The 907,918-nt window shown below is 71.0% G+C and carries 799 protein-coding genes, 5 tRNA genes, 3 pseudogenes and 1 riboswitch (1 of these 808 cut by a window edge); of the genes and pseudogenes, 330 read left to right on the forward strand and 477 right to left on the reverse strand.

Features of this window, described 5'->3' with window-relative positions; all coding sequences use genetic code 11:
• Positions 1-369 precede the first annotated feature (369 nt).
• Positions 370-939: a transcriptional regulator gene (locus tag ACIBI4_RS00005; RefSeq protein WP_399201176.1), complete on the reverse strand. Its 570-nt coding sequence runs from the start codon at positions 937-939 to the stop codon at positions 370-372.
• Between the two features lie 462 nt (positions 940-1,401).
• Here ACIBI4_RS00005 and ACIBI4_RS00010 point away from each other — a divergent pair, with 462 nt between their 5' ends.
• The gene (locus tag ACIBI4_RS00010; RefSeq protein ID WP_399201177.1) at positions 1,402-1,809 is read left to right on the forward strand and encodes an SMI1/KNR4 family protein; all 408 of its coding nucleotides are present in this window, start codon (positions 1,402-1,404) and stop codon (positions 1,807-1,809) included.
• A gap of 87 nt (positions 1,810-1,896) precedes the next feature.
• On the opposite strand, the gene ACIBI4_RS00015 is transcribed toward ACIBI4_RS00010, so the two are convergent.
• The gene (locus tag ACIBI4_RS00015) at positions 1,897-2,460 is read right to left on the reverse strand and encodes a hypothetical protein (RefSeq protein ID WP_399201178.1); all 564 of its coding nucleotides are present in this window, start codon (positions 2,458-2,460) and stop codon (positions 1,897-1,899) included.
• A gap of 417 nt (positions 2,461-2,877) precedes the next feature.
• Here ACIBI4_RS00015 and ACIBI4_RS00020 point away from each other — a divergent pair, with 417 nt between their 5' ends.
• The 3 genes and pseudogenes from ACIBI4_RS00020 to ACIBI4_RS00030 all read left to right on the forward strand — a co-directional run bounded on the left by ACIBI4_RS00020 (position 2,878) and on the right by ACIBI4_RS00030 (position 4,863).
• The gene (locus ACIBI4_RS00020; protein WP_399201179.1) at positions 2,878-3,225 is read left to right on the forward strand and encodes a YciI family protein; all 348 of its coding nucleotides are present in this window, start codon (positions 2,878-2,880) and stop codon (positions 3,223-3,225) included.
• A gap of 2 nt (positions 3,226-3,227) precedes the next feature.
• Positions 3,228-4,501: pseudogene (locus ACIBI4_RS00025) on the forward strand (RNA polymerase sigma factor).
• Between the two features lie 149 nt (positions 4,502-4,650).
• Positions 4,651-4,863, forward strand: coding sequence for a hypothetical protein (locus tag ACIBI4_RS00030; protein WP_399201180.1), 213 nt, complete (start codon positions 4,651-4,653; stop codon positions 4,861-4,863).
• Between the two features lie 542 nt (positions 4,864-5,405).
• Here the strand turns inward: ACIBI4_RS00030 and ACIBI4_RS00035 are convergent.
• Together ACIBI4_RS00035 and ACIBI4_RS00040 are read right to left on the reverse strand one after the other, a co-directional pair.
• A complete protein-coding gene (locus ACIBI4_RS00035; RefSeq protein WP_399201181.1) occupies positions 5,406-6,620 on the reverse strand; it encodes an ATP-binding cassette domain-containing protein in 1,215 nt (404 codons plus the stop codon).
• Between the two features lie 59 nt (positions 6,621-6,679).
• Complete coding sequence (locus ACIBI4_RS00040; RefSeq protein ID WP_399201182.1) at positions 6,680-7,387, reverse strand: DUF6193 family natural product biosynthesis protein; 708 nt, start codon at positions 7,385-7,387, stop codon at positions 6,680-6,682.
• Between the two features lie 257 nt (positions 7,388-7,644).
• On the opposite strand from ACIBI4_RS00040, the gene ACIBI4_RS00045 reads away from it, so the two are divergent.
• On the forward strand, positions 7,645-8,241 hold the full coding sequence (locus tag ACIBI4_RS00045; RefSeq protein ID WP_399201183.1) for a hypothetical protein: 597 nt from the start codon (positions 7,645-7,647) through the stop codon (positions 8,239-8,241).
• Between the two features lie 104 nt (positions 8,242-8,345).
• Here the strand turns inward: ACIBI4_RS00045 and ACIBI4_RS00050 are convergent, their stop codons facing one another.
• The 14 genes from ACIBI4_RS00050 to ACIBI4_RS00115 all read right to left on the reverse strand — a co-directional run bounded on the left by ACIBI4_RS00050 (position 8,346) and on the right by ACIBI4_RS00115 (position 24,157).
• The gene (locus ACIBI4_RS00050; protein WP_399201184.1) at positions 8,346-8,669 is read right to left on the reverse strand and encodes a hypothetical protein; all 324 of its coding nucleotides are present in this window, start codon (positions 8,667-8,669) and stop codon (positions 8,346-8,348) included.
• A 122-nt stretch (positions 8,670-8,791) separates the two neighbouring features.
• On the reverse strand, positions 8,792-9,778 hold the full coding sequence (locus ACIBI4_RS00055) for a hypothetical protein (RefSeq protein ID WP_399201185.1): 987 nt from the start codon (positions 9,776-9,778) through the stop codon (positions 8,792-8,794).
• 506 nt (positions 9,779-10,284) lie between these two features.
• Positions 10,285-11,454: an agmatine/peptidylarginine deiminase gene (locus ACIBI4_RS00060; protein WP_399201186.1), complete on the reverse strand. Its 1,170-nt coding sequence runs from the start codon at positions 11,452-11,454 to the stop codon at positions 10,285-10,287.
• A gap of 46 nt (positions 11,455-11,500) precedes the next feature.
• The gene (locus ACIBI4_RS00065; RefSeq protein WP_399201187.1) at positions 11,501-12,952 is read right to left on the reverse strand and encodes a purine-cytosine permease family protein; all 1,452 of its coding nucleotides are present in this window, start codon (positions 12,950-12,952) and stop codon (positions 11,501-11,503) included.
• Between the two features lie 149 nt (positions 12,953-13,101).
• The gene (locus ACIBI4_RS00070; protein ID WP_399201188.1) at positions 13,102-14,250 is read right to left on the reverse strand and encodes an agmatine/peptidylarginine deiminase; all 1,149 of its coding nucleotides are present in this window, start codon (positions 14,248-14,250) and stop codon (positions 13,102-13,104) included.
• 150 nt (positions 14,251-14,400) lie between these two features.
• On the reverse strand, positions 14,401-15,198 hold the full coding sequence (locus ACIBI4_RS00075; protein WP_399201189.1) for an ABC transporter ATP-binding protein: 798 nt from the start codon (positions 15,196-15,198) through the stop codon (positions 14,401-14,403).
• Positions 15,191-16,192 (reverse strand): ABC transporter ATP-binding protein, encoded by a 1,002-nt coding sequence (locus tag ACIBI4_RS00080; RefSeq protein ID WP_399201190.1) that lies wholly within the window; start codon positions 16,190-16,192, stop codon positions 15,191-15,193. The genes ACIBI4_RS00075 and ACIBI4_RS00080 overlap by 8 nt, the downstream gene beginning before the upstream one ends.
• The gene (locus tag ACIBI4_RS00085) at positions 16,189-17,043 is read right to left on the reverse strand and encodes an ABC transporter permease (RefSeq protein ID WP_399201191.1); all 855 of its coding nucleotides are present in this window, start codon (positions 17,041-17,043) and stop codon (positions 16,189-16,191) included. The genes ACIBI4_RS00080 and ACIBI4_RS00085 overlap by 4 nt, the downstream gene beginning before the upstream one ends.
• Entirely contained in the window at positions 17,040-17,999 is a 960-nt protein-coding gene (locus tag ACIBI4_RS00090) for an ABC transporter permease (protein ID WP_399201192.1), read from the reverse strand. Before ACIBI4_RS00090 ends, ACIBI4_RS00085 begins: the two co-directional genes overlap by 4 nt.
• Positions 17,996-19,597 (reverse strand): ABC transporter substrate-binding protein, encoded by a 1,602-nt coding sequence (locus tag ACIBI4_RS00095; RefSeq protein WP_399201193.1) that lies wholly within the window; start codon positions 19,595-19,597, stop codon positions 17,996-17,998. The genes ACIBI4_RS00090 and ACIBI4_RS00095 overlap by 4 nt, the downstream gene beginning before the upstream one ends.
• 144 nt (positions 19,598-19,741) lie before the next feature.
• The gene (locus tag ACIBI4_RS00100) at positions 19,742-20,755 is read right to left on the reverse strand and encodes an agmatine/peptidylarginine deiminase (RefSeq protein ID WP_399201194.1); all 1,014 of its coding nucleotides are present in this window, start codon (positions 20,753-20,755) and stop codon (positions 19,742-19,744) included.
• A 161-nt stretch (positions 20,756-20,916) separates the two neighbouring features.
• The gene (locus tag ACIBI4_RS00105) at positions 20,917-22,668 is read right to left on the reverse strand and encodes an urease subunit alpha (protein ID WP_399201195.1); all 1,752 of its coding nucleotides are present in this window, start codon (positions 22,666-22,668) and stop codon (positions 20,917-20,919) included.
• Positions 22,665-23,360 carry an urease subunit gamma gene (ureA, locus tag ACIBI4_RS00110; protein ID WP_399201196.1) on the reverse strand — a complete coding sequence of 232 codons (696 nt, stop codon included), beginning with the start codon at positions 23,358-23,360 and terminating at the stop codon, positions 22,665-22,667. Before ureA ends, ACIBI4_RS00105 begins: the two co-directional genes overlap by 4 nt.
• 218 nt (positions 23,361-23,578) lie before the next feature.
• The gene (locus ACIBI4_RS00115) at positions 23,579-24,157 is read right to left on the reverse strand and encodes a TetR/AcrR family transcriptional regulator (protein ID WP_399201197.1); all 579 of its coding nucleotides are present in this window, start codon (positions 24,155-24,157) and stop codon (positions 23,579-23,581) included.
• Between the two features lie 113 nt (positions 24,158-24,270).
• Between ACIBI4_RS00115 and ACIBI4_RS00120 the strand changes: the two genes are divergently transcribed.
• The 3 genes from ACIBI4_RS00120 (at position 24,271) to ACIBI4_RS00130 (ending at position 27,085) form a co-directional block, all read left to right on the forward strand.
• Positions 24,271-24,921 carry a TetR/AcrR family transcriptional regulator gene (locus tag ACIBI4_RS00120; protein ID WP_399201198.1) on the forward strand — a complete coding sequence of 217 codons (651 nt, stop codon included), beginning with the start codon at positions 24,271-24,273 and terminating at the stop codon, positions 24,919-24,921.
• Between the two features lie 123 nt (positions 24,922-25,044).
• Positions 25,045-26,208, forward strand: coding sequence for an agmatine deiminase family protein (locus ACIBI4_RS00125; RefSeq protein ID WP_399201199.1), 1,164 nt, complete (start codon positions 25,045-25,047; stop codon positions 26,206-26,208).
• A gap of 19 nt (positions 26,209-26,227) precedes the next feature.
• Entirely contained in the window at positions 26,228-27,085 is an 858-nt protein-coding gene (locus ACIBI4_RS00130) for a DUF4436 domain-containing protein (RefSeq protein ID WP_399201200.1), read from the forward strand.
• A gap of 128 nt (positions 27,086-27,213) precedes the next feature.
• On the opposite strand, the gene ACIBI4_RS00135 is transcribed toward ACIBI4_RS00130, so the two are convergent.
• On the reverse strand, positions 27,214-28,845 hold the full coding sequence (locus ACIBI4_RS00135) for a serine/threonine-protein kinase (RefSeq protein WP_399201201.1): 1,632 nt from the start codon (positions 28,843-28,845) through the stop codon (positions 27,214-27,216).
• A gap of 314 nt (positions 28,846-29,159) precedes the next feature.
• On the opposite strand from ACIBI4_RS00135, the gene ACIBI4_RS00140 reads away from it, so the two are divergent.
• Positions 29,160-30,308, forward strand: coding sequence for an agmatine/peptidylarginine deiminase (locus ACIBI4_RS00140; RefSeq protein ID WP_399201202.1), 1,149 nt, complete (start codon positions 29,160-29,162; stop codon positions 30,306-30,308).
• A gap of 134 nt (positions 30,309-30,442) precedes the next feature.
• Here the strand turns inward: ACIBI4_RS00140 and ACIBI4_RS00145 are convergent, their stop codons facing one another.
• Together ACIBI4_RS00145 and ACIBI4_RS00150 are read right to left on the reverse strand one after the other, a co-directional pair.
• Complete coding sequence (locus ACIBI4_RS00145) at positions 30,443-31,093, reverse strand: GNAT family N-acetyltransferase (RefSeq protein ID WP_399201203.1); 651 nt, start codon at positions 31,091-31,093, stop codon at positions 30,443-30,445.
• Between the two features lie 176 nt (positions 31,094-31,269).
• Complete coding sequence (locus ACIBI4_RS00150; protein WP_399201204.1) at positions 31,270-32,565, reverse strand: CehA/McbA family metallohydrolase; 1,296 nt, start codon at positions 32,563-32,565, stop codon at positions 31,270-31,272.
• Between the two features lie 113 nt (positions 32,566-32,678).
• Here ACIBI4_RS00150 and ACIBI4_RS00155 point away from each other — a divergent pair, with 113 nt between their 5' ends.
• The 3 genes from ACIBI4_RS00155 to ACIBI4_RS00165 all read left to right on the forward strand — a co-directional run bounded on the left by ACIBI4_RS00155 (position 32,679) and on the right by ACIBI4_RS00165 (position 34,855).
• Complete coding sequence (locus tag ACIBI4_RS00155) at positions 32,679-33,290, forward strand: TetR family transcriptional regulator (protein WP_399201205.1); 612 nt, start codon at positions 32,679-32,681, stop codon at positions 33,288-33,290.
• Between the two features lie 192 nt (positions 33,291-33,482).
• Positions 33,483-34,688: an alkane 1-monooxygenase gene (locus ACIBI4_RS00160; protein ID WP_399201206.1), complete on the forward strand. Its 1,206-nt coding sequence runs from the start codon at positions 33,483-33,485 to the stop codon at positions 34,686-34,688.
• A complete protein-coding gene (locus ACIBI4_RS00165) occupies positions 34,685-34,855 on the forward strand; it encodes a rubredoxin (RefSeq protein WP_399201207.1) in 171 nt (56 codons plus the stop codon). The genes ACIBI4_RS00160 and ACIBI4_RS00165 overlap by 4 nt, the downstream gene beginning before the upstream one ends.
• 12 nt (positions 34,856-34,867) lie before the next feature.
• Here the strand turns inward: ACIBI4_RS00165 and ACIBI4_RS00170 are convergent, their stop codons facing one another.
• The 7 genes from ACIBI4_RS00170 to ACIBI4_RS00200 form a co-directional block, all read right to left on the reverse strand.
• Positions 34,868-35,296 (reverse strand): OsmC family protein, encoded by a 429-nt coding sequence (locus tag ACIBI4_RS00170; protein ID WP_399201208.1) that lies wholly within the window; start codon positions 35,294-35,296, stop codon positions 34,868-34,870.
• Positions 35,297-35,375: 79 nt separating this feature from the next.
• The gene (locus tag ACIBI4_RS00175; protein ID WP_399201209.1) at positions 35,376-36,482 is read right to left on the reverse strand and encodes a glycoside hydrolase family 172 protein; all 1,107 of its coding nucleotides are present in this window, start codon (positions 36,480-36,482) and stop codon (positions 35,376-35,378) included.
• A gap of 37 nt (positions 36,483-36,519) precedes the next feature.
• Complete coding sequence (locus ACIBI4_RS00180) at positions 36,520-39,021, reverse strand: GH116 family glycosyl-hydrolase (protein ID WP_399201210.1); 2,502 nt, start codon at positions 39,019-39,021, stop codon at positions 36,520-36,522.
• Positions 39,018-39,839 (reverse strand): carbohydrate ABC transporter permease, encoded by an 822-nt coding sequence (locus ACIBI4_RS00185; RefSeq protein ID WP_399201211.1) that lies wholly within the window; start codon positions 39,837-39,839, stop codon positions 39,018-39,020. Before ACIBI4_RS00185 ends, ACIBI4_RS00180 begins: the two co-directional genes overlap by 4 nt.
• 35 nt (positions 39,840-39,874) lie before the next feature.
• Positions 39,875-40,843 carry a carbohydrate ABC transporter permease gene (locus ACIBI4_RS00190; RefSeq protein ID WP_399201212.1) on the reverse strand — a complete coding sequence of 323 codons (969 nt, stop codon included), beginning with the start codon at positions 40,841-40,843 and terminating at the stop codon, positions 39,875-39,877.
• A gap of 59 nt (positions 40,844-40,902) precedes the next feature.
• Positions 40,903-42,237, reverse strand: a complete 1,335-nt coding sequence (locus ACIBI4_RS00195; RefSeq protein ID WP_399201213.1) for an extracellular solute-binding protein — start codon at positions 42,235-42,237, stop codon at positions 40,903-40,905.
• Positions 42,238-42,262: 25 nt separating this feature from the next.
• Positions 42,263-43,903 carry a fucose isomerase gene (locus ACIBI4_RS00200; RefSeq protein ID WP_399201214.1) on the reverse strand — a complete coding sequence of 547 codons (1,641 nt, stop codon included), beginning with the start codon at positions 43,901-43,903 and terminating at the stop codon, positions 42,263-42,265.
• A 412-nt stretch (positions 43,904-44,315) separates the two neighbouring features.
• On the opposite strand from ACIBI4_RS00200, the gene ACIBI4_RS00205 reads away from it, so the two are divergent.
• Positions 44,316-45,389, forward strand: a complete 1,074-nt coding sequence (locus tag ACIBI4_RS00205) for a DUF4185 domain-containing protein (protein WP_399201215.1) — start codon at positions 44,316-44,318, stop codon at positions 45,387-45,389.
• A gap of 23 nt (positions 45,390-45,412) precedes the next feature.
• Here the strand turns inward: ACIBI4_RS00205 and ACIBI4_RS00210 are convergent, their stop codons facing one another.
• Positions 45,413-46,039: a TetR/AcrR family transcriptional regulator gene (locus tag ACIBI4_RS00210; protein WP_399201216.1), complete on the reverse strand. Its 627-nt coding sequence runs from the start codon at positions 46,037-46,039 to the stop codon at positions 45,413-45,415.
• 186 nt (positions 46,040-46,225) lie between these two features.
• Here ACIBI4_RS00210 and ACIBI4_RS00215 point away from each other — a divergent pair, with 186 nt between their 5' ends.
• Both ACIBI4_RS00215 and ACIBI4_RS00220 read left to right on the forward strand, forming a co-directional pair.
• Positions 46,226-47,134 carry an SDR family oxidoreductase gene (locus ACIBI4_RS00215; protein WP_399201217.1) on the forward strand — a complete coding sequence of 303 codons (909 nt, stop codon included), beginning with the start codon at positions 46,226-46,228 and terminating at the stop codon, positions 47,132-47,134.
• On the forward strand, positions 47,131-47,673 hold the full coding sequence (locus tag ACIBI4_RS00220; RefSeq protein ID WP_399201218.1) for a carboxymuconolactone decarboxylase family protein: 543 nt from the start codon (positions 47,131-47,133) through the stop codon (positions 47,671-47,673). The genes ACIBI4_RS00215 and ACIBI4_RS00220 overlap by 4 nt, the downstream gene beginning before the upstream one ends.
• Positions 47,674-47,711: 38 nt before the next feature.
• Here the strand turns inward: ACIBI4_RS00220 and ACIBI4_RS00225 are convergent, their stop codons facing one another.
• Entirely contained in the window at positions 47,712-48,698 is a 987-nt protein-coding gene (locus tag ACIBI4_RS00225; RefSeq protein WP_399201219.1) for an alpha/beta hydrolase, read from the reverse strand.
• Between the two features lie 281 nt (positions 48,699-48,979).
• Here ACIBI4_RS00225 and bla point away from each other — a divergent pair, with 281 nt between their 5' ends.
• On the forward strand, positions 48,980-49,912 hold the full coding sequence (gene bla / locus ACIBI4_RS00230; RefSeq protein WP_399201220.1) for a class A beta-lactamase: 933 nt from the start codon (positions 48,980-48,982) through the stop codon (positions 49,910-49,912).
• Positions 49,913-50,289: 377 nt separating this feature from the next.
• Positions 50,290-50,598: a hypothetical protein gene (locus tag ACIBI4_RS00235; RefSeq protein ID WP_399201221.1), complete on the forward strand. Its 309-nt coding sequence runs from the start codon at positions 50,290-50,292 to the stop codon at positions 50,596-50,598.
• A gap of 218 nt (positions 50,599-50,816) precedes the next feature.
• Here the strand turns inward: ACIBI4_RS00235 and ACIBI4_RS00240 are convergent, their stop codons facing one another.
• Positions 50,817-52,091: an ROK family protein gene (locus tag ACIBI4_RS00240; protein ID WP_399201222.1), complete on the reverse strand. Its 1,275-nt coding sequence runs from the start codon at positions 52,089-52,091 to the stop codon at positions 50,817-50,819.
• 151 nt (positions 52,092-52,242) lie between these two features.
• Here ACIBI4_RS00240 and ACIBI4_RS00245 point away from each other — a divergent pair, with 151 nt between their 5' ends.
• Positions 52,243-54,309, forward strand: a complete 2,067-nt coding sequence (locus ACIBI4_RS00245; protein WP_399201223.1) for a hypothetical protein — start codon at positions 52,243-52,245, stop codon at positions 54,307-54,309.
• 47 nt (positions 54,310-54,356) lie between these two features.
• Positions 54,357-56,135, forward strand: a complete 1,779-nt coding sequence (locus tag ACIBI4_RS00250) for an RICIN domain-containing protein (RefSeq protein ID WP_399201225.1) — start codon at positions 54,357-54,359, stop codon at positions 56,133-56,135.
• Between the two features lie 27 nt (positions 56,136-56,162).
• Here ACIBI4_RS00250 and ACIBI4_RS00255 read toward each other — a convergent pair whose 3' ends face one another.
• Genes ACIBI4_RS00255 through ACIBI4_RS00275 form a run of 5 tightly spaced genes read right to left on the reverse strand, consistent with a single transcriptional unit; the run spans position 56,163 to position 61,795 of the window.
• Complete coding sequence (locus ACIBI4_RS00255; RefSeq protein ID WP_399201226.1) at positions 56,163-57,116, reverse strand: ABC transporter ATP-binding protein; 954 nt, start codon at positions 57,114-57,116, stop codon at positions 56,163-56,165.
• Complete coding sequence (locus ACIBI4_RS00260) at positions 57,113-58,132, reverse strand: ABC transporter ATP-binding protein (protein WP_399201227.1); 1,020 nt, start codon at positions 58,130-58,132, stop codon at positions 57,113-57,115. The genes ACIBI4_RS00255 and ACIBI4_RS00260 overlap by 4 nt, the downstream gene beginning before the upstream one ends.
• Positions 58,132-59,118, reverse strand: a complete 987-nt coding sequence (locus ACIBI4_RS00265) for an ABC transporter permease (RefSeq protein WP_399201228.1) — start codon at positions 59,116-59,118, stop codon at positions 58,132-58,134. The genes ACIBI4_RS00260 and ACIBI4_RS00265 overlap by 1 nt, the downstream gene beginning before the upstream one ends.
• Entirely contained in the window at positions 59,115-60,047 is a 933-nt protein-coding gene (locus ACIBI4_RS00270) for an ABC transporter permease (RefSeq protein WP_399201979.1), read from the reverse strand. Before ACIBI4_RS00270 ends, ACIBI4_RS00265 begins: the two co-directional genes overlap by 4 nt.
• A gap of 8 nt (positions 60,048-60,055) precedes the next feature.
• Positions 60,056-61,795, reverse strand: a complete 1,740-nt coding sequence (locus ACIBI4_RS00275; RefSeq protein ID WP_399201229.1) for an ABC transporter substrate-binding protein — start codon at positions 61,793-61,795, stop codon at positions 60,056-60,058.
• A gap of 195 nt (positions 61,796-61,990) precedes the next feature.
• On the opposite strand from ACIBI4_RS00275, the gene ACIBI4_RS00280 reads away from it, so the two are divergent.
• From ACIBI4_RS00280 to ACIBI4_RS00315, 8 genes are all read left to right on the forward strand, one after another.
• Positions 61,991-63,364, forward strand: coding sequence for an aminopeptidase P family protein (locus ACIBI4_RS00280; RefSeq protein WP_399201230.1), 1,374 nt, complete (start codon positions 61,991-61,993; stop codon positions 63,362-63,364).
• Positions 63,365-63,479: 115 nt separating this feature from the next.
• Entirely contained in the window at positions 63,480-64,793 is a 1,314-nt protein-coding gene (locus ACIBI4_RS00285) for an NAD(P)/FAD-dependent oxidoreductase (protein ID WP_399201231.1), read from the forward strand.
• Between the two features lie 35 nt (positions 64,794-64,828).
• On the forward strand, positions 64,829-65,137 hold the full coding sequence (locus ACIBI4_RS00290; RefSeq protein WP_399201232.1) for a (2Fe-2S)-binding protein: 309 nt from the start codon (positions 64,829-64,831) through the stop codon (positions 65,135-65,137).
• On the forward strand, positions 65,121-66,602 hold the full coding sequence (locus ACIBI4_RS00295) for an NAD(P)/FAD-dependent oxidoreductase (RefSeq protein WP_399201233.1): 1,482 nt from the start codon (positions 65,121-65,123) through the stop codon (positions 66,600-66,602). Before ACIBI4_RS00290 ends, ACIBI4_RS00295 begins: the two co-directional genes overlap by 17 nt.
• A gap of 31 nt (positions 66,603-66,633) precedes the next feature.
• Complete coding sequence (locus ACIBI4_RS00300; RefSeq protein WP_399201234.1) at positions 66,634-67,545, forward strand: dihydrodipicolinate synthase family protein; 912 nt, start codon at positions 66,634-66,636, stop codon at positions 67,543-67,545.
• 49 nt (positions 67,546-67,594) lie between these two features.
• Positions 67,595-68,599 (forward strand): proline racemase family protein, encoded by a 1,005-nt coding sequence (locus ACIBI4_RS00305; protein ID WP_399201235.1) that lies wholly within the window; start codon positions 67,595-67,597, stop codon positions 68,597-68,599.
• Positions 68,600-68,781: 182 nt separating this feature from the next.
• Positions 68,782-69,486 (forward strand): GntR family transcriptional regulator, encoded by a 705-nt coding sequence (locus ACIBI4_RS00310; protein ID WP_399201236.1) that lies wholly within the window; start codon positions 68,782-68,784, stop codon positions 69,484-69,486.
• 257 nt (positions 69,487-69,743) lie between these two features.
• Positions 69,744-71,990: a M9 family metallopeptidase gene (locus ACIBI4_RS00315; RefSeq protein ID WP_399201237.1), complete on the forward strand. Its 2,247-nt coding sequence runs from the start codon at positions 69,744-69,746 to the stop codon at positions 71,988-71,990.
• 199 nt (positions 71,991-72,189) lie between these two features.
• On the opposite strand, the gene ACIBI4_RS00320 is transcribed toward ACIBI4_RS00315, so the two are convergent.
• Positions 72,190-72,696, reverse strand: coding sequence for a DinB family protein (locus ACIBI4_RS00320; RefSeq protein WP_399201238.1), 507 nt, complete (start codon positions 72,694-72,696; stop codon positions 72,190-72,192).
• Between the two features lie 224 nt (positions 72,697-72,920).
• Here ACIBI4_RS00320 and ACIBI4_RS00325 point away from each other — a divergent pair.
• Both ACIBI4_RS00325 and ACIBI4_RS00330 read left to right on the forward strand, forming a co-directional pair.
• Positions 72,921-73,037: pseudogene (locus ACIBI4_RS00325) on the forward strand (transposase); the annotation flags it as partial.
• Positions 73,038-73,150: 113 nt separating this feature from the next.
• On the forward strand, positions 73,151-73,951 hold the full coding sequence (locus ACIBI4_RS00330; protein ID WP_399201239.1) for a tRNA(His) guanylyltransferase Thg1 family protein: 801 nt from the start codon (positions 73,151-73,153) through the stop codon (positions 73,949-73,951).
• 72 nt (positions 73,952-74,023) lie between these two features.
• Here ACIBI4_RS00330 and ACIBI4_RS00335 read toward each other — a convergent pair whose 3' ends face one another.
• The 4 genes from ACIBI4_RS00335 to ACIBI4_RS00350 form a co-directional block, all read right to left on the reverse strand.
• Positions 74,024-76,381, reverse strand: a complete 2,358-nt coding sequence (locus tag ACIBI4_RS00335; RefSeq protein ID WP_399201980.1) for a beta-N-acetylglucosaminidase domain-containing protein — start codon at positions 76,379-76,381, stop codon at positions 74,024-74,026.
• Positions 76,382-76,832: 451 nt separating this feature from the next.
• Entirely contained in the window at positions 76,833-77,477 is a 645-nt protein-coding gene (locus tag ACIBI4_RS00340) for a response regulator (RefSeq protein ID WP_399201240.1), read from the reverse strand.
• A gap of 4 nt (positions 77,478-77,481) precedes the next feature.
• Positions 77,482-78,804 (reverse strand): sensor histidine kinase, encoded by a 1,323-nt coding sequence (locus tag ACIBI4_RS00345; protein ID WP_399201241.1) that lies wholly within the window; start codon positions 78,802-78,804, stop codon positions 77,482-77,484.
• 134 nt (positions 78,805-78,938) lie between these two features.
• Positions 78,939-80,162, reverse strand: a complete 1,224-nt coding sequence (locus ACIBI4_RS00350) for a Clp protease N-terminal domain-containing protein (protein WP_399201242.1) — start codon at positions 80,160-80,162, stop codon at positions 78,939-78,941.
• A gap of 277 nt (positions 80,163-80,439) precedes the next feature.
• Here ACIBI4_RS00350 and ACIBI4_RS00355 point away from each other — a divergent pair, with 277 nt between their 5' ends.
• A complete protein-coding gene (locus ACIBI4_RS00355) occupies positions 80,440-81,027 on the forward strand; it encodes a hypothetical protein (RefSeq protein WP_399201243.1) in 588 nt (195 codons plus the stop codon).
• 29 nt (positions 81,028-81,056) lie between these two features.
• Here ACIBI4_RS00355 and ACIBI4_RS00360 read toward each other — a convergent pair whose 3' ends face one another.
• Entirely contained in the window at positions 81,057-82,109 is a 1,053-nt protein-coding gene (locus ACIBI4_RS00360) for a DUF4190 domain-containing protein (RefSeq protein ID WP_399201244.1), read from the reverse strand.
• A 311-nt stretch (positions 82,110-82,420) separates the two neighbouring features.
• Between ACIBI4_RS00360 and ACIBI4_RS00365 the strand changes: the two genes are divergently transcribed.
• Together ACIBI4_RS00365 and ACIBI4_RS00370 are read left to right on the forward strand one after the other, a co-directional pair.
• On the forward strand, positions 82,421-83,560 hold the full coding sequence (locus ACIBI4_RS00365; protein ID WP_399201245.1) for a hypothetical protein: 1,140 nt from the start codon (positions 82,421-82,423) through the stop codon (positions 83,558-83,560).
• A 95-nt stretch (positions 83,561-83,655) separates the two neighbouring features.
• On the forward strand, positions 83,656-84,735 hold the full coding sequence (locus tag ACIBI4_RS00370) for a hypothetical protein (RefSeq protein ID WP_399201246.1): 1,080 nt from the start codon (positions 83,656-83,658) through the stop codon (positions 84,733-84,735).
• Between the two features lie 21 nt (positions 84,736-84,756).
• Here the strand turns inward: ACIBI4_RS00370 and ACIBI4_RS00375 are convergent, their stop codons facing one another.
• From ACIBI4_RS00375 to ACIBI4_RS00390, 4 genes are all read right to left on the reverse strand, one after another.
• On the reverse strand, positions 84,757-84,927 hold the full coding sequence (locus ACIBI4_RS00375) for a hypothetical protein (RefSeq protein ID WP_399201247.1): 171 nt from the start codon (positions 84,925-84,927) through the stop codon (positions 84,757-84,759).
• A gap of 39 nt (positions 84,928-84,966) precedes the next feature.
• Positions 84,967-85,920: a sigma-70 family RNA polymerase sigma factor gene (locus ACIBI4_RS00380; RefSeq protein WP_399201248.1), complete on the reverse strand. Its 954-nt coding sequence runs from the start codon at positions 85,918-85,920 to the stop codon at positions 84,967-84,969.
• Positions 85,921-85,930: 10 nt separating this feature from the next.
• Positions 85,931-87,148 carry an NAD(P)/FAD-dependent oxidoreductase gene (locus ACIBI4_RS00385; protein WP_399201249.1) on the reverse strand — a complete coding sequence of 406 codons (1,218 nt, stop codon included), beginning with the start codon at positions 87,146-87,148 and terminating at the stop codon, positions 85,931-85,933.
• A gap of 86 nt (positions 87,149-87,234) precedes the next feature.
• A complete protein-coding gene (locus tag ACIBI4_RS00390) occupies positions 87,235-87,966 on the reverse strand; it encodes a DUF2470 domain-containing protein (RefSeq protein WP_399201250.1) in 732 nt (243 codons plus the stop codon).
• Between the two features lie 253 nt (positions 87,967-88,219).
• Between ACIBI4_RS00390 and ACIBI4_RS00395 the strand changes: the two genes are divergently transcribed.
• Positions 88,220-89,461: a preprotein translocase subunit SecY gene (locus ACIBI4_RS00395; RefSeq protein ID WP_399201251.1), complete on the forward strand. Its 1,242-nt coding sequence runs from the start codon at positions 88,220-88,222 to the stop codon at positions 89,459-89,461.
• A gap of 34 nt (positions 89,462-89,495) precedes the next feature.
• Here ACIBI4_RS00395 and ACIBI4_RS00400 read toward each other — a convergent pair whose 3' ends face one another.
• Entirely contained in the window at positions 89,496-90,269 is a 774-nt protein-coding gene (locus tag ACIBI4_RS00400) for a hypothetical protein (RefSeq protein WP_399201252.1), read from the reverse strand.
• Between the two features lie 405 nt (positions 90,270-90,674).
• Between ACIBI4_RS00400 and ACIBI4_RS00405 the strand changes: the two genes are divergently transcribed.
• Together ACIBI4_RS00405 and ACIBI4_RS00410 are read left to right on the forward strand one after the other, a co-directional pair.
• On the forward strand, positions 90,675-91,199 hold the full coding sequence (locus ACIBI4_RS00405) for an SMI1/KNR4 family protein (protein ID WP_399201253.1): 525 nt from the start codon (positions 90,675-90,677) through the stop codon (positions 91,197-91,199).
• Positions 91,200-91,337: 138 nt separating this feature from the next.
• The gene (locus tag ACIBI4_RS00410; protein ID WP_399201254.1) at positions 91,338-92,516 is read left to right on the forward strand and encodes a serine hydrolase domain-containing protein; all 1,179 of its coding nucleotides are present in this window, start codon (positions 91,338-91,340) and stop codon (positions 92,514-92,516) included.
• Positions 92,517-92,580: 64 nt separating this feature from the next.
• Here ACIBI4_RS00410 and ACIBI4_RS00415 read toward each other — a convergent pair whose 3' ends face one another.
• Entirely contained in the window at positions 92,581-93,192 is a 612-nt protein-coding gene (locus tag ACIBI4_RS00415; RefSeq protein ID WP_399201255.1) for a TetR/AcrR family transcriptional regulator, read from the reverse strand.
• A gap of 46 nt (positions 93,193-93,238) precedes the next feature.
• Between ACIBI4_RS00415 and ACIBI4_RS00420 the strand changes: the two genes are divergently transcribed.
• Positions 93,239-94,165, forward strand: a complete 927-nt coding sequence (locus ACIBI4_RS00420) for an SRPBCC family protein (protein WP_399201256.1) — start codon at positions 93,239-93,241, stop codon at positions 94,163-94,165.
• A gap of 3 nt (positions 94,166-94,168) precedes the next feature.
• Here the strand turns inward: ACIBI4_RS00420 and ACIBI4_RS00425 are convergent, their stop codons facing one another.
• Positions 94,169-96,229 carry a serine/threonine-protein kinase gene (locus ACIBI4_RS00425; protein WP_399201257.1) on the reverse strand — a complete coding sequence of 687 codons (2,061 nt, stop codon included), beginning with the start codon at positions 96,227-96,229 and terminating at the stop codon, positions 94,169-94,171.
• 178 nt (positions 96,230-96,407) lie between these two features.
• On the reverse strand, positions 96,408-97,616 hold the full coding sequence (locus tag ACIBI4_RS00430; protein ID WP_399201259.1) for an alginate lyase family protein: 1,209 nt from the start codon (positions 97,614-97,616) through the stop codon (positions 96,408-96,410).
• A gap of 177 nt (positions 97,617-97,793) precedes the next feature.
• Between ACIBI4_RS00430 and ACIBI4_RS00435 the strand changes: the two genes are divergently transcribed.
• Complete coding sequence (locus ACIBI4_RS00435) at positions 97,794-98,306, forward strand: hypothetical protein (RefSeq protein WP_399201260.1); 513 nt, start codon at positions 97,794-97,796, stop codon at positions 98,304-98,306.
• Positions 98,307-98,361: 55 nt separating this feature from the next.
• Here the strand turns inward: ACIBI4_RS00435 and ACIBI4_RS00440 are convergent, their stop codons facing one another.
• Together ACIBI4_RS00440 and ACIBI4_RS00445 are read right to left on the reverse strand one after the other, a co-directional pair.
• The gene (locus ACIBI4_RS00440; RefSeq protein ID WP_399201261.1) at positions 98,362-98,709 is read right to left on the reverse strand and encodes a YciI family protein; all 348 of its coding nucleotides are present in this window, start codon (positions 98,707-98,709) and stop codon (positions 98,362-98,364) included.
• 55 nt (positions 98,710-98,764) lie between these two features.
• Positions 98,765-98,911, reverse strand: coding sequence for a hypothetical protein (locus ACIBI4_RS00445; protein ID WP_399201262.1), 147 nt, complete (start codon positions 98,909-98,911; stop codon positions 98,765-98,767).
• Between the two features lie 223 nt (positions 98,912-99,134).
• Here ACIBI4_RS00445 and ACIBI4_RS00450 point away from each other — a divergent pair, with 223 nt between their 5' ends.
• Positions 99,135-100,076 (forward strand): LysR family transcriptional regulator, encoded by a 942-nt coding sequence (locus tag ACIBI4_RS00450; RefSeq protein WP_399201263.1) that lies wholly within the window; start codon positions 99,135-99,137, stop codon positions 100,074-100,076.
• On the opposite strand, the gene ACIBI4_RS00455 is transcribed toward ACIBI4_RS00450, so the two are convergent.
• Entirely contained in the window at positions 100,057-100,542 is a 486-nt protein-coding gene (locus tag ACIBI4_RS00455; RefSeq protein WP_399201264.1) for a hypothetical protein, read from the reverse strand. The two genes, ACIBI4_RS00450 and ACIBI4_RS00455, sit on opposite strands and share 20 nt — an antisense overlap.
• Before the next feature lie 104 nt (positions 100,543-100,646).
• Positions 100,647-102,008, reverse strand: coding sequence for a hypothetical protein (locus tag ACIBI4_RS00460; protein ID WP_399201265.1), 1,362 nt, complete (start codon positions 102,006-102,008; stop codon positions 100,647-100,649).
• A 160-nt stretch (positions 102,009-102,168) separates the two neighbouring features.
• Between ACIBI4_RS00460 and ACIBI4_RS00465 the strand changes: the two genes are divergently transcribed.
• Complete coding sequence (locus ACIBI4_RS00465; RefSeq protein WP_399201266.1) at positions 102,169-102,771, forward strand: hypothetical protein; 603 nt, start codon at positions 102,169-102,171, stop codon at positions 102,769-102,771.
• A 7-nt stretch (positions 102,772-102,778) separates the two neighbouring features.
• Here ACIBI4_RS00465 and ACIBI4_RS00470 read toward each other — a convergent pair whose 3' ends face one another.
• Positions 102,779-103,045 (reverse strand): hypothetical protein, encoded by a 267-nt coding sequence (locus ACIBI4_RS00470; protein ID WP_399201267.1) that lies wholly within the window; start codon positions 103,043-103,045, stop codon positions 102,779-102,781.
• Between the two features lie 364 nt (positions 103,046-103,409).
• A complete protein-coding gene (locus tag ACIBI4_RS00475) occupies positions 103,410-103,991 on the reverse strand; it encodes a DinB family protein (protein WP_399201982.1) in 582 nt (193 codons plus the stop codon).
• 163 nt (positions 103,992-104,154) lie between these two features.
• On the opposite strand from ACIBI4_RS00475, the gene ACIBI4_RS00480 reads away from it, so the two are divergent.
• Positions 104,155-104,733, forward strand: coding sequence for a dihydrofolate reductase family protein (locus ACIBI4_RS00480; RefSeq protein WP_399201268.1), 579 nt, complete (start codon positions 104,155-104,157; stop codon positions 104,731-104,733).
• 48 nt (positions 104,734-104,781) lie between these two features.
• On the opposite strand, the gene ACIBI4_RS00485 is transcribed toward ACIBI4_RS00480, so the two are convergent.
• Positions 104,782-105,168: a VOC family protein gene (locus tag ACIBI4_RS00485; RefSeq protein WP_399201269.1), complete on the reverse strand. Its 387-nt coding sequence runs from the start codon at positions 105,166-105,168 to the stop codon at positions 104,782-104,784.
• Positions 105,169-105,217: 49 nt separating this feature from the next.
• A complete protein-coding gene (locus ACIBI4_RS00490; RefSeq protein WP_399201270.1) occupies positions 105,218-105,703 on the reverse strand; it encodes an HPP family protein in 486 nt (161 codons plus the stop codon).
• 205 nt (positions 105,704-105,908) lie between these two features.
• Between ACIBI4_RS00490 and ACIBI4_RS00495 the strand changes: the two genes are divergently transcribed.
• The 5 genes from ACIBI4_RS00495 to ACIBI4_RS00515 all read left to right on the forward strand — a co-directional run bounded on the left by ACIBI4_RS00495 (position 105,909) and on the right by ACIBI4_RS00515 (position 110,527).
• Complete coding sequence (locus tag ACIBI4_RS00495) at positions 105,909-106,259, forward strand: hypothetical protein (protein WP_399201271.1); 351 nt, start codon at positions 105,909-105,911, stop codon at positions 106,257-106,259.
• A 29-nt stretch (positions 106,260-106,288) separates the two neighbouring features.
• Positions 106,289-106,927 (forward strand): SMI1/KNR4 family protein, encoded by a 639-nt coding sequence (locus tag ACIBI4_RS00500; protein WP_399201272.1) that lies wholly within the window; start codon positions 106,289-106,291, stop codon positions 106,925-106,927.
• An 84-nt stretch (positions 106,928-107,011) separates the two neighbouring features.
• The gene (locus tag ACIBI4_RS00505; RefSeq protein WP_399201273.1) at positions 107,012-107,383 is read left to right on the forward strand and encodes a PadR family transcriptional regulator; all 372 of its coding nucleotides are present in this window, start codon (positions 107,012-107,014) and stop codon (positions 107,381-107,383) included.
• On the forward strand, positions 107,380-107,976 hold the full coding sequence (locus tag ACIBI4_RS00510; protein ID WP_399201274.1) for an HAAS signaling domain-containing protein: 597 nt from the start codon (positions 107,380-107,382) through the stop codon (positions 107,974-107,976). The genes ACIBI4_RS00505 and ACIBI4_RS00510 overlap by 4 nt, the downstream gene beginning before the upstream one ends.
• A 238-nt stretch (positions 107,977-108,214) precedes the next feature.
• Entirely contained in the window at positions 108,215-110,527 is a 2,313-nt protein-coding gene (locus ACIBI4_RS00515) for an FdhF/YdeP family oxidoreductase (protein WP_399201275.1), read from the forward strand.
• Positions 110,528-110,570: 43 nt separating this feature from the next.
• Here ACIBI4_RS00515 and ACIBI4_RS00520 read toward each other — a convergent pair whose 3' ends face one another.
• Positions 110,571-111,035, reverse strand: coding sequence for a peroxiredoxin (locus ACIBI4_RS00520; protein ID WP_399201276.1), 465 nt, complete (start codon positions 111,033-111,035; stop codon positions 110,571-110,573).
• A gap of 25 nt (positions 111,036-111,060) precedes the next feature.
• Positions 111,061-112,212, reverse strand: coding sequence for a hypothetical protein (locus ACIBI4_RS00525; protein WP_399201277.1), 1,152 nt, complete (start codon positions 112,210-112,212; stop codon positions 111,061-111,063).
• Positions 112,213-112,408: 196 nt separating this feature from the next.
• Between ACIBI4_RS00525 and ACIBI4_RS00530 the strand changes: the two genes are divergently transcribed.
• The gene (locus ACIBI4_RS00530; protein WP_399201983.1) at positions 112,409-113,557 is read left to right on the forward strand and encodes an MFS transporter; all 1,149 of its coding nucleotides are present in this window, start codon (positions 112,409-112,411) and stop codon (positions 113,555-113,557) included.
• Positions 113,558-113,576: 19 nt separating this feature from the next.
• Here the strand turns inward: ACIBI4_RS00530 and ACIBI4_RS00535 are convergent, their stop codons facing one another.
• Both ACIBI4_RS00535 and ACIBI4_RS00540 read right to left on the reverse strand, forming a co-directional pair.
• Positions 113,577-115,538, reverse strand: coding sequence for a GMC family oxidoreductase (locus ACIBI4_RS00535; protein WP_399201278.1), 1,962 nt, complete (start codon positions 115,536-115,538; stop codon positions 113,577-113,579).
• A 61-nt stretch (positions 115,539-115,599) separates the two neighbouring features.
• On the reverse strand, positions 115,600-117,189 hold the full coding sequence (locus ACIBI4_RS00540; protein WP_399201279.1) for a long-chain-fatty-acid--CoA ligase: 1,590 nt from the start codon (positions 117,187-117,189) through the stop codon (positions 115,600-115,602).
• A gap of 230 nt (positions 117,190-117,419) precedes the next feature.
• On the opposite strand from ACIBI4_RS00540, the gene ACIBI4_RS00545 reads away from it, so the two are divergent.
• Positions 117,420-118,583, forward strand: a complete 1,164-nt coding sequence (locus ACIBI4_RS00545) for a TetR/AcrR family transcriptional regulator (RefSeq protein WP_399201280.1) — start codon at positions 117,420-117,422, stop codon at positions 118,581-118,583.
• Positions 118,584-118,644: 61 nt separating this feature from the next.
• On the opposite strand, the gene ACIBI4_RS00550 is transcribed toward ACIBI4_RS00545, so the two are convergent.
• Positions 118,645-119,853, reverse strand: a complete 1,209-nt coding sequence (locus ACIBI4_RS00550; protein WP_399201281.1) for an oxygenase MpaB family protein — start codon at positions 119,851-119,853, stop codon at positions 118,645-118,647.
• A gap of 201 nt (positions 119,854-120,054) precedes the next feature.
• Here ACIBI4_RS00550 and ACIBI4_RS00555 point away from each other — a divergent pair, with 201 nt between their 5' ends.
• Positions 120,055-121,218, forward strand: a complete 1,164-nt coding sequence (locus ACIBI4_RS00555; RefSeq protein WP_399201282.1) for an acyl-CoA dehydrogenase family protein — start codon at positions 120,055-120,057, stop codon at positions 121,216-121,218.
• 66 nt (positions 121,219-121,284) lie between these two features.
• Entirely contained in the window at positions 121,285-122,580 is a 1,296-nt protein-coding gene (locus tag ACIBI4_RS00560) for a M48 family metallopeptidase (RefSeq protein ID WP_399201283.1), read from the forward strand.
• Positions 122,581-122,607: 27 nt separating this feature from the next.
• Here ACIBI4_RS00560 and ACIBI4_RS00565 read toward each other — a convergent pair whose 3' ends face one another.
• On the reverse strand, positions 122,608-122,850 hold the full coding sequence (locus ACIBI4_RS00565) for a hypothetical protein (RefSeq protein WP_399201284.1): 243 nt from the start codon (positions 122,848-122,850) through the stop codon (positions 122,608-122,610).
• Between the two features lie 263 nt (positions 122,851-123,113).
• Here ACIBI4_RS00565 and ACIBI4_RS00570 point away from each other — a divergent pair, with 263 nt between their 5' ends.
• Positions 123,114-123,935, forward strand: a complete 822-nt coding sequence (locus ACIBI4_RS00570) for an MBL fold metallo-hydrolase (RefSeq protein WP_399201285.1) — start codon at positions 123,114-123,116, stop codon at positions 123,933-123,935.
• A gap of 710 nt (positions 123,936-124,645) precedes the next feature.
• Here the strand turns inward: ACIBI4_RS00570 and ACIBI4_RS00575 are convergent.
• Positions 124,646-125,827: a hypothetical protein gene (locus ACIBI4_RS00575; protein WP_399201286.1), complete on the reverse strand. Its 1,182-nt coding sequence runs from the start codon at positions 125,825-125,827 to the stop codon at positions 124,646-124,648.
• 92 nt (positions 125,828-125,919) lie between these two features.
• Positions 125,920-126,768 (reverse strand): arylamine N-acetyltransferase, encoded by an 849-nt coding sequence (locus tag ACIBI4_RS00580; RefSeq protein WP_399201287.1) that lies wholly within the window; start codon positions 126,766-126,768, stop codon positions 125,920-125,922.
• Positions 126,769-126,943: 175 nt separating this feature from the next.
• Between ACIBI4_RS00580 and ACIBI4_RS00585 the strand changes: the two genes are divergently transcribed.
• Positions 126,944-127,633, forward strand: coding sequence for a TetR/AcrR family transcriptional regulator (locus tag ACIBI4_RS00585; protein WP_399201288.1), 690 nt, complete (start codon positions 126,944-126,946; stop codon positions 127,631-127,633).
• Positions 127,634-127,651: 18 nt separating this feature from the next.
• On the opposite strand, the gene ACIBI4_RS00590 is transcribed toward ACIBI4_RS00585, so the two are convergent.
• The 3 genes from ACIBI4_RS00590 to ACIBI4_RS00600 all read right to left on the reverse strand — a co-directional run bounded on the left by ACIBI4_RS00590 (position 127,652) and on the right by ACIBI4_RS00600 (position 131,932).
• Positions 127,652-129,271: an FAD-dependent oxidoreductase gene (locus ACIBI4_RS00590; RefSeq protein ID WP_399201289.1), complete on the reverse strand. Its 1,620-nt coding sequence runs from the start codon at positions 129,269-129,271 to the stop codon at positions 127,652-127,654.
• 83 nt (positions 129,272-129,354) lie between these two features.
• Positions 129,355-130,329, reverse strand: coding sequence for a diiron oxygenase (locus ACIBI4_RS00595; protein WP_399201290.1), 975 nt, complete (start codon positions 130,327-130,329; stop codon positions 129,355-129,357).
• Between the two features lie 70 nt (positions 130,330-130,399).
• The gene (locus ACIBI4_RS00600; protein WP_399201291.1) at positions 130,400-131,932 is read right to left on the reverse strand and encodes a flavin-containing monooxygenase; all 1,533 of its coding nucleotides are present in this window, start codon (positions 131,930-131,932) and stop codon (positions 130,400-130,402) included.
• A 257-nt stretch (positions 131,933-132,189) separates the two neighbouring features.
• On the opposite strand from ACIBI4_RS00600, the gene ACIBI4_RS00605 reads away from it, so the two are divergent.
• Positions 132,190-132,765: a fasciclin domain-containing protein gene (locus tag ACIBI4_RS00605; RefSeq protein WP_399201292.1), complete on the forward strand. Its 576-nt coding sequence runs from the start codon at positions 132,190-132,192 to the stop codon at positions 132,763-132,765.
• A 66-nt stretch (positions 132,766-132,831) separates the two neighbouring features.
• Here the strand turns inward: ACIBI4_RS00605 and ACIBI4_RS00610 are convergent, their stop codons facing one another.
• From ACIBI4_RS00610 to ACIBI4_RS00620, 3 genes are all read right to left on the reverse strand, one after another.
• Positions 132,832-134,319 (reverse strand): PHB depolymerase family esterase, encoded by a 1,488-nt coding sequence (locus tag ACIBI4_RS00610; protein ID WP_399201293.1) that lies wholly within the window; start codon positions 134,317-134,319, stop codon positions 132,832-132,834.
• A 311-nt stretch (positions 134,320-134,630) separates the two neighbouring features.
• Positions 134,631-135,317: an ABC transporter ATP-binding protein gene (locus ACIBI4_RS00615; RefSeq protein ID WP_399201295.1), complete on the reverse strand. Its 687-nt coding sequence runs from the start codon at positions 135,315-135,317 to the stop codon at positions 134,631-134,633.
• Entirely contained in the window at positions 135,314-136,402 is a 1,089-nt protein-coding gene (locus tag ACIBI4_RS00620) for an ABC transporter permease (protein ID WP_399201296.1), read from the reverse strand. The genes ACIBI4_RS00615 and ACIBI4_RS00620 overlap by 4 nt, the downstream gene beginning before the upstream one ends.
• Positions 136,403-136,593: 191 nt before the next feature.
• Between ACIBI4_RS00620 and ACIBI4_RS00625 the strand changes: the two genes are divergently transcribed.
• From ACIBI4_RS00625 to ACIBI4_RS00635, 3 genes are all read left to right on the forward strand, one after another.
• Positions 136,594-137,916: a sensor histidine kinase gene (locus ACIBI4_RS00625; RefSeq protein ID WP_399201298.1), complete on the forward strand. Its 1,323-nt coding sequence runs from the start codon at positions 136,594-136,596 to the stop codon at positions 137,914-137,916.
• Complete coding sequence (locus ACIBI4_RS00630; RefSeq protein ID WP_399201299.1) at positions 137,913-138,548, forward strand: response regulator; 636 nt, start codon at positions 137,913-137,915, stop codon at positions 138,546-138,548. Before ACIBI4_RS00625 ends, ACIBI4_RS00630 begins: the two co-directional genes overlap by 4 nt.
• Positions 138,549-138,694: 146 nt before the next feature.
• Positions 138,695-139,108, forward strand: a complete 414-nt coding sequence (locus ACIBI4_RS00635; RefSeq protein ID WP_399201300.1) for a VOC family protein — start codon at positions 138,695-138,697, stop codon at positions 139,106-139,108.
• Between the two features lie 66 nt (positions 139,109-139,174).
• Here the strand turns inward: ACIBI4_RS00635 and ACIBI4_RS00640 are convergent, their stop codons facing one another.
• The 5 genes from ACIBI4_RS00640 to ACIBI4_RS00660 all read right to left on the reverse strand — a co-directional run bounded on the left by ACIBI4_RS00640 (position 139,175) and on the right by ACIBI4_RS00660 (position 143,015).
• Positions 139,175-139,822: an isochorismatase family protein gene (locus ACIBI4_RS00640; protein WP_399201301.1), complete on the reverse strand. Its 648-nt coding sequence runs from the start codon at positions 139,820-139,822 to the stop codon at positions 139,175-139,177.
• Between the two features lie 118 nt (positions 139,823-139,940).
• The gene (locus ACIBI4_RS00645) at positions 139,941-140,945 is read right to left on the reverse strand and encodes a GlxA family transcriptional regulator (protein ID WP_399201302.1); all 1,005 of its coding nucleotides are present in this window, start codon (positions 140,943-140,945) and stop codon (positions 139,941-139,943) included.
• 117 nt (positions 140,946-141,062) lie between these two features.
• Positions 141,063-141,812 carry a class I SAM-dependent DNA methyltransferase gene (locus tag ACIBI4_RS00650; RefSeq protein WP_399201303.1) on the reverse strand — a complete coding sequence of 250 codons (750 nt, stop codon included), beginning with the start codon at positions 141,810-141,812 and terminating at the stop codon, positions 141,063-141,065.
• A gap of 55 nt (positions 141,813-141,867) precedes the next feature.
• Positions 141,868-142,488 carry an L-threonylcarbamoyladenylate synthase gene (locus ACIBI4_RS00655; RefSeq protein ID WP_399201304.1) on the reverse strand — a complete coding sequence of 207 codons (621 nt, stop codon included), beginning with the start codon at positions 142,486-142,488 and terminating at the stop codon, positions 141,868-141,870.
• A 35-nt stretch (positions 142,489-142,523) separates the two neighbouring features.
• On the reverse strand, positions 142,524-143,015 hold the full coding sequence (locus ACIBI4_RS00660; protein WP_399201305.1) for an FBP domain-containing protein: 492 nt from the start codon (positions 143,013-143,015) through the stop codon (positions 142,524-142,526).
• 89 nt (positions 143,016-143,104) lie between these two features.
• Between ACIBI4_RS00660 and ACIBI4_RS00665 the strand changes: the two genes are divergently transcribed.
• Positions 143,105-143,698: a TetR/AcrR family transcriptional regulator gene (locus ACIBI4_RS00665; protein ID WP_399201306.1), complete on the forward strand. Its 594-nt coding sequence runs from the start codon at positions 143,105-143,107 to the stop codon at positions 143,696-143,698.
• A 62-nt stretch (positions 143,699-143,760) separates the two neighbouring features.
• The gene (locus tag ACIBI4_RS00670; protein WP_399201307.1) at positions 143,761-144,411 is read left to right on the forward strand and encodes a gamma carbonic anhydrase family protein; all 651 of its coding nucleotides are present in this window, start codon (positions 143,761-143,763) and stop codon (positions 144,409-144,411) included.
• A 13-nt stretch (positions 144,412-144,424) separates the two neighbouring features.
• Here ACIBI4_RS00670 and ACIBI4_RS00675 read toward each other — a convergent pair whose 3' ends face one another.
• Both ACIBI4_RS00675 and ACIBI4_RS00680 read right to left on the reverse strand, forming a co-directional pair.
• Positions 144,425-145,951, reverse strand: a complete 1,527-nt coding sequence (locus ACIBI4_RS00675) for a helix-turn-helix domain-containing protein (protein ID WP_399201308.1) — start codon at positions 145,949-145,951, stop codon at positions 144,425-144,427.
• A 113-nt stretch (positions 145,952-146,064) separates the two neighbouring features.
• The gene (locus ACIBI4_RS00680) at positions 146,065-147,321 is read right to left on the reverse strand and encodes an RNA polymerase sigma factor (protein WP_399201309.1); all 1,257 of its coding nucleotides are present in this window, start codon (positions 147,319-147,321) and stop codon (positions 146,065-146,067) included.
• A 199-nt stretch (positions 147,322-147,520) separates the two neighbouring features.
• On the opposite strand from ACIBI4_RS00680, the gene ACIBI4_RS00685 reads away from it, so the two are divergent.
• Positions 147,521-148,879 (forward strand): MFS transporter, encoded by a 1,359-nt coding sequence (locus ACIBI4_RS00685; protein WP_399201310.1) that lies wholly within the window; start codon positions 147,521-147,523, stop codon positions 148,877-148,879.
• A 61-nt stretch (positions 148,880-148,940) separates the two neighbouring features.
• On the opposite strand, the gene ACIBI4_RS00690 is transcribed toward ACIBI4_RS00685, so the two are convergent.
• Entirely contained in the window at positions 148,941-150,107 is a 1,167-nt protein-coding gene (locus tag ACIBI4_RS00690) for a 4-hydroxybenzoate 3-monooxygenase (protein WP_399201311.1), read from the reverse strand.
• Between the two features lie 168 nt (positions 150,108-150,275).
• Here ACIBI4_RS00690 and ACIBI4_RS00695 point away from each other — a divergent pair, with 168 nt between their 5' ends.
• Positions 150,276-151,928, forward strand: coding sequence for an IclR family transcriptional regulator C-terminal domain-containing protein (locus ACIBI4_RS00695; RefSeq protein WP_399201312.1), 1,653 nt, complete (start codon positions 150,276-150,278; stop codon positions 151,926-151,928).
• Between the two features lie 55 nt (positions 151,929-151,983).
• On the opposite strand, the gene ACIBI4_RS00700 is transcribed toward ACIBI4_RS00695, so the two are convergent.
• Positions 151,984-152,718 (reverse strand): lysostaphin resistance A-like protein, encoded by a 735-nt coding sequence (locus ACIBI4_RS00700; RefSeq protein WP_399201314.1) that lies wholly within the window; start codon positions 152,716-152,718, stop codon positions 151,984-151,986.
• Between the two features lie 129 nt (positions 152,719-152,847).
• Here ACIBI4_RS00700 and ACIBI4_RS00705 point away from each other — a divergent pair, with 129 nt between their 5' ends.
• A complete protein-coding gene (locus ACIBI4_RS00705; protein ID WP_399201315.1) occupies positions 152,848-154,596 on the forward strand; it encodes an alpha/beta hydrolase in 1,749 nt (582 codons plus the stop codon).
• A gap of 11 nt (positions 154,597-154,607) precedes the next feature.
• On the opposite strand, the gene ACIBI4_RS00710 is transcribed toward ACIBI4_RS00705, so the two are convergent.
• Both ACIBI4_RS00710 and ACIBI4_RS00715 read right to left on the reverse strand, forming a co-directional pair.
• The gene (locus ACIBI4_RS00710; protein ID WP_399201316.1) at positions 154,608-155,033 is read right to left on the reverse strand and encodes a hypothetical protein; all 426 of its coding nucleotides are present in this window, start codon (positions 155,031-155,033) and stop codon (positions 154,608-154,610) included.
• A gap of 111 nt (positions 155,034-155,144) precedes the next feature.
• Positions 155,145-155,600 carry a MarR family winged helix-turn-helix transcriptional regulator gene (locus tag ACIBI4_RS00715; protein WP_399201317.1) on the reverse strand — a complete coding sequence of 152 codons (456 nt, stop codon included), beginning with the start codon at positions 155,598-155,600 and terminating at the stop codon, positions 155,145-155,147.
• A gap of 158 nt (positions 155,601-155,758) precedes the next feature.
• Between ACIBI4_RS00715 and ACIBI4_RS00720 the strand changes: the two genes are divergently transcribed.
• From ACIBI4_RS00720 to ACIBI4_RS00755, 8 genes are all read left to right on the forward strand, one after another.
• Positions 155,759-156,538 carry a CoA transferase subunit A gene (locus ACIBI4_RS00720; protein WP_399201318.1) on the forward strand — a complete coding sequence of 260 codons (780 nt, stop codon included), beginning with the start codon at positions 155,759-155,761 and terminating at the stop codon, positions 156,536-156,538.
• Entirely contained in the window at positions 156,535-157,188 is a 654-nt protein-coding gene (locus ACIBI4_RS00725) for a CoA transferase subunit B (protein ID WP_399201319.1), read from the forward strand. The genes ACIBI4_RS00720 and ACIBI4_RS00725 overlap by 4 nt, the downstream gene beginning before the upstream one ends.
• Positions 157,185-158,393: a thiolase family protein gene (locus tag ACIBI4_RS00730; RefSeq protein WP_399201320.1), complete on the forward strand. Its 1,209-nt coding sequence runs from the start codon at positions 157,185-157,187 to the stop codon at positions 158,391-158,393. Before ACIBI4_RS00725 ends, ACIBI4_RS00730 begins: the two co-directional genes overlap by 4 nt.
• A gap of 67 nt (positions 158,394-158,460) precedes the next feature.
• A complete protein-coding gene (gene pcaH, locus ACIBI4_RS00735) occupies positions 158,461-159,270 on the forward strand; it encodes a protocatechuate 3,4-dioxygenase subunit beta (protein WP_399201321.1) in 810 nt (269 codons plus the stop codon).
• The gene (pcaG, locus tag ACIBI4_RS00740) at positions 159,270-159,821 is read left to right on the forward strand and encodes a protocatechuate 3,4-dioxygenase subunit alpha (RefSeq protein ID WP_399201322.1); all 552 of its coding nucleotides are present in this window, start codon (positions 159,270-159,272) and stop codon (positions 159,819-159,821) included. The genes pcaH and pcaG overlap by 1 nt, the downstream gene beginning before the upstream one ends.
• On the forward strand, positions 159,818-161,134 hold the full coding sequence (pcaB, locus tag ACIBI4_RS00745) for a 3-carboxy-cis,cis-muconate cycloisomerase (RefSeq protein ID WP_399201323.1): 1,317 nt from the start codon (positions 159,818-159,820) through the stop codon (positions 161,132-161,134). The genes pcaG and pcaB overlap by 4 nt, the downstream gene beginning before the upstream one ends.
• The gene (locus ACIBI4_RS00750) at positions 161,131-162,237 is read left to right on the forward strand and encodes an alpha/beta fold hydrolase (RefSeq protein WP_399201324.1); all 1,107 of its coding nucleotides are present in this window, start codon (positions 161,131-161,133) and stop codon (positions 162,235-162,237) included. The genes pcaB and ACIBI4_RS00750 overlap by 4 nt, the downstream gene beginning before the upstream one ends.
• Before the next feature lie 65 nt (positions 162,238-162,302).
• On the forward strand, positions 162,303-162,686 hold the full coding sequence (locus ACIBI4_RS00755) for a barstar family protein (protein WP_399201325.1): 384 nt from the start codon (positions 162,303-162,305) through the stop codon (positions 162,684-162,686).
• 88 nt (positions 162,687-162,774) lie between these two features.
• Here the strand turns inward: ACIBI4_RS00755 and ACIBI4_RS00760 are convergent, their stop codons facing one another.
• The 4 genes from ACIBI4_RS00760 to ACIBI4_RS00775 all read right to left on the reverse strand — a co-directional run bounded on the left by ACIBI4_RS00760 (position 162,775) and on the right by ACIBI4_RS00775 (position 167,852).
• Positions 162,775-164,667, reverse strand: coding sequence for a helix-turn-helix domain-containing protein (locus tag ACIBI4_RS00760; RefSeq protein WP_399201326.1), 1,893 nt, complete (start codon positions 164,665-164,667; stop codon positions 162,775-162,777).
• 143 nt (positions 164,668-164,810) lie between these two features.
• Positions 164,811-166,190 (reverse strand): MFS transporter, encoded by a 1,380-nt coding sequence (locus tag ACIBI4_RS00765; protein WP_399201327.1) that lies wholly within the window; start codon positions 166,188-166,190, stop codon positions 164,811-164,813.
• A 91-nt stretch (positions 166,191-166,281) separates the two neighbouring features.
• On the reverse strand, positions 166,282-167,073 hold the full coding sequence (locus ACIBI4_RS00770; RefSeq protein ID WP_399201328.1) for a 3-hydroxybutyrate dehydrogenase: 792 nt from the start codon (positions 167,071-167,073) through the stop codon (positions 166,282-166,284).
• Positions 167,074-167,246: 173 nt separating this feature from the next.
• Positions 167,247-167,852 (reverse strand): Type-2Aa cytolytic delta-endotoxin, encoded by a 606-nt coding sequence (locus ACIBI4_RS00775; protein WP_399201329.1) that lies wholly within the window; start codon positions 167,850-167,852, stop codon positions 167,247-167,249.
• A 226-nt stretch (positions 167,853-168,078) separates the two neighbouring features.
• Here ACIBI4_RS00775 and ACIBI4_RS00780 point away from each other — a divergent pair, with 226 nt between their 5' ends.
• Both ACIBI4_RS00780 and ACIBI4_RS00785 read left to right on the forward strand, forming a co-directional pair.
• A complete protein-coding gene (locus ACIBI4_RS00780) occupies positions 168,079-168,309 on the forward strand; it encodes a hypothetical protein (protein ID WP_399201330.1) in 231 nt (76 codons plus the stop codon).
• Positions 168,310-168,473: 164 nt separating this feature from the next.
• Positions 168,474-169,211: a D-Ala-D-Ala carboxypeptidase family metallohydrolase gene (locus tag ACIBI4_RS00785; protein WP_399201331.1), complete on the forward strand. Its 738-nt coding sequence runs from the start codon at positions 168,474-168,476 to the stop codon at positions 169,209-169,211.
• 85 nt (positions 169,212-169,296) lie between these two features.
• Here the strand turns inward: ACIBI4_RS00785 and ACIBI4_RS00790 are convergent, their stop codons facing one another.
• Genes ACIBI4_RS00790 through ACIBI4_RS00800 form a run of 3 tightly spaced genes read right to left on the reverse strand, consistent with a single transcriptional unit; the run spans position 169,297 to position 172,558 of the window.
• Entirely contained in the window at positions 169,297-170,157 is an 861-nt protein-coding gene (locus tag ACIBI4_RS00790) for an SDR family NAD(P)-dependent oxidoreductase (RefSeq protein WP_399201332.1), read from the reverse strand.
• Entirely contained in the window at positions 170,154-171,107 is a 954-nt protein-coding gene (locus tag ACIBI4_RS00795) for an alpha/beta fold hydrolase (RefSeq protein WP_399201333.1), read from the reverse strand. Before ACIBI4_RS00795 ends, ACIBI4_RS00790 begins: the two co-directional genes overlap by 4 nt.
• Positions 171,104-172,558, reverse strand: coding sequence for a flavin-containing monooxygenase (locus ACIBI4_RS00800; RefSeq protein ID WP_399201985.1), 1,455 nt, complete (start codon positions 172,556-172,558; stop codon positions 171,104-171,106). The genes ACIBI4_RS00795 and ACIBI4_RS00800 overlap by 4 nt, the downstream gene beginning before the upstream one ends.
• 232 nt (positions 172,559-172,790) lie before the next feature.
• Between ACIBI4_RS00800 and ACIBI4_RS00805 the strand changes: the two genes are divergently transcribed.
• The 5 genes from ACIBI4_RS00805 (at position 172,791) to ACIBI4_RS00825 (ending at position 176,982) form a co-directional block, all read left to right on the forward strand.
• Positions 172,791-174,008: a PucR family transcriptional regulator gene (locus ACIBI4_RS00805; protein WP_399201334.1), complete on the forward strand. Its 1,218-nt coding sequence runs from the start codon at positions 172,791-172,793 to the stop codon at positions 174,006-174,008.
• A gap of 199 nt (positions 174,009-174,207) precedes the next feature.
• Complete coding sequence (gene dhaK, locus ACIBI4_RS00810) at positions 174,208-175,200, forward strand: dihydroxyacetone kinase subunit DhaK (RefSeq protein WP_399201335.1); 993 nt, start codon at positions 174,208-174,210, stop codon at positions 175,198-175,200.
• Positions 175,201-175,260: 60 nt separating this feature from the next.
• Complete coding sequence (dhaL, locus tag ACIBI4_RS00815; protein ID WP_399201336.1) at positions 175,261-175,875, forward strand: dihydroxyacetone kinase subunit DhaL; 615 nt, start codon at positions 175,261-175,263, stop codon at positions 175,873-175,875.
• On the forward strand, positions 175,875-176,285 hold the full coding sequence (locus ACIBI4_RS00820; protein ID WP_399201337.1) for a PTS-dependent dihydroxyacetone kinase phosphotransferase subunit DhaM: 411 nt from the start codon (positions 175,875-175,877) through the stop codon (positions 176,283-176,285). Before dhaL ends, ACIBI4_RS00820 begins: the two co-directional genes overlap by 1 nt.
• Before the next feature lie 136 nt (positions 176,286-176,421).
• Positions 176,422-176,982 carry a MarR family winged helix-turn-helix transcriptional regulator gene (locus tag ACIBI4_RS00825; protein ID WP_399201338.1) on the forward strand — a complete coding sequence of 187 codons (561 nt, stop codon included), beginning with the start codon at positions 176,422-176,424 and terminating at the stop codon, positions 176,980-176,982.
• Here ACIBI4_RS00825 and ACIBI4_RS00830 read toward each other — a convergent pair.
• The 11 genes from ACIBI4_RS00830 to ACIBI4_RS00880 form a co-directional block, all read right to left on the reverse strand.
• Positions 176,968-177,993 (reverse strand): Rieske 2Fe-2S domain-containing protein, encoded by a 1,026-nt coding sequence (locus ACIBI4_RS00830; RefSeq protein ID WP_399201339.1) that lies wholly within the window; start codon positions 177,991-177,993, stop codon positions 176,968-176,970. The two genes, ACIBI4_RS00825 and ACIBI4_RS00830, sit on opposite strands and share 15 nt — an antisense overlap.
• A gap of 41 nt (positions 177,994-178,034) precedes the next feature.
• Complete coding sequence (locus ACIBI4_RS00835; protein ID WP_399201340.1) at positions 178,035-178,274, reverse strand: recombinase-like helix-turn-helix domain-containing protein; 240 nt, start codon at positions 178,272-178,274, stop codon at positions 178,035-178,037.
• 46 nt (positions 178,275-178,320) lie between these two features.
• Complete coding sequence (locus tag ACIBI4_RS00840) at positions 178,321-179,268, reverse strand: PDR/VanB family oxidoreductase (RefSeq protein ID WP_399201341.1); 948 nt, start codon at positions 179,266-179,268, stop codon at positions 178,321-178,323.
• A gap of 14 nt (positions 179,269-179,282) precedes the next feature.
• A complete protein-coding gene (locus ACIBI4_RS00845; RefSeq protein ID WP_399201342.1) occupies positions 179,283-180,908 on the reverse strand; it encodes a thiamine pyrophosphate-binding protein in 1,626 nt (541 codons plus the stop codon).
• A gap of 11 nt (positions 180,909-180,919) precedes the next feature.
• The gene (locus ACIBI4_RS00850) at positions 180,920-181,705 is read right to left on the reverse strand and encodes an SDR family oxidoreductase (RefSeq protein WP_399201344.1); all 786 of its coding nucleotides are present in this window, start codon (positions 181,703-181,705) and stop codon (positions 180,920-180,922) included.
• 46 nt (positions 181,706-181,751) lie between these two features.
• Entirely contained in the window at positions 181,752-182,501 is a 750-nt protein-coding gene (locus ACIBI4_RS00855; protein ID WP_399201345.1) for an SDR family oxidoreductase, read from the reverse strand.
• Positions 182,494-183,015, reverse strand: coding sequence for a cupin domain-containing protein (locus tag ACIBI4_RS00860; RefSeq protein ID WP_399201346.1), 522 nt, complete (start codon positions 183,013-183,015; stop codon positions 182,494-182,496). Before ACIBI4_RS00860 ends, ACIBI4_RS00855 begins: the two co-directional genes overlap by 8 nt.
• Positions 183,016-183,021: 6 nt before the next feature.
• The gene (locus ACIBI4_RS00865; protein WP_399201347.1) at positions 183,022-183,837 is read right to left on the reverse strand and encodes an alpha/beta fold hydrolase; all 816 of its coding nucleotides are present in this window, start codon (positions 183,835-183,837) and stop codon (positions 183,022-183,024) included.
• The gene (locus ACIBI4_RS00870; protein WP_399201348.1) at positions 183,834-184,637 is read right to left on the reverse strand and encodes an aspartate dehydrogenase domain-containing protein; all 804 of its coding nucleotides are present in this window, start codon (positions 184,635-184,637) and stop codon (positions 183,834-183,836) included. Before ACIBI4_RS00870 ends, ACIBI4_RS00865 begins: the two co-directional genes overlap by 4 nt.
• Positions 184,634-185,572 (reverse strand): VOC family protein, encoded by a 939-nt coding sequence (locus tag ACIBI4_RS00875; RefSeq protein ID WP_399201349.1) that lies wholly within the window; start codon positions 185,570-185,572, stop codon positions 184,634-184,636. The genes ACIBI4_RS00870 and ACIBI4_RS00875 overlap by 4 nt, the downstream gene beginning before the upstream one ends.
• Positions 185,573-185,644: 72 nt before the next feature.
• Positions 185,645-187,132 (reverse strand): aldehyde dehydrogenase family protein, encoded by a 1,488-nt coding sequence (locus tag ACIBI4_RS00880; protein WP_399201350.1) that lies wholly within the window; start codon positions 187,130-187,132, stop codon positions 185,645-185,647.
• A gap of 330 nt (positions 187,133-187,462) precedes the next feature.
• Here ACIBI4_RS00880 and ACIBI4_RS00885 point away from each other — a divergent pair, with 330 nt between their 5' ends.
• On the forward strand, positions 187,463-188,878 hold the full coding sequence (locus ACIBI4_RS00885) for an MFS transporter (protein ID WP_399201351.1): 1,416 nt from the start codon (positions 187,463-187,465) through the stop codon (positions 188,876-188,878).
• Positions 188,879-188,952: 74 nt separating this feature from the next.
• On the opposite strand, the gene ACIBI4_RS00890 is transcribed toward ACIBI4_RS00885, so the two are convergent.
• From ACIBI4_RS00890 to ACIBI4_RS00910, 5 genes are all read right to left on the reverse strand, one after another.
• On the reverse strand, positions 188,953-189,663 hold the full coding sequence (locus tag ACIBI4_RS00890) for a GNAT family N-acetyltransferase (RefSeq protein WP_399201352.1): 711 nt from the start codon (positions 189,661-189,663) through the stop codon (positions 188,953-188,955).
• Between the two features lie 148 nt (positions 189,664-189,811).
• Positions 189,812-190,285 (reverse strand): NUDIX hydrolase, encoded by a 474-nt coding sequence (locus tag ACIBI4_RS00895; protein ID WP_399201354.1) that lies wholly within the window; start codon positions 190,283-190,285, stop codon positions 189,812-189,814.
• Between the two features lie 51 nt (positions 190,286-190,336).
• Positions 190,337-191,950 carry an apolipoprotein N-acyltransferase gene (gene lnt / locus ACIBI4_RS00900; protein ID WP_399201355.1) on the reverse strand — a complete coding sequence of 538 codons (1,614 nt, stop codon included), beginning with the start codon at positions 191,948-191,950 and terminating at the stop codon, positions 190,337-190,339.
• Between the two features lie 61 nt (positions 191,951-192,011).
• Positions 192,012-192,566 (reverse strand): hypothetical protein, encoded by a 555-nt coding sequence (locus ACIBI4_RS00905; RefSeq protein ID WP_399201356.1) that lies wholly within the window; start codon positions 192,564-192,566, stop codon positions 192,012-192,014.
• 127 nt (positions 192,567-192,693) lie between these two features.
• On the reverse strand, positions 192,694-193,479 hold the full coding sequence (locus ACIBI4_RS00910) for a glutamate racemase (protein ID WP_399201357.1): 786 nt from the start codon (positions 193,477-193,479) through the stop codon (positions 192,694-192,696).
• Between the two features lie 58 nt (positions 193,480-193,537).
• Here ACIBI4_RS00910 and ACIBI4_RS00915 point away from each other — a divergent pair, with 58 nt between their 5' ends.
• Complete coding sequence (locus tag ACIBI4_RS00915) at positions 193,538-194,728, forward strand: glycosyltransferase (protein ID WP_399201358.1); 1,191 nt, start codon at positions 193,538-193,540, stop codon at positions 194,726-194,728.
• Between the two features lie 75 nt (positions 194,729-194,803).
• Here ACIBI4_RS00915 and ACIBI4_RS00920 read toward each other — a convergent pair whose 3' ends face one another.
• Positions 194,804-196,087 carry a TerD family protein gene (locus ACIBI4_RS00920; protein ID WP_399201986.1) on the reverse strand — a complete coding sequence of 428 codons (1,284 nt, stop codon included), beginning with the start codon at positions 196,085-196,087 and terminating at the stop codon, positions 194,804-194,806.
• A gap of 360 nt (positions 196,088-196,447) precedes the next feature.
• On the opposite strand from ACIBI4_RS00920, the gene ACIBI4_RS00925 reads away from it, so the two are divergent.
• The 5 genes from ACIBI4_RS00925 (at position 196,448) to ACIBI4_RS00945 (ending at position 202,611) form a co-directional block, all read left to right on the forward strand.
• The gene (locus ACIBI4_RS00925; protein ID WP_399201359.1) at positions 196,448-197,488 is read left to right on the forward strand and encodes a hypothetical protein; all 1,041 of its coding nucleotides are present in this window, start codon (positions 196,448-196,450) and stop codon (positions 197,486-197,488) included.
• Positions 197,489-197,918: 430 nt separating this feature from the next.
• The gene (locus tag ACIBI4_RS00930; RefSeq protein ID WP_399201360.1) at positions 197,919-198,368 is read left to right on the forward strand and encodes a DUF6643 family protein; all 450 of its coding nucleotides are present in this window, start codon (positions 197,919-197,921) and stop codon (positions 198,366-198,368) included.
• A 98-nt stretch (positions 198,369-198,466) separates the two neighbouring features.
• Positions 198,467-199,288, forward strand: a complete 822-nt coding sequence (locus ACIBI4_RS00935; RefSeq protein WP_399201361.1) for an MOSC domain-containing protein — start codon at positions 198,467-198,469, stop codon at positions 199,286-199,288.
• A 162-nt stretch (positions 199,289-199,450) separates the two neighbouring features.
• The gene (locus ACIBI4_RS00940; RefSeq protein WP_399201362.1) at positions 199,451-200,056 is read left to right on the forward strand and encodes a hypothetical protein; all 606 of its coding nucleotides are present in this window, start codon (positions 199,451-199,453) and stop codon (positions 200,054-200,056) included.
• A gap of 161 nt (positions 200,057-200,217) precedes the next feature.
• A complete protein-coding gene (locus tag ACIBI4_RS00945; RefSeq protein ID WP_399201363.1) occupies positions 200,218-202,611 on the forward strand; it encodes a right-handed parallel beta-helix repeat-containing protein in 2,394 nt (797 codons plus the stop codon).
• Positions 202,612-202,627: 16 nt separating this feature from the next.
• Here ACIBI4_RS00945 and ACIBI4_RS00950 read toward each other — a convergent pair whose 3' ends face one another.
• Entirely contained in the window at positions 202,628-204,988 is a 2,361-nt protein-coding gene (locus ACIBI4_RS00950; protein WP_399201364.1) for a hypothetical protein, read from the reverse strand.
• 246 nt (positions 204,989-205,234) lie between these two features.
• Here ACIBI4_RS00950 and ACIBI4_RS00955 point away from each other — a divergent pair, with 246 nt between their 5' ends.
• From ACIBI4_RS00955 to ACIBI4_RS00970, 4 genes are all read left to right on the forward strand, one after another.
• Positions 205,235-206,074: a DeoR/GlpR family DNA-binding transcription regulator gene (locus ACIBI4_RS00955; protein ID WP_399201366.1), complete on the forward strand. Its 840-nt coding sequence runs from the start codon at positions 205,235-205,237 to the stop codon at positions 206,072-206,074.
• Positions 206,075-206,189: 115 nt separating this feature from the next.
• Entirely contained in the window at positions 206,190-206,963 is a 774-nt protein-coding gene (locus ACIBI4_RS00960) for a MerR family transcriptional regulator (RefSeq protein WP_399201367.1), read from the forward strand.
• A gap of 294 nt (positions 206,964-207,257) precedes the next feature.
• Positions 207,258-207,740 (forward strand): SRPBCC family protein, encoded by a 483-nt coding sequence (locus ACIBI4_RS00965; RefSeq protein ID WP_399201368.1) that lies wholly within the window; start codon positions 207,258-207,260, stop codon positions 207,738-207,740.
• Positions 207,741-208,292: a YciI family protein gene (locus ACIBI4_RS00970; RefSeq protein WP_399201369.1), complete on the forward strand. Its 552-nt coding sequence runs from the start codon at positions 207,741-207,743 to the stop codon at positions 208,290-208,292.
• A gap of 54 nt (positions 208,293-208,346) precedes the next feature.
• On the opposite strand, the gene ACIBI4_RS00975 is transcribed toward ACIBI4_RS00970, so the two are convergent.
• The gene (locus ACIBI4_RS00975; RefSeq protein ID WP_399201987.1) at positions 208,347-209,444 is read right to left on the reverse strand and encodes a PLP-dependent cysteine synthase family protein; all 1,098 of its coding nucleotides are present in this window, start codon (positions 209,442-209,444) and stop codon (positions 208,347-208,349) included.
• Between the two features lie 293 nt (positions 209,445-209,737).
• Here ACIBI4_RS00975 and ACIBI4_RS00980 point away from each other — a divergent pair, with 293 nt between their 5' ends.
• The gene (locus ACIBI4_RS00980; RefSeq protein WP_399201370.1) at positions 209,738-210,067 is read left to right on the forward strand and encodes a hypothetical protein; all 330 of its coding nucleotides are present in this window, start codon (positions 209,738-209,740) and stop codon (positions 210,065-210,067) included.
• Between the two features lie 228 nt (positions 210,068-210,295).
• Positions 210,296-210,829, forward strand: coding sequence for an ATP-binding protein (locus tag ACIBI4_RS00985; protein ID WP_399201371.1), 534 nt, complete (start codon positions 210,296-210,298; stop codon positions 210,827-210,829).
• 65 nt (positions 210,830-210,894) lie between these two features.
• Here the strand turns inward: ACIBI4_RS00985 and ACIBI4_RS00990 are convergent, their stop codons facing one another.
• From ACIBI4_RS00990 to ACIBI4_RS01050, 13 genes are all read right to left on the reverse strand, one after another.
• A complete protein-coding gene (locus ACIBI4_RS00990; protein ID WP_399201373.1) occupies positions 210,895-213,459 on the reverse strand; it encodes an ABC transporter permease in 2,565 nt (854 codons plus the stop codon).
• Positions 213,456-214,247, reverse strand: coding sequence for an ABC transporter ATP-binding protein (locus ACIBI4_RS00995; RefSeq protein ID WP_399201374.1), 792 nt, complete (start codon positions 214,245-214,247; stop codon positions 213,456-213,458). Before ACIBI4_RS00995 ends, ACIBI4_RS00990 begins: the two co-directional genes overlap by 4 nt.
• Complete coding sequence (locus ACIBI4_RS01000) at positions 214,244-214,537, reverse strand: SHOCT domain-containing protein (protein WP_399201375.1); 294 nt, start codon at positions 214,535-214,537, stop codon at positions 214,244-214,246. Before ACIBI4_RS01000 ends, ACIBI4_RS00995 begins: the two co-directional genes overlap by 4 nt.
• 215 nt (positions 214,538-214,752) lie before the next feature.
• The gene (locus ACIBI4_RS01005) at positions 214,753-215,280 is read right to left on the reverse strand and encodes an SMI1/KNR4 family protein (RefSeq protein ID WP_399201377.1); all 528 of its coding nucleotides are present in this window, start codon (positions 215,278-215,280) and stop codon (positions 214,753-214,755) included.
• 9 nt (positions 215,281-215,289) lie between these two features.
• Positions 215,290-215,712 (reverse strand): signal peptidase I, encoded by a 423-nt coding sequence (locus tag ACIBI4_RS01010; RefSeq protein ID WP_399201378.1) that lies wholly within the window; start codon positions 215,710-215,712, stop codon positions 215,290-215,292.
• A 23-nt stretch (positions 215,713-215,735) separates the two neighbouring features.
• Positions 215,736-216,965: an ROK family protein gene (locus ACIBI4_RS01015; protein WP_399201379.1), complete on the reverse strand. Its 1,230-nt coding sequence runs from the start codon at positions 216,963-216,965 to the stop codon at positions 215,736-215,738.
• Between the two features lie 39 nt (positions 216,966-217,004).
• The gene (gene yidD / locus ACIBI4_RS01020) at positions 217,005-217,490 is read right to left on the reverse strand and encodes a membrane protein insertion efficiency factor YidD (RefSeq protein WP_399201380.1); all 486 of its coding nucleotides are present in this window, start codon (positions 217,488-217,490) and stop codon (positions 217,005-217,007) included.
• Between the two features lie 91 nt (positions 217,491-217,581).
• A complete protein-coding gene (locus ACIBI4_RS01025) occupies positions 217,582-218,229 on the reverse strand; it encodes an alpha-ketoglutarate-dependent dioxygenase AlkB family protein (protein ID WP_399201381.1) in 648 nt (215 codons plus the stop codon).
• A gap of 43 nt (positions 218,230-218,272) precedes the next feature.
• On the reverse strand, positions 218,273-219,178 hold the full coding sequence (locus ACIBI4_RS01030) for a S41 family peptidase (protein ID WP_399201383.1): 906 nt from the start codon (positions 219,176-219,178) through the stop codon (positions 218,273-218,275).
• Positions 219,179-219,347: 169 nt separating this feature from the next.
• Positions 219,348-220,691, reverse strand: a complete 1,344-nt coding sequence (locus ACIBI4_RS01035) for a cytosine permease (protein WP_399201384.1) — start codon at positions 220,689-220,691, stop codon at positions 219,348-219,350.
• A 37-nt stretch (positions 220,692-220,728) separates the two neighbouring features.
• Positions 220,729-222,171 carry a DUF1116 domain-containing protein gene (locus ACIBI4_RS01040; protein ID WP_399201385.1) on the reverse strand — a complete coding sequence of 481 codons (1,443 nt, stop codon included), beginning with the start codon at positions 222,169-222,171 and terminating at the stop codon, positions 220,729-220,731.
• Positions 222,168-223,715: an acyl-CoA synthetase FdrA gene (fdrA, locus tag ACIBI4_RS01045; protein ID WP_399201386.1), complete on the reverse strand. Its 1,548-nt coding sequence runs from the start codon at positions 223,713-223,715 to the stop codon at positions 222,168-222,170. The genes ACIBI4_RS01040 and fdrA overlap by 4 nt, the downstream gene beginning before the upstream one ends.
• Positions 223,712-224,674 (reverse strand): DUF2877 domain-containing protein, encoded by a 963-nt coding sequence (locus ACIBI4_RS01050; protein ID WP_399201387.1) that lies wholly within the window; start codon positions 224,672-224,674, stop codon positions 223,712-223,714. The genes fdrA and ACIBI4_RS01050 overlap by 4 nt, the downstream gene beginning before the upstream one ends.
• 103 nt (positions 224,675-224,777) lie before the next feature.
• Here ACIBI4_RS01050 and ACIBI4_RS01055 point away from each other — a divergent pair, with 103 nt between their 5' ends.
• Complete coding sequence (locus ACIBI4_RS01055) at positions 224,778-225,713, forward strand: carbamate kinase (RefSeq protein ID WP_399201388.1); 936 nt, start codon at positions 224,778-224,780, stop codon at positions 225,711-225,713.
• Positions 225,714-225,873: 160 nt separating this feature from the next.
• Here ACIBI4_RS01055 and ACIBI4_RS01060 read toward each other — a convergent pair whose 3' ends face one another.
• Positions 225,874-226,542 carry a GntR family transcriptional regulator gene (locus ACIBI4_RS01060; protein WP_399201389.1) on the reverse strand — a complete coding sequence of 223 codons (669 nt, stop codon included), beginning with the start codon at positions 226,540-226,542 and terminating at the stop codon, positions 225,874-225,876.
• Positions 226,543-226,743: 201 nt separating this feature from the next.
• Between ACIBI4_RS01060 and ACIBI4_RS01065 the strand changes: the two genes are divergently transcribed.
• Together ACIBI4_RS01065 and ACIBI4_RS01070 are read left to right on the forward strand one after the other, a co-directional pair.
• Positions 226,744-228,216, forward strand: a complete 1,473-nt coding sequence (locus ACIBI4_RS01065; protein WP_399201390.1) for a chlorohydrolase family protein — start codon at positions 226,744-226,746, stop codon at positions 228,214-228,216.
• 84 nt (positions 228,217-228,300) lie between these two features.
• On the forward strand, positions 228,301-229,506 hold the full coding sequence (locus tag ACIBI4_RS01070; protein ID WP_399201391.1) for an amidohydrolase family protein: 1,206 nt from the start codon (positions 228,301-228,303) through the stop codon (positions 229,504-229,506).
• Positions 229,507-229,576: 70 nt separating this feature from the next.
• Here the strand turns inward: ACIBI4_RS01070 and ACIBI4_RS01075 are convergent, their stop codons facing one another.
• Genes ACIBI4_RS01075 through ACIBI4_RS01095 form a run of 5 tightly spaced genes read right to left on the reverse strand, consistent with a single transcriptional unit; the run spans position 229,577 to position 235,182 of the window.
• On the reverse strand, positions 229,577-230,596 hold the full coding sequence (locus ACIBI4_RS01075) for an ABC transporter ATP-binding protein (RefSeq protein ID WP_399201393.1): 1,020 nt from the start codon (positions 230,594-230,596) through the stop codon (positions 229,577-229,579).
• A complete protein-coding gene (locus ACIBI4_RS01080) occupies positions 230,593-231,708 on the reverse strand; it encodes an ABC transporter ATP-binding protein (RefSeq protein ID WP_399201394.1) in 1,116 nt (371 codons plus the stop codon). Before ACIBI4_RS01080 ends, ACIBI4_RS01075 begins: the two co-directional genes overlap by 4 nt.
• Positions 231,705-232,601 carry an ABC transporter permease gene (locus ACIBI4_RS01085; protein ID WP_399201395.1) on the reverse strand — a complete coding sequence of 299 codons (897 nt, stop codon included), beginning with the start codon at positions 232,599-232,601 and terminating at the stop codon, positions 231,705-231,707. Before ACIBI4_RS01085 ends, ACIBI4_RS01080 begins: the two co-directional genes overlap by 4 nt.
• Complete coding sequence (locus ACIBI4_RS01090; RefSeq protein ID WP_399201396.1) at positions 232,598-233,572, reverse strand: ABC transporter permease; 975 nt, start codon at positions 233,570-233,572, stop codon at positions 232,598-232,600. The genes ACIBI4_RS01085 and ACIBI4_RS01090 overlap by 4 nt, the downstream gene beginning before the upstream one ends.
• A complete protein-coding gene (locus ACIBI4_RS01095) occupies positions 233,569-235,182 on the reverse strand; it encodes an ABC transporter substrate-binding protein (protein WP_399201397.1) in 1,614 nt (537 codons plus the stop codon). The genes ACIBI4_RS01090 and ACIBI4_RS01095 overlap by 4 nt, the downstream gene beginning before the upstream one ends.
• 299 nt (positions 235,183-235,481) lie before the next feature.
• On the opposite strand from ACIBI4_RS01095, the gene ACIBI4_RS01100 reads away from it, so the two are divergent.
• Positions 235,482-236,696: an MFS transporter gene (locus ACIBI4_RS01100; protein ID WP_399201398.1), complete on the forward strand. Its 1,215-nt coding sequence runs from the start codon at positions 235,482-235,484 to the stop codon at positions 236,694-236,696.
• A 182-nt stretch (positions 236,697-236,878) separates the two neighbouring features.
• Here the strand turns inward: ACIBI4_RS01100 and ACIBI4_RS01105 are convergent, their stop codons facing one another.
• From ACIBI4_RS01105 to ACIBI4_RS01170, 14 genes are all read right to left on the reverse strand, one after another.
• Positions 236,879-237,748, reverse strand: a complete 870-nt coding sequence (locus ACIBI4_RS01105) for a glutathione S-transferase C-terminal domain-containing protein (protein WP_399201399.1) — start codon at positions 237,746-237,748, stop codon at positions 236,879-236,881.
• 159 nt (positions 237,749-237,907) lie between these two features.
• Positions 237,908-238,063: a hypothetical protein gene (locus tag ACIBI4_RS01110; protein ID WP_399201400.1), complete on the reverse strand. Its 156-nt coding sequence runs from the start codon at positions 238,061-238,063 to the stop codon at positions 237,908-237,910.
• Positions 238,064-238,137: 74 nt separating this feature from the next.
• Positions 238,138-239,211, reverse strand: a complete 1,074-nt coding sequence (locus ACIBI4_RS01115; protein WP_399201401.1) for an LLM class flavin-dependent oxidoreductase — start codon at positions 239,209-239,211, stop codon at positions 238,138-238,140.
• Entirely contained in the window at positions 239,208-240,605 is a 1,398-nt protein-coding gene (locus ACIBI4_RS01120; RefSeq protein ID WP_399201402.1) for an NtaA/DmoA family FMN-dependent monooxygenase, read from the reverse strand. Before ACIBI4_RS01120 ends, ACIBI4_RS01115 begins: the two co-directional genes overlap by 4 nt.
• Before the next feature lie 19 nt (positions 240,606-240,624).
• Entirely contained in the window at positions 240,625-241,857 is a 1,233-nt protein-coding gene (locus ACIBI4_RS01125; protein ID WP_399201403.1) for an LLM class flavin-dependent oxidoreductase, read from the reverse strand.
• A 48-nt stretch (positions 241,858-241,905) separates the two neighbouring features.
• The gene (locus tag ACIBI4_RS01130; RefSeq protein WP_399201405.1) at positions 241,906-242,829 is read right to left on the reverse strand and encodes an LLM class F420-dependent oxidoreductase; all 924 of its coding nucleotides are present in this window, start codon (positions 242,827-242,829) and stop codon (positions 241,906-241,908) included.
• Positions 242,826-243,998 carry an LLM class flavin-dependent oxidoreductase gene (locus tag ACIBI4_RS01135; protein ID WP_399201406.1) on the reverse strand — a complete coding sequence of 391 codons (1,173 nt, stop codon included), beginning with the start codon at positions 243,996-243,998 and terminating at the stop codon, positions 242,826-242,828. Before ACIBI4_RS01135 ends, ACIBI4_RS01130 begins: the two co-directional genes overlap by 4 nt.
• 55 nt (positions 243,999-244,053) lie before the next feature.
• Positions 244,054-244,614, reverse strand: a complete 561-nt coding sequence (gene ssuE / locus ACIBI4_RS01140; RefSeq protein WP_399201407.1) for an NADPH-dependent FMN reductase — start codon at positions 244,612-244,614, stop codon at positions 244,054-244,056.
• A gap of 94 nt (positions 244,615-244,708) precedes the next feature.
• Complete coding sequence (locus ACIBI4_RS01145; protein ID WP_399201408.1) at positions 244,709-245,695, reverse strand: ABC transporter substrate-binding protein; 987 nt, start codon at positions 245,693-245,695, stop codon at positions 244,709-244,711.
• Between the two features lie 51 nt (positions 245,696-245,746).
• Entirely contained in the window at positions 245,747-246,514 is a 768-nt protein-coding gene (locus ACIBI4_RS01150) for an amino acid ABC transporter ATP-binding protein (protein ID WP_399201409.1), read from the reverse strand.
• Positions 246,504-247,475, reverse strand: coding sequence for an amino acid ABC transporter permease (locus tag ACIBI4_RS01155; protein WP_399201410.1), 972 nt, complete (start codon positions 247,473-247,475; stop codon positions 246,504-246,506). The genes ACIBI4_RS01150 and ACIBI4_RS01155 overlap by 11 nt, the downstream gene beginning before the upstream one ends.
• 12 nt (positions 247,476-247,487) lie before the next feature.
• The gene (locus ACIBI4_RS01160; RefSeq protein ID WP_399201411.1) at positions 247,488-248,432 is read right to left on the reverse strand and encodes an ABC transporter substrate-binding protein; all 945 of its coding nucleotides are present in this window, start codon (positions 248,430-248,432) and stop codon (positions 247,488-247,490) included.
• Positions 248,429-248,944: a GNAT family N-acetyltransferase gene (locus ACIBI4_RS01165; protein WP_399201412.1), complete on the reverse strand. Its 516-nt coding sequence runs from the start codon at positions 248,942-248,944 to the stop codon at positions 248,429-248,431. Before ACIBI4_RS01165 ends, ACIBI4_RS01160 begins: the two co-directional genes overlap by 4 nt.
• Positions 248,941-250,098 (reverse strand): LLM class flavin-dependent oxidoreductase, encoded by a 1,158-nt coding sequence (locus tag ACIBI4_RS01170; protein WP_399201413.1) that lies wholly within the window; start codon positions 250,096-250,098, stop codon positions 248,941-248,943. The genes ACIBI4_RS01165 and ACIBI4_RS01170 overlap by 4 nt, the downstream gene beginning before the upstream one ends.
• 592 nt (positions 250,099-250,690) lie before the next feature.
• Between ACIBI4_RS01170 and ACIBI4_RS01175 the strand changes: the two genes are divergently transcribed.
• From ACIBI4_RS01175 to ACIBI4_RS01225, 11 genes are all read left to right on the forward strand, one after another.
• Positions 250,691-251,740, forward strand: coding sequence for an amino acid ABC transporter permease (locus ACIBI4_RS01175; protein WP_399201414.1), 1,050 nt, complete (start codon positions 250,691-250,693; stop codon positions 251,738-251,740).
• Positions 251,737-253,707 (forward strand): FAD/NAD(P)-binding protein, encoded by a 1,971-nt coding sequence (locus tag ACIBI4_RS01180; RefSeq protein WP_399201415.1) that lies wholly within the window; start codon positions 251,737-251,739, stop codon positions 253,705-253,707. Before ACIBI4_RS01175 ends, ACIBI4_RS01180 begins: the two co-directional genes overlap by 4 nt.
• Before the next feature lie 213 nt (positions 253,708-253,920).
• Positions 253,921-254,508 carry a winged helix-turn-helix domain-containing protein gene (locus tag ACIBI4_RS01185; protein ID WP_399201416.1) on the forward strand — a complete coding sequence of 196 codons (588 nt, stop codon included), beginning with the start codon at positions 253,921-253,923 and terminating at the stop codon, positions 254,506-254,508.
• 14 nt (positions 254,509-254,522) lie between these two features.
• The gene (locus ACIBI4_RS01190) at positions 254,523-255,755 is read left to right on the forward strand and encodes an acyl-CoA dehydrogenase family protein (RefSeq protein ID WP_399201417.1); all 1,233 of its coding nucleotides are present in this window, start codon (positions 254,523-254,525) and stop codon (positions 255,753-255,755) included.
• Positions 255,756-255,965: 210 nt separating this feature from the next.
• Positions 255,966-257,021, forward strand: coding sequence for an ABC transporter substrate-binding protein (locus ACIBI4_RS01195; protein ID WP_399201418.1), 1,056 nt, complete (start codon positions 255,966-255,968; stop codon positions 257,019-257,021).
• Positions 257,022-257,062: 41 nt separating this feature from the next.
• Positions 257,063-257,884, forward strand: coding sequence for an ABC transporter ATP-binding protein (locus tag ACIBI4_RS01200; RefSeq protein ID WP_399201988.1), 822 nt, complete (start codon positions 257,063-257,065; stop codon positions 257,882-257,884).
• The gene (locus ACIBI4_RS01205; RefSeq protein ID WP_399201419.1) at positions 257,881-258,804 is read left to right on the forward strand and encodes an ABC transporter permease; all 924 of its coding nucleotides are present in this window, start codon (positions 257,881-257,883) and stop codon (positions 258,802-258,804) included. The genes ACIBI4_RS01200 and ACIBI4_RS01205 overlap by 4 nt, the downstream gene beginning before the upstream one ends.
• Positions 258,805-258,880: 76 nt before the next feature.
• Positions 258,881-259,783, forward strand: a complete 903-nt coding sequence (locus ACIBI4_RS01210) for a TauD/TfdA dioxygenase family protein (protein WP_399201420.1) — start codon at positions 258,881-258,883, stop codon at positions 259,781-259,783.
• A gap of 116 nt (positions 259,784-259,899) precedes the next feature.
• Positions 259,900-260,358 (forward strand): RrF2 family transcriptional regulator, encoded by a 459-nt coding sequence (locus tag ACIBI4_RS01215; protein WP_399201421.1) that lies wholly within the window; start codon positions 259,900-259,902, stop codon positions 260,356-260,358.
• 314 nt (positions 260,359-260,672) lie between these two features.
• Positions 260,673-261,779 (forward strand): ABC transporter substrate-binding protein, encoded by a 1,107-nt coding sequence (locus tag ACIBI4_RS01220; protein WP_399201422.1) that lies wholly within the window; start codon positions 260,673-260,675, stop codon positions 261,777-261,779.
• A 242-nt stretch (positions 261,780-262,021) separates the two neighbouring features.
• On the forward strand, positions 262,022-263,287 hold the full coding sequence (locus tag ACIBI4_RS01225) for a hypothetical protein (RefSeq protein ID WP_399201423.1): 1,266 nt from the start codon (positions 262,022-262,024) through the stop codon (positions 263,285-263,287).
• Positions 263,288-263,338: 51 nt separating this feature from the next.
• Here the strand turns inward: ACIBI4_RS01225 and ACIBI4_RS01230 are convergent, their stop codons facing one another.
• From ACIBI4_RS01230 to ACIBI4_RS01240, 3 genes are all read right to left on the reverse strand, one after another.
• Entirely contained in the window at positions 263,339-263,881 is a 543-nt protein-coding gene (locus tag ACIBI4_RS01230; RefSeq protein WP_399201424.1) for an RICIN domain-containing protein, read from the reverse strand.
• Between the two features lie 173 nt (positions 263,882-264,054).
• Positions 264,055-264,702 (reverse strand): lysophospholipid acyltransferase family protein, encoded by a 648-nt coding sequence (locus tag ACIBI4_RS01235; RefSeq protein ID WP_399201425.1) that lies wholly within the window; start codon positions 264,700-264,702, stop codon positions 264,055-264,057.
• Between the two features lie 105 nt (positions 264,703-264,807).
• The gene (locus ACIBI4_RS01240) at positions 264,808-266,004 is read right to left on the reverse strand and encodes an MFS transporter (protein ID WP_399201426.1); all 1,197 of its coding nucleotides are present in this window, start codon (positions 266,002-266,004) and stop codon (positions 264,808-264,810) included.
• 54 nt (positions 266,005-266,058) lie between these two features.
• Here ACIBI4_RS01240 and ACIBI4_RS01245 point away from each other — a divergent pair, with 54 nt between their 5' ends.
• The 8 genes from ACIBI4_RS01245 (at position 266,059) to ACIBI4_RS01280 (ending at position 274,646) form a co-directional block, all read left to right on the forward strand.
• The gene (locus ACIBI4_RS01245; RefSeq protein WP_399201427.1) at positions 266,059-266,802 is read left to right on the forward strand and encodes an AraC family transcriptional regulator; all 744 of its coding nucleotides are present in this window, start codon (positions 266,059-266,061) and stop codon (positions 266,800-266,802) included.
• 186 nt (positions 266,803-266,988) lie between these two features.
• Positions 266,989-268,977, forward strand: coding sequence for a SpoIIE family protein phosphatase (locus tag ACIBI4_RS01250; RefSeq protein ID WP_399201428.1), 1,989 nt, complete (start codon positions 266,989-266,991; stop codon positions 268,975-268,977).
• Between the two features lie 49 nt (positions 268,978-269,026).
• Positions 269,027-269,368 (forward strand): ArsR/SmtB family transcription factor, encoded by a 342-nt coding sequence (locus ACIBI4_RS01255; protein WP_399201429.1) that lies wholly within the window; start codon positions 269,027-269,029, stop codon positions 269,366-269,368.
• Positions 269,361-270,689 carry an alpha/beta fold hydrolase gene (locus tag ACIBI4_RS01260; protein ID WP_399201430.1) on the forward strand — a complete coding sequence of 443 codons (1,329 nt, stop codon included), beginning with the start codon at positions 269,361-269,363 and terminating at the stop codon, positions 270,687-270,689. The genes ACIBI4_RS01255 and ACIBI4_RS01260 overlap by 8 nt, the downstream gene beginning before the upstream one ends.
• A gap of 82 nt (positions 270,690-270,771) precedes the next feature.
• Complete coding sequence (locus tag ACIBI4_RS01265; protein ID WP_399201431.1) at positions 270,772-271,689, forward strand: amidohydrolase family protein; 918 nt, start codon at positions 270,772-270,774, stop codon at positions 271,687-271,689.
• Positions 271,690-271,842: 153 nt separating this feature from the next.
• A complete protein-coding gene (locus ACIBI4_RS01270; protein WP_399201432.1) occupies positions 271,843-273,510 on the forward strand; it encodes a sigma-70 family RNA polymerase sigma factor in 1,668 nt (555 codons plus the stop codon).
• 87 nt (positions 273,511-273,597) lie between these two features.
• Complete coding sequence (locus ACIBI4_RS01275; protein ID WP_399201433.1) at positions 273,598-274,344, forward strand: maleylpyruvate isomerase family mycothiol-dependent enzyme; 747 nt, start codon at positions 273,598-273,600, stop codon at positions 274,342-274,344.
• A 26-nt stretch (positions 274,345-274,370) separates the two neighbouring features.
• The gene (locus ACIBI4_RS01280; protein WP_399201434.1) at positions 274,371-274,646 is read left to right on the forward strand and encodes a DUF6332 family protein; all 276 of its coding nucleotides are present in this window, start codon (positions 274,371-274,373) and stop codon (positions 274,644-274,646) included.
• Here the strand turns inward: ACIBI4_RS01280 and ACIBI4_RS01285 are convergent.
• Positions 274,607-275,272 carry a response regulator gene (locus tag ACIBI4_RS01285; RefSeq protein ID WP_399201435.1) on the reverse strand — a complete coding sequence of 222 codons (666 nt, stop codon included), beginning with the start codon at positions 275,270-275,272 and terminating at the stop codon, positions 274,607-274,609. The two genes, ACIBI4_RS01280 and ACIBI4_RS01285, sit on opposite strands and share 40 nt — an antisense overlap.
• On the reverse strand, positions 275,269-276,525 hold the full coding sequence (locus ACIBI4_RS01290; RefSeq protein ID WP_399201436.1) for a sensor histidine kinase: 1,257 nt from the start codon (positions 276,523-276,525) through the stop codon (positions 275,269-275,271). The genes ACIBI4_RS01285 and ACIBI4_RS01290 overlap by 4 nt, the downstream gene beginning before the upstream one ends.
• Positions 276,526-276,686: 161 nt before the next feature.
• Between ACIBI4_RS01290 and ACIBI4_RS01295 the strand changes: the two genes are divergently transcribed.
• The gene (locus ACIBI4_RS01295) at positions 276,687-277,634 is read left to right on the forward strand and encodes a GNAT family N-acetyltransferase (RefSeq protein WP_399201437.1); all 948 of its coding nucleotides are present in this window, start codon (positions 276,687-276,689) and stop codon (positions 277,632-277,634) included.
• A gap of 75 nt (positions 277,635-277,709) precedes the next feature.
• On the opposite strand, the gene ACIBI4_RS01300 is transcribed toward ACIBI4_RS01295, so the two are convergent.
• A complete protein-coding gene (locus ACIBI4_RS01300; protein ID WP_399201438.1) occupies positions 277,710-278,927 on the reverse strand; it encodes a geranylgeranyl reductase family protein in 1,218 nt (405 codons plus the stop codon).
• 232 nt (positions 278,928-279,159) lie between these two features.
• On the opposite strand from ACIBI4_RS01300, the gene ACIBI4_RS01305 reads away from it, so the two are divergent.
• Positions 279,160-280,533 carry a dipeptidase gene (locus tag ACIBI4_RS01305; RefSeq protein WP_399201440.1) on the forward strand — a complete coding sequence of 458 codons (1,374 nt, stop codon included), beginning with the start codon at positions 279,160-279,162 and terminating at the stop codon, positions 280,531-280,533.
• Positions 280,534-280,597: 64 nt separating this feature from the next.
• Here ACIBI4_RS01305 and ACIBI4_RS01310 read toward each other — a convergent pair whose 3' ends face one another.
• From ACIBI4_RS01310 to ACIBI4_RS01320, 3 genes are all read right to left on the reverse strand, one after another.
• On the reverse strand, positions 280,598-281,635 hold the full coding sequence (locus ACIBI4_RS01310) for an NUDIX domain-containing protein (protein ID WP_399201441.1): 1,038 nt from the start codon (positions 281,633-281,635) through the stop codon (positions 280,598-280,600).
• Positions 281,636-281,708: 73 nt separating this feature from the next.
• Positions 281,709-282,170, reverse strand: a complete 462-nt coding sequence (locus tag ACIBI4_RS01315; protein WP_399201442.1) for a DUF3291 domain-containing protein — start codon at positions 282,168-282,170, stop codon at positions 281,709-281,711.
• Between the two features lie 129 nt (positions 282,171-282,299).
• Positions 282,300-283,406: a serine hydrolase domain-containing protein gene (locus ACIBI4_RS01320; protein ID WP_399201443.1), complete on the reverse strand. Its 1,107-nt coding sequence runs from the start codon at positions 283,404-283,406 to the stop codon at positions 282,300-282,302.
• A gap of 139 nt (positions 283,407-283,545) precedes the next feature.
• On the opposite strand from ACIBI4_RS01320, the gene ACIBI4_RS01325 reads away from it, so the two are divergent.
• Both ACIBI4_RS01325 and ACIBI4_RS01330 read left to right on the forward strand, forming a co-directional pair.
• Positions 283,546-284,199 (forward strand): TetR/AcrR family transcriptional regulator, encoded by a 654-nt coding sequence (locus ACIBI4_RS01325; RefSeq protein WP_399201444.1) that lies wholly within the window; start codon positions 283,546-283,548, stop codon positions 284,197-284,199.
• A gap of 145 nt (positions 284,200-284,344) precedes the next feature.
• Positions 284,345-284,923 (forward strand): peptidoglycan-binding protein, encoded by a 579-nt coding sequence (locus tag ACIBI4_RS01330; RefSeq protein ID WP_399201445.1) that lies wholly within the window; start codon positions 284,345-284,347, stop codon positions 284,921-284,923.
• Positions 284,924-284,979: 56 nt separating this feature from the next.
• Here the strand turns inward: ACIBI4_RS01330 and ACIBI4_RS01335 are convergent, their stop codons facing one another.
• The 3 genes from ACIBI4_RS01335 to ACIBI4_RS01345 all read right to left on the reverse strand — a co-directional run bounded on the left by ACIBI4_RS01335 (position 284,980) and on the right by ACIBI4_RS01345 (position 288,137).
• Positions 284,980-285,861, reverse strand: a complete 882-nt coding sequence (locus ACIBI4_RS01335) for a carbohydrate ABC transporter permease (RefSeq protein ID WP_399201446.1) — start codon at positions 285,859-285,861, stop codon at positions 284,980-284,982.
• Positions 285,858-286,781, reverse strand: coding sequence for a carbohydrate ABC transporter permease (locus ACIBI4_RS01340; RefSeq protein ID WP_399201447.1), 924 nt, complete (start codon positions 286,779-286,781; stop codon positions 285,858-285,860). Before ACIBI4_RS01340 ends, ACIBI4_RS01335 begins: the two co-directional genes overlap by 4 nt.
• A gap of 63 nt (positions 286,782-286,844) precedes the next feature.
• Positions 286,845-288,137 carry an ABC transporter substrate-binding protein gene (locus ACIBI4_RS01345; protein WP_399201448.1) on the reverse strand — a complete coding sequence of 431 codons (1,293 nt, stop codon included), beginning with the start codon at positions 288,135-288,137 and terminating at the stop codon, positions 286,845-286,847.
• Positions 288,138-288,464: 327 nt separating this feature from the next.
• Here ACIBI4_RS01345 and ACIBI4_RS01350 point away from each other — a divergent pair, with 327 nt between their 5' ends.
• Complete coding sequence (locus ACIBI4_RS01350; RefSeq protein ID WP_399201449.1) at positions 288,465-290,492, forward strand: NPCBM/NEW2 domain-containing protein; 2,028 nt, start codon at positions 288,465-288,467, stop codon at positions 290,490-290,492.
• Between the two features lie 64 nt (positions 290,493-290,556).
• On the opposite strand, the gene ACIBI4_RS01355 is transcribed toward ACIBI4_RS01350, so the two are convergent.
• Positions 290,557-291,555 carry an ROK family protein gene (locus ACIBI4_RS01355; protein WP_399201450.1) on the reverse strand — a complete coding sequence of 333 codons (999 nt, stop codon included), beginning with the start codon at positions 291,553-291,555 and terminating at the stop codon, positions 290,557-290,559.
• 256 nt (positions 291,556-291,811) lie between these two features.
• Here ACIBI4_RS01355 and ACIBI4_RS01360 point away from each other — a divergent pair, with 256 nt between their 5' ends.
• Positions 291,812-292,798: a LacI family DNA-binding transcriptional regulator gene (locus ACIBI4_RS01360; RefSeq protein WP_399201989.1), complete on the forward strand. Its 987-nt coding sequence runs from the start codon at positions 291,812-291,814 to the stop codon at positions 292,796-292,798.
• Positions 292,799-292,837: 39 nt separating this feature from the next.
• Here the strand turns inward: ACIBI4_RS01360 and ACIBI4_RS01365 are convergent, their stop codons facing one another.
• The 3 genes from ACIBI4_RS01365 to ACIBI4_RS01375 all read right to left on the reverse strand — a co-directional run bounded on the left by ACIBI4_RS01365 (position 292,838) and on the right by ACIBI4_RS01375 (position 296,406).
• The gene (locus ACIBI4_RS01365; protein WP_399201451.1) at positions 292,838-293,215 is read right to left on the reverse strand and encodes a nuclear transport factor 2 family protein; all 378 of its coding nucleotides are present in this window, start codon (positions 293,213-293,215) and stop codon (positions 292,838-292,840) included.
• Between the two features lie 57 nt (positions 293,216-293,272).
• Entirely contained in the window at positions 293,273-295,039 is a 1,767-nt protein-coding gene (locus tag ACIBI4_RS01370) for a protein kinase (protein WP_399201452.1), read from the reverse strand.
• A gap of 77 nt (positions 295,040-295,116) precedes the next feature.
• Positions 295,117-296,406 (reverse strand): DUF6986 family protein, encoded by a 1,290-nt coding sequence (locus ACIBI4_RS01375; RefSeq protein ID WP_399201453.1) that lies wholly within the window; start codon positions 296,404-296,406, stop codon positions 295,117-295,119.
• A gap of 157 nt (positions 296,407-296,563) precedes the next feature.
• Here ACIBI4_RS01375 and ACIBI4_RS01380 point away from each other — a divergent pair, with 157 nt between their 5' ends.
• Positions 296,564-297,352: an endonuclease/exonuclease/phosphatase family protein gene (locus tag ACIBI4_RS01380; protein WP_399201990.1), complete on the forward strand. Its 789-nt coding sequence runs from the start codon at positions 296,564-296,566 to the stop codon at positions 297,350-297,352.
• 28 nt (positions 297,353-297,380) lie between these two features.
• On the opposite strand, the gene ACIBI4_RS01385 is transcribed toward ACIBI4_RS01380, so the two are convergent.
• The 4 genes from ACIBI4_RS01385 to ACIBI4_RS01400 all read right to left on the reverse strand — a co-directional run bounded on the left by ACIBI4_RS01385 (position 297,381) and on the right by ACIBI4_RS01400 (position 300,362).
• On the reverse strand, positions 297,381-298,343 hold the full coding sequence (locus ACIBI4_RS01385) for an electron transfer flavoprotein subunit alpha/FixB family protein (RefSeq protein ID WP_399201454.1): 963 nt from the start codon (positions 298,341-298,343) through the stop codon (positions 297,381-297,383).
• Positions 298,344-298,402: 59 nt separating this feature from the next.
• Positions 298,403-299,188 carry an electron transfer flavoprotein subunit beta/FixA family protein gene (locus ACIBI4_RS01390; protein WP_399201455.1) on the reverse strand — a complete coding sequence of 262 codons (786 nt, stop codon included), beginning with the start codon at positions 299,186-299,188 and terminating at the stop codon, positions 298,403-298,405.
• Between the two features lie 253 nt (positions 299,189-299,441).
• Positions 299,442-299,975 carry a flavin reductase family protein gene (locus ACIBI4_RS01395; protein ID WP_399201456.1) on the reverse strand — a complete coding sequence of 178 codons (534 nt, stop codon included), beginning with the start codon at positions 299,973-299,975 and terminating at the stop codon, positions 299,442-299,444.
• An 84-nt stretch (positions 299,976-300,059) separates the two neighbouring features.
• Positions 300,060-300,362 carry a thioredoxin family protein gene (locus tag ACIBI4_RS01400; RefSeq protein WP_399201991.1) on the reverse strand — a complete coding sequence of 101 codons (303 nt, stop codon included), beginning with the start codon at positions 300,360-300,362 and terminating at the stop codon, positions 300,060-300,062.
• 309 nt (positions 300,363-300,671) lie between these two features.
• On the opposite strand from ACIBI4_RS01400, the gene ACIBI4_RS01405 reads away from it, so the two are divergent.
• Positions 300,672-301,400, forward strand: coding sequence for a lysophospholipid acyltransferase family protein (locus ACIBI4_RS01405; protein WP_399201457.1), 729 nt, complete (start codon positions 300,672-300,674; stop codon positions 301,398-301,400).
• A 5-nt stretch (positions 301,401-301,405) separates the two neighbouring features.
• Here the strand turns inward: ACIBI4_RS01405 and ACIBI4_RS01410 are convergent, their stop codons facing one another.
• From ACIBI4_RS01410 to ACIBI4_RS01435, 6 genes are all read right to left on the reverse strand, one after another.
• Positions 301,406-302,005 carry a transglutaminase domain-containing protein gene (locus ACIBI4_RS01410; protein ID WP_399201458.1) on the reverse strand — a complete coding sequence of 200 codons (600 nt, stop codon included), beginning with the start codon at positions 302,003-302,005 and terminating at the stop codon, positions 301,406-301,408.
• A gap of 86 nt (positions 302,006-302,091) precedes the next feature.
• Positions 302,092-303,171, reverse strand: coding sequence for a threonine aldolase family protein (locus ACIBI4_RS01415; protein WP_399201992.1), 1,080 nt, complete (start codon positions 303,169-303,171; stop codon positions 302,092-302,094).
• Complete coding sequence (locus tag ACIBI4_RS01420; RefSeq protein ID WP_399201993.1) at positions 303,168-303,917, reverse strand: SDR family NAD(P)-dependent oxidoreductase; 750 nt, start codon at positions 303,915-303,917, stop codon at positions 303,168-303,170. Before ACIBI4_RS01420 ends, ACIBI4_RS01415 begins: the two co-directional genes overlap by 4 nt.
• A 26-nt stretch (positions 303,918-303,943) precedes the next feature.
• On the reverse strand, positions 303,944-305,341 hold the full coding sequence (locus tag ACIBI4_RS01425; protein WP_399201459.1) for a DUF6421 family protein: 1,398 nt from the start codon (positions 305,339-305,341) through the stop codon (positions 303,944-303,946).
• Between the two features lie 81 nt (positions 305,342-305,422).
• Positions 305,423-306,484, reverse strand: coding sequence for an alpha/beta hydrolase fold domain-containing protein (locus ACIBI4_RS01430; RefSeq protein WP_399201460.1), 1,062 nt, complete (start codon positions 306,482-306,484; stop codon positions 305,423-305,425).
• Positions 306,481-307,647: an LLM class flavin-dependent oxidoreductase gene (locus tag ACIBI4_RS01435; RefSeq protein WP_399201461.1), complete on the reverse strand. Its 1,167-nt coding sequence runs from the start codon at positions 307,645-307,647 to the stop codon at positions 306,481-306,483. Before ACIBI4_RS01435 ends, ACIBI4_RS01430 begins: the two co-directional genes overlap by 4 nt.
• Positions 307,648-307,789: 142 nt before the next feature.
• Here ACIBI4_RS01435 and ACIBI4_RS01440 point away from each other — a divergent pair, with 142 nt between their 5' ends.
• From ACIBI4_RS01440 to ACIBI4_RS01450, 3 genes are all read left to right on the forward strand, one after another.
• The gene (locus ACIBI4_RS01440; RefSeq protein WP_399201462.1) at positions 307,790-308,368 is read left to right on the forward strand and encodes a helix-turn-helix transcriptional regulator; all 579 of its coding nucleotides are present in this window, start codon (positions 307,790-307,792) and stop codon (positions 308,366-308,368) included.
• Positions 308,369-308,545: 177 nt separating this feature from the next.
• On the forward strand, positions 308,546-308,671 hold the full coding sequence (locus ACIBI4_RS01445; protein ID WP_399201463.1) for a hypothetical protein: 126 nt from the start codon (positions 308,546-308,548) through the stop codon (positions 308,669-308,671).
• A gap of 100 nt (positions 308,672-308,771) precedes the next feature.
• On the forward strand, positions 308,772-309,455 hold the full coding sequence (locus ACIBI4_RS01450) for a glycerophosphodiester phosphodiesterase (RefSeq protein WP_399201464.1): 684 nt from the start codon (positions 308,772-308,774) through the stop codon (positions 309,453-309,455).
• Positions 309,456-309,488: 33 nt separating this feature from the next.
• On the opposite strand, the gene ACIBI4_RS01455 is transcribed toward ACIBI4_RS01450, so the two are convergent.
• Both ACIBI4_RS01455 and ACIBI4_RS01460 read right to left on the reverse strand, forming a co-directional pair.
• Complete coding sequence (locus tag ACIBI4_RS01455; RefSeq protein WP_399201465.1) at positions 309,489-310,037, reverse strand: GNAT family N-acetyltransferase; 549 nt, start codon at positions 310,035-310,037, stop codon at positions 309,489-309,491.
• Between the two features lie 80 nt (positions 310,038-310,117).
• On the reverse strand, positions 310,118-310,573 hold the full coding sequence (locus tag ACIBI4_RS01460; RefSeq protein WP_399201466.1) for a hypothetical protein: 456 nt from the start codon (positions 310,571-310,573) through the stop codon (positions 310,118-310,120).
• A gap of 199 nt (positions 310,574-310,772) precedes the next feature.
• Between ACIBI4_RS01460 and ACIBI4_RS01465 the strand changes: the two genes are divergently transcribed.
• Entirely contained in the window at positions 310,773-311,930 is a 1,158-nt protein-coding gene (locus ACIBI4_RS01465) for a PQQ-dependent sugar dehydrogenase (RefSeq protein ID WP_399201467.1), read from the forward strand.
• Between the two features lie 82 nt (positions 311,931-312,012).
• Here ACIBI4_RS01465 and ACIBI4_RS01470 read toward each other — a convergent pair whose 3' ends face one another.
• The 3 genes from ACIBI4_RS01470 to ACIBI4_RS01480 are packed head-to-tail and all read right to left on the reverse strand — an operon-like array spanning position 312,013 to position 313,739.
• Complete coding sequence (locus tag ACIBI4_RS01470; protein ID WP_399201468.1) at positions 312,013-312,486, reverse strand: NUDIX domain-containing protein; 474 nt, start codon at positions 312,484-312,486, stop codon at positions 312,013-312,015.
• The gene (gene aac(3), locus ACIBI4_RS01475) at positions 312,483-313,352 is read right to left on the reverse strand and encodes an aminoglycoside 3-N-acetyltransferase (protein ID WP_399201469.1); all 870 of its coding nucleotides are present in this window, start codon (positions 313,350-313,352) and stop codon (positions 312,483-312,485) included. Before aac(3) ends, ACIBI4_RS01470 begins: the two co-directional genes overlap by 4 nt.
• 33 nt (positions 313,353-313,385) lie before the next feature.
• Positions 313,386-313,739: a hypothetical protein gene (locus ACIBI4_RS01480; protein ID WP_399201470.1), complete on the reverse strand. Its 354-nt coding sequence runs from the start codon at positions 313,737-313,739 to the stop codon at positions 313,386-313,388.
• A gap of 143 nt (positions 313,740-313,882) precedes the next feature.
• On the opposite strand from ACIBI4_RS01480, the gene ACIBI4_RS01485 reads away from it, so the two are divergent.
• From ACIBI4_RS01485 to ACIBI4_RS01520, 8 genes are all read left to right on the forward strand, one after another.
• Positions 313,883-314,440 carry a DUF5134 domain-containing protein gene (locus ACIBI4_RS01485; protein ID WP_399201471.1) on the forward strand — a complete coding sequence of 186 codons (558 nt, stop codon included), beginning with the start codon at positions 313,883-313,885 and terminating at the stop codon, positions 314,438-314,440.
• 154 nt (positions 314,441-314,594) lie between these two features.
• Positions 314,595-315,530, forward strand: coding sequence for a M56 family metallopeptidase (locus ACIBI4_RS01490; protein ID WP_399201472.1), 936 nt, complete (start codon positions 314,595-314,597; stop codon positions 315,528-315,530).
• Positions 315,531-315,562: 32 nt separating this feature from the next.
• Complete coding sequence (locus ACIBI4_RS01495) at positions 315,563-316,246, forward strand: phosphatase PAP2 family protein (RefSeq protein WP_399201473.1); 684 nt, start codon at positions 315,563-315,565, stop codon at positions 316,244-316,246.
• 33 nt (positions 316,247-316,279) lie between these two features.
• Positions 316,280-316,987, forward strand: a complete 708-nt coding sequence (locus ACIBI4_RS01500; RefSeq protein WP_399201474.1) for an HAD family hydrolase — start codon at positions 316,280-316,282, stop codon at positions 316,985-316,987.
• 114 nt (positions 316,988-317,101) lie between these two features.
• Positions 317,102-317,284 (forward strand): hypothetical protein, encoded by a 183-nt coding sequence (locus ACIBI4_RS01505; RefSeq protein WP_399201475.1) that lies wholly within the window; start codon positions 317,102-317,104, stop codon positions 317,282-317,284.
• Between the two features lie 210 nt (positions 317,285-317,494).
• Positions 317,495-317,671 carry a hypothetical protein gene (locus ACIBI4_RS01510; protein WP_399201476.1) on the forward strand — a complete coding sequence of 59 codons (177 nt, stop codon included), beginning with the start codon at positions 317,495-317,497 and terminating at the stop codon, positions 317,669-317,671.
• Positions 317,672-317,803: 132 nt separating this feature from the next.
• A complete protein-coding gene (locus ACIBI4_RS01515) occupies positions 317,804-318,073 on the forward strand; it encodes a hypothetical protein (RefSeq protein WP_399201477.1) in 270 nt (89 codons plus the stop codon).
• Positions 318,074-318,135: 62 nt separating this feature from the next.
• Positions 318,136-319,014, forward strand: coding sequence for an oxidoreductase (locus ACIBI4_RS01520; RefSeq protein WP_399201478.1), 879 nt, complete (start codon positions 318,136-318,138; stop codon positions 319,012-319,014).
• A gap of 22 nt (positions 319,015-319,036) precedes the next feature.
• On the opposite strand, the gene ACIBI4_RS01525 is transcribed toward ACIBI4_RS01520, so the two are convergent.
• Positions 319,037-319,963 (reverse strand): helix-turn-helix domain-containing protein, encoded by a 927-nt coding sequence (locus ACIBI4_RS01525; protein ID WP_399201479.1) that lies wholly within the window; start codon positions 319,961-319,963, stop codon positions 319,037-319,039.
• Positions 319,964-320,165: 202 nt separating this feature from the next.
• Between ACIBI4_RS01525 and ACIBI4_RS01530 the strand changes: the two genes are divergently transcribed.
• Positions 320,166-320,423, forward strand: a complete 258-nt coding sequence (locus ACIBI4_RS01530; protein ID WP_399201480.1) for a hypothetical protein — start codon at positions 320,166-320,168, stop codon at positions 320,421-320,423.
• Positions 320,420-321,793, forward strand: a complete 1,374-nt coding sequence (locus ACIBI4_RS01535) for a serine hydrolase domain-containing protein (RefSeq protein ID WP_399201481.1) — start codon at positions 320,420-320,422, stop codon at positions 321,791-321,793. Before ACIBI4_RS01530 ends, ACIBI4_RS01535 begins: the two co-directional genes overlap by 4 nt.
• 41 nt (positions 321,794-321,834) lie before the next feature.
• Here the strand turns inward: ACIBI4_RS01535 and ACIBI4_RS01540 are convergent, their stop codons facing one another.
• Complete coding sequence (locus tag ACIBI4_RS01540; RefSeq protein WP_399201482.1) at positions 321,835-322,215, reverse strand: VOC family protein; 381 nt, start codon at positions 322,213-322,215, stop codon at positions 321,835-321,837.
• 202 nt (positions 322,216-322,417) lie between these two features.
• Between ACIBI4_RS01540 and ACIBI4_RS01545 the strand changes: the two genes are divergently transcribed.
• Entirely contained in the window at positions 322,418-323,065 is a 648-nt protein-coding gene (locus ACIBI4_RS01545; protein WP_399201483.1) for a TetR/AcrR family transcriptional regulator, read from the forward strand.
• Here ACIBI4_RS01545 and ACIBI4_RS01550 read toward each other — a convergent pair.
• Positions 323,047-324,555 carry a hypothetical protein gene (locus ACIBI4_RS01550; RefSeq protein ID WP_399201484.1) on the reverse strand — a complete coding sequence of 503 codons (1,509 nt, stop codon included), beginning with the start codon at positions 324,553-324,555 and terminating at the stop codon, positions 323,047-323,049. The genes ACIBI4_RS01545 and ACIBI4_RS01550 overlap by 19 nt on opposite strands.
• A 175-nt stretch (positions 324,556-324,730) precedes the next feature.
• On the opposite strand from ACIBI4_RS01550, the gene ACIBI4_RS01555 reads away from it, so the two are divergent.
• On the forward strand, positions 324,731-325,396 hold the full coding sequence (locus tag ACIBI4_RS01555; RefSeq protein WP_399201485.1) for a DUF305 domain-containing protein: 666 nt from the start codon (positions 324,731-324,733) through the stop codon (positions 325,394-325,396).
• A gap of 58 nt (positions 325,397-325,454) precedes the next feature.
• On the opposite strand, the gene ACIBI4_RS01560 is transcribed toward ACIBI4_RS01555, so the two are convergent.
• Complete coding sequence (locus ACIBI4_RS01560) at positions 325,455-326,084, reverse strand: DUF6214 family protein (protein WP_399201994.1); 630 nt, start codon at positions 326,082-326,084, stop codon at positions 325,455-325,457.
• Between the two features lie 236 nt (positions 326,085-326,320).
• Between ACIBI4_RS01560 and ACIBI4_RS01565 the strand changes: the two genes are divergently transcribed.
• Complete coding sequence (locus ACIBI4_RS01565) at positions 326,321-327,679, forward strand: FAD-dependent oxidoreductase (protein WP_399201486.1); 1,359 nt, start codon at positions 326,321-326,323, stop codon at positions 327,677-327,679.
• Positions 327,680-327,949: 270 nt separating this feature from the next.
• Complete coding sequence (locus tag ACIBI4_RS01570; RefSeq protein WP_399201487.1) at positions 327,950-329,305, forward strand: nucleobase:cation symporter-2 family protein; 1,356 nt, start codon at positions 327,950-327,952, stop codon at positions 329,303-329,305.
• Here the strand turns inward: ACIBI4_RS01570 and ACIBI4_RS01575 are convergent.
• Positions 329,302-329,652 carry an ArsR/SmtB family transcription factor gene (locus ACIBI4_RS01575; RefSeq protein ID WP_399201488.1) on the reverse strand — a complete coding sequence of 117 codons (351 nt, stop codon included), beginning with the start codon at positions 329,650-329,652 and terminating at the stop codon, positions 329,302-329,304. The two genes, ACIBI4_RS01570 and ACIBI4_RS01575, sit on opposite strands and share 4 nt — an antisense overlap.
• Positions 329,653-329,822: 170 nt before the next feature.
• Here ACIBI4_RS01575 and ACIBI4_RS01580 point away from each other — a divergent pair, with 170 nt between their 5' ends.
• Positions 329,823-330,902, forward strand: coding sequence for an NADH:flavin oxidoreductase/NADH oxidase (locus ACIBI4_RS01580; RefSeq protein WP_399201489.1), 1,080 nt, complete (start codon positions 329,823-329,825; stop codon positions 330,900-330,902).
• 57 nt (positions 330,903-330,959) lie between these two features.
• Here the strand turns inward: ACIBI4_RS01580 and ACIBI4_RS01585 are convergent, their stop codons facing one another.
• The 4 genes from ACIBI4_RS01585 to ACIBI4_RS01600 all read right to left on the reverse strand — a co-directional run bounded on the left by ACIBI4_RS01585 (position 330,960) and on the right by ACIBI4_RS01600 (position 335,978).
• On the reverse strand, positions 330,960-331,571 hold the full coding sequence (locus ACIBI4_RS01585; RefSeq protein WP_399201491.1) for a DUF1345 domain-containing protein: 612 nt from the start codon (positions 331,569-331,571) through the stop codon (positions 330,960-330,962).
• A 27-nt stretch (positions 331,572-331,598) separates the two neighbouring features.
• Entirely contained in the window at positions 331,599-332,411 is an 813-nt protein-coding gene (locus ACIBI4_RS01590; RefSeq protein ID WP_399201492.1) for a family 1 encapsulin nanocompartment shell protein, read from the reverse strand.
• Complete coding sequence (locus tag ACIBI4_RS01595) at positions 332,411-333,403, reverse strand: Dyp-type peroxidase (RefSeq protein ID WP_399201493.1); 993 nt, start codon at positions 333,401-333,403, stop codon at positions 332,411-332,413. Before ACIBI4_RS01595 ends, ACIBI4_RS01590 begins: the two co-directional genes overlap by 1 nt.
• A 61-nt stretch (positions 333,404-333,464) precedes the next feature.
• Positions 333,465-335,978 carry an ATP-dependent Clp protease ATP-binding subunit gene (locus ACIBI4_RS01600; RefSeq protein ID WP_399201494.1) on the reverse strand — a complete coding sequence of 838 codons (2,514 nt, stop codon included), beginning with the start codon at positions 335,976-335,978 and terminating at the stop codon, positions 333,465-333,467.
• Between the two features lie 54 nt (positions 335,979-336,032).
• On the opposite strand from ACIBI4_RS01600, the gene ACIBI4_RS01605 reads away from it, so the two are divergent.
• Both ACIBI4_RS01605 and ACIBI4_RS01610 read left to right on the forward strand, forming a co-directional pair.
• Entirely contained in the window at positions 336,033-336,182 is a 150-nt protein-coding gene (locus ACIBI4_RS01605) for a hypothetical protein (protein WP_399201495.1), read from the forward strand.
• Positions 336,183-336,434: 252 nt separating this feature from the next.
• Complete coding sequence (locus ACIBI4_RS01610; protein ID WP_399201496.1) at positions 336,435-336,836, forward strand: nuclear transport factor 2 family protein; 402 nt, start codon at positions 336,435-336,437, stop codon at positions 336,834-336,836.
• Positions 336,837-336,872: 36 nt separating this feature from the next.
• Here ACIBI4_RS01610 and ACIBI4_RS01615 read toward each other — a convergent pair whose 3' ends face one another.
• Both ACIBI4_RS01615 and aroQ read right to left on the reverse strand, forming a co-directional pair.
• The gene (locus ACIBI4_RS01615; RefSeq protein ID WP_399201497.1) at positions 336,873-337,946 is read right to left on the reverse strand and encodes a hypothetical protein; all 1,074 of its coding nucleotides are present in this window, start codon (positions 337,944-337,946) and stop codon (positions 336,873-336,875) included.
• Positions 337,947-338,051: 105 nt separating this feature from the next.
• Positions 338,052-338,507, reverse strand: a complete 456-nt coding sequence (gene aroQ / locus ACIBI4_RS01620) for a type II 3-dehydroquinate dehydratase (protein ID WP_399201498.1) — start codon at positions 338,505-338,507, stop codon at positions 338,052-338,054.
• A gap of 50 nt (positions 338,508-338,557) precedes the next feature.
• Between aroQ and mmuM the strand changes: the two genes are divergently transcribed.
• The 5 genes from mmuM (at position 338,558) to ACIBI4_RS01645 (ending at position 343,719) form a co-directional block, all read left to right on the forward strand.
• Complete coding sequence (mmuM, locus tag ACIBI4_RS01625; protein ID WP_399201499.1) at positions 338,558-339,475, forward strand: homocysteine S-methyltransferase; 918 nt, start codon at positions 338,558-338,560, stop codon at positions 339,473-339,475.
• Positions 339,476-339,736: 261 nt separating this feature from the next.
• The gene (locus ACIBI4_RS01630; protein WP_399201500.1) at positions 339,737-340,819 is read left to right on the forward strand and encodes a WD40/YVTN/BNR-like repeat-containing protein; all 1,083 of its coding nucleotides are present in this window, start codon (positions 339,737-339,739) and stop codon (positions 340,817-340,819) included.
• Between the two features lie 106 nt (positions 340,820-340,925).
• The gene (locus tag ACIBI4_RS01635) at positions 340,926-341,603 is read left to right on the forward strand and encodes a uracil-DNA glycosylase (protein WP_399201501.1); all 678 of its coding nucleotides are present in this window, start codon (positions 340,926-340,928) and stop codon (positions 341,601-341,603) included.
• The gene (locus tag ACIBI4_RS01640) at positions 341,600-342,637 is read left to right on the forward strand and encodes an N-acetylglucosamine kinase (protein ID WP_399201502.1); all 1,038 of its coding nucleotides are present in this window, start codon (positions 341,600-341,602) and stop codon (positions 342,635-342,637) included. Before ACIBI4_RS01635 ends, ACIBI4_RS01640 begins: the two co-directional genes overlap by 4 nt.
• Positions 342,638-342,795: 158 nt before the next feature.
• Positions 342,796-343,719: a sirohydrochlorin chelatase gene (locus ACIBI4_RS01645; protein WP_399201503.1), complete on the forward strand. Its 924-nt coding sequence runs from the start codon at positions 342,796-342,798 to the stop codon at positions 343,717-343,719.
• Positions 343,720-343,820: 101 nt separating this feature from the next.
• Here ACIBI4_RS01645 and ACIBI4_RS01650 read toward each other — a convergent pair whose 3' ends face one another.
• From ACIBI4_RS01650 to ACIBI4_RS01665, 4 genes are all read right to left on the reverse strand, one after another.
• Positions 343,821-344,825 (reverse strand): lactonase family protein, encoded by a 1,005-nt coding sequence (locus ACIBI4_RS01650; protein WP_399201504.1) that lies wholly within the window; start codon positions 344,823-344,825, stop codon positions 343,821-343,823.
• Between the two features lie 59 nt (positions 344,826-344,884).
• The gene (locus tag ACIBI4_RS01655; protein ID WP_399201505.1) at positions 344,885-346,228 is read right to left on the reverse strand and encodes a nitric oxide synthase oxygenase; all 1,344 of its coding nucleotides are present in this window, start codon (positions 346,226-346,228) and stop codon (positions 344,885-344,887) included.
• Positions 346,229-346,485: 257 nt separating this feature from the next.
• The gene (locus ACIBI4_RS01660; RefSeq protein ID WP_399201506.1) at positions 346,486-346,818 is read right to left on the reverse strand and encodes a hypothetical protein; all 333 of its coding nucleotides are present in this window, start codon (positions 346,816-346,818) and stop codon (positions 346,486-346,488) included.
• 83 nt (positions 346,819-346,901) lie between these two features.
• Positions 346,902-348,398 (reverse strand): FUSC family protein, encoded by a 1,497-nt coding sequence (locus tag ACIBI4_RS01665; protein WP_399201507.1) that lies wholly within the window; start codon positions 348,396-348,398, stop codon positions 346,902-346,904.
• Positions 348,399-348,573: 175 nt separating this feature from the next.
• Here ACIBI4_RS01665 and ACIBI4_RS01670 point away from each other — a divergent pair, with 175 nt between their 5' ends.
• Together ACIBI4_RS01670 and ACIBI4_RS01675 are read left to right on the forward strand one after the other, a co-directional pair.
• Positions 348,574-349,044 carry an Lrp/AsnC family transcriptional regulator gene (locus tag ACIBI4_RS01670; RefSeq protein ID WP_399201508.1) on the forward strand — a complete coding sequence of 157 codons (471 nt, stop codon included), beginning with the start codon at positions 348,574-348,576 and terminating at the stop codon, positions 349,042-349,044.
• Positions 349,045-349,081: 37 nt separating this feature from the next.
• A complete protein-coding gene (locus ACIBI4_RS01675) occupies positions 349,082-349,792 on the forward strand; it encodes an HAD family hydrolase (RefSeq protein WP_399201509.1) in 711 nt (236 codons plus the stop codon).
• 4 nt (positions 349,793-349,796) lie between these two features.
• Here ACIBI4_RS01675 and ACIBI4_RS01680 read toward each other — a convergent pair whose 3' ends face one another.
• Positions 349,797-350,567 (reverse strand): methyltransferase domain-containing protein, encoded by a 771-nt coding sequence (locus ACIBI4_RS01680; RefSeq protein WP_399201510.1) that lies wholly within the window; start codon positions 350,565-350,567, stop codon positions 349,797-349,799.
• Between the two features lie 28 nt (positions 350,568-350,595).
• On the opposite strand from ACIBI4_RS01680, the gene ACIBI4_RS01685 reads away from it, so the two are divergent.
• A complete protein-coding gene (locus ACIBI4_RS01685; protein WP_399201511.1) occupies positions 350,596-351,051 on the forward strand; it encodes a MerR family transcriptional regulator in 456 nt (151 codons plus the stop codon).
• A 21-nt stretch (positions 351,052-351,072) separates the two neighbouring features.
• Here the strand turns inward: ACIBI4_RS01685 and ACIBI4_RS01690 are convergent, their stop codons facing one another.
• The 3 genes from ACIBI4_RS01690 to ACIBI4_RS01700 are packed head-to-tail and all read right to left on the reverse strand — an operon-like array spanning position 351,073 to position 354,989.
• Positions 351,073-353,142, reverse strand: a complete 2,070-nt coding sequence (locus ACIBI4_RS01690; protein ID WP_399201512.1) for an iron ABC transporter permease — start codon at positions 353,140-353,142, stop codon at positions 351,073-351,075.
• A gap of 3 nt (positions 353,143-353,145) precedes the next feature.
• Positions 353,146-354,132, reverse strand: a complete 987-nt coding sequence (locus tag ACIBI4_RS01695) for an ABC transporter substrate-binding protein (protein WP_399201513.1) — start codon at positions 354,130-354,132, stop codon at positions 353,146-353,148.
• Positions 354,129-354,989 carry an ABC transporter ATP-binding protein gene (locus tag ACIBI4_RS01700; RefSeq protein WP_399201514.1) on the reverse strand — a complete coding sequence of 287 codons (861 nt, stop codon included), beginning with the start codon at positions 354,987-354,989 and terminating at the stop codon, positions 354,129-354,131. Before ACIBI4_RS01700 ends, ACIBI4_RS01695 begins: the two co-directional genes overlap by 4 nt.
• Positions 354,990-355,100: 111 nt before the next feature.
• On the opposite strand from ACIBI4_RS01700, the gene ACIBI4_RS01705 reads away from it, so the two are divergent.
• Together ACIBI4_RS01705 and ACIBI4_RS01710 are read left to right on the forward strand one after the other, a co-directional pair.
• Positions 355,101-355,523: a secondary thiamine-phosphate synthase enzyme YjbQ gene (locus ACIBI4_RS01705; protein WP_399201515.1), complete on the forward strand. Its 423-nt coding sequence runs from the start codon at positions 355,101-355,103 to the stop codon at positions 355,521-355,523.
• Between the two features lie 49 nt (positions 355,524-355,572).
• Positions 355,573-356,664 (forward strand): NAD(P)-binding domain-containing protein, encoded by a 1,092-nt coding sequence (locus ACIBI4_RS01710; protein WP_399201516.1) that lies wholly within the window; start codon positions 355,573-355,575, stop codon positions 356,662-356,664.
• A 39-nt stretch (positions 356,665-356,703) separates the two neighbouring features.
• On the opposite strand, the gene mltG is transcribed toward ACIBI4_RS01710, so the two are convergent.
• Both mltG and ACIBI4_RS01720 read right to left on the reverse strand, forming a co-directional pair.
• Entirely contained in the window at positions 356,704-357,567 is an 864-nt protein-coding gene (gene mltG / locus ACIBI4_RS01715; protein WP_399201518.1) for an endolytic transglycosylase MltG, read from the reverse strand.
• Positions 357,568-357,638: 71 nt separating this feature from the next.
• The gene (locus ACIBI4_RS01720) at positions 357,639-359,498 is read right to left on the reverse strand and encodes an ABC transporter ATP-binding protein (protein WP_399201519.1); all 1,860 of its coding nucleotides are present in this window, start codon (positions 359,496-359,498) and stop codon (positions 357,639-357,641) included.
• Between the two features lie 95 nt (positions 359,499-359,593).
• Here ACIBI4_RS01720 and ACIBI4_RS01725 point away from each other — a divergent pair, with 95 nt between their 5' ends.
• From ACIBI4_RS01725 to ACIBI4_RS01735, 3 genes are all read left to right on the forward strand, one after another.
• Entirely contained in the window at positions 359,594-360,076 is a 483-nt protein-coding gene (locus ACIBI4_RS01725) for a MarR family winged helix-turn-helix transcriptional regulator (protein ID WP_399201520.1), read from the forward strand.
• Positions 360,077-360,140: 64 nt separating this feature from the next.
• Positions 360,141-363,074: an FAD-binding and (Fe-S)-binding domain-containing protein gene (locus ACIBI4_RS01730; protein ID WP_399201521.1), complete on the forward strand. Its 2,934-nt coding sequence runs from the start codon at positions 360,141-360,143 to the stop codon at positions 363,072-363,074.
• A gap of 344 nt (positions 363,075-363,418) precedes the next feature.
• Positions 363,419-364,855 (forward strand): Gfo/Idh/MocA family protein, encoded by a 1,437-nt coding sequence (locus ACIBI4_RS01735; protein ID WP_399201522.1) that lies wholly within the window; start codon positions 363,419-363,421, stop codon positions 364,853-364,855.
• Between the two features lie 60 nt (positions 364,856-364,915).
• On the opposite strand, the gene ACIBI4_RS01740 is transcribed toward ACIBI4_RS01735, so the two are convergent.
• Positions 364,916-365,653 (reverse strand): L,D-transpeptidase family protein, encoded by a 738-nt coding sequence (locus ACIBI4_RS01740; RefSeq protein ID WP_399201523.1) that lies wholly within the window; start codon positions 365,651-365,653, stop codon positions 364,916-364,918.
• A gap of 253 nt (positions 365,654-365,906) precedes the next feature.
• On the opposite strand from ACIBI4_RS01740, the gene ACIBI4_RS01745 reads away from it, so the two are divergent.
• Both ACIBI4_RS01745 and ACIBI4_RS01750 read left to right on the forward strand, forming a co-directional pair.
• Positions 365,907-367,727: an ABC transporter transmembrane domain-containing protein gene (locus tag ACIBI4_RS01745; protein WP_399201524.1), complete on the forward strand. Its 1,821-nt coding sequence runs from the start codon at positions 365,907-365,909 to the stop codon at positions 367,725-367,727.
• Entirely contained in the window at positions 367,724-369,505 is a 1,782-nt protein-coding gene (locus ACIBI4_RS01750) for an ABC transporter ATP-binding protein (protein ID WP_399201525.1), read from the forward strand. Before ACIBI4_RS01745 ends, ACIBI4_RS01750 begins: the two co-directional genes overlap by 4 nt.
• A 182-nt stretch (positions 369,506-369,687) precedes the next feature.
• Here the strand turns inward: ACIBI4_RS01750 and ACIBI4_RS01755 are convergent, their stop codons facing one another.
• On the reverse strand, positions 369,688-370,479 hold the full coding sequence (locus tag ACIBI4_RS01755) for a metal-dependent hydrolase (protein WP_399201526.1): 792 nt from the start codon (positions 370,477-370,479) through the stop codon (positions 369,688-369,690).
• A gap of 106 nt (positions 370,480-370,585) precedes the next feature.
• On the opposite strand from ACIBI4_RS01755, the gene ACIBI4_RS01760 reads away from it, so the two are divergent.
• Genes ACIBI4_RS01760 through ACIBI4_RS01770 form a run of 3 tightly spaced genes read left to right on the forward strand, consistent with a single transcriptional unit; the run spans position 370,586 to position 374,590 of the window.
• Positions 370,586-373,159: a DEAD/DEAH box helicase gene (locus tag ACIBI4_RS01760; RefSeq protein WP_399201527.1), complete on the forward strand. Its 2,574-nt coding sequence runs from the start codon at positions 370,586-370,588 to the stop codon at positions 373,157-373,159.
• A gap of 37 nt (positions 373,160-373,196) precedes the next feature.
• A complete protein-coding gene (locus ACIBI4_RS01765) occupies positions 373,197-374,081 on the forward strand; it encodes an acyl-CoA thioesterase (protein ID WP_399201528.1) in 885 nt (294 codons plus the stop codon).
• Positions 374,078-374,590 (forward strand): tetratricopeptide repeat protein, encoded by a 513-nt coding sequence (locus tag ACIBI4_RS01770; protein ID WP_399201529.1) that lies wholly within the window; start codon positions 374,078-374,080, stop codon positions 374,588-374,590. Before ACIBI4_RS01765 ends, ACIBI4_RS01770 begins: the two co-directional genes overlap by 4 nt.
• Before the next feature lie 31 nt (positions 374,591-374,621).
• Here ACIBI4_RS01770 and ACIBI4_RS01775 read toward each other — a convergent pair whose 3' ends face one another.
• The 7 genes from ACIBI4_RS01775 to ACIBI4_RS01805 form a co-directional block, all read right to left on the reverse strand.
• A complete protein-coding gene (locus tag ACIBI4_RS01775) occupies positions 374,622-375,443 on the reverse strand; it encodes a DUF6397 family protein (protein WP_399201530.1) in 822 nt (273 codons plus the stop codon).
• Between the two features lie 117 nt (positions 375,444-375,560).
• The gene (locus ACIBI4_RS01780) at positions 375,561-375,953 is read right to left on the reverse strand and encodes a roadblock/LC7 domain-containing protein (protein WP_399201531.1); all 393 of its coding nucleotides are present in this window, start codon (positions 375,951-375,953) and stop codon (positions 375,561-375,563) included.
• Between the two features lie 120 nt (positions 375,954-376,073).
• Positions 376,074-376,679 carry a GTP-binding protein gene (locus tag ACIBI4_RS01785; protein WP_399201532.1) on the reverse strand — a complete coding sequence of 202 codons (606 nt, stop codon included), beginning with the start codon at positions 376,677-376,679 and terminating at the stop codon, positions 376,074-376,076.
• Positions 376,660-377,076: a DUF742 domain-containing protein gene (locus tag ACIBI4_RS01790; RefSeq protein WP_399201533.1), complete on the reverse strand. Its 417-nt coding sequence runs from the start codon at positions 377,074-377,076 to the stop codon at positions 376,660-376,662. The genes ACIBI4_RS01785 and ACIBI4_RS01790 overlap by 20 nt, the downstream gene beginning before the upstream one ends.
• An 18-nt stretch (positions 377,077-377,094) precedes the next feature.
• Positions 377,095-377,532, reverse strand: a complete 438-nt coding sequence (locus tag ACIBI4_RS01795) for a roadblock/LC7 domain-containing protein (protein ID WP_399201534.1) — start codon at positions 377,530-377,532, stop codon at positions 377,095-377,097.
• Complete coding sequence (locus ACIBI4_RS01800; protein ID WP_399201535.1) at positions 377,529-380,198, reverse strand: nitrate- and nitrite sensing domain-containing protein; 2,670 nt, start codon at positions 380,196-380,198, stop codon at positions 377,529-377,531. The genes ACIBI4_RS01795 and ACIBI4_RS01800 overlap by 4 nt, the downstream gene beginning before the upstream one ends.
• A 69-nt stretch (positions 380,199-380,267) precedes the next feature.
• Positions 380,268-381,041 (reverse strand): MHYT domain-containing protein, encoded by a 774-nt coding sequence (locus ACIBI4_RS01805; protein WP_399201536.1) that lies wholly within the window; start codon positions 381,039-381,041, stop codon positions 380,268-380,270.
• A gap of 204 nt (positions 381,042-381,245) precedes the next feature.
• Between ACIBI4_RS01805 and ACIBI4_RS01810 the strand changes: the two genes are divergently transcribed.
• The 3 genes and pseudogenes from ACIBI4_RS01810 to ACIBI4_RS01820 form a co-directional block, all read left to right on the forward strand.
• Positions 381,246-381,845: a class I SAM-dependent methyltransferase gene (locus tag ACIBI4_RS01810; protein ID WP_399201537.1), complete on the forward strand. Its 600-nt coding sequence runs from the start codon at positions 381,246-381,248 to the stop codon at positions 381,843-381,845.
• 97 nt (positions 381,846-381,942) lie between these two features.
• On the forward strand, positions 381,943-382,287 hold the full coding sequence (locus ACIBI4_RS01815; RefSeq protein ID WP_399201538.1) for a hypothetical protein: 345 nt from the start codon (positions 381,943-381,945) through the stop codon (positions 382,285-382,287).
• Positions 382,288-382,405: 118 nt separating this feature from the next.
• Positions 382,406-382,907 (forward strand): annotated as a pseudogene (locus ACIBI4_RS01820) (hypothetical protein); the annotation flags it as partial.
• A gap of 910 nt (positions 382,908-383,817) precedes the next feature.
• On the opposite strand, the gene ACIBI4_RS01825 reads toward ACIBI4_RS01820, so the two are convergent.
• Positions 383,818-384,000, reverse strand: coding sequence for a hypothetical protein (locus ACIBI4_RS01825; protein ID WP_187817906.1), 183 nt, complete (start codon positions 383,998-384,000; stop codon positions 383,818-383,820).
• A 138-nt stretch (positions 384,001-384,138) separates the two neighbouring features.
• A complete protein-coding gene (locus ACIBI4_RS01830; RefSeq protein ID WP_399201539.1) occupies positions 384,139-385,179 on the reverse strand; it encodes an acyl-CoA desaturase in 1,041 nt (346 codons plus the stop codon).
• 256 nt (positions 385,180-385,435) lie between these two features.
• On the opposite strand from ACIBI4_RS01830, the gene ACIBI4_RS01835 reads away from it, so the two are divergent.
• Genes ACIBI4_RS01835 through ACIBI4_RS01845 form a run of 3 tightly spaced genes read left to right on the forward strand, consistent with a single transcriptional unit; the run spans position 385,436 to position 390,310 of the window.
• Positions 385,436-388,315 carry an SNF2-related protein gene (locus tag ACIBI4_RS01835; RefSeq protein ID WP_399201540.1) on the forward strand — a complete coding sequence of 960 codons (2,880 nt, stop codon included), beginning with the start codon at positions 385,436-385,438 and terminating at the stop codon, positions 388,313-388,315.
• Positions 388,312-389,565 carry an SWF or SNF family helicase gene (locus tag ACIBI4_RS01840; protein ID WP_399201541.1) on the forward strand — a complete coding sequence of 418 codons (1,254 nt, stop codon included), beginning with the start codon at positions 388,312-388,314 and terminating at the stop codon, positions 389,563-389,565. Before ACIBI4_RS01835 ends, ACIBI4_RS01840 begins: the two co-directional genes overlap by 4 nt.
• A gap of 10 nt (positions 389,566-389,575) precedes the next feature.
• Positions 389,576-390,310 carry a class I SAM-dependent methyltransferase gene (locus tag ACIBI4_RS01845; protein WP_399201542.1) on the forward strand — a complete coding sequence of 245 codons (735 nt, stop codon included), beginning with the start codon at positions 389,576-389,578 and terminating at the stop codon, positions 390,308-390,310.
• Here the strand turns inward: ACIBI4_RS01845 and ACIBI4_RS01850 are convergent.
• On the reverse strand, positions 390,303-391,046 hold the full coding sequence (locus ACIBI4_RS01850) for a hypothetical protein (protein ID WP_399201543.1): 744 nt from the start codon (positions 391,044-391,046) through the stop codon (positions 390,303-390,305). The two genes, ACIBI4_RS01845 and ACIBI4_RS01850, sit on opposite strands and share 8 nt — an antisense overlap.
• 132 nt (positions 391,047-391,178) lie before the next feature.
• Positions 391,179-392,345 carry a xylose isomerase gene (gene xylA / locus ACIBI4_RS01855; protein WP_399201995.1) on the reverse strand — a complete coding sequence of 389 codons (1,167 nt, stop codon included), beginning with the start codon at positions 392,343-392,345 and terminating at the stop codon, positions 391,179-391,181.
• A gap of 208 nt (positions 392,346-392,553) precedes the next feature.
• Between xylA and xylB the strand changes: the two genes are divergently transcribed.
• The 8 genes from xylB (at position 392,554) to ACIBI4_RS01895 (ending at position 400,497) form a co-directional block, all read left to right on the forward strand.
• A complete protein-coding gene (gene xylB, locus ACIBI4_RS01860) occupies positions 392,554-394,056 on the forward strand; it encodes a xylulokinase (RefSeq protein ID WP_399201544.1) in 1,503 nt (500 codons plus the stop codon).
• 11 nt (positions 394,057-394,067) lie between these two features.
• Positions 394,068-395,294: an ROK family protein gene (locus ACIBI4_RS01865; RefSeq protein WP_399201545.1), complete on the forward strand. Its 1,227-nt coding sequence runs from the start codon at positions 394,068-394,070 to the stop codon at positions 395,292-395,294.
• Positions 395,295-395,539: 245 nt separating this feature from the next.
• On the forward strand, positions 395,540-396,139 hold the full coding sequence (locus ACIBI4_RS01870) for an N-acetylmuramoyl-L-alanine amidase (protein WP_399201546.1): 600 nt from the start codon (positions 395,540-395,542) through the stop codon (positions 396,137-396,139).
• A gap of 117 nt (positions 396,140-396,256) precedes the next feature.
• Positions 396,257-397,537: a GAF domain-containing protein gene (locus ACIBI4_RS01875; protein ID WP_399201547.1), complete on the forward strand. Its 1,281-nt coding sequence runs from the start codon at positions 396,257-396,259 to the stop codon at positions 397,535-397,537.
• Between the two features lie 55 nt (positions 397,538-397,592).
• The gene (locus ACIBI4_RS01880; RefSeq protein WP_399201548.1) at positions 397,593-399,116 is read left to right on the forward strand and encodes an aldehyde dehydrogenase family protein; all 1,524 of its coding nucleotides are present in this window, start codon (positions 397,593-397,595) and stop codon (positions 399,114-399,116) included.
• A gap of 94 nt (positions 399,117-399,210) precedes the next feature.
• Entirely contained in the window at positions 399,211-399,816 is a 606-nt protein-coding gene (gene thpR, locus ACIBI4_RS01885; protein ID WP_399201549.1) for an RNA 2',3'-cyclic phosphodiesterase, read from the forward strand.
• 40 nt (positions 399,817-399,856) lie between these two features.
• Positions 399,857-400,264 (forward strand): FKBP-type peptidyl-prolyl cis-trans isomerase, encoded by a 408-nt coding sequence (locus ACIBI4_RS01890; RefSeq protein WP_399201550.1) that lies wholly within the window; start codon positions 399,857-399,859, stop codon positions 400,262-400,264.
• A gap of 83 nt (positions 400,265-400,347) precedes the next feature.
• The gene (locus ACIBI4_RS01895) at positions 400,348-400,497 is read left to right on the forward strand and encodes a hypothetical protein (RefSeq protein ID WP_399201551.1); all 150 of its coding nucleotides are present in this window, start codon (positions 400,348-400,350) and stop codon (positions 400,495-400,497) included.
• A gap of 95 nt (positions 400,498-400,592) precedes the next feature.
• Here the strand turns inward: ACIBI4_RS01895 and ACIBI4_RS01900 are convergent, their stop codons facing one another.
• Complete coding sequence (locus ACIBI4_RS01900) at positions 400,593-400,844, reverse strand: EF-hand domain-containing protein (RefSeq protein WP_399201552.1); 252 nt, start codon at positions 400,842-400,844, stop codon at positions 400,593-400,595.
• Between the two features lie 196 nt (positions 400,845-401,040).
• Here ACIBI4_RS01900 and ACIBI4_RS01905 point away from each other — a divergent pair, with 196 nt between their 5' ends.
• Positions 401,041-401,691, forward strand: a complete 651-nt coding sequence (locus tag ACIBI4_RS01905; RefSeq protein WP_399201553.1) for a phosphatase PAP2 family protein — start codon at positions 401,041-401,043, stop codon at positions 401,689-401,691.
• Here the strand turns inward: ACIBI4_RS01905 and ACIBI4_RS01910 are convergent.
• The 26 genes from ACIBI4_RS01910 to ACIBI4_RS02035 form a co-directional block, all read right to left on the reverse strand.
• The gene (locus ACIBI4_RS01910; protein ID WP_399201554.1) at positions 401,663-403,003 is read right to left on the reverse strand and encodes a glutamate-1-semialdehyde 2,1-aminomutase; all 1,341 of its coding nucleotides are present in this window, start codon (positions 403,001-403,003) and stop codon (positions 401,663-401,665) included. The genes ACIBI4_RS01905 and ACIBI4_RS01910 overlap by 29 nt on opposite strands.
• A 37-nt stretch (positions 403,004-403,040) precedes the next feature.
• Positions 403,041-403,592, reverse strand: coding sequence for a dTDP-4-dehydrorhamnose 3,5-epimerase family protein (locus tag ACIBI4_RS01915; protein ID WP_399201555.1), 552 nt, complete (start codon positions 403,590-403,592; stop codon positions 403,041-403,043).
• On the reverse strand, positions 403,589-404,839 hold the full coding sequence (locus tag ACIBI4_RS01920; RefSeq protein WP_399201996.1) for a polysaccharide pyruvyl transferase family protein: 1,251 nt from the start codon (positions 404,837-404,839) through the stop codon (positions 403,589-403,591). Before ACIBI4_RS01920 ends, ACIBI4_RS01915 begins: the two co-directional genes overlap by 4 nt.
• A gap of 2 nt (positions 404,840-404,841) precedes the next feature.
• A complete protein-coding gene (locus ACIBI4_RS01925; RefSeq protein ID WP_399201556.1) occupies positions 404,842-405,798 on the reverse strand; it encodes a glycosyltransferase family 2 protein in 957 nt (318 codons plus the stop codon).
• Positions 405,795-407,096 carry a hypothetical protein gene (locus tag ACIBI4_RS01930; RefSeq protein ID WP_399201557.1) on the reverse strand — a complete coding sequence of 434 codons (1,302 nt, stop codon included), beginning with the start codon at positions 407,094-407,096 and terminating at the stop codon, positions 405,795-405,797. Before ACIBI4_RS01930 ends, ACIBI4_RS01925 begins: the two co-directional genes overlap by 4 nt.
• Positions 407,093-408,394 (reverse strand): DUF4910 domain-containing protein, encoded by a 1,302-nt coding sequence (locus ACIBI4_RS01935; RefSeq protein ID WP_399201558.1) that lies wholly within the window; start codon positions 408,392-408,394, stop codon positions 407,093-407,095. Before ACIBI4_RS01935 ends, ACIBI4_RS01930 begins: the two co-directional genes overlap by 4 nt.
• Positions 408,391-409,416 carry an NAD-dependent epimerase/dehydratase family protein gene (locus tag ACIBI4_RS01940; RefSeq protein WP_399201559.1) on the reverse strand — a complete coding sequence of 342 codons (1,026 nt, stop codon included), beginning with the start codon at positions 409,414-409,416 and terminating at the stop codon, positions 408,391-408,393. The genes ACIBI4_RS01935 and ACIBI4_RS01940 overlap by 4 nt, the downstream gene beginning before the upstream one ends.
• Before the next feature lie 4 nt (positions 409,417-409,420).
• Entirely contained in the window at positions 409,421-410,068 is a 648-nt protein-coding gene (locus ACIBI4_RS01945) for a PIG-L deacetylase family protein (protein ID WP_399201560.1), read from the reverse strand.
• Entirely contained in the window at positions 410,065-410,859 is a 795-nt protein-coding gene (locus ACIBI4_RS01950; protein WP_399201561.1) for a glucose-1-phosphate cytidylyltransferase, read from the reverse strand. Before ACIBI4_RS01950 ends, ACIBI4_RS01945 begins: the two co-directional genes overlap by 4 nt.
• Complete coding sequence (locus ACIBI4_RS01955) at positions 410,856-412,094, reverse strand: class I SAM-dependent methyltransferase (RefSeq protein ID WP_399201562.1); 1,239 nt, start codon at positions 412,092-412,094, stop codon at positions 410,856-410,858. The genes ACIBI4_RS01950 and ACIBI4_RS01955 overlap by 4 nt, the downstream gene beginning before the upstream one ends.
• Positions 412,091-413,302: a glycosyltransferase gene (locus ACIBI4_RS01960; protein ID WP_399201563.1), complete on the reverse strand. Its 1,212-nt coding sequence runs from the start codon at positions 413,300-413,302 to the stop codon at positions 412,091-412,093. Before ACIBI4_RS01960 ends, ACIBI4_RS01955 begins: the two co-directional genes overlap by 4 nt.
• 2 nt (positions 413,303-413,304) lie before the next feature.
• On the reverse strand, positions 413,305-414,585 hold the full coding sequence (locus ACIBI4_RS01965; RefSeq protein ID WP_399201564.1) for an O-antigen ligase domain-containing protein: 1,281 nt from the start codon (positions 414,583-414,585) through the stop codon (positions 413,305-413,307).
• A gap of 1 nt (position 414,586) precedes the next feature.
• Positions 414,587-416,113 carry a right-handed parallel beta-helix repeat-containing protein gene (locus ACIBI4_RS01970; RefSeq protein WP_399201997.1) on the reverse strand — a complete coding sequence of 509 codons (1,527 nt, stop codon included), beginning with the start codon at positions 416,111-416,113 and terminating at the stop codon, positions 414,587-414,589.
• Between the two features lie 68 nt (positions 416,114-416,181).
• A complete protein-coding gene (locus tag ACIBI4_RS01975) occupies positions 416,182-418,110 on the reverse strand; it encodes an alginate lyase family protein (protein ID WP_399201565.1) in 1,929 nt (642 codons plus the stop codon).
• Complete coding sequence (locus tag ACIBI4_RS01980; protein ID WP_399201566.1) at positions 418,107-420,281, reverse strand: bi-domain-containing oxidoreductase; 2,175 nt, start codon at positions 420,279-420,281, stop codon at positions 418,107-418,109. The genes ACIBI4_RS01975 and ACIBI4_RS01980 overlap by 4 nt, the downstream gene beginning before the upstream one ends.
• On the reverse strand, positions 420,278-422,182 hold the full coding sequence (asnB, locus tag ACIBI4_RS01985) for an asparagine synthase (glutamine-hydrolyzing) (protein ID WP_399201567.1): 1,905 nt from the start codon (positions 422,180-422,182) through the stop codon (positions 420,278-420,280). The genes ACIBI4_RS01980 and asnB overlap by 4 nt, the downstream gene beginning before the upstream one ends.
• Before the next feature lie 2 nt (positions 422,183-422,184).
• Positions 422,185-423,696, reverse strand: coding sequence for a Wzz/FepE/Etk N-terminal domain-containing protein (locus ACIBI4_RS01990; protein ID WP_399201568.1), 1,512 nt, complete (start codon positions 423,694-423,696; stop codon positions 422,185-422,187).
• Positions 423,693-425,060: a Wzz/FepE/Etk N-terminal domain-containing protein gene (locus ACIBI4_RS01995; RefSeq protein ID WP_399201569.1), complete on the reverse strand. Its 1,368-nt coding sequence runs from the start codon at positions 425,058-425,060 to the stop codon at positions 423,693-423,695. Before ACIBI4_RS01995 ends, ACIBI4_RS01990 begins: the two co-directional genes overlap by 4 nt.
• Entirely contained in the window at positions 425,050-426,357 is a 1,308-nt protein-coding gene (locus tag ACIBI4_RS02000) for a glycosyltransferase family 4 protein (protein WP_399201570.1), read from the reverse strand. The genes ACIBI4_RS01995 and ACIBI4_RS02000 overlap by 11 nt, the downstream gene beginning before the upstream one ends.
• Positions 426,338-427,681, reverse strand: a complete 1,344-nt coding sequence (locus ACIBI4_RS02005) for a nucleotide sugar dehydrogenase (RefSeq protein ID WP_399201571.1) — start codon at positions 427,679-427,681, stop codon at positions 426,338-426,340. Before ACIBI4_RS02005 ends, ACIBI4_RS02000 begins: the two co-directional genes overlap by 20 nt.
• Before the next feature lie 103 nt (positions 427,682-427,784).
• Complete coding sequence (locus tag ACIBI4_RS02010; RefSeq protein WP_399201998.1) at positions 427,785-429,332, reverse strand: sugar transferase; 1,548 nt, start codon at positions 429,330-429,332, stop codon at positions 427,785-427,787.
• Positions 429,333-429,745: 413 nt separating this feature from the next.
• A complete protein-coding gene (locus ACIBI4_RS02015) occupies positions 429,746-430,462 on the reverse strand; it encodes a methyltransferase domain-containing protein (RefSeq protein WP_399201999.1) in 717 nt (238 codons plus the stop codon).
• A gap of 270 nt (positions 430,463-430,732) precedes the next feature.
• Positions 430,733-431,542: a xanthine dehydrogenase accessory protein XdhC gene (xdhC, locus tag ACIBI4_RS02020; RefSeq protein WP_399202000.1), complete on the reverse strand. Its 810-nt coding sequence runs from the start codon at positions 431,540-431,542 to the stop codon at positions 430,733-430,735.
• A 1-nt stretch (position 431,543) separates the two neighbouring features.
• Positions 431,544-433,919 (reverse strand): xanthine dehydrogenase molybdopterin binding subunit, encoded by a 2,376-nt coding sequence (gene xdhB, locus ACIBI4_RS02025; RefSeq protein WP_399201572.1) that lies wholly within the window; start codon positions 433,917-433,919, stop codon positions 431,544-431,546.
• Positions 433,916-435,511 (reverse strand): xanthine dehydrogenase small subunit, encoded by a 1,596-nt coding sequence (locus ACIBI4_RS02030; RefSeq protein ID WP_399202001.1) that lies wholly within the window; start codon positions 435,509-435,511, stop codon positions 433,916-433,918. Before ACIBI4_RS02030 ends, xdhB begins: the two co-directional genes overlap by 4 nt.
• Before the next feature lie 167 nt (positions 435,512-435,678).
• Positions 435,679-435,804: a hypothetical protein gene (locus tag ACIBI4_RS02035; RefSeq protein ID WP_399201573.1), complete on the reverse strand. Its 126-nt coding sequence runs from the start codon at positions 435,802-435,804 to the stop codon at positions 435,679-435,681.
• A 114-nt stretch (positions 435,805-435,918) separates the two neighbouring features.
• Between ACIBI4_RS02035 and ACIBI4_RS02040 the strand changes: the two genes are divergently transcribed.
• Positions 435,919-436,791 carry an endonuclease/exonuclease/phosphatase family protein gene (locus ACIBI4_RS02040; protein ID WP_399201575.1) on the forward strand — a complete coding sequence of 291 codons (873 nt, stop codon included), beginning with the start codon at positions 435,919-435,921 and terminating at the stop codon, positions 436,789-436,791.
• Positions 436,792-436,843: 52 nt separating this feature from the next.
• Entirely contained in the window at positions 436,844-438,379 is a 1,536-nt protein-coding gene (locus tag ACIBI4_RS02045; RefSeq protein ID WP_399201576.1) for an FG-GAP repeat domain-containing protein, read from the forward strand.
• A 48-nt stretch (positions 438,380-438,427) separates the two neighbouring features.
• On the opposite strand, the gene ACIBI4_RS02050 is transcribed toward ACIBI4_RS02045, so the two are convergent.
• The gene (locus tag ACIBI4_RS02050; RefSeq protein WP_399201577.1) at positions 438,428-439,102 is read right to left on the reverse strand and encodes a TOPRIM nucleotidyl transferase/hydrolase domain-containing protein; all 675 of its coding nucleotides are present in this window, start codon (positions 439,100-439,102) and stop codon (positions 438,428-438,430) included.
• A gap of 70 nt (positions 439,103-439,172) precedes the next feature.
• Entirely contained in the window at positions 439,173-440,522 is a 1,350-nt protein-coding gene (locus tag ACIBI4_RS02055) for an amidohydrolase (RefSeq protein ID WP_399201579.1), read from the reverse strand.
• Positions 440,523-440,811: 289 nt separating this feature from the next.
• Between ACIBI4_RS02055 and ACIBI4_RS02060 the strand changes: the two genes are divergently transcribed.
• Entirely contained in the window at positions 440,812-442,587 is a 1,776-nt protein-coding gene (locus ACIBI4_RS02060; protein ID WP_399201580.1) for an ABC transporter ATP-binding protein, read from the forward strand.
• Positions 442,584-444,386: an ABC transporter ATP-binding protein gene (locus ACIBI4_RS02065; RefSeq protein ID WP_399201581.1), complete on the forward strand. Its 1,803-nt coding sequence runs from the start codon at positions 442,584-442,586 to the stop codon at positions 444,384-444,386. Before ACIBI4_RS02060 ends, ACIBI4_RS02065 begins: the two co-directional genes overlap by 4 nt.
• 29 nt (positions 444,387-444,415) lie before the next feature.
• On the opposite strand, the gene ACIBI4_RS02070 is transcribed toward ACIBI4_RS02065, so the two are convergent.
• The 4 genes from ACIBI4_RS02070 to ACIBI4_RS02085 form a co-directional block, all read right to left on the reverse strand.
• Complete coding sequence (locus tag ACIBI4_RS02070) at positions 444,416-445,348, reverse strand: GNAT family N-acetyltransferase (RefSeq protein ID WP_399201582.1); 933 nt, start codon at positions 445,346-445,348, stop codon at positions 444,416-444,418.
• 81 nt (positions 445,349-445,429) lie between these two features.
• Entirely contained in the window at positions 445,430-446,671 is a 1,242-nt protein-coding gene (locus ACIBI4_RS02075) for a VWA-like domain-containing protein (RefSeq protein ID WP_399201583.1), read from the reverse strand.
• Positions 446,668-447,906, reverse strand: a complete 1,239-nt coding sequence (locus tag ACIBI4_RS02080; RefSeq protein ID WP_399201584.1) for an AAA family ATPase — start codon at positions 447,904-447,906, stop codon at positions 446,668-446,670. The genes ACIBI4_RS02075 and ACIBI4_RS02080 overlap by 4 nt, the downstream gene beginning before the upstream one ends.
• Positions 447,907-448,011: 105 nt before the next feature.
• Positions 448,012-449,460 carry a hypothetical protein gene (locus tag ACIBI4_RS02085; RefSeq protein ID WP_399201585.1) on the reverse strand — a complete coding sequence of 483 codons (1,449 nt, stop codon included), beginning with the start codon at positions 449,458-449,460 and terminating at the stop codon, positions 448,012-448,014.
• A gap of 216 nt (positions 449,461-449,676) precedes the next feature.
• Here ACIBI4_RS02085 and ACIBI4_RS02090 point away from each other — a divergent pair, with 216 nt between their 5' ends.
• Positions 449,677-450,036, forward strand: a complete 360-nt coding sequence (locus ACIBI4_RS02090) for a DUF779 domain-containing protein (protein ID WP_399201586.1) — start codon at positions 449,677-449,679, stop codon at positions 450,034-450,036.
• A 44-nt stretch (positions 450,037-450,080) separates the two neighbouring features.
• Here the strand turns inward: ACIBI4_RS02090 and ACIBI4_RS02095 are convergent, their stop codons facing one another.
• The 8 genes from ACIBI4_RS02095 to ACIBI4_RS02130 all read right to left on the reverse strand — a co-directional run bounded on the left by ACIBI4_RS02095 (position 450,081) and on the right by ACIBI4_RS02130 (position 458,875).
• Positions 450,081-450,275 (reverse strand): hypothetical protein, encoded by a 195-nt coding sequence (locus ACIBI4_RS02095; protein ID WP_093606868.1) that lies wholly within the window; start codon positions 450,273-450,275, stop codon positions 450,081-450,083.
• Positions 450,276-450,385: 110 nt separating this feature from the next.
• Complete coding sequence (locus ACIBI4_RS02100) at positions 450,386-451,261, reverse strand: phosphatidylinositol-specific phospholipase C/glycerophosphodiester phosphodiesterase family protein (protein ID WP_399201587.1); 876 nt, start codon at positions 451,259-451,261, stop codon at positions 450,386-450,388.
• 96 nt (positions 451,262-451,357) lie between these two features.
• Positions 451,358-452,749 carry a ribulose-bisphosphate carboxylase gene (locus ACIBI4_RS02105; protein WP_399201589.1) on the reverse strand — a complete coding sequence of 464 codons (1,392 nt, stop codon included), beginning with the start codon at positions 452,747-452,749 and terminating at the stop codon, positions 451,358-451,360.
• Between the two features lie 55 nt (positions 452,750-452,804).
• Entirely contained in the window at positions 452,805-453,842 is a 1,038-nt protein-coding gene (locus ACIBI4_RS02110) for a 2-hydroxyacid dehydrogenase (protein WP_399201590.1), read from the reverse strand.
• Positions 453,843-453,892: 50 nt separating this feature from the next.
• Positions 453,893-454,531, reverse strand: coding sequence for a histidine phosphatase family protein (locus tag ACIBI4_RS02115; protein ID WP_399201592.1), 639 nt, complete (start codon positions 454,529-454,531; stop codon positions 453,893-453,895).
• Positions 454,528-456,021 carry an FGGY-family carbohydrate kinase gene (locus ACIBI4_RS02120; RefSeq protein ID WP_399201593.1) on the reverse strand — a complete coding sequence of 498 codons (1,494 nt, stop codon included), beginning with the start codon at positions 456,019-456,021 and terminating at the stop codon, positions 454,528-454,530. Before ACIBI4_RS02120 ends, ACIBI4_RS02115 begins: the two co-directional genes overlap by 4 nt.
• A complete protein-coding gene (locus tag ACIBI4_RS02125) occupies positions 456,011-457,540 on the reverse strand; it encodes an FGGY family carbohydrate kinase (RefSeq protein ID WP_399201594.1) in 1,530 nt (509 codons plus the stop codon). The genes ACIBI4_RS02120 and ACIBI4_RS02125 overlap by 11 nt, the downstream gene beginning before the upstream one ends.
• Before the next feature lie 3 nt (positions 457,541-457,543).
• Positions 457,544-458,875, reverse strand: a complete 1,332-nt coding sequence (locus tag ACIBI4_RS02130; RefSeq protein WP_399201595.1) for an MFS transporter — start codon at positions 458,873-458,875, stop codon at positions 457,544-457,546.
• A 195-nt stretch (positions 458,876-459,070) separates the two neighbouring features.
• Between ACIBI4_RS02130 and ACIBI4_RS02135 the strand changes: the two genes are divergently transcribed.
• Positions 459,071-459,886 (forward strand): DeoR/GlpR family DNA-binding transcription regulator, encoded by an 816-nt coding sequence (locus ACIBI4_RS02135; RefSeq protein WP_399201596.1) that lies wholly within the window; start codon positions 459,071-459,073, stop codon positions 459,884-459,886.
• Between the two features lie 12 nt (positions 459,887-459,898).
• Here the strand turns inward: ACIBI4_RS02135 and ACIBI4_RS02140 are convergent, their stop codons facing one another.
• From ACIBI4_RS02140 to ACIBI4_RS02180, 9 genes are all read right to left on the reverse strand, one after another.
• Entirely contained in the window at positions 459,899-460,564 is a 666-nt protein-coding gene (locus tag ACIBI4_RS02140) for an ABC transporter ATP-binding protein (protein WP_399201597.1), read from the reverse strand.
• Positions 460,557-461,528 carry an ABC transporter ATP-binding protein gene (locus ACIBI4_RS02145; protein ID WP_399201598.1) on the reverse strand — a complete coding sequence of 324 codons (972 nt, stop codon included), beginning with the start codon at positions 461,526-461,528 and terminating at the stop codon, positions 460,557-460,559. The genes ACIBI4_RS02140 and ACIBI4_RS02145 overlap by 8 nt, the downstream gene beginning before the upstream one ends.
• Positions 461,525-462,391 (reverse strand): ABC transporter permease, encoded by an 867-nt coding sequence (locus tag ACIBI4_RS02150; protein WP_399201600.1) that lies wholly within the window; start codon positions 462,389-462,391, stop codon positions 461,525-461,527. The genes ACIBI4_RS02145 and ACIBI4_RS02150 overlap by 4 nt, the downstream gene beginning before the upstream one ends.
• Complete coding sequence (locus tag ACIBI4_RS02155; protein WP_399201601.1) at positions 462,384-463,349, reverse strand: ABC transporter permease; 966 nt, start codon at positions 463,347-463,349, stop codon at positions 462,384-462,386. Before ACIBI4_RS02155 ends, ACIBI4_RS02150 begins: the two co-directional genes overlap by 8 nt.
• Before the next feature lie 41 nt (positions 463,350-463,390).
• Positions 463,391-464,983: an ABC transporter substrate-binding protein gene (locus tag ACIBI4_RS02160; RefSeq protein ID WP_399201602.1), complete on the reverse strand. Its 1,593-nt coding sequence runs from the start codon at positions 464,981-464,983 to the stop codon at positions 463,391-463,393.
• Positions 464,984-465,176: 193 nt separating this feature from the next.
• Positions 465,177-466,277, reverse strand: coding sequence for an acyl-CoA dehydrogenase family protein (locus ACIBI4_RS02165; protein WP_399201603.1), 1,101 nt, complete (start codon positions 466,275-466,277; stop codon positions 465,177-465,179).
• Entirely contained in the window at positions 466,274-467,458 is a 1,185-nt protein-coding gene (locus ACIBI4_RS02170; RefSeq protein WP_399201604.1) for an acyl-CoA dehydrogenase family protein, read from the reverse strand. Before ACIBI4_RS02170 ends, ACIBI4_RS02165 begins: the two co-directional genes overlap by 4 nt.
• On the reverse strand, positions 467,455-468,423 hold the full coding sequence (locus tag ACIBI4_RS02175; protein ID WP_399201605.1) for an NADPH:quinone oxidoreductase family protein: 969 nt from the start codon (positions 468,421-468,423) through the stop codon (positions 467,455-467,457). The genes ACIBI4_RS02170 and ACIBI4_RS02175 overlap by 4 nt, the downstream gene beginning before the upstream one ends.
• A gap of 102 nt (positions 468,424-468,525) precedes the next feature.
• Positions 468,526-469,116 (reverse strand): helix-turn-helix domain-containing protein, encoded by a 591-nt coding sequence (locus tag ACIBI4_RS02180; protein ID WP_399202003.1) that lies wholly within the window; start codon positions 469,114-469,116, stop codon positions 468,526-468,528.
• Positions 469,117-469,290: 174 nt separating this feature from the next.
• Between ACIBI4_RS02180 and ACIBI4_RS02185 the strand changes: the two genes are divergently transcribed.
• On the forward strand, positions 469,291-470,241 hold the full coding sequence (locus tag ACIBI4_RS02185) for an NAD(P)/FAD-dependent oxidoreductase (protein ID WP_399201606.1): 951 nt from the start codon (positions 469,291-469,293) through the stop codon (positions 470,239-470,241).
• A 244-nt stretch (positions 470,242-470,485) separates the two neighbouring features.
• Positions 470,486-471,373, forward strand: coding sequence for an SDR family oxidoreductase (locus ACIBI4_RS02190; RefSeq protein ID WP_399201607.1), 888 nt, complete (start codon positions 470,486-470,488; stop codon positions 471,371-471,373).
• Between the two features lie 16 nt (positions 471,374-471,389).
• Here the strand turns inward: ACIBI4_RS02190 and ACIBI4_RS02195 are convergent, their stop codons facing one another.
• Both ACIBI4_RS02195 and ACIBI4_RS02200 read right to left on the reverse strand, forming a co-directional pair.
• The gene (locus tag ACIBI4_RS02195; RefSeq protein WP_399201608.1) at positions 471,390-472,223 is read right to left on the reverse strand and encodes an enoyl-CoA hydratase/isomerase family protein; all 834 of its coding nucleotides are present in this window, start codon (positions 472,221-472,223) and stop codon (positions 471,390-471,392) included.
• A 98-nt stretch (positions 472,224-472,321) separates the two neighbouring features.
• Positions 472,322-473,059: a PIG-L deacetylase family protein gene (locus ACIBI4_RS02200; protein WP_399201609.1), complete on the reverse strand. Its 738-nt coding sequence runs from the start codon at positions 473,057-473,059 to the stop codon at positions 472,322-472,324.
• Positions 473,060-473,217: 158 nt separating this feature from the next.
• On the opposite strand from ACIBI4_RS02200, the gene ACIBI4_RS02205 reads away from it, so the two are divergent.
• The 4 genes from ACIBI4_RS02205 to ACIBI4_RS02220 are packed head-to-tail and all read left to right on the forward strand — an operon-like array spanning position 473,218 to position 477,351.
• Positions 473,218-474,024 carry a (Fe-S)-binding protein gene (locus ACIBI4_RS02205; protein WP_399201610.1) on the forward strand — a complete coding sequence of 269 codons (807 nt, stop codon included), beginning with the start codon at positions 473,218-473,220 and terminating at the stop codon, positions 474,022-474,024.
• Positions 474,021-475,490: a LutB/LldF family L-lactate oxidation iron-sulfur protein gene (locus ACIBI4_RS02210; protein ID WP_399201611.1), complete on the forward strand. Its 1,470-nt coding sequence runs from the start codon at positions 474,021-474,023 to the stop codon at positions 475,488-475,490. The genes ACIBI4_RS02205 and ACIBI4_RS02210 overlap by 4 nt, the downstream gene beginning before the upstream one ends.
• Positions 475,487-476,131, forward strand: a complete 645-nt coding sequence (locus ACIBI4_RS02215) for a lactate utilization protein C (RefSeq protein ID WP_399201612.1) — start codon at positions 475,487-475,489, stop codon at positions 476,129-476,131. Before ACIBI4_RS02210 ends, ACIBI4_RS02215 begins: the two co-directional genes overlap by 4 nt.
• A 59-nt stretch (positions 476,132-476,190) precedes the next feature.
• Positions 476,191-477,351, forward strand: coding sequence for an ABC transporter ATP-binding protein (locus tag ACIBI4_RS02220; protein ID WP_399201613.1), 1,161 nt, complete (start codon positions 476,191-476,193; stop codon positions 477,349-477,351).
• 23 nt (positions 477,352-477,374) lie between these two features.
• On the opposite strand, the gene ACIBI4_RS02225 is transcribed toward ACIBI4_RS02220, so the two are convergent.
• From ACIBI4_RS02225 to ACIBI4_RS02250, 6 genes are all read right to left on the reverse strand, one after another.
• Positions 477,375-478,310 (reverse strand): ABC transporter substrate-binding protein, encoded by a 936-nt coding sequence (locus ACIBI4_RS02225; RefSeq protein ID WP_399201614.1) that lies wholly within the window; start codon positions 478,308-478,310, stop codon positions 477,375-477,377.
• Entirely contained in the window at positions 478,307-478,984 is a 678-nt protein-coding gene (locus tag ACIBI4_RS02230; protein WP_399201615.1) for an ABC transporter permease, read from the reverse strand. The genes ACIBI4_RS02225 and ACIBI4_RS02230 overlap by 4 nt, the downstream gene beginning before the upstream one ends.
• Positions 478,981-479,670, reverse strand: coding sequence for an ABC transporter permease (locus tag ACIBI4_RS02235; RefSeq protein WP_399201616.1), 690 nt, complete (start codon positions 479,668-479,670; stop codon positions 478,981-478,983). Before ACIBI4_RS02235 ends, ACIBI4_RS02230 begins: the two co-directional genes overlap by 4 nt.
• The gene (locus tag ACIBI4_RS02240) at positions 479,667-480,644 is read right to left on the reverse strand and encodes a tellurite resistance/C4-dicarboxylate transporter family protein (RefSeq protein ID WP_399201617.1); all 978 of its coding nucleotides are present in this window, start codon (positions 480,642-480,644) and stop codon (positions 479,667-479,669) included. Before ACIBI4_RS02240 ends, ACIBI4_RS02235 begins: the two co-directional genes overlap by 4 nt.
• Positions 480,645-480,811: 167 nt before the next feature.
• Positions 480,812-482,137 carry a glycoside hydrolase family 18 protein gene (locus tag ACIBI4_RS02245; RefSeq protein WP_399201618.1) on the reverse strand — a complete coding sequence of 442 codons (1,326 nt, stop codon included), beginning with the start codon at positions 482,135-482,137 and terminating at the stop codon, positions 480,812-480,814.
• 111 nt (positions 482,138-482,248) lie between these two features.
• Positions 482,249-483,019, reverse strand: coding sequence for a YqjF family protein (locus ACIBI4_RS02250; RefSeq protein WP_399201619.1), 771 nt, complete (start codon positions 483,017-483,019; stop codon positions 482,249-482,251).
• A gap of 308 nt (positions 483,020-483,327) precedes the next feature.
• Between ACIBI4_RS02250 and ACIBI4_RS02255 the strand changes: the two genes are divergently transcribed.
• The gene (locus ACIBI4_RS02255) at positions 483,328-484,857 is read left to right on the forward strand and encodes a peptide MFS transporter (protein ID WP_399201620.1); all 1,530 of its coding nucleotides are present in this window, start codon (positions 483,328-483,330) and stop codon (positions 484,855-484,857) included.
• A gap of 97 nt (positions 484,858-484,954) precedes the next feature.
• On the opposite strand, the gene ACIBI4_RS02260 is transcribed toward ACIBI4_RS02255, so the two are convergent.
• Positions 484,955-486,400 (reverse strand): glyceraldehyde-3-phosphate dehydrogenase, encoded by a 1,446-nt coding sequence (locus ACIBI4_RS02260; RefSeq protein ID WP_399201621.1) that lies wholly within the window; start codon positions 486,398-486,400, stop codon positions 484,955-484,957.
• A 176-nt stretch (positions 486,401-486,576) separates the two neighbouring features.
• Between ACIBI4_RS02260 and ACIBI4_RS02265 the strand changes: the two genes are divergently transcribed.
• The gene (locus tag ACIBI4_RS02265) at positions 486,577-487,455 is read left to right on the forward strand and encodes an RNA polymerase sigma-70 factor (RefSeq protein WP_399201622.1); all 879 of its coding nucleotides are present in this window, start codon (positions 486,577-486,579) and stop codon (positions 487,453-487,455) included.
• A gap of 140 nt (positions 487,456-487,595) precedes the next feature.
• On the opposite strand, the gene ACIBI4_RS02270 is transcribed toward ACIBI4_RS02265, so the two are convergent.
• Positions 487,596-489,662, reverse strand: a complete 2,067-nt coding sequence (locus ACIBI4_RS02270) for a discoidin domain-containing protein (RefSeq protein ID WP_399201623.1) — start codon at positions 489,660-489,662, stop codon at positions 487,596-487,598.
• A 201-nt stretch (positions 489,663-489,863) separates the two neighbouring features.
• On the opposite strand from ACIBI4_RS02270, the gene ACIBI4_RS02275 reads away from it, so the two are divergent.
• The 3 genes from ACIBI4_RS02275 to ACIBI4_RS02285 all read left to right on the forward strand — a co-directional run bounded on the left by ACIBI4_RS02275 (position 489,864) and on the right by ACIBI4_RS02285 (position 492,877).
• Complete coding sequence (locus ACIBI4_RS02275) at positions 489,864-490,589, forward strand: vWA domain-containing protein (protein WP_399201624.1); 726 nt, start codon at positions 489,864-489,866, stop codon at positions 490,587-490,589.
• A gap of 91 nt (positions 490,590-490,680) precedes the next feature.
• Complete coding sequence (locus ACIBI4_RS02280; RefSeq protein WP_399202004.1) at positions 490,681-491,814, forward strand: methyltransferase; 1,134 nt, start codon at positions 490,681-490,683, stop codon at positions 491,812-491,814.
• Positions 491,815-491,911: 97 nt separating this feature from the next.
• On the forward strand, positions 491,912-492,877 hold the full coding sequence (locus tag ACIBI4_RS02285) for a pirin family protein (protein ID WP_399201625.1): 966 nt from the start codon (positions 491,912-491,914) through the stop codon (positions 492,875-492,877).
• On the opposite strand, the gene ACIBI4_RS02290 is transcribed toward ACIBI4_RS02285, so the two are convergent.
• Both ACIBI4_RS02290 and ACIBI4_RS02295 read right to left on the reverse strand, forming a co-directional pair.
• Entirely contained in the window at positions 492,852-493,295 is a 444-nt protein-coding gene (locus ACIBI4_RS02290) for an SRPBCC family protein (protein WP_399201626.1), read from the reverse strand. The genes ACIBI4_RS02285 and ACIBI4_RS02290 overlap by 26 nt on opposite strands.
• A gap of 29 nt (positions 493,296-493,324) precedes the next feature.
• Positions 493,325-493,708: a VOC family protein gene (locus ACIBI4_RS02295; protein WP_399201627.1), complete on the reverse strand. Its 384-nt coding sequence runs from the start codon at positions 493,706-493,708 to the stop codon at positions 493,325-493,327.
• A gap of 138 nt (positions 493,709-493,846) precedes the next feature.
• Here ACIBI4_RS02295 and ACIBI4_RS02300 point away from each other — a divergent pair, with 138 nt between their 5' ends.
• From ACIBI4_RS02300 to ACIBI4_RS02310, 3 genes are all read left to right on the forward strand, one after another.
• Positions 493,847-494,683 (forward strand): helix-turn-helix domain-containing protein, encoded by an 837-nt coding sequence (locus tag ACIBI4_RS02300; RefSeq protein WP_399201628.1) that lies wholly within the window; start codon positions 493,847-493,849, stop codon positions 494,681-494,683.
• 106 nt (positions 494,684-494,789) lie between these two features.
• Positions 494,790-495,131: a tetratricopeptide repeat protein gene (locus ACIBI4_RS02305; protein ID WP_399201629.1), complete on the forward strand. Its 342-nt coding sequence runs from the start codon at positions 494,790-494,792 to the stop codon at positions 495,129-495,131.
• 150 nt (positions 495,132-495,281) lie between these two features.
• Positions 495,282-497,636: a lysylphosphatidylglycerol synthase domain-containing protein gene (locus tag ACIBI4_RS02310; RefSeq protein ID WP_399201630.1), complete on the forward strand. Its 2,355-nt coding sequence runs from the start codon at positions 495,282-495,284 to the stop codon at positions 497,634-497,636.
• Between the two features lie 24 nt (positions 497,637-497,660).
• On the opposite strand, the gene ACIBI4_RS02315 is transcribed toward ACIBI4_RS02310, so the two are convergent.
• Positions 497,661-499,097, reverse strand: a complete 1,437-nt coding sequence (locus tag ACIBI4_RS02315) for a dihydrolipoyl dehydrogenase family protein (RefSeq protein WP_399201631.1) — start codon at positions 499,095-499,097, stop codon at positions 497,661-497,663.
• 151 nt (positions 499,098-499,248) lie between these two features.
• Between ACIBI4_RS02315 and ACIBI4_RS02320 the strand changes: the two genes are divergently transcribed.
• Entirely contained in the window at positions 499,249-499,641 is a 393-nt protein-coding gene (locus ACIBI4_RS02320; protein ID WP_399201632.1) for a thioredoxin family protein, read from the forward strand.
• Positions 499,642-499,730: 89 nt separating this feature from the next.
• Here ACIBI4_RS02320 and ACIBI4_RS02325 read toward each other — a convergent pair whose 3' ends face one another.
• Together ACIBI4_RS02325 and ACIBI4_RS02330 are read right to left on the reverse strand one after the other, a co-directional pair.
• Positions 499,731-501,167 (reverse strand): benzaldehyde dehydrogenase, encoded by a 1,437-nt coding sequence (locus tag ACIBI4_RS02325; RefSeq protein WP_399201633.1) that lies wholly within the window; start codon positions 501,165-501,167, stop codon positions 499,731-499,733.
• Between the two features lie 75 nt (positions 501,168-501,242).
• Entirely contained in the window at positions 501,243-502,418 is a 1,176-nt protein-coding gene (locus ACIBI4_RS02330; protein ID WP_399201634.1) for a 4-hydroxybenzoate 3-monooxygenase, read from the reverse strand.
• A 245-nt stretch (positions 502,419-502,663) separates the two neighbouring features.
• On the opposite strand from ACIBI4_RS02330, the gene ACIBI4_RS02335 reads away from it, so the two are divergent.
• Entirely contained in the window at positions 502,664-503,662 is a 999-nt protein-coding gene (locus ACIBI4_RS02335; RefSeq protein WP_399201635.1) for a LacI family DNA-binding transcriptional regulator, read from the forward strand.
• Between the two features lie 35 nt (positions 503,663-503,697).
• On the opposite strand, the gene ACIBI4_RS02340 is transcribed toward ACIBI4_RS02335, so the two are convergent.
• Positions 503,698-504,747 (reverse strand): LacI family DNA-binding transcriptional regulator, encoded by a 1,050-nt coding sequence (locus ACIBI4_RS02340; protein ID WP_399201636.1) that lies wholly within the window; start codon positions 504,745-504,747, stop codon positions 503,698-503,700.
• A 190-nt stretch (positions 504,748-504,937) separates the two neighbouring features.
• On the opposite strand from ACIBI4_RS02340, the gene ACIBI4_RS02345 reads away from it, so the two are divergent.
• The 4 genes from ACIBI4_RS02345 (at position 504,938) to ACIBI4_RS02360 (ending at position 508,795) form a co-directional block, all read left to right on the forward strand.
• A complete protein-coding gene (locus ACIBI4_RS02345) occupies positions 504,938-506,350 on the forward strand; it encodes an amidase (protein ID WP_399201637.1) in 1,413 nt (470 codons plus the stop codon).
• Between the two features lie 75 nt (positions 506,351-506,425).
• Complete coding sequence (locus ACIBI4_RS02350; protein WP_399202005.1) at positions 506,426-506,629, forward strand: hypothetical protein; 204 nt, start codon at positions 506,426-506,428, stop codon at positions 506,627-506,629.
• 123 nt (positions 506,630-506,752) lie between these two features.
• Positions 506,753-508,213: a flotillin family protein gene (locus ACIBI4_RS02355; RefSeq protein ID WP_399201638.1), complete on the forward strand. Its 1,461-nt coding sequence runs from the start codon at positions 506,753-506,755 to the stop codon at positions 508,211-508,213.
• A gap of 126 nt (positions 508,214-508,339) precedes the next feature.
• The gene (locus ACIBI4_RS02360) at positions 508,340-508,795 is read left to right on the forward strand and encodes a type II toxin-antitoxin system PemK/MazF family toxin (protein ID WP_399201639.1); all 456 of its coding nucleotides are present in this window, start codon (positions 508,340-508,342) and stop codon (positions 508,793-508,795) included.
• A gap of 40 nt (positions 508,796-508,835) precedes the next feature.
• Here ACIBI4_RS02360 and ACIBI4_RS02365 read toward each other — a convergent pair whose 3' ends face one another.
• Together ACIBI4_RS02365 and ACIBI4_RS02370 are read right to left on the reverse strand one after the other, a co-directional pair.
• The gene (locus ACIBI4_RS02365) at positions 508,836-509,654 is read right to left on the reverse strand and encodes a TIGR02452 family protein (protein ID WP_399201640.1); all 819 of its coding nucleotides are present in this window, start codon (positions 509,652-509,654) and stop codon (positions 508,836-508,838) included.
• 145 nt (positions 509,655-509,799) lie between these two features.
• Positions 509,800-511,068 (reverse strand): extracellular solute-binding protein, encoded by a 1,269-nt coding sequence (locus ACIBI4_RS02370; RefSeq protein ID WP_399201641.1) that lies wholly within the window; start codon positions 511,066-511,068, stop codon positions 509,800-509,802.
• 222 nt (positions 511,069-511,290) lie between these two features.
• On the opposite strand from ACIBI4_RS02370, the gene ACIBI4_RS02375 reads away from it, so the two are divergent.
• A complete protein-coding gene (locus tag ACIBI4_RS02375) occupies positions 511,291-511,506 on the forward strand; it encodes a dodecin (RefSeq protein ID WP_399201642.1) in 216 nt (71 codons plus the stop codon).
• Between the two features lie 48 nt (positions 511,507-511,554).
• Here ACIBI4_RS02375 and ACIBI4_RS02380 read toward each other — a convergent pair whose 3' ends face one another.
• Positions 511,555-512,043: a hypothetical protein gene (locus ACIBI4_RS02380; protein ID WP_399201643.1), complete on the reverse strand. Its 489-nt coding sequence runs from the start codon at positions 512,041-512,043 to the stop codon at positions 511,555-511,557.
• Positions 512,044-512,094: 51 nt separating this feature from the next.
• On the opposite strand from ACIBI4_RS02380, the gene ACIBI4_RS02385 reads away from it, so the two are divergent.
• Positions 512,095-513,138 carry an MsnO8 family LLM class oxidoreductase gene (locus ACIBI4_RS02385; RefSeq protein ID WP_399201644.1) on the forward strand — a complete coding sequence of 348 codons (1,044 nt, stop codon included), beginning with the start codon at positions 512,095-512,097 and terminating at the stop codon, positions 513,136-513,138.
• 79 nt (positions 513,139-513,217) lie between these two features.
• Positions 513,218-515,584, forward strand: a complete 2,367-nt coding sequence (uvrA, locus tag ACIBI4_RS02390; RefSeq protein WP_399201645.1) for an excinuclease ABC subunit UvrA — start codon at positions 513,218-513,220, stop codon at positions 515,582-515,584.
• Positions 515,585-515,651: 67 nt separating this feature from the next.
• Here the strand turns inward: uvrA and ACIBI4_RS02395 are convergent, their stop codons facing one another.
• Positions 515,652-516,197 (reverse strand): YceI family protein, encoded by a 546-nt coding sequence (locus ACIBI4_RS02395; RefSeq protein ID WP_399201646.1) that lies wholly within the window; start codon positions 516,195-516,197, stop codon positions 515,652-515,654.
• Between the two features lie 115 nt (positions 516,198-516,312).
• Between ACIBI4_RS02395 and ACIBI4_RS02400 the strand changes: the two genes are divergently transcribed.
• The gene (locus tag ACIBI4_RS02400; RefSeq protein ID WP_399201647.1) at positions 516,313-517,167 is read left to right on the forward strand and encodes a helix-turn-helix transcriptional regulator; all 855 of its coding nucleotides are present in this window, start codon (positions 516,313-516,315) and stop codon (positions 517,165-517,167) included.
• A gap of 70 nt (positions 517,168-517,237) precedes the next feature.
• Here ACIBI4_RS02400 and ACIBI4_RS02405 read toward each other — a convergent pair whose 3' ends face one another.
• From ACIBI4_RS02405 to ACIBI4_RS02415, 3 genes are read right to left on the reverse strand one after another with little or no spacing between them, the layout of a single operon-like run.
• Complete coding sequence (locus tag ACIBI4_RS02405) at positions 517,238-517,987, reverse strand: succinate dehydrogenase/fumarate reductase iron-sulfur subunit (protein ID WP_399201648.1); 750 nt, start codon at positions 517,985-517,987, stop codon at positions 517,238-517,240.
• Positions 517,984-519,933 carry a fumarate reductase/succinate dehydrogenase flavoprotein subunit gene (locus tag ACIBI4_RS02410; RefSeq protein ID WP_399201649.1) on the reverse strand — a complete coding sequence of 650 codons (1,950 nt, stop codon included), beginning with the start codon at positions 519,931-519,933 and terminating at the stop codon, positions 517,984-517,986. Before ACIBI4_RS02410 ends, ACIBI4_RS02405 begins: the two co-directional genes overlap by 4 nt.
• Position 519,934: 1 nt before the next feature.
• Complete coding sequence (locus ACIBI4_RS02415; protein ID WP_399201650.1) at positions 519,935-520,660, reverse strand: succinate dehydrogenase; 726 nt, start codon at positions 520,658-520,660, stop codon at positions 519,935-519,937.
• 95 nt (positions 520,661-520,755) lie between these two features.
• Here ACIBI4_RS02415 and ACIBI4_RS02420 point away from each other — a divergent pair, with 95 nt between their 5' ends.
• Positions 520,756-521,646: a LysR family transcriptional regulator gene (locus ACIBI4_RS02420; RefSeq protein WP_399201652.1), complete on the forward strand. Its 891-nt coding sequence runs from the start codon at positions 520,756-520,758 to the stop codon at positions 521,644-521,646.
• A gap of 18 nt (positions 521,647-521,664) precedes the next feature.
• Here ACIBI4_RS02420 and ACIBI4_RS02425 read toward each other — a convergent pair whose 3' ends face one another.
• The 4 genes from ACIBI4_RS02425 to ACIBI4_RS02440 form a co-directional block, all read right to left on the reverse strand.
• Positions 521,665-522,012, reverse strand: a complete 348-nt coding sequence (locus tag ACIBI4_RS02425; protein WP_399201653.1) for a DoxX family protein — start codon at positions 522,010-522,012, stop codon at positions 521,665-521,667.
• 89 nt (positions 522,013-522,101) lie between these two features.
• Positions 522,102-524,264, reverse strand: a complete 2,163-nt coding sequence (locus ACIBI4_RS02430; protein ID WP_399201654.1) for a putative bifunctional diguanylate cyclase/phosphodiesterase — start codon at positions 524,262-524,264, stop codon at positions 522,102-522,104.
• A complete protein-coding gene (locus tag ACIBI4_RS02435; protein ID WP_399201655.1) occupies positions 524,261-525,073 on the reverse strand; it encodes an SAM-dependent methyltransferase in 813 nt (270 codons plus the stop codon). The genes ACIBI4_RS02430 and ACIBI4_RS02435 overlap by 4 nt, the downstream gene beginning before the upstream one ends.
• 413 nt (positions 525,074-525,486) lie before the next feature.
• Positions 525,487-526,431: an SCO0930 family lipoprotein gene (locus ACIBI4_RS02440; RefSeq protein WP_399201656.1), complete on the reverse strand. Its 945-nt coding sequence runs from the start codon at positions 526,429-526,431 to the stop codon at positions 525,487-525,489.
• 234 nt (positions 526,432-526,665) lie between these two features.
• On the opposite strand from ACIBI4_RS02440, the gene ACIBI4_RS02445 reads away from it, so the two are divergent.
• The 3 genes from ACIBI4_RS02445 to ACIBI4_RS02455 all read left to right on the forward strand — a co-directional run bounded on the left by ACIBI4_RS02445 (position 526,666) and on the right by ACIBI4_RS02455 (position 529,017).
• A complete protein-coding gene (locus ACIBI4_RS02445; protein WP_399201657.1) occupies positions 526,666-526,875 on the forward strand; it encodes a hypothetical protein in 210 nt (69 codons plus the stop codon).
• Positions 526,872-528,251, forward strand: coding sequence for an alpha/beta hydrolase (locus ACIBI4_RS02450; protein WP_399201658.1), 1,380 nt, complete (start codon positions 526,872-526,874; stop codon positions 528,249-528,251). The genes ACIBI4_RS02445 and ACIBI4_RS02450 overlap by 4 nt, the downstream gene beginning before the upstream one ends.
• A 226-nt stretch (positions 528,252-528,477) precedes the next feature.
• A complete protein-coding gene (locus ACIBI4_RS02455; protein WP_399201659.1) occupies positions 528,478-529,017 on the forward strand; it encodes a hypothetical protein in 540 nt (179 codons plus the stop codon).
• A 72-nt stretch (positions 529,018-529,089) separates the two neighbouring features.
• On the opposite strand, the gene ACIBI4_RS02460 is transcribed toward ACIBI4_RS02455, so the two are convergent.
• The gene (locus tag ACIBI4_RS02460) at positions 529,090-529,575 is read right to left on the reverse strand and encodes a hypothetical protein (RefSeq protein WP_399201660.1); all 486 of its coding nucleotides are present in this window, start codon (positions 529,573-529,575) and stop codon (positions 529,090-529,092) included.
• A 333-nt stretch (positions 529,576-529,908) separates the two neighbouring features.
• Here ACIBI4_RS02460 and ACIBI4_RS02465 point away from each other — a divergent pair, with 333 nt between their 5' ends.
• A complete protein-coding gene (locus ACIBI4_RS02465; RefSeq protein WP_399201661.1) occupies positions 529,909-530,571 on the forward strand; it encodes a class F sortase in 663 nt (220 codons plus the stop codon).
• Positions 530,572-530,655: 84 nt separating this feature from the next.
• Here ACIBI4_RS02465 and ACIBI4_RS02470 read toward each other — a convergent pair whose 3' ends face one another.
• Together ACIBI4_RS02470 and lysX are read right to left on the reverse strand one after the other, a co-directional pair.
• Positions 530,656-531,489: a polysaccharide deacetylase family protein gene (locus ACIBI4_RS02470; protein ID WP_399201662.1), complete on the reverse strand. Its 834-nt coding sequence runs from the start codon at positions 531,487-531,489 to the stop codon at positions 530,656-530,658.
• Between the two features lie 95 nt (positions 531,490-531,584).
• Entirely contained in the window at positions 531,585-534,914 is a 3,330-nt protein-coding gene (gene lysX, locus ACIBI4_RS02475; RefSeq protein ID WP_399201663.1) for a bifunctional lysylphosphatidylglycerol synthetase/lysine--tRNA ligase LysX, read from the reverse strand.
• A gap of 147 nt (positions 534,915-535,061) precedes the next feature.
• Between lysX and ACIBI4_RS02480 the strand changes: the two genes are divergently transcribed.
• Positions 535,062-535,466 (forward strand): universal stress protein, encoded by a 405-nt coding sequence (locus ACIBI4_RS02480; protein ID WP_399202006.1) that lies wholly within the window; start codon positions 535,062-535,064, stop codon positions 535,464-535,466.
• 128 nt (positions 535,467-535,594) lie between these two features.
• Complete coding sequence (locus ACIBI4_RS02485) at positions 535,595-537,022, forward strand: amino acid permease (protein WP_399201664.1); 1,428 nt, start codon at positions 535,595-535,597, stop codon at positions 537,020-537,022.
• Positions 537,023-537,092: 70 nt separating this feature from the next.
• Here the strand turns inward: ACIBI4_RS02485 and ACIBI4_RS02490 are convergent, their stop codons facing one another.
• Entirely contained in the window at positions 537,093-538,298 is a 1,206-nt protein-coding gene (locus ACIBI4_RS02490; RefSeq protein ID WP_399201665.1) for a CapA family protein, read from the reverse strand.
• Between the two features lie 345 nt (positions 538,299-538,643).
• Here ACIBI4_RS02490 and ACIBI4_RS02495 point away from each other — a divergent pair, with 345 nt between their 5' ends.
• Both ACIBI4_RS02495 and ACIBI4_RS02500 read left to right on the forward strand, forming a co-directional pair.
• Positions 538,644-539,195 (forward strand): sigma-70 family RNA polymerase sigma factor, encoded by a 552-nt coding sequence (locus ACIBI4_RS02495; protein WP_399201666.1) that lies wholly within the window; start codon positions 538,644-538,646, stop codon positions 539,193-539,195.
• Between the two features lie 349 nt (positions 539,196-539,544).
• The gene (locus ACIBI4_RS02500; RefSeq protein WP_399202007.1) at positions 539,545-539,988 is read left to right on the forward strand and encodes a hypothetical protein; all 444 of its coding nucleotides are present in this window, start codon (positions 539,545-539,547) and stop codon (positions 539,986-539,988) included.
• Positions 539,989-540,013: 25 nt separating this feature from the next.
• Here the strand turns inward: ACIBI4_RS02500 and ACIBI4_RS02505 are convergent, their stop codons facing one another.
• From ACIBI4_RS02505 to ACIBI4_RS02525, 5 genes are all read right to left on the reverse strand, one after another.
• Entirely contained in the window at positions 540,014-541,225 is a 1,212-nt protein-coding gene (locus ACIBI4_RS02505) for a sensor histidine kinase (RefSeq protein WP_399201667.1), read from the reverse strand.
• Positions 541,222-543,012 carry a cation acetate symporter gene (locus ACIBI4_RS02510; protein ID WP_399201668.1) on the reverse strand — a complete coding sequence of 597 codons (1,791 nt, stop codon included), beginning with the start codon at positions 543,010-543,012 and terminating at the stop codon, positions 541,222-541,224. Before ACIBI4_RS02510 ends, ACIBI4_RS02505 begins: the two co-directional genes overlap by 4 nt.
• 87 nt (positions 543,013-543,099) lie before the next feature.
• A complete protein-coding gene (locus ACIBI4_RS02515; RefSeq protein WP_399201670.1) occupies positions 543,100-543,483 on the reverse strand; it encodes a hypothetical protein in 384 nt (127 codons plus the stop codon).
• 52 nt (positions 543,484-543,535) lie between these two features.
• The gene (locus ACIBI4_RS02520; protein WP_399201671.1) at positions 543,536-543,829 is read right to left on the reverse strand and encodes a hypothetical protein; all 294 of its coding nucleotides are present in this window, start codon (positions 543,827-543,829) and stop codon (positions 543,536-543,538) included.
• A 136-nt stretch (positions 543,830-543,965) separates the two neighbouring features.
• The gene (locus ACIBI4_RS02525) at positions 543,966-544,739 is read right to left on the reverse strand and encodes a LytR/AlgR family response regulator transcription factor (RefSeq protein WP_399201672.1); all 774 of its coding nucleotides are present in this window, start codon (positions 544,737-544,739) and stop codon (positions 543,966-543,968) included.
• 227 nt (positions 544,740-544,966) lie between these two features.
• On the opposite strand from ACIBI4_RS02525, the gene ACIBI4_RS02530 reads away from it, so the two are divergent.
• On the forward strand, positions 544,967-545,605 hold the full coding sequence (locus ACIBI4_RS02530; protein WP_399201673.1) for a zf-HC2 domain-containing protein: 639 nt from the start codon (positions 544,967-544,969) through the stop codon (positions 545,603-545,605).
• A 114-nt stretch (positions 545,606-545,719) separates the two neighbouring features.
• On the opposite strand, the gene ACIBI4_RS02535 is transcribed toward ACIBI4_RS02530, so the two are convergent.
• A complete protein-coding gene (locus tag ACIBI4_RS02535) occupies positions 545,720-546,580 on the reverse strand; it encodes an Fpg/Nei family DNA glycosylase (protein WP_399201674.1) in 861 nt (286 codons plus the stop codon).
• A 65-nt stretch (positions 546,581-546,645) separates the two neighbouring features.
• Between ACIBI4_RS02535 and ACIBI4_RS02540 the strand changes: the two genes are divergently transcribed.
• Genes ACIBI4_RS02540 through ACIBI4_RS02550 form a run of 3 tightly spaced genes read left to right on the forward strand, consistent with a single transcriptional unit; the run spans position 546,646 to position 549,226 of the window.
• Positions 546,646-547,206 carry a helix-turn-helix domain-containing protein gene (locus ACIBI4_RS02540; RefSeq protein ID WP_399201676.1) on the forward strand — a complete coding sequence of 187 codons (561 nt, stop codon included), beginning with the start codon at positions 546,646-546,648 and terminating at the stop codon, positions 547,204-547,206.
• The gene (locus tag ACIBI4_RS02545; RefSeq protein WP_399201678.1) at positions 547,203-548,675 is read left to right on the forward strand and encodes an MFS transporter; all 1,473 of its coding nucleotides are present in this window, start codon (positions 547,203-547,205) and stop codon (positions 548,673-548,675) included. Before ACIBI4_RS02540 ends, ACIBI4_RS02545 begins: the two co-directional genes overlap by 4 nt.
• A 23-nt stretch (positions 548,676-548,698) precedes the next feature.
• Positions 548,699-549,226 (forward strand): GNAT family N-acetyltransferase, encoded by a 528-nt coding sequence (locus tag ACIBI4_RS02550; protein ID WP_399202008.1) that lies wholly within the window; start codon positions 548,699-548,701, stop codon positions 549,224-549,226.
• A 22-nt stretch (positions 549,227-549,248) separates the two neighbouring features.
• Here ACIBI4_RS02550 and ACIBI4_RS02555 read toward each other — a convergent pair whose 3' ends face one another.
• Complete coding sequence (locus ACIBI4_RS02555) at positions 549,249-552,350, reverse strand: AfsR/SARP family transcriptional regulator (protein WP_399201679.1); 3,102 nt, start codon at positions 552,348-552,350, stop codon at positions 549,249-549,251.
• Positions 552,351-552,564: 214 nt separating this feature from the next.
• Positions 552,565-553,089, reverse strand: coding sequence for a GNAT family N-acetyltransferase (locus tag ACIBI4_RS02560; protein ID WP_399201680.1), 525 nt, complete (start codon positions 553,087-553,089; stop codon positions 552,565-552,567).
• A gap of 151 nt (positions 553,090-553,240) precedes the next feature.
• On the opposite strand from ACIBI4_RS02560, the gene ACIBI4_RS02565 reads away from it, so the two are divergent.
• The gene (locus ACIBI4_RS02565) at positions 553,241-553,738 is read left to right on the forward strand and encodes a peptidylprolyl isomerase (RefSeq protein WP_399201681.1); all 498 of its coding nucleotides are present in this window, start codon (positions 553,241-553,243) and stop codon (positions 553,736-553,738) included.
• Between the two features lie 139 nt (positions 553,739-553,877).
• Here the strand turns inward: ACIBI4_RS02565 and ACIBI4_RS02570 are convergent, their stop codons facing one another.
• The 3 genes from ACIBI4_RS02570 to ACIBI4_RS02580 form a co-directional block, all read right to left on the reverse strand.
• Positions 553,878-557,333 carry a phosphodiester glycosidase family protein gene (locus ACIBI4_RS02570; protein ID WP_399201682.1) on the reverse strand — a complete coding sequence of 1,152 codons (3,456 nt, stop codon included), beginning with the start codon at positions 557,331-557,333 and terminating at the stop codon, positions 553,878-553,880.
• A 258-nt stretch (positions 557,334-557,591) separates the two neighbouring features.
• Complete coding sequence (locus tag ACIBI4_RS02575) at positions 557,592-559,637, reverse strand: SpoIIE family protein phosphatase (RefSeq protein WP_399201683.1); 2,046 nt, start codon at positions 559,635-559,637, stop codon at positions 557,592-557,594.
• A 68-nt stretch (positions 559,638-559,705) separates the two neighbouring features.
• A complete protein-coding gene (locus tag ACIBI4_RS02580) occupies positions 559,706-561,007 on the reverse strand; it encodes a DUF6777 domain-containing protein (protein WP_399201684.1) in 1,302 nt (433 codons plus the stop codon).
• 127 nt (positions 561,008-561,134) lie between these two features.
• Here ACIBI4_RS02580 and ACIBI4_RS02585 point away from each other — a divergent pair, with 127 nt between their 5' ends.
• Complete coding sequence (locus ACIBI4_RS02585) at positions 561,135-562,565, forward strand: lipase maturation factor family protein (RefSeq protein WP_399201685.1); 1,431 nt, start codon at positions 561,135-561,137, stop codon at positions 562,563-562,565.
• 5 nt (positions 562,566-562,570) lie between these two features.
• Here the strand turns inward: ACIBI4_RS02585 and ACIBI4_RS02590 are convergent, their stop codons facing one another.
• Genes ACIBI4_RS02590 through ACIBI4_RS02610 form a run of 5 tightly spaced genes read right to left on the reverse strand, consistent with a single transcriptional unit; the run spans position 562,571 to position 566,856 of the window.
• Entirely contained in the window at positions 562,571-563,431 is an 861-nt protein-coding gene (locus tag ACIBI4_RS02590; RefSeq protein ID WP_399201686.1) for an amidohydrolase family protein, read from the reverse strand.
• Positions 563,428-563,742 (reverse strand): L-rhamnose mutarotase, encoded by a 315-nt coding sequence (locus ACIBI4_RS02595; RefSeq protein WP_399201687.1) that lies wholly within the window; start codon positions 563,740-563,742, stop codon positions 563,428-563,430. The genes ACIBI4_RS02590 and ACIBI4_RS02595 overlap by 4 nt, the downstream gene beginning before the upstream one ends.
• Positions 563,739-564,737, reverse strand: a complete 999-nt coding sequence (locus tag ACIBI4_RS02600) for an aldo/keto reductase (protein WP_399201688.1) — start codon at positions 564,735-564,737, stop codon at positions 563,739-563,741. Before ACIBI4_RS02600 ends, ACIBI4_RS02595 begins: the two co-directional genes overlap by 4 nt.
• A complete protein-coding gene (locus tag ACIBI4_RS02605) occupies positions 564,734-565,489 on the reverse strand; it encodes an SDR family NAD(P)-dependent oxidoreductase (protein WP_399201689.1) in 756 nt (251 codons plus the stop codon). Before ACIBI4_RS02605 ends, ACIBI4_RS02600 begins: the two co-directional genes overlap by 4 nt.
• Positions 565,486-566,856, reverse strand: coding sequence for an enolase C-terminal domain-like protein (locus tag ACIBI4_RS02610; RefSeq protein WP_399201690.1), 1,371 nt, complete (start codon positions 566,854-566,856; stop codon positions 565,486-565,488). Before ACIBI4_RS02610 ends, ACIBI4_RS02605 begins: the two co-directional genes overlap by 4 nt.
• A gap of 219 nt (positions 566,857-567,075) precedes the next feature.
• On the opposite strand from ACIBI4_RS02610, the gene ACIBI4_RS02615 reads away from it, so the two are divergent.
• Entirely contained in the window at positions 567,076-568,431 is a 1,356-nt protein-coding gene (locus tag ACIBI4_RS02615; protein WP_399201691.1) for an amidase, read from the forward strand.
• A 236-nt stretch (positions 568,432-568,667) separates the two neighbouring features.
• On the opposite strand, the gene ACIBI4_RS02620 is transcribed toward ACIBI4_RS02615, so the two are convergent.
• Complete coding sequence (locus tag ACIBI4_RS02620; RefSeq protein WP_399201692.1) at positions 568,668-568,847, reverse strand: hypothetical protein; 180 nt, start codon at positions 568,845-568,847, stop codon at positions 568,668-568,670.
• Between the two features lie 441 nt (positions 568,848-569,288).
• Between ACIBI4_RS02620 and ACIBI4_RS02625 the strand changes: the two genes are divergently transcribed.
• Together ACIBI4_RS02625 and ACIBI4_RS02630 are read left to right on the forward strand one after the other, a co-directional pair.
• Entirely contained in the window at positions 569,289-569,795 is a 507-nt protein-coding gene (locus tag ACIBI4_RS02625; protein WP_399201693.1) for a hypothetical protein, read from the forward strand.
• A gap of 25 nt (positions 569,796-569,820) precedes the next feature.
• Entirely contained in the window at positions 569,821-570,654 is an 834-nt protein-coding gene (locus ACIBI4_RS02630; RefSeq protein ID WP_399201694.1) for an SDR family oxidoreductase, read from the forward strand.
• A gap of 52 nt (positions 570,655-570,706) precedes the next feature.
• On the opposite strand, the gene ACIBI4_RS02635 is transcribed toward ACIBI4_RS02630, so the two are convergent.
• From ACIBI4_RS02635 to ACIBI4_RS02645, 3 genes are all read right to left on the reverse strand, one after another.
• The gene (locus ACIBI4_RS02635) at positions 570,707-572,197 is read right to left on the reverse strand and encodes an SDR family NAD(P)-dependent oxidoreductase (protein ID WP_399201695.1); all 1,491 of its coding nucleotides are present in this window, start codon (positions 572,195-572,197) and stop codon (positions 570,707-570,709) included.
• A gap of 155 nt (positions 572,198-572,352) precedes the next feature.
• Positions 572,353-573,702 (reverse strand): wax ester/triacylglycerol synthase family O-acyltransferase, encoded by a 1,350-nt coding sequence (locus ACIBI4_RS02640; RefSeq protein ID WP_399201696.1) that lies wholly within the window; start codon positions 573,700-573,702, stop codon positions 572,353-572,355.
• 192 nt (positions 573,703-573,894) lie between these two features.
• The gene (locus tag ACIBI4_RS02645) at positions 573,895-576,477 is read right to left on the reverse strand and encodes a PA14 domain-containing protein (RefSeq protein WP_399201697.1); all 2,583 of its coding nucleotides are present in this window, start codon (positions 576,475-576,477) and stop codon (positions 573,895-573,897) included.
• Between the two features lie 247 nt (positions 576,478-576,724).
• On the opposite strand from ACIBI4_RS02645, the gene ACIBI4_RS02650 reads away from it, so the two are divergent.
• The 5 genes from ACIBI4_RS02650 to ACIBI4_RS02670 all read left to right on the forward strand — a co-directional run bounded on the left by ACIBI4_RS02650 (position 576,725) and on the right by ACIBI4_RS02670 (position 582,586).
• Positions 576,725-577,750 (forward strand): LacI family DNA-binding transcriptional regulator, encoded by a 1,026-nt coding sequence (locus ACIBI4_RS02650; RefSeq protein WP_399201698.1) that lies wholly within the window; start codon positions 576,725-576,727, stop codon positions 577,748-577,750.
• Positions 577,751-577,918: 168 nt separating this feature from the next.
• A complete protein-coding gene (locus tag ACIBI4_RS02655) occupies positions 577,919-579,013 on the forward strand; it encodes an ABC transporter substrate-binding protein (protein ID WP_399201699.1) in 1,095 nt (364 codons plus the stop codon).
• 2 nt (positions 579,014-579,015) lie between these two features.
• On the forward strand, positions 579,016-580,608 hold the full coding sequence (locus ACIBI4_RS02660; RefSeq protein ID WP_399201700.1) for a sugar ABC transporter ATP-binding protein: 1,593 nt from the start codon (positions 579,016-579,018) through the stop codon (positions 580,606-580,608).
• Positions 580,605-581,567 (forward strand): ABC transporter permease, encoded by a 963-nt coding sequence (locus ACIBI4_RS02665; RefSeq protein ID WP_399201701.1) that lies wholly within the window; start codon positions 580,605-580,607, stop codon positions 581,565-581,567. The genes ACIBI4_RS02660 and ACIBI4_RS02665 overlap by 4 nt, the downstream gene beginning before the upstream one ends.
• Positions 581,564-582,586 carry an ABC transporter permease gene (locus ACIBI4_RS02670; protein ID WP_399201702.1) on the forward strand — a complete coding sequence of 341 codons (1,023 nt, stop codon included), beginning with the start codon at positions 581,564-581,566 and terminating at the stop codon, positions 582,584-582,586. The genes ACIBI4_RS02665 and ACIBI4_RS02670 overlap by 4 nt, the downstream gene beginning before the upstream one ends.
• A 46-nt stretch (positions 582,587-582,632) precedes the next feature.
• Here the strand turns inward: ACIBI4_RS02670 and glgC are convergent, their stop codons facing one another.
• The 3 genes from glgC to ACIBI4_RS02685 are packed head-to-tail and all read right to left on the reverse strand — an operon-like array spanning position 582,633 to position 585,879.
• Positions 582,633-583,850 carry a glucose-1-phosphate adenylyltransferase gene (gene glgC, locus ACIBI4_RS02675; protein WP_399201703.1) on the reverse strand — a complete coding sequence of 406 codons (1,218 nt, stop codon included), beginning with the start codon at positions 583,848-583,850 and terminating at the stop codon, positions 582,633-582,635.
• Positions 583,851-583,878: 28 nt separating this feature from the next.
• A complete protein-coding gene (glgA, locus tag ACIBI4_RS02680) occupies positions 583,879-585,063 on the reverse strand; it encodes a glycogen synthase (RefSeq protein WP_399201704.1) in 1,185 nt (394 codons plus the stop codon).
• A gap of 48 nt (positions 585,064-585,111) precedes the next feature.
• Positions 585,112-585,879, reverse strand: coding sequence for a (2Fe-2S)-binding protein (locus tag ACIBI4_RS02685; RefSeq protein ID WP_399201705.1), 768 nt, complete (start codon positions 585,877-585,879; stop codon positions 585,112-585,114).
• A gap of 94 nt (positions 585,880-585,973) precedes the next feature.
• On the opposite strand from ACIBI4_RS02685, the gene ACIBI4_RS02690 reads away from it, so the two are divergent.
• Positions 585,974-586,666, forward strand: a complete 693-nt coding sequence (locus ACIBI4_RS02690; RefSeq protein ID WP_399201706.1) for a carbonic anhydrase — start codon at positions 585,974-585,976, stop codon at positions 586,664-586,666.
• 201 nt (positions 586,667-586,867) lie between these two features.
• Positions 586,868-588,025 carry a DMT family transporter gene (locus tag ACIBI4_RS02695; RefSeq protein ID WP_399201707.1) on the forward strand — a complete coding sequence of 386 codons (1,158 nt, stop codon included), beginning with the start codon at positions 586,868-586,870 and terminating at the stop codon, positions 588,023-588,025.
• On the opposite strand, the gene ACIBI4_RS02700 is transcribed toward ACIBI4_RS02695, so the two are convergent.
• Positions 588,015-589,322, reverse strand: a complete 1,308-nt coding sequence (locus ACIBI4_RS02700; RefSeq protein ID WP_399201708.1) for a transglycosylase family protein — start codon at positions 589,320-589,322, stop codon at positions 588,015-588,017. The genes ACIBI4_RS02695 and ACIBI4_RS02700 overlap by 11 nt on opposite strands.
• A gap of 137 nt (positions 589,323-589,459) precedes the next feature.
• Positions 589,460-590,446, reverse strand: a complete 987-nt coding sequence (locus ACIBI4_RS02705; RefSeq protein ID WP_399201709.1) for an acetylxylan esterase — start codon at positions 590,444-590,446, stop codon at positions 589,460-589,462.
• A gap of 118 nt (positions 590,447-590,564) precedes the next feature.
• On the opposite strand from ACIBI4_RS02705, the gene gndA reads away from it, so the two are divergent.
• A complete protein-coding gene (gene gndA, locus ACIBI4_RS02710) occupies positions 590,565-592,004 on the forward strand; it encodes an NADP-dependent phosphogluconate dehydrogenase (protein WP_399201710.1) in 1,440 nt (479 codons plus the stop codon).
• Positions 592,005-592,085: 81 nt separating this feature from the next.
• Here the strand turns inward: gndA and ACIBI4_RS02715 are convergent, their stop codons facing one another.
• The 8 genes from ACIBI4_RS02715 to ACIBI4_RS02750 form a co-directional block, all read right to left on the reverse strand.
• On the reverse strand, positions 592,086-592,313 hold the full coding sequence (locus ACIBI4_RS02715) for a hypothetical protein (protein WP_399201711.1): 228 nt from the start codon (positions 592,311-592,313) through the stop codon (positions 592,086-592,088).
• A 136-nt stretch (positions 592,314-592,449) separates the two neighbouring features.
• Positions 592,450-592,887, reverse strand: coding sequence for a nitroreductase family deazaflavin-dependent oxidoreductase (locus ACIBI4_RS02720; protein WP_399201712.1), 438 nt, complete (start codon positions 592,885-592,887; stop codon positions 592,450-592,452).
• A gap of 40 nt (positions 592,888-592,927) precedes the next feature.
• On the reverse strand, positions 592,928-593,362 hold the full coding sequence (locus ACIBI4_RS02725) for a hypothetical protein (RefSeq protein ID WP_399201713.1): 435 nt from the start codon (positions 593,360-593,362) through the stop codon (positions 592,928-592,930).
• A 145-nt stretch (positions 593,363-593,507) separates the two neighbouring features.
• Positions 593,508-593,852 (reverse strand): GNAT family N-acetyltransferase, encoded by a 345-nt coding sequence (locus ACIBI4_RS02730; RefSeq protein ID WP_399201714.1) that lies wholly within the window; start codon positions 593,850-593,852, stop codon positions 593,508-593,510.
• A gap of 56 nt (positions 593,853-593,908) precedes the next feature.
• Positions 593,909-594,340 (reverse strand): aspartate 1-decarboxylase, encoded by a 432-nt coding sequence (gene panD / locus ACIBI4_RS02735; protein WP_399201715.1) that lies wholly within the window; start codon positions 594,338-594,340, stop codon positions 593,909-593,911.
• A gap of 148 nt (positions 594,341-594,488) precedes the next feature.
• Complete coding sequence (locus ACIBI4_RS02740) at positions 594,489-595,187, reverse strand: ribonuclease H (RefSeq protein WP_399201716.1); 699 nt, start codon at positions 595,185-595,187, stop codon at positions 594,489-594,491.
• Positions 595,188-595,483: 296 nt separating this feature from the next.
• Positions 595,484-596,065: a 2'-5' RNA ligase family protein gene (locus tag ACIBI4_RS02745; RefSeq protein WP_399201717.1), complete on the reverse strand. Its 582-nt coding sequence runs from the start codon at positions 596,063-596,065 to the stop codon at positions 595,484-595,486.
• A 93-nt stretch (positions 596,066-596,158) separates the two neighbouring features.
• Entirely contained in the window at positions 596,159-597,466 is a 1,308-nt protein-coding gene (locus tag ACIBI4_RS02750) for a DUF418 domain-containing protein (RefSeq protein WP_399201718.1), read from the reverse strand.
• A 516-nt stretch (positions 597,467-597,982) separates the two neighbouring features.
• Between ACIBI4_RS02750 and ACIBI4_RS02755 the strand changes: the two genes are divergently transcribed.
• Positions 597,983-598,558 carry an ankyrin repeat domain-containing protein gene (locus ACIBI4_RS02755; RefSeq protein WP_399202009.1) on the forward strand — a complete coding sequence of 192 codons (576 nt, stop codon included), beginning with the start codon at positions 597,983-597,985 and terminating at the stop codon, positions 598,556-598,558.
• A gap of 85 nt (positions 598,559-598,643) precedes the next feature.
• On the opposite strand, the gene ACIBI4_RS02760 is transcribed toward ACIBI4_RS02755, so the two are convergent.
• Positions 598,644-600,539: an ABC transporter ATP-binding protein gene (locus ACIBI4_RS02760; RefSeq protein ID WP_399202010.1), complete on the reverse strand. Its 1,896-nt coding sequence runs from the start codon at positions 600,537-600,539 to the stop codon at positions 598,644-598,646.
• Positions 600,540-600,886: 347 nt separating this feature from the next.
• Here ACIBI4_RS02760 and rho point away from each other — a divergent pair, with 347 nt between their 5' ends.
• The 7 genes from rho to ACIBI4_RS02795 all read left to right on the forward strand — a co-directional run bounded on the left by rho (position 600,887) and on the right by ACIBI4_RS02795 (position 607,537).
• On the forward strand, positions 600,887-602,032 hold the full coding sequence (gene rho / locus ACIBI4_RS02765; RefSeq protein WP_399201719.1) for a transcription termination factor Rho: 1,146 nt from the start codon (positions 600,887-600,889) through the stop codon (positions 602,030-602,032).
• 137 nt (positions 602,033-602,169) lie between these two features.
• Positions 602,170-602,895 (forward strand): ABC transporter ATP-binding protein, encoded by a 726-nt coding sequence (locus ACIBI4_RS02770; protein WP_399201720.1) that lies wholly within the window; start codon positions 602,170-602,172, stop codon positions 602,893-602,895.
• Entirely contained in the window at positions 602,892-603,695 is an 804-nt protein-coding gene (locus ACIBI4_RS02775; RefSeq protein WP_399201721.1) for an ABC transporter permease, read from the forward strand. The genes ACIBI4_RS02770 and ACIBI4_RS02775 overlap by 4 nt, the downstream gene beginning before the upstream one ends.
• Before the next feature lie 175 nt (positions 603,696-603,870).
• On the forward strand, positions 603,871-605,196 hold the full coding sequence (locus ACIBI4_RS02780; protein ID WP_399201722.1) for a sensor histidine kinase: 1,326 nt from the start codon (positions 603,871-603,873) through the stop codon (positions 605,194-605,196).
• Between the two features lie 70 nt (positions 605,197-605,266).
• Complete coding sequence (locus ACIBI4_RS02785) at positions 605,267-605,911, forward strand: response regulator (RefSeq protein WP_399201723.1); 645 nt, start codon at positions 605,267-605,269, stop codon at positions 605,909-605,911.
• A gap of 8 nt (positions 605,912-605,919) precedes the next feature.
• A complete protein-coding gene (locus tag ACIBI4_RS02790; RefSeq protein ID WP_399201724.1) occupies positions 605,920-606,717 on the forward strand; it encodes a maleylpyruvate isomerase family mycothiol-dependent enzyme in 798 nt (265 codons plus the stop codon).
• A 55-nt stretch (positions 606,718-606,772) separates the two neighbouring features.
• Entirely contained in the window at positions 606,773-607,537 is a 765-nt protein-coding gene (locus tag ACIBI4_RS02795; protein ID WP_399201725.1) for a crotonase/enoyl-CoA hydratase family protein, read from the forward strand.
• A 13-nt stretch (positions 607,538-607,550) separates the two neighbouring features.
• Here ACIBI4_RS02795 and ACIBI4_RS02800 read toward each other — a convergent pair whose 3' ends face one another.
• From ACIBI4_RS02800 to ACIBI4_RS02810, 3 genes are all read right to left on the reverse strand, one after another.
• Positions 607,551-607,889: a hypothetical protein gene (locus ACIBI4_RS02800; RefSeq protein WP_399201726.1), complete on the reverse strand. Its 339-nt coding sequence runs from the start codon at positions 607,887-607,889 to the stop codon at positions 607,551-607,553.
• A 64-nt stretch (positions 607,890-607,953) separates the two neighbouring features.
• Positions 607,954-608,706, reverse strand: a complete 753-nt coding sequence (locus ACIBI4_RS02805) for a sulfite exporter TauE/SafE family protein (RefSeq protein ID WP_399202011.1) — start codon at positions 608,704-608,706, stop codon at positions 607,954-607,956.
• The gene (locus ACIBI4_RS02810) at positions 608,703-610,988 is read right to left on the reverse strand and encodes an ATP-binding protein (protein ID WP_399201727.1); all 2,286 of its coding nucleotides are present in this window, start codon (positions 610,986-610,988) and stop codon (positions 608,703-608,705) included. Before ACIBI4_RS02810 ends, ACIBI4_RS02805 begins: the two co-directional genes overlap by 4 nt.
• Positions 610,989-611,508: 520 nt before the next feature.
• On the opposite strand from ACIBI4_RS02810, the gene ACIBI4_RS02815 reads away from it, so the two are divergent.
• The 14 genes from ACIBI4_RS02815 to ACIBI4_RS02880 all read left to right on the forward strand — a co-directional run bounded on the left by ACIBI4_RS02815 (position 611,509) and on the right by ACIBI4_RS02880 (position 632,754).
• On the forward strand, positions 611,509-612,573 hold the full coding sequence (locus ACIBI4_RS02815) for an SPFH domain-containing protein (RefSeq protein WP_399201728.1): 1,065 nt from the start codon (positions 611,509-611,511) through the stop codon (positions 612,571-612,573).
• Positions 612,573-613,493, forward strand: a complete 921-nt coding sequence (locus ACIBI4_RS02820) for a hypothetical protein (RefSeq protein ID WP_399201730.1) — start codon at positions 612,573-612,575, stop codon at positions 613,491-613,493. Before ACIBI4_RS02815 ends, ACIBI4_RS02820 begins: the two co-directional genes overlap by 1 nt.
• 172 nt (positions 613,494-613,665) lie before the next feature.
• The gene (locus ACIBI4_RS02825) at positions 613,666-615,723 is read left to right on the forward strand and encodes a phosphocholine-specific phospholipase C (RefSeq protein WP_399201731.1); all 2,058 of its coding nucleotides are present in this window, start codon (positions 613,666-613,668) and stop codon (positions 615,721-615,723) included.
• 281 nt (positions 615,724-616,004) lie between these two features.
• Positions 616,005-617,114, forward strand: coding sequence for a mechanosensitive ion channel family protein (locus ACIBI4_RS02830; RefSeq protein WP_399201732.1), 1,110 nt, complete (start codon positions 616,005-616,007; stop codon positions 617,112-617,114).
• 90 nt (positions 617,115-617,204) lie between these two features.
• Positions 617,205-617,846 (forward strand): hypothetical protein, encoded by a 642-nt coding sequence (locus ACIBI4_RS02835; RefSeq protein ID WP_399201733.1) that lies wholly within the window; start codon positions 617,205-617,207, stop codon positions 617,844-617,846.
• 353 nt (positions 617,847-618,199) lie between these two features.
• Positions 618,200-620,197 (forward strand): elongation factor G, encoded by a 1,998-nt coding sequence (gene fusA, locus ACIBI4_RS02840; protein WP_399201734.1) that lies wholly within the window; start codon positions 618,200-618,202, stop codon positions 620,195-620,197.
• Between the two features lie 146 nt (positions 620,198-620,343).
• On the forward strand, positions 620,344-621,267 hold the full coding sequence (locus ACIBI4_RS02845) for a hypothetical protein (RefSeq protein WP_399201735.1): 924 nt from the start codon (positions 620,344-620,346) through the stop codon (positions 621,265-621,267).
• A gap of 300 nt (positions 621,268-621,567) precedes the next feature.
• The gene (locus ACIBI4_RS02850) at positions 621,568-623,160 is read left to right on the forward strand and encodes a hypothetical protein (protein ID WP_399201736.1); all 1,593 of its coding nucleotides are present in this window, start codon (positions 621,568-621,570) and stop codon (positions 623,158-623,160) included.
• 16 nt (positions 623,161-623,176) lie between these two features.
• Positions 623,177-624,223 (forward strand): AAA family ATPase, encoded by a 1,047-nt coding sequence (locus ACIBI4_RS02855; RefSeq protein WP_399201737.1) that lies wholly within the window; start codon positions 623,177-623,179, stop codon positions 624,221-624,223.
• Positions 624,223-628,437, forward strand: a complete 4,215-nt coding sequence (gene fxsT, locus ACIBI4_RS02860; RefSeq protein WP_399201738.1) for an FxSxx-COOH system tetratricopeptide repeat protein — start codon at positions 624,223-624,225, stop codon at positions 628,435-628,437. The genes ACIBI4_RS02855 and fxsT overlap by 1 nt, the downstream gene beginning before the upstream one ends.
• Before the next feature lie 130 nt (positions 628,438-628,567).
• Positions 628,568-629,731 carry a hypothetical protein gene (locus ACIBI4_RS02865; RefSeq protein WP_399201739.1) on the forward strand — a complete coding sequence of 388 codons (1,164 nt, stop codon included), beginning with the start codon at positions 628,568-628,570 and terminating at the stop codon, positions 629,729-629,731.
• 38 nt (positions 629,732-629,769) lie between these two features.
• Entirely contained in the window at positions 629,770-630,807 is a 1,038-nt protein-coding gene (locus tag ACIBI4_RS02870) for a caspase family protein (RefSeq protein ID WP_399201740.1), read from the forward strand.
• Between the two features lie 110 nt (positions 630,808-630,917).
• On the forward strand, positions 630,918-631,100 hold the full coding sequence (locus ACIBI4_RS02875; RefSeq protein WP_399201741.1) for an aldo/keto reductase: 183 nt from the start codon (positions 630,918-630,920) through the stop codon (positions 631,098-631,100).
• Between the two features lies 1 nt (position 631,101).
• Entirely contained in the window at positions 631,102-632,754 is a 1,653-nt protein-coding gene (locus ACIBI4_RS02880; RefSeq protein ID WP_399201742.1) for an HEXXH motif domain-containing protein, read from the forward strand.
• 107 nt (positions 632,755-632,861) lie between these two features.
• Here the strand turns inward: ACIBI4_RS02880 and ACIBI4_RS02885 are convergent.
• Positions 632,862-632,935: transfer RNA gene (locus tag ACIBI4_RS02885), tRNA-Pro, on the reverse strand.
• A gap of 86 nt (positions 632,936-633,021) precedes the next feature.
• Here ACIBI4_RS02885 and ACIBI4_RS02890 point away from each other — a divergent pair.
• The gene (locus tag ACIBI4_RS02890) at positions 633,022-633,540 is read left to right on the forward strand and encodes a DUF309 domain-containing protein (RefSeq protein ID WP_399201743.1); all 519 of its coding nucleotides are present in this window, start codon (positions 633,022-633,024) and stop codon (positions 633,538-633,540) included.
• Between the two features lie 5 nt (positions 633,541-633,545).
• Positions 633,546-634,310, forward strand: a complete 765-nt coding sequence (gene cobF / locus ACIBI4_RS02895; protein ID WP_399201744.1) for a precorrin-6A synthase (deacetylating) — start codon at positions 633,546-633,548, stop codon at positions 634,308-634,310.
• Here the strand turns inward: cobF and ACIBI4_RS02900 are convergent.
• Entirely contained in the window at positions 634,279-635,154 is an 876-nt protein-coding gene (locus ACIBI4_RS02900; RefSeq protein WP_399201745.1) for a cobalt-precorrin-6A reductase, read from the reverse strand. The two genes, cobF and ACIBI4_RS02900, sit on opposite strands and share 32 nt — an antisense overlap.
• A gap of 162 nt (positions 635,155-635,316) precedes the next feature.
• On the opposite strand from ACIBI4_RS02900, the gene ACIBI4_RS02905 reads away from it, so the two are divergent.
• Positions 635,317-636,348 (forward strand): LacI family DNA-binding transcriptional regulator, encoded by a 1,032-nt coding sequence (locus ACIBI4_RS02905; RefSeq protein ID WP_399201746.1) that lies wholly within the window; start codon positions 635,317-635,319, stop codon positions 636,346-636,348.
• Between the two features lie 155 nt (positions 636,349-636,503).
• Here the strand turns inward: ACIBI4_RS02905 and ACIBI4_RS02910 are convergent.
• From ACIBI4_RS02910 to ACIBI4_RS02920, 3 genes are all read right to left on the reverse strand, one after another.
• Positions 636,504-636,577 (reverse strand) — tRNA-Pro (locus ACIBI4_RS02910).
• Between the two features lie 105 nt (positions 636,578-636,682).
• Positions 636,683-639,781, reverse strand: coding sequence for an alpha-N-acetylglucosaminidase TIM-barrel domain-containing protein (locus tag ACIBI4_RS02915; RefSeq protein ID WP_399201747.1), 3,099 nt, complete (start codon positions 639,779-639,781; stop codon positions 636,683-636,685).
• 300 nt (positions 639,782-640,081) lie between these two features.
• Complete coding sequence (locus tag ACIBI4_RS02920; RefSeq protein WP_399201748.1) at positions 640,082-640,471, reverse strand: MmcQ/YjbR family DNA-binding protein; 390 nt, start codon at positions 640,469-640,471, stop codon at positions 640,082-640,084.
• Between the two features lie 285 nt (positions 640,472-640,756).
• Between ACIBI4_RS02920 and ACIBI4_RS02925 the strand changes: the two genes are divergently transcribed.
• A complete protein-coding gene (locus ACIBI4_RS02925) occupies positions 640,757-644,239 on the forward strand; it encodes a ThuA domain-containing protein (RefSeq protein WP_399201749.1) in 3,483 nt (1,160 codons plus the stop codon).
• A gap of 2 nt (positions 644,240-644,241) precedes the next feature.
• Positions 644,242-645,120, forward strand: coding sequence for a sugar phosphate isomerase/epimerase family protein (locus tag ACIBI4_RS02930; protein WP_399202012.1), 879 nt, complete (start codon positions 644,242-644,244; stop codon positions 645,118-645,120).
• A gap of 115 nt (positions 645,121-645,235) precedes the next feature.
• Here the strand turns inward: ACIBI4_RS02930 and ACIBI4_RS02935 are convergent, their stop codons facing one another.
• From ACIBI4_RS02935 to ACIBI4_RS02945, 3 genes are all read right to left on the reverse strand, one after another.
• Entirely contained in the window at positions 645,236-646,048 is an 813-nt protein-coding gene (locus ACIBI4_RS02935) for an ABC transporter ATP-binding protein (protein WP_399202013.1), read from the reverse strand.
• Between the two features lie 50 nt (positions 646,049-646,098).
• Positions 646,099-647,118: an ABC transporter substrate-binding protein gene (locus ACIBI4_RS02940; protein ID WP_399201750.1), complete on the reverse strand. Its 1,020-nt coding sequence runs from the start codon at positions 647,116-647,118 to the stop codon at positions 646,099-646,101.
• Between the two features lie 118 nt (positions 647,119-647,236).
• Positions 647,237-648,100, reverse strand: coding sequence for an ABC transporter permease (locus tag ACIBI4_RS02945; RefSeq protein WP_399201751.1), 864 nt, complete (start codon positions 648,098-648,100; stop codon positions 647,237-647,239).
• A 337-nt stretch (positions 648,101-648,437) separates the two neighbouring features.
• Here ACIBI4_RS02945 and ACIBI4_RS02950 point away from each other — a divergent pair, with 337 nt between their 5' ends.
• Together ACIBI4_RS02950 and ACIBI4_RS02955 are read left to right on the forward strand one after the other, a co-directional pair.
• Entirely contained in the window at positions 648,438-649,631 is a 1,194-nt protein-coding gene (locus ACIBI4_RS02950) for a mandelate racemase/muconate lactonizing enzyme family protein (protein WP_399202014.1), read from the forward strand.
• Positions 649,632-650,357: 726 nt separating this feature from the next.
• On the forward strand, positions 650,358-651,653 hold the full coding sequence (locus ACIBI4_RS02955; protein ID WP_399202015.1) for an acyl-CoA dehydrogenase family protein: 1,296 nt from the start codon (positions 650,358-650,360) through the stop codon (positions 651,651-651,653).
• A gap of 71 nt (positions 651,654-651,724) precedes the next feature.
• Here ACIBI4_RS02955 and ACIBI4_RS02960 read toward each other — a convergent pair whose 3' ends face one another.
• From ACIBI4_RS02960 to ACIBI4_RS02985, 6 genes are all read right to left on the reverse strand, one after another.
• A complete protein-coding gene (locus tag ACIBI4_RS02960) occupies positions 651,725-652,294 on the reverse strand; it encodes a GAF domain-containing protein (protein WP_399201752.1) in 570 nt (189 codons plus the stop codon).
• The gene (locus ACIBI4_RS02965; protein WP_399201753.1) at positions 652,291-652,902 is read right to left on the reverse strand and encodes a GTP-binding protein; all 612 of its coding nucleotides are present in this window, start codon (positions 652,900-652,902) and stop codon (positions 652,291-652,293) included. Before ACIBI4_RS02965 ends, ACIBI4_RS02960 begins: the two co-directional genes overlap by 4 nt.
• Positions 652,880-653,257 carry a DUF742 domain-containing protein gene (locus ACIBI4_RS02970; RefSeq protein WP_399201754.1) on the reverse strand — a complete coding sequence of 126 codons (378 nt, stop codon included), beginning with the start codon at positions 653,255-653,257 and terminating at the stop codon, positions 652,880-652,882. The genes ACIBI4_RS02965 and ACIBI4_RS02970 overlap by 23 nt, the downstream gene beginning before the upstream one ends.
• A gap of 2 nt (positions 653,258-653,259) precedes the next feature.
• A complete protein-coding gene (locus ACIBI4_RS02975; RefSeq protein ID WP_399201755.1) occupies positions 653,260-653,688 on the reverse strand; it encodes a roadblock/LC7 domain-containing protein in 429 nt (142 codons plus the stop codon).
• A 65-nt stretch (positions 653,689-653,753) separates the two neighbouring features.
• Positions 653,754-655,664, reverse strand: coding sequence for a sensor histidine kinase (locus ACIBI4_RS02980; RefSeq protein WP_399201756.1), 1,911 nt, complete (start codon positions 655,662-655,664; stop codon positions 653,754-653,756).
• A 485-nt stretch (positions 655,665-656,149) separates the two neighbouring features.
• Positions 656,150-657,304 (reverse strand): MBL fold metallo-hydrolase, encoded by a 1,155-nt coding sequence (locus tag ACIBI4_RS02985; RefSeq protein ID WP_399201757.1) that lies wholly within the window; start codon positions 657,302-657,304, stop codon positions 656,150-656,152.
• Positions 657,305-657,550: 246 nt separating this feature from the next.
• Here ACIBI4_RS02985 and ACIBI4_RS02990 point away from each other — a divergent pair, with 246 nt between their 5' ends.
• The 5 genes from ACIBI4_RS02990 (at position 657,551) to ACIBI4_RS03010 (ending at position 661,576) form a co-directional block, all read left to right on the forward strand.
• Entirely contained in the window at positions 657,551-657,967 is a 417-nt protein-coding gene (locus ACIBI4_RS02990; protein ID WP_399201758.1) for a hypothetical protein, read from the forward strand.
• 214 nt (positions 657,968-658,181) lie between these two features.
• Positions 658,182-659,018 carry a pentapeptide repeat-containing protein gene (locus ACIBI4_RS02995; protein WP_399202016.1) on the forward strand — a complete coding sequence of 279 codons (837 nt, stop codon included), beginning with the start codon at positions 658,182-658,184 and terminating at the stop codon, positions 659,016-659,018.
• A gap of 97 nt (positions 659,019-659,115) precedes the next feature.
• Complete coding sequence (locus ACIBI4_RS03000; protein ID WP_399201759.1) at positions 659,116-660,297, forward strand: Glu/Leu/Phe/Val dehydrogenase dimerization domain-containing protein; 1,182 nt, start codon at positions 659,116-659,118, stop codon at positions 660,295-660,297.
• Positions 660,298-660,373: 76 nt separating this feature from the next.
• Positions 660,374-660,994, forward strand: a complete 621-nt coding sequence (locus ACIBI4_RS03005; RefSeq protein WP_399201760.1) for a TetR/AcrR family transcriptional regulator — start codon at positions 660,374-660,376, stop codon at positions 660,992-660,994.
• A 231-nt stretch (positions 660,995-661,225) separates the two neighbouring features.
• Complete coding sequence (locus ACIBI4_RS03010; RefSeq protein WP_399201761.1) at positions 661,226-661,576, forward strand: STAS domain-containing protein; 351 nt, start codon at positions 661,226-661,228, stop codon at positions 661,574-661,576.
• A gap of 22 nt (positions 661,577-661,598) precedes the next feature.
• Here ACIBI4_RS03010 and ACIBI4_RS03015 read toward each other — a convergent pair whose 3' ends face one another.
• The 3 genes from ACIBI4_RS03015 to ACIBI4_RS03025 form a co-directional block, all read right to left on the reverse strand.
• Positions 661,599-662,396, reverse strand: coding sequence for an SGNH/GDSL hydrolase family protein (locus ACIBI4_RS03015; protein WP_399202017.1), 798 nt, complete (start codon positions 662,394-662,396; stop codon positions 661,599-661,601).
• Between the two features lie 255 nt (positions 662,397-662,651).
• Positions 662,652-663,545 (reverse strand): peptidoglycan DD-metalloendopeptidase family protein, encoded by an 894-nt coding sequence (locus ACIBI4_RS03020; RefSeq protein WP_399201762.1) that lies wholly within the window; start codon positions 663,543-663,545, stop codon positions 662,652-662,654.
• Positions 663,546-663,548: 3 nt separating this feature from the next.
• Positions 663,549-663,725: riboswitch (cyclic di-AMP (ydaO/yuaA leader) on the reverse strand.
• 263 nt (positions 663,726-663,988) lie between these two features.
• Positions 663,989-666,103 (reverse strand): alpha-galactosidase, encoded by a 2,115-nt coding sequence (locus ACIBI4_RS03025; protein ID WP_399201763.1) that lies wholly within the window; start codon positions 666,101-666,103, stop codon positions 663,989-663,991.
• A 193-nt stretch (positions 666,104-666,296) separates the two neighbouring features.
• On the opposite strand from ACIBI4_RS03025, the gene ACIBI4_RS03030 reads away from it, so the two are divergent.
• Positions 666,297-667,094: a tyrosine-protein phosphatase gene (locus tag ACIBI4_RS03030; protein ID WP_399201764.1), complete on the forward strand. Its 798-nt coding sequence runs from the start codon at positions 666,297-666,299 to the stop codon at positions 667,092-667,094.
• A gap of 66 nt (positions 667,095-667,160) precedes the next feature.
• On the opposite strand, the gene ACIBI4_RS03035 is transcribed toward ACIBI4_RS03030, so the two are convergent.
• From ACIBI4_RS03035 to ACIBI4_RS03125, 19 genes are all read right to left on the reverse strand, one after another.
• Positions 667,161-667,319 (reverse strand): DUF6126 family protein, encoded by a 159-nt coding sequence (locus ACIBI4_RS03035; RefSeq protein ID WP_399201765.1) that lies wholly within the window; start codon positions 667,317-667,319, stop codon positions 667,161-667,163.
• Positions 667,316-667,951, reverse strand: a complete 636-nt coding sequence (locus tag ACIBI4_RS03040; RefSeq protein ID WP_399201766.1) for a helix-turn-helix domain-containing protein — start codon at positions 667,949-667,951, stop codon at positions 667,316-667,318. Before ACIBI4_RS03040 ends, ACIBI4_RS03035 begins: the two co-directional genes overlap by 4 nt.
• 60 nt (positions 667,952-668,011) lie before the next feature.
• Complete coding sequence (locus ACIBI4_RS03045) at positions 668,012-669,445, reverse strand: aspartate aminotransferase family protein (protein WP_399201767.1); 1,434 nt, start codon at positions 669,443-669,445, stop codon at positions 668,012-668,014.
• Entirely contained in the window at positions 669,442-671,331 is a 1,890-nt protein-coding gene (dxs, locus tag ACIBI4_RS03050; RefSeq protein ID WP_399201768.1) for a 1-deoxy-D-xylulose-5-phosphate synthase, read from the reverse strand. The genes ACIBI4_RS03045 and dxs overlap by 4 nt, the downstream gene beginning before the upstream one ends.
• Before the next feature lie 55 nt (positions 671,332-671,386).
• On the reverse strand, positions 671,387-672,541 hold the full coding sequence (ispG, locus tag ACIBI4_RS03055) for a flavodoxin-dependent (E)-4-hydroxy-3-methylbut-2-enyl-diphosphate synthase (protein WP_399201769.1): 1,155 nt from the start codon (positions 672,539-672,541) through the stop codon (positions 671,387-671,389).
• Positions 672,542-672,545: 4 nt separating this feature from the next.
• The gene (hpnH, locus tag ACIBI4_RS03060; RefSeq protein WP_399201770.1) at positions 672,546-673,568 is read right to left on the reverse strand and encodes an adenosyl-hopene transferase HpnH; all 1,023 of its coding nucleotides are present in this window, start codon (positions 673,566-673,568) and stop codon (positions 672,546-672,548) included.
• A 5-nt stretch (positions 673,569-673,573) separates the two neighbouring features.
• Positions 673,574-674,230 (reverse strand): 1-hydroxy-2-methyl-2-butenyl 4-diphosphate reductase, encoded by a 657-nt coding sequence (locus tag ACIBI4_RS03065; protein WP_399201771.1) that lies wholly within the window; start codon positions 674,228-674,230, stop codon positions 673,574-673,576.
• Positions 674,230-676,197, reverse strand: coding sequence for a squalene--hopene cyclase (gene shc, locus ACIBI4_RS03070; RefSeq protein ID WP_399201772.1), 1,968 nt, complete (start codon positions 676,195-676,197; stop codon positions 674,230-674,232). Before shc ends, ACIBI4_RS03065 begins: the two co-directional genes overlap by 1 nt.
• A 139-nt stretch (positions 676,198-676,336) precedes the next feature.
• The gene (locus tag ACIBI4_RS03075) at positions 676,337-677,482 is read right to left on the reverse strand and encodes a polyprenyl synthetase family protein (protein ID WP_399202018.1); all 1,146 of its coding nucleotides are present in this window, start codon (positions 677,480-677,482) and stop codon (positions 676,337-676,339) included.
• 41 nt (positions 677,483-677,523) lie between these two features.
• Positions 677,524-678,927, reverse strand: coding sequence for a hydroxysqualene dehydroxylase HpnE (hpnE, locus tag ACIBI4_RS03080; RefSeq protein WP_399201773.1), 1,404 nt, complete (start codon positions 678,925-678,927; stop codon positions 677,524-677,526).
• Between the two features lie 181 nt (positions 678,928-679,108).
• Positions 679,109-680,059, reverse strand: a complete 951-nt coding sequence (hpnD, locus tag ACIBI4_RS03085; RefSeq protein WP_399201775.1) for a presqualene diphosphate synthase HpnD — start codon at positions 680,057-680,059, stop codon at positions 679,109-679,111.
• Positions 680,056-680,955 (reverse strand): squalene synthase HpnC, encoded by a 900-nt coding sequence (hpnC, locus tag ACIBI4_RS03090; protein ID WP_399201776.1) that lies wholly within the window; start codon positions 680,953-680,955, stop codon positions 680,056-680,058. The genes hpnD and hpnC overlap by 4 nt, the downstream gene beginning before the upstream one ends.
• 384 nt (positions 680,956-681,339) lie before the next feature.
• On the reverse strand, positions 681,340-682,107 hold the full coding sequence (locus ACIBI4_RS03095; RefSeq protein ID WP_399202019.1) for an ABC transporter ATP-binding protein: 768 nt from the start codon (positions 682,105-682,107) through the stop codon (positions 681,340-681,342).
• A gap of 7 nt (positions 682,108-682,114) precedes the next feature.
• Positions 682,115-683,062, reverse strand: a complete 948-nt coding sequence (locus ACIBI4_RS03100; protein ID WP_399201777.1) for an ABC transporter permease — start codon at positions 683,060-683,062, stop codon at positions 682,115-682,117.
• Positions 683,063-683,190: 128 nt separating this feature from the next.
• A complete protein-coding gene (locus ACIBI4_RS03105) occupies positions 683,191-684,063 on the reverse strand; it encodes a glycosyltransferase family 2 protein (RefSeq protein ID WP_399202020.1) in 873 nt (290 codons plus the stop codon).
• Between the two features lie 17 nt (positions 684,064-684,080).
• Positions 684,081-684,860, reverse strand: a complete 780-nt coding sequence (locus ACIBI4_RS03110; RefSeq protein ID WP_399201778.1) for a CDP-alcohol phosphatidyltransferase family protein — start codon at positions 684,858-684,860, stop codon at positions 684,081-684,083.
• A complete protein-coding gene (locus ACIBI4_RS03115) occupies positions 684,838-685,905 on the reverse strand; it encodes an iron-containing alcohol dehydrogenase family protein (protein ID WP_399201779.1) in 1,068 nt (355 codons plus the stop codon). Before ACIBI4_RS03115 ends, ACIBI4_RS03110 begins: the two co-directional genes overlap by 23 nt.
• Positions 685,893-686,630 carry a sugar phosphate nucleotidyltransferase gene (locus ACIBI4_RS03120; protein ID WP_399201780.1) on the reverse strand — a complete coding sequence of 246 codons (738 nt, stop codon included), beginning with the start codon at positions 686,628-686,630 and terminating at the stop codon, positions 685,893-685,895. Before ACIBI4_RS03120 ends, ACIBI4_RS03115 begins: the two co-directional genes overlap by 13 nt.
• Positions 686,627-688,441: a DUF5941 domain-containing protein gene (locus ACIBI4_RS03125; protein ID WP_399202021.1), complete on the reverse strand. Its 1,815-nt coding sequence runs from the start codon at positions 688,439-688,441 to the stop codon at positions 686,627-686,629. Before ACIBI4_RS03125 ends, ACIBI4_RS03120 begins: the two co-directional genes overlap by 4 nt.
• Positions 688,442-688,852: 411 nt before the next feature.
• Between ACIBI4_RS03125 and ACIBI4_RS03130 the strand changes: the two genes are divergently transcribed.
• Positions 688,853-689,788, forward strand: a complete 936-nt coding sequence (locus tag ACIBI4_RS03130) for a cation diffusion facilitator family transporter (RefSeq protein WP_399201781.1) — start codon at positions 688,853-688,855, stop codon at positions 689,786-689,788.
• A 25-nt stretch (positions 689,789-689,813) separates the two neighbouring features.
• Here ACIBI4_RS03130 and ACIBI4_RS03135 read toward each other — a convergent pair whose 3' ends face one another.
• Positions 689,814-690,308 (reverse strand): iron chaperone, encoded by a 495-nt coding sequence (locus ACIBI4_RS03135; RefSeq protein ID WP_399201782.1) that lies wholly within the window; start codon positions 690,306-690,308, stop codon positions 689,814-689,816.
• A 94-nt stretch (positions 690,309-690,402) separates the two neighbouring features.
• Here ACIBI4_RS03135 and ACIBI4_RS03140 point away from each other — a divergent pair, with 94 nt between their 5' ends.
• Positions 690,403-690,972: a GNAT family N-acetyltransferase gene (locus ACIBI4_RS03140; RefSeq protein ID WP_399201783.1), complete on the forward strand. Its 570-nt coding sequence runs from the start codon at positions 690,403-690,405 to the stop codon at positions 690,970-690,972.
• A 115-nt stretch (positions 690,973-691,087) separates the two neighbouring features.
• Positions 691,088-691,681, forward strand: a complete 594-nt coding sequence (gene idi, locus ACIBI4_RS03145; protein WP_399201784.1) for an isopentenyl-diphosphate Delta-isomerase — start codon at positions 691,088-691,090, stop codon at positions 691,679-691,681.
• Here idi and ACIBI4_RS03150 read toward each other — a convergent pair.
• Both ACIBI4_RS03150 and ACIBI4_RS03155 read right to left on the reverse strand, forming a co-directional pair.
• Positions 691,647-692,183: an ATP-binding protein gene (locus tag ACIBI4_RS03150; RefSeq protein WP_399201785.1), complete on the reverse strand. Its 537-nt coding sequence runs from the start codon at positions 692,181-692,183 to the stop codon at positions 691,647-691,649. The genes idi and ACIBI4_RS03150 overlap by 35 nt on opposite strands.
• Before the next feature lie 131 nt (positions 692,184-692,314).
• A complete protein-coding gene (locus ACIBI4_RS03155; protein ID WP_399202022.1) occupies positions 692,315-692,890 on the reverse strand; it encodes an HdeD family acid-resistance protein in 576 nt (191 codons plus the stop codon).
• Positions 692,891-693,072: 182 nt separating this feature from the next.
• Here ACIBI4_RS03155 and ACIBI4_RS03160 point away from each other — a divergent pair, with 182 nt between their 5' ends.
• A complete protein-coding gene (locus tag ACIBI4_RS03160; RefSeq protein WP_399201786.1) occupies positions 693,073-693,828 on the forward strand; it encodes an enoyl-CoA hydratase/isomerase family protein in 756 nt (251 codons plus the stop codon).
• Positions 693,829-693,838: 10 nt separating this feature from the next.
• Here ACIBI4_RS03160 and ACIBI4_RS03165 read toward each other — a convergent pair whose 3' ends face one another.
• From ACIBI4_RS03165 to ACIBI4_RS03175, 3 genes are all read right to left on the reverse strand, one after another.
• Positions 693,839-694,450: a DJ-1/PfpI family protein gene (locus tag ACIBI4_RS03165; RefSeq protein ID WP_399201787.1), complete on the reverse strand. Its 612-nt coding sequence runs from the start codon at positions 694,448-694,450 to the stop codon at positions 693,839-693,841.
• 55 nt (positions 694,451-694,505) lie between these two features.
• Positions 694,506-695,141, reverse strand: a complete 636-nt coding sequence (locus ACIBI4_RS03170) for a DJ-1/PfpI family protein (protein WP_399201788.1) — start codon at positions 695,139-695,141, stop codon at positions 694,506-694,508.
• A 120-nt stretch (positions 695,142-695,261) separates the two neighbouring features.
• Positions 695,262-696,248 carry a GlxA family transcriptional regulator gene (locus tag ACIBI4_RS03175; RefSeq protein WP_399201789.1) on the reverse strand — a complete coding sequence of 329 codons (987 nt, stop codon included), beginning with the start codon at positions 696,246-696,248 and terminating at the stop codon, positions 695,262-695,264.
• Positions 696,249-696,370: 122 nt separating this feature from the next.
• On the opposite strand from ACIBI4_RS03175, the gene ACIBI4_RS03180 reads away from it, so the two are divergent.
• Together ACIBI4_RS03180 and ACIBI4_RS03185 are read left to right on the forward strand one after the other, a co-directional pair.
• Entirely contained in the window at positions 696,371-697,234 is an 864-nt protein-coding gene (locus tag ACIBI4_RS03180; protein WP_399201790.1) for a hypothetical protein, read from the forward strand.
• A 135-nt stretch (positions 697,235-697,369) separates the two neighbouring features.
• Positions 697,370-699,808 (forward strand): Tex family protein, encoded by a 2,439-nt coding sequence (locus tag ACIBI4_RS03185; RefSeq protein ID WP_399201791.1) that lies wholly within the window; start codon positions 697,370-697,372, stop codon positions 699,806-699,808.
• 73 nt (positions 699,809-699,881) lie between these two features.
• Here ACIBI4_RS03185 and ACIBI4_RS03190 read toward each other — a convergent pair whose 3' ends face one another.
• From ACIBI4_RS03190 to ACIBI4_RS03200, 3 genes are all read right to left on the reverse strand, one after another.
• The gene (locus ACIBI4_RS03190) at positions 699,882-700,739 is read right to left on the reverse strand and encodes a hypothetical protein (RefSeq protein ID WP_399201792.1); all 858 of its coding nucleotides are present in this window, start codon (positions 700,737-700,739) and stop codon (positions 699,882-699,884) included.
• Positions 700,740-700,750: 11 nt separating this feature from the next.
• Positions 700,751-702,346, reverse strand: a complete 1,596-nt coding sequence (locus tag ACIBI4_RS03195) for an alkaline phosphatase D family protein (protein WP_399201793.1) — start codon at positions 702,344-702,346, stop codon at positions 700,751-700,753.
• A gap of 91 nt (positions 702,347-702,437) precedes the next feature.
• Positions 702,438-703,460 carry an oxidoreductase gene (locus ACIBI4_RS03200; protein ID WP_399201795.1) on the reverse strand — a complete coding sequence of 341 codons (1,023 nt, stop codon included), beginning with the start codon at positions 703,458-703,460 and terminating at the stop codon, positions 702,438-702,440.
• 95 nt (positions 703,461-703,555) lie between these two features.
• Here ACIBI4_RS03200 and ACIBI4_RS03205 point away from each other — a divergent pair, with 95 nt between their 5' ends.
• The gene (locus ACIBI4_RS03205; protein ID WP_399201796.1) at positions 703,556-704,482 is read left to right on the forward strand and encodes an FAD-dependent oxidoreductase; all 927 of its coding nucleotides are present in this window, start codon (positions 703,556-703,558) and stop codon (positions 704,480-704,482) included.
• A gap of 93 nt (positions 704,483-704,575) precedes the next feature.
• Here the strand turns inward: ACIBI4_RS03205 and ACIBI4_RS03210 are convergent, their stop codons facing one another.
• Positions 704,576-706,294, reverse strand: coding sequence for a BCCT family transporter (locus tag ACIBI4_RS03210; RefSeq protein WP_399201798.1), 1,719 nt, complete (start codon positions 706,292-706,294; stop codon positions 704,576-704,578).
• Positions 706,295-706,368: 74 nt separating this feature from the next.
• Positions 706,369-707,670, reverse strand: a complete 1,302-nt coding sequence (locus ACIBI4_RS03215) for a M14 family metallocarboxypeptidase (RefSeq protein WP_399201799.1) — start codon at positions 707,668-707,670, stop codon at positions 706,369-706,371.
• Between the two features lie 168 nt (positions 707,671-707,838).
• Here ACIBI4_RS03215 and sph point away from each other — a divergent pair, with 168 nt between their 5' ends.
• Entirely contained in the window at positions 707,839-708,867 is a 1,029-nt protein-coding gene (gene sph / locus ACIBI4_RS03220; RefSeq protein ID WP_399201800.1) for a sphingomyelin phosphodiesterase, read from the forward strand.
• A gap of 88 nt (positions 708,868-708,955) precedes the next feature.
• Here sph and ACIBI4_RS03225 read toward each other — a convergent pair whose 3' ends face one another.
• The 7 genes from ACIBI4_RS03225 to ACIBI4_RS03255 all read right to left on the reverse strand — a co-directional run bounded on the left by ACIBI4_RS03225 (position 708,956) and on the right by ACIBI4_RS03255 (position 718,157).
• Positions 708,956-710,434 (reverse strand): amino acid permease, encoded by a 1,479-nt coding sequence (locus ACIBI4_RS03225; RefSeq protein WP_399201801.1) that lies wholly within the window; start codon positions 710,432-710,434, stop codon positions 708,956-708,958.
• Between the two features lie 198 nt (positions 710,435-710,632).
• The gene (locus tag ACIBI4_RS03230) at positions 710,633-711,412 is read right to left on the reverse strand and encodes a MerR family transcriptional regulator (RefSeq protein ID WP_399201802.1); all 780 of its coding nucleotides are present in this window, start codon (positions 711,410-711,412) and stop codon (positions 710,633-710,635) included.
• A gap of 149 nt (positions 711,413-711,561) precedes the next feature.
• Entirely contained in the window at positions 711,562-713,754 is a 2,193-nt protein-coding gene (locus ACIBI4_RS03235; protein ID WP_399201803.1) for a 3-hydroxyacyl-CoA dehydrogenase NAD-binding domain-containing protein, read from the reverse strand.
• 184 nt (positions 713,755-713,938) lie between these two features.
• A complete protein-coding gene (locus ACIBI4_RS03240) occupies positions 713,939-715,153 on the reverse strand; it encodes an acetyl-CoA C-acetyltransferase (protein ID WP_399201804.1) in 1,215 nt (404 codons plus the stop codon).
• A 63-nt stretch (positions 715,154-715,216) separates the two neighbouring features.
• Positions 715,217-716,359, reverse strand: a complete 1,143-nt coding sequence (locus tag ACIBI4_RS03245) for an acyl-CoA dehydrogenase family protein (RefSeq protein WP_399202023.1) — start codon at positions 716,357-716,359, stop codon at positions 715,217-715,219.
• Positions 716,360-716,382: 23 nt separating this feature from the next.
• Positions 716,383-717,546 carry a CaiB/BaiF CoA transferase family protein gene (locus ACIBI4_RS03250; protein WP_399201805.1) on the reverse strand — a complete coding sequence of 388 codons (1,164 nt, stop codon included), beginning with the start codon at positions 717,544-717,546 and terminating at the stop codon, positions 716,383-716,385.
• Between the two features lie 194 nt (positions 717,547-717,740).
• Positions 717,741-718,157 carry an MmcQ/YjbR family DNA-binding protein gene (locus tag ACIBI4_RS03255; RefSeq protein ID WP_399201806.1) on the reverse strand — a complete coding sequence of 139 codons (417 nt, stop codon included), beginning with the start codon at positions 718,155-718,157 and terminating at the stop codon, positions 717,741-717,743.
• Positions 718,158-718,256: 99 nt separating this feature from the next.
• Here ACIBI4_RS03255 and ACIBI4_RS03260 point away from each other — a divergent pair, with 99 nt between their 5' ends.
• Positions 718,257-719,441, forward strand: coding sequence for a saccharopine dehydrogenase family protein (locus ACIBI4_RS03260; RefSeq protein WP_399201807.1), 1,185 nt, complete (start codon positions 718,257-718,259; stop codon positions 719,439-719,441).
• Positions 719,442-719,469: 28 nt separating this feature from the next.
• Here the strand turns inward: ACIBI4_RS03260 and ACIBI4_RS03265 are convergent, their stop codons facing one another.
• The 7 genes from ACIBI4_RS03265 to ACIBI4_RS03295 all read right to left on the reverse strand — a co-directional run bounded on the left by ACIBI4_RS03265 (position 719,470) and on the right by ACIBI4_RS03295 (position 726,982).
• Entirely contained in the window at positions 719,470-720,246 is a 777-nt protein-coding gene (locus ACIBI4_RS03265) for a GNAT family N-acetyltransferase (protein WP_399201809.1), read from the reverse strand.
• Between the two features lie 39 nt (positions 720,247-720,285).
• Positions 720,286-720,987: an endonuclease V gene (locus tag ACIBI4_RS03270; RefSeq protein ID WP_399201810.1), complete on the reverse strand. Its 702-nt coding sequence runs from the start codon at positions 720,985-720,987 to the stop codon at positions 720,286-720,288.
• A 52-nt stretch (positions 720,988-721,039) separates the two neighbouring features.
• Positions 721,040-722,425 carry a cellulose binding domain-containing protein gene (locus ACIBI4_RS03275; protein ID WP_399202025.1) on the reverse strand — a complete coding sequence of 462 codons (1,386 nt, stop codon included), beginning with the start codon at positions 722,423-722,425 and terminating at the stop codon, positions 721,040-721,042.
• An 82-nt stretch (positions 722,426-722,507) separates the two neighbouring features.
• Complete coding sequence (locus ACIBI4_RS03280) at positions 722,508-723,911, reverse strand: beta-N-acetylhexosaminidase (protein WP_399201811.1); 1,404 nt, start codon at positions 723,909-723,911, stop codon at positions 722,508-722,510.
• A gap of 5 nt (positions 723,912-723,916) precedes the next feature.
• Positions 723,917-724,753 carry a carbohydrate ABC transporter permease gene (locus ACIBI4_RS03285; protein ID WP_399201813.1) on the reverse strand — a complete coding sequence of 279 codons (837 nt, stop codon included), beginning with the start codon at positions 724,751-724,753 and terminating at the stop codon, positions 723,917-723,919.
• Complete coding sequence (locus ACIBI4_RS03290) at positions 724,750-725,715, reverse strand: carbohydrate ABC transporter permease (RefSeq protein WP_399201814.1); 966 nt, start codon at positions 725,713-725,715, stop codon at positions 724,750-724,752. Before ACIBI4_RS03290 ends, ACIBI4_RS03285 begins: the two co-directional genes overlap by 4 nt.
• A gap of 1 nt (position 725,716) precedes the next feature.
• Entirely contained in the window at positions 725,717-726,982 is a 1,266-nt protein-coding gene (locus tag ACIBI4_RS03295) for an extracellular solute-binding protein (RefSeq protein ID WP_399201815.1), read from the reverse strand.
• Positions 726,983-727,188: 206 nt separating this feature from the next.
• Between ACIBI4_RS03295 and ACIBI4_RS03300 the strand changes: the two genes are divergently transcribed.
• Entirely contained in the window at positions 727,189-728,013 is an 825-nt protein-coding gene (locus ACIBI4_RS03300) for a GntR family transcriptional regulator (RefSeq protein ID WP_399201816.1), read from the forward strand.
• A gap of 45 nt (positions 728,014-728,058) precedes the next feature.
• Here the strand turns inward: ACIBI4_RS03300 and ACIBI4_RS03305 are convergent, their stop codons facing one another.
• Entirely contained in the window at positions 728,059-728,625 is a 567-nt protein-coding gene (locus tag ACIBI4_RS03305; protein WP_399201817.1) for a TetR/AcrR family transcriptional regulator, read from the reverse strand.
• A gap of 74 nt (positions 728,626-728,699) precedes the next feature.
• Here ACIBI4_RS03305 and ACIBI4_RS03310 point away from each other — a divergent pair, with 74 nt between their 5' ends.
• Complete coding sequence (locus tag ACIBI4_RS03310) at positions 728,700-729,833, forward strand: alpha/beta hydrolase (RefSeq protein ID WP_399201818.1); 1,134 nt, start codon at positions 728,700-728,702, stop codon at positions 729,831-729,833.
• Positions 729,834-729,860: 27 nt separating this feature from the next.
• Here ACIBI4_RS03310 and ACIBI4_RS03315 read toward each other — a convergent pair whose 3' ends face one another.
• The 3 genes from ACIBI4_RS03315 to ACIBI4_RS03325 all read right to left on the reverse strand — a co-directional run bounded on the left by ACIBI4_RS03315 (position 729,861) and on the right by ACIBI4_RS03325 (position 733,020).
• Positions 729,861-730,664: an inositol monophosphatase family protein gene (locus ACIBI4_RS03315; RefSeq protein WP_399201819.1), complete on the reverse strand. Its 804-nt coding sequence runs from the start codon at positions 730,662-730,664 to the stop codon at positions 729,861-729,863.
• A 73-nt stretch (positions 730,665-730,737) separates the two neighbouring features.
• Positions 730,738-731,658, reverse strand: coding sequence for a factor-independent urate hydroxylase (pucL, locus tag ACIBI4_RS03320; RefSeq protein WP_399201820.1), 921 nt, complete (start codon positions 731,656-731,658; stop codon positions 730,738-730,740).
• A 261-nt stretch (positions 731,659-731,919) separates the two neighbouring features.
• A complete protein-coding gene (locus ACIBI4_RS03325) occupies positions 731,920-733,020 on the reverse strand; it encodes a WD40/YVTN/BNR-like repeat-containing protein (protein WP_399201821.1) in 1,101 nt (366 codons plus the stop codon).
• Positions 733,021-733,363: 343 nt separating this feature from the next.
• Between ACIBI4_RS03325 and ACIBI4_RS03330 the strand changes: the two genes are divergently transcribed.
• Complete coding sequence (locus ACIBI4_RS03330) at positions 733,364-733,780, forward strand: SsgA family sporulation/cell division regulator (protein ID WP_399201822.1); 417 nt, start codon at positions 733,364-733,366, stop codon at positions 733,778-733,780.
• A gap of 31 nt (positions 733,781-733,811) precedes the next feature.
• Here ACIBI4_RS03330 and ACIBI4_RS03335 read toward each other — a convergent pair whose 3' ends face one another.
• Positions 733,812-734,639 (reverse strand): isocitrate lyase/phosphoenolpyruvate mutase family protein, encoded by an 828-nt coding sequence (locus ACIBI4_RS03335; protein ID WP_399201823.1) that lies wholly within the window; start codon positions 734,637-734,639, stop codon positions 733,812-733,814.
• A gap of 85 nt (positions 734,640-734,724) precedes the next feature.
• On the reverse strand, positions 734,725-735,366 hold the full coding sequence (locus tag ACIBI4_RS03340; RefSeq protein ID WP_399202026.1) for a GPP34 family phosphoprotein: 642 nt from the start codon (positions 735,364-735,366) through the stop codon (positions 734,725-734,727).
• Positions 735,367-735,747: 381 nt separating this feature from the next.
• On the opposite strand from ACIBI4_RS03340, the gene ACIBI4_RS03345 reads away from it, so the two are divergent.
• The 5 genes from ACIBI4_RS03345 (at position 735,748) to ACIBI4_RS03365 (ending at position 742,870) form a co-directional block, all read left to right on the forward strand.
• A complete protein-coding gene (locus ACIBI4_RS03345; protein ID WP_399201824.1) occupies positions 735,748-737,388 on the forward strand; it encodes an ABC-F family ATP-binding cassette domain-containing protein in 1,641 nt (546 codons plus the stop codon).
• Between the two features lie 176 nt (positions 737,389-737,564).
• Positions 737,565-738,539, forward strand: a complete 975-nt coding sequence (locus tag ACIBI4_RS03350) for an acyl-ACP desaturase (RefSeq protein WP_399201825.1) — start codon at positions 737,565-737,567, stop codon at positions 738,537-738,539.
• A 112-nt stretch (positions 738,540-738,651) separates the two neighbouring features.
• On the forward strand, positions 738,652-739,506 hold the full coding sequence (locus tag ACIBI4_RS03355) for a hypothetical protein (RefSeq protein ID WP_399201826.1): 855 nt from the start codon (positions 738,652-738,654) through the stop codon (positions 739,504-739,506).
• 122 nt (positions 739,507-739,628) lie between these two features.
• On the forward strand, positions 739,629-740,996 hold the full coding sequence (locus tag ACIBI4_RS03360) for a hypothetical protein (protein WP_399202027.1): 1,368 nt from the start codon (positions 739,629-739,631) through the stop codon (positions 740,994-740,996).
• Positions 740,993-742,870, forward strand: coding sequence for an AAA family ATPase (locus ACIBI4_RS03365; RefSeq protein ID WP_399201827.1), 1,878 nt, complete (start codon positions 740,993-740,995; stop codon positions 742,868-742,870). The genes ACIBI4_RS03360 and ACIBI4_RS03365 overlap by 4 nt, the downstream gene beginning before the upstream one ends.
• Positions 742,871-742,901: 31 nt before the next feature.
• Here the strand turns inward: ACIBI4_RS03365 and ACIBI4_RS03370 are convergent, their stop codons facing one another.
• The 4 genes from ACIBI4_RS03370 to ACIBI4_RS03385 all read right to left on the reverse strand — a co-directional run bounded on the left by ACIBI4_RS03370 (position 742,902) and on the right by ACIBI4_RS03385 (position 745,818).
• Positions 742,902-744,128, reverse strand: a complete 1,227-nt coding sequence (locus ACIBI4_RS03370; protein WP_399201828.1) for a ribonuclease inhibitor — start codon at positions 744,126-744,128, stop codon at positions 742,902-742,904.
• Positions 744,122-745,603 (reverse strand): SDR family NAD(P)-dependent oxidoreductase, encoded by a 1,482-nt coding sequence (locus tag ACIBI4_RS03375; protein ID WP_399201829.1) that lies wholly within the window; start codon positions 745,601-745,603, stop codon positions 744,122-744,124. Before ACIBI4_RS03375 ends, ACIBI4_RS03370 begins: the two co-directional genes overlap by 7 nt.
• A 35-nt stretch (positions 745,604-745,638) precedes the next feature.
• A tRNA-Glu gene (locus ACIBI4_RS03380) sits at positions 745,639-745,710 on the reverse strand.
• Positions 745,711-745,746: 36 nt separating this feature from the next.
• A tRNA-Ala gene (locus ACIBI4_RS03385) sits at positions 745,747-745,818 on the reverse strand.
• 118 nt (positions 745,819-745,936) lie between these two features.
• On the opposite strand from ACIBI4_RS03385, the gene ACIBI4_RS03390 reads away from it, so the two are divergent.
• On the forward strand, positions 745,937-746,221 hold the full coding sequence (locus ACIBI4_RS03390; RefSeq protein WP_399201830.1) for a WhiB family transcriptional regulator: 285 nt from the start codon (positions 745,937-745,939) through the stop codon (positions 746,219-746,221).
• Between the two features lie 72 nt (positions 746,222-746,293).
• On the opposite strand, the gene ACIBI4_RS03395 is transcribed toward ACIBI4_RS03390, so the two are convergent.
• The 3 genes from ACIBI4_RS03395 to ACIBI4_RS03405 form a co-directional block, all read right to left on the reverse strand.
• Entirely contained in the window at positions 746,294-746,689 is a 396-nt protein-coding gene (locus tag ACIBI4_RS03395; RefSeq protein WP_399201831.1) for a cupin domain-containing protein, read from the reverse strand.
• Positions 746,690-746,884: 195 nt separating this feature from the next.
• Positions 746,885-747,670: a VOC family protein gene (locus ACIBI4_RS03400; protein ID WP_399201833.1), complete on the reverse strand. Its 786-nt coding sequence runs from the start codon at positions 747,668-747,670 to the stop codon at positions 746,885-746,887.
• A gap of 91 nt (positions 747,671-747,761) precedes the next feature.
• Entirely contained in the window at positions 747,762-748,805 is a 1,044-nt protein-coding gene (locus ACIBI4_RS03405; protein ID WP_399201834.1) for a multicopper oxidase domain-containing protein, read from the reverse strand.
• 200 nt (positions 748,806-749,005) lie between these two features.
• On the opposite strand from ACIBI4_RS03405, the gene ACIBI4_RS03410 reads away from it, so the two are divergent.
• Entirely contained in the window at positions 749,006-751,534 is a 2,529-nt protein-coding gene (locus ACIBI4_RS03410; protein WP_399201835.1) for a ThuA domain-containing protein, read from the forward strand.
• 14 nt (positions 751,535-751,548) lie between these two features.
• Positions 751,549-753,756 carry an OmpL47-type beta-barrel domain-containing protein gene (locus tag ACIBI4_RS03415; RefSeq protein WP_399201836.1) on the forward strand — a complete coding sequence of 736 codons (2,208 nt, stop codon included), beginning with the start codon at positions 751,549-751,551 and terminating at the stop codon, positions 753,754-753,756.
• A gap of 69 nt (positions 753,757-753,825) precedes the next feature.
• Here ACIBI4_RS03415 and ACIBI4_RS03420 read toward each other — a convergent pair whose 3' ends face one another.
• Positions 753,826-754,458: a pyridoxamine 5'-phosphate oxidase family protein gene (locus tag ACIBI4_RS03420; protein ID WP_399201837.1), complete on the reverse strand. Its 633-nt coding sequence runs from the start codon at positions 754,456-754,458 to the stop codon at positions 753,826-753,828.
• 50 nt (positions 754,459-754,508) lie between these two features.
• Positions 754,509-755,525 carry a non-homologous end-joining DNA ligase gene (ligD, locus tag ACIBI4_RS03425; RefSeq protein WP_399201838.1) on the reverse strand — a complete coding sequence of 339 codons (1,017 nt, stop codon included), beginning with the start codon at positions 755,523-755,525 and terminating at the stop codon, positions 754,509-754,511.
• A gap of 91 nt (positions 755,526-755,616) precedes the next feature.
• Here ligD and ACIBI4_RS03430 point away from each other — a divergent pair, with 91 nt between their 5' ends.
• Positions 755,617-756,705, forward strand: a complete 1,089-nt coding sequence (locus ACIBI4_RS03430; protein WP_399201839.1) for an ATP-dependent DNA ligase — start codon at positions 755,617-755,619, stop codon at positions 756,703-756,705.
• 74 nt (positions 756,706-756,779) lie between these two features.
• On the forward strand, positions 756,780-757,769 hold the full coding sequence (gene mgrA, locus ACIBI4_RS03435; protein WP_399201840.1) for an L-glyceraldehyde 3-phosphate reductase: 990 nt from the start codon (positions 756,780-756,782) through the stop codon (positions 757,767-757,769).
• Positions 757,770-757,802: 33 nt separating this feature from the next.
• On the opposite strand, the gene ACIBI4_RS03440 is transcribed toward mgrA, so the two are convergent.
• The 5 genes from ACIBI4_RS03440 to ACIBI4_RS03460 all read right to left on the reverse strand — a co-directional run bounded on the left by ACIBI4_RS03440 (position 757,803) and on the right by ACIBI4_RS03460 (position 763,778).
• Positions 757,803-758,798, reverse strand: a complete 996-nt coding sequence (locus ACIBI4_RS03440) for an ornithine cyclodeaminase family protein (RefSeq protein WP_399201841.1) — start codon at positions 758,796-758,798, stop codon at positions 757,803-757,805.
• Positions 758,799-758,861: 63 nt separating this feature from the next.
• Positions 758,862-759,788 (reverse strand): ABC transporter permease, encoded by a 927-nt coding sequence (locus ACIBI4_RS03445; RefSeq protein ID WP_399201842.1) that lies wholly within the window; start codon positions 759,786-759,788, stop codon positions 758,862-758,864.
• Positions 759,785-760,768, reverse strand: coding sequence for an ABC transporter permease (locus ACIBI4_RS03450; RefSeq protein WP_399201843.1), 984 nt, complete (start codon positions 760,766-760,768; stop codon positions 759,785-759,787). Before ACIBI4_RS03450 ends, ACIBI4_RS03445 begins: the two co-directional genes overlap by 4 nt.
• Before the next feature lie 323 nt (positions 760,769-761,091).
• Positions 761,092-762,759 (reverse strand): ABC transporter ATP-binding protein, encoded by a 1,668-nt coding sequence (locus ACIBI4_RS03455; RefSeq protein ID WP_399201844.1) that lies wholly within the window; start codon positions 762,757-762,759, stop codon positions 761,092-761,094.
• On the reverse strand, positions 762,756-763,778 hold the full coding sequence (locus ACIBI4_RS03460; protein ID WP_399201845.1) for a BMP family ABC transporter substrate-binding protein: 1,023 nt from the start codon (positions 763,776-763,778) through the stop codon (positions 762,756-762,758). Before ACIBI4_RS03460 ends, ACIBI4_RS03455 begins: the two co-directional genes overlap by 4 nt.
• Before the next feature lie 214 nt (positions 763,779-763,992).
• Between ACIBI4_RS03460 and ACIBI4_RS03465 the strand changes: the two genes are divergently transcribed.
• On the forward strand, positions 763,993-764,709 hold the full coding sequence (locus ACIBI4_RS03465; RefSeq protein ID WP_399202028.1) for a GntR family transcriptional regulator: 717 nt from the start codon (positions 763,993-763,995) through the stop codon (positions 764,707-764,709).
• Positions 764,710-764,859: 150 nt separating this feature from the next.
• A complete protein-coding gene (locus tag ACIBI4_RS03470; protein ID WP_399202029.1) occupies positions 764,860-765,816 on the forward strand; it encodes a DUF3048 domain-containing protein in 957 nt (318 codons plus the stop codon).
• On the opposite strand, the gene ACIBI4_RS03475 is transcribed toward ACIBI4_RS03470, so the two are convergent.
• Positions 765,721-766,149 (reverse strand): hypothetical protein, encoded by a 429-nt coding sequence (locus ACIBI4_RS03475; RefSeq protein ID WP_399201846.1) that lies wholly within the window; start codon positions 766,147-766,149, stop codon positions 765,721-765,723. The two genes, ACIBI4_RS03470 and ACIBI4_RS03475, sit on opposite strands and share 96 nt — an antisense overlap.
• Positions 766,150-766,452: 303 nt before the next feature.
• On the opposite strand from ACIBI4_RS03475, the gene ACIBI4_RS03480 reads away from it, so the two are divergent.
• Complete coding sequence (locus ACIBI4_RS03480) at positions 766,453-767,487, forward strand: DUF3048 domain-containing protein (protein WP_399201847.1); 1,035 nt, start codon at positions 766,453-766,455, stop codon at positions 767,485-767,487.
• An 85-nt stretch (positions 767,488-767,572) separates the two neighbouring features.
• On the forward strand, positions 767,573-768,355 hold the full coding sequence (locus tag ACIBI4_RS03485) for an N-formylglutamate amidohydrolase (RefSeq protein ID WP_399201848.1): 783 nt from the start codon (positions 767,573-767,575) through the stop codon (positions 768,353-768,355).
• Here the strand turns inward: ACIBI4_RS03485 and ACIBI4_RS03490 are convergent.
• The gene (locus ACIBI4_RS03490; protein ID WP_399201849.1) at positions 768,343-769,074 is read right to left on the reverse strand and encodes a class I SAM-dependent methyltransferase; all 732 of its coding nucleotides are present in this window, start codon (positions 769,072-769,074) and stop codon (positions 768,343-768,345) included. The two genes, ACIBI4_RS03485 and ACIBI4_RS03490, sit on opposite strands and share 13 nt — an antisense overlap.
• A gap of 98 nt (positions 769,075-769,172) precedes the next feature.
• Between ACIBI4_RS03490 and ACIBI4_RS03495 the strand changes: the two genes are divergently transcribed.
• The gene (locus ACIBI4_RS03495; RefSeq protein WP_399201850.1) at positions 769,173-770,045 is read left to right on the forward strand and encodes an LLM class flavin-dependent oxidoreductase; all 873 of its coding nucleotides are present in this window, start codon (positions 769,173-769,175) and stop codon (positions 770,043-770,045) included.
• A gap of 116 nt (positions 770,046-770,161) precedes the next feature.
• Here the strand turns inward: ACIBI4_RS03495 and ACIBI4_RS03500 are convergent, their stop codons facing one another.
• The 3 genes from ACIBI4_RS03500 to ACIBI4_RS03510 all read right to left on the reverse strand — a co-directional run bounded on the left by ACIBI4_RS03500 (position 770,162) and on the right by ACIBI4_RS03510 (position 773,803).
• Positions 770,162-770,752, reverse strand: coding sequence for a two-component system response regulator (locus ACIBI4_RS03500; protein ID WP_399201851.1), 591 nt, complete (start codon positions 770,750-770,752; stop codon positions 770,162-770,164).
• 112 nt (positions 770,753-770,864) lie between these two features.
• A complete protein-coding gene (locus ACIBI4_RS03505; protein WP_399201852.1) occupies positions 770,865-772,322 on the reverse strand; it encodes a carboxylesterase/lipase family protein in 1,458 nt (485 codons plus the stop codon).
• Positions 772,319-773,803, reverse strand: a complete 1,485-nt coding sequence (locus ACIBI4_RS03510; RefSeq protein ID WP_399201853.1) for a long-chain fatty acid--CoA ligase — start codon at positions 773,801-773,803, stop codon at positions 772,319-772,321. The genes ACIBI4_RS03505 and ACIBI4_RS03510 overlap by 4 nt, the downstream gene beginning before the upstream one ends.
• A 184-nt stretch (positions 773,804-773,987) precedes the next feature.
• On the opposite strand from ACIBI4_RS03510, the gene ACIBI4_RS03515 reads away from it, so the two are divergent.
• Positions 773,988-775,160 (forward strand): PucR family transcriptional regulator, encoded by a 1,173-nt coding sequence (locus ACIBI4_RS03515; protein ID WP_399201854.1) that lies wholly within the window; start codon positions 773,988-773,990, stop codon positions 775,158-775,160.
• A gap of 19 nt (positions 775,161-775,179) precedes the next feature.
• Here the strand turns inward: ACIBI4_RS03515 and ACIBI4_RS03520 are convergent, their stop codons facing one another.
• Positions 775,180-776,046 carry an alpha/beta hydrolase family protein gene (locus tag ACIBI4_RS03520; RefSeq protein WP_399201855.1) on the reverse strand — a complete coding sequence of 289 codons (867 nt, stop codon included), beginning with the start codon at positions 776,044-776,046 and terminating at the stop codon, positions 775,180-775,182.
• 268 nt (positions 776,047-776,314) lie between these two features.
• Here ACIBI4_RS03520 and ACIBI4_RS03525 point away from each other — a divergent pair, with 268 nt between their 5' ends.
• Both ACIBI4_RS03525 and ACIBI4_RS03530 read left to right on the forward strand, forming a co-directional pair.
• Complete coding sequence (locus ACIBI4_RS03525) at positions 776,315-777,286, forward strand: 5-dehydro-4-deoxyglucarate dehydratase (RefSeq protein WP_399201857.1); 972 nt, start codon at positions 776,315-776,317, stop codon at positions 777,284-777,286.
• 68 nt (positions 777,287-777,354) lie between these two features.
• Positions 777,355-778,686, forward strand: coding sequence for an enolase C-terminal domain-like protein (locus ACIBI4_RS03530; RefSeq protein ID WP_399201858.1), 1,332 nt, complete (start codon positions 777,355-777,357; stop codon positions 778,684-778,686).
• Positions 778,687-778,717: 31 nt separating this feature from the next.
• On the opposite strand, the gene ACIBI4_RS03535 is transcribed toward ACIBI4_RS03530, so the two are convergent.
• Positions 778,718-779,851, reverse strand: a complete 1,134-nt coding sequence (locus ACIBI4_RS03535) for a winged helix DNA-binding domain-containing protein (RefSeq protein ID WP_399201859.1) — start codon at positions 779,849-779,851, stop codon at positions 778,718-778,720.
• 71 nt (positions 779,852-779,922) lie between these two features.
• Between ACIBI4_RS03535 and ACIBI4_RS03540 the strand changes: the two genes are divergently transcribed.
• Both ACIBI4_RS03540 and ACIBI4_RS03545 read left to right on the forward strand, forming a co-directional pair.
• The gene (locus ACIBI4_RS03540; RefSeq protein ID WP_399201860.1) at positions 779,923-780,399 is read left to right on the forward strand and encodes an HAD domain-containing protein; all 477 of its coding nucleotides are present in this window, start codon (positions 779,923-779,925) and stop codon (positions 780,397-780,399) included.
• Positions 780,400-780,423: 24 nt separating this feature from the next.
• Entirely contained in the window at positions 780,424-781,035 is a 612-nt protein-coding gene (locus tag ACIBI4_RS03545; protein WP_399201861.1) for a hypothetical protein, read from the forward strand.
• Here the strand turns inward: ACIBI4_RS03545 and ACIBI4_RS03550 are convergent.
• The 10 genes from ACIBI4_RS03550 to oxc form a co-directional block, all read right to left on the reverse strand.
• A complete protein-coding gene (locus ACIBI4_RS03550) occupies positions 780,987-781,589 on the reverse strand; it encodes a GNAT family N-acetyltransferase (protein ID WP_399201862.1) in 603 nt (200 codons plus the stop codon). The two genes, ACIBI4_RS03545 and ACIBI4_RS03550, sit on opposite strands and share 49 nt — an antisense overlap.
• A 62-nt stretch (positions 781,590-781,651) precedes the next feature.
• Positions 781,652-783,451, reverse strand: a complete 1,800-nt coding sequence (locus ACIBI4_RS03555; protein WP_399202030.1) for a CocE/NonD family hydrolase — start codon at positions 783,449-783,451, stop codon at positions 781,652-781,654.
• A 218-nt stretch (positions 783,452-783,669) separates the two neighbouring features.
• Positions 783,670-784,884 (reverse strand): ROK family protein, encoded by a 1,215-nt coding sequence (locus ACIBI4_RS03560; protein WP_399201863.1) that lies wholly within the window; start codon positions 784,882-784,884, stop codon positions 783,670-783,672.
• Positions 784,881-785,867, reverse strand: coding sequence for an ABC transporter ATP-binding protein (locus ACIBI4_RS03565; RefSeq protein ID WP_399201864.1), 987 nt, complete (start codon positions 785,865-785,867; stop codon positions 784,881-784,883). Before ACIBI4_RS03565 ends, ACIBI4_RS03560 begins: the two co-directional genes overlap by 4 nt.
• Entirely contained in the window at positions 785,864-786,853 is a 990-nt protein-coding gene (locus ACIBI4_RS03570; RefSeq protein ID WP_399201865.1) for an ABC transporter ATP-binding protein, read from the reverse strand. Before ACIBI4_RS03570 ends, ACIBI4_RS03565 begins: the two co-directional genes overlap by 4 nt.
• Entirely contained in the window at positions 786,846-787,778 is a 933-nt protein-coding gene (locus ACIBI4_RS03575; RefSeq protein WP_399201866.1) for an ABC transporter permease, read from the reverse strand. Before ACIBI4_RS03575 ends, ACIBI4_RS03570 begins: the two co-directional genes overlap by 8 nt.
• Before the next feature lie 2 nt (positions 787,779-787,780).
• Complete coding sequence (locus ACIBI4_RS03580; RefSeq protein WP_399201867.1) at positions 787,781-788,770, reverse strand: ABC transporter permease; 990 nt, start codon at positions 788,768-788,770, stop codon at positions 787,781-787,783.
• A gap of 10 nt (positions 788,771-788,780) precedes the next feature.
• On the reverse strand, positions 788,781-790,469 hold the full coding sequence (locus tag ACIBI4_RS03585) for an ABC transporter substrate-binding protein (RefSeq protein WP_399201868.1): 1,689 nt from the start codon (positions 790,467-790,469) through the stop codon (positions 788,781-788,783).
• Positions 790,470-790,491: 22 nt separating this feature from the next.
• The gene (locus ACIBI4_RS03590) at positions 790,492-791,343 is read right to left on the reverse strand and encodes an ROK family protein (protein WP_399201869.1); all 852 of its coding nucleotides are present in this window, start codon (positions 791,341-791,343) and stop codon (positions 790,492-790,494) included.
• Between the two features lie 203 nt (positions 791,344-791,546).
• Positions 791,547-793,295, reverse strand: coding sequence for an oxalyl-CoA decarboxylase (gene oxc / locus ACIBI4_RS03595; protein ID WP_399201870.1), 1,749 nt, complete (start codon positions 793,293-793,295; stop codon positions 791,547-791,549).
• Positions 793,296-793,532: 237 nt separating this feature from the next.
• Between oxc and ACIBI4_RS03600 the strand changes: the two genes are divergently transcribed.
• Positions 793,533-795,143 carry a FadD7 family fatty acid--CoA ligase gene (locus tag ACIBI4_RS03600; RefSeq protein ID WP_399201871.1) on the forward strand — a complete coding sequence of 537 codons (1,611 nt, stop codon included), beginning with the start codon at positions 793,533-793,535 and terminating at the stop codon, positions 795,141-795,143.
• Positions 795,144-795,167: 24 nt separating this feature from the next.
• Here the strand turns inward: ACIBI4_RS03600 and ACIBI4_RS03605 are convergent, their stop codons facing one another.
• From ACIBI4_RS03605 to sucC, 7 genes are all read right to left on the reverse strand, one after another.
• Complete coding sequence (locus tag ACIBI4_RS03605) at positions 795,168-796,115, reverse strand: LysR family transcriptional regulator (RefSeq protein ID WP_399201872.1); 948 nt, start codon at positions 796,113-796,115, stop codon at positions 795,168-795,170.
• A 128-nt stretch (positions 796,116-796,243) separates the two neighbouring features.
• Positions 796,244-797,530, reverse strand: coding sequence for a phosphatase PAP2 family protein (locus ACIBI4_RS03610; RefSeq protein ID WP_399202031.1), 1,287 nt, complete (start codon positions 797,528-797,530; stop codon positions 796,244-796,246).
• 483 nt (positions 797,531-798,013) lie between these two features.
• Entirely contained in the window at positions 798,014-798,499 is a 486-nt protein-coding gene (locus ACIBI4_RS03615) for a hypothetical protein (RefSeq protein ID WP_399201873.1), read from the reverse strand.
• Positions 798,500-798,979: 480 nt separating this feature from the next.
• Positions 798,980-799,064, reverse strand: a tRNA-Leu gene (locus tag ACIBI4_RS03620).
• A gap of 178 nt (positions 799,065-799,242) precedes the next feature.
• Complete coding sequence (locus ACIBI4_RS03625; protein WP_399201874.1) at positions 799,243-800,808, reverse strand: aldehyde dehydrogenase family protein; 1,566 nt, start codon at positions 800,806-800,808, stop codon at positions 799,243-799,245.
• Between the two features lie 131 nt (positions 800,809-800,939).
• Positions 800,940-801,824 carry a succinate--CoA ligase subunit alpha gene (gene sucD / locus ACIBI4_RS03630; protein ID WP_399201875.1) on the reverse strand — a complete coding sequence of 295 codons (885 nt, stop codon included), beginning with the start codon at positions 801,822-801,824 and terminating at the stop codon, positions 800,940-800,942.
• Positions 801,825-801,853: 29 nt separating this feature from the next.
• On the reverse strand, positions 801,854-802,984 hold the full coding sequence (gene sucC, locus ACIBI4_RS03635) for an ADP-forming succinate--CoA ligase subunit beta (RefSeq protein ID WP_399201876.1): 1,131 nt from the start codon (positions 802,982-802,984) through the stop codon (positions 801,854-801,856).
• 188 nt (positions 802,985-803,172) lie between these two features.
• Between sucC and ACIBI4_RS03640 the strand changes: the two genes are divergently transcribed.
• From ACIBI4_RS03640 to ACIBI4_RS03655, 4 genes are all read left to right on the forward strand, one after another.
• Complete coding sequence (locus ACIBI4_RS03640; RefSeq protein WP_399201877.1) at positions 803,173-804,450, forward strand: thiamine pyrophosphate-dependent enzyme; 1,278 nt, start codon at positions 803,173-803,175, stop codon at positions 804,448-804,450.
• Between the two features lie 14 nt (positions 804,451-804,464).
• On the forward strand, positions 804,465-805,703 hold the full coding sequence (frc, locus tag ACIBI4_RS03645) for a formyl-CoA transferase (RefSeq protein ID WP_399201878.1): 1,239 nt from the start codon (positions 804,465-804,467) through the stop codon (positions 805,701-805,703).
• A gap of 4 nt (positions 805,704-805,707) precedes the next feature.
• Positions 805,708-807,843, forward strand: a complete 2,136-nt coding sequence (locus ACIBI4_RS03650) for an acetate--CoA ligase family protein (protein WP_399201879.1) — start codon at positions 805,708-805,710, stop codon at positions 807,841-807,843.
• Positions 807,844-808,117: 274 nt separating this feature from the next.
• Positions 808,118-809,506 carry an OFA family MFS transporter gene (locus tag ACIBI4_RS03655; RefSeq protein ID WP_399201880.1) on the forward strand — a complete coding sequence of 463 codons (1,389 nt, stop codon included), beginning with the start codon at positions 808,118-808,120 and terminating at the stop codon, positions 809,504-809,506.
• A gap of 188 nt (positions 809,507-809,694) precedes the next feature.
• Here the strand turns inward: ACIBI4_RS03655 and ACIBI4_RS03660 are convergent, their stop codons facing one another.
• The 18 genes from ACIBI4_RS03660 to ACIBI4_RS03745 all read right to left on the reverse strand — a co-directional run bounded on the left by ACIBI4_RS03660 (position 809,695) and on the right by ACIBI4_RS03745 (position 832,193).
• On the reverse strand, positions 809,695-810,759 hold the full coding sequence (locus ACIBI4_RS03660) for a sugar phosphate isomerase/epimerase family protein (protein WP_399201881.1): 1,065 nt from the start codon (positions 810,757-810,759) through the stop codon (positions 809,695-809,697).
• 56 nt (positions 810,760-810,815) lie between these two features.
• Positions 810,816-812,249, reverse strand: a complete 1,434-nt coding sequence (locus tag ACIBI4_RS03665; protein ID WP_399201882.1) for an alkaline phosphatase family protein — start codon at positions 812,247-812,249, stop codon at positions 810,816-810,818.
• Positions 812,246-813,415: a metabolite traffic protein EboE gene (gene eboE / locus ACIBI4_RS03670; RefSeq protein WP_399201883.1), complete on the reverse strand. Its 1,170-nt coding sequence runs from the start codon at positions 813,413-813,415 to the stop codon at positions 812,246-812,248. The genes ACIBI4_RS03665 and eboE overlap by 4 nt, the downstream gene beginning before the upstream one ends.
• 3 nt (positions 813,416-813,418) lie before the next feature.
• Positions 813,419-814,267 (reverse strand): TatD family hydrolase, encoded by an 849-nt coding sequence (locus ACIBI4_RS03675; protein ID WP_399201884.1) that lies wholly within the window; start codon positions 814,265-814,267, stop codon positions 813,419-813,421.
• Positions 814,267-814,947, reverse strand: coding sequence for an EboA domain-containing protein (locus ACIBI4_RS03680; protein ID WP_399201885.1), 681 nt, complete (start codon positions 814,945-814,947; stop codon positions 814,267-814,269). Before ACIBI4_RS03680 ends, ACIBI4_RS03675 begins: the two co-directional genes overlap by 1 nt.
• On the reverse strand, positions 814,944-815,855 hold the full coding sequence (locus ACIBI4_RS03685; protein WP_399201886.1) for a sugar phosphate isomerase/epimerase family protein: 912 nt from the start codon (positions 815,853-815,855) through the stop codon (positions 814,944-814,946). Before ACIBI4_RS03685 ends, ACIBI4_RS03680 begins: the two co-directional genes overlap by 4 nt.
• Positions 815,852-816,925 carry an SCO3242 family prenyltransferase gene (locus tag ACIBI4_RS03690; RefSeq protein WP_399202032.1) on the reverse strand — a complete coding sequence of 358 codons (1,074 nt, stop codon included), beginning with the start codon at positions 816,923-816,925 and terminating at the stop codon, positions 815,852-815,854. Before ACIBI4_RS03690 ends, ACIBI4_RS03685 begins: the two co-directional genes overlap by 4 nt.
• A 254-nt stretch (positions 816,926-817,179) precedes the next feature.
• On the reverse strand, positions 817,180-818,322 hold the full coding sequence (locus ACIBI4_RS03695) for an inositol-3-phosphate synthase (RefSeq protein WP_399201887.1): 1,143 nt from the start codon (positions 818,320-818,322) through the stop codon (positions 817,180-817,182).
• A 214-nt stretch (positions 818,323-818,536) separates the two neighbouring features.
• The gene (locus tag ACIBI4_RS03700) at positions 818,537-822,247 is read right to left on the reverse strand and encodes a ThuA domain-containing protein (protein ID WP_399201888.1); all 3,711 of its coding nucleotides are present in this window, start codon (positions 822,245-822,247) and stop codon (positions 818,537-818,539) included.
• 246 nt (positions 822,248-822,493) lie between these two features.
• Positions 822,494-823,495, reverse strand: coding sequence for a sugar phosphate isomerase/epimerase family protein (locus ACIBI4_RS03705; RefSeq protein ID WP_399201889.1), 1,002 nt, complete (start codon positions 823,493-823,495; stop codon positions 822,494-822,496).
• Complete coding sequence (locus ACIBI4_RS03710; protein WP_399201890.1) at positions 823,492-824,718, reverse strand: Gfo/Idh/MocA family protein; 1,227 nt, start codon at positions 824,716-824,718, stop codon at positions 823,492-823,494. The genes ACIBI4_RS03705 and ACIBI4_RS03710 overlap by 4 nt, the downstream gene beginning before the upstream one ends.
• A 155-nt stretch (positions 824,719-824,873) precedes the next feature.
• Complete coding sequence (locus ACIBI4_RS03715; RefSeq protein ID WP_399201891.1) at positions 824,874-825,917, reverse strand: substrate-binding domain-containing protein; 1,044 nt, start codon at positions 825,915-825,917, stop codon at positions 824,874-824,876.
• Positions 825,918-825,995: 78 nt separating this feature from the next.
• Positions 825,996-827,042 carry an ABC transporter permease gene (locus tag ACIBI4_RS03720; RefSeq protein WP_399201892.1) on the reverse strand — a complete coding sequence of 349 codons (1,047 nt, stop codon included), beginning with the start codon at positions 827,040-827,042 and terminating at the stop codon, positions 825,996-825,998.
• Positions 827,039-828,529: a sugar ABC transporter ATP-binding protein gene (locus ACIBI4_RS03725; RefSeq protein WP_399202033.1), complete on the reverse strand. Its 1,491-nt coding sequence runs from the start codon at positions 828,527-828,529 to the stop codon at positions 827,039-827,041. Before ACIBI4_RS03725 ends, ACIBI4_RS03720 begins: the two co-directional genes overlap by 4 nt.
• A gap of 339 nt (positions 828,530-828,868) precedes the next feature.
• Positions 828,869-830,059, reverse strand: coding sequence for an ROK family protein (locus tag ACIBI4_RS03730; protein ID WP_399201893.1), 1,191 nt, complete (start codon positions 830,057-830,059; stop codon positions 828,869-828,871).
• Between the two features lie 231 nt (positions 830,060-830,290).
• Complete coding sequence (locus tag ACIBI4_RS03735; protein WP_399201894.1) at positions 830,291-830,926, reverse strand: DUF305 domain-containing protein; 636 nt, start codon at positions 830,924-830,926, stop codon at positions 830,291-830,293.
• Positions 830,927-831,051: 125 nt separating this feature from the next.
• Complete coding sequence (locus tag ACIBI4_RS03740; protein WP_399202034.1) at positions 831,052-831,423, reverse strand: DUF6153 family protein; 372 nt, start codon at positions 831,421-831,423, stop codon at positions 831,052-831,054.
• A 92-nt stretch (positions 831,424-831,515) separates the two neighbouring features.
• Positions 831,516-832,193, reverse strand: coding sequence for a GntR family transcriptional regulator (locus ACIBI4_RS03745; RefSeq protein ID WP_399202035.1), 678 nt, complete (start codon positions 832,191-832,193; stop codon positions 831,516-831,518).
• 306 nt (positions 832,194-832,499) lie between these two features.
• Between ACIBI4_RS03745 and ACIBI4_RS03750 the strand changes: the two genes are divergently transcribed.
• The 5 genes from ACIBI4_RS03750 to fdhD all read left to right on the forward strand — a co-directional run bounded on the left by ACIBI4_RS03750 (position 832,500) and on the right by fdhD (position 839,265).
• The gene (locus ACIBI4_RS03750) at positions 832,500-833,477 is read left to right on the forward strand and encodes a 2-dehydropantoate 2-reductase (protein WP_399201895.1); all 978 of its coding nucleotides are present in this window, start codon (positions 832,500-832,502) and stop codon (positions 833,475-833,477) included.
• Between the two features lie 124 nt (positions 833,478-833,601).
• Positions 833,602-835,581 carry a molybdopterin oxidoreductase family protein gene (locus ACIBI4_RS03755; RefSeq protein WP_399201896.1) on the forward strand — a complete coding sequence of 660 codons (1,980 nt, stop codon included), beginning with the start codon at positions 833,602-833,604 and terminating at the stop codon, positions 835,579-835,581.
• 9 nt (positions 835,582-835,590) lie between these two features.
• On the forward strand, positions 835,591-837,510 hold the full coding sequence (locus ACIBI4_RS03760; protein ID WP_399201897.1) for an NAD(P)H-dependent oxidoreductase subunit E: 1,920 nt from the start codon (positions 835,591-835,593) through the stop codon (positions 837,508-837,510).
• Between the two features lie 11 nt (positions 837,511-837,521).
• Entirely contained in the window at positions 837,522-838,394 is an 873-nt protein-coding gene (locus ACIBI4_RS03765) for a 2Fe-2S iron-sulfur cluster-binding protein (RefSeq protein WP_399202036.1), read from the forward strand.
• Between the two features lie 7 nt (positions 838,395-838,401).
• Positions 838,402-839,265 (forward strand): formate dehydrogenase accessory sulfurtransferase FdhD, encoded by an 864-nt coding sequence (gene fdhD, locus ACIBI4_RS03770; RefSeq protein WP_399201898.1) that lies wholly within the window; start codon positions 838,402-838,404, stop codon positions 839,263-839,265.
• 136 nt (positions 839,266-839,401) lie between these two features.
• On the opposite strand, the gene ACIBI4_RS03775 is transcribed toward fdhD, so the two are convergent.
• On the reverse strand, positions 839,402-841,438 hold the full coding sequence (locus ACIBI4_RS03775) for an NAD(+) synthase (protein WP_399201899.1): 2,037 nt from the start codon (positions 841,436-841,438) through the stop codon (positions 839,402-839,404).
• A gap of 305 nt (positions 841,439-841,743) precedes the next feature.
• Here ACIBI4_RS03775 and ACIBI4_RS03780 point away from each other — a divergent pair, with 305 nt between their 5' ends.
• Positions 841,744-843,606: an exo-alpha-sialidase gene (locus ACIBI4_RS03780; RefSeq protein ID WP_399201900.1), complete on the forward strand. Its 1,863-nt coding sequence runs from the start codon at positions 841,744-841,746 to the stop codon at positions 843,604-843,606.
• Between the two features lie 11 nt (positions 843,607-843,617).
• On the forward strand, positions 843,618-844,862 hold the full coding sequence (locus tag ACIBI4_RS03785) for a DUF4185 domain-containing protein (RefSeq protein WP_399201901.1): 1,245 nt from the start codon (positions 843,618-843,620) through the stop codon (positions 844,860-844,862).
• Here ACIBI4_RS03785 and ACIBI4_RS03790 read toward each other — a convergent pair.
• Entirely contained in the window at positions 844,798-845,937 is a 1,140-nt protein-coding gene (locus tag ACIBI4_RS03790) for a bile acid:sodium symporter family protein (protein ID WP_399201902.1), read from the reverse strand. The two genes, ACIBI4_RS03785 and ACIBI4_RS03790, sit on opposite strands and share 65 nt — an antisense overlap.
• 84 nt (positions 845,938-846,021) lie before the next feature.
• On the opposite strand from ACIBI4_RS03790, the gene ACIBI4_RS03795 reads away from it, so the two are divergent.
• Positions 846,022-846,888, forward strand: coding sequence for a LysR substrate-binding domain-containing protein (locus ACIBI4_RS03795; RefSeq protein WP_399201903.1), 867 nt, complete (start codon positions 846,022-846,024; stop codon positions 846,886-846,888).
• Between the two features lie 135 nt (positions 846,889-847,023).
• On the opposite strand, the gene ACIBI4_RS03800 is transcribed toward ACIBI4_RS03795, so the two are convergent.
• The 6 genes from ACIBI4_RS03800 to ACIBI4_RS03825 form a co-directional block, all read right to left on the reverse strand.
• Entirely contained in the window at positions 847,024-848,292 is a 1,269-nt protein-coding gene (locus ACIBI4_RS03800; RefSeq protein ID WP_399201904.1) for an AMP-binding protein, read from the reverse strand.
• Positions 848,289-848,522 (reverse strand): phosphopantetheine-binding protein, encoded by a 234-nt coding sequence (locus ACIBI4_RS03805; RefSeq protein ID WP_399201905.1) that lies wholly within the window; start codon positions 848,520-848,522, stop codon positions 848,289-848,291. The genes ACIBI4_RS03800 and ACIBI4_RS03805 overlap by 4 nt, the downstream gene beginning before the upstream one ends.
• Positions 848,523-848,525: 3 nt before the next feature.
• Complete coding sequence (locus ACIBI4_RS03810; protein WP_399201906.1) at positions 848,526-849,158, reverse strand: isochorismatase family protein; 633 nt, start codon at positions 849,156-849,158, stop codon at positions 848,526-848,528.
• A gap of 110 nt (positions 849,159-849,268) precedes the next feature.
• Entirely contained in the window at positions 849,269-850,888 is a 1,620-nt protein-coding gene (locus ACIBI4_RS03815; RefSeq protein ID WP_399201907.1) for a (2,3-dihydroxybenzoyl)adenylate synthase, read from the reverse strand.
• 2 nt (positions 850,889-850,890) lie between these two features.
• Positions 850,891-852,105 (reverse strand): isochorismate synthase DhbC, encoded by a 1,215-nt coding sequence (dhbC, locus tag ACIBI4_RS03820; protein WP_399201908.1) that lies wholly within the window; start codon positions 852,103-852,105, stop codon positions 850,891-850,893.
• Between the two features lie 110 nt (positions 852,106-852,215).
• The gene (locus ACIBI4_RS03825) at positions 852,216-853,013 is read right to left on the reverse strand and encodes a 2,3-dihydro-2,3-dihydroxybenzoate dehydrogenase (RefSeq protein ID WP_399201909.1); all 798 of its coding nucleotides are present in this window, start codon (positions 853,011-853,013) and stop codon (positions 852,216-852,218) included.
• Positions 853,014-853,112: 99 nt separating this feature from the next.
• Between ACIBI4_RS03825 and fhuB the strand changes: the two genes are divergently transcribed.
• Entirely contained in the window at positions 853,113-855,245 is a 2,133-nt protein-coding gene (gene fhuB, locus ACIBI4_RS03830; RefSeq protein WP_399201910.1) for a Fe(3+)-hydroxamate ABC transporter permease FhuB, read from the forward strand.
• A 48-nt stretch (positions 855,246-855,293) separates the two neighbouring features.
• Positions 855,294-856,484, forward strand: coding sequence for an enterochelin esterase (gene fes, locus ACIBI4_RS03835; protein WP_399201911.1), 1,191 nt, complete (start codon positions 855,294-855,296; stop codon positions 856,482-856,484).
• A gap of 98 nt (positions 856,485-856,582) precedes the next feature.
• Here fes and ACIBI4_RS03840 read toward each other — a convergent pair whose 3' ends face one another.
• Genes ACIBI4_RS03840 through ACIBI4_RS03850 form a run of 3 tightly spaced genes read right to left on the reverse strand, consistent with a single transcriptional unit; the run spans position 856,583 to position 865,655 of the window.
• Positions 856,583-858,010 (reverse strand): DHA2 family efflux MFS transporter permease subunit, encoded by a 1,428-nt coding sequence (locus ACIBI4_RS03840; protein WP_399201912.1) that lies wholly within the window; start codon positions 858,008-858,010, stop codon positions 856,583-856,585.
• Positions 858,007-858,210 (reverse strand): MbtH family protein, encoded by a 204-nt coding sequence (locus ACIBI4_RS03845; RefSeq protein ID WP_399201913.1) that lies wholly within the window; start codon positions 858,208-858,210, stop codon positions 858,007-858,009. Before ACIBI4_RS03845 ends, ACIBI4_RS03840 begins: the two co-directional genes overlap by 4 nt.
• Positions 858,207-865,655 (reverse strand): amino acid adenylation domain-containing protein, encoded by a 7,449-nt coding sequence (locus ACIBI4_RS03850; RefSeq protein ID WP_399201914.1) that lies wholly within the window; start codon positions 865,653-865,655, stop codon positions 858,207-858,209. Before ACIBI4_RS03850 ends, ACIBI4_RS03845 begins: the two co-directional genes overlap by 4 nt.
• A 202-nt stretch (positions 865,656-865,857) precedes the next feature.
• Between ACIBI4_RS03850 and ACIBI4_RS03855 the strand changes: the two genes are divergently transcribed.
• Complete coding sequence (locus ACIBI4_RS03855; protein WP_399201915.1) at positions 865,858-867,054, forward strand: amidohydrolase; 1,197 nt, start codon at positions 865,858-865,860, stop codon at positions 867,052-867,054.
• 171 nt (positions 867,055-867,225) lie between these two features.
• Here the strand turns inward: ACIBI4_RS03855 and ACIBI4_RS03860 are convergent, their stop codons facing one another.
• Positions 867,226-868,215, reverse strand: coding sequence for an ABC transporter substrate-binding protein (locus ACIBI4_RS03860; protein WP_399201916.1), 990 nt, complete (start codon positions 868,213-868,215; stop codon positions 867,226-867,228).
• Between the two features lie 201 nt (positions 868,216-868,416).
• Between ACIBI4_RS03860 and ACIBI4_RS03865 the strand changes: the two genes are divergently transcribed.
• The gene (locus tag ACIBI4_RS03865) at positions 868,417-869,208 is read left to right on the forward strand and encodes an ABC transporter ATP-binding protein (protein ID WP_399201917.1); all 792 of its coding nucleotides are present in this window, start codon (positions 868,417-868,419) and stop codon (positions 869,206-869,208) included.
• A gap of 35 nt (positions 869,209-869,243) precedes the next feature.
• Here ACIBI4_RS03865 and ACIBI4_RS03870 read toward each other — a convergent pair whose 3' ends face one another.
• Positions 869,244-870,194: a helix-turn-helix transcriptional regulator gene (locus tag ACIBI4_RS03870; RefSeq protein WP_399201918.1), complete on the reverse strand. Its 951-nt coding sequence runs from the start codon at positions 870,192-870,194 to the stop codon at positions 869,244-869,246.
• A 39-nt stretch (positions 870,195-870,233) separates the two neighbouring features.
• On the opposite strand from ACIBI4_RS03870, the gene ACIBI4_RS03875 reads away from it, so the two are divergent.
• The 8 genes from ACIBI4_RS03875 to ACIBI4_RS03910 all read left to right on the forward strand — a co-directional run bounded on the left by ACIBI4_RS03875 (position 870,234) and on the right by ACIBI4_RS03910 (position 879,960).
• Positions 870,234-870,722, forward strand: coding sequence for a hypothetical protein (locus ACIBI4_RS03875; RefSeq protein ID WP_399201919.1), 489 nt, complete (start codon positions 870,234-870,236; stop codon positions 870,720-870,722).
• The gene (locus ACIBI4_RS03880) at positions 870,719-871,192 is read left to right on the forward strand and encodes a hypothetical protein (RefSeq protein ID WP_399201920.1); all 474 of its coding nucleotides are present in this window, start codon (positions 870,719-870,721) and stop codon (positions 871,190-871,192) included. The genes ACIBI4_RS03875 and ACIBI4_RS03880 overlap by 4 nt, the downstream gene beginning before the upstream one ends.
• Before the next feature lie 205 nt (positions 871,193-871,397).
• A complete protein-coding gene (locus tag ACIBI4_RS03885; RefSeq protein WP_399201921.1) occupies positions 871,398-873,224 on the forward strand; it encodes an AMP-dependent synthetase/ligase in 1,827 nt (608 codons plus the stop codon).
• Between the two features lie 121 nt (positions 873,225-873,345).
• The gene (locus ACIBI4_RS03890; RefSeq protein ID WP_399201922.1) at positions 873,346-874,608 is read left to right on the forward strand and encodes an ABC transporter substrate-binding protein; all 1,263 of its coding nucleotides are present in this window, start codon (positions 873,346-873,348) and stop codon (positions 874,606-874,608) included.
• Positions 874,609-874,620: 12 nt separating this feature from the next.
• Complete coding sequence (locus tag ACIBI4_RS03895; protein WP_399201923.1) at positions 874,621-877,608, forward strand: ATP-binding cassette domain-containing protein; 2,988 nt, start codon at positions 874,621-874,623, stop codon at positions 877,606-877,608.
• Positions 877,605-878,387, forward strand: a complete 783-nt coding sequence (locus ACIBI4_RS03900) for an ABC transporter ATP-binding protein (protein ID WP_399201924.1) — start codon at positions 877,605-877,607, stop codon at positions 878,385-878,387. The genes ACIBI4_RS03895 and ACIBI4_RS03900 overlap by 4 nt, the downstream gene beginning before the upstream one ends.
• 128 nt (positions 878,388-878,515) lie before the next feature.
• Positions 878,516-879,349, forward strand: coding sequence for an aldo/keto reductase (locus tag ACIBI4_RS03905; protein WP_399201925.1), 834 nt, complete (start codon positions 878,516-878,518; stop codon positions 879,347-879,349).
• Positions 879,350-879,543: 194 nt separating this feature from the next.
• Positions 879,544-879,960 (forward strand): helix-turn-helix domain-containing protein, encoded by a 417-nt coding sequence (locus ACIBI4_RS03910; protein ID WP_399201926.1) that lies wholly within the window; start codon positions 879,544-879,546, stop codon positions 879,958-879,960.
• A 39-nt stretch (positions 879,961-879,999) separates the two neighbouring features.
• Here ACIBI4_RS03910 and ACIBI4_RS03915 read toward each other — a convergent pair whose 3' ends face one another.
• The 5 genes from ACIBI4_RS03915 to ACIBI4_RS03935 all read right to left on the reverse strand — a co-directional run bounded on the left by ACIBI4_RS03915 (position 880,000) and on the right by ACIBI4_RS03935 (position 883,643).
• The gene (locus tag ACIBI4_RS03915; RefSeq protein ID WP_399201927.1) at positions 880,000-880,605 is read right to left on the reverse strand and encodes a ClpP family protease; all 606 of its coding nucleotides are present in this window, start codon (positions 880,603-880,605) and stop codon (positions 880,000-880,002) included.
• A gap of 2 nt (positions 880,606-880,607) precedes the next feature.
• Positions 880,608-881,234, reverse strand: a complete 627-nt coding sequence (locus tag ACIBI4_RS03920; RefSeq protein WP_399201928.1) for a ClpP family protease — start codon at positions 881,232-881,234, stop codon at positions 880,608-880,610.
• A 176-nt stretch (positions 881,235-881,410) separates the two neighbouring features.
• The gene (locus ACIBI4_RS03925; protein WP_399201929.1) at positions 881,411-882,319 is read right to left on the reverse strand and encodes a class I SAM-dependent methyltransferase; all 909 of its coding nucleotides are present in this window, start codon (positions 882,317-882,319) and stop codon (positions 881,411-881,413) included.
• A 226-nt stretch (positions 882,320-882,545) separates the two neighbouring features.
• Positions 882,546-883,337: a class I SAM-dependent methyltransferase gene (locus tag ACIBI4_RS03930; RefSeq protein ID WP_399201930.1), complete on the reverse strand. Its 792-nt coding sequence runs from the start codon at positions 883,335-883,337 to the stop codon at positions 882,546-882,548.
• A complete protein-coding gene (locus ACIBI4_RS03935; protein WP_399201931.1) occupies positions 883,338-883,643 on the reverse strand; it encodes a 4a-hydroxytetrahydrobiopterin dehydratase in 306 nt (101 codons plus the stop codon).
• 101 nt (positions 883,644-883,744) lie between these two features.
• Here ACIBI4_RS03935 and ACIBI4_RS03940 point away from each other — a divergent pair, with 101 nt between their 5' ends.
• Positions 883,745-884,578 carry a helix-turn-helix domain-containing protein gene (locus ACIBI4_RS03940; RefSeq protein ID WP_399201932.1) on the forward strand — a complete coding sequence of 278 codons (834 nt, stop codon included), beginning with the start codon at positions 883,745-883,747 and terminating at the stop codon, positions 884,576-884,578.
• 38 nt (positions 884,579-884,616) lie between these two features.
• Here the strand turns inward: ACIBI4_RS03940 and ACIBI4_RS03945 are convergent, their stop codons facing one another.
• Positions 884,617-885,045, reverse strand: a complete 429-nt coding sequence (locus ACIBI4_RS03945; protein WP_399201933.1) for a hypothetical protein — start codon at positions 885,043-885,045, stop codon at positions 884,617-884,619.
• 247 nt (positions 885,046-885,292) lie between these two features.
• Between ACIBI4_RS03945 and ACIBI4_RS03950 the strand changes: the two genes are divergently transcribed.
• Together ACIBI4_RS03950 and ACIBI4_RS03955 are read left to right on the forward strand one after the other, a co-directional pair.
• Complete coding sequence (locus tag ACIBI4_RS03950; protein ID WP_399201934.1) at positions 885,293-886,096, forward strand: ABC transporter ATP-binding protein; 804 nt, start codon at positions 885,293-885,295, stop codon at positions 886,094-886,096.
• Positions 886,093-888,603 carry an FtsX-like permease family protein gene (locus ACIBI4_RS03955; RefSeq protein WP_399201935.1) on the forward strand — a complete coding sequence of 837 codons (2,511 nt, stop codon included), beginning with the start codon at positions 886,093-886,095 and terminating at the stop codon, positions 888,601-888,603. The genes ACIBI4_RS03950 and ACIBI4_RS03955 overlap by 4 nt, the downstream gene beginning before the upstream one ends.
• A gap of 70 nt (positions 888,604-888,673) precedes the next feature.
• Here the strand turns inward: ACIBI4_RS03955 and ACIBI4_RS03960 are convergent, their stop codons facing one another.
• From ACIBI4_RS03960 to ACIBI4_RS03975, 4 genes are all read right to left on the reverse strand, one after another.
• Complete coding sequence (locus ACIBI4_RS03960) at positions 888,674-889,660, reverse strand: aldo/keto reductase (RefSeq protein WP_399201936.1); 987 nt, start codon at positions 889,658-889,660, stop codon at positions 888,674-888,676.
• Positions 889,661-889,798: 138 nt separating this feature from the next.
• On the reverse strand, positions 889,799-890,443 hold the full coding sequence (locus tag ACIBI4_RS03965) for a LuxR C-terminal-related transcriptional regulator (protein ID WP_399201937.1): 645 nt from the start codon (positions 890,441-890,443) through the stop codon (positions 889,799-889,801).
• The gene (locus tag ACIBI4_RS03970) at positions 890,431-891,585 is read right to left on the reverse strand and encodes a sensor domain-containing protein (RefSeq protein ID WP_399201938.1); all 1,155 of its coding nucleotides are present in this window, start codon (positions 891,583-891,585) and stop codon (positions 890,431-890,433) included. The genes ACIBI4_RS03965 and ACIBI4_RS03970 overlap by 13 nt, the downstream gene beginning before the upstream one ends.
• Positions 891,586-891,627: 42 nt before the next feature.
• Positions 891,628-891,795, reverse strand: coding sequence for a hypothetical protein (locus ACIBI4_RS03975; RefSeq protein ID WP_399201939.1), 168 nt, complete (start codon positions 891,793-891,795; stop codon positions 891,628-891,630).
• A gap of 249 nt (positions 891,796-892,044) precedes the next feature.
• On the opposite strand from ACIBI4_RS03975, the gene ACIBI4_RS03980 reads away from it, so the two are divergent.
• From ACIBI4_RS03980 to narI, 4 genes are read left to right on the forward strand one after another with little or no spacing between them, the layout of a single operon-like run.
• Positions 892,045-895,728 carry a nitrate reductase subunit alpha gene (locus tag ACIBI4_RS03980; RefSeq protein WP_399201940.1) on the forward strand — a complete coding sequence of 1,228 codons (3,684 nt, stop codon included), beginning with the start codon at positions 892,045-892,047 and terminating at the stop codon, positions 895,726-895,728.
• A 1-nt stretch (position 895,729) separates the two neighbouring features.
• Entirely contained in the window at positions 895,730-897,343 is a 1,614-nt protein-coding gene (narH, locus tag ACIBI4_RS03985) for a nitrate reductase subunit beta (RefSeq protein ID WP_399201941.1), read from the forward strand.
• On the forward strand, positions 897,340-897,909 hold the full coding sequence (gene narJ, locus ACIBI4_RS03990; RefSeq protein WP_399201942.1) for a nitrate reductase molybdenum cofactor assembly chaperone: 570 nt from the start codon (positions 897,340-897,342) through the stop codon (positions 897,907-897,909). The genes narH and narJ overlap by 4 nt, the downstream gene beginning before the upstream one ends.
• A complete protein-coding gene (narI, locus tag ACIBI4_RS03995) occupies positions 897,906-898,631 on the forward strand; it encodes a respiratory nitrate reductase subunit gamma (protein WP_399201943.1) in 726 nt (241 codons plus the stop codon). The genes narJ and narI overlap by 4 nt, the downstream gene beginning before the upstream one ends.
• A 24-nt stretch (positions 898,632-898,655) precedes the next feature.
• Here narI and dnaK read toward each other — a convergent pair whose 3' ends face one another.
• Complete coding sequence (dnaK, locus tag ACIBI4_RS04000) at positions 898,656-900,533, reverse strand: molecular chaperone DnaK (protein WP_399201944.1); 1,878 nt, start codon at positions 900,531-900,533, stop codon at positions 898,656-898,658.
• 119 nt (positions 900,534-900,652) lie between these two features.
• Between dnaK and ACIBI4_RS04005 the strand changes: the two genes are divergently transcribed.
• Both ACIBI4_RS04005 and ACIBI4_RS04010 read left to right on the forward strand, forming a co-directional pair.
• On the forward strand, positions 900,653-901,087 hold the full coding sequence (locus ACIBI4_RS04005) for a VOC family protein (RefSeq protein WP_399201945.1): 435 nt from the start codon (positions 900,653-900,655) through the stop codon (positions 901,085-901,087).
• A gap of 74 nt (positions 901,088-901,161) precedes the next feature.
• Entirely contained in the window at positions 901,162-901,713 is a 552-nt protein-coding gene (locus ACIBI4_RS04010) for a S1 RNA-binding domain-containing protein (RefSeq protein WP_399201946.1), read from the forward strand.
• A 77-nt stretch (positions 901,714-901,790) separates the two neighbouring features.
• Here the strand turns inward: ACIBI4_RS04010 and ACIBI4_RS04015 are convergent, their stop codons facing one another.
• The 5 genes from ACIBI4_RS04015 to ACIBI4_RS04035 all read right to left on the reverse strand — a co-directional run.
• Positions 901,791-902,216 (reverse strand): OsmC family peroxiredoxin, encoded by a 426-nt coding sequence (locus tag ACIBI4_RS04015; protein WP_399201947.1) that lies wholly within the window; start codon positions 902,214-902,216, stop codon positions 901,791-901,793.
• Between the two features lie 304 nt (positions 902,217-902,520).
• On the reverse strand, positions 902,521-904,323 hold the full coding sequence (locus ACIBI4_RS04020; RefSeq protein ID WP_399201948.1) for a hypothetical protein: 1,803 nt from the start codon (positions 904,321-904,323) through the stop codon (positions 902,521-902,523).
• Positions 904,320-905,381: an ATP-binding protein gene (locus tag ACIBI4_RS04025; RefSeq protein ID WP_399201949.1), complete on the reverse strand. Its 1,062-nt coding sequence runs from the start codon at positions 905,379-905,381 to the stop codon at positions 904,320-904,322. Before ACIBI4_RS04025 ends, ACIBI4_RS04020 begins: the two co-directional genes overlap by 4 nt.
• A gap of 97 nt (positions 905,382-905,478) precedes the next feature.
• A complete protein-coding gene (locus tag ACIBI4_RS04030; RefSeq protein WP_399201950.1) occupies positions 905,479-906,879 on the reverse strand; it encodes an amino acid permease in 1,401 nt (466 codons plus the stop codon).
• Between the two features lie 19 nt (positions 906,880-906,898).
• Positions 906,899-907,918 carry the final stretch of an alkaline phosphatase family protein gene (locus tag ACIBI4_RS04035; RefSeq protein WP_399202037.1) on the reverse strand. Its footprint extends 1,029 nt past the window's final position, so the window shows 1,020 of its 2,049 coding nt (coding positions 1,030-2,049); its start codon lies off the right edge, out of view; the stop codon is at positions 906,899-906,901.

A 907,918-nucleotide genomic window follows, 5' to 3' on the forward strand; every position in this document is an offset into this window, starting at 1 on the left:
CGCGCGCCTCGCTCCGCGAGGACAACGCGCCGCCGCTACGCGGCGGAAGAAATGCCGCGCTCCGCGCGGCTGGAATTCCGGCTCCGCCGGAATTCGTGGCCAACTCCGTTGGCCACTGCTCGAATTGCTCCGCAATACGAGCAAATTCCCTTGCTCCGCAAGGGAATTGATGGCCCTTCGGGCCGTGGCTCGAATCGCTCCGCGATTCGGCCTGTGCAATCTGCTCCGCAGCTTGCACCAAAAGCGCAGCGAGAGGGTGTGCCCGGAGTTGGCGAGCTGCAGGTCGCCGGCGATCGGGTCGTTCCTCTGGTGTGGTGATGGTTGTTCAGTTTTGTTGTTCTGTACGGGATTTGAGATTGAGGGCTGGGTTTATGCTGCGAATCCGACGGCTGATACGTATTCGTACTGGCCCCATTGGGAGCCGAGGTCCACGATCGAGTCGATCCAGGCTTCGTCCAGGGCGCTGGTGTCGCCGGCGGCCCAGGCGCGGATGATGGTGTCCCATTGGCGGATGTTGAGGGTGCGGTATTCGAGGACGCGTTGGAATCTGCGGTCGACCTGGGACTGGTTGAGTGGGTGGATCTCCACTCGGGTGCCGCCTCGGCTGTTGAGGCGCTGGAGGAGGTAGCGGGCGACGTTGTTGCGGCGCACTGTTTGGTAGGCGGTTTCGATTTTTGTGAGGTTTGCTTTGGATGGCTGTCGGCGGCCGGTCTGCCAGGCTTTGAGGGTGCGGTCGGTGACGGTGAGGCCTGCTTGGCGGGCGGCTTGGAGGGCGTGTGGGGTTCTGGTGAGGTAGTTCAATCGTGCTTGTAGGCCGCGTCGTTGAGTGATGGGGGTGGCGATGAAGCCGGCGAGTTTGTCGAGCTGGCGAGCAATGGCGTCGCTGCCTTTGATGCCGCGGGCGCCGTATTTTCCGAACTCGTTTGTTCTGTCCGGCATTTGAGTCACCTCCCGCCTCTGTCGTTTTCTTTGCTGTGTTCTATGCTACCCCAACTGTCATGGGTTTATGGCGTTTTGAGCGCCATTTGGGAGAATGGAGGGTGCTGGAATATGGGGGTTGTGGAGTGGTCGCGCTTGGCCGTTTGATGCGGCCTGGGTTTACTTCTGCATAGAAGTGGTGGGTGCGGTGATGCGGTAAACACGCCTGGGTGAAGGAGAGGTGGTTCATGTCCAAGACGGGCAGATAGGTGGAGTCGGGCCGCATTCAGAAGCGGCTGACGTGTTCGGGGAAGGGGCTCACCGGTCAGGGTTGTCGTGATCTTCACGGTCCTGAGATCCTCGCCGGATGTGGCGTGAACGGATCCTGGCAGTGATGGCAGAGGCGGAGCTTGCTGCGCCGGCGACCATCGAGGCGTTGCCTGAGATCCTCGCCGGATGTGGCGTGAACGGATCCTGGCAGTGATGGCAGAGGCGGAGCTTGCTGCGCCGGCGACCATCGAGGCGTTGGCTGAGGTTGAACGTGTTCTGGGGCAGGCGCTTCCCGAGGAGCTCGCGTCTTTGCTGCGTGAGTGCAATGGAGTGTGCGGGCATTACGGGACGGACGTGGTGTGGAGTGCCGAGCGGATCGCGAAGGAGAACGCATTGTTCCGTGCCTCGGTGGACTTCGCCGAGCTCTATATGCCCTTCGAGCCGCTGATGTTCTTCGGAGACAACGGTGGCGGGGATCAGTTTGCGTTCGTCAGGGTCCCGCTGCGTGACGATGTGTTCGTCTGGGATCACGAGACGGACGGACGTATCTGGGTGGCGAACGGGATGGACGACTACCTGCGTCGGGTCCTGGAGGACTCTGGGGACTGGTGGCGGGACTGAGCTTTCAGCTTTCAGGGGGTCGTCCATGCGGGCGTGGGCGAGGCGGTAGGGGTTGATGCGCATCCAGAGAGCACAAGGGTCCCGATGTCAGGGGCTTGATGGCTCGACGCCGTCCGCGGTCGGTCGGAACGGCGGAACCGAGATCACTCCGTTCTCTCCCAGCACGATGCGTTCGAGGATCTGTACCACGACGGCGGCGGGGCTCACCGGTGACTCCCGCGCATATCTGGCAGGCAGGTAGCCCGCCCATGTGATGCGGTCGGTCGTCTCCGCCGACAACCACACCTCCATCCGCAGTCCGAAGGCGTCGCCTCGTCGCCATGCTTCGCCTCCGGGCTGGTCGGCCACCGAGTCGTTCCGGCGTCTGTCTCGCTCCCGCGCCCAGGCGGAGCCTTGAACGTCTCTCAGAGGCTCGCACACCTTCCAGTTCATCTCGTTCATCAAGGCTTGGACCCGCCGCCATTCCAGATGCCGCGCGGTACAGATCTCTGCCAGGTACTCGGCGTCAAAGTCCTCGTAGCCCGTGGCTGGATCCCTCAGCGTCCGCGCCCGCTCCGCAGCGTCCTGCTCCCAGGCAGCCGCCTGGGCCAGCCTGGCTGCCACAGCTGCAGCGTCGAGCCCGTCACCCTCGTGACGGATCCCCTCACGCACACGATCCTCAACGCCCCACACGTTCGTGTCCCCTCCAAGCTCCACACACCACGCCCAGGCCCAGGCCCATGCTCCGGGATGTCTGCGCCGCCTCGATGATCCCCGCGTGCGCGGCCGCCATGCACCACACGGCTCGACCGAGACACGCCTCGGGGCGATCATGGCGACGTGTCGTCGACCGAAGCAACAGGAATCGCACTGACGGGACCATGCCGCCTTGTGGGATGAGGGGGGCATCGGGTCGTCGTCGGCGCCCTTTGGTGTCGTCGGCGTACCTGGACTGCTGCGCCGGTGCTGCCGAGGGGCAGCAGAGAAAGAATTTTCTTCTGGCTTGTCGATCGGGTGGTGTCCCGTTCGTCGTCATCATGTACGGCAGTCCGCCGTATGACCGCAGGACAGTCGAAGGGGAGCCTGACCATGAAGTACATGATGCTGATCAACGGGATCGCGGATGGCAACGGTGATGCGGAGGGCTGCACGCCGGCCGACTGGATGGCGTTCGACAAGGACGTCAGGGATGCCGGGATCCTGGTGTCCGGGGAATCCCTGGCCGATCTGGTCACGGCGACCACGGTCCGGGTCGACGGGGACGGGCGGCGCACCGTGACGGACGGGCCGTTCGCCGAGAGTCGTGAGGTGCTCGGCGGGTTCTATGTCATCGACGTGCCGGACCTGGACGCGGCGCTCGACTGGGCGGCCCGGTGCCCGGGGGCTCGCGGCAGCGGTTCGGTCGTGGTGCGGCCGGTCGCGGATTTCGGGGCCTGAGTATGCCGGACGAGGCGCCCGCCGGGCGGGAGGCCGGGGTCTGGGTGGAGTCCGTGTTCCGTGAGGAACGCGGGCGGCTCCTGGCCTGCCTGGTGTCCCGTTTCGGCGATCTCGATCTGGCCGAGGAGGTCACCTCGGAGGCGGTGGAGGCTGCGCTGGTCCACTGGCCGGTGCAAGGCGGTGGACCGGCTGCGGCGCGACCGCGTGTATGCGGACCGGCTCGCGGTGCTGCGGGTCGAGGCCGAGCGTGCGGGGCCCGCTTTGGCGGCGGACGCCGCCGGTGAACTGCCGGACGACCGGCTGCAGCTGTTCTTCACCTGCGCGCACCCGGCGCTGGCGGCGCAGGACCGTACCGCGTTGATGCTGCGCTGCCTGGCGGGGCTCGGCACACCCGAGGTGGCGCGCGCCCTTTCTTGTGCCGGTGCCGGCCATGGCGCAGCGCATCGTGCGGGCCAAGAAGAAGATCCGGGAAGCGCGGATCCCGTTCCGGGTGCCGGGGGCGGACGAACTGCCGGAGCGGCTGCCCGGCGTGCTGCAGGTGGTGTACTCCATCTTCACCGAGGGTTACGTGGCCAGCTCCGGACCGGACCTGCAACGCCTCGATCTTGCAGAGGAAGCGATCCGGCTGGCCCGGATCCTGCGCCGCCTCATGCCCGGTGAGCGGGAAGTGGCGGGGCTCCTCGCGCTGATGCTGCTCGTACATGCACGGCGTAACGCGCGCACAGGTCCCGACGGAGCTCTCGTCCTCCTCGACGACCAGGACCGGCAGCTGTGGGACCGGCCGATGATCGACGAAGGCACCGCGCTCGTCGTGACAGCGCTCAGCGGTGGCCCGCCGGGCCGGTACGGAGTGCAGGCGGCGATCGCGGCGCTGCACGACGAGGCACCCGACGTGGCGGGCACGGACTGGCCGCAGATCGTGGCCCTGTACGAAGTGCTGGGCGCGATCGCGCCTTCCCCCGTGGTGGAACTCAACAAGGCGATCGCGGTGGCGATGCGGGACGGCCCGGTGGCAGGCCTCGCTCTCCTGGACGCTCTGGCCGACACCCCGCAGCTACGCGGTCATCACCCCTATCAGACAGCACGAGGCGAACTGATGGAACGCCTCGGCCGGCAGACCGAAGCGATCGCGGCATACCGCGCGGCACTCGCGGGGGCCGGCACCGACCCCGAACGCAACCGACTACGCCACCGCATCACAACACTCACGGCGGAACAGGTCTCGGACGGCGAGCCGGAAGGGCACGGGAACCGAACGCCTGGCGAGAGCGCGTGACCGGACAGGGCGAGTGCAGGTGGCTACACGCCTGCGCCGTCCACGAGAGTCAACAGCTCCTGTGAATCCTGCACTTGACGCCCCTTCACTTCTGTTGAAGCGTTGCCGGTACGCGGAGTCGAACACCACGCGGACGGGGGTTGGCGGTCATGCAGGAGCGGCAGGCGGATGGAGCTGCGGCACGTGATGCCGCCCGTATGCATCTGCTCGTCTTCAGTGTGGCCAGCACACTGTTCCTGATGGCCGGCGGCTACTTTCTCGGGTCGATGATCGGCTGGTGGGCTGGATCCGACTGGATGGATGTGACGGCCGCGGTGGTGTTCGCGAGTGTCATCCTCGTAGCACGTCTCCTCACCAAATAAGCAGGCACCGGCCGGACACGTCGCCATCAGCAGGCACTCGCCGGACACGTCGCCATAAGCAGGCCTGGCCGGACACGTCGCCGACTCATCGCGGCGGCCTGCGGCCGGACACGTCGCCGACTCATCGCGGCGGCCTGCGGCCGGTCACGGAAGACGGCTGCGAGCCTCTGCTCACCCTCGACGCACTACTTGACGCTTCTCGCCCGTGCGCCTCATTCCGACAGCCGGGTCGAACCCGGCCTCGGTGAGAACGTCAGCGGCGACTCCACGGCCGACCTGGACGCCGGAGCCAAGCCCGGATTCTGACGCAGCCGCAACTACGCCCGTTCCACCGGCACTTGGTGTCCCCCGCCGGGACACCGGCAGACTCGCTCGCGTCTGTCGGCCGGGCTCGGGGCATGACGCGTCGGCCGCCGTCCGTCCACATCGGCGGCACACTCCACGTCGTGGTCGTCCGCAAGATCGCGCGCCGGTCCTCGATCGGGCTCCGCCCGGCGCGACTTGCGGCTGCTGCGTTACCCGAAGACAGCCCGGCGTCCGCCTCACCTGTTCGCTCCGAAGCGCTGCCCGGCTTGCCACACCGTCCACAGCCGGGCGTATGTGCCGCCGGCGGCGAGGAGTTCATCGTGGGTGCCGGTCTCGGTGATGCGGCCGGCGTCCATGACCACGATCCGGTCGCACGCGGCGGCTTGGGAGAGCCGGTGGGCGATCACGATGCCGGTCCGGCCGGCCAGGACCGCTTCCGAGGCGCGGTCGAGCCGCTCGGCGTGAGCAGAGCCCGCCTCGGCGGTGGCTTCGTCGAGGATCGCCAGTTCCGGGTCGGCGAGGAGCAGCCGGGCGAGGGCGAGTTGTTGCGCCTGCGCCTCGGTGAGCGGGTGTCCGCCGGTCCCGACCACCGTGTCCAGGGCTTCCTCCGACAGGTCCAACAGGCCGGCTGCGCCGGTGGTTCCGAGCGCGGCACGGATCTCACCGTCGGTGGCGCCGGGCGCGGCGAGCGTGAGATTGTCTCGTAGTGTCCCGGCGAACACGTGTACTTCCTGCGTGATCACCGCGGTGCCGGAGGGGCGGGTCACAGTCCCCGCGTCAGGCCGGTGAACGCCCGCGATCACAGCGGCGAGCGTGGTCTTCCCCGCCCCGGACGGGCCGACGATCGCGAGGTGCTGACCGGCCGGGATGTCGAGGGCGATGCCGTCGAGCACGAGTGGACCGTCGGCGTAGCGGAACGCGATCTCGCGAAGCCGGACAGCGGTGGCTGTCTTCGCCGGGACCGCCGGGACCGCCGAAACCGCCGGAACTGCCGAAACCGCCGGGACTGCCGGGACTGCCGAAACCGCCGAAACCGCCGGAACTGCCGAAACCGCCGGATCTGCCGGATCTGCCGAGTCCGCCAGGTCTGCCCGCCACATCGCCGCGCCGGCCGCGTCCACGGTCGGGACCGTGACGACCCCGATCATGCGGCTCAGCGATGCGAGGGCCGACTGGAGAGTGTCGATCACGAACAGCAGTTGGTTGACCGGCCCCAGCAGGCGCAGCACAAGCAACATCGCGGTCGTGGCGCCGCCGACGGTCGAGGATCCCCGGTCGATCAGAATGAATCCGACGACGAGCACAGCAGCCAGGCTCAGGCATTCCCCGAGGTTGAGCCGGGCATTGAGCATGCTCTGCACGGTGCGCGCCCGCAGCGACTGCACCGCGACGCCCCAGGAACCCGACATCACAGCGCGATGACGTCGCTCGGCGAGCCCGAAGCCGAGCACAGTGGCATACCCACGCCGAGACTCAAGGATCTGCTGCACACGCCCGGTGGGCTGGATCGTCAGATGGGCTCGTTCGCGGCCGTTGTGATGACGGGCTCGGTGCCGGTGGGCAGAAGTTCAAGTAGGAGATTCACCGCTTCCTCGGCGGTGCCGACTTCGCCGATCACGGTGAAGGGCTTGCGCCGGTGAACCCTGAACCGGCCATTGAGCAGGGGCTCGATGGTGCCGGCCTGCACGGTCCATGGGTAGCCGGTGGAGCTGCTGAAGAGCAAGGCAAAGTGGCTGGTGAACGGATACAGCCGTCTGAGACGGGGTTGAGCGGCGGCTGCATCCAGCAGCGGGACGATGCCCGGATAGGGGTGACCGGGCTTGTGGATCTGGTGCGCTACATACCGCCACTGCCAGGCAAGTCGCAGGGACTGCCAACGAGCCTCCACAGCGTCAGCCGGCCCGCGACGGTGTGCCGCGGCCATGTCCGGCAGAACCGGCCTTGGAGGCAGGAGTGGCTGTTCGCCTGAGGTCTCGCTGTTCGCATCCACTCTCGTAGTGTCGCCGCGGACGCGGTCGTGGCGGATACGGACGTCGTGCGCGGCCCGCATGGTGCGGAAGTCGTTGCTGAGGGTGGACAGCTCGCCGAACAGGTCGCGCGGGGCCCGGTCGTGCGGTTCGCGTCCGGCCTCGACGCGCCGTTGATGGCGATGCTCACGCTGCGCCTGCCCACGCGCCCGACCCTGATGCTTGCCCAGGGCGCCTACGCCCTCGGGCACGCGGTTGTGCCCTGATGGGTGGGTTGTTCTTGTAGCAGGCTATGTTGGCGGCGAGGGTGAGAAGGGCGGTGCCGGCCCAGGTGCTGGTCGGATTCGATGCCGGTTCGGGCGATGCGCGGCACGATGCCGCGTCTGCGTGGTCAGGCCCGATGCTCAGCCGAGAGTGAGCGGGGCGGTGGCACTGCGGCCGGCGGCGTCCGGGGCAACGCGCAGGTGCGCGCCGGTGCTGACGGATCGCCCCGATAGCCGGCATTGCTATGGACGCGACGAAGGGACCCCTCGTGGGCTACGGGATCATGCCTTACTCGGTGAACATCAACGTGCTGCGCAAGCCGCACGCCTACACGTCCGATCCCGAGGAGTTCCTGGGGTGGATCCAGGGCCGGCACTGCACCGGCGGCGAGTTCGACCCCACTCCGCAGACGATGCGGGAACTGTTCTACAACGAGCCGTTCACCGGGGACGGCCACATTTACGGCTACACCCTCAAGGCTCTCTGCGAGGAATTCGGCGGACATCTGAACAATGGCTTCTGGCACAAGTTCGGTTCCGGCTGGCTCGACACGGTGCAGACCGCACTGGCCGAAGCCGGCGTGCGGTTCGACCCGAACGACCTGCTCTACTCCGGATCGCCGGTACCGCTCCCGCCCGTCGACGATTTCCCGCTCATCGGATACGTGGAGCGCGAGGAGGCGCTGCGGCTCGCCGCGGAACTGGACGCCGCGGACCTGTCGGCAATCGAGGACGCCCATGTCGCCGGGGGCGTCGCAGAACTGCACGGCTGGCTGAAGGCGTGCAACAACGTCGAGGGCGACGAATTCAACTCCTCCGACCTGGTCTGCTTCTACCACTGAACCCATCTCACCCTTGGGTTGGTCGAGTGAAGATCCGGCAGGGGCTCGCTCCGGGCGGGGACATCCCGCCGGATCTGTCCACCACGCGCCCCCAGGCGCGGGCCTCACCCATCCGTGCGTTTCGGAAAACGGAGCGCCTCGTAGACGGCGATGGCATCTTCCGGCCGCTGCTGCTGGAAAGCCGCGTCCAGAGCGGCTTGTTCGGCTCGGGCGTTGGAGCCGTCGGGCTGGCCCGCGAACGCTGCACGAGCCTGCGCGATCAGCGCGTCGGTGACATCCGGGTAGGCCTCAACGATCTCCCACAACGTCGTATCGGTCCACGCATCGAACCCGTTGCAGGAGGTCGAGCCTTCCCCCGCCACGACGGCGGCCAGGGTCTCCTCGAAGGTCCGCCGAAGTTCGTCATCGGTGGGGTAACGGCTCCACATAGGCGCCTCTCCTGCCCAAAGTTGATGAACTAGCCGAAGTACCGGTCAACGACCCAGCGTCTCTGAGAGCGCCCCCCAGAATGGGGTGACGGGTCAGTGCCGGGCGAACCGGGTCGGGCGCCTCACAACTTTCCGTCGCGGAACCGGGACCAGCTGCCGCCGCCGTCGGTGGAGACCCAAACGCCCTCACCCTTCACCCGTTCCACGACGTCGGAGGTGGTGGAATCGGCGATCCCGACCAGAGCCTTCCCCTGCGCGGACACCGAGGTGAAACCGACCGGCGTCGCGACCCTCGTGAACCGCGAACCGTCCGGGCTCCCCACCCAGAACTGCCCCTTGCCGAGCGCCTTGACCAGCACGCGCCCGTCCGACAGCACCTCCACCGGGCTGTCGCCGTCGAGCCCCTTCAGCGGCATCGACGGCGTACTCGGAACCTCACGCCAGCCTGCGCCGTCCCGATGGAGGCGCAGCGCCGGCTTCTCACCCTTGCGTTCGCTGCCCACGTACGCGACAAACGTCCCCCCACCCGCCGCGATCCCGTTGACGTAGTACTGCTCCGAGAGCTGCAGATTCTCCGCACCCGCCGAGGTGGCGATCCGCGCAGGTGCGGCGGCCCGCTCCTGGTCCTGCTCCACCTCCCACGTGGTGCCCCGCTCCGGGTCGACCGTCATATCCACAATGTCCCCTTCGAGCTCGGGTACAGGTGCGACGGAACGCGACGACGGCCGGAAGGCGTACTTGGGCTGCGCATAGCCAGAACTCCCGCGCCCGACAGCGACGTCACCCGGACGAGTCTCCCGAAGCGCCTTCTGCGTGGTGACCGGATGCTTCTCCCCTGCGGCGTCGAGCAGCCAGCGCTTCCCGTTCAGCGGATCGAACAGGAACCCGCCCGCGGTGGCACGGAAGTGCCCAGGCAGGCCCATCTCCATGTCGCCGTGCTCCGCATGATCGGCGACCCGCTTCCCCTGTGGGGAATAGAGGCGCCAGGCGTAGGCGGCGGGCCCCTCGTCGTCGTCCCGCCCACCCGCGAAGAAGCTCAGCAGCAGCGAACCGTCGGCCCCTCGAGCAGCCTCCTGAGGGGCTCCTGCCACGTCGATGACGTCCTGCACCGCTGGCGTCGAGTCCTCGACAACCGCGTCGTACTTCGCCGCTCGCTCCTTCGCCGACGAGGGAGCAGAGGAGGAAGCAGAGGAAGCGTCGGACTCGGCGTTGCAGGCGGTGGTGAACCCCAGAGCGGCAAGGGTGGCCAGGGTGAGTGCGGCGGCACCATGGGACCGAAGGCGGGGGCGGGAGTGCGAGCGTTGCGGCATGGAGGACCTCGGAGGGTGCGCTTTACTTGATGGCATGACTGATCGTCGTGTCGCATAGTCACACGTGAGAGGTGGGCTGGGTAGTTCCGAGGGGCGAAGGACGAACACCAGACCGCAGGAGTTCAGTCAGTCAATGCCCCCGACAACGGAGTCTTCTGCCTCCGAATGAACTCCACCGTGCTGAGCCGGTGTGCAATCACTACACGGGTGCAGCGGAGTTCCTGAAGGTTCTGCTGGATGGACTTCCGGGACCGCGACTGTGGCATTGGGCGGCCCGGGTCCCGTAACGAGACCCGGGCCGGTCCTCAGCGGCTGGGCTCCTGCATGGTGACGCAGTGAGCCCCGCCGCCGCCATTGCCGTAGAGGTTGTCCAGGTTGAGCTGGACGACGGGCCGGTCATAGGCGGCGGCGATGGCCGTCTTGGCTGCAGCGTCCTTGGCGGTGTCGCCGAACTGGGCGGTGATGACCGCCTGGTTGGTGACCGTCCAGTTCATGTAGGAGCTGAGGAAGTCCGCCCGCTTGCCGGGCGATATCCGCGGCAGCGTGTCCGGTCCTTCGATGGTGAGGACCTGGAGCCGGCGGCCCTTGGCGTCGGTCGCGTCGGCCAGGACGTCGTGGATGGCCTGAGCGTTGTCCGTCCACACGTCGGGTCGCACGGCGCCGGCCAGTTGCACCATCACGACCCCGGGCTTGATGTAGCGGGCGGTGCCGTCGATGTGGCCGTCGGTGACGTCCCATCCTGTGACGCCGGGAAGCCAGATCATCTTCGTCGCGCCGAACCGGGACAGCAGTTCCGCCTCGACCTGACCGCGCGATTTGCCTGGGTTGCGGTTGCGGTTGAGCCAGCAGCTCTCGGTCGCCATGAGGGTGCCGTCGCCGTCGTACTCGATGCCGCCGCCCTCGCCGACCACGGATGCTTTGGCGAACGGGACACCTGCATGGGCGGCGATCCGTCCGGCGACCACACGGTCCTTGTTGTAGGCGGAGTAGGGCAGGCCGTAGAAGGTCGTGGCGTTCTCGCCCCAGGCGTTGAAATTCAGGCCGAAGGAGTCGAGGCCGCCGGCCCCGTCGACGCGGAACATCGGGCCGGTGTCGCGTACCCAGCAGTCCGACACCGGGATGGAGCTGATCACCGTGACGGTGGAGCCGCATGCGTTTCTGGCCTGCGACGCGGCCGAGGAACCGTCCGCGCACATGATGACCGGCTCGTGCTCGGCGACTTCCTTGGCGAGCTTGGCGATGTCTGTCTGGATCTTGGACAGCAGGTTGCCCCAGATCGTGTAGCTGGAGGGCCAGGCCATCCAGGTCCGCTTGTGCGGGGCTTCTTCGCCGGGGACGTGCCAGGAGGCGGCCGCGGCCGGCTGGATGCCGCCGAGTACCGGCCCCACCGCCAGGGCGGCGGCGGCCGCCCCGGTCCGGGAGATGAGGGTTCTGCGGCTGATGCCTGGGCGTTCGCCTCGGTGCTCTGCGTTCACGTGGTGCTCCTTCTCTCAAGGGCTTGTACGTGCTGGAGCGGGTTGGTCAGTGCAGGCGATCCAGCAGCCCCTCCTCTCGCACCAGCCGGCGTTCGGTGGTCAGATCGAGGCTTCGGGCGAAGGCCCAGTAGAGGGCGCCCGCGACCGGAAGGCCGACGAAGATCGAGCAGTCGACGCCGCCGAGGGCCTTGGCGACGGGCCCCACGAAGAGGCCGGTGATGACCATGAAGGGGGCCATGCAGGCCAGCCCGATCGCATAGGCGAGGTTTCCTCGCCATCCCCACCGGCCGTACATCCCCTGCGGGTTGAAGATCTCCTTGACGACGTACTGGCCTCGTCGGACGAAGAAGAAGTCGACGAGGTTGATGGCCGTCCACGGGATGAAGAGGTAGGTCAGGACAACGACCACGTTCGAGTAGAACCAGTTGAACTGGTCGATGCCGACCAGGGTGGAGACCGTGCCGACGGCCACCAGCATGATCCCGATCGTTGCGACCCGGATCGCCCGCGTCGGTTTGACCGGCCGGAACGAATCGACGATCGAGATCATGGTGAGGCTGCCGCCGTACTGGTTGATCGCCATGATGGAGAGCAGCCCCACGAGCAGAACGATCACCGCGACGGTGCCGAAGCCGTCGAACAGCCGGTCGGCGGCCAACTTCAGGGCGGTCACCGGGTCGGTGCCCTTCGGAGCGCCGGCCGATACGACGGCGCCGAGGACGAACACCCAGATGCCTGAGATCGCGCTCGGCAGATAGGTCCACCAGAAGGTGCTGCGGACGGGGACATCGGGTCTGAGGTAGCGCGAGTAGTCCGAGACGTACGGCGCCCAGCCCAGCTGGAAGCCGGCGACGAAGACGAACACCAGCATGAAAGGGGCGAGTTCGAACGGGCCCGGGGTCCAAGTGCCGTCCGGCAGGCCGCCGCCGAAGAGGGCTGCTGCGGTGATCGCTGCGGTGATGACGACGAAGGGCCAGGTGAGCCATTTGTTGAGCCGGTGGATCCACTCGTATCCGAACAGGGCAATCACCGTCGCCACCGCGGCGCCCAGCAGATAGCCGAGGCCGTTGGGCATACCGGTGAGCAGGTTCATGGCCTGGCCGGACAGCAGGGCGTCGGAGGTATTGAAGGCCACGTAGTTGACCAGGGCGAACACCCACACCGTGAGGGCGGCTCCGAGATAGCCGAACTGCGGCCGCGACTGGACCAGTTGCGGCAGGCCCAGCTGGGGCCCCTGGGCCGAGTGGAACGCCATGAAGAACGTTCCGAAGAGCGAGCCGAGGACGGTGGCGATAACTGTCCAGACGAGCGAGGCGCCCATCGACAGCGTCACGACGCCGGTCGCCAGGCCCGTGAGATTGAGGCTGCCGACGAACCAGATGGCCCCGACGTCCGAGGGTTTGCCGTGCCGTTCCGACAGGGGCACCCAGTCGATGGAGTGCTGTTCGATGCCCGCGTGCGCTGCGGAGTCATGCGTCTGCGCGTCAACTGGCCCCATGTGGGCTCCTGTTCAGGGAAATGTCCATAAGACACAGCAGCGCCGGCATGACCGCCGGCGCTGCACGGTGCGCCCACAGTAGGGACTGACTTAAATTTCAGTCAATCGGTCGGACGGCACTCATCGGTCGAAGTTTCGAGTCATACGTGTCAGGCGACGGGCTGCTGCTGCGTGACGCAGTGGATGCCCCCGCCGCCGGTGCCGAGACGGTCGATGTTCAGCTGCTCGATCCGCCGGTCGGGGTAGAGACGGGACAGGGTCGCCCGCGCGGCCTCGTCCGCCGTACGGTCGCCGAACTGGGCCGAGATGACTGCGTCGTTGCAGAGGTAGAAGTTTGCGTAGGACGCGAGGAAGTCCCGGTTGGTGGAGCGGATCTTGTTGTAGTCCGGACCCTGGAGGCGCATCACGTCCATCGCCCTGCCTGCCGAGGTCGTCGAACTGGAGAGGGTGCTGTACTGCCGGCGGGCGTCGCGGGCGTAGGCGTCGTTGTCGGCGGCGACGGGCATCTGCACGAGGGCCTCGCCTGGGGCGAGGAAGCGGGAGGTCGCGTCGACGTGGTCGTCGGTGATGTCCTGGCCGTACACGCCGTCGAACCAGATGACTTTGGACGCGCCGTACGCGTCACACATCGCCCGCTCCAGCTCGCGTTCCGGCACCCCGGGGTTGCGGTTGCGGTTCACAAGACTGCTTCGGGTGGCCATCAGGGTGCCGGCGCCGTCCTGCTCGATGGCTCCGCCCTCGCCGACCAGGTCGGCAGAGGTGAAGGGCACATCCACGTGGGCGGCGATCCGCTCGGCCACCAGGGCATCCTTGGCGTGGGGCTGCCTGTCGCCCCAGCCGTTGAAATTGAGGCCCACGGTATCGAGGCCGCCGTTGCCGTCGGTGCGGAACACGGGACCCGTGTCGCGCATCCAGCAGTCATCGACCGGGATGGACGTGATGACGCTGACCGCGGTTCCGCACATCGAGCGGGCCTTCGCCGCACTCCGGGAGTTGGCGCACATCACGACCGGCTCGTACTTCGCGATCGTGCGCGCGATCAGTGCGATGTCCGCCTGCACGCCGCTCAGCATGCTGCCCCAGATCGAGGTGGTATCCGGCCAGGCCATCCACGTACGGGTGTGGCGGACGTCCTCGACCGGGACGCGGAAGGTGCGGGCGGACGGCGCTGCCCCGGCACGGCTTTGGACGGCGGTCGTGGCGGCGGCGCCGGCGGCAGCGGCCAGTCCGGCTGCCGCCAGGAACCGGCGCCTGTTGAGGCCGGGGCCGGCGTGGCGGGCGGCAGGGCGGTGGTTCATGGTTGACCTCCTGTGTCAACGTGCGTGCGTTGTGGGGGTGCCGGTCACAGAGGTGGGTGGGCGCACAGATGCCCCCCAAGGCCTCGCTGCCGGGTTCGGTGCGGTGGCGGTCTGTGGTGAGTGCGCTGCGCCGCAGAATCAGCGCCGCGTTCAGAGCGCCCTGCGGGCGGCGGCGATGGCCTGCGGGTCCCAGCCGGGGCGGGGCACGGATTCCAGCAGCAGCCGCGTGTAGGGGTGTTGCGGTGCCGCGAGCACGTCGGCAGTCGGACCCGCCTCGACGACCCTGCCCCGGCGCATCACGATGACGTCATCGGTGACGCACCGGACCACGCCGAGATCGTGAGTGATGAACAGGTAGCCGATCCGGGTCTCTTCGCGGATGTCGGCGAGCAGGTTGAGGATCTGGGCCTGAACCGAGACGTCCAGTGCGGCGACCGCCTCGTCCAGGACGAGCACCGCGGGTTCGACGGCGAGTGCGCGGGCGATGGCGACGCGCTGGCGCTGTCCGCCGGAGAGCTGCCGCGGCAGCGCGTCGGCGGCGCGGGTGCCCAGGCCGACCTGGTCGAGGAGTTCGCGGACGCGCCGGTCGTGGTCCGCACCGGGAAAGTGCAGGCGCAGGGTTTCGCGCAGGACCTGTTCGACGCTGGTCCTCGGATCCAGCGACAGGTAGGGGTCCTGGAAGACCATCTGGACTTCGCGGGCCCTCGCCAGGCGCTGGTGCCGGCCGCGGCCGCGGGAGACGCGAGCCCGGCCGCGTACCAGAACGTCCCCGGCATCCGCCTGTTCGAGGCCGACGACGATCCGGGCCGTGGTGGTCTTGCCGGAGCCGGATTCACCCACGATGCCCAGCGAGCCGCCCTCGGCAAGAGTGAAGGACACATCGTCGACGGCGCGGACACTGCCGAAGGCTCGGCAAAGACCGGCAGCTTCCAGAACGTTCTCAGACATCGACGGGGCTCCCCTCGAGACGGTCGCTGTGGTGACAGGCGGCCTGGTGGTGCGGCTCACCGGGTGCCGGCTGCGGTGCGGGGGCCTGCTGGTCGCAGATCTCGGTGGCCAGCGGGCAGCGCGCGGCGAACGGGCAGCCGGTCAATTCCTGCCGCAGGTCGGGGGGGTGGCCGTCGATGGCGGCGAGCCTCCCCTGCGGGGCTTCCAGGCGGGGCGTGGAGGCGAGCAGCGCCGAGGTGTACGGGTGCCGGGGCCGTGCGAAGAGGGCTTCGGCGGGGCCGCTCTCGGCGATCCGGCCGGCGTACATGACGTAGACGCGGTCGCTGATGGCGGCGGCGAGGTCGAGGTCGTGGGTGACGAAGAGCAGGCCGGTGCCGAAGCGTTCGCGGAGTTCGGCCAGGAGAGCGATGACCTCGGCCTGTGTGGTGACATCCAGTGCGGTGGTCGGTTCGTCGGCGAGCAGGAGTGCCGGGTCCCCCATCAGCGCGGCGGCGATCATGACGCGTTGCAGCATGCCGCCGGAAACCTGGCCCGGGTACTTGTGCAGGGCGGACTCGTCCAGGCCGACGGCCCGGAGCAGTTCGACGGCCCGTGCCGTGGCGTCCGCCTGGCTCATGCTCATGCTCCTGGCCAGGGTCACGCTCTCGGTGAGGAAGTCACCGATGCGGCGCAGGGGGTTCAGGGCGGTGCGCGGATCCTGGAAGATCATGGCCACCCTGCCGGTGCGCAGAGCGCGCAGTTGGTCGGCGTTCATGGTCAGCACGTCCTGGCCGCTCACCCGGACAGCGCCTTCGACAACGGCGCCGGGCGGCAGCAGCTTCAGGGCGCTGCGTGAGGTGAGGGTCTTCCCGGATCCCGACTCGCCGACCAGCGCGACGGTTTCACGGGCGCCGACGTGGAGGTCGACGCCGTCGAGGACGGGCCGTGCTGTGCCGGGCAGGGTGATGCGCAGCCCCTGGACGTCGAGGGTGTAGGGGGTCTTCGTCAGGTTCATCGGTCTCTCCTGGCGACGCGGTCGGCCCAGCGCTCTCCGACCACGTTGAAGGCGACGACGGTGAGCACGATGAACACGCAGGGCAGGATCGCCGACAGCGGGTAGCCGTGCTGGATGGCTGTCTGGCCGTCGAAGACCATGCGGCCCCAGTCGGGGGTGAGCGCGGGTACCCCGAGGCCGAGGAAGGACAGGCTGGCGAGGTCCATCAGTGCGTAGCCGAAGTTGATGGCGGACTGGGCAAGAACGACGGGGGCGATGTTGGGCAGGACGTGACGCACGCAGATCTGGAGGGCCGAGTGCCCCTGGACCTGATAGGCGCTGACGTAGGGGCGCTTGCGTTCGGCCAGCACGAGGGAGCGGGTGAGGCGGCTGACGTAGGGCAGGTAGGCGACCGAGAGGGCGATGACGGGGGCGAGCAGTCCTTCGCCGTAGATCGAGATGATCAGGATGGCGAGGAGCATCCCGGGGAACGCGAAGACGAGTTCGGTGCTTCGCGACAGGACGGAGTCGAGCCAGCCGCCCCGCCAGCCCGCGGCCATGCCGACCGCGACGCCGGCGACGGTGGAGAAGACCACCACCCCGAGGGGTCCCAAGAGCGAGGTGCGAGCGCCGAGGAGCAGCCGGGAGAGCGTGTCGCGGCCGGCGGCGTCGACGCCGAGGAGGTGCTCCGCGGACGGACCGGCCAGCGCGTTGCCGAGGTCGACCGCGTTGGGGTCGTACGGCACCAGCCACGACGCGAGGAGCGCGGCTGCCGTGACGAGGCCGACGAAGCCGAAGCAGGCCAGGTGCAGCGGGGACCGGGCGGTGCGGATCTTCTTGAGTCCGGGCCGGCGGGTCAGGACGGCGGTCATGCGGCGGACCCTCTCGTGCCGAGCGTGATCCGTGGGTCGGCCAGGGGAAGGAGCAGGTCGACGATCAGGTTCACGGCCATGAACAGGGCGACAATGATCAGCGAGATCGCCTGGACGGTGGGGAAGTCCTTGGTGGTGGTGGACAGTTCGAGGAGCTGGCCGATGCCGCCGATGCTGAACGCGGTTTCCACGAGGATCGTGCAGACCAGGAGGGTGGAGACGATCAGTCCGCCGGTGGTGAGGACTGTGCCGAGTGAGTTGCGGAGCACATGGCGGTAGATGACCTGGCGTTCGGGGACTCCGCGGCTGCGGGCGACGGTGACGTGCTCGCTGTCGAGAGCCTCGAGCATGGCCGAGCGGGTGACCCGCGCCAACATGCCGATCAGGTAGAGGGCGAGGGCGATCGCGGGGAGGGTCAGGTGCCAGAGCATGTCGCCGAATCCGTCGCCGGCTCCGCTGCTGGGGAACCAGCCCAGTTTGACGGCGAACAGGCCCTGGAGGAGCACTGCTGCGACGAAGGAGGGGGTGCCGACGGCGAACGTGGTGCCGACCAGGATGGTGGAATCGGTGGCACCGCCGCGTACGGCTGCTACGCAACCGAGGACCAGGCCGATCACGGCGACCACGACCAGGGCCATGACGACCAGCAGCAAGGTGGTGGGCAGGCGGTCGGCCAGCAGGCGTGACACGTCGGTGCGGTAGGTGATGGACCGTCCGAAATCTCCCTGGACCACGTCGCCGAGCCAGCTGATGTACCGGACGAAGAAGGGATCGTCCAGGTGGTACTGGGCTTTGACCGTGGCGATGGCCTCCGGTGAGGCCGAACGTCCCGAGAGCAGGAAGCCGGCCGGGCTGCCCGGCGCCAGGTACATGGCGCCGAACACCACGAACGATGCGGCGAGCAGGGTGGCGGCCATCTCCGCCACCCGGCGTACGGCGAATCTCAGGAAGTTCACCTCGCGGCCCCCACGTCGGCGGCCCACGGGTAGTACATGTACGAGATGGTGGTGGGCGCGCCGGTGATCCTCTTGTTGAGGAACACGGTGGTGGGCCACTCCGCGACCGGGATCCACAGCACCTGCTCGGCCACGTGCTGTTGCAGGTCGGCCTCGATCTGCATCCGCTTGTCCGGCTGGTAGACGCCGGTGGCCCGGTCCACGAGGCGGTCGTATCCCTTGTCGCTGTATCCGGCGAAGTTCAGGTAGGCGCCGGTCTTGAAGTTCGCCAGCATGTCGAGCGGGTCCGTGATGTTCTGATACGAGGTGTACGGGAACAGATCGATTCCCTTGCGCGCGCCGGGGTCGGTGAAGAGCGCGGTGAAGGCGTTCGGGGCGATGGTCTTGAGGCGGATGTCCAGGCCGATCTGGGTGCCGGCCGCCTGAACCGCGGTGGCGAGGAGGGAGACGTCCTGGCCGATGGAACTGGTGGCGACGGTCAAGGTCTTGCCGGTGGCACCGGCCTCCTTGATCAGCTTCGTGGCCTTGTCGATGTCCCGTTCGGTGGGCGGCAGGGCGTCGAAGGCGGCTTTCCTGGTTCCCTCCGATGCTGCGGTCCAGGCGGCACGCGGGGTGAGCGAGTTGGTGACGGTGCCCGCACCGCCGAGTCCGGCCTGGACGAACCCGGAGCGGTCCAGGGCCAGGGAGAGCGCGCGGCGTACGCGGACGTCACCGAGCGGGCCCTTCATGTTGGTGACGTTGACGTTGACCGTGGTCAGTCCCTCACCGAAGTACAGCTTGCCCACGCCGCTGTCGCGCAGGCGGTCGTAGCTCTCGGTCGGGATCAGATAGCCGCCGTCGGACTCCCCGCTGAGCATGGAGTTGGTGCGCGATGACGGGTCGGTGAGGACCCGGAAGACGGCCTTCTTGGCCTTGGCATTCCTGCCCCAATAACCGTCGAACCGCTCCAGTGCGATCGACTGGCCCTTGTCCCAGGTACCGAGCTTGAACGGCCCGGTGCAGGCGAGGTCTCCGCTGGTCCCGTAGTCCTTGCCCGCCGCCTTGATTCCGGACCTGGAGGCCACTACGCCCGCGGCGGTCGCCATGTACTGCGGGTACTGGGAGTCGGGCTTCTTGAGCTTGACGGTGACTTGGAGCTTGCCGGTCTTCTTCACGGAAGCGACGTTCTGGAATACCTGCGCCCAGGCGGCGGCGTTGTCCGGGTCCCGCTGCCTCTCCAGGCTGAACACCACGTCGTCGGCGGTCATCTTCCCGCCGTTGTGGAACCGCACCCCTTCGCGCAGGTCGTAGACCCATGTGGTGGGGTCGGGGTTCGATGCCTTCTTCGCCAGGCCCGGCTCCATGGTGAGCCCGGGCGTCCAGCGCATCAGGCTCTCGCACACATTGGACAGGATCGTGTTCTGCGGATAGTCGAACGCCATCGTGTAGTCGAGGGTGGGCGGTTCCGCGTACACGGCCCAGGTGAAGGAGTCGATCTCGCCGCGGGCCGGAGGCGTCGAGGCGGAGAGCTCGATCTCACCCCCGCTGTCCTGCGAGTCCTTCGGCGGGCCGGAGCAGGCCGCGAGAACCACCAGGGAGGTCAAAGCGGCCGTCGTCACGGCGATCCGTCCGCGCCGGAGGCGGGGCCGTCTGCTGCCGGCAGGGGGCAGGGTAGTCGTCATCGTCGCGCTCTCTTTCCTTGAGGGGGTGCGGGCGGCCGGAGGGCTGCTGGAACAGCCCTCCGGGAGCGTTCCGACGTCGGCTCAGGTCGTGGCGGGGACCGCGGGGATCTGCTGCGTGATGCAGTGGACCCCTCCCCCGCCGTAGGCGATGCCGGGCGCCCGTACTCCGACGACCTTCCGGCCGGGGTACGCATCCGCGATGACCGCCAACGCGTCGTCGTCCTGGGGTGCGCCGGGCACCGGGACGACGACGCCCCCGTTGGCCACGTAGTAGTTGAGGTAGGACACTTCGACCTCGCCGCCGGCGATCGCGGCGTATGCGGTCTGCGGGACGTCGATGATCTCGAAGGAACGGCCCTGGGCGTCCGTGGTGTTTTCGAGGACCGCGCGGTTGGCGCGCATCCGCGCGTAGTCGGGGTGTGCGGGGTCGTCGGGCAGGGAGACGACGACTTTGCCGGGTGCGGCGAACGCGCAGACGCCGTCGACGTGCCCGTCGGTCTCGGTGTCCAGCAGACCGCCGTACGGAAGCCACACAACCTTGTCCACGCCGAGCCGGGATTTCAGCTCCGTCTCGATCTCGTCCCGGTTCATCCCGGGGTTCCGGTTCGGGTGGAGCAGGCACTGCTCGGTGGTGATCAGCGTGCCTTCGCCGTCGACCGTGATCGCACCGCCCTCAAGGATCATGTCGGAGGCGATGCGCTCGACGCCGAGGTGGTCCAGGATCAGGGCGCTGATCCGGTCGTCGGAGTCGAACGGGCTGTGCTTGCGGCCCCAGGCGTTGAACCGGAAGTCCACTGCGGCGCGGTTGCCGTCGGCGTCCAGCACGAACAGCGGGGCGGAATCGCGGAACCACGAGTCGTCCTGGGCCAGCTCCACCACGGTGATCCGGTCACCGCACCGCGAGCGGGCCTCGTCGCCGTGGCCCGGCGGCGCGACCATGGTCACGGGTTCGAACGCGTGGATCGCGCGGGCGACGTTCGCGTACTCCTCCTTGACGTCGTCCAGCACTCCTCCCCACAGGTCCTCCCTGACGGGCCAGGCCATCAGGCACCCCTCGTGCGTGGACCACTCGGCAGGCATACGGAATGCAGTCATCACGGGTCTCTCTTCGTTTCGCCAGAAGTACCCGTCGGCGGTGGCCGGCTCAGCCTGGCAATGGCGCGGTACGGGTACGCGGTGTGAACAGCATCCTCCTCCCGACTGAAAATTCAGTCAAGAGGAAGTTCGTGGCTTTGGAGCGCGGCCGGCGGACCGCTTCAGAGGAAGTACAGGCGGCTCAGCGACACCTGCTGCGCCGGCTCCGAGCGCATCGGCGCGCCGTCCAGGGTGACCAGGCCGGTGCGGGGGTCGACGTCCACCTGTCCGAGGCGGGCGTTGTGCAGCATGTCGGCGGGGCCGATGCCACGCGTGCCTCGTACAGCGACACGCCTGCGTCGCGTGGCCAGGGTGTCGTGCGGTGACCCGACCGAGCCGGATTCGGCCGCGGCGCGGCTGACGAAGGCGACGGAGAGATCGGCCGGCGCGGCGCCGTGCGCGCCGAACAGGGGCCCCAGGACCAAGGGTTCGCAGGTGTCGGTGGCGGCGTTCGGATCGCCCGTGACGCCGTAGGCGGGAAAGCCCGCCTTGAGGACCATCTGTGGTTTCGCGCCGAAGAACGGCGGCCGCCAGAGCACGATGTCGGCCAGCTTGCCGATCTCGATCGAGCCGACCTCGTGGGCGAGGCCGTGGGCGATGGCGGGATTGATGGTGAGCTTGGCTATGTAGCGCAGGACACGGGCGTTGTCGTCTCCCTCCCCATCGCCTTCGAGCGGCCCGAGTTCAGCCTTCATTTTCCCGGCCATGGCGAACGTGCGCCGGACGGTCTCCCCCGCACGGCCCATGCCCTGCGCGTCGGACGAAGTGATGCCGATCGCGCCGAGGTCGTGCAGCACGTCCTCGGCCCCCATCGTCCCGGCCCGGATCCGGTCGCGCGCCATGGCGGCGTCACCGGGGAGGTCCGTCTTGAGTGCGTGGACGGAGACGATCATCCCGTAGTGCTCGGCGATGGCGTCCCGCCCGAACGGCAGCGTCGGATTGGTGGAGGAGCCGATCACGTTCGGCACGCCCGCCATCTTCAGCACGTTCGGGACGTGCCCGCCGCCGCACCCCTCGATGTGGAAGGCATGGATCGTCCGGCCCTCCAGGACACGCAGGGTGTCCTCCACCGAGAGGCACTCGTTGAGGCCGTCGCTGTGCAGGGCGACCTGGACGTCGTGTGCTTCCGCGACGCGCAGCGCGGTGTCCAGGGCCCGGGTGTGGGCGCCCATGTCCTCATGGACCTTGAAGCCACAGGCGCCGCCCTCGGCCAGCGCCTCGACCAGGGGCGCCTCGTCGGAGGCGGATCCGCGGGCGAGGAAGCCGATGTTCACCGGCCAGGCGTCGAAGGCACTGAACCCGAGCTTCAGTGCCCAGGGGGAGTTCACGCCGACGCCCCAACTCGGCCCGATCTCCTGGCCGATGACCGTGGTGACACCGGAGGCCAGCGACGCCTCCATGATCCGCGGGGAGAGCAGGTGGACATGGGTGTCGATCGCCCCTGCGGTGGCGATGAGGCCCTCACCGGGGATCATCGTGGTGCCGGTGCCGACCACCACATCCACGCCGTCGAGTGTGTCGGGGTTGCCAGCGCGTCCGATCGCGTGGATGCGGCCCTCGCGGATCCCGATCGACACCTTCCGGATGCCGAGCACGGCGTCGATGACCAGAACATTGGTGATCACGACGTCGCAGGTCTCGCGGACGGCTGCGGCCTTGAGGTGCATGCCGTCGCGGGCGGTCTTGCCGAACCCGGCCAGGAACTCCTCGCCGTACGCCTGCGAGTCCGACTCCACCCGGACAACGAGCCCGGAGTCGCCGAGGCGGACGCGGTCCCCTGCGCGGGGGCCGTGCACGGTGGCGTATTCGTGCGGGTCGATGTGCCGGCTGCTGCCGGGCGCGCAGTGGCCGGCGTGTCCGGTGGGCCTGCTCATCGCTCCGTCTCCTTTGCTCCCAGGTAGCCGCATGCGACGGCGCGCTTCAGGGCCTCGGCCTTCGCGCCGGGTGCGTCCAGCGGTCCGTCGACCAGGCCCGCGAACCCGATCGCGATACGGTCCCCGCCCATCGGCGCGAGTCCGACTTCGATGACAGCGCCGGGGTCGAACCGGGTGGACGACCCGGCGGGAGCGGCGAGCCGCATGCCGTAGGCGGCGGCCCGGTCGAACTCCAGGCGCGGGTTCGCCTCGAAGAAGTGGAAGTGCGAGGTCACGCTGACCGGGACTTCGGACGTGTTGCGGACGCCCAGGGTGACCAGCGGCTCCGTCTCCGGCAGCGTCTGCGTGTGGGGCAGGACGGCCCCGGGGGCGCCGTCGTCGTGCTCCACCGCACCGAACGGGGCGCTGATGACGGCGAGTCGGGTGCCGTCCTCGAACACCGCCTCCACCTGGATCTCCGTCACCACGTCCGTGACGCCGGGGAGCACATCGTCAGACCCGAGGATGCTGCGGCCCCGGTCGAGGGCCTCCGCGAGATGGAGGCCGTCACGCGCGGCCTCGCACACCGTGTCGGCGATCAATGCAGTCGCCTCCGGTACGTTGAGCCGCAGTCCGCGCTCCAGGCGCGTCCGGGCCAGCTGAGCGGCCGTGAACAGCAGCAGCCGGTCGCGTTCGGTGGGCGTCAGAGGCATGCCGCCCCCTGCCCCAGGGGTCTGCGCACACGCATGTCCCGTTCCTTTCCTGAATGCGGGGGTGAGGTGTGCGGCTCACTGTGGCACTGACTGAAATATCAGTCAATAAAGTTGACGGTAGAGAGCGGTGCGGTCCCGCGAGCACGGACATGCGGCGAGGGAAGCGTTGGAACGAACGCGGGTGCCGAGCCGGCTACCGCACTGGGGAGCGCGAGCCGTCAGTCCCCCAGCCGAGCGATCTCGGCGTCGATGGCCTCACTCATCAGCGATCTGGCGTGTGCGATCTGGAGGGTGCCGCTGAGCCAGCGCATACTCAGGCCTTCAAGGAGCGCGGTGAGGCGCTCGGCGGTAGCCGTGAGGGCAACTGCGGGCGCCATCGGCCGGACCTGGCCGAGAAGGGCTGCCACCTCCTGCACCCACGTGAGGGTGGATCGCGCCAGGTCCTCGCGGAGAACCTCGTCGAACACGGCGCTGGCCCGCAACTCACCCCAGGCGCTGCTGTTCTCCCTGACCTCGACCGAGTCCTGGAGCTCGAGCAGCAGGGTCCGGTCCAGCACCTCGCGCGGGGTGAGCGGCTCGGCGCCCGGGTCGACTTCGGTCGTGTAGCGCTCGGCGCGGTCGCTGATGAACTCCAGCGTCTGACGCAGGATTCCCGTGCGGTCCTTGAAGTGGTAGTAGATCAATGCCGTGGACACGCCCGCTTCGGCAGCCAGCTCCTCCACGCGCAGGCCACGGACTCCGCGCCGGGCGATCACCCGGGCGGCGGCTTCGAGGATCTGAGTGCTGCGAGACGCCATGGCCCGAACCTTACCGGGCACCTCTCATCAGCGGCATCGCGCCCTGACGAATGGGGACGACGAGACTTCCGAGCACTCTCCACACTCTGGATCTGACTAAGTATTCAGTCAGAATGCGCTACTGTTGTTTCAGATCATCCGGAGGGACACACGTGGCGACGGACCGCCGAAAAGCCATCCTGGAGGGTGCCGCCCGAGTCATCGCTCGGCGAGGGGTACGCGGGCTGCGCATGGAGGAACTGGCGACCGAAGCCGGGGTGTCCACGGCGCTGCTCTACTACCACTTCAACGGTCGGGCCGGGATCCTGCATCACACCTTGGAGTTCATCAGCGACCGGGCCGACCGGTATACGTCCGGCGCGGAAGCTTCTGCCCAGCCGCGCGACGCCCGCCAGGAGCTGGAGCAGTCCCTCCTGCTCGAATTCCAGGATCTGCCCGAAGTCCGCGAGAACAGCACGGCTTGGGGTGAGCTACGGGCCAGCGCGATCTTCGAGCCCGATTTGCGCGCGGATGTAGCCCGCGCCACTCTCACCTGGATCCACGACGTGGCGCACCACCTGGGCCGCGTCCGGCCTGCAGCTCCCGCACCCGCTCTGACGGTGTCCGCGGAACGACTCACCGCCCTGGTGGAAGGGCTCAGCACCCGTTGGCTGAGTGGTGCACTGCCCCTGGCTCACGCTCGCGAGCTGATGCGGGACGCGGTCGCCGGCGAGCTCGAAAGGCTGGGCGACACGAAGACGTGTCCATCGTCTCGGTGCGAGTGATTCCCGGGGCACCTCATGCACCCTGTTCACGAGTGCGACCGTGATCACCTCTCCGCTTGAGGCGCCCTCCACATCACTCTGCCGGATCCCCCGACCCCGGCTGCACACGAATCGGAGACCACCATGTCCGCCCAGGCCCCTTCCCGCCGCTCGGCACTTCGCGTCATCGCCGGAATCGGCGCGCTGGCCCTCGGCACCTCGGCGTGCGGCACCGGCAACTCCGACGAAGCGGCCGACCCCACCATGGCCGGCCAGGCCGCGAGGAAGCAGGAGGGCGACCTGCGGATGCCCGCCGAGTGGGAAAGCCACGCCCGCACCTTCATGTCGTGGCCTGCACTCGAGTCCGTCTGGGAGGACGACCTCCCCTACGTACGCGAGGACATCGCACGCGTCGCACGGGCCATCGCGGAGCACGAGTACGTCGTCATGATGGCGCGGCCGGACCAACGGGCCGCCGCTCAAAGGGAGTGCGGCTCCGGCGTCGAAGTGATCGAACTCGCCGTTGACGACCTGTGGGCGCGCGACACCGTCCCGGTGTTCGTCGAGGAGGGCACCAAGGTCACCGGAGTCGACTTCAACTTCAATGGCTGGGGCGACAAACAGACCCACGACAACGACGCGCAAGTCGGCCGGCTCGTGCTGCAGAAGTACGGGTTGCCACGGGTCCAGGCGCCGCTCGTCTCCGAGGGCGGGTCCTTCGAGACGGACGGCGAGGGCACGCTCCTGATCACCGAGAGCTCGATCGTCAACGACAACCGCAACCCGGGCATGAGCCGCGCCGAGATCGAGACCGACCTCAAGAAACTCCTGGGCATGAAGAAGGTGATCTGGCTGAAGGGGGTGCGCGGCGAGGACATCACCGACGCCCACGTCGACAGCCTCGTCCGCTTCACCGCACCCGGCGTGATTCTCCTGGACCGCGCTTTTCCGGGCACGCCCGCCGATTCCTGGTCGCGTTCCTCGGACCAGGCCATGTCCGTGCTGAGCGAGGCAACCGACGCGCAGGGCCGTGAGTTCGAGATCATCGACCTCCCGCAGCCTGATCCCGACCTGATCACCGGGTACAGCGACGACTTCCTGTCCACCTACGCCAACTTCTACATCGGCAATGACGCTGTGTACATGCCCAAGTTCGGTGACAAGAAGGCCGACGACCGGGCACGCGGCATCCTTCAGGAGCACTTCCCCAAGCGGGACATCGTTCAGGTCAACATCGACACCGTCGCCACCGGTGGCGGCGGCATCCACTGCGCCACCCACGACCAGCCCGGCAAGCCGGTCGAGTAGCACGGTTCAAGGAGTCCCCGTGTCCGACACCCGCCGCAGACTCTTCGCGACCGTGCTGGCCTGTTTCGCGATCGCGGCAGCCATCACCCTGGGCGCCTGGCTTCAGTTCGGTGAACGCCAGGACCTGGACACGGTGTACACGGCAGGCAGTTCGGCCCCCGACCGAGTGGACATCAATGCCACGATCCAGCGCGTCGACGCCGCCGGACGGGAACTGATTCTGCGTGTCCTGGTCACCCCGCGAGGAAGGCTGGCCGAGGCAGGAGGCGTGTCACCCACCGAAGACCTGACGCTCCAGACGTCGACCTCCACCCGTGGTGATCTCTCCTTCACGGCACACAGCCGCATCGCAACCAAGGATCTGCCTGTCACGCTGACAGGCGGCTCGATCACCGACTACCCCTTCGACGCCTACGACGCTGCGATCGAGTTCAGCGCCACACAGGGCGGCGAGAAGGTACCCGTCCGGATGGTCCTCGCCAACAGCGACGCTCTGTACTCGGGCGCGGTGGACGCATCGGAGATCAACGGCGCCGCCGTCTTCGACGTCGGCCTGGCGCGCTCCGGCAGCGCGTTCGTCTTCGCGCTCTTCATGATGGCTGCAATGTGGGCACTCGCCGTCTCGGTCCTCATCGGAGCGTGGTACCTCGTTACGCGCAAGAAGGGACTCACCTGGCCCGCCCTCGGCTGGATGGCTGCCACACTGTTCGCCCTGTCGGCCTTCCGTAACGCCGCTCCCGGAACCCCGCCCATCGGGTGCCTCCTCGACTACATCGCCTTTCTCTGGGCCGAGGCCGTCATCGCCTTCTGTCTCATCACGGTGGCTGTCGCGGGCTTCAGGGCGGAACGCAACCCCGAAGTCACTCCCCCGTCGTAGGTCCCGAGCAGGTCCGCCGGGGTCTGCCCGCCGAGGCAGGTAGCAGGGGAACGAGGTGGCCGGTCACGCCGGGGAGAATGCCCTGCCGGTCAACGACGTCGTGCGGCAGCAAACCCGGACACGCCTGTTCAAGCGCCTTCGACGTGCCGGCTCATGACAACCGTCACGGGACCTTCGCCGGGCACCGCCTCGATGAGCCGCACGATGACGACGCTCTTCCCATCCGGGCTGCGTACGCAGAACGGTCGCTCGTCGGCCAGCTCGTCGTACAGGAGCTCCGTCACCGGCTCCCGCTCGATGCCCCGTACGCAGTCGGCAGGGCTCAGGACGTACCCGGCCGCCACGAAGGCATCGCTCTCCTCGGGCAGGACGAACTCGCCGTCGGCCACCTCCAGATACCACGGCGCGGTCTCGGCGGGGACGACCTTCCCGGCCGAGAGGTCGAACTCGTAGTCGGGGTCGGGGGCGGTGAGCTCGGCATCGGTGTAGTCGGGGACGTACACGGGCTCGGTGGACGGTGAGGTGGAGGGGCGCGATGGCGCGGAGGAGGGGTGAGGTGAGGGGGTGGGCCGACCGCCGGCGGTGCCGGAGGAGCCGCGTCCGGGGTCTTTTCGGAGTTCCAGGATGTAGTACGCCGTGCCGCCGGCGGCCACGAGAACCGCGGCCGCCAGCGTGGCCACGACCCACCGCCGTCGGCCGCGGCGGTGGGCCCGGCGTGGGCCGGAGTCGGCCAGGTCGCCGGCCTCGGGGGCGGGCCGGGCGACGGCAGTGGGTGTCGCGGGAACGGCGGCGAGAGTCGGCTGGGCGTGCACCTGTCCCCCGCTGCTGCCGCTGTCACGTCCCCATAGCCGGCCGTGGGCGGCGGTCTCGCTGCTGATTTCGCGCGGGAGCCAGCCGTCGGTGAACTCCGGACGTGCGCCCACCACGGGATGGGCGCGCACGGCGCCGATGAGGTCGCCCGGGAGCGGCCGGTCCTCGGGGCGCTTGGCAAGACACCACCGCAGCAGGTCATACAGATCCGGCGGAACCGTGGAGAGGTCCGGTTCCTCGTGGACCACCCGGTACAACGTTCCGGACTCGGGTCCGCCCCCGAACGGGAGCACGCCCCCGGCCACGTATGCGGCAAGCGCGCCGAGGGCGAAGACGTCGGTCGCCGGGGTCACCGCCAGGCCTTGCGCCTGCTCCGGCGCCATGTAGGCGGCGGTGCCGATGCGCAGCCCGGTGCCGGTCAGGTCAGTGGCATCGGCGGCGCGGGCGATGCCGAAGTCGATGACGCGGGGGCCGTCCTCGGCGATCAGTACGTTCGCGGGTTTGAGGTCCCGGTGCACGACCCCCGCCCGGTGGATGGCCTGGAGTGCTTCGGCGATGCCGGCCACGAGCAGCAGCACCGTGCGCGTCGGCAGCGGGCCATGGCGCGCGACGACCTGTTGCAGCGAGGGTCCGGGTACGTATGCGGTGGCGAGCCAGGGAGTGGGGGCTTCCACGCCCGAGTCCACCACCTGGGCGGTGAACAGGCCATGGATGCTGCGGGCGCTGGCCACCTCGTCGGCGAACCGGCGGCGGAACTCCGGGTCAGCGGCGAACTCGCCCCGCACCGCCTTCAGCGCGATGGGCCGCCCGCCCGGCGTATGGGCCAGGTACACGATCCCCATCCCTCCGGCGCCGAGCCTGGCGTGCAGACGGTAGCCGCCGATCTCGGCGGGATCGTCGGCCGACAGATGGGTGCGGGTGAAGTGCGCCCCGGGAGGCTGAGCGGACATTGCGGTGACTCTTTCGGCAAGAGGAGGAGGGGTCGGAGCAAGGGCCCGCCCCGTGATGAGCGGGTCGCTATCTGAAGTTTCAGTCAACATCGATCCACCAGGGGAATTCAACTGCACCAACATGATGGAACCGCCGCGTGCGAGACAAACCACTCCCACATTTTGACTGAATTTTCAGTCTGTGCCAGAGTCGAGTCAGCGACCGGTTTCCCCGCATGGCCCATGTCGGCACCCGTGGCGCGGCGTTCCTGCGCCTCGTCAGGCGTCACGCCATGCGGACGGATACGTTGACCCCACCACAATCGGAGCTCACCATGTCCCCCCTCCTCCCCACCCGCCGCTCAGCACTCCGCACCCTCGGCGGAATCGGCGCAGTCGTCCTGGGCGCATCGGCCTGCAACCCCGGCGACGATCTGGCCGGCGCATCCGGCAACCAGGACACGGCGGCGAAAGGACTGCGCATGGGCGCAGAGTGGGAGAGCCACGCGCGCACCTTCATGTCATGGCCCGCGTTGGATTCCGTATGGGGAGAAGACCTCCCCTACGTGCGGGCGGACATCGCGCGCATCGCCCGTGCCATCGCCGACTACGAGTACGTCGTGATGATGGCGAGGCCCGACCAGCAGAAGGCCGCCCAGAAGGCGTGCGGCCGGGACGTCGAGGTGATCCCGCTGGCCGTCGACGACCTGTGGGCCCGCGACACCGTGCCTGTCTTCGTGGAGCAGGACGGCAAGGTCGTCGGCGTCGACGTGAACTTCAACGGGTGGGGCGACAAGCAGACCCACGCCAACGACGGCAAGGTGGGCCGCACACTGCTCGCCGAGTACGACATCCCGCGCCGCCAGGCGCCCTTCATCGCCGAGGGCGGCTCCTTCGAGACCGACGGCGAGGGCACCCTCCTCATCACCGAGAGCTCGATCGTCAACGACAACCGCAACCGAGGAAAGAGCCGGGACCGGATCGAGGCCGAACTCAAGGAGAACCTGGGTGTCACGAAGGTCATCTGGCTCAAGGGCGTGCGCGGCCAGGACATCACCGATGCGCACGTGGACAGTCTCGTCCGCTTCACCGAACCCGGTGTGGTGCTCCTTGACCGGGCGCACCCCGACATGCCCGCCGACTCGTGGTCCCGCTCGGCCGATCAGGCGCAGACCGTCCTGAGCAAGGCGACGGACGCCAAGGGCCGCCCCTTCGAGATCATCGATCTGCCGCAGCCCGACCCGTACGCGATCACCGGCGAAGGCGACGATTTCCTGTCCACCTACGCCAACTTCTACATCGCCAACGACTCCGTCTTCATCCCCAAGTTCGGCGACCGCAAGGCCGACAAGCGCGCCAAGAGCATCCTCCAGGAGCACTTCCCCAAGCGCGACATCGTGCAGGTCGACATCGACACCGTCGCCTCCGGGGGCGGCGGCATCCACTGCGCCACCCACGACCAGCCCGGCAAACCGGTCGACTGACCCCGGCTTCCTCGCACGGTGCAACGGTTTCCAGGGAGCCGAACAAGCAGATCGCGGGCCCCTGGTCCGCCGGGCCGGCCCACGACTTGGACCAGCAGGTCGGGTGAGCGTGCACAGGAAGGGATCCTGAGCCACTACCCGTCGACGATCCCGAAGAGCTCCTCGCACCCCTTGAACCCGCTCACCGTCACGGGCGGACGCTCACTCAGGTGCCAGTCTTCGCGGGAGAGGCGGAACCTCTGGGACTCGACGACCTCGCCGTGCAGGACGTCACGGGTGATGCCGTCGGGGCGGTAGCCGAGTTTGCGGGACACGGAGATCGAGGAGAAGTTGTCGGTGAAGGACATCGAAGTCGCCGACACAGCGCCCATTTCCGCGAACGCGAGGTGCAGCATGGCGACGCGCATCTCGGTGCCAAGTCCCCTGCCCTGATGGTCAAGGCCGATCCACGAGCCCGAGATGAACTCTTGGCGGATGCCGAAATCCACGGCTCGCATGTCCTGAACACCCACGGGGCGGCCGTCGAAAAAGGCGACGAGTTCCAACGCCCAGTTCTGCGGCGTCCATCGACCCAGCCGGCTCCAGTGCATCTGTATGACGTGCCGTGCGCGCTCGGCCGGCGGCAGATCCGTCCAGGGGGTCAGGAAGGGCTTGGCAGTCGGCTCGTGTACGCCTCGTGCGGCGACATCGGCGAGCTCCGCCAGCTCGTCCTCGGAGGGGAGTCGCAACTCCAGACGCGGAGACCGTACGCGTAGGGCCTTCAACGGCCAGTGATCGATAAGCACGCGCGTCAGTCTGCACAGGTCGCGTCCGGGTCGCACCACCTTTTGCCGCTAGGCGACGCTCGTCCCCCGCACTCGCGGAATCCGCGACGAGCGGCGGCGCCCGCCTGCATGGGGCGCCGCTCGCCCGCCGTACGGATGAAGGGAGGGGAGGCGAGGCGAGGCGAGGACGGAGATGGTCAGGGCTGCAGCCACCACGGGCTCGTATACGCGACGCCGAAGTCGTTGCAGGCGTGGCCGGCCGGGCCGGGGGTGCCGTTGGGCAGCGAGGGGTCGGAGATGCGCAGGACCACCCAGTCGCCGTCGGCCGCGTTGAGCGGAACGGTGAGGTCCGCGACGGCGCCGTTCACCGTGTCGATGACCTCCACGACCGTCGGGACCTGCGTGCCGGGGCGGAGCACCTGGACCCGCAAGGGTTTGCCTTCCCAGTCCGGACCCCGGTCGATGTCGACGAGGAAGCGGACGTCGCCGGAGGCGAGGGGGATGGTGCTTCCCATCCGTACGCCGTTGGCCGTGGCATCGACGCGCAGCCCGGAGACCCGGGTCGCGAACGAGCGCCGCGCGCGCATCGCCTCGAAGACGGCGGTGCGGGTGTTCTCGGTGACCCACAGGCCGCTGCGGCCCTTGCCCTCGTGGAAGCCCCAGGTGGTGCCGTGCTCGTCGGTGACTCCGGTGAGGCCGGGCCGCCAGCCGGAGTTGAGGCAGACGCAGAGCGGTGATGCTTTGCCCGATGACCAGCCTTCGAAGAGGTAGTCGTCGGTGCGGTTGAACATTTCCAGGCCGACCATCTGCTCGAGCACGGAGGCCTTGAAGGCGAACTCGTTGAACCGGCCCGGCTCCCGGCCGGGGTGGTTGAAGCTCGCGAGGCTGCCGGGCCGGCCGGCCAGCCAGTTGTAGAGGTTGCCGGGGCCGGGGGCCCGCAACAGGTCGGCGAACTCGCCGGTGTTCCACACGTTGATGTGCCCTTCGAGCGGGCTCGACCACTCGAAGCCGCGCAGTGCCGTGAACTGTCCCGGGCTGTTGGCGGCGTCCGCGAGCTGCCCCTGGGTGTTCCACTCCCCCGAGCTCAGGCCGTCGATGGCGAACAGCGTCGCGTGGTCGGTCAGCGCCGCGACGTCCAGTCCGGCCTCCCGCATCGAGCCGAACGCGGCCTGGGCGGAGCCGTCGCCGTCGGACATCACGGTGTGGTTGTGCATGTCGGCGTGGACGAGCGTCGTGCCCTGTGTGAGCTTCGAGGTGCGCGAGGCCGCGAGGAGCGGCGCGGCGGAGCCGGCCGTGGTCGCGTGGGCGGCGCGAGCGCTGCCGGGCACGGCCGCCAGCATCAGGAGTCCGCCGGCCGAGGAGAGCAGGGCCCTGCGGCCGACTCTCTTGGGGTGGTCATGGCTCACCTGTCCATACGGCAGGGTGGTGTCGTCCGTACGGCCGTGGTCTTGGTCGTGCCCGTGGTCACATGCATGCGCGGGTAAGGAATTCATGGCGCGCAAGCTAGCGCGGGCATGCCAAGAAGGACACGGGTGGTGATGGACCGCAGGGGAACAGTTTCCGACGGCCGGTCCATCCGTCCGCCTCGGTCTAGAGTGGGCGGACCATGACGCGCTTTCGCGAGGCCGTCCGTGGCCTGCTCCGCGAGCGGGTCCTTGACGCCGCATACGAGCTGGTGACGACGGAGGGCTGGGGGCGGCTCCGGGTCGCTGCCGTGGCGCGGGCGGCGGGGGTGAGCCGGCAGACGGTCTACAACGAGTTCGGTTCGAACTCGAAGGACGCGATCGGCCTCGCCCTGGTGGAGCGCGAGGCCGAGCAGTTCCTGCTCGGGATCCAGCGGGAGCTGGACCAGCACCGCGACTCCCTCAACGCGGCGGCACGCGCGGGCGTCGGTTTCGTCCTGGGCCAGGCCGCGGACAACCCGCTCATCAAGTCCGTCCTCACTGCGGCGCGCGGTGGCGAGGACGATGACCTCCTCGCCTACCTGACGACTCGTTCCGAGCCGGTCTTCGACACCGCTACCGCCATGCTCGACGCCTACGCGTCCGACGCCTGGCCCGAGGTCGACGCGCACTCGCGCAGTCTCGCCGTCGAGACGATCGTCCGGCTCACGGTGAGCCACATCGTGCAGCCCGCCGCGTCGCCCGAGGAGTCTGCCCGCCGCATCGCGGCGATCACCACTCGGATCGCCTACCCGGCGCCGGTCGACGAGTCCTGATTCGCCGTCAACTCCGTTGGCTGCCACGGCCCTTCACCGCGGCGGCACGCCAGGACCGCACTGTGACCACTTCTTCACACCCTGACTGCACCGATCCCTACCCAAGCCATTGACGCCCTGCCGGGCCGGTGTCACTTTGCTGGACAGTAAGTGCCTCAAGTGTCCAAAGCCGTGAACGTGAGGAGATCGGCCGTGCCTTCGCACAGCGAGCCCGAAACCCTGCACGAGGCGCCGCCCTGGCGGGACCCGAAGCGCTACCTGTGGCTGATGGGCCTGATCGTGCCGTGCTTCCCCTTCCTCTCCTGGGGCCTGGTGGAACTCACCGGCCTGGGCGTCTTCTGGTGGAGCGGCGTGATCCTGCTCTACGTCCTCTTCCCGGTCATCGACCAGCTCATCGGCAAGGACTCCGCCAACCCGCCCGACAGCGCTCTCGCCCGACTCGAAGCGGACCGCTACTACCGCTGGTGCACGTACATGTACCTGCCGCTGCAGTACGCGGGCCTCGTCGCCGGCTGCGCGCTGCTCACCAGTGGCGAGCTTTCCCTGGCCGCCCGGATCGGTCTCACCGTCACCCTCGGCGGGGTCGCCGGCATCGGCATCAACACCGCGCACGAACTCGGCCACAAGAAGGAGTCCACGGAGCGCTGGCTCTCCCGCGTCGCCCTCGCGCAGACCTGCTACGGCCACTTCTACATCGAGCACAACCGCGGCCACCACGTCCGTGTCGCCACCCCCGACGACCCGGCCAGTGCCCGGCTCGGCGAGAGCTTCTGGCGCTTCCTGCCCCGCACCGTCACCGGCAGCCTCGCCTCCGCCTGGCGGCTGGAGAAACGCCGCCTGACCCGGCGCGGCGGTTCCCCGTGGACCTGGCGCAACGACATCCTCAGCGCCTGGGCCATGTCCGCCGTGCTCTTCGCCACGCTCGCCCTCGCCTTCGGGCCCGAGGTGCTGCCCTACCTCGTGGGCCAGGCCGTCTTCGGCTTCTGCCTGCTCGAGGTCATCAACTACACCGAGCACTACGGGCTGCTGCGCGAACGCACCGAGTCCGGCCGGTTCGAACGCTGCGCCCCCAAGCACAGCTGGAACAGCGACAACGTCGCCTCCAACGTCTTCCTCTATCACCTCCAGCGGCACAGCGACCACCACGCCAACCCCACCCGCCGATACCAGGCCCTGCGCCACTTTGAGGACGCCCCCGAACTGCCCACCGGCTACGCCGGGATGATCGTCCTCGCGTACTTCCCGCCGCTGTGGCGCCGCGTCATGGACCACCGGGTGCTCGCCCACTACGGCGGCGACGTCCGCCGCGCGAACCTCCAGCCCTCACGGCGCGGCGCCCTGCTCACTCGGTACGGCGCAGGCGAGCACCCCAAGGACACCCCGGGCGTCACCGCATGAGCCGCTACCGCTGCCCGTCCTGCGACTACCTCTACGACGAGGACACGGGCCACCCCCGCGAGGGCTTCCCTGCCGGCACCCTGTGGAAGGCGGTCCCCGACGACTGGGCCTGCCCCGACTGCGGCGTCCGCGAGAAGATCGACTTCGATCCGGTGGACGTCGCCTGACCTCGCACGCGGTCAGGCCTCCTGCACCCTGGTGGTGACCGGTGTCCCGGCCTCGATGGTGCGGCTGACCGTGCAGAGCCGGTCGTGGGAGGTCTTGATCGCTCTGGGCAGGATGGTGCGGGCCCGGTCGCCCGGTTCCCCGTCCGGGAAGGCCACGGTGAAGGCGGCTTCGAGGTCGGTCAGACGGTTGCCCTGGTCATCCTCGATCTTGTGTCCGCTCACCGTCACGCGGAACGTCACGGGTTCCGCGTGACGGCTCGTCGCGACGTCCACGTCGGCCGCGGTGCAGCCGCCGATCGCGGCCAGGAGCAGCTCGACCGGGGAGAAGCCGCCGCCCGAGCCGGTCCCGAAGTCGACGGTGTCGCCGCGGGAGTTGGTTGCGGTGAACCGGCCGGCGCCGGTCCGCTCGACGGCAACGGAACGCAGAGTGTCGGAAGTCATGGCGGCGAGCGTAGCCACGCGGCAATGCGGTGATCCGATGCCGCGCCTGGGCCGCGCCCCGGCGGGACACCGGGCACGCCTAACTGGGCGAGTCCACCTCGAGGTCGAGCAGGTCCGGGGTGGCGGGCAGAGAGGCGGGGCACGACGGTGCGTCCAGGTAGAAGAGTGCCGTCGAGGCGATGTCGTCGTGGTTGGCGCGGTAGCGGTGCGGCAGTCCGTTGCCGTGGCCGTGGGCGATGCCCAGGCACTGCACGGTGACGCGGAGGTCGTCCTGGAAGCGCACCGGGTCCAGTATGTGCCATCGGTACATCCCGAACCGCTGCTGGCTGGCGTAGCGGCCGTCCGGGCGCAGGATCTGGTGCAGGCCGAGATACGGCGTGGTGTACGCGGTGTAGCCCTGGCCGGGGACGTCGAAGTTCCAGGCGCCGCCGAAGTAGTCCTCCGTTCCGGTGCCGCAGATCGTCGGGAACTCGCCGTCGCCGTCCAGGAAGAACTTCATCTCGCCCTCGCCCCACCAGCCGGGGCTGTTGACGCCCCACGCCAGGTACGTGCCGACGTACGAGCCGCGTCCGGTGACGTCCTGCAGGAGCGTGTGGTCGACGCCGGTCGTGACCGGGTTGCTGCGGCGCCATTGGGCATGGAGGTAGGCGGCGTCGTCCGCGGTCCCGCCCAGCTCGTAGTCGATCTGGTAGTAGAGGGTGATCTGTTCGGCGGAGAGGTTCTCCAGGGTGATCCGCGCATGGCGCCGGAACGGCATCGGCCAGTACGCGTTGAGGCCGCCGTTGGGGTTCGCGGCGACGGGGACCGAGGAGACCTGGGAGAAGACGGCCCACCCGTTGCAGAAGAAGTCCCCGAGCGGCACCTCGACGGCCGGGGCCTCGGCATCGTCCCAGTACATGCGCAACAGCGTGGTGCGCCAGGCCGCATGGGGCGCGGTCGTGCACCAGATGTGCCGGATGGTGCCCGGTCCGTCGATCTCGCCGAGGACGGCTGTCTCACCGGCAGCGATGTCGATGCTCGGCGAGACCTTCCAGCCCCGCCCGAGCCGCCCGGCGGCTCGGGCCCCGGTGCCTTCCGTGGCCCGGCCTCCCCCGCCCTTGGCGCCGGTGAAGTTCTCCGCGCTGATGGACCGGGTCACGGCGCCACTGGTGCGGGCCAGGTCGTCCAGGCCGAAATGGGTGCTCATCCATACTCCTTGTGACATCGATTGCAGATCCGCGCGCTCATACGTCCCCGGCCGGCACATCCGCCTGTTCACGGTCCCCGCGGCGCACCTGGACCTCGTACGCATATCCGGGCGCCGTGCCCTCGTAATGGGCTGCCCGGAAGCCGTCCTCCGACGGGCGGATCACGAGGGTGCCGACCAGCGGACCGGCCACCACGGGCCAGCGGCCCGGCACCGGGTCGACGGTGATCGTCCGCGCCCGCGCGTCCACGACGGTCCGCGGCCAGGCGTGGGCCAGTCCGAAGGAGGCCATCGCGCGCACGTAGTGGCTGCCGCACTCCGTCTCGTCGAAGGGGTTGCGGCGACGGCCCGAATGGCGGGCGCGTGCGTCGGCGACGAGGTGCTCGGCCTGATCGTGCTCGCCCTGCAGGGCGAGGGTCACGGCGGCCGTGTACTCCAGGCCCGTCCAGACCTCGCTGCTGTACGGGAAGGGCCGGCGCGGACGCTCCCCGTGCGGATACGTGCAGTTGAGAAGACCGTGCTCGGACCCCAGGGCGTAGCCGCGCAGATGGTTCACGTGCGCATGGAAGTCGGTGCGGTGGTTGTACCGCACCACGCTGCGCATCGCCGTGGCCGTGTGCGCGGGATCGAGGCCGTCGTCGAGGCCGCTGAGGACGGCGAGGGCGTGGCCGGCGAGCTGGTCGCTCATGCAGCCCGCACCGATCTGGAAGTCGGGTGCGGCCAGGTCGTCGGAGCCGACATCGGGGCTGTCGCCCTCGTACCGAATACGCAGTCCTTCGGCGATCCGCTCGGCCGAACCCGGTGGCAGGACGCGCTGTTGGTAGTACTCGCCGTTGAACAGAGCGGCGTCGGTGCGTGCCGCTCCCGTGGCCCGCAGTTCCTCGCAGGTGTCGGCGAAGGCGTGCTCGCCGACCGCGCGCGCCATGACGGCGCAGGCCGCCAGCGCGGCGAGGTACCACGACTGGTTGATGCCGCTCGGACCGTAGTACTCGACGTCGGTGGTGCTGTGCTGGCAGCCCTCCATGACGCCGTCCTGGTCGGCGTCCCAGCCGAGCGGGATCCAGGCGAACTCCAGCGCCTTGCGTGCCCCGGGCCACAGCCGCGCAAGGAGGTCGTCACGGCCGGTGAGCCGCCAGGTCCGCAACAGCCGTACGAGGGCGCCCATCTGACCGTCGGCGGCGGCGATGCGCCAGCCGGTGCCGTTCGTCTCCAGCGGCAGGCCAGCGCGGAAGCTCATCAGCCCGCGCTCGTCGAGGGAGTGGACGAATTCCACCTCCCGCATCGTCCAGGCGAGCTCGGGAAAGAGCTGTTCCAGCGCGTACTGGTAGTTCCATACGTGGGTGCAACTGCCGTGGCAGCTCCCGTGGTCGGCGTTGCAGCCCTCCCAGCCGAGGAAGGTGCCGTCGGCGATCCGGAAGCAGGTCGGCGACTTGAGTACGGCGAGGTTGGACAGCACCGCGTCCTGGACGGCGGCGGGCAGGGTGGACGTGGTGATGGTCTCCACGAAGCGCCGGGTGGCGTCCTCGTAGCCGGCCAGGCGCGGTACGACGGTGCGTACGACGTCGGCGGCGTCGGTGAAACGGCCGGTGTAGTGGTTGCCGACGAGATCGTCGCTGTGGCCGAAGACGGGCGCGGGGCGGAAGTCGTGGCGCCAGCCGCGGCGGTTGGGGACGTGCCAGGCGATGAGAAAGGTGACGGTCGCGGTGGCGCCGGGCGCGAGTTCCTTGCTGACGACGAGGGAGCCGGTGGGCACCTTGGCTCCTTCGTCGGGTTCGTCCAGTGCACCGTCGGCGGCGAAGTCCTCCCAGAAATCAAGCAAGGAGTCGCCCCAGGAACGTTTGGCCCAGGTGCGACGGCTGCTGCTCACGGGGTCGCCGACGACGGCCAGGGCGAGACTCCCCCATGCCTCGTCATCCTCGGCCACCTCGGTGCAGTGCCCGTACAGCCCTGTGGCTCCGTCGGCGGTGAACGGGCGGAAGCGATTGCCGGCCGGCAGCTCCCCCGACCGCTGCCGGCCGACGACGTGTTGCACGGCGGCGCAGACGCTCGCGGTGACCGGCCGCGGCGACACGTTGGTGAGGCGCACCCGGTGGACGTGGACGGGCAGCCCACTGGCCTCGGCGTCGCCCGGCACCAGCGGGTTGTACGCCTGCACCGTGGCCTCCACGGGCAGCCCCGGGTCGGTGAGACGGACCTGACCGAAGGGGTACGCGGCGGCGAACTCGCCGGTGCGGAAACGGGGCAGTCCGTGCAGCGCGGACGGGCTGCCGTGCGGTCCTGCGTACTCGTGGTCGAGGAGTTCCGACTCCAGGACGCGTGTGTGTACCCCACTCGCGTCCGCGGTGCGCACACAGAAGAAGGACTGCGGGGTGAAGCCCTTGCCGGGGCGGTTGAACAGCTCCCAGTCCAGCAGTTGACCCCGTCCGCCAAGACTGATGCAGCCGGTGCCGATGCCGCCGACGGGCAGGGCGATCCGGGCGAGTTCGGCGCCCCGGTAGCGGCGTACGACGGGCCAGTCGGATTCTTCTGCTGTGGTCACTTGATCCCCGAGAGACGGACGCCGTTGACGATGAAGCGCTGGAAGACGAGGAACAGGACGAGCGTCGGCAGCGAGGCCAGCGTGGATCCGGCCATGAGCATCGCCCAGTCGTTGCCGCGCGTGGTGCGGTAGTCGGCGAGGAACTGCATGATCTGCGTCAGGTTCGGATCGCTGATGGTCAGCACCGGCCACACGTAGGAGTTCCAGAAGGCCAGGTAGAAGACGATCCCCATCACGACGAACGGGGCCGCCGACTGCGGCAGGAAGATCCTGGTGAAGATCTGCCAGCGCGACGCGCCGTCGATCAAGGCGGCTTCCTCCACGGACGTGGGGAAGCCCAGATAGAACTGCCGCAGGAAGAACATCTGCGCGGAGGCCGCGAGTCCGGGGACGATGAGCACCGCCATCGTGTTGAGCATGCCCAGCTTCGAGACCACGACGAACGAGGTCAGCAGGATCGCCATCATGGGGATGAACATGGGGGTGATGCAGTAGACCCACCACAGGCGTTTGCCGGTGAACTCGAGCCGTGCGAAGACGTATGCGGCCATCGAGTTCACCACCAGGCTGAGCACGGTGAAGATGAGCGCGCCCACGAAGGTGAGGATCATCGCCCGCATGAACTGCGCATCACCGGCGATCTCCCGGTAGTTCTCGAAACGCCACACTTCGGGGAAGAACTGGAACGGTGAACTCAGCACCTCTGTCTTCGTCTTGAAGCCGGCGATCGCCATCCAGGCCAGCGGGAAGAGGGTGCTGATGCCGATGACGGCGACGAACATCCCGGAGAACATGCGGCGGGAAGCTGAAATCTGCATGGAGGGCCCCTGGCGCTCAGCCGTCGATGGACTTCTCAGCCGTCGATGGACTTCTCGGACTTGAGGAAGCGGAAGATGAGCAAGGAGATCGCCCCCAGGACGACGAACAGCAGCAGCGCTGCCGTCAGTGAATAGCTCGTCGCATACGGGGTGGCGTCCCGGAAGCTGAAGAAGATGAACAGGTTGGGGGTGGTCGTCGACCCGACCGGCCCGCCCTCCGTCATGATCAAGGGGAGCTCCAGCTGCTGGATACCGGTCGCGGGCACGACGAGGCCGGTCACCGTGAGGTACAGGAGGATGTTCTTCAGGAGCGGCAGCGTGATCGACCAGGTGCACCGGAAGAAGCCGGCGCCGTCGAGCTGAGCGGATTCGTAGTAACTCTCCGGGATGTCCAGGAGGGCGGCCAGCAGGATCAGCGTGGTCAGGCCGAAGCTGAGCCACAGGCCGGGCACGGCGATGGCGGGCAGTGCGGTGTCGGCGTTCTCCAGCCAGCCCACGGGTTCGACGCCGAACAGGCCGAGCAGCCAGTTCACCACGCCCTCGTCCTGGTACATGAAGCGGAACAGCAGCGAGGCGATCACCACGGAGATCACGGCGGGCAGGTAGACCACGGTCTTGACGAAGGCCGCGGACCTGCGGCCCAGGGTCTTGATGAAGCTCGCGAGCAGCAGCGCGACGACCAGACCGCTGGGTACGACGAGCGCGGCGAAGTACAGGCCCTTCCCGACCGAGGACCAGAACTGCGGGTCGGCCAGCACGTACTTGTAGAACTTCATGCCGACAAACGTCGAGCCCTTGTAGAAGTTGATCTCGAAGAGGCTCAGATACACGGAGTACACCAGCGGCCAGAAGACGAAGACGCCGAGCAGGCCCACCATGGGGGCGAGCATCAGATACGCGGTGGCGTTGTCCTTGCGGCGGGTGCGCCCGCTGCGCCGCCCGGCGGGACGGGCGGGGCGGGTGGGCCTTCTGGTCTGCGCCGCCCGTGGTTTGGTGATCGACATCGCGGGTCTCCTCCGGGAGAGGCGGCGCCGGGACGCGGTGTCCCGGCGCCGTCGCGGGGCTACTTGGGGGCCGTCCCCGCCAGCGACTGCTTCTTGATGGCCTCGTTGATGGCCTTGTCGGCGGTCTTCAGGGCGTCGGGGATGCTCTGTTTGCCCTTCATCGCCGCTTCGATGGCCTTGCCGAGCGCGAGCGAGACCTCCCAGGGGTGCGCCGCTTCCGGCTTGCTGTACGGGACGACCTGCTCCGAGATGACCTTCATGAACGGGTCGGCCGTGGCATCCGGATCCGACGCCAGTGCCTCGTCCACCGACGTACGTGTCGTGTACTTCGAGTAGCCCGTGGCCTTGAAGAAGTCCGTCATGATGGCCGGGTCACCGGCGACCAGGAACTTGATGAAATCGGCGGCCTCCGCCTTGGCCTGCGATTTGGCGTCCACGGTCATGGTCCAGCCGCCGAGTGTCGCCGTGGTCTTCTCCGGATCCCCGTCGACGGAGGGGAACGGTGCGACGGCCGTCTTCTTCACCATGCCGGCGAACTCGTTCTTGAGCTGGCCCAGGGAGAAGGACCCGCCGGCCGACATCGCCACGTCTCCCTGGCCGTACGGGGCGATGTCCCCGTAACCGACCTTGGGCTGCTTGGGCACCAGGCCCTGGGAGTACAGGTCGCGGTAGAGGCCGGCCAGTTTCTCGAAGCACGGTTCGGTGGCACGGGCCTTGGACCAGTCGTCGGATATGGGCAGATGGCCGCAGGCGTTGTACTGCAGGCCCCAGCTCGTCCAGCCCAGATCCGCCTCCGTGGAGGCGATCGACATGCCCTTGACCTTGCCCTTGGTCAGCTTCTTCGCCCAGGTGAGCAACTCGGCCCAGGTGGTAGGCGGTTTCGCCGGGTCGAGACCGGCGGCCGTCACCAGGTCGGTGCGGTAGTAGAGGACCGTGGACGGTTCCACGAGGAACGGGTAGGCGTACGTCTTGCCCTCGACGCTCACGTAGTCCCGTACGTTCTCCTTGATGTCGCTCATGGCCTTCGCCGGGAGCAGGTCGTCCAGCGGCGCGAAGCGGCCTTCGCGGGTGCCGGGCACGATGCCGTTGTACGCGGTGGTCGACACGTCCGGCTGCCTGCCTGCGGCCTGGGCGGCCTTCAGCTTCTGCTCCCAGGTGTCGCCGGGGACCACCTGGATCCTGACCTTCACCTTGTCCTGGGAGGCGTTGTACTTGTCGACCTGCTTCTTGAACCACTTCTGCTGGTAGTCCTCGTACTTGAACTGCCAGAAGTCGACGACGGTCCGTCCGCCCTCGGTCTCCTTGGCCCCGCCGCTGTCGCAGCCGGCCAGGACCATGACACAGGCCATGGCCGCCGCGGCCAGTGCGGCCGTTCTCCGTCGCCCGATGAACACGATCTCTCCTTTGGGATGTCCGGCGTCACTTCACGTCCACGTCGCCGCAGAGGTGCACGGCGAGACCGAGTTCGGCGAAAAGGGCGGCCTTGGCGAGCAGCGCCCGGTCGGCGGCCTCCGCGTCGGGGGCGTAGGCCACCTGCACGTGGTTGGCCTTGTGCCGTGCCATCAGCTGGTCGCGGCCGACCCCGTGCAGCACCGCGTGCATGATCGGCCACTGCGGAGTGGTCGCGTCGAGCCGGCGCTGCGTCTCCTCCTCGGGCAGTCCGACGACGTGCCCGCGGCCGAGGTCCACGTGCAGGGCACCGCCCGTCAGGAAGACACGGGACCATACGATCTCGCCCGGCTTGGACACGCCGCTGAGGGTGCCGCCGCCCAGCGGGAAGTACATCGGCGGCTGGCGCATGCTCCAGCTGCGGTCGTAGCCGCCGTTGTGCGCGGCCGGGACCGAGCCGGAGATCTCGAAGACCCACACGAACTCGCCGTCGTACTCCTCGCCCCACCGGATGTCGTGCAGGGTGGTGGCGGGGTCCAGGCCCATGGCGGTCCAGATCCGGTTGGTGACGAGCGCGTCCACGGCGACGCCCTCGTCCACCTCGTTGAAATGGGGCAGCGGCCGGCCCGGGTACAGCTCGCGTGAGCCGTCGCGGCTGTGCACGGGCGGCCGTTCGGTGTCGTTGAGCAGGCCCTCGGCGAGGTCGCTGGCCGGGACGGTGTCCTTGAGGCCCTGCTGGTACTGGATGCCGACCGCGTCGAGTCCGAAGTCATCGCTGATGCGCAGCGCCGCGATATACATCTTGAACTGGCTGGTCAGCTGGGCCTCGGTGAGCTCGGTGGCGTCGTCGGTGCCGAGGTGGAAGGTGAAACCGCGCGCGTCCAGCCAGCTGCGTACGGCGGCGGCCTCCTCGTCCGGGACCCGGTCCATCTCGGCGACCAGGGCGCTCTGCGAGAGGCGCTCCTTGTAGATGCCGAGGGGGTTGAGCAGTTCGTCGTCGATGATCGCGTTGTACATGCCCATGCAGCCCTCGTCGAAGACGCCGATGATGGCTTTGTCGTCGCGCAGGTGGCGGGCGAGGGCCGCGCCGAGTTCCACCTCGGGCCGGGCGGCGTCGAGTGCGGGCAGCTCACGGACGTGGGACTGATCGTGCTCGAGCACGCCGGTCTCCAGCCAGCGGCTCAGTCCTGCGCGGGCCCAGTCGTCGGTGAAGTCGGTGCTCCACAAGGTCGAATGGGGCACACCGGCCTTGGTCAGGCTCGCGCCGAGGCCCAGCAGGCCGACGAGACCGGGGTGCGCGCCGGACCAGTTGGCGACGACGAGGATCGGGCCGCGGTGGCTGCGCAGACCGGCGAGCACGTGGTGGCTGTACTGCCAGACGGCGGTGACGACGATCAGCGGGGCGTCCGGCGGCAGGGATTTGAACACCTCGATGCCGCGCCGCTGGCTGTCGATGAATCCGTGCTGGGCGTCGGGGTCGGCCTCGTGGCCGCGCCGTACGGACCAGCCGAGCGAGGTGACGGCTGCCGTGAGGTCGGCCTCGAGTCCCTCCTGCGCCGGCCAGCATGCGATGTTCGCGCCGGGCCGCAGATCGCCGCTGGCGACGGTGTACACGGTGCGCGGCAGCGCCTGCGGTCGCTGGGTGGGTGGGGGCAGCGTGTAGGTGGGCAAGGGGCTTCCTCTCCCATCGAGGCGGCGGGTGTTGCACCCCGCCGCGGCGGCCGATCCGAGGGTCGAGCTGTGGATGGTGGCGTGGAATCTGGCAGAAATCGATTTCACCGTCAAGCCCTGCAGCAGGGGTCGGATCGGTTCGTCTGCGTAGCGCGACAGGGCGCCTGCGAGTTCGTACGTCCCCATTGACGCGCCCGGAACGGACTGGCAGCCTCACTCGACCGTAGGGTCAATTCCCTTGCAGGAGGCCGGTAGGTGCGGCGGGAGCGTGCTCCCGTTTTCGCGGAGGCCTCGGTTCGCCCACCTGATCAGGTATCCGTGCGCCGCGACGTGCACTCGCTCGAAAACGATTCCGTCGACGCACGGGTCCATGAGGTCCACCCCCACATGTCATGGCTTCGAGGAGGGCACGATGAAACGGTCCACTTTCCTGAGAGCCGCAGCAGGCACCGCACTTGGCGCGTCGGTGCTCGGCGCCTCCGGCGGTGCGCGAGCGGCGGGGCGCCAGGCCCTACGAGTCGACAAGATCCGGGATCTGACCGGGCCCGGCCTGACCACGGCCTATCGGATGGAGGCCACCGACCTCGGCATTCCCGCCCGTACCCCCGACGGACGGATGCTGTTCGTCTTCGGTGACACCTTCGAGCAGGCGCACGTCGGCGGCGGCTGGTGGCGCTCCCCCGTCGCGCTGTGGTCGGACACGACGGACCTCGCCTCGGGGGTGCGCTGGTCCGGCGCCGTCGGTGGGGCCGCGGCCGAGCAGCTGTGGTTCTACGAGCACGACAACCCGGTCTTCTCGACCGTACTGCCGTCCGATGTGATCACCGTCGGCGGCAGCATGTATCTGCACGTCATGGTCAACCAGGGCCTGCACAACGTCGTGTGGACCGAGATCTGGCGGTCCGACGACTCGGGCGCGCACTGGTACCACACGGGCGCCAAGTTCGCCCCGGATGCGCACGGCGGACTGTTCCAGTGCCTCAGCTGGGGGCAGGGCAACGACGGCTGGATATACGTGTACTCCACCGCGTTCACCCGCTCCCGGCCCATCATCCTGACGCGGGTTCGCGCCGACCGGATCGCGGACCCCGGCGCGTACGAACCGTGGGGCTACCGCAACGGCGCCTGGGGCTGGGGCAATCCGGCCACGCCCGTACTGGAGGGGAAGTTCGGCGAGCTGTGCCTGCGGCCGCTCGGCGGGAAGTGGGTACTGACCTGGTTCAACGCCGGTGACTACCGGATCGACGGCATGATCATGGACTACCCCACGTCCAACCTGTACACCGCGCACCGGCGCACGCTCATCCATGGCGGCGAGTGGGGGCAGGAGGACGACTCGCACGTGGCGCAACTCTACGGCGGATACATCATTCCCGGTTCCACGCTGGACGATCTGCACCTCGCCGTCAGCCAGTGGAACACCGCGCAGGGCTGGCCGTACCGCGTGATGCAGCACCGCATCCAGGGCTTCGCCTCCGCGCCGTAAGGGGCCGGCCTCAACCCCGGGACTCAGCCCAGAAGTTGGTCCGCCAGCGCCGCCAGCGGGTCCTCCAAGGCGCGCAGTGCGTCGAGGTCGCCGGTGATGAGGTGCGTGGTGACCAGCTGGGCGGTTGCCGCCACCAGTGCCTCGCAGGAGAACCGGTCCTGCGGGGTGCGGGCGGCGAAGATCTCGGCGATGGCCTCCGCGAAGCGGCGCTGGCCCTCGCGGCGGTGTTCCATCGCCTCCGGTCCCGCCGCGTACACCTCGACGAGGAAGACCCGGGCGAGGGCCGGCTCGTCCGCGAGGGTGCCGAGGTAGATGCGCATCAGGCGGCGGAACTTGGCGGACGGGTCAAGCCTGCGGTCGCCCGTGTCCTTGTCCCGCTCGTCATCGGCAGCGAGTTCGAGCAGGCCCGCAAGCAGCTCCGTACCGGTGTCGAGCGCTTGGACGAAGCAGTCCTGCTTGGAGCGGAACTGCTGGTAGAAGGTCTCCCGGGAGACACCGGCCCGTCGGATGATCTCCGCCACGGAGGTGCCGACATAGCCCTTCTCCATCATGGCGTCCGCCATGGCGACGAGGATCCGCCGCCGCTGCGAGCCGACCACCTGCTCGCGGGTGAGGTGGTGCCGGCCGCTGGGCAGTCGTGCGCTGGACATGGGCGGACCCTAACAGTCGCGGAACTGCGGCGTACACGGTCGCCGGGTGCCTGCGTCAGGACCGCGCACGGGCATACATGGGGAACACAGGTGTACGTGAAGCCCGCCTTCACCAGTACTTACGGCATCCGGGTCGGGCCTCAACTCATCATGTACAGCAATGTTCTTGAGTGCTAGCGTGCGCGCATGCGACGACCTTCGCGCAAGGACCTGCACGGCCGGCAAGTGTTCATCACCGGCGCGGCAAGCGGCATCGGGCGTGCGGTGGCGCTGCGCGCCGCAGCCGCGGGCGCGCAGCTGTACCTCACTGATATCGACGCAAGCGGGCTGGCCACGACCGCCGCCCAGGTCCATGCCTGCGGCGGCGTGGTGGGCCATGCCGAACCGGCCGACATCAGCGACTACGACGCCGTCATGGCACTGGCCGCGCAGATCCACGCGGAGGCCGGGCCCATGGACGTGGTGATGAACGTGGCCGGCATCTCCGCCTGGGGCAGGGTCGACGCTCTGGAGCACCGGCACTGGCGCTCGATGATCGAGGTCAACCTGATGGGGCCCGTCCACGTGATCGAGGCGTTCGTCCCAGCGATGATGGCATCGGGCCGCGGCGGCCATCTCGTCAACGTCGCTTCCGCCGCCGCACTGTTGGGGCTTCCGTGGCACGCCGCGTACAGCGCGTCGAAGTTCGGTCTGCGCGGGATCTCCGAGGTGCTCCGCTTCGATCTGCGCCGGTACGGCATCGGCGTCAGCCTGGTCTGCCCGGGAGCCGTGGACACCCCGCTCACCGCCACCGTGGACATCGTCGGGGTGGACCGGTCGCTGCCCGCCTTCCGGCGCGCGCAGGAGGCGTTCCGCAAGCGGGCCGCCTCGCCCGACGCGGTGGCGGCGGCGATCCTGGCGGGCGTCCGCCGCAACCGCTACCTCGTCCACACCTCGCGGCGGATCCAGGCCGTCCATGTCGCCGAGCGCGTCGTGCCGCCGCTGTACCGGCTTGCCATGCAGTCCATCAACGACGCGGCGGAACGCTTCGTCCGGCAGGCCACGGGCGGCTCCGCCTCGGGACCGAGCCGTCCGAGTTCGCAAGGGGTCCGGTGACTGCCCCGCGGATCCGTCCGGGCGACCGCCGCGAAGTGGGCCTGCGCACCTGGCTGTTCAGCCGGGGCGCGGGACTCGTCGCCGGCACGCGGCCGCCCGCGCTGTTCCTCACCCTGGGCCGGCACCGCAAGCTGTTCCGCGGCTGGCTGCGGTTCGCGGCCCGGCTGATGCCACGCGGCACGCTGCCCCGCAGGGAGAGCGAGCTGGTGATCCTGCGGGTGGCTCATCTACGGGGCTGCGCCTACGAGTTCGAGCACCACCGCCGCCTGGGCCGCCGCGCGGGCGTACGCTCCGCCGATGTGGACCGCGTCGTCGAGGGGCCGGGCGCATCCGGCTGGTCAGCGCGGGAGCGGGCCGTGCTCACCGCGGTCGACCGGCTGCACGAGCAACAGGACCTCGACGATGCGGCCTGGGACGAGCTGCGGACGTACCTTGACGAGGCGCAGACGATCGAGTTCCTGCTGCTCGTCGGCCACTACCAGATGCTGGCCACGACCATCACCGCACTGCGTCTGGTCCCCGACCGGCCGCGCCGCTGACCACAGGCGGCCGCTCGGGGCCCGAGGCGGGCGGCCGGCTACGCTGGCCTGAGCCGGGCGAGTATCCCGTCGAGATCCTGGGAGAAGACGCCGGGCCGGAACACGTGCCCGCCCGGCTCCTCGCGCCACTCATGCGGAATACCCGCTTCGCCGAGGCGGGCACGGAACTCGCGCTGGCCCGCGAGGACTTGGGTCTCGTTCGCGGTGTCGAACCAGTTGACCGGGTCGGGGCTCGTGCCGGCCACCATGAAGACGCGCTTGTTGCGGTAGCTGTCGAGGCGTTCCACCGGGTTGTCGGCGCTCACCCGGGCCTCGTCCCAGGGTGCGCCGTAGACCATGGCTCCGCCCAGGTCCAGGGCGGCCGAGGTCGCGTTGGCCCAGTGCACGACCAGGCCGGAGTCCCGGCGTAGGCTGGCAGGGCCGGAATGCGAGCTGACCGAGGCGAAGTGGCCGTAGTACTTGGCCGCGTACTTCAGGGCGCCGAACCCGCCCATGGAGAAGCCGCCGACCGCGCGGCCGTCGTACTCGGCGTAGGTGCGGAAGTTCGCATCGATCCACGGGAGCAGCTGGGCGATGTGGAAGGTCTCCCAGTTACGTGGACCGGTGTTGGAGCCGACCGGGTTGGAGTACCAGCCGGCGTGGCCCCCGTCCGGCATGACGACGATGAGGGGCCTGCCCGCGGTCAGGGCACGGATGCCCAGGCGGTCGAATTCGATGAAGTCCGCTCCGGTGCCGCCGCCGTGGAACAGATAGAGGACGGGGTAGCGCCTGCCGCTGCCGTGATAGCCGTCCGGCAGCAGGACGTTGACGCCGGGGTTCCAGCCGATCGCGTCGGTCGCGAACCGGTAGTACCACATCCGGGGGTCGCTCTCGTTGCGCTCGACGATCCGTAAGCCGAATCCGTCCTCGGCGGCACCGGCCGGTGCCGCGGCGGCGACCACTCCCGTGCCGGCCATGGCCACCGCTGCCGTCAGACCGCCTGCGGTCCTGAGGAGACTTCTGCGGGTAGGACGTTCCGCGTTCATCCAGACCTCCTATGTAATCGATTTCACGTGAGGCGCGTGGGAACGAGGATGATTGATAGACAACAGTGTTCGCAAGAGTTGTGACCCCGGCGGACCATGCGGTCACGTCTGACGTGCGAGGCGCAGCAGTTGCCGACCATGTGCGGGTCGATATCGATCTGCACCGCGCGCGCCTGGTCGAATCCGGGCAGGAGCTGGGTGTAGGGGAAACTACGAGTTCACCATTGCCAGATGTGCGTGGAGGCTCACTGTCGACCGTATGCACGTCCGGAGGTCCGTAGATGCAGTTCAGGTGTGCCCGGCATGTCGTTCGTGGAGGACTCTCCGCGCTCGTCGCTCTTCCGCTCGTCGCGTGCGGGCATGACACCGCCCCGGCGCCACCGGACCGGGCTGCCGCGACAGAGCAGGCGGCAGACCCTGCCGCGACGAAGCAGGCCGTCGAAGATCTCAAGGAGCTGGAGCGCAAGTACGGCGCACGGCTCGGGGTCTTTGCGGTCAGCACGGGCGACGGGCGGGAGGTCGCCTTCAACGCTGATGAGCGGTTCGCTTACGCCTCCACGTTCAAGGCGTTCGCTGCCGCTGCCGTCCTGCGCAAGTACTCGGTGAGCGGCATGGACAAGGTCGTCATGTACTCGCGGAGCGACCTGATCGACTACTCCCCCGTCACGGAGAAGCATGTCGATACCGGTATGACCCTGCGTGACCTGTGCGATGCGGCCGTCCGCTACAGCGACAACACCGCGGCCAACCTCCTGCTCGACGCACTGGGTGGTCCACAGGGCCTGGCCGCCGCTCTCGCGGAGGCAGGTGACGTCACCACCAAGGTGGTACGCGGTGAGCCCGAACTGAGCCGCTGGGTTCCTGGCGAGACACGTGACACGACCACGCCCCGCGTATGGGCCGATGACCTGCGTGCCTTCGTTCTCGGCGACGCCCTGGGCAAGAACGAACGTGAACAGCTCACTCAGTGGCTGCGGACCAACACCACCGGGGACGAACTCATCAGGGCCGGAGTGCCCAAGGGGTGGACGGTCGGCGACAAGACCGGGACCACCAGCTACTACGGCGGCCGCAACGACATCGCCGTCGTGTGGCCACCCGACGCCGCACCCATCGTCATGGCGATCATGTCCCACCGCGACACCAAGGACGCCCGCCACGACAACAAGCTGATCGCGGAAGCGGCATCCGTGGTCGCCAGGACACTGTCGTAGCGCTTCATCACGAGGAGGTGGTACGGGAGGCCTCACGCGCGGGACTACTTCTGAGCCAGGCAACCGCCTCGCGGCGTTCCGCGTCGGCGAGGACGGAGCCGTGGTCAGCGTCTTCCCATGTTGGACACCCCTCACAACTACGTGACCACGCCCGCCGATTGGGCCTCCGAGCTGAGCGACACGGGCACGGGTGCGCCAAAGGCTCGAAAGCGGCCGCAAAGGATCCGGAAGACGATGCCGGGGCTACTCCCCACAAAGCGTAGGAATTACCAGCCCGGCCCAGAGTGCGCAGCCGATTGCCGACCTCGGCCGCCGGTGCTTGCTTGTGACCTGAGCACGTTCCGCCCGGGGCGCGCCGGCGCGAGGGGGAGGTCCCCATGAGTCAGAAATTCGTCCAGATCATCGACTTCGAGTCGCAGCGGTTCGACGAGATGCAGCAGGTACTCGACCGCTTCGAGCAGCAGATGCAGGGTACGTCCGGCGGCCCCACGCACCGCATCCTGCTCCAGGACCGGGAGCAGCCGGGACGCTACCTCGCGATCATCGAGTTCGAGTCGTACGACGATGCGATGCGCAACAACGAGCGCCCCGAGGTCGCCAAGCTCAACGAGCAGCTCAGCGCTCTGTGCACTCGCGCGCCGTCCTTCACCAACTGCGACCTGAAGGATTCACGCGAACTGAAGTGAGCGGACCGGGAGCGGCTGCTTCGAGGATCCGCCGCGTCGGCGTGCGTAAGGGGCGACCAGTGGGTCCGGCCGCCCCTTACGAGCAGACATTCCAGCCGGGCGTCAGGCCAGGGGCGTCCGGTGGCCATGCCGGTCGCTCGTCCGTCTCACCGCGCAGGACAAAGGTCAAAGGATCCCGCCAATCCCGTCACCCCGCGCTACGGCGATGACCTGACGCGTCACAAGGAGTCGGGCTGTATCCCCGCGGGATCCCGGTACACATGATCGAGCGACAGCAACGCGCCCCCGCGGGCCGCTGCGCTGAACCCCAGCGTGGACGCCATGACGGTGCAGCCACCCGCATCGGGCGCCATGACCCGCACAGCGAGCTCGTCCTGTACGCGGTCGATGATGTGCTCACCGAAGTAGGCGAAGTAGCCGCCGAGCACGATGGCCCGGGGGTTGAGGATGTCCGCCAGGGCCGCGAGGCCCAGCCCGAGGCTGTCGATGATCTTGTCGAACGCGGCCAGGGTGGCCGGGTTTCCTTCGTCGGCTCGGCGCTTCAGTTCGGCGAGCCGCTCTTCCAGGTCCACGGTCACATCGCGCACCGGATCGCCGGGCGCGGCCGCGTGCGAGAGCAGTGCGTTCAGGCCGACGAGCGTCTCGAAGCAGCCCCGCCGGCCGCAGGCACACTCTCCGCCTTCTCCGGCCAGCCGCATATGGCCGATCTCGCCGGCGAACCCGGCGGAACCGCGCAGGAGCCGGCCGTCGGAGATGATGCCGCCGCCGACACCGGTTTCGCCCGTCACGTAGATCAGATCGTGAATGTCGGCGGCGGAAGCGACCAAGTACTCTGCGATGGCGCCGAGTTTGGCATCGTTCTCCAGATGGACGGGCGGGCAGCCACGGCCGAGGCGCTCGCGCAGGCCGCCGATCATGTTCACGTCGCGCCAGCCTAGGTTGGGCGCGTAGGAAACCACTCCGCTGTCCCGCTGGATCACGCCGGGTGCCGCGACCGTGATCGCCACGGGGCGTCGACCTTGGGCCTGTAGCGTCCGGCGGGTCGCGCGGATCGTCTCCGCCGCCAGGTCGAGCACCCGGTCCGGGCCGTCGGCCCGCGCGTCGTGCGCCACACGATGCTCGACGGCGACCTCTCCCCTGAGGTCGAGTGCAACCAGGGAGAGACGGTCGGCGCTGATCTCCAGGCCGATGCCGCACACGGCGCGTCCGTCGATCTCCAGGGTGCGGCTGGGGCGTCCCACGGCACCGTCACGCGCGGCTTCGCCCTCGCGCACGAGGCCGAGCTCCACCAACTCCGCGACCAGGTTGGTGATCGTGGCCTTGGGCAGCCCCGTCTCCGTCGCGATCTGCGTACGCGGACGCGGTCCCGCATCCCGCAGCAGACGCAGCACCAGACCAAGGTTGGTACGGCGCAGCGACGCACGGTCCCCTGCTCGGGACGGTTCGTCCAAGCCCAGGTCCCGTACGCCGGCTCCCCGCAGATCTGCCGTCACTGGGCCTCTCCTTGCGCACTCGTTTCCTGCCCGGGCCAACGTACGCGAACGACCAGCGCCAGGCGAGACCCGAGAGGGACAGAGCTTTCGCTCTCCTACCCATTGACTAGGCCTTATTTATTTTAGATTCTAGCCGAACTAATCAGAGTCGGTGGTGGAGGCGATCGATCAGGTGACCGGCGGTGCGACGACAGCGCGCTATCACGTCCGCTTCCAGCTCAGGCCCGGCGACGATCTCGCCGACCGTGCGGCCGGTCTGGCCAAGATGTGTTTCGAGAACGATGTCGCCGAGGTCGTTCTGCTGCTCGGCGCCGAGGAGGCGTACACCGGCCATCTGGCCGGGGCGGAGCAGGAGCGCTGGTACGCGGCCACGGCGCAGGCACACGACGTCCTGACCGGCTCGGGCATCTCCGTCAGCCTCAACCCGTGGGTCACCGTCGGGCACGCCGACCGTGGCCGCGCAAACCGGCTCGGTTTCGCCCCGATGGTCTCGCCGACCGGTCAAGTGGCCGCGGCCCAGGCATCGTTCGCCTGTCCCGTGTGGCGCGACTGGCTGTACTCGCACTACGGACGCTTCGCCCGCCTGGGCTTCCGCGTGCTGTGGATCGAGGACGACTTCCGCTTCCACAACCACGCCCCGCTCGACTGGGGCGGCGGCTTCGAGCCGCTGATGATGGAGCGCCTGTCCCGGCTGGCGGGCGAGGAACTCGTACGGGAAGAGGTCGTCGCTGCCGTCACCGCGCCCGGCCGCCCGCACCCTTGGCGCGCCCTGTTGCAGCATGTGTGGCGGACCGCGCAACTCGAGGTCGCGGAGGGTCTGGCAGAGGTCGTACGGGAGAACTCAGCGGGGCGGTCGCAGCTGGGTCTGATGAGTTCGGTACCCGCCGCGCACTCCGTCGAAGGACGCGACTGGGACGCCCTGTACGGTGCGCTGTCGATCGGTGGGCGCGTCACACAGCGTCCGCACTTCGCACCCTATGCGGATACACCGGCCCGCCAACTGACGGCGTCGGTATGGGCCCTTGAGGTGCAGCGCTCACTGCGTCCCGGGTACGTGGCGTGCGAACCGGAGATCGAGAACTGGCCGCACACCACATGGGCCAAGTCGGATACCCAGACCTGGTCGGAGATGGTCACCGCCCAGCTCTCCGGCGCCGACGCCCTGATGCTGAACGTGCACCCCAGCTCCGCCGGCCGCGCCCAGGAGTACCCGCGCATCGACCGGCTGCTCAGCCGTGCCCGGCCGGCTCTCGACTGGGTCGCCCGACTGCGCCCGGAGCAATCGGCCTCGCTGGGTGTCGGCCTGCCCTGGCGGCCGGACACCGCATCCCGTCTGCGTACGGTCGAGGGGTCCTTGGGTGAGCTGGAGGCCGATCCGGCCGCCACGGCGGAGTTCCTGCTCGGCTACGGCGTACCGGTCACCGCCGAACAGGGGCCGGTCCAGGCACTGTTCGGTCGGGCCGTCGACGCGTTCGGCGACGAAGAGCTGCGCGCCATGCTGCACGGAGGGCTCCTTCTGGACGGCGTGTCCGCGCACCTTCTGGCAGAGCGTGGCTTCGCCGGTCTGCTCGGTATACGGGCTGCGCAGGTGCACGCCCGCGAAGCGACAGTGCCGCCCGGACCGTACGCGACCGAGCGGATCCTGGGCGACACGGACGAAGGCGCGCACTTGAGCGTCGACGTGCAGCCGGCACTGGCCCGGCTCGAGCCCGCCCCCGGCGCCGAAGTTGTCACCGATGTCCTGACGCCGGATGGCACCTACTGGGGCGCAGGCCGCTGCCACTACGTCAATGAGCTGGGCGGACGGGTCGCGGTGCTCGCGGCGACCGCGCCGGCCCGGCTCGCGCGCAGCGACCGGGGGCAGCGACTGCTCCATGCGTCCGTGCGCTTCCTCGAGGGCGGGCGTTCCTGGCTGCCCCTGGTCGACGGCGCCCCTCATCTCATCCCTCACCTGTCGCGTACCGGTGACCTCATCCGGCTCGCGATCGCCAACGGCAGTGCCGATCCGGCCCATCCGCGCATCGCCCTGCCCGCCAGTCCCGACGCCGTACGCGCCACCCTGCTCGCGCCACTGGCCGCACCGGCCCCGGCGCCCACCACACAGGCCACCGGCCTCCTTGAACTCGAGCCCGCTCTGCCGCACCGCGGCTGGCTGGTCCTCGAATGGCGAACTGCCTCCGGGTGGTCGCCCGTTCGGTCCCCCTCCCCCCTCTCCTGAAGCGAGGAGTTGTCGTGTCAGCTCGTACCAGAGCAAGGACCGCCGGCATGATCGCCGCCGTGGCGGCCCTGATGTCCGGCGCCACGATCGCATCGCCGGCCACAGCCGCCGACGACCCGACGTATTCGGTCACGGTCGGCAGCAAGGGCACATGGAACAACCCGGACGACACCCCGGCCGCCACGTACATCGACAAGGACGGCACCTTCCACTACCAGCAGGCACACGCGCTCTACTCCGCCGACGACCCGCGCAAGTGGTCCTTCTACACCGGGCGCGACTTCGACTCCGCGAAGCTGGACACCAAGACCAGCAACGCGGTCGACCCGGCCAACTCCCTCGACCGCAACAACGACACGACCTGGCGCTGCAACAACAGCCCGACCGGCCGCGAGTCGACGTACGCACCCGACACCTCCCACTACGCGCAGAAGAACTACTGCGACCTCATGGGCGTGTGGGTCGACCCGGATACGGGCGACTGGTACGGCCTCGTGCACAACGAGTTCACGCCCAGCCCCTTCGACGACGGCCTGCACTACGACGCGATCGACTACGCCGTATCCAAGGACCAGGGAAAGACCTGGGACATCAAGGACCACGTCCTGACCTCGCCGTTCAGCACGAAGCGCGGTGACACCGAGGCCTTCCCGAACGACCTCTACCACTACGGCAACGGCGATGCGCGCCTGTTCGTCGACACCGCTTCGGGCTACTTCTACGTCTACTACAACTCCCGGGCGATCCCGAAGGGCGGTGTCTCCGGCGGCTGGACCGACGGCAGCCGCGGCCATGTCGCGCGCGCCCCGATGTCCGCGAAGATGGCGCCGGGCTCCTGGAAGAAGTGGTACGACGGCGACTGGTCGCAGCCCGGTGTCGGCGGCCTGGAAAGCAACATGGAGCCGGTCACGGCAAACAAGCCGCTCGGCTACACGCCGCCCGAGCACGACTACGACCCGGCCAACGACGGCAATGTCGCCGAGCAGGTCGCTGCCGGTGAACTGCCCGCCAAGTCAGACCTGCTGACGATGAACATCGCGTACAACGCCCACCTGGGCCTGTACATCGGCACACCGGAGGCGATCGTCCAGGACAGCAGCGAGTCCCAGCGCTTCTACGCCACGGACGATCTGTCCACGCAGAAGTGGAAGCTCATCGGCGACACCGGTGACTACAAGTCCGGCTCCTGGTACCGCTGGATGCTGGACTCGGTGAACAACACCGGCTCCACCATCGTCGGCAAGAACTTCCGCAGCTACTGCTCGTGGCAGTGCTCCGACGAGGCGAGCGGCGAGTACGTCGACATCAGCCTCGGCACCGATGCCCCGGCCGCTCCGGTCGAGGAGGGCAAGGCCTACACCATCGCGAACGGTGACGGGCGCGCACTGGCCCAGGCCGGCGGCAAGGGTGTCACGTCGCTGCCCGCCGCCGACGGATCCGCCCGTAGCCAGTGGGTCTTCACCTCGAACGGTGACGGCTCGTACACCGTCGCCAACGCCGCCACGAAGCAGCTCCTCGGCGTCGACTCGGCCAAGGACGCAGGCCGCGCCTGGTCGGCGAAGCCGACAGTGACCTCGGCCCCGAAGAGTGGTCCGACGGTCGGCCAGCAGTGGTTCGTCATCGAGAACACCACGAGGGACGGTGAGCTCACCGGCACGTACCGCCTGGTCAACCGCTACAGCGGCCTGGTCATCGGGATGTCGGACGCTGAGGGCCGTGCCGTGGAGACCACACCGACCCGGGCGTGGACGGACACCAGCGGTTCGGCGGTCGGCGGTTCCAGAACGCCCTCGGAGCAGACGCTGAGCCTCGACGCCACCGACTGATCCGCCCCTCGCCGGCCCGAGAACCGTCTACCCCGGAAGGTGGCACGCCACCTGCCTGCCCCCGCCCCCCGTCAGCAGCGGCCGCTCCGTGCGACAGATGTCCTCGGCACGTGGGCAGCGCGGATGGAAGCCGCAGCCGGGCGGCGGGGCGGCCGGGCTCGGGGGATCGCCGCGCAGCACGATGCGTTCGCGTGTGCGCTCGGCCGCCGGGTCGGGCAGGGGGATGGCGGACAGCAAGGCTTGTGTGTAGGGGTGTTGGGGGTTCGCGTACACCTCCTTCTTGTCGCCGCTCTCCACGATCCGGCCGAGGTACATCACCGCCACCCGGTCGCAGACCCGTTTGACCACGGAGAGGTCGTGGGCGATGAAGACATACGCCAGGCCGAGGTCCTGCTGCAGGTCCTGCATGAGGTTGACGATCTGGGCCTGGACGGAGACGTCGAGGGCGGAGACCGGTTCGTCGGCGATGATCAGGCGCGGGCCCGTGGCCAATGCGCGGGCTATGCCGATGCGCTGGGCCTGGCCGCCGGAGAATTCGTGGGGGTAGCGGTCGAGGTGTTCGGGGATCAGCCCGACCTGCCCCATCAGTTCCGCCGCCCGCTCCCGCGCCTCGGCGGCCTTGCGGCCCTGGACGAGCAGCGGGTCGGAGATGATGCGGGCCACGGTCTGGCGGGGGTTGAGGGAGGAGTGCGGGTCCTGGAACACCATCTGGAGGTGTTTGCGCAGGGGGCGCAGGCCGCCGGGTGACAGGTGGGTGATGTTCCGGCCGTCGAACTCCACGGATCCCGCGGTCGGTTCGAGCAGCCGGACGATCATCCGGCCCGTGGTGGACTTGCCGCAGCCCGACTCACCCACGAGGCCGAGGGTCTCTCCTTCCCGTACGTCGAAGGAGACCCCGTCGACGGCCCGCACGGGACGGCTTCGGCGGGCGGGGAACGTCATGGTCAGGTCGGACACATGGAGAAGCGGGCTGCCGCTCATACGGCCACCTCCTGGGCAGTCAGCGGGTGGTGGCAGGCCGTGTGCCGCCCGGGTGAGCCGAGCGGAAGCAGTTCGGGCCGGTGTTCCTCGCACCGCTCCCGCCCCGCCGCGTCCAGCGTGGCCACCCGCGCGCACCGGGGCGCGAACGCACAGCCCGGCGCCGGGTCGCGCAGGGAGGGCGGGGTGCCGGAGATGGACCGCAGCGGTGTGTCGTCGCTGTCGTCGAGGCGGGGCAGCGAGTCGAGCAGGCCGCGTGTGTACGGGTGGCCGGGTGCGGCGAACAGGGCGTCCACGCCGGCCTGTTCGGCGGTCCGTCCCGCGTACATCACCAGGACCTCATGGGCCACGCGCGCCACCACCCCGAGATCGTGGGTGATCATCACGATGCCCAGGCCGCGCTCCTCCTGGATACGGGCGAGGAGTTCGAGGATCTGGGCCTGCACGGTGACATCGAGGGCGGTGGTGGGCTCGTCGGCGATCAGGAGATCCGGTTCGCAGGCGAGCGCCATCGCGATCATCGCGCGCTGGCGCATCCCGCCGGAGAACTGGTGCGGGTACTCCCCCGCCCGCCGCTTGGGCTCGGGGATGCCGACCTCGGCCAGCATGTCGACGGCCCGACGCCGGGCGGCCGCTCGTGAGGCGCGCAGATGGACGCGGACGTGCTCGGCGACCTGCTCGCCGACTGTGTAGTAGGGGTGCAGGCCGGACAGCGGATCCTGGAAGATCATCGCCATGCGGCGGCCGCGCAGCCGGGAGAGTTCCTTCTCGGCGCGGCCGACGAGCTCCGTACCGGAAAGAGCGATGGAGCCGGTGACGGTGGCCCGTTCGCGGTGCAGGCCCATGACCGCGAGGGAGGTCACGGACTTGCCCGATGCCGACTCGCCGACGATGCCGAGCGTGCGTCCGGCCTCGACGCGGAAGCCCACGCCGTCCACGGCCTTTACGTCGTGTCCGTCGGGGGTGTGGAAGGTGACGGAGAGGTCGCTGACCTCAAGGAGGGGGACGTCGGCGGGCATCAGAACCTCACTCGGGGGTCGACGACCGCGTAGAGCAGGTCCACGACCAGGTTGGCGATGACGATGAAGGAGGCGGCGAGCAGTGTGACGCCGAGGATGATCGGCTGGTCCTGGGTGACGAGGGCCTTCTGGAAGAGCTGGCCGACGCCTTGGAGCCCGAAGATCTGCTCGGTGATGATGGCGCCCGCGAGCAGTCCGGCGAGATCCATGCCGAAGATGGTGAGGAGCGGTGTCATCCCGGTCCGCAGGCCGTGCTTGACGATGACCGTCCGCTCCGGCATGCCTTTGGCTCGGGCCGTGCGGATATACGGCTCGGCCATCGCCTCGATCATCGAACCGCGGCTGATCCGCGTGTACATGGCGGCGTACAGGAAGGCGAGGGCGATCCAGGGCAGGAGCAGGTTCGATGCCCAGCCGAGCGGGTCGTCGGTGAGCTTCTCGTAGGCCGGATACGGCAGCCAGCCGAGCGTCTTGATGAAGAGCAGGATCAGCAGCCCGGACGTGAAGTAGACGGGCATGGAGGCGGCGGCCACCGCGCCGATCATCAGGGAGCGGTCGGTGCCGGTGTCCTTGCGCAGGGCGGCGGTGACGCCGGTGCCGAGGCCGAGGAGCAGCCACAGTGCGGCGGCTCCGACGGCGAGGGAGACGGAGACCGGCAGGCGGTCCACGAGCATGTCCCGGACGGGTTCGGAGTAGGCGTACGAGTAGCCGAGGCACGGGAAGTCGCAGGAGATCGCGAACTGTCCGGTGCCGAGCGAGCGGCCGGTGAAGATGCCGGTGAGGAAGTGCCGGAACTGCTCTGCGATCGGGGCGTCCAGGCCCATGTAGTGGCGTACGGCGTCGAGTTGTTCGGGACTGCAGACCTTGCCGCAGGCCGCCTGGGCGGGATCGGCCGGCATCACGTAGAAGATCGTGAAGGTGACGGCGGCGATGGCGAGCAGTACGCCGGACGCCCCGAGCAGCCTACGGGCGACGTACAGGATCATGAGCGCCCTCCCGTGCGTCCGGTCTTCGGATCGAGGACATCGCGCAGCGCGTCGCCGAGCAGGGTGAAGGCGAGGACGGCGAGGAAGAGGAAGACCGTCGGGATGACGAAATACATCGGGTCGGTCTCGTAGAAGTTGTAGCTCTCGGCGATCAGTTGTCCCCAGGACGGGGTGGGCGGGCGCACGCCGACGCCGAGGAAGCTGAGTGCCGCCTCGGTGGCGATCATGCCCGGGATGAGGAGGGTCGTATACGCGATGACGGGGCCCGAGACGCCCGGCAGGATGTCGCGCGTCAGGATGCGCCAGGTGGTGGCGCCGCCCACGCGGGCGGCGTCCACGTATTCGCGGTGCTTGAGCGAGAGCGTCTGGCCGCGCACCACGCGGGCGATGCCCGGCCAGCCGAACAGGCCGATGACCAGCGTCATCAGAAGGATCCGGTTGACGTCCCCGGCCACCGACATCATCGCGATCATGAAGATCAGCGACGGGAAGGACATCGTCAGGTCCATGAGCCGGGACAGGGCCGCATCCACCCGGCCTCCGAAGTAGCCGGCCGCGATCCCGGCCGCCGTGCCCGCGAGCACCACGATGGCGGTGCTCGCGAAGGCGATGAGCAGCGAGACCTGCGCGCCGTGCACGACGCGCGCGAACAGGTCGCGGCCGGTCAGCGGCTCCACACCGAACCAGTGCTCGGAGCCGATGCCGCCGAGCGGTCCGATGGGGATGCCGCCGACATACGGGTCGATGGCGTTCTTGTCGAACTCGTTGGGGCTCCAGCCGCCCAGCCGGCTGAGCAGCGGGGCGGCAGCGGCCATGAAGACGAAGAGTGCGACGACGGCGAGGGCGATCTTCACGGAGGTGCGGCGCCGCAGCTCCGCACGGGCCAGGCGCCATGGACTCGTACCCGGCGCTTCGGTGAGCATGGTCATCGAGTCGCTCAACTCTGGCTCTTCTTCGGGTCCTTGAGGCCGATCGTCGCGTAGTCGAGCTGCGCGGCCCACACCGGGTGGGCGTAGGCGCCCGCGATGTTGGTGCCGATGAGCAGCGGCTTGCGCTCGATGGCGACCGGGATGGACGGGGCCTTCTTCATCACCTCGGCGTCCAGGGCGGCCCACTGTTCATTGGCCTTCGCGACGTCCTCGATCTTCTTGATCCCGTCGATCCGGTCCATGGTCGCCTGGTCGCGGAACTGGGAGATGTTCGAGGAGTTGCCCTTCTCGGTGATGAACCTGCCGTCGAAGACGAACGGCAGGAAGGTCGCACCGGACGGATAGTCGGGGCACCAGCCGCTGTACGCGAGGTCGGGGGCGTTCTTGGTGTCACCGATGACGTCGTAGTAGGCGGCCGGGTCCACGGTGTCGACCTGCACGCTGATGCCCGCCTTGCCGAGCGCTTCCTGGATGGCCTCGCCGCGGCCCTTCTCGCCGGTGGAGACGGTCATGGTGACCTTCAGGTTCTCCTTGCCGGCCGACTTGAGCAGCTGCTTGGCCTTCTCCTGGTCGCCGGTCGGCGGGATCTTCAGGCTGTCGGGCTGGGTGCCGCCGGTCAGGGCGGGCGGCATGTACGCGGTGGCGATCTCGTTGAGTGCGGGCCCGCCGCTCGCGGTGACCACGGACTCCTTGTCGACGGCGTACTGGACCGCCTCGCGGACCAACGGGTCGTCGAAGGGGGCCTTGGTGGTGTTGAGGTGCAGCATGCTGGTGCACGCGCCCACCTCGGAGACGAAGCGCTTCTTCACCTCGTCGTCGGTGAGCACCTTCGATGCGGAACCGGGCTGCAGATCGGACCAGGCGAGCGCGGAGGCGTCGGGGCCGTCGGAGGCTATGAGCCGGTCGTCGATCTGGGTACCCTTGAGGCCCATCACCATCACGAACTTGTCCGGGTAGGCCTTGCGCACCTCGTCCGTCGCCGGGTCCCAGTGCTCGTTGCGCACGAGGACGAGTTTCTTCTCTCGCTCGTATGACTCGATCTTGTACGGGCCCGAGGAGAACGGGTGGTTGTCGTACTTGACGCCCGTCTCCTTGGAAGCGGGAACGGGCGAGAAGGTCGGCAGCGTGACTGTGGAGCCGAACTCATGGACCGGCTGGTTGAGTTCGAAGACGATCGTGTGGTCGTCGGGCGTCTTGACCGAGTCGAGGTGCTCGCCCTTGAGCGGCCCGGTGTAGCCCTCGGTGCCGGCGAGGTAGCGCTTGGCGTAGTCGGGGCCGCTGGTCAGCTCGGTGGCGAAGGAACGCTCGACGTTGTACTTGATGTCCTGCGCCTTCACCTCGCTGCCGTCCTCGTATTTCACGCCCTTCTTCAGCTTGAACGTCCAGGTCCTCCCGCCGTTGGCCGGCTGCCCGAGGTCGGTGGCGAGGTCCGGGACGACCTCCAGGCCCTCCTTGCCCGGGGCCGCCTTGAACGTGGTCAGCGTGCGGTAGAGCAGCCGCGTGCCGAAGTCCATGGTCGGCATCGTCCAGTTGCGGGCCGGGTCGAGGTGGGCGAAGTCCTGGTTGGACAGGATCGTCAGGGTCCCGCCCTTGTTCGGCGCACCGCCTGCGATCTTTCCGTCGTTGGCCGCGGCGGGGTTCTTGCGCCCGCCGCCCTCGCCCGACCCCTTGGAGTCCTGCGAACAGCCCGCAACGGACAGGGAGATGACTACGGCGGTGGCGAGGGTCAGGCGGGTACGCGCGTTCATCGTGGGCGCTCCTGAGGGTCATGAAGGCAGGCACGGAAGAAGGTCGCGGAGCGGAAAGCTCGGCGCCGTGCGATATGTGGCACGTAACATAGCAATGTGAAATTGTACTGAGAACCCCTCAGCGGCGAAGACCCTGAACTGACCCCGAACCAACCCCGAACCGAGCCCGAACCGGCTTCTGCGCTTGGAGAGTTCATGACCGAAATCTCGGCACAGTCCGCACGTCCTCGCACCACCTCCCACGACCTCGACGTCTCCCCCGAGCTCGCCGCCTCCATGGCGCAGGGCTGGGCGCCCAGTCCGCTGCCCGGCGAACTGGAGCTGCCCATGGCCGCGTTGACGGCCCGGCGCCGCGCCCGTCTGTCGGCCCGCTTCCCCGGTGAGCGGCTGATCGTCCCGGCGGGCGAGCTGAAGGTGCGGTCCAACGACTGCGACCACCGCTTCCGCCCGCACAGCGCGTACGCCCATCTCACGGGCCTGACCGGCGAGGAGCAGGCCGGGCACGTCCTGGTCCTGGAACCGTCCGGCACGTCGGGGCACGAGGCGGTCCTTCACATACGGCCGCGCTCGCAGCGCTCCGACGGCACCGGCGCGTTCTTCCGCGACCGGCGCTACGGCGAGTTCTGGGTGGGCCGCCGCCCCGACCTCGCCGAGGCCGAGCGGATGACGGGCATCCGCTGCACAGAACTCACGGACCTTCCTCCCGGCCGCGACGCCTCGGCCGACCGCGAACTGCAGGCCGCATTGAGCGAGTTGCGCCTCATCAAGGACGCCTGGGAGGTCGAGCAGCTGCAGCTGGCCGTCGACCACACGACCGCCGGCTTCGAGGACGTGGTCCGCGCCCTGCCTGCCGCCCTGCGCCATCCGCGCGGGGAGCGCTGGATCGAGGGCGTCTTCAACCTGCGGGCCCGCGCGGAGGGCAACGGCCTCGGCTACGACACCATCGCCGCATCCGGAGCCCACGCCTGCGTCCTGCACTGGATCCGCAACGACGGACACCTCGACCCGGACCACCTGCTGCTGCTCGACGCGGGCGTGGAGACCGACACCCTCTACACCGCCGACATCACCCGCACCCTTCCCCTGTCCGGCCACTACTCCCCCGTACAGCGCCGGGTGTACGAACTGGTCCTGGCCGCCCAGGAGGCAGGTATCGCAGCCCTGCGCCCCGGCGCGAGCTTCCGCGACTTCCACCGGGCGGGGATGCGGGTGATCGCCGAGGGCCTGACCGACTGGGGCATCCTCAAATCCCCCGAGGGGGACCTCCACCGGCGCTACACCCTCTGCAACAGCGGCCACATGCTCGGGCTCGACGTGCACGACTGCGCCCAGGCCCGCACTCAGACGTACATGGACGGCGAGCTGGCCGAAGGTCATGTCCTGACCGTCGAGCCCGGCCTGTACTTCCAGCCCGACGACGAGACCCTGCCGCCCGAACTGCGCGGGATCGGTGTGCGCATCGAGGACGATCTGCTGATCACGACGGAGGGGGCGCGGCTGATGTCCTCGGCTCTGCCCAGGACTCCGGGCGCGATCGAGGACTGGATGGAAGCGCTCCGGGAAGGGTGAGGCTCCAAGAAGGGTGAGGCTTCAAGTGGTTCCGGTCTGCTGCCGTCGGCCTCTTGGCAGCCTCAGTGCCATGTGAAATATTACTGAGGTGTCCACGGAATCCACGAGAACCTCCTTGAGCACAGGCCGAGTTCGCAGCGCGCCGGACGTCATCGTCATCGGTGCCGGTGTGGTCGGTGCCGCCTGTGCCTACTACGCCGCCCGCGCCGGGCTCTCCGTCACCGTCCTCGACCGGGGTCCTGTGGCGGGCGGCACCACCGGCGCGGGCGAGGGCAACCTCCTGGTCTCCGACAAGGAGCCGGGCCCCGAGCTCGAACTCGCCCTGCACTCGGCGCGGTTGTGGCGGGAACTCGCCACCGAGCTGCCCGCCGCGATCGAGTACGAGACGAAGGGCGGCGTCGTCGTCGCCCGTGACGAGAGCGGTCTCGCGGCGCTGCGCACCTTCGCCGCCACCCAGACCAAGGCCGGGGTCGACGCCCACGAGGTCACCGGCGACCGGCTCCACGACCTGGAGCCGCACGTGGCCGAGGGGATGGCCGGCGCGTTCCACTATCCCGGAGACGCGCAGGTCCAACCCGCCCTCGCCGCCGCCCACTTGCTGCGCTCCTCGGGCGCGCGGGTGCGCTGCGGCGAGGAGGTCACGGAGATACGCAGGGCCGGGGACGGGTCGGTACGCGGGGTGACCACCGCGTCGGGACTGCGGCTCGACGCGCCGTACGTGGTCAACGCGGCCGGGACCTGGGGTGGTTCCCTGGCCCGTCTCGCCGGGGTGGACCTGCCCGTCCTCCCCCGCCGCGGCTTCGTCCTGGTCACAGAGCCGCTGCCGCGTGTGGTGCGGCACAAGGTGTATGCGGCGGACTACGTGGCCGATGTGGCGAGCGGTTCGGCGGCGCTGCAGACCTCGGCGGTCGTCGAGGGCACGCCTGCGGGTCCGGTCCTGATCGGGGCGAGCCGTGAACGGGTGGGCTTCGACCGTACGTTGTCCACGGAGGTGCTCCGTCGTCTCGCCGCCCAGGCGACCGCGCTCTTCCCGGTCCTCGCGGGGGTGCGGGTGATCCGCACGTACGCGGGTTTCCGGCCCTACCTGCCGGATCATCTGCCCGCGATCGGGCCCGATCCACGGGTGCCGGGGCTGCTGCATGCCTGCGGGCACGAAGGGGCGGGGATCGGGCTTGCACCCGCGACGGGGGCGCTGATCGCGGCGGCCCTGGTGGGTGACCTGCCGCTGATGGACCCGGCGGCGTTCCGCCCGGACCGGTTCGGGGACTGCGGCCTGCCCGAGAACCCGGCCGGCTCGGGCCGGCCCGGCGCACCGGCCGGGACCGGTCCGCCCGGCGCCCCACTCCACTCCCCCGAAGCCGACCGTTCACCCGCCCCGGGATCCCCGGAACCCAACCGTTTCCCCGACTCCCCGGAAGCGACTGCCTGATGACATCGTGGAAGCACCCTCGCAAGGGGAGACGTATGAACCCCGCCGAGCTGGTGGCCGCCGACCCCGGCCCCGCCTTCGAGATCACCTTCGACGGGCGGCCCGTCCTCGCCCTGCCCGGTCAGTCGCTCGCAGCCGCCCTGTGGGCCGCCGGGATCCTCGCCTGGCGCACCACCCGTGTCACCGGCCGCCCGCGGGGCGCCTTCTGCGGAATCGGCCAGTGCCATGACTGCCTGGCCACGGTGAACGGCGTCCCGAACCGGCGGGCCTGCCTGGTCCCGGCCGAGCCGGGGGACGCGGTGACCACCCAGGAGGGAGGCGGACGCGATGACCTCGCCTGCTGAGCAGGACAGTTCCCCCGCTTACGACCTCGTCGTCATCGGCGCGGGACCCGCGGGTCTCGCCGGAGCCGTGGCTGCCGGAGAAGCCGGGCTGCGGGTCGCCCTGGTCGACGCGGGCGAGCAGACCGGCGGGCAGTTCTACCGGAGCCCCTCCCCCGGCCTGGGCGCCCGACGCCCCGAGGCGCTGCACCATGGCTGGTCCGCCTACGCCTCACTGCGAGCCCGGCTCGACCGCTGCGCGGGCATCAGCCATCTCGCCCTGCACCACGTATGGAGTGTCGTACGGGAGGACCGCGACCCCACCTGGACCGTGCACGCCCTCGTGGGTGCGGACGGCACGGACGCCACCCCGGCCCGTATCAGCGCCCGCGGCCTGCTGCTCGCCACCGGAGCCGTGGAGCGCCAGCTCCCCTTCCCCGGCTGGACCCTGCCCGGAGTGATCAGTGCGGGCGGCGCCCAGGCCATGCTCAAGTCGGGGCTCGTGTTGCCCGGGCGGCGGATCGTCGTCGCGGGCAGCGGACCGCTGCTGCTCGCCGCCGCGAGCTCGCTCACCGCGGCGGGCGCGCGGGTCCCGGCCGTCGTCGACGCCACCGGCTATCTCGGGTACGCCCGCCACCCGCGCGCCCTGGCGCTCAACCCGGGCAAGGCGGCCGAGGCGCTCACCCATGCCCGGGCCCTTGTCCGGCACAAGGTCCCGGTCCGTACGCGCACCGCGGTCACCGAGGTGCACGGCACCGAACGGGTCGAGGCGGTCACGGTCTCGCGCCTCGACCGCACGTGGCGGCCTGTGCCCGGCACCGGGCGGCGGATCGCGTGTGACGCGGTGGCGGTGGGCCACGGTCTCGTCCCGCAGATCGACCTGGCCACCGCGCTGGGCTGCGAGGTGCGCCGTACGGCCGACGACGCCTACGCCCTGGTCACCGACGACTCCCTTGAGACGTCCGTCCCCGCCTTGTGGGTGGCCGGCGAATCCCGCGGCGTCGGCGGCGCGGAACTCGCGCTGGCCGAGGGAGAGTTGGCGGGACTCCTGGCAGCCGCCCGACTCGGCGACAGGGCCGGTGGACAGCTCACCGGAAGGACCGCATCGACTTCCCGTACGACGCCACTGCGCCGCCGTATCGCCAGAATGCGCACTTTCGCCGACGCCATGGCCGCCGTCCACGCCCCAGGTCCGGGCTGGACCGGCTGGCTGGCCGGCGACACCGAGGTCTGCCGCTGCGAGGAGGTCACCGCGGACCGCATCCGCGAGGCCACCACCGAACTCGGCGCCCGCGACACCCGCACGGTCAAGCTCCTCACGCGCGCGGGCATGGGCTGGTGCCAGGGCCGCATCTGCTCCTCGGCGGTCGCCTGCCTGGCCGGAGAACCGTCGGCCCCTGACCGACGCCTCCTGTCCACCCCCGTACCGCTGTCGGCCCTGGCAGCGCTCCCGCCTCAACCCGCGGACCCTTCCGAAGCCCCCCAGTAACAACCCCGCACACGCCCCGTCTGGAGTCCCGATGAACAACGGCACCACCTGGAGCACCACCCACCCCTGGCGCGGCATCATGGTCGCCACCGCGCTGCCCCTGCGCGAGGACGGCTCGGTCGACTACGACGCCTACGCCGAGCATGTGCGCTTCCTGCTCGACAACGGCTGCGACGGCGTCGTGCCCAACGGCTCGCTCGGCGAGTACCAGACCCTGACCTCCGAGGAGCGCGCCCGCGTCGTCCACACCGCCGTCGAGGCGGCGGGTGACGGGGCGCGGGTCATGCCCGGGGTCGCCGCGTACGGAAGCACCGAGTCCCGCCTGTGGGCCGAGCGCGCCGCCGCCGCGGGCTGCGGCAGCGTGCTGCTCCTGCCGCCGAACGCCTACCGCGCCGACCACGAGGCCGTACGCGCCCACTACGCCGAGGTCGCCAAGGCGGGCTTGCCCGTCGTCGCGTACAACAACCCGATCGACACCAAGGTCGATCTGGTGCCGTCGCTGCTCGCCGAACTGCACGCGGCCGGGCACATCGTGGCGGTCAAGGAGTTCAGCGGCGATGTCCGCCGGGCGTACGAGCTCGCCGAACTCGCCCCCGATCTCGACCTGTTGATCGGCGCGGACGACGTCCTGCTCGAACTCGCCGTCGCGGGCGCCGTCGGCTGGATCGCCGGCTACCCCAACGCCTTCCCGGCCTCCTGCGCCGAGCTCTACCACGCTGCGACGGCCGGCGACCTGGACCGGGCCCTGCCTCTGTACCGGGCTCTGCACTCGCTCCTGCGCTGGGACTCCAGGACCGAGTTCGTGCAGGCCATCAAGCTCTCCATGGACCTCACCGGCCGCCGCGGAGGCCCGACCCGGCCGCCGCGCATGCCACTGGCCGGTCCGGCCGAGCAGGCCGTGCGCGCGGCCACCGAGAAGGCCGTCGCCGACGGACACCGCTGAGCCGACGCCACGACCGAGTCCGCCCGGACACCATCGAGGGGAACCCGCCATGCGTACCCGCCACGTCTTCCACGCCGTCGACTCGCATACCGAGGGCATGCCCACGCGCGTGATCACCGGGGGTGTCGGAGTCATCCCCGGCGCCACCATGGCCGAGCGCCGGCTGCACTTCATCGAGCACATGGACCACCTCCGCACGCTCCTGATGTACGAGCCGCGCGGCCACTCGGCGATGAGCGGCGCGATCCTCCAGCCGCCCATCCGGCCCGAGGCCGACTACGGCGTCCTCTATATAGAGGTGTCCGGGGTCCTCCCGATGTGCGGCCACGGCACCATCGGGGTGGCCACCGTCCTGGTCGAGACGGGCATGGTGGCCGTCACCGAGCCCGTCACGCGCGTCACCCTGGACACTCCGGCGGGTCTCGTCCCCGTGGATGTCCAGGTGGAGGACGGGGTCGCGAAGTCGGCATCGCTCACCAACGTGCCCGCGTTCTGCGCCGGGTTGGACCGCAAGGTCGAGGTCCCGGGCCACGGGACGGTCACGTACGACTTGGCGTTCGGCGGGAACTTCTACGCGTTCGTCGATCTCGACAGCCTGGGACTGCCCTTCGACCGCGCCCGCAAGGAGGATCTGCTCACGGCAGGTCTCGCCGTCATGGACGCGATCAACGCCTCGCCGGATCGCCCTGTGCACCCCGAACAGCCCGAGATCGCGGGCCTCAAGCACGTCCACCTCACCGCACCCGGCTCCGATGCCCGCCACTCACGGCACGCGATGGCCATCCACCCCGGCTGGTTCGACCGCTCACCGTGCGGCACCGGCACTTCGGCCCGCATGGCACAGCTGCACGCGCGCGGCGAGCTGCCCCTGGAGCAGGACTTTGTCAACGAGTCCTTCATCGGTACGCAGTTCACCGGGCGCCTGCTGTACGAGACGGAGGTCGGCGGACGGACCGCGGTGGTGCCCAGGATCACCGGGCGGGCCTGGATCACGGGCACGGGTCAGTATTTCCTCGACCCTGAGGACCCGTTCCCGGCCGGGTTCCTGATGTGAGAGGCACCGGTGTTGTGATCTGAACCGGTTTGTCACGTACAGGAGTTGGGCCGGGGCTCGGCCGGAGTCCGGTCCGTGGACAGTTCTCCCCGCATCCACCTGCACAAACGATGTGACATTGTACGCTGGTGATCCGCTCGGCCACCGGGGTGCGGGGCGCCGGCACGAAGGGAACCACCGCCATGGGCCACCTGTCTCAGCGCGACCTCATCACCACACGCGAGCGCCTGCGCGACCAGGTGGCCCACGCGCTGCACGCGGCGCTGATCTCGGGCGAACTCAAGCCCGGCGAGGTCTACTCGGCGCCCGCGCTCGCCGAGGACCTGGGGGTCTCGGCGACCCCTGTGCGCGAGGCGATGCTGGATCTGGCGCGCGAGGGCATGGTCGAGCCGGTGCGCAACAAGGGCTTCAGGGTCACCGAGGTCAATGAGCGCGATCTGGACCAGTACACGGAGATCCGCACCCTGATCGAGGTCCCCATGATCGGCCGGATCACCCGCACCGCGGCCCGCGAGGACCTGGAGGCACTGCGCCCGATCGCCAAGGAGATCGTGAGCAGTGCCCGCAAGCACGACCTGATCGGCTACCTGGAGGCCGACCGCCGCTTCCACCTGGCGCTGCTCTCCCTCACGGGCAACGAGCGTCTGGTGGAGACCGTCGGCGACCTGCGCAAGCGCACCCGCCTGTACGGACTGACCGGCCTGGACGAGCGCGGTGAGCTGCTGCCCTCCGCCGAGGAGCACCTGGAGCTGCTCGACCTGATGCTGGCCGGGGACGCCAAGGGCGCCGAGAAGTGCATGACTCGCCACCTCGGACATGTGCGCACGCTGTGGGCGAAGGGACAGCAGGCGAAGGAGCCGGCGAAGACGGTACGCGGACGCCGCTGACGCACGACGGCTCGAGGGACCGGTCGGTCCCGCCGGGGCCGTGCGCCCAGGGCGTGCCCACCTCCCTTTCCCCGTACGGCTGTTCATGGACACCGCAGAAGGCTTCCCTGTGCAATGCGACCTGTGCAATGGTACATGTCACACAGTAGCCATGGGCATGTCACCCGGAGGCCACCTTGATACGCAGATCCCCCACGCGCGTCCGATCCGCACCCAGATCCGGTGCGCACCTGCTGATCGCAACCCTGACGGTGAGCTTGGGGCTCGCCGTCCTCGCCCCGACCGCGGCGAGCGCGCAGAGCGCCGCGTCTCCCCCTCACACGGCCCCCGCTTCGGCGGGCACGGCCAAGTCCCCCGAGCCGCGCCCGGGCACAGGCCCGCGGCCGGCCACCCTCATCACCAAGTCCGCGCTCGTCGCCGACGAGGCCGAGCACGCCGCGGAGCCCACCGAGAACCCCGACCGGCGCCCGCCGCTGCACACCACGAAGGCCGCGCCCAAGAAGCCGGGCGCCAAGAAGCCGGGCGCCAAGGCAGCCTGCGACACGGCCGATTTCACCTCGAAGACCGGAGCGGCCCTGGTCCAGCAGATCAAGGTGTCCGACACCGCCTGCATCAACACCCTGTTCAGCGCGGGCGGTTCGGACGCGAGGTCGCTGTTCCGTGAGGAGCAGATGATCACGGTGGCCTCCGCCCTGCGGGACAGCGCCACGAACTACCCGGGGAACAACACCGGTTCGATCACCCAGCTGGTCCTGTACCTGCGGGCCGGCTACTACGTGCAGTGGGGCGACCCGGACACCGTCGGCTCGTACGGGCCCGCACTGCAGAGCGCGATCCGCTCCGGCCTCGACTCCTTCTTCGGCTCATCGCACGCCTTCGACGTCAGCGCGGCCAATGGAGAGACCCTGGCCGAGACCGTGACGCTGATCGACAGCGCGACGGAGAACGCCCGCTATCTGCGAGTGGTCAAGCACCTGCTCGGCGACTACAACTCCACCTACGACGCGCACTGGTGGATGGTCGCCGCCGTGAACAACACCTACACCGTGCTGTTCCGCGGCCACCAGGAACCGGACTTCGTGACCGCCGTGCAGAGCGACCCGTCCGTCCTGACCGTCCTGCGCGACTTCGCCGTCCGCCACGACGCCCTGCTCGACACGGACAAGGACTACCTCCCCGCGAACGCCGGCCGCGAACTGGCCCGCTTCCTGCAGCACGGCGAACTGCGGTCCACCGTACGGCCGTTGGCGGAGCAACTCCTCGGCCGCAGCGCCATGACCGGCCGTACGGCGTCCCTGTGGGTGGGTGTGGCCGAAATGACCTGGGCGTACGACAAGGAGAACTGCAGCGCGTACGGCACCTGCGACCTGGAGCGCCGGCTCTACGACAAGGTCCTCACCGTGCGACACACCTGCGGTCCGACCCTGCGCATCGTGGCCCAGGAGCTGACCGCGGCCGAGCTGGACGCGAGCTGCACCAGTCTGGCGGGGCAGGACGCGTACTTCCATGCCATGGCCAAGGACAGCGGACCGGTGGCGGACGACAACAACACCACCCTCGAAGTGGTGGTCTTCGACTCCAGCGCCCAGTACCAGCGTTACGCCGGGATCATCTTCGGCATCAGCACCGACAACGGCGGCATGTACCTGGAGGGCGACCCGGCGCAGGCCGGCAATCTGCCGCGGTTCATCGCGTACGAGGCGGAGTGGCTGCGGCCCGAGTTCCACATCTGGAACCTCAACCATGAGTACACGCACTACCTCGACGGCCGCTTCAACATGTACGGGGACTTCGCGGAGGGGATGCGGACACCGACCGTGATGTGGGTGGAGGGCTTCGCCGAGTACATCTCGTACGGGTACCGGGACGTCCCCTACGAGAAGGCACTTACCGAAGCGGGCCGCAACACCTACACACTCAGCACCCTCTTCGACACGACATACGAGAACTCCGACTCCACCCGCGTCTACCAGTGGGGCTATCTCGCCGTCCGCTACCTGATCCAGTCCCACCCCGAGGACGTGGCCACCCTGCTCGGCCACTACCGCACCGGTGACTGGAACGCCGCCCGCACCCTGCTCACCAGCACGATCGGCACCCGCTACGACGCGGACTTCGCCGCGTGGCTGAGCCGGTGCGCGGCGGGAGACTGCGGCACGAACACGCCCGCGCCCTCGGAATGCACGTCGAGCGACACACGCGAGCTCGGCAACGACTGTGTCCGCTCGTCCCTCTCGGCCACCGCCGGCAACTACACGTACCTGTACGCGCGCATCCCCGAGGGCACCGCATCCCTCAAGCTCACGGTCTCCGGCGGCACCGGCGACGCGGACCTCTACTACAACCCGACGACGTGGGCGACCAAGTCCGCCCACACCGCAAGCTCGACAACCTCCGGCAACACGGAAACGCTCACCATCCAGAACCCACCACCCGGCTACGTCTACGTAAGCCTGCACGCAACGGAGCCCTTCTCCGGGGTCAGGATCGCCTCGGCGTTCTGACGAGGACGGGACTCGACGAAAGCCCCCCGCCTCATGCGGGGGGCTTTCAGTCGTGCGAGGGTCTGGTAACCCCGAGGTCCGTTTGCATCAGCTCATGCATCCGGGCCAGGTTTCGCCACCCCTGAGTGATCTCGTCGCCGATCCGGTGTAACGCCGCCTCCGACGACCGGAACACGGACCGGCGACGCGCCGCGAGCCGTCAGTCGCCGACGCTGCCGTCGATCAGCTCGCGCAGGATGTCCGCGTGGCCCGCGTGCCGGCCGGTCTCCAGGATCAGGTGCAAGTACACCCACCGCAACGTCAACTCCCCGCCCGGCGGCGCGTAGTCAAGGCTGTGCTGGGCGGCGATCTCGCGGGAGCGGTCGCACTCCGCCTGGTAGGCGCCGATGACGTCGTCGAGCGTCTCGTTCGGCTCCAGCCGCAGGTCGGCCTCCGGGTCTGCGGCGGTCCACGGCGGCGTGGGCAGCTCCGCGGCAGGGATCTGCCCGATCCCCTCGGCGAACCCGCCCAGTTCCACCCACCGCAGGTGTTTGATCAGGCCGCCGAGGTTGGTGCCGGTCGGCACCGGGCTGCGCCGGGCGTCCTCCTCCGACACCCCGCGGGCCTTGCGCACGACGGCGTCACGCAGGTAATCCAGGAACGTCTCGAGCTGCTCGCGCTCGCCGGCGGCGACCACACTGCCGAGAATCTCACTGGGTCTCGTCATGGCGCGAACGTAGCACGCGGGCCGACCCTCCCACCGGAGGCAATTTGGGCTCTTCGGAGTCGCAGTCGAGGTGTAGTCCGGTCGGCGCATCGGTGGCCGGGCAGGGGTCGAGGTCGCCCGAGGATGGAGGTGAGGCCCGCCCTGACCTGACCACGTTCGGTCGCCCGCGTCGCCGACGCTCTGGGGGTCTCGTGGCCAGGACCGCCAACGACGCGGTCCTGGCCGAGGGCGCCGCCGACGTGCTCGCCCACTTCGACGGGCCCGGCACATCCAACGGCCCCACCGAAGCGCTCAACGGCCGCCTCGAACACCTCCGCGGCTCCGCCCTCGGCTTCCGCAACTGACGAACTACACAGCCTCCGAACTCGGTGACACCGTCGCACCACTCGGCGGCGTCACAGGCCCTGAACCGGCCATGGGAAAATGCGCGCATGGCAACCGTGGGGGTGGCGGCGTGAGTGACAGGACGGCACTGGGCGATCGCATGAAGCGCTACGAGGCAGCGGCGCGGCATGTCCTGCCGCGCCGCACCTACACCGTCCTTCGTGTCGACGGCCGCGCCTTTCACTCCTACTTGCGGGGCGCCGAGAAGCCCTTCGACGAGGGGTTCATGGCCGACATGAGCGCCGTGGCCGAAGCGCTCTGCCAGGAAATCAGCGGAAGCGTGTTCGCCTACACGCAGTCCGACGAGATCAGCGTTCTCATCACCGACTTCGCCACCCACCAGACCGAGCCCTGGTTCGGCGGAGTTGTGGCCAAGCAGCTCAGCATCAGCGCAGCCGTGGCCACCGCCGTACTCAACGAGCGACGTCCCGGAAAGCGTGCCCTGTTCGACGCGCGGGTGTTCACGATCGGGGACCCGGTCGAGGTGGCGAACTACTTCCTGTGGCGGCAGCGCGACGCGGTGCGCAACAGCATCAGCATGGCCGCCCAAGCCCACTTCTCCCACTCCCGGCTGCACGGCGTCTCCGTCGAAGGCATGCAGGAGCTTCTGTGGTCCGAGGCCGGCGTGAACTGGAACGATTACCCGGTCGGCTGCAAGCGTGGCCGCGTCACGAGGCGCGAGTCCGGCGAGCGTGAACTCACCTACGTCGACAAGCGGTCGGGGGCCACCCGCACCACTCGGGCGGTCCGCAGTTGGTGGACGACAACGCCGGCGCCGCACTTCACGACCGATCCGGGGTCCTTCCTCGCTCAGGAGATTCCCGCGCTTCCCACGTTGGTCGCTCCGACGAATGAAGTCGACGGGGATTGACGCAGCCGCGTGATCGTTCGCCTTGACCGCTGGGGCGGGGTCCCCACCGGACCACCGCCCCGCACCGACCGTTCAGTTGCCGGCCGGAGCTCCGTACACCCCCATCTCATAGATGGAGTAGCCCCACGTGGTGCTGCGCTTCACGCCTTGCATGCGGACGTGGTTCACCGGCTGTTCCCCGGTGAGGCGGATGACGTCGTTGCCGCACGCGGTCGGCGTCCTGGTGGCGGCGGTGGTCCAGTGCACTCCGTCCTCGGAGGTCTCGATGCGGTACTGCGACGCGCACGCGCTCTCCCATGCCAGGGTCACCGCGACGACCTTCGTGGGTGCCGCGAGTTCGATCTGCACCCATGCGTCGTCGCTGTAGCCGGAGGCCCAACGAGTCCCCAGCGAGCCGTCGTTGACGAAGCGCGCAGCCAGCCGGTCGAGGTCGCCTTCCACGCTGGAGGCGCTCGCCTTGCCGGTGAGGGCGAGGTTCTCGCCGCCGCCGACCGAGTCCCACAGGTCGAGCATCACGTCGGCCTGTACGAGGAAAGCGTCCAGGACACCGTCACCGACCTTGACCGGTGCCGCTCCCCAGGAGTTGCGGGGCGGATCCACGCGTACACCCGCCGCCTGTTCCTGCAGTGTGCGCGATGCGGCCTGGAGCTTCTGCGACCGGTCGGCGTCGCCGTCGACCCGGGCGGCGAGGGCATCGACCATGTGCACGGTCGCGTCGCCCCACAGGTCGGTGGCGTCGAGCCATGGCTTGGCGTCGGTCACGAAGCCCTCTTGTACGGCGCCGCCGCGGATCCGTTCCGGAGCGTCGGCGATCCTCACCGCGTACGTGCGCAGATCTGCCAGTGCCTCGGTGCGGTCCCCGGCCTTCCACTGCGTCCAGTACCGGGTCAGTCGCGCCGCCAGTTCGGGCGCCTGCTCCTGCCACGGCGTCTCGCCGAAGGTGGGCGCGAGGTGCTCCAGGTCGGCGAAGACGCGCAGGGCTTCGGCCGCCTTGCGGTCGCCGCCCGCGAGATAGGTGAGGGCCCGGGGCCAGTTGGTGTCCGCGTCGTAGGCGCGGTCGTTCCATCCGAAGGACGCCGCGCCGAACACGGCGACCTTGCTGGCGTACGGCTGGTTCATCGGGTTGGCGACGATCCCGCTGAGGTGCTCGGACAGTCCGGCTTCGCGTTTGTCGTACGGGGCGAGCAGCAGGCGGCCGCTGGTGCGGCCGAAGTCGTTGACGGGGTAGTTGTCCCAGACGAACACCTTGCGGCCGAACAGTTCCGAGGCGGCGTCCGCCTGCTCGTTGGTGATGGCGGGCGGGACGACGTCGGTGCCGGTCCACATCACGACGACCGCGGGGTCCAGCGTGGCGCGCATGGTCTGCTTGTACGCGGTGTCGGTGAGGTCTCCGTATTCGGTCGGCACCATCTGCAGCGGCTGGGTGCCGTCGTGGGTCGCGACGAAATTGCGCTGGACGTCGTTGAGAAGATCGACCTGCGCCTTGGCCGCGGCGGCGCGGCCGGGTTCTCCGTAGGCGGTGCGGTCGCCGTCGCAGTTCCATTTCGTGTAGCTGATGTCGTCGAGGGGGACGGAGAAGGCGCGCACTCCCTTGTCGTAGAGCGCCTGCAGCTTCTCCTTCAGTGCCGCGCGGTCGGACGGGTCCGAGTAGCAGATGGAGCCGCCGGGCGAGACGGCGAAGGTGAACCGGACGTGGTTGGCGTCGGCCCGCCCGACGAGCCGGCCGAGTTCGGCGAGTTTGTCGGCCGGGTAGGGTTCGCGCCACTTGTCACGGTGGTACGGGTCGTCCTTGGGCGCGTACACATAGGTGTTGGCCTTGATGTCGCCGTAGAAGTCCATCTGGTCGAGGCGCTCGGCCGGTGTCCAGGGCAGGCCGTAGAAGCCCTCGATGGTTCCTCGCAGGGGCATGGCGGGGTGGTCGCTGACGTGCACTCCCGAGATGCGCCAGCCGTCCGAGGCTCGAACGAAGAGCTGCCGCAGCGTCTGGACGGCGTAGAACTGGCCGGCCGCGTCCGCGCCGCCCAGCGCTGCCTGCTTGGACGCGCCTCGGACGGCGACGCGCAGTGCGTAGGCCTCGGGGCGATCGGGCGCCTTCACGCTGCCCAGTTGTGCTGCGATGTCGGTGCGGTCGGCAGGGCCGAGGCGGAGGGTCAGCAGGCCGGGCGTGGTGCGGGCGCCGGGTGGGACCACATCGACGTTGTCGGCGCCGTGCCGGCGCAGTTCGCTCTTGAGGTGGCGCAACGCCGCCGGATCCGTACGGTCGTCCGCGACGACGATGACGCGTCCGGTCACGGGTGCGTCGGCGCCGGAGCGGTCGATGGTCTGGGGCGGCGGCGAGACGGCGGGCAGGGGTTGCTCGGCTTCGGGTGCGGCGGCTGGTGCGGCCTGGGCCGACGACCCGAGTCCGAGGTGTGCGGCGGCAAGGCCCATCACCAGGGCCACGGTTCCGACGACTGAGCGGGATCTCTTCACGGGGCTCCGATCCGGTCGATGAAGCGAGTGCTTTCAAGTCCGAACGGGCAGCAACAGAGGGCCGGCAGTGCGAGGTGACGGGAGACCCGATGGGTCTCCGTACTGGTGTCGGCCCCCTGCGTGCGGATCATGCCGTCGTCACGGTGACACAGAAACGAACATGTTGTCTAGACCTCTCGCAGGCACCCTTCGCCTCCAACTCCACGCCATTCATGGCGAGTTGAGCCGCTTTCACCTGAAGACCGGCACTGCACCGTCCCCTCTGCACCATCGCCGCATTGGTCCGAACCTGTGGGAATCTCTCGCTTTCTGGTGGAGCCTTCGAGGCCGCTCACGAACCCCGCGGAGACGGACGGTGACGGGCGGCGGTGGACGTCGGACCCTCGCCGCGCACTCTTCGCCAAACCCGTCAGCCGAGCAGCCCCGCCTCCTGAGCCAGCACCGCGGCCTGCACCCGGTTCGAGCAGCCGGTGCGGGTGAGGATGCTGCTGATGTGGGCCTTGACCGTGCCCGAGCTCAGGTGGAGTCGGGCGGCGATCTCGGTGTTGGAGAGGCCGGTGCCCAGCAGGCTCAGGATGTCGCGTTCGGCCCGTGTCAGTTCGGTGAGCCGGCCGGCTGCGGCCTCGTTGCTGTGGCCGGAACGGACCCGGAAGTCGACGAGTTGGCGCGTGATCTGCGGTGCGAGGACGGGGTCGCCGGCGGCTGCGCGCCGGACGGCTTCGATGAGGTCGCGTGGGCCCGTGTCCTTGAGGAGATAGCCGTGCGCGCCGGCCCGCAGGGCGCTGGTCACCGTCTCCTCCTCGCCGAAGGAGGTCAGCATCACCGCGTGCGTCCGGGGCGAGTGCCGGGCGATCCCGGTGACGGCGGTGATGCCGTCGCCCGGCATGCGGATGTCCAGGAGCGCGACGTCGACCTGGTGGGCGCGGCAGGCCTCGACGGCCTCGTGGGCGTTCTGTGCCTCGGCCACCACGCTGATCTCGTCGTCGTGTTCCAGGACGAGCCTGACCCCGGTGCGCATCAGCGCTTCGTCGTCGGCGATGAGGACTCGGATCATCGGCTCATTGTAGGACCGCCATGATCAGCAGGGCGACGATGCCGCCGATCGTCGGCAGCAGGACCAGCAGGGCCGCGCAGCCGCCTCCCAGGAGGCGGGGCCAGGTGAGGACTTCGGTGGACAGCGGTGGCCGCGAGCCGGCTCCCTCTGACAGGCGCATCGGCGAAGTGGCGTACTCGGGCTGCACATTGGGGCGCGAGGGCATCCGGGCGGACAGGACGAAGCCGCCTTCAGGCCGGTGACCTGCCTGCAGCGCTCCCCCGAGCAGGCGGACGCGTTCCTGCAGGCCCACGAGTCCGCTGCGGCTGCCTTCCCCCGGCGAACGGGGAGTGGGCGGCGCGTCGTTGGCGACCGTCACCACCACCGAGTCCCCGTCGTCCTGGAACATCACCCGGACCGGAGCGCCGGGTGCGTGCTTGAGCGCGTTGGTGAGTCCTTCGCGGGTGACGCGGTGTACCGCTTGCCTGATCCGCGGGTCGGGCTCCGTCAGCTCGCCGGCGTTCCAGTTCAGTGCGACGTCCACGCCTGCGCTGCGGGAGTCCTCGACGAGGGCGGAGAGGGCTTCGCGGGTGCCTCGGTCTCCGACGTCCTCCGCGGAGCGGTGGCGCAGGACGCCGAGGATGCCGCGGAGTTCGTCCATGGCCGTGCCGGCGGTGGTGTGCAGGAGTTCGGCCTGGGGCGCCAGTGGAGGGGCCTGTCGTTCGGCTGCGAGCTGGAGTGCTCCCGCGTGTACCGCGATGAGGCCGATGCGGTGGCCGAGCAGATCATGCATCTCGCCGGCGATGCGGGCGCGTTCCTCCATGCGGGCCGCCTCGTCGGTGAGGAAGCGGGCCTGTTCGAGGTAGGCGTTGCGTTCCTGCAGCAGTCGTCTCAGCGGGCGGCGGCGTCCCAGCACTCGTCCGGACAGGGCGGGCAGGACGACGAACAGGGCGGCGACGGCGGCGCCCGTGAGGACGTACGGCAGGGTCGGCAGTCCGCTGCGGGCCTGGGCGATGACCGACAGGAGCACGGCTCCGGTGGCGCTCGCCGCGACGGCGGTCCAGGCGCGCCGTGCGGAGGGGATGCGGCGTGCGGCGGACCAGACGACCCAGGGCACGACCGCCGTCGCCCAAACGTTCTCGCCGGCGAGCACCGGTATGCAGCCCAGTACGGCGAAGGCCGGATACCTGCGGCGTGCGGGGACGAGCAGCGCTGCCCACACGCCGACGAGGACGCCGGGCACCGGGTGGGCGGGTGGGAGGAGTGGGAGCGGTGCCAGCGAGCAGAGGAGGACCAGGCAGGCCAGGACGACCTCGTTCGCGACGGTCCGGCCGGGCGCTGTTCGCATGGCCTTGCGGACGGCAGTTGCCTCACCGCGTATACGCATCCACGGTCGTACCGCCGTGCTCATCGTTGCCTCCGTGCGGATTCCGCTAGTCAACGGGTGATGCTGTCATATGCGTTGACGCGCTCCATTCGGCCTCAGTGGGGCGATGCCGCTCCGCGCGGAACCCGCAGCTCCGGCTCGGCGCGGAGGGCCTCGACGTCCACGCCGCTCTCCGTCAGCACGCGTGTGATCTCTGCCGCGGACTCCGCGTCCGTCCCGGTCTCGTCCAGCAGTGCGGCCAGCAGATGGGTCGTGCCGACGGTCGGCGAACCGTGGTGGGCAGCGGTCAACTGGGTGACGTGCAGGAGGCGTCGCTCGAAGTCCGCGGGCTCACGGTCCTCCGCGGGCTCCACGTCCACGACTCCGGTGGCCGGAAGCAGCACGCGAGCCATCGCCTCCTGGCCGCCACCGTGGCGGCGCAGGAGTTCCGCTCCCCGGTTGGCGCCCTGCAGCTTCTCGGGCAGGTCGCGTTCCGCAACGGTCAGCGACCGCTCCAGGGCCAGGATGCCCATCAGCAGGTCGACGGGCCGGCGTTGCGGTTGCCCGCGGCGCACCGCCCCGCGTGTGGCCTCCGAGGACACCACGCCCACGACCGCGGAGCCGAACCCTGCGCCGCCGCCGAAGATCCAGGCGGTCATCTTCCGGGTCAGCGGGTTGCCGCTCTTCCCGAACGTCCCCGCCTTGCGCAGCACCAACACGGTGGCGGGCTCCGGCACTTCATCGCTCCCCCGCAACGCTTCGAGAGCAGTCGCGGCAGCCGAGGTGTCCAGCTTCTCCACGAGCATGGCCTCCTGGGCGCGGGTGCCGGGCAGCTCGATCAGCGCGCGGGCGACATGGCCGACGCACACCGAAAGGACGCCCTCCTCCCGTGCGGACTCCAGAGCCTTGTGCAGTACGGACCTCACCGCACCTGTCATCGGCGGCAGGTCAAGGCTTGCCCTGTCCCGTTCCTCCTTCTTGCGGTTCTTCCAGCGGATCCGGTCGGCCTCGTCGTGCCGGACCTCCCGCCAGAGGGCGTCGATCTCCTGCCGGTCGTCCAGGGACTCCGGCCTGCCGTCCCCCGCGTCCTCGCTGACCCACACGGATGTACCCCGGCTGCCGATCGACCCGGCGAGCGACCCTGAGACCTTCACCCCAGGAGCGATCGCGGCGCCCGCGGCGGAGTCACCCGACACGAGTGCGCTCAGCACACTCTCCGTGCCCAGGTCGGTGCGCTCCTGGCGCATGGCCGCGCGCATCGCGTCCAACAGCAGCTTGACGACGTCCTCCTCGAACTCCACGGTCAGATCTGCAACTCGGTCCGATGCCCGCTGATCCATCGTGTGTCCTCTCCGTGGTGTGTCACCTGATGAAGAGAACGCTAGATCCGCACGGTCCGGCGCCGCGTCGGCCGACTGTCCAGGCTTCCCGTCCGACCGGCCAGAACTCCGGCTCCATTCGGCCGCTGCGGGGCGTCACGGGCTTGTCGTCGGTCACCGGCCTTGACCGGTGGGTGACAGCCGGCCTGCCCGCTGAGACCGTGGGGCATCGGGAGGTGGAGTGAACGGGAGACCAAGACTGTGGCCGGCCGGGGCACTCGCAGGTGTCGCGGCTTCGGTGCTGACCTTTGCGTTGGCCGTGGTCATGGTCATACTCATCCCCGCGTGGTGGCCGCACCACGCGGTGGCCGCGGTGACGACGCTGATGCTGCTCGGCGCGGGCTTCGTACTGATCGCCGTCTGCTTCATCCACCTCAGTCCCTGGCACTTCGGTGCGGCCGCGGTGGTGGAGTGCCTGCTCGCCGTGGGCCTGCTGGCCTTCCTCGACCAGGCCGTGCTCGATGCGTGGGGAAAGCCCGTCGAGACTGTTGTCACCAAGGTGGTTCGGCATGAAAGAACAGCGCCGACAGGGCAGGTCACCCGCGTGTGGTGGGAGTGCTCACTGGAGCGGCCTGACGGCACGGCGCTGAAACGAACCCTCCGGGAATCGGACTTCGCCCGACTGGGGAAGGCATGTCCTGCAGATGCGCGGGCGGGAGACCGGCTCGTCGTCTACGCAACGCCCGGGGAGTTCACCCGCCCGCAGATGAACGCCCCGGTCGGAGGCGTCTGGCTGGTCACGTCGTTCACCGCCGTAGCCACAGCCCTGGCAGCGGCATTGGCGGCGGCCGGTCTCCGCTCTCCGCGGCCCGGCGCCGTTCAGTGACGCCGAGGGCCCTTGCCTCGGCGCCTTGTTCATCTGGCGGCTGACAACACCGCTGTGGGGTCGAACTGCCCGTCCGGAAGCCGGAGTCCAAGTCCCGTCCGCAGGCGGCGTTCGAGGTCGATGCCACGCGTCGGGTCGACGGAGGCTTTGCGCATGGCGGTGTAGAAGGCGTCCGCTGTTTCCGCCGTGGCCGCCTCGTCCCAGTACGGGACTCCACGCCGCATTTCGTCGGCGAGCTCCTGGGCCGGCTTCCGCAGCGCCGCGGGGATCTCGGCCTCGTCGAGCATCCGCGCCGTCTGTGCTTGGCCGGCGGACACCTCACGCGCCCACTTCCGAGCTCCCACCAGGTCCCGCTTCGGGCCCAGCAGCGGCCTGCGGGCCTGGGCCAGCTGCACCGGCTTGACCGCGGCCAGGTAGGCGCGTTGGGCGGGCTTCATGGCGTCGAGGTCCTGGCGGATCGGCTCGCTGAGGTCTCCCTGGGGCCGGCCGGCCCAGCAGAGGACGGTCCGGTCTCCCCGGTGCCAGCTGTCACGCTCGGGGAAGTAGAAGAAGGTGCGCAGGCCTCCGAACGCGGCCGGGTCAGGGGAGTAGTCGAAGAGGCGAACAGCGCACTTCTCGGCGGCCGTCTTCTTGACCGACTCCGTTCCGGGGAACTCCGTTTGGTCGGGCAGCTGAATCCGTGCGTAAAGCTCGCCGCGGTGCGGTTCGCCGCACGGGATGCGTACAGCCGTGAAGTCCTTGAGCTGTCCGGAGTCCTCATTCGGGACTTCACCGGGGGTGAAGCAGTCGCGCTCGCGCAGCACGCCGATGTGCACGCGGTCTCCGTTCGCGGACGAGGGCGGCGTGCTGGAGCTTCCCGTCGGAGTGCCCGGGTTGTGGACCGCCCAGACCCTGAAGTGCAGTACGCCGCTCAGGAGTGCCACTGCGAGGGCGAGGACCACGCCGGAGACCGAGATTCCGGCGATCGCGAGTCCTCGGCCGCGGTGGCCTGTGCGCGTCGTACGGACGAGGGCCACGATCCCGAGGGGCAGGGCGATCGGCGCCAGCAGGACGAGGGAGCAGACGAGGGAGGCGACGGCCAAGCCGTCGACCGGGGGTCTGGGCGGGGGTATTGGCGGCCCGTAGAAGGGCGGAGGCGTGGGCACCGGCCCGCCTTGTGGCGGTGGCATCTGCTGGTACGGAGGCGGAAAGGACACGGCAGCACACTCCCTTCGGTGACCACAGGCCGTCAGGCCAACTCCTGGCTCGCGGAGGGTCCCAGACCTGCTGACCAGCGAGCATTGCCGTGACCCAGCAGTCTTCTCGTCACTTTGATGCCAGATCCAGGCGGCGACAGGCGCGCCCTTCTGACCGACGCTGATCGGGTCGACAGGCCCTCACCCCTGCCGCAGGCATGCAGATCATGATCCGGCAGGATGGGCAGCGGGACTGCACAGTCGTTCTACGGGGAGCAAGAGCAGTGGCACGGGGGAAGTGGTGGGCCGCATTGACGGCCTTTGCGGTGCTGGGCACGGGAGCAGGGCTATGGGTGAGCGGCTCATGGCCCTTCAAGGAGTCGTACTGCTGGGGCGCTTGGCAGGCGGGCGGCGCCGACGGCTTCCTGGGCGACGAGGCCTTGGAGAAGTCCGGTTCCGAGCGCAGCAGTGAAGAGACTTCACCACCGGGCAAGGAGCGGCCGCACGGGAAGTGCACGGTGACGGTGCGATCCGAGGTGCCCGACGGTGACGCGGGCGGATCCATTTCGATCATCGAGCGGATCACGGTCAGATACGGGCCGGTGCCCGAGAAGGCCGGATCGCGGCGGGCATGGATCGACGCGCAGTTCGCGGGGTCGGGGACGCCACTGCCGGATGGGCTGCCGGGCTTCGTCGCCGGGGATCACGCCATGGCCGTTCTGCCCGAGGAGTGCGACGTGGACGGACGTCCTACGGCAGTGACGCTGACGCCGACCTCGCACGGGGATGGGCACTTGGGCCGCGTGGAGATGCCGTTCTCCATGGGCAGCTACGGGGAGATCACGCAGATGCTGTTGTCCGTGGCCAACACGGGGATGAAGTCGGCCGGTTGCGCACCGGACGAGCCGTGGAGCGTGTCATCTCCGTTTGTCGATGTCGCCGAGGACGACGACTCGTTCGGCGGCAATGACGCCTGCCGGATCGACGGGGTCGACTTCCGGCTGCGGAAGGGCTCGCAGTACCAGGACCAGGTGGGGACCGTGGGCGACCGACTGCAGACCTGCACTGTCTTCTGGACGGCACCGCGCCAACCGGATGAGACCGGTGCGCAGTTCGTGATGGTGTCGCAGCCGCGGCTCGCCGCCGTGTTCGACGGCCTTCCGGAGCAAGCTGGTGCGGCGTCGGCGTTGAAGCGGGTCGAGTGCGCGGGACGCCCGACGTACTTCTACATGCACCTCATCTCGCTACAGCCCCATGCACGACCGGATGGTCCGGGTGTGTTCGCACGGTTCGAGCAGGCCGTGCAGAAGCGGATCGGCTGCGAGACGGGCGACGGTACGGACGGGGGCGAAGCGTGATGGGCCAGGACCGCAAGAACGGTCAGGACGCGGTGCCCCCGAAGCCGGACGCTGATGAGCCCGCCGCCTCAATCCCACCTGGTCGCCTGCGGCGTGTGCTGCGCTCCCCCGCCTTGCGCGCGTCGGCGATCGGCGTCCTCGTCGGCGCCCTGCTCGGCGCCGGTGTGGTCGGCTGGCGTACGGACAGCCTGCCGCTGCTCGGGAAGGACCCGTGCTGGGGTGCGCTGGACGAGACCACCCTCTCGGCAATGTTCGGGAAGCTGGAGACGCGGGTCGATGAACTGACTCCCGAATACGATCCGTTGGGTCAGAACGAGCTCTACGGGGAGTGCCGGATCCTGGGCTACGAGAACGACGCGGCCCGCTGGTCGGCAACCTTGCGGATGCACACGCTCGACGGGCTGCGCGGCACGGACGACCCGCTGTGGCCCACCGAGTTCCTCGGCTCCGAGATGGTGGGACTCGGCGACGGGCTGCCCGGCATGGCATCGGACAGCCGGGCGTGGATCGCACTGCCCGAAGGATGCGTCGGCAAGGGCGACGAGTTCGACGGGCCAACCGTCGTCGACGTCTCGGTCGGCACCAGGGGATCGGAGAGCGGCGAAGCGGAGGACCGCGCGGCTCTCGCCCGTGCCGTGGTCCGCACCGCCAACAGCACCCTTGCCGAACTCGGCTGCGGCGGCACGTACAAAGCACCCACCGAACTGCCCGAACCGGCCAGGTGGCAGAAGGCCGACACCGATCGCCTGTGCGGCATCGACGGCCTCGCTCTGCCGCGCTCGACACGTACATCCCTCAAGCAGGTACGCGTCACCGCCGACGCCGACGCCGCCGTACGCACCTGCGAGGTGAGTACTGGCAGCGGCCAGGCAGATCTCCGGCTGACGACCGTCGCCGACCCGCGCCTGGCCCCGGTCTTCACCCGGGCCGAACTGAACGGCGGCCCGCGTGTCACGGGCACCCACGGATACGGAAGCGCCACCGACACCCGCGCCGTCTACCAGGCCAAGTGTCAGATCGGCCGCGTCACCTTCGTCATCGAACAGTCCGAGGCACTCGGCAGACAACCCACCTGGCTACCACCGACGCTCCTCCCCCGATACGTCGCCGGCGAGGCCGAACGCGTCGGCTGCGCGGCAGAACGCATTCAGGCAGCCAACGGCGCCGGAACATAGGAATGCGCCCACGCATTCCACCTAGCGTGGGGTTGCCCCATTCGACTGCTTGGGATCCTGGGGCACGCCGTAGGGTTCATCAGGTGCGTCAAGCGTCGACAGCCAGTTGATCAACACCACGATCATGGCCGCGATCGCACCGCAGACAACAATCGCAGCGATCCTTTGCAGGGCCGCCTTGCCCAGATCCATGAAGTTCCTCCCCCACTACACTGCAGACCACTGTCCGGGTCACCACCGGCTCATGAGCGGTGTGTCCGGTTCACGTTGACGCCAGACCTCGGTGAGGCGGATCAGCCGGTTGGGGGCGGCGATGCCGCGCACCGTTGCGATCCTGCCGTCTGCGAGGTCGAACGTCACGGCACCGATGACCTGGTCGCCGATGACGAAGAGGATCGCGGGACCCCCGTTGACGAACGCGTGATACGCGGTGGGCGTGATGCCGTCGAGTCGCCGTTGCATGGATGCGGGCTTGAAGCCGGCGCTTGCGACGGCTGCGATCCGCTGCGGAGTGTCGTAGCGCAGCAGCGTCCTGGTCAGGCCCGCGCCGTCGGTGATCGCGGTCGCGTCGTCCGTGAGCAGCGCGACGAGGCGTTCGGTGCGGCCCGAGGAGGCGGCGGCGAGGAACTCCTCGACGACCCGGCGGGCAGCTTCCTGATCGGCCGCCCTGCCCTCGCGGCGCGCGGCGGTGATGCGACGCCGGGCGCGATGGAGGTGCTGCTGACTTGCGGACTCTGTGATGTCGAGGATCTCGGCGATCACTGCGTGGCTGTCCGAGAACGCTTCGCGCAGGACATAGACGGCCCGTTCGACGGGTGACAGACGTTCCATGAGCGTCAGCACGGCCAGGGAGACCGACTCGCGTTGCTCGGCCGTATCGGCGGGGCCGAGCAGCGGATCGCCGTCGAGGAGCGGTTCGGGCAGCCACGCGCCGGCGGTCCGTTCACGGCGGGCCTGTGCCGAGCGGAGGCGGTCGAGACACAGATTGGTGACGACCTTGGTCAGCCATGCCTCCGGCACGTTGATCCGCTTCCGGTCGGCGGCCTGCCAGTGCAGAAACGCGTCCTGGACGATGTCCTGGGCGTCGGTGGCGGAACCCAGCAGCCGGTAGGCAATTGAGGCCAGCCGGTGACGACTGGCCTCGAACGTGCCGGTGTCGAAGCGATCGGTGCCGGTGGTGTCCACGTGGATCACCCTAGACAGCCGCGTGACCGCTTGTCCCGGTGGGCGTCTTCGGGGCGGCTGCCAACCGGTGCCTGCGCCGGGGCAAGCCGAAGGTCGGATGCGAGGTGCCCCACAGCGCTCCCTTCTGGATGCCCGCCTTGACCCTCACGGCCTTCCGGCCGCCCATGAACCTCGGCTTCGGCTCCGCTTCGCCGTCGATCAACTGCAGGATCCCGTCCCTCTGTCCGAGGCTGATGGCGTTGTACTGGTAGACCAGCTTGACGTTGGCGATCGTGCGGCCGGTCAGGCGTCCCACAATCGCCTCGATGGCCTGCCGTCCCGTGAAACCGGCCGAGCCGCAGTTCATCGGCAGCGGCAGGCCGTTGTCGCCGAGGGTGAAGACACTGTCGCCGACGGCGTAGACATCCGGGTGCGAAACCGACCGCATGGTGCGGTCGACGACCATCTGGCCGGCTTCGGTGACCTCAAGACCGCCGGCGGCCGCGATGGGGCTGACCGCGAACCCTGCCGTCCACACGGTCGCATCGGCTGCCAGGGCGGTGCCGTCGGCGCACAGCACTCGTGTCGCTTCGACGGCTTCGACCCGGGTGTTCTCCAGGACCGTGATGCCAAGGCGGTCGCACGCCCGGCGCAGGTGGCCGCGGGCGCCGTCGGAGAGCCGGGCACCCAGTTCACCGCGGGCGACCAGCGCCACCGACAGACCGGGGCGGGCTTCGGCGATCTCAGTGGCGGTCTCGATGCCGGTCAACCCGTCACCGACGACCACTACGCTCCCGCCGTCGCCCTGCCGGTCCAGGCCGCCGAGGCTGTCCAGGCGCTCACGCAGACGCAGCGCGGATGGCCTGCCGGCGACGTCGAAGGCGTGCTCGGCCACGCCGGGGACGCCATGGTCGTCGCGGTGGCTGCCGAGCGCGTACACGAGCGTGTCATAGCCGAGATCACCGCCGCCGTCGGCATCGGCAACGACGACGACCGCCCGCTCGGGGTCGACAGCGGTGACCCGGGCCACGCGCAGCCGGATCCCCGTGCCCGCGAAGACATCGGTGAGCTTCGGAGCCTCGATGTCACGTCCGGCTGCCAACTGGTTCAGCCGCTGCCGCTGTACGAAGTCGGGCACGGCATTGACCACGGTGAGCTCGATGTCCGCCGGGGACAGCCGACGGGCCAGGTTCCCGGCCACGTACGCCCCGGCATAGCCGGCACCGAGTACAACGATGCGGTGCTTCATGTGATGCTCCTGTCGGATCGCCTCGCTCTTCGTGAGGTGAGCGGGATGGCGCCCCGATTCCTGACAGGAATCCATTGTGACGTGGGTCACATGTGGGTGGTTCTGCCGCGGCGGGCGGCATCCAGGAGGGCGTGAATCCGTGGTCGCACTTCTTCAGGGTTCTGGATGGAGGTGGGGAAGGGCAGTCGGACGTCGGTGTGGGTCCGGGGGTATTCGAGGCGGAGCGTGATGCCGTAGCGGTCCAGGGCGAGGGGCAGGGCGCGCTGCAGCCCGGGCTGCGGGTGGGGGCGGACGAGGCGCAACAGCAGCGTGACGAGCTCGGGATGACCGTGCGCGAGGTGGGTGAGCATCGCCGGTTCGGCGCCGGCGAGCGGGTCCGGCTCGACCGCGTGGAGTTCCCGCAGGCTGACGAAGCTCCGCTCGCCGCCGGTCTCGAGGACGGCCTGTCCGTATTCCATGCAGAAGCTGTCCGTCGCGCCAGGCCGGAAGGGCGCCTCGAGGACTCCCGTCACGGTGAGCCGGGCGCGCAGCCGAGCGCGCACTGCGGTCGGCGCGATGTCGGTGAATTCCAGGCGCACGGGGGTGCGTTGCGCCTCGGGATGGAGCGCCGCTTCAGATGGGTCATGCAGATGAATGTGTCCCATCGCGTCCGTGGCGTCGAGGTGGTGCACCACGTGCTCGTCGGTGTTGTCAGTGACCACGGACATCGAGTGCGCCGTCGCGAGGATCGTCCGGACACGCTCCGCCGCACTCGGAAGCAGATCAGGCACGTGCAAGGCAGGCCGCAAGGCGCTGGCAGGGGCGCGGAAAAGGCGCATGTAAGTACTCCCGGAGGGCAGGCGGAGACACCAAACCGCACACCCCGTGCGACTTAGGTATGCCTAACCTAACCTCAATCGCGGCAGGTGAGAAGCCCCCACACGCCACGCCGCATCGTGGCGCGACCACCGAGTTCCCGCGGACCGGCATCGACCTGAAGTCTTGAGCCGGAGTGTTCTCTCGTGCTTCCTTCGATGTTCACAGGCCTGCGCGAAGGTCTGCCCATGGGCCCTGACGTTGGGGGAATCGAGCGTGCTGATACGCGCCATCCGGGTACCTGAAGTGCGCAGGCGGCTCCTCGTCATGCTGCTCGCCGTCACGTTGTTCCGGTGCGGCCAGAGCCTGCCCCTGCCCGGAGTCGACAACTCGGCACTGGCGGCAGCCGATCCGGCCTCCGGGCAACTGCCAGGGCTCCTCGACCTGCTCACCGGTGGCGGGCTGGCCGAGCTCTCGGTCCTTGCGTTGGGAGTCCTGCCGGTCATCGCCGCGACCTACCTCGTCGGATTCGGCGGCCTGCTGGTCCCCCGCGTCCGGGCGCTGGTTGAGGCCGGCGAGGCCGGACACGCCAGGATCGCGTCGTACACCAGGTGCGTCGCCGTCCTGCTGAGCGCGGCGCTCGCGACGGTGGTGGTGCGGTTGACCGTCGACGGTCGCCCTCCGCTGACGGACACTGCAGCGGATGCGGACGTCCTGTACAGCACGGGTGCCCTCTCACAGATCACCATGGTGGTCTGCATGACCGGCGGCACGGCCGTGGTCCTGTGGCTGAGCGCCATCATCACTGACCGTGGGTTCGGGGAGGGCCTGTCGATTCTGTTTCTCGCCCAGGCCGCGGCGGTCTTTCCGGGGCAGGTGTGGGACGCGGCCCCCGGCGGCATTGGCGGTGTGGCGGTTTCGTTGGCCGTCGTCCTCGCACTGGTGCTGGTCACCGGGCTCAGCGTCACGATCCTGCAGGGTGAGCGCAGGGTCCCGATCCAGTACGCGAAGCGGATGATCGGCCGCCGCGCCTACGGCGGCAGTGGGACCTACATCGCGGTTCGCGGCGGACAGGGCGCGTTCGGGGTGGCGGTCCCCGCCTCCCTGCTCCTCGTGCTGCCGGCGCCTCCGATTCCCTGGCTCATTGCGGCGTACGCACTGCTCGTCTTCGCGTACGTCTTCCTCCGTGGGGGTTTCGCGTTCAACAGCGAGGAAGCCACGGGGAGTCTGCAGCGCGAAGGGGGCTTCGTTCCGGGCATCCGGCCGGGACGCCCGACCGCCGAGTACCTCGGTTACGTGCACGTACGGATCGTCGTGGCCGGCGCGTTCGGGATGGCCGTGGTCGCGCTGATCCCGGTGGCCGCGCTCGCGTTGCCCGGCGTCCGCGCGGGCGAGGCCGCCCTCGGTGTCACTGCGCTGCTCCTCGTCGCGCACATGAACCTCGCCACCGTGTTGCCCACAGTCCGGCAGATCGAGTCCTGGCTGCTGAAGCCCGCCTTCGAACCGCGACCGCGCTGAACAGCGGCTGCGGGAGACCTCGGCTCCGAGGACATCAGGGGTGCGGCGCCGCCGCTTGGGACCACAGCCGTTCGGCGATCTCGAAGGCCGCATGTTGGCGGGGTCCGTGGGCGTTGAAGACGCTCCACTGGCCCTTCTCGACGGTGATGCGGACCTGAAGATCGCGGCCCAGCACGATGCCGGTGACAAGTGACCAGGGGATGAAGCCCTCCTTGCCCTTCAGAGTGCGCCGGAACCCGTCGAAGGTCAGGCGCAGGTTCTTCTCCGGGTTCAGGTTGACCACACCGCCGTCTTCCAGCGTCTCCAGGATGTGGGCGATGTGTGCCTGAGCGACGGCCTCCTGGACGCGCTGCCCGAAATCAAGGCTGCCGGCCGGGCCCCGGACCTCGTAGTGGCCGCTTCCCCTGTCGATACGGACGTGGTCCTGGCGATATTCCTGCGACAGCGTGACCTTGATGATGTCGCGCCACGACGCCCATCGTTCGACGCCCGCGTCGTTGGTGTACCGCATCGCGTGCGTGAAGAGCGTGACACTGCCGCCGGCAGGCAGAGGGCTGTGCGCCTCCTGGAGTCCGGGATCTTCCGGCCGGGGCCACTTGGCTGCGTCGGCGAGGTCTCTCGCCTTGCGCTCGGCCGCCTCTCGTGCGGCGGACACGGCTGTTCCCACTGCCCCGAGGATCATCACGCCGCCCAGGCCCAGCCCGACCAGGCCCACGGTCTCGTCGGTCTCGGACTGGCGGTCGGCGATGTCCTCGTAACCGTACGAATCACCGCTCCCCTCCTCGACGCAGCGGTCGCCTTCCTCCATCACGTATCCGTCGCACTTGTCCGAGAATCCGTCCCACTGGATGGCGAACCCACCGACGATGATGAGGGCACCGACCACCCCCGTGATCAAAGGCCCGACATATCGGCCCACTTCATCCCCCTCCGCGCTGCCGGCACGGCTAGTGCCCCACGATCATGACCACAACCCCCGGGCATCACAAGGGCGTTGGCGCTCCAGGCTGCAAGGGAGGACAGGGCGGGATGGGCCGGGTGCTCCTGGACGTCAGCGGCGACGGCCGCCTAGGCCGCGTTTGAGAAGTCGGTGACCTGCCTGGTTGGCCCTCCGGGGAGGTCGCGGGCGACCATCCAGATCGTGAGGTCGCGGGCGATGTCGTTGAAATGGCTGCGCCAGTCCTGTCAGTGGCCCGTGCGATGCTCTGAAATCATGAGCGAGCATGGGTTGTCGTCGTCCTGGCTGTTGTCGTGGGCGAGCAGAATGTTGGACGCCGAGAAGGCGATGATGGTCGACCATGAAGAGAAGTACGGCTTCCAGGCGACCGACAACCACGCTCGGCTTGCCGACTCCGCGGAGCGTGAGGCCGCACTCGCACTGACCCGGGCGACAACCATGGCCCCTGACCTGATCACCTTCTATCGCACGATCGGTGGAGTTTGGCTGCCGGACGTGGGGAACGGGTACTGGATCGATTCGGCGAGCGGCGTCCTCGTACAGCTCGCCGAATACGGAACGGTGCATGCGGACGAGGTTCAGGGCGGGCTGGTCATCGGGTCGAACGGCGGAGGGCTCTCCTATGTTGTTGCCCTCGATGGTGCGGTGTGGCGGACGCGAACAGCGACGCTGGACGAACCGGAGCTCGACAAAGTCGCGGATGACATGCGGCAGTTCCTGGAACTGCTCGAGCACTCTGTCGTCGGGTTTGCCGCGACCGGTGACCCAGGACTCGTCTAGGCCAAGCCGTGGTGGAGGTCCCACTGCGCCATCGCGCAGACAGGCGTTGCGCCGTGTGCAGTAGCGCGGGCGGCCTGTGCTGCGGTGGCGCGTGACGCTGAGGGTCACCGTGTGCATGCCGTCCTTCAGGAGAACCCGATGCCCCCTCGCACCCGCCCCCGTCACTGCCTGCGCGCTCTCACTTTGTTCACCGCATGCATGGCTCTGCTCTCTCCGCAGGCCGCTCAGGCTGCCGGGCAAGGTGAGGGGGATCCACACGGTTCGCTGCAGCGGCAACTGGAGGAACTGGTGCGGACTCCTGGCGGACCACCGGGAGCAATCGCCGTACTGCGCGACGGACGCCACCAACGCGTGGTGCGCGCCGGAGTCGCCGATCTGCAGACCGGGCGCCCGCCCCACTCCGACGACCACATGCGGATCGCCAGCACGGCCAAGGCGTTCAGCGGCGCGATCGCCCTGTCTCTCGTCGAACAACGTGCACTGCGCCTCGACGACACCCTCGGTCGACGACTGCCGCAGCTGCCAAGAGCCTGGCGGGCGGTGACACTCCGGCAACTCCTGAACCACACCTCCGGCCTGCCCGACTATTCGCAGGCCCCCGCGTTCGGGGCCGTCCTGCGCGCCGACCCCCACCACCGATTCGATTCACGGCGGCTGCTCGACTACGTCAGCGACCAGCCGCTGCATTTCAAGCCCGGCTCGCGCTACCAGTACTCCAACTCCGACAACATCGCCGTGGCACTCATGGCGGAGGCCGTCACCCGCACCCCGTACGAGCAGCTCCTCAAGAAGCTCGTGTACCGGCCGCTGGGCCTGCAGCGCACCAGCCTGCCGCACGGCTTCCGGATGCGTGAACCGTATCTGCACGGCTACGACGTCAGCCCGCCCGGAGCACCCGAGGACGTCAGCGAGCTGATCGGCATGTCGGGGGTGTGGGCCTCGGGCGGTATCGTCTCCACGCCTGCCGACATGAGCCGCTTCGTCAGCGCCTACGCGGGTGGCCGCCTCACCGGGCGTGGCATCGTGCGCGAGCAGCGGCGCTGGGTGGCCGGCGGGGCCTCCGAACCTGCCGGGCCGGGGCGCAACGATGCCGGGCTTGCTCTCTTCCGGTACACGACCCGGTGCGGCGTCGTACTCGGGCACACCGGCAACACCGCCGGCTACACGCAGTTGATCGCGGCGACACCCGACGGACGCCGCTCGCTGACCTTCTCCGTCACCTCGCAGATCAACGCCCGCACCGATCCCGACATGCTGCAGCGCCTGCGCGCGGTGCAGGAGGACTTCGTCTGCGCGCTGCTCTGCACAGAACACTGACACCCGGCCCGCCGCCGACCGCCGACCGCGCATGACACTCGTGCGGCTGTGTGCCTGACTGAACTCACTGGCGGCGCATCAGCACCCCGAGCGCCTCGTCCAGATATGTCTGGAACTCGCCACCCTCCTGCGGAGGCAGCACCGACGGTGCGGCGTGGCCGAGTTGGGCGTGGCCCAGGTACACGGAGTAGGCGAGGAGACCGCGCCTGCGGGCCTCGCCCTCGGGGAAGCCGAGGGCGGCGAAGAGTTCCGCGACGTACGCGACGCGGCGCTCCGTCACCCGTCTCACCGCGGCGGCCACCCGGGGATGCGCCGCGGTGGCGAGCAGGGCGACTTCCAAGGGGTCGTCGGTGGCGGCTTGGATGGCGAAGGCGAAGAGGCGGCGGATCTTCTGCTCGGGGTCGGATTCCGCCTCGACGTCCGCGATGGTGCCCTCGGTGGCGACCTCCGCCCACCGGTCGAGGGCCGCGTCGATCAGGGCGTCACGGTTCGTGAAGTGCCAGTAGAAGCTGCCCTTCGTGGTGCCCAGGCGTGCGGCGAGCGGCTCGACGGCGACGGCTGCGAGTCCGCCTTCCGCGATCGCTTCGAGGGCGGCGTCCGCCCAGTCGTCCGCGGTCAGTCGCGGCTTCTTGCTGCTGTCCCGTGGGGCTTCCTGCCGCCGTTGCACCATGACCATACGGTACCGTACGGTAGAACCATACGGCAGCGTATGGAGGTGCGTGATGACCCGGATCCGCAGTGTGCACGAGCGCGTGATCGAGGCACCGGCCGAGGCCGTCGGGGCCTTGCTCGACCGGCTCTCGGCCGAAGACGACCCGATCTTCCCGACCCCCGCCTGGGATCCGATGCACTTCGACCGGCCGCTTCAGGTCGGCGCGGTCGGCGGCCACGGACCGATCACCTACGAGGTCACCGAATTCGAGCCGGGGCACCGCATCCGCTTCGACATGACCCCTCCCCTGGACGGCTACCACGAGTTCACCGTCGAACCACTCGGCCAGGGGCACAGCCGCGTCCGGCATGTACTGGAGCTGAAGTACAGCAGCGTCGGACACCTAGGCTGGCTCGCCGCGGTCAAGCCTCTTCACGACACGATCGTCGAGGAGGTCTTCGACAACATCGAACGCGTGACGACGAGTTCACTCGCCCACCCCATACGCCACTCCCCGCGCGTCCGCCTGCTCGGCGCCCTGATGTGGGCGAAGCCGGAGACGAGCGCGATACCTGATCACGCACGCCTCATCCATACGGCACTCGACCGCCCCGCCTACCAGGACGCGTACCGCATGCCGTTGCTCCCCGGCCTGCCGCGCGACCCTCAGGCGTGGACGCCGATCCTCCGCGAAGCGTTCCCCGTCATCGCCCGCGACGACCGGGAAATCCTTCTGCGCGTGGACACCGCCGGCGTCACCGCCCGCGCCTCGATCCTGGTTGACGACACCCACGTCTGGCTGTGCACCGTCGCCGCGGCGGAATCTCTGCGAGGGCGCCTCTACTGGGGCGTCGTGCGCCTCGGCCATCCCTTCATGGCCCGCCTGATGCTGCGCCGCACCCATCGAGCCTTCGCGCTCGCGGCACCGACGGCAGGCGAACGGGAGTTGTCACGCCGTGTCGACGCAGGTGAGATGGCTTCCGCCCGCGAGCAGTGACGGTCAGCGGCGTCCGTTCATGAGGTTGAGGCCCTTTTGTGTGAGGGGTTCGGGGAGGGCGCCGTAACCGAGTTCCGCCGCTGTTTTCTGACCCTTCTCGCTCAGGGCGTGGGCGAGGAAGGGGCGGACATCCGGGGTGGTCTTGCTGCTGTGCTTGGCGCACACGACGGCGTAACCGAACCGGAAGACCGGATAGGCGTTGTCCGCGGTGGTGTCGTAGGCGACCTTCATCGCCATGTCCCTGCGGGTGGGGTCGACCACGTCGGCGGTCGCGGCGCCTTCGGTGAGGGACTCGGCATCGGGGAAGACCGGTTTGCCGGCGCCGGTGTCCAGGGACGCGGCGGACAGCTTCGCCTGCGTCACGATGTCCATGGGCGCGTAGGCGAGTGAGCCGTCGGTCGCGGTGACCTTGTCGGCGATGTCCTCGTCCGGGACGGCCTCGCTCTTCAGGTCGGGCATGGAGATGCTGGGCATGTAGCGCCAGTCGTCGGGCGCGGCGCCGGCGAGATATTCGGTGAGCGTCTGCGTGGACTCGGACTGGCCGTGGTGATGGAACAGGGTGATGGTCCGGTCGGGCAGGGTCACTTCGGGGTTGAGGCCGACGATCTGCGGATCGTTCCAGCGCGTGATCTTGCCCATGTAGATCTGGGCGATGGTCCTGCCGCTGAGCGTAAGGGAGTCGACGCCCTCCAGATGGAACACGAGCGCCACCGGCATGGTGGTCACAGGGAACTGCACAGCGCCGCCGGCGCCACACCTCTGGTCGACCCAGGTGGATTCGGCCGCGCTCATGGGCTTGTTGAGGACGGCGAAATCGGCCCGCTCACCCTTGAAGTCCATGTAGCCGAACCCGGAACCCCCGCCGTCGTAGGACATGTCCTGGTCCGGGCAGGCCGTGGTGTAGTCGCGGATCCACGCGTTGACAGCCGGCTGCTGGGTCTGGGAACCGGCGCCGCGCGTCATCCCCGACCGCTCCGCGCAAGAGGAGTTCAGCGGCCCTCCCCCGCCCTGGGACGCGCTCGACGACGGGGACGGACCGGTGCCGGTGCCGGACTTCTTGCCGTCGTCTCCCAGCTGATTCACCAGTACGGGCACGGTGATCGCGACAGCTGCCAGGGCGGCTGCGGCGGCGATGACCGCAGGTCGGCGCATGAGCCGTATCCGACGAGGACCGAGGGCGGCGCCCTGCACGGTCGGCGGCGGTCCGAACCCCGCCGGCGCCGTGGGCTGCGGTGACAACACGGTCGGGGGCACGGCATCACTCGGTCCGGCTGCGCCGAGCGTCTGCAGGACCTGGTCCACGGTAGGACGCTGCGCCGGGTCCTTGGCGAGGCAGGAGGTCACCAGCGAGCGCAGTTCGTCCGGGAGCGAGGTCAGGTCCGGGTCCTCGTAGACGACGCGGAAGCCGATCGTGTGCATGCTGTCCCCGTCGAAAGGACCATGTCCGGTGGCCGCGTGGACGAGGACCGAGCCCAACGAGAACACGTCCGCCGACGGGCCGACCGGGGCGCCGGTGAACTGCTCGGGCGCCATGAACGGCGGCGTGCCGACGGCCGTGCCGGTCTGCGTCAGCTGAGTCCCGTCGCTGGCCCGGGAGATACCGAAGTCGATGACACGCGGGCCGTCGTCCGCGAGCAGGACATTGCCCGGCTTGAGGTCGCGGTGGACCAGCCCCGCGCGGTGGATGTCCCGCAGCGCCTCCGCCAGACCGGCCGCCAGGCGCAGCACCTCACCCGGGGCCAACGGGCCCTGTCCGGCAATACGTTCGGCAAGGGAGGGGCCGGGCACGAACAGTGTCGCCAGCCACGGCGTGGGGGCGTCCGGGTCGGCGTCCACGACCGGCGCGGTGAACGCACCGCTCACCTGGCGCGCGGCGGCCACCTCACGCCGGAAGCGGTCCCGGAACCCCGCGTCCTGAGCCAGCTCCGGCCGGATCACTTTGACGGCCACCTGCCGGCCCGACAGCGAACGGGCACGGTAGACCACTCCCATGCCGCCCGCGCCGAGCCGGCCCTCCAATGCATAACTGCCGATGGAACGCGGATCCCCGTCCTGCAAGGTCATACGCTGCAATCCCCCGTGATGTGCCTGCACCGAACCCCAGCCGGCCTCGGCACTTCGCATGACTCCGGCTCGGCGCCCGCCAGACTACCTGCGCCTGTACGGAACCGGCCGGGCGCCGGCGTGACTGCCGGTGCCCGGCCGGGCATGGGTCGGGACCAGCCGCAGCCGGTCCCGGGGATCAACTGGGGTTCTCGGCGTGGGTAAGGGTCTCCCACGCAACGAACAGGTTGTTCGAACCGGCCGGACGCTGCTGCTCGGTGAGCTTCTGGGTGTTGGTCATGGCGATGCCGCGGCGGGTGTGCAGGGCGTTGTAGCCGACCTCGGTGACCGGGCCGAGGCCACGCTCGACGGAGCCGCCGCACAGCCAGCTGGGCGGCGCCTCGCCGAGCTGGTACTTGGAGTGGAAGCCGAGGGCCTGGCGCAGCCGCTCGCCGACATCGGTACCGTAGAGGTCCTGTCCTTGGATGCGGCTGGTCTCGGCGATGTGGGAGATGGACGAGATGCCGTATCCGGTGTGCGTGAAGTCGCGGCAGGTCTCCTGCGACAACCCGGTCACGAATGTGGACTGGCCCTGCCAGTACTTGACGATCTTTTCCCTGGTGTCGAGATTCTGACTGGGCACCGTCTTGGGCAGCGCGCCATCCGACGACAGGTATATGTACGCGGCGGTGCGTGTACGGAACTTGGCCATCGCCTTGTCGTACGAGGCCTTGTCCTCCAGGAAGACGGAGATGCCGATGGCGGCCTCCATCATGGTCAGCTCCCAGTTGCCGTTGGAGTTCGACCCGTTGATCACCTCGGGCAGGTACACGTTCCGCAGCATGGTCCGGAAGCGGCCCTCGTTCGCCCAGCCGCCGGTGTACGTGTACTTGATGATCTCCGCGGCCTTGGGCCAGGAGGAGCCGGCCCAGCCGGTCTGAAGGGGCGCGTTGCTGTTGGTGTGGTCCTGGATGACGGCCGACCAGGCGTCCATGAGCTGGATGGACTTCTTCGCGTGGCGCTCGTCGCGGGTGAAGTACCAGGCGAGCGCGTGAGTGTACGCGGCGATGGCGTCCTCGCGCTCGTCCGTACAGCCGTAGTTGGGGTTGGAGTACGAGCCGCACTCGACTGTCGCCCGGGGCTTCGGGGTGCGGTTCAGGTCGGCGTATTTGCCGGCCTTCATCTGATCGAAGGCGCTCTTCCACGGCTGGGCGCCGGCGTCGAGCTTGGCCTTGGTGAAGTCCAACTGCCCCTTGGAGACAGTGACTCCGGGGTGGACGAACACGGCGGGGGCGGCGTCCGCGCGATCGGCCCCGGGCCAGGCGATGAGCCCGGCGACGAGAGCCGCGACGGAGGCGACGAGAGCGGAGAACAGTGCAGTGCGTGGCCTTCTGTGGCGAGGCTGCATGGTGGGGGGCCATCCGTTCCTGTATGTGAACGCTGGACGTTGACGTGAACATGGCGTCGGCTGGAGAACATAGGTACAGACCATGGCCGCGTCAAGTGCCACGCAAGAACACACGGAACCCGGGCGTTAATGACTGGCTGCGTCACTGGAGGTTCTGGAGAATCCGGTGTTGTGCGTATGGGAATCTCCGGCTTCGAGCCGGACTTCGTGGTCGGACTCGAAGCCGTCCGCGAGGATCACGGTCTACGGCTGGCGCAGTTGGGCGGGCGGCGCCTGAGCGGGTTCGCGCTGGTGCGCTTCGTCGATGACGGAGACTGGTTCGCTGATTGCCCGGTGGTGCTGGACTTCGAAGGCGTGCGAGTCGAGATCTGCCACTGGAAGTTCGATGAGCTGTCGATCGGCTGGAACACCATCGACACCACCGCGGCGATCACCGGCTGGGAAGACTCCGATTTCACGCCCGCGTGGTCCGGTGCCGACGTACGGCTCGAGCCGTACGTCGGCCAGCTACTCCGCGACGTATCCCTGCTCGAATGGCGCGCGCCGGGCCAGGACTTGGCCGATGGCACCGTCGCGGTGGAGTTCGCCTTCGATGCCGGTTGTTTCCGCATCGGCAACGGGCTCGACGAGAACACCATCGAAGTGGGAGAACCGGATCCGGAGTACGTGAAGCATCGGCTGAGCGGATGAGAGCCGGCGGCTCACGCCGACGCCGGTCCAGAGGGCGGGCGGGGTGAGGCGCTCGTCAGGCCGATTCGAGGACCGGACGCAATTCGATTGTCTCGGGGGTGGGGAAGCTGCGGGCCAGTTCGATGGCCTCGGCGTGGTCGGTCACCTCCAGCAGAAACCAGCCGCCGAGGGTTTCCTCGCCGCCGTGCACGGGCCCGTCGGTCACCGAGACGGTTCCGTCCGATGCCGTGCGCACCGTGACAGGGTCCTGATGCTCGGTGTCGAGGGCGTCACCGCCCGCCAGTTTGCCGGTGGCAGCCAGCTTGCCGATCCACGTCTCGTAGGCCGCACGGTGGGCATCGCGGTCGGCCCGGATCCGAGCGCGCGACGCGTCGGTCTCGAAGATGACCAGGGCGTATTTCACAGCAGGTTCCTCACTTTTGTGGGTACAGCAGAACGGGTGGCTTCGTGGGGTGTTGTCATGGCCGCCCCAGGCCTTCGGTGGCGGCGATGCGGGCAATGTCCTCCGGGGAACCGAACATGATGGTGCGGGCGTTGGCGCTCACCACGTCGATGGGCCAGTACGGATGGTCGGCGCCCGCCATCAGATATTCGGGTGTACGCACGGCATTGCGGTCAGGCGTCACGCGGGACCATTCCTTCGGGTTCTTACGGGGGTGTCGGGCAGGCCGGGTGCGGGTGCCGCGGAGGGGACTGACCGGACCTGTTCCAGCATGCGGAGCACCGATCCCGGGAACAACTGCCGATCTTGCTAGGGTCGTTAACTCAGAGGTTCATGATCCGAGACCGTCCGGCGGCCGGATGCGGAGCCGGAGGGGGCGAAGCGGGATGGAACTGCGGGACATAGAGATCTTCCTGACGCTCGCGCAGGAGCTTCACTTCGGCCGCAGCGCCGAGCGGCTGAGCGTCTCCCCGGCTCGCGTCAGCCAGGCGATCAAGAAGCAGGAACGCCGCATCGGAGCGCAGCTTTTCGAGCGGACCAGTCGGCACGTACACCTGACTCCCCTCGGCGAAGAACTCCACCGGAGGCTGAAGCCGGCCTATGACGACATCCAAGCGGCCATGGCGGAGGTCACGGCCCTCGCCCGTCGGCCTCCCTCCGTACTGACAGTCGGTGTGATGGGTGCGCAGATGCATGAGATGCGCACCGTCCTCGACCACTTCCGGGCCCAGCACCCTGGCGTCGAACTCCGGTTCAAGGAGGTGTTCTTCAGCAATCCGTTCGGAGCGTTGCGGGCAGGCGAGGTCGACACCGTGGCCGCCTGGCTGCCAGTGCGCGAACCTGACCTCACCGTCGGCGTTGTGCTGCGCGAAGAACCGCTGCATCTGATGGTCGCCGCGGACCATCCGCTCGCCGGGCGGGCGACGGTGAGCATGGAGGAGCTCGGCGACCACACGGTTCCGAGCCCGGCCGGTCCCCGTCCCGACGACTGGGTGGGCGCTGTCCTGCCGCACCGCACACCGTCGGGGCGTCCGATCCGCCGCGGACCGTCCGTCTCCACCTTCTACGAGGTCCTCGCCCTCGTCGCGACAGGAGACGTGGTGTGTACCGTCCCTGATGAAGGGCGGCGCTACTACGCACAGCCCGACATCGCCTTTCTGCCCGTCCACGACGCGGCGCCCGTCCAATGGGGCCTGATCTGGCGCACGGACCGCGCGACCCCACTGGTGCACGCACTCGCCCAGGCGGCGACGGAACGCGGTGCCCGTTGGTGCGGGGGCGGCCCCCAGACGGACCCAAGGGGCGAGATCATCGGACGACGCCGGTGAACCGGTCTTCGACATAGTGCCTGCGCGCCTGCTCGTCGCGCCCGGAGGCCAGATACCGGGACCACGCTTGTGTTTCGTGCCAGACCGCGCCCATTTCCCACACGCAGAACGTGCCGCGGTGGTTGCCCGGGAAGGTGTGCAGGCGGAAGGGTCCGTCGTTCTTCGCGAACACCGTCTCCCAGAGCTCGTTCTCACCGCGCCACGTCTGCACCAGCAGGAACGAGAACGTCGGGGTGCACTTGTGGAGGATCACGAAGCCCAGCTCGTCGTCGAACGGCAGGTCCACGGAGACAAGGAAGTCGCGGGCCTGCTGACGTTCCTTCTCCGAGAGCTCCAGATCCTCCCGTCGCAGGTCGTACCACTTCAGATAGGCGCCGGGCAGACGTAAGTCCTCGGCAGGCGTTATCAGCTTTGAAACGTGTCGATACGTGTCGGCGACGCTGCCGCCGCCAGGAAGCTCGGTCATGCGGCAAACCTAACCCGCGGGCGCCGGACTCTCTCCGATCCGGCGAGCGCTACGACTTCACCCTCGCCCCTCGCCCCTCGCCCCTCGCCCCTCGCCCCTCGCCGTCACCCGCACCCGCCGCACCCACCACACCCGCCATCACCGCACCCACTGTCACTGCCGCTGGTGCCGCCGCCGCAACCGGCGGCGGTGGCGCCGCCCGCGGTGCCGGCACCGGCCTGCTTGGCCCTTGTTGCGCGCTGCGCCTGGGCCTGACGGATTTGTTCGTCCCGGCGTTCGGCCCGTATCGCATCGTCGCGGACCTTCTCGCGCCGTGCGCGCTCGTGTTCCGTGCCGTCGACCGGTTGCGACGCGCCGAGGCGATGGCGGCGGTTCGGGAGCAGGGCGGCTGTCGTGACGCTCAGGCTCATCTGTCCCGTCTCCTGACGGTAGTGGTAAGCGATGCTCGCGTACGCCACGACGATCTCCGCGCCCTCGTGCACCGGACCGTAGAGGACCGCCTCGAAGGCCTCCTTGAACGGGTCGATGCTGTGGTGTCCGTCGCCGATGCCATAGGAGGCGGAGCCCAGCAGTTGCGTGGGTGTGCGGGTGCTCCGGCCCTCGGGGGCGTACGAGATCATCGGCCGGCCGTCGCGTATGCGGGCGTCGGGGTGGATCCAGTGGCGGCCGTCGGGGGCGACGCGGATGCCCACGCGCAGGGCAGGGTGGGCTTCCTCATCGTGCAGGCGCCGAGCAGCCCGGTAGGCGGCAAGGCCCCGCGCCAAGAGGGTGCTGCCGGGGAGCGCGAGCAGCAGGGCCACGGTCTGGTGGCCCACCGCGTCGTAGGTGGAACCTGAGAGGTCCCCGATCAGACCGTCGGTCAGCACAGCGGCAGCGATCAGGCACAGCGCGGCGCCTGCGTACACCTGCGCGTGCCCGCGGTATCCATCGGACTCGGGCACGCGCGCGGGCAGCGGGAACCGCCGAGGGCCCGCGGCGGCAAGGAAGAGCGCGCGCTGCGTGCGGCGGGCCCGCAGACGCAGGCAGCTCCCGGTGAACAGCCAGACGGTCACGGCGAGTACGAGCAGGTGGCCGGCCTGCTCGACGCCGCCATCGGCGGCGGTGACGGCTACTGCTGCGTACGCCGCGACGATCGCAGCCGCCGCCGCGGCGAGCACCGGAACATGGCGGTACCACAGCGGCAGGAACGCCAGCAGCGCTGCTCCCGGATAGCGCAGCCAGTCCGTACCCACCTCGGCGCCACCCGGCCACGACGCGGGCGAGTCCGAGAAAGCCGACGTCAGCCAGTACGCCACCACCACAGCGACGATCGCGACCCAACTGGCCGCGACGGGCGCGAAAACACCGGGCACTCGGGCCGCACGCCACTGTTCGGCGTCGGTCACACTCCACGTCTTCAGCTCGGCATCGGGCAGCGCCGCAACCGGCAACTGCTTCACCCGCTCGCCCGGCCTGCTTTCGCGCATGGCACGAACCCCCCGGCTTCCCCTGCGTACCCCCGCTGCGGAGGCACCGCCAAGTGTCCCCGTTGGCATGGCAGGACAAACGCGCTTGCGAGTGCGGGACGTCTGGGAGAATCTCGCCCACGCGGATCTCAGGCTCCGACCGGCCGGCAGAGGAGGAAGCGTGGGGCTGATCTACGGATACGAGTTCTATCTGCGGCCGCGGGACGTCAGCCGGGCGTTGACCCGTCTCGCCGCGCTGGCGCCACCGGCACGCGCCGTAGCGCCGCTTGAGGTCACGTTGCCCGGTGGTGAGCGGCTCGTTCTGCCGTTCACGTCGCACTTCGAGAGCGATCCGGTCGACTGTTCCGCCCCGGGCAGCACGCTCGGGCTGGATACGTCCCTCCTCTTCGACGCGGATGACGCGCTGCGCGAGTACGCGCAACTGAACGGTCCGCAGCTGGAGGTGGGCGGACGCGTTCGGATCGGGTACGTGTACGTGACGGTCCGGTTCACGTCGCTCCTGCACCCCGGCTACGCCTCCGTGGAGTGCTGGGCCGCGACGTCGGGGATGAGCCGGTTGTTCGCGCGGTCGGCGAGTGTCAGGAAGACATTCGTCGATCTCACCGCTGCGAGTGGCGGGGTGTGCTGTCTTTTCGACACCGGTGATGGTGCGCCTGAGCAGTTGTACTGGCTGAACGGTGAAGCGCTGGACGAGACCGTGCCCGGGCCTCGCTTCGCGGATGAGCGAGCGCTGGTTGCCGCGTGGCCCGCCTTGGAGGAGTGAGTGCTGGTCATCCAGCGGGTTTGATGCGCAGCTCTGCCGAGGCGGACTGCACCATGATGACCTGCAGGTTCATCGTGTCGTTGATGACCGCGACCGTTCCCTTGTCGCAGCGCAGCACCACGCCGCCCCCGCCGTTCGAGGACGTCCCTCCCCCGCCGGAGCATCCGGAGATGCTGTAGCCCGACCCGGTCAGCGGTGCGGTCAGTTCGACCGACTTGCCCGCGATCCCCTTCACCGTCAGTGGGCCGAGGCCGTACGAGGCGGGGATCGCCACTACGTCTCCGACGGCCACTTCGATCTCGCATTCACCATCCGCGCACGGTCCGCTCGGTGACGGCTTCGTCTTACCCGGGGAGGACTCCTGCGGGCCTTCGGATCCCGATGCCGTCGCGCTCGACGCCGCGGACGGGTCCTTGTCGCCCGCGTCCGGGGAACTCGACGAGCACCCTTGGACGCCGGCCATGACGGCAGCAACAACCAACGCGAGCACGGCAGATGACCTCGTACGCATCATGGTCCCCATGTAACCGCGCGCCGGTGGGCCAAGTCCACGGCGGCCGCGGTTGCCGGAAGCGCGTCGACATCGCCTTCGTACCGCACATCGGGGTACTCCGACGACCTCGACCTCGATGCGTCCCTCAAGCCTTGACCGGTGCCGACTTGGCGGCCTGCTCGAGCTTCGCCCGGTAGGCCGCGCGGGCCTCCTCGTCGATCGGCTGCTCGAAGTCGGCGCGCAGACCGGTGCGGCCGTCGACGTTCTCGCGGAGGATGTCGGCCTGGCCGGTATGGCGGAGGGTCTCGCTCAGGACGTGGACGATGACGGCGAAAAGGTTCGTGTTCGGATGCGGTTCCGACCACCACGGCACGTGCCCGGGGGCGTCCAGGGCAAGCTCGTCGATCGTCGCGTCGGAGTGCTCCCAGGTGCGGCGGTAGAACGCGACGATGTCCTCGCGGGTCTCGTCCTCGGACGCCCACATGTCGCCGCCGTCGTAGTCCTGCCACTTGCACAGCGGTTCCGGGGACGGGCGGTCGAAGACCTCGCCGAAGTAGCGGGCCTCGACGGTGGCCACGTGCTTCACCAGACCGAGGAGGTTGGTCCCGGTCGCCGTCAGGGGGCGGCGGGCGTCGTAATCGGACAGGCCGTCGAGCTTCCAGAGCAGGGCCTGGCGGTCCCGTCGCAGTCGCCACAGCAGGTTGTTCTTCGCGAAGTCGTCGATCATGAAGGGTGAGCCTGCCACGGCATGTTCCCGGCCTCAAGATCGGGGCGGGTCCGAGGGCGGACGTGAAGGTGCGACGCGTGGGCCCAGCGGCGATGAGTTTCGTGGCGCCGAGAGGTCTCAACCCGCAACAGGCACACCGTCACCCCCACGCGAGGAGCGCATCATGGCCGCTACGTACACCTGGGACGTCTTCTGCACTCTCGACGGCTTCGGGTCGTACGGGCCCGATGGTGACTGGGGCGGCTACTGGGGAAAGCACGGCCCTGAGTTCCTGGAGAACCGCCGTGCCGTGCTCGGCGAGGACCAGCTCATGGTGCTGGGAGGCAACACCTTTCGCATGTTCGTGAAGTTGCTGGGCCAGATCCCGCTCGACGACCTCGACCCGGTGAACGCGCGGATGCTGAGCATGCCGACGACCGTTGTGTCGACGACGGTCTCGGGACCCTTCCCGTGGCCGGACACGACCGTCGCGACCGGCGACGCCGTCGATGTCGTCTCCCGGCTCAAGAAGGAATCCGGCGTCCCGTTGCGTTCGCACGGCAGCCTGTCGCTGAACCGGGCGCTGATGGCCGCCGGGCTCGTCGACCGTGTCCAGGTCACGATCTTCCCGGTGATCAGCGGTCGGACGGGCGCCTTCCCGGTCTTCGGGGGTGCGGAGGACTTCGACCTCGACCTGCTGGAGCACCGGACGTTCGACGGGCGTACGCAGGAGCTCATCTACCGGCCCGCGCTGCACGGTTAGGGGCGGGTTGGGCGCGTCGAGCCGAAGACGGATCCGCACGCACCGTCCTCAGCCCGCGACGCGACCTGTAACGACCTTGGCCGGAGGGTGAAACACGCAGAACTCGTTGCCCTCGGGGTCCGCGACCACGATCCAGCGAAAGCCGTGCTCGCTCATTTCGCCGGTAATCCGCCGGGCCCCGAGCCGTTCTAGACGCTCCACTTCGGCGAGCAGGTCTTCGGTGTCGAAGTCCAGATCCAGGTGCATCCGGTTCTTGCCCTGCTTGGGCTCCGGGACCCGGTGCAGGAGAAGCGTGGGAGCGGGGGAAGGGCCGACCAGGCTCAGGTAGGGCATCCCCTCGAAGCCGCGGCGGTAGTCCAGCGGGGCCAGCGCTGCGAGCCAGAATTCCGCCTGCGCTTCGGTGTCGACACAGTCCAGTGTCACGACGATCTGCATGGCGGAACGGTAGGAGAAGGCGGGCCGTTGGGGCGAGTCGCCGCCGAGTTCACCACGTCACCGGATAGCGCACCGGATGGCGCCCGATGCGGCCCGGGAGCATGCCCAGGGCCACGACCAGGGTCGTGCCGAGGGCCAGCAGGGCGAGGAATGCGGTCGGGTCCGGGGACTGGAGGACCACGATCAGTGCCGTGGCGGTGGCCGGGGCGTGGGAGGTGTGGGTCAGCATCATGGCGCCCAGGGAGAGGCCGGCTGCCACACCGGCTCCCCAGGGGCCGGGGCCCGTGACGGCGAGGGTCGCGAAGCCGATGAGGGCGGACACCAGGTGGCCCGCGATGACGTTGCGCGGCTGGGCCAGGGGCAGTCCGGGAGCGCTGTGGACGAGGGTGGCGCTGGCGGCCAACGGGGGTATCAGGAGCGGCTGGTGAAGGATGCCGCCGACCAGGGTGAGTGCGAGCAGGGCGCCGATGGCGAATGCGGTGACGCGCAGGAGATGCGGGAGGTCCCTGCGGGTCGGACGGGTTGGCGACGGCACGGTGATTCGGACTCCGGTGGTGCACAGGCGGGCAGGACCGTTGGGCCCGGGTGGCAGGGCGGGCCTAGCAGATCGACTGACTTTAAACAAAATGTTGAAGGACGGGTTGGGGTGTCTCGTCTTCCGGACACCTGAGGAGGGTGGGTGGCGGAGTGCGGCGCGGGAGGCTCGACGTCGCGCGGGCCGTGGCGTTTAGGGTGCGGGGATGCCGCTTGTCGAAGTGACCTATGCGTCCTCGGTACCGGAGCCCGTGCTGCGCGAACTCGGCTCCGTGCTGCCCCATCTGGTGTCGCTTGCCGTGGAGTGTCCCGAGGAGCCGTACGACGGTGATCTGCAGCCCGGGGATGTCGAGATCCGTTTCCGGGAGCTGGGCCCACTGGATCGCAGCGGGCTGCCGGTGGTGATCGAGATCAGGTCGAAGTGGTTCGCGAGCAGGGCGGCCGACCGGCAGGAGCGCGTGGACGTGTTGCACGAGGGGATCCGTGCGGCGACCGGGCTCGATGAGTTCGGTGTGTATCTGTCGTTGCCAGTCGCGGCGTGGGCTCAGGGCGACTGAGCGGCGCGGGGAGATCGAGGGGTTCGAGGATGTCCGAGGAATCGTCGCGCTGGTTTCGGGGGCGCATGGTCGTGGGGCCGTTCGCGGCGTTCGAGCGCGCCGAGTTCGAGGCGGTGGAGCAGGCGGTCGGGCTGCCCGTGCCGGAGTCCTATCGCTTGTTCCTGGAGGAGGCAGGGGGTGCTCGTCTGCCGTACGCCGTGCACGTGCCCGGGTGTGAGCCATCACCGGTGCAGGGCTTCGACGAGCTTCATCGGCTGGGCCGGAACCGCAAGGACGAGTACGGGTGGGGCACCTTGGTCGGCGAGTACCAGAAGTCTCGTGAGTGGTGGCTTGCGGATGAGGTGCCGCTCGCCGGCCTGCTGCCGATCGCGCGGAACGGTGGGAGCGACACGGTGTTCCTGGATCTCAATCCGGGGGCGGGCCACGGTCAGGTATGTGCATTCGTGCACGGCACTCCCCTGCCCGGCTACATGTCCCAGGGTGTCTTCGCGGAGGTCGCCGACAGTTTCGACGACTTCCTCGACCGGCTGATCGTCGATCCGGACCTGGCCGAGCACAGCTGGTCCGATGTGGCCGAGCGCGAGCCCACCGACCCTTGGCGGCTGACCGTCGAGGAGTGGTTGGACAAGGAGGTCCCGCAGTGGCGGGACGAGCCCTGGGCGCGATGACGCAGGGCGAGCCGTTCTGACCTTCCGTACGGATTCCATGGGGGCCGTTCGGGGCACGCTGCTTCACCTGGTATCTTGCTTTGCATGGAACCAGGTCATGACAGTAAGCAGGCGCGGGCAGCCGCGCAGCTGCGCAAGGGAGTGCTCGAGTACTGTGTGCTCGCTCTGATGCGGGACCGTCCCCGGTACGGCGTCGAGCTGCTCCAGGCGCTGGAGGACTCCGGCGCCCTGGCGACCAGCCAGGGCACGGTCTATCCGCTGCTGTCACGGCTGCGCCGCGACGACTTGGTCACCACCACCTGGCAGGAGTCCACCTCCGGCCCCCCTCGTCGCTATTACGCCCTCACCGACAGCGGCCGGGCCGCGCTCGACGAGTTCACCCGCGTCTGGCCCGGCTTCCGCAATGCCGTCGACGCCTTCCTGACCGCCCCCCACACCCTCGGAGACCTCGCATGAAGACCACCGCCGAACCCGTTCGCGATTACCTCGCCGCCGTCGAGCGTGAGGCCTCCGCACTTCCCGCGGACCGTCGGCAGGAGCTGCTCGCGGACCTCGCCGAGCACATCGAGGTCACGCGGGCCGAGCGTCCCGATGTCCCGGTCGGCGAGATCCTCGGCGAGCTGGGCGATCCGCGCACCATTGCGTCCACGGCGCTGGCCGAGGCGGGCGGTCTCGACGGCCGCACCGTCGTGGCCGCCGCACCCGCCGCCCGGCGCGGCAAGGTGCACCCGATCGTTCCGCTGCTGATGCTGACCGTCCCGTACTTCCTGGCGGTGCTCGGGCCGGACGTGACCGCGCTGCAGTTCTGCAGTGGCCTGCTCCGCATTGTCGGTGCGGTGCTGCTGTGCACCTCCGTGCACTGGGCGCCGGTTCAGAAGGTCGTGGGTGTCATGCTGGCCGCCGTGCTGCCGACCACCGCGATCCTGGTGTGGGACGAGACCACCGTTGCACCGGCCGGCGAGACCCCGGCGCTCGTGGCCAACCTGATCACGCTCGCCGTATTGATCGGTACGTCGGCCTGGCTGTGGCGAGCGCGCCGCCGCGTCTGAGGGCTCGGCCCCGGCGCTGACGAGTAGCGGGTGAGGAGTGGCGGGTGGCCGTGTCGGCCCCCCGCCACTCCTGCTTTACGGCGCCCGGGTGGCATGCGGTCGACGACGCTCACGCGTGCCCATGCCCGGTGGCACCCGCCCGATGCCGGACCTAGCCTGGGCGGCAGGCAGCGCGCCGAGCGGCCCGGGACCGGGTTGCCGTCGGCGGCGCGCGTTCGCGTGACGGAAGGTGAGAGCCTTGGCTGCGTCCGATGACGGCCGGGAATCAGCGGTACCGAACGTCGGGCCGGTGTCCGCGGACGAGCCCGAGTTCCGCCCGTATCACCATCCCGCCGCGGGTTGGGGTGCCGCGAAGAGCGTGACCCGGTTCCTGCTGCGGGAGCGCGAACCCGTGGACGGGCCGCGGGCCATCATGAAGATGAACCACGAACGGTCCGGTTTCGACTGTCCGGGCTGCGCCTGGCCCGACGACACCAAGGGCCTGCACCTGGACATCTGCGAGAACGGCATCAAGCACGTCACGTGGGAGATGACCCGCAAGCGCGTCGGCCGCGAGTTCTTCGCCGCGCACTCCGTGACCGAACTCGCCGGGTGGAGCGACTACGACCTGGAGGTCCAGGGGCGCCTCACCGAGCCGATGGTCTACGACCCCGGCTCCGACCACTACGTACCGATCAGCTGGAAGGACGCCTTCGAGCTCGTCGGCCGTACGCTGCGCGGGCTCGACAACCCGAACCAGGCCTCGTACTACACCTCCGGCCGGCTCGGCAACGAGGCCACCTTCCTCTACCAGCTGATGGCCCGCGAGCTCGGCACCAACAACCTGCCCGACTGCTCCAACATGTGCCACGAGGCGAGCGGCCGCGCGCTGCAGGCCTCCCTCGGGACCGGCAAGGGCACCGTCGACCTCAAGGACTGGGAGACGGCCGACGCGCTCTTCATCTTCGGGGTCAACGCGGCCTCCAACGCGCCGCGCATGCTGACCGCGCTGGCCGAGGCATACCACCGCGGCGCGCAGATCGTGCACGTCAACCCGCTGGTGGAAGCCGCCGCGACGCGCACGATCGTGCCGCACGACTTCCTCGACATGGCGCTCCTGCGATCCACGAAGACGAGCACCCTCAATCTGCAGGTCCGCATCGGCGGCGACATGGCGCTGCTGCGCGGCATGGCCAAGGCGATCCTCGAGCAGTCGGCGACGGATCCGAAGGCGCTGGACCGGGAGTTCATCGACCGGTACACGGCGGGCTTCGAGGCGTACAAGGAAGTCTGCGAGGCCGCTTCCTGGGATGAGCTGGAGCGCCAGTCCGGGATCAGCCGCGCGGACATCCTCAAGGCGGCGCGCGTCTACCGGGAATCCGACCGCTCGATCATCAGCTGGTGCCTCGGCCTGACCCAGCACGAGCACGGCGTCGATACGGTCCGCGAGATCGTCAACCTGCTTCTGCTGCGCGGGAATCTGGGCCGCGAAGGCGCTGGCCCCTCCCCCGTGCGCGGGCACAGCAACGTGCAGGGCAACCGCACCTGCGGTATCGACCACCGGCCCGCACCGAAATTCCTCGACCGGCTCGCCGAGGTCTGCAAGATCGACCCTCCGCGTGAACACGGGCTCGACACCATCGGCACGATCCGGGCCATGGCCTCGGGCGACGTCAAGGTGTTCATCGGCATGGGCGGCAACTTCGCGCTCGCCGCACCCGACAGCCCGGTCACCTTCGCCGCACTGCGCACCTGCGACCTGACCGTGCAGGTCAGCACCAAGCTCAACCGCAGTCATGTGGTCCACGGCAAGCGGGCGTTGATCCTGCCGTGCCTGGGCCGCACCGAGAAGGACCACCAGCGCACGGGCATCCAGCGGACCTCCGTCGAGGACTCGATGAGCATGGTGCACCTGTCCCTCGGCATGAAGAAGCCCGCGTCCGAACAGCTGCTCTCCGAACCCGCCATCGTCGCCGGCATGGCGCAGGCCGCGCTGCCCGACAGCCCCACACCGTGGCCGTGGTACATCGAGGACTACGACCGGATCCGCGACACCATGGCCCAGGTCCTCGACGGTTTCGAGGACTTCAACCGCCGCGTGCGGCTGCCGCTCGGCTTCCGCATCAAGCAACCCGCCCGCGAACTGGTCTTCCTCACCCCGTCCGGCAAGGCCGAGTTCTCCGCCGCCGACCTGGCGGACGTGGTCCCCGAACCGGGCACGCTCGCGCTCGGCACGATGCGCTCGCACGACCAGTGGAACACCACGATCTACTCCGCCGACGACCGCTACCGCGGCATCAGGAACCTGCGCACACTCGTCTTCATGAACCGCGCCGACATGCGCGAACGCGGCATCGACGACATGGCCCCGGTCGACATCACCAGCACGGCACGCGACGGCAGCACCCGGCAGCTCAACGGCTACCTGGCCATCCCGTACGACATCCCGCGGGGCTGCGCGGCCGGATACATGCCGGAGATGAACGTGCTGTGCGCGCTCGGCGACTTCAGCACGCAGAGCGATCAGCCGATCATGAAGCATGTGAAGGTGCGGATCGGGCCGGCGGAATAAGGATTCGGTCGAGACGGAATCGGTTGCCGCCGCCTGACGCGGATCAGGCCCGCGCCTTCAACACCGCCAGCGCCCGGTCCGCATGGACGCCCATGCGGATCTCGCTGTGGATCGTCTCCAGGACCTTGCGGTCGGTGTCGATGACGAACGTGACGCGCTTCGTCGGCAGGACCGAGAAGCCGCGGGCCACGCCCAGCTTGGTGCGGACGGTGCCGTCCGGGTCGGAGAGAAGGGGCATGCCGAGGGAGTGGCGTTCGGTGAACTCCTGTTGGCGTTCGACCGGGTCGGCGCTGATGCCGACCGGCTGGGCGCCGACGGCGGCGAACTCTGCGGCGAGGTCCCGGAAGTGGCAGGCCTCGGCGGTGCAGCCGGGGGTGAGGGCCGCGGGGTAGAAGAAGAGCACCACCGGGCCGTGCGTGAGCAGTTCACTGAGAGTGCGAGGGCTGCCGGTCTCGTCGTGGAGCGTGAAGTCCTCGATTGTGTCGCCGGCTTCGATGCGCGTCTTCATGGGCCACACCCTACTCGCAGGTAAGTCACTTCCCAGGGGCCCGGAACCGGCCGATCGCCTTGGTGAACGCGGTGCGGGGCGATGTGGTGGGCTTGGGGGGTACGGGGAGTTGTCCGGGCGTGGGGACCTCGCCGTTGGTCGCTTCCTTCAGCGCCGACTGGAGGGCTTCGGTGGCTTCCTGGTAGCGGTCGCGGGACTGCGTCATCGCCTCCAGGGCCTCCGCGTAGTGGTGGACCATGCGCTGGGCGTGGGCGAGTTCCTCGTCCGGGGTGAGCAGGTGCCAGCCTCGGCGCAGCCGGGTCAGGGCGGCCTCGGCCTCCGCGGACATCGGCCTCGGTATCGAGGCGAACTCGATGATGCGGGTGATGAGTTCGGTCGGTTCGGTGCCGTCGAGGAAGACCGTGTGCAGCGTGAAGCGGTCGGCGTCGTACGCCGGGTGGGGTTCGGCGCCCGGCAGGACGACCGCGCCGCCGCGCGGCATCCGGACACCGAACTCCTTGCGCAGCGCGAAGTCGGCAATCTGCGCCTGCTGCGGTGTGGCCCGGTGCTCGATCACCTGGTGGCGCAGGCTCGGCGGCAGGAACGCGGCGAGGGGCCGCCGGCCGAGGGCGTCGGGGGTCATCGCCTCGTGCACGACGAAGCGGAGGTACCAGCTCTGCCTGGCGCAGTCCCGGAGCAGCTCGCGCAGCTCGTCGTCGTCGGCGGGAAGGTGGTTGGGGGAGCCGAGCCGTACGCCCGGCACCATGTCGTGGTCCCATTCGACGCGGCCGCCGTCCGGCCAGAACATCGTGACCGGCGCGGGCCAGGCCGGCTCCCAGCGCTGCTCGGCCTCGGCGGCGAGGATCCAGGCCACGGACTCCTGGCTCCTGCGGCGGGCCTCGCCCGTGTACGTCGTCAGCTGGGCACGGACCGTGACACCGTCGCCGACGCGCCAGCGCGCCTCGAACACACGGCGGGCGGAGGGGCCCGGGTCGGCGGCCGGTTCGCGCGGGTACAGGGCCGTGGAGCGCGCCGCCTCGGCGGGCTCCAGCTCCATGAAGTCGTCCAGGACTCCGGCGGCCTTGAGCGCGATCAGGTTGCGGCGCACGTCCAGCTCGGGATCGGGGCCGAGGTGCCGCCCGCGTGCCAGCCAAGCGGTATCGGGGATGACGGTCGTGGGACTTGCTTGCTTGGCCATGAAGTCAATCCGAGCGGGGACAGGGACACACCAGTATGAGCCGCCGCGTCCCGGCGCCGCAGGGAGGGTGGCGGACCCGCCATACGGAGCAGCGTGCGGCGCGGTCACACAGGACCGTGCCTAGCGTTGCGGCGTGGAGCGACCCCGTAGCGAAACCGCCGAGCGTGTACCGGCCGCCGCGTACCGGAATCTGGTCATGGCGACGATCGGGTTCACCCTGACGTTCTGGGCCTGGGATCTGATCGCGCCGCTGGCCGGCACGTACAACGACCGGCTGGGGCTGACCTCCTTCCAGCAGTCCCTGCTGGTCGCGGTACCGGTCCTCGTCGGCTCGCTGGGCCGGATCCCGGTCGGTGCGCTGACCGACCGCTACGGGGCGCGGGTCATGTTCCCGATCGTGTCCGCGCTCACCGTCATCCCGGTCCTGCTGCTCATTCCCGCCAAGGACTCGTACACGGCGCTGCTCGGCGCGGGATTTCTGCTCGGTCTCGGCGGCACGACGTTCGCGATCGGTGTGCCGCTGGTCAATTCCTGGTTCCCGCCCGCGCGGCGCGGCTTCGCCATCGGTGTGTTCGGCATGGGCACGGGTGGTGTGGCGCTCTCCGGCTACTTCACGCCGCGGATCGCCAAGCACGGCGAGAACCTGCCGTTCCTCGTCGTCGCGGCGGCGCTCGCCGTCTTCGCGGTTCTCGGAGCGCTCCTGATCACCGACCGTCCCGACCGCAAGATCCCCGACGCCTCGCTCGCCCACCGGCTCAAGGGGGCGGGGCGGCTGCGGGTCACCTGGGAGCTGTCCGCGCTGTACGCGATCGGCTTCGGCGGCGTCGTCGCGTTCGGGGTGTATCTGCCGACGTATCTGAAGACCTGGTACGAGCTGGCGCCGACGGACGCGGGCACGAAGGCGGCGGGCTTCGCGGTGGTCACCGTGGTGGCGCGGCCGCTCGGCGGCTGGCTCGCCGACCGGATCCACCCCGCGACCGTCACCGCCTGGTCGCTGGCCGTGGTGGCGGTGTTCGCCGTGATCCAGGCCTTCGATCCGCCGCTCGCCCCGATCGGCACGATCTGCTTCCTGTCCATGGCCGCCGGACTCGGCGCGGCCGGCGGCAGCGTCTTCGCCCTCGTCGCCCAGGTCACACCGCCGCCGCAGGTCGGCAGCGTGACCGGCATCGTCGGCGCCGTCGGCGGCCTCGGCGGCTTCGTGCCACCGCTGGTGATGGGCGCGGTCTACAGCGCCAAGGACTCGTACTCGATCGGTTTCATGCTGCTGTCCGATCTGGCGCTCGCGGGGTGCGTCTATGCGTATGGGCGGATGCGTGGACTGTCGCGGGGTGGCGAGGGGCTCTGAGGGACGGGGCCCGCACTTTTCAGGCGCCGCGCCCCAGTCGCTCCGCAAGCCGCGTGGCGTTCATGTACGCGATGGCCTCGATGGAGATCATCGGGTTCACGCCCGATGAGGTGGGGAAGCAGGAGGCGTCCGCCACGACGACGTTCGGGACTTCCCAGGTGGCTCCGTCGGGGTTGGTGGCGCTGGTGTCGCGGGAGCCGCCCATGCGGGCCGTGCCCATGATGTGGAGGGCGGCGATGGCGCAACGGCCCGGCTCGTAGCCCGCGTTGTGGCAGGCGGTGATGAAGTCCTCGTGTGTGCCCTTGCGGCCCGGTTCGTAGGACGGACCCGCCTGGTGGGCGGAGGAGATGCGGTGGGCTCCCGCGGCGGCGAGGATCTTCGCGGCGCCCTCGATGCCCGCGTGCAGATGGGCCGCGTCGTGGGCGGAGAGGCGGTAGTGCGGGACGGGTTCGCCGTCGCGGGCCACCTTGACGACGCCGCTGTCGCGGTCGCGGGTGATGACGCCGATGCCGGCGGTGTGGCCGAGGTCCTTGAGTGCGGCGAGGTGGGCGGAGGCGCCGCGCCAGTTCATGAAGCCCTGGAGGGCGGCGGGGTTGCCGGGGCCTGTCTCGTAGATGACGCCGTGGCCCCGGCCGTCGAGGTCGCTGTGCTCGCGGGAGTAGCGGGTCTGCAGGCCGCCCTCCCAGGGGCGGACCTCCTCCTCGAACACGCCCCAGACGGCGGTGGCGGGGTGCAGGCGCAGGTGGCGGCCGATGGCCGGGTCGGTCAGGCCCGAGCGGCGCAGCAGGGCGGGGGTCTGGATGGCGCCTGCCGCCGCGACGACCGCGCGGGCATGGACCGTGACCGTGTGACCGGCCGCCGTGGTGCCGCGGACACCGACAGCGCGGCCTTGCTTCACCTCGATGGTGCGCACGGTGGTGTCGATGACGAGGCGGGCGCCCGCGGCCTCGGCGTCGGCGAGCCAGGTCTTGGTGACGGACTGCTTGGCACCGAGGCGGCAGCCGTAGCCGCAGCGTCCGCAGTCGGTGCCCACGTCGCAGCCGACGACGTTGCGCGGCATCGCGTCGACGTGCCAGCCGAGGGACTGCAGACCGCGTTCCATGATGGCGTCGCGGGCGGATGCGGTGTTGTGGTCGGTGTTGACGGAGAGGCGGTCCGTGACGGCGTCGAGGGCCGCGGTGTACTCCTTCTCCGCGAACTGGGCGGCGCCGAGGCCCGCCCATTCCTCGCGGATGGCGTCGGGTGTACGGAACGATGTCGTCCAGTTGACGACGGTGCCGCCGCCCAGGCAGGACCCGGCGACGAGGGAGACCTGGCCCTCCGCGGTGGCGGTGGGACCGGAGGCGTAGAGGTTCGTCAGGCCGGTGCGTTCGCTGCCGTCGAAGTCGGCGTCGTCGTGGTACCCGCCGCGTTCCAGGACGACCACGTCGAGTCCGGCTGCGGCCAGGACGCCTGCCGCGGTGCCTCCGCCTGCGCCGGAGCCGACCACGACGACATCGCAGTCGAGGGTGGTGTCGGCCGTGGGGGTCAGCGGGCTGAGGCGCGGGCGGGGCGCGTCCGGCAGGGTGCCGAGCGGGCCGGGGTAGCCGATCGCCTCCCATACGGGTGAGGTGCCGTTCTCCCCCGGTGCCAGGAGATACGCGGAGGTGGCCAGGCCGCGCAGGGCCTGGAACAGGACGCGTTTGCGGGCCGACGAGGCGTCGCCCAGACGCAGCATCAGCTGCTCGCGCGCGGCCGGTGGCAGGGTGGAGTAGCGGCGGCCGCCGGTGCCGAGGAGCAGTCCGGCCAGGCGTGAGTCCCACAGGGACAGCAGGGTGGCGAGTTGCTTGCGTTCGCTCGCGCGCGGCAGTGCGCGCACAAGGGCTTCGGCGAGGGGGACGGCACCGATCGCGCCGGCGGACGGGATCGCTGCGCCGTCGCCCGGGGCGAAGGTGTCGCATATCGCGGTGAGCGCCGCCTGCTGGCGGGAGTCGAGCTGCATGGGTGTGTCCTCAACATGGGAGAGTTCCGAGGCTGATCGTCCGGGGCGCGCCCCGGCGCACTCAGGTGGTGGGCTGTGTCCCGTCCGCGTCCTGAGTTCGCAGGGTGTGCTTGACGACCTTGCCGCCCGCGTTGCGGGGCAGTCCGTCGCCCGTGACGAGGGCCTTGGGCATCTTGAAGGACGCGATCCTGCCGTCGAGGAAGTCGGTCAACTCCGCGAGGGACAGTGCACTTTGGGGCGCGAGGGTGACGTAGGCGACGGGGATCTGACCCCATCGCTCGTCGGGCCGCCCGATCACCGCGACCTCGAGGACGTGCGGGTGGGCGGCGATGGCGTTCTCCAGCTCGGCGCAGTAGATGTTCTCGCCACCACTGATGATCATGTCCTTCTTGCGGTCGACGACCCAGACGAAGCCCTCCTCGTCCACCTTCACAAGGTCGCCGGAGTGGAACCAGCCGCCCTCGAAGGCGTCCGCGGTCTCCTGCGGCTTCTTCCAGTAGCCCCGGGTCACCGTCGGGCCGCGGTAGACGATCTCGCCGACCTCGCCCACGGGTACGTCGTTCATGGCCCCGTCGACGATGCGGTACTGGATCGTCGGGATCGGACGGCCGACCGAGCCGAGCTTGCGCAGGGAGTCCTTGCCGCGCAGGACGCAGGTGATCGGTGAGGTCTCGGTCTGGCCGAACACGGCCACGTTCAGGGCGTCCGGGAACGCCTCCCCCATCGCCCGCAGGGTCGCATCGCTCGCGGGCGCCGCGCCCCAGCTGATGACGCGCAGCTTCAAGTCGCGCTTGTGGATGTCGGGTTGCGCGCAGAGCAGGTCCCACTGCTGCGGCACGTTGAACACCACGGTCGCGCCCTCGCGTTCGTACGCGTCGAGCACCGCCTTGGGGTCGAAGGCGCCGAGCGGGTGGATGACGACGGCGCTGCCGACCAGCAGGTTGGCGACCATCGAGCCCAGACCGGCGATGTGGAAGAAGGGCGCGGTCAGGAAGCCGACGTCGGAGTCGTCGAACATCTCCATCGCGCGGACACAGGTGATCGCCTGCACCTGCATGTTGCGGTGCGAGAGCAGGACGCCTTTCGGGCGGCCGGTGGTGCCCGAGGTGTACATGATGAGGGCCGTGGCGTCCTCGGGGACGTCCGGCAGCTCGATGGGTTCGTGAGCGGCGAGGAACTCCTCGTACGCGAACTCCTGCTGCTGCGGCGCCTGTTGTCCCGCTTCGCCCTCGCCGATCACGATGACCGTACCGATGGAGGCGGCGGACGGGACCGCGCGCAGGAGCGGAAGCAGGCGGGCGTCGATGACAAGGGCGGACGGTGTGCAGTCGTCCAGGATGTAGCCGAGCTCGGGGGGTGCGAGGCGGAAGCTGAGCGGGACGGCCATGGCGCCCAGGCTGTTGGCCGCCAGGACGCTCTCCACGAACCACGGGTGGTTGAGGGTCAGCAGGGCCACCCGGTCGCCCTCGCCGATGCCGTGCTCACGCAGACCGGCGGCCAACTGCAGGGACCGTCGCGAGAGATCGGCCCAGGTCGTGGTGGCCCCGAGGTGGCGCAGTGCGGGCTTCTCGGGCCGCATGGCCGCGTGGGTGGCCACCTGGGCCATCCAGTGGTGCCGGAAGGACCAGGCGGGAGCCGTAACGGTGGACATGCCACTCCTCGGGATCCGGATGCGCGGGACGGGGTGCGTGCTGTGGCGCGGGATGGAGCGGGACGGAGTGCGGTGGGGGCGGAAGCGTTGGGCCATTATGCCCGCGACGGCATCGCTCAAGAAGCCCTTTGTTAATGGGAAATCACATCGGATGTGAAGCACGCGTCACGTGACGCCGGAGGTGTACGGCGGGCTCGGAGCGGCCGGGCGCCTGTGATTCACTGGTGGACATGGTGCTGTCCCCGACCGCGGCCACCCGCCCGCGCAACCGCAAGCAGCTGATCGTCGAGGCGGCCGGCCGGGTGTTCAGCGAGCGCGGCTACCACGCGGCGTCGATGGAGGAGATCGCGGCCGCCGTGGGCATCACGGCCACGGCCCTGTACCGGCATTTCCCCAACAAGTACGCGCTGTTCGCCGAGTGCGCGAACGTGATGGCGGACCGGCTCGTCGCCACGCTCGACGAGGTGCCGTCCGAGGCGGAGCTAGCCGAGGTGCTCGGCGCCGTCACCCGGGTCGCGGTGGAGCACCGCGCGTCCGGCGGGCTCTACCGCTGGGAGGCGCGCTATCTCGAAGCCGGGGACCGGCGCCTCCTCAAGGGGAAGTTCGCGCGAGTCGTGGAGCGGGTGTCCGAGGCCGTACGGCGCGAACATCCACGGCACGACGTGCGGTTGCGTGCCGTCGCGGCGCTCGGCGTGATCGGATCGGTCACCCAGCATCACAACTCCATCGCCAGGAAGCGCCTGGAGGAGGTGCTCCTGACCTCCGCGCTCCGCGTCGCGGACACCGCACCCGCGGGTGAGGCGCCCGGCCCGCGAACGGTCGTGCCGCCCGCCCAGCCGGTGCCGCGCACACGTCGGGCGGAGATCCTTGCGGCGGCCATCCCGCTGTTCGCGCGGGACGGGTTCGCAAAGGTCACCAACGGGCAGATCGCACAGGCCGTAGGCCTCGCGCCGTCCGCGCTCTACCGGCACTACGCCACCAAGGTGGACATCCTGGTGGCGGCCTGTCTGCAGGCGGCCGCCCTCCTGGAGCAGGCGGTGGAGCGCAGCCTGGCCGAAGTGAGCGACGCGCGGGACGCGGTGGTCGCACTGGCGGCGGCGTACGTCGGCTACAGCTTCGAGCACACCGCGCTGATCAGCGTCGCGGCAGCCGAGGTCGCCGGTCTGCCGGACGACCTGCGGCGGCCCCTGATCCTCGCGCAGCGCGAACACATCGCCGTGTGGGAGCAGCAACTGCTGATCGCCCGGCCCGAACTGGATGCGCGCCAGGCCCGGGTTCTGGTGCATGCGGGCTTCGGGGTGGTGGTCGAAGCCGGTCGCAGTCTGCGCCGGCAGGACTCCCCCGCGCACCGGAGCGCCGTCACTGCCTTGGTCGTTCGGGCGCTGGGGCTGTGACGGATATGAGGTGCCGGCGGACGCCCGGTACTGGTGGGCGTGCGGGGCGTCCCGCTCTCGTTCAGGCACCCGGCCTGTTCGCCGTCGGGAGCGTGATCGGGGTCTGGGTCGTCGACGTGCCGTTGCTGAGGTAGAGCATCGCGATGCCGCGCAGGGCTTGGTCGAAGAGGTAGCCGCTGCCGGGCAGCACCCCGGAGGTTCCCTCGCGGAAGGCCACGTACAGCGGCCATTCGATACGGATCAGGGCCGCCTGCCCCCAGTCGCGCCGCAGCCCGAGCCAGTCACCGGTCTCGTTGCCGAGGAGATAGCGCACGAATTCGTTGGCGAAGCCGGTGGCCAGGCCGAACGTGGGCTGGGTGATGTAGCCGAGGAGGGTCTCGGCGAGGCTGTTGCCCTCGGTCGTGGGGCCGAGGTCGGGCCAGAGCATCGAGTCCGCCTGCTCCAACGCGTCCGCCCAGGTGGCCGGGATGAACTGCCGCTGCACCCCGAGCAGATGAAGGGCCACCTGCCAGGCATGCAGATCGGCTTCCTTCTCCGCGGCCGAGAGTCGGATGCCCCACTGGAGCAGCTTCGCGTGGGAGTACGTGGCGGTGGAGTGGAAGGTGCGCAGGATGTCACCGTTGCTGATCGGCTTCGGCTGGTCGGCACTCTCCATGAACCGTGCCGAGGTGGGCAGCAGGTTGCGGACGACCGAGTGCACGAGGCGGGTCTTGTTGGCGGTGACGATGAAGTGGCCCCGCGGCTGCCAGGCGGTCTCGGAGTTGAGGTCGTAGCCGAAGGTGAAGGTCTTGGCCGCGCGGTCCTTCATGTTGGCGCCGCCCGCGGACCAGTAGACCGCTCGGGCCTCGCGCGGGATGACCGTGCTCATGATGCCGCTGCCCAGGCTCTGAGTGACGAACAGGTAGGAGGCAAGGCGCTTGTAGTAGCGCTCGGAGGCGGCGAGACGGGTGGCGTCGGCCCAGTCCGGCAGCCGGTTCACCTTCGACAGGTAGGCGGTGAGGTAGCCGGGCATGCCGGACGGCAGCGGGTCCGCGTTGTCGACCCAGGAACGCCACGCGGTGTTGACCGCCGGGATCGCGCCGTCCGCCAGGAGCCGTACGGCCAGGGCGTCCGGCTCGGGGTCCCAGACCTGGAACGGGTCGGTGACCGCGTCGGCGCCGGCGAGGGAGCCCGCGGACGACCAGGCCCAGGCCTTGGGAGCGGCCGCCACGCCCGCGAGGCTGAGCGCAGCACCTAACGAGAGTGCGCTTCGCCTGCTGATATTTCCCATTCACTTACCTACTTTCAAGCAGGTCGGAGTGAGCCTCGACTCGCTTGTACACCTTCGCATTCGAGCGATCGTCGAGACTTTCCATGGGTGTGATTTCTGGTTAACATAACGACGCGTGGTGAGGTCGGCAAGGCCTCCTGCGTGAACCGGCACACGGCCCCGTTTCCGCCCCCGCACTCGACCCGGATCAGGAGTGTCCCCGTGACCAGTGCGATCTCAGGCCCGCGGTCCCTCTACGACGAGGAGCACGAGCTGCTGCGCGGGACGGTCCGCGCGTTCGCCGACAAGCACGCCGCGCCGCACGCGGAGCGGTGGCGGGCGGAAGGCAAGGTCGACCGCGTGCTGTTCCTCGAGGCCGCACGCGCGGGCATCCTCGGCTTCAACATCCCCGAGGAGTACGGGGGCGGCGGGGTCACCGACTTCCGCTTCAACGCGGTGATCGGCGAGGAGTTCTGCCGCCACCCCGCCTCCGACGCGCTCGCGGGCGTGGGCCTGTCCAACGACATCGTGGTGCCCTACTTCACCGACCTGACGAACGACGAGCAGAAGGCCCGCTGGCTGCCCGGGATCGCCGCCGGCGAACTCGTCGTGGCGGTCGCGATGACCGAACCCGGCACCGGCAGCGACCTGGCCGGTATCGCCACCACCGCCGTACGCGACGGCGACGACTACCTCGTCAACGGCGCCAAGGTCTTCATCTCCAACGGCCAGAACGCCGACCTCGTCGTCACCGCCGTCCGCACCGGCCCGGACCGGCACGGCGGACTGAGCCTGCTGGTCATCGAGACGGACCGCCCCGGCTTCGCGCGCGGCCGCAACCTGGAGAAGGTGGGCCTGCACGCCCAGGACACCAGCGAACTGTCCTTCCAGGACGTACGCGTCCCGGCCGCGAACCTCCTCGGCGCGGAAGGTGCGGGCTTCAAGCACCTGATGCGCAACCTCCCCCAGGAGCGCATCTCGATCGCCGCCCACGCCATCGCCTCCATCGAGGACGTCCTCGAACGCACCCTCGACTACGTCAAGCAGCGCCGGGCCTTCGGCCGCCCGATCGGCTCATTCCAGAACACCCGCTTCGAACTCGCCGAGATGGTCACCACGGCCCGCGTGGGCCGCAGCCACCTCGACGCCCTCCTGGCCCGCCACTCCCGCGGCGAACTGTCGGCGGTGGACGCGGCGGCCGCGAAGTTCTGGGCCACCGAGCAGTACGTCAATATCGTCGGCCGCTGCGTCCAACTCCATGGCGCGTACGGCTATATGCGCGAGTACCGGATCGCACAGGACTATCTCGACTCGCGGATCACCACGATCTACGGCGGTACGACAGAGATCATGAAGGAGATCGTGGGGCGGGATCTGGGCTTGTAGAACCAAGCCACGCGCAGGCGCGTCGTCCTCCTCGACGGCTCGGATGCTCTGGAGCGGGGGTCGAGGATGGGGACCAGGCGCGTGGAGGGCGAGCGGGTGGGGAGTGAGCAGTGTCCGCAGTGCGGGGCGGCGATGCCGGTGCACGGCGCGCACGTCGTGTGGTGTTCCGCCTGTGACTGGAACGTGGCGCCCGAGCTGTTCGTGTTCGGGCTCGGCCGGACGGCCGAGCGGCGGGCCGAGGTGGCGGGGCAGCGGGCCGAGCAGGTCTTCCAGGAGCTGCTCAGGAACGGGGACTTCGGGCGCCGCTCACGGTGGACGGCCGCGCGGATCGCCGCGTACGGGCTGTCCTGCGGTGTCGTCGGAGCGTCGGTGGCACTGGCGGGCGCTGCAGTGGCGCTGCTCGTGACGGGCTGGTGGAATCCGCTCAGCCTCTCGCTCGGCATCGCGCTGCTGGTCTTCTCGGCGGTGCTGCGCCCCTGGGTTCCTCCGCTGCACCCGGAACTGCCCGCTCTCGACAGGGAGTCGGCGCCGCGCCTGTTCGCGCTGATCGACGCGGTGGCGAAGGAGGTCGGCACCCGCGGGGTGGACGTGGTGACGCTCGAACCCGGCTTCAACGCGTACGTCACCTCACGCCGGCCACGGCAGCGGATCCTGTGCATCGGGCTCACCCTGTGGGAGACGCTCACCCCGCATCAGCGGGTCGCGCTGCTCGGCCACGAACTCGGCCACTTCACCAACGGCGACACCCGGCACGGCCTGGTCGTCGGCAACGCACTGTGCACGCTGGCCACTTGGCGGCACTGGCTCGATCCGGGGCGGTGGCACGGCGGGCGGCTGCGGTATTGGTTCGGGCACGGCGTGCTGCGCTGGCCCTGGTACGCGGCTGACGGACTGCTGCGGCTGCTCAACCGGCTCAGCCTGCGCGACGCGACCCGCGCGGAGTTCCTCGCGGACCAGCTCGCCGCGCGCACCGCCTCCAGCGAGGCCGCGTACGGACTGGCCGAACGGCTGCTGCACGCCGACCGCGCCGTCGAAGCGCTCGACGGCCTTCTCGAGGACGGCGCACTCGACTGGCGCCGCAAGCCCTGGCGCGAGGCGGCCCGCGCGGCCCTCGATCTGCCGGACCATGAGCGCGAACGCCTGGTGAGGGTCAGCCAGTTGCAGTGGCACTACGAGGACGACACCCACCCGCCGACCCATCTCCGCCTGGCCCTGGCCCAGCGGTGCCTCTACGACGAGGCACGCGTGGAGTGCGGGAAGCAGCAGGCCGAGGCGATCGAGCGGGAGTTCGCCCGTGCCGTGTCGGCGGCGGCGTCCCGAGGGAAGTTGCGGATGCGGCGGGTCAAGCACTCCACCCGCTGACGGCGCCCCGCCCTGCCCCCCCAGTCGTCAACTGGCCGCAGCCACAATGATCATGACGGCGACGCCGGCAGCCACGCTCACGAACGCACTGAACCAGCCCCTGGCCCGGATCCGCTCGTACTCGTACGCCGAAGGCTCCGCATGCTCAGGGTCCTTGAACCGCCGCGCCTGCGTACGCCACCACCAGGCCTGCGGATCGCGGAAGGTGACGACGAGCACGAGCGCCCACACGTACAGCGCCACCGCGAACACGTTCAGAAAGACCGCCATACCGGTGCTGAGGCCCCCTCCCCCGCCCGGCGGCACGTAGATCGCATACGTTCCACTGATCACTGGACTCGCCGCATACCAAGACACCCTGCTGTCACCCCCGTTGCTCCCACGATGTCCCCTGTGCCGCAAGGTTCCCATCCCGCCGCGCCCTTCCGCGATGCCGGAGTCCGGCAACGTTACGGCGAAACGTATGCCGTGATCTGCTGCCCCGCCATTACCGTCATGCCGACCAAGTGCTGTCCACGGCCGGAGGAGACGTCATGCTCGAACGGATCGCTGAAGGTGTGCTGGTGCATCAGAGCGAGTTGTTGCTCAACAACACCGTGGTGGTGCAGGGCGGGAGCGGGGTACTCGTCGTGGACGCCGGGATCACCGCCTCGGAGATGACGTGCCTGGCATCCGACCTCCGGGCGATGGGTGAGACGGTCGCCGTCGGCTTCGCCACGCATCCCGACTGGGATCACGTGCTGTGGCACGGCGATCTGGGAGAAGACACGCCTCGGTACGGAACGGCCGGATGCGCCGCGTATCTGCGGGAGTTGATGGCGGACCCGGAGTGGAAGGTGCAGGTCGGCGAGGGCCTGCCTCCGGAGATCGCCGATGAGGTGCCGCTCGACTGGTACGGGAAGCTGGAAGGGCTGACCGCCGGTACGACGCGGATTGCCTGGGACGGTCCCGAGGTCCGGCTGATCGAGCACCCCGCGCACGCGCAGGGACATGCGGCGCTGCTGGTCGAGGAGTCCGGGGTGCTGATCGCCGGCGACATGCTCTCCGATGTGTTCGTGCCGATGCTCGACGAGTCCGAGGATCCGCTCGGCGACCACCTCGAAGGCCTGCGGCTCCTGGAGGACGCCGCCGGCGCCGCGGACATCGTCGTCCCAGGGCACGGGGACGTCGGCCGGGGTGCGGAGCTGCGGGAGCGGATCGAGCTGGACCGGGCCTATGTCGTCGCCCTGCGCGAGGAGAAGGACGTTGCGGATCCGCGGATCGGTGAGGCGGTGCGGCCCGGTTGGGAGTGGGTCAAGGACATTCACACCGGGCAGGTGGACAGCCTTGCCCGGAAGGGGCGTTCCCGCGGGTGAGGTGGGGCACGTGGACGGTTCAGGGTCGAGGCTGATGATGCCCTGACTTCGGAGCGTTCACTCACGCACTCGACGACCCACGTCACCCACGCGCCACCTGTGTCTGCCGGAATCGGCGATGGTTAGAGTGATCATCGAGCTTCTGAGTTTCCGAAGGATCGCAGCAGCGGCGAACGACGGTAATGACACGATCGATGGCATCGGAGGCGACCAGTAGTGAGAGCAGCGTGGCGAGTTGCTGCATTCATGATTCCCACTGCTCTGTTCGCAGCAGCTTGCAGTCAATCGATGAAGATTCCACAGGAGATCTGTGGAGTGCCGATCGATTCATCCTCCCTGGCTCCACTTCTGCCGGATTCGGGGGAGGTAACACAGTCACCGGACCAGTTCAGCTCGGACGAGAACTGCGTTCTGCGAGTCGACAATAGGCGCACCTTGCAAATCGACATACGCGGAACCGACAAGCCGCTTCCGCAAGTAGACTGGACCCCCGACAAGGACCTTGGGTACATCAGCGGAGAAGAGACAGCGGTCTCGTTTCCAGGTCGCGCAATCATCGGACGGAAAGGGGCTCTGGTAGAGACGGATTGCGGAACCCCGAGTGACTACCTAACACGGCCGGATGCCGGTCGTAACTCAAGCTCGTGGAGGCATTTCGCCACTTCCTGCGCAGCGACTGCGCCCAAGTGCTACATAGTCGGCGGCACGCCCTAGTTGAAGCGCAGGATCCGAGGTACGAACGTGCCCTCCGGACCGGCGGCCCGGCCAACCGACCACACCGTGTCCGTGCCGGGCACCGGAGCGAGGCTCACCGTGGAGGACTCGCCCTCGCCCGGCACGGCCGGTTCCATGTGGCCGGTGAACGACTGGCCGTCCCAGGCCAGGAAGTCCGGGCCGGGTTCGAGCGTGGTGGGGCTGCCGGGAGGTGCCCAGCGCAGTGAGTTCGCCACGGAGACCCAGCCGAGGCGGCCGGAGGCGTCCGGTGTGAGGGACATGATCCCGCCGAAGGTGGTGGGCACGGTGACGCGTTCCCAGGTCGTGCCGTCGTACCGCATCAGGAGCGGTGGGATCGGGCGGCCGGGCGGGCCGCCGATGAATCCGGCCGTGCCGCCTGCCCAGATCTCGGTGGGCGAGACCACCAGGATGGTGCCGAGGCCCGCGCGCGGGGTGCCGGCGACGACGGTCTGCGTCCAGGTCCGGCCGTCCCAGTGGGACACGGTCGCGCCGCTGCCGCTCGCGCCGGCCGCCCAGACGTCGTCACGCGACAGGATGTGCAGTCCGTACACGGTGCCCGGTGGTGCGGGTACGTCGCGCCACGTGTCGCCCACCTGGCGCTGCAGGCTCTGGGCGCCGTCGCGGGTGCCGAGCAGCCAGGTCTCCCCCGCGCCGGTGACGACCTTGTTCAGCTGGACGCCGCTCGGTGCCTTGACCTCGCGCCAGCCCGCACCGTTGTAGCGGAGCAGGTGGCGGCCGTCGGAGGCGTCCTTGCCCACGGCCCACACGGCGGTCGGTGAGGTGGCCGCGATGGACAGGAGCTCGCCCTGCCAGGTGATGTCGAGCAGGTCGTGGCGCTGCCAGTCGTTGCCGTCGAAGCGCAGCAGCAGGGGCGAGCCGGGCGTCGAGGAGGCCGCGCCCTCGGTGCCCACGGCCCAGGCTTCGTCAGGGCTCGTGGCGACGGCTGCGTTGAGGGCGGCCTGCGGGCGCAGTCCGGCCGGTACGGGGACGTGCGTCCAGGAGGCGGCCGTGGACGGCTCGGCGCGGTTCTGCCCGAGCGCCACCGCGTCCGGTGGCGCGGCGTTGCCGTCCGTCGACGGTGCCGCCATGACCGGTGGCGCCAGCAAGGCGGCGCAGGCGATCACGCTGCAGATGAATGACGTACGAAGTCCGTTCACCGGCCCTCCCCAGGACGTGAAGACCGTTCACGTTAGGGAGGGCCAACTGCCTTGAACAGAGAGCGCATTGACAATCCTGGGCCTCGCGAGGCTCACGGATGCTCTGGGTGGTGCAGGGCCGCGAGTTCGCCCGGGTCGAGTTCCAGGTCGAAGGTTTCCGCGAGGAGCGCTCCGATGTCCTCGGGGTCCACCTTGCGCTCCACGGTCCTGCCGTCGGGTGTGAAGGTCTTCCAGACGGTGCCGTCGATCTGATGGTGTTCCGTGCCGTTGAACCGCTGGGCGAAGAGGCGGGTGACGAACGGGGAGCGCGGGTGGGTGCCGACGTAGTGGCTGCCGACGCGGAAGTCGATCGGGTACTGCTGGAGCAGCGCGAACGCGTTGCGGTCGGTGAACCCGTCGGGGCCGTACTGCTGCAGCGACCAGATGTCGGCGAGGTCTCCGGGGCGCCGTACGAGGCGGTAGCGCCAGCCGTCGGCCTCCAGTTCGGCGCCGTCGGCCAGCTCGATGGGGGCGGTCGGTCCGGTGCCGAAGCCCACGTCGCACAGCCAGGACCGCGGGTCGTCGGCGAAACGGACGATCACCATGGCGTGCGTTGCGGGGGTCAGGCGCGGGGCGCCGAGCGTGATGCGGCCGCTGACCGCCGTGAAGTCGAAGCCGAGGCGCTCCAGTGCGGCAGCGAAAAGGACGACGTGCTCGAAGCAGTAGCCGCCGCGCCGCCGGGTCACCAGGCGCTCCTGCACGGAGGCCAGGTCGATGGGCAGCGGGAGACCGCGCACCGCGTGCACGTTCTCGAACGGGATGGAGGTCGTGTGGGCGCGCTGGAGGCGGCCCAGGGTCTCCAAGGTGGCCTCGCGCGGGCCCTCGAACGCGATCCTCTCCAGGTATGCCTCGAGGTCCAGGTCCCCGCCCTGCCACACCGCTGCCGACTGCTGCTCGTTCATTCCTCGCCTCTCGTCCCCGCTGACATCACGGGCCGCCGCACATCACGTACGTATGAACGCGCACGTATGAATGCGCACGTTTGAATGTATGTACGGCAAGCCCCCAAGAACCTATGCGAACGTCGTGCCCGACGCGGAGCGCACCGGTCATTCGGTCGCCGGATATTGTGACGGTATGGCGGACAGAACCGGTGACGAGCCGCAGGTCGATGGGCGTTCCACCCGCTGGGATGAGCACAAGGCGCAGCGTCAGGTCGAGTTGGTGGACGCGGCGGTCGCGCTGATCGAGGAGGAGGGGACGCGCTTTCGCGTGCAGCGGCTCGCGGAGCGCGTGGGGGTGCCGCGTTCCGTGCTCTACCGCCACTTCAAGGACCGGGCCACGCTGGACGAGTTGATCCGCCGGCGCGTGGTGGAGTCGTTCATGCGGCGCATGGAGCCGACGCTCACCTTCGACGGCACGGTCGAGGAGGCCGTCAGCCGCGTGGTGGGGGCGCATCTGGACTGGGTGGCGCAGCATCCGCGGCTCTACAGCTACATGGGGGTCGGCGAGCACGCGATGGGCGACGGTTCGCTGGTCGCCGACACGAAGACGGCCATCGCGTTGATGCTCAGCGAGCGGTTCGGCGAGGTCCTGAAGGCGCTGGGCGTGCCGAAGGCACCGATCCGGTCGGTGGCCGTGGGGATCGTGGGGTTCGTGGACACCGCGGTCAACCAGTGGGTGAACGATCCTCAACGGGACGTGTCCGAGGAGGAGTTGCGGGCCATGCTGTGCCGCTCGGTGTGGGCCGTGCTCGACGCGACGCTGCGGGATCTGGGTGTGGAGCTGTCGCCGGACCAGCGGGTGTCCGACGTGGAGGGGGCCTGAGCCCCCTCCACAGGGGGTTCAGACGCCGACGGACGCGGTGGCGGCGGTCTGCGTGGCCGCGTCGCACAGTGACGCGGTGTCGGTGAGCTTCACGCGGGGACGGCCCTGGGTCTCGCCCGCCGCCCGTTCCGTACGGTCGATGGCGCGCCAGCCGTCCAGGCCCAGGGCGTCCGGGGCGAGCGTCTCGGCGGAGGCCGTGGGCGCGGTGAGGCGGCCCGCGGCGAAGTCGTCGAGCAGGGACGCGACGGTTTCCTGGGCGCAGGTCTTGTTGGTGCCGATGAAGCCGGTCGGTCCGCGCTTGATCCAGCCCGCGACGTAGACGCCGCGCTCGACGCGTCCCGCGTCGTGCGGGACGGTCGCGGTGCGCTCGTCGAAGGGCAGGCCCGGCACGGGGCGTCCTCGGTAGCCGACGGAACGCAGGACCAGCCCCGTGGGCAGGACTTCGGTGGTGCCCGTGGGCCGGGCCCGTACGGTGCCGTCCTCGTCGGTGTGCAGCTCGGTGGGCGTGAGTTCCAGGGCCCGTACGCGCTCGTCGCCGGTGATCCGCACGGGGGCGGTCAAAAAGCGCAGGACGATGCGGCGGCGGCCTTCGGACGGGGTGCGGGCGGCCAGCTCCGACAGGAGACGGGTCTTGTCGGTAGCTTCGGCGTCCAGGCCCTCGGGCCGGCCCTCGACCATGACGTCGACGTCCCGCAGGGCGCGCAGCGCGAGGAGTTCGGGCAGCGTGAACGCGGCCTGTGCGGGGCCGCGGCGGCCCACGAGGACGACCTCGCGGACCTGGCTGGTGCGCAGTGCGGCGAGGGCCCGGTCGGATATGTCCGTACGGGCCAGGGTGTCGGGGTCGGCGGTGAGGATACGGGCGACGTCGAGGGCGACATTGCCGTTGCCGATCACGACCGCGCGTTCGGTGTCGAGGGGGTAGGTGTCCTCGGCGTGGTCGGGGTGGCCGTTGTACCAGGCGACGAAGTCGGTCGCGGCGACGCTTCCGGTGAGGTCCTCGCCGTCGATGCCGAGGCGCTTGTCGCTGGAGGCGCCGACCGCGTAGAGCACCGCGTGGTGGGTGCGGAGCAGGTCGGCGTGGGTGATGTCGCTGCCGATGTCCACGCCGAGGCGGTAGGTGAAGCCTGGCTGCGACTCGATGGCACGGAACAGCTCGGTGACCTGCTTGGTGTCCTGGTGGTCCGGTGCGACACCGGCCCGCGCGAGACCGTACGGGGTCGGGAGCCGGTCGAGGACGGTGACACGGACGCCCGGGTGGCGCAGCAGCTCGTCGGCGGCGAACAGTCCGGCCGGGCCCGCGCCGACGACGGCCACCGACAACTCGCCCGCCGGGACCGCCCGTTGCTTCGGGAGCACGTACATCGGGGCGCGGTCGGTGTGCGGGTTGTCCTTGTAGTAGGAGGCGTTGAGTTCGAGGAACGGCAGCTCTGCCGCGCCGAGGGCCGTGTGCGGCTTGAGGGCGTCGACCGGGCAGGCCGTGGTGCAGGCGCCGCAGTCGACGCAGGTCTCCGGGTCGACGTACAGCATCTCGGCGGTGGCGAAGCCGGGCTCGCCCGGAGCTGGGTGGATGCAGTTGACGGGGCAGGCCAGCACGCAGGAGGCGTCGGCGCAGCAGGATCGGGTGACGACGTACGGCACGGCGGGCTGGTCTCCGTTCGGGCGTTCAGGGTGGTGCGGGCGCGGGCGGGGTACGGCTCGGGGCCGTACCGCTCCGGGGTGGTTCAGTCGGCGGCGGCGTGCGGCACGGGCTCGCCGCGGAAGCGTGCGGGGCGTCCGTCGATGCGCAGGGCGCGCCACAGCGGACGGGATGCCTTGTTCATCAGGCCGATGTCCTCCGCGAGCATCCGCACGTCGGAGAACAGGTCGTGCAGCATCTTGCGGCCGGCGTCCGACTTCCAGAAGACGTCCTTGACGACCCAGGCCGGAATGCCCACCTGCGCGGCGGACTTGCGGTCCGGGATCATGATGACGTCGCACAGGATCCGCATGATCAGCGGGAACAGCACGGACAGGGTGCCGCGGCGCGCCTTGCCGTAGCGCGGGACGCGCAGGCGCAGGAACTCGTGGGCGAAGGAGATGTGCCGGGCTTCCTCGGCGATGTGGATCTGCATGATGCGCTGCGGCAGCGGGTGCACGGGCTCGCCGCTGCGCAGGGCCGCCTTCTGCAGATGGTCGATGGGCTCCTCACCGGCGAGGATGCCGGTGAAGAACGCCTCGGGGTAGAGGGATCCGGCCAGCGGCAGGACGCGGCTGAGCTGACGGAACCAGCGCTTGCCGCCGGGGGTGTCGACGCCGGTGCGGTTCACCAGCTCCTGGAACATCTGGGTGTGGTGGGTCTCTTCGGTGATCTCGTGCGTGAGGTAGCGGAACTCCTCGTTGCGGTTGCCCAGTTGGTAGACGTAGTCCAGGGCGCCGCGCATGAGCAGGTTCTCGAACTGCATGCCCACCTTGGCGATGGTCGCCCAGCGCCAGATGCCGATGCGGATCTGCACGTCGAGGGGCTGCTTCTGATACCAGGGGTGGGCGCCGAGCGCGTCCGCGGAGGTGAGGACCCAGCGCGGGTCGCTGAGGTCCACCGCGAACTCGGGGTCGTCCCACTTGATGTCGGTGAAGGCGTTGAAGCTGACGTTCACCGAGCCCTCGGAGAGGGTCCGCAGGCGCTCGTCGTAGGCCTTCCTGGTCAGGTTCGCGGTCATGTTCGTCCTCGGTTGTCTGCTCGGCGGCTCGGCGGTCCCCGGCGGGGCGGAGTGGTGCAGGACGTACGGGTCAGGCGGCGTGGGTCGATTCCCGCTCGGCGGGCGCAGGCTCGGCGGGCACGGGCTCGGCCGCGGGCGGGGCCGCCTTCTCGAAGCGCAGGGCGCTGTCGTCGAGGGGGGCGCGCCGGAGCATGGCGCGGTCGCGGTAGTAGTTGTTCCACAGCCGCCACGGGTCGCGGGTGCCCTGGCGCGGCATGACCTCGTTGGCGCGGGCGATGTAGCCGGAGGTGAGGGCCTCGCCCATGACGGAGAACTCGGAGCGGTCGGCGTCGGTGGCGACGGGCGTGGCGATGTCGTGCCCGCCTCGGCGCATGTGGGCCAGCAGGCGGGCGGTGTAGTCGGCCGCCAGGTCCGCCTTGAGGGTCCAGGAGGCGTTGGTGTAGCCGATGATGAGGGACATGTTGGGCACGCCCTCGAGCAGCACCGCCTTGTAGAGGACGCGGTTCGTCACGTCCACGGGGACTCCGTCGACGGTGACGTCCATGCCGCCCATGAGGCGGACGCTCAGACCGGTCGCGGTGACGACGATGTCGGCTTTCAGCTCCTCGCCGGACTTCAGCCGGATGCCGTCGGCGGTGAAGGTGTCGATGTGGTCGGTGGCGATGGACGCCTTGCCGCTCTTGAGGACCTTGAACAGGTCGCCGCCGGGCACGACGCACAGACGCTGGTCCCACGGCTTGTAGTGCGGGGTGAAGTGCCGCATGTCGACGCCCTTGCCCGCCTGGGCGCGCACCAGGCGCAGCAGGATCCGGCGGGCCGCGTTCGGGTACTTGCGGCAGAAGGCGTAACTGCCGCGCTGCAGCGCGATGTTGCGGGTGCGGGAGATCTTGTACGTCAGCGAGGCGGGCGCACGCAGCTTCTGCAGCACGGCGGTGACCGGGTCGACCTCCGGCAGCGCGAGGATGTAGGTCGGCGAGCGCTGCAGCATGGTGACGTGCTCGGCCTCGTCGGCCATCGCGGGCAGCAGCGTGATGGCGGTGGCGCCGGAGCCGATGACGACGACGCGCTTGCCGCTGTGGTCGAGGTCCTCGGGCCAGTGCTGCGGGTGGACCACGGTGCCCCGGAAGTCTTCCTCGCCGGGGAATTCGGGGCGGTAGGGCTGGTCGTAGTCGTAGTAGCCGGTGGCTCCGACGACGTAGCCGGCGCTGTACGTCTCGTGCTCGCCGGTGCCTTCGTCCTCGACCTCGACGGTCCAGCGGCCGGTGGCGTGCGAGAAGTCGGCGCTGACGGCGCGGCGGCCGAAGCGGATGTGCTGCAGGATGCCGTCGTCCGCGGCGGCGTCCTCCACGTACTGCCGGATCTGCGCGCCGCCGGCGAGGATCCGCTTGTCGCGCCAGGGGCGGAAGCCGAAGCCGAAGGTGGACATGTCGGAGTCGGAGCGGATGCCGGGATAGCGGAACAGGTCCCAGGTGCCGCCGACCCGGGCGCGGCGCTCCAGGACGACGACCGAGGTGCCGGGATTGTCACGCAGGACGTGGCGGGCGGCGCTGATGCCGGAGATTCCGGCGCCGATCACCAGGACGTCGACGTGCTGCTGGTCCATCGCGAAGGGTCCTTCTCGCTCGTGGGCCCCTCAAGGGGCCGGGGCCGGCGGGCTGCCGCGCGGGCCGGCGGCGGTTGCTCGGACACGGGATCCACATCTGCGTGCTTCCCGCAATTTACCTGCGACACACTGTTTCAGATACCGCCGGTAACGTGACGTGGCCCACACCCTTGGAGGGATGAACACGGATAAACCAATCCGAACAACCCGCGGCTCCGAATCATGGACGTGACCACTCCCGTCCCCAGGAGGTCGCCATGAACACCCCGCTCCGCTTCCGCCGCAGCACCATCGCCGCCGTCGCGGCCCTGGCCTTCCCGTTCACACTCGCGGCCGCGCCCGGTGAGGACGCCATGACCGAGCCGTTCGGCCCCGCCTGTTCCTCGGTCCCGAAGGACGGCGCCGGCAGCTTCGACGGCATGGCCGAGGATCCCGTCGCGACGGCCGCGTCCAACAACCCGGCCCTGTCCACACTCGTCACGGCCGTACAGAAGGCCGGACTGGTGGACACACTCAACAAGGCCGAGAACATCACCGTGTTCGCGCCGACCGATGACGCGTTCGCGCAGGTCCCGAAGGCCGACCTCGACAAGCTCCTCGCCGACAAGGAGGCGCTGACGAAGGTCCTGACCTACCACGTGGTGGGCGAGAAACTGAGCCCCGAGCAGCTGGAGAAGGGCACGTTCGAGACGCTCGAGACCAGCACCCTCACCACCGAGGGCTCGGGTGAGAACTACACCGTCAACGACTCCGCGAAGGTGGTCTGCGGCAACGTCCCGACCGCCAACGCGACCGTGTACATCATCGACAATGTCCTGATGCCGAAGATGTAGTCCGAGGCCACCCCTCTGCGCCCCGTCCCCCTCTCGGAACGGGGCGCGCCCCTGTCGGAGGTACGGTCAGCCGCCCGAGGGACAGCCCGAGTCGGCGATCACGTAGTGGCCGGGCGCGGTCTGCTCCAGGGTGTGGGTGGTGAACGTATTCCACAGGCCCATGGCTTCGCCGGAACCGTTGGCGAAGGTGTAGCCGCCGCTCTGGTGGGCGCGGCCCGCGACCGTGTGCGCGTAGTTGCTCGCCGTGTCGCAGGTCGGGGTGAATCCGCCCGTGGTGGCGGTCGCAGCGGCGGAGGCCGCGCCCTGCGCGCCGTTCGCGTCGACCGCCCGGACCGTGTAGCGGTAGGTCGTCCCGGTGTTCAGGCCTGTGTCCGTGAAGGTCGTCGACGAGGTCGAGGCCGTCTTCGCATCGCCCCGGTAGACGTCGTACGACGCCGCTCCTTCCACCGCGTTCCAGTTGAGGGACGCGGTGGTGTCCGTCGTGCCGGTGACGGTGAGGTTCTGTGGCGCAGGAAGCGTGCCGGGGTTCTGGCCGCCGCCCTCGTCCAGACCCCAGAAGCGGGCGGTGCGGAAGCTGGAACAGATCGTGTCGAGGTAGTAGGTGCCCGTGGTGCCGCACTGCTCGGCGCCGCTGCCGGGGTCGACGGCGAGACCGTGGGGCATGCCCGAGATCGTGTAGACCTCGACGGCCGGCGCGCCCGAGGGGGCGTCGTAACCGTGGAGGGTGGTGCCGCCGCCGAGGCTCTCCGTGCGGGTCGGCGTCTGCCCGAGGCCGTGGACGTTCGTCCACTGGTCGCGCAGCGCGGTGGCGTTGGCGGGTTTGACCGTGGTGTCGGCGCTGCCCTGCCAGACGGCGACGCGCGGCCAGCTGCTGGTGCCCGCGGGCGCGTTGTCGCGGACGAGTTCGCCCCATTGGGCCGGGGTGCGGCTCGGTGGGCCGTTCATGCAGGAGAACGCGGAGGTGAGGCTGTTCGCGCAGTACGCGGGCGGCGCGGCGTTGATCGCCCCGCCGGCGAAGACGTCCGGATAGGCGGCGAGCAGGTTCGCGGTCATCGCGCCGCCCGCGGACAGGCCGGTGACGTGGATCCGGTCCGCGTCGCCGCCGTACAAGGAGATCGCCTTGTCGGCCATCTGCTTGACGGACAGGGCTTCGCCGCGGTCACGGGCGCTGTCGGCCGGTTCGAACCAGTTGAAGCAGGAGTTGGCGTTGTTCGCGCTGCTCGTCTGCGGGAAGACCACCGCGAAGCCGTAGGTGTCGGCGAGCTGCGGCCAGCCGGAGTGGCTGTAGTAGTCGTTGGCGCTCTGGGTGCAGCCGTGCAGGGCGAGCACGACCGGGGCGCCCGGGGGCAGACCGTCGGGGGCGTACGCGTACATCGACAGGTTTCCCGGATTGCTGCCGAAGCCGGTGATCTGGGTGAGGCCCGCCGCGGACGGGGCGGCCACGGCCTGACCGGCCGAGGTGACCAGAGGGCCGGCGAGGGCCAGCGCGCCCATGACGGCCATGAGCCGGCGGCGGATTCTCCGGAAGCGGAGCGGACGGTGCGGCTCGTCCATGGGGTGGGCTCCTTCTTCTGCGAACTCGGCATGCGGGGGCGGCGGTTGCCGCCTTGCTGCTGCGCATCATCGAGCGCGCATGCCAGGCGCGACATGGATCAGGACACCAGGGACGACGCGAAGGAATGTGTGCGGCATCCATTGCGGCGTTCGCGAACGTACGAGAGGAGCCCGCCGCCGGGACCGCCGGACTGCTTCACCAGCGCCCGGTATGAACAACTGCGAGAGCATGTGCGCGGTCAATCCACGCGGCAGCGGGCCTGTTCACCGACTGCCCCATCGAACGCTGCCTCCGCGACGGACCGCGTTCCTCAGACCGTCGCCGACGTATGACGCGCGATGCGGCCGTCCTCCACCTCGACCGTCTCGTCCGCGGCACCCAGGTGCGTACGGTCGTGTGTGACGAGGAGGGTCGCTGTGCCGCGGGTGCGGGTGAGCGTGGCGAGCAGGTCGATGACGGCCGCGCCCCGTTCGTGGTCGAGAGCGCTGGTGGGTTCGTCGACCAGGAGGACCGTGGGGTCGTTCATCAATGCGCGGGCGATGTTGACGCGCTGACGCTGGCCGCCGGAGAGCTGATGGGGGCGGCGGTTCGCCTGGTCCGTGAGGCCGACGGCGTCGAGGAGTTCGAGGGCGCGGTCGCGGGCCTTCCGTGCGCTGCGGCCGTCGAGGTCGGCCATGACCTGGAGTTGTTCGGCGGCGGTGAGGGACGGCAGCAGGTTCGGCTGCTGGAAGACGATGCCGATGCGGTGGCGGCGCAGCTCGGTGAGTTCGCGGCGGCTCAGGCCGGTGGTGGGGGTGCCGTCGACGGTGACGGTGCCCTGGTCCGGTGTGATCAGGGTCGCGGCGACAGCGAGGAGGCTGGACTTGCCGGATCCCGACGGTCCGACGACCGCGGTGAGCGTTCCGCCGGGCACGGTCAGGGTGACCTGGTCGAGGGCGGTGAGCCGGCCGTCGCCGTCGGGGTAGGTGAGGGTGATGTCGGTCAGGGCGATGCTCATCGGGCGCTCCCCAGGGCGGTCAGCGGGTCGACGGAGGTGATGCGGCGGATGGACAGGGCGGCCCCGAGCGCGCCGAGCGCGATCATCACGGCCGCGGGGAGCAGCACGGTGGCCGGGGTGAGGACGAACGGGATGTCGGTGCCCGCGAGCAGGGCTCCCGCGCCGGCCGCGAGTGCGGTGCCCAGCGCCGTGCCGCCGGTGAGCAGGACGACGGCCTGACCGAGCGCGTCCTTGAGCAGATGCCCGGTGGAGGCGCCGAGCGCCTTGAGCACCGCGACATCGGCGGAGCGCTGGATGGTCCAGACGGTGAAGAACGCCCCGATGACCAGCGCCGAGATGGCGAACAGGAAGCCGCGCATCAGCTGCAGCGAGCCGTTCTCGGATGTGTACGAACCGATGGCCGCCAGCGAGTCGTCCACGGTGACGGTCGCCGTGTGCGCTGCCTTGTCCGTACCCGCCAGATCCACGTCGTCGCCGGTGCTCAGGGCGAGGACCGTGGCGAAGGGACGCCCGCTGTCGCCCGTGGGCGGCGCGGTGCGCTGCCAGGTGTCGAGGCTCGTCCAGATCACCGGGGTGTGGCTGAAGTACGCCTCGCCCTGGACGGCGGCGACGGTCAACTGCCGCCCGGCGAGGGTGAAGGTGTCGCCCGCCGTCACGCCGAGTTCGTCGGCTGCCGCGGTGGACAGGACGGCCGTACGGTCGTCGAGGCGGTCGCTGTCCGGCGCGAGGGGCGAGCCGGGGCGGACCCCGAAGGCGGACACTCCGGCGCTCTTCGTCCCCGCGCTCGCCTTGGTGGTCGTGATGCCGAGCGGTTCCGCGGCGCTGACACCCGGGGTGCGGCTCCACTGCTTCCACTGCTCGGAGGTGACGGAGGAGTCGGCGTACGAGAGGTCCTCGCCGTCGCCCGGAGCGGCGAACGCGATCCGGTCCGCGGGCAGGTCGGTGACCGCGGAGATGTTCTGGCGGCCGAGCCCGGCCGTGAGGCCGGAGAGCAGGCCGACCAGCAGGGTGATGAGCACGATCACGGTGCCCATCAGGGCGAAGCGGCCCTTGGCGAATCTCAGATCTCTCCAGGCGACGAACACGGGCTTGCTGATCCTCTCGGTGGCGCGTCGGGCGGGTTCCGGCGGACGCCGGCGACCTGACTCCACCCTCGTCATCGGGACGCGCCGGGACATCTGGCGAGCGGCCTCACTTCGCGGTCCATAAGGTGCGGAGCGGCTTGTAACTTTCGATGGAGGCCCGAGCGCCCGCGGCTCCTTAGGCTGGGAGGACTGTGAACACTCCCGTCCTGCCTCCGACCCCCGCCACCCGGGCCCTGACCTGGTGCGTGCACCTGCTGTTCGCCGGTCTCCTGGTCCTCGCCGCCACGCGTGCGGTGGCCGACGGACGGCCGCACGCCGGCGGGGTCGTCGCGGTGGTCGCCGTCTGCGCCGCCGTCTACGCGGCCGGGTCGCTGCTGCCCGGGGTCCGCAGCTCGCGGAAGGCCGCCGCCTGGTGGCTGGCGTGCGTGGGCGCCGTATGGCTGGTGCTGCTGGCGCTGTCGCCGGACGGGGTGTGGCTGGCGTTCCCGCTGTACTTCCTGCAACTACATCTGCTGCCGCGCCGCACCGGTCTCGTCGCCGTGGCCGCGACGGCCGTCGCTGCGATCTCCGGATACGCCGTGCACCAGGGCTCGTTCAACGCGGCCATGGCCATAGGCCCCGCGCTCGGCGCGGCCGTCGCGGTGGCCGTGGTGTGGGGATACCAGGCCCTGTACCGGGAGAGCGAGCAGCGCCGCCGGCTGATCGAGGAGCTGACCGCCGCGCGCGCCGACCTCGCTGCCGCGCAGCACGCGGCGGGTGTGTCGGCCGAGCGGGAGCGCCTCGCACGCGAGATCCACGACACGCTCGCCCAGGGCCTGTCCAGCATCCAGCTGCTGCTGCGGGCGGCGGAACGGGCGCTGCCCGGCTCTCCGGAGAGCGCGGTCCGCCATGTGGTCCAGGCCCGTCTCGCGGCCGTGGACAACCTTGCGGAGGCCCGCCGTTTCGTCGCCGCGCTCGCACCGCCGTCCCTCGACGGCACCAATCTGGCCGGCGCGCTGGAGCGGCTGTGCGCGTCCACCGCGGCACGTGAGGGGATCTCGGCACGGTTCCACGTCGCGGGCGACACGACGCCGCTGCCGACCGCGCACGAGGTGGCGCTGCTGCGGGTCGCGCAGTCCGCGATGGCGAACACCGTCCGCCATGCCGGCGCCACCACCGTCGCGATGACGCTGCGGTTCGAGGACGGCGGCGTGGCGCTCGACATCACCGACGACGGCGTGGGCTTCGAGCCCGACCGGCTGCCGGAACCGGACCCGGAGACCGGCGGCTTCGGCCTCGCCGGGATGCGGGCCCGGCTGCGCGCCCTCGGCGGCACGCTCGGCATCGCTTCCGCTCCCGGGAAGGGCACGGCGGTGGAGGCGCGGCTGCCGGTCCCGGCAGATGGCGCGGAACCCGGGCGCCCCGGGTCCACGCCCTCGTCCGCGCCCGGTCGCGGCTCCCGGACCGATTCCGGCCCCGGCACGCGACCTGGGTCCGCCCACGACGCCCGTACGAATCCCGAGGCCCGCTCATGAACGACGCCCCCATCCGCCTGCTGCTCGCCGACGACCACCCGGTCGTGCGCGCCGGTCTGCGGGCCGTCCTGGAGACCGAGCCCGGACTCACGGTGATCGCGGAGTCGGCGACCGCCGAGGAGGCCGTCGAGCGGGCGGCCCTCGGGGATATCGATGTCGTCCTGATGGACCTGCAGTTCGGCGCCGGGATGGGCGGCGCCCGGGCCACCGCGCTGATCACCGCACGCCCGGGTGCGCCGCGGGTCCTCGTCGTGACGACGTACGACTCCGACGCGGACACGCTCCCCGCGATCGAGGCGGGCGCCACCGGCTATCTGCTGAAGGACGCGCCGCCCGAGGACCTCGCCGCAGCGGTCCGTACGGCCGCCGCCGGGCGCACCATCCTCGCGCCGGCCGTCGCCGACCGGCTGATGAACCGGCTGCGGACGCCCGCGACGACGCTGACGCGGCGCGAGACCGAGGTGCTCGGGCTGGTCGCGGAGGGCCTGTCGAACCAGGCGATCGGCCGGCAGCTGCACCTCACGGAGGGCACGGTGAAGTCCCATCTGGCGCGGGTCTACGCCAAGCTCGACGTCGATTCCCGGACGGCCGCGGTGGCCGCCGCCACGGAGATGGGGCTGATCCGGCGCTGAGCACGGTGTGCCGCGCCCGGATACGCAAGGACAGGCACGCCCCACGGCCCAGGGCTACCGTGGAATGGGGCCGCGCCCTCCGGTGGCACTGCGGTCCCGGAGTTCCCGGCGCACCCCGGAGCTCCCACCGACCGAGGAGCACACCCATGAGTTCCCGTCTCAACCCGTATCTGACCTTCGACGGCGACGCCCGCGAGGCCATGGAGTTCTACCAGCAGGTTTTCGGCGGCACCCTCAGGCTCAACACGTACGGCGAATCGGGGATGGCCGGCACCCCGATGGCCGAGAAGATCATGCACGGGATGCTGGAGACGCCCAGCGGCTACACGCTGATGGGCGCGGACCAGCACCCGGACATGCCGCAGCAGTCCGGCGCCAACTACTCCGTCAGCCTGAGCGGTGACGACAGCGACGAACTGCGCGGCTACTGGGAGAAGCTGTCCGCGAACGCGACAGTGTCCGTGCCCCTGGAGAAGCAGATGTGGGGCGATGTGTTCGGCATGTGCACGGACCGGTTCGGGATTCCGTGGATGGTGAACATCAGCGAGCCCGAGGCCTGATCCGGCGGTGGTACAAGGAAGGGCGGGGCGGACCGACGACGGCCCGCCCCGCCCTTCCCGTAGGGGTCAGGCCTCCAGCGCGTCCACGGTCGGCGCCACGGTCCCGAACAGGTCGGCGATCGTGGTGAGCGCGGCCGCGTGGAGCGCCGCGGCCGGGAGGACGGAACCGTCCGGCGACGTCAGGCTGCGGGTGGCCGTGGCCTCCGCGACGACGGTCGGCCGGTAGCCGAGGTTGAAGGCGCCCTGCGTCGTGTAGTTGACGCACATGTGCGTCATGAAGCCTGCGATCACCAGTTCCTTGCCGCTGCCCGGCGCGGCATCGAGACCGGTGAGGACGTCCACGAGGTCGGTCTCGTGGAAGGAGTTCGGGAAGCCCTTCACCACGACGGCCTCCCCCTCGGCGGGCGCGACCTCGTCGCTGATCGCGCCGATCTCGGCACGGATGTCGTACGGGGTGCCCTCGCCGCCGTCGTTGAGGACGTGGACGACCGGGGTGCCGGCGGCGCGGGCCCGCTCCAGGAGACGGGCGCCGGCCGCGAGGGCCTCCTCGGCGCCTTCGAGCTGCATGACTCCGGTGCGGTAGGTGTTCTGGAAGTCGATCAGCACGAGGATCGAGTCTCCGAGCTTCGGCAGCTCGCCGGGGAGACCCACGACCTCACGCAGGGACTTCGAGGGCTGGGCGGTGACGGGCTGGGCGGTGCTGGACTGGGACATGGCGAGGAAGCCTCTCTTCGAAAGCCGGAAGGAGTCGGTAAAGGTCGGATGGGATTGGGAAGTTGGGAGCTGGAAGTCGGGGTGTGGGCCTTGGGCCTTGGGATAAGTGATGCGGAGTTCAGGCGGTGGGAGCCGGTGATCCGGTACGGAACCGCCGCCGGTAGCCCGCCGGAGTCGTCGCCAACTGCCGCTTGAACGCCCGGTGCAGGGTTTCGGCGGAGCCGAGTCCCGCCGCGGCGGCGATCCGGTCGAGTGCCTCGTCGGTCGTCTCCAGGAGCCGCCGTGCCGTCTCGACCCGGGCCGCCTCGACATAGGTGGCCGGGCTCTGTCCGGTCTCCTGTTTGAAGACGCGGGCGAAGTGCCGTTCGCTCAGGCACATCCGCCCGGCGAGCACCTCGGCGGACAGGTCCTCGTCGAGGTGGTCGGCGATCCACAGCCGCAGTTCGTCGATGTCGCGGCGGGCCGCGGCCGGGCGGCTCAGCGGCACGGAGAACTGGCTCTGCCCGCCTTGCCGCTTGAGGTACATCACCAGATTGCGCGCCACGGCGAGGGCCACGTCCTCGCCCAGGTCCTCCGCGACGAGGGCCAGGGACAGATCGAGGCAGGCGCTGATGCCGGCGCCGGTCCACAGCCGTCCGCGGTCGGTGCGGACGAAGATGGGGTCCGGGTCGACCGTGATCTCGGGGTGGTCGGCCGCGAGCTGGGCGGCGGTGGACCAGTGGGTGGTGGCCGTCTTGCCGTCCAGGAGGCCCGCGGCGGCCAGGAGGTGCGCTCCCACGCACACCGACGCGACGCGCCTCGATCGTGGTGCGGTCCGCTCGATCCAGGCCACGATGTCCGGGTCGATCCGGGCCACGGTTCCCTGGTCGGACTGGTCCACGGCACCGGGGACGAGCAGGGTGTCGAGCCGCCCGTCGACCTCGTCGAAGCCCAGGTCGGCGACGACACGGACGCCGGCCGAGGTGCGGACCTCGCCCGCCTCGGGACCGGCGAGCAGCACCTCGTATCCGGCCCGCCCCGAGGTCTCGCGGTTCGCGAGTGAGAAGACCTCGGCGGGGCCTGTGACATCGAGGAGGTCGACGTCGGGGAAGACCGCGATGACGACTCGGCGCTTGGTGGGCATGACCCCATCCTGCGGCCGCCACCCCCATGGCCGCAATGACGGCTCCCTGTCACATTCGGACATCCCGTGTCCGTACGGCACCGGGCCCGCGACTCCCGCCACGGGCCCGGTCGACGGCTACGCGGTCTTCTCCCACACGGATACGTGGCCCCGGCTCTCGGCCGTGAATGGCGCCCGCGTCCAGTCCTGCCAGCGCTCCCGCAGCCGCATCCCGGCCAGGCGGGCCATGAGGTCCAGCTCCGCGGGCCAGACGTAGCGGAAGGGGATGGAGCGGAATTCGGCGCGTCCGTCGACGACGTTGACGTAGTTCGAGCTCATCGCCTGGGTCACGACGTCATAGCGGTCGTACGCCCATCCGTCGGCGTCCGCGCGGAACGGGACGAGGTCCTGGCCGGCCGGGAGCCTGCGCAGTTCGGGGACACCGACCTCGATGACGAAGCGGCCGCCGGGTTCGAGGTGGTCGGCGGCGTTGCGGAAGCAGTCGACCTGGGCGTCCTGGGTGGTCAGGTTGTTGATCGTGTTGAAGACGAGGTACGCGACCGAGAAAGAACCCTTCGCCTTTGCGGTGGCGAAATCACCGATGGTGACGTCGATGCCGTCGCCGCCGGGCTTGCCGCGCAGCCGCGCCACCATCGCGCGTGAGATGTCGATGCCGTGCACCGGCACCCCGCGCCGCGCCAGCGGTGCGGCGATCCGTCCGGTGCCGATGCCGAACTCCAGGGCACGGCCGTCGCCCGCGAGGGCGGCGAGGAAGTCGACCGTCGTGGCCACCGTCTCCTCGGCGAACATCGCCGAGGACGGATCGTCGTAGGTTGCCGCGACGGACTCGGGGAAGTAGCCGTCTTCGTCAAGGGTTTCGTCGACCATCGGGCGAACGTACTGCCCTCCCGATCACCGCCGCACCCGGTTTACGGGCGTCCCGTCACTCGAAGCGGGAGGTGTCCCCCGCCCCGCGCCGTACGATCTCGACGTCGCCGCCGGAGAAGTCGATGACGGTGGTGGGCTCGGTGCCGCAGTCGCCCGAGTCGAGCACCGCGTCGACGACGTGGTCGAGGCGCTCCTTGATCTCCCAGCCCTGCGTGAGCGGTTCGCCCTCGCCGGGCAGCAGCAGCGTGCTGGACAGGATCGGCTCGCCCAGCTCTTCGAGCAGTGCCTGGGTGGCGACGTGGTCGGGGATGCGGACGCCGACGGTCTTCTTCTTCGGGTGCATCAGCTGCCGCGGCACTTCCCTGCTGGCGGGCAGGATGAAGGTGTAACTGCCGGGCGTGGCCGCCTTGATGGCGCGGAACACATCGTTGTCGATGTGCACGAACTGGCCGAGCTGTGCGAAGTCCTGGCAGACGAGCGTGAAGTGGTGCCGGTCGTCGAGCTGGCGGATGCTGCGGATCCGGGAGATCCCGTCACGGTTGCCGAGCTGGCAGCCGAGCGCGTAGCAGGAGTCGGTCGGATACGCGATGAGCGCGCCCCCGCGGATCGAGTCGGCCACGGTGGTGATCGTGCGCCGCTGTGGGTTCTCCGGGTGGACGTCGAAGTACGTTGCCATCCGGCGAGTTTAAGCCGCCGGGAGGTGCGGTCGGGTCAGGCCGTGACCTTCGCCAGGAACGCCTCCAGATTCGCGACCGTCCGGGCGATCCTCTCGTCGACCGTGAGGGTCTCGCGCATCCGGATCAGGGCGGCGACCTGCTTGATCCCGCGGGTGTAGAGGGAGCAGTCGAGGTCGGTGCACAGATACACCCCCACGGAGTTGCCCTCCTTGCCCGCGCGGCCCGCCTTGGGCGCGACCATCAGGGAGACGCCGCCCTCCTTGGTGGTGAGGCAGACCGAGCACATCGAGGCCCGGACGTGCCCGGGCCGACGCGGGGCGGTGCGCAGGGCGACACCCTGCGGGCGGCCGTCGATCTCCGCGACGAGGTACGCGCGGTCGGGGGCGCGGGGATCGCGCCAGCCGAGGTAGTCGAGCTCCGGCCAGGGGCGTTCGGCCAGGTCACGGGGGATGTGCAGACGGGTCGCCTCGCCCTTCGTGCAGTTCACGAACGCGGCACGTATCTCTGTTTCGGTCAGCGGCTTCATGTCGCCGATCGTAAATTGCCTAATACCTATAGGCAAATACATAATGAGTGAAGGAAGGGCTGGCCGATCTTGGAAGGCGGGAGCGGGACATGGCACGGGTAGGCCTGACTCCGGAGCGGCTCACGCAGGCCGGGGCGGAGCTCGCCGACGAAGTCGGCTTCGAGCACGTCACCGTGTCGGCACTCGCGCGGCACTTCGACGTCAAGGTCGCGAGTCTCTACTCGCACGTGAAGAACTCGCACGACCTCAAGACGCGCATCGCGCTGCTCGCCCTCGCGGAGATGGCCGACCGGGCCGCCGAGGCGGTCGCGGGCCGCTCGGGCCGCGACGCGCTCGCCGCCTTCGCCGAGGCGTACCGCTCGTACGCGCGCGAGCACCCGGGCCGCTATGCCGCCGCCCGCTTCCCGATGGACCCGGAGACCGCGGCGGCGAGCGCGGGGCCCCGGCACACGCAGATGACCCGGGCGATCCTGCGCGGGTACGACCTCGACGAACCGGACGAGCAGACCCATGCGGTACGGCTCCTCGGCAGCGTCTTCCACGGCTACGTGAGCCTGGAGCTGAGCGGCAGCTTCAGCCACAGCGCCCCCGACCCCTCGGTGTCCTGGGCCCGGATCGTGGACACGCTGGACATACTGCTGCGGACGTGGCCGGGCGAACCCGCACCCGACGACGACCAGTAGGCCTGACCCCGACGTCCGAAATCCGCCAGCACCCTCGCGGTCGGCCGGTCGAGAATCCGTTCATGACCGCTGAATCGCAGGGAATCCGTATCCGCCATCGAGGACGTGAACCACAGGTCCATCCCACCGCCTACATCGCCCCGACGGCCACGCTGGTCGGTGACGTCCGCGTGGGGCCGAGAGCACGGGTGATGTACGGCGCGGTGCTCGATGCCGAGGGGTCCCGGATCGAGGTCGGGGAGGCGGCGGTGATCTGCGAGAACGCGGTCCTGCGCGCGTCCGCGGCCGCCGGTGATCAGCCGATGCTGGTCGGCGACCATGTCTTCGTGGGGCCGCATGCCACGCTGCTCGGCTGCGAGGTCGGCAGATGTGTCTACGTGGCGACCGCGGCGACGGTCCTGCAGTGCGCGAAGGTGGGGAACGGTTCGGTCGTCGCCGTCGGCGCGCTCGTCCATGCGCGCACCGTTGTGCCCGACGAGTACTTCGTGCCGCCGCACAATGTGGCGCTCGACGCTCCGGTGCGGCTGCTGGCCCCCGGCGATCCGGGCTTGACCGAGGCCGTCCGCCGGGTGGACTTCGCGCAGGTGGCGTTCGGTGTCGACGCGGAGTGGACCGACCGGATCAGCCGGTACGAGCACGTCGCGGAGGTACGCGTCGCCGAGTTCGGCGCGCACGCGGATGACGAGGTGCTGGATCCCGCCCGGCGCCACTGAACGAGTGCGGGCCCTACTCCTCGACCGGGTCCAGGCCCTGTGCATCGTGGCCGAGCGCATAGACGTCCTTCACCTTCACCTCGGTGACCGCGCGGCCCTCGGTGAACAACTGACGCCAGTCGCCCGCCACATGGAGCTCATCCGTACCCATGGCGCGGACCACGATCAGGCCTTCGTCGAAGCATTTGTACGCCTTCATCCAGAGGTTGGCGAAGGCCTGGCTGCGGATGAGGTGCATCCAGTCGCTGCGGTACAGCTCGCGGTTGTAGTTCGACTCGCCCATCGTCGAGACGAACTTCGAGTACATGGCCTTCACGTATTCGAGCGTGACCGTGTCGTCGTCGGCGATGGCGCGGTCGCGCGCGTCCTTGAGGCCGATGCGGAACTTCTCCAGGATCCCCTCGGTGGCACCCGAGGTCCACGACTCGTGGATCACGGGCGGTGCGCACAGGCCGTACGGGTCGGAGGAGAGCCGCAGGAGCAGGCGCAGCGTCGGCTCGGTGACCCACAGGTCGCCGGGTTCGTCGCGGCTGCCGAGGGGGTTGGGCAGGAGGTGGTCCAGTTCCCAGGCGGGCGGGGTGATCAGGTGGACGCCCGCGCGGCGCCGGTCGTGGACGTCACCGGTGGAGTGCTCCAGGGCGCCGATCGGCAAATGTGTCTTGAGCGCGGACAGGTAGGCGCCGTTGACGTCGAGCGCGGTCACCTCGTGGCGGCCCGCGGGCAGTTCGGGACGCGTCCAGTTCGGGCGCGCCTCCCAGATGGCGTCCGGGCCGCGCGCGCTCTTGCGGCGCAGGATGTCCGGCATCGGCGGGTGGGCGATGACGTGGTAGCGCGCGCCCTTGCGGGTGTCGTCGAGCAGCGCCATGGCGTCGGGGATGGCGCGCTTGACCAGCGCCGCGGTCGCGGTGTCCACATCGCCGCCGTGTTCGGCGAGCGCGTTCTCGACGGCCTGGACGATGCGGTCGGGAGCCTCGGCCTCCTTGGCCCGGCGGCCGGCCGGGACGATCTTGGTGGGGGCCGGTTCGGGCGCGGGAGTGCGCGCGTCGGCGGCCGGCGCGGGTTGCGCCGGCGCAGGCGTCCGGCACTCCGAGGCATCCAAGTGCTGAGGGAATCCCTCGACTTGGTGCCGGGCTGGTGCACCGCACAGGACACACGGCTCAGGCGTGGGCAGGGCCACTCCCCCGTCGGGTTCCGAAGAGACCGGCGGCTCGGATTCCGCGCCCGCAGTCGGGCCGGACGGCAGATCGGCCTGTGAGTCGCCCTGCGGGTCAGGCGCTTCGCCACCCGCCCCCTCGGGCCCTCCGACCTTCGCCAGCGCCCCCTCCAGGAAATACCGGTACTTCGCGCGGATCTCCCCGCTCGGATCGCGTCCGCTCTCCCACCCGCCGACGGTCGACGCCGACACTCCGAGGACGGCCGCCACCTGCGTACGGGACAGCCCGAGCGCCTCCCGCAGACGACGGCGTTCGCCGGCCGGCGGCAGGGTGGCCTCCTCCTGGACCGAGGCCAGGAGCGCGTCGATCGCGTCGAAGTCCGTCACGGCGCCTCCTTCGCGGGGCGGGTCGGGGTGGTCACTACGGCACGCGCGGGGGCGCGCACGCGGCCACTATAAGTCGCGGGCGGTGTCCGGTTTTGTACGGCACCGGCCCCCGCCTACGCGTCCCCGTCACCCACATCCCGCGCCCGCGCCCGAAGCAGCTCCCGCTCCCGCGCGTTACGTGCCAGCGACGCCGCGTGCTCGAACTCCGCGCGCGCCTCCGAAGCGCGGCCGAGTCGTTGCAGGAGGTCGCCGCGGACGCTTGGGAGGAGGTGGTAGTCCTTGAGGGCCGGTTCTGCGGACAGGGCGTCGACCAGCGGGAGGGCCTCGGCGGGGCCTTCGGCCATGGATACGGCCACCGCGCGGTTGAGTTCCACGACCGCGGACGGGGTGAGGTGGGCGAGCCGGCCGTAGAGGGCGGCGATGGACTTCCAGTCCGTGTCCTCGTAGCGCAATGCCTGGGCGTGGCAGAAGGCGATCGCGGCCTGTACCGAGTAGGGGCCGGTGCCCGCGTGCTGGAGGGCGTCGATACCGCGGTGGATCAGGAGCCGGTTCCACTTGGTGCGGTTCTGGTCGGCGAGCAGGACCGGTGCTCCGTCGGGGCCGGTGCGGGCCGGGAGGCGGGAGGCCTGGAACTCCAACAGGGCGGCCAGGCCGTGGACTTCGGGCTCCTCGGGCATCAGCGCGGCGAGGACGCGGCCCAGGCGCAGGGCGTCCTCGCAGAGCGCGGGGCGCAGCAGGTCCTCGCCGGCGGTGGCGCTGTAGCCCTCGTTGAAGATCAGGTAGATGACTTCGAGGACGGAGGCGAGCCGGGCGGGGCGTTCGGCGGCGCCCGGCACTTCGTAGGGCACGTCGGCCTTGGCGAGGGTGCGCTTGGCGCGCACGATGCGCTGGGCGACGGTCGGTTCGGTGGTGAGCAGGGCCCGGGCGATCTCCTCGGTGGTGAGACCGCCCAGGAGGCGCAGGGTCAGCGCGATGCGGGCCTTCGCGGAGAGCACCGGGTGGCAGGCCGTGAAGATCAGGCGGAGCAGGTCGTCGTCGATGTCGTCGGGGTCGGACGGCTCCGGCGGCGGTACGTCCTCCAGGGTGCGGCCGACCTCGGCGAGTTTGCGCGCGTACGTCTCCTTGCGGCGTACGAGGTCGATGGCCCTGCGGCGGGCGGTGGTCATCAGCCAGCCGGCCGGGTTGTCGGGGATGCCTTCGCGCGGCCACTGTTCGAGGGCGCTGATCAGGGCGTCCTGCGCGAGTTCCTCCGCTATGCCGACATCGCGCACCACGCGCGTCACGGTCGCGATGATCCGTGCGGACTCGATCCGGAACACGGCCTCTACTGCCGCGGTCGCCTCACTCTGCTGCGCTGTCACGCGCCCCATCCCAACACCCGTGCCCGGGCGGGGCAAGCACGATCCGAGGCGACGGGCGGGTGCGGAAGCCGTGGAACGAGCCGCCGCCGGCTCATTGACAGCGTCCGGGGCCGACCCCACACTCATGCCCTCGCGAGATGTGAACTGTTCTTCACCAGACGAACAAGCCTCCGCTCCTCGACGGATGAGCCCGCCCCCAGGGACCGATATGACCTCTTCCACGCACTCCGGCAGTGCGACCCGTGCCCCGCACACGTTCAAAACGGTGTTCCCCGTTCTCGCGCTGTGCTGGCTGGCCGTGTTCTTCGACGGCATGGACGTCAACATCTACGGCGCCGTGATGCCGCACATGCTCGACGACCCCGGACTCGGTCTGACGCCGGGCACCGCGGGCACGATCGGCAGCTGGACCACGTTCGGCATGCTGATCGGCGCTCTGACCGCGGGCAATGTCACCGACTGGCTGGGCCGCAGGCCGATGCTGGTCGTCAGCGTCACCCTGTTCTCCCTCGGCAGCGCGGTGTGCGCGATCGCCCCGGGCGTCGGGGTGTTCGGCGCGGGACGCTTCCTCGCGGGCGTCGGGCTCGGCGGTCTGATGCCGCTGTGTCTGGCGATGGTGCTCGAGTTCGCCCCGCCGCGCCGGGCCGCGCTGACGACCGGCCTGCTGATGACCTCGTACCACGTGGGCGGTATCGCGGCGACGGGCCTCGGCCTGGCGGTGGCACCGGACTTCGGCTGGCGCTGGGTGTTCTGGGCCGGTGTGCTGCCCGCCTTCGTCGCCGTACCGCTGCTGCTCAAGTACCTGCCGGAGTCACCCGGCGTGCTCTTCGCGCGGGGGCAGCACCTCCAGGCCGAGCAGGTCGCCGACCGCTACGGGCTGCAGCGCCCGACCGCCGTGGAGGCGCCGGCCGGTGGCGCGAAGGGACGGATCGCCGCGATCGCCGCGCTGTTCCGGCCCGAGTCCCGGTGGGCGACACCGCTGTTGTGGCTGGCGTCGTTCTGCGGACTGCTGCTCGTGTACGGGGTGAGCACCTGGCTGCCGACGATGATGCGCGCCAGTGGCTACGGCCTGTCCTCCTCGGTGAGCTTCCTGATGGTGATCAACGCGGGCGGCATCGTCGGCCTGCTGATCGCCGGACGGATCGCGGACCGCTTCGGACCGGTGCGCATCTCGGCGATCTGGTTCGTCCTGACCGCGGCCGGCGCACTGCTGCTCAAGTCCCATCTGCCGCTGGGCCTCACGTACGTCGTGGTCGCGATCACCGGGATCTGGCTGTTCAGCGCCCAGGTCATGGTGTACGCGGCGACCGACACGGTCTACCGGGACAGCGAGCGGGCCGCGGGCCTCGGTCTCGTGACGGGCGTGGGCCGTACCGGCGCCGTCGTCGGACCGTGGCTGGTCGGCGCGCTCGCCCAGAACGGCAACCAGAGCTGGGGCTTCACCACCTTCGCCCTGGCCGGCCTCGCGGGCGCGGCGGCGATCGCGCTCGTACCGCCGGCCGTGCGGGCAGGGCGGGGTGGTGCGCGGGCGGGGACTGCCGCGCCCGCGGTGGCGTCCAAGGCCTGACGGCTGCCCAGCAAAGGGAAGGGCCCCACCCTCGCGAGGATGGGGCCCTTCACGCTTGCCGCTACAGCGGCAGTCCGCAGTAGTTCTCGGCCAGTTCGGCCTCGGCGTGCGGCGAGGTCGCGAGGCGCTCCAGCTGGGAGAGCTGCAGTCGGGTCTCGAAGGGCGACTGGGCGGGGTCGGTGTGCAGCGTCGTCGTCATGAAGTACGAGAAGTGCTCGGCCCGCCACACCCGCCGCAGACACGTGTCGGAGTAGGCGTCCAGGAGCTCGCCCGAGCCCGTCGCGTAGCGGTGGGCGAGTGCGCGGGCGAGCACGACGACATCGGCCGCCGCGAGGTTGAGGCCCTTGGCGCCGGTGGGCGGGACGATGTGGGCGGCGTCGCCGGCGAGGAAGAGGCGGCCGAAGCGCATGGGCTCGGTGACCGAACTGCGCATCGGCAGCACGGACTTCTGCGTCACCGGGCCGCGGACGAGCGGGATGGCGCGGCCGAGGCGGTGGTCGAGTTCGTCCCAGACGCGCTCGTCGGACCAGGCGGCCGGGTCGGTGCCGTTGGGGACCTGGAGGTAGAGCCGGCTGACCTCCGGGGAGCGCATGCTGGCCAGCGCGAAGCCGCGGTCGGAGTGCGCGTAGATCAACTCGTCGTAGTTGGGGGCGGCTTCGGCCAGGATGCCGAGCCACGCGTACGGGTGGGCGCGCTCGTACGTGGTGGCGGCGCCCGCGGGGACAGCGGTGCGCGCCACTCCGTGGAAGCCGTCGCACCCCACCACGTAGTCGCAGGTGAGCGTCCGCTCCTGGCCCTCGTGGGTGTAGCGGATGACCGGCCGGTCATCGTCGACGCCCTCGACGGAGTGCACCTCGGCCTCGAACAGCAGCGGGTCGCCCTCCATGCGTTGGAGGGCTATGAGGTCTTTCACGACCTCGGTCTGCGCGTAGACGGTGACCCGTCGTCCGCCGGTGAGCGCGGGGAAGTCGATGCGGTGGCCGCGGCCGGCGAAGCGCAGTTCGACGCCGTCGTGCACCAGACCCTCGGCATCGAGGCGCTTGCCCGCACCGCAGGCGCGCAGCACGTCGACCGTGGACTGTTCGAGGATGCCGGCGCGTTGCCGCTGCTCTACGTAGGCGCGGTCCCGGCGCTCCAGAACGACGCTCGCGATGCCCGCCCGGTGCAGCAGGCGGGCGAGCAGCAGGCCCGAGGGGCCGCCGCCGATGATGCCGACGGTGGTGTGCACAGCGTCTCCTCGTCCGGGGGCGGTTCCTGGTCCCGCGAGGCGGTGGACCGCCGCCACCATTGTTCGTATAGTGAAGACTTCTTCACTCATGCGACGGCCTGAGTGTGCGTGCCGTACAGCGGCATGTCAATGCCCTTGAGGGGCCCGTGAGATACGCCGGGAGAGCTCATGCCATCGACGATCGCGGCCCCTCCCGCGGACACCGTCACGCCCCTCGTGCGAGGGATCGCCGTGCTGCGCGCGCTGACCGACGCCCACGGTCCGCTCAGCCTGAGCGAACTGGAGCGCGCCACCGGCCTGGCGCGCGCCACCGTGGACCGGATCGCGGCGACGCTGGCGCGCATGGCCTACGTACGGCTCGACGGGCGCACCGTGACACTCGCCCCCCGCCTGATGGAACTGGGCAACGCCTACCTCGGCGCACTGCGGCTGCCCACACTGCTCGGCCCGCAGGCCGACCGGCTCGCCGACGAACTGGACGAGTCGGTGTCGCTCGCCGTGCGCGACGAGGACGGGGTCCGCTTCATCCATCAGGCGACCCGGCGTCGCGCGATGTCGCTGAGCTTCCGGATCGGCGATCTGCTGCCCGCGGAACGCACGGCGCCCGGCCCGCTGTTCGCCGCCGACTGGTCACCGACCGACTGGGAGAAGTGGCGGGCCCGGCGGGCGGCCGACCCGGGGGACGGCGGCTTCACCGCACTGCCGCCGCGTGAACTGCCGTCCGGCGACGAGGAATTCGTCAAGGCGATGGAGACGGCCCGCAAGGACGGCTTCGCCCTGGACGACCAGCTGATCGAGCCGGGACTGGTGGCGCTCGCGATGCCCGTACGGAATCGGTCGGGCGCGCACGTGTGCGCGGTGAGCGTGGTCAGTCACACGAGTCGGCACAGCGCACGGTCCCTGCGCAAGGAGATGCTGCCGCGGTTGCGCAAGGCGGTGGCCGCGATGGAACGGGAGCTCCATCGCGCCGCGCCGGTGAACGAACCGTCCCGCCCCGCGGCGCTCGCGGCGTGGACCACCGAGTCCAAGCAGGAGTTGGGACGCGACTTCATCGAGTCGCTGGCCCGCGGCCTCACCGTGCTCACGGCCTTCGGCGAGGAGCGCCCCGCACCGACGCTCAGCGCCGTCGCCGAAGCGACGGGTCTCGCCCGCGCCACGGCCCGGCGGGCGCTGATCACCTTTGAGCACCTCGGATACGTCACTTCCCACGAGCGCGCGTTCCGGCTGACGCCCCGTGTGCTCGGCCTCGGCTTCCCGCTGCTCTCGCGCACCTCGCTGCCCGAGATCGCCCAGCCCCATCTGGTCACGCTCGCCAAGCAGGTGCACGACTCGGCCTCGCTGGCCGTGTTCGCCGGCGACGACATCCAGTACGTGGCGCGCATCGCGACCAGTCGCATCATGAGCGTCAACATCGCGGTCGGCACGCGCTTCCCCGCCATCGCCACGTCCATGGGCCGCGTGCTGCTCGCGGGACTGCCCGCCGAGGAGCGGGCGGCACGCATGCGGCGGATCGAACCGCAGGAGCTGACCCCTCGCACGGTGACCGACAAGGTGCGGCTCGGCGAGATCCTCGATCAGGTGGCACGGCACCGTCACGCCCTGGTGGACGAGGAGCTGGAGGAGGGGCTGCGATCCATCGCGGTCCCCGTGCACGACGGCGAGGGACAGGTCGTCGCAGCGGTCAACGTGGCGATGCACAGCTCGCGGCGCACAGTCGCGCAGTGCCGCAGCGAGGTCCTTCCGGCGCTGCGGGAGACGGCGGGCCGGATCGAGGCGGAGCTGCGGATCGCGGACCGCTTCGCGAGGATTCCGGCGTCGTGACGCGCTGCGAAATGCGCGGCAATGGATGTCAGGTACGGGCTGCGACTTCCCGCAGTCACCTCAGCAGGAAGCCGAACAGGTAGCCGAGTGCGTTGGTCGCCCAGTGCAGGCCCATCGGTGCGAGCAGGCTGGTGCTGCGGCGGCGCAGTTCGCAGAGAACACAGCCCGCCGCGGCGGTGAACAGCACGGCGCCGGCGTTCACCAGGATCGCTTCGAGGAGGGGGTCGCCGAAGATGCCTCCCAGCGCGGGTTTGGCGTCGGCGAGGCCGAGTGAGGGCAGGATGTGCCACAGGCCGAAGAGCCCGGACGAGATCAGGGTCGCGGCCAGGGCGCCGTTGCGGCGCAGTATCAGTCCGTACAGGACGCCGCGGAACGCGACCTCCTCGAGCAGGACGGTGCCCAACGGCACGGTGACCAGGACTCGCAGGGCGACGTCGCCGCCGGTGAGGGTACTGGTGCGCTGGTCGGTGAAGAGGTCTCGGGTCGACGGCAGCAGGGCGCCGCACAGATACACGAGCGCCACGATGCCGATGAGCGCGAGCGCCCACCGCAGCCCGCGGGCCAACGTGGGGCGCGCCAAGCCCATGTCCGCCCACGAGCCGCCCGCCCAGTGGACGATCGCCGGCAACAGGGCGGTGACCGTGAGGGACAGCACCAGGGTCCACGGCATCGACCAGTGGTGGGCGGCGACGTTCGTGAGCAGCAGGACGAGGACCACTGTGGAGATGGCGACCCATGTGGGGGCGGGACGCCGCAGTGATGAAAGGTACGGCCGTGGCGGGTACCGCACGGAGGCGCAACCTCCTCACCTGCAAGAACGACGTGCTGACGCATCCCATCGTGCGGCCCCGAGCCCGACGCGGCGAGCCGGCGAGGACGCCGGAAGGCCGACTGGGCGCTGGTGGATTAGCTTGAGCTCATGCACCGGGGCACGCCTGTGTGGACCGCCGCTCGGGATCGAATCGTCCATATCTCGAAGAAGCCGTACTGGGACCGGCCCGACAGCTCCCATCTGGTCCGACGCTGGCCGGACCTCACGGCGCTGTGCTGCGCGACCGTGTTCTTCTGGCTGTCCCTGACGCCGTCGCTGGTGCCTCGGCCGTGGCTGCTGCAAGGCGTGGTCGGCGGGATCACCGCGGCCATCGGTTACGGCCTCGGTTCCGTGATGAGCACGCTGTGGCGGGCGCTGTCCCGGCGGCGCCCTTCGGAGCGGGCAAGGGCGCACCTGTGGCAGGCGTACTGGGTGGTCGGTCTCGTCGTCACGGTGTGGCTGATCACGCGCAGCGCCCATGCTCAGATCCGGCTGCGCGAACTGCAGGGGCTGCCGCCGGCGTTGGCCTGGCACGTACCGATGATCATGCTGATCGCCGTGGTGCTGTGGGGCCTTCTCGTGCTGGCCGCCCGCGGCGTCCGCCTGGGGACACGCACCCTGATCCGCACGCTGCACCGCTTCGTTCCGCGGCCGGCCGCGATCGCCGTCGGGGCCGTGCTCAGCGCTCTGATCCTGCTGGTCGGGCTGCGGAACGTGGTGTTCGAGCGGGGCGTCATCGGACTCGCGGACCGCATCGCGTACGCCACGAACGGCGGGACGAGGGAAGGCATCCACCCGCCGTCCTCACCACTCGTGTCGGGCGGTCCGGGCTCACTCATCCCGTGGGACGAACTCGGCTTCCAAGGACGGGTGTTCACCGGTTCCACGCTGAGCAAGGAGCGGATCACCGCGTTCACGGGCCGGCCCGCCAAGGATCCCGTCCGCGTCTACATCAGCGCGTCGGCCCCGGAGCTCTTCGGCAGCGACACCCCGTTCGCGACCAAAGCGGACCTCGCCGTACGGGAGCTGGAGCGCACCGGGGCCTTCGACCGTGACGTGCTCGCGATCGCCGGGACCACGGGGACGGGGTGGGTCAACGCCGACGTGGTGGAACCTCTCGAGTACCTGCACGACGGTGACACCGCCACGGTCGCCGTGCAGTACTCGTACCTGCCCAGCTGGGTGTCGTTCCTCGTCGACAAGGAGCGGGCCGGACAGGCCACGCGCGCTCTCGTCGAAGCGGTGCTCGCCAAGGTGGACGCGCTGCCGGCGGCGGACCGGCCGAAGGTGGTCGTGACCGGGGAGAGCCTCGGCGGCTTCGCGATCGAGTCGTCGTTCGCCGACCTGCACGACCTGCTGGACCGTACCGACGGGGCGCTGCTCGTCGGCACCCCGAACTTCGCACCGATCTCGCAGGAGATCCGCGACCACCGCGAACCGGGCAGCCCGGTCTGGCGTCCCGTCTACGACGCAGGCCGCAACGTACGCGTCGCCCAGTTCGTCCAACAGGACCTCAAGCAGCCACCGTCGGCCTGGGGGCATCCGCGTGCCGTCTACCTGAAGAACGCCTCCGACCCGGTCGTGTGGTGGTCGAGCGACCTGATCCTGCACCGCCCGCAGTGGCTGCGCGATCCACTGGGCCCGGACATCACCCCGGCCATCCGCTGGTTCCCGCTCGTCACGTTCTGGCAGACCACCATCGACATGGCCGTCTCCTACGGCGTGGACGCGCCTCACGGGCACCGGTACGGCGCCGCCCCCGTCGACGCCTGGGCGGCGATCGTGCCGCGCGAGGGCTGGACGCCGGCGGACACCGATCGCCTCCGCACCCACATCGAGCAGCGTCCCTCGCCCTGAACCGCCGTGACTCAGGTCGCCCGCAGTGCGGCAGATCTGCTGAGTGCCCAGATGGCCAAGAGGTCGAGGACCATGACGCTGATCGACCACGCCGGGTAGTACGGAATGAACAGGAACTGGGTGATCAGGCTGACTGCAGCCAGGACCAGACCGGCTCCACGGCCCCAGGCCTTTCCGAGCAGCACGGCCAGGCCCGCGACCATCAGGGTCAGGCCGATCACCAGATGGCCCCAGCCCCAGGCGGTCAGGCCGAATCGGTACACGTATTGCGACGCACCGAAGATGTTGTCTCCGGCGATGGCCGCGATTCCCGTGAGGAAGCTCAGTGAGCCGCTCAGTTCCAGAGCCAGCCCCGCAAACATGGGCAGCCCCGTCACCGGGGCATGTGCTGGTTCGCCTGTCGAACCCTGCTGCCGCCCGGCGCCAGATGCAGACATCGTCACCAACCTCCTGGGCTGCAGTCACCAGGCCCGAGAGACGGGACGGGACCACTGCCTCATGTTCACAGTGTCGTCGCAGTCGCATCCCGCCGCGACTGCGACGCCCTCCTATGCCCCTGCGGTGCCTTGTGCGCGCAGGGTTTCCGCCGCGTCGGAGACCCGCTGAAGCATCGCCAGGAAGACCTCCTGCTCCGCATCGGACAGCGGCGCGAGGAAGACATGGTTCATCCGGGCCGTACGGACCGTCAGCTTCCGGTGGACGGACGCGCCCTCCTGGGTGAGCCGCAGCGAGAAGCGGCGGCCGTCCGCGGCGTCGCGCACCTTCCCGATCAGTCCGCGTCGGCTCAGCCGGCTGACCACTTCGGCGACGGTGGAGCGGTCGAGTCCCACCCGCTCCCCCACCGTGCGCTGATCGAGCCCCGGCTCGGCGAGCAGCGCGTTGAGCACTCCGTACTGGGGTGAGGTGATCTCCTCGGAGACCATCGTGTTCCACAGCAGGTAGTGGGCCTGCTGGAGCCGGCGGGCCAGGTGTCCCGGGTGCGTGGTCAGATCCACGGCCGCCATGCGCTGCCTCCGATGAGAAGTGGTCAGTGCACTGAAGGATACGCAAGCTTGTTGACGCAACCAACGCCCGATGCCAGCATGACGAGCACGAAATATTCCTCTGTGTACTGAGCAATTGCATGGAGTGATTGCCGCGAGCACAGCAGGAAGGGCCCGGGATGGACAAGGTGGTCGCCACTGCCGCCGATGCGGTTGCGGACGTGAGAGACGGAGCCACGTTCGCGGTCGGCGGCTTCGGGCTGAGCGGCGTACCGAATGTGCTGATCCAGGCGCTGCACGAACGGGGCGTAGGCGGCCTCGGCGTGGTCTCCAACAACTGCGGCGCGATGGACTCCGGGCTCGCCGTACTGCTCTCGGCGGGCCGGATCGCCCGGGTCACGGCCTCGTACATCGGCGCGAACAAAGAGTTCGCGCGGCAGTACCTCGCCGGTGAACTGGAGGTCGAACTCATCCCGCAGGGCACGCTCGCCGAGCGGCTGCGCGCGGGCGGCGCCGGGATCCCCGCCTTCTACACCCCGGCCGGTGTCGGCACGCAAGTCGCCGAGGGCGGTCTGCCGTGGCGTTACGACGGTGAGGGCGGGGTCGCGCTGGCCTCGCCGCCCAAGGAGGTAAGGGAGTTCGACGGCACCTCGTACGTCCTGGAGCGCGCGATCCGCACCGACTTCGCGCTGGTGCGCGCGGCGCGCGGTGACCGGCACGGGAATCTCGTCTTCAACAAGGCGAGCCGCAACTTCAACCCCCTTGCGGCGATGGCCGGCCGGATCACGATCGCCGAGGTCGAGGAGCTGGCCGAGCCGGGTGCCATCGACCCGGATCACGTCCATCTGCCGGGGATCTTCGTACAGCGCGTGGTCGCGCTCTCCCCCGAACAGGCCGCCGACAAGGGCATCGAACGGCGCACGGTGACCGTGCCCGCGCAGGCCGGGGAGGCGCGATGAGCTGGAATCGGGAAGAGATAGCGGCGCGTGCGGCACGTGAACTCGTGGACGGCAGCTACGTGAACCTCGGCATCGGACTGCCGACGCTGATCCCCAACCACCTGCCGTCGGACGTCGAGGTGATCCTGGAGTCCGAGAACGGGATCCTCGGCACCGGCCCGTATCCGTACGACGAAGATGTCGATCCGGATCTGATCAACGCGGGCAAGGAGACCGTCACAATCCTGCCGGGCGCTTCCTTCTTCGACTCCGCGCTCTCCTTCGGAATGATCCGCGGCGGCCATATCGACACCGCGGTGCTCGGCGCGATGCAGGTCTCGGCCCACGGCGATCTCGCCAACTGGGCCGTTCCCGGAAAGCTGATCACCGGCATCGGCGGGGCGATGGACCTCGTCCATGGCGCACGCCGCGTGATCGTCGTGATGACGCACTCCGCAAAGGACGGCTCACCGAAGATCGTCGAGGAGTGCTCGCTGCCGCTGACCGGCAAGGGCTGCGTGGACCGGATCATCACGGACCTGGGTGTGATCGACGTGCTACCGGACGGACTGGCGCTGGTGGAGACTGCGCCAGGGGTGTCCGTGGACGAGATCCTGGCCGCGACCGGCGCCCCGCTCGCAATCGATGACTCAATGGGGAGCAAGGCATGAGCACGCGCGACGTGTACATCGTGGACGCCGTCCGGACGCCGATCGGCCGCTACAGCGGGGCGCTCGCCGGCGTACGGCCCGACGATCTGGCTGCCCACGCGGTACGGGAACTGGTCGGCCGCTCTCCCGAGCTCGACCCGGCACGGATCGACGACGTGTACTTCGGCAACGCCAACGGCGCCGGCGAGGAGAACCGCAACGTGGCCCGTATGGCGGGGCTGCTCGCGGGCCTGCCGACGTCTGTGCCTGGCGTGACGGTCAACCGGCTGTGCGCCTCCGGTCTGGAGGCCGTGATCCAGGCGGCGCGGGCCGTCGCGCTCGGCGACGCCTCGATCGCGGTCGCGGGCGGCGTCGAGTCGATGACGCGCGCGCCTTATGTCCTGCCGAAGAGCGACCGTGCCTTCCCGGCCGGGCACGCCGAGATGTTCTCGACGACGCTCGGCTGGCGCATGGTGAACCCGCAGATGGCTCCCGAGTGGACCACTCCGCTCGGCGAGTGCGCCGAACTGATCGCGGACAAGCACCGGATCACGCGCGAGCAGCAGGACGCGTTCGCGCTCTCCTCGCACGAGAAGGCGTCGGCGGCCTGGAAGAACGGCCTGTTCGACGCCGAGGTCGCGTCCGTTCCGGTGCCGCAGCGCAAGGGTGAGCCCGTCCCGTACACGCGCGACGAGTGCGTACGCGACGGTGCGTCGATGGAAGCGATGGCCAAGCTGAAGCCGTCCTTTCGCAAGGACGGCGGGACCGTGACCGCGGGCAACGCCTCGCCGCTCAACGACGGCGCGGCGGCGCTGCTGCTGTGCGACGAGGAGGGGCTGCGGGCCACCGGGCGCGAGCCGCTTGCCCGGATCTCGGCGACCGGGGTGGCCGCGGTCGACCCGCAGTGGTTCGGGCTCGCGCCGGTCCCGGCGGTGGAGCGGGCGCTCGCCAAGGCCGGAAAGACCTTCGCCGACCTCTCCACTCTGGAGCTCAACGAGGCGTTCGCCGCGCAGGTCCTCGGCTGTGTGGCCGAGTGGCCCGAGTTCGACCCGGCGATCCTCAACCCGCAGGGCGGCGCCATCGCGCTCGGCCACCCTCTCGGCGCATCCGGTGCACGGCTCGCCGGCACCGTCGCCCACCAACTGGCGCGCCGCGGCAGCGGTGTCGGCGTGGCCACGCTGTGCATCGGCGTGGGCCAGGGCCTCGCCCTGGTGCTCGAACGCTGAGCCCGCGGGGGCCCGGCACATGCGGGCCCCCGCCTTCTCTCTCCTCGACCCTTATCGGAGTTCCCCCATGACGGACCTTCCCGAGGCCCTGCCCGACGGGCTCTCGCAGGAGCAGATCGACGCCGAAGTCGCCAAGGCGCAGGCGGGCACGGACCGAGCGGATGGTGCGGGTGCCGACGGTCCGGCCGGATCGGCTGGTGCGGTGCATCCGACGCGTGACTTCCCGCCGTATCGCAGCAGTACCCTGCGCCACCCCCGCCGGCCCCTGATACCCGTGCGCGATCCTGAGGCCGTCGAACTGTCCGGTCCCGCTTTCGGTGTCACGGACGTGACCGCGCTCGACCGCGACCTGACACGGCAGCACCTCGGCGAGCCGCTCGGTGAACGCATCACCGTCACGGGCCGCGTGACCGACCGTCAAGGTCACCCGATACGCGGACAGTTGGTGGAACTCTGGCAGGCGAACGCCTCCGGCCGGTACGCGCATCAGCTCGACCAGCACCCCGCGCCGCTCGACCCCAACTTCACGGGCTTCGGCCGCTGCCTCACGGACGACGACGGCACGTACTCCTTCACGACGATCAAGCCCGGCGCGTATCCGTGGCGCAATCACGTCAACGCGTGGCGGCCGGCACACATCCACTTCTCGCTGTTCGGCACGGCGTTCACACAGCGCCTCGTGACGCAGATGTACTTCCCCGGCGATCCGCTCTTCGCGTACGACCCGGTGCTGCAGTCGGTGACCGATCCCGCCGCACGCGAGCGGCTCGTGGCGGCGTACGACCACGGTCTGTCGGTCCCCGAATGGTCGCTCGGCTACCGCTGGGACATCGTGCTCGACGGTCCGTCCGCCACGCTTTTCGAGGAGGAGCACTGATGTCGTTCACCCCCACTCCTTCACAGACGGTCGGCCCGTTCTACGGGTACGCGCTGCCGTTCGCGGGCGGCGCCGAGGTCGCGCCCGTCGGGCATCCCGACCTGATCACCGTGCACGGGTACGTGTACGACGGCGCCGGCCGGCCCGTGCCCGACGCCCTCCTCGAAACGTGGCAGCCCGCGCCCGACGGGTCGCGCACCGGGGCTCCCGGCTCGCTGCGGCACGACCCGGTGACCGGCGAGGTCATCGGACGTGACGGAGTCACCTTCACCGGATTCGGACGCATCGCCACCGACGCCGACGGCCACTACGCGGTGCGGACGCTACCGCCGGGCGGTGTCCCGTACCTGTCCGTCCTCGTCTTCGCGCGCGGACTGCTCCACCACCTCCACACCCGCGCCTATCTGCGGCATGCCGAGGACACCTTGCTGTCCGGCCTGCCGGCCGACCGCCGCGCCACACTCCTTGCGCACGAGGAGCGGCCGGCCACCTACCGGTTCGACATCCGGCTGCAGGGCGAGGGCGAGACGGTCTTCCTGGACTTCGGATGATGCCGCCGTACGAGGAGGGCGGGCTACTCTCGCCCGGGTGGGCCGGGTCGCAGGGCGCCGCCGCGACTTCCGATCTCGCCTACCTGCAAGCCCTGTTGGACGCCGAGAGCGCTCTGACGCGGGCGCAGTCCGCGGTCGGCGACGTGCCGTCCACCGCGGCCGAAGCGGTGACGGCGGCAGCGCGTGCGGACGCCTTCGACGTACAGGCGCTGACGCTACGGGCACGGGCCGCGGGGAATCCGGTGCTCGCGCTCGTGTCCGAACTCAAGGCCTCGGTAGCGCAGGAACACCGCGCGTTCGTGCACCGCGGTGCGACCAGCCAGGACATCGTGGACACGGCGACGATGCTGGTGGCGGCGCGCTGCCTCGACCTCGTACTGGCGGATCTCGCCCGGTCCGAGGTAGCGCTGGCACGCCTGGCCGCCACGCACCGGGACACCGTGATGGCGGGCCGGACCCTCACGCAGCACGCGGTGCCGACCACGTTCGGGCTGAAGGCGGCGGGGTGGCGGTCGTTGGTGCTCGACGCGCGGGACAGGGTTCAGACGGTGCGGTCCGCACTGCCCGCACAACTCGGGGGCGCCGCCGGTACGTTGGCGGCACTCGGCGGCAACCCCGAACTCGTCGCCGCCTTCGCGCGCGAGACGGGACTCGCCGAGCCGCCGCTCCCCTGGCACACCCTCCGCACCCCCATCGCCGACCTCGCGGGTGCGCTGGCCTTCACGGCCGGTGCGCTCGGCAAGGCGGCCGCGGATGTCCTCACGCTCTCGCGCACCGAGATCGCCGAGGTGGCCGAAGGCGCAGGCGGCGGGTCGTCCGCCATGCCGCACAAGGCCAACCCCGTCCGGGCCACGCTCATCGCGGCCGCCGCCCGGCAGGCACCGGCGCTCGCCTCGATCCTGTACGGGTCGCTGGTCGCCGAGGACGAACGGCCGCCCGGCGCCTGGCATGCCGAGTGGCAACCATTGCGCGAACTGCTGCGCGCCGTCGCGGGCGCCGCCGAAAACGCGGCGGAACTCTTCCCCGCACTCCACATCGACACCGACGCGATGCGCCGCAACCTCGACCGTACCGACGGCCTGATCGTCTCCGAACGACTCACCGCGGAACTCGGCGCGATCGTCGGACGCGACCGCGCCAAGCAACTCCTTACCACGCTCGCCGGACGAGTCCGCGAGGGCGAGGGAACCTTGCCTCAACTCCTCGCCGAACACCCCTCGTTCGCCACTCTGCCCCTCGACGCCCTCACCGACCCGGCCGGATACACCGGCGCGGCGGGCCTCCTCACCGACCGTGCACTGGAGCGACCTTGACCACCCCGCACCACACCACCGAGGGCTCCCCCACCGCTCCCCCGCTGCTGCTCGGACCGTCACTCGGCACATCGACCGCGCTCTGGGACGCGGTCGCACCCGAGCTCTCCACCACCCACCACGTGATCCGCTTCGACCTGCCCGGCCACGGCCACTCCCCCGCGTCCCTCATCAAGGACGGCGCGACCATCGCGGACCTCGCCGCACTCGTCCTCCACCTCGCCGACGAGCTCGGCCTCGACCGCTTCGCCTACGCGGGCGTCTCGATCAGCGGCGCCATCGGCCTCCACCTCGCCGCACACCACCCCGAGCGCATCGAGCGCCTCGCCGTCCTCTGCTCCTCGGCACGCTTCGGCGACCCGCAGCAGTGGCTCGACCGCGCCGCCCTCGTACGCCGCGAAGGCCTCGACGCACTGGCGGCCGGCGCACCCGATCGCTGGTTCACCCCCGCGTACTCCTCCGAACGCCTGGTCGACGACCACCGCACAGCAGACCCACGCGCATACGCGTCCTGCTGCGACGCCCTCGCCTCCTACGACCTGCGCGCCCACCTCCCGGTGATCACCGCACCCACCCTCCTCGTCGCAGGCCGCGAGGACCCGGCAACCCCACCGGCCCACCTGCGCGAACTCGCGGACGGCATCACCGGTTCGACCCTCACCGAAATCCCGAACGCCTCACACCTGGCGGTCGCCGAGTCCCCCGGCCCCGTCCTCGCCGCACTGCGCGGCCACTTCACCGGACCCGCGGGTCTCGGCATGGCCGTACGCCGCGAGGTACTGGGCACCGCCCACGTGAACCGCGCACAGCAACGCCAGACCGAACTCACCGCACGTTTCCAGGACTTCATCACCCGCTACGCGTGGGGCGAGATCTGGACGGACGAGACACTGAGCCGCCGCGAACACAGCATGATCACGCTGACCGCGCTGGTGGCGGGTGGTCACCTCGACGAGCTCGCCCTGCATGTGCGGGCGGCGCGCCGCAACGGGCTCACGCCGCGGGAGATCGCTGCGGTGGTGCAGCAGTGTGCCGTGTATGTCGGTGTGCCGGCGGCCAATGCGGCGTTCGGGGTGGTGCAGGGGGTGCTGGAGGACAGCTAGGCGCTGCCCGGGTTCCCCGGGCCTCTCGCGAGGTCGGACGCCCGGCCGGACGTACGCTGCGTGCTGTGACGATGAAATACGTGCTGGACGGCAGCCAGGTCAGGACCCTGGAGGACTTCTGGCGGGTCGCCGGTGAGACCCTGGGCTGCGGCGAGTACTTCGGCCGGAACCTCGACGCCTTCGCCGACTGCCTGAGCGGCGGCTTCGAGAGGCCTGACGACGGCGACTTCGCGATCGAGTGGCGCGATCACGCGGCCTCCCGCCGGCATCTCGGATACCCGGAGACCGTCCGTCAGCTGGAAGTGCAGCTCGCTCACTGCCATCCGGCGAACCGGCCCCGGGTGAGCGCCGAACTTGCGGACGCTCGGGCGGGTCGCGGCCCGACCGCCTTCGACTGGCTGGTCGAGATCATCGAGGCGGAACTTCCTGGGCGACTGGCTCTGCGCTAGCCAGGCGGACCGGAGTCAACCTGGTCCGCTGCCGACGACGACTATCCCCCTGCGGCCATGGCTGACACTGCCGGGCACCGCTGCCACATCAGTCCCTCCCGCTCAACCGATGCAACTGCAGCGCCAGCTGAAACTCCAACGCCCGCGCCGGAGCGTTCCAGTCGTCGCCCACCAGCCGGCCGATGCGTTCCAGGCGCTGCACGACCGTGTTCACGTGGACGTGCAGCGTGTCCTTGGTGCGGGTGAGGCTGGTGCCCTGGGTGAAGTAGGCGTCGAGGGTGGCGACCAACGCCGTGCCGCGTTGGGTGTCGTAGTCGAGGAGCGGGCCCAGAGTTTGGTCCACGTAGCCCTTCAAGTCGGCCTGGTCGCCCAGGAGTACGCCGATGAAGCCCAGGTCGGCGAGGGCCGCGCCGCGACCCGCGTGGCCGAGGGCGCGGAGGGCGGAGAGGCAGCGGGCGGCCTCCGCGTGGGCGGCGGCCAGGGCCGCGGGGCCGGGCGCCGGGCCCGCCGCGCCGACCGTGACCGCGGTGCCGAGGGCCTGGCCGAGCTGGTCGGAGAGGGTCTGGGCGCGCGGTCCGGGGCGGTCGCTGGGCAGGACGAGGACGACCTGTTCGTGGTGGATGCCCGCCAGGCCGCCTTGCGCGAGGCGGGCGCCGGCGGCGAGGAGGCGGTGGCGGGGTGCGGATTCGGCGTGCAGGACGAATACCGCGTGCGGGCGGGCCAGGGATACGCCGAGGCGGCGGGCGCGAGCCGTCAGGGCGGTCGGGTCGCCGGTCGAGGAGAGCAGGTCGGAGAGGAGTTCGCCGCGGACGCGTTCCTCGGCCTCGGCGACCGAGCGGCGCAGCAGGAGCAGCAGCGCGGTGACGACGGCGGCGCGCTCGAAGAGCAGCCGGTCCGCGTCGGAGAGGTCGGCGCGGCCGGTGAGGGCGAGCGAGCCGAGGAGTTCGGGGCCCGCGAGGACCGCGCAGACCCAGATGCCGTCGCGCTCGACGGCCCGGCCGCTGGTGCGGGACGCCGTCACGTCCGGGGCGGCCAGGTTCTGCGACTGGCCCGCGGTGGCGGCGAGTCGGGCGCCGTCCGCGTCGTGCAGGACGATGCCGCCGTCGAGGATCGCGGCCAGCGCGCCCGCGACTTCGTCGGCTCCGCCGCCGCGCAGCACGAGGTCGGTGAGCTGGTCGTGGGCCTCCTCGGCGCGGCGCATCGCGGAGCTGTGGGCGCGGATGGTCGCCGAGGCCTCGTTGAGGTCGTCGAGGGCGGCGCGGGTCTCCTCCAGGAGCCGGGCGCTGTCGATGGCGATGGCGGCGTGGTCGGCGAGCGACGACAGGAGGTTGACCTCCTGCGGCGAGAACGTGCGCGGTGAACGGTCGGAGGCGTACAGGACGCCGAGCACCTTCGGTCCCAGCATCAGCGGCACGCCGAGGATCGCGTGCAGACCCTCCTCGCGGACGGCGCTGTCGATGGTGAGGGTGTGCTTGAAGCGCGGGTCGTCCTGGTAGTCGCCGGTCGCGTACGGGCGCGCGGTGTGCGCGACGAGCCCGCCGAGCCCTTCGCCCATGCCGAGCCGCACCTGCTGGAACGCGGCGGACACGGAGCCGTCCGTGACCCGCATATAGGTGTCACCGGCCGTGTCGTCGTTGAGCGACATGTACGCGATGTCCGTGCCGAGCAGAAGACGGGCGCGGTGCACGATCGCGCGCAGCACGGCGTCGAGGTTGCGCAGGGCCGCGAGGTCGCTCGCGGTGTCGAAGAGCGCGGTCAGTTCGGTCTCGCGGCGGCGGTGCTGGCTGAGGGTGCGGCGGATGCGCAGGGCGACCTCGGTGGCCTCGCCGATCTCGGCCAGTTCGGCGGCGCCCGCACCCGCGGCGCGGGCTTCGGCGGCGGGCCGTGCGAAGTCCTCGGCGCCCGCGCCGTCGGCGAGCAGGTCGAGCAGCCGGCGCAGGGCGGCGCCGCTGGTCGCAGGGGGTTCGCCGGGGCCGGTCATGGTGGGGAGCATACGGAGTCCGGTGGGTTTTCCCATACGGGTCGAGGTGAGCTTCGCGTCCGCGCCGCGTCGTCGACGGCGAGGGCGCGGCGAGGGCCCGCCGTGCGCGGCACGGCGGGCCCAGTGGGTGGCAACGGGGCGGATCAGCCGTTGACCGGAGCTGCCGCGATCTTGTCCGCGGGCTGCTCGGCCGGGGTCGCGATGTCCTCGGTCAGATCACGGCCGAGGGTCTCCTTCGCGATCCACACCGTCACCGCGGTGACCAGCGCCGCGAACGCCAGGTACAGGGCGACGGGGGTGGACGTCCCGTAGTCCTTCAGGAGTTCCACCGCGATGATCGGGGCGAGCGCACCACCGATGATCGACGCGAGCTGCGAACCCATGGAAGCGCCCGAGTAGCGGACCTTGGTGTCGAACATCTCCGAGATGAACGCGGCCTGCGGCCCGTACATCGCACCGTGGAAGAGCAGACCCACGGTCACCGCGAACGTGATCACCGCGAACGACTCGGTGTCGAGCAGCGCGAAGAACGCGAAGGCCCACAGCGCCATGCCGACCGCACCGACCAGCGTCACCGGCCGGCGTCCGACACGGTCCGAGAGCGCACCCCACAGCGGGATGGTCACGAAGTGCACGGCCGAGCCGATGAGGACGGCGTTGAGGGCGGTGGACTTGGGGAGCTCCAGGTGGACGGTGACGTAGACCAGCAGGAAGGCCGTCAGGACGTAGTACGAGATGTTCTCGCCGAAGCGGGTGCCGATCGCGGTGAGCACCTCGCGCCAGCTGCGCTTGAACACCTCGACGACCGGCGGCTCCTCCTTGACGCCCTGCTTGGCCCTGGCCTCCGCCTTCGCCTGTGCTTCGAGGAAGACGGGCGACTCGGTGACGGAGATCCGGATCCACAGGCCGATCACGACAAGGACACCGGAGAGAAGGAACGGGATGCGCCAGCCCCAGGCCAGGAACGCGGCGTCCGACTGCACGGCGGCGAGCAGGGCGAGCACACCGGTCGCGAGCAGGTTGCCGCCGGGCGCTCCGGCCTGCGGCCACGAGGCCCAGAAGCCACGCTGCTTGGCGCCGCCGTGCTCCGAGACGATCAGGACCGCGCCGCCCCATTCGCCGCCGAGCGCGAAGCCCTGGATGAGGCGCAGAAGGGTGAGGAGGATGGGCGCGCCGACGCCGATGGTGGCGTGGGTGGGCAGCAGACCCATCGCGAAGGTCGCGCCGCCCATCATCAGGAGGCTGATGACCAGGAGCTTCTTACGGCCGATCTTGTCGCCGTAGTGGCCGAAGACCACACCGCCGAGTGGCCGGGCCGCGAAGCCGACCGCGTAGGTGAGGAAGGAGAGCAGGGTGCCCACGAGCGGGTCGCTGTCCGGGAAGAACAGGGTGTTGAACACCAGGGCCGCGGCGGATCCGTAGAGGAAGAAGTCGTACCACTCGATGGTGGTGCCGACGAGGCTCGCGGCGACGATCCTGCGGATCGAACGCGAACTGGGTGGTGCGGAGCTGACGCTGGTCATCGTGAGGCCACCGTTTCGGTCGGCTGTGCGGGGACGGGGATGCGCGGGGGGTGCGTGGTGCCTGGGGACGTACGGGGGTGGGGCGGGTGGGCTAGTTGGCTCCCCAGCCGCCGTCGACAGGGAGCGAGGTGCCGGTGATGAAGCCGGTGTGCGGGCCGCACAGCCAGAGCACCGCGGCGGCCACCTCCTCGGGTTCGATCAGCCGCTTGATCGCCGAGCGTTCGAGGAGCACCTCGCCGACGACGGCTTCCGGATCGATGCCGTGCGCCTCGGCCTGCGCGGCGATCTGGCCTTCGACCAGGGGCGTCCGCACATAGCCGGGATTGACGCAGTTGCTGGTGACGCCATGGGGTGCGCCTTCGAGCGCGGCCACTTTGCTGAGGCCTTCGAGGCCGTGCTTGGCGGTGACGTACGCGGACTTGAAGGCGCTGGCCCGCAGTCCGTGCATGCTCGAGATGTGGACGAGCCGGCCCCAGCCCTGCGCGTACATATGGGGCAGCGACCGCTGGATCAGCAGGAACGGCGCGGTGACCATCACCTTCTGCAGCAGCTCGAAGCGCTCGGGGGCGAACTCCTCGAGCGGGGCGACATGCTGCAGTCCCGCGCTGTTGACCAGGATGTCGATGTCGCGGGGCAGCGACCGCAGCGCGGCGGCGTCCGCAAGATCGACGGCGTGCGCGGTCCCGCCGACCGCCTCGGCGGTCTCCTTGGCCGACTCGGCGTCGAGGTCCACGACATGGACCTGGGCACCGGCCGCGGCCAGGGCGAGGGCGCACGCCCGGCCGATGCCGCTGCCGCCGCCGGTCACCAGGGCGCTGCGGCCCGGCAGGTGCACGGCGGCGGCCGCGGAGGTTCCGGGCGGCCCGGGAAGTTGGCTCGTCATGGCGGGAAACGCTAGAGACAGACGGCCGGTCGGCCCATGTGTCGCGCACCCATATATTCGACGGTCGTGATGTGGGGAGCCGCCACTTCGGCGCCCCGGGGGCGGCCTCGGGTCCCCCGGCGCCGGGCCAAGAGGTGGAATTCGCCCCTCCGGCGCCGGGCCCGAGGCGGCCCTCAGACCTCCCGGCGCACGCTCACCGCGTCCAGGCGGATCGCGAACGGGGCGGTGTCCTCCAGGGTCAGCGCCAGGACCTGCGCCTTGGGCAGCCCCACCTCGATCCGTACGCAGAAGGACACCGCGTACAGCGCGCCCTCGGTCTCCTCGTCCTGCAGCGCGAAGAGCAGATCGCAGGTGTACGCGGTGGAGTCCGGGCCGCTGTCGACGAACCGGAAATGGGGTGTGCCGTCCAGGTCCGCGAGTCCCGTGACGAGGTCGGCGAGCGCGCCGTCCACACCTGTCCAGAAACGTTCGTTGGCGAAGGGGTCGACCAGGGCCTGGCGGACGCCTTCCTTCAACGTGAGGACCATGACGTGCACGGGCGCGTTCTCCTGCACGCCGAACCCGGGGATCACACGTACGACGCGGGTGCCGGGGAGTTCGCGTGCCGCCTTCTGGACGCGCCCGAGGACCTGCGCGCGGGGCGCGGCCAGCGCCTCGGTGAAGCGTGCCTCGATCTCCTTGTACGCCACGGCACTTGACGGCTGTATCTCGTGGACGGTCCGGTACCCGGTCTCGGCGTGGGTGCCGGTCTCGGCGTGGGTGCCGTTCTGCTCGCTCATCGCTCGCTCCTTGTCACAACTGCCTCGATGTCCGTCGCGCCCACCCGAGTGATCGTCGGGAGCGCTCAGTATGACGGGCGGGCCCGGCCCGGGGATCGGCCGCCCGGGTGCCGGACAGCACGGCAACTGCGCAGGTCGCGGGGCGTTGTCAGTGGCGTACGCAAGACTGGTCTGTCCGAGACCTTCAGGGGAAAGGTCCGAGACCTTGCACGAAAGGGCAGTTGACATGACCGAGCTCGAACTTGTCGCGGCACAGGCCTACATCCGCCTCCTCCAGACGGCTCGCGCGGCCCTGGAGGATCCACGCGGCGCGCCGCTCGCGCTCACCGTGCTCACGCCGCCGATGGCGGAGGCGGACCAGGCGCTGGCGGCGGCCGGTCTCGCGGGCAATGAGCGCCGGTTGTTCGAGCTGGTGCATCAGGTGTGTCCGCGGTTGCCGGTGGATACGCCGGCCTGACCGGGAGGGAGGGGCCGGGCGGCGCGGGCCCTGGGGGCCGCCAATGGGCCGACAAATGACAGTCGTCCTCGCCCTGTTGACGCGCCGCGCCCGGCCCCGTCACTCTCAGCGTTGCACGCGTGCTCCCCCCGTACCGGACTCCCCATCCCCCTCTGGAGGGCCCGTTGTCCAGACGTACCGCACGACTGCTTCTCACGATTGTCATGCTCATTGCCAGTTCGATCGGTGGTGTGCTTGCCACCTCGGGCACCGCCCAGGCCGACGGCTGCTACACGTGGTCGCGGAACCTGTCGCAAGGCGCCTCGGGCGCCGACGTCACCCAGCTGCAGATCCGGGTCGCCGGATACCCCGGCTCGGGCGGTGTCCTCGCCATCGACGGTTCCTACGGGCCGGCGACCGCCGCCGCCGTCAAGCGGTTCCAGTCGGCGTACGGACTCGCCGCCGACGGCATCGCCGGACCGGCGACGTTCAGCAAGATCTACGCCTTGCAGGACGACGACTGCACCCCCGTCCACTTCTCCTACGCCGAGTTGAACACCTGCAACTCCACCTGGTCGGGCGGCGCCGTCTCCGCGGCCACCGCCAAGTCCAACGCCCTGCGCACCATGTGGAAACTGGAGGCTCTGCGGCACGCCCTCGGCGACCAGCCGATCAGGGTCACCAGCGGATTCAGGTCCCAGGCCTGCAACAGCGCGGTCGGGGGCGCCTCCAACAGCCGCCACCTCTACGGAGACGCGGCCGATCTCGGCTCAGGACCCCACTCCCTGTGCCGACTGGCCCAACAGGCCCGCAACCACGGCTTCAACGGCATCCTCGGCCCCGGCTACCCGGGCCACAACGACCACACCCACGTCGACCACCGCGCCAGTCGCTTCTGGTCAGCCCCTTCCTGCGGCATCTGACCGACTCGGATCACGGTCCGCACCGATGGCGCGTCCGCTCCACGCGGCGCGCCATCGGCGTATTCCCCCGAGGACGGCTCACATCTCAGCCGCGCCCGGCGCCGAACAGCTTCCGTTCGAGCTTGGCGACCATCCGGGGGTAGCGCGCGGGCAGCAGCCGTACCAGCCGGTCCGCCTGCCTGGCGTCCGAGCCGACGCGGATGCGCGCTGAGCCCGCTTCCACGCCGTCCACGATGATCCGGGCCGCCTGTTCGGCGGGCATCTTCAGGAGCTTCTCGTTGTAGACGCGCGTGCGCTCGAGCTGGGCGGCCGTCGGCGTGACGCCCTGTTCATGCGCCTCGGACAGCGTGGCGGAGGCGATGTTCGTCTTCACGCCGCCAGGGTGCACGAGCGTGACCCGCACCGGGGCGCGCTCGGTCAGGAGCTCGGTGCGCAGCGCCTCGGTGAAGCCCCGTACGCCGAACTTACTGGCGCAGTACGCGGAGAGGGTGGGCTGGGCCAGGAAGCCGTTGAGGCTGGAGACGTTGACGACGTGCCCGTCGCCGGAGGCGATGAGGTGCGGCAGGAACGCCTTGGTGCCGTGGATGACGCCGAACAGGTTGACCGCCAGGGTCCGTTCGTAGACCTCCCAGTCCATCTCCAGGACGGTCCGGCCGCCGCCGCTGATCCCGGCGTTGTTGTAGATCTGGTGCACGACCCCGTGGTGCGCGGCGACTTCGGCGGCGTAGGCCACGACCGCGGCGCGGTCGCTGACGTCGAGGCGGGCGCGGTGCACGTCCGCGCCGAGCGCCTTGGCGCGGTCGGCGGTCTCGCCGAGACCCGCCTCGTCGACGTCGCTGAGGGCCAGCCGCGCGCCGCGCTTGGCCAGTTCGAAGGCCAGTCGGCGGCCGATGCCGGAGCCTGCGCCGGTGACCACGGCCACCTTGTCGCGGACGCTGTTGCTCATACGGGTTCTCCTGTCGCGGGGACGGGCGCGAGCGCTGCCCCGTGGGTGCGGGCGAGTTCGGTGGTCAGGCCGACGAGTCGGCGAAGGACGCCGGGCGCGAGGTGGTGGCCCATGCCGGCGATCTCCACATGCTCGGCGCCTTGGATCGCGGCGGCCGTGGCGCGGCCGCCGCTGGGGTGCACCATGCGGTCGCGGTCGCCGTGCACGACGAGCGTGGGCGCGGTGATCCGGCGCAGTTCGGCGGTGCGGTCGCCGGAGGCCCGTATCGCATCGATCTGCCGGGCCACCTGCGCGCCGGAGCGCTTGCCTTCCGTGCGCTCCCAGAGCCCTCTGGCCCAGGCCCGCTCCTCGGCCTCGTCGGGCGCGAAGCCGGTGCCTCCGATATGGGCGAGGAGCGCAATGTGTCCGGTCACCGACTCCTCGACGGTACGAGGCGGTGCGGCGAGGAGCTTGGCGATGGTCGACAGGGCCGGCCGGCCCACCCGGCGGTTGCCGGTCGTGGAGAAGATCGAGGTGAGTGTGGCGACGCGGTCCGGGTGCCGGGCCGCGAGGGTCTGCGCGATCATGCCGCCCATCGACATGCCCACCAGATGGACGCGCTTGATGCCGAGAGCGTCGAGCAGACCGAGGGTGTCGGCGGCCATGTCGGCCAGGTCGTACGCATCGGGGCAGGGGCGTGAGAACAATTGCCGCATCCGGCCCGGCGGGCGTGCGGCGATCCTGGTGGAGCGGCCCGCGTCGCGGTTGTCGAAGCGGATCACCCGGAAGCCCTGTGCGGTGAATCCGTCCACGAGGCGGGCAGGCCAGGACGTGAGGTCGAGGCTCAACCCGGCTATGAGGAGGAGCGGTTCGCCGTCGTCCGGACCGTGGGTGCGGTAGGCGAGCCGGGGACCCGCGGGCACCTCGACGAAACGGTCCTCGCCGGCGCCCGACTCCGTACCGCCGCTCATGCCGGCACCTCCGCCGTGGCGGCGGCGCGTGTGAACCGCAGCTCCGGATCGGCGACCCGTCCCGACCGCAGCAGCTTCACGTCGTCGCGGTAGTCCATCGAGGTCAGCCACGGCATCCGGTCGCCCTGGCGGGGAAGCCCGTCGACCGCGCGCCGGATGTAGCCGGCGCCGAAGTCCAGGAACGGACGGGTCGGCATCCCCGGATCGGACGGCTCGGGGCGGCAGACGGTGTGGGCGTGGTGGTCCATGTGGGCGAGCAGCCGGCAGAAGTGCTCGCAGAGCAGGCCGATCTTCAGCGTCCAGGAGGAGTTGGTGTAACCGATGGCGTACGCGAAGTTCGGGACGCCGGAGAGCATCATGCCCTTGTACGCGAGGGTGTCCGCCGGCTCGATCTCGCTGCCGTCGACGGTGAGGCGCATGCCGCCGAACGCCTGCACGTTGAGTCCGGTCGCGGTGACGACGACGTCCGCGGCCAGCTCCTGGCCGGACTCCAGGCTGATGCCCTGCTCGGTGAAGCGCGCGATCCGGTCGGTGACCACGGAGGCCCGGCCCTTGCGGATCGCCCGGAACAGGTCACCGTCGGGGACCGCGCACAGCCGCTGGTCCCACGGGTCGTACGGCGGGTTGAAGTGCTTGTCGACGGGATAACCGTCGGGCAGCTGACGGGTGTTGACCCAGCGGATCAGCCGCCGCGCCGCCTTCGGGTACTTCCTGCAGAAGCTCCAGACCACGCGCTGCTGGGCGATGTTCTTGCGCCGGGCGAGCGCGTAGCCGCGGCGTTCGCCGAGGTACTTCTTCATGGCGTTGGCGACGGCGTCGACGCGCGGGATGGGCATGACGTACGTCGGGGTGCGCTGCAGCATCGTGACGTGCCCGGCGGTCTCCGCCATCGCGGGCACCACGGTGACCGCGGTCGCCCCGCTGCCGATCACGACCACGCGCTTGCCCGCGTAGTCGAGGTCCTCGGGCCAGTGCTGCGGGTGCACGACCGGGCCGCGGAAGTCCTCGATGCCCTCGAACTGCGGGGTGAAGCCCTCGTCGTAGCGGTAGTAACCGCCCGCGCAGAACAGCCAGCCGCAGGTGAGCGTGGTGCGCTCGCCGGTGTCGACGCGCTCGATCCCGACGGTCCAGCGCGCCTCGGCGGTCGACCAGGAGGCGCCGATGACCTTGTGCCGGTAGCGGATGTGCGCGTCGAGGCCGTTCTCGGTGGCCGTCTGCCGCACGTAGTCGAGGATCCGGGGCGCGTCCGCGATGGACTGCTCGTCGCGCCAGGGCTTGAACTCGTAGCCGAAGGTGTGCAGATCCGAGTCCGAGCGGATGCCCGGGTAGCGGAACAGGTCCCAGGTGCCGCCGGAGGCCTCGCGCGCCTCCACGATCGCGAAGCTCTTGGCGGGCAGTTCGGTCGTGAGGTAGCGCGCGGCACCGATGCCCGAGATCCCGGCTCCGACGATGAGGACATCGAGATGCTCCGGACCGGATCCGGCGGACCCGGCGGATCCGGCGGACTCGTCCGGCGCCGAGACGGCGGGTGCAGAGCGGACGGAGGACGAGGACACGGGCGGCTCCGGGCGGTGTCGATGGACGTGTGCGTCCATCGTGGTGGCGCCAGGACCCTCTCACAACGTGCAAAGTGCACCCTTGGCATGGGTGCCACGCAGCACTATGCACCTCTACGATGGCGGAATGTCGTGGCCGCCACCTTCCCCCCGGATCCGGGAGCTGATCCGCCAGGGCGCCGAGATCGCGCTCACCCCGCCCGCCGACTGGATCGCCGAACTGGACGCGGCGACCCTGGCAGGCGAAGCCGTCCGCCAGATCGCGGCGGATCCGGTGCTCGCCGCGGGCACGCGGCGTACCAACCGCTCGAACCTGTTGTTCTGGGCGGCCTCCAACGTCCGCGCGCCGGGCGAGCCGGTCCCGGCCAACGACACGGAGGCGCCCGTGGCGGTCGCGCGGGACATCGTGCGGCGCGGCCTGGACGAGTCCGCCCTGGACGCGTACCGCGTGGGCGAGAGCATCGCCGTACGGATGTGGACGCAGATCGCCTGCTCGCTCACCGACGATCCGCAGGAGCTGCGCGAACTGCTCGATGTGTCCCTGCGCTCCATCGCCTCGTTCGTCGACGACACCGTGGGCGCCATCTCGGCCCGGATGCGCGCCGAGCGCGACGAGCTCACCCGCGGTACCCACGCCGAACGGCGCGAGACCGTCACCCTGCTCCTCGAAGGCGCTCCGATCACCCGCAAGCGCGCGGAGAGCCGTCTCGGCCACCGGCTCGACCAGACGCACACCGCCGCGATCATCTGGACCGACGCCACCGACACCGATCTGCTCCTGCTCGACCGCGCGGCCGACGCGCTCGCCGAGGCCGCGGGCCAGCTCCGCCCGCTCAGTGTGATCGCCAGTGCGGCCACGCGCTGGCTGTGGGTGCACGGTTCGCCCGACGCCGGCCGACTGGGCGCCGCGCTGGACCACCTGCCGGACGTACGGATCGCCATCGGCTCCCCCGCGCCCGGTGTCGACGGGTTCCGCCGCAGCCACCTCGACGCGCTCACCACCCAGCAGATGCTCACCCGCCTGACCTCGCCGTCCCGCCTGGCCTTCCATCACGAGATCGAACTCGTCGCCCTGCTCACCGCCGACCCCGAACGCGCCGACCGCTTCCTGGCGCGCACCCTCGGCGGGCTGGAGACCGCACCGCCCGAACTCATCGAGACCCTGAGCGTGTTCCTCGCCGAACAGTGCAACGCCACCCGCGCCGCTGCCCGCCTGTTCACCCACCGCAACACTCTGCTGCGTCGGCTGGCCCGCGCCGACCGGCTCCTGCCCCGCCCGCTCGCCGAGCATCCGGTCGAGGTCGGCGCCGCCCTCAGGGTCCTCCAGTGGCGCGGACACGGCTGAGACACAAGGGGCGGGGAGCGGCCGGAATCGTGCGAGCCGCAGGAGATCCGCACAGGCCGTCGAATTGACCGCCCACGCACCGGTGCGCGGGCGCCCGCGCGTCGATAATGTCGGCAATGCGCCGCACCACGGCCACAGCACGAGGACCACGGACAACCCTTCCGAGCACCGCGAACCGCAGTCTCACCAGGAGGTACTCATGAGGATGCTCATCAATGTGGCGGAGACGGTGGTCGCGGACGCGCTGCGCGGCATGGCCGCGGCGCATCCGGAGCTGACCGTGGATGTTGAGCACCGCGTGATCGTACGCAGCGACGCACCGGTGGCCGACAAGGTCGCGCTGATCTCCGGCGGCGGCAGCGGCCATGAGCCGTTGCACGGCGGGTTCGTGGGCCGCGGGATGCTGTCGGCGGCCTGCCCCGGCGAGGTGTTCACCAGCCCTGTGCCCGACCAGATGGTGCGGGCCGCGGCGGCCGTGGACAGCGGCAAGGGCGTCCTGTTCATCGTGAAGAACTACACGGGCGACGTCATGAACTTCGACATGGCCGCCGAACTCGCCGAGGACGAAGGCATCCAGGTCGCCAAGGTCCTCGTCGACGACGACGTGGCTGTCACCGACAGCCTGTACACGGCAGGCCGGCGCGGCACGGGCGCGACGCTGTTCGTGGAGAAGCTGGCGGGCGCGGCTGCCGAAGAGGGCATGCCGCTGGAGCGCGTGGAGGCGATCGGCCGCCAGGTCAACGAGCGCTCCCGCAGCTTCGGTGTCGCCCTCAGCGCCTGCTCCACGCCCGCGAAGGGCAGCCCCACCTTCGATCTGCCGCCGGGCGAGCTGGAGTTGGGCATCGGTATCCACGGGGAGCCGGGCCGCGAGCGGCGGCCGATGATGACCTCCGGCGAGATCGCCGAGTTCGCGGTCGACGCGATCCTCGACGACATGCGCCCGCGCAATCCGGTCCTGCTGCTCGTCAACGGGATGGGCGCCACCCCTCTCCTGGAGCTGTACGGGTTCCACGCGGAGGTCTCCCGTGTCCTGGCCGCACGCGATGTGGCCGTGGCGCGGGTCCTCGTCGGCAACTACGTGACCTCCCTCGACATGGCGGGCGCCTCGGTGACTCTCTGCGAGATCGACGAGGACCTGCTGCGTCTGTGGGACGCGCCCGTCCGTACGCCTGCACTCCGCTGGGGCATGTGACCTCCCGTGGACCACCGGCCCTCGCTTGAACCACCATCCCTCCCGGAGACAGGAGACCCTGTGCTCGACGCCGAGTTCTTCCGCCGCTGGATGACGGCGACCGCCGCCGCCGTCGAACGCGAGGCGACACGGCTCACCGACCTGGACTCACCGATCGGCGACGCCGACCACGGCAGCAATCTGCGTCGCGGCTTCACGGCGGTCGCGGCCGTCCTGGAGAGCGACGCGCCGGACACACCGGGAGCCGTCCTGGTCCTGGCGGGACGGCAGTTGATCTCGACGGTGGGCGGGGCGTCAGGACCGTTGTACGGGACGCTGCTGCGCCGCACCGGCAAGGAGCTGGGGGACGCGGCGCAGGTGTCGCAGGAGCAGTTCGCCGACGCCCTGCGGGCCGGGGTGGACGCGGTGGAGAAGCTGGGCGGGGCGAGCGTCGGGGACAAGACGATGGTCGACGCCCTGGAGCCGGCGGTCGCGGAGGTCGGCGCCTCGTTCGCGGCCGCCGCCGAGGCGGCCGGGCAGGGTGCCGAGGCGACGATTCCGCTCATCGCCCGCAAGGGCAGGGCGAGTTACCTCGGCGAGCGGAGCGTCGGGCATCAGGACCCGGGCGCCACCTCGACGGCCCTGCTGTTCACGGCGCTCGCGGAGACCGCCGCGGGCGGGGAAGGGGCCGTGTGATGAGCGACGGCGCACCGGTCGGCATCGTCCTCGTCTCGCACAGCGCGCAGGTCGCGGCGGCCGTCGCGGACCTCGCGGTCGGTCTGTCCGGCGGCAAGGGCACCGCTCCGGTCGCCGCGGCGGGCGGCACCCCGGACGGCGGCCTGGGCACCAGCGCCGAGCTGATCACGGCCGCGGCGCTCTCCGTGGACCGCGGCGCGGGCGTCGCGATCCTGGTGGACCTGGGCAGCGCGGTCCTCACCGTGAAGACGCTCCTCCTCGACGAGGACGAACTCCCGCCCGGCTCCCGCCTCGTGGACGCCCCGCTCGTCGAGGGCGCGGTCGCCGCCGTGGTGGCCGCGTCGGCGGGCGCGGATCTCGACGCGGTGGAGGCCGCCGCGCGCGAGGCCTACGAGTACCGCAAGGTGTGAGCGGCGCGTTCGCAAAGTGTGAGCGGCACACTCTTGCCAACGGCTGATCATTGAGGGCTAAGATGCTTTACAGCTAAGGGTCCCCTAAGTGGGACCGGTACAGCGGCACATCTGCACGAGGGGACGTACGGGCGGCATGGCACAGCGGGCACGAACCGGCCGCAAGGACGCGGTGGCGTCGATCGTCGAGGACTGGGCGCGCGAGCGGCCGGATCTCGACACCTCACCCCTCGAGGTCCTCGCCCGCCTGCACCGCGCGTATCTGCACTACAACGCACGGCTCACCAGCAGGATCGAGAAGTACGGACTGTCCGTCGCCGGCTTCGACGTCCTCACGGCCCTGCGCCGCTCCGGCGCCCCCTACCGGCTGACCGCGGGCCAGTTGGCGGCGTCGGGGCTCGTCTCCTCGGCGGGGGTGACCCTGCGCCTCGACCGCCTGGAGAAGGACGGTCTCCTCGTGCGCGAGCGCGACGCGGAGGACCGGCGGGTCGTCTACTCCCGGCTCACCGACGACGGCCTGCGCGTTGTCGACGAGGTGTTCGCCTCGCACCTCGACAACGAGCAGGCCATGCTCGCCGGGCTCTCCCTGCCCCAGCGCCGTCAGCTCGCGAAGCTCCTCTCCCATCTGGAGACCTCGATCCTCGCGGCCGACGAGGCGGAGGAGATCAACGGGGCGGCCGGCTCAGCCGACCACTGACGCGGTCTTCGACTGCGCCTTCGCCTGCGCCTGGTACAGGCGGCGCAGGCGGACCACGCCGAGGTCGTGCTGGTAGAGGTTCTCGTACTGGTCGGCGTCCACGGGCATGGCTTCGAGCATGACGCGGTCCTGCTCCAGGACCTCCCAGTGACGCTCCTCGATCAGGGTCTTGTAGAGGAAGCGCCAGGTGTCGCGCTGCCAGCCGGAGACCTTGCGGTAGCGCCAGAAGAAGACGCCGGTGCGCCGCTCGTCGACGGGGCAGGCCATGCCGACGATGCCGAAGGCGCCGCCGGGACCCGCGGACGGCGGGTACGGGATGGACAGGTCGACCCAGTCGATGCCGGTGCGGCAGAGCTCGACCCAGTCGAAGTTGACGCCCCGCTGGTCGGTCTTCTCGAAGAAGTAGCCGCGGTCCGTCTCGCGGATGCGGAACTTGGCCTGCGACTCCCCGTCGAACATGGTGTGGGAGTCGTGGTGCAGGAAGGCGCCGTGCATGGGATCGAGCAGGTTCTCCATGCCGAAGCGCCAGTTGCAGTCCCACTCGGCGTAGCACAGGATCGCCTCGATCTCGTCGTCGACGAGAGGTTCGGGCAGGGTGAGCTCGCAGGGCTCCGGGTGCTCCTCGTCGCCGAAGTACGCGAGGATCGCGCCGCCGACCTCCCGCACCGGCAGGGAGGTGACGAGCGCCTTGCCCTCCAGGTTGCAGCCCGGAAGGCCGGGCACGGAGGTCACGGTGCCGGTGGTGTCGACTTCGACGCCGTGGTACCAGCAGGCGACCCGGTCGCCCAGGTGCTTGCCGAGGGACAGGGGTGCGCCGCGGTGCGGGCAGCGGTCGGCGAGCATCGAGACAGTGCCGTCGGCCTTGCGGAACAGCAGCCAGTCCTCGCCGAGGGCAGTGACCTTGCGCATCGCACCGGGTGCGACGAAGTGCGAGGGGACGACGGGGTGCCACTGGTTGCGCAGCCCGGTGGTGTAGATGTGCTCGGCGGTTGCCTTGGTGGTCAGCGCCATGGCGGTTTCAACTCCCTGGATCGAGGCGGTGGTCGGTCGGTTCAGGCACCCAGGCGGCGCATCTCGGCACGGAAGGACTCTTCCGTCCACGGACTGCCGTCGAAGGTGGCCACCTGGCGGGCGTTGAGGCCGGCGATCACGTCGGCGAGGTCATGGCCCTCGGTGCTGAAGATCTCCTCCAGCGTCCGGGCGAGCTTCAGTTCGTACGGGGTGGGCTCGTGGTCACGGGACTGGTGGCGGTCCAGGGACGGCCAGGTTTCGCTGGTCACGTTGGTGGTCACGGCAGTGCTCCAGGGGGTCGCAGAGGTCTCGGATGACGCGGTGGACTCAGAGGTCCAGGACGAGGCGGTCGGAGGAGCAGCGCGAGACGCAGATCATCATCGTCCCGGCCGTCTCCTTCTCGGCGTCGCTGAGGAGGAAGTCACGGTGGTCGGGGACGCCGGCCAGGACGCGGGTCTCGCAGGTGCCGCAGATGCCGTCGCGGCACGACGACTGGGTGCTGACGCCGGCGCTCTCGGCGGCGTCGAGGATGGACGTGCCGGCACCGACCGTGACGGTGGTGCCGCTGGCACGGAACTCCACCTCGAAGGACGTGTCGTCACCGTCGCGTTCCACGACGGGCGCCGCGAACCGCTCGATGCGCAACTGTCCGGCGGGGCAGACGGCCTCGACGGCGTCGAGGAGCGGTGCGGGGCCGCAGCAGTAGACGAGCGCGTCGGCCGGCAGGTCCGCGAGCGCGGCGGCCAGATCGATGTGGCCCTGCTCGTCCTGCGGTACGAAGCTGACCTCTCCCCCGCGCAGCGCGCCGAGTTCGCCGCCGAAGGCCATCGAGGCGCGGCTGCGTCCACCGTGGATCAGGCGGTACGGGATGCCGTCGCGTTCGGCCTGGCGGGCCTGGGCGAGGATCGGGGTGATGCCGATACCGCCCGCGATGAAGACGTACGAGGCCGCCGGTTCGAGGGCGAAGTGGTTGCGCGGTCCCAGCACGGTGACGTTCTGGCCCGGGCGCAGCTTCGTATGGACGTGGCGTGAACCGCCGCGCGAGGACGGCTCGTTGAGGACGGCCACGCGGTAGCGGGTGGCGTCGGCCGGGTCGCCGCACAGGCTGTACTGGCGGATCTGGCCGCCCACGTGGAGGTCCAGGTGGGAGCCGGGCGTCCACGGGGCGAGCGGCTTGCCGTCCGGGTGGGCCAGTTCGACGGACAGGACGCCGTCGGCCTCCCATGTCATGCGGCGGACGAGCAGCTCGCGGGGCTCTTCGGGATCGATCGTCATGGCGGTCGGCCTCCCTACGCGGTGTAGATCTTGACGGGTGGGGTGAACGGGTTCTTCATCGGGCCGAGGGCGTGCAGATCGACCTCGACGAGCGTCGGCCCGTCGCTCGCGAGGGCCTCGGCGAGCACCGGATGTGCCTCGTCCTCGGCGGCGATCCGGGCGTACGGCAGCCCGACCGCCTCGGCGAGCGTGCGGAAGGCGGGGGTGACGAGGTCGACGCCCGAGCGGCGGTCCGCGTACTTGTCCTGCATGTTGCGCAGGACGCCGTAGCCGCCGTCGTTGAAGACGATCAGGGTGAGGCGGGGGCGTTCCTGGGCGAGGGTGAGGAGTTCACCGAGGTGGACGGCGAGGCCGCCGTCGCCGGCGATGACGACACTGGGTTCGTCGGGTCGGGCGAGGGCCGCGCCGATGCCCATACCGAGGCCCTGCCCGATGCCGCCGCCGCGCGGGAAGACGTTGCCCCGCGGATCGTGCATCGGGAGCAGGCGGTTGCCCCAGGACGAGGACGGGATGGTGACGTCGCGGGCGACGACGGCGCCGGCGGGCAGCAGTTCGGCGAGCGCGTCGCAGATCGCCGCCTGGGGGCCGATGTTGTCGTGCAGCGTGGCCCGGACCTGCTCCCGTACGTCCGTGACCCGCCGCGACCAGTCGGCGTCCGCGCGGACGGCCGAGGCGGTGAGCGCGGGCACGACGGCGGCCGCGTCGCCGTGCAGGGCGTGGCGGGCGGGGTAGACGCGGCCGAGGGCGGCCGAGTCGACGTCGATCTGGATGTGGGCGGTGGGGAGTTCGAGTCCGTAGTCCGCCGTCTCGTTGGAGCGGAAGTGGGTGCCGATCGTCACGAGGACATCGGCGTCGGCGAGCAGGGCGCGGACGGCCGGGGTAGTGGCGAAGTTGCCGATGACCAGCGGGTGGTCCTCGGCGACGGAGCCGCGGCCGGAGTTGGAGGTGACAAGGCCGGCCCCTGTCGCTTCGAGGAGGGCGAGGAGTTCGGCGCGTGCGGTGGCGGCGCCTCCGCCGGCCCAGATCAGCGGCTTGCGAGCGGTGCTCAACAGGTCTGCCGCGGCGGCGAGTTCAGCCTCCGGTACGACGGGGGCCTCCCCGCAAAGAGCTTCCTCCCCGTCGTCCGACTGCCGTGCGAACTGCAGGTCGACCGGCCACTCCACGCTCGCCGGACCGCCCGGTGCGCCCAGCGCCGCCGCCGTGGCCTCGCGCAGGATCCGGCCCGCCGACGCGGCGTCCGGCACGGTGGCCGCGTGCACCGAGACCGCGGTCAGCATGCCGAGCTGGTCCTTGGTCTCGTGGATGTAGCCACGCCCCGAGCCGAGGAACTCGGACTCCACCTGGCCGGTGATGTGCAGCACCGAGGTGCCGGAGGCCAGCGCCTCGATCAGGGAGCCCGCCGCGTTGCCCGCGCCGGTGCCGGTCGAGGTGAGCGCGCAGCCGAGGGTGCCGCGTGCGCGGCCCCAGGCGTCGGCGGCGTTGACGGCGGTGGCCTCGTGCCGGACGGGCACGAAGCGCAGCTCACGGTCGACGGCCTCGACGAGCGGCAGGTTGTGCACGGACACGATGCCGAAGACCGTGTCGATGCCGAGGGACTTGAGGTGGGCGACGAGGAGGTCGCCACCGTTCTCGTACTGCATGGCGGTGCTCCTCACAGAATGCCGCGGCCGACTCCGCCGCAGACGTCGATGCTGGTTCCGGTGATGTACGAGGCGCGCGGCGACAGGAGCGTGACGATCGCGTAGGCGACCTCCTCGGCGCGGCCGAGGCGGCCGAGGGCGATGCCGCGGTCGGCGGCCAGTTCGGCCTGCCAGTCCTCGTAGGACAGTCCGCTGTCGGCGGCGGCGTGGCGGCGGGTCCACTGGCCGGTGTCGACGAGGCCGAGGCAGACGGAGTTGACGCGGATGCCGTCCCCTGCCAGTTCGGCCGAGAGCGACTTGGAGAGGTTGAGGATCCCGGCGCGCGCCGCCGAGGTGGTGATCAGCCGTGTCTCGGGCTGCTTGGCGAGCACCGCGTTGACGTTGACGATGCTCGCGGAGCCGGAGGCGCGAAGTGCCGTGCGAGCTGCGGTCAGCGGGTGCAGGACGCCCGCGAACTTGAGCTCGAGCTCGTCGCGCCAGTCCTCGGCGGTGGTGTCGTCGAGCGGCTTCATCCGGGACTGGCCCGCGTTGTTGACGAGTCCGTCGACGGCCGGTCCGAATCGGTTTGTCGCTCCGTCGATGAAGCGCTTCACCGACTCGGCGTCGCGGACGTCGCACGTGGCGGCGTAGAGGCGGTCCGGGTCGAAGGAGGCGGTCGCCTTGGCCAGGCGATCGGCGTCGCGGCCGCAGGTGGCGACCTTGGCGCCTTCGTCGAGGAGGGCGCGGACCGTGGCCAGGCCGACGCCCGAACTGCCTCCGGTGACCACGACCGTGCGGTCGGCGAGGCCGAGATCCATGGGTGCTCCGTGGGATCGGCAACGGTCCGTGAGGGCCGTTGAGGGGTCAGTGCATCGTGAAGCCGCCGTTGACGGCGGTCAGTTGCCCGGTGACGTACCGGGACTCCTCGCTGAGGAGGAAGGAGACGAAACCGGTGAGATCATCGGGCTGCTGCGGGCGGGAGATCGCCCGGTTGCCGGCGTACAGCGCGTGCCGTGCGGCCGGAACGGTCTCGGTGGCCTCGACCTCGGTGAGGCCGGGGGCCACCGCGTTGACGGTGATCCCCTGGTCACCGAGCTCGCGTGCCATCGCCCGGGTCAGGGCGATGACGGCGCCCTTGGAGGTGACGTAGTGCGCGAGCCGCGGCGAGCCGTAAAGAGCCGCGTCCGAGGCGATGTTGACGATCCGGCCGGGCCGGGTCATCAGCGGCAGCAGGTGCTTGGCGACGAGCCAGGGGCCGCGGGCGTTGACCGCCATCAGGCGGTCCCACACCTCGACGTCGATGTCCTGGAACTCCTTGCCGCCGACGCCGTTGGCGAGGGCCGCGTTGTTGACGAGGCCGTACACGGGCCGGTCGAGCGAGCGGGCGAACATCTCGACCGACGCGGTATCGGCGACATCGAGCGGCCGGAACTCGGCGCTGCCGCCCGCCGAGCGGATGTCCGCAGCCGTCCGCTCGCCCCACTCCTCGTTGAGCTCGGCCACCACGACGTGGAAGCCGTCGGCGGCGGCCCGGCGGGCCATGGCCTCCCCCAGGCCACGGCCCGCACCGGTCACGACGACCGTACGAACCTCCGCGGGAGCCGCGTCAGTCACGGGTGACGCCGTGCATCGGCGAGTACTCGGGGTACGAGGGGACCTGCGGCTTCTGGGTGCCGATGACGACGCAGAACAGCGCGTCGGTGTCGCCCTCGTTCTTGAGCGAGCGGGTCACACCGGCCGGCACCACAATCATGTCGCGGTAGCCGAGCGTGCGGTACTCGACCTCGTCGGGGCCGCGGTGGATGCCGACCTTGACGTTGCCCTCGAGGACGAAGAAGGCCTCTTCGACGTCGTGGTGGGTGTGCGCCGGGCCCTCGGCGCCGGGCGGCAGCAGCATGTTGGAGAACGTGAAGCCGCCGGAGGGGAGGATGCGCTTGTCGCCCTCGTGGTTGCCGGTGGCGCCGGAGCCGACGTAGCGGATCTGGCCGCGGCGGAACTGGGTGCCGGCCTTCTCCTGGAAGGAGAGGGTGTCGAAGTCGACGGCGCGGGAGTCCTTCGTCGCGATCAGCGAGTCGGTGTACGCCGCGAGGTTGCCGCCGTTGTCGTACTCGGTGGTGGTCAGAGGCATGGTGGTTCAGCCCTTCAGCCGGTCGGCACGCAGCTGCGCGACGATGTCGAGGTGGGAGAGCAGCCAGGCGTTCACGTGCTCGGGCTGCTCCTGGTTGGCCAGGTGACCGGCGTCCTTGACGATCACGTAGGCGGTTTTGTGCAGACCGCCGGCCAGGACCTGGGAGGCGTCGGGTCCGGTGATCCGGTCCTCGGCGCCGCACAGGACGAGTGCGGGCGCGGTGATGTGCTGCAGTTCGCCGCGCAGGTCGGTGGTGGCCATCGCCTCGGCCGCGTACGCGTAGCCGGGCAGGCGGATCGAGGCGGCCATGGTGGCGGTGACACGTTCGGCGAGTGCGGCGGGCGCGTCCGGGGAGACGAGGCGGGGGCCCCGGGCGGCGGCGAACTCCTGCGGTCCGAGCTTCTCCAGCTCGGCGACGCGGGCGCGCATCCCTGCCGCCTTCTCGTCGGAGGTCCCCGAGCCCGGCGTCGAGTCGACGGCCATGACGGAGGTGACGAGTTCGGGGTGGCGGGCCGCGAGGCGCAGCGCGATGACGCCGCCCCAGGAGACGCCGAGGACATGCGCCTCGCCGTACGGCCGGATGATCTCCGCGGCGAGGTCCGCGTAGTCGTCCATGGTCAGCGGCCCGTCCGGGTCGGCCGACTTGGCGTAGCCGGGGGCGTCCCAGGCCAGGACGTGGAAGTCGGCGGCGAGCGCGTCGAGCTGCGGGGCGAAGGCGGCCGAGGAGGAACCGATGCCGTGCAGGCACAGCACGAGCGGGGCGTCCGGGCTGCCCGCCTCCTCCAGGTGGATCCCGCGGTCCGCGGTGGGTGCGGCGGTCACAGGATCTGTCCCGTCCGGCCGACGACCGCACCGAGCGAGCGCAGGACCGCGTACGGGACGACCTGGCTGGTGGCCGGGTTGGCCGCGTCGGGCAGATGACGGACCTCGAAGCGGTACGAGCCGTGCGCTCCGGCCGCCTCGATGACATGCGAGGTGTGCTCGGCGGCGGGGTCGGCGACGACGCTGACGTGCACCGCGTCCAGATCACCGACGGCCAGCGCCACGGACGCCGCGACATTGGTCGACTTGGGGAACTTCACGGGCACGTCACGCGCGGTCCCCGACATGACCTCGACGGGACCGGTCGCGGTCCGCATCCGGCCGAGGAGCTCCTCGTCCATCCACGGCTGTTCGAGGGTCGACGGCAGCTTGGTCGTCGTGAGGCGCACCTCGCTCAGCGGGCCCATGGCGCGTACGGCCTGCAGCAGGTCGAGGCCGCCGACGGCGCCACCGGTGAAGTAGACCCGGCCGGGTCCGGCCGCGAGCAGCTTCTTCGACAGATCCTCGTCGGTGAGCGCTCCGGTGGAGGCGACGAGCAGATCGGTGCCGGCGGCGAGCACGCGCTCGCCCCACTCCCGTACGACGCCCTGTCCGGCGGCTTCCACGATCAGGTCGCAGTCGGCGATGGCCTGCTCGAAGGTGAGCTGCGGGGCGGGCGCCGCCTCGCCGAGCGGACGGTTGTCGACGACGCAGGTCAGCTCGGCGCCGGGAAGCGCGCCCTCCATGAGGGCACTGCCGACGACGCGGCCGATGGCTCCCCAGCCGACGATGCCGATCCTGGTGGTCTGCGCGGCGCTCATGCTCGTACTCCTTCGGCGTCGACGGGGGCCTGGACGGGGCTGCCGTCCGCGGTGCCCGCCATGTGGGCGCGGATCAGCTGAGAGGGCGGCCCTGCGGTCCCCCAGAGGTCGGAGAGTTCGGGGACCCGGCGCCAGACCTTGCAGATCCAGCGGTCCTCGGTGATCTGCGCGACCTCGGAGGTGTATTCACAGACCAGGCCGGTCGGGTCGGTGAAGTAGGAGAACGTGTTGTTGCCGGGGCCGTGCCGACCCGGACCCCACTGCGGCGTGACCCCGTGGTGGCGCAGCCGGCCGAGGCCGCGCATGAAGTGGTCGACCGAGTCCATCTCGTACGCGATGTGGTTGAGGGAGACCCACGGCGCCTGGTTGAAGGCGATGGAGTGGTGGTCGGCGTTGCAGCGCAGGAAGGCCATCTGGTGCTCGGACCAGTCGGAGACCCGCATGCCGAGGACATCGGTGTAGAAGGCGACGGAGGCGTCGATGTCCGTGGTGTTGAGGACGGCGTGGGTGACGCCGACCGGCACCGCGGCGTCGCGGCCGCGCGGGGGCACGGCCCACGTGTCGGCGGCGAGCTCGATGAGCCGGCCCTCATGGTCGTGGAAGCGCAGGCCGTAGCCGCCGCCGACCTGGTCGAGCGATCCGGGTCCGGTGAGGGGGGTGATGCCCCGGGCCTCCAGGCGGCGGGCCGCCTCGTCGACCTCGGCGGGCGTGGCGACGGCGAAGGTGAGACGGCCGAGGCCGATGCGGTCGGCGCGGGTGAGCTGGAGGGCGTGGTGCTCCTCGCCGGTGCCGCGCAGCCAGGTGCCGGAGTGCTCGCTCTCGACGACCTCGAGGCCCCAGGCCTCCTCGTAGAAGTCGGTGGCCTCGGCGAAGGCCGGGGTGAGCAGCTCGACCGAGCGCAGGGCGCGCAGCCGGGCGATGGGGGGATGGGGCATGGAGGTCAACTCCCTTGGAAGCGGCGTCGGTCGGTGCCGGGGATCAGCAGGCGGCGGCAGTCGGGCCCGGGGTCAGGTCGCCCAGGGCAGGGGCGTCGCGTCAGTGCCCCAGTAGACGGACTTCTGGCGCTGGTAGGCGCGGATGAGGTCGCGGCCCTTCTCGGTGCCGAGGCCCGAGTCCTTCATCCCGCCGAAGGGGGTGGAGATGGAGAACTGCTTGTACGTGTTGATCCAGACGGTGCCCGCCTCGATCCGGCGGGCCAGGCGCCAGGCGGCGCGGGCGTCCCGGGTCCAGATACCGCAGGCAAGGCCGTAGTCGGAGGCGTTGGCCTGGGCGATCAGGTCGTCCTCGTCCTCGTACGGGAGGGCGACGAGGACCGGGCCGAAGATCTCCTCCTGGCAGGTGCGGGCGGAGTTGGGCAGCCCGTCGATCACGGTCGGCAGGTAGTACGCGCCGTCCTCGTAGGCCGCCCCGCCGGGGGCCGCGCCTCCGCACAGGACACGGCCCCCCTCGGAGCGGGCGAGATCCACATACGCCGCGACGGCATCGCGGTGCTTGTGGTGGACAAGGGGCGCGACCTGCGTGTCCGGGTCGGTGCCGGGGCCGACGCGCAGCTTGCGGACGCGCTCGACGAGCTCGCCGAGGAACGCGTCGTAGCGGCTGCGGTGGACGAAGAGGCGCGAACCGGCGATGCAGGACTGGCCGGAGGAGGAGAAGATCCCGAACATCACGCCGGCCAGTGCCTGCTCGAGGTCGGCGTCCTCGCGGACGATCGTCGGCGATTTGCCGCCGAGTTCGAGTGAGGCCGGGATGAGCTTGTCGGCGGCGTGCCGGGCGATGGCGCGGCCGGTGGTCGTGCCGCCGGTGAAGCCGATGCGGCCGACGAGCGGGTGCTTGACGATGGCGTCGCCGACGACGCGGCCGCTGCCGGTCAGGACGGAGAAGAGGGCCGTGGGCAGTCCGGCCTCGGTGAGCGCCTGGTGGACGAGGCGGCCGAAGGCGAGCGAGACGAGGGAGGTCCACTCGGCGGGCTTCAGCAGCACGGCGTTGCCGCCGGCGAGCGCCGGGGCGGCCTTCTGTGCGTCCGATGCGATAGGCGAGTTCCACGGGTTGATGGCGCCGACTACGCCGATCGGCTCGTGCACGCTGAGCGTCACGTAAGGGCCGCGGGACGGGGTGAGGGAGTCCTCCATCGTCTCCAGGGCGGCGGCCGTGTAGCGGAAGGTGCCGGCGGCCGAGGCGGCGAGGGCGCGGGTCTCGGTGAGCGACTTGCCGGTGTCGGCGGTCTGCAGGGCGGCCAGCTCGTCCGCGTGGTTCTCGACCAGGTCGGCGATGCGGTGCAGGAGCCGGGCCCGCAGATGCGGCAGCAGGTCGCGCCAGGCGGGATCGGCCGCGGCCTCGGCGGCGGCGCGTGCGGCCTCGTCGACGTCCTCGGCGGTGGCGGCGTGCAGTTCGGTGAGGAGGCTGCCGTCGGCCGGGTTCACGGCCCGGAAGGCCGCGCCGCGGCCGCGCCGCCATACGCCGGCGACAAGGACTTCGTCGGCGGGGATGCGAGGCATGACAGGACCTCCACAGGCAGGGGGTGAGGGGGACCCGACGGTCCGTGCCGGACTCGTCGAAGTGCTTGAAATCTAAGGGCTTAACTAATTCGGCCGCAAGACCCCCGCCGAAATGAATTTCCGCGAGCTGCTCGTGAACCCTTGACGGCCCCCCACCGTCGGCCGGTAGAACTTAAGCCCTAAGAGGCTCTCTCGCGCCTCACCTGCCTGTCTCTTCCACGAACTCACCCCTCATCCGCCGTCCCCGGGTGGTCCCCGACCCTTGCCCGCACGGCCCCAGCGCTCCCGCGCGCACCCCGTCCCGGTGCGCAGGAGCAGGAGGTCAACTCGATGACGACAGAAGCGTCCGACCTGCGCACCGGACCGGAACCCACCGGTCCGGCGGGCATCGCCGCCTCGATCGGCGCCCGCTTCGAGCGGCTGCCGCTGTGCCGCTGGCACGTCACCGTCCGCCTGATCGTCGGCGTGGTGACCTTCTTCGAAGCATTCGACCAGCTCTTGATCGCCTACGCGCTTCCCGAACTGCGTACGGAATGGCATCTCGACACCGGTCACACCACGGCGCTCATGACGATCGGCTCGATCGGCATGCTGATCGGCGCCGTCCTGTCCGGGCGTCTCGCCGACCGCTTCGGCCGCGTGAAGGTGATCGCCGCCTGTATCGCGGTCTCCAGCCTCTGCAACCTCGCCCTGACGATGTGCTCGTCGCCCGAGCCGTTCATGGCCGTGCGTTTCGTGCAGGGGCTGGCGATCGGCGGTGAGGTGCCGGTCGCGGCCACCTTCATCGCCGAGATCACCCGCGCCCACCAGCGCGGCCGCTTCGTCCTGCTCTACGAGCTCGTGTTCCCCGCCGGCCTCACCGCGGGCGCCCTGCTCGCCGCGTGGCTGGTACCGCTGCTCGGCTGGCGCTGGATGTTCGGTCTCGCCGCGATCCCCGGCGTGCTCTGCTACGTCGTCCTCAAGTACGTGCCGGAGTCGCCGCGCTGGCTGGCCGAGCACGGACGCCATGAGGAAGCACTGCGGACGATGGCCGCGATCGAGACCCGGGTCGAGCAGATCACCGGCCGGCCGCTCCCCCAGCCGGAACCGGTCGAGGAGACCGCCGCGCCCGTCCTCACGGACAAGGGCAAGGGCGGCCTGCGGGAGCTGCTCTCGGGCCGTTATCGCAAGCGCACCCTGGTGATCGGCATGCTGTGGTTCACCGGCTACTTCGCCAACTACGGCATCACGTCATGGCTCCCGACGATCTACGACTCGCGCTTCGGCCTCGACCTGTCGACCGCTCTGCTGTACTCCACCGTCACCTCATGCGCGGGTCTGCTCGGCTGTCTGGTCGTCGCGCTGACCGTGGACAAGGTGGGCCGACGCAAGGTCATCGCGGCCTGTATGACGGGCGCGGCGGTGTGCCTGGCACTGCTCGGCCTGTTCAGCGGCGGCTCGGCGAACGCCGTGCTCGTGTGGACCTCGCTGGCCGCGGTGTTCCTCTTCGGCTCCAACATCTGCCTGTACGTGTACTCCCCCGAGCTCTTCCCGACCCGTATGCGGGCGCTCGGTTCCTCCGTCGGCGGCGCGATGAACCGGCTCGGCATCATCCTGGGCCCGATCGTGGTCGGCGCCATCTACGCGGGCGGCGCCATGGGAACCGTCTTCGTCACCCTGGCGGCGGTCGCCATGATCGGCGCGGTGACGGCAGGGGTCGGTGCGGAGGAGACGAGCGGGCGGAAGCTGGAGGAGATCGCTCCCTGAGCCCTCTCCCTCCATACAGCGACGCGCCCCGTCTTCCTGACGGGGCGCGTCGTCTCGCAGGGGGATGGTGTGGCTCAACCAGCAGTCGGGTACGGCACCTTGGCGCCGACGAACCGGGTGCGACCGCGCCGTACGAAACCGATCGACTCGTACAGCCGGATCGCGCCTTCGTTGTCCCCGGCCGCGTGCAGGAACGGGATCTCGCCGCGTTCGCGGATGCCCGCCGCCACGGCCCGTACGAGACGGGTGCCGAGGCCCTGACCACGGAAGCCCTCGTCCGTGCAGACGGCGCTGATCTCCGTGTAGCCGGGCGGGTGGATCCGCTCCCCCGCCATCGCGATCAGCCGGCCCGCACGCCGGATCCCGAGATAGGTGCCCAGCTCCACGGTGCGCGGCAGGAACGGTCCCGGCTTGGTCCGGCTCACCAATTCCAGCATCTCGGGCACGTCGTCGGCGCCGAGCAGAACGGCCTCCGGATCCGGGCGGGCGTCGACCGACTCGTCGACGAGCTGGACGCCCAGGCCCTCCCAGCTGATCTTCCAGTCGGCGGGCGGCATCGTCCGCAGCGCCGGCATTGCGACCTCGGTCCCCGGCCCGGACAGCGCGGCGAGATCGGCCCAGTCCTGGGCGTCGGGCTCGTCGGGCAGCGCGCTCCACGGCGCCACGTCCACGGGGTAGCGCACCGCGCGGCCCCGGCGCTCGGCGAAGTGGGCGTGCGGGCCGAGGAGTGCGTCGTACGTCGGGTTGTCCAGTACGTGCCGGGTCACCGTCGGTACGCCGGTCATGGTGGTGCTCCTCGCTACTGCCCTGGTTCTTGCGAGCCGCGGAAGCGGCTGTGATCACGCACAAGATCCAAGCCTCGCGGCGCCGCGTTTATTCCGTGGTGGCACGCGTACTCGACGCAAGGAGGCCGACGTCGAGGCGGAGCCGGCCTCAGACGGTCGGGTCGAACCAGGTCGGCTCGTCGAGCAGCGCCTGCTTGATGCGGAAGACCCCGAACTCGTGCATCTCCGGCAGCGCGTCGACGGAGAACCAGCCGACCTCGAGCGACTCCTCGTCGTTCACCCGCGCCTCCCCGCCCACGGCACGGCAGCGCAGCGTGATGTCCATGAACTGGCACTCGTCGCCGTTGGGGTACGCCATGCGGTCCAGTGCCTGCACCAGGACCACCCGCTCCGGCACGCAATGCACGCCGGTCTCCTCGTACACCTCGCGTACCGCACACGCGGCAGGCTGCTCGCCGGGCTCGGGAATGCCGCCGATCACCGACCAACGGCCGGTGTCGGCGCGCCGGCCGAGCAGCACTCTGCCCTCGTCGTCGAAGACGAGCGCGGTCACACCCGGCAGGAAGAGCAGCTGATGGCCCGCGGTGGCCCGGATCTCGCGGATGAAGTCGGGAGTACCCATGCCCTCGACCCTAACCCGCTGCGGATCTCCGCACGGGCGGGGCCGTTCGGCTCACTCGCCCGTGGTCGGCGTCGCGTTCTTCGTGCGGATCCGCCGCGTCACGGCCCAGCCGAGGCCGCCCGCGGCGACCGCGATCAGCGCGAGTTCGGGGGCGATCCCGAGCCGCGTGGCGGGGGTCTGCGAGCTGCGCAGCGGCACGTCGGCGACGAGCGTGTCCGCGGTGAACCAGGTGGTGCGCTGCACGATCTCGCCGTCCGGCATGATCACGGCGGAGACGCCACTGGTCACCGGGACGGTGACGGTGCGGCTGTGCTCGACGGCGCGGATCCGCGACATGGCGAGCTGCTGGTAGGTCATCTCGCTGCGGTCGAACGTGGCGTTGTTCGACGGCACCGAGATGAGCTGCGCGCCGTGGGTGACGGTGTCGCGCACGGCCCAGTCGAACGCGGCCTCGTAGCAGGTGGCGAGCCCGACCTTCGTCCCGGCCATCGTGAACACACCGGGCTTGCTGCCGCGGCTGAAGTCCTGACGGACCATCGAACCCCACTCGGAGTTGATGGCGTCGACCACGGAACGCAGTGGCAGGAACTCACCGAACGGCTGGATCTGCCGCTTGTCGTACGTCTCGGTGGGGCCCTTCTCCGGATCCCACAGGATCTGCTCGTTGAGCAGCCGCCCGTCGTCCGCCAGGACGACGCCGCCGACGGAGATGGGCGCGCCCACTTCCTTCGCGGCGGCATCGATGTCGGCGTACGCGTCAGAATTACGGAAGGGGTCGATGTCGGAGGAGTTCTCCGGCCAGAGCACGAAGTCCGGCTTCTCGACCTTGCCGTCGCGGACCCGCTCGGCCAGCCGCAGCGTCTCCTTGACGTGGTGGTCGAGGACCGCCTTGCGCTGCGCGTTGAAGTCGAGCCCGGCCTGCGGGACGTTGCCCTGGATGACGGCGACGGTGGCGGTGCCGTCCTCGGCCGCGTCGGAGACCAGCGGCAGCGAGGCCAGCGCCCCGGCGACCGGCACGACGACGGCCGCGAGCGCCACCGACGCGGCAGCGCGGTGCAGGGTGCGCGTGCGGCGATACGCGACGAAGACCCGTACCGCCTCGAAGAGACCGAAGCCGCAGAGCACCACGGCGAAGCCGAGCACCGGAGTCCCACCAAGTGCGGCCAGCGGCAGGAACACCCCATCGGCCTGGCCGAAGGCGACCTTGCCCCAGGGGAAGCCGCCGAACGGAGCCCGCGCGCGGGCCGCCTCACCGAGCGTCCACACGGCAGCCGCCCAGAGCGGCCACCCGGGCAGCTTCGACACGGCCGCGATCCCGACCGAGGTGACGGCGACGAACAGCGCCTCGATCGCCACGAGCGCCAGCCATGGACCGGGCCCGACCTCGACACCGGTCCACACGAGCAGCGGCAGCAGGAACCCGAGCCCGAAGAGATAGCCGCGCCCGAGCGCGCTCTTCCAGCCACGCCCGCGCAGCGTCCACGCGAGCCCGGCGAACGCGGGCAGCGCCAGCCACCACAGGGTGCGCGGCGGGAAGCTCACATAGAGGAGCAGTCCGCTGAGCCCCGCGGCCGCGAGCGGAACGAGCCGGCGCAGCAGGCGGCGGCCGCGCGGTTCGGGTGCGGACGGGGTCTGCTCGCCGGACGGGGCGATGGTGGCTGTCACGCCGCGGATTCTACGGCGCGCCGCTGTGACCAGGGCAAGGGCGTCCGGTATGGGCGTGCGCTCAGGCGCCCTGGGCGGGCCCCGCGGCGGGCAGCCCGAGGCGCGCGCGGATGAACCGGACCGCTGCCTCGGCGTCATCGACGGTGACGGTGAACTTCCGACCGTCCCCCAGGTTCAGGACAAGTCCCTCGCCACGCCGTACGACCACGGCGGTGCCCTTCTCGGGACGCCAGCGGTAGCCCCAGCCGCCCCAGTGCTGCGGGGTGACCCTCGGCGCGAACTCGGCGGCGACGATATGGCTGAGCGGGATGCGGCGGCGCGGCAGCCCCATGTGGCCGCAGCGCACTTCGAGGGCCTCGGTGTCCACCCGTACCGCCACATGCACGAAGGCGAGGGTGCCGAAGAGCATCAGGAGGCCCGCGGCGACACAGCCGACGACGGCCATCACCAGCGGTGCGAGCCCGGAGGTCCAGGGCGAGTCGACGGCCAGCTCGATCCCGAGCGCCATGCAGGCCGCTCCGGCGCAGGCGAGCAGCCACTGCACACGGTTCGTGGCGCGGCCGGTCCAGATGTCGGCTTGGGGGTCGGTGCCCCGCTCCTCGTGGGGGTCCCTCATGGCCTGAAGGCTACTCGTGTTCCGCTGCGAAGGCACCAGATCGCGGAGCGTGACATCCGGTTGCCCCGGACACGTATATACGGGGTGTGACGGGCGCCGTATCCGGCACGGGTCAGGGCCCGAGGGTTCAGCGCGCGGCGCCGGCGACGCTCAGCCGACGGCCTTCGGCGTACGCGAGCGCGGCCGCCGGGAGGTCGCCTTCGAGGCCGGTGAGCAGCACGGTCAGGGTGCCCGTGGCCGGGGCGTCCGGGGCGGGCTCCAGGTGGATGCGGCGCAGGGCCTGGGCAGCGACGGCGCCCGCGCTGCCGTGCAGGACGAGGGGCGGCTCACCGGGCTGCTGCACGGCGGCCCGGATACGCTCCGCGACCAGTTCGTAGTGGGTGCAGCCGAGGACGACCGCTCGGACGCCCCGCGGAGTGAGGGCGGCGGCGGCTGCGACGGCGCGGTCGATGGCCGCCTCGTCGGCGTGCTCGACGGCGTCCGCGAGCCCCGGGCAGGGCACCTCTGTGACGTCGACGCCGTTCGCGAACTCCTCGATCAGGCCCCGCTGGTACGGGCTGCCGGTGGTGGCGGGCGTGGCCCAGATCGCGACGGGTCCGCCGCCCGCGGCCGCGGGCTTGATCGCCGGGACGGTGCCGATGACGGGCAGCCCGGGTTCGAGGTGCGCGCGCAGGGTCGGCAGCGCGTGTACGGAGGCCGTGTTGCAGCCGACGATCAGCGCGTCCGGCTGCCGGGCCGCTGCGGCCTCGGCGCAGGCGAGCGCACGGGCGGTGAGGTCCTCGTGCGTGCGCTGCCCCCACGGCATGCCCTCGGGGTCGCAGGTGAGCACGAGATCGGCGTCGGGCCGCAGGCGGCGCACCGCGGCGGCGGCGGGCAGCAGGCCGATTCCGGAGTCCAGGAGGGCGATCTTCACGCGGCCCACCCTAAGGGATTGCACCCCTGTGACCGCGGCGTGGGGCATCATCGCGTGGATGAGCGCACTCGCGTGGACGTCCCTTTTGTCGCTCGCCGCCTGGCTGTGGCTGCTGCTCGCGCAGGGCTTCTTCTGGCGGACGGATGTCAGGCTGCCGCCCCGTCACGCCCCCGGGACATGGCCCTCGGTGGCGCTGGTCGTCCCGGCCCGGGACGAGGCCGCGGTCCTTCCGCTCAGCCTCCCCTCGCTGCTCGCCCAGGACTATCCGGGCGAGGCACGGATCTTCCTCGTCGACGACAACAGCTCGGACGGCACCGGAGACATGGCCCGCGCGCTGGCCGCACAACGCGGCGGGCTGCCGCTGACGGTGACGACACCGGGCGAACCACCGCCGGGGTGGACCGGGAAGCTGTGGGCGGTACGGCACGGGATCGCCGCGGCGCGTGCGGCCCAGCGGCCCGAGTGGCTGCTCCTGACGGACGCCGATATCTCCCACGCACCGGACAGCCTGCGGGACTTGGTGGCCGCGGCGCACGGCTCCGGCTTCGACCTCGTCTCACAGATGGCGCGACTGCGGGTGGCGAGCATCTGGGAACGCCTGATCGTCCCGGCGTTCGTCTACTTCTTCGCACAGCTCTACCCGTTCCGCCGGATCGCGGTGGACGGCTCCCGTACCGCCGCGGCCGCGGGCGGCTGTGTGCTGCTGCGCGACGCGGCGGCCGCGCGCGCGAACGTTCCGGACGCCGTCCGGCACGCGGTGATCGACGACGTGGCGCTCGCCCGGGCCGTGAAGGCGAGCGGCGGCCGGGTGTGGCTCGGCCTCGCCGACCAGGTCGACAGCGTCCGCCCCTACCCGCGGCTCGGCGATCTGTGGCGGATGGTCTCGCGCAGTGCGTACGCGCAGCTGCGCCACCAGCCGTTGCTGCTGCTCGGGACGGTGGCGGGGCTGCTCCTCGTGTACGTGGTGCCGCCGGCGGGCCTGGTCGTGGCGCTCGCCGTCGGCGACGGCGCGGCGGCCTGGGCCGCGGGAGGCGCATGGCTGCTGATGACGGCCACGTATCTCCCGATGCTCCGCTACTACGCGCAGCCGCTGTGGCTCGCGCCGCTGCTGCCCGTCACGGCGGTGCTGTATCTCCTGATGACCGTCGACTCGGCGGTGCAGCACTACCGGGGGCGCGGGGCGGCCTGGAAGGGGCGCACCTACGCGCGCCCCGACCGTGCCGAACCCGCGCCCTCGGCCGATCAGTAGGCGGTCGTCCGGGCCGGTCGCCTGCTTACGGCTGGGCGTCCGCTTGTGGCCGGGCGTCCGCTCGCGGCTGGGCGGCTACTTGCGGCCGGGCGTCCAGTCCAGACCCCAGCCGTACGCGTAGTCCACGGTGCGCTGAGGGCTGACGCCGCGCTCGGGGACCAGGAAGCGGGACTCGCGGCGGACCAGGAGGTCGCCGTGCTCGTTGGTGAGCAGGGCGAGGGCGCAGACCGTCGAGGGGACGGTGCACTCGTCGAGCGAGAAGTCGATCGACGCTCCGTGCTGCGGGGTCAGCGTGACCGTCGCGTGCAGGTCGGCGAAGCTGCGGGCGCCCTCGTAGATGGTGACGAAGATGAGGATGCGCCGGAACGCGTTCTTGTGGTCGAGGTTGATCGACATGTTCTCGCCCATGGCGTTGGCGCCCGTGCGGTCGTCGCCGTCGAGGTGGATGAACGGCGGCCGGTCGAGCGCGCCGAACGCGTTGCCCAGCGCCTGGATGACGCCCTTGCGGCCGTCATTGAGCTCGTACAGGGCACACAGGTCCAGGTCGAGGTCGGAGTGCATGGCGACCGCGCGGCCGAGCTTCGCACCCCAGCCCTTGAACTGCTTGCGCACCTCCCAGTTGAGGTTGACGCGCATACCGCCCGAGGTGCCGCCCTGCTTGGTGAGCGAGACGGTGGGCGCGTTCTTGGTCAGCGTCACCTTGGTGAGCCGCACGGGCGCCGCGGGGGCGGCGGGCGGTGCGGCCGGGGGCGGCGGGGCTGCCGCGGGCATGGTGGCCTGCGGCGACGGCGCGTTGTACTGCGGAGCGGGCGCGGGGGCCGGTGCGGCGGGGGCCTGCTGGGGTTCGTCGACGGTGATCCCGAAGTCCGTCGCCAGCCCTTCGAGTCCGCTGCTGTAGCCCTGGCCGACCGCGCGGAACTTCCACGCTCCCTGGCGCCGGTACAGCTCACCGAGGACGAAGGCGGTCTCGACGGACGCGTCCGCGCTCTCGTAGCGGGCGATCTCCGCGCCACCCGCCGCGTCCACGACGCGGATGTGCAGCCCGGGGACCTGCCCGAACGTTCCTCCGTCGGCGGAGGCCGCCAGCACCACGCGCTCGATGTCCGGCTCGACGCGGGTCAGGTCGACGGCGACGCTGTCGACGGTCTGGCCGCCGGCGGCGCGCTTGCCTTCGTGGCGCACGGCGCCCGAGGAGTGCGCGGGCTGGTTGTAGAAGACGAAGTCCGCGTCGCTGCGTACCTTGCCGGACGCGAGGAGCAGCGCCGAGGCGTCGGCGTCGGGCACGCCGGGGCCGGAGCTCCAGCCGATCTCGATCCGTACGGCGGGCGCGGGCACCGCAACGTTCGAGCCCTTAGGCATGGACTGCATGGACATTCGTGCCCCCACTAGCGCGTCGTCGCGACGGATTCGGTCCCCGGTCGGGGCCCCGGGCTGCTTCGCGCCGGTGGGACCCCTTGTGCGTTCCCGGACAACTTAGCCCGCCCGCAGCCCGGGGCGCCTCCACTCTTCACGGCCGATCCGCGCCCGCCCGGCCGCGGCGTCGCCCCGCGGCAGTACGGCGTTCATATCGCGTACGGCGCCGCGACACGGCGATGCCATCCGCGCGCGCAAGCCTGCTGCACCCCCAAGTGCCGTTCGGTCCCCACCACTTGGCTCCGAAAGTCGTGCCGTCGCGGTTCCGCGTGAACATCGCCAGACAACGTGAGACATGAGGTCACCATGCCGTCGCTAGGCCAGCTGTACCCGCTGCTCGACTCCGTCGAATTGCCGGAGCACCTCCCGTACACCCAGTGCAGCACCCACGAGCTGCGCTTTCTCCGGCTGCTCGGCGAGCGCCGGCTGACCGGCGCGCACGGCGATCTCATCGAACTGGGCTCCGGCGGCGGCGGTTCCACCTATGCCGCGGCACTCGGCCTGAGCGAGAACCCCGGCTTCGACCGGAGTTCGGCGAAACTCCACGCCTACGACTACTTCCGCGTGGGAAAGGGGACTTTCGCGAGCGAGAAGTTCTTCAGCGGCGGGAAGGCGCCGGACGGCGAGAGTTCGTTCCTGGAGGACTTCCAGGAAGTCCTCGACCCCTTCCTCGACTTCGTCGAGATACACGCCGGCGACATCTGGGAGACCTCGGACCCGGACGAGAAGCGGCCCGTCGAGTTCCTTCATGTCGACATCGCAAAGACGGCCCGGGTGTGGAGTTGTGTCGCCGAGCGCTTTCTGCCGCGGCTCGTGCCCGGTTCCGTCGTCCTGCACCAGGACTTCGCGAGCCCCCGGCTGCCGTGGCTGCACTACAGCACCGGCGCCCTGCTCCCCTCCATCGAGCTCGCCGGGCCGCCGATCCGCTCGACCCTGGCCTTCGAGGTCACCGACGACATCCCTGGTGAAGTGCTGCGCGCCATCGCCGAGGACGCCTTCGACGTCGAGCGGAAGCTCGAGCTCATCTCCGCCGTCCAGGGCCGACTCGACCGGGACCACACGGACGGGATCCCGTTCAAATCCGTCCTGGAACTCGCGAAGGCTTTCGTGCTGCATTACGAAGGCGATCACCGGCAGGCGTGGAAGATCGCGGAGCCTTTGACGGACGACCCGTATCTGGCGCGCACGCGTGCCGACCACTTCCGTCAGCTGAAGGCGGCGCTGCCGAAGGACGCCCAGGCCCCGGCCGACAGGCCGGAGGGCCGGCAGCAGCGCTCCGCCCCCGTGAAGCGCTCCGCCCTGCGGCGCACGCTCGGGCGCTTCGCACGCAAGGTCGGGCTGCGCTAGAGCGCATCCGTGCCGTGAGGTGCGGGTGGCGTCAGATCGGCGCCGCCCGCGCCTCACCGTCCCGGGTGAACTTGACGCAGGCCCGGCAGGGGGCAGCCGCGCCAATCCCGCGCGCCCCTGCCACGCGCCGTGCTCCCGCCGATGGCCGCCGTCCGCTCGAACAGGACACCCACTCCGCGACGCCGAAAGTCCCTGCGGTCCGCGCCTGCCGAGTCCGAGGTTGTGCGGGCCGTACCGCGTACGGCCGCTCGCGAAACCAAACTGGACAATTGAGCGACATTTTGACCGTTCGTATCCGGCGGACGGGCCCGTGAGTTGAGCGCATGCCGCCCAAAGAGAAACGGGTCCGTCAAGTTCTGATGTTTTCCACACAAGCCCCACGGATGTCAGGGCTATCCAACCAGCACATCGTGGGCTTAACTTATGTGCCATGACCTCCCCCCGCTCCACCTACGGCGGCGGTTACTACTCCGCGCCGTCCTTCCCGGACACTCCGATCTACGACTCCCTCGTGGCCGAGCGGGGTACGCCGCAGATCGCCCCGATCCGGGTGCCCTCCGCGTACGACACTCCGGGCAGCTATCTGCCTGCCCTGCCGGCCGCGCTCCCCGCGCTGCCCGCCGCTCCTTCGCCGGCGCCCGCCCAGCACGGTTACGGGCAGCAGGCGCCGCTGCAGCACGCGCCCGCCCCGTACATTCCGCAGCAGCCCGGCGCGCAGCGCGGCGGCTACGCCGGTGCGCAGCCGATGCCGCAGCCCCAGCGTCCGGTCGCCGGGTCCGGCTACGAGGCGATGCGCCCCGCTGCCCCGCGCCCCGCACCGGCGCCGATGCCGTACGAGGACCCGTACTACCGGCAGCACCCGGGCGGCCGCGGCTACTGACCGCCGGGCCGCGGCCCTGACCTGCCGCCGCCTCGGAGTGGCCGGATAGCGATCAACCGGCTGCGGGGGACGAGGCGTGTGCTGGCAGGATGGGCCGTATGCCGACCCCGATATTGCATTCGATCCATCTCCATCCCTTGAAGGCGGCGCGAGGTTTCGCGCCGCCCGAAGCCGTCGTGGAGCCCTGGGGGCTGGCCGGGGACCGGCGCTGGATGCTCGTGGACGCCAACGGGCGCCAGGTGACCCAGCGCGAACACACCCAACTCGCCCTGGTCCATGTCGAGTTGGCGCCGCAAGGGCTGCGGGTGACCGCCCCCGGCCGTGCCGCGCTGCAGATCGAGGTGCCCGAGGCCGGGGAGACCGTGACGGTCAAGGTCTTCGACGACAAGGTCGAGGTCGCGCCCGCCGCCACCGAGGCGCACGCCTGGTTCAGCGCGTACCTGGAGACCGAGGTGCGTCTTGTGCATCTCGACGAGCCCGGCTCGCGGCGGCCCATCGACCCGGAGTACGCGCAGCCCGGCGAGACCGTGTCCTTCGCCGACGGCTATCCGCTGCTCCTCACCACGCGCTCCTCGCTCGACGCCCTCAACTCGCTCATCGCCCAGGGCGATTACGCCGACGAGGGCCCGCTGCCGATGAATCGTTTCCGCCCGAACGTCGTCATCGAGGGCACGGCGCCCTGGGCCGAGGACGACTTCAAGCGGCTCGCGATCGGCGAGGCGGTGTTCCGGGTCGCACGGCCCTGCGGCCGCTGCGTCGTGACGACCACCGACCAGGTCACGGCCCAGCGCGGCAAGGAGCCGCTGCGATCTCTCGCACGTCATCGCCGCTTCGGCGACCAGCTGGTGTTCGGGCAGAACCTGATCCCGGAGACCCTCGGAACGATCCGCGTCGGCGATCCGGTGCGACTGCTCGACTAGGGGGTGTCCCACCAGCACAGAGGGCACGGTGGACCCGGGTGTGACGCGGCAACCGCCGCCGGCACCTGGGAATCCGCCGGATTACGGGGAACAATCGTGGGCAGAGGGAAGTGCTTGGACCGTGCCGTGCCGTCACCGCGGACACGGAAGGGGTGCGCAGTCATGCGAACGATCACGGGATTGTGGCGTTGGCGGGGCAATCCGCTGCGCCGCGCGACCGACCTCCTTGAGGCGTGGGTGGCTCTGTCCGCTCTGCTGGCGATGCTCGTCCTCGCCCCGGTGGCCGGAGCCGCCGTCGGAGCGGCGAGCAGCGCCGCGCTCCATCGGGCGGTACAAGTGCAGCATGACTCCCGGCATCGTGTACAGGCGACGGTAGACAAAATTTCCGGCCGGCCCCGTATCGACCCCGATCCCGAGACCTCCAGCGAGCGCGACCGCAGCGCCCGGGTGCTCGCCGACTGGCAGGGCCCGGACGGGAGTTGGCACCACGACACCGTGCCCAGCGGCATGACGCACCCGCGCCCCGGCGACTCGTTCACGTTGTGGGTGGACGACGACGGCGACCCCGTCGCCCGGCCCATGGCATCGGGCACGGCCGGACTGCACGCGGGTCTCGCGGGCATCGGCGCGGCGGCCGCGACCGTCGCCCTGATCGAGGGCCTGCGGCGCCTCACCGTCTGGTCGATGCTGCGCCGGCGCTACGCCCGCTGGGACACCGAGTGGGCGCAGGCCGGACCCGACTGGGGGCGTACCGGGACCGGAAGTTGAGGCGATCGGTACGGTAACTCCGCGAACCCCTCCCACCTCACCCGGCGGGTGTTCCCCCTCACCGTCACGACCTGGCCGACCGGTCAATACGGCCCGCCCGCGCACGCTACGGTGGTGCGTCAGACGCGACAAAAACGCAGAGGTGGGGGCTAAGCAGCGCCATGGCTCAGGGCACGGTCCAGGTGACGCACACCGGCACGTCGAGGTGGCGGCGCCGCACCGGCGAGTACGCCTCCCTCGCCGCCGCACTCGAAGCGGCGGGCGACGGCGACGTACTGACCGTGGCCCCCGGCACGTACCGCGAGAACCTCGTGGTGCAGCGCGCGATCACCCTGCGCGGCCCCGAGGGCTCCCCCGGCTCGGTGCGGCTCGCACCCGCGGACGGAGTGGCGCTGACCGTCCGCGCCTCGGCCGTCGTCCAGGATCTGCAGATCGAGGGGCAGGACGCGGCGGCGCCCGCGCTGCTCGTCGAGGACGGTGCGCCGCAGTTCGCCGACGTAAGGATCGTCACGCGCTCCGCCAGCGGCTTCGAAGTGCGCGGCGGCGCCCGGCCGACCGTACGGCGCTGCACCGTCGACAATCCGGCCGGGATCGGGATCGCCGTACTCGACGGGGGCGGCGGGGTCTTCGAGGAGTGCGAGGTCGTCGCGGCGGGCCAGATGGGCGTGGCGGTGCGCGGCGGTGCGCACCCCCGGCTCGAACGCTGCCGGGTGCACCACGCCTCGGGCGCCGGCCTGAGCGTCACCGGGGAGAACTCGGCGCTGGAGGCGCTGGGTTGCGAGGTGTACGAGATCAAGGGCTCCGGGGTGCAGGTCACTTCGCGGGCCACGGCGCACCTCACCGACTGCGATGTGCACCGCACCACCGCCGACGGCGTCACCCTCGACACGGACGCGGTCCTCACGCTCGCCGACTGCCGGCTGCACGACATCCCCGAGAACGCGGTGGATCTGCGCTCCCGTTCCGTGCTCACGCTGACCCGCTCCACGGTGAGCCGTTTCGGCCGCAACGGACTGTCGGTGTGGGACCCGGGCACCCGCGTGGACGCCAACCAGTGCGAGATCCACGACAGCACCGGCGACTATCCGGCGGTCTGGGTGAGCGACGGTGCGACGGCGGTGCTCGACGCGTGCCGCGTCCATGACGTGCCGGACGCGCTGTTCGTGCTCGACCGCGGCTCGCGCGCGGACGTGGTCGACTCGGATCTCTCGCAGGTCCGCAACACCGCCGTGTCGGTGAGCGACGGCGCCACCGCGCAGCTCGACGACTGCCGGATCCGCGAGGCGGCCACCGGCGCATGGTTCCGTGATCACGGCAGCGGCGGCACGCTGAACGGCTGCACCATCGACGCCGCGCAGACCGGGGTGATCGTCACCAAGGGCGCCGATCCGACGATCGAGCGCTGCACGGTCACCTCGCCCGCCGAGGCCGGCTTCTATGTGTCGGCCGAGGGCCGCGGTTCGTTCCACGGCTGCCGCGTCACGGGCAGCGGCGGCTACGGCTTCCATGTCCTCGACGGCTGCCGTACGACGCTGCGCAAGTGCCGCACCGAGCGGTGCGCGCGCGGCGGCTTCGAGTTCCCGGAGGACGGGCCGCAGGTCGAGGACTGCAGCAGCGACGAGAGCGCCGGGGTGCGGCCGAGCACCCCGGAGCCCGTGGTGCAGACGGCGACCCAGACCGCGGGCCTGCTCGGCTCCATCCCCGGTCAGCGCACCACCGAGCAGGAACCCTCGCCGGTGCCCACGCGCACGTCGAAGGCGGTCCTCGGTGAGCTGGACAAGCTCGTCGGGCTGCAGAGCGTCAAGCGCGAGGTGCGGGCGCTGACCGACATGATCGAGGTCGGCCGCAAGCGCAGGGAGGCCGGTCTCAAGGCGGCCTCCGCGCGCCGGCATCTGGTGTTCACGGGCTCCCCCGGCACCGGCAAGACGACGGTCGCGCGGCTGTACGGGGAGATCCTGGCCGCGCTCGGTGTCCTAGACAAGGGGCATCTGGTCGAGGTGTCCCGGGTCGACCTGGTCGGCGAGCACATCGGCTCCACCGCGATCCGTACGCAGGAGGCCTTCGAGAAGGCGCGCGGCGGTGTCCTCTTCATCGACGAGGCGTACGCCCTGTCCCCCGAGGATTCGGGCCGCGACTTCGGGCGCGAGGCGATCGACACGCTGGTGAAGCTGATGGAGGACCACCGCGAGGCCGTGGTGGTGATCGTCGCGGGGTACACGGCGGAGATGGAGCGCTTCCTGTCCGTCAACCCCGGTGTGGCGTCGCGTTTCTCGCGCACCATCACCTTCGGCGACTACACGCCCGAGGAATTGCTCAGCATCGTCGAGCAGCAGGCCGAGGAGCACGAGTACCGGCTCGCGTCCGGTACGGGTGAGGCACTGGTGAAGTACTTCACCGTGCTGCCCAAGGGGCCCGGCTTCGGCAACGGGCGCACCGCGCGCCAGACCTTCGAGTCCATGCTGGAGCGGCACGCGGGCCGGGTCGCCCAGCTCGACGAGGTCAGCACGGACGACCTGACCCTGCTGTACCCGGAAGACCTGCCCGAGCTTCCCTGATCCCTCTCGACCGGGGTCAGGGGCGGCCCGTACTCCCCTGGCTCTCCTCGGAATCGGGCCCCGGCTGGCTCGGCACCGCGCCCAGACCGTTCTCCACCAAGAGTTCGGCGGGGCGAAGGCGCCGCAGCAGCGCCTCGCGTTCCACCGCGAAGGCCGGGTCGGCCTGGTAGTCGGAGTGCCCGAGGATCGGTGCGGGCAGCGGATGCGCCGCGGTCCGTCCGTACGCGAGGGGGTCCTTGAGCGGCGGATGGTCCACGGCCGGTCCGCACTCCCCTTCCAGTCCGATCGGGCCGCCGATCGGATCCGTCGGCCGGTGGAGGTTGCGCCAGCAGTCGACGTCGCGGTGCAGCGCCGTGAGCGCGGCGGGCCCGAAGTGTGCGGGGAACCAGCGTCCGTAGAGCCGCTGCAGCGGGGAGCCGTAGGTGAGCAGGCCGACGCGGCCGCGGACCGCGGGGCTCAACTGCCAGGCCGCGGCGGCCGCGAGGACACTGCCCTGCGAATGCCCGGAGATGATGAGGCGGCCCTCGGTCTGCCGCGTCCAGGTCGCCATCCGCCAGGTGAGGTCCGGTACCGCACGCTCCGCGTAGCAGGGCGGTGCGAACGGGTGGGCGGCGCGCGGCCAGAACGTGCCGACGTCCCACAGGATGCCGATGGTGCGCCGGGCCGAGGCGTCGCGGTAGGCGCGGCGTCCCCAGGTCACGAACAGTATGAAACCGAAGCCGATCAGCCAGGAGCCGAGCGCCTGAGCGGTCTCGGCCGCGCCGCCGACGAACCGCGGCGCACCGGCCGCGGCGACCCCGGGCACCTCGCCGCTCGCCCACGCCCCGGCCAGGGCGCCCGCACCGAGCAGCAGCGTTATGGCCGCGACGCAGCCGATGAGGACGGGCGCGCGGTCGGTGAGCGCTGCGGTCGCGCGGGCTCCGGCGATCCGCTTCGTACGCGGCTCATGGGGCCGCTCCCCCTTGTACTCCTGTTCCACCCGGCCTTGTTCGAGGCGGCGGCGTCCGAGCGTGCGGATGCCCAGGACCAGGGCGAGCAGCGCGACGACGGCCAGGAGCAGCGGGATCACCGCGGCCTGCCAGGAGAGCAGGACCGGCGGTCCGGGCAGCGGGGCGCCGGTGTCGCCCGGGGTGGCGCCGCGGTCCAGCCAGTCGCCGACGCGCTGGGCCACTCCGCCGGACATCACGCCGCCCAGCGCACACGCGAGCATCGCGACACAGGGGCCGCCGAGGCCGCGCAGCGCGGTGCTCGCCAACGGGTCGCTGCGGTACAGGACATGGGCGACCACGGCGAGCACCACCACGAGCAGGCCCTGGACCAGGGCGATGCCGCCGAAGGTCTGGTCGCCGGGGAGCCTGCCCGCGGAGGTCCAGCCCGGGCGGTCCCACGCGGCGTACACGAGGCACAGCGCGAGGACTCCGAGGCAGACGAGCGGCAGCACCGTGACGACGAAACGGTCCCGGTGGTCGTCGACGGTGTGGTCCTTGCGGCCGCGGCGGCACAGCACGTGGACCACGACGGCCCCGCCCACGACCAGGACGCCTTCGAGGATCCGCCCGGTGATGTCGAGCAGCGCGGGACCGCCGCTGCCGCGGTCGTGCTCGGCCGCCGAAGTGGCGACCGCGGCGGCGACGGTGAGCAGTCCGGCGGCGGTGTGCGCGGCGCGCAGCCGGGCCACGAAACGGCGGCCGTACCAGAAGCCGGGGCGGCTCAGGGCGCTGCGATGCGGCTCGTCGTCCTGGCGCTCGTCCTCCTGGTGCGGATACGGCTCCACGGACTCGTACGCGCTCCAGGTGCGGTGCGACAGATACCAGAGGAGTCCGGTGAGCGCGGCGGGGACGGCCGCGGCGAGCGCGAGGCGCCGCCCGGGCTGGCTCCACCAGCCGCCGCCGGACGGTGCGAGGAACCCGAGCCAGGAGCGGTCCTCGGTGCACGAGGCGGTGCCCGCGCACTGCCAGGCGGTCAGGTCGAGGGCCACTTCGCAGGCCGCGGCGACCAGGAGCACGGTCAGGGTCAGACCCGTGAGGCGGACCAGGGCTCCGTACAGCCGGATCGTGCGCCGGTGGCCGCGCGTGGACGGGCGCATCCAGTGGGCCAGGTTCGCGACCATGAACGGCAGGAGCAGCAGCCACAGGGCGCGGGCGCCGTTGCCGGAGGTCAGGCCGGACCAGACGTAGGCCTCCTGGACGGGTCTGTCCCGGTAGTCCTCCGGGCGTTGCTCGGCGTCCGCGTCATCGGTGCGGCGGTGGACGGCGGCGGTGTCGTCGCCGGTGACCCGGACGGTGCGCGGGTCGCCGAGCATCTTCTCGGGTGTGGCGCCGCCGACGCCGTGGACGAGCAGTTCGAGAGCGGTCTTCTCCGCCGTGGCACGCTGCACCGGTCAGCAGCTCCCCCGTCAGTCACGTTCGTACATCCTGTGAGCCTGCACTGATCAGGATCCCGCCCCGGGCACCGCGTGTGCACCCCTCGTCACCGAATCTCCCCCAGGTGTACGGTTCCGCCCGCACACCCTGGACCGGAAGGTCCGCACAGCGGTGTCACGTGCAAAGATGAGGGCTCTTTCGGCGCGTCGGGACCTTCCCCGCATTCAGCGCGCATGACGGCTGCAGGAACGGGAGCGGGCGTGAGCGAGAACCAGAACCTCCTCGCGGAGCAGCGCCGCGCCCTGATCCTCGACGAGGTCAGGCGGCGCGGCGGGGTCCGGGTCAACGAACTGACCCGCAAGCTCGGCGTCTCCGACATGACGGTGCGCCGCGACCTGGACGCGCTGGCCCGTCAGGGCGTTCTGGAGAAGGTGCACGGCGGTGCGGTGCCGGTGGTCGAGGCGTCCACGCACGAGCCGGGGTTCGAGGCCAAGTCGGGGCTCGAACTCAACGCCAAGGAGGACATCGCGCGCGCCGCAGCCGAGCTCGTCGTACCCGGCAGCGCCATCGCCCTGTCCGGCGGCACGACCACCTACGCGCTGGCGCACCGGCTGCTCGACGTGCCCGATCTGACCGTCGTCACCAACTCCGTGCGGGTGGCCGACGTCTTCCATGCCGCGCAGCGCAGCGGCGGCACCGGCCAGGGCGCCGCGACGGTCGTCCTCACCGGCGGCGTCCGGACACCGTCCGACTCGCTCGTCGGACCGGTCGCGGACCAGGCAATCGGCACACTCCACTTCGACCTGCTGCTCCTCGGTGTGCACGGCATATCACTGGAGGCCGGCCTGTCCACACCGAACCTCGCCGAGGCCGAGACCAACCGGCGCCTGGTGCAGTCCGCCCGCCGCGTGGTGGTCGTCGCCGACCACACCAAGTGGGGCACGGTGGGCCTCAGTTCCTTCGCACGCCTGGAACAGGTCGACACCTGGGTGACCGACGGCGGACTGCCCGACGAGGTACGGCACGAGGTCGCCGACCGCGTGCGACGGGTCGTGGTCGCGGGGCAGGGCGACGCGGCGGAGAAGCCCGAGCACGCCTAGGCGATTGACTCCTAGGGGTCGGGGTGGCGCTGCGGTGGGGCCGTTCGGCGTTGTGCTGCGTGTCCCGTTCGCGGCACTTGAACCTCCCGTGGCGGGAGGTCCTAGCGTGGTTGGCGTGATCGGGAAAGACGCCACCGCACGTCGGTGGAGCATCGGCGAGCTGGCACAGGCCAGCGGGGCGACGGTACGTGCGCTGTACCACTACGACGAGATCGGGCTGCTCAGCGCGAGCGAACGCACCGCGTCGGGGCACCGCCGCTACACCGAGGACGACTTGCGGCGGCTGTACCGAGTGCGGGCACTACGCGCACTCGGGTTTTCACTGGAGGAGGTCGCTGAAGCACTCGCCGGCTCGTCAGATGACCTGCTGACGATGCGCGAGCTCCTGGCGACTCAACTGGCTGCGCTGAAGCAGCAGGCGATGCGCATTCACCGACTCGAGCAGCAGCTGGGCGGGCTGCTGAGGCAGCTCGATGACGCGTCGATGCCCGATCCGGACCAGTTCATGACGACCTTGGAGATGATCTCGGTGTTCGAGACCTCATTCACACCGGAGCAGCAGGACCAGCTGGCCGCACGCAGGGCCGAACTGGGCCCCGAGGCCATCGAGGAGGCCAAGACCCGCTGGGCCGGCCTGGTCGAGCAGCTCCTGGGCCATGTCCAGGACGACACCCCCGTGACCGATCCGCAGGTGCAGGACCTGCTCCGGCGCTGGGAGGAGCTCGGTGCCGCATTCCACGCCCAGGGTGCCGCCGGTGAGCAGACCAAGGCCGTGGCCCAGCAGATGTGGCAGGGCAACAGCGCCGAAATCAGCCGGCGCCTGCCCTGGACAGCCGACCAAATGGCCTCTCTGGTCGCCTATCTGGAGCGTGCACGGCAAGCCCGCTGACACAAGCCCGGGCGGCGTCATGGTCCGCGTTCTGCAGCGCATCCTCGCCCTCGCTGCCGCGATCTGACACAACGACCAAACCGGACGTCCGATCATGCGGACGCTGACCGCCTACGATCACTGACCCCTTGGAATCAATCATCTAGGCGCTGCCGAAGCACCCCTTGCCGCTTCCCGCCGTCCCACGGTGCGAGACCTTCACCGGACCTGCCTTCCGGGGCTGACACCCCCTCAGCTATGGTGACCGGGCCCGGACACGGGCGGTGAGCTGCTGTTTCCAATTGGGGGGATCCCATGGCACGCCGACTGAGCCCCGTCGGGCTCGACTTTCTCGGGGCGGCGCCGGTGCGGCTGGTCTTCGCGCGCGAGATCGCCGCGACGCCCGCCGAGGCGTACCGCGCGATAGCCCAGGAGGTGGAGAGCCTCCCGAAGTGGTTCCGCGCGGTCAAGCGGGCCACCCCGCACGACGGCGGCGCCCGGCGGACCGTCGCGCTGCAGATCGGGATCCGCTTCGAGGAGACGATCCTCGCGTCGGAGCCGGACGAGGTGTACGCGTACCGGGTCGACGAGACCAACGCCCCCGGGCTGCGCCACCTCGTCGAGGAGTGGCGGATCACGCCGGCCGGTACGGGCTGCCGTGTCCAGTGGACGTTCGCGGTGGACGCGTCGGCGCCGTTGCGGCTGTTCTTCAAGGCGGCGGCACCCGGCCTCGGGGTGGCGTTCCGTTCGGCGGCCAAGTCGCTGGACAAGCTGCTGGCCAAGGAGCGGGCCCGGTAGATGCTCTTCCATGTGCAGTCCGAGGACGCCCCCGGCGCCGAGGACCTGATGATCGAACAGGCCGAAGAGCACTGGTCGTACATGGACCGGTTCACCGACAGCCTGGTCCTGCGCGGTCCGCTCCTGTCCGACGACGGCGAGCACCACGCCGGCAGTGTGCACATCGTCGAGGCCGACGACCGGGCGGCCGCCGAGCGGTTCGCGGCGGAGGAGCCGTACTGGAAGGGCGGCCTCTACCGGGAGTTCACCGTCGACCGGATCGTGGTCGAGCGGCACGGCGAGATCGCGCGCGAGCAGGACATGACCCTGGTGACCGCGCGCTGGGACGCGCGGCCGCGGGACGAACGGCGCGACCTTCAACTCGTCGTGTCCGACGAGCTGTTGGCGTTCGCCGGGCTGCTCGTCGATGACGCGGCGGAGCTGTCGACGGGGTGCGTCGCGGTGGTACGGAGCCTCGCGGAGGCCGATGTACAGGGGCTGCTCGACCAGCTGGGCACAGGTGCGGGTGCGCGGGTCGGCGCGCGGCGGTGGTGCAGGGGCGGCCGGAACTAGCGGAGTGGGTGTAGCCCGCCTGGTGATCAGGCGGGCCGACCTGGGCCCGCGGTGTCAGGCGGGCCACACCCCGGTCGCCAGGAAGGACTCGATCGCCTCGCTGTACGGGCCGATGTCCAGACCCTGTTCGGCAAGCCAGGCGTCCGAGTAGTACTTGTCGAGGTAGCGGTCGCCGGGGTCGCAGATCAGCGTCACGACGCTGCCCTTCTCACCGTTCGCGACCATCTCCGCGATGATCTTCAGCGCGCTCCACAGGCCCGTACCGGTGGATCCGCCCGCCTTGCGGCCGATCGCCGACTCGAGGGCCCGTACGGCCGCGACACTGGCCGCGTCCGGGACCTTCATCATGCGGTCGATGGCGCCCGGCACGAAGCTCGGCTCCATCCGGGGACGGCCGATGCCCTCGATACGCGAGCCGCAGTCGCTCGTACAGCCGGGGTCGTCGTTGACCCAGCCGTCGAAGAAGCAGGAGTTCTCCGGGTCCGGAACGCAGATCCGGGTGTCGTGCTGCATGTAGTGCACATAGCGCGCGATGGTGGCGGAGGTGCCGCCGGTCCCCGCCGTCGCCACGATCCACGCCGGATCCGGATAGCGCTCCAACCGCAGCTGCTGGTAGATCGATTCGGCGATGTTGTTGTTGCCGCGCCAGTCGGTGGCGCGCTCCGCGTACGTGAACTGGTCCATGTAGTGGCCGCCGCTGCGCACCGCGAGGGCGGCGGCCTCCTCGTACATGGCGCGCGAGTCGTCCACGAAGTGGCACTGACCTCCGTGGAATTCGATCAGGCGGCACTTCTCGGCACTGGTCGTACGCGGCATCACCGCGATGAAGGGCACACCGATCAGCTTCGCGAAGTACGCCTCGGAGACGGCCGTCGAGCCGCTCGACGCCTCGATCACGGGGGCGCCGGGGCGGATCCAGCCATTGCACAGGCCGTACAGGAACAGCGAACGGGCCAGGCGGTGCTTGAGGCTTCCCGTGGGGTGCGTCGACTCGTCCTTGAGGTACAGGTCGATGCCCCACTGCTCGGGCAGCGGGAAGCGCAACAGGTGCGTGTCCGCGGACCGGTTGGCGTCCGCCTGCACCTTGCGCACCGCTTCTTTCAGCCACTGCCGGTACGCGAGGTCGCTGCGGTCCACGTCGACGGTGGACATCACCGCTGGGGTCTGAGGCTTCTGTGCCGTGCTCACCGCGCCGCTCCCTTGCCTGGCCAATTCCCTGTGCACATCATGCGTGCGGCTCCAGCATAGACATCAGACGCACGCTTCTCACCTGCAGAAACATCGCTTTGGGAAGCCCAAAGCGACCCTTGGGGCGCTCAGTTCGCACGGCTCGTGCACGCAACCGGCGCAGGCGCGTACGACGTCCTGACGGGCACTGGTGTCCGAGCCGTATCGCGGGCAGACTGCCAGCACGGCGGGTGCGAACAGCTTGGGGGCGAGAAGCCATGGCGGAAACCGAGTTCAGGGCCACGGGCGTACGGATCGGCCGGCGGCTGCGCTCACTGACGAGGGCGGGTCAGATACGGATCGCCGACGGGCGGCTCGAACTCCTGACGAGCTACGGGCGCGAGATCGACAGCGCGCCGCTCACGCAGGTCAGCGCGGTGCGGCCCTGGTACGTCCCCGAGGACAAGGCGCTCGCCACGGTGAACGGGACGCGGTACTCGCTCACGCTCGGTGAACTCGACCCGGCTCCGGGAGAGTCGGGGCCGCCCGCGGCCGGCCGGTTCATCGAGGCCGTACGGCAGGCGACAGGCCGCTTCCGGCGCGCCTGAGACGCGTTCCGCACGGGTCTGCCACCCCGCTGCGACCTGGCCGTATGTCACGCAAGTTGCACAGCCGATCCCCCTGAGTCACGCTGGACGCACCTCACTACTCAGGGTTCAACGGCGGTCACGCTGCGACCCAGCACCGCCCAGCAGGCAGTCACTGTGGGACACATCCGGGGTACGCCCCGGATCCGTTTGCCGTCATTCCTCGCCTCAATTCGGGGAGTCGCAACCGTGATCAGCCAGCCAAGCAGGCACTGCACGGTGGAGCTCCAAGCCCTGCCGTCGCGGATCGGGCAAGTCCGCAGAATCGTCTCGGCGCATCTGCGCCACTGGCACCTCGATCCGCTGATCGACCGTGCAGCGCTCGGCGTGACCGAGCTCCTCACCAACGTCCACCGGCATGCCCAGCCGGACAAGATGTGCACCGTCGAGATCGAGCTGCTCCTCGACCGGCTCACGGTCTCCGTGCACGACCACGACCCCCGCATACCGGAGGTCCACGCGGCCGACCCGCTGGACACGTGCGGGCGCGGACTCGCGATGGTCGCGGCCGTCAGCGAGAGCTGGGGTGTGCGGCCGGAGGGCCCGTCGGGCAAGACGGTCTGGTTCACCCTCCCGGCGCCGTCCCCCGCGGTGGCGCTCCCGGCCCACCCCAAGCACAGCACCATGCCCTTCACCGAGGTACCGGGCGGCCTGTCCCAGTACCTCACCACGGAGCCTTCCCTGGCCCCGGAGACTCCCGCCCGGTCGGCCGTGGTGGGCTGACCGGGCGGTGATCCACGTTTTGTACGGGGTGGGGTGCCCTTTGCGTCCGGGTGCCCCACCCATCGCTACTCCGTGGCAATCGCCTTCAGCACATCCAGGCGTGCTGCCCTGCGCGCCGGACGGAGGCCCGCCAGGGCCCCGGCGATCAGGCCGACCAAGGCCACGATCGTGAACTGGGTCGGTGGGAGGGCGAACGCGAAGGAGCTGTCGCTTGCGGCGTCCGAGGCCTTGACCAAGGTCCAGCCGAGGAACGTGCCCAGGGCCAGGCCACCCGCAGTGCCGAACGCGGCGACCAGGACCGACTCCCAGCGGACCATCGCCCGCAGCTGGGCGCGGGTCTGGCCGACCGCGCGCAGGAGGCCCAGTTCGCGGGTGCGTTCGTGGACCGACAGCGTGAGGGTGTTGGCGATGCCCAGGAGGGCGATCAGGACCGCCAGGGCCAGGAGGGCGTAGACCAGCGTCAGCATCATGTCGATGCCGCCCGCCGCCGACTGCGCGTACTCGTCGCGGGTCTGGACCTCCGGGCCGCCGAAGGACGCCGCGGTCTTCTCGACCGCCGCGGTTGCGGTGTCCGTGCTCACGCCGTCCTTGAACGTCACCGCGACCAGCGTGTCGGAGTCCTGTGCGCGGTGCGGTGCCCAGGCCTCGCGGGTGATCACGTAGTCGCCCGCGAGTTCGGAGCGGTCGAAGACGGCCCGTACGGTGAAGGGCTGCTTCGTGCCGTCGGTGAACGTGAGCTCGGCCTTCGAGCCGATCGCGAGGCCGCGGCTGTCGGCCTCGTCGCGGGCCATGGCAAGGCCGTCGGTGCCGAGGTCGTTCAGCGCACCGTCGACGGCGCCCAGGTCGAAGCCCTTGGCGAGGCCCGCCGGATCCGTGACCGTCAACTGGCGGCCCGCGCCGTCGACTTCGGCGACGCCGCGGCCGAGGCCGACCGCGTTCTCGACCTCGGGCAGTTCCGCCAGAGCGGGGGCCAGCTTCGGGCTGAGCCCGCTGCCGCCCGCGCCGAAGGCCGGTGCGCTGACCGCCACGTCGCCCGCGAAGGAGCGGGAGACGGTCTGGTCCATCGTGGCCTTCAGGGACGCGGCGAACACGGTGAAGAGTCCGACGACCGCGACCCCGATCATCAGCGCACTCGCGGTCGCGGCGGTCCGCTTGGGGCTGCGCAGCGCGTTACGGCGGGCGAGACCGCCTGTCACACCGCGCAGCCGGTCGAGCGGCCCGCCGAGGATCCGTACCGCGCGGCTCGATGCCACGGGCCCGAGCACGACGAACGACACGAGCGCGAGGAACGCGCCGGTGCCGGCCAGCCACAGCGACGGGCTGAGCAGCACCCCGGCGAGAGTGACGGCCACAGCCACCACGGCCAGCGTGCCGCCGATGACGGCGCGGCGCCGCGAGGCCCCCGAGTCGTCGACCTGGCTCTCGCGCAGGGCGGCCAGCGGTGCGGTGCGCCCGGCCCGTACGGCGGGCAGCAGCGCCGAGCCGAGGCAGACGACGATGCCGACGGCGAGCGGAAGGATCATGGAAAGGGACTTGATGACCAAGTCGCCCTCGGGGAAGGGGAATCCGATCGCTGGGAACAGCGCCTGCAGCCCCGCCGCGATGCCGATCCCGCCGAGCAGCCCGGCCGCGGAGGCCAGCACCGCGACGGCCGCGGCCTCGATCAGCGTGGCCTGCACGACCTGGCCGCGGGCCGCGCCCAGCGCCCGCAGCAGTGCGTTCTCGCGGGTGCGCTGGGCAACGACGATCGCGAAGGTGTTGTGGATCGAGAACGTCGCGACGAGCAGCGCGATCCCGCTGAAGACGAGCAGGAACGTGGTGAAGAGGTCCAGGAACTGACCGGAGATCATGTCCGTGTTCTCGGCCGCGGACGCCTGGCCGGTGATGGCCTCGACTCCCTCGGGCAGAACGGGGGCCAGCGCGTCCACGAGTTCCTGCTGGCTCACGCCGGGCCCGGCCCGTACGGAGATCGAGGAGGCTTCACCGGGCCCCGGCGTCAGGTACTTCTCGGCGTCGGCCTGGGTCATGCCGGTGAAGGTCACCTGCGCCATGCCGTCCGCGCCGCCGAAGGTCGCGAGCCCGACGATCGTCACGTCCACCGGGTCGGGTGTGCGCAGCGTCGTCGTGTCGCCGATCTTCAGGTCGCCGGTCTTCGCGGCGCCCTTGTTGATGACGACCTCACCCGACTTCTGCGGGGCGCGCCCCTCCGCGAGTTGGTACGGATTCAGCTCGGGGTCGGCGATCCAGTTGCCGGCGAGCGTGGGCGGGCCCGCGCCGCCGATCGGGTCGCCGTTGCTGCCGACGAGCTGCCCGGCGCCCTGGATGGAGGGCGCCGCGGCGGCCACGCCGGACACGTCCGCGACACGGTCGGCGAGCGCCGTGTCGACAGGGCTGCGGACGCCCTGGGTCTCGCCGGGAGTGGTGATGGTGTCGGCGCTGCGGACCACCGCGTCCGTACCGGCGGCGGCGTTGCCGAACATCGAGCCGAAGCTCGCCTTCAGGGTGTCGCCCATGAGGAGCGTGCCCGCGAGGAAGGCGACCCCGAGCAGGACCGCGGTGAAGGTGCCGGCGAAGCGGCGCTTGTGGGCGCGCAGCGAGGAGAGACTGAGCCGCGCGGTGGCGCTGTTCATGACGGGCCTCCGTCCGAGCGGACCTGCTGGGCGGACTGGTCGGTCCGGGCGTCGAAGGCCTTCATCCGGTCGAGGACCTTGTCCGCGGTGGGTGCGCTCATCCGGTCGACCAGACGCCCGTCGGCGAGGAAGATCACCTCGTCGGCGTGGGCCGCGGCGACCGGGTCGTGGGTGACCATGACGACCGTGCGGTCCATCTGCCGCACGGCACGTCCGAGCAGTCCGAGGACTTCCTCACCGGCCCGCGAGTCGAGGTTGCCGGTGGGTTCGTCGGCGAAGACCACATCGGGCCGGCCGGCGAACGCCCGGGCCACGGCCACGCGTTGCTGCTGTCCGCCGGAGAGCTCGGCAGGGCGGTGGTGGAGGCGGTCGCCGAGTCCGACGACGTCGATGAGCGCGTCGGTCCACTCGCGGTCCACGCGGCCGCCCGCCAGGTCGATGGGCAGCGTGATGTTCTCGGCGACGGTCAGCGTCGGCAGCAGGTTGTAGGCCTGGAACACGAAGCCGACCCGGTCGCGCCGCAGCAGCGTGAGCCGCTTGTCGTCGAGTGCGCCGAGCTCCGTACCGCCGATGTACGCGGCGCCGGAGGTGAGCGTGTCGAGCCCGGCGGCGCAGTGCATGAGGGTGGACTTGCCGGAGCCGGAGGGCCCCATGATCGCGGTGAAGCGGCCGGCCGTGAAGTCGACGCTCACCCCGTCCAGGGCCCTCACCTCGGTGTCACCGGCGCCGTAGACCTTCACGGCGTCGGCGACCCGGGCCGCGGTGGCGGTTGCCGTGGCGGTACTCATGCCGCACCGCCCTTGCCACGGCCGCGCTCGGTACGCCCGAACTGCTCCTCGAGCACGGTCAGCCGCCGCCAGTACTCGTCCTCGTCGATCTCACCGGAGGCGAACCGGTGGCCGAGCACGGAGATCGGGCTCTGCGCGTCGGGCCGCTCACGCCAGGGTTCACGCCGGCCGCGCCACACGGTGCGCCGCAGCAGCGTGATCCCGCCGATCACGACGGCCGCCCAGATGAGCGGGAAGAGCAGGATCCACGGACCGGGTCCGCCGTCGCCGAAATGCGCCAGGGTCTGCATCTGAACCATCTCCCAGGTGGGTCTCGCCTGCTTGTGATGGTTCGAGACTCACGCCGGGAGGGGGTCCGGGTCGTCGTACGGCCAGCGGCTGTTCTGCTGCTCCTCGGGGAGTACGGAATCGGGCGCGGCCGCCGTCCGGAAGGGGTCGCACCCTAGGGCCCCTGGTGCGGGCACCCGCAGCCGCTACCACCGCGGGAGTACGTGCCCCCATCCCCTCAGCGGCAGAGCGCCATGAGGTCCTCCTCGAACGTCGGGAACTCCGCCTTGGCCTCGTCGATCAGGTCCCGGCCGGGCCTGCGGGGCGTCGTCGCGTGCCGGTCGGCGAGCGCGCCGAGCTCGGCGTCCGGGCGCGCCTCGCGCTGCGCGTACAGGGCGGCCTCCCTCGGTCCGAAGCCGTCGGCGAGCACCCACAGGAAGTCCGAGAGGTTCCCGGCCACGACTCCCACCTCGCCCTCCGACCCGGCGAACACGATTGGTTGCTCGGTCAGGGGACGTCCGGGCCGGACGAGCCAGATCGCGGCGAGCCCACCGGCGCCGTCCTGGCCGAAGACGCGGTAGGCGTCCCCGGTGATCTCGAAGTTTCCGGTCCAGTGCCGCAGCCAGTCCGTGGTCTCCTCGGCGGAATCGAAGACGTCGTACGGCTCGAAGTCGACCCCCTCGCCCTCCTCGCCGTAGTCGAACCGGACCCGGGAGACGGCGGCGAGGGCGGGCGGGAAGTCGGTGGTCTGCTCTGGGGTGATCATGCGTGCAGGCTAGTCAGCGGTACTGACACCCGCGTCCACCCGATACCCCGGCACCGAAGGCCACCGCACCGTGAGGACCACCGACTCCTCCTCCGCGTACCAGGAGTGGTCGACTCCCTTGCCCCACATCACGTACTCTCCCTGCTCCTTGAGCACCACGTCATGGCCGGGGAACTCCATCCGGAAGCGGCCGCTGACGAGGACGAGGAGTGCGGTGCGGATTTCGCCTGTGGCCCAGGCGGCGCGGGTGTCGCCCTGCGGGTGGACACCCCACTTGATCTCCAGCTCGGCGCAGTGGCGCGGGTCGGCGGGGTCCTTGAAGTGGCCGAGGAGCCAGCCGCGGTCGAGCGCGGCGTCCTGGGCCGCCTGTCCCACGTACACCCCGTCGGTGACCTCGTGGAACGCGCCGCCCTCTTGTTCGTACGGAGTCATGCCGCCTTCTCGCTCGCTCTGGTTCACACCGCCACCCGCATCGGATCGTCCAGCACCGGCTGCCACGCCAACTCGGCCGCGCCGACCAGGGAGTTGTGGTCCAGGGTGCAGGCGAGGATGGGTACTCCCCCGCTGCGGCCCCACAGGCTGCGGTCGGCGACCACCGCGCGGAGCCGGTCCGGGTCCGCGTCGAGCAGGGCGCGGTGCAGGCCGCCGAGGATGATCCGGTCGGGGTTGAGGATGTTGACGAGTCCGGCGAGGCCCAGGCCGAGGCGGTCGATCAACTCCTCGGCGGCGAAACGGACTTGGGGGTCGTGGTACGAGCCGCGCAGGAGGTCCGTGGATTGCCGGAGCAGGGAGACCTCCGGGCCCGGCGTGCGTCCGGCCGCGGTGAGGAAGGCCAGGGGGTCGGCCTCGACGTCCAGGCAGCCGCGGCTGCCGCAGTGACAGGGGCGGCCCTCGGGGTTGACGGTGAGGTGGCCGACTTCGAGGGCGAGGCCCGAACTGCCCGTGTGCAGACGGCCGTCGAGGACGAGCGCACCGCCGACGCCGCGGTGGCCGGTGGCGACACAGAGCAGGTGCGCTGCGCCGCGGCCCGCTCCGTGGCGGTGTTCGGCGAGTGCGGCGAGGTTGACGTCATTGCCGGTGAACGCGGGGACGTCGAGGCCCGCGGCCGCGACGCGTTCGGCGAAGATCCGGCGTACGGGGGCGCCGGCGGGCCACGCGAGGTGCAGCGGGTTGAGGGCGAGCCCTTCGGGGTCCTCGACGGCGGACGGCACGGCGAGCCCGGCGCCGGCGCAGTGCCGGCCCGACGCGGCGAGCAGTTCGGCGCCCGCGTCCACGACTGCGCCGATCACCTGCTCGGGATCGGGGTCGACGACCTCGCAGCCGGGCGTGGTCGCGACGATCCGGCCGCCCAGGCCGACGAGCGCGGCCCGGTATCCATCGGCGTGCACCTGCGCGGCCAGGACGACCGGACCTTCCTCGGCGACGGTGAGCCGGTGCGAGGGCCGCCCCTGCGAACCGCCCGCGGCGCCCGGCTCGACGGTGATCAGCCCGAGTGCTTCCAGTTCCGCGGCCACGACTCCGGCGGTGGCGCGGGTGACACCCAGCTCCGCTGTGAGGACGGAACGCGTGGGGGCGCGCCCCGTGTGCACCAGTTCGAGGGCGGGTCCGAGCGCTCCGCGCCCTCGGTCCGGCCGGGAGCGCACGGAGCCGGGCCGCGCTTCGCTGGGGGCCGCCTTGCCGTTCATGGGGCCGAGTCTCCCATGATCCGCACGCCGGGCGGCCCGCTACTTCCCGGGTACCGGATCGAAGCTGCCGCGGGGCGCGGCACCCGGACGGCAGCGCAGCAGGCGCCGGAGCGTGAGCCAGGTTCCGCGGAGTGCGCCGTGGCGGTGCAGGGCCTTGATGGCGTACGTGGAGCAAGTCGGCGTGTACCGGCAGGCGGCCGGGGCGCGCGGGCTGATGTCGGCGCGGTAGCGGCGGACTGCCCCGTACAGCAGACCTGCCGCGCGGCCCGCAGGACGGGGCGCCGCAGGGTCGGGGGTGCGGGCCGCCGGGCCGACGGGGTGCACGGCGAGGAGGAAGAGACCGGCGAGTGCACCCCAGTTGCAGGGGCAGCAGCTACGCACCTGGGACCACCACAGGTGCGTGTCCAGGCAGCCCGCCACACAGCCCTCGTCGTCGGAGCGCCGGCGCTGCGGTCTGGCGCTGTAGCCGTGCCGGAGCTTGCGCGGCTCGGACCGGTCCCCCATGTACGCCCCCGTGTCGCCCACATCCGTTCACCTGACCAACGGAACGCTACACGGCACTTCCGGACGGCTGACCTCGCCCTTCGCGCCCCGAAGGGAACGGGCTCACGCCGGCTCAGACCATCCCGCTGACCCTCAACGTGAGGTTGACCCGTCCGCTCAGCCCGAGCTCCGGCGGCCCCGTCCCCGCATGCACTTTCGGCACTCCGTGGAACGCGAGCCGTGCCGGCCCCCCGAACACGAACGCGTCACCGCTGCGCAGTTCCACGTCGGTGTACGGCTTCGCCCTGCTCTCCGTATTGCCGAAGCGGAACACACAGGTGTCGCCCAGGCTGAGCGAGACGACCGGGGCAAGGGACTTCTCGTCCTGGTCACGGTGCATGCCCATGCGGGCGTCGGCGTCGTAGAAGTTGATCAGCGCGATGTCGTACGGGGCTTCGGAGAAGTCCTCGCCCAGGGCCGCCGTTGCCGTGCGGCGGGCGAGGTCGACGAGTTCCTGCGGCATCGGTTTGACCGGGGCGCCGTCGCCGTCGACGGCGGTGCGCGCGTAGCCGTACGGGAACCAGTGCCAGCCGAGGCCGAACTGACGCACCGACATGCGGCCGCCCCCGGGCGTGCTGACCTCGCGCAGCCCGGCCGGTGGCCGGGCCCAGGCGCGGCAGCGGTCCAGGAGCTCGCGCTGTCCGGCCGCACCGAGCCAGTCGGGCAGATGCACGGCGCCCGGTGCGACCTCGGTGCGGTCACGGGGGAACAGCTCGCTCATGGCTCCATCATGCGCCCCGGTCCCGAAGCGGCAGGCGCAGGGATCAGTCCGTCAGCCGGGCGAGGGCCAGCTTGTGGGCGCGGTCGAGGGCCTCGGCGGCGGGGCAGGACACGTCCGGCTGCACTCCCGTGCCCTCCCAGTTCGTACCGGAGACCGGGTTGATGGCGCGGCCGACCGGGATGCTGGCTTCCAGGTGCGGGTGCACCGTCCAGCCGTCCCGCGGGTGCGCTCCGCCGCGGGTCGGCTCGCCGACGATCACGGCGCGGCCGAGCTGCTGCAGGTCGTACGCCAGCTCCTCTGCGGCGGAGAAGGTGTTCGCGGCGGTCAGCACGTAGACCGGCTTGCTGCCTCCGAAGCGCGCGCCGGGAACGTGCGGGAGGCTCCAGGACTGTTCGGTGCGGTCGCCCTTGCGCCAGTACATGGAGTTGAGGTGGGTGCGCCGGTCGAGGAGGTGACTGCAGACGAATGCGACGGTGTCCGGGTCGCCGCCCAGGTTGGCGCGGAGGTCCACGATCAGCGCCTGGGCGCGTGAGGCCAAGGTGAGGGCCGCACTCACCGGTTCGGCGGCCCAGTCCAGCGGGAACAGCATCGGCGCCAGCTCGACCAGGGCCACTCCCCCGTCGAGCAGCTCGACGCGTGGCGCACCGCCCAGCGAGGTGTCGAAGTCGCGGCGCATCGCCTCCATGTTCGCCGCGCCCTTCTTCGTCGGTACGCGGTCGGCGTGGTGGATCAGCCGGAGGTGTCGGTCGCCGTTGACGGACTGCAGGTCCTCGGTGAGCGGACCGACGAGTTCTTCCGCACTGCCGACGTCGTACGCGCCTTCGGCGAGGCGTCGTCGGAGCAGGTCGACGAGTTGCCCGGCCACCTCGGGGAAGGCGTAGTGCTCGGCCAGCAGGCGGGTCGTCTCCTCGACAACGGGAGCGGCTTCAAAGGCGGTTGTAGTGGTCATGCATGGAGTAGATCACCGGACTCGCACACCTGTCCCAGAGTTCGGACAGACGAAACGCCCCTGCCTGAGGTGACAGGGGCGCTTCGTCCTTCCGGAGCGGCGGGCCGGACGGGGCCCGGGCGCTCCCCGGCGGGTCGTGCGGGACCCGCCTCGTCCTACGGGATCCGGATCAGGCCGTGCGGCGGCCGACCCGTTCCAGGAGGGCGTATGCGAGGACCGCCACGACGAGTCCGGTGATCGCGTCGGAGAGCTGGGGTGCCCACCAGTGCGCGACACCGGCAGCCGCGGCGCCGATCGCCCAGGCCACGAAGGCCGTGGGACGGACGGTCATCGTCGGCCGGTCGTCCATGGCGGTGCGGCCGCCGCGGGCGAAGAACTGGTCGGCGATCAGCACACCGCCGAGCGGCGGCACGAACACGCTGAGGATGACCAGCCAGTCCAGGAAGTGGTTCCAGACGCCCGCGAGGGCGGCCAGGGTGCCGATGACGCCGAGCACGAGCGTCATCATGCGCATGGTGCGGCCCGTGAGGTGCGACCAGCCGAGCGCCCCGTTGTAGAGGCAGTGGCTGCACACCGAACCGAGGTTCACGAAGACGAAGACCGCGGCGAGCACGTTGAGGATGCCGGAGTTCTCGCCGGTGAGGATCGGCAGGAAGTCGCCGCCCGCTGTCGCCGGGGCGGCGACCGCACCGGCCGCCACGACGAGACCGCCGGTGACCTGCGCGATGACGCTCGCCACCGGGAAGGCACTCATGGTGGCGTAGACGGCCTGGCGGCCGTTCTTCGACCAGCGGGTGAAGTCCGCTGTCATGGTGCCCGAGTCGGCGAAGGTGGCCATCATCATCGACACCGCGGCGCCGAAGGTGATCGTCACGTTGCCGCCGACGCCCTCGTACGAGAAGACCGCGCCGAGGTTGTGGTCGCGGGCGACGATGACGAGCGCGATGACGCCCGCGATCACGAAGAGGGGTGCCGCGACGGCGCCGAGCCAGGACAGGGCCTTGATGCCGAGGTAGGTCAGGGCTATGAAGCCCAACCCGGCCAGGACCGCGACCAGTTGCTCGTGCCAGCCGAAGGCCTGGTGCAGCGTCGCACCGGTGGCGCCGGTGTTGAACGCGAACCAGCCGACGACGACCGTCGCGAGGAACGCCGAGGCGACGACGTACCCTGCGCGGCCGAAGGTGCGGGTGGCCTGCAGCGAGAAGGACTCGCCGGTCTTGCCCGCGCGGTGGCTGAGGATGCCCACGTAGAGCAGCATCACCAGGTTCGCCACCGCGATGGCGGCGAGTCCGCGCCAAAAGCCCAGCATGGCGACGACGACGCCACCGGGCACGGCATTGGTCAGGATCATGGGGAATCCGAACCAGACGGCCGAGACCGTCAGGAGCGACTTGCGGCTCTCCACCGGGACCGGGGAGTGCTCGTACTCGGGGTCGAGTTCCCGTGCGGCCGGATCGGCCGCGGTCACGGCGGTGCCGTCGAGTTCCGCGTCTTTGCGGGATTCAGTGTTCATCGGGGTTCATCCGGGCTTCCTGGTCGGCGCTCGCGGCTCAGGCGAGGGCGTCGGCGAGGGCGGTCGCCGCCTTGGTGAAGGCCTCGGCCGGCGGGTGCGTGATGCCCGCGCCGATCATGCCGATGCCCGCGTCCTTGTGGGCGATGGCCGTGTTGATGATCGGCAGGATCCCGGTGTCGATGACCTTGCGGACGTCGATGCCGGTGGGCAGGCCCTGGAAGTCGAGGGCCGGGATGGTCACGTTGGCGTTGGCAGCCGTGGTGATCTCGCCCATGTCCCGCGTGTACTGCATGGCCTCGGCGACGGTGCCGCCGACGAGGGCGACGATCGCAGGCGCCGCCGACATGGCGAACCCGCCGAAGCCGTACGTCTCGGTGATGGCCGAGTCGCCGATGTCGAGGCCGGAGTCCTCGGGCTTGTAGCCGGCGAACATCGGGCCGACGACCTTCTGCGCGGGACCGGTGAACCACTGGCCCGGCAGACCCGCGACGCGGATGCCGAAGTCGACTCCGTTGCGCGCCATCGTGGTCAGGACCGTGGAGTTCTCCACGCCGTTGGCGGCGTCGAGGGCGGCCTTGGCCATCGCCATCCAGGTCGGACCGGAGAAGTAGTCGGAGGACGCTACGAAGTCGAAGACCTCCTTCTTCTGCTCGGTCGTGAACGACGACTGGAGCAGGCCGGGGGCCAGGGCCTGGAAGAGGAGCAGGGTGCCGGCGCCGTTGCGGTTGTGGCACTCGTCGCCCATGTGGATGGCCTGCGAGAGCAGCAGCCGCAGGTCGATGGGGCCGGTGAACTCGACGGCCTCCTTGAGCATCGGGCCGAAGACGTCCCGCATCCAGATCAGGCGGTCGATGACGCTCTGGTCGTTGGCGCCCATCCGCAGGATCTTGGCCATCTGCTCGGACAGGTTGGTGTACGCGATGTTGCCGTGGGTCTCGTTCTTGACGATGTGCACGTACATCGACGCGGAGGTGACACCGGCCATCGAGCCGACCGAGTTGGCCTCGTGGCAGGGCCGGAAGGTGATCTGCCCGGAGGCGGCGACCTCGGCGGCCTCGTCGAGGTCCTTGGCGAGACCCTCGAAGACGATGGCGCCGGTGACGGCTCCCTTCATCGGGCCGTTCATCCGGTCCCAGGTGATGGGCGGGCCGGAGTGCAGGATCGTGGTCGCGGTCATGCCGGGGACCACTTCGAGCGCGCGGCCGAAGCCGACGAGCATCGGCCGTGCGGACGTGATGCGCTCGACGGCCTCGGCGTTGGCGGCCTCGATCTTCTCGGCGAGGTCGGGGCGGTCCAGGATGTCGAGGGCGCGTGTGGCCTCGATGTCGCCGCCGCCCGGCGGGGTCCAGTCGAGGGTCGTGACGCGGGCGCCCTGGGCGTTGATGTCGGCGTCGAACATGGCGAGACCCACGTTGACGACGTTCAGGTCGCCCGCGAACAGGGCGGCGGCCGGGGTGAGTTCGGGAGTCTCGGTGCTCATGCCTGTGCCTTCTTCGCGATCTCACGGGCGAACTGGCCCGTCTCGGTGCTGCTGCGGGTGACGGTGACGCCGGCGGCGACCAGGGCCGCGGTCTGGGCGGCGACGGACGGCGTGTCCAGGTCGGTGCCGAGGACGTACGCGATGATCTCCAGGTGGCGGCCGGCCTCCTGGGCGATGCGCTGCGCCTCCACGATCGCGGGCAGGGTCGTGCCGACCGGGTCCTCGTGGGAGCCGAAGCCGAGCACGAAGTCCATGACGACGGCGGCGACTTCGGGGTCACGGGCCTCGGCGACCAGGCGCTCCAGGCGCGGCGTGGGGTCGATCATCGGGTGCGGACGGCCGTTGGTGAAGTCGTCGTCGCCGAAGTCGAGGAAGGTGTGGCCCTTGCTGTCGGCCGCCGCGGTCAGGCGGAACGCGGGGTCCTTCTGGATGTTGCTCCACACGTCGAGCCCGGCGTCACGGACCGCGTACATGGTCTCGTCGCAGAGCGTGCCGCCGCAGAACAGACCGCGGACGTAGCGCTGGCCGTCGGCGAGGCGGGCGGCCACATCGGCGGCGGCCTGTACGGCGTCGAACGCGTCGGTGTCGGTGGCCTCGACGCCCGCGAGCGCGACGGCCTGGCGGGCGGCGTCGAGGCTGCCGGAGGCGAAGTGGCCGCCGGCGGCGGTGACCGCCTCCTCGGAGCCGCCGATGAAGTAGACGACGACGGGCTTGCCCGCGGCGGCGACCTCGGCGAGGACCTTCTTCTCGACGGAGGCGGCCGGCGGCTTGGAGACGAGGACGATGACCTCGGTGGCCGGGTCCGCGGCGAGCGCGCGGATGCCGTCGGTCATCATGATGCCGCCGACCTCCTCGCTGAGGTCGCGGCCGCCGGTGCCGATCAGCTGCGAGACACCGCCGCCGAGGGCGTGCACGCGGACGCTGACCTCCTGCGAGCCGGTGCCGGACGCGGCGACGATGCCGACGGAGCCGGGGCGCACCTTGTTGCCGAAGCAGAGGGCGACGTTGTTGATGATGGCGGTGCCGCAGTCGGGTCCCATCATGAACAGGCCCTTGTCGTGGGCGAGTTCCTTGAGGGCGACCTCGTCCTCGACGGCCACGTTGTCGCTGAACAGCATGACGTGCAGACCGTTTTCGAGGGCCTTGCGGGCCTCGCGCGCGGCGTACGCGCCGTTGACGGCGATCACCGCGAGGTTCGAGCCCTCGACGCCCTGGGCGGCGCTCGCGATGGTGCGGTAGGTGACCGCGCCCGCTTCGGCCGACGCGGGGGCCTTGCGGTGCAGCAGGTCCTCGATCTCGGCGAGCAGCGCCTCGGTGTCGGCGCCTGCCTCGGCGACCAGGACGATCATGAGGTCACCGCTGCCCGCTTCGCGCAGCTCATCGGTGAGCAGCCCCAGATTGTCCAGGACCCCCTTGTTCATCTCGGTGCCCATGGCGGTGAACGCCTGCTCCACCCCGTCCAGGCCGTTGGCCTTGGTCGAGACGGACATCAGGGACACGGAGTCGAAGTACGTGTTCTTCCGTACGACTGCTGTGGTGCTCACAGCGAACCTCGCAGTTCTTCTTCCAGGTGGAGCCCGGCGATCAGACCGGACAGGGTGTCGCTGCCCGAGGTGTGGCCGACGGCCAGCACCTTGCGGACAGGAACGTCGAGCTGCTGCGGGTCGGCTTCGTCGGCCAGCAGCCGCAGTACGTCAAGGACTTCGGCGCGCGCCCGGCCGTCCGTCGCCTCGCGCAGGGTGGCGAGGGACAGGTCGGTGGTGCGCTCGGGGTGGGTGTCGAGGACGTCCTGCAGTACGGGGATGAGCGCGCCGAGCGCGCTGCCGGGGAGCGCGGCGATGAGCGCCGCTCCGGTGAGGAAGTCGTCACCGGCTGGGGTGAGTCCGGGGCCGAGGCCGAGGAGGGCGAGGACCGCGGTCCGCAGGGCTGCGGGCTCACCGGTGCGGACGGCGGCGATGAAGCGCGTACGGCCGTCGGCGAGCGCGGCGGCGACGGCGCGCTCCATGGGGCCGGCGTCGCGCGCGGCGCCGAGCATCCCGCCGTAGGGGCCGTGCAGCCGGTTGAGGCAGTCCAGGTACGCGGCGCATTCCGCGAACCGCCCGAGGCCGAGGTGGGCGAGGGAGGGGGTGTCCGGGTTCCAGGCCTGGGCGCCGTCCAGGGCGAGCCGCAGCGGCCTGCCGGGTACGTCGAGGGTCAGGACTCCCCGGTCGAAGGTGACGCGCTGGCCTGCCGCGAGGCCGCATCCCGTCCAGTCGGTGACGTCTGTGGTGAGGGTGCGGGGTGCGTGCCCGGCGTCCCAGGCGGCGAGGGCGATCAGCAGTCCGTCGGGGGTGAGGACGTTCACGACGCGGGTGAAGACCGAGTGGACGCGGCCCTCTCCGACGGTGGTGCGCAGGGTGCGCAGCAGCGCCGCGTCGCCCGATTCGACCGGCAGGACGAGCGGGGCGCCGGTCCGGTGTGCGATGTGCGGGGCCGCAGCGGGTATCGACTCCAAGCGGGACATCCGCGGCACCTCCTCTCTTCCGTCAACGTCTCCTATATTGGTATACCATTCGCGACCTGGATAGCGAACGCAAGCACCAGGCAACCAAAGCAAGGGACATCACATGCGCATCGTCGTCGCCCTCGGAGGCAACGCCCTGGCCCGCCGCGGCGAGCCGATGACCGCCGATCACCTCCGGGCCAACGTGCGCGGGGCCTGCCAGGCCCTGGCCGGTCTCGCCCGCGAGCACGAGGTCGTCATCACGCACGGCAACGGCCCGCAGGTCGGCCTTCTCGCCTTGCAGAATTTGGCATACCAGGATGTGGCCGCGTACCCGCTGGACATCCTCGGCGCCGAGACCCAGGGAATGATCGGCTATGTGATCCAGCAGGAGCTGTCGAACGCGCTCGTCGGCGAGCGCGAGGTCGCCGCCGTGATCACCACGACCGAGGTCGACGAGTCCGACCCGGCCTTCGAGCGGCCCACGAAGCTGATCGGCCCGACCTACTCGGCGCAGGACGCCGCGGAGGCCGCCGCCGAGTACCGCTGGACGATCGCCAAGGACGGCGGCGCCTTCCGCCGCGTCGTCCCCTCCCCCGAGCCGATCCGCATCATGCAGGCGCCGCTGGTCAGCAACCTGCTCGACGCCGGCACGCTCGTGGTGTGCGTCGGCGGCGGCGGTGTGCCGGTGCGCACCGACTCCAAGGGCCGGCAGATCGGCATGCAGGCCGTCGTCGACAAGGACGCGGCGAGCGCCACGCTCACCGCGGACCTGGGCGCGGACATGCTGATCATGCTCACCGACGGCGACTTCGTCAGTGAGAACTGGGGCACGCCCGAGCAGCGCGACATCCTCACCGCCTCCCCCGAGGGCCTGGCGAAGCTCGCGTTCGCCGAAGGCTCGATGAAGCCCAAGGTCGACGCCGCGATCCGCGTCGCGCAGGCCGGCGGCCGCACCCTGATCGGCCCGCTCGAGCGCCTCGACGACCTGCTCGCGCGCAAGGTGGGCACGGAGATCCGCGCCGACGTGGACGGCGGGATCGAGTACGTCGCCAAGTAGGGCGACCGGCAAGGCTCACGCGCCTCGCACAGGAAACGGCGGCGGGTCCCCAAGGGGGCCCGCCGCCGTTCTTCGTCATGCCGTGGCGCGTCACCCTCGGCCTTCGTCGGCCTTCGTCACGCGTCCACCGAAGGTCACGCGTCCGCCGGCTCGACGAAGCTCACGCGTCCGCCGGCTCGACGACTCCCGTCATGCGCTGGCGCTGCGCAATGTTCGCCGTGCTGGTCGCGAGATGCTGGGCGGCAAGGCGCTCGACGCGCTCGACGTCCCGCGCCTCGATGGCCTGGTAGAGGTCCTCGTGCTCCTGCAGGAAGACGTCGAAGTCGTCGTGCTGGCCGAGCAGCCAGCGCATCCGGCTCTGCAGGATCCCGTCGAGCTCGTTGAGCAGCGCGTTGTCGGCCATCTCCGTGACCGTCTCGTGGAAATCGGCCGCCTTGCGGCGCGCGGTCGCCCCGTCACCCTTGGCGGCGGCCACCCGCTCGGCGTCCAGGTCGGCCCGCAGCTTCTCCAGACCCGCGCGCGTACGGCGCTGGGCGGCGAGCCGGAAGGCCAGGGTCTCCAGCGCCGAGCGCACCTCGTTGAGGTCGGAGATGTCGGAGTGCGTGAACTCACGCACCACCGCCCACGTGCGCGGCCGGGGCGTCACCAGCCCTTCGCTGACGAGGCTGCGCAGCGCATCGCGCACGGGCAGCCGGGACACGCCCAGCTCGGCGGCGATCTCGCGCTCGACCAGCTTGCTGCCGGGAGCGCGTGTGCCCTCGATGATCTCGTCGCGCAGGGTGTTCATGACCCGCTCCGACTCGGGGGTGAATTCCTCAGCCGTTGCCATGCCCGCCATTTTCGCATCCGAGATCGCCCACGCGTCCACACGCGGCGCCGAACGGGCCAATGTTTGTATACCGTTACGACTTCAGGTGCGCGATCCCGACCCGGATTCGGCTAAACCTCCACATCAGAGGCGCATCCGCCACTCAATTTGGTATGCCAAGTGTTAGAGTCCGAGGAGTCGCCCTACCCGCAGGAGGCCCTCGTGCACACTCGCTGGCGCGCCGCCCATGTGCTCGCGCATCAGAACGGACAGCATGTACTGCTCCGGGACGGCGAGGTGGTGTGGCAGGACGACACGATCGTCCATGTGGGCCGCGGTTGGGAAGGCCCCGTCGACGAGGACGTGGACCTGGGCGGCCGGCTGGTGATGCCGGGCCTGATCGACCTCGACGCCCTCACCGACATCGACCATCTCGTCCTCGACTCCTGGGCGTCCGCCGAACTCGGCCCGGGCCTGCAATGGTCCGACACCTACGCCCACAACAGCCGCGACGTCTTCACGCGCGCCGAGCGCGCCACCGTCCGCGAGTACGCGCTGGTGCAGCTCGCGCTGCACGGCATCACCACCTACATGCCGATCGCCTCCGAGGTGCACTGCTCCTGGGCGGAGACCTTCGACGAGTTCACCGACCTGGCCGAGACCTCGCGCCGCATCGGCCTGCGAGGCTACCTCGGCCCCAGCTACCGCTCGGCCGTCAACGTCGTCACCGCCGACGGCGGCCGCGATCTGCACTTCGACGAGGAACGCGGACGGCAGGGCCTGCGGGACGCGGAACGGTTCCTCGACCACGTCGAGCGGCTCGCCGACCCCTTGGTCGAGGCAGCCCTGCTGCCCTGCCGCATCGAGACGGTGACACCCGAACTCCTGCGCGCGACCGCCGAACTGGCGCGCCGCCGCGGCGTCCCGGTCCGGCTCCACTGCCTCCAGGGCACGGTCGAACGCGAACTGGTCCGCCGCCTGTACGGCTGCACCCCGCTCGAACTCATCGAGCGCACCGGCCTGTTCGACACCCACATCCTGATCCCGCACGGCATCGTCATCGACCGCCACCCGTCGGTGTCCGGCGAGGACCACGGCGACCTCGACACGCTCGTACGGTCCGGTGCCTCCGTCATCCACTGCCCGCAGACCTCGCTGCGCTACGGCGACATCCTGCACTCGTTCGGCAGCTACCGGGACGCGGGCCTCAACCTCTGCATGGGCACCGACTCGTTCCCGCCGGACCTCGTCCGCGGCATGGACCTCGGGGTGCACCTCGCCAAGGCCGTCGACGGCCGCGCGGACGCCGCTCCCGCCGAGGCCTATGTGGAGGCCGCGACGCTCGGCGGCGCCCGGGCGCTCGGCCGCAAGGACCTGGGGCGGCTCGCGCCCGGAGCCCGCGCCGACCTGGTCGCCTTCCGCCTCGACGACTTCCGCGACGGGGTTCTCGACGACCCGGTGCGCACCCTGCTCCTCAACGGCACCGCCCGCAACGCCACCCACTCGGTGGTCGACGGCCGCCCCGTCCTCGTGGACGGCACCCTGCCCGGCGTCGATCTCGCGCGGCTGCGCGACGACGCCCAGGCGCTCTTCGCCAAGATGCGGGCCGCGTACGGCGAACGGGACGTGAAGCGCCGTACTGCCGACGAGCTGTTCCCGCCCACGTTCCCGCCGTTCACCGAAGTGGCCGGCTGACCGCACCCGTGCACCACCACGGCCCACGCGCCGTACGAGACCACTCGGATCTCACCCCCGTACAACACCAAGGAGCCACCACCCATGCTCATCAGGAACGTCCGCCCGTGGGGCGGCGAGGCCTCCGACATCGAGCTCACCGACGGCCGGATCACCGCCGTGCTGCCGCACGACCCGGCGCGCGCCTCGGTCGGGGAGTCCATCGACGGCCGCGGCCGGCTCGCGCTGCCGTCGTTCTCCGACGTGCACTGCCACCTCGACTCCAACCGCGTAGGCCTGCCGTTCCGCCCGCACACCGGCAAGCCGGGCGTGTGGGGCATGACCATGAACGACCGTGAGCACTGGCGCGAGGACGGCCCGGTCGCCGACCGTACGACGCGGCTGCTCGGCCGGATGATCGAGCGCGGTACGACGCGGGTGCGCAGCTACGCGCAGATCGACGCCGACTGCGGGCTCGAGCGCTTCGAGGGTGTACTCGCCGCGAAGGAGGCGCACAAGGACCGCGCCGACCTCGAGATCATCGCGTTCCCGCAGGCCGGTCTGCTCCTGGAGAAGGGCGTCCCGGAGCTGATGGACGAGGCGCTCGCCTCGGGCGCGGCGGTCGTCGGCGGCATCGACCCGTGCACCCTGGACCGCGACCCGGTGCGCCACCTCGACATCGTCTTCGAACTGGCCGAGCGCCACCAGGCGCCGGTCGACATCCACCTGCACGAGCCCGGTCACCTGGGCGTGTTCAGCACCGACCTGATCCTGGAGCGCACCCGTGCGCTCGGCATGCAGGGCAAGGTGACGCTCTCCCACGCGTACGAGCTCGGCACGGTCGACGAGGCGACGACCCGTCGTCTCATCGAGGAGTTCGCGGACCTCGACATCTCCATGGCCACCATCGCGCCGGCCCAGCAGCTCACCGCGCTGCCCCTGGTCGACCTGACCGAGGCCGGCGTCCGTGTCGGTCTGGGCGAGGACGGACAGCGCGACTTCTGGTCCCCGTACGGCAACGGCGACATGCTCGACCGCACCTGGCAGCTGGCCTTCACCAGCCGCTACCGCGCCGACGAACTGATCGAGCACGCCTGGGCCGTGGCCAGCCGCGGCGGCCACTCGATCCTCGACCCGTCGCTGCCGCGCCTGATCTCGACGGCCGACCGTCCGGGTGTGTCCGTCGGTGACGCCGCCGACCTGATCCTCGTCGAGGGCGACACCGTGTCGTCCGCGGTGATGGACCGCGGCTCGGACCGCACCGTGCTGCACGCGGGCCGCGTGGTCGCCGACCAGCTGCAGCTCGTCTGACCGACAGCATGACCGAGGCCCCCGCCCCGAATCTCAGGGCGGGGGCCTCGTCGTGCGACGACTCGACCGGTCAGACAGCGGCCCGCGCGTCGGGCGCCTTGCCGTCCTCGCCCACCAGATGGCAGGCGACCTCGCGCCACATGCCGCCTTCCTCGGCGGCGGGCAGCACCCGCAGCTCCGGGGTCTCGGTGCGGCAGCGGTCCGTGGCCAACGGGCAGCGGGTGTGGAAGTGACAGCCGGACGGAGGGTCCAGCGGGCTGGGCAGATCGCCGCTGAGCACGATCCGCTCCCGCGACTCCTTGTCCTGCGGGTCCGGCACGGGTGCCGCGGACAGCAGCGCCTGCGTGTACGGGTGCTTCGGATCCTCGAACAGCTCGGCCGCCGGGGCCTGTTCGACGATCCGGCCCAGGTACATCACGGCGATCCGGTCGGCGAGGTACTCCACCGCCGCAAGGTCGTGCGTGATGAACAGGCAGCCGAAGCCGCGCTCCTTCTGCAGGTCGGCGAGCAGGTTGAGCACCGAGGCCTGCACGGAGACGTCGAGCGCCGAGGTGGGTTCGTCGGCGACGAGCAGCGCCGGCTCCACGGACAGGGCGCGCGCGATGGACACGCGCTGACGCTGGCCGCCGGAGAGCTGATGCGGGTTGCGGTCGGCCAGTTCGGGCCGCAGGCCCACCTGGCGCAGGAGTTCGTCGACGCGCGCGGAGGCCTCCGCGCGGTTCGCCAGGCCGTGCAGCCGCAGCGGTTCGGCGATGATCTGCCGGATCGTCATCCGCGGGTTGAGCGAGGAGGACGGGTCCTGGAAGACCAGGTGGACCTTCTTGCGCAGCGGCCGCATCTGCCGGGCGGACAGGGTCGTCACATCCGTACCGTCGATGATCACGTCACCCCCGGTGGGGGTGTCGAGGCGGACCACACAGCGGCCCACGGTCGACTTGCCGCTGCCGGACTCCCCCACCAGCCCGACGACTTCGCCGGGTCCGATCCTGAGCGAGACGCCGTCGACCGCGCGGACGCTGCCGGACGGGGCAGGGAAGTGGCGCCGGAGGTCCCGGACCTCCAGGACGGGGGTGGTGGCCTGTTCGGTCATGCGGAGACCTCCTCTTCGGACTGCCGGGCGGCGGGGTGGTGGCAGGCGATCCGGTGGTTCCCGGGAGTCGCGTCGTTGCCAGGTGTCGTGTCTTCGCCGGGAGTCGTGTCGTCACCGGAACCGGCACGGAGCACGGGCAGCGTCCGCAGCGGCGGCCGTCCCGTACGGCAGTCGTCCTCGGCGAACGCACAGCGTGGCGCGAACGAGCACGCGTCGGGCTGGACCCGCAGGTCGGGCACCAGGCCCGGGATCTCGTTGAGGCGCGCCCTGCCGTCCTTCGTACGGGTGCCGGGACGCAGGACCGCGCCGAGCAGACCACGGGTGTACGGGTGCGAGGGCGAGGCGAACAGCTCGTCCACCGGGGCCTGTTCGACCGGGCGGCCCGCGTACATCACGAGCACCCGGTCGGCGGTCTCGGCGACGACGCCCAGGTCATGCGTGATCAGCACGATCGCGGTGCCGAGCCGGTCGCGCAGCGACTTCAGGACGTCGAGGATGCCCGCCTGGACGGTCACGTCGAGCGCGGTCGTCGGCTCGTCGGCAATCAGCACGGCCGGGTCGCAGGCGACCGCGATGGCGATCATGACGCGCTGGCGCATCCCGCCGGAGAGCTGGTGCGGATACTCGTCCACGCGCCGCTCGGGCGCGGGGATGCCGACGACGTCGAGCAGTTCGACGGCCCGCGCGCGGGCCTCCTTCTTGCTCAGCTTCTGGTGGCGGATGAGCACTTCGCTGATCTGACGGCCGACCGTCAGGACCGGGTTCAGGGACGTCATCGGCTCCTGGAAGATCATCGACAGCCGGCGGCCGCGCAGCGAACGCCAGGTGCGTTCGCCCGCGCCGACGAGTTCCTGTCCGTCGAGAGTGATGGAGCCGCCGATACGGGCCGTCGGCGGGAGCAGCCCCATGACGGCCATCGACGTGACGGACTTGCCGCAGCCGGACTCGCCGACCACGGCGAGGACTTCACCGCGCGCGAGTTCGTACGAGACACCGTCCACGGCGTGCACCGTGTCGTCGGGGCCGGCGAAGGAAACCGTCAGGTCGCGGACGCTGAGGACGGGTCCGGTCGTGACCGCCTCGGCTGCGGGGGAAGGTGCGGTGGTGGTCACCGGGAGCCTCCTCGGGGGTCGAGGATGTCGCGGACGCCGTCGCCGAGCAGGTTGAACGCCAGCGTGGCGAGCACGATGACGAGGCCCGGGAAGACCGCCATCCAGGGGGCGTTGGCGATGAACGGCTGCGCGCTGGAGAGCATCACGCCGAGCGACGGGGACGGCGGCTGCACCCCGAGTCCGAGGAAGCTGAGCACCGCCTCGCCGATGATCGCCGATGGGACGCCGACCGTCGCCTGCACGATCAGGGCCGATGTGGCGTTGGGCAGGATGTGGCGGAACAGGATCGTGCCGTCACCGCCGCCGTTCGCGACCGCCGCACCCACGTAGTCGAGGTGCTTGAGCCGCAGGGTCTCCGCGCGTGTGATGCGGACGATCGCCGGGATCTGCGAGATGCCGATCGCGATCGTCGCGTTCTTCAGGGATGGTCCGAGCACCGCGGCCAGACCGACGGCGAGCACCAGGAACGGGAACGCGAGCATCGTGTCGGTCAGGCGCGAGACGACGGTGTCCGCGAACTTCCCGTAGTAGCCCGCGAGAAGCCCCAGCGGTACGGCGACGACGAAGGCGAGCGCCACGGCGAGCACACCCACCTGCATCGACGCGGTGACACCGACGAGGACCCGGGAGAGCTGGTCGCGCCCGAGGTCGTCGGTGCCGAGCCAGTGTTCCCAGCTCGGGGCGGCGAGCACGTTGTCGAAGTCTGGCTGCGCCGGGTCGTACGGCGTGAGCAGCGAGGAGAACACGGCGACGAGCACGAAGAGCGCGCCGAGGACCGCGCCGGTGAGCGCGAGCTTGTTGCGGCGCAGCTTGCGCCAGGCGTCGGCGGCGCGGCCCCGGGGCTTCGCCACGGCGGCCGGCGCGACGGGAGCGGTGTCGACGGCGGCCGTCATCGCGAGCCTCCCAGACGGATACGCGGGTCGACGACCGAGTAGAGGAGGTCGACCAGGAGATTGATCAGGATGTACGCGGCCGAGGTGAAGAGCACGACGCCCTGCACCATGGCGTAGTCACGCGTGAAGACCGCGTCGATGGTGAGCTTGCCGAAGCCGGGCAGCACGAAGACCTGCTCGGTGACGACGGCGCCGGATATCAGCTGGCCCAGCTGCAGGCCGAGCACGGTGATCACGGTGACGAGCGAGTTGCGCAGCGCGTGCGAGCCGATGACCGCGCGCCGGGACAGGCCCTTGGCGCGGGCCGTGCGCACGTAGTCCGAGGACAGCGCGTCGAGCATGGCGGCGCGGGTCTGGCGCATCACGACGGCGGCGAGTCCGCTGCCGAGCACGATCGCGGGCAGGATCAGCCGGCGCAGGTTCTCCACCGGGTCCTGCCCGAACGGCACGAAGCCGGAGGCCGCGAACACCGGGATGGCGATGGCGAACGCGAGAACGAGCAGCATGCCGAGCCAGAATGTCGGCACCGACATCCCGAGCAACGCGATGCCGTTCGCCAGCCACTCCTCGGGCTTTCCGCGCCGCACGGCCGCGACCACACCGGCGCCGATGCCGAGCACGATCGCCAACAGGAGTGCGAGCGCGGCCAGTTCGAGGGTGATGGGCAGCGCGTCGAGGATCGAGTCCAGGACGGGCAGGCCGCTGCGGGCCGACGTACCGAAGTCGCCGGTGACCGCATGGCTGACGTAGTTCCAGTACTGGACCACGATGTTGTCGTTGAGTCCGTACTCCTCGCGGATCGCTTCGAGCACCGCCGGGTCGGTCTGCTCACCGGCCATCGCCTGCGCGGTGTCGCCGGGCATGGCGCGCACACCGGCGAAGACCGTGATGCTGACGAGGACCATGGTGAGCAGCGCCTGGCCGAGACGGCGGCCGGGATACGAGGTGAGCCACTTGCGGGCGGTGGTCATCCCTGCGCCCCCTTCACGTAACCGGCTTCCTTGACGCGGATGAGGCCGTCGCCGGAGAGTGCGATACCGCTGATGTCCTGGGCCGCGACCGCGTAGTTGATGTTCCGGTAGAGGTAGAGCACCGAGTGCTGCTTGTTGATCGCCTCGGTCAACTGGCGGTAGATCTCCTTGCGTTCGGACACGTCGGCCGTGGAACGCCCCTCGGATATGAGCCGGTCGATCGTGGGATCGGAGAGCTTGCCCTGGTTGTTGCTGCCGTTCGTGCCGACGAGGCTGTCGATGTTGCCGGCCGGGTCGGGCTGGCCGCCCCAGCCGCCGGTCCGCGCCTGGAAGTCGCCCGCGAGGGTGCGGGTGAGGCCGGTGGCGAACTCGGTGGGCCGCAGGCGGACGTCGAAGCCCGCCTCCTTGGCCATGGACTGGACGACCTGGCCGAGCCGGTTGTCCTCCGGCGTCGTGTTGATCATCAGCTCCAGCGGCACCGGCGTCTTGACCCCGGCTTCCTTCAGGAGCTTCTTCGCCTTCTCGACGTCGCGCCCGGGGCACGTGACCGGTGTGCTGAGCGGGGTGCCGGGCGGTACGGGGCCGCAGGCCGGCGCGTACATGTCCTGGAAGACGACCTTGTTGATCAGCTTCCGGTCCAGCGCCAGATCGAAGGCCTCACGGACGCGCACATCGCGGCCGAAGGGGGTGTCGAGCTTGCCCGGGGGCTTGTCGATCCCGTCCGTGTTGCCGACATTGAGCGTGATCGCCATATAGCCGAGCGAGGGCGTGTTGAGCAGTTGGAGTTCGTTGTCCCCCATGGCGCTCTTCACTTCGACCGGGCCCATCTGGTCGCCTATCTGCACATCTCCGGAGCGCAGATTGGCGAGGCGGATATTGCCGTCGGTGATGGTCTTGTACGTGACGCCGTCGAGGTGGACGTTGTCCGCGTCGTAGTAGAGCGGATCCTTTTTGAGCTCGATGCGGTCGCCGATGACGCGCTTGTCGTACTTGAAGGGGCCGACGCACGACGGGTGCGTGGCGAAGTCCCTGCCGTACTTCTCGATCGCCTTGGGCGACATGATCAGGCCCGCGGTGTTGGCGAGGCGGCCGAGCAGCGGGGTGTCGGCGTGGTCGAGCGTGAGCCGCACGGTGTACGGGGCGATCGCCTCGACCTTCTCGACCGAGTCGATCTCGGAGGCGCGGCCGGAGCCCTTGAGGTGCAGATGCCGGTCGAGCGAGATCTTCACGGCCTTCGCGTCCAGCTTGGCGCCGTCGCTGAAGCGCGCGTCGCGGCGTACGTCGAAAGTGAAGGTCTTGCCATCCTTGCTGATCTTCGGCAGGGACGCGGCGAGCTGCGGCACGAACCGGTTGTTCCGGTCCACGTCGTAGAGCTGCTCGCACATGGAGGTGAACACCGTCCGGGCGACCAGGGTTCCGGTCAGGGACGGATCGAGCATGTCGGGGTCCGACTTGAGGCCGATGACGGCCGTTCCGCCGTCCCGAACGGGGCGGGAGTCTTCGAGCCGGGGCTCCGCGGCGGTCTGCTGACCGGGCGGGGCGAGCGAGCCGCAGCCGGTGGCCAGCGTCAGCAATGCGGCCGCCGCGAGCACGGCAGGTAGGCGACGCACGGGACCACACCTCCTTACACGAGCAGGGGGCGCAGGCCCGGTTGGGCCGCGCTGGGGCGTCACGGTATACCGCTATCCCGTCCCACCTATTGGACAGCGGCATCTATTCGCCCCTGCGCATCCCATATTCCCGACCCATAGCGCCCATTCCGGACGCCCACACTCTGGATGATCGTTACCGATTCGAGTTTTTGGTATACCGACTCATGAGGAGTGCTCACCTCTGCCTCTCGACAGCCCCACCTCCGCCGCCAGGCCGCCTTGTGCAGAACCGCCCCCGACCCCTACGCTCTTGTTTTGTGCCGCAAATAAACAAACTAGGGGCCACCGTTACCCCGCCCTCCCGGTCACCGCGCAGTGTCGCGCCGATCCGCGACCTCAAGCGCCTCCGCATCGTCCTGACCGTGTTCTTCGCGCTCGACGGCTTCATCTTCGCGGGGTGGGTCGTGCGCATCCCGGCCATCAAGGAGCAGACGGGGGCCTCGTCGAGCGCGCTCGGACTCGCGCTGCTCGGTGTCTCGGCGGGCGCGGTGGTGACGATGATGCTCACCGGACGCCTCTGCCGCCGCTACGGCAGCCACCCCGTGACGGTCGTCTGCGCGGTCCTGCTCTCCCTGAGCGTCGCACTGCCTCCGCTCACCCACTCCGCGGCCGCCCTGGCAGCGGTCCTGGTGCTCTTCGGCGCGGCCTACGGCGGCATCAACGTCGCCTTCAACAGCGCCGCCGTCGACCTCGTGGCGGCCCTGCGCCGCCCGATCATGCCCAGCTTCCACGCCGCGTTCAGCCTCGGCGGCATGGTCGGCGCGGGACTCGGCGGCCTGATCGCGGGCTCCCTCTCCCCCACGCACCACCTCCTCACCCTCACCCTGATCGGGCTGGTGGTCACCCTCTTCGCGGGCCGCGCCCTCCTGCGCCTCGCACCCCCACCGGCGCCCGACCGGCCCGACGCCTCCTCAGCGCCCTCGCGTCGCCTCGACCCGCGCACCCGCCGCATGGTGCTGATCTTCGGCCTCATCGCACTGTGCACCGCCTTCGGCGAAGGGGCACTCGCCGACTGGGGCACGCTCCACCTCGAACAGGACCTGGGCGCCCACCCCGGCATGGCCGCCGCCGGCTACGCCCTCTTCGCCGGCGCGATGACGATCGGCCGCCTCAGCGGAACGACGCTGCTTGAACGCCTCGGCCAGACCCCGATCCTCATCGCGGGCGGCACGACAGCCGCCGCGGGCATGCTCCTCGGCGCACTCGCCCCCACCATCTGGCTCGCCCTCCTGGGCTTCCTCATCACCGGCCTCGGCCTCGCCAACCTCTTCCCCGTCGCCATCGAACGCGCCGGCGCCCTCGCGGGCCCCAGCGGCGTCGCCACGGCCTCCACGCTCGGCTACGGCGGCATGCTGCTCGGGCCGCCTGCGATCGGGTTCATGGCGGACTGGTTCACGTTGCCGATTGCGCTCACGAGCGTGGCCGCACTCGCGGGGGTCGCGGCACTGATCGGCTACACCACGCGGCGGTAGAAAGGGCGAGAGCACCGCCTGCCGGGGCGGCCACCGGCTTCGATCCCGGAGTCACCGGCTTCGATCCCGGAGTCACCGCCGGGTAGGGCGATCGGCTCCACGGCTTCGCGCTAGCGTGCGTCGTGAGCTGACGAGCCGTGTGCCCGCGTGGTGGGCAACCTCCAATCGGTCCCCGAACCGACCTAGGTCCGCACCGACCTCAGCAGACGCTCCCCCACGCAAGCCGCCCACTCCACGATCGGCACCGCCGCGCCCGCCGCTTCCGCTCCCCGGCAGTGGGCGTGGTGTCTGCGGGTGATGTCGTCGAGGTCGAGGTGGTGGCCGAAGGCAGGGTGTGCCGCCAGGCGCCGGGCGTATGCCCAGAGGTGGGGGTGGTCGGTGATCCGGTGGACCGCGGCGGCGTCCAAGTGGTGGCGGTGGACGGTGTCCAGTTGCACCAAGGTCACCCACACCTGTACGTCCGCGAGGGTGAGTTCATCGCCCAGGACGTGTGCGTGGGAGGCGAGGCGCCGCTCCAGGAGGTCCAGCGCACGCAGCAGCACGGCCAGTGCGGTCTCGCGCGCGGCGGGGGTACCACCGGCCCGGCCGGCCCTTTGGGCGGCGACGCCTACGCCGTGTTCGCACAGGCGGCGCACGGTCTCGAACTCCGGCTCGGCGCCGCACGGGTGGAGCGCGAGGCCCTGCTCGCTGAACCGTCGGACCAGATCCCACAGGATGTCGGGGGCGTGCGTACTGACGATCCGTCCGGTCCAGTCGTCACTGAGCACAGGCGCAACCGTCGGGCCGGGGTACCGATGAGAACTGGCCTGGTACAGCGGTCGCAAGGCACGGTGTCCGCCGTCGGGTGAGTCGGGTACGGCGGGCAGCAGCGTCACCGGAAGGGTGTCGCCGAGGCCGAGCAGACTGTGTGTGACAGCGATCTGCAGACAGTGCGGACAGGACAGCGACAGGTGGAGCCGGTAGCGGTACGGCGCCGCGTAATAGCCACTGCGTGTGTCACCGCCGATCCTGCCCCGGAAGGACGGCTCGGCTGTCGGGGATGTGGCGGACATGCGTCTCCCTGGGTGCTTGGTCACGCGGATACGCGGATACGCGGATACGCGGATACGCGGATACGCGCGTACGGACTACCGGAGGGGGGCGACAGACGAGAGCGGCGGCGCACGACGGCATCGGCGTGGCCGGGACCAACGACCACGCACGCGGGATGTTCAGTCGCGTGCGGAGTCCGGCCCGCTCTCACGCGGGGAAGGCGCCGCGCTGCAGACGCGCAGCAGATCGATGTGACGGCGGGAGGTGAGCAGGAGCGGCGGCCGCACGGCGATACCGACGGCGAGACTGCCGAGGTCCGGTGCGGAACGGCCCATGATTCCCTACCTGTTCACTAGGATTCCCAGGTTGAGTGTCGGCCCGCGGCCGAGGCGCGTCAAGAGGGCCTCGCTCAGCGGTCCGCCAACGCCGGTGCCACGGGTGCCCAGCTGAAGGGCGGGTCGGGAATCTCGTCACGCAGCACGGAGGCCACCTCGGACTGGAACAGTTCAAGTGAGGCGCGGTGCTGCTCGTCCGTCAGCCCGCCCGCGTCCGCCTGCACGTGCAGCACCGTGTGCCCGAACTGCTCGTGGTAGCGGTGCACCTTGTCGATGATCTGCTGCGGGCTGCCGATCAGGGCGGAACTGCGGTCGGCGAAATCCTCCAGGGTCTCGAATACCACCGGCAGACCGGACTCCTTCTGGAACGCGAGGTTCGCCTCGAAGACCGGGCGGTACGCGTTGAGGGCCGCCTGGGACGTGCGCGCCACGTACACACCCGCCGTGCCGGCGCCGACAGCGATCCTCGCCGGATCGTGCCCGTAGTGCTCCCAGCGTTCGCGGTAGTGGCGGATCAACTCCGCGTACGGCTCGATGGGATGGGTGACGTTCGCCGAGAACAGTGGGTCGCCGTAGCGGGCCGCCAGGTCCACCGACTCCTTACTCGTGGCGCTGCCGTGCCAGACCCGGACGGGCCGCTGGTACGGCCGCGGCCACACCTCGGCGTCCGTCAGCGGCGGGCGGAACCGGGTCGCCGCGGTGACCTTGTCCTCGCGCCAGATCCGCCGGAACACCTCGTAGCTCTCGGCGTTACGGTCCCACTGGTCGCCGGGAGTGACGTGGAACAGGTCGCGTTGCGCGGCCCCGTTGCCCTTGCCGATGATCAGGTCGAGACGTCCGTCAGCGAGGTGGTCGAGGGTGGCGTAGTCCTCGTAGGCGCGCACCGGGTCGAGAAGGCTGAGCGTGGTGACGGCCGTGAACAGTCGGATGCGCTGGGTCAGTGCGGCGATGTAGCTGAGGACGACGGTCGGAGAGGAGGAGAGGAAGGGACGCTCGTGCCGCTCCCCCACCCCGAAGCCGTCGAAGCCGAGCTCCTCGGCGAGCAGCGCGTTGCCGAGGACCTCGCGGAACCGGTCGTGGGTCGGCTTCTGCAGGCCGGTGACCGGGTCCGGCCGGTGCACGATCAACGTGATGGCGAGGAACTTCACGACCCCAACCGCCGCTCGTTCACGGCGTCTTCATGCTCTTCCCGTACGTCATCGGGGTGGGCGAGGCCCAAGTGGTGGCGCAGGGTGGGGCCTTCGTATTCCGTGCGGAACACGCCTTGCTCCTGCAGGAGCGGGACCACCTTGTCCGCGAACGCGTCGAGGCCGGTCGGGGTGAGGTGCGGGACGAGGATGAAGCCGTCGGCGGCGTCGGCCTGGACGAAGTCGTTCAGTGTCCTGGCGAGGGTGGCCGGGGAGCCCGTGAATGTCTGCCGGTTGCCGGTGTTGATGACCAGATCGCGGATGGACCAGTTGTTGGCGGCCGCCTGTTCGCGCCATGCGCGGGCCGTCGTCAGAGGGTCCCGGTACATGCGGACTTGCGCCCTGCCCTTGGAGATGTGGTCGTCGTCGACGTCCGGGTCGATGTCGGGCAGCGGGCCATCCGGATCGTACGCGGAGAGGTCCCGGTTCCAGACGAACTCCAGGTGCTTGAGGGCGGTGGCGCCGCTGACCTGCTGCCGTCGCACCTCGCGGGCCAGTTCCTCCGCCTCAGCGTCGGTGTCGCCGAGCACGAAGGTCGCGGCCGGAAGGATCAGCAACTGGTCATGGTGGCGGCCGTACTTCGCCAGGCGGGACTTGACGTCCGCGTAGAAGGCCCGGCCCGCGTCGAACTGGGCGTGCCGGCTGAAGATCGCGTCGGCCGAGGACGCGGCGAACTCGCGCCCCTCCTCGGAATCTCCGGCCTGGAAGATGACGGGGCGTCCCTGGGGCGTGCGCGGGACGTTGAACTGGCCGTGGATGTCGAAGTGCTGTCCGGTGTGGGCGAAGACGCCTGCCTTCGCGTCTCGCAAGAAGGTGCCGGTGGCCTGGTCGGCGAGGATCTCGTCGCCGCGGAAGGAGTCGAACAGCTCGTTCGCCGTGGCGAGGAACTCCTCGGCGCGGGAGTAGCGCTCCTCCTGCGGCAGGAAGCCGCCGCGGCGGAAGTTCTCGCCGGTGAAGGCGTCCCAGGACGTGACCACGTTCCAGGCCGAACGCCCGCCGGAGAGGTGGTCGAGCGAGGCGAACTGCCGGGCGACCTCGTAGGGCTCGTTGAAGGTGGAGTTGATCGTGCCGGTCAGACCGAGGTGCTCGGTGACTGCGGCCAGCGCGGCCAGGACGGTGAAGGTGTCGGGTCGGCCGACGACGTCGAGGTCGTAGATCTCCCCGCCCTGTTCGCGCAGTCGGAGCCCCTCGGCAAGGAAGAGGAAGTCGAACTTGGCGCGTTCGGCGGTCCGCGCGAAGTGCGCGAAGGAGCTGAACTCGATGTGGCTGCCCGCCTGTGGGTCGCTCCACACGGTGGTGTTGTTGACACCCGGGAAGTGTGCGGCGAGGTGGATCTGCTTCAGCGGCTTGGTCATGGCGTACGGTCCCTCCGGCTCAGGCGGTCGCTGCGGTGGCGTAGCGGTTGGCGGGGCGGGTCAGGCCGAGCAGGCCGCGCAGGGTGTCGGCCTCGTAGGCGCGGCGGAAGACTCCGCGGCGCTGGAGTTCGGGGACCAGACCGCGGGTGATCGCCAAAAGGTCGTGGCCGAGGACGGCCGGGCGCAGCCGGAAGCCGCTGAGTCCGGCGGTCTGCAACTCCTGGAGCAGATCGGCGAGACCGGCGGGTGTGCCGGTGAAGACGGGTGCGTCGCCGGTGTACGGGGAGCCGGCCAGGGCATCGAGGCGGACTCGGCGGGCTTCGGCCGCGGCCGGATCGTGGTCCAGGAAGACCACCAGGTCACCGAAAATGTGCAGCGGTTGTTCGGCGCGGCGCGCCGCCTCCTGTTCGCCGCGGATCTCGGCGACGATCGCACGCGCCTGGACGGTGTCGTACGCGGTGACGTAGCCGACGTCCGCCTGGCGGGCCACAAGCCGGTACGGCACGGTCTGGTGCGCGAGGGCGGTCACCAGCGGCTGGCCCTGCGGCGGACGGGGAGTGACGGAGGGGCCCTTGACGCTGAAGCGCCTTCCCTCGAAGTCGATGTAATGGAGCTTGTCACGGTCGATGAAGCGGCCGGTGGCAGCGTCCCTGATCTCCGCGTCGTCCTCCCAGCTGTCCCACAGGCGGCGCACCACCTCCACGTAGTCGGCGGCCTCGTCGAACAGCTCGGTCACCGCTTCCTGTGCGTCAGGGCTGTCGTAGGCCCCGATGTGCGGGATATGGCGACGGCCGAAGTGCGCCGCCTCGTTGGGGCGGGCTGTGATCTGCACCCTCAGGCCGGCCCGTCCGCCGCTGACGTAGTCGAGCGTGGCGATCGCCTTGGAGAGATGGAATGGCTCGGTGTGGGTGACCACTGCCGTCGGCACGAGGCCGATGTGGCGGGTCAGCGGGGCGACGCGGGAGGCGATGAGTACGGCGTCGAGGCGGCCGCGGATCTGGTCGGTGCGCTCGTCCGGGTCGAGGAAGTGGGAAGACTGCGGTCCGAGACCGTCCTCGATGGTCACGAAGTCGAGCAGCCCTCGCTCGGCCTCGGTGACGAGGCCGGCCCAGTAGCCTGCGGTGAACAACTTCCGCGGGTGGGCCTGGGGTTCCCGCCAGGAGGCCGGATGCCATCCGGTGCCGTCCAGGGCGACGGCGAGGTGCAGTGGAACGGGGAGTTTCGTGGACACGAAACCGAGCCTTTCTGTCATGAGGAGCGATGCCGACGGGTGCGGCCTTTTCAGGTCGCTTTCAGGTCGTCACCGGGCCAGCTCGCCGAGCAGCTTCCAGGTACGGTGCCGGTCGGCCTCGCCGCCAAGGCCCGTCGCCGTGAACACCACTTCCGTGGCACCGGCCTCGCGGTAGCGCCGGACCTCGGCCGCGACGGTCTCCTCGTCGCCGATCACGGCGAGGTCGGCGGCCCGGGTGGCGCCGGAGAGCTCGATCACCCGCTGATACGAGGGAATCCGCTCGTAGAACGCGAACGCCTCGGTCGCCGTCTCCCGTACGGCCTCGGCGTCTGCGGTGACCACGCCGGGCACGAAGGCGACGATGCGGGGTGCGGGGCGGCCCGCCGCGGCGGCCGCGGCGGTGATCACCGGCACGATGTGTTCGGCGATGGCACGCGGCCCGGCCAGCAACGGAAGGGTGCCGTCGGCGAGTTCGCCCGTGACGCGCAGCGCCTGCGGCCCCATGGCGGCGACGAGGAGCGGCACCGGCGGATCGGCGCCCGGCACCTTGGCGGGCAGCGGTGTGGTGGCGGTGAGCAGCTCGCCGTGGAAGTCGGCGCTGCCGGTCGCCACCAGCGGGCGCAGAGCCGTGAGGAACTCCCGCAGTCTGGCGATGGGACGCTCGTACGGGATGCCGAAGCCGTCTTCCGTCAGGTGCTTGGTGCCGAGCGCGAGCCCGAGGTGGAAGCGGCCGTGCGTGGCGGCCTGGGCTGTCTGGGCCTGGCTGGAGACCAGGAGCGGATGCCGGCCGAAGACGGGGATCGCCGATGTTCCGACCTGCAGACCGGGCGCCTCGCGGCCGACGATCGCGGCGAGCGATGCGGCGTCGTAGCCGAAGGTCTGGGCGAACCACGCGGAGCGAAGCCCGGCCTCCTGCGCCTCCTTGGCGAGCTCGACGGTGGTGTCGATCCCGGGCACGGTGCTGGTCGAGGTCAGCACCACTCCGACGGTCATGTCCGGCCTCCCGGTGCCACGGCGCCTGCGCCGGCGAGCGGTGTCGGCGCAGGGGCCGGCCGCGCGTCGAGAGGGTGGTGCCAGAGGCCCTGGGCCTTGAGGCGCGGCAGGACGCCCTCGCCGAACCAGTACGCCTCCTCCAGGTGCGGATAGCCGGACAGGACGAACTCGTCGATGCCCAGGGCCGCGTACTCCTTGATCCGGTCGGCGACCTCGTCGTGGCTGCCGACCAGCGCGGTGCCCGCGCCGCCGCGCACGAGGCCGATGCCGGCCCACAGATTCGGGTGGATCTCCAGGCGTTCGCGGCTCCCGCCGTCATGCAGGGCGAGCATGCGCCGCTGCCCCTCGGACTCGCTGCGGGCCAGGCCGGCCTGGATCGCCTTGACGCTTTCCGGGTCGAAGCCGGCCAGGAGACGGTCGGCATCGGCCCAGGCCTGCTCGGAGGTGTCGCGGGTGATGACGTGCAGCCGCACGCCGAAGCGCAGGGTGCGTCCCTGCCGCGCCGCGAGACTCCGGATCCACGCGATCTTCTCCGCGACCTGCGCGGGCGGTTCGCCCCAGGTGAGGTAGACATCGGCGTGCCGCGCGGCGACCTCACCGGCCGCAGGTGAGGAGCCGCCGAAGTACACCTCGGGCAATGGGTCCGGCACCCGGGCGAGCTTCGCGCCCTCGATCTGAAGGTGCTCGCCTCGCAGGTCGACGGTCTTGCCGTCCCACAATCCCCGTACGACGTCGAGGAACTCGCCCGTACGGCGATAACGGGCGTCCTTGTCGAGGAAGTCGCCGAAGGCCCGCTGCTCCTGGCTCTCGCCCCCCGTGACCACGTTCAGCAGGAGCCGGCCCCCGCTGTGGCGCTGGAACGTGGACGCCATCTGCGCGGCCAGCGTGGGTGAGACGGAGCCGGGGCGGAAGGCGACAAGGAACTTCAGGCGCTCGGTGTGCCGGCTGACCATGGCGGTGGTCAGCCACGCGTCCTCGCACCATGCGCCGGTCGGGGTGAGCGCGGCGGCGAAGCCGAGGTCCTCGGCGGCTTGGGCGATCTGGCTCAGGTAGGCGACCGTCGGGGGCCGGTCGAGGCCGGAAGCGGTGACCGAGGTTCCGTGGCCTCCTCCGACGACATGCCGGCTGTCGCCGTTGGTGGGCAGAAACCAGTGAAACGTGAGGGACATGGTGGATGCTCCGTTCGAAGGTCGGGCTACAGGTGCGCCGTCACGGCTGCGTGACTCAGCCGGTGGCCGCGAGGAGCGCGCGCGGGCGCCCGCCCAGTGCCGCGGAGAACTGGTCGGTGACCTGGGCAAGGCCCTCGGCCGCGCCCGGCGCGAGCGTCAGCGCCCCGTCGTCGCCCACCGAGATGTCCTTGTCGAGCGTGAACCAGCCCGGAGTGATGTGGGTGGGGCCCATGGAGGCCAGTACCGGACGCAGCGCGTAGTCGATCGCCAGGACGTGCGCGGTGGTGCCGCCGGTGGCCAGCGGCAGGACGGTCTTGCCCGTCAGGGCGTACTGCGGGAGCAGGTCGAGGAGCGACTTGAGCAGCCCGGAGTAGGCGGCCTTGTAGACGGGGGTGCCGATCACCACCCCGTCGGCCGCGGCGAACTGTGCGGTGGCCTCGGCGATCGCCGGGTGGCCGAAGTCGGCGTGCAGCAGGGCCTGCGGCGGGAGCGTGCGGACGTCCAGCGGGATGACCTCGTGTCCCTGCGCGGCGAGCCGGGTGTCGAGGTGGCGCAGGAGGCGGGCGGTGCGGGAGGTGGCGGAGGGACTGCCCGAGACGGACAGGATGGTGGCCATGCGGGGACCTTTCGCAGGTGTCGGGCGGGAGTCGGGCGGAAGTCGGGTGTCCGTGCGGCCGGGGCAGGGCCTGCCGGCCCCGGCCGTAAAGGGCCTACTTGTTGGTCTTGGGCAGCCCGGGCGGGTTGATCCCGGACTCGGTGACGGCCTCGCCGTCCAGGCCCCATCGGGCAAGGACTTTGGCGTAAGTACCGTTCTCGATCACGTGGTTGAGGGCGGCGGCGATTGGCTTCGCCAGGCCGCTGTCCTTCTTGGTGGTGGCCGCGATGAGGCCCTGGAGCGTGGCGCCCGCGCCGGAGTACGTGCCGACGACCTCGGTCTTGCCGCTGGTGGCCGCGTGGTACGCCGCGGTCGGGTTGGGGCCGAGGTAGAGGTCGATGCGGCCGGACTGGACGGCGAGGTAGGTGTCGCTGTCGTTCTGGTAGTACTTGATGTCCACCGGCTCGCGGCCGGCCTTCTCGTTCTCCTTGCTCCACTCGACCAGGAGTTTCTCCTGGTTGGTGCCGCTGGAGACGGCGACATTCAGGCCCGCCACGTCCTCGGGTCCGTCGACCTTCAGGTCGCGCCCCTTCTTGGCGCCGAAGCCCAGGTTGTCCTCGCGGTAGGTGGCGAAGTCGTACTTCTCCTTGCGCTCCTCGGTGACGGTGATGTTGCTGAAGCCGACGTCGTACTTGGCGGAGTCCAGACCGACGAAGATGTTCTCCCACGACACCGTGTTGATCCTCGGTTCGAGGTCGAGGACGTCGGCGACCAGATACGCGAGGTCCGGCTCCACCCCGATGACGGTCTTGTTGTCGGTGGCGAAGAAGGTCAGCGGAGCGGCGGAGCCGGAGGAGCCGACGATCTCCAGAGTGCCTCTCTTGCGGATCTTCTCCGGGACTTCGGCGGCTATGGAGTCGACCTTTCCTGTGGAGACGCGCTTCTGGTCGGGACTGGTGTTGATCTTCGTAGTGGTGCCCTTCTCCGCCGCGACTTCGGTGGTGGTGTCCTCGGAGGGGTTGCCGCAGGCGGCGAGAACGAGGGCGGTGGCGAGCCCGAATGCGGCTGCGGCGGTACGGCGGCGGACGAGGGTGGCGGACACGGTCGTTCTCCTTATGTGGGTGTGCGAAACGAGGGGCGGGGTGAGGGCTGGTCACAGGACCTTGGAGAGGAACGCGCGGGTGCGCTCGTGCTGGGGGGCGTCGAGGACGGCCGAGGGCGGCCCTTGCTCGACGACGACTCCGTCGTCCATGAACACCACGGTGTCGGCGACCTCGCGGGCGAATCCGATCTCGTGGGTGACGATGATCATCGTGGTGCCGGTGCGGGCCAGGTCCTTGATGACGTCGAGGACTTCACCGACCAATTCCGGGTCGAGCGCCGAGGTGGGTTCGTCGAAAAGGAGCACCTTGGGCGCGAGAGCGAGCGCGCGGGCGATCGCCACGCGCTGCTGCTGGCCGCCGGAGAGCTGACGCGGATAGGCGTCGGCCTTGTCGGCGAGCCCGACCCGGTCGAGCAGGCCGCGGGCGGTGTCCTCGGCCTCCTTGCGCGGCCGGCGCAGCGCCGAGACGGGCGCTTCGACGAGGTTGTCGAGGACGGTCAGATGCGGGAAGAGGTTGAAGTTCTGGAAGACGAACCCGATATGGGTGCGCTGCTTCAGTACGTCCTTCTCCTTCAGTTCGTACAGCCGGCTGCCGGAGCGCCGGTAGCCGATGAGCTCGCCGTCGATGCTGATCCAGCCGCCGTTGACCTTCTCCAGTTGGTTGATGGTGCGAAGGAGCGTGGACTTGCCGGAGCCGGAAGGTCCGAGGACCACGGTCACTTCACCGGCTCGCACCTGGAGGTCGACACCACGCAGTACGTCGAGCGGTCCGAAGCTCTTGTGGACGCCGTGGACGTCCACCATCACCTCACTTGTCATGAGCGGTCTCCAAGGGACGGGAAAGGAACCGGCGGGCGCGCTGGAGCGGGGTGAGGGGCGGGGTCCGGTCGGCGCCGCGGGCGTATCGCCGCTCCACGTAGTACTGGGCGATGGACAGCAGTGAGGTGAGGACCACGTACCAGGCCGTGGCGACGAGGAGCAGCGGGATCACCCGGCCGTTGCGTCCGTAGATCACCTGGACCTGGTAGAAGAGCTCGCCGATCGACATCACGTAGACGACGGATGTGCCCTTGAGCAGGCCGATGATCTCGTTGCCGGCGGTGGGCAGGATGGCGCGCATGGCCTGGGGCAGCACGATCCGCCGGATCTGCCGCAGCCGCGGGATGCCGAGAGCGGCCGCGGCCTCGGACTGTCCGTGGTCGACGGCGAGTACGCCGCCCCGCACGATCTCGGCGGCGTACGCGGCCTGGTGCAGAGTGAGACCGATGATCGCGGCCCCCATGGTCCCGATGATGCTGTTGCTGTCGACGGACCAGAGCACGGGACCGAACGGGATGCCGACGCCCAACTGGGCGTACAGCGCACTGAGGTTGAACCAGAACACCAGCTGCACGATCATCGGGATCGACCGGAAGATCCAGATGTAGCTCCAGGCGACGGTCTGCAGCACCGGACTGCGCGACAGGCGCATGAAGGCCAGCACGACGCCCAGGAGGAAGCCGAGGACCGTGGCGTAGGCGGTGAGCTGGAGCGTCACCCACACTGCCTGGACGATGGTCTCGGACAGGAAGTAGTCGGAGAAGACGCCCCATTCCCAGACCGGGTTGGTGGCGAGCCCGTGGGCGAACTGGGCGAGCAGGACGAGCACGGCCACGGTCGCGACCCAGCGCGCGCAGTGGCGGGCGGGAACGACGGTGAACGAGGCGGGGTCGCCGGGAGCGGGCGTCCGCGGGTCTGCGGCGGCCGTACCGGGCGGCGCGTTCTCGGTGATCGACGACATGGTCCTCTCCGCTCAACTCTGCCGGTGCTCAGGCGGGTTGATACGCGAGGACTCGATCGCGGAGGCCGACGTGCCCCACTTCTTCAGAATCCGCTCGTACGTCCCGTCCTTGATCAGCTCGTTGACGGCGGCCTGGAAGGCCTTGGTGAGCGGGGAACCCTTCTTGAACGCGAAGCCCACGTCGAGCCGGTGGAACTCGCCGAGGAACTCGGCGCCCGACGCGCGCTGAGCGGCCTGGTAGCGCAGGCCGTTGATGGTCGACATGATCACGTCGATGCGGCCCTGCTGGAGCGCCGTGAGGGTCGCGCCGTTCTCCGAGTAGACCTTCACGTCGTACGGCTTCCTGCCCTCCTTCGCGCAGCTGCCCTTCTGCTCGGTGAGGGTCGCCTCGAAGGTGGTGCCGGCGCCGGTGCCGATGGTCAGGCCGCACAGTTGTGTGAGGCCGGTGACCTTCTTGCCGAGTTCGGAATTGCCCTTCTTCACGGCGAAGCCCTGGCCGTCATTGATGTAGGTGACGAAGTCGATGGTCCTCAGTCGTTCCGCGGTGACGCCGAAGTTGCCGGTACCGAAGTCGTACTTGCCGCTCCCGAGGGCGGGCAGGATCGTTTCGAACGAGGCGTCCTGGCGCTCCAGCCGCACACCGAGCACCTTGGCGACGGCATCCGCGAGGTCGATGTCCTGCCCGGCGGGCGCCTTGTCGGAACCGCTCGGGTAGTAGGCCCCGGGCGGGAACCCGACCGAGGTGCCGACGCGCAGGGTGCCTGACGTCCGTATGTCCTCGGGCAGCAGGGCCGCCGCCGATTCCACCTTGCGTACGGCGGCCACCGGATCGTCGGTCGGCGCGGCCGAGGCCTGTGCCCCGGCCGGTGCGGCGTCGTTGCCGGAGCCGCAGGCGGTCACGGCCAGGAGGGGCAGCAGTGCGAGGGCGGCTGCTGTCCGCCGCAGTCGGAGCTTCACTGTTCGATGGCCTTTCCAGGGTGCGCAGGGAGGGTGAGCTGCTTCTCGAACGGCAGCGGGCCGATGGTTTCCGGGTCGGCGGCCGTGTCGAACAGCGGCGTGTAGCCGGTGGCCAGGTACAGGCCGCGGGCCTCGGGCTGGCGCGGCCCGGTCGTCAGGTGGATGCGCCGGTAGCCGCGGGCTCCCGCCTCGCGTTCCAGTTCGGCGACGACACGGCGGCCGAGTCCGCGACGGCGGGCGGCGGAGTGCGTCCAGATCCGTTTCAGTTCCGCGGTCCGGGCGTCGTAGCGGCGGAACGCACCACCCGCGACGGGCTCGCCCCGCTCCAGGAGCAGCAGGAGCAGTCCGCCGTACGCCGGGGTGAACTCCTCGTCCGGGTAGCGGGATATCTCGGTGTGCGCGTCCTTGCCGTAGCGCGTCGAGTATTCGTGGCCGAGCTCCCGCAGCAGGGGGCGCACGCGCGGGTCGGAGACTTGCACGTGGATGACGGTCAGTTCCGGTGCGGAGGTCATCCGTTCACCGCCGCGAGGCTGTGCGCCTCACCGGCCCGGTCACGACCGGCCGCCGCGCGCTTGGCGTCGCGCTCGGCGTCGCGCCTGGCGACCTCCTCGCGGACGATCGGGATGACGTGGCGGCCGAAGTCGATGGCATCGCCGAGCAGGTCGTAGCCGCGTGCGGAGAGGATGTCGACACCCAAGTCGTAGTAGTCGAGCAGTGCCTGGGCGACCGTCTCCGGGGTGCCGACCAGGGCGTTGGAGTTGCCCGCGCCGCCGGTCGCGGCGGCGGTCGGGGTCCACAGCGCGCGGTCGTAGCGTTCGCCGGCCTCGGCGATGGCGATCAGGCGCTGCGAACCGGTGTTCTGCGGGGCATCGGAACGGTGGTGGCGTACGAGACCGGCCTCGCGGCGCTTGCGGATCGCGCCCACGGTTCGCTGGGCCTTCTCCCAGGCGAGTTCCTCGGTGGGCGCGACGATCGGCCGGAAGGCCACCTGGATGCGTGGCACATCAGTGCGGCCCGCGGCTTTGGCGGCGGCCTTCACCCGTTCGATCTGCTCGGCCGTCTTCGCCAAGGGCTCGCCCCACAGGCAGTAGATGTCGGCCTCCGCGCCCCCGGCCTCGTACGCCGCCTCCGATGAACCGCCGAACGAGACGCCCGGGCGCGGCTGCTGGACGGGGAAGACATCGCTGACGAAGTCGTGGAACCGGTAGTGCTCGCCTTCGTGGTCGAAGGGCTCGTGCGTGGTCCAGATCTTCTTGACGATCCGGATGTACTCGCGGGTGCGGGCGTAGCGCTCGTCCTTGGTGAGGGTGTCGCCTTCGCGGCCCTGCTCGTGGTCGTTGCCGCCGGTGATGAAGTGCACGGTCAGCCGGCCGTCGCTGATCCGGTCGAGGGTCGCGAAGGTCTTCGCGGCGAACGTGGGGTACGAGACGTTCGGCTGGTGGGCGAGAAGGATCTGCAGCTGGTCGAGCCGGCTCGCGATGTACGCGGCGGCAGGCGCCGGATCCGGTGATCCGGAACCGTACGCGAAGAGCACCCGGTCCCAGCCGTGGTCCTCGTGGGCGCGGGCGAGACGGAGTGTGTACTCCTTGTCGAAGGCGACGCCGGAGCGCGCGGTGGTCTCCGAGCCGTCGTTGGTGGCGGCGATTCCGAGGAATTCGACGGGCATGACGGGGCCTTTCCGGGATTGCAGCCGCACGCGGGCAGGGCGGAGCGCCACGTGTGCGGGCAGAGGCGATGGGCAGCCGCGAGGGTGGCGGCTGCAGCACGATGAGGAGGTTCGAAGCAGGCGTGACGACGCAGAGGGCTTCGAGGGAAAACGCGAAAGGCGAAGGAAGAGGGCCGGGCTCAGGCGGCCCGCTGCCGGATCAGACGCAACACGCCGCGGACCACACTCGACCGAAGTCGATGTGATCGCGCGTGACCAGGCGCTCTGTGGCAGGCATGCGCCCCATTGAGCAGGACGCCGTGCCGCCCGTCAAGCACCGACCGGACCCTGGAACGTTCAACTGCCCTGTATTTACCGGGCGTTGAGGCATGGCACTGCCATCTGTTGTTCACATGGCTGCCACAAGGATCTCGTTGACAGCTGCGGACCGCAGGCACATACGATCGATGACGGAGCTGCCGCGCGCTGTGCACGTCGGCAGTCCGGCCGCGTTGAGGGACGCGGTGCGTGTGACGACGCGAGCCCCTGGGCGCCCTGTGTGCGTGCCCGGGTCGTCATCCACGCCTGCGACTTCCTCACCCGGAGCCCTTTCATGGTCCAGCCATACGATGTCTCGCCGGTCGCGCATGTGCCGGCCCACGCCCCGCCCTTCCTCGCCACGGAGCCGCTCGCCGCCGAGCTCCTGGCCGCCGACCCCTTCGTCCCTGTGGCGCCGCGCATCGTCCCGCGCCGGCACCTCGGCCGCTGGGCGAGTGCCGCCGGCGCTCTGCTCGTCCTCGCGATGGTGCTGAACTCCGTGGTCCGCAACGACGCCTTCCAGTGGGGCGTGGTGGGCGACTACTTCACCACCGTCGCCGTACTCGACGGTCTGCTCCTGACGCTGTGGCTGACCGGGGTGGTGATGGTCCTCGGCTTCCTGCTCGGCACCGTCCTCGCCGTGATGCGCCTGTCCGCCAACCCGGTCCTTCGCACGCTGAGCTGGGGCTTCGTCTGGGTTTTCCGGTCCACGCCGCTCCTTGTGCAACTGCTGTTCTGGTTCAACATCGGCGCTCTGTATCCGACGCTGAGCCTCGGCATCCCGTTCGGCCCGGAGTTCCTCACCGTCAAGACGGTCAATCTGCTCGGCCCCACCCTGACCGCCGTGATCGGCCTGACCCTGCACGAGAGCGCGTACGCGGCCGAGGTGGTGCGCGGCGGCATTCTGTCCGTGGAGTCCGGGCAGACCGAGGCCGCCCAGGCACTCGGGCTGAGCAAGCGCCGCACCCTGCGCAGGATCGTCATCCCTCAGGCGATGCGCTCCATCGTGCCGACCGCGGGGAACATGCTGATCGGCACCCTGAAGGGCACCAGCATCGTCAGCGTCCTCGCCGTCCACGACCTGCTGTACTCGGCGCAGCTGATCTACAACCAGACCTATCAGGTCATCCCGCTCCTCATGGTGGCCACGCTCTGGTACATCGCCGTCACCAGTGTCCTGAGTACAGGCCAGTACTACGTGGAGCGGCACTACGCCCGCGGCAACTCCCGCAGTCTGCCGCCCACTCCGCTGCAACGTCTCCGACGCCAGGCCTCGGCCGTACGAAGGCGGCTGCGCCTCGCCGTCGCTGCCGATGCCCGTCCGGTGACCGGTGGTGACCGGTGACGCCGACCGCCGCCGGCCTTGTCGTCGTCGGCGCGGGTCCGCGCGCCACCGGCCTCCTGGAGCGCATCGCCGCCAACGCCCCTGAACTGTGGGACGACAACCGGGAGCTGCGCATCCATCTGGTCGATCCGTATCCGCCGGGACCAGGTCGGATATGGCGCCAGGAGCAGTCGCCGCTCCTGAGGATGAACTCGATGGCGGAGGACGTCACCATGTTCACCGACGAGACCTCCACCATCGACGGGCCCGTACGGCCAGGGCCCTCGCTCGCCCAATGGGCCGGACAGTTCGCCGGCCGGGGCCCGCGCCACGAACCCTTCACCGAGCCTGCCGATCCGGACGTGCGCGACGAGTTGCGCCGCCTCGCGCCGAGCGACTTCCCGACCCGCCGTGCCCAGAGTGCCTATCTGGACTGGGTGTTCCGGCGTGCCGTGAGCGAACTGCCGCCCGGTATCACCGTCACCTGGCACCGCACGACCGCGACGGCCGTTACCGGACCGGCCGACGGCCTGCAGCAGGTGCGCCTGGCCGACCGTGCCACGCCACTCGTCGCCGACCTGGTGGTCCTCGCCCAGGGCCACCTCGGCTCGTCACCGGACGCGCATCACCGCGACCACGCCGACTTCGCCCGCCGGCACGGCCGCTTCCACCTCCCGCCGGAGTTCACCGCCGACGCCGACCTGTCAGCGCTGCGACCGGGTGAGCACGTCATCGTGCAGGGCTTCGGGCTGGCGTTCATCGACCTGATGGCTCTTCTCACGGAGGGCCGAGGCGGCACCTACCGCACCGAGGCCGACGGAACCCTCACCTATCAGCCGTCCGGCCACGAGCCCGTGCTGCACGTCGGTTCGCGGCGCGGCGTTCCGTACCACTCGAAGACCGGCTACGGACTGCAGGGACCCCGCCCCCCGCTGCCGCGCCATTTCGGGCCCGCGGCGGTGGACGCCCTGCTCGCCGAGGACCGGCCGCTGGAGCTGCGGCGCGACGTATGGCCGCTGATGGCCAAGGAGATCGGATTCGCCCACTACCACGAGCTGTTCCACGCGCACGCCGAGCGCACGGCCATCGACTGGCCGCGGTTCGTCGCGGCGTACGACCTTCTCGACTGGTACTCCGACGCCATGGCCGCCCTCGTCGCCACGGCGGTGCCCGATCCGGCGGACCGACTCGACTTCGAGACCCTGGACCGCCCCCTGGCAGGCCGTTCCTTCGCCACACCGGAGGTCTTCCAGGAGCACCTGCGCGCCACCGTCGCCCAGGACGTGGCGCGTCGCGAGGACCAGGAGTTCAGTGCGGACCTCGGGGCGTTCCTCGCGCTGCTCTCCATTTACGGCCAGCTGCCCCGTCTCGTCGCCGGCGGACGGTTGACGGCCGCCTCCGTGGCCCACGAACTCGACGGCTGGTGGCACGGGTTCTTCAGCTTCCTCGCCTCAGGACCGCCGGGCTTCAGGCTGCGCCGGCTCCTGGCGCTGTCCCAGGCAGGGGTCGTCCACTTCACCGGTGCGGACGTCCGTGTCGGCGCCGACGAGACGACTGGCATGTTCACCGCCACGAGCCCCACCGTGCCCGGCCACCGCGTCCGGGCCACGGCCCTGATCGAGGCATACCTGCCGAAGCCCTCACTGGCCCGCACCGAAGATCCTCTCCTGCGGGGCCTGCACCGGGACGGCGCGGCCGCCGAGGAGGTCATCAAGAGCCCTGCGTATACCCATCGTTCCGGCCTTGTGGCGGTCTCCCCCGCCGACGGCCATGTCATCGACCCGTCGCTCGGCGGCCGTCATCCACGCCGTATCGCTCTCGGTGCGCCCACCAACAGCCGCGCCGTCGCCGCCTTCGCCCGGCCCCGCACCAACGCCCCCGGCTTCCGGCAGAACGACGCGGTGGCACGGGCGCTTCTGCGCACCTTGAGCACCACCGATGCCGGGGCGTCGGCGCCACCGCAAGACGCTCGTCCTCTCACAGTGTGAGAACTTCCCCAGTTTTCCTATCGAATTACTAGGAATTCCTTGACGGTGCACAGGACGGATGCACAGCATGATGAGCATGTCCCGTACGCAGCAACGACTCGTTCGTCGTCGGCATGTCGACTTCTGTCACGTCGGCAGCGCCGCGTGCTGTCGCGCGTAGGAAGCCTCCGCTCACTCCTTCCAACGCCTGCATACTTCCAAGGGACAACCATCATGACCACGGCACTTCCTGCCCAGACCGCCGCCCGCCGACCTCTGCTGCCCGACGCACGCCGGCTGCGCCTGGTGGGCACCACCACGCTGAGCGGCTCCGGCGGACGCCCGTCCGAGCCGCCTCTCGTCGGCTATCTCCTCCTCGTCCCCGAAGGCACCGACCCCGCCGAACTCTTCGCCAAGGACCGGCCGCTGCCGGAGATCCGCCCCGTCGTCGCGGAGCCCGCGCCGGTCCTGCAGCCACAGGACGAGGCCGGGCCCGCAGCGCGCGACGCCGTGCGCATCGACACCGCACGCCATGTCGCCGAGGTGGACGGACGGGAACTCGACCTCACCTACCTGGAGTTCGAGCTCCTCGCGTATCTCGTCCGGCGCCCTCACCGCGTTCATGCGCGCGATGCCCTGGTGACCGCCGTATGGGGTTACCACCACGTCGGCGACGGCCGCACCGTGGACGTCCACATCGCCCGCCTGCGCCGCAAGCTGGGGGCCCACCGCCACCGAATCGTCACGGTCCGGCGCGTGGGCTACAAGTACGTGCCCGATCAGCAGGAGAGCCCCGACACCGCGCCGAGCAGCCGACCTTGAGGAACTCACGTCCCATGGCCCTTGCCACCGCGCCCTCCCACCTTGCCCCGGTGTCCGGACTCACCGGGCCCGGCCCCGCGCACTGGCTGCGCGTGGCCCGCGAGGCGGCCGAGGACCTGGCGACGGACGCGGTGGCCAGGGAGCAGGCGGGCAAGGCTCCGCTCGCCGAGGTGGCCCAGCTGCGCGAGGCCGGCCTCCTGGGACTCCTGTCTCCGGGCGGCACGGAGGGCGGCGGCTCTCCGGGCGACACGGACTGGTCCACGGCCTGTGCCGTGGTCCGGGAGATCGCGGCCGCCGATGGCGCGATCGGCCAACTGCTCGGCCATCACTACTTCCTGGCGTGGAGCGGCCCGTTCCTGCGCAGGCTCAGTCGCGGTACGCAGGCGAGCAAGCCGTCCGCGACGGCCGGGCGGCTCTGGGGTGGCGGTCTGGCCCGGCAGGAGCCGCCGCTGCGCCTGGCCCGGACCTCCCGCGGCCTGGTGCTCGACGGCCGGCAGAGCTACACCACCGGAGTGCTGGTCGCCGACCGTCTCGCGGTGCGCGCCGTACGGCAGGACACAGGTGAACCATTCGCCGTCGCCGTGGACCCCACCGGTCGCGGGGTGCGGATCGATGACGCAGCCGACGCGTTCGGCCGACGGCTCGCGGCCGGCGCCGACGTGGAGTTCGACGGTGCCCCGGTCGCCGCCGACGACGTGATCGGCTCCCTGTCCTCGGACGAGGACTGCCCCTCACCCCGCGCCGCCCTGCTGTCCCCGGTCGGACGTCTCGTCTTCGTCCAGCTCCTTCTCGGCACGGCCGAGGGGGTGCTCGCCGAAACCCGCGAGTACAGCAGGACAGGTCACGCGCCCCGGTACCCGGCCGGCGCCCCGCGCGATCCACAGGCGCTGACTGTCTACGGAGAGCTCACCGTCCTCACCCGCGCCGCCTCCGCGCTCACCGAGCAGGCACTGGCGGCCGTGCAGGGTGCGCTGGCCCTGGGCGAGCAACTCACCTATGACACGTGCGCGGAGGCCTCCGCCCTGGTGGCCATGGCCGAAGCGGCAGCCGCCACGGCCGCGCAGGAGTCCGCGACCCGCGCCCTCGGCATCATCGGCCCTCGCGCCGCCTCATCCCGGCTGGGCTTCGACCGCTTCTGGCGCAACGTCCGGACCCACACCCTGTACGAGCCCGTCACCCATCGGCTCCGCGATGTCGGCGACTACTACCTCAACGGCAGCCACCCTCCGTTCACCCTGCCTGCGTGAACTGGAAATATGAACGGGGCAGTTCGCCGGCATTTCCTGGTGTTGAGAATATGCGAAGCGTTCCCGAGCAGCGTTGACCACACCTGAGTTCGCTGCCAGCCTTTCAGGCATAGGCATTTCCGCCAGGTATCCCGCTTTCTGACGCGGCCCAATTCCAGCTACGCCATCGCTGACTCCAGCCACGCCATCGATATCGAACAGGACCCTTTCATGGCCACGACGGCATCGACCCGACGCCAGTTCCTCACCCTGCTCGGCCTCTCGACCCTGGCCGCGGGCTGTGGAACAGCAGCGTCCGGGGCCACGTCCGCCAAGGGCGGGACAAAGACTCTCCGCTACCAGGGCTGGGCCGGCCAGGTCATCCTGCCGGAGCTGGCCGAGGACCTCGGCTACCTCCGGGACCTGAAGCTCGAGTGGGTCGGCAACACGATCAGCGGGCCGCAGGACATCCAGTCCGCGGCCACGGGCCAGGTCGACTTCGGCGGCGCGTTCAACGGCGCGGTGGTCAAGCTGGCCGCCAACAAGGCGCCCGTCAAGGCGGTCATCAGCTACTACGGCGCCGACAAGTACGCGTACAACGGCTTCTACGTCCTTACGGACAGCCCGATCCGCGGGGCCCGCGACCTGATCGGCAAGAAGATCGGGATGAACACCCTCGGGGCGCACTCCGAGGCCATGCTCGACATCTACCTCCAGCGGGGCGGTCTGGGCCGGGCGGACGTCGACAAGACCGAACGCCTGGTCGTACCCCCGGTCAACACGGAACAGAGCCTGCGCCAGAAGCAGATCGACGTCGCCGTCCTCGGCGGCGTCCTGCGCGACAAAGCACTGGCGACCGGCGGCATCCGGCCGCTGTTCACGGACTTCGACCTGCTCGGCGCGTTCAGCGCCGGCACCTACGTGATGACCGACCGCTTCCTCGAGCAGAACCCTGCCACCGCACGGACCTTCGTCACCGCCGTGGGGAAGGCCATCGAATGGTCCCGATCGACGCCACGCGACGAAGTCATCGCCCGCATGACAGACATCGTGAAGAGGCGCGACCGCAACGAGGATCCCGAACCGCTCAAATACTGGCGCTCCTACGGCGTCGCCGAGCCGGCGGGCCGCGTCGCGGGCAAGGAACTCCAGCTGTGGATCGATTGGCTGGCCGGACGCGGCGACATCAGGAAGGAACAAGTCAAACTACCTGACCTCTACACCAACAAATTCAACGCCACTGCCTCCGCCTCCGGCTCTACCTCTGCTTCGACGAGCGGAAGGTGATTCCCGTGACGACGAAATACAATCCTCCGGCACAATCCGGCATACCCAAGATTGCATTCCAGGGCGTGCGCAAGGAGTTCACCGTCAAGGAGCGTACGAGGAATCGGAACGTCACCCGATTCACCGCACTCGACGGCATCGACCTGGAGATAGCCGCCGGCGAATTCGTGGTGCTGGTCGGCCCCAGCGGCTGCGGAAAGTCCACGCTCCTCGATCTGCTCGGCGGCCTCACCCGGCCCACCGCCGGACAAATCCTTCTCGACGGCGATCCCGTCACCGGTCCGGGCCTTGACCGCGGCATCGTCTTCCAGCAGTACGCGCTGCTGCCGTGGCGCACGGCTCAAGGCAATGTCGAGTTCGGCCTGGAGGCCACCGGCGTGCCGAGGCGTCAACGGGCCACGCTGGCCCGCGAGTTCCTCGAGCTGGTCGGCCTGACCGGCTTCGAGGACCGCCACCCGCACGAGCTGTCGGGTGGGATGCGCCAACGGGTGGCGATCGCCCGCAGCCTCGCGTACGACCCCGATGTGCTGTTGATGGACGAGCCGTTCGCCGCACTCGACGCGCAGACCCGCGAGTCTCTGCAGGACGAACTCCTGCGCATCTGGCAGCGCACCGGCAAGACGGTCGTCTTCATCACGCACGGCATCGACGAGGCCGTGTACCTCGGGCAGCGCGTGGCCGTCATGACGTCACGCCCCGGCCGTATCAAGCAGATCGTCCCGGTCGCGTTCGGGTCCCGTACCGCCACGGACGACCTGCGCTCCAGCCCTGAGTTCGCGCACCACCGGCACGAGATCTGGTCACTGCTGCACGACGAGGTCGCCAGGGCGCAGGAGTTGGAGAAGCAGGAGGCATCCGTATGAGCTCCACTACCAGAACATCACCTCACGAGTCCACGACGACGGCCACCGAGACCTCGGCCCCCTCATCGCTTGCCCTGGCGCCCTCAAAGGCGGAAGAAGGTGTCGTCGAGCCGCGTGCAGGCCGGGACGCGCGGTTCGCTGCCCGAATCCGCCGCCTGGCGTTCCTGCTGCTGAGTGCGGCGACCAAATCCGCGGCGATCGTGGCGCTGCTGCTGTTGTGGGAGACGGCGCCACGGATGGGACTGGTCGACCGGACCTTCCTGCCGCCTTTCAGCGAAGTCGCCCAGGCATGGTGGCAGCTGGCGGCCGACGGTCAGCTCGCCGACAACGCGCGCGCCAGCCTGGTGCGTTCCTTCAGCGGCTTCGGTCTCGCCGTGCTGGTCGCCGTGCCGCTGGGGCTGTTGATCGGCTGGTACCGCCCGGTCGCCGATCTGCTCGGACCGCTCCTCGAGGTGTTCCGCAATACCGCCGCACTGGCCCTGCTGCCGGTGTTCGTCCTGCTGCTCGGCATCGGCGAGACCTCGAAGATCTCCATTGTGGTGTACGCGTGCACCTGGCCCATCCTGCTGAACACGATCAGCGCGGTACGCACGGTCGACCCCACCCTGCTGAAGCTGGCGCGGTCGATGGACCTGTCCGCGCCGCAGCTGTTCCGGAAAGTCATCCTGCCGGCGTCCGTCCCCGTGATGTTCACCGGCATCCGGCTGGCGGGAGCAGTGTCCATCCTGGTGCTCGTCGCCGCCGAAATGATCGGCGCGAAGGCCGGGCTCGGCTACCTGATCAACGCCTCGCAGTACAACTTCGCGATCCCGCAGATGTACGCGGGCATCATCACGATCTCCGTCATCGGGGTCGTCTTCAACCAGTTCCTGGTGTTCGTGGAGCGACGTCTCAGCTCCTGGCGCGCCCCCGGAGCCTGAGCGAGGCCCGCCCGCCCCCCCTGCCCCCACAGTTCGCCCACTCCCTACCCGATCACGTCCTGAAGGGACCCCGCACATGACCACAAGCACCGGCTTCGACGTCCGCCGGATCGGCGGCCGCATTGGCGCCGAGATCCTCGGCGTCGACCTGTCCGCCGACCACCTCGCTGCCTCCCTCGTCACCGAGATCAACTCCGCGCTCCTCGAACACAAGGCGCTCGTCTTCCGCGGCCAGGACCTGGACGACGCGGGCCAGCTCCGCTTCGCCTCCCTCTTCGGCGAGCTCACCACGGCACACCCGACGGTCCCCTCCGTCGACGGACAGCCGCAGATCCTCCCCGTCGACGGTGACGAGGGAATCCGCGCCAATCAGTGGCACACGGACGTCACGTTCGTCCGCACACCCCCGAAAGCGTCCACGCTGCGCGGCATCGTGATCCCGCCCTACGGCGGCAACACGCTCATCGCGAACTCGGCCGCCGCCTACCAGGACCTGCCCGAATCACTGCGCGAGCTGGCCGACAAGCTGTGGGCGGTGCACACCAACGACTACGACTACGCGGCCCCGAAGACCGGGAAGGCCGCCGAACACCGCAGGCAGTTCGTCTCCCGGAAGTACCGAACGGCCCACCCGGTCGTCCGTGTCCATCCCGAGACCGGGGAGCGCGGCCTGTTCATCGGAGGCTTCGCCCAGAGCATCGTCGGGCTCAGCCCGTCCGAGTCGCGCGACCTGCTGCGTATCTTCCAGTCGTACGTCACCCGTCCGGAGAACGTCCTGCGGGTTGTCTGGTCGCCGGGCGACCTCGTGCTGTTCGACAACCGCATCACCCAGCACTACGCCCCGGACGACTACGGCGACCTGCCGCGTCTGCTCCACCGGGTGACCGTCGCCGGCGACGTGCCTGCCGGCATCGACGGAACCCTCAGCCACGTCATCGAGGGAGACGACGCCTCGCACTACACGCCCGTCCCGGCCTGAGGTCCGAGGCCGTCCGGGCGCGAACATCTGGCCGCGCCCGGACGGCACGGCATGGCACTGCACGGCGGCACGTACCTGCCGGGGAAGCACGCCGCGCCATACCGGATAATGGACGTATGCGGATCTCAGCCAGGGCGGACTACGCGGTACGTGCCGCACTGCATCTTGCCGCGTCGCGGGACGACGCGCCGCTCAAGGCCGAGGCGATCGCCGCCGCACAGGACATTCCGCACAAGTTCCTCGAGAGCATCCTCAACGACATGCGCCGGGGCGGTCTCGTCGTCAGCCAGCGCGGGGGCAACGGCGGTTACCGGCTGGCGAAGCCCGCCGATTCCATCAGCATCGCCGACATCATCCGCATCGTGGACGGCCCGTTGGTCTCCGTGCGCGGGGTCCGCCCACCGGATCTGTCGTACACCGGTCCCGCCGAGTCCTTGCTCCCGCTGTGGATCGCCCTGCGCTCCCATGTGCGCGAGATCCTGGAGGGTGTGTCTCTCGCCGACGTCGCGTCGGCCCGCCTCCCCGCTGAGGTGGCAGCCCTCGCCGACATGCCTGACGCCTGGGTGAATCCCTGACGTTCAGGGCCGTTCAGCGCACCCTCCAGCGCTCGAGACAGCCGCGTCCACCATGCAGACACCCTCTTGGGGTGCGGGCCACCTTCTGCCACGATCCCTATCAGCCAGGTAGGAATACTAGGGATTGAGGGGTGGCCATGAGTACGCATGACAGCGTGCACCTGTCTCTCCCCCTGCTGACCGTGCGCCGCCACATCGACTTCGGCCGTACGTCCAGCGCCATCTGTCGGCCCGTCTGAAATCGGCCACAGCACACCACTCGGGCGTCGACGCCCCCTCCCTTCTGCTCCATTCCTTCCTGAGAGGACACCTCCGTGTCTGCCGCACGCCCGCGTACCTCCTTGCGCACCTTCGCCGCCATAGCCGCCCTCCCTCTTGTGCTGACCGCCTGCGGCTACGGGTCAAACGCCGCCGACGACGACAAGAAGACCGAGGTCGCGGCAAACGCCAAGAAGCTCTCCGCCGACGAGGTGAGAATCGGCTACTTCCCCAACCTCACGCACGCCACCGCCCTGGTCGGCGTCCAGGAGGGCCTGCTGCAGAAGGAGCTCGGCGGCACCGAGATCAAGCCCGCGACCTTCAACGCCGGCCCTTCCGAGATCGAGGCGCTCAACGCCGGTTCCATCGACATCGGCTTCATCGGCCCCTCCCCTTCCATCAACGGCTACACCAAGTCGGGTGGCCAGAACCTGCGCATCATCAGCGGTTCCGCATCCGGCGGCGTGAAGCTCGTCGTCAACCCGGACAAGATCAAGACCCTGGACGACCTCAAGGGCAAGAAGATCGCCACCCCTCAGCTCGGCAACACCCAGGACGTGGCGTTCCTCAACTGGATCGCGGAGAAGGGCTGGAAGGCCGACGCACAGAGCGGCAAGGGTGACGTCTCCGTCGTCCGCACAGACAACAAGATCACCCCCAACGCCTACAAGTCCGGTTCCATCGACGGCGCGTGGGTACCCGAGCCGACCGCTTCCAAGCTGGTCTCCGAGGGCGCGAAGGTGCTGCTCGACGAGTCGACGCTGTGGCCGGACAACAAGTTCGTGATCACGAACATCATCGTGTCGCAGAGCTTCCTCAAGGAACACCCGGACGTCGTCGAGGCGGTCCTGCGCGGCTCGGTGAAGACCAACGCGTGGATCAACGCAAACCCGGACGAGGCCAAGGCCTCCGCCAACGCGGCGCTCAAGGAACTGTCGGGCAAGGAGCTGCCCGCCGAGGTCATCGACCCGGCATGGAAGTCGATCACCTTCCTCGACGACCCACTGGCCGCCACCCTCGACGTCCAGGCACAGCACGCAGTCAAGGCGGGCCTCCTCGACCAGCCCGACCTCAAGGGCATCTACGACCTCACCCCGCTCAACAAGATCCTCAAGGCGGCGGGCGAGGACGAGGTCGACGACGCCGGTCTCGGCGCGAAGTAGCAACCGGTCCCGAAGGCCTGCCCGGAGGGCAGCAAGTCACCCTCGACGACATCACGCTCCTCGGCGGCTGCCTCTTCGGCGGCCGCCGTGCCGGGGCCGCCGCGCCGAGGAGCCGACGATGGAGACCATGGACCCTGCGGAACATCGCGCGCGCTGCGCAGCCGGATCGAGGTGCGGGCGCCTCAGGAGGGGCCTGGCGCCTGACGACACGTCTTGTCAGTGGCGCCTCATAGGCTGCCGCCATGAGCGAAACAGCGATCACGGCGCGGGCAGGCGTAGTCGGCGGGGCGAAGGTCGAACGACTCGTGTGTCATCCACGCCTTCCGCTGGTGGCCGGCCTCGATGCGGAGCGTCCTGCCGTGCATGTCTGGGACTGCTCGGCGGGGCGCTTGGATCTCCTGATCACCATCGGGGCCGAGTCGGATCCGTATGGGGACGTGGACAGTTGGGACCGGGACACACCCTCCGTCGCCTGGCACCCGGCAGTGCCCGCGCTCGCGATGGCGTACGACGGACGGGTGTTGCATTGGAAGCAGCCTGCCGCCGGCGACTCACCAGGCGCCGCCCTCGGCGAGGACGTGCGCGAGATGGAGTACGTACCTCTCGCCGACTACCAGCACGTGGCGTTCAGCCCGGACGGCCATGCTCTGTGGGGCTGGCCTTCGCCGAACGGCACTCCGGGACTGTGGGACCGCAGTGACACGATCGACCTGCGGAGCGGAGAGGTCCACACGGGCCGCGGCTGGGACACCGGCATCGTGGAGCACCCTGCGGGCGGTCTCGTCGCAACGTACAACAGCGACCAGGGCGCCACCCTCATGCTGTTCGGCCGCACCGACAGCGAGCCCGGCCCCCTCCGGTTCCTGCGCACGGCACTGATCATCGACGTCGACGGCTACGAGGCACCGGTGTTCAGCGCGGACGGCCGTCATTTCGCGATTCGCGGCAACGCCTACGCGGAGACCCTGGAGGTCTACGAGTTCCCGACGCTTCGCCTGATCCTCTCCACCAACCTTGAGGCGGACGAGAACGGCGACCCGGTGGAGGACCCGGACTGGTCACGGCAGAACATCGCCTTCGATGCCCGGTCGGGCGTGCTGTGGGTCGGCCATGCGGACGGCACACTCATCGAGCTCGACCTCGACGAGGAATCCACCACGCCGCACCGGCTGCTGACCGGCGCACCCATCACTGCCCTGGGCAGGCTGGCGACAGGGCAACTCGTCGCGGCCACAGGTGCGGGCGACGTCGCACTCCTGACGGCCTCGGGCGACGACTCGCGCTCACCGGACCTCAAGGCGATGGGCGAGGCGGTACGTGCCTTCGTGGACTCCACGAGCGAAGTACCCGACGGTGAGCAGGACCTCGAGTCGCACCTGGAACTCAGCGACGGCCAACAGTCCTGGTCGCAGGTTGACTTGGACACGGTGACCGAGGCGTCCGGCTCCGACCCGACCTGGCTTCAGATCCACGCCGCGATGAACAGGGTGCGTGCTCAGGACGGTTAGGGGTCGCGACCTGGGTGGGGTCGCCGCGTCAACGCCGTGTGGTGTTAATGATTACTGCTGGATGTAGGCGATGCCCCACCTCTGGATCGGCACTCCCCGGTCGTCGTTGGTCGCGACCCGGGACTCGTTCGCACCGCCCGGCACAGGCTCCAGGACGCGGCCGGAGAGATTCGCGATGCGACCGGGGTTGGGGCCCACCGCCGGGTCGACGGACCAGAGCTGGTCGGCGTTGCTCAAGCTGTAGTCGCAGGCCGACAGCCAAGTCGACCAGCCGCTCGGGCCCTGCGAGTGGCCTGCGAGGCACTCGCCGTTGCGCCGGTTGACGACCGCGAAGTGGCCCCGGCCGTCGGACACCAGATCCCAGAGCTGGTACGCCTCCGTGGTGCAGTCCCACACCCGGACCCGGTCGTCACCGGCGGGGAAGCCCAGGCAGCGGCCGGCGCCCTGATTCGTGAACTGGTACGGGCCGACCGGCTTCCAGGGAGCCGCCTGGACGGAACGGTCGGGTGGTTCGACGGCCTGCGCACTCGAAACCGTCGCCACGGGAACTACGGCGAGCAGGGCCGCCAGTACCGCACATCGATTGTGCTGCATCACGATTCACCACGTGTTCATCGATCGCCTGGTGAGGTCAGCCGTCTCGAACGAGACCGCGAGACTGTCACCCCAGTGTCTCGCCATTCCACCGCCGACACCTCCTCAGCCCACGACATCGCAGGTCAGCACGGTGTCGACGCGCTCGCGACTTCACCGCCGCCCGGCTCTGCTCAGCCGAGGCGCCCCGCCGCCGTTCGCCACGCAGCGGTCACCGCGTCGTGCGCACGCCGCGTACGAATGGAGCGGTGGCCGGATCGGATCGCCGTGAGAGGCGCGCCCACGTGCACATGCAGCTCCGGGCGGCGCACTGGCGCCGTGGCCAGGCCCGCCAGTTGCTTGGCGGCGCTTCCTGAGGTGACCCGTCGGGCGCCGGCCTGGCCGATCGGGACGATCGGTGCGCCCGTCCTTTCCACGAGCCGGGAGATGCCGCTGCGGAACGCGGCGGGAGCGGACTCCGAGGCGTCCAGGCGCGCGGGGAGGCGGCCCTCGCCGTAGATGAGGACAAGCCGGCCGTCGTCCAGTGCGGAAGCAGCGAGGTCGAGTGCCTCCGCCGCGCGGCGGTCACCGCGGTGGACGGGGATGTGTCCTTCGCGGGCCAGGGCGGAACCGAGGACGGGAATGCGCCACAGACCCGCCGTGGCCATCACGACGGGCCGGACCTCCAGACGGTGCAGTGCGGCGAGGACGATCGCAGGGTCGGCAAGTGACGTGTGGTTCGCGACGAGGAGGCTGCCCGGCGCGAACGCGGCGCCGGGATCGGTGGTCACGGTGAGGCGCCCGAAGGCCGGAACGAGTACGTGGGCGAGACGGCTGAGCAACGCGTTCTCCTGCGGACAGTGAACTGATGGGTGGTGATCGCCATCGTTCATGCTGTGCCGTGCGGCGACCTGAGCGCTCGTACTCATCTTCGACACACGGTCCACTCAGCTCGTGCCGGACTCCGCGCCTTGCCGCGGCGGCGCAGGTGCAGCGGCCTTGTCGCCGGGCCAAGTGGGCTCGGGCAGCGCCCGGAAGAGCAGCCAGCTCAGCGCGGGCATCGCGATCAGCGGGGTGAGGGCCGTCCGGAGGTCCGTGGTGTCCGCGAGGTGGCCGAGGAACGGGCCGGCGAGGCCGCCGACGCTGACCGTGAGGCCGAGCGTGACGCCGCTCGCGGTGCCGATACGGGACGGCAAGTAGTCCTGGCCGAGGGTGACTTGGAGGGAGAACGGGACGTACAGGCCCGCCGAGGTGAGGGCCACGAAGACGAACATCGCCGGCCCGGGTACGTAGAGCACGCCGGTGACGGCGGCGACGGACAGCAGGTAGGACCAGCGGGAGACGCGGACGCGGTCGTAGCGGCCGGCCAGGGTTCCGCCCAGGAGCGAGCCGAAGGCGCCGCCCAGGAAGAGAAGGAACAGGGCGACCGTCCCCGCGGTGGCGGAGCCGTCCATGCGCTGTCGCGCGTAGAGGGCGATGAAGGTGCTCAGGCCCGTGAAGACGATGGAGCGGAAGACGACCGCCAGGGACAGCTTCAGGAACGAGGCCACGTCGTCGGCGCCGCGCGGCGGCCGCGTCCTGGCCTGGCCGCTCTCCGGCCGGGCCAGCATCCGCAGGACCGGTACGCACAGGGCGGCGCCGGCGAGCGCGGGCAGGACGAGGACGGGTGTCCAGCGCAGGGAGCCGTGACCGATCGCGGCCGCCACCATGAGCGGTGCGAGTGCGAAGCCGATGTTGCCGCCGAGGGAGAACCAACTCATCGCACTGTGGCTGCCGTTGCTCGCCAGCCGGGCCACGCGGGCGGATTCCGGGTGGTACGCCGCGACGCCGACGCCGGACACGGCGACGAAGAGCAAGGTGAGCGCGTAGGAGCCGCTCAGTCCGCTGAGCGCGATGCCCACGCCGCCCAACAGAGTGCTGACCGGCAGCAGCCACGGCATCGCCCACCGGTCGGTGAGCGCACCGAACAGCGGCTGGGCCACCGACGAGAGCAGGGACGCGGCCAGGACGATGCCGGAGGCTACCGCGTAGGTGTAGTCCCGTTCGGCCAGGAAGTACGGGATCAGCGCCGCTACGGCGCCCTGGTAGATGTCGACGCAGGCATGCCCCACGGCCAGCAGCACTATCGGTCTATTCGTTCGCACCGCCTCATGCTGAGCGAAGCACCGGGTGTCGCGCTTTCGATAGATTGCCAAGCAATGCAGAAAATCCGCCACACTCCTGTCGCGCCGACCCGGACCCAACGCCTCGCGTCCGGCGGCGAGATCGACGCGCACCGGCACGACGACCATCAGATCGCCTATGCCAGCAGGGGCACCATCGCGGTGACCACCGACGCCGGCTCCTGGGTCGCCCCCGCCACCCGCGCGCTGTGGATCCCCGCGGGCACGGTCCACCACCACCAGGCCCACGGCGAACTGGACCTCCACCTCGTGGGCCTGCCCGCCGACGAGAACCCCCTCGGCCTGGACAAACCCGCCGTCCTGGCCGTCAGCCCCCTCCTGCGCGAACTCATCGTCACCTACACCCGCGACCCCGACAACGACGGCCCGCCCCACCGGCGCCTGCGCGCGGTCCTGCTCGACCAGCTCACCGTCTCCCCCGAGCGGCCCCTGCACCTACCTGCCCCCACCGACCCGCTGCTCCGCGAACTGCACGACGTCCTGCGGGCGGACCCGTCCGACAACCGCTCCCTCGACGACCTCGGACGCCAGATCGGCGCGAGCGCCCGCACGCTCTCCCGCCGCCTCCATGCCGACCTCGGCCTCACCTACCCGCAGTGGCGCACCCAGATCAGGCTCCATCACGCACTGATCCTCCTGGCCGAGAACACCCCCGTCACGACGGTCGCGCACCGCTGCGGCTGGTCGTCGGCGAGCACGTTCATCGAGGTCTTCCGCCGCACGTTCGGCCATACACCGGGTCGCCGCCCGGCCACCTGACCGCCCTCCCGCACCCGCGGACTCACCGGGCGCGCCGCGCCGCTGGGTCCCCCTCCTGGCAAGGAAGCCTCACACCTCGAACCGCTGCATAATCGAACAAAACGCCCCACGGGCTCTCGGAAAGGCTGGTCGGTGAGGCACAGCACGCGCAGAACCCGGCGTCCACAGCGAAAACCCGGCCACCGGGTGTCCGAGGGCCCCGTCCTCGATCCGCGGATCTTTGACGGGATGGTCACCGCCGCTGCGCTCTTCGCCGGTCCCGAGAACCGTCTGGTCTATGCGAACGACGTGTTCACCAGGCTGTTCGGCGACCGAAGGATCGGGCTGCCCGCCCGTCGGGCATTCCCGGACGCCGATGCGCACCGTTTTCTCGGTGTACTGGACACGGTGCGGTCCACCGGGCAGTCGCGGCAGGTCATCGGTGAGCGGCGCACCGATCCGGATGCCGTCGCCCAGGCTCAGCATTTCGTGTACGCGTGCAACTCGGTGCCCACGCGGCAGGGACCGGGAATCCTGGTGCTCGCCATGGACACCACGGCCGAGAGTTCGACGCTGCGGCGGTACGCGGCCCTGATCGACGCGGTCACGCAGATGGTGTGGGTGGTGCACAACGACAGAACCGTGGAGGAGGTCGTTCCCGGCTGGGAGTCGATCACCGGGGCGCCGTGGCCGGGCCGGGCGGGCGAGCCCATGGATCCCTACATCCACCCGCGCGACCGGGACCATCTGAAGGCCCTGTGGAACGGGCCCGCCGAGCAGGACGATTCGGGGGTCGTCCAGACCGACTACCGCCTGCGCGCGGCCGACGGCTCGTACCGTCATGTGTCGGCCCGCGCGGTGCCCGTCGTGCGGGACGAGCCGGACGCGGACTGGGTGGTCGCGACCTCGGACGTGGAGGACACCTGGGGCAAGCGGCTGCGGGAGCGGCTGCTCGCAGGCGTCGCCGAGGCGTCCGGTGCGAGTCTGCCCGCCGCGTTCGCCGAAGTGGTCCGGGTGATCGTGCCCGAGCTCGCCGACTGCTGTCTGATCCTGCTGCTCTCCCACGATGAGTGGCCCCTGCCCGACCGGGCCGAGGCCACCGCACGCCGTGTCGCGTCCGCGGTACGCCCCGGGCTTCCGCCGCCGCCTGCGCTGCGCGGCCAGCGACTCCCGGCAACTGGCGTGGTACGTGAGGTGCTTGAGCGCGGTGTGCCCCGTACGTTCCGGATCCCGCCCGACGGACCCGTCCCGCCGGGCCTGGTGCCCGCCGTCACCGAGCGCTGGCTGATCGCCGCCGGCGCCACGAGTATGAGCCTGATCCCGCTCGCAGTCGACGATCGCGTCCTCGGCTACGCCGTCACCGCCACCACCGGCGACACCCCCGTCCCCACTCCACGCGAGATCGACCTGCTCCGCGAGGTGCTGCACCACGCCCAGCGCCCGATCCGCAAGGTCCTCGACCTGCAGCAGGCCCGCCGCACCGCGATCGGCCTCCAGCGCGCCCAGCTCACCGATCCGCCGTCCGTACCCGGCCTCGACCTGGCGGCCCGCTACCAGCCCGCGGGCTCCAACGGAGAGATCGGCGGTGACTGGTACGACGCCTTCACGCTCCCGGACGGCACGCTCGTCCTCGACATCGGGGACGTCGCCGGCCACGATCTCGCCGCCGCCACGGCCATGGTCCAGATGCGCAGCATGCTCCGCGCCCTCGCGTACGTGGCGGGTCAGGATGTCACGCCGGCCGCCGTGCTCCAGCGGCTCGACGATGTCGCGGACGGCCTGCACGCCGCCCCGCTGGCCACCGCCATCCACGCGACCGTGCGCCGGACCGACGACGGTGCCTGGCAGCTGACCTGGTCCAACGCCGGACACCCGCCGCCTCTGGTGATTCCCGCGCATGGCGAGGCCCGCTTCCTGACCGCGCCCGCGGATCCGCCGCTCTGCGTGCTGCCCAGCCTTCAACGGACCACCCACACACACGTGTTGAGGCCGGGCGACACCCTTCTGCTCCACACCGACGGCCTCATCGAGACCCCGACCACGTCACTGGACTTCGGCCAGGACCAACTGCTCGCCCGGGCGACGCTCCACCGGCGCGAAACACTGCCCGACCTCCTGTGCGCGATCGAGACCATGGCCGACCGGCGCGACGACGTGGCGATGCTCGCTCTGCGCATCGAACCCACTGACAGCTGAATCCATAAATACGCCTGCACGCATATATGGCTAGGTGTATATTCGAGGCATGCTCGCATCCGTGCAACAGCGCCTGACGGCGATCTCGGAACCCAATCGCTTCCGCATCGTCGAGCTGCTCCGTGACGGCCCGCGGTCCGTCGGCGGCATCGTCGACCACCTGGAGATGGGCCAGCCTCAGGTGTCCCGGCATCTTCGGCTGCTCGCCGAGGCCGGCGTGGTCGACGTGACGAAGCAGGCACAGCAGCGGATCTACCGGCTGCGACCGGAGTCTATGCGGGAGGTGAGCGACTGGGCGCAGGGTTTCGCCGAGCTGTGGGCGGAGCGGATGGACCGCCTCGGTTCCTTTCTCGATGAGCGCGACGAGTCGGAGGAGACGGCACATGAGTGACGACATGAATGACGACATGAATGACGACGGCATCGTGATCGACAGGGCGCACAACACCCTGCGCATCAGCCGCACCTACGCGGCCGGCGTCGAGCGCGCCTGGTGGGCCTGGACCGACGCCGAGGCGATCACGAAGTGGTGGGGTCCGGCCGGCTGGGCCGCGACCGTGTACGAGATGGACGTACGGCCGGGCGGCAGCTGGCGGTTCCAGATCGCCCCGGAGGACGGCTCGGCCGCACCGGTGCGCGGTATCGCCACGTACGACCGCGTCGTCCCGCGCGCCGAACTGTCCTATGAGGACTGCTTCGCCGACGACGAATGGCAGCCGGACGACAGCGGCACCTTCCCCACCACGGTGACCTTCACGACCGCCGGAACCGGCTGCCGCGTCGAGGTCGAGGCGGGGTTCCCGGACGGTCCCGCCCTGCAGCGTGCGGTCGAGCTGCAGATGGCCGAGGGATACGCCGAGGCCCTGGACCGGCTCGATGACCTGCTGGAAAGCGAACGAGGAGACATGATCATGCAGACGTTCAGCTCCACGGACGGCACCACCATCGCGTACGAGAAGACCGGCTCCGGACCAGCGGTCATCGTGGTCAGCAACGTCGCCGAGGACCACACCGGTGTCGCGGGTCTGGCGAAGGAGCTCTCCGAGCACTTCACCGTGATCACCTTCGACCGGCGCGGCCGCGGCGCCAGCGGCGACCCGCAGCCGTACGACCCGGCGCGCGAGCTCGAGGACATCGCCGCGCTGGTCGACATCGCGGGCGGGTCGGCCGCGCTCGCGAGTGGTTCCGGCGGCTGCGGGATCACGCTCGACGCGGCGAGCGCGCTGGGCGACAAGGTGACGGGGGTCTATCTGTACGAGCCGCCGTTCATCGTCGACGGTTCGCGGGCGCCGATGCCCGCCGACTACGTCGAGCGCATGGAGGCGATGGTCGCGGCGGGCGAGCGCAGTGAGGCCGTCGAGTACTTCATGACCGAGATGATCGGGGTGCCCGCCGAGTACCTCGGGGCGATGAAGGCGGATCCGTCCTGGGGCGAAATGGCGCGCTACGCCCACACGTACGCGTACGAGGGCCGCATCCTGCGCGAGCTCATGGACGGCACGCCGCTGCCGGCCGGCCGCTGGTCGGTCGACGCGCCGGTCGCCGTCTCCGTCGGCAGCAACACCGAGCCGTTCTTCCAGGTGGGCGCCGACGCGCTGGCCGCGCTCCTGCCGAAGGTCACCGTGCTGAGCCTGCCGGACCAGGACCACGGTGCGTTCTGGGCGGCTCCGGAGCCGGTCGCCGCGCAGATCCGTGCGTTCCTGCTCGCGTGATGAGGCGGCTGATCAGGGCGGTCCTCCACTCGCGGGCGAGACCCCTTGATCAGCCGTTCACCCCGTCGGTCACAATGACGGCGTGGTGAACGAGGCGAACGGACAGAGCGAAGAGGCAGACGCCATACGCGAGTTCTGGCGCGGGCTCGGGCTGCCGGGGCTGATCGACGTGCATACGCACTTCATGCCGCAGCGGGTGCTCGACAAGGTGTGGGCGTACTTCGACGCCGTCGGTCCGATGACCGGCGTGGCGTGGCCGATCACCTATCGCGACGCCGAGGACGAGCGGCTGCAAAGGCTGCGGGCCTTCGGCGTCCGCGCGTTCACCGCGATGATCTACCCGCACAAGCCGGGCATGGCGGCCTGGCTGAACGCCTGGGGCGCCGATTTCGCCGCCCGCACACCGGACTGTCTGCACACGGCCACGTTCTTCCCGGAGCCCGGCGCGGCGGACGTGGTGCGCGGCGCGCTGGAGTCGGGCGCGCAGGTCTTCAAGGCCCATCTGCAGGTCGGCGCCTACGATCCGGCCGATCCGCAGCTCGACGACGTCTGGGGGCTGCTGGCGGAATCGGGCACGCCCGTCGTGACGCACTGCGGCTCGGGCCCGGTGCCCGGCAAGCACACCGGGCCCGGCCCCATCTCCGCGGTGCTGGCCCGCCACCCCCGGCTGCGGCTGATCGTCGCGCATCTGGGCACGCCGGAGTACGCGGAGTTCCTCGGCCTCGCGGACCGCTACCCGCACGTCCATCTGGACACCACCATGGTGTTCACGGACTTCACCGAGACGCTCGCGCCGTTCCCGCGCGATCTGCTGCCGCGCCTGAAGCACCACGAGGACCGCATTCTTCTCGGTACGGACTTTCCGAACATTCCGTACCCGTACCTCCATGCACTGGAGTCCCTCGCGCACCTCGGTCTCGGGGACGACTGGCTGCGCGCGGTGTGTTTCGGGAACGCCGCGCGACTCTTTGCCGATGCGCCCGCCCTGCGGGCTGCGTAAACGCCCCGTAAGGCATATCCCACACCCGCGAACCCTTGTGCCCCTCCGTCCGCACGCGCAATGGTGGCGCGATTTCTGTTATCCGCCGGCGCCGCCACGGTCTCCCTTATGCCGGCCCAGCGAGGCGGCGAGCGAGAGGGAGAGTGGACGGACGTGGGTGTGAGCCGAGAGGGCGGCGCGCTGGTGATCGCGGCGCAGCACGGTGACCGGAGGGCGCAGGCCGAGCTGGTCACCGCCTATCTGCCGCTGGTCTACAGCATTGTGGGCCGCGCGATGAACGGGCATGCCGATGTCGACGACGTGGTGCAGGATACGATGCTGCGCGCGCTGCGCGGCATCGGGCGACTGCAGGATCCACTGCGTTTCCGCGCCTGGCTCGTGGCCATCGCGATGAACCAGATACGGGGGCACCACCAGGCGCGCCAGTCGGCGCCCGATGCCTTCGGCGTGCGCGATGAGCTCGATATGCCGGATCCTGCCGGCGACTTCGTGAATGTCACGATTGTCCGGCTCGGCCTGGAGGGCCAGCGGCGCGAGGTCGCGGAGGCGACGCGCTGGCTGGAGAGCGACGACCGCGAGCTCCTTTCGCTGTGGTGGCTCGAGGCCGCCGGCGAGCTGACCCGGTCCGAGCTGGCCGCGGCCCTGGAGATCCCCGCGCAGCACGCCGCGGTACGCGTGCAGCGGATGAAGGAACAGCTGGAGACAGCGCGTGTGGTGGTGCGCGCCTTGTCCGCGCCGCACTGTCACGGGCTCGGTGCCGTGGTCGGGATATGGGACGGGGTGCCGTCCGGGCTGTGGCGCAAGCGAATAGCGCGTCACATACGCCAATGTCAGGACTGCTCCCGCCACGCGGCGGACCTGTGGCCGGCCGAAGGGCTGCTCGTCGGCTTCGGCCTGGTCCCGCTCCTGGGCGGCACCGGCGCCGGGGTGTTCGCGGCGCTCGGTCTGTACGGGGATCCGGCCGCGGAGACAGTCGCCTTCGCCGCGCAGGCGCCGGGCGCGTACGACCGCATGGACCCCGCGGGCCAAGCGGGTCACGCGGACTGGGCGGACGACAGCACGACGGTCGGCTCGCCCTCCGGGCCGACCCGCATGGAGGAACGCCAATTGCGGCAGCGCCGACGGCGGCGTACGACCGCGGCGGCAGCGGCCGTGGTGCTGCTGGTCTCGGGCGTGACGGCGATCGGCATCGATCTGCTCACCCCGGACGCCGAGAACGACAAGGTGCAGGCGACGACGGCGAGCGACGGGGACACACCGGCCGACGCCGAGAGCACCACGACCTCCGAGAAGCCCTCGGCGACCCCGTCGAAGTCCAAGTCCGCCAAGGCCTCGCCCAGCAAGAAGCCCTCGAAGACGGCGAAACCGAAGCCGAGCTCCCCCGCGCCGCAGCCGACGAAGTCGAAGACCACCGCGCCCAAGCCGCCCGCGCAGGCACCCGCCAACCCTGGCGGCACGCACGCCGAACAGGTCCTGGCGCTCGTCAACACCGAGCGCGCCAAGGCGGGTTGCGCACCCGTGAAGCTCGACAGCCGCCTCTCCAAGGCCGCCCAGCTGCACAGCGAGGACATGTCGGCGAACGACTACTTCAGCCACACGAGCCAGGACGGCCGCTCGTTCGTCGACCGCGCCAAGGCCCAGGGCGTGGACAACCCGGGCGCCGAGAACATCGCCAAGGGCCAGGGCTCGGCCCAGAGCGTGATGGACGCCTGGATGAACTCCGAGGGCCACCGCGCGAACATCCTCAACTGCGGCCTGAAGACGATGGGGCTGGGCGTCACGACCAACGACTGGACGTGGACGCAGATGTTCGGCTGGTGAGGACGCCCGCGCCCGTTCGGCCCGAAAGCCGTTTCACCTGCCGGAACACACTGGTGCACCGCCTGCGCCGTGCTTAGGCTCCGGGCCATGGACATCGCCACACACATCTCCGCCCTGCGCGTGGAGGGGCAGCTGCTCGCTGCCGACGCCGAGGAGGCCGGGACCGACGCGGCCGTCTCGACCTGCCCGGGCTGGACCGTCCGGGATCTGGTGCGGCACACCGGGATGGTGCACCGGTGGGCCACCACGTTCCTCGCCGAGGGACACCGCTCGTATCAACCTGCCGACCCGGAGCCGGAGTTGGACGGGGACGCGCTCCTCGCGTGGTTCCGCGAGGGGCACACGGCGCTCGTGACGGCCCTGGAGCAGGCACCGGACGACCTGGAGTGCTGGTCGTTCCTGCCCGCGCCCTCGCCGCGCGCGTTCTGGGCGCGGCGGCAGGCGCACGAGACCGCGGTGCACCGCGTCGACGCGGAGTCGGCGCTGCGTTCGGCCGAGCGCAGCACCATCGACGCGGCGTTCGCGGTCGACGGCATCGACGAGCTGCTCTTCGCCTTCCACTCCCGCGAGAGGAGCCGGGTGCGCAGCGAGCAGCCGAAGGTGCTGCGGGTGCGCGCCACGGACACGGACGCGGTGTGGACCGTACGGCTCTCCGAGAAGCCGCCGGTGACCACGCGGGACGCCGAGGACGGCACCGGGGCCGACTGCGAGATCAGCGGACCCGCGGCCCGCCTGTACCTGGCGCTGTGGAACCGGCTGCCCGCCCCGCGCATCACCGGCGACGCCTCGCTCGCGAAGCTGTGGCGGGAGACCTCCGCCATCACTTGGAGCTGAGGAACGGGCACTGTTTTACTGGCGAGATGGGGAGCCGTACGCAGGAAGAACGCGATGCCATCACAGTGGAGATCGGCTATGCGCTGGTCTCGGGTGCGGTCCTCGCCGCCCTGGTCTTCGCTGTGCTCGCCGGACCCGTATGGGCCTATGACCTGACGGGAACCGCGCGCACCACGCTGATCACGGCGGCTGCGGTACTCGCGCCCCTGGCTTTCCTCGTACGGGTCATCACCGTCCTGTGGCGGTTCCAGAACGCCACGCGTCAGCCGAGCCAGCCGGGCCGGACCAACCCCGACTCGTAGGCGATCACGACGAGTTGGGCCCGGTCGCGGGCGCCCAGCTTCACCATCGTCCGGCTGACGTGCGTCTTCGCCGTCAGCGGTGAGACGACGAGGCGGCGGGCGATCTCCTCGTTGGACAGTCCGATCCCGACCAGCGCCATCACCTCGCGCTCGCGCTCCGTCAGCTCACCCAGGCTCTGCTCGATCGCCGGTTCCTTGGAGCGGGCCGCGAACTCGGCGATGAGCCGGCGCGTCACGCCCGGTGACAGCAGCGCGTCGCCATCCACCACGGCCCGTACCGCGCGCAGCAGTTCCTCGGGCTCGGTGTCCTTCACCAGGAACCCGGAGGCGCCGGAGCGGATCGCCTCGAAGACGTACTCGTCGAGTTCGAACGTGGTGAGCATGACGACCTTCACCGCCGTCAGCGTCTCGTCCTCGGTGATCCGGCGTGTGGCGGCCAGGCCGTCGAGGAGCGGCATCCGGATGTCCATCAGGACCACATCGGGCTGCAGCGCGCTCACCTGCCGCAGCGCCTCCTCGCCGTCGGCGGCCTCGCCCGCCACCTCGATGTCGCTCTGCGCGTCGAGCAGCGCCTTGAACCCGGCGCGGACCAGCGACTGGTCGTCGGCGAGCAGGACCCGGATCATGACGGCATCTCCTTGGGGCGCAGCGGAATGAGGGCCCGCACCCGGAAACCTCCGTCCGGGCGCGCTCCGGCCTCGATCGTGCCACCGAGCGCGGCCGCGCGCTCCCGCATTCCGGCAAGCCCGTTGCCGCTGCCGCCCGCGTCGGCCTGCGTGGCGGGCCCGTCGTCGTCGATCCGCAGCTCCAGCTCACCCTTCCCGTGGCCGATCGTGACCCGGGCGCGGCGCGAACCGGAGTGCCGTACGACGTTGGTGAGGGCTTCCTGGACGATACGGAAAGCAGCGAGGTCCGCGCCGGGCGCGAGCTGCACGGGTTCGCCCTCGCGGGTCACCTCGACGGTCAGTCCCGCGCTCGCGGCCTGCTGGACCAGCTCGGGCAGCCGGTCGAGTCCGGGGGCGGGGGCGCGGGGTGCGTCGCCGGGGGCGCGCAGGGATTCGAGGACCTGGCGGACCTCGCCCAGTGCCTCTTTGCTGGCGGATTTGATGGTGGTCAGGGCGGTACGGGCCTGCTCGGGGTCGGAGTCGAGGAGCGCGAGCCCGACACCGGCCTGCACATTGATGACGGAGATGGAGTGGGCCAGGACGTCGTGGAGTTCGCGCGCGATGCGCAGGCGTTCCTCGTCGGCCCTGCGGCGGGCGGCTTCAGCCCGCTCGGCCCGGTCCTTGGCCCATTGTTCGCGGCGCATCCGGAACAGTTCGGCGACCGCCAGGATCGCCACGACCCAGACGGCGACGACCACTTCGCCCTGCCAGTCCGCGGCCGTGTCGCCGTCGGGTGGCAGCCAGCGGTACAGCCAGTGCGCGATCAGGAGGTGCCCAAGCCACAGCATCCCGATCGCTCCCCACGCCGCGCGCCGCTGCCCGGCGACAACGGCGGCGAAGACCGCGATGGCCGTGGTGACGAACACCGGGCCGTACGGATATCCGGCGCCGAGATAGAGCATGGTGGTCGCGGCGACACCGAACACGACCGCGGCCGGGTACTTGTGCCGCAGCAGCAGGAGCCCGGTGCCGGCGAGCAGCACGAGCCGGGCGAAGACATCGAGGTCCGCGCGTTCGCCCAGCTGCTCCTTGGCCGCGTAGCTGCTGCCCATCTGCACGAAGACGGTGATCAGGAGCGTGGAGATCCACGGCAGCCCGTCGCGCGCGACCCACTTCCAGGGGCCGGGCAGGCCGTCACGCCAAGGCGGGCCGTCACGCCAGGGCGGTCCGCCCCAGGGACGTACCGGGTCCGCGGGCTGCTGCTGATCCTTCATGCCGCCACGCTAGACCGCGCGGACGTGCGAAGACGTCAGCCGTGGGAGGTGAGCGGGCGTACTCCCGCTGAAGTACGTGGCCGACCGGAAAATGCACGCGCCCGCGCCGGTGCCGAAATCCGATCGACGGCGCGCCGCTCCCCCTGACACATTGGCGCCCCATGACCGACTTCGAGTTGCTGACCTCCGCGGACCTGACGCTGATGCAAGGTCTCACCCAGGAGGTCACGGCCCTGCGTCAGGACCTTCTCAACGCCGATGCCGCGTACGGCGAACTGGCCTGGAACTGGGGCCGGGGGCATGCCGCCCACGGACCGCACTGGCCACGTCGGCTCTGGTTCCACGAGGGAAGGCTCGTCGCCTGGGCCTGGGGTCACCTGCCGCGCCGGTACCACCTGAGCGACGGCACGGTGAAGGACCTCCCCGGCGCCTACCTCGCGTACCAGGTCCACCCCGGCCATCCGCACCTCTTCGATGAGGTGATCGGCTGGTTCGACGACCTCGCCGCGGGCCTTGAGCGGACCGTGCTGCCGAGCGCCTCCGACACCTTCGCCGTGGAGCGCTGGCGGGCCCACGGGTACGTGACCGATCCGTCCTCACTCGGCGAGAAGGGGTCGTGGACCCAGCTCAACGTCCGCGACCTCGCCAGGATCGAAGAAGCGGAGCTCCCGGCCGGCCACCGCTTCGTCACCGCCGACGAGGCCGGGCCGCAGGCCGTCGTCCGCGCCCACGTGGACGCCTGGAGCCCCTCGCCGTACACGACCGTGGGGTACGAGGGGGTGCGCCGGGCGCCCGGCTACCGCGGCGATCTGCATCTGCTCGTCGAGGCACCGGACGGCACGATGGCCTGCTCGACGATCATCTGGCTCGACGAGGCGAACCGTACGGCTGCCTTCGAACCGGTCGGCACCCACCCGGAGCACCGCCGCCGCGGCCTCGCCCGCGCGATGCTGCTGCACGGGATGCGACTGGCCCGCGACGCCGGCGCCACCCTGATGACCGTGGTCTGCCTGGGCGCGCCCGGCCATCCGGCGGCGCGCGGCCTGTACCACGGCGTCGGCTTCCGCCCACTGTCGCGCGATGCCCCGCTGATCAAGTACGCGTCCTGACCGGCGCGGCACACGTACCGACCGGTGCGACGAGCCCGCCGTGTCCCGGCGGGCTCGTTCACTGCTCTCGTGCGCTCAGTCCCGGTCGAGCGAGCTGATCGCGCGCCGCGCCATCGGATGCGTACGGACGATCTCGGCGAGCGAGGTCGAGCCCTGCACGATCCGCACGAACACGTTCCACGCAGGACGGAAGCCGGTGATCGCTGCGTGCAGCATTCCCGGGCGCTTCTCGAAGAGCGTGAGCACGCGGCGGCCCATGTTCATCTCGACGCCGAGCCCGGCCTTGACCGCGAACGCGTAGTTCAGCGCCTGCCGACGCGCGTCCACCGCATCCTGCGCCTCGGAAATCCGCACGGCCCACTCCCCCGCGAGACGACCCGAGCGCAGCGCGTACGAGATCCCTTCGCGGGTCCACGGCTCCAGGAGCCCCGCCGCGTCCCCGCAGACCAGGACGCGGCCGCGCGACAGCGGTGAGTCCTCGGTGCGGCAGCGGGTGAGATGGCCCGAGGACACCGACGGCTCGAAACCGGCCAGGCCGAGGCGCCCGATGAAGTCCTCCAGATAGCGCTTGGTGGCGGCGCCGTCGCCTCGCGCCGAGATCACGCCCACGGTGAGGGTGTCGTCCTTGGGAAACACCCACCCGTAACTCCCGGGCAGCGGGCCCCAGTCGATGAGGACGCGGCCCTTCCAGTCCTCGGCGACGGTCGGCGGCACCGGGATCTCGGCCTCCAGGCCCAGATCCACCTGGTCGAGCTTCACCCCGACGTGTGCTCCTATACGGCTCGCGCTGCCGTCCGCTCCCACCACCGCGCGCGCCAGGATCGTCTCGCCGTCGGCGAGCAGCACGGCGACGGTGCGCCGGTCGGGCACCCCGGGACCGTGCTGCTCGACGCGCGAGACGGTGACGCCGGTGCGCAGCTCCGCGCCCGCCTTCTGCGCCGCCTCGACCAACTGGTGGTCGAACTCGGGCCGGTTGATCAGCCCGAACAGCATCTTCCGTGAGCGCCGGGTGCGCGCGAACTTCCCGTCGAGCGAGAAGGTGACCGCGTACACCTTGTCCTTCAGCGGCAGTTCGAAGCCGGGCGGCAGGGCATCGCGCGAGGGGCCGATGATGCCGCCGCCGCACGTTTTGTAGCGCGGCAGCTCCGCCTTCTCCACCAGGAGCACCCGCCGCCCCGCGACGGCTGCCGCATACGCGGCCGAGGCTCCGGCGGGTCCTGCGCCCACCACGACGACGTCCCACACTCCGGCGGTCTCGTCCGGGGCGTTACGGTCCGCGTTCTCACTGCTCACGATGGCCTGCTGCTCCGATCCGGCTGATGGCGGCTGCTTCGTGCGACTGCGCTGCTCCGTGCGACCGCGCTGCTCGTCAAGATCCTACGGCGCGCCGCGGAAGGCCCCGGCCGCGGGAACGAGGCCACGCTCCCTGTGCGAGGATCGGCAGGCGGACACCTGCACAACCTCCGCACACCCGTGCAACGTCTCCGCACACCCGTACAACGTCAGACCCGTCTGGAGCGTGCCCATGTCGCCGAATCCGTCACAGGACCGGATCGCCCAAACCGTCGCCGCCCTCATGCCGAAGGCGCAGCAGGAGCTGGCCGAGCTGGTGGCGTACCGGTCGGTGGCGGACTTCGAGCAGTTCCCCAAGAGCGAGAGCGAGGCCGCGGCGAACTGGGTCGCGGACGCGCTGCGCTCCGAAGGCTTCACCGATGTGGCGCTGCTCGACACCCCGGACGGCACCCAGTCCGTGTACGGGCTGCTCCCCGGCCCCGAGGGCGCGCCGACGGTGCTCCTGTACGCGCACTACGACGTCCAGCCGCCGCTCGACGAAGAGGCCTGGGTCTCCCCGCCGTTCGAGCTCACGGAGCGTGACGGCCGCTGGTTCGGGCGCGGTGCCGCGGACTGCAAGGGCGGCGTCATCATGCACCTGCTCGCCCTGCGCGCGCTCAAGGAGAACGGCGGTGTCCCCGTCTCCGTGAAGTTCATCGCCGAGGGTTCCGAGGAGCAGGGCACGGGCGGCCTCGAGCGGTACGCGGAGGCCCACCCCGAGCTGCTGACCTCGGACGCCATCATCATCGGCGACAGCGGCAACTTCCGGGTCGGTCTGCCGACGGTCACCTCGACGCTGCGCGGCATGACCCTGGTCCGCGTCGAGATGAACACCCTCGCCGGCAACCTGCACTCGGGCCAGTTCGGCGGCGCCGCCCCCGACGCGCTCGGGGCGCTGATCCGCGTCCTCGACTCGCTGCGCGCCGAGGACGGCTCGACCACGGTCGACGGCCTTGACGGCGAGCAGACCTGGGAGGGCCTGCAGTACCCGGAGGCCGACTTCCGCGCGGACGCCAAGGTCGTCGACGGCGTGGAACTGATCGGCTCGGGCACGGTCGCCGACCGCATCTGGGCGCGTCCGGCCGTCACAGTCCTCGGCATCGACTGCCCGCCGGTCGTGGGCGCCACCCCGTCCGTGCAGTCCGCCGCGCGGGCCCTGATCAGCCTGCGCGTGCCGCCGGGCGCCGACGCCGCCGAGGCCACCAAGCTGCTCCTCGCGCACATCGAGGCGCACACGCCGTGGGGCGCGCAGGTGCGCACCGAGCAGGTCGGGCAGGGCCAGCCGTTCCGCGCCGACGTCCACTCGCCCGCGTACCAGGCGATGGCCGATGCGATGGCGGTCGCGTACCCCGGTCAGGAGATGCAGTACGCGGGGCAGGGCGGCTCGATCCCACTGTGCAACACCCTCGACGCGCTCTACCCGGACGCCGAGATCCTGCTGATCGGTCTGAGCGAGCCGGAGGCGCAGATCCACGCGCCGAACGAGTCCGTGTCGCCGGACGAGCTGCGTCAACTGTCCGTGACCGAGGCACTGTTCCTGCAGAACTACGCGGCTTCGAAGGCCTGATCCTCGTCCGCACCCGTGGTCCCGTTTCCCGCCCGGGGAGCGGGACCACGCGTGTGCCGGCTGCTCAGCCGACCGGTACCCCGTCCTCCAGGTACACGGGTATCCCCCGCTCCCGCGCCCGCAGTGCCCACCGCAGCCGCTCGTAGCGCAGCGGCGGCAGCAGGTCGGCGGCCTCCGCCTCGGACACGAAGCGGCAGGCCCGCAGCTCGGGGCCCGGCAGCAGGGCGTGTTCGGCGGCGTCGGCGGGGATCCGGCCGCCGTCGAAGAGCAGCCGCATCCCTCCGTACGCGGGCGGCAGCGGCGGTTCCCAGTCGATCACCAGCAGGCGCGGCGGTACGTCCAGTCGGATACCGGTCTCCTCCGCGACCTCGCGCACCCCGGCCGCCGCGGGCGCCTCACCGGGTTCCACCACGCCGCCAGGGAACTCCCAGCCCGCCTTGTACGTCGGGTCGACGAGCAGCACCCGGTCGTCTTCGTCGAAGAGCAGCACGCCCGCCGCCAGGGTCTCGGCGGTCGGATGCGGGGTCTGCACGATCTCGCAGACCCCCGCCGCGCCGCTGCGTACCGCCTCGGCGATCCGCTCGGCGGCCTCCCGCGGTGTGAGGGCGCTGGTGTCGACCGGGTACGCGTCGGCGGCGAGCCAGTCGGCGAGGGCGCTGCGGTACGGGGCAAGGTGATCCAACGCCCATTGGCGGACGCGCTGCTCACCGTCCGGCGCATCAGGCACCTCACGGGTGGCGATCCGTTCGCGCAGGATCGTTTCGGCCGGGGTGAGCACCACATGACGTACCGGAATACGACGGGCCGCGAGCCCTCCGAAGATCTCGTCGCGATAGTCCTGGCGGAGCACCGTCATCGGAACGACAAGAACGCCGCCCACCTCGGCGAGCAGCGCCGCGGCCGTGTCCACGACCAGGCGCCGCCACATGCCGAGGTCCTGATAGTCCCCCACGTCGGCCAGGTGCTTGGGCGGCAGCAGCCAGGGCAGCGCACCGCCGATCACCTCGGGGTCGAAGAGCGTGCTGTTCGGGATCAGTTCGAGCAGTTCGCGGGTCGTGGTGGTCTTGCCCGCACCGAACGCGCCGTTGATCCAGACGATCACGATTCCCCCTCTTCTGTTGGCCCCTGAGGCCTGCCCGCTCCACCCTGCCACGTAACACCGCGGCCGGCGGGGCTCAGTCCGTGGGCGGCGGGAACGTCGTACGCAGGGAGAACGCGACCGGGCTCGGACCATGCTCGCGCAGATGCTGCAGGCGCTGCCCCGCTTCCTCGACGCTCGGCCGGTGCCCGGCCTCCACCCACCACAGCGCGGTGACGACCTCGTCCAGGCGGTGGAAGAACTCCCGGCGGCGCTTGAGGAGTTCACGATGCCGGCCGGAGTACATGAACGCGGTCAGGGCGTCGACATCGCGCCAGACGGAGAGATTGATGAGGAGGTCGGGATCGTCGAGGATGCGGAATTCGGTGGCGTCCCCGGACTCGTCCTGCAGCCGCCAGACGAATCCGTCGGACTGGTCGGCCACGGCGTTCACGGGCCCGAGCCCCTCGGTGAAGTCCTTCAACTGGGCCGAATCCAACGGGGCTTGGAGCTTCCCGACATTGACTTGCGCGAGTTCGTACGAGACGGAGTCGGTCATGGCCGCACCTTAGGCAGCCCGTGGCCTTGATCTCACGGGGTTTCCGCGGAGTGAGACGGAGGCGGGCGCGGGACCGCACCGACAGCCGCTACGGTCCGTCGGGCTCCGGGATCGAGCCCACCGTCCGCCTCAGCCGTACATCGCCACGCGGTACAGCTCCGCGAGCGCTGCGTCGATGGGGTGGGGCTGCGGTATGCCGGAAGAGTCGAGACGGTTCCATCGTTGCGTGTTGAGCGCGACGGCCAGCTGCCGCTCGCCGTCGGCTCGGATCATGGCCAGCGTCCCGCCGCCCCAGACCGTGCCGCCGTTGCCCCAGAACGTGGGCCGGCCGGTCTCCTTCATCGGGAAGAGCGCGAGGCCGTACTCGATCGTCGTTCCGTCGTGCGCGACGACGGGGCCGGTGACCTGCATCTGCGCCAGAGACTCCGGGCTGACGATCTCGCCGGCCATCAGCCGGCGGTAGAAACGGTTCATGTCCGCGACGGTTGATGTCAGTGAGCCCGCCACGCCCGTCCACGACATGTCGAAGACGCTGTAGTCGCGCGGCGGGTCGATCATGCCGAACCATGCCTCGTAGAGCTGCGAGTGCGGCTCGCGGAGGTGCGGGCCGGAGGGGAACTCGGTGTCCTTGAGGCCCGCGCGCTTGATGACGTTCTGGGTGATGCACGCCTCGGCCGTCATGCCGGTCACGTGCTCCAGGAGCCTGCCGAGGAGCAGGTAGTTGGTGTTGGAGTACACCCCGGGAGCGCCGCCCGGTGCGCCGACGGCGGGTGCCGTGACCCCCATCTCGATCAACTCGACGGGGTCGAACCGCTTGAAGCGGAGGTCGTCCATGCTCTGCGGGCTCGTGTCGGAGACGACGGGGAGCGCCTTGAGCGAGGGGTAGGCGTACGGGAGGTACTCGGCGAGGCCGCTGGTGTGGTTGATCAGCATCCGGACCGTGATCGCCGCACCGCGTTCCCCGGGGACGAGGTCCGGAAGGTAGCGGCCGATCGGCATGTCGAGGCCGATCCGGCCGGCCTCCGCCAGTTGCAGGACCGCGGCGGTGGTGAAGGTCTTGGTGATGCTGCCGACCCGGTGCCGCATCCCGACGGTGACAGGGCGCCCGGTTTCCACGTCGGCTTCCCCGGCGGCACCGCGCCAGGCCCGGTCACCGTCCCGCACCTCGGCGAACACGCCCGGTACTCCGGCTCGACGGACGTTCTCGAGAGCTGCGTCCAGCGCCTCTGAATCCACTAAGTCCTGTGAGTTCTGCACGACATGCGTCCTTCCGTAGGGCTCGGAGCGAGCTCGGCTCTCACATGCCCTCATTATGCACGCACTGCGTGCAACGCCAAGTGCATAAGTTAGACTGCAAGCCGACGAGAGGGGCGAAATGGCTGGTCGCAGGCGCTGGACGACCGAGGAAATCCTGGACGCGGCAGCGGAGTTGCTGCGCACGAGCGACACGGATTCGTTCAGCGTGCGCAAGCTCGCGACGACACTCGGCACGGATTCCTCCAGCCTCTACCGGCACTTCCGCAGCAAGACGGAGCTGCTGCGCGCGGTCGCCGACCGGATCCTCCTGGCGTCCATGGACGGCTACCGCCCGGAGGGCGACTGGAAGCACCGCATCACCACGCTGGCCCTGCGCGTACGCGAGGCGTTCGGCCGCCAGCCGCAACTCGCCGCGATCTGGGGGCGGTACGCGTCAGGCGGCGCCGGATCCCGCCTGGTCATGGAGGAGGTGCTGCAGGCACTGCGCACCTCGGGCCTGCCCGACGAGGAGATCCCGACGCGCTACCACCGGCTCGCGGTCCTCATCTCCGCCCTGATCGCCTCCGAGGCCGGTGTCAGCACGATGTCCTCGGACGAGTACGAACAGGGCATGGAACTCTTCCGCGTCGCAGTACTCGGCGCAGACCCCGAACACTTCCCGGCTCTGGCCCACTTCGCCCGCGACGTCCGCCCCTTGGGCGCGGACCGCGACGCCGCGTTCGAGGAGATTCTCGCCGCTCAACTTGCCGATATCGAGGGTGCGATCAGGTGAGACATGGGTGACGCACCCAGACCGGTCAACCCTCCAACGGAACCTGAATAGTTGCAGGTTCACGCTCCGTGTCCTCTGTGTAAGCGTGTTCCCTCGAGTCTGCCCGTGCCCCACGGGCTATCGACCATGAGTGAAGGGACACCTGATGAGCCTTCGTGGTACAGCAGCCCGTGGAGCAACTGCGACGATCAGCACGTTGGCGGCAGCGACGCTCGTCCTAAGCGCTTCCCCTGCCTCAGCCAAGGTCTCGGACGGCTATGTGCGGGGATACGACGCATGGCAAGGAGACTGGAGCGACGAAGGAGTCATCTCCATTTCGCAGCACTCCGTATCCAACGCGACGTGCCTATGGCAGACGATTCTGTGGGTTCACGCCGCGAAGGAACTGGACGGTACCGCTTTCGATCGCAGCGACATCGACGGTCACTTCGGCCCGAACACGCAGCGAGCTACGCAGCACCTCCAAGCCGGCTGGGGCCTGGCTGACGGAGTCGGCAACGCCGACGGCAAGGTCGGGCCCAATACCTTTCGAGCGGCTGAAGACCAGTTGGTGAAAAGCAGTGGGTCGACCGAGCGAGGCAAGCTGCTGTACCTCACGTACAACAGCGGTCGTGACTCGTTCCGCATCCTCCGCAACACCAACGGCATCTACACCTTCCGTATCGGAAAAGAAGGCAGTTACTACTCCGCCAACTACGGGGGCAATACCACCAGCTGCGACTGAGCAGAGTTCGTCAGGGCGCGGGCACGGTGATCTCATGCCCAGCGGAAGGCCCGCCCCTACCCCTTGGTGGACCCAAGCGTCAGCCCCGCAATGAAGTGCCGCTGCAGCAACAGGAACACGATGATCGTCGGCGCCGCCACGATCACGGATCCGGCGGCGAGCAAGTTGTAGTCGGTGAAGAACTGGCCGCTGAGATTGTTCAGGGCCGAGGTGATCGGCAGCTTGTCTCCGGTGTTGATGAAGACGAGCGCCCACAGGAAGTCGTTGTACATCCAGGTGAATTCGAGCGTGCCGAGGGCCGCGAGCGCGGGCCGGCACAGCGGCAGCGTGATGCGCCAGTACTGGGTCCACACACCGGCGCCGTCCACGATCGCGGCCTCGGTGATTTCCCTCGGCAGCGCCCGCATGAAATTCGCGAGCACGAAGACGCAGAAACCGAGCTGGAATCCGATCTGGACGGCGAGCACCGCCCAGTAGGAGTCGTACATCAAATACGAGTCCGACATCCAGTACGGCAGCTCGATCTTGTTGAACACCGCGTACAGCGGCGTGATGATCACCTGCTGCGGCAGCAGATTGCCCGCCGTGAAGATCATGACGAGCACGATGCCGCCGCGCATGTTGAGCCGCGACACCGCGAAGGCCACGAAGGACGCGAGGAAGAGCACGATCAGGACGCCGGGCACGGCGATGATGAGCGTGTTGACGAAGTACTTCGTCATCTCCGAGTCATTGAACGCCTGTTGGTAGTAATCGAACGACAGAGACTTCGGCAGCGAGAAATAGCCTTCCTCGGCCGTTTCGTCATACGGGCGCAACGACGCGTACACGGCGAGCAGCAGCGGGGCGAGGAAGCCCAGGGACACGGCGGTGAGGAAGATGTGCGTGCCCCAGCGGCCGCGGCGGCGGGCACGGCGGGGAGACGGTGCGAGGCTCATCGGTTCTTCTCCCCGCGCAGTTCCTGGACCAGGTACGTCACGACGAATCCGAGCGAGACGATGAGCAGGACGACGGCGATCGCGGAGCCGAAGCCGATGCGGCTGGCCTCGCCGATGATGTTGTCGGTGACCAGGACGGACAGCAACTCGAGTCCGTTTCTTCCTTTGTTGATGGCGTACACGATGTCGAAGGCACGCAGCCCCTCGATGACCGTGATCACCATGACGATGATGTTGACCGGGCGGAGCGTCGGGAAGACGACCTTGAAGAACGTCTGGCGCTCGTTGGCCCCGTCGATCGCGGCGGCCTCCTTGAGGGAGGCGTCGACGGCCTTGAGGCCGGCGAGGTAGAGGATCATCACGTAGCCGGTGTGCCGCCAGGCCGCGGCGAGCAGCACCATCCAGATGTTGAGGTCGGGGTCGCCGATCCAGTCGATCGGGTTGTCCTGCCGTCCGAGCAGCGCGTTGAGCGCGCCCTGGTCGCGGGAGAAGACGAGCTGCGCGATGAAGCCGACGATCGCGAGTGAAAGGACGACCGGCAGATAGATGGCCGACTGATAGAAGCGGCTGTAGCGCACGCCCCGGTCGATGAGCACGGCGAGGAAGAGGCCGAACGGTGTGGCCACCAGGCCGAGGAAGCCGAGCCACATCAGGTTGTGCCGGACCGCGGGCCAGAACTGCGGGTACTCGGTGAACGCCGTCTTGTAGTTGTCGAGCCCGACCCAGCTGATGTCACCGATGCCGTCCCAGCTGGTGAAGGACAGCCCGATGGAGGCGAAGGTCGGCCCCCAGACGATGAACAGGTCGATCAGGATGGCCAGACCGAGCAGAGCGGCGAGGACGACGCGGTCGCGGCGGGTGAACCGCCGCGGACCGCGCCGTCGTTGCCGTCGGCCGCCCCGAGTGGAGGTGAGCGACACGGGTGTGAACTCCCAGGGATCGGAACGGTGCAGATCAGATCGGAGCAGTGCGGAGCAATCAGTTCAGTCCGCGGCGAAGATGCTCTTCTTCTGCCGCTCGATGTCGTTCACGAGCCCGTCGACATCCTTCGGATCGCCGATGAACTTCTGGATCGCCGGGATCATCACCGTGGACGCGAAGTCCGGCCGGGTGTCGCGGTCGAGGAACTGGGAAATCTGCTTGGCCCCGCCGACCAATTCGACGGCCTTCTTCTGCAGCGTCGTGTACTTGGCGGTGTCGGCGTCCTCGTGGACCGCGATGTTGTTGGGGTCGAACTGCAGATAGATGTCTTCGGCCTTGGCGGTGGCGAGGTACTTGAGGAGGTCCTTGGCGGCCTCCATCCCCTTGTCGTTCTTGAGGTTCTTGCCCTTGCGCGCCAGCAGGAAGCCGTCGATCGGCGCCTCGACCGCGTCCTGGCCGTGCTCCGGGTTGATCTCCGGGAACGCGAAGAAGTCGAGGTCCTCCTTGTCCGCGTCGGGGAACTGCTGGCCCGGGTGCGGCAGCCCGAGGACCGTCATCCCGGCCTCGCTCTTCTGCAGCGCCTGCGCGCCTTCCTGCCAGGTGCGGCCGTTGGCGCCTTCCTGGTGATACGGCATGAGGCGGCGCCAGGTGTCGAAGACCTCCTTGACCTCCTTGCCGTTCCAGGCCTCCTTGCCGGCCATCAGCGACTTGTGGAAGTCGTAGCCGTTGATCCGCATGTTGAGATAGTCGAAGGTGCCCATCGCGGGCCAGCCGTCCTTGTCCGCGAAGGCGATCGGGACGAGCTTGTCCTTCTTCATCTGCTTGGCGAGGGCCACGTAGTCGTCGAGGTTCTTCGGCACCTCGTAGCCGTACTTCTCGAAGACGCTCTTCCGGTGGAATACGGCCCACGGATAGTAGTAGTACGGCACGAAGTACTGCTTGCCGTCCTCGCCCGTGGACTGGTCCTTGATGGCGTCCGAGAAGCCGTCGAAGCCGGACCAGATGTCGGATATCTCGTGCAGCAGGTTCTTCTTGGCGAAGAACTGCATGCGATAGCCCGCGAACCACATGAACACGTCGTCCGGCGTGCTCTGCAGATAGCGGTTGATGTTCTCCTGGAACGAATTGTGGTCGACGGTGTTGACCTTGACCTTGCGGTCGTCCTTCGACTGCTTCTCGTAGTCCGCGAACGCGGCCGCGAAGGCCTTCTTCGGCACCGGGTCCGAGGAGTTGGAGCCGAGCGCGATCGTTTTGCCGGCGTCGGCGGGACCACCGCCGCACGCGGTCAGCAGTGACGGCAGGGCCACCGCGCCCGCGCCGATGGCGCTGCCGCGCAGGAGAGTTCGCCGGGACATCCGATGTCCTGCACCGCTTCGGGATACGTCACCGGGTGTACCCCGACCCGTGAACGATGACTCTGCCATGTCCCTCTCCTCGGTGCGCTCATGCGGCGGGCGAACCCAACACAATCGAACGTGGGATTGGGATCTCACTGCCAACCTGCGCGATGGTCAAGAGGTGCGGCACAGCATGGGCGAACTGTTACCACATCTCTTCCAACAGACTCGAACACGGCCTACCGTAAACGCTCGACATGACACATGCATGACATGTCCCAACTCACGCGAGTACGGAGGAACGTAACGATGCGTCACCTTCCCACCCGCAACACTCGCCGAAGAATGGTCGGAGCGCTGGGCGTCGCCCTGCTCTGCTCGGCCGGCCTCTCCGCGCCGGCTCAGGCGCAGGCGCGGGCGCAGGCAAGCGATCCTGAGCGCGAAACCGCCTCCGCCCGGCCGTTGGTCGATGACGGGCTCGCCCTCACCCCGCCGATGGGGTTCAACAACTGGAACTCCACCCACTGCCGGGCCGAGTTCGACGAAGAGATGGTCAAGTCGATCGCCGACATCTTCGTCGAAAAGGGCCTCAAGGACGCCGGGTACGAATACGTCAACCTGGACGATTGCTGGGCGCTTCCCCAGCGCAACGCGGACGGCAAGCTGGTGCCCGACCCGGTCCGATTCCCCAACGGAATCAAGGCCGTTGCCGACTATGTGCACGCCAAGGGCCTGAAGTTCGGCATCTACACCAGCGCCGGCACCAAGACCTGCAACTCGGCCGGTTTCCCGGGCGGTCTGGGCCACGAGGAATCCGACGCCCAGCAGTTCGCGGACTGGGGTGTGGACTACCTCAAGTACGACAACTGCAATAACCAGGGCGTGGACGCCAAGCAGCGCTACATCAAGATGCGCGACGCGCTCAGGGCCGCCGCCGAGACCACGGGCCGGCCGATCGTCTACAGCATCTGCGAATGGGGTCAGAACAAGCCCTGGGAATGGGCCGCCGACGTGGGCCACTTGTGGCGTACGACGGGGGACATCAGCGACAACTGGGGCTCGATGCTCGGCATCATGAAGCAGAACCTCCCGCTCGCCCCGTACGCCGGACCCGGGCGATGGAACGACCCGGACATGCTCGAGGTCGGCAACGGCGGGATGACGGACACCGAGTACCGCACCCACTTCTCCATGTGGTCGATCATGGCCGCACCTCTGCTGATCGGGTCCGACCTGCGCGAGGCCACGGACGCGACGTACGAGATCCTCGGCAACGAAGAGGTCATCGCCGTCGACCAGGACCCGCTCGGCAAGCAGGGCGAGGTCGTGTCGTCCGAAGGCGGACGCTGGGTGGTGTCCAAGGAAATGAAGGACGGCAGCCGCGCCGTCGCCCTGTTCAACGAGTCGTCGTCCGCCCAGCGCATCGCCACCACGGCCGAGGCGGTCGGCCTGCCGGAGTCCGACGCGTATTCCGTACGGGATCTGTGGCAGCACAAGAGCTACAACTCTGCGGGAACGCTCTCCGCGACCGTCCCCGCGCACGGCACCGTGATGCTCCGGGTGGCCGCCGACGGCAAGTGGGCCCAGTACCCGCCGGCCGTCGAAACGGCCGTCGAGGGCGGGCAGTTCGTGCAGGCCGGTGCCGCGACCGCGCTCACCACGAAGGTCACCGACCTCGGCCGCACCCCGGCGCTCAAGGCGTCGGTCGCTCTCTCCGGTCCGTCGGGCTGGACGGTGCGGGCCACGTCGGCCACGTCGGCCGTCGTGTTGCCCACCGGCAAGTCGTTGAGCACGGGCTGGCAGGTCAAGGCACCTGCGGGCGCGGCGCCCGGCGCGTACGACCTGACGCTGCGGACGAGCTACCGCTCACCGACCGGAACGCGGGTGGCCGCCACGCTGCCCCTGACGGTCCGGGTCGTCGTGGCGCCGCCCTCGGGCACGACGGCGCTGAGCTCGCTCGACTGGCTCTCGGCCGCCAACGGCTGGGGTCCGGCGGAGAAGGACACCAGCAATGGTGAGTCGGCCGCCGGCGACGGCACGCCGATCACGATCAACGGCACGGTGTTCGCGAAGGGCCTTGGCGTCCATGCCGAATCGGCTGTCGAGTACTACCTGGGCGGCAAGTGCAGCACGCTCACCACGCAGGTGGGGGTCGACGACGAGGAGGGCACCGAAGGCAGTGTCGCGTTCGAGGTCTGGGCCGACGGCGTGAAGGCCGCTTCGACCGGCGTCCTCACCAACGCCGATGCCGCGCAGGCGCTCACGGCCGACGTCAGCGGCGCCGAGGTGGTGCGCCTCGTGGTCACCGACGGCGGGGACGGTGTGACCTCGGATCACGGCGACTGGGCCGGTCCGGAGCTCACCTGCTCGTAAGCTCACCTGCTCGTAACGCTCGACACCTGGTTGAAGGAAGCGGCCGGCCGCCGGGCCGGCCGCTTCACACCTGTGCGGGAGCTCCGCTCTGCGCGGGCGCCCCGGCCCTCATCCTTGCCCTTGCCCCGTTCCCGAGCGCGGCCGCCGCCGCGCCCACCAGGCCCGCGTCCGTGCCGGTCATCGCGGGGGTCACGGTCAGGCTCTGGACGAAGGAGAGCGTGGCGTAGTCGCGCAGGGCGCGGCGCAGCGGCGTGAACAGGACGTCGCCCGCCTTCGCCACTCCCCCGCCGATCACCGCGATCTCCACCTCGACCAGGGAGGCGGTCGCCGCGATCGACGCGGCCAGGGCCTGTGCCGCACGCTCGAACGAGGCCACCGCGACCGGGTGTCCGGCCCGCGCGGCCGCGGCCACGGCCGCCGCGGAGGTGTCGCCGTCGGCGCCCGGACGCCAGCCGCCGGCCAGGGCGCGGCGGGCGATGTTCGGCCCGCTCGCGATGCGTTCGACGCAGCCGCGTGCGCCGCACGGGCAGGCGTCTCCGTCGAGGTCCACGCTGATGTGCCCGATGTGGCCCGCGTTGCCGGTCGGGCCGGGGTGCAGCTTCCCACCGAGGACCAAGCCTCCGCCGACTCCGGTGGAGACGACCATGCACAGCGCGTTGTCGTACCCCTGGGCCGCGCCCTGCCAGTGCTCGGCCGCCGTGATGGCGACACCGTCACCGATCAGCGAGACGGGCAGACCGCCCGCGCACCCCTGTACGCGCTCGACCAGCGGGAAAGCGCGCCAGCCGGGAATGTTCACCGGGCTGACGGTGCCGAGCGAGGCGTCCACGGGACCGGCGCTGCCGATGCCCACGGCCCGTACGTCCGGCCAGCGCGGCGCCGCGGTGAGCTCGCCGAGCACCTGCTCGACGGCGCGCATCACCGTGGCGCCGTCCTCCTGGGCGGGTGTCGGCCGCTGCGCACGGACCAGGATCCGCCCGGCGCCGTCCACGAGGGCACCGGCGATCTTCGTACCGCCGATGTCGAGCGCGGCGACAAGGGCGCCCGGATCGTTCTGCGTCACAGTCGGTCTCCTGGTCCGATGAAAGCCCTTGCTGTCGCCGGGAGAGGCAGGTTCTCCAGGTCGCAGAGGCAGGCCGACAGTCTCTCCCGGGCTGACAACGTTGTCTAGGCTCTATGCTCGACACCACACGTATGCGATACCGCGAGGTGGGCGCGTACGGGGGAAACAGCGTGCGCACCGAGCACTTGAGAACAGGACGGCATACGTGGCGGATACAGCCAGGGGGACCGAGAGCCGCTACGGCAACCGGCCCACCATGAAGGACGTGGCAGCGCGTGCGGGTGTCGGTCTGAAGACGGTCTCGCGGGTGGTCAACGGCGAGTCCGGTGTCACGCCCGACACCGAGCGGCGGGTCCAGGAGGCCATCGAGGCCCTCGGCTTCCGGCGCAACGACAGCGCGCGCGTGCTGCGCAAGGGCCGGACCGCCAGCATCGGTCTCGTCCTGGAGGATCTCGCCGACCCGTTCTACGGGCCGCTGAGCCGCGCCGTCGAGGAGGTCGCGCGGGCCCATGGCGCGCTGCTCATCAACGGGTCGAGCGCCGAGGACCCCGAGCGCGAGCAGGAGCTGGCGCTCGCGCTCTGCGCGCGGCGGGTCGACGGTCTGGTGGTGATCCCCGCCGGTGACGACCACCGCTATCTGGAGCCGGAGATCAAGGCCGGCGTCGCCACGGTGTTCGTGGACCGGCCCGCGGGCCGGATCGACGCGGACACGGTCCTCTCGGACAACTTCGGCGGCTCCCGCGACGGCGTCGCCCATCTGATCGCGCACGGCCACCGCCGTATCGGCTTCATCGGCGACCAGCCGCGCATCCACACCGCCGTGGAGCGTCTGCGCGGCTACCGCACGGCGATGGAGGACGCCGGTCTCCCGATCGACGAGGCGTGGGTGTCGCTGGGCTCGACCGAGGCGGACCGGGTGCGGACGGCGGCCGAGACGATGCTGACCGGCCCCGATCCGGTGACGGCCATATTCGCGGGCAACAACCGCGTGACGGTCACGGTCGTACGGGTTCTGGCGGGCCTGTCCCGTCCGGTCGCCCTCGTCGGGTTCGACGATTTCGAACTGGCCGATCTGCTGGATCCCGGCGTGACCGTCATCGCCCAGGACGCGGCGGCACTGGGCCGGACCGCCGCGGAACGCCTGTTCCGGCGCCTGGACGGCGGGCACGACGTACCCGAGCGGATCGAGCTGGCCACGCGCCTGATCGCCCGCGGCTCCGGGGAGCTGCCGCCGGCTTCCTAGCGCTGCGACCGCGCGGCCTCCCCGGATCGGATGAACGATTCAGGAGGCGGACGGTTCGATCTCCCCAGCAAAGACGATGACCTGGTCGATGAGGCTCCGCCGCAGACGGACGACGTCCGTTCCCGCCAGGCGGGGGCCTCCGTCCGGCGTGGTGAAGACCCACTGGTACCGGGCCCACTCGCCGGGCATGTCCACCGCCGAGCAGCGCACCATCGTGCCGGTCCCCGCCGGGTGGCGCCGGATGTCCAGCACGAACCGCTCGACCGCCGCGATCCCTTCGCTGCGGCCCAACGGCCCCCAGAACACCACGTCCGAGGTCAGGGCCTGGGACAGCAGGGCCGTCACATAGCTGTCGTCCGAGGCGTTGAACGCGGAGATGAACGTGTCGATCGCGGAGCGTGCAATCTCTTCCTGCATCCCCCAGTAATACCAGCCGTCAGGCGTGCGCCCGCGCCCGGACGGCACCGGCGGCGGTCACCCGCAGACGGGCAGCCCCGGCACGGGAGCGTCGTTGTCGCCACCCTCGATGTAGACGTCGCTGACCCAGACATTCGTATTGCCGCTGTCGTCGTCAGTCTTCGCCCACCACACGTTGGTCCACTCGCCGTAGGTCTCGCGGCGGCCCAAGTTGGACTGGCAGTAGAAGTAGTTGGTGCCGCCGTTGAGGACACCCGCCTCGGCGCCGGAGCGGGTGTAGGACTTCGCGGTGCGCCAGACCTTGCAGTTGTACTTGCCGCCGCCGATGTTCTGGCAGACAGGCGCCGGATCCGATCCGTCCCCGCCGGTCGTGGACCCGCCGGAGGAGCCACCGGACGTCCCGCCTCCGTCGCTGCCGCCCGAGTCCGAGCCGCCGGACGTCGAACCGCCCGTGTCGGAGCCGCCGTTGCCCGAGCCGCCCGTCGCGGCGCCGTCCCCGCCGACGGGGCGCGAGGGCTTCTCCGACGGCTCCGCGCCGTCCTTCGACGGCTTCGGCTTCGCGGACGCGTCCTTGTCCGGCTCGGCCTCGTCCGACGGAGATGCCTTGGCGTCGTCGGAGGGTTCGGCGGAATCCTCGGGAGTGCGCTGCGACGCGGAAGCCGAACCCGACGGCTTGTCCTTGTCGTTGAGCAGCAGATAGCCGCCCCCGGCGGCCGCGAAGACGGCGAGCGCGGCGGCGAGCACGAGGACGGTCCGTCCGCGACGGTTCGTCAAAGGAGCCGGAGCCGGTGCGGTCGTGGAGACGACCGGCTCGGGCTGCTGCCAGGCAGGCGGTCCGAACCCGGCTGCCGGCCCGAACCCGGCGGGCGCCGGACCCGGTTGGCTCACCTCGGTCGGGATCGGCGCCCCGGCCGCGGCCCCGCCCGGCGCAGGCCGCAACGGCGCCGTCGGCGAGTCGTCCGCCGCACCGTCCGCCACGGCCCGCAACAACTGCGCCGCGCCGTCCGCGTCCGGACGCGCCTGCGGGTCCTTCGCCATCAGCTGCTGCAGTACGGGGGTGAGCGGACCGGCCCGTACGGGCTCCGGCAGCGGCTCGACGACGATCGCCGTCAGCGTCGACCACGTGGACGTACGGCGGAACGGGACCGAGCCCTCGACCGCTCCGTACAGCGTCGCGCCGAGCGCCCAGATGTCGGAGGCGGGCCCGGGATCCTGGCCCTGGGCACGCTCGGGCGCCAAGTAGTCCAACGAGCCGACGAGTTCACCGCTGCGCGTGAGGTGCGTTGCGGAGCCGTCGCCCGGGTCCTCCATCGTGGCGATGCCGAAGTCCGTGAGCAGGACGCGCCCGTCGGCGGCGAGCAGGATGTTGCCGGGTTTCACGTCACGGTGCAGCACGCCCGCGCGGTGCGCGGCGGCCAGCGCCTCCGTGACCTTCGCGCCGATCCCGGCGGCCTCGCGCGGGGTGAGCGGCCCGCGCTCGCGCAGCACAGCGTCGAGCGACGGACCGTCGACCAGCTCCATGACGATCAGCGGCCGCCCGTCGGCCTCCGCCACGTCGTGCACGGCGACGACTCCGGGGTGGCGCACCCGCGCCGCGGCGCGGGCCTCGCGCTGCATCCGGACGCGCAGCGCGGACAGTTCGGGCGCCGCCGCGTCCGAATACGTCCGCAGCTCCTTGACGGCGACCTCGCGCCCGAGGACCTCGTCGTACGCGCGCCAGACGACACCCATGCCGCCGCGCCCGAGCTGTCCGACGATCCGGTACCGCCCCGCGAGCACCCGCCCTTCGCCTGTATTCTCTTCCGCCGAGTCCCCCGAAGACACCACTGCCCCGTCCGTCCGTCACGCATCAAGTCGTGTACAGACTACGGGGCAGCGGGGTGCGTTTCGGGCGCGGTGCGTTACTTCGCGGAGGCCGTCAGGTCGGCGCGGCGCGGGCCCGCGTACGTCTGCAGGCGGGCCAGGGTCAGGCCCGTGAGACGGGTGACCTCGCCGCTGTCCAGGGCGCCGCAGTCAAGACCGCGCAGGAGGTAGCCGGCGAGGGCCTTGGCGGTGGCGGGCTCGTCCATGACGGCGCCGTCCACGTGGTTGGCGTAGGCGGCGAGGCGCTTGGCGGCGGCCTCGAAGCCCTCGCGGTAGAAGGCGAAGACGGCCGCGTAGCGGGTCGGGATGTGGCGCGGGTGCATGTCCCAGCCCTGGTAGTACGCGCGGGCCAGGGCGCGGCGGGTCAGGCCGTAGTGCAGGCGCCAGGCCTCGTGGACCTGCTCGGTGGAACCGATGGGCAGCACGTTGGTGGAGCCGTCGGAGACGCGTACGCCGGTGCCCGCGGCGGCCACCTGCATGATGGCCTTCGCGTGGTCGGCGGCCGGGTGGTCGCTGGCCTGGTAGGCGGCGGAGACTCCGAGGCAGGCGCTGTAGTCGAAGGTGCCGTAGTGCAGACCGGTGGCCCGGCCCTCGGCGGCGTCGATCATCTTGGCGACGGTCGCGGTGCCGTCGGCGCCGAGGATGGACTGGCTGGTCTCGATCTGGATCTCGAAGCCGATACGGCCCGGGGTCAGGCCGCGGGTCTTCTCGAACTGCTCGACCAGGCGCACCATCGCGGTGACCTGCTCCGGGTAGGTGACCTTCGGCAGCGTGAGGACGAGACCCTCGGGCAGACCGCCGGCCTCCATCAGGCCCGTGAGGAAGACATCGAGGGTGCGGATGCCGCGGTCGCGGACCGGCGCCTCCATGCACTTCATCCGGATGCCCATGTACGGGGCGGCGGTGCCGTTCTTGTACGCGTCCACGATCAGCCGTGCGGCGCGCGCGGCGTCGGCATCCTCGTCCTTGCCCTTGTAGCCGTCCTCGAAGTCGACCCGCAGGTCCTCGATGGGCTCGCGCTCCAGCTTGGCGCGGACGCGGTCGTAGACGGGCGCGGCGAGCTCGTCGCTCAGACCGAGCACCTTGGCGAAGGTCTCGGCGTCCGGGGCGTGCTCGTCGAGCGAGGCCAGGGCCTGGTCGCCCCAGGACCGTATGGTGTCGGCCTGGAAGACCTCACCGGGTACGTAGACGGTGTGCACGGGCTGACGGGTGCCGGGGTCTCCCGGGTAGCGGCGCTCGAGCTCCGCGTCGACCGGGGCGAGGGAAGCGCTGATCTCCTCGCTGAACGTACCCGCGAGGCTCGTCGCCACCTGCTCTTGCTGACCCATTCCCGCACCCTCCGCTTTCCTCGTGTACCGCAGAACGTTTTCCGCTTCACGGAATCAACAATCCGTATAGCGAAGTTATCCGGGACCTTCCCGCTGGTCAACACCCACCCTCATCGTGAACGCCCCTCAAGGAGTCCGCGTGCCGAGCCTCGATGTCATGACGTTCAACCTGCGCCACGCCGGCAGCAGACCGCCGCACACCTGGGCGGAGCGCCGCACGGCCATGGCCGCGCTCCTGCGCGGTGCAGCTCCGGCCGTGATCGGCACCCAGGAGGGCCTCTACCAGCAACTGCGGGACATCGAGCAGGACCTCGGCGGACGCTACGCGTGGATCGGCACCGGACGCTCCGGCGGCAGCCGCGGCGAGTTCATGGCGGTCTTCTACGACACCGGGAGCCTCGCGCCGGTCGAGTACGAGCACTACTGGCTGTCCGACAGCCCGGACGTCATCGCGTCCAACACCTGGGGCGGCAGTTCGATCCGCATGGTGACGTGGGTTCGGCTGCGCGACCTGCGCACGAACGGCGAGTTCTACGTGATCAACACACACCTGGACGTGGACAGCGCCCTCGCCCGCACCCGGTCCGCGGCCCTCATCCTCCGGCGCACCAACACGCTCGACCCGTCCCTGCCGGTGATCCTGACCGGTGACTTCAACGTGCCGGCGCACGCCGATCCGGTGTACGACGTGTTCCGGTACGCGGGTCTCGTGGACACCTGGGACGCGGCGGAGCGGCGCGGCGAGCAGTACGCCACGTTCCACGGCTACGGGCCGCTGGAGCCGGGAGGCGACCGTATCGACTGGATCCTGACCTCGCCCGAGGTGCAGACCGTCTCCGCCGAGATCGACACCTTCTCCCTCGGCGACCGGTTCCCGAGCGACCATCTGCCCGTACGGGCTCGGCTCAGGCTCCCGTACACAGGCGAAAGCCCCCGGATCCGGTGAACGGTTCCGGGGGCCCTCACGGACGAGCTCAGCCCTTGCGGGTCTCGATCTCGGTGGTCAGCTGCGGGACGACCTCGAAGAGGTCGCCGACCACGCCGTAGTCGACCAGGTCGAAGATCGGGGCCTCGGCGTCCTTGTTGATCGCCACGATCGTCTTCGAGGTCTGCATACCGGCGCGGTGCTGGATCGCACCGGAGATGCCGGAGGCGATGTACAGCTGCGGCGAGACCGACTTGCCGGTCTGGCCGACCTGGTTGGAGTGCGGGTACCAGCCGGCGTCCACCGCGGCACGCGAGGCACCGACGGCCGCGCCGAGCGAGTCGGCGAGCTTCTCGATGATCGCGAAGTTCTCGGCGCCGTTGACGCCACGGCCGCCGGAGACCACGATCGCGGCCTCGGTCAGCTCGGGGCGGCCGGTCGACTCACGCGGGGTGCGCGAGACGACCTTGGTGCCGGTGGCGGCGGCCGAGAAGGAGACGGCGAGCGCCTCGACGGCGCCGGCGGCCGGGGCGGCCTCCACGGCGGCCGAGTTCGGCTTGACCGTGATGACCGGGGTGCCCTTGGAGACACGGGACTTGGTGGTGAAGGACGCGGCGAACGCGGACTGCGTCGCGACCGGACCCTCGTCGCCCGCCTCCAGGTCGACGGCGTCGGTGATGATGCCGGAGCCGATACGGACCGCGAGGCGGGCCGCGATCTCCTTGCCCTCGGCGGAGGACGGGACGAGCACGGCGACCGGGGAGACGGCCTCGTGCGCGGCCTGCAGCGCGTCCACCTTCGGCACGACCAGGTAGTCGGCGAACTCCGGGGCGTCCGCGGTCAGAACACGGGTCGCACCGTGCTCGGCGAGCGCGGCCGCGGTGTCGGCGGCACCGTTGCCGAGCGCCACGGCGACGGGCTCGCCGATGCGGCGGGCCAGCGTCAGCAGCTCCAGGGTGGGCTTGCGGACGGCACCGTCGACGTGGTCGACGTAGACGAGAACTTCAGCCATGGGACTTCTTCTCTCCTGCAAGTACGAAGCGTTCGGGGGCAGTTGGCTCTGCGCGAGCCCTAGATGAACTTCTGGCTCGCGAGGTACTCGGCCAGCTGCTTGCCGCCCTCGCCCTCGTCCTTGACGATCGTGCCGGCGGTGCGCGCCGGACGCTCGGCCGCGGAGTCGACCGCGGTCCAGGCACCCTCGAGACCGACCTCGTCGGCGTCGATCTCAAGGTCCTCCAGGTCCAGGGACTCGACCGGCTTCTTCTTGGCGGCCATGATCCCCTTGAAGGAGGGGTAACGGGCCTCGCCCGACTGGTCGGTGACCGACACCAGGGCGGGCAGCGAGGCCTCGAGCTGCTCGGAGGCGGTGTCGCCGTCACGGCGGCCCTTGACGGTGCCGTCCTCGACGGAGACCTCGGAGAGCAGCGTGACCTGCGGGACCTCCAGGCGCTCGGCCAGGATCGCCGGCAGCACACCCATGGTGCCGTCGGTCGAGGCCATACCGCAGATGACCAGGTCGTAGCCGGTCTTCTCGATGGCCTTGGCGAGCACCAGCGAGGTGCCCATCACGTCGGTGCCGTGCAGGTCGTCGTCCTCGACGTGGACGGCCTTGTCGGCACCCATCGACAGCGCCTTGCGCAGCGCGTCCTTGGCGTCCTCCGGACCCACGGTCAGCACGGTGATCTCCGCGTCGTCCGCTTCCTCGGCGATCTGCAGCGCCTGCTCGACCGCGTACTCGTCGAGCTCCGACAGCAGGCCGTCCACATCGTCGCGGTCGACGGTCAGGTCATCGGCGAAGTGCCGGTCGCCGGTGGCGTCGGGCACGTACTTCACACAGACAACGATCCTCAAGCTCACGCCGGCTCTCCTACTGCATCGTCTCGATCTGGGCTGGCTGCTGCCTCGTACCAGGCAGCATAGGCGCCTGGAGCGGCGGATCCCGGACGGGGCGGCCCGCGCTCCGCTCGGAATGTTACTAGTCAGTACACCTCGCGCTCACCCGCTGAGCAAGCGCTTGGACTGTGACCTTGCCAACGGATCGTATGACTTCGCCGCCTCAGTTCCCAGGCGCGCGCGGCGGAGGTTGGTCACACTCCGCACAGGGTTCGCCTCAGACCTCGCGCAACCCGTTGAACGCGCCCCCGTGGTAGAGCAGCGGGCTTCCCTCGCCGGCGGCGTCTCCGGCGACGGCCTCGGCCACGATCAGACGGTGGTCGCCCGCCGGGACGCGCGCGAGGATCCGGCAGCTCAGCCAGGCGAGCACGCCGTCGAGGACGGGGACGCCATAGGGGCCTTCGTGCCAGGCGGTGGGCGGCGCGAAGCGGTCGGCGCCGCTGCGGGCGAAGCGCCCGGCCAGCTCGCGCTGGTGCTCGCCGAGTATGTGTACGCCGATGTGCTCGGCCCGTTCGATGACGGGCCAGCTGGACGAGCCGGTGCCCACGACGAAGGAGACGAGGGGCGGCTCCGCGGCGGCGGAGGTGAGCGAGGTGGCGGTGAAGCCGACCGGCCGCTCGCCCTGCGCGGTGATCACCGCGACACCCGCGGCGTGCCGGCGGAACACCGAGCGCAACAGCTCCGGCGATCCGGGCTGCACGGGCGGACGGGCCCCGGTGGACTGCACCGGCACGGCGAACTCGAGCGACATGACCTCAGGCTTTCGATACGTGGCGGATGCAGTCAAGTCGCCCCGGACTTCTGGGAGAAGACTCACGCGCCGGCCCGTCACCCCTCATACTGCCGCCCCGAGCGCCGCGATCACATCGGCCTTGCGGGGCTGTCCACTGGCCCGCCGTACGACATGACCGGCGGCGTCGAGCACCAGGACCGTCGGTGTGCGGTCGATCTCCAACTGCCGCATCAGGGCCAGATGATCCTCGGCGTCGATCTCCACATGGCCGACGCCCGGCACCATCGCGGCGACCTCGGCCAGGACACGGCGGGTCGCGCGGCACGGCTGGCAGAACGCGCTGGAGAACTGCACGAGCGTGGCCCGCTCCCCCAGCGGCGCACCCAACTGCCCCGCCGTGAGCATGGTCCGGCCTGTGTCCACCGTGATCCTCCGCACCGGCGCCGCCCGGTGCGACACCCCTTCTCCTGCCGAGTGCAGCACCGTCGGAGCCTGGATGATTCCCGGCGGGATCGCAGGTCCTGCGGGTGTTTTGCCGGTGTACGACGAGAGTTCCGCTTGCGCACGTGATGAGAATCTCTCGCCACCGACGGTGTTCAGGGTGGCTAGACCGGTTCCCATGGGGCACGATCTCGCCAAGCCCTCAAACCTACGGGCGCGTAACTTCGAGCCGGGGAGACCCTTCCCAGGCCTACGGAAGGGTCTCCGACACCCATGGCAGAACTCGTCTACCGCCCGGTCATCGGAGCGGCGCTGACCATGTTCAAGGCGCTGGATCTGAAGATCGACCTCAAGGGCTCGGAGCACATTCCGTCCTCGGGCGGGGCCGTTCTGGTCAGCAACCACATCAGCTACATGGACTTCATCTTCGCCGGGCTCGCCGCCCGGCCGCAGAAGCGTCTGGTGCGGTTCATGGCGAAGGACTCGGTCTTCCGGCACAAGATCTCCGGGCCGCTGATGCGCGGCATGAAGCACATCCCGGTGGACCGCGCGCAGGGCGAGCAGGCCTACGCGCACGCCCTGGACTCGCTGCGCAAGGGCGAGGTCATCGGCGTGTTCCCGGAGGCCACGATCTCCACGTCGTTCACCCTCAAGACCTTCAAGTCGGGTGCCGCGCGCCTGGCGCAGGAGGCCGGGGTGCCACTGATCCCGGTGGCGCTGTGGGGCACACAGCGGCTGTGGACCAAGGGCAAGCCGCGCAACTTCAAGCGCTCGCACATCCCCGTGACGATCCGGGTCGGCGAGCCCCTGGAGGCACCGAAGGACCAGTACGCGGGTGCGATCACCCGGCGCCTCAAGGACCGGGTGCAGGAGCTGCTCGAAGCGGCTCAGCGCGCCTACCCCGTGCGCCCCAAGGGCAGCGACGACACCTGGTGGGTGCCCGCGCACCTCGGCGGCACGGCGCCTGAGCCCGCGAAGGCGCGCGAGGCCGAGGCCGGCTGAGCGGCTCAGAGGGTGAGCGCGTCCGGGAGGTTCTCCCACAGGTACGGGCGGTCGGGCGCGCTGCGCAGGATGTCGAGCACGGGTCCGGCCGGCGTGTCGAAGAGTCCGGGATAGTCGATCTCGCCGTTGGCCGGGTCCGGCACGAACGGCAGCCGCTCGCCGTCGAGTGAGAACCGGGCGTCGACGCCCGGCTTGTTCCCGCGGCAGTCCTGCCGGTGCCAGGCGCCGCGGAAGCGGACGGCGACCAGGCCGTGTACGCACCAGCCCGTCCCGGCGTCGTACGCAAGGCGCTGATAGCAGAACGCGGTCGGGATGTCCTCGGCGCGCAGCAGCGCCGCCAGGGCGTGGGCCTTCGCGTGGCAGATTCCGGTGCCCTGCTCCAGAACGTCCGAGGCCCGCCAGGTCACTCTCATGTCGCCGCTGTCCGCCGAGTGCGGAATCGTGTCGCGCACGAACTCGAAGGCCGCCCGGGCGTATGAGTATGAATCGGTGGCCTCACGCGCGAGACGCGCCGCGGTCTCACGGACGAGCGGATGGTGATGGTCGATGACCTCATCGGCCGCCAAGTACGCGGACAGGTCGGGGTTTTGCTGGATCAGCTGCATGGCACGCGAGCATAGGTAAGCGACCGACCGTAGGTCAATGATTTTACGGTCGATCGCATACCTATGCAGACTCGGACTTCAGGCGACTAGCGCGCCATCTCCTCCTTGAGCGCCGCCACGAAGGAGTCGACGTCGTCCTCCGTCGTGTCGAAGGCGCACATCCAGCGGACGTCGCCGGCGGCCTCGTCCCAGAAGTAGAAGCGGTAGCGCTCCATGAGCCGGCGGCTGACCTCGTGCGGCAGCCGCGCGAACACCGCGTTGGCCTGGACCTCGTGGAGGATCTCGACGCCGTGCACGGCACGGACGCCTTCGGCCAGGCGCTGGGCCATCTCGTTGGAGTGCCGTGCGTTGCGCAGCCAGAGGTCCTTGGCGAGCAGCGCCTCCAACTGCACGGACACGAAGCGCATCTTGGAGGCGAGCTGCATGGACAGCTTGCGCAGATGCTTCATGTGGCTGACGGCGTCCGGGTTGAGGACGACGACGGCCTCGCCGAAGAGCATGCCGTTCTTCGTGCCGCCGAAGGACAGGACATCGACGCCGGCACGCGAGGTGAACGTGCGCAGCGGGACGTCGAGCGCGGCGGCCGCGTTGGCGATCCGGGCGCCGTCGAGGTGGACCTTCATCCCGCGCGCGTGGGCATGGTCGCAGATCGCGCGGATCTCCTCGGGCGTGTAGAGCGTGCCCAGTTCGGTGTTCTGCGTGATCGAGACGACCTGCGGCATCGCCCGGTGCTCGTCGTCCCAGCCGTACGCCTGCTGGTCGATCAGCTCGGGAGTGAGCTTGCCGTCGGGCGTCGGGACCGTGAGCAGCTTCAGACCGCCGACCCGCTCGGGCGCCCCGCACTCGTCGACGTTGATGTGCGCGCTCTCGGCGCAGATCACCGCGCCCCAGCGGTCGGTCAGCGCCTGGAGGGCCGTGACGTTGGCGCCGGTGCCGTTGAACACCGGGAACGCCTCGGCGCTCGCCCCGAAGTGGGCGCGGATCAGCGTCTGCAGATGCGCGGTGTAGTCGTCCTCGCCGTAGGCGACCTGGTGGCCGCCGTTGGCGAGGGCGAGGGCCGCGAGGATCTCGGGGTGCGCCCCCGCGTAGTTGTCGCTCGCGAAACCGCGTATCTCAGGGTCGTGGTGGCGCTTGGCGTCCGTTCTCGGTGGGTTCGTCGGGGTCACGGCTGCTCGGTCAGCCACAGGCGCGTTCCGTTCACTTCCGGGGCGGGCCGCTCCCAGACTCCGGCGATGGCCTCGGCCAGCTCCTTGACGTCCGTGAAGCCCGCGAACTTCGCGTTCGGGCGCTCGGCGCGCATCGCGTCGTGCACCAACGCCTTCACGATCAGGATGACAGCCGCGGCTGACGGGCCCTGCTCGCCCCCGGCCTTGCGGAAGGCGTCTCCGAGCGCCAGCGTCCACGCCTCGGCGGCCGCCTTGGCCGCGGCATACGCCGCGTTGCCTGCGGTGGGCTTGCTCGCGCCGGCGGCGCTGATCAGCAGATAGCGGCCGATCGGGCTGCGCAGCAGTCCGTCGTGGAAGGCGAGCGAGGTGTGCTGGACGGTGCGGATCAGGAGCTTGTCGAGGAACGCCCAGTCGTCGAGGTCCGTCTCCATGAACGACGCGCTGCCGCGCCAGCCGCCCACGAGATGCACCAGGCCGTCGATCCGGCCGAATTCCTTCTCGGTCCGGTCGGCCCACTGCCGGGTGGCGTCGAGATCGAGGAGATCGACGGTGTCGCCGGTGACCGTGGCGCCGCCGTGCGCATAGCGCGCGGCATCCACCGCCTCGGCCAGACGCGCGGCATCCGCGTCCGCGGCGATCACGGTCGCGCCCGCCTCGGCCAGACGCAACAAGGTGGCGCGTCCTGCCGGTCCGGCGGCTCCCGCGACGGCGATCACAGCGCCGCCCAGAGTTCCGTTGCCGTTCATGGCCTTCACCTCCGCACGCGGATGGCTCACGCGGCCACCTGCTCGGCGCTCGTGGCGGTGATCCCCTTGGTCGAGGCGATCACGGACTTCAGCTTCTTGGAAAGCGCCTCATAGAACATGCTCAGCGGAAACTCGTCCGGAAGCACCTCGTCGACGAGCTTGCGCGGCGGGAGGCTGGTGTCCAGTGCGTCGGGACCCTTGGCCCAGCGGGAGCCCGGGTGCGGCGACAGATAGCGCGAGACCAGCTCGTACGCGGCGAACCAGTGGACCAGCTTCGGGCGGTCGATCCCGGCCCGGTAGAGGTCCTCGATCTCGGTGCACAGCTGGTTGGTGAGCTCGGGGGCGCGCTGCCAGTCGATGTGCAGCTTGTTGTCCGTCCAGCGGATCACGTCGTGCTGGTGCAGGTACGCGAAGAGCAGCTGGCCGCCGAGCCCGTCGTAGTTGCGGACGCGCTCACCGGTGACCGGGAAGCGGAACATCCGGTCGAAGAGCACCGCGAACTGCACGTCACGTGCCTGCGGGACGCCCTCGGCCTCCAGCTTCACGGCCTCCTTGAAGGCGGTGAGGTCGCAGCGCAGCTCCTCCAGGCCGTACATCCAGAACGGCTGGCGCTGCTTGATCATGAAGGGGTCGAACGGCAGGTCGCCGTGGCTGTGGGTGCGGTCGTGGACCATGTCCCACAGGACGAAGGCCTCCTGGCAGCGGTCCTGGTCGCCGATCATCTCCTGGATGTCCGCGGGCAGTTCGAGCCCGAGGAGACCCACGGCGGCGTCGGTGACACGGCGGAAGCGGGCGGCCTCGCGGTCGCAGAAGATGCCGCCCCAGCTGAAGCGCTCGGGGGCCTCGCGCACGGCGATGGTCTCCGGGAACAGGACCGCGGAGTTGGTGTCGTACCCCGCCGTGAAGTCCTCGAAGGTGATGCCGCAGAACAGCGGATTGTCGTAGCGCGTGCGCTCCAGCTCGGCGAGCCAGTCGGGCCAGACCATCTTGAGGACGACGGCCTCGAAGTTGCGGTCCGGGTTCCCGTTCTGCGTGTACATCGGGAAGAGCACGAGGTGCTGCAGACCGTCGGCGCGGTGGGCGGCGGGCTGGAAGGCGAGCAGCGAGTCCAGGAAGTCCGGGACCTCGCAGCCGTCCGCGACCCAGCGGCGCAGGTCGGCGGTGAGCGCCATCAGGTACGCGGCGTCGTGCGGCAGCAGCGGAGCCAACTGCTCCACGGCCGCGACGACCCGCTCCACCTGGGCGCCGACCTCGTCCTTGGAGGGCGCGCCCTCTGCGGTGAAGTCGACGGAGCCGTCGGCGGACTGCCAGACCCTCAGCGTCTCGACCGCATCCTTGAGCATGGGCCAGGCCGGGTGGTCCACCACCCGGTCCGCGGGAGCTTCGACTCCCCCGATTGCGTCCTGCACAAGAATTTCCGTCATGCCACTTCCTCCACGGGAGAACCTCGCGTAAAGACACCGTATGCATGCGAGGTTCTCCACCACAAGAGGGGCTGCCGGAAATTATCCTGCCGCTCCCCCATGGTCACCGGAATTCTTCCGGTCGGACACCGTGGCGGCGATCGCTTCGGTCACGCCCGCCAGAGCGGTACGGGCGTCGTCCAGGTGCTCGGCGAGGCCGAAGAATCCGTGGAACATCCGGGGGAAGTGGGACCGCGCGACCGGGACGCCCGCCTCGTCGAGTGCCCGGGCATAGGCCTCGCCCTCGTCCGCCAGCGGGTCGCAGCCCGCGGTGACGACATGCGCCGGCGCCAGGCCCGCGAGCTCGCCCCGCAGCGGCGAGACCCGCGGGTCGGCGGGGTCGCTGCCGGGCGCCACGTACTGCCGGGTGAACCAGTGCATGGACGCCGCGGTGAGGAAGTAGCCGGTCGCGTAGCGGTCGTACGAGGCCCACGGACGCGAGACGTCGGTGATCGGGTAGATCAGCGCCTGCAGCGCGAGCGGCAGACCCCTGTCACGAGCGGCATGCGCGGTCACGGCTGCGATGTTGCCGCCCGCGCTGTCGCCGCACACGACCAGCGCCTCCGGGTCGCCGCCGAGCTCGGCCACGTGCTCCGTGGCCCAGGCGAAGGCCGCGGACGCGTCGTCCACCGCCGCCGGGAAGGGGTGCTCCGGGGCGAGCCGGTAGTCCACCGAGACCACGGCCGCGCCCGCGCCCCGGCACAGGGCGCGCGCGGTGGCGTCGTGGGAGTCGAGGTCGCAGATGGTCCAGCCGCCGCCATGGAAGAAGACCACGGTGGGGCGCGGGCCGGTGACCTCGCGCGGATCGGGCAGGTAGATGCGTACAGGAAGGTCCGGTGCGCCCTCGGGGCCAGGGATCGTACGGTTCTCGACCGAGCCGACCTCCAGGGGCGGCACGTCCGGCTTGGGGTTGGCGGCGAGCAGGCGGCGCGCCTCGGCGGCGTCCGTCACCTCTCGGCCCAGCGGCGGTACGGAGGCCGTCATCAGGTCCGCGAAGAAGCGGGCCTCGGGGCTGAGCCCGTCGGGTCCGACAACCTGGCGGTGCGGGTCGGGGGTGGTCCGCTCCGGGGCGGCCGTGGCCGTCGTCTCGGGGTCCGCGCTCATCGGCTCTCCTCCTGGCGCTGCTCGTCGCGCGACGACGCGCGCTGCTCGTTGCGGAAGTGCGGGATGACCTTCTCGCCCCACTGCCGGATGGTCTCCATGCAGGCCTCCTGCGGCACCGTGCCCATCTGGATCAGGCACATGATCTCGTCGGCACCCGCGTCACGGAGCCGCTCGACGTAGGCGATGGCGTCGTCGGCGGTGCCGTACGCGTGGTCCGCGTTGAACGTGGCGGTGGCGGTGGGGCGGACCGGGATGTTGTGCTCGTGCAGCCGGGCCACGACCTGCTCGGCGGCCTCGCGCATCGCCGCGGCCTCGTCGGCGCCTTCGACCACGGCCTCATCCGGGATGCCCGCCCCTCCGTACCAGTGACCTATGGACTGGGCGAAGAACCGCTGGCCACGGATGCCGATGCGCTGCGCCGCCGCCCGGTCGTCGAGAACGATCGTCGGACACAGTACGGAGAAATGATCGTTGACGACAGAGGAGACGAAGCGCGAACGGTCGCGGCCGCCGACCGCCGCGTCGTAGGCCTCGCGCATCTCCTTGATGGACTCGGGTCCGGCGAAGCCCATCACCAGCGCCCCGATGCCGAGCTCGGCGGCCTGGCGCAGGGTGTCGGCGCGGCTGCACGCGAGGAACAGCGGCGGATGCGGGGTCTGCTGCGGGCGCGGCAGGATCGGGTGCGGGTCGATGTCGATCAGCTCGCCGTGATACTCGAGCTCGTCCTTCTCCCAGGCCTTGCCGATGATGCGCAGGGCCTCCTCGACCTCCTGCGTCGTACGGTCCTTGTCGACGCCGCACAGTGACGTCTCCTGCTGGGTGCCGCCGCGTCCCGCCCCGAGGTCGAGCCGGCCGCCGGAGAGCAGGTCGAGCATCGCGGCGCGTTCGGCGACGCGTGCGGGGTGGTTGAAGTTGAAGGGCATGCACACCACGCCGTGGCCGATCCGGATGGTGCTGGTGCGGGCGGCGACCCAGGTCAGGAAGATCTCCGGGGCGCTCATGTGCGCGTACCACTTGAGGGAGTGGTGCTCGACGGCCCAGATCCGGTCGAAGCCCATCTCCTCCGCGTAGACCGCCTGCTCCACGCAGTCGCGGATGACCTGGTGCTCGCGCTCCACGGTCGGGTCGGCCAGCTGGGCCTCGAAGATCACGGAGAACTTCACGGTTCCTCCTGGGAGTTGGGCCCCACGCGTGGGACCCGGCCATGTATGCCTAATAGCTATATGACTAGCCGTCAGGTCTCGAAGTGGCAAGGGATGCGACACGGGGATTGCATCCGCGCAGCCGCCCCTCTTGAATGCGCGCATGGCTGATCACCACTCCACCGGCGCGGACCCCGCCCTGCCGCCGACCGCATGGGCCGTGCTCGGCCTGCTCTCCTTCCCCGGCGAGCGGACCGGATACGAGCTGAAGAAGTGGGCGGACGCCTCGCTGCGGTTCTTCTACTGGTCCCCCGCGATCAGCCAGATCTACGCCGAACTCCGGCGCCTCGAATCGCTCGGATACGTGACCTCGCGGCGCTCCGGCGCGGAGGAGCCGCGGACCAAGCGCACCTACGCCATCACCGACGCGGGACGCGCCGCCCTCGCCGACTGGGCGGGCTCGGCGCAGGACGCGGGCGCAACGGTGCTCAAGCATCCGTTGCTGCTGCGGGTCTGGCTCGGGCACCTCACCTCGCCCGCGCATCTGCGCGAGCTCGTCGTCGAGCACATCACACGCACCAAGGGCGAGTTGAAGGAAGTGCTCGACGCCGGGGCACGCGCCGAGGGCGTCGAGGCCTGGGCGCACCCGCAGATCGCACTCCGCTGGACCGAGCGGCGGCTGCGGTCGGAGCTGGAGCTGGCCGAGGCAATGCTGGCGGATCTGGACGAGCTGCCCTCGTAGCCGGGCGGCACGCCGTGCCCGGGGTGCGGCGTCGCAGGCCGACCGCACGCCGCAATCGCGCCGCGCGTCAAAGCCCGGAGGAATCGCCCACCCACGGGTGACACGGATTCGCGGCGCGGGGCCGCGCGGCGTTAGGACAGGGAGGCACTGTCCCGTCGTCCCCGGAGCGCCCGAACCGTGAGTACCCGTGCCGTTCTTGTCGCCGCCGTGATCACCGGACTCATCCTGGGCATCGCCGGAGCCAGAGCGGACGCCTCCGTTTCGCCCCGCACGTCCGGGTTCATCTCCGGAGCGGCCCGTTAGGCTGCGGGCTGCCGCGCGGGGCACGGGACTGCGTCCGCGCGGAGCGCCTCAAACAGCTCCGGACTGCTTCAGAGCCGCCGTCGACGGAAGCGAGTGAACCTTGAACTTCGTCACCATCGGTCATCGCGGAATCATGGGTGTGGAACCCGAGAACACACTCCGCTCGTTCATCGCCGCGCAGCGCGCGGGGCTCGACATCATCGAGCTGGACCTGCATCTGAGCAAGGACGGCGCACTGGTCGTCATGCACGACGCCGACGTGGACCGCACCACGGACGGCACGGGCCCGATCGCCGAGCGGACCCTCGCCGAACTGCGCGCGCTCGATGCGGGCAAGGGCGAGCGGATCCCGGTGTTCGAGGAGGTCCTCGACGCCGTACGGGCGCCGCTGCAGGCCGAGATCAAGGATGTCGCGGCCGCCCGCGCCCTCGCCGAGGTGATGCTGCGGCGCGATCTCGTCGGACGCGTCGAGGTGCTCTCGTTCCACGACGAGGCACTCGCAGAGATCGCCAAACTTGTGCCGGGGGTTCGGACCGCCCTGGTCGCCAGCCGCTACGGCACCGATGTCGTGGAGCGCGCGGTGGCCGTCGGCGCAAAGGCGCTCGTGCTCAACATCCGGCGGCTCACGCTGGAGACGGTGGAGCTGGCCCGCAAGGCGGATCTGCGGGTGATCGGCTGGGTGGTCAACACCCAGGACCAACTGCGTCTGGTGCGCGCCCTGGAACTGGACGGCGCGACCACCGACTACCCGGAGATCAAGCGCACGGGCCGCTTCACGGCCTGATCCTCACGGCCTGACGTTCTACGGCCTGAGATCTCAAGGCCCGAAGGTCTTCACCAGGAGCTCGAACTCCAGGTCCGGGCGGCGCGGCACCCCGAAGCGCTCGTCACCGTACGGGAACGGCGTGAACTTGCCCGTACGCCGGTAGCCGCGCCGCTCGTACCAGGCGATCAGGTCCTCGCGCTGCACGATCACCGTCATGTGCATCGCGCGGACGCCCCACTCCTCGCGTGCGAAGCGCTCGGCCTCCGCGAGGACGGCCTTGCCGAGACCCGCGCCCTGCAGTCCTGGCCGCACCGAGAACATCCCGAAGTACGCCGCGTCACCGCGGTTCTCCAGCTGGCAGCAGGCCACGAGTCCGTCCGCGTCCCGCACGGTGACGAGCCGGCTGTCGGCGCGGTCGATGACCTCGCGCACCCCTTCGGGATCGGTGCGCTGCCCGTCGAGCAGATCCGCCTCGGTGGTCCAGCCGCTGCGGCTGGAGTCCCCGCGGTACGCGGACTCGACCAGCTCGACCAGGGCGTCGACGTCGGCGTGGGTGGCGTCGCGGAAGACGAGGTCGCCGGGGGTGGGGCGGGTACTCAAGGGGGCGCGCCTTTCAGCTGGGGCCGTTGGGGCAGGGCCCGAGGGTATCCCGCGGGTGGGTAAGCGGACGGTGTGGGCGGTCAGAACGTCCAGTCGTCCGGCAGCTCGTCGGTCGGGATCGTGAAGGTGGCCAGGAAGTACTCCGCCTGCGCGCAGTTGATGTTCTCGCCGCCCGTCAGCTGCGCCGAGACCTTGCGGCCTTCCACCTCCAGGCGGGCGCCGGTCTCCTGGCACCCGCCGAGGACGAAGGCGAGCCCGGTCTCGCCCTCCTCCGGCTGGGCGGCGAGCGCCTTGCGGGCCTCGGGCAGCGCACCGGCCTCACCGGCCTCGAGCGCCTCGTACACCTGGTCCGACCGGCCCTTGGGACCGAGCTCCGTGGCCTGGAGATCCTGGTCCAACCGGCCGCCGAGCGGCCCGAGTTCGACGAACGCCGTACGCGTACCGGGGCCGTCGTCGCCGCCCGAGCCGAGCAGTCCGCAGCCGGTCAGGGCCAGGGCGAGGAGGGCGGCGGGCAGGGTACGGAGCAGTCGGCGCATGTCCGATGGACGTCCCCGACCGCGGGGCCGGTTCCCCACACGCACCGCGACGCACACGACCCACCCAGAAGGACCGCACCTTGGTCTACACCAATCAAGCGGATCCCAGTATTCTCACCGTGGCCCACTGCATCCATCCCCCACACCCGCACCGTGCGCATCCCCACTCGCGCACCGTGCCGCCCCCAGGAGGATCACGGTGAAGTTTCGCACCAGAACCTCGGCAGTCCTCGGCTCCCTCGCGCTCGGCGCTGCCTTAGCCCTCCCGACCACCCTGTCCGCGTCCGCGTCCGCCTCCGCCGAAGAGTCGGCGGCGCCCCGCAGGGCGGCCGAGGTGGCGCTCGAGAAGGTGGCCACCGCGCAGAACCCGATCGCGGGCGCCGCCGGCCCCGGCGGAACCCTGTGGATCGCCGAACGCGCCGGCACCGTACGCGTGTTGAACGGGAGCGCCCTCGGCGCGCCCGTGCTCGACATCACCGCCGAGACCACCACCGACGGTGAGCGCGGCCTGCTCGGCATCGCGTTCTCCCCCGGTTTCAAGCACTTCTACATCTCGTACACGGATCTCCAAGGCACCAGCACCATCGACGAGTTCGCCGTGAAGCGCGGGAAGATCCTTCCGGACACGCGTCGGACCGTCCTCACACAGGAGCAGCCCTACTCCAACCACAACGGCGGCGACATCAAGTTCGGCCCGGACGGCTATCTCTACATCGCGTTCGGCGACGGCGGCGCGGGCGGTGATCCGCACGGCAACGGACAGAAGCTCGACACACTGCTCGGCAAGCTCCTGCGGATCGACCCGCGCGGCGGCACACCGTACGCGATCCCCGAGGACAACCCGTTCGTCGCCGACCCGGCCGCGAAGGACGAGATCTGGGCGTACGGCCTGCGCAACCCCTGGCGGTTCTCCTTCGACGCGGCAAAGGGCGATCTGCTCATCGGCGACGTCGGCCAGAGCGACTGGGAGGAGATCGACTGGGCGCCCGCGAGCAGTGAGGGCGGCGAGAACTACGGCTGGTCGCAGATGGAGGGCACGCACCCGTTCCGCGGCGGCACCGAGCCCGCGAACCATGTGCCGCCGGTGTACGAGTACGACCGCACCGGCCTCGGCTGCTCGGTGACCGGCGGCTTCGTCTACCGGGGCAAGGCGATTCCGGCGCTGCGCGGCCAGTACGTGTACAGCGACTACTGCGACGGGACACTGCGCTCCCTGACGATGCGCAACGGCAAGGTCACGGGCGTGAACGACCTCAAGGTCAGCGGTGGCGAGGTCATCTCGTTCGCACAGGGTCCCGGCCGCGAACTGTATGTGCTCGCGCAGGGCGGCAGCGTGTTCCGGGTCGAGGCCGCCTGAGATCTTCGGCGGCTGCCTGAGCCGGTGGCCGTGTACGTCGCCGCTCCGTCAGGGGCGACGTACACGGCCACCTCCAGGGCGGCTACTGCTCTTCGGTGAGCAGGTCTTCCAGACGGGTCAGGAAGACGGCCTGGGCCTTCACGAGCTTCGTCGCGGCAGCCTCCGGTGGCCACCACGCGACGCGGTCGAGTTCGGGGAACTCCTTGATCTCGCCCGAACCCTGCGGCCATTCCATGGTGAAGGTGCCGGGGGTGACCGCGTCCGGGTCGAGGTCCGCGCGGACCGCCCAGGCCGTCACCGTCTTGCCGCCGGACTGCCGGATCTCGCCGAGCGGCAGATACGGTCCCACCGGCGGCGGGAGGCCGAGCTCCTCCTCGAACTCCCGGCGCGCGGCGTCCATCGGCGCCTCCTCCGGCGGGTACTCGCCTTTCGGCAGGGACCAGGCTCCCGCGTCGCGTCGCGCCCAGAACGGTCCGCCCATATGACCGAGGAGCACCTCGATGCCGTCGGCGGACTCACGGAACAGCAGCAGACCCGCACTGCGCTTGCCGGTCACGAGCGGCCCGCCTTCTCCGCGCCGGTGACGTTCTCCTCGATCCACCGCACGCCGGACTCCGTCAGCTCCCGCGCGTCGAACAGATGGCTCTCCGCCGCGCCCACCCGTCCCTGCGATCCGCCTCCCGCGGCCACGAACTCCCGCCCGATGACCTCGAAGGCGTCCACCGTGCCGCCGACGACCGGCGTGTAGTCGTACGCGCCTTCGGAGGAGTCGATGTCGTGGAAGCGCCGCCACACACGCTCGCCCGCCTCCAGGAGAGGCTGCTCGTAGTCGACGAAGCGCTTGCCCGGCGCGTCCGAGAGCGCCTCCGCGTGGTGCAGCAGGGTCAGACTGTCGAGCGGGGCGCCCAACAGCAGGACCTTGCCGCCGAGTTGGACCAGGCGCGCCAGTGGGCTGTCAGGTCCATGGGGGTCGTCCCACGGGTGGTCGTCCATCAGGCGGTGCGCCGCGGCGCCGAGGGCGGCGAAGCTCGCGTCGGGGTGGCGGCTGCGCACCGCGCCCGGCGTACGGCGCAGCGCTTCGGGCAGCCGCCCGTAGGAGTGGTCGGCCTCGGAGCGGCCGGCGTCGAAGGCGGGGTGTTCGGCGCGGATCGCGTCCTGCCACTCCCGCGGCCAGCTCGTCCATTCGTACGGCGGGGCGTCGTTCCAGCCGCAGGTCACCATCAACGTGCCCTGGTCACCGACCACTTGGCGCAAGGCATCGATGACGGTCTGCGAACCGCCGGTGACGTACCCGAGGGCGGAGAGCCGCGTATGGAACATGACGACGTCACCCGCACGCAGACCGAGAGCGCTCAGGTCGCGTACGAGGCGGCTGCGGGTGACCGGTCCTTCGGAGAGCTTCAGGAGCGCGAGTTCGTCCACGGGTCCAACGTAGCCGCCGGCCGGCGCGGCAGCTCAGTCGTACGCGTCCGTGAGGCAGTCCGTGCGGCAGGCGCCCGCCTCGAAACGTTCCCGCAGTGCCGCGGCCGCCTCGGCGCGGGGTACGACGTCGTGGCCGAAGTGGGCGGTCATGACGCGGATGACGTCGTCGACGCGGATGATGGCCGGTTCGTCGGGCGCCGCCTGCCGGCGGGCCGCCGCTATCGCCAGATCGGCGGCTCTGCGCAGCTCACGGCGGACGACACGGTCCTGCGCCTCGCGGGCCCGCCCGGGCGCGAACGGCCGCCGGACGCGGCCGCGCCAGAGCAGTCCGCACAGGATGAGCGCCACACCGGCCGCCACCACCAGCACGCCGAACGGTTCCGTCACCACCGCTCCCCCACCGCCGTCCCCCCGATGCAGTGGCCCGCAGGGCTCCCCCACTGCGCTCCCCTGTGTACACCCGTGCGCCGCGTACGACCCCCATATGACGGGCATCGAACCTCAGGACACCGTCGAACTGGGAGGTGCCCGTGCACGGACCGGCGTCGGCAGGCTGGCTGCTCGTCGCGCTCTGCGCGGCCATGGGGGCGTACTGCCTGCTGCGGATGCGCAGTTCGCTGGACGCGCAGCGCGCAGGCGCGGGCGGTGAGGCGGTGATGGGCTTCGGGATGGCGCTGATGGCGGTCCCGGCCGCGGTCCTCAGCCCACCCCTCGCGCTGTGGTGGGTGTATGTCGCGGTGTTCGGCGCGGCAGGTGCGTACGAGGTCGTACGGGCACGCCGGTCCGCCCACCATCTGCACCATCTCGTCGGGGCGCTCGCGATGGTCTACATGGCGCTGGCCATGGCCTCCGGCGGCGGGCACCACGGTGCGGCGGGTGTGCCGCTCCTGACGGGGGCGCTGCTCGTGTACTACGCGGCGTACGTGCTGCGGTCGGGGCTGCGGCTGATGCCCGCGGCTTCGGCGGGGACGGTCGCCGCGGGCGGGGGTGCCGTCGTCGCGCACGGCTGGGGTGACCGGGCGGAGCTGGCGGGCGCGTGCCGGCTGTCGATGGGCATCGCCATGTTCGCGATGCTGCTGACGATGTGAGGGCGGTTCCGCGCGGTACTGCGACGCGCGACGGGTGCACGACGGGCCTTGACCGGGTCCACAACGGACCTTTCCGGCATCCGGCGCCGTGGCGTCCGTCACTTGACGGTGCGGGCCGTACCACCCGGTAGCCGACCCTCCTAGGCTGGTGCCCATGATGGTCCCCGTCGCCCTGCTGCTGCTCGGCGCCCTGACCGCCGTCCTGGCTCCCCGCCTGCTCGCCCGCGCCAAGTGGCCCGAACGTGAGCCGGTGGTGGCGCTGTGGATCTGGCAGTGCGTGATCGCCGCCGTGCTGCTGTGCTGCCTCCTGTCGATGCTCCTGAGCGCCGCCGGCGCCTGGCATCAGGTACGCGGCCGGGTCTTCGCCCCCGCGCCGCACGGGGTCGTCGAGGCCTACGCGCTCGGCGCGGGCGGACCGTGGGCAGCGGGCGTCGCCGTGATCCTCGCGTGCGGCGGTCTGTGGACCGGCGCGATGCTGGCGGGCGAGGTGCTGCGCGCCCGGGCGCGGCGCCGCGCGGCCCGCACGGAGCTGCGCCGGCGCGCACCGCTGCTGCCGGGCGAGGAGCCGGGCAGCGACCGTCTCGTCGTGATCGAGGGCGAGCGCCCCGACGCGTGGTGGCTGCCGGGCAGCGCACCCCAACTCGCCATCACCACCGCCGCGTTGCGCCGCCTCAAGGGCCGTCAGCTCGATGCCGTGCTCGCCCATGAGCAGGGCCACGCGGCGGCGCGCCACGACTGGCTGCTGCACTGTTCGTCGGCGCTGGCGAACGGGTTTCCGCAGGTGCCGGTGTTCGCGGCGTTCCGCGACGAGATGCACCGCCTGGTCGAACTGGCCGCCGACGATGTCGCCTCGCGCCGCTACGGCCGGCTGACGATCGCGCTCGCGCTCGTCGAACTCAACGAGGACCGCGGCGTGTTCGGCCCGTGCCCGACCGCGCACGCCCAGGTCCCGCAGCGCGTGAACCGCCTGCTCGCCGCCAAGCCGCGCCTCACACCGGGCCGTCGGCTGCGCCTGACGGCGGCCGGCGCGCTGGTGCCGGTGGTTCCGCTGCTCGTGGCCTTCGTGCCGGGACTCAGCGCGCTGGGCTAGCCGTGGCCCGTCCGCTCGGCAAAGATCGGCCCATGTCGCCTCGCACCAGTCGCCTCGCCCGGCCCGCCGTCCTCGCAGGTGTGCTCGGGGTGCCGATGGCCGCCCTGCTCGCCCTGGTCGTGGCCGCCTGGCCGCCGCTGCACACCTTCGACACCCGCCTCGCGCGCACCACGCACGGCTGGGCGCAGTCGTTCGACTCGGTGACCGCGTTCAACCGCGTGCTGTCCGACTGGGTCTGGGACCCGTGGACGCTGCGGGCGCTGTGCGCCGCGGTGACGGTCTGGCTGTGGGTGCGGGGCGCGCGACGGCTCGCGGTGCTGCTCGCGGTGACCTGCACGATCGGCACGCTCGCCCAGCAGACGCTCAAGGCGCTCGTCGACAAGGACCGGCCCGTGTGGCAGCAGCCGCTCGACAGCGCGAATTACGCGGCGTTCCCGTCGGGGCACGCGATGACCGCCACCGTCGCGTGCGGGCTGCTCCTGTGGCTGATGCGGCGGTACGGGGTCGGGGGCGCCGCGTGGGGAACGGCCGTGGCGCTCGCGGCGGTGTCCGTGGTCGGGGTGGGCCTCACCCGGATCTGGCTGGGCGTGCACTGGCCCAGCGACGTGGTGGGCGGCTGGCTGCTCGGCGCGCTGACGGTGGTGGTGGCCGTGGGGGCGTATCAGCGGGCGGAGGCGCGCGTGACGGCGACGGTGCCCGGCACGGGCGGTGCTTGACCGCGGCGGCGGCCGCGGCCGAGGATCGCGTACATGACGATCAAGGGTGTGCTCTTCGACTTCTCCGGGACCCTGCTGCGCATCGAGGGCACCGACTCCTGGCTGCGGGCGGTCCTGGACGAGACGGGGACCACGCTCGACGAGGCCGAATTCCGGCGCTGCGCCGATGAGTTGGACTACGTGGGCGCCATCCCCGGCGGTTCGCCGACACCCCGCGTACCCGAACACCTCGGCGCCGTGTGGGCCGTACGCGACGAGAGCATGGAGAACCACCGGGCCGCGTACACCGGTCTCTCCGGTGTGGTGACGCTGCCGTCGCAGGACCTGCACGGCGCGCTCTACGACCGGCACATGACACCCGCCGCGTGGGGGCCCTACCCCGACACGGAGCAGGTGCTGCGAGGGCTGCGCGAGCGCGGCATCCGGGTCGGGGTCGTGAGCAATATCGGCTGGGATCTGCGGCCCGTGTTCCGCGAGCACGGCCTCGATCCGTACATCGACGCATATGTCCTGTCGTTCGAGCACGGCATCCAGAAGCCCGATCCGCGGCTCTTCGCCGTGGCGTTGGAGCGGCTCGGGGTGGCGCCGCAGGACGCGCTGATGGTCGGTGACGACCGGCGCGCGGACGGCGGCGCGGCCGAACTCGGCTGCGCGGTGCACTTCGTGGACCATCTGCCCGCGGCCGAGCGGCCCGGACAGCTGCTGCCCGTGCTCGCTCTGGTGGACGGCGCGGCGGGCTGATCCGTCCCGCTGCGGCCCTGATCCCGCACACCTCTTTGGCCCCGGCGGGCGCTTGCGGTCCGCCCGGCCACTGGGCCCACGGAGCCGGTGGCGCAAGGCCCTAAGGTGGTGGGCATGCCCCCCGATGCCGCCCTACGCTCCACGCGGTCTGCCGAGATCAACGAGCAGATCCGCGCGTTGTGGGCGCGTGCGGGCGGGCGGCTCGATGAGCAACAGCGCGCGGAGTACGAGCGGTTGGTGACCGCGTGGGCGGCCGCCGTGCGGGACGCCGCGACCGAGCCGGTCTGCAACGGGTGAACTTCCGCGCCGTTGTGCGGACATCCGTAAGACGGCCACCGGGACGGAAGCGTTTACCCGCCTCGGCGAGGCAAACATCACAACGCACGCGCCCGTACACCCCCAGCACATCAACTCCGCAGGTCAGAGGGCGTTTCAGGCGATAAATCCTGAGGAACGTCCCATCCTTTTCTCAGCACGTTGTCATACCCGGCCCCTAAGCTCTTTCACATGTCCTCCACTCCACGTCCGCGCCCCACTCGGTCCGCCGATGAGCTCAATGAGCAGATACGGCGGCTGATGCTGTGCTCCGGCGGCCGGCTGAGCGAGGAGCAGCGCAAGGAGTACGCGGGCCTCGTCGTCGAGTGGGCGGCCGCGGTGCGCGGCGGGGTGCTCGAAGCGGCCTGAGACCGCACAGCGATCGCCCTGGGGGATATCCCCCAGACGAAACTCCAGGTCAGCCGGGTTCTTCCGCTGATCCCCGGACTCTAACGTCGAGGTATCGGCGCCAACGGGAGCGTCGCGAGACCAGGAGTCCTCATGCGCAAGCTCACCCTCGCCCTCGGCCTGCTCCTCGGCACGTTCCTCGTCGGCCGCGCGCTCGTGGAGCCGTTCATCCTCGACTACGGCGACCCCTCCTCGTATGCGAACGACTGGGGCGGCCCGCATGTCCTCGGCGTTCTCGCCGTGCACTGCCTGCCGGGCGTCCTGGCCGCCTGGCTGATGTTCCGGACCGCCCGCCGCCGCCTCTCCCGCCCCGCGCGGACCACGGGCAGCGCGTCGGCGCGAACCGTCGCGCGCGGCCGGTAGCCGGTCCGCCCCATCGGGGCAAGACTGGGCAGCACCGGCACTGCAGCGACGGGAGCCCGGCCATGAGCCGATGGACCACAGCCGACATTCCCTCCCAAACCGGCCGCACCTTCCTTGTGACCGGAGCAAGCAGCGGCCTGGGCGCCGAAGTGACCCGCGCCCTGTGCGCCGCCGGCGCGGAGGTGATCCTCACCTGCAGGGACGAGGAGCGCGGCCGGGCCGTGGCCGATTCGGTGGACGGTGCCGTCGACGTCCGGCGTCTCGACCTCGCGGACCTCAAGTCGGTACGGGCGTTCGCGGACGGGGTGGACCGCCCCGTCGACGTACTGATCAACAACGCGGGCGTCATGGCCGTCCCGTTCGACGTCACACCGGACGGCTTCGAGCGGCATATGGCCACCAACCACCTGGGCCACTTCGCCCTGACGGGCCTGCTCCTCGACCGCGTACGCGACCGCGTCGTCACCGTCACCAGCGGCCTGCACCACCTGGGCCGTCTGCACCCCGACGATCTGCACTACGCCCACCGCCGCTACCGGCGCTGGCTCGCGTACGCCCAGTCGAAGCTGGCCAACCTCCTCTTCACCTACGAACTCCACCGCCGCCTCGCCGACCACCCTCAGCTCACCGACCACCCTCAGCTCTCCGTCGCCGCCCATCCGGGCGTCTCGGCCACGGAGGGCCAACGCCGCGACACCTCGCTCCAGGGCAAGATCCTCGCGGGCGGCAAGGCCCAACCCCCCTCGATGGGAGCACTGCCACTCCTGTACGCGGCAACGGCCCCGGAAGTCGAGGGAGGCACCTGCATCGGCCCGGACGGCCTGTTCCAGCGCAACGGCCACCCGGAACAGGTCAGGACGAGCCGCCGCTCGCGTGATGCGGCGATGGCGGGGCGGTTGTGGGAGGTGTCGGAGGGGGCGACGGGGATCAGGTATCCGTAGGGCACCACCCCATCGCGCCCCGTCAACTCTCCAACGCCGAACGCTGCTTGGCGCTCAGGCGGTCCGCTCTCGGTTCCAGGTGATACGTCCCGTCCGCGCTGTGGCACAGCGCCAGCGGATCGGCGATCGACGGTTCTTCGGTGAGCGCGTGCAGTGCGGCAGCGGTCCGCGCGGGAGACCAGTCGAGCGCTATGGTGAGGGCTTGCGCCGTGAGCGCGCGGTGGGTGTGGGTGAGGGCGGCGATCAGGGTGAGGGCGTCGTGGACGGCGGGAGCGGCAAGGGTGGTGCCGCCCATGTGTTCGCTCAGGCGGCCGAAGAAGCGGCCCATCCTGCCGAGCCGCGCGCCCGCAGTCGAGTCCGCGCCGAAGATCGCGATACCGCGGTCCGCCGCCGAGGCGATGGCGCTGTGGGCGCCGGTGTCGGCCTGCCAGGCGCGTAGCCACACGTCGTCGTCGATGACGTAGCGCCGGCGGCGCGAGGTGAGGTCCGCCGTGCGGCCGATCAGTTCCATCTCCTCCAGCGCGGTGACGGATTTCGAAACCGAGGCCGGGCTGACGTGCAGGTGCCGCACCAGGTCCGCGGAGGTCAGACCGCTCGCGTCGGCGGTGAGCAGGCTGACGAAGACCCGGGCGGTCATCCGGGGCATGCCCGTCGCGGCCAGCAGTTGCGCGAACTCGTCGACGAAGTCCCGTACGGCAGTGGCTCGTCGGTCACCGTCCGAGGGCTCGGTCGGCGGTGACGGGCGACTCCGACGGGCGCGCTGTCCGGCCGACTCCTGGGCGAGGTCGGCGAGGTAGCCGCCGCTGGGTGCGGCGTTGCGGGCGATCTCGCGGCTGATGGTGGAGGTGGGGCGGCCGAGGCGGCGGGCGATCTCGGCATACGTGAGCCCTTCGGCCAGCCACTCCGCGATCTGCAGCCGGTCCTCGTTCGTCAGCCTGCCACCGGGCACGGGCCCTCCTCCTGTGCATTGCTTTACTCACATTACAGTGCAACGGCGTGTCGCCGAGATTGCGTTCATTCGCATTTCTGTTGCAACGATTATCGATGATCAGGGCTTTTATCGTTCGGATTCTTTGATTCCAAAGGAAACGCAACGTAGCTTTTGAGATCTGGAAAGGGCAAGGGAGCAGGACTCAAAGGAAGGAACACCCATGTACGTGATGGCCGTGTCCACGGTGGCGGATGAGCGGAAGTTCTGGGACGCGCTGAAGCGGGCGCACGCGAAGCTGCCGAAGGGGTCGGAGTGGAAGCTCGCGGTGTCCGGCGGTGACGGGGTGAAGGCGGTGAATGTGATCACCCATGAGTCCGTCGCCGGGCTGCGGGAGTTCATGGAGGCGCATGCCGGCGCGTATGCGACCACGGAGTATTTCGAGGCGGATGCCGCGAACGCGATTGGGCTTGCGCGATGAGGATGGATGACACCGAGTTCACGGCACGGATCGCGGATCTCCTTGCGGCGTACGGGATTCCGAGTGCCGCGATCGGGGTGCTGCACGAGGGTGCGGTCACCGAGTGGGCGGTCGGTGTACGTGACGTCAGGACCGGGGAGCCGGTCGCGACGGACACCGTCTACCAGTGCGGGTCGATGACGAAGACGTGGACCGCGCTCGCGTTCCTGCAGTTGGTGGACGAGGGCAAGGTCCGGCTCGACGAGCCGGTGCGGACATATCTGCCCGAGTTCACTGTGGCCGATCCCGAGGCCACCGCGCAGGTCACCCCACGCCACCTGCTGCAGCACACGAGCGGGATCGAGGAGGCGTACGGCGATCCCGGCGAGGACACCGATGTGTACGCGCGGATGGTCGCCGCGATTTCGGACGCGCCCCAGGTATTTCCGCCTGGCAGCACCCACGGATACAGCGCCGCGCTGGGGTCCGCGATACTCGCGCGGATCCTGGAGGTGCAGGACGGGAAGCCGTGGGACGACGTGATGCGCGACCGTCTCTTCGGGCCCATGGACCTTACGGGGACGGCCAGTTGGCGTGAGCAGACGGACGGGGCGCGGGCCGCGACCGGACATCTGCTGAGGTCGTCGTCCGAAGGCCCGATCGTCACCCCGGTCGAGCACCTGCCGCGCGCCTTCGGGCCCGGCGGAGGGATCACCACGACGACCCGGGACGTTCTGGCCCTCGCCCACGTCCTGCTCACCGACGGTGTCGCACCGAACGGGAAGCGCATGGTCTCCGCAGCCGCGCTCCGCGAGATGACGGGCTCACGGGTGCCGGTCCCGGATCCGTACATGTTCGGCCCGCAGTGGGCACTCGGCCTGATCGTGTGCGACTGGCACGGACGGACCGTGTACGCCTCGGACGGCAGCACGATCGGGCAGAACGCGCGGCTGCGGGTGCTCCCGTACGCCGGCACCGCGATCGTGGTGCTGACCAACGGCGGGCCGCGGGAGGGGTTCACGCGTGACGTTCTCGACCTGGTCCTCACGACGCTCGGGCTGGGCTCGGTCCCGGAGCTGCCCTGTCCCGACCCGCAGCTCGTCCTCGACCACGCCCGCTATGTGGGGATCTACGAGCGCCCCGGCACCCGCTTCGAAGTCACCTCGGACGGGGGACGGCTCCGGCTCGCCCTGGACCTCGACCCGATGCACGCCGCCTTCCTCGGAAAGCCGGACCGGCTCACGTACGACCTCCTGCCGGTCAGCGAGACCCACTTCCTTATGCCGCCCACGGACGAACTGGAAGACACCCAGACCGTCGCCCTGTACGACTTCACGGACGGCGCGGCCCGCTATCTGCACACCAACTGCCGTGCACATCCCCGCGTCTGACCGTCAGGGCCGGCCGACCCGGTGGGATCCGGCCGCGCAGCTCAACGCCTGATCAGGCAGAAGGGGTGCCCGACGGGATCGGTGAGCACCCGCGCCCGCGCGCTGTCATGCGGCTGATGCTCCGGCTTGCCCGCACCCAGCTTCAGCAACTGCGCCTCGGCCTCGTCGAGGTCCGTGTCGACCGTGACGTTGAAGCAGACATGCAGCTGCTGCGGAACAGTCGGCTCCGGCCAGCTCGGCGCCCGGTAGTCACTCACACGCTGAAACCCGATCAGCAGCCCATGCGCACCTTCTAGCGCGGCGAAATCCTCATTCGACTTCGGATGCGGCGCGAGACCAGTGGCCTCCCGATAGAACGCCGCGAGGGCAAGCGGCTCGGGGCAGTCGAAGGTGATCGCACCCAGGGTCATCTGAACGGTCATGGCAACTCCGGGCCGACGTCTGTGGGACAGCACGGCACGGAGGGGACGGCCCCCGAGCAGCACGATGCCGTCCGTCCGGGCGATCCCCCGCGTCGCCCGGGCGGACGGCAGCACTGGTGGGGCCCTTCGTGAACACGGAAGGACTCGTTCAGTGCACGCTGAGTATAGTTGGCTGCGAGCCAGTCAACACAGGAGTTGGTGATTGTCCCCGCGCAGCGCATCGGTCAACGAGGAGCTGCGGCGGCGTTCCCGTGAGCGGCTGCTCCAGGCGACTGTGGAGCTGGTGGGCGAGCGGGGCTATGAGGCGACGACGCTCGGGGACATCGCTGATCGCGCGGGGTGCGCGCGGGGTCTTGTGTCGTACTACTTCCCCGGGAAGCGGCAGTTGCTGCAGTCCGCCGTGCACCGTCTGATGCACCGGACACTGGCCGCCGCGCTGGAGCGGGAGCCGCGGACCCCGGACGGGGACGAACGGCTCGCACGCGCGATTGACGCCATTCTGGGGCTGGCCGCCGAACGGCCCACCCTCATGCGGACGCATATGGCCGGCATCCTCCAGGCCGAGGGCTTCGTGCAGTGCCCCGAGCAGCAGCGCCTTGCCGAACTGCTCCGCGACACCTGCATACGGCATGGATCGCTGGATGTGGACCGTGAGTATCCGCTGCTGCGGGCGCAGTTGATGGGAGCGGTGTTCGCGCTCCTGCTGCCGGGTGCGCCGATGCCGGTCGAGCCGCTGCGGGCCGAGTTGTTCGACCGCTACGGGCTCGCGTGGGAGCTGGGGGTTCCGCCGGGCAGCTCACTGCCCGGCGGAACCGTCACGCCTCAGCCGTATCAGTCACGGTCGAAGTAGTCGGGCTGCGTCTGGACGTTGAGCTCGTCCAGACGGATCCGCTTCGCCGGGTCCGTACGACGGTCGTTGATCTTCAGGACGTCGAAGCCCTTGGCGATGTCGTTCGAGTAGACATAGCCGTTGTAGTAGTACGCGGACCACGAACCGCCGATCTGGATCGTGTCGGTGGTCAGCGGGCCACGCTCGAAGTAGCCGATCTCCTTCGGCTTGCTCGAGTTGGTGAAGTCCCAGACGGAGACGCCGCCCTGGTACCAGGCCTGGACCATCAGGTCCTTGCCCTTCACCGGGATGAGCGAGCCGTTGTGCGCCACGCAGTTCTCGGTGTCGGCCTGGTGCCGCGGGATCTTGAAGTACGACTTGAAGACCAGCTTGCGCTTGTCGCCCTTGCCGACGATGTCGTAGATGCCGTTGGCGCCGCGGTTCGGGCCGATCGCCGCGTTGCAGGTGGCACCGCTGCCGCCGCCGAGCTCGTCGGTGAAGACGACCTTGTTGGCCTTCTGGTTGAACGACGCAGAGTGCCAGAACGCGAAGTTCACGTTGTCCTGGACCTGGTCGATGATCCTCGGCTTCTCCGGGTCCTCGATGTCGAAGAGGATGCCGTCACCCATGCACGCGCCCGCCGCGAGGTCCTCGGAGGGCAGCACGGTGATGTCGTGGCAACCGGTCGTCTTGGAGACACCCGGGTTGGTGGGCCCACCCGGGTTGCCGCCGCCGTCCGGACCGTCACCGGGGAACAGCACGGGGAAGTCGATGACCTTGGCCTGCTCAGGGGCCTTGCGGGGCACCTTGATGATCGAGATGCCGTCGTGCGGCGGCTGGCAGTCCGGGAAGGTCGCGCTCGGCGAGTACGAGGAGACGTACACGTAGACGTTCCTGCGCTCCGGCACCAGCGTGTGGGTGTGCGAGCCGCACGCGGTCTCGACCGCGGCCACGTACTCGGGGTTGCGCTTGTCGCTGATGTCGAAGATCTTCATGCCCTCCCACGACGACTTCTCGGTCGCGGGCTGCGTCGTGCTGGAGCACGAGGAGTCGCTGCGCGAGGAGTCGGTGGACAGGAAGAGCAGGTCCCCGGAGATCGAGATGTCGTTCTGGCTGCCAGGACACAGGACCTGGGAGACCGTCTTCGGCTTCTTCGGGTTGGAGATGTCGTAGATACGGAAGCCGTCGTAGTTGCCGGCGAACGCGTACTTGCCCTGGAACGCGAGGTCCGTATTGAGACCCGGCAGCACGTCCTTCGGGATGTTCGTGACGTGTTGGATGTTGTCGGAGTGGACGACCTCGTCCTGGCCGGGTATCTCCCCGTCGGCTATCGCGGCGCGGGTGTCCGCGGCGTCGCTCTTGGACACCCCCTTCGGCGATGCGGGTGTGTCGCCCGGGTCGGGCGTGGCAGCGGCCTGACCTGCGGTCAGCAGGGTGGCGATGAGCCCGAATGCGGCGGCGGCCACACCGAGTCGTCTGTGCCGTGCACGGGGTCTGTTCTGTTCGATCACTTCGTCCTCCCAAGTCGCCGTTCGTAGTTGAACGGTTCACGGACAACGGCAGTATCGTGCTCGCCATGCACATCTCAACAGATGGCAACGCACTTGTAATAGAAGTTTTTGATCTTCGGCGCTCACGCTCGTGCTAGGACGGACATCAACGATCCCGTTGTTCCAGGAGGTTGCCGTGCTGCTTCGTCACAGATCCCCGCAGGGCCGGGCCGTTGCCGCGGCGGCAGTGGCACTCGCCGGCGCGCTGCTGCTCGGCGCCTGCGACTCAGGGGACGGCGACGACAAGAGCAAGTCCGGTGCACAGAGCGGGCCTTCGGTGATAGCACCGGGCAAACCGGGCGAGAAGGCGGAGAAGATCTCGCCCGAGGAGGCCAAGAAGCGGGGCGATGACGATACGCCCAACGCGGCCGATTTCACGTACGCGCAGATGATGATCGTGCACCACCAGCAGGCGCTCGAAATGACCGAACTCGCCCCGGACCGGGCGAAGTCGACCTCGCTGAAGGGGCTCGCGGACCGCATCAAGGCGGCGCAGGGGCCCGAGATCAAGGCGATGGAGAGCTGGATCAAGAACAACGGCGGGCCGCGCAAGACCGAGGGTCACGACCATCACACGATGCCGGGGATGGCGACCGAGGGTCAGATGAAGAACCTGAAGGCGGCGAAGGGCGCGGCCTTCGACGAACTCTTCCTCAAGCTGATGATCACGCACCACGACGGCGCCATCACCATGGCCGAGGAGCTGCTCGGGGGCGGCAACAACATCCTGCTGGAGGAGATGGCCACCGACGTGATGGCGCAGCAGGCCGGCGAAGTGAAGCGGATGCGCGAGATGTCCTGAGCGGGCTCCTTGCTTCGGGGCTTCTTGCTTGCGGGCTCCCCGAGTGCGTGTGCCGCGGTCAGCGGCGGTTGTGGCGCGGCGGGAGGTGGCCCGCGTCCCGGGCGGCCGCGATGAGCCGCAGGGACCGGCGACGGCTGCGGCCCGTCGCGCGCATCACCGCGAGGACCGGATCGTCACCCTCGTCGCGCGCGGCGCGGTAGGCCTCGGCGGCGAGGAGACGGGGGTCCTGGCCGCGGGGCTGGGCGTGGCGGGCGCGGCCCTCGGCAGGCGCCGCATCGTCGCGCGACTCGTCGGTGTCCGGCGGTGATTCCGCGGGCTGACCTGCGGAATCTTCCGTTCCCCTGTGCTCTTGCTCTTCGGTGACCGTCCGCTGTCCGGCGGGCGTCTGCTGTCCGGCGGGCGTCCGCTGTCCGGCGGGCGTCGGCGCGGCAGGGACCGGGGCTGCGATGACGGCGCGGCAGGCCTCCTCCAGCGGGCCCTGGAGCCACTCGGCCAGCGCGGCGAACCCGCCGAGGGGAAGCGGCGGTTGGGCCCGCAGGTCCTCGATGGAGATACCGGACTCCCCCGCCGCCGCGAGTACGTCGATGGACGAACCCTCGCCGAAGGTCAGCCGTACGTTGAACCAGGGCTGGAGCGGGCCCGCGGCCGTGCCGTGCCCCCGCACCTCCCACTGGGGCCATGCCGTCAGCGCATGATCCGTTCGATCCTGAGTCGTCTGATCAGATTCCGGGTCAAATGATCCATTGAGCACATTGAAACCGTAACCGTCTAATCACTCTCGGTCGGTCACGGCACGCGAACCGCTCCTTTCCGTACCTCCGATGCCCGCTCGTCCCCCGGCCCCGATCACTGGGCGTCGCACGTATCTCCCCCTGGCCGTACGGGGGTGCGATGCTGAAGACATCCCGCGGGAGGAGCCTCATCGTGCTTCATGTCGCTGTCGTCGGATCGGGACCGAGCGGGGTGTACACCGCCCAGTCGCTCGTCCAGCAGGACCGGGTGCCGGTGCGCGTCGACGTGCTCGACCGGCTGCCTTGTCCGTACGGCCTCGTCCGCTACGGCGTCGCACCCGACCACGAGAAGATCAAGTCGCTGCAGAACAATCTGCGGGCGGTGCTCCAGGACGAGCGCGTGCGGTTTCTCGGCGCCGTGGAGGTCGGCCCCGGCGGGATCGCGCCCGAGGAGCTGCTGCGGTGGTACGACGCGGTCGTGTACTGCGTGGGGGCCGCGACCGACCGCCATCTGGGCGTACCCGGCGAGGATCTTGCGGGCAGCTGGTCGGCCACCGAGTTCGTGTCCTGGTACAGCGCGCATCCCGACGCGCACTGGAACGGCGCGCTGAGCGCCGCACGCTCGGCCGTGGTGATCGGTGTCGGGAACGTGGCCGTCGACGTGACCCGGATCCTCGCCCGCGGCGCCGACGAGCTGACCGGCACCGACATGCCCGGCACGGCGCTCGACGCGCTGGCGGCGAGCCAGGTACGCGATGTGTACATGGTGGGCCGGCGCGGACCCTCCCAGGCGAAGTTCACGACGAAGGAACTGCGGGAGCTCGGGGCGCTGCCCGATGCCGAAGTGGTGGTGGATCCGGCCGAGTTGGCGCTCGATCCGCAGTACACGGACCCGTCCGGGCTGCCCGCGGTCAACCGGCGCAACATCGAGGCACTGCGGGCCTTCGCCGAGCGGGCGCCGCAGGGGCGCGAGCGCCGGATCCACCTGCGCTTCTTCCTGCGGCCCGACGAGCTCGTCGGCGAGGCGGGACGGGTGCGGGCGGTGCGCTTCGAGCGGACGGCGCCCGATGGTCGGGGCGGTGTCACGGGAACGGGCGCGTACGAGGAGATCGAGGCGCAGCTGGTCCTGCGGTCCGTGGGCTACCGGGGTGTTCCGCTGCACGGGCTGCCGTTCGACGAGCGCGGCGGCACCGTGCCGCACAGCGCGGGCCGGGTACTGCGGGACGGGGTGCCGTCGCGCGGGGAGTACGTGGCCGGGTGGATCAAGCGCGGGCCGACCGGGGTGATCGGCACGAACCGGCCGTGCGCGAAGGAGACGGCCGGGTCACTGATCGAGGACGCGCCCCGGCTCGTGGCACCGGATGACGCTGCCGGTCGTCCGGATCCGCTGGACGGACTGCGGGCCGCTGGGCTGCGGCCGGTGCCGTGGTCGGGGTGGCAGGCGATCGAGCGGGCGGAGGCGGCGCTCGGGGCGTCGCTCGGGCGGGGGCCGGTGAAGATCGGCGACTGGGGCGCGCTGCTGGCGGCCGGGCGCGGGGAGAGTCCGGCCTGAGGGAGCGGGCTTGAGGGGGCGGGCTTGAGGGGGCGGGCTTGAGGGGGCGGGCTTGCGGGAGCGGGCTTGCGGGAGCGGGCGCGGGAGTCCGCACAACCGCCGGACATCACTCGCGGCCACCCCGCGACAACTCACGTCACAGGTCTGGCGATCGGCGACACAGCGCGGCAACATCCGCGTAATCAACAAACTGTTCAGGCCGCCTACGGTCTCGTGCTGCCCCCACATCGCTGAACAGTCCCGTCCCCTTTCCCAGTTCAGGAGTGCCCCATGGCCTCTTCCGCTCCCTCCGCAGGCTCGCCGCCCACCGCGGGCGAGAAGCACCCCGTCGACCAGGTGCCGCCCACCGGCAAGCTGATCGCGTTCGGTCTGCAGCACGTGCTCGCCATGTACGCGGGCGCGGTGGCCGTGCCGCTGATCGTCGGCGGTGCGATGAAGCTGCCGCCCGCGGATCTCGCGTATCTCATCACCGCCGACCTGCTGGTGTGCGGGATCGCGACGCTGCTGCAGTGCGTGGGCGTGTGGCGGTTCGGGGTGCGGCTGCCGATCATGCAGGGCTGTACGTTCGCGGCGGTCTCGCCGATGGTCCTGATCGGCACGCAGGGCGGCGGGCTTCCGGCGATCTACGGTGCCGTGATCATCTCCGGGCTCGCGATGATGCTGCTCGCGCCGGCCTTCGGGCGCCTTCTGCGCTTCTTCCCGCCGCTGGTCACCGGCACGGTGATCCTGATCATCGGGGTGACGCTGCTGCCGGTGGCCGGACGCTGGGTCGCGGGCGGTGTGGGCTCCCCCGACTTCGGTGCGCCGAAGAACATCGGGCTCGCCGCCTTCGTCCTCGTCGTGGTCGTGGCGGTGCAGCGCTTCGCGCCCGCCTTCCTCAGCCGGATCGCCGTTCTGGTCGGCATCGTGGTGGGCACGCTGGTGGCGATACCGCTCGACTTCACCGACTTCGGCGGTGTGGGCCAGGCCGACTGGCTGGGCATCAGCACACCGTTCCACTTCGGAGCGCCCACGTTCGAGGCGGCGGCCGTGGTGTCGATGCTGGTGGTCGCGCTGGTCATCATGACGGAGACCACCGGCGACATGATCGCGGTCGGCGAGATGACCGACCGCAAGGTGGGGCCGCGCAACCTGGCCGACGGTCTGCGCGCGGACGGTCTCTCGACGGTGCTCGGCGGCGTCTTCAACACCTTCCCGTACACGGCGTTCGCACAGAACGTCGGCCTGGTCGGGATGACCCGGGTGCGCAGCCGCTGGGTCGTGGCCTGCGCCGGCGTGATCCTGGTGCTGCTCGGTCTGCTGCCGAAGCTGGGCGCGGTCGTCGCGGCGATCCCGGCACCGGTGCTCGGCGGCGCGGGTCTCGTCATGTTCGGAACGGTGGCCGCGACCGGTCTGCGCACCCTGGCCACGGTCGACTTCCGCGGCAACCACAACCTGACGATCGTCGCGGTGTCGCTGGCCGTGGGCATGCTGCCGGTGGGCGTTCCGGAGATCTACGACAAGTTCCCGGACTGGTTCCAGACGGTGATGCACAGCGGGATCAGCGCGGGCTGCCTGACCGCCCTCGCGCTCAACCTCCTGTTCAACCATCTTCCGGGGCGCAAGACCGAGCCGGCGGCCGGCTAGCCGTCGGCGAGCCGCCGCTCCTGCCGGACGGACGCGTCGAGCACCGCGTCGAGCAGGCCGGGGAAGAGCTCGGTCAGGTCGTCGCGGCGCAGCCCGTTCATCTTGGCGGTGCCGCGATAGACCTGCCGGATCACTCCGCTCTCGCGCAGCACGCGGAAGTGGTGCGTCGTCGTGGACTTGGTGACCGGCAGGTCGAAGTGCGAGCACGACAACTCGTCCTCGGCGGCCGCCAGTTCGCGTACGACCTGGAGCCGCATCGGGTCGGAGAGCGCGTGCAGCACGGATTCGAGGCGGATCTCCGCGCGCTCGGGATGAGCGAGGGCTCGGCTGCTCGTCGCGGTGGTCACACTGCCTCCCGGTCCTGCGGGCGCCGCACGGGTCGGCGGACGCTGCGGACTTCATTGTACGAGAGGTCTCGTAGTTTGACATCCATCGTAGTACGGTGACTATCGTACGAGGCGGTCGCACGGCATTGCCGTCGGCCGCCAGGCAACGTCCACCGTCGAAGGAGCCCGCCGTGAGCGCACTGTTCGAGCCCTACACCCTGCGGTCGCTGACCATTCCCAACCGCGTGTGGATGGCGCCCATGTGCCAGTACTCGGCGGAGGCGTTCGGGCCCAACGCGGGCGTCGCCACCGACTGGCACTTCCAGCACTACGCGTCCCGCGCGGCGGGCGGCACCGGTCTGATCCTCGTCGAGGCGACCGGAGTGAGCCCCGCGGGCCGGATCAGCCCGCAGGACCTGGGCATCTGGAACGACACCCAGGTCGCCGCGCTGCGCCGCATCACCGACTTCCTGAAGTCGCAGCACACCGTGCCCGGCATCCAGATCGCCCACGCCGGACGCAAGGCCTCGACCGCCCAGCCCTGGAAGGGCGGCAAGCAGGTCGACGAGTCCGCGCACGGCTGGGAGCCGCTCGCGCCGAGCCCGGTGCCGTTCGCGGAGGGCGAGCGCACGCCCGCCGAGCTGACCGTCGAGCAGATCCGGGAGATCGTCGGACAGTTCCGTGCGGCCGCCGGGCGCGCGCTCGACGCGGGCTTCGAGGTCGTCGAGGTGCACGGCGCGCACGGCTACCTGATCGGCGAGTTCCTCTCCCCCCACTCCAACCGGCGCACCGACGCATACGGCGGCTCCTTCGAGAACCGCACCCGCTTCGCCCTCGAAGTCGTCGACGCCGTTCGTGAAGTGTGGCCCGCGGACAAGCCGCTGTTCTTCCGTATCTCGGCCACCGACTGGCTGGACGAGGGCGGCTGGACCGCCGACGACACCGTCCGCTTCGCCGGGGTCCTCAAGGAGCACGGCGTCGACCTGCTCGACGTGTCCACGGGCGGCCTCGCCCCCAAGGTCACCATCCCCGTCGGCCCCTCGTACCAGGTGCCGTTCGCGACCCGCGTCAAGGAGGAGGCCGGCCTTCCGGTGGCCGCGGTGGGTCTGATCACCGAGATCGAACAGGCCGAGAAGATCGTCGCCAACGGCGAGGCCGACGCGGTCCTCCTGGGCCGCGAACTCCTGCGCAACCCGTCCTTCGCGCGGCACGCGGCGCGGGAGCTGGGAGCCGAGGTGCACGTGCCGGACCAGTACCACCGGTCCGTCTGAGCCACCGTCCGGGTCGGGACGCACCCTCCCGCCGCCATCAGCCGCATGCGGCCGCCGTCAGCCGCCGAAGATCCCCACCACGAGGTTGATGGCGGTGGCGAGGGTGCTCGTGCCGAAGACGTACGACAGGAGGCAGTGGCGCAGGATCACGCCGCGCAGCGCCGTCGTGGAGACGTTGTTGTCGGAGACCTGGTAGGTCATGCCGAGGTTGTAGCTGAAGTAGAGGAAGTCGACGTACCGGGGCCGGTCCCGGGTGTTGAAGTCGATGCCGCCCTCCGGCGGCGTGTAGTAGATGTACGCGTACCGGGTCGCGTACATGAGGTGCAGCGAGGACCAGGCCATGAAGACGCCGAGGAGCGCGAGCGCCGCCGAGGCCTGGCCCAGGCTCGACCGCTCGGTGACGAGCAGGACGGCGATGGCACCGAGGCCGGAGACGGACGTGCCGACGACGGCGATCTCCTCGACGACCGGGCGGAACTCCTCGCGTCGCGCGTTGTGTTGCGTGGCGGCCGCGTCCATGGGCCACAGGGCGAGCCAGCCGGTGGCCACGAAGAGTGTCTCCCCCGCCGCGAGCCCGGACAGGAAACCGAGTCCCGGGCCGTCGGCGAGCAGGCCGACGCACACACCGACGGCAACTCCGAGAAGCAGCGCGCCCAGGGCCCGGGGCACGGGGTTGAGCGGCCGCACAGGAGCCCCTCAGGCCTCGAGGACGACGACTGCCTCGTCCGTGTAGGGCAGGAAGGTCAGCGTCTCCTGAAGGTACAGCTCGATGCCGTGGGCGTCGTGGGCCGTGTAGCCGATCGACACGTCCTGGCCCAGGAGCAGTTCGAAGTCGCCGCCTCGTGTGGAGACGACGAGTGCGCCGCGCAGCGCCGGCGCCCAGATCGGCGCGCCGTCCAGCATCCGCCCGAGGTGGGCGGCGATCGGATAGCCGTGGTCGGAGGTCTCGCTCACGGACGCGTACTCCTCCGCGCCGAGGAGCAGCGCGTACGGACCGTCCACGCCCGCGAGCCGCAGGGTCGTCAGCGCCCGGCTGAGCGCGTCGGGGTAGTCACGGGGTTCGGCCGGGAGGTGCTGCACCGGGTTGGAGGAGCGCTTGCGCAGGCCCTCGACGCCGGCGGCCTCGTAGCCGTCGAAGATCATGCGGTCCTCGGCGAACGCCAGAGCACGCGCCGCGTCCTTCACGGGCTGCCAGTCGGAGTCCTTCGAGCCGCGCTCCACGTCGTCGACCGCGGCGCGGGTGACCGTGAACGGCACGCGCAGCTCGACGAGCGGCCGCGCGTCCCGGAGCCGCGCGGCGACGCCTTCGGCGGGCGGGGCCAGGTCGGTGAGGTGCCCCGTACCGGCGGCGGCGAACTCGGGTCCGGCCGCGTCGGGGACGTCGACGATACGGCGGCCCGCGCTGTTGCGTCCGTAGGTGCGGGCGGCCTCCTCCTCGATTTCGGTCCACGCGGCGGCCGTGATCGGGGCGAGTTCACGGTGCAGGTTGTTCGGCACGGGGGACGTCATCAGGGCCGGGATCCTTTCAGGCTGCCGATGCGCAGGGAGGCGTCGGCGGGGCGCGCGGCCGCGTCGGGCGGGGCGGGGAGGTCGTCGAGGAGGTCCGCGGCGGGCACGAAGAACAGGCCGCCGGTGACGGCCCGCGAGAAGTCGAGAATGCGGTCCGTGTGGCCGGGCGGATCGCCCAGGAACATGTTGCGCAGCATGCGTTCGGGAACGTCCGGTGTGCGCGCGTACCCGATGAAGTACGTGCCGAACTCGGCGCTGCCGACCTGGCCGAACGGCATGTTGTCGCGGACGATCGCCCGCTCGGTGCCGTCCGCGTCCTCGATCGTGTTCAGGGCGACATGTGAGTCCGTGGGCTTGACGCCTTCGGGCAGCTCCACGTTGGCGGATTTGGTGCGGCCGATGACGTGTTCCTGCTCCTCGACGGTGAGGGATTCCCAGGCCGTCATGTCGTGCAGGTACTTCTGCACCAGGACGTACGTACCGCCGGCGAAGTCCGCGTCCTCGTCACCGATGTGGACGGCGTCGACCGCCTCGGCGTCCTGCGGGTTCTCGCTGCCGTCGACGAAGCCGAGGAGGTCCCGCTCGTCGAAGTACTTGAAGCCGTGCACTTCGTCGACGACGGTGAGCGCGGAGCCGAACCGGTCGACGATCAGCCGGGCCAGCTCGAAGCAGAGGTCCATGCGCCGGGCACGCAGATGGAACATCACGTCGCCGGGGGTGGCGGGGGCGCGGTGCCGGGGTCCCTGGAGCGGCTGGAAAGGGTGCAGGTCACGCGGGCGGGGGCCGCCGGCGAGGCGGTCCCAGGCATCGGAAGAGAACCCGGTGATGAGGCTGAGCGCGTCATCGGGGCTGCGGAAGGACACCGAGCGGGCGAGCCCCGACAGGTCGCCGACCCCTTCGCGTACGGCGCGCTCGGCGCCCGGGGCGATGGTCGCCACGAGGAAGACGGCCGCCTTGGCGGGCGGTTTGAGCACGGTCTGCGTCGCGGCCATGGCACTCCCGTACGCGTGGTGGGTGGGCAGGGAAGATGTCTCGGGGGAGCGGGAACCGTCGTCACTCCGCGTCGGCGCCCTGGTCCGATGCCGCGGCGGCGGCCTCGCCCTTGCGGATCGTGCAGTGCAGGGAATCGTCGATGACGTCGGCGACGATCGTGTCCCCGGGGTCCGCCTCGCCGCCCAGGAGCAGGGAGGCGATCCGGTTGTCCAGCTCGGTCTGGATCGTGCGGCGCAGTGGCCGCGCGCCGAACTCCGGCTGGTAGCCGTGGTCGACGAGCAGCTTCTTCGCCGCCTCGGTGACCTCCAGGGTCATGCCCTGCGCGTGGACACGGTGCTTGCTGCGGTCGAGGAGGTGCTCCACGATCTCGCCGAGGTCGTACTCGGTGAGGCTGTGGAAGACGATGATGTCGTCGATCCGGTTGAGGAACTCGGGCAGGAACCGGCCGCGCAGGTCCTCCATCAGCTCGTCCTTGAGCTCGGCCGCGTCGCCCTCGTGGGCGAGGATCCGGTGGGCGCCGATGTTGGACGTCATGATGATCACGGTGTGCCGGAAGTCCACCGTGCGGCCCTGGCCGTCGGTCAGACGGCCGTCGTCGAGGATCTGCAGCAGCGTGTTGAAGACGTCGGGGTGCGCCTTCTCCACCTCGTCGAAGAGCACGACGCTGTACGGCCGGCGGCGGACCTTCTCGGTGAGCTGGCCTGCCTCGTCGTAGCCGACGTACCCGGGAGGGGCGCCGACGAGCCGGGCGACGGTGTGCTTCTCCTGGAACTCGCTCATGTCGAACCGGATCATGCTGCTCTCGTCGCCGAAGAGCAGTTCGGCGAGGGTCTTGGCGAGCTCGGTCTTGCCGACACCGGTCGGACCGAGGAACAGGAAGGAGCCGACGGGCCGGTTGGGGTCGCCCATGCCCGCGCGGTTGCGGCGCACGGCCTCGGAGACGGCGGTGACGGCCTCGTCCTGGCCGACGATCCGGGCGTGCATCTCCTCCTCCAGCTTGAGCAGGCGCTCCTTCTCGCCGGTGGTGAGCTGGGAGACCGGGATGCCGGTGCGCCGGGACACGATGTCGGCGATGTCGGAGGCGGTGACGGAGACGACGCCTTCGCGGCGCTCCTCGATCCCGGCGATCTCGCCCTCGATCCCGGCGATCTCCTCCTTGAGGACCTTGGCCTTCTCGAAGTCCTCGGCCGCGACGGCCTGGTCCTTCTCGCGGCGCAGCTTGGCGATCCTGTCCTCACGGCTGACGACCTCGGTGGAGCGTCCCGAGCTGCGCAGCCGTACGCGGGCACCGGCCTGGTCCATCAGGTCGATCGCCTTGTCGGGCAGGAAGCGGTCGCTGATGTAGCGGTCGGAAAGCTCGGCCGCGGCGGCGAGCGCGCCGTCGGCGAACCGGACCTGGTGGTGGGCCTCGTAGGCGTCGCGCAGTCCTTCGAGGATCTGCACGGTCTCCTCGACGGACGGCTCCGGGATGAGGACGGGCTGGAAGCGGCGTTCCAGCGCGGCGTCCTTCTCGATGTACTTGCGGTACTCGTCGATGGTGGTGGCGCCGACGACGTGCAGTTCACCACGGGCGAGGGCGGGCTTGAGCATGTTGCCCGCGTCCATGGAGCCTTCGCCGGTCGCCCCGGCGCCGACGACGGTGTGCAGTTCGTCGATGAAGAGGATGATCTCGCCCTCGGACTTCCGGACGTCCTCGATGACCTTCTTGAGGCGTTCCTCGAACTGGCCGCGGTACTGGGCGCCGGCGACCATCCCGGACATGTCGAGGGAGACCACCCGCTTGTCCTTCAGGGTGTCCGGCACCTCGCCGGCGACGATCCGCTGCGCGAGCCCTTCGACGATCGCAGTCTTGCCGACGCCGGGCTCGCCGATGAGGACGGGGTTGTTCTTGGACCGCCGCGAGAGGATCTCGACGGTCTGCTCGATCTCCTCCGCACGGCCCACCACGGGATCGAGCCGCCCGGCCTTGGCCTCCTCGGTGAGGTCGCGGCCGAACTCGTCGAGGGTCGTCGCGGGCTCCTTGGGCGCCCCTCCCCCACCCTCGCCGAGACCTGCCGGGTCGGCCGCGCCGCGCAGCTTCGAGACGTCCAGGTCCTCGGCGCGCAGGAACCGCGAGGCGCCGGAGTCGGGATCGCTCAGGAGAGCGCCCAGGATGTGCTCGGGGCCGATGTACGAGACACCGGACGCCTGCGACCGGGCGTGGGCGAGCGCGAGGGTCCGCTTGGCGGCCGGGGTGAGGCCCGGCCGCGCGGAAGGTTCGGCGGACTCGCGGGGCAGTACTTTGTCGATCTTGTCGGCGAGCGCGTCCGGGTCCACTCCGGCGCGCTGCAGCAGGTCACGCGTGGGTTCGACCTGAGTGGCGGCCCACAGCAGGTGCTCCGTGTCGAGGTCGTCGGTGCCGTCCTGTACGGCTCTCTGCGTCGCCAGGCCCAGCAGCTCGTGGGATGACTCGGTCAGCAGCCTCCCGATCGGCACGCGCTGCACCGCGGGCGGCGAGGAGGCGGGCGACATCCCGAAGAACCTGTTGAGCAGCTCGCCGAACGGGTCGGAGGAACCGAAGGAAGACATCGACATGCCAGGCTCCTGATGAGCGAGGGGGCGGTCCGTACCACTCAAACCTGACGTCAGGTGCTCCGCAAACGCTCCGCCCGGCCCGTCGCCGCCCACGCCACCCCGTACGCCACCCGGCTCTACCCGGCCCGCCACCGCCCGCGGCCGTCCGCGGTCGGGAAGATCGACGTCAACCGCGAGGCCCGTGTCGTCCTCCTGGACCGGTAACTCCTTCGCGATCCCTCGTTCACGCTGGTCGCAGGGCCCGACGCGGTCGGCACGAGGTGCGCGCCGGCCCTGTATCACCGGTCCGTCGGGGCCTGTGAAGGCCCCGCGGGCGACCGCTGCCGAACCCGTCGCCAGGGCGCGGGGCGCCCCCGTGCATCAGCGCGCCCCTCTGGGCTACTTCGGCCTGGGGTGGCGCGCCGGATACAGTGCGCCACCCGACACAAGAGGTGGCCAGTGGAACTGAGCGGATGCGTGCAGCAGCAGCGTGGGGACGAGTTCCCCGCTGCGGAACTCCTCGCGGCCGAGCGCCGGTTGAGACATGCCGTACGGGAAGGCGACCTGTCCGGGTTACACGGTCTGCTCCATCCGCAACTGGTGTCCGTACGGCCCGACGGGCGCTCCCTTCCCGGCGAGCAGGAGACGGCCGAACTGGCGGCGGGCACACTCGTCGTCGAGCGGATCGAACCCGAGGAGACGGTCGCGACGGTGGTCGGCCCGACCGGCGTGACCCGCACGGTGCTGGCCGTCCAGGGCCGGTACCGGAACAAAGCGTTCGAGGCGCGGGTGCTGTGCACACGGACCTGGGTGCACAGCGAGGAGGACGGGTGGCAGGTCCTCGCGACACGGGTGGGGGAGGTGGAGCCAGGGGTGTGAGAGCGGCTCACCGCCCTCGCACCCCTGGCGTCCTTGTCACCAGTCGCCGTCGGACACCGGCTTGCCCGGCGCGTCCCCGAGCGGCTTGATCTGGCCCGGCTTCGGCTCCGCCCACGGCGTGTGGTCGTCGCCGAGCCACTCGCCCACCGGCTTGACCTCGCCGAGGGTGTCGGTGGGCGCGAGGTCCGTGCCGTCCTCGTCGTAGTAGTCGAACCAGGGCAGTCCCGCCCGCGTGTACGCGGCCCGGTCCACCGGCGAGGGCGGCGGTGCCTCGCCCGTGATGCGGCGCCACTCGGGCGGGGTCACGAGGTGCACGAAGACCCGGCCCGCGGGCGTCCTGGCCCAGTCCGAAGCGGGCCGGTCGTCCTTGTAGACCTCCTGGCGCATGGATCCGCCGACACCCAGGCCCATCGCGGTGGCCTGCACCGGTGCGGCTGCCCTCGACGCCGTGGCGAACTGAGGTGCGGCGCCCGGGGCCGCGGGCATGGGCGGCGCTCCGGCGGCCTGGGGCACCGCCCCGTATCCCCCGCCGTACTGCGGCCGTCGCGCACGCTCGGCGGCCAGCCGCCGCTGCTCCTCGCGCCATGCCGCGAGCGCCTTGTGATCCAGCGGGTACGTCTGCAGCTGTACGCCGCCCCAGTGCTCCTCGCCGGTGACCTGGCCCTCGACCGTCGCGCCGAGGCCGAGCGGGACCGCGACGAACTGGCGGACCGTGCCCTTGCCGGAGTTGATGCCGTCGAGCCACGGCTGGCGGGGCAGCACCACGTAGTTCTGCGGATGCCGCTTCAGCTTGTCGCTCCACGGCTTGCCCGAGACCGCGCACACCTTGCCGACGCCCACCTGCAGGGCCGCGGGCTCCGAACTCCCGCCGAACGCCAGCCACATGGCCTCCCGCAGATACACGGGCAGCAGCACGCCGCCGCGCTCCAGCCACTCCTGGGGTGCCGTGTCGGGGAAGTCCTGCACACGCCGCAGCGGGAAGGTGCCGAGCCCCGGGGGCAGCGCGTGCGTGCCCGTCTCCGGCAGTCGCAGTGTCCGCATGAACTGCACGCTCACCCCGCCGGGCAGCAGCAGCCTGTCGCCGTCGATCCGTACCTCTGGGCCGCTCACGTGTCCTCCCCTGCTCGGAAATTCCCGACGCCTGGACAACGCGCCTGCGTGGGCGACTGGTTCCGGATGCGCGCGAAGTGAGCGGAACGCGGGAGCGCGCGGCCGTCAGACCGTGGCGGCCAGCCGGTGCAGTCCTTCGATGGCGAGGCGGTAGCCGTCCACACCGAAGCCGACGACGATCCCGGCCGCGGCGGGCGACAGGTAGGAGTGGTGCCGGAACGCCTCGCGTGCGTGCACGTTCGAGATGTGCACCTCGATGACGCGCAGCCCGGTGCCCTTGATCGCGTCATGCAGCGCGACCGACGTGTGCGTGTACGCGCCCGCGTTGAACACCGCGCCGATCAGGTCGCCGGACTTCTGCCGCTCTCCCGCCTCGTGGATCCAGTCGATCAACTGCCCCTCGTGGTTGGACTGCCGGCAGTCGGCCTCGTGGCCGAGCGCCGCGGCGGCCTCCGCGCAGAGCGCCTCGACGTCCTTGAGGGTCTGCGCCCCGTAGACATCGGGCTCGCGAGTGCCGAGGAGGTTGAGGTTGGGGCCGTTGAGGACCAGTACGGAAGCCATGGTCACAGCCTACGGCGGTGCCGCGCCCGGCTGGGGGTTAGCGTCGATGCATGGGCACCTTCACCTTCCCGCAGGCGCTCGCCCAGGGGCCCGTGATCCTGGACGGTGGTCTGTCGAACCAGCTGGAGGCCGCCGGACACGATCTCGGTGACGCGCTGTGGTCGGCCCGGCTGCTCGCCGACCGTCCCGACGCGATCCGCGCGGCGCACCTCGCGTACTACCGCGCGGGAGCGCAGGTGGCGACGACCGCCTCGTACCAGGCGACGTACGAGGGCTTCGCCTCGCGCGGCATCGACGCCGCCCGCACGAGTGAACTCCTCGCCCTGAGTGTGCAGTTGGCACGCGAGGCCGCCGCCGAAGCACAGGAGCCCGGGGCGCGGCAGCCCCTCTGGGTGGCCGCTTCGGCGGGCCCGTACGGCGCGCTGCTCGCGGACGGGTCCGAGTACCGAGGGCGGTACGGGCTGAGCGTTGCCGCACTGGAACGTTTCCACCGGCCGCGCCTCGAGGTCCTCGCGGCGGCGGGGCCCGATGTCCTCGCCCTGGAGACCGTGCCGGACGCCGTGGAGGCACAGGCGCTGGTCCGGGCCGTGCGCGGGCTCGGCGTCCCCGCGTGGCTGTCGTACAGCGTGGCCGGAGGGCGCACCCGGGCAGGTCAGCCGCTCGCGGAGGCGTTCGCGGTGGCCGCGGACGCCGAGGAGGTGATCGCCGTGGGAGTGAACTGCTGCTCCCCCGAGGACGCCGACGCCGCGGTCCCGCTCGCCGCGCGGATCACGGGCCGGCCGGTGGTGGTCTATCCCAACAGCGGTGAGCAGTGGGACGCGGAGCGGCGTTCCTGGTACGGCCCGTCCACGTTCTTCGCCCCGGACCGTGCGGCGCGCTGGGTACGGGACGGAGCGCGGCTGGTCGGCGGGTGCTGCCGGGTGGGGCCGGAGGATATCGGCGCGCTCGCCGCCCACGTGCGCGAATAGGCGTACGACGACTGCGGTGCGCGGTCGGTGCGTACCGTGGCCGGACCCGATGGGCCCGGGCCGCGGTGGCAGCGGCGGTCGCGGCCGTGGCTTCGGCGGCCGAAAACACCAGGTCCGGCCTGTTTCGGGGCTGTTGTCAGTGCCCGGGTGCAGACTGGGCGCCAGGCCTCGTTCCCGCTTCACGACCGACGCCCCACGAGGCGTGGGCAGGGCCTGACCGTGGACAACGACGTCCATCGACTCCGACGGAGGTGGCCGCAGATGGCCGAGGTACTGCTGACCGTGGGCACCCGCAAGGGACTCTTCATCGGACGCCGCCGTGACGGCGTCTGGGAGTTCGGCGGGCCGCATTTCAACGCACAGGCGATCTACTCGATCGCGATCGACACCCGGCGCGACACCCCGCGCCTGCTGGTCGGCGGGGACAGCGCCCACTGGGGGCCGAGCGTCTTCCACTCGGACGACCTCGGTGCGACCTGGACCGAACCGGCCACGCCCGCCGTCAAGTTCCCCGAGGACACGGGGGCTTCGCTGGAGCGCGTCTGGCAACTGCACCCGTCGGCCTCCGAGCCGGACGTGGTGTGGGCGGGCACCGAACCGGCGGCGCTGTACCGCTCGGAGGACCGCGGGGAGAGCTTCGAGCTGGTGCGCCCGCTGTGGGAGCACCCCACGCGCTCCAAATGGGTGCCGGGCGGTGGCGGTGAGGGGCTGCACACGATCCTGACCGACGCCCGCGACGCCGGATCGATCACCGTGGCGGTGTCCACGGCCGGCGTGTTCCGCACACAGGACGGCGGGCAGAGCTGGGCGCCCGCCAACTCCGGTGTGTCGGCGGTGTTCCTGCCGGATCCGAACCCGGAGTTCGGGCAGTGCGTGCACAAGGTGACGCGGGACGCCGCCGATCCCGACCGGCTCTATCTGCAGAACCACTGGGGCGTGTTCCGCAGCGACGACGCGGGCGGCAAGTGGGTCGACATCGGCTCGTCGCTGCCGTCCGACTTCGGATTCGCGGCGGCCGCGCATCCGCACCGCGGCGACACCGCGTACATCTTCCCGATCAACGCGGACGCGGACCGGGTCCCGGCGGACCGCCGCTGCCGCGTCTTCCGCACGACCGACGCCGGCGCCACCTGGGAGCCCCTCTCGGCGGGCCTGCCCGAGGGCGACCACTTCGGGACAGTGCTGCGCGACGCATTGTGCACGGACGATCTGGACCCCGCGGGGGTGTACTTCGGCAATCGCAACGGAGAGGTCTTCGCCAGCGCCGACGACGGCGACTCCTGGCAGCAGCTGGCCTCGCATCTGCCGGATGTGCTGTGCGTCCGCGCGGCAGCGATCGGCTGAGCCGGACAGGCGGGCGGAGCGGGCGCGCGCGGCCGGGCCCGCGCCCCTGCGCCCGCTTCCGACCGCGGGTGATCGGCAAGCAGGTTGGACCACTAGGGTGACGGCTGTGGCAGCGCGACCTCTCAATGAAATCGTCGAACCCGGCTGGGCCAGTGCACTGGAGCCCGTGGCCGAACGGATCGCCGCGATGGGCGACTTCCTGCGTGCCGAGATCGGCGCGGGACGGACCTATCTGCCGGCCGGAGCACACGTCCTGCGGGCTTTCCAGCAGCCGTTCGACGAGGTGAAGGTGCTGATCGCCGGGCAAGACCCGTATCCGACCCCGGGTCATGCCGTCGGGCTCTCGTTCTCGGTCGCCCCCGAGGTGCGGCCGCTGCCCGGCAGCCTGATCAACATCTACCGCGAGCTCAACACCGACCTGGGCCTTCCCCAGCCGTCCAACGGCGATCTCACGCCGTGGACCCGGCAGGGTGTGCTCCTGCTCAACAGGGCGCTGACCACCGCGCCCCGCAAGCCCGCCGCCCACCGCGGCAAGGGCTGGGAGGAGGTCACGGAGCAGGCGATCCGCGCTCTCGTGGCGCGCGGCCGTCCGCTGGTCTCGGTCCTGTGGGGGCGGGACGCGCGCAATCTGCGGCCGCTGCTCGGGCAGCTGCCCGCTGTGGAGTCCGCGCATCCCTCCCCCATGTCGGCCGACCGCGGCTTCTTCGGATCGCGGCCGTTCAGCCAGGTCAACCACCTGCTGACGCAACAGGGCGCGCAGCCCGTGGACTGGCGGCTGCCGTGACCGACACAGCGCAGAACGGCACGGGTTGGGTACTCGGCGTGGACTCGGGCGGATCCGGTCTGCGGGTCGCGCTCGCCCCGGTTCCTACGGGTACCGAGAGTGCGGCGGACGCGCTGCCCGCCGAGGAAGCGCGCGCGGACACCGCCGTGTCGCGGACGCCGGTCCGCACCGGCGCGGACGGGATCGACGCCGCGCACCTCATGGAGCAGCTGGTGCCGATGGCCTGCGCGCTCCTGGGCGAGACCGGCGGCGACGGGCACATCGAGGCGGTCGCGATCGGCGCGGCGGGCATGGCCACGCTCGGTGACGATCTGCGGGCCCGGCTGCCCGGGTCGCTCTTCGAGGCGTTCGGCGTACGGAAGCTGGCGCTGGCGGCCGACGCCGTCACGGCCTACGCGGGCGCGCTCGGCCAGCGCCCCGGTGCCGTGGTGGCCGCGGGCACGGGCATGATCGCGCTGGGCACCGAGGGCAAGCGTTGGCACCGGGCCGACGGCTGGGGACATCTCCTCGGGGACTGCGGCGGCGGCGCCTGGATCGGTCGCGCGGGTCTCGACGCCGCGCTGCGTGACTTCGACGGGCGCCGCGGCGGCTCGGCCGCGCTGCGGTCCGGCGCCGAGGAGTTCTTCGACGGGCCGGTCGGCGAGCTGCCCGGCAAGCTCTACCCGCGCACCGACCGTCCCGCGGTGCTCGCCTCGTTCGTCCCGGAGGTGGTCCGCTGCGCCGAGGCCGGTGATCCGGTGGCCGTCGGCATCCTGCGGGCCGCCGCGCTCCACATCGCGGAGGCCGCGGCGGCGGTGTGCCCGCCCGAGACCGAGTGCCAAGTCGCGCTCACGGGCGGCCTGTTCGGGATCGGGGACCTCCTCCTCGTACCCCTGAAGGAGGAGTTGTCCGGGCAGTTGCCGCGCGCACGGGCCGTTCCCGCGGAGGGGAATCCGCTCGACGGTGCGGTGGTGCTCGCGTCGGCGCTCGCGCTCGACGCACTCGCGCTGCCGGACGACGGACGCCTGCTGCATCTGCCGGAGGCGACCGGCTGAGGATGCGCGCGGGAAGGGTCCACATCGTTCGTAGGACGCTCACTCGCCGTTCCCGACAGTGACGACGTCTGTCACTGAAAGGAAAAATACGGACATATGACTCGCACCTGCCCCCTCCCCGAACAGAAGAACCCCCCAAGCCAGTAGCATGCGGCCGCATGAGCTCCCCCACTGGGCCCGCATCCGGCCTGCCTGTACGAATGCCGCGACCCCGCCAGCCCGGCCGGCACCGCCGCCCGGAACCCGCGGTGGCTCCCGAGGGAGCACCCGCGCTCGTTCTCGCCGTTCCGGGCACGCCCGGCGCCGAGGCGCGCTCCCTCGCCGAAGAGGTCATCTCGATCGCCCGTTCCGAGCTGCCGGGCCTCGACGCCCGGATCGGCTACGTGGACGGTGACAACGCGGAGTACCCGACCCTCCAGACCGTGCTCGCGCACTGCGCCGAGCAGCGCACCGCCCGCTACCAGCAGGCGCTGGCCGCCGGTGTCGAGGCGGCCGAGCCGCAGGGTCCGGTCGCCGTGGTCGTGCCGCTGCTCGCCGGTCCCGACAACGCGCTGATGCGCCGGATCCGTCAGGCCGTCGTGGACAGCAGCGCGCCCGCCGAGCTGACCGATGTGCTCGGCCCGCACCCGCTGCTCGCCGAGGCCCTGCACGTACGGCTCTCCGAGGCCGGCCTGTCCCGCGCCGACAGGGCCAGGCTGTTCACGGTCGCCACGGCCGCCGACGGCATCATCCTCGCCACCTCCGGCGGTGAGGAGGCGGTGCAGGCCGCGGGCATCACGGGCATGCTGCTCGCCGCACGTCTGGCCGTGCCGGTGCTCGCCGCCGCCCTCGACGAGCCGGGCTCCGTCGCCGCCATCGCCGAGCAGCTGCGCGGCTCGGGTTCGGTGCAGCTCGCGCTCGCGCCGTACGTGATCGGCCCGGAGGCGGCCGAGGGGCTGCTCGACGCCGCCGCCAAGGAAGCGGGCTGCGCGTCCGCCGAGGCGCTCGGCGCGTACCCGGCGATCGGCAAGCTGACGCTGTCGAACTACATGAACGCGCTGGGCATCGCGCCCCCGCAGCAGGCAGGCACGCCGGTGCGCTGACGCCCACCCCGCCCGTCCTGCGAGAGGCCCGCCAGGGATGTCCCGGGCGGGCCTCTCGCGTGTCCGGTGTCCTGTCCGGCGGGTTCGTGTATCCGGTGGGCTCAGCCGCCGAAGATCACGCACGAGGCGGCCGGCGCCTCCACGGACCCCTCCGGGTGCGGTACGCCCGCCTCGTCCACCCGGAACCAGGTCACGTCGCCGGAGCACTCGTTGGCCGCGTACAGAAAGCGTCCCGAGGGGTGTACGGCCAGGTCGCGCGGCCAGTGGCCGCCGCAGCCGACCACGGCGGTGAGCTCCGGGACCCCGGCCGTCAGCGTGAAGACGGACACGACATCCTCACCGCGCGTCGCCGTCCACAGATGGCGTCCGTCGGGCGCGACGGCGAGCGCGGACGGGTACGCGTCGCCCTTGGGATCATCGGCCAGGACCCGGATCTCGTCGAGGGGCGCGAGCGCACCCCGGTCCGCGTCCCAGGAGCAGACCGTGAGGGTCGGGTCCAGTTCGTTGAGTACGTAGACGTGCGCGCCCTCCGGGTGGAAGGCGAGATGCCGCGGGCCGCTCCCGGCGCGCAGTGCCACCTCGCGGCGCACCGCGAGCCGGCCCTCGTCGAGCGTGCAGATGCGTACCGAGTCCGTGCCGAGGTCGACCGTGAGGAGCCATCGGCCGCTCGGATCGGCCACGACCTGGTGCGCGTGCGGGGCTTCCTGACGGTCCTGGTCCGGCCCCGATCCCGTATGCCGTACGACGCTCGGGGCGCCCCCGTCGAGCGGCAGCGCGGACACGCTGCCCGAGCCGTAGTTGGCGGTGACGACATGGCCCGCGGTCACCGTCAGGTGCGTCGGCCCGGAACCGTCCACGGAGCGGGGCGCACCCGTCAGCCGGGGCTCCGCGCCGCCGCTCACGTCGAACACCCCGACCGCGCCCTCGTCCGTCTCCGACACCGCGTACAACAGGCCGTCGGCCAGGGCGAGATACGAGGGGTCGGCGAGCGCGTCCGTGGTCGCGGCCACGGTGAGCGCGCCGGTCGCGGGGTCGAGGTCCGCGACCGTGACCCCGCGGCCGCCCGCCGAGGTGAAGGAACCGATGTACGCCCGCGCGCCCGCCATGTGCCGCCTACCGTCCGCCGTGTGTGGAGCCTGAGTTGCGGGCGACAGTAGCAGCCGGTCTAGACCAAAGGGCACCCATCCGTGGGACTGAAGGTGCAAAGACCCGCGGCCCGTGCCTGGGCGTCGGGGTGGTGCACATAGGCGGGACGGCGCTCCGTCCCGTCGTATGTGCGGTGGAAGACCGGGGTCGCCGCACCCGAGATCGGCGGGACGATCCACGCCCAGTCCGCGCCGACCGGACGGCCGCTGCGCTCCTCGCGGCCGATGTGCGCGAGGAAGCGGCGGGACTCGGTGTGGTGGTCGGTGACGGTGACGCCGGCCCGGTCGAAGGAGTGCAGGACGGCGCGGTTCAGCTCGACCAGGGCGCGGTCGCGCCACAGCGAGCGCTCGCCGCTCGTGTCGAGGCCGAGGCGGGCGGCGATCTGAGGGAGCAGGTTGTAGCGGTCGGTGTCGGCGAAGTTGCGGGCGCCGATCTCGGTGCCCATGTACCAGCCGTTGAAGGGCGCGGCGGGATGGCAGATGCCGCCGATCTCCAGGCACATGTTGGCGAGGGCCGGAACGGCGTGCCAGCGCAGGCCGAGCAGCTGGAACCAGCCGAACTCCGGATGCTCGACCGGGACTTCGAGGACGGCCCGGGCCGGCAGCTCGTACCACTGCGGGCAGCGCCCCGGCTCCTGGATCACCAGGGGCAGGACGTCGAAGGGGGTACCGGGGCCGCCGGGCCAGCCCAGTCCGCGGGCGACGGCGGTGAGGCCCGCGTTGCGCGGGTCGCCGACGACGGACCCGTCCTCGGCGGTGTAGCCCGCGTACCGGATGAGCTGCTCGTTCCAGATGCGCGGCGCCGGCGCGGCGGGGGTCTCCGGGGCGAAGACGGTGATCAGCGGGCGGATCCGGCCGCCGTTGCCCGCCTCGTGCAGATGCGTCACGCACTCCTCGGCGATGGCCTCGGCGGAAGTGAGGTGGCGGCGGTCGCGGACACGCAGGGAGCGCCAGTAGAGGCGGCCTATGCAGCGGTTGGCGTTGCGCCAGGCGACCCGCGCGCCGAAGACCAGCTCTTCGCGGGTGTGCCGGTAGGTGCCTCTCGCGTCGAGTTCGGCGCGGATGGCGGCGAGCCGGGGAGCGGGGTCGGCTCCGCCCAGCTCCTCGCGGTGGAACAGGGCCGTGAACTCGGCGGCCCGCCGCCACAGCAGCCCGTCGGGGTGGCCGGGCGGTCTGCTGAGCGACACCGAGGGCAGCGGCCGGGCCGAGCGGCCGTCGTGCCGGGGCAGCGCGTGCGCGTCGGGCAGGAGGGCGGAGACGACGGGAGCGCCGGGGGTTCCGGGGCCCGCGGGGGCGGTGTCCGCGTCGGGTGGGCGGCCGCGTGAGGTGAAACCGGCCGGGTCGCGGCGCAGGAAGTTCCGCATGGTGTGTGCTCCCGCCTCCCGGGGAACACGGGCCGCTCCCGCACGACCCGTGCGCTGCCCCCTATGTATGGCGCGGTGTCTACCCCTTGGCCTGCCTGATCCACCCTGTATGTGCCCGGTGAACATGCCTCACCCGTGGGCCGGTTGTACATGCCGCCAGGTCAAGCGGTGGCACCGGTTCCGTCAGGTGTCGGCGAAGGGGGAGCGCGGAGCAGCACGCAGGGGCGCGACCGGCGCGGTGAGCGCCCTTGGGAGCGTCAGCCCAGGCCCGGCGGCAATGGCAGAGGCAGGCTCGCTCCGGACAGTTCGGAGAGGTCCTGCAGCAGATCGAGCAGCTCGGGCAGCCGGTCGGGGCCTGCCGTTTCCCAGTCGGCCAGCTGCCGGCGGGCCCGCTCGACGAGTTCGGGCGCGATCTCGGCGGCCGTGGGTCCGAGGTGGTTCAGGATGCCCAGGGCGTGGTCGAGGTCGCCGGCGACCATCCGGTCCTGCGTGACCATCGTGTCCAGGGGCATCGCCAGGATCGCCCCGGAGGCCAGGTGGTGCAGAGCGAGGTAGATACCCCATACGGCGGTGCGCTGATCTTCACCCATCGCCCCGCACGCTACCGCGCCGCCCGTGTCCCGGGAATCGGATTGAGCTCAGCACTTGCCGCCCACGCGCCACGGCCCATGAGTCAGCCCTTGCCGCCCGCCGGCGCGTAGGGGGCGCGGCTCAGCGGGCTGACGAGTTCGGTGAGTGCGTGTTCCAGGTCGCGGATGTGGGCGAGCGCGGGCTCCGCAGCGGTGGAGCGATGTGCGGGTGCGGGCACCGCGGTGCGGGTGCCGGGCGGGGGCACGGTGAGGAACTCGACCGCGGACTCGACCCGCCAGCACGCTGCCGCGAGGCGCGCGTCGTGCGAGGCGTCGGGGTCGGCGGCGACCGAGGCCAGTCCGCGGACCTCGCGGGCGCAGTCGTCGAGCAGCGCCAGGACGCGGCGGGCGCGCTCCTTGCGGGCGCGCAGCGGGTTCAAGGGGTGGACCAGGGGCGCGAGGGAGAGCCGTACACGGCCCAGGAGGAGCTCGAGCTCGGCGATGTGGGGCGTCGGGTCGGCGCCCGGTGTCCCGGCGAGACGCGCGACGGCCTGCTCGGTGCACGCGTGGACAGAGCGCAGTGCCCGCTGGATCCAGGAATGGGTCGTCAGATGCGTGGTGACGGGCAGCACGACGACCACCGCGAGGACGGCCCCCAGCGCCCCGGTCCCCGTCTCCACCAGGCGCAGCATCAGCAGGCCGGGGCTCAGCACGCCGAGCAGCCCGTAGAGCAGGGAGACCATCAGCGTGACGGCGAACATCATCCAGGAGTACGACACCGGGGCCGTGTAGAAGATCCCGAAGACGCACGCCGCGACCAGGAGCGCCGTGACCGCCAGGTTTCCGTGGACCGGAATCGCGATCAGCAGCCCGGCGGGGATACCGAGGACCGTGCCGAGGACCCGGCGGAATCCGCGCACCAGCGTTTCGCCGCGCGAGGCGGTGTTGACGAAGATCCACCAGGCAGTGCCGACGGCCCAGTACCAGCGGTCGCCCGAGACGAGCTGGCCGACGATGACCGCGAAGGTGCAGGCGGCGGTGGCCTGGAAGGCCTGACGGGTGGTGGGGCGGGCGAGCCCGTGCCCGTCGAGCGGGGCCGGCGCGGCGGGGGGCGGGGTGCGGCGCTCGATGCACCACAGACCGAAGCGGACCGTCGAGGCGGCGGCGAGCGCCAGGGCCACGGAGGCGTACAGCTCGGGGAGTTGGGCCGGCAGCGCGTGCAGGAACTGCGTGACGAAGAACATCATGAACGCGAAGATCCCGAGCGCGTGCCCGCGCGGACCCCAGCGGCGTGCGTACACCCCGGCGAACACCACGGCCACGAAAGCGGCGTCGCGGGCGACCGGCAGGGCGTGCAGCGAGGCGGCGAGTGCCAGGACCGGGAAGCCGGCCACCGGCAGCAGCGCGGTCGTCACGGCCTGGCGGCGCACGGTCGGGTCGGCGACCGTGAAGAGCGCGAGGAGGGCGGCGAGGCCGCCGGTGATCGAGGCCGTCAGCGAGAACCCGGCGAGTTCGGCGGCCGCCACGGCCAGCGAGACACCCAGCACCGCACGCAACGAGACCCGCAGACGTACCCGTCCCGGATCCGGTGCGACGAACATCCTCTTCACCGTGCTCCGTCACCCCCGTCAGACATGGAAAAGGCGCCGCGGAAGCTCCCGCAGCGCCATCGACCGGACAAGGAAAGCATTCACGGGCCCAGTGGCTCAACTCAGGTCGAAAGTCCTGTGCCATTGGTACAGTCGGAGTTCGTTCCGCACGACCACCGGAGGGCCAATGGCCGTGGATGCGCTCGACGCCAGGATCCTGCGTCTGCTCCTTGAACAACCACGCACCAGCGTCCGGGAGTACGCGCGGATCCTGGGCATCGCGCGCGGCACCCTCCAGGCGCGGCTCGACCGCCTGGAGCGGAACGGGGTGATCACGGGTTCGGGCCCCACGCTCTCGCCCGCGGCGCTCGGCCATCCCGTGCTCGCGTTCGTGCACGTGGAGGTCACCCAGGGGCACCTCGACGAGGTGGGGGACGCGCTGGCGGAGGTCCCGGAGATCATCGAGGCGTTCTCGATCACGGGAGGCGGGGACCTTCTGACCCGCGTGGCGGCGCGCGACAACGCACATCTGGAGGACGTCATCCAGCTCCTGATCCGGCTGCCCGGTGTGGTCCGCACGCGGACGGAGGTGGCGCTGCGGGAGCGGGTGCCGCACCGGGTGCTGCCGCTGGTCGAGAAGGTGGGGCGCGGGGTGTGAGGGCCGGTCGGGGTCCGAAAAGCGGCATCCTTGAGCCATGACCACCTCGCACCCCCCGACCAGCAGCCCGCTCGGCCGTACGGCCGTCGTCTTCGATCTCGACGGCACCCTCGTCGACAGCGAACGCAACTACTTCGAAGCCGGGCGCGAGGTGCTCGCCCGGTACGGCGTGACGCTGACGTGGCAGGAGCACGAGCGGTACATCGGGGTGTCGACGGCCGAGACGCTGCAGATCTGGCAGGACAAGTACGGGATCACCGATCCGCTCGACGAACTCCTCGACGACAAGAACGCGATCTATCTGCGCCTGGCCCGCCGCTCCACGCACGCGTACCCCGAGATGGTGGCGTTCGTGCGGCGGCTGCACGAGGACGGGGTGCCGATGGTCGTCGCCTCCGGTTCCTCGCGCGCCGCGATCGAAGCGATCCTGGCGGGCACGGGCCTCGACGCGTATCTGACGACGGCTGTCTCGGCGGACGAGGTGCCGCTCGGCAAGCCCGAGCCGGACGTGTTCCTGGAGGCGGCCCGCCGCCTCGGCGTCGATCCCGCGGACTGTGTGGTCATGGAGGACGCGGCGCCGGGCGCGGTCGCGGCACACAAGGCCGGGATGCGCTGCATCGCGATTCCGTACGTGGCCTCGACGGCGGACGACGCGGAGTTCGCCACCGCCGGGCTGGTGTTCCGGGGCGGGCAGCGCGAGTTCACGGCGGGGGCAGCCTACGAGTGGTTGCTCTCGACCACGCCGTGACGTCTCACGTCCGTGTGCCGACCGCCACGAACAGCGGGACGGCGACGAACAGCCGGTCGGTCCCGGCCCGCTGACGCTGGTCGGCGAGCCACGCCTCGTACTCCGTCGAGGTGATCGCGCCCGCGTCCCGGGCGGCGGAGGCGAACACGGCGAGCATGGGCAGGGCGGCCGCTCCCGTGAACACGGCCGTGTGCACCTCGACGCCGACCTCGGTGAAGCCCGCCCCGAGCAGCAGCGAGCGGTGGCCGCGCGCGGCGCGCGGGCTGGTGACGAGATCGGCACGGGACCGCACGATCGTGCGGGTCAGGGCCGCGTCTTTGGCGTCGATGACGAACGTGTCCCAGTCCTGGCCGGCCAGCACGGCGCGGCCGCCGGGCACGAGCACACGGCGCGCCTCGGCCAGCGCGTGCCCCGGATCGGCGACCGTGTGGAGCACCTTGTCGGCACGGTAGCCGTCCAAGGTGCCGTCGGCGAAGGGGAGTTCGGCCAGGTCGGCCGCGCGGAGATCGGCCTTCGGATGACGCTCGCGTGCCACGCGCAGCATCTGCGGGTCGAGGTCGATGCCCGTGGCCTCGGCGCCGAGACCGGAGAGTTCACCGACGGCGCGCCCGGGCCCGCAGCCCACGTCGACGACGCGGCGGCCCGGCCCGGCGGCGAGGAGTTCGTACGTACGGGAGCGCAGCCACTGCGCCTCCGGCATGGCGTCGAGGGCGTCGAGCTGGGCGATGAGGTGCGCGATCGGGTCCTGGCCGGATCCCGTCGGGTGAGTGGACATGCACCGCAGACTGCGACTTCATGTCGACATGAAGTCAACCCAGGAGCACCCGCGGACCCGGCGGTCCCTCGGCATCGGCGCCCTCGCCGCGCACTACGGCCTCGCCACCCACGTCCTGCGCCACTGGGAGAGCGTCGGACTGCTCACGCCACGGCGGGACGCCGCGGGCCGTCGGGTGTACGGGGAGCAGGACCTGCTTCGGGTGGGAGCGATCCTGTGCGCCAAGGACGCTGGCCTCTCCCTCGCGGACATCCACACCGTGACGACGGCCCGCGCGGGCGCCGAGCGCCACGCGCTCCTGGCGGCCCGGCGTACCGCGCTGCAGGAGGAGATCGCGCTCCTGACGGCTCAGCTCGCCCTGGTGGAGTGCGGCCTGGACTGCGACCACGAGGATCTGCTCACGTGTCCCACGTTCCAGTCGGTCGTGGCCGAGCGCGCCCGGGCGGGCCGCACGTTCGAGCCGGGGGCTCGGCACCGGAGTTGAGGGCCGGCACCAGGACGGGCGCTAGCGGCGGCTGCGGACTAGCAGGTACAGGAAGTACGGCGTGCCGATCACCGCGGTCATCAGGCCCGCGCCGAGCTGTGCGGGTGCGATGACCGTGCGGCCGATGACGTCGGCCGTGCAGACCAGGATCGCGCCGAGCAGCACCGAGACCGGCAGCACGCGGGCGTGCTGGCGTCCGACAAGGGCGCGGGCGGCGTGCGGGGCGACCAGGCCGACGAAGGCGATGGTGCCGGCCGCGGCCACCGCGGTCGCCGTGAGCAGGACGGCGAGGACGAGGAAGCCGAGGCGGCCCTTGCCGAGGTTGAGCCCGAGCAGCCGCGGGGTGTCCTCGTCGAGGGAGACCAGGTCCAGTTCGGCCCTGCGGGCCACCGAGACGGCCACACCCACCGCTAGTACGACGGCGAGCGGCAGGGTGTCGACGAAGGTCCGGCCGTAGGTGGAGCCCGACAGCCAGGTCAGCGCCTTGGTCGCGTTGAACGGGTCGGTGAGGATGATCATCAGGGTCGTCAGGGCGTAGCCGGCGGTGGCCATGCCGAAGCCGACGAGGACCACCCGGTTCTGCTGGAAGCCGCCCTTGGCCGAGAGCCCGAAGACGATCAGCGCGGTGACCGCGGCACCGGCGAGCGCGGCGGCCGCCACACTCCACGCGCTGGCCAGCGGCACGGTGGTGACGAGCAGGACCGCGCCCACCGCGGCGCCGTTGGAGACGCCCAGGGTGCCGGGTTCGGCGAGCGGGTTGCGGGTCACGGCCTGGATGAGGGTGCCGGCGAGCGCCAGCGCGCCGCCCGCGAGCAGCGCCGCCGTGACGCGCGGCATCCGCGTGTCAAGGACGAACGACGTCGTTTGGCCCGCCCTGCCCTGCACCCAGTTGAGGACGTCTCCGAGCAGCAGCTTGGCGTCGCCGAGCAGGACGGACGCCAGGGTCACACCGACCAGGACGACCACGAGGACCACGGTGGTGGTGACGAACACGGACCGGCTGCGGATGCGCAGCTTGTCGGCCGCGACCGAGCCGCCGCCGTCCTTGACCTTGGCGGCGAGCACGATCAGGCAGACCGCGCCGATGAGGCTGGTGACCACGCCGGTGGGCACCGCGACGGCGGTGTCGGCGGGGACGAGCGCGCGCAGCAGCACATCGGAGCCGAGCACGAGGGCCGCGCCGCTGAGCGCCGAGAACGGCAGGCTCGCGCGCGACTTGTTGAAGGTACGGAAGCGGCGCGCGAGGAACCGTACGAGCGCGGGTGCGCAGAGTCCGACGAAGCCGACGGGACCCGCGAGGGTGACCGCCGCGGTCGAGAGCAGCGCGGCCAGGACCACGGCCGTGATGCGCGTGGAGCGCACCGGGACACCGACGCCCTTCGCGGCGTCGTCGCCGAGCGCGAGGGCGTCGACGCGGCGGCCGAGCAGCAGCAGGCCGACCAGGGCGACGAGCGCGATCGGAAGCATCTGCAGGACGCCGTCGAAGCCGTTCTGCGCGATGCTGCCCTGGTTCCACTCGCGCAGGCCCTCCGTCTCCATCGGGAAGAGCAGCTGCAGCCCTTCGGTGATGGAGGTGAGGCCGAGGGTGAGGGCGGTTCCGCCGAGCACGAGCCGCACCGTTCCGGCACCGAGGCCGGACAGGGCGAGCACGATCGCACCGGCGGCGAGACCGCCGATGAGGGCGATGCCCGACGAGGCGAGCATCGGCAGCGTCAGGCCCGCCGACATGGCGATACCGAGCGCGAAGTACGAACCGGCGTTGACGGCGAGGGTGTCGGGCGAGGCGATCACATTGCGGCTGACGGCCTGCAGGGTGTGACCGGCCATGCCGAGCACGGCGCCGACCAGCAGACCGGCGACCATACGGGGCAGTCGGGAGGCGATGACCACGGAGGCGTCCGTGGCGTCGGCCTGCCCGGTGAGCGCCTTCCAGACTTCGGCGGCGCCCACCTGGGCGGTGCCCTGGGTGATGTCGACGACCGCGAAGGCGGCCACGACAAGGACCAGGAGGGCCGTCACCGCGACCGCACCCGAACGGGACGGTGCAGCCGTCTGCGGACGGGTGGCGGGGGTGGTTGCGGTGACGGCCATCGGTTACTTGGTCAGCGCCTTCACGAGGCCGTCGACGTACGCGCCCATGGACTCGGGGCCGCCGAACATCCAGATGCCGTCGTCGAGACGGTGCACGTTGTCCTTCTTCACGAAGGGCAGCGAGGTCCACACCTTGTCCTTGGCGAGGATGCCGGTGAACGGGGTGGAGGACTTGTCGTCCTTGTTGCCGATGTAGGCGAAGTGGACGTCCTCGGGCAGCTTGGTGAGGCCCTCGACGTCGGTCTTGCCGAGGCCGTACGCCTCGTCGCCCTTGACGGTCCAGGCGTTCTTCAGACCGAGCTTCTCGTTGACGCCACCGATCAGCGAACCGCTGGTGAAGGGGCGGATCGAGGCCTGGTTGGAGACGACGTAGCCGTCGGCGAACGCGACGTTCGCACCGGCGAGGTCGGCGTCGGCGAGGGCCTTCTTGCCCTCCTCGATCTTCGCCTCGAAGTCCTTCTTGAGGTCGTCGGCCTTGTCGGTGGTGCCGGTCGCCTGGGCGAGCAGGTCCAGGTTCTTCGTCATCTGGCCGACCGGGTCCGCGGCGTCGGCGGGCTTGATCGTGATGACCGTGCCGACCTCCTTGAGCTGCTTGATGGCAGCCTCGGGCAGGTCGGTGGTGGCGACGATCAGGTCGGGCGAGAGCGCGGCGACGGAGTCCATGCTGGGCTCGCCGCGGGTGCCGATGTCCTTGGGGCTGCCGGTCAGCGGGACGGCCTGGTCCCACTGCTTGTAGCCCTTGATGTCGGAGACACCCGTCGGGGAGACACCGAGCGAGACGAGCGACTCGACGACATTCCACTCGGTGGCGATGACCTTCTTGGCCGGCCCGTCGAGCTTCACCTTCGCGCCGGTGCCGTCGGTCAGGGTGATGGCCTCGGACGACTTCTTGTCGCCCTTCTTGTCCGCGGCGGGCTCGGTGGTACCGCAGGCGGACAGAGTGAGAGCCGCTGCCGTGGTGACGGCCGCGGCGAGCAGAATGCGCCTCATGACTGGGTGGAGAGCCTTTCGCTTCGCGAGTGGTGACGGCCTATCGCGCGGGTGCGCAGCAGACCGGTGAGGGGGTCGGTGTCGACCTCGATACGGATGCCGTAGGTCTCGGTCAGCCGTTCGGCGGTCAGGACGTCCTCGGGGTCGCCGTCGGCGATCACCCGGCCCGCGCTGAGCAGCACGATCCGGTCGCCGACCGACGCGGCCTGGTCGAGGTCGTGCAGGACGGCGCCGACGGCGATGCCGTGGCCGTCCGCCAGGTCGCGGATGAGGTCGAGGAGTTCGACCTGGTAACGCAGGTCGAGGTGGTTGGTGGGTTCGTCGAGGAGCAGGACGCCGGTCTCCTGGGCGAGACAGCCGGCGAGCCAGACCCGCTGCAGCTGACCGCCGGAGAGGTGTTCGACGCCGCGCTCGGCGAGCTCGGCCATGTCGGTCATGGCGAGCGCGCGGTCCACGGCGTCCTTGCCGCCGGGATCGGTCTTGCCCCAGCGGCTGCGGTACGGATAGCGGCCGAACTCGACGACGTCGCGCACGGTCAGACCGCTGGGCGTGGGCCGCCCCTGCGTGAGCAGGGCGACGCTGCGGGCGAACTCGCGCGGGCTCAGGGCGAGCCCGTCGGTGTCCGCGTCCAGCGTGAGGGTCGCGGTACGGGGTCGCTGCAGCCGCGCGATCGTGCGCAGCAGCGTCGACTTGCCGCTGCCGTTCGGGCCGACGAGCACGGTGACCTCGCCGGGGCGCAGCGTCATCGCCGCGTCGTGGACGACATCGACGCCGTCGTAGGCCACGGTGACACCCGTGGCCGACAGCTCGTGTCCGCGGGGACGCCGGGCCGCGGAGCTCTCTTCAACAACTCGCACGCCGGAAGGTTAGCCTAACCTTAGGGTTCCGCCATACGGGGGTGCGCGGCGCGATGGCCTCGGTGCGGTCTCCGTATGGACACCCGGGAGCCTCCGCGCACAATGGAGCTCATGTCCGATGCCTTCACGAGCCGCGTCCTGCAGTTGTCCACCGGCACCGCGGAGCGGGTCGTGGACCTCACCCGCGACTGCGAGGCGTTCCTCAGAGAGGTCGCGTCCGGCCGCGACGGACTGCTCAACATCTTCGTGCCGCACGCCACGGCCGGGATCGCCGTCATCGAGACGGGCGCGGGCAGCGACGACGACCTGCTCGCCGCGCTGCGCACGCTGCTCCCCGCCGACGACCGCTGGCAGCACGCCCACGGCTCCCCCGGCCACGGCCGCGACCACGTCCTTCCGGGGCTCGTGGCGCCGCACGCGACGCTGCCGGTCATCGAGGGCAGCCTGGAGCTGGGGACCTGGCAGTCCGTGTGCCTCGTGGACACGAACGTCGACAACCCGCGACGGCAGGTACGCCTGAGTTTTCTCGGCTGAGCGCCCGCCCTCCGGGAAGAACCACCGCACCCCCTTGGTTAGTGGAAACATGAACAACTTCGGGGTGCGAGAGATCGACGTGGTCGTCATCGGTGCCGGACAGGCCGGACTGTCCGCCGCCTACCACCTGCGGCGCACCGGTCTGGAGCCGGACCGCGACTTCGTCGTCCTCGACCACGCACCCCGCCCGGGCGGGGCCTGGCAGTTCCGCTGGCCGACGCTCACGTACGGCCGCGTGCACGGGATGCACGCGCTGCCGGGCATGGAGCTGACCGGCGCCGATGACACGCGTCCGTCCTCCGAGGTGATCGGCGAGTACTTCACCGCGTACGAGGAGGCCTTCGACCTGCGCGTGCACCGCCCCGTGGACGTCACCGCGGTACGCGAGGGCCAGGACGGCCGGCTGCTCGTCGAGAGCTCCGAGGGCACCTACGCCACGCGCGCGCTGATCAGCGCGACCGGCACCTGGGACCGCCCGTTCTGGCCGCGCTACACGGGCCAGGAGACCTTCCGCGGGCGGCAGTTGCACACCGCGCAGTACGCGGGGCCGCAGGAGTTCGCCGGACAGCACGTCATCGTCGTCGGCGCAGGCGCCTCGGGCACCCAGCACCTCCTGGAGATCGCTCCGTACGCGGCCGCGACCACGTGGGTCACCCGCCGTGAACCGGTGTTCCGCGAGGGCCCGTTCGGCGAGGAGGAGGGGCGGGCCGCCGTCGCCCTCGTCGAGGACCGGGTGCGCCAGGGGCTGCCGCCGCGCAGCGTCGTCTCGGTGACCGGGCTGCCGCTCAACGACGCGATCCGGCAGGGCATCGCGGACGGCGTGCTCGACCGGCAGCCGATGTTCGACCGGATCACCCCGGACGGGGTGGCCTGGGCGGACGGCCGTACCGTCGAGGCCGACGTGATCCTGTGGGCGACCGGCTTCCGCCCGGTCATCGACCATCTCGCACCGCTGCGGCTGCGCGAGACCGGCGGCGGCATCCGTCTCGACGGCACGCGTGTGGCCCGCGACCCACGGATCCACCTGGTGGGCTACGGGCCTTCGGCGAGCACGATCGGCGCGAACCGTGCAGGACGTGCGGCGGTCACGGAGATCCGGCGGCTGCTTGCGCGGCAGCCGGCGACGGTGTCCGTCTCCTGAGCGGTCGCATCCAGAGTGGCCGTCTCCTGAGCCGCCGCCTCAACTCGTGTTCACCGAACCGTTTTTCGCCTGGCCTTGCTTCTGCGCCTTCCGCAGCTCGTTGAACTCCGCGACATTGCGCTGGTGTTCGCTGTATTCCGCCGTGAAGCGCGTGTCGCCCGGCTTCACCGTGACGAAGTACAACCAGTCCCCCTGCGGCGGGTCGAGCGCCGCCGCGAGCGCGTCATCGCCCGGGTTGGCGATGGGGGTCGGCGGCAGACCCGTTTTCGCGTACGTGTTGTACGGACTGGAGATGCGGGTGTCGGAGTTGGAGGTGTCCACCGTCGAGCGGTTCAGGGCGTAGTTGATGGTCGAGTCCATCTGCAGCGGCATCCCGAGGTTCATCCGGTTGTAGACGACCCGGGCCACCTTGCCCATGTCCTTCGGTGTCTCCGCCTCGGCCTGCGCGATGCTCGCGATCGTGACCGCCTGGTAGACGGAGACGGCATGGTTCTCGGCGGCGCTCTTGACCTTCTTGACGCCGAAACGCTGGTTCGCCGTGTCGACCATGTACGCGAGGACGGAGGCCGGGGTCGCGTCCTTGCCGAGCGGATACGTGGCGGGGAAGAGGTAGCCCTCCGGGTTGCCTGCCGCCTCGCCGGGGAGCTTGAGTCCGATGGTGTGCGCGGACTTCTTGGCCGTGCCGGGCGCGGCCTCCAGCGCCTTGTCGATCGCGTCGTACACCTGGGCGGTCCGCCAGCCCTCGGGCACCAGGAGGGTCGCGGCCCGGGCCGGTTCGGACGCCTGCCGGGCCAGCAGGGCGGGGACACCGGCCGCGGCGCCGGCGAGCAGGGCCGCGGTCACGGCGAGTGCGGCCTTGCCTCTGCGGGTGAGACGGATCCTGCCGTGGCGTTCGTTGCGCATGCGGGCACGCTAACCCCGACTGGGGGATAAATCCGACATTCAGCGCGGTGCCGTACCTCTTACGCCACCGGTTACGCCACCGGCGCGAGGCGCTTGCCGGTCCCGGCGTCGTCCGGCGCCGCCGTGGTCGGAGCATCCCGTGCGTCGCGGCGGACCAGTGCGGCGTAGCGTCCGTTCCGCTCCAGGAGTGCGGTGTGCGTGCCGCGTTCGGCGACCCGGCCGCCGTCGAGGACGACGATCTCGTCGGCGCCGCGCACGGTGGACAGACGGTGGGCGATGGTGATCGTGGTGCGGTTCGCGGAGAGCGCGTCGATGGCCTGTTGCACCGCGTGTTCGGTGCGGGTGTCGAGCGCGCTGGTGGCCTCGTCGAGGATCAGGACCGGCGGGTCGCGCAGGATGGTGCGCGCGATGGCCAGGCGCTGCTTCTCGCCGCCGGAGAACCGGTGGCCGCGCTCGCCGACGACGGTGTCGTAGCCGTCGGGCAGCGACGCGATGTGCTCATGGATCTGGGCCGCGGCGGCCGCCTCGTACAGCTCCTCGTCGGTGGCGTCGGGCTTGGCGAAGCGCAGGTTGTCGGCGACGGAGGCGTGGAAGAGGTACGTCTCTTGGGAGACGACACCGACCGTGTCGGCGAGGGTGTCGAAGGCGAGGTCGCGCACGTCCACGCCGTCGATGGTGACCCGGCCGCCGGTGACGTCGTACAGCCGTGGCACGAGCGAGCTGAGCGTGGACTTGCCGGAGCCGGTGGGGCCGACGACGGCGAGCGAGGCGCCCGCGGGGACGGTCACGTCGATGCCGTCGAGGATCGGCCCGGACTCGGCGTCGTAGCGGAACTCGACGTTCTCGAACCGGACTTCGCCCTTGACCCGGCCCAGGCGGACGGGCTCGGCGGGCTCCTGGATGTCGACGGACAGGTCGAGGTACTCGAAGATCCGCTGGAACAGCGCGAGGGAGGTCTGGATCTGCACGCCGGTCGACAGGAGGCTGACCGTCGGGCGGAACAGGCCCTGCTGCAGCGTCACGAAGGCGACGAGGGTACCGATCGAGACGGCCGGACCGCCGACGTGCTGGGCGAGGCCCGCGGCCCAGTAGAGCAGTGCGGGCAGGGCGGCCATGACGATGCCGATCGTCGACATCCGCCAGCGGCCCGCCATGCTGGCGCGCACTTCGAGGTCGATCAGCTTCTCGGACTCGTCCGAGAAGCTCTGCGTGAGGGAGTCGGAGCGGCCCATGGTGCGGCCGAGCAGGATGCCGCTGACGGAGAGCGACTCGGTGACGGTCGCGGCCATGGCGGCCATCTGCTTCTGGCGCTTGGTGGTGATCTTCTTGCGCTCGTTGCCGACCTTGCGGCTGATCATCACGAAGACGGGCAGCAGGAGCAGGGAGACGAGGGTGAGCCGCCAGTCGAGGGCGAGCATGGCGACGACGGTGGCGACGACGCTGGTGAAGTTCTGCACGAGGGACGTGGCGGTCGAGGTGACCGTGGCCTGCATCCCGCCGATGTCGTTGGCGATGCGCGACTGCACCTCGCCGGTGCGGGTCCGCGTGAAGAAGGCCAGGGACATCTGCTGCAGCCTGCCGTAGACGGCGGTGCGCAGGTCGTGCATGACGCGCTGGCCGACGGTGGTGGAGATCAGGGTCTGCAGGACGCCGAAGACGCCGCTGACGACGGCCGCGAGGATCATGCCGAGGGCGAGCAGGCTGAGCAGCCCGGTGCGGCCCTGGGGGATCGCGGTGTCGAGGACTTCCTTGAGCAGGAACGGTGTCGCGACGGAGACCAGCGACGAGGCGGCCACGAGCACGGCGACGACGGCGAGCCGTCCCCGGTAGGGCCGGAAGAGACGGGCGATACGGCGCAGCTCACGCGGCTTGTCCGGATCGCGGGGCGGGGCGGACCAGGTCCGTTCGAGGTCGGTGTGGCCGGGCTTCATAGGCCTCCTAAGGGCGGGGGTAAGGACATCACCCGAGGAGCATAGCTCATTGTTACCTATATTCACAATGAGCGGTGTCCTGATACGCTCGCGGCATGACCCACCAGGCCATGGACCGCGACGACGGCCCGACCGTCTCCGCGGCCGACCGCGACGGACTCCTCGCCGAACAGCTCCTCCGGCTCACCCGGCGGATGCACCGCATCAACAAACAGCTCCTCCAGGAGTCGGGCCTCGGGATCACCCCGGCCCAGTCCCGCCTCCTGCGCGCCCTCGCGCACTACGACGAGCCACCGCGGATGGCCGACCTCGCGGCCCGTATGGAGGTCGTGCCGCGGGCGGTGACCACGCTGGTCGACGGCCTCGAAGGCAGCGGCTGCGTCCGGCGCGCACCCGATCCGGACAACCGCCGGGTGATCCGGATCGAGCTCACCGACAGCGGCCGGGCGGCGCTGCGCACGCTGCGCGACGCGCGCCGCCGGGCGGCACAGGACATCCTGGCTCCATTGACCGCCGAGCAGCGCGAGGTGTTCGGTGGTCTCCTCTCCGCCCTGGTGGACGAGCCCGGGCGGCACTGACCGCGCGCCGGTGCGCCGGACGCGGCCGTACGCGAGTCAGCCGACCGACGCCGAGGAGCGCGCCATGCCCCTGCTGGAGCCCAACCCCGACGCCCTGCGCCCGCGCCTGGCCCGGGGCGGACCCTCACCCGACCGGGTGCAGGACGGGCAGGCGGGCGGCACACCCGAACCGCTGCGCGCCGAGCTGACCGCGCTGCTCGGCGCCGACAAGGTGCTGTGGAACATCTCCGACCTGGTGCGCTACGCCTCCGACGCGAGCCCCTACCGGTTCGTGCCGCAGGTCGTGGTGGTCGCCGAGGACATCGACGATGTGTCGGCGGTGCTCTCGTACGCCCACGGCAAGGGCCGGCAGGTGGTGTTCCGCGCGGCGGGCACCTCGCTGAACGGGCAGGCGCAGGGCGAGGACATCCTGGTCGACGTGCGCAAGCACTGGGCCGGGATCGAGGTGCTCGACGACGGGGCGCGGGCACGGATCCGGCCGGGCACCACGGTCATGCGCGCCAACGTGACGCTCGCACGGCACGGGCGGGTGCTCGGGCCCGACCCGGCGAGCGCCATCGCGTGCACGCTCGGCGGCGTCGTCGCCAACAACGCGTCGGGCATGACGGCCGGGACCACGCGCAACTCGTACCGCACACTCGCCTCGCTCACTTTCGTCCTGCCGTCCGGCACGGTCGTGGACACCGCCGAGGCCGATGCCGACGACCGGCTCGCGCACGCCGAACCGGCGCTCTGCGAGGGCCTCTTGGAGATCAAGCGGGAGATCGAGGCGGACCCGGAGCTCGTACGGCGGATCCGAGCCAAGTACGAGATCAAGAACACCAACGGCTACCGGCTCGACGCCTTCCTCGACGGTGCGACGCCGGTGGAGATCCTGCGCGGTCTGATGGTGGGCTCCGAGGGCACGTTCGGGTTCATCGCCGAGACCGTCTTCGACACGCTGCCCCTGGACCGTCAGGTCTCCTCGGCGCTGTTGTTCTTCCCTTCGCTGCGCGACGCGGCGGCCGCGGTGCCGCTCTTCAACGAGGCGGGGGCGCTCGCCGTCGAGCTCATGGACGGCAACACGCTGCGGGCCTCGGTGAGCGTGCAGGGCGTACCGCAGGACTGGGCGGAGCTGCCGAAGGAGACCACGGCGCTGCTCGTGGAGTTCCGGGCGCCCGACGAGGACCGCCTCGCCGAGTTCGAGAAGGCCGCGGCCCTGGTGCTGGAACGGCTCGAACTGGTCAAGCCGGTGGCCTCGGTGACCAACGCGTTCACGCGGGACGCGGGCACCATCGCGGGGTACTGGAAGGCGCGCAAGGCGTTCGTGACCGCCGTGGGCGGCTCACGGCCGTCCGGTACGACGCTGATCACCGAGGACTTCGCGGTGCCGCCGTCCCAGCTGGCCGACGCCTGCTCGGCCCTGCTCGACCTCCAGACACGGCACGGCTTCGACGCGGCGGTCGCCGGGCACGCGGCGCACGGCAATCTGCACTTCCTGCTCGCCTTCGACGCGGCGAAGCCCGCGGACGTCGAGCGGTACGCGGCGTTCATGGACGACTTCTGCCGGCTGACCGTCGAACGCTTCGACGGCTCGCTCAAGGCCGAGCACGCCACAGGCCGCAACATCGCCCCGTTCCTGGAGCTGGAGTGGGGCGAGCGGGCCACCGCGCTGATGTGGCGCACCAAGCAGGTCATCGACCCGGACGGCGTGCTCGCCCCGCGCATCGTCCTCGACCGCGACCCCAAGGCCCATCTGCGCGGCCTCAAGACGATCCCGAAGGTCGAGGAGATCGCGGACCCGTGCATCGAGTGCGGCTTCTGCGAACCGACCTGCCCCAGCCACGACTTGACCACCACACCACGCCAACGCATCGTGCTGCGCCGCGAGATGATGCGCCAGTCGCCCGGCTCCCCCGTCGAGGAAGGTCTCGTCGAGGCGTACGGATACGACGCCGTGGACACCTGCGCCGGTGACTCGACCTGCAAGCTGGCCTGCCCCGTCGGCATCGACACCGGCATGATGATGAAGGCCTTCCGGCACGAGCGGCACTCGCCGCGCGAGGAGCGGGTCGCCGCGCTCGCCGCCAAGAACTTCAAGGTCGTCGAGACCTCGGCGCGACTCGCGGTGGCCGCCGCCGACAAGATCAGCGACCGGCTGCTCACCGCCGTCACACGTGCCGCGCGCAAGGCCGTTCGGCCGGATCTCGTCCCCGAGTGGCTGCCGGAGGTCCCGGGTGCCGCCGCCCGCAGACTTCCGTCGACGTCCCGCAGCGGAGCGAGCGCCGTCTACTACCCGGCCTGTGTGAACCGGATCTTCGGCGGGCCCGAGGGCCGCCGCGGTCCCTCGCTCGCACAGTCCGTCGTCGCCGTGTCGGCGCGCGCCGGAAAGCCGGTGTGGATTCCGCCGGATGTGGCCGGAACCTGCTGTGCGACCATCTGGCACTCCAAGGGCTACGACGACGGCAACGCGGTGATGGCCAACCGGATCGTCGAAGCGGCCTGGGGCTGGACGGCCGGCGGGAAGCTGCCGCTCGTCGTCGACGCGTCCTCCTGCACCCTCGGCATCGCGCACGAGGTCGTGCCCTATCTCACGGATACCAACCGGGAGTTGCACGCCGAGCTGTCCATCGTGGACTCGCTGGTATGGGCGGCCGACGAGCTGCTGCCGCACCTCACCGTGCACCGCAAGATCGGCTCCGCGGTCGTCCATCCCACGTGTTCCATGCGGCACTTGGGCGACGACGGGATGCTGCGGACCGTGGCGGAGGCCTGCGCCGAGGAGGTCGTCGTGCCGGACGACGCGGGGTGCTGCGCCTTCGCCGGAGACCGCGGCATGCTGCACAAGGAGCTCACCGAGTCGGCCACCGCACGCGAGGCTGCCATGGTGACCTCGCGCGCCTTCGACGCTCATCTGTCGGCCAACCGGATGTGCGAGGTCGGCATGGACCACGCCACCGGACGCTCGTACTACTCGGTCCTCATGGAACTGGAACGCGCCACCCGGCCAACTGGCTGATTCACAGCGGCCCTTCGACCGCCCCGGCCCCGCACCAAGGGACCGGGGCGGTCTGCTGTGCCGCAGCGAGCACGCGCGTGCTCGGATCTGCACGGCGCGACCGACTCCCCTGCTCAAACGGACGTGATCGCACCTTCTGGCCGTCTGATCGTGCAGCGTAAGGGAACAGACATTACTTGACACTCCGTCATGTATGGGTCCGTCAGTGGCCCTTATCTGTCCAAGTAGGTATCCGAGAAGTCCAACTCTCCGAACACTTCCGCCTCTTGCGCCACGGAGTTCCCCGCGGCGAGGGTGGCTGGCGCCGTTGCTCCATCCATCCCCGCCTTACCGACGGAGGTCCGATGCACGACGAGAACCGCACCCCCACACCCGACGAGTCCACCGACGGCCTGTCCCGCCGTTCCGCGCTGCGCGCCGCGGGCCTCGCCGGCGCGGCGGGCATCGGGCTTGGCGCGATGGGCGCCCCCGCCGCGCACGCGGACACCCCGGCCGCCGCCTCGGCCGCCTCCACCGCCGCGGCGCAGGGCCGGCCCGGGCGGACCATGGTCAACGTGCCCTTCGAAGGACGCGGCACCGTGCGGGTCGGCATCATCGGCCTGGGCAACCGCGGCGGCAGCATGATCGACCTCTTCCTGGCGATCCCCGGAGTGCAGGTCGTCGCGATCTGCGACCCGGTCAAGGAGAAGATCGAGAGAGCCGCGAAGAAGGTCACGGACGCGGGACAGCCCGCGCCCGGCATGTACGCCAAGGGTGACAACGATTTCGAGAACCTCTGCAAGCGCGCGGACCTGGACTTCGTGTACGTGGCGACGCCCTGGGACTGGCACTTCGAGATGGCGAAGACCGCCATGCTCAACGGCAAGCACGTGGGCGTCGAGTGCCCGATCGCGATGGAGCTCGGGCAGCTGTGGGAGCTGGTGAACCTCTCCGAGCGCACCCGCCGCCACTGCATGCAGCTGGAGAACTGCTGCTACGGCAAGAACGAGATGCGTGTCCTGCGCATGGCCCACGCCGGCCTCTTCGGCGACCTGCTGCACGGCGCCGGCGCGTACAACCACGACCTGCGCGGCCTGATGTTCGACCCGGACTACTACGAGGGCCCGTGGCGCCGCCTGTGGCACACGCGGCTGCGCGGCGACCTGTACCCGAACCACGGCTTCGGCCCGGTCTCCAACTACATGGACATCAACCGCGGCGACCGCGTCACCCACATCTCCAGCTTCGGCACCCCCGCGCTCGGTCTCGCCGAGTACCGCAAGGCCCACATGCCCGCCGGCGACCCGAGCTGGAAGGAGACGTACATCGAGTCGGACCGCACCATCAGCCTGGTGCAGACCGAGAAGGGCCGCGTCATCCGCCTCGAACACGACGTGTCCACACCGCACCCGTACAGCCGGATCAACAGCCTCGGCGGCACGAAGGGCGTCTTCGAGGACTACCCGGCACGGATCTACCTGGAGCCCGACCACAGCGACGACGCCTGGCACAACTTCGGCGACTACGCGAACTGGGACCACTGGCTGTGGAAGGAGCACTCCAACCCGCCGGGCGGCCACGGCGGCATGGACTACATCATGATCTTCCGGCTGATGCAGTGCATGCAGCTGGGGATCGTGCCGGACTTCGACGTGTACGACGCGGCGACCTGGACCGCGCCCGTACCGCTCAGCCACCTGTCGATCAAGGCCAAGGGCGAGCCACAGGAGATCCCGGACTTCACGCGCGGTGAGTGGCGCAAGAAGCGCTCGGGCGTCGACTCGGAGAAGCCGTCCGCGTAGCCGACGGCGTCACGGTGCCGCCCTGTTCCGGCAGGGCGGCATCTGCACGTCCGCGGCCGGTCAGGACTCCAGGCGGTCCCGGTCGCCCATCACGATCACCGGATGCCGCGCCGGATCCAGCGTGCGCAGCAGATACTCCATGCCTTGCTTCGACAGACTCACACAGCCCGACGTCCCGCTGCCGTGGTCCATGTGCAGCCAGATCGAGCCGCCCTTCGACTGGCCCTCGGGACGCGTCGGATCGTTGGGCGAGGTGCCCTTGACACGGTTGTAGTCGATGGCGATGACGAGGTCGAAGTCGTTCCAGTGGGTCTTCGGCCAGTACCGCGGCGCCGCGAAGCCCGAGGACCGGGTGTACGGGAGCTTCGCACCGGGGTCGGCGAGGACACCGCCGGCGTCGGTGAGGGTGAAGACACCGACCGGGCTGCGCTTGTCGCCCTCGTGATGGTCGGCGGTCCAGCCCTTCTTGCCGTTGTGCGCGCTCCAGGTGCGGTCGCGGTCCCAGGTCGCCCCGTGCTTGGAGAACAGCGCGACCTCGGACTGCGCGGAGTCCTCCCCCTTGCCGTACACCGCGACCACCTGACGGGAATCCCCCGGGATCTGCTTCTGCAGGCGGTCGCCCACGCCCGGGATGCGCTCGAGGTTCTCGGTCGGTGAGGCACTCGGCTTCTCCGGGGCCTTCGCCCGACGGTCGTGCCGGTCGCCGCCGCCCTGGTCCGCTCCCCCGCCGCAGGAGGAGAGCGTCACCGCCAGAGCGGTGACGACGAACACGGAACGCAGCGTGCCGGATATGCGCATGCGCTCCATGCTCGCACGGAGGTGGTGGCGGCCGGGGATCGGTCCCGGCGAAGGCGGACGGGATGCGCGGGCCCGGCGCGGAAGGTGGGCGGGTGGGCCCCGGAGGGCATCGCGGCGGCGTCCGGAAAGTGCGGTCTCGACCGGAAAACCGTTTGCCCCGGCCCCGGTCCGACGGAGAACCTTGCACGTTCCCACTTCCGCCCCGCGGGCCCACCCGGGCCTTTCTCCATCCGCCCGTCGAGCTCTGGACATCATGCAGATCAGTGACCTCCCGTATACCGATCCGGGTGTGCCCGACGCACGCACCGGATCCCGATTCCTGCTGTGGCTGGGGCGGAACCAGTTGGGCGGCCAGCTGCGGTCGTTCGCCTGGGGACTGCTGCACTTCTCGTCCGTGATGGCGCTGCCGTTCGCGGTCGGGTACGCCGTGCAGGCGGTCGTCGACCGCTCCGGCGGGCGGCTGGCCCTCGCGGGCATCTTCCTCGCCCTGACCGGCGTGACCATCGCGCTCGGCGACACGATGCTGCACCGCACCGCCGTGACCAACTGGATCACCGCGGCGGCCCGCGTCCAGCAACTGCTCGCCCGCAAGACCGCGGAGCTCGGTTCGGCGCTGACGCGGCGCGTGGCGGCCGGCGAAGTCGTTGCGGTGTCCACGGGCGACGTCGAGAAGATCGGCTGGTTCGTGGAGGCGCTCTCCCGCTTCCTGGCGGCCGCCATGACCGTCGTCCTCGTCTGTGTCGCGCTCGCCGTGTACCAGCCCGCGCTGGCCCTGGTCGTCGTGATCGGCGTCCCCGTGCTCGCGCTCGGCGTGCTGCCGCTGCTGCCGAAGGCCACCCAACTGGCCGACGTACAGCGCGAGAAGGCGGGCAAGGCCACCGAACTGGCCGCCGACACCGTGGCCGGGCTGCGGGTGCTGCGCGGCATCGGCGGCGAGGAGCTGTTCCTCACGCGGTACCGCGAGGCCTCGCAGGAGGTGCGGCGCGCGGCGGTGCGCAGCGCGCGGATGTGGGCGTGGATCAGCGCCGTGCAGATCCTGCTGCCGGGGCTGCTGCTCGTCGGCATCGTCTGGTACGGGATCGGGCTGGTCCGCGACGGCCGGATCCAGGTCGGCGAACTCGTCGCCGTGTACAGCGCGGTGATGCTCCTGACCTACCCGCTCCGGCACTTCGAGGAGATCGCCATGGCGTACTCCTTCTCGCGCCCCTCGGCCCGCCGCGCCGCCCGCGTCCTGGGCATCCAGCGGACCACGGAAGGCAGCGGCACGGTGCCGGACGAGGTGCCGCAGGGCGATCTGTACGACCCGGTGACCGGGCTGCTCGCGCCCTCGGGGCGGTTCACGGCCGTGGTGTGCGGCGACCCGGACGAGGCCGGACGCCTCGCCGAACGGCTCGGCGGGCACCCGGCATTGGACGAACCCGTGGCCTCGGTGCGGCTCGGCGGGACACCGCTGGACGAACTGCCACTGGAGACGGCGCGCGCCGCGGTCCTCGTGCAGGACAAGGATCCGGTGCTGCTCTCCGGCACGCTCAGCGAGCTGCTCGACGTACCGGCCTCCGGGAAGGTCACACCCGAGGAAGCACTGGACGCGGCCGAGTGCGGCGATGTGCTCGACGCGCTCGCCCAGGCCGCCCTCGACGACGACCCGATGCAGGCGCCGATCACCGAGCGCGGCCGCTCCCTGTCCGGCGGACAGCGCCAACGCCTCGCGCTGGCCCGTTCGCTGGTGACCGACCCGGAGGTCCTCGTCCTCGACGAGCCGACCTCGGCGGTCGACTCGCATACGGAGGCCCGGATCGCCGACGGACTGCGCACGCTCCGCGCGGGCCGCACGACCGTGGTGCTCACCTCGTCGCCGCTGCTGCTCGACCGGGCCGAGCGGGTCGTCCTGGTGCACGAGGGCGAGGTGGCGGCGGCCGGCCTCCACCACGACCTGGTGCACAGCGAGCCCCGCTACCGCGCGATCGTCACGCGCGAGACCGAGGAGGAGCAGGCGCTGCGGGACGACGGCGACGAGCGCGCCTTCGCTGAAGGCAGCTATCAACACGCTTACGAAACGGAGGAGTCGGCATGATCGGCGTAGCGCCGCCTGCCTATGACCCGGCGGCACCGCGCAGCGCCACCACCCTGCCGGTGGGCTCGGCCGCGACCGTGCGCGCATACGTGCGCGAACTGCTGCGCCGCCACCGGCGGGCCTTCACGGTGCTCATCACCGTGAACACGGTCGCCGTGGTCGCCTCGCTCGTCGGGCCCACCCTGCTCGGCTCGCTCATCGAGCGGGCCTCCGACGGCGCGCAGGAGCTCCATCTGGAGCGCACGATGGCCCTGTTCGTGATCGCGCTCATCGCCCAGGCCTTCTTCGTACGGCTCGTGCGGCTGCGCGGGGCGATGCTCGGCGAGCGGATGCTGGCCGATCTGCGCGAGGACTTCCTCGTACGGTCCGTGGGACTGCCGCCCGGCGTCCTCGAACGCGCCGGTACCGGGGACCTGCTGTCGCGGATCACCACCGACATCGACCGGCTCGCGAACGCGATGCGGGAAGCCGTGCCGCAACTGACCATCGGGGTGGTGTGGGTGGTGCTGCTGCTCGGCGGCCTAGCCGTCACCGCGCCGCCGCTCGCGCCGGCCGTCCTGATCGCGCTGCCGCTGCTCGTGGCGGGCTGCCGCTGGTACTTCAAGCGGGCGCCGTCGGCCTACCGCTCGGAGGCCGCGGGGTACGCGGCCGTCGCCGCCTCCCTGGCGGAGACCGTGGACGCGGGCCGTACCGTCGAGGCACACCGGCTCGGCGCGGAGCGGATCGCGCTGTCGGACCGGCGGGTGTGGGAGTGGACGCGCTGGGAGCGGTACACGCTCTTCCTGCGGTCGGTCCTCTTCCCGATCGTCAACCTCACGCATACGACGGTGCTTGCCTCGACGCTGCTCGTCGGCGGCGTGTTCGTGCTGCAGGGCTGGATCGACGTCGGCCAGATGACGACCGGCGCGCTCATCGCGCAGATGATGGTCGAGCCGGTCGGGATGATCCTGCGCTGGTACGACGAGTTGCAGGTCGCACAGGTGTCGCTGGGCCGGCTCGTCGGCGTGCGGGACATCGAACCGGGCGCCGGTGACGAGTCCGTACGTCCTGACGGCCGGCACGTCGAGGCCGCTGATGTGCACTTCGGGTACCGGGCCGGGGTGGACGTGCTGCGTGAGGTGTCGCTCGGGGTGAGCCCCGGGTCGCGCGTGGCGCTGGTCGGTCCTTCGGGAGCGGGCAAATCCACGCTCGGGCGGCTGCTCGCCGGGATCTACGCCCCGCGCACGGGGCAGGTGACGCTCGGCGCGGCGGAGCTGTCGCGGATGACGGCGGAGCGGGTGCGCGAGCATGTGGCCCTGGTCAACCAGGAGCACCACGTGTTCGTCGGCTCGCTCCGCGACAACCTGCGCCTCGCCCGGTCGGGGGCCTCGGACGCCGAGCTGTGGGCCTCCCTCGGGGCGGTCGACGCGGACGGGTGGGCCCGTTCGCTGAGCGACGGGCTCGACACGGAGGTGGGCTCGGGCGGGTTCGCGCTCACGCCCGCGCAGGCGCAGCAGATCGCGCTCGCGCGGCTTGTGCTCGCGGATCCGCACACGCTGGTGCTCGACGAGGCGACGTCACTGCTCGACCCTCGGGCCGCGCGGCACCTGGAGCGGTCCCTGGCGAAGGTCCTCGACGGGCGGACCGTCGTGGCCATCGCGCACCGGCTGCACACGGCGCACGATGCGGATGTGATCGCTGTGGTGGAGCGTGGGCGGATCAGTGAGCTCGGGAGCCATGAGGAGTTGGTGGCTGCGGGTGGGGCTTATGCGGCGCTTTGGCGGTCTTGGCATGGGTAGTGGGGTGCGGGTGCGGTAGTCGGGTGCGGCTGGGGTGGGGTGGGGGGCGCCAGCGGCGGGCTTCTCCCCCGCCCCTTCCCGAAACCGGGGCTCCGCCCCGGACCCCGCATCCGAACTTCGTTCGGATCTGCTCAAACGCCACAGGGGCTGAAGTGCCCAACACGCCGGCGGCCGCTGACCGGTCAGAACACGTTCAGGGCCGCCGCCCCGCCCACCCCTCCGAGCAGCATGAACGCCGGCATCAGGAGCTTGAGCTCCACCCAGCTGCCCGCGCGGAAGCGCATCGGCTTCGGGGGGCCCACCGGGTACCAGCGCTTGCCCGCGATGGGGAGGGGCCAGAACATCGGGCATCCGGAGACCGTCAACGAGTCGCCGATGTCGTGGACGACCGCGCCGAGGAGGACCGGGAGGCCGAGCCACAGGTACTCCTGGCCGTCGCCCGTGAACAGCCAGCCCGACCCGTTGCCGGGCTGGTCCAGGATGCCCGCGAGGATCCAGGCGCTGGTCGCGCCGAGCAGCCAGACCAGGACGTCGCTGGACACACGGGCCGCACGCCACAGCAGGCCCTCGACGGCGAGCACCAGGTGGATGAAGAGGATCGCGAGGACGGCCCAGCGGCCGCCGAGGACGGCGAGCGCCGAGAAGCCGACGCCGATCATGACGGCCCAGAGCCAGGTGTGCGTCAGTGTGCGGTGGCCGCCGGTGCGGCGGGAGTCGCGGGTGGACTTCGTGGCCTTGTAGACGCCGTACGAGAGGGTGTCGACAATGCCGCACAGTGCTCGCGACAGCGGGCCGAAGGCGCGCGAGATGGTCGCGGACTTGTGGTCGAGGTCGGGGGCGAGGGCCGCGCCCGCGCAGATCAGTCCGCCGACGACGAGCACCGGCCACGGCATGGGATGGTCCAGCGCCGCCGCTGCCGCACCCACCCCCAGCCAGGCCGCCGCGCCGGACAGTGAGTGTGCCGGACCCATCATGGCCGCTACCCGCCCCATCTCTATTGTGCTGTCGCCCAGTTGACTGCCGGGGCGGGCCCGCGGTTGCGGTCGCCGTTGCCCCGGCCGGCTGCACAGCGTAGCGGTCGTGATCTTCGTACGGACGGCCGATTCCCCTTACGGAGGACCGGGCAGGCAAGATGGGGGCGTGACCCTTATCGATCAGCTGCCGCCGGAAGCCGACCCCGATGCCCTCTACGAAGCCTTCGAAGGCTGGGCGACGGAACGCGGCATCACCCTCTATCCGCATCAGGAGGAGGCGCTGATCGAGGTCGTGTCCGGGGCGAACGTGATCGTCTCGACCCCGACCGGTTCCGGAAAGTCCATGATCGCGGCCGCGGCGCACTTCGCCGCGCTCGCCCGCGACGAGGTCACCTTCTACACCGCCCCGATCAAGGCGCTCGTCTCGGAGAAGTTCTTCGAGCTGTGCAAGATCTTCGGCACCGAGAACGTGGGCATGCTGACGGGCGACGCCTCCGTCAACGCCGACGCTCCCGTCATCTGCTGCACCGCCGAGGTGCTCGCCTCCATCGCGCTGCGCGACGGCAAGGACGCGGATGTCGGCCAGGTCGTGATGGACGAGTTCCACTTCTACGCCGAGGCCGACCGCGGCTGGGCCTGGCAGATTCCGCTGCTGGAACTGCCGCAGGCGCAGTTCATCCTGATGTCGGCGACGCTCGGCGACGTCTCGATGTTCGAGGAGGACCTGACCCGGCGCACCGGCCGGCCCACGTCCGTGGTGCGCTCGGCGACGCGGCCCGTGCCGCTCTCGTACGAGTACAAGCTGACGCCCATCACCGAGACGCTGACCGAGCTCCTGGAGACCAAGCAGGCGCCGGTCTACATCGTGCACTTCACGCAGGCGCAGGCCGTCGAGCGGGCGCAGTCGCTGATGAGCATCAACATGTGCACGCGCGAGGAGAAGGACCAGATCGCCGAGCTGATCGGCAACTTCCGCTTCACCACCAAGTTCGGCCGCAACCTCTCGCGTTACGTGCGGCACGGCATCGGTGTGCACCACGCCGGCATGCTGCCGAAGTACCGCCGGCTCGTGGAGAAGCTCGCCCAGGCCGGTCTCCTGAAGGTCATCTGCGGTACGGACACGCTGGGCGTCGGGGTCAACGTGCCCATCCGCACCGTGCTGTTCACGGCTCTGACGAAGTACGACGGCAACCGGGTGCGGACGCTGCGGGCCCGTGAGTTCCACCAGATCGCGGGGCGCGCCGGGCGAGCGGGATTCGACACGGCGGGCCTGGTGGTCGCGCAGGCGCCCGAGCACGTCATCGAGAACGAGAAGGCGCTCGCGAAGGCGGGCGACGACCCGAAGAAGCGCCGCAAGGTGGTGCGCAAGAAGGCGCCCGAGGGCTTCGTCGCCTGGTCGGACACGACGTTCGAGAAGCTGATCGGCTCCGAGCCCGAGCCGCTGACCTCGCGTTTCCGGGTCACCAACATCATGCTGCTCTCGGTGATCGCCCGGCCGGGCGATGCCTTCAAGGCGATGCGCCATCTCCTGGAGGACAACCACGAGCCGCGCCGCGCGCAGCTGCGGCACATCCGCCGGGCCATCGCCATCTACCGGTCGCTGCTCGACGGCGGAGTGGTGGAGCAGTTGGACACCCCCGACGCCGAGGGCCGCTCGATCCGGCTCACCGTCGACCTCCAGCAGGACTTCGCGCTCAACCAGCCGCTGTCGACGTTCGCCCTCGCGGCCTTCGACCTCCTGGAGCCGGAGTCGCCCTCGTACGCTCTCGACATGGTCTCCGTCGTCGAGTCCACCTTGGACGATCCGCGCCAGATCCTCGCCGCCATGACGAACAAGGCGCGCGGCGAGGCCGTGGGGCAGATGAAGGCGGACGGCGTCGAGTACGAGGAGCGCATGGAGCGGCTCCAGGACATCTCGTACCCGAAGCCGCTCGAGGACCTGCTGTGGCACGCGTACACCCTCTACAAGACGTCGCACCCGTGGGTCGCCGACCACCCGGTCTCGCCGAAGTCGGTCATCCGCGACATGTACGAACGGGCGCTCACCTTCACCGAGTTCACCTCCTGGTACGAGCTCGCGCGCACCGAGGGCATCGTCCTGCGCTACCTGGCGAGCGCCTACAAGGCGCTTGAGCACACGATCCCGGACGATCTGAAGTCCGAGGACCTCCAGGACCTGATCGCCTGGCTCGGCGAGATGGTGCGCCAGGTCGACTCCAGCCTCCTCGACGAGTGGGAGCAGCTCGCCAACCCCGAGGAGATGACGGCTGAGGAGGCCCAGGAGAAGGCCGATCAGGTCAAGCCGGTCACCTCCAACGCGCGGGCCTTCCGTGTCCTTGTGCGCAACGCGATGTTCCGCCGGGTCGAGCTCGCCGCGCTCGACAACGTTCGCGAGCTCGGCGAGATGGACGCCGACGCGGGCTGGGACGCCGACGCGTGGGGCGAGGCGATGGACAAGTACTGGGACGAGTACGAGGACCTCGGCACCGGGCCGGACGCCCGCGGGCCGAAGCTGCTGCAGATCGAGGAGCGTCCCGAGGACGGGCTGTGGCGCGTCCGGCAGACCTTCGCCGACCCGAACGGCGACCATGACTGGGGTATCAGCGCCGAGGTCGACCTCACGGCGTCGGACGCGGAGGGCCTCGCGGTCGTCCGCGTCACGGACGTCGGCCAGCTGTGACCCCCTTCCCCCTTGTGACCACCGGAGCGGACCACCGATGACCAACCCCGCCGAACGCCTCGTCGACCTGCTCGACCTGGAGCAGATCGAGGTCAACATCTTCCGCGGCGTCAGCCCCGACGAGTCGCTGCAGCGTGTCTTCGGCGGGCAGGTGGCGGGGCAGGCCCTGGTCGCCGCCGGCCGTACCACCGAGGGCGACCGGCCGGTCCACTCGCTGCACGCGTACTTCCTGCGCCCCGGCCGGCCCGGGGTGCCGATCGTGTACCAGGTGGAGCGGGTGCGCGACGGCCGCTCCTTCACCACACGGCGGGTCACCGCCGTCCAGCAGGGGCGGACGATCTTCAATCTGACGGCGTCCTTCCACCAGCCGGAGGAGGGTGCCTTCGAGCACCAGCTGCCGCCGCGTCTGGACGCCCCGGACCCGGAGTCGCTGCCGACGGTGGCCGACGAGATCCGGGAGCATCTGGGCGCGCTGCCCGAGCAGTTGGAGCGGATGGCACGGCGCCAGCCCTTCGACATCCGGTACGTCGAGCGGCTGCGCTGGAGCAGCGACGAGGTCCAGGGCGCGGAGCCGCGCAGCGCGGTGTGGATGCGGGCGGTCGGGCCGCTGGGCGACGATCCGCTGGTGCACACCTGTGCGCTGACGTATGCGAGTGACATGACCCTCCTTGACGCGGTGCGTATTCCGATCGAGCCGCTGTGGGGGCGGCGCGGGTTCGACATGGCCTCGCTCGACCATGCGATGTGGTTCCACCGGCCCTTCCGTACCGACGAGTGGTTCCTGTACGACCAGGAGTCCCCCATCGCCACGGGCGGCCGCGGACTGGCTCGCGGACGGATCTACGACCGCGAGGGACGCCTGCTGGTGTCAGTGGTGCAGGAGGGCCTGTTCCGTCCGTGGGCGCCGAAGGCCGAGTCGTGACCGCCGACACTCCGGCGGCCGATCGCGACGGACTCCTCGCCACCGCCGTGCGGTTGCGGGAGAGCGGACGGCGCGAGGAGGCGCGGGAGATCCTTGTCTCCCTCGCCGCCCGGCTGCCCGATGACGTCGAGGTCGCGTACCAGACCGCGTGGGTGCACGACACGCTCGGACTGGAGGCCGAGGCGGTGCCGTACTACGTCACCGCCGTCTCCGGGCCCGGCCTGTCCGCCGAGGAGCGCTCCGGTGCGCTGCTCGGGCTCGGGTCCACGTACCGCGCGCTCGGGCGCTATCCGCAGGCGGTGGCCACTCTGGAAGCGGCCAGTGCGGAGTTCCCCGAGGATGCCGCGCTGCGGGCCTTCCTGGCCATGGCGCTGCACCATGTAGGCCGCGGCAAGGAAGGGATCGAGCTGCTGCTCGGGCTCCTCGCCACCACCTCGAACGACCCTCAGATCTCGGCCTACCGCCCGGCCATCGAGGAGTACGCGAAGGACCTCGACGCGACCTTCTGACGCGCTCGGCTCACCCCGCCGACAGCCCGCCTCACTCCCGCGCGGGCCGCTCGTCCCGCGCCACTGCCGCCGTCAGCGCGAGCAGGACGCGGTAGCCGTGGATCTCCTCCGGGACGCGGGCGCACATCATGTGTTCCATCAGGAGGTCCCCGGGAGTGGGCACGGCGCCCGGGCGTCCCGAGTAGGTCAGATCGTGCCGCAGCCGGTTGAGCAGCGCCCGTTCGTGCGGGTCGGCGATGGCGTCCGCGACGTCCTCCGGTTCCAGGAACGACGCGGTGACGGCGGCCCGTTCCCATGCCGTGCCCGCCTGCCCGAGCAGGTGCTGGTGCATCCGGTCGCGCCAGCCGGGCGCCCGCAGATCCTCGCCGTCGCGCAGTCTGCGGCTCATCGCCTCGGGTGCGCGGCCGACCAGCAGCTCCGGGTGGGCGGCACCGAACTCCCGTACCTCGTCTGCGAAGTAGTGCCACACCACCGACCGGTAGCGGTTGAGCTGGAAGCGCGCCGGGGCGATCAGACCGGCTCGGGCGATCCTGCCGAAGCGGTCCTTCGCGATGCCGAGGAGGTCGGCGGCCTCGGCGGTGCCGAGCACCCGTACGCGCTCACGCAGCGTGTGCGCGAAGCCTTCGGCCGTCTGCAGCCGGTCCAGCTCGCCGCGGGTCACGCAGCGGGGTCCGCCGCGCTCCCCCGGTACGGTCGCGACCAGTCCGCGCAGCACCGCGAGCTCGAACTCCGTCCGCGTGAGCAGCAGTTCCTTGGCGGACCAGTGCGCCGAGTGGCGTACATCCTGGGCGTCCGGCGGCGGCGCGGACGCGTCCTCGGTGTGCCGCGGCGCCGTTGTGTCGATGACAGTCATGGTGGTCTCCCCCGTGAGTGCGATGACTCTCGGTGAAGACCGTAGCCCGATCCGCCCCATCCCGTTCGAGCCTGTGGATAACTCTCGAACTCCCAGGTGGGGGCGGGTAATCGGCGGTCAGCGCGACTGGCGGGCCTCGACCCCGAGGTGCTCGCCGACCCGGGTCACGAGCAGCGTCATCTCGTACGCGACCTGGCCGATGTCCGCCTCGGCGGAGCTGAGGACGCACAGGCAGCTGCCCTCGCCCGCGGCCATGACATAGAGCACCGCTTCGTCGAACTCTATGAGTGTCTGGCGCACCTTGCCCGAGCCGAAGTGCCGGCCCGAGCCCTTCGCGAGGCTGTGCAACCCCGAGGAGACCGCGGCGAGATGCTCCGCGTCCTCCCGTTCGAGTCCCGTGCTGGTGCCCGTGACCAGGCCGTCGTTCGACAGCACAAGCGCGTGCCGTACGTGGTCGACGCGCTTGGTCAGGTCGTCCAGCAGCCAGCCGAGTCCCGTGCTCTCTGCCATCGTGTGGCCCTCCCCCTCTTGCACTTGGCCGCCAAGCCTTCCCCAACGTCGCCCCAGGGGCAAGCGATGATGGCCGTATGGCACAGAAGGAGACCGTCGGCTGAACCGACCCCGGTGCTCTCACCCCACCGAGTCGAGCAGCCGCGCGGTGTGCATTCGCCCGGCGTACTCGACAAGGCGTATCAGCACCTCCTTTCCCGAGTCGCGGTCGCGCGCGTCGCAGAGCACGACCGGTGTTCCCCGGTCGAGGTCGAGGGCGCGGGAGACGTCCTGGGCACCGTAGGTCCGTGCCCCCGCGAAGCAGTTCACGGCGACGACGAACGGGATGTGGCGGTGCTCGAAGTAGTCCACCGCGGGGAAGCAGTCCTCGAGCCGCCGGGTGTCCGCGAGGACGACGGCGCCGAGCGCCCCTTGGGAGAGCTCGTCCCACAGGAACCAGAAACGGTCCTGGCCCGGGGTGCCGAACAGGTACAGGGACAGTCCGCTGCGGATGGTGATGCGGCCGAAGTCCATGGCCACCGTGGTGGTCGTCTTCTGGGCGACGGCGCCGAGGTCGTCGACGGACTCGCCCGCTTCGCTGAGGCGTTCCTCGGTGCGCAGCGGCCGGATCTCGCTGACCGCTCCGACCAGGGTGGTCTTGCCCACCCCGAATCCCCCCGCGACCAGGATCTTCAGCGCCAGCGCCGCTGTCTCGGCGCCGTCGCTCTCAGAGTGCTCGGAGGCCATCGATCACTTCTCTCAGGATCTTTTCGTCGGGTAGCTGTGCGGGCGGCACCGGCCGCGTCACCCGGACGACGCCCAGTTCGAGCAGGTCGCCGAGGAGCACGCGGACCACACCGACCGGGAGGTCGGCATCGGCGGCCAGTTCGGCGACCGACTGGGTCTCGGTGCGGCACAGTTCGATCAGGGCGCGGTGTTCCGGTCCGAGCGAGGTGTCGTCGCCGCTCGCGGGTGCCGCGGTGTCCAGGCTGACCAGCGCGATCAGGTCGAAGCGGACGCCGCTGGGCCCGGGGGCGGTGCGTCCGCCCGTCATCGCGTAGGGGCGGACGAGCGGCCCCGCCTCGGCGTCGTACCACTGGGCGCCGGGCTCGGGGGGTTCGTTGTCTCCCCGTAGTTTTCTCATGTGACGACCCCCGTCCGGTCAGCCCGCGGCAGGCGGCTGTACGGCGAACCGCGGCGGGGTGTACAGGTGTTCGCCGACACGTTTCACCAAGCGGGCCATCTCGTACGCGATGAGCCCGATGTCGGCGGCGGCAGTGGACATGACGGCGAGGCAGGAGCCGTCGCCCGCGGCGGCGACGAACAGGAAGCCGTCGTCCATCTCGACCATGGTCTGGCGTACGCCGCCGACTCCGAAGTGCCGTCCCGCGCCCTTGGCGAGGCTGTGGAAGCCGGAGGCGACGGCCGCGAGGTGTTCGGCGTCCTCGCGTCGCAGCGCGCTCGACGCGCCCACCGCGAGGCCGTCGTTGGAGAGCACCACGGCGTGGCGCACCTCGGTGACGCGGAGCACCAGGTCGTCCAGGAGCCAGTCGAGTTCGCCGGAGCGCTGCGGGGTGCCGATGCTCGGGTCCTGGATCATGCGGGGTCTCCTTCGTTGCTGCTGCCCGGCGTTCGGCGCTCGCCGCCCGGTGTGAAGTCGGGTGTGTCCTTGGACCTGCGGCCCGCGGGCCGGCCTCCTCCTCTGGTCCAGCCGTCGCGGTAGGCGGTCATCCGCTCCCTGACTTGTTCCGGGGTCCGTTCGTCGCTGCCCTGGGGTGTGCTGGCCGTTTCGGTGGCGTCGGCGGCCGGTTCCTCGCGCAACTGGGGTGCGAGGCTCGCCTGGCGTACGCGTCGGGGCAGATCGACGGTGGGCGCCGCGTCGCCGTTGGTGGACGGCGGCGCGGGAATCGCGTCGCGCGGCGGTGCTCCCGCGGGTGCGTCGCCGGTGCGGGTGTGCAGCCGCAGGGTGGTCACGCCACGCGGTGCGGGGGCTTCGGATCCGGCCGGCTCGGGCGGCATGGGCGCGAGCGCGGGGCGCGGGCCCGGCAGCGGTGCGCTGTCGCGGGCCGCACCGGCACCGACTTCCCGTACGGGAGCGGCGCCGACTTCGCGTACGGGACCGGCGCCCGGCACCCGGGAGTGCTCGGCGGCGGGCTCGATCTCGTCGGGCGCGGGCCGTGCGCCGCCCTTGGGCAGGGCGCCCTGCAGGAGCGCTGTCGGCAGCAGGATCACCGCGGTGGTGCCGCCGTACGGGGAGGTGCGCAGATGGACCTTGATGCTGTGCCGTGCCGCGAGGCGGCTCACCACGAACAGGCCGAGCCGGTCGCTGTCGAACAGGTCGAGTGCCTCGGACTGCTCGATGCGGCGGTTGGCCTCCGCGAGCCGTTCCTTGCCCATGCCGAGGCCGCGGTCCTCGACTTCGAGGGCGTAGCCGTTGCCGACGGGTTCGCCGCTGACCCGCACCTTGGTGTGCGGAGGGCTGAACTGGGCGGCGTTCTCGACGAGTTCGGCGAGCATGTGGGTGAGGTCGGCCACGGCGGCGCCGACGACGGCGGTCTCCGGGAGCTGGCGCACCTCCACGCGTGCGTAGTCCTCGACCTCGGACACGGCGGCCCGTACGACGTTGGTCAGCGAGACGGGCATCCGCCAGGCGCGGCCCGGCGCGGCGCCGGAGAGGATGATCAGGCTCTCCGCGTGGCGGCGCATCCGGGTTGTCAGATGGTCGAGACGGAACAGGTCGCTCAGCTCGTTCGGGTCATCGGCCCGGCGTTCCATGGAGTCGAGGAGGTTGAGCTGGCGGTGCACGAGGACCTGGCTGCGGCGCGCGAGGTTCACGAAGACGCCCGAGATGCCGCTGGCGAGTTCGGCGCGCTCGACGGCGGCGCTGAGCGCGGCGCGGTGCACGGTCGTGAGGGACTCGGCGACCTGGCCGATCTCGTCCTGCGCTGCCGGACCCGGCGGCGCCTCCGCCGCGATGTCGATCTCCTCGCCGGCCCGCAGGCGCCGCATGGCGGCGGGGAGCTTGCGGCGGGCGATCTCCAGGGCGGTGTTGCGCAGGCTGACCAGCTCGACGACGAGGGCGCGGCCGATCCGTACGGAGATGACGAGCGAGGCGGCGACGGCGATCAGACCGAGGAGCACCGCGGCGCCCGCGGGCGTGAGGATGCCGCGTGTGAACGGGTCGGCGCGGTCGGCCGCGCGCTGTCCCGCGTCGGTCTCGATGCCGCGCAGTTCGTCCTGGATCTCGGCGTACGCCTTGTCCCAGACGCCCGCGTCGATGGCGCCCGCGGCCTTGCGCCCCGCGGGTGCGGCGAGGACCTTGTCCTCGACGGCGATGACGTCGGCGTAGGCGCTGCCCTTCTCCAGGTCGGCCCAGGCGGCGCGCTCCTCGCCGCGCAGGTCCTCGACGGCCGCGCCGAGGAGGGTGCGGCGGGTCTCGACAGCGCCGATGAAGGTCTGCAGCCGCGCGCCGTCGAGGGTCTTGGTGAGCTGTGCGGTGGTCAGGAGTGCGTGCTCGCGGGCGAGCATCTCGCCGGCGCGGGAGAACTCGAGCACCACGCGTGCGTCGGAGCCGAGTTCGGCGTCCTGGACACCGGTGAGGGCGCCGCCGACGGCGAAGGCCTTGCCGATGGTCTCGGTGTACTTGTCGTACGCCTCGTCCCACCCCGTACGCCGGTCGAGCACCGTGGTGCGCAGGCCGCCGAGGTCGTCGGCGTCGTTCACGAACGTGCCGAGGCGTGCGGCGACGCCGGCGGGCAGGTCCGCTCCGTCGGCGACCGTGTGGTTCCCGCCGAGGCGGAGCTTGCCGAGGGCCTTGTCGGTCTCCTCGGCCTGGTCGCGCAGTTCGTCGGCGCGCGTCTCGTCGGGCCGCGCGGCGTAGGCGACGGCGGCGGCGCGTTCGGACTGCAGCTCGGCGACGGCCGTGGCGACCGGGGTGCGGACCTTCTCGTCCACGCGCTGCAACTGGCTGAGCCGGCTGACGTCCTGGGCGGTGGTCACGGTCGCGTAGGCCCACAGGGCGATCAGCGAGACGACGGGGACCATCAGCAGGCAGACGATCTTCGCCCGGACGCGGCGGGGGCGGAGCTGCCAGACGGGGCCGCGCGGGGGCGGCGCGGGTATGCCGGCCTGTGCCGAGAGGCCTTCGTCAGGCTGCTCGTCGGCGGGCGGTCCCGCGTGGGCGCGACGGCCGCGCACGGGAGGCGCACTCGCCGCGTCGGGGCCGGAACGGCCCGTGGAGCCTGGGGTGTTGCGGGGTGTACGCATGGCCTCCTCGCTCTGATCGTGGACGGGGCGGTGCGGCCGGACCGGTCGGCGGGCGACCCGGCCGCACCGCTACTGGAGTGCGCCTTCCATCGGCCGCTGCGCCGAGGCGGAGGCCTCGCGCTCGGTGGCGGTCGGGGACAGCGCGACGAAGGCTGAGGTCAGGAAGAGATAGGAACCGAGGCCGACGGCCAGGGGGAAGATGAACTGCATGGCCGTGGCCCCGGGGAGCGCGGTGGATTCCGGCACGACCTTGACGCTGACGGCCATCATCCCGGTGTAGTGCATGCTGCTGACGGCGCCGCCCATGACCAGTGAGGCGACGGCCACGGCGACGGGTGAGTGGATGTTGAGCGCCGCCCACAGGGCGGCCGTTGCGGCGACGACCGCGATCACCACGGAGAGGCCGACCAGCGCGGGGTCGTAGTTGACCTCGCCGTGCAGCCGCAGGGCGGCCATGCCGAGGTAGTGCATGCTCGCGACGCCGACGCCGGTGGTGAGCCCGCCGAGGAAGAGCGCGCGGCCGCGGTCCTTGCTGTAGCCGACGGCGAAGACGCCGGCGCCGACGACGCCCATGGCGACGACGAGGCTGAGGATCGTCAGCGGCACGTTGTAGCGGATCTCGGTGCCGGTGACGCTGAAGCCGAGCATCGCCACGAAGTGCATCGTCCAGATGCCGGTGCCGATCGCGCTGGCCGCGGTGATCAGCCAGTTGCGCCGCGACCGCCCGGTGGCGGCGAGCGCGCGCACCGTGCAGCGCAGTCCGAGCGCGGCCCCGATGCAGGCCATCACGTACGACAACGCGGGGGTAAGCCAGCCGAAGGCGGCGTGGTCCAGGTGTCCCATGACTCCGGGACGCTAGTCGTGAAGAAGGAGTGAAGAGGGGGCGCATTTCGAAAGCTGCCCGAATATGACAGAGAGATGTGCAAGAACGATCGCGTCCGGCTCGAACATGCGCACCGCACGGGCGTACGGAATCCGGACCTCTCACTCGCGTGACAGTTCGACACCACGCCCCCACCCCGCCGGAACTGAGGAATCATGGTGCGTATGAGCAATGACCCCAGGGATGTCCAGGAGTTCTTCGGTGCCCGCGCCGCCGGCTGGGACGCGCGCTTCCCCGACGACGGCCCCGCCTATGCGGCCGGTGTCGCCGCGATCGGTCTGCGCCCCGGGGACAAGGTGCTCGACGCGGGCTGCGGAACCGGTCGCGCCCTGTCCGTCCTGCGCGCCGCCGTGGGCCCCGCAGGCACCGTGATCGGGGCCGATCTGACGCCCGCCATGCTGGACGAGGCGGTCCGCGCGGGACGCGACACCGAGGGCGCGCTGCTGCTCACCGACGTGGGACGGCTGCCGTTGCGCACGGGCGTCCTCGATGCCGTGTTCGGCGCGGGACTGATCTCCCATCTGCCCGAACCGGGCACGAATCTGCGCGAGTTGGCCCGGGTCGTCCGCCCCGGCGGCCGGCTCGCGCTCTTCCACCCCATCGGCCGCAAGGCCCTCGCGGCCCGCCACAGACGGCAGCTCACCCCGGACGACCTGCGCGCCGAGCCCAACTTGCGGCCGCTCCTTGCCGGTTCGGGCTGGCGACTCGACTCGTACGTGGACGAGGACACGCGCTTCCTCGCCCTGGCCGTACGGGAGGACTGAGCGAGGGTCTGAGCAACCCGGCACGGATACGGCACACTTGGAAGGCTCGGCCGGGAGCAGACCGCACGGCCGCGAGTACAGGGGGAAGGTGGGCGTCATGTCCGAGCGTCACAGCGTGCTGCGCAGAATCGGCCGGCTTTTCCGGCCGGACGGCCGGGAGCCGGGCGAGACACCCGCGGTCCGGCTGGTGAAGACGGTGCCCCGCCAGGGCGGCGACGAGCAGCGCGCGCACAACATCTTCGAGGCCGCGGCCACCTTCGTGGCGGCCAGCATCGACGACGACCAGGAGAAGGCCGACCGAGCCGCCGGCTGGGTGCAGCCCGAAGCGCTCTCCTTCGGGGTCAACGAGCTGGCCTGCCGGGCCGTGATCGCGCTGGCCCGCGAGCGCGACGAGTCACCGGCCGACGTGGCACGCGGCCTGCTCGGTCTGCCCGCCGCCTGACCTGCGGCACACTCGCCACACAGGTTGCCGGGGTTCGAGGCCCCCCCAGACCTCGACGAGTCGATTACCGACTGGTTAGGGTGCGCCGACACAGTTTGCGAAAGGGGAGGGCACTGCCATGGCCGGGAGTGACGGGGCCGTTGCCGCCGAGGACGATGCGCTGTACGTGCTGACCGCGGTGCTGCTCACGCCGGCGAAGTTCCCGAGCGTGCTCGGCGACGACTATCCGGAGGCGTGCGCGGCGCTCGGTCTCGTACCGATCGTCGACGGGTACGGGCTGGTGTTCGGGCAGGACGCCCAGGGCGCGCGGTGGACCGTGGTGGTCGACGACGTGTCCCTCGTCGCGGTCGCCATCGCGTCGTGGGACTGCGGCATGGAGTACGACCTCTCCCCGGACGACCGCACGGTCGTCGCCGCGCTCGGCGGCTGGCCGCTCGCGGTCGCCGTCTCGGCACCCGGCGTCCCCGCGCCCCACGACCCGGAGCCCGACCCGGAGGACCCGGACCGCCTGACCCTGTCGCCCCCGGACACCACCACGTGGGGCCCGGCTCAACGGCGCCTGGGCGCCGACGAGATCGCTCTGCAGTGGGCGATGTGGCGGGCGCAGATCGATGATTCGACGTTCGCGACGGGTGGCGGGCCGACTGCGGCCGACGCTTCTTCCGGAGCGGAAGCGTCGGATCCGGCCGGCGGTTCGGGCGAGGCGGACGCTTCCGAGGCGTCGGACGAGACCTCGCAGGATGCTTCGGACGAAGCTTCGGGCGCGGCTTCGGACGCTGCCTCGGACGAGGCTTCGGACGCTGTCGAATCGGCCGGAGCCGCCACTGCGGACGAGGCCGAGGACGCACCGGGCGACGAGGGATCCGCGGCCGACGGTGACACGGACGCAGCTGCCGCCGCGAGCGATGCGGACGGCCGGGCGGCAGGCGACTCGAAGCCCGGGAGCGAGGCGCAGGAAGGTTCCGCCACACAGGACGGAGCCGGTTCGGACACGTCATCCGACGCGACCACCGACGCCGACGCCGAGCCCGGCACCGAACCCGACTCCACACCGGAACCCGCACCCACTGCCGGCGCGGCACCGGACTCGGAGTCAGGCGAAGGCCCGGAAGGCGAAGCCACGGAAGCCGAGGCCGAGGCCGAGGCCGACCCCGCATCACCGGGCCCCCGCCAAGCCGTCCGCCGCGTACTCGCCGAGGCGCGGGCCTACATCGACACTCCCCCGCCGCTGGGGCGCGTCCGCTCGGCCTTCGCCACGGGTGAGGCGCGGACGCTGCGGGCCGACGGTCCCGGCTGGTCGATGGTGGCGCGCACCGATGACATCGCCTTCGTGCTCCTCGACGAGGAGCCGGGCGAGGTGCTCCCGGTGGGCCGCGGCCCCGAACTCCCCGGTCTGCTGGCCGCCTTGGACAAGATGGCGGTCCGCCCGTCCTGAACGGGCTCCATCCGCCCGTCATGGCCCTCGGCAAACGCCGGGGGCGCGGACCATCCCGGTCCGCGCCCCCGGCCTCGTATCTGGAGAAGCCGCTGTCAGCGCCCCAGCTCCTTGCGGCTGACGCGCCGCAGCCGGCGGCGCTGGGATTCGTCGAGGGTCAGATAGGCCGCCGTCGGTACGCCGAGGACGATGAGCAGCGCCGCCCACCAGGGGAGCCAGATCAGCAGGATGATCCCGGCCGCCACACCACCCGCGGCGATTTTCGCGTTCCTGGACATCAGTGTCGCCTCCTTCGCGGCTGCCGCCGCTCTCTGCAGTGGAGAACGGGTCCGCCGCCGCCCTGGTTCCAGTCTGAACCCTGACTCGTCCCTGAGGTGTACCCCGGACCTGTCCCTGAGGAAGGGCCCGCGGGCCGGCTATTCCGCCCGCAGCGGTTCGCCGATCTCGCGCAGGTGCCCGAGCGCCTGGCGGTACGAGTCGACCGCGCCGGTCTCCGTGTAGGGGATGCCCAGGTCCCGGCAGTGTGCACGGACCAGGGGCTGGGCCAGGCGCAGGTGCGGGCGGGGCATGTTCGGGAAGAGATGGTGCTCGATCTGGTAGTTCAGGCCGCCGAGCAGCCAGTCGGTGACGGGGCCGCCGCGGATGTTGCGCGAGGTAAGGACCTGGCGGCGCAGATGGCCCCAGCGCTCGCTGTTGCCGTCGGGCATCGGCATGCCCTTGTGGTTGGGCGCGAAGGCGAGGCCGAGGTGGAGGCCGAAGAGCGCCTGGTGCAGCAGGACGAACAGGAGCGCCTTGCCGGGCGAGAGGACGGTGAGGAGCAGGGTGGCGTACGCGGCCGCGTGCGCCAGCAGGAGAAGGCCCTCGACCACGCGCTCGCGAGGCTCCTGGCGGCGCAGGTCCTTGATGCCCTGGACCTTGAGGTTGATGCCTTCGAGCAGGCAGAGCGGGAAGAACAGCCAGGCCTGGTGGCGGGTGAGCCATGCCTTGAAGCCGGTACGTCCCGCGACATGCTCGTCGGCGAAGACGAGGACGTCGGGCGCGACGTCGGGGTCCTTGTCGACGTGGTTGGGGTTGGCGTGGTGGCGGTTGTGCTTGTCGTTCCACCAGGCTGCGCTGGTGCCGACGAGCAGGTTGGCGTGGATGAGGCCGAGCACGCGGTTCACGGAGCGCCGTCCGGCGATCTGGTAGTGGCCCTCGTCGTGCCCGATGAACGACGTACGCGCCGAGAACAGGGCGAGGGGCACGGCGAGCAGCAGCGTCCACCAGGAGTTGCCCACGAGGGCGACGGCCGTGACCACGGCGGCGAGCGCGAGGGTGTTCAGGGCGATGCTCCGCGCGTACCAGCCGGTGCGCCGCTCCAGCAGGCCTTGGCCCTTGACCGTGCGCAGGAGTGGCGCGAACTCACTGCCCCGGGCCGCCGCGGCAGGTCGCTCTCGTACGGGAACTGCGGTCGTCATGGGTCGGTCTCCGGTCTCGGTGGCAGGGCGGGACTGCTCTGACCTGCATCAACGTAGAATCCGACGACCCATTGCGACCATGGCGCCACCACCCGTGTACGCGGAGGTGGCAGCCCCAGGGCAGGGTGTACCCAGCACCACCCCCGATGGCGGCTGTGATCGGCATCACGGCGGTCGGGCCATGATCGGCCCTGTTCGTCAGGTATCCTCGGCCGCTCCGACCTGGCTAGTCAAACTTGAGGAATAAGTCATCGCTGTGCACAGCCCCGCCCCGCTCACTGCCGCAGAGATCCTTCCACTCACCCGTTGCGCCGCGTTGTTCCTGCCCTCCACGCCCGCCCGCGCCGGCCGGTTCGCGTTCTGGAACGAGGACGGCACCGCTCCCGGCGACGGACCCACCGAGGAGCTGACGGTCGTCCTGCCCGGCGAGGACGGCACCGAGGCCGTGGCCATCCCCGCGCGAGTCCTGTCCGTCCGCGAGGCGCTCCCGGTGCTCGCGCGGGCGGCGGCGGGCGACGAGGCGCACCCGGCGGCGGCGTTCTGGGGTGCGGCCACCCTCTTCGCGCTGCAACTCACCGCGCGGGGGCTGCTGTTGCCCGGACTCACGGCGCAGGACGAGGACGCGTGGCGGGCCGGTCCGCTGGAGGCCGAGGACCTGGAGCTCGTACGGGAACTGGCCGCGGCGATGCCGCCGCACGCCCACGCGGCCCCGCTCGCCCCCTCCACCCCGCACGTGCCAGACGACGGCGAGCTGCTGCTGCCCGAACCGGAGGCGCTGGTGCGGCAGTTCCTCGACGCGGTCGCCGACACCCTGCCCCGGTCCCCCGCCGCACAGCTCGCCGCGGGCCACCCGGGCTTCGCCGCCGAGGCGCCGCAGCGGCTGCCGGAACAGCGCGACTGGGCGGCCGATGTGGCAGCCGGTCATGACGCGGGTGTACGGCTCTCGCTGCGCGTCGAGGTGCCCGGACTCCAGGTCGAGGACGCCGAGGGCGCGGCCCGTTTCCGCGCGGTGCTGCAGATGCACAGCGCCGCCGATCCCACGCGGATCGCGGACGCCGCCGACGTATGGGCCGAATCCCCGTCCGTGGCGGGCGTGTTCGGACCGCGCAGCCGCCTGGACGCGCTGCTTGCTCTGCGGCGCGCGGCCCGCGCGTGGGCGCCGCTGACGCCGCTTCTGACGGCCGCGGTGCCGGACGCGGTGGAGCTGGCCGACGAGGAGATCGCGGAACTGCTCGGCGAGGCCGCCCGTACTCTCGCGGGCGCCGGCGTCCTGGTGCACTGGCCGCGCGAACTGGCCCGCAAGTTCACCGCCCGCGCGGTGGTCGGTCCGCCCGGGGACACGGAGGGCGGCGACGCCCGGGGCGACACCGACGGCGCGCCCTCGATGCTCTCCCCCGACGCCCTCCTCGCGTTCAACTGGCGTTTCGCACTGGGCGACCAGGAGCTGACCCGCGCCGAGCTTGACGCACTCGCCGAGTCGAACCGGCCGCTCGTGCGGCTGCGTGACCAGTGGGTCCTCATCGACCCCGAGGAGGCGCGGCGCGCCCGGGCCCACGAGGACCGCAAGGTCACGCCCGTGGACGCACTCGGCGCGGTGCTCACCGGTTCGACCGAGATGGACGGCCGCCGCGTCGAGGTCTCGGCGAGCGGCTGGCTGGCGACGCTGCGCGACCGCCTCGCGCAGCCCGGCGAGTCCACCGAGGTGGCGCAACCGGCCGCGCTGACCGCGACGTTGCGCGACTACCAGCTGCGCGGTCTCGGCTGGCTGGCGACCATGACCGAGCTGGGGCTCGGCGGCTGTCTCGCCGACGACATGGGCCTGGGCAAGACCATCACGCTCATCTCGCTGCATCTGCACCGCCAGGAGACCGAGGGCACCCGCGGCCCCACGCTCGTCGTCTGCCCGACGTCCCTGATGGGCAACTGGCAGCGCGAGATCGAGAAGTTCGCGCCCGGCACCGCGGTGCGCCGCTTCCACGGCCAGGCGCGCAGCCTCGACGGTCTGGCCGACGACGAGTTCGTGCTCACCACGTACGGGACGATGCGCCTGGACACCGCCGCGCTGGCGGGACGCACCTGGGGCATGGTCGTGGCGGACGAGGCACAGCACGTGAAGAACCCTTACTCCGCCACCGCCAAGCAGCTGCGCACCCTGCCCGCTCTGGCCCGGGTCGCCCTCACGGGCACGCCCGTCGAGAACAACCTGTCCGAGCTGTGGGCCATCCTCGACTGGACGACCCCCGGGCTCCTCGGCCGTCTCGGCACCTTCCGCAGCCGCTTCGCGCAGGCCGTCGAGAGCGGCAGCGATCCGGCGGCGGCCGAGCGGCTCGCGAAGCTGGTCCGCCCGTTCCTGCTGCGCCGCCGCAAGTCCGACCCGGGGATCGCCCCGGAGCTGCCGCCGAAGACGGAGACGGACCGCGCCGTCGCGCTCACCACCGAGCAGACCGGTCTGTACGAGGCCGTGGTGCGCGAGACGCTCGCCGCGATCTCGGAGTCCGACGGCATGGAACGCCGCGGAATGATCGTCAAGCTCCTCACCGGGCTCAAGCAGATCTGCAACCACCCGGCGCAGTACCTCAAGGAGGACGCTCCGGCCATCGCGGGCCGCTCCGGAAAGCTGGAGCTGCTCGACGAGCTCCTCGACACGATCCTCGCCGAGGACGCGAGCGTCCTGGTCTTCACGCAGTACGTGCAGATGGCGCGGCTGCTCGAAGAGCATCTGGCGAGCCGTGGCGTACGGACGCAGTTCCTGCACGGCGGCACGCCCGTTCAGGAGCGCGAGGCGATGGTGAACCGCTTCCAGGACGGCGAGGTCCCGGTGTTCCTGCTGTCCCTGAAGGCCGCCGGTACGGGGCTGAACCTGACGCGCGCCGAACATGTCGTGCACTACGACCGCTGGTGGAACCCGGCCGTGGAGGCGCAGGCCACCGACCGCGCGTACCGCATCGGACAGACCCGTCCCGTGCAGGTGCACCGCCTCATCGCGGAGGGCACGATCGAGGACCGTATCGCCGCGCTCCTGGAGCGCAAGCGCGATCTCGCCGACTCCGTGCTCGGCTCCGGCGAGGCCTCCCTGACCGAACTCACCGACGCCGAACTGGCCGAGCTGGTCCAGCTGCGAGGAGACGCCCGATGAACCCTGCGGAAGAGCGGACCTTCGCACCCCTGCCGCCGGCCCACGGCCGGGGCTTCGCGACGACCTGGTGGGGTCAGGCCTGGCTGAAGGCCCTTGAGGACACCGCCCTGGACAACCAGCAGACCAAGGCGGGCCGCCGGCTGGCCCGGGCGGGCGCGGTCGGCGCCGTGTCCGTACGGCCCGGTCGGATCACCGCTGTCGTATCCGACAAGGGAGGCGCCGCGTACCGCAGTGACGTGCTGCTGCAGCAGTTGTCGCCGGACGAGTGGGACCGTTTCCTCGACATGGCCGTGGAGAGCGCCGGGCACATCGCGGCGCTGCTCGACCGTGAGATGCCGCCGCACCTGGTGGAGGACGCGGCGGTCGTCGGGATCGAACTCCTGCCGGGCATCGGCGACCTGGAGCCCGAGTGCACCTGCGAGGCCTGGGATCACTGCGGTCACACGGCGGCGCTGAGCTATCAGATGGCCCGGCTGCTCGACCAGGACCCGTTCGTACTGCTCCTGATGCGGGGGCGTGACGAGCGGACGCTGCTCGACGAGCTGCAGGTACGGAGCGTGGCGCGGGCCTCGGTGAGCGAGCCGGAGGAACCGCGGCCCGCCGCGGCGCAAGGGGTGCGCGCCGACGAGGCGTACGCGATGGGCGCGATACTGCCGCCGCTGCCCGCCGCGCCGGACCTGCCCGAGGAGCCCGGCCGGCCGCCCGTGCTCGACACGGAGACGGCTCCGGCGCCCGGGATCGACGTGGACTCGGTGACCTTCCTCGCGGAGCACGCCGCGCTCCACGCGCACCAGTTGCTCGCCGCGGCCCTCGGCGGCCGCGCGTTCCCAGCTCCCCTGGAGACCGGCCAGGACGCGGTACGGCTCGCACTCGGCGCGCCCGCCGACATTCGCGGGCGCCTCGCGGAGGGTACGGGCCGCAGCGAGGAGGACCTCGAACTGGCGGTACGCGCCTGGGAGTTCGGCGGCGCGGCGGCGCTGGAGGTCCTGGAGGAATCGTGGACACCGTCCGGGGACGAGGCGGTCCGCGCCCGTGCCGCGCTCGACGCGGCCTGGGAGGAGGACGAGCGCCCCGCCCTGACGGCCGAGAACAACCGCTGGACCGTGGTCGACGCCCAGCTCCGCCTCGGCCGCGACGGACGCTGGTGGCCGTACCGCGAGGAGTACGGCCGCTGGGTGCCCGCGGGCGGCGCGGCCCAGGATCCGGCGGCCGCGCTGGCGGGGGTGCTGGGCGCGGAGCAGATCGCCTAGGGTCGCGCGGGTGACCTCACCATCCGCGCAACCGCTGCCCGATCTCGCCTACTTGGATGCCGTACGGGAGTCGTACGACACCGTCGCCGCCGCCTATGCCGACCAGGTCCCGTCCCCCGAGGCGCTCGACCCGGTGTCGAGGGGATTGCTCGGAGCGTTCGCCGAGTCGGTGCGGGAGGGCGGTGGCGGCGGGGTCGTGGCCGATGTGGGGTGCGGGCCGGGGTATATCACGGCGTATCTGGCGGGGCTCGGGCTCTCGGTCACCGGAGTTGATCTGTCGCCGGAGATGGTGCGGATCGCGCGGCGGCGCCACCCCGGGCTGCCGTTCGCTGTCGGGTCGATGACCGCGCTGCCGTTCGCGGACGGCGCGCTCGGCGGGCTCCTCGCGTATTACAGCCTGCATCACACGCCGCCGGAGGCCCTGCCGCTCGTGTGCGCGGAGTTCCGCCGGGTGCTCGCGCCCGGCGGGCGGTTGATGGTCGCAGGGCACGTCGGCGCGGGTGAGGTGCGCAGGCCCGCGCACGCGTACGGCGGGCATCCGGTGTCCTGGGGCAGCTATCTGCGGCCGCCCGAGGAGATCGCCGGGCGGCTCTCGGAGGCGGGGCTGCGGATCACGACGCGCGTGGTGCAGGAGCCGACGGGTGGCGGCAAGTGGGCCACCGGGACCTTCCTGGCCGAGCCGGACTCACAGGCCGAGCCGGACTCGAAGGCTGAACCGGACTCCCAGGCCGAGCCCGCTACTTGAGCGGCCCTGTGAGCTTGCGGCCGCCCGCCTTCGTATCGCCGGACAGGCTGCACGCCACGCTGTCGATCCCGGCCTTGAAGCCGGACGTGTCGGGGTACTGCACGAGCGTGCCGCGCACCGTGCCACGGGGCTGCCGGGCCGCCTTGCGGTCGAGCGGGCCCTGGCACAGGTTCGTGGCGGCGTTCCTGATCGCCGTCGAACTCGTATAACTCCCCTTCAGCTCACCGATCTTCACGATCTCCGCGTCATGCGCCTTGGTGCACGACTTCTTGATCGCGTAGCCCTGGGCCTGCTTGCCGACGTCGAAGCAGTCGCCCGCCTTGAGCAGGAAGTACGGGGTCTCGCCGACGGGTGCGGGTGAGGCGAAGTCGGAGGGGAACGAGCTGGGGAAGTCGGTCGGGATGTCGGTGGGCAGGCCGGACGGCAGGCCGCTGGGCACCTCCGTCGGGATGTCCGTGGGCAGTTCCGACGGGACGGACAGGGACGGGGTCGGCTTCTTCGTCGCGCTCGCCGTCGGAGACTTGCCGTCACCGGGATCGCCGTCTTCCCCGGTCACGAACAGAACGACCGCTGCGATCGCCCCGACAGCGACGATCGCCGCCAGCAGCGCGAGCAGCCCGGCACGGCGGCGCGGGCCGCCCGGGGGTTCGCCGGGCGGCCCGAAGCCGGGCGGAGGGCCGAAGCCCCCGCCCGGCGGCTGGGAAGGCGGCTGCGGCGGTACGGGAGGCAGACCCATACCGTCAAGCGTCGCCCCGAATTGCTCAAGAAGCGACCCCTGCACGTAAGTTGGCACGATCCGTCCGCTTGGCCGCACTCCCGCTGCCGGCCGGATCGCACCGGGCCGTACGTGCCGCCCTGCGCGGCGACCTCAGCCGCGCACGCCGAGCAGGTGATCCATCGCCAACTGGTCGAGACGCTCGAAGGCCATCCCGCGGGCGGCCGCCGCGTCCACGTCGAAGTCCTCGAACGCACCCCGGTCCGCGAGCAGTTCCGCCAGGCCGCCCCCGGCTGTGGGCTGTGCGAGCTGGTCGAGGCGCGCGTCGAGCAGCGCCTGCTGTACCTCGGGGTCGGCGCGGAAGGCCGCCGTGCGCTCGCGCAGGATCAGGTAGTTGCGCATACAGCCCTCGGCGGACGCCCACACCCCGCTGTAGTCCTCGGTGCGCGGCGGCTTGAAGTCGAAGTGCCGCGGACCCTCGTACCCGGCGGTCTCCAGAAGGTCGACGAGCCAGAACGCCTGGCGTACGTCGCCGGCGCCGAAGCGCAGGTCCTGGTCGTACTTGATGCCGCTCTGCCCGTTGAGGTCGAGGTGGAAGAGCTTGCCGGACCAGATCGCCTGGGCGATCGCGTGCGGGTAGTTCAGGCCGGCCATCTGCTCGTGCCCGACCTCGGGGTTGACCCCGTACAGCTCGGGCCGCTCCAGGCGCTCGATGAAGGCGAGGGCGTGGCCGACCGTCGGCAGCAGGATGTCGCCGCGGGGCTCGTTGGGCTTGGGCTCGATCGCGAAGCGCAGGTCGTAGCCCTGCTCGGTGACGTACTCGCCGAGGAGGTCGAAGGCCTCCTTCATCCGGTCGAGCGCGGCCCGGATGTCCTTGGCGCCGCCGGACTCGGCACCTTCGCGGCCGCCCCAGGCGACATAGACCTTGGCGCCGAGTTCGGCGGCGAGGTCGATGTTGCGGATCGTCTTGCGCAGCGCATAGCGGCGCACGTCGCGGTCGTTGGCGGTGAAGCCGCCGTCTTTGAAGACCGGGTGGGTGAAGAGGTTGGTGGTGGCCATGGGGACGATGAGGCCGGTGTCGTCCAGGGCCTGGCGGAAGCGCTTGACGACCGCCTCGCGTGCGGCCTCGCCCGAGCCGAAGGGGATCAGGTCGTCGTCGTGGAAGGTGATGCCGTACGCGCCGAGTTCCGCGAGCCGCTGCACCGCCTCCACCGGGTCGAGCGGCGCCCGGGTGGGGTCGCCGAACGGGTCCTTGCCCTGCCAGCCCACGGTCCACAGGCCGAAGCTGAACTTGTCCTCACGCACCGGCTGATACGTCATCGCCCCTACTTCCTTCGTCTGCCCGCCGCGGCCGGCACCCGCGTGCTCAGCGGCTGCCGTCACGCTTCGATTACATCGGCTGTCGGACCTATTTCGTCATGCCGATTGACAAATTAGTATCCGGGGACGCGTCTGGAAACCCCCCGGCGCCCGTCGGACCATGGACCGACCTGCCGCGCACGGCCCCCTCGACCGGTTGGAGACCGTCATGACAGCAGCCGAAGGACCGCTGGTCGTCGGCGTGGACAGTTCCACGCAGTCCACCAAGGCAGTGGTCGTCGACGCGGCCACGGGCCGAATCGTGGCGAACGGCCAGGCGCCCCACACCGTGACGTCCGGCGCGGGCCGCGAGAGCGACCCGGAGCAGTGGTGGCAGGCGCTCGGCGCCGCGCTCGCCGCCTGCGGCCCGGCGGCCCGCGAGGCGGCCGCGGTGTCGGTCGGCGGTCAGCAGCACGGCCTGGTCACGCTGGACGCACAGGGGCGGCCGGTCCGACCCGCGCTGCTGTGGAACGACGTACGGTCTGCGCCGCAGGCCGCCCGGCTCGTCGAGGAGCTGGGCGGTCCGAAGGTGTGGGCCGAGCGGATCGGGAGCGTTCCGGGCGCGGCGTTCACCGTCGCCAAGTGGGCCTGGCTCGCCGAGCACGAACCGGAGGCCGCAGCGGCGACGGCGGCGGTGCGGCTGCCACACGACTACCTGACCGAACGGCTCACCGGCGAGGGCACCACCGACCGCGGCGACGTCTCGGGGACCGGCTGGTGGGCGGCGCCGGACGAGGCGTACGACACCGGGGTCCTGGACCGCGTCGGCCTCGATGCGGCGCTGCTCCCCCGGGTCGTACGGCCCGGCGAAGTGGCGGGGACCGTGCGCGATCTGCCGGAACTGCCGCTCACGCGCGGGGTGCTGGTGGCGCCCGGCACCGGTGACAACGCGGCCGCCGCGCTCGGTCTCGGGCTGCGCCCCGGCGCGCCGGTCCTGAGCCTCGGCACATCCGGGACGGTGTACGCGGTCGCCCGCAACCGGCCCGCCGACCCGACCGGCACGGTCGCCGGGTTCGCGGACGCCCGCGGCGACTGGCTGCCACTCGCCTGCACCCTCAACTGCACGCTCGCCGTGGACCGGATCGCCGCGCTGCTCGACCGGGACCGCGAAGCCGTCGAGCCGGGCGGTGCGGCGACCCTGCTGCCGTTCCTGGACGGCGAGCGCACCCCCGATCTGCCCGGCGCCTCGGGCCTGCTGCACGGACTGCGGCACGACACCACCGGCGGCCAGGTGCTCCAAGCCGCGTACGACGGCGCGGTGTTCGCACTGCTGCAGGCACTCGACCTGGTCCTCGCGGTGGACGGTGCGGCGTCCTCGTCCGAGGAGCCGCTGCTCCTGATCGGCGGCGGTGCGCGAGGGCGCGCCTGGCAGGAGACCGTACGGCGGCTCAGCGGGCGCGCCGTCCGGATCCCGCGCGCCGCGGAACTCGTCGCGCTCGGAGCGGCCGCCCAGGCCGCCGGTCTCCTGACCGGCGAGGACCCGGCGGCCGTGGCACGGCGCTGGGGCACGGCCGAGGGGCCGGTCCTCGAACCCGTCGCACGCGACGAGGAGACGCTCGCCCGGATCGCGGACGTACTGGGCGCCGCGACACCGCTGTTGAGGGGCGCCGCTCCGGCGCCGAGTGCAGCCCCTGCCCCGCCCACCTTCCCCGACCCTCGTCACACCCCCTGAGGAGCCCCCTCATGACCACAGAGCTCCCCGGCAACGGCGGCTTCGGCGATCCGGCGTTCCTGCCCAACACCCAGCAGGGCATCCGCCGCCGCAATCTGTCGCTCGTCCTCCAGGCGATCACCACCCACGGTCCGCTGTCGCGCGCCGCCGTCGCGACCCGGATCGGGCTGACCCGGGCCGCCGTGTCCACCCTCGTCGACGAGCTGATCCGGGCCGAACTGCTCGTCGAACTCGGACCCGAACGTCCCGGCACGGTGGGCCGCCCGGGCAGCGCCCTGACCGTGGGCGAGCGCGGGCCCGTCGGCATCGGTGCCGAGATCGGGGTCGACCATCTCGCCGTGTGCGCGGTCGACCTGCACGGCAAGGTGCGGGCCCGGGCCACCCTGGAGAGCGACAACCGGGGCCGCCCGCCGGAGCCGGTCCTCAAGGAACTCGCCCGTCTCGTACGGGAGGTGACGACCGTCAGCCGGAACGCAGGACTGCGCCCTGCCGGCCTCGCCGTCGCCGTGCCCGGCCTCGTCGCCCGCGACTCGCACACGGTCGTCCGCGCCCCCAACCTGGGCTGGAGCGAACTGGACCTCGGACCGTTCCTGCTCGACGGACTGCCCCTGAGCGTGGACAACGAGGCCAACCTCGGCGCACTCGCCGAGCTGTGGATCGGCGGCGATCCGGCACCGCAGGACTTCGTGCACGTCTCCGCCGAGATCGGGATCGGTGCCGCCGTGGTCGTCGGCGGGCGGCTGCTGCGCGGGACGCACGGGTTCGCGGGTGAGCTGGGCCATGTGCCCGTACGCCCGGAGGGACCCTCGTGTCCGTGCGGCGGACGCGGCTGCCTGGAGCAGTACGCGGGCGAGGAGGCCGTACTCAAGGCGGCCGGTGTGCCGTTCGGGGAGCACGGCATCAGCCGGCTGGCCGCCCGCGCCGAGGACGGCGACCCGAAGGCGCGCAAGGCACTGCGCGGGGCCGGTTCCGCGCTCGGGATCGCACTGTCCGGTGCGGTCAACCTGCTCGATCCGCAGACCGTGATCCTGGGCGGCGCGCTGTCCCGGCTCGCCCCGTGGCTGCTGCCGTCCCTGGAGCGTGAACTGGCCCGCCGTACGGCGGATCCGGCGCGCCCCAAGGGAGGTTCGGTCACGGTGTCGCGGCTCGGCTCGGAGGGTCCGCTCCTGGGCGCGGCGCATTCGGTGGTGCAGTCGGTGCTCGACGATCCGGCGTCGATCGCGGGAGTGGTGCGCTGAGGGAGGACGGTCCTCACACTGAGCAAGGCGGGTCCTCGCGCCGAGCAAGGCGGGTCCTCGCGCCGAGCAAGGCGGGTCCGCGCGCCGAGCAAGGCGGGTCCGCGCGCTGCCTGCGCGCGGGCCCGGCCCGGCGGCCCAAAGGGCCCGAAGCAACCCTTCCGGCCCAACCGGCTTGACCAGTAACGTCGTTGGTACGCGTGGGCCCACACCCCGCCCCCACCGCACCGACAGGTCAAGGAGCGATCATGGACCCGGCCCGCGCACTCCCCAGCCGGCGACGCCTTCTTCAGGGCGCCGCGCTGGCCCTGCCCACCTCACTGCTCGCCGGCGGCACCACCGAGGCCCGCCCGGTCGCCGTCGCCGACTACCCCGACGCCGACTGGGTGCCGGCCGACGCCTCCAACCAGACGGCCTCCAGCCGCCCGACCGCGTATCCGATCACGCATGTCGTCCTCCACGTCACGCAGGAGACGTACTTCGACACGCTCGGCATCTTCCAGAACCCGGCGAAGCAGGTCTCGGCGCACTACGTGGTGCGGTCGTCCGACGGCAACGTGGCGCAGTGCGTGAGGGACCGGAACGTCGCCTGGCACGCGGGCAACTGGACGTACAACACGCAGAGCATCGGGATCGAGCACGAGGGCTGGGTGGACCAGCCGAAATGGTTCACGCACGCCATGTACGAGTCCTCGGCTCGGCTCACCGCACACCTCTGCGCCACGTACGGCATCCCGCGCGACCGTGAGCACATCATCGGGCACAGCGAGGTGCCGGGTGCCACGCACACGGACCCGGGGCCCCTGTGGGACTGGACGCGCTACATACGGATGGTCAACTTCTACTAGCCGGGGCGACACCGACCGGTTTACGGGCCCGCGACCTGTTGCCGGGCGGCGCGACCGGGGTGACGATGGCGGCACACGTACCGGCCGGACAGGCATCTCTCCTACGCGGAGGCCGAGTTGACCGATCCCTGGGTGGCCCTGGAGCCGGGCACCGACCCGGCCGAGCGGACCCGTGTGCTGCGCCGTGCGCACACGGCGTTCACCACGGCCGGGACGGTGGAGCGGCCGGTGCGGCCCGTGGTGGCCGCGTCGTGGCGGCGTTCGGTACGGGCCCGGGTCAGTCCCGAGTGCACGGCCGAGGTCGAGCTGGCCGACGGCGACTTGGGGGCGTATCGCGAGGACCATCCGCTCGCACGCGTGATGCCCCTCCTGCGCGAGCTGGTGTCCACGTACGCGATGGACGGCGAGCATCTGCTCGCGGTGTGCGACGCGCAGGGACGGCTGCTCTGGGTCGAGGGCCACACCCTGACGCGTGAGCGCGCCGGGCGGATGAACTTCGTGCCGGGGGCGCGCTGGGCCGAGTCGGCGATGGGCACCAACGCGCCGGGGACGGCCGTCGCGGTCGACCGGCCGGTGCAGGTGTTCGCCGCCGAGCACTTCAGCCGCCCGGTCCAGCCCTGGACGTGCGCCGCCGCGCCGATCCACCACCCGCACACCGGGCGGCTGCTCGGCGCGGTCGACATCACGGGCGGCGATCCGCTCGCGCATCCGCACAGCCTCGCCTTCATCCAGGCGGTCGCCCGCGCCGCCGAGGCCCAACTGGCCCTGGAACAGGCCCCGCCGGACACCGGGACGGTGGCCCTGCACGCCCTCGGCCGCGACGAGGCCCTGGTGGTCGCCCATGGCCGCAAGCTCCGGCTGAGCCGGCGCCACAGCGAACTCCTCGCCCTGCTCGCCCGCCACCCCGAGGGCCTCACCGGCGACCAGCTGCTGCTCGCGCTGTACGAGGACGAGTCCATGGCGCCCGTGACGCTGCGGGCCGAACTCTCGCGTTTGCGCGGCCTGTTGGGCCCTGATCTGCTCGCGTCCCGCCCGTATCGCCTCACCTCCCCCGTCGAGGCGGACTTCCTGCTGGTCGAACGGCGGCTCGCGGCCGGTGCGGTGTCGGGCGCGATCGGCGCGTACGACGGTCCGCTGCTGCCCGGGTCCTGCGCGCCCGAGATCGTACGGCTGCGGGAGCGGCTCGACCGTGGGCTTCGGGCGGCGCTGGTGGAGCGGGCGGATCCGCAGCTGCTCACGGACTGGGTGCGCAGCCCCTGGGGCGGAGAGGACCTCGACGTATGGCAGGCGCTCGTCGGGGCGACTCCGCCCGGTGCGCGGGCCCGGGTCCGGGCCGAGGTGCGGGCCCTGGACCGTGAGCAGTCGGCCGCAACGTGGTTGCAACCTCCGCGTCCCTAGCGTCCCGGGCAGTGCTGCCCGACGGCGGGCAGCCGGGAACCGGGAGGCCACCGAGATGACCCGTTACGCCGCACCCGGCAGCGACGGTTCGATCGTCGACTACGCGTCGCGCTACGAGCACTTCATCGGCGGGGAGTACGTGAAGCCCGCCCGCGGCCAGTACTTCGAGAACCCCAGCCCGGTCAACGGACAGCCCTTCACCGAGATGGCGCGCGGCACCGCCGAGGACGTCGAGCGGGCGCTCGACGCCGCGCACGCCGCGGCGCCCGCGTGGGGCCGCACCTCCACCACCGAACGCGCCAACCTCCTCAACAAGATCGCCGACCGCACCGAGCAGAACCTGGAGAAGCTCGCGGTCGCCGAGGCCTGGGAGAACGGCAAGCCCGTCCGCGAGACCCTCGCCGCCGACATTCCGCTCGCCATCGACCATCTGCGCTACTTCGCCGGGGCGATCCGGGCGCAGGAGGGCACGCTCAGTGAGATCGACGACGACACGGTCGCGTACCACTTCCATGAGCCGCTCGGCGTCGTCGGGCAGATCATCCCCTGGAACTTCCCGATCCTGATGGCCGTCTGGAAGCTCGCCCCCGCGCTCGCGGCGGGCAACGCGGTCGTCCTCAAGCCGGCCGAGCAGACCCCGGCCTCGGTCCACTACTGGATCTCGCTCATCGCGGACCTGCTGCCGCCGGGCGTCCTCAACATCGTCAACGGTTTCGGTGCCGAGGCCGGAAAGCCCCTGGCGTCCAGCCCGCGCGTCGCCAAGGTCGCCTTCACCGGTGAGACCACGACGGGGCGGCTGATCATGCAGTACGCCTCCGAGAACATCAAGCCGGTGACGCTTGAGCTCGGCGGCAAGTCCCCCAACATCTTCTTCGACGACGTCTGGTCGCACGACGACGCCTTCCGCGACAAGGCCCTCGAAGGCTTCACGATGTTCGCGCTCAACCAGGGCGAGGTCTGCACCTGCCCCTCGCGCGCCCTGATCCAGCGCGGCCACTACAGCGAGTTCCTCGACGCGGCGATCGCCCGCACCGAACAGATCAAGACAGGCCACCCGCTCGACACGGACACGATGATCGGCGCCCAGGCCTCCAACGACCAGCTGGAGAAGATCCTCTCCTACCTGGACATCGGCCAGCGCGAGGGCGCGAAGATCCTCACGGGCGGCGAGCGCATCGACTACGACGGCGACATGGCGGGCGGCTACTACGTCCAGCCCACGATCTTCGAGGGCGACAACCGCATGCGGATCTTCCAGGAGGAGATCTTCGGCCCGGTCGTCTCGGTCACGCCCTTCAACGACTACGCCGACGCCATCAAGATCGCCAACGACACGCTGTACGGCCTCGGCGCGGGCGTCTGGACCCGCGACAGCAACACGGCTTACCGGGCCGGTCGTTCGATCCAGGCGGGGCGGGTGTGGGTGAACAACTACCACGCGTATCCGGCGCACGCTGCGTTCGGCGGATACAAGCAGTCGGGGATCGGGCGGGAGAACCACAAGATGATGCTGGATCACTACCAGCAGACGAAGAACATGCTGGTTTCCTACTCGGCGGACCGGCTCGGGTTCTTCTAGAGGCTCACGCCGGATGCCCCGGGGGTGTGTTCCTCCTCCGGGCATCCGGCCCCGGGCTTCGGCCCCGGTGGGTGCATGGGATACAAACACCTCCGTGACCCAGCCACCCCAGCCCGTGACCCAGCACGCGTTCATCGCCCTCGCGCCGCCCGACGACGCGAAGGCCGAGCTGGAGCATGCGCTGAGCCCGGCCTATGCCGCGTATCCGGGTCTGCGGTGGAATCGCATCGAGGACTGGCATGTCACGCTGGCGTTTCTGGGTGAGCTGCCGGTGGAGGTGGTCCAGCGGCTACGTGCGCCGCTCGCCGACCTGGCGGCCTCCCGCCCTTCGCTCGACCTGGCCCTCGCGGGTGGCGCTCACTTCGATGAGCGGGTGCTGTGGACTGGCATCGAGGGGGATCTCGAGGGGCTGCACGAGCTCGGCGCGTCCGTACGGGCGAGGGTCAGGGAGTGCGGCGTCGACTTCGTCGAACGGCCGCTGCGTCCCCATCTGACGCTGGCCCGCGCCCGCCGCAACGACCATGAGTCCGTGCCGGCGGCCGCGGCCGGGCTCGCCGGTTTCGCCGGACGTCCGTGGCGGACGGAACGCCTCCACCTCGTCGGCAGCACGGTGAAGGGGCACGAAGGCCGGCGCCGTTATCAGGACGTCGACGCGTGGACCCTGGCCACATCGCAGAGGATGGGCAGTCCGAACCCGTAGCGGGTTGCGGGCGATTCCGACGGAGAGCGAAGACGCTGCGATGAGTGAGCCCACGAAGCCCGAGGTCGTTGTCCCCGAGGGTGACGCCCCCACCGAATTGGCCGTCCGGGATCTGATCGTCGGGGACGGGCCCGAGGTGAAGCCGGGCATGGTCGTGCGGGTGCACTACGTCGGGGTGACCTTCGCGTCCGGGAGGGAGTTCGACTCCTCCTGGGACCGGGGGACGCCGTTCAAGTTCGCTCTGGGCGCCGGCCCGGTCATCAAAGGCTGGGACCGGGGTGTGCGGGGGATGCGGGTCGGGGGGCGGCGCGAGATCGTCGTGCCGCCGCGTCTCGGCTACGGCCGCCAATCTCCCTCGCCACTGATTCCGCCGGATTCGACGCTGGTGTTCGTGGTGGACCTCGTGGATCTGTACTCCGCCTCGACCGGGTGGAGCAGCACCGAGTAGGCGCGGCACGCAGCCTGCCACGCCGCCGCCGGCCGACTACCGTGAAAGCAGCGCACGTCGGCCGGGCGGACGAGGAGGCACTCGTGGTTCAGGTTCTGCTCGCCGTCCTCATTCCGTGCGGGCTCCTGGCTCTGGGCGTGGGCGCGTATTGGGTGTGGGTGTACTTCGGGACGAACAAGCCGTGGGAGTACGGGGGCGGCGGGGACCACGGCGATACCTGGGGCGGCGTGTGATCGCGGCTGGGCGCCCCTGATTCGGCGCCGAGCACCCAGCGGTCGGAGGGCGTGGCTCCCCAGCGCAGTGCCCCACCCTCACCTGCTCCCCGGATCTACCAGCCGAACTTGCGGTTCACGACCTCGGCGAACTCCTCGAAGGACAGCTCCGCGTCCCCGTTCTGGTCCGCCGCGTCGAACAGGGCCGATGAGGCCTCCGCGTCGCCGACGCCCCAGAACGGCAGGACGCCCTGCGCGGCGAGCGTGGGACCCTTCGTCAGGAGGGCGGTGATCACCTCGTCGCGCGTCAGACGGCCGTCGCCGTTGAGGTCGAGCGCGTCAAAGAGTTTGCGGGCCTTCTCGCTCATCACGGATCCCCGTTTACGTCGCGGCATCTTTGGGCCTCGCATCCTATGCGGGGCGCCCGGCGCGGTTCCGGGGCCCTCTCGCCCCTGCCGCGTCCGTATGGTTGGTTAGGGTGACAAGTCAGGTCAAGTGCGGTGGTACGGGGGCTTCGTGACGGGGAGTGGGGAGCCGTCCGGGCCGGGGGTCGTCCCTGCCGGGATGAAGCTTCGGCTCGGGTGGGGCGGGGCGGCAGCCGGGTTGGCCGTCCTCCTGGTCGGGTGGATGTATGCCGGGCACAGGGCGCCCGGGCGGGTGGACCGGTGGTTCGTCGATCCGACCGCGGACGCCGTCGAGGGGGCCGCGCGACGCGTCGCGCTGACCGTGGACTTCCTTGCCGAGCCGCTGGGGGCGGTCATCCTCGTGTCGGTGATCGTCGTGGTGTGCGTGGCGGTGCGAGCCCTCGCGGCCGCGGTGTTCGTCTGCGGGACGGTCGGGGTCACGCTCGGTGTGGTGCTGCTGCTCAAGTCGGTGGTGGGGCGGACCATTCACGGCGAGGGGAATCTCTCGTACCCGAGCGGCCACACCGCCTTTCTCACCGCGCTCACCCTCTCCGTCACGCTCGTCCTGACCGCGCGCCGCGGGCTCGGGCGCGCGGCCGGGACGTGGGTCGTGACGTGGACGGTGTACGGGGCGGCGCTGGTGGCGGGCGGGGCGATGGGCTGGGCGCAGGTGGCGCTGGGCGCCCACTATCCGACGGATGCGCTGGGCGGATGGTGTACGGCGGTCGCGGTGGTACCGGTGGTCGCGTGGCTGGTGAAGCGAGGGATGCGGGGCGCGGGCCTCACGAGCGACGGCGGAAGACGGGTCTGACCGGGCGGCCGCCCGTCCATGGTGTGGGGTCCTCGGCGTCAAGTGCCTTGCGGTAGACGGCGGATGCCTCCGCCACCACGTCGACCGTGCGGTCGATGTCCGCCACGGTGAGCGCGCTGCTCACCACGAAGGACGGGGCGAGGACGCCGCCCGCGAGGAGCTGCCGCAGGAAGAGCGTGCGGTATTGCTGTGACGGTGAGCCGTGTTCGTCGAGCGTGGCGAAGACCACGTTGCTCGGGCGTCCCCGCAGGACGATGTGGTCGTCCACCTGCTGCGCCGCCGTCGCGGCGCGGACGCCCGCGGCCAGCCGGCTGCCCAGCTCATGGAGGCGGGCGGTCACGCCCTCCTGCGTGTAGGTCGTCTGGACGGCCATCGCCGCGGCCAGGGAGTGGCTTTCCGCGCCGTGCGTGGTCGACAGGAGGAAGACGCGGTCGTCGGCGTGGCGCAGGCCGCCGCGCTCCATCACCTCGCGGCGCCCCGCGAGCGCGGACACCGCGAAGCCGTTGCCGAGTGCCTTGCCGAAGGTGGAGAGGTCGGGGACGACTCCGTACAGTCCCTGGGCGCCCGCTTCCGACCAGCGGAAACCGGTGATCATCTCGTCGAAGACGAGCAGACAGCCATGGCGGTCGGCCAGTTGACGCAGGCCCTCCAGATAGCCGGACGGTGGTTCGGTGTGGGTGGCGGGTTCGAGGATCAGGCAGGCCACCTCGCCCTCGTGGCGGGCGAGAAGTTCCTCCGTGGCCGCGAGGTCCCCGTACGGGAAGGTGAGCGTGAGGTCGGTGATGGCCGGCGGGATGCCCGCGGACATCGGGGTGGTGCCGATGAACCAGTCGTCCACCGAGAAGAACGGGTGGTCGCCGCAGAGCGCCACCCGCTCCCGCCCGGTGACCGCGCGGGCGAGGCGGACGGCGGCCGTGGTGACATCGGAGCCGTTCTTGGCGAACTTCACCATCTCGGCGGTGGGCACGGTCCGCAGGAAGCACTCCGCCGCCTCGATCTCAAGGAGCGAGGGGCGCACGAAGTTGCTGCCCCGGTCGAGTTGGCGGCGGACCGCCTCGGTCACGCGCGGGTGCGCGTGACCGAGGCTGACCGAGCGCAGCCCCGAGCCGTACTCGATGTAGCGGTTGCCGTCGGCGTCCCAGACGTGCGCGCCCCGGCCGTGGCTGATCACCGGCGCCAGGTCCTCGGGGTACTGGTCGTCCCCCTTGGCGTACGTGTGCGCGCCGCCGGGGATCAGGGCGTGCAGCCGCTCGTTGGCCTGCCGCGAGGCGGGCAGGTCCAGGGTCTCCGCGCTCGGATGCTCTGCGTTCAAGTCCTCTGCGTTCAAGTCCTCTGCGTTCACGGTGTGTTCAGCCTTCGCGCTGCTTGAGGAACACGGCGAGGCTCTGCGCCTCCCGGTCCCGTACGGACATCGAGGTGATGGGCAGGGGCCAGGGGATCGCGAGATCCGGGTCGTCGTGGGCGATCGTGACGTCCTCGGCGGGATCGTGCGGACGGTCGATGCGGTACGAGGTGTCGGCGGTGGCCGTGAGCGCCTGGAAGCCGTGCGCACAGCCCGCCGGGATGTAGACGCTGGCCTGCGAGGCGCCGGACAGCTCGAAGTGGGCCTGCGACAGGTAGGTCGGCGACTGCGGCCTCAGGTCGACGACCACGTCGAAGATCTCCCCGTACGAGCAGCGCACCAGCTTCGCCTCGCCCGCGCCGGAGCGCAGATGGAGGCCGCGCAGTACGCCGCCGACGGAGCGGGAGACGCTGTCCTGGACGAAGGCGTCGGGGTCGAGGCCGGCCGAGCGGATCAGCTCGGCGTCGAACGTGCGGCAGAAGAAGCCGCGCTCGTCGGAGTACGGCGTCGGTTCGAAGAGGAACACGCCCGCGATCTGCGGGACTTCGGTCGCTTTCACGGTGCCTCCCGGTCGGCGCCGGCACAGGTGAGGGTGGGGCGCTGCTGGTCGTTGCGGTGCGGGGGCGGGAGCAGGGAGGCGGTCAACGCGGTCAGGGCGCCGTGCAGTTCGCGCCCGATCTTCGCGTTGCGGGCCGCGAGCTGTGCCCGCAGCGCAGGTGCGTTCCGCTCCAGCTCCCTGAGTTGTACGAGGAGCCGGTCCGGGTCGATGGTCCGTGCCGGGTGGGTGTACGCGCCGAGTCCCCAGTCCCGCATCAGGTCGTCGTTCTTCGCCGCGTAGCCGAGTGCGAGGGTCGGGGTGGAGGTGCGCAGGGCGCAGATCAGGTTGTGGTAGCGGGTGGCCACCACCGCGTCCGCGGCGGCCGTCTCCCGCATCAGATCGGTCAGCGACGTGACGGGGGCGGTGGTCACCAGGGGCGAGGCCACCGTCGTGCGGATCGCGTCGGCCACCCGCCTGTCCGCCGTGTCGCCGGTGAGGAGCCGCACCGGACGGCCGTCCGCGGCAAGGGCGCGGACCAACCGGGTGGTGCCGTCGAGGTAGCGCCGGTGGATGGCGGCGGCCCGGTGGCGGTCGTCGTTGCTGCCGTGGAAGTCCATGACGCCGACGCAGACCGTGCCCGGGGTGCGGGCGGCCGCGGGTGCCGGGAGCCCGAAGGCGAGGTCCGGGTGGACCGCGTCCCGTGCCGTGTCGACGCCCAGGTCCCGTATCGCCGTACGGGACGGGCCGTCGCGGAACGACCGGTGTGTGGCGAGCCGCGCCGACCAGCGGAGCAGGGCGCGTGTCGGGCGGCTGCGGATCGGGGCGGCGCCGACGCCGGCCAGGGCGACCGGTGTACGCAGCAGGCGGCCGCTCGCGCAGAGCAGGAACAGGGCGTACGGGAAGCCCCAGGGCCGCAGGGGCAGCGTGGCCTCCAGGACGCCCATGCCGGGCACGATCACCGCGTCGTGGCGGCGCACCCAGGCGGCGGTGCGGGCGATGTCGACGAGTTTGCCCAGGCCCTTGCCCGCGATGGCGCCCGCGCGGGACGCCGTGCGGTACTCGCCGCCGTACCAGTGCAGCCTGGTCGCGGGGATCCCGTAGCGGGCCGTGACCGTCCGCGGGCCGCCGCACAGCGCGTCCACGACGGCGTGCGGATACTCGGCGCGCAGATGGACGAGCAGGGCCTCCAGCGAGCCGTCGTTGCCGAGGTTGCCGGAGCCGAGCAGGCCGAACACACCGATCCGGAGAGGGGTTTCCTCCAGATGCATCGTCACGCGCCGCCTCCCGAGCGGCCTTCGCGGCCGGCGACGAGGGAGTCCACGGAGAGGGTGAGCAGCGCCGGGTCGACCGGGGTGCGGTCCTCGACGCGTTCACCGGCGCCCGGCCGCACGCGGCTTGTCAGCCATGCGGCGAGGTGGCGGCGGCAGGCCCGGCGGTCGCCGGAGGACAGCGGGGCGCGTCCGATCGCGGAGGCGAAGCCCCAGACGTACTCGGCGAGCAGCCGTGGTGTCGGGTGCAGCGGGCCGGCGCGGCGCGGGTCGAGGTTGACGCAGCGGGAGCGCTTGGACGGGTTGGCGCGTTCGGCGCGCGTGGGGTGGTCGCGGCGGAAGTAGAGGAGCTCGGGCACCTGGTGGAAGGCGCCGTGCAGGGTGATCTCGGCGACGAAGGTGCGGTCGGCGTGGTGGTAGCTGTCGTGCGGCTTGACGCGGCGCAGCATCGCGGCGCGCATCACGCCGTAGAAGTCGTCGCCGCCGGGCTCGAAGAGCAGACTGCGAAAGCGCGTCGGGGCGTGCGGGGAGTCGGTCGCGAGTCCGTAGGTGTACGGGACCTTGATCCGGGCGTCGCCGTCGATGACCGCCTGGCCCGCGTGCGCGAGAACGATCCCGGGCCGCTCGTCGAGGGCTTCGACGCAGCGCGCGAGGAGGTCGCGGGCGTAGAGGTCGTCGTGGGAGGCCCACTTGAAGAGTTCGCCGCGGCACTCGGTGAAGACGTAGTTGTGGTTGGGTGCCGCGCCGATGTTGCGGGGCAGCCTGATGTAGCGGATCCGGGTGTCCTGCTCGGCGTACTTGCGGCAGATGTCCTGGGTGCCGTCCGTCGAGGCGTTGTCGGAGATGACGAGTTCGAAGTCCTCGTAGGTCTGCCCGAGCAGGGCGTCGAGGGACTCGGCCAGATACTGCTCGCCGTTGTAGACGGGAAGGCCGATGCTCAGCCGGGGTGGGGCGGTCATGGCGTCCTCACTTCACTGATGGGGGGTTGGTGGTACTCACGCAGCGCCGACCGCAGGTGCAGCCACCACACGGCCGAGCTGCCGAGGGTCGCCGCGGCGACCCCCCAGGCCGAACCGGCCGTACCGGCCGCGGCCGCTCCGCCGAGCCCGCCGCCGACATAGCAGAGGGAGGCGAAGAGTTGACTGCGCAGACTGCGCTTCGCGTCGCCGAGCGCGCGCAGTCCCGCTGCCGCCCCGGTGCCGAGGCCGGAGCCCGCGACACTGAGGGTGACCGGCACGATGAGCCCCGCCGCACCGCTCCACACGTCGCCGAGCACGAGCTCCCCGGCACGGTCGGGCATCAGCAGCAGGGCCACTCCCCAGAGCACGGCCGCCGCGGCCTGTCCGACGCTCAGCAGCAGACAGAACCGGGCGAGGCGGTGCGGTGCGTGCTTCAGCACACGGGCCGCCTCGGCGACCGTGACCAGGGAAAGTCCCATCAGAAGGGCGAGGAAGGGGCCGAGCAGCAGTTCGGCGCCGCGGACCACGCCCACCGCGCTCACCCCGACGATCGCGCCCAGGCCGTACGCCCGCAGCTGGACTGCGCCGCTGAGGCTGACGTTCTCGGCGAGGAAGCGGTAGCCGAGGTCGCGCTGCTCGCGCAGCCAGCCGCGGGCCCGCGTGAGCCGGGGCCGGATACGGCACTGGAGGCAGCCGTAGGCGGCGGCCACGGCGGCGGATCCGCCCCAGGCGACGACGAATGCGGCGACGCTGCCGTCGCGTGCGGCGAGCAGCAGTGCGGGCAGGAGCGCGATCCCCCACACCAGGTCGTTCACGAACGCCTTGCGGCCGGTGCCCGCCGCGAAGAACGCGAACCGCCACGCGTCCTGCAGCAGCAGCCCCGGCAGGACGATCCCGAGCCCGGCGAACGCGGAGCCGACCCGCCCGCCGAGCGCGAGCCCGGCCGCCAGACAGCCCGCGCCGACCACGACACCGACGCAGAGAGCGGTGCCCGTGGCGCGCGCCACGGCGGTACGCCACATGGCGCGGGGAACGGCGCTGAAGCGGACCACGAGCGGGTCGGTGGCCAGCCCGCGGGAGATGTTCAGGACGACGCCGTACGTCACCCACGCGAGGCTGAAGACGCCGAAGGCGGTGAGGCCGAGGGAGCGGGCGACGTAGATGCCCACCGCGAAGTTGGTCAGGCTGGAGGCCGCCTGGTCGGCGAGCCCCCAGGACAGCCGGCCGAGGACGCCGCGCGTGGCCGGTGCCTGCTCGCCGTCGACGGCCGTGGCTCTCCCGGTGGTCATCGCCGTCATGCCTTGATCAGTCCGGCGGCGTGCAGGGCGTCGGCCGCGCCCGCGACGGCGGTGAACGGCAGCCCCGAGCGGTCGACGACCTCCAGGAGGCTGTGCTCGCCGTCGGAGAGGCTCAGCACCCAGAGCATCGCCAGCTGTGCCTCCTGCCCGTCGCTGCGGCCGCCGAGCGAGGCGTACAACCCGCGTCGGCCGAGCTGCGGTTCTCCGTAGGGGCTGAGGTTCATATAGCGCCGGTTGCGGTCGAGGACGGCGAAGGCCTCGCGGCAGACGGCGAGGGTGTCGGCCATCGCGGCCGCCGAGACGAAGTCAGGATTGTCGGCGGAGGTGTGGTACTCGGGGTAGCCCGCGTACGGGGTGCGGCTGAGCGAGCCCACGCCGAGGTCGAAGCCCGGCGAGCAGAACTGGCGCTCGTCGTAGCCGTAGGGGGTGAACTCCTTGATGTGGTGCGGCCGTTCGGTGGCGGCGAGCACATGCCGCAGCACCTTGTCGATCTCCGCGTCGCCGCGCCGGCTCTGTTTGTACGTGAGGGCGCCCCGGTCCCCGGCGCAGGCGAGGACGAGGCCGTGCTTGACCCGGTCGATGCGGTCCTGGTTGCGGGCGAGCCAGGTGATCGCGCCGATGGTGCCGGGCGCGAAGAGGAACCGGTAGGTGTAGTACGGGGTTTCGGCGGCGAGCGCGAGCGCCAGCTGGGTCGCGACGGCGATCCCGGCCAGGTTGTCGTTGGCGAGCGACGGGTGGCAGACGTGGCTGGAGACGATCACCTCGTCGGGCACCTGCCCGGGGATCACGTGCTCGGCGTAGGAGAGGTGACCGTCGGCGAGCGTGGAGTCGATCCGTACCTCGTAGTCGCCGTCCGGCAGCGCGTCGAGCGTGTTCTGACTGAGGCAGAAGCCCCAGGTCCGCCGGTAGTAGCTGGTGCGGTACGGGATCCAGTCGGGGTGGTCGGGCAGGGTGTGCAGGCGGGAGCGGAGCTCGCTCAGCGGCAGCGTCGTGGCGACGGGCTCGCTGTAGCCGAGGACATGCAGGCTGGACGCGGCGAAGTCGACGACGCGCCGGCCGTGCGCGTCGGCGATGTACGCGTCACGGATGTTCCACTCCTCGGGCACCGTCCAGTCGAGGACCTGCGTCCCGGTCGGCACCTCGTGCCGCGTCAGGGGCAGGTACTCGCCGATGATGTCGAGGGTGGCGCGGACCCCGTCGCCGGTGATGCTGCGGCAGATCGGATACAGCCGCTCGACCAGCGCGTGCATGGCCTCGCCCGGACCGTCGGCCGGCCCCTCCGCTCCCGCCTGTCTCATACGCACCTCCGCAGCGACGCGTCGACCGTGCCCGCCTCGCTCGCCGCGCGCAGGACCGCGAGCCGTGTGTAGCGGTGCTCGAAGTCCTCGCGGTTCATGCCGAACGCACGGTAGGCGTCGGCGAGTTCGAGGGCGCCGCGCTTCACTGTCCACTGGCAGTCGAAGCCCGGTATCGCGGCCCGGAACGCGGAGAAGTCCACGCGGTACGAGCGCGGGTCGGCGCCGGTCTCCCCCGTGATCACCACCTTCGCGCCGGTGACCGCCTCCGCGACCTGCTCGGCGATCTCCGCGACCGTCACGTTGTTGGTCTCGCTGCCGATGTTGAAGGCCCGTGCGTGCACGGCCTCGCGGGGTGCGTCCAAGGCGGCGGTGAACGCGCGGGCGATGTCGGCGGCGTGTACCAGGGGCCGCCACGGGGTGCCGTCGGAGAGCACCAGGACCTCGCCGGACAGCAGGGCGTGACCCACGAGGTTGTTGAGGACGATGTCGGCGCGCAGCCGGGGCGAGTACCCGAAGGCGGTGGCGTTGCGCAGGAATACCGGACTGAAGCCGTCGTCGGCGAGGGCCCGTAGATCGTCCTCGACGCGGACCTTCGACTCCGCGTACGGCGTCACGGGCCGCAACGGGGCGTCCTCGCCGACCAGTTCACCGCCGCCCGCGGCGCCGTACACCGAACAGGTCGACGCGTAGAGGAAGCGCCGCACCCCGGCCTCCTTGGCCAGGCGCGCGAGGCGTACGGACGCGTGGTGGTTGATGTCGTACGTGAGCTGGGGCGCCAGCGAGCCCAGCGGGTCGTTGGAGAGCGCCGCGAGATGGATCACGGCGTCCACACCGGCCACGTGCTCGGCCGTGACGTCGCGCAGGTCGACGCGGTGGCCCGGCGGATCAGCGGGCCGAGGACCGAGGACGCAGTCGGCGAACAGTCCGGCGTCGAGCCCGACGACCTCGTGTCCGGCGGCGGCGAGGACCGGGGCCATGACGGTGCCCAGGTAGCCCTGGTGCCCGGTGAGCAGTACGCGCACGGTTTCAACCCCCCAGGTTGAGAGTGAGTTTGGTGACGGCGAAGGCCTCGGCGTAGCGCTCATGGCATTCGATGCCGCGGATCCGGGCGAGGCCGAGGAAGGCCTCGCGGTCGTACCAGGAGCGGTGGTGCTGCGAGGGGTAGTGCTCCTCCAGGAGCCGCGCCTTGTCGTGCGCGATGTCCTCGGGCAGCGGCTGGTAGGCGACCGGGCGGCCGAGGTCGCCGTCCCATTTGGCGATCTCGTAGCCGAGGACGAGATGGTCGCGGAACGCGGTCGTCATGAGCCGGGCGAGACCGCGGTGGTCCTGGTGGGCGTCGTCGGTGCGGGGCGCGAGGACCAGTTGGGGCGCGGTCCCCGCGCGTAGTTCCTCGACGGCGGCCTTGGCCTCCTCCCAGTGCGCGGGCAGCCGTCCGTCCGGCAGCTTCAGAACGGTGAGGTGCAGGTCGGCACCGGGGCAGAACGCGGCGAGCGCCGCCCGTTCCTCGTCCTCGCGTTCGGTGCCGCCGCCCGACAGGACGAGGACGTCGACGCGGATCCCCGGCCGCGTACGGCACAGGGTGAGAAGGGTGCCGCCCGCGCCGATCGCCAGGTCGTCGCAGTGGGCGCCCACCGCGACGATCCGGTCGGGGCCCGCGGCGGTCAGGCGGATCACGCGCCCACCCCCGCGCCGTCCCGCTCCCACAGCGCCCAGGGCCGCTCGCCGCGCGCGTAGGCGGCGTCCAGGGCGGCCCGTTCCTTCACGGTGTCGGTCGGCTTCCAGAAGCCGCGGTGCTGGTGCGCCACGAGCCGTCCCCGCTTGGCGAGTTGGCCGCAGCCGTCGGCGACCAGGTCGCCGCCCTCGGGTATGTGGTCGAAGATCTCCTGGCGGAGCACGAAGTAGCCGCCGTTCTCCCACAGCGGCAGTTCGCTCACCGCGGTGATCCCGCCGACGAGACCGTCCTCGCCGAGGTCCACGCAGTGGAACGAGGACTGCGGCGGCACGACCATCATCGACGCCCCGGCGTCGCGCCGCGTGAACGAGTCGATCATCTCGGGCAGTGGGGCGTCGGTGAGGACGTCGGCGTAGTTGGCGAGGAACATCTCGTCGCCGTCGAGGTGGTGGCGCACCCGGCGCAGCCGCTCGCCGATCGGGGACTCGATGCCGGTCTGCGCGAAGGTGATCGTCCAGTCGGCGATGTCGGTGGAGAGCAGTTCGGTGCGGCCGCCGCGCAGCACGAAGTCGTTGGAGGTGGTCTCCTCGTAGTGCAGGAAGAAGTCCTTGATGTGGTGGGCTCCGTAGCCCAGGCACAGGATGAACTCGGTGTGCCCGAAGTACGCGTAGTAGCGCATCACATGCCAGATCAGCGGCCGCGGTCCGACCATCGCCATCGGCTTGGGCACGTCGTCGGAGGATCCGCTGCGCATCCGCATGCCGTAACCGCCGCAGAACAGGACGACCTTCATGGCGTCACCTCGACAATGCTCAGTTCCGGGATGGGGAAGACGAGCCGGCCGCCCCATTCATGGATGTACGAAAGCTGCTCGGTCAGTTCGGCGCGCAGGTTCCACGGCAGGACGAGGACGTAGTCCGGCCGGTCGGCGGCGATCTGTTCGGGTGCGAGGACGGGGATGCGGGTGCCGGGTGTGAACCGGCCGTGCTTGTAGGGGTTCCGGTCGACGGTGTACGCGAGCAGGTCGGGGCGGATGCCGCAGTGGTTGAGCAGGGTGTTGCCCTTGCCGGGGGCGCCGTAGCCGACGACCCGCTCGCCGCGCTCGGCCGCTTCGATGAGGAAGCGCAGCAGATCGCGGCGCACCTTGGCGACCCGGGCGCCGAACGCCGTGTACCCGGTCGACTCGTGCAGCCCGGCGGCCTTCTCCCGGTCGAGTACCTCGGCGACGCGCCGGCCAGGTGCGCCCGCCGTCTCGGCGGGCCGCGCCCACAGCCGCAGCGAGCCGCCGTGCGTGGGCAGCAACTCGACGTCCACCAGGGCGAGTCCGCCGCTCGCGAGGGCGCGGATCGCGGAGGCGACCGTGTAGTACTGGAAGTGCTCGTGGTAGATCGTGTCGTACTGGTTCTCCTCGATCAGCGTCAGCAGATGCTGCACCTCGATGGAGACCCAGCCGTCGTCGGCGACCAGCGCGCGCAGCCCCTGGGTGAAGCCGATGACGTCGGGGATGTGTGCGTACACGTTGTTCGCGACGACCAGGTCCGCGGGCCCGTGCTCGGCGCGCACCGCCGCGCCGGTCTCCGGGTCGAGGAACGCGGTGTGCGTGGGCACGCCCTTCTCGCGGGCCGCGGCGCCCACGTTCACGGAGGGTTCGATGCCGAGGCAGCGGATGTCGCGGTCCACGAGGTGGCGCAGCAAGTATCCGTCGTTGCTGGCGACTTCGACGACGAAGGACCGCTCGGCGCGCAGATCGAGGCGCTGCACCGTGTCGGCGACGTAGGTGCGGGCGTGCTCCACCCACGACGTCGAGTACGAGGAGAAGTACGCGTACTGCGTGAAGGTCTCCTCGGGGGTGATCAGCGGCGGGATCTGCGCCAGCCGGCACTCCGTGCAGACCCGCAGGTGCAGCGGGTACGCGGGTTCGGGCCGGTCCAGTTCGTCCGCCGCGAGAAAGCTCTCGCACGGCGGGGTCGCCCCCAGGTCGACGACGCTCTCCAGCGCCGCCGAGCCGCAGAGTCGGCATCGTGTCATCTGCTGTCCCCCAGGTTTCCTACGGTTCGTTGCGCCATGACCGTCCGGTACGCGTCGAGCAGGCGCTCGAGGCCGACCTCCGGTCCGAAGTCGCGGGCGTAGCGGCGCCGGGCCGCCTCGCCCCACTCCCGGTTGCGGTCCGGTTCCGCGGTGGCCCGGCGCAGACCGGCCGCGAGCGACTCCGCGTCGCGTGGCCGGTGCAGCAGCCCGGTCTTTCCGTCCTCGACGAGCTCGGCGAAGGCGCCGTGCCCGGCGGCCACGGCGGGCACCCCGGCGGCCATCGCCTCCACGACCACCAGGCCGAAGGCCTCCAGCCAGGTCGAGGGGGCGACGACCGCGACGGCGCGGGCGATGGCGTCGCGTGACTGCTCCTGGTCGAGGAGCCCCATGTACCGCACGTCGTCGCGTCCGGCCGCCCAGGCCCTCACCTCCGACTCCAGCGGCCCCGTACCGGCGATCATCAGCGGGACACCCGCACCGCCGTCCGCGGCCAGCGCGTCCCACGCGGTCATCAGGAGCCGTACGCCCTTGGGCTCCGCGAGCCGCCCGAGGTACAGCAGATGCTCACCGTCCCCGCTGCGTGAACGGCCCGGCTCGGGCACGAAGTTGTGCTTGACGGCGAGCCGTTCCGCGGGCATCCCGGCCGCCACCAGGACGTCGCGCTGCGCCGCCGAGATGCACAGGAAGCGGTCCACGCCGGACCACCAGCGGCGCCGGTTGGCGCGCAGGCTCACCGCGAGCGGCACGGTCGCGAGCCGTGAGCCGCGGTAGCAGCCGTGCCGTACGGCGGGCAGCGGCGACCGGCCGACGCACTCCGTGCACGCCTGCCCGTCGCGCTGCAGGGTCCCGGGCGGGCAGACCTGGGTGTAGTTGTGCAGCGTGGCCACGACCGGCACCCCGGTGTCCGCGCAGGCGGCCAGGACCGACGGCGACAGGAGCGGGAAGACGTTGTGGACGTGCACCACGTCGGGCCGGTCGGCGCGCAGCCGGGCCGCCAGCTCCCGGCGGACGCCCGGATGCCAGGGCACGAGCAGCGGGACCGCCGCCTTGCCGGGCAGCGACCGTGTGTGGATGTCGTCACTGCGGCGCTCGAACAGCTCCACGCGGTGTCCGGCCGCGCGCAGCAGCGCCACCTCCTGGTCGACGACGTTGTTCTCTCCGCTCGGCTGCGCCGACGCGTAGCGGTTGTGCACCACGACGATGTGCATGCTCAGCGCACCTCCGGGCGCCGGGCCCAGCGCGGGATGCGGCGCCGGGGGATCTCCGGGACGTCGACCGGCCGGGCGGGCGCCGCCACCAGCGAGGCGGCGAGCGCCAGATGGAGCAGATACGGCGAGGCGTCGCCGAGTCCCGCCTCGGTGTACGAGGCCATCGCGCAGTACGTGATCAGGAACAGCGCGGCGGCCCGGGCCAGGGACGGCGGCCGGAGCAGCGCCACCGTGCCGAGGACGAGGAAGACCGCCGAGACGATCACGATCCCGGTGAGGCCCTGCTCGTGGTAGACGGCCAGCCAGCTGTTGTCGATGGGCAGACCGCCGAAGGACTTGTCGCCGAGCCCCATGCCGAACAGCTGCTCCGATGTGGTGCGCGGTTCGGCGAGCAGCGCGTCCCAGACCTTGGCGCGGCCGGTGAGGCTGGTGAAGTACTCCTGGCTCTGCCCGCGCAGGAACCACGCCTGCAGCGCGGACGCGAACGCGACCCCCGCCACGACGGCCACCGCCACGGCCCAGGTGAAGAACCGGCGCGCGGCGGCGCTGGTCAGGACCAGCGACCCGACCGCCACCACCAGGCCGACGAGCAGCCCCAGCGTCGCCGTGCGGGTGTGGGTCAGCGCGAGCAGCACCAGCGAGGGGACGATCACGAAGGCCGCGCTCATACGGTCGGTGCGACGGCCGAGGAGCAGCAGCGTGGTGAGCCCGATGATCACGGCCGCGTACTGGCCGATCTGCGGCGGCGTCAGCGGCCACAGCGCACCGACGAGCCGGCCGCCGTAGAGACCGGGCATCGCGGCGCCCGGGGAGATCAGCAGGCCCGCGGCCACCGATCCGAGCACCATGAAGTAGACCCGGATATGGGTGCGGACGAAGGTCTCGCCGGCGCCCCACCAGCGGGTGAGCAGCCACAGCGTCGCGACGAACAGCGCGAACCGGCCGCAGCGGAACAGCGCGCCGAACCCGGCCTCCAGTTCCGCGCTGGAGAGCACGCTGGGCACGAGGAGCAGGGTGAGCAGCAGGACGTAGGCGCTGGGCCGGATCCGCAGCCGCAGATTGGCGGCAAGCGCGAGGGCGAACGCGGCGACCAGGGCGCCCATGGTGGCCATCTGGATGAGGGAGCGCGGCAGCGGCACGATGGTCTCCGCGCCCGCGGAACCCAGCGTGTTGAGGATCAGCAGGCCCCACGCGATGCCGGCGATCCGCGGCGGACGCTCCTGCGCCGCCTGGGTGTCCTGGGTGTCCTGGGTGTCCTGTGCCGGTACGGCTTCGGTGGCCATCTCAACCACCGTCCCGCGCACGGAAGCTGCTGCCCTCGTCCTGCCCGTACGGCTTGGACTGCCACTCCTTGAAGTCGAGCACGGTGCTCGGGTCGTTGGCGATGAAGCTCCACGGACCGCGGTAGATGTTGTCGTACCAGCGGTTCTGCTGCTTGCGCGTGACCGCCTCGGCGACCCGTTCGCCCTTGTACGGCGACCAGTCGGGGAACGTGCCGTAGTTGGCGAGGACCGCCATCCGGCCGCACTTGTCCTTGCACTTGACGACGGAGGTGTCGAGGACGAAGCGGTTGCTGTGCACGTCCACGCGCTGGGTCTTCCAGCGGCAGTCCGCGTACAGCGGTTTCTTGGAGATCGCGGGCTGCGCGCAGCGCTCGGTGTCCTTGACCAGGAGCGTGCAGTCGCCGGACGACGTGTTGGCGGGGCTGTTGCAGAAGCGGTCGGCGTTCTCCCACAGGGTGATCCCGGACCAGTTGTTCTCCAGGAGGTTGCCGTAGACCTCGATCTTGTCGGTACGGGCCTCGACGCGCGGTTCGCCGCCGGACTCGGAGAGATAGAGCGTCGCGAACGGGAAGTTGTCGCCGTCCTTGGCGCTGCGGCGGCCGTCGACCCAGTTGTTGCGGCGGATGGTGTTGTCGCGGATGACGGCGTTGTAGCTGGTCTCGTAGATGAGCGCGGCGCCGTCGTTGTTCTCGATGACGTTCTTCTCGATACGGAAATCGTTGTTGTTGGTGTCGGCCCACAGGCCCGTGCCGCGGTTGTCGTGCACCCAGTTGCCGCGTACGTCGGCGCCGTCGACGGCCCAGAACTTGACGCCGCCCGTGCAGCCGCAGCCGGGCTGCTTGCGCTCCCAGTCGCCCGTGTTGTTCCCGGTGATCTCGTTGCCGGTGACCACGAGGTCCTTGATGGCATCACCGGACTTGTACGCGTTGAGGCCGTACTGGCCGTTGTCACGCAGGCAGTTGGAGCGGACCTGCTGACGGGCGCCCGCCATCAGTCCGGCACCGGAGTTGCGCTGGATGACCGAGTGCTCGATGACCCAGCCGTCGGCCGAGTCGTGGTTGACGACGCCTTCGTTGTGCGGGGCCGCAAAGCCCTGCACGGTGAGATGGGCGAGGGTGACGTCGGCCGCGTCGCCGCCGAACGCGTACTGGTTGGTCTTCGCGCCGTCGAGCACCGCACCCGGGGCGCCGAGATAGCGGTTGCCCTTCTTGGGGATGACCTGCGCGTACCGGTCGGGGGTGAGCCGGTGCTTGCCGGGGCGCAGCCAGAACGTGGTGCCGGGCGGGCTGCTCTCCGTCTTGGCCGTGAGGTCGCCGGTCTTCCCCGGGTCGACGGTCACCGCACCCTTCGGCGCCTTCTCCGGCCCGGCCTTCGGCTCGGCGCACACGCGGGCCACGGCCTGCTGTGCGGAACCGGGTGCCTTGGACGCAGGCGGCTCACCGCCGGGTTTGCCCGGCTCGTCGCCCGGCGTGCTCGTACAGCCGGACGCGGCGAGGAGGGCCGACAGCAGCAGTGCCGCCGGCCACATCCGGTGCCGCCTTGTGTTGCGCACGTATCCCCCTGGCCTGCTCTCCATGGAATCTGAGTCCGGTCCTGCTATCCGTGGAACCTGAGTACGGTCGTGAATCCCTGGGTGCCGTCGGTGAAGCCCGTGCCGACCAGCGTCGTGGCGGGCTCCTTGCGGCCGAAGCCCGCGGAGTACCAGCCGAGCGGCGGGTCGCTCTCGCCGTGGTGCGCCTGCCAGGTCAGCTGACCGGGCAGGTCGAGCACGGCGGAGCGGTCGTCGCCGTCGCGGGTCCAGCGCAGATGGGCCCGGTTGCCTTGGAGCTCGGCGGTGATCGTCGGCCCGAGGTGGAAGGCGAGGCGCACGGTGCGGTGCGGACCGCGCACCTCGTCGAAGACCCGTAACTCGGATTGTTCGGCGGCGAGTTCGACATCGCGGCGGTGCACGGACGGCTGGTAGCCGTCGTGCTCGGCGGACCAGCGCTCGGGCCCGTCGGCGAGGACCCGGGTGCGGGCGTGCCGGGTCCACAGGAAGGGCCCGCCGGAGGTGGACTGGTCGCGGTCGTCGAGCTGCAGGGTGTTGTGGCCGAGCGTCGAACGGAAGTAGCTCCGCCACTCCGGCTGCCCGTGATAGCAGTACGTGCCCGGGTCGGCGAGCACGTCGACGCCGTCGTGCCGTACCTCCACGGACAGCGCGTCGGCGTGTGCGTGGGCGGCGATCGAGAGGAAGCCGTGCGGTCCGCCGTCGCAGCGGCACCAGATCTCCCCCGGTGCCCGCAGGATCGTCATGCCGGCGTCTGCGAAGCGCGACGGGCGGGTCGCGGGCCGGTGCACGGTCCGGTCGAAGCGGCGGATCAGCGCGGCGAGCAGGGGCGTTCGGACATCGGTGCCGGGGACCTCGGGCCACCAGCCGAGCCGTCCGAACACCGCCTCGCCGGTGGCCAGGAGCGAGCCCCAGCGGTCGGTGCCCGCACCGTCCAGGATCAGCCCGTGCCCGTCGTCGGCGTCGCCCTGCCGCGGCGGCCGCAGCCTGCGGTCGACGACCGCGGCGAGCGCGTCGGTCATCCGCAGCAGAACGAGCCGGGTCGTGGCCGGGACGGGCACCCCCGCGATGTCCGCCTCGGCCAGGGCCGCGAGCCCGAGCTCCAGGACGAGACCGTGGTACTCGGTGGCCAGCTCCCGGTTGAGCCCGGACGGGAAGGTGTTGGCGCGCAGCTGACGGTCGAGCTGCCGCAGCGCGTCGGTGCGCCACCGCGCGGACGTCGGGTACCAGCGGAACGCACAGCCCGCCGCGAACTGTCCGGCCGCCTCGGCGATGACGTGGTTGTTGGCCGACGAGCCGCGGCTGGGGAACGCGGCGAGCCAGCGCTGGTGGTGCCAGATCTGCCGGCGCGCCACCTGGTTGTCCTCGAAGAGCGCGGCCGCGCCCGGCCAGCCGTCGAGCAGCCGCCGGATCCACACCCAGGACAGGAGCCGGATGCCGAGTTCGATGCCGCTGACCCAGTGCACCCCGCGCAGTGGCGGGTTCGCCGCCCACCAGGACCGCAGGTGCGCGGCGACCCGCTCGGCGTACCGCTCGTCGCCGCTCAGCGCGTAGGCGGCGGCGAGCACGGTCAGGTACTGGTGCCGGGACGGCTCCCAGATCTGCTTGATGTCCCCGACCAGGTCCTCCTGGCGGTACGGCACGTCGAAGGCGTAGTCCGCGGGGGCGCGCAGCCCGGTCCTCGGGTCCAGCGACCAGTCGGGGTCGGTCATGTCGTCCCGCTCGACGCCGAAGTACGTGGCGCGTCCGGCCATCAGCCGCTCGGCCTCGGCGATCAGGCGTTTCGAGGCGTCCGCGGGCACGTCGGCGAGCGCCCCCGCGGGCAGCGCGGCCGTGAAGCGGGCGCCGGCGGCCTGCGGTACGTGCGGCCGCGCGGTGCGCCACAGCCGGCGGCGCGCAGCGTCGACGGCCCGCCCGCCGACCTCCCGCGGCCCCATCCGCGACAGCCGCCGCGCGTACCAGACGGCGCCCATGCTCATCGCGTCCTCGCCAACGTGACGGGGGCGCCGCCCGCGAGCGCGGTGCGCACGGCGAGCGTGGCCGTGGTGGTGGCGATGAGCGACCGCAGCGGCACGGGCATCGGCCCGCCGGTCCGCACGGCCCGTACGAACGCGGCGAGTTCGGCATTCTGCCCCTTGTCCCTGGCCTTCGGCAGCCGTGAACTCACCCACCGCTTGCGGCCGTACACCGAGGCGCGCACGAAGTCGTCGAAGCGCAGCACCTTCCCGTCGGCGAGGAGGTCGAGGGTCTCCTTGGGGTAGGCGGACGAGCCGGTGGTGACGTAGCTGAGCGTGGCGGTGGAGTCGTCGGGGTAGCGGAGCACGATCTGCAGATCGTCGGCAGAGGTCGCTGACGTCGCTGCCGCCGCGTATACGGAGACGGGATCGGCGTCCAGGAGCCAGCTCGCGGTGTCGATGAAGTGGCCGCCCTCGCCGGTGAAGCGGCTGCCCTCGGTGCTCTGCCGCAGATACCAGCTGCCGTGGTCGAGCCGCCCGGCGTTGACGAGGTAGCGCAGGCTCGCGGGTCCGGTGCGTTCGCCGAAGCGCCGCTTGGCCTCCTTGAGCAGCGGCGAGAAGCGGCGGTTGAAGCCGACCTGCAGCCGGTCGTTCCCCGACTCCTCGACGGCCTTGAGCACATCGGCCAGCTCGTCCTCGGTGAGGGCGAGCGGCTTCTCCACGAACACGGCCTTCCCGGCGAGCAGCGCCTTGCGGGTCAGGGCGGCGTGCGAGCTGTGCCGGGTGACGACGAACACCGCGTCGATGTCGGGGTCACCGAGCACCGTGTCGAGGTCGGTGGTGGCGCGGGCGAAGCCGAACTTGCGCTCGGCGTTGGCGGCGGACAGCGCGGTCGTGGTGACGACGGTCGACAGATCCACACCGTCGCGGCCCACGAGGTGCGGCAGCAGCATCGATGTGGCGTAGTTGCCGGCGCCTACGAAGGCCAGCCGGACAGGCGTCTTCGCGGTGCGCACCGGGCTCAGCCGCGGCTTGATCACGGGAACGTCCACCTGGGCCGTGGGCCGGTCCCGTTCCGGATACCGGAACAGCACGGCGACCGCCTTCAACTCCCCTTCCTCCAGGCTCCGGTACGTCTCGACGGCGTCCTCGAACGCGGCGACATGCGAGACCAGCGGCGCCACGTCGATGCGGCCGCGGGCCGCCAGATCGAGGAAGCACGCGAGGTTGCGCCGCTCGGTCCAGCGCACATAGCCGATCGGATAGTCACGGCCTTCGATCTCGTACGAGGGGTCATAGCGCCCGGGTCCGTACGAGCGCGAGAAGCGGACGTCGAGTTCCTTCTCGTAGTACGCGTTCCACGGCAGGTCGAGGCTGCACTTGCCGATGTCGACGACCCGGCCGCGGTCCCGGCTCAACCGGGCGGCCAGCTCGACGGGTTGGTTGCTGCTGCCGCCCGCGGCCAGATACACCTGGTCGGCGCCGTACCCGTCGGTGAGCTCGGCGACCGCCGCCTCGACGGCCGCGGAACCGGGGTCCCCGCAGGCCACCGCACCGAGCCGCTCGGCGAGGGCGCAGCGCTCCGGGTCGGGGTCCGCGCCGACGACCCGTACACCCGCGGCGTCGAGCAGCTGCACCACCAACTGGCCGATCAGACCGAGGCCGATGACCAGCGCCACCTCGCCGAGCTGCGGTTCACCGCGGCGCACGCCCTGCAGAGCGATCGAGCCGACGGTACCGAACGCGGCGTGCTCGGGCGCGAGGGCGTCCGGCACCTTGGCGTAGAGGTGCTTCGGCACCCAGTTCACCTCGGCGTGCAGCGCGTGCTCGTTGCCCGCGCACGCCACCACGTCGCCGACCGCCACGTCGTCGATGCCGGCGCCGACCTGCTCGACGATCCCGCACAGCGAATAGCCCAGCGGCGTATAGGAGTCGAGCTTGCCCATCACCTTGCGGTACGTGGCGGGCAGCCCGTTCGTGGCCACGGACTGGACGACCTTGGCGACCTGGTCGGGCCGTGAGCGGGCCTTGCCGAGCATCGTCATCCCGGCCTCGGAGACCTTCATCAGCTCGGTCCCGGTGGAGATCAGCGAGTACGCGGTCCGCACGAGCACCCCGCCCGGCTTGCAGCCCGGTACGGGGACGTCGAGCAGGGCCAGCTCGCCGCTCTTGTAGTTCTGCACCACCTGTTTCACCGAAGCTCCCCAGAAGTCGCGCCGCGATACCAGTACTCGAGGGTCAGGACATGCCATAGATGTTTGGAGTGGTCCTGCGCGCCCGCGGCGTCCTCGGCGGCGAGCCGCCGCAGGGCGTCACGGCGCAGGAACCCGGACCGGACCAGTTCGCCGTCGTGGATGACCTCCTGCACCAGCGGTGCGAGGTCCCGGCTCATCCAGGCCCGCAGCGGCGCGCTGAACAGGCCCTTGGGCCGGTGCACGATCTCGCGGGGCAGGACGGTGAGGGCCGCGTCCTTGAGGACGGCCTTGGACTGCCGACCCGCGATCTTGCGCCGGCCCGGGTAGGCGAACGCCGCCTTCACGACCTCGACGTCCACGTACGGCACCCGGACTTCGGTGGACGCGGCCATGCTGGAGCGGTCGGTGTAGGCGAGGTTGAGGCCCGGCAGGAACATCCGGGCGTCGGCCAGGCACATCCGGTTCACGAAGTCGTCGAGCGTGTTGTCCGCGTACACGTCCGCGTGCTCGCCGAGGACGTCGTCGACCGTCGGGGCCAGATCCGGGTCGATGAGTGCGAGCAGTGCGTCGCGGTCGTACATCGTGTAGCTGCGCCGGAACGCCGTCTCCTCGGGGAGTTCCGCGAAGGACAGGAACCGTTTCGCGAACCGCACGGACCGGTAGCCGCGCTTGGACCCCGCGACCGGCAGCCGGTCCACGGCGCCCGCCGCCGCGCGCCGCAGCGGCCGCGGGACGCGCTGGTAGCGCAGGGCGAGCAGGTTGGCGAGGTGCTTGCGGTACCCGGCGAAGAGTTCGTCGGCGCCCATCCCCGAGAGCATCACCTTGATCCCGGCGTCGCGGGCGGCCGAGCAGATCAGATAGGTGTTGATCGCCGCGGGATCGCCGATCGGCTCGTCCAGGTGGTAGGTCATCCGCGGCAGCAGGTCGAGGACGTCCGGCGCGATCTCGATCTCGTGCAGCTCGACACCGAAGCGCCGCGCCACCTGCCGCGCGTACGTGAGGTCGTCGGGCATCGCCTCGAACTTGGCGTCCGCGGCCCGGAATCCGATCGTGTAGGCGGAGATGCCGGGTTGGTGGCGGGCGGCGAGCGCGGTCAGGTAGCTGGAGTCCAGGCCGCCGGAGAGGAAGGTCGCCACGGGCACGTCGGAGAGCAGATGCTTGCGCGTCGACTCCTCGACGACGGCGGCGAGATCGGGCTGCGCACCGTGCCGCGCCTCGGCCGCGACGTCCTTGAGCCTCCAGTACGTTCCGCGCGTCACCGAGCCGTCGGGGCGGACCCGCAGCCAGCTGCCCGGTGGCAGCTTCTCGGCCTCCTCGTAGGCGCACCGCGAGTCCGGCACCCAGTAGTAGAGCAGCGAGGCCACCAGCGCGGCCGGGTCGACCTGCAGCTTGGCGCCGCGCACGCCCGCGAGCGCCTTCAGCTCGGACGCGAAGACGAGGCCGTCGCCGCGGCGCAGCAGGAACAGCGGCTTGATGCCCAGCTGGTCGCGGGCGAGGACCAGTTCACCGGTCCGCTCGTCGAACACGGCGAAGGCGAACATGCCGCGCAGCCGCGGCAGACAGCCGGTCCCCCAGCGCCGCCAGGCCTCAAGGAGCACCTCGGTGTCGGAGGTTCCGCGGAACCGTACGCCCGCGGCCCGGAGTTCGGCCCGGAGTTCGGGCGCGTTGTACAGCTCCCCGTTGTACGTGAGGGCGAGCCCGTCCGAGGTCATCGGCTGGGCGCCGTTCTCGGACAGGTCGATGATGGCCAGCCTGCGATGGCCGAGGTGCACCTCACCTGTGCCCGCCGTGTGGCTGTAGGTGCCCGAGCCGTCCGGGCCGCGGTGGGCGAGGGTCTCGGTGAGCCGCTCGGTCACGGCCTGGCCGTCGGGCCAGTGGTAGGTGCCCGCAATACCGCACATGGCTACCGCCCTTCCTGGTCGCCGCCGCCGCGCAGGGCGCTCGTCGGCTGCTTCCTGCGCACGGGACCCGCACCGTTCTGCCGGGGCAGCCGTTCGGTGCGGCCGCGCAGCGCCGTGCCGAGCCCGTCCCAGAGCGTGCCGTCGGTGCGGTCGCGCGGGTCCGGCTCGGTGAGCACCACGCCGATCACCGGGATGGACTGGTCGGCGAGCTGACGGGCGACCGTGTGCAGCCAGGCCGCGCTGCCGTGCCCGGCCCGTACGACGAGGACGGCCTGGGTGCCCAGGTGCTCCAGGTCGGTCCACGGCGTGCCGGGCGCCACGGAGGCGACGCCGATCCGGCGCATCCGGTCGGGCACGGTCGCGAGCCGGTCGACGGAGACGACGGTGGGCTCGCCCGGCTTCTGGCGGCGCTGCGCGAGCCGCAGCCCCGGCAGTCCGTCGACGATCACGACGGGCGCCTCGCGCGCGAGGGTGTCGGCGAGGTCGAGGGCGATCAGGCAGGTGGGGCGTACGGTGCCGAGTTCGAGCAGCACGACCGGTTCGGTGGTGTTGCGGACCGTGCGGGCGAGGGTGCCCGCGAGCCGGGTCCGCGCCGCCCGCGCGCGCCGCCCGGCCCGCAACCAGCCGCCGCGGCCCGGCAGTTCGGCGATCACCGACGCGCCCAGGTGGGCGGCGACATCGCGCCGCAGCACCGGCCGGTCCCCGACGACGGCGCCCACCGCGGCGAGCGCGAGACCGAGGGCGAGCCCCAGGGCGAGGCCGATTCCGGCATTGGTGGCGATCCCCATCGCCAGCGAGTACGGCACCGCGCGGGCGCCGTCCACGATCTGCGTACCGGCGACCAGACGGGGCGTGCCGAGGCGGGCCTCCTCGGCACGCTGGTCGAAGTCGGCGATCCGGGAGGTGAGTTCGGCCCGGCGTGCGAACAGCGACTCCTGCTCCGCCCCGGTCTCCGGTGTCTCGTCGCTGATCTCCTGGTTGACCTTGGCGAGTTCGCCGCTCATCCGGTCCCGCTGGTCGAGCAGCGCCTTCGACTCGGCGGTCGCGGCCTCCTGGAGGCGTCGCACATGGTCGGCGACGAAGGCCTCGGCGAGCGCCTTCGCGCGGTCGACGGCCTGCGCCTCGCTGTCGCCCTCGACCTTGATCTGCAGCAGGTTGTTGGTGAGTCCGAGGCCTTCGTACTTCTCCAGGAAGTCCTCGGGCGGCTCGGAGGAGCCGAGCGCGTCGAGGGCCGCCGCGGCGATCCGGGTGGTGCCGAGCAGGGACACGTCGGTACGGATCAGGGTGCCGGGATCGTTCGGCTGGTCCGCCTCGTGGGCCACGAGAACCGTGGTCACGGCACTCGGCGGCGGAGGCAGCAGCACCGCGACCGCGGCCCCGGCAAGCAGCCCGAGCAGCGCCACGAGGGACCACAGCCGGCGGCGCCTGCGGATGGCCACGATCAGCGCGTGCAGATCGAACAGGGGTGTCGGGGCGGCCGTCTCGGTCGTCCTCGGGGTCTTCTGCGGACTCATACGGCACCTCCCCGCGCGTCGGCACCCACGGCGAGGGGCGCGCCACGGTCGGGCAGCGGCGGGCCGCTCTCGTCGTCGCGGGCGCGGACCGTTCCGGCGACAACTACTCCCGCGATCTCGTGCCCCGCGTCCGTGCAGGCCTCGCCCACAGCCGTGAGTTCGGCCGCGGTCCACTGGCCGGCGCCGGTGACGATCACGGCGGCCACCTCACCGTCGTGGTCGGGCACGAGGGGCCGTGCCATGGACACTCCGACGACGCGCGGCTGCCAGTCCACGCCGGTCTCGGCGATCAGATGCCCGGCCGCCTTGCTCGCGACGACGTCGCCTTCGGGCACGACGAGCAGCAACCGGCCGCGCTCCGCGGGCAGACGGTCGCGCAGCCGGGCGTGCACGCGCCGGAAGCGCAGCCTGCGGCCCGCCTCGCCGCCGGAGGCCTGCAGCGGCGGCAGATCCCAGCGGGTGTCGGTGCCGAGGAAGCGGCGCAGCGCACCGCCGCGGCCGCCCACCTGCGGGTCGAGGGCGCTGCGCGCCCGGGTCACGTCCACGGAGCCGAGTGCGGCGGCGCCGAGGGCCGCGGCGATCTCCTGCTCGCCGCGCAGCCTGCGGTTCACGCGGGCCCGGGCGAGATGGCCGATGGCGGCGGCCAGGAAGAACAACAGGGCGCCCGCGCCGATCAGTTGGATACGGGTGGGCGGTGCCTCGCCGTCGGGGCGGGCCGCCGAGCCCAGCAGGGCCATGTTGGCGCGGTTGAGCGCCGGGTCGACCTCGTCCAGCTTCTCGATGGCGTCCTGCAGCGAGGTGCGCAGCTTCTCCAGTTCGGTGCGGCCCTGCACGCTCTCCACGGTCCTGCCCGGATCGGACTCCTTGGACAGGTCGGTGATGCGGCGGCTCGTCTGCACGACGAGCTTCTTCAGCGCCTCGGGCCGGGTCGCCACGTCCGGGTCGGTGGTGTCACCGGCCAGGCGCGCGGCGAACGCCACGTACTCCTTGGCGACCCGGTCGGCGAGCTCCTGTGCGCGCTCGGGTGTCTCGGCCGTGCCGGAGATCTTGATGATGTTCCCGTTGCTCGCCTTGGCGCTGAGGCTTTCCTTCAGCTCGCGGCCGTCGACGCCGTCCCAGTCGAGCACGCCGGCCGCACGGTCGACGACGGACGAGCTGGTGGCGATCTCGGCCTGCGTGAGCAGTTCGCGCTCCTCCCACTGCCCGGAGAGCAGCACGGAGGCGGAGGTGGTGTAGCGCGGCGGGAAGACGAGGGAGACGCCGTATCCGACAAGGGCGCCCACCAGGGCGACGGCGGCGAGCAGCCGCCCGCGGCGGCGCAGCATCCGTCCGATCGTGGCCAGACGTATCGCGTCATCGGTCATGGCGCGCCGCCCCCCTCCGCTTGCGTGCCGTGGCCACGGGAGGCCGGTGGCGGACGGCGGCGGTGTAGGCGGCGAGCAGGGCGCGCTGCGAATTGCGCCAGGACAGCGGCCCGTTGATCCGCTCCTGGCCGGACTTCCCCATCCGGGAGCGCTCCTCCGGGTCGTCGAGGAGCCGGACGATGTGCCGCGCGAAGGCGCTCTCGTCGTCGTCCGGGGCGTAGACGGCGGCGTCACCGGCGGAGACCCGGGCCTCCTTCAGGTCGAAGGAGACGATGGGCCGGCCCATCACCATGTACTCCAGGACCTTGTTCATGGTCGACACGTCGTTGAGCGGATTGCACGGGTCGGGCGACAGACACACGTCCGCCGTGGAGAGATGGCGTACGAGATCGGCGTCGGGGATACGTCCGGTGAACTCCACGTGGTCGTCGAGCCCGAGCTGCCGCGTCAGCTCGACCATGGCCTCGTAGGCGTCGCCGGAGCCGACGAACACCGCGTGCCAGTCGGTCCGTCCGAGCTCGTCCTTGAGGTGGGCGAGGGCGCGCAGCGCGTAGTCGACGCCGTCCTGCGGGCCCATCACGCCCAGGTAGCACAGCAGATGGGGCTTGCCGTGCTTGAGCTCCGGCTCGGGCGGCACCGGGTGGAAGCGCTCGGTGTCGGGGGCGCTGCGCACCACGAACACGGCGTCGGGCTTCTTGCCGCCGCGGCTCAGGGCGACGTCGCGGTAGCTCTCGTTGGTGGCGATCACGATGTCCGCGGCCCGGTAGGTGCGCCGCTCCAGGGCGCACACCGCGCGGTACAGCAGATCCTTGCCGCGGCCGAAGCGCGACAGATACAGCTCGGGCACCAGGTCGTGCTGGTCGAACACGAACCGTGCGCCGCGCCGCTTGAGCCACAGCGCGGGCAGGAAGAGCAGATCGGGCGGGTTGCACGCGTGCACCACGTCGACCGGGCCGACCTTCCGGGCGAGCCGCGCGGTGTGCCAGAGGGCGGCCCCGTACTCCCGGAGGTAGCCCGCCGGGCCGCCGGTGGCCGCGCGCAGCGGGTAGCGGTGGATCCGGATGCCTTCGATCACCGCTTCGGGTTCGGTGTCGCGTTTGGCGCCGCGCGGGCAGATGACGTGCACTTCCCAGCCTGCGGCGTGCAGGGTGCGGCACTCCTGCCAGACGCGCCGGTCGAAGGGCACCGACAGGTTCTCGACGAGGACAAGGGCGCGCCGGCCCGCACCGGGCGCGGTGGCGGCGGACGGGTCGTCGGTCGGGTCGTTGGACAAGGCGTTACCAGACAAGGCCCACATACCCCGGTTCGGCCCGGCGCGCCTGGGCGTCGGGGAGACGGACGAGGTCGATGAGCACCGGCCCTTCGCCGTGCGGCAGCGCGGCGAGGACGGCCGGGTCCTTGGTGCCCACGAGACACACCTCGGCGTGCGCGAGGACGTCGTCGACGGAGTCGACGAGCAGCTGCGCGATGTGCGGCAGCCGGGTCTCGATGTAGGCGCGGTTGGCGCCGAGCAGCCGGGAGAGGCTGACGTTGGCGTCGTGGATCTTCAGCTCGTAGCCCTTGCCGATGAGCCGTTCCGCGAGCTCGACGAGCGGGCTTTCGCGCAGGTCGTCGGTGCCGGGTTTGAAGGAGAGCCCGAACAGTCCGGCCCGGCGCTTGCCGGTGCGCTCGACGAGTTCCACCGCACGTTGCAGATGGTCGGAGTTGGACGGCAGGACGTGCGACAGGATCGGGACCGAGACATCCGCCCGCCGTGCGGCGTGCACCAGGCTGCGCAGGTCCTTCGGGAGACAGGAGCCGCCGAAGGCGAAGCCGGGGCGCAGGTAGGCGGGGCTGATGTTGAGTTTGCGGTCGGCGAGGAAGACGTCCATGACCTGGTGCGGGTCCACGCCGAGTGCCTGGCAGACCGCGCCGAGTTCGTTGGCGAAACCGATCTTGAGACCGTGGAAGGCGTTGTCCGCGTACTTGATGGCCTCGGCCGTCGGGAGAGCCACCCGGAACACCTCGCCGGGCAGGTCCCCGTACAGGGCGGCGACCACATCGCCGCTCGCCGGGTCGAGTTCGCCGATGACGGTCTTCGGCGGGTCGAAGAAGTCCTGGACGCTGCTGCCCTCGCGCAGGAACTCCGGGTTCACGGCGACCCCGAAGTCCACGCCGGCGCTGCCGCCCGTGTACTTCTCCAGGATCGGTATCAGGAGGTCGATGCAGGTGCCGGGGAGCATGGTGCTGCGGTACACGACGGTGTGCCGGGCACCGTCAGCGGTGCCGCCCCCGTCGGCGTCCCGTTCCGCGAGCGCGGCCCCGATCTGTTCGGTGACCCGCTCCAAGTACGTGGTGCACAGGCTGCCGTTGGCCTCGGACGGTGTGCCCACACAGACCAGGGTCACCTCGCTGTCCAGGACCGCCGCGCGCACATCGGCGGTGGCGCGCAGCGCACCGCTGCGGACGACCTCCGCGGTGAGCTCGCCGATCCGCTCCTCGACCACCGGGGCCCTGCCCGCGTTGACCAGGTCGACCTTCGCCTGGTTGACGTCCACCCCGATGACCTCGTGGCCCAGGCTCGCCAGGCATGCGGCCGATACGCAGCCCACATAGCCGAGCCCCAGGACGCTGACCCTCATCTTCCGTTCCTCCCCCTCGACTTGCTCCGGTGCGTGTTCCTGTGCACTGATGCCAGGTCGACTCGCGCTCCCCGTACGCCGGTCGGCCCTCCGCCCTCTCGGATCAGTACGCCCCCTGTCCCTGGAGCACCGCACGCAGCGTCTTCCACAAGATCACCGCGTCCAGGGCGAGCGACCAGTCCTCCACGTACCGCAGGTCGAGGCGGACGGCTTCCTCCCATGGCAGATCGCTGCGCCCGCTGATCTGCCACAGACCGGTCAGGCCGGGCTTGACCAGGAGGCGGCGCCGGATGTCCGGGCCGTAGGCCGCCGACTCCTCGGGCAGCGGCGGGCGGGGGCCGACGAGCGACATCGATCCGGTCAGCACGTTGAACAGCTGCGGGAGTTCATCGATCGAGTAGCGCCGCAGGACCGTGCCGACCCGCGTGACGCGCGGGTCGCGCCGGAGCTTGAAGAGGAGCCCGGCGCCGTCGTTGTGCCCGGCGAGCCGCTCGCGCGCCAGGTGGGCGCCGGCGACCATGGTGCGGAACTTCAGGATGGTGAACTCACGGCCGTCCTTGCCGACCCGCTTCTGCCGGTAGAACACCCCGCCGCGGCTGTCCGCCAGGACGATCAGGGCGGTCAGGAGCATCAGCGGCGCGAAGAGGACGAGCAGCGCCGCCGCTCCCAGCCGGTCGACGACGGCCTTGACGACGCGGCGGCCGCCGGTGAACGCGGGCATTGTGACGCGCAGCAGCGGAATGCCGAGCACGGCGTCGACGTGCAGCCGCGGTCCCGCCACCTCCATCAGGACGGGGGCGACGACCATCTCGGCGTCCGTGCCCTCCAGGTTCCAGGCGAGCCGCTGCAGCCGCTCCGGCGACCAGTGCGGGTCGGGCGTGACGGCGACGACGCGGTAGCCGTCGCGGTGCACATGCGTGGCGACGTCCGCGAGCCTCCCCACGACGGGCACACCGTCCAACTGGGTGCGCCCCGGCCCGAGTCCGCCCGGCGTGAGCCCGTCGAGGGTGAGCCCGTCGGCGGTGAAGCCGCCGAATCCGTACGGGGCGAGTCCGTCGGGTGTGCAGACGCCCTCGACGCGCCAGCCCAGATGCGGGTACTTGCGGGCTCGGGCGATCAGATCGCGCACGGTGTCCGGGCTGCCCGCGGCGAGCACCGGCCGCAGACACCGGCCCTCCTTGCGTTCCCGGTGCAGCCAGCGGCGCATCAGATAGCGCTCCGCCATGGTGACCAGAGCGATGGCGGGCAGCGCCACGAAGATCCAGAGTTTGATGTTGCGCGAGCTCAGGGCGATGCCGCCGAGCGAGAGGACGACGGCCGCGGTGGACAGCGCACGGCCCAGACGCCTGAATTCCTCGGCGCCCTGGCCGAGGACGGCCGGCGCCCACGAGCGGCTCAGGGCGAGTGCGCCGAGCACCAGGAGTTCGGTGCCGAACGCGAGGATCTTCCACTTCTCGTGCCAGTCGGCGGCGTCCCGTACGCCGAAGAAGCCGCCGATGGCCGCGACCACGAAGGCGGTCGCCACGGTGTCACCGATGATGACCCGTCGGCGGTAGCGGTGCTCCCAGTCGCTCGCGGGCTGGTACTGCGCCCCGTTCACCGGCCGCCCGCGCACCGGTGTGAACGGGTCTGCCCATTCCCCCTGCCGCACCACCCCGCCCAGGTCGCCAGAAGGTTCGGCGTGCTCACTCCACACGGTTCCTCCCCCCGGGAGGCCCCAACCCCCCGCCCTGTTGCTCCCCTCGGGAGGCCCCCCGCCCCCCGTTGCCGCGCCGCTCCCCACCTGCGGAGACCCCCGTCTCCGCGCGTCACCGGTCCCTGCCGGGCCGCTGGTCAACCCCTGTTCATGCCGACACGCACGGCAAAAGATCATGATTTGTCGCGCCGTGTCCTGGCATGAGGTGCGTCAATCTAGACCATCACGGCTCCCCTGAAGAGAGGATGTGTGTAATTTGTGCTGAACCTTTGAAGCTGGTTGCGCCGATCGTTACCCGGATGCCAACACCCGTATGTTCAGGGGGAGTTGGCGGATCCAGGCGGACTTGACGCGGACTTGACGAAGACTCAGGCGGACTTGACGAAGACGAGGACCTCGGTCGAGGCGACACCCATCGGCGCCCGGAAGCCCGCCTCCAGGACACAGCCGAGGGTCGCGAAGAGATCCACGCAGGCCGTACGAGGCATCGCGGCCGGGTACGAGTCGTGCCCCGTGCCGCCCTTCGTCGCCCAGGCCCGCATCGTCTCCGGGTCCAGACAGCTCTCCGTCATCACGTCGAAGACGATCCGGCCACCGGGCCGCACGACCCGCGCCATCTCGAAGAAATAGCGCGTACTGCCCAGGAAGGTCAGGGTGTTGAAGACCTTGTGGGCTAGGACGAGATCGATGCTCGCGTCCGGTGTCGGGGCGAGACTGTAGCCCTCGGCGGGCCGGGCGACGACGCCGTATTCGGCGACGAGATGCTCGGCCCAGGGCCCGGCCGTCTCGTAGATCTCGTAGCGGCTCGGCGCGCATTCCTTGAGCGTGAGGTCGAGATAGCGGCCGGATCCCGGTCCGATCTCCAGGACGGTGCCGGGTGCGGCGGCGAAGACCCCGAGTGCGCGCAGCTGGTCGATGGTGGACCGGGTGGCGCCCGGTGTCCCGTTCATGACCTCGTCGATGTAGTCACCGACGGAGAGGCCGGCCGCGCGGGCGGCCCGCATCGTCGCCTCGTACGGAATGAAGTCGTCCACGCCGCCCCGGCTGTCGGTACTGCGCACGAGGTCGAAACCCGTACGCCTCAACAGCCGCCGGACCCCCGTCTTCGCACCTGCCGTGACGCGCGTTTTCCATAACGCCGCGCCCTTGCCCGCTGCCTTCATCAGGCATCCCCCCGGTCGCCTTCACGTTCTGCGCCCGAAAAGCATAGAACCGCCCCGGCGTTCATCAGGCGTACACGATATGGAGGGAGCGCCTCAGGGCCTGTTTCACGCCACGCCTCTCCCGCACACCCCGCGGGAAAACCCCTGCGCACGTGCCGTAGGGCATATGCGCAGGGGTGACGGCCCGTCAGGTCAGGCGCCCTCGGCCTCGAACGTCCGCAGCAGGTCGGCGGCCACGCTCACCGCGATCGTGGCCGGGTCCTTGCCGGTGATGGCGGGCAAGCCGATCGGTGTCTTGATCCGAGCGATGGCGGCGTCGTCATGTCCGCCCTCCGTGGAGAGCCGATGCCGGAATCGGGTCCACTTCGCGGCGGAACCGATCAGTCCGATCGAGCCCAGATGATCCGTGCGCAGTGCCGCGTCGCAGAGCGCCGCGTCCTCCGCGTGGTCATGGGTCATGATCAGGACGTGGGTGCCGTGCGGCAGTTGCTCCAGGACCTCCTCGGGCAGCAGCGGTGCGTGGTGGACGTGAACCTGTCCCACCGAGTCGCCGAGGACCCCGAGGCGCCGTTCGGTGAGGAGGTCGGCGCGGCTGTCGACAAGATGCAGATCGAGGTCCTGCCGCGACAGGATCCGGGCCAGCTCCAGACCGACGTGCCCGACGCCGAAGACGGCCACGGCCCGCACCACCGGCAGCGGTTCGAGGAGCACCTGGACGGTGCCGCCGCAGCACTGCACGCCGTGCCGGTTGGTGACCTTGTCGTTCAGGGCGAAGTCCATCAGCTCGGGCTCCGTCCTGCCCGCCGTCATCAGCTCACGGGCCCGGTCGATGGACACGGCCTCCACGTTGCCGCCGCCGATGGACCCCCAGGCCGCGTCGCGCCCCACGACGAGCTTCGCGCCGGCCTCGCGCGGGGCGTGACCGCGCACGGTCACCACGGTCACGAGCACGCCGGGCTCGCGGCGGGCGCGCAGCCGGGCGACCGCCGCGACCCAGCTCAGGTCAGACACCGCTCAGCGCCGCTTCGGCGCCCGAGGGCACCTCGTCGGACGGTCCGCCGCGGGCCGACTCGACCGCCCAGTAGACGGCCTCGGGGGTGGCGGGCGAGGCCAGTTCGACGCTCGCACCGCCCGGTCCGAACGCCGCGGCGGCCTGGCGCAGGGCCTCGCGCACGGAGAAGGCGAGCATCAGGGGCGGCTCCCCCACCGCCTTGGACCCGTAGACGGCGCCTTCTTCGGTGGCGTTCTCCATGAGCGTCACGTGGAAGCGCTCGGGCATCTCGGAGAAGCTCGGCAGCTTGTAGGTGCTCGCCGCCTGGGTCAGGAGCCGGCCGCGCTGCGGTCCGTCGCCGGCGTCCCAGCGCATGTCCTCCAGGGTCAGCCAGCCCGCGCCCTGCACGAAGCCGCCCTCGACCTGACCGATGTCGATCATCGGCGAGAGGCTGTCGCCGACGTCGTGGACGATGTCCACGCGCCGGATCCGGTACGTCCCGGTGAAGCCGTCGACCTCGACCTCGGTGGCGGCGGCCCCGTACGAGAAGTACTTGAACGGCGAGCCCTGGAACGCCTTGGCGTCCCAGTGCAGCCCCTCGGTCCGGTAGAACCCGGCCGCCGACAGCTGCACCCGCTGGAAGTACGCGGTCCGTACGAGGTCGTCCCAGGCCAGCTCCTTGTCACTGCCGAGACTGCGGGCGACACCCGCGACGATCCGTACGTCCGACGCGCTCGATCCGAGCTGGGTGGCGGCCACCTGGAGGAGCCGTTCACGCAACTGCTCACAGGCGTTCTTGACCGCCGCGCCGTTCAGGTCCGCGCCCGCACTGGCCGCGGTGGCCGAGGTGTTGGGGACCTTGTCGGTACGGGTCGGGGCGAGCCGCACCTTGTGCAGCGGGATACCGAGGGTGGTCGCGGCCACCTGGAGCATCTTCGTGTGCAGGCCCTGGCCCATCTCGGTGCCGCCGTGGTTGATCAGGACGGAACCGTCCTTGTAGATCAGGACGAGGGCGCCGCCCTGGTTGAAGGCGGTGAGGTTGAAGGAGATGCCGAACTTGATGCCGGTGAGCGCGAGCGCGCGCTTGGTGTGCGGATGCGCGGCGTTGAAGGCCTCGATGTCGCGCTGCCGCTCCGTCCAGGCGGAGTTCTCCTTCACCTGCTGCCAGACGGCACCGATCCGCTCGGGGTGGGTGACCTTCTGCCCGTACGGGGTGCAGTGGCCCTCCGCGTAGAAGTTCCGTTCGCGCAGCTCGGCCGGGTCGAGGCCGAGGAGGGGCGCGCAGCGGCCCATGATGTCCTCGATCACCAGCATGCCCTGGGGTCCGCCGAAGCCGCGGAAGGCGGTGTTGGAGACCTTGTGGGTCTTCGCGATCCGGCCGGTGACCCGGGCGTTGGGGATCCAGTACGTGTTGTCGATGTGGCACAGGGCGCGGGCCACGACCGGTTCGGAGAGGTCCAGGCTCCAGCCGCCGTCGGCGGTGAGGGTGGCGTCGAGGGCCTGGATGCGGCCGTCCGCGTCGAAGCCGATCCGCCACCTGGCGTGGAAGCCGTGGCGCTTGCCGGACATCGTGAGGTCCTGGGTGCGGGTCAGGCGCAGCCGGACGGGGCGGCCGGTGAGCTTCGCGCCGAGCGCGGCGACGGCCGCGAAGCCGTGCGGCTGCATCTCCTTGCCGCCGAAGCCGCCGCCCATGCGCAGGCACTGCACGGTGACCTCGTGGCTGCTCAGGCCCAGCACATGCGCCACGATCTCCTGGGTCTCGGAGGGGTGCTGGGTGCTGCTCTGCACGAAGACCTGGCCGGCCTCGTCGATCCGGGCGAGCGCCGCGTGCGTCTCCAGATAGAAGTGCTCCTGGTCGGAGAACTGGAACTCACCACTGAACACATGCGCGGAGTCCGCGAATCCGGCCTCGACGTCTCCGGTGACCATGACGGGCCGGGCGCCGTGGAAGCTCTCGGTGGCGATGGCCTCCTGGAGAGTGATCACCGAGGGCAGCACGTCCAGTTCGACCTCGACGGCCGCCGCGCCGAGCCGGGCCGCCTCCAGGGTCTCGCCGAGCACCCAGGCGACGGCGTGGCCGTGGAACATGACCTCGTCGGGGAAGAGCGGCTCGTCGTGCTTCATCCCGGCGTCGTTGACCCCGGGGACGTCGGCGCCGGTGAGGACTCGTACGACACCGGGCACGGCGAGCGCCCGCTCGGTGCGCAGGGCGGTGATCCGGCCGTGGGCCTGCATGACCTGGACGGGGTGGGCGTGCAGCACGTCCTTGGTGCGCTGCACCAGGTCGTCGGTGTAGAGCGCGGCGCCGGTGACGTGCTGATGGGCGCTCTCGTGCGGCAGCGGGACGCCGACGAGGGGCTGCTCGGGACGCTGTGACAGTTGGCTCATGAGTGCGCCGCCTCGGAGGTGTGCGTGGGCTGCTCGGACGAGGTGTGCGCCGGCTGCCCGGATCCGTCGGGTGCCTGCGCGGGTGCGCCGGTCGTCTGCGCGGGTGCGCCGGTCGTCTGCGCGTACAGCTTCCTCAGGCTCTGGCCGAGCATCGCGCTGCGGTACAGGGAGCTGGCGCGGTGGTCGTCCATCGGAGTGCCTTCGCCGCGCAGGACGCGGGCCGCGGACTCGACGGTCTCCCGCGTCCAGGTCCGGCCCTCCAGGGCCGCCTCGGTGGCGAGCGCGCGGATCGGGGTGGCGGCGACGCCGCCGAGTCCGATGCGTGCCGTGCGGACGATGCCGTCCTCGATGTCGAGGGCGTAGGCGACGGCGACGCTGGAGATGTCGTCGAAGCGCCGCTTGGCGATCTTGTGGAAGGCGGTGACGGGCGCGAGCGGGCGCGGCACGCGGACGGCGCGGATCAGTTCGCCGGGGCGGCGCACGCTCTGCCGGTAGCCGGTGAAGTAGTCGGCGAGCGGCACCTCGCGCTCGCCGTCGGCGTCCGCGAGCACCAGGGACGCCTCCAGGGCGAGCAGTACGGGCGGGCTGTCGCCGATGGGCGAGCCGGTGCCGAGGTTGCCGCCGAGGGTCGCGCCGTTGCGGATCAGCCGCGAGGCGAACTGCGGGAACAGCTCGGCGAGCAGCGGTACTTCGCCGTCGAGGCGGCGCTCGATCTCGCTGAGCGTGAGCGCGGCGCCGATCTCGACCGTCTCCGGTCCGAGGTGCAGCTCGCGCAGTTCGGGCAGCCGGTCGACGGCGATGACGCACTCCGCCCTGCGGGCGCGGATGTTCACCTCGACGCCCCAGTCCGTGGAGCCGGCGACGACCACGGCGTCCGGCCGCTCGCGCAGCAACCGCAGGGTTTCGGCGAGGGAGTTCTTCCGTACGAAGCTCCGGCCCTCCTGCGTGTACGCGGTCGCGGCGGGCGCGGGCGGCGCCTCGTCGCGGCGCCGCGCGAGCCGGTCGTCGTCCTCGGGCGCGCCGACCGCGTAGGCGGCGTCGCGGATGGGCCGGTAGCCCGTGCAACGGCACAGGTTGCCGCTCAGCGCGTGCAGGTCGAAGCCGTTGGGGCCGTGCTCGGGGTCGGTGGGCTCGGCGTCGGCGGGCTCGGCTTTCGTGGGCTCGGCGTTCGTGGGCTCGGCGCCGCCGTCCACACCGGGGTGCGCGCAGCGGTCCGGACGGTAGTACTCGGCGGCCATGCTGCAGACGAAGCCGGGCGTGCAGTAGCCGCACTGGGAGCCGCCGCGGGCGGCCATCTCCTCCTGGACCGGGTGCAGGGTGTCACCGTCCGCCAGGCCCTCGGACGTGACGACCTCCTGGCCGTCGAGCGCGGCGGCCGGCACCAGGCAGGCGTTCACCGCCACCCAGTCGGTGGGCCTGTCGACGCCAGGCCGGGCCACGAGCACCGAGCACGCGCCGCACTCGCCCTCCGCGCAGCCTTCCTTGGTGCCGGTGAGGCCGCGCTCACGCAGGAAGTCGAGTGCGGTGGTGTGGGGTGCGGCCGGGGCTAGCGGTGTTTCCCGTCCGTTGACCGTGATGTTCGCCAATGTCAGGCAGCTTTCTGTGTTCGCCCGCGCGGCTGAGGCGCGCCGGGGCGCAGGACGGCGGGCAGCGAGGTGCACGCCGGGGAAGGGGGGTCGTGGGCGCCGGATGGTGTGGCGCAAAGGCACCGGGAGGTGCGGCGCACAGGCGCCGCGATGCTCGGCGCAGGCGCGTCGGTTCAGCTGCCGTGGGCGATGCGGCCCGGCACCCAGACCGTGAGCTGGGCGAGGCGGCCGAGGTCGGAGAAGGTGTTCATCCGGGGATCGCCTCCTTGTCGCACACAGCCGTCACAGGTCAGAGGCACGCAACGTAATCGGTGGTACCCACAGGGGTCAAGGGTGGTCCGGACCGCCCGTCGCATAACCTCGTAGGTGAGGAGACCTCCCGTCGTGCGGTGTCTCCCGGTCGAGGAGGCGAAGTGAGCAGAGCGGGCACGCGCTGGCTTGCGGGGGCCACGGTCCTCGCGTGTGTGGCGGTGATCGGCCCCAGCGCACCGGGCGGCGCTCTCGCCTCCCGGCCACTGCCGCCCGACGCGATCCGCGAAGTCGTCCCCAACCGCGTGATGACGTGGAACATCTGCAACCCCTGCAACGACAGCGGCTTCAATGTGGGCCGCGCCTCCGAGATCGCCAAGTACGCACCGCAGGTCATCGCCCTGCAGGAGGCCTGCGTCGGCGACGTCGAGGCGATCAGGGACCATCTGGAGAACCTGTACGGACTCGACTACAACGTCGAGTACGGCTCGGTGCTCACGAGTTGGAGCCGCTGCGGCGGGGTGCCGTGGGATCCGGGCGGCTTCGGCCAGGCGCTGCTGTCGGCAGCGCCGATGACGGACCGGGTCAACGTGGAGTACCCCGACGGCGGTTCCGAGGACCGCGGCTATCTGGCGGTGACGACCGAGGTGGACGGCCGGCAGGTCCGGGTCTTCGCCACGCATCTCGCCCAGCGGCGCCAGGAAGAGGTGCGCGCCGGGCAGACGAAGGTCCTGGCCGCGGCCGTCGCCCCGCATGAACGGGCCATCGTGCTGGGCGACTTCAACGCCGAGCCGAGCACCCCGGAGCTGCGCGAGATCTGGGCGCTCGCCGAGGACGGCGACCCGCAGTGCAACCCGGCGTCGTCGGACGGGGTCTGCGAGCCGACCACCGACTGGATGAGCAAGTTCGACTACACCTTCGTCCGCGGGATCGCCGCGGTCGGCAACGGCGTCCATCACAGTCCGTACTCGGACCACAACCTGGTGCACTCGGACCTGGACCTGGGCGCGGAACAGGCCTCCGGCCAGGCCGGATAGTCACCGGCCCGGCAGATTTCCGCGGACCGCGGTGCGGCTATGATCCGCCCCCATGATCGGGACCGACCGGGAGGGTGACCGGGCCGCACGGGCGGCCGGGCACGGGTCGGCCGAACGCGAGGGGTTGGCGATCCGTATGTCCATGGCCGAGGCGGTACGGGGACGGGCGCGGCGGCAGGGTCTTGGCGCGCTCGTCTGTGCGACGGCCCTTCTCGCGGCGGGCTGCACCTCCTCCTCCGACGAGGGACCGGATCCGGTGTCCCCACGGGCCGGCGCGCAGGTGACGGCCCCGTCCTGCACCGCACCGCCCGACGCACCCGCGCAGGCGGCCGCTCCTGTGGGGAAGAAGCGGGCGCCCGACGGCGACTTCAACGGTGACAAGATCGACGACTTCGCCGTGGAGGGCTGGTACCGCCCGGTCGACGGCGGCACGTGGCGGCAGAACCGCGCCTTCGTGCCCGGCGCGAAGAAGCGCCTCGACGCGGCGGACGCCGTCTCGCTCAGCGAGGTCTTCCCCAAGATGCAGGACAAGGGCGGCAATCCCCGCCTCCACGGTGCGACAGTCCGGGTGCCGCGTGACCTGGACGGCGACGGGCTCGGTGATCTCGTTTTCCAGGACGCGAAGCAGCGGCAGTACGTGGTGTGGGGCGACCGCAAGGGCCGGCACAGCGCGACGCGGCTCGACGCCGGGGTGATCTCGCTCATCGATCTCCCTGCGGGCGACGTCGACGGCGACGGCCAGACCGATCTGATCGGGCACCCCGCGCGGCTGCGCGACGGCGGCTGCCATCTCTACGTGCTGCGCGGCCCGTTGGGCCGCGACGGCAGGCCCGCCGCGATGACGGGCCTCGACCTCGGTCAGGAAGGCACGCTCACCGTCCGCACCAGCCTGACCGGCGACTTCACCGGGGACGGCAGGACCGACCTCCTGGTGGAGAGCCTCACCGGCGAGGACAGCATGGAGGGCGACTACCCGGCACCGTCCGACCGCGTCGACCTGTACACCGGCTCCGACGACGGCCTCGTGTATGCGGGCCGCGCCAAGGGCATCCCGGACGTCCTGGTCGCGGGGCTCGTCGCCGACTTCGACGGGGACGGTGCGGACGATCTCTACCTCGACCCCGAGGACGGCCCGACGAAGCTGTACCACGGCGGCCCGACCGCGTTCCTCGACGGCCCGCGCGCCACGGGCATGGCCATGGCGTCGTTCCCTGCGGCGAGCGGCGACGTGAACGGGGACGGCCTGCTCGACCTGCTGGAAGTGGCGAGCGGCCGCAATCACCCGGAGGGTGAGGTGAAGGTGTACGAGGGCAGCAAGGAGGGCCTTGTCCCGGGGCGTTCGGTCAACCGCAAAACCGTCGGCATGAAGCCGGGCAAGCCGGGGTTCGAGGTCGACAGCGACCAGTTCGGCAAGACCTCGGCGCTCGTCGACGTGAACGGCGACGGCTTCGACGATCTGCTCGCGGGCTACGTGGGCTATCACAAGCCCCGCGAGGAGCAGGGGTACTGGGTGGTCCCGGGTACCAAGGACGGACTCACCGGCGAGGGCTCGTACTTCCTGACGACGCGCGAGCTGGGCACGAGCTGAGCCTCGACGGGCCCGCGTCCCGATGAACCCTCCTCCTGGACCTGGGTGCTACTGCACCCGTTCCAGGAGCCGTTCCAGCGGGCGGGGGACGCGGTCCGGGTCGAGGGAGCGGACCATGGCGTGGGCGTACTGCGCCTTGCGGCCGGAGTGCGTGCCCATGAAGCGGCGCAACTGCTGGTGGATCGTGCGGCCGCGGTGGTACGGCTGGTTCTGGAAGGTGCGGAACGGGCGCAACTCGTCCTCGGCGTCGATGACCTGCTCCACGCCTTCGGGTCCGAGCGCCCGGATCAGCTCGTCCTCCAGATCCGCGTCACAGATGTAGAAGCCGAGTGCCTCCAGGTCCTCCTGGGTGTCCGCGGCGCCGAACCCCTCGCGTTCCAGGGCCCGTTGGAAGTGCCGGATCTCTCCGACGTCGCACAGGCCGACCGGACGCATACCGAGGCCCTGCGGTCCGCAACGGGCGAGGAAGTGCCCGATGTTGGTGGCGCCGCCGAGCGGGACCACCGCGACGGCCTCGGCCTCCAGATCACGGCCGCGACGGGCCGCGAGGGCGTCGAGGGCGCGCAGATCGCTGTCGCCCTCCACGAGGACGACGGCGCGCAGCCCGATCCGCCCGGCCAGTTCCCTGGCCCGCACGGCGGCCTCGGGCTCCTCGGCCTGCTCCTCGGTCCGCTGTGCGGCCCACTGGGTGACCGCCCGGCGGAACTGCCCCATGTCTGTCATGGAACCAGTCTCGCAGGGCGATCACCCGGGAGGGCAAGGCGTTTTCCGCGTACGCCGTGAGGGTCCGGCGTCAGCGCACCAGCTCGCCGTCGCGGGCCACGATCACGCCGCCGTGGACGACGAGCTCGCGGGCCGGGGCGTCGACGACGACCTGCGGCACGCACTCGGCCTTCATGAGGACGAAGTCGGCGGGGGAGCCCGGCGACAGGTCGGCGTGCGCCAGACCCATCACGTCCGCGCCGCCGTCGGCCGCCGCGGTGAAGCAGGCGGTCAGCTCGTCGTCGAGCCGGACGTCGGTGACCCAGCCCATCTTGTGCGCGCGGTCGAACATGTCGGCGTTGCCGAACGGGCTCCACGAGTCACGGATGCCGTCCGAGCCGACGCCGACGTGGACTCCGTACTCCTGCAGCTTGGCGATCGGCAGCACCAGGTCGGCGGAGGGCGCGACGGTCGTCAGGGAGATGCCGAGCTCGCCCATCTGCTCGCCGAAGACACCCAGTTCGCGGTCGTCGAGCTCCGGCAGACAGAACACGTGGCTGACGGTGACCTTGCCGGTGAGGCCGAGTGTGCGCGTGCGGTCGATGATGCCGCGCAGCGCCGCGAGGCCGCGCTCGCCGCGGTCGTGCAGATGGATGTCGAGGCCGACGCCGTGCCGGTCCGCGATGGCGAACAGGACATCGAGCTGCTCGACCGGCGCCTGGTCGAAGCCGCCCGGGTCGATGCCGCCGACGAAGTCGACGGCGCCCGTGCGCGCGGCCTCCTCCAGGAGCTCCTTGGTGCCGGGCGTACGGATCACGCCGTGCTGCGGGAAGCCGACGATCTGCACGTCGAGCGCGCGCTTCAGCTTCTCGCGGGCGATGCCGAGACCCTCGACGCCGGCCAGGTCGTAGGCGGGCGCGACATCGGCATGGGCGCGCATCGCGCGGGTGCCGTGCGCGACGGCGTGGCTCATCAGGCCGTACGCGCGCTCGGCGACCGAGCGGTCCTGGGCCTTGAACAGCTCCACGTCCTGCGCGACGTAGTCCGCGATCCCGCCGGCCGGCTTGCGCGTGACCCACTTGCCGCCCCACGTCGTCTTGTCGGGGTGGATGTGGGCGTCCACGAGCGAGGGCAGCACGGCGCGGCCGCGGCCCTCGACGACCTTGGCGCCGCGGGGCGCGGGTCCGGCGGAGATCTTGCCGTCCACGACGACGAGGTCGACGGACTTGCCGGTGCCGAAGGGGCGGACGTTGCGGAAGACCACGGCCTTGCCGTCGTGGCTGCCGTGGCCGTCACCCTTGCCGGACCGCTCGGCGGCCTGGGCGGGCAGGGCACCGCCCGCGACGGTGGCGGCGCCCGCGAGGGCGGCGGCCCCGGCGAGCACATTGCGGCGCGATACGGAGGCCGAGGAGGACGACGTGGACGACTGCGAGGTGGTCATGGGGCTCCTTGGTGAGGGTGGGGGCCGCGACTCGCTTTTTGTATACCAAACAGAAGTTGGCGATCAAGGGTGTTGCAGCGATGCAACCAGATCCCTTTGCCTCACTGGGCAAATGCCGGGAGTGGGGTCATTGTCGGCGTCGTGTTGGTATACAGGCGACTCCCCTCTCCCTCTTGATGGTCGGCCAGGTTAGCCTTGCCTGTCTTTGGAAAAGGCCTGGTGGACCGCTCGGTGGGTCCGGGTCCGGGCGCAGCGGGTCCGTGGAAGCGGATCCGGGTGGGGAGCGAGCATGCGGGACGCCGCGCGGCACGACGGGCGTGTGGTCCTGCGCACCGTGATCCGGGGCGAGCGGCGGCGGGTCGCCGCGGCCTGCGCGCTCAACGCCTCGCACCAGATAGGCGAGGCGCTCATACCGGTCCTGATCGGCTTCATCGTCGACCGGGCGATCGTCCACCCCGACCTGGCCTCGTTCGGCCGCTGGGCCCTGGTCCTCGCGGTCGTCTACGTCTTCCTCTCCGGCGGTTTCCAGCTGGGGGCCCGCGAGGCCGAGTACGCCAAGGAGCACGCGGGGCACACGCTGCGGATGCGGCTGATCCGCCGGGTCCTCGATCCGTACGGCGGCGCCGAGCACGGCAGGCCGCCGGGCGCCCTCGTCTCCGTCACCACCGAGGACGCACGCCGGGCGGGTGCCGTGACGATGGCGCTGCCGATCGGCTTCGGAGCGGTGGTCGGTCTGGCCGCGGGAGCGGTCCTGCTGCTGCGCGCGTCCGTGCCGCTCGGGCTCCTGATCCTGCTCGGCACTCCGGTCCTGATGGCCCTCGGCCAGCTTCTGGCCCGCCCCCTCGAACACCGCAGCCACGCCGAGCAGGAACAGGCCGCCCATGCCTCGGGCGTCGCAGCCGATCTGGTCGCGGGCGTACGGGTGCTGCAGGGGCTCGGCGCCCGCCGCGCCGCCACCGAAAGGTACCGGCGCACCAGCCGGGCCGCGCTCGACGCGACCGTGCGGGCGGCCCGCGCGGAGGCCGTGCAGACCGGCATGATGCAGGCCCTCACGGGGATCTTCATCGCCGTGGTCGCCCTGGTCGGCGGACACCTGGTCCTCACGGACGCGATCGGGCTCGGCGAACTGGTGGCGGCCGTGGGCCTCGCCCTGTTCCTGCCGGGACCGCTGCACACGGTGGCCTGGGTGGCGGCCGATGTGGCCCGCTCGCGGGCATCGGCGGGCCGGGTCGGCGAAGTGCTCGCGGCTCCGGGGGCGATATCCGGGACGGACGAGGACGGGCAGACGGCCGTCGCGGCGGACCACATCCCCGCGCCCCGGACCGTCTCCGCCTCCTCCCCCGACGGCACGGCACCCTCGCTCCACCCCAACGGCACGGCCCCCTCGCTCCACCTCAACGGCCTCACGCACGAGGGCCTCAAGGGCCTCGATCTCGCCGTCGCCCCCGGTGAGTTCCTCGGTGTCGTCGTCACCGACCCCGCGCACGCCGACACGCTCGTACGCTGTCTCGCCCGCCGGACCGATCCGGACGCGGGGCGGCTTGCCCTCGACGGGGTTCCGTTCACCGAGCTCGCGCCGCGCGCCCTGCGCGCCCGGGTGCTCGTCGCCGAGCACGCGGCCGATCTGTTCACCGGCTCGATCGAGGAGAACATCACCGCCGCGGGCGACGCGGCCCAGGAGGCCGCCACCACCGCCGCGGCCGCCGACGAGGTCGCCGCGTCCGTGCCCGGCGGCCTCGCCGCCCCGGTCGGCGAGCGCGGCCGTTCCCTCTCGGGCGGCCAGCGGCAGCGCGTGGCCCTGGCCCGCGCCCTCGCCGCCGACCGCGAGGTACTCGTCGTGCACGACCCGACCACCGCGATCGACGCCGCGACCGAGGCCCGGATCGCCGCCGGGATCCGCGAGGTGCGCCGCGGCCGTACGACCGTCCTGGTCACCAGCAGCCCCGCGCTGCTCGCCGTCGCGGACCGTGTCGTCCTGATCGACGGCGGGCGCCTCACCGACGAGGACCGGCACGACGCCCTGGTCCAACGCAACGCTCGCTACCGGACGGCGGTCCTCGCATGACCACGACACCCGACCTCGTACAGGACACCGCCGAGCGCACGGACCAAAGCGCAGAACTGCTGCCGGTCGCCTCCGGCCCCCGCACCCGCGCGGCCGCGCTCGAACTGCTGCGTCCCGACCGGTCGCTCGCGATCCGCTCGGCCCTGGTCCTGGTCGCCGCGACCTCCGTCGGACTGCTGACACAGCCGCTGCTCGGCCGGATCGTGGACCTCGTCGCGGAAGGCATGCGCGGCGCCGGTCACATCACGACGTCCGACCTCACCCTGCCGGTGGTCCTGCTCGTCGTGGTCGCCCTGGTCCAGGGCGCCTCGACCGCGCTCGGCCTCGGCATGGTGGCCCGGCTCGGCGAATCGGTGCTGGCCCGGCTGCGGGAACGGTTCGTCGAACGGGCCCTCGCCCTGCCCGCCGACCGCATCGAACGGGCCGGCTCCGGCGACCTCACCGCCCGCGTGACGGGCGACGTGGCGCGCGTATCGGAAGCGGTGCGCTCCGCGCTGCCCGAACTGGCCCGCTCCAGCCTGACGATCCTCCTCACGCTGATCGCCCTGGCCGTCCTCGACTGGCGCTTCCTGGTGGCCGCGCTGCTCGCCGTGCCGGTGCAGGCGTGGACCGCTCGCTGGTACGTGGGCAAGGCCGTGCCGCTCTACGCGAAGCAGCGCATCGCCACCGGCGCGCAGCAGCAACAGCTCCTTGAGACGATCGGCGGCGCCGAAACCGTCCGCGGGCATCTCCTGGAGGAGCAGCACACCGAACGGGTCGAGGAGCGCTCGCACGCGGCCGTCGAGCTGAGCAAGCGCGGTGTGCGGCTGGTGCTCGGCTTCTACGGGCGGCTGCACATCGGCGAGTACATCGGTCTGGTGGGCGTGCTGCTCGCCGGGCTGCTCCTTGTACGCGAGGACGCGGTGTCCATCGGTACGGCGACCGCGGCCGCGCTCTACTTCCACAATCTCTTCGGCCCCATCAACGCCGCCCTCGTCCTGCTCGACGACGCCCAGTCGGCGACGGCCGGCCTCGCGCGCCTCGTCGGCGTGACCGATCTGCCGGACGAGCCTGAGCGCCCCGCGACGGCCCGCAGCGACGACGCCTTCGTCCACGTCCGCGGCATCACGCACGCGTACGGGTCCGGCGCGCCCGTCCTGCACGAGGTGGACCTCGATCTGCACGAGGGCGAGCACGTGGCACTGGTCGGCACGAGCGGTGCGGGCAAGTCGACGCTGGCCCGGATCCTGGCCGGGGTGCAGCCGCCCACCGGCGGCGAGGTCACGATGCCGGCGCGGGCGGACGGCAGGCCGGGAGCCGTCCTCGTCTCGCAGGAACTGCATGTCTTCTCGGGAACGCTCGCCGAGGACCTGCGCCTGGCGCGCCCGGACGCGACGGACGAGGAGCTGCGCGCGGCGCTCGCCACGGTCGACGCGCTGACCTGGGCCGAGGCGCTTCCCGAGGGTCTGGAGACCGTCGTCGGCGAGGGAGCGCACAGCCTCGACGCCGCCAAGGCGCAGCAACTGGCGCTCGCCCGGCTGGTGCTCGCGGACCCGCTGGTCGCCGTCCTCGACGAGGCGACGGCCGAGGCGGGCAGCGCGGGCGCACGCGTGCTCGAGCTGTCCGCGCGTGCGGCCCTCGACGGCCGCACCGCGCTGATCGTGGCGCACCGTCTGACGCAGGCCGCCGCGGCGGACCGGGTGGTGGTCCTGGAGCACGGCCGGGTCGTGGAGTCCGGGCCGCACGAACGCCTCAAGGAGGCGGGCGGCCCGTACGCCACGCTCTGGGCGGCCTGGTCGGGGACGCGCGAGACGCGGTAGCGCCCCTCGGCGCATGCGGACCGGCCGGATCAGAGCGGGAGGACCAGCTCCCACGTGTCCACGGCGCAGTCCAGGGCGAGCCCGTGCCGCTCGTAGAGGTCGAGCGCCCGGGACGCGTTGTCCGTGTCGACACCGAGGCTGATCCGGTCGCGCCCGAGCCCGGCGTAGTACCAGAACGCGTACCGCAGCAGATACCCGGCGATCCCGCGCCCGCGGGCCGCCCGCAGCACGCCGACGCTGCTGATCCACCCCGTCGTGGCACGGTCGTTGCGGCTGCGCATCGCCGCGACGTCGCCGAGTCCTTCGACCCGGGCGATCCAGACCAGCGAGAAGTCGGCGTGCTCGGCGTCGATGTCGTGCAGCCACTGCTCGTACGTGCGCGGCTGGAAGTCGAAGTGCTCGGCGAACGACTCCTGCAGCAAGGCGTGCGCGATCCGCCGGTCGGCCTCGTCCGTGCAGGGGCGCAGACAGACCCCGGGCAGCGGCTCGGGCATCAGGTCGGCGTCCGGCGCGAGCGGGCGCTGCATCACGTGATAGCGGCGTACGGTGCGCCAGCCGCGCTCGCGCAGCACGTCCTTGTCGACCGCGGTGGTCGTGTGCAGGCCCTGGTGGACCACGGCCCGCGGGGCGCCGTTGGCGGCGGCGCGCTCGGCGGCCCGTGCCTCCATGCGCTCCAGGAGCAGCCGGGCGCCGTCGGGGCGTCCGGGCAGCAGGTACAGGTCGACGTCGATGCGTTCGCCGCCGGACCCGTCCGTCAACAGGCCGTAGCCCACGAGCCGTTCGTCCTCGTGGAGGAGCCAGGAGTCACGGGCGAGGTCGACTTCGGGGTGCTTCCAGTCGGCGAGCACCTCGGCCGGGTCCGTCTCGGAGCGGCCGCCTTCGAGCACATCCACCTCGTTGACCAGCGCACAGGCCGCCGCCGCGGCATCGAGCGTGGCGGGCCGTACGGTCACAGTCGTCATGCGTCCACTGTCGGGCGGCGACGGGCGGCGCCGCAACGGAGTTTCCGCGCACCCGACCGCACCGACCGCACCCGCCCGCCGCTACCCGATCTCCACCACCCGCGCCCACTGCGGTACCGGATCGGGCACGTACTCGGAATCGCTGTCCTCGTCGTATCCGCCGCGTGGAAAGAGCCCGATGATGGTCCGGCACGGCGGCTGCGTGTCCGGCCACGGGGTCTGGCCGTCGGTGAGCGCCACGATCACATCGGGCTTGGGCCCGCTGTGCAGCGCCTTCCTGAACCCGGCCCGAAGATCCGTACCGCCGCCGCCGATCAGCGGAATGCCCTGGCCGCGGCAGAGCGGGTGCACGAGATGCGCGGACGCGTCGCACGGCACGACGCGCACGAGGTCGCGTCGGCCGCCCAACGTCCGGGAGATCGCGGCGACTTCGAGCAGGGCGGACCCCAGCTCGCGGTCGCTCACGGACCCGGACGTGTCGATGACGATGCTCACGCGGGGCGGGCGGCGGCGCAGGCTCGGCAGGATCACACCGGGCAGGCTCGTGGAGCGCCGCGAGGGACGGCCGTAGGTGTAGTTCTCGCCGACGCCGGGTGCGGAGACGGCCGAGCGGATCGCGGCGCCGAGCAGTTCCCGCCAGGGCTGCGGCGGGTGCAGCGTCTCCTCGGCCCATCGCTCCCAGCCGGCGGACCTGCTGCCGCGGCCCTTGATGCCCTGCGCCACACGGAAGCGCACCAAGTCCCGTTCCTGCGCGGTCAGTCCGTGCGCGCCGTCGGGCCCGAGATCCCAGGGCCGCTCCCACCCGTCCGCTCCGCTGCCGCAGTCGAGCCAGGCGTGCGCCTCGGTGAACCGGCCGAGGCGGAATTCCCCCAGGTACTCCTCCATCAGCTTCCCTGACGGCAGTTGCAGCAGGCCGGGCAGCATCACGCCCTTCGGGACGACGAGCCCGTCCCCGAACGCGTCGTCGTTGATCTCGCAGTCCGCCGCGATGTTCATCCGCAGCCGCTCCTTCGCGCCGGACACTCCGTTGCGGTCGGCGTAGCGCTCACTGCGGCCGTGGTGGTCGCGCAGCAGGTGCGAGACCTCGTGGACCCACACCGAGGCGAGCTCCTCGACGGGCGTGCGGTCCACGAAGCCCGGCGACACGTAGCACCGCCAGAACCGGTCGACCCCCATGGTCGGGACGTGCCGCGATGGCACGACCTGCAGCGCGAAGAGGGCGGTCGCGAGGAACGGGCGGGCGCGGACTGCCTGCAGCCGGGCCGCGAACAGTTTGCCGCTGTCGTACGCGAGCTCTCGTGTGTCGTGCGCGAGGTCGGTCAACGGCCCGCACCCGCCGTCTCCTTGGTCCGCACGCGCTCGGCCGCGCGGTCGGCCTCCTGCGACAGCTTCACGGCGCTGCCCAGGCGCTCGATCGCCACGGGCACGTCCCAGCCCTCGCGCCGCAGTGTGGCGAGGGTGTTCGCCGGGACGACCACGAGATCCGGTGCGCCGGTCTCCATCGCCCGTACGAGGAGAGCCCAGGCCGCGTCCCAGCGGTCGCGTTCGGGGCGGGCGCGCACGGCGGCGACCACCGCGTCGAGCGCGGCCTGCCGCAGGTCCCCGCGGTCGGGAAGCTCGGCGGACTCGGGCTCGGCGAGCAGGACCTCGGGGTCGGGCAGATCCATCCGGTCCATGCTCGCGAGCAGTTCGAACCCGGGCCCGTCCCCCACCGTCCCGCGCACGAGCAGCGACAGCACTTCCCTCGGCGCCCCGGCGGCCGTCGCGAAGGCGACGAGCCGCACGGTCATGTCCCAGCTCCGCGGCGACGGCCAGGCACCGCCGCGCTTGGTCTCGGTCGCGGGCAGCCGGTGCACCAACCCGGCGCGCGCGGCGAGCAGTTCGCACACCGCTCGCCTGGCGTGGGTGACGGCCTCTTCGAGGCGCTCGGGATCGAGCCGCGGCAGGGTGGCGCGCGGCCACACCCCGCCGAGCCCCCGTACGACGACGTCCTGCTCGTGCACCCAGTGCAGATGCACGAACCGGTTGGCGAGCGGAGCGCTGAGCTCCCAGCCGTCGGCGGCGGACGACCGCGGGTTGGCGGCCGCCACGATCCGTACGCCGTCGGGCAGCCGCAGCGCACCGACCCGCCGTTCGAGGACGACCCGCAGCAGGGCGGCCTGGACGGCGGGCGGAGCCGTGGACAGCTCGTCAAGGAACAGCAGCCCCCTTCCCTCGCGCACGAGTCGTACGGCCCACTCCGGCGGGGCCATCGGCACGCCCTGCACGGCGGGGTCGTCGCCCACGATGGGCAGTCCGGCGAAGTCGGAGGGTTCGTGCACGCTCGCGATGACCGTGGTCAGCGGCAGCCCCAGCGCCTCCGCGAGCTGTGTCAGGCCCGCGGTCTTGCCGATCCCGGGCTCACCCCAGAGCAGCACGGGCAGATCCGCGGCGACGGCCAGGGTCAGCGCGGCGAGCTGGTCGTCGGGGCGGGGTTCGGTGGTCGTGCGGCCGAGCAGCTCCAACAGGTCGTCGGCCACGTCGAGTTCGGTCTTCATGGTCTTCACGGTCTTGGACATGCGTCATCACCTTTTGTGTACGTGGAGGAAGCCGAGGCCGTCCGGGGTGGCGGCTCGGTGGTGCGAGGAAGGGGGCGGAGGCGTGCGGCGCATGCGCCGACGGGCTCAGCGGAACGAGGCCTCACGAGGGTGCGAGCGCAGCGCGCCGCCATCGAGGAGCTTCAAGGGTCCGTGGTTCGTGAGGCCCGCGCGGTACAGGCCGTGGGCGATGCGGCGTTCGACGGCCTCTTCGAGCGCGTCACGCAACGGGCCCTCGCGCAGCCGGGCCTCGGGGCCGAGCAGCCCTTCGAGGACGGCGAACGCGCCCGGGACGTCACCGTGCGCGAGCCGTTCGCGTACGGCGCTCAGCTCCTCGGGTTTGCGGTGCATGTCGTCGATGACCTGAAGGCACGGCAGCGGTGGGCCGCCGAAGGCGACGAGGAGTTCCTCGCGGTGCACTTCGGAGCGGTCGTGGTCGAGCGCCGCGAGCATCCCGTCCACGAACCCGATCCGGTGCACGGAACCCCGGCAGTCGACCAGTTGCGCCTGCTCGCCCGCATCCCGGCGCACGCGTGCCGCGTCCACGGAGCGTCCGGTCAGCGCCGAGGCGACCATCGGGTGGAGCCTGTCGGCGTCGATGAGGCCCGCGCGCAGCAGCTCGACGTCGGGCGGCACCCAGGTCGCCGCGTCCGGCAGGACGGGCAGCTCCCCGGGATCCGGTGCGATCCGCCCGTCGCGGGTGTCGACCGCGAGCCGCAGCCCGGATCCGAGCCGTACGGAGACCGGACCCTCGGCCGGGCACGCCTCCGCGTCCCGCACGAGCCGGGCCTCGTCCATCCAGCGGTCCACGGCCCAGTGCGCGGACATCGCCCACCGTTCGGCCACCGCCGCGTGCGCCATCAACGATCCGGCGTACGAAGGAGGTGGAGGGCTGCCGCGTCCCGCGCGCCACCGCAGCTCCCCCACCCGTCGCACATCCCAGAGATGCCGGTGCAGATCGAGCCGGAAGCGGGCGCCGGGCCGCGGATGGGGATGCCCGGCCGCGGGGTGCGCGGCGGACCCGTCCCACACCGCGAGGCTCACCCGCTGCCCGGCTTCCGCCCAGGCGGGCGGGGTCCGTACGACGAGGTGCAGGGGCGGACGGGCCGGGTCGGGCTGCTCGTACTGCGCGAGGGAGAGCGTGATGCCGGGCCGCAGCAGACCGTCGGGTCCGCTGCGCGGCAGATGCCAGCGCAGCAGATCGGGCACCAAGTGGCGCAGATCGAGGCGGAGTCGGGCGACGAGTTCGCGGCCGTGGCGGCGCGCGAGACGGCGCAGATCGAAGTCGACGTCCACGCGTGCCGCGGCACACGCGCCCGCCCAGTCACCGGCGGCGCGCCGGTCCGTGGCGGTGTCGATCATGGAGGGCGGCACGGCGAACTCGCGCACGTGCAGCCAGCAGGACAGCCGGGGCGAGGGCGCAGCAGCAGCCCAGGGTCCCTCGGTGTCGGAGGCGACGGAATCGATGAAGCCGGGCGAAGCGGCTTGGTCGACGGCGTCGGCGGATACGGATCGGGTCTCGGTCACGGTGGCCATCAGCGCTCACCGTGAAAGGACCGGACCCCCCATCTCCCCGCGAAGGGAGCAGTTCGAGTAGTCATCGCCGCGAGCATAGCGAGCAGCCCGCCGCGGGCGACAGCGAATTAACGGCGGCCGCCGCATGGCCAGTCGCGGCAGCAGCGGCAAGACTGGGGCGGTGAGCACGCCGGCGCCGCAGAGGTCAGCACGCCGGCGCCGCAGAAGGAGGCCCCCATGTCCGCATCACCCCCACGCGTCGAGCTCACGCACGCGGCCACCGAGCTGCTGCAGAAGCTGCGCGCCGCCCATGGCCCGCTGATGTTCCACCAGTCCGGCGGCTGCTGTGACGGCAGCGCGCCGATGTGTTACCCGGAGGGCGAGTTCCGCACGGGCGGCTCGGACGTCCTGCTCGAATCGCTGACCGTCGACGGCATCTCCGAGCCGATCGGCTTCTGGATGTCGAAGAGCCAGTACGAGGCGTGGCGGCACACCCGCCTGATCGTCGATGTCGTCGAGGGCCGCGGCGGCGGTTTCTCCCTGGAGGCCCCGGAGGGCGTCCGCTTCCTCATCCGCTCCCGCATGCTCGGCACGTGAGGCGTTCAGGAACAGGCTCCCGGCCCCAAGGAGCCGTACGCCGCTCAGGGATTGAGATTGCTGACGATGTTCGCCGTCGCCGTCAGCCCGTTCTGGATCGTCGGCGCCATGCTCGTGCTCGCCAGGTAGAAGCCGAGCAGCACGCAGACGATCGCATGCGTGATCTTCAGTGCCCCGTTGCGCAGGAACACGATCGCGAGGATGAGCAGCAGCAGTACAACTGACACCGAAATGGCCATCGTCCGGACTCCCTACGCAACTGCGCCACGTCAACACCGCGGCGTTTTCGCCGTCAGTGTTGCGTGGCACAGGGTCCGTCCGGTCGACTGACATGTCCTCCGAAAGGGTGTTACCGGTCGTACGCGTCGAGGAATGCCTCGAGCGCGGCAAGATCGTCGGTGTTCAGATGGTCCGCGTCGGCGGCGATCAGCTCCAGCCATACGGCGCCCCGTTCGGGCCCGGGCAGGTCGGGCGTCGCCCAGAACCGCACCCGCTGGCCGCGCCCGTGCGCGGTCGCGATGATCTGCTGCAGCTTGTCGCGTTCGGCCGCCGGCATCGGCCCCTCGCCCTTCCACGTGAAGTGGTTGTTCCAGTTGTCGCTGATCAGCGGGATGAAGGAGGCGGGCGCCGGTCCGCCGAGGTCGGCGAGCCGCCCGTCGTAGAACGCGTACCGCACCCGCTGCGCCTCCATCGGCGCCCGCGCGGCCCGGTCCCCCGAGATCACCGCGGTGACGGCGCCCTTGCGGACCTTCCCATGGGCGTACGTGGTGAACAGGCGGCGGTAGCGGTGGAGTTGGCGGTGCAGCTCGGCGTAGGCGGCGACGCCGTCCGTCTTGATGTCGATGAGGAGCTGCACCGGCCGGTGGTGCCCCCGGTACACGGCGCCGTGGTTCCTGCGCACACGCTCGGCGAGCGGCTTCAGGTACAGCGCCTCCAGGGTGCGCGCCGGATCGAGGTCCACCGGGTCGTGGGCGACGAGGAGTTCGCCGTCCACGAGGAAGATGTCGGCCTCGACGCTGCTGAAGCGGTGGTCGAGGGCGTCCAGGAGCGGGCGGGTGTGCAGATAGTCGTTGTGCGCGTGGGCACGGCGCAGCGGCTTTCTGCGGGGCGGGCTGCCCGCGCCCTGCGGTGCGGTCGCCTGGGCGGACGAGGGGATGGCGACCGCTGAGGCGAGTGCGGCGGCGACCGTGGTGACGGCGGTGCGGCGGGTGACCTGTAAGGCCATGTCTGCGATACCTCCCGGAACGACGGATGGGCGGGACCGAGTATGCGGTCCCGCCCACCGTGAACGGCAGAGGGCAGCCGGGAGTTGGCCGAGCCTTCAGCCCTTGGTCTCCTGGACGCCCAGCTCGTCGCGCCAGGTCGGGAACAGGTGGTCGGCGTCCTTCGGGAAGGACTCGAAGGCGCCCTTGAGCTCGGCGTGCTCCTTGGCGTACTCGGTGAGCTTGATGCCCTGCTGCCAGGCGTCCTGAGCCTGCCGCAGCGACTTGGCGCCGGCGGTGCCGCCGTCCTTGTGGCCGAAGGCGCCGCCGCCGGACGTCTGGATGACGTTGGAGTGACCGAGGTTGTCGAAGAAGCCGGGCAGCCGCAGCGCGTTCATGCCGCCGGAGATGATCGGGGTGGTGGACTTCATGCCGAGCCACTCCTGGTGGAAATACGGTCCGTCGGCCGCGTCCTGCTCCAGCATGAAGGCGATGGCCTTGTCGGCGGCGTCACCCTCCATCTTGCCGAAGCCCATCGTGCCGGTGTGCATACCGGAGGCGCCCTGCAGCCGGGTCATCTTGCAGTGCACGAACGAGGTGTAGCCGCGCTGCGACTGCGGGCTGGTGACGGCGCCGTGGCCCGCGCGGTGGAAGTGCAGGAACTGGTTCGGGAAGTTGCGGCGCGCGGTCGTGACGGCTGTCGGGCCCGCCACGTAGCCGTCGACGAGGAACGCTACGTGCGAGGCGTTCTCGCCGAAGGTCTCCAGGATGTACTCGCCGCGGGCGATCATCTCGGCCGGGTCGTCGGCCGTGATGTTGGCCGAGAACAACTTGGCCTCACCGGTGGCGTCCTGGGCGCGGCGCATCGCGTCGGCCACGCACGCGATGGTCTCCTTCAGCGGCGCGAAGACCTGGTTGCCCTGCGGCTCGTCGTTCTTGATGAAGTCGCCGCCGAGCCAGAAGTCGTGGCAGGCGTCCGCGAACGGCTGCGGGCGCAGGCCGAGCTTCGGCTTGATGATCGTGCCGACGACCATGCCGCCGTCGACGACCGGGCGGCCGAGGACGCGCCACATGTCCTGGATGTTCATGGTCGGGCCGTCGAACAGGCGCAGGTAGGCGGGCGGTACGTAGAAGTCGTGCATCTTGGCGTACTCGACGTCGCCCATGCCCTGGTTGTTGCCGATGCACAGCGTCAGGAAGGACGCGAGCATCGCGCGTCCGTCGATGATGTTGCGGTCGAAGAGCTCGATCGGATACGCGATCTTCATGAGCTCGCGGGTCTCGTCGATCTCGTACACCAGGGCGTCGACGCCCTTGGTGAAGTCGTCGGTGGTGCACACCTCGACGTTGGTGCCGGTGGAGGACTCGGCGGCGAAGTGGGCGGCGGTGGCGAGGAAGCCGTCGTATCCGGCCTTCGGCCTCATCGTGTAGGCGCACAAGACGTGGCGGCCGCCCTTGATGAGCTCCTGCTCGTCGAGGTCGAGGCGGGCGTAGCGCGTCGTCTGGTCCATGGGGGGCTCCTGAGGGGTTGCTGATACGTGTGGGGGGGGGCGCTCGGGCGGGCGGTCAGCCCTTGAGGACCTCGGGGTTGGCGCAGTGCGCGAGCGGTTCGCCGCGCAGATAGCGGCCGACCTCACCGGCGACGATGCGGGCCGCCTTGTGCGCGACCTCCTGGCTGCCGCCCGCGATGTGCGGGGTCATGACGATGCCGGGCGTGGTGAGCAGCCGGGAGTCGGCGGGGACGGGCTCGGCGGGGTAGACGTCGAAGCCGGCGCCGACGAGCCGGCCGCTGTCCAGGGCGTCGCAGACCGCGTCGTAGTCGAGGAGTTCACCGCGGGCGCAGTTGACCAGGACGGAGCCGCGGGGCAGCTTCGCGAGCTGCTCGGCGCCGATCATGCCGCGCGTCTCGTCGGTGACCCGGGCGTGCAGGGAGACGATGCGGGAGCGCGTGAGCAGCTCGTCGAGCGTCACCGGTTCGGCTACGCCCTCGACGAGTTCCGGCTTCACGTACGGGTCGCAGACCAGGACCTCGGCGCCCATCGCCTTGAGGACCTTGGCGACGCGCGAGCCGATGGCGCCGTATCCGATGAGACCGACGGTGGCGCCCTCGATCTCGATGCCGCAGTTGTCGTAGTCGTAGTAGTCGCCGCGCCACACGCCCTTGCGCATCTCCTCGTGCGTGTCGCCGACTCCGCGGGCGGCCGCGAGCAGCAGCGTGAGGGTGTGCTCGGCGGTGGCGACGGCGTTGCGGCCGGGCGCGTAGCAGACGGCGACGCCGTGCCGCGTCGCTGCTTCGAGGTTGGCGTTGACGGGCCCGCCGCGGCTGATGCACATCAGCTTCAGGTCCGGGCAGTGGGCGAGGATCCGCTCGGTGAGCGGGGCGAGCTGGGTGACGCAGACCTCGACGCCCTGCAGCGCCTCGATCAGCTCGTCCTCGGTGCCGGAGGCCTCGATGACCTCGGCGACCTTGCCGAAGGGGGTGTGCGGCCAGGGCAGCCGGAGCTCGTGGACGTCCACGGCGCCGTCGGTGGCCTGCTTGACCTCGTCGGTGAGGAGGTGCGGCAGGACGAAGTGGTCGCCTGCCGCGAGGACCTTGGTACTCATGAGGGGTGTCTCCTTGGCTGGTGCGGTGTGGGGGCGGTCGGCTGTGCGCGTCAACTGCCGGTTGCGTACGGGGCGTTGAACCGGAGCAGGGACGTCTGCCCGTCGCCGATACGGAGTTCCGTGAGGGTGCCGTTGTCCAGGACCGGGAACACGCGCCGGTACTCGTCCGGGTCGATGCCGAGCAGCTCGCACAGGAGCACCCGGTACAGGGCGTTGTGCGCGACGATCAGTACGCGGCCGCCGGGGTGGTCGACGCACAGTTCGGCGAGCAGCGCGCGGGCGTCGCGGGCCGCGGCGCGCGGGTCGTTGCCGCCGGGCAGATGGTCGGTGACGGGCCGCCGCACGAACCGGGCGAGCTCCTCGGGGAACGCCTCGCGCATCTCGGCGATGCTGAGACCTTCGCCGCGCCCGAAGTCGAGCTCCAGGAGGCGGGCGTCCTCGCGCAGGGCGAGTCCGAGGACCCGGGCGGCGGGTGCCGCGGTGAGCCGGGCCCGGGACAGCGGCGAGTAATACACCGCGTCGATGCGCTGCCCCTTCGCCCAGGCGGCGAGGTCGTCCGCCTGGCGGCGGCCGCGCTCGGTGAGCGCCACGTCGGCGCGGCCCGCGTAGCGGTTCTCGGCATGCCAGACGGTCTCGCCGTGCCGTACGAGAACGAACTCGGTGGGCTGTGAGGACTCCGTGCCGGTCATCGTGCGGCCCTTCCCTTCGCGTGGACGGCGACGGATTCGTCGAGCCAGCCGCGGCGGACCAGTTCGTCGAGGAATTCCAGGTAGCGCGGCGTCCAGCGCCGGTGCCGTGCCGCGTCGGGCGCGATCTGCGCGCCGGTGCGCACCATCGCGGCCGCCGCGTCCTGCACGCTCACACCGCTCGACGTGGCCGCGAGGACCGCCATGCCGATGGCGCCTTCGGCCTGTTCGGGCCGTAGCACGGGCCGGCCGAGGACATCGGCGCGCAGCCTGCACCAGTACGGGTTCTTCGCACCGCCGCCGGTCAGTGTGAGCGGCCCGTCGACGGGGGCGCCCAGGAGGTCGAGGTAGTCGAAGCAGAGCCGCTCGACGAATGCGACGCCGAGGAGATGGGCGTGGAAGCGTTCGGCTTCCGTGGCCGGTTCGCCCAGGACGAACCCCGTGGCCTCGGGCGCCCGGAACGGGAAGCGTTCGCCGCCGGTGGAGACCAGCGGGTAGGCGACCGCGTCGCTGTCCGACTCGGCGGCGAGCACGGTGAGTTCGGCGAGATCGGCGCCGGGGAACTCGCGGGAGATCACCCCGGCGCCGCTGCTGGACGCGCCGCCCGGCAGCCAGCTGCCGCCCGGGCCGCGGTGGCAGTAGACGACGCCGCCCGGGTCCCGTACGAGATGCGGGCTGACGCCCTTGAACACGAGGGTCGTGCCGAGCACCGAGTTCCAGGCGCCGGGGGTGAGCGCGCCCGCGCCGATCTGGGCGGCGCAGCCGTCGGTCATCCCGGCGACGATCGCGGTGCCCTCAGGGATGGAGGTGGCCGCCGCGGCCTCGGCGCACACCGCACCGATGACCGTGCCGGGGCTCACGACCTCGGGCAACAGCCCTTCGGGGACGCCGAGTCCGGCCATCACGTCGGCGGGCCAGCGGTCCTCGGTGAGGTGGTAGCCGGTCTTCAGGGCGTGGCTGGCGTCGCTCGCCGGCTGCCGGCCCGCGAGCCGCCAGGTGACGTAGTCGGTCTGGTGCAGCAGCCGGACCCCTGTACCGGCTGCTGCCGTCTCGTGGTCGAGCAGCCAGAGCAGCTTGGGCAGCGCCCACGACGGCTGCATCGAGCGGTAGCCGAGCTCCTGCCAGACCCGTGCGCCCGCCTCGTTGACCCGGACGGCCTGTTCGGCGGCGCGCCCGTCGTCGTACATCAGGCCGCGGGTGAGCGGGGTGCCGTCGGCGTCGGCGAGGAGGATCGTGCCCGACGTGCCGTCGAGGGCCAGGCCCTTGATGCGGGCGGGGTCGATCCCGGCGAGTGCCTCGCGGCTCGCCTCGGCGAGCGCGCTCCACCACTGCTCGGGGTCCTGTTCGTGGCGCTTGCCGTCCCGGTGGCTGGTCAGCGGCCGCGAGGCGGCGGCGAGCACCTCGCCGGCCGAGTCGACGGCGACACAGCGCGCGGACTGGGTGCCGAGGTCGAGACCGAGCCACACGGCGTCCCGTTCGAGTTCATGCTGCACGGAGTGCTCCTTCGCGTCCGGTGTACGGGCCGGGGACGGCAGGGGTGCGGCCGGACGACCAGCCGGCGTCACGGGCGAGTCCGCGCCACCGCAGGAAGTCCTCGTAGCGGGCCGCGTAGAAAGCGGACCGCTCCGGGTCCGGCTCCCAGGTGGAGGTCATCCGGACGTACTTGGCGGCCGCGCTGTGCATCGACGACTCGGCGCCGGACAGTACGAGGCCCGTCAGGAAGGCTCCCTTGGCGCCGAGTTCGGTGTCGCCGGAGCGTGCGGTCGGCACGCCGGTGGCGTCCGCGATCAGCCGGCACCAGTCGTCGTTGTTGGCCCCGCCGCCGCAGAGCCGCAGTTCGGTGACGGTCGTACGGGAGGCCGCCAGGGAGTCGCGCAGGACCAGCGAGAGTCCTTCGAAGACCGAGCGGGCCACGTCGGCGCGGCTGTGTTCCAGGGAGAGGCCCCAGAACGCGCCGCGTGCCGACGGGTCGAGGAACGGTGCGCGTTCCCCGGCCGGCGAGAGATACGGCAGGAAGGAGAGGCCCTTCGCGCCGGGTTCGGCCTTGAAGGCGAGCCGGCCGAGCTTCGGCGGCCCGTCCAGGTCGAGCAACTTGGCGGCCCAGACGAGGACTTCGGCGCCGTTGAGGGTGGGGAAGGCACGCAGGACGCGTTCGCGGCCGCGGTAGGCGATGTTGATGCCGGAGGGTTCGCCGCTGGTGTCGACCTCGTGGCGGACGATCTCGGTGCACAGGGTGGTGCCGAGGATCGAGCAGGCCTGCCCCGGGTTGACGACTCCGACGCCGCGGGCGGTGGAGGCGATGTCGTACGGGGCCATGACCACGGGGAGGCCCTCGGGCAGTCCGAGCTGGCCCGCGGCCTCGCGGGTGATCTCCGCGATCCGCTCCTCCTCGCCGAGCACGGTCGGCAGCAGCCTGCGGTAGGCGCCGAGTCCGAAGAGCTCGATGATCGCGTCGTCGTAGTCGCCGGTGGTGTGGTTCAGGAACGGCGCCGAGGCGTCCGACTCGTCCATCGCCGTCACACCGGTCAGGTTGTGGAAGAGCCAGCCCGCGGCGGTCAGCGAGGACGCCGAGCGGGCCAGGCGCTGCGGGTCGTGCGAGCCGAGCCAGCTGAAGACGGCGTTGGGCATTCCGCTGCAGGTGAGCGAGCCGTTGCGGCGGAACGCGTCCTGCAGCACACCCTCCTTCTCCCAGCGCGTGAGGATCTCGCCCGCACGGCCGTCCGACCAGAGGATCGCCGGTCCGGTGGGCCGGCCCTGCTGGTCGACGAGCCAGGCGCCGTCGCCCTGCGCGGTGAAGGTGACGAGCCAGACCGGGTCGTCGATGTCGGAGAGCGCGTTGCGGACGGTGTAGACGACCGCGTTCCACACGGTGTCCATGTCCTGCTCGGCCCAGCCGGGGTGGCGGCGCAGGACCTCGGTGCCGATCCGGGAGACGGCGAGTTCGGTGCCGTTGTCGTCGAACACCACGGACTTGATCATCGTGGTGCCGACATCGATGGCGAGGACCGACATGGGTCACAGTCCCTTCGGGGAGGCGGCGGCCAGGGCGGGCTCGGGCAGGAGCCCGGGCGCGGGCCCGGCGGGCGTCGTGGTCTTGAGGAAGAGCGTGAGGACGGCGCTCACCGCGTGGTAGGCGGCGAAGATCCAGGTGACACCGCCGACCCCGAGCGGCCCGAGGAAGAGGCTCACGGTCAGCGGCCCGAGGAAGGTCGAGGCACCGGCGCCGAGGTTCAGGGCGGCCATCGCCTGGCCCTTGTGGCGGGGCGCTATCGCGGTCATCAGCGCCGAGAGGGGCACATATCCGGAGAGGGTGGCGCCGTAGAACACCGCGACCAGCAGACAGAGCAGGTACGAGGAGCCGACGGCGCTCGGCACGTAGTACAGGACGAGCGTGGAGAGCGTGCAGCCGATGCCGCCGCAGTACGCGACGGTGGTGCGCCAGCCGATGCGGTCGCCGATCACTCCGAAGAGCAGGTTCGTGAAGATGTTGGTGCCGAACATGACGGCCACCAGGCGCAGCCACTGCTCGTTGCTGAGTCCCACGCTGTGCACGAACCAGACCGGCAGCATCACCATGAAGCCGAACTGCGAGGCGGTGTTGAACATCCGCACCGCGGCACCGGCGCCGACCCGCGGATTGCGGTACAGGATCGTCAGCGAGCCGACGAGCCCGGCCATCGGGGACTCCCCCGGCGGCGCGAGACGCGACGACCCGGTCGGCTCCCTGACCAGCAGCAGCGGCAGCAGCCCGCCGATCACGACGATCCCGAGCGCGAACCACAGGGTGCTGTACTCGCCGATCACGGGGATCAGGAGGCTCGCGCCGAGCGAGCCGAGCGTCGGCATTCCGGCCGAGAAGGCGGACCAGAACCAGCCCATCGCGCTGCCCATCTGCCGCTGGGGCGCGACGGCGGCGATCCAGACGAGGAAGGCGTACGCGAAGAGCGGGAAGGCGAGGCCGCGCAGCGCGTAGGCGAGCAGCAGCAGGCCGTACGACTTGCTGGGGATCGCGACCGTCAGGAAGAAGACATGGGTGACGGCGAAGGTGATCAGGCCGAGCCACATGACCTTGCGCGGGCCCCACAGGTCGGACAGCGCGCCGGAGAACCAGGCGGCGACGGCGCCGGTGATGCCGTACACGGTGAAGATCATCGCGACGCTCGACGCGGCGATGCCGAGGCCTTCGAGATAGGGCGAGAGATAGCCGGCCTCGATGCCCACGCCGGTCATGAAGATCAGCAGGCCGAGATAGCCGTACGAGAGGGACTGCGGGATGCCGAGGCGGCCGAGCAGCGGTGGCGCCTGGTCCGTGCCGGCCGGGGCGGGCGGCATGGGGGTCTGCGTCATGGAGTTCCCCGATCAGCGTCGATGAGGTCATCACCGAGCTAACAAAACGGACGAAACGGCGGTCAACTTTCCGTGAACACCTCCCCTGAAGGGGTCTCGTGGCCGTGTGAGAAGGACCTCCGTCCCCTGTCACCGACCTGCGGCGACGGTGGACGATCGAGTGAGGTGACCGGTAGATCTCACACGGGAGTTCCCATGGACGCGACGGATGCGCCGCCGGACACGGCGGATGCCCCGGACCGCATCGGTGTGCGCGACGCGCGACGGCGGCGGATCCGGGAGGCGGTGAGCACACACGGCTTCGTCCGTTCGGCCGATCTCGTGGCCGAGCACGGCGTCTCGCTGATGACGGTCCACCGCGACCTGGACCATCTCCAGGCGCAGGGCTGGCTGCGCAAGACGCGCGGCGGGGCCAGCGGGATGTCCTCGGTGCACTTCCACGGCAGCGTCGCCGAGCGCGGCAGCGCGATGCCCGCGGTCAAGCAGCGTCTCGCGCATGCGGCGGCACGGCTGCTCGCGCCGGGCCAGACCGTCCTTCTGGACGACAGCACCACCTGCGCCCGGATGACGCGCCACTTCGACGCGATCCGCCCGCTGACCGTCATCACCAACGCCCTCCCGGCGATCCGCGCGCTCACCGAACAGCCCGGCATCGACCTGATCTCGCTGGGCGGCCGCTACTTCCCCGCGTACGACGCCTACATGGGTCTGCACACCGCGGACATGGTCGCCAACTTCCGTGCGGACGTCCTTTTCATGTCGACCACCGCGGTCTGCAAGGGCCGCCTCTACCACACGTCACCGGAGACGGTGCAGGTCAAGCGGGCGATGATGGAGGCGGCGAGCCGCCGCGTCCTGATCTGCGACCACACGAAGTTCCTGCGCGACGGCCTGTACGCCCTCGCCCCGCTCGCGGACTTCGACCTGCTCGTGGTCGACGACGGCCTCCCGGCCGAGGAAGTGCGGGCGATCCGGGGCCGGGGGACGGATGTGCTGGTGGTGCCGCGTTAGGGCCGCGGGCGCCTACGCGGACTCGGCGGCCGGCTCCGGCCAGTGCACCACCCGGTCGCACCACCGCGAGAGCAGCACCTTGTCGTGGCCGACGGCGAGCAGGCCCGCGCCGCTGTCGGCGCGGTAGTCCTCGACGGCACGGACCAGCGCGGCGGTCGTCGAGGCGTCGAGCATGGCCGTCATCTCGTCGCAGACCAGCCAGCGCGGCCGCAGGATCAACGCCCTTGCCACACAGGCGCGTTGCAGCTGACCGTCGCTGACCTCGTGCGGCCGCCGCCCCAGGAGGTCCTCGCCGAGCCCGACCCGCTCGGCCGACTCCCGTACGGCGTCCGGCACTTCGGCGCTGCGGCCGACCGCCCGCAGCGGTTCGCCGATCAGGGCGGCGAGGGTGAGGCGGGGGTCGGCCGACAGGCGCGGCTGCTGGAAGACGACACCGAGCGCGGTGCGCTGTGCCTGCGGGGCGCGGTGCCGCCACCCCGTGGCAGCGGTGCCGTCGATCACGACGCGTCCCGCGTCCGGCCGGTGCAGCAGGGCGGCGACCTTCGCGAGCGTGGACTTGCCGCAGCCGCTGGGCCCGAGCAGGCCGACGGACTCGCCGTTTTGCACGGTGAGCGAGATGCCGCGGACGACGGGCCTGCGCGGCTCGTATCCGGCGGTGATGGTGTCGAGCTCAAGCATGTCCGGCCTCCAGGGCCACGTGATGGCAGGCGACCGCACCCTCGAACGGCGGCTGCACGCGGCACTCCTCGCTCGCCCGCGCACAGCGCGCCGCGAACGCACAGCCGTCGGGGAGCGCGCCCAGTTCGGGCGGCATCCCCCCGATGGGCTCGAAGGCCCGCTCGGGGAGCGCGTCAAGGAGGCCGCGGGAGTACGGGTGGCGTGGTCCGCGCGCGCCGAAGAAGGTGGTGGCTTCGACGATCTCGACGATCCGGCCCGCGTACATGACCGCGATCCGGTCGGCGATCCGCTCGGCGGCCGCCAGATCGTGCGTGATCATCAGCAGGGCACGGGAGTCGCCGGTGTGCCGGGCGAGTTCGTCGACGGTGTGCTCGACGAGGTCGCGGTCGAGTCCGGTGGTCGGTTCGTCGGCGAGCAGCAGCGGGGCGTCGCCGATCAGGGCGAGCGCGGTCGCGGCGCGCTGGGCCAGACCGCCGGAGAGTTCGTGCGGGTAGCGGTCGAGGTGGTCCACGGGGAACGACACGCGGGCGGCCGCTTCCTCGGCGGCCTCCCGGAGCCCGGAGCGCGGGGTGCGCCGCAACTCCCGCAAGGTCTCGTGGAGTTGGGCGCGGATCGTCCGCACAGGCGTGAGATGCGCCGCGGGCGACTGCGGTACGAGACCGACCTGGCGCCCGCGGACGGTGCGCGCGAGGGTGCGTTCGGAGGCGGCGAGCAGATCGATGGAACCGTTCAGGACCGCCTCCCCCGCCGTCTCCGCGTTCTCGGGCAGCAGCCCGAGCAGCGCGGAGGCGAGCACGGACTTGCCGCACCCCGACTCCCCCACGAGGGCGAGGCGTTCACCGGCGTGCAGCGTGAAGCGGGCGTCGGTGACGGCCCGGACGAAGCGGCCTTCGCGCATGCGGAACCGTACGGACAGTCCGCGGACGTCGAGTACGGGCGGGGCGGTCGGATCGGGCGGGGTCACAGCATCAGCTCCGATCGCCGGCGCGGATTCAGCCGTTCCCGCCAGGCGCCCGCGAGACCGGCGACGGCGAGGGTCGGCACGATGATGAACAGGCCGGGGAACAGCGTCGGCCACCAGTCCCCCGCGAGCAGCGACCCGCGCGCCGACTGCACGAGGGTGCCGAGGCTGGCCTGGTGCGTGGGCAGTCCGAGGCCGAGGAAGGACAGTGCGGACTCGTGCCAGATGGCGTGCGGCACCATCAGGACGGCGGCGAGGCCGGCCTGCGGCAGCACCCCGGGCAGCAGATGCCGTACGGTCACGCGCCACCGGGACGAGCCGCCGGAGATCGCCGCGTCGATGTACGGGCGCGAGCGCAGCGACAGGACCTCGGCGCGCACGATCCGGGCGGTCGACAGCCAGTGCGTCAGCGCCACGGACACCACCACGGGCCACACGCCCGGCCGGAACATGGCCACGATGAAGATGCCGAGCAGCAGATGCGGCACGGACGAGAACAGGTCGACGAGCCGCATGACGTAGCGGTCCACGCGGCCGCCCGCGGCCGCCGCGGCGGCGCCGACGGCGGTCCCGATCACGGTCGCCACGACCGCGGCGACCACGCCGACGAGCAGCGAGACGCGCAGTCCGTAGACGCAGCGCAGCAGCAGGTCGCGCCCCACGTCGTCGGTGCCGAACGGGTGCTCCGGGGAGGGGGGTTGCAGCTTGGAGGCGAGGTCCACTGCCTGCTCGTCGAGTTGGACGAGCGGCGGGACGAGCAGCACCGCGAGCACCACGGCGAGGGTGATCACCGCGGAGGTGCGCACCCGCCAGGTGCGGGTCGAGCGGCGCCGTGCGCCGCGGGCCCGCCAGAGGACCTCAGCCATCGAAACCCACCCTGGGATCGGCGAGCCCGTACAGCAGGTCCGCGACGAGATTGCCGAGCAGCACCGCGGCCGTGGCGAGCGCGGTGAGCGCCGCGAGGAGCGCGAAGTCCACGGAGGTGGCCGCCTCGACGGTCGCGGCTGCGATACCCGGCCAGGAGAAGACGGTCTCCACCAGTAGCGCACCGGTGATCAGCTCGGGCACCCGCGACCCGATGAGCGTCAGGACGGGCAGCAGCCCGGACCGCAGGGCGTGCCCGAGCAGCACCGTGCGCTCGGACAGGCCCCGTGCCCGCGCTCCGCGTACGGGATCCTCCTCCAGGGCGTCCCCGACGCCCTGCCGTACGTAGAGCACGAACCACGGCAGCTGCGAGAGCGCCAGGACGCAGGCGGGCAGCACCAGATGGCTCGCCACCTGCCCTGCGGTGACCACGGTCGCGCCGGTGTCGGTGAGCCCGCCGGCCGGCAGCACACCGAGCTTGAGCGCGAAGAGCCAGACGGCGAGCAGGCCGAGCCAGAACGGCGGGGCCGCTTCGAGTCCGTACGCGAGTGAGGTGACGGCGCGGTCGAGCAGGCCGCCGGTCCGGCGCGCGGCGAGCACGCCGAGCGTGGTGCCGAGTGCGATGGCGAGCAGGAACGCTGTCGCGGCGAGCAGCACGGACCAGCCGAGCCGCTCCCCGATGACCTCGCCGACGGGCTGCCGCATGACGAGGGAGTCGCCGAAGTCGCCGCGTACGGCGGCGGTGAGCCAGTCCCACCAGCGCACGACGAGTGGCCGGTCGACGCCGAGGTTGGCGCGCAGCTGGTCGAGGGTCTGCTCGGAGGCGGTGAGCCCGCCGGTTCCCGCGTACGCCTTCACCGGGTCGAAGGGCGAGGCGGCGGCGATCGCGAAGACGCCGAAGGTGACGGCGAACAGGACGGGCACGGCGGCCAGGAGCCGCCGTCCCGCCATGCGCGCCATCGCTCCCCAAGGTGTGCGGGAGCTCGGGGAGATCCGCGAGGTCACTTCTTCGGCTGCCAGTCCTCGACGTTCCACCAGGGGCCGGTCGCGAAGCCGTGGTCGTGCGGCTCGACCTGCGTGGTGAGCTCACCGAAGCCGTCGTTCACGACGTACACGTGGTCGATGTGCGTGAGGAAGGTGTAGCCCGGGTCCTTCACGAGCTCGCGCTGCACGGTGTCGTACGCGGCCTTGCGCCCGGCCTTGTCGTCGGTCTTGCGGCCCGCTTCGAGCGCCTTGTCGATGGCGGGGTTCTCGTAGTAGGCCATGTTGTTGAAGTCCTGGCCGCCGACGAAGCGGGAGTGCAGCATCGCGTACTGGTCGAAGTCCGGGTCGGCGGGTGCGCCGCCGCCGGCGAGCACGGCGTCGCGGTCCATCCGCGGCTGGATGACCTCCCAGGTCCCGGCCTGCACCTTGATCTCGATGCCGGCCTTCTTGGCGTCCGAGGCGTAGGCGAGGGCGTGGTCCTGGCGGAGCTTGTCACCGGAGACGTACCAGAGCGGGAAGGAGGCGCGGACGCCGTCCTTCGCGCGGATCCCGTCGGAGCCCTTCTTCCAGCCTGCCTCGTCGAGGATCTTCTCGGCCCGTTCGAGGTCGTGGGTGCGCTCGGTGCCCTTGGTGAACCATTCGCTGTCGGTCGGCACGGGCCCGTAGGCCTCCTTGCCGGCGCCGTCGAGGATGGAGTCGACCATGGCCTTGCGGTCGACGGCCACGTCGAGGGCGCGGCGCACGTCACGGTCGCCCGTGACCTTGTTGCCGCCGGGCAGCGTGACCACGCGGTAGTCGAAGCTGGTGGCCTCGTAGGTCTTGCGGGCCTTGTCCCCGGCGAAGGTCTTCGCGAGGTTCGGCGGCAGGATCGCGCCGTCGAGGTCGCCGCTGCGCAGCCGGGTGGCGCGCACGTCGTCGTCCTTGATGATCGCCATGGTGAAGTTCTTGACCTTCGGTGCGCCGCCCCAGTAGTCGGGGTTGGCCTTGAAGGTGAGCTTCTCGCCCTTGGACCACTGCACGAGCTCGTACGGTCCGGTGCCGACGGGCTTGGTGGTGAGGTCACCGGTGTTGACGTCCTGCTTCGCGCCGAGGTGCTCGGGCGCGATGGCGTGCACGGTCCGCTCGGCGAACGGCGCGTACGGGTACTTGAGGTGGAAGACGACCTCGTCGTCCCCCTTCGCCTCCACGCTCTTGAGGGCGTCGAGCTCGGTCTTGTACGCGTTGTTGGTCTTCTTGTCGAGGATCGTCTCGTACGTGTAGACGACGTCCTTGGCCGAGAAGGGCTTGCCGTCGCTGAACTTCACGCCGTCGCGCAGCTCGAAGGTGTAGGTCAGACCGTCGGCGCTCTTCTTCGGCAGCGCGGACGCGAGCGCGGGCTGCAGCTTCATGTCGGCGTCGTGCGTGAGCAGCCCGTCGAAGACCTTGGAGTTGCCGTCCTTGCCGTAGCCGAGGAGCGGGCTGAGGCTGTCGGGCTCGTAGGCGATGCCGACGACGACCGAGTCACCGCCGCCCGCGCTGTCCGAGCCGCCGTCGCCGGGTGCGGAACAGGCCGCCGCCCCGACCGCCAGCGCAGCCAGCGCACCGGCTCCCCGTATCGCCGCGCCTCGCATGCCCGTACCCCTATTCAAGATCGACTGTTATTGCGAACGAGTCGCAATTATGCCGCAGGTAATGGGTGCGCAAAGCCCGGGGGTCGTACGGGGTGCGTGTGTCCGGCCACACCCGCGCCTCGGGACACGGAGAAGCGCCCTCCCCCTGCCTCCGCAGGTGAAGGGCGCTCACTCGTCCTGGACGGCCGCCGCCTTATGGCGCCTGCAGATCCACCAGGGTGGCCACGGTCTCGTGGTGCGCGCCGGCCGTGCCGAGCGCGATCGCGTCCGCCTTGGCCCGCTTGAGGTACAGGTGCACCGGGTGCTCCCAGGTCATCCCGATGCCGCCGTGCAGCTGCAGCGCCTCCTCGGCGGCGCGTACCGCGACCGGCGAGCAGTACGCCTGCGCGAGCGCACCGGCGAGCTCCGCCTCCTCCGAGCCGGTGGCCAGGGCGTCCGCGGCGTTGCGGGCCGCGGCCCGCGCGTGCACGGTCGTCAGCCACAGCTCGGCAAGCCGGTGCTTGAGCGACTGGAAGGAGCCGACCGGCCGGTTGAACTGGGTGCGGGTCTTCAGATACGCGACCGTCTCGGTCAAGCACCAGTCCGCGACGCCGAGTTGCTCGGAGGCGAGAAGCCCTGCACCGGCCCCGAGCCCCCGCCGCACGGCCGCGGCGGCGTCCGCCGTGAGCAGCCGTCCGGGCGCGGATTCCAGGGTGACCTCTGCCAGCGGACGGGTCAGGTCGAAGGGGATCTGCGCCGTGACGCGCACGCCGTCGGCCGCCGTGTCGACCGCGTGAAGACCGCTCGAGGTCGGCACGAGCAGCACATCGGCGACCGCCGCGTCCGCCACGGCCCCGACCCGGCCGGTCAGCCGCCCGTCCGCCTCCTGGACCAGTCCGTACGAGGCGGTGGGCGCCGTCGACAGCGGCAGCGCGAGCACGCCGATGGAGCCGCCGGACGCGAGCGCCCCGACCAGCTCATCGGCCTCGGGAGTGCCACAGCCCAGGAGCGTCTCCGTGGCGATGACCGCGCTCGTGAGATACGGCACGGGGGCGACGAAACGCCCCAACTCCTCCAGGACGACAGCCGCTTCGCGAGCGCTCGCGCCCTGGCCGCCGAGCGGCTCGGGGACCAGGAGGCCCGCGAGTCCCATGTCGCCGGCGAGGGTCTTCCACAGGTCGAGGTCGTGCGGCTGACCGGACTCGGCGCGGGCCAGGACCTGCGCGGCCTCGCAGCGGTCGGACAGCAACGAGCGCACCGCGGACCGGAGTTCGTCCTCGGTCTCCGAGTAGAGGAGGTCACTCTGCATCGTCATCGGGACAGGTCCTTCCACGCGATGTCCTTGTCGGTGCGCGGCTCGGCGGGCAGGCCCAGCACACGCTCGGCGACGATGTTGAGCAGCACCTCGCTGGTGCCGCCCTCGATGCTGTTGCCCTTGGCGCGCAGATAGCGGTAGCCGGCCTCGCGGCCCAGGAAGTCCACGGTCTCGGGGCGGCGCATCGTCCACTCGTCGTACAGCAGGCCCTCCTCACCGAGGAGTTCGACCTCCAGGCCGCTGATCTCCTGGGCGAGACGCGCGAAGGAGAGCTTCATGCCCGAGCCCTCGGGACCGGGGTGCCCTGCCACGAGCTGCTGGCGCAGCCGCTCACCGGTGAGCCGGGCGACCTCGGCCTCCACCCACAGACCGACGAGCCGGTGGTGCAGATCGCGGGTGCGCAACTCGGGGCGCTCGCGCCAGGCGGCGGAGACCGGGCCGATCATGCCGCCCTCGCGCGGCATCCGCATCCCGCCGATCGCGACGCGCTCGTTCATCAGCGTGGTCTGCGCGACCTTCCAGCCGTCGCCGACCGCGCCGAGGCGGTGGGCGTCGGGGATCCGGACCTCGGTGAGGAACACCTCGTTGAACTCGGCCTCGCCGGTGATCTGCCGCAGCGGCCTGACCTCGACACCGGGGTCGGTCATGTCGCACAGGAAGTACGTGATGCCGCGGTGCTTGGGCAGATCCGGGTCGGTGCGGGCGATGAGGATCGCGAAGCGCGCGTTGTGCGCGCCCGACGTCCAGACCTTCTGCCCGGTGACCACCCAGTCCCCGCCGTCGCGTACGGCACGGGTGCCGAGCGCGGCCAGATCGGATCCCGCGCCGGGCTCACTGAACAGCTGGCACCAGATCTCCTCGCCGAGCCACAGGGGCCGCAGGAAGCGCTGCTTCTGCTCCTCGGTGCCGAAGGCGAGGATCGTCGGGGCGGCCATGCCGAGCCCGATGCCGTTCAGCGAAGGGCCGACGGCGGGCGGCGCGTCGGCGGCCGCCAGTTCCGCGTCGACGACGGCCTGCAGGGCGCGCGGCGCACCGAGGCCGCCGAGGCCCTCGGGGTAGTGCACCCAGGCCAGACCGGCGTCGAAGCGCGCCTCGAGGAAGTCCTCGGGCGCGGTGGTCGCCGGCGGATGCGCGGCGAGGAACTCCTTTGTGCGCGCGACGAGTCCGGCTGCGTCCGTCATGCCTGCACCCCTTCCGGTACGACGGCCACCCGGCCGGTGGTGACCCCGTCGGCGACCCGCTGCACGGCGTCCGCCGCACCGGAGAGCGGCACCCGCTCGCTGATCAGCGGCTTGATCGAGCCCTTGGCTGCCAGCTCCGTCAGCTGCTCGTGGCAACGGACCACGGCGGCCGGGTCCTTGGCGTTGTAGAGACCCCAGTGGAGGCCCACGATCGAGTAGTTCTTGATGAGCGCGTGGTTCAGACCGGGCGTCGGTACGACACCGGAGGCGAAGCCGACGATTACGATCCGGCCCTCGAACGCGACGACCTTCGTGGACTGCGCGAACGCGTCGCCGCCCACGGGGTCGTAGATCACGTCGGCGCCGCGGCCGCCCGTGGCCTCCTTGACCGAGGCGATGACATCGGCGCTGCGCCGGTCGATCACCACGTCGCAGCCGAGCTCCTCGGCGACCCGCACCTTCGCGGCCCCGCCGACGACACCGATCACGCGGGCCCCGGCGGCCTTGCCGAGCTGCACGGCGGCGCTGCCCACGCCACCGGCGGCGGCGTGCACGAGCAGGGTCTCGCCGGCCTGGAGCTGCGCGCGGCGGTGCAGGCCGAACCAGCCGGTCTGATAGCCGATGTGCAGCGCGGCGGCCTCGGCGTCGTCGAGCGCCTCGGGCGCGGGCAGCACGGCCGCCTCGTCCACGAGCGCGTACTCGGCGAAGCCGCCGTACGGCAGTGCGGGGTTGGCGATGATCCGGCGGCCGTCCTCGGTCTCGCCGCAGATCTCGACGCCCGGCGTGAACGGCAGGGGCGGCCGGATCTGGTACTGGCCGCGGCAGAGCAGCGCGTCGGGGAAGTTGATGTTGGCGGCCCGCACCTTGACGAGCAGCTGCCCGTCGCCGGGCGTGGGCGTGGCCACCTCGTCGAGACGCATCACCTCGCCCGGCTCACCGTTCTCGTGCACTCGCCATGCCTGCATGCGGGGCCTCCACAGAGGGGGTGGACTGACTCTCCCGCGCATACTAAGCGGTCGCTTGCCTCCTGGGAACGGCCTGGCCGCGACTTTCCCTCCCCGGCGCGCTCAGCCCTCTCCCCCGCCGGCCGCCCGCTTCGGCTTGGCCCGCACATGCATCCGCTCCCCCTGCGGCCCGAACAGGCTGAGCATTTCCACCGGCCCGTCCACCGCGTCGAACCAGTGCGGCACGCGGGTGTCGAACTCGGCCGCCTCACCCGGCCCGAGCACCACGTCGTGATGGGCGAGCTTCAGCCGCAGCTTCCCGGAGATGATGTACAGCCACTCGTACCCCTCATGCGTGCGCTGCTCGGACAGCTCGTGCTTGGGGTCCGGCGCCGTGATGATGACCTTGTACGCCTGCAGGCCGCCGGGCTGGCCGCCGAGCGGTACGTGGGTGCGGTTGTGCACCACGATCGGCTTGGACCGCACCCGCGGGTCCCCGACCTCGGGCGCGCCGACGAGCTCGTCGAGGGGCACCTGATGGGCACGGGCGATCGGAAGCAGCAGTTCGAGGCTGGGCTTGCGGCCGCCGGACTCCAGCCGCGACAGCGTGCTCACGGAGATCCCGGTGGCCTCCGAGAGGCCGGCCAGCGTGGTGCCCCGCTCCTTGCGGATGCTCCGCAGCCGGGCACCGACCTCCGCAAGGACCGCGTCCATCTCCTCGGCTCCGTCGCGCTCGGCCCGTTCTCGCTCGGCGCCTTTGTGCTCGGCCCCTTCGTGCCCGGCCCCCTTGCGCTCGGCCATGACCACCTCCCCATCTTTTGCGATTACAGCAACCTTGTTTGCCCATTCTGCCGTACGCGCCGCATGCTCGCAGCGGAGGTGGTCGAGATGACCCGAAGCACCGAGGCCCGGCGGCAGTCCTACGACGTGGTGATCGTGGGAGGCGCGACGGCGGGCCTGAGCACCGCACTCGGACTCGGACGCAGCCGGCGCAGCGTCCTGGTGATCGACGCGGGCGAACCCCGCAACGCGCCCGCCGCACACATGCACGGCTATCTGTCCCGCGACGGCATGCCGCCCGCCGAGTTCCTGGCGCTCGCGCGTCAGGAGGTCGAGGCGTACGGAGTGGAGATCATCGCCGGACAGGTGACGGAGGTGACCCCCGACGGCGCGGGCGAGGTGGACGTGACGCTCGCCGGCGGCGGCGCGGTCCACGGCCGCCGCGTGGTGATCGCGACCGGCCTCGTCGATGAACTGCCCGCGATCGAGGGCCTCGCGGACCGCTGGGGACGCGATGTCCTGCACTGCCCGTACTGCCACGGCTACGAGGTCGCGGACCGGGCCTTCGGAGTGATCGCCGCGCAGGAAATGGGCGCGCACCAGGCCCTGCTCGTCACCCAGTGGTCGAAGGACGTGACGCTCTTCCTCCACCAGGTCGAGGAGCTCCCCGACGAGCAGTGGCGCCAACTCGCCGCGGCGGGCGTCGAGGTGGTCACCGGCGAGGTGGCCGAGGTCGTCGTGGAGAACGACCGCCTGACGGGTGTGCGCCTGGCGGACGGCCACTTCTTCCCCCGCGACGTCCTCTTCACGGCCACCCGCCCGACCGCCCGCACCGCAATGCTCCCGCCCCTCACCGGCGACGCCTTGAAGCAGACCCCGTTCGGCCCGTTCCCCGCGGTGGACGAGGTGGGCCGCAGCGCGCTCCCGGGGGTCTGGATCGTGGGCAACGCGATGGGCCCGGCGGAGATGGTGGTGAACGCGGCGAGCGCGGGGTACCGGGCGGCGACGCAGATCAACGCGGAGCTGGTCTTCGAGGACCTGGCCGAACCGAGCGCCTGACAGCCTGTTTCCGAACCCCCGTCGTTCGTCCGAAGGACGGCGCAGCGGCGTTCGGTGCGTGCGCCCGTCGTGCGGCGGTCCAGGTCCTGAATGGGGTCACCCCTGCTCGAACGAAGTTGAGAGCTTGGGGGCGCGTGCCGGACGACGGGGCGCAGGCGGGGGTTCGGAAACAGGATCTGAGACGGCCGAGCCGCACCCTCGCCCAGCCCTGGACCATTCCACGCCGCTGGTGTACCGATTCGCCATGACACCCGACCCCACCCCCGGCCTTCCCACCCCGCCCCCCACCGGCACGAGCGCCCTCCCCCCGGACACGTACGCCGGTACCACGGTGCTCGTGACCGGGGGCGGGACCGGTCTCGGGAAAGCCGTCGCCGCCGAATTCGCCAGGCTGGGAGCCGACTTGGTGGTGGCCAGCCGCAAGGAAGAGCATCTCAAGGCCGCCGAGGAGGAGCTGTCCGGGCTGGGCGGCCGCGTCCTCGCCGTCCCCTGCGACATCCGCGACCCCGACCGCATCACCGGGCTCTTCGACCGCGCCGAGGCCGCCTTCGGCCTGCCCCACGTCCTCGTCAACAACGCCGCCGCCAACTTCCCCGTTCCCGCCGAGGACATGTCCCCGAACGCCTGGCGCACGGTCGTCGACATCACCCTCAACGGCACGTACTACATGGCGCGCGAGTTCGCCCGCCGCCACCTCGCCGCCCGTACCCCGGGCTCGATCGTCAACGTCGGCGCCTCGTACGCCTGGACCGGCGGCCCGGGCTACGCGCACAGCGCCGCCGCGAAGGCAGGCGTGAAGAACCTGGTCGAGACGCTCGCGGTGGAGTGGGGGCCGTACGGGATCCAGGTGAACGGCCTCGTACCGGGCCTGATGCCGCACGAGGACATGACCGCCGACATCCGCGCGAACCTCGACCGGGTCCGCGCGGCGGACGTACGCCAGCCCGCGCTCCGCGTGGGGCAGCCCCGCGAGCTCGGCTGGGCGGCGACCTTCCTCGCCTCCCCGTACGCGCGCTTCATCAGCGGTCACACCCTCGTCGTGGACGGCGCGAACTGGCAGCGGCGCGATCTGGTGACACCCGAAGTGGTGCCGATCCGGGAGCAGTTGGGCCGCGGCCCGTTCACGCCCTGAGCACCCTGAGCGGCTGCTACTTCCCCTCGAACTCCGCCGCCCGCCGCGCCGCCTTCGCCGAGTACCCCTCGCGCGAGTCCTCGGAGGTCAGCGTGACGGCTGCCGCGAACGCGGTGCGTTCGAGGGCGTCCGCGAGCCCGGCGTCCGCGAAGAGGTCGATGTCACGCTTGATGCCCTGCACGGCGAGCGGGGCGTTGGCCGCGATCTCCGCGGCGACGGCACGCGCCGCCTTCTCCAGCTCATCGGCCGGGGTGACCATCTGGAGGAGCCGCAGCCGCTCCGCCGTGGCCGCGTCGATCCGCCGTCCGGTCAGCGCGAGGAACTTCGCCCAGCCCGCGCCCGCGTCCCGCGCGATCCGCAGATCGCCGCCCGCGTCGACCGCGACCCCGATCTGCGCCTCGGGCAGCGCGAACACCGCGTCGTCGGCGGCGACCCGGATGTCGGCCATCAGCGCCAGTTCGAAGCCGAAGCCGAGGCAGTAGCCCTGGACGGCGGCGACGACCGGCTGCGGCAGCCCGGCGAACACCCGCATCCGCTCGTGCACCCAGCGGATGCCCTCGTAGTAGTTACGGGTGCGTTCGGCGCCGGAGCGTCCGGTGATCGCCCCACCAGGCGCGGTGATGTCGATGCCCGCGCAGAACGCCCGGCCCTCGGCGCGCAGCAGCACGGCCCGGATGGAGTCGTCGAAGCGGATCCGGTCGGCGAACAGGCCGAGCTGGCGGGTGGACTCCCAGCTCCAGGCGTTGAGTTTCTCCGGCCGGCAGAGCGTGAGGACGCCGACGCCGTCCTCGACGTCGAGGCGCATCCGCTCCTCGCCCTCGGCGATCTCCGTGCCCGTCGTGTCGATCATCCGCGCCCCCTACCGTTTCTGACGTCGCGTCAGGGTAGGGGGCGCGGCCCGTGGTCTGAAGACCCCCGCACGCGGGGTTCACCACGGGGAGGGGAACCTCAGCGCTCGTACACCTGGAACCCGACCGCCGGCTTGCCGCCGAAGCGGTCGCCGACGAAGCCGGTCGACATCGTGACGATCGAGCGGGCGTAGGACTCCGGGTCCTCGTCGGTCAACGCCTCGATGTAAGCACGGTGTTCGAGCAGCGAGCGGACCGCGCGCTCGAAGCCGGGTTCCGCGTCGACCGCGTGGGTGGGGGTGTTGGAGCCGGCGATGGCGATCCACTTCACGCCGTTCCAGGGATCGAGGCCCTGGTCGATGAGTTCGGGGAAGATCCAGCGGTTGCCCGCGTCGCCGACGGCGTCCAATGCCGCCTGGCCGACGGCCCGGTGGTCGGGGGTGTTGAGGAAGCGGCCGCCGAAGGACTCGTGGTGGTTGAGGGTGATGACGAGCTCGGGCCGGTGGCGGCGGATCGCCGCGGCGATGTCACGGCGCAGATCGACGCCGTACTCGATGACTCCGTCCTTGTGGTCGAGGAAGTCGACGGTCTCGACGCCCACGACCGCGGCGCTGGCCCGCTGCTCCTGCTCGCGCAGCGGCGCGCACTTGCCGGGCTCCAGGGTGTCGATCCCGGCCTCGCCTCGGGTCGCGAGGAGATAGACGACCTCGCGGCCGCCGTCCGTCCAGGACGCGATGGCTCCCGCGCAGCCGTACTCCAAGTCGTCCGGGTGGGCGACGACGGCCAGGGCGCGCTGCCAGTCCTCGGGCATGGGGGTGAGCTGAGTGTTGTCGGCCATGACGGCAATCTAACTCCCGTCTCCGGCGGAGGCCCGCGCTCCGCGTGGACGTGTCACCGCGGGTGCGCGCGACAGCCGGGCCCTGTCGCGGCCTCTCCCCCAAGTGCCGTGCGACGCGTACGCTGCACCCATCCGATGATCACCAGAGGAGGGCCACGATGCGTGTCGCTCTGTTCCTGACGTGCGTCAACGACACGCTCTATCCCGACACGGGCCGCGCGGTGGTCCGGCTGCTGGCCAGGCTGGGTGTGGAGGTCGACTTCCCGGCGGCGCAGACCTGCTGCGGCCAGGCCCACTACAACACCGGCTACCGGCATCAGACCGAGCCGCTGGCCCGGCATTACTCCGATGTCTTCGCCGGGTACGACGCGATCGTCACCCCGTCCGGCTCCTGTGCCGCGATGGTCCGCGAGCTGTATCCACGGCTGGGCGAGCGGGCGGCCGCGGAGGGCCGCGGCGACGAACTGGCCCGCGTGCTGGCCCCGGTGGTCCCGAAGACGTACGAGCTCACGGAGTTCCTCGTCGATGTACTCGGCGTGGTCGACGTGGGCGCGTACTACCCCCACCGCGTCACGTACCACCCGACCTGCCACGGCCTGCGCTCACTGGGGCTCGGCGACCGGCCGCGGCGGCTGCTCCAGGCGGTGAAAGGGCTCGATCTGGTGGAGTTGCCGGGCGCGGAGGAGTGCTGCGGCTTCGGCGGCACGTTCGCCGTGAAGAACCCGGACGTGTCGGCAGCGATGGGCCTGGACAAGGTGCGCAACGCCGAGTCGACGGGCGCGGAACTGCTGTGCGCCGCGGACAACTCGTGTCTGATGCATCTGGGCGGCACGATGGCCCGGCTGCGGACGGAGATCCGGCCGGTGCACATCGCGGAGATCCTCGCGTCGACCGAGGCCGATTCCGGGACCGATGCCATGGTCCGCACCGATACCGGGATCCGTACCGAGGAGGGCGCGGCATGAGCGGGACCTTCGTCGGGATGCCCGCGTTCCCCGAGGCCGCGCACACGGCGGTCGCGGACGGAACGCTGCGGGCGAACCTGCGCCACGCCACGCACACGATCCGCGACAAGCGGGCCCGCGCGGTCACCGAACTCGACGACTGGGCGGAGCTGCGCGAGGCCGGGAAGCGGATCAAGGACCATACGCTGCGCCATCTGGACACGTATCTCGTGCAGTTGGAGGAGTCGGTCACCGCGGCCGGCGGCACCGTGCACTGGGCGGCGGACGCCGACGAGGCGAACCGGATCGTCACCGAGCTGGTGCGGGCGACCGGCGAGCGCGAGGTCGTCAAGGTCAAGTCGATGGCCACGCAGGAGATCGGGCTCAACGAGGCGCTCGAAGCGGCGGGCATCCGCGCGTACGAGACGGATCTCGCCGAGCTGATCGTCCAGCTGGGCCACGACCGGCCCTCGCACATCCTGGTCCCGGCGATCCACCGCAACCGGGGCGAGATCCGGGACATCTTCCGCGAGGAGATGGGCAGTTGGGGGCGTCCGGCCCCCGAGGGCCTCGCGGACACCCCGGCGGAGCTCGCGGAGGCGGCGCGGCTGCATCTGCGCGAGAAGTTCCTGCGCGCGAAGGTCGGGATCTCCGGCGCCAACTTCATGGTGGCGGAGACGGGCACGCTCGTCGTCCTCGAATCGGAGGGCAACGGGCGGATGTGCCTCACGCTGCCCGAGACGCTGATCTCCGTGGTCGGCATCGAGAAGACCGTGCCCACGTGGCGGGACCTGGAGGTCTTCCTGCAGACCCTGCCGCGCTCCTCGACGGCCGAGCGGATGAACCCGTACACCTCGACCTGGACGGGCACCACGGACGGCGACGGGCCGCGGGCCTTCCACCTCGTCCTGCTCGACAACGGCCGCACCGACACCCTCGCCGACGAGGTCGGCCGCCAAGCACTGCGCTGTATCCGCTGCTCGGCGTGTCTCAACGTCTGCCCGGTGTACGAGCGGGCCGGCGGGCATGCGTACGGGTCGGTGTACCCGGGTCCGATCGGGGCGATCCTCAGCCCTCAACTGCGCGGGATGGGCAGTGAGATCGACCGCTCGCTGCCGTACGCCTCGTCGCTGTGCGGCGCCTGCTACGAGGTGTGCCCGGTCGCCATCGACATCCCGGAGGTCCTCGTCCATCTGCGGGAGCGGGTCGCCGAGGGCGGCGACGTGGTGCGCAACGGGGCGCGGATCACCGTACGGCCCGCGAAGGGGCACGCGGCCGAGCGTGCGGCGATGCGCGCGGCGGCCTGGGCCTTCGGCCGCCCGGGCGTCCTGCGCACCGGCCAGCGTCTGGCCGCACGCACCCGCCGGCTGCATCCGCACAAGCTGCCGGGCCCCGGCAAGGCGTGGAGCGCGAGCCGCGACCTGCCCCGGGTACCGGCCGAACCCTTCCGTGACTGGTGGGAGCGCACGCGAGGAGGCGCCAAGTGAGCAGCAGGGAACGGGTGTTGGCGCGGATCCGGCGGGCGGTCGGCGAGCGCGCGGAGGATGCGGCCGAGGCGTATGTGCGCGACGTGCCGCGGACGTATCTGAGCGAGCACGGGGCGCGGACGACGGCGGAGACGATCGATCTCCTGGCGGAGAATCTTGCGGAGTACCGGGCGCTCGTGCACCGGACCGACGCGGACGAGCTGCCCTACCTGATCATGCGCCTTCTGAACGAGCGGTGGCCGGACACCGTCCTCGTCCCGCCGTTCCTCCCACCGGAGTGGATGTCCGCGGCCGATCCGCCCCGTATCCATGACCGCGCGGTCAGCACCCCGCAGCAGCTCGACCGGTCGGGCGCCGTCGTGACGGGCTGCGCCCTCGCCATCGCCGAAACCGGCACGATCGTCCTCGACGGCTCCCCCGACCAGGGCCGCCGCCGTATCTCCCTCATCCCCGACCACCACATCTGCGTCGTACGGGTCCCCGACCAGCTGGTCGCCTCCGTACCGCAGGCGCTGGCCCGGATCGATCCGCTCAAGCCGCTGACCTGGATCTCCGGTCCCTCGGCGACCAGCGACATCGAGCTGGACCGCGTCGAGGGCGTGCACGGTCCGCGCACCCTTCAGGTGATCCTCGTGGAGTGAGCACTCCGGGCGGACCGTCCTGGTGTGCGGGCGGTCGTGGGCGCTCGTAGCGTGAGGGCATGATCCGGTTCGAGCGGGTGACCAAGCGGTACGCGGATGGCACCACGGCCGTGGACGAGCTGTCCTTCGAGGTGGCCGAGGGCGAACTGGTGACGCTCGTGGGCCCCTCCGGCTGCGGCAAGACCACGACGATGATGATGATCAACCGGCTGATCGAGCCGACCGAGGGCTCGATCTTCGTGGACGGCGAGGACATCGCGAAGGTCGACCCGGTCAAGCTGCGCCGCCGGATCGGCTACGTCATCCAGCAGGTCGGTCTCTTCCCGCACCGGACGATCCTCGACAACACCGCGACCGTACCGGCCCTCGTCGGCTGGAAGCGTGCCAAGGCGAAGGCACGTGCGGCGGAACTGCTCGACATGGTCGGCCTCGATCCGAAGAAGTACGGCTCCCGCTACCCCGACCAGCTCTCCGGCGGTCAGCGTCAGCGCGTCGGAGTGGCCCGGGCCCTGGCCGCGGATCCGCCGGTGCTCCTGATGGACGAGCCGTTCGGGGCCGTGGACCCGGTGGTGCGCGAGCAGTTGCAGGAGCAGTTCCTGCAGATGCAGGCGAGCGTGCGCAAGACCGTCGTGATGGTCACGCACGACATCGAGGAGGCCGTACGGCTCGGCGACCGGATCGCGGTGTACGGGCAGGGGCGGATCGAACAGTTCAACACCCCGGGCGCGGTCCTCGGCAATCCCGCGACCCCGTACGTCGCCGAGTTCGTGGGCGCGGACCGCGGGCTCAAACGGCTCTCGGTGACGCCGATCGAGCCGGACGACCTGGAGGCGCCGCCGCTTGCGCGCCTCGACGAGACGGCCGCCGCGGCCGCCGCGCGGCTGCGTGCGCAAGGCGCTCGCTGGGCGGTCTGCCTCGACGAGCAGGGCGATCTGCACGGCTGGGCGGGCGTCGACGAACTGGCCCTTGCGGGCGATGCGAAGGTCGGCGAGCTCGCGCACCGGATGAACTCCTGGGTCCCGGTCGGCGCCCCGCTCAAGACCGCGTTCGGTGTGATGCTGCAGCACGACGCGGGCTGGGTCGCTGTCCTCGACGGCGCCCGCTTCCTCGGCGTGCTGACCCCGGCGAAGCTCCATGAGGCGCTGCGGCGCTCGGTGGACGCAGACGCGCAGGGTGTGGGGCGCGACGAGGTCGAGTTCGACTCGGTGGCGGACGCGTAGCCCGCGCACCAGCCCGCTCGCGCCTACAGCAGACCCTTCTCCCTCAGATACTCCTCGGCGACGTCCTCGGGAAGCCGCCGCCAGCTGTCCACCTGCTGGTTCATCGAGGCCAGATCGGCCGTCGTCAGAACGGTGTTGAGCTTCCCGAGCGCCGCCGCGACCTTCTCGCTGCCGGCCCGTGAGCGGTTGACGACGGGCACGATGTAGTCGGCGTTCTGCAGTTTCTTGTCGTCGGCCAGGAGCACCAGACCGAACTCGTCGAGCGTGGCGTCGGTGCTGGTGGTGAGGACCATCTGATCCTGCCCCGCCTGCACGGCCTTCTTCGCCTGGGTGGTGCCGACGCCCTTCGGGTCCACGGTGGTGATGTTGATGCCGTAGGTCTTCTCCAACCCGGGACGGCAGTACGGGCGTTTGACGCACTCGTCGCCCGCCGCGAGCCGCACCTCGAGGCCGGACCGGCCGAGATCGGAGAGTGTCTTGAGCTTGTGTTCCTCGGCGTACGCGGCCGAGACGGCGAAGGCGTTCTGGTCGACCGCCTTGCCCGCGTCGAGCACGGTGAGGCCACGGGGCGTGGCGAGCCCGCGCAGAGCCGTCATCGTCCGCGCCAGGTCGGGAGAGCCGACCGGGGCCGCGTCGGGACCGTTGGCCTTCGCGTTGAGCCAGTCCGCAAAGGTGGCCGCGTATTCGGGGACGACGTCGATCTGGCCCGATTCCAGGGCCGGTTCGTACAGTTCGCGGTTGGCGACGGTGAGGAGTGTGATGCGGTATCCGGCCGCGGAGAGCAGCTTCGCGTACATCTGGGCGAGCAGATCGCTCTCCGTGAAGCCGGCCGATCCGATGGTCAGGGACTTGCTGTCGCCGGGCGGTGCGGTGACCTCGCCCTGGTTCTCCAGGGCGGGTCCGGTGGCGCAGCTCGTGAAGAGCACGGTGAGCACCGCGGCGGCGGCGCGGCGTCTCATGCGGCGGCCCTCCCCCGCGCCCAGCCCGGTGCCAGACGTTCCGCGAGTTCGAAGAGTCCCTCGACGATCAGCGCGAAGGTCGCCACGAGGACGGCTCCCGCGAGGACTTGAGCGGTGGAGGCGAGGCTGAAGCCCGCGGTGATGATGCGGCCCAGGCCGCCGCCGCCCGCGAGCGCCGCGATGGTGGCGGTGGCGACGAGCTGCACGGCGGCGATCCGTACACCGTTGAGGATCATCGGCAGCGCGAGCGGCAGCTCGACACGCCACAGCATCTGCGAGCCCGTCATTCCCATCCCGCGCGCGGCCTGCACGATGCTGCGGTCCACCTCGCGCATGCCGACGTACGCGTTGGTGAGCAGCGGCGGCACGGCGAACAGGACGAGGGCGACGACGGTGGGTCCCTGGCCCCACTTGCCGATCGGTGTGAGAAGCAGCAGGACCAGGACGGCGAAGGTGGGCACGGCACGGCCCACGTTGGAGATGTTGACGGCGAGCGCACCGCCCTTGCCCAGGTGGCCGAGGACCAGGGCGACGGGCAGCGCGATCAGACAGCTGATCACCAGACAGACGACGGTGAGCAGCAGATGCTCGACCAGGCGGTGCCAGATGCCGTCGCCGCCGGACCAGTTGGCGGAGGTGGTGAGCCAGTCCCACGCGTCGCTCAGTGTCTTCATCCGCGCGCTCCTCGCTGCCAGGGGGTGAGCAGCCACTGCACCCCGAGCAGCAGCAGGTCCGCGGTGACCGCGATCACGACGCAGAGCACGGAGGCGGTGAGGACCTGCGCCTTGAAGTACGTGTTCATCCCCGAGTAGATGAGATTGCCGAGCCCGCCGTAGCCGACGATCGCCCCGACCGTCACCAGCGAGACCGCGGAGACGGTGGCGATGCGCAGCCCGGCCATCGCGGCCGGTACGGCGAGCGGAAGTTCGACGGTGAGCAGCAGCCGGATGGGCCCGTAGCCCATGCCGCGGGCGGCCTGCCGGGTCTCCTCGGGCACGGCCCGCAGTCCCGCGAGGATGTTGCGGACCAGCAGGGTCAGCGAGTACAGCACCAGTCCCGCGACGACGAGCGAGGCGGAGAGCCCGTTCAGCGGCAGCAGCAGCGAGAACATCGCGAGCGAGGGAATCGTGTAGAGCACGGTCGTCACACCGAGCACCGGCCCCGACGCCCAGCGCCAGCGGCGCGCGGCCACCGCGAGCGGGACGGCGAGGACGAGGCCGAGCAGGACCGAGACGACGGTGATCTGCAGATGCTGGATCACCGCGTCGGTGAGGATCTCGCTGCGGGTGCTCAGATACTTGCCGCAGATCCACTCGTTGCGCGCGAGGCAGTCGTCGGGCGGCTCGGTGACGGTGATCACGAGGGCTTCACCGCCGCCCGGACCGAACCCGTGAGGACCACGCACCAGACGGCGACCGCGACCCACACCAACACGTTGCCGGGCACCTTCAGGCCCGCCGCTCCCGCCACGCTCGTCGCCACGGACAGGGTGGCGACGCCGGTCATGCCCATCGGGAAGACGGTGGCCCAGCGGCGTACGTCGAAACGGAACCGGGGCCAGACGGCCTCCGAAGCGGCCAGGAGCACATACGCGGCGAAGGCGAGACCGAGCAGTGTGAGGGCCGCGATCCGCAGGATGTCCACGGACGTGCCGGTGAACTCGGAGGTGGCGATCAGTTTCGCCGCGGCCAGCGCCGAGATGGCGAGGGCACCGCACGCCACCCACTGGTCACCCGCGCCCCGGCGGATGTTGCGCAGGTCGAAGCGGGTCAGGGCGAACCCGTACAGGACGAGTCCCAGCCAGAACGCGACATGGGCGGCGTGGGCGAGCCAACCCTCCTCGAGGAGCGGGGCCAGGGTGCCGGCGAGCACGGCCAGCGCCTGGGTCGAGACGCACACGAGGAAGACCGCGCCCGGCATCTCGTGGAAGGGCACCCGGAGCACCGAGTCACGCAGGACGTGCGGCAGCAGGACCAGCCAGACCACCAGGGCGAGGACGAGCAGGCCGACCCCGAGGCCCTCCCACCCGAGCTGGGCGAAGCGGGTGCCGAGTACACCGCTCGCGGCCACGGCGGTGAGGGCGGGCGGGCGGTCCGCCTCGCGGCTCCAGCGTTCGCGGTCGCGCAGGAGCCGTCCGGCGAAGTCGGCGGCGAGTGCGCACCACATCAGTGAACCGAGGGCGAGCGCGGCCCGGGACAGGTTCTCCCAGCCCATGAGGTGCAGCCCGACCGACAGGATGCCGGTGGCCATCACGGCGGAGCCCGCGGCCGGTGAACGCCCGGTCCACCAGCGCACGAACCCCTGCCGATGCTGGGGCGACACACCGGTGCTCATGACCCCACCATCGCCACCCGGGCCGCCACGCGCCGGGAATGCTGGCCCGATCGGCTGACGCGGGCGCCCGCGACGGCGAAGGTGTGCCGCATCGGATCATGCTCGTGGCGCGCACTGGGCGGGGAGGCCCGGTGCGCGCCACGAGGTCGTGCGGTAGTGCCCCGCGGTCAGCGTCCGAGGGCGCGGTCCACCGTGCGGATCAGCTCGCCGTCCGCGGTGTCGCCGTCGAGCGACCAGAACATCGCGCCGCCGAGGCCGCGCGCCTTCACATACAGGGACTTCATGGCGAGCACCGCCGGGTCGTCATAGGTCCACAGCGTCGTGCCGTCGAAGAGCCAGGCCTGGCCCCCGCGCACATTGCGGTGGATCTTGTACGTGCCCGACGCGGCCAGCTCCTCGAGCTCCTTGTAGTCGGCGTACCCGTTGGCCCACTTCGCGGGCGCGGGCCCGGTCGCGGGCTGCCCCATGCCGTCCCCGCCGCCGCTGACGCCGGTCCAGCCCTGGCCGTAGAACGGCATGCCGACCACCAGCTTGCGGGCGGGCGCACCGCGTTCGAGCCAGGACTCGACCGTGCCGTGCACGCTGAAGTCGTCACGGGCGAAGAGCGCGGACTGCTGGGCGGTGGTCTTCTCGCCGCTGACGTGGAAGTCGTAGCCCTGCAGGGTCACGAAGTCCAGGTCCCGCATGATCTTCCTGACCTCGAAGCCCGCGTCGATCTTCGTCTCCGCGGTGGGCACGAAGGCCGAGAGCTCGTAGTGCTTGCGGTTCTTGCGGCCGAGCGCGTCCATCTGGTCGCGGAACTCGTCGACGAGCGCGGTGAAGTTCTTCTTGTCCTCGGGCCGGAACACGGTGTCCGTGTCGCCCTCGGATCCCGGCCACTCCCAGTCGAGGTCGACGCCGTCGAAGACGCCGGCCGCCGCGCCCTCGCCGCCGCGCACACCGTCCTGGGGCAGATTGCCCTTGAGGTACAGGTCGACGCAGGACTGCACCAGCGCCTTGCGGGACTCGGGCGTCCGCACGGCGTCGGAGAAGTGCGTGGACCAGGACCAGCCGCCGAGGGAGATCATCACCGTGAGGCCGGGGTGCTTCGCCTTCAGCTCCTTGAGCTGGTTGAAGTTGCCGGCGAGCGCCTGGGTGTCGTTGTCGGCGACCCCGTCGACGGAGTTCTCCGCGTCGAGGGGGCGCTGGTAGTCCGCCCACGGGTCGGACTCGCCGGGGACGGGGTTCAGGAAGCACTTGCCTTGCGGACTGACGTTCCCGAACGCGTAGTTGATGTGGGTGAGCCGGGCGGCCGCGCCGCTCTTGTCCAGGTCCTGGACCTGGAAGTCGCGGCCGTAGACGCCCCACTGGGTGAAGTAGCCGACGCGCTTGAGCGCCGTGCGGCCCCGGTCGCCCTCGCGGTCCGCACGGCCTTCCTGGGCCTGGGCGAGCGGGGCCAGCAGGGCGAGAAGGCAGACGGCGGCGGCCGTCTGGGGAAGAAGTCTTCGGCGCATGGAGGCTCATTCCTGGTCGACGGGCAGGGACCAACTGCACTGCTGCCGAAGGGAGTCGGCCCGCCGAAGTTATTGGTCTGGACCAGGAGGGTCAAGGGGGCGGACGCAACCTCAGGGCGTCGGGATGCCCGCCGGACCCCGCCCCGGGCGGCCGAACTCGACCGGTACACCGGGCGAGTAGAGGACGCTGACCGGCGCTCCGGCCGGCCGCGGAAGTCCTGCCGCCTCGATCAAGTCCTCGTCGTGGGCGAGCAGTTCGGCGTGGTGAAGCGGCCAGCGCGGATGACTGTTGGGCAGGTAGAGCGTGGACCGGCCGAAGAAGGCGGTGTGCAGGCCCCAGCGCGCGGTGAGGAAATGCTCCAGCTCGCTCGGCTCGTCCACGGGTTCACCGATGCGCAGGGCGATGCGGGAGCGCGCGCCGCGGGGCCCGGGCCAGCGGCGCCGGCTGTCGTACGCGATGACGTCGCCCTCCCTGCGGACGGACATCTTCGACCACAGATACGGCAGCCGGAACGCCGCCCGGCCGACCGTCACCGGTATCAGCCGCGAGGCGTCAAGGCTGCGGAAGACGACGCCGCGGCGGCCCTGCCCGTCGACCGAGTAGAGGCGGACGTTCGTCTCGGGGAAGGTGCCCAGATACGGGACGCCCGGCAGCCGGAACCAGCCGACGCGGTGCATACGGAAGGCCACGAGCCCCACGTAGGTCACCCCGTCGAGCGTGTCCGGCACGGTCCCCTTCGGCAGCAGCGGGGCGACGTCCGCCGGATCGGCCGCCCAGTGCAGGAACGCCAGGTCGAGCCATGACTGCGTGAGCAGCGCGCGGGACGGGTGGCCCGGCGGGTCCGCGGTGATGGGCTCGGGGCGCGCCGAGGTGAACGTCATTCCGGCAGGGTCCCAGACGCGGGCGCGGGCACGGTGGGCGGGTGCCGCACGGGCGCCCGTACTTTCGGCCGAGGGGTTTATGGCCCGCGTACGGACGTATGGCACTCAAACCCGGCCCGCGCCGTCGCCACAGTGGATACCAGTGACTGACCTGTGGGCCGGGCCCGTGGTGCGAGGAAGCACCGCGTGGCGTGGATCCCGCCGGGACCGGCCCCTCGCAGCGCGATGCGGCCGGACGGCGGTGCCGGCCACCCCACCGGGCGCGTACCGCACCGCCGTGCGCGTCCCGAGCGATCGAGGAACGCCCCATGGCGACCAGCCTGCCCCTGGCCCCCGCCCCGCACCCGGAGCACAAGAGATCCGGGAAGACCTTCTTCGGCCACCCGCGCGGCCTGGCCACGCTCTTCATGACCGAGATGTGGGAGCGCTTCAGCTTCTACGGGATGCGCGCACTGCTCCCGCTGTACCTGATCTCGGGCGGCGCGGACGCGGCGAAGGGCATGCAGGGCGGCGGGCTCGGGATGACGCTCGCGAGCGAGGCGGCGGTCTTCGCGCTCTACTCGGGGCTCGTCTATCTGCTGACGCTGCCGGGCGGCTGGTTCGGCGACCGCGTGTGGGGTCCCCGCAAGACCGTCACCATCGCGGCCGTGGCGATCATGGCCGGGCATCTGCTGCTCGCCGTGCCGGGCGCGCCCACGTTCTTCGCCGGGCTCGCCCTGGTCGCCGTCGGCTCCGGCCTGCTCAAGGCCAATATCTCCACGATGGTCGGCCACCTCTACGACGGCCCGGACGACCCGCGCCGCGACGGCGGCTTCACCGTCTTCTACATGGGCATCAACCTCGGCGGGCTGCTGGCGCCGCTGGCCATCGGCACGATCGGCGAGACCGTCAGCTGGCACCTCGGCTTCGCGCTCGCCGCGGTCGGCATGGGCCTCGGACTGATCCAGTTCCTGCTCGGTACGCGGCATCTCAGCGCCGCCTCGAACGTGGTGCCCAAGCCGCTCACGCCCGCCGAGCGCCGCAGTGTGACCGTCAAGTCGCTGCTCGCGGTGTGCGGCGCGGCAGCCCTGTACCTCATGGTCGGTACGGTCGGCACGATCACCGAGAAATGGCTGACCGTGCCGCTCGCGGTCCTCGGGATCCTGGTGCCGGTGCTCCTGTTCGTCCGTATCAAGCGCGACCGCGCGCTCAGCACCCTCGAACAGTCGCGGATGTCGGGCTACATCTGGTTCTTCGTGGCCGCGACGGTGTTCTGGGCGATCTACGACCAGGGCTCGTACACGATGGCGACCTTCGCGGGCGACTCCGCGCAGAACACCGTCCTCGGCTGGGAGTTCCCGGTCTCCTGGTACCAGTCGGTCAACCCGGTCCTGATCATGGCCCTCGCACCGCTGGTCGCGAGCGCCTGGCTGTGGCTGAACCGCCGCGGCCGGGAGCCGAGCACCATCGTCAAGTTCGTCTCCGGCCTGGTGCTCGCGGGGATCTCGTTCTTCCTCTTCCTGATCCCGATGACCACGGCCGCCGGCGGCCACAAGGCCGCCGCGATGTGGCTGGTGGCGATCTACTTCGTGCAGACGGTCGGCGAGCTGTGCCTGTCGCCGGTCGGTCTGTCGCTCACCACGAAGATGTCCCCGGCGAAGTACGCCTCGCAGATGATGGGCGCCTTCTTCCTGGCGGCCACCGCGGGCGACTCGATCATGTCGCTGCTCAGCACGTACGGCGTCGACCTCGACAGCCGGGGCGTGGTCGGCGCGGAGGCGGCCGTGGCGCTCGCCGCCGGGATCGGGATCTACGTGTGCCGCGGCCGGGTGCAGCGGCTCATGGGCGGGATCGGCTGACCCACCCCCTCCATACGACAGGGCCGCCGCACCTGCGAGGTGCGACGGCCCTGTCCTGCCCACTGGCCCACGGCCTGCCGGCTGCTGCCCGAACGGATCAGACGGCGGGAGCCGGGTACGTCGGGTACTCGACGCCCGAGACGTGCTGCACGACCCGGATGACCTGGCACGAGTAGCCGAACTCGTTGTCGTACCAGAGGTAGAGGATCGCGTTGTCGCCCTCGACCTTGGTGGCGCCGGCGTCCACGATCGACGCGTGGCGCGAGCCGATGAAGTCGCTGGAGACCGCGTCCGGCGTGGAGATGAAGTCGATCTGGCGGCGCAGCGGCGACGTCAGCGAGACCTCGCGCAGGTGGTCGAGGACCTCCTCGCGGGTGGTCTCACGGCCCAGCTGCAGGTTCAGGATCGCGATCGACACGTCCGGCACGGGCACCCGGATCGAGGAGCCCGTGATGTGCGCCTTCAGGTCCGGGAGCGCCTTGGAGACGGCCGAGGCGGCACCGGTCTCGGTGATCACCATGTTGAGCGGCGCGCTGCGGCCGCGGCGGTCGGCCTTGTGGTAGTTGTCCAGAAGGTTCTGGTCGTTGGTGAACGAGTGCACCGTCTCGACGTGACCGCGCAGCACCCCGTACTCGTCGTCCATGGCCTTGAGCGGCGGGACGATGGCGTTGGTGGTGCAGGAGGCGCAGGAGATGATCTGCTCGTCCGGCTTGAGGCTGTCGTGGTTGACGCCGTGCACGATGTTCGGGACGTCGCCCTTGCCGGGGGCCGTGAGGACGACCTTGTCGACGCCGGGGCGCAGGTGCTGCGAGAGGCCCTCGCGGTCGCGCCACTTGCCGGTGTTGTCGATCAGGATGGCGTCACGGATGCCGTACGCGGTGTAGTCGACCTCGGAGGGGTCGTTCGCGTAGATGACCTTGATCTCGTTGCCGTTGGCGATGATCGTGCTGTTCGCCTCGTCGACGGTGATCGTGCCCTGGAACTGACCGTGGATGGAGTCGCGGCGCAGCAGCGAGGCACGCTTCACGATGTCCTGATCGCCACCCCCGCGGACGACGATCGCGCGCAGGCGCAGACCGTTGCCCGAACCGGACTTCTCGATGAGGAGGCGGGCGACGAGACGGCCGATGCGGCCGAAGCCGTAGAGCACGACGTCGCGGCCCTCACGGCACTCGATCTTGTTGGCGCCGGTGGCACCGGCCACGGCCTCGGCGGTGAACTGCTCGACGCTCAGTCCGCGGTCGTCGCCGCGGTACTGCTCGGCGAGCCGGCCGATGTCGATCTGCGAGGGGCCGAGGTCCAGGGTGGCCAGCGTCTCCAGGAAGGGCAGCGTCTCGGTGACCGAGAGCTCCTCGCCGGTTATCTGACGCACGAAGCGGTGGGCCTTGAGGAGCGAGACCACCGACTTGTTCACCAGGGAGCGGCTGTGCAGCAGGACGGTGACGTCCCGCTCGCGGTGCAGCTTCCCGATGAGCGGGATCATCGACTCCGCGATCTCCTCGCGGTGCTTCCAGTTGGTGAACGAGTCGTCGTTGACAGTCACAGGGAATTTCGCTTTCGAGCTAGGCGGCGCTCATATGCTAACTCGCTGCAGGTCAGGCGTTCACAGGGGGCCGAGGTCGGACTTCTCACAAGACGTCCCGGGAACCTGTCACAGAAGTGCGGCGCCCGGCGTCTCATGAGTGACGCCACCGACCGCACACCCCCTTGGAGCCGTGGATGGACCTGGCAACCGCCGCCTTCGTCGCGCACCGCAATCTCCTGTTCACCGTCGCGTACGAGATGCTCGGCTCGGCCGCCGACGCCGAGGACGTACTGCAGGAGACCTGGCTGAAATGGTCGGGCGTGGAGCTCGACGAGGTGCGCGAGCCACGCGCCTATCTGGTCCGGGTCACCACCCGGCAGGCACTGATGCGGCTGCGCTCGCTCAAGCGCCGCAAGGAGGACTACGTCGGCCCGTGGCTGCCCGCGCCCCTGCTGACCGCGCCCGACGTGGCCGAGAACGTGGAACTCGCCGAGAGCGTCTCGACGGCGATGCTGCTCGTCCTGGAGACGCTCTCACCGACCGAGCGCGCGGTCTTCGTACTGCGCGAGGTCTTCGCGCTCGGCTACGAGGAGATCGCCGCCGCGGTCGAGAAGTCACCGGCCGCCGTACGCCAGATCGCGCACCGCGCGCGGGGCCATGTCGCCGCGCGCCGGCCGCGGGAACAGGTGACGTCCCACGCGGCGCAGGACGCACTCGACGCGTTCCGGCGCGCGGTCGAGACCGGTGATCTGCAGGGTCTGCTCGACAAGCTGGCACCGGACGTGGTGATGCTCACGGACGCCGGCGGGGTCAAGCAGGCCGTGCTCGAACCCATCGTCGGCGTCGCGCAGGTGCGCCCGTTCCTGGAACTGGCGGTCCCGTCGCTGCGCTCCATCGGCTCGGTGGAGCCGGTGCAGGTCAACGGCCACCCGGCGCTGATCGTACGGATCGGGGACGAGCTGGACGGGGTGCTGTCGGTGCGGATCGACGAGGGGCTGATCACGGGGCTGTACTTCGTGCGCAATCCCGAGAAGCTCTCGCATGTGGGGCAGGAGACCGTCGTCAGCCGATGACCGTCGAGGTGGGGCGGGCGCAGGGACGAAGGCGCCCGCGGCATCGCATGCCGCGGGCGCCTCGCCGGAGCCGGCCGTCGGTCGTCAGCTGCCGGTTGTCAGCCGGCAGCCATCAGCCGTCAGCCGTCAGTTGCCAGTTGTCAGCCGCTGTGGATCCCGACCTCCTTCAGCGACAGACCCCACTTGGTGCCGCGTTCCACGCCCAGGACTCTCACGTAGCGCGCGTCGGTCGGGGTGAAGCGTGCGGTGTCGAGGCCGCCGTTGCCGGTCTCGGTGGACCAGACCGGCTTCCAGGTCTCGCGGTCCTGGGACACCTCGATCCGGTACCCCTTCGCGTACGCGGCCTCCCAGTCCAGGACGACCCGCCCGATCCGCTGCGCCGACCCCAGGTCGATGCGCAGCCACTGCCCGTCCTTCCACTCGCTGGCCCAGCGCGTGCCCGTGTCCCCGTCGATCGCCTTGCCGGGGGCGAAGCTGGTGAACGGGTTCCACCACTCCGTCGTGGAACCGTAGGCGGCGGCGCCCGAGGCGAGGTTGCGCGACGGCTCGTAGTCCTCGGAGCGGGCCCAGGTGCGCAGGTAGGACTCGGCGCCGGCCATCATGTCGTCCACCACGTCCTGGCCGCCGACGCCGCGGATGTCCTCGATCCAGTCGGGGACCATGCCGTAGTGCGCGGCGCCGTCGGTGTTGAAGTCCCAGGTCCGCTCGCCGGTGATCTGCTTGTCGATGACCGACTTGCCGTCGGCGCTGCGGAACGGGTACTTCACCGGGTTCGGGGCGTCGGCACCGCGCGGGGCCGGCCAGCCGCCCACGCCGTTCATGTCGGTGCCGTACCCGTAGCCGACCTTGTACTGCTCACGCAGCGCGGCCTTGCTCCTGGCCTCGTTGATGAACCCCTGGGACTGGCCCATGTACTGCGCGGCGAACCCGCCCAGCTTGTAGAGGCGTTCGGTCCAGTTCTGGTCCATCCAGCTGTGCGAGGAGAGCGCGCCCGCATAGCCCTCGGACTCCAGGATGTCGAAGGCCTGACCGGCGGCCTTCACACTCATGTGGTCGAGCTCCAGCATCATGCCGCGCTTCATCATCCCCCGTGTCGCGTACGCCCCGAGCTCGGTCAGCCCCCGCGTATTGCACTGCGCGTCCGAGGCGTACGAGGGGACGTCCACACCCTCGGGCAGCTCCTTCTCGGCCTGCGGCGCGGCCGCGTTGCCGATCGGGTTGTCGTGCTGCGGACCCCGGCAGGTCTCGGTCTTCCAGAACGTGCCGGTCGAGAGGAACTGGCCCACGTTGATGGCCGTGCCGAGCGCACCGGAGTCGAAGCGGACGCCGCACAGCGCGTTGTCGAACTTGTGGCACAGGAACATGCTGCTCACGCCGAGCTCCTTGAGCTCGTCGAGACCGCGGTCGATGTCCGCCTTGCTGCACTGGGCGACGTCCAGGATCTGCTTGCAGCCGAACGGCTCGGAGGTCTCCACCCCGAGGACGACGGCCAGCTTGCCCTGCTCGATCACCTCACGCGCCTGGCCGCTGCTGGTGACGATCCGGAACCAGCCCTTGCCCGGCCCGCCGTACATGGAGTCGATGTACGACTGCATCTCGTACGTCTTCTTCGCCTCCAGGCGGATCGCGTCCATCTCGTTGCAGCCGCGGTCCTTGAAGAAGTAGACGGAGCAGATCACCCCGTTGGAGACGAGGTCGTTGACCAGCACGCGCTGGCCGCCGCGCCAGGCGCGCTCGATCCCCGTGTAGTAGTTCTGCTGGTGGGTCAGCGAGTCGTGAGCCGGCCAGTCCTTGAACGTCGGCCACCCGTCCGGGTCGTGCTTTCCGTCGCCGCCCTTCGTGATCATGTCGAAGATCGCGAGTGAGCCGTCGGGGTAGTGCTCGGGGCAGTCCTTGAGCGCGTCGGCGACGCCCTGCTCGGAGAACGGCTTGCCGCAGATCAGACGGCCGCCGAAGCCCTCGTTGGACATGATGTGGTCGTGGGCGTCGACGAAGCCGCGGACCCGCCCCTTGGAGTCGGTGCCCTTGAAGGGCTCGCCCTCGACGTTGACCTGTGCGTCGGGCGTGGGCCGTGCGGTCGGCGTCCACCAGTCGGTTTCGGCGGCGCTGCTCGGCGTGGGGCCGAGCAGCGCGGCCATGACGGCGAGGAGCAGTGACACAACCGTGAGGGATCCGAGTCTGCGACGCGGAGGTTGAACCATGGTCATCACTCACCTTGTTGGCATGTTCACGCAAGTTACTGAGGAGTTTTCAGAATCCCGAGCACCGTGAGCGGAGTCAACAGTCCGGACCAAGAAACATGAGCATTGCTCAGGTTTTACCGAAGGGACTGCCGCCTCGTAGCCTTTGAAGCCGACGGGACGGACCGCCGTACGGCGACCGGACGGCAATCGAGGGGGCGCGGCAGCATGGCGGCGATCAGTCTGCGGAAAGTGGAGGAGACCGCGCCCGCGCTGGTCAGCCTCTACAAGAGCGCCGGGGTCTCCCTGGTCAAGCACGGGCTCGGGGACCAACGGGCCGCCGTCTACCTGGTGGTGGACTACTCCGGGTCGATGAAGCCGTACTACAAGGACGGCAGTGTGCAGGCTCTCGCCGACCGGGTCCTCGGCCTCTCCGCGCATCTTGACGACGACGGGCAGGTGCCCACGGTCTTCTTCTCGACGGACATCGACGCCGTCGAGACCATCGAACTCGCCGGACACCAGGGCCGGATCGAGCGGATCGTCGCCGGGCTCGGACACATGGGCAAGACCAGCTACCACCTCGCGATGGACGCGGTCATCGACCATTACCTCGACAGCGGCGCCAAGGACCCGGCGCTCGTGGTCTTCCAGACGGACGGCGGCCCGATCAACAAGCTCGCCGCGGAACGGTACCTGTGCAAGGCGGCGAGGCTGCCGCTGTTCTGGCAGTTCATCGGCTTCGGCAATCCGTCGAGCAAACAGTTCGACTTCCTGCGCAAACTCGACGACCTCGCGGTCCCGGGCAAGCGGGTCGTGGACAACGCGGGCTTCTTCCACGCGGGCGACACCCCGCGGTCCGTACCGGACGACGTGCTCTACGACCGGCTCCTCGGCGAGTTCCCGCAGTGGCTCCGGGCCGCCCGGGCGCAGGGGATCTGCGCCTCCGGCTGAGGACGGTACGCCCACCGCGGATCCGCCGCCGGTCCGGCGCGAGGTCACCGGGCCCGCGGGCCTCGATTAGCCTGGTCGCACGATGAACCGTCTGATCACGCCGTGGGGTGCCCACGACCTCACGCGCCACCCCGTCGACCCCCGCGACCGGCTCCGTGCCTGGGACGCCTCGGACGAGTACCTCCTCGAGCGGCTCGCCGCCGACGGGACCGTCCTCGACGGGCGGCGGATCGTCGTCCTCGGTGACCGCTGGGGCGCGCTGACCACCGCGCTCGCCGCCCACCGGCCCCTCCAGATCACCGACTCCTGGCTCACCCGGCAGGCCACCCGCGAGAACCTGGAGCGGGCGGGCGTGAGCGCCGGCGAGCTCCTCACCACGCAGGACGCGCCGCCGGAGAGAATCGACGTCCTGCTCGTCCGCGTCCCGAAGAGCCTCGCGCTCCTGGAGGACCAGTTGCACCGGCTCGCCCCCGCGCTGCACGCGGGGAGCGTCGTGGTCGGCACCGGGATGGTCAAGGAGATCCACACCTCCACGCTGCAGCTGTTCGAGCGGATCGTCGGACCGACGAAGACCTCCCTGGCCAAGAAGAAGGCCCGGCTGATCTTCGCGACGCCCGACCCGGACCTGGCGCGCGAGGCCAACCCCTGGCCGTACCGATACCAACTGCCCGGCGGCATCGGCCCGATGGCCGGGCGCACGGTCACCAACCACGCGGGCGTGTTCTGCGCGGACCGCCTCGACATCGGCACCCGCTTCCTGCTCGACCACCTCCCGGCCGGCGAGGGACCCGCCCGCATCGTCGACCTCGGCTGCGGCAACGGCGTCGTCGGTACGTCGGCGGCGCTCGCCCGCCCCGAGGCGGAGCTGGTGTTCACCGACGAGTCGTACCAGGCGGTCGCCTCCGCCGAGGCCACGTACCGCGACAACGCGTCGGGCAAGGCCGAGTTCCTCGTGGGCGACGGTCTCGCCGCGCTGCCCGCGGACAGCGTGGATCTCGTCCTCAACAACCCGCCGTTCCACAGCCACCAGGCCGTCACGGACTCCACCGCCCGCCGGATGTTCGCCGACGCGCGCCGCGCCCTGCGCCCGGGCGGCGAGCTGTGGGTGGTCGGCAACCGGCACCTCGGCCACCATGTCTCGCTGCGCCGCATCTTCGGCGCCGGCCAGTGCCGTACGGTCGCGGGCAACCCGAAGTTCGTCATCCTGCGCGCGGTCAAGCGCTGAGCGGTACGGGCCGTCAAGGAACGGGCCCCGCACGCACCCGTACGCGCCTCCCGTCCAGCGTGCGACTTTCCCGCAGCCAGCGGCTACCTTGAGCGGCATGAGCAATCTTGACCGTGAGGCAGCCCTGTCCGTGTGCGGCGGACGCGGTTTCGTGGTGGCCGAACCCGTACGAGAGCTCCTCGCCCCGCGCAAGGTGAAGCTCGGCGAATCCACCGAAGTGCGGCGTCTGCTGCCGAACTTGGGGCGGCGGATGGTCGGCGCCTGGTGCTTCGTCGACCACTACGGCCCCGACGACATCGCCGACGAGCCCGGCATGCAGGTCCCGCCGCACCCGCACATGGGCCTGCAGACGGTGAGCTGGCTGCACGAGGGCGAGGTCCTGCACCGCGACTCCACCGGCTCGCTCGCCACGATCCGCCCCCGCGAACTCGGGCTGCAGACCACCGGATCGGCGATCAGCCACTCGGAGGAGACCCCGAAGTCCCACTCGCGGTTCCTGCACGGGGCCCAGCTGTGGACCGCGCTGCCCGAGGGCTCCCGGCACATCGACGCCCACTTCGAGCACCACACCGACCTCCCCCAGGTCACCGCCGCGGGCCTGACCGCCACGGTCATCCTCGGCACCCTCGACTCGGCGACCTCCCCCGGCGCGGCATACACCCCCATCGTCGGCGCGGACCTGGCCCTCGCCGACGGCACGGAGACGCACCTGCCGCTCGACCCGGACTTCGAGTACGCGGTCCTGTCGATGTCGGGCGAGGTCCACGTGGACGGCGTCCCGGTCCTGCCCGGATCGATGCTCTACCTGGGCTGCGGCCGCACGGAACTCCCCCTGCGCGCCGCGTCGGACGCCTCGGTCATGCTCCTGGGCGGTGAGCCGTTCGAGGAGGAGATCATCATGTGGTGGAACTTCATCGGGCGGACGCAGGACGAGATCACCCGGGCCCGCGAGGACTGGATGACAGGGTCGAGGTTCGGGGACGTGAAGGGGTACGACGGGGACCGGCTCGACGCCCCCGCGCTTCCCTCCACGCCGCTCAAGCCCCGGGGCCGCGTGCGCTGACCCGCCCCTTCCGTCCGGCCTCGTCGGACAGGTTCGCGCGGATCACCCGAACCCCCTGGTCGACCATCGCGGCGATGGGCTCCGCGCAGCCCGCCGGCTGGACGTCCGTGGTCCAGACGAAACGGCTGCGGCCGTCCGCTTCGGGGAGGACCTGCATGGACGCGTGGTGGTGGGTGGGGGCCAAGGATCCACCCACCAGCGTGTAGGCGATGCGCCGGGTGTCGTCGTCCAGCGACACGATGAGTTCGTGCACCACCGTGCCGTCCGCGAAGGTCACCACCCGGACGTCGCCCTCGACCTCGGTGGCTACGACGAAGCCCGGTGCGAGTCTGCGGTGGACCGCGCCCCAGTCGCGGATAGCGGCCCATACGTCCGCGGGCTCGGCGTCGATCAGGGTTTCTCGGTGGACGGTGGCCATGGGCGGCACGCTCCGTTTCTCGGGGAGGATCAGGCGGCGGTGGGCGTCGCGGGGAGCAGGCAGAAGGGGTGGCCCTCGGGGTCGGTGAGGACGAGCCAGTCGCCGTCGCCCGGCTGGAAGGCGGGGCGGGAGGCTCCGAGGGCGAGCAGTTCCCCGGCCGTGCGGTCCAGGTCGGAGACCGTGAAGTCGAGATGCAGGTGCTTGGAACCCTCGGGCCACCGGGGCGCCTGGTAGTCCTCGACGCGGGCGAAGGCCAGGCCCGGACCGGTGCCGTCCGGGTCCGCACTGAGGGAGGCGAAGTCCTTGTCGCTGTGCGTGAGTTCCCAGCCGGTGGCCGTCCGGTAGAAGGCGGCGAGTGCTTCCGGGTCGGCGCAGTCGATGACCACGGTCGCGAGTTGTCCGAGAGCGGGCATGAGTGGGCTCCTCGATGTGTGATGCAGTGCAGAAAGCCTCGGTGGCTTCGTCGTAGAGACTGGCCCGGACGGCCCGCGGCGGTCTTGAACATCCTTGCGGCGGCGCGACTGTCAGACCCGCGGCGTAGCGTGCGGAGCATGCTCTCTGCCGAACTCGTCGCAGGCCGAGCCGACTTCGAGGTCCGTGCGGTCGCGTGCCGCAGCGACCACAGCCGCTGGTCGGCGCCCGAGGTCTGCGACGCCTACCGCGTGGTGCTGGTGCGGCGTGGCCGCTTCCGGCGCCGTTCCCGCGGCTCTGCCGTCGACCTGGACACGAGCCTCGCCTACTTCGCGACGCCGGGCGACGAGGAGCACTTCGCCCATCCCTCCGGCGGCGACCACTGCACGTCGATCGAGGTCAGTCCGGCCCTGTGGCGCTCCCTCGCCGGCGAGGGGACGGCGGGTGCGGGCACCACCTATGTCGATCCCGCCCTCGACCTGTCCCACCGGCGCCTGCTCATGGCCGCCCGCTCCGGGGACGTCGACTACGCCGCCACGGAGGAGCTGCTGGCCCTGCTCGCCACCGCGGTCACCCGTACGGTCTCCGGGCCGACCCCTTCCGAAGGAGCCGGACCCACTGCCCGCGACCGCGCCCTCGTCGCTGCCGCCCGCGAAGCGATCGCCGACGAGCACCCCTCCTCCGCGACCCTCTTCGCCCTCGCCGACCTCCTCGGCGCCTCCCCGTACCGACTGAGCCGCGCCTTCCCGCGCGAGCTCGGTGTCTCGGTGACCCACTACCGCCATCGCGTCCGCATCGGCCGCGCCCTGGACCGCATCGAGGCCGGCGAGACGAGCCTCGGCGTCCTCGCCGCCGACCTCGGCTACGCCGACCAGGCTCACCTCACCCGTACCTTCCGCCGCCACCTCGGCCACACCCCGACGGCCCTGCGCCGCCTCCTGGCACGCGACTGCCCCTCAGGTGATCGGCCCCACTAGAGCCGCATCTGGAACCACACCCGGAACCGCCCTAACCGCACCCCCCGCGAAACCAGTGGAATATTCAACGACAACCCTCGGTTATCCCGCCCGAAGGAGGTCACCCGTGACGAACACGTACTACACACAGGGCAGCGCCACGGAGCGCTGGGAGCGGGCCGGGTTGTTCTTCCAGGCCAAGGAGTACGACTCCGCGGCACGGGTGCTCGACTCCTTGGTCCAGGAGGTCCCGGAGCAGGTGGCGCCGCGGCTGCTGCTCGCCCGCGCCTACTACCACTCGGCCCAGCTCTCCCGCGCCGAGCGCGAGTTGCGGACGGTCATCGACCTCGACCCGGTCGAGCACTACGCGCGGCTGATGCTGGGCCGCACCCTCGAACGGCAGGGCCGTGACGAGGAGGCGGCGGGCCATCTGCGGCTCGCCGAGGCACTCGGGGCGAGTCTGACCTGAGCCGGACGGTCGGACAGCCGATGGTCGGGCGGCGGCGGCAGGTGCTGCCGTCGCCCGACCGGGCTAGGACCACAGGTCCGCCCGCGATGCCCCGTGCCACGATCGACAGGTCGGAGATCCTCGGGAGTTCATGGCGGACGGCTGGCACTGGTGACGCTGAGCGGTGACGCGAAGGGCGGCGGGAGCGCATCCGCACGCCGGGGTCCTGCGCGGCGGCCCGTCGACAAGGTCCGTCTGATCCTCTCCGTCGCCGGGATCTTCGTGGTGCTCGGCGTCGCGCTGCTGCAGCGGGCCGTCCCCGACCTGCTGCTCGGCCCGATCGTCTTCGCCGCCGGTGTGGTGATGGCCGCCGTCCCCGCGTTCGTCGCCGTCGAGCGGCTGATCCGGGGCGAGGCACGGCTCGTCACCAACGGGGTGCTCGCCGCGCTCGTCGCGTATCTCGCGGCCGTCGGCATCAATCTGTACGTGCTCGGGCCCGGCCCCGCCGTCGTCCGGCGGGCGCTCGCGCAGACCCATGGGAGCGGCGGCGACACCTCGCCGCTGCATCTGTACATCGCCACGGTCGTCGCGTTCGTCACCGTCGTCGGCTTCGCCGACCGGTATCTGCTGCGCAACGCCACCTGGGGCGGCCTCCTGGTGACGGCCCTCGCGGCGCTCGTCGGCAACACCGCGACCCTGCCCGGCATCCTGCTCACGTTCCTGCTCGGCCGCCTCGTCGCGTTCGCGGTGCGCTGGCTGCGCGGGACGACCGATCCGTCGCCGACGGACGCGGAGGTCGCCGCAGCGCTCGCGGAGACCGACCTGCCGCCGGTCAGCAGCCGCAGGATCGCCAACGCGCGCGACGGAACGCGGCGGTACGAGGCGGTCACCGGCGCCGGCGAACGGTTCACGGTCACCGTCCTCGACCGCGACCGGATCACCGCGGGCCTCGCCTACCGCCTCTACCAGCGGCTGCGGCTGCGCGGGCCCGCGCAGAGCCAGGGCCTCGTCTCGCTGCAGCATCTGGTCGAGCAGCGCACCCTGCTCGCGCTCGCGGTGCAGCACAGCGGCATCCGTACACCGCGGCTCGCCGCCGTACGGAAACTCAACGCGGACGCGGTGCTGCTCGCGTACGACGACGTGCCGGGCCGCACCCTGGACCGGCTCGCGCCCGAGGAACTCACCGACGAGCTCCTGGCCGCGGTCTGGCGGGTCGCCGACGCGCTGCACCATCACCAGATCAGCCACCGACGGATGTCCGCGGACGCGTTCATCGCCGGGGACGACGGCACGGTGTGGCTGACCCGTCTGGAGGCGGGCGGGGTCGCGACGGCCGCGCTGCAGCACCGGCTCGACGACGCCGAACTCCTCGTCACACTCGGCCTGTTGACCAGCCCCGAACGGGCCGTGCGCACAGCGCGGACCGTACTCGGCGACGCCACGCTCGGCGCCGTGCTGCCGCTGCTGCGGCCCGCCGGGTTCAGTCTGGCGACCCGCTCGCGGATGCGGCGCAACAAGGGCGTGCTCGAGGAGGTCGGCAAGGAGATCCTGGCGTTCCAGCCGGAGGCGCCGCCCGCGAAGGCCGTGGTGTACGAGCGGCTGCGGCCGCGCACGATCCTCTCGGCGCTCGGCGGCAGTGTGGCCGTCTACTTCCTCATCGGCCAGTTCGCGAAGCAGCCGATCGGTGAGGTGTTCCGCGGGATCTCCTGGCCGTGGGCGCTGCTCGCGCTGGCCGGGGCAGCGGTGACGTATCTGGCGGCGGCCATGAACCTCGCCGGGTTCGTCCCGCAACGGCTGCTGTACGTACGGCTGTTGCTGGCGCAGCTCGCGGCCTCGTTCGTGACGCTGGTGACCCCGGCGGCGGTCGGCGGGATCGCGGTCAACACGCGGTTCCTGCAGAAGGCGGGGGTGGCCTCCGGGCTCGCGGTGACCTGCATGGCGGCCTCGCAGATCGCGATGTTCGGCGCGTTCGTGCTCCTGGTGATGCTCTTCGGTTCGCTGTCCGGTTCGTCGACGGGCTCGCAACTGCCGCCGTCCTCGGTGATCGTGACCGTGCTGCTCGCTCTGGCGCTGATCGCCGTGGTGGTGGCGACGGTGCCGCGGCTGCGGAAGTTCACCCTGGACCGTGTGAAGCCGTACTTCAGCGACGTCGGGCCGCGGATGCTCGAACTGGCCCGGGACCCGGTCCGGCTGTCGTTCGGCATCGGCGGGGCGTTCCTGCTGCCGCTCGCGGGCAGTCTGGCGCTGTGGGCGTCGGTGCTCGCCTTCGAGGACGAGAAGCAGGTGCAGTTCGCGACGGTCGCCGTGGTCTTCCTGATCGGCAAGACCGCCGGATCGCTGGTGCCCACACCGGGCGGTCTGGGCGCGGTGGAGGCGGTGCTCTCCGGCGGTCTGGCCGCGGCGACGGGGATCAGCGGCTCGACGGCGTTCTCGGCGGTGATCCTGTTCCGGCTGGTGACGTTCTGGCTGCCGATCGTGCCGGGGTGGATCGCGACGACCTGGCTGCAGAAGCGCGAAGCGCTCTGAGCTGCGGGGCCCGCCCCGCCCGCCTCACCCCCGATACGTCTCCAGAAGCCTCAGCCAGATCTCGCTGATCGTCGGATACGCGGGTACCGCGTGCCACAGCCGCTCGACCGGCACCTCGGCCGCGACCGCGATGGCCGCCGCCTGCACCAGCTCGCCCGCCCCGGGCCCGGCGAACGTCATGCCGATGACGGTCTCGCGGTCGAGGTCGACGAGCATCCGCGCCTGGCCCTTGTAGCCGTCCGCGTACAGGGAGGCTCCGGCCACCGAGCCCATCGCGTGGTCCACGGCCCGCACCCGGCGTCCGGCGCGCTCCGCCTCGGCGAGCGTGGGGCCGACGGAGGCGATCTCGGGGTCGGTGAAGACCACCTGGGTGACGGCGTCGTGGTCGGCGGTGGCCGCATGGGCGCCCCAGCGGTCGCTCTCGAGGAGCGGTACGCCCTGGGCGCGGGCCACGATCGCGGCGCCCGCGATCCGCGCCTGGTACTTGCCCTGGTGGGTGAGGAGCGCCCGTCCGTTGGAGTCGCCGACCGCATACAGCCAGTCGCTGCCCTCGACCCGGCAGGTCTCGTCCACGTCCAGGTACGTCCCCGGTGTGAGGCCCACGGACTCCAGGCCGATGTCGTCGGTCCGCGGGGTGCGGCCGGTCGCGATCAACAGCTCGTCGGCCTCGACCGTCGAGCCGTCGGTCAGGGTGACGGTCACGACACTGCCGGAGCGGGCGACGGAGGCCACGGACGTGCCGGTCCGCACGTCGGCGCCCGCCTCACGCAGTGCGTCCGCGACCAGCTCGCCGCAGAAAGGCTCCATGCGCGGCAGCAGGCCCTCTCCTCGCACGAGCAGGGTGACCTGGCAGCCGAAGGCCTGCCAGGCCGTGGCCATCTCCGTGGCGACGACACCGCCGCCGATCACGACGAGCCGCCCGGGCACGGCCTTGGCGCTGGTCGCCTCGCGGCTGGTCCAGGCGCGGGCACCCTTGAGGCCCGGCAGGTCGGGCAGCGCGGCGCGGGTGCCGGTACAGACGACGACGGCGTGCCGCGCGGCGAGGATGTGCCGCTCGCCCTCGGGGTTGCGGACCGTGACGCGGCGCGGCCCGTCGAGTCGCCCGTGGCCGCGGTGGACCCGGGCGCCGATCGAGTCGAGCCAGTCCAGCTGGCCGTCGTCCTTCCAGTTGCCGGTGAAGTAGTCGCGGTGGGCGAACACGGCCGCCGTGTCCAGGGGGCCCTTGACCGCGCCGCTCAGACCGGGCACCTTGCGTGCGTCGGAACGGGCGAGCACGGGCCGCAGGAGCGCCTTGCTCGGCATGCACGCCCAGTACGAGCACTCGCCGCCGATCAGTTCGCTCTCCACCACCGCGCAGCTCAGGCCGGCGGCGCGTACCCGGTCGGCGACGTTCTCACCGACAGGTCCCGCGCCGAGGACCACCACGTCGTATTCGGTCGTCTCCACATGTGCCTGTCCCATGAACGCCAGTCTGGTGGCAGGTGTAGCCGGGGGCCACAGGGGCAGTCGACCGGGCATGGGATCTTCCGGGAAATCCGTCCCGGAATACCCGGGAGTCTCCCGCCGTTGTGCGGGGCAGCCAGCAGCCGTCGGCGAAATGGTAGGAAACACCGTGAGCACCCTGGAACTCACCAAGGAAAACTTCGACGAGATCGTCTCCGAGAACGACTTCGTCCTCATCGACTTCTGGGCGGCCTGGTGTGGCCCGTGCCGGCAGTTCGGACCGGTCTACGAAGGCGCTTCGGAGCGCCACGGCGACCTGGTCTTCGCGAAGGTCGACACCGAGGCGCAGCCGGAGCTCGCTGCCGCGTTCGGGATCCAGTCGATCCCCACGCTCGCGATCATCCGCGACAAGGTCGCGATCTTCGCGCAGCCCGGCGCGCTGCCGGAGTCCGCGCTGGAGGACGTGATCGGGCAGGCCCGCAACCTCGACATGGACGAGGTGCGCAAGCAGGTCGCGCAGGAGCAGGCGAAGAAGGCCGAGCAGGAGGGGCAGCCGGAGTGACCTTCCGGGCTTCTTGAGGATGTACGCGCCAGGGGGCGCCGTTCACGGAACGGCGCCCCCTTCGCATGCCCGGTGGAACGGGAGCCGGGCTAGAACGGATACCCCGCGACATCCCCGCGGACCGTCGTCCAGCGCACGTCCGTGAACGCCTCGATGTTGGCCGCGCCGCCGAACCGCGCGCCCGTACCGGAGGCCGCGACGCCGCCGAACGGGGCGACGGCCTCGTCGTTCACCGTCTGGTCGTTGATGTGCACGATGCCGGTCGGGATGCGGTCCGCGAGCGCGAGGCCGCGGGTCGCGTCGCGCGTGACGATGCCGAGCGAGAGCCCGTAGTCGCTGTCCGCGGCGAGCGCCACCGCCTCGTCGACGGTCGTGAAGGAACGGACCGGGGCGACAGGCCCGAACACCTCCTCGGCGTACGCGGGGGTGTGCTCGTCGACGTCGACGAGGACCGTCGGCCGGTAGAACAGCTCCTCGTGGGTGCCGCCCGCCGCGAGCCGTGCGCCGCGGCCGGTGCTCGCGGTCACCAGGCCGTGCACCTTGGCGAGCTGACCCGAGTCGATCAGCGGGCCGAGGTGGACCTGCGCGCGGTGCGGGTCGCCGACGGCGAGCGAGTCGGCCTTGGCGGCGAGCCGCTCCACGTACTCGTCGTGGATCGAGGCGTGCACCAGGTGACGGCCTGTCGTCATGCAGATCTGGCCCTGGTGGAAGAACGAGCCCCAGGCGGCCGTGGAGATCACGGCGTCCAGGTCGGCGTCGTCGAGGACGATCAGGGCGGAGTTGCCGCCGAGTTCGAGGTGGGCGCGCTTGAGGTGGCGGCCCGCGGCCTCGCCGACGGCGCGGCCCGCCGCGGTGGAGCCGGTGAACGAGATGACGGGGACCAGCGGGTCGGCGACCAGGGCGCGGCCCGTGTCGGGCCCTCCGGGCAGGACGTGCAGCAGGTGCTCGGGCAGTCCGGCCTCGGCGAAGACGGCCGAGAGGAAGAGTCCGCCGCAGACCGCCGTGCGCGGGTCGGGCTTGAGGACGACGGCGTTGCCGAGTGCGAGGGCCGGGGCGACGGAGCGGATCGACAGGATCAGCGGGGCGTTGAACGGGGCGATGACACCGGTCACGCCGACGGGCACGCGGCGCGTGTACGACAGGCGCGGGGCCTCGCTGGGCAGCACCTCGCCGGTGGGGCGCGAGGCGAGCGCGGCGGCCTCGTAGCACTCCTGGGCGGCGACGTGCAGTTCGAAGTCGGCCTTGCCCGGTATGGAGCCGGACTCGCGCACCAGCCAGTCGCGCAGCTCGTCGGCATGCTCCGTGAACAGGTCACCGGCCTTGCGCAGCACGGCGGCCCGCAGGAAGTGCGGGGTCGCGGCCCAGGCGGCCTGGGCCGCGTGGGCGGCCGCCGTGGCGGTGCCCACGTCCTCGGCCGAGGCGAGTGTGACCCGGGCGAGCTCCTCGCCGGTGGCGGGCTCGGTCACGGTGTGCTCACCGCCGCCGAGCGGCCGGGACTGCCAGGTCTTGGGGTCGAGCAGGGGCATGCCGATGGCTCCGTTCTGTCGACGAGCGTCGACGTATGGGCGACGCGAGAGGCGGGACGGACCGGATGCGGGCCGTCAGCCTCCCAGAGGAAGTCCCGTGTAGAGCGCGGCCAGTTCGGCGGCCGCGTGCGGGGAGTCCGCGATGCGGCGCAGCCGGGCATGCTGCAGCCGCTGCTCGAAGGCACCCCCACCTGGTTGAGCGTGCAACATCGTAGTCATGTCGAACGAGAATCGGGTGGCCTGCCACACACGTTCGAGACACAACTGTGAGTAGGAGTCGAGGAGTTGCTCGCTCCCGGTGCGCTCCCGCTCCGCGAACGCGCGGGCGAGCAGGCGCACGTCGGACACGGCGAGGTTGAGGCCCTTGGCCCCGGTGGGCGGCACGATGTGGGCCGCGTCCCCGGCGAGCAGCAGCCTTCCGTGGCGCATGGGCTCGGACACGTAACTGCGCATCGGTGTCACGGACTTGGCGGTGATCGGGCCGCGTTCGAGCCGCCAGCCGTCGTCGGTGGCGAAGCGTTCGTCGAGGGTGCGCCAGATCCGGTCGTCGGGCCACGCGGAGGGCTCGGTGCCGTTGGGGACCTGGAGGTAGAGCCGTGAGACGGACGGGGAACGCATGCTGTGCAGCGCGAAGCCGTCGGCGCCCCGAGCGTAGATCAACTCCTCGCAGGAGGGCGGCACATCGGCCAGGATCCCGAGCCAGGAGTACGGGAAGTCGTAGGTGTACGTGCGGCGCAGCGCGGCCGGGATCGCGGCGCGGGCGATGCCGTGGAAGCCGTCGCAGCCGATCACCCAGTCGCAGTCGAGGGTGCGTTCGCGGCCCTCGTGCCGGAAGCGGATCCGGGGCGCGTCGCTCTCCGGCTTCTCGATCGCGTACGCCTCGGCCTCGAACAACAGCGGTGGGCCTTCGGCGAGTTGGAGCGCCACGAGGTCCTTCACGATCTCGGTCTGGGCGTAGATCGTCACGGTGCGCCCGGCCAGGGCCGGGAAGTCGAGGTGATGGCGGCCGCGCTCGAAGCGAAGCTCGATGCCGTGGTGCACCAGTCCCTCGGCGTCGAGGCGGGCGCCGGCGCCGCAGGCGCGCAGCGCGTCGGCGGTGCCCTGTTCCAGCATCCCGGCGCGCTGGCGCCGCTCCACGTACGTCCTGGTCCGTGCCTCGAGGACGACGCAGTCGATGCCCTCGCGGTGCAGCATGCGGGCCAGGAGCAGTCCGGCCGGGCCGCCGCCGATGATCCCGACACGGGTCCGCATCACGCGGGCCTCCCCCGGTGCGCACGCGTGCGTAAGCCGTGTCCCGTCACGCAGCCTCCCCTGCCGCCGATGGTGGATCGAGTCTCGGACGCGGGCGGGCACCTGTCAACGAGCCGTGACGGTCGTGTGATCACGAGGAGGCGGGCCCTGTGAACGCGCGGTGCGGGCCCGGACCTCCCCCGGCCCGCGCGGCGCCCACCTGCTACTTTGCGCTGCACGGCAACGCGGGGACGACGGGGGCAGAGATGACGACGAGCCGGCGGCGCAGGACGACCATCGGAGACGTGGCGCGCGCCTCGGGCGCCTCGATCTCCACGGTCTCGCGGGTGCTCAACGGGGTGGCGACGGTGGACCCGACGCTCGCCGAGCGGGTGCGCCGTACGATCGCGGAGCTCGGCTACCGCCCCAACGCGGCGGCGCAGGGGCTGGCCCGCGGCCGTTCCGGCACGATCGGGGTCCTGGTGCCCGACCTCGCCAACCCGTACTTCCACGACATGCTCAAGGCCCTGTCCGTCCTGGCGCGCACCAACGGGCAGCGGGTCCTGGTGATGGACTCGGTCGAGGACCCGTACGAGGAACGGGAGTTGGCCGAGGATCTGGTCCGGCACTCGGACGGTGTGCTGCTGTGCTCGCCGCGGATGCCGCACTCGGACCTTGACGCGCTGGCCCGCCGCGGCCATCCGATGGTCGTGGCGAACCGGGTCGTGCCCGGGCTCGGTCTGCACACGATCACCGTGGACTTCTACGGCGGGATGCTCGCCGTCTGCGCCCATCTCGCCGGGCTCGGCCACCGCGAGGTGGTCTATCTCTCGGGGCCCGAGTCCTCGTGGGCGAACACCGAGCGGCTGCGGGCGCTGGAGGCCGCCGAGGAGTTCGGGCTCTCCTTCTCGACGATCCCCTGCGGCTCGACCGCCGAGTCCGGCTACGAGACGGCGCCGACGGTGCTCGGGCTCGGGGCGAGCGCGGTGGTCTCGTACAACGACTTCGTGGCGCTCGGGGCGCTCGCCCGGTTCACCGACCTCGGGGTGCGGGTGCCCGAGGAGATCTCGGTGACCGGTTTCGACGACATCGCGATGGCGCGGTACGCCTCCCCCGGGCTCACCACGGTGGCCGTGCCGCGCGATCTGCTCGGCCGGCTCTCCGGCGAGGCGCTGGCGCGGCAGATGCAGGGAAGCGGCGAGCCGGAGACGGAGGCGGTCGCGGTGGAGCTTCAGGTCCGGGGCTCGACGGCTCCTCCTGCCTGAGCGGCCTCACGCTGCCCGAGCGGGCTCCCCGGGGCTCAGCTCGACTCGCGGTGGACGACCGACGCCGCGAGGAGATCGTGCACTTCGGGCTCCGCGCCCGGCGCCCTGACCACCCGGTCGACGAGCTCCGCGAGCAGCTGTCCGGACGGCAGGTCCAGGTGGACGGTGCTCAGACGGGGCCGGGTCAGCCTGCCGAGGAGGAGATCGTCGGCGCCGATCACCGCCGTCTCCCCGGGCACCCCGATGCCCGCGTCCTGCAAGGCGCGCATCAGGAGCATCGCGTACTCGTCGTTGTACGCGAACACCGCGTCGAGCCCCAATTCCCGCCAGCGCCCGGCCAGTTCGGCAGCGGACTCCTCGGTGTACGCGAGCGGCACCGCGAGCACCTCGGCCCCGGCGGGCGTGGCCGCCTCGCGCACGCCGGCGAGGCGCGGCTCGGAGAAACCCTGCAGTCCGCTCTCCTCGGGCACCACCACGCCGATCCGGCGGCGGCCGCGCGCGACGAGATGGGCTCCGGCGCAGTGGCCGACCTCGCGATGGTCCATGAGCAGCGCGTGCGCGCCCTCGACCCGCTCGGGCCCCAGGGTGACCACGGCCTTCGCCCCTGCCCGCTTCAGGACCTCGACCTGCCCGGGCGCGAGCGCCCCCGGCACGAACACGGCCACGGGGCGCAGCTCCGCCCACGCGCGGGCGGCCTCGTCGGCGCCCATGCCGACGCTGCCGTACTGCACGACGGTGTAGTCGAGCCGGCGCAGCGCCCAGTTGAGCTCGTCCAGGAAGTGGCTGAACAGCGGCCCGACGGGGACGTGCGACGCGGGCATCAGGACCATCCGCGAGTGCCCGGCGCGCAGGCTGCGCGCGGCGGCGTGCGGCACATAGCCGAGCTCCTCGGCGGCGGCGCGGACGCGGTGGCGGGTGGGTTCGCTGATGCGGACCGAGGTGGTGTTGTTGAGGACGTACGAGACCGTCGCACGCGACACACCCGCGAGCCGGGCCACATCGGCGCTGGTCGGCACCGGCCGGGGCCCTGGGTTCTCCGTGCTTTCGCCGGGCGGCTGTCCCGCCTGCTTCGGAATGTGCACCATGACGAGCCGCATCCTTCCAGACGGTCCCGGGCCGCCCGCGGACGGGTCCTGACCGTACGCCGCCCGGATCCGAACTCCCGCGCCGACGTGCGGAATCCGGCCTCCCGGTGCCCCACGCGGCCTTCCCCGCCGCCTTACCGGCCGGTAACGTTCGGCCGACCCCACAGAGCCGCGATCCCCGAGGTGTCCCATGACGCAGCCGCGCAGCGCAGGACTGGCCGAGACCGCACGGGCGCTGGCGGCCGGGGAGGTCAGCTCGCTCGGACTTGTCGAGGAGAGCCTCGCCCGGATCGCGGCCTCCCGGTCCTCGCTCAACGCGTTCCGCCGGATACGGGCCGAGGCCGCGCGCGCCGAGGCCCGCGCGGCCGACGAGCGGCTGGCGGCGGGCGAGCGGCTGCCGCTGCTCGGGGTGCCGGTCGCGGTCAAGGACGACATGGACGTGGCCGGGGAGCCGACCGCGTTCGGCTGCCCCGGGGACTTCCCGCTGAAGACGCAGGACGCGGAGGCGGTGCGGCGGCTGCGGGCGGCCGGGGCGGTGATCGTCGGCAAGACCAACACCTGCGAGCTGGGGCAGTGGCCGTTCACGGAAGGCCCCGCGTTCGGGAACACCCGCAACCCCTGGCACACCGGACACACCCCGGGCGGCTCCTCCGGCGGCTCGGCGGCCGCGGTCGCCGCGGGCCTGGTCCCGGCCGCACTCGGCTCGGACGGTGCCGGGTCGGTGCGGATACCGGCCGCCTGGTCGCACCTCGTCGGCATCAAGCCCCAGCGCGGCCGGATCTCCTCGTGGCCGGACCCGGAGGCGTTCCAGGGCATCACGGTCAACGGCACGCTGGCCCGTACCGTCGCGGACGCCGCGCTGCTGCTGGACTGCGCGAGCGGCAGCCACGACGGCGATCTGCACAAGCCGCCCGCGATCCGCGCGGTCGAGGCGGCCGGGCGCGAGCCGGGGCGGCTGCGGATCGCGCTGTCGTTCAAGATGCCGTTCACGGCCACGCCCAAGCGGCTGCATCCGGAGGTCCGCAAGGCCGTCACCGCACTCGCCGCGCGCCTCGTGGCGCTCGGCCATCACGTCGAGGCCGCCGACCCCTCGTACGGACGGATCGGTCTGACCTTCGTGCCGCGCGGCACCGCGGGGATCGCCGAGTGGGAGGCGCGCGTGCCCGACCCGACGCTGCTCGATCCGCGCACCCGCGAGGCGGCGCGGCTCGGGCGGCTGCTGGGCGGGGCGCCGCTGCGGGCCGCGCGGAAGGCGGAGGCGCGGCTGCACCGCAGGGTGGGGGCGTTGTTCGACACGTACGACGTGCTCCTCGCGCCGACCACCGCCACTCCCCCGCCGCGGATCGGCACGATCGCGCGGATGGGCGGGGTCCGCACCGACCAGGCGATGATCGCGGCCTGCCCGTACGCGTGGACGTGGAACGTGCTCGGCTGGCCCGGTGTGAACGTGCCGGCGGGCGTGAGCGCCGACGGGCTGCCGCTGGGCGCGCAGCTGCTGGGCCCGGCGGACAGCGAGCCGCGGCTGATCTCGCTGGCGGCGCAGCTGGAGCGGGAGCTCAAGTGGTACGAGAAGTGGCCGGACTGGGCGCCCGTGTTGGCGTGACCTCGCGGAGTTCACCAACTGGGCTGCCCGCAGGGCTGGTTGAGCCCGTACATTGATGAAGTGACCGAGGAGTCGATGGTGGGCCTGGTGGGGCGGGTGACCGGCACGGTCGGGCCCGGGCTCGTCGGCGAGGTGATGGTGCGGATCCGGGGCGGCTCGGAGCACTTCCTGGCGTATCCGGCCGCCGCGAAGGAGCGGCTGGATCCGGGCACGGTCGTGATGGTGGTGGAGTACCACGCGCCGCGGACCGTCTATGTCGAGGCGGCCTACGGAACCTGACGTACCGGGGCGGCAGTTCATCAGGATCGCAACAAGAAATCCTCGGCGTCTTCACCCCTTCCCGGGCGGGCAGGACACTTCCCGCACAGTGCCGAACGGCGCTGGGGACAAGGGGGGTTGCCGATGAGTATCGGCATCATTCTGGGGATCGCGGCGGGCGCACTGCTCGTCGCCGTGGTCCTGTTCAGGTCGATGTGGCGGGTGGCCGAGCCCAACGAGGCGCTCATCATCTCCGGTTCGAAGCACCGGACCGAAGGTCTCGGCGAAGGCATGGGGTTCCGGATCGTGACCGGGCGCGGCACGCTCGTCCTGCCCGGAGTGCAGGCGGTGCGCCGGCTGTCGCTGGACCTCAACGAGACCGAGCTGTCCGTGGAGTGCGTGACCCATCAGGGCATTCCGCTGAAGGTGCGCGGCGTGGTGATCTTCAAGGTGGGCGACGACTACGTGTCGGTCGCCAACGCGGCCCGCCGTTTCCTCGATCAGCAGCGGCTGATGGCCGAGCGGGTGCACAACGTGTTCGCGGGTCATCTGCGGTCCATCGTGGGCGGGTTGACGGTCGAGGACATGATCCGCGACCGGGACAAGCTGACGGGCCAGACCCGTGCGGCCTGCGGCACGGAGATGGAGAAGCTGGGACTCATCGTGGACTCGCTGCAGATCCATGAGATCGAGGACCCGACGGGGTACATCCAGAACCTCGCGATGCCGCACGCGGCCGCCGTGCAGCGCGACGCGCGGATCGCGCAGGCGGAGGCGAACCGGCGGGCGACCGAGGCCGAGCAGCAGGCGCAGGCGCGGATGGCCGAGGCGACCCGGGACAGCGAGATCCTCCAGGCCGGTTACAAGGCCGAGCGCGACCGGGCGAGCGCCAAGACGGCGCAGGCCGGGCCGCTCGCGGAGGCCGCCGCCCGGCAGGAGGTCGTGGTCGAGGAGACCAGGGTCGCCGAACTGGAGGCGCACCGCAAGGAGCAGCAGCTCCAGGCGGATGTCCGCAAGCCCGCGGACGCCGCGGCCTACGAGACCCGTACGCTCGCCGAGGCGGAGCGCGACGCCCGGGTCTCGGCGGCGCAGGCGAAGGCCAAGGAGACCGAACTGGCCAGCGCCGCCGACGCGTCGGCGACCCGGGTCACCGGTCAGGCGGACGCCGCGGCCGCGGAGGCGCGCGGGCTCGCTGCGGCCTCGGCGGTCCGTGCCAAGGGTCTCGCGGAGGCCGATGCGATCAAGGCGCGCTCGGCGGCGCTCGCGGAGAACCAGGAGGCCGTGATCGCCCAGCAGCTCGCCGAGAAGTGGCCGGAGATCGTCCGCGCGGGCGCGGGCGCCTTCGATTCCGTGGACAACATGGTGGTGCTCAACGGGGCGGACGGCATGAGCGATCTGCTCGCGAAGGCCCTGACGATGGGCGGCACCGGGCTCGGTCTGGCCCGGCAGCTGATGACCACGATGAACGGAACCGTGAACGGGGACACGGACGGGACCGTGAACGGCCGGGTCGACGGGGCCGTTTCCGCACAGGCGCCGTCCGGCAAGGAGCGGGTGCCGCTCGACGAGCGGGACGACGTCCCGCGGGAGGCCGAGGCGAACTGACCCTGTGCACACGGCCGTCGGCCCGGTGACAAGCCGGGTCGGCGGCCCCCGCGCTGCGGGTTGCCCGGGACACCGCCTAACGTGATCCGCGAGAGCGGACAGTCGGCGTGAAGGGGTGGAGCGGGGATGACGGATCAGCGGGCGGGCGGGCCGGACCAGGTGCCGGGGCGCGGTGGACCGTACGCGACGGCGGAGGCCGCGCCGCACGAGGTGCGCCGTGTGCACATGGAGTACGCGCCCGCCCACGACGGCGATCCCGACCCCGGCGAGATCGTGTGGACGTGGGTGCCGTACGAGGAGAACGACGGGCGCGGCAAGGACCGTCCGGTCCTGATCGTGGCCCGCGAGGCCGGCGGGACGCTGCTCGGCATCCAGCTGTCCAGCAAGCGCCATGACCACGACCGCGAGTGGGTCGCGCTGGGCAGCGGCCCCTGGGACAACTCCGGCCGTGACTCCTGGGTGGACCTGGACCGGGTCCTGCGCATCCACGAGCAGGGCATGCGCCGCGAGGCATGCGCCCTGGACCGCGGCCGGTTCAACCTGGTCACGCTGCGGCTGCGCGAGCGGTACGGCTGGAGCTGACCGGGACCCCCGCGCGCACCCCGGCGCCCGCCCCGCACGCTCACGGCGTCGGGAACGCGTCCTCGAACGCCGCGCGGGTGGCCCCCTTGCGGTCGAGGACGCCGAAGACGACCTCGCGGAAGTGCCCGGCGAAACGGCCGTCCCCGGTGAGCAACGCACGGAAGGCACCGGCCACTTCGGCCGGGTCGTTCTGGAACACCCCGCAACCCCAGGCGCCCAGGACGAGCCGGCGGTAACCGTGGGCGGCCGCCGTCTCCAGGACCCGTTCCGCGCGCGACGCGAGGACGGCCGGGATGCGGTGCGCCTCATCGGGCCGCGTCCGCAGGATCACGCCCGCGTTCGGCGCGGGCGAGGTGAGGAAGCCCACCGTGTACGGGGCGTCGAGCAGCCGCCCGCTGTCGTCGCGGACGACCGGGACGGCCGGCGCGTGGATGACACGGTCCGTGTAGAAGGCGTCCCGGTGCTCGCGGTGGTACGCGTAGAACTCCGGCACCTCGCGCAGACACGTGTACAGCGCGGAGGCACGGCACAGCGCCTCCTCCTGGGCCTGGGCACCGTTGAGATAGCCGCCGCCCGCGTTGCGCGCGGAGGCGAAGTTCAGGACCGCCACCGGGTCGGCGCTCTTCTCGGCGAGGCGTCGCGCGGCGGCGGTGCTGCTCTCCGGGGTCACCTCGAAGGCCGTGGTGTACGTGGCGTCGACGGTGCAGTCGACGGGTTCCGGGCCGTGCAGCCGGGTGCCCGAACGGGCCGCCGCCACCTGCTCGCCGATACGGACGAGGCGTCCGCCGGTCAGGGTGTACTCCCCCGCCTCGACGATGGCTTCGGTCGCGGTGGCGAGCTGACGCAGACGTGCGCTCATGGTGCGGTTCCCCCGGGATGGTACGGCGCGGTTCACGCTCCGCATCCTGCTGGCGGCGGGGCGCCCGGGGCAACGCATTTCCCGGGGCCCCGGCCCAACGGCCCGGCCCTGGCCGGGAGACCGCTCCTGCCAGGGCCCTCGTCCGCTACTCGTGGCGCACGTCCAGCGCCTCGGTGATCTGCTGCGACGCCAGACGGGCCGCCTGCTTCGCGTCGCCCCCGCTGAGCACCTCGGTCATGTACTGCTTGATGGGGTTGTCGGCCTCGACGGCCGCCCAGCGCGGCGAGGTGGGCGTGGCCCGGCCGCGGGCCGCGCCCTCGGTCATCGCGGCGGCGCCCGGGTTGGCGTCGACCGCCGATGCCAGGGTGGTCTTGTTGGGCACGTAGTCCATGGTGGTGGCGAGTTCCTTCTGCCAGCGCGCGCCGGCCAGCGCCTTGATCACGTCCTTCGCGGCCCACTCCTGGTCCGTGTTCTCGGGGATCACGAGATCGGAGCCGCCCGTGAACACGGCACCGGCGCGACCGGCCTTCTTGCCCGGTATGGGGAAGTAGCCGATCTTCCCGGCGAGTTTCGGGTTCGCCTCCTCGATCAGCTTGGCGGAACCCGGCACGGTGACGATCTGCGCGACCTTCCCCTTGGCGAAGACATCGGTCTGCGGGGGCGTCTGCTCGTCCGCGTCCTTGGGGCCCTGGCCCAGGGCCTGGAGCCGCCCGTAGAAGTCCATCCCGGCCAGCGCCTGCGGAGTGTCCAGGCTGCCGCTCCAGATGCCGTCCTTGTCGACGGCGAGTTCGCCGCCTTCCTCCCAGATGAATCCGGCGAGCGTGTACCAGTCCTGGCCCGCCAGATAGATGCCCTGCTGGGAGCCGGTGTTGAGCCGCTCGGTCAGGGCGAGCCACTCCTCCTGGTCGCGGGGCAGCTTGTCGATGCCCGCGGCCTTGAAGAGATCCTTGTTGTAGAGGACGACGCGGTTGGCCGCGTACCAGGGAATCCCGTACTGCGCGCCCTTCACCGAGCCGGGCTCGGCGAGACCGGGCAGCCAGTCCTCCATGCCGAGGTCGCGCATCGACTCCAGGGAGAGGTCGAGGAGGCCGCCCTGGTCGACGTACTGCGCGACCTGGGTGTTGCCGACCTCGATCACGTCCGGGGCGTCCGCGTCCTCGTCGGCCAGCGCCTCGGTGACCTTCTTGCCGACACCGGTCCACTCCTGGATCGTGATGTCCAGGTCGACGTCGCCGTTCTCGGCCTCGTACTCCTTCTCGAACTTCTCGAGGAAGCCCTTCGACGCACTGTTCTGCATCAGCCACACCGTGACCGTGTCCCGCTCGTCGGACCCGCCGATGGACAGACTTCCGCAGCCGGTGAGTGCGGCCAGCGTCAGGACGGACAGGGGCAGAGCGAGTGTGCGGTGCTTCACGCGGCTCACCTTCAGCGCAGGGACATGGAGGATCGCCCGACGTGGGGGGAAAGCGTTGTTGACGCTTCTACGGGTGTGCCCGGATTTTGGTCTGTACCAAAGAGCCGGTCAAGGGGCAGGGGTTCCGTATCTCACTTCGTGACACTGCTCGTCTCGCGCGGCACCCGCGTTTCAGGCACCGTGGAGTGGACCGAGTGACCAGCCGAAAGGAGTGCGACCGCCATGTCGGACCACACGTACCGGGTCACGGAGATCGTCGGAACCTCGACCGAAGGCGTCGACCAGGCCGTCCGCAACGGGATCGCCCGCGCCTCACAGACCCTGCGGGGCCTTGACTGGTTCGAGGTCACGCAGGTGCGCGGCCACATCGAGAACGGCGAGGTCGCCCACTACCAGGTGGGCATGAAGCTGGGCTTCCGTCTGGAGGAGGCGGACTAGACGACCTGCGCACCGGCCCTCCGGCCCTCCGGTCCTCAGATCCGGCCCTCAGGTCCGGCCGTCGGTCTCCTGCGCGTCCTTGAGGGCCTGGGACTCATCGGCCCAGCGGGCCCGTACGACCTTGAATCCGGCCTGTTCGGCGGCATCGCACACCAGCTCGTCGTCATCGACGAGCATCCGCACCTCACGGCCGCGGGCCAGCCTGCGCAGCACCTCGACCTTGGTGAGGCGGGCGGGCCTGCGGTCGCTGTCGCGCCGCATGTGCACCTTGCCCTCGGGCAGCCCGTGCCGCTCCAGCCATTCCAGCGTGTCGGCGCGGCAGCGCTCCGGGCGGCCCGTGAGGTACTGGACCTCGCACTCCTCGGCGCTCTTCAGGACCAGTTCGATCCCGCGCGCGAGCGGCGGGTCCTGCGGCGCCGCGGCGAAGAATCCGTTCCAGTCGCGCGGCTTGCCCTCCAGGTAGTGCTGGCGGTGCGAGGTGTCGGCGAGAGTGTTGTCCAGGTCGAACACGGCGACCGGGCGGCGAGCGGCGTCCATGCACCCACCCTAGCCAGGGAATCATCGGCGCCCGTGCGTGTTGTACGGAAGGTGACTTCCGCATCCGCCGACACCGCCGCCGCCGTCCTCGCCCGGACCCCGTTCTCCGTGCTCGACCGCTCCCGTACGCGCACGGACCAGGATCCCGCGCAGTCCCTGCGGGACACGGTGGCCTTCGCGCGTGAGGTGGAAGCGCTCGGCTACCGGCGCTTTTGGGTGTCCGAGCATCACTCCGTCCCCGGTGTCGCGGGCTCGGCCCCGACCGTGCTCGCGGCCGCGGTCGCCGCGGCGACCTCCACGATCCGGGTCGGCACCGGCGGCGTGATGCTGCCCAACCACCAACCCCTGGTCGTGGCCGAGCAGTTCGGGGTGCTCGACGCGCTGTTCCCGGGCCGGATCGACATGGGCCTGGGCCGCAGCGTCGGCTTCACCGGCGGGGTCCGCAAGGCACTCGGTCACGGCAAGGACGACGCGGAGGACTTCGCCGGCCAGCTGGAGCTGCTCCTCGGTTACCTCACGGGCACGCAGACGGCGCACCCACAGGTGCACGCGTATCCCGCCGAGGGCCGCCGTATCCCGCCGTTCGTGCTCGCGATGGGCGAGGGCGCGGACATCGCCGCGGCGGCCGGGCTGCCCCTGGTCATCGGCGATCTGCGGGGCCGCACGCGGATGGTGGACGCGATCGGCCGCTACCGGGACGGCTTCAAGCCGTCGGCCTGGGCGGACGAGCCGTACGTGGTGATCGCGGGCGAGATCGCCCTCGCGGACACCGCGGAGGCGGCCCGCCGCCTCCTGATCCCCGAGGCCTGGTCGATGGCGTACTCCCGCACCCATGGCGTCTTCCCGCCCCTGGAGCCGGCCGGGACCACCCTGGCCCGCACCCTCACCCCGAAGGAATCCGACCTCCTGGAATCGGGCCTCCGCGGCAAGCTCCACGGAACGGCCCCGGAGGTCGCGGCCGCACTGGCCGAGGTCATCACGGCGACGGAGGCGGACGAGGTCCTGGTGACGACGTCGACGTACGACAGGGCGGAGCTGCTCGACTCGTACGCCCGGCTGAGCGCGCTCTTCGCATCCAGCCCTTCCGGCGTGTGAGGAGATCCAGCCGGGGCGCGGCGGGGAGCCCGCCGCGGGCGCAACGGCGAGCAACCCCACCACCTGGGACAATGTCCCCATGCACGACCCCCACGTCCGCATCCGCGGCGCCCGCGAACACAACCTGAAGGCCGTCGACCTCGACATCCCCCGCGACCGTCTCATCGTCTTCACGGGCGTCTCCGGATCCGGAAAGTCCTCCCTCGCGTTCGGCACGATCTACGCCGAGTCCCAGCGTCGCTACTTCGAGTCGGTGGCCCCGTACGCCCGCCGGCTGATCCACCAGATCGGCGCCCCGAAGGTCACCGAGATCACGGGCCTGCCGCCCGCCGTCTCCCTGCAGCAGCGGCGCTCCACGCCCACCTCGCGCTCCAGCGTCGGCACCGTCACGACGCTCTCCAACTCGCTGCGGATGCTGTACTCCCGCGCCGGCACCTACCCGCCGGGCGCCGAACGCCTCGACTCCGATGCGTTCTCACCGAACACCGCCGCAGGCGCCTGCCCTGTCTGCCACGGTCTGGGCCGGGTCCACCGGACCACCGAGCAACTCCTCGTACCCGACCCGTCGTTGAGCATCCGCGAGGGCGCCATCGCCGCCTGGCCGGGTGCGTGGCAGGGCAAGAACCTGCGGGACATCCTGGACGCGCTCGGCTACGCCGTGGACCGGCCGTGGCGCGAGCTGGAGCAGAAGGACCGCGACTGGATCCTGTTCACCGACGAACAGCCCGTCGTCACGGTGCATCCGGTGCGCGACGCCGACCGCATCCAACGCCCGTACCAGGGCACGTACATGAGCGCCCGGCACTACGTGCTGAAGACCTTCGCGGACTCCAAGAGCCAGACCCTGCGCACCAAGGCGGAACGGTTCCTGGAGAGCACGCCGTGCGGGAGCTGCGGCGGCAGCCGGCTGCGCCCCGAGGCCCTCGCCGTGACCTTCGCCGGCCGGACCATCGCCGATCTCGCCGGACTCCCCCTCGACGCCCTCGCCGCGCTGCTCGAAGCGGCGGACACGACGGACGAGACCGTACGGGTCCTCACCACCGACCTGCTGGCCCGGATCGCCGTCGTCACCGAACTCGGCCTCGGCTACCTGGCCCTGGACCGTGCGACCCCGACGCTGTCGGCGGGCGAGCTGCAACGTCTGCGCCTGGCCACGCAGTTGCGCTCGGGTCTGTTCGGTGTCGTGTACGTCCTTGACGAGCCGTCGGCCGGGCTGCACCCGGCCGATACGCAGGCGCTGCTCAAGGTCCTCGCGCGGCTGAAGGACGCGGGCAACTCGGTGTTCGTGGTCGAGCACCATCTCGACGTGGTGCGCGAGGCGGACTGGCTCGTCGATGTCGGGCCGGGCGCGGGCGAGCACGGCGGACAGGTGCTGCACAGCGGTCCGGTGGCGGACCTCGAAGGGGTCGCGGACTCCGCCACGGCCCGCTTCCTCTTCGGTCGCGAGCACACTCCGGTACGGCAACTCCGTACGCCCGAGCGCTGGTTGAAGCTCACGGGCGTCGAGCTGCACAATCTGCGCGGCGTCGACGCCGAGTTCCCGCTGGGGGTCTTCACGGCCGTCACCGGCGTCTCGGGTTCCGGCAAGTCCTCGCTCGTGGGCCAGGCCCTGGCCCCGCTGCTCGCGGGCGAGCCGGGTCCGGGGCGGATCGAGGGCAGGGTGGACCGTGTCGTCCAGGTCGACCAGCGGCCCATCGGGCGCACCCCGCGGTCCAATCTGGCCACGTACACCGGGCTTTTCGACGTCGTACGGAAGGTGTTCGCGGACTCGGACGACGCGCGGGCGCGGGGCTACAAGGCGGGCCGGTTCTCGTTCAACGTGGCCGGCGGACGGTGCGAGACATGTCAGGGCGAGGGCTTCGTCTCGGTGGAGCTGCTGTTCCTGCCGAGCACGTACGCGCCGTGCCCGGACTGCGCGGGAGCCCGCTACAACCCTCGGACGCTGGAGGTCACTTACCGGGGCCGGTCCATCGCGGACGTACTCGATCTGTCGGTGGAGGCGGCCGCGGAGTTCCTCGCGGAGATCCCGGCGGCCGCGCGCTCCCTGCGGACGCTCCTCGACGTGGGGCTCGGTCATCTGCGGCTCGGGCAGCCCGCGACCGAGCTGTCGGGCGGTGAGGCCCAGCGGATCAAGCTGGCCTCGGAGCTGCAGCGGGCCGGACGCGGGCACACGCTCTACCTCCTGGACGAGCCGACCACCGGGCTGCACCCGGCCGATGTCGAGGTCCTGATGCGGCAGTTGCACGGTCTCGTGGACGCCGGGAACTCGGTGGTCGTCGTCGAGCACGCCATGGATGTGGTCGCGGCCGCGGACTGGGTGATCGACCTCGGGCCCGGCGGCGGTGCGGAAGGCGGCCGGATCGTGGCCGCCGGGCCGCCCGCCGAGGTGGCACGGGCGGCCGGAAGCCGGACCGCCGGATATCTGGCGGCACGGCTCGGCGGCTGAGCAGCGGCGAGCGTCGGCTCGGGCCGGAGCGTGGTTCAGCCTGCGCGCGGTTCGGCCCGTGCGTGGTTCAGGCCTGCGCGGGCGCCACGAACTGCACGTCGAGGTGGATCTTCACGACCTCGCCGAGCAGGCCGGGGGCGAAGGTCAGCCCGTATTCGCTGCGCCGGATCTCGCCGGTCGCCTCGAATCCGGCGTGCCTGCCGCCCATGGGTGCGTCGGCGACGCCGCCGAACTCCACGGCGAAGGTGACCGGGCGGGTCACCTCGCCGATGGTCAGCTCGCCCTCCATCGTCCAGTCCTCGCCGGAGCCTTCGATCCGCGTCGAACGGAAGCTCATCGTGGGCCGGTTGGCGACGTCGAGCAGGTCGGAGGCGCGGACATGGGCGTCACGGTCGGCGTTGCCGGTATTGACGGACTCGAGCGCCACCGTCGCGGTGACCGAGGAGGCTGCGAGCGTCTCGCCGACGGTCAAGGTGGCGTCGAGCTGGTCGAAGCGTCCCCGCACCTTGGAGATGCCGAGGTGGCGGATGGTGAAACCGACGGCGGAATGGAAGGGGTCGAAGGCCCAGGCTCCGGCGGACAGCGGCAGCGCGGTGGTCTGTGAAGTCGTCATGGCTCCACCCTGGGCCGGGCCGGGCGGGCCAGGAAGGCCGGGCCGAGGCTGGTCCGGCGGATGCTGGTAGTGAGAGGGCCACCCTCGGGTGCCCGGCCCCTCGTACGATCGACGGATGACCGACAACGAACTCGGTGCGTTCCTGCGCGCACGCCGCGAGGCCGTCACGCCCGCCGAGGTGGGGCTGCCCGAGGGACCGCGCCGGCGCACTCCGGGACTGCGCCGCGCGGAGCTGGCGATGCTCGCGGACATCAGCGTCGAGTATCTGGCCCGCCTGGAGCAGGGGCGCGACCGCCGGCCGTCCCCGCAGGTCCTCGGGGCGCTGTGCGACGCGCTGCGGATGCCGCTGGAGGAGCGGCTGTATCTGCGGCAGCTCCTGAAGTCGGATGAAGCGGACTTCCTGTGTGCGGTCCGGCCCCGTCCGCAGCGTGAAGTACGGCCCACCGTGCGGGCGTTGCTGGACCGGCTCGAACCCACCCCGGCGCTCGTGGTCAACTGGCTCGGCGAGATCGCCGCGTACACCGAGGGCTTCGCGCGGGTGGCCAGGCCGCTGGGCATGCTGGACGGACCGTCGCCCAGCATGCCGCGGTACGTCCTCACCGATCCGCGAGCGAAGAGCGCATACGCCGACTGGGAGCGGGCGGCCGACGAGCAGGTGGAGCTGCTGCGCTTCGGAATCACCAAGGGCGATCCGGAGACGCTGGAGCTCGTGCAGGAGCTGACGATCACCGTGGGTGCCGCGTTCACCGAGCGTGTGGCCGCTGCGCCGCGGATCGCGCGGCGCAGCGGCACCGAGACGCTGGTGCATCCGGAGACGGGCGAGCTGCGGCTGTCGTACGAGGTCCTCGAGCTCCCCGAGGGCGACGGCCAGCGCATGATCGTCCAACTGCCCGCCGACGAGGCGACCTCGGTGGCCCTGGACGGACTCAACGGCCGCAGGCCGGGAACGCTGCGCGCCGTCGGCGACTGAGCGGGCGGCGGCCGAAGTCACCACCGGCCGCCGCCCGCGCGCCGGACAGCGGCCCGGCGCGCTGCCCCCGTCAGCGCCGCGCGGCCTTGCGCTGCGCCCGCAGCCACTCCTTGTTCATGGCCGCGATCGACGGCAGCGGGATGCCCTTCGGGCAGGCCGTGGCGCACTCGCCGGTGAGGGTGCAGCCGCCGAAGCCCTCGTCGTCCATCTGCCCGACCATGTCGAGCACGCGCGTCTCGCGTTCGGGCGAGCCCTGCGGCAGGACGTTGAGGTGGTTGACCTTGGCGGAGGTGAACAGCATCGCCGAGCCGTTGGGGCAGGCTGCCACGCAGGCACCGCAGCCGATGCACTCCGCGTGCTCGAAGGCGTAGTCCGCGTCCGGCTTCGGCACGGGCGTGGCGTGGGCCTCGGGGGCCGCACCCGTGGGCGCGGTGATGTAGCCGCCGGCCTGGATGATGCGGTCGAAGGCCGAGCGGTTCACGACGAGGTCCTTGACCACGGGGAACGCGGAGGCCCGCCAGGGCTCGACGTCGATCGTGTCGCCGTCGTCGAAGGACCGCATGTGGAGCTGACAGGTCGTGGTGCGCTCGGGGCCGTGCGCATCGCCGTTGATGACGAGCGAGCAGGCGCCGCAGATGCCCTCACGGCAGTCGTGGTCGAAGGCGACGGGGTCGTCGCCCTTGAGGATGAGCTCCTCGTTGAGGGTGTCGAGCATCTCCAGGAACGACATGTCCTGGGAGATCCCGTCCACCTCGTACGTGGACATCGCGCCGTCGGCGTCGGCGTTCTGCTGCCGCCAGACGCGCAGGGTGAGCTTCATGCGTAGCTCCGCTGAGTGGGGTGTACGTAGTCGAAGGTCAGCTCTTCCTTGTGGAGCACGGGGGAAGCGCCCGTATCGGTGAACTCCCAGGCCGCCGCGTACGAGAACTCCTCGTCGCGGCGCTCGGCCTCGCCGTCCGCGGTCTGCGACTCCTCACGGAAGTGACCGCCGCAGGACTCGGCGCGGTGCAGCGCGTCCAGGCACATCAGCTCGGCGAGTTCGAGGTAGTCGACGATGCGGTTGGCCTTCTCCAGGGACTGGTTGAACTCCTCGCCGGTCCCCGGCACCTTGAGGCGGCGCCAGAACTCCTCGCGGATCTGCGGGATGCGCTCCAGGGCCTTGCGCAGCCCCGTCTCCGTACGCGCCATGCCGCAGAACTCCCACATGAGTTCGCCGAGTTCACGGTGGAAGGAGTCCGGGGTGCGGTCGCCGTCCACGGAGAGGAGGAGGTTCAGACGGTCCTCCGTCTCGGCCAGGACCTCCTGGACCTCCGGGTGCTCGTCGTCCACCGGTGAGGTGTGCGGGTTGCGCGCCAGGTAGTCGTTGATCGTCGACGGCAGGACGAAGTAGCCGTCGGCCAGGCCCTGCATCAGCGCGGAGGCTCCGAGGCGGTTGGCGCCGTGGTCGGAGAAGTTGGCCTCGCCGATCGCGAACAGGCCGGGGATCGTGGTCTGCAGGTCGTAGTCCACCCACAGGCCGCCCATCGTGTAGTGCACGGCGGGGTAGATCCGCATCGGCACCTCGTACGGGTTCTCCGCGGTGATCCGCTCGTACATGTCGAAGAGGTTGCCGTACTTCTCCTCGACCGCCTTGCGGCCCATACGCCGGATGGCATCGGCGAAGTCCAGGTACACGCCCTGCCCGCCGGGGCCCACTCCCCTGCCCTCGTCGCAGACGTTCTTCGCGGCGCGCGAGGCGATGTCGCGGGGCACGAGGTTGCCGAAGGAGGGGTAGATGCGCTCCAGGTAGTAGTCGCGCTCGTCCTCGGGGATCTCGGCGGCGGGACGGGTGTCGCCCTTGGCCTTGGGCACCCAGATCCGGCCGTCGTTGCGCAGCGACTCGCTCATCAGCGTGAGCTTCGACTGGTGGTCGCCGGTGCGCGGGATGCAGGTCGGGTGGATCTGCGTGAAGCAGGGGTTGGCGAAGTACGCGCCGCGGCGGTGGGCCCGCCAGATCGCGGTCGCGTTGGAGTTCATGGCGTTGGTGGAGAGGTAGAAGACGTTGCCGTAGCCGCCGCTCGCCAGGACCACGGCATCCGCGAAGTACGTGTCGATCTTCCCGGTGATCAGGTCGCGTGCCACGATGCCGCGGGCCCGGCCGTCCACCACGATCAGGTCGAGCATCTCCGTACGGGCGTGCAGTTCCACGTTCCCTGCGGCGATCTGGCGGGACAGCGCCTGGTATGCGCCGAGCAGGAGCTGCTGGCCGGTCTGGCCGCGGGCGTAGAACGTACGGGAGACCTGGACGCCTCCGAAGGATCGGGTGTCGAGCAGGCCGCCGTACTCGCGGGCGAAGGGGACGCCCTGGGCCACGCACTGGTCGATGATCTCCACGGAGATCTGCGCGAGGCGGTGGACGTTGGACTCGCGGGCGCGGAAGTCGCCGCCCTTGACGGTGTCGTAGAAGAGCCGGTGGACGGAGTCGCCGTCGTTGCGGTAGTTCTTCGCCGCGTTGATGCCGCCCTGTGCGGCGATCGAGTGGGCGCGGCGCGGGGAGTCCTGGAAGCAGAACTGGACGACGTGGTAGCCCTGTTCGGCGAGCGTGGCGCCCGCCGAGCCGCCGGCGAGTCCGGTGCCGACCACGATCACGGTGTGCTTGCGGCGATTGGCCGGGTTGACCAGCTTGGCCTCGAAACGGCGGGTGTCCCAGCGTTCGTTGACCGGACCCCCTGGGGCCTTGGTGTCGGCGACCGGGTCCCCGGTCGCGTACTCCGCGAAGTTGTTCATGTCAGCTCACCACTCCGGTCATGACGGCGACGGGGACGGAGACGAAGCCCAGGGTCAGCACCAGGGCCAGCGCGTTGGCGGTCGCCTTGAGGACCTTCTCGCGGCGCGCGTTGCCGACGCCGAGGGTCTGCGCGGCGCTCCAGAAGCCATGGCGGACGTGCAGACCCACGGCGGTCACGGCGACGATGTAGATCACGTTGCTGTACCAGGTCGAGAAGGTGTCGATGATGTTCTGGTACGGGTGCAGATGCTCGAACTCGCCGGGGTGCACGGTGCCTGTGGTCAGGTCGAGGATGTGCCAGACGATGAAGAGCGCGAGGATGATGCCGCCCCAGCGCATGGTGCGCGTCGCATAGCTCGCGCGCTTGCGCCGGTGGACGTACTTGGCCGGGCGGGCCTTGATGTCGCGGCGGCTCAGCTGGTACGCGGAGACGGCGTGCGCCACGACGGCGAGGACCAGCACGATCCGGACGAGCCACAGCGCCCACTCGTAGTGCAGGACCGGCTCGCCCATCGTGCGCAGCCAGTGCGCGTAGCCGTTGATGTCCTCGGGGCCGAAGAAGATCTTGAGATTGCCTGCCATGTGGGCCACGAGGTAGCCCAGCATGATCAGGCCGCTCACGGCCATGACGGCCTTCTTGCCGATCGTCGAATCCCACAGGGAACGTGCCGGGGACGGGCGTTCACCCGGGGCGGTGCCCTTCTCGGGGCGCGTAGCCAAAGCCATGCCGATGACGGTAGGGGCCAAGGACCTCATCAGTCCAAGACATGATCCACCTCATTTCCATAGCAACTGCCTATCGTGCGGGTACGCTGCGGTGTATGCAGTTCCAGCAGCTCCAGTACTTCGTCTCGGTCGCCGAGACCCGGCACTTCACACGCGCCGCCGAGGCCCTGCACGTGGCGCAGCCCTCGCTGTCCCAGCAGATCAAGGCGCTGGAGCGGGAGCTGGGCGCCGAGCTGTTCAGCCGGGCGCGCGGCAACATCGCGCTGACCGACGCGGGCGAGGCGCTGCTGCCGCTCGCGCGACGCATCCTCGCGGACGCGGACACGGCGCGCCTGGAGGTCCAGGAGCTGGCGCAGCTGCGCCGCGGCCGGGTCCGGCTCGGGGCGACACCCAGCCTCTGCACCGGTCTGCTGCCGGACATCCTGCGCACGTTCCGTGACGCCTATCCGGGGGTGCGGCTGATGGTCGAGGAGGGTGGCTCGCACGATCTCGTACGCCACCTGGCGCGCGGCGCCCTCGACCTGGCCCTGGTCGTGCTGCCCCTGCCGTCCCCCTCCCCCGCGCTGACCACGGTGGAGCTGCTCCGCGAGGACCTCGTGGTGGTGTCCTCGCCCGCCGCTCCCGCGCCCGGCCGCGCGGGGCGTTCGGTGCGGATCGCGGATCTGCAGGACGAGCCGCTCGTGATGTTCCGCCACGGCTATGACCTGCGGGAGCTCACCGTCGCGGCCTGCCGCGCGGCCGGCTTCGAGCCGGAGTTCGCGGTCGAGGGAGGCGAGATGGACGCGGTCCTCGGCTTCGTACGGGCGGGTTTGGGCGTCGCCGTCGTCCCGCGCATGGTCGCCACCCGCGCGGGCCTCGGGCTGCGCGTCACCCCGCTGACCCGCCCGGGCCTGCACCGCACGGTGGCCCTGGCCCACCGCAGCGATGTGGCACCGCCGCGGGCGGCAAGGGAACTCCAGCGCATGCTGACGGGGCACCTGTCGTGACCCGGGCGGCCGCTCAGGTCAGGCGACCGCGACTCCGAGCGCGAGGGTTGTCGCGGCGAGAAGCAGGAATGGGTACTGCAGGCCGAACGTGAAGTCCTTCGCGCGTACGTGGGTGAGGATCGCCAGCGCGTAGAAGAGGACGAGACCGACGGCGGCGGCGATCCCGATCGCGGGCACCCAGAACCCGACGACGAGTCCGGCCACCGCGGCGGCCTTCGGCACGCCGAGCCAGGGCAGCAGCCGGCGCGGGACGCCGACGCGGTCCATGCCTTCGGCGATGCGCTCCCAGCGCGCGAAGTCGGCGCCGGCGGAGAAGAGGTTGTAGGCGATGGTGACGCCGGCGAAGACGGCGTAGGCCACGTTCATGACGGTCTCCTCGGGGATGAAGGGCGATTCCTTTCCCAGGAGACGAGGCGACCTCGCGCGCTGTGACAGGCCGGCTCACCGCTCGGCCCTCACCCCACCGCGTCCACCAGCGCCAACTCGTGGAGCCTGTCCGGCGGGCCGGGCCGCGCGTAGTACCAGCCCTGGGCCGTGTCGCAGCCCAGCTGCCGCAGCTGGTCGGCCTGTGCGCCGGTCTCGACGCCCTCGACCGTGACCGACAGGTCGAGGCTGTGCGCCAGGCCCACGATGCCCTCGACGATCCGCAGGTCCACGGGGTCGACCGGGAAGCGCTGCATGCCCTGGGTGAACGACCGGTCGAGCTTGAGGACGCTGACCGGGAGGCGGCGCAGGTTCGCCAGGTTCGAGTAGCCCGTGCCGAAGTCGTCGAGCGCGATGTCGACGCCCATCTCGGCCAGGCGCCGCAGCGGCTTCAGGAGGTCGTCGTCCGCGCCGATCAGGGCGGACTCGGTGACCTCCAGACACAGCGAGCCGGGGGACAGACCGGAGCGCTGCAGGATCTCCACGGTGTCGGAGACGAGGCCCGGGTAGTGCAGTTGGTGCGGGGAGAGATTGACGTTGATCCGCAGCGGCCCGGCGTCCGCGTGCCGCTCCTGCCACTCGCGTGCCTGGCTCACCGCCTGGTCGAGCACCCAGCGCCCGAGCGGCACGATCAGGCCCGTGTGCTCGGCGAGCGGAATGAAGCGGTCGGGGCTGAGCACGCCGTGCTGCGGGTGCGACCAGCGGACCAGGGCCTCGGCGCCCCGTACGCTGCCGTCCGCCAGATTCACCAGCGGCTGGTACTCGATGAAGAACTCCTCGCGCGCCAGCGCGGTGGGCAGCGCGGTCGTCAGTCCGTAGCGCGTGATCGTCCGGGCGTCGGCCTCGGGGTCCGCCAGCTCGTAGCGGTTGCCTCCGGCCGACTTCGCCCGGTACATCGTGATGTCGGCGCTGCGCAGCACCTCCGCCGGGCTGCGCTCGCCCGCCGGGCCCTCGACGATGCCGATCGAGCCGCGCACGGTCAGTTCGCGGCCCTCGATACGGACCGGTATCGCGAGCATGCTGAGGATGCGCGAGGCCAGTTCGTCGACCTCGTGCTCGGTGTCGGGTCCGGTGGTCAGTGCCACGAACTCGTCGCCGCCGAGCCGCGCCACCATCTCGCCGGGCCGGGTCGCGCACGCCTGCAGCCGGTCCGCGATCTCCACGAGGAGCCGGTCGCCGGCCGCGTGGCCGAGGCTGTCGTTGATGGCCTTGAAGCCGTCGAGGTCGAGATAGCAGAGTCCGAAGCGCCGCCCCTCGCCCGCCGCGAGCGCCTTCTCCAGGCGCTCGAAGAACAGGGTGCGGTTGGGCAGCCCGGTCAGCGCGTCATGCGTGGCCTCGTAGCGCAGGCGCAGGTTGAGCAGGCGCCGCTCGGTGGTGTCCTCCATCAGGGCCAGCTGGTACTGCGGGTTGCCATCCGCGTCGCGCAGCAGCGAGACCGTCAGATTGGTCCACAGGACGGTGCCGTCGGCGCGGTAGTACGGCTTCTCGACGCGGTAGTGGTCGCGTCTGCCCTGCACCAGCTCCTCGTACAGCCGCCAGACCTGCGGCGCGTCGTCGGGGTGGGTCCAGTCGGAGACCTTGCGGCCGCGCAGCGAGGCGTTCATGCCGCCCGCGCCGAACATGGTGTTGAGCGCTTCGTTGACCTGGAGGATGCTGCCGTCCAGATCGGCGATCCCGATGCCGACGGCCGCGCCCTCGAACACGGCGCGGAACCGCGCCTCGCTGGTGTGCAGCGCCTCCGCGACCGCCTGCCGCGCGGTGAGCGCGGCGCGCGAGATCGCCTCCTGCTCGCCGCGGGTGCGCTCGCGCAGCGCCGCGGCGAAGCCGCCGGCCATGGCGTGCTGCAGCCGCGCGGAGCGCGCCCGGTGCGCCTCGCGCCCGGCCTCCTCCTCGCTGCCGCAGTACAGGACGAGGTACGCGTCGACGACGTCCAGCGTCCGGGTGAGCGCCTCGGGGTCGGTGCAGTGCGCCTCGATCAGTGCCGCGCCCGCCCGGCGTCCGGCCTCCGCGTCGAAGGCGCGCGCGGTCAGCGCGTCACGCAGCTGTTCGGCCAGCGGCAACAGCTGCGCCTCGAACTCGGCGCGCGTCCGCGACGTGGCCGTCACGGGGAAGACCGCGCGGCCCCAGATCGTGACGAACCGCCGCAGCCGCGAATCCGGCCCGTCCGCCCCTTCGGCGACCTCTGCTCCGCTCACGTCAGCAGCCCCACACCCGCGTAACCCGAGAAGGCATACGGATCTTCCTGCTCCGGCGGGGTGTCCGGGCGCCAGTGCGGCATGGAGACAAGGCCGGGTTCGACCATCTCGTACCCCTCGAAGAACCGCTCGATCTCGGCCCGTCCGCGCATGACGAGCGGATTGCGGATGTCCTTGTAGACCCCGACGATCCCGCCGGCCTTCTCCTGCGCGAGCGGTATCCCGTCGTACGAGGCGTGCGTGAGGATCAGCAGGCTGCCGGGCGCGAGCGCCTCGCGCAGCTGCGCGACCGCCGCGGACGGGTCGTCGGAGTCCTCGATGAAATGCAGGACCGCCACGAGGAGCAGCGCCACGGGGCGGTCCAGGTCGATCAGGCCGGACAGCTTCGGGCTGTCCAGGATCTCCTGGGGCTTTCTCAGGTCGGCGGCGAGCACGGCCGCGTCCGGGTTCCCGTCGAGCACGGCCTCGCTGTGCGCGACGGCGACGGGGTCGTGGTCCACGTACACGACGCGGGCGCCCGGGTGCAGTTCCTGGGCGACCTCGTGGACATTGCCGAAGGTGGGGATACCGGAGCCGATATCGAGGAACTGCGTGATCCCCCGCTCGACCGCGTGCCCCACGGCCCGTCTCATGAAGGCACGATTCGCCTGCATGATCTTCGGCAGCCCCGGCATGAACTCCATGGCTTTGCGGGCCGCTTCACGATCCGACTCGAAGTTGTGCGAACCACCCAGGTAGTAGTCATAGATACGCGAAACGCTCGGCACCGAAATGTCGATGCCCCGCGGGGCCCAGGCGGGTCGCTCCATCAGTGTCTCCCTGTTCGACATCTCGGGGGTGGTTCCGAGCCGGTGTTCGAGGCGAGGCTACTGATCGGTGGTGGGCGGGTCGAGTCGAACCGGAAATTGCTCGTCCGTTCTCGGTCACTGCCTCCGGCATGTGCACCTGCAGCTGCACGTGCAGACGAATTCTCGTCACTTTTGCGGTAGTTCGGTGCGGTGGAACTCGACTCCCCTCTTCCCCACCCGACTTCGCTCGCCGATGCGCAAGGCCTTTTGGAATTCCCGGTATCCGGGCCCGCGACTCCAGGCAAACAATACGGGCCGGTTCCACCACCACAGGGGGGTGTGGCGGAACCGGCCCGTATTGCGGGCTTCTGTGCCCTGCTGACTTCTGCCTCCCTTCGTTCCCGCCGTCCTGACCCAGGCTTGTGGCCCGCTCCCTACTTCGGAGCGCCGACGATCTTTCCCTCGGGCGAGACGGCGTACCAAGTGCCGCCCACACCCTGCCCGTTGGTGTCACCGGGCGCCTTGTCGCCGGCGTACGTGTACAGCGGCCAGCAGTCGATGGTCTGCTGCTTGAGGCCGTCGGGACGGTTGAAGGTGACGAAGCCCTTCTTGAGGATGCCCTTGGTGTCGTTCTTGTCGACGGGCTCGACGACCGGCCAGTTCTCCAGGCAGTTGCCGGTGCAGGCGGACTTCATCGGCCAGGCCGAGTCCTTCTTGAAGCGGTAGACGGTCATCCCGTTCTTGTCGACGACGATCTCGCCGAGCTTCGGGTCGTCGCGGGTGGTCAGGCCCGCAGGGTCGGCCTGCTCGCCGCCGCCCGTATCCGCGGCGGGGGCGGCCTTCTTGCCGTCGGGCGCCGAGGCGAACCAGGTGCCGCCCACGCCCTGGCCCTTGGCGTCGCCGGGCTTCTTGTCCTGTGCGTACCGGTACATGGGCCAGCCCGCGATGGTCAGCTGCTCGGTGCCGTCGGACCGCTTGACGGAGCCGATCAGCGCCTCGTCGACGCCAGGGGCGGCCTTCGCGTCGTCGGCCGCGACCACGGGCCAGGCCGTCGCGCAGTCGTCCTCACAGGTGGCCTTCGGCGGTTTCGCCGTGTCCTTGTCGAAGCGGTAGAGGGTGAATCCCGCGCTGTCGGTGACGACCTTGCCCAGTTCCTTGCTCTCCCAGACGGCGAGCTGGCCCGCGGGCTCCGCCTCGGCCGCGTCCGCACCCGCGCCCTCGGCACCGCCGTATCCGTCCCCGTAGCCGCCCTCGGCCGGTGCCGCGTTCCCCACGTTCTGGCCGTTCGGCTCGTCGGACCCCTTCTCCTGACCGCACGCCGTCGTCAGCGCAAGGAGGGCCGCAGCCGCCGCGATCGAGGCGCTCCGCCAGGTCTTCATCGTGAACTCCCATGGTCCGCTCGGGTGGTGCCGCGCCGTGATGCGCCGCACATGGCCCTAGGTACGCAAGGGGACGGCTGGTGTGTTCAAAGCACTTCAAGATTTCTTTTCCCGGGCTTCTCCCGAACGCCGGTGAAGTGCGGTTTCGCCTTCTGTTTCACCGGCCTCACAGGCCCCGGGAATCCCGGTGGTGGCTAAATGGCCGAATTGCATCGCCTGACGCACCCTGAGGGCATGTCCTGGCAAGCGCCGATCGTGGTCCACCCGCCCCGCCCGGGCCATCCCGGACGCCGGGTCGAGGTGCGCGGCGTGGTGCTCGGGACGGCGTACGGCGACGCGGACCTCGTGGAGTTCCTGCGCCGCGCCGGACTGGGCGACGCCGACATGGCGCTCGACGACCCCCATCTGGTCGAGTGGCGCGGGCCAGGGGCGCACGTGTGGTGACGGCTCCGACAGCGCCACCACCCACGGCAGCACTCCTCACCTCGGGCCCGCCCGACCAGCCGCTCCTCGCCTCGGGCCCGCTCGACTGGTCGCTCGTCGACGGATGGCTCCCCGTCACCCTGCGCGTCCTCGGCCTGCTCGCGCTCGCCTTCCTCCTGGTGACGCGGGACCGGCGCTGGTGGACCCGGTGGCTGCCCGCCGCCTTCGTCCTCGCCGCGCTGCTCACGTATCTCGCGAAGGTGATCGTCAACGACTGGTGGCAGCCGTTTCCCGACGAGCTGCCCTTCGAGGTCCTCTTCCGGACGGGGCTCCTGCTGCTCGGGCTGCTGCTCGCCGCGTTCAAGATGCGCTTCCTGCACTGGCCCGGGCGCCTTGGCGCCGTACTCGCCGCGCTGCTCGTCGCCCTGTACGCGATGAACCAGGTGAACATCTACTACGACAACTACCCGACCATCCGTACGCTCCTGGGCCCGGACACCGTCAGCCTGAAGGACGCGACCGGCACCGAGGAACCCGTGCTCGATGTGCCCGAGGGCAGGACGATCGAGGACGTCTGGCACCCCCCGAAGGGGCTGCCGGAGCAGGGCACGGTGTCGCGAACCCCGATCCCCGGCACGAAGTCGGGCTTCGAGGCGCAGACCGCGTACGTCTATCTGCCGCCCGCCTACCGCGCCTCACCGCGTCCGCTGCTCCCGGTCCTGGTCCTGATGCCGGGCCAGCCGGGCGCCCCCGAGAACTGGATCACCTCGGGGCAGCTGCCCACGGCGATGGACGCGTTCGCGGCGAAGCACCGCGGACTCGCGCCCATCGTCGTGGTCGCCGACCCGCTCGGCTCGCCGTTCGACAACCCGCTGTGCGTGGACGGCAAGCGCGGCAACGTGCAGACGTACCTCGCCGAGGACGTGCCGCACTGGATCACCACCCATCTGCAGACCGCGAAGGACCGAACGCAGTGGGCGATCGCCGGTCTGTCCAACGGCGGCACCTGCTCACTGCAGATCGCCGTGAACGCACCGCAGCGGTACGGCGCTTTCATCGACATCTCCGGAGAGGCCGAGCCCACCCTCGGCAGCCACGAGGAGACCGTGCGGTCCGTCTTCGGCGGCGACGAGGCCGCGTACCGCAAGGTCAGTCCGCTGGAGGTGATGGCGCGGCGGACGTTCCCGGACACGGCGGGCGTCTTCGTCGCGGGCACCGACGACAGCGTCTACCGGCCGCAGGCCAAGGTCGTGTACGACGCCGCACGCAAGGCGGGCATGCAGGTGCGGCTGATGGAGCTGCCAGGCGGCCACAACTGGCAGGTCTGGCGCCCGGGCCTGGAGAAGAACCTCCCCTGGCTCGCCGAGCGGACGCGCCTCATCCCCCGCGCGTCCTGATCCGGCGTCAGTTCCCAGTTCGGAGTCAACGCCACTCGCACACGATGCGCCGCCGGACGCGCCGCGCCACACCCGCCGTCCCACCAACGGCCCACGGAGATGCCCCATTCGTACGACACCGATCGCGGGCCCCCGGCGCGCTCCCTAGCGTTTCGGGCATCGAGGTGCATTTCCGGCAACAGCGGTACGGTCCGCGGCTGCTCCTCGGGGACCCGGAGGACTCACCATGTTTGCGATACGCACCATCCCGCTCGCCCTGATCGCCCCTGCCACCCTGTGCGCCATGACGCTGACGGGGCCGGTCGCCCAGGCGGCGCCGCCCAAGGACAACAACATCACGTCGTTCGGGTTCAGTGTGACGCCGTCGACGATCGCGGCCGGGGGGCAGGTGACACTGAAGGCGGACGGCTGCTCGGAGACCGTCAAGGCCTCCGCGGGCGTCTTCGACGAGGTCCATATCCGCCCCGGCCAGACCGCGACCGCCACGGTCGACTGGGACGCGAAACCCGGTGCGATGTACACGGTGACGTTCAAGTGCGGCAACGAGTCGGGCACCACCGACCTCACCATCGCCTCCGGCAACAACGGCGGCTGGACCCCCACCAATCCCCCGGTCCACCACGGAGTGAAGGCCGGCTTCGGCGGCAGCCTCGCCGACCTCGACTTCGGCGAGATCGCCTTCGGCGCCCTGCTGATCGCGGGCGCGCTCGGCTCGGCGCTGCACTTCGCGCGCCGCCGCCCGGCGGGCAGCGGCGACCACTCCTGAGCACCGGCTTCCCCGCAGAGCACAGCACTTCGCCCCCGGGATCACCGTGATCCCGGGGGCGAAGTCCGTGGGTCAGGCCTTGGCGTCACCGCGGCGCCGCAGCCAGAACACTCCGCCGCCGGCCACCGCGGCGGTCACCAGGCCGGTGCCGATCGCGATGTCGGTGGGAGTGGCCCGGCTGACGAAGGAACCGCCCGTACCACCCTGGGCGGGACCGATCACCGTGAGCGCCTGGGGCTTGGTGACCGAGGAGCCGCCGCAGTTGACGGTGACGTCATGGCGTCCGAGCGAGGCGCTGTGACTGACCTTCACATTGGCGTGGGCACCATTGGACGTCCCGGTGAGAGGGGCGCTGCCGTGCTCGATGGCGTTCGAGTAGACGGTGCCGCCGTTCTTGCATTCATGGGCGGTGATGTTCACCGCGACGTGGGCGCCGCGGCCCGCGACGGTCGGGTCGACGCTGATGGTGCTCCCGTCCCAGGCGCCGGCCGTCGGTGCTGCGAGTCCGAGGAAAGCACCGGCGACGCCCAGGGCCGCCAGGGCACGAGTAGTACGCATGTGGACCTCCGCGAAAGACGCCCCGGAGAACATTCCCCGGTCAATCGGCGAGAGCGCCTTTCAGATCAGACCTTTGAACGCCCTGCGCGGGCCCGCATTTCGGGGCTGGTCCGTCCCGGTGAGCGACACGCCGAGCGCCTTTCCGCGCGTCGGGATATCTCCGCAGGTCACAGACCGTCAGAAATGATCTCGGCAAGTCGACTCGGATGGCGCAGGCGCCCCTTCCGCACCACCCGTTCGCGTCCGACCGATCGCCGCCTGTGAACAATCCACTTAGCGTTCTTCCATGCGCATACGGCGCGGCCCGACCGCCGCGTCGAGAGGGGACAGTGAATGGATTCGGCATACGGCGTACCGGAGGAGGAGCCGCAGAAGAAGCGCGCCCCCTGGGGAGTCATAGCGCTTGTTCTGCTGACCGGCCTCGCCCTGATCCGCAACGGCTCCGGAGAATTCACCGTCGGACCGCCGCAGCCCGCCGCCGCGGCGGCCGCCGAGGCGGTGACGGCCGGGGAGCCCAAGGCGGTGCGGCCGCAGGCGCTGCCGTTCTCGATCGCCGAGCGGATCAGCATCGACCAGATCCAGGTGAACGCGCCGATCCAGCCCGTCGGTCTGGACGCGGACGGCTGGGTGGACGCGCCGCCGCCGGAGGATCCGAACCTCGCGGGCTGGTTCACCGGCGCCGTCTCCCCCGGCGAGAAGGGCACCTCGGTGATCGTCGGCCATGTCGACAACAACCAGGGCCCCGCGGTGTTCTACGGTCTCGGTTCTCTCAAAAAGGGAAACCACGTGGAAATCGCGCGCAGGGACGGCAAGACCGCGGTGTTCCAGGTGTACGGAGTCGAAGTCTTCTCGAAGGCCAACTTCCCCGGTGGAAAGGTCTACAACTCCAATGGGACGCCCGAACTCCGGGTGATCACCTGCGGTGGCGGATTCACGAAGAAGGACGGCTACGACGGGAACGTCGTCGTTTTCGCCCGGCTCGTCGAGGTGAAATAGCGAAGAGCCGGACGGAACGAACGAGGAAAGGCCCTGCGGATATTTCTTCCGCAGGGCCTCGTGCATGCGCGAGCGCATTCTTCGCTATACGGACCTCCGCTTCGGAAGTCCGAAGCGGTAGCCGTCGTCGAGGAGCCGGGGCAGATAGACCCGGAGCGCCTCGACGCTCTGACTGCGGTTGCCGCCCGCGTCATGGTTGAGGACGACGACTCCCGAACCGGCCCCGCGCAGCACGTTGTTGACGATGGTGCGGGTGCCGGGCTCGGTCCAGTCGAGCGAGTCGGTCGTCCACGCCAGGGGTTCCATGCCGAGGCGGGCGCCGATCTCGAACGCGTTCCGGTTCCACGCCCCGTACGGCGCCCGGAACCACATCGGCGCCTGGCCGACCGTGCGCCGTACGACTTCGCTGGTGGACTCGATCTCCTGACGGACGGCGGACCGGCCGATCTTGAGGAGCTGGGGATGGGTCCAGGTGTGATTGCCGATGAGATGCCCGTCGTCGATCATCTCCCGCAGCAGATCGGGGGATTCGGCGGCCATTTCGCCGCAGACGAAGAACATGGCGCGCACGTTGTGGCGGCGCAGGGTGCGCAGGATCCCCGGCGTGTAGCGGGGATCGGGCCCGTCGTCGAAGGTCAGCACCATGGTCCGGTCGCGGCTCGCGAGACGCAGGATCGGCTTGGAGCGGACCGGCGCGGCGGCGGGCAGACCGCGGGACGGTCCGTATCCGGTGAGGGGACTGAGCCGGTACGCGGAGGGCTTCTGCGGACGGGCCAGCGCGGGGGCGCCGGCCGCCGGGCCGGGGGCGGGCCGCGTCGGCCGGGAGGGCGCGAAGCAGCCCGCTGTCGTGGCGAGGGAGACGAGGGCGGCACCGCGCAGCAGCGCTCTGCGCCCCGGAAGCATTTCTTCCTTTTTCATGACTACTACCTCGCACGGCCGACTGCGTGCGGGCCTCATCAACACGGTGGCGCGGACAGAAGCACCTGTTGGAACCGCTCCAGGATGCGCGCCGGTCAGCGGCGTCGTACAAGGGGGAACGGCAGGGTCTCGCGGATCGTCAGGCCCGTGAGGAACATGACGAGCCGGTCCACGCCGATCCCGAGGCCGCCGGTGGGCGGCATCGCGTATTCGAGGGCGTCGAGGAAGTCCTCGTCGAGCTCCATCGCCTCGGGGTCGCCGCCGGCCGCGAGCAGCGACTGGGCGGTGAGCCGGCGGCGCTGCTCGACCGGGTCGGTCAACTCCGAGTAGGCAGTGCCCAGTTCGGTGCCGTAGGCGACGAGGTCCCAGCGTTCGGCGAGCCGTGGGTCGGTGCGGTGCTGGCGGGTGAGCGGGGAGACGTCGGTCGGAAAGTCCTTGTAGAAGGTGGGCAGCTGGGTCTTCTCCTCGACCAGGCGCTCGTACATCTCCAGGACCACGTCTCCGCGGCCCATCTCGCCGGTGTACGGGACGCCGCTGCGGTCGCACAGCCGGTGCAGCTCGGGCGGTTCCGTATCGGCGGAGACCTCTTCGCCGAGCGCCTCGGAGATCGCCCCGTACACCGTCTTGACCGGCCACGGCCCGGAGATGTCGTGCTCCACGAGCTTGCCGCTCGCGTCGGCCTTGCGGGCGACGGCGGAGCCGAACGCCGCGGTGGCGGCGCCCTGGATCAGTTCGCGCGTGAGGTTCAGCATCACGTCGTAGTCGGCGAAGGCCTGGTAGGCCTCCAGCATCGTGAACTCGGGGTTGTGCTTGTAGGAGACGCCTTCGTTGCGGAAGGTGCGGCCCATCTCGAAGACCTTCTCCAGACCGCCGACGCACAGCCGCTTCAGGTACAGCTCGGGTGCGATACGGAGGTAGAGGTCCAGGTCGTAGGCGTTGATGTGCGTGGTGAACGGGCGGGCGTTGGCGCCGCCGTGGATCTGCTGCAGCATCGGCGTCTCGACCTCGAGGTAGCCGCGCTCCAACAGGCCCTGGCGCAGCGCCTGCACGGCGGTCGAGCGGGCCCGCACGACCTCGCGTGCGTCCGGGTTGGCGACCAGGTCCACGTAGCGGCGGCGGACCTTCGCCTCGGGGTCGGCGAGGCCCCGGCGCTTGTCGGGCAGCGGGCGCAGGCACTTGCCGGTGAGCTGCCAGTCGGTGACGAAGACGGAGAGCTCGCCCTTGTCGGAGGTGCCGGTCTCGCCGGTGGCGGTGATGTGGTCGCCGATGTCGATGGCGTCGGTGAACGTGCCGAGCGCGTCGGCGTGTTCCCGGCTGAAGACCAGCTGGAGGTCGCCGGACCAGTCGCGCAGCACCACGAAGGCCACGCCGCCGAAGTCCCGGATCAGCATGACCCGGCCCGCGACCGTGACCAGCTCCCCCGTACGGGAGCCGGGTGCGGGATCCGGGTGGGCGGCGCGGAGAGCGGCGAGGGTATGGGTGCGTTCGGCGATGCCCACGGGGTACGGGTCGATGCCCTGGCCCTGGAGGCGTTCCAGTTTGCGGTGGCGGATGCGGACCTGGTCGGGCAGGCCCGCGTGCGGATCGTCCGAGGCCGACTCGGCCGCGCCCAGTCCGAGTTCCTCGATGGAGGGCAGGCCGGCGGTGGTCGTCGGCTGGACGAAGGTCGCGGGCGTGTGCCCCTTGCCCCACAGGGTGCCCAGACTCGGTACGGAGACGAAGCCCTCGGCGATCCCGGAGGCCAGCGAGACCCGGGCGAGCGAACCGGCGTCCCCGTAGCAGATGAAACGCGGGTACCACTCGGGGTCGTACTTCGCGTTGGAGCGGTACAGGGCCTCCAGCTGGAACCACTTCGAGAAGAAGAGCAGCAGCTTGCGCCACAGGCGCAGGACCGGGCCCGCGCCGATCCGGGCGCCTTCCTCGAAGACGGAACGGAAGACCGCGAAGTTGAGAGAGATCCTGCGCACCCCCAGCTTGCCGACGGTGGCGCACAGTTCGGCGACCATGAACTCCATGACGCCGTTGGGTGCGCTGCGGTCGCGGCGCATCAGGTCCAGGGAGATGCCGTCCTTGCCCCAGGGCACGAAGGACAGCAGCGCCAGGAGCTCGCCCTCGGCATCGTGGCACTGGACGAGGAGGCAGTCGCCGTCCTGCGGGTCGCCGAGCCGGTCGAGCGCCATCGAGAAGCCGCGCTCGGTCTCGGTGTCGCGCCAGGCGTCCGCGCGCTGGATGATCTGCTTCATCTCCGCGTCGGTGAGCATGGAGTGGCGGCGGATGCGGCAGGTCGCGCCCGTGCGCCTGACGCGGTTGACGGCCTGGCGTGTGACCCGCATGTCGCGGCCGTCCAGGTCGAACTTCTGGACGTACAGGATCGCCTCGTCACCGAGCTCGAGGGCGCCCATGCCCTGGCGCGCGAAGGCCTTGGCGCCCTCCTCGGACGCGCCCATCACGGCGGGCGCCCACGCGTACCGCTTGGCGATCTCCAGCCAGGCCTCGATGGCCTGGTCCCAGGCGCCCGGGTCGCCCACCGGGTCACCGCTGGCGAGGCAGACTCCGGCCTCGACGCGGTAGGTGACGGCCGCCTTGCCGTTGGGTGCGAAGACGACGGCCTTGTCGCGACGGGTCGCGAAGTAGCCGAGCGAGTCGTTCTCGCCGTACACCGAGAGCAGCGCCCTGATCCGCGGCTCCTCGTCGCCGTGCAGCGCGGCTTCGAGGCGCTGGGAGCGGAAGAGGGTGAAGGCGGCGTTCAGGAGCGCGAGCGCGCCGAACAGGCCGAGGAAGAAGTAGAGGGCGCGCGGAGGCGTGCCGTTGAACTGCTGTCCGGAGACCAGACCGCCGAGCACACGGTTCGCGGACCACAGGAAGCGGTGGCCGCGCTCCAGCGTGCCGGGGAACAGCTCGACAAGGCCCCAGCCGGCCAGGATCGCCACGCCGAGACCGCCGGCGAGCACACCGAGGGCGCGCAGGAACTGGCCGCGGCGCGTCTGCGCGTAGAACTCGCGGTGCGCGAGCACCAGCACGACCAGGGCGATCCCGCAGACGATCGCCGAGATCAGCACCTCCGACCAGTGCCCCTGGGCGATCCGGATGCCGTCCCAGATCAGCAGGACGCCGAGATACGCGACGACGAGCCGCCAGGCGATGGTCTTGCGGGAGGCGCAGGCCGCCGCGAGGAGCAGTAGGAACAGGGCGTACGCGAGGTTGGTGCTGACCGGGATCGTGGCGTGGTCGAGGGCCCGCGTGACGGGGAGGGCCAGTCGGCGCAGCGGGGCGATGACCGCGAGGACGCCGCAGTAGACGCCGAGCAGTCCGAAGAAGGTCGCGAAGAGGTCGGGCACCTTGTGGAGGAACCCGGCGGCCGGTCCCGGCCGGTCGGCCGGACGGGTCCGGCCCTCGGATATGGCGGCTTCGACGGTGGCGCTCATGGACCGAGCCTAAGAAGGCGTGCGCCGGGGCGCCCGTCGAGAACGGCCCGCAGGGTCATGGGCGCGGCCTCCTGAGCTAGCCTCACGCTTGTGAGCGAAGAGCAGGCGACACGGTTCGAGCGCGGTACGGACGGCCCCAAGGTGATCATGGTCGGGGTGGACGGCTCCGATACGTCCCTGCGGGCCGCGGCCTATGCGGGCGGCCTCGCCCGGCGGCAGAACGCGCTGCTCGCCGTGGTCTACGTGCAGCCCGTGATGGCGGCCGGAGCGGCGCTCGGAGCGCCCGTCGGCGAGATCACCGACGAGATCGCCGAGGGGCTGATCGCGGAGATCAGGGAGGCGACCGAGCGGGTGAAGGACATCTTCTCGGTGCGCTGGGAGTTCCACACCTTCCGTGGCGACCCCTACAACGGCCTGGTCACCGCTGCCGACGAGCTCAAGGCGGATGCGGTGATCGTCGGCGCCTCCGAGCAGGCCGGGCACCGGATCGTCGGCTCCGTGGCGATCCGCCTCGTCAAGGCGGGCCGCTGGCCCGTCACGGTGGTGCCGTAACCCCGCTGCCGTAATCCGGCGCAGACCTCGCAGTTCCCAGGGCAAGGCGTCTTCCCCACCCGCCGCCCTTGCGTCATCATGACCGGCCGTCAGCGAACGCCCGTCCCCCCACCCCGAGGTGACCGCTCATGGCCCCATTGCGCAGCGGACAAGGTGTCTTGCGCCGCAAGCCCATCGAACACATCGAAGAGACCGAGAGCGGAGGCGCGCTCACCCGATCGCTGGGTCTGTGGCAGCTCACCGCGATCGGCGTCGGCGGCATCATCGGTGCCGGAATCTTCAGCCTCGCGGGCGCCGTGGCCAGCGGCACGGCCGGTCCCGCCGTCCTCGTCTCCTTCCTCATCGCGGGCGTCGCGAGCGCCGCGGCGGCCTTCTCGTACGCGGAGTTCGCGGGCCTGATCCCCAAGGCCGGCTCCGCCTATACGTACGGCTACGCGGTGCTCGGTGAGCTCGCAGGCTGGTTCATCGGCTGGGACCTGCTGCTCGAGTACACGGCGATCGTCGCGGTCGTCGCGATCGGCATCTCCGGCTACTTCAACTTCCTCGTCGAGGAGATGGGGGCCGAGCTACCCGCGTGGATGCTGGGTGCGCCCGGCACCGGCGACGGGCACAAGGTGGACCTGTTCGCCGCGGTCCTGTGTCTGTTCGTGGCCTATCTGCTCACTCTCGGCATCAAGAACGCGGCCCGCTTCGAGACCGTCGTCGTGGTCCTGAAGGTCCTTGTCGTCCTCCTGGTGATCGGGGTCGGCTTCTTCCACATCGACACCGGGAACTACAACCCCTTCTTCCCGTTCGGGGTGGGCGGCGCGTTCACCGGCGCCGCGACCGTGTTCTTCGCCGTGTTCGGCTACGACGCGATGAGTACGGCCGCCGAGGAGTCGAAGGACGCCCAGCGCCATATGCCGAAGGCGATCATCTACTCGCTGGCGATCTCGATGGTCCTGTACGTCCTGGCCTGTCTGGTCCTCACGGGCATGCAGAACTACAAGGAGGTCGACCCGGAGAGCGGCTTCTCCACCGCGTTCAAGTCGGTGGGGCTCGGCGGGCTCGCGGACGTGATCGCGGTCGGCGCGATCATCGGCATCCTCACCGTGATGTTCACCTTCATGCTGGGCGTCACGCGTGTGTGGTTCTCGATGTCCCGTGACGGGCTGCTGCCCAAGTGGTTCGCCAAGACGCACCGGACGCGGCACGTGCCGATCCGCGTCACATGGATCGTCGGTTTCGCCTCGGCGGCCATCGCCGCGTTCCTGCCGATCGGCGAGGCGGCCGAGCTCACCAACATCGGCATCCTGCTGGCGTTCGTCGTGGTGTGCGTCGCGGTGATCGTGCTGCGCTACCAGCAGCCCGACCTGCCGCGCACCTTCCGCTGCCCCGGGATGCCGGTGGTGCCGCTGCTCGGCGTCGCCTTCTCCATCTGGCTGATCACCTACCTCACCTGGGAGACCTGGCTGCGCTTCGCGGTCTGGCTGGTCATCGGCCTCCTCATCTACTTCGGCTACTCCTACCGCCGCTCGGAACTCGCCAAGGCGCAGACCGAGGACGCCGGCAAGTAGCGCTCAGTACAGCGCGACGGGCCGCATCCGGAACTCCGGATGCGGCCCGCGGCCAATCGGCGCCGCTCTCTCAACTTCCCATCAGCAGACCCTGCTTGGCGCCACCCCGGCTGAGCACCACGCGGCGGATACGGTCCCGTACGTCGTCGTAGTCCGCGCCCTTCTTGATCGCCGCGTTGAGGTTGACCACGCGGCCGTCGTCGGTGTCGAACCACTGGGGGATGAACTCCGCCTTGGCCACCCGCCACCGGCCGCCCGCCTGCTCGGGGGGTGTGAAGGTGAAGCGGCCGATCGTGCCCTGGTTGCCGCGCGGGTCGTGCGCGCCCGAGTAGTTGATCATTTCGCCGGCGATCTGGTCGCCCATCCCGTAGATCACCCAGGTGCCGTTGACCTTCTCGTACGGCTGCGGCACATGGGCGTGCGTGCCGATGATGAGGTCGATGTCCGGGCGGCCGCGGGTCGTCGAGGCGGTCAGGCGCTTGGCGAGGCGCAGTTGACGGGCGTCGGGCTCGTCCTGCCACTCGGTGCCCCAGTGCGGGCTGACGACGACCACGTCGGCGCCCGCTTTGCGGGCCGCGCGCGCATCGGCGACGATCTTCTCCTCGTCGATCAGATTCACCGCCCAGGGCTGCCCCGTGGGCAGCGGATAGCCGTTGGTGCCGTAGCTGTACGCGAGGTGGGCGACCTTCGCGCCGCCCGCCTCGATGATCGTGGGCCGCTTGGCCTCGGCCGCGCTGCGCGCCGAACCGGCATGCCGCACGCCGGCCTTGTCGAGTGCGCCGAGCGTCCGGCGGATCCCGGCGGCGCCCGCGTCGAGGGTGTGGTTGGAGGCGGTGGAACAGGAGTCGTAGCCGGTCGCGGCCAGCGCGGCGGCGACCTGCGGCGGTGACTTGAAGGCGGGGTAGCCGGTGTAGTCGCCGTCGGCGCCGTAGACCGTCTCCATGTGGCAGATCGCCACGTCGGCGCGGGAGATCACGGGCTTGACGCCGCTCAGCATCGGACGGAAGTCGTAGCCGTCGCCGTCCGCGTCGGCATTGGCCTGGCGGATGATCGAGGAGTGCGGCAGGACGTCGCCCGAGGCCACCAGGGTGAAGCCCTCGGGGGCGGCGGGTGCGGGGCCGCCGGCGGCGGACGGGACGGGCGGCTTCTTCGAGGACTCGGGCCCCGTCGAGGGCGCCGGCTGCTCGGCGGCGCAGCCCGCGGCGGCGGCCGTCAGCACGGCGGCGAGCAGCGCGCGGGCGGATCGTGCACGGAGTGATCCAGTGCGTTCAGTCATCGAAAGCGACTTCCCTTGATCGATATGGATCGAATGAGGACATATCCCTGTCCGAATCCATCCGGGTGCTGACGGGAAGTCAAGGAGCTTTGCCGCGATTGCCGTTGATATCGAACGTCTTGGCCGAATCACCACGGATCGCCGGGCCCGCCGTTCGTCACACCGTTCGCCGCACCGTTCGTCGCACCGCTCGTCGCACCGCTCGACCTGCGCGGGAACCGTTCGGCGCACCGCTCGGCCGCCCGCTCGACTGCCGCCGTCCAGGCGCTCCGCACGCTCGCGGCGCGCCATTACGTTCACGGCGACGCGCGACGCGGAGACGGCGACCGATCGGAGGAGTCAACGGTGACCACCGCCCTGGAGCACCCCACCCGCACCCCCGAGCAGGAACTGGCCGAGCTGCAGGAAGCCCATGGACGTGCCCTGTTCGGCTTCCTGCTCTCCCTCACGTACGGCGACCGGCAGCGCGCCGAGGATCTCGTCCAGGAGACGCTCGTACGCGCCTGGCAGCATCCCGAGGCGCTGCGCACCGACCACGAGTCGATGCGGCCGTGGCTCTTCACGGTCGGCCGGCGCCTGGCCATCGACGCCCGCCGCGCCCGGCGCGCCCGCCCCACCGAGGTCGGCGCGGAGGGCATCGAGCACGTGCTCCTCGGGGTCGTCGGCGACGGGCACGAGGAGCACTCGGTGATGGCCCTCGACGTACGCGAGGCGCTGACGACCCTGCGCCGCGAGCACCGGGACGTTCTCGTACAGCTGTACTACCGCGGCCAGTCGGTGACGGAGGCCGCGCAGGCGCTCGGCATACCCGCGGGAACCGTCAAGTCCCGTTCGTACTACGCGCTTCGGCGTCTGAAGACAGTCCTGCCGGGATACGGCGCGGGACCCGCGCACTGACCCGCGGCCCGCTTCCCGGCGTGAGCACTCTCACCCTCCGAACCCCCGGATCCTGGCGCGTGCGGCGGCCTCGGCACCCGTAGTGTGAAGCGGAGTCGAGCGCGCCGGAACCCTGGCGCACCGTACGTACCACAGGGCTCGCAGCGCCCCTTCCGTGCAGCCGCGGAGGGGTCGAATTCGAAACCACTGTGTCCAGTTGAGTAAAGCCGGACCCATGTGCGTGCCCGACGGTGAAGGCTGCCTCCCGGGGCTCGAAGGGGGTCCCGCGGGGGCGGAGGAAAGGGAGTAGGTGGATCGGTTGCTGCCCGACAGGAGAAACGGCAGGGGTACCGGCGAACTGGCCGTGCCGATGGCATGGCTGTACGCGGAGTACATCGCCGATGAACTGCTGCGCACCGGAGACCTCGTCCCGTCGAGCACGCTGGAGTACCGGGCCGGCCGCCAGACCCTCGCGCTGACCATCTATCTGTCCGACCAGGCCGACGAGCTCTCGGGCATCCGTGTGGTGTCCCAGCTCGACGAATGGCTGTCCCTGACCGCGTACGGCCATCCCTGGCAGGAGTGGGTGCGCGAGCGGATGGAGCGGCGGGCCGACGACGGCGGCGGACCGGATCTGGCACTCGCGACGGACACCTGGGAGTGGCTGCAGCGCACCGAGCTGCTCGCGGCCGATCTCGACACCTCGCTGCAGTGGCACCGCGGCGGGATCGAGGTCGACGAGGACGACCAGGTGTGGACGCCCGCCTGGGAACTGGGGCTGCCGCTGGGTCACTTGGCGATCCATCTGTTCTGACGGACCGCGCGCGTGAACCCGCGCCTCAGCGGCCGGAGTGCACCCCGGCCCGGTACTTCGGCACCCGCACGGTGATCTTCATGCCCGCGCCCACGCCCGTCTCGATGACGAGTCCGTACTCGTCCCCGTAGACCTGGCGCAGCCGTTCGTCGACGTTGGACAGGCCGAGCCCGTTCGATCCGGCGCCCTGCGGGAGCTGCTCGCCCGCGAGGATGCGGCGGAGCAGCGCCGGGTCCATGCCGACGCCGTCGTCCTCGATGACGACCAGGGCCTCGGCGCCCGCGTCCTGGGCGGAGATGGAGATACGGCACTTGTCGCGCGAGTCCTCCAGGCCGTGCTTCACGGCGTTCTCGACGAGCGGCTGCAGACACAGGAACGGCATCGCGACCGGGAGCACCTCGGGGGCGACCTGCAGCGTCACCTGGAGGCGGTCGCCGAAACGGGCATCGGCGAGCGCCAGGTACTGCTCGATGGAGCGCAGTTCGTCGGCGAGCGTGGTGAAGTCCCCGTGCCTGCGGAAGGAGTAGCGGGTGAAGTCGGCGAACTCCAGAAGGAGTTCGCGGGCCCGCTCGGGGTCGGTGCGGACGAACGAGGCGATGGCGGCGAGCGAGTTGAAGATGAAGTGCGGGGAGATCTGGGCGCGCAGGGCGCGGATCTCGGCCTCGATGAGCCGGGTCCGTGAGCGGTCGAGCTCGGCGAGTTCGAGCTGGACGGAGACCCAGCGGGCCACCTCCGTGGCCGCGCGCACGAGCACCGCGGACTCGCGCGAGCCGTAGGCGATCAGCGCGCCGAGGATGCCGTCCTCGCCGGTGAGCGGCGCGATGACCGTCCAGCGCAGTGGGCACTCGGGGCGTTCGCACTCGGTCCGCATGCTGACGCTGCGCCCGGAGTCCAGGAGTTCGCCCAGGCGGCGCAGTACGGCCTCGTTGTGGTGGCCGAGGCCCGGGCCGTCCCAGGCGAGGACCCGTTCGCGGTCGGTGAGGCAGAGGGCCTCGGTGCCGAGCAGGGACCGCAGCCGCTTCGCGGCCTTGCGTGCGGTGTCCTCGGTGAGGCCCGCGCGCAGGGGCGGTGCGGCGAGCGACGCGGTGTGCAGGGTGTGGAAGGTGGCGCGCTCGACGGGGGTGCCGAGGTCGAGGTCGGTCTCGCCGCGCCGGGCTGTGAACCGCCCGAGCAGAAACCCGGCCGCGAGGACGACGACGCCCGCCACGACCAGGGCCGCGATCCCGATCCCGGTCATCGCTCCCCCGCCTTCCGCTGGTCCTGTCCTGCTGCACGCTTGCCGCGGCCGGCGAGTTCACGTAGCGGATGATCTCCGCGGCGGCGCGCGGCCAGGTCCTCCGGCAGATGCAGCCGGGCGAGGGTGGCCGCCGTGCCCGCGGGGATACGGGACAGGGTGAGCAGCGAGACGACGATCATCGTGAGGAAGCCGAGCGGCACCGACCACACCGCGGGCCAGGCGAGCAGCGTGTGCGCCCAGCCCGCGGAGGGCAGTCCGGTACGCGTGGCGAGGACCGCGGTGAGGGCAGCGCCGCCGCCGGTGACAAGGCCGGCCACCGCGCCGGGCGGGGTGAGCCGCCGCCACCAGATGCCGAGCACGAGCAGCGGGCAGAACGACGAGGCCGAGACGGCGAAGGCGAGCCCCACCGCGTCCGCCACGGGCACGTTGGTGGCCACGAGCGAGACGCCGAAGGGCGCGGCCATCGCGAGGGCCGCCGCGATCCTGAAGTGCCGTACGCCGCGCGTCGCGAGAACGTCCTGGTGCAGCACACCGGCCACGGCGAGGGTGAGCCCCGAGGCGGTGGAGACGAAGGCCGCGAAGGCGCCGCCCGCGAGCAGCGCCCCGAGCAGATCGCCGCCCACTCCCCCGATGAGCCGCTCGGGCAGGACGAGCACGGCCGCGTCCGCGTCGCCGGTCAGGGCGAGTTCGGGCGCGTAGATCCGGCCGAGGGCTCCGTAGACGGGCGGCAGCAGGTAGAACGCGCCGACCAGGCCGAGCACGACGAGTGTGGTGCGGCGGGCGGCGCGGCCGTTGGGGCTGGTGTAGAAGCGGACGGCGACGTGGGGCAGGCCCATGGTGCCGAGGAACGTGGCGAGGATCAGTCCGTACGTGGCGTAGAGGCGGTACTCGTCGCGGTCACCGGCCAGCGGGCTCGACCAGTTGGAGGTGCCGGTGTTCTCCTGCGTCTCGGGGACGCGGCTGCCGGCGGGGAAGGCGAGCCGGGTGCCGCGCTCCACGCGGTGGCTGCCCTCGTCGAGGGCGACGCGCCGCTTGTCATACGCGGTGCCGTCGATCTTTCCGTCGACGGTGAGGGTGAGCGGGGCGTCGAGTTCGATGCGGACCGTCGTGTCGATCAGGACCGAGGTGTGCTGGCGGAAGACCGCCGGGGCGTCGAACGTGGCGCGCGGGGTGCCGTCGCCGAACCACGCGGCGACCAGGAACAGGGCGGGCACGAGCAGGGCGGTGAGCTTCAGCCAGTACTGGAAGGCCTGCACGAACGTGATCGAGCGCATCCCGCCCGCCGCGACCGCCCCGGTGACCACGAGGGCGACGACGAGGCTGCCGACCCAGCCGGGCGAGCCGGTGAGGATCTCCAGGGTGAGCCCGGCACCTTGCAGCTGGGGCAGCAGGTACAGCCAGCCGATCCCGACGACGAAGAGGCTGGCGAGGCGGCGCACCGTGCCCGATTCGAGGCGGGCCTCCGCGAAGTCGGAGAGCGTGTACGCGCCGGAGCGGCGCAGCGGGGCGGCGACCAGGAGCAGCAGGACGAGATAGCCGGCGGTGTATCCGACCGGGTACCAGAGCATGTCCGGGCCCTGCAGGAGCACGAGGCCCGCGACGCCGAGGAAGGAGGCGGCGGAAAGGTACTCGCCGCTGATCGCGGCGGCGTTGAGGCCCGGCTGGACGGTGCGGGACGCGACGTAGAAGTCGGAGGTGGTGCGGGAGATCCTCAGGCCGAGGGCGCCGATCAGGAGCGTGGTGAGCACCACGACCGTCACGGCGGTGACCGCGTACGTCTGGTTCACGGGCGCACCGCGCCGTTCGTCCGCTTCACGGGCGCACCGTGGCGTCGCTCTGGTTCAAGGGCGCACCGCGCCGTTCCTCGGCACGCGTCAGCGTCCTTCGACGAGGCCCGTGAAGTCGCGCTCGTTGCGCTCGGCCCGCCGGACGTACCAGCGGGCTATCAGGAACATCACCGGATAGACGCCGACGGCGAGCGACAGCCAGACCCACAGGGCCGGTGCGGTGTCGGAACCGGTGACGGACTCGGGGAGCATGAAGAGCAGCGGCAGGCTGCCGACGAACAGGATCAGGACCCCGAGCGCGGTGAGACCCGCCTTCAGCTGGCTGCGCATCAGCGAGCGCACATACGTGGTGCCGACCGTGGTCTGCTCGTCGATCTCGGAGCGCGCCGCGGTGTGCCCGAGCGGCCGCCGCGCCCGGCGCGGCACACCGGTGACGGTCTCCCTGCGGGGGCCATCGGGGGCTGCTGGCATCACTGTGCTCTCTCGTCCGGTGCGGGGTGAACGGGAGTCTACGCAGGGACGTTCACCCGGGGTAGGGCTCGGCCCTGCAGTCCTGGAGTGCCACTTCCAGTTCGACGTAGGACTCCTCGGCCCTGCGGAAGGCGAGGCGCAGGGCGGCCTCGGCGCGGGGTCCCGTGAACGCGGCGGCGCTCGCGTGCGCCTCGTCGAGGATCTCCGCCCAGCGCGCGGCGGCGGACTTCAGGCCGGCGAGATAGCGCAGTGCCTCGTCCCGGGTCGCGGGCGGTCCGGGCAGCGCCCGCAACTGCGTGAGCAGCGCCTCGACTTCGGTTGGACCGGACTGTGACGGACCGGGCACGTGCGGCTTCCCTCCCCCGTTGACCCAGGTCACGCTAGGCGGAGGGGCCGTGTTCGGCCAGCCGGACGTCGGCGGACGGCGGGTGGGGTGCGATGAGCGGTCCGGTGCCTCGGTGGACGGTCGGCCGCCCGGCAGCTCAGCGCCTGGCCTGGCGCATCAGGAGGTCGCGCAGCTCGCGGGCGTGCCGTCGGCTGACGGCGAGCTCCGCGCCGCCGACGCGCACCGTGGTCGCACCCGCGTCCAGGCGCAGTTCGTCGATGCGGCCGAGCGCGACGAGGTGGCGCCGGTGTATCCGTACGAAGCCGCGGGCCGCCCAGCGTTCCTCCAGCGTGGACAGCGGGATGCGCACCAGGTGGCTGCCCTCGTCGGTGTGCAGCCGGGCGTAGTCGCCGTGCGCCTCGACGTACGCGATGGCGTCGACCGGGATGAAGCGGGTGATGCCGCCCAGTTCGACGGCGATCTGGTCGGGCGCGGAGTCGACGGCTATGGGTGCGGACGGCGCGGCGGGCGCGGGTGCGTGGCCGGTGAGGTCGCTGGCGCGGCGGACCGCTTCGGCCAGGCGCTCGCGGCGCACGGGTTTGAGAACGTAGTCGACGGCCTCCAGGTCGAAGGCCTGGACGGCGAAACCCTCGTGGGCGGTGACGAACACGATCAGCGGCGGCTTGGCGAACCCGGCGAGCAGTCGGGCCACGTCGAGTCCGGTGAGGCCCGCCATGTGGATGTCGAGGAAGACGACGTCGATGGCGTCGTCGCCGTGGGGTCCCGCGTCGAGGGCGCGGTTGATCCGGCGCAGCGCCTCGGTCGCATCGGTGGCGCCTTCGGCGCTGTGCACGCGCGGGTCGGCGCGCAGCAGGAAGAGCAGCTCCTCCAGCGCGGGCTTCTCGTCGTCGACGGCCAGTACACGCAGCATGCGGCGGAGTGTATGCGGCGGCGTGCGCGGTGCACACCGGTGGAGTGGGGTGGCGGTTCCTGTATCGGGGCTCCCGCGGGTCGCCCGCCCGGCCCGGTTCCAGGTCGCCGGAATTCTCAGCGGTGTTGAGCAGGAACACGCGATGCCCCGTATTGCAGGGAGACACAGTTCTCGCCGCATTTACCGCGGTGTGCACCCCCCCGGAACCGCGTACGAAAAGGAATGCCATGAGCGCGCAGCACCAGGATGTCGCCGCCTATGCGCTGGGCGTACTGGAGCCTGCGGACACCCTGCTTGTGGAGGCGCATCTGGCCGGGTGTCTGCGCTGCGCGGCCGAACTCGCCGAGTTCTCCGGGGTGGTAGCGCTGCTCGCGCCGCTCACTCCGGCGGCGGTCCTCGCGGCCCCGTCGCCGGTGATCCTCGACCGGCTGCTCGTGGCGGTGCGCCGCCGCCGTCACACGGCGCGGCTGCGTCTGGTCGCCGCCGCGGTCGCGGTGCTCGTCGCGCTGCCGGCGGGTGCGGTGCTGCTGCGGGAGGACGGGCCGAAGGTGCTCGGCGGGAGGGCCGGGGCGACCAGCGCGCAACTCGTCCTCGACCGCAAGGAGTGGGGCACCGGGGTGGCGCTCAGGATGGACGGCCTCGACGGGCCGCGGCGCTGCGCACTGGTCGCCGTGGGGCCGGGCGGCACGGAGCAGACGGTCCTCAGCTGGTCGGTGCCGAAGGGGGGTTACGGCTTCCCGGGGCGGGCCGGCCACGAGAAGCCGCTGCTCGCGGAGGGCGGCACCGGGCTGAAGGCGGACGAGATCCGGCGGTTCGAGGTGCGCACCCTGGAGGGGCGGCCGGTGGTGACGATTCCCGTGCGCTAGGGCCTGTCCGGCGGATCATCCCGCCGTCGGTTCGCGGCGCCTTGTACGTACCGGCCCGTCCCAGGCATGATCCGCCGGACAGGCCCTAGGCCGCGGTTGTGCGGGCGGGCCGCGCTACTTCAGGAGCCGGGACATCCGCCGGTCGGCCAGCGGTTTGCCGCCCGTCTGGCAGGTGGGGCAGTACTGCAGCGAGGAGTCGTGGAAGGACACCTCGCGGATCGTGTCGCCGCAGACCGGGCACGCCTCGCCGGTGCGTCCGTGCACCCGCAGCCCGCTCTTCTTCTCGGACTTGAGCCGCCCCGCGGCCACGCCCTGCGAGCGGGCCACCGCGTCCGTGAGCGTCGTGCGCATCGCCTCGTACAGCGTGTGCAGCTCGTCGTCGGTCAGCTTCCCGGCGATCTTGTACGGGGACATCCGCGCAACGTGCAGGATCTCGTCGCTGTACGCGTTGCCGATGCCCGCGATGAGGCTCTGGTCGCGCAGCGCGCCCTTGATGCGGCGGCGCTCCTCCTTGAGGAGCGCGGCGAAGGCTGCCTCGTCGAAGCCGGCGGCGAGCGGGTCGGGGCCCAGGCGGGCGATGCCCGGAACCTCCTGCGGGTCATGGACCACGTACACGGCGAGTCGTTTCTGCGTGCCGGCCTCGGTCAGATCGAAGCCGCGGCCGTCGTCGAGCGCGACGCGCAGCGCGAGCGGTCCCTTGCCCGGTTTCGGCGGCCCGTCCGGCAGCCGGTCCTTCCACTGCAGCCACCCCGCGCGGGCGAGATGCGTGACGAAGTGCAGCCCGTCCAGATCGAGGTCGAGGAACTTGCCGTGCCGCGTGACCCCGGTGAACGGCCGGCCTTCGAGGGCGCTCAGGGGTGGGTCGTACGTCTTGAGCACGCTGATCGCCACCGGCAGGACGCGGGCGATCCGGGCGTCGGCGAGGTGTTCGCCGAGGAAACCCTTGAGGGCCTCCACCTCGGGAAGCTCAGGCATGGCTCCAGATTGACATAGGGGGACACCGTTCCGCCGTCTCCCATATCCGGGATAGGATCCCGGATATGGGAGACGATATCGACGCACGCCTGGCTCAGCGCCTGGCCGCCCTGCGGACCGAACGCGGCTGGTCGCTGGACGACTTGGCGAGCCGCTCCGGTGTCAGCCGGTCCACGCTCTCGCGCCTGGAACGCGGCGAGATCAGCCCGACCACCGCGCTCCTGAACCGGCTGTGCGCCGCCTACGAGCGCACGATGTCGCGGCTGCTCACCGAGGTCGAGGGCGAGCAGGCGCAGCTGGTGCGGGCCGGGCAGCAGCGGGTGTGGAACGACACCGAGTCGGGCTTCGCCCGGCGCTCCGTGTCGCCGCCGCACGCGGGGCTGCGCGGTGAGCTGGTCGAGGGAACGCTCCGCCCGGGCGCGGACATCTCCTACGACGGTCCGCCGGTGCCGGGCCTCGAACAGCACATCTGGGTGCTGGACGGCGCGCTGGAGGTGAGCGTGCAGAACGAGTCGTACGCGATGGGGACCGGCGACTGTCTGCGCTTCCGGCTCTGGGGTCCGTCGCGTTTCCGCTGCACGTCGGACACCCCGGTGCGGTACGTGATCGCCGTGGTCCTGCCGTGAGCGGCATAGGCCACTCGGCGAGCGGCTCCGAACGGTTCTCGTCGCGTGAGCGCCGGGTCCTCGCCGTCTGTCTGGCCGCGGGCTTCACCTCGCTGCTCGACCAATCGGTCCTCAACATCGCGGTTCCCGCGCTCCAGGACGCCCTGTCCGCCGATGCGGCACAGCTCCAGTGGATCGTCGCGGGCTACTCGCTCGCGTTCGGTGTGGCGCTCGTACCGGGCGGACGGCTCGGCGATGTGCACGGGCGCAAGCCGTTCTTCCTCGCGGGGATGGCCCTGTTCGTGGCGGGCGGTCTGCTGTCGAGCTGCGCGCAGGACGCGTGGCTTGTCGTGGCCGCCCGCCTGCTGCAGGGGCTCGGCGCCGGACTGGTCAACGCGCAGGTGATCGGCACCATCCAGGACGTGTTCACGGGGGCGGCGCGGGCCAAGGCCCTCGGGATGTACGCGGTGACCGCGGGCATCGCGACGGCGCTCGGGCCGCCGGTGGGCGGTGCGCTGATCGCCGCGGCCGGGGCGGAGCCCGGGTGGCGGCTCGCGGTGCTGCTCAACGTGCCGTTCGGTGTGGCCACCCTGGTGGCCGGCGCCCGCTTCCTGCCCAGGCCGCGCCCGCAGAACGCGTCGGCGGGACTCGATCTGCCGGGCGTGACGCTGTTCGCGGGCCTCACCGTCCTGATCATGCTGCCGTTCATCCGCTCCAGCGGCTATCTCGCGTACGGGTCCGGGGCCGCGGTCCTCGCGCTGGCGCTGGTGCTCCAGCAGCGGGCGCGGGCGCGCTCCGGGCGCCGTCCGCTGGTCCATCCCGCGCTGACCCGGTCCGCTCCGTACGCGCTCGGCACCGGGGTGGCGATGGCGCAGTTCGGTGCGTCGCTCGCGTACGGGATGGTGCTGGCCGTCTTCCTGCAGAGCGAGGTGGGGCTCGCACCGATGACGGCCGCCCTGGTGATGCTGCCGCAGGCCGTCGGGATGGGTGTCACCTCGACGTTCGCCTGGCGCGTGGTGCGCCGGTTCGGGGAGCACCGCGTGATCACCTCGGGGCTCACGCTCTCCGCGCTCTCGCTCCTGGCGGGCGGTCTGGCGACGCTGTACGTGGGCGTGGGCGCCCTGCCGTGGGTGCTCGCGCTGTGCCAGCTGTGCGCGGGTGCGGCGACCGGGTTCACGGTCGCCCCGACGCAGGCGCAGGTGCTGCGGCACGCGCCGGGCGAGGCGGCCGGGGTCGCGGGCGGTCTGCTGCAGATGTCGCAGCGGATGGCGGCGGCGGTCTGCATCAGCGCCGTGTCCGGGCTGTATCTGCACGCGTCCGTGCCGGGGCTGCGCGGGATGCGGGAGGCGTTCTGGCATGCGTCGCTGGCGTGCACGGCGATCGTCGCGGCGGGTCTGCTGATCTCGGTGGTCAACCGGAGCCGCGGCGGCGCCCCGGTACCGCCTCAGGTTCCTCTGGCGCCGCCCAAGGGGAAGGAACTCGCGCAGTGAACGGTCCGACCACGGCGAACGATCTGACGTACTCCGTCGAGCAGTTGACCTCCGAGGACTTCGCGGGCGCCGCCGACGGGCTCGGCGCGCTGCTCGCCGCCACCGTCGCGGACGGCGCCTCGCTCGGCTTCCTCGCCGGGCTCACCCCGGACGCGGCGGCCGAATGGTGGCGCGGGCTCACGCCCGAGGTCGGGGCCGGGCGGCGCCTGGTGTGGGTGGCACGGGCGGACGACGGCCGGATCGCGGGCACGGTCGGCTGCACACCGGGCCTCAAGGACAACGGACGGCACCGCGCCGAGATCGTGAAGCTGATGGTCGCCCCGAGCGCCCGCGGCCACGGCCTGGCCCGCCGGCTGCTCGCCGCGGTCGAGGCGTACGCGGCCGGTGCGGGCGTGACGCTCCTGGTCCTGGACACGGAGACGGGCAGCCCGGCCGAGCGGATGTACCGGGCGGCGGGCTGGACGGAGGTCGGGACGGTGCCGGGGTACGCGGCGGATCCGCAGGGTGTGCTGATGCCGTCGACGTACTTCTACAAGGTCACGGGGGCCTGACCTCAACGTTCGATCCGCCTGCTCAGCGAGCCACGTCCGCGGCCACCCCACACTCCCAGGGCGGCGGCACACAACCCGTCTCCGCCCGGAGTTCGTCGGCCCGCGTGAGGTGGTGGGTCGCGGAGGCCGGGTCGCCCGCCGCCTGCGCCAGGGACGCCAGCACGAGATGGGCGCGGCACTCGGCCGGGCGGAGGCTCAGCGCGCGGGCCGTCGCCAGGGCGAGTCCGGCATGGTCGGCCGCCGTCGTGTGGTCGCCCTCGGCCAGGCGGACGCGGGCGAGGCCGATCTGTGCCTCGGCCTCCTGGTGGCGGTAGTCCTCGCGGCGGGTCAGCGCCAGCGCCACCCCGAGGTGGCGGCTCGCGCCCGACGGGTCGGCGGCGAGCAGGTCCAGGCTGCCGAGGGTGAGATGGCTGTCGATCTCCTTGGCGGTGTAGCCGAAGGTGCGGGCCGTCTCCAGGGCCCGCTCGGCGTGCGTGCGCGCCGTGTCGAGGCGGCCCAGGTCGCGGTGGATCCGGGCGATGAGCTCGTACGTGGTCGCCTCGTTGTGCTGTTTGCGGTGCTCACCGCACAGGCGCACCGCGTCCTCGGCGTCGGCCAGCGCGTCCGTGTACCGGCCGAGTCCGTGCAGTACGGCCGCACGACTGGTGAGCGGGCCGATCGTGGCGACCGTGTGGCCGTGTCGCGCCGAGGTCTCGATCGACTCGGTGGTGAAGGCGAGCGCCTGCGCCAACTCCCCCAGATACGTGTGGAACTGGCCGGTGATCTCCAGGACCGTGCACAGTTGCGTGGGCATGTCGAGGCCGCGGTAGACGGCGATGGCGCCGTGCAGCTGCTCCAGCGCCTCGGCGACCTCGCCGCGCAGCCCGTGCTGGATCCCGAGGTTGGCGAGGACGGCGGCCTCGCCCGGGGCGAAGTCCCCGGCACGGTACGCGCGTTGCGCGTGGTGGAAGTGGTCGAGCGCGGCCGTGTGGTCGCCGGCGTCCTGCGCGAGGCAGCCGAGGCTGAGCCGCATCGCCGCTTCGGCCAGGACGTCCCCGGCGGCGACGGCCGCCTGGAGCCCGGCCGTCGCCGCGGTCCGCCAGTCGGCGCGGTGCTGGCGGTAGTAGAAGTACATCCGCAGCTGGTCGGCGAGCGACCAGGCCGCGGCCCCCGGTCCGCGCTGCGCGGCGCGGGTGATGACGGCGACCAGACCGGCCCGCTCCTCGTCCAGCCAGGCCGACGCGGCGCGCCGGTCCGCGAAGCGGCCCGCCGGGGCACGCTCGCGCGGCAGTTGGAGCAGGGCGGCGTAGTCGAAGGCGGTCGCGGCGTCCGCGGTGGCCAGGTACCAGGCGCACAGCCGCTGCCAGGCGGCCTCGCGGCCCGGGTCGGCCGCCGCGTGCTCGGCCGCGTAGAGCCGCAGCAGATCGTGGAACTGGTAGCGGTCGGCGGCCGTGCGCTGCACCAGTCCGGCCGCGGCGAGTTCGTCGAGCAGGTGCTCGGCCTCGAAGGGTGCCGTGTCGAGGAGCGCGGCCGCCGCCTCGTCGCTGAAGTCCGGTCCGGGGTGCAGTCCGAGCAGCCCGAAGAGGCGTGCCGCGGGCGGGGCGAGGGTGGCGTGTGAGTGGTCGAAGGCGGTGCGGACGGCGGCCTGCCGGTCGCCCGCGATGGAGAGTTTCGTCAGCCGTCCGTCGTCGGCGAGGTCTGCGGCGTACGAGGAGAGGGAACGGCCGGGCCGTGCGGCCAGGTTGGCCGACGCGATGCGCAGCGCGAGCGGCAGCCGCGCGCACAGGTCGGCGAGCTCCTCGGCCGCCGCCGGTTCGGCCTGCACCCGCCGCGTGCCGAGCGCGCCGGTCAGGAGGGTGTGCGCCTCGGCCGGGTCGAGGACGTCGAGCGGGACGGTGCGGGCGGCGTGGCTCGCGGCGAGGCCGCGCTGGTCGCTGCGGCTGGTGACCAGGACCGCGACGCCCGGGGTGCCGGGCAGCAGCGGCCGGATCTGCTCGGCGTCCGCGGCGTCGTCGAGGACGAGCAGGACGCGGCGGTCGGCGGTGATGCTGCGGAAGGCGGCGGCCCGGTCGTCGAGGCTCTCCGGTATCGCGGCCGGGTCGGTGCCGCAGGCGCGGAGCAGCGAGGCGAGCACCTCGGAGGGGTGGCGGGGCCGCTCACCGGCGCCGAGGAGCCGTACGAACCACTGGCCGTCGGGGAAGGCGGGGCGCAGCCGGTGGCCGAGGTGCACGGCGAGGGCGGTCTTGCCGACCCCGGGCGAACCGGAGAGGACGACCGGTGGGGCGCCGGGTGTGGTCAGCAGTTCTTCCAGGCGCCGCACCAGGGCCGCACGGCCCACGAAGTCCGGTACCGCGAGCGGGAGTTGGCTCTGCACCGACCAGGGCGGCGGGGGCGCGGGAGTGCTCGCCTCGGCCGGAGCCGCGACGGTCGGGTCGCCGGCGAGGAGCGCGGCGTGCAGTTCCTGCAGCGGCCGCCCGGGGTCGACGCCCAGCTCCTCCCGGAGCAGTGCGCGCACGCGCCGGTAGTGGCCGAGCGCCTCGGCCTGCCGTCCGCAGCGGTACAGGGCGAGCATGTACTGCGCGGCCATCCGCTCGTCGAGCGGATGCGCGTCGCAGCGCGCGGACAGCTCCCCCTGGAGCACGGCGTGGCGGCCCAGGCGCAGCTGCAGGTCGGTGCTGTCCAGCTGGGCCGCGAGGTGCTCCTTGGCGAGAGTGTCGCGGGTGGCGTTGAACCAGGGCGTGTCCGCGCCGGCGAAGGGCTCGCCGCGCCACAGGGCGAGTGCTTCCTCGTACGACGTCAGGGCGCTCGCGTCGGCGGGGTCGGCGTGGGCCGCGGCGAGCAGCCGACGGAAGCGGTGGACGTCGACGGCGTCGGTGTCGGCGGTCAGGAGGTAGCCGCCCGCGAGCCGGTCGATGCCGCAGGGCAGCAGCCGGCGCAGCCGGGAGAGGTAGCTGTAGAGGGTGTCCTTGGCGCGCTGCGGGGGTGCGTCGGCCCAGACCCTGCGGACCAGCTGGTCGACGGGCACGGGACGGTTGACGTCCAGGAGCAGGGCCGCGAGGACGGCCCGCTGCCGGGCGGGCCCCAGATCCACCGGGCTGCCGTCGGCGGCCGTGGCCTCGATGCCGCCGAGCAGTCGAAACTCCATGTCTCCCGTTCCCGCTCCCCGCGCCCAGGGTTCCCGCCGGGCGCTTCAGGAGAAGGATTCTAGATCCTTGCAAGGTCCGTGGCGCAGGCTGTGGATGTGCACGGCGGCCGCCGTGCCGGGGTTCAGCCGCTGCCGCGTCGGGGGACGGCAGCCTGGCCCCCGCACCGGGGGAAGGCGGCCGTCGTGATCACGCACTGTCCCGGCGGCACCCGGGTCAGCGCATCTCCTTCTCGAACCAGGCCACGTCCCAGTAGCGGCCGAACTTACGGCCCACCTCGCGGTGCACGCCCGCCTCCTTGAAGCCGAAGCGTTCGTGGAGCTTGAAGGACGCCTCGTTGGGGACGGTGACGGCCGCGTACGCGCGGTGCACGTCCTCCTCGGCGAGCGCCTCGAACAGCGCGGCGTAGAGGCGGCTGCCGAGACCGCGGCCCGCGTACTCGGGCGCGAGGTAGACGCTGGTCTCGACCGAGGTGAGGTAGGCGAGCTTCGGGCGGAAGGCGCTGCTCGTCGCGTAGCCGACGACCTTGCCGTCCTCCTCGGCGACGAGAAGCCGGTGCGGTCCGGTCTCCGGGTGCGCGAGAAGCCAGTCGCGGCGCTGGTCGACGGTGACCGGGTCGATGTCGAAGGTGATGGACGTCTCGACGATGTAGTGGTTGTAGATCCGGGTCAGCTCCGCGAGGTCGCCCTCCGTCCCGGGCCTGATCGCCGCCGCCGTGCCCGCCTGTGTCCCTGACGTCATCCGTGCCTCCCTCGCCCTGCGCCGACCGCCGAAGGTACCGCAGCGCCGTCACCCGGTGCGAACTCGTTTCCCCAGGTGGGAAGGGAGGCCCGAGGACACGATCACGGGGGTGTGAGCGTGGCACCCCCTCGGGGATGTCAGGATGGGACGCATGACAATCAAGGCCTACTTCGACATCAGCATCGACGACGCCCCCGCCGGGCGGATCACGTTCAACCTCTTCGATGACGTCGTCCCGAAGACGGCGGAGAACTTCCGCGCGCTGTGCACCGGCGAGAAGGGCTTCGGCTACAAGGGCTCCCCGTTCCACCGCGTCATCCCCGAGTTCATGCTCCAGGGCGGTGACTTCACCAACGGCAACGGCACCGGTGGCAAGAGCATCTACGGCGAGGAGTTCCCCGACGAGAACTTCCAACTGACGCACGACCGTCCGGGCCTGCTCTCGATGGCCAACCGCGGCCCGAACACCAACGGCTCGCAGTTCTTCGTCACCACCGTCGTGACGCCGTGGCTGGACGGCAAGCACGTGGTCTTCGGCGAGGTCGCCGACGAGGAGTCGATGAAGCTCGTCAAGAAGATCGAGTCCCTCGGCTCGGGCAGCGGCCGCACCCGCGCCTCGATCGCCGTCGCCGACTCCGGCGTGCTCTGAGCTTCGTACCGACTGGTACAGGCTTCGCACCGACTGGTACAGGCTTCGTCCGTACGCCTGCGGACACCGCGGTGGCCCCGGTCCGGGTTCCGGACCGGGGCCACCGGTGTGTGTGCGGGGTGCTATCCGCCGGAGGGCCTCACGCCCCGTCCGCCGCCGCGAGCCGCTGGTCCGCGGCGCTCGCGATCAGCACCTCGGACCGCTCGGTCACACCGTTCACGGTGACCGCGAGGGTCACACTGCCCGCGCGCAGAGCCGTGAGCTCGCCGGTCTCCGGGTCGTACGCGGCCACGTGCCGCCGTCGCGCGTCGTCCGGGTCGCCGATGTACAGGTTCGGCGAGCCCGTCCAGTCCGCGCTCACGGGGAACGCGACCGGGACCCTGCGGGCGCCCTGCACCACCGTCGCCCCGGCCGCATCGCTCTGGCCCGGCCGCAGCGTCCGAGGTGCGGTGAGCATGAGCTCGTCGGTGTGGGCGCGGGTCTGCACCGAGATCCAGTCGGGTCCACCGCGCCACGGCCGCCGCTTCGCCTCGTCCTGCGCGTCGCGCGGGATCCGGTCGACGCCGACCAGGGACCAGCCGGTGAAGCCGCCCTCGTCGGCGGGGCCCGCCGGGTTCTTCCCTGAGTTCCCGTTGATCAGGTACGGCACCGAGTCGACGCGTGCGGCGTGGAACACGCCGACGTGCGCACCGATGAACGCGGCGCCCTTGCCCGACGAGCGCCGGAAGTCCGCAAGCCACTGTTCGAGCAGCGCGGCCTCCTTGCGGTCGCCGAGCTGGCTGCCCTTCTGCGCGGTCGGGTCGCGCGGCGGCACATGCTGCAGGACCGCGACGGAGGAGACCGACGGGTCCTTCGCCGCCTTGTCGAGTGCGGTGCGCAGCGCCTTGATCTGGGCGAAGCCGCCGCCGCGCAGCGAGAGGCTCGACGTGTCGAGGGTCACGAAACGGGTGCCCTCGTGGTCGAACACCCGCTGGGCGGGGCCGAATTCGGCGGTGAAGTTGTCGATCTTCCCGCCCATCACCTCGTGGTTGCCGGGCACGTAGTACCAGGGCACGGTGTCGCCGAGCTCCTCGGTGAGGATCTTGCGGGCGAACGCGAGGTCGGCGGGGGTGCCTTCGTCGACGAGGTCGCCGTTGACGACGAGGAAGTCCGGGCGGGCCGCCTTGATCTCGCGCAGGGTGCGGCGGGCCTGCTGGACGATGGGACTGTCGGGCTCGCGGGCCACGAACTGCGCGTCCGACATCACGGCGAACCGCCAGTCGCGGCCCTCGGTGTCGGCTGCAGTGTCGATCAACTCGTCGGTCACGACGGGCTGTTCGGGGACGTCGACACTCGGCGGGACCTGGGCGGTCAGTCCGTCGAGGACCAGTTCGCCGGTGTACTGCTTTGTCGCGCCGGTCTCCGCCACATAGAACCGGAACACGGACAGCGGCATCGCGGTGCCCTGCGGCACGGTGAACGTGACCTGCCGCCAGCCCGTCCACGTCACGTACGGGCCGCGCAGCACGAGGTCGCTGCCGGCGCCGTCCTTGAGGTGGAGACTGGGCCAGGCGCCCTTGCCGTCACCGTTGATCCAGAGCTTGAACGACTGCGGGCTGCCCGGGACCGGGATCTGCTGCGGCGGGTTCACATAGGCGGCGCGGGTGGCGGTGGAGAGCGTGAAGTCGTACGTCAGCTTCAGACCGGTGCCGGTCTGCCCGTCGGGGGTCGGCTCGACCTTTCCTGCGGCGCGGGCCTGGCTGAACGTCCACGAGGCGGCGTCGTCGAAATCGGCCACGGCCTGCTCGTCGAGGCCGACGCTGATGACGAGCAGGGTCTCCTTGCCCTGCACGGTCGCCTTGACCTGGCCCGCTCCCTTGCCGGTGAGCGCCTTCACGGTGAACGCGCCGCGGCCGTCCTCGCTGATCTCGAACTGCGCCTTGTCGTAGTCGAGTCGGATGTCGCGCGGGTCGATGGGCGCGCTCGCACCCTGTGCGTCGAAGCCGACGAGTCCGAAGGTGCCGGTCGCGGCGGCGTCGGCGAGGCCGACGCGGCGGGCGGTGGGTTCGATACGGGCGAGGGTGTCGACGACCGTCAGCTCGGTCTCGCCGTGCGCGGAGCCGCTGCTCGCGCGGACCTCGGTGGTGCCGCTGCGGCGGGCCGTGAACACCCCGCTGTCGGAGACGCGGCCGACGTCGCCGCGCTCGGTCGCCCAGCGCGGCCGTCCCTCGGCGGGACCGTAGGTCTCGTCGTAGCCGGCGGCGGTGAGGGCGCGGGTGAGGCCAGGGAAGACCCGCTCGGGGTGGCCGCCGCGTACCGGGTCGGCGGTCGGGGCAGCGAGAGCCGGGGTGCGGGTCTCGACCCAGTAGCCCTTGAGGCGGCCGCTGCCGTCGGGGGCGGTGAGCGCGATGCCGTTGGGCACGGTGCGTTCGCTGCCGTCGGACGGGCTGTTCTCGACCTGGAGGGCGTCGCTGCCCGGTTCGCGGGCGACCAGCGTGGAGGAGCCGCCGCCGTCGAGATTCAGGGCGTTGTGGGCTCCGGCGCGCTGCATCATGACGCCGAGTTCGGTGAGCGTGACGCCGCCGCTGTCGGCCTGGCGGCCGTCGATCGTGAGGACGTGCATCGTGCGGCCGTCCGCGGAGAAGCCGACGGCGGTCCGCGGGGCGGCGGTGTTGTTGCCCTCGCCCTCGTGGTTCTGGGGGACGCCGTCGACGACGAGCAGTTCCCGGCCGCCCACCGCGGTGCGCGGCAGTTCCCCGCCGTTGGTGCGCGGCGCGTAGGCGATGCCCACGGGGTCGCCGGGCTGCAGGGCCTTCAGCGTCTCGGCGCCCGCCTCGCGGCCGACGAGCACCGTGGCACCGGCGTCGATCGCGCCGCTGCCGACCTTGTCGGCGACCGAGACGACCTTGCCGTCCTCGACGAGCGCCTCGGCGACGGGGGTGGCCTTGTCGACGGTCAGGGCGCGGTCGGCGGTGCCCCAGGCGTCGGTGTAGGCGCCGATGCCGCCGGACGGGACGTTCGCGGCGTTGTACGCGGTCAGTGCGCGCTCGCCCTGCGGTGTCGTCAGGGTCCCGTCGAAGTACAGCTCGAGGACCCGGCCCGCGTCCTCGGGGCCGATCCCGACGGCACGGTGTGCGCCGGGGGCGGGTGACTGGACGAGTTTGCCGTCCTTGAGGCCCGCGCCCTGCGGCGCGCCGGTCTCGTTGATGTCGAAGAAGTCCGCGTTGATCGCGGCGACGGTGCGGCGGCCCTTGCCGGGGTCGTGCGCGGCGGCCAGCTCGGACACCGTCCTGCGCTCGGCCACCTTGCCGGAGTGCAGATAGTCGGCGCGCACCCCTTGGCCCGCGCCGCTCCCGCCGAGTTTCACGCTGAGAGCGTCGACCCGCAGCCATTTGTCCGATTCGAGGCGGTCGTACGAGGTGAGCTCGACGCCCGGCGCGATGGGCCGCGCACTGCGGGCGGTCTCGATGCCGTCCCCGTCGACGACGGACTGCGCCCCGGCCCCGGTGCCGCTCGCGGGCGGCGGGGCTATGGGCCGGCGTATCTCCTGGCTATGGGACGGCCGCGGATCGGTTCCCGAATCGGCGACGGCGGGGGTGAGCACCCCCGCCGTCATGGCAGCCAAGGTCGTGCCCAGCACGACCCAGCGTCTGGCGCTCCTCGAGCCCACAACTACTCCTGTGTGACGGCGAGTTGCCCTCAGGAGGCGTCCGGCGGACCACGCCTGGGGCATTTGTCGCACGTCAGCATTGCTGTGGCCACGTCAAGGCGCTAGGGGCCGTCGGGAACGGGACGGGAAACCTTTGGGGACGGCTGGATTGTGCCGTGCAGAGGTTGAACCTCTGGTGGTGGAGGGGGAGTTGCGGCCGAGGGGTCAGGTGGAGCGGTCCGGGACGATGAACTCGCACCAGACCGCCTTGCCGTTGCCCCGGGACTCCACGCCCCAGACGTCGGCGAGCCGGTCGACCAGGAGGAGGCCGCGGCCCGAGACGCCTTCCTCGCCCGCCTCACGGCGGCGCGGCAGGGCGCTGGAGGTGTCCTCGACCTCGACGCGCAGCCGGCGTTCGGCCCCGGACAGGACCCGGAGCGTGATGATCGCAGCGCCCTCGGTGTGCATCAGGGCGTTCGTGACCAGCTCGTCGGCGACCAGTTCGATCTCGTCGGTGCGGTCGCCCGCCCCCCACGCGCGCACGGCGGCGCCGACCATGTGGCGCGCCTCGCGCAGGGCCGCCGGGTCGTTGGGCGCGACATGCTGCCGGAGGCGGCCGCCCGCCTTCGGGGCGTCCGAGCTGCGGCGGCGCATCAGGAGCAGCGCCGCGTCGTCGTCCCCGCCGCGCCGGTCCGCGTCCTCGACGAGCCGGTCCGCGAGCGCGTCCAGATCGGCGGGCCCGTTGGCCACCTCGACAGTGAGCGACTGCACCCCGTCGTCGAGGTCGTGGCCCGGCTGCTCGACGAGGCCGTCGGTGCACAGGAGCAGCGTCTGGCCGGGGTCGAACTCCAGCGTCGTGACGGGGTATTCGAGCCGGTGGAACTCCGCCGAGAGCCCCAGCGGCAGCCCGCCGGACACGGGGGCGCGGCGGCAGGTGCCGTCGTTGGCGCGGATCAGCGGGTCGATATGGCCCGCGCGGACCAGCTGCACCACACCCGTGGTCAGATCGGCCTGGGCGTAGAGGCAGGTCGCGAACCGATCGGTGTCGAGTTCGTGCAGGAACACCGAGGCACGGGCCATGACCGTCGCGGGTGTGTGCCCTTCGGCCGCGTACGCGCGCAGCACGATCCTCAGCTGGCCCATGACGGCCGCCGCATGGGTGTCGTGCCCCTGCACGTCGCCGATGACCGCGCCGACCTTCCCGCCGGGCAGCGGGATCACGTCGTACCAGTCGCCGCCGATGTCCCGCCCGAGCTTCGCCGAGCGGTAGCGCACGGCGATGTCCGCCCCGTCGACGGCGGGGATCGTGCGCGGCAGCATGGCCTGCTGCAGGCCGGCGGCCAGGTCCTTCTCCTGCTCGTAGAACATGGCGCGCTGCAGCGACTGCGCGATGCTGCTGCCGAGCGCGACGAGCAGATTGCGCTCGTCGGCCGTGAAGCCGGTCTTGTCCGAGTAGAGAAGCCCGAGCGCGCCGATCGGCCGGGCCTGCGCGATGAGCGGCAGATACGCGGCCGAGGTGACGTTGAGATGGCTGATGTGCGACCACAGCCCGGGGTACGAGCCGGCGAATTCCTCGCGCGACTCGATGAACCGCGGCGCGAGCGTCCGGATGACCTCGCTCATCGGGTAGTTCTCGTCGATCCGGGTGAAGCGTGTCCCCTGTACGAAGGCGCCCGGCGGCCCGTCGGCGACCAGATGGACCCGGCCCGCCTCGATGAGGCCCATCACCAGGCTCGCGGCGCCAAGGTGCGTGAGGCCCTGGGTCTCGTCGAGGACGTCGATCACGTCCTGCACGGTCCGGGCGTGGGCCAGTGCGGCCGTGGTGCCCTCGACGATGCTGGTCTGGCGCCGGGTCTCGGCGTCGTGCTCGCGCCGGATGTTGGATTCGAGCAGCTCTTCCGTGGCGTCCCGGACGATGCCGAGGATCCGCACCGGTACGCCGCCGTCGTCGCGCCGGATGAAGCCCTGCGTGTGGGTCCAGCGCAGGGAGCCGTCGCGGCGGCGCAGCCGGAAGTAGATGCCGTACGTCGAGCTGCCGTTCTTGAGCGCCTCGGAGACCAGGGAGTCGAGCCGGCGGGCCTCCAGCGGCGGGACGCGGGGCCCCAGCGTTTCCGGGCGCCCGTCGTACTCGTCCGGCCTCAGGTCGAAGACGGCGTGGGCCGCCGCGTCCATGTGCATCTCGCCGCTCACGAGATTCCAGTCGAAACTGCCCGTGCGGTTCAGCGAGAGGATGGTTTCGGGCGTCGCGGGCCACGGGTCCGGGTCGGACATGCGTCCACTTTGCCACGGTTTGCCGGGTCTCGGCGCGCGGCCGCTTCCGCGGGGCGCCGTATGCCCGGTCAGCCGCTGAACCCCTCGGGTGCGGTCGCGTCCGGGATGAACGGGGAGTCCTCGCCGGGCTCGACATCGGGCACGTCGGGCACGGACTCGGGGCCGGTCTCGTCGGGGACGGTCTGGTCCTCGGGGAGGCTCGGGATGTCCGTACGGTCCGTCTGGTCCTGGTCCTGGTCCTGCGGGAGGTCCGGGTCACCGGTGTCCGGGACCGGCGGCGGGCCGGGCGGGAGCGGGCAGCCCTCCGGGAGCGTCGGCGGGGGGTCGTTCGGGTCGGCCGGGGTGGGCCATGTGCTCGGGCAGTCGGTGATCTGGTCGTCGGGGGCGGTGGTGTCGGTGCCCGGATCGGTTGTCTCTTCGCCCGGATCGGTCGTCTCTTCGCCCGGGTCCGTCGTTTCCTCGCCCGGGTCGGTCGTCTCCTCGTCCGGGTCGGTCGTCTCCGGCGTAGGTTCGCTGGTGGACGGCTCCGGCGAGGTAGGCGGAGGCGACGTCGTCGTCGGAGGTGTAGGGCTCGGCTCAGGGGGCGGCACGACCTTGTCCTTGTCGCCGTCGTCCCCGATGGGCCGCTCGATCCACGTGTTGTTGGTGACGTTGATGATCGTGATGTTGTTGATGACCGTCGTCGACGGCTTGACCACGACGACCGTCGTCGGGTGGTAGCCGCGCCACGGCTGCCCCTGATGCTTGGCGTCGTTGCGCAGCTCGGCCGGCGGCGTCAGCGGATTGCCGCACGCACAGCGCACCCTCGGCAGGCCCCGGTTGTCGACGAGGACGGCGGTGCCGGCCTGGAGTACCGACTGGTAGCTGGTGGCCCGGCCGCCCTGGTAGCCATGGTTGGTGACGCGGGTGTCGGCGCGCAGCTGGACCGGGGTGAGGCCGCGCAGCCAGCCCGCGATCTCGCCCTCCTGGATCCCTGCGGCCTGGGCGAAGGCGCGCGCCTTCGCCTGCTCGCCGGTGAGGAACCGCACCTGCTGTTCGACGTCGCAGCTGGACACGGACTGCGTACCGCCGTAGAGGCCGGGGGTGGATCCCGAGACGCTGCGGATGCCCGCCTGCGTGGGCGAGGCGGAGCCGGTCGGTGAGGGTTGCGGCGTTCGGGTGACGGGCGGCGGGCTCTCGGCGACCTTCGCGGTGGACTCGGTGAAGGGGTCGGGGCCCGACGCGGCCACGGGCTGCAGGAACAGCTCCTTGTCGCTGCCCGTGTCGCCCGTGTCGCCCGCGTCGTTCTCGCTGCTGCCGGAGCAGCCCGCGACCAGCAGGGCTCCGGATATCGCGAGGGCCATGGCATAGCGCCTGGTCGGTGAGTGCACGCCGTTCTCCCGCCTGTTCTTAGGCCGTACGTTCCTCATTGTGTGAAGCGCGAAAAATGCCCCGCAACCGCACTCACGAGGAGGCCGCACCCGCCCTGAGCAGGCCCGGCGGCGTCACAATGAAGACGTGGAGTGGTTCACGGCACCCGATTACTGGCTCGCCCGGCTGGTGTTCCAGCGGGTGCTCGCGGCCGTGTACCTGGTGGCGTTCGTGGGGGCGGCGCTGCAGTTCCGTGCGCTGATCGGCGAGCGCGGAATGCTGCCGGTCCCGCGGTACGTGGAGCGGGTCCCGTTCCGGCGCGCGCCGAGCCTGTTCCAACTGCGCTACTCGGACCGGTTGTTCGCGGCGGTCGCGTGGACGGGCGCCGCGTGCTCGCTCGCCCTGCTCGCGGGCCTCGATGCCGAACTGCCCCTCGCGGCGGGGATGTTGCTGTGGCTGCTCCCCTGGCTGCTCTATCTCTCGATCGTGAACGTGGGACAGACGTGGTACAGCTTCGGCTGGGAGTCACTGCTCCTCGAGGTCGGCTTCCTCGCCGTCTTCCTCGGACCGCACGACCACACCCCGCCGCTTCTGATCCTCGTCCTGCTGCGCTGGATCCTGTTCCGTGTGGAGTTCGGTGCCGGGCTGATCAAGATGCGCGGGGACGCCTGCTGGCGCAAACTGACCTGCCTGTACTTCCACCATGAGACACAGCCGATGCCGGGCCCGCTGAGCTGGTTCTTCCACCATCTGCCGCGACCGCTGCACCGGGTGGAGGCGGCGGCCAACCACGTCACGCAACTGCTCGTGCCGTTCCTCCTGTTCACCCCACAGCCCGTCGCCTCGTACGCGGCCGCCCTGATGGCACTCACCCAGCTGTGGCTCGTCCTGTCCGGCAACTTCGCCTGGCTGAACTGGCTGACGATCGCCCTGGCCGTCTCCGCGATCGACTTCACCCCGCTCACCGGCGCCCCACCGGCCCTCGCCGGACTGCCGCTCTGGTACGAGGTCCTGGTGTACGCGGTCGCGGCGGTGATCCTGGTCCTGAGCTACCGTCCGGCCCGCAACCTGCTCTCGCGCCGCCAGCTGATGAACTACTCCTTCGACCCGCTCCACCTGGTCAACACCTACGGCGCCTTCGGCACGGTGGGCCGGGTCCGCCAGGAGATCGTGATCGAGGGCACGGACGAGCCCGTCCCGCTGCCCGACGGTGCGGCGTGGCGCGCGTACGACTTCCACGGCAAGCCCGGCGATCTCACCCGGCTGCCGCGCCAGTTCGCCCCGTACCATCTGCGGCTCGACTGGCTGATGTGGTTCGCGGCGCTCTCCCCCGCGTACGCCCGCAGCTGGTTCGGGCCGTTCGTGGAACGGCTCCTGGACGGCGACCGTGACACCCTGCGCCTGCTGCGCCACAACCCGTTCCCCGACGCACCGCCGCGCTTCGTCCGCGCTCGCGTGTACCACTACCGCTACACCACTTGGCGCGAGCTGCGTGCGACGGGCGCGTGGTGGCACCGGACGTATGTCCGCGAGTTCCTGCCGCCGACCCGTCTGGAGTCCACGCCCACGCGCCGCTGAGAGCGTCAGTCCTCCGCCAGCCCGTACACCCGCCGCGCCGTCCCGCCGAACACCTCACCCCGCTCGCCCGCGTCCAGGCCGGACAGCAACTCCCCTGCCGTGTCAGCGACTTCGCGGTACGAGGCGGCCAGTCGGCACACCGGCCAGTCCGAGCCGAACATGAGGCGCCCGGGCCCGTACGCGTCGAGGGCCGTCTCCGCATAGGGCCGCAGCGTGTCCGTGGTCCACGTCGTCCAGTCCGCCTCGGTCACGAGACCCGACAGCTTGGCGGCGGTGTTCGGCAGTTCGGCGAGCGCCCGGACCTGGACCGTCCAGGCTTCCGGCTCCCCCGCGCGGATGGGCGGTTTGCCAAGGTGGTCGAGGACAAAGGTCAGCTCGGGCACGGCGGCGGCCGCGGCGACGCACGCGGGCAGTTGATGCGGCAGCACCACCAGGTCGTAGGCGAGGCCCGCCGCGGCGACCGCGCGCAGCCCGCGCCGTACATCCGGACGCGCGAGCCACTCCGGATCGGGCTCGCCCTGCACCTGGTGGCGGATGCCCACCAGGTGCTGCCCGCCCGGGAGTTCCCGCAGCCGTGCCAGCTCGTCGGCGATGCCCGGCGCGGTGAGGTCGGTCCAGCCGACGACTCCCGCCACCAGGTCGCTGTCCGCGGCGAGCGCGAGGAACTCGGGTGTCTCCTCGCGCACGGTGACCGTCTGCACGAGCACCGTCGCCGTGATCCCCGCCGCCCGTGCCTCGGGGGCGAGGTCGGCGAGGGTGAAGGTGCGGCGGAGCGGGGCGAGGCCGGGGCCGGTGATCCAGTCCTGGTCGCGGACGGTGAGGTCCCAGACGTGGTGGTGGGCGTCGACTCTTCCCGAGGGGTTCATGGCAGTTCCCACACGATGGGCAGCGAGGCGTCCGAGCCCTCGGCGGAGTAGTCGTGGACCACGTCGAGGAGTCCGGCCATCCGGGCCTGCCAGGTGATGTTCACCGGCAGCTTCTCCAGGGCTGCGAGGAGTGCCGTGTAGTCGTCGCACTCCAGCACGTGGAAGAGGTCCGTGCCGCTGCGCCAGATCGTCCACGCGTGCGCGCCCGCCGACCGGATCGCCGCGACGAGTTCGGCGGGCACTTCGCGGTGCGCGGCCTCGTACTCCTCGATCCGGTCCGCGCGGACCCGGGTGTGCAGCGCGACTCTCATACGGCCTCCTTCACCGGCACCGGCACATCGTCCCCGAGCAGCCCCTCCGCCTTGAGCTCGGCCCAGAAGTCGTCGGGCACGGGACGCGCGAACTGCTCGGCGGTGTCCCGTACTTGAGCGGCCGACCGCATGCCGACCAGGACGCTCGCGACGGCCGGATGCGCCAGCGGGAAGGCGAGCGCGGCCGCGCGCAGGGTGGTGCCGTGCCGCTCCGCGAGGTGTCTGATGCGCCGCGCCCGGGTGAGAAGCGCGTCGGGTGCGGTGGTGTAGTTGTACGTGGCTCCGGTGCGGGGCTCGGCGAGGATGCCCGAGTTGTAGACGGCCGCGGCGACCACGCTGCGCCCGCGCGCCGCCGCCGCGGGCAGCAGCGCCTCCAGGGCGATCTGGTCGAGCAGGGTGTAGCGGCCGGCCGCCAGGACCACGTCGGTGTCGGTGTCGGTGAGGAAGCGGGTGAGCATCTCGGCCTGGTTCATCCCGGCGCCGATCGCGCCGACGACGCCTTCCGCGCGCAGCCGCTCCAGCGCGGGATAGCCCTCGCGCAGCGCCCACTCCTCGTGTTCGTCCGGGTCGTGCAGATAGACGATGTCGATGTGGTCGAGACCGAGGCGTTCCAGGCTGCCCTCGATGCTGCGCCGGATCCCGTCGGCGCTGAAGTCCCAGACGCGGCGGTGGGTGGCGGGCACGGCGAAGCCGCCGGCCGCGAGGTCGTCGCCGCCGCCGTCGTACGGCACGAGGAGACGGCCGACCTTGGTGGAGAGCGTGAAGCTGTCCCGCGGCTGTGCGCGCAGGACCTCGCCGAGCCTGCGTTCGGACACCCCGAGGCCGTAGTGCGGTGCGGTGTCGTAGGTGCGGATGCCGGCGTCCCAGGCGGCCGTGACGGCCTCGTACGCCTGCTCCTCGCCGACCGGTTCGAAGAGTCCGGCGATGGGGGCGGCGCCGAAGGAGAGCCGCGAGACCAGGACGTCGGTGGCGGCGAGCCGCGCGCGGGCGATCATGACGCCGCCGGGCGGAGCCGCAGGCCCTGCATGCCGCCGTCGACCGCGAGGGCCGTGCCGGTGGTCGCGCCGGCCGCGGGGCTCGCCAGGTAGGCGATGGCGGCTGCGACTTCGTCGGCGGTGACCAGGCGGCCCGTGGGCTGGCGGGCGGCGAGCGCGGCGCGTTCCGCGGCCGGGTCGTCGGCGGCGTCGAGGAGCCGGGCGACCCATGGGGTGTCGACGGTGCCGGGGTTCACGCAGGTGACGCGGATGCCTTCGCGGACGTGGTCGGCGGCCATGGCGAGCGTCAGCGAGAGCACGGCTCCCTTGGAGGCGCTGTAGAGGGCGCGCTGCGGCAGGCCCGCGGTGGCGGCGATGGAGCAGGTGTTGACGATCGCCGCGTGCCGCGAGGCGCGCAGATACGGGAGGGCGGCGCGCGCGGTGCGCACCATGCCGAGGACGTTCACGTCCAGGACGCGCAGCCACTCGGCGTCGTCGTTGTCCTCGACGGTGCCCTGGGCGCCGATCCCCGCGTTGTTGACGAGGACGTCGAGGCCCCCCATCTCCTCGGCGGCGCCGGTCACCGCGGCCCGTATCGAAGCGTCGTCGGTGACGTCGGCCTTCCGTGCGAGCAGGGGCTCGGGCACGGATTCCGGGGCGAGGTCGAGGACGGTGACACGCGCGCCGCGCGCCGCGAGGAGTCCGGCCGCAGCCCGGCCGATGCCCGAGGCGCCGCCTGTCACCACCGCTCTGATTCCCTCGAAGTCGGTCATGCCGCTGCTCCCTTCCGGTGGGGATCCTGCTCGGTGGGGACCGGCGCGGGATGGGCCTTCGCCCAGTACTCGCCGGTCGGATAGCGGTAGAGGTCGAGCGCCTCGGCGCGCATCGTGGCGGAGAAACCGGGCGCGGACGGTGCCACGTAGTGGCCGTCACGGATCACCACGGGGTCCTCGAAGTGCTCGTGAAGGTGGTCGACGTACTCGATCATGCGGTCGTCTGTGGTGCCGCTGAGCGCCACGTAGTCGAACATCGCCAGATGCTGGACGAGTTCGCACAGCCCGACCCCACCGGCGTGCGGGCAGACGGGGATTGCGAACTTGGCGGCGAGCAGCAGGATCGCCAGGTTCTCGTTGACGCCGCCGACGCGCGCCGCGTCCAGCTGCAGGACGTCGATGGCACCGGCCTGCAGCATTTGCTTGAACACGATGCGGTTCTGTACGTGTTCGCCGGTGGCGACCTTCACAGGGGCGACGCGGCGCCGGATCTCGGCGTGCCCGAGGACGTCGTCGGGGCTGGTCGGCTCCTCGATCCAGTACGGGTCGTACGGCGCGAGCGCGCGGGTCCAGGTGATCGCCTCGTCCACGTTCCAGCGCTGGTTGGCGTCCACGGCGATCCGGTAGCCCTCGCCGACGGCGGCGCGTGCGGCCCGCATCCGCCGCAGGTCGTCCGCGAGGTCCGCGCCGACCTTCAGCTTGATCTGCGGGAACCCGGCGGCGACGGCCTCCCGGGCGAGGCGGGTGAGCTTCTCGTCGGAGTAGCCGAGCCAGCCCGGCGAGGTGGTGTAGGCGGGGTAGCCGCGTACGCGCAGGCGGGCGGCTCTTCGGTCGGCGTCGGCGCGGCCGCGTTCCAGGAGCGCGAGCGCCTCGTCGGGGCCGAGGACGTCGGCGATGTAGCGGAAGTCGATCTGCGCGACGAGCCAGGCTGGTTCGGCCCGGGCGAGGAGCTGCCACAGCGGCACTCCGGCGCGCTTGGCGGCGAGGTCCCAGACGGCGTTGACGACCGCGCCGATCGCCATATGCATGACGCCCTTCTCGGGTCCGAGCCAACGCAGCTGGCTGTCGCCGATCAGGTCGCGGTTCAAGGTGCCGGGATCCGCGCAGAGTTCGGCGACGGGACGGCCGAGCACATACGGGCGCAGCGCGTCGATCGCGGCGACCTGGACATCGTTGCCACGTCCGATGGTGAACGCGAACCCGTGCCCTTCCAGACCGTCGTCGGCGTCGGTGCGGAGCACGACGTACGCGGCGGAGTAGTCGGGGTCGGGGTTCATCGCGTCCGAGCCGTCGAGCGCGGTGGAGGTGGGGAAGCGGATGTCGAAGGTTTCGACTGCCGTGATACGGGCGGGGGTTGCTCCTGTCACGGCGCTCCCTTGTGTCGGTCCTCTGCGGCCAGCCCGAGTATTCATCGGAGGTATCCGGCGGCACAAGACCCCGTAGCCGCTTGGATCTTGTTTTGCTCGTGGAGAGGTCGGATCACCCTCGACGCCAAGGGAACTGCTGCTCGACGTACGGGACGGGAGGCGCCACAGTTCTCCCCTGGAGCACGAGCGCGGGAGTACGCGCGCGGAACAGGAGCGACCGTGAGCAGCTGGGCAGGGCGGACCGCAGCAGAGATATCCGAGGCCGTACGGGCCGGAAAGGCCTCGCCGCGTGACGTGGTGACGGAGCATCTGGCCCGGATCGATCTGCTCGACACCCGCGTGGGCGCCTTCCGCCGGGTCCGGGCGCGCGAGGCGCTCGCCGAGGCGGAGGCGCTCGCGGACCGTGCCGATCTGGCCGTACTGCCGCTCGCGGGCGTGCCGGTGGCCGTGAAGGACAATCTGCCGGTCCGTGGAGAGTCCACCCGGAACGGATCGGCCGCCACGCCCGACACTCCGGCCGCAGCGGACCATCCGACGGTGGCGCGGCTGCGTGCGGCGGGCGCGATCGTGGTCGGCCTGACGAACGTGCCGGAGCTGTGCGTCTTCGGCACGACGGACGGGGTGCATGGCACGGCCCGCAATCCGTGGGACACCTCCCGCACGGCCGGCGGTTCGTCGGGCGGCAGCGCGGCCGCCGTCGCGGCGGGCATGGTGCCGCTGGCGCTCGGCAACGACGGCATGGGCTCGCTGCGCATCCCGGCCGCGAACTGCGGGGTCATCGCCCTCAAGCCGGGACCGGATGTCGTGGAGCGGGACCTCGGCGGCGGCTGGTTCGGCCTCTCGGAGAACGGCCCGCTGGCGACGACCGTCGCGGACACCCGGCTGCTGCTCTCGGTCCTGTCCGGCACACTGCCTCCGACGGCCGGCGAACCGTCTCCCGAGCCTGCGCCCTCCCTCCGCATCGCGGTCTCCACCCGCAGCCCGCTCGCGGGCGTCCCGGTCACCCGGGCCTGGCGGACCGCCGCTCAGGAGGCGGCGCAGGTCCTCACGGAGGCCGGACAGCAGGTCGAGCCCGCCGACCCGCCGTATCCGCTCTGGCTCGGCGCGTCGGCACTCGCGCACTGGACCGCGGGCACCCACGTGGACGCCCGCACCCTCGACCGCACCCGCCTGACCCGCCGCACCCGCACGCACGCGGCACTCGGCAAGCGCTTCGTGGCGCGCGTCGAGCGCGGCACGGGACGGGACCGCCTGCGCGAACGCCTCGCACCGTTCTTCGAGCAGTACGACGTCCTGCTCACCCCGTCCCTGGCCCGCCGCGGCCCGGCCGCGGCACCGTGGCACGAGCGGAGCTGGCTGCACAACATCACGGCCAACACCCGCTTCTCCCCACTCACCCCGACCTGGAACCTGACAGGCTGGCCCGCCCTGTCGATCCCCTTCGGCGTGCTGTCGGGCGGTGCGCCGTGCGCGGTGCAGCTGGTGGGCGCACCGGGGCGTGAGGCTCAGCTCCTCGATGTGGCCGGGCAGCTGGAGGCGCTGCGGCCGTGGGCTCGGCATGCCCCCATGCAGTGAGCGAGCCGCCTACCAGGACTGAACAGGACCCGCCGCAGCCGGCTCGCTCCATCCGCCGCAACACGCACGTTCACCTGCAAGGATGCCGTGGCGCACCGTGCCCTGTCCGCTTTCCGCCCTCATGAACGTGTCATGTCCGGAAACTCCCGTGCCGGGCGCCGCACCCGCCGTGTGCGGTGCGGCGCCGGGCCCCGTGAAGGTGCTCTTGCCGATGCTCGTGCTGGGTGCCGCGTGCGTCAGTCGACGCTGCGCAGAATGTGCGACTCGGTGAGGTCGTCCTCGTACCCCGCGAGGCGGATCGGCGCCGAGCGCGCCCACACCTCCAGGTTCCCCAGCTGGTCCCCGTGCCGGCGGCCTGCGCGGTCGCGCCGTTCCTTCGGGGCTCGTTGCTCACTCTTTGACTTGTCTGGTGTCACCGCGGACTCCTTATGTGTCGGGTAACCCCCGGGTCGCACCGCCCCGGGCTCCGGGGCGCCGCGGCCGCCTGGTGGGGCATCGCTCTGGCCAGTTCGGTCGCGGTGGCGCCGGTACTTCGTGCGGGACGAGCCGTGGTGACCGGCTTGTCCCAGGACGGACCAAGGGTGGTGGTGGAACCCGTTTGTTGCGGCCCGTGCGGAACAGAGTAACCAAATGAGCGGACCCCCGCTCTATGGGGAGGCAAAATCTGCGCGCATCTCCGGGAAAACGGCGCAAAGCGGCTCCTCGGGCGGGGATCGCACGGCGGTCCGACGGCTCACCGCGTGAGGTTCAGGCGGAATTCGCCTCGCCGTCAGGACGGCCTGCTGTCCTTCTGTCGGACGGTCAGCACCGGCACGTGTCCGCACCCTGCTCTGCCGGCCCCGTGGAAGGAGCCCTCCATGACGGCCACCAGGAACCAGGCGGTGCACACCGTCGAGCAGCTGATGGATCTGCTGTACGCGTGCCGGGACGTCCGGTACTCCCCCGGCGGCGGCGCTCCGACCCTGCCGCACGAGATGGATCTGCACGACCACGCGCTGCAGACCGCCGCGCTGCTGCGCCGCTCCCACCCGGCCGACAAGCAGCTCCAGGTGGCGGGGCTCGTCCATGCCCTGGGCCGGCTCCTGCGGCCGGGCGGCGACGAGACCGCCCGCGCCGTGCACGCCGCCGAAGTGGTGCGGCCCCTGCTCGGACGACGGGTCGCCGACCTCGTACGCCTTCATGCAACCGCAATGGCAACGGACCGGTCCCCCGACTCCGCGGAGGACGTGAGTGCGCTGCGGCACGCCGAGGACGCGGCGCGGGCGGCGCAGCTGAACGCGGGGGTCCTGGAGGACTGGCGGCCGGTGCTCGCGCTCGTGGCCGCGGCGCACGGAGAGCGGGGCGCGCACGGGGCTGCCGTTTGACGGTCCGTCATGTCACCGTACGCGGATGACATCTGGAGCCGAGCAGCACGCACTCGACGGCCGGGCCGCCCTGGTGACGGGCGCGACCCGCGGGATCGGACTGGCCGTCGCCCGCCGGCTGGGCGCGGCGGGAGCAGCGGTGTGGGTCACGGGCCGCGATCCGGAGGGGGTACGGAGGGCGGTCGGCGAACTGGGCAAGGCGGGCATCCGCGCGGGCGGTACCGCGGGCGACGTGGCCGATCCGGCTCATCTCTCCGCCTGCGTAAGCGAGTTGACGGGCACCTTCGGCCGGCTGGACGTCCTCGTGAACAACGCGGCGACGAACCAGCCGTACGGTCCGCTCATGGAAGCCGACCCCGACCGCTGGACCGCCGCCTTCGCGACGAACGTCGAAGCGCCGCTGCGGCTGGTGCAGTTGGCGTGGCGGGCCTGGATGGGCGGGCACGGCGGGTCGGTGGTGAACATCTGCACCGAGGGCACGCACGGGGTCGGGCCGAACGTCGGCGCGTACGTGACCGGCAAGGCGGCGCTGCTGCATCTGACGCGTCAGCTCGCGGGTGAACTCGCCCCGCGGGTCAGGGTGAACGCGGTGTCGCCCGGACTCGTGCGCACCGAGATGGCGCGCTTCGTCTGGGAGGGCGCCGAACAGCGGCTCGGCGAAAGCCTGCCGCTCGGCCGGATCGGCGAGCCGGAGGACATCGCTGAGGCCGTCCACTGGCTGGTGTCGGACGCCGCTCGCTGGGTCACGGGCACGGACCTGCTCGTGGACGGCGGAACCCGGGTGCGGGCGGCCTGGCAGGGCGGGTCATCGGCGGTGCACGAGCAGCTCAGGCAGAGCAGACCGCCCGGCTCCGCGTGAGCGGCGCGGCGCGGCGCGGCGCGCCACAACATGCCCTACTACCGCCCCACGCCTACCACTTGCCGGGCGCGTAGTCCTTCAGGAAGACGCCGTACACGTCCTCGCCCGCCTCGCCGCGCACCACCGGGTCGTAGACGCGGGCCGCGCCGTCGACGAGGTCGAGCGGGGCGTGGAAGCCCTCCTCGGCGAGGCGGAGCTTGTCGTAGTGCGGGCGCTCGTCGGTGATCCATCCGGTGTCCACCGAGGTCATCAGGATGCCGTCGGTCTGGAACATCTCGGCGGCGCTGGTGCGCGTCACCATGTTCATCGCGGCCTTGGCGGCGTTGGTGTTGGGGTGGCCCGCACCCTTGTAGCCGCGCCCGAACACCCCTTCCATCGCCGAGACGTTGACGACGTACGCGCGCTTGCTGACGGCCTTGCCCGCCGCCTCGGCCATCGAGGCGCGCAGCTTGCTGATGAGGATGAACGGCGCCGTGTAGTTGCACAGCTGGGTCTCAAGCAGCTCCACCGGGGAGATCTGCTCGATGGACTGCACCCAGGTGTTGGTGTGCACGACGTCGGGCACGAGACCGCCCGCGTCGATCGCGGTGCCGTCGCGGTGCTTCTCGATGCTGGCGTGTCCGGCGACGAGCGCGAGGTCGGCGACCTGCTGCGCGTCCATGCCGCTGATGCCGGCGGGCAGCGCCTGGATGCCGTCCACCGCACCGGAGTTGAAGGCGCCGATGACATGGTGCGCGGGCAGCTCGCCCGCGGGCAGCGGCGCGCTCTCGCCGTCGACCAGCGCTCCGTACGCGGAGGGAAGGCGGCGCACGGTCTGCGTGGCGTTGTTGATCAGGATGTCGAGCGGTCCGGCCTCGGCGACCTGGTCGGCGAGCGCGACGGCCTGCGCCGGGTCGCGCAGGTCGATGCCGACGACCTCAAGGCGGTGGATCCAGTCCGCGGAGTCGTCCATCGCCTTGAAGCGGCGGATGGCGTCCTTCGGGAAGCGCGTGGTGATCGTGGTGTGCGCGCCGTCGCGCAGCAGCCGCAGCGCGATGTACATGCCGATCTTGGCCCGGCCGCCGGTGAGCAGCGCGCGCTTGCCGCCGAGGTCGGCGCGGGCCTCGCGCTTGGCGCGGTTCTCGGCGGCGCACTTCTGGCACAGCTGGTGGTAGAACGCGTCGACCTCGACGTAGCGCGCCTTGCAGACGTAGCAGGAGCGCGGGCGCTGGAGTATCCCGGCGATCTCGCCGACCGTGGACGAGCTGGGCAGCAGGCCCTGCGTCTCGTCGTCGATGCGCTCGGCGGAGCCCGTCGCGGTGGAGTGCGTGACGGTGCGGTCGTGCTCGGTCTTCGCGGCGCGGCGCTCCTGGCGGCGGCGCTGCTTCACGGTCCGGTAGATGCCGGCGGTGGCCCGGCGGACCGTGATCGCGTCGGGGTGGTCGACGTCGATCCCGTCGAGCTCCTCGAGGACGGCCAGGCAGATCGCGAGCCGCTCCGGGTCGATACCGGGTCCGAAGTCCTGGAGCTGCTGCTCCTCGGGGGTCTCGCTGGTCACGCTCATCGCCGCTGTTTCCTCGTACGGGTCCGGGCGCACCGGCGCCGCTGAGTATCCAAAGAGTGGATTTTACGGAGCGGGGGTGCCGGTTTCCAAACCGCTCACGAAAACGGTGACTCGGGGTGAGGGGCCGCGCGCCGTGTGTGGCCCCGAAGGCCCGCTCAGGGGCCCTCCGCGGAGTCGGCCGCCTCGGCCAGTGCCCGTACCTCGTCGCGCAGCGCCTCGGCGAGACGCTCCAGGTCCGGGACGGCCTCCGCGTCCGCCACGAGGCCGTAGTGCACCCGTCCGCGGTACGTGGAGATCGCCACGGCCAGGGACTGGCCCTGGGCGAGCGGTGCGAAGGGGTACACCTCCGTCAGCGGGCAGCCCGCAAGGCGCAGGCCCAGGCTGGGCAGCGGGACGCTCGTGACGAGGATGTCGAAGAGCAGCCGCGCCGCCTGGGCCACGAACGGGCCGCCGAGCCGGTGGCCGAGCGGCGGGACGTGGTCGGCCAGGAGCGCGACCGCGCCGGCGCCCCGGTGGGCGCCCTCCTCCTTGTTGCGGTCCATGTCGGCACGGACCGTGCGCAGGCGCGCGAGTGGGTCGGGTTCGTCGACGGGGAGGCGGATGAGGTAGCCGGAGAGCCGGTTGCCCTGCGGCTGGTGGGAGCGGGGGCGGCGGCGGGAGACGGGGATGAGGGCGCGGGGCCGTATGGCCTCGGCGGTTTCGCCGCGCTCGTTCAGCCAGGACCGGAGCGCTCCGGCGACCAGGGCGATCAGGACGTCGTTGACGGTGCCGCCGGTCGTCTTGCGGATACGCTGGACGGCGTCGAGGTCCAGGGCGACCCCGGCGGTGCGGCGGGTGCCGGTCGGCCCGGAGGCGAGGGCCGGGGCCGAGCGGACGTCCCAGGTCGCCTTGGCCACCGAGGCGCCGATGTCGAGGGCCTGGCCGACGGAGTCGAGCCGGCGGCGGATCTCGCCGGGCAGTGCCTGCGGGCGGAGCAGCCGGGAGAGGAGACCGTCCGCGGCAGCGGGCTCGGCGGGACGCGGCACGCGGGCCGCGAACTCCGGCTGGGGGTCCATCACGCCGGCCGCCAGGGTCAGCGCGCGCAGTCCGTCGGCGAGCGCGTGGTGGAACTTGAAGAGCACCGCGAAGGTGACACCGTCCGCGCCGGGCAGGACGTGCGTCTCCCAGGGCGGGCGGGAGCGGTCGAGGGGGCGCTCCATGAGCGCGCCGGCCGCGGCGTGGAAGTCGTCCGTGGCTGCCGCCAGTCGTACGTGCTCGGCGGGGTCGAAGCGGGGTGCGGGTTCGCGGACCGCTCCCCCGGCGCCGTACCAGACGTCCCTGATCCGCATCCGCAGGCCGGGGACCTGCGGGGCGCGGGACATGAGCAGGTCGGCCGCGTGCCGGGCGGCCCCGGGTGCTTCGCCGGTGAAGACACCCAGGGCGCCCAGATGCATGGGGTGCGCGTCGGACTCGATGTTCCAGAACGCCAGGTCGAGGGGGGCGAGCGGATCGGTGTGGGGTGACATGCCCAGCTCTCGCGTCGACGACGGGGAGCCAGCAGTCAACAACCTGTTGACGACTACGGTCAAGCACGTTCGGAATACGCAACGTTACGAGCACATCAAATCTCGTTCCGCCGAACACTCGCCCTCCGCAGGTCACAGGCCTCACACAACTGACCGCCCGCCCCGGCTCACCTCAGTCGCACCGCACACCTCTCAGTCGCACCGCACACCTCCCGGAGCCGCCGCGTCCCGGATCAGCGCCTCGTGGGCCGCCTTGATCCGCTGCTTGTCACCCTTCAGGACCTTGCGGTCATAGGTGAGCAGCCCGTTCAACTCGCCCTCCACATCGGTGATCTGGGTGTACACGGCGCCGTTGCTGCCCTGGCAGGCCAGCGTCCGTACCTTGTCGAGCAGTGCCAGATACTCGTCGGTGTACTTCGCGCGGTCCACGCCCACGTAGGTGTGGCGGACGGGCCAGGCGTGGCCGGGCACGGCGAGTCCGAGGCCGCCGTACTCGCCGCTGACCAGCGCGCGGGTGCCGTCCGGCTGCGGAAGCAGCGGGCTCGGATAGCCGTGGGCGTCGGCGATGTCACCGTTGCCGCCGTCCACCGCGCCGCAGCAGTTGAGTCCGCTCATGTTGTTCACGAGCCGGCTCGGGTCCCAGGCCTTCGCCTGGTCCGCGATGCGCGCCTGGTCGTACTGGCCCCAGCCCTCGTTGAAGGTGACCCACATGATCACCGACGGGCTGGAGACATGCTGGTCGATCATCTTCTTCATCTCGCGCTCGTACTGCGCCCGCGAGGCGGCGTCCGGAGTGCGGCCCGCCGTCATGGACGGCATGTCCTGCCAGACGAGCAGGCCCATCCGGTCCGCGTGGTAGAACCATCGGTCCGGTTCGACCTTGATGTGCTTGCGCACGGAGTTGAAGCCGAGGTCCTTGTGCGCCTTCAGGTCGTACGCCAGCGCCTCGTCGCTCGGCGCGGTGTGCAGCCCGTCCGGCCAGAAGCCCTGATCGAGCGTGGCCATCGAGAACACCGGCTTCCCGTTGAGCAGGATCCGCGGCGTCCCGTCGGTCTTCTCGACCTTGACGGTGCGCATCCCGAAGTAGCCGGTCACCTTGTCGTCGCCGACGCGGACCTTGATGTCGTACAGGTGCGGATCGTCCGGCGACCACAAGTGCGGGTCGGGGACGGGGACCTGGAGCGTGCTGCCGGAGGTGCCGGCGGCCCGGCCGACCTCGCGCTTCCCGTCGTACGCGACGGCGGTGACAAGCAGTCCGTCCCGTACGCCCTGGACGTCCACCGCGAGCCGCTCGCCCGCCACGTCGGGGATCAGTTTGAGCCCGGAGGCGTGGTCCGCGGCCACCGGCTCCAGCCACACCGTCTGCCAGATACCGGACGAGGAGGTGTACCAGATGCCGGACGGGTCGAGGCGCTGCTTGCCGAGCGGCGGGTTCTCGCCGCCCGCGGCGTCGGTCGGGTCGTGGACGCCGACGATGACTTCCTGGGTGCCGCCGGGCTTCAGGGCGTCGGTGATGTCGGCGCCGAACCGGTCGTAACCGCCCTTGTGCTCGGTGACCTTCGTGCCGTTGACGTAGACGACGGACTGCCAGTCCACACCGTCGAAGTTGAGCTTGATCCGCCGGTCCTCGGCGGTCCAGTTCTTCGGCACGGTGAAGGTGCGGCGGTACCACATGCGGTCCTCGTGCCGCTCGACGCCGGAGAGCTGCGACTCCACGGGGTACGGGACGAGGATGCGCTCGTCGAGCGTCCGGCCGAACGGCGGCTGCTCGCCCTCGGTCGCGCCCGCGAACTGCCAGGTGCCGTTGAGGTTCTGCCAGTCAGGACGCTTGAGCTGCGGGCGCGGGTATTCGCGCCACGCGTTGGACGGGCGCACGTCCTCGCCCCACTTGGTGGTCAGCTGGTACGTGGAGTCATTGGTGGCGCCGCTCCAGAACGCGCCGACCGCCTTGCCGTCCTCGCCCGTCAGACCGCCCTCGCCGTCGTAGCGCAGATCGACCTGGCCGCCCTGCCCGACGACCGGTTCGCCGAGGGCGATGAGGAGCTTGGCCGGGTCGTCCGGATCGAGGCGGGCCTCGCCCAGCGGCCAGGGCGCGCCCCCGATGACGGCGTCCAGGTGGTCGGTGAACTCCGCGGGCGGCGCGGCCAGTTCCTGGATGAAGTCCAGGCGCAGGGTGCGTCCGGAGGCGAGGACGGAGCCGCCGTAGGCGCCGTCGTAGTCGAAGCCGTCGGGGAGGCGGAAGGCCGACTGCGGGATCGGCTGCTTGGCCTGGCCCGGCTGGATCCAGTTGACGTGCAGGTTCGAGCCGCCATAGTGCTCGAAGTACTCGACCTTGAAGTCGTACGCGGTGCCGGCGGTCAGCTCGACGGGCTGCGAGGTCTGTTCCTTGTCCCAGTCGTCCACCCAGTGGTCGATGGCGAGCCTGCCGTCGACCCAGAGCCGGAAGCCGTTGTCGCCGGTGATGGCGAAGGTGTGCGCGCCGCTGCGCTCGGGGACGAGCTTGCCGGTCCAGCGCACGCTCACGTCGTCGTTGCGGCCGGTCGCGGCGGACAGCCGGGATTCGAGGCTGTCGAAGTCGAGGTTCGGGTCGAATCCGGTGGTCTTCAGTTCCGCGAAGTCGAAGGCTCCCGGGGCGGATTGGGTGTAGTACTCACCCTTGAGGCCGGGCGGCTTGACGGGTTCCTCCAGGATCTCCGCGGCCTGCGCGGCGGGCAGCGCGGTCAGGCCCGCGAGTGCGAGCAGGACCGCGAGCAGTAATGCCAGTTGTCTTCTCATGGGGCGATGCACGGGGCGATCTCTCACGTCGATCCTCACTTCTGTGACGAAGGGTGGCGGGTCGTCGGATGAGTCTGTACAACGTTGGAAGGAACGGCAGTTGGCATGACAGCACGGCACCGGCCTGCTGTCCAGGGTCATGACAAACGGCCAGTACATACGCCTGTACATCGATGCACGCGCCGCTCGGCGGTGGCAGCGAGGTCACGGGCGGCGGCCAGGGGCGCCCGCCCCGGAGGGGAATCACGTGAGGGTGAGCCTCAAGGACGTCGCGGAATACGCCGGCGTCTCGATCAAGACCGTCTCGAACGTCGTGAACAACTACCAGCACGTCACACCGGCGATGCGCGAGCGGGTCCAGCGCGCCATCGACGAACTGGGCTACCGGCCCAATCTCACCGCCCGCCACCTGCGCAAAGGCCGCACGGGCATTATCGCGCTCGCAGTACCGGAGCTCGGCAACCCGTACTTCGCCGAGCTCGCGGGAGCCGTCATCGACGCGGCCGCGGAGCACGACTACACGGTGCTGCTCGACCACACCCGGGGCGATCGCGAACAGGAGATCCTCGTCAGCCAGGGCTTCCGGGCCCGGGTCATCGACGGCCTGATCCTCAGCCCGCTGGAGCTGGAGGCCGACGATCTGCGCGCCCGCACCGACGACGTGCCGCTGGTGCTGCTCGGCGAGCGCGAGTACGACCTGCCGTACGACCACATCGCCATCGACAACGTGGCGGCGTCCCGGGCCGCGGTGCGGCATCTGCTCGGCCTCGGCCGGACCAGGATCGCCTTCCTCGGCGCCCGCACCGACACCGCGAACCGGCCCGCCCACCTGCGACTGCAGGGCTGGCGCGAGGAGTTGAGCGGCGCGGGCCACGAGGCCTCGGACGCGCTGGTGGGACCGGTCGGCGGCTGGGACCGGGCCGACGGTGCCGTGGCGATGGCGCGGATGCTGGACGCGGGAACGCGGCCCGACGCCGTGTTCGCGTACAACGACCTGGTCGCGATCGGCGCGATGCGGGTGCTGCACGAACGAGGGCTGCGGGTGCCCTGGGACGTGGCGGTGGTGGGCTTCGACGACATCGTCGAGGGCCGCTTCGGCGCCGTCTCGCTCACCACCGTCTCGCCCGACAAGCACGCCATCGCGCGGCTCGCCGTCGAGTCGGTGATCAGTCGGCTGAGCGGGGCGGCTGCGGCCAACGGGGAGCCGCAGGGACGGGAACTCACCGCCGAATTCAGGCTGGTGGAGCGCGAGAGCACGCTGGGGCGCCGGTGAGCGGACCCGGCGCGCGCGCCACGGCCCTCCTGCGGGCAGCCGTGACGCGAAGGGTTTACAGCCTCCTTCCAACGATGTAAAAAACCCTGGAAACCCGTGAGTTGACCGCACCAGCCGATCTCCCACGCGTGCCTGAGCGCCGCGGGGCCGCGCCGTAATGGGGACTCCATGAAGCCGACCGTTCGTCTGCGCCGCAAGACCACCCACACCCTGCTGACCGCCGGACTCTGTCTGAGCCTGGCCCTCGCCGCCGGCTGCGCCAAGTCCGAGGACGACCCGTCCGACGCCAAGGACACCGGCAAGGGCGCGAATTCGGGCCAGGAGGTCGCCGAGCCGTCCGGCGACCAGGAGACCTGCGACCTCAAGACCTTCGGCGGCAAGGAGCTGGACCTGAAGGGCGCCACCGTCGGCTTCTCGCAGTCCGAGAAGGAGGCCAACCCGTTCCGTATCGCCGAGACCGCCTCCATCAAGGCCGAGGCGAAGGAGCGCGGGATCAAGCTCCTCACGGCCAACGCGCAGTCGCAGTTCTCCAAGCAGATCAGCGATGTCCAGGACCTGATCACCAAGGGCGCCGACGTCCTGGTGATCGCCCCGCTCAACTCCGACGGCTGGGGTCCGGTGCTGCGCACCGCCGCGCAGAAGAAGATCCCGATCGTCACCATCGACCGGAAGATCAACGCCGAGGCCTGCAAGGACTACGTGTCGTTCATCGGCTCCGACTTCGTCGAGCAGGGCAAGCGCGCCGCGGACCGGATGATCGAGGCCACCGGCGGCAAGGGCGAGGTGGCGATCCTGCTCGGCTCGCCCGGCAACAACGTCACGACCGAGCGCACCAAGGGCTTCAAGGACCGCGTCGCCGAGAAGGCCCCGGACCTGAAGGTGGTCTTCGAGCAGACCGGTGAGTTCGCCCGTGAGAAGGGCCAGCAGGTCACCGAGCAACTGATCCAGTCCAACCCGAAGATCACCGGGATCTACGCCGAGAACGACGAGATGGGCCTGGGCGCTGTCAACGCGCTCAAGGGCGCGGGCAAGAAGGCCGGCGACGTGCAGATCGTGACGATCGACGGGACACGCAACGCGGTGCAGGGCATCGTCGACGGCTGGATCCAGGGCGTCGTGGAGTCGAACCCGCGCTTCGGACCACTGGCGTTCGAGACTCTCGACTCGTTCACGAAGGGCGACGCGGTCGGCCGGAACGTCGTGATCAAGGACAGCGAGTACACCGAGGAGAACGCGAAGTCCGAGATCGGCAAGGCGTATTGAGCATGGAGGCGACGGACGACGTGGGCGGCCCGCTGCAGGGGGGCGGGCCGCCCGCCCCCGGTTCCGCGCCGGTGCTCGGGGTCACGGGGGTCACCAAGCGTTTCCCGGGCGCCCTCGCGCTCGACGGCGTGGACTTCGCGGTGTATCCCGGGCAGGTGCACGCACTGATCGGCGAGAACGGTGCGGGAAAGTCCACCCTGATCAAGGTCCTCACCGGCGTCCACCGCGCCGACCAGGGCCAAGTCCGCTACCGGGGCGAGCCGGTGGACTTCGGCACGCCTCTGGAGGCCCAGCACGCGGGGATCTCCACGATCTACCAGGAGGTCAACCTCGTTCCCCTGATGAGCGTGGCCCGCAATCTGTTCCTGGGCCGCGAGCCCCGCAACCGCTTCGGCCTGATCGACTTCCGCCGGATGCACCGCGCGGCCGACGAGGCGCTGCGCGACCTCGGCGTACGGGTCGATGTCACCCGCCCGCTGCGCAGCCTCGGCATCGGCGCGCAGCAGATGGTGGCGCTGGCCCGTGCGGTGCAGGTGGACGCGCGGGTCGTCGTGATGGACGAGCCGACCTCCTCGCTCGAACCCCGCGAGGTGCGGACCCTGTTCGGGGTGATCCGGATGCTGCGCGAGCGCGGTATCGCGGTGGTCTATGTCAGCCACCGTCTGGAGGAGCTCTACGAGGTCTGCGACACGGTCACCGTCCTGCGGGACGGCAGGCTGGTGCACACCGGCCCGATCGCGGACCTCGACCGGCTGCGGCTTGTCTCGCTGATGCTGGGCCGCGCTGTGGGCGAGGTGCGCAGCGACGGGCTCACGAAGTTCAGCGGCGAGCACGAGACCGGGGGCGAACCCGTGCTGAGCGCGCGGGGGTTGAAGGTCCGCCACACCCTGCACGACGTGTCCCTCGACATCCGTCCAGGTGAGGTCGTGGGGCTCGGCGGGCTGCTCGGCTCGGGCCGCAGCGAGACGGCGAAGGCGGTGGCGGGTGCGCTGCCGCCGGACGAGGGCGAGGTACGGGTGGCGGGTTCGCCGGTCCGTACGGGATCGACACCGGCGGCGATCCGCGCCGGGATCGGTCTGCTGCCCGAGGACCGCAAGGCGGAGGGCATCGTGCCCGGCCTCTCGGTCCGCGAGAACATCGCGCTCGCCGCGCTGCCCGGGCTCTCCCGCTTCGGTCTGGTCGACGAGGAGCGTGTGGACCGGATCGTCGACACCTTCATGAAGCGGCTGCGCATCAAGGCGGCGGGACCTCATCAGAAGGTCGGTGAGCTGTCCGGCGGCAATCAGCAGAAGGTGCTGCTCGCGCGGTGGCTGGCGATGCAGCCGAAAGTGCTGCTCCTGGACGAGCCGACGCGCGGGATCGACGTCGGGGCGAAGGCCGAGGTGCAGAAGCTCATCGACGAGCTGGCCGAGGACGGGCTCGGGGTGCTGCTCATCTCCTCGGACATGGAGGAACTGATCGAGGGCTCGGACCGGGTCGTGGTCCTCAAGGACGGCGCCGTGGTCGCCGAACTGGCCGGCGCCGAGGTGACCGAGGACCGGCTGCTGCAGGCCATCGCCGCACATCCTGACGATCCGGAGGCGGACACGCCATGACCCAACTGGCCCTGCGCGGACAGCCCCTGGACCGCGCCCGCTCGCTGCGGCTGCTGCAGGACTACGGCGTATACGCCGGCGTCCTCGTGCTTCTCCTCGCCAACGTTGTCCTCACCCCCAACTTCCTGTCCACGGAGAACTTCCGCACCCAGGCCGTCCAGGTCGCCCCCGTCCTGATCGTGGCGCTCGGCATGGCGCTCGCGATCGGCAGCGAGGGCGTGGATCTGTCGGTGGGGTCCGTGATGGCGCTCTCCACGGCGCTCATCTCCCTCTATCTGGGATACGGGCCGCTCGCGGCGATCCTCGTCGCGGTGCTCGGCGGGATGCTGGTGGGTCTCGCGAACGGTTCGCTGATCGCCTTCATCGGGGTCCAGCCCATCGTCGCCACGCTGGCGCTGATGGTCGCCTGCCGCGGACTGGCGAATGTGTTCCTGCCGCAGCTCAAGGACGTCCGCGACCCGACGATGGCCTCGCTGGGCAGCGGCGACGTGTTCGGCATCCCGTATCTGGTCCTGATCGCCGTCGCGCTGGCGCTGCTCGTCGCGTTCCTGGTGCGGCGCACCACGTTCGGCCGGCAGCTGCTCGCGATCGGCGACAGCCGGCCCGCGGCGCAGCTCGCGGGGCTTCCTGTGCGCCGCGTCCTGATCCTGGTGTACGTGGTGTCGGGCGCCCTCGCCGCCATCGCGGGCGTCCTCGCGACGGCCCGGCTCACGGCAAGCGATCCGACGTCGCTCGGCAATCTGATGGAGCTGTCCGCGATCACCGCGGTGGTCGTGGGCGGCACTCCGCTGAGCGGGGGCCGGGTGCGGATCGGCGGCACCGTCGCCGGTGCCGTGCTGATCCAGCTGCTCACCGCCACGCTCATCAAGCACGATCTGCCGCCGTCGTGGACGCAGATCGCCCAGGCCGTAGTGATCATCGCCGCCGTCTACGCGGCGCGGGAGCGGGGAAGGCGATGAGTACCGAGATGAAGAGCCCAGTGGCGGCGGCCCCGCCGCCCGCGGAGGAGACGCTCGGCGCGAGCCGCGGCGAGAAGCTCACGGCGCTCGCCCAGCAGCACGGCGCGCTGGTGGCGCTGCTGCTCACGGTCCTCGTCGCATCGGCGGGCTTCGACTCCTTCGCGACCTCCGACAACCTCGGGAACATCGCGGTCGGTTCGACGTTCCTCGCGATCGTCGCGCTCGGGATGACCTTCGTGATCGTCACGGGCGGCATCGATCTCTCGGTCGGTTCGACCTTCGCGCTCGGCGGCGTGCTCGCGGCGTGGGGTTCGCAGTACGGGACGCTGGTCGCGCTGCTCCTCCCGCCGGCGGTGTGCGGGCTGATCGGCCTGGTCAACGGGTTGCTGATCGCGAAGGCCCGGCTGGCCCCGTTCATCGTGACGCTCGCGGCGATGCTCCTGGCCCGCGGGATCCTGCTTGCGATCACCGACGAGGGCGCCACCACGTATCTGGTCGGCGAGACCTCGTTCCTCGCGACGCTCGGCGAGGACAGCCTGTTCGGCGTGAGCCTCCTGGTGTGGATCACGGCGCTGCTGTTCGTACTCGGCGGGCTGATGCTGCGCCGCAGCCGCTTCGGGCAGTACGTGTACGCGGTCGGCGGCAACGAGGACGCGGCCTCCCTCATGGGCGCCCCCGTGGCCCGTACGAAGATCGCCGTGTACACGTTGTCGGGGTTGTGCGCGGGGCTTGCGGGCGCGCTCAATGCCGCGTATCTGACCTCGGGCGTGACGATCGTCGGGATCGGCATGGAGCTTGACGCCATCGCCGCGGTGGTGATCGGCGGGACGCTGCTCACCGGCGGGTTCGGCTTCATCAGCGGAACGCTCGCCGGTGTGCTGCTGCTTCAGGTGATCAAGAACATCATCAACCAGATCGGCTCGCTCGACTCCTCCTATCAGCAGGTGGTGAGCGGGGCGTTCCTGGCCGTGGTGGTGATCGCGCAGACGTGGCTGGGGCGTCGGCGGCGGATGTTGTGAGCGGGCCTGTCCGTATGAACGTGCCTGCCCGTGTGAACGTGCCTGTCTAATCGACGGGTTGACCTTTGCCGAGGGCGATGACCCCGCCCTTGGACACCGTGTAGAGCTCCTGGTCCCGCTCGGGGTTGACGCCGATGGTCGCCCCGGGCGGGACGTCCACGTTCTTGTCGAGCACCGCGCCGCGGACGACGGCGCCGCGCCCCACGCGCACGTTGTCGTGCAGCACCGACCCCTGCACGACCGCGCCCGCCTCGACCACCACACCGGGCGACAGCACGGATCCGGTCACCTGGCCGCTGATGACACAGCCCGGGCTGACGATCGACTCCCCCGCGATCCCGCCGGCCACGAACTTGGCGGGCGGCAGCTGGCCGGGGTGGGTGTAGATGGGCCAGAAGCGGTTGTAGAGGTTGAAGACCGGGTGGTCCGAGATGAGGTCCATGTGGGCTTCGTAGTACGCGTCCAGGGTCCCGACGTCGCGCCAGTAGCCGTGGTCGCGGCCGGTCTCGCCGGGCACGTGGTTGTCGTCGAAGTCGTAGAGCCGGGCGACTCCGCGCTCGGTGAGCATCGGCAGGATCGATCCGCCCATGTCGTGCTTGGAGCGCGGGTCCTCGGCGTCCTTCTGCAGGGCGTCGACGAGGGTCTTGGTGGTGAACAGGTAGTTGCCCATGGAGGCGAAGACCTCGTTCGGGCTGCCGGGCAGCCCGGGCGGATCGGTGGGCTTCTCCAGGAACCGCTCGACGCGCGTACGGTCCTTGGCGGGCGTGATGATCCCGAAGGACGAGGCCTCGTGCCGCGGCACTCTGATCCCGGCGACGGTGACGCCTGCCCCGGACTCCATGTGCTGCTTCAGCATCTGCCGCGGATCCATCCGGTACACGTGGTCGGCGCCGAACACCGCGATGTAGTCGGGCTGTTCGTCGTGCACGAGGTTCAGCGACTGCAGGATGGCGTCCGCGCTGCCCGAGAACCAGCGCGGGCCGAGGCGCTGCTGCGCGGGCACCGGCGTGACGTAGTTGCCGAGGAGGCTGGACATCCGCCAGGTGGTGGTGACGTGCCGGTCCAGGGAGTGCGACTTGTACTGGGTGAGGACGCAGATCCGTAAGATGTCCCCGTTGACCAGGTTGGACAGGACGAAGTCGACGAGGCGGTAGGTGCCGCCGAAGGTGACCGCGGGTTTCGCGCGGTCCGCGGTCAGCGGCATCAGCCGTTTGCCCTCCCCGCCGGCCAGGACTATTCCGAGCACCGAAGGTCCGCCCCGCATCGCCGCCTCCTGGTTTCGCCGCGTTCAGTTATCCGCCGTGCGCCCGTCCCTGGTTCCGCATGAGGTCCTCGTACAGGTCGGCCGTCCTGCGCGCTATCGCGTCCCAGCCGAACTCGCCCACCGCCCGCTGCCGCCCCGCCGCACCCATCCGCGCGGCCCGTTCCCCGTCCCGTACCAGGGTGTTGAGCGCCTCGGCCAGGCCCCGTTCGAAACTCTCGCCGTCCTTCTCGTCGTACGGCACGAGCAGACCGGTCCCGTCGGTGACGACCTCGGGGATCCCGCCGACGTGCGACGCCACCACGGGGGTCGCGCAGGCCATGGCCTCCAGGTTGACGATGCCGAGCGGCTCGTACACGGAGGGACAGGCGAACACGGCCGCGTGTGTGAGGAGTTGGACGACCTCGGGGCGCGGCAGCATCTCGGGGATCCAGTGCACGCCGTCGCGGCCCCGGCACAGCTCCTCGTACAGGGCGCGGAACTCGCGGTCGATCTCGGGGGTGTCCGGGGCGCCGGCGCACAGGACCAGCTGGACGTCCGGGTCCAGCTGCCGTGCGGCACGCAGGAGATGGGGTACGCCCTTCTGGCGGGTGATCCGGCCGACGAAGAGGACGTAGGGGCGGCCGGTGTCGATGCCGCGGCGCGCGAGGACCTCGCGGCCGGGGTCGGGCCGGTAGAGGTCCGTGTCGATGCCGTTGTGGATGACGTGCACCCGGTCCGGGCCGATCGCGGGGTAGCTCGCCAGGATGTCCTCGCGCATGCCGTGCGAGACGGCGATCACCGCGTCGGCGGCCTCGACGGCGGTCCGTTCGGCCCAGCACGACAACGCGTAGCCGCCACCGAGCTGTTCGGCCTTCCAGGGGCGCAGGGGTTCGAGCGAGTGCGAGGTCATCACGTGCGGGATGCCGTACTGGAGCTTGGCGAGGTGGCCCGCGAGGTTGGCGTACCAGGTGTGCGAGTGGACCAGGTCGCGGTCGGCGACGGCGGCGGCCATGGAGAGGTCGACGGAGAAGGTGCGCAACGCGTCGTTGGCATCGGCCAGTTCGCTCCAGGCGGTGTGCCGCCGGACCCCGGCCTCACCGGTCCGGTCCGTGCCCCAGCAGTGCACGCGGACGTCCGCGAGGGACCGTAACTCCCGTGCCAGGAACTCCACATGGACTCCTGCGCCGCCGTAGACGTCCGGCGGGTACTCACGGCTGAGCAGTCCGACCTTCACCCTCGGCCCTCCGCTCCCTCGCACGGCGTCGGCGGCGCACCCTCATGGTCACCCAGTTCGGTGAGGAGCGGAAGAGCGCGGTGGCGGCGGGGTGCGGAAGCAGCAGTCGCCGCAGACACCGCCGCCCGGGACGCGGTAGTAGAGACAGCAGCTGCGCCGCCGGAAGTCCGGGCCCTCGTACTCGCCGGTTCCGCGCAGCCGCGGGTCCGTGAAGAGCTCCGCGGCCAGTGTACGGGCGCGCGCGGCGGCCGCCGACTGCCCCGTGCGCCGCGCCCACCGGCCGATCTCGCGCGCGGACGCGGCGAGCGCGGAGCCCGCGTTGCCCCACAACAGGCCCTCCGAGATACGGAATTCGGTGCGGACGGCCGCGGCGAGGGGGGTGAGGTGGTGATCGAGGACGACGGCGGCCAGTTCCTCCGGGTGCCGTGCGCCGCTGCCCGCGAGGGTGAGGTCGTCGGGGCTTGTCCCGTCGGGGTCCCAGTGAAGGAGGGCCGGGTCGAGGTCGGGGATGCGTCCGTGCAGGGCGGCCGACCCCAGCGCGACGGACCACAGGCGGGCGGCGAGCCCGAGGTGCGCGATCGACACGGCGATACGGGGCTCCGGCGCACCGATCGCCGCGCCGACCTTGGCGACACGGAACATGAGCGGGGTGGCGTCGCCCGCGTAGAGGGCGGCGAGCGGGGCGCCCGCCCTGCGCGCACCGCCGCTGCCGTCACCTCGCTCGCCGCCGGCGGCGTCCGCGGCGCGTCGCAGCGCGAAGAAGCCGCCGACCGAGGCGACCAGGCTGATGTCTTGGGCGGTCAGGGGCTCGGGCATGGCGTCATCGTGGCAGGAGGGTCCACGTCACCCACAGGTGGGTACCTGAGCCGATCCCCGGTGCGGCGTCCGTACCGCTCCCCACCATGGCGCCATGAACACAGACAGTCAGGGCTCCGCGCGCGGGCGCCGTGCCTTTCTCGGTCTCGGGGTCGCCGCTGTCCCTGTCGCCACGCAAGTGCCCGGCCCGCGGGCCGGGGCGCCCGGGGACCTGCCGCGCACGGCCGAGCAGGCGCTGCGGCGGCTGCGGGCCGGGAACCGCCGCTACGCCGAGGTGCACGCGGAGCATCCGCACGAAAGCCGCCAGTGGCGGCGGGCCGTCGCGGTGGCCCAGCATCCGTTCGCCGTGGTGCTCGGGTGCATCGACTCGCGGGTGCCGCCGGAGCTCGTCTTCGACCAGGGGCTCGGCGATCTGCTCGTGATCCGTACCGCCGGGCACGTCCTGGACGAGGCGGTGCTCGGCAGCGTGCAGTACAGCGTCGAGGAGCTCGGCGTACCGCTGGTGGTCGTCCTCGGGCACGAGCGCTGCGGCGCGGTCACCGCGGCGGTGGCGCACGTGCGCGACGGCGGACGCGTGCACGGGCATCTCGCGCGGGTGGTGGACGCCATCGCGCCGGCCGCCCGCGCGAGCCGCTTCCGGCCAGGCGACTGGGTCGACAACGCCGTACGGACCCACATCGCGCGGGTCGGCGCCCAGGTGGCGGGCGATCCGACGGTGGGGCGCGCCGCGGTCGTGGGGGCGCGTTTCGACCTCGACACCGGCCGCGTACGGTTCCGGCGCCCGTAGGCCAGGGGGCGCACCGAGCCCACGGCGCACTCCCCCCGCAGGTCACGGGCGCCCACCCAGAGGACTACGCAGCGTGCGGCGTACTCCATCGGCAGTACCCCGGAATGCGTGCTCAGGGACGACGACCGGGCGGAATGAAAGCGTCATCGTGGATGTTATGAATCGCGACCATCTGCCGCACGAGAACGTCCGGAGGCACATATGAGTGCCCTCGCGTTGTCCGTGCTCCTGTCGCTCGTCTCCGCCGTCGCCTACGCCGGCGGAGCCATCGTGCAGGAGCGCGTCGCCACAACCGGGCGCAGCCATTCATACGCCCCTCTGCGCAGCGCCGGCTGGTGGATCGCGGTCGTGCTCAACAGCCTGGGCGGCCTCCTGCACGTCGTCGCGCTGGCCTACGGCCCGCTGAGCGTCGTCCAGCCCCTGGGCGCCCTCACCATCGTCTTCGCGCTGCCGATGGCCGCGCTGTTCGTGGGCCGCAAGGCCGGTTCGACCGCCTGGCGCGGCGCCATCATGGCGACCGTCGGCCTCGCGGGCATGCTGGTCCTGACCGGCGGCACCGCGTCGCACGCCCTGGACGGCGGCGAGCAGCTGCTCGTGGCGCTGACCACGCTCGGTGGCGTCGGCGCACTGATGGTGACCGCGCACGCGGTGCACCGGCACCCGGTGATGCGCAGCGTCCTGCTCGCCACCGCATCGGGTATCTCCTTCGGCATGGCCTCGGTGTTCACGAAGAACGTCACCGTGGACTTCTCGGCCGGCAGCCTCGTGCACGAACTTCCCGGCTTCGCGATGATCGCCGTGCTCGCGGTCGGCGGTCTGCTCCTGTCGCAGGCGTCCTACCGTGGCGCCGGTCTCGCGGCCCCGCTCGCGGTGCTCACGGTGGTCAACCCGGTGGTCGCCGCCGCGGTCGGTCTGACCCTGTTCGGAGAGACCTTCCGGTACGGGCTCACGGGCACCCTGATCGCACTCGGATTCGGTGCCGTGGCGGCCGGCGGGCTGATCCTGCTGACCACGGAGCGGATCGGGCAGGACCCGGCCTCCGTGCAGGTGTCAGAGGCGCAGCCGGTCCCGGCCCGCGATGTGGCCCTGGACGCGGCCGACCTGCTCCTGCCGGAGACGGTGCTCGTGCCCGACACCCCGGAAACCGTGGTCGTCCCCGCCGCCGAGGCGCTGGTCGTCCCCGACACACCGGCCGGGGTCCATACGCGCGACTCACCCGGTTCGTTCTCGGCGCATGACCTCGTCCGTGCCGTGGCCGCCGAGCACGCGCCTGCGGGCCCGGACGGCGAGGACCGCGCGGACGACGGGCTGCCCGGGATTCCGGGACAGCCACCCTGTCCGCACATGATCAGATTCTGACGCCGCCCGCCCGCAGATAGCCCAGCGGGTCGACGTCACTGCCGTACCCGGGCCCCGTCCGCACCTCGAAGTGCAGATGGGGCCCGGTGCTGTTCCCGGTCGAGCCGGAGCGGGCTATCCGCTGGCCCGCGTTCACGGTCTGGCCCTGCTTCACGACCAGCGCGGACAGGTGCGCGTACTGCGAGTAGCGCCCGTCGTCGTGCCGGATCACCACCTGGTAGCCGTACGCACCGGCCCAGCCCGCCGAGACCACCTTGCCCTCGGCGACCGCCTGGACGGACGTCCCGGTGGGCACGGGGAAGTCGACGCCCGTGTGGTAGCCGCTGGACCAGGAGCCGCCGGCCGCGCGGTAGGGGGTGCTGGGGGTGGCGGCGACGGGGGCGCTGCGGCGCGGGGCGCTCTTCGTCCCGCCCTGCGGCTTGCTGTCGCGCGCCTTGCGGTCGGCCTTGTCCGCCGTCTTGCCCGTCGCCTTGTCCGCGGGCTTCTCCGAGGCCTTCGAGCGGGGCTTCCCGGCCTCCGGTTTCGCGGTCACCTCCGGTTTCGCGGTCGCCTTCGGCTTGGCGGGCGCGCTCCGGGCGTCCTTCTCCGGCGGTGGAGGTGTGCCCTTCGGCGGGGGCGGTGTCGCCGTGCCGCCGCCCGCCTTCGGTGACTCCAGGGCGAGCCTCTGGCCCGGCAGGATCAGGTTCGGGTCCTGGCCGACGACCTTGCGGTTGGCCGCGTACAGCCGCTGCCAGCCGCCGCGCACGGCCCGCTCCTCGGCGATGCCGGAGAGGCTGTCACCGGGGACGACCGTGTACATCTCGGTGCGTCCGGCCTTGGACTGCGGCGTGGTCTCGGGCTTCGTGTCGGCCTTGTCCCGCTTCTTCTTCGCGGCCGTCCCGGCCGCGGCCCGCTCCTGCGCCGGCTCGATGTCGGGCGCCGTGCCGCCGCGGGTCAGGCCCGCGCGGACCGAGCAGACGGGCCAGGCCTGCGGCCCCTGCCCCTTGAGCACCTTCTCCGCGATGGCGATCTGCTGGTCCTTGGTGGCGAGGTCGGCGCGCGGCGCATAGCGTGCGCCGCCGAAGGCCTCCCAGGTGGACTGCCTGAACTGCAGCCCGCCGTAGTACCCGTTGCCGGTGTTGATCGCCCAGTTGCCGCTCGACTCGCACGCCGCGACCTTGTTCCAGGTGTTCACGTCGGCGGCCTGCGCGGTGCCGCTGCCGATGAGCGGCAGCGCCATCGACGCACCGCCGACCGTCACGGTGAGCGAGGCGCGGTGGATTCTGTTCGGCTCCTTGCGGCGATGACGGCCCGGCATGCTGTCCCCCAAACGACGCGCGTCAAGGCCCGCAAACGTAATGGCCCCGAACAGGCCATGACAAGAGGGTCTTCGGCCGCCTTGGCGACAACTGCACCGTCATCCACGCCAGTTGATCCACCGCGCCCAGAACGCCCTCAGCCCTCGCGCCCCGCCCTCAACCTGCCGGGCAGCCAACGGAGTTGAACGGCCTGCTGATACGGGCCGCCGCCCTCGTGACCGTTGAAGTCATACACCTCGATGGTCTTGTCCGCGCCCGCGTACGCGTTGAAGGCCGCGAAGACCGTCGACGGCGGGCAGGTCTGGTCCTCCAGGGCCGTCGAGAACAGCGCGGGCGCGGTGCCGCGGGCCGCGAAGTGCACTCCGTCGAAGTACGAGAGCGTCTTCAGGATCTTCGCGGGGTCGGCGCGCCGCGCCTGCAGATAGCCGCCGATCTCGCGGTACGGCATCCGGTCCGTGAGGGTGATCGCGCGCGGGAAGTCGCACAGGAACGGCACGTCCGGGGCGATGGCCGCGAGGTCGGGCACGAGTCCGCCGACCGCGACCGTCAGTCCGCCGCCCTGGCTGACGCCGGTCACGGCGGTGCGCGCGGCGTCCACCAGCGGGTGGGCGCGGGCCGCCTCGACGGCCCGTACGGCGTCGGTCATCAGCCGCCGGTAGTAGTAGTCGTGCGGGTCCTCGATGCCGCGGGTCATATAGCCGGGATACGCGGGACCGCTGCCCACGGGATCCGCGGTGCCGCCTTCGGCCCAGCCGCCGCTGCCCTGTCCGCGGCTGTCCATCACGAAGTGCGCGAACCCGGCCGAGGCCCACAGCAGATGCATGTGCGGCAGCCCGCGTCCGCCGCCGTAGCCGATGTACTCGACGACCGCGGGCAGCGGTTCGCTCGCGTTGGCCGGAAGTATCAGCCAGCCCTTCACCGGATGGCCGCCGTAGCCGGAGAACGTCACGTCGAGGACGTCGACTCCGCTCAGTCCTGTGTCGACCGGCTCGAAGCGCGCGGCGAGGTCGTGCTCGCGCGTCTCCGCGAGGGTTTTCTCCCAGAACACATCGAAATCGGCGGGCGCCGGCAACGACGGATGGTAGGAACGGAGTTGATCGAGCGGCAGATCGAACAAGGCCATGGAGATAACGCTCCCTCAAACGTCCGTCGGACAGGTTGCCGGGAACATATCCCAGACGTACGCGCGTTACTGAGCCCCAGGCAGCACATACTTTTCCCAAGATCCAGGAGCGACAGGCATGAGCACTACAGCCCAGATCGGTGTCACGGGACTTGCGGTGATGGGCCGCAACCTCGCCCGCAATTTCGCGCGCAACGGATACGCGGTCGCCGTGCACAACCGCACCGCCGCCAAGACCCACGCGCTGGTCGAGGAGTTCGGGCATGAGGGCACCTTCGTCGCCGCCGAGAGCGCCGAGGAGTTCGTCGCCGCCCTGGAGCGTCCGCGACGCCTGGTGATCATGGTCAAGGCCGGCGCGCCGACGGACGCGGTGATCCAGGAGTTCGCCCCGCTCCTCGAACCCGGCGACATGATCATCGACGGGGGCAACGCCCACTTCGCGGACACCCGCCGCCGTGAGCAGGAACTGCGCGAGCAGGGCATCCACTTCGTGGGCACCGGTGTCTCCGGCGGCGAGGAGGGCGCGCTGCTCGGCCCGAGCATCATGCCCGGCGGCTCCGCGGAGTCGTACGCCACGCTCGGTCCGATGCTGGAGAAGATCTCCGCGAAGGCCGCCGACGGCACGCCGTGCGTCACGCACTGCGGCCCGGACGGCGCGGGGCACTTCGTGAAGATGGTGCACAACGGCATCGAGTACGCCGACATGCAGCTGATCGCCGAGGCGTACCACCTGCTGAGGGATGTCACGGGCTACTCCCCCGCCGAGATCGCGGACATCTTCCGCACCTGGAACCGGGGCCGCCTCGACTCGTACCTCATCGAGATCACCGCCGAGGTGCTCTCGCATGTGGACGCGGCGACGGGCGAGCCCTTCGTCGACATCGTGCAGGACCAGGCGGAGCAGAAGGGCACCGGCCGCTGGACCGTGCAGATCGCGCTCGACCTGGGCGTGCCGGTCTCGGGGATCGCCGAGGCGGTCTTCGCGCGCTCCCTGTCGGGTCACACGGCGCTGCGCGAGGCCTCGCGCGAGCTCGCGGGTCCGACGGCGCGGCCGCTCGGGGAGGACGAGAAGGCGGCGTTCGCGGACCAGGTCGAGCAGGCGCTGTACGCCTCGAAGATCGTCTCGTACACGCAGGGCTTCCACGAGATCCAGGCGGGCTCCGACGAGTACGGCTGGGACATCGACCTGGGCGCGGTGGCCTCCATCTGGCGCGGCGGCTGCATCATCCGGGCCGCGTTCCTCGACCGCATCCGCGCGGCGTACGACGCGCGCGCCGATCTGCCCAGCCTCCTCGCCGACAAGGGCTTCGCCGAGGAGATCGCGGCGGCGCAGGACGACTGGCGCGCGGTGCTCGTGGCGGCCACGCAGCAGGGCGTGCCCGCGCCCGGTTTCTCGGCGGCGCTCGCGTACTACGACGCGCTGCGCGCGGAGCGGCTGCCGGCCGCGCTGACGCAGGGCCAGCGGGACTTCTTCGGTGCGCACACCTACCGGCGCACGGACCGCGAGGGCTCGTTCCACACGCTGTGGGGCGGCGACCGGTCGGAGGTCACGGCCTGAACCGGCCGTCTTTGCTGGTGAGTTGATGCGCGGGGCGGCGGCCGAGGCGGCTGCCGCCCCGCACTCACGCAGGCGGGCCGTTCAGGACATCGGCCCCGGCTGCGGCTCGGGCTCCGGTCCGGGGACGGGCTCACGGCCCGGCGGGGACGGCATCGGCGACGGGGACGGCTCCGGTTCGGGGCCGGGGCGCTGCGGGAACGGGTCGGGCATCGGACCCGGGTCGGGCGGCGGCCCCGGACGGCCGGGGTCCGGCGGATACGGGCCGGGGGTGGGCCCCGGCCCGACGGGGTCGGGGTACGGGTGCGTCATGGTGCTCCTCCTAGGGAAACGGAGGCCTCTCTCCTGACCACTGTCTCCCGGGGCGCCTGCCCGCGCCCGCCGAATCCACGCTCCGGTCCGTCGCGGTCCGTCCCGGTGCTGGTCACCGGCCCGTATCCGTCCGTACTCAGTCGCCGCTGCGCCGCAGACGTACGACGGGAATGTCGCGGGTGGTCTTCGCGCGGTAGGACGCGTACCGCGGGAACAGCTCGACGAGGCCCGGCCAGACCCGTTCCTTCTCCTCGGGCGGCAGCGTCTCGGCGGTGGCCTCGAAGCGCTCCGTGCCGACCTGGAGCCGTACGGCCGGGTTGGCCTGCAGGTTCAGGTACCACAGCGGGTGCTCGTCGTTGCCGTAGTTGGAGCCGACGAGCAGATAGTCCTCGCCGTCACGCCCGTACATGAGCACGGTCCGCCGCCACAGGCCGCTCTTGCGGCCCTGGTAGTCGAGCAGCAGACAGGGCACGCCCATCACGGTCGTGCCCTTGGTACCGCCGGACTCCTCGTACTTCTGCGCCTGGGCGGCCACCCAGCCGACCGGGGTCACGACCACGTCGTCCTGCGCCATCTCTGCTCCTCCGCTTGAGGGTGCACAGCATTCCAGGGCTTCACCATGCCCAGCGGGCGTCCGCCGCGGCCAGTACGGCACGCAGGGCGCGGGCGGCGGGTCGGCTCAGGGCGCCTTCCACCACGGTGAGCAACTCGCGTGCCGCGAACGGGTCGCCGCAGCAGTAGAACTCCAGGTCGGCGTCCTTGACCGACCAGTGCGTGGCGGCGGGCCTGCGGGCGAAGTCCTGCCAGAGCAGGACGGCGTCGGTGACGGCGCCGGGGAAGAGGTAGTTGCGGGTGCGTTCGAGGCGGTCGATCTCGGCCAGGACGCGCCGGGACAGGCCGTCGACCTCACGCACCCGGCGCACTCCGGGGTAGGCGCGCGCTCCGTGCGGGTGGCGCTTCGCGCCGTACCGGCCCTCGTCACGCTCCACGCGGGGCGCGCGCCGGGCCGGGCGGGCCGCCCGGACCTCGCGCGGCCGCCTACGCGCCATGGGCCTTTCGCTGCCGGACCGTCCCCTGCCGTACCGGCCGGAGGCGGTGCGTTCGCTGCTTGATCATGCGCGCCATCGTGCCACGGGGACGACGGCGCGCCCACCGGATTTCCTCAACGCCCCGGCCCGGCCGGGCCGGTGGGGATCACCATTTGCCGGGATCGTCCGCCAGCGCCTTCTTCGCCGCGTGCATCAGCTCGGGCGTCGCCGCGGGCGCCTCGTCGGGGTGCTTGGCCGCCCAGCGCACCACGTACGGGCAGAGCGGCGCGACGGCGAAGCCCTCGCGCGCGGCGATCGTGTACAGCTCGCGCGCGAGCGAGCCCGCGATGCCCTGACCCTCGTGGGCGGGCTCCACGACGGTGTGCACCGGCACGAGGGCGGGTGCGGGCTCGTCGAGCACGAAGTACTGGATGTGGCCGAGGACTTCACCCTCGGCGCGGGCCTCAAGCCGGCCCTTGGGCCGGTCGTCGAAGATCACGGTGTCTGTCATGCGGGCCAGTCTGCCAAGGCGGCCGGACACTGTCCCGCCGGGCCCGCTCCGGAGCGTCAGACGCGGGCGGCGGGCACCCGTGCCTGCGGGCTGCGCTGCGTGTCGGTGCCCGGTACGGGAGCGGAGGCGTCGCTGCCGAGCTCGACGATCCTGTTGTCGGCGTCCACGTGCACGACGCTGGGGCGCAGGGTACGTGCCTCGGCGTCGTCGACCTGGGCGTAGCTGATGAGGATCACCAGGTCGCCGGGGTGGACGAGATGCGCCGCGGCGCCGTTGATCCCGATCACACCGGAGCCGGGCTCGCCCTCGATGACGTACGTCTCGAGCCGGGCGCCGTTGGTGATGTCGACGATGTGCACGAGCTCACCGGGCAGCAGGTCCGCGGCGGCCATCAGCTCGGCGTCGACGGTCACGGATCCCACGTAGTGCAGGTCCGCCTGGGTCACGGTGGCGCGGTGGATCTTGCTCTTGAACATGGTGCGCAGCATGGAGCTACTCCTGAGGGTCGGCTACCTGCCTGCGTCCGTGCAGGTCAAGTGCTCCGGCCAGGGTAGCGCCCGCGGTGCGGCCGGTGCCATGGCCGTCTCAGGGACCGGCCCGGCCCCGCACCAAGCGGGGCCATGGGCCCGGAAGGCGTCAGGACGCGGCGCAGGCCTCGTGGCCCCAGCCGCCCGACGCGAGCTTGGTGATCTTCTCGCCGGCCGCGTACGACTGCCCGCACGAGCAGCGTCCCGCGAACTTGGCCTTGATCACCGGCGCCTTCTTGCCGCTCGCGGCGTTGCCGGACGTGCTCTTGCGGGCGGGCGCGGCCTTGCGGGCCGGTGCGGAGGTGACGCGGTCGGCGCGTGGTGCCGGGATCTCCGTCATGCCGTGCGCGGTGCCCGCGGGCTGCTGCGACTCGGCGGCGTCGCTGGCCGCGATGTCGGCGATCGCGTTGAGCAGATCGCCGTCGGCCTGGTGGGCCGCGACATGGCGGAAGGTGACGTCACGGCCCGTGAGGAGCTCGTCGATCCGGATCACGAGCTCACGGTTGGCCACCGGCTTCTTCGACGCGGTGAGCCAGCCGTTCCGCTTCCAGTTCTTGATCCAGGTGGTGACCGCCTGCATCGCGTACTTGCTGTCCATCCGCACTTCCAGCGGCACGGAGGCGTCGGTCGACTCCAACAGCTCGGCGAGCGCGGTCAGTTCGGCGACGTTGTTGGTGGCGACTCCGAGCGGTCCCGCCTCCCAGCGCTGCGGGGTGCCCTCGGCATCGGCGACCACCCAGCCCCATGCGGCGGGTCCGGGGTTCTTCTTGGCGGCACCGTCACAGGCGGCGATGATCAGGTCGGACATGCCGACGATGATGCCAGGTGCGGCGGGTGTTCCCGAATCGGCGCGGAAACGGCTGCCGCGTGGGGTCCGGCGTGGCTGCGGCGTGCGGTCCGGCGTTCCGGCTGCCGTCCACCCGCTGCCGCACGCGTTCCCGCACTCACCCGTGCGACCGAAGCCGGGTTCGATCGTTGACCCGGCATGACAGATATGACCGCGACGAGCAGCGCGGACGGCTGCCCGCCTCCTCCGGCCAGGCGCCGGTGGCCGCTGGGCCGGGGTGCGCCCCATCTGCAGGAGCCGCGGACCGTCCAACCCGATCAGGAGCAGGATCGGTTGAGCCTGCGCGCCCGGGCGGCGCGGATGTCGCGGCTCTCGCGGTCCGCGCTGCCGAGCCGATAGCTCTCCGTGGACTGCCAGGCCGACCCGTCCCAGGTGACGAGGGTCACCGCGCGGACGGTCACGGTCAGCGGCAGCAGCGGCTCAAGGTCGCTCTCGACCGCGTCGTACGCGGCGTCCGCACTGCCGGGTGGGGCGCTGTTGGCAAGGGTGAGGTGAGGCTGCAGTCCGTCCTCGCCGAAGATCCCGCGGTACGGGACGCAGGCGGGCCACGCCTCGACGACCCGCTTGGTCAGCGTGTCGACCGGGTCGGCGGGCCAGGGCACGAGGTACAGAACGCCCGGGTAGCGCCCGAACTCGGCGAAGGTCAGCTCGAAGGGCGGCTGGGCGCCGACGACCGCGGCGAGCCGGTCCCGTACGGCCTCGTCGATGTCGCGCTCGTGCAGGAACGGGAAGAGCACCGAGACGTGTGCGGGAAATGCCTCCCGCATCAGCTCGTCGGCTTCCGGCACCAGGATCGTCAGCGCCGTCTGCCCGAGCTCGTGCCCCCACCCTGAACTCACCGTGCCGCCCCTCCCGCGTCCGGTCCCCCAGCATGCAGGACGCACCCGCAGGGGTGGCCGCCGGGGCGCCCCCATGGCCCCTCCCGTTTCCGGCTACCGGTACATGGCCTTCCGCAGTACGACCTCCGCGGGCCCGCGCCACCCTCGCTTCTCGAAGGCGTACGCGCCGAGCACCGTCACCAGCCACACCCCGACCGCGAACACGGCCATGCTCCAGCTGGTCAGATGCTCCCCGAGGCCGAGACCCCAGGCCGCGAGCAGCGGGGCGAAGAGCACGGAGTGGGCGAGATAGCACGACAGGGACCGCTTGCCGACGGCCGCCACCGCGGTGATCGCACGGTTTTCCGTGGCGCTGCCCGACGTCGCTTCGTGCGTACGGGACTTGGCGCGCCGCTTCATCCACCAGTGCACGAACAGGGTGATCGCGGCGACGTAGCCGAGTCCGGCCGCCATGCCGGTGAGTTCGCGCACGATCATCAGGATGCCCGTCTCGCTCTGCACGTGCGCGGGCAGGTCGAGGGCGCCGATGTGGGCGAGCGCCGAGGGCAGCGCGCCGAGCCAGCCGAGCGCGATGCCCAGGACGGCGGTGGTGCGCAGCAGCCGCAGATGGCCCGAGGGGTCCTCCAGGATGCGGCGGCGAGCAGCCCAGAAGCCGAGCAGGAAGATGACGTAGGCGCCGCCGACGAGCGTGAGCGGTGCGGCGGCGAAGGTCACGAACGCCCCGGTGGCCAGGCGCGTTCCGGCCGCCGCGAGCCAGCCGCCCTGCTCGGCCGCGTACGGCTCGTACGCCGGGGTCGGGGTGCCGGTGGTGCCGAGCGAGCCCAGGTTCCCCTCGGCGAGCGCCGAGATGACGGGCTCGGCGGAGATGAGGAGCAGCTGGACGGTGGCGATGACGATCCACCAGTTGAGCGCGCGGTCGCTGCGCCGCAGGAAGACCCAGCCGAGGACGAAGCTGAGGACGCCGTAGAAGCCGACGATGTCGCCGGCCATGAACAGGGTGGCGTGCGCGAAGCCGATGACGACGAGCAGCACGCTGCGCCGCCGCAGGATCCGTACGGCGTCGCGCTCGCTGGTCCCCGCGGCCACCTGGCGGCGGTAGAGCTGCACCATGCCGTAGCCGAAGAGGAAGGCGAAGAGGGGGTAGACCCGCAGGTCGAGGGCGGTGATCATGCCGAACTGGACGGCATGGTCGAGGGCGCCGCCGTCGACCGGCTGCCAGCCGGCGGGGCCGTAGTCGGAACTCCACAAGTGGAAGGCGGTGTTGGAGAGCACGATCAGGAGCAGCATCAGGCCGCGGGCGAGGTCCGGCGCGAGCGCGCGTTCCGCGGACCGTACGCCGGCCCGGCGCGGTCCGGGAGCGGCGGCGGTGTCCGGCCGGTGCTTCGTGTCATCGAGCGTCATGCCTTCGACGCTATGGACGCAGGTCACAGGGCCGCTTCCGTCTTTGGTCCAGGGTGCGTGGACTTCCGTATACGGGAGGCGGTCCATCCGGACCCGCGGGCGGCGGACCGGCCGCGCATCAACTGATCGGTCGACCCTCCCGTAGCCCGTACGGCGTGTCCCGGATGGGCCGTCCGACCTGCCCGGAAGCAGCCGGTGGTGCGATGCGTGGGCCCAGGGCCGTCGGAGACGATCGAGGGGACAAGAGCCCAACGACGAGGCGCTCTAAGCGAAGCCCCTGCCGACTGTCCTGACTGTCCTGACTTTGAGGAGACCACCGTGGAGTCTGTACGACGGACCCATCGCCGCCGCACCCTCGTTCCGACGGCGCTGCTCGCGGCCGGCCTGACGCTCCTCGCCGCCTGCGGTACGAGCGGTGACGACGAGCCGGCCGACCGGCCCGCGTCGAGCTCCGCGGCGAAGGAATCCGGCGGGAAGGCTCCGGCCGGTGCGTCCTCGAAGGCCTCCGCCGATCTCCTGGCCGCCGCCGGGAAGGGCGACGCGGACGCGGTACGCAAGGCCGTGGACGCGGGCGCCGAGCTGGAGGCCACGGACGACCGCGGCCGTACGCCGCTGATCCTCGCGGTCACCGGCGATCACGTCGAAGCCGCCGAGATCCTGGTGAAGGCGGGCGCCGACCCGGACCGGCAGGACGACCAGGAGGACAGCGCCTGGCTGGTGACAGGTGTGACGGGCAGCGCCGAGATGGCGCGCGTCCTGATCCCCGCGGACCCGGACTACACCCTGGAGAACCGCTACGGCGGTACGTCCCTCATCCCGGCCGGCGAGCACGGTCACGCGGACTATGTGCGCGAGGTGCTCAAGAGCACCGACATGAAGGTCGACCACGTCAACGACCTGGGCTGGACCGCCCTGTTGGAGGCGGTCATCCTCGGCGACGGCGGCGAGGACCACCAGGAGGTCGTCGAACTCCTCCTCGACGCCGGCGCCGACCCGGAGCTCGCCGACCGCGACGGCGTCACCCCCCTCGAGCACGCCGAGGACAAGGGCCAGGACGAGATCGCGGACCTGCTGCGGGCCGCGGGCGCCTGACCCCGCGCGGGTGCCGTACGGGCACCCGCCCCTGAACCGGCGTGAGAGGCCCAACCCCCCGGGGGCCTCTCACGCCGTCGCCGTCTCACGCCGCCTCGACGACGTCCCGCTGCTCCCGTGCCCGCTCCTGCCCGGCGAACTGCGTCCGGTGCAGCTCGGCGTAGCGCCCGTCGGCCGCGAGGAGTTCCTCGTGGCGGCCGCGTTCCACGACGCGGCCGTCCTCGATGACGAGGATCTGGTCCGCCGAGCGGATCGTGGAGAGGCGGTGGGCGATGACCAGCGCCGTCCGCCCGTCGAGTGCCTCGGCGAGCGCCTCCTGGACGGCCGCCTCCGAGGTGTTGTCGAGGTGCGCGGTGGCCTCGTCGAGGATCACGACGCGCTGGCGTGCGAGCAGCAGCCGCGCGATCGTGAGGCGCTGGCGTTCACCGCCGGAGAGCCGGTAGCCGCGCTCGCCGACCACGGTGTCGAGCCCGTCGGGCAGCGCGCGGACGAGGGCGTCGAGGCGGGCGCGGCGCAGCGCGTCCCACAACTCCTCGTCGGTGGCCGCCGGTTGGGCGAGCAGCAGGTTGGCGCGCACGGAGTCGTGGAACAGGTGGCCGTCCTGCGTGACCATGCCGAGCGTGCCGCGCACGGAGGCGGCGCTCAGATCCCGTACGTCGACTCCGCCGAGCTTCACGACACCTTCGTCGGCGTCGTAGAGGCGCGGGACGAGCTGCGCGATGGTGGACTTGCCCGCGCCCGAGGAACCCACGAGCGCGATGGTCTGGCCCGGTTCGGCGCGGAACGACAGTCCGTGCAGGACCTCCTCGCCGCCGCGGGTGTCGAGGGAGGCGACCTCCTCCAGGGAGGCGAGGGAGACCTTGTCGGCCGCGGGGTAGCCGAAGCGGACGTTCTCGAACTCGACGGCTACCGGACCGTCCGGCACGGCCCGCGCGTCCGGCTTCTCCTCGATCAGCGGCTTGAGGTCGAGCACCTCGAAGACCCGCTCGAAGCTGACCAGCGCGCTCATCACCTCGACGCGTGCGCCGGCGAGTGCGGTGAGCGGTGCGTAGAGCCGGGTCAGGAGCAGGGCGAGGGCGACGACGGAACCGGCGTCGAGGGTGCCGCGGAGCGCGAACCAGCCGCCGAGTCCGTAGACGAGCGCGAGGGCCAGCGCCGAGACGAGGGTGAGCGCGGTGATGAAGGTGGCCTGCGCCATCGCGGTGCGCACGCCGATGTCGCGGACGCGCCGGGCCCGCGCGGCGAACTCCTCGGACTCCTCGCCGGGCCGCCCGAACAGCTTGACCAGGGTCGCGCCGGGCGCCGAGAACCGCTCGGTCATACGGGTGCCCATCGCCGCGTTGTGCGCGGCGGCCTCACGCTGCAGCCGGGCCATCTTGGTGCCCATCCGCCGTGCGGGGACGATGAAGACGGGCAGCAGCACGAGCGCGAGCAGGGTGATCTGCCAGGACAGGCTGAGCATCACGGCGAGCGTGAGCAGCAGTGTGACGACGTTGGAGACCACACCGGACAGGGTGTTGGAGAAGGCGCGCTGCGCGCCGATCACGTCGTTGTTGAGGCGGCTGACGAGCGCGCCGGTGCGGGTGCGCGTGAAGAATGCGACCGGCATCCGCTGGACGTGGTCGAAGACGGTGGTGCGCAGGGCCAGGATCAGATCCTCGCCGAGGCTCGCGGAGAGCCAGCGGTTGACGAGTCCGAGGCCCGCCTCGGCCACCGCGATGGCGGCGATCAGGAGCGCGAGGCGGACGACGACCCCGGAGTCCTCGCCGCCGACGATGGCGTCCACGACCCATCCGGCGAGCACGGGTGTCGCCACGGCGAGCAGCGCCATCGCCACGCTGAGGAGCAGGAACTGGCCGATGCGTCGGCGGTGCGGGCGGGCGAAGTCGGCGATCCGGCGCAGGGTGGCGCGGGCGAAGGGACGCTGGTCCTGCTGGGCGTTCATCACGCTGTGCAGCTGCGTCCAGGCTGTGGTTTCCATGCTCATGCCGACGAACCTAGAACCTGAAGTTTGCTTGAGGTCAACTCCTTTCCCGGGAACGGCAAGCTCGGCTGCTCTTGAACCGCGTCCCGACCGGTCTGCTACAGTGCGAATGGCACTTGTGTACGCCTGGGGTCTCCCCGGCGCCGGTGCAGTTCCCTCTCCGCCCGCTTCCGCCGGGCCTCCGCCCGCTTCCGTCGGGCCCTTCCCCCGGACTTCGCCGTCCGGATTCTCCGCTCCGCCGACGTGCGGTCCGCGCCCTGTCACCGGGCGCCCCGCCCTCCGTCGCGTTGAGCCTCATCCCCACCCCCGTATGCCTACTCCCGTCCACGAAAGGACGCCCCACCATGACCACCACCACACTCGAACCCGCTGCGGCCGTACGGGAGTTGCCCACGGCCCGCGGAATCCTTGATCTCACCGCCCACGGCAACGGCGTGCTCCGCACCGCCGACTGCCTCCCCTCGCCCGGCGATCCGCACGTCCCGGCCGCGCTCATCCGCCGGCTCGGTCTGCGCCGCGGCGACGACGTCGAAGGAACGCTCGCGCGCACCGCGAAGGGCCGCGCCCTCGACTCCGTCGCGCTGATCAACGGACGGCTGCCCCAAGACCTGCGCACCCGCCCCCACTTCAGGGACCTCACCCCGCTCCATCCCCGCGAGCGGCTCACCCTGGAGCACCCGTCGGGCGGGGTCACGCCGCGGATCGTCGATCTCGTCGCGCCCGTCGGCAAAGGGCAGCGCGGGCTGATCGTCGCGCCGCCGAAGACCGGCAAGACGACGCTGCTCAAGCAGCTGGCCACGGCCGTCTCGGCGAACCACCCGGAGGCCCATCTGATGGTGCTGCTCCTCGACGAGCGGCCCGAGGAGGTCACCGACATGCGGCGCTCGGTGCGCGGCGAGGTGCTCGCCTCCACCTTCGACCGGCCCGCCAAGGAGCACATCGCACTCGCGGAGCTCGCCGTCGAACGCGCCAAGCGGCTCGTCGAGCAGGGCCGCGACGTCGTGCTCCTGCTCGACTCGCTGACCCGTCTGTGCCGCGCCCACAACAACGCGGCCGCGGCCGGCGGGCGCACCCTCAGCGGCGGTGTCGACGCGGCCGCGCTGCTCGGTCCGAAGCGGATGTTCGGCGCGGCCCGGCTGACCGAGGAGGCCGGATCCCTGACGATCCTGGCCACCGCGCTGGTCGACACCGGCTCGCGCGCCGACGACTACTACTTCGAAGAGCTCAAGAGCACCGGCAACATGGAGCTGCGCCTGGACCGCACCCTCGCCGACCAGCGCGTGTTCCCGGCCGTGGACATCACCCCGTCCGGCACGCGCCGCGAGGAACTCCTGATCCCCGAAGGCGAGTTGACAGCGGTACGAGCCCTGCGGCGGGTCCTGCAGTCCCGCAACGGGCAGGCCACCGAGGCGCTCATCGAGCAGCTGCGCAAGGCGCCCGACAACCCGGCGTTCCTGCGCCAGGTCAAGCAGACAGTGCCCGGGGCGTAGCCGCCCGGAGCTGGGGGTTTTCCCCCAGGCAGGACGGAGGAAAGCCGCGTTCCGGGGCCGTCGGTACGGATCTAGCGTCGAGGCATGAGCTTGCAGACGACCGTCCCGAGGGGGCCCCGATGATCTCGGTCCGCCGCTTGACCAAGCATTACGGCACGACCGCCGCCGTCCAGGAGCTGAGCTTCGACGTGGCGCCCGGCGCCGTGACCGGCTTCCTCGGGCCCAACGGCTCCGGGAAGTCCACGACACTGCGCATGATCATGGGCCTTGACGCCCCCGACGCGGGCGAGGCCCTGGTGCACGGCCGCCCCTACGCGGAGCTCGCCTGGCCGCTGCGCGAGGTGGGGGCGCTGCTCGAAGCGCGGGCGTACCACCCGGGCCGCAGCGCGTACCGGCATCTGGCGGCGCTCGCCGCGGGCGGCGGAATTCCGCGGCGGCGCGTCGACGAGGTGCTCTCCACCGTCGGTCTCACCGAGGTCGCGCACAAGAGGGCGGGCACCTTCTCGCTCGGGATGTCCCAGCGCCTGGGGATCGCCGCCGCGCTGCTCGGCGAGCCGGGTGTGCTGCTCTTCGACGAGCCGGTGAACGGGCTCGATCCCGAAGGGGTGCGCTGGATCAGGGACTTGATGAAGTCCCTGGCCGCCGAGGGCCGTACGGTCCTCGTCTCCAGCCACCTGATCAGTGAAATGGCGCTCACTGCCGAACACTTGGTGGTCATCGGGCAGGGGCGGCTGCTCGCGGACACGACCGTCGCCGCGCTGACCGCCGACGGCAACTCCCTGGAAGAGGCGTTCTTCCGGCTGACGTCCGACTCCGCCACGTATCGCGGCCACACCGCACCGTCCCAGGGGAGCAACCGATGACCAGCTCAGCACTGTCCGTCCGCCCCCGCGGCACGGCACACGGCTACGGCTTCACGCACGCCGCGCGCATGGAGTGGATCAAACTCCGCAGTCTGCGGTCGACTTGGTGGGCGCTGTGCGCCGTCGTCGCCGGGATGATCGCCATCGGGGTGGTCACGATGGCCAACACGAAGGCGCCCTCGGCCGACAAGGCCGCCGGCTTCGACCCGACCAACAACGTGCTGGCCGGGGTCGCACTCGGCCAGCTCGTCGTCGGGGTGATCGGGGTGCTGCTCGTCACCGGCGAGTACTCGTCCGGCGCGATGCGCTCCACGCTCGCGGCCGTGCCGCGCCGGCCGCTGGTGCTCGGGGCGAAGGCGGCGGTGTTCGGCACGGTGACGCTCGTCCTCAGCGAGGTCGTCGCGTTCGTCACCTTCCTGGTGGGACGTGCCGCGCTCGCGCCCGAGATCCCCCAGCCGTCCCTGACCGACGGCGGCGTCCTGCGCGCCGTCTGGATGTCCGGCGCGTATCTCGCCCTGATCGCGGTGCTCGCCGTGGGCATCGGCGCCCTGACCCGGCACACGGCGAGCGGGATCGGCGCGGTGGTGGGCCTGCTGTTCGTCGTCCCCGCGGTGCTGGCGGGCGCGACGGGCACCGCGGTGGCCAAGTTCTTCCCGACGATGATCGCCGGGAACTCGCTCGCGGTGTCCCGCCCGATGCCCGAGATGCTCACCCCCTGGGCCGGATTCGGGCTGCTCGTCCTCTACACGCTCCTGGTGTACGGGGCCGGGGTGCGGATGCTGGTGAAGCGGGATGCGTGAGGGCGGGCCGCGCGGAGAGCGGGCGGGAGGCCGCGGCGGCGCCCGCACCGCCACACCCGACGGCACCCCCGTGGCTCCTGCCCAGGGACGTACCGCCACCCCCGGGGCGCGTGCCCGGGAACGTACCGCCACCCCCGGGGCGCGTGCCCGTGCGGGACACGGAATGATCGGGACCATGCCCGCCGCACCCGACTCGCCCGGCCGTCTCACGACGGTCCTCAAGGCCCCGCTGACCCGCCGGGCCTGGCGCGAGGTGGCGTATCTGATCTGCACCGGGCCGGTCGGGCTCGCGGGCGGACCCTTGGTGCTGATCCTGCTCGCGCTCGGGTTCGCGCTGGTGCTCTCGCTGGTCGGGGCCGTACTCGGACTGCTGCTCGTCGTCGGCGCGCTCGGTCTGGCCCGCGCTCTCGCCGCCGTGCACCGCACGCTCGCGGCGAAGCTGCTCGGCGAACACGTCCCCGCGCCCCCGCGGGGCGCCGCCCGCGCGGACCTGGGCCTCTTCGCCCGGCTCGACGCCCGGCTGCGCGACGGCACCGGCTGGCGGAGCGTCACCTACGTCCTCGCGCGGCTGCCGCTGTCCCTGATCGGCCTGTACGCAGCCCAGTGGTGGGTCGTCGGCCTGATCGATCTCACCGCACCTGTGCGCTGGGCGCTGTTCGGCCAGGGCACCCACGGCATGCTGCTCCTCACCCCGCTGCCCGCGGGCGGCAGCCCCACCGTGCACACCTTCGCGGGTACGTTCCTCGGCATCGCGATGGGCCTGGCGACCCTGCTGATCGCGCCGTGGTTCACGCGCGTGGTCGTCGGCGCGGACCGCTGGCTCCTGCGCGCCCTCCTCGGACCGGGTGAACTGGCCGAGCGCGTACGGGATCTGGAGGAGACCCGGGCCCTCGCGGTCGACGACTCGGTGGCTCTCCTCCGCCGCGTCGAACGCGATCTGCACGACGGCGCCCAGGTCCGCCTGGTCGCCCTGGCGCTCGGCCTCGACATGGCGAAGGCCAAGCTCGCCGACGAGCCGGCGCCCGATCTCGCGGCCGTACGCAAGCTCGTGGACGGCGCGCACCAGAACGCCACCGAGGCCCTCACCGAGCTGCGCGATCTGGCCCGCGGCATCCATCCGCCGGTCCTGGACGAGGGCTTGGGCCACGCCCTGGAGACCCTCACCGCCCGCAGCACGATCCCCGTCCAGCTGAGCGTGGACGTGCCCGAGCGGCCGTCGCCCGCGATCGAGTCCATCGCGTACTTCTGCACCGCCGAGCTGCTCACCAACGTCATCAAGCACAGCGGCGCCGCCCGCGCGACCGTCTCCGCCGTCTCCCGCCCCGACGGGACGCTCCGGCTGCGCGTCGGCGACGACGGGCACGGCGGTGCCGAGGCCGGCACGGGCAGCGGGCTCACCGGACTGACGCAGCGCGTGCGGACGGTCGACGGCACCCTGGAGATCCGCAGCCCCGAGGGCGGCCCGACGATGATCACCATCGATCTGCCCCCGCGCGCATGAACGCGTCGGCTCCCGCCGTCGGCGCCCATCTGCCGCCGCTCCCCCGCCCGTTCATGCCAGCATGGCCCCCATGCGTGTAGTGATCGCCGAAGACGCCGCCGTGTTGCGGGAGCTCCTGGTCCAGATGCTGAAGGACCGCGGCCACGAGGTCCCGGCCGCCGTACCCGACGCCGAGGCCCTGCGGGCGGCGGTCACCGAACACCGGCCGGACGTGGCGATCGTCGACATCCGGATGCCGCCCACGCACACGGACGAGGGCCTGCGCGCCGCCATCGCGCTGCGCGCCGAACACCCGGACACGGGCGTGCTGTTGTTCTCGCAGTACGTCGAGACGAAGTACGCCACCGAGCTGCTCGCGGCCGGTTCGGCGGGCGTCGGCTATCTGCTCAAGGACCGGGTGGCGAACATCGCCGAGTTCACGGCCGCCCTCGACCGCGTCGCCTCCGGCGGCACCGCGCTGGACCCCGAGGTGGTCACCCAGCTCGCGGGCGCGAGCCGCCGCACCGACGCCCTCGCGACACTCACCCCGCGCGAACGCGAGGTTCTGTCGCTGATGGCCGAGGGCCGGTCCAACGCGGCCATCGCCGCCGGGATGCATGTCTCGCCGGGCACGGTCGAGAAGCATGTGGCCGCCCTCTTCGGCAAGTTGGGCCTGCCCGCGTCCGAGGACATGAACCGCCGCGTCCTCGCCGTACTCCGCTTCCTGAAGGACTGAGGATCCCCATGCCGCGCACGGCCCCCGACCTCCACGAGCTCTACGCCGGGCGGATCGCCGGACAGACCCGCCTCCTGACCGAGGCCGTCGCCGGTGCGGACGTCACCGCGCCCGTGCCGGGCCTCGACGGCTGGACCCTCGCGCACCTCCTGCGCCACGTGGGCGGCGCGCACCGCTGGGCGGAGACGGTGATCCGCACCCGCGCCACGGCCCCGGTCCCCGACGACCAGGTCGACGACGTCACACCCGACAAGGACGACGACGTGGCCGCGTTGAGCGCCTGGCTGACCGAAGGCGCCGATCTGCTCGCCGCCGCCCTGCGGTCCACGCCCGAGGACACACCGGTGTGGACGGTCGCCCCGAGCGGGCGGCCGGTGTTCTGGGCCCGGCGGATGACGTACGAGACGGTCGTGCACCGCTACGACGCGACGCGCGCCGCGGGCGGCACGTACGTCCTCGACGCCGATACCGCGATCGACGGCATCGAGGAGTGGCTCGGCTTCAGCACGCTGGCCCAGGCCTACGTCTCCCCGCAGGCGCAGGAGGCGTTGAGCGCCGCCGGCCGCACGCTGCATCTGCACGGCACCGACGCGGCGGACGGCGAGTGGCTGATCGACCTCACGAAGGTGCCGATCACCTGGAGCCACGGTCACGTGAAGGCGACCACGGCGGTACGGGGCCCGCTCCAGGATCTGCTGCTCGCGCTGTACGAGCGACCCGCGACCGGTCCGGGGCTCGAAGTCTTCGGTGACGAGGAGCTGTTCCGGGACTGGGTGCACGCGGCGGGCGACTGGCTGCGGCGCTGACCGGCCGACCGCAGGGACCTGGTGGCATCCGCGGGCCGCACGGCAGACTCGCCCCATGACCGTACGCAGCGAACGCACCGGACCCGTCACCACCATCGTGCTCTCCCGCCCCGCGGCGCGGAACGCCGTCGACGGGCCGACCGCGGCCCGGCTCGCGGAGGCGTTCCGTGCGTTCGAGGCGGACGACGAGGCACGGGTGGCCGTCCTGTGGGGCGAGGGCGGCACGTTCTGCGCGGGCGCGGACCTCAAGGCGATCGGCACCGAGCACGGCAACCAGGTCACCGAGGACGGGGACGGTCCGATGGGCCCGACCCGGATGCGGCTGTCGAAGCCGGTGATCGCGGCGGTCGCCGGTCATGCCGTGGCGGGCGGTCTGGAGCTGGCGCTCTGGTGCGATCTGCGGATCGCCGAACAGGACGCGGTGTTCGGGGTCTTCTGCCGCCGCTGGGGCGTCCCGCTCATCGACGGCGGTACGGTACGGCTGCCCCGGATCGTCGGCACGGGCCGCGCCCTCGACCTGATCCTCACGGGCCGTCCGGTGCCCGCGGACGAGGCGTACGCGATGGGGCTCGCCAACCGTGTGGTGCCGGCCGGCCGTTCGCGTGAGGCGGCCGAGGAGCTGGCCGCCGAGATCGCAGCGTTCCCGCAGGCCTGTCTGCGCAGCGACCGGGCCTCCGTGCTCGAACAGGAGGGTCTGGGAGAAGAGGCCGCCCTGGCCGGGGAGTTCCACTACGGCGTCGGCGTCCTGGCCGAGAGTCTGCAGGGCGCGGCCCGCTTCGCGGCGGGCGCGGGGCGGCACGGGGCGTTCGGCGAGGGCTAGTCCTCGCGGTGGTTCAGGGCAGCAGCACCCAGTCGCCGAGGAGCGCCGCCACCAGGCCCGTGCCCAGGACATACGTGCCCAGGCGGGTGCGGCCGCGGCGGCTGAGCTCGATCACCAGGCCGCAGAGCACCAGGAGCAGTCCGTACACCCCGACGACGAGGACGGACGAGCGGCTGGCGAGCCGGATCGCGAGGACCACGGCGACCAGGACCATCAGGACGGAGGCCGCGGTGATCCGCAGCCGCCGCGCCTGGCGCGGGGTCATCCCCGCACGGGCGGTGTCCGCGGAATCCTGCCCCTCGGCGATGTCCGTGTCCTCGGTCGTGGCGGCCTCTTGATCGGATGCGTTCATGGGCCTGGATCGTAATAGGTGGCCTGCACACCTTGCAGACCCGCTCCTCGGATGGCCGGATTCCTCAGCGCACAAGAAGCTGAATTCCGCCCACAACGGTCGCCGCGATCACCAGCCGCTCGAAAAGGAGTTGGTCGATCCGCTCCACGCACTTGCGTCCCAGCCACGCGCCGGGGACGACGAAGAGGACGAGGGCCGCGTCGAGCAGGAGCGACTCCTTGTCGATGAGTCCGAGGCCGACGCTGAACGGCACCTTCGAACTGTTCACGATCAGGAAGAACCAGGCGGAGGTGCCGAGGAAGCCGAGTTTCCGGAAGCCGCCGGAGATCAGATACAGCGACATCACCGGCCCGCCGGCGTTGGCGACCATCGTCGTGAACCCGCCGAGCACCCCGTACGAGGGGGCCTTCCAGCGGGCAGCAGCAGCGGGTGCCTTCTCCTCCTGCCGCGCCGCCGCCCGGCGCCGCCACACCGTGACCGCGGCCATGAGCAGCAGGATCGCCCCGATCGAGGTGGCCACCCCGTCGTCGTCGGCCCACATCAGGAACACCGTGCCGAGCACCACGCCGACGCCGACCGCGGGGAACAGCCGCCACAGCGTGGGCCAGTGGGCGTGCCGGCGGTAGGTGAGGACCGCGAGGACGTCACCGGCGATCAGGATCGGCAGCAGCACCCCCGTGGATTCACGGGCGGGGAGCAGCGCCGCGAACACGGCGAGACTGACCGTGTTCGCGCCGCTGACGGCTGTCTTCGAGAATCCGACGAGTCCCGCGGCGAGCGCGAGGGCGATGAATTCCCAGGTCGTTACGGGAGTCAGCCTTCCAGCTCCCCGAGACGCGCCGCGATCTCACCACGGGACGGCACTCCGAGTTTCGCCAGGATCCGCTCCAGATGCGCGTCGACCGTCCGCTTGGAGATGACGAGCCGTTCCGCGATCTCCCGGTTGGAGAGCCCTTCGGAGGCGAGCAGCGCCACCTCGTGCTCGCGGCGGGTCAGTTCGGGGCTCTGCCGGCGCGGTGCGGGGATCAGCTCCTTCGCCTGCTGTCCGGTGGCGAGCGCCACCACCTCGTCCTGCGGGCGCCGCGCCCCGTCGGCCCGCAGCTCGGCGCACCGCTGTGCGCCGAGCGCCTGCTCGGCGGCGTGTACGGCGCTCTGGTGGAAGTCCTCCATGAGGGAGGTGCCGCCGAGCCTCGCGCCCGCGCCCGCCCAGAGCGGGTCCGCGGCGCCGAGCAGCCAGATCGCCTCGGCGTGCCGTCCGTCGTGGCCGGCCAGCCAGGCGAGCAGTTCCAGGCAGTAGCCCATGCCGACGCCGTCGCCGAGTTCGTGCTTGATCCGCAGTGCGGTGGCGCCGGAGGTGCGGCTCTGTGCGTACTCGCCGCGGCGGAAGCGGGCCACGCCGGTCACGAAGTGCAGATAGCCGCGCACCCAGCCCTCGGTGGACTGTTCGCCGAGGCGTTCGAGGCCGCGCTCGCAGATGTCGAGCGCGGAGTCGAGCTGTCCGCCGAGGAAGCGCATGTAGCCGATCTGCGTCTCCAGGGTGACGAGGCCGACCACGTCCCCGGCGTCCTCCAGGATCCGGTACGCCTCCTCGGCGGCCCGGGCCGCCTCCTCGTGCCGTTCCATGAACGTCAGCGACAGGTTGAGGTAGACGCGGCCGCGTCCGGCGACCACCGGATCGTGCAGCCGGTCCGCGATCCGCACGCATTCCTCGGCCTCGTCGAGCGCGCGCGGATCGGCCTGGAACGCACCGAGATACGCACTCTGCGCCAGCGCCCAGGCCCGCTCGCGCACGGCGCCGGGGAAGCGGTCGGTGATCTTCGCGTACCAGTAGCGGCCCTCGGTGTGCAGTCCTGCGATGTGCCAGTACGCCCAGAGCGAGCCGACGAGGGCGGCCGCCTCCTTGTCCTTGCCGGGCGCGGCGAGGGCGTACTCGATGGCGAGGCGGATGTCGGGGTGCTGTTCGCGCAGGCCGTGGTAGCGCTGGATCTGGTCGTCCGCGAGGAAGTTGCGGTCGAAGGCGTCGGCGAGCCGGCGCTGGCGCGCGTAGTGCCGCTCGCGCAGCTGCGCCTGCTCGCCGAGGGTGGCGAGGTGTTCGGCCCCGTACTCGCGCAGGGTGTCGAGCATCCGGTAGCGGGAGCCGTCCACGCCCTCGCGCTGCACGACCGATTTGTCGACGAGGCCGACGAGCGCTTCGAGGATCTCCTCGCGGGGCAGCGGGCCGCCCGCGCAGACCTCCTCGATGGCGGGGATGTCGAAGCTGCCCGCGAAGACGGAGAGCCGGCACCAGAGCAACTGCTCCTGCTCGGTGCAGAGTTCATGGCTCCACTCGATGGCGGTACGGAGCGTCTGGTGCCGTGGCAGTGCGGTGCGGCGGCCGCCGGTGAGCAGCCGGAAACGGTCTTCGAGGCGGGCCACGAGCTGGTCGAGGGGCAGCACACGCAGCCGTACCGTGGCCAGTTCGATGGCGAGCGGCATTCCGTCGAGGCGGCGGCAGAGGGCGATCACGTCGGCGCGGTTGCCGTCGTGCACGGTGAAGGAGGGGTCGACGGCGCGGGCGCGCTGGGCGAAGAGCTCGACGGCGTCGCCGCCCTTGGTGCGCACCGGCAGCGGCGCGATCTGGCAGATGTGCTCACCCGGGACGTCGAGCGGCTGGCGGCTGGTGGCGAGCACCGAGACTCCGGTGGTCTCGTGCAACACGATGTCGGAGAACATCGCGCAGGCGTCGACGAGATGCTCGCAGGTGTCGAGGATCAGGAGCAGGTTTCGCTCGCGCAGATGGTCGAGCACGGCGTCGAGCGGCGGGCGGGCGTCGCCCTCGGGCAGTCCCAGACAGCCGGCGACGGTGTGCGGCAGCAGTTCGGGGTCGCGCAGCTCGGACAGTTCGATGAGGCAGACCCCGTGCTCGTACCGGCTCGCGACGCGTGCCGCGGCGCGCAGGGCGATCCGGGTCTTGCCGACTCCGCCAGGACCGGTCACCGTCACCATGCGGGCCTGGCGCAACGCCTCGTCGACCCGGGTCAGTTCCTTGGCCCGCCCGACGAATCCGGTCACTTCCACCGGCAGTTCCCCCGGCCTGCGGCGGACAAGAGCCAACGTCATTCCCATCCTCACTGCGTGCGGTGCAGGGCGCCGGTGCACCGGCCCCCGGCTTCTCACCCGGCGGCTGCTCCCCCGACGACCACGCTTCCCGGACGACTTCGCCTCCCGGACGGTCTGTCGCCGTCGACGATACGCGCCGGCCGCGCGGACGTCCTCGGTATACCTAGGCGCGCGCGGACCGAAGTTCCGTATACGCATTGCCCCCGTCACTGATGCCGCAAGCGGTTGCCACCAGGCAGAGTGGGGTGAGTACGGCACAGAGCGGGTTCGTGCGCGTACGCCACGAGCTCGGTCGGCTGGCTTGTCGGTGAGCCAGCCGGCCGGAGCGCCCGCCCGGGCGCCTGTCCGCGCTCCCCCCTCCGCCCCGGCCCGAGGGTCGTGGGCCAGCGGCGCGCCCGGGGTCGGGGTGTGGGTTTCCCCCCGGCCCCGGGCGCGGCTTTTCCCTCGGTCTTCCCTGTTGTCACCTTGACGCTAAGCCCTGCGCACGGGATTATCGTCTCAGTGACGTTAAGGGGGACTCATGGCCGACATCACCCGGCGCTTCGGACTGCGCCATCTGCGCTGCGCACCCACCGCCCACATCCGCCACCTGCGTGCGGGCAAGGTCGTGCACGACGGCGAGGGGCTCAGCTTCTGGTACCGCTCGCTCAGCGCGGCACTCTCCGAGGTGCCGGTCGACGACCGCGAGTTGGCGATGAGTTTCCACGCCCGCACCGCCGACTTCCAGGACGTGTCCACGCAGGCCACGGTGACGTACCGGATCAGTGACCCGGTGACGGCGGCGGCGCGGATCGACTTCTCCATCGACCCCGACACGGGTGCCTGGCGCGGCGCGCCCCTCGAACAGCTCGCCACGCTGCTCACCGAGACCGCGCAGCAGCACGCGCTCGACGTCCTGGCCCGTACGCCGCTGGCCGCCGCCCTGGTCGACGGTGTGGCCGCCGTGCGCGAGCGGATCGCCGCGGGGCTCGCGGCCGAACCGCGGCTGCCGGCCACCGGAATCGAGGTCGTCGCGGTCCGCGTGGTGGCGATCCGCCCCGAGGCGGAGGTGGAGCGCGCCCTGCGCACTCCGGCACGCGAGCTGATCCAGCAGGAGGCCGACCGGGCTACGTACGAGCGGCGTGCCGTGGCCGTCGAACGCGAGCGGACCATCGCCGAGAACGAGCTGGCCAGCCAGATCGAACTGGCGCGCCGCGAGGAGCAGTTGGTGGACCAGCGCGGCACGAACGCGCGCCGCGAGGCCGAGACACGGGCGGCCGCGGACGGCGTACGGACCGAGGCCGAGGCGGCCCGCAAGGTGCGTCTCGCCAAGGCGGAGGCCGCGGCGGCGCGCGAGGTCGGCGAGGCGCGGGCCCAGGCGCAGGCGGCCTGGCTGGAGGTGCACGGCCGCAGCGACCCGGCGGTGCTGCACGCGCTCGCGGCGAGCCGCGTGGCCGAGAACCTGCCGCGGATCGAGAGCCTCACGCTCTCGCCGGACGTGGTGACGGGGCTGCTCGCGAAGCTCGGGGCAGGGGGAACGGGCGGGGCGAGCGGCGCCCCCGGGTCCGGCGGCCGTCAGGCCCCGCCGCCCGCCGGTGACCGCTGATGGCGCTCGCGCCGCGCGCGGTGCTCGTGCACCGCACCACGGAGTACGCGGAGCTGCTCGCGCGGCACGGCACGCACGGGCAGGCCGCGTTCTTCCTCTCCTCACGCGGACGTTCGGTGGACGACATCGCCGAACGCCATCGCCGTACCGCCGCGGCCCTGGCCGAGGTCGCGGCCGCCGTGCCGCTGACCTGGCGGCAGACACGGGTGGAGCGGGCGGATCTCGACCGCTTCCTGTTCGGGCCCGAGGACGTGGTGGTCGTGGTCGGGCAGGACGGCCTGGTGGCGAACACCGCGAAGTATCTGACCGGTCAGCCAGTGATCGGGATCGACACCGACCCCGGCCGCAACCCCGGGGTCCTGGTCCGGCACCGGGCGCGCGATGCCGGACGGCTCTTCGCCTCGGCGCTGCAACAGGCCACCGGAGGTGAGGAGTTGACCATGGTGGAGGCCGTGGCGGACGACACCCAGCGGCTGCTCGCGCTCAACGAGATCTACCTCGGACCGGCCGGCCACCAGACGGTCCGCTACCGGATCGGCAGCGACGGCGGTGACGGCAGCGGCACTGACAGCAGCAGCGGCATGGAGGCGCAGGCCTCCTCCGGTGTGCTCGTCGGAACGGGTACGGGGGCCACGGGCTGGCTGCGCTCGCTGTGGCAGGAGCGCGGCAGCGCACTGACCCTGCCCTCGCCCGCCGAGCGCCGCCTGCTCTGGTTCGTCCGCGAGGCCTGGCCCTCACCGGCCACCGGCACCACCCGGGTCGCGGGCGAACTGCACGGCGGCGCACGCCTCGAACTCACCGTGGAATCCGACCGGCTCGTGGCCTTCGGCGACGGGATGGAGCAGGACGCGGTGGAGCTGGTGTGGGGGCAGACGGTGCGGGTGGGGGTGGCGGCTTCGGCGCTGCGGCTGCTGGGCTGACCAACCGGTGCGGGCAGCACGGGCGGCCACGATCCGGAACACCACGTTCGAGTGCAGCTGTTGGACATCCGTACGCCGTCCTTTCACTTCCGCACCACGCGCTCTTTCCCTCTCCCGGGTCTCTTGGAACACTCCACCGACCTGCCCCCACGAGCCCCGAGGTCCCCCACCCATGGCTGAACTCAACCGCCGCCGATTCCTGCAGATCGCCGGTGCGAGCGCGGGCTTCGCCGCGCTGTCGCAGAGCATCGCCCGTGCCGCGTCCCTGCCCGCCGCGCGCGCCGCAGGGACCATCGAGGACGTCGAGCACATCGTCGTCCTGATGCAGGAGAACCGGTCCTTCGACCACTACTTCGGCACCTTGAAGGGCGTACGCGGCTTCGGCGACCCGCGTCCCGTGACCCTGCCGAGCGGCAAACCGGTCTGGCACCAGGCGCAGGGCAAGAAGGAGACCCTGCCGTTCCATCCGGAGGTCGAGGATCTCGGGATGCAGTTCGTCGCGGGCCTCGACCACGACTGGGCGGGCGGTCACCGCGCGTTCAACAACGGCGCGTACGACGGGTGGATACCGGCCAAGTCCGAGCGGACGATGGCGTATCTGGAGCGGGCGGATATGCCGTTCCACTTCGCGCTGGCCGACGCGTTCACCGTCTGCGACGCGTACCACTGCTCGTTCATCGGCGCGACGGACCCCAACCGCTACTACATGCTGACGGGTTACGTCGGCAACGACGGCACGGGCGGGGGTCCGGTCCTGGGCAACCAGGAGCTGGGCTACGGCTGGACGACGTACGCGGAGCGACTGGAGGCGGCCGGGGTCTCCTGGAAGGTCTACCAGGACATCGGCGACGGCCTGGACGCCGCCGGGCACTGGGGCTGGATCAGCGACGCGTTCCGCGGCAACTACGGCGACAACTCGCTGCTCTACTTCAACAACTACCGCAACGCGAAGCCCGGGGACGCCCTCTACGAGAAGGCCCGCACCGGCACGGACGTGAAGGCGGGCGACGGCTACTTCGACAAGCTGCGCGCCGACGTCGCCGCGGACCGGCTGCCGCAGATCTCCTGGGTCGCCGCGCCCGAGGCGTTCAGCGAGCACCCGGACTTCCCGGTCAATTACGGCGCCTGGTACATCTCCCAGGTCCTCGACGCACTCACCTCGAATCCGGCGGTGTGGGCGAAGACCGCGCTGTTCATCACGTACGACGAGAACGACGGCTATTTCGACCATGTCGTCCCGCCGTACGTGCCGTCCTCGGCGGCGCAGGGCAAGTCGACCGTGGAGAGCGCATCGGACTACTTCGACGGCAACGCCTCGTACGCCGCGGGGCACTACGGCATGGGGCAGCGCGTGCCGATGCTGGTGGTCTCGCCGTGGAGCACCGGCGGCTATGTGAACTCCGAGGTCTTCGACCACACCTCGATCATCCGCTTCATGGAGCGGCGGTTCGGGGTGCACGAGCCCAACATCTCGCCGTGGCGGCGCGCCGTCGCGGGCGATCTGACCTCGGCCTTCGACTTCAGCCGCGCCGTCACCGCCCCGGCCGACCTCCCCGACACCGCCGGCTTCGAGCCGCCGAACCACGACGAGCCCGCCGGGCTGCTGCCCAAGCCTCCGGCGAAGGGCGTCCTGCCGAAGCAGGAACGCGGCGCACGGCCGTCGCGCCCGCTGCCCTACGAGCCGTTCGTGGACAGCGCGGTGGACGTGGCCACCGGCAAGCTGGCGCTCACCTTCGGTGCGGGGCCGGACGCGGGGATCTGCTTCCACGTCCGCTCCGACAACCGCACGGACGCCCCGTGGACGTACACCGCCGCGGCGGGCGCCTCGGTCTCCGACGCCTGGAACTCGCAGTACTCGGGCGGCTCGCACGACCTCACGGTCTTCGGCCCGAACGGCTTCCTGCGCCGCTTCAAGAGCCCGGGCAAGACCGCCGGACCCGAGGTGAAGGCCCGGCACGACAAGGCGAGCGGCAACCTGCTCCTGACACTCACGAATCCGACGTCCGCGGCCGTGACCCTGACGCTCACCAACGCGTACGGCGGCGGGGCGCAGTCGGTGCCGGTGGCGGCCGGTGCCACGGTGCAGCGGACCGTGGAGCTGTCGGGCACCAAGCGCTGGTACGACGTGAGCATCGTCTCGTCCGCCGACGCCGGGTATCTGCGCCGGCTCGCGGGCCATGTCGAGACGGGGGCGGCGGGCGTCAGCGACCCGGCCATCGCCACGGTCTGAGCCCGCGTCCGTCATCTCGCCGACTGCATGTCGGCCCTGATCACCGCGCGATGGCCCGAACCGACCGCGGCACGGCGGCCGTTCGGGCCATTGCCGGGGGCCGGTGCCGGAACCGCAGGTTCATGCGGCAGGATGGCGCCTTGTTTCGACGGTGCGTACGCGGGTTCGACCGCGGGCGCCGCGCTTTCCTCGAACCGAGCAGGTGACCTCCCCGTGACGCTCTCTCATATACGTCCCGAACTGGGCGTTTCCGCTGCCCTGCGAGCCGTGGGAGGTCACCGGTGAGGTCCTCGGTCACCTGGAACGACTGGCTTGTCGCGGGCATCGCCCTCGCCGCGGGCGTCCTCGCGGGCCTGCTGCTCCGGCTCACGCTGCGCTGGCTGGGCAAGCACGCCAAGCGCACCCGGTGGAGCGGCGACGACGTCCTCGTGGACGCGCTGCGCTATCTCGTGCCGTGGGCCGCGACCATCGCGGGCGCGGCGGTCGGCGCGATGGCGCTGCCGCTCACGGACCGCGTGCGCGGCATCGTCAACCAGTCGCTGACCGCGGCGCTGATCCTCTTCGCCACGCTCACCGCGACGCGGGTGATCGCCGCGCTCATCAAGGCGTTCACGCAGGCCAAGACGGGCGTCGCCGGGTCGGCCACGATCTTCGTGAACATCTCGCGCATCGTGGTGCTCGCGATGGGTGTGCTGGTGGTCCTGCAGACCATGGGCGTCTCGATCGCCCCGCTGATCACCGCGCTCGGCGTCGGCGGTCTCGCGGTGGCCCTCGCGCTCCAGGACACGCTCGCCTGTCTCTTCGCCGGGGTGCACATCCTCGCCTCCAAGACCATCCAGCCGGGCGACTACATCCGGCTCAGCAGCGGCGAGGAGGGCTATGTCGTCGACATCAACTGGCGCAACACCGTGGTCCGCAACCTCAGCAACAACCTGGTGATCATCCCCAACGCCCAGCTGTCCGCGGCCAACATGACCAACTACACCCGGCCCGAGCAGGAGCTGACGATCCTGGTGCAGGCCGGGGTGTCGTACGACAGTGATCTCGAACACGTCGAGCGGGTCACGATGGAGGTCGTGGACGAGGTGATGGCGGAGGTCGACGGCGGCGTCAAGGAGCACGAGGCGGCCGTGCGCTTCCACACCTTCGGTGACTCCCGGATCAACTTCACGGTGATTCTCGGGGTCGGCGAGTTCAGCGACCAGTACCGGATCAAGCACGAGTTCATCAAGCGGCTGCACGGCCGCTTCCAGGCGGAGGGCATCCGGATTCCCGCCCCCGCCCGCACCGTGGCGCTGCACCCGGGCGGGCTGTCCGCCTCGGCGGTGCTGCCGCAGCAGCGTGACGCGTCGCCGGAGCTGCCGGCGATGCAGTCGCCCGGTCGGATGTGACCGCTTGAGACCTGTCCGTGACTGCGCGGGCACAGCTTCGTCGGCCATACTGCGCACCGAAAGCAGTTGGGCATTGTGGGAAAGGCAACCGTGGATCAGCGCATAGGACAGAACGACGCTCCCCTGCACACGGCCGCCTCGATGGACCCCGGCTTCATCCCGGGGATCACTCCGGGCGGTCGGGTCAAGGAGCAGGAGGACGACGCCAAGGGCGAGTCGCCGGTGACGGGCGGCTCGGACGAGGACGAGACCGAGGCGTCCGCGGCCGGCGTCGAGGCGGAGGCCGACGAGGCACAGGCCGAGGCGTCGCAGGACGAGGCAGCCGACGAGGCCGGCGCTTCGGGCGAGGACGACGCCGACGCGGACTCCGAGGAGCGCTCGGAGGACGACTCCGAGGAGGATTCCGAGGAGGACGGCCCCGCCGAGAAGACCGCTGCCGCCAAGACCTCCGGCGAGCAGCCCACCTTCGAGGCGAAGGACCACCGCGGCGGCATCGTCATGAACGCCGACGGCATCGAGTTCAGCCTCGACGACCAGGCGACCGACTTCACCTGGGACGAGGTCGTCGCGGTCGAGCAGTCGACGGCCCGCTTCGCCAAGCGCCTCACGGTGACCGTCCACACCAAGGGCGACCGCTGGTACCCCAACGAGGTGCGGGCCCCGGACCGCGGCACGCTCACGCGCTGGACCGAGGAGCTCGACAACGCGCTGGACGCCTACTTCGAGGAGTAGGGCGTCAGGCGTACGCAGGTGAGTGAGGGGGCCGTCGGCATCGACGGCCCCCTCACTCATGTGCGGGGTGCGGCCCAGTAATTCGGATGACCCGCCCGGCGCCGGTCCCTAAACTCGCCGGAGATCACGCCACTTCGGGCGGTGGTCACCACACTCGGGAAAGGGGACGGCCATGCGTGACCACACCGCATGCGCTGTTTCCCGCTACGGGTTCGAGGTCCTGCTCGTGTCTCCGGCCCGTCGGTGCCGGCTGCGCGGCCGGTACCTGGCGCCGTGACGTAGAACCGTTCTGTCCTGCTTGTCACGGTGAATCGCGCCGACCTCTTCCGGATCGTTCCGAAAGGCCTTCGGCCATGCGTACCCGTCTCCACCCCAACCCGCTTGCCACCATCCGCAATCTGGGCATCCTCGCCCATGTCGACGCGGGCAAGACCACCGTCACGGAGCGGATCCTGTTCCTGACAGGTGCCGTGCACAAGCGCGGCGAGGTCCATGACGGCACCACCGTCACCGACTTCGACTCGCAGGAGCGCGACCGCGGGATCACCATCTTCGCCGCGGCCGTCAGCTGCGACTGGGACGGGCACCGCGTCAATCTCATCGACACCCCCGGGCATGTCGACTTCGCCGACGAGGTGGAGCGCTCGCTGCGGGTACTCGACGGTGCGGTCGCGGTGTTCGACGCGGTCGCCGGCGTCGAGCCGCAGAGCGAGTCGGTGTGGCGCCAGGCCGACCGGCACGGTGTCCCAAGGCTCGCGTTCGTCAACAAGCTCGACCGCGCGGGCGCCGACCTCGACACCGCGGTCGCCTCGATCCGTGACCGGCTCGGCGCGGTGCCGCTGGTGGTGCAGCTGCCGGTGGGGCGCGAGGACGCGTTCGCGGGCGTCGTCGACCTCGTCCGGATGCGGGCGCTGATCTGGCACGACGAGCAGTGCACGGAGGGTCCCGTACCCGCCGCGCTGCACGACGAGGCGGTACGGCGCCGGCATCAGCTCGACGAGACGGTGGCCGGGCTGCACGCGGGCGCCCTGGACGAGTTCTGCGCCTCCGGGACGCTCACCGAGGCGACGCTGCGGACCGCGCTGCGCGAGATCACCCTGACCGGTGACGGCGTGGTCGTGCTGTGCGGTGCCGCGTACCGCAACCGCGGGATCGAGCCGCTGCTCGACGCCGTGGTGGCGTATCTGCCGTCGCCGCTGGACGGGGCGAGCGCCGAACGGGCCGATCCGCAGGCGCCGTTCGCGGGTCTCGTCTTCAAGGTGCAGTCGTCGGCGACCGGCCGCAGGACCTTCCTGCGGCTGTACTCGGGAACGCTGAGGAAGGGGGACACCGTGCTGGACGCCGGCACCGGACGCACCGAGCGCGCCGGACGCATCCTGCGGGTGCAGGCCGACCGGCACACGGACGTCGACGTGGCCGTGGCGGGCGACATCGTGGCGCTCGTGGGCCTGAAGTCCGCGCGGGCGGGCACGACGCTGTGCGCGCCCGGCCACCCCGTCGTGTTCGAACCTCCCACGGTCGCCGACCCGGTCGTCTCGGTGGCGGTCGAGGCGGTGCGCCGGGCGGACAGCGGCCGGCTCGCCGCGGCGCTCGGACGGCTCGTCGAGGAGGATCCCTCGCTGGTCGTGCGGACCGATCCGGAGACGGGTCAGACCGTGCTCTCGGGTCTGGGCGAACTCCATCTGGAGGTCGCGGTGGAGAAGCTGCGCCGCGACCAGTCCCTGGACGTCTCCGTCGGCCGCCCGCGGGTCACCTACCGCGAGACGGTGGCCGAGGGCGTCACGGGACTCGTCCACCGGCACGTCAAACAGGACGGCGGCGCGGGCCAGTTCGCGCACATCGTCCTCGACGTGCGGCCCTCGGACGAGGACTTCGTCTTCGCGTCCTCGGTCGTCGGCGGGCGGGTGCCGCAGGAGTTCGTACGGGCCGTCGAGGCGGGCTGCCGTGATGCCCTCGCCGAGGGGCCGCTCGGCGGGCACGCGGTGACGGGTCTGTCCGTGACGCTCACCGACGGGTCGACGCACTCCAAGGACTCCTCGGAGATGGCGTTCCGCACGGCGGGCCGCCTCGGTCTGCGCGAGGCGCTGCGGTCCTGCCGGATGACCCTGCTCGAACCGGTCGTCGAGGTCACGGTCACCGTGCCGGACGACGCGGTCGGTGCGGTGCTCGGCGATCTGGCCGCGCGCCGCGGCCGGGTCACCGGCTCGGCGAACCGGGCGGGCACGGCGGTCGTCACGGCGACGGTCCCGCTCGCGGAGCTGTTCGGCTACGCGACGCGCCTGCGCAGCCGGACGCAGGGCCGGGGCACGTTCACGTCCCGCCCGGCCGGCTACGCGCCCGCTCCGGCGTAGGCACGGGGTACGGCCCGGACCCGCTTCCGGCAACTGCCGGGAGCGGGGCCGGGTGCCGGTGTGACGTATCGCCGTCGTGCAGCGCTCTATAAGTGATCAAGCTTTCTACGGGATCACGTGCGACCACACGACGAAGAGGAGCGCACATGCTCGAGGAACTCGGGTTCAGCGAGGCGGAGGAACAGGTCTACCGGGCCCTGCTCGTGCGGCCGAACGCCGCCACGGACGACCTGGGGCTGCACGACCCGAAGGACCGTGAACTGCTCGACGGGCTCGTCACCCGCGGGTTCGTCACACGGTCCGCCGCGTCGGGGCGGTACCGCGTCGTCAACCCGGGCCTCGCGCTGATGACGGAACTGTTCACTCGGCGCGACCGGCTGCGCCGTACCGAGCTGACCGTCGCGGATCTCACGGCGCAGCACGAGGCCGTGGCGGGGGCGGTCGCGCGCCATGGTCTCGCGGAGTGGGTCGAGGGCGAGGAGGAGATCGCCCACCGGTTCCGCCAGCTCCAGCTGGGCGCCCGCGACTCCATCGACACCTTCGTCACGGGCAACAACCGCGTGGTGCCGCACGACCGCAACTCCAGCGAACCGGTCGCCCTGGACCGCGGCGTCGCCTTCCGTGCCGTGATCGACTCGCGCTTCCTGCGCCAGGCGGCCTCCGTGGAGGCCACGGAGCACGCGATCTCCGGCGGTGCGGCGATCCGTGTCGCCGAGAAGGTCCCGATGAAGCTGATGGTGACGGACGCGACGATGGCGATGATCACGGTCGGCGCCACGTACCGCACCACGCTGCTGCTGCACGGCCCGCTGGCCGTCCTGGCCGGTGAGCTCTTCGAGTCCGTATGGCGTGACGCGCGTCCCTACCGTCAGGGCGACGAGGGGCTCGACGCGCTGGAGACGCGACTCCTCCACCTCATGCTGGCGGGCCTCACGGACCAGGCGATCGGCAGCCATCTGGGCGTCTCGACCCGCAGTGTGCAACGCCGGATCCGCGAGCTCATGGACCGCGCCGGGGTCACCACACGCATCCAACTGGGCTGGCACGCAAGGGGACATGACTGGGCGTGAGCCAGGTGATCGCAGCCCTGGTCAAGGTGCTGGTCGACAGCGACCCGGGCTAGCTGCCCGAGCTGGTGGCGCCCGACGCGCAGAACCGACAGCGCGGGCGCTCCCCCACCACCCCGGGGGAGCGCCCGTCCCAGTCGTGCCACCGGCGTACGCCAGGCGCATCACGCCGCAGTCAACTCCCTTGCCCCATACGGCAGTTCACGCCTCAGCACCGGGTCCCAGAGATCTTACTCTCCGTCAAATCCCGTGCTAGCGTCGGAGAAAGCTCCGGTCGGAGTGCCGAATCGTGGGGGACGTCCGGTGACTGACTCGGGACACGGGTGGGGGGACGCGGAGCAAGCGCAGTTCACCGGTGCCCTGATCGAGCAGCTCTCGCGCTGCGCCTGGCTCGGGGACGCGTCGTCGCGGCGCTCCCTCGCCGACAGTCTCGGTCTCCCGCCCCATCTGTTCGAGGCCCCGCTGCCCACGTTCCGGGTCGAGCTCGCCAAGCAGATCTGCCTCAACCCCCGCGAGCTGTGCGACCGGCTCGTCCAGCGGGTCAGCTGGTACAGCCCGGAGGACGCGCACGCGCTCGTCGAGCGGATCGCTCCGTACCTGGCCGCGTATCCGGAGGCGGGCACCAACCACGTCCCCGTACCCCAGGAGAAGGACGGGACGAACGGCAAGGAAACCCACCGCCTCCTCCTGCCCCACCCGCTCCCCGACGACCTGCACCACCGCGCCACCACCCTCCTCGCCCAGGTGTCCGGGATCGACCTGCCGGAGTTACGGGAGCACATCGGGCATGAGCTGGGGATCCCGGTGCCCCGCGAACCCGCCACGGTGCTCGCGCTCTTCAAGGAGCTGCTCGAATACAACGCACCGCCGGACAAGATCCTGCCGTGCGTCGTCCTCGTGGAGTGGACGGCGCTGCGCCTCTCCGACGAGACGGCCGCGCAGGCCTGCCGCGCCTGGGCCGAGGAGTGGGCGCGCTCGCAGGTCTGTCTGCCCGCGCTGGAGAGACGCCGGGAGCGGCGCGAGAACCACCGGGCGGACCCGGACATCCCACGCTGTCTGCTGATCATGGTCGAGCCGGACGAGGACAGCGGCGACATCACCGTGCGGTACTGGATCAACGGCCTCGCCGGAACCTGGGCGCCACGGGCCGGCGACCTCACCGTGACCCGTCTCGACGGCCTGAGCCGGGCCGTGGAGAATGCCCTCGTCGAGGGCGAGCACCTGTGGGATCCGGCGCGCCCCGACGCCGACTCCGAGCACCTGCTGCCGCCGTACGTCGAGTTCATCCTCCCGTACCGGATGCTCAACCACGACGTCGCGCGCCTGGAGATCGGTGCGGGAGGCCCCGGAGCGACGGCGATCGGGCCGCGCTACTGCGTGCATCTGCGCAGCCTGGACCGGATGCGGATCTACCACACCGACCCGATCACCCGGAACCGCTGGCGCTCGCGCTGGCGCGAACTGCACCGCCGCGGCCCGCATCTGCAGCACTGGGCGCACGACGACGGCGTCCCGCTGGAGCAGTGGACCGGCTCGCTCGCCCACCACCCGCACGGCGCCGCCCCGTTCACGGCCCTCGCCCTCGACGCCCCGTGCCGCGGCAGCTCGGGGCTCACCGCGCTGAAGCGGGCCATCGCGGAGGGCTTCGGGCTCGCCCTGTGGGACCGGCGCGGCGGGCTCGAACCGCGCACCCGCGAGACCCTCGCCGAGCTGCTCAACAACACCGGGTCGGCCCGCGGCGTGCCCCGCCGTATCCAGGCGATGCGGGTACGGGCCGAGGCCGACGTCAGCGGCGAGGCCTTCCTGGGCCGCCATGTCGCCTGCTTCTGGGACGACCCCGAGCGCGTCGTCGACTGCCAGTCCGCACGGCCGACCGCCGAGGAGGCGTTCCGATGACCGAGGAGGCGTACCGATGACAGCCAGCTCCCCCGGCTCCGCCGACCGTTGGCGGGTGTTCCGGGCCACCGGTCACGCCCCCGCGGGCCCGCCCGTCGCCCTGCCGAAGCCACCGCCGTGGCGGCAGTTCCAGGGCGTCGTCCCGGACAGCGAACCGGACACGTGGGACTCGGGCGCCGCCCGCAGGCTCGGCTCGAACAAGTCCCTCGCGCAGCTGGGCGAGGCGGAGATCGACATCGTGAACGCGGCGATCCTGCTGAGGCGCCCGCTGCTTGTCACGGGCCCGCCCGGTATCGGCAAGTCGACACTCGCGTATCTCATCGCCCGCGAGGTCGGGCTCGGCCGGGTGCTGCAGTGGAACATCGTGAGCCGTACGACGCTGCGCGGCGGGCTCTACGAGTACGACGCCCTGGGCCGGGCGCAGAGCGTCGCCCAACTGGCGGCCCCGCGCCGCGAGTCCGCCGAGAAGGCACCCGATCCCGTCGAGCCCGCGCCGCTGGGCGACTTCGTGACCCTCGGGCCGGTCGGCACGGCGCTGCTGCCGACGCGCCGGCCGCGGGTCCTCCTGGTCGATGAACTCGACAAGAGCGACATCGATCTGCCGAACGACCTGCTGCACGTGATGGAGAACGGCAGCTACGACATCCCCGAACTGGTCCGCGGCAACGTGGCCGAGGCGACCGTGCGCACCGACGACCCGGGCGGCACGACGACGGTGCACCAAGGGCGCGTGGAGTGCGCCGAGTTCCCCGTCGTCGTCATCACGAGCAACGGCGAGCGCGAGTTCCCGGCGGCCTTCCGCAGGCGGTGTCTGCCCCTGGAGATGCAGCCGCCGGGTCCCGAGCTGCTCCTGGCCATCGTCGAAGGGCATCTGCGGCACCGGCCCGACGGGGTGGAGGAGCTGGTGGAGGAGTTCGCGCTGCGGCTCGGCAGCGGCGGTACGCACTCCGTCGACCAGCTGCTCAACGCGGCCCAGCTGATCACCCAGCAGGGCTTCCCCAAGGGCCGGCAGGGCCGCGCCCTCATCGAGACGCTGCTGCGCGATCTGTCCAAGGCGCAGTGATGACGGTGCGCGAGGACACCGCGGACCAGGTCATGCCGTCGCCCGACGACGAACCCGTGGACCTGCACTGGTCCGATCTCGCCGACGCGGCCTGGCTCGGCGCGTACTGGATCGCCGCAGACCGCTCCCTCGACGCGCACCCGGCACCTTCGCCCTCGCCCGCCGTGCCGCCCCCGACCGCCCCGCCGCCCGACCCGGATCCCGTCGCACCAGGCGCCCCCGCCGAGCCGCCCGCGTCGAACGAGAAGCCCGCGACCGGCGACCCACCCGGCGACGGCCCGGCCCGTCCGCACGTCCGCCCGGACCCGCGCGGCGACGTCCGCCTCTCCCTCGGCCACCCGCGCGAGGAACGCCCGCGACCCGCCCCGCCCACGGCCGGCAGCGCCCTGCCGATGGCACGGGCCCTGCGCCGGCTCGCCCGCCGCCGCCCCTCGCCGTACGCGCACGAGCTGGACGAGGAGCGCACCGCCGACCACAGCCTGGACGGCGCCGCGTGGATGCCGGTGCTGCGTCCCGTGCCCGAGCGCGCCCTGGACCTGGTCGTCCTGGTCGACGCGGGCGCCACCGTCCGCGTCTGGGAGAACGAGGCGCGGCTGCTGACCGAACAGGCCGTGCAGTCGGGGGCGTTCCGCGACGTACGGACCGTGCCGTTCACGCTGCCGCCCGACGGACCCGCACGGCTGCTTCGCCGCGGTGGCCGCAAGGCGGCGCCCGCCGAACTGCTCGACGTGCGCGGGGAGCGGGTGTTCCTGCTCGTCACGGACGGACTCGCGCCCGGCTGGGCGTCACACGCCGCCGACACGCTCCTGAAGCGGCTCGCGTCGGCCGGTCCGACCGCGATCGTGCATCTGCTGCCCACACATCTTCGCCACCGTTCGTCGCTGCGTCCGCACCCGGCGCTGCTGGCCGCCGGCGGTTTCGGGCGGCCCAACACGGCGCTCGCGCAGCGCAGCGACGAGGACATCGACGATCCGCTGCGGCCCGCACCGACCCGTGACGCGGGTGTCATCCCGGTGCCCGTGCTCAGCCTCAAGGCCGCGTCGCTTGCGGGCTGGGCCGACCTCGTGGCCGGTGACAGCGGCGTCCAGCGCCCCTGCCAAGTCGTCCATGCGGGCGTCCTGTTCAAGGAGGCGGCGGCGCCCGGCCTCCAGTACGGGGCCGACAGCCCGGACTCCGCGGTCCGCGCCTTCACCTCGCTCGCCACCCCGACCGCCCGGCGCCTCGCCTCCCAACTCGCCGCCGTACCCGCGCACTTGGATACGATCCGGCGCGTCCAGCGCGCCGCCCTGCCCCGGTCGGGCCCCGAACATCTCGCCGAGATCATCATGGGCGGGCTGCTCGACTGGTCGGCGCAGGACGCCCTGGGCGTCGACTTCGCGCCCGGGATCCGCGAGGCCCTGCTCGCCTCAGGCACCCGGACCGAGCTCGCCGAAGTCGTCTCGCATCTCGCCGAGACCCCGCTGGGCGGCAAGCCGGCCATGCGGCTGCGCGCGGCCATCGCGGCGCCCGACGAAGAACCGCTGCCCGATCCGCACGGCACCGACGACGCGTGGCTGCGGATCGAACTCGCCGTGCTCGAAGCCCTGTCCGGCCGGCACGCCGACCGCGCACGACGGCTGCGTACCGCGATGGAACACCCCACACCCGCCGCCCCGCACCGTCCATCCGAAGCGAAAGGCAGCAGCCCCATGGCGCCCGAACCCAACCGGCCAGCCGGCGGCCGCCACGGGCGGCCGGGCATCAAGGGGCCCATGCCGCCCCGCAACGCCCATTTCATCGGGCGCGAGGACCTCCTCAGCACCGTCGCCGACCAGCTCCGCGAGGCGGAGCTCGCCGCGGTCCTGCCGCACGCGCTGCACGGCACCGGCGGTGTCGGCAAGTCGCAGATCGCCATCGAGTACGTCTACCGGCACCAGCACGAGTTCGACATCGTCTGGTGGATCCCCGCCGAGCAGCAGAGCATGGTGCTCTCCTCGTTCGCCGACCTGGCGCGTGCGCTCGGCCTCGTCGTCGGACCGCAGCCCGGCACCGCCGTTCCGCGGGTGCTCGACGCGCTGCGGGACAGCGACCGGCACGGGCGCTGGCTGCTGGTCTTCGACAACGCCGAGGACGTCGCGGGCCTGCGCCCGTTCATCCCGACCAGCGGGCACGGCAAGGTCATCGTCACCTCCCGCAACCGGGCCTGGGAGGAAGTCGCCACTTCCCTCACGGTGGACGTCTTCCGCCGTGACGAGTCCATCGCGCTGCTGCAGCGCCGCTCCGCCGACCTCGACCACGACGAGGCCGCGCTCCTGGCCGAGGCGCTCGGGGACCTGCCGCTCGCCGTCGAGCTGGCCGCTGCCTGGCATGCCGCCACCCGGATGCCCGTCGACAGCTATCTGGAGCTCCTCGCCGAGCACCGCACCGCCCTGGAGAACCGCGACCTGCCGCACGACTACCCGCTCGCGGTCGCCGCGGCCTGGCGGATCACCCTCGCCCATCTGGAGCGCGAGTCCAACGGCGTCTACCAACTCCTGGGCGTCTGCGGCTGTCTTGCGGCCGAGCCCATTCCCCTGAGCATCTTCCGCAGCGGCGGCCGTATCACCGTCAGCCGCGCGCTCGACCCCATCCTGCGCGACCCGATCCGGCTGTCGCGGGCGATCCGCGAGCTGTCGAAGTTCTCGCTGATGCGGGTCGACCACCGCCGCGACACCATCCAGATGCACCGGCTGATGCAGAGCATCCTGCGGTCCACGACCGAACGCGCCGAACAGGACCGCCTGGTCACGGCCGCGCACGCGCTGCTCGCCTCGGCGAAGCCCGCGGGCAGCCCTTCCTCGCCCGGCCACTGGGACGGCTACAAGGCGCTGCTGCCGCACGCGATCGGCTCCCAGGCCGTGCGCAGCGGCGACGGCTGGGTACGGGACCTGGTGGCGAGCCTCGTCTACTACCTCTACTACTGGGGCGACCACGACCAGGCCCTCGCGCTGGCCGGTGACGCCTGGCGGCACTGGGCGGGCGAGCCGCTGCCTGCGGACACGCTGGTCATCCAGATGGGCAAGCTGTACGCGTTCTGCCAGCGGCTTGTCGGTGTGGACCAGGGCGCGTTCGCGCTGAACGAGCAGGCGCTCGCCATCTCCCGCCGCGCCGAGGTGCCGGAGGAGGAGCTCATCGACTCGATGTGGCAGATGGCCGGCGCCCATCGCTTCCGCGGCGACTTCACCGCCGCCCGCGACCTGGACCACGAGGCCTTCGAGCGGGCGCGTCATCTCTTCGGCCCCGACGACCCGGACACCCTGAAGGCGGCGCACAGTTACGGAGTCTCGCTGCGACTGTGCGGCGATTTCCGGGCCGCGCTCGCACTCGACGAGGAGACCGCCCACCAGTGGGAACTGGTCTACGGCCACGCGGACGGCTTCACGCTCAACACCCGCAACGGCCTGTCCATCGACATCCGCGAGACCGGCGACTACCCGCGCGCCCGCCAGGCACAGGAAGAGGTGCACGCCGCGTACCGTGCCGCGTTCGGCTCGGAGAACCCCGCCACCATCCGCGCCGCCCGCAACCTCGCCGTGTGCCGCCGCCGCGACGGCGCCCTCGACGCCTCCTGGCAGCTCAGCGAGCAGGTCTACGAACTCTTCATCGAGAAGTGCGGGCCCGACCACAGCGACACCCTGGCCAGCGCCGTGAACCTGATGGTCGACCGGCGGATGGGCGGCGAGCTGCGCCGCTCGCGCGACCTGGGCGACGACACGTACGCCCGCTACCGCAACACCCTCGGCCCCGACCACATGTACGCGCTCATCACCTTGAGCAGCCTCGGGGCAACCCACCGCTCGCTCGGCGAACTCGACCGCGCCGAGCAGCTCGCGGACACGGCGGTGCACCGGATGACGACGACGATCGGGCCCGGCCACATCACCACGTTGTGCGCCACGATGGGCCAGGCCGCCAATCTGCATCTGCGCGGCGCGCACGAGGCGGCGGCCACGCTCCAGGCATCCGTGCTGCCACGCCTGGCCGAGGTCGCGGGCCCGGACAACCCGGTCACGGCCGCGGCCCATTCCAACCTGGCCGTCTTCCTGCTCGCCGCGGGCCGCACCGCCGAGGCCGAGCTCAGTGCCGAACGCGCGGTCGGCGGCCTGTCCCGCACGGTCGGTACGGGCCACCACTGGCTGCTCGCGGCCCGCGACCGGCGCCGCATCGAATTCGACGTACCGCCGATGCCGCTGTGACCCGCGCACCGGACCACCGGCTGCCCGAAGGCCCCACCGAGCGAGCCGACCTCAGAGCCTGTTTCCGAACCCCCGTCTGCGCCCCGACGCCCGGCACGCACTCTCACTGACCGAAAGGACCACCTCGCCCATGACGACCGTGGTCTTCGTCCATGGCACCGGTGTACGCAAACCGGCCCTGTCCGCCCTGAGCGACCGCATCGCCCTGCACCTCGCGCAGGCGGCCCCGCACGCCCGGCTCCTCTGCTACGACTGGGGAACCCCGCACGGCGCCACCCTCGCCGCGGACGGCGCGAGCCTCCCCGTCCCCGCCGGGACGTCGCGCGCGCCGGCCGACCCGGACGAGGACCCCGTCGCCGTATGGGAGCTGCTGCACACCGACCCGCTCGCCGAGCTCCGGATCGCGGCCGCAGGAGTCGAGGAGCTCCACGACCTCCCGCCCCATCTGCCGCCCCCGGACGCCGAACTCCGCGCCCGTATCGCGGAGTTACGGCTCCGCGCCGCCGAACTCGAGACGGACCTCGCCCTGTCCGCCGGCACCGGCCATCTCGACGAAGCGCTCGCCACGCTGCTCCACTCGCCCCTCCTGGCGCCGGCCGCGCCCACCGAGGAGGCCCCGGAGCTGGTCGCCCGCGCCGCCGTCGCGCTCACGCTCGCGCTCGCCGCGGACGCCGACGACCCGCTGCCGCCGCCCGGTCCCGTCCGTGACCGGGCGGTCACCGACCTCACCGTCGCCCTCGGCGGCCGGCCCCCGGGCTCCGAGCGCGGCCCCGGGCGGCTCCTCCTGCGGGCCGTCACCCCGCTCGCCTCCCGCGCGGTGGTCCGCCGCCGCGCGGCGATCACCCGCGGGACGCACCCGGCGACCGGCGACATCCTGCGCTACCTCGCACGCGGCGACGGCCACCGCGCGGGCCTCGCCGCCCTGGTGTCCCAACTCCCGGCGCCCGTCGTGCTGTTGTGCCACAGCCTCGGCGGCATCATCGCCGTCGACACCCTCGTCACCCACCCGCTCCCCCAGGTCCGCCTCCTGGCCACCGCGGGCTCCCAGGCCCCTTTCCTGTACGAGACCGGCGCCCTGCCCTCCCTCCACCACCCCGCGCCGCTCCCGGACGGATTCCCCGCCTGGCGCAATTACCACGACCCGCGCGACCTCCTCGCCTTCGCCGCACAGCCCCTGTTCCGCGGCCGCGCGCAGGACGTCGTCGTCGACAGCCGCCAGCCGTTCCCCCTGGCCCACAGCGCGTACTGGACGAACCCGCGCCTGTACGCCGACCTCGCGGACCACCTTCCCTGACCACCGACCGCCCGCCCGCACGCCTGGAAGGGAGCCCTGTGTCCGCGCCCTCCGTCCCACCGGACCGTGTCCACGCCCTCGTCGTCGGCATCGAGCGCTATGCGATCGGCGAGGACTGGACCCTGCCGGGACCCGTCTGCGACGCCCTGCGGTTCAACAGGTGGCTGCGCTCCCATGACGTCCCCGTGGAGAACATCCGGCTGCACCTCGCACCGGAGCCCGGCCGCACCGTCACACAGGAGCACCGCGGCGCCGACTACGCCGACCTGCGGCATACCCTTGTCAACGAACTCCCCCGCGCAGCATCGGGCCTGCTCTGGGTCTGGTGGGGCGGTCACGGATACCTCGGCAGCCGCGACCAGCACCACCTGCTCACCGCCGACGCGACCCGCTCCGACCTGCGCAACGTCAACCTCGACTCCGTCCTGGCGCACTACCGCTCGGAGGCCGTCACCTCGCACCCGGCGCAGGTCTGGATCGTGGACGCCTGCGCCACGTTCGAGCACCACATGAAGCTGCGCACCACCCCGCCGGACGAACAACTCCCGCTGGGCCGCCCCTGGGACGCGCTCCAGCAGATGGAGCTCCGCGCGGTCCGCCGGGGCGCCCGCACCCCCAACGACCCCTCCGCACGGGCCGGACACTGGTCCACGCTCGTCCTCGGCCGTCTCAAGGAACGCGACGACCCAGGTCTGCTGCCCGACGCCGCCTTCCTGGAGGAACTGCGGAGCGACGTCCGCCGCACCGCCGCACCCCCGCCCTGGCTGCGGCTGCGCGGCCCGGACACCGACCTCGAGGTCACACCGCCCGTGGCGGGCCCGCGCGACGGCGCACCCGCCACGCCGCAGGAGTGCGAGGAACTCATCACCTTCCTGATGTCCCGCCCCTGGGTCGCCCGCGCCGAGAGCCGCCAGGCCCTCGTCGACGTCCTGCCGCACCGGATACGGGACCAGCTCCCGCGCGCGTCGGCCCCACGGCACGACATCGTGACGATCGTTCAGGCGGCGGCAGGAGTACGGGAAGGGCTCCTGGCGTTGTGGCGGGCGGCGAGAATTCTGGACGGAGACACCGCTTGACCCAGATGCCCCAACCAAGACGCAGATGCGACCTTGACCTGCTAGCGTGCGCGTGCACGTGCATATGCGCGCGCCCATCACACTCACCGGGAAAAGGGAGAGCCGCCGCCGTGCCCCGCGTCCCCGATGAGTCCCCGGACTCCTGCCACTCCGATCTCCCGGACCTGGCCTCGGTGTCCCTGCTCAATCTGCGGACCGCCTCGCTCCCTGCCCCCGAGCAGCGGCTGCTCGACGAGGTCCGCCGCCCCCGTTCCAACGCGATGGGCGGGTCGAACCCCGGCCGGGCGGAATGACATGGGCGGCGCGCCCCGCTTCCCCAGCCTGACGCTGGCGGGGGACGATCTCGCCGCCCTCGCCGCCGGCGGCACCACACCCGACGCGCTCACGTTCCTCGAACTCGGTGAGCGCACCCGCCGCCTGGTCCTCCTCAAGGAACTCCTCGGCGCCCTGGAACGCACCCCGGGCCTCACCGGCCCGCTCGGTGACTGGACCGCCGCGTGGCAGCTGCTCGAACGCGCCGCGACGACCGACCCGGACCTCGCCGAATCCCTGCTGACCAGCCCGCAGATCGGCAGCTGGCTCGCCCACACCCTGCGCCGCCTCAACGGCCAGGACGGCGCGGCACCGCTCTGGTCGGACATCGGCCGCCTGCACGCCCTCGCGGGCACGGCCGCCCTGCGCACCGGCCTCGACGCGACGCTCCCCGTCCCACTGCGCGACGGCACGCTCTCGCTCCCCGGCACCGGTCTCGTCCGGCTCCCGGGCCGCCACCCCGCGCACGGCACCGGCACGCTGACCCTCACGGGCGGACACCTCACCCTCACCGCCGGGGGCCACAAGAGCCCGCCGCTGTCGCCGGCCTCTGCCCCGGGCCCGTACTGGCAGCCGCTACGCCTTCTGCAGCCGGGCCGGATCCGGCTCGACGACATCGACCCCTACCGCGACCTGGACGAGCCGGTCCGCGCCCAACCCCTCGAAGCCGCCGAATTCGCCTCCTGGCAGCGGATCTACGCGGACGCGCACGCCCTCCTCACGGCGACGCCCGCCGACGCGACGGGACGGCTGGGGCCGGGCACGGTCGACGTCACCGCGATCCACACCATCGTCCCCTGGCGCAGCAGCGCACCGCCGCCCGCGACCGACGGCGAGGCGCCCGTCCAGCTGTCGGCGTCGACCGGTGACGCCTACGCCTCCATGGTGATCTCGCGTCCGCCATCGGGGCTGCTCCTTGCCGAGACGCTCGTGCACGAGTTCCAGCACAGCAAGTTGGCGGCCCTGCTGCATCACTTCCCGCTCGTCGACGACGACCGCGCCGAGCGCTACTACGCGCCGTGGCGCAGCGACCCCCGCCATCTCACCGGTCTGCTGCACGGCGCGTACGCGTTCACAGGCGTGGCAGGTTTCTGGCGCGAGCGGCTGCGCGACGGATCCACGGACCCGGAGACGGCCGCGTACTACTTCGCGCTGCGGCGCCTTCAAGCGCGGCTGGTGGTACGGACGTTGACGCTTTCGGAGCGTCTGACCGAGCAAGGGCGGGCCGTCGTCGAAGGTCTCGCGGAGACGCTCGGCGGCTGGCTGCACGAGGCGGTCCCGGCCGCTCCCCTGCACCGGGCCCGCACGGCGGCCCGGCTGCACCGCACGGAGTGGCGGCTGCGCAACGTACGGCCCCCGCACTACACACCGCGTGCCACCGAGGACACCTGGCCGGACCCGCGCACCCATGGTTTCGCGCGTGCCCCGCAGGGTCCGGAGACGGCCGACGAACTGCTGGCGTCCGGCCGGTCCGAGCAGGCACTGGCTGCGTATCTGCGGCTTCCCGATCCGGGACCCGCGGTCCGCGCGGGCGCGCTGGTCGCGGCGGCCGCCGCGCGGCCCGGACGGCGCACCCGCGCGGCACTGGCACGTCCCGAACGCACACCGTGGCCGCCGCAATTCGGCGACGCCTGACGGAATACGGAGAAGAAGAGCAGCAGACAAGCAGAGAAGACGCGGGAAAAGGAAAAGAGGCCGTTGAAGAACGGCCTCTCACCAAACGACGTCCGACGAGCGAACAGTCGGGACGACAGGATTTGAACCTGCGACCCCTTGACCCCCAGTCAAGTGCGCTACCAAGCTGCGCCACGTCCCGTTCGCGCGGGTTTCCCGCGCTCACGAGAATGAACAATACCTCACCCCGGACCTGCGCCGTTGCCCCCGCCCCTGGACAATCGAAGGGTGAGTGAACCGACCGAGCAGCCCACCGGTGACCGCGACCGCGATACGGAGGGCCGCGCCCGTAACGCCCGGCCGCGCGACGGCCTGGGCCGTCCGCTGCCGTACGGCGCCGAGGGGGTCGAGCGGCAGCCCGAGGGCGTCGTACGCAGCCCGCAACGGACGCTCGACGAGGCGCAGGCGCTGCTCGACGCCGGGAAGCCCTTCCACGCGCACGAGGTGTTCGAGGACGCGTGGAAGTCCGGTCCGGCGGGCGAGGAGGCGCTGTGGCGCGGTCTCGCCCAGCTCGCGGTGGGTCTCACGCACGCCGCGCGCGGCAACGCGTTGGGCGGCGCCCGTCTGCTGCGCCGTGGCACGCTCGGCCTCGCCTCGCCGCCGTACGGCATCGACGGGCCGGGACTGACCGCCTGGGCCGAGGAGTTGGCGGCGCGGGTCGAGGCGGGCGGCGAGCCGGTGGACGCGGGGCGCGAGGCGCCGTCCCTGAGGCCCAGGCGAGGTACACGAGCGAGTACGGCAGACTGACCCGCGTGCGAACCATCCATGTCATAGGCATCGGCGCGGGCGACCCCGACCACCTCACCCTGCAGGCCCTGAAGGCGTTCCGGGCCACGGACGTGTTCTTCCTGCTCGACAAGGGCGAGATCAAGTCCGATCTGACCGATCTGCGCCGCGCGATGCTCGCAGAGCATCTGCCGGAGGGTTCCTACCGAGTAGTCGAGGCCCGCGACCCCGACCGGGACCGGCGGGCGAGCGGCGAAGGGTACGCGCCGGCGGTGGACGACTGGCGCAGCCGGCGCGCCGGGATCTACGAGCGGCTGATCGCCGAGGAGCTCGGACCGGACGAGACGGGCGCGTTCCTGGTGTGGGGCGATCCCTCGCTGTACGACAGCACGCTCGGGATCCTCGAGGAGATCCTGGCGGCCGGGCGCACCGAGTTCACGTACGACGTCGTGCCGGGCATCAGCAGCGTCTCGGCGCTCGTCGCCCGGCATCGCACCGGACTCAACCGGGTCGCGCGCCCGGTGCAGATCACGACCGGCCGGCGGCTCGCCGAGGGGTTCCCCGAGGGGGTCGACGACGTGGTCGTGATGCTCGACGCGCATCAGCGGTTCCTCGCGCACGCGGAAGACGAGGATCTGGAGATCTACTGGGGCGCGTATCTCGGCACGCCGGACGAGATCCTCGTGGCGGGGCCGATCGCCGAAGCGGCGCCGCGGATCGAGGAGTTGCGGGCCGAGGCGCGCGAGCGCAAGGGCTGGATCATGGACACGTATCTGCTGCGCCGCCGCTGACCCCGGGCGCGGGCAGGGCGCCTTCCTCCGGCACCACGGCGGCCAGCCACTCCACCGCGCCCGCCACGTCGGGCACGGACGCCACTCCGTCCGGTACGGGCGGGCGGCGCACCACGACCACGGGGATCCCGAGTTCGCGCGCGGCGACGAGTTTCGCCGCGGTCGCCGCTCCCCCGCTGTCCTTGGTGACGACGACATCGATCCGGTGCGTCCGCAGCAGCTCCCGCTCGCCCTCGACGGTGAACGGGCCGCGGGAGAGCAGGACTTCGGTGCGCGCAGGCAGCGGCGGCTCGGGCTCCTCGACGGACCGTACGACGAAGTGCAGGTCCGCGCAGGTGTCCGTGGCGAACGCGGCGAGGCCGAGGCGGCCCGTCGTCAGGAACACCCGGCGGCCCGACGCGGGCAGCAGGGCGGCCGCTTCGGCCAGGGACGGCACGTCATGCCATACGTCGCCGGGGCCCGCGCTCCAGCCCGGACGGCGCAGCGCCACCAGCGGCACCCCGCTCGCGGCGGCCGCGGCGGCCGCGTGGGCGCTCATCACGGCCGCGAAGGGGTGCGTGGCATCGACAAGCGCCGCCACCCGCTGATCGCGCAGCCACGCGGTGAGCCCGTCCGTGCCGCCGAAGCCGCCGACCCGGACCTCTCCGGCCAGGCTGGCGGGCGCGGTGACGCGGCCCGCGAGCGAGGTCGTCACGCGCAGGCCGGGGCGGGCGGCCAGGGCGGCGGCGAGGGCGCGGGCCTCGGTGGTGCCGCCGAGGATCAGGACGTGGGCGCGCTCGTCGGGCGTCTGATCGGAGTGCTCGGGGTTCTGATCGAAGTGCTCGGGGTTCTGATCGGAATTCATGGCGGAGCCGAGTCAATCACGCCGCCGCGGGGGTAAACTCCCCGGTCACCTGGCAGCAAGCGCTTTCGGCAGCGCTTGCGTAGGATGGAGGCCACGTCACACGAGCTGCGCGACGATCCCGCAAGTCCCAGTGCACAAGCCCCGGTTCAGAGGCGGTGACGGATGACCCGACCACGTTCGCCCCTGCGGCTCGCCGATGTCGCGGAGCGCGCGGGTGTCTCGCTGGCCACCGCTTCCCGGGCCCTCGCGGGACGCGACGGGGTCCGGGCCGAAGTGGCGGAGCGGGTCCGTCAGGTCTCGCGCGAGCTCGGCTATGTGGCCAATCCGCACGCCCGCACCCTGGCGGGCGGCGCCACGTCCACGGTCGGACTGATCGTCCACGAGATCGACGACCCGTACTTCTCGGAGATCGCGGGCGGCGTGATCCGCGCCGCGGGCGAGCGCGGTCTCATCGTGCAGATCTGCACCTCGGCGCGTGAGCCGCACAGCGAGCTGCGGCAGGTGCGGCATCTGATCGCGCAGCGCGTGGGGATCATCATCATCGCCGGGTCCGGCTATGTGGACCCCAGCCTGGAGGCGGCGGCTAAGGAGGAGCTGGCCGCGTTCCAGAGCGCGGGCGGACGCCTGACGGTGATCGGCCGGCACGCGCTGAGCGCGGACGCGGTGCGGCCCGCGAACAAGGAGGGCGCGGAGGCCATCGCGGCACACCTTGTCGCGCTCGGTCACCGGCGGATCGCCATCGCCGCCGGTGACGGGCGGCTCTCGACGGTGGTGGACCGGCTCGCCGGGGTCGCCGCGGCGCTGGAGCAAGCGGGCATTCCGGCGGCCGACGTGCCGGTCGTGCACGCGGAGTTCACCCGTGACGGCGGCCATGACGCGGCGGAGCGCATCCTGCGCGAGCACCCCGGCACGACGGCGGTCATCGCGCTCAACGACGCGATGGCGCTCGGGGTGCTCTCGGCGCTGCGCACACAGGGAGTCTCGGTGCCGCAGCGGATGTCGGTGGTCGGCTTCAACGACGTCGCGTACGCGGCCGACCTGGCCCCTGCCCTCACCACGGTGCGGCTGCCGCTGGCCCGCATGGGCCACGAGGTCCTCACCCTGGCGCTGCGCCCGCCGGCGGGGCGGCCACGCCGCAAGCCCACCTCGTACGAACTGGTGGTCCGCGCCTCGACGGCGGCGCCGCACGCCTGACGGTGATGTGGCGCGTTCGCCCCGTCACCGTACGAGTGCGTTGCGGAGCGCGCTCCCCGCGGACCGCGGACCGCAGACCGCAGAAACGCCGGAAGGCCGCCCCCGCTCTACGCGGAGACGGCCTTCCGACCTGCGGAAACCATCCGACATCACTGTCGGGACGACAGGATTTGAACCTGCGACCCCTTGACCCCCAGTCAAGTGCGCTACCAAGCTGCGCCACGTCCCGATGCTCGCTGACCTGGGGTTTCCCCGGGCCGAACCAGCACGGAAACAATACCGCACTCCGACCCGTGGTCGTGAACCCGTTTATCCGGCGGTCACCGCTCGGCCGCTATCCGGACGTCACGGCGAGGCCCTCGAAGGTGACGATGCCGCGCCGGTCCGTCCAGCCGTTCGCGGCGGTCATGAACGCGCCGACATCCTGCGCCGCCGCGCCGGCCGCCGGTGTCGCCGTGCCGACCGTGTCCCAGGTCGTCCCGTCGAGACTGTACGAGCCGGTGTACGTGTCCCCGTCGCGGGTGATCCTGAGATGGACCGGGGCGGCGGCACCCGCCGCAGCGGTCTTGATCGAGTCGAAACGGCCGTCGCCGTCCTTGTCCCAGGTCAGCACGATGCCGTTGGAGGGCGTGACCGCGAGGTTCACATAGCCGGCGGAGCCCTGTCGGGTCAGATCGTCGCGGACGATCAGTCCGGCGCGGGCCCAGCCGCCGGTGTGGTCCTGCGAGACGACCCGCACGGTCGCCGAGGCGCCGGAGACGAGCGCGCCCGGACGGTGGACCGCGCCGAACTCGTTCGTCGCGCCCCACAGGTCGGCGCCGGCACCGTCGATCGCCAGGGAATCGCCGGACTGCCCGAAGACCGCGTCGTTGAAGGAGACGGTCCGCAGGGGCGCCTGGACGCCGGATCCCGCCATCAGTCGCACCGACCCGACCGCCTTGCCGCGCGCCCGGCCCGTGCGGTGCGCGACCATGGCCCGCACCCGGCTGATCAGCTCGGCGGGCGGCCCCGTCAGGCTGACCTCGAATCGCGCCGTGAAGGACGCACCGGACGCCACCGACGCCGTACGCGTCGGGCCGTCGCTCTCCGCCCGCAGTCCCGCGGGCACGTCCAGGGTGACCTCGACGTCGCTTGCGGCGGTGAACCCGTTGCGGTTGGTGAAGGTGACCTCGACCGTGACGGGACTGTTCTCACCGACGGACCCCGACGTGGCGCGTACGGCGACCATGGCCTGGTGCGCACTGCCGGCGAGCAGGTCACGCACCCGGCGGGCCAGTGTGCGGGCGGAGCCTGACGGGTCCACCGGGTGGGGTTCGTGGGCGTGCGCCCAGGCGTCCTCCAGTGCGAACCAGTCCACGGGCTCCGGCGCCCGGTCCTCGTCGAGGGCCGTGTGCAGCTCGGCGAAGAAGGTCTTCCACCGTTGGAGATAGAGGCCGCCGACGAGACCGCTCCACTCGCGGTTCGCGTAGTCGTGCAGCCCCTCCTCGGCGGAGGCGCGGCCGCCCCAGGTGGTGATCAGGGAGCGGGCGTCGTATTCGAGGCGGTCGGACTCGGCACGGTCGGCGCCCCAGGCGCGGGCGTCGGCGAGCCATGGGCCGAGGAGATGGCCGCGCGAGGTGGCGAGGAGCCGGTCCAGGAGCTCCATCCACTGCACCCAGGTGTCGGTGAGGGTGCGCAGGAGGCGGCGGTCGCCCGCCTCGTAGGCCGCCTTGATCTGCGGGAGCAGGACACGGCTGCGGTTGGAGAGGACCTGGCGGGCCACGTCCATGACGTCGTGCCGGTAGGCGTCGCTGTCACGCAAGTCCTCGTCGACGGCGAGGAGTTCGGTGAGGGCCCGGTCGAACGCGGTCGTGTCGTAGCGGTCCGCGGCCGGGCTCCACGCGGCGGCCTTGTCGGCGGTGAGGCTCGGGCGGGCGCCGAACAGGCCGTCGGGGGCCTCGCTCCAGGAGTCCTTGCGGGTCATGCCGTACGCGGTGGTGCGCAGCACCTGCCAGGCGGCCCGGGCATGCGGGTCGCGGCCGCCGTACCGTGCGTCGGACCACTCCGTGAACCAGTCCTCGAGGTCGATCCGGCCGGGTGTCCAGGCCAGGTCGTTGAGGAGGGCGAACGCGGCCGGGTTGTTGTCGGCGGCCTCCGGCATCGCGGCGATGCCGGCGAGAGCGCTGCCGTCCTTGTCGCGCCAGGCCGGGTAGGTCTCGACCCAGTCGGGAGTGTTGGCGCCGAGCGCGGTGTGTCCGCCGAAGTTCCAGATCGCGCCGTACGCGTACGGGGTGCCGAGCCAGTCCCGCTCGCGGTCCGTCACGGAGGTGTAGCGGTCGGAGAGTCCGTCGACGACGAGCATCCGGGAGGAGTCGATGGCCTCGACGATCTCCTTGCGGGGATTCGTCTGCCAGCCGAGGATCGCCCAGACCGCGCCGGGGCGGGAGCGCTGCAGGGCCGACTCGACGGCACGGGCCGCCTCGCCCACGGGGACGTCGCCCGCCTGTCCGCCCTCGTGCAGCAGATCCATCTTGTACATGGAGCTCGCGCCGAGGCGCTCATCGAGCCGGCCGTAGAAGACGTCGGCCACCTCGTCGAAGGCCTTGGTGCGCGGATCGAGCCAGTCGGGCCGCTTGAACGCGCCCCAGGTGCCCTGCGGTACGACCTCGGCGCCGGCGTGATGCTGCGGGAAGTCGTCGGGGACGGTGCCGAAGTAGCCGGGCAGGACCGGGGTCATGCCGAGTTCACGGATCCGGTCGGTGATCTTGCGGCCCAGCTCGGCGCGGCCTTCCAGAAGCCCGCGGCTTACCGGGCCGCCGAAGTGCGACATGTTCTGCAGCAGCCACCAGGGCTGGTGCGCGGGAGCGGGAATCCAGGTCAGCAACTCCTTCTCGGAGTAACCGAACTGACGGAACGTATCGAAGTACACGGCCTCCGCACCGGTGGTGGTCTGCACGGCGCTGACCCCGTGCATCGCCACGACGTCGAGTGTGCGCTGCCAGGCGTCCCAGTCGCGGTAGGGACCCGTGTACCCGTCGTTGGTGTCGTTGAAGACGTAGCGGTGGGGCACCCCGGCCGTGCCGGTGAGCGTGCCGGGCGGTGCGGGCAGCCGCTCGGGCAGGTTGAGCTGATCGCCGTTCCAGGAGACGGAGGCGAGGGCGACACGGCGCAGATATGTGTGGAAGCCGGCCAACTGCACGGCCGGACTGGTGCCTTCGACCACGATGCGCCCGGTGCTCCCGCTCACACGGAAGCTGTCGCCGTCGCCCGCCGGCGCGCGCAGGGTGACCTGGCGGTGGTGGCGCGGCAGCAGCCGGCGCAGTACGCCGGCCGCGGCCTCGGGGCTCGCGGCCTGGCGAGCGGCGGCCGAGGCGCCCGGCGAGGGCAGGACGAGGAGTGCTCCGCCGAGTGCGGCGGCTCCGGTGAGGAGGCGTCTGCGGGACGGCCCGGTCACCGGGTCGGCTCCGGCGTACGGGACGGGCGGCGCGGCGGGCTCATGAGGCGCGGCAGGCGCGTCGTGTGCAGGAGGCGCGGTGGGCTCATGAGGCGCGGTGGGCGAAGTGTCATGGGACGACAGTCCTTTGCTCGCAGAGGCGCGGTGCAAGGAAGTGACAGCGGCGTGCGTGATGATGCAAGGGCATGCTCGATTCGGCACATGTTCGAACACGACGCATCGGCTGTCAACGGAGCAGCGCCCACCCCTGAGTCCTCAACCATCCCTTCCGTGCCACCTGTTCACAGGGTCCGGCCTGGGCTATACGCCCGGCGCCCGCAGTTCGGGGTGGCGCTCCAGCAAGGACGGCGTGGCGGCCTGCCGCCAGGAGTCCGTGAGGATCGCGCGCAGTTCGTCGAGGTCGTCGAGCGCGGCAAGACGCACCCGGACCCACGCGAAGGCAGCCTCGTGGTCCGCGATCCAGAACTTCGCGGGCTCGGCCAGGACCAGCTCGTCGCGCTCCTCCTTGGGGCACCGCACCGCGATCGAGGTCTCCTCCTCGGGCATCGTGGCGAACATCTTGCCCGCGACCCGGAACGTCGGCATCGACCACGCCTCCTTCTCGGTGGTCTCCGGCAGGCCGAGCGCGATGGCCCGGGCGTCCTCCGAGGTCGGGGCGGTGTGCGAGGCGGAGGCGGAAGGTGCGGTCATGGCACGACGGTACGACAGGAAGGCCGTGCCCTACACAGGGTGCTGCGCCGCACCCGCCTGTCGAGCCAGGCCGGCAGACCGGCCCGGACCTCGGCGAGGCGCCTCAACTCCCGTACGTCACAAGCCCTCCACTACCCATTGACCCCTCCGATCACGGGAACCTAATCTGAGCGACTGCACCTCAGAAAGCGCTTTCTCCCAACGATGTGTCCGACGCACCCCACATACGCGACGCACCGATGAGCCGACGGCCCACAGCCGTATCCCTAGACAGCGGGAGCGCCCATGAGTCATCCCCCGAACGGCAGCCGCCTGCGAAGACTGACCCGGCCGCTCGCCACCCTCGCCGCCTTGTGCGCGATGGTGCTCGGCCTGGTCGTGTCGATGCCCGAACAGGCCAGCGCGGCCGCCCCGTTCCGTGTTCTCGTGTTCTCCAAGGTCACGAACTTCGACCATGAGTCGCGGACCGCCGGAGTCGAGGCGGTCAAGAAGCTCGGCGCAGAAAACGGTTTCGAAGTCGAGGCCACCGATGACGCGGCGGCCTTCAACGACGCGAACCTGGCGACGTTCCAGGCGATCGTCTTCAACAACACCAACTCCACTCCGGAGTCCGGCGATCTGCTCAATGCCGAGCAGCGGGCGGCCTTCCAGAAGTACATCCGCGCGGGCGGCGGCTACGTCGGTCTGCACGCGGCGAGCGCGAGCGAGCGCGACTGGGACTGGTACGAGGGCCTGGTCGGCGCGATCTTCGACAAGCACCCGGCCGTGCAGACGGGCCGCATCAAGGTGCTCGACCAGGCGCACCCCTCCACCAAGGGCCTTCCGCAGCTCTGGGAGCGCACGGAGGAGTGGTACAACTGGCGCACCAACCCGACCGGCAAGGTGCACACCCTCGCGCAGATCAAGGTGAGGGACGGGATCACCGGTCTGGACGAGGGCGTCGACCACCCGTGGTCGTGGTGCCAGAACTACGACGGCGGGCGCTCCTGGTTCACGGCCGGCGGGCACGCGCCCTCCGCGTTCCAGGAGGAGTTCTTCCTCCAGCATCTACTCGGCGGCATCCAGTGGGCTGCCGGTGACAAGCCCGGCGACTGCACCGCCAACAAGACCAGTGCCTTCCAGCGCACGCCGCTGGTGACGAGCGATCTGGCCGACCCGTTCGAGCTGGCCGTGGCGCCGGACCGGCGGGTGTTCTTCATCCAGCGGACCGGCAAGCTGAAGATCGTCGACCAGGAGAACCTCAAGGTCACCACGGCCCTCGACTTCGCGTACACGCCGGAGATGACAAGCCAGTCCGACGGCCTCCTCGGCCTCACACTCGACCCGAAGTTCGAGGAGAACCACTGGCTCTATCTGCTGCATTCCGACAAGACGGAGAAACGCCTGAATCTGTCGCGGTTCACCGAGGCCGGCGGCAAGGTGGACATGGCCAGCGAGAAGCGGCTCCTGACCATTCCCACGTATCGCGGTGAGGGGCGCGCCAATTCGCATATGGCGGGCTCGCTGACTTTCGACAGGAGCGGCAATCTGTATGTCGCCACCGGCGACAACACCGACCCGTTCGCGTCCGACGGATTCACCCCGATCGACGAGCAGGAGGGCCGCCGCGCCTGGGACGCCCAGGGCACCTCGGGCAATACGAACGATCTGCGCGGCAAGATCCTCCGCATCACGCCCGAGGACGACGGCACGTACTCCGTCCCCGAGGGCAATCTCTTCGCGCCGGGCACCGACAAGACGCGTGCCGAGATCTATGCGATGGGTCTGCGCAACCCGTTCCGTATCACCACCGACCCCAAGTCGGGCGCGCTCCTGGTGGCCGACTACGGGCCGGACGCACGGGCCGCCAAGGCCGACCGCGGCCCCGAGGGCACCGTGGAATACGGCCGGGTCACCAAGGCCGCGAATCTGGGCTGGCCGTACTGCGTGGGCAACAACACCCCGTTCAACGACTACGACTTCGCCACCAAGACCTCCGGCGCGAAGTTCGACTGCAAGGCGCTCGTGAACGATTCGCCCAACAACACCGGTCTGCGCGAGCTGCCCGCCGCCGAGCCGGCCACCGTCTGGTACGCGTATTCGGCCTCGCCGGAGTTCCCGGAGCTCGGGACCGGTGGCGGTGGCCCGATGAGCGGTCCGGTCTACGACTACGACCCGGAGAACACGTATCGCACGAAATTCCCCGAGTACTTCGAGGGGAAGTGGCTCAATTACGAGCTGACGCGCAAGTGGTTCAAGACCTTCTCCATCCAGGAAAAGGACCAGTCGTTCACCGATCCGCGTTTCCCCGCGGCGAAGGCGGGCGATCTGCACTCGATCAACTCGGTGTTCGGCGACATGAGCTGGAACCAGCCCTTCGACGCCGACTTCGGTCCTGACGGAGCGCTGTACGTCATCGACTTCGGGCTCGGCAGCGGCACCGGCCGCGGCGGCAGCAACGAGGGCTCCGGGATCTACCGGATCGACTACGTGGGCGACGACCGGCTCCCGAACGCGCGGGCCGCGGCGGCCCCGGACACCGGGTCCGTGCCGCTGACCGTGAAGTTCTCCAGCGAGGGCTCGGGGATTCCCGGCGGCGGTGATCTGACGTACGCCTGGGACTTCGACGGGGACGGCACGACCGACTCCACCGAGGCGAACCCCACGCATGTGTACACCGAGAAGGGCCAGTTCACGGCCCGCCTGAAGGTGACGGCTCCGGGTGATCTCACGGCGCTCGCCGTGCAGGACGTCACCGTCGGCAACACCCGGCCGGTCGTGACGATCAAACAGCCCCCGAACGGCGGTCTGTTCGCCTTCGGCGACACCATCCCCTTCGAGGTGCGGGTGAAGGACCCGGAGGACGGGAAGATCGACTGCTCCCGCGTGGTCGTGCAGTCGCAGCTCGGCCATGACTCCCATCTGCACCCGCTGGACAACTACACGGGCTGCAAGGGTGAGATCGTCACGGACGCCGGCGACAGCCACGGGCCCGGGCAGAACCTGTACTACGGGATCAGCGCCCAGTACGAGGACAAGGGCGGGCCCGGCGGAGTGCCGGCGCTGACCGGGTCCTCGTCGCTGACGCTGCGCACCCTGTACCGCGAGGCGGAGCACTTCACGGCGACCGGCGGCCCGAACAAGGGCGTCGAGATCGGCAGCCGCGCGGACGCCTCGGCGGGCAAGCGGCTGATCGAGATCGAGGACGGCGACTGGGTCACGCTCGACCCGACAAGCCTCAAGGGCATCGACTCCGTGACGGTCGGCGCCGGTTCGGCCGGGCTCGGCGGCGCCATCGAGTTCCGCGCGGGCTCGCCGACCGGCAAGCTGCTCGGCAAGGTGGACGTCCCCAACACCGGCGGCTGGGGCAACTTCATCTCGCCCACCACCGCCCTGGAGGACCTCGAGGGCACCACCAAGCTGTACGTGGTGTTCACCAACCCCGAGTGGACCGCGGACAAGCCCGACCTGATGACGCTCGACTGGCTGCATTTCAACGGGCCCGGCGTGCAGAAGAAGGGCGGCACGAAGGTCGAGCTCGCCAAGGAGCAGACCGGCTCCGCGGTCAAGTTCCGCAGCGAGATCAAGGCGGCCGAGGGCCGCACGATCGTCTCGTACCACTGGGACTTCGGTGACGGCAGCAAGCCCGCGGGCGAGGAAGGCCCGACCGCCGAGCACACCTACTCCCGCCCGGGCCCGTACACGGCACGCCTGACCGTCACCGACGACAAGGGCGACACTTCGACCGGCTCGGTGCAGCTCACCGTGGCCGAAGGAGGCACCGCATGAGAATGAACAGACGCGCCTTCCTGGGGACGTCCCTGGGACTCGCGGCGGCGACCGGGCTCGCGGCGATGCCCGCCTCCGCGTCCGAGGCCACGGATGGTTCGGCCGACGCGGACGCGAAGCGCTGCCGGGTCATTCCGCGCGGCGGCATCGGGATGCACCTCTACACGATGCGCGGCCCGCTGGCCTCCGACTTCCCCGGCACGCTGGAACAGCTCGCCGCGATCGGCTACGCCACCGTCGGGGTGAGCGGCCGGCACAACAACAGTGCGGCGGCGATCCGCGGCTTCCTGGACAGCACCGGTCTTCGGGCCGTCCTGGAGCATGTCGCGTACACGACGCTGACCGGGGCGGGACTCCCCCAGGCCCTGGAGGATCTGCACACGCTCGGCGCGAGGTGGCCGGTCGTGCCGAGCCTGCCGGGGGCGCTGCACACCCCGGACGGATTCCGGGAGGTGGCACGGCAGTTCAACCGGATCGGGCAGGCTTCGCGGGATGCCGGGCTCGGTCCCGTGCAGTTCCACAACCACGGCGCGGATCACGCGGTGGTGGGCGGCGAGAACCTGTACGAGATCCTGCTCAAGGAGACCGACCCCCATCTGGTCGCCTTCGAACTGGACGTGTACTGGGCGACGAAGGGCGGCGCCGATCCGGCCCGTCTGTTCGTCGAGCACCCGCGGCGCTTCCCCGCCCTGCACGTCAAGGACATGGCGCCGAACGGCGACTTCGCGGACGTGGGCTCCGGGATCCTGGACTTCGCCGCGATGTTCGAGAACGCGCAGCGCGGTGGCGTACGCCAGTGGCTGGTCGAGCACGACAATCCGGCGGACCCGTTCGCCACGGCCCGCAACAGCTACAACCACCTTGCGGCATTGAGGTATTGAGGTATTGAGCCGCGGGGGGGCGGTACCGGCAGCCGCCCCCGCGCAACACAGAGAAGGCGCCCCACCCCCTCGTCAGGAAGGGGGTGGGGCGCCTTCGTACGGGACCGCGGCAGGTTCAGTCGTCCTCCGCCGCCGTCCCGAGCAGTCCGCGGATGTGTGTGGTCGCGTCGCGGAACTCCGCGCGGCCCATGGTCTCCGCGTAATTCCGTTCCGCCGGCAGATCCACCTCGATGATCTCCTGGATGGTGCCGGGGCGCGGGCTCATCACGACCACGCGGTCCGCGAGGTACACAGCTTCCGCGATGGAGTGCGTGACGAGGAGCACGGTCGTGCCCGTCTCCCGCCAGATCCGGTGCAGTTCGACGTTCATCTGCTCACGCGTGAGCGCGTCGAGGGCGCCGAACGGCTCGTCCATCAGGAGCACGGGCGGCCGGTGGAGCAGCGCTCGGCACAGGGCCACGCGCTGCTGCATGCCGCCGGAGAGCTCGTGCGGCAGCGCGTCCTCGAAGCCCTCCAGGCCGGTCATCCGGATGAGCTCGTCCGCGCGTGCGCGCGCCTGGGCGCCCGGCATCTTGCGGATCTCGGCCTGCAGCAGGATGTTCTTCAGCGCCGAGCGCCACTCCAGGAGCGCGGCGCGCTGGAAGACGTATCCGATGTCATGGCGCGGCCCTGCCACCTGCTCGCCCTGCAGCCGCACCTCCCCGGACGAGGCCTTGAGCAGACCCGCGACCAGTTTGAGCAGGGTCGACTTGCCGCACCCCGACGGTCCGACGATGGCGACGAACTCGCCGGGGGTGACATCGAGCGACACATCGGTGAGCGCGGTGACATCCCGCTTCTTGCTGCGGAAGCGCACGGCGACATCCGCGAGCCGTACGGCGGGCTCGCCGCCGTCGGCCACGGTCTTCCCCTTGGCGAGCCGGGTCATCCCCGCCCCGCCGGTCTTGTCGGTTTCCGACATCTGAACTCCCGGCATGATCAGCTCTTCGGCGCCAGGTCCTGGGCCCAGTAGTCGCCCACGGGCTTGGCGTTCTGCACCATTCCGGCTTCCTTGAAGACATCGATGGTCTTCTGCCAGTCCTCCTCGGTGTTCGCACCGGGGGCCTGGCCCTCGGTGGCGTCCGTGTGCAGGAGCGTCAGGGTGGTCTCGAACTGCTCGGTCAGGACCTCCTCGGGCGGCAGCTGCTCGGAGGCGCCGTCCATCGACTTGACCGCATCGGCGGGTGCCTTCTCCGCGGCGGTCCAGGCCTCGCTGACCGCCTTGGCCATCCGCTTGGACAGATCGGTCTTGGCGAGCGTCTTCGGGCCCGCGATCAGGCCGTTGGAGTAGAAGTTGAGGCCGTGCTCGGAGAAGCGCAGGTACTCGACGTCCTTCTTGGCCTTGTTCGCCATCGTCGGTCCCTGGTCGCTGGCGTAGCCGAGCAGCGCGTCCGTCTTGCCGGAGATCACCGCAGCGATCTTGCCCGCCGGGTCGGTGTTCTGGACGGTGACGTCGGACTCCTTCAGGTCGTTCGCGGCGAGGAACGCGGGGAACGTCTTCGACAGCGCGTCACCCGTCGTACCGGCGATGACCTTGCCCTTGAGGTCGGCGGGCGCCTTGATGTTCTGGTCGGCGAAGAACTGCACGGACGCGGGGGTCGTCTGCAGGAAGACCCCGAGGCTTTTGACGTTCACGCCCTGCTCGACGCCGGCCAGGACGGCCGGGGTGTCGGCCCAGCCGAAGTCGGTCTGGCCCGCGGCCGTGGCCTGCACGGTCTTCTGGGAGCCCTGGCCCGCCTGGATGGTGAGGTCGATGCCGTTCTTCTCGAAGATCTTCTGCGCCTTGCCGTAGTAGAACGGCGCGTGTTCCCCGTACGGATACCAGTTGAGCGTCAGCGTCACCTTGTCCAGCTTCTTGCCGTCCGAGCTGGTGGTGGTGCCCGAGTCGTCCCCACCGCAGGCCGTGGCGGCGACCAGGAGCAGCGGGACGAGACCTATCAGGGTTCTGCGCGGGTGCATGGTGGCCTGCCTTTTCACGAGCGGACGTCGGGGGTGGTACGGGACGGGTGAGGCGGGTCGTTCGGTGCGGGTCGTGCGGTGCGGGCCTTCCGGTGCCGGGGCCGGACGGCTGCGGGGATCAGAAGGCGGTGGTCACGCCGGACTCGCGGCGGCTGGCATGCCACGGCAGGAGGAGCTTCTCGGCGATCTCGACGACGACGAAGAGCACGACGCCGATCAGCGACATCACCAGGAGCCCGGCGAACAGCATCGGGGTGTCGAGGTTGCCGTTGGCCTGCAGGATCACGTACCCGAGCCCTTCGTTGGCGCCGACGAACTCGCCGACCACGGCGCCGGTCACGGCCAGCGTGACGGCGACCTTGAGGCCGGAGAACAAGTGCGGCAGGGACGCCGGGAAGCGGATCTTGACGAAGGTCTGCCAGGGGCTCGCGCCCATGGTGGAGGAGAGCTGCAGCATCTCGGGGTCGACCGCCTTCAGACCGGTGACCATCGAGATCACCACGGGGAAGAAGGCGATGAGCACCGCGATCACGATCTTCGGCGCGATCCCGAAGCCGAGCCACACGACGAACAGCGGCGCGATGGCGATCTTCGGGACGACCTGCGCGAAGAGCAGGATCGGGTAGAGCGTCTTCTCGACGGTCGCCGAGTACACCATGATCACGGCCGCGAACACCCCGATGGCGACGGCGACGGCGAAGCCGATCAGCGTCTCGTACGTGGTGACCCAGCTGTGCTGCCAGAGGTAGTCGGGCTTGTCGAGGATCACCTCGAAGGTCTTGCCGGGCGAGGGCACGAGATAGGGCTCGACGAGCTCCGCGGCGGCGATCACCCACCAGGCCGCAAAGCATGCGATCAGCAGGGCGACGGGCCGCCAGCTCTTCTCGACGGCGTCGGCGAACCGCTCGCGCGCGCTCGGGCTCTCACGTAGCGCGACGCCCGCCGTCTTGACGGGTGCCGAGGACAGTGCGCTCTGACTCACGAGGAACTCCCCTGAGGGTGTCTGCGGTTGACGAAGCCCGGCCCGTACCGGCGAATTCCCGGAACGCGCATCCGGGCCCCGCCTTCAGTCGGAACGGGCGGCCGCTTCACGGACGGCTACCCGGTCGGAAACGCTTTCAGAAAGCGCTTTCTGGTACGCTCCCGGTCACGCTAATGACCGCCCGACGGCACGGTCAATAGGTCGGGCACAGGTTTCACGCCGCGCCCGCACCCTCCCGGACCCCGCCCACGGAACCGTCCGCGCTCCCCCCACGAAGAAGCCCGCACCGCCCCCGTCGAGACGCCCGCAACTCCCGAACGAGAGGCCCGTGTTGACCATGGAAGCGACCGGAGCACACCCCGAGCAGCCCGCGCCGCCCTCGCCGGGCGCGCTCTCCTCCCTCGTCATCGAGCGCGTCGAGACCTTCGCCGTCGCCCTGCCCACCCACCGCTCCTTCGGCGTCTCGGGCGGCTCCGTGGCCGTCGCCGGGCGGCCCAGCATCAGGGTCCTGGTGAAGGTGAGCGCCGACGGGGTGCACGGCTGGGGCGAGGCCACCCCGATCCCCGCGTGGACCTACGAGACGGCCGAGTCGATCGTCACGACCATCGACCGCTATCTCGCCCCGGCGATCACCGGCCGCCCCGCCTGGGACCTGGACGGCGTCGACCGCGCCTTCGACCGCGCGGTCAACCGGGGCTTCAGCATCGGCGCCCCGCTCGCCAAGTCGGCGGTGGACGTGGCCCTGCACGATCTGCTCGGCCGGGCGGCCGGGGTCCCGCTCGGGGTGCTCTGGGGTCAACGCCGCGCCGAATCGCTCCAGTTGGGCTGGATCGTCTCGGGACAGACGCCGTCCCAGGTGGGCGAGAGCGTCGCCGAGGGCCTGGCGCTCGGCTACCAGGCCTTCAAGGTCAAGATCGGTCTGCACGACGAGGAGACCGACCTCGCGGTCGTCGCCGCCGTACGCGAGCACGCGCCGAGCGCACCGCTGTGGGTGGACGCCAACCAGGCATACGACGTGCACAGCGCCCTCCGGGTCGCCCGCCGCCTCGACGCCCTGGGGGTGACCGCGTTCGAACAGCCACTGGCCGCCAACGATGTGGCCGGGCTGCGCCGACTGCGCGCCACCTCACCGCTGCCCGTGGCCCTGGACGAGTCGCTGCGTCACCCCTCCGACCTCGCGACCTTCGTCCGTCTGGAGGCCGTGGACGTCGCCATCGCCAAGGTCCAGCGCAGCGGTGGCCTCACGCTGTCGCGCCGGCTGTGCCAGCTCGCCGAGGACAGCGGCGTACGCCTGATGGGCTCGGGCCTGACCGACTCCGACCTGGGGCTCGCCGCCTCCCTGCACCTGTTCGCGGCGCACGGCATCGACACCCCGGTGGACCTCAACGGCCGCCAGTTCATCGGGTCCCCGTACGCGGGGCCGACGGTGACCGTCGAGAAGGGCGTGGCGCAGGTGCCGACGGGCCCTGGCCTCGGGGTCGAGGTGGACGAGGCCGTCGTGCGCGAGCTGGCGGTGGATGTGCTCGCGTAAGGGTGCGTACGGGGGCGCGTGAGCGGGGCACCGGGCATACCCGCCTCGGCCACGAGCGGCCACAAAGAGCCGCAAAGCGGAGGCGGAATGCGCCCCCTTCACGCCCCCGGCCGCTTCCACACGCCGGGCCGCTCGCTCCCGTCCCCACGTGTAGCCGAACCGTTCCTCCATCGCCTGCCTTCAGGCCAGCGAACACGCGTTCCCACTGGCCGGCACGCCTGGGGCGTACGAGCCCTCGGGCGAAGCGCGGAGCGCGTGAGATCGACACCCGAAACCCCGGCACTTCGGACCTACCCCGGCACTCCCGGACCCTCGTCTCAGGATGCGGAATGAACTTGGCTCAAACTTTGAGTCCAATTCCGGCCCGGACTCGGGCGACTGTGTCCGGATTCTGTCGCTCATTGAAGACACTCTGAGCGTTCGGAGGCGGTCCGGGGACCCGGTCTGCCATATGCCGCTGAAACTGTTGCCGCGGGCATGTGGCAGGCGGATGGACGAGGGGAATGCCTCCGGCGTGGACCGGACACGCGCACCGCACCTGACGCCCCGTTACGGAATGTCAACTGTCTGTTTTTCCGCCAAAGTTGCGAGACGATCTTGTGGGAGCTCCCAGCTTCAACAAGATGGTGTGGTGGTCTGTTCGGGACGGGACCACTTCGAAGAAAGCTCCTGCTCGAACAACCCTGCGAGCAGGCTTTTCACGGAGGAAGGCTCGCGATGGACACCATGGACAGCTACTTCACCAGCCGTCGGCACCATCAACTCCGCGAACAGGTCAGGGGTTTCGCCGAACGGGAAGTGCGACCACGGATCCCGGCCATGGAGGAGTCGCGCACCACGGCCCATGGCATATCCCGGCTGATCGCCCGCCAGGGCTGGCTCGGCGCCACCATCGCCAAGGAGTACGGCGGCATGGGCGCGGGGCACTTGGCCAAGACCCTCATCATCGAGGAACTCTCCCGCGTCAGCGGGGCGATGGGCGCCATGGTGCAGGCCTCCCAGCTGGGAGTGGCCAAGATCGTGCACTTCGGCAGCGACGAGCAGAAGAAGACCTGGCTGCCCGCAGTGGCCGCCGGTGACTGTCTGCCGACGATCGCCGTGACCGAGCACGACTCGGGCGGCCATGTCCTCGGGATGACGGCGAGCGCCGTCCGCGACGGCGACGACTATGTGCTCAACGGCCGCAAGGTGTACGTCGGCAACAGCCACGTGGGCGATCTCCACGGTGTCGTCGTGCGGACCGGACCCGGCTCCAAGGGGCTCACCGCGTTCCTGGTGGAGGCGGACCGGCCGGGCTTCTCGCTGGGTGAGCAGCGGCCCGCGATGGGCCTGCACGGTTTCAGCTTCGGTGAGCTGATCTTCGACAACTGCCGGGTGCCCGCGGGCAATCGGCTGGGCGACGAGGGCGAGGGCCTGTCCGTCGCGTACTCCTCCAGCGTGCTCTACGGGCGCGCGAACCTCACCGCCGTATCGCTCGGCATCCACCAGGCGCTGGTCGAGGAGACGACACGGTTCTGCGCGGAGCGGGAGCGCTACGGCAAGCCGCTGCACGCGCTGCCCAACGTCAAGATCAAGCTGGGGCAGATGCAGTCCCGTCTGATGACGGCCCGCCTCGCCGCGTACCACGCGGTGCATCTGCTGGACCGGGGCAAGGACTGCGACGCGGAGCTGATGAACGCCAAGGTCGTCAACGTCGAGTCGGCGCTGGACACCGCACGCAACGCGATGGAGATCCACGCGGCCGCGGGCCTGTTCACGGACCGGCCCATCGAGCGCTTCCTGCGCGACGCGCACCATATCTTCGCGCCCGCGGGCACCTCGGACGTCCAGCTGCTGAGGCTCGCCGAAGTGGCCCTCGGCACGGCGAAGGGCAGCTGGTCGCAACGGCTGAGCGAGCTCGTCCGCACGGACCAGCCGACCACGCTCGATGACGCGGCCGCGCTGGAGGAGCCGTCCTGGACCGAGGCCGCTTCCTGGGGCCAGGTGCCTCCGCAGCGCACGCACTGTGCCGGCAAGGTCTGAAACGCCCTTGCCGGTGACGGGTTCCGTCCGGGGTGCCGGTCCGCCGCGGGCGCGGGCCTGAGCGCCGGTGGTCAGATCCTGCCGTCCTCCCGGCGGTGGATCTGCTCGATGAGCTCGGCGGCCATCGTCTTGATCGTGTCGAGTCCCGCCCTCCCCCAGGGGCGCGGCTCGGTGTCGACCACGCAGATGGTGCCGAGCGCCATCCCCGTACGGTCGATGAGCGGGGCGCCCAGGTAGGAGCGGATGCCGATCTCGTCCACGACAGGATTGCCCGCGAAGCGCGGGTAGTCGCAGACGTCCTCCAGGACGAGGGCCTTGCGGCGCACCACGACGTGCGGGCAGTAGCCGTGATCGCGCGCCATGTAGCGGCTGACCCCCGAGCCGGCCGCGGCCGCGCCCAGTTCGCTGCCCGAGTGGGTGCCGGTCGGGGTGTGCAGTCCGGCGAAGAACTGCCGGTTCTCGTCGATGAAGTTGACCATCGAGAACGGAGCCCCGGTGACCTCGGCGAGCCGGTCCGCGAAGGCGTCGAAGGCCGGGTCGGGCTGCTCGCCCAGACCGAGCTGGCGCAGCCGCTGCACCCGGCTCGGCGCGTCCTTGTCGATGGGCGTGAGCAGCAGATGCCCGGTGGGGTCGTACGTCATGTCGTTGCTCCAAAGCTCGGGGCCGGAGTGGTCTTGGTGAGCAGATGCTGGACGAGGGTCACCAGGGTCTGGATGCCGGAGGAGGAGATCCTGGCGTCGCACAGGACGACCGGGACCTCGGGCCGCAGATCTATGGCGGCCCGTACTTCCTCGGGTTCGTAGCGGAAGGCGCCGTCGAATTCGTTGACCGCGACGACGAAGCCGATGCCGCGGCGTTCGAAGAAGTCGACCGCGGCGAAGCAGTCCTCCAGTCGGCGGGTGTCGGCCAGGATGACCGCGCCGAGCGCGCCTTCGGACAGCTCGTCCCACATGAACCAGAAGCGCTCCTGGCCGGGGGTGCCGAAGAGATAGAGCACATTGCGCGCGTCGAGGGTGATCCGGCCGAAGTCCATCGCGACGGTCGTGGTCGACTTGTGCTCGATGCCGTCGAGCCGGTCGGTGCCGACGCTGACCGTCGTGAGCAGCTCTTCGGTGCTCAGGGGTTCGATCTCGCTGACGGCGCCCACGAACGTCGTCTTGCCGACCCCGAAGCCGCCCGCGACGAGGATCTTGAGCGCGGTGGGGAAGTCGTCCTGGGCGAAGGCGTCAGAGCCGTCGTCGTAGGCCATCGAGCACTGCCTCCAATAGCGACCGGTCGGTCGGGTTCTGCGTGCGGAACGACGGGGCCTTCGCGGTGAGCGCCCCGCAGTCGACGAGGTCCGAGAGCACCACCTTCGTGACCACGGCGGGGAGCCGTAAGTGCGCCGCCACCTCGGCGACCGAAGTGGGCCGGGATCCGATCAGACCGAGCGCGTCGGTGTGTTCGGGTCCCATCTGACCGGCCGGCAGGGCGCCGGTGGTCATCACCATCGAGAGAAGATCCAGGGCAGCGGTCGGCCGGGTCCGCCCGTTGCTCACGGTGTACGGGCGCACGAGCCGGCCGGCCGCGTCGTCGAGCCACGGCCCGTCCTGCGGGGCCGCCATGCTCAGAGCCTCGGACCGGACTCGGCGGTCTGCCTGGCTGGGGTGATGAGGTAGGGCCGGACGCTCTTCACCAGCATCGCCATCTCGTAGCCGAGCACGGCCGCGTCTGCGTCGCGTCCGGCGAGGACCGCGAGACAGGTGCCGGAGCCCGCGGTGGAGACGAAGAGCAGGGTGGAGTCCAGTTCGACGACGACCTGGCGCACCTCTCCCCCGTCCCCGAACCGCGCACCCGCGCTGCGGCCGAGCGAGTAGAGCCCGGAGGCCAGCGCGGCCATGTGGTCGGCGCTGTCGGTGTCGAGTCCGTGGACGGACTTGACCAGTCCGTCGGAGGAGAGGAGCACCGCGCTACGGGTGTGCGGCACTCGCTGCACCAGGCCGCTCAACAGCCAGTCGAGATCGGAGACATGGCCGGTCGGCACATCGCTCGCCATGGTGGATCGACTCCTTGGGGTACGAGGGTCAAGAGGCGGGATTACGGAAGAGGCGGGTAAGCCGGTCATCCGGTCGGGTCAACTCCCCGGCTGCGGATGCCCTGTTCACGGTCCTGGGTGGGGTCCTGGGGCGTGTCCTGTGCCTCGGCGAGCCCGATGCCCCGCTGGAAGGCGGCCATCAGTCCCGGGTCGTGGCCGACGAGGTGCCCGCTGTCGGGGCGGGCGGGAGGCTCGTCGCGGAGCTGGGGGGCGAGGTGTTCCTGGGCGCGGCGCTTGGGCAGCTGGGGGCGGCCCATGGTGCCGCGCACCGCACCCTGCACCGGCGGGGGCGAGGTGTGGTGCTCCGTGGCGGCGGAGCGGTCCTCGGGGCGGATGCCGGGGACGGCGTCGGCGGGGGTGCCACGGTCGTCGTGGTGGGCGCGCAGCGGGAGCGGCGCGCTCCCGTTGGTCCGGGTGCCGTTGCCCGCGACCGGGAGCGAGGCGGTGGTGGGCTGGTACGGCGTGGTGGTGCGCTGCGGCTGCTCCGGTACGTGGCCGACCGACGAGGCCGGCAGGGAGTGCGAGGCGAGCGCGGGGGTCTCGGTGGCGCGGGCCACGGGCTGCGGCTGGGCCTGGGGCAGCGGCTGCGGGGCGGGCGTGAGCTGGGGAGGCTCGGCGCCTGCGGCCTGCACGCGCGGCTGTTCGGTGGTGGCCGGGCCGGACGGCTGCCCGTTCTGCCGGCTGCTCTGCTCCCGGCCGTTCTGCTCCCGGCCGGACTGCTGCGCCGCCGGATCGGAGCCGAGGAGGCCCTGCGGCAGGACGATGACGGCCTGGATGCCGCCGTAGATGTTGGACTGCAGCCGCACCGCGACCCCGTGCCGCCGGGCGAGGGCGGAGACCACGAAGAGACCGATCCGTCCGTCGGACAGGAGGCTCGCGACGTTCACCTGGTCGGGGTCGGCGAGCAGGGCGTTCATCTTGTTCTGCTCGGTGACCGGCATGCCGAGCCCCCGGTCCTCGACCTCGACCGCGAGGCCGGCCGTGACATGGCTGGCGCGCAGGAGGACCTGGGTGTGCGGGGCCGAGAACACCGTGGCGTTCTCGACGAGTTCGGCGAGGAGGTGGATGACGTCGGCGACGGCGTGGCCGCGCAGGGTGCCGTCGATCGGCGGGACGAGCTTGACCCGGGAGTACTGCTCGACCTCGGCGATGGCCGAGCGGAGCACTTCGGTCATGGTGACCGGGTTGGACCACTGGCGGCGGGAGATGGCGCCGCCGAGCACCGCGAGGTTCTCCGCGTGCCGGCGGATACGGGTGGCGAGGTGGTCGACGTGGAAGAGGCCCTTGAGCAGCTCGGGGTCCTCGACCTCGTTCTCGAGTTCGTCGAGGAGCTGGATCTCGCGGTGGACCAGGGACTGCAGGCGCCGGGCGAGGTTCACGAAGACCTCGACCTTCTGTTCGCTGCCCGCGTGGCTGGAGAGCTGGGAGGCCTGGACGACGGAGGCGACGGCCATCTCGTGGGCGCGGCCCAACTCCTCGGCCAGCTGCTCGAATTCATCGGGGTCGGAGCTGGGCCGCGGGGGCGCCTTGCGGGGCGGCGGTCCTTCGCCGCGGCGCAGCCGCTCGACGAGCTGGCGCAGATCGGCCTGACTGCGGGCGCTGGACTTGCGCAGGGAGATCAGGCGCTCGCGGACGGCGCGGGCCGAGCGGTCGGCGGCGACGGCTGCCGCGGCCACACCGGCCAGGGCGACTAAGCCCGCGCCGGCGAGCACGATCCAGAGCTTCACGTCGGGGGCGGCGCCGGTCGAGCGCAGGGTGAACAGGACGGCTGCCGCGCCGCACAGGCTCACCGCGATGGCGGGCAGGACCGCAATGCGCAGCAACTGGCGGCGTATGTGCGTCTCGGGCAGCGGTGGGACGGCGCGGCTCGGCTGCCTGCCGTGCCGCCCGCCCTCACGGCGGTCTGCGCGTGCGGCCGGTTCGCGGAGGTTCGACATCGGCGTCCTCGGGTGGAATTCGCTTGGTCTGGTGCTACGTGTGGATCCGGGATGCTGCAGGGGGTGGAGCAGTCCGGTGCCGACCGGCATGCCGAGGGGTGCGATGTGGCAGCACCGCACGGCCGCTCTGTCCGGGCACTGGCTTGCGTCCGGCGCGTAGATCGGCGAACACACACGGTAGTCGCGAACGCATCATGTGCGAGGGGCAGTTGACAAAGTCGAGCAATCCCCGCCGGGCTCTGCTATGGGCATTCGTACTGGTGAACGAAGGTATGCGAGGTCTGTTCGCCTCCGTAACCGGAGTCTCACCGGCCACAGCCTCTCATGCCTTGGGCACTTGCCCCAACTGGCGTTCGCCTGACGGCTGTTGAGCACGCGATCGCGGGCGGTGACACGCGCCGGGACGCGCGCCTCGACACACCCCGACGCGCCCCGTCGGGAACTCCTGGACGGGGTGTGCGTGCCCCGGCGGACGGGGCGCCGGCCTAATTGACGGGTGTCGCCGTGGGAATGGACGTCTTCGGTGCGGTGGCCGTGGCCTGGGCCGCGACGGTGCGCCACCACGGGTCCACCGGGAGCGGGCCCGCGGGCTCGAAGGGGAGGCCCGGGTGGGGCAGGGCGACGGAGACGCCCGCCTCCCGCGCCGCGGCGAGCGTGCCCTCGCCCGGCTCCTCCCACGGGTGCGGGGCGAGGTTGAAGGTGCCCCAGTGGATCGGCAGCAGCACGCCGTGCGCGCCGCCCTGGAGGTCGAGGTGCGCGCGGACGCCTTCGTCGGGCCGCATGTGAATGTCCGGCCACCACTCCGAGTAGGCGCCGATCTGGATCATCGTCAGGTCGAAGGGCCCGTGCTCGCGGCCGATGTCGGCGAAGCCCGGGAAGTAGCCGGTGTCGCCGCTGTGGAACACACGGTGCTGGTCCGAGGCGACCGCCCAGGACGCCCACAGCGTGTGCTGCTGGTTGCGCAGCCCGCGCCCGCAGAAGTGCCGGGCCGGGGTGGCGGTCAGGGTGAGCCCGTTGACCTTGGTCGACTCATGCCAGTCGAGCTCGCGCAGCCGGTCGGGCGACACACCCCAGTGCTCCAGGTGCGCGCCGACGCCGAGCGGCACGGCGAACACGGTGTCCGTACCGGCCAGGGCCTGGATCGTGGGCAGGTCGAGGTGGTCGTAGTGGTCGTGCGAGATCACCACCACGTCGACGGGCCCGAGCGCCGCGAGCGGCAGCGGCACGGGGTGCAGCCGCTTCGGACCGGCGAACGCGAACGGCGAGCAGCGCTCACCCCACACCGGGTCGAAGAGGACCCGGCGGCCGTCGATCTCGGCCAGCACGCTCGAGTGCCCCATCCAGGTGATCCGCAACCCGCTCACCGGGGGCTTCGCGAGGTCCGCGAGCGTGGTGGGGTGCACCGGGATCGTGCCCGCAGGCGCGCGCCGCACCCGCTGTTCCTTGTCGAAGTACGTCTTGGCGAACTCGACCTTGGAACCGTGCGGCCCGGGCTTGCCCTCGACCGGGTTCTGGAACGTCCCGTTCGCGAAGTGCGGTGACCTGCGGATGCGCTCCATCCGCTCCCCGGCCGGGTCCGCGCCGAACGCGAGGGGCCTGAGCGAGCGGAGAGACGAACTCAGGGAACGCGAGGCGGTCACGGCAGCTCCAGAGTGGGGGTCGCGGGGGCTTCATTATCAGCGCGCGTGCATCCACGGAGCGGCGTACACCTCGGCGTCATGCTCTGCTCAACGCGGGAGCCGCGCCCAAGATTCCGCATGCCGAGGGGTGGATGGCGCGGGACACGGCCGCAGTCCCGCGCGCTCGGGCGGCTCACCCCCGGCGTGCCATATCCCACGCGGCCGCTCGCCCGAACGTATGCCCGAGGCGTCCTAGAATGTCGCCCCGTGAACTCCGGCGCCCGACCCCGCCCCGACCGGACGCCGGCCGTGGCCCGCGTCGCCGGCCTGCTCGGCGCGCTCGGGCTGTGCGGGGTGGCGTGGGTGGACACGCGGGCGGACGGGGACACCGCCCACCTGGCGTTCGTCGTCTGGGCCGCCGTCGGCATCGGGGTCCTGACCGCGGGGATCATCCTGCAGTACGGGCGCCTGCGCGACGGCACCGTGCGCGAGGCCGTGCCCCGTACCCCCCACAATGAGGACACCGCCCGGGCGCACTCCGAGGACACCCCGTCCACGTGCGACGGCGGGACCGCCGCGGGCCGTGTGCCCGCCCCACGACAGGAGAGCCTGCCCGGTGTCACGTCAGCCCGGAGAGCCCCAGCGTCATCAGCCCGGTTCCGCGGGGAGTCCCGCGCCGGGTGAGCGCGCGGGCGGTGCCCGTCGGCCGGGGAGCAAAGCGGCGGGCGAGCAGGCCACGCAGGGGGCGCGGCCCGTTGGCGACAAGGCCCGCCGCAAGCCTCGTACGCGCAAGAAGAGCTCCACCGCGTCGGGTCGGGCGCCCGCCTCGCAGACGTCCGCCTCGCAGACGTCCGCACCGCAGGCTCCCGCGGTTCGGGCTCCTGCCTCCCGGGAGCCGCTGCCGCTCATCACCGAGCGCCCCGACGACCCTGCGCTCCGCGCCGACTGCGCCAATTGCTTCGCGCTCTGCTGCGTCGCGCTCCCGTTCGCCAAGTCCAGCGACTTCGCGATCAACAAGCCGGCCGGCACGCCCTGCCGCAACCTCACGCAGGACTTCCGCTGCGGCATCCATGCCGATCTGCGCACCAAGGGCTTCACGGGCTGCACCGTCTTCGACTGCTTCGGCGCAGGTCAGAAGGTGTCGCAGGTGACGTTCGGCGGTGAGGACTGGCGGTCGTCGAAGGGGACGGCGCGGCGGATGGCCGCGGTGTTCCCGGTGATGCGGCAGCTGCACGAGCTGCTCTTCTATGTGGCGGAGGCCCGGGCGCTCGACGCGGCGCGGGCGGTCCGCGGCGATCTCGACACGGCGTACGCGAAGGTCGACGCCCTGACACGGCAGGACGCCGAGGCCCTGCTCGCGACGGACGTGGACGCCGTACGCGGGGAGGTCAACGCGCTGCTGCTGCGCGCCGGCGATCTCCACCGCGCCCAGGCGCCGGGCCGCCCCCGCAACCACCGCGGCGCCGACCTGTTCGGCGCGAAGCTCGGCCGGGTCGATCTGCGCGGTGCCTCGCTGCGTGGCGCGGTGCTGGTCGCGGCCGATCTGCAGGGTGCGGACCTGCGATGGGCGGATCTGATCGGCGCCGATCTGCGCGACGCGGATCTGCGGGGCGCCGACCTGCGCGACACCGTCTACCTCACGCAGGCCCAACTCGACGCCGCCAAGGGTGACTTGTCGACCCGGCTGCCGAGCGGGCTCCGTGCGCCGGGCCACTGGACGCAAGCCGCGCGTTGACAGCCGGCGGGGCGCCTCCGAATACTGAACGGCCGATCAGTAGCCACACCCCTGGCTCACCCGCACGGCCCACCAGGCCGCATTGCACGGAGGCACCATGCCCGACAGCCCGCTGCTCACGCTCACCTGGACCGACGAGGTCACGGGGCACCGCGGGTACCTCGTCGTGGACCGACTGGTGCGCGGGGTCAGCAGCGGCGGGCTGCGGATGCGGGCGGGCTGCACCCTCGACGAGGTGGCGGGGCTCGCGCGCGGGATGTCACGGAAGGAAGCGCTGCACTACCGGCCGGGCGCCCGTTACATCCCGCTCGGCGGCGCCAAGGGCGGCATCGACTGCGACCCGCGCGCCCCGGAGGCGTACGACGTGCTCGTGCGCTATCTGCGGGCGATGCGCCCCTACATCGAGCACTTCTGGACGACCGGCGAGGACCTCGGCCTCACCCAGGACGTGGTGGACAAGGCCACGGCGGAGGCCGGACTCGTCTCGTCGGTCCAGGCCGTGTACCCGCTGCTCGACGACGAGACCGCGGCGCGGCAGCGGCTGACCGACGCGTTCGCGGTACGGGTGGACGGGATCGGGCTCGACGAACTCGTCGGCGGCTGCGGAGTCGCCGAATCGGCGCTGACCGCCCTGGACCGCGCGGGCGTCCCGTACGCGGAGACCCGCGTGGCCGTGCAGGGGCTCGGCACCATGGGCGGGGCGACCGCGCGCTTCCTCGCGCGGGCCGGTCTGAAGGTGGTCGCCGTCGCGGACGTCCGCGGCACCCTCGCGAACCCCGACGGCCTCGACGTCGAGGCGCTGCTCGCTGCGCGCGACGCCTTCGGCACCGTCGACCGCGCCGCCCTGCGGCCCGCCGACCGTCAGCTCCCGGGCGACGCCTGGCTGTCCGTGGACGCCGACATCCTGGTGCCCGCGGCCGTCTCGTACGCCGTCGACGCGAGCAATCAGGAGCGGATCACCGCGCGCTGGATCGTCGAGGCCGCCAATATGCCGGTCCTGCCCGAGGCCGAGACCCTGCTCGCGGCACGCGGCGTCACCGTGCTGCCGGACGTGGTGGTCAACTCCGGCACGAACGCGTGGTGGTGGTGGACGCTGTTCGGTGACATCGGCGCCGACGCCGACGAGGCCTTCGCGCACACCCGCCGCGCGCTGCGCGACCTGGTCGACGCGGTTCTCACGCGCGCGGAGACGGACGGCACCACCCCGCGTGCCGCCGCCCACGCGCTCGCCGCCGCACGACAGACCGAGATCGACCGGCGCTTCGGCACCTACCGGTGACCCGGAACGGCCGGTTCCGAACATACGTATGAACCCCGCCCCGTCCAGCCTGGTGATCGCCAACTAGGGTGAGGGCGTGGCCAGGGTGCGGTTGAGTGTGGAGGAGCGGCGTGAGGAATTGTTGCGCGCCGCCGTCGAGCAGATCGAGGAACGCGGTGTCGCCGCCGTCCGGATCGCCGATGTCGCGGCCTCGCTCGGGGTGAGCAACGCGCTGGTCCTCTATCACTTCTCGACCAAGGAGAAGCTTGTCGCCGCGGCCTTCGCGCACGCCGCGCAGGCCGATCTCGCCCACCTCGACAAACTCCTCGGCCGCCGCACGACGGCGCTGCGCCGACTGCGTGCCGCGATCCGCTGGTACGCGCCGACGGGCAGCGCCAAGGGCTGGCGGCTCTGGATCGAGGGCTGGGCGGCGGGGCAGCGCGAGCCGACGCTGCGCAAGGTGACCCGCGAACTCGACCAGCGGTGGAAGTGCGCTCTCGCCGAGGTGATCACCGAGGGAACGGCCGCGGGCGAGTTCTCCTGCCCCGACCCGGCGGCCACGGCCCTGCGCCTGACGGCACTGCTCGACGGCCTCGCCGTACAGAACACGGCCTACGCCAAGGGTCCCTCCCGTACGGCGATCCTGACCTGGGTCGACCAGGCCCTGGCCGCGGAACTCGGCCTGGCACGCGAGGCGTTAACGCGGACGGGCCGCTGAGGCGGACGAGGCGCCTAGCCGGACTGGGCGCCGAGGCGGATGGGGCGCCGGGACCACACACCGGGCCGCCGGGCCTGACCCGGCGAGCGTCAACAGTGACGTGCGAAATTCACGCCATCGAGTGAGAGTGCTCCGGCGCACGACTCCGGCCGCATGCACGGCCCATAGATTCGGCGCCGGACACCCCGGCCCCCGGTGTCGCCCATCCGTGGCAGCCGATGACCAGGGGGGATGGTGTTTCCGTACGCGCGCGAGTCCGCGCCTCTCATGCGGCGCGACGGCGACCGGCTCACCGTGGAACTGCACGGAGAGCTGGACATCGCGATGGTCCTGGACATCGAGGATCCACTGCTCCAGGAGCTGCGCCTGCCCACGACCGAGTTGGTCCTCGACCTGCGCCTGCTGACCTTCGTCGACTGCAGCGGCATCGAACTGATCGAACGCCTCCGCCTCCGGCTCGACCTCACCGACGCCACGATGACACTGCTCTGCACGGACCCCTTCGTGCTGCGCATCCTCACGTATCTGGGAGTTCCGGACACCGTGCCCGTACTGCCGCAGCGCCCGGCGGGCCGCTCGTGAGCACCGCTCCCCTAGCCCGACATCAAGTGGCGGATTCCAACTGCATCTTGATGATGTACGGGTCCACACTGCCCTTGGCCTCGACGTGGTCCCCCGAGGACTCCCCGCGCAGCCGGCGCCCGATCCACGGCACCAGGTACTCACGCGCCCACTGGATGTCGTCCCGGCGCACCTCGAGCGTGCTGCGCGGCGGCAGCTCGGGCCAGGCCTGGTCGGGGTCGGCGGGGATCTCCAGACCGAGTACCTGGGCGGCGCGCAGCGCGACGCGGGTGTGGCCTTCGGGCGACAGGTGCAGACGGTCGCCGTCCCAGGCGCGCCGGTCCTGCACGGAGCGCAGCGACCACAGGTCGAGCACCGGGCAGTCGTAGCGGTCGGCGATGGCACGGACATGCGCGGTGTACGTGGCGATCTTGCCGCGCAGATGCTTGAGCACCGGGACGTCGCGGGTGTCGAAGCCGGTGGTCACGACGACGGTGCCGACCGCCGCGGTCAGCTCCGCGACGGCCCGCTCGAAGCGCTCGGCGACATCGTCCGGGTCGGTGCCGGGGCGGATGATGTCGTTGCCGCCGGCGCAGAAGGTGACGAGTTCGGGCGCGAGCTCCAACGCGCGCGGCACCTGGTCCTCGACGATCTGGTCGAGGAGCTTGCCGCGTACGGCCAGATTGGCGTAGCGGAAGCTGTGCTCGGGATGGCGGTCGGCGAGCAGCACCGCGAGCCGGTCCGCCCAGCCGACGAAGGTGCCGTCGGGGCCGGGGTCGCCGACGCCTTCGGTGAAGCTGTCGCCGAGGGCCACATAGGAGGCGAACGCCGCCGGTGTCACGGCGGCGGGGCCTGCGGGTGTCGTCGAGTCGGGGTCTGCGGGTGTCGTCGAATCATCTGCCACGTCGGCATATTTTTCACCCCGGGAAGTGACCTACGCCACCGTAACCACTCTTGACAGCCCGTGATCTAGGCCACCGCAAAATCTCCACCAACCCGGAATAGGCTCGTACGCCACAAATGCCCGGTATCCGGAGCCTCGTCGGCCCCGGATACCGGGCAGTGAGTCAAGCGCGCCCCAAGAGGGACTGCGGCGTCAGAGCGAGACGCCGTGCGAGCGCAGGTAGGCGACCGGGTCCATGTCCGAGCCGTAGCCCGGGCCGGTGCGGACCTCGAAGTGCAGGTGCGGTCCGGTGGAGTTTCCGGTCGAGCCGACGAGGCCGATCTGCGTGCCGCCGGAGACGGACTGACCGGTGGAGACGGAGAGCTGCGACATGTGGGCGTACTGCGAGTAGCGGCCGTCCTCGTGCCGGATGACGACCTCGTTGCCGTACGAGCCGCTCCAGCCCGCGGAGACGACGGTGCCCGCACCGATGGCCTTGACCGGCGAGCCGGCGGGGGCCGCGAAGTCGGTGCCGGTGTGGTAGCCGCTGGACCACATGGCGCCGGCGGTCCGGTACTGCGTGGAGACACCGGCGGTGACCGGGGCGGTGAAGCCGGAGGCGGCCTGCTGCGCGGGGGCCTCGGCCTTGGCGGCGGCCGGCTCGGCCTTCGCCTTGGAGGCAGGGGCGGCGGAGTCGCCGGAGGAGGACTTCGCCGAGCCGGCGGCGTCGGCGTACGACTGCACGATGGCACCGACCTTGAGCGTCACGCCCGGGCGGATCACGCGCGGGTCGTCGCCGACGGCCTTCTTGTTCGCGGCGTAGAGCGGCTTCCAGCCGCCGTCGATGTCCTGGTCGGCGGCTATGGAGGCCAGCGAGTCACCGACGGCGACGGTGTACGTCTTGTCGGCGGACGCGGCCTGCGCGGCCGGCGCGCTCGCGGGCAGGGCCTCGGCGACGGCGGCCGGGGCGGCCTGCGGGGTGGCGGCCTGCGCGCCCGTCGCGCCGAACAGCGGCAGGGCGAGCGCGGCACCGCCGGTGCCGGCGACGGCGAACGTACGGGTCAGACGGGCGGACTTGGGACGACGGTGCTTACCCTTCGCGGGCATGGCGCATTCCTTCTCCGTCGCCTGCGAGGTGAGCTGTCGGGTTCGGGCTGGAGATGCCCGGCCGCATGAAGGCGACTTCACCCCAAGCCGCTCCGGCGGGACCGGAGACGGCGTCGTGCCATCGGGTCCCCCGCTCCTGCCGTACACGGGTGCGTGGCTGAATTCCGGCGGCGGCAGGATTGGGCGTCCACCGGATGTCGGCGACCGTAGGCGAGCACCCACCGGGAAACAAACACCCCAATTCCCTTGGACCGCACCGAAGCTGATCCATTCCGGGAATTGCCGTGACACTCCGTGAATGAAGGATCTTTAGGGTCCGCATACGCCGCGGAATTCGGCACGGAAGATCGCCACACACGGTCACGAATATGATCCCGCTCACGCCCCGCGCGCCATCAGCCCTCATTTCAGGGCCAGTTACACCTTAGGTTCAGAAACGGGCATTAGGGGCGGACGCGATGGAACCGGTAGACACCGGCATCGAAGTCTCCCTTCAGACCGGTGGGCAGTCCGTGATGCAGAAGTACGGCCCCACGATGCACCTCGCCGTCCCGGCCGCCGCCCGCTCCGCCCGCACCGATGAGCTCGTACGAGGCGTCCGCGGCGATCCCGCGCAGGCGAACGGGCGGGACGGGCTCCCCGTTCCGCTGGGCCTGCAGCCACGCCAGGACCACGACCTCGTCCCCGCGTACGTACTGCACGGCGCTCAGCCCGCCGTCCGGTGGCAGCAGCCGGTACAGGTCCCCGAGCTGCACGGTGTCCCGTATGTCCTTGTAGAGGGAGACCCATGCTCGGGCCTCGGCCAGTTCCTCCGTGCTCCACTCGGCGAGGTCGCCGCCCACGCCGAGCACGCCCGCCATGGCGCTCACGAAGCGGAAGCGCAGCGAGCTCACGCGGTCGTTCAGCTGCACGTTCGGACTGTCGGTGACCCAGGCGGCCATGACCCGCGCGGGATGGATCTGGGTGAAGCCGTGCTGGATGGCGAGCCGGTCCAGGGGGTCGGTGTTGTCGGAGGTCCACACCTGGTCCGTACGGCTCAGGACGCCCAGGTCGATCCGGCCGCCACCGCCCGAGCAGGATTCGAAGGCGACGGACGGATGGGCCGCGCGCAGCCGGTCGAGCAGCCGGTAGAAGGCATGTACATGCTCGTTCCAGAGTTTCTGCGGATACGGCTCTCCCGGCCATCCTGCATCCGTGAAACAGCGGTTGAAGTCCCACTTCACGTAGTCGACGGGTGCCGAGGAAAGCAGGGTGTGCAGCTGTTCCCAGAGATACTCCTGGACGTCCTCGCGGGCCAGATTGAGCACCAGTTGATTACGGAATTCGGTCCGCGTGCGACCGGGATGGCACTGAACCCAGTCCGGATGCGCCCGGTACAGATCGCTGTCCGCATTCACCATTTCCGGTTCGACCCAGATGCCGAACTGCATTCCGAGCGTGTGCACTTCGTCGGCGAGCGGCTTGAGCCCGCCGGGGAATCGGTCGGGATTGGGCGTCCAGTCCCCCAGCCCGGCACGGTCGTTCACCCGCGCGCCGAACCACGCGTCGTCCACGACGAAGAGTTCGATGCCCATCGCGGCCGCGTGGCGGGCGAGTCCGAGCTGCTGTGGCGCCGAGATGTCGAAGTTCGTCGCCTCCCACGAGTTGAAGAGGACCGGGCGCACCTGCTCCGCGTCCGGGATGACGTGTTCCCGCTGGTACGCGTGCCAGGCGCGGCTCGCGCCGCCGAAGCCGCCGTCGCTCCACAGTCCGGCGAACACCGGCGTGCGCCAGGTGTCCCCTGGTGCGAGCAGGACCTGCCCGGAGTCGTCATGGCCCGTACCCCCCGTGATCTGCACCAGGCCGGTGGGCAGCTTCTGCACGGCGATCCGCCACGAGCCCGACCAGGCGAGCGCACAGCCGTAGACCTCACCGTGCTCCTCGCCGGCCCCTTCCGCGTCCAGGGCGACCCACGGCAGGGACTGATGCCCGGTGTGCCCGCGCCGGCTGCCGATCAGATGCTCCCCGTACGCGAGCGGCACCTGCTCGAGGCGGGACTCGGCAGCCCAGCGGCCGTGCACCTGGGTGAGCCGCCAGGCGTCGCGCGCGGGAAGCGTCCAGGCCGCAGAGTCGGCGCGCAGCACCTCGACGGCGGGGCCGTCTCCCTCGTGGACGAGTTCGGCGGACCGCTCCACGACATCGCCGCGCATGCCGTAGGACAGCGTGACGCGCAGCCGGTGCAGCTCGTCACGGAAGGCGAGTCCGAGCACTCCGTCGTCGTACGAGGCGGCGGCGAACTGCCATTCCGTGCCCCGCACTTCGGGCGTCCGCACCGACAGCGACGGCCGGACGAACCGTGGCCCGCCCTCCACCGGATACTCCTCGCGCCCGTCCAGCGGCGACTCGAATCCGCTGCCGCGGGGCCCGGGCCGTGCCGCGAGGGCCTCCGCGTCGGCGAGGGTGATGCGCGGTCCCCAGTGGAGATGGACGAGTTCATCGCGCTCGGTCAGCAGGAGGGCGTAGCTGCTGGTGGGCCCGGAGAGCAGCCACACTCGTCCGTTGCCGCCGATGTCGATCATCAAGCCCCCACCAATCATCAACACATTCCGACAGGTACGCGCAGGTGCGCACATCATCGGGGCTGCGTGACCTCCGCCGCAATGACGCCGCAACTGATTGCCTCAGGAAGCCATGTCGTATCGTCGATGGCGCGTGCACGTAGTGCGCAGCCGCCGGCGGTGAGCGCCGGCGACCACCGTGGGAGGAGCCCCCGTGACGCAGCACATCCCGTCGACAGAGCCCGAACTCGCCGGGGTGCGCAACTTCCGCGACGTGGGCGGTCTGCCGGCCGCGGACGGCCGCCGGGTGCGCCACGGAGTGCTGTTCCGCAGCGGTCATCTGGCCCACGCCACCGAGTCCGACGCCGAGTTCCTGGCCTCGCTCGGGCTGCACACGATCTTCGACTTCCGCAACGCCGCCGACCAGAAGCTCGAAGGCGCCGATGTCGAGCTCCCCGGCGTGCGCAATCTGAACCTGCCGCTGACCGACCCCGCCGACGGCGCCGAGTTCTGGCAGATGGTCCGCGACGGCCATGTCGACGAGCTGCGCAAGATCCTGGGCGACGGCAAGGCCGCGGCCCGGATGTCCTCCACGTACCGCACGATCGTCCGTGAGCGCACCGCCGACCACGCGCGGGTCATCGCCGAACTGGCCGAGGACAGCGTGCCGGCCCTGATGCACTGCGCCGCGGGCAAGGACCGCGCGGGCCTGTCGATAGCCGTGACGCTGCTGGCGATCGGGGTCGAGCGCGAGGCGATCATCACGGACTACCTGGAGTCCAACGCCAAGCACCGCCGCTACAAGGTGCGCCGCTCCAGCGACGCCCCCGAGGCCTGGTCGCCCGAGGTGATGGAGCTGCTCAGCCCGCTGTTCGACGCGCGCGCCGAGTACCTGGAGGCCGCCTTCGACGAGATGGTGCAGAACTGGGGCACCATCGACCGCTACCTGGAGGAGGGCCTGGGCGCCACGCCCGAGGTCCGCGAGAAGCTCCGCGCCAAGCTCCTGGACTGAACCGCGCGCGCTCGGGGCGCCGCCACGGCGTGGGACCTCACCGGTTCCGCGCCATGACGAGGGACCTCACTGGTTCCGCGCCCCGAGCTCGAACAGCAGGTACAGGAAGAACGCGAAGAAATGCCCGACGACCAGGTACACGAAGAGCCGGATCACCAGTCCGCGCGGGAACCGGTCCTCGATCTTCCGGCGTACCTGCCCGCTCTCCTGTGTCTCGTCGCTCATCGCGTGCCTCCGGTCGTCCGAGGGTGGGTGGTGGCGCCGCCGAGGCAGAGCGCGTCGACGGAGCTCTGCAACAGCGTGTGCACGAAGAGGAGTTCGGCCCCGCCGCGGTCGGCGGCCGCGATGCGGTGCGGGGTCGCCGAGTCGAATTGGGCGCTGTCGCCGGGCTCCAAGGTGTACGAGGTGTCGGCGAGGCGCAGGGCGAGCCGTCCGGAGAGGACGTACAGCCATTCCTCACCGGGGTGCACCCGCACGATGTCGCCCTGCGCGCCGTACGGGACGTCCACGCGCAGTGCCTGCATGCCGCGCCCGGGCGCACCTGCCTGCCGGTAGGTCCAGCCGCCGGCCGCACTCGGTTCGGAGGCGCCGGCCCGGATGACGGACTGGCGCTCGGCGGGGGTCTCGCCGAGCAGCTCGGAGACCGTCGTACCGTAGATGCGGGCGAGCGTGAGCAGCATCGGCAGCGACGGCTGACGGTGCCCGGTCTCCAGGCGGGACAGATGCGCGGGCGAGAGCCCCGCGGACGCGGCGGCCGCTTCGAGCGTGAGCGCGGCGCGGTGGCGCAGCGCCCGCAACTGGGGGGCGACACCGAGCAGCGCTTCGGGCGGCCGGGCCGCCGGGTCGGCAGGACTCATACCGCCGATTCAGCCAGGCTTTTACCTCCGCGGCAAATTTCTTGCCTCGGAGGCAAAAACTCAGCGGTTGGCGACGGCCTGCTTCACCAGGGTCTTGCCGAAGTCCCACATCAGCGCGCCCCCGCTGTGCGCATCGTCCATCACGGCGGTGAACGCCTCCACGAAGCGGTCGACCTCCCGCTCCCCCACGACCAGCGGCGGAATCAGTTTGATGACCTCCAGATGGTCGCCGGAGACCTGCGTGAGGATCCGGTGCTTCTGCAGCAGCGGCACCACGACCATCTGCGCGAACAGGCCCTTGCGCGCCACCTGCAGCGCGGCCCAGCGGCTGCGCAGCTTGAGCGAGTTGGGCCGCCCGAACTCGATGCCGATCATCAGCCCCCGGCCGCGTACGTCGTGCAGCAGCTCATAGCGGTCGACGAGCGCGGCGAGCCGTGACTTCAGGAGCTCGCCGGTCAGCCGCGCGTTGGCGACGGTCCCCTCGTCCTCCATGACGGTGAGGACCGCGAGCCCCGCCGCCATCGCCTGCGCGTTGGAGCCGAAGCTCGCCGAGTGCACGAGGACCCGGTCCATGGACGAGTAGACCTTCTTGAAGATCCAGTCCTTGCCGAGCGTGGCGCCGACCGGCACATAGCCGCCGGAGAGCGCCTTGGCCACGCAGACGAGGTCCGGTTCCACGCCCTCGTCGTGCTGGTACGCGTAGAAGTCGCCGGTCCGCCCGAGGCCCGTCTGCACCTCGTCGGCGATGAGCAGCGCCTTGTGCCGGTGCAGGAGCTCCTGCGCGGCCCGCAGATAGCCGGGCGGCGCCTCGTGGACGCCCTTGCCCTGGATCGGCTCGACGATCAGACCCGCGACGTCGCCCTTCTTCAACTCCCTTGCCAGTGCGTCGAGATCACCGAGTTCCACCGCGGTGTCGGGCAGCAGCGGAGCGAAGCCGTCGCGGAAGCCCGACTCGCCGTTGACCGAGAGCGACCCGGTGGTGAGGCCGTGGAACGCATGGGTGCAGTAGAGGACGCGCGGCTTGCCCGTGGCGTACCGGGCGAACTTCAGCGCCGTCTCCACCGCCTCCGTCCCGCTGTTGCCGAAGAACACCCGGTCCAGATGCGGCGACTGCGCGAGCAGCTTCTCGGCGAGCAGTCCGGGCAGCGGCTGGCAGTCGAAGCGGGTGAGGTCGGCGAGCGAGGCGTCGAGCACGTCGTGCAGCGCCTTGCGGACGACGGGGTGGTGGCGGCCGAGCCCCATCACTCCGAAGCCCGCGAGCATGTCCAGGTAGTCCTGACCCTCCTCGTCCCAGAAGTACGCGCCCTCGGCCCGCTCGTAGACCTTGTCGAAGCCGATGGTGTGCAGCATGCGCGGCAGCTGGTGGTTGAGGTGGCGGCTGTGCAGCTCATAGCGTTCGGCGCCGCGCTCGGCGAGGAGCCGGCCGAGGTCGAAGTCCTTGCCCGCCGTGCCCTTGACCCCGCCCTCGGTCCCGCTCCCGGCCTCGTCCGTCATGCTTCGCTTCCTTCTTTCCGCTTGCGGTCCCACGTCTCCCCGATCCGCCCCGCGATGTCGACGGCGGTCAGCCCCAGATCGGCGAGCACCTCGCCGCGCTTGGCGTGCGCGAGGAACTGGTCGGGGATGCCGAAGCTGCGTACGGGAAGGTCCGCCTCGGCGTCCTGGAGGGCCCGGGTGACGGCCGAACCCACGCCGGAGGCGCGGCTGTTGTCCTCGACGACGGCGACGAGGCGGTGCTCCTCGGCGAGTGAGGGCAGCGCGGGGTCGACCGGTTTGATCCAGCGCGGGTCGACGACCGTGCAGCCGATGCCGCGGCCTTCGAGCAGCTCGGCGGCCTTGAGGCAGACGGGCGCCATCACGCCGACCGCGACGAGCAGCACATCCTGCGCGGGCCCGCGGTGCAGCACGTCCATGCCGCCCACGCGGTCGACGGCCGGGATCTCCGGCCCGACCGACTCCTTGGGGAAGCGCACCAGGGTCGGCGCGTCGTCCACGTCGACCGCTTCCCTGAGCTGGGCGCGCAGCTGCTCGGCGTCGCGCGGTGCGGCGATCCTGAGGCCGGGGACGACCTGGAGGACGGACAGGTCCCACATGCCGTTGTGCGAGGCGCCGTCCACGCCGGTGACGCCCGCCCGGTCGAGGACGAAGGTGACCCCGCACTTGTGCAGCGCCACATCCATCAGGAGCTGGTCGAAGGCGCGGTTGAGGAAGGTCGCGTACACGGCCACCACGGGGTGCAGTCCGCCGGTGGCGAGCCCGGCCGCGGACACCGCCGCGTGCTGCTCGGCGATCCCGACGTCCCAGACGCGGTCCGGGAAACGCTCGGCGAACGGGCCGAGGCCCACCGGGTGCAGCATCGCGGCCGTGATCGCCACGACGTCGGGCCGCTCCTCGCCGATCGCCACGATCTCGTCCCCGAACACCGAGGTCCAGGAAGGGCCGTTGGAGGGCGCGAGCGGCTCGCAGGTCAGCGGGTCCATGACGCCGACGGTGTGGAAGTGGTCCTCCTCGTGCGCGAGCGCCGGCTCGTAGCCACGGCCCTTCTCCGTGAGGCAGTGCACGAGCACCGGTCCGTGGAAGCGTTTCGCACGGCTCAGCGCCGACTCGACGGCGGCGATGTCGTGCCCGTCGATCGGCCCCACGTACTTGAGCCCGAGGTCCTCGAACATGCCCTGCGGGGCGAACGCGTCCTTGAAGCCCTTCTTCGCGCCGTGCAGCGACTCGTACAGCGGCTGCCCGATGACGGGCGTGTGCTGGAGGACTTCCTTGCCCCAGGCCAGGACCCGCTCGTACCCGTCCGTCGTACGGAGCGTTGCGAGGTGGTTGGCCAGGCCGCCGATCGTCGGGGCGTACGAGCGCTCGTTGTCGTTGACGACGATGATCAGCGGGCGGTCCTTGGCGGCGGCGATGTTGTTCAGCGCCTCCCAGGCCATGCCGCCGGTGAGCGCCCCGTCGCCGATGACCGCGACGACATGCCCACCGTCGCCCCGTACCTCCGCGGCCTTGGCGAGGCCGTCCGCCCAGCCGAGTGCGGTGGAGGCATGGCTGTTCTCGACGATGTCGTGCTCGGACTCGTCACGCGAGGGATAGCCGGACAGGCCGCCCTTGCCGCGCAGCTTGGAGAAGTCCTGCCGGCCGGTGAGCAGCTTGTGGACGTAGCTCTGGTGGCCGGTGTCCCAGACGAGCCGGTCGACGGGCGAATCGAAGACCCGGTGCAGGGCGATGGAGAGCTCCACCACGCCCAGGTTGGGGCCCAGATGGCCGCCGGTGCGCGCCACCGCGTGGACCAGGAACTCCCTGATCTCCTCGGCCAGTTCGGCCAGTTCCTCCTCGGCCAGCGCCTTGACGTCGCGCGGCCCCCGAATGGTCTCCAGGATCGTCACGCCGGGCCCCCTCTCGGTTGGTTGTTCCACCGCGCCGCCCGCCGGGCCGCGCGGTTCACTGCACAGTGACGGCGGGTTCCCCGGACTCCACGCCGTCCTTCTCCATCTGCTCGGCGAGCTTCATGGCCTCGTCGATCAGCGTCTCGACGATCTTCGACTCGGGTACGGTCCTGATCACCTCGCCCTTGACGAAGATCTGGCCCTTGCCGTTGCCGGACGCGACCCCGAGATCCGCCTCACGCGCCTCGCCCGGGCCGTTGACGACACAGCCCATGACGGCGACGCGCAGTGGCACCTCCATGCCGTCGAGCCCTGCCGTCACCTCGTCGGCCAGCTTGTAGACGTCCACCTGGGCGCGGCCGCAGGACGGGCAGGAGACGATCTCCAGACGGCGCTCCCTGAGGCCGAGGGACTGGAGGATCTGCAGGCCCACCTTGACCTCCTCGGCAGGGGGTGCCGACAGCGAGACCCGGATGGTGTCACCGATGCCCTCGGACAGCAACGCACCGAACGCCACGGCCGACTTGACGGTGCCCTGGAAGGCCGGGCCCGCCTCCGTCACACCGAGGTGCAGCGGATAGTCGCAGGCGGCCGCGAGCTGCCGGTACGCCTGCACCATCACGACCGGATCGTTGTGCTTCACCGAGATCTTGATGTCCCGGAACCCGTGTTCCTCGAAGAGCGAGGCCTCCCACAGCGCCGACTCGGCCAGCGCCTCCGGGGTCGCCCTGCCGTACTTCTCCAGGAGCCTGCGGTCCAGCGAGCCCGCGTTGACCCCGATCCGGATCGGGGTCCCGGCCGCCGAGGCGGCCTGCGCGATCTCCTTGACCTTGTCGTCGAACTGCTTGATGTTCCCCGGGTTCACGCGGACCGCCGCACATCCGGCGTCGATCGCGGCGAACACGTACTTGGGCTGGAAGTGGATGTCCGCGATCACCGGGATCTGCGACTTGCGGGCGATGGTCGCGAGGGCGTCCGCGTCGTCCTGCGTGGGGCAGGCGACGCGGACGATCTCACAGCCGGACGCGGTCAGTTCGGCGATCTGCTGGAGCGTGGCGCCGATGTCCGAGGTCCGTGTGGTCGTCATCGACTGCACGGACACCGGGGCGTCCCCGCCGACCGCCACCGTCCCGACCCGGATCTGCCGCGAACGGCGCCGCTCGGCGAGTCTGACCGGCACCGCCGGCATCCCGAGCGCTACGGGTTCCATCACGTCACCCGCGGTTTCCCGAGACGGTCTCGCGCATGGCCCGCAGCGACTCCTTGAGCGAGCCCATCGTGGCGAGCACGGCCGTCGGCTCGTAGCCGCAGTGCGCCATGCAGTTGGCGCAGCGCGGGTCCTTGCCGCGTCCGTACGCGTCCCAGTCGGTGTCCTCGATCAGCTGCCGGTACGTGGGCACGTACCCGTCGCTCATCAGGTAGCAGGGCTTCTGCCAGCCGAACAGCGAGTAGTTGGGGATCGCCCAGGCCGTGCACGGGAAGTCGACCTTGCCCTCGAGGAAGTCGAGGAACAGCGGCGAGTGGTTGAGGCGCCAGCGCCGCCGGTTGCCGCCCGCGAAGGCCTTCTTGAACAGCTCCCGCGTCTGCTCCACGCCCAGGAAGTGCTCCTGGTCGGGCGCCTTCTCGTAGGCGTAGGCGGGAGACAGCATCATCTCGTCGACCTGCAGGTCGTCGTTGAGGTAGTTGAGCACCTCGATGATGGTCTGCGGGGTGTCCGTGTTGAAGAAGGTCGAGTTCGTGGTGACCCGGAAGCCGCGCTTCTTGGCCTCCTTGATGGCCGCCACCGCCTCGTCGAACACGCCTTCCTTGGCCACGGATTCATCGTGCCGCTCCCGCATTCCGTCGATGTGCACGGCGAACGCGAAATACGGCGACGGCTTGAACTTGTCCATCTTCTTGCGCAGCAGCATCGCGTTGGTGCAGAGGAAGACGTACTTCTTCCGCGCCACCAACTGCCGCACGATCTCGTCGATCTGCGGGTGCATGAGCGGCTCTCCACCGGCGATGGAGACCATCGGCGCACCGGATTCGAGCACCGCGCCCACGGCCTGCGCCACGGGCATCCGCTGCTTCAGGACACCCGCCGGGTGCTGGATCTTGCCGCAGCCCTCGCAGGCGAGATTGCACGCATAGAGCGGCTCGAGCTCCACGATCAGCGGGAACTTGTCCCGCTTGCGCAGCTTCTGCTCGGCGAGATACGTCGCGACCTTGATGGACTGTCGAAGGGGCATGGCCATCTGGCTCACCTCCGGGGGAGCAGCAAAGAACGGTGCCATTCGTAGAAAGCAGGAAGAACGGAACGCAGGACACGGAAAGCCGATATTCCACCGCGCACCGTGCTGATCCGTACGAGTTCATGTTCCGGTGCGTCCACGACCACCCGGACGGCCGCAACGGGACGCCGCCCCCCGGGATAGGCACTGTCGCGGGCGCTGTGCAGGGTCGCCGCGGACTCCATGTCGACCGCGATCGAGCCCTTGGCGAGCAGCTCGGCGCGTTCGTGTCCGCGCACGACATGGGCGGAGCCGGTGAGCGGACCGGTGTGCACGGTCCGTCCCGGTACCGCCTTGACCAGCTCCTCGACGAGCAGTGCGGTGCCTTCGCAAGGAGTGGTGCCACGGTCGTCGACGGTGTGCTCGGCGACGACGAGATCGCCCGGGTGCATGCCCGGGGCGAGACCGGCGCAGAAGCCGGTCGCGATCACGGCGGCCTGGTGCAGCGCACCGCCGGCGAGGGTACGGCCGACCGCGCGCTCGGCGGCCTTCGGCCCCATGCCCGTACGGAGCACGGTGACCGGTCCCGCGGCCCCGCTGCGGTCGCCGGTGCGCAGGGCGAATTTCTCGATGCCCAACGCGCAGGCGATGAGCAGCGGAGCCGCCGGTTCGTGCGTGGTGTTCATCAACCCCCCTCGTGCCCGGGACCGTTGACGTACCGGCCCAGAGCGGTCAGCGGGAACACCTGCCGGTACAGGTGGTAGTTGATGGAGAAGTCCCAGGGGAAGCCGGTGCCGGTGAAGTACGGCTCGTCCCAGCTGCCGTCCTCGCGCTGGGTCTCGGCCAGCCAGGCCACTCCGCGCTCGACTGCCTTGGACTCCCGTTCCCCCGCCGCGAGCAGCGCGAGCAGCGCCCAGGCGGTCTGGGACGCGGTGGACTCGCCGCGGGCGACCCAGGCCTCGTCCACGTACGAGCGCAGGTCCTCGCCCCAGCCGCCGTCGTCGTTCTGCACCGACTCCAGCCAGCTCACGGACCGGCGGATCGCCGGGTGCGCCTCGGGGAGGCCCGCGGCCACCAGGGCCGGGACCACGGATCCCGTGCCGTACAGGTAGTTGACGCCCCAGCGCCCGAACCAGGCCCCGTTCGCCTCCTGTTCGGCGAGCAGCCAGGTGATGCCGCGCCGGGTGCGCGGATCGTGCGCCTTGCCCTCGCCCGCGAGGAACTCGACGACGTGGGCGGTGACATCGGCCGACGGCGGGTCGATGACCTCGCCGAAGTCGCAGAACGGCAGCCGGTTGGGGAACGGGCTGGTGTTGTCCACGTCGAACGCGGCCCACCCGCCGTTCTTCGACTGCATCCCGTACGTCCACGTGGTGGCCCGCTTGACGGCGTCGTCCACGCGGGCGGGGTCCGGGTGCCGGACGCGGCGCAGCGCGAGGGCGACCTCGGCGGTGTCGTCGATGTCCGGGTAGTTGTCGTTGTGGAACTCGAAGGCCCAGCCGCCGGGCGCGAGTCCCGGCCTGCGCACCGACCAGTCACCGGGCCGGGCGATCTCCTCGGCGAGCATCCAGTCGACGGCCTTCACCAGCTGCGGATGGTCGGCGGGAAGCCCCGCGTCCGCGAGCGCGATGGTGGCCAGGCAGGTGTCCCAGACAGGCGACTGGCAGGCCTCGATCATCCGCGCCCCGTCCTCGCGCCACACCGCGAACCGGTCGAGGGAGGCGAGCCCTTCGCGCAGGACGGGGTGGTCGAGGTCGTAGCCGAGCAGATGCAGGGCGATCACGGAGTAGACGGCGGGCGGCTGGATCCCGCCCCAGCAGCCGTCGTTCTCCTGCCGCTCGACGATCCACCGCCCGGCCGACCGCATCGCCATCCGCCGCAAGCCCGGCACGGCCACCTTGTGGTACGTGTGCAGGACCTTGTCGAGCCGCTGGAACACCCCGTCCCAACTGGCCGCCGGGGCCAGGGGCTTGTACGGGTTCGGCTCGCGCGCGTCGGTGTGCAGCTCGTCCAGCGGGAAGGGCGCGGGCCGTACCGGCCGCTTCGCGGAGACGATCGTGAGCGGCACGATGGTCTGGCGGGCCCAGCAGCCGAAGTCGTAGATGTTGAGCGGGAACCACTTCGGGAAGTAGATGAGCTCCGGCGGCAGTTCGGGCAGGTCGTCCCACTTCCACCAGCCGAACAGGGCCAGCCAGATCCGTGTGAACACCCGGGCGGAGGCGATACCGCCCTGCGCGCGGATCCACGCGGAGGCCTTCGCCATGTGCGCGGCCTCGGGGTCGTCCCCCGCGAGCCGCAGGGCGACATAGGCCTCGATCGTGGTGGACAGCTCGCCGGGCCCGCCGTAGAACGTCGCCCAGGTGCCGTCCGCGCGCTGTTCGCCCCGGATGAAGAGCGCCGACGCCTGCGTCGTCTCCTCGTCCCTGATCCCCAGGAACTGGCGCAGCAGCAGATCCTCGGCGTCCATCGTCACATTGGTCTCGAGGTCGCCCTTCCACCACCCCTCGGCGTCCTGGTGGGCGAGCAGATACTCGATCGCACGCCGGCTCGCCTGCTGCGCCCCGTCGAGCGCCGCAGGTGTGCGGGCGGTTTCGCCGGCCACGGCAGTGCGGGGCGGGATCGCCCCCGCGCTGCCGTCGGTCGTCGCTGTCATGGCTTCCCCTTACGTGCAGGCTGGCTACTTCTGCTGTGCTGGGGTCCGCCGTCGGCCGGTGCCGTGACTTCAGTGCACCGGCCGGCGACTGCGAGTCATATGAGGCTGCGAGGTTCTGCGCTGCGTCCTTCGATGGTGATCATCTCTTCCGTACGACGACGAAGTCGGCGAGAGCGGCCAGTTGGGCCCTGACCCGCTCCGGCATTCCGACGCTTTCGATGGCCTGCAGCGCGATCGTGTGCTGCCTGCGGGCCTCCTGTGCGGTCCACTCCCGGCCGCCCGCCTGCTCGATGAGCGCGGCGCGGTGGGCGAACTCGGCCTCCGAGAAGTTCTCGAAGTCGTTCGCCTTGGCGTCGGCGGCGAGCAGCCGGCCGAGCTCCTCGGAGGCGGGCCCGCCCGCGGCGAGCGCGGCCACCACCGGCAGGGACTTCTTGCGCTGGCGCAGATCGCTCCAGGTCTGCTTACCGGTGGACTCTGGGTCGCCCCAGATGCCGAGCAGGTCGTCGACCGCCTGGAACGCGAGGCCGAGGTGGTAGCCGTACTTCTCGAGCGTGTCCGCGGTCCTGTCGTCCGCGCCGCCGAGCACCGCGCCGATGGAGACGGCGCAGGCGAGCAGCGCGCCCGTCTTGTTGCCCTCCATCTCCAGGCACTCCTCGACGGTGACCCGCTCGCGGTGCTCGTACGCGATGTCCTGGGCCTGGCCGTCGATCAGCGCACGCGAGGCGGTGGTGAGCCGGCGGGTGGCGCGGCCCGCCTCGACGGTGTCGAGTTCGAGGAGCACCTCGTTGGCGAGGGCGAAGAGCGCGTCGCCGACGAGGATCGCCTGCGCCGGCCCGTGCACCTTCCACACCGTGTCGCGGTGGCGGCGCTGCTCGTCGCCGTCCATCAGGTCGTCGTGCAGGAGCGAGAAGTTGTGCACCAGCTCGACGGCGACCGCACCGGGGATGCCGACCTCGGGCGCCGCGCCCGCGGCCTCGGCGGAGAGCAGCGCGAGCGCGGGCCGCACGGCCTTGCCGCCGTCGCCGTCCGAGGGGCGGCCTTCGGCGTCGATCCAGCCGAAGTGGTACGCGGCGACCGTGTCCATCGGCGGCGCGAGCCGGTCGACGGCGGCGCGCAGCACCGGCGTGGCCAGGGTCCGGCCCCGCTCCAGGAGCGCCGTCACATCGACGGCGTCCCCCTGCCCGGGCTCGGCTGCCGTTGCGGCCGAAGGCTCAGTCGGCACTGTCTCTCCTCTGGTTCCTGGGGTGGTGCTGGTGGTTCCCGTACTGCCGTCGGCGCTGGTCATGCCTTGGGTACCGGTGGTCGCGGCGGGTCCGGCCGTGGTGCTCATGCCGCCTCCTCGAACAGATGGCCGTGCGGACGGCCGAGGGCGCCGAGCGCGGCACGTGCGGCCGCCGCGCCGCTGCGGACGGCGCTCTCCATGGTCGCGGGCCACCCGGTGGCGGTCCACGCGCCCGCCAGGTACAGGCCGTCCGCCCGGGTGCGCGGGCCCGGCCTGAGCCGGCCCACGCCGGGGGCGGGGGCGAAGGTCGCGGTGCGTTCGCGGGTGACGAAGAAGTCGCGGACCCCGGCGCCGCGGGCGGCGGGCAGCAGCCGCTCCAGCTCGGGCAGATACCGCTCGCGCAGCTGCGCGACGGGCGTCTCGATCTCGTCCTGCGCGACGGACTGCGACACGGCGAGGTACTGCCCGCCCCCGGTCAGACCCGAGGACTCGGTCCGGTCGAACACCCACTGCACGGGGGTGCCGAGCGCGGCGAAGAACGGCTGCTTGAGGACCTTGCGGTCGTAGATCACATGCAGGTTGAGGATCGGCGCGGTGCCGATGTCGAGCAGCTGGTCCTTCGCGTCGAGCGCGCCGTCGGGCAGCAGCTCATGCGCTTCGCGCTGCGGTACGGCGAGGACGACGGTGTCGGCGTCGAGCTCCTCACCCGCGATCCGTACGCGCCAACCGCCGTTGTCCGTGCGGGAGATGTCCTCGGCCTTGGCGCGCAACTCGGTGCGCACGCCCGCCTTGTCGAGCGCCTGGCGCGCGAGCCGGTCGTGCAGCTCGCCGAGCGGGACGCGGGCCCAGCCGATGTCGGCGGCGCCCGGCTCGGAGAGCAGCCCGGTCTTGAACACCATGGCGGCCAGACCGAGCGAGGAGTCGCCCGCGACCGCGTTCAGGGTGGCGACGCCGACCAGGTCCCACAGCGCCTCGATGGCGCGCGCGGGCTGCCCGTGCCGGGCGAGCCAGCTGCCGAAGTCCTCGTCGTCGAGCGCCGGGTCGGCGAGGTCGAGGCCCTTCAGCGCGAGCGCCGCGCGGCCGACCTTGGCGCGCTCGGCGAGCGAGAGATGCGGATACGTGGCGAGGCTGCGGGCCAGATGCAGCGGTACGGGAAGGCCGGCGCGCCGCAGGCGGCCGAGCCGCGGACTCTCGGTGGCGACGTCGAGCACGGGGACGTCGAGCCGCTCCTGGAGCGGGGCGAGCGCGGCTCCGTCGACCCGGTCGAGGAACCAGCGGTACGCCGTGCAGCAGCGCAGATAGACGTGCTGGCCGTTGTCGACGGTGAGGTCGCCGCGCCGGAACGAGAACGCGAGCCCGCCGAGCCGCGGGCGGCCTTCGAGGAGGGTGACGTCGAGGCCCGCGTCGGCGAGGCCGAGGGCCGCGGTGATCCCGGCGAGCCCGCCGCCGACGACCACCGCGGACCGGCGCGCCCCGGCGCCGTCCGCCTGCACTTCCCGCGCGGTCATACGCCCTCCCCCACGGCGCCGCTCCGGCCGGTCTTCTGGTGGGTCATCTCAGTCAGGGACGCCGATCGCCGGTGGAGGGTTGCTTGCCGCTTGGGGGGATTTGCCCGGGCATCGCAGGGGATGCGGGCATCGGCCGGGAGAGTGAGGCACACCCCGTACAAAGGGCGAGGGGTCCTCATGGTCACGCCCTCCCGGCTGAGGTGTGCCGGGCGATGCTGCGGGCGTCGAAGCCGGACAGGCCGCGGACCGCCACATACGCCTTCTCGCGGCCCGGCAGCGAGACCCGGCCGCGCAGGACGGCCTCGGGGTCGCGTTCGATGCGGTCGAGCAGGCGACGGTAGATCCCGGCCATCGCGGCGACGCAGGCGCCGCTGCGGCGGTCGAGCATCGGCAGCAGCCGGTAGCCCTCGGCGAACAGGGTGCGGGCGCGGCGCACCTCGAAGTGGACGAGCCCCGCGAAGTCCGATCCCGCGGGCGGTTCGGCGGAGGCGAAGCCGGCGGAGCAGCCGAACTTGGCGAGGTCGTCGGCGGGCAGATAGGTGCGGCCGCCCTCGGCGTCCTCGCGGACGTCCCGGAGGATGTTGGTGAGCTGCAGGGCCAGGCCCAGCGTATCGGCGTACTCCGCGGCGCGTTCCGCGTTCCGCGCGCCGGGCGCGGTGCCGAACACGCCGAGCGAGAGCCGCCCGATGGCACCGGCGACACACCGGCAGTAGACCTTCAGGTCGTCCCAGGTCTCGTAGGTCTCGCCGCGTACGTCCATCAGGACGCCGTCGATCAGCTCGTCGAGCCCGTCCAGCGGGATCGGGAACGCGCGCGAGGCGTGCGCGAGCGCGACGCCGACCGGGTCGGTGTCGTCCACGTCGATCCGGCCGTCGCGGATCCGGCCGAGCAGCGCCCGGGTCTCCTGCAGCCGGGCCTGCTTGACCTCGGGCGCGAGCGCCCCGTCACCGATGTCGTCGACACGGCGCGAGAACGCGTACAGCGCGGACATCGCGCGGCGCTTGGGCGTGGGCAGCAGCCGGATCCCGTAAGCGAAATTCCGCGCCTGCTGACCGGTGACGGCCTCGCAGTAGCTGTACGCGGCGAGCACCGGGGCGCCTGCGGCGTCAATCCCCTCCACGGCCTCGCTCACCCCTCTCCACGGTCGGGTCGCAGGACGGCGCCCACCTCGCGCAGCAGTTGCGGCTTGGTGGGCCTGGGCGGTCCGGGAAGCACGTCGTACTCGACGGCGGCGATGGCGCGCAACGCCGCCCGCCCTCCGGCGACGAAACCGGCGAGCAGCAGCCTGAGCCTGCCGTGGACGCTACCCACGAGGGGGGCGCCTTCATTCAGCAGACCGCGGGCGCGCTCCGCCTCGTAGGCGATGAGCGAGCGCACCGCGGCGCCCGCGTGCGGCCGGGCGAGGTCGGACTCCTCGACCGAGCAGCGCTTCATGTCCTCGGCCGGCAGATAGATCCGGTCGCGCCCCAGGTCCTCGGCGACGTCCTGGAGGTGCTCGACGATCTGCAGCGCGGTGCACACCGCGTCCGAGCGCCGGACGCGCTCGGGGGTCTCGGTGCCGGTGACGGCGAGGACGAGGCGGCCGACAGGGTTGGCGGACAGCTCGCAGTACGCGAGGAGGTCCTCGTAGGTCTCGTAGCGGCTGACGAGCTGGTCCTGGCGGTTCGCGGCGATCAGGCCGAGGAAGGGCTCGGGGGTCAGCGCGCGGCGTCGCACGGTGGGCTGCAGGCGCTGGAGCAGCGGGTGGCCGGGGCGGCCGTCGAACACCTTGCGCAGGTCCGTCTCGAAGGCGTCCAGCATGGCGAGCCGGTCGTCGCTCTGCGCGGGGTCGAGGCCGAGGGCCAGGGCGTCGGCGCCGCCGGGGGCCAGGTCGCCGTCACCGATGTCGTCGACGAGGCGCGCGAAGCCGTAGACCGCCATCAGGTCCTCGCGCCAGGCCTTGGGCAGAAAAAACGGGGCCACCGGGAAGTTCTCGTCGGCGGCCTTGTCCAGCGTCGCCCGCTCCTGGACGCCAGGGGTGTGCGTCATCGGCCGCCGCCCGCCCGGGCCTGCGGCGAAGGGACGGCAAAACACTGTCGGAGCTGGGAGTTTTCCATAGCCATGGCCGTCACTCTCCCGTTCTACACTGCCGACGCAATTCGCTCTATTTCGGACACGCCGCCCGACCGATCCAGCTTACGTTGTACAGCGCCGGGCGGAATGCCGGGGTGTTCTGCACATCACAACAACGCACCGTTTCATGTCAACCTTCCCTGCACGGAGAGGAGTTGACCAGATATTGACCCTTGCGGCGGGGCGCACGGGCACACAGAAGCCGGGACGCAGCACAGCCCCGCCGGGTTGCGACGGGGCTGCTGCACGTTCGAACGGCCTGTACTCCGGGTGTCCCGGGTGCTCCGGGTGAGCGAAGCGCTACTTACCGGTGAACTTCTCGTACTCCTTGAGTACCTCGTCCGTGGGCCCGTCCATCCGCAGCTCACCGCGTTCGAGCCACAGGACCCGGTCGCAGGTGTCACGGATGGACTTGTTGTTGTGGCTCACGAGGAAGACCGTGCCGGCCGACTTGCGCAGCTCGCGGATGCGGGCCTCGGAGCGCTTCTGGAACTTGCGGTCACCGGTGGCCAGGGCCTCGTCGATCATGAGGACGTCGTGGTCCTTGGCCGCCGCGATGGAGAAGCGCAGGCGGGCCGCCATACCGGAGGAGTAGGTGCGCATCGGCAGGGTGATGAAGTCGCCCTTCTCGTTGATGCCCGAGAAGTCGACGATCTCCTGGTAGCGCTCCCGGATCTGCTCGCGGGACATACCCATCGCGAGCCCGCCGAGTATGACGTTGCGCTCTCCGGTGAGGTCGTTCATCAGCGCCGCGTTCACACCGAGCAGCGAGGGCTGCCCGTCGGTGTAGACCTTGCCGCTCTCGGCGGGCAGCAGGCCCGCGATGGCGCGAAGGAGCGTGGACTTGCCGGAGCCGTTGGAGCCGATCAGGCCGACGGCTTCGCCCCGGTACGCGGTGAAGCTGACGCCGCGCACGGCGTGCACCTTGCGCACCCCGCGCTCCTCGCCGCGCTTGACGATGCGGCTGAGCGCGGCGGTGGCGCTGCCCTTGCCGCCCTTGGCGCCGTTCACGCGGTAGACGATGTGCAGCTCGTCCGCGATGACGGTGGGGATCCTGGACTGGTTCATGGGGGTCTCAGCCACGGCCGTACTTCTCCTCTGCCTTCCAGAAGTAGACGAAGCCGATGATGCCGATCACGACGGCCCAGCCGACCGCGAGGGCCCAGACATGCGGCGGCATGGGGTTGTGCTGCGTGATCCCGTCGATCAGCGCGTAGCGCATCAGGTCCATGTAGACCGCCGCCGGGTTCGCCTGCAGGACGTCGGCCATCCAGGCCGGTGCGTGCGCCTTGGCGAGCATCGGGGCCAGCGGGAACATCACGCCGGACGCGTACATCCACGTGCGCAGCACGAACGGCATCAGCTGCGCGAGGTCGGGCGTCTTGCTGCCGAGCCGCGCCATGATCATCGAGAGGCCGACGTTGAACACGAACTGCAGCGCCAGCGCCGGCACGATGAGCAGCCAGGACAGGTCGGGGTAGTGACCGAAGGCGATCAGGATCGCCACCAGGACGATCATCGAGAACATCAGCTGTTGGAGCTGCTGCAGCGAGAAGGAGATCGGCAGCGAGGCGCGCGGGAAGTGCAGTGCGCGCACCAGGCCGAGGTTCCCGGAGATCGACCGCACGCCCGCCATGACCGAACTCTGCGTGAACGTGAAGACGAAGACGCCGGTGACGAGGAACGGCACGTACATGTCGTTGCCCATACCGCCCCGGCCGCCGAGCAGCAGACCGAAGATGAAGAAGTAGACGGCCGCGTTGAGCAGCGGTGTGGCCACCTGCCACACCTGGCCGAGCTTCGCCTGGCTGTACTGGGCCGTCAGCTTCGCCTGCGAGAAGGCGACGATGAAGTGCCGCCTGTTCCAGAGCTGCCTGACGTACTCGAAGAGCCCGGGCCTGGCGCCGCTCTGGCTGAGGCCGTACTTCGCGGCAAGGTCGGCCCGCGAGAGCCGGTCGTCTGGGGACTGCTGCCCCAAGGACGCTGTCACCGTGACACCGCCGTCATGCGTCGTCTCACTCACAAGTGGAAACTTTCGTCTTCTTGATTGCGCCGGGGGTTATGCGCGCATGGCGAGCACCGGGACCGACCGGGTCCGGGGTGTTTCCCCGGAAAGTACGGCCGGCCCGAATGGTCTCAGACACGAGCTTGTCAGATGACAGGAGGTCGGCCCAGTCGGGTCAGCCGCCACACGGTCCGCCACCGCATCGGGCGCCGCGGGCCGCAGGGGGTGCGCCAGCCCTCCTTGAAGCCGCCGAACCACGCGCGGAGCGCGGGCCGCGAGGGGCGGCGCAGCAGCGTGAGCAGCATCCAGACGCCGAGGTACACGGGCACCAGGAGCGCCGGGAGGTTGCGCCGGGCGAGCCAGACGCGGTTGCGGGCGACCATCCGGTGGTAGACCGCGTGCCGCGAGGGGGCGGTCGTCGGGTGGTTGAGCACCATGTCCGCGCGGTAGTCGATCAGCCAGCCGGCGTCGAGGGCCCGCCAGGCCAGGTCGGTCTCCTCGTGCGCGTAGAAGAACTCGTCCGGGAGGCCGCCGACCTCGGCGAAGACCTTCGTGCGCACCGCGTTGGCGCCGCCGAGGAACGTGGTGACGCGCGAGCTGCGCATCGGGTCCGCGGCCCGCAGGCGCGGGACGTGCCGGCGCTGGGTCTCACCGGTGTCGGGGTCCGCGATCCGGAAGCTGATGATGCCGAGCTCCCGGTCGGCGGCGAAGGCCTCGCGGCAGAGCTCGGCCGTGTCGTGCCGGGCGAGCAGACCGTCGTCGTCGAGGAACAGCAGGATGTCGACGTCCTTGCCGCCCGGCCCGAAGGCCTCGATGCCGACGTTGCGGCCGCCGGGGATGCCGAGGTTCTCGGGCAGCTCGACGGTCCGTACGCCCGCGGGGACGTCGGGCACCGGCGAGCCGTTGCCGACGACGACGACCTCGATCCGGTCGCCGTCCTGCTTGGCGACCGAGTCGAGCAGCGCGCGCAGCTCCTCGGGCCGGTTGCCCATCGTGATGATGACGGCGCCGACCTTCAACTGACTTGCCGGTACGGTCACTTGAGCCTGCTCGAGGCCAGGATGGACACGAGGTGCAGCAGCGTCTGGAGCAGCGCGATGCCCGCCAGGACGGCGACACCGAGCCGCGAGAAGAACAGATCGCCGCGCGCCGCGTCCAGGCTCGCGAGGAGCAGGATCAGGAGCGAGGCCTCGATGCCGAGCACCAGCCGGTGGAACTTCAGGGCGGCCGCGGCCTTGCGGGCCAGTGCCATCCCCGAGGAGCGGATCTCGCTCGCGGCCTCCTGGACCACGGGCTTGCCCGCCTGGTGCCGGGCCACACCGACCAGGTCCGTCTCGGACTTGATCAGGATGGCGCCGAGCGCGGCCAGCGTCCCGAGGAACGCCCAGAGCCAGTCGATCCGGCCCTCGCCCCAGATGTCGGCGGCCCGCAGGCCGAAGCCCACCAGGACCGCGGCGTCGCACAGGTACGCGGCGACGCGGTCGAGGTAGACACCGGCGAGCGAGTACTGCTTCTTCCAGCGGGCCAGTTCGCCGTCGACGCAGTCGAACAGCAGGTAGAGCTGCACCATCACCACACCGAGCACCGCGCCCCAGATTCCCGGGACGAGGAGCGCGGGGGCGGCGAGGGCGCCGGCGAGGGTCATCACGTAGGTCACCTGGTTCGGCGTGACCTTCGTGTTCACCAGGTGGCGGTCCACACGCAGCGAGATCTCGCGCATGTAGAGCCGCCCGGCCCAGTGCTCGCCGCTGCGGCGGTCCTTCACCCCGGCGGGGTGGACGACCGGGCGCAGTTCAGCTACCGATGGCTTTGACATAGTCGGCGTAGGCGTCCTTGATCTGGTCGGCGTTGTAGTCGAGGTGCTCGAGGATCGTGTAGCGGCCGGGGCGGGTCTGCGGGGCGAAGAGCACCGCGTCCACCAGGTCCTGGTCGCTGTAGCCCATCTCCTCGGCGAGGACCGGCAGCCCGTGCCGGCGCAGCGTCTCGACCATTTCCTTCGCGGTGTCCAGGTCACCGCGGAGGAACGTGGCGAACGCGCCGCCGAAGCCGCACTGCTCGCCGTGCTGCGCGTTGCGCTTGGGGAAGAGCAGGTCGAAGGCGTGGCAGATCTCGTGGCAGGCGCCGGAGGCGGGCCGCGAGTCACCGGCCACGGACATCGCCAGACCGCACATCACCAGGGACTCGGCGAGCACGCTGAGGAAGTCGTCGTCACCGATGCCGCCCGGGTGCCGCAGCACCGCGTGCGCGGCCTGGCGGGCCATGGCGGCGGCCAGGCCGTCGATCTGCTCGCCGTTGACCTTGTGGGAGAGCTCCCAGTCGGCGACGGCGGAGATCTTGCAGATGACGTCGCCGATGCCGGCCCGCACGAAGCGGGACGGCGCGTCCCGGATGACGTCGAGGTCGATGACCACGCCGATCGGGTTCGGCACGCCGTACGAGCCGCGGCCCGCGTCGTTGTCGAGCGTGGCGACCGGCGAGCACAGACCGTCGTGCGCGAGGTTGGTCGCCACGGCGACGAGCGGCAGACCCACCCGCGCCGCGGCGTACTTCGCGCAGTCGACGACCTTGCCGCCGCCGAGCGAGACCACCGCGTCGTAGCGGCCGCCCTTCTTGATCGAGTCGGCCAGCTTGACCGCGCCGTCGATGGTGCCGTCGGCGTCGTCGAACCAGTCCGCGTCAGGGAAGGCCGGGGCGAAGCGCTCCTGCAGCATCTTGCCGGAGCCGCCGTTGCTGATCGCGAAGGCGAGCTTGCCCGTGGGGGCGATGCGCTGGTCGGTCAGGATCGTGGCCAGATCGTCCAGCGCGCCGGCCCGGATGTCGACGACAACCGGGCTCGGCATCAGCCGCGTCAGTACTGGCACGCGATCTCCCGCCCCTTGGCCAGGTCGTCGTGGTTGTCGATCTCGACCCACTTGACGTCGCCGATCGGGGCCACGTCGATCTGGAAGCCGCGGTTCACGAGCTCCTGGTAGCCGTGCTCGTAGAACTGGTCCGGGTCGGCCTCCCAGACAGTCTTGAGGGCGTCGGCCAGCTCGTCGGCGGCCTCGCCCTCGATGAGGGTCACACCGATGTACTCGCCGGAGGCCTCCGCCGGGTCCATCAGCTTGGTGATCTTCGTCATGCCCTTCTCGGCGTCGACGACGACCTTCATCTCCTCGTCGGCGAGGGACTTCACCGTGTCGAGGGCGAGGATGATCTTCTTGCCGTTGCCGCGGGCGGCGAGCAGCGTGTTCTCGACGGAGACCGGGTGCACGGTGTCGCCGTTGGCGAGGATCACGTCGTGCTTGATGGCGTCACGACCGCACCAGAGGGAGTAGGCGTTGTTCCACTCCTCGGCCTTGTCGTTGTCGATCAGCGTGATCTTCAGGCCGTACTTCGCCTCGAGGGCGGCCTTGCGCTCGTAGACGGCTTCCTTCTTGTAGCCCACGATGATCGCGACCTCGGTGAGACCGATCTCGGCGAAGTTGCCGAGGGTCAGGTCGAGGATGGTGGTGTCGCCGTCGACGGGCACCAGCGCCTTGGGCAGGGTGTCCGTGTAGGGACGCAGACGCCGTCCGGCGCCTGCCGCAAGGACGAGGCCGATCATGCGGTTTCTCCTTCATCGTGTACGGCGGGTGCGCCCTGACGGGCGGCGATCACCCAGAAGCGGATGCTCTCGGTGAGCACCACCAGAGCCACGAGCACGGCCATGACCGTGAGCGCGACAGTGAAATCTTGTGAGGACAGCAGCGCCGCCGCGACGGCGACCACCAGAGTCCTGCCTTCTTGCCCGCCGATGGCCCGCACGAGCCAGTGCGGGGGCGCGCCGGTGCCGCCGCGGATGCGGTACACCGTGTCGTAGTGATGGTAGGCGACCGCCGCCACCAGGCCGAAAGCCGCGGGCAGGGCGCCGTTCACCTCCGCCTGTGCGGCGAGGATCAGGACGGTGCCGTATTCGGCGGCCCGGAAGACCGGCGGGACCAGCCAGTCGAGCGGTCCGGTCAGCGGCGCCGAGAGGGCCAGACCGGACATGACCGTGTAGAAGACCGCGCCGACGATCAGCGAGGTCCCGCTGCCGGTCGACACGTTCGCGATCAGGGCGCCGGCACCGATCAGCGCGAGGATCAGCGGCGCGAAGGGCATCCTGCGGCCGCCGCTCGTGCGCCGGATCCTCGAGATGTACGAGGCCAGGGCGCCGTTGTCGGCCAGGTCCGCGAGCGCGCGGGCGGCCCGGTCGGTGCGCTCGGCCTTGCGTGTCAGGGACCGCAGGACGCGTCCCGCGGTCGTGTAGAGCGCGGCGAAGGCGCAGCCGATCAGCAGCACCACGAAGGTGATCCGCGGGGTGGTCACGGCGGTCAGGACCGCGATCAGGGCCCAGCGCTCGCCGATCGGCAGCACGATCATGCGCCGCAGCCAGACCGTCCAGCCGACGCTGTCCAGCCTGTCGGAGAGGGCGGCGGTGGGGCTGGTGTTGGCGGTGGCGTCGTGGTTGGCCTCGTTGAACGAGAAGTCGACGACGTGCCGGCAGATCTGCAGGATCATCGCGCCGAGCGCGAGCGCCCATACGTCGTCGCCGCCCCGGGCGGCGCCGAGCGCGAGACCCGCGTAGTAGGCGTACTCCTTGGCGCGGTCGAAGGTGGCGTCGAGCCAGGCGCCCATCGTCGAGTACTGCAGCGAGTAACGGGCGAGCTGCCCGTCGGTGCAGTCGAGGACGAAGGAGAAGATCAGCAACACGCCGGCGGCGACGAAGCCCCAGCGCTCACCGGTCGCCGCGCAGCCGGCCGCGATCAGCGCGGTGAGCAGCGAGGCGGTGGTGACCTGGTTGGGGGTGAGGCCGCGGCGGGCGCACCAGCGTGCGATGTAGCGCGAGTAAGGGCTGATGAAGTGCGTGGTGAAGAAGCCGTCGTGGGACTTCACGGCCGTCCGCAGCCGGATGGCCTCCTCGTCGACGGCGGCGACGGCCTGCCGGGCCTCGTTGCGCGCCTGCGGGTCCGTGGGGACCGTCGCGACGAGCGAGCCGAGCTCGGGGCGGTGCGGCGTCGTGCCGTTCGCCTCCAGGGCGGCGGCCACGCGGTCGGCGAGCGCGTCGACGCGTACGACGGTGTCGCCGCCCGTCGCTCCGGTGGCCTCCGCCACGGCGCGGCCGAGCGCGGCGCGGGCCGCGGGCTGCACGGAGACGGCGCCGGGCACGGCACAGGCGTCGAAGCGAGGGTCGGTCAGACCGAGACGGAGTGCGTGCTGGTGTCCGACGAAGCCGGCGTCGACGAGCGCGACACGCTCATCGGCCGGTGCCGCGGAGAGCAGAGCCGCGGTGTCCGCGGGAGCGGAGGCGATCCGCACGTCGAAGCCCAGGGCCCGCAGATCGCCTTCGAGCGACGAGCCGGGTACCGGCGAGCCGGTGAGGATGGCAGTCGACAGACGAACTCACTCCTTGGGAGGCCGGCGGCACGGCGCCGGGCTGCGTGCAGGTGGGGTCCCCCCGGCCGGCGGCCCGGGCGGCACGACGGCTGAGGTTATCGGATGAATGGAAGCGGTCGTTCACCGCCCGTTCACGGCCCGATCAAGGCGGCGTGCGCCCGCACGGCCGCCGCGTTCATCTTCCTTGATGCGGGCCTCAAGTCACAAACCGCGACGGCGGTGGCCAAGGCTCCGCACGGCACTCGCAAGCCTCTGACCTGCGGAGTGTTTCCGCAGGTCAGGGCACATGACAACGGTGTTCAGTGCAGCGTTGCCAGATACCCCCCACCCGTAGTTCACTGTGATCGTCGGCTCGGTTCACGGGCCGGTGGACGCACCTGTGTACGACAAGACTTCTGCGAGGGAGGGCCGATGGGAGCCGGGCACGACCACGGGCACACACACGGCAATTCGGGTGGCACCGCAGCCGCCGCGCATATGGGGCGACTGCGGATCGCGCTGTGCATCACGGTCGGCATCATGATCGTCCAGATCATCGGCGGCATCGCGGCCAATTCGCTCGCCCTGGTCGCCGACGCGGCGCACATGGCGACCGACGCGCTCGGCCTCGGCATGGCCCTGCTGGCGATCCACTTCGCCAACCGGCCCGCGAGCGTCAACCGCACCTTCGGTTACGCCCGCGCCGAGATCCTGGCGGCCCTGGCGAACTGTCTGCTGCTGCTCGGCGTCGGCGGCTTCGTCCTCTACGAGGCGGTCGAGCGGTTCTTCACGCCGGCCGACACCGACGGCGGCCTGGCGATCATCTTCGGTGTGATCGGCCTCGTCGCGAACATGGTCTCGCTGTCGCTCCTGATGCGCGGACAGAAGGAGAGCCTGAACGTACGGGGTGCGTTCCTGGAGGTGCTCGCGGACGCGCTCGGCTCCGCGACCGTGATCGTCTCGGCGACGGTGATCCTGCTGACCGGCTGGACGGTCGCCGACCCGATCGCCTCGATCGTGATCGGGCTGATGATCGTGCCCCGCACGGTCAAGCTGTTGCGCGAGACCCTCAACGTCCTCCTGGAGGCGGCGCCCAAGGGCGTCGACATGGAGGAGGTCCGCTCGCACATACTGGCGCTGCCGGGCGTCGAGGACGTCCACGACCTGCACGCCTGGACCATCACCTCGGGCATGCCGGTGCTCTCGGCGCACGTGGTGGTGAGCGCGGAGCTGCTGGACTCGATCGGCCACGAGAAGCTGCTGCACGATCTGCAGGGGTGCCTCGGCGACCACTTCGACGTGGAGCACTGCACGTTCCAGCTGGAGCCGGGCGGGCACGCGGACCACGAGGCGAAGGTCTGCCACTGAGGCACCCCGGGCGGGGCGCGCCGCGTCAGGCGACGGCGCGGCGGACCAGTTCGGCGACCTGCTTCTCGACGGCGGGTGTCAGCTCGGTGATCGCGTACGAGGTCGGCCACATCGTGCCGTCGTCCAGCTGCGCGACCTGCTCGAAGCCGAGGGTCAGATAGCGCGTCTTGAACTTCGTGGCCGGGGTGATGAAGCAGAGGACCTTGCCGTCCTTCGCGTACGCGGGCATCCCGTAGTAGGTCCGCGGCACGAGCGTGGGTCCGTTCTCGCGGATGATCTCGTGGAGGCGCTCGGCGATGGTGCGGTCCGTGCCGGTCAGCTCGGCGATCTTGCCGCGCACGAAGCCCTCGGGGTCCTTCTGCTCGGCGGCCTTGAGCTCCTTGGCCCGCTGCTTCATCGCGTCCCGCTCCTCGGCGGAGAAGCCGTCGTACGACTTCGTGGCCTTCTTGGCGGCCGCCTTCTTCGCGGGCGCCTTCTCGGCGGGCGTCTGCTGGGCTGCGGTCTTCTTCGCGGTGGCCATCGGAGTGCCTTTCGCTGCGGCTTGTGGGCGGTGACTCCAGGCTAGGAACCGGGGCGGCTCCACGGCTTCTTCAAAACTGCTCGATCATGGGGGAATGGACAAGCGGTACGACAAGGAGATGGTGATGGACAACGGCACGCAGCCGGGCAAGGGCCAGGAGTGGGTCGTACGGGAGGAAAGGCCTGCGGACCGGGACGCGGTGCACGCGCTGAACGCCGCGGCCTTCGAGACCGCCATGGAGGCCGACCTGGTGGACGCGCTGCGCGCCGACGCGCAGGCGTGGATCGACGGTCTGTCGTACGTGGCCGAGACACCGGACGGTGAGCTGGCCGCATACGCCCTGATCACGCGCTGTCTGGTGGACGAGGCACCGGCGCTGGTGCTGGCCCCGGTGGCGACGCTGCCGAAGTTCCAGCGCCAGGGCGCGGGGCACGCGGTCATCGAGGCCGTCATCGAGGCGGCGCGGGCGCGCGGCGCGGAGCGGCTCCTGACGGTCCTCGGGCACCCGGAGTACTACCCGCGCTTCGGTTTCACCAAGGCGTCGGGCTTCGGGGTGGGCACGTCCTTCGAGGTGCCGGACGAGGCGATGATGGCGATGGCCTTCGAGGGTGAGGGTCCGCTGCCTGCGGGGACGATCCGGTATCCGGCGGCTTTCGGGGTGTGAGCAACCGTGGGTGGGCAATGGGGCGTCAGCCCCCTCGTACCCACGATGCGGAGCGCCGGTGCACAGCACCCGCCGAACTGCGGCAAACTGAGGGCTTCGCCCCGAAAGGATGGTTATGCCGATCACCCCAGCCACCGCGCCGACCAGTTCTCAGAACGGCTCCGCGGAAGCGATCCTGCTCGAACTGGTCGACGAGGACGGCACCACCATCGGCACGGCGGAGAAGCTCTCCGCACACCAGGCGCCCGGCCGGCTGCACCGGGCGTTCTCCGTGTTCCTCTTCGACGAGCAGGGCCGACTGCTGCTGCAGCGCCGGGCGCTCGGCAAGTACCACTCCCCCGGTGTCTGGTCCAACACCTGCTGCGGGCACCCGTACCCGGGCGAGGCGCCGTTCGCGGCGGCCGCCCGCCGGGTCTGGGAGGAGCTGGGGGTCTCGCCGTCGCTGATGGCGGAGGCCGGCACGGTGCGCTACAACCACCCGGATCCCGCGTCGGGCCTGGTGGAGCAGGAGTTCAACCATCTCTTCGTCGGCATGGTCCAGTCCCCGCTGCGGCCGGATCCCGAGGAGGTCGGCGAGACGGCGTTCGTGACGCCCGAGGAACTGGACGCGCGGCACGCGGAGGGTCCGTTCTCCGCGTGGTTCATGACCGTGCTGGATGCCGCGCGCCCCGCGGTCAAGGAGCTGACGGGTCCAGGCGCCGGCTGGTGAGGTAGGGCTTGAGCGGCAGGGCGGCCCAGATCACCTTGCCGCCGGTGGCGGTGTGCTCGGCGTCGCAGGCGCCGCCCGCCTCCTTGGTGATCTCGCGCACGAGCAGCAGCCCCCGCCCGCCGGTCTGCCCCTGGTCGGCCTCCAGCGCCTTGGGGCGGTACGGGTGGTTGTCCTCGACCGAGACGCGCACCCACTCGGCGCCCACGGCCACCTCGACGGCGAGCATCGGCGAGAGCAGCGCCGCGTGCCGTACGACGTTCGTGACCAGCTCCGAGACGATCAGGAGCAGACCCTGGACGGTGTCGTCGGCGGCGGGCACGCCCTGGCGCGCGAGCAGCTCGCGCACCGCGCGGCGGGCCTGGGGCACCGAGGCGTCCACGGACGGGGCGGTGAATCTCCAGACTCCCTCGTACGGCAGCGGCCCGTCCGATGGCGGGTCGGGGGGCACCCTGCCGTAGTCGCGCATCGTCCGGTCGCCGCCCTCACGCTCGATAGTCACCACGCTTCGAGTTTGGGAAGGTTTTGGTCCGTACCGCATCGGTGACCGGAACTCGTCACATATCGACGGAATGTGATCGTGCGCGTATGACAGCGTCAGTTGTGCGACTGCTTCGTGTGCGTCTTGTTCTTACTTCAAGCTGTCGGGGATTCAGGGGGTTTGGGACCTTCGGAGTCCTCAACTCCACTTACTGCACGAACGATTCGCCTCCCGCCGATCCCCATCGCCACCAGACCGAGCCCGTCGAAGAGCAGCGCGAGCGAGAAGAAGCAGCCGATCACGTACAGACTGCTGCCCGGCCACTCGGCGAGAATGAGCACACCGAGCAGAATGCCGAACGCTCCCTGCACCAGCGTCAGGCCGAACTGCGGCCCGCGGACGACGACGCTGCCGACGAGGCGGAACACCCCGCCGGTCAGGAACAGCAGCGCCGCGAACATCGTCAGCGCCTCGGCGGTCCCCTGCGGATGCCGGATCACCACGACACCGGCCGCGATGTTGAGCGCGGCGACGACCACGCCCAGCCAGAAGAAGTTCGAGCCGCGCATCTGCAGCGCGTGCACCAGCCCCACCAGACCGCCGATCAGCAGCAGCCAGCCGAAGAGCAGCATCGACGTGAGCGTGGCGACACCGACGTAGACGAGGCCGACGAGACCGCCGAGGACGAGCACCCCGCCGAGCGCCGCCATCAGACCGAGGCTGCGGCTCATCTTGCGGCCGGGGTCGGTGAGCCCGCCCGGACCCTCGGGCGGCGTGGACGGTCCGCCCGCGGCCTTCTCCTCGGGTGCGGTCGGTCCACCTGCGGCGTGCTCTTCGGGTGTGGCCATGGCGTCTCCCTCGGGCGCCCCCTGGTCCGATCGTACGAGCAGGGGCTGCGGGTAGCATCCGGCGCATGTCATCGGATCCCCTGCCGCAGCTCGTTCATGCCTGCTCCGACGGGGTCGCCACCGTGGTGATCTCGCATCCGGCCAAGCGCAATGCCATGACCAATGCGATGTGGCGCTCGCTGCCGCCGCTGCTCGACCGGCTCGCCGCCGATCCGGCCGTACGTGTCCTGGTGCTGACGGGCGAGGGGGCGACGTTCTGCGCGGGCGCCGACATCTCGGGGCTCGTGGAGTCCGCCGACGAGGCGCGGGAGCTGGCCGTACGGGCCGAGGAGGCACTGGCCGCGTTCCCCAAGCCGACGCTCGCGGCGGTACGCGGGCACTGCGTGGGCGGCGGCTGCCAGCTGGCGGCGGCGTGCGATCTGCGGTTCGTGACCGAGGGGGCCACGTTCGGGATCACTCCGGCCAGGCTCGGAATCGTCTATGCCGCTTCGTCGACCCGTCGCCTTGTCGACCTGGTCGGCCCGGCGACCGCCAAGTACCTGCTGTTCTCGGGCGAGTTGATCGACAGCGCCCGGGCGCTGCGCACCGGCCTCGTCGACGAAGTGCACGGCGAGGACGAACTGGACAAGCGGGTGGCCGAGTTCGCCCGTGTGCTCGCGTCGCGCTCGCTGCTCACGCAGGTCGCGGCGAAGGAGTTCGCGAACGGCCGGACCGGGCGCGAGGAGCACTGGAGCGCGCAGATGCGCCAGGGCGGCGACACCGCCGAGGGTGTCGCCGCCTTCCTGGAGCGCAGGAAGCCGCAGTTCACGTGGTCCCCCTGAGCCCGGTGGCTCACAGGCCGCGCATCATCTCCACGAGGTGCGCGGGGGCCTTCTCGGGCGAGCCCGCGTCGTAGGGCGGCTGCGGGTCGTACTCCGTCATCAGCTGGACGACCTGGGCGTGGTCGTCGCCCGCGATCTTCCCGGCCAGCGTCAGTCCCATGTCGATGCCGGAGGAGACGCCGGCCGCCGTGACGTACTTGCCGTCGAACACGACACGCTCGCCGGTGGGCCGCACGCCATATTGCTCGATCTTGTCCATCCAGAGCCAGTGCGTGGTGGCACTGCGGCCTTCGAGGAGACCGGCCGCGGCGAGCAGCACCGAGCCGGTGCACACCGAGGTCGTCCAGGTCGTGGTGGTGTCCACGGCGCGCAGCCAGTCGCGCAGGACGGGGTTGTCCACGGGGACGTCCGGGCCGCCCGGGACGACCACGATGTCGGGGCGGGTGACGTCGGCGAAGGTCCGGGTGGCGACGAGAGCGAGGTTGCCGGTGTCGTCCTTGACGGGACCCTCTTCGGCGGCCACGAACACGGTCTCGGCGCCCGGCAGCGGGCCGAGGGTCTGATAGGGACCGACGGCGTCGAGCGCGGTGAACTGGTCGAACAGGACGATGGCGATCTGCATGGGTTCCCCCTGGGGCGAGTAGGTTCCGGTTCGGCCTGTGCGGCCGGCCGGTGGATCAGTCCTGCGGGTGCCGCGTGTTCGCACGGAACTCCGCGACGAGGTCGGCCGGCGCCTTGTGCGGTGCGCCCGCGTCGTAGGGCGGCTGCGGGTCGTACTCGGTGAGCAACTGGATGGACTGCGCGGCCCGTTCACCGGCGATCCGGCCCGCCAGGGCGAGGCCCATGTCGATGCCGGAGGAGACACCGGCCGCGGTGACGTACTTGCCGTCGAACACGACGCGTTCCGCGGTCGGTTCGACCCCGAAGCCGCGGATGAAGTCCAGGGCCAGCCAGTGCGAGGTGGCCTTGCGGCCCTTGAGCAGACCGGCGGCGGCGAGCAGCAGCGAGCCGGTGCACACCGAAGTCGTCCAGGTGCTGGTCGCATCGGCGGAGCGCAGCCAGTCGAGCAGGACGGGGTTGTCCATCTGCGGGGTCTGGCCGGGGCCGCCGGGCACGAGGACGAGGTCCGGGCCCGGCACCTCGGCGAAGGTCTTGTCGACGGTGAGGGCCAGCGCGCCGGTGTCGGTGCGCACCGGCCCCGTCCGCTCGCCGACGAAGACCGTCTCCATGCCGGGCAGCCGGCTGAGGATCTCGTACGGACCCACGGCATCGAGGGCGGTGACGCGGTCGAAGAGCACGATCGCCAGTTGCATGTCGGGTCTCCCGGTGGATGGTGGGCAGGAGCAGGGCGGGCCGGAACGGAGGTGTCAGGTGCAGGTCGTACGGAGGGGCAGTGGGACAGGTCGTACGAGGGCTGGGGCGGGCCGGCCGCCTCAGACGAGGGACGGCCGGAAGCGGCGCCGGTATTCGGCCGGCGGCACCCCCAGCCGCTTGAGGAACGCGCGGCGCATCGCCTCGGGTGTGCCGTAGCCGCAGGCGCGGGAGATCTCCTCGACGCCCAGGGCGCTGTCCTCCAGGAGCCGGCGCGCCTGCTCGACCCGTACGCGCTCCACGTACCGCCCGGGCGTCGTGCCGGTCTCGGCCCGGAAGGCGCGGGCGAAGTGGCGGGGTGAGAGGCGGGCGCGGGCGGCCAGCGCCTCCACGCCGAGGTCCTCGGCGGGATGCTCGCTGATCCACTGCTGGACGTCGCGCAGGGGTGCGCGCTGCGCTGTCTGGGCCGAGAGCTGGGCGCTGAACTGGGCCTGGTTGCCCGGCCTGCGCAGGAAGACCACGAGGACGCGGGCGACCAGGAGCGCGGTGTCGCGGCCCAGGTCCTCCTCGACGAGCGCGAGTGCGAGGTCGATGCCGGCGGTGACACCCGCCGAGGTGGCGACCCGGCCGTCGCGGACGTAGATCGCGTCCGGTGCGACCTCGACCTCGGGGTGGCGGCGGGCGAGGGCTTCGCAGAAGCCCCAGTGGGTGGTGGCGCGGCGTCCGTCCAGCAGGCCGGCGGCGGCCAGGAGCAGCGCGCCCGTGCACACCGAGACCAGCCGCTCGGCGCGCGTCCCGTGCGCCCGCAGCCAGGTCACCAGGTCCTCGTCGGGCTCGCGGGTACCCGTGCCGCCCGGCACTAGCAGGGTGTGCGGCGGGGGCATGTCGTCCAGCGCCCCGTCGGGCACCAGCGTCAGCCCGCTGGAGGTGCGCACGGGCCGGCCGTCGAGGGAGGCGGTGCGGATCTCGTACGGCTCGCTGCTCTCCCCCGTGAGCCCGCCGCCCGGGCCCGCGTAGTGCCCCGCCGCGGCGAACACCTCGACCGGCCCCGTGACATCGAGGCTCTGGACGCCGTCGAAGAGGACGACGAGGACGCTGTGTTTCGTCATGCGTCCATTGTTTTGGCGGGCGCGGATGTCAGCAATGCCGAGTACCCCACCTTTCCTGCCATGGGCACGGACGAGACACCTCGGCCTTCCCTCCATACCGACCCGTCGGTAACGTGCCGCGCATGACCTCTCCCCTGCCGGCCAAGGCCGGCCGCCGCTGCCACAACCTGCTCAATCCGCTGCACTCCACGCACTACTTCTCGCCGGAGTACGCCAAGGAGATGGGCGCGCTCGGGCTCGACGGCTGGAGCCCCGCCTACTTCGCGGGCCGCTCGGCCGCCATGGGGGCGGTGGGAGCCGGCACGGTGGCGGCGACGTACTACAACTTCAAGTACGAGCTGATCGCGGCCCACGTGCCGGCGATCTGGGAGTCGGCCGCGCCCGAGGCGGTGCTCGCCGCGCGGCTGCGCGCGGTCGACGGCAATCTGCGGCGGCTGCTCGGGGACGCGGTGGACAGCCCCGAGATGGCCGAAGCTGCACGGCTCGCCCTCACGGCTGCCGAAGCCTGCACCCGGCACGCCCGGCCCTTGTACGCCGCGCACGCCGACCTGCCCGTGCCGGACGAGCCGCACCTCGCGTACTGGCACGCGGCCACCCTGCTGCGTGAGCACCGCGGCGACGGGCACATCGCGGCCCTGCTCGACGCGGAGCTCGGCCCGCTGGAGGCTCTGGTGAGCCACACCGCGACCGGCAAGGGGTTCTCCGTGAAGTGGGCCGTCGAGACACGCGGCTGGAGCCGGACCGAGTGGGACGAGGCCGCCACCGGCCTGCAGGAGCGCGGACTGCTCGACGGCGAGCGGGAGTTGACCGAGGCGGGCCGCGAGCTGCGCGCGCACCTGGAGGCGGCCACGGACCGGCTGGACGCGGCTCCGTACGAGCACCTCGGGGCGGCCGGTGTGGAGCGGCTCACGGAACTCGCGGGCGGGTTCGTGATGACGGCGCTGACGGCGGGCGCGTTCCCGGCGGATCTCATCGGCAAGGACTGACGTTACGACCGGCCGGCCGGAGCGCGCCCCCTGCTCCGGTCCGGCCGCGCCGTGTGACCGCACCCGTTCCCCCGGCGGCCGCGCCACCTGCCACAATGGCCGACTCAAGCTCAGCGAGAAGGCGGTACGGGAATCGTGACGACACCCACGTTGTCCATCGAGAGCAGGATCGCCGAGGAGCTCGGCGTAGCGGAGCGGCAGGTCAGGTCCGCGGTCGAGCTGCTCGACGGGGGCTCGACCGTGCCCTTCATCGCGCGGTACCGCAAGGAAGCCACCGGCATGCTCGACGATGCGCAGCTGCGCACGCTCGAGGAGCGGCTGCGGTATCTGCGCGAGCTGGAGGAGCGCCGCACGGCGGTCCTCGACTCGGTACGGGAGCAGGGCAAGCTCACCGAGGCTCTCGAGGCGCAGATCCGCGCGGCGGACACCAAGGCGCGCCTGGAGGACATCTATCTGCCCTTCAAGCCGAAGCGGCGCACGAAGGCGCAGATCGCCCGCGAGGCAGGTCTGGAGCCGCTGGCCGACGGCCTGTTCGGCGACCCGACGGTGGAGCCGCTCGCGGCCGCCGCCGCGTTCGTGGACGACGCCAAGGGCGTGGCCGATCCGCAGGCCGCCCTGGACGGCGCCCGCGCGATCCTCACCGAGCGCTTCGCGGAGGACGCGGACCTCATCGGCGAGCTGCGCGAGCGGATGTGGACGCGCGGACGGCTCGCCTCGAAGGTGCATGAGGGCAAGGAGACCGAGGGCGCGAAGTTCTCGGACTACTTCGACTTCGCCGAGCCGTTCACCGACCTCCCCTCGCACCGTGTCCTCGCGCTGCTCCGCGGCGAGAAGGAGGGCATGCTCGACCTCGTCCTGGAGCCCGAGGAGCCCACCGACGGCCCTTCCTCGTACGAGGGGATCGTCGCCCACCGGTTCGGGATCTCCGACCAGGGGCGTCCGGCCGACAAGTGGCTGAAGGACACGGCCCGTTGGGCCTGGCGCACCCGCATCCTGGTGCACCTCGGCATCGACCTGCGGCTGCGGCTGCGCACGGCCGCCGAGGACGAGGCGGTCAAGGTGTTCGCCTCGAACCTGCGTGATCTGCTGCTCGCGGCGCCCGCGGGCACGCGCGCCACGCTCGGCCTCGACCCCGGTTTCCGTACGGGTGTGAAGGTGGCCGTGGTCGACGCGACCGGCAAGGTGGTCGCGAAGGACACCATCTACCCGCACGTTCCGGCCAACAAGTGGGACGAGGCGCTGGGCAAGCTGGCGCGGCTGTGCGCCGAGCACAAGGTCGAGCTCGTCGCGATCGGCAACGGCACGGCGTCGCGCGAGACGGACAAGCTCGCGGGTGAACTGATCACCAAGCACCCGGAGTTGAAGCTCACCAAGGTCATGGTCTCCGAGGCGGGCGCCTCGGTGTACTCGGCCTCGGCCTTCGCCTCGCAGGAGCTGCCCGACCTCGATGTGTCGATCCGCGGCGCCGTCTCCATCGCGCGCCGCCTCCAGGACCCGCTCGCGGAGCTGGTGAAGATCGACCCGAAGTCGATCGGTGTCGGCCAGTACCAGCACGATCTGTCCGAGGTGAAGCTCTCGCGCTCGCTGGACGCGGTGGTCGAGGACTGTGTGAACGGTGTCGGCGTGGACGTGAACACGGCCTCCGCCCCGCTGCTCGCCCGCGTCTCCGGCATCGGCTCCGGCCTGGCCGAGAACATCGTGGCGCACCGCGACGCCAACGGCCCCTTCCGGGCCCGTACCGGCCTCAAGGACGTGGCGCGGCTCGGCCCCAAGGCGTACGAGCAGTGCGCGGGCTTCCTGCGGATCCGCGGCGGCGACGACCCGCTGGACGCCTCCTCCGTGCACCCCGAGGCGTACCCGGTGGTGCGCCGGATGGTGAAGACGGCCGGCGGTGAGGTGGCCTCGCTGATCGGGAACACGGCGACGCTCAAGTCGCTGAGGGCCGCGGACTTCGTGGACGAGACCTTCGGTCTGCCGACCGTCACGGACATCCTGCGCGAGCTGGAGAAGCCCGGGCGCGACCCGCGTCCGGCGTTCAAGACGGCCACGTTCAAGGACGGCGTCGAGAAGATCGGCGACCTCACGTCCGGGATGGTCCTCGAAGGCGTGGTCACGAACGTGGCGGCGTTCGGCGCGTTCATCGACATCGGGGTGCACCAGGACGGTCTGGCGCATGTCTCCGCGCTGTCGAAGACGTTCGTGAAGGACCCGCGGGACGTCGTGAAGCCGGGCGACATCGTCAAGGTGAAGGTGCTCGACGTCGACATCCCGCGCAAGCGGATCTCGCTGACGCTGCGGCTGGATGACGAGGCCTCCGCTCAGAGCGGTGAGAAGCAGGGCGGCGGCCGGCGCGAGCGCGGCGGCCAGGGCGGCCGTCCGCCGCAGCAACGTGGCGGCGGCAACCGCGAACAGCGCGGCGGCAACCGCGAGCAGCGCGATGGCGGCGGCAACCGGCGCGGTGGCGGCCAGGGCGGCGGCCGCCAGGGCGGTGGCCGTCCGGCGCCGGCGCCCGCGAACAGCGCGATGGCCGACGCGCTGCGCAAGGCGGGCCTGGTGGACCCCAAGCGCCGCTGACAGCACGGCAGTTGCCCGAAGGGGGCGGGTCCCGCACGGGGCCCGCCCCCTTCGTATGCCCGTCGCGCCCGGCCTACTGCGGGGCGTAGGCCTCCAGTTCCAGGAGGCGGGAGTAGTCGCCGCTGTTGGAGCTGTGGACGAGTACGCGGACGGCGTCGGTGGTGACGGGGTCGAAGGTGGTCACGACGCGGTCGACGGTGTTGCCGCGGTAGGAGCCGACGGTCCGCCAGTCCGCGCCGGACTTCACCTGGACGTCGAAGTCCTTGATGCCCCGGGTGGCCGGGCTGCCCGGGGCGCCGTAGGTGACGGTCTCGATCCGGCCGAGCTCGACCTGCTCGGGCCACGTGACCGTGAACCAGTCGGGGAACGTGCCGCGCGTCCCGTCGCTCCAGCCCGTACCAGGCCAGTTGGCGTAGGTGCTGTCGCCGTCCACCGCGCTGCAGACCGCGTGGCTGCCGTGCGTGGAGGAGGCGGTGGCCTGCTGCCCGTAGGCGAGGTTGTCGCCCGGGGCGGGCTCGGGCAGGGCCTCCACCGTGACCGGCACGACCACGCGCTGCCTTCCGGTGGTCAGTTCGATGTCGTAGTCGCCGGGCGTCGTGCCTCGCGGTACGCGGACCTTGACCGGGCGGCTGACCGGCTGGTCGGGGTCGGCGGCGGGGAGGTAGGTCGAGAAGACGCTGTCCGAGAGGGTGAGCGGGCGGTCCGCCTCCAGGAAGGCATCGGCGAAGACGGGGGTGGTCCCGGTGTTCGTCATCGTCACGTCGAACTTGGCGGGCAGGCAGGGCAGTTCGGTGGCCGTCAGCGCGGCGGGCGAGGCCGAGAGGACCACGGGCGGGCCCGGGCGGGCGGGCCGCGGGGCACCGGAGGCGGAGGGGGCGGCGAGGACGAGCGTGAGGCCCGCGGCCGCGGCGGGCAGAAGGATCTTCTTCACCGGCGGGCTCCTCAGGCTTCGACGACGGTCGGCTTGCCACTCTCTACGGCGAGGACGGTGCGCGTGGACACGGTGCCGTCCGGGACGGTCACGCGATCGCAGACACGGAACTCGGAGCGCCACAGTTCCTTGGTGATCTCGCAACTCACGTAGCCGCGCTGGACGTTGCCGAACTTCATATGCGGGTTCTCGTCGAGGAACACCTGGCCGAGGGCGTCGAGGTCCTGCCCGTCCAGGCCGGAGCTGATCGACGTACCGACGAACTCGGTGGCCACGCTGCGGGAGTCCGGGTCGTTGACGTCCAGGGCCAGATCACTGACGACGCTGCGGTGCAGGTCCCCTGCGAGGCTCACCACATTGCGGATGCCGCGCCGGTCGATGGTGGTGAGCAGCCGGTCGCGGGTCGCGCTGTAGCCGTCCCAGGTGTCCATCGGGACGGTCTGGCCCGGTCCCGACGTGTGGTCGAGGAGCGTGATGGCGGTCTGGTGGCCGAGGATGTTCCAGTGGGTCCGCGAGGCGGAGAGCCCGTCGTACAGCCAGCGTTCCTGGGGGAAGCCGAGGATCGTGCGGGAGGGGTCCGCGGTGGCGTCGTTGGGCGGCTTGGCGCCGTCGCCGTTCGCCTGGTCGTCGCGGTACTGGCGGGTGTCGAGCATCGAGATCTCCGCCAGCCTCCCGTAGCCCAGACGCCGGTAGAGCTGCATGTCGGGCCCTTGCGGAAGCTGGGGCATGCGCAGTGGCATGTGCTCCCAGTAGGCGCGGAAGGCGTTGGCGCGGCGCACCAGGAACTGCTCGGGAGGAATGCTGCCATCGTTGTCGTCGGCCCAGTTGTTGACGACGTCATGGTCGTCGTAGGCGACGATCCACGGCGCGGAATGGTGCGCGGCCTGGAGGTCGGGGTCGAGCCGGTAGTACGTGTAGCGGTGGCGGTACTCGTCGAGGGTGACCGCCTGGCGGGTGTGGTGCTCCTCGCCGTCGTCGGGGCGTATCCCGCGGTCGACGCCGTACTCGTAGATGTAGTCGCCGAGGAAGAGCACCACGTCGTGTCCTCGGGCGGCCAGATCGCGGTGGGCGGTGAACCAGCCCTCCCAGATGGCCTGGCAGGAGGCGAACGCCAGCGACAGGCTCGGGATCGACTGGTGCGGCGCGGGCGCGGTCTTCGTGCGGCCCACCGGGCTGATGTGGCGGCCGGAGCGGAAGCGGTAGTAGTACTCGCGCCAGGGCGCGAGACCGCGGACGTCCACATGCGCGGTGTGGGTGTACTCGGGGGACACGCGGGCGGTGCCGCGGCGGACCACGCGGCGGAACCGCTCGTCCGTCGCCACCTCCCACTGCACCGGGTAGGTGCGCTGGTCCATGCCGCCGAAGGGGGCGAGGGGGTCGGGGGCCAGGCGCGTCCACAGGACGACGCCGTCGGGCAGCGGGTCGCCGGAGGCGACGCCGAGGGTGAACGGGTACTCCTTGGTGCTCGACGTGGTGTCGGCCGACGCGGGACTGATGCCGGGCAGGGCGCCGACCGCGGCGAGGCCGGCGGCGGCGCCCGTCACGGTGAGGAATCTGCGGCGGGCGTGTGTGCCCAGGGCTGTGGGAAGCGTGCGTCTGGAGTTCATGGGCGGGACTCAAGCAGCGTCCGGTGAACTCCGGTAGACCAACTCTCGGTCAGTCGGTGAGCGGCGGGGCCGAAACCCAACTCCCCCTATGTCACCGCACCATGGGCGCCACCAGCACGCTGTCCGTGGTCCGCGCCACGATGTACGACTCCCCCTTGACCGCCTTCGCGTCGAGCGCGATCCGGTGTTTTCCGGCCTCGAGGACGTCGTCGAACAGCTCGTGCGTATGCGTGCGGTACAGCCGGTCGAGCCGGTAACCCGTCAGCTGGACCCGGCAGGTCGAGGTGACCTCGACACCGGCCTCGCCGTCCGCGGCCACCAGCCGGGTCAGCCTGCGCTGTGCCGTCGGGCTGCGGTCCAGCGCGTCCTCGATCTGCGCCACGAGGATCGGGATGATCGGGGCGAAGCCGTCCACGTAGACGACATCGGTGCCGGTCTGCTCGAACGCCTCGCGCACCAGCGCCCGTTGGGTCTCGGTGACCGCACGGCCGAACGCGACAGCGCCGTACGTCCGCAACTCCTCGGTCGGCACGCCGGTGGCGTCCTCGGTGATCTCCGCGCCTATCCCGATCGTGCGCAGCGCCATCGCCAGCTTCGCCAGGACGGCGACGCGGGCGCCGATGAGCAGCACCCGCCGCGGCAGCGCGGGTTCGGGTGCGGCGAGCAGCCGGCCCAGCTCGGTGCGGTAGCCCTCGCCGCGGAAGCGGAAGGGGCCGATGCCGTGGTACCCGTCGCGTTCGAGATCGACGGCGTCCTGGGTCTGCCAGGCGAAGTCCCGCCAGATGTAGTCGTCGCCGTCCTGCTCGATGACGGCCGTGACGGCACCGCACTCCAGGGACTCGCACTCCGGGCAGCCGTAGATCACGAACCTCCCCTCGGGCAGCGGAGGTTCGGCTTCCAGCAGGAGTCTGCGCACATGCGTCGTGAAGATCGCGGGCGGTACGTCCGAGGCCAGGGGGGACACCGCGTCGAGGTCGGACAGCTGGAAGAGCAGCGGCCGCCCGTCGACGATGAAGTCGGTGAAATCACGGTGGACTTGGTAGTCACCGTTGGCCAGGACGCCGCCGGCCCGCATCGCCGGGGCAAGACCGAAGGTCGCGTACTCGGCACACATGCCACGAGTATCCCCATCCGGAGCGCGAACCGAGCATGCATCCGGTATTCCGCTGACCGGGTGGTGATCGGTCGGCGTTCGATTACGGTGCGTCCATGAGCGCAGACGTGATCGTGGTGGGTGGCGGAGTGATCGGGCTCTCGGCGGCGGTGGTGCTCGCGGAGGGCGGCCGACGGGTCCGGGTGTGGTCGAAGGAGCCCGCGGCGCGGACGACCTCGGCGGTCGCGGGCGCGGTCTGCTGGCCGTACCGGATCGAGCCGCTCGACCGGGTCGTCGACTGGTCGCTGCGCTCCCTGCGGGCGTACGAGGAGCTCGCGGCGCTCCCGGAGGAGACGGGCGTCCGGTTGGTCACCGGCGTGATGGCCGACGGGTCGATCCTCGGTGCCTGGAGCGGTGCGCTCGGCGGCGTCCGTCCGGCCGTGGATCTCCCGGAGGGCTATGGGCAGGGCATCGAGGCCACCGTGCCCGTGCTCGACATGCCGGTCTACCTGCGGTACTTGACCCGGCGGCTCCTCGACGCGGGCGGCTCCGTCGAGGAGCGTACGGTCACGGATCTCGACGAGGCGGCGGCAGAAGCGCCCGCGGTCGTGCACTGTTCGGGGCTCGGCGCCCGTGAACTCGCGGGCGACGCGAGCGTGTACCCGGTGCGTGGACAGTTGGTCGTGGTGGAGAACCCGGGTCTGGAGCGCTGGTTCGTCGGCGGTACGGAGACGTATGTCATCCCGCATCCGAAGGGCGTGGTGCTCGGCGGCTGCGCCGGCGAGGGCGACTGGAGCCGGGAGCCGGATCCGGCGACGGCGGCCGGGATTGTGGAGCGGTGCGCGCGGATCCTCCCGGAGCTGGCGACGGCCAGGGTCCTGGAGCACCGGGTGGGCCTGCGTCCCGCACGTCCCTCGGTGCGACTGGAGCGGGAGCGGCTCGGCGACACGGGCGCCGTGGTGGTGCACAACTACGGGCACGGCGGCGGGGGTGTCACCGCGGCCTGGGGCTGTGCGCAGGACGTGGCAGCGTTGCTGGACTGAGCGCCGGCCTGCGGGGCTGAGCGCAGCCGCGCGGCGAGCGGGAGCGGGGCGAGCAGGAGCGGGGCGCCTTCTCGAGCGCCCCGCTCCCCCGCCTCACTCGTCCGTCGGCGCCGGACCGATCCGCAGCTCGAAGTCACCGTCGTACTTCTCGTGGCCCGCGATCACGGCCATCTCGACGGCTTCCTCGCCCTTCTCGCCCCGCACGATCAGCGGGTCATTGCGCAGGTCGCGCATCATGGACCAGCACATGCCGAGCATCACGATCACAAAGGGCGCGGCGGCCAGGATCGTGAGGTTCTGCAGACCTTGCAGGGCGTTGGGCTTCCCGTTGCCGATCATCAGCATCACGGCGGCGACGGCACCGGTGACCACGCCCCAGAACACGACGACGAGCCGCGTCGGCTCGAAGGTGCCGCGCTGCGAGAGCGTGCCCATGACGATGGACGCCGCGTCCGCGCCGGAGACGAAGAAGATGCCGACGAGGATCATCACCAGGATGCTCATCACGGTGGGGATCGGGAACTCCCGCAGCAGCGCGAAGAGTTGCCCCTCGGGGGTGGCCTCGTCGCCGAGCCGCCCGCTCTCCTTCATCTTCATCGCCGTACCGCCGAAGATGGCGAACCAGATCAGGCTGACCGTGCTGGGCACCAGGATGACGCCGCCGACGAACTGGCGGATGGTGCGGCCGCGGCTGATCCGCGCGATGAACATGCCGACGAACGGCGTCCAGGAGATCCACCAGGCCCAGTAGAAGACGGTCCAGCTGCCCAGCCAGTCCGCCACGCCCTCACCGCCGGTCGCCTCGGTGCGGCCCGCGAGTTGCGGCAGATCACCGAGGTAGGCGGCGATCGACGTGGGCAGCAGATCGAGGACGATCACGGTCGGGCCCGCGATGAACACGAACAGCGCGAGCAGCAGGGCGAGCACCATGTTGGTGTTGGACAGCCACTGGATGCCCTTCTCGACGCCGGAGACCGCGGACAGGACGAAGGCCGCGGTGAGCACCGCGATGATCGCCACGAGGACTCCGGTGCCGACCGTCTTCGCCCAGTCCAGCTCACGCATACCGCTGCTGATCTGCAGGGTGCCGAGACCGAGCGAGGCCGCCGAGCCGAAGAGCGTGGCGAAGATCGCGAGGATGTCGATCACCCGGCCCCAGGCACCGTCGGCGTGCTTCTTGCCGATGAGCGGGGTGAACACGGCGCTGATCGTCTGGCGCCTGCGCTTGCGGAAGCTGCTGTACGCGATCGCCAGGCCCACCACCGCGTAGATCGCCCAGGGGTGGAGCGTCCAGTGGAACAGGGTGGTGGCCATCGCGGTCATCATCGCGGTGGCCGAGTCGGCGGGGTCGGTGCCGGGCGGGGGCGTGGTGAAGTGCGCGAGGGGTTCGCTGACCCCGTAGAACATCAGGCCGATGCCCATGCCGGCGCTGAACATCATCGCGATCCAGGACACCGTACGGAACTCGGGCTCCTCGCCCTCGCCGCCGAGCGTGATCTTGCCGTAGCGGCTGATGGCCAGCCACAGGGCGAAGACCACGAAGCCGGAGGCGAAGAGCACGAAGGCCCAACCGGCGTTGTGGATGAGTCCGTTCAGCGCCTTGGCGGAGACGTCCTCCAGCGTGTCGGTGGAAATTGCGCCCCAGAGGACGAATGCGAGCGTCAACGCTGCGGTGACGCCGAACACCACCCGGTCGGTCGTCACGACTCCATGATCATGAGGACTGCCGGGAAGTCCCGCGGACAGGTGCGGTTCGCCTCGTGCATCGTGTTTTCCGTGCCCCTGTGGGAAGTTGGGCTCGTCGTGTGGCATAGGCGGCACCTTTCAAGGGAGCGGCATGGGGATGCTGCTTCCTCGCTACCACGTGCGTCACCGCTCCTCCGGCATCAGCAGGTGTCGGCGGGTTGCCCGGCCACGAGGTGGTACTGCGCCCGTCCGTCGAGCAGCAGGGGTACGAGGGCACGCAGCGGCTGGCGCAGCGGGACGAGGGCGCCTCCGGCACCGTTGTTGCGCACGGCGATGCCGTGCAGGGCGAGTTCGTCGCCGACCTCCGCGTACTGGGCAGCGGTGAGGCGGTAGCCGCAGGGCGGGTCGGTGAGGGTCTCGGCCGGTTCGGCGGGGTCGTTGTCGGCGCCGCCGAGGTAGACGGGCCCCTCGTCGTCGAAGCCGGCGCGGCGGGCCGCGGCGGTGGCGCGGGTCACCTCGTGCCCGTCCTCCTCGGTGAACCGGAACAGTCCGCCGAGCGCGGCGAGTTGGGAGCTGACACGGCGCCGGTTGTTCAGCGCCTCGTCGGCCTTCTCGGCGTCGGTGAGGGGGTCGACCCGGCTCTCGATGAGCAGCCCGACGGCGTGTTTGATCCCGGAGGCGTTGCGCAGGATCCGCTCCTGCCCGTCGCCCGCGGTCTGCTTGATGGGCTCTCCGGTCTCGGGGTCGGTCCAGATCCCGTACGTTCCGGTGGAGTACCCGAGCCGTTCGGCGGCGGGCCTGACATGGTCCGCGGAGAGCGCCTGGGCCTGGTCGTGCACACCGGGCGACGTGTTGAGGTTGCGCGGCCAGAGGTCGAAGAGGTCCTTGTCGTAGTACGGAGGGGTGGCCCCGTACTCGTGCAGGTCGTAGATGACGTCGGGCTTGCGGTCGCGGATGAGCGCGGCGAGCGCGCGGCCCTCGGCGGTGGCGAGGGCCATGTGGTCGCGGTTGATGTCGACGCCGTCGGAGTTGCCGCGGGTGTCGGCGGCGCGGCCGTCGGGGTTGGCGGTGGGGACGACGAGGATCTCGGCGCGGTCGAGGAGGGTGAGGCTGCGCCGGTCCTTCGCGTAGGCGAGGTCGCGGACCGTGGTGAGGCAGGCCTCGCGGCCTGAGGGTTCGTCACCGTGCTGGGAGCAGATGAGGAGCACGGTGAGCGGGGCGTGGCGGCGCTCCCTCAGGCTGACGACCTGCAGCGGCCGGTGCTGCTTCGTCGTACCGATCCGCTCGACGCGCATCCGGCTGCTGCCCCGGTCGACGCGGGCAAGGAACTTCTGCTCCTCGGGCTGCGTGGTCCAGCGGGCGCCCGCGGAGGTCTCGAAACCGGTGCGCGGGGCCGGCTGCGCGGGCGAGGCGATCGCCGGGCCGGAGAGCACGGCGGCGCCCATCGCGAGGGTGAGGGCATGGACGAGGAAACGTGTTGTGGAACGCGCAGTCATCGCCATGTGACGGACGGTACTCCGGTCAACTCCCGCGCAAAAGAGGGCCGTAGTGACAACCGAGTGTCCAGGACCGGTCCAACTCTTCGTCACCCATGGGCTACCGGGAAGTAACTGCCGCTGCTTGGATGAGCGGGCTCCGCCTCCTGCCCCACACTCACCACAGGAGTTCATGTGTCCGGAACACCGCTCGCCCACCGCACGCCGCGGACCCGTACGAGAAGGACGACCGCCGCGGCGCTCTGCGCGCTGCTCGCCGGCGCGGGTCTCGTCACGACCGCTCCGGCCTCCGCCGCGCCGTCGGACGCCTCCGCCGCCGCGGACGTGCCCGCGCTCAAGGTCCTGTCGTACAACGCCTTCCTGTTCAGCAGGACGCTGTACCCCAACTGGGGCCAGGACCACCGCGCCGCCGAGATACCGAAGACGTCGTTCTTCCGCGGCCAGGACGTCGTCGTCCTCCAGGAGGCCTTCGACAACTCATCGTCCGACGCACTCGCCGCCAAGGCGCGCGCCGAGTACCCGCACCAGACGCCCGTCGTGGGCCGCAGCAAGTCCGGGTGGGACGCGACCGGCGGCAACTACTCGGCCACGACGCCCGAGGACGGCGGCGTCACGATCCTCAGCAAGTGGCCGGTGCTGCGCAAGGAGCAGTACGTCTTCCCCGAGGCGTGCGGGGCCGACTGGTACTCCAACAAGGGCTTCGCCTATGCGGTCCTGGACGTCAACGGCACCAAGGTGCACGTGGTCGGGACGCATCTGCAGTCCACGGACCCGGGCTGCGGTGCGGGCGAGGCGGCCGCCAAGCGCAGCGCGCAGCTCAAGGACATCGACAGGTTCCTGGACGCCAAGGCGATCCCGGCGTCGGAGCAGGTGATCGTCGCGGGCGATCTCAACGTGGACTCCCACAGCGCCGAGTACGCCTCGATGCTCACCGACGGCGGCCTGGCCGGCGCGGACTCCCGCACCGGGCACCCGTACTCCTTCGACACCCGGGACAACTCGATCGCCAAGGACCGCTACCCGGACGACCCGCGCGAGGACCTCGACCACGTGCTGCACCGGGCCGGGCACGTGCGGCCCGCGGGCTGGACGAACCATGTCGTCAAGGAGCAGTCGGCGCCGTGGACCGTGACGAGCTGGGGGACCTCCTACACGTACACGAATCTCTCGGACCACTACCCGGTGACCGGGTCGGCGTCCTGAGGCGGTGACCGTACTCGCGTCCTGACATGACACTGCGGCCGGTCCCGCCCCCAGGGGCAGAACCGGCCGCAGTGGTCGTGCGGGGCCGCTACTTCGAGGACGTGTCCTCGAGCGCGGCCTGCTCGGCGGCCAGGCCGCCCGCCGCGACCTTGCCGCGGACCTTGTACCAGCCGGCGACCAGCGCGAGCGCGATGAGCGGGATCAGGTACAGGGTCGGACGTCCGATCTCGGCGTCCTTCCACATGAGACCCAGGACCGTCAGCAGGAAGACGATCGTGACGATCTCGGTGACCGGGCTCCAGGGGAGCTTGAACTTCGGCAGGGGCAGCAGGCCCGCCTCGGCCCGGCGGCGGAACACCAGGTGGCAGAGCATGATCGTGACCCAGGTCGTGATGATGCCGAGCGCGGCCACGTTCAGGACGATCTCGAAGGCCTTGTCCGGCATCAGGAAGTTGAGGCCGACGCCGAGCACACACACGGCGGAGGTCAGCAGGATGCCGCCGTACGGCACCTTGTTGCGGCTCATCTTCGCGGTGAACGCCGGGCCGGAGCCCGCCATCGCCATCGAGCGCAGGATGCGGCCCGTCGAGTAGAGACCCGAGTTGAGCGAGGACATCGCGGCCGTGAGGACCACGAGGTTCATCACGTCACCGGCGGCGGGGACGCCGATCGAGGAGAGGACGGTGACGAAGGGGCTCTCGTCACCGGAGTACGCCGAACCCGGCATGAGCAGCGCGAGCAGGACGACGGAGCCGACGTAGAAGACACCCACGCGCCACATGATCGAGTTGACCGCGCGGGGCACGATCTTCTGCGGCTCGGCGGTCTCGCCCGCCGCGACGCCGACCAGTTCGAGGGAGGCGTACGCGAAGACGACACCGGTCATGACGACGACCACGGGCATCATGCCGGACGGGAAGAGCCCGCCGTTCTCGGTGATCACGTGCAGGCCCGGGGTCTGGCCGCCCACGTCGGACTGCGTGACGAGCAGGAAGATGCCGATCAGCATGAAGATCACGAGGGCCGCGACCTTGATGATCGAGAACCAGAACTCCATCTCACCGAAGATCTTCACCGAGATCAGGTTGATCGCGAGCACGATCGCCAGGGCGATCAGCGCGAGCACCCACTGCGGGATGTCGGTGAAGAAGCTCCAGTAGTGCGTGTACATCGCGATGGCGGTGATGTCCGCGATACCGGTCGTGGACCAGTTGAGGAAGTACGCCCAGCCGGCGACGTAGGCGCCCTTCTCGCCGAGGAACTCACGGGCGTACGAGACGAACGAACCGGACGACGGCCGGTAGACGACCATCGCGCCGAGCGCCCGTACGACGAAGAAGGCGAAGATGCCGCACACCAGGTAGGCGAGGGCGAGACCCGGTCCGGCCGAGTTGAGACGACCGCCCGCTCCGAGGAACAGACCGGTACCGATCGCTCCACCGATGGCGATCATGTTGATGTGGCGGGCCTTGAGGTCCTTGCTGTATCCCGCGTCGCCTGCATCGGCGGGCACGTCGGCACCCGTGCGGGGGGCCTCCGGTGCCGTGGTGACGGCTTCCTTGCTCACGCGCTGTTCACTCTCAAGAAAAGGGGGACAGTGGGGGGACATGCAAAATCCGTGCCACCCCTGACGCGGCACGGACCTCGCACACCATGACCCACTGCCCTGTGAACCGACGGTGGCCGAGGTCACAGAGCGGGACATCTCACATGGTGATCAGGGTCTGTACAGGAAGCCGGTGTCCACCATGCACCCCTCTGTCGCCTACGTCTCGTCCACGTACCGCCGCCGCAGTTCGTCCTTGAGCGAGCGCTGGAACGCCGTGACCAGGGCCTGCACCACCATCGGCTGCATGGCCGCCGACAGCGACTTCATCGCCTCGACCGCCGCCGGATCCGACGCGCGGTCCCGGTAGGGGCCCCAGACCTCGTCCTGGAAGAGCCGCGTCAGCTCCTTCGCGGCCTGACGCGAGTGCTCCAGCATCACGTCCCGCGCGGCCAGGATCGTGTCGTGCGCGATCGGTACGTCGAGCAGGCGCAGGCCCAGGTGCAGCAGGCCTGGGTCGATGCGGAAGGTCTCCGGGTCCTCGGTGCGCTCCAGGACGCTCATCGCCGCGAGCCGGTCGATGTCGGTCTCGGCGAGCGAACCGCCGCTGCGCCGTGTCAGCTGCTCACGGCTCATCTCCGTGGCGCCCTCGGGAATCCAGCTCGCCACGAGGGCGCGGTGGATCGCGAGGTCGTGTGCCGTCATGTCGGCCGGCAGCTGCTCCATGTACCGCTCGATCGCGGCCAGGGTCAGACCGTGGTGCTGCAGCTCCTCGATCAGCGCGAGCCGGGACAGATGCGCCGCTCCGTAGCGGCCGACGCGGCGCGGGCCGATCGACGGCGGCGGCAGCAGGCCGCGGGTGCTGTAGAAACGCACGGTCCGCACGGTGACCCCGGCACGGGCCGCCAGCTCGTCGACGGTGAGCGAGGGTCCGTACCCGCCCGACGCGCGCTCCTCTTCTTCTTCCCGCACAGGCTGCCCATCGGCCTGGGTGGTCATCGCTCGCGGCCTCGCTTCCCGCCTTGCCTCACATTGCAAACGTGCAGTGGAACAGTATTGCTGTCGCACCAGGACTGCCATGGCAGCGCGTGCCACGGGAGCCCTTCGCGGGACTCCCGTGGCACGCGTCGTACTCCTGTTGCCGTGCCCTACTTGTCGCTGAAGATCTCGCCCTTCTCCGCCTTCGCGACCAGGAGCGCCGGCGGCAGGAAACGCTCGCCATAGCGGTCGGCCAGCTCGTGGGCGCGGGCGACGAAGGCGGCGAGCCCGACGCCTGCCCCGGCGCCGCCGTCGTACCCGTTGATGTACTGCAGGACGCCGCCGGTCCAGCCCGGGAAGCCGATGCCGAAGATCGAGCCGATGTTGGCGTCGGCGACCGAGGTCAGGACGCCTTCCTCCAGGAGCCGCACGGTGTCGAGCGCCTCGGAGAACAGCATCCGCTCCTGCATGTCACGGAACGGGATCTCGTGGCCCGGCTTCGTGAAGTGCTCCCGCAGACCCGGCCAGAGCAGCCCGCGCTTGCCGTCCTCGCCGTACTCGTAGAAACCGGCGCCGGACGAGCGGCCCTTGCGGTCGAAGTCGTCGATCATCCGGTCGATGACGGCCTCGGCGGGGTGCACCGGCACGGTGCCGCCCTCGGCCTCGACGGCGCGGCGGGTCTCCTCGCGGATCTTGCGGGGCAGCGTGAAGGTCAGCTCGTCCATGAGGGAGAGGACCTTCGCCGGGTAGCCCGCCTGGGCCGCGGCCTGCTCGACGGAGGCGGGCTCGATGCCCTCGCCGACCATCGCCACGCCCTCGTTGATGAAGTGGCCGATGACCCGCGAGGTGAAGAAGCCGCGCGAGTCGTTCACGACGATCGGGGTCTTGTTGATCTGGCGGACCAGGTCGAAGGCGCGCGCGAGGGCCTCGTCGCCGGTGCGCTCGCCCTTGATGATCTCGACGAGCGGCATCTTGTCGACGGGCGAGAAGAAGTGCAGCCCCACGAAGTCGCCCTGGCGCTCCACGCCCTCGGCGAGCGCGGTGATCGGCAGCGTCGAGGTGTTGGAGCAGAGCAGCGCGTCGGGCTCGACGAGGTGCTGGATCTCCTGGAACACCTTGTGCTTGAGCGCCGGGTCCTCGAAGACGGCCTCGATGACCGCGTCGCAGCCCGCGACGTCCGCCGGGTCGGCGGTGGGCGTGATGCGGGCCAGGAGCGCGTCGGCCTTCTCCTGGGTCGTACGGCCGCGGGAGACGGCCTTCGCGCAGAGCTTCTCGCTGTAGCCCTTGCCCTTGGCGGCGGACTCGGCGGAGACGTCCTTGAGGACGACCTCGATGCCCGCGCGGGCGCAGGAGTACGCGATGCCGGCGCCCATCATGCCCGCGCCGAGCACGGCGACCTTGCGGACCTGGCGGGGCTCGACGCCCTGCGGGCGGTTGGCGCCGGAGTTGACGGCCTGCAGATCGAAGAAGAACGCCTGGATCATGTTCTTCGCGGTCTGCCCGGTGACCAGCTCGGTGAAGTAGCGGGCCTCGATGACCAGCGCGCTCTCGAAGTCGACCTGCGAGCCCTCGACGGCCGCGGCGAGGATGTTGCGCGGGGCCGGGTAGGGGGCGCCGTTCAGCTGCTTCTTGAGGTTGGCCGGGAACGCGGGCAGGTTCGCCGCGAACTTGGGGTTGGCCGGGGTGCCGCCGGGGATCCGGTAGCCGGGCTTGTCCCAGGGCTGCTGGGACTCGGGGTTGGCCTCGATGAAGGCGCGGGCTTTCTCCAGCATCTCCTCGCGCGTGGCGGCCAGTTCGTGCACCAGTCCGTTGTCGAGGGCGCGCTTGGGGTTGTACTGCGTGCCCTGGAGCAGCACCTTGAGCAGCGCGTCGGCGATGCCCATCAGGCGCACGGTGCGGGTGACGCCGCCGCCCGCGGGCAGCAGACCGAGGGTGACCTCGGGCAGACCGATCTTCGAACCGGGGGCGTCGAGGGCGACGCGGTGGTGGCTGGCCAGCGCGATCTCGTAGCCGCCGCCGAGCGCGGCGCCGTTGATGGCGGCGACGACGGGCTTGCCGAGGGTCTCGATGCGGCGCAGCGAGGCCTTGATGCCGAGGCCCGTCTCGAAGACGGCCTGGGCGTCCTCGGGGCCGGCCTTCATCATGTCCTTGAGGTCACCGCCCGCGAAGAACGTCTTCTTCGCGGAGGTGTAGATGATGCCGCGGATCGAGTCCTTCTCGGCCTCGGCGCGGTCGGCGATGGCGGCGATGGAGTCCTTGAACGCCTGGTTCATGGTGTTCGCGGACTGGTTGGGGTCGTCGAGGACGAGCGTGACGATGCCGGTGTCGTCCTGCTCCCAACGGATGGTCGTGCTCTGCGTCATGGGTACGTCTCCGTGAAAGTCCGTGTCGGGAAAGCTTCGTTGACGGGGGCGGCGTGGCCAGGGGCCAGGTGGCCGGGCCCGGGGGCGGCGGCGCAGCCGCCCGCCTTCAGGGGCGCGGGGAACTGCGCGACCAGCCACCCACAACCTGCAGGCGGCACCGCACAGAAGCCCTACGGCGAGGGGCCTAGATCCGCTCCACGATCGTGGCGATACCCATACCGCCGCCAACACACAAGGTGGCCAACCCGAACTGCTTGTCCCGACGCTCCAGTTCGTCCACGAGCGTGCCGAGGATCATCGCGCCCGTGGCGCCCAGGGGGTGGCCGAGGGCGATGGCGCCGCCGTTGACGTTGACCTTGTCGAGGGAGAGGCCCATGTCCTTGACGAAGCGGAGCACGACCGCCGCGAAGGCCTCGTTGATCTCGACGAGGTCGATGTCGTCGATGGTCAGACCCGCCTTGGCCAGAGCCTTCCGCGTGGCGGGCGCCGGGCCGGTGAGCATGATTGTCGGCTCGGAGCCGGAGACCGCGACGGAGACGATGCGGGCGCGCGGCGTGAGGCCGCCCCGCTCCCCCGCCTCCTTGGAGCCGATCGCGACGAGCGAGGCGCCGTCGACGATGCCCGAGGAGTTGCCCGCGTGGTGGACGTGGTCGATCTTCTCGATCCAGTGGTACTTCTGCAGCGCCACCGCGTCGAAGCCGCCGAGGTCGCCGATGTCCGCGAACGAGGGCTTGAGCCTGCCGAGCGAGTCGGCGGTGGTGCCCGGGCGCGGGAACTCGTCGTGGTCGAGGACGACCAGACCGCTGCGGTCCCGTACGGGAACGACCGAGCGCTCGAAGCGGCCGTCCTTGATGGCGTTCGCGGCGCGCTCCTGGGACAGGGCCGCGTATTCGTCGACATCGCGGCGCGTGAAGCCCTCGATGGTCGCGATGAGGTCCGCGCCGATGCCCTGCGGGGCGAAGTTGGTGTCCCAGTTGGTCATCGGGTCGGCGAACCAGGCGCCGCCGTCCGAGGCCATCGGGACGCGGGACATGGACTCGACGCCGCCCGCGAGGACCAGGTCCTCCCAGCCCGAACGGACCTTCATCGCCGCCATGTTGACGGCCTCCAGGCCCGAGGCACAGAAGCGGTTCTCCTGGACGCCGGCCACCGTGTCGGGCAGGCCCGCGGCGATGGCGGCGATGCGCGCGATGTCCGAGCCCTGGTCGCCGACCGGGCCGACGACACCGAGCACGATGTCGTCGATGGTGCCCGGGTCCAGGTTCGGGTTACGGGTCTGGATCTCCTTGATCAGGCCGGTCACCAGGTCGATCGGCTTGGTGCCGTGCAGGGACCCGTTGGCCTTGCCGCGACCGCGCGGCGTGCGGATCGCGTCGTAGACGTACGCTTCGGTGCTCACGAATCATGCCCTTTCGGGGGTGCGGGGTGAGGGTGGGAGGTGCGGGGGCTGGGTCGGCAGGGCCTACGGCAGCAGCGACCGGCCGATGATCTCCTTCATGATCTCGGTGGTCCCGCCGTAGATGGTCTGGATACGGCCGTCGGTGAAGGCGCGCGCCACGCGGTACTCGGTCATGTAGCCGTAGCCGCCGTGCAGTTGGAGGCAGCGGTCGGCGACACGCTTCTGCAGCTCGGTGGCCCACCACTTCGCCATCGAGGCGTGGACGTGGTCGAGCGTCCCGTTCGCGTGGTCCTCGATACAGCGGTCGAGGAAGGTCCGGGTGACGGCGCACTCGGTGGCCATCTCGGCGATCTCGAAGCGGATGTGCTGCAGCTTGGCGAGCTTGCGCCCGAAGGCCTCGCGCTCCTGCACGTACTCCATCGTGATCTCGACGAGGTACTCGGCGGCGGCGATGGCGGCGACCGCGATGCCCATACGCTCCTGGGCGAGGTTGGTCATCAGGTGCAGGAACGCGCCGTCGAGCTCACCGAGCAGGTTCTCCTTGGGGACCTTCACGTCCCGGAAGAACAGCTCGGCGGTGTCCTGGGCCTTCTGGCCGATCTTGTCGAGGTTGCGGCCGCGCTCGAAGCCCTCCATGCCGCGCTCGACGACGAGCAGGGAGAGTCCCTTGGCGCCGCCCTCGGGCGTCGTACGGGCGACGACGATCACCAGGTCGGCGAGGATGCCGTTGGAGATGAAGGTCTTCGAGCCGTTGAGCAGCCAGTGGTCGCCCTTGTCCTGTGCGTGCGTCTTGATGCCCTGGAGGTCGGAGCCCGCGCCCGGTTCGGTCATCGCGATCGCGGTGACGATCTCGCCGTTGCAGAATCCGGGCAGCCAGCGCCGCTTCTGCTCGTCGGTGGCGAGCGAGGTCAGGTACGGGCCGATGATGTCGTTGTGCAGGCCGACGGCGAGGCCGGAGGCGCCGGCGCGGGTGAACTCCTCGGCGAGGACGGCCGAGAAGCGGAAGTCGGTGTTCCCGCCGCCTCCGTACTCCTCGGGCACGGCGAGGCCGAGCAGGCCCTGCTTGCCGGCCGCGCGCCAGGCGTCGCGCGAGACGATGCCGTCCTTCTCCCACTGCTCGTGGTGCGGGATCACCTCCCGTTCGAGGAATGTGCGGACCGAGGTACGGAAGGCCTCGTGCTCCTCGCCGTAGAGCCTGCGCTCCATGCGCTGTGGTCCGGTCGGGCCCGTCATGCCTGCTCCTTCTCGTCGGTGGGGCGGTCCGCGGCGGGGGTGCGGCGGTCGTCGGTGAGGCCCGGGACGTCCCAGTCGCGGGCGACTTCCGCGGTGTGCGCGCCGGGCAGCGCGGGGCCGGTGCGGACGGCCGAGGGCGTGGCGGAGAACCGGGGGGCGGGGGCGGGCTGGGTGATGCCGCCGTGCTCCACGAAGGTGCCGCGCTCCTTGAGGTGCGGGTGGTCCGGGGCCTCGCGGAGGGACAGGACCGGGGCCACACAGGCGTCCGAGTCCTGGAAGGCGGCCGTCCACTCGTCCCGCGTACGCGTCCTGAACCGCGCCTCGATCGCGGAGCGCAGCTCGCCCCAGCGGGCGAGGTCCTTGCGGGCGGGCGCCTTGTCCGCGATGCCGAGGACGGTGACGAACTCGTCGTAGAACTGCTGCTCCAGGGCGCCGACGGCCATGTAGCCGCCGTCCGACGTCTCGTAGGTGCCGTAGAACGGGCAGCCGCCGTCGAGCAGATTGGCGCCGCGGCGGTCCTGCCAGCCGCCGGCCGCCATCATGCCGTGGATCATCGACGAGAGGTGTGTGGCGCCGTCCACGATCGCGGCGTCGACGACCTGGCCCTCGCCGCTGGTGCGGGCGTGCTGCAAGGCGGCGAGGAGGCCGACCACGAGGTAGAGGGAGCCGCCCGCGAAGTCGCCGACGAGGTTCGCGGGGATCGCGGGGGCCTCGTCCGGCTTGCCGATCATGCCGAGGGTGCCGGTGATCGCGATATAGCCGATGTCGTGTCCGGCGCGCTGGGCGAGCGGGCCTTCCTGTCCCCAGCCGGTCATCCGGCCGAAGACGAGGCGGGGATTGCGGGTCAGGCACTGCTCCGGGCCGACGCCGAGGCGTTCGGCGACGCCCGGGCGGTAGCCCTCGATGAGGAGGTCGGCGCGCTCGACGAGGTCGAGGACGCGGGCGGGTCCGTCCGCGGCCTTCAGGTCGATGACGACGGATCTTTTGTTCCGGTTGGTGATGTCGTACTCGGCTTGGATGGCGAGCCCGGCGCCGCCCGGCCGGTCGATCCGCACGACGTCCGCGCCGAGGTCGGCGAGGAGCATCGCGGCGAAGGGACCTGGGCCGATGCCGGCGAGCTCGACGACCCGCACTCCTGCGAGTGGGCCGTTCCCTGCCATTCGAACCCCCTGCGTCCGCTGGTGAGTTGTCGCGGGGATGCGGCCCGCTCCGTCTGTGACACAACCGCTGTAACATCAGCGATGTTAGGAACGGGGCGTGACGAAGGCAAGGGTTCCGAGCAAGCGCTTATTTTCTGGCAGGTCCACCGGCTTCTCCTACGTGACCTCCCGCTCCTCACATCACCTCCCGCCCCTTACGTGGCCTCCCGCCCCTCGTCCAGCTCCGCGACCCGCTTCTTCGGTGCGATCGAGCGGTAGCTCTCCTCCACCCAGTCGCACAGCAGCTCCGCCGCCGGTGCGCCCTTCTCCTCCAGCGGGATGCGGACCCAGCCCGCCTTGCCGAGCCCGTAGCCCGCGGGCTCCGCGCCGGGGGACGTCAGGGCATGGGCGTGCGCCTCGGGATTCTTGAGCTTGACGGTGACACCCATGGGGTACGAGCCGTCGTTCATCCCGAGGAAGACGAAGACCTTCTTGCTCACCTTTGCGACAGTTTCGCCCCAGGGGAAGTCCTCACCGGCGCCCGGCAGTTCCAGGGCGAAGGCCCGTACCTTCTCCCACTTGGTGAGCGCCGCCTTCGTGGGTTTGCGCCCCGCGGGCCGTGCCTCGGCCATGACCGTCTCCGTCCTGGCCGGGCCCCTTGCACCGGCCTCCACGGTGCACGCTAGCCTCGGCCACCGACAACGGCGCGGGGGCAGGCTGAAGGGTGAGCCATGAGTGAGCGGGATCAGCGCGAGTACGACATCGTGCTGTACGGGGCGACCGGTTTCGTCGGCACGCTGACGGCCGAGTATCTGACCCGCCATGCACCGCAGGGGCTCCGCTGGGCGCTGGCCGGACGCAGCAGCGGCAAGCTGGAGCGGCTCCGGGAGCGGCTCGCCGCGATCGATCCGGCGGCCGCGGGGATCGCGCTGATCGCGGTGGACTCCACGGACAGCGAGGGCCTGCGGAGGCTCGCCGCGTCGGCGAAGGTCGTGGCGACCACCGTAGGGCCGTACGTCCGGTACGGGCACGACCTGGTCGCGGCCTGCGCGGACCTCGGCACGGACTATCTGGACCTGTCCGGCGAACCGGAGTTCGTGGACGTCACCTACGTACGGCACGACGCGCGGGCCCGCGAGACGGGGGCCCGCCTGGTGCACGCGTGCGGCTTCGACTCGGTGCCGCACGATCTCGGTGTCTACTACACGGTGCGGCAGCTCCCCGAGGGCGTACCACTGCGCGTCGACGGTTTCGTCCGCGCCTCCGCGATGTTCTCGGGCGGCACCTTCGCCTCCGCGCTCGGCCAGTTCGCACGCGGCCCGCAGATGGCCGCCGCTGCCCAGGACCGGCGCCGGCACCAGCCGCGCCTGGTGGGCCGCCGCGCGTACGCCCCGGTCGGCACACCGCACTACGCGGGCGAGGTCGGCGCCTGGGCGCTGCCCCTGCCGACGATCGACGCCCAGATCGTCCAGCGCTCGGCCCGCGCTCTGGAGCGCTACGGACCCGACTTCCGCTACCGCCACTACGCGGCCGTCCGTACCCTGCCCGTCGCGTTCGGCGGCGTCGCGGGCCTGGCCGGCCTCCTGGCCGCGGCCCAAGTCCCGCCCGTCCGCGCCTGGTTGTCCTCGAAGCTCGCCCCGGGCGAGGGCCCCGACGAGCAGCGCCGTGCCCGTAGCTGGTTCTCGGTCCGCTTCATCGGCGAGGGCGGCGGCCGCCGGGTCTACACGGAGGTCGCGGGCGGTGACCCCGGCTACGGCGAAACGGCCAAGATCCTCGCGGAGTCGGCCCTCGCCCTCGCCTTCGACGACCTCCCCGCCACGTCCGGCCAGCTCACCCCGGTGACGGCGATGGGCGACGCCCTCCTGAAGCGCCTCCAGCGGGCGGGGATCACGTTCCGGGTGGCGGCGGTGCGCTGAGCACGACCAGGTCTCGGCGCACCTGCGGTCACGGCTTCCAGATGTACGGCGTCGTCACGCTCAGCTGCTCGAAGCCCAGGCGTTCCAGGATCGGGCGGCTGGTGGGGAGGGCGTCGACCTGGAGGTAGGGGATGCCTCGGGTGGTGGCGATGGCCGTGCGGTGGGCGACCAGGGCGCGGTAGATTCCGCGGCCTCGGTAGTCGGCGATGGTGCCACCGCCCCACAGGCCCGCGAAGTCCGCGTCGTTGCGGAGTTCGATGCGGGCCGCGCTGACGGGGCGGTCGCCGTCCATGACAACGGTCAGGACGAAGCTGTCCGGGCGGTGGGTGAGGCGGTCGAGCATCTGCTGCCTGAGCCAGTCGGCATGGGTGCCGAAGGCCTTCTCGTGGACCTGTGCGGCGAGGTCGATGCCCGCCTCGTCGGTGACGTCCACCAGGCGCAGTCCGTCGGCGAGTTCGACCGTCGTGGAGAGCGCGGCGGCCTCGGCGATCATCAGGCTCTCGGGTTCGTCGGCGGTGAATCCGGCGCGCGTCAGGCGCTCGCCCAGGTCGGCGGGCTCGTCGTGGGTGTAGGTCTTCCACTCGAATTCGAGTCCCAGAGCGCCGTAGTGGCGGATCTGGTCGGCGATGGCCGCGTCCGCCGTCGACGCGTCCAGGGTGGAGTGCACGACTCCGTTCCAGTCCGCGGCTCCCCCGGTCTGCCGCACCACCGTTCCCGTGGACTCGACACGGGTTCCCGGGTGGTCGGCCGTCATCCCACGCCGTACCTGCCGGTCGAACACTCGCAGCACTTCCGCATGATCCATGCGGGCATTCGAGCATCTGCGGACCGGCCGCACAAACGCTTAACGGGCGACGGCCGCGTCCGCCAGCGCGCGGCGGCACAAGGAGTCCGCGCGGCGGGTCGTCTCCGGCTGGCGGTAGCGCGGTGCGAGGCGCAGCGTGAGCGCGCAGGCGTCGTCGAGCGAGACGCGGTGGCCGACCGAGACGAAGACCGGCTTGATCCCGGCCTGGGTGCGCAGCGCCCGCCCCACTTCCTCGGTCCCGTCCAGGAGCGGGGACGTCGCACCGCGTGCGGCGCCCGGCTCCTCGTACGAGAACGTGAACGGGTTCTTCGCGACGCCGATCGTGGTCAGGTCCGTCACGACCCCGAGGTGCGCGGCGAGGCCGAAGCGGCGGGGGTGCGCGAGGCCGTAGCCGTCGCAGACGACCGGTCCCGGGTCGGCGGCCAGCGCCTCCAACGCAGCCAGCACGGCGGGGAGTTCGCGGAAGGCGAGGAGGCCGGGGACGTACGGGAAGGAGACAGGTCCGACCGCCGTCGCCTCCTCGACCACGTCGAGGGTCCGAGCATCGAGCACGACCGCGGCGGCCGCGACGAGGTCCCGTTCGTCGTCGTAGGCCACGTCGACCCCGGTGACATGCACGGGCTCGGGCCCGGCTGCGGAGGGGGCGAGGACGACCCGCGGGCGCAGCGAGTCCTGGACGGCGCGCGCCTCGGCCTCGGTGGCGGGCCAGTCGGCGGGAAGGGTGAAGTGAACGGCAGCCATGGTGCGGTCGAGGGTACGTGAGGCACCCGTACCCCCGACCGGCCAGGGCGGGTCAGCCCACGTTGTCCGTGTGCGTCACGCCGTCCGTGCGGTACTTCGCCACCTGTGCCTCGACCTGTGCGGGCGTCAGGATCTGGTCCTGCGCGTAGTACACGTAGTCGACCTTCTCGTCGTACGCACGCGGCGTACCGGAGGCGACGAGTCCGCCGGAGATGATCCAGTGGTTGAGGTTGATGGACATCGCCGTCTCCGGCAGATACGGCTCACCGTGCGTGCCGAACAGCTGCCCGTCCACGTAGTACTTGATGGACGTGTTGTCGACGGTGACCACCAGGTCGTGCCAGCCCGCATAGCTCCGGCGCACCTCGGTGTGGGTGTTCACGGCCTGCCACGGCTCGGGGTTGTAGGTCTCCCAGGACGTGGTGTACAGGATGTTGGCCGGTTCGCCCCAGCCGCCGTTCGGCAGGTACTCGAAGTCGAGTTCGCCGTAGTCGGGGTCCATGGGCGCGTCGAGCGGGGTGATGGTGAAGAACGTCTGCACCATGTGGTCGCCGTCCGGGCCCGAGTTCGGGGTGTCGCTGAAGTGGACGCGGGCCGCGTACGTGCCCTTGGTGAACTTGCGCTGGTGGAACAGCTCCGTCTGCTTCGTACCGGCCGCCGTCCCATCGGTGCTCGTGCGCAGCGTCATGACGCTGTTGCCCGACTCCTCGGCGAACGTGACCTGTTCGGGCGCCCAGGTCGCCCCGGGCGCGCCGGGCCCGCCGGGTCCCGACTTCACGGTCCAGCCGCGCTGGGCGATCCGCGGGTCGTCGTGCGCCGTGTAGTCGAGGTCGTCGAAGAGCGCGGGCTTGGTGGGGTCGGGCCCGCCCGGGTCACCGGGATCGCCGGGATCACCCGGGTCGTTGCCTTCGGGGGCTGTGCCCCACAGGAGCGTGCCGCCGCGCTGGACGGTCACCTTGCTCCAGTCCGCGTACGCGGTCTGGGACGGCCCGAACGAGTAGTCGTCGCGCTGGTCGAGCGGCTGCCAGTCGGTGCGGTGGAAGCGAAGTTGCATGTCACCGGTGTCGGCGCCGGAGGCAAGCGATCCCGCGCCCGATGTGAAGCCGATCTCCAGATAGCGGTCGGCGGTCGCGGTGGGCTTGGTGAGCGTGCCGAAGGTGCCCGTGATGTTCGAGCAGCCCTTGCTCGCCCAGGAGCAGGCGAAGCGGTAGGTGGTGGAGGCGGAGTCGGCCTTGAAGTAATAGCGGACGGTCAGCCCGCTCAACTGCACGCTGTCCGCACCGGAGTTGGTGAGTTTCAGCCAGGGTTCGGCCTGGTCACTGCCGGTGGAGCCGGTGTGGTACTGGGCGGTGACGGACTCGGCTGCCGCCGCCGCGCCGGGCGCGGCGAGGGCGCCGGCCGCGCCGAGGGCCAGGGCGGACGCGCCCACGGCGGCCATCCGCAGTCTTCTGCGCAAGGGGACGTGCACGAGGTGTTCCTCCTCATGGTGGGGGTGTACGGCCGTCGCGCGACGGCCGCCGTCAGCGCGCCGTGAGGCGGCGCCGGAAGTCGGTGAGGTCCCGCGGCCCTTCGCTCCAGGCGACTTCGGCGAGGGCGGCGAGCCGCGGGAAGAGCAGGTAGTCGATCTGCGAGGGAGTGGCCGCGTACTCGGTCCAGAGCTGCGCCTGCGTGCCGAGGACACGGGCGGACTCCTCGGCCGGCCAGTCGGCCGGGGCGGGTTCTCCGGAGTAGACGTCCTCCAGGGTGACGGGCGCGCCCGGCTGGCCTGCCGGTTCGTGCGCGGCGTCCGACTGCGGGTAGTCGAGGTAGGTCGCGCGGTGCGGGGTCATCACCACGCGGTGCCCGCGGCGCGCGGCGTCGAGCCCGTGGCCCGCGTCGCGCCAGGGCATCACCACGAACTCCGGCGGCAGCGCGGTCGCGTCGGGCTCCGCCCAGCACACCGGCGTACGGCCCTGTTCGATCAGGAAGGCGCCGGCGCGGCGCAGGAACCACGCGCCCAGCTCCTTCGCGCTCAGCCCCGCCGCCGCGGCGACGGCGACGGCGCGCGGGCTCTCCTCCCACTCCACGGTGGGGCATTCGTCGCCGCCGATATGGATGTACGGGCTGTCGAAGACGTCGACCACTTCGTCGAGCACGGCCCGTACGAAGGTGAAGACCTCGTCGTGGACGCCGAGGGTGTTCTCGCAGATCCCCCAGCGCTCCCACACCGCGTGCCGCCGCTCGGGCCGGTTGCCGAGCTGCGGGTACGCGGCGAGCGCGGCGCGTACATGCCCGGGCATCTCGATCTCCGGCATGACGCGAACCCCGCGCGCGGCGGCGTACCGCACCAGGTCACGCAGCTCCGCCTTGCTGTAGTGCCCGCCGTGCGGGATGCCGTCGCCTTCCGTCTGGGCGCGTACGGAACCGACCTCGGTGAGCCGCGGGTAGGCGTCGACGGGCATCCGCCAGCCCTGGTCGTCGGTGAGGTGCAGATGCAGGACGTTGAGTTTGTACGCGGCGATCCGGTCGACCACGTCGCGGACGTACCCGATCGGCTGGAAGTGGCGGGCCACGTCCAGCATCGCGCCGCGCCAGGCGAAGCGCGGGGCGTCGCTGATCTGGGTGCAGGGCAGCCGGCCCTCGCGTTGCCGCAGTGAGGCCAGTGTGTGCGCGCCGTTGAGCAGTCCGGCGCGGGTGCGGGCGCGCAGCAGGACCGCGTCGCGGCCCACCGTGAGCCCGTAGCCCTCGTCGCCGAGTCCGCTGAGGGCGGGGTCGAGCGCGAGGACGAAGGGGCTGTCCGCGGCCGGGCGCAGGGGCAGGCCGGTGCGGATGCGGAGCAGTTCCGCCGCGGGCTCCGCCCCGGGCGTCAGGTGCAGGGTGGTCTCCGGGCCGAGGTCGAAGTGCCCGCTCTGGCGCACGACTTGGCGGGGTCGGGGGATCAGCATCCAGGTCAGCCCTTCACGGAACCCGAGACGAAGCCGGTGGTGACCCGGCGTTGCAGGACGAGGAAGAGAAGCAGCACCGGCAGCGCGAAGAGCGTCGAGGCGGCCATGGTGGCGCCCCAGTCGGTGCCGAAGGTGTTGGAGAACGAGGAGAGCCAGACGGGCAGGGTGCGGTCGTCCTGGTTCTTGACGATGAGCATGTTGGCGAAGGCGAACTCGTTCCAGGCCGTGATGAAGCCGAAGAGCGAGGTGGCGAGCAGACCGGGCGCGAGCAGCGGGAAGGTGATCCGGCGGAACGCGCCGAGCCGGGTGCAGCCGTCGACCTGCGCGGCCTCCTCCAGCTCCACGGGGACAGCGGCGAGGAATCCGCGCAGCGTGATGATGGTGAACGGCAGCGTGAAGATGAAGTAGAGAAGGGTCAGCATCGCGAGCCGGTCGAGCAGTCCCGTGTCGCGGGCGATGATGTAGACGGGGATGAGCATCGCCTCCCAGGGCGCCATCTGCGCGATGAACACCATCAGGACGAAGCCGCGTTTGCCGCGGAACCGCAGCCGCGCGACCGCGAAGGCCCCGCCGAGCGCGATCAGGAGCGCGAGCAGCACCGCGGTGGTGGTGACGAGGAGACTGTTGCGCCAGAACGTGCCGAAGCCGTCCGCCTCCACGGCCGTACGGAAGTGCTCCAGGGTGAAGCGGGCCGGCAGGAACACCGGGGTGTCGGCGGTGATGTCGCCGGACGGCTTGAAGGCCGTGGAGGCCATCCAGTAGACGGGGAAGATCGTGATCACGAAGACGGCGGCCGCGGCGGCGTTGAGGGGCAGCCGGCGCACGAGGGACGGGACGGTCACAACTCCCCCTCCTGACGGAACAGTTGGCGCAGATAGACGAAGAGGATCACGCCTAGCAGCAGCACGGTGATCGTCGAGGACGCGGCCTGCAGGTCGTAGCGGTGCAGGGACTGGGCGATCTGGTACGCGTAGACGGGCAGCGTGGTGGTGGCGTCGTTGGGTCCGCCCTCGCTGATCACCCAGATCTGCGGGAAGCACTTGAAGACCCAGATCACTTCGAGGCACAGCACCAGACCGAAGATGGGCCGCAGGATCGGCACGGTCAGGGAGCGGAAGATCCGCCAGCCGCCCGCGCCGTCAAGCCGCGCCGATTCGTAGATCTCGGCGGGCACGGTCGTCAGCGCGGAGTAGAGCGTGATCGCCGCGAACGGCACGGACTGCCAGACCACGAGCAGCACCAGGATCGTGAAGGTGGCCGTGCCGTTCGCGAACCAGGAGTAGCCCTCGTACGACTCGAATCCGAGCCGGACGAGCAACCAGTTGACCACGCCGAGCCGGGAGGCGAAGAGCCACTGGAAGACGGTGGTCGCCGCGAGGATCGGGGTGGCCCAGGCGAGGGCCAGGGCGCACATCACGAGGATGCGCATGGTGCGGCCCAGGCGCTGCAGCATCAGGGCCACGAGGGTGGCGAGTCCCACGATCAGGGTGACGTTGACGGCCGTCCAGACCAGGGTGCGCCGCACGACCTCCCAGAACTCGCTGCCGGTGAGCAGTTCGCGGTAGTTGTCGAGGCCGGCGAACTCGGCGCCGCCGCGGATGAGTTCACCGAGGCCGAAGTTCTGGAAGGACAGCTGCAGGTTGCGCAGCAGCGGATAGAGGAGCAGGAAGAGCACGCCGAGCACGGTCGGCGCGATCAGGAGGTACGGCCACAGGACCACGGACCTGCGGCGGCCGGGGGCAGCCGACCGCCGCAGCTCCTGCTCGGGGCCCTGCACCTTGCGCGGTGCGGTGTGCAGGCTCATCTCAGCCGCCGAGCGCCTTGCTGATGGACTCGGTGGCCGTGGCCGCGGCCTTCGCCGGATCGGCGCCGGTCAGGACCTGGGTCATGAACTCCTTGATCGGGTTGTTCGCCTCCACGGCCGCCCACTGGGGCGAGTTGGGGGTCGCGCGTCCGTTGCCCGCGCCGGTGGCCATCGCGGAGGCGCCCGGGTCGGCGTCGAGGACGCTCGCGAGGGCCTTCTTGTTGGGCACGTAGCTCATCGCGGTGGCGAGCTTCTTCTGGGCGTCGTCGCCCGCAAGCGCCTTGATGAAGGTGTACGCCTCGTCGGGCTTGCCGGAGGCCTCGGGGATGATCAGGTCGGACCCTCCGGTGAACACGGCGCCGGGCCGGTCGGCGGACTTGCCCGGGACGGGGAAGAAGCCGAGCTTGCCCTTGAGTTCGGGGTTCGCCTCCTCGATCAGCTTCGCGCCGCCGGGCACCGCGATGACCTGGGCGACATCGCCCTTGGCGACGACCTCGACCTGCGGCGGCTCGGCCTCGTCGGAGTCCTTCGGGCCCTTGCCGAGGGCCTGGAGTTCCTTGTAGAAGTCCATGCCTGCCAGGGCCTCGGGGGTGTCGAGGGCGCCCTTCCAGGTGTCGCCCTCCTTGACTGCGAGATCGCCGCCCTCGTCCCAGACGAAGCCCGCGAGGGTGTACCAGTTCTGGCCGGGCAGATAGATCCCCTGCTGCTTGCCCTTGTTGAGCTTCCTGGTCGCGGCCAGCCACTCCTCGCGCGTGGCCGGCGGCTCCTTGATGCCCGCCTTCTCGAAGAGGTCGGTGCGGTAGATGACGACGCGGTTCGCCGCGTAGTACGGGATGCCGTACTGCTTGCCGTCGACCTTGCCCGGCTCGGCGAGCCCCGGGATCCAGTCGCCGCCGCCGAGGTCCTCCACCTTGTCGCTGAGGTCCTTCACACCGCCGCTCGCCGCGTACTGCGCGACCTGGGTGTTGCCGACCTCGATCACGTCGGGGGCGTCGTTGGAGGCGAGCGCCGCGGTGATCTTCTGCCCGATCCCGTTCCACTCCTGGATCTGGATCTTGACGTCGATTGTCGGGTTCTCCTTCTCGAACCCCTTCTCGAACTCCTTCTGGAACGCCTCGGAGACGCTGTCCCGCATGAGCCAGACATCGAGCGTCGTCCTCCCGCCGCTCCCGTCCGTGCCGCCGCTGTCATCGCTGCCACCGCATGCGCTGAGCGAGGCGGCGACCGCGAGTGCGGCGGCGCCTGCGAGGAGACGTGCTGTCTTCATGAGCCAGCCCTTTCGACCCACACGAGATTTGACCAATTGGAAAGGTGACCAGTTGCTGATGGAGCAAGGTGGCATGGACCAATGAGGGCGTCAAGAGGCCTGAACCAGTCGAGTTTTGCGGCACCCTTGCAGATAGCCCTTACCAGTTACCGACTCGATCACCCCACACAACCAAACCAACTGGTCACCTCTGGTAAGGTCCCCACATGGACGGTGAATCCTCAGGGGTACTGAAACGCGACCGCGTACGGGAGTTCCTGCTCGAACTCGTCGAGTCCCGGCACCCTGGCGACGCGATCCCCTCGGAGCGCACCCTGTGCACCCGGCTCGGCGTCTCGCGGCCCACCCTGCGGGCGGCGGTGGACGAACTGGTCGCCACGGGGGTGCTGGTGCGCGAGCACGGGCGCGGGATGTTCGTCGCGCCCGAGAAGATCACGCAGGAGATGGTCTCGGACGACCACGCGCTCGCCCTGCCGCAGGCCTCGGGCGCCTGGTCGAGCCGCCTCCTGGAGTTCACCACGATGCCCGCCGGCGCCCGCGTGGGCCGCCGGCTGCGGATCTCCCCCGCCGCGGAGATCACCTACGTCGCACGGCTGCGGATCGTCGACGAGGCACCGATGGCGATCGAATACCTGCACATCCCGGCCGAGTTGGTGCCGGGGCTCACCGCGGAGGAGCTGGAGGGCGGCGACCTGTACGAGCATCTGCGCACCCAGCACGAGGTGCAGGTCCGTGAGGCGGTGCAGTCCATCGAGCCGACGGTCACGAGCGCGGCGGAGTCACGGCTTCTCGACGTGCCGGAGCTGTCGCCCGCACTGCTCTTCGAGCGGCTGACGACGGACGCGGCGGGGCGGGCCGTCGAATACGTGCACTCGGTGTACCGAGGGGATCGCTACCGGATCGTGTCGCGGCTGACCCTCGGGGCGGCGTCGTCCGTCGCGGCGCACCATCCGGGGATGCCGCCGGACGGGCTGGGGTTCGGGGCGGCGGTGCGGTCGACGACCCGGGGGGATGTGCACGGGGTGGACTGACGGGGCTTGCCCCCAAGCCCGTTCACCTGCCCACACCTCTCCCGTTCACTCACTCCCGTACACCGCGTCCAGAAGGCCGTTGACGAACCGGTCGAGATCGTCGAGCCCGGCCGCCGTCCGCGTGGCGGGACCCGCGGCCACGAGGTGGGGAAGCGCGCCGTGCAGGGCAAGGACGAGGGCGGCCGCGCGCTCCGGGGTCACCGGCAGTCCGGCGCTGCGCTGGGCGCGCTCCAGGAACGCGAAGTCGGCGGCCGCGAAGGTGTCGAGCGGCACCGCGAGCCACGGCGAACGGACCGCCTCGCGCTGCAGTTCCAGCAGGGCGCGCACCCGCACACAGCCCGCCCCCACGACGTGCTCGAGGAGTCCGCGCAGCAGAGCGGCCAGGCCCGCACGGTCGTCGGGCGGGACTCTGGGGATCGCCGCGTGCAGTTCGACGATCCGCTCCATGACCGCCCGCAACAGCGCTTCCCTGGTGGGGAAGTAGTTCTTCGTGGTGCCCTGCGGCACCTCCGCCACGGCATCGACGGCCCGGTGCGTCAGACCCCGACTGCCGGACTCCGCGAGCACCTCGATGGCCGCGTCACGCAGTCGATCGCGCCTTTCCTGATTCACGTTTCCAAAAGTACCCCATCCGTGGTACCACAGATGGGGTAGTTCGGAGCGCGCGTCCAACGGGAGTGATTCTGGTGGCAGTCGGCTATCTGGTGACCGTGGTCCTGGCCGCGCTGATCGTGGTGTTCTGCATGGTCCCCATCCGCGGGCCCAAGCCGCTCTTCTACTTCAGCTACCGGCTCGGCCTCGTCTTCAGCGAGATTCCGCACTTCGCGCTCTACGGCCTGGTGGCCGCCACGGCGCTCGCGTTCGCGGAGGGTGACATCGCCACGGCCGCCGACTGGGCGTTCGTGGGCGTGGGTGCGGTGGCGGCGATCGGTCTCGTGGTGGTCCTGCGGCGCGGGATTCGGACGGCGCCGGTGGTTCAGCAAGCCCTCGACGAGGCGCTCGGCGCCGGTACGGCGAAACGTCGCCGGCCGCCGCTCGCCCGCATCCTCCTCAGGCCCTTCTTCCGCAGGCGCGGTGACGTCAGGCGGGTGCGCAACCTCGGTTACGGGGACGCGGGCCGCCGCAACCTCCTCGACGTGTACCACCATCGGGCGCGCCCCCAGGGCGGCCCGATCCTGATCCACTTCCACGGCGGCCACTACGACCAGGGCCGCAAGGACACCCAGTCGCTGCCGATGCTCTACCGGTTCGCGAGCAAGGGCTGGGTCGGCATCAGCGCCAACTACCGTCTGCGGCCCTCCTTCACGCACCCCGACCATCTGATCGACGTGAAGAAGGTCATCGTCTGGGCACGCGAACACGCCAAGGAGTACGGCGCGGATCCGGCGGCAGGCGTGTTCGTGACGGGCAGCTCCGCGGGCGCGCACTTGGCGGCGCAGGCCGCTCTCACCGCCGGAAAGCCTGCGTACCAGCCCGGGTTCGAGGAGGCGGACACCTCGGTGACGGCCGCCATCGCGCTCAACGGCTTCCTCGGCGCGTACTTCGACGGCGACCCGGCGACCGACCCGGTGCAGCTCGCCCGCGCGGACGCGCCCCCGTTCCTCATCGCACACGGCGACCTCGACGAGCTGGTGCCGACCCAGAACCCGAAGGCGCTCGTCACCGCCCTGCGCGCCGTGTCGGCCGCACCTGTCGTGTACGTCGAAATGCCCGGTGGACACCACGCGTTCGACCTGTTCCACTCGTTCCGCTTCGAGGCCCTCATCAACGGCATCGAGGACTTCACCACGTGGGTGAGGGAGAAGGAGCAGGCGCGCTGAACCCGGAAGCGCAGGCGGGCGGGGCGCTCAGCCTCGGATCATCGACATCAGCAGGTCATGGGTCTCCGCGTCCGCGGCCGCCACAAGTCCCTGCCCCCCGGCCCCGACCGGCCCGCCGTCGACGCCGGTGACCACGCAGCCGGACGCGCGGCACAGTGCGATGCCCGCGGCGAAGTGCAGGTTCGCGGACAGATCGCCGCCGTCGGTGACGTACGCGGCCCGCCGTCCGGCCGCCACCCAGGTCAGTGCCAGCGTCGTGGAGACCACGCGCGGCCGGAAGTGCTCACCGAAGCCCGGGTGGGCCAGGAGGTCGACTGCCCTGAAGGACGGGGCGCTTGGGAACGGCGGGTCGAGGTTGACGTCGACAAGGCGGGTCGCGGGGGTCGGGGCGAGCGGGATGTCCGTGTCGCCCGCGCGGACCCAGGCACGGGTGCCGTCCGTGGCATAGACCTCGTCGCCGAAGGGGTCGGCGACCGCCGCCGCGCCGTCGCGCAGCGCCACGTTGACGGCCACGGCAAGCGTTCCCGCCGCGTAGTTGAGCGTGCCGCACAGCGGGTCCACCAGCCACTCACGGCCGCCGGCCGCGGCGCCCTGCCGCCCGCTCTCCTCGCCGAGGATCGCGTCGTCGGGCCGCGCGGTCCGCAGCACGTCGAGGATCGCCTGCTCGGCGGCCACGTCGGCGGCGGTGGCGAAGTCGCCGGCGCCCTTGTCGATCCGGGCGAGGTCCTGCCCGTACATCGTGCGCACGACCGCTGCTCCGGCGCGGACCGCGGCAAGGGCCACGTCGGCGTCGCCGTCCGCGGCACCAAGGTCCGTATACGAGTCGATCATGCGGACAGCGTAACGGGGCTCCTGGGATCCGCTCCCCGGTGGCGGATCCCAGGAGCCCCGCAGGGAACGGGAGTTACGCGACGATCCAGTCGCTGGTCGCGATGACCGGCTCGACGCCGTCGCGGTGGATCGTGCCCTCGATCAGGCCGTACATCCGGTCCGCCGCGAAGTACACCTCGTTGTCGTTCTTGAGGCCGAAGGGCTCCAGGTCGACGAGGAAGTGGTGCTTGTTGGGCAGGTTGAGGCGGACCTCGTTGACCTTCGGGCAGTTGTCGAGCACGCGGTCCGCCATCTGCGTCAGCGTCTGCTGCAGCGAGAAGCTGTACGTCTCGGCGAAGGCGTCCAGCATGTGGGAGCGGACCTTCGCGTACGAGCGGTCCCAGTCGAACTCCTCGTCGGCCGCGGCCGCCGCCGAGTAGGCCCAGCGCGAGGTGACCTTGGTGGCCAGGATGCGGTCGTACGCCTCCTGCAGGGTCGTGTACTTGTCCTTGATGTAGCCGTGGAACTCGGAGTTGGTCGAGTTCATCACCGTCAGGTCCTTCAGACCGGAGATCACCTGCAGCTTGCCGGTGTTCTCGCTGAAGGTGATCTGCGAGGTACGCACCTCCTGGCCCTTGCGCACGAAGGAGTGCTGCTCCTTGCGCGTGGGCACGGAGATCCGCTCCCAGGCGTACTCCTCGATCCGGATCTGTGCCTCGTGGATCGGCGCCTGGGAGGTCACGAAGTGCTTCGCGAGGAGGATGCCGAAGGCCTCCGGCGAGCTGATGCCGTGCTCCTTGGCGAAGGCGTAGACGGTGTTCTTGGTGGTGTCCGTCGGCAGACAGTTGGCGTTGTCGCCGGTGAGGTGGACGTCGCGGAACTCGCCGCGCAGCGCGACCGAGACGTTCAGGTCGCGGATCTCGTGCCAGGAGCCGTCGCTGCCCTTGCGGGTGACGTGGACGATGCGGTTCTCGGCCTTGCCGTACTGGTTCTGGGCGAGTACGTGCTTGCTCATCGGTCTGACCCTTCGGGTACGTGGATACGTCGATCCCGTACGCCCGGCGTCCAGCGTCCACTGCGGCGGACGCTCCCCGCCGTCCGGTCCGCCTCGGGCGGACCGCCCCGGGCCTGTCGTGCATCCCGGTCCGTCGGTGCCTACGGATTGGAGCACGCCCGCGACACCGGTGGCAGGTGGCCGATCATCCAAGATGGGGGCGGGGATCTTGTGGCCTCCGACATGGCGGATCCACGCCGGTCCCCGCCCCCGTCACGGGTTCTACGGCTCCAGGCGCGCGATCCGCCCCTTCTCGCCCGAGGCCCAGCAGCCGAAGTCCTGTGCGCAGTCCACGGTGTCGAAGGACCCGGTGTCGACCGTGCGCCAGCTGCGGCCGCCGTCGGTGGTGACGTCGGTGCCGGTCGGACCGACCGCGAGCGCCACCGACTTCGTGTGCGGCAGCCAGGTCACGCCCGAGCGGTACGCGGGCGGCGGCTCGGCGGACGCCTCCCAGGTGCGGCCGCCGTCGCGGCTGACCGACGCAGCCTGCGGGGAGGCCTGGTCGGGCCGGTAGTCGCCGCCGACGGCGATGCCCTGCGTGCGGGAGCGGAAGGCGAGCGCGAAGACACCGCGGGCCGGGTCGCCGGCGGGGATGGTCGTCTCGGCGGCCGTCCAGGTCAGACCGCGGTCCGAGGAGTGCAGGACGCGCGAGGTCGCACCGCCGCCGGTCGCCAGCCACACGTCCGAGCGGCCCTGGCTGACCAGGCACTGCCCGCTCGCCGCGAAGCCTGCCTCACCGGTCTGCGCGGGCGGCATGCCCTTGCTGGGCAGCACCTTCCAACTGCGGCCGCCGTCGCGGGTGGACAGGATCCGGTACTTGCCGTCGACCGGGTCGCTCATCGCGAGCCCGTTCTTCGTGTCGAAGAAGGTGATGCAGTCGTAGAACGCCTTCGGCTCGTCGTTGCGGAAGGCCTCGGTCCAGGTCTTGCCGCCGTCCTCGGTGCGGAAGACCCGGGACGCGTCGGCCTCGCCGATGGCGAGCACCACGGCGCGTTTGCGGTCGAAGGCCTCGATGTCACGGAACTCCAGCTCGCCCGCGCCGGGCGGCGAGACGTTCGCCCAGCTCGCGCCGCCGTCGGTGGTGCGCAGCACGGTCCCCTTGGAACCCGCCACCCATGCGGTGCCGCGGCTGACCGCGGCGAGCCCGCGGAACCGCACCTCGGCGCCGCTCGGCTTGAGGTCCCAGTGCGGATTCTTCGTGTACGAGGCGGCCGTGGCGGCACGCCGCGTCGCGCTGTCGCCGTCCGCGGCGGCCTGGGCGGGCGCGCTGAGCACGGTCGCCGCCGCCGCGGCGCAGGCCCCGGCCGCCACCGCACGACGCATCCGCCCCGATTTCCCCACCGATGTCGTGCGTCGCGACTTCCCCATTGATGTCATGCGCCGCGAAGCTAGCCGAAGCGCAAGAGCCCGTCCAGAGGGCGAGACGATCTCAACACCCGTCGCGGACAAGGAGGTTGGAGTGCCGCACCCACCCCGCCGACCTGCGGAGTCAACCCCGTCGTGTCCCCCGCGCGGCGGTCGCGCCCACGCCCGTGCGCGCCTAGGTTGTCGACCGGCCCACGGGTGCGGTGACACACGTCACGGCCGTCCGCGTGCACGGATCGACGGATTCCGTCGTCTATTCCATTGCAGGCCCGTCCAGCCAGCCGTCGTAAGGGAGCCAGGGTTGTCCACCGTCATCGAGCAAGACGTCGAGGCCCGACTCGTCGCGGCCGCGCCGCGGATGCCCACGATTCCCGCGACGCTCGCGTACGACCGCAGCGATCCGTTCGCCGTGCGCATGACGTTCCCGGCGCCCGCCACCCTGGAGGGTGTGGAGGTGTCCTGGGCGTTCGCGCGCGAGCTGCTCAGCGCAGGGATCGAGGGCCCGGCCGGGGACGGCGACGTGCGGGTGCGTCCCTACGGCTACGACCGGACCGTGCTCGAGTTCCACGCCCCCGAAGGCACCGCCATCGTGCATGTCCGCACGGGCGAGCTGCGCCGCTTCCTCAAGCGCGCCACGGCCCTGGTCCCCGCCGGTCGCGAACATCTGCACCTGGACGTGGACCAGAACCTCGCGGAGCTGCTCGGCGGGGCCTGCTGAGGCCCCGGTCGAGCGGCCCCGCCCGCGACGCTCAGCCGAACAGCTCGTTCAGCTCCCCGTACTCGATGGCGCCCGCCATCTGCGTATAGCCGCCGGTGCGCAGCACCTCCTCGGCCGCGCGCCGGACCAGGCCGTGCACGGCCTCCGCGATCCGCCCGCCGACACTGACCCGCGCCACCCCGACGCCCGCGAACGCGGACACCTCCGGAGCGCCGGGACCGGCCAGCACGTTCAGCGGCGCGTCGATCCCGCCGGCCAGTTCCTTGACGAGCCCCAGGTCCACGACGCCCGGCACGAAGATCCCGTCGGCGCCCGCCTCCTTGTAGCGCGCGGCCCGCTCCAGCGTCTCGGCGAGGCGGCCCTCCGCCGGTCCGATCTGCCGCAGATACGTGTCGGTCCGCGCGTTCACGAACAGCGGCACGCCCACCGCGTCAGCCGCCGCCCGGGCCGCGGCGATCCGCTCGGCCATCTCCTCGGCGGGGCGCAGACCGCCGTCGACGGAGTCCTCGATGTTGATCCCGACCGCTCCCGCGGCCAGCACCTCACGCACCGTGACGGCCACGTCCTGCGGTGTCTCTCCGTAACCGCGCTCCACGTCCGCCGTGACGGGCAGGTCGACGGACTCGGCGATCCGGCGGACCGCCTCGACGGCCCGCCCCCGGTCGAGGTGGTCGCCGTCGGCGGCGCCCAGCTCCCAGGAGATCCCGGAGCTGGTGGTTGCGAGCGCCGTGGCTCCCGCGTCCTGGATGATCCGGGCCGACGGGATGTCCCAGACATTGGCGAGGATGAGCGGGCGTCCCGGGGTGTGCAGCGCGTGGAGGGCGCGGGCCTTGGCGATGAGTGGCGCGGTGTCGGTCATGGACCCACTCAAGCAGGCGGCCACCCAGGAACGCTGGCAGATTTCCGACACCGGCGTGGCCATGGCCACGCCACGAACCGAGGTTCTACAACTCCCCCGTCACCGACGCGATGGCGAGCACCATCGACCGCCGCACCTCCTGCACGGCCCGTCCCGGCGCCCCGGCCCCACTGCGCTCGGCGAGCCGGGTGAGCCGTTCGCGGTGGTCACGGGCCGGGGCGAGCGTGCGCAGACCGGCCGCCGCGCAGAGCGCGATCAGGGTGGCGTCCCGCCGTGACACCTCGTCGAGCGGGCTGCGCCCACGCAGCGCCCCGAGGAGTTCGGCCCGCAGCGAGTCGACGAAGTCGGCCCGGTCCAGGGCGTATTCGGTGTACGGGAACACACCCAGGCTCCGTCGGCGCGCGGTGCGCAGATAGCCGCCCTGGGCGAGCTGGCCCCGTACCGCGGCGAGGGTGTGCCCGGTGCGCATCGCGGCCCATGCGCGCCACGACCGCGGCCGGGACGCTCCGATGAGGTCCAGGACTCCGTCGAGTACCGGGTCGCCGGTCCGTGCGTCCTCGACGACCCGCGCCGTGCCGTCGCGGTCCACCAGGTTCCCCTGCTGCACCAGTTCGGTGAGCGCTCCCGCACGGACGAGGTACGGGAGTTGGAGGGTGCCGGTCAGGCGCAGTTGCGTGGTGTCGTACGCGAGGAGGTAGAGCTGGACCGGCAGCGACAGCGAGCCCATGGCCACGACGGCCTCCCCTCGGCACCGACCGGCACGTCCACCGGTCACGATAGAGATCGGTTGACAGTTCGACGAGTGTCGTTCTACGGTGTACGAGCTTCTGTTGCCGCCGATTGGAGAAGGACGTTGCTCGTCTGAGGTCCTGAGACACCGCGCCTGATGCAGTGCCCATGCACTGCGCGCGTCGTGTGCGACCTCGGCCATGCGAGCCGTCCCTCTTGCGGAACAGGGCTTTTTTGTTGCCCTGATGTCCCGGCTCTCCGAGCCTGACGGGCTTTCCCGGCTCTTCGAGCCTGACGGCTTTCCCGGCTCTCCGAGGTGTCGCCCCGGTGTCTCGTACGTCGCCCATCCCTTCCCCGCGACCTCGAGAGGCAGCCCCTCATGTCTACTTTCCCCACCTCCGTATCCGCCACCGCGCTCGCCTTCACCTGGCCCGACGGGACCGAGGTCTTCGACGGACTGCAGCTGGCCGTGGGCCCGGGCCGCACCGGCCTGATCGGGATCAACGGATCAGGGAAATCAACCCTGTTGAAACTGATCGCGGGTGAACTGACCCCGTCCGACGGCAGCATCAGGATCGCCGGCGAGGTCGGCTATCTGCCGCAGAACGTCACGCTCGACACCACCCTGCGTGTCGACCAGGCGCTCGGGATCGCCGCGACCCGCGCCGCGCTGCACGCCATCGAGGCGGGAGACGCGAGCGAGGAGAACTTCACGGCGGTCGGCGACGACTGGGACGTCGAGGAGCGCGCCATCGCGATGCTCGACCAGCTCGGCCTCGGCCACGTGGGCCTCGACCGCACCATCGGCGAGGTCTCCGGCGGCGAGTCCGTGCTGCTCAGGCTCGCGGCGCTGCTCCTGCAACGCCCCGACGTACTGCTGCTCGACGAGCCGACGAACAACCTCGACCTGTACGCGCGGCGCCGGCTGTACGCCGCCGTGCAGGGCTGGTCGGGCGTCATGATCGTGGTCAGCCACGACCGTGAACTGCTCGACCTCGTCGACCAGATCGCCGAACTGCGCGCGGGTGAAGTCGTCTGGTACGGCGGCAACTTCACCGCGTACGAGGAGGCGCTGGCCATCGAGCAGGAGGCGGCCGAGCGCATGGTGCGGGTCGCCGAGGGCGATCTGAAGAAGCAGAAGCGCGAACTGTCCGACGCCCAGGTGAAGTTGGCGAAGCGCGTGCGCTACGGCAACAAGATGTACGCGCAGAAGCGCGAACCGAAGATCGTCATGAACGCCCGCAAGCGCGAGGCCCAGGTCTCCGCGGGCAAGCACCGGATCATGCACGAGGAGAAGCTGAAGGACGCGAAGGAGCGTCTCGACGAGGCCGTCGAGGCCGTGCGCGACGACGACGAGATCCGCGTCGACCTGCCGTACACGGCCGTGCCGCCGGGCCGCCAGGTCCTGACGCTGCGCGATCTGGAGCTGGTGTACGGGGCCAAGGTGCACGGTGAGTTCGATCTGCGCGGACCCGAGCGGATCGCGTTGATCGGGCGCAACGGAGCGGGCAAGACGACGCTCCTGCGCACGATCACCGGTGAGCTCCGGCCCGTCGAGGGCGAGGTGGAGACGCATGTACCGCTGCGTTTCCTGCCTCAGCGGCTCGATGTCCTGGACGGGGCACTGACGGTCGCGGAGAACGTGGCGCAGGCCGCGCCGGACGCCACGAACAACCGGGTGCGGGCCCGGCTCGCGCGCTTCCTGTTCAAGGGGGCGCGGGCCGACCAGCTCGCGGCGACGCTCTCGGGCGGCGAGCGCTTCCGTGCCGCGCTCGCGGCGCTGATGCTCGCCGAGCCGGCCCCGCAGCTGCTGATGCTGGACGAGCCGACGAACAACCTCGACATGGCCAGCGTCCGCCAGCTGACCGATGCACTCGACGCATACGAAGGAGCACTGATCGTAGCCGGCCACGATCTTCCGTTCCTCGAATCGATCGGGATCACCCGGTGGCTGATGCTCGACGGCGAGCTGCGCGACACATCCCTTGAGGAAGTACGGGAGTTGATGGAGATGAGCTAGCACGAGCCGGCCCCCGGGAGGGGGCAGGGTGCGGACAAACCGGACAGGCGAGGGCCCTGATCAGGGATCTCCTTTATGCGGCGCTTAACCTACGGTCTCGTAACCTACGAACCCGTAGGTCCGGCGTCGCATCGCCCTGCCTGCGCGTCCCCCTGCCCCAGTCCCCAGGAGCACCCGTGACCGTCACCTCTCCCCACCTCGGCAGTCCGACCGGCTGGACCGACGCCCGGTTGCTGTACGCGCTGGAAGAGGTCGTGGAAAACGAGCTCAACCGGCATCTGAAGGTCACCAAGGACTGGATGCCGCACGAGTACGTGCCGTGGTCGGACGGCCGCAACTTCCCCGGCTTCTTCGAGGACGGCGAGGCCTGGGACCCCAGCCAGTCCAAGGTCACCGACATCGGCAAGATCGCCCTCGTCGTCAACCTGCTGACCGAGGACAACCTCCCCAGCTACCACCACGAGATCGCCACCCTCTTCGGCCGCGAGGGCGCCTGGGGCACCTGGGTGCACCGCTGGACCGCCGAGGAGGGCCGGCACGGCATCGTGATGCGCGACTACCTGCTCGCCTCGCGCGCGGTGGACCCGGACAAGCTGGAGCAGTTCCGGATGTCGCACATGTCGGAGGGCTTCGAGTCCGACAACCGGCACTCGATGCTGCACTCCATCGCGTACGTCTCGTTCCAGGAGCTGGCCACCCGGATCTCGCACCGCAACACCGGCCACCAGTCCGGTGACCCGGTCTGCGACCGGATGCTCGCGCGCATCGCCGCGGACGAGAACCTGCACATGATCTTCTACCGGAACCTGCTCAAGAACGCCTTCGAGCTCGCCCCGGACCTGACCATGCAGGCCGTCCGCGACGTCGTCGTCAACTTCCGGATGCCCGGCCACGGCATCCCCGGCTTCGAGCGGGCCGCCGCGCAGATGGCGATCGGCGAGATCTACAACCTGCGCATCCACCACGACGACGTGCTCGCGCCCGTCCTGCGGTACCTGAAGGTCCTGGAGATCTCGGGGCTCGGCCCCGAGGGCCTCAAGGCGCAGGAGGAGCTGGGCCTGTTCATGGGCGGTCTGGACTCCGAGGCCGCGAAGTTCGACGAGAAGCTGGCCGCCCGCAAGGCGCGGCTCGCGGCGCGCGCGAACGCCTGATCACAGAGCGCACACGGGGAGGGGCGGACCGTTTCGGTCCGCCCCTCCCCGCGCTCCCGGGCCGACCGCAACGCGCTACGCACCTGTCGGTGGCCTGCGGCATCATGCACGCATGGCGTACACCAGCGCGCGGGACCGCGCCGTCTCCTACCTGCTGTCACTGGCCGATCCGGCGGACGCCGCACGCGTCGGGGAGCGGATCCGGGTGGCTCCGCAGGGCGCGGGCGATCCCGCGCCGGAGGAGGAAGCCGTCCGGAGTACGTGGTCGGCGGCCCGGCATCTTCCGGTCTCCGTCCTGCACTGGGTGATGCAGCAGGACGACCCCGAGCTCAATGTGCTGGTGTACCGGCACCCGTCGGCCGATGAGGCGATACGCCGCCAGATCTTGCGCGGGGTGCGCTGCGCACCGGATGCGGCGGGCTCCGCCCTGCCCCTCTCCCCGCAGATCACCTACCTCGTCGACTCGGCCGGGCAGCCGCCCCGCTTCCCGGACCTGGGCCTCGTCGGCGCCCTCCGCGCGGCGCGGACGAGGGGTGCGGGGCGGACGGCCGCGAACATGGTCCTCGACCGGAACGACTGGGCCGAGGTCACCGAGGCGGATCAGCGGGAGCCACTGCCCGGGTACGCGCGCTGGGCGCTGGCCGTACGGCATGACTGCCCGCCCGCGTTGCGGCGGCAGTTCGGCACGCATGCCAAGTTCCATCACCGGGTGCGTGCGGCGGGGGCGTTCGACTCCCCCGCGCAGTTCGCGCTGGAACACGGACCGGCAGTGCACGTCCTCGCCGTGCTGTCGCTCGGCCACCGGCTGTTCCCGCAGCGCCTGGCCGAGGCCTCGGACACGCTGCGCCCTCTCGTACGCGAGTATCTGGGCGGCGGGACGGAGACATGGGCCGTCCTGGCCCAGCTGGTGGAGGGATTCCAGGGCAGCACCGAGGAGTTGGTGATCACCGCGGGGGCCGTTGCCTGAGGCGGGCAGGGTGCGGGCAGGGGGCCGGGGTGGCTTCATAGCGCTCGTTGTCAGAGGCTCCTGGTAATCATGAAACACGGGGAAGGCACGGGGGTGAAGGCGTGGAGGGGCGCCACAGGCATGTGATCGATCTCGCGGACCGGCGGGCCGTCGAGCGGTTCCGTCCGGCCGCAGCGGAGACGGTGGCCGAGGCGGTGCGGCTCAAGGAGGCCGCCCTGCTCGACTTCGGGCTGACCGAATCGGCCGTCGCCTCCTGGCTGTTCGCGAAGTGCCCGCATCAGATACCGACGACGGCGGTGGACACGGCGGCCGTCGTCGCGTCCGGTGACGGCACGTGCCTGCTCCTGTTCAACCCGGACTTCTTCGTACGACTGGGCCTGGACGGCGTGAAGTTCGTGCTGTTCCACGAGGCCCGCCACCTCGTGCACCGGCACCTGTTCGCCGAGCCCGAGCTGCGGGCGGACCCGGTCTTCGAGCTGGCGGCCGAGGTGGCCATCAACCATGTCGCGCTGGTCCGGCTCGGACGCGACACGCTGCCGCTGCTCGACGGCGAGCCGACCGGCATCGACCCCCGCCGGATCCACGCACTGTATGTGTCCGATCTCGAGAGGCAAGGGCTTCAGCCCCTCGGGTACGAGGAGTTCGTGCACACGGACCTGCGCGTCCACAGCGAGCTGTCCCGGATGAAGGAGCCACCGGTCGCCGCGCACGCGGTCTGTGTCCATCTCACCCACGATCCGCTGCCCGCCGATCCGGAGACCGTCGAGGCAGTGGCCTCGTCCGTGCTGCTCAACGCACTGCTCGCGGCGCGGCGCGGACACCGGGGCGCGGAAGGGGAGTTGCTCGACCTGATGGGTCGGACCGAGGACTCCGCGCGGGCGGCGCGGCTGTGGGGGAATCTCGGTGCGGGCGCGCTGCGCGGCGAGACAAGCCGTACCGGCAGGATCGACTGGTGGCAGCGCTGGCTCGTCGACGTGCTCGGATCCAAACTCGCCGACGGTGAGCGGCTGGTCTACCCGAAGAAGCGCGGCGCGCTGCTCGCCGCGCTCGGCCAGGACCCGATGCTCGCGCGGCGCGGCCCGGTGCGGAACAAGGTCCTGGTGATCGCCTTCGACACCTCGGGCTCGATGCCGGACCGGGTGATCGAGTGGCTGACGGAGCTGGTCGGCCGGATCGACGGGGTCGAGGCGCACTGGCTGGCCTTCGATGCCGAGGTCTGGCCGTTCCGGCCCGGAGAGCGGGTCCTCGGCGGAGGCGGTACGAGTTTCCAGGTGGTCGTCGACTACGTCGAGGGCCGCACGTCGATCGCCGGACGGCCCTTCGAGGAGCGCGCGGACGCGGTGATCGTCCTCACCGACGGCTATGCGTCTCCGGTCACCCCCGCCGAGCCCGACCAATGGATCTGGCTGATCACCGAGGGCGGCGACGACTGGCCCGAGACCCACTCCCCCGCGATGGACTGCCATCGCGTCACGACAGGATCGAGATGACGAGCACCACCACCGCCTCACAGACCGCACGGCCGCAGCGGGTTCTGTCCCGCCTGGAGGAGTTCATCGAGGCGATGATCGACCTCGGACAGACCGGGCAGATCTTCGGCGAGCACGGCATCGGCAAGACGGCCACGTTCTTCTCGTACGTGGAGCAGGCGCGCCCCGACGCGACGCTCGTGTACGTACCGGCAGCCAACCTCACCCCGGACGACCTCCTGGTGAACGCGCCGGTACGCGATCCGCGCTCGGGTGAACTGGTGCTGCGCCAGCTGGTGATGAGCCAGCTCAAGCCGGGGCGGCCGTTCGTGCTGCTCATCGACGACTCGCTGCAGGCCGGCGACACCATCCAGTCGCAGCTGATGCAGATCGCCTGCGACTGGACGCTCGGGGAGCACGATCTGCGGACGCTCGGCTGTATCGGCGTCTTCCTCACGGACAACGAGTCGCTCGCCGAGACCTCGGCGCGGCGCAGCGATCTCGCGCTGCTCGACCGGATGGTGACGCTGCGGATCACCGCGAACGACACCGGATGGCGCGAGCATCTGCGCGCGAAGTACGGCGAGTGGGACCTCACCGGGGTGTTCACCCTGTGGGCCTCGCTCAACCCGCCGCTGCGCGAGCTCCTGTCGCCGCGCACCCTCGACCACATCCTCGCCAACGCCCGCGAAGGCTTCCCGCTGCGGTGGGGCCTGCCGCTGGTGGGCGGTGAGCGGCTGCGGCTTCAGGACGGTGGGGCGGGTGCGGGTGGGAGTGCCGGCTCGGGTGGGCGCGGGGTTGGGAGCGCGGGTGGGGGCGCGGGTGGGGGCGCGGGCAACCGTACGTCCGAGATCCTCGACCGGATCGCCGAGGCGCTCGGCGTACCCAATCCGTCCCGGATCGCCGATCCCGTGCGCCAGGTGGTGCGGGCCGCGCTGCGCAACCGCTGGACGGTGCTGCTGCAGGGGCCGCCCGGCTGTGGCAAGACGGAGCTCGTGCGCGAGACCGTGCGTGAAGGACTCGGCGGGCGTGATCCGCTGTACTTCTCACTGCCCGTCACCAACGTCGAGGACCTGTGCGCCCCGGTGCCGTCGGCCGACGGCACCCTCGACAACCTCCTCGCGGCGCGCTTCACCGGGCCTGAGCCGAAGGCGATCGTGTGGGACGAGTACAACCGCCCCAAGGACAAGGCCGCGTTCGCGAAGCTGATGGAGATCACGCAGGAGTGGTCGCTCGCCGGGCGGCGCATCGCCAACCTCCGCGCACAGATCGCGGTCCAGAACCCTCCGTACCACCTGGGCCGCAAGCTGCTCGTGTCACGCAACAACATCGCGCAGGCCTCCCGGTTCACGGCCTCCCTGACCGTCGAGCCGGGCGACATCCCCGCCAACGAGTGGCTGATACGGCAGTACGGCAGCGATGCCGAGACCGTCCTCGAGTGGTGGAAGCACGACATCGACGACGAGGGGCGTGCGTGGATCACCAAGCGGACCCTGGAGCGGCTGATCAAGCTGCACCGCAAGGGACTTCCGCTGCACATGGCGACGGTCTACCTCGGTGACGGCGAGTACGCGCCGGTACCGCTGACCGCGCTCATGGACCGGCTGGCTCAGCGCCAGGTGACCGGTCTGCGGGAGCTCGCGCGGGATCTGGCCGCCTGGGAGGAGCGGCTGCGCAAGGCGTCCGCGTCATCGAGCGAGGGAGGCGCGGACACCGACGTGGTACACCAGGTGCTCGCCAACGCCGAACTGTCCCAACTGCGCAAGCACCGCAAGACGGTGACCCGCCTGGTGACCCTGCTTCCGGCGAAGCTGCGGGCCACGTATCTGGTGGGGGCCGCCGCGGAGCACCAGCGGTTCTGGACGGAGGTGTTCGTGTCGCTGCGCAAGCGCTGAGCTGCTCGGCAGAGGCTGGTCGGACCTCGCCTCAGAGGTGGTCATCGGGCGGCGCCGTGCGGTGCACGCTGCGGACGGCGGCGACCGCCGGGTGTGGCTCGGGAGCCGGGATGTGTGAACTCAGCTCGTTCAGGCGGCTCTTGATGCTGCCCGCGATGGAGGACCCCAGCACGAAACGGGTCGCGGTCGCCGCCGTGGGCGCCGTGTCGAGCAGGCGGTGCGCCTCGCGGCTGCGCAGGCCGGTGTGGCTCAGCACGAGGTGGCTGAGCCGGTGTTCCTGGGCGGCGAGGGCTCGGGCGATGTCGGTGGTCGCGGCGAGGTCCAGCTCGTTGTCCCGCGCCCGCAAGGTGCGAGCCGCGCGGACGCGTCCCAGGTCGAGGAGTTCCACCCCGGCCACCGTCGCGGCGGACACGAGCCGGGCGGCCGCGCGCGGGCCGATGCCGTTGCTGGCGACGGACAGACGGGTGAGCCTGCCGTACGGCGCCTGCTCCAGCGCGTCCGCCAGGCTCAGGGCTCCCGCATCCGCCAACTGCGCTGCGGACACGTACAGTTCACCGACCGCGCCGGCCCGCACCAGCGCGCCCAGGATCCGTCCGCCCGCCGCCCCGAGCGGATTGCCGCCGGCGAAGAGCCGCTCCACGGTGCGTCCGGACCGCGCGGCCGTGAGCAGCGCGTCGACGAGTACGGCCAGACCGCGCGGGTCCAGCCCGGTCTGCACCAGGTCGAGGGTGCGCAGCGTGCGGATCGCCTCGATCAGTTCGGCCGCCGCCCGGCCGCCCGCGGATCCCAGCGGGTTGCGCTTGAGCCACAGGCCGGCCACCACGGCCGGCGAGGCACGCAGCTGGTCGGCGATGCGGCAGGCCCCTGTGGCGGTGATGCCGTTGCAGCCCAGATACAGGGTCTCGACCGCACCCTCCTGTGCCGCGCCGGCGGCCGCGACGGCTCCCTCGTCGCCGAGGCCGTCGGTGCCGAGCAGCACATGCCTCACCCGTGGCTCCTGTGCGTCGGCCGCTGCCCGCGCCGACTCCCGCAGGGCATCGGCGACCAGGGCCGCGCCCTCGGCACCGAGTTCCTGCTTGCACAGGTCGAGACGGCCGTCGGGCAACGCAGTGCCCGCCGTGAAGTCGAGGCGCCCGCCGGCGGGTTCGCCGCCGCGCAGCCAGTCGAGCAGCGGCGCGAGGTCGGAGAGCGGGCGGGCCACCACGCTCGGCACTCCCGCGAACGGCTGCAGCGGTGCGCCCTCCGGTTCCGTCACCACGCCGCCACCCGGTAGTCCTTGAGGAAGACCCCGGAGACGGGCTCGCCCGCCTCACCGCGCACGATCGGGTCGTACACACGGGCCGCTCCGTCCACGATGTCGAGCGGCGTACGGAATCCCGCCCCGGCCATCCTGGCCTTCTTGGGCGCCGGGTTCTCGTCGGTGATCCAGCCCGTGTCCACGGCGCACATGTGCACGCCCTGCTCGGCGAGTTCGGCAGCACTGGTCCGCGTCAGCATGTTCAGCGCGGCCTTGGCCATATTGGTGTGCGGATGCCCCGCCGTCTTGTTGCGCACCGCGAACCGGCCCTCGACCGCCGTGACGTTCACGATGTAGCGGCGCGGGTGCGGGGACGCCAGCAGCAGCGGGAGCAGCCGGTCGCAGAGCAGCGCGGGCGCGAGGGCGTTGACGAGCTGGGTCTCCAGGACCTCGGCCGGATCGAGCGAACCGAGCGTGGCCGACCAGGAGTTGTCCGACGAGGGATCGGGCAGCAGCCCGGCCTCGTCGGCCGCGCTCAGGAGTCCGGTCGCGTCCCGCGTGGCCATCCGGTGCCGCAGCGGGTCCGGCGAGCCCGACGGACCCGGCGCGAGCTCCCGCACCGGCCGGAAGCCCGGCGCCGGCCAGGCGCCCGGCGGCAGTTGCTCCGTCTCACCGGCGTTCAGGAGCGCGTACGACTCGGGCGGGCGACGCACGGTCTGGGCGGCGTTGTTCACGAGGATGTCGAGCGGGGCGCCCTCGGTCCTGAGCCGCTCGCACAGCCCGAGCACCTGCCGGGGGTCCCGCAGATCCACGGCCACCACGGTGAGGCGGTCGAACCAGTCCTCGCTGCCGGGAGCGGCCGTGAACCTCCGCAGGGTGTCGGACGGGAACCTGCTGGTGACGGTGAGGTGGGCACCGTCGCGCAGCATCATCAGGGCAAGCTGGAAACCGATCTTCACCCGCCCGCCCGTGAGCAGCACGTGCCGTCCGGTGAGGTCGGTGCCCTGGGCGCGCCGTGCCCGGTTCTCGTCGGCGCATTCGGGACAGAGCCGGTGGTAGAAGCCGTCGACCTGGCGGTACGCGCCCTTGCACACGTAGCAGGTACGCGGCTTGCGCAGGTCACCCAGCGCGGTGGACTTCGCTTCGGCAGCCGTCAGGGCTGCGTCCTCGCGACGGTCGGCCGCACCCGTGGCGGACCGCGCCATGAGCGCGGCATCGGCGGCGGACCGTTCGGTGCCGCGCGCCTTGCGGCGCCGCAGCCGGCCGTCGCGCGCGAACGAGGCCGCGACCTGCTCAGCCCGCAACCGGATCGGGTCATCGACCGGAAGAGAGCGCAACTTGCCCACCAGCGCGTCGAACCGGGCGAGTTCGGCAGCCGACAGACCCACGGAGACCGGATCGGCATCCGACGGGCCCACGGTCACCGGATCGGCATCCGACGGACCCACGGCCACCGCATCCTCCGCGCTCACCGGACCGCCGTCGCCCGCACCCATCCCCGGCCCACCCCTCCGCGTCCACCCCACCAACGTGACCCCGGTCGGATTCGAACCGACGTATCCGCCTTGAGAGGGCGGTGCGCCTGCCTCTGCGCGACGGGGTCCCGGCAATGGCTCCATCGAGCCGCTCCCGAAGACCGTCCGGACGGCCGGATTCGAACCGGCGTATCCATCTTGCCGAGACGGTGCGCCTGCCTCTGCGCTACGCCCGGACGGCGCCGGTCATCCTACGGGCGGAGGTGACCGACGCCGATCCCGGCCCCACCCCCGAACCCACAACGTTGATCTCGCGTTGATCAAACGTTTTGCGCCAACCGTCAGGCTCACGGCATGCCCCGCACGACCGCAGACACCCCCACACCCGCGCCGGTCGCGAACGCAGCCGCCCCAGGCGCCGTTCCGGCCTGGCACGAGGACGCGCTGTGCGCACAGACCGGCCCGGACTTCTTCTTTCCTGAACCCGGCAGCTCCGTGAGCGACGCCAAACGCATCTGTTTCTCCTGCGCCGGCCGCGCGGCCTGCCTCGACTACGCCCTCACCCACGACGAGCGCTTCGGCGTGTGGGGCGGCCTCTCCGAGAAGGAGCGGCTCGCCCTCCGGCGCACACGCCGCTAGGGACTGGCGTCAAAACCCCGTCTGCCCGGCGCATTCAGCCGCGGCACCGACGAACCCAAGCGCCCCACCACCTCAGGCCACCGCCTGCAGATGCCGCTCGTCACGCACCGGGCGGCGATCCGCACGCGGAAGCCGGTCGACGGCCGGACCCCGAGTGAGCACCGCGAGCAGGGTGGCGGGACGGCTGGTGCGGTTGGCCAGCGTGAAGAGTTCGCCGCGCGGCACCATGACACACGCTCCCGGCCGCAGCGTGATCCGCCCGCGCCCCGGGTTCGCGACCTCGACCTCGCCGTCGACACAGGTGATCAGCGCTTCGGACTCCTGGTACGCGTACGCCTCACCGGCCGTGCCCGCGTGCAACTGGATCCGCGCCGCGGCCAGTTGCTCGAAGGGAGCCCCCTTCGGATCGAGCCGCGTGACGGTCTCCTCGCCTTGTACGGACACGTCGGCGACTCGGATCGGGTACATCGCGGGCTCCCGGGGCTCGGGTGCGGATGATCGGTCACGTGCGGGTGCGGTGCGCCGAAACAACTCGGCACCGCAGCACACCATCCCCCATTGTCGCATCTCGGACATTTCGCCCCACGAACGAACTCCGCACAGCACCGGGGCCTCAGGCGACACCAACCTCGCGCAAGGCCCCGGCCCACTGCAGCTGCTACGTCACGCCTGATCCGGATCCCCCTTGATGAGCGCGAGCCGCGCCCCCAGCGGGTCGGTGATCTTGGCGAGGCGGCCGACGCCCGGCAGTGACATGGGCTCCATCTCCACGCTCGCCCCGAGCTCGCGCGCCTTCGCCACGGTCGCGTCCACGTCCGCCACCTCGAAGTACGGAAGCCAGTGCGGGGCGCGCTCGGCCTCCGCCGGGTCGTCCGCACGGTTGGCGAGCCCGCCGTACATCCCGTCGGGGTCGGTGCCCGGGTGCACGGTGGTGTACGCGCCGCCCGGGAAGTCGACACCCGTGGTGCCCAGGCCCAGCGCCGATCCGTAGAACGCGGCGGCGGCCGGTACGTCCGTGGTGTACAGCTCCACCCAGTTCAGCGCGCCGGGCTCATTGACCGCCTCGAAGCCCTTCATCTCGCCGGGCTGCCAGAGCCCGAAGGCGGCCCCGGCCGGATCGCCGAACAGCGCCATGCGCCCGAGCGGCCCGACGTCCATGGGCGCCATGAGCTGAGTGCCGGAGGCCTGCTCGATGCTCTTGGCGCTCGCGTCGGCGTCGGACGTCTGGAAGTAGATCCCCCAGGCCGGCGCGGCCTCCTCGGGCGGCACCTGCATACCGCCGGCGACCATCTTGCCGCCGCTGCGATACGTCACATAGCCGCCGAACTCCTCGGACGCCTCGGCCTCCCAGCCGAACAACGTGCCGTAGAACGCGTTGGCCGCCGCGATGTCGGGGGTGCCGAGGTCGACCCAGACGAGGGAGCCGTTGACAAAATCGGTGGTGAGCATGATCCACTCCTTTGTGGGGTTCTGTTGCCCTACCGCCTACGAGTCTGTCACCGGCCACTGACAATCGCTCAGCACCGACGCGAGCCGCCGCTCAGTGCTGGTGTGCGCCCCCCGCGCTCTTCGCGTCCCCGCTGTCCTTCGCGCCGTGCGCGGCGTGGCCCCCGTCGTGCCCGGGAATCGTCCCGTCGGGTTTCGCCACCAGGAAGAGGCCGGCCATGCCCATGTCGGAGTGACTCTGGACGTGGCAGTGGTACATCCACGCGCCCGCCCCCACCCGCTCCCCCGCGATGATCTGGAAGCCGAAGGAGTCGGCGGGCCCGGTGATCTTGTTGTCGATCACCGGGGACGGGTCCTCGGGACCGGTGAGCATGCCGGTGCGGTTGTCCGCCCAGCGATGACCGTGCATATGGAACGTGTGGTAGTACTCGCCGTGCGTGATCATGACGATCTCGACGCGGTCGCCCACCGTGGCCTTCAGGTCGGGACCGGTCTTGAGGTTGTTGATCGTCATGTCGTTGAAGACGATCGTGTAGGTCTTGTCGGGCAGGATGTCGCCCTTGCGCCGCACGATCAGCGGCCCGTAGAGCCCCTTGCGCAGCCCTCCGGTGCCGTGGTCGGTGCCGACGACGTGGTCGTGGTAGTGCCAGTAGCCCGCGCTGCCCGCGCGCCAGGTGCCGTCCGCGCGGCGGCCCGGGGTGTGGGTGCGCCAGGTGTAGGTGCGTGAACCGCCCGGTTCCACATGGGACTTGTTGTGGCGGGTGCCGTCACTGGTGATCTCGTAGTCGACGCCGTGCGGATGCAGCGAGACGTCGATGCCGAGGGTGTTGATGACCTCGACGTGCAGGGTGTCGCCCTCGATCAGCTCGATCAGCGGGCCGGGGATGGACGCCTTGCCCTTCTCCAGGCCGTAGCCCAGCTGCCCGTCGGCCAGCGCCTCCACGTACAGCTTCATGTGCTTGACCTCGCCGCCCGCGGGCGCGACGGCCGCCTCCGCGACCGCCTGCGCGGGGCTCGACGAACCGGCGGCTGACATCGATGTCAAGCCGGTCGCGACCACCGCTCCGCCGGCGAGCAGCCGCCGGTTGAAGAGACGTCTGCCGAAGTGCTCGAGGCCGCTGGCCGCCTGCTCGGTCATCTGCGAACTCCCCATGCCGGTACGGAGGTTGGTGAGGCCTGAGCGCCCCCAGGGACGGGCACACGGTAGCGATGGGATCTTTGTTTATCCACACTCAGGACAAAGTTCGTGCCAGTCCGGTCATAGCTATTGGCGGACGGGGCAAAGCCGTCTACTTTCCTAGGCGCTGTTGCCGTTACGGACGAGGGGTGGGTGAACACATGCGGCTACCACCGCATCAACAGCCCTGGAAACACCGAGGGTTGAGCACGGCACGACGCAGATCGAGACGAGCCTGGGCAGCCGGGATCGCGGCGACCGCCGTGACCGCCGGACTGCTCGCCACATCGCCGGCCACCGCGCGTCCCTACCCGGACCCGCCGAAGACCGCGACCGAGCAGACAACGATGTCACTGCCGTCGCCCCCGGGCGGCAGCAACGTACGGGTGCTGGTCTTCTACGCCTCCGCGACCGCGGAGTCCCCCGTGGTCAACGCGGGGATCGAGGCCATCGAGCGGATCGGTCTGACCGGTCCGGAGAACCAGAGGTTCGCCATCACGGCGAGCGACAACGCGAACGTCTTCACCAACGAGAAGGCGCTCGGCAAGTTCAACGCCGTGGTCTTCCTGACCGGTGGCGGCGATGTCCTCGACGCCGAGCAGGAGCTGGGCCTGGAGGCGTACATGGAGGCGGGCGGCGGCTTCGTCGGCCTGCATGACGCCGCGCGCACGGAGCCGTACTCGGACTGGTTCACCGGTCTGATCGGTGCCCGGCCCACCGCCGGCAGCGGCGCGACCTCGCAGCGCGCCACCGTCGAGCTCGGTGACCGCCGGCATCCGGCCACCAAGGATCTGCCGGTGCAGTGGAAGCGCCCCGACAAGTGGTTCAACTGGAAGGAGAACCCGTCGGGCAAGGTCCACACCATCGCGCGCGTGCGCGAGTCCACGTACAAACCGGGCGAGGGCGCCAACGGCTGGGACCACCCGGTCTCCTGGTGCCGTGACTACGACGGCGGGCGTTCCTTCTACACCGCGATGGGCGGTACGGCGGACGCGTACAGCGAGACCGACTTCCGTACGCATCTGCGCGGCGCCCTGAACTGGACGACGCGTCTGGTGCGCGCCGACTGCAAGGCGACGATCGACGCCAACTACACGGCCGAACGGCTCACGGTGCCGAACCAGCCGGGCCAGAACGACCAGATCGGTGAGCCGCACGGGCTTGTCACCGCCAAGGACGGCCGGGTCCTGTACATCGGCCGCGGCGGCGCGGACTCCTCGCAGCCGGTCGTCACGGACTGGAGCGACCCGGACATCGGCAAGGGCAACGGCGAGGTCCACGTCTACGACCCGAAGACCAAGCAGGTCACCAAGGCCGCCGCGCTCAGCGTGTTCGGCAACAAGGGCGGCGGCGATGAGCTGATCAAGGTCGAGGAGGGGCTGCTCGGCATCGAGCTCGACCCGGACTTCCTCAGCAACGGCTGGGTCTATCTGCACTACACACCGCATTCCAAGATCGACCGTGACAAGCGGATGGCCCAGCGCTACGTCTCCCGCTTCACGCTCGACCTGGAGACCAACAAGCTGGACCTGGCCAGCGAGAAGGTCCTGCTGCAGTGGCCGGTGCAGATCCACAGCTGCTGTCACGCGGGCGGCGGGATGTCGTGGGACTCGAAGGGCAACCTGTACATCGCGACCGGTGACAACAACTCCAGCCGGTTCAGCGACGGTTACTCGGGCAACAACCCCGAGCCCAACTACAAGGGCGTCTCCTTCGCGGACGCGCGGCGCACCGCGGGCAACACCAACAACCTCAACGGCAAGATCCTGCGGATCCACCCCGAGGACGACGGCACGTACACCCTGCCCGCCGGCAACCTGTTCACGGGCCAGGAGCCGGACGAGGGCGGCGGGAAGACCCGCGGCGAGATCTACGTGATGGGCGTGCGCAACCCGGCGCGCATCTTCGTGGACCAGAAGACCGACATCCTGTACGCGGGGTGGGTCGGCCCGGACGCCGGGGCGCCGTCGACCACGTGGGGCCCGGCGAAGTACGACACGTTCGCCGCGATCACCGGTCCCGGCAACCACGGCTGGCCGTACTGCATGGGCAACAAGCAGCCCTACCGCGACCGGAACCTGCCGGATCCGACCAAGCCGCTCGGCTGGTACAACTGCGACGCTCCGCGCAACGAGTCGCCGAACAACGACGGTCTGGTGAAGCTGCCGCCGATCACGTCCAACACCATCTGGTACTCGCCGTCGGGCGGCGGACCGGACTTCCCGCGGGACGCGAACGGCATTCCGTCGTACAAGGCCGAGGAGCAGAAGTTCCTGCTGCCGTGGCTCAAGGGCGGCGGCCAGGCCACGATGAACGGCCCGGTCTACCGCTATGACGGTGCCACCGCGGGCGAGGGCGCCTGGCCCGCGTACTGGGACGGCAAGTGGTTCGTCGGCGACTTCTACTTCGGCGACCAGCCGCGGCACGCGATCCTCACCGACCCGAAGACGGTCGGCAAGGGCGGTATCCCGGTCCACGCCGAGTCCCTGAAGAAGATCATTCCGGGTGGCACCAACGCCATCAACAACCTGATGGACTGGAAGTTCGGTCCGGACGGCTCGCTGTACGTCCTCGACTACGGCCGCGGCTTCTTCACCTCGGACGCGAAGTCGGCGCTCTGGAAGGTCAGTTACCAGGGCGGCGCGGCGACCCCGGCCGCGGACCAGCTGGCGAGAGGGGCTCAGGGATGAGACGGACGATGCGCATGAGACCTCTGAGGCTGCTGCTTGCCACCTTGCTGCTGGTGCTGGGCCTCTCGGCCCCGGTGGCGTACGGCGAGGAGCTCGGCAAGGCCGAGGCCAAGCAGGACGCGGCCGCCGCGCAGACATTGACCTGGACGGCGGGCGACCCGATCGACAAGTACCTGTCGGCGCCGACCACGGCGGTGGCGGGGGCGACGACGATCGTCTTCGAGAACAGCACGGCGACCGGCAACACCACCGGGATGCCGCACACGCTGACCTTCGACATCTCGGATCCCGAGTACAACAACGACGTGCCGCTGAACGTCCTGGCCAATCCGAACGACGACCAGGGCGGACGGCACACCGCCGAGGTGGTCCTCACCCCCGGCCGGTACCTGTACCACTGCACGATCCCGGGCCACGGCACGATGCAGGGCATCCTCGTCGTGACCGAGGGCGGCGGCGAGGACACCACGGCGCCCACCACGTCGGCGAAGGTGGACGGCACCAAGAACGCCGACGGCGCGTATGTCGGCCAGGCGACCGTCACGGTCGACGCCGTGGACGAGAACGGCGGTTCGGGCGTCGACAAGGTCGAGTTCGCAGTGGGCGACGACGGCGCGTGGCAGCCGTACACCGGTCCTGTCGTGGTGAACACGGTCGGCGATCACAAGATCCGGTACCGGGCCACGGACAAGGCGGGCAACGTGGCCGCCGAGAAGTCCGAGTCGTTCAAGGTGGCCGCGCCGGACACGGACGACACCACGGCGCCGGAGACCTCGGCCGAGGTGACCGGTGAGAAGAACGAACAGGGCCAGTACGTCGGCATGGCCACGGTCACGGTCTCGGCGACGGACGCGGGCTCGGGGGTCAACACCACCGAGTACGCGGTCGGCGCGGACGGTGCCTGGCAGCCGTACACCGCCCCGGTGATGTTCCACGACCCGGGCACCTACAAGGTGCGCTACCGGGCCACGGACAAGGCCGGGAACGCGGCGGCCGAGAAGAGCGTGGACTTCACGCTCGTCGCACCGCCCGCCAAGGACGAGACGGCGCCGGAGGTCTCGGCGAAGGTCGACGGGAACACCAACTCCGACGGCGCGTACGTCGGTTCGGCGAAGGTGACGGTCACCGCGACCGACGCCGAGTCCGGGGTGGACAAGGTCGAGTACTCACTCGACGGCGCCCCGTACGTCGCGTACACCCAGCCGGTGACACTCGACCGCTTCGGGCGGCACGAGCTGCTCTACCGGGCCACGGACAAGGCGGGCAACGCCTCCGAGGCGCGGGAGATCGCGCTCACGGTCGTCGAGGGCGGGGATCCTTCCGCGCCGACCTGCCCGGAGTTCGACGAGCGCGACACGGTGTTCGTCGGCGCGGTCAACACGGGTGTGCCCAACCGGATGACGAAGTCGCGCTGCACGATCGGCGAGCTGATCGAGGACGAGAAGTCCTGGTCGTCGCACGCCCTGTTCCTCAAGCACGTGGACACGGTGCGCGACCGGCTCGTCAAGGAGGGGATCATCAACGCCCGTGAGGGCCGGCTGATCTACCAGGCCGCCAAGCAGTCGGGCATCGGCAAGCCCGGCAACACCACCGGCTACCGCACGCTCTTCGACGGCACCCGGTCGTCGTTCGACAAGTGGCAGCACGTGGGCGGCGGTTCGTTCGGCCTGAACGAGGACGGCACCATGACCTCGGGCACGTCGAAGTCGGGTCTGGGCATGCTGTGGTTCCCCGAGCGCAAGTACGAGAACTTCTCGCTGAAGCTCCAGTGGCGGGACGACGCTCCGGAGAACGGCAACACCAACTCCGGTGTCTTCGTGCGCTTCCCGAACCCCCACGACCACCCGGAGGAGCCGCGTCCGGAGTGGGTCGCCATCAAGTACGGGCACGAGGTGCAGGTGTTCGACCGTCCTGACGGCGACATGTACAAGACCGGTTCGATCTACGGCTTCGACCGCGTGGGTCTGGCCGGTGCGGGCGTGACCCCGAAGGGCACGTGGAACGACTACGAGATCCAGGTCGTCGACCAGCACTACAAGATCTTCCGCAACGGAGTGCTGATCAACGAGTTCGACAACACCGGCGGCCAGGTCTTCGAACCGCCGAGGGGCGACGACCCGGGCACGGACGGACGGCGCTTCGCGTCCGGCTACCTCGGGCTCCAGGTCCACGGTGTGACGGATGTGGTCTCGTACCGCGACATCCGCATCAAGGAGCTGTAGCAGCAGGCGCGTCGGCGGTGCCCCCATCCGGGCTGTACGGGATGGGGGCACTGTCGCGTCGTGGCGAGGTCAGTCCTCGTAGACCTTGTCGGCGTACGAGGGGCCGAAGTGGACCTCCAGGAACGCGAGGTCCTGGTCCTTGCGGGTGGTGGCCTTGGCGATCTGCCCGGCCGAGGGCACCGCCTGCGGGTCCCAGGTCTCCTGCTTCCACAGCTGCGAGCGGTGCAGGGACTTGGCGCAGTGGAAGAAGACCTCCTCGATCTCCACGACCAGCGCGAGCTTGGGCCGGTGGCCCTTGACCACCATGGCGTCGAAGAACGGTGCGTCCTTGACGAGTCGCGCGCGGCCGTTGATCCGGAGCGTGTCGGCGCGGCCCGGGATGATGAAGAGGAGGCCGACCCGGGGGTTGGCGAGGATGTTGAGGTAGCCGTCGGTACGGCGGTTGCCGGGCCGCTCGGGTATCGCGAGGGTCCGCTCGTCGAGGACCTGGGTGAAGCCGGGCGGGTCGCCCTTCGGCGAGGCGTCGCACCAGCCGCTTCCGTCCGCGGTGGCGATCACGGCGAACGGGGAGTGGGCGAGCCACTCCTTGTCGAAGTCCTGCAGCTCGGTGCGGACCTTGCCCGCGGCCCGGTGGCCGGGCTCCCCCAGCAGTTCACGCAGTTCCTCGACCGTGCTGATCTCGGTAAAGCCGGCCGTGTCCACGGCACCCCCCAGGTACGCGAGTGATCAAGACGGCCTCACCCTAACCGGCGCTATTCCTCCTTCTTCGCGCGGCTCGGCTGCACGCGCTTGGGCTCGCCCGGCATCTTGGGATAGTCCGGCGGATACGGGAGGTCGCCGAGGCCGCGGTCCTTCGCGTCGCGCTCGGAGAGTTCGAGGAGGGCGTCCAGGGTGTGGCGGGCGGCGTCCATGTCGGCGTGGACGTCGCCGCGTTCCGCGTAGCGGACCGGCATGGTCCTGATGTCGAAGTCCTCGGGCCGTGCGTCGTCGACCTCGTCCCAGGTCAGAGGGGCGGAGACGGGGGCATGGGGCCGGGGGCGCACCGAGTAGGCGGAGGCGATGGTGCGGTCGCGGGCCGCCTGGTTGTAGTCGATGAAGATCTTCGCGCCGCGCTCCTCCTTCCACCATGCCGTGGTCACCGCGTCCGGCATCCGGCGCTCCAGTTCGCGCCCCGCGGCGATCACCGCGTGCCGCACCTCGATGAAGTCCCAGCGCGGCTCGATCGGCACGAAGACATGCAGCCCGCGGCCGCCGGAGGTCTTGGGCCAGCCGACCAGGCCGCCGAACTCGTCGAGCACGGCACGCAGTTCGTGCGCCGCGCGCACGGCGTCCGAGAAGTCCGTGCCCGGCTGGGGGTCGAGGTCGATGCGCAGCTCGTCGGGGTGGTCGGTGTCGGCGGCGCGGGAGGGCCAGGGGTGGAAGGTGAGCGTGCCGAACTGGGCCGCCCAGATCACCGCCGCCACCTCGCTCGGACAGATCTCGGTCGCCTTGCGTCCGCTGGGGAAGGTGATCTCGGCGGTCGGGATCCAGTCCGGGGTGTTCTTCGCGGCGCGCTTCTGGAAGAACGACTCGCCGCCGACCCCGTCCGGATAGCGCTCCAGGGTCGTCGGACGGTTCTTCAGGGCACGCAGGATGCCGTCACCGACGCTCAGGTAGTACTCGGCGACGTCACGCTTCGTATAGCCGGTCTCCGGAAAGAAGATCTTGTCCGGGCTCGAAAGCCGCACCTTCCGGCCGCCCGCGTCCAGCTCGATCGCAGCTCCACCCATGCCTGTCACGGTAGGCGGGGCGGGGTCGCGCTGCACATGGAAGTACGGATCCACCGGGCGCCGCGGGCCGGGAGCCAGCACAATCGGAGGCATGGACCTGCCGGTGATGCCGCCCGTCAAGCCGATGCTCGCGAAGTCCGTGGCCAAGATCCCGCCGGAGATGCAGTACGAGGCGAAGTGGGACGGTTTCCGGGCCATCGTGTTCCGCGACGGGGACGAGATCGAGGTGACAAGCCGTACAGGCAAGCCGCTGACCAGGTACTTTCCCGAGCTGATCGCCTCGTTGAAAGCGAACCTTCCGGCGCGCAGCGTCCTCGACGGCGAGGTGGTGATCGCCCGGGACGGACGCCTCGACTTCGACGCGCTCACCGAGCGCATCCACCCGGCGGCCTCCCGCGTGAAGCTGCTCGCGGAGCAGACCCCTGCCTCGTTCGTCGCGTTCGACCTGCTCGCGCTCGGTGACGTCTCCCTGCTCGACACGCCGCTCGCGGACCGCCGCGCTCAGCTGGTCATGGCGCTCGCCGGTGCGCGGGCGCCCGTGCACATCGCGCCGGCGACCACCGATCAGGAGGTGGCGCGGCGCTGGTTCGAGCAGTACGAGGGCGCGGGTCTGGACGGGGTGATCGCGAAGCCGCTGGATCTCCTGTACCGGCAGAACGAGCGCCTCATGTACAAGATCAAGCACGAGCGCACCGCCGACGTGGTGATCGCCGGCTACCGCTTCCACAAGAGCGGCCCCGTCGTCGGGTCGCTGCTGCTCGGTCTGTACGACGCGGAGGGTGCGCTGCAGCACGTCGGGGTGTGCGCCGCGTTCCCGATGAAGCGCCGCGAGGAACTCGTCACGGAGCTCGAGCCGCTGCGGATGGAGTCCGCCGAGGGCCACCCGTGGGCGGCGTGGGCGGACGAGTCCGCGCACGAGTCGGCGCGGCTGCCCGGTGCGACGAGCCGCTGGACCGGCAAGAAGGACCTGTCCTGGGTGGCATTGCGGCCGGAGCGGGTCGCGGAGGTCGCGTACGACCACATGGAGAACGGGGCCCGCTTCCGGCACACCGCGCAATGGCGGCGCTGGCGCCCGGACCGTACGCCGGAGAGCTGTACGTACGGGCAGTTGGAGGAGCCGGTGGGCTATGACCTGAGCGAGGTGCTCGGGCCACGGCAGGCGGGCGACATTTCGCCGTAATGCGTGGACAGGCGGGGCCGCGGCCAGCGAGGCTGGCGGGAAACGCTTTCTGACCGTGGAGAGAGGTCCTTTCCGTGTACGCAGCCGCACCCGGCCGTTATGAGTCCATGCCGTACCGTCGCACGGGCCGCAGCGGTCTGCTGCTGCCCGCCGTCTCGCTCGGGCTGTGGCACAACTTCGGTACGGAGCGCTCCCTCGACCGCCAGCGCGCCATCATCCACAAGGCGTTCGACCTCGGCGTGACGCACTTCGACCTGGCCAACAACTACGGCCCGCCGCCCGGTGCCGCCGAGACGGCGTTCGGCCGGATCTTCCAGGAGGATCTGCGCGCGCACCGCGACGAGATCGTCGTGTCGACGAAGGCGGGTTACCTCATGTGGCCCGGACCGTACGGGGAATGGGGTTCGCGCAAGTACGTCCTCAGCTCGCTCGACCAGTCCCTCAAGCGCATGGGCCTGGAGTACGTCGACATCTTCTACTCGCACCGGCCCGACCCGGACACCCCTCTCGAGGAGACGATGGGCGCCCTCGACTCGGCGGTGCGCTCCGGCAAGGCGCTGTACGCGGGCATCTCCAACTACTCGCCGGAGCAGACCCGCGAGGCCGCCCGCATCCTGCGCGAGCTGGGCACCCCGCTCCTGGTGCACCAGCCGAAGTACTCGATGCTCGACCGCACTCCGGAGGACGGTCTGTGGGCGGCGCTCGGCGAGGCCGGTGCCGGTTCGGTGGTGTACTCACCGCTCGCGCAGGGCCTGCTCACCAACCGCTATCTGGACGGGATTCCCGCCGACTCACGCGCGGCGGGCCTGAGCCCGTTCCTGACCGCCGACGGCATCACCGACGACAAGGTGAAGCGCCTGCGGGCCCTCAACGACATCGCGCGCGAACGCGGCCAGTCGCTCGCGCAGATGGCCTTGGCCTGGGTGCTGCGCGAGCCGACGGTCACCTCGGCGATCGCGGGCGCCAGCAGTGCCGAGCAGCTGGCGGACTCGGTTGCGGCGACGGAGAACCTGGAGTTCTCGGCGGATGAACTGGCGCGGATCGAGAAGCTGTTGGCCTCCTGAGCGCGTGACGGGGCAGCCGGCGGGCGCGGGCGCTCAGCTCGCGAGATCGACCTGCGTGCCGAGCCCTCGCTCCCCCGCCCGGTCGATCAGGAGCCGGGCCACGGCGAGGTCCTGCAGGCCCACGCCCACCGAGTTGAAGAGCGTCAGCTCCTCGTCGGAGGTGCGGCCCGGGGCCTCGCCGGTGAGCACGGCGCCGAGTTCGGTGCGGAAGGCGTCCTCGCTCAGGGCGCCTTCCGCGAGCGGGATCAGCACCTCGCCCGACTTGGCGCGCGCCGTCGCGTAGGCGTCGACGACGATACGGCAGCGGCGCACCGCCTCCGTGTCGAGTTCGCGGTGGTCGGGCCGGGGCGGCGCGCCGACCGCGTTGATGTGCTGCCCCGCGCTCAGCCACGCGCCGAGCACGAGCGGGTCGCGCGACGGGGTGAGGGTGCACAGGACGTCGGCGTGCTCGGTGACGGCGCGCGCGTCGGCCATCACCTTGGCGGGGACGCCCAGTTCGGCGGTGACCCAGGCGGCGAGCGCCTGAGCGTTCTCCTGCGTACGGCCCCAGACGAGGACGAGTTCGTACGGCCGCCCCGGCAGCAGCGCCCGCACATGGGCCCGGGCCAGCGGTCCCGTACCGAGGACGCCGAGCGTCCGGGCGTCGGCGCGGGCCAAGGCTCGGGTGGCGACGGCGGTGGCCGCGGCCGTACGGATCCGGGTGAGCTCGGCACCGTCGAGGAGCGCCGCGCACGCGCCGGTCCTCGCGTCCACGGCGAGCACCGCGGAGCGCTGGACGGGCAGGCCCTGGTCTCGGTTGCCGGGCAGGTCGGCGAGCAGCTTCACGGTCGCGAGCCGGTCGGGGGCGGAGGCCGCGGCCATCGCGAGATACGTGCCGTCGCCGTCGGGCAGCGCCATCGCGGGCGGTGCGGGGAGCACCGCGCGGCCGAGCGCGAGGTCGCGGTGGGCGCGGGCGACGGTGTGCTCGACGTCCTCGACGGCGTCGGCGAGGAGCGTGCGGATCACGGAGCGGGTGAGGATCAGCGTCATCGGGCGGGTACTCCTGACGTGGTTCGGTGCGTGCGGTTGAGCCGATGTGGTGCCGGGTGTGCGTCAACTCGCCCGGACGAACGGGACCGTGAGCCCCGAAGGCGCCCGGCTGCGTCCCACCAAGCCGCTCACCGCGAGCAACGCGAAGACGTACGGCAGGGTCACCAGGAGCGGCGCGGAGACGTGCAGTCCGAGGGCGGGCGCGGCGAACTGCAGGGACTGGGCGAGCCCGAAGACGAGACAGGCGAGCAGGGTCGGCCAGGCGCGCCAGCGTCCGGCGATCACCGCGACCACGGCGAGATAGCCGATGCCGCCCGTGAGGTTGTCGCTGAACGCGTGCACCTCGGAGAGCGCGAGGTGCGCGCCGGCGAGCGCCGCGGTGACGCCGGTCAGCAGGACGGTCGCGTACCGGACCGTCGTGACGGGGAGTCCGCTGCGGTCGGCGGAGAGCGCGTCCTCGCCGACCGCGTCGATCACGAGCCCGGCCGTCGTACGGCGGCTGAAGGCGACCGCGAGGGCGACGGCGAGCGCGAAGGCGGCGTAGCCGAGCAGTGTCTGCTCGAAGAGGGCGGGTCCGAGGACGGGGATGTCGTGCAGCACCGGAATGGCCAGCGGGTCGAGGCCGGGCAGGGTCTTGGCACCCGCGCCGTCCTCGAAGACCAGCCGTGCTCCGTAGGTCGTGGCGCCGAGGGCCAGCGCGTTGGCGGTGATGCCGGTGACGATCTGGTCGGCGCGCAGGGTGATGCTGAGCAGGGCCTGGAGCAAGGCGAACAGCAGTCCCGCGAGGACGGCGGTGAGCACGCCGACGGCCGCGCTGCCCGAGGTGTGGGCGCCGACGGCACCGGCGAAGGCGCCGGTGAGCATCATGCCTTCGACCGAGAGGTTCAGCACTCCCGCGCGTTCGCTGAGCAGCTCACCGGCGGAGGCGAGGAGCAGCGGGAGCGCCATCCGTACGCCGCCCGAGGCGAGTTCTTCGGCTACGGCACTCATCGACGGCTCCCGGGGCGGCGCGTGGTGAACAGCATGGCGGCGGCGATGAACAGGACCAGGACGCTCTGGACGACCTGCACGGTCGACGCGGGGACCTGCGCGGCGAGCTGCAGGTTGATGCCGCCGCTGGTGAGGAAGCCGAAGAGCAGCGAGGCGGCGGCGACGGCGGTGAGCGAGCCGCGGGCGAGCAGTCCGACGACGAGCCCCGCGAAGCCGTAGCCGGAGGAAAAGTGCTCGGCGAGGACGTACGGTGCGGTGGCGACGAGCGCCGCGCCCGCGACGCCCGCGAGCCCGCCCGCGAAGGCGAGTCCGCCGCCTTCGAGCCGTCCGACAGGCAGTCCGAGCCGGGCGGAGGCGGCCGGCGAGTGGCCGACAGCCCGCAGTTTCAGTCCGAGCGCGGCGTGCCGCAGGACGATGCCGGTGACGACGACGGCTGCCGCGGCGATCAGCACGATCGCGGTCGCGGGCGACTCCGGGCCGCCGATCAGGGGCAGTTGGGCCCCGGCGGGCAGGGGCGCGGACTGCGGCAGGGTCTCCGACGAGGTGACGGGCTGACGCAGCAGCGCCTCCTCGTGGACGGCCACGGAGACCATGCCGATGCCGATGAAGTTGAGCAGCAGCGTGGTGATGACCTCGCTGGTGCCGCGCCGCACCTTCAGCCAGGCGGCGAGGGACGCCCACGCCGCCCCGGCGAGGAATCCGGCGGCCAGGATCAGGGGAACTCCGAGTGCCGCGGGCACCTGCGCGGGCAGCGCGAGCCCGGCTCCGGCGGCCGCGACCCCGCCGGCACACAGCTGCCCCTCACCGCCGACGTTCACGAGCCCGGCCCGGTGGGCGACGGTGAACCCGGTGGCGATCAGCGCCAGCACGGCAGCGGAGTTGAGCGAACTCCCGATGGCGTACGCGGACCCGAACATCCCCACGTCGAGCGCCTGCCACGCGGTGCCGAGATCGGCCCCGGCGGCGAGGACGAGCAGCATGCCGACGGCGGTGGCGCAGAGGGCGGCCAGGAGGGCTACGGAGAGAGGGTGACGGGGGAGGTCACAGAGAGCTTCTCGCAGGTGCGGGCTGCGGGGTTGGGGGTCCGTGGAGGGCGGGGTTGGTGGTTCGTGGGCGGGGTCGGGTGGGGGCTTGGTGGGGGTTGGTGTGGGGACGCCGGGGGTTGGGGTGGGGACTGCGGGGGTTGGGGTGGGGACTGCGGGGGTTGGGGTGGGCATCGAGGGATCCTTGGGTGGGAGCGGGAGCGGTTCGGGGTGCGGGAGTTGGCTCGTCGCGTCGTGAACTGGCGGCTCGGAGCCGGGTGTCAGTGGTGGCCGATAGCCTTGGAAGGGCTTGGCCCCCGGGCGGGAGGGGACTGTCCGGGCACCAGGGGCGCCGGCGCCGCATCCAAGCCCTCGCCACTCGCCTCCACCGCCTCCTTCACCGCCTCCCCCACGGCCTCCTCCGCTCCCACCATCAGCGCCCCGATCCGCTCCCGCGCACCCGCCGCCCGCGGGTCCACCGGCCCGAGCAGCCGCCCCCGGTACGCGACCACCACGCGGTCGCACAGGGCGAGGAGTTCGTCGAGTTCGGCGGAGACGACGAGGACGCCGGCGCCGGACGCCGCGGCCGCCCGGATCCGGGTGTGAACCGCCTCGACCGCGCCGACGTCAAGGCCGCGCGTGGGCTGGGACGCGGCCAGGCATTTGAGCGGGTCGAGGGCCAACTCCCGCGCCAGGACGACCTTCTGCTGGTTGCCGCCGGACAGGGAGGCCATCGGCGCGGACGGCCCCGGGGCCCGTACGTCGTGCTCGGCGAGCACCGTCTCCGTGGCGCGGGCGAGTGCGGGCCGGTCGAGGAGGACGCCGAGGCGCCGGAACCGTGCGAGGCGTCCGAGGTGCAGATTCTCCGCGACCGTCAGCGCGGGCACGCACCCTTCGTGATGCCGGTCCTCCGGCACGACCCCGAGCCCGGCCCGCGTCCGTACCGCGGGGGTGGCGCGCGTCAGGTCCGTGCCGTCGAGTGCGACGCGCCCTTCCTGCGGCGCCAGCGCACCGCCGAGCACGGCCATCAGCTCGCTCTGCCCGTTCCCCTCTACCCCGGCGACCCCGACGATCTCACCGAAGCCGACGTCGAGCGAGGCTCCTCGGAGGGCGAACGCGCCGGTCGGGCGGCGCACGGTGAGGCCGGTGAGACTCAGGGCCGTGCCCCGGGAGGCAATGGAATCCTCCCAGGTACGTTCCGGCACCTTCCCGAGTCCGACGGCCCCCGCCACCGTCGCGTCGAGCCCTCCGGCGGGGCGTCCGATCATCAGGGGTACGAGGCGTTCCGCCGACAGTTCGGTGAGCGCGCCGTCCCCCGCCACGCGTCCGCCGCGCAGGACGGTGGCGGCGTCCCCGGCCCGTACCGCCTCGCCGAGTTTGTGGGTGACGAGGACGACCGCGTGGCCCGCGTCGGCGATCCGGCGGCAGGTCTCGAGGAGCGCGTCCGTCTCGGCGGGGCCGAGCACGCCGGTCGGTTCGTCGAGGACGAGCAGCCGTGGGTCGCGGAGCAGTGCCTTGACGATCTCGGCGCGCTGGCGGACTCCGACGGGCACCTGGCCGGCCACGGCGTCGAGTTCGAGGTCGAGTCCGTAGGCCGTCCGTACGTGTTCGATCCGTGTGCGCAGGTCGGGGAGGCGGAGCAGTCGCAGGTTCTCGCCGATGGTGAGGGTGGACACGAGCGAGAAGTGCTGGTGCACCATGGCGACGCCCGCCGCGAGCGCGTCGGCGGGCCGGCGCGGGGCGTACGGCTCCCCGTACAGGCGCAGCGTTCCGGCGTCGGGCGTGAGCGAGCCCGCCACCGCGTGGCACAGGGTGGATTTCCCGGCGCCGTTCTCGCCGAGGACGCAGTGCACGGTGCCGGCCTCGACGACGAGGTCGACGCCGTCCAATGCCCGCAGGCTGCCGTACGACTTGACCAGTCCGGCGATCTCCAGAGCGGGCGCTCTCATCGTGTGGTGACCTTCCCGGACGCGATGTCCGCCTTCACCTCGTCGAGCTTCTTCGCGACCGAGGGGTCGGTGTCGGCGCACAGGTGAAGGTCGTTGTGCGGCTCGTCGAAGGTGAGGCCGAAGTGCACGGCCTCCGCCTTCCAGCTGCCTTTCACGAGCTGGTCGGTGGAGTACTCGATCTCGGCGCCGATGTCGGTCTCCACGTACGCCGCGTATGCCTTCTCGGTGCCGCACTTCGCGGGGATGGGTCCGCCGATGAGCGTGCCGCCGCGTCCGGAGGCGGCCTGGACGACGCCCTTCTGGCCGAGGTTGAGGATCTGGCCGAGGGTGTCGGCGCCTGCGCTGTAGTCGGCGAGCGCGGACTGCTTGGCCTTGGCGGCGTCGTTGAAGTCGCCGACGTACTGCGGGGTGAGCACCTTCACCTTCGGCTCGACGGACCGCGCGCCGCGCTCGAACTCCTTGGCCGCGTTGACGATCGCGGGGAGTTCCGCGCCGCCCACGAAGCCGACGGTCTTCTTCTTGGAGAGGAGCGCGGCCGCGGCGCCGGAGAGATACGCGGCCTCGGCCTGCTGCGGGTCGTAGAGGGAGAGGTTGGCGGTGGGCTTGCCGTCGGCGGGGCCGCCGATCTCCGCGAACTTGACCTTGGGGAAGCGTGCGGCGACCTTCCGTACGGCGGCGTCGGTCTGTCCGCCGAGGGAGATGACGAGGTCGGAGGTGGTGGCGAAGCGCACGAGTGCCTGTTCGTAGTCGGCGGCCTGCACCTGCTCGACCTTGCTGAAGGCGACCTTGCCCTGGTGCTCCTTCGCGGCGCGCTCGTAGCCGCGGTACGCGGATTCCATGAAGCCGCCGTCGGAGAGGGATCCGGGGAAGAGCACGCCCACCTTGAGAGTGCCCTTGCCTGAACCCGAACTGCCGTCCTGGGCGGTGGAGTTGCCGCCACAGCCGGTGAGGGCGAGCAGGCCGACGGTGGTGATGAGGGCGACCGGGGCGAGGGCGCGCCGGGTGTGAATGTGTGCCACGAGGGTGCCTCCAGAGGGAGGGGCCCGGGTGCCGCCGACGGGAGCACCTGGGGCCCGGTAGTGGTATACCGTTACGCGCCCTCAGTCTGGGAGCCGCTTGTTGCCTGCGTGTTAGCGGCCGGTTAGCAGTACGCGCGCGCTTGATCGCCCGTGCGCACCCACCGCGGCGTCCGCATAGGGTGGAGGCCACGGCGAGCGGAGGAAGAGCGTGGCGATGGCGGCCGGTCCGGCGGGCGCGGGGCGCAGTTCCCTGCGCGATCTCGCCTACGACGCCGTGCGCCGGCGCATCCTCGACGGCGAACTCCCGCCGGGCGCCCGCCTCGTGGAGCGTGATCTCGCGGCGGAGCTGGAGGTGTCCCGTATCCCCTTGCGCGAGGCGTTGCGGCGGCTGGAGGCGGACGGTCTGGTGCTCCTTGTGCCGCACCGGGGCGCGCTGGTCGCGCCGTTCACACCCGCGGATGTGCGCGATCTGTTCGACGTACGCGAATCCCTGGAGTCCCTCGCCGCGCGCCTCGCGGCCGAGCGGGCCGACTCCGACGGGCTCGCGCGGCTGGCGGAGCGGCTGCAGTCGGCCCGTAGCGCCATCGCCGCCGGGGACCGCGGCTCGATCGCTACCGCCAACGCGGGCTTCCACACGGACATCGTGGAGCTGGCGGACAACCCGCTGCTCAGCAATATGATGCGCCCGCTCGAAGCGCGGACGCACTGGCTCTTCCGGCTCACCGCGCAGCGCGACCCGGCGCAGCAGTGCGCCGAGCACGAGGAGATGTACGAGGCCATCGCGGCCGGTGACAAGGAGCGCGCGGCCGCGCTGGCGCACGCGCATGTGGTGGACGGGCGCGCGGAGTCGGTGGCGCTGGCCGAGCAGTGGGCGCATCCGGTGATCGACCCGGAGGCCGTCGCGGCCCGCCGCCGGCGACGGACCTCCTGACGCGCCGGCTCCCCTGCCGGCCGGCCTCCTTCGCACACAAGCGGAAGGGAACCTTCGTTCGGCCTGAGCGCGGGGCGGACCGGGTACGTGTCACCTCATGAAGCCCTGCTCGCGCACGGCCCACCCCAAGTCCCGCACCCGGCCCGTCTCATGAGGCGCCGGCTGTTCCTCGCGCTGCCTGCGGCGACGGCCCTCGCCGCCTGCACCGTGACCGACCGCGGCGGCGGAACCGACGACCCGCGGCCGCCGTCGCCGCCCCCCACGACCTCCGCGCCGCCCGCGCCACGGCCTCGCACGGTGCGGCACCCCACCGTGCTCGCCGTGAAGATCGACAACGTCCGCCCGGCCCGCCCGCACACCGGGCTGCGCGAGGCCGCGGTCGTCCATGTCGAGCAGGTCGAGTCGGGGCTGACGCGGCTGGCCGCCGTCTATCTGGGCAGCCGTCTGCCGCAGGCGGTCGGCCCGGTGCGCAGTGCGCGCGAGACCGATCTGGAGCTGCTGCGCCAGTACGGCAAGCCGGTGCTGGCGTTCTCCGGCGCGCAGGGCAAGCTGCTGCCGCTGATCGACAAGGCCGAGGTGTATCCGCGCTCGCCGAGCGAGGCACCGAACGCGTACTACCGTTCCTCCGCGCGCCCCATCCCGCACAACCTCTACCTCCGCCCGGCGCGCCTGGACCCCGCCCCGGACCGGGAGGCGGAACCCGCCGATCTGGGGCTGCGCTTCGGCGCCGCGCCGCCGGGCGGCCGCGCCGCGGCGGAGCACACGGTCCGCTATCCGGCGGCGCGGTACGGCTTCACCTGGTCGGCGGCGCGCGGTCAGTGGCGGGTGTCCATGGACGGCGTCCGCTCGAACCTGACGCCGGCGACGGTCGTGGTGCAGTACGGCGTCGTGCGGGACTCCCGGTTCAAGGACCGCTGGGGCAATGTGTCCCCGTACACCGAGACCGTCGGGCGCGGCAGGACGCTGGTGCTGCGCGACGGGAAGGCGTACGAGGGCCGGTGGAGCCGGGAGTCAGCCGAGGAAGCGACGGTCCACACCGACCGAGACGGTGAGCCGCTGCCGTTCGCGGAGGGTCAGGTCTGGGTGCTGCACGTCGCCGCGCGCTGAGCTGCGCCGGCGGAAGGTGCGGCCCGCGGGCCGGTGCAGTGCGCGGCAGCGGCGGCCGGTGCGATGGAGTCCGAGCTGGAAGGCGGAGCCGCCGACGGTCGCGGTGAGGCTGAAGATCACGGCGCCGGCGACCGTTCCGAAGAGCCCGAGGGCGGACGCGAGGAGCGCGCCCGAGACCACCCCGAGCGCCGAACCGGAGACCTGCGCGACCGTCATCTCCGGACTCTGCCGCGCGCTCGCCCCGGACCGCTCCTTCGCGCCCCGCACCTCCCTCCCCTGGTCGCCGCCCTTGCCGTTGCGCGTGCCGCGCGGTGCGGCATGCCTTGCCTCCATGGCCATGGTGATCCTTCGCACTTCGGTGGCAGTTCGTCCGTCGATGCTGGAAGCCGCGGAGATAGATGGCATGGCCAATTAGTTTGACGGGGAGTGCGGACGCATGCGGGTGCTGTCATGCATGGAGGTCAGCGGGCCGCACTCCGCAACCTGGGGCCGAAAAATGCGGCAAAACCGCCTAAACATCCCTCTCGATCAGGCGATCACCGGGCCGGAACTGATTCGCGGCGGCGTCGGCGGAGGAAGGCTGCGCCTGCAAACCGCCGCGCGCCTGCCGGGCGCGCCCTTCGAAGGAGCCCCGACTTGTCCTCATCCACGACCGGACGCCGTCGCCGTGCGGTCCCTCTGCTCGCCCTCCTCGCCGCCGGCACCCTGACCCTCGGCGCCGCGCCCGCCGCGGACACCGACCCCGTACCGTCGCAGGGCCCGGCGGCCGCGGCGCCCGACGCGAGCGCACCGGAGGCGGACGCGCAGGGCGGCGCGCCGCGGAAGATCTCGCCGTACACAGGTCTGATGGCCGAACAGGGCCCGGTGCTCGCCGTGAAGTTCGACAACGCGCGCGGCGCCCGGCCGCACCACAACCTCGACAAGGCCGACATCGTCTACGTCGAGAAGGTCGAGGGCGGGATGAGCCGCCTCATGGGCGTGTACTCCAGCAAGATCCCGCGCGCCGTCGGACCCGTGCGCAGCGCCCGTGAGTCGGACGTGGAGCTGCTCAAACAGTTCGGCCGGCCCGCGCTCGCGTACTCCGGGGTGCGCAGCTCGCTGCACAAGTTCCTCAAGGACTCGCCCATCTACGTCCGCTCGCACGGCGCACTCCCCCGCGCCTACTACCGCGCCCCGGGCCGCAACGCCCCGCACAACCTGTTCGTGAACCCGGGCATGGTCCTCAAGTCCGCGCCGCGTGCCCACAAGCCGAAGGACATCGGCTTCCGTTTCGGACCGGCGCCCAAGGGCGGTACGCGGACGGCCGAGCGCACGGTGCGCTACGCCTCCGCGAGCCACACCTTCCGCTGGTCGCCTTCGCAGAAGCGCTGGTACGTGCGCTTCGACGGGGCGCCCGCGTGGCAGAGCAACGGCAAGCAGATGAGCGCGCGGACGATCGTGATCCAGAAAGTGAAGATGCCGCCGTCGAAGTACCGCGACGTCAACGGCGCCGTGACCCCGTACATCAAGACCGTCGGCGAGGGCTGGGCGACGGTCCTGCGGGACGGCAAGGCGTACAAGTCGTGGTGGATGCGGCCGAACACGAAGAGCGGCACGAAGTTCATCCAGAAGGGCGGCAAGCCGATGCCGTTCGCAAAGGGCCAGGTCTGGATCGTCTACGAGGACGCCTGAGCCGCACCCGCCGAAGCGCGGCGCCCCGCCCGGGGTGCCGCGCTCGGGCGTGTCGTGAGCGGCCGGACAGGCCTAGGGTGAGCCGGTGATCCCTTACGAGGTACTGCCCGGGGCGCCCGCTTCGCCCGTGCTGCTGCATGTGCCGCACGGCGCATGGGAGATCCCCGAGGCGGTACGGCGGGACATCGTCCTGGACGACGAGGCGCTGGCGGCCGAGGCCCGGCACATCACCGACGCGCACACCGACCGGATCGCCGCATGGGCGGCGGACACGGCACGGCCAGCGCCCTGGCGGTTCGTCAACCGGCTGTCCCGCCTTGTCGTGGACCCCGAGCGCTTCCCCGACGAGCGTGAGGAGATGCGGGCGGTCGGCATGGGCGCGGTGTACACGCGCACGACGCACCGCGAGGTGCTGCGGCCCGACGGCTTCGACCCGGGCCCGCTCGTCGAGCGGTACTTCACTCCGTACGCGCAGGCGATGACGGACGCGGTCGAGGCGCGGCTCGCGGCGGCGGGACGTGCCGTGGTGATCGATGTGCACTCGTACCCCAGCCGCGCGCTCCCGTACGAACTCCACGGCGAGGGCCCGCGTCCGCCCGTCTGCCTGGGGACGGACGCCTTCCACACACCGCCGGAGCTGCTCGAGTGCGCCGAGGACGTGTTCGGGCGCTTCGGGGGTACGGCGGTGAACTCGCCGTTCGCCGGGACGTACGTTCCGCTGAGGTTCTACGGGCACGACACCCGCGTGCGGGCGCTGATGATCGAGATCCGGCGGGACCTGTACATGAGCGAGCCCGGCGGCGAGGCGGGCGAAGGGCTGCGCAAGCTGGGGATCGCGCTGGGCGAGCTGGTGGCTCAGCTCTCCTGAGACTGCGGGGGTTTGGTGGCGATCACCGCGCGGGCACGCGGGGAGCCGTCGGGGCGGCGGCCGAGGCCGGGCAGGTCGCGCAGGGTGACGTCGAAGCCGGTGCGGGTCAGTTCGGCGGCGACCTCCGCGAGCGGGAAGCCCCGGTAGTACATGACGAACGGCGGCCGCCACACCGCGTTGCGCACCCGCATCACTGCGTCGAAGCCGAGCAGCATCCAGTACAGGCCGGAGCGGACCGGCGGGGGCGCGCCGAGCGGGAAGACGAAGCGGCCGCCGGGGCGCAGGACGCGGTGGGCCTCGGCGAACAGGGCGGGGCGCTGTGACGGCAGGAAGTGGCCGAACGCGCCGAAGCTGACGAGGAGATCGAAGGCCTCGCCGAAGGGCAGAGCGAGCGCGTCGCCGCGCACCCAGTCGGCGCCCCCGGGTGTCCCGCGGCGCGCCTCGGCGAGCATGCCCGCGCTGAAGTCCACCCCGGCGACCCGTTTCTCGCAGACCTCCCGCAGCACCCGCGCGCCCGCGCCCGTCCCGCAGCACAGGTCGAGGCCGTGCCCGAACGGGCCGATGGTGCGCAGGACTTCGGCGACGGAGTCGAGGATGTGCTCGGGCGTACGGAACGGGGTGTGGTCGAACTTCGGCGCCAGGAGGTCGTAGCCGTGCTCCACGGAGGAGAGGGCCTGAACGGCGAGTTCACGCAGCGTGGGACCTTGGGGATCGAACATCACGCGCCAGGATAAGTCCAAGGTGTCCGCGCGGAGTGCAGGTGCCCGTTGCCGAAAGGCCTTACTTCCGGGGCGCCGGCCCGGGTAGGAAGGGACGTATGACATCCCTTGGCGCCGTGTTCCGCCCCCAATGTCCGCCCGAGCAACTGCGTGAGGTGACCCTGGCCGCGGAGGCCGCCGGACTCGACCAGCTCTGGCTGTGGGAGGACTGCTTCCTGGAAAGCGGGATCGCCACCGCCGCGGCCGCTCTCGCCTGGACCGAACGCATGAAGGTCGGGGTGGGGCTGCTGCCCGTGCCGCTGCGCAACGTGGCCATCGCGTCGATGGAGGCCGCGACCCTGCACCGCCTCTTCCCCGGCCGCCTCATCCTCGGCATGGGCCACGGGGTGCAGAGCTGGATGGGCCAGGTCGGCGCACGCGCCGAGTCGCCGCTGACGCTGCTGCGCGAACATCTCGACGCGATGCGGGCGTTGCTGCGCGGTGAGCGCGTGACCACCGAGGGCCGGTATGTACGGCTCGACGGAGTGGCCCTCGACTGGCCGCCCGCCGCGCCCGCGCCCGTCTTCGCCGGGGCGAAGGGGCCGCGGACCGTGCGGCTGAGCGGTGCGGCGGCGGACGGCACGATCTTCGAGGCGTCCACGACACCGGGGACGCTGCGGGCCGGGCTGCGGCTGATCGACGAGGGCCGCGCGGAGGCGGGGCGCACGGGCGATCATCACGTGGTCGTGTACATGAGCGCGGCGACGGGTCCGGGCGCCGAGGACCGGCTGCGGGCCGAACTGGCCCGCGACGGCCTGGAGATGACTCCGGGACCGGGCGCGGCGGGTGACGCGTCGGCCGTCGCGAAGGCCGTCGAGCTGCTCGCCGACGCGGGCGCCGACTCGGTGGTGCTGCAGCCGACCGCGGACGAGCCGGATCCGGTGGGGTTCGTGCGGTTCGTGGCGGAGGAAGTGCGTCCGCTCGTCGGGTAGCGGCATGCGCTGCGTGGGCGGGTGCTCACCCACCCGGCTTGGAGTGCGCGGGGCGGGTGCTCACCCACCCGGCATGGACTGCGCGGGGCGGGTGCTCACCCACCCGGCGAGCCCGCTCAGCCCTCGCCCTCCTCCGCGTACTGCGTCTCCTGATGGCGCCCGCCCGTCTCCGTCCCGTGCGGCCCGGGCTGCTGCGGCACCCGTACGTCCGGGTGCGGCAGCGGTGCGGAGGCGTGCGGGGCGTGGACGGAATCGAGCTGGGAACGCAGGGAGCGCAGCTCGACGTCCTGGAGCTGCACCTGGATGTCGAGCGCCTGCATCCGCCGGCGCTGGGCCAGGAGGTAGCGCACCTTCGTGCGCAGCGCCCAGGGGTCCACGGGCTTCATCACCAGGTCCGCGACGCCCAGCCGGTAGGCCACGCGCGCCAGTTCGCTGTCGCGCCCGAACCCGGTCAGCAGGATCACCGGTATGTGCTGGGTCTGCTCCACGCGCTGCATGTAGCGCACCACGTCGAGCCCGCTGACCTGCGGCATCACCACGTCGAGCAGGACGAGGCCGATCCCGCCGCGCAGGACCGCCTTCAGCGCGTCATTGCCGCTGGTCGCCCGCTCCAGGGGCTGCCCGAGCGGGGCCAGCGCGCTCTCCAGGGCGAACAGGTTGTCCTCATGGTCGTCGACAAGAAGCACCCTCTCCTCACCACTCGCCATACCCCTGCCCCCTCGCTCACCTGTCCAGGGTAGGGCCGCCCGGGGCCGCGCAGGCGCATATGCGGAAAGGGCGAACGAAGGGGCGCACTGAGAGCTGGCTCACCGACAGAAATCAGTCCCACAGGGCCCGTTCGGCCTCGCGGGGCGCCTCGGTCACCTCCGTACCGTCCGCGTCGAAGGTCATCACGGGGCGTGCCGCGTCCCAGCCCCGCCAGCCGGGATCGCCCGTCGTGGCGAAGGCGACCCAGGCGCGGTGCATCGCGTCGGCGAGGGGTTGCGGGGCGTCGGGGCCGGTGAGGGCGCGGGCCTCGTCGGTGTCCAGCGTGTCGAAGACGAAGCCGAGTTCGAGCGCGTGGCAGGCACCGAGCCGCTGCACCCGTGTCCGCCACGCGAACTCGTAGAGGTACGTACGCCCCGCGGTCGGTGCGTGTGCGGACGTAGGCCCTGCGGTCCGTGCGTCGGCGAGGCGGTACAGCGGGATGCGCAGCAGCTTGTCGGTGGCGATGGCGCCGAGCACCTCGCCGGGGTTGGCGCCCGGCCGCCCTGCTGCGTACAGCCGGGCGGCTCGTTGCGGGATACGGAACTTGGCGAGGGCCAGGCGCAGCGTGAGCCTGCCGATGCGGTCGGCGACGCCCGAGGGCAGGAACCAGAGGCGGTACTCCTCGCTGGTGGTGCCCAGGAGCAGATCGATGTCCGCGGCCGCGCCGGCGGCCAGGGCGCGCGCCGGGTCGTCGGGCAGGACGTCGCCGTCGATGACGGGCTGGAATCCGGCGCTGCCGGTGAGCGGGTTGCCGCCGCGGGTGACGTCGCCCTGCGCGGCGAGCAGGGCGGTACGGTCCGCGGCGGCGAAGTCCCGTGCGGTGGCGGGGATTGCGAGCCGCTTCGCGATGGCGGCCGTGGTGCGCCGCGCCTTGTCGCGGGGCAGGGCCATGGGCGCGCCGCTCTGGATGACCGCGCGGCGGAACAGGCCGCGGGCGTGCGGGCTCGTGAGGAGCGCGGCGATGCTGATGCCGCCCGCGGACTCGCCGAAGACGGTCACGTTCTCCGGGTCGCCGCCGAACGCCTCGATGTTCTCGCGCACCCAGGTGAGGGCGGCGATCTGGTCGCGCAGCCCCAGGTTGGCGGGTGCGTCGGGGAACACACCGAAGCCTTCGATGCCGAGCCGGTAGTTGAGCGAGACGAGGACGACGCCGTCGCGTGCGAAGGCCCGCCCGTCGTAGACGTCGAGGGCCGCTGAGCCGTTGCGCAGGGAGCCGCCGTGGATCCACACCATCACGGGCAGCCGTCCGGCGCCGGGCGCGGGGGTCCAGACGTTGAGGTTGAGGCAGTCGTCGCCCGCGATGTCGGGGTCCGGCAGGAGGGCGTCCAGCGGTGGCGTGTACGGGAGTTTGGGCGCGGTGGGACCGAAGGCGAGCGCGTCCCTGACACCGCTCCAAGGGGTGACGGGCGCGGGCGCCGCGAAGCGGTGCTCGCCGAACGGGGCCGCCGCGTAGGGGATGCCGCGGAAGACCGCGACGCCGTTCTCCTCCGTGCCGCGCACCTTGCCGTGCGCGGTGGCCACGATCGTCATCCGCAGATCTCCTTCAGCTCCCGCTTGAGGACCTTGCCGCTCGGGCCGAGCGGCAGATACGTCAACAGGCGGACGATCCTGGGGTACTTGTGCCGTCCGAGCCGCTCGCGCGCCCAGTCCACGATCTCCGCCTCGTCCGCGTCGGCCCCGGGCCGGAGCACGACGGCGGCGCAGATCTCCTCGCCGCGTGCGTCGTCGGGCAGCCCGATGACGGAGACCTGGGCGATGGCGGGGTGCCGGGCGAGCACCTCCTCGACCTCGCGCGGGTAGACATTGAAGCCGCCGCGGATGATCAGGTCCTTCTTGCGGTCGACGATCCGCAGGAACCCGTCGGCGTCGCGTACGCCGATGTCGCCGGTGCGCAGCCAGCCGTCGACGACGGCAGCGGCGGTGGCCTCGGGGTCGTCGAGGTAGCCGGCGAACAGGTTGTGCCCGCGGATGACGACCTCGCCGCTCTCCCCGTCGTCGAGCAGCACGGTCCGCGCGTTGTTCTCGGCGTCCGCGACGGCGGCCTCGACGCCCCATACCGGGTGGCCGACGGTGCCGGGGCGCCGTCCGGTGGTGAGCTGGTTGAAGGTGGCGACGGGTGAGGTCTCGGTGAGGCCGTAGCCCTCCAGGACGACGGTGTCGTAGTCCTTCTCGAAGCGTTCGAGGACGGCGACGGGGAGCGCCGCGCCGCCGGACACCGCGAGCCGCAGCCGTGCGGGGCGGCGCGGATCGGCGGCCGCCGTCTCGGTCAGCGCGTGGTACATCGTCGGTACCCCCATGAAGACCGTGATGTCCTCCTCGACCAGCAGCTCCAGCGCACCGGGCCCGGTGAAACGCGGGGTGAGGACGAGGGTCGCGCCGGCCCGGAACGTGGCGTTCATGGTGCAGGACTGGCCGTAGCTGTGGAAGAGCGGCAGGCATCCGAGCACCACGTCGTCGGGGGTGAGGCCGAGCAGGTCCTGGGCGCAGACCATGGCATTCAGGACGAGGTTGGCGTGCGTGAGCATCGCGCCCTTGGGCTTGCCCGTGGTGCCGCTGGTGTAGAGGACCGCGGCGAGGTCCTCGGGTGCGGCGGGGACCGCGGACGGCAGCGGCTCACGGTCCGTGCGCACCTCGGCCACCTCGATGCCGACGGCCGCCGCCGCCTCCTCGGCGACCGCGCCCAGCGGCCCGCCGCTGACGATCACCCGGCACGCGCTGTGCCGCAGCACGAACGCCACCTCGTCGGCGAGAAGGAGTGCGTGCACCGGAACGACGGTCGCGCCGAGCGCGGCCACCGCGTAGTAGGCGCGGGGGAAGTCCGCGGTGTTGGGCAGCAGCACGGCGACCCGGTCACCGGCCCGCACCCCGCGCTCCCGCAGCTCCGCGGCGAAGGCGAGGCTCTGCCGCCACAGCTCCCGGTACCCGATCCGCTCCCCGCCCTCGACGACCGCGGTCCGCTCGGGATGCCGGGCTGCGGAATCCTGCAGGACGGTGGCGATGCTCAGCTGCACGGGGGCTCCTCGGGCGGTACGGGGCGGGTGCGGGCCGGGTGGGCACGCGCCTGGACGGGGTCGCCGTCAGCTTCCGCGACCGGAGGTTGCGGGGCCATGGGCGATTGCCCAAGGTGCCCCCGTACTCCGTGGGCAGAATCACCGGGCATTCCCCTGCGGCAGGGCAGCCGCCTAAGGTGCGCGCATGAGCGAACGGGAACAGGCGTTGCGGCGGCGGCTCGCGCGGACGCTGCTCGCGGACATCGACCACCTCACGAGTCAGGTGGTGGCCGATATCCGCGCGCACAGTGCGGCGTACGCGTCGGGGCGTCCGGTGTCCGTGGCGGATCTGCACGGGATCTGCCACGACAACCTCGTCCGCGCGCTCAGCGACTTCGGGGACCTGCCCCACGATGTCGAGGACCTGGAGGCGGCCGCCACGGAGACCGGGCGCCGCCGCGCCGAGCAGGGCATGCCGCTCGACACGGTGCTGCGTGCGTACCGGCGCGGCGGCCGGGTCCTGTGGCAGGCCATGGCCGGACCGCTGCGGGACGGCGCCGAGCACGAGCTGATCCCCGATGTGGCGGGCGCCCTGTGGGAGACCATCGACCGGTTCTCGACCGTCATGTCGGACGCCTACCGGCTCACCCAGATCGAGCTGCACCACCGCCAGGACTCTCGCCGCGGCGCCCTGTTCGCGGCGCTCCTCGAGGGCCGCGGCAGCGATCCGGCGGTGGCCGGCGCGGCCGCGGCGACGCTGGGTCTGCCGCCGCGCGACCGCTACGCGGTGGTGGTGATCGACCAGAACCCGGCCGCACCGCCCAACCCGGAGCCCGCGCTGCAGGCCGTCGGCATGTGGTCGTTCTGGCGTACGCGCGCCGAGCAGTACGTGGGCCTCGTACGGCTCGGGCCGGCGCACCCCGACGAACTGACCGACGTCCTGCGCAAGGATCCCGGAGGCACGGCCGGGATCTCCCCGCCGTTCGAGGAACTGGCCTGCGCCGACACGGCGTTGCGGCACGCGCAGCGCGCGCTGCGGACCCTGCCGCCGGGCAGTGCGACGGCCGCGCAGCTCGACGAGCGCCTGGTGGAGGCGGCGCTCGCCGGCGACACGGAGATCGCGGACCGGCTGCTCGGCCGCTATCTCGGCGGCGTGCTCGACTGCGGCGCCGAACGCCCGGTGCTCCTGGAGACGCTGCGCACCTGGCTGGACACCGGTTGCTCGGCCTCGCGCGCCGCCGACCTCCTGTACTGCCACCGCAACACGGTCCTCAACCGCATCCTGCGGGTCTGCGAACTCACGGGCTGGCCGGCCGAGTCGGGCGAGGCCCGCCTGGGCTGGGCGCTCGCCCTGCGGGCGGCGGAGGTACCGCGCTGACCCGGCCGGTCCCCGCGTCCTACAGCGCCTGGGCCTTGGCGTTGCGCCGCCAGTCCGACCACAACTCCGTATCGCCGCAGTAACCGCAGCCCGGCCCCGTGAACTCGGCGCGCGCCTCCGCGTCCCCCATCAGCTGGTAGCGCAGCCACGCCGTGACCGGGGCGCGGAAGTCGCCCCCGTCGCCGATGCTGCCGAGGTGGCCGGCCCCGCGTACCTCGCCGTAGACGGCGGGCACATGGTCCGAGTCCGCGTAGAACGCCTTGACCAGCACGGGCGGCACGGTGAGGTCGTACTGGCCCGCGAGGTAGAAGACGGGCTCGTCCATCGCGTCGGCGCTCGCCAGCGGTCCCGGCTGGATCGGCACGGCGGTGTCCACGCGGTCGTCCACCGCCGCGTTGAGCGCGGCCGCCCCGCCCTGGGAGTGCCCGGCGGCGCCGATGTGGTCGAGGTCGACCTTGCCGTGGAACCTGCTGCCCGGGTCGGCGTCGCGGCGCTCCAGGACGTCGATGCCCGCGCGCATGGTGATCGCGAAGTTCGAGGTGGGGGTGTTGGCCGCGGCGACGATGAAGCCCTGACTCGCGAGGTGGCGCAGCAGCCCGCTGTAGACACCGGGTACGGCGCCGGTGCCGTTGCCCCAGATCACCACGGGGTGCCGGGTGCCGGAGGCGGCAAGGTCCGCGGGGTAGTAGAAGGTGTGCACGGCCTCGATGTCGACCCGCACTTCGTACGGGCCCGGGCTGCCCCAGTCGGCCGAGGCGGACTCCGTGGCAGACGCAGGCGTGGCGGCCTGCGCCGGCGTCGCGGGGAGCACGGGCAGGACGGACAGGGCGAGGGCGGCGGACAGCAGCAGTCCGGCGAGCTTCGGACGGGTACGGGCGACAGGCATCGGCACTCCTGGGGGCGAGAGCGTACGGCGGGTGACTGATCGCCCATGATGCGCCGCACCGCCCTGTGCCGTCCCCCGGCAGGTGCACAGCAACTCGGCGGATCTCATTGGGAGTTCGCCCAACGAGCCGCCCCCACGACGCCCGCGCTGCACCCTGGCGGACTCCGTGACGGCCGGACGTTTCCGCCGCCCCATTGACCGGAGCCTGTTCACGGATCTAGCCTCCATCTTCATACGCGAACACCGTCTACATATGAGGATGAGGTTCATGACGGACCACGGGGCCCCGCACGACCACGGCGACCACCACGACCACGAGCGGACCATCCGCCGCCTCCGCGACGGCATGGCACGCGGTGTGCTCTCCTTCCCGCTGACCAGCTTCGACGCCGACGGCGCCCTCGACCTCGCGGGCTACCGGGCGTACTTGGAACGGCAGTTGTCGAGCGAACCGGGCGCCGTGTTCCCCGCCTGCGGAACCGGGGAATTCCACGCGCTGGACGAGGACGAGTACCGCGCGGTCGTCGAGGCGACCGTCGAGATCGCCGCCGGACGGCTCCCGGTCGTGGCGGGCGTCGGCTACGGCTGGGCGCAGGCCCTGCGGTTCGCGCGGATCGCCGAGGAGGCCGGCGCGGACGCGCTGCTGGTCCTGCCGCACTACCTGGTGAACGCGCCGGAAGCCGGCCTGGTCGAGCAGGTGCGCCGGATCGCCGCGGGCACCTCGCTCCCGCTGATCGCCTACCAGCGCGGCCAGGTCACGTTCAGCGCCGACGGGGTCAGGGCCCTCGCGGAGATCCCGGGCGTGATCGGACTCAAGGACGGGCACAGCGACCTCGACCGGCTGCAGCGCCTGACACTCGCCGCGCCCGACGGCTTCCTCTTCTTCAACGGCGCGCCCACCGCGGAGATCCAGGCCGCCGCGTACGCGACCGTCGGCGTCCCCGCGTACTCCTCGGCCGTGCACGCCTTCGCGCCCGAGATCGCCGGCGCCTTCTTCACGGCGCTGCACTCCGGCGACACGGCGACCACGAGGACGCTGCTGCGCGACTTCTACATCCCGCTGGTCGAACTGCGGGACACGACCCCCGGCTACTCCGTCTCGCTGGTCAAGGCCGCGGCCCGCCTGCGCGGCTTCCCCGTCGGTCCGGTCCGGGCGCCGCTCACGGACCCGTCACCGGAGCATCTCGCCGTACTGCAGCAACTCCTGGACCTCGGGCTCAAGTTGGCCGCCGACCGCTAGACCCCGCCTCCGCCGCCCGCGATCCGCACCCGTCGGACCACGCACGCCGCACCCCCGGAAGGGGACCCATGACACCTCAGCCCACCGTCACCGCCTTCGCCGTCTACCCGGTCGCCGGCCGCGACTCGATGGAGCTCAACCTTTCCGGTGCGCACGGCCCGTACTTCACGCGCAACATCGTCGTGCTCACCGACTCGCAGGGCCGGACGGGCCTGGGTGAGGTGCCCGGCGGCGATCGGATCACGCAGACGCTACGGGACGCGGAACCGCTGGTCGTCGGCGCCACGTTGGGCGACTACCAGCGGGTGCTGCGGGCGGTCGGCGAGCGGTTCGGCGACCGGGACGCGGGGGGCCGCGGAGCGCAGACCTTCGATCTGCGGACGACGGTGCACGCGGTCACCGCGATCGAGTCGGCGCTGCTCGACCTCCTCGGACAGCATCTGGAGGTCCCGGTCGCCGCACTGCTCGGCGACGGCCAACAGCGCGATTCTGTCAGGGTGTTGGGCTACCTCTTCTACGTGGGCGATCCGGACCGCACCGACCTGGAGTACGTACGGGAGCCGGACGCCGCGCACGCGTGGTACCGCATCCGCCACGAGGAGGCACTGACACCCGAGGCGATCGTGCGCCAGGCCGAGGCCACCTTCGACCTGTACGGGTTCCGGGACTTCAAGCTGAAGGGCGGGGTTCTCGACGGCGCCGAGGAGGTCAAGGCGGTCCGCGCCCTCAAGGAGCGCTTCCCCGGCGCGCGGATCACACTCGATCCCAACGGGGCGTGGTCCCTGCGGGAGGCGGTCGAGCTGTGCGCGCCCCTGGGTGATGTGCTCGCGTACGCGGAGGATCCGTGCGGCGCCGAGGACGGCTACTCGGGGCGTGAGGTTCTGGCCGAGTTCCGGCGGGCGACCGGGCTGCCCACGGCCACCAACATGATCGCCACGGACTGGCGGCAGTTGACACACGCGCTCGCCCTGCAGTCGGTCTCGATCCCGCTCGCGGACCCGCACTTCTGGACGATGCGGGGTTCGGTCCGCGTCGCCCAGCTGTGCAACGCGATGGGGCTGACCTGGGGCTGCCACTCCAACAACCACTTCGACATCTCGCTCGCGATGGTCACGCACTGCGGAGCGGCGGCGCCCGGCGCGTACAACGCCCTTGACACGCACTGGATCTGGCAGGAGGGCCTGGAGCGGCTGACGGCCGAGCCGCCGCGGATCGTGGGCGGTGAGATCGCGGTCCCGGACGCCCCGGGGCTCGGCGTCACGCTGGACTGGGACCGGCTGCTGGCCGCGCATGAGCTGTACCGCGAGAAGGCACTGGGAGCGCGGGACGACGCGGTGGGCATGCGCCGGCTGGTACCGGGCTGGGAGTTCGACCCGAAGCGGCCCTGTCTGGTGAGGTGAAGTCGGGGTGCGCGCTGTCCGCGTACCCCCTTCAGCCCTTGACGATCCGCGTCTCGACGCCGGGCAGGCCCTTGTCCCACCAGTGCCCGTAGCGTCCGTAGACCCGTGGCTCCCGGTCGGCCAGGAAGCCGATGAGGCCCTCGGCCTCCTCCGTCAGACCGCGCCACTCGGCGGCGGTGAGCCGGCGGAACGCGGTGAGTTCGAGTCCGCCGTCGAGCGCCCGCCACACTCCGGCGACCGTCCCGTCGACCAGCAGACAGGGCAGCACGTCCCCGTTGCGCCGCACCGCCGCCGGACGGTACTCGGCAGGCATGAACCGTCCCGGCAGCACATGCGCGAGCAACGAGCTGTCCCACATGGGCAGCAGCCGCGGCGGTACAGGGGTGTCCTCGGCGGGGACGGTCGCGCCGGGCAGGTCGTACAGCGGAGTGCGTGCCGTACCGCCGACCGTCACCAGTGCGTCGCCGAGCCCGTCGACTGCTTTCCTCACGGTGGCGCCGGTGAGCAGCGTGAAGCGGGCGAAGTCCTGCACGGTGGCGGGTCCGAACGCGCGCAGATACGACAGGAGAAGGTGCCGTACGCCTTCTTCCGGCGTGAGGTCGCGCGGGCCGGGTGCGAGGCGGTACGCGTTGCGGTGGCCGAAGGACCAGGGGCCGCCCGTGGGTGTGTGGTGCAGGGATGCGTAGGTCCGCAGTGCCCACCAGGCCCGCTCGCAGCCCTCGCCCACGCGCCGCAGGACCTCGGCCTCGACGTCCGCGTTCGTCCGCTCGCTGCGGAGGTACGGGGTGAGGTCGGCCAGGAGCGCGTCGGCGTCCTCGGCCGTGAGTGCCGTGTCGGTGAAGCGGCGGTCGTAGAGGCGGGAGGCCCGTAGGGAGCTCGCCATCGCCGCGTGGAACGCCGGATAGTCCTCGGCGTGCACCGCGTGCAACGTGATCCGCAGCAGACTGGCCTTCACCACGCGCCCGTCGGCGAAGGCCGCGTCGAGCGCCCCGGCGTCGAAGTCCGCGACGCGGTTCCAGAGCGCGAGGTAGGGCGAGGCGGGCGACTGGGCCTGCAACGCACCGAGTTGGCGTACCGCCTCGACGGAGTCGACCGCGCGGCGCTCCAGGAGCATCTGACGGTCGAGGGTGGCGAGGGCGAGGCGGCGCGGGCCGAGGTGGGTCACAGGGGCAGTATGCCGACTCGGCACGCCGGGACACCCGGTACGCACGGCGGCGACGGGCCTACGCTGCTTGGGTGCTCCCCTTGCTCTTCCTCGACGTCGACGGACCGCTCATCCCGTTCGGCGGCATGGACCATCCGACGTACGCGCCCTCACCCGGCAACCCGCTCCTCGGCAGGGTCAACCCTGCCGTGGGACCTCAACTCCTCGCGTTGCACTGTGATGTGGTCTGGGCGACGACGTGGGGCGAGGACGCCAACACCGAGGTCGCTCCCCGGCTGGGACTCCCGCGTCTGCCGGTCCTCGCCTGGCAGGACGAGGGCGACTTGGCCGGCGTACTGCACTGGAAGACGCGGCCGATCGTCGCGTGGGCGCAGGGACGTCCCTTCGTCTGGATCGACGACGAGATCCGCGACCGCGACCGCACCTGGGTCTCGGCGGCCCATCCGGGCCCGGCCCTCCTGCATCGCGTCGACCCCCGGCTCGGGCTGACCGAAGCGGACTTCGCCACCGTGGCGCGGTGGCTGCGGGAGGTCACCTCCGCGCCGTAGACCCGCACCTGCGAGGATGCGGCGATGAGCCTGCACGCCGATCTGACCGCCCTGTTCGCAAGAGCGGGCCTCGTCACGGAGGACGTCGACGCGGCCGTCGCGGACGGGTGCGTCCGGGCCGCCGCCTATCAGCGGGTGATCGCCGTGCTGGCCGCCTCGCACCGCCGCGACGGCGACCGCGCGCTCGTGGCCACGCTCGCCCGCGACCCCGACGCGATGGCGGCGAAGACGGCGGTGGTCGCGCTGGTGGACCGGGTCGCGTGGCAGGTGAGCGGTCCTGCCGAGTTCCGGCAGTGGGCCGACGGTCTCGCACCCGGGATCGACCGGCTGCCGGTCGACGGCTGCCGCTCCTTCATCCACCGCCGTATCGAGGACTGGCTGCTGTTCCTGTCGGTCCGGGACGGCCACGTGCCCGCGCCGGAAGAGCTGGAGCGGGCCACGTACTGGATGCAGCGCCGCCTGGCCGAGGAGTCGATGTCACCGGCCGTACTCGACCGGCTCGCGTCGTCCGGCTGCGCGAAGAAGATACGGAACATCGCCCGCAACCGCGCCGCGAGCCGCGAGGTGCGCGCCGCCGCGCCTCGGCCTCACCCCACCGACAGCCCGCGCGCCCACTGCTCCCCGGTGATCTCGTAGCGCACACCGCCGTGCTCGTGGCCCTCGATGTCCGTCATGTCGTCGGGCACGGGAATGGTCTCGGCAAGGGTCATCCCGACCTTCTCCATGATGTGGCGCGAGCCGCGGTTCACGGTCATCGTCTCGGCCCAGACCATCCGCACCCCGAGCTCCGTGAACGCCTTGCGCAGCAGGGCCCGCGACCCTTCGGTGCCGTAGCCCTTCCCCCAGGCGTCCTTGCGCAGGCGGTAACCGAGCTCGACCTCTTCCCGCGGGCCTTCGGGCGCTGGACGCAGGATGAACCACCCGATGAACGGACCGTCGAGATCCTGCTCATGGGCGGCGAACAGACCCAGCTGTCCGCCCCACTTCTCGTACACGGCGAGGATCCTCGGCATCTGGTGCTCCCGGACCACCTCGGGAGCGGTCGGCTCCCCGCCGGACAGATACCGCATCACGTCCGGATCGCTGTCCAGCTCGATCAGCAGGTCCGCGTCATCCGCGGTGAACCGGCGCAGTGCCAGCCGGTCGGTCGTGAGGTATGTCTCCTGGTTGGTCTCCACGGGCGCGATCATGCCCGACGCACCCGTGGACGCCCCAATGATTTTCGGACCGGCCGACGTTGCCGCTCTCTGCCCTAGCGGACCACCGGAAGTTGCACCGTCCCGGTGTCCTCCGGCGCGCTCGTCACCGTCACCGGCTTGACGCCCCGGTTGCCCCCGTACGCGTCATCGCTCGCCGCGATCACGAACTGGATGCGGTGGCCCTTCTCGTACCGGTGCACGATCCCGGGCAGCGTCACCGTGAACGGCCGGGTCACGTCGGGCACCCGGACCGGTGCCACCAGCCGGTGCACGAGTGTCTTCTTCCCGTCCGGCGCGATGTCGTACAGCTTGGCGAAGAGCACCAGCTTGTCGGCGTGGTCCGAGGAGTTCTGCACCCGCTCGGTCCTCGGCGAGACCACCTTCAGCGTCGCCTTCGGTGCCCCCACCACATCGGTCGCGCGGGTGAGCGGTTCGGTGGTCCAGTCGAGATAGGTGCCCCGCGTGTCGTGCGGCTGCGGGTCGGGCAGCCCGATGATGCCCGCCAGCGAGGATTCCGAATGACTGGTGGGAACCAGCCAGTTCCGGTACTCACGGCTGCCCCGCGCGACCTTGGCGCGGTTGTCGACGAGCTTCCCGTCCCCGGAGAGGTAGTACGTGTCGCTCGGCGCGGGCGGCCGCGACGCCGTGCCGTAGGCCGTGGAGGCATCCCCCGTCCAGTCCCGGTAGTACGCGAACTGCGGCCCGGTGTCCGTCTTCTTCTCGCCCCGCAGATACCGCTCGAACCACGCGAGGACCCGCTGTCCGACGTAGCTCTCCTCCAAGTTCCCGGCGCCGAGGTTCAGTTCACCGCTCGCCGGGTCGGTCATCCCGCCGCTGTGCCCCCACGACTGCCAGATCATCTTGGCCGTTGTCCCCTGCCGCCGCAGCGTCTCGTAGGTCGCCGTGGCCTCGTTCAGGTTGAACAGCGTGTCGGCCTGGCCCTGGACCAGGAGCGTGGGCGCCTTGACGTCCTTCAGGTACGAGACGGGCGAGACGCTGCGCGCGTACGCCAGCAGCTCGTCCGTCCGCCCGGCCGGATAGCGCCCGGAGTTCAGCAGCCGGATCGTGTCGCAGGCCTGGTCCACGAAGTGCAGGCAGCCCAGCTTGTTGATGCGGGACGGGTCGAGCGACGGGGCGAGCAGCGGCTGCCCCTCCCCCATCAGGAAGAACCCGTTCGCCCACTGCCACTTGTACGCGCCGGGCACCGACGTTCCCTGCACGGACTGCGGATCGAGCGAATACGCCAGGTCGTTCCAGGTGATCAGCGGCACGAGCGCGTCCACGCGCTTGTCCACCGCGGCGGTCGCAAGCTGGATGGCTCCGCCGTAGGACCCGCCGATCATCCCGACCTTGGGGTCGTCACCCCGCCGCGTCACGAAGTCGGCCTTCGTGCCGTCGTCGGCGGCCCGCTTGCCCGCCAGGAAGTCCACGAGCGCGGACGCGGCCTTGGCGTCGATCCGCGGATCGTCGAGCGAGATCAGACACCCGGACTTGCCGAAGCCCAGGCCGGAGTACGCCAGTCCGACGTACCCCCGCTGAGCGAACGCCTTCGCGGCCCCGGCCGTGCCGCCGTCCGCCTTGTTCCCGCCGAACCCGTTGGTGGTGATCACGGCGGGCGCCGTGTGCCGTGCGTCCACGCCGGTGGGCCGGTACAGGTCGGCGTCCACGACACAGGTCCGTTCCCCGGTGTCCACGCTGAACTTCAGCGCTGTCACGGTGTACTCCCCGAGCGCGGGTGCCGCCCCGGTGGCGGAGGCGGGTACGGCGAGTGCCAGCGGCGCGGCGAGCGCGGCGGCCACCGTGCCGATGGCGGCGGCGAGTTGGGGACGGCGTCCGGGCACGATGCGGAACACGGTGACCTCCACGGGATGCGTTTACCGACCGGTAGGTATGTGCGGGGTCATCGTGTGGGGCGGGTCGTACCGGGGTCAATGAGCGTGCGGCGTGTTCGCGGAACCTCCACCGTTCTGGTGAATCACGGTGGGCTTGGTGAGAGTTGCCGGTTGGTACGGCGCCGACCGGATCCTCAGCACTCGGCCGGTGCGGCGCGGACCCTCAGCGGCGCGGACCCTCAGCCACCGCGCTGCCGAGCGCTCCGCCGCTCGAACACCAGCGGACGGGCCACCCGCAGGGCCGTGGTGAGGGCGCCGAGGAGAACGGCGTCGTCGCCCGCGGTGCTGGCCTCCACGCGAGGACGCAGGGGGGTCAGACGGTGGAGGGTCCGGGTGATCGTGGGCAGGTACAGGTCGGCGCCCCGGCCCACGCCGCCGCCGAGCACGACCAGGTCCGGGTCGAGGACCGCCGTGACCGCCGCGACCGCGAGGGCAAGGCTTTCGCCCTCCTGGCGGACCGCGGCGAGCGCCGGCGGTGAACCGGCGCGGGCCGCGTCGAAGACGCGTTTCGCGGTGAGCGGTCCCGTCATGCCGAGGGCGCGGGCCACACGGACCACCGCGTCGGCGGAGACCGCGTCCTCCAGCATGCCGCGGCGCGGTGCCGTCGCCGCCGGGCCGGCGTCGAGATGGCGGAGTCCGTCGAGGGGGCCTTCGATGGGCAGGAACCCGATCTCGCCCGCTGCTCCGTGCGCACCGAGGAAGAGTTCGCCGTCGGCGACGACGCCCATGCCGAGTCCGGTGCCGATGAGCACGTACACGAAGAGCCGGCTGTCCGCGCCGATGCCGAAGGTGTACTCGCCGAGCGCCGCCAGGTTCGCGTCGTTGTGGGCGGAGAGCGGGGTGCCTAGACGGGCGCGCATCCGCTCGATGAGGCCGGGGCGGCCCCAGCCGGGGAGGTTGACGGCGTAGCGGACGCGGCCGGACGGGAGGTCGAAGACGCCCGGGGTGCCGACCGCGGTGTGGACGATGGCGGAGGGCGTCAACGAGGCTTCGGTGAGCGTCTGTTCGGCGCAGGCGACGGCCGCGTCCGCGACGGTGAGAGCGCCCCGGCCGCGGTTGCGGACCTCCGTCCGCGCGACGATCGCACCGGAGAGGTCGGCCACCGCGGTGCGCAGCCGGGCGCGGCCGATGTCGATACCGAGGACGTGGCCGGCGCGCGGATCGGGTTCGTACAGGACCGCGACGCGGCCGCGGCTCTGCGCGTGGGTGCCCGCTTCCCGTACGAGACCGGCCTGTTCCAGGGCCGCGAGGGCCGAGGAGACGGTGGGTTTGGACAGGCCGCTGTCGCGGGCCAGTTGGGCGCGCGACGCAGGGCCTTCGAGGCGCAGGCGTTCCAGGAGCAGCCACTCGTTGTTGCTGCGCAGGCGGGTGCGGTTCCAGGGCGGGGTGGTCACGTGGCGGTCCCCGGTGCGGTGACGTGGCAGGCCGCCGTGTGCCCAGGGGCCACGGAGTTCAGGCGTGGGGTGACGCTGTGGCAGACGTCCTCCGCGAGGGGGCAGCGGGCACGGAAGCGGCAGCTCGGCACGGGGTCGATGACCTCGGGCGGGTCGGTGCGCGCGGTGGCCGCGTCCACGTCGAGGGGGGCGCGCGGATCGGGGACCGCCGAGAGCAGGAGCTGGGTGTACGGGTGACGGGGCCGGGCGAGGAGGTCCTCGGTGGGTCCGGTCTCGACGACATGGCCGCCGTACATGACGGCGATCCGGTCGGACAGGTAGCGGGCGCCGGCGATGTCGTGGGTGATGTAGAGGAACGAGACACCTTCCGTGGCGCGCAGATCGGCCATGACGTTCAGGAGGCCGATGCGGATGGAGACGTCGAGCATCGACACGGGTTCGTCGGCGAGGATCAGGCTGGGCCGGTGCGCGAGCGCCTGGGCGAATCCGATGCGCTGCCGCTGGCCGCCGGAGAGTTCGTACGGGAAGCGGGTGAGGACCTCGGCGGCGGGCGTGAGACCGACCGCCTCGACGACGCGTTCGGCCTCGTCCTGCCGCTGGTCACGGGTGAGTTCGGGCCGGTGCAGCTTCAGGGAGCGAAGGATGCCGTGGGCCACGCGGTGTGCGGGGTTGAGCGAGGCGAAGGGGTCCTGGAAGACCATGGGCACGTCGCCGCGGTAGGCGAGCCTTTCCCTGCGGCGGCGCAGAGCGCTCAACGGCCGTCCGCGGTAGCGGATTTCGCCGCCGGTCGGCCGGTGCACCTGGGCGATCAGGCGGGCAAGGGTCGACTTGCCGCTGCCGCTCTCGCCGACGAGCGCGACGATCTCCCGCTCACCGATGGCCAGGTCCACGTCGTCGACGGCGTGCAGGACGCGGCGCGAGAGCCCGGTGCCGACCTTGAAGTGCCGGGTGAGTCCGGTGGTCTCCAGGAGCGGTGCGTTCACGAGGTCACCTCCGGCGCCGCGACGTCGACCGGCGCGTGCAGCAGACAGCGTGAGCGCGCCGCCCCCGCCGCGTACAGCTGTGGCTGCACGGTGTCGCACGGCTCGTACGCGAGCGGGCAGCGGGGGTGGAAGCGGCAGCCGGGCGGCGGCTGGGCGAGATCGGGCGGACTGCCGGGGATGCCACGCAGGGGGACGCGCGGGCCGCGCACGGACGGGAACGCTTCGAGCAGGCCGCGGCTGTACGGATGCGAGGGGTGGTCGAAGACGGTGCGGGTGGGGCCCTGCTCGACGATCTGGCCCGCGTACATCACGAGCAGCTGGTCGGAGAAGTGGCTGACCAGGGACATGTCGTGGGTGACGAACAGGACCGCGAAACCGAGGAGTTGCTGCAGTTCCTTGATCTGCACCATGAGCGAGCGCTGCGCGACGACGTCGAGCGCCGAGGTGGGTTCGTCCATGATGACGAGGTCGGGGGTGAGCAGCAGCGCCATCGCGATCATCGAGCGCTGCCGCATCCCGCCGGAGAGCTGGTGCGGGTAGCTGCGCAGATGCACGGGGTCGATGCCGACGAGGCGGAGCACCTCGACGCTGCGGCCGTGGATCTCGTCCTTGGTGTACGTGCCGTGCGCGGCCATCGCGTCACGGAACTGCATGGCCAGGGTGGCCACGGGGTTGAGCGCGTTCATGGCGGACTGCAGGACGACGGAGTAGTCGCGCCAGCGCAGGGCGTTGAGCTCGCGCTCGGTCAGGGTCACGAGGTCGGTGCCGCGGAAGTGGACCGTGCCCGTGGTGATGCGGGCGGGCGGGTTGAGGAGTCCGGCGAGGGCGAACAGGAGCGTGGACTTGCCGCAGCCGGACTCGCCGACGACGGCCGCGAACTCACCTTCGGCCACTGTCAGTTCCACCCCGTCGACCGCGGTGACCGGCCCTCGCCCGGTCTCGTAGACGACGCCGAGATCACGCACGGACAGAAGAGGTTCAGACACGCTTGCGCCTCCTTCGCACCGGACGGAGAGCGGGGTTGCCGATCTCGTCGAAGGCGTAGTTGACCAGGGCGAACGCCACGCCCAGAAGGGCGACGCAGAGACCGGGGGCGAGTGACCACAGGGGCAGTCCGGTCTGGAGTGCCTGCTGGTTCTGGGCCCAGTAGAGCATCGTGCCCCAGCTCTGCGAGTTGGGGTCGCCGAGCCCGAGGAACTGCAGTCCGGCGGCCGTGAGCAGCGAGTAGAGCGCCGCGCCGAGGAAGGTGGCGACGATCAGCGAGGTCATCGTCGGCAGGACTTCCCGCACGATGATGTACGAGCGCCGTTCGCCGCGCGCCCGCGCCGACTCCAGGAACTCGCGGTTGCGCAACGACAGGGCTTGCGCGCGCAGTTGGTTGGCCCCGTACGACCATCCGGTGAGGACGAGGACGGCGAGGATCACGGTGAGGGAGCCGGTGCCCGCGTACTTGGCGAGGATGATCACCAGCGGGAAGGCCGGGATGACGAGGACGACGTTCGTCAGGAGCGAGAGCAGATCGTCCGCGAGTCCGCCGAGATACGCTGCCGACACTCCGACGAGCACGGAGAGCACGGTCGCGAGCGCGCCCGCCACAACAGCGATGACCAGGGACTCCCGTGTGCCGTGGATCAGTTGGGAGTAGACGTCCTGGCCGAGGCTGGTGGTGCCGAGCAGATGGGCGGTGGACGGGTCGAGGCCGGCGGGATAGGCGAGCGCGTCCGGGTCGTCGACCGAGGTGAACAGGCCGGGGAACGCGGCGATCAGCGTGAACAGGAGCAGGATCACCGCCCCGGCGAGCGCCTTGCGGTTGCCCCGGACCGCCCGCCAGAGCCCGGCGAGCCCAGCGCGTCCGGCGCTCGCGCGGGAGCGGCCTGCGGGCGGTGCGGTGACCGCGGTGGTGGTGGCCATCGTCATCCCTTCGCCCGGGCCCGCGGGTCCAGCCACACGGTGGCGATGTCCACGATCAGCAGGGCGACCAGGACGGCGACCGTGAACAGCATGAACAGGGCCTGCATCAGCGGATAGTCGACGTTCTGCACGGAGTTGTAGAGCAGATAGCCGACGCCGGGGTAGTTGAAGACGTACTCGATGAGGATCGCCCCCGAGATCACGAAGCCGAGGGACATGGCGAAGCCGGCGAGGTTCGGCAGGACGGCGTTGCGGGCGGCGTACGCGTACATGATGCGGCGGGGGTTGAGCCCCTTCGCGCGGGCCATCCGGACGTAGTCCTCGGCCAGCGTGGTGATCATGTTGTTGCGCATGGTCAGGATCCAGCCGCCGACCGTGGTGATCAGCAGCGTCGCCGCCGGCAGGATCGCGTGGGTGAGCACGCTGGTGACGAAGCCCGGTGAGAAGCCGGGGACGATCGAGGTGTCGTAGTTGAAGTTGGACGGCAGCAGCCCGCCGGTCCACTCGGAGAACACCAGGATCAGCAGCAGGCCCACCCAGAAGTACGGCAGCGCGGTCGTGACCACGAAGACCGGCGGCAGGATCGCGTCCAGCTTTCCGCCGCGCCGCCAGCCCGCGACCGTACCGATGAAGGTGCCGAGCAGGAACGCCAGGACCGTGGTGGTGCCGACGAGTCCGAGCGTCCACGGCAGGGCGCCGCCGATCAGGCTCGTCACGGGTTCGCCGAGGGTCTGACCGATCGAGCGGCCCCAGTCGCCGGTGAACATGTGGCCCAGGTAGTCGAGGTACTGGACCAGCACGTTCGTGTCCGGTTTGAAGCCGAAGGACGTCAGCATGTCCTGCAGCGACTCCCGGGAGACCCGGCCGCGGGTACGCACGATCAGTGCGTCGACCGGGTCGCCCGGCATGAAACGCGGGATGAAGAAGTTCAGGGTGAGCGCCGCCCAGAGCGTGAGCACGAAGAACCCCAGGCGGCGCAGGATGAACCGCACACGCCACCGCCTACTGGGCCGACTTGGAGTAGATCCGGGTGAGCACCTGTCCGGTGTCCGGGAAGTTGTACGCGGCGGGCTGGGCGTACGGGTCCTCCTCGGTGGGCCAGCCCGCGATGTCCCCGGTGTTGTACTGGTACCAGTCGACCGCGCACACGACCGGGATCACCGGCACGTCGTCGAGCATGAACTGCGCGACCTCCTTGACGATCTCCGCCTGCCGCGCCTCGTCGGCAGCCGCGTACTCGTTGAGGAGCGCGTCCGCCTTCGGGTTGCGGTAGCGCTCGAAGTTGGAGATGGCGTCCTCGCCGAGCGGCGCGGTGTTCGCCGAGTGCAGCATCTGCCGCAGCTCGTAGTACGGACTCGGGCCGCTGGTCTGCTGGTTGTAGTACGCGAAGTCGTAGTCACCGGTGTAGAGGCGCCCGACGAAGGTCTGCTGGGCGAGTGTCTGCACGGTGAGGTCGATGCCGACGGCCTTCAGGTCCTGTTTGATGACCCGCAGCGAGGCGTCCCAGTCGGTGTAGCCGGTGATGGACAGGATGGTGAGCTTCAGCGGCTTCGACGGCGAGTAGCCGAGCTCGTCGAGGAGCTTCTTCGCGCGGTCCGGATCGGGCCGGTCGAATCCGGCTTTCTGCAGGGCTCCTTCGTCGAAGTACTTCTCGAAGGTCGGGATGACGATCCCCGACTGGTTCGCCGCGGGCACCTGCCCGCCGACGCCGATCTTCGCGACCTTCTCGCGGTCGATGGCGTACGAGATCGCCTGGCGCACCTTCTTGTTGCTGCTGAATTCGCGGGACGGGTCGAGGTTCGGGTAGATGCCGACGTTCAGGACGGGCGGGGACCAGGTGTGGTTGTCCTCGGACTTGTCGAGATAGAACTTCTCGATCCCCGGGATGAACTGGCTGCCCCACTGCGCCTTTCCGCTCGCGAGGTCGAGATTCGCGGGCGCGTTGTCGAGATACGCCGGGTACTGCACCTTCTGGATGTACGGCTTGCCCTTCTGCCAGTACTCGGGGTTGGCGGTGTACTGGATGTTGTTGGGCGAGCACGGATCGACCTCGAACGGGCCGGTGCCGACGGGCTTCTTGTCCACCCAGGTCTCGGGCTTGTCGGCAGCCGCGCCCTTGCCGAAGACATGCTCCGGGACGATCGCGACCTGATGAGCGAAAGCGTAGAAATACGGCTGGGCCGCCTCCTTGAACTTCAGCGTCACCTTGTCACCGGAAGCCGTCGCCGACTGGAGCCCTGCCGTGGTCCACAGGGCGTACAGGTCGATCGCCTTGTGCTGCTTCATCAGATTGAAGGTGAAGGCGACGTCGTTCGCCGTGAACGCCTTTCCGTCGTTCCATTTCACGCCGTCGCGGATCGTGAAGTCGATCTGTGTCTTGTCGGCGTTCCATTTGTAGCTCTTGGCGAGCATCGGGGTCTCGGCTGCGTCCTTGAGGGCGTTCACGAAGACGAGGGGTTCATAGACGAAGCCGATGGACGTGTTGTAGACCGCGGGATTGAACGGGTTGAAATTGCACGTCCACGTCTGTCCCGCGGTGTTGGCGATGGTGACCTCACCGCCCTTCTTCCGGGGACCCGCACTCTCCGTGGGGTTGCTGTCATCGCCTTTCCGCTTGGTCTCCGAACAGGCCGTTGCCGTCCATGCGAGCGCGACGACGACAGCGGCGACGAGGGTGCGCGTGGGCCTCATGGCTGCCTGTCCCTTCGGGAGGTCATCCGGGATGGTGCGCGGCCTCGAGGGCCAGCGCGAGAGCGCCGAGGAGCGGCGCTTCGTGGGGGTGCGCGGCGAGCACGAGCTGTGGCGGGTACGGCACGGCGGCGTCCAGGGCGCGGCGCAGCGGACCGTGCAGCGCGTCCCAGGAGCGGGCCATGCCTCCGCCGACGGCGATCCGTTCGGGATCGACGGCGATGGTGAGATTGACGAGATGGAAGGCGAGCTGGGCGAGGAACTCGCCCTCGTCGAGCGGGCGTCGGCCGTGCGCCTTGCCGCTGACCACGGCCTCCAGCGGGATACGGTCCGCCCGGCCGACGTCGGCGGGCGAGCACAGGTTGTACCCGATCTCGCCGGACGCCCCGTTCCTCCCGGCGAGCACCGTGCCGCCGACGATGAGCGCCACGGCGAGCCCGGTCCCGAGGTTCACGTAGAGCCCGGGGTCGGCGCCCGCGAGGCTGCCGTGGTCGTACTCGTGGCGGGCCGCCGCCTTCACGTCGTTGACGAGCCGCAGCTCCGACTCCGGGAAGGCCAGGGCCAGTTCGCGCCTGAGGGCGAGCTGCTCCCAGCCGGGAATGTTCGGCGCGAGCGCCACACCGTCCTCGCCGGGGATGCCGATGGTGGCGACGCCCACGGCGACGGGTTCGCGCCCACCGAGGAGCTCTCGTGCTGCGTCGACGGCGTTCTTGAGCCCGGCGTGCGCGCCTTGGTCGGCGGGCGTCGCGAGGACGTGGTCCGCGTGCCGTACGCCGTCGAGTCCGGCGACGGTCAGGGCTGTTTTCGTACCGCCGATATCGAGGGCGAGGACGACAGGGGCGAGGACGACGGGTGATGACGGAGCAGGCTCGTTCACTTGGAGCTCCTCACGCGATGGGAGGTGCCGGTAAGTGTGCAGCTGCGTCTGTAAAGTTAGTTAACTATACGAGGGTTGGGGGCAGGCCGTAAGCCCTCGGGAGCCGAAAGCTCGCGCCCGGCTGCGGCGCGCGACAACAGCAGGGCCGGACCCCTCCCCGTAGGGGAAGAGCCCGGCCCGACGGTGCAGCCGCCGCCGTGGAGCTACTTCTTGCCGCCTCCGAAGTTGCCGAGCCCCTTCGGGTTGAGGTGCGCGATGTGGCCGCTCTCGGTGCCGGCCGACGGGTCGATCACGCAGTCGATCAGCGCGGGTCCGCCGGAGGCCAGCGCCTCGGTGAGCGCGGCGGTGATCTCGGCGGGTGTGGTGGCGCGGTAGCCCTTGCCGCCGAACGCCTCGATCATCAGGTCGTGGCGGGCCGCGCTCATCAGCGTGGTCGGGGACGGGTCGGCGGACCCGCCGCCGGAGGCCTCGTCGCCCTTGTAGACACCGCCGTTGTTCATGATGACGGTGACGACCGGAAGCCGGTAGCGGCAGATCGTCTCCAGATCCATCCCGCTGAACCCGAAGGCGCTGTCGCCCTCGACCGCGACGACGGGCTGCCCCGACTCGACGGCGGCGGCGATGGCGTACCCCATGCCGATGCCCATGACGCCCCACGTACCGCTGTCGAGACGGTGGCGCGGCACGTTCATGTCGATGACGTTGCGGGTGATGTCGAGCGCGTTGGCGCCCTCGTTCACCAGATACACCTCGGGCCGCTCGCGCAGCACGTCACGTACGGCCTTGAGGGCGTTCATGAACGCCATCGGATGCGGGTCGGCCTCCAGTCGCTTCGCCATCTTGGCGGCGTTGTCGGCCTTCTTCGCGCCGAGTTCGTCCTTCCAGGCCGTCGGTGCGGCGATCTGGCCGGGCTTGGTGCGCTCGGCGAGCGCGTCGAGCACGGACTCGATGTCGCCGACGAGCGGTGCGGCGATGGGCTGGTTGGAGTCCATCTCCTTGGGCTCGATGTCGATCTGGATGAACTTGGCGTCCGGGTTCCAGCCCCGCTCGCCGTGGTTCAGGAGCCAGTTGAGCCGCGCGCCCATCAGCACCACGACATCGGCCCGCTTCAGGGCCAGCGAACGGGCGGCGGCCGCGGACTGCGGGTGGCCGTCCGGCAGCAGGCCCTTGGCCATGGACATCGGGACGTACGGGATGCCCGTCGACTCGATGAACTCCTTGATCTTGTCGTCGGTCTGGGCGTACGCGGCGCCCTTGCCGAGCACGACGAGGGGCCGCTCCGCGGAGGCGAGGAGCTCGATCGCCCGGTCGACGGCCTCGGGCGCGGGCAGCGCGCGCGGCGCGGGGTCGACCAGTTTGCTGAGCGTCCGCGCGCCTTCGGCGGCGGGCATGATCGAGCCGAGGACGGCGGCCGGGATGTCGAGGTAGACACCGCCGGGCCGCCCGGAGATCGCGGTGCGCAGGGCGCGGGCGATACCGCGGCCGATGTCCTCGACGCGGCTGACGCGGTAGGCGGCCTTCACGAAGGGCTGCGCGGCGGCGAGCTGGTCCATCTCCTCGTAGTCGCCCTGCTTGAGGTCGACGAGGTGGCGCTCGCTGGAGCCCGAGATCTGCACCATCGGGAAGCAGTTGGTGGTGGCGTTGGCGAGCGCCACCAGCCCGTTGAGGAAGCCGGGCGCGGAGACGGTCAGCGCGATACCGGGCTTCTTGGTCAGATAGCCCGCTATCGCCGCGGCGTGCCCGGCATTGGACTCGTGCCGGAAGCCCACATAGCGGATGCCCTCGGCCTGCGCGAGGCGGGCGAGGTCCGTGATCGGGATGCCCACGACACCGTAGATCGTCTCAACGTCGTTGAGTTTGAGCGCGTCGACGACGAGGTGATAGCCGTCGGTGAGCTCGACCTCGGCTTCGTCGCTCGCCGCGGTGTCGGTGGCAGCAGCAGTTTCGGTCATGGTCCGAGCTCCTCCTTGGGCGGTGATGCCTCGTGGTGCGTACGGCTACTGGTCTCACCTTGCGCACCCCGCTCGCGGCCGTCCAAGACCTGTTGGCGACCAGCCGATAAACGGCGTCTATCGAGCGTTCACCGCACGGCCCCGACCTGGGGGTTCGCCACGGTTGATAAGCGGCCGCTATCGGCTGGTCGCCAGCGCGTATTGGACGTGCGGCGCAGGGCCGCGCACGCTCGCTGAGTGGCGGCTTTCCGTGCTGCCCGTGTCCCGTACGAAGGGGTGGTGGCGATGGTCATGTCGACCGCGGCGGCCGCGCGGGGCGTCTCGCTGTACCGTCCGCCGGCGCTCACGGGCCTCGCGGACGTACTGGACCGTCCGGTACGGGAGCGGCCCTCGGCCACGGCACTGGTCGTGACGGCCGACCGGATCAGGCTCTCGTACGCGGAACTCTCCGCCCTGGCCGACGAGTTGGCGGCCGCGTTCCGGGAAGCCGGCCTGCGTCCGGGCGACACCCTGGCCCTCGTCGGCGCCAACACCGTGGAGTTCGTGGTCGGGCTCCTGGGCGCGGCGCGGGCCGGACTCGTGGTGGCGCCGGTCGATCCGGGCTGCGCGGGCGGTCAACTCAAGGAGCGGGTGGCGGGGTTGGGGGCTGCGGCGGTCGTCGTGTCCGCGGGAACCGAGGCCGAGCTGCCGCCTGGTGCATGGACGCTGACGGTCGATGCCTCCCGTACGACCGTGCATCTCGCGGCGGGCACACGGCCCGAGGCACACCCGGTGGTCACCGACCCCGCGGACGCCCTCGTCCTCTTCACCGTCGGCACCAGCGACCGCGCCAAGATGGTGCCGCTCACCGGCGCGCACGTCAGTGCCGCGATCCGCGGGATCTGCGGCACGTACGAACTGGGTCCGGGGGACGCGACGGTCGCGGTCATGCCGTTCTTCCACAGCCACGGCCTGTTCGCGACGCTGCTCGCCTCGCTCGCGAGCGGCGGCTGTGTCCTGCTCCCGGACGGCGGGCGCTTCTCGGCGGCGGCGTTCTGGGACGACGTACGAGCGGTGGCGGCGACCTGGTTCACGGCGGTCCCGGCCGTCCATGAACTCCTCCTGGAGCGCTCCGAGCTGGACTATCCGGGCCCGCAGGCCGCGCCGCTCAAGTTCGTCCGGAGCTCCAGCGCACCTCTCAACACGGCGACCCAGCGCGCCCTGGAACGCACCTTCGGCGCCCCGCTCCTGACCGCGTACGCCATGACGGAAGCCACGCACCAGCTCACCAGCGAGCCGCTGCCGCAGTACGGCTTCCTCAAGCACGCCTCGGCGGGGCGGCCCACAGGCGTCGAGCTGCGGATCGCGGACGCGGCCGGGCGGGCGTGTCCCGTCGGCGCGGAGGGTGAGGTGTGGGTGCGTGGCGCGTCCGTCGCCCGCGGGTACCTGGCCGATCCCGAGGCGACGGCCCGCGGCTTCCGCGAGGGCTGGCTGCGCACGGGCGACCTGGGCCGCCTCGACGAGGACGGCTATCTGTTCCTCTCCGGCCGCATCAAGAACCTGATCCACCGCGGCGGCCGCCGTGTCTCCCCTGAGTACGTGGAGGACATCCTGGCGGGCTGCCCGGGCGTGCACGAAGCGGCCGTCTTCGGACTGCCGGACGAGGAGCTGGGGCAGCGGGTCGGTGCGGCGGTGGTCGTACGGGACGGTGAGTACCTCGGGACGGAGCAGATCCTGCGCTACTGCCGCGGGCGTCTGGCCGTCACGGGTGTGCCGGACCGCGTGGAGATCGTGGACACGCTGCCGCATACGGCGCAGGGTGGGCTCGACCGGCAGGCGATCGGTGCGCGGTTCGGCAGTGGTTCCTGAGGCGAACGGATCTGCCGCCGCAGGTCATGCCACCGCGGACCGCACCCGGTCCCCGCCGCCGCCCGGCACCGGTTCCGAGAAGAACTCACCGAGCGCGAGCCCCGTCGCCGCGGATACGAACGCCCGCGCCGCCACCGACCCCGGCGTGGCCGCGTGGATCGCCACCGACACCTGCGCGCGTGCGTCCGGCTCCACCAGGCGCACCGCCCGCGTCCGCCCGATCACCGGCATCGCGCGCAGCCAGGAGTGCGGCACGATGCTGGCCCACTCCCCCACGCCGACGTGCGCGTACAGGGACGCGATCGAGTCGGTCTCGACCTGCGGGGTGGCGACCAGGCCGCCCTGCGTGAGGACGTCGTCGATGAGCTGGCGGATGCGCATGTCGGGGGTGAGCAGGGCGAGCGGCAGCTGCGCCGCCTCGGACCAGGTCATCGTCGCGGCCTGCGGAAGCAGCTGCTCCCCGGAGACCACCATGTACCGCTCCTCGTAGAGCGGCACGACCTGCAGCCCTTCCTGGTCATCGGCCCCGAAGTACCCGATCACCGCGTCCAGCTCGAACTCCCTGAGCTGGCGCAGCAGCTCCTTCGTCGCGAGCCGCGAACGCACCTGCACCTTGGCCAGCGGATGCGCCGAGCAGAACGCACCGACGGGCAGCGCGAGCGTCGTCGAGGCGGTGGGCTCGGTGCCCAGTCGCAGGGTGCCCGTGATGCCGGACTGCACGGCCGCGACCTCGGCCTTGAAGGCCTCCTGCTCGGCGAGGATCCGCTTGGCCCAGACGACGAGCCGCTCCCCCTCGGGCGTCAGGCCTTCGTAGGTGTGGCCGCGGTTGATGAGCGTGACGTTGAGTTCGCGCTCCAGCTTGGCGATCGCGGCCGAGAGCGCGGGCTGCGAGACGAAGCAGGACTCGGCCGCGCGGGCGAAATGCCGCTCGCGGGCGACCGCCACGAAGTACTCCAGCTGACGAAAGAGCACGGCAACCCCTCCCTCCGCGGCATCCGCGGGGTGACCCCACGGCTACGCTACAGAAGCGATCACGGATTGCATACAGTAGACGGCATCCCGATTCCCACTCCTCGCGCGGACCCGCACTCGCGTCCGCGCTACGGAACCGCCGCCGCCTTCGGCTGCGAGGCCACGGGCCGCCGCTGCGCCGGCAGCGTCGCCGACTCCCACCGCTTGCCGACCCGCACGTACCCGTAGATCACCGACCCCATCGCGGTGAGGATGAGCAGACCGAACAGGGCCGGGTACTGGGACATCGCCACCGCACGGAAGCGGTACATGAAGAGCAGCCCCGTGAAGACCACCGCGCCGTACGCGGCGAGCCGCAGCGCCGGGCGGTCCCAGCCGTGCGCCTGGGCGCGCAGGAAGGCCTCGATCGTCAGCACGAAGACGACGCCCGAGACCAGGTCGACGCCGTAGTGGTACCCGAACCCGAGGGTCGCGCACAGCGTGGCCACCAGCCAGAAGGTGCCGGCGAAACGCAGCCAGCGCGGACCCTGCCGGGAGTGGAGGAACAGCGCGGTGGCCCATGCGGTGTGCAGGCTGGGCATGCAGTTCCGTGGCGTGATCTGGTCGAACATGATCGGCTGCGGCGCCGTCAGCTTCACCGGCGTGTCCGGCCACAGCTGCCCGGCCGCCCAGATCCCGCCGTCGACCCCGTACGCGAAGACGGGTCCGACGACCGGGAAGAGCATGTAGATGCCGGGGCCGAGCAGCCCTATCAGCAGGAACGTGCGTACGAGGTGGTGGCGCGGGAACCTGCGAGCCGCCGACACGTTCCGCAGCTGGTACAGCGAAATGACCACGGCGGCCACGGCGAGCTGCACGTAGACCCAGTCGAGCACATGCGAGCCGACAGGACCGACGGCTTCGAGGACCCGTCCCGCCACCCACGAGGGATTGCCGAGCGCGTGATCGGCGGTGGCGAGATACGGGTCGAGGACGGTGGGCTTGGTCTTGGACGTGATCAGCAGCCAGGCGTCCCCGGTCTTGCGTCCCGCGACCAGCAGGAGGCCGAGCCCGACCCCCTTGAGCAGCAGCAACCGCTCCGGGCCGGCGCGGCGCGTGAAGGCGAAGACGGTGACTCCGACCATCACCCACAGCGCCCCGTTGCCGAAGTTCATCTGCGCACCCAGCGCCCAGCGCACCGCCCAGAAAGCGAGGTCGATCGCGACGGCCGCACCCAGCGCGACGTAGCGCTCGCGCTTGGTGAGGACCACCATCATCAGCGCCATGGCGGCGTACAGGAGCGGCCCGGAGGCGGGCGCGAAGATCAGCTCACGGGCCTGCTGGGTGAGGGGACCGGGCACGCCGTAGCGGCGGGCGGTGACTTCCAGACCGATCACGAAGCCGAGGGCGATGACGGCGGCCGCACCCCACAACAGGGTCTTCGGCCGCCACAGGGCGGCCTCCCGCGGGCGGCGCGTGCTGAGCGACGGCTCCTTTGCCGTTTTCGGTATCAATTCCCCTGGCCAGTTCTCTGGATAGTGGCTGGATGGTCGACGGCTGTCCTCGTCGGCGTTGCTTCCCTGCGAGCTGACGGTGCAAGAAATCGTGACGGATCGAACATGCTAACGGAGCTCGCCTCACACCTGTGAAGCGCCTGTGCCGTGAGCCGACCCCCGTGACACGGGCTCACACCCGGATCCGCCTTCCGTGCCACATCGCGCGGCACCCGTCTCCGTACTCCGTCCTGATCCCTGTCCCCCCGATGAACGATCGCCGTCTCCCCGATGAACTACCAGATCCTTGTGGGGTGGGCGAAACCGTGGGGAGAGCCTCTGCACCATTACGCGCCACATCGGCTGCACGGCCGGCCAGGACGGCGCGACTGTTCCGGCAGATCAGTTGGATCAGCCGGAGTGCCCCTACTCCGGGCGAAACCAGTCCGAGACCTTTTCGCCCTTGGGCACCTGATTGCAGGCGGAGGCTACCGTCACCTCCATCTGGGAGGGGTTCTCGCTGCGGCCGCGCCGGTCCTGCAGCGTGATGCTCAGGGAGAATCTCTTCTTCGTGTGGTTGGCCATCAGCTCCAGGCTCTTGGCCTTGCTGCTGTCCGGTCCGTAGCTGACGATCTCCCAGCCCTGCTCGGGCAGTTCACGCTTGAGCCGCCGCATGGCCTCCTGCATCTTCGGCACCGGAACGCCCAGAAAGCTCCAGGGATGGTTGACGCGGTAGAACTTGTCGAAGTCCATACCCGTGCATTGGTGCACCGCGGGACCCGATCCACCGGTCCTGCCGCGCAGACCTATGGTGTCGAGGATCCGGCTGGAGAGGTCACCGGTCTCCTTGAGGACGACCTTGGTGCTCTTGACCTCAGGCGTGTAGTCGAGGTCATCGCCTGTTCCGAGCATGCTGCTGCATCCTGTGAGGGTGAGGGTGAACGCTGCTGTCAGGGCGGCTACTGAACTGCGGTTAATCGAGCTTCACCTCATCGGGTTCGCCGACGATCACTGCGGCTTGATTCTTCAGGCTGAGGGAGTTGGGGTCCCAGTAGCCGCCGTGATCGGCGGCGTCCGACTGCATGATGCTGGCACCGAACTCCGGCGTAGTGGGCAATAACTGTGCCCGAGCACTGTGTTGTGACTGGCGCCCTGACTGCCCTGTGGCGGGCAGGCGCGATGACCGCCCCAGGCGCGACCGCTTCCGACAGAGCAGGTCGAGCCTCCGCCGCGCTCCAGGTGAGAGGCGCAGTACCTGGACGGCACCGCCTCACCCCCTCATCGAGCCGATCACGAGGCGCGAGGCCTCAGAAACGACGAAGTGCCGGTGAGTCTCATGACTCACCGGCACTTCGTGAACGCTTCGGGATGATCTCGCGAACGTCCCATCTGTGTCCGAGGGGGGACTTGAACCCCCACGCCCGATAAAGGGCACTAGCACCTCAAGCTAGCGCGTCTGCCATTCCGCCACCCGGACAAGGTGTCTGCCGGTCGCGGGGTGTTCCCCGCGGCGACATGGACAACAATACCAAGGTTTCGGAGCGCCTTTCACCTGCATATACGGGTGCCGGTGAGGGCTGCGCAGGGCGGCGGGGCCATGCGCAGCCCTGCGCAGCCGGTCGGTCACCCAGGGTGAGAAACGGGAGGTGTGGGGGTCAGGGCATCAGGTGGTAGTCGGGGAAGTTGCCCGGGATGCGTTCGCCTGCCGGGCCCTGGGTGACCGAGCGGACCAGGAGCTCTCCGCCGACGAAAGCGCCGCGCCAGGAGGCGCCGAAGCCACCGAAGAGTTCTTCGCGGTCACCGCGGGAGCGAGGCTTGCCGTGGCCGACCTTGAAGGCGCGGATCTGCGGGGCGAGGCGGTCGTAGGTCGCCTTGTCGTCGGTGGAGAGGGTGGCGACGAGCGCGCCGTTCGAGGCGTTCATCGCGGCGAGCAGTTCCGCCTCCGTGTCGACCAGGACGATCGTGTCGACCGGGCCGAACGGTTCCGCGTGGTGGAGCGGGGAGGAGGGCGGCGGGTTCAGGAGGGTGACCGGGGTCAGGTACGCGGAGGTGTCCTGACCGGGGAGGAAGTGGCCGTCGGCGAGGGAGCCCCGGTAGAGGGGGACGGCGCCGCGGTCGATGGCCTCGGCGACCTGGTCGGCCAGTTCCTTGGCCTTGGCCGCGTTGATCAGCGGGCCGAAGTCGAGGGACGGGAGGTCGTCGGACGGGTCGGCGACCGCGAGGGGGTGGCCGATGCGGATGTTCCGGACAGCCGGGAGGTACGCCGCGAGGAAGTCGTCGAAGAGTTCACGCTGGACGACGAAGCGCGGGTACGCGGTGCAGCGCTGCTTGCCGTAGTCGAAGAGCTTGGGGATGACGGCGGAGAGGGACGGCCAGTCCGTGAAGTTCCAGATGCCCCAGGTGTTGAGTCCCTCCTGTTCGAGGTTGTGGCGCTTGCCGAGGTCCGCGACGGCGGTGGCGACGGCGGCTCCGGTGTCGCGGCCGCCGACGAAGGAGACGCAGCCGATCTCCGGGGAGCGGACGAGGGCCTCGGAGAGCTCACCGCCGCTGCCGGAGACGAGGGTGACGGGGATGCCCTCGCGGTGGGCGAGCGCGCAGGCCAGGGTGAGGCAGGCGACGCCGCCGTCGGTGGGGGTCTTGGCGATCACGGCGTTGCCGGCGAGTGCCTGCACCAGCATCGCGTGGACCAGGACCGACATCGGGTAGTTCCAGCTGGCGATGTTGGACACCGGGCCGTCGAGCGGTCCGCGGTCCTCCAGCATCGGCTCGATGTTGTCCACGTACCAGCGCACGCCGTCGATCGCACGGTCGACGTCGGCCTGGGCCAGGCGCCAGGGCTTGCCGATCTCCCAGACCAGCAACAGGGCGAGCAGCTCGCGGTGTTCGGTGAGCGCGTCGAGGGTCGCGGCCACCTTCGCGCGCCGCTCGTCCAGCGGGACATGCCGCCAGGCGCGGTGCTGGTCGAGCGAGGCGCGGACCGCGGCCTGCGCAGCCTCGGAGTCGAGGCGGGGCGGGCCCGCGATGGGGCTGCCGTCGATGGGGCTGGTGGCCGGCAGCGCGCGGCCGTCGGCGTGCCAGGTGCCGTTCCACAGATTGCGGACACGGTCGGCCTCGAAGGCCTCGGGGGCGACGGTCCGGCAGCGCTGCCAGGCGTCGCTCCACGAGGTTCCGGGCTTGAGGGTGAGGGTGGTGGTGGGAGTGGTGTTGAGGGACGTTGCCATGAAGGGTCTCCGCTCACGGTGCACAGTCGGGGCGGGGGGATATGGCGCTCGCTACCTGACGGTAGGGCGTGGTGCGGCAACACTGCTGTGGCCGGGGCCACTTGGGGCATGCCCAGGTGACCCCGTGCCGGTCAGCGCTCGGTGTCGAGCGCCTCGAGGACGAGGCGAGCCGTCTCGGAGGGGGTGGATCCCACCCGTACGCCGACGGCTTCGAGGGCTTCCTGCTTGGCCTTGGCCGTGCCGGACGAGCCGGAGACGATGGCGCCGGCGTGGCCCATGGTCTTGCCCTCGGGGGCGGTGAACCCGGCGACGTAACCGACGACGGGCTTGGTGACGTGCTCCCGTATATACGCGGCCGCACGCTCCTCCGCGTCGCCGCCGATCTCACCGATGAGCACGATGAGCTCGGTGTCCGGGTCCGCCTCGAAGGCTTCGAGGCAGTCGATGTGCGTGGTGCCGATGACGGGGTCGCCGCCGATGCCCACGCCGGTGGAGAATCCGATGTCCCGCAGCTCGTACATGAGCTGGTACGTGAGCGTGCCGGACTTGGAGACCAGGCCGATGCGGCCGGGCTTGGTGATGTCGGACGGGATGATGCCCGCGTTGGACTGGCCGGGGGTGATGAGGCCCGGACAGTTGGGTCCGACGATGCGGGTGCCGCGCTCCTTCGCGTACGCGACGAAGGCGACGGAGTCGTGGACCGGGATGCCCTCGGTGATGACGACCGCGAGGCCGATTCCGGCGTCGGCTGCCTCGATCACGGCGGCCTTGCAGAAGGCCGGGGGCACGAACACGATCGTGACGTCGGCCCCAGTCGCCTCCATCGCCTCGCGTACGCCGCCGAAGACGGGGACGACGCGGTCGTCGAAGTCGACGGACTGGCCCGCCTTGCGCGGGTTGACGCCGCCGACCACGTTCGTACCGGCCGCAATCATGCGGCGGGTGTGCTTCATGCCCTCGGCGCCGGTCATGCCCTGGACGAGGACCTTGCTCTCCTTGGTCAGAAAGATGGCCATGGTCTGCTCCTGAGTCCTGTGGGTCGTGGCTACTGCGCGGTGGCGAAATCGGCGGCGCGCTGTGCGGCGCCGTCCATCGTGGGCTGCTGCTCGACGAGCGGGTGGGAGTGGGCGTCGAGGATGGCGCGGCCCTGCGCCGCGTTGTTGCCGTCGAGGCGTACGACGAGGGGCTTGGTGAGGTTGACCTCGCCGAGCGCCTGGACGATGCCGTCGGCCACGGCGTCGCAGGCGGTGATCCCGCCGAAGACGTTGACGAACACGGACTTCACGTCGGGGTCGGACAGGATGACGGAGAGGCCGTCGGCCATGACCTGGGCCGAGGCGCCGCCGCCGATGTCGAGGAAGTTGGCCGGCTTCGCGCCGCAGCCGGCCACGACGTCGAGGGTGGACATGACCAGTCCCGCGCCGTTGCCGATGACGCCGACCTGGCCTTCGAGCTTGACGTAGTTGAGTCCCTTGGCCGCGGCCCTGGCCTCCAGCGGGTCGTCGTGCGCGGATTCGGTGTCGCCCCAACGGGCCTGCCGGAAGCGGGCATTGTCGTCGAGGGTGACCTTGCCGTCGATGGCCATCAGCCGGCCGTCCTTGGTACGGACGAGTGGGTTGACCTCGACGAGTACGGCGTCCTCCTTGGTGAGGACCGTCCACAACCGGACGAGGATGTCGGCGCTCTCGGGCGGCAGTTTCGCCGCGGCGGCGATCTCCGCGGCCTTCTCCTTCGTGACGCCCTCGGACGGGTCGATGTGGATGCGCGCCACCGCGTCGGGCCGGGTCGCGGCCACCTCCTCGATGTCCATGCCGCCCTCGGCGGAGGCGATGGCGAGGAACTGGCCGGCCGCGCGGTCCAGCACATAGCTGACGTAGAACTCGTCCTCGATGTCCACGGGCTGAGCCAGCATCACCTTGTGGACGGTGTGGCCCTTGATGTCCATACCGAGGATCTGACGTGCGGTGATCTCGGCCGCCGCAGCGTCGGCGGCGACCTTGACGCCGCCCGCCTTGCCGCGGCCGCCGGTCTTCACCTGCGCCTTGACGACGACCTTGCCGCCGAGGCGTTCCGCGCACGCGCGGGCCTCCTTGGCAGTGTCTGCTACTTCCGCGTTCGGCACCAACACGCCGTAGTCCGCGAAGAGTTCCCTGGCTTGGTGCTCGTACAGGTCCAATTTCGGCTCCTGACTCGAAAGTGCCGCACGCCCCCTGGACACCACCCACCGGATGCGGGATAACAAGCTTCATACAGTATTCGTCGACTGTATGCAATCTACCGCGACAGCACTGATGCGCTGCTCACGGCCGCTTTTCCTACGGGCCGGTGTGGCGCCATCTCCTTGGGGAGAGAAGGGAGTTCGCCATGCCCTACGGCGTGACAGCAACGCTCGGCACCGACGGGCGGCGGCTCGCCCAGGCCCTCGACGGCCAGGGTGAGGGCGCGACCTTCGAGGGCCGAGACGCGGATCGGGACATGGACCGGGACGTGGACCGGGACGCGCAGCTCGCCTACGCCTTCGGCCGGGCGCACTTCACCCCCACTCCCCCGGCGGACGACCAGGGCACGGCCCACGACGTCGACCCGGTGGCGGTCGAGAGCCTCGCGCATCTGCTCGCCCACGCCGAACAGCCGGTCATCGTCCTGAGCCCTCAGGTCTGGACCGCCCGGGCCACCGACGCGGCCATCGACCTCATCCGCACGGTGGGACTTCCCGCCTACGCGGACGGAGCCGGCCGCGGCACGCTGCCACCTGGCGACCCGTACCTCTTCCAGCACTCGCGGGCGTACGCCTTCGCAGGCGCCGATGTGATTCTCGTCGTCGGTGCTCCTCTCGGAATGAACGACTTCCGTGTACGGGACTTCCGCGCCGGGTACGGCAGGCGACTGGCTCCGCACGCGACGGTCGTCCAGGTCGACCCGGGTACGGCGGGCAGCGCCTTGCGCGCCCTCGCGCAATCCGCCGCGCGCCGCGCCGGCGACCCGCGCGCGGACCGGGCGGCGGCACGGCGCGAGGCATGGCGAGACGAGCTGCGGACCGCCGAACGGACCGCGGAATCCCTGTGGTTGAGGCATCTGGCCTCGGATGCTTCCCCTGTACACCCCTTTCGTCTGCTCGCCGAGATCGATCAGTTCCTCACCGAGGAGTCGGTGTTCATCGCCGACGACCCCTGGTCGGCCGAACTGGCCGGCCGGCTGGTGCAGCCCAAGACTCCCGGGCACTGGATGGACCCGGGCCCGCTCGGCACCTCAGGTGTCGGCATCCCGTTCGCGCTCGCCGCACAGCACGGCGGCACGGACCGGGAATGCGTCGTGCTGCTGCGCGACGCTCCGTCCACCACGGCGACCCGCGGCCTCCCGGCCCTGGTCCGCCACCACCTCCCCGTCATCGGGGTCGTCGCCCACACGGGCAGCGCCCCCTTCGTCCACCACGCCCGCGCGCTGGGCGGTCACGGCGAGGACGTCCGGGATCCCGCCGCACTCCGCCCCGCACTGGACCGCGCCCGCGCCACGGGCGGCCCCGCACTGGTCGGCGTACGGATCGACCCGGACGCGTACCTCCCCGGATCCGTGAACCAGCCGACGTACGAGAGCGAACCGAGCGACAAGCCCCACCAGACCGACGAACTCAGGAACCAGTAGAGGAGCGCTGTGCCATGACGACACAGACGAAGGCACTGGACGGCGTCCGCGTCCTCGACATGACACACGTCCAGTCCGGGCCATCGGCGACGCAGCTGCTCGCCTGGCTCGGTGCGGACGTGGTCAAGTTGGAGGCCCCGACCGGAGATATCACCCGTAAGCAGCTACGCGATCTGCCCGATGTCGACTCCCTCTACTTCACGATGCTCAACTGCAACAAGCGGAGCATCACCCTCAACACCAAGACGGAGCGCGGCAAGGAGATCCTCACCGAGCTGATCCGCCGCTCGGATGTGATGGTGGAGAACTTCGGTCCAGGTGCGGTGGACCGGATGGGCTTCACCTGGGAGAAGATCCAGGAGATCAATCCTCGTATCGTCTATGCCTCCATCAAGGGATTCGGCGAGGGCCCGTACACCAACTTCAAGGCATACGAGGTCGTGGCTCAGGCCATGGGCGGCTCGATGTCCACCACGGGCTTCGAGGACGGCCCCCCGCTGGCGACGGGGGCGCAGATCGGCGACTCGGGGACCGGCATTCATGCCGTCGCCGGGATTCTGGCGGCGCTGCTCCAGCGGGAGAGCACCGGTCGGGGGCAGCGGGTCAATGTGGCCATGCAGCACGCCGTGCTCAACCTCTGCCGGGTGAAGCTGCGCGATCAGCAGCGCCTGGCCCATGGCCCGCTCGCTGAATATCCCAACGAGGACTTCGCGGACGAAGTTCCCCGCTCGGGAAATGCGTCCGGCGGCGGCCAGCCGGGCTGGGCGGTCAAGTGCGCGCCGGGCGGCCCGAACGACTGGGTGTACGTGATCGTGCAGCCCGTCGGCTGGAAGCCGATCTCGGAGCTGATCGGCCGGCCCGAGCTGGCCGAGGACCCGGACTGGGCGACGCCCGAGGCGCGCCTGCCCAAGCTCAACAAGATGTTCCAGCTCATCGAGGAGTGGAGTTCGACGCTGCCCAAGTGGGAGGTGCTCGAAAAACTCAATGCACACAACATCCCGTGCGGTCCGATTCTCTCCACCAAGGAGATCATTGAGGACGACTCACTGATCGCCAACGAGATGGTCGTCAAGGTTCCGCACCCCGAGCGAGGCGAGTTCACCACGGTCGGCTCTCCGCTGAAGCTGTCCGACTCCCCCGTGGACATGAAGAGTTCGCCGCTGCTCGGTGAGCACAACGAAGAGGTCTACGTCGGCGAGCTCGGGCTCGGCGACGAGGAAGTCCGTCTGCTCAAGTCGACTGGAGTGATCTGAAGTGATGGCCGAAGACCGTGCGCTGACGGTGCGGGCGCTGCTCGATGCCGTACGCGCCGAGGGGCGCAGCACTCTCACCGCGCCGGAGGGCAAGGTGATCGCCGATGCGTACGGCATCGCTGTACCCGGCGAGGAGCTGGCCCGTGATGTCGACGAGGCGGTCGCCGCGGCGGCGCGTTTCGACGGACCGGTGGTCCTGAAGATCGTCTCCCCCGACATCCTGCACAAGACCGACGCCGGCGGTGTGATCGTGGGCATCGAAGGGGCCGCAGACGTGCGGGCCGCCTTCCACAAGATCATCGACAACGCCAAGGCCTACAACTCCGCGGCGAAGATCGACGGCATCCAGGTCCAGCAGATGCTGCCGCCGGGCCAGGAAGTCATCGTCGGTGCCGTCACCGACCCGACGTTCGGCAAGGTCGTGGCGTTCGGGCTCGGCGGTGTGCTGGTCGAGGTCCTCAAGGACATCACCTTCCGGCTCGCTCCGGTCGACGCCGACGAGGCGCAGACCATGCTCGACTCGATCAAGGCCGCGGAGATCCTGCGCGGAGTGCGCGGCGCGCAGCCCGTCGACCGCTGGGCGCTCGCCGAGCAGATCCGGCGGGTCTCCGAACTCGTCACGGACTTCCCGGAGATCGTCGAGGTCGACCTCAACCCGGTGATCGCCACACCCGAGGGTGCGATGGCCGCGGACATCCGTGTGATCCTCACGGACGAGAAGCCCAAGCAGCGCCGTCAGTACGGCCGGGACGAGATCCTGCGCTCGATGAAGCGCCTGATGCAGCCACGTTCGGTCGCGGTGATCGGTGCCTCCAACGAGCAGGGCAAGATCGGCAATTCGGTCATGCGCAACCTGATCGACGGCGGGTTCGCCGGCGACATCCACCCGGTGAACCCGAAGGCCGACGACATCTGCGGCCGCAAGGCGTACAAGACGGTGACCGATGTACCGGGCGAGGTGGATGTGGCGGTCTTCGCCATCCCCGCCAAGTTCGTGGCCTCGGCGCTCGAGGAGGTGGGACGCAAGGGCATACCGAACGCGGTCCTGATCCCCTCCGGCTTCGCCGAGACCGGTGAACACGAACTGCAGGACGAGATCGTCACGATCGCCGAGCGCCACGGCGTACGGCTCCTCGGGCCCAACATCTACGGCTACTACTCGACGTGGCAGGACCTGTGCGCCACGTTCTGCACGCCGTACGACGTGAAGGGCGGTGTGGCCCTCACCAGCCAGTCCGGCGGTATCGGGATGGCGATCCTGGGCTTCGCGCGGACGACGAAGACCGGTGTGTCGGCGATCGTCGGGCTGGGCAACAAGTCGGACCTGGACGAGGACGATCTGCTCACCTGGTTCGGCGAGGACCCGAACACCGAGTGCATCGCGATGCACCTGGAGGACCTCAAGGACGGGCGGGCGTTCGTCGCGGCCGCGCAGGCGACCGTGCCGAAGAAGCCGGTCGTCGTCCTCAAGGCGGGGCGTACGGCGGCCGGCGCGAAGGCTGCCGGTTCGCACACCGGGGCGCTCGCGGGCGACGACGCGGTGTACGACGACATCCTCAAGCAGGCCGGCGTCATCCGGGCCCCCGGGCTCAACGACATGCTCGAGTACGCCCGGGCGCTGCCGGTCCTGCCGACGCCCAAGGGCGACAACGTCGTGATCATCACCGGCGCGGGCGGCAGCGGTGTGCTGCTGTCCGACGCGGTGAGCGACAACGGACTGACCCTGATGGAGATTCCGGACGATCTCGACGCGGCCTTCCGGGAGTTCATCCCGCCGTTCGGTGCCGCGGGCAATCCCGTGGACATCACCGGCGGCGAACCCCCCTCGACGTACGAGGCGACGATCCGTCTCGGACTCGAGGACCCGCGCATCCACTCCCTGGTGCTCGGCTACTGGCACACGATCGTCACGCCTCCGATGGTGTTCGCGGAGCTTGTGGCGCGCGTGGTCGCCGAATACAAGGAGCGCGGCATCGAGAAGCCGGTCGTGGCGTCGCTCGCGGGCGACGTCGAGGTCGAGGAGGCGTGCCAGTACCTCTACGAGCGAGGGGTGGTGGCATACCCGTACACGACCGAGCAGCCGGTGGCCGTGCTCGGCGCGAAGTACCGCTGGGCGCGGGCGGCGGGCCTGCTGCAGTAATCACGACCTCCGATAAGGACTTCCGGAGAAAGCCTCCGGAGGAACTCGGCGCCAGGTGCCGGCCCTGCTGTCAGGGCGGGTCCGGCACCTGGGCGTACCGCCGGTAGCACTGGCAACATCCGCAACATCGCGCAGAGATGGCACAACCAGCACCGCGAGACGACGGGCGCCACCGCGCCCTGTCGCTTCGGCACCACAGCACCACAGCACAACCGAAAGAGATCAGGCAGGGGGCGCTGTCCGGATTCTCTCGACGCAAGGGGTGCAACACGCTGTGACAACCACCGATATGCCAAAGGTCGCTCCCTACCGGGAACTGACCGACAAGAACGGACGCGTCTATCGCGTCGGCGAGTCCGATATCGACATCATGGGCCGCAAGCGGAAGTGGATGGTCATCCTTCCGTGGATCGGCATGATGGGAATTTCCTCCGCGGAGTATGCGTTCGCCTCCGCTGAGGACACGCTGCACGAGGCACACGCCTGGTCCAGCACCAGCATCTACTGGATGCTGACGGTCTGGGTGTTCTGTCAGGCCGCGGTCGCCTTCCCGGCGGGCAAGCTCCGTGAGTCCGGCAAGCTGCCGGCGCGCTGGGCGATGATGCTCGGCGCGGCCGGCACGTTCATCGGCTATCTGTCGCTGGCCTACGCGCCGCACGTCATGATCGCCGTCATCGGGTTCGGCATGTTCAGCGGCATGGGCGCGGGCATGGTGTACGCCACCTGCGTCAACATGGTCGGCAAGTGGTATCCGGAGCGCAAGGGCGGCAAGACCGGCTTCGTCAACGGCGGTTTCGCCTACGGGTCCGTGCCCTTCGTATTCCTCTTCCACGGCTACATGGACGCGAGCAACTACCAGTGGGTGCTGGTGTCGGCGGGTGTGTTCCTCGCCGGGATCGTCGCGTACGCCGGTTTCTACTTCCAGGACCCGCCGCGGAACTGGTGGCCTTCCGAGGTCGACCCGCTCAATCCGCCGGACGACCCGCGTGCGGCCCGTTCGCTGCAGAAGAACCCGCCCGCGGTCAAGCAGATGACGCCCGGTGAGGCCTGGAAGACCGGCCGTGTCGCGGTCATGTGGGTCTGTCTCGCCTTCACCTCCGGCGTCAACATCTTCGGTATCTCGTTCCAGGTCGACATCGGTAAGTCCGCCGGATTCGCCGCGGGCATCGTGGCCACGGCCATGTCGCTGAAGGCCATCGTCAACGGCACCGGCCGTGGCGTCATCGGCTGGCTGTCCGACCGGTACGGACGAAAGCAGTGCCTGCTCTTCGTCTGTATCGTCCTCGGCGCTTCGCAGTTCGGCATCATCTGGTCGGCCGATGCCGCCAACCTGCCCATGTTCCTTGTCTTCTCGGCCATTTCCGGCTTCGGCGGCGGCGCCATCTTCCCGATGTTCGCTGCGATGACCGCCGACTACTTCGGTGAGAACAACAACGCCTCCAACTACGGCATGGTCTACAGCTCGAAGCTCGTGTCCGGTCTCGGCGCCGGCATGGGTTCCGTCGCGGTGACCGCCTGGGGCCTCAACGGCGCCTTCACCCTGGCCGGCACCCTTTCGTTCGCCGCGTTCTTCATCGCCCTGTTCCTCAAGGCACCCGGACGCGACTACAGGGGGCGTCTGGTCAAGGCGAATCCGCAGCCGATCAGCCGGGAGGCCGAGTAACACCCGGAAGTTCACTCTGCACACTGCTGCGCATTGCCGCACGTCAGGGCCCGCCCGCTCCCCAAGGGCGGGCCCTCCGCGTTCTTGCTCCAGTCTCCCATTGAGATTGCATACTGTCTACTATTTCCAGGTGGTGCACGGGGAAGCCCCTGGCCAACAGCGGCCAGGGGCTTCGGAGTTGCGGTCCGTCAGTCGCCGCAGCGCTCCCGCAGCGAGTGCAGGTGCGCGCTGGACTTGCGGGCGAACGCGAAGGACTCGACCGGGTTGTCGTGCTCGACCTGCCAGTGGTGGTAGCGGCGGCCGTTGTGCGACCTGCGGGTCACCTCCGAGAGGAAGGTCTTGTAATCGATGTCGCCGTCGCCGACGTCCGACATGCGGTAGCCGTACGTGTTGGCCGGGTCCTTGATGCCGTCCTTCACGTGGAACAGCGGGTAGCGGTGGGGCTGCTTGAGGACGTAGCGCAGCGGGTCGAAGGGCCGCGGGGTGCCGTCGACCTGCTTCGAGAAGCGGAACTGGCCCGCGTACGCCCAGAAGATGTCCATCTCCAGGAAGACGAGGTCGGGGTCGGTCTCGGCGAGGAGCACGTCATAGAGGCGGACGTTCGGCTTGTCCGAGGCGAACATGAACTCCTCGGAGTGATTGTGCTGGTAGAACTTCATGCCGCGCTTCTTCGCCGCGGCGCCGTACGTGTTGAACTCCTCGGCCGCGCGCTTCCACGCGTCGACCGTGTCGCCGTAGCGGAACGGGCCCGAGGCGGTGCCGATGTGCTTGAGGCCGAGCGCCTGCGCGTCGTCCAGGACCTTGTTGAGGTTGGTCGCGAAGGTGTAGGCGTTCGGGTCGTTGGAGTAGTAACCGACGTGGCTGCCTATGGCGTTGAGGCCGTGGTCACGGGTGAGCTGCTTGAGCTGGGCCAGGGTGATGGCGCCTGCCGAGCCCTGGGTGTAGCCGGCGTACTCGACCTCGTCGTAGCCGTACTTCTGCAGCTCGGCGAAGACGGGTGCGAAGCCGAGCGTGGAGACCTTGTCGCGCAGGCTGTAAAGCTGGATGCCGAGGCGGCCCTCGGGCAGGACCTTGCGTCCTCGGCCGTGCTGGTGGCCGGGCGCGGTCTTCGCGTCGGCCGCCGCGGCCGGGTTCGCGGCCGCGGCGCCGATCAGCGCTGCCGCGGTGGTACCGGCGGCCACACCGAGGACATTGCGTCTGCTGAGCCGCTGGGCGAGTTCCGGATCCTGCGGAGTACGAGATGTGCGGGCCATGCGGGAACTCCTTCGTTTGCAAGCGCGTTGGAATCGATGACTGGCTTTCGCGGGCTTCAATCGAGTCCCGCGAGGGTGAGCAACAGCGACTTCACATCGGTGGCCTGCAAGGGGCCATCGACAGCGCGGGGGGTGGAGCACAGGATGAGCGGACCGTCTTGCGGATCGTCGGGGAGCCTGCCGTGGCTCCCGCGAATAGGTGACGGGTCCAGGGGCACGACCGCCATGCGATAGCGCATGCCGAGTTTCTTGCGTGCCAGGGCCTTGGCCGCCTTGACCTTCACATAGGGGTCGAGGGGGTCCATGAAGAGTTCGACCGGGTCGTAGCCGGGTTTGCGGTGGATCTCGACGAGCTGCGCGAAGTCGGGGGCGCGCTCGTCATCGAGCCAGTAGTAGTACGTGAACCAGGCATCCGGTTCCGCGATGGCGACGAGTTCGCCGGAGCGCGGGTGGTCCAGGCCGTGGCTCTTCTTGCCCTCGTCGTCGAGGAGTTCCTCGATTCCTTCCAGGCCCGCCAGGGCTTCCTTCGTGGCGTCCATGTCCTCCGGGCTGCGCACATAGACATGTGCGAGCTGGTGGTCGGCCACGGCGAAAGCCCGGGAAGCCATGGTGTCGAGGTACTCCATGCCGTCCTGGGTGTGCACTTCGAGCAGTCCTGCCTTGCGCAGGGCGCGGTTGATGTCCACATGGCGGCTGACTCGGGTGATGCCGTACTCGGACAGGGCCACCACGGTGCGGCCTTCGGCCTTCGCTTCGGCCAGGAGCGGGGCGAGGGCGGCGTCGATGTCCCTGGCCGCCTGCAGGGAGCGGGGGTCGTCGGGGCCGAAGCGCTGCAAGTCGTAGTCGAGATGAGGGAGGTAGCAGAGCGTCAGATCGGGCCTTCGCGTGCGGATGATGTGGCGGGTCGCGTCGATGATCCACTGCGAGGACGTCAGGTTCGCGCCGGGGCCCCAGAACGTGAACAGGGGGAACGTACCGAATTTCTCGGTGAGTTCGTCGTGCAGAGCCGGCGGACGGGTGTAGCAGTCGGGCTCTTTGCGGCCGTCTGCGTAATAGACAGGACGGGGGGTGACGATGATGTCGGTGTCCGCGCCCATGGCGTACCACCAGCAGATATTGGCGACCGTGTAGCCGGGGTGCGCCCGGCGGGCGGCGTCCCACAGCTTGTCGCCTGAGACCAGGCGGTTGTGCTGGCGCCATAGGAGGACGTCGCCGAGCTCACGGAAGTACCAGCCGTTGCCGACGATGCCGTGCTCGGCGGGCATGGTGCCGGTGAGGAACGTGGACTGGGCGGCGCAGGTGACCGCGGGCAGCACCGTGCCGAGGGTGGCCTGGGAGCCGTTCGCGCCGAGGGTCTTCAGGTTCGGCATGTGGTCGAGCAGACGGGGGGTGAGGCCGACGACGTCCAGGACCAGGAGCGGTGTGGGGCTGTCGGGCTGCGCTGTGTCCTCGGGCTTCGCGGTGCCAGCGGCTGGCGGCGTGGCGGTCATGGCAGCTCCTTGAGGCCCAGGTCGACGAGGAGGTCGCGGGCGAGGGTGAGTTCGGCGGCGATGCCGTCGGCGAGCTGGGTGCGGGCTCGCGGGCGCAGTTCGTCGGGCAGGGCCTGCCAGGTGTACGTCTCGACCTCCAGGTGCCGGGTACGCGGGGCCGGGCCGCCGACCAAGCGGGTCAGGACGTCCTGGAGGACGTCGAGGGTCGACGTGAGCGGCGGAGCGGGTGCCGCGTGCAGCGGGACGTGGAAGTGGGAGCGCCAGGGTGCTGTCTCCGGCAGCGCCTGGCCTTCGACCGCCTCGCCGAGGTCGTCGGTGCCGTGCAGCCGCTCGGCGGTACGGGTGCGGGTCTGGTGCAGGAAGCGGGGTTCGTCGAAGGCCGCCAAGGCGGCGCGGACCTCGGGTAGTTGGGGCTGTTCGGCGTGGAGTGCGGCAGACAGCTGGACCTTGTGAATGGGGATGCGCGCGGCGGCCAGGGCTTCGAGCGCGGACCCCGGATCTTCGAAGGAGGTGGCGAGATGACAGGTGTCGACACAGATGCCGATGCGTTCATGGCCGATGGCGGTCAGCGGGCCGATGGCGTCGGCGGTGGTTTCGACGGTGCAGCCGGGCTCGGGTTCCAGGCCGATCCGGATGGACCGTCCGGTGAGTTCCTCGAGGGCGTCCAGGCGCTGGGCGAGCGTGGTGAGCGCATCCAGACTCGCCGCCGCGTCCACCGCGTTGTGCGCCGTGCGCCAGGCGAGCGGCAGGGTGGAGATGCTGCCCTCGGTGACATCGTCCGGGAGCAAGGAGGTGAGAAGCCGGGCGAGGTCGGTGGTGTGGGTGAGCCGTTCCGGGTCGGCCCAGTCCGGCTTGTACACGCGGTACTTGACCTCTTCGGCGCCGAAGCCCTCATAGGGGAAGCCGTTGAGCGTGACCACTTCGAGTCCGCGCCGGTCGAGCTCGGCGCGCAGTCCCCGCAGTGCGGCGGGGTCGGCGATCAGGGCACGTGCGGCGTCGCGGGCGAGCCACAGGCCGATGCCGAGCCGGTCGCGGCCGAGGCGCTTGCGGACGGGTTCGCAGTGGTCACGGAGCTGGGCCAGGACGCCGTCGAGTGTCTCGGCGGGATGCACATTGGTGCAGTACGAGAGGTGGATGGTGGAGCCGTCGGGGTGCCGGAAGCGCATGGGTCACTCACCGCCGCGCAGGATCGAGTTCCCCTCGTGTGTGGCGTCGGTATCCGTGACGTCGAGGTCGAGGCGGCCGCTGAGACCGTAGAAGGCGACGGGGTTGCGCCACAGGACCTGGTCGACGTCGTCCTCGGTGAAGCCCGCGGCGAGCAGGGCGTCACCGACCTTGCGGGTCTTCAGCGGGTCGCTCCTGCCCCAGTCCGCGGCGGAATTGACCAGTACCTTCTCGGGTCCGTACCGCTGAAGGATCGCGACCATGCGGTCCTCGTCCATCTTGGTGTCGGGATAGACGGAGAAGCCGAGCCAGCAGCCGGCGTCCTTGGCGTCCTTGACGGTGGTCTCGTTGAGGTGGTCGAGAAGCACCCGGTCGAGCGGCAGGGCGGACTCACGGACGACGTCGATGGTGCGGTGGAGCCCGGCGAGTTTGTCGCGGTGCGGGGTGTGGACGAGGGCGGGCAGCTCGGCGTCGGCGGCCATCTGGAGCTGCGCGGACAGCGCCTTGTCCTCGGCGGGCGTCATCGAGTCGTAGCCGATCTCGCCGACGGCGACGACGTTGTCCTTCACCAGATAGCGGGGCAGCTGGTCGAGGACGGGGGTGCAGCGGGGGTCGTTCGCCTCCTTGGGGTTGAGGGCGATGGTGCAGTGGTGCGCGATCCCGTACTGCGCGGCGCGGAACGGCTCCCAGCCGAGGAGCGAGTCGAAGTAGTCGTAGAAGGAGGACGGGGAGGTTCGGGGCTGGCCCAGCCAGAAGGCGGGCTCGACCACGGCGCGGACTCCCGCCGCGTACATGGCCTCGTAGTCGTCGGTGGTGCGCGAGGTCATGTGGATGTGGGGGTCGAAGATACGCATCAGTTCTCCTGGGGGGACGCGGCGGACGCGGCTTCGGCCGGCTCTTCGGCGGCGGGCTGTTCGGCGGCGCGCTCGGTCAGGGCGAGGACGCGGTGCAGATCGCCGGGGACGGGGCGGCCTGCGGCGGTGCGCTCGCGGGCGTAATCGCCGAGCATTCGGGCGAGTTCGCCGTCGCCGCGCGCGCGGTCGGCCAGGTCGGCGACGGTGTCCACGCGCACGCTGGTGAACAGGCACTTGAGGACGGCGTGCCGCCAGTCGTGGGCGTCGAGGTGCTCGGCGCCGTACGGGCCGACGGCGGCTGCCACGAGGGAGGTGTCGTTGGTGCGCAGCGCGTCGTGGGTGAGCGCGAGGGCCTCCGGGCCGGGGACGAGGTGGGTGAGGGAGTACAGGACTGCTCGGCGTTCCGCCGCGGTGCCCTGCTCGTAGAGCCGCGTCAGTGTGGCGACGTCGGCTCGGGCCGCGTGCAGGAGCAGCAGGCGGGCGGCGTCGGCGTGCTGGTTGCCGCAGCGGCGGCCCGCCTGGGCGAAGCGCAGCTCCCAGGCGGGGACCGGGCCTTCGTCCGGGCTGCCGTGGTGGGCGGCGGCGTCGGTGAGGGCCTGGTCCAGCCAGGAGCGGGCGGTCTCGTCGAGAGCGGGTTCGAGGCCGGCGCGGAGTGTCGCGAGGGATGGGGCGGTGGTCATGGCCTGCCTCCTTCGGCGAGGTGGGTGTTCTTGAGGGCGAGAGGTGAGGGGGTCGTGGTGGCGCGGGCGGCGCTCTCGGCTTCGCGGAGGAACTTGATTGATTCCTCGGCCAGTTGAGGGCCCGCGTGCGAGTGGCGGGGAAGTTCGACGACGGTGAGGCCCTGGTAGCCGGTGGCGGCCAGTGCCTCCAGGACGGGCGGGAAGTCGATCTCGCCCTGACCGAAGGGGAGGTGTTCATGGACGCCGCGACGCATGTCCTCGATCTGCACGTGCCGCAACCAGGGTGCGGCGTCGCGTACGCAGTCGGCGGGCGGTGCGGGTTCGAGGCATTGGCAGTGGCCGATGTCGAGGGTGAGACCGAGCGCTTCCGGGGCGCCGAGGTCGGTGCGGAGCCGGTGGAAGTCGGCGATGCAGGAGAGAAGGTGGCCTGGCTCGGGCTCGATGGCCAGCGGTGTTCCGGCGCCTTCGGCGGCCTCGACGACCGGCGCGAGCGCCTCGGCGAGCCGTTTCCACGCGGTGTCGTCGGGGGTGCCCTCGGGCTTGATGCCGCTGAAGCAGTGCACGGCATGGGCGCCGAGGTCGGCGGCCACGCGCACCGCACGGATCAGGAGGCGGACGCGGGCGGCGCGTCGATCGGGGTCGGGATCGAGCAGGGACGGTCCGTGCTTGTGCCGCGGATCGAGTACGTAGCGGGCGCCGGTCTCGATCGTCGCGGTCAGGCCCAGCTGATCGAGCCGCCGTGCGACGCGACGGGTACGGGCCGCGAGGTCAGGTGCCATCGGGTCGAGGTGCATGTGGTCGAGGGTCAGACCGACGCCCGCGTAGCCGAGGTCGGCGAGCAGGCCGAGGGCGTCGTCGAGGCGGAGGTCGGTCAGGCCGTTGGTGCCGTAGCCGAAGCGAAGGCTCATGTGACGCTCACCTTCCGTGCGAACCGACGGGCGACGGGTGCGAGCGAAGCGGTGACGAGTGCGGTGCCCGGGTGCCCGGACCGGGCCGCGAGGGCGGCCTGGAGCGGGATCATCGCCCGGATCCCGCCGCCGACGGCGCGTTGGGTGAGCTGGGGAGAGGGGTTGAGGAGGGCGTGGAACAGGGGTTGGGCCGCCGTGAGGGCGTATACCGCGGCCAGCACCGACCGCAGGCTCTCCGCCGGGCTGGGCCCGGGCAGGCCGAGGGCCGCTGCGGCGCCTCGGCCTGCCGGGAGTGCGGGACCTCGGCCTGCCTGGAGTGCGGGACGGTCGGGTGGGCCGGCCGGAGAGGCGGGGCCGCTCGGCGGTCCGTCCGGAGAGGCGGCGTGGTCCGAGTCCGCGGTCGGCCCCAAGGACGGCGCACCGAACCGTCCATGCGCGACGGCGCGGGACAGCACGGCTGTCACCGCAAGTCCCGCCAACGGGGCGAGGGTTGAGCCGCCCTCTGCCTCGCGGCGGGAGACCGTGGTGACGGAGAAGGTGTGGGCACCGAGGAGGGCCGAGGAGGGCAGTGCGGGCCGGACGCGTCCGGTGGTGGCGACCGCGCCGAGCAGTAGGTCGAGGGAGCGGGCGCCCGCCATTGCCAAGGGGCCCGCGGGGGTGTTCTTGAGACCCAGGTCGTACGCCCACACCGTGGCCGCCAGCGCGCTCGCGACGCCCAGCGCGCGGCGTCCGGCAAGGGCCGCGAGACCCAGTCCCGCGGCCGTCAGAGCGGCTGCTGCGGCGCAGGCCGCGAAGGGAGTGATCCGGCCGGACGGGAGTGGTCGGTGGGGGCGTTCGATGGCGTCGACCTCGCGGTCGGCCCAGTCGTTGAGGGCCATTCCGGCCTCGTACAGACAGAGGGAGGAACCGATCGCGAGCAGCGTGCGGGCGCGCGGCCGCGCGCCGCTCGCCGCAGCGCCGGCGAGGGCGTCACCGGGCACGGTGAACAGGGCGGAGACACGGAGGAGTTCGGCCCAGTCGGCAGGCTTCGCGCGCCGCTTGGGCTGGACTGGCGCGGCACCCGTATCCACACCGGTGCCTGGCCCGCTGACAACGTTCTCCACGGACTCGGACCTGCCGTTTTCACGCCCAGCGCGCTCGCTCCGACCGGACCCACTCCCACCAGCCCCGGCCTCAGCACGGGTCACGATTCCGGAGCTGTCGTTCGGGCGGACCTCAGCACGCCCCCGTCCGCCCCCGCCACTTCCCGACCACACAACCCCAACAGCACCCGCAACCCCCACGACCACCAGCCCACCGGCCAGTGACAGGAGGCGTGAAGCCCTCATCGGGTGGTCCGCAGCCGGTCGGCGAACGAGAGGAGTTCTGTGAACTGTTCGCCCAATGAGGAGGAGCCGCCGTCCGGGTCCTTGAAGTAGAAGCCGAGTTCCGGGCGCGGCCCGGTCAGTCCAGCCGCGGCGGCGCGGGCGGTCAGGCGGGCGAGGTCGAGGACGAGCGGCGCGGCGAGGGCCGAGTCGCAGCCCTGCCAGATCGTCTGCAGGACCATCCGCGAGCCGAGGAAACCGTCGAAGGCGATGTGGTCCCAGGCGGTCTTCCAGTCGCCGAGCGCGGGGACGTCGTCGATGTGGACCTCGCCCTGCGGCGCGCTGCCGAGGACATCGGCGAGCACCCGCTCCTTGCCGGCGTTCTTGGCGGCCGCGGCCGCCGGGTCGGCGAGAGCCGCTCCGTCGCCGCCGCCGAGCAGGTTCGCGCCGGACCAGGCCCGGACGTCGAGCGCGCGCTGCAGGAACATCGGCGCGAGGACGGAGCGCAGCAGGGTCTGGCCGGTCTTGCCGTCCCGGCCTGCCCAGGTCAGCCCGGATTCGGCGGCCGTACGCGACAAGGAGGGGTGGTGCATCCCGGTGGAGGGAGTGAAGTTGACATACGGACAGCCGGCGCGCAGCGCCGCGGCCGCGTACAGGGAGCTGACGGGCAGGCGTGTGGAATCGGGGCCGGGAAGTGGTTCGGTCGAGGAGACATTCACCACGACGGTGCGGTCCACGCCCCGGCGGCGTATGAAGTCGGTGAGGTCGGCGGCGAAGGTGTCGATCAGTTCGTCGTCGGTGCGGGTGTCGCCCGGTTGCGGTCCGCCGGGGCGTATCTCCGCGTCCGCGGCGGCCAGTTCGGCGCCGACGGCGACGGGCAGACCGTGCGGCAGCACGCCGCCCGCGGCCAGGTGCTCGGCGCGCTTGGGCAGCGGGCAGCTGGCGGTGTCGTGCCCGCCGAAGACCAGGGAGCCGAGCGGTGCGAGGCCGCAGTCGACGAAGGGGGGCGTCTCGGTGACCATGCCGGTCGCCGGGTGCAGTCCGGCGGCGACGGCGGCGGCCCCCGCGACGACGGTGGTGGCGACGGAGCCCCGGGCCCCGATGAGCCACACCCCCAAGGCGGGTGCGGTGGACGGCTGTTGGGGGGATGCGGACGTGGACACAGGGAGCCTCCTGTCGTGCACGGACCAGTGCCGGAAGGTGCCGGATACAAGGGACCGGATCCCGGCCGCCCCCGTGATCAATTCGGGGGCGGCCGGTCCGGCCGGGCTCTGCCGTCACCGCTCCCCCGCGGGGAGCGAGGCTCCCCTGGGAGAGGGCGGCGGCAGGGCCCGAGACATCGGGAAGAGGTCCGGCGTCCTCCGCCCGACGCCGTTCTCAGGCGCCCGGAGCGGGCAGTTCCTTGAGCTGGATGTCGCGGAAGGAGACCTGGTCGGCCGAGCCGTGGTTCTGCAGGCCGATGTAGCCGTCGGTCAGGCTCCGCTCGGGGTCCTTGTTGGTGAAGTCGTTGATCTTGACTCCGTTGAGGAACACCTGCAGGCGCTCCCCCTGGACCCTGATCTCGTACGAGTTCCACTGACCGGGCGGCCGAAGCACCTGGTCACGGGCCTTGATGTTCGCCGACTTGAACGAGTAGACGGCACCGGTGGTGCGGTCGGGCGCGTCCGAGGCGTCGATCTGGATCTCGTAGCCCTTGTTCACCGCGGACCAGGGGTCGTCGGAGGCCGGGAAGCCCACGAAGATCCCGGAGTTGTCGTCGCCCTGCATCTTCCAGTCGAGCTTGAGCGAGTACGACTTCAGCTCCTTGGCCTGGTACCAGAGCAGCCCCATGCCGCCCTCGGTCTCCATGACCCCGTCCTTGACGTTGAACTTGCCGGGGCCGGCCTGCTTCCAGCCCTCGAGGGTCTGGCCGTTGAAGATATCGCGATAGCCCTTGTCGGGCTTGCAGTCCGCCTTCACCTGGCCGGAGGCGTACTGCAGGCCGCCGAGCAGGTGGGTGCGGAAGGCTTCCTCGGCGTACGACTCCTTGGTGTGACCGCCGCCGGTGTAGAAGGAGCGGCCGCCGCCGTAACTCTGGCACCAGGCGATCGGGTGATCACCCTTCATGGTGCCGCCGGAGTACGTGGTCTCGTCGAGGGTCGCAAGGATCTTGGCCTTGCCCCGCGGGTTGGTGCGGTAGTTGTACCACTCGTCGGTGCGCTCCCAGGCGTCGTCCAGGTGCGTGGTGGACGGGTGGTCGTGGTCCTCGACGCGGACCGTGGCCTTCTGGATCGCCGGGTGCGACTCGAAGTAGGCGCCGGCGAGGCCGCCGTAGAACTCCCAGTCGTACTCGGTGTCGGCGGCCGCGTGGATGCCCATGTAGCCGCCGCCGTTGGCCACGTACCCCTCGAACGCCTTCTGCTGATCGGCGTCGAGCACGTCACCGGTGGTGGAGAGGAAGACCACCGCGTCGTACTTGGCGAGGTTGGTGGTCGTGAACTGCTTGGCCTCCTCGGTCGCGTCGACCTTGATACCGGCCGGCGTGCCGAGCTCCTTCAGGGCCGTGATGCCGGCCGGGATGGAGTCGTGGCGGAAGCCGGCGGTCTTGGAGAAGACCAGGACCTTCTTGCCGGCCTTGAACGGCTCGGAGGAGAACTCGAAGTCGTCCACGTCGTACAGCGCGCCTTCGCCGCCCTTGAAGACCAGGTAGATCTCGGTGGACTTGCCGGGCAGGGCCCGCAGCGGGACGTCCACGTTCTGGAAGGTGTCCCAGCTGCCGGTCGGCGGGATGTACGCGGAGCCGTGCAGCGGTCCGGTCGGCGAGCCGGTGCGCAGCTCGATGTAGCCGCCCGCGCCGCCGGAGGATGCCCGTACGGTCATCTTCTTCTGGCCCGAGAACTTGTACGGGCTGAAGGAGATCCAGTCGCCGTCGTCGATGTCACCGACGGTCTTGCCGCCGTTGGCGCCGGCCTTGTCGTACGTCTTGATGCCGGACTGCTTGCCGAAGTGCTCCGCCTGGCGGTGCAGCGGCTGGACCACGGCGCGTGCCGTACCGGTCAGCGCCTCCTGACCGTTGGCGCCACCGTCGGTGTACGAGGCGCCGACGACACCGTAGATGTTGGCGTTGGGGTCGTGTCCGCCGTCACCGGCCGGGGGTGTCAGCGTGCCCTCACAGCCCATCTCGCTGGTGAGCTCGTGGGCGTGCGAGTCGTGGCCGAGGCTGTAGGCGACCTTGACCTTGGAGCAGTCGACGGTCTCCTCGGGATCGGTGACCGTCACCTTGAACGGGACGGGCTTGCCGAACTCGGCCATGGCACCGTTGCCCGGGACCTCGATCTTGACCTTGGGCTCGGTGTTGCCGACGACGATGCGGGCGCTGGCGTTGCCGGTGTTGCCCTCGGGGTCCTTGGCGGTGAAGGTCGCGGTGTAGGTGCCGGCCTTCTTGTACTGGTGGGTGGGGGTCAGGCCCTCGCCCTTCGTGCCGTCGCCGAAGTCCCAGCCGTAGGTGAGGTCCGTGGAGTCGGCGTCCTTGGCGGACCCGGTGAACTTCACCTTCAGGCCGGCCGCTCCGGACGTCTTGTCGGCGCTGACCTCGGCGATCGGCGAGAAGCCGTCCTCGGCGTTCTCGATGCGGTACAGGGCGGAGTTCTCGTCGCCCTGGAACCAGGAGACGCCGTAGTCGAGGACGTAGAGCGCGCCGTCGGGGCCGAACTCCATGTCCATGATCTGGGTGCCGGTCCACGGCAGGGTCTTGATCTCCTTGACCGAGCCGTCCTCGTTCTGCGAGATCGGCTTGATCCAGCGCCGGCCGAACTCACCGGCGAAGAAGTCGCCGTCGTACGACGCGGGGAACTTGACCTTGGAGTCGAGGTCCGCGTCGTAGCGGTAGACGGGGCCCGCCATGGGGGATTCGGAGCCGCTGCCGAACTCGGGCACGCTGGCGCCGTCGTACGGGATCCACGCTTCCTGGGCGGGCGGCAGATCCGTGAGGCCGGTGTTGTGCGGCGAGGTGTTCTTGAGGTTCGCGCAGTCGAACTTCGGACCGGACTCCTTGGTGGCGAAGTCGTAGTCGTTGTACGCGTCGTTCTTGCCGGTGCAGAAGGGCCAGCCGAAGTTGGCGGCCTTCGTGACCTTGGCGAACTCGACCTGTCCGGCGGGGCCACGGGTCGCGGAGGCCGCGCCCGCGTCGGGGCCGTAGTCGCCCACGTACACGATGCCGGTCTTGTCGTCGACGCTCATCCGGAACGGGTTGCGGAAGCCCATCGCATAGATCTCGGGGCGGGTCTTCTCGGTGCCCGGGGCGAAGAGGTTGCCGTCCGGGACGGTGTACGAGCCGTCCTCGGCGACCTTGATGCGGAGGATCTTGCCGCGCAGGTCGTTGGTGTTGCCGGAGCTGCGGCGGGCGTCGAAGGCGGGGTTGCGGCCCTCGCGGTCGTCGATCGGCGTGTAGCCGTCGGACGCGAAGGGGTTGGTGTCGTCGCCGGTCGACAGGTAGAGGTTGCCCTGCGCGTCGAAGTCGATGTCCCCGCCGACGTGGCAGCACAGGCCGCGCGAGGCGGCGACGTCGATGACCTTCTTCTCGCTGCCCTTGTCGAGGGTGCCGTTGCCGTTGAGGACGAAGCGCGAGAGACGGTTGACGCCGTCGAACTTCTTGAAGTCCTCGGCGGTGCCGGTCTCCGGGGCGTCCCCGGCGGGGGTGTCGAGCGGCGGGGCGTAGTAGAGGTAGATCGCCCGGTTGTTCTTGAAGTCCGGGTCGACGGCCACGCCCTGGAGGCCTTCTTCGTCGTGGCTGTACACGTCGAGCTTGCCGGCGACCTTGGTGACGCCGCCCTGGTCGGTCAGGCGAAGTGTGCCGTCGCGCGAGGTGTGCAGGACGCTGCGGTCCGGCAGGACGGCGAGCGACATCGGCTCGCCCATCTCGGGCTCGCCCTTGGCGAGCGGCACTTGCTGGAACTGGCCTTCGGCGGCGGCTGCTTCCTGTGCGGGCTGGGCGCCCGCGACGGCCGAGGGTGCTCCCACGGCGAGGAGCAGGCCGGTGAAGAGGGCGAGGGGGGTACGAAGTCTTGGGCGCTTCTTGGCTCTTGGAGTCAGGTCTCTGCTTCTGTGCACGAAGTCCCTCCGGGATGCGGGTGGGCCGTACGGAACGGTGCATTGCGTGCTCTGCGAGCGGGGTGCGCCGTCACCCCGGGGCATTCATGTCCTGTACACCTCAGGGACCGTAGCCGGGTTCGTCCACTTCCGAAAGACGTTGTGCAGCAAGGAAGTTGGACTTTTTCCCGCCCGAAGACAAAGCCCTCCGAGGGCGTGCCTGAGCAGGGGCCGGGCAGCTTTCGCCCGGCCCCTCGGCTCGGTGGCTCAGTCGCTCCCGAAGGCCGCGTCGAAGGACGCGGTCGGCAGCTCGTAGTCGTACGCCTTCAGCTTGGCCAGCGCCTCGGGTGCGCCCCGCAGGCGGTCCATGCCCGCGTCCTCCCACTCGACGGAGATCGGACCGTCGTAGCCGATGGAGTTGAGCATCCGGAAGACGTCCTCCCACGGCACGTCCCCGTGGCCGGCCGAGACGAAGTCCCAGCCGCGCCGTGGGTCGCCCCAGGGCAGGTGCGAGCCGAGGCGCCCGTTGCGGCCGTCGAGGCGGCGCCGGGCCTCCTTGCAGTCCACGTGGTAGATGCGGTCGCGGAAGTCGTAGAGGAAGCCGACCGGGTCGAGGTCCTGCCAGACGAAGTGCGACGGGTCGAAGTTGAGGCCGAAGGCCGGCCGGCGGTCGACCGCTTCCAGCGCGCGTACGGTCGTCCAGTAGTCGTACGCGATCTCGCTGGGGTGGACCTCATGGGCGAAGCGCACGCCCTCGGCGTCGAAGACGTCGAGAATCGGGTTCCAGCGCTCGGCGAAGTCCTCGTAGCCACGCTCGATCATGGACTCCGGGGCGGGCGGGAACATCGCGACCAGATGCCAGATCGAGGACCCCGTGAAGCCGATCACCGTGTCGACCCCGAAGGCCGCGGCAGCCCGCGCCGTGTCCTTGATCTCGGCGGCGGCCCGCTGCCGTACGCCCTCGCCCTCACCGTCGCCCCAGATCCGCGAGGGCAGGATGGCCTGGTGCCGCTCGTCGATGATCGAGTCGCAGACGGCCTGGCCCACGAGGTGATTGGAGATGGCGAAGCACTTCAGGCCGTACTTCTCCAGGAGCTGATGGCGCCCCTTGAGATACGCGGGGTCGGCGAGCGCCTTGTCGACCTCGAAGTGGTCGCCCCAGCAGGCGAGTTCGAGGCCGTCGTAGCCGAAGTCGCGGGCGTGCGCACAGACCTCCTCAAGAGGGAGGTCGGCCCACTGGCCGGTGAAGAGCGTGAAGGGTCGGGTCATGTCCGGGCCTCCTGGACCGGTATGGGGGTGAACGCGGAGTTCTTGGCCGCGCTCTCCTCGACCGCCGCGAGCACCCGCTGCACCTGCAGACCGTCCGCGAAGGACGGTGCGGGCGCGGTGCCCGAGGCGATGGCGTGCACGAGGTCGCGCGCCTGGTGGACGAAGGTATGCTCGTAGCCGAGGCCGTGGCCCGGCGGCCACCAGGCCTCCAGGTACGGGTGCTCGGGTTCGGTGACGAGGATGCGCCGGAAGCCGGCCGAGCCCGCGGGCAGGGAGTGGTCGTGGAATTCGAGTTCGTTGAGCCGTTCCAGGTCGAAGGCCAACGAGCCGTTCTCGCCGTTGAGTTCGAACCGCAGCGCGTTCTTTCGGCCGGTGGCGAACCGGGTCGCCTCGAAGGAGGCGAGCGCCCCGTTCGTGAACCGGGCCGTGAAGAGCGCCGCGTCGTCGACGGTGACCTGACCGCGCTCCCCCGACGCACTGCCGGAGAGCCCGGACGACGCACCCGCGAGCAGCGGCCGCTCCCGTACGAACGTTTCGGTGAGCGCCGACACCCCGGTGATCTGCGCTCCGGTCACGTGCTGCGCCAGGTCCACGATGTGCGCGCCGAGGTCGCCGAGCGCACCCGACCCCGCGTGCTCGCGCTCCAGGCGCCAGGTCAGCGGGAACTCGGGGTCGACCAGCCAGTCCTGCAGATATGTCACGCGGACGTGGTGGATCGCGCCGAGCCTGCCCTCGGCGACCATCTGCCGCGCGAGCGCCAGGGCGGGCACCCTGCGGTAGTTGAAGCCGACCATCGCCATCTGACCGCGTGCGGCGGCCTGTTCGGCGGCGGCCAGCATGGCCTCCGCCTCCTCGACCGTGTTGGCCAGGGGCTTCTCGCACAGCACGTGCTTGCCCGCCTCCAGGGCGGCGATGGCGATCTCGGCGTGGCTGTCGCCCGGTGTGCAGATGTCGACGAGCTGCACGTCGTCGCGGGCGATCAGCGCACGCCAGTCGGTCTCGGCGGCCGCCCAGCCGTGGCGGTCGGCGGCGGCCCGCACCGCCTCGGCGTCCCGGCCGCAGATCGCGGCCAGACGGGGCGTGAGCGGCAGGTCGAAGACCCGCCCCGCGGTGCGCCAGCCCTGCGAGTGGGCGGCGCCCATGAAGGCATAGCCGACCATGCCCACGCCAAGCCCGCCGCGCCTCACGGCAGCGGGCTCCTGCTTGTCCTGCACATCCTCCATACGGCATTCCTCCTGTTCGGCGTGCGGCGCTGCGGTCGTCCGAGGGGGAACGACCGCGGCGCCGGGTGCGGATGCGCGCGCCCGGGTCGCGGGCGCGCCGGCTCCCTCCGGAGCCGCGGTCCCCTCGGCCTGGAGGCCCGGGGACCGCATCCGCATCACTTGAAGCCGGTGGGCTTGTACTGGGCGACGTTCGTCTTGTCCACGACCGCCGAGTACAAGGTGACGGAGGACGGGATCTCGAACTCGGCCATGCCGCCGATGCCCTTGGCCTGGCCGAGCGCACGCGCGAGGTCGATCGCGGAGGCGGCCATGGTCGGCGGGTAGAGGACGGTGGCCTTGAGGACGCCGTCGTCCTTCTCGATGTGCTCGAAGGCGCTGGCGGCGCCGGCGCCGCCGACCATCAGGAAGTCGTCGCGGCCTGCCTGCGCGATGGCGGTGAGCGCGCCCACGCCCTGGTCGTCGTCGTGGTTCCACAGCGCGTCGAAGCTCTTCTGCGCCTGGAGCAGCGCGGCCATCTTGGACTGGCCGGACTCCACGGTGAACTCGGCGGCCTGGCGGGCGACCTTCTTGATGTTGGGGTAGTTCTTCAGGGCGTCGTCGAAGCCCTTGGTGCGCTGCTGCGTGAGTTCCAGGTTGTCGAGTCCGGCGAGCTCGACGACCTTGGCGTCCTTCTTGTCCTTGAGCTTCTCGCCGATGTAGTGACCGGCGTTGAGGCCCATGCCGTAGTTGTCGCCGCCGATCCAGCAGCGGTAGGCCTGCGGCGAGGAGAAGATCCGGTCGAGGTTGATGACCGGGATACCGGCCCGCATGGCCTTGAGGCCGGCCTGGGTCATGGCCTTGCCGTCGGCCGGCAGGATCACCAGGACGTCGACCTTCTTGTTGATCAGCGAGTCGATCTGGCCGATCTGCGCGGCGGCGTCGTTGGAGCCCTCGGTGATGTCGAGGGTGACGTCCGAGTACTTCTTGGCGCGGCTGCGGGCGTTGTCGTTGATCGCGTTGAGCCAGCCGTGGTCGGCCTGGGGCCCGGCGAAGCCGATGGTGACTTCCTTGCCGGGCTTGTCGTCGGCGACCGGGGCCTCGGCAGGCTTGTCCGCGTCCTTGTCGCTGGGCTCGTTGCTGGTGCAGGCGGTCAGGAACGCACCGGTGGAAACGGCGGCGGCCCCGAAGAGCAGCCCTCTGCGGCTCGTGAACTCTGGCATGACGGACCCTTCGCTTTATAGGGGTACGACGGGAAACGGGGGGACGGTGCTGGAGGTGCGGATGCGCGGGGAGAGGCGCTACGTGACCTGGTTGCGCGTGGTGCGGTTCTGGACCAGGACGGCGACGACGATGATCGCGCCCTTGGCGATCTGCTGGGTCGCGGTCTCCAGGTTGTTCAGGATGAAGATGTTGTTGATCGTCGTGAAGATCAGCACGCCGAGCACGGCGCCGACGATGGTGCCGCGGCCGCCGCTGAGCAGGGTGCCGCCGATGATGCAGGCGGCGATGGCGTCGAGTTCGTAGAGGTTGCCGTTGGTGTTCTGGCCCGAGCCGGAGAGCACGATCAGCATGAACGCGGCGATGCCGCAGCACAGTCCGGAGAGCAGATAGACGTAGAGCCGCTGGCGGCGGACATCGATGCCGGCGAGCCGGGCCGCCTCGTCGTTGCCGCCGACCGCGACCGTGCGGCGGCCGAACGTGGTGCGGTTCAGCACCAGCCAGCCGATGACCGCCACGCCCGCGAAGATCAGGGCGAGCGGCGGGATACCGAGGACGTACGCGTCCTTGTAGCCCATCTCCTTGACGGAGGTCACGGTGACCTCCTGGGTGTTGCCGCCGGTGATCTGCAGCGCGAGGCCGCGTGCGGAGGCGAGCATCGCGAGCGTCGCGATGAACGGCACCATCCGGCCGAACGCGATCAGGACGCCGTTGACGAGTCCGCAGGCCACGCCGACGAAAATCGCGGTGAACAGGATGCCCCAGAAGCCGAATTCCTGCGTGGCCACCGTGGTCGCCCACACCGAGGCGAGCGCCACCATCGCGCCGACCGAGAGGTCGATGCCGCCGCTGATGATCACGAAGGTCATGCCGACGGTCACCACACCGATGACCGAGGCCTGCGTGAGGATCAGCTGGTAGTTGTCGACTTCGAGGAAGTTGTCGGGTTTGGTGATGCCGCCGGCCACGATCAGCGCGATCAGCACACCGAGCAGCGACAGCGTCTGCATGTCGGCGCGGAGGAATTTGATGCGAGCGGCCTGCGGCTTCGCGGGCTTCCTGGGTTCGGCGAGCACAGTCGCGGCGCCGGGGCCGTCCTGTTCCGCCTTCGAGGCGGGGGTGGTCATGTCGCCGGGCTCCCTTCCATCACGAGGTCGAGTACGCGGTGTTCGTCGAGGTCGCGCGCCGGTGCCTCATGCACCACGCGGCCCTCGCGCAGGACGAGCACCCGGTCGGCGAGACCGAGCACTTCGGGGACTTCACTGGAGACGAGGAGCACTCCCAGCCCCTCGTCGGCGAGCCGTCGGATGACGGCGTACAGCTCGGCGCGGGCGCCGACGTCCACGCCGCGCGTGGGTTCGTCGAGCAGCAGCACCTTGCAGCCGCGCAGCAGCCAGCGGGCCAGGACGGCCTTCTGCTGGTTGCCGCCGGACAGGGTCCGCACCGGCACGGCGGGGTTGTCGGGGCGCAGCGACAGCTCACGTACCGCTTGCTGCGCGGCCACGAACTCGGCGCGCCGGTCGAGCCAGCCTCCGCGTGCGTAGCGGGACATGGAGGTGACGGAGACGTTGCGGGTGACGGATTCCAGCATCAGGAGCGCCTGGTGCTTGCGCTCCTCGGGCGCGAGGCCGACCCCGGCGCGTACGGCGGCCCGCACGCTCCCGGGCTTGAGCTCGTCGCCGTCCACGAGCACCCGGCCCGAACTGGCCCTCCTGGCACCGAAGATGGTCTCCAGGATCTCCGAGCGCCCCGATCCGACCAGCCCCGCGAGGCCCACGATCTCGCCGGGCCTGATCTCCAGGTCCAGGGGCGCGAACTCGCCCTTGCGGGACAGCCCTTCGGCCCTGAGCAGCGCGTTCCCGGCCGCGGGTTCGGTGGGCCGCTCGGGGAAGACGTACTCCACGTTCCGCCCGGTCATCAGGGAGACGACCTCGCTGGTGGGCGTGGTCTTGGCGGGCAGTCCGACCGCGACGGCCCGGCCGTCCTTGAGGACGGTGACCCGGTCGCCGATCCGCCGGATCTCCTCCAGGCGGTGCGAGATGTAGACGACGGCGACGCCGTCCGCGGTCAGATCGCCGACGATCCGGAAGAGGTTCTCGACCTCGTCGGGGTCGAGGGCGGCCGACGGCTCGTCCATCACGATCAGCCGTACCTCGTGCGAGAGCGCCCGTGCCATGGAGACGATCTGCTGGTGCGCCGCGGAGAGCCGGCCGACGAGTGTGCCCGGGTCGATCTCGGGGTGGCCGAGCCGCTTGAGCAGGTGCCCGGCGCGCTCCTTGGCCTCCCGGCCGCGGACGACGAAGCCGGCGCTGGTCGGTTCGTGCCCGAGGAAGACGTTCTCGGCCACGGACAGATGCGTGACGAGGTCCAGCTCCTGGTAGATGGTGGCGATTCCGTGCCGCATCGCCGCGATCGGCGAGCGCAGCGCGACCTGCTCGCCCTGCCAGTGGATCGCGCCGCCGTCGGGCTGGTGGACCCCGGCGAGGACCTTGATCAGGGTGGACTTGCCGGCGCCGTTCTGCCCGAGCAGACAGTGCACCTCACCGGGCAGCACTTCGAGGGCGACGCCGTCGAGCGCACGGACGCCGGGAAAGGACTTGGTGATGCCGTCCATGCGCAGCAACGGCTGCTGGGGCGGCTGGTCTTGCTCTGGTGCCATGACGTTTCCCCTCGGCGGGTGGCTCGGGCCGGTGAGCGGGCAGGGCAAAGCCGCGCGTCGTACCGGGCGCGGGTCCGGATGGGGTGGGCTTCGCGGGTCGCTGGGCGGATGCGATCGGGTTCGGGAGTGCGGGTCGTACGGCATGGAGGTGCCGTGCCACGCGCCCTCAGGTGCGCGTGGTGGGACGTAGGGACGTATGTGTGCCGCGTGCTTCGACGTACGCGTGGTGCGTGTGGTGCGGCCGTGCCTGACAGTGCAGCCGTGCCGGTTGGTGCGCGCAGGCCTTCGCGGGGCTCAGGCCGGCGAGAACAGGTGGTCGCTGATGAGCCGGGCCGCGCCGATGACTCCGGCGGTGGGACCCAACTCGCCCAGGACGATGGGCAGATTGCCGGTCGCCAGGGGCAGCGACTGGCGGTAGACCTGGGTGCGGATCGCGGCGAGCAGGGTGTGGCCGAGTCCGGTCACACCGCCGCCGATCACCACGAGCCCGGGATTGAAGAAGGAGACGAGACCGGCGATGACCTGCCCGGTCCGGTTGCCGCCTTCACGGATCAGCTCCAGGGCGGCGGCGTCACCGGCGGCCGCGGCGGCGGCCACGTCGGCGGCGCTGAGCCGGCCCTCGAAGCCCTCGGCCTCGAACAGGGCGGCCAGTTCGGGCGAACGGCCCGATGTGGCCGCCTCCTCGGCGTCGCGCGCGAGCGCCGCGCCGCTGAAGTGGGCCTCCAGGCAGCCCCGGTTGCCGCAGGCGCAGGGCCTGCCGTCCGGTTCGACCTGGATATGACCGATGTCGCCGGCCGAGCCCGTCGTACCGCGGTAGACCTCGCCGCCGACGACGATGCCGCAGCCGATACCGGTACCGATCTTGATGCAGAGGAAGTCGTGCACGGAGCGCGCGACGCCCGCGTGCTGCTCCCCCATCGCCATCAGGTTCACGTCGTTGTCGACCATGACCGGGCAGCCGAGGTCCTGGCTGAGCGCTTCCCGCACGGGGAAGCCGTCCCAGCCGGGCATGATCGGCGGCGCGACCGGCACGCCTTCGGGGAAGCGCACCGGACCCGGGACACCGATCCCGGCCCCGTCGAAGCCTTCGGCGAGCCCCGAGGCCTTCAACTTCGCGGCCATGGCGAGGACTTGCTCGAAGATCGCGACGGGGCCCTCGCGGACGTCCATCGGCTGGTTGACGTGGCCGAGCACTTCGAGCTCCGCGTTGGTGACGGCCACGTCGACGGAGGTCGCGCCGATGTCCACGCCGAGGAAGCGCAGTTCCGGCGCGAGCCGGATGTTGTGGGAGCGGCGGCCGCCGCGGGATGCGGCCAGGCCGTCGGCGACGACAAGACCGGTCTCCAGGAGGCGGTCCACCTCGACGGCCAGCTTCGACCTCGACAGATCGACCTGGTCACCGAGCTGTGCCCGTGAGTTCGGCCCGCCGTCACGCAGCAGGCGGAGCAGTCGCGCCTGGTGCGCGTTCGCGGGTCGAGCCGTCATTCGTCTCACGCTGCCCCTCCCGCCGTTCTCCGGCATCCACTGGCTTTCGAGGGGAAAGTAGCAGCGGTTGACCTGAGGGGGAAGAAGTTGCGCAGGAATCAGGTGCAACTTTCTCCACGCACAGGACAAAGATGCGAGCGGGCCGGGTGGGACGGTGGGGGCGGACCCTGGCCGGGCCCTCGGCCGGGCTTTCGGTCTGACCTTTGGGCCGGACCCGCCCCCACCCTCTCGTCAGCCCTTGCCGAGCAGCTTGTTCATCCGCTCGATCTCATCGGTCTGCGAGGTGATGATGGCATCGGCCATCTTCCTGGCGGGTGCGTAGGAGCCGTCGGACTTCTCGGCCCTCGCCATCTCCACGGCCCCTTCGTGGTGCTTGATCATCAGCTCCATGAAGGTGGTGTCGAAGTCGTTGCCGGAAGCCTTCTCCAGACCGTCCATCTCCTCGGCGGTCATCATGCCGCCGCCTCCGCCGTGGCCGCCGTGACCGGAAGCGCCCTCGGCGGGAACCTTCTCGCCCCACGAGGTCAGCCACCCGCTGAGGGTCTTGATCTCCGGGTCCTGGGCCTTCTTGATCTCGTCGGCGAGCTTCTTGACCTCGTCGGACGCGGCCCGGTCGGGCGCGAGCTCCGCCATCTCCACCGCCTGGCGGTGGTGCGGGATCATCCCCTGCGCGAACGCGATGTCCGCGGCATTGGCCTTGCCGTCCTCGGCCTTGCCGGCCGTGGCCGACGGCGACTTCGTGCCGTGATCACTGCCGTGCCCGGAGGCCCCGTCGTCACTGCCGCCGCAAGCGGCGAGGGCGAAGGCGGCGGCGCCCGCCGCGGTGATCGCGACGGCACGGCGGACGAGGGTACGTGTGCTCTTCATCTGGGGTGCAACTCCTTCACGCGCGGCGCAATGGCGGCCGCACGGACTCGCGGATACAAGGTGGGTCGCGCGCACGGCTCGTCGCTCCGGCGCAGGCCGGAGTACAGAGCCGGGCGAAGGAGCCCCTATATCCGCAGAAGTTGCAGTTCGGCGAGATCGGGTGGCGCGCGGCCGTTCTCCGTCGAGGCGCATACGGCCGCTGTTCCCACGGAGGCGACGGCGGGCGCTCCGCCGACCGCCGCGCTCAGCGCGGGCGGCGCGTACGACATACCGATTCCGGTCGCCGCGCAGGTGCCGTCGGCGTGCTCCAGATGGTCGGAGCCGTGCCCCTCGTGCGCGCACCGGACGGCTTCACGATCGGGCATCGCCCCGTGCGAGGCGGTGCTCGCGGCCGGAGCCCCGTGGCCCGCCCCCATCGCGGAGGTCATCCCGGTTGCCGCCGCCGGCGCGCCGGGCGGCAGCGCGTGCATCCCGAGGATCCCGGTCAGCACCGCCATGACCAGCAGCACGAGGAGCCGCCCGGCGGGGCGGCTCCTCGGTGCGGTGCTTGCGGTGCTCGTGGTCACGCGCTCATCGTACGCAGCGTGGTTCAGCCGTTCTCGCGCTGGTGGTACGTACGGCGGGTGTGCTCGGTGTGGGCGCGCATGACCTGCGTGGCGCGCTGTTCATCGCGGTCCGAGATGGCCGCGATCAGCTCGCGGTGCTCGATCCAGGACTGCTTGCCGCGCTGCCGGGCGACGGGCGTGTAGTACCAGCGCACCCGCTGGTCCACGCGTGCGGCCAGCTCGGAGAGCACGAGGTTGCCGGCCAGCTGCATCACCTTCGCGTGGAACTCCGCGTTGGTCGCGACGACAAGGTCCACCTCACCGTCGGCGACGGCCTGCTCGCCCTTCGCGCACAGCTCCTCCAGGGCGGCGATTCCCGCCGACCCGGCGTTGGCCGCGGCGAGGCGGGCGGCCTCCGCCTCCAGGAGCGTACGCACGGTGAGGAGCTGGTCGGCCTCCTCCTCGGTCGGCTCGTGCACGAACGCGCCCTGCGCGGGCCGCAGATCGACCCAGCCCTCGGTGTTGAGGCGCTGCAGCGCCTCGCGCACCGGCTGCCGCGAGACACCGAGGTGCCCGGCGAGCTCGCTCTCGACCAGGTGCTGGCCCGGGCGCAGGGACCGTGTCGTGATGAGTTCGAGCAGGGCCACGTACACGCGCTCGCGCAGCGGACCGGGCCGTTCGAGCTTGGGCACCGCTCCTTGCGGCAGTCCTGCGGACAACATCACGATCCCCCTCCTGGGCGGCTCAGACGCCGCACGGTCAACTCGCCCCTCACGGATGGGCATTGGCTATCGTCTACAGTCTACCGAGCACAATTTCCAGCGTGGGGACAAGTTGCCCTCATCACAGAGGGCTACACCCCGACACCTCGCGCAACCTCGACGGCTCCGCTCCGCCGGCTCCCCTTGCATTCCCCTCGTACGAGATGGCTTGTCGACGTCGTTCCCATACTGTAGACAATATTTCGTCGACACTAAGCAGTCGCGCTCCCTAGATCGGCTTCCCTCGACCGAACGGAGAGCTCCACAGTGAAGGTTGCAGTTGTCGGCGCCGGTGCGATCGGCGCCTACGTCGGAGCGGCGCTGCATCGCGCCGGCGCCGACGTTCATCTCCTGGCCCGTGGACCGCACTTGGCGGCCATGAGGCAGCACGGCGTAAAGGTGCACAGCCCGCGGGGCGACTGGACCGCGCACGTACACGCCACGGACCGGGCCGAGGACATCGGCCCGGTCGACCATGTCTTCCTGGGGCTGAAGGCCAACTCGTACGCGGCGTGCGGGCCGCTCGTCGAGCCTCTGCTCCAGGAACACACCTCGGTGATCGCGGCCCAGAACGGGATTCCGTGGTGGTACTTCCACCGCCACGGGGGCCCGTACGACGGACAGCGGGTCGAGAGCGTGGATCCGGGCGGCTCGGTCAGCGCCGTCCTCGCGCAGGAACGGGCGATCGGCTGTGTGGTGTACGCGGCGACCGAGCTGGAGGGCCCGGGCGTCGTCCGCCACATCGAAGGCACCCGCTTCTCCATCGGTGAACCGGACCGCTCCGTCTCCAAGCGCTGCCTCGAGTTCAGCGAGGCGATGCAGGCGGGCGGGCTCAAGTGCCCCGTCGAGCCGGATCTGCGCAACGACATCTGGATCAAGCTGCTCGGCAACATCTCGTTCAACCCGATCAGCGCCCTCACCCGGGCCACGATGCGCGAGATGTGTCTGCACGACTCCACGCGCGGAGTGATCGAACTGATGATGGCGGAGACGCTCGCGGTGGCATCGGCGCTCGACTGCCGCCCCGAGATCTCCATCGAGCGCAGGATCGCGGGCGCCGAGCGCGTCGGCGACCACCGCACGTCCACGCTCCAGGACCTGGAGAAGGGCAAGCCGCTCGAACTCGACGTGCTGCTCTCGGCGGTGGTCGAACTCGCCGCGATCTCCGGGGTCGAGGTCCCCACGCTGCGCACGGTCGCGGCGATCTCCGACCTCCTCGCCCAGGGCACGGCCGTCGCGGCCTGAACCCGCGGTACCCGGCGGGCATACGGCGCCGCACGGCCCGTATGCCCGCCGCCCGGTCCACGCGACCCGATCAACAAACCCCTTGCATGAGGCTTCCGTTGGGACGCGGGCGACAGAATACTGTATGCAATACAGGCGTGAGGAGCTCAGCGTGAAGAAGCGAGACCGAACTCCCAAGACGTACAGCCGGCTCACCCATCCCCTGGTCCGCGACGAGAAGAACGGACCGCTGCGCAGGGCGACTTGGGACGAGGCACTGGCCAAGGCGGCGGAGGGATTCCGGCGCAACCGGACCGAGCACGGACCCGATGCGTTCGCCATGCTCTCCTGCGCCCGAGCCACCAACGAGATGAACTACGTGGCGCAGAAGTTCACCCGCGTCGTCATCGGCACCAACAATGTCGACTCCTGCAACCGCACCTGCCACGCACCGAGCGTGGCCGGTCTGTCCGCGGTCTTCGGATCGGGCGGCGGCACCTCCTCGTACGAGGAGGTGGAGCACACCGACTTCATCCTGATGTGGGGCTCCAACGCCCGCTTCGCGCACCCGATCTTCTTCCAGCACGTCCTGAAGGGGATACGCAACGGTGCACGGATGTACGCGGTCGACCCGCGCCGCACCTCGACCGCCGAATGGGCCGAGAGCTGGATGGGCCTGAACGTGGGCACCGACATCCCGCTCGCGCACGCGGTGGGCCGCGAGATCATCGCCGCCGGACTGCACAACAAGGCGTTCATCGAGCGCGCCACCACCGGTTTCGAGGAGTACAAGAAGCTCGTCGAACCCTGGACCCTCTCGCTCGCCGAGAAGGTGACGGGCGTACCCGCTGCCGCCATCAAGGACCTCGCCCACGCGTACGCGAGCGCCGAACGCGCGCAGCTGTGCTGGACGCTCGGCATCACCGAGCACCACAACGGCACCGACAACGTACGGGCGTTGATCAACCTGTCGCTGCTCACCGGCCACGTCGGCCGCTGGGGCGCGGGCGTGCAGCCGCTGCGCGGGCAGAACAACGTGCAGGGCGGCGGCGACATGGGCGCCATCCCCAACAAGCTGCCCGGCTTCCAGGACATCCTCGACGACGGCCACCGCGCCAAGTTCGAGTCCGCCTGGGACGTGGTGATCCAGCCGAAGTACGGCATGACGCTCACCGACATGTTCGAGGCCATGGAGCACGGCACGCTCAAGGCCGTGTACTGCATCGGCGAGAACCCCGCCCAGTCCGAGGCCGACAGCGACCAGGCCCTGCGCCGGCTGCAGAACCTCGACCACCTCGTCGTCCAGGACATCTTCCTCACCAAGACCGCCGAACTCGCGGACGTGGTGCTCCCGGCAACGGCCTCCTGGGCCGAGACGGACGGCACGACGACCAACAGCGAACGGCGCGTCCAGCGCGTACGGGCCGCGCTCACACCGCCCGGTGAGGCGCGTGAGGACATCGAGATCATCTGCGACGTGGCGGGCCGGCTCGGCCACGACTGGAAGTGGTCCGACGCCCAGGCCGTCTGGGACGAGCTGCGCTCGCTCTCGCCCGACCACTTCGGGATGACGTACGACCGCCTGGAGGAGCACCACGGGCTGCAGTGGCCTTGCCCCGACACGGAGAAGCTGCCGTCGAGCTTCCTGCACGGCCGGTTGTGGGAGACCGATCCCGGACTGCGCGGCACGCCCGCCGCGTTCGGTCTCGTCGAGCACGATCCGCCGGTGGATCTCACCGACGAGAACTTCCCGATCCGGCTGACGACCGGCCGGCGCCTCGACTCGTACAACACCGGTGTGCAGAGCGGGAGTTTCGCCTCGCCGCTGCGGCGCGGCGAGTACATCGAGATCTGTCCGGAGGACGCGGAACGGCTCGGGGTGCGGGTCGGCGAGGAGGTGCGGGTCGCCTCGCGGCGCGGCACCGTCACCGCGCCCGTGTGGGTCGACACCGGACTGCGGCCCGGTCTCGCGTTCATGACGTTCCACTTCCCGGACGAGGTGGACACCAACCAGTTGACGATCGAGGCGAACTGCCCGATAGCGGGGACCGCCGAGTTCAAGGCCTCGGCGATCCGCATCGAGAAACTGCACGCGAACGAGCCCGTCGCGGCCGTGAGGAGCTGAGGCAGGACCATGGATCTGCACTTCGGTGACAGCAAGCCGACTGATGAGGAAAGGGCGGCGATCGACGCGCTGCTCGGTCCTCCCGAGTCGGCCTGGGAGGGGGCGTCGGACCGTACGGACACCGACCTTCGCTGGGCGCGGGGAGGACGGGCCGCACGGGAGCGGCGCGATCTGTTGTTGCCGGGCCTGCACGCGGTCAACGACCGGGTGGGCTGGATCAGCGAGGGCGCGCTCGACTATCTCTGCAGGCGGCTCACGGTTCCGCCGGCGGAGGCCTACGGGGTCGCGACGTTCTACTCGATGTTCGCCGTGAAGCCCCGTCCCGCGACGGTGCTGCACGTGTGCACGGACCTGGCGTGCGCGTCCCGGGACTCCGCGTCGTTGTGCGCGGGTCTGGAGGCGCGGCTCGGTCCGGCGGGCACGCCGTCCGGGGCGGGGGTGCTCTGGGAGAAGAGCCCTTGTCTGGGGCTGTGCGAGCGGGCTCCGGCGGCTCTGGTGATACGGGCGGGGGCCGAGCCGGCCGATGAAGTCGGGCCGGGCAGGCGCCTGTTGGGCGCTCTGAGCGGCGGCGACCCCGTGCCCGGCGAGCGGACCCGGGCCACCGCGGTGATCGCCCCGGCGACCGTCGAGGAGGCGATCGTCGCGGCGACCGCTCCCGAGACGGCTCCCGAGGAGCCGGCCGCCGCGCTCGCGGTGCCACAGGCCGGCCAGGACGGTCTGGTGCTGCTGAAGAACATCGGTGTCGTCGACCCGTACGACCTCGACGACTACCGCTCCAACGGCGGCTATACGGCGCTGCGTACGGCCTTCGCGATCGGCCCCGCGGGTGTGATCCGCGAGGTCAAGGACTCGGGTCTGGTGGGGCGCGGTGGCGCGGCCTTCCCGACCGGGGTGAAGTGGCAGGCCACGGCCTCCCAGCCGGACCATCCGCACTATCTGGTCTGCAACGCCGACGAATCCGAGCCCGGCACCTTCAAGGACCGGGTGATCATGGAGGGCGATCCGTACGCGCTCATCGAGTCGATGACGGTCGCCGGGTACGCGATCGGCGCGCGGCAGGGCTATCTGTATCTGCGCGGCGAGTACCCGCGGGCCCTGGAGCGGCTGACCCACGCCATCGGACAGGCCCGGTCCCGCGGTCTGCTCGGCGAGAACATCATGGGCCAGGGCTACGACTTCGACATCGAGATACGCCGCGGTGCGGGTGCGTACATCTGCGGTGAGGAGACGGCGCTCTTCAACTCCATCGAGGGCTATCGCGGCGAGCCGCGCTCCAAGCCCCCGTTCCCGGTGGAGAAGGGCCTGTTCGGCAAGCCGACCGTCGAGAACAACGTCGAGACGCTGGTCAACGTGCTGCCGATCCTGACCATGGGGGCGCAGGCCTTCTCGGCGATCGGCACCGGGAAGTCGACGGGTCCGAAGCTGTTCTGCGTGTCCGGGAACGTCGAGCGGCCCGGGATCTACGAGCTGCCGTTCGGCGCGACCCTCGGCGATCTCCTGGACCTCGCGGGCCCGCCGGAGCGGTTGAAGGCGGTGCTGCTCGGCGGCGCCGCGGGCGGTTTCGTACGGGCCGACGAGCTGGACATCCCGCTGACGTTCGAGGGCACGCGGGAGGCGGGCACGACGCTCGGCTCGGGTGTGGTGCTCGCGCTGGACGACAGTGTGCCGCTGCCGCGGATGCTGCTGCGGATCGCCGAGTTCTTCCGTGACGAGTCCTGCGGCCAGTGCGTGCCCTGCCGCGTCGGCACCGTGCGGCAGGAGGAGGCGCTGCACCGGATCGCCGACCGCACGGGAGCCGCGGCCGCGAACGACATCGCGCTGCTGCGGGAAGTGGGGGCGGCCATGAAGGACGCCTCGATCTGCGGTCTCGGGCAGACCGCGTGGAACGCCGTGGAATCGGCCATCGATCGTCTGGGAGCGTACGAATGACAGCACCGGCCATGCCGCGCAACTCGTCCGCCGTTCCGCTCGGACTGCCGCGCCGGCTCATCGAGTTCACCCTGGACGGACAGGAGGTCCGGGTCCCCGAGGGGTCCACGATCCTGGACGCCTGCCGGGCCGAGGGCAAGGACATCCCGACGCTCTGCGAGGGCGACACGCTGCGGCCCAAGAACGCCTGCCGGGTGTGCGTCGTCGAGGTGGAGGGCGCGCGGACGCTGGCGCCCGCGTGTTCCCGCAAGGCCGAGGCGGGCATGACGGTCCGTACGGACACGGAGCGGGCCCGGCACAGCCGGAAGATCGTGATCGAGCTGCTCGCCTCGTCCGTGGATCTGTCCACCACGCCGCGGGTCGCCGAGTGGATCAAGGAGTACGACGCGAAGCCGGACCGCTTCGGTCCGGACGCGGCACGGCTCAACGAGGACCCGAAGATCGACAACGATCTCTACGTCCGCGACTACGACAAGTGCATCCTCTGCTACAAGTGCGTCGACGCGTGTGGCGACCAGTGGCAGAACACCTTCGCGATCTCGGTCGTGGGCCGTGGGTTCGACGCCCGGATCGCCGTCGAGCACGACGGTCCGCTCACCGAGTCGGCCTGTGTGTACTGCGGCAACTGCATCGAGGTCTGTCCCACGGGCGCCCTGTCCTTCAAGTCCGAGTTCGACATGCGTGAGGCCGGGACCTGGGACGAGTCGCAGCAGACGGAGACCACCACGGTCTGCGCGTACTGCGGTGTGGGCTGCAATCTGACGCTGCACGTGCAGGACAATGAGATCGTCAAGGTCACCTCGCCGCATGAGAACCCGGTGACCCACGGCAATCTCTGCATCAAGGGCCGCTTCGGCTACCAGCACGTACAGAACCGGGACTGATCACGACATGGGACGCGTCACGGAACGGCGCCGGGTGATCCGGGTGCGGGGCGGGCATGTGTCCGCGCGCCCGGACACCTTGGTCGCCGAGGAACCTCTGGAGATCCGGCTCAACGGCAAACCCCTCGCCATCACGATGCGCACGCCGGGCGACGATTTCGCGCTCGCGGCGGGCTTCCTGGTGAGCGAGGGGGTGCTCGGCGCCGCGGAGGAGCTGCAGTCGATCGTGTACTGCGCGGGCGCGACGGCGGACGGATCCAACACGTACAACGTCGTCGACGTGAAGACCGCTCCGGGCGTCGTCCTGCCGGACATCACCCTGGAACGCAACGTCTACACGACCTCGTCGTGCGGGCTGTGCGGCAAGGCGTCGCTCGATGCCGTGCGCACCACCGCGCGGTGGCCGATCGACGACACGCAAGGGGACAGCGCTCCCCCGGTCCTGCTCGATCCCGAGCTGCTCGCCCGCCTCCCCGACCGGCTGCGGGAAGCACAACGGGTCTTCGACCGGACCGGGGGTCTGCACGCCGCCGCGCTCTTCACGGCGGACGGTCAGTTGGTCGACATACGGGAGGACGTGGGCCGGCACAACGCGGTCGACAAGCTCGTCGGACGGGCGCTGCGGGAGGGCAACCTGCCGCTGTCCCGTTCGGTGCTGCTCGTCTCGGGCCGTGCCTCGTTCGAGCTGGCGCAGAAGGCCGTGATGGCGGGCATCCCGGTGCTCGCCGCGGTCTCCGCGCCGTCGTCGCTCGCGGTCGACCTCGCCGCGGAGACCGGCCTCACCCTGGTCGGCTTCCTGCGCGGCACCTCCATGAACGTGTACGCGGGCGAGCACCGGCTGGCTCTGGGGGCGACGGCCTCCACGGGCTGACCGGCCGCTGCTCGCGGCACGACGGGCAAGGGCCCGGTACGGCGGGGAGCGCCCCCTGCGCCGACCGGGCCCTTTGCTCTTTCACGAACCTGGAGCGTGCACTCTCACCGAACCTGGAGCGTGCACTCTCGCGAACCTAGAGCGCCTCGTCCACCCGCCGCAGATCCTTCAGCCACGCCTCCGCCGTGCTGTCCGACGGCGCCCGCCAGTCGCCGCGCGGGGAGAGCGAGCCGCCGTGGGAGACCTTCGGGCCGTTCGGCATGGCGGAGCGCTTGAACTGGGCGAACGCGAAGTAGCGCTTGCAGAAGACCTCCAGCCAGCGGCGGATCTCCGCAAGGTCGTACGCGCCGCGCTTGTCGTCCGGGAAGCCGGGCGGCCACTCCCCCGCCTTCACGTCGTGCCAGGCATGCCACGCCAGGAAGGCGATCTTCGAGGGGCGGAAGCCGTAGCGCAGGACGTGGAAGAGCGTGAAGTCGTGCAGCGCGTACGGGCCGATCTTGGACTCCGTGGACTGCAGCTCCTCGCCGGGCACCAGCTCCGGGCTGATCTCGGTGTCGAGGACAGCCGTGAGCGTCGCCGCGGTCTCCTCGTCGAACTGCTCGCTGCTGACCACCCAGCGGATCAGGTGCTGGATCAGCGTCTTCGGCACGCCCGAGTTCACGTTGTAGTGGCTCATCTGGTCGCCGACGCCGTAGGTGCACCAGCCCAGCGCCAGCTCGGACAGGTCGCCCGTGCCGAGCACGATGCCGCCGCGCTGGTTGGCGAGCCGGAAGAGGTAGTCGGTACGCAGTCCGGCCTGGACGTTCTCGAAGGTGACGTCGTAGACGGGCTCGCCCTCCGAGAAGGGGTGGCCCATTTCGGAGAGCATCAGGCGGGCCGTCGGCGTGATGTCGAGTTCGGCCGCCGTCACGCCCAGCGCGTTCATCAGACGGTGCGCGTTGCCCTTGGTGTGGTCACCGGTCGCGAAGCCAGGGAGCGTGAAGCCGAGGATGTCGGTGCGCGGGCGGCCCGCCCGGTCCATCGCGCGGGCCGCGACGATGAGCGCGTGCGTGGAGTCGAGGCCGCCGGACACGCCGATCACGATCTTCGGGTTGCCGATGGATGCCAACCGCTGCTGCAGTCCGGCGACTTGGATGTTGTACGCCTCGTAGCAGTCCTGCGCGAGGCGCTCGGCGTCGGCGGGCACGAAGGGGTAGCGCTCCAGGCGCCGCTTGAGTCCGAGGTTCGCGGTGGGCGGGTCGAGCGCGAAGGCGATCTCGCGGAAGTCCCCGGTGCGGGAGTCGTGCACCCGGCGGTTGTCGTCGAAGGTGCCCATCCGCTGCCGTTCCTGGCGGATGAGGTCCAGGTCGACGTCCGCGACCGCGCGCCGGTCGCCGTCCGGGAAACGCTCGGTCTCGGCGAGCAGCGCCCCGTTCTCGTAGATCATCGTCTGGCCGTCCCAGGCCAGGTCGGTGGTGGACTCCCCCGGTCCGGCGGCCGAGTACACATATGCGGCGAGGTAGCGCTGTGAGGCCGAGCGGCACAGCAGCTTGCGGTCCTCGGCGCGGCCGACGGTGATCGGGCTGCCGGAGAGGTTCACGAGCACGCTCGCTCCGGCCAGCGCGGCCTCGGCGCTGGGCGGCACGGGCACCCACATGTCCTCGCAGATCTCGGCGTGCACGACGAGGCCGGGCACGTCCGAGGCGGCGAAGAGGAGGTCCGTGCCGAAGGGGAGCTCCTCGCCGGTGACCCGGATCGTCCCGCCGCGCTCGTCGTCACCGTCCGCGAGCTGCCGGCGCTCGTAGAACTCGCGGTAGTTCGGCGGGTACGACTTCGGTACGACGCCGAGGATCCGGCCACGGTGCACGAGGACCGCGCAGTTGTAGATGCGGTGGCGGTGGCGCAGCGGCGCGCCCACCACGAGCACGGGCAGCAGGTCGGCCGACCCGGCGACGATCTCCGCGAGGGCCGTCTCCACCTGGTCGAGGACGACGTCCTGCAGGAGCAGGTCCTCGATCGAGTACCCGGTGAGGGTCAGCTCGGGGAAGACGGCGACGGCGACGCCTTCCTGGTCGCACTCCCGTGCCTGCCGCAGGACCGCGGCGGCGTTGGCGTGCGGGTCCGCGATGTGCGTATGGCCCGTGCACGCGGCGATCCGGGCGAAGCCCTGGCTGTAGAGGGACCAGAAGTTCAAGGCGCGCCTTCCTCGACGGACTCGGTGTCTCGGTGTCCGCCGGCTCCGTGACGGGACGGATACGGCGGATACGTCGCCCCCATCCTCCCCCCGACCGGCCCCGCGTCCCAATCCGGGGCGCCTCCCGTGCGCCGTACGCCGAGCGGCCCGGCGCCTGCGGATTGACCGGTGCACGCGCCTTGTGAGGCGCGCGGTGCCCCAAGTACCGTCTGGGACTTGCACGTTGGACGTCCTACGTCCGATGTCCGTTTGAGTACGTACGCACCCGGCACCGACCCATACGCACCCACGAAGGGCAGACCCGCATGCCGGCACCACACCGCGCACGCTTCGGACCCGCTCTCGCCACGGCGCTCGCCGCACTCCTGATACCCGGCCTCCTCGCGGCCGCGTCCCCCGACGACCGGAGCAGTACCCCCGCCTTCGAGCAGCAGGTCCTCTTCAAGGCGTCCCAGGACCCCGGCTACGCCTGCTACCGGATCCCCGCGATCGTCAAGACCACCAAGGGCACGCTGCTCGCCTTCGCCGAAGGGCGGACCGACGACTGCTCGGACGCCGGCGACATCGACCTCGTCCTCAAGCGCTCCACCGACGGCGGCCGCACCTGGGGCCCGCTCCAGGTGATCAACGAGGGCAAGGGCGACACGCACGGCAACCCCGCCCCGATCGTCGACCGCGAGACCGGCCGCATCGTCCTCGCGGAGACGTACAACCCGGGCCGCACGGACGGCAAGAACTGTGCGGTGCCCTGCGAGCGGACCCCGTACATGCAGCACAGCGACGACGACGGGCTCACCTGGTCCACGCCGCGCGATCTGAGCGACCAGATCCTGCCCGACGACTGGAACTCCTGGTACGCGACGGGCCCGCACCACGGGGTCCAGCTCAGCCGTGGCAAGCACAAGGGACGCCTGGTCTTCGGCGTGAACGCGGAGACCTGGGACGGCAAGCGCGTCACCGCCAACCACGCCGCCCTGATGACCAGCGACGACGGCGGCGACCACTGGAAGATCGGCGCGACGGACTCGTATCCGATCTCCGAGAGGGACGGCACGTTCCGGCAGAAGCCCAGCGAGATGGCGATCACCGAGCGGCCCGACGGCGCGCTGTACATCAACGGCCGCGAGCAGGACGGCACCGACCTCGGCCACCGGACGCACGCCATCAGCCGGGACGGCGGGGACACCTACGAGCGGCCGTTCCGTACGCTGCCGGACTTCTACACGCCGCAAGTGCAGGGCTCCACGCTGCAGTTCAAGGGCCGCATGCTGTTCTCGGGTCCGGCCGACCCGGACCGGCGGCGCACGATGATGGTGCGCTCGTCCTACGACGGCGGCCGCACCTGGGACAGCGTGGACCGCGGCACGCGGGTCACCACGGACTGGTCGGGCTACTCGGACATGGCGCTCTGCGACGAGGACACGGTGGGCCTGCTGTACGAGGGCGGCGCGGTGGACGCCCGCGACGAGATCCGCTTCGCGCGCTTCACCGAGGACTGGCTCGCGCCGCGCCGCGGCCCCGACCCGAAAACCCCTGACCGGGCGCGCGGAGCGCAGGACGCGGCGGTGCTCGGCGGCGCGCGCGAGACGGACGGACGCTTCGGCGGGGCGGTCGCGCTCGACGGCGCGGACGACGCCGTGCGACTGCCGTACCGCGATGAACTCCCGCTCGGCACGAAGGACTTCACGGCCTCCGTGTGGTTCCGCTACGACGCCGCTACCGGTGAGCAGCCGCTCCTGTGGATGGGCGGCATCGGTACGAACCAGCCGCAGGTGTGGCTGCGCGGCGAGCCCGAGCAGAACCGGGTGACCGCCCTGATCACCACGCGTGAGGGCATGAACCCGGTGCGGTCGGCGGTGGCCCGCACCTCGTCCGCGTACAACGACGGGCAGTGGCACCGGGCGGTGCTGCGGCGCGGCAACGGCGGGTTCTCGCTGACGGTCGACGAGGAGCGGATCACCGTGGCCGATGTGCCCGGAACGGTCAGCCGCACCTCGGGCTTCGGCGTGCATCTCGGCCAGCGGGCGGACTCGCGGGCGTTCTTCAAGGGCTCACTCGACGAAGTACGGGTCTACGACCGCCTGGTGAGCGACGCGGAGCTCGATGCCGCGACCGTGCGCGACTCGATCCTGTTTATTCCCATGGACCGGATCAGCGACAGGAACTAGCGTCGCCTTCCATGTCCGCCACGGGAAAGCCGCGACCACCGCACCTTCTGGTCGTCGTGCTCGCGCTGACCTGTGCCGCCGTGCTGCTCTTCGCCCTGCCGGACAAGGACCGGCGGGGCGAGGAGCCGTGCAAGGGCCGGGTGGTCGCCTCGTGGACGGCGGACAAGAACTCCACGGCCGAGTTCGCGCGCTACGGCGACGACGGCGCCCGCACCGACGACTGGTCCGGCGGCGACGGCACGCACTCCGTGCGGCTGCCCGACGACCGGATCCTGTGGCTGTTCTCGGACAGCTATCTGGGCCAGGTGCATCCGCCGCCCAACCTGTCGGGCCAGCCGTACTCCTGGCGGGACCAGACGGCGCCGTTCGTCCGCAACAGCGCCGTGGTGATGTCCCCCGCGGGCAAGCTCGAACAGACGCTGCCCGCCCCGCTGTTCCCCGATCCGGCGCCTCAGCAGTGGCGCTGGCCGGTGGCCGCGCAGGTCGAACCGCGCTCGCCGGGCTCCTCCGAACAGGTCGTCCGGGTGCTCCTGTGGACCCGGCAGGCGGCCCCGGCCCCGTACATCTACGGCGTGCCGACGGCCACCGAGGTCGCCACCCTCACGCTGCCCGACCTGCGGCTCGAAGGGATCACGCGGATCCTCGACCAGAGCACCGTCCAGGACCCCTCGCGCCGTGTCCTGTACGGCACGACGGCCGTGTTCGAGGACGGTTTCACCTATGTGTACGGCGGCAACGACGGCAAGGCCGCCCGGCGCCCCGCCTCACACGCCTATCTGGCCCGGGCGCCGGGCGGGCGGCTCGCCGAGCCGAAGGCCTGGCGCTACTGGGACGGCGACGGCTGGAGCACGGACGCCGACGACGCACGCTCCGTGCTCGGGGACGGCGAGCGCAAGGGCGTGGGCAGTGCCTTCACGGTGGTGCGGCAGGACGGGAACTGGGTGCTGTTCACCATGGCGGCCGGCACGGAGGGCCTGCGCAGTATCGCCTCGTACTGGTCGTGCGCCCCGCACGGCCCGTGGCGCGGCCCGACCCGGGACTTCGACCCGCCGCTGCCCGAGGACGCGGCACCCCGCCAGGATGTCGCCGCGTACAACCCGCAGCTCCATCCGGACCTGGGCGGCGACGGCCTGGCGCTGAGCTACGACGTGAACTGGCTGGACGCCGCGCCGCGCGTGGCCGAGTCGCACATCAACCGGAATGTGTCGCTGTACCGACCACGATTCGTGCGGCTGCGCCTGGCGGAGCCTGATTGAGGTCCGGGCCCGCAGGTACGTCCGGGCCCGCGAGTCCGTCCCGGTCCAGCGCCTCGGGGTCGCGCGAGCGCCGCTTGGCGATCACCGCGCAGACCATCAGCTGCATCTGGTGGAAGAGCATCAGCGGCAGGACGGCGAGCGAGGCATGCGCGCCGAACAGGACGCTCGCCATGGGCAGTCCGCCCGCGAGGGACTTCTTCGAGCCCGCGAACTGGATCGCGATCCGGTCCCCGCGGTCGAAGCCGAGCCGCTTCGCGCCGAACCAGGTGACGGTCAGCATCACCGCGAGCAGCACCGCCTCGACACCGAGCAGGGCGAGCAGCCGCAGCGGGGTGACCTGGCTCCAGATGCCCTCGACCATGCCGAGGCTGAAGGCGCTGTAGACGACGAGCAGGATCGAGCCGCGGTCCACGAATCCGAGCAGTTTCTTGTGGCGCGCTATGAACGGCCCCACCCAGCGCCGCAGCAGTTGCCCCGCGAGGAACGGCACCAGGAGCTGCAGCACGATCTTCACCAGCGAGTCGGCCGAGAACCCGGCCTGTCCGCCGATCAGGAAGGCCGCGAGGACGGGCGTCAGGAAGATGCCGATCAGTGAGGAGAACGAACCGGCGCAGATCGCGGCCGGTACGTTGCCGCGCGCGATCGAGGTGAACGCGATCGACGACTGCACGGTCGAGGGGACCAGCGTCAGGAACAGGAAGCCGCTGTACAGGGCCGGGGTGAGGACGTAGGGGACGAGGCCCTTGGCGGCCAGGCCGAGCAGCGGGAAGAGCGCGAAGGTGGCGGCGACGACGGTGAGGTGCAGACGCCAGTTGCGCAGCCCGTCGACCGCTTCGCGGGTGGAGAGCCGGGCCCCGTACAGGAAGAAGAGCAGCGCCACGGCCGCGGTCGCACCGCCCGAGGCGATGTCGGCGCCCGTCCCGCGGGCGGGGAGCAGGGCGGCGATTCCGACGGTGCCGAGGAGCGCCAGGATGTACGGGTCGATCGGCAGCCGGGTCGGCCAGGCGGGGCGTTTCACGTGCGGGGTGCTCCAAAAGTGGGGGTGCTGGTCAGGCGCGGGACGTGCCCTCTCCATCGTCCTCCTGATCCCTGAAATCGGGAATCCTGCATACAGCACTTACTGTCATCGCGAATCGCGATAACGGTCTACGCTGGGCGTATGTACGACCCCGTGCACCTGCGCACCTTCCTCGCCGTCGCCCAGACCCTGAGCTTCACCCAGGCCGCGCGCCGCCTTGAGCTGCGGCAGTCGACGGTCAGCCAGCATGTGCGGCGTCTGGAGGCGGCGACCGGGCGGGCCCTGTTCACGCGCGACACGCACAGCGTCGAGCTGACCGAGGACGGCGAGGCGATGCTGGGGTTCGCCCGCTCGATCCTGGAGGCGCACGAGCGGGCGAGCGCGTTCTTCGCGGGGACACGGCTGCGCGGGCGGCTGCGCTTCGGCGCTTCGGAGGACTTCGTCCTGACCCGGCTGCCGGAGATCCTGGAGACCTTCCGGCACGAGCATCCCGAGGTCGATCTCGAACTGACCGTGGAGCTGTCGGGCACGCTGCACGAGCAGCTCGCGGACGGCGGCCTCGACCTGGTGCTCGCCAAGCGCCGGCCCGGCGACCGGCACGGCGAGATGGTGTGGCGCGACGAGCTGGTGTGGATCGGGGCGCCGGGGCTCAGGCTCGACCCGGAGCGGCCGGTGCCGCTGATCCTCTACCCGCCGCCGGGCCTCACCCGCGCCCGCGCCCTCGACGTCCTGGAACAACAGGGCCGCGCATGGCGGATCGCCTGCACCAGCGGCAGCCTGAACGGCCTGGTGGCGGCGGCCCGTGCGGGGCTCGGCGTGATGGCGCACTCGCACGGCCTGATCCCGCCCGGGCTGGTCCGTCTGCGCGGCGGCGGGCTGCCCGAGCTCGGTCCGGTGGACTTCGTCCTGCTGCACGGCCGCAGCCGCCGGGCCGGCACCCAGGAGGTGGCGACGGCGCTGGCGACGGCGATTCTGGCGAGCGGGGACAGGTTGCGGAGCAGGGGGTAGGGATGCGGGATCGGGGGTCGCTGCAGCGCCCGCGGCGGCGACGCAGCGCCGCGGGCCGTTTGCCGCAGGCCGTCCGCTGCAGGCGGCTCGCCGCAGGCCGCTCGCCGCACAGGGAACAACAAGGTCACGGCGGGGTCAGCGCCGGAACGGCCCCTCCCCCTCGCGTACGCCGATCAGCTCGCCCCCGTCGGACCACAGCGCCCGCGCCCCCGTGCGGTGCAGCCGCGAACCGGCCGGTCCATAGGGGTCGTCGACGAACCAGGACGCGGGGACGCCGCGGCCCGCCGTGATCAGATGCGGTCCCGTGGCGTACAGATCGCCGGGTACGCCCGGCGGGCAGGGACGCAGGGCGGCGTCGAGCACGTAGACGCGGGTGTTCCACGCGGGCCGGCCGAGCGGCACCGGGCCGAAGTCGTCGGGCCCACAGGCGTGGTGCGCAATCGCGCCGCTCCCGTGGGCGTGCCCGAACAGCCGGTGCAGCCGCACGCCGGGCAGGGCCCGCGCGAAGCGCCGTGCGTCGTGGCGGGACAGGACGTCCGCGGTGCAGATCACCTGCCGGAGCGCGAGCGGGGTGTGCGGCGCCCCGGACAAGACGGCGGGCTGCTCCGCCCGGTCCGCATCCGGCCCCGGATACCGCTCCGGATCGGGCTCCGCCTCCGACCCCACGCAAGGCAGCAGTCTGCGCAGCACGGACGGATCCACCTGGCAGCTCGTGACGCCCAGTTCGCGCACCGTCCGCGCCAGCCGCTCCGGCTCGCGCGAGTCGCCCGGGACGACGGCCGCCCCGGCCCGCAGCGCCCGCAGCGCCTCGGCCACGTCCCCGAGGCCCGCGGTCAGGAACAGCACACGGCCGCCGGGGCCGACGGGTGCGACGGACTGGAGCCAGCGCATCCGGTGGTCGAGCGCCGCGTGCGGGACGACGGCGCCGGTGCGCGGGCACAGGGCCGCGGCGTGCTGCGGGGTGAGCGGCCGCGGCGGGTCGATGCTCAAGTAGCCGTTCTCCGGGCCGAGTTCCCGCAGCACGGTCACGGCGGCGGGGGTCGGCGCGGGCACCCACGCGGCGCCCGCCTTGAGCGCGGCGAGCACGCCGATGAGCGTGTCGGCCGCCGTGGGCAGCGCCAGACCTACCGCGCGGTCGGGGCCCGCGCCGTACGACATCAGGCGGCGTGCCACGCGGTTGGCCCGGGCGTTGAGTTCCGCGTAGGTGACGCTGCCGCGGCGTGTGACGAGTGCGGGGGCGTCGGGGGTGCGGACCGCCTGTGCCTCGAACGGGCCGATCGCGGTGGTCGGCGGCACGGGGTGCGCGGTGGCGTTGAACTCGCCGAGCACCAGGGCGAGTTCCTCCGCGGTGGGCGGCGCGTGGACGATCCTCGGCAGCGCCGCCCGGCTGAGCACGTCGCTCACCCGACCGCTCCGAGCAGCGGCGCCCACACCTCGATCGCGGGACGTGCGGCGAGGTCCGCGAACGAGACCTCGATCCCGAACTCCCGCGCCCAGCGCTCCCGCAGCGCCATCAGGCGCACGGAGTCGAGCCCGTAGTCCGCGAGGTTCTCGTCGTCGGGGAGGTCGGCGGGGTCCTCGCCGAGCAGGTCGGCGACGTCGGCCCGGATCCGTTCCACGGTGAGTTCGGCCATCGGTCAGGCTCCCTTCAGGACACGGTCGGTGGTGGTGACGACGGCGCACTTGCCGGCCGCCCAGGCGAGCGCCATGTCGTGGTCGGCGCGGGAGAAGTCGGCGACGGCGTCGGCCACGACGAAGGCCTGGATGTCCTGCATCCAGGCGTCGCACGCGGACATCAGCACGCCGATGTGCGCGTACACCCCGGTGATCACCAGCTGGTCGCGGCCGCGCAGCTTCATGCGCTCGGCGAGGTCGGTGCGCGCGAACGCGCTGTACTTCCACTTGGTGAGGACGGTGTCGCCCGGCTCGGGCGCGACGGCACCGGCTATCGCCTCGGCCTCGGGGTCGTCGGGCAGGCCCGGTCCCCAGAAGTCCTGCTGCAGACCGCGCTCCTCCAGTGACTGGCCGCCGGGCTGCGCGGAGTAGATCACCGGGATGCCGAGCGTCCGCGCCTGCCGGGTCAGCTCGCCGACGTGGGCGAGCAGTTCGGGCACCGGCGAGCGGTCGGGGGTGAAGGCGCGCAGGAAGTAGTTCTGCAGATCGTGCACGAGCAGGACGGCACGGTCGGGATCCACGGCCCAGTCGACCCGGTTGGCGGGCAGCTCGTCGGCGGTGGGCAGGGTGTAGGGGGCGATGGCGGGCAGCGCCATGTGCGGGGGCCTTTCGGTGATGCGTACGGGAGGAGTCCGGCGCGGTGCCGCGCGGCGCGGCAGGGGTGATCCCGCCGCGCCGGTGGGGTGGTCCGGCCGTGCAGAGTGGGCTATCCGGTGGCGCCGGCGCGCAGATCCTTCTTGGAGACCTTGCCGATCCCGGTCTGCGGGAACGTGTCGACGAACTCGACCCGGTCGGGCACCTTGTACGCGGCCAGGCCCCCTTCCCGGACGAACTTCTTGATGGCGACCGGCTTGAGGGGTTCGGCGCCGGCGCGCAGGATCACGTAGGCGCAGGTGCGTTCGCCGAGATATTCGTCGGGTACGGCGACGACGGAGACGTCATGGACGGCGGGGTGTCCGAGGATGACGTTCTCGACCTCCTCGGCGGCGATCTTCTCGCCGCCGCGGTTGATCTGGTCCTTCGCCCGGCCCTCGACGACGAGATGGCCGGTCGCGGTGCGGCGCACCACGTCCCCGGTGCGGTAGAAGCCGTCCTCCGTGAAGGACCGCTTGTTGTGCTCGGGGGCACGCCAGTAGCCGCGGATCGTGTACGGGCCGCGGGTCAGCAGGTGCCCGGTGTCGCCCGGCTCGACCTCGTGGTCCTCGTCGTCGACGATGCGGATCTCGTCGTCGGCGGAGATGGGGCGGCCCTGGGTGGTGACGACGGTCTCGTACGGGTCGTCCAGACGCGTGTAGTTCACCAGGCCCTCGGCCATCCCGAACACCTGCTGCAGGGTGCAGCCGAGTGCGGGCCCGACCCGGCGCGCGGCGGCCTCGCTGAACTTGGCGCCGCCCACCAGGAGCACGTCCAGACTCGACAGATCGTGCCGTGTATCGGGCGCGGCCTCGGTCCAGACGAGCGCGAGCGGCGGGACGAGCCCGGTGATCGTGACCTTCTCGCCCGCGATGAGCGGGAAGGCGGTGTCCGGGTCCGGCGCGGGACAGAGCACGACCCGGCCGCCGGCGTACAGCGCGCCGAGCGAACCCGGGGAGCTGAGCGGGAAGTTGTGCGCGGCGGGCAGCGCGACGAGGTACACGGAGTCCTCGGTCACACCGCAGATCTCGTTCGAGCCCCACAGCGAGTAGATGTAGTCGTCGTGAGTGCGCGGGATCAACTTGGGCACGCCCGTGCTGCCGCCGGACAGCTGAAGGAAGGCCAGGTCGGACGGCGCGGGCTGCTCGTACCCGAAGGCGTCGGGCTCGGTGGGGACGTCCCGCAGCCGGGTGTGCGGCCCCGGATCGCCGACGACGAACACGTGCTCCAAAGTGGGCACCTGGCTCTGCAAACGGCTCGCCAGGTCCGGGAAGTCGAAGCCGCCGAGCTGCGCGTCCGGGACGACACAGGCGACGGCTTCGGTGAACTCGCAGAAATAGCGCATCTCGGTGTGTCGGTGCGCGGGCAGCGCGAAGACCGGCAGCGCGCCGATCCGGAAGAGCGCGAAGACCACCTCGAAGAACTCGGCGACATTGGGGAGCTGGACCACCACGCGGTCGCCCTTGCCGATGCCGTACGAGGAGAAGCCGGCCGCCATCCGGCAGGCCCGCTCGTCGAGTTCGCCGTAGGTCCAGCGCAGGCCGCGGGCGGGGTCGCTGATCGCGACCCGGCCCGGGTGGGCCTCGGCGCGGTCGGCGAGCATCTGTCCGAAGGTCTCGCCGCGCCAGTGGCCGGCGGCGCGGTAACGGTCGGCGAACTCTTCGGGCCACAGGGGTGCGTCGGGATGGTTCACGGTCAGGCCCCCACGGTGTCGCGGTCGACGCCGACCGCGTCGAGGAAGGTACGGAACTTCGCGCCGGTCTCGGCGGTCTCCGCGGCGGGCGAGGAGTCGGCGACCACGCCCGCGCCGGCGAACAGACGCAGGGTGTCCTGCTCGGCCTCGGCGCACCGGATGGTGACCACCCATTCGCCGTCGCCGCCCGCGTCGCCCCAGCCGACCATGCCGGTGTACAGGCCGCGGTCGAAGGGTTCGAGCTCGCGTATCACCTCGCGCGCGGTGGCGGTCGGGGTGCCGCCGACGGCGGGCGTCGGATGCATCGCGTGCGCCAGCTCCAAGGCGGACACCGCGGGTTCGCGCAGGGTGCCGACGACCGTGGTGGACAGGTGCCACATGGTGGCGGTGCGGATGAGGGTGGGCAGCGCCGGGACGTCGAGCTCGGTGCAGTACGGGGCGAGGGCCTCGCGTACCGCGTCGATGACGACGGCGTGCTCGTGCAGGTCCTTGGCGGATTCGAGCAGCGCGGCGGCGCGGCGGACGTCCTCGGCGAGGTCGGGGCTGCGCGGGGTGGAGCCGGCGAGCGGATTGGCGACGAGGCGGGTGCCGCGCCGCGCTACGAGGAGTTCGGGACTGGCGCCCAGGAGGGTGCGGCCGGGTCCCGAAGGCACGGAGAAGGTGTAGCCGGCCGGGTCGCGGCGGGCGAGGCGCTGGAGCATCGCGGGGATGTCGAGGGCGCCGGGTGCGCGCAGTTCGAGGGTGCGGGCGAGCACGACCTTGGCGAACTCACCGGCCTTCATACGGCGTACGGCCTCGGCGACCGAGGCCGCGTACGCCTCGGGCGCGGGGACGGGACGTACGTCCCAGCCTGCCGTGCGCGGGGCGGGCGCGGGCAGGGCTATCAGCGGGTCCTCGCGCAGCGGCGGGGCCCAGTGGACGGCCTCGGGCACGGCCAGTTGCGCGGGCGCGCCGGGGTCGAAGGGCACGGCGCCGACGACCATCGGCGCCAGGTTGCCGGCCCGGCGCTGCGCGTCGAGCGTCTCGGCGACCCGAAGGGGCAACGGCCGCTCGTCGTGCGGCACTTCGGCGCGGACGCCGTGGGCGAGCAGGGTCCGCGTGGGCGAGGCGAAGAACCGGGCGTCGCCGGGCGCATAGGCGTCGAGCAGCCCGGTGGCGGCGCCGACGATACTTTCGGCGCCCTCGGGGGTGGCCGGCGCCTCGTGTGCCGTGGTCACCAGTTACTCCTTGCAGGGTCGGGGTGTGGGGGATGCGCGGCCGGGTCACGGCCGCGAGCGGGGACCCCGGGACGGATCGTCCAGGGGCCGCGGGGAACACACGGAGGTGGTCAGGCGCGCAGGGTCGCGCCGCCGTCCACGTACAGGTCGTGCATGGTGATGTGCCGCGCCCGGTCGGAGACGAGGAAGGCGACGGCCTCGGCGATGTCGCCGGGTTCGGCGATCCGTCCGAGCGGGATGCCGACGCGGTACGCCTTGGGGTCGCCCTCTATGACCCGCTGTTCGGCGGCCTCTGCGTCGTCGCCCCACAGGCGGCGCTGCATCGCGGTGTCCGTCGAACCGGGCGAGACCACGTTGCACCGCACCTGGTCGCGGGCGAGTTCGAGGCCGAGGCACTTGGTGAACATGGTCGCGGCGGCCTTGGAGGCGGCGTACGCGGCCATGCCGGCGCGCGGTACTCCGGCCGCGTTGGAGCCGACGGTGACGATGCAGCCGGAGCGGCGCTCGCGCATCCGGCGTGCTGCGGCGCGCGAGGCGGCGAAGACCCCGGTGGTGTTCACGGCGAAGGTCTCGGCCCAGTCGCCGTCGTCGAGGTCGACGACGGGTGCGGTGCGCAGGATGCCCGCGACGTTGACGAGGATGCCGAGCGGTCCGACCGTGCGTTCCACGTCGTCGACGAGGGCCTCGACCGCGGCGGCGTCCGAGACGTCGGCGGGACGGGCGACGACGGCGGGCTCGCGCCCGTCCTCGCGGTACTCGTCCTCAAGTGCCTTGACCGCGGCGGCGTTCCGGTCGACTGCGACGACCCGTGCACCACGTGCGGCCAGAGTGCGGGCGACGGCTTCGCCTATGCCCTGCCCTGCGCCGGTGACGAGCGCGATACGCCCGTCGAGTTCGTCTTGGTGCACGAGACCCCCTGAAAGCTTGCCTTAGGTAAGGCTAACCTAACATGACGATCCCGACGGGGAGCAGAGGGTGGTGGGTAACCATTAGGTTAGCCTTACCTTATGTCTCTACTGCAAGGGGAACGCGCCGAGTTGGCCGATCCGGATCCCTCCCCGCCGGCCCGACCGACCCGCGTCCCCCTGAAGTCCGCGCTGCTCCTCGGCGCCGTCCTCGCCCTCGCCGCCGCCTCGCTGTGCATCGGCGCCGGCGAGGTCGGCGCCGCGGGCGTCCTCGACTACCTGGGCGGCAGCGACAGTGCGCGGCTCCACCTGGTGGTCGGCGAACTCCGGCTGCCGCGTACGGCCACGGCCCTGCTCGTCGGCGCCGCGCTCGGTGTCGCGGGCTGCCTGCTGCAGGCCGTGACACGCAACCCGCTGGCCGAAACCGGACTGCTCGGCGTGAACGCCGGAGCATCCCTCGGTGTCGTCGCGGGGATCGCGTTCCTCGGAGTGGAGACCGGTTTCGGGCATCTTGTGTGGGCTTTCGCCGGTGCCGTGCTCGCCAGCGGTCTCGTGCTGCTCATAGCGAGCAGTTCGGGCGGCAGCTCGCCGCTGCGCCTGGTGCTCGCGGGCGCCGCGCTCGGCGCCACCTTCGGCGGGCTCACCAGCCTGATCGTCGTCAACTCGGCCCAGGCCTACGACGGCTTCCGCCAGTGGGTGCTCGGCTCGCTCGCCGGGATCGAAGGTTTCGGCGAACTCGGCACGCTCGCCCCCGTCCTCGCCATCGGCTTCGTCGTCGCGCTCTGCGTGGTGCGTCCGCTCTCGGCGCTCGCCCTGGGCGACGATCTGGCGCGCGGTCTGGGCCACCGTCCCGGTGTCGTACGGGTGGTGGTGGCGCTCTCCGTGACACTGCTCACCGCGTCCGCCGTCGCCCTCGTGGGACCGATCTCGTTCCTGGGACTGCTCGCCGGATTCGTCGCGCGGGCGCTCGCGGGACCGCGGCTCTTCCTCCAGATCGTGCTCGCCGGGCTGATCGGTGCGGGCGTGCTGACGGGCGCCGATGTCCTGGCGCGCGTGGTGTCGAAGCCGTACGAGGCACCGGTCGCGGTGATCGTCGCGCTGATCGGGGCACCCGTCCTGATCGGCATTGTGCGCTCGCAGCGGCTCGGCGCGCTGGGGATGACCGAACCCGAAGGACAGTCGGCCGGGGCGCGCAAGGCGGCGCCCTCGGACCGGCACGTGGTGATCCGGCGCGGCCCGCTCTCGCTGTTGGTGGCCTGGCGTCCCGCGCTCGTCACCCTGCTGCTCTCGGCGTTCCTCGTGGCGGCCGTCGTGCTCGCCGCGTACGCGGGACAGAGCGACCTCGACGTGCCGCGCACCTTTCGGGCGATCTTCGGCATGGGCGATCACTTCGACGTGCTGCTCGTGCAGAAGTTCCGGCTCGGGCGGATCGTCGCCGCGCTCACCGCGGGCGCCGCGCTAGGACTCGCGGGCTGTCTCACCCAGACCCTGGCCCGCAACCGCCTCGCCACTCCCGAACTGCTCGGCGTCAACGACGGCGCGACAGCGGCCGTGCTCGTATCGGTCGCCGTGTCGGGCTCGTTCGGCGCCTGGTGGGCGGGACCGGTGGGCGCGCTCGTCGCCGTCCTCGTGGTGACCCTCGTCGCGGGCGGCCTGGGCCGGCACGGCTACCGCGTCCTCGTCGTCGGCCTCGCCATGTCGGCGCTCGCCTCCGCCGTCACCCAGGTGGTGCTCGCCCGGCGCTCGCTGAGTTCGGCGAGCTCGCTCTACACCTGGGCCTCCGGCAGCCTCAACGGCCGTTCGTACGACGTCGCCTGGCCCGTCCTGATCGGCCTCGCCGTGCTCGTACCGGCCGCCCTGATGGTGGCGCGGCATCTCGACGTGCTGCGCTTCGACGATTCGACGGCCTCCTCGCTCGGCGTCTCCCCCACCCGCGTCCGCCTGATCTGCATGGTGCTCGCCGTCGCCCTGGCGGGCCTCGCCGTGGGCATCTGCGGACCCGTCGGATTCGTCGCGCTCGCCTCGCCCGTGATCGCCTCCCGGCTCGCCGGTCCGCTCAAGGTGCCGGTGCTCGGATCGGTCCTGGTGGGAGCCACGTTGATCCTGCTCGCCGACACGCTGGGCAGGACCGTGATCGACGGTGTGGAGGTGCCGGTGGGTGTGGTCACCACCGTGCTCGGCGGGCCCTTCCTGCTGTGGGTGCTGCTCGGCCGCTCCTCGGCCGCCCGTATCTGATCCCTTTCCCCACGAGGGGCCTGTGCCCCTCCTCCCGCAAGGAGTCCGATGTCGTACGAAAGCCCCGCCCTGACCGCGCTGCGCGACGGCGGGCCGCAGGCCGTCCGGGAGTTCTGGGCGCGTCTGGAAAGCGCCGGGACGCCGCTCGTCGAGGACGACGCCGACGATCCCGCGTACCGCCGTGTCACCTTCGTCTGGCGCGACGACCCGCAGGAACCGGCCGACGACGTGCTCGTGCTGCTGCACACCGTCACCGACAAGGACCGGCACTCCGGCGATCTCACCCCGCATCTGATGCGACGGATCGACGGCACGGACGTGTGGGCCCACACGTACCGGCTGCGGGCCGATCACCGGGCCTCGTACCAGTTCCATGTGGCGCGGGGGCCGCGCGCCGAGACGCTCGGCACCCATCGCGAGGCGTGGCTGCGGACACTCGACGGGGCACTCCCCGATCCGCTCGGCCGCGGCGGTCTGCTGGCCGGGGACGGCAGGCGGCACGCCTCCTCGGTCCTCGAACTGCCGGACGCGCCCGGGCCCTTGGCGGCCGGGGACGGCGAGGACCGGACGTTCGCGGCCGAGATCGACGGGCGCCGGGTGCACGTCCATCTGCCGGCCCGCCCCGGCCCGCACCCCGTGGCGGTGCTGCTCGACGGTGAGGTGTGGGGGCCGCGGCTCGGCTTCGGGCGTGACCTCGACGCGGCGGCCGGCAAGGGGCTGCTGCCGCCGATGGTCACGGTCATGGTGGAGACCATGGGCCGCGACGCACGGGTACGGGATCTGAGCTGCAACGGGGAGTTCGTCGACTGGCTGGCCGATGTGCTGCTGCCGTGGGCGCGGACCGAGTTCGGCGCGACGCACGATCCGGCGCGCACGGTGATCGCCGGGCAGAGCGCGGGCGGTCTGACGGCGGCGTTCGCCGGGTTCCGGCGGCCGGAGCGGTTCGGGAACGTCCTTTCGCAGTCGGGATCGTTCTGGTGGCCCGACGACACGGAGTTCGACTCCGGCAGCGAGTGGCTGACCCGGCAGTACGCGGTCACCGGGCGGCGGCCCGTGCGCTTCCATGTGGAGGTGGGCCTGCAGGAGTGGATGCTCCTTGCGCAGAACCGGCATCTGCGGAACGTGCTGGAGGCCAAGGGGTACGAGGTGACGTACCGGGAGTTCAACGGCGGGCACGACTACGCGTGCTGGCGGGGTGGGCTGCTCCATGGGCTGGCCGGGCTCGCGACCGGTTGGTAGCAGGCAGGCAATACGAGAAGGGGCGGGCTTCGCGTGGAAGCCCGCCCCTTCTGCTGTGGAGCCCTCTTCTGTTGTGCCACTCGCCGTGCGGCCGATGCTCAGGCCGCGGGTGCCGGTTCCTCGTCCGGCACGGGCGGCTGCGGGGCCTGTTGCGGCATCCGCAGGGCCCAGACGACCCCGAGCGCGACGAGTGCCGCCGTCACCAGGATCGCCATCCGGTACGGACCCGCGTCCGTACCGCCGTGGCCGGAGGCACCGAGGGCCGAGACGACCGCGGCGGTCACCGCGATGCCGAGCGCGCCGCCGAGGGTGCGGACGATCGTGAACAGGCCCATGGCCTGGCCCATTCGGGGCGGAGCGATCTCGGCGAACCCGGCGATCTGGATCGTCAGGACCGCGGTGCCGAGGACCAGACCGATCGCGAACATCAGAATCCGTACGCCCCAGGTGCTCTCCGCGACGGCCGGCAGCGCGAGCGCCGCGAACACCACCGCGGCCAGGACCAGCGCGGGGGTGGCGAGGCGGCGGGGGCCGAGCCGGGGAAGGAGCCGGTCGACCACCTGCGAGGCCAGCATCAGGCCGAGCGCTTCGGGGAAGACGCTGAGGCCGGCGTCGAGGGCGGAGGCGCCGAGGACGGCCTGGTGGAGCAGCGGGAAGACGAACAGGATGCCCATGAGTCCCGCCGAGGTGACCAGGGCGAGGACGGTCGCGGAGGCATAGCTCCTGTCCTTGAGGAGTCTCAGTTCCAGCAAGGGGTCGGTGGCCCGGAGTTGGTGGATCACCGCCGCCACGCAGAGGCCGATGCCCGCTACGGTGCTCAGCGCGATCGGCGCGGTGGTCCAGCCGTGCGAGGGCCCGAAGCCCAGCGCGTAGGTGAGGAAGCCGAGGGCCGGGGTCGCGAGCAGGAAGCCCGTACGGTCGAAGGCCCCGCGGGTGCCCTCGACGTGTTCGCGGATGCCCACGAGGCCGATGAGCACGGCGGCCGCACCGACCGGCACGTTGACGAAGAACAGCCAGTGCCAGGAGAGGTGGTCCGTGAGGAAGCCGCCGAGCGGCGGACCGAGCGCCGGCATCAGGGCCGTCGGCACGATCAGGACTTTGGCGAGCTTCACCCGGGCGTGCGGAGGAAACGTACGGAAGAGCAGGGTCATGCCGACGGGCGTGAGCAGGCCGCCGGCCAGTCCTTGGAGCACGCGCGCGAGGACGAGCGCCGTCAGGGACCCGGACAGTCCGCAGGCCGCGGAGGCCGCGGTGAACACGGTGAGCGCGCCGAGGAACACCCGCTTCGTACCGAACCGGTCGCCTAGCCAGCCCGCCACCGGCAGGGCGACGGCGAGGCTGACGAGGAAGGCGACCTCGACCGTGTTCGCGGCGGACACCGGCTGGTCGAAGTCCCGGGCGATCGTGAGGAGGGCCGGGTTGACGATCGTCGAGTCGAGGCCGTTCATGCACATGGCCGCGGTGTAGACGATGACGACGGCCGCGCGGGACGGGGCCACCGGGATCTTCGGCGGAGCAGCGGTCATCGGGCGGCGGCCGGGGTCAGATCCGTCCAGTGCGCGGTGATCCAGTCGAGGGCGGGCTGCCGCTCGCACGGGCCGTGCGCGACGCTCCAGCCGTCGGGTACGGCGGCGAAGCCGGGCCAGAGGCTGTGCTGTTCCTGGTCGTTCACGAGGACCAGGAACTCGCCGTCGCCGTCGAAGGGGTTGGCGGGGGCGTCGCTCATCGGTTCTCCAGGGTGTCGATGCGGTGGATGCGCTCCGCGACCACGCGCGCGATGTGCGCGATGGGCTCGGGCAGGGTCATGTCCTTGTGCGAGCAGGCCACGTCGGTGTTGTCGATCCGGCCGGTCACGTACGGGGTCCAGGTGTCGGGCGTGAGGGTCTCGTCGATGGTGTCGACGGTGGCGCGGAAGAACAGCACGTCGCCCTCGAAGACGCGGTGGTCGAAGCCCCGGACGAGGTGGTTGGTGTTCAGGTAGAGGGTGTTCAGGGCCTCGATGGTGCGGTCGTCGAGGCTCGCGAGCGGCGAGCCTTCGCGGCGCAGGACCTCGGTGACGGCGGCGAGTTCGAGGTCCTTGCCCTCGAGGCTCTCGGGCCCGTACCCGCCCATGGTGAGCAGGGCTTCGAGGGCCTCGGCCTGATCGGGTACGGGAAGCTCGCGGAAGCCCTCCGCCGGGTAGGCGTCGAGGATCGCGAGGATCTCGACCTGTTCGCCGAGGTCCTGCAGGCGGGTGGCCATGGCGTGCGCGATGATGCCGCCGGTCGACCAGCCGAGCAGCCGGTACGGGCCGTGCGGGCGTACTTCGCGCAGCCGGTCCACGTAGTGCGCGGCGAGTTCCTCCAGCGTCGCGGGCAGCGGCTCGTCGGCGGTGGCGGCACCCACGCCCTGGGCCTGCAGCCCGTACAGCGGGATGTCCTCGGGCAGATGGCGGATCAGGCCCGCGTAGCACCAGCTGAGGCCGCCGGCCGGGTGGACGCAGAACAGGGGGTTGCCGGGGGCGTCGGGGCGCAGGGGCAGGAGGACGTCGAGCGGGTCGGACTCCTCTCCGGCGTCCAGTGCGGTCTCCAGGGCGGCCGGGGTCGGCCCCTGGAAGACCGTGCCGATCGTCACGTCGCGGCCGAGTGCCGCCTTGATGCGCCCGGCGAGCCGGACCGCGAGCAGCGAATGGCCGCCGAGGTCGAAGAAGTTGTCGTCGACTCCGACGCGGGGCAGACCGAGCACCTCCGCGAACAGGTCGCACAGCTGTGCCTCGCGCGGGCCGCGCGGTGCCCGGCCTTCGGTCACGGCGGCCGAGTGGTCCGGGGCGGGCAGGGCCTTGCGGTCCAGCTTGCCGTTGGCCGTCAGCGGCAGCCGGTCGAGCAGGACCACCGCGGACGGGACCATGTGGACGGGCAGTTCGCGGGCCGCGTGTGCGCGCAGCTCCTGGCAGGGGCTCACGGCGTACGCGACGAGGCGCTTGTCGCCCGGCGTGTCCTCGCGGACGATCACGGCGGCGTCCGCGACCTCCGGGTGGGCGGCGAGGACGGCCTCGATCTCGCCGAGTTCGATGCGGAAGCCGCGGATCTTCACCTGGTGGTCGGCGCGCCCGAAGTAGTCGAGCCGGCCGTCCGTACGGCGGCGTGCGAGGTCGCCCGAACGGTACATGCGGGTGCCGGGCGGCCCGAACGGGTCGGCGACGAAGCGTTCGGCGGTGAGGGCGTGCCGGCCGAGGTAGCCGCGGGCCAGGCCCTCGCCCGCCACGTACATCTCGCCCGTGACACCGGGCGGTACGGGCTGCAGGTAGCCGTCGAGGACGTACACGCGCAGGTCGGGGATGTTGACGCCGATCGTGCTCGACGCGCTCGCGGCGGCGCTCTCGCGGTCGAGTGCCATGTACGAGACGTGCACGGTGGTCTCGGTGATCCCGTACATGTTGACCAGGACCGGGGCATCGTCGGCGTGCCGCTCGTACCAGTCGTCTAGGCGGCCGAGTTCGAGGGCCTCGCCGCCGAACACCACGTAACGCAGGGCGAGTTCGGTGCCGGGGCGGTCCCGGTCGGCGGCGACCAGCTGGTAGAAGGCGGACGGGGTCTGGTTGAGGACGGTGACCTGTTCGCGGCCGAGCAGGTCGAGGAAGGCCGCCGGGTCGCGGCTGACCAGGTGCGGCACGACCACGACACGGCCGCCGTGCAGGAGCGCGCCCCACAATTCCCAGACCGAGAAGTCGAAGGCGTACGAGTGGAACAGGGTCCACACGTCCTGCTCATCGAAGCCGAACCAGTGGTCGGTGGCGGAGAAAAGCCGCAGGACGTTGTGGTGGGTGACGGGCACGCCCTTGGGACGGCCGGTGGAACCCGACGTGTAGATGACGTACGCCATGTCGGTGGGCCGCAGGGGGCGGGTGCGTTCGGCGTCCGTCAGATCGTGGTCGGTGCGGTCGCGCTCCGTGCGGAACCGCCCGGGGTGGTCGTCCTGCGGGGCGTCGACGAGGACGAGGGGCAGGTCGTTGGCGGGGAGCTTGCGCACCGTCGCGGTGTCGGTGATCAGGGCGGCCGGCGCGGCGTCCGCGAGCATGTACGCGAGGCGGTCGGCCGGGTAGTCGGGGTCCATCGGCAAATAGGCCGCCCCGGACTTGGCCACGGCGAGCAGCCCCACGACGAGGTCGAGGGAGCGGGGCAGCGCCAGCGCGACGATCGCGCCGGGGCCGATGCCCTGGGTGGTGAGGCTGCGGGCCAGGCGGTTGGCGCGGGCGGAGAGTTCGGCGTAAGTGAGGTGCTCGTCGCCGCAGGTGGCGGCGGTGCGCTCGGGGTGCCGGGCGGCGGCCTGTTCGTAGCGGGTGGCGAGGGTGGCGGATGCGTCGTCGGCGACCGGCTGCTGCTCCGCGTCGGCGAGCGGCACCTCGTTCCAGTCGGTGATCGCCTGGCGCCGTTCGCCGGCGGACAGGAGCGGAAGCAGGCCGATGGGGGTGTCGGGGCCGGTGACCGCCGCGGTGAGAAAGCGGGTGAGGCGGTCGGTGAGGGCCTGTGCGGTGGCGCGGTCGAAGAGATCCGTACGGAACTCGAGGAAGCCGGCGATCCCGCCGTCCAGCTGCTCGCCCACGTTCAGGGTGAGGTCGAACTTGGCGGTGCCCGACGGCACGGCGTCCATCCGCGCGGTCAGGTCCCCGAGCGCGAACTCCGTGTCGGGCACGGACTGCCAGACCAGCATCGTCTGGAACAGGGGGTGCCGGGCCAGCGAGCGCGGCGGGTTGAGGTCCTCGACGAGCCGGTCGAAGGGCAGCTCGGCGTGCTGGTGCGCGGCGAGGACCGTGCCGCGGACGCGGTCGAGGAGCGTACGGAAGGTGGGTGCGCCGGAGGTGTCGGTGCGCAGCACCAGCGTGTTGACGAAGAAGCCGACGAGCCCGGCGGTCGCCTCGTCCTCCCGGCCGGCGACGGGGGTACCGACGGGGATGTCGGTGCCCGCGCCGTGCCGTGTCAGGAGCGCGGCGAGAGCCGCCTGGACGACCATGAAAGCGGTGGTGCCTGTGTCGCGGGCCAGGGCACGCAGGTGGGCGTGCGTGGCTTCGTCGATACGGAAGGGAACGGTGTCGCCTTCGTACGAGGCGACGGCGGGGCGGGGCCGGTCGGTGGGGAGTTCGAGCTGGTCGGGGAGGCCGCCGAGCGTGGCGCGCCAGTGGTCGAGGAGACGGGTGGCGTACGGGGTGGGGGCCTCGGCGGTGCCGAGGAGCCGCTGCTGCCAGACGGTGTGGTCGGCGTAGTCCACGGGGAGCGGGGCCAGTTGCGGTGCGCTGCCTGCTGCCCGGGCGGTGTACGCGTCGGCCAGATCGCGGGCGAGCGGAGTGGTGGACGCTCCGTCGGCGGCTATGTGGTGGAGCAGGAGGAGCAGCGTGTGCTGCTCGCCGCCGTCGGTGAACAGGGTGGCGCGAAGCGGCAGTTCGGCCGCGAGGTCGAAGGGGTGCCGGACCGCGGCGCGCAGCCGCGCGTCGAGGGGGGCCGGGTCCGTCAACGGCTCGGCGGCGAACGGGACTCGGGCCTCGGACACCGGGATGACCTGCGCGAACGGCTCGTTGTCAGTGCTGCCGTATACGGTCCGCAAGGTCGAGTGACGCTCGGTGACGTCGAGCAGGGCGGCGCGCAGCGCGTCCTGGTCGAGGGGGCCGGTCAGGGTGAGGACGAGCGGGATGTTGTAGGTGGGGCTGGGGCCTTCGAGCCGGTGCAGGAACCAGAGGCGCTTTTGCGCCGGGGAGAGCGGGGGGTTGTCGTGAGGGGTGTGGTCGGTGCGCTGTGGCGCGGGCTCCAGCGCGGGGCGGTCCGTGTCGCGTGCGGCCTCGCGGACGAGCGCGGCGAGGCCGGCGGGCGTGGGGGCGCGGAACACGTCGGCGAGGGTGAGTTCGGCCGCGAAGGTCTCGCGCAGGCGCGCGGCGAGCCGCCCGGCGAGCAGCGAGTGGCCGCCGAGCGCGAAGAAGTCGGCCTGCGGGGAAGGGAGTTCGGGCAGGTCGAGCACGCGCGCGAAGAGTCCGCGTACCAGCTCCTCCTGCGGCGCGCCCTGCGCCGCGGCGCCGGTCTCGTCCGGCGTCTCGGCCGCCGGCTCGGGGTCGGGCAGCGCCCGGTGGTCGAGCTTGTCGTTGGCGGTGCGCGGCAGGGCGTCGAGCAGGGTGAGCGCGGCGGGGACCATGTGCTCGGGGAGCCGTGCGGCGAGGTGTGCGCGCAGGTCCGCAACGTCGAGGGTGGCGCCGTTCGCCGGGACGGCGTAGCCGAGCAGGCGCTTGCCGTGCGCGGTGTCGCGGGCGATCACCGCGGCCTGCGCGACCTCCGGGTGGGCGGCAAGGACCGCCTGGATCTCGCCGAGTTCGATGCGGAAGCCGCGGATCTTCACCTGGTCGTCGGCGCGCCCCAGGAACTCGAGGGTGTGGTCGGCGCGCCGTCGTACGAGGTCGCCGGTGCGGTACATGCGGGCGCCCGGGTCGCCGTGCAGCGGCCCGAAGGGGTCGGCGACGAAGCGTTCGGCGGTCAGGTCGGGGCGGCCGAGATAGCCGTGTGCGAGGCAGGCACCGGCGATGTACAGCTCGCCGGTGACGCCCGTGGGGACGGGGCGGAGCGAGGTGTCGAGGACGTAGGCGCGGGATCCGCGGACGGGGCGGCCGTGTTCGCCGGCCGCTTCGTGGTCCGCTCCGTCGGGGGCGTGTGCGTCGGCGCTGCGGACTGCCGTGCCCGCTCCGTCGGAGGTGTGTGCGTCCGCACTGCGGTCCGCCGTGCCCGCTCCGTCGACGGCGGGTGCGTCGGCGCGGGTCTCCGGGCTGCCCGCTGCGGGCGCGTCGGGCACCCAGTAGTAGGCGTCGACCGTCGTCTCCGTCGGCCCGTACAGGTTGATGGGCCGCACGCCGGGCGTCGTGGCCAGCCGCTGCCACAGCGCCGGGGGCACGGTCTCGCCGCCGACCACGATCACGGCGGGGTGGTGCCGGCCGGGGTCCAACAGGCCCTCGGCGATCAGCGCTTCGGCGTACGAGGGGGTGACGTCGAGGTAGTCGATGCGATGCGTGCCGACGTAGGTGTTCAGTGCCGTGGTGTCGCGGTAGGTGGCGTCGTCGAGGATGTGGAGCTCGTGGCCGTGGACCATCCACAGGACCGGGTCCCAGGAGGCGTCGAACGCGAACGACGCGCTGTGCGCGACGCTCAGACGTTCGCGTCCGGTGCGGGCGACGGCGGGCGCGATGTGGTCGGTGCCGTGGCCCGCGTGGAGGTTGGCGAGCGAGGCGTGGCCGACCACGACGCCCTTGGGGCGGCCGGTGGACCCGGAGGTGTGGATGAGGTAGGCGTCCTGGCCGGGGGCCGGAGCGGGCAGCGGTGTGTCCGGCCGGTCCGCGATCCGCCTGCGGGTGCTCTCGTCGTCGAGGAGCAGTGCGGGAAGGGTGGTGCGTACGGACTCGGGCAGCGAGCGCACGGCGTCGGTGTGGCCGACGATGCACACCGGCCGGGCGTCCTCGACGACCGCGGTGAGGCGCTGCGCGGGATGGCCGAGGTCCAACGACTGGCACACGCCGCCCGCCTTGAGCACGGCGAGCAGGGCGAGCACGGTGTCGGTGCCGCGCGGCAGGGCGAGCGCCACCGGCGTGCCGGGCCCGACGCCCGACGCGCGCAGTTCGTGGGCCAGTTGGCCGGCGGCCCGGTCGAGTGCGGCGAAGGTCAGGGAGGTGGGTCCGGACGGGCCGGTCTCGCAGCGGACCGCGACCGCGTCTGGGGTGCGGGCGGCCTGCTCGGCGAAGAGTTCGGGCAGGGTGCGCGGGCACGGCGGTTCCGTGCGCCCGGCGGTCGCCGCGTGCACCTCGTCGGGGTCGAGCACGTCCAGGGTGGCGACGGGCCGGGCGGGATCATCCAGCAGGAGGGAGGCGAGTGCGTCGAGGTAGCGCAGCAGGCCACGTTCGTGGGTTGCGAGTGAACCGGCGTCGTAGCAGGACGGGTTGGCGTCCAGGCCGAACCGCAGCCCGCCCGCGCGGCCCGGCGAGACGGTGACCGCGAGGTCGTCGACGGGGCCCGCGGCGAGGTTGTGGATCGTGCCCTGCAGTCCGGCGAAGTCGAGGGTCTCGTCCTCGAAGGCCTTGATGTTGACCATGGGCCCGAAGAGCGGGCCCGGGTCACCCGCCAGGCCGAGGTCGCGACGGAGCTCCTCCAGGCGGTGGCGCTGGTGGCGGCGTACGGCGCGCAGTTCCAGGACGACCCGGCGCAGGAGTTCCGCGCCGGTGTCGGACGGGCGGACGGCGATGCGCAGCGGCATGACGTTCACCAGCATCGCGGGGGTGCGCAGGGCCTCGGGGCCGCGGCGGTTCATCAGGGGCAGGCCCAGCACGATGTCCTCGGCGCCGGTGATGCGGTGGGTGTAGCCCGCCGTGGCCGCGATGACCAGCTCGGCCCAGGTGGCCTTGACGGCCTGCGCCGCCTCGGCGAGCCGGTCGCCCTCGCCGGCCGCGAGGTCGCGCACGCGCCGCAGGACGTGGCGGGCCGGGGCCGCGGGCCGGTCCGACAGCGTGACCGGGCGCGGCCGGTCGGCGAAGCGTGTGCGCCAGAATTCGCGGTCGGCGGTGTGCTGTTCGCTGCCGGAGTGCGCCTGCTCCTCGGCGACGAGGGCACCTAGCGAGCCGAAGGCGTTCGGCTCGGGGGTCTCGCCCTTCACCAGCGCCGTGTAGAGGGCGGCCACGCGGGCGCAGTGGAGGGTGAGCGCGTAGGCGTCGACGGCTATGTGGTGGACGCGCTGGTACCACCAGTGCGTGTCGTCGTCGATGCGCACGAGCGCCTGTGTCATCAGCGGCCCGGACACGGGGTCGACGGGGCGTTCCAGGTCGGCGCGCATCCATGCCTCGGCCGTCGCGCGCGGGTCGGATTCCCCGCGCAGGTCGAGGCGTTCGAGGGTCCAGTCCCGTGCGCGCACGATGCGCTGCACCGGGCCGTCGGCCTCCTCGGCGAACGCGAGGTTGAGGGTGTCGGCCTCCGCGACGCCCTGCCGGAGCGCACGCTCGAAGAGCTCCGTGTCCAGCGGTCCGGTGATCTCGATGCGGTCGCCGGTGTTGAGGACCGGGTTCGCGGGGTCGAGGCGCTGCGCGTGCCAGATGCCCGACTGGGCGGCCAGCAACGGGAGCCGGCCCTCGCTCCCGGCCTGCGGGGCGGCCGTGAGGTCTTCGGTCTCTGGATGACGCATGGGAGGACTCCCCGAGGTGTAAGGCAGGTCGGTGGCCGGGCGGGTGGTGACGGGCCGGGCGGGGCCGGGCCCGGAGGCTGTCGGTCGGTTGGCCGAAAGGCGCACGCGCGGGCGCGGGATGCACATTCCGACCGCGGTACCGGAGCTCGGAGTTCAGAACCCGGACCAGAAACTTAGGTAAGCCTAAGCTATCTTACGAATCATGACCATCACCCCCTCCGCCGCACCACCCGCCCTCAAATCGGCCATCAGGGACCGCATCACCGCACACCACCGCGACACCCTGCTCGCGCTCAGCCACCGCATCCACGACCACCCGGAGACGGCCTTCGAGGAGCACCGGGCCGCCGCATGGTGCGCCGAACTCCTGCAGCAGCACGGCTACTCGGTCACGGCACCCGCGTACGGCCTGAAGACAGCCTTCGAGGCCACGCTCGGCAGCGGGCCCACGACGGTCGCGCTCGCCTGCGAGTACGACGCCCTCCCGGGGCTCGGCCACGCCTGCGGCCACAATCTGATCGCCGCGGCCGGGGTGGGCGCGGCGCTCGGCCTCGCCCCGTACGCGGATGAACTGGGCCTGACCGTGAAGGTCATCGGCACCCCCGCCGAGGAACGCGGCGCGGGCAAGGCCCTGTTGATCGAGGCGGGCGCGTTCGACTCGGTGGACGCGGCGATGATGGTGCACCCGTGCCCGTTCGAAGTGGCGGAGTTCACGTCGTTCGCGCTCGGCACGCTGGACGTGGAATTCACGGGCCGGCCCGCGCACCCGAGCCTCGACGCCCACGAGGGACGCAACGCGGCGGACGCGCTGACGGTCGCGCAGGTCGCGATCGGCCTGCTGCGCCAGCAGTTGCCCGCGCACTGGAAGGTGCACGGCGTCACGACCTTCGCCGGTGACGCGCCCAACGTCATCCCCCACCGCGCCACGGCCTCGTATGAGATACGCACGTCCGCCGCCGAGGATCTGCAGGAGCTTCGAGAGCGTGTCGAGGCCTGCTTCCGGGCGGGGGCGCTCGCCACCGGCTGCGAGGTGACGCTCAACCGCCCCGAGCCGGACTACCTGGACTTCCGCACCGACCCCGAACTCATCGCCCTGTGGCGGGCCAACGCCACCGGGCTCGGACGGCCGGAGCCGGTGGAGAAGGGCGCGTTCGCCTGCACGGACATGGGCAACGTCTCGCATCGCGTGCCCGCGATCCACCCCGTGCTCGACATCACGGGCGGCGTCTGCGGCCCGCACGAGCCGGAGTTCGCCGCGGCCGCCCGCGCGCCGCGCGCCGACCGGGCCCTGCTCGACGGCGCGGTCGGCCTGGCCTGGACGGCGGCGGATCTGGCGGCCATCCGCGGCGACCGGGCGGAGGGCCCGGCGGCGGAACCGGAGACCGGCCGCCGCGCCTGACCTTCGCAGGCAGCCGCGGGAGCAGGGCACATCGCCTCAGCACGCGCAGAGGCACGCCGCCCGGTGACAGCACTGCCGCCCGCCCACGCTCCCGTGGGCGGGCGGCAGTTCACCGGCAGGCCGCAGACGCCGGCCGGTCGCGGGAGCCCGGCGCTCCCGGCCCGACGAGCCTCACTTCGCGGTCAGTGCCGCCGTGATGTCGTCGAGAACCTCCTGGGCCGCGAGCGGCCCGCCGCGCGTCGACCACACGGAACCGTCCACCGTGGTGACGTGGTCGTTCTTGACGGCGTCGAGCTCCTTGTACGCGGGCTTGCCCTGGACGTCCTTAAGCGCCTTCTCACCGTCGGGCGTCAGCGTCGACAGGAACAGCCAGTCGCCGTCGATCTCCTCGATCTTCTCCAGGCTCAGCGCGGGCGTGTGCGCGTTGCCGTCCTTGTCCTGGGCCTTGGGGCGCTTGAGCCCCATGTCCAGGGCGATTCCGCTGGCGAACTGCTTGTTCTCCATCCAGCTCGGACCGTCCGGGTTCCAGCGCACGATGCTGACCTCGGAGCCCTTGGCCTTGCCGAGTTCGCCGCCGGCCTTCTTGGCGGCGCCGTCGTAGTCGGCGATGACCTTGTTCGCGGCGTCGAGCTTGTTCACGGCGTTGCCGATGCCGCGCAGCGAGAGCTTCCAGTCGTCGGTCGGCGCCATGGTGACGAGCGTGGCCGGGGTGATCTCGCGGAGCTGCTTGAGCACCTGCTCGTCCTGCATGTCGCCCGCGAGGATCAGGTCGGGCTTGGCGGCGATCACCTTGTCCATGACCGGCTGGAGCAGGTTGCCGACGACGGGGACGCCGTCGACCTTCTCCTCGAGGTAGGCCGGCGGCTTGTTCATGCCCTGGCCGTTGGTGATGCCCGCGGGCTTGATGCCGAGCGCGAGGACGGCGTCCAGGTCCTCCTGCGTGAGGGTGACGATCCGCTTGGGGTTCGCGGGCACCTCGACGGACTTGCCGGTCGCGTCCTTCACGGTACGGGTGCCGTCCGAGGCGGCCGCCTTGTCGGTGGACTTCGCCTTGTCCCCTTCGGAGTCGGAACCTCCGCAGCCGGCGAGCAGCAGGGCGGCGGTTCCCGCGACGGCGAGCGAGCGCAGCGTGCGACTGCCGGTGAGAGTAAGGGACTTCATTGGGGACGCTCCGGAATCCGATCGGGGACATGAGGGACGGCGGCCTCGTGAGGGGCGTGCAGGAGCACACCCCGGGGGCATGCGTGAGCACACCCCGCCGCTGGGCACGGCGGGCCGCCGACATCGAGCAGAGATTAGGTTAGCCTTACCTGACAATGCAATCGTCTGCGGTGACAGAACCGAAGAAAGGGCCCTGAACCGGTGCAGATAACCGCCGAACGCCTCAGCGCCGGCTACCCCGGCCACCCCGTCGTCCACGAGGTGGACCTCCACGTGTCCAGCGGGCAGGTGGTGGCCGTCGTGGGCCCCAACGGGTGCGGCAAGTCCACGCTGTTGCGCACGATCGCACGGCTGCACCGGCCGGAATCCGGCCACGTCCGCATCGGCGACGAGGACATCTGGCAGCTGAGCGGGCGCCAGGCGGCCCATCGCATCGCCCTGCTCCCGCAGTCGCCCCAGGCTCCGGAGGCGGTGACGGTCGCGGGGCTCGTCCGCTACGGCCGCCATCCGCACCAGGGCCTGTTCCGCCAGTGGTCGCGCGAGGACGAGGAGGCGGTACGCGAAGCACTCGCCGCCACCGGGACCGCCTCCCTCGCCGATCGCCGCCTCGACCAGCTCTCCGGCGGCCAGCGGCAGCGCTGCTGGCTCGCGATGGTCCTGGCGCAGCAGACCCCGGTGGTGCTGCTCGACGAGCCCACCAGCGCCCTCGACCTCGGCCACGCGGTCGAAGTCCTGGAGCTGGTACGGGAGGTGGCCGCCGCGGGCCGCACGGTGATGATGGTCCTGCACGATCTCGCGGGCGCGGCCCGCTACGCCGACGAGATCGTCGCGATGCACGCGGGGCAGGTGGTCGCACACGGCCCGGCGCGCGAGGTCGTCACGGCCGCACTGGTCAAGGAGCTCTACGCCATCGACGCCGACGTGGTCGAGGCTCCGGGGGACGGCGCGCCGGTGGTCATCCCGGCCTCACGGGACCGTACGCCCGCCGTCTGATCACCTGGCGCGGGCAACTGCCGAGAGGCCCCTGCCTACGGGTAGAGCGCACCCAACTCCCGTACCACCCGCGCCATTTCAGCCCTGAGCCCGGGCGGGCCGAGCACCTCCACCTCCGCACCGAGCCGCAGGAACTCCATCACCGCGAAGGTCTCCGACTCGATCGGCAGCTCGGCCCTGGTCCGGCCCTCACCGTCCGGGCGCGCGCTCTGCGCGTACGCGGCGGCCTGTCTCCCGGTGAGCCGGGCCGCCCCCGCCCCGGTGAGGCGGACCACGGCCGTGCCGGTGTGCAGCCGGTCGAGGAAGTCCTCCTGGTGGCGCCGCCAGTATGCGGCGAGATCGAATCCGTCAGGCACCTCGAACTCCTCGCCCGCGTCCGAGAGTTCGAGGATCTGGTCGACGCGGTACGTCATGGGCCGCGGCCCACCGACCACGTACCAGCGGCCCGCCTTGAGGACCAGTCCGTACGGCTCGATCCGGCGCTCGACCTCGACCGGCTCCTTCCAGCGGCGGTAGCGCACCTGCAGGACCCTGCCGTTCCACACCGCGTGGGCCACGTCGGTGAGGAACGGCACCTCGTCGGCGTCCGCGTACCAGCCGTGCGCGTCCAGGTGGAAGCGGGACTTGATCCGGGCGCTGTGGGCGCGCAGTTCGGGCGGCAGCGCGGCCTCGACCTTGTGCTGCGCGGCGGTGAGCAGCGCGCCGAGACCCAGCTCGGCCGCGGCGCCCGGCACGGCGGACAGGAACAGCGCCTCGGCCTCCCCCGTGGTGAGCCCGGTCAGACGGGTGCGCCAGCCGTCGAGCAGCCGGTACCCGCCGGCGTGCCCGGACTCGCCGTACAGCGGCACTCCGGCGGCGTGCAGCGCCTCGACGTCCCGGTACACGGTGCGCAGCGACACCTCCAGCTCCTCGGCGAGCTGGGCAGCGGTGAGGCGGCCGCGGCTCTGCAGGAGCAGCAGGATCGAGACGAGTCGGCTGGACTTCACTGACACAAGGTGGCAGTGAAGCGCTCCTACCGTCCAGCCATGGCTTTCACCGAGAAGTTCCTGTGGACTCCGCCGCCTCTCACCGTGGGCGGCCGGCACATCAAGCGCTACCACGTCAGCGCGGACCCGGCGGGCATCGCGCCGGAGGTGGAGAAGGCGGCGTACGCGATCCTGCCCGAGCTGCTTCCCGAGCCCGACGGGACGCCGCCCGCCACGTTCGTGGTGCTGCACCGCGGTGGTGACGACGGCGCGTATCTCAACGCGTACAGCTGGGTCTGGGACAACGTCCTGCACTTCGCGGGAGCGGCGGCCGGACAGCCGGTGCTCGACTGCCCGGACCGCGATCCGTCCCATTTCGTCCGCACCACGGCGCCGTGGATCGGCTGCGTCTGGGAGCTGTCGCCCGTCACCCACGAACGCGACGCATGGGTCCGTCACCTGCTCGCGCCGCCCGTACCCGACCTCGACGGCTATCTCGCCGACTCCCTGCCCGAAGGCACCACCGGACCGTTCGGAGACCCCGCATGAGCACCTCGTACGACTTCGACTTCCTCACCGGCCGCTGGACCGTCCGCCACCGCAAGGCGCTCGACTTCCTGAACCCGGAGGCGGCGGGCTGGCAGGAGTTCGACTCCGTCACCGAGGGCGGTACGCATTTCGGCGGTGCGGCGCACTTCGACGAGATCACGATGCCGGACTACACGGGGCTCACTCTGCGGCTGTTCGACCGGGAGACCGGGGAGTGGTCGCTGTACTGGGCGGACAGCCGGACCGGGAAGCTGTACCCGCCGGTGACCGGGCGGTTCGGGGAGGATGGCACCGGGCAGTTCTTCGGGGACGATCGGCACGAGGGCAAGCCGGTCCGGGTGCGGTTCGTCTGGTCGGGGATCTCCACGAGCAGCGCCCGCTGGGAGCAGGCGTTCTCCGTCGACGGCGGGCTGACCTGGATCACGAACTGGGTGATGGAGTTCTCGCGGGAGACGACGGCGACCCGGTGACCGCGTCGTACAAATTCGGTGGAGATAACAGCACCGAAACTTACCGCCCGGTCAGTAATCTGTCCCACCCTCCTACCTTGTGGCCCCATTTAAGGGGCTGACCTGGACGTATCGGTACGCCTCCCGGATCGGATGACCCCCTCCCGCCGGGGCCGGAGGTGGGGTACGTTCACCGCGCATCACGGAGCGCCACAAGGAGATCCACTTGCGCGAGTTCACCTCACCCTCCTTGGCGTCCTCGGCGCCTGCGGTGGGCGGCCTGGCGGACGCCGTGTTCGACCACGCCCAGGAGGACCCGCTGCACATCGCCCTCGGCCGCAAGGTCGACGGGCAGTGGACGGATGTCACGGCGGGCGAGTTCCGCGACCAGGTCCTCGCGCTGGCCAAGGGCCTGCTCGCGCAGGGCGTGCGGTTCGGCGACCGCGTCGCGCTGATGTCCCGTACGCGTTATGAGTGGACGCTCTTCGACTTCGCGCTGTGGACGATCGGCGCGCAGGTGGTGCCGGTCTATCCGACGTCCTCCGCCGAGCAGGTCTTCTGGATGCTCCACGACGCGCAGGTCTCGTCCTGCGTCGTGGAGCACGAGGACCACGCGATGACCATCGGTTCCGTGATCGACCGGCTGCCCGCCCTGCAGCGCCTGTGGCAGCTGGACGCGGCGGCGGTCGACGAGCTGACGGCGGCCGGTGAGCACATCGACGACGAGATGGTGCACCGCCACCGCCGCGCCGTGACACCGGACTCGGTGGCCACCGTGATCTACACCTCGGGCACCACGGGCCGCCCCAAGGGCTGTGTGATCACCCACGCGAACCTGATGTACGAGTGCGACACGATCGCCGGCCGCTGGGAGCCCGTCTTCCACACGAAGCCCGGCGACGAGCCCTCGACGCTCCTCTTCCTGCCGCTCGCGCATGTCTTCGGGCGGATGGTGCAGGTGGCCGCGGTGCGCGCGAAGGTCAGGTTCGGGCATCAGCCGGATCTGAGCGCGGCGGCGCTGCTGCCGGATCTCGCGGAGTTCCGGCCGACGTTCTTCCTCGCCGTGCCGTACATCTTCGAGAAGATCTACCGCGCGGCCCACAGGAAGGCCGAAGCGGGCGGCAAGGCCGGCGCGTTCGAGAAGGCCGTCGACTGCGCGGTGAAGTACGCCGAGGCGCAGGAGCACAAGGCCTTCGGGATCGGACCGGGCCCGTCGGCCGCGCTGCGGATGCAGCACGGCCTCTTCGAGAAGCTGGTGTACGCCAAGGTCCGCGAGGCGATGGGCGGCCGCGTGCGGCACGCGATGTCGGGCGGTTCGGGGATGGACCGCAAGCTCGGTCTGTTCTTCGCGGGCGCGGGCGTGCACATCTTCGAGGGGTACGGCCTCACGGAGTCCACCGCCGCCGCCACCGCCAACCCGCCGGAGCGCACCCGCTTCGGCACGGTGGGGCAGCCGCTGCCGGGCACGACCGTGCACATCGCGGAGGACGGCGAGGTCTGGCTGTACGGCAGCCATGTCTTCCAGGGCTATCTCGGCGACCCGAAGGCCACCGACGCCGTACTGCACGACGGCTGGCTGTCGACCGGGGACATCGGGGCGCTGGACGAGGACGGCTATCTGACGATCACCGGGCGCAAGAAGGAGATCCTGGTGACCTCGGGCGGCAAGTCGGTCTCGCCGACGCAGCTGGAGGAGCGGGTGCGCGATCACCCGCTGGTGGGGCAGTGCATCGTCGTCGGCAACGACCGGCCGTATGTCGCCGCCCTGGTCACGCTGGACACGGACGCGGTCGAGCACTGGCTGACGATGCGCGGCAAGTCCTCGCCGGCGCCGGAGGAACTGGTGCGCGATCCGGATCTGGAGACGGAGGTGCGGCGCGCCGTCGTGGCGGCCAACACCCTTGTCTCGCAGGCCGAATCCATTCGTACGTTCCGCATACTGGCGCATCAGTTCACGGAGGAGCACGGGCTGCTCACGCCGTCCCTGAAGCTGAAGCGCAAGGCGATCGAGCAGGCCTACGCCGCCGAGGTCGAGGCGCTCTACAGCAGTTGAGCCCCATCTCGCCGCGACACCGATGTCATTTCTGACGGGTCATCAATTGGCGACGCATCAGTTATTGACGGTCCATCAGGTTCCCCACAGAATGCGGTGACTTCGACGGAGGGACAGGGCTGTGTTGCGATCGTTCCGCGCCATCGCAGCAGCGTCTGCAGCGCTGCTGCTCGCTACTGCGTGTAATTCTGCTTCCAACTCCACCGACGGCTCGGGCGGCCCGGGCAAGGGTGCGACGGTACGGGGAGTGACCGACGACTCGATCAAGGTCGGCGGCATCGTCTCCATGACGACGGCGAGCGGCTACAGCAAGAAGGACACCGACCTCGGCGCCAAGGCCCGCTACGACCGGGCCAACGCGGAGGGCGGCGTCAACGGCCGCAAGATCGACTACATCGGGGCCGAGGACGACGGCCAGGACCCCGGCAAGAACCTCGCCGCGGCCCGTAAGCTCGTCCAGCAGGAGAAGGTCTTCGCCGTCTCGCCGATGAGCTCGGTGACGTTCTCCGGCGCCGACTTCCTGGAGAAGCAGAAGGTGCCCACGTTCGGCTGGGGCACCATCCCGCAGTTCTGCTCCAACGAGCACATCTACGGCTTCAACGGCTGCCTCGTGCCCATGCCCGGCGGTGTCATCACACAGTCCTGGCCCGAGGGCCTCGCGCATGTGCTCGGCGGCGCGAAGGGCAAGTCGGTGGCGGTGCTCGCCAACGACAACGACGCGGGCAAGTTCGGCATCCGCACCTACAAGCAGGGCTTCGCGGCGGCCGGGTTCAAGGTCGCCTACGCCAAGGCCTCCGTGCCCGCCACGTCGACGCCGAGCGACTGGTCCGCGTACACCAAGGAGATCCTGCGCTCCAACGGCGGCAAGGCGCCCGACGTGGTCGTCTCCGTGATGCAGACGCCGTACAACATCGGTCTGTTCACGGCGCTCAAGCGCTCCGGCTTCAAGGGCCTGCTCACCGACCCGACCGACTACGACCCGGGGCTGCTCGCCAAGAAGACCACCGCGCAGGCGCTCGACGGGGTCCATGTACTGCTGCAGTTCGAGCCGTTCGAGTCGGACAGCGAGAAGATGGCCCAGTTCAAGGAGGACATCAAGAAGGCCGCGGGCAAGGACGTGCCGCTCAACATGCACATGGTGACCGGCTACATGTCCGCCGACTTCTTCCTCTCCATCGCCGAGAAGGCCGGCAAGGACCTCACCGTGGAGTCCTTCCAGAAGGCCGCCGCGGGCTTCTCCGACACCGGCACCCTGGTCGGCGACCGCGCCCTGCCCAAGGGCCGTACGGAGGCCTTCGGCTGCGGCGCCCTGGTGCAGTTGAAGAACGGCAAGTACGAGGTGTCGTCGCCCTTCAAGTGCTACGAACCCATCCCGTTCAAGTAAGGGGCCCCGGGCATGGCTGACCTCCTTGGCTTCGTGCTGAGCGGTCTGGTCTCGGGCGCCCTGTACGCCCTGCTCGCGACCGGACTCGTCCTGTCCTACTCGGCCTCCGGACTGTTCAACTTCGCCCACGGCGCGACCGCCTACCTGTGTGCGCTCGGCTTCTACGAGCTGCACTCGGGCTTCGGGTGGCCCGCGATCCCGACCGCGCTCCTCATGGTGTTCGTGATCGCGCCGGGGCTCGGCTGGGCGCTCGACCGGCTGATGTTCCGCAAACTGGCCCGGGTCGGCGAGACGGCGCAGATCGTCGCCACGATCGGTCTGCTCGTCGCGCTGCCCGCGCTCGGTCTGTGGGTGGTCGAACTCCTGGAGGAGGCGGGCGCCTCGGTGCAGCCCGCGGAGAACCAGTTCGGCCTCCCCGGCGTCGGGCCTTCGCCGGCCGAGTCGTGGCAGCTGATGGACGGAGTCGGTATCGACTCCGACCAGCTGATCACCTGGGTGACGACCGCGGTGGTGGCCGTCGGCCTGTGGATCCTGATGCGGCACACGCCGCTGGGCCTCAGGCTGCGGGCGTCCGTCGACAACCGTTCACTGGTGGAGCTGCGCGGCATCAGCGCCGACCGGCTCTCGTCGCTCGCGTGGATGCTGTCCTCGGGGCTCGCCGGGCTCGCGGGCGTGCTTGCCACTCCCCTGCTCGCCCTGTCCTCGCACGACTACACGCTGTTCCTGTTCATCTCGGCGACCGCCTCGGTCCTCGGCCGCTTCATGTCGATCCCGCTCGCGTTCGCGGGCGGGCTCGGCCTCGGCGTGCTGCAGAACCTCGTCGCGGGGTACGCGTCCTTCGCGGACGACATCACCGGCTTCCGTACCGCCGTACCGTTCCTGATCCTCTTCGGCGGGCTGCTGATCCTGACCCGGCGGCAGCGCACGGCGGGCACGGCCGCGGTGGACGCCCCGCCGATCGACTACCTGGCGGGCAGGTCCTGGCTGCACAAGTGGGGGCCGTGGGCGGTCGGCGCGGTGCTCCTCGCGCTCGCGTTCTACACGGTCACCACGCCGTTCTGGAGCGGCATCCTCGCCCAAGGGCTGGCGATCTCCCTGGTGTTCATCTCGTTCACCGTGGTGACGGGGCTCGGCGCGATGGTGTCGCTGGCCCAGGCGACCTTCGTCACCGGGGCCGCCATGGTGGCCGGGCTCCTGATGAGCCACGGCTGGCCGTTCATCGGGGCGGCCCTCGTGGGAACGTGCGTGGCGGCGGTCCTGGGCGCGCTGGTGGCCCTGCCGGCGCTGCGGCTCGGCGGGCGCTCCCTGGCGCTCGCGACCCTGGCGCTCGCGTTCCTCGCGGACCAAGTCCTGTTCCAGATGGGCTGGTTGCGCAACGGCGACACCGGCTGGGAGATCCCGCGGCCCGTCTTCGGACCGGTCGACCTCAACGACGACCGTGCCATGGGCGTCGCAATGGTGGTCCTGGTGACGGCCGCGGTGGCCGCGCTCAGCGCCCTGCGGAACTCTCCGTCGGGCCGCGCGATCCTCGCGGTCCGCTCGGCGCCGGCGGCCGCGATGGCCTCGGGTGTCTCCGTCATCCGCACGAAGCTGATGCTGTTCACGCTGTCGGCGGGCCTCGCCGGCTTCGGCGGCGTGATGTACGCGTCGTACCAGACCCGCATCACGGCCACCGACTTCACGGCGATGCACGGCCTCATCTGGCTCGCGGTGGTCATCGCGGCCGGTGTGCGCAGGCCGCAGTTCGCTGTGGTGGCAGGGCTCGTGTACGCGGTCATGCCGCATGTCATCGCGGATTACGTGACCGAGTCGGCGCATCTGCCGGTGATCCTGTTCGGCCTGGCGGGCCTCGCGCTCGCCAATGACCCCGACGGGTACGCGGCGGCGGTGTCGGTACGGCGGCACCGGCGCAAGGCGGCGGTGGCCGCGGTCTCCGTGGCCGCCGAACCCACGGCGGCCGCCGTGTCGGAGCCGGAGGCGGCGCTCCAACTCCGGGGCGTGCGCGCCGGATACGACGGGGCGCCCGTCCTCACCGGCGTCGACCTCGCGGTACGGCCCGGCGAGATCCTCGCGTTGCTCGGCCCGAACGGCGCGGGGAAGTCCACCACGTGCAAGGTCGCGGCCGGGCTGCTCTCGGCGCAGGGCGGCACGGTGTACGTGGCCGGGCACGACGCCACGCGTCATGGCGCGGTGCGGCGGGCCCGCGCCGGGGTGGTCCTCGCGCCCGAGGGCCGGGGCATCTTCCCCTCGCTCACCATCGAGGAGAACCTGGCGCTGCAACTGCCCGCCAAGGAGGCACGGGACGCGGTCTACGCCCGTTTCCCGCGGCTCGGCGAGCGGCGCCGCGTCCCGGCGGGTTCGCTGTCGGGCGGCGAACAGCAGATGCTGGCCCTCGCTCCGCTGCTCCAGGACCCGCCCAAGGTCCTGATCGCGGACGAACCCTCCCTCGGCCTGGCCCCACGGGTCGTCGACGAGGTCTTCCAGCTCCTCACCGAACTCCGGGACGCGGGAACGGCGTTGCTCCTGGTCGAGGAGAAGGCCGCCGAAATCCTGGGCGTCGCGGACACCGTGGCGTACCTGTCGCAGGGCAAGGTCACATGGACCGGGCCCCGGTCGGAGGTCGAGGCGGACCGGTTGACGGAGGCGTATCTGGGGATCGCCGGGGGGTCGAGGGCGGAAGGGGCCGACGGCCCCGGTGGCGCTGACGGGTCGGAGGGCTCGGACGGGTCGGACGGGTCGGAGGGCTCGGACGGCTCCTCCACGGAGGCATCCGACGGCTCGCCCACGGACGCATCCGACGGCTCGTCCACGGACGCATCCGACGGCTCCCCGGAACCAGCCACCCCTGCGGACACCCCCGCCGCGAATGGAGCCGTCCCCCGCCAGAACCGCCCCGCCGCCTCCACGAGCGCGGACGGGCATGAAGCCGGATCCGGTCCCGGCCCCGACCCTGGGGCCGGATCCGACCCCGCGTCCCCGACGGAGGTGGCCAAGCCATGAGCAGATATCTCCTGGAAGCCTCCGGTGTGGGGGTGCGGTTCGGCGGGATCAAGGCGCTCGGCGAGGTGTCGCTGGGGGTCGCGCCCGGCGAGGTCTGCGGGCTGATCGGGCCGAACGGGGCGGGCAAGACGACCCTGTTCGACGTCGTCTCCGGAATCCGCAGGCCGGACGAGGGCCGGGTGCTGCTCGACGGCGCCGACATCAGCCGCCGCTCCCCCGTCTGGCGGGCGCGCCACGGGATGCGGCGCACGTTCCAGCGGCAGCAGCTCTTCGGCCAGCTCACGGTGACCGACAACCTTGTGGTGGCCCAGGAGTGGCGCGGCGGAGGCGGCGGGCTCGCCGCCGACCTCGTCGCCTCGCCGACCCGCCGCGGCCGGGAGACGGCCCGCCGCGCCCGGGCCGCGGAAGTACTGCGGTCCTGCGGCCTCGACCGGCTCGCCGGGGACTACGCGGGCGCCCTGCCGGTCGGCAGCGCCCGCATGGTCGAGCTGGCGCGCGCCCTCGCCGATCCGCCCCGGGTCCTGCTCCTCGACGAGCCGGCCTCCGGCATGACGGCCGAGGAACGCGCCCAACTCGCCGCGGTGATCCGCCACTTGGCGGACCAGGAGGGCTGTGCGGTGCTCCTCGTCGAGCACAACGTGGCCTTCGTCATGGAACTCTGCGCCCGCGTCGTGGTCCTCGACCTCGGCACGGTCCTGGCCGAGGGCACCCCGGCACAGGTCCGCGCGGACCCGAAGGTGAGGGAGGCGTATCTGGGGCTCAGCCCCGCGGGAGCCTGACGCGAGGGACCGGGGCGCCTGCCGTCCCGGTCCCCCGGGTGAACATTCCGGCGCGACACGGAATGGATCAACCGCCACTCTGGTTGCTACAGAGACGTCACTCCCCACCACGTAAGGATCCATCGCTCGTGAGCAAGGTCCCCACCATCACCCTCAACAACGGCGTCGCGATGCCGCAGCTCGGCTTCGGTGTCTGGCAGGTGCCGGACGAAGAGGCGGCGAAGGCGGTCGCCACCGCCCTGGAGGCCGGGTACCGCAGCATCGACACCGCGGCGATCTACGGCAACGAGGAGGGCACCGGCCGCGCCATCGCCGGCTCCGGTGTCGCCCGCGAGGAGCTCTTCGTCACCACCAAGCTGTGGAACGCCGACCAGGGGTACGACTCCACCCTGAAGGCCTTCGACACCTCGCTGGCCAAGCTCGGCCTCGACTACGTCGACCTGTACCTCATCCACTGGCCGCTGCCGTCGAAGGACCTGTACGTGGACACGTACAAAGCCTTCGAGGAGATCTACTCCTCCGGCCGCGCCAAGGCGATCGGCGTCTCGAACTTCACGGTCGAGAACCTGGAGCGCCTCCTCGGCGAGACCTCCGTCGTGCCGGCGGTCAACCAGATCGAGCTGCACCCGCAGCTGCAGCAGTCCGAGCTCCGCGCCCTGCACGCGAAGCACGGCATCGCCACCGAGGCCTGGTCGCCGCTCGGCTCGGGCAAGGGCCTCCTGGAGGTCCCGACGATCGTCGCCATCGCGCAGAAGCACGGCCGCAGCCCCGCGCAGGTCGTGCTGCGCTGGCATCTGCAGACCGGCAACGTCGTGATCCCGAAGTCCGTCACACCCTCCCGTATCGCCGAGAACATCGACGTCTTCGGCTTCGAGCTGGACGCCGAGGACCTCACCGCGCTCGCCGCCCTCGACGAGGGCAAGCGCCTGGGCCCGGACCCGGCCGTCTTCGACGTGGCCTGACCGCGCACCTGGCGAAGCCGCCGACGCACCCGGTGAAGCCGCCGCCCCTCGCGTGGGGCGGCGGCTTCACCGCTGTCCGGAGGGTGGCGTTACGCCCGATACGGCCGCCATTCTGCCGCTCCCCGCCGCGCTCTTCTGCCGACAGCAGAACGTTCCGGCACGCGTGTCCCGGCGACCGCTCCTAGGCTGGAGAGGTGACGAGCCACGAGAACGCGCCGGACAACGCCCGAGTCATCCCGCTGCGCCCGGGCCACCGCCCCGCGCAGCGCCCCGCCCCGCAGGCCGCACCGGCCAGGGAGCCGCTGTGGCGCGACCTCGTCGGCGATGTGCTGCGCGGTGAACGGCTCGCACAGCAGCGGACGTTGAAGGACGTGGCGGACGAGGCGCGGATCTCGATGCCGTATCTCTCCGAGGTGGAGCGCGGCCGCAAGGAGGCCTCCTCGGAGGTGCTCGCCGCCGCGGCCCGCGCCCTCGGCCTGACGCTCTCCGATCTGCTCGCGCGCGTACAGGGCGAGATCATCAAAGTCGGCGCTCTCACCTCGGCCGCGCCCTCGCACGCCGCGACCCGCGCCTCGGCACTGGGAAGGGGCGAGGTCCGGCTCGCAGCCTGACCCCGCCCCGTATCCGCCTGACCGTGTCCGCCGGGAAGCTCAGGCCGCCGCGAGGGTGCGGCGGCTGAGCACCTGGTCCGCGAGCCCGTACGCGACGGCCTCCTCGGCCGTGAACACCTTGTCGCGGTCCATGTCGGCCCGCAGCGTGGCCACGTCGTGCTCCGTGTGCCGGGCGAGCACCTCCTCGACCTGGCTGCGGATCCGCACCATCTCCTGGGCGCGCAGCGCCAGATCGGAGACCGTGCCCTGCGAGCCGCCGGTGGCCGGCTGCCCGAGCAGCACCCGTGCGTGTTCGAGCACGAAGCGCCGGCCCGGGTCGCCGCCCGCGAGCAGCACGGCCGCGGTGGAGGCGGCCTGGCCCACGCAGTACGTGGCGATCGGCGCGGAGATGTACGACATCGTGTCGTAGATCGCCATGAGCGAAGTGAACGATCCGCCGGGCGAGTTGAGGTAGATGGACACCTCGCGCTCGGGCGCCGACGACTCCAGATGAAGCAGCTGCGCGATGACGACGTTGGCGACGCCGTCGTCGATCTCCGTGCCGAGGAAGATGACCCGCTCGGAGAGCAGCCGGCTGTAGATGTCGGAGACCCGCTCGCCCTGCGCGGTGCGCTCGATGACGCTCGGAATCGTGTACTGACCCATCGTCAGACCCCCAGTCCCATCCGCGGCTTCGCGCTCTTCGGGCGTACGTCGTCGAGGGAGGCCAGGACATGGTCGACCATCCCGTACTCCTTGGCCTCCTCGGCCGTGAACCAGCGGTCGCGGTCGCCGTCGCGGGCGATGGTCTCCGGCGACTGCCCGGTGTGCTCGGCCGTCAGCCGCTCCATGCTCTGCTTCAGATACGCGAGGTTCTCGGCCTGGATCGCGATGTCGGAGGTCTGCCCTCCGATCCCGGCCGACGGCTGGTGCATCATGATCCGCGCGTTGGGCAGCGCATAACGCTTGCCCTCGGCACCGACGCAGAGCAGGAACTGCCCCATGCTGGCGGCGAATCCCATCGCGAGCGTCGAGACGTCGTTGGGGATGAGCCGCATCGTGTCGTAGATCGCGAGCCCGGCGTGCACGGAGCCGCCGGGGCTGTTGATGTACAGACTGATGTCGGTACGGGAGTCCTCCGCGCTCAGCAGCAGCAACTGGGCGCAGACCCGGTTCGCGGAAACCTCGTCGACCTGCGTCCCGAGGAACACGATGCGCTGGCTGAGCAGTTGGGCGGCGAGGTGGTCGTCGTAGCGGGTGGGCGGGGTGTCCCCGTCGGTTGCGTACGGGATCATCGCTCCTCCTTGCGGTGGTGGGGTCGTGCGGTCCGATGACTCCACCTTCGGCGCGGAGGGGCGCCGGCGTAAGGGATCTTGGCCCTGGGCAGATTCGCCGAGGGCAGAGCGCCTCTTTGCCGCCCCTTATGCCGCCCCTCTATGCCACCCCTCCATGCCGCCCCTCCGAAGTGCCCCTACTTCACGGCGAAGTGAACCGTCTGGGCACCCAGCACGAACACGTCATCACGTCGGTGGACACTCAGCTCGTCGTCAGGGTCGACGAGACGGTCGAGGGCGGCGAGGTCCTCCGCGTCCAGGTGCTCGCCGAGCATGGAGCGGCTGCGCTCCAGGGTGTCCGCGATGTGGGCACGGGCGTCCGGCGACGGCGGTGCGGGCAGGTCGATGAGGTAGCTGCGGGTGGCCGCGGGGCGCAGGCCCGCCGCGGCCAGCAGCGCGGGCCAGTCCTCGGTCTCGCGCTTGGCGCCGTGCAGCGAGTCGCGCATCTCGTTGAACCAGCCGTCCCGTACGACCTCGATCCGGCTCTCCAGACCCGGCCGTCCGAACCCGAAGTCGCGGGGCAGGAAGCGGGTGGAGAGCCCGCCTTCGAGCAGGACGAGCATGCCGCCCGGGGTGAGGGAGTCGGCGAGGCGGGAGAGGGCGGCCTGCTGGTCGCCCATGTGGTGCAGGGACTGCCCCAGCCACACGAGGTCGGCCTGCCCGAGGTCCGAGAGCCCGTCGGGCAGCTCGGCCAGATGCGTCCGCACCCGCCCGTCGAGCCCCTTGCTCCTGGCCCGCTCCTCGGCGCGCTCCAGCAGCGCGGGGGCCGCGTCGACGGCGATGGCCTCGGCCTCCGGGAAGGCCTCCGCGAGGCGGCAGGTGAGGATGCCTGGGCCGGACCCGGCGTCGATGATCCGCTTCGGGGTCCGCTTCAGGAGCGAGCCCCTGAGGTCCTCGAAGATCTGGGTGTACTGGGGCGCGTACACGGAGGCGCGCTGCTCCAGGGCCTCGGCCATGGTGCCCCAGTCGTGGTCTTTGCTGTGGTGGTCGTGAGCGTTCTGGTTGGTGTGGCCGTGGCCGTGTGTGCCGTGTGCGCCGTGTGCCATGTCGTCTCCCGCACCTGTGTCGTCTGGCTGCTGGTGCGTCCAGCGTCCGGGGTGTGCGGTGCTGGCGGCAAGTTCTGTTGCGGTTACGGCAAGTTTTCTCCCCTGACCCGCCCCTTCCCGAAACTGGGGCTTCGCCCCAGACCCCGGATCCGAACTTCGTTCGGATGTCCTCAAACGCCGGACGGGCTGAGTATTCAGCCCGTCCGGCGATTGAGGACGAGCGCCCTTAAGGCGCGATACGGGGGTCCGGGGGCGGAGCCCCCGGTTTCGGGAAGGGGCGGGGTGGGGGCTGAAGGCGCTTGAGCGCGAGGAGGCGGAAGCAGGGCTCTCCCCGGGGCTCACCCGGCCGCGGGAGGGATTCCACACGCGAGGCCAGGCCCTCCAGCGCGCCGGAATCGACCTGGACCCGCGTCCGGTACCAACCATTCCGCAGCTTCGACGCCACCGTCCGCGGGGAACGCCCCTGCCCATGCCCCTGGAAGGTCGCCTCTCCCACCGGGGAGAGGCCGTGTGCGCGGGCCACACGCAGGACGTGGGAGGCGGCATCCGCCGCCCGCCCGGTCGCGTACGGCGCGAGGAGCGTATCGACGTCCGATCCGACGTCGTGCCCGGCATCCTTGTCGACGGTCACCACCAGCACGCCACCAGGCCGCAGCACCCGCGCACACTCCGCGATGACGGGTTCGGCGTCGGGAAGGAGATGCAGCAGCCAGATCGCGGTCACCGCGTCGAAGGTTGAGGACGCGAAGGGGAGCCGGGTGCCGTCGGCGAGGAGTACCGAACCCGGGACCCGCGCGGAGGCGAGGGCCGCCATGCCCGGCGCCGGGTCGACGCCCACGACGCGCCGCCCCGGCGCGCCGAGCCGCTCCGTCACGATGCCCGTACCGCACGCGACGTCGAGCAGCCGCGAAGTCCCCGGCGGCAACAGCGACCGAACGGCCGCCGCGGCCGCATCGGCCCGCGGCGCCCCACCGCGCGTGCGGTCGTACTCGGCGGCCTCCGCGGTGTAGTCAAGCACTCAGCTCGCTCCGTGCCCGGCCGCCAGGGCCTCCACGCGCTCGGCGAGCGCGAAGTCGAGTGCGGTGACCGCGCCGCCCGCGCTGTGGGTGTTCACGGCCAGGGCGACCGTGTTGTAGCCGAGCGTGAGGTCGGAGTGATGGTTCAACTCCTCCTGGACCTGGGCGACATGGACCACCATCGCGGCCGCCGCGAAGTGCGAGCCGAGCCGGTAGGTGCGGGTGAGCCGGTCGTCGGCCACGGACCAGCCGGGCAGTTCGCGCAACCGGTCCTCGATCTCCTTCTGCGAGAGCGGTTCGTCGGACATGACGTCACTCCTTGACGGGACTTCTCGCCTGGCGCCGGCAGTGATCCGGCATCTTCAGCGTGCCACAGTCCGGCGAGGGCCGATGCTTTACGGTCGTACGTATGACCTCTGCCCCCAGCAAGCAGTCCGCCCCGGCACGAGGAACCACCAGGGCCGCCGCGAACGGTGCGGGACCGCTGCTGCGTGCCTGGCGCGAGCAGCGGCGGATCAGCCAGCTGGACCTGGCCCTGCGCGCGGACTCCTCGGCCCGCCATATCAGTTTCGTGGAGACCGGCCGCTCGCGCCCGAGCGAGGACTTCCTGCTGCGGATCGCCGACCATCTGGATGTTCCGGTGCGCGAGCGCAACGCGCTGCTGCTCGCGGCGGGCTACGCCCCGCGCTACCCGGAGACCCCGCTCGACGAACTGGGCACCCTGCGCGAAGGGCTGGAGCAGCTGCTGCGCGGATACGAGCCGTATCCGGCCCTGATCGTCGACGCCACGTACAACGTGATCGCGGCGAACCGCGGGCTCGCGATGCTGATGGACGGACTCCCGGAGGAGCTTCTCACCGCTCCGCTCAACGCGATGCGCCTGGCCCTGCATCCGCGCGGCCTCGCGCCGCGGATCCGCAATCTCGCGGAGTGGCGGGGGCATCTGCTGCACCAGATGGAGCGGCAGATCGCGCTGCGCCGCTCCGAGGAGCTGCGGGCCCTGTACGAGGAGGTGGCGGCGTATCCGATGGCGGATCCGGGGAGCAGTGCCGTGGACGACTCGCCGGTCGCGTATGTCGCCCTGCCGCTGCTCGTCGAGCACGAGGGCCGCACTCTGTCCTTCGTGTCGTCCATCTCGACGTTCAACACGCCCATGGACGTGACCGTCGCCGAGCTGGCCATCGAGACTTTGCTCCCGGCCGACCCGGCGACGGTCAAGTACCTGCAGTCGATGCTTCCCTGAGCCGATACTTCCCTGAGCCGATGCTTCCTTGAGCCCGCTCAGCTCCTGGTCATGGCGCGCAGGGCGGTGTACTGGAGCGCCGCGAACCCGGCCACCGTGGCGGCCTGCATCGGAATCCACACGGTGCCCGCGGTGCTCGGGCTGAACCACGCGACGAGTGCGACGAGGCTCATCACCGACCAGATCAGGTTGATCTCGACGACGGCCTTCACGGGCAGCACCGGAGGCTGCGGGCGCCGGGCGAGCAGCCCGACCCCGGCCGCGTACGCGACGAGTCCGAGCCCGAGGGCGAGCAGCAGCCCCTGGTCGACGCCGAGGAACCGGCCGAGCGGCCCGGAGGCGACGGCGTAGGCGAGCCCGTTCGCGCCGGTGACTACGGCGTCGAGGCCGAGGAAGAGCCGGAGCGCGGCACGGGGCTCGCGGGTGCGCAGGGGACCGGCGGTGGGGGCCATCGAGGATGCGGACATGGGATCAACCTCCGACGCGATACGGGGACTTGGGGCCGGCCGCCGAGACCGAGTGCGCGGTCTCGGTGGCCGGTGACCTCACCATGCCGGGCCGGGGGTGGGGTGGTCGATTACGTCGGAGGTAATGACGCGGCCACCGAGGGGTGGAGCGGGCTACACCTGCAGGTGGGGAGGCTGCCTGCTCGTGCGGATCCCCGTCCTCTTGCGACCGTTTTCCTGACGCGACCGGCTCGGGAAGGCGGACCACATGTTCAGGCGGCGTACGGGGGTGCCCTCGGGGAGGGCGGCGGAGGGCGGGGCAGTGGCTGCCCTTGAGCTGGACGGGGTGAGCCGCGCCTACCGCAAAGGGGCGCGGGCCCTGGACGAGGTCAGTCTGAGCGTGCCCGGCGGGCGGTTCGTCGCGGTCATGGGGCGGTCGGGGTCGGGGAAATCGACGCTGCTGCAGTGCGCGGCCGGTCTCGACCGTCCGACGGCCGGGACGGTACGGATCGGGGGCACCGATCTGTCAGGGCTCGATGAGGCCGCGCTGACGCGGGTGAGGCGGGACCGGGTCGGTTTCGTGTTCCAGGCGCTGAACCTCGTGCCGTCGCTGAGTGTCGTGGAGAACGCGGGTCTGCCACTGCTCCTCGCCGAGGCGGGCGAGGACTCCGACCGTGACGCACGCGCGCGCGACGCACTCGCCGCGGTGGGTCTGGCCGACCGGGCCGAGGACTCCCCCGCCCGCCTCTCCGGCGGCCAGCAGCAGCGCGTGGCCCTCGCCCGTGCCCTGGTCACCGAGCCCGCCGTGGTCTTCGCCGACGAACCGACCGGCGCGCTCGACCCGGTGACGGCCGACACCGTGCTCGGGCTGCTGCGCGCGGCGGTCGACGATCAGGGGCGGACGGTCGTGATGGTGACGCACGATCCGGCGGCGGCGCAGTGGGCGGACGAGGTGGTCTTCCTGCACGAAGGGCGGCTCGCGGGGCGGGTGACGGATCCGGGCGCCGAGTATGTACGGGATGTGCTGCGGGAGTTGGCGCACACTGCGGCGTTCTCCGGGAGCGCGTCATGAGCAAGGCCTCCGCCCTCCTCGCCTCCCGCGCCCACCGCACGCACCGCCGGGCCTGGTCCGCGGTGGCCGCCGCGCTGGTCCTGACCTCCATGCTCCTGGGGTCGTTCGCGCTCGCGCTCGGGTCGATCGGACTCGGGCACGCGCGCGTCGAACGGTACGCGGGAGCGCCGGTCGTGGTGGCCGGTGACCAGACCACGCGGTACACCGCGAAGCCCTGGGGTTCGGACCCGCAGACGGTGACGGCTGCGCTCACCGAGCGGGTCCGGGTGCCGGAGCGGGCCGTGGAGGTGGTACGGGGTGTGGACGGGGTGCGGGCCGTCGTGTCGGATGTGGTCATCCCGCTCGGCACCGGCACACTCACCGGTCACCCTTGGGCTGCCGCCCAGTTGGCGCCGTACGGACTGATCGAGGGACGCGCGCCGAGGTCGAGCGGCGAGGTCGTCGTGTCCGCGCGGGAGGACGGGCGGTCGCCGGGCGAACGGCTCGAGCTGCGTGTCGACGGCACGCTGCGCACGTACACCGTCGTCGGGGTCGCGCAGGGCGAGGGCCGTGTGTACTTCACGGCGGGCCAGGCGCGTTCGCTCGCGGGTCACCGCGGGTCGGTGGATGTGCTCGGGGTGCTGCCCCGACCAGGCATCGAAACGGCCGAGTTGTACGAGCTGACGCGTGCCGCGCTCGACAAGGCGGGCCTGAGGGACGTCAGCGCGCCCGAGCGCGCCGAGGACGATGCGCGCCCCTTGCGGGTGCTGACCGGCGACGGGCGCGGGCTCGCCGAACGACTGGAAGCGCCGGCCGCACGGACCGGGGCGCTGGAGATGCTCGGCGCCATCGCCACGTCCGTCGTCCTGATCGCGCTCCTGGTGATCTCCTCCCTGGTGGCGCAGGCCCTGCGGCAACGCTCGTTCGAGCTCGCCTTGTTGCGCGCGGTGGGTGCCTCTCCGCGGCAGCTGCGCGCGGCCGCGGGGCGCGAGGTGCTGCGCGTGGCGGTACGTCCCGCGCTGCTCGGCGCGGTCCTCTCCGTACCCGCCTTCTTCGCACTGCTTCACCTGCTGCGATCCGGCGGCGCGCTGCCCTCCGGGCTGGAACTGCCCACGCCGCCCTGGCTGTTCGCGGCTCCACTGGTCGCGGCCGGGCTCACGATCGGCGCCGCGCGTCTGGCCGCTCTGGCCGGCTGTGCGCGGGCCGCGCGGGTCCGTCCCGCGCAGGCGCTGGGCGAGGCGCGGGGTGCGTCCGTGGATCCGGGGCAGGGGCGCCGTATCGCCGGGCTCGTGTTGCTGGGGATCGGGGTCGGTTCGGCGGGAGTGTCCGTGACGCAGGGCGGGTCGGCGGCGGCGATGGCGGCCAGTACTGCGGCGCTCACGATGGTCATCGGCTGTGCGGTGCTCGGACCGTGGATCGCGCGGGGCGCCTTGGTGGTGCTGGGACGGGTGCTGCGGAGACGCGGTCCTCAAGGGAGGCTTGCGGCTGCCGAGTTGGCGGCGAATCCGGGGCGTTTCGGCGCGGCGATCACGCCGATCGTGCTCGTGACGGCGTTCGTCCTGGTGCAGCTCGGGGCGGGGACGACGATGCAGCACGCAGGTGAGCGGCAGGCGCGTGCCGCGCTGCACGCCGAGCTCCGTGTCGGCGGCGGTGTGCCGGTGGATGAGGTCCGGCGCATTCCTGGGGTCGAGGCCGCGACGGAGGTCGTTCGCAGCACGGTTGTCGTCGCCGGTGAGGAAGCCGGATCACCCCGGTTGGAGCGGCTGCCGGTCCTCGGCGTCACGCCCGAGGGGCTGTCGCGCACCCTGGACCCCAAGCCCGTCGAGGGCTCGCTCGACGGGCTGCGTCCGGGCGAGGTGTCCGTCGGCAGCGACCGGGCCCGGGCAGAGGAACTGGGGATCGGTGCGCGGGTGACCGTGCGGTTCGGCGATGGCGTACAGCGCTCCCTGAAGGTGGTCGCCGTCCATGAACGCGGGCTCGCGGTGGGCGAGTTCCTGTTCGCGCGCGATGAGCTGGCCCGTCATATGGCGTCCCCGGGGCGTGGCGAAGTACTGGTGGCCACGAAGCCCGGCAACGATCCGGCGGCGGTACGCGACCGGCTGAGCCACTCCCTCGGCGCCGAGGTGAGCGCGGCGGCCCCCGTCCACCTCACCCTCCCCGACCAGGCACTGAGCGACCGGCTCGGACAGGTCGCCGTCGGCGCGATCGGCGGCTTCACCGTGATCGCCGTGCTCAGCACACTCACCCTGATCGGAGTGGGCCGCCGCCCCGGGCTGCGGCTGCTGCGCCGCGTCGGAGCCGGACGGCATCAGGTCCGCGCGATGCTTCGCGCCGAAGCGGCGGTGATCACGGTGACGGGTCTGGCCGTGGGGGCGGCGGTGGCGGCAGTGCCACTGCTCGCGTTCGGTTTCGCCGCGGCCCGGACGCTTCCCTATCTGCCGCCGGCCCAGGTCGCGTTGATCGCGGCGGCCGTGGCCGCGACGGCGGGCGCGGGCACGTTCCTGCCGACGCGCAGGGCCACGCGTTGAGCGAGCCGCCGGACCGCGCGAGGCCGGGGCGGCGTCCCGGCCTCGCTCCGCCCGCCCGGACTTGCTCGTCTCAGTGCGCGGCGTCCAGACGGGCCCGCTGCTCGGCGGTGAGTTCGAGGTCCACCGCCGCCAGGTTCTCGTTCAGCTGGGCGAGCGAGGACGCTCCCGCCAGTGGGATGGTCGGCAGGTCGCTGTCGATCAGCCAGGACAGGACGACCTGGTTGACGGTCGCACCGGTCTCCCTGGCGACCGCGTCGAGCACCTCACGGCGCTTGGGGGTGCCGGCGTGTTCGAGACCGTAGTCGAGCGGCTTGTCCGTGCGGGTGTAGACACCGGCCAGGAGCGGGCTGTACGCGACAAGGGTCAGGTCGCTGTTCGCGCGCACGTAGTTCTGCAGGTCGCCGGAGAACACACCGATGTCGCCGTCCTGCGACAGCTGACCGGGCACGTCGGTGCGCCGGCGCAGATACGTGTGGTGGTACTGCAGCACCTCGTAGCCCGGCAGGCCCGCGGCGGCCGCGAGGGCGCGGGCCCGCTCGACCTTCCAGGCCCAGTGGTTGCTGACGCCGAGCAGACCGACGGTGCCGTCCTCGACGAGCGCCGCGAAGCCCTCCACGGTCTCGGCGAGTTCGGTCCCCGGGTCCTCGATGTGCGCGTACAGGAGGTCGAGCTTCTCGACACCGAGGCGCTCCCTGCTGGCCTCCGCGGACTCACGGATGACCTTCGCGCCGAGCCCCTCCGCGTTGTCGACATAGCTGGTGCCGGGGGCGAGCGGACGGGCGCCGAGCTTGGTGGCGATGACGATCTCGTCGCCGATGCCACGGCTGCGGCGCCAGTTGCCGATCACCGTCTCGCTCTCGCCGCCCTGCGAGCCGGTCTCCCAGAAGGCGTAGTTGTTGGACGTGTCGATGAAAGTGCCGCCCGCTTCGACGAAGCGGTCGAGGATCGCGAAGGCGGTGTCCTGGTCGGTCCGGGTGCCGAACAACATGGCGCCGAGGCTGAGCACGCTGACCTCGCGACGGGTCTGCGGGTTGCTGCCGATCGTGCGGTAGCGCATACGGATTCTCCTGTCCGGGGCCGCGGAGTGCGGGCCGTTGCGCAGGAGTCTGCGTGTTGAAGTGCACGCGAAGGCAAGGGGGTTGAGCAGCGGCCGCACTTCGGACCCGGATCACGGCACTTCGGACGCGGATCTCCGCTACGCGTTCAGATACGCGAGGACTGCCCGCACCCGCCGGTGACCGCCGTCCGCCTGCGGCAGCTCCAGCTTCGTGAAGACGTTCCCGATGTGTTTGTGCACCGAACGCTCGGTGATCACCAGGGACTTGGCGATCGTCGCGTTGTCGTGGCCCTCGGCCATGAGCTGGAGGACCTCGCGCTCGCGCGGCGTGAGCGAGGCGAGCGGGGAGTCCTGGCGCCGGCGCGAGAGCAGTTCGGTGACGACCTCGGGGTCGAGCGCGGTCCCGCCCGAGGCCACCCGTTCCAGGGCGTCGAGGAACTCGTCCACCCGCCCCACCCGGTCCTTGAGCAGATACCCCACACCCCGCGCTCCCCCGCCGAGCAGCTCCGCCGCGTAGGTCTCCTCGACGTACTGGGACAGGACGAGCACCGGCAGGTCCGGCAGGGACTCACGCGCGGCGAGCGCCGCCCTCAGCCCCTCGTCGCGGAACCCGGGCGGCATCCGTACGTCCAGGACGGCGGCGTCGGGGCGGTGTTCGAGCAGCAGCGGCAGGATCTCGGGACCGGTGGCGGCGACACCCGCCACCTCGTGGCCCGCCGATCGCAGGAGCAGTACGAGGCCCTCCCGCAGCAGGGCGTTGTCCTCGGCGATCACCACGCGCACGGCAGCTCCACATCGATCTCGGTCGGCCCTCCGGCAGGGCTGGACAGGGCCACAGTGCCATCCAGGGCGGCCACGCGGCGCCGCACCCCGAGCAGTCCGCTGCCCGCCGACTCGTCCGCTCCCCCGCGTCCGTGGTCGCGTACGGTCACGCGCAGCCGCATCGGCGTGCGCTCGAGCGCGACCTCCGCGCGGGTCGCCCCGCTGTGCTTGGCCGCGTTGGTGAGGGCCTCGGCGACGACGAAGTACGCGGCGGCCTCGACCGCGGCCGGAGCGCGCGGCCCGTCGGCGACCCCGTCCGCAATGACCTCCACGTCCAGGCCGCTGGAGGCCGCGAGCGCCCGCACCGCGCCGTCGAGTCCGCGGTCGGTGAGTACGGGCGGGTGGATGCCCCGTACGACATGGCGCAGTTCGGCCAGGGCCTGTTCGGCCTGGTCCTGGGCGTCGTCGAGGAGTTTGCGGGCGGCCTCGGGGTCGTGGTCGTAGGCGCGTTTCGCGAGGCCGATGCGCATCGAGAGCGCCACGAGCCGGGCCTGGGCGCCGTCGTGCAGATCGCGTTCGATCCGGCGCAGCTCGGCACCGTGCGCGGCGACCGCGCCGGCCCGGGTGGCGGTGAGCTGCTCCACGCGCTGGGCGAGATCGGCGCCGGGCGGCGGCCGTAGCAGCCCGCGTGACCAGGAGCAGCTCAGATCGGCGATGACATCGAAGACGGGCAGGACGACCGGGCGGCGCCCGAGCACTCCGCACCAGATGCCGTCGACGACGATCGCGGGCACCCACAGGAGCAGTGCCAGATAGCAGAGGATGAGCCCGTAGAGCAGCTGGGCGAGGACCCAGCGCAGGTCGCGGTAGGTGGCGGGGTCGCTGGTGGCGTGGCGCAGCCGCTCGGCGAGCGGTCCGGTCAGCGGCAGATACGCCTCCGGGACTCCCTCGCCGGTGCGGTCGGCGACACGGCGCCGCTCGAAGGACGCGAAGCGCCGTACGGTCTGCACGGTCTCGGGCAGGATGCCGGCGCCGACGATCAGGAGGGTGGCGGCGAGGCCCAGCAGGATCAGCCCCAGCATCAGATAGCAGGCAAGGCTGATCCCGGCACCGATCAGCAGGTGCCGGAAGGCGCGCCAGGCCCGCCCCATCGCCGCGTCCATGGTCATCAGGCTAGACGCCCCGCGCGGTCGTGCCCGGGGCCGTCACGCCTGCTGCTTGTCGCGCAGCAGCCACAGGCCGACGGCGGAGCCCAGGAAGACGACGCCGGTGGGGACCGAGACGGCCACCTGCGTCACGCCCTCCCACAGGAAGCTCGTGGAGACGTTGACGATGAGGGCGGCGACGAGCAGCAGCCAGAGGAAGGGCTTCATTGCGGACTCCGTGGGGTCGGTGGGCGTGTGGTGCCTTGCGTGATCCATCCTGTCCGCCGCCCGGTCGCGCGACGACGGTGCCCTCTGGTCTGTCCATGGTGTAGCCCGCTCCACCATCCTCGCCCCGCATGCCACCGCCCCGTACGGCCCTCGCCGAAATGTGCCGTGCGACCAGCGGACCTACCGTCGGCTCATACGTGTCCGCACGCGAAAGCCGTGTCCGCACGCGCCGACCTAGGGAGCCGAGCGGTGACCGACCAAGTGACCGAGCCGGGCGCCGCACTGTTGCGCGCCGGAAAGTTCTTCCGGCGCGGCAACGCCGCCCCTGACATGCACAGTGTGCAGCTCAAGGGCGGACGGCAGGCCGACACCTTCTACCGGGACCGCTGGAGCCACGACAAGGTCGTGAACTCCACGCACGGCGTGAACTGCACGGGATCCTGCCGCTGGAAGGTGTACGTCAAGGACGGCATCATCACGTGGGAGACCCAGCAGACGGACTACCCGAGCGTCGGCCCCGACCGCCCGGAGTACGAGCCGCGCGGCTGCCCCCGGGGCGCCGCGTTCTCCTGGTACACGTACTCGCCGACGCGGGTCCGTTACCCGTACATCCGCGGTGTCCTGTTGGAGATGTACCGCGAGGCGAAGGCGCGGATCGGTGATCCGGTGCAGGCCTGGGCCGACATCCAGGCCGACCCGGAGCGGCGCAGGACGTATCAGCAGGCCCGCGGCAAGGGCGGGTTGGTGCGCGCGACCTGGGACGAGGCCCTGGAGATCGTCGCGGCCGCGCATGTGCACACCATCAAGGAGCACGGCCCGGACCGTATCGCCGGCTTCTCGCCGATCCCCGCGATGTCGATGGTGTCGCACGCGGCGGGCGCCCGGTTCATGGGCCTCATCGGTGCCCCGATGCTGAGCTTCTACGACTGGTACGCGGACCTCCCGGTCGCCTCCCCGCAGGTCTTCGGCGACCAGACCGACGTCCCCGAGTCGGGCGACTGGTGGGACGCCGCGTATCTGATGATGTGGGGCTCGAACGTCCCGGTGACCCGTACGCCCGACGCGCACTGGATGGCCGAGGCGCGCTACCGCGGCCAGAAGGTGGTCGTGGTCGCGCCGGACTACGCGGACAACGCGAAGTTCGCCGACGAGTGGCTGCACCCGCACCCCGGCACCGACGCCGCGCTCGCGATCTCCATGGGGCATGTGATCCTCAAGGAGTTCTTCGTCGACAAGAAGACGGACTTCTTCGACGACTACGTCCGCAAGTACACCGACCTGCCGTTCCTGGTGACGCTCACCGAGAAGGACGGCGGGTACGTGCCGTCGAAGTTCCTGCGGGCCAGTGACATCGGGCAGGACTCCGAGGCCGCCGAATGGAAGACGGTCGTCCTCGACGAGACCACCGGGCAGCCCGCGGTCCCGAACGGTTCGCTGGGCTTCCGGTGGACCGAGTCCGGCGAGGGCAAGTGGAATCTGGAGCTCGGCGGCATCAAGCCGCAACTGACGCTGCACGGCACGGAGTTCGCGACCGGCGTCGAGGTCAAGCTGCCCCGCTTCGACACCGAGGGCGGTGAGCACGGTCAGGGCCGCGGCGAGGTGCTCAGCCGCGGTGTCCCGGCGACGCGGCTCGGCGGCCAGGACGGCCCGCTGGTCACCACGGTCTTCGACCTGCTGCTCGCGCAGTACGGCGTGCCGCGCGAGGGTCTGCCGGGCGAGTGGCCCGCCTCGTACGACGACGCGGGAAGCCCGGGCACCCCGGCCTGGCAGGAGGAGCACACTTCCGTGCCGGCCGCGCAGGCCGTGAAGATCGCCCGGGAGTTCGCGCAGACCGCGGAGAAGTCACGGGGTCGCTGCATGATCCTGATGGGCGCCGGCACGAACCACTGGTTCCACTCGGAGCAGATCTACCGTGCGTTCCTGGCGCTCCTTCAGCTCACGGGCTGCCAGGGCCGCAACGGCGGCGGCTGGGCGCACTACGTCGGCCAGGAGAAGTGCCGTCCGGTGACCGGCTGGGCGACCCTCGCGGGCGCGGGCGACTGGTCGAGGCCGCCGCGGCAGATGATCGGCGCGGCGTACTGGTTCCTCAACACCGACCAGTGGCGCTACGACAAGTTCCAGGCCGATGTACTCGCCTCGCCGCTCGGCAAGGGGCTCTTCGAGGGCATGACGGGCGCGGACTGTCTGGCCCTGTCGGCCCGTTCGGGCTGGATGCCTTCGTATCCGACCTTCGACCGCAATCCGCTGGAGCTCGGCGAGTCCGAGGATCCGGTGGCGCAGGCCGTCTCCGAACTCAAGGCGGGCACCCTCAAGTTCGCCTGCGAGGACCCGGACGCCCCCGAGAACTGGCCGCGTGTGGTCACCTTGTGGCGGGCCAATCTGCTGGGCTCGTCCGCGAAGGGCGCCGAGTACTTCACCAAGCACCTTCTCGGCACGCATTCCTCGCTGCGCGCGGAGGAGGCCGGAGAGGACGTGCGGCCGCGTGACGTGAAGTGGCATGAGGAGGCACCGGAGGGAAAGCTCGATCTGCTGCTGTCCCTCGACTTCCGGCAGACGTCCTCGACCCTCCTGTCCGATGTCGTCCTGCCGGCCGCCACCTGGTACGAGAAGCACGATCTGTCGACCACGGACATGCACCCCTATGTGCACTCGTTCACGCCCGCGGTGAACCCGCCGTGGCAGGCACGGACCGACTTCGACACCTTCCTCGGCCTGGCGCGCAAGTTCTCCGAGCTGGCCCGCCCCCACCTCGGCACCCGCAAGGACCTGGTGGCCACGGCGCTGCAGCACGACACCCCCGGCGAGATGGCGCAGCCGGGCGGTGTGGTTCTCGACTGGAAGCGCGGCGAGTGCGAGCCGGTCCCGGGCAGGACGATGCCGAACCTCGCGGTCGTCGAGCGTGACTACACGGCGATCGGGGAGAAGTTCGCGTCGCTCGGCCCGCTGGTCGAGAAGCTGGGTCTGCCCGCGAAGGGCATCGCGCTCCACCCCGACCAGGAGGTCGAGGAGCTCAAGCAGCGCAACGGCACGGTGCGCGGCGGCCCGGCGGACGGACGCCCGCTCCTCGACACCGCGATCAAGGCGGCCAACACCATCCTGGCCCTGTCCGGCACGACCAACGGCCGGCTCGCCACCCAGGGCTTCCACACTCTGGAGAAGCGCACGGGACAGGAGATGGCGCACCTCGCCGCCGAGGCCGAGGGCAAGCGCATCACATACGCGGACACACAGGCCGCGCCCGTACCGGTGATCACTTCGCCGGAGTGGAGCGGCAGCGAGTCCGGCGGCCGCCGCTACACGGCCTTCACGCTCAACACCGAGCATCTGAAGCCCTGGCACACCCTCACCGGACGCCAGCACTTCTTCCTCGACCACGACTGGATGCACGAGCTGGGCGAGGCGCTGATCGGCTACAAGCCGCCGCTCGACATGCACCGGCTCTTCGGTGAGCCCAGGCTCGGCGCGGACGGGCAGAAGGAAGTCACGGTCCGGTACCTCACCCCGCACAACAAGTGGTCCATCCACTCCGAGTACCAGGACAACCTGTTCATGCTGTCGCTGTCGCGCGGCGGCCAGAACATCTGGATGTCGCCGCAGGACGCCGACGCGGTGGGCGTGAAGGACAACGACTGGATCGAGGCGGTCAACCGCAACGGTGTCGTCGTGGCCCGCGCGATCGTCTCGCACCGGATGCCGCAGGGCACGGTCTACATGCACCACGCGCAGGAGCGCACGGTGAACGTTCCGAAGACCGAGACCACCGGCAAACGCGGCGGCATCCACAACTCGCTCACCCGCGTCCTGATGAAGCCGAGCCATCTCATCGGCGGCTACGCGCAGCTCTCCTGGGCGTTCAACTACCTCGGCCCGACGGGCAACCAACGCGACGAAGTCACCGTCATCCGTCGCCGTTCGCAGGATGTGGAGTACTGACATGCGCGTGATGGCCCAAGTGGCGATGGTCATGAACCTCGACAAGTGCATCGGGTGCCACACCTGCTCGGTCACCTGCAAGCAGGCGTGGACCAACCGCACCGGCATGGAGTACGTCTGGTTCAACAACGTCGAGACCCGGCCCGGACAGGGCTATCCGCGGCGCTACGAGGACCAGGAGAAGTGGCAGGGCGGCTGGGTCCTCAACAAGCGCGGCGCGCTCAAGCTGAAGAACGGCGGCCGGCTGAAGAAGCTCAGCCACATCTTCTCCAACCCCAAGCTGCCGGAGATCAAGGACTACTACGAGCCCTGGACGTACGACTACAAGAACCTCACGGACGCCCCGCTCGGCGACGACTACCCGGTGGCGGAGCCGCGTTCGCTGATCACGGGCAAGCCGATGAAGATCGAGTGGTCGTCGAACTGGGACGACAACCTGGCGGGCGCCGTCGAGCACGGGCCGCAGGACCCGATGGTCGAGAAGGTGCGCGAACAGGCCGCGGAGAAGGTCAAGTTCGCCTTCGAGCAGACCTTCATGTTCTATCTGCCGCGGATCTGCGAGCACTGCCTCAACCCGGCGTGCGTGGCCTCCTGCCCCTCGGGCGCGATGTACAAGCGCAACGAGGACGGCATCGTCCTCGTCGACCAGGACCGGTGCCGCGGCTGGCGGATGTGCGTGACCGGCTGCCCGTACAAGAAGGTCTACTTCAACCACTCCACCGGCAAGGCCGAGAAGTGCACGATGTGCTATCCGCGCGTCGAGGTCGGTCTGCCCACGGTCTGTTCGGAGACCTGCGTCGGACGGCTGCGCTATCTCGGCGTCATCCTGTACGACGCCGACAAGGTCACCGAGGCCGCGTCGACCAAGGACGAGAAGGCGCTCTACGAGGCCCAGCTGGGGGTGTTCCTCGACCCCGACGACCCCGAGGTCCAGCGGGCCGCCGAGGCAGCCGGCATCCCGTACGACTGGATGGAGGCGGCCCGCCGCTCCCCCGTGCACGCGCTGATCAACAAGTACAAGGTGGCGCTGCCGCTGCACCCGGAGTACCGGACCATGCCGATGGTCTGGTACATCCCGCCGCTCTCCCCCGTCGTGGACGCGCTCACCGAGACGGGCCACGACGGTGAGGACGCGGGCAACCTCTTCGGTGCCATCGACACGCTTCGTATCCCGCTCGAATACCTCGCGGAGATCTTCACGGCAGGTGACGTGGCGCCCGTCCGGGCCTCGCTGAACAAGCTCGCCGCGATGCGCTCCCACATGCGGGCCATCAACCTCGGCGACCGGCCCGACCACTCCATCGCGGACTCGGTGGGCATGAGCGCGCAGGAGATCGAGGAGATGTACCGGCTCCTGGCCATCGCCAAGTACGAGGACCGCTATGTGATCCCGACCGCGGCGGTCGGCGACGCGAAGGCCCTGGAGGAGTCGGCGCTCCCCGACAGCTGCTCCCTTGACTACGACGGCGGTCCGGGTATGGGCGGCGACGGGCCGTTCGGCCAGGACTCCGGCAAGAAGCAGCTGCCGCTGGTGTCGATCGAGAACTTCCACGCCGCCCGCAAGCGGCAGACCGCCGACGAAGAGCCGGCCGATGTGAGGGAGCAGCAGCAGTGAACCACGCGGTCCTCCACCAGGCAGCGTCGTTCTGCCTGTCGTACCCCGACGACGAGTTCCGCGCGCGCCTGCCGCTGCTGCGCCAAGCCGCGCCGCAGCTGAGGGAGTTCCTCGACTTCGCGGATGAAACGGACCCCGCCGAACTCGCCGCGCACTATGTGAAGGTCTTCGACTTCAAGAACCGGCACAGCCTGTATCTGAGCTGGTGGCGCGACGGGGACACCCGCCGGCGCGGGATGACGCTCGTCGGCTTCAAGCAGGTCTACCGTGAGCACGGCCTCGAATTCTCCGATGAGGAGCTGCCGGACTTCCTTCCGGCGGTCCTGGAGTTCTCGGCGCGCGTCGACACCCGGCTGCTGCTCGAATTCCGGCCGGGGCTCGAATTGCTGCGGCTCGCCCTCACCGATCACGGCACGCCCTACGCGAGCGTGCTGCAGGCCGTCTGCGCGACGCTGCCCGGCCCCTCCCCCAAGGACAAGGCGGCCGCGATGGCGATGGCCCGCTGCGGTCCGCCCGTGGAAACCGTCGGCCTCGAACCCTTCACCCTCGTGGGAGAGCCCTCATGAACACGCTTCTTTGGGGGGTCCTGCCGTATGTGGCCATCGCGCTGCTGATCGCGGGCACCTTCTGGCGGTTCAAGTACGACAAGTTCGGCTGGACCACCCGCTCCTCGCAGGTCTACGAGTCGAAGCTGCTCAACATCGCCTCGCCGATGTTCCACTACGGGCTGCTCTTCGTGCTCGTCGGCCATCTGATGGGTCTGTTCATCCCCGAGTCGTGGACGGACAAGGTCGGGCTCGACGAGGACATGTACCACAAGCTGTCGTTGTACGGCGGCACGGCGGCCGGTGCGCTCGCGGTGCTCGGGATCGTGCTGCTGCTCTACCGCCGCCGCACGAAGGCCCCCGTGTTCAAGGCGACGACGGCCAACGACAAGGTGATGTACCTCGTCCTGCTCGCCGCGATCGTGATGGGCATGTGGGCCAAACTCACCAACTCCAGCCCGTCGCACGGCTACAACTACCGCGAGACCATCGCGCCTTGGGCCCGCTCCCTGTTCACGCTGCAGCCCGACGTGGACAAGATGGTGGGCGTCCCGCTCACCTTCCAGATCCACGCCGTCATCGGGCTGCTGCTGTTCGCGCTGATCCCGTTCACGCGTCTGGTGCATATGTTCAGCGCGCCCGTGCAGTACCTGTTCCGGCCGTACGTGGTCTACCGCAGCCGGGACGAGACGCAGCTGGGTGCGCGGCCGGAACGGCGCGGGTGGGAGCGCACCAAGCCGTAACGCCCGAAACGTCCGACGGGACGCCTATGCCGCGCCCCCCTTGGTGTCGCGTTCGTCGTCCACGATCTCGGCGTCGACCACGTCGTCCTGGGGCGCGGCGTCCTCGGCCGGGGCGTCCTGTGCAGCCTCCCGCTGCTCCTGGGCGCCCTGTGCCTGTGCGTACATCGCCTGGCCCATCCGCTGGCTGACCGTCGCCAGCTTCTCGGTGGCGCCCCGCAGTTCCTCGACGTCGGCGCTCGGCTGCCCGATCACACGCTTGAGCTCGGTGAGCGCGTCCTCGACCTCCGTCTTCGTGTCCGCCGGGATCCGGTCCGCGTTGTCGGCGATGAACCGCTCGGTCTGGTACGCCAGTTGCTCGGCGCCGTTGCGGGTCTCGGCCGCCTCCCTGCGCTTGCGGTCGTCGTCCGCGTACTGCTCGGCCTCGCGCATCATCCGGTCGATGTCGTCCTTCGGCAGCGCCGAGCCGCCGGTGACGGTCATCTTCTGTTCGCGGCCGGTCGCGAGGTCCTTCGCCGAGACGTGCATGATCCCGTTGGCGTCGATGTCGAAAGTGACCTCGATCTGCGGCACTCCACGCGGCGCGGGCGGCAGCCCGGTGAGGTCGAAGACCCCGAGCTTCTTGTTGTACGCGGCGATCTCCCGCTCGCCCTGGAAGACCTGGATGCCGACGGAGGGCTGGTTGTCGGCCGCGGTGGTGAACACTTCCGAACGGCGGGTGGGGATCGTGGTGTTGCGCTCGATCAGCTTGGTCATGATGCCGCCCTTGGTCTCGATGCCGAGGGACAACGGGGTGACGTCGAGCAGCAGCACGTCCTTCACGTCGCCGCGGATGACACCGGCCTGCAGCGCGGCGCCCACCGCCACGACCTCGTCCGGGTTGACGCCCTTGTGCGGCTCCTTGCCGGTGAGCTGCTTCACCAGCTCGGTGACGGCGGGCATCCGGGTCGAACCGCCGACGAGAATCACATGGTCCACGGCCGAGAGCTCGATCCCGGCGTCCTTCACGGCCTGGTGGAAGGGCTGCTTGCAGCGGTCGAGGAGGTCCTTGGTCAGCTCCTGGAACTGGGCCCGGGTGAGCTTCTCCTCCAGATGCAGCGGACCGGCCGAACTCGCGGTGATGTAGGGCAGATTGACGGTCGTCTCATTCGCGCTCGACAGCTCGATCTTCGCCTTCTCGGCGGCCTCGCGCAGCCGCTGCACGGCCATCTTGTCCTTGGCGAGATCGATCCCGTGCCCGTTCTTGAACTGCTTGACCAGATATTCGACGACCCGCTGGTCCCAGTCGTCCCCGCCGAGTTTCGTATCGCCGTTGGTGGCCTTGACCTCGATGACTCCGTCACCGATCTCCAGGAGCGACACGTCGAAGGTGCCACCGCCCAGGTCGAACACGAGGACCGTCTGCTCGTCACCGCGGTCGAGTCCGTACGCGAGCGCGGCAGCCGTGGGCTCGTTGATGATCCTGAGCACCTTGAGGCCCGCGATCTCGCCGGCCTCCTTGGTGGCCTGGCGCTGCGCGTCGTCGAAGTACGCGGGCACGGTGATCACCGCGTCCGAGACCGTCTCGCCGAGATACGCCTCGGTGTCCCGCTTCAGCTTCTGCAGGACGCGCGCGGACAGTTCCTGGGCCCGTAACCGGCTCCCGTCGATCGTCCCCTCGTCCGGGAAACGCCACCCGGTCTCCCCCATGTGCCGTTTGACGCTGCGCGCGGTGCGCTCGATGTTCGTGACCGCCTGCCGCTTGGCGACCTCGCCGACGAGCACCTCGCCGTTCTTGGCGAAGGCCACCACGGACGGTGTGGTCCTGGCGCCCTCCGCGTTGGCGACCACGGTGGGATCGCCGCCTTCCAGTACGGCGACCACGGAGTTCGTCGTCCCGAGATCGATCCCGACCGCACGTGCCATCTCAGACCCCTTCCCGCACCCCACTCCGGCTCTCCAGCACAAAACTTGAGCGGGCCGTTGTCAATGCCCCGTACGGTCGGTCCGGTGGTGTTCCCCCTGCGCCGTTGTACCGTCGGGTCATGGAGCAGCGCATCACTCTGATCTCACTGGGCGTCACTGACCTCGCCCGCGCGAAGGGCTTCTACGAGGCGCTCGGCTGGCGCGGCCAGGAGGTCGAGGAGACGGTCTTCTTCCAGGCGGGCGGCTCGGCGCTCGTCCTGTGGGACCGGGAGAAACTCGCGGCGGACGCGGGGGTCGACGCGGGTGCGGGGCCGGTGTTCGGTGGCATCGTCCTGGCGCACAACGTCCGTTCGGACGACGAGGTGGACGCGCTGCTGGCCGCCGCGGCCTCGGCCGGCGGCCGGGTGAGCAAACCGGCCGCGGTCAACGTCGTCGGCTTCTACTCGGGCACCTTCGCCGATCCGGACGGCCATCTGTGGGAGGTCGCGCACAACCCCGGCTTCCCGCTCGCCGAGGACGGTTCGCTGACGCTGCCGGACTTCGGCGGAGCCTGAGCTGCGCTTCCCTGGGCCGCGGGTTCCCCGGCCGCGGCTTCCCTGGGCCGGAGGGGTCCTGGCATGCTCGCCGCATGCTGTTCGACATCGACCGTCAGGGCGCCGAGCACCCGGAACTGTGGGCCTTCCTCAGCTCCCTTGAACGTGGCACGCGCCTGAGGGGAACGGTCGCCGCCATCGAGCACTTCGGGGTGTTCGTCGCCCTGGACGAGGGTCCGCCCCACCCGTTCTACGCGGGCGTCGGCTTCCTCACGCTCCCCGAGCTGTCCTGGGTACGGTTCGAATCGGTGCACGACGTCGTCGCGGTGGGACAGCACATCACGTGCGCGTTCCTCGGCTTCGACACCTACCAGGGCGAGGCGCGTCTCTCGCTCCGCGCGCTGCAGCCCGATCCGCTGCGGGCGTTCGCGGACGGGCATCCCCCGGGAGCCGTCCTGCCGGGCACGGTGACGAAGGTCGTGCCGTTCGGGGTCTTCGTGGCGCTCGGCGGCGGCCTCGAAGGCCTGGTGCACCGGGATCTGCCCGGTGGGCCCGAGTGGGGCACGCTCGAACCGGGTGCGGGCGTGAACGTGGCGATCACCGAGGTCGACTGCGACCGCCGGCGGATCTCGCTCGCCTGGCACTGAGCTCCACGCGGTCATCACAGCGCAACGCCCCCGTACCGGACGCGACGTCCGGGACGGGGGCGCAGGAGCGCGAGCGATCAGGCGAGCTTGGCGCTCAGGGTGATCGTGGTGCCCGTCAGGGCCTGGCTGACCGGGCAGTTGGCCTTCGCGTTCTCCGCGGCGGCGACGAAGGCGGCCTCGTCGACACCCGGGACCTCGCCCTCGACCGTGAGGTGGATCCCGGTGATGCCGGTGCCCGGCTGGAAGGTGACGTCGGCGGAGGTCACCAGCTTGGTGGGCGGGGTGCCCGCGCCGGCCAGGCCGTGCGAGAGGGCCATCGAGAAGCAGCTGGAGTGCGCGGCGGCGATCAGCTCCTCGGGGCTGGTCTTGCCGTTCGCCTCCTCCGCACGCGAGGGCCACGAGACCGGCTGCTGACCGATGCCGGACGAGTCGAAGGTGACGGTGCCGGCACCCTCCATGAGGGAGCCTTCCCAGACGGTGTGTGCGCTGCGCGTGGTGGCCACGGCGGTGTTCCTTCCTCTGCGGGACGTCGACGGACGGTTGGGGTGACGTCCACCCCCCATCCGACCACATCCGCGCACTCGGCCGCGCTAAGAGCCTGTTTCCGAACCCCCGTCGTTCGTCCGGAGGACGGCGCAGCGGCGTTCGGTGCGTGCTCTCGGCGTGCGGCGTTACCGGTCATGAATGGGGTCTCCCCTGCTCGAACGAAGTTGAGAGCTTGGGGAAGGAGCCACCTGTCCGGAGGCGCCGTGCGGCGAGAGTGCGTGCCGGGCGTCGGGGCGCAGGCGGGGGTTCGGAAACAGGCTCTCAGGTCACGCGGAAAACGGGACCTTTGGGGGTGAACGGCAGGGATCCTCCGGTGCGGAGGAGGAACGCGTGCTCGCGGCGGATGCGCAGGACGTCGCAGTCGCCGTCGGTGATCACCAGGACCGGCGCGTCCGGCGGGAAGTCGTCGGCCCGCAGCAACAGGTCGATACCGGGCTGCAGTTCGGTACCGCCGCGCCCCCGGACCCGTACCTTCTCGGCGATGTCCGTGACGGGGAGATAGCCCGCGTCGAACGGGGCCACGTCGCAGAACACGACCCGCGCGGCGGGGACGTCGCGCGAGGTCGCGAACGAGGCGATGGCGCCCAGGCCCTTGCCGAGCAGGGTGCGGCTCATCGACGCGGACGTGTCCAGGACGACGCCGAACGTGCAGCGCCGGATCTCCTGCGGCGGGAAGTGCCGCCCGGCGCGCGGGATGTCGGGCGTGGAGGCCTGGCGGCGCGCGGGCCGCGCATAGCTGCGGACGGGCTCGGGCCGGGGCACGTACTCGTCGAACCACGCGGCAAGCCGGGCGTCCCACGGCAGCGGGGGCTGCGAGAGCGCCTTGATCTCCTCGATCAGCCCGGCGGGCAGCGTGCCGCGCTCGCGCCGTTCGTGCAACTCGAAGCCCTGGGCGAGGCCGCGGCGATAGTACTCGTCGAGGTCGACGTAGTCGGCGGGCCCGGTGAGCGGTTCACCGAGGACGTCACCGAGCCCCTTTCCGCGCAGGGTCGCGAGCCGCCGCATCCGGCGCAGGTCGCCGGTGATCCGGTCGTAGACCTCCTCGGTGGACAGGCCCGCGAGGTCCGGGTCGAAGAGCAGCCCCTGCGGCATCACACCGATGTCCATCTCGCGCAGCCAGCCGTTGATGACGTAGTCGGCGGCGACGTTGAAGAGATACGGGTCGCGCGCACCGCACCGGTCGGCGTGCCGCAGCGCGGCGTGCAGCATCTCGTGGGCGAGGACGAAGCGCCATTCCTCGTCGCTCATGCGCACCATCGGGTTGATGTAGATCTCGGCGGCTGCCGCGTTCACCGCGGCGATGGAGATCCGGTGGGCGCGGGCCAGTTCGGCGTCGGCGACGACCGTCATCCCTGCGGCGATCCCGCCGAGCAGCGGGTACGAGGAGACGAACCAGTTGAGCGCGTGGTCCCAGGCCTGGCGCCGGGTGCGCTCTCCGTCGAGCCCGTCGCGCAGCCCGCCCGCCATGTCCATGGCCCGGGACATGGTGCCGGTCAGGGCCCGCGCGAACGCGCTCTGCCAGTCAGGCACCTGGTTCTGCCAGGTGTCGTAGGGCACGAGCAGCTGATCGGCCGTCGCGCCCGCCGTACCGCAGTGTTGGTACGTGGCGGGGATGCCGTCGCGGCGCCAGCCCGCGGCGAGCTGCTCCTCGTCGCCGCCCGGGTACGAGCCGGGCAGGTCGTCGGGCGGGCGGCCGACGGGGAACGTCAGGAGGAAGCGGTTGACGACGGCGCAGCGCGCGGCCAGGTCGAAACGGTCGGGCTGGGTGCGCTCGTTCTTGGCCGCGGGCACATGGCCGAACCCGAGGTGGATGACGGCGTGCGCGAGCGACCAGGCCCAGGTCGCCGGGTCGGTGACGCGGGTGGCGTGGGCGTGCACGGTGCCGTTGGAGTCGACGACGGCGAGGCCGCCGGCGGGCGCCGCGGCGCACTTCGGCGTCCGGCAGAACGTGGCCCCCACGGCCCGCAGCGCGGGGTTGGAGCGTACGAGGTGCAGGCCCGCCTCGTACGCCCGGGTCGCCATGCTCTCCGCGGGCTTCTGGCCCTGCTGCTGCTTGCGGCTCATCGCCGTGCTTCCACCAGGCGCGGCATGTCCCGCGCCGCCTCGATCAGGAACCACGCGGGCAGCACGGGCTGGTCGTCGGCGTCGTCCGCGATGACGGTCTGGGCGACCTCCACGGAGATCTCCGCGAGCTGCACGAGCAAGGCCTTGGCGCGGTAGGCGAGTTGGCGCCCGTTCGCGGTGACGTGCTCCTTGGACGCGGGCAGTTCCTTGCGCAGCCGGGCGCGGAAGGCCTCGGCGAGGAAGTACAGCAGGTCGCGGTCCTCGACACGGCGCGGCCAGGACGCCTCGCCCTTGATGATCGCCTCGATCCCGTACGCGTGGCGCACGATCTTCACGTAGCCGCAGAAGGAGATGGCGTGCGCGGGCGTGAGGCAGCCGTGCGCGATGACCTTGAGCGTCTCCTCGTCGAGGGTGGGCCCGAAGGAGTGCAGCGCGTCGGAGAGCATGTGCCACGAGCGGGGCGTGGAGAAGGGCTGCTCGGTCTTGGGCGGCTTGGACCACAGGTGGTCGGGCCGCTCGGTGAGGTGGTCGAGGACCCAGGGGTGGATGCCGTTGCTGTGCGCCCAGACCAGCCAGTCCTCGGAGGAGGCCGTCAGGTGCACATGGGTGAGGCGGTTGATGAGCGCGGAGGCGATGGGGCGGGCGAGCGCGTTGTCCGTCGAGCGGTTGCCCGCGCCGATGACGATGGAGCCCTTTGGCAGCTCGTAGTTGCCGATGCGGCGGTCGAGGATCAGCGAGTAGAAGGCCTTCTGGACGTCCGGGGTCGCCGCGTTCAGCTCGTCGAGGAAGAGGCAGTACGGCTCGTCGCGGGCGATGGCCTCGGGCGGGCAGAACACCGAGCGCCCGTCCCGGATCTGCGGCACGCCGATGAGGTCCTCCGGCGCCAGCTGCGTACCGAGGAGGCTCACGCATTCAAGGCCCAGCGAGTCCGCGAACGCCCGGACCAGGGAGGACTTCCCGATGCCGGGCGCACCCCACAGGAACACGGGACGCACGGTGGCGAGGCCGAGCAGCAGCTCGGGGACACGGGCGGGCGTCACGGCGACGGCGGGCTGCAAGCGGGACTCCTGGAGGGTGCGGAAGGCAGTGGTCACGGCCCTGGGCCGGGTGACCAGTGTGAGCCGAGCACCCCGCCGGGCGCAGCCCAATTTCCGCTCAGGCGGCCTGCGCGGCCCGCGCCTTGCGCGCCGACATCCACGCGTAGACGAGTACGCCCGCGAACAGGAACAGCACGCCCTGGTAGACGGGCTGGTAGCCGGCGCCGGCCACCAGCCACATCGAGAACGCGAACGCGGCCAGGGCGATCACCGAGTCCCACACGAGCCGCCCGCGGTCCACCAGATCGCCGCGGCCGGCGAGCAGATGGAAGATCTGCGCGGCGGCCGCCAGGAGGTAGGGCACGGTGGCCATGAACGTCGTCACGGTGACCAGGAGCGTGAAGACACCGTCCGCACCGGCCGCGTACTGATAGATCGTCAGGAGCGAGGCCAGGACGACCGTGATGGCCACACCGACGGTCGGCACGCCGCGTTCCTTGTGCGTGAAGATCTGCGGGAACAGGCCGTCCTTGGCCGCGGCGTACGGCGCCTGGGCGCTCAGCAGCGTCCAGCCGTTGAGCGCGCCGAGGATGGAGATCACCGCGGCCCAGGCGACGAGGGTGCCGCCCCAGGTGCCGTCGAACATGACGTTCACCGCGTCCGAGAACGGCGCGGTGGAGTTCACGACCTGGTCGTGCGGCAGCATCCCGAACACCGCGAGCGTGCCGAGGAGATAGACGACGGCGGCGCACATCAGGCCGAGGACGGTGGCGCGCCCGACGTTGCGCCGCGGGTTGCGCACCTCGCCCGCGCTCATCGCCGCGGACTCGACACCGAGGTAGGAGAACAGCAGGATCGCGGCGGCCGCGGAGATCGCGCCGAGCGGGCTCTCGCCGTCGGCGAGGAACGGTCCGAGGTTGTCCGCGTCGAAGAAGAACAGACCGCCGATCGCGACGAGCAGCAGCGGCGCGAACTTCAGGACGGTGGCGACCAGCTGGACCGCGCCCACGTACCGCGTCCCGGCGAAGTTCGCGAAGCCCGGCAGCCACTGCACGATGAGCGCGGCCACGCACATGGACCACTTGTGCTCGGTGATCGAGGGGAACAGAACGCCGAGGTAGCCGACGGCGATGACGGCGAGCGCGGCGTTGGAGACCCAGGCCGTGATCCAGTACGACCAGGCGGCGAGGAAGCCCGCGAAGTCCCCGAAGGCCTCACGGGCGTAGACGTACGGTCCGCCGGTGCGCGGGTCGCGCTTCGCGAGCCGCCCGAAGACCAGCGCGAGGGCGAGCGCCCCGACGGTGAGCACCCCGAACGCGACCAGCGCGATCGTCCCGTACGGGGCCACGGAGGCGGGCAGCAGGAAGATGCCGCCGCCGACGATGTTGCCCATGACGAGGCAGGTCGCGATCGGCAGCCCGAAGCGCCGTGCGTGCTTGCTCCGTTCGTCGGGCTCGTCGGGTCCGTCGGTTCCGTCCGGTCCGTCGGCGGGCAGCGGTGCGGTGGTGTCGTACGCCATGCGGACACGCTGCACCACATCACGGCGATTTGTCCGGTACGGCGCGTTCGGGCGCCGCAACATCACCGGCCGGCCGCATCGGCGCGTCAAGGTCCGCCGGGTCCGGATACGGCACGGGCACCTGCGGGCCGTCGGCCTCGCGCAGCCAGCGCCGCAGGACGCGGTGGATCCGCTCGGCACCGACCAGGTCCGTGCCCTCGGGGACGGGGGCGGACAGGGCCTGCGGCGAGAGCAGGAACGGGTGGCTCTGCTCACCGCCGAGCCCGCCGTGCGAACCGATCTGCTCCTCGAACGCGAGCACCTCGCCTTCCTCGACCGCCGAATTGACCATGATGTCGGCGGTGTTGGGGAAGGAGTCGGTGCGGCGTACGGCGGCCAGGGCGCCGGGGCCGAAGTCCTTGAGCAGGTCCGCGTCCGCCGCGTCGTCGGCAAGGTCGTCGAGGTACAGCTCGGTGCCGCGGGCGCCGAGGAGCACGCCCGCGCCGCGCTGCGAGCGGACGAGCAGGAAGCCGACACCGGGGTGGTTGGCGAGCGTGGGCAGCAGCGCCGGGTGCCGGGCGTCGATCTGTTCGCGCGTCATCCGCTTCGGCTCGTCCGGGAACGAGACGAGGCCGAGGTTCCCGGAGGCGAGCACGATGGGGTCGCGGCCCCGCTGCGGACGGCGCTCGCCGCGGCCCTCCTCGACGGGCCGGTGCATCGCGGCCCGCACCGCGGAGCGCGCCTCGGCGCCGCTGTGGGTGCCGCGGGCCTTGCGCGGCACGGGCAGTCCGCAGCCCGCGCGGACCAGGTCGCCGAGCGAGAGGCCGTAGCGGGAGCGGAAGGTCTCGCCCGGGCTCTGCCCGTGGTCGGAGAGCAGCACGATGCGGTACGGGCGCGGCGCGTGCTCGGCGACCTTCGCGATCAGCGCGATCGACCGGTCGAGGCGCTGCAGCACGAGCGCGGCGTCCTTGCTGTCCGGACCGGAGTGGTGGGCCACTTCGTCGTACGCGACGAGGTCCGCGTAGACGGCGGTGCGGCCGACGAGCATGTCCCCTATGAC

The organism is Streptomyces sp. NPDC050418, assembly GCF_044458745.1.
Lineage (GTDB): Bacteria > Actinomycetota > Actinomycetes > Streptomycetales > Streptomycetaceae > Streptomyces.

Bases quoted from the DNA above. Each gene is read 5' to 3' on its own strand.
- ACIBI4_RS02775 (WP_399201721.1), top strand. From the start codon at position 602,892: ATGACCAGCTCAGCACTGTCCGTCCGCCCCCGCGGCACGGCACACGGC.
- ACIBI4_RS01405 (WP_399201457.1), top strand. From the start codon at position 300,672: ATGGCAGAACTCGTCTACCGCCCGGTCATCGGAGCGGCGCTGACCATG.
- ACIBI4_RS00775 (WP_399201329.1), bottom strand. From the start codon at position 167,852: ATGAGCGAGCAGAACGGCACCCACGCCGAGACCGGCACCCACGCCGAG.
- ACIBI4_RS02190 (WP_399201607.1), top strand. From the start codon at position 470,486: ATGACACCCGACCCCACCCCCGGCCTTCCCACCCCGCCCCCCACCGGC.
- ACIBI4_RS00565 (WP_399201284.1), bottom strand. From the start codon at position 122,850: ATGGCGGTCTTTCTGAACGTGTTCGCGGTGGCGCTGTACGTGTGGGCG.
- ACIBI4_RS00820 (WP_399201337.1), top strand. From the start codon at position 175,875: ATGAGCGACGGCGCACCGGTCGGCATCGTCCTCGTCTCGCACAGCGCG.
- ACIBI4_RS02665 (WP_399201701.1), top strand. From the start codon at position 580,605: ATGACCCAACTGGCCCTGCGCGGACAGCCCCTGGACCGCGCCCGCTCG.
- ACIBI4_RS01815 (WP_399201538.1), top strand. From the start codon at position 381,943: ATGTCCGAGCGTCACAGCGTGCTGCGCAGAATCGGCCGGCTTTTCCGG.
- ACIBI4_RS02265 (WP_399201622.1), top strand. From the start codon at position 486,577: ATGGACCTGGCAACCGCCGCCTTCGTCGCGCACCGCAATCTCCTGTTC.
- ACIBI4_RS01255 (WP_399201429.1), top strand. From the start codon at position 269,027: ATGCTCGCATCCGTGCAACAGCGCCTGACGGCGATCTCGGAACCCAAT.
- ACIBI4_RS00930 (WP_399201360.1), top strand. From the start codon at position 197,919: ATGACCTCCCCCCGCTCCACCTACGGCGGCGGTTACTACTCCGCGCCG.
- ACIBI4_RS03430 (WP_399201839.1), top strand. From the start codon at position 755,617: ATGGACCTGCCGGTGATGCCGCCCGTCAAGCCGATGCTCGCGAAGTCC.
- ACIBI4_RS02325 (WP_399201633.1), bottom strand. From the start codon at position 501,167: ATGCCCCTGCTCGACCCCAAGACCTGGCAGTCCCGGCCGCTCGGCGGC.
- ACIBI4_RS02090 (WP_399201586.1), top strand. From the start codon at position 449,677: ATGTCCGCATCACCCCCACGCGTCGAGCTCACGCACGCGGCCACCGAG.
- ACIBI4_RS02925 (WP_399201749.1), top strand. From the start codon at position 640,757: ATGAGTCATCCCCCGAACGGCAGCCGCCTGCGAAGACTGACCCGGCCG.
- ACIBI4_RS01195 (WP_399201418.1), top strand. From the start codon at position 255,966: ATGGCCACGACGGCATCGACCCGACGCCAGTTCCTCACCCTGCTCGGC.
- ACIBI4_RS02725 (WP_399201713.1), bottom strand. From the start codon at position 593,362: ATGGCGCGTAGGCGGCCGCGCGAGGTCCGGGCGGCCCGCCCGGCCCGG.
- ACIBI4_RS02730 (WP_399201714.1), bottom strand. From the start codon at position 593,852: ATGACAGACACCGTGATCTTCGACGACCGGCCCAAGGGCCGGCTTGAG.
- ACIBI4_RS03720 (WP_399201892.1), bottom strand. From the start codon at position 827,042: ATGACCACCCCCGCCTCGAAGGCGGAACAGGACGGCCCCGGCGCCGCG.
- ACIBI4_RS00010 (WP_399201177.1), top strand. From the start codon at position 1,402: ATGGCAGAGGCGGAGCTTGCTGCGCCGGCGACCATCGAGGCGTTGGCT.
- ACIBI4_RS01800 (WP_399201535.1), bottom strand. From the start codon at position 380,198: ATGCGTACACCCCGCAACACCCCAGGCTCCACGGGCCGTTCCGGCCCC.
- ACIBI4_RS01990 (WP_399201568.1), bottom strand. From the start codon at position 423,696: ATGAGTCCGCAGAAGACCCCGAGGACGACCGAGACGGCCGCCCCGACA.
- ACIBI4_RS00945 (WP_399201363.1), top strand. From the start codon at position 200,218: ATGGCTCAGGGCACGGTCCAGGTGACGCACACCGGCACGTCGAGGTGG.
- ACIBI4_RS00140 (WP_399201202.1), top strand. From the start codon at position 29,160: ATGTCCCCCCTCCTCCCCACCCGCCGCTCAGCACTCCGCACCCTCGGC.
- ACIBI4_RS01840 (WP_399201541.1), top strand. From the start codon at position 388,312: ATGAACCCTGCGGAAGAGCGGACCTTCGCACCCCTGCCGCCGGCCCAC.
- ACIBI4_RS02950 (WP_399202014.1), top strand. From the start codon at position 648,438: ATGGAAGCGACCGGAGCACACCCCGAGCAGCCCGCGCCGCCCTCGCCG.
- ACIBI4_RS03845 (WP_399201913.1), bottom strand. From the start codon at position 858,210: ATGAGCGACGCCCCCGCCAACCCCTTCGACGGCGACGGCGAGTTCCTG.
- ACIBI4_RS01520 (WP_399201478.1), top strand. From the start codon at position 318,136: ATGAGCCGATGGACCACAGCCGACATTCCCTCCCAAACCGGCCGCACC.
- ACIBI4_RS01125 (WP_399201403.1), bottom strand. From the start codon at position 241,857: ATGACAGAAAGGCTCGGTTTCGTGTCCACGAAACTCCCCGTTCCACTG.
- dnaK (WP_399201944.1), bottom strand. From the start codon at position 900,533: ATGGCACGTGCGGTCGGGATCGATCTCGGGACGACGAACTCCGTGGTC.
- ACIBI4_RS01085 (WP_399201395.1), bottom strand. From the start codon at position 232,601: ATGACGGCCGCCGTCGACACCGCTCCCGTCGCGCCGGCCGCCGTGGCG.
- bla (WP_399201220.1), top strand. From the start codon at position 48,980: ATGCAGTTCAGGTGTGCCCGGCATGTCGTTCGTGGAGGACTCTCCGCG.
- ACIBI4_RS03110 (WP_399201778.1), bottom strand. From the start codon at position 684,860: ATGTCAAAGCCATCGGTAGCTGAACTGCGCCCGGTCGTCCACCCCGCC.
- ACIBI4_RS02150 (WP_399201600.1), bottom strand. From the start codon at position 462,391: ATGGCTGAGGTCCTCTGGCGGGCCCGCGGCGCACGGCGCCGCTCGACC.
- ACIBI4_RS00280 (WP_399201230.1), top strand. From the start codon at position 61,991: ATGACCGAAATCTCGGCACAGTCCGCACGTCCTCGCACCACCTCCCAC.
- ACIBI4_RS01500 (WP_399201474.1), top strand. From the start codon at position 316,280: ATGACGATCAAGGGTGTGCTCTTCGACTTCTCCGGGACCCTGCTGCGC.
- ACIBI4_RS01685 (WP_399201511.1), top strand. From the start codon at position 350,596: ATGAAGTCAACCCAGGAGCACCCGCGGACCCGGCGGTCCCTCGGCATC.
- ACIBI4_RS03020 (WP_399201762.1), bottom strand. From the start codon at position 663,545: ATGCCCGCGAAGGGTAAGCACCGTCGTCCCAAGTCCGCCCGTCTGACC.
- ACIBI4_RS03810 (WP_399201906.1), bottom strand. From the start codon at position 849,158: ATGGCGCTGCCCGCCATCGCCCCCTACACCCTGCCCACCGCCGACGAG.
- ACIBI4_RS02085 (WP_399201585.1), bottom strand. From the start codon at position 449,460: ATGGCCACCGTGACCGAGACCCGATCCGTATCCGCCGACGCCGTCGAC.
- ACIBI4_RS00935 (WP_399201361.1), top strand. From the start codon at position 198,467: ATGCCGACCCCGATATTGCATTCGATCCATCTCCATCCCTTGAAGGCG.
- ACIBI4_RS00645 (WP_399201302.1), bottom strand. From the start codon at position 140,945: ATGCCCACCAAGCGCCGAGTCGTCATCGCGGTCTTCCCCGACGTCGAC.
- ACIBI4_RS01590 (WP_399201492.1), bottom strand. From the start codon at position 332,411: ATGACGTCCCCCGTGCCGAACAACCTGCACCGTGAACTCGCCCCGATC.
- ACIBI4_RS00970 (WP_399201369.1), top strand. From the start codon at position 207,741: ATGCTCTTCCATGTGCAGTCCGAGGACGCCCCCGGCGCCGAGGACCTG.
- ACIBI4_RS02630 (WP_399201694.1), top strand. From the start codon at position 569,821: ATGACATCTGGAGCCGAGCAGCACGCACTCGACGGCCGGGCCGCCCTG.
- ACIBI4_RS01660 (WP_399201506.1), bottom strand. From the start codon at position 346,818: ATGGGTGAAGATCAGCGCACCGCCGTATGGGGTATCTACCTCGCTCTG.
- ACIBI4_RS00860 (WP_399201346.1), bottom strand. From the start codon at position 183,015: ATGCCTCTGACCACCACCGAGTACGACAACGGCGGCAACCTCGCGGCG.
- pcaG (WP_399201322.1), top strand. From the start codon at position 159,270: ATGTCGTTCACCCCCACTCCTTCACAGACGGTCGGCCCGTTCTACGGG.
- ACIBI4_RS01400 (WP_399201991.1), bottom strand. From the start codon at position 300,362: ATGCTCACGGCGGGGCAGTTGGGTGCGCCGCTGGGGGAGCGGGCCACG.
- ACIBI4_RS01670 (WP_399201508.1), top strand. From the start codon at position 348,574: ATGGCCGTGGATGCGCTCGACGCCAGGATCCTGCGTCTGCTCCTTGAA.
- ACIBI4_RS03765 (WP_399202036.1), top strand. From the start codon at position 837,522: ATGCCGCGCAACTCGTCCGCCGTTCCGCTCGGACTGCCGCGCCGGCTC.
- ACIBI4_RS01510 (WP_399201476.1), top strand. From the start codon at position 317,495: ATGTCCTCCACTCCACGTCCGCGCCCCACTCGGTCCGCCGATGAGCTC.
- ACIBI4_RS03405 (WP_399201834.1), bottom strand. From the start codon at position 748,805: ATGACCGAGCAGGCGGCCAGCGGCCTCGAGCACTTCGGCAGACGTCTC.
- ACIBI4_RS00525 (WP_399201277.1), bottom strand. From the start codon at position 112,212: ATGGCCAAGCAAGCAAGTCCCACGACCGTCATCCCCGATACCGCTTGG.
- ACIBI4_RS00980 (WP_399201370.1), top strand. From the start codon at position 209,738: ATGGCGGAAACCGAGTTCAGGGCCACGGGCGTACGGATCGGCCGGCGG.
- ACIBI4_RS01755 (WP_399201526.1), bottom strand. From the start codon at position 370,479: ATGATGGGTCCGGCACACTCACTGTCCGGCGCGGCGGCCTGGCTGGGG.
- ACIBI4_RS03345 (WP_399201824.1), top strand. From the start codon at position 735,748: ATGTCTACTTTCCCCACCTCCGTATCCGCCACCGCGCTCGCCTTCACC.
- pcaH (WP_399201321.1), top strand. From the start codon at position 158,461: ATGACGGACCTTCCCGAGGCCCTGCCCGACGGGCTCTCGCAGGAGCAG.
- ACIBI4_RS01775 (WP_399201530.1), bottom strand. From the start codon at position 375,443: ATGACTGTCATCGACACAACGGCGCCGCGGCACACCGAGGACGCGTCC.
- ACIBI4_RS01040 (WP_399201385.1), bottom strand. From the start codon at position 222,171: ATGAGCACCGAGACTCCCGAACTCACCCCGGCCGCCGCCCTGTTCGCG.
- ACIBI4_RS03375 (WP_399201829.1), bottom strand. From the start codon at position 745,603: ATGGGTGCGGGCGACGGCGGTCCGGTGAGCGCGGAGGATGCGGTGGCC.
- hpnH (WP_399201770.1), bottom strand. From the start codon at position 673,568: ATGGCCATGCCCCTTCGACAGTCCATCAAGGTCGCGACGTATCTCGCC.
- ACIBI4_RS03140 (WP_399201783.1), top strand. From the start codon at position 690,403: ATGGACAAGCGGTACGACAAGGAGATGGTGATGGACAACGGCACGCAG.
- ACIBI4_RS02800 (WP_399201726.1), bottom strand. From the start codon at position 607,889: ATGAACGCATCCGATCAAGAGGCCGCCACGACCGAGGACACGGACATC.
- ACIBI4_RS03180 (WP_399201790.1), top strand. From the start codon at position 696,371: ATGACCTCTCCCCTGCCGGCCAAGGCCGGCCGCCGCTGCCACAACCTG.
- ACIBI4_RS01205 (WP_399201419.1), top strand. From the start codon at position 257,881: ATGAGCTCCACTACCAGAACATCACCTCACGAGTCCACGACGACGGCC.
- ACIBI4_RS03170 (WP_399201788.1), bottom strand. From the start codon at position 695,141: ATGCAACTGGCGATCGTGCTCTTCGACCGCGTCACCGCCCTCGATGCC.
- ACIBI4_RS02445 (WP_399201657.1), top strand. From the start codon at position 526,666: ATGTCCTGGCAAGCGCCGATCGTGGTCCACCCGCCCCGCCCGGGCCAT.
- ACIBI4_RS02330 (WP_399201634.1), bottom strand. From the start codon at position 502,418: ATGCGGACCCGTGTCGGGATCATCGGCGGCGGCCCGGCCGGACTGCTC.
- fusA (WP_399201734.1), top strand. From the start codon at position 618,200: ATGCGTACCCGTCTCCACCCCAACCCGCTTGCCACCATCCGCAATCTG.
- ACIBI4_RS00065 (WP_399201187.1), bottom strand. From the start codon at position 12,952: ATGGGGCCAGTTGACGCGCAGACGCATGACTCCGCAGCGCACGCGGGC.
- dhaK (WP_399201335.1), top strand. From the start codon at position 174,208: ATGAGGATGCTCATCAATGTGGCGGAGACGGTGGTCGCGGACGCGCTG.
- ACIBI4_RS03475 (WP_399201846.1), bottom strand. From the start codon at position 766,149: ATGGAGGCAAGGCATGCCGCACCGCGCGGCACGCGCAACGGCAAGGGC.
- ACIBI4_RS02825 (WP_399201731.1), top strand. From the start codon at position 613,666: ATGGCTGAACTCAACCGCCGCCGATTCCTGCAGATCGCCGGTGCGAGC.
- ACIBI4_RS01420 (WP_399201993.1), bottom strand. From the start codon at position 303,917: ATGAACGGCAACGGAACTCTGGGCGGCGCTGTGATCGCCGTCGCGGGA.
- ACIBI4_RS00275 (WP_399201229.1), bottom strand. From the start codon at position 61,795: ATGAACGCGCGTACCCGCCTGACCCTCGCCACCGCCGTAGTCATCTCC.
- ACIBI4_RS03935 (WP_399201931.1), bottom strand. From the start codon at position 883,643: ATGTCCGACGAACCGCTCTCGCAGAAGGAGATCGAGGACCGGTTGCGC.
- ACIBI4_RS02110 (WP_399201590.1), bottom strand. From the start codon at position 453,842: ATGAGTACCAAGGTCCTCGCGGCAGGCGACCACTTCGTCCTGCCGCAC.
- ACIBI4_RS03925 (WP_399201929.1), bottom strand. From the start codon at position 882,319: ATGGCACACGGCGCACACGGCACACACGGCCACGGCCACACCAACCAG.
- ACIBI4_RS02315 (WP_399201631.1), bottom strand. From the start codon at position 499,097: ATGGGACAGGCACATGTGGAGACGACCGAATACGACGTGGTGGTCCTC.
- ACIBI4_RS02500 (WP_399202007.1), top strand. From the start codon at position 539,545: ATGGCATGGCTGTACGCGGAGTACATCGCCGATGAACTGCTGCGCACC.
- ACIBI4_RS01440 (WP_399201462.1), top strand. From the start codon at position 307,790: ATGGCTGATCACCACTCCACCGGCGCGGACCCCGCCCTGCCGCCGACC.
- ACIBI4_RS01960 (WP_399201563.1), bottom strand. From the start codon at position 413,302: ATGCACATCGTCGTGGTGCACAACCGCTACGCGTCGGCGCAGCCGAGC.
- ACIBI4_RS01780 (WP_399201531.1), bottom strand. From the start codon at position 375,953: ATGGCAGAGAGCACGGGACTCGGCTGGCTGCTGGACGACCTGACCAAG.
- ACIBI4_RS01825 (WP_187817906.1), bottom strand. From the start codon at position 384,000: ATGTCCAGGAACGCGAAAATCGCCGCGGGTGGTGTGGCGGCCGGGATC.
- ACIBI4_RS03790 (WP_399201902.1), bottom strand. From the start codon at position 845,937: ATGGAGAGGGCACGTCCCGCGCCTGACCAGCACCCCCACTTTTGGAGC.
- ACIBI4_RS03335 (WP_399201823.1), bottom strand. From the start codon at position 734,639: ATGACCGACACCGCGCCACTCATCGCCAAGGCCCGCGCCCTCCACGCG.
- ACIBI4_RS01015 (WP_399201379.1), bottom strand. From the start codon at position 216,965: ATGAACGGCAAGGCGGCCCCCAGCGAAGCGCGGCCCGGCTCCGTGCGC.
- ACIBI4_RS03785 (WP_399201901.1), top strand. From the start codon at position 843,618: ATGTCCGCCACGGGAAAGCCGCGACCACCGCACCTTCTGGTCGTCGTG.
- rho (WP_399201719.1), top strand. From the start codon at position 600,887: ATGACCACCACCACACTCGAACCCGCTGCGGCCGTACGGGAGTTGCCC.
- ACIBI4_RS00580 (WP_399201287.1), bottom strand. From the start codon at position 126,768: ATGAACGAGCAGCAGTCGGCAGCGGTGTGGCAGGGCGGGGACCTGGAC.
- ACIBI4_RS02810 (WP_399201727.1), bottom strand. From the start codon at position 610,988: ATGACGTTGGCTCTTGTCCGCCGCAGGCCGGGGGAACTGCCGGTGGAA.
- ACIBI4_RS00665 (WP_399201306.1), top strand. From the start codon at position 143,105: ATGGCACGGGTAGGCCTGACTCCGGAGCGGCTCACGCAGGCCGGGGCG.
- ACIBI4_RS03520 (WP_399201855.1), bottom strand. From the start codon at position 776,046: ATGCCTGTCGCCCGTACCCGTCCGAAGCTCGCCGGACTGCTGCTGTCC.
- ACIBI4_RS00725 (WP_399201319.1), top strand. From the start codon at position 156,535: ATGAGCTGGAATCGGGAAGAGATAGCGGCGCGTGCGGCACGTGAACTC.
- ACIBI4_RS01740 (WP_399201523.1), bottom strand. From the start codon at position 365,653: ATGCGCATATCCGGCACGCTGCGTTCCGTGTTCGTCGTCACCGCTCTG.
- ACIBI4_RS03195 (WP_399201793.1), bottom strand. From the start codon at position 702,346: ATGAACTCCAGACGCACGCTTCCCACAGCCCTGGGCACACACGCCCGC.
- ACIBI4_RS02360 (WP_399201639.1), top strand. From the start codon at position 508,340: ATGACGGATCAGCGGGCGGGCGGGCCGGACCAGGTGCCGGGGCGCGGT.
- ACIBI4_RS03625 (WP_399201874.1), bottom strand. From the start codon at position 800,808: ATGGCAACGTCCCTCAACACCACTCCCACCACCACCCTCACCCTCAAG.
- ACIBI4_RS02465 (WP_399201661.1), top strand. From the start codon at position 529,909: ATGGATTCGGCATACGGCGTACCGGAGGAGGAGCCGCAGAAGAAGCGC.
- ACIBI4_RS00080 (WP_399201190.1), bottom strand. From the start codon at position 16,192: ATGAACCTGACGAAGACCCCCTACACCCTCGACGTCCAGGGGCTGCGC.
- ACIBI4_RS01000 (WP_399201375.1), bottom strand. From the start codon at position 214,537: ATGCAGACCCTGGCGCATTTCGGCGACGGCGGACCCGGTCCGTGGATC.
- ACIBI4_RS00660 (WP_399201305.1), bottom strand. From the start codon at position 143,015: ATGAAGCCGCTGACCGAAACAGAGATACGTGCCGCGTTCGTGAACTGC.
- ACIBI4_RS02955 (WP_399202015.1), top strand. From the start codon at position 650,358: ATGGACAGCTACTTCACCAGCCGTCGGCACCATCAACTCCGCGAACAG.
- ACIBI4_RS00115 (WP_399201197.1), bottom strand. From the start codon at position 24,157: ATGGCGTCTCGCAGCACTCAGATCCTCGAAGCCGCCGCCCGGGTGATC.
- ACIBI4_RS02540 (WP_399201676.1), top strand. From the start codon at position 546,646: ATGGGAGACGATATCGACGCACGCCTGGCTCAGCGCCTGGCCGCCCTG.
- ACIBI4_RS03300 (WP_399201816.1), top strand. From the start codon at position 727,189: ATGGACGGTGAATCCTCAGGGGTACTGAAACGCGACCGCGTACGGGAG.
- ACIBI4_RS02965 (WP_399201753.1), bottom strand. From the start codon at position 652,902: ATGGCCTACGACGACGGCTCTGACGCCTTCGCCCAGGACGACTTCCCC.
- ACIBI4_RS03500 (WP_399201851.1), bottom strand. From the start codon at position 770,752: ATGGCGAGTGGTGAGGAGAGGGTGCTTCTTGTCGACGACCATGAGGAC.
- ACIBI4_RS01535 (WP_399201481.1), top strand. From the start codon at position 320,420: ATGAGGATGGATGACACCGAGTTCACGGCACGGATCGCGGATCTCCTT.
- ACIBI4_RS00705 (WP_399201315.1), top strand. From the start codon at position 152,848: ATGCACCGGGGCACGCCTGTGTGGACCGCCGCTCGGGATCGAATCGTC.
- ACIBI4_RS03160 (WP_399201786.1), top strand. From the start codon at position 693,073: ATGTCATCGGATCCCCTGCCGCAGCTCGTTCATGCCTGCTCCGACGGG.
- ACIBI4_RS01155 (WP_399201410.1), bottom strand. From the start codon at position 247,475: ATGTCGTCGATCACCGAGAACGCGCCGCCCGGTACGGCCGCCGCAGAC.
- gndA (WP_399201710.1), top strand. From the start codon at position 590,565: ATGAGCACTACAGCCCAGATCGGTGTCACGGGACTTGCGGTGATGGGC.
- ACIBI4_RS00365 (WP_399201245.1), top strand. From the start codon at position 82,421: ATGCAGATCATGATCCGGCAGGATGGGCAGCGGGACTGCACAGTCGTT.
- ACIBI4_RS01305 (WP_399201440.1), top strand. From the start codon at position 279,160: ATGTCGCCGAATCCGTCACAGGACCGGATCGCCCAAACCGTCGCCGCC.
- ACIBI4_RS03265 (WP_399201809.1), bottom strand. From the start codon at position 720,246: ATGGATCATGCGGAAGTGCTGCGAGTGTTCGACCGGCAGGTACGGCGT.
- ACIBI4_RS02080 (WP_399201584.1), bottom strand. From the start codon at position 447,906: ATGTCCAAGACCGTGAAGACCATGAAGACCGAACTCGACGTGGCCGAC.
- ACIBI4_RS01120 (WP_399201402.1), bottom strand. From the start codon at position 240,605: ATGACCAAGCCGCTGAAGCAGATCCACCTCGCCGCACACTTCCCGGGT.
- ACIBI4_RS03940 (WP_399201932.1), top strand. From the start codon at position 883,745: ATGACCTCTGCCCCCAGCAAGCAGTCCGCCCCGGCACGAGGAACCACC.
- ACIBI4_RS03230 (WP_399201802.1), bottom strand. From the start codon at position 711,412: ATGACCACCCAGGCCGATGGGCAGCCTGTGCGGGAAGAAGAAGAGGAG.
- xylB (WP_399201544.1), top strand. From the start codon at position 392,554: ATGACAGCAGCCGAAGGACCGCTGGTCGTCGGCGTGGACAGTTCCACG.
- ACIBI4_RS03495 (WP_399201850.1), top strand. From the start codon at position 769,173: ATGACATCCCTTGGCGCCGTGTTCCGCCCCCAATGTCCGCCCGAGCAA.
- uvrA (WP_399201645.1), top strand. From the start codon at position 513,218: ATGCACGACCCCCACGTCCGCATCCGCGGCGCCCGCGAACACAACCTG.
- ACIBI4_RS02600 (WP_399201688.1), bottom strand. From the start codon at position 564,737: ATGATCGCCCGCGCGCGGCTCGCCGCCACCGACGTCCTGGTCTCGCGG.
- ACIBI4_RS03410 (WP_399201835.1), top strand. From the start codon at position 749,006: ATGCGGCTACCACCGCATCAACAGCCCTGGAAACACCGAGGGTTGAGC.
- ACIBI4_RS02470 (WP_399201662.1), bottom strand. From the start codon at position 531,489: ATGAAAAAGGAAGAAATGCTTCCGGGGCGCAGAGCGCTGCTGCGCGGT.
- ACIBI4_RS01995 (WP_399201569.1), bottom strand. From the start codon at position 425,060: ATGACCGATGACGCGATACGTCTGGCCACGATCGGACGGATGCTGCGC.
- ACIBI4_RS01010 (WP_399201378.1), bottom strand. From the start codon at position 215,712: ATGACTCCGTACGAACAAGAGGGCGGCGCGTTCCACGAGGTCACCGAC.
- ACIBI4_RS02565 (WP_399201681.1), top strand. From the start codon at position 553,241: ATGACAATCAAGGCCTACTTCGACATCAGCATCGACGACGCCCCCGCC.
- ACIBI4_RS00020 (WP_399201179.1), top strand. From the start codon at position 2,878: ATGAAGTACATGATGCTGATCAACGGGATCGCGGATGGCAACGGTGAT.
- ACIBI4_RS00805 (WP_399201334.1), top strand. From the start codon at position 172,791: ATGTCGTGGCCGCCACCTTCCCCCCGGATCCGGGAGCTGATCCGCCAG.
- ACIBI4_RS01750 (WP_399201525.1), top strand. From the start codon at position 367,724: ATGATCGGCGTAGCGCCGCCTGCCTATGACCCGGCGGCACCGCGCAGC.
- ACIBI4_RS01360 (WP_399201989.1), top strand. From the start codon at position 291,812: ATGAAGGACGTGGCAGCGCGTGCGGGTGTCGGTCTGAAGACGGTCTCG.
- ACIBI4_RS03245 (WP_399202023.1), bottom strand. From the start codon at position 716,359: ATGGAGCGCAGGCTCTACGGCGAGGAGCACGAGGCCTTCCGTACCTCG.
- ACIBI4_RS02095 (WP_093606868.1), bottom strand. From the start codon at position 450,275: ATGGCCATTTCGGTGTCAGTTGTACTGCTGCTGCTCATCCTCGCGATC.
- ACIBI4_RS02900 (WP_399201745.1), bottom strand. From the start codon at position 635,154: ATGAATTCCGATCAGAACCCCGAGCACTTCGATCAGAACCCCGAGCAC.
- ACIBI4_RS01850 (WP_399201543.1), bottom strand. From the start codon at position 391,046: ATGGGTCTGCCTCCCGTACCGCCGCAGCCGCCTTCCCAGCCGCCGGGC.
- ACIBI4_RS03735 (WP_399201894.1), bottom strand. From the start codon at position 830,926: ATGAAGAGCACACGTACCCTCGTCCGCCGTGCCGTCGCGATCACCGCG.
- ACIBI4_RS03975 (WP_399201939.1), bottom strand. From the start codon at position 891,795: ATGAAGCCCTTCCTCTGGCTGCTGCTCGTCGCCGCCCTCATCGTCAAC.
- ACIBI4_RS00415 (WP_399201255.1), bottom strand. From the start codon at position 93,192: ATGGTCATGGTGCAACGGCGGCAGGAAGCCCCACGGGACAGCAGCAAG.
- ACIBI4_RS02820 (WP_399201730.1), top strand. From the start codon at position 612,573: ATGGCGCTCGCGCCGCGCGCGGTGCTCGTGCACCGCACCACGGAGTAC.
- ACIBI4_RS03740 (WP_399202034.1), bottom strand. From the start codon at position 831,423: ATGGCGGTGCTGACCGGGATCCTCGGGATGCACGCGCTGCCGCCCGGC.
- ACIBI4_RS02815 (WP_399201728.1), top strand. From the start codon at position 611,509: ATGGCCGACATCACCCGGCGCTTCGGACTGCGCCATCTGCGCTGCGCA.
- ACIBI4_RS02525 (WP_399201672.1), bottom strand. From the start codon at position 544,739: ATGCTGCGTGTACTGGCCGTCGACGACGAGAAGCCCGCGCTGGAGGAG.
- mmuM (WP_399201499.1), top strand. From the start codon at position 338,558: ATGGGCACCTTCACCTTCCCGCAGGCGCTCGCCCAGGGGCCCGTGATC.
- ACIBI4_RS00340 (WP_399201240.1), bottom strand. From the start codon at position 77,477: ATGATCCGAGTCCTCATCGCCGACGACGAAGCGCTGATGCGCACCGGG.
- ACIBI4_RS00895 (WP_399201354.1), bottom strand. From the start codon at position 190,285: ATGGGTACTCCCGACTTCATCCGCGAGATCCGGGCCACCGCGGGCCAT.
- ACIBI4_RS02760 (WP_399202010.1), bottom strand. From the start codon at position 600,539: ATGGAAACCACAGCCTGGACGCAGCTGCACAGCGTGATGAACGCCCAG.
- ACIBI4_RS02845 (WP_399201735.1), top strand. From the start codon at position 620,344: ATGCTCGAGGAACTCGGGTTCAGCGAGGCGGAGGAACAGGTCTACCGG.
- ACIBI4_RS03680 (WP_399201885.1), bottom strand. From the start codon at position 814,947: ATGACCACCGCCCCATCCCTCGCGACACTCCGCGCCGGCCTCGAACCC.
- ACIBI4_RS02295 (WP_399201627.1), bottom strand. From the start codon at position 493,708: ATGCCCGCTCTCGGACAACTCGCGACCGTGGTCATCGACTGCGCCGAC.
- ACIBI4_RS02720 (WP_399201712.1), bottom strand. From the start codon at position 592,887: ATGGCGCAGGACGACGTGGTCGTGACCCCGGTCGGCTGGGTGGCCGCC.
- ACIBI4_RS00715 (WP_399201317.1), bottom strand. From the start codon at position 155,600: ATGGCGGCCGTGGATCTGACCACGCACCCGGGACACCTGGCCCGCCGG.
- ACIBI4_RS00975 (WP_399201987.1), bottom strand. From the start codon at position 209,444: ATGTCCACCGTCGACGTGGACCGCAGCGACCTCGCGTACCGGCAGTGG.
- ACIBI4_RS03275 (WP_399202025.1), bottom strand. From the start codon at position 722,425: ATGGCCGCCGTGGGCGCGTCCGCCCTGGCCCTCGGCGCGGCCGGCGCC.
- ACIBI4_RS02560 (WP_399201680.1), bottom strand. From the start codon at position 553,089: ATGACGTCAGGGACACAGGCGGGCACGGCGGCGGCGATCAGGCCCGGG.
- ACIBI4_RS02535 (WP_399201674.1), bottom strand. From the start codon at position 546,580: ATGCCTGAGCTTCCCGAGGTGGAGGCCCTCAAGGGTTTCCTCGGCGAA.
- ACIBI4_RS01890 (WP_399201550.1), top strand. From the start codon at position 399,857: ATGAGTGAGCCCACGAAGCCCGAGGTCGTTGTCCCCGAGGGTGACGCC.
- ACIBI4_RS01335 (WP_399201446.1), bottom strand. From the start codon at position 285,861: ATGAGCCTCGCACCGTCTCCCCGCCGTGCCCGCCGCCGCGGCCGCTGG.
- ACIBI4_RS03120 (WP_399201780.1), bottom strand. From the start codon at position 686,630: ATGATCGGCCTCGTCCTTGCGGCAGGCGCCGGACGGCGTCTGCGTCCC.
- ACIBI4_RS00400 (WP_399201252.1), bottom strand. From the start codon at position 90,269: ATGGAGGAAGGCGACCGCTGCGTCGAGGAGGGGAGCGGTGATTCGTAC.
- ACIBI4_RS00850 (WP_399201344.1), bottom strand. From the start codon at position 181,705: ATGGATCTCGGCCTCGCCGACCGCACGGTCGTGGTCACCGGAGGCAGT.
- ACIBI4_RS01735 (WP_399201522.1), top strand. From the start codon at position 363,419: ATGCACGACGAGAACCGCACCCCCACACCCGACGAGTCCACCGACGGC.
- ACIBI4_RS03155 (WP_399202022.1), bottom strand. From the start codon at position 692,890: ATGAGCCGCAGCCTCGGTCTGATGGCGGCGCTCGGCGGGGTGCTCGTC.
- ACIBI4_RS02375 (WP_399201642.1), top strand. From the start codon at position 511,291: ATGTCGGACCACACGTACCGGGTCACGGAGATCGTCGGAACCTCGACC.
- ACIBI4_RS00535 (WP_399201278.1), bottom strand. From the start codon at position 115,538: ATGCAGCTCGACTCCCGCCAGCAGGCGGCGCTCACCGCGATATGCGAC.
- ACIBI4_RS03900 (WP_399201924.1), top strand. From the start codon at position 877,605: ATGAGCAGATATCTCCTGGAAGCCTCCGGTGTGGGGGTGCGGTTCGGC.
- ACIBI4_RS02605 (WP_399201689.1), bottom strand. From the start codon at position 565,489: ATGACCGACTTCGAGGGAATCAGAGCGGTGGTGACAGGCGGCGCCTCG.
- ACIBI4_RS03880 (WP_399201920.1), top strand. From the start codon at position 870,719: ATGAGCACCTCGTACGACTTCGACTTCCTCACCGGCCGCTGGACCGTC.
- ACIBI4_RS02165 (WP_399201603.1), bottom strand. From the start codon at position 466,277: ATGACGATGCAGAGTGACCTCCTCTACTCGGAGACCGAGGACGAACTC.
- ACIBI4_RS03440 (WP_399201841.1), bottom strand. From the start codon at position 758,798: ATGACGCTGATCCTCACCCGCTCCGTGATCCGCACGCTCCTCGCCGAC.
- ACIBI4_RS03515 (WP_399201854.1), top strand. From the start codon at position 773,988: ATGAGCGAACGGGAACAGGCGTTGCGGCGGCGGCTCGCGCGGACGCTG.
- ACIBI4_RS00235 (WP_399201221.1), top strand. From the start codon at position 50,290: ATGAGTCAGAAATTCGTCCAGATCATCGACTTCGAGTCGCAGCGGTTC.
- ACIBI4_RS02050 (WP_399201577.1), bottom strand. From the start codon at position 439,102: ATGACAGACATGGGGCAGTTCCGCCGGGCGGTCACCCAGTGGGCCGCA.
- ACIBI4_RS01060 (WP_399201389.1), bottom strand. From the start codon at position 226,542: ATGGCAACGGCTGAGGAATTCACCCCCGAGTCGGAGCGGGTCATGAAC.
- ACIBI4_RS00875 (WP_399201349.1), bottom strand. From the start codon at position 185,572: ATGCCCCATCCCCCCATCGCCCGGCTGCGCGCCCTGCGCTCGGTCGAG.
- ACIBI4_RS01810 (WP_399201537.1), top strand. From the start codon at position 381,246: ATGAGCAATGACCCCAGGGATGTCCAGGAGTTCTTCGGTGCCCGCGCC.
- ACIBI4_RS02855 (WP_399201737.1), top strand. From the start codon at position 623,177: ATGACAGCCAGCTCCCCCGGCTCCGCCGACCGTTGGCGGGTGTTCCGG.
- ACIBI4_RS01175 (WP_399201414.1), top strand. From the start codon at position 250,691: ATGGTCCAGCCATACGATGTCTCGCCGGTCGCGCATGTGCCGGCCCAC.
- ACIBI4_RS00260 (WP_399201227.1), bottom strand. From the start codon at position 58,132: ATGCCCGCCGACGTCCCCCTCCTTGAGGTCAGCGACCTCTCCGTCACC.
- oxc (WP_399201870.1), bottom strand. From the start codon at position 793,295: ATGACCGAAACTGCTGCTGCCACCGACACCGCGGCGAGCGACGAAGCC.
- ACIBI4_RS00270 (WP_399201979.1), bottom strand. From the start codon at position 60,047: ATGACCATGCTCACCGAAGCGCCGGGTACGAGTCCATGGCGCCTGGCC.
- ACIBI4_RS01765 (WP_399201528.1), top strand. From the start codon at position 373,197: ATGACCAACCCCGCCGAACGCCTCGTCGACCTGCTCGACCTGGAGCAG.
- ACIBI4_RS01280 (WP_399201434.1), top strand. From the start codon at position 274,371: ATGGGGAGCCGTACGCAGGAAGAACGCGATGCCATCACAGTGGAGATC.
- ACIBI4_RS01330 (WP_399201445.1), top strand. From the start codon at position 284,345: ATGAGCCTTCGTGGTACAGCAGCCCGTGGAGCAACTGCGACGATCAGC.
- ACIBI4_RS03455 (WP_399201844.1), bottom strand. From the start codon at position 762,759: ATGAGAGCGCCCGCTCTGGAGATCGCCGGACTGGTCAAGTCGTACGGC.
- ACIBI4_RS01410 (WP_399201458.1), bottom strand. From the start codon at position 302,005: ATGCAGCTGATCCAGCAAAACCCCGACCTGTCCGCGTACTTGGCGGCC.
- ispG (WP_399201769.1), bottom strand. From the start codon at position 672,541: ATGGAACCCGTAGCGCTCGGGATGCCGGCGGTGCCGGTCAGACTCGCC.
- ACIBI4_RS00630 (WP_399201299.1), top strand. From the start codon at position 137,913: ATGAACGACGCCCCCATCCGCCTGCTGCTCGCCGACGACCACCCGGTC.
- ACIBI4_RS01920 (WP_399201996.1), bottom strand. From the start codon at position 404,839: ATGCATCTGGAGGAAACCCCTCTCCGGATCGGTGTGTTCGGCCTGCTC.
- eboE (WP_399201883.1), bottom strand. From the start codon at position 813,415: ATGCGCTTCCGGCACCCCGACGGCTCCACCATCCACCTCTCGTACTGC.
- hpnC (WP_399201776.1), bottom strand. From the start codon at position 680,955: ATGACGCACACCCCTGGCGTCCAGGAGCGGGCGACGCTGGACAAGGCC.
- ACIBI4_RS01110 (WP_399201400.1), bottom strand. From the start codon at position 238,063: ATGGGCCGTTCCGCACCGGACCTCGGCAGTCTCGCCGTCGGTATCGCC.
- ACIBI4_RS00070 (WP_399201188.1), bottom strand. From the start codon at position 14,250: ATGAACCACCGCCCTGCCGCCCGCCACGCCGGCCCCGGCCTCAACAGG.
- ACIBI4_RS00615 (WP_399201295.1), bottom strand. From the start codon at position 135,317: ATGAGCATCGCCCTGACCGACATCACCCTCACCTACCCCGACGGCGAC.
- ACIBI4_RS03585 (WP_399201868.1), bottom strand. From the start codon at position 790,469: ATGAGGCCCACGCGCACCCTCGTCGCCGCTGTCGTCGTCGCGCTCGCA.
- ACIBI4_RS00940 (WP_399201362.1), top strand. From the start codon at position 199,451: ATGCGAACGATCACGGGATTGTGGCGTTGGCGGGGCAATCCGCTGCGC.
- ACIBI4_RS00830 (WP_399201339.1), bottom strand. From the start codon at position 177,993: ATGGCGCTGACCACCAAGGCAACCGCCGAGCACATCTACACCACCGGG.
- ACIBI4_RS01790 (WP_399201533.1), bottom strand. From the start codon at position 377,076: ATGAGAAAACTACGGGGAGACAACGAACCCCCCGAGCCCGGCGCCCAG.
- ACIBI4_RS00290 (WP_399201232.1), top strand. From the start codon at position 64,829: ATGAACCCCGCCGAGCTGGTGGCCGCCGACCCCGGCCCCGCCTTCGAG.
- ACIBI4_RS00390 (WP_399201250.1), bottom strand. From the start codon at position 87,966: ATGCGCCTTTTCCGCGCCCCTGCCAGCGCCTTGCGGCCTGCCTTGCAC.
- ACIBI4_RS02595 (WP_399201687.1), bottom strand. From the start codon at position 563,742: ATGAGAGTCGCGCTGCACACCCGGGTCCGCGCGGACCGGATCGAGGAG.
- ACIBI4_RS03470 (WP_399202029.1), top strand. From the start codon at position 764,860: ATGAGGCGCCGGCTGTTCCTCGCGCTGCCTGCGGCGACGGCCCTCGCC.
- ACIBI4_RS00050 (WP_399201184.1), bottom strand. From the start codon at position 8,669: ATGTGGAGCCGTTACCCCACCGATGACGAACTTCGGCGGACCTTCGAG.
- ACIBI4_RS00585 (WP_399201288.1), top strand. From the start codon at position 126,944: ATGGCGGACAGAACCGGTGACGAGCCGCAGGTCGATGGGCGTTCCACC.
- ACIBI4_RS03760 (WP_399201897.1), top strand. From the start codon at position 835,591: ATGGATCTGCACTTCGGTGACAGCAAGCCGACTGATGAGGAAAGGGCG.
- ACIBI4_RS02980 (WP_399201756.1), bottom strand. From the start codon at position 655,664: ATGTCGAACCTCCGCGAACCGGCCGCACGCGCAGACCGCCGTGAGGGC.
- aroQ (WP_399201498.1), bottom strand. From the start codon at position 338,507: ATGGCTTCCGTACTGGTCCTCAACGGCCCCAACCTCAACCTCCTCGGC.
- ACIBI4_RS00475 (WP_399201982.1), bottom strand. From the start codon at position 103,991: ATGATCGACGACTTCGCGAAGAACAACCTGCTGTGGCGACTGCGACGG.
- ACIBI4_RS01090 (WP_399201396.1), bottom strand. From the start codon at position 233,572: ATGACCACCGCCCGCAAGTGGCTCACCTCGTATCCCGGCCGCCGTCTC.
- ACIBI4_RS00320 (WP_399201238.1), bottom strand. From the start codon at position 72,696: ATGACGAGACCCAGTGAGATTCTCGGCAGTGTGGTCGCCGCCGGCGAG.
- ACIBI4_RS01150 (WP_399201409.1), bottom strand. From the start codon at position 246,514: ATGACAAGTGAGGTGATGGTGGACGTCCACGGCGTCCACAAGAGCTTC.
- ACIBI4_RS04020 (WP_399201948.1), bottom strand. From the start codon at position 904,323: ATGAGCCGCAAGCAGCAGCAGGGCCAGAAGCCCGCGGAGAGCATGGCG.
- ACIBI4_RS00605 (WP_399201292.1), top strand. From the start codon at position 132,190: ATGAACACCCCGCTCCGCTTCCGCCGCAGCACCATCGCCGCCGTCGCG.
- ACIBI4_RS02290 (WP_399201626.1), bottom strand. From the start codon at position 493,295: ATGGCCACCGTCCACCGAGAAACCCTGATCGACGCCGAGCCCGCGGAC.
- ACIBI4_RS00885 (WP_399201351.1), top strand. From the start codon at position 187,463: ATGACGACAGAAGCGTCCGACCTGCGCACCGGACCGGAACCCACCGGT.
- ACIBI4_RS03235 (WP_399201803.1), bottom strand. From the start codon at position 713,754: ATGACGCAGAGCACGACCATCCGTTGGGAGCAGGACGACACCGGCATC.
- ACIBI4_RS00005 (WP_399201176.1), bottom strand. From the start codon at position 939: ATGCCGGACAGAACAAACGAGTTCGGAAAATACGGCGCCCGCGGCATC.
- ACIBI4_RS02285 (WP_399201625.1), top strand. From the start codon at position 491,912: ATGAGCAATCTTGACCGTGAGGCAGCCCTGTCCGTGTGCGGCGGACGC.
- ACIBI4_RS00335 (WP_399201980.1), bottom strand. From the start codon at position 76,381: ATGGGCCTTGCCGCCGCACACCTCGGACTCGGGTCGTCGGCCCAGGCC.
- ACIBI4_RS00265 (WP_399201228.1), bottom strand. From the start codon at position 59,118: ATGATCCTGTACGTCGCCCGTAGGCTGCTCGGGGCGTCCGGCGTACTG.
- ACIBI4_RS00570 (WP_399201285.1), top strand. From the start codon at position 123,114: ATGCTCGAACGGATCGCTGAAGGTGTGCTGGTGCATCAGAGCGAGTTG.
- ACIBI4_RS02660 (WP_399201700.1), top strand. From the start codon at position 579,016: ATGGAGGCGACGGACGACGTGGGCGGCCCGCTGCAGGGGGGCGGGCCG.
- ACIBI4_RS00880 (WP_399201350.1), bottom strand. From the start codon at position 187,132: ATGCCTCGCATCCCCGCCGACGAAGTCCTTGTCGCCGGCGTATGGCGG.
- frc (WP_399201878.1), top strand. From the start codon at position 804,465: ATGACGACACAGACGAAGGCACTGGACGGCGTCCGCGTCCTCGACATG.
- ACIBI4_RS00670 (WP_399201307.1), top strand. From the start codon at position 143,761: ATGACCGCTGAATCGCAGGGAATCCGTATCCGCCATCGAGGACGTGAA.
- ACIBI4_RS03035 (WP_399201765.1), bottom strand. From the start codon at position 667,319: ATGAGCGACGAGACACAGGAGAGCGGGCAGGTACGCCGGAAGATCGAG.
- ACIBI4_RS02575 (WP_399201683.1), bottom strand. From the start codon at position 559,637: ATGTCCGACCCGGACCCGTGGCCCGCGACGCCCGAAACCATCCTCTCG.
- ACIBI4_RS02405 (WP_399201648.1), bottom strand. From the start codon at position 517,987: ATGAAGCTCACCCTGCGCGTCTGGCGGCAGCAGAACGCCGACGCCGAC.
- ACIBI4_RS03200 (WP_399201795.1), bottom strand. From the start codon at position 703,460: ATGTGTGCCGAGTACGCGACCTTCGGTCTTGCCCCGGCGATGCGGGCC.
- ACIBI4_RS03025 (WP_399201763.1), bottom strand. From the start codon at position 666,103: ATGATCGACATCGGCGGCAACGGACGAGTGTGGCTGCTCTCCGGGCCC.
- xdhB (WP_399201572.1), bottom strand. From the start codon at position 433,919: ATGAGCCAACTGTCACAGCGTCCCGAGCAGCCCCTCGTCGGCGTCCCG.
- ACIBI4_RS00760 (WP_399201326.1), bottom strand. From the start codon at position 164,667: ATGACCGGCCCCGGCGAACCCCCTGCGACCAGCGGCGCCGCCCTGCGC.
- ACIBI4_RS03550 (WP_399201862.1), bottom strand. From the start codon at position 781,589: ATGATCGCGCCCGTGGAGACCAACCAGGAGACATACCTCACGACCGAC.
- ACIBI4_RS02225 (WP_399201614.1), bottom strand. From the start codon at position 478,310: ATGAGACGCCGCGCCGCCGCCGCGGTGCTCACCGTGCTCTTCACGAGC.
- ACIBI4_RS02100 (WP_399201587.1), bottom strand. From the start codon at position 451,261: ATGGCCTTACAGGTCACCCGCCGCACCGCCGTCACCACGGTCGCCGCC.
- ACIBI4_RS00995 (WP_399201374.1), bottom strand. From the start codon at position 214,247: ATGAGTACCGCCACGGCAACCGCCACCGCGGCCCGGGTCGCCGACGCC.
- ACIBI4_RS03850 (WP_399201914.1), bottom strand. From the start codon at position 865,655: ATGCGTCATCCAGAGACCGAAGACCTCACGGCCGCCCCGCAGGCCGGG.
- ACIBI4_RS02045 (WP_399201576.1), top strand. From the start codon at position 436,844: ATGATCGGGACCGACCGGGAGGGTGACCGGGCCGCACGGGCGGCCGGG.
- ACIBI4_RS02255 (WP_399201620.1), top strand. From the start codon at position 483,328: ATGGCGACCAGCCTGCCCCTGGCCCCCGCCCCGCACCCGGAGCACAAG.
- ACIBI4_RS02300 (WP_399201628.1), top strand. From the start codon at position 493,847: ATGCTCTCTGCCGAACTCGTCGCAGGCCGAGCCGACTTCGAGGTCCGT.
- ACIBI4_RS00770 (WP_399201328.1), bottom strand. From the start codon at position 167,073: ATGACGAGCCAACTTCCCGGGCCGCCCGGAACCTCCGCGGCCGCCGCC.
- ACIBI4_RS01595 (WP_399201493.1), bottom strand. From the start codon at position 333,403: ATGGCCGCGACGCAGACCGTGCTCAAACCGCCCGCCAAGGCGGCCGTC.
- ACIBI4_RS02690 (WP_399201706.1), top strand. From the start codon at position 585,974: ATGAACACAGACAGTCAGGGCTCCGCGCGCGGGCGCCGTGCCTTTCTC.
- ACIBI4_RS00505 (WP_399201273.1), top strand. From the start codon at position 107,012: ATGGAACCAGGTCATGACAGTAAGCAGGCGCGGGCAGCCGCGCAGCTG.
- ACIBI4_RS02335 (WP_399201635.1), top strand. From the start codon at position 502,664: ATGACGACGAGCCGGCGGCGCAGGACGACCATCGGAGACGTGGCGCGC.
- ACIBI4_RS02125 (WP_399201594.1), bottom strand. From the start codon at position 457,540: ATGTCGGTCCTCGCCATCGATGTCGGCACCACGATGATCAAGTCCGTG.
- ACIBI4_RS02230 (WP_399201615.1), bottom strand. From the start codon at position 478,984: ATGAAGACACTGAGCGACGCGTGGGACTGGCTCACCACCTCCGCCAAC.
- ACIBI4_RS03725 (WP_399202033.1), bottom strand. From the start codon at position 828,529: ATGGACGGCATCACCAAGTCCTTTCCCGGCGTCCGTGCGCTCGACGGC.
- ACIBI4_RS02345 (WP_399201637.1), top strand. From the start codon at position 504,938: ATGACGCAGCCGCGCAGCGCAGGACTGGCCGAGACCGCACGGGCGCTG.
- ssuE (WP_399201407.1), bottom strand. From the start codon at position 244,614: ATGGCCACCATCCTGTCCGTCTCGGGCAGTCCCTCCGCCACCTCCCGC.
- ACIBI4_RS01260 (WP_399201430.1), top strand. From the start codon at position 269,361: ATGAGTGACGACATGAATGACGACATGAATGACGACGGCATCGTGATC.
- ACIBI4_RS00155 (WP_399201205.1), top strand. From the start codon at position 32,679: ATGACGCGCTTTCGCGAGGCCGTCCGTGGCCTGCTCCGCGAGCGGGTC.
- ACIBI4_RS00300 (WP_399201234.1), top strand. From the start codon at position 66,634: ATGAACAACGGCACCACCTGGAGCACCACCCACCCCTGGCGCGGCATC.
- ACIBI4_RS02790 (WP_399201724.1), top strand. From the start codon at position 605,920: ATGCCGCGCACGGCCCCCGACCTCCACGAGCTCTACGCCGGGCGGATC.
- ACIBI4_RS03855 (WP_399201915.1), top strand. From the start codon at position 865,858: ATGACCATCACCCCCTCCGCCGCACCACCCGCCCTCAAATCGGCCATC.
- ACIBI4_RS01350 (WP_399201449.1), top strand. From the start codon at position 288,465: ATGGTCGGAGCGCTGGGCGTCGCCCTGCTCTGCTCGGCCGGCCTCTCC.
- ACIBI4_RS03445 (WP_399201842.1), bottom strand. From the start codon at position 759,788: ATGAGTGCCGTAGCCGAAGAACTCGCCTCGGGCGGCGTACGGATGGCG.
- ACIBI4_RS02505 (WP_399201667.1), bottom strand. From the start codon at position 541,225: ATGACCGGGATCGGGATCGCGGCCCTGGTCGTGGCGGGCGTCGTCGTC.
- ACIBI4_RS00680 (WP_399201309.1), bottom strand. From the start codon at position 147,321: ATGGGGCGCGTGACAGCGCAGCAGAGTGAGGCGACCGCGGCAGTAGAG.
- ACIBI4_RS00175 (WP_399201209.1), bottom strand. From the start codon at position 36,482: ATGAGCACCCATTTCGGCCTGGACGACCTGGCCCGCACCAGTGGCGCC.
- ACIBI4_RS02220 (WP_399201613.1), top strand. From the start codon at position 476,191: ATGATCCGGTTCGAGCGGGTGACCAAGCGGTACGCGGATGGCACCACG.
- ACIBI4_RS01690 (WP_399201512.1), bottom strand. From the start codon at position 353,142: ATGGCCGTCACCGCAACCACCCCCGCCACCCGTCCGCAGACGGCTGCA.
- glgC (WP_399201703.1), bottom strand. From the start codon at position 583,850: ATGCGGGGCGGACCTTCGGTGCTCGGAATAGTCCTGGCCGGCGGGGAG.
- ACIBI4_RS03390 (WP_399201830.1), top strand. From the start codon at position 745,937: ATGCCCCGCACGACCGCAGACACCCCCACACCCGCGCCGGTCGCGAAC.
- ACIBI4_RS00500 (WP_399201272.1), top strand. From the start codon at position 106,289: ATGTCCGAGGAATCGTCGCGCTGGTTTCGGGGGCGCATGGTCGTGGGG.
- ACIBI4_RS03395 (WP_399201831.1), bottom strand. From the start codon at position 746,689: ATGTACCCGATCCGAGTCGCCGACGTGTCCGTACAAGGCGAGGAGACC.
- ACIBI4_RS02440 (WP_399201656.1), bottom strand. From the start codon at position 526,431: ATGAAGACCTGGCGGAGCGCCTCGATCGCGGCGGCTGCGGCCCTCCTT.
- ACIBI4_RS02410 (WP_399201649.1), bottom strand. From the start codon at position 519,933: ATGAACAACTTCGCGGAGTACGCGACCGGGGACCCGGTCGCCGACACC.
- ACIBI4_RS00685 (WP_399201310.1), top strand. From the start codon at position 147,521: ATGACCTCTTCCACGCACTCCGGCAGTGCGACCCGTGCCCCGCACACG.
- ACIBI4_RS00790 (WP_399201332.1), bottom strand. From the start codon at position 170,157: ATGAGCAACAGCGTCCGCGACAAGGTGGCCGTGGTCACCGGCGCAGGC.
- ACIBI4_RS00425 (WP_399201257.1), bottom strand. From the start codon at position 96,229: ATGACCTTGCAGGACGGGGATCCGCGTTCCATCGGCAGTTATGCATTG.
- ACIBI4_RS02975 (WP_399201755.1), bottom strand. From the start codon at position 653,688: ATGGCGAGCGATGTGCCGACCGGCCATGTCTCCGATCTCGACTGGCTG.
- ACIBI4_RS00190 (WP_399201212.1), bottom strand. From the start codon at position 40,843: ATGTCGATCACCAAACCACGGGCGGCGCAGACCAGAAGGCCCACCCGC.
- ACIBI4_RS01165 (WP_399201412.1), bottom strand. From the start codon at position 248,944: ATGACCTCCGCACCGGAACTGACCGTCATCCACGTGCAAGTCTCCGAC.
- ACIBI4_RS00210 (WP_399201216.1), bottom strand. From the start codon at position 46,039: ATGTCCAGCGCACGACTGCCCAGCGGCCGGCACCACCTCACCCGCGAG.
- ACIBI4_RS00915 (WP_399201358.1), top strand. From the start codon at position 193,538: ATGAGCGCACTCGCGTGGACGTCCCTTTTGTCGCTCGCCGCCTGGCTG.
- ACIBI4_RS02350 (WP_399202005.1), top strand. From the start codon at position 506,426: ATGGTGGGCCTGGTGGGGCGGGTGACCGGCACGGTCGGGCCCGGGCTC.
- ACIBI4_RS01710 (WP_399201516.1), top strand. From the start codon at position 355,573: ATGAACAACTTCGGGGTGCGAGAGATCGACGTGGTCGTCATCGGTGCC.
- ACIBI4_RS00250 (WP_399201225.1), top strand. From the start codon at position 54,357: ATGATCGCCGCCGTGGCGGCCCTGATGTCCGGCGCCACGATCGCATCG.
- ACIBI4_RS00495 (WP_399201271.1), top strand. From the start codon at position 105,909: ATGCCGCTTGTCGAAGTGACCTATGCGTCCTCGGTACCGGAGCCCGTG.
- ACIBI4_RS01185 (WP_399201416.1), top strand. From the start codon at position 253,921: ATGACCACGGCACTTCCTGCCCAGACCGCCGCCCGCCGACCTCTGCTG.
- ACIBI4_RS00255 (WP_399201226.1), bottom strand. From the start codon at position 57,116: ATGAGCGGCAGCCCGCTTCTCCATGTGTCCGACCTGACCATGACGTTC.
- fdhD (WP_399201898.1), top strand. From the start codon at position 838,402: ATGGGACGCGTCACGGAACGGCGCCGGGTGATCCGGGTGCGGGGCGGG.
- ACIBI4_RS00385 (WP_399201249.1), bottom strand. From the start codon at position 87,148: ATGAAGCACCGCATCGTTGTACTCGGTGCCGGCTATGCCGGGGCGTAC.
- ACIBI4_RS00150 (WP_399201204.1), bottom strand. From the start codon at position 32,565: ATGAATTCCTTACCCGCGCATGCATGTGACCACGGGCACGACCAAGAC.
- xylA (WP_399201995.1), bottom strand. From the start codon at position 392,345: ATGACGTATCAGCCGGTGCGTGAGGACAAGTTCAGCTTCGGCCTGTGG.
- ACIBI4_RS00595 (WP_399201290.1), bottom strand. From the start codon at position 130,329: ATGACCGCGAACCTGACCAGGAAGGCCTACGACGAGCGCCTGCGGACC.
- ACIBI4_RS03095 (WP_399202019.1), bottom strand. From the start codon at position 682,107: ATGAACCAGTCCAGGATCCCCACCGTCATCGCGGACGAGCTGCACATC.
- ACIBI4_RS01385 (WP_399201454.1), bottom strand. From the start codon at position 298,343: ATGGCTGAAGTTCTCGTCTACGTCGACCACGTCGACGGTGCCGTCCGC.
- ACIBI4_RS02070 (WP_399201582.1), bottom strand. From the start codon at position 445,348: ATGACGACTGTGACCGTACGGCCCGCCACGCTCGATGCCGCGGCGGCG.
- ACIBI4_RS02905 (WP_399201746.1), top strand. From the start codon at position 635,317: ATGACCCGACCACGTTCGCCCCTGCGGCTCGCCGATGTCGCGGAGCGC.
- ACIBI4_RS03175 (WP_399201789.1), bottom strand. From the start codon at position 696,248: ATGACGAAACACAGCGTCCTCGTCGTCCTCTTCGACGGCGTCCAGAGC.
- ACIBI4_RS01075 (WP_399201393.1), bottom strand. From the start codon at position 230,596: ATGACCGAACAGGCCACCACCCCCGTCCTGGAGGTCCGGGACCTCCGG.
- ACIBI4_RS03745 (WP_399202035.1), bottom strand. From the start codon at position 832,193: ATGTTGTCCGCAGGACTGCCGCAAGGAGCGGTGCCCAAGCTCGAACGG.
- ACIBI4_RS00085 (WP_399201191.1), bottom strand. From the start codon at position 17,043: ATGACCGCCGTCCTGACCCGCCGGCCCGGACTCAAGAAGATCCGCACC.
- fhuB (WP_399201910.1), top strand. From the start codon at position 853,113: ATGTCTCTACTGCAAGGGGAACGCGCCGAGTTGGCCGATCCGGATCCC.
- ACIBI4_RS01870 (WP_399201546.1), top strand. From the start codon at position 395,540: ATGGACCCGGCCCGCGCACTCCCCAGCCGGCGACGCCTTCTTCAGGGC.
- ACIBI4_RS02065 (WP_399201581.1), top strand. From the start codon at position 442,584: ATGACCACGACACCCGACCTCGTACAGGACACCGCCGAGCGCACGGAC.
- ACIBI4_RS02135 (WP_399201596.1), top strand. From the start codon at position 459,071: ATGGACGCGACGGATGCGCCGCCGGACACGGCGGATGCCCCGGACCGC.
- ACIBI4_RS03165 (WP_399201787.1), bottom strand. From the start codon at position 694,450: ATGCAGATCGCCATCGTCCTGTTCGACCAGTTCACCGCGCTCGACGCC.
- fes (WP_399201911.1), top strand. From the start codon at position 855,294: ATGTCGTACGAAAGCCCCGCCCTGACCGCGCTGCGCGACGGCGGGCCG.
- ACIBI4_RS02130 (WP_399201595.1), bottom strand. From the start codon at position 458,875: ATGACGCAGACCCCCATGCCGCCCGCCCCGGCCGGCACGGACCAGGCG.
- ACIBI4_RS03730 (WP_399201893.1), bottom strand. From the start codon at position 830,059: ATGACGGCTCGACCCGCGAACGCGCACCAGGCGCGACTGCTCCGCCTG.
- ACIBI4_RS00375 (WP_399201247.1), bottom strand. From the start codon at position 84,927: ATGGATCTGGGCAAGGCGGCCCTGCAAAGGATCGCTGCGATTGTTGTC.
- ACIBI4_RS01285 (WP_399201435.1), bottom strand. From the start codon at position 275,272: ATGATCCGGGTCCTGCTCGCCGACGACCAGTCGCTGGTCCGCGCCGGG.
- ACIBI4_RS00120 (WP_399201198.1), top strand. From the start codon at position 24,271: ATGCGCTACTGTTGTTTCAGATCATCCGGAGGGACACACGTGGCGACG.
- ACIBI4_RS04030 (WP_399201950.1), bottom strand. From the start codon at position 906,879: ATGGCGTACGACACCACCGCACCGCTGCCCGCCGACGGACCGGACGGA.
- ACIBI4_RS01490 (WP_399201472.1), top strand. From the start codon at position 314,595: ATGATGGTCCCCGTCGCCCTGCTGCTGCTCGGCGCCCTGACCGCCGTC.
- ACIBI4_RS00185 (WP_399201211.1), bottom strand. From the start codon at position 39,839: ATGCAGATTTCAGCTTCCCGCCGCATGTTCTCCGGGATGTTCGTCGCC.
- ACIBI4_RS03415 (WP_399201836.1), top strand. From the start codon at position 751,549: ATGAGACCTCTGAGGCTGCTGCTTGCCACCTTGCTGCTGGTGCTGGGC.
- ACIBI4_RS02970 (WP_399201754.1), bottom strand. From the start codon at position 653,257: ATGGCGGCCCCGCAGGACGGGCCGTGGCTCGACGACGCGGCCGGCCGG.
- ACIBI4_RS02795 (WP_399201725.1), top strand. From the start codon at position 606,773: ATGACCGTACGCAGCGAACGCACCGGACCCGTCACCACCATCGTGCTC.
- ACIBI4_RS04010 (WP_399201946.1), top strand. From the start codon at position 901,162: ATGCTGTTCGACATCGACCGTCAGGGCGCCGAGCACCCGGAACTGTGG.
- ACIBI4_RS03040 (WP_399201766.1), bottom strand. From the start codon at position 667,951: ATGAGTCCTGCCGACCCGGCGGCCCGGCCGCCCGAAGCGCTGCTCGGT.
- ACIBI4_RS03130 (WP_399201781.1), top strand. From the start codon at position 688,853: ATGGGAGCCGGGCACGACCACGGGCACACACACGGCAATTCGGGTGGC.
- ACIBI4_RS01665 (WP_399201507.1), bottom strand. From the start codon at position 348,398: ATGTTCGTCGCACCGGATCCGGGACGGGTACGTCTGCGGGTCTCGTTG.
- ACIBI4_RS02590 (WP_399201686.1), bottom strand. From the start codon at position 563,431: ATGAACCCCTCGGGAAGAGTCGACGCCCACCACCACGTCTGGGACCTC.
- ACIBI4_RS01230 (WP_399201424.1), bottom strand. From the start codon at position 263,881: ATGCAGCACAATCGATGTGCGGTACTGGCGGCCCTGCTCGCCGTAGTT.
- ACIBI4_RS00215 (WP_399201217.1), top strand. From the start codon at position 46,226: ATGCGACGACCTTCGCGCAAGGACCTGCACGGCCGGCAAGTGTTCATC.
- ACIBI4_RS00795 (WP_399201333.1), bottom strand. From the start codon at position 171,107: ATGAGCGGCGGTACGGAGTCGGGCGCCGGCGAGGACCGTTTCGTCGAG.
- ACIBI4_RS02705 (WP_399201709.1), bottom strand. From the start codon at position 590,446: ATGGCCTTGTTCGATCTGCCGCTCGATCAACTCCGTTCCTACCATCCG.
- ACIBI4_RS02400 (WP_399201647.1), top strand. From the start codon at position 516,313: ATGACCGACAACGAACTCGGTGCGTTCCTGCGCGCACGCCGCGAGGCC.
- ACIBI4_RS01705 (WP_399201515.1), top strand. From the start codon at position 355,101: ATGTCCGATGCCTTCACGAGCCGCGTCCTGCAGTTGTCCACCGGCACC.
- panD (WP_399201715.1), bottom strand. From the start codon at position 594,340: ATGCTGCGCACCATGTTCAAGAGCAAGATCCACCGCGCCACCGTGACC.
- ACIBI4_RS01720 (WP_399201519.1), bottom strand. From the start codon at position 359,498: ATGAAGCCCGGCCACACCGACCTCGAACGGACCTGGTCCGCCCCGCCC.
- ACIBI4_RS02200 (WP_399201609.1), bottom strand. From the start codon at position 473,059: ATGGCCGACAACACTCAGCTCACCCCCATGCCCGAGGACTGGCAGCGC.
- ACIBI4_RS03675 (WP_399201884.1), bottom strand. From the start codon at position 814,267: ATGCGTATCTTCGACCCCCACATCCACATGACCTCGCGCACCACCGAC.
- ACIBI4_RS00650 (WP_399201303.1), bottom strand. From the start codon at position 141,812: ATGGTCGACGAAACCCTTGACGAAGACGGCTACTTCCCCGAGTCCGTC.
- ACIBI4_RS02185 (WP_399201606.1), top strand. From the start codon at position 469,291: ATGACCCGAAGCACCGAGGCCCGGCGGCAGTCCTACGACGTGGTGATC.
- ACIBI4_RS00780 (WP_399201330.1), top strand. From the start codon at position 168,079: ATGACCGAGCTCGAACTTGTCGCGGCACAGGCCTACATCCGCCTCCTC.
- fxsT (WP_399201738.1), top strand. From the start codon at position 624,223: ATGACGGTGCGCGAGGACACCGCGGACCAGGTCATGCCGTCGCCCGAC.
- ACIBI4_RS00640 (WP_399201301.1), bottom strand. From the start codon at position 139,822: ATGTCCCAGTCCAGCACCGCCCAGCCCGTCACCGCCCAGCCCTCGAAG.
- ACIBI4_RS02960 (WP_399201752.1), bottom strand. From the start codon at position 652,294: ATGACGTACGACCCCACCGGGCATCTGCTGCTCACGCCCATCGACAAG.
- ACIBI4_RS01645 (WP_399201503.1), top strand. From the start codon at position 342,796: ATGAGCTCCCCCACTGGGCCCGCATCCGGCCTGCCTGTACGAATGCCG.
- ACIBI4_RS03000 (WP_399201759.1), top strand. From the start codon at position 659,116: ATGCCCGACAGCCCGCTGCTCACGCTCACCTGGACCGACGAGGTCACG.
- ACIBI4_RS03450 (WP_399201843.1), bottom strand. From the start codon at position 760,768: ATGCTGCTCGTCCTCGCCGCCGGGGCCGATCTCGGCACCGCGTGGCAG.
- ACIBI4_RS00890 (WP_399201352.1), bottom strand. From the start codon at position 189,663: ATGACCGGCGTACCGACGGTGACCCGGCACGTACTGGACAACCCGACG.
- ACIBI4_RS03290 (WP_399201814.1), bottom strand. From the start codon at position 725,715: ATGAGCCTGCACACCGCACCGCGCAAGGTGCAGGGCCCCGAGCAGGAG.
- ACIBI4_RS03640 (WP_399201877.1), top strand. From the start codon at position 803,173: ATGCCCTACGGCGTGACAGCAACGCTCGGCACCGACGGGCGGCGGCTC.
- ACIBI4_RS02270 (WP_399201623.1), bottom strand. From the start codon at position 489,662: ATGACCATGGTTCAACCTCCGCGTCGCAGACTCGGATCCCTCACGGTT.
- ACIBI4_RS00635 (WP_399201300.1), top strand. From the start codon at position 138,695: ATGAGTTCCCGTCTCAACCCGTATCTGACCTTCGACGGCGACGCCCGC.
- ACIBI4_RS01675 (WP_399201509.1), top strand. From the start codon at position 349,082: ATGACCACCTCGCACCCCCCGACCAGCAGCCCGCTCGGCCGTACGGCC.
- ACIBI4_RS03045 (WP_399201767.1), bottom strand. From the start codon at position 669,445: ATGACGGACGAGGCCGGGAGCGGGACCGAGGGCGGGGTCAAGGGCACG.
- ACIBI4_RS00350 (WP_399201242.1), bottom strand. From the start codon at position 80,162: ATGGATCAGCGGGCATCGGACCGAGTTGCAGATCTGACCGTGGAGTTC.
- ACIBI4_RS02340 (WP_399201636.1), bottom strand. From the start codon at position 504,747: ATGGTGCACATTCCGAAGCAGGCGGGACAGCCGCCCGGCGAAAGCACG.
- ACIBI4_RS01035 (WP_399201384.1), bottom strand. From the start codon at position 220,691: ATGAACACTGAATCCCGCAAAGACGCGGAACTCGACGGCACCGCCGTG.
- ACIBI4_RS01325 (WP_399201444.1), top strand. From the start codon at position 283,546: ATGGCTGGTCGCAGGCGCTGGACGACCGAGGAAATCCTGGACGCGGCA.
- ACIBI4_RS01105 (WP_399201399.1), bottom strand. From the start codon at position 237,748: ATGTCCGCCACATCCCCGACAGCCGAGCCGTCCTTCCGGGGCAGGATC.
- ACIBI4_RS03525 (WP_399201857.1), top strand. From the start codon at position 776,315: ATGACGGACCACGGGGCCCCGCACGACCACGGCGACCACCACGACCAC.
- ACIBI4_RS00105 (WP_399201195.1), bottom strand. From the start codon at position 22,668: ATGAGCAGGCCCACCGGACACGCCGGCCACTGCGCGCCCGGCAGCAGC.
- ACIBI4_RS00765 (WP_399201327.1), bottom strand. From the start codon at position 166,190: ATGACCAGCGTCAGCTCCGCACCACCCAGTTCGCGTTCGATCCGCAGG.
- ACIBI4_RS02460 (WP_399201660.1), bottom strand. From the start codon at position 529,575: ATGCGTACTACTCGTGCCCTGGCGGCCCTGGGCGTCGCCGGTGCTTTC.
- ACIBI4_RS01930 (WP_399201557.1), bottom strand. From the start codon at position 407,096: ATGACGGCGATGACCACCGGGAGAGCCACGGCCGTCGACGGCGAGCAG.
- ACIBI4_RS02415 (WP_399201650.1), bottom strand. From the start codon at position 520,660: ATGGCTTTGGCTACGCGCCCCGAGAAGGGCACCGCCCCGGGTGAACGC.
- ACIBI4_RS02480 (WP_399202006.1), top strand. From the start codon at position 535,062: ATGGTCGGGGTGGACGGCTCCGATACGTCCCTGCGGGCCGCGGCCTAT.
- idi (WP_399201784.1), top strand. From the start codon at position 691,088: ATGCCGATCACCCCAGCCACCGCGCCGACCAGTTCTCAGAACGGCTCC.
- ACIBI4_RS03960 (WP_399201936.1), bottom strand. From the start codon at position 889,660: ATGCGCTACCGCACGATCGGCAGCAACCCGCAGACCCGTCGCGAGGTC.
- ACIBI4_RS01630 (WP_399201500.1), top strand. From the start codon at position 339,737: ATGGCCGAGGTACTGCTGACCGTGGGCACCCGCAAGGGACTCTTCATC.
- ACIBI4_RS00845 (WP_399201342.1), bottom strand. From the start codon at position 180,908: ATGCAGTACGAGAACGGTGGCGACCTCCTCGTCGCCCACCTCAAGTCC.
- ACIBI4_RS02250 (WP_399201619.1), bottom strand. From the start codon at position 483,019: ATGACGTTCACCTCGGCGCGCCCCGAGCCCATCACCGCGGACCCGCCG.
- ACIBI4_RS03355 (WP_399201826.1), top strand. From the start codon at position 738,652: ATGGCGTACACCAGCGCGCGGGACCGCGCCGTCTCCTACCTGCTGTCA.
- pucL (WP_399201820.1), bottom strand. From the start codon at position 731,658: ATGAGCAAGCACGTACTCGCCCAGAACCAGTACGGCAAGGCCGAGAAC.
- ACIBI4_RS03135 (WP_399201782.1), bottom strand. From the start codon at position 690,308: ATGGCCACCGCGAAGAAGACCGCAGCCCAGCAGACGCCCGCCGAGAAG.
- ACIBI4_RS03325 (WP_399201821.1), bottom strand. From the start codon at position 733,020: ATGCGTCGTGCGGTGGCGGCCGGGGCCTGCGCCGCGGCGGCGGCGACC.
- ACIBI4_RS02000 (WP_399201570.1), bottom strand. From the start codon at position 426,357: ATGTGGGCCTTGTCTGGTAACGCCTTGTCCAACGACCCGACCGACGAC.
- ACIBI4_RS03295 (WP_399201815.1), bottom strand. From the start codon at position 726,982: ATGAAGACAGCACGTCTCCTCGCAGGCGCCGCCGCACTCGCGGTCGCC.
- ACIBI4_RS00840 (WP_399201341.1), bottom strand. From the start codon at position 179,268: ATGACGATCGATCCCGAAGAGCCCCGCGAGCTGCTCGTCCGCCGCATG.
- ACIBI4_RS01290 (WP_399201436.1), bottom strand. From the start codon at position 276,525: ATGAAGGATCAGCAGCAGCCCGCGGACCCGGTACGTCCCTGGGGCGGA.
- ACIBI4_RS03530 (WP_399201858.1), top strand. From the start codon at position 777,355: ATGACACCTCAGCCCACCGTCACCGCCTTCGCCGTCTACCCGGTCGCC.
- narI (WP_399201943.1), top strand. From the start codon at position 897,906: ATGAACACGCTTCTTTGGGGGGTCCTGCCGTATGTGGCCATCGCGCTG.
- ACIBI4_RS00695 (WP_399201312.1), top strand. From the start codon at position 150,276: ATGCCATCGACGATCGCGGCCCCTCCCGCGGACACCGTCACGCCCCTC.
- ACIBI4_RS00165 (WP_399201207.1), top strand. From the start codon at position 34,685: ATGAGCCGCTACCGCTGCCCGTCCTGCGACTACCTCTACGACGAGGAC.
- ACIBI4_RS01975 (WP_399201565.1), bottom strand. From the start codon at position 418,110: ATGAGCATGGGCGCCGTCTGGTACGCGCGGCGGCTGTCGCGGATGGGG.
- ACIBI4_RS02425 (WP_399201653.1), bottom strand. From the start codon at position 522,012: ATGAACGTGGCCTACGCCGTCTTCGCCGGCGTCACCATCGCCTACAAC.
- ACIBI4_RS00295 (WP_399201233.1), top strand. From the start codon at position 65,121: ATGACCTCGCCTGCTGAGCAGGACAGTTCCCCCGCTTACGACCTCGTC.
- ACIBI4_RS02865 (WP_399201739.1), top strand. From the start codon at position 628,568: ATGACGACCGTGGTCTTCGTCCATGGCACCGGTGTACGCAAACCGGCC.
- ACIBI4_RS03915 (WP_399201927.1), bottom strand. From the start codon at position 880,605: ATGGGTCAGTACACGATTCCGAGCGTCATCGAGCGCACCGCGCAGGGC.
- ACIBI4_RS03955 (WP_399201935.1), top strand. From the start codon at position 886,093: ATGAGCAAGGCCTCCGCCCTCCTCGCCTCCCGCGCCCACCGCACGCAC.
- ACIBI4_RS02365 (WP_399201640.1), bottom strand. From the start codon at position 509,654: ATGAGCGCACGTCTGCGTCAGCTCGCCACCGCGACCGAAGCCATCGTC.
- ACIBI4_RS00460 (WP_399201265.1), bottom strand. From the start codon at position 102,008: ATGCGCGAAAGCAGGCCGGGCGAGCGGGTGAAGCAGTTGCCGGTTGCG.
- ACIBI4_RS02420 (WP_399201652.1), top strand. From the start codon at position 520,756: ATGCAGTTCCAGCAGCTCCAGTACTTCGTCTCGGTCGCCGAGACCCGG.
- ACIBI4_RS03805 (WP_399201905.1), bottom strand. From the start codon at position 848,522: ATGGCCGAACTCACCGTGGAACGGATCCGGGCCGACGTCGCCGACCTG.
- ACIBI4_RS03260 (WP_399201807.1), top strand. From the start codon at position 718,257: ATGAGTGAGCGGGATCAGCGCGAGTACGACATCGTGCTGTACGGGGCG.
- ACIBI4_RS03575 (WP_399201866.1), bottom strand. From the start codon at position 787,778: ATGGCCACCACCACCGCGGTCACCGCACCGCCCGCAGGCCGCTCCCGC.
- ACIBI4_RS02640 (WP_399201696.1), bottom strand. From the start codon at position 573,702: ATGTCACCCCACACCGATCCGCTCGCCCCCCTCGACCTGGCGTTCTGG.
- ACIBI4_RS01395 (WP_399201456.1), bottom strand. From the start codon at position 299,975: ATGTCGCTCGAGTTCGCCGTGCCGGTGCAGTCCACCGGGGCCCGTCCG.
- ACIBI4_RS03950 (WP_399201934.1), top strand. From the start codon at position 885,293: ATGTTCAGGCGGCGTACGGGGGTGCCCTCGGGGAGGGCGGCGGAGGGC.
- ACIBI4_RS00905 (WP_399201356.1), bottom strand. From the start codon at position 192,566: ATGAGGGACCCCCACGAGGAGCGGGGCACCGACCCCCAAGCCGACATC.
- ACIBI4_RS01210 (WP_399201420.1), top strand. From the start codon at position 258,881: ATGACCACAAGCACCGGCTTCGACGTCCGCCGGATCGGCGGCCGCATT.
- ACIBI4_RS02700 (WP_399201708.1), bottom strand. From the start codon at position 589,322: ATGCCGGGCCGTCATCGCCGCAAGGAGCCGAACAGAATCCACCGCGCC.
- ACIBI4_RS00825 (WP_399201338.1), top strand. From the start codon at position 176,422: ATGGCACAGCGGGCACGAACCGGCCGCAAGGACGCGGTGGCGTCGATC.
- ACIBI4_RS01745 (WP_399201524.1), top strand. From the start codon at position 365,907: ATGCAGATCAGTGACCTCCCGTATACCGATCCGGGTGTGCCCGACGCA.
- ACIBI4_RS00520 (WP_399201276.1), bottom strand. From the start codon at position 111,035: ATGAAGACGCGCATCGAAGCCGGCGACACAATCGAGGACTTCACGCTC.
- ACIBI4_RS03615 (WP_399201873.1), bottom strand. From the start codon at position 798,499: ATGCTCGGAACAGGCGATGACCTCGACTACACGCCTGAGGTCAAGAGC.
- ACIBI4_RS02060 (WP_399201580.1), top strand. From the start codon at position 440,812: ATGCGGGACGCCGCGCGGCACGACGGGCGTGTGGTCCTGCGCACCGTG.
- ACIBI4_RS01925 (WP_399201556.1), bottom strand. From the start codon at position 405,798: ATGACCGCCCCACCCCGGCTGAGCATCGGCCTTCCCGTCTACAACGGC.
- ACIBI4_RS01950 (WP_399201561.1), bottom strand. From the start codon at position 410,859: ATGAAGGTCGTCCTGTTCTGCGGCGGTTACGGCATGCGGATGCGCAGC.
- ACIBI4_RS02175 (WP_399201605.1), bottom strand. From the start codon at position 468,423: ATGCAGGCATGGCGAGTGCACGAGAACGGTGAGCCGGGCGAGGTGATG.
- ACIBI4_RS02670 (WP_399201702.1), top strand. From the start codon at position 581,564: ATGAGTACCGAGATGAAGAGCCCAGTGGCGGCGGCCCCGCCGCCCGCG.
- ACIBI4_RS02930 (WP_399202012.1), top strand. From the start codon at position 644,242: ATGAACAGACGCGCCTTCCTGGGGACGTCCCTGGGACTCGCGGCGGCG.
- ACIBI4_RS00420 (WP_399201256.1), top strand. From the start codon at position 93,239: ATGACCCGGATCCGCAGTGTGCACGAGCGCGTGATCGAGGCACCGGCC.
- ACIBI4_RS00480 (WP_399201268.1), top strand. From the start codon at position 104,155: ATGGCCGCTACGTACACCTGGGACGTCTTCTGCACTCTCGACGGCTTC.
- ACIBI4_RS03255 (WP_399201806.1), bottom strand. From the start codon at position 718,157: ATGGCCGAGGCACGGCCCGCGGGGCGCAAACCCACGAAGGCGGCGCTC.
- ACIBI4_RS01025 (WP_399201381.1), bottom strand. From the start codon at position 218,229: ATGAGCGAGCTGTTCCCCCGTGACCGCACCGAGGTCGCACCGGGCGCC.
- ACIBI4_RS03270 (WP_399201810.1), bottom strand. From the start codon at position 720,987: ATGGCTGCCGTTCACTTCACCCTTCCCGCCGACTGGCCCGCCACCGAG.
- ACIBI4_RS00125 (WP_399201199.1), top strand. From the start codon at position 25,045: ATGTCCGCCCAGGCCCCTTCCCGCCGCTCGGCACTTCGCGTCATCGCC.
- ACIBI4_RS02750 (WP_399201718.1), bottom strand. From the start codon at position 597,466: ATGACGCTCGATGACACGAAGCACCGGCCGGACACCGCCGCCGCTCCC.
- ACIBI4_RS03210 (WP_399201798.1), bottom strand. From the start codon at position 706,294: ATGCCACACGACGAGCCCAACTTCCCACAGGGGCACGGAAAACACGAT.
- ACIBI4_RS03545 (WP_399201861.1), top strand. From the start codon at position 780,424: ATGAGCCTGCACGCCGATCTGACCGCCCTGTTCGCAAGAGCGGGCCTC.
- ACIBI4_RS02275 (WP_399201624.1), top strand. From the start codon at position 489,864: ATGGCGGCGATCAGTCTGCGGAAAGTGGAGGAGACCGCGCCCGCGCTG.
- sucD (WP_399201875.1), bottom strand. From the start codon at position 801,824: ATGGCCATCTTTCTGACCAAGGAGAGCAAGGTCCTCGTCCAGGGCATG.
- ACIBI4_RS00925 (WP_399201359.1), top strand. From the start codon at position 196,448: ATGCCGTCGCTAGGCCAGCTGTACCCGCTGCTCGACTCCGTCGAATTG.
- ACIBI4_RS02935 (WP_399202013.1), bottom strand. From the start codon at position 646,048: ATGACCCGGCTCGCCAAGGGGAAGACCGTGGCCGACGGCGGCGAGCCC.
- ACIBI4_RS03945 (WP_399201933.1), bottom strand. From the start codon at position 885,045: ATGTCCGCATCCTCGATGGCCCCCACCGCCGGTCCCCTGCGCACCCGC.
- ACIBI4_RS01130 (WP_399201405.1), bottom strand. From the start codon at position 242,829: ATGACCGTCGGAGTGGTGCTGACCTCGACCAGCACCGTGCCCGGGATC.
- ACIBI4_RS01725 (WP_399201520.1), top strand. From the start codon at position 359,594: ATGACCCACCAGGCCATGGACCGCGACGACGGCCCGACCGTCTCCGCG.
- ACIBI4_RS01600 (WP_399201494.1), bottom strand. From the start codon at position 335,978: ATGTCGATGTCTTCCTTCGGTTCCTCCGACCCGTTCGGCGAGCTGCTC.
- ACIBI4_RS03075 (WP_399202018.1), bottom strand. From the start codon at position 677,482: ATGACCAGCGCCGACGGCAGTACGGGAACCACCAGCACCACCCCAGGA.
- ACIBI4_RS03660 (WP_399201881.1), bottom strand. From the start codon at position 810,759: ATGGCCCGCACATCTCGTACTCCGCAGGATCCGGAACTCGCCCAGCGG.
- ACIBI4_RS04005 (WP_399201945.1), top strand. From the start codon at position 900,653: ATGGAGCAGCGCATCACTCTGATCTCACTGGGCGTCACTGACCTCGCC.
- ACIBI4_RS03315 (WP_399201819.1), bottom strand. From the start codon at position 730,664: ATGATCGACTCGTATACGGACCTTGGTGCCGCGGACGGCGACGCCGAC.
- ACIBI4_RS00530 (WP_399201983.1), top strand. From the start codon at position 112,409: ATGGCGACGATCGGGTTCACCCTGACGTTCTGGGCCTGGGATCTGATC.
- ACIBI4_RS02395 (WP_399201646.1), bottom strand. From the start codon at position 516,197: ATGACGACTTCACAGACCACCGCGCTGCCGCTGTCCGCCGGAGCCTGG.
- ACIBI4_RS01425 (WP_399201459.1), bottom strand. From the start codon at position 305,341: ATGACGGAAATTCTTGTGCAGGACGCAATCGGGGGAGTCGAAGCTCCC.
- ACIBI4_RS01530 (WP_399201480.1), top strand. From the start codon at position 320,166: ATGTACGTGATGGCCGTGTCCACGGTGGCGGATGAGCGGAAGTTCTGG.
- ACIBI4_RS02105 (WP_399201589.1), bottom strand. From the start codon at position 452,749: ATGGACCAGACGACGCGCTACGCCCGCCTCGACCTCGACGAGCAGGAG.
- ACIBI4_RS00990 (WP_399201373.1), bottom strand. From the start codon at position 213,459: ATGAACAGCGCCACCGCGCGGCTCAGTCTCTCCTCGCTGCGCGCCCAC.
- ACIBI4_RS02240 (WP_399201617.1), bottom strand. From the start codon at position 480,644: ATGAGCACCGGTGTGTCGCCCCAGCATCGGCAGGGGTTCGTGCGCTGG.
- ACIBI4_RS02920 (WP_399201748.1), bottom strand. From the start codon at position 640,471: ATGACCGCACCTTCCGCCTCCGCCTCGCACACCGCCCCGACCTCGGAG.
- ACIBI4_RS02205 (WP_399201610.1), top strand. From the start codon at position 473,218: ATGCGTGTCGCTCTGTTCCTGACGTGCGTCAACGACACGCTCTATCCC.
- ACIBI4_RS01805 (WP_399201536.1), bottom strand. From the start codon at position 381,041: ATGGGACACCTGGACCACGCCGCCTTCGGCTGGCTTACCCCCGCGTTG.
- ACIBI4_RS02555 (WP_399201679.1), bottom strand. From the start codon at position 552,350: ATGGAGTTTCGACTGCTCGGCGGCATCGAGGCCACGGCCGCCGACGGC.
- ACIBI4_RS02695 (WP_399201707.1), top strand. From the start codon at position 586,868: ATGAGTGCCCTCGCGTTGTCCGTGCTCCTGTCGCTCGTCTCCGCCGTC.
- ACIBI4_RS01935 (WP_399201558.1), bottom strand. From the start codon at position 408,394: ATGAGACAGGCGGGAGCGGAGGGGCCGGCCGACGGTCCGGGCGAGGCC.
- ACIBI4_RS02655 (WP_399201699.1), top strand. From the start codon at position 577,919: ATGAAGCCGACCGTTCGTCTGCGCCGCAAGACCACCCACACCCTGCTG.
- ACIBI4_RS01315 (WP_399201442.1), bottom strand. From the start codon at position 282,170: ATGACCGACTCCGTCTCGTACGAACTCGCGCAAGTCAATGTCGGGAAG.
- ACIBI4_RS02645 (WP_399201697.1), bottom strand. From the start codon at position 576,477: ATGAGAAGACAACTGGCATTACTGCTCGCGGTCCTGCTCGCACTCGCG.
- ACIBI4_RS00600 (WP_399201291.1), bottom strand. From the start codon at position 131,932: ATGGACCAGCAGCACGTCGACGTCCTGGTGATCGGCGCCGGAATCTCC.
- ACIBI4_RS00045 (WP_399201183.1), top strand. From the start codon at position 7,645: ATGGACGCGACGAAGGGACCCCTCGTGGGCTACGGGATCATGCCTTAC.
- ACIBI4_RS01680 (WP_399201510.1), bottom strand. From the start codon at position 350,567: ATGTCCACTCACCCGACGGGATCCGGCCAGGACCCGATCGCGCACCTC.
- ACIBI4_RS01965 (WP_399201564.1), bottom strand. From the start codon at position 414,585: ATGGCCACCGAAGCCGTACCGGCACAGGACACCCAGGACACCCAGGAC.
- ACIBI4_RS03505 (WP_399201852.1), bottom strand. From the start codon at position 772,322: ATGACGATCGTGGCCACCGCGCACGGCAAGGTGCGCGGCACGGAGGAG.
- ACIBI4_RS01495 (WP_399201473.1), top strand. From the start codon at position 315,563: ATGTCGCCTCGCACCAGTCGCCTCGCCCGGCCCGCCGTCCTCGCAGGT.
- ACIBI4_RS02570 (WP_399201682.1), bottom strand. From the start codon at position 557,333: ATGACGGCGGGGGTGCTCACCCCCGCCGTCGCCGATTCGGGAACCGAT.
- ACIBI4_RS00540 (WP_399201279.1), bottom strand. From the start codon at position 117,189: ATGTCCACCGTTACGGCTCCCGCCTGGTCCTTCCGGCACCACTGGATG.
- ACIBI4_RS00730 (WP_399201320.1), top strand. From the start codon at position 157,185: ATGAGCACGCGCGACGTGTACATCGTGGACGCCGTCCGGACGCCGATC.
- ACIBI4_RS00225 (WP_399201219.1), bottom strand. From the start codon at position 48,698: ATGAACGCGGAACGTCCTACCCGCAGAAGTCTCCTCAGGACCGCAGGC.
- ACIBI4_RS02715 (WP_399201711.1), bottom strand. From the start codon at position 592,313: ATGACGCACCCGTACCCCGACCCCGTCGGGCCGGGGCCCACCCCCGGC.
- ACIBI4_RS01345 (WP_399201448.1), bottom strand. From the start codon at position 288,137: ATGTCCCGGCGAACTCTCCTGCGCGGCAGCGCCATCGGCGCGGGCGCG.
- shc (WP_399201772.1), bottom strand. From the start codon at position 676,197: ATGACAGCGACGACCGACGGCAGCGCGGGGGCGATCCCGCCCCGCACT.
- ACIBI4_RS03010 (WP_399201761.1), top strand. From the start codon at position 661,226: ATGGTGTTTCCGTACGCGCGCGAGTCCGCGCCTCTCATGCGGCGCGAC.
- ACIBI4_RS00075 (WP_399201189.1), bottom strand. From the start codon at position 15,198: ATGTCTGAGAACGTTCTGGAAGCTGCCGGTCTTTGCCGAGCCTTCGGC.
- ACIBI4_RS01460 (WP_399201466.1), bottom strand. From the start codon at position 310,573: ATGCGCCGACTGCTCCGTACCCTGCCCGCCGCCCTCCTCGCCCTGGCC.
- ACIBI4_RS03650 (WP_399201879.1), top strand. From the start codon at position 805,708: ATGGCCGAAGACCGTGCGCTGACGGTGCGGGCGCTGCTCGATGCCGTA.
- ACIBI4_RS03970 (WP_399201938.1), bottom strand. From the start codon at position 891,585: ATGGACGCGGCGATGGGGCGGGCCTGGCGCGCCTTCCGGCACCTGCTG.
- ACIBI4_RS03920 (WP_399201928.1), bottom strand. From the start codon at position 881,234: ATGATCCCGTACGCAACCGACGGGGACACCCCGCCCACCCGCTACGAC.
- ACIBI4_RS03780 (WP_399201900.1), top strand. From the start codon at position 841,744: ATGCCGGCACCACACCGCGCACGCTTCGGACCCGCTCTCGCCACGGCG.
- ACIBI4_RS01695 (WP_399201513.1), bottom strand. From the start codon at position 354,132: ATGAGGCGCATTCTGCTCGCCGCGGCCGTCACCACGGCAGCGGCTCTC.
- ACIBI4_RS00450 (WP_399201263.1), top strand. From the start codon at position 99,135: ATGGAACTGCGGGACATAGAGATCTTCCTGACGCTCGCGCAGGAGCTT.
- ACIBI4_RS03465 (WP_399202028.1), top strand. From the start codon at position 763,993: ATGGCGGCCGGTCCGGCGGGCGCGGGGCGCAGTTCCCTGCGCGATCTC.
- ACIBI4_RS01655 (WP_399201505.1), bottom strand. From the start codon at position 346,228: ATGCGGAACTTCCTGCGCCGCGACCCGGCCGGTTTCACCTCACGCGGC.
- narH (WP_399201941.1), top strand. From the start codon at position 895,730: ATGCGCGTGATGGCCCAAGTGGCGATGGTCATGAACCTCGACAAGTGC.
- ACIBI4_RS01030 (WP_399201383.1), bottom strand. From the start codon at position 219,178: ATGACCACTACAACCGCCTTTGAAGCCGCTCCCGTTGTCGAGGAGACG.
- ACIBI4_RS01380 (WP_399201990.1), top strand. From the start codon at position 296,564: ATGACGTTCAACCTGCGCCACGCCGGCAGCAGACCGCCGCACACCTGG.
- ACIBI4_RS00560 (WP_399201283.1), top strand. From the start codon at position 121,285: ATGGGGACCAGGCGCGTGGAGGGCGAGCGGGTGGGGAGTGAGCAGTGT.
- ACIBI4_RS02195 (WP_399201608.1), bottom strand. From the start codon at position 472,223: ATGATCGACACGACGGGCACGGAGATCGCCGAGGGCGAGGAGCGGATG.
- ACIBI4_RS01650 (WP_399201504.1), bottom strand. From the start codon at position 344,825: ATGGCGGGCGCGCGGGCGTACATCGGTTCCTTCACCTCGGCGGGCGGC.
- ACIBI4_RS01430 (WP_399201460.1), bottom strand. From the start codon at position 306,484: ATGAGCGCGGACCCCGAGACGACGGCCACGGCCGCCCCGGAGCGGACC.
- ACIBI4_RS03280 (WP_399201811.1), bottom strand. From the start codon at position 723,911: ATGCTGATCCCCCGACCCCGCCAAGTCGTGCGCCAGAGCGGGCACTTC.
- ACIBI4_RS01730 (WP_399201521.1), top strand. From the start codon at position 360,141: ATGCCCCTGCTGGAGCCCAACCCCGACGCCCTGCGCCCGCGCCTGGCC.
- ACIBI4_RS01900 (WP_399201552.1), bottom strand. From the start codon at position 400,844: ATGAGCGAGAAGGCCCGCAAACTCTTTGACGCGCTCGACCTCAACGGC.
- ACIBI4_RS00405 (WP_399201253.1), top strand. From the start codon at position 90,675: ATGAGCGAGCATGGGTTGTCGTCGTCCTGGCTGTTGTCGTGGGCGAGC.
- ACIBI4_RS00550 (WP_399201281.1), bottom strand. From the start codon at position 119,853: ATGGGAAATATCAGCAGGCGAAGCGCACTCTCGTTAGGTGCTGCGCTC.
- ACIBI4_RS03215 (WP_399201799.1), bottom strand. From the start codon at position 707,670: ATGGCGATGACTGCGCGTTCCACAACACGTTTCCTCGTCCATGCCCTC.
- ACIBI4_RS02160 (WP_399201602.1), bottom strand. From the start codon at position 464,983: ATGCGAGGCGCGGCGATACGGGGAGCCGGTGCGCTGGCTGCGCTGGCG.
- ACIBI4_RS03205 (WP_399201796.1), top strand. From the start codon at position 703,556: ATGAGCGCAGACGTGATCGTGGTGGGTGGCGGAGTGATCGGGCTCTCG.
- ACIBI4_RS00485 (WP_399201269.1), bottom strand. From the start codon at position 105,168: ATGCAGATCGTCGTGACACTGGACTGTGTCGACACCGAAGCGCAGGCG.
- ACIBI4_RS01505 (WP_399201475.1), top strand. From the start codon at position 317,102: ATGCCCCCCGATGCCGCCCTACGCTCCACGCGGTCTGCCGAGATCAAC.
- ureA (WP_399201196.1), bottom strand. From the start codon at position 23,360: ATGCCTCTGACGCCCACCGAACGCGACCGGCTGCTGCTGTTCACGGCC.
- ACIBI4_RS02170 (WP_399201604.1), bottom strand. From the start codon at position 467,458: ATGACGGACGCAGCCGGACTCGTCGCGCGCACAAAGGAGTTCCTCGCC.
- ACIBI4_RS00710 (WP_399201316.1), bottom strand. From the start codon at position 155,033: ATGTCTGCATCTGGCGCCGGGCGGCAGCAGGGTTCGACAGGCGAACCA.
- ACIBI4_RS00430 (WP_399201259.1), bottom strand. From the start codon at position 97,616: ATGCAGCCTCGCCACAGAAGGCCACGCACTGCACTGTTCTCCGCTCTC.
- ACIBI4_RS03685 (WP_399201886.1), bottom strand. From the start codon at position 815,855: ATGAGCCTTCGCTTCGGCTACGGCACCAACGGCCTGACCGACCTCCGC.
- ACIBI4_RS02155 (WP_399201601.1), bottom strand. From the start codon at position 463,349: ATGGCGCGCATGGCGGGACGGCGGCTCCTGGCCGCCGTGCCCGTCCTG.
- asnB (WP_399201567.1), bottom strand. From the start codon at position 422,182: ATGTGCGGTATTGCGGGCACCTACCACTGGCCCGACGGCCAGGCCGTG.
- ACIBI4_RS01830 (WP_399201539.1), bottom strand. From the start codon at position 385,179: ATGACGACCGCAGTTCCCGTACGAGAGCGACCTGCCGCGGCGGCCCGG.
- ACIBI4_RS00965 (WP_399201368.1), top strand. From the start codon at position 207,258: ATGGCACGCCGACTGAGCCCCGTCGGGCTCGACTTTCTCGGGGCGGCG.
- ACIBI4_RS01170 (WP_399201413.1), bottom strand. From the start codon at position 250,098: ATGCCCGTCGAATTCCTCGGAATCGCCGCCACCAACGACGGCTCGGAG.
- ACIBI4_RS01570 (WP_399201487.1), top strand. From the start codon at position 327,950: ATGGCCTCTTCCGCTCCCTCCGCAGGCTCGCCGCCCACCGCGGGCGAG.
- ACIBI4_RS03400 (WP_399201833.1), bottom strand. From the start codon at position 747,670: ATGCTCACCACCGATTTTGTCAACGGCTCCCTCGTCTGGGTCGACCTC.
- ACIBI4_RS03840 (WP_399201912.1), bottom strand. From the start codon at position 858,010: ATGACCGCTGCTCCGCCGAAGATCCCGGTGGCCCCGTCCCGCGCGGCC.
- ACIBI4_RS01785 (WP_399201532.1), bottom strand. From the start codon at position 376,679: ATGGCCTCCGAGCACTCTGAGAGCGACGGCGCCGAGACAGCGGCGCTG.
- ACIBI4_RS01540 (WP_399201482.1), bottom strand. From the start codon at position 322,215: ATGACCGTTCAGATGACCCTGGGTGCGATCACCTTCGACTGCCCCGAG.
- ACIBI4_RS02115 (WP_399201592.1), bottom strand. From the start codon at position 454,531: ATGACCGGCACGGAGTCCTCACAGCCCACCGAGTTCGTTCTCGTACGG.
- ACIBI4_RS02455 (WP_399201659.1), top strand. From the start codon at position 528,478: ATGTTTGCGATACGCACCATCCCGCTCGCCCTGATCGCCCCTGCCACC.
- ACIBI4_RS01970 (WP_399201997.1), bottom strand. From the start codon at position 416,113: ATGTGGCCGGCGGCACTGCTGCTGTCGGCCCTCCTCGCCGCGTCCGGC.
- ACIBI4_RS01245 (WP_399201427.1), top strand. From the start codon at position 266,059: ATGCAGAAAATCCGCCACACTCCTGTCGCGCCGACCCGGACCCAACGC.
- ACIBI4_RS01865 (WP_399201545.1), top strand. From the start codon at position 394,068: ATGACCACAGAGCTCCCCGGCAACGGCGGCTTCGGCGATCCGGCGTTC.
- ACIBI4_RS03665 (WP_399201882.1), bottom strand. From the start codon at position 812,249: ATGACCGCCACGCCGCCAGCCGCTGGCACCGCGAAGCCCGAGGACACA.
- ACIBI4_RS01365 (WP_399201451.1), bottom strand. From the start codon at position 293,215: ATGCAGGAAGAGATTGCACGCTCCGCGATCGACACGTTCATCTCCGCG.
- ACIBI4_RS01375 (WP_399201453.1), bottom strand. From the start codon at position 296,406: ATGGGTCAGCAAGAGCAGGTGGCGACGAGCCTCGCGGGTACGTTCAGC.
- ACIBI4_RS03250 (WP_399201805.1), bottom strand. From the start codon at position 717,546: ATGGCAGGGAACGGCCCACTCGCAGGAGTGCGGGTCGTCGAGCTCGCC.
- ACIBI4_RS00610 (WP_399201293.1), bottom strand. From the start codon at position 134,319: ATGGACGAGCCGCACCGTCCGCTCCGCTTCCGGAGAATCCGCCGCCGG.
- ACIBI4_RS02055 (WP_399201579.1), bottom strand. From the start codon at position 440,522: ATGACCACCTCGCAGTCGTCCACGTCGTCCTCCTCGGCCTCCGTATCG.
- ACIBI4_RS02180 (WP_399202003.1), bottom strand. From the start codon at position 469,116: ATGGACGCGGTCCTTGCGGAGGTCGGTGCCCGGCTGCGGAGCATCCGC.
- ACIBI4_RS01955 (WP_399201562.1), bottom strand. From the start codon at position 412,094: ATGACACGATGCCGACTCTGCGGCTCGGCGGCGCTGGAGAGCGTCGTC.
- ACIBI4_RS02880 (WP_399201742.1), top strand. From the start codon at position 631,102: ATGGGCGGCGCGCCCCGCTTCCCCAGCCTGACGCTGGCGGGGGACGAT.
- ACIBI4_RS02785 (WP_399201723.1), top strand. From the start codon at position 605,267: ATGCGTGTAGTGATCGCCGAAGACGCCGCCGTGTTGCGGGAGCTCCTG.
- ACIBI4_RS02210 (WP_399201611.1), top strand. From the start codon at position 474,021: ATGAGCGGGACCTTCGTCGGGATGCCCGCGTTCCCCGAGGCCGCGCAC.
- ACIBI4_RS01795 (WP_399201534.1), bottom strand. From the start codon at position 377,532: ATGATCCAGGACCCGAGCATCGGCACCCCGCAGCGCTCCGGCGAACTC.
- ACIBI4_RS03715 (WP_399201891.1), bottom strand. From the start codon at position 825,917: ATGCCAGAGTTCACGAGCCGCAGAGGGCTGCTCTTCGGGGCCGCCGCC.
- ACIBI4_RS00345 (WP_399201241.1), bottom strand. From the start codon at position 78,804: ATGCGAACAGCGCCCGGCCGGACCGTCGCGAACGAGGTCGTCCTGGCC.
- ACIBI4_RS03795 (WP_399201903.1), top strand. From the start codon at position 846,022: ATGTACGACCCCGTGCACCTGCGCACCTTCCTCGCCGTCGCCCAGACC.
- ACIBI4_RS03755 (WP_399201896.1), top strand. From the start codon at position 833,602: ATGCAATACAGGCGTGAGGAGCTCAGCGTGAAGAAGCGAGACCGAACT.
- ACIBI4_RS01275 (WP_399201433.1), top strand. From the start codon at position 273,598: ATGGACATCGCCACACACATCTCCGCCCTGCGCGTGGAGGGGCAGCTG.
- ACIBI4_RS00655 (WP_399201304.1), bottom strand. From the start codon at position 142,488: ATGGCAACGTACTTCGACGTCCACCCGGAGAACCCACAGCGGCGCACG.
- ACIBI4_RS02740 (WP_399201716.1), bottom strand. From the start codon at position 595,187: ATGTCCGACCTGATCATCGCCGCCTGTGACGGTGCCGCCAAGAAGAAC.
- ACIBI4_RS01005 (WP_399201377.1), bottom strand. From the start codon at position 215,280: ATGATCACCCCAGAGCAGACCACCGACTTCCCGCCCGCCCTCGCCGCC.
- ACIBI4_RS03860 (WP_399201916.1), bottom strand. From the start codon at position 868,215: ATGAAGTCCCTTACTCTCACCGGCAGTCGCACGCTGCGCTCGCTCGCC.
- ACIBI4_RS01135 (WP_399201406.1), bottom strand. From the start codon at position 243,998: ATGTCCCTCACGTTTCACTGGTTTCTGCCCACCAACGGCGACAGCCGG.
- ACIBI4_RS01190 (WP_399201417.1), top strand. From the start codon at position 254,523: ATGGCCCTTGCCACCGCGCCCTCCCACCTTGCCCCGGTGTCCGGACTC.
- ACIBI4_RS02780 (WP_399201722.1), top strand. From the start codon at position 603,871: ATGCCCGCCGCACCCGACTCGCCCGGCCGTCTCACGACGGTCCTCAAG.
- ACIBI4_RS00455 (WP_399201264.1), bottom strand. From the start codon at position 100,542: ATGACCGAGCTTCCTGGCGGCGGCAGCGTCGCCGACACGTATCGACAC.
- ACIBI4_RS00410 (WP_399201254.1), top strand. From the start codon at position 91,338: ATGCCCCCTCGCACCCGCCCCCGTCACTGCCTGCGCGCTCTCACTTTG.
- lysX (WP_399201663.1), bottom strand. From the start codon at position 534,914: ATGAGCGCCACCGTCGAAGCCGCCATATCCGAGGGCCGGACCCGTCCG.
- ACIBI4_RS03340 (WP_399202026.1), bottom strand. From the start codon at position 735,366: ATGGGCTCGCTGTCGCTGCCGGTCCAGCTCTACCTCCTCGCGTACGAC.
- ligD (WP_399201838.1), bottom strand. From the start codon at position 755,525: ATGGGTGGAGCTGCGATCGAGCTGGACGCGGGCGGCCGGAAGGTGCGG.
- ACIBI4_RS01880 (WP_399201548.1), top strand. From the start codon at position 397,593: ATGACCCGTTACGCCGCACCCGGCAGCGACGGTTCGATCGTCGACTAC.
- ACIBI4_RS03875 (WP_399201919.1), top strand. From the start codon at position 870,234: ATGGCTTTCACCGAGAAGTTCCTGTGGACTCCGCCGCCTCTCACCGTG.
- pcaB (WP_399201323.1), top strand. From the start codon at position 159,818: ATGATGCCGCCGTACGAGGAGGGCGGGCTACTCTCGCCCGGGTGGGCC.
- ACIBI4_RS00030 (WP_399201180.1), top strand. From the start codon at position 4,651: ATGCAGGAGCGGCAGGCGGATGGAGCTGCGGCACGTGATGCCGCCCGT.
- ACIBI4_RS01070 (WP_399201391.1), top strand. From the start codon at position 228,301: ATGCTCATCAGGAACGTCCGCCCGTGGGGCGGCGAGGCCTCCGACATC.
- ACIBI4_RS03895 (WP_399201923.1), top strand. From the start codon at position 874,621: ATGGCTGACCTCCTTGGCTTCGTGCTGAGCGGTCTGGTCTCGGGCGCC.
- ACIBI4_RS00305 (WP_399201235.1), top strand. From the start codon at position 67,595: ATGCGTACCCGCCACGTCTTCCACGCCGTCGACTCGCATACCGAGGGC.
- ACIBI4_RS00545 (WP_399201280.1), top strand. From the start codon at position 117,420: ATGGTGCTGTCCCCGACCGCGGCCACCCGCCCGCGCAACCGCAAGCAG.
- ACIBI4_RS00720 (WP_399201318.1), top strand. From the start codon at position 155,759: ATGGACAAGGTGGTCGCCACTGCCGCCGATGCGGTTGCGGACGTGAGA.
- ACIBI4_RS03065 (WP_399201771.1), bottom strand. From the start codon at position 674,230: ATGAACACCACGCACGAACCGGCGGCTCCGCTGCTCATCGCCTGCGCG.
- ACIBI4_RS02490 (WP_399201665.1), bottom strand. From the start codon at position 538,298: ATGACTGAACGCACTGGATCACTCCGTGCACGATCCGCCCGCGCGCTG.
- ACIBI4_RS00135 (WP_399201201.1), bottom strand. From the start codon at position 28,845: ATGTCCGCTCAGCCTCCCGGGGCGCACTTCACCCGCACCCATCTGTCG.
- ACIBI4_RS02515 (WP_399201670.1), bottom strand. From the start codon at position 543,483: ATGCCAGCAGCCCCCGATGGCCCCCGCAGGGAGACCGTCACCGGTGTG.
- ACIBI4_RS01905 (WP_399201553.1), top strand. From the start codon at position 401,041: ATGAAGCTTCGGCTCGGGTGGGGCGGGGCGGCAGCCGGGTTGGCCGTC.
- ACIBI4_RS02940 (WP_399201750.1), bottom strand. From the start codon at position 647,118: ATGCACCCGCGCAGAACCCTGATAGGTCTCGTCCCGCTGCTCCTGGTC.
- ACIBI4_RS01295 (WP_399201437.1), top strand. From the start codon at position 276,687: ATGACCGACTTCGAGTTGCTGACCTCCGCGGACCTGACGCTGATGCAA.
- ACIBI4_RS01215 (WP_399201421.1), top strand. From the start codon at position 259,900: ATGCGGATCTCAGCCAGGGCGGACTACGCGGTACGTGCCGCACTGCAT.
- ACIBI4_RS00170 (WP_399201208.1), bottom strand. From the start codon at position 35,296: ATGACTTCCGACACTCTGCGTTCCGTTGCCGTCGAGCGGACCGGCGCC.
- ACIBI4_RS02380 (WP_399201643.1), bottom strand. From the start codon at position 512,043: ATGGACGCCGCTCGCCGCCCGGTCGCCGTGTTCGACCTGGACAACACT.
- ACIBI4_RS02635 (WP_399201695.1), bottom strand. From the start codon at position 572,197: ATGAGCGTGACCAGCGAGACCCCCGAGGAGCAGCAGCTCCAGGACTTC.
- hpnE (WP_399201773.1), bottom strand. From the start codon at position 678,927: ATGACCGCGCGGGAAGTGCAGGCGGACGGCGCCGGGGCGCGCCGGTCC.
- ACIBI4_RS00870 (WP_399201348.1), bottom strand. From the start codon at position 184,637: ATGAGCGCCGCGCAGACCACCAGGATCGGCATCGTCGGCTGGGGAGCC.
- ACIBI4_RS01225 (WP_399201423.1), top strand. From the start codon at position 262,022: ATGAGCGAAACAGCGATCACGGCGCGGGCAGGCGTAGTCGGCGGGGCG.
- ACIBI4_RS02485 (WP_399201664.1), top strand. From the start codon at position 535,595: ATGGCCCCATTGCGCAGCGGACAAGGTGTCTTGCGCCGCAAGCCCATC.
- ACIBI4_RS03490 (WP_399201849.1), bottom strand. From the start codon at position 769,074: ATGTTCGATCCCCAAGGTCCCACGCTGCGTGAACTCGCCGTTCAGGCC.
- ACIBI4_RS01055 (WP_399201388.1), top strand. From the start codon at position 224,778: ATGCGCATCGTCGTCGCCCTCGGAGGCAACGCCCTGGCCCGCCGCGGC.
- ACIBI4_RS02140 (WP_399201597.1), bottom strand. From the start codon at position 460,564: ATGCTTGAGCTCGACACCATCACCGCCGGATACGAGCCGCGCAGGCCC.
- ACIBI4_RS00205 (WP_399201215.1), top strand. From the start codon at position 44,316: ATGAAACGGTCCACTTTCCTGAGAGCCGCAGCAGGCACCGCACTTGGC.
- ACIBI4_RS00510 (WP_399201274.1), top strand. From the start codon at position 107,380: ATGAAGACCACCGCCGAACCCGTTCGCGATTACCTCGCCGCCGTCGAG.
- ACIBI4_RS03710 (WP_399201890.1), bottom strand. From the start codon at position 824,718: ATGGAGGATGTGCAGGACAAGCAGGAGCCCGCTGCCGTGAGGCGCGGC.
- ACIBI4_RS01515 (WP_399201477.1), top strand. From the start codon at position 317,804: ATGCGCAAGCTCACCCTCGCCCTCGGCCTGCTCCTCGGCACGTTCCTC.
- ACIBI4_RS00920 (WP_399201986.1), bottom strand. From the start codon at position 196,087: ATGCCTAAGGGCTCGAACGTTGCGGTGCCCGCGCCCGCCGTACGGATC.
- ACIBI4_RS02530 (WP_399201673.1), top strand. From the start codon at position 544,967: ATGAGCGCGCAGCACCAGGATGTCGCCGCCTATGCGCTGGGCGTACTG.
- ACIBI4_RS02625 (WP_399201693.1), top strand. From the start codon at position 569,289: ATGACGGCCACCAGGAACCAGGCGGTGCACACCGTCGAGCAGCTGATG.
- ACIBI4_RS00435 (WP_399201260.1), top strand. From the start codon at position 97,794: ATGGGAATCTCCGGCTTCGAGCCGGACTTCGTGGTCGGACTCGAAGCC.
- mltG (WP_399201518.1), bottom strand. From the start codon at position 357,567: ATGCGCAACGAACGCCACGGCAGGATCCGTCTCACCCGCAGAGGCAAG.
- ACIBI4_RS00310 (WP_399201236.1), top strand. From the start codon at position 68,782: ATGGGCCACCTGTCTCAGCGCGACCTCATCACCACACGCGAGCGCCTG.
- ACIBI4_RS03705 (WP_399201889.1), bottom strand. From the start codon at position 823,495: ATGACCCGACCCTTCACGCTCTTCACCGGCCAGTGGGCCGACCTCCCT.
- ACIBI4_RS02435 (WP_399201655.1), bottom strand. From the start codon at position 525,073: ATGGAGCGACCCGCCTGGGCCCCGCGGGGCATCGACATTTCGGTGCCG.
- ACIBI4_RS02245 (WP_399201618.1), bottom strand. From the start codon at position 482,137: ATGCGCCGAAGACTTCTTCCCCAGACGGCCGCCGCCGTCTGCCTTCTC.
- ACIBI4_RS01050 (WP_399201387.1), bottom strand. From the start codon at position 224,674: ATGTCCCGCTTGGAGTCGATACCCGCTGCGGCCCCGCACATCGCACAC.
- ACIBI4_RS00100 (WP_399201194.1), bottom strand. From the start codon at position 20,755: ATGACTGCATTCCGTATGCCTGCCGAGTGGTCCACGCACGAGGGGTGC.
- ACIBI4_RS02355 (WP_399201638.1), top strand. From the start codon at position 506,753: ATGAGTATCGGCATCATTCTGGGGATCGCGGCGGGCGCACTGCTCGTC.
- ACIBI4_RS02685 (WP_399201705.1), bottom strand. From the start codon at position 585,879: ATGCCCGAGCCCCTGACCGCCCAAGACATCAGCCTGGTCGCCTCGGTC.
- ACIBI4_RS03365 (WP_399201827.1), top strand. From the start codon at position 740,993: ATGACGAGCACCACCACCGCCTCACAGACCGCACGGCCGCAGCGGGTT.
- ACIBI4_RS02005 (WP_399201571.1), bottom strand. From the start codon at position 427,681: ATGAGGGTCAGCGTCCTGGGGCTCGGCTATGTGGGCTGCGTATCGGCC.